The following is a 922,746-nucleotide window of genomic DNA, read 5'->3' as shown; positions in this document are numbered from 1 at the left end:
ACGGTAAGAATGCGCTGGAAACCATTAATGCGCTGAAGGCCAAGCTGCAACAGCTTCAGCACACCCTGCCGCCGGGCGTGGAGATCGTGCCGGTTTATGACCGATCGCAACTGATCGAGCACGCGATCGATACGCTGTCATTCAAGCTGTTGGAAGAGTTCCTGGTGGTCGCGGTGGTGTGCGCCTTGTTCCTGTCCCACTTCCGTTCGGCGCTGGTGGCGATGGTGACTCTGCCGCTGGGGATCCTGGGCGCCTTTGTGGTGATGCACTATCAAGGCGTTAACGCCAACATCATGTCGTTGGGAGGGATCGCCATTGCCATCGGCGCGATGGTGGATGCGGCGATCGTGATGATCGAAAACATGCACAAGGTGCTGGAGCAGTGGCGGCAACGTCATCCCGGCCAGCAGCCCACCTCAAAAGATTACTGGCACATCTCAGAGCAGGCGGCGGTTGAGGTTGGCCCTGCGCTGTTCTGTAGTCTGTTGATCATCACCCTGTCGTTTATCCCGGTGTTTTCGCTACAGGCACAGGAAGGGCGGATGTTTGCGCCGCTGGCGTTCACCAAGACCTATGCGATGGCGGTATCCGCGGGGTTGGGCATCACGCTGGTACCGGTGCTGATGGGCTATTTTATCCGGGGCCGTATTCCGGACGAACATGCCAATCCGATCAATCGTTGGTTGATCCGCATGTATCAGCCGTTGCTGGCGGCGGTGCTGGCACGGCCTAAAACCACCCTGGGGATTTCCGCTCTGCTGTTGCTGCTGACCTTATTCCCACTCAGCCGTCTGGGCAGCGAGTTTATGCCACCGTTGGACGAAGGGGATCTGCTGTATATGCCTTCGACGCTGCCAGGGATCTCTGCCCGTGAAGCGGCACGGCTTCTGCAACTGACCGACCGCTTGATCAAAACCGTACCGGAAGTGGACACGGTCTTTGGCAAGGCCGGGCGGGCGGAGACGGCAACCGATCCGGCCCCGTTGACCATGCTGGAAACCACCATTCGCTTTAAGCCCCGCGACCAGTGGCGGCCCGGCATGACGATGGACAAACTGGTGGCCGAACTGGACAGCGTGGTCAAGGTGCCCGGCATTGCCAACGTCTGGGTGCCGCCGATCCGTAACCGTCTGGATATGCTGGCGACCGGCATCAAAAGCCCGGTAGGCATCAAGGTCAACGGCAGCAATATTGCCGATATCGAGCTGGCGGCCAGCCAGATTGAGCAGGTGGTGAAGCAGGTTCCGGGTGTGACTTCCGCGCTGGCGGAGCGCCTGGCCGGAGGGCGCTATGTGGATATCGATATCGATCGTCAGCGTGCAGCGCGTTACGGTGTTTCGGTGAAAGAGCTGCAATCAGTGGTTGCCACGTTGGTGGGAGGGGAAAACATCGCTGAAACCATTGAAGGGCGCGCGCGTTATCCGATCAACGTCCGTTACCCAAGGGAGATCCGTGATTCGCTGCAAAAGCTGCGTGAATTACCGGTGGTGACGGCGACCGGTGGGCAAGTACCTTTGGCAGAACTGGCGGATATTCGCATCACCGAAGGGCCACCGATGCTGAAAAGCGAGAATGCCCGGCTTTCCGATTGGATCTATGTCGATCTGCGCGGGCGCGATTTGAAATCGGCGGTGGAGGAGATGCAACAGGTGGTGGCGCAGCAGGTGAAGCTGCCTGCCGGGGTTTCCCTCAGTTGGTCCGGGCAGTTTGAGTATCTGGAACGCGCCAGCGCCCAGTTGAAGATTGTGCTGCCGGTGACGCTGGCGATCATCTTTGTGTTGCTGTTTGTCACCTTCAACAGCGTGAGCGATGCGCTGCTGATCATGGCGACGCTGCCGTTTGCGCTGATAGGTGGAGTCTGGCTGTTGTATCTGCTCGATTACAACCTGTCGGTGGCGGGGGCGGTGGGCTTTATTGCCCTTGCCGGGGTAGCGGCAGAGTTTGGCGTGATTATGGTGCTGTACCTTAATCAGGCGCTGGCGAAACATCGTCAACCGGGCCAGCCGTTGAGTCATCAGCAACTGATGGCGGCAATTAGCGAGGGGGCGGTGTTGCGCGTCAGACCCAAGGTGATGACGGTGGCGACCATTATGGCCGGTTTGCTGCCGATTATGTGGGGCGGTGGTGCTGGCTCAGAGGTGATGCAGCGGATTGCCGCACCGATGATTGGCGGTATGGTGAGTGCGCCATTGCTATCGATGCTGGTGATCCCGGCGGTGTATTCGCTGCTGCACCGCAAGGATGAAATATCCGGTGAGAAAGTAGAGTAAATTTACCGATAACGAGCGGTAATCCCCCCTATTGGGGGGATTGCATAGGTTTACTGCACTAAAAACGCCTTAAACTGCGGCGTCATCACCGCGCTGAAGCCGTCATCGGTTTTGCTGATCAGATACACCGCCAGTCCTTTCTCTTCGGCCAGTTTCAGCGCTTTTTCCGTGCCCAGCACCATCAACCCGGTATCCCAACCGTCGGCCTCCAGCGCCGTAGGGGCAATCACCGTAACGGAAACCAGCTTATGGGTGATAGGCCGTCCGGTGACGGGATCGATCACGTGGGAATAGCGCTGGCCGTCCTGTTCGAAATAGTTGCGGTAACTCCCCGCAGTGCTGATGCCGTAACCTTGCAAATCCACCAGCGCCTGCACCGCATTTTCCCGGTCGGTAGGCTTTTGGATCGCCACCCGCCAAGGCTTGTTCTGGCCATTCACGCCGCGTGATGAAACGGCTCCGCCCACCGATACCAGATAGTTGGTGATGCCTTTGCGCGCCATCAACTGGACCAACTGATCCACGCCGTAACCTTCGCCTAGCGTGGAGAGATCGACATACATCTCAGGCAGATCTTTTTGCAGCCATTCACCCCGGCTGTCGCTCAGCAGTTTCAGATGCTGCAAACCAATATGCTGACGGGCTGCATCGATTTGCTGCTGGCTGGGGACTTTGACGGCCCGCTTATCCGGGCCGAAACCCCACAGGTTGACCAACGGGCCGACGGTGATATCCATCGCGCCCCCGGTATCACGGCCAATGCGCTGAGCGGTGAGGATGATATCGGCCATTCCACGGGGGATGGGCTGCGGATCGGCAGAGGTGCTCTGGTTGAAGCGGGATAACACCGAATCGGGGCGGTAAGTGGAAATATCGTCGTTGGCCTGCTCCAGCAGCGCATCGATCTCCTGCTGCAATTGTTGTTTGCTCTCGGTGATAGTGCCGCTGACCTTTACGCTATAGAACGTCCCCATGGTTTTGCCTTCGATGTCGATCTGGGGGCGGGTGTTGGCATCGTTACAGGCGGCTAGCAGCATCAGCGCCGCGCTGAGCAGCAGCCTTTTGGCAATGGAATTGGCCATAGAAAATCCTAAAAGCAGGGAAAGACGACGGGTATAAAACAAAATACGATAAATGGAAAGGGCAACGTGCTTTTTTACTGGCGTAATTCAAGAGCTTCGGCTAACGTCGTTTTCCAGCCTTAGCTTGAAAAATAAGAGTAAATCCATGAGTTCAAATGCGGTGACCAGTTTGTTGAGGCCATTTTTGCATGACCGCTTCCTGCATGCGTTGCTGCTGATGGGGATGTTGTTGTACGCCATTGGGCCACAGTCGCTGAGTGTACTCTCTGGCTTTATCGATTGGCGCACCATCATGACCCTGCTGGGGTTGATGCTGCTGACCAAAGGCGTTGAGGTGAGCGGTTATTTCGATTTTATCGGCCGCCAGATCGTGAACACCCTGCAAAGTGAACGCTCACTGGCTCTGTTTCTGGTGTGTGCCGCTGCGGTGCTGTCGTCGTTCCTCACCAACGATGTGGCGCTGTTTATCGTGATCCCGTTGACCATTACGCTGAAAAAGCTCTCTTCACTGCCGATAAGCCGCCTGATCATCTTCCAGGCACTGGCGGTTAACGCCGGGTCGTTGCTGACGCCGATTGGCAATCCGCAGAACATTTTGCTGTGGAGCAAGTCTTCGCTGACCTTTATGGAGTTTATCGGGCGCATGGCACCGTTCGGCATTATCATGATGCTGAGCCTGCTGGTGGTCACCTGGTTCAGTTTCCCGGCGCGGAAAATTGTCAAAGCCCCGAACACCCAACCTTATCCTTATCAAATGCGCCTGTTGCTGGCCAGTGTCGCGCTGTACGTGGCCTTTCTGATCTGCCTGGATTTGGACGTGCCGTTGTATGGCATGTTACTGGTGTTTGCCGGTTTTCTGCTGTTGGCTCGCCAGGTGCTGTTGCAGATTGACTGGAGCCTGATCTTTGTATTTCTCGCCATGTTTATCAATATTGGTTTGCTGACCCAACTGCCGGCGGTGCAACCGCTGTTTGACCAGATTGCCTCGCTGGCGGATGGCAGCGTGTATGCGTTGGGGATTGCGCTATCCCAAGTGATCAGCAACGTCCCGGCGACCATTTTGTTGCTGAACTATGTGCCGTCCAGCGCCTTGGTGGCCTATGCGGTAAACGCCGGGGGATTTGGCCTGGCGATCGGATCGCTGGCGAACCTGATCGCCCTGCGGATGGCGGGAGAACGCCAGATCTGGCTGCAGTTCCATTACTATTCGATACCGTTCCTGGCCTGGGCTACGTTAGTGGGTTGGCTGCTACTGGGTTAATTTGACTCAAGCACTTTGTCATCACTCTTAATGCATTGGAGTTCTATTATGAGCATCTCTTCATTGGTATTGGCCTATCCCCCGGCTACGGCGGCACAAAGCCTGGATTATCTGGCGGCAAAGCTCGCCTTCTACGCCGACTCGGCGGATGTGGCGGAAGATTTGCGCAATGGCGTCAACGAGATTGTGGTGATCGATACCCGTGCCAGTACGTTGTACGCCGCCGGGCACATTCCTGGCGCGGTGAGCTTTCCCCATCGTTTAATGGATGAAAGCAGCACCTCATCTCTCGATCGCGACAAGGTCTATGTCACCTACTGCGACGGTATCGGCTGTAACGGTTCCACCCAGGGGGCATACAAGTTGGCCAAGCTTGGCTTTCGGGTCAAAGAGCTGATTGGCGGGCTGGATTTCTGGCTACGCGATGGCCATCCGGTGGCCATCGGTGTTGAGTTGGGTACGATGCAGGGGCGGGATAAAGCACCGGAGTGCGGCTGTTAAAACAGCGCCCACAGTACTAATACCAATACGATAACGCCGACAACCAGCGCCAGAGGCTTACTGAATACCGACTGTAAAGGCTGCGGCAGGGCGGCGATTAGTGGGTTAAGCAATGGCTGTTGGACGTCACTGTGTAACGACGGAGCGTGGCCAGCCTTGTCCAGACGGCGGGTAAACAGCTGCTGGATCACGTCGTTTAGCTGTGCGTGGGTCAGCGGCGTATTCAGGTTGCCGTTAAAGCGGCTCTGGCAATAGTCATTGAGCTGTTGCTGCTCTTGCTGGTCTGCTGGCTGTTTCAATACCGCCAGCAGGTTTTGCAGCGTCGGCGCCGTTTGCGGGCTGAGCGCCAATTTCACCTGCATAAACTGACTGAGCAGTTGGAAGTGGCGTGCGGGCAACGGATCGTTGATTTTTACCCCGACCAGATCGAACAGTGCCTGCCAGAGTTTGGCCGTTGTCTCACCGGTGGCCGCGCTAAGCTTGGTGACCTGCAACTGCAAGTGCTGATGTTCCGCAGGCAGCAGCGAACGATCGCTGGTGGCCGTTTGTTGCGGGTGAGGGATTGTCAGTTCGCCGGTTTGCAGCAGGTTCAACACTTGCTGGAGCTGTGGATGGCTCAACTGGCTTAACACCGTATGGCCAAACTGCTGGCGGATAAAGTCGCTGACCGCCTGGCGGTTATTGCCTTGTGGCAACAGTTCGGTGAGCTGTTGCAGCAGTTGGCGGCTGGCATGGCTCTGTTGTGCCACGCCAAGGCGGTTTTGCAGTAGCTGCTCCGCCGGTTGGAAATGGCGCGCCAACAGTTCGCTGTGGTTATCCGCCCCTAATTCATGACGCAGCGTGGCCCAGATCTCGGCGGATTTGGCCGGGCTGAGGGCCATGATCTTGACGATCAGTTTTTCCAACTGGGTGCGTTGGGCTGGGGAGAGCGGTTGATCGTCGGCAGGAGGGATTTTGCCAGCGGTTGGAGGGTGATCGGCTGCGCCAGGAGCGCCAGGTCCACTTAACGGTTGCATATCACCAGTCCTTCGCAGTGTATAAAGTCGACATACCCGGCGAAAAGCACAGGCTTAATCGCTTATGATACCTGTAATTTCGTGCCATCAATACCGCCGCCAGACATTTCTTTACAGGCCAATCGTTGCTTATCCTGTTTGCGCCGCTAAGATAGGCGCAGATACGGCATTGAGGGCGTGATGATAAATCGGCAGCGGATTGCAAAATGGTTTTTAACCCTGGCTTGCCTGGTGGTACTGACGTGCCTCACCCAGCGCATGGCGGGCTTGCATACCTTGCAACTGGCCCTTGGCCTGCCCTCTGTCAGCGTCAGCCAATCCGTGGCCAGCGGTGATGAAGAGGCCACCACCACGACCCCCTGTGAGCTGAGTGCCAAATCGCTGTTGGCTTCTTCCCCGGTAATGTTTGAAAACGTGCTGTTTGGCCTGGGGATGTTACTGGTCCTGTTGACCCCGATCATCGCTCCACGCTTGTCGTTCCCTCCTGTACGCGTTATTTCCCCCACCACCCTCAGGGTGCATCTGCGATTATGCGTGTTCCGTGAATGAGTTAATCCCTCGCCAAACCGAGTGACTAATTTATTTATGGAGAACAACTATGTGGAATATCATCAGGCTGGCATTGGCTTGCCTGTTATTGCTTTGGCTACCTGCGACACAGGCGGCGGATAGCGGCTGGCTGCAAAGCCCGCAGAACGATCATGCAAAAGTCAGGCTGCGTGCCGACACCAGCAACGGGGACGAAACCCGTGTGCTGCTCGCTGTTGAGCTGGAAAAAGGATGGAAAACCTACTGGCGCTCACCAGGGGAAGGAGGTATTGCGCCAGCAATCACCTGGCAGGGCAACCCACCACCGGCAACCTGGTTCTGGCCAACGCCGCAGCGCTTTGACGTGGCGGGGATCTCGACGCAGGGCTATCAGCAGCGGGTTACGCTGCCCATCGTATTGAAGGGCGCTGCGCCGCAGCAACTGGCGGGTACGCTTACCTTATCCACCTGTAGCAACGTCTGCATCTTGACCGATTATCCGTTCAAACTGGATCTCACCACCCCGGCTGATCCAAAGTTCAATCACGACTTTGCTCAGGCGATGGGGCAGGTGCCGATTGCCAGCGGGCTGGTGGACAGCCTGCGTGCCGGTTATCGCAACGGTGAGTTGCAGATTAGCGCGCAGCGTACCGCGGGCTGGCAACAACCTGAGCTGTTCTTTGATACCTTGGCAGGAGCCGATCTGGGCAAGCCAACGGTCAGCAGTGATGGCGAGAGTCTGCAAGCGCGAGTTCCCGTGAGTGATGGTTGGGGAGACGCAGCACCGGATCTGCGTGGTAAACAGCTGCGGCTGGTTATCAGCGATGGAGGGATCGCTCAGGAGGCTACGCTGACCATTGGCGGGCCGCTTGCATTGCCTTCCACCGCGGCTTTCCCCCTGTGGCAAGCGGTATTGATGGCGTTAGCGGGCGGTTTCATTCTTAACCTGATGCCTTGCGTGCTGCCAGTGCTGGGGATGAAGCTAGGTTCCATATTGCAGGTCGAACAGCGCGATCGGCGTAGCGTGCGTTGGCAATTTCTGGCCTCTTCCTTGGGGATCGTGGTGTCCTTCATGGCGCTGGCCTTGCTGATGACGCTGTTGCGCCTGAGCAATCACGCGCTGGGCTGGGGGATCCAATTCCAAAACCCGTGGTTTATCGGCTTTATGGTGCTGGTGACGCTGCTGTTCAGCGCCAATCTGTTCGGCCTGTTCCACCTGCAACTCTCTTCCTCGTTGAATACCAAGTTGGCTACTAATAACGGGCATGGCTTGAGCGGTCATTTCTGGCAGGGAGCGTTTGCCACGCTGCTGGCGACGCCTTGCTCGGCGCCTTTCCTGGGAACGGCGGTGGCGTTTGCGTTGGCGGCTCCGTTGCCGGTGCTTTGGGGCATGTTTGTGGCACTGGGAATTGGCATGAGCCTGCCCTGGTTGCTGATTGCCGCCTGGCCTGCGCTGGCGTTACGCCTGCCGCGCCCTGGTCGCTGGATGAACGGGATGAGGTTGGCGCTGGGCTTGCTAATGCTGGTTTCTTCGCTCTGGCTGCTTAGCCTGATGACCAACCATATCGGCGTGAAGCCGACTCTGATTGTCGGTGCCATCTTGCTGCTCGGTTTATTGCTGGCGGTGTGGCAACAGTTAGGTGCCCGGTCAGCGGGGATCGCGACGGCCAGCGTGCTGATGGTAGGCGGTTTGGCATTGCTGGTGGGATCGTTGACCGCTAACCAGTGGCGACAGCCGTTACACGACAACATCGCCTGGCAACCGCTTTCTGAACAGGCGATCGTACAGGCACTAGCTGAAAATAAACGGGTGTTTGTTGATGTGACCGCCGACTGGTGTGTGACCTGCAAGGCGAATAAATACAACGTATTGCTGCGTGACGAGGTGCAAAAAGCACTCAGCGCTGATGATGTAGTGGCGCTGCGCGGTGATTGGAGCCGCCCGTCTGAAAGCATCTCGGCCTTCCTGCAACAGCGCGGCAGCGTTGCCGTTCCCTTTAACCAAATCTATGGCCCCGGCTTGCCAGACGGCGAAGTGTTGTCACCGCTGCTCACTCGCGAAGCCGTACTGCAAGCTCTGTCTACTGCCAAAGGAAACCAATAATGAACAAGTTACTGATGTTACTGCTGCTGATTGTCACCCCGGTCTGGGCTGCGGCTCCTTTCACCGCCGAGCAGGAAGTGCGGATCAAAGAGCTGATCCGCGAAACGCTGGTCTCTAACCCGGATATTCTGGCGGAAGCGGTTAATGCTTGGCAGCAGCAAACCAACGGCCAGCAACTCGGTCAGGCGATTGAGCAAAATAGCAAAATCCTGTTCGACGATCCTGCCAGCCCAAGGTTGGGGGCCAAGAATGCCAAGCTGACGCTGGTGGCCTTCACCGATTACAACTGCCCGTACTGTAAGCAGTTTGATCCGATGTTGGAGAAGATCGTCAACAAATATCCCGATGTGGCGCTGGTGGTGAAGCTGTTGCCGTTCAAAGGAGAAAGCTCGATCGCCTCATCGCGGGTGGCGTTGACGGCTTGGGAGCAGCATCCAGAACAGTTCTGGCCGCTGCATCAGCGCCTGATGGCGAAAAAAGGCTTTCATGACAACGCCAGCATCGCCGCAGCGCAAGAGAAAACGGGCGTTAAGCCGGTGGCACCTAGCGAGCAGAGCATGACCACGCTGCGTACCAATATGCAGTTGGCGGAACAGTTTGGCGTGCAGGGAACGCCTGCCACCCTGATTGGCGATCAGATGCTGCCGGGCGCGGTGTCTTATGAGGATCTGGAAGCGTTAGTGAAGCAGCAATTGGCGAAGGTGAAAAATGGCTAGGTTACGGCGCTGGACGCGCGAACTGCTGATTCTGCTGTTGCTCGTGCTGGGCGTGACGTTCGCCATGGACTGGTGGCGAGCTCCACAGGCTCCCTTGACCTTTGAGCAGCAAATGCTGGAAACTCTGGACGGAGAGCCGGTGTCGTTGGCGCAGCTCAGCCAGGATAAGCCTTTATTGGTCTATTTCTGGGCCAGTTGGTGCGGAGTTTGCCGCTTTACCACGCCTTACGTGGCCAAACTGGTGGCAAACGGCGGGAACGTAATGACCGTGGCGCTGCGTTCGGGCAATGACCAGCAGGTTGAGCAATGGCTGGCGGCCAAGAAGCTGCAACTGCCGGTAGTTAACGATGAGCAGGGCAAGCTATCGGCGCAGTGGCAGATTGGCGTAACGCCGACCATCGTGGTGATCTCTCAGGGGAAGGTGGTGCAAAGCACCACCGGCTGGACCAGCTATTGGGGCATGAAACTGCGGCTCTGGTGGGCCAGCGTTTAATTCCCCGTCACCTCAACAATCGCCCGGCAAAGCCGGGCGATCCCTTCGGTAATCAGCTCCGGCGTATTGGCGGCAAAATTCAACCGCAAGCCATGTGCGCCGTGCTGTTCCTCAACATAAAAGCATTCGCCACGGGCAAAGGTAACACCCTGTTGCCAGGCTATTGGTATCAAGGTTGTGGTGCTTACGGCAGGTGGCAATTCCAGCCAGATAAACAGCCCTCCCGCAGGGATTTCAAACCGACAGCCCGGTGGCAGATGCTCGCTTAATGCAGCCACCATAGCATCTCGGTGCTGGCGGTATATCCTTCCCGCCCGGCGCAGCTGCTTGTCGTAGCTGCCAACGGTGACAAAGGCGTCCAGCGCGCGCTGGATCAGGTTGGAACTGGTAAAGCTGTCGACGTGTTTGAGCCGTGAGAATTGCAGATACTGTTCGCTGTCTGCCACCAGATAACCGATGCGCATACTGGGCAGCAGCATTTTGGAGAAGGTACTGACATAGATCACCGTGCCAGCGGGAGCCATGGCGCGCAGTGACGGCAGGCTTTTACCGTTGTAACGCAGATCGCCAACAAAATCGTCCTCCAGGATCACTATCCCGGCCTGTTGCGCCAACGCCAGCAAGCGGCTGCGGCGGGCTTCGCTCAGACAGCGCCCGGTGGGGTTATTGAAATTGGGGATGGTGTAGATCATTTTGGGCTGGTGCCGGGCGATCAGCTCCGGCAGTTGCTCAACGCACATACCGTGACGATCGCTGGGCACTGGAACAATGTTGATCTGGTGCAGGCGCAGCAGTCCCAGAGCTTCGGCATAGGTGGGCTCTTCGACAATCACCGTATCCCCTGGGCGTAATAGCGTCTGGAAAATCAGGCTGATGGCATGTTGCGAGCCGTTGGTGATCAGCACCTGTTCGGCTCGGGTGGGGATACCTTGTGCGGTCAGGATCCGGCTTAGCGTGTCGCGCAGCGGGTAGTAACCACAATAATCACCATAGCTGAAGGCCTCTTCCGCATGACGGCTGAGGATCGACAGCAGGATCTTGCGGAACGCCTCCAGCGGGAACACCTTGGGGCTGCCGACGCCAGCGGCAAAGTTGATGATGTGCTCCGGCAAAGGAATATCCGGATAACCGTCCAGCCGCGACGTGGTGGTGGTGAAGCGATCCGCAGGGAATAGCTCGCTGGATGCTGGCCGTTGCTGCATGGGGGCCGGTTGCAGGTGGTGGACATAGGCGCCGCTGCCACGCCGCTGTTGTAACAATCCTTTGGCCGTCAGTTCGGCGTAGGCACTTTCCACCGTCAGGCGGCTGACCGAAAGCTCGGCGGCCAGGCTGCGCGTTGACGGCAATTTATCGCCATCGGCAAAGGTGCCGCCAAGAATGGCGCGGCGCAGCGCTTCTTCGATCTGCAGATACAGCGGAATGTCCTGCTGACGATCCAGTGGAATGTGCATGAAATTGGCCCGGTCAAAAAAAGTCTGTTTTCACTATATCCCAGAGTAACAAGGCTTGGCACCGATAAAAGTGGCCTGCACAACATCGTAGCAAAGTGGCTATGGTGGCAAAATCTGGCCGCGTTAAAATCTCCGCCAGAGAATTAAGCGGTGGAATTTTGAGGGTGTTATGTCGTTACCGTCGGGTGTTGTAGCAGAACCAGTTGTGGTCAGTGGCGGGATCCTGCGGGGAACCAACCAGGGTTACGTGATCGCCATAATCAGTGCCATGCTGTTGGCGTTTACCGCCATCATCATCCGCGCGCTGACCGAGTATTACCATCTACCGACGTTTGTGCTGGCTTTCTGGCGTGCGGCCCTGGTGGCCTTGGTGTTGTTACCGTTATTGCTGCTGTTCAAACCACAATGGGCTTATCTGCGACGTGAACAGGTGCCGTTCTACGCTGGCTACGGTTTGCTGTTGGCATTGTTTAACAGCTTATGGACGCTGTCGGTGGCGCTCAATGGCGCTTCGGTGGCGACTATTTTGACCTACTGCTCGGTCGGTTTTACCGTATTCCTGGGCTGGATGATGTACAACGAACGCCTCAGCCTGCGCGAATTGCTGGTGATCGTGGTCAGCCTGGGTGGCTGCTTCCTGGTCAGTAACGGCGACAGCATGGGCAACAGCCGTTTTGATCTGTTGGGGCTGATGGTCGGCATGCTGTCCGGCATTGGTTACACCCTGTACACCCTCGGCGGGCGTATCGCCAGCGAGCGGCGCTACCCGGTGTGGAATACCATCCTGTACGTATTCGGTTTTTCCGCCGTGTATCAGTGGTTGTTCAACACCTTGCTGACATTTTTCCCCTTGGCGGCATTTCACGGCATGGCGGGGGACCTGTGGTTTCTATCCCAGGGAGTTCAAGGCATTCAGTGGAGTGGCTGGCTGTTGCTGCTCACGCTGGCCGCAGGGCCAACGCTGCTGGGGTTTGGCCTGTACAATATCAGCCTGAAAACCCTGCCGCTGGCGGTGGCCAACCTTATCCTGTCGCTGGAGCTGGTGTTTACCGCGGTCATCGCCTACTTCCTGTTGGGAGAAAATATGAACCAGTTACAGCTATTGGGTAGCGCGCTGGTGATGGGCGGGGTATTGATGCTGAGAAGAGCGAAGTAGGCTTGGCTTTCTGCGCCGGTTTGTTACCATTGGCCGCGAAACAACAGGGTGCAAACAGCAAATGATCATTAATCCAAGGTTAAAACGAGCGCTTATCGCTTGATTGGGCAGTGTTTTTGAACGGAAAACGCTGCCACTGACATTACGTTCCGTGGCTCTTGCAATAAATTAAGAGAAGATGCCATGTCTGATAAACACTGGTCACAAGTAGAATTACTCCACCAGACGGTAACCAACCTCAATATCCTGATCAAGGGAACCCACAGTTATTACAGCCATTGCTGGGATGACGGCTTTGAACGCTCCGTGGTGCGCTATTTACACGGCGATGCGGTCAGCCAACAGTGGGAGCCACTGGGGCAGCTAGACAGGTTGCACATTGGCGATTATGTCTGTATTGGCGCCGAAGCGGTGATCCTGATGGGAGGGAATCATACCCACCGTATTGATTGGCTGAGCCTGTATCCGTTTATGGAAACCATCCAGGCGTCTTATTTACCTAAAGGTGATACCCGCCTTGGCGATGGTTGTTGGATCGGGATGCGGGCCATGCTGATGCCTGGCGTGACGATTGGCGAAGGGGCGATAGTGGCTGCCGGTTGCGTGGTGACTGCGGATGTCGAGCCCTACGCTATCGTTGGCGGCAATCCGGCCCGGATGATTAAACGGCGGTTTTCTGCGGAGACAATCGAGCGTTTACTCGCGTTGCAGATTTACGATTTGTCCGCCGAAGCGTTCGCCAGCATCCAGCCCTTGTTGGCCAGCGATGATATTACGGCCTTGGAACAGGCTGTTGAGGTTATACGCCAATAATAAGTCGGGCGGGTTAGTCCCGCCCGATTTTTAACCGGCTCACAACATTGGGGCGCTGCATGATGCAGCGCCCTTTTTGCATTACTCAACTTCCGTCGCTTCCCCGCTGATACGACGGTGTTTGCGGAGTTTGCGCAGCAGCGGTGGTAACACCAACACGGCGACGGCCAGCACCAACAGGCATTGGGCAATGGTACTGCTCCACAGAATATCAAAGTTCCCATTGCTGATAGACAACGCCCGGCGCAGGTTTTGCTCCAGCATTTCTCCCAACACAAACCCCAGGATCAGCGGCGACATCGGGAAGTGCATTTTGCGCAGGATGTAGCCAAACACGCCTAGCCCCACCATCAGCAGCAAATCGAAGGTCGTGCTGTGTACCGCATAGACCCCAACGGCGGAAACGGCGGCGATCGCCGGTACCAGAAACCACAGCGGCACGGTCAGCATACGGGTGAACAGCCCAATTAACGGGATGTTCATGATCAACAACATCACGTTAGCGATCAGCAGCGCGGCGATCAGCCCCCAAACGATATCCGGCTGTTCGGTGAACATTGCCGGGCCAGGGGTGATGTTATACAGCGTCAATGCTCCCATCATCACCGCCGTAGTGCCTGAACCCGGTACGCCCAGGGTCAGCATCGGGATAAATGAACCGCAGGCGGAAGCGTTATTGGCGGCCTCCGGTGCGGCGACGCCACGAATATCCCCTTTACCGAACGACTCACTGTTGCCGCTGATGCGCTTCTCGGTCATATAGGTGAGCGCACTGGCAATGGTCGCCCCGGCACCGGGCAGAATACCGACGAAGAAACCGACAAAGGAGGATCGCAGGGTAGGGCCAACGCACTCGGCGGCCTCTTTACGGTTAAACAGCATGCGGCCGGTTTTACGGATCAGCTTCTGGCCCGTGCTGGTGCTTTCCAGCATCAGCAAGATCTCGCTGACCGAGAACAACCCGATCACCACCACAATAAACTGAATGCCGTCGGAGAGGTGTACGCTGTCGAAGGTGAAGCGATACACGCCGGTATTGGCGTCCACCCCCACCGTGGCCAGCCCCAGCCCAATCAGGGCCGCCAGCAAGGATTTCAACGGGTTCTGGCTCATCATGCTGCCAAGGCAGGCAATGGCAAAGACCATCAGGGCAAAGTATTCCGCCGGGCCAAACGCCAGCGACCAGCGGGCCAGCATGGGGGCGAACAGAATAATGCCGATAATGGCGACCAGCGAGCCGGTGAAAGAGCTGACAGCGGAGATCGACAGGGCAACCCCTGCACGGCCCTGCTGGGCCATAGGATAGCCATCCAGCGCGGTCATGATTGCGGCGGCATCCCCCGGGACGTTGAGCAGGATCGAAGAGATCCGCCCACCGTATTCACAGCCGATATACACCGTGGCCAGCAGGATCAGGGCCGACTCGGCGGGTAGCTTCAAGGCGAAAGCCAGCGGTAAGAGGATCGCCACGCCGTTGATCGGGCCAAGGCCCGGCAGCAGCCCGACGATAGTGCCAACGAAGCAGCCGATCAGGGCGATCATCAGGTTCTGGGGCAGTAGCGCCACTTCGAACCCTTGTGATAAATACATCCAGGTTTCCATTATCGCTCCCGTTAGCTCAGCCAAACGCCGAGTGGCAGTGTGACATCCAGTAAATAATCAAAGGCGTAGAACAGAGAAACGCCCATTATGACGCCTGAAATCAAGGCGGCTTTGATACTGGCCTGGAACAGCAGGCCAATGCTGAAAGTCAGCAGAGTCGTTGCCAGTGGGAAACCGAGCCACTCGAATCCCCAGGCGTACAGCACCAGCGTGATCACTAGCACCAGCAGGCGTTGCAGCACGTTTTTATGTGGCCACTCGACTAGCTGTGGCCGACGCAACAGCAGCAATGCGGCACACAGGGCCATCAGGCTCAGGATGGCCAAAGGAAAGGGGCGTGGTCCTAAAGGTTCATAGCTGTATTCGCTCTGGATGCCCCAACCGATAAACAGGCCGCCGCCGCAGAGCAGCAGCCACAGAGCAGCAAAAATACGATCGCTCATGTCAATCCCCTAGGTTATTTGGCCAGCCCGAACGCTTTAGCCTGCTCGCGGTACTGGTTAACCTGGTTTTTCACGTAGGTATCCAGCTCCTTCCCGGTCAGGTTGAATTCAAACAGGCCGCGTAGATCGCGCTGTTGTTTGAACTCCTCGGTTGCCGTCATGGTTTTGAAGGTGTCGATCCACCATTGATACTCGGCCTCGCTGACCTTTGGGCCAAGGTAGAAACCGCGGATGATCGGCCACACCAGATTGAACCCCTGCTCCTTGGCGGTAGGGACGTTTGCCAGCTCGCCTGGCAGGCGTTCTTCGGCATATACCGCCAGCACACGCAGCTTATCGCCCTTCAGGTAAGGCACCATCTCGCTCAGATCGCCGGATACTGCCTGAATGTGATTACCCAGCAGCGCGGTCACCGGCTCGCCGCCCCCTTCAAACGCCACATAGCGCATCTTGTGGGGATCTACGCCAACTTCACGGGCCAGCAGGGCAGTTTTCATCCAATCCTGGCTGCCAATGGAGGCTCCAGCACCAAATACCACGCTGTTCGGGTCTTTCTGGAAGGCTGTCATCAAGTCTTTCAGCGTCTTGTAAGGCGAGTCGGCGCGTACGGCGATCATGCCGTAATCGGTGCCCACTGCCGCCAGCCACTTCACATCATCCACGTTGTAGCGGCCAAACTTGCCTTGTGAGAGGTTCAGCAGGGAACCGCCAGAGAACGCCACCACGGTGCCAAATTCGGCTGGCCGCTGGGCAACGATGGCGTTATAGGCCACCGCCCCCACGCCGCCGGGCATATAGGTGACGCGCATCGGCTTATCGATGGCCTTGGTTTCTTGCAAGGAGACCTGGATCAGTTTGCAGGTGAGATCGAAGCCTCCGCCAGGTTTGGCTGGGGCGATACATTCGGTGCGTTTTGGCGCTTCCACGGCGAATGCCTGGTTGGCGGCGAACAGCAGAACAGTGGCGGTAAGCGTACGGGTAATTATTGTTTTCATGACGTTTCCCCATCGGTTTTGTTTCAGTTTGTGAGAATCCCCGCTGACACGGGGTTGCTAAATTGTTAAAACAGAAACCTTTCATTTACCTTTCAGTGACCGGGAAAGTTTACAGGATGTGATATGCGTCTCTTGTTAGTGGAAGACCACCCCGAGCTGGCTCATTGGTTGCAGAAAGCCCTCAGCGGCCTTGGGTTTGCAGTGGATGTGGCGATAGACGGCGTGGCGGCAGACCATTTGTTGCTACACGAAAGCTATGCGCTGGTGGTGCTGGATGTCGCACTGCCCCGGCTCAACGGCCTCGAACTGTTGGCGCGGCTGCGTAAGCGTGGGCAGACACTGCCAGTATTGCTATTGACGGCCCGTACCGAGGTGGCCGATCGGGTTAAAGGGCTGAATCTTGGGGCTGACGATTACCTGACCAAGCCCTTTGAACTGGATGAATTGGAGGCACGCATCCGGGCGTTGCTGCGCCGCAGCGTCGGCGTGACGCAACAGGCATTGCAATACGGTTTGCTGACCTATCACGACGAGGGCTACTTCTTGCTGGCAGAAAAACCCCTGTCGTTAACTCCCCGTGAGCTGGCGGTGTTGACCACCTTGATGCATCGCCGTGGCCGTCCGGTCGCCAAGCAGCAACTGTTTGAGCAGGTGTTTACCCTCTCTGACGAGGCTAACCCCGAAAGCATCGAACTTTACGTCCATCGCGTGCGTAAGAAACTCCAGGGGAGCAATGTGGCGATCGTGACGTTGCGGGGCCTGGGCTACAGCCTGGAGCTGTGCGATGAGGTGGTTTAAAGCACCGCGTTCGTTGTTCTATCAGTTGCTGCTGTTCTTTGGTTTGCCGCTGCTGGTATTGGGTGGGATCTCAATCTACACCCACTATTTCAGCGCGATGAGTGCGGCGACGATGGCCTACGATCGCACCTTATTGGCGTCGGCCCGTACGGTGGCGGAGCGGCTGGTAGTGCGCAATCAGCGCCTGGAGGTGGATGTGCCTTATGTGGTGCTGGACAGCTTCGAGCGCAATATGAACGACCGGCTGTACTATCAGGTTATTTCACCTGAGGGGCAGAGTATTTCGGGCTATAACGATTTGCCCAAGATGCCACCTTATATTCCTCGTTCCAACCTCTATCCGGCCCTGGTGCATTTTTACGATGCGCACTATCGCGGGCAGCCAATCCGCGTGGCGGCGCTGTTCCAGCCGGTGAATGAGGGCGGGGTGATGGGGATGGCGACCATTCTGGTGGCGGAGACGTTAGAGTCGCGGCGCTATCTGGCGCGGCAGATGCTGCTGGCGGCGCTGCTCAGCCAGGGGACAGTGGTGGTATTGACGCTCACTCTGGCTTACATCCTGCTGAAAAAGCTGCTGCAACCGTTGCGCAAGCTGTCCAGCATGATGCTGCGGCGCGATCCGGGGGAGCTGACGCCTTTGCCGATGGTGCTGCCCTGGTCGGAAATGCAGCCGCTGCTGCTGGCATTCAACCGCTATATTGAGCGGCTGCGGTTGATGGTGGCGCGTCAGGAACGTTTTAGTGCCGATGCCTCCCACCAGCTACGTACGCCGCTCACGGTTTTGAAAACCCAGGTGGGGGTGGCATTGGCCAGCGAACGGCCCGAGCAATGGCGTGAGAGTCTGGAAGGGATGAGCGCCACCCTGGACAGTACCGTCGCGTTGACCGATCGCCTGCTATACCTCTCACGGCTGAAGGCGCACGAGCATCAGGCCGAGCGTAAGTTGCAGCCGGTTAATCTGGCGCAGGTGTTACGCGACGCCTGTTTTTCGCGCCTGCCGCAGGCTCGCAGCAAGCGGATCGATCTTGGTTACGAAGGGGTGGGAGTTTGTTGGGTGGCCGGTGAGGCGTTGCTGTTGGCGGAGCTTTGCGCCAACCTGTTGGATAACGCGCTGAAATACACGCCAGCCAAGGGGGTCGTGACCGCCCGTTTATTGATGGTAGAGGGGCAGGGGCTGTTAGAGATAGAAGACAGCGGCCCAGGTATTGCTCAGGATCAGACGGTTGCTGCGCTACAACCGTTTCGACGGTTGGATAATGTGGGTGACCAGCCTGGCGCAGGGTTGGGGCTGGCATTGGTCAAAGATATTACCGCTTATCACGGTACCCGCCCGGAATTGCTGAGTTCTGACGCGCTAGGTGGCCTGTCGGTGCGGATACGCTTTAGGCTGTTGGGGTGATAGAGGGTAAGGGGGCGCATCTCCCCCCGAACCTTATGGTGTAACGGTGGTTTTTCTGCGCCCTAACGGCGTGCGCAGGCGCTGTGACAAGATCACCCCCAGCAGGGCGATACCGCCACCAATCAGATGGTAGCTATGCAACTGTTCATGCAGGAACAGGACCGCAATTATTGCGGTGAACACCGGCGCCAGATTCATAAAGATCGAAGCCTTGTTGGCACCCAGGCGCATCACCCCTTGGATCCACAGGAACGGCGCGGCAATCGAAGCAGGGATACCGGCAAACAGCACCAGCGGGATATTCTGGCTAGTCAGCTGCACGTCATGCGCCATCAGGAAGTTCGGCAATAGCAGTACCACGCCAAACACGATCTGCACATACAACGACTGCCAGTTGGGTAACGGGATCGCCCAACGTTTGGTCAACACGCCGTACAGGGCGTAGGAGGCCGAAGCGGCGAACATCATCAGTTCACCTTTGCCAATGCCGTGTTGCAGCAGCAGCCCGGGTTGCCCCGCGCTAACCAGCCACACCAGCCCACCCAGCGACAGGATACTACCCAGTGCGATACCCACGGTGGGGGCAACGCGCAGGACGAATATACCGATTAATACCGTCAGCAGCGGGATCAGCGAGTTGAGGATGCCCATAAACAGCGCGCTGACGCTATGTGCGGCGTAATAGGCCAGGCTTTGATACAGCACCATCCCCAGCAGGCCGAGGATCATCAGTTTCCACCAGTTGGCGCGAATGGTAGGCCAATTACGGATCGCTCCCGGCAGAACGAAAGGGGTGAGCACGATCAGCGCCAATGCCCAGCGATAGAAGGAGATGGCCGCCGGATCGATGGCGGTTGCCGATACTTTACTGACTACGGCGTTAATCGACCAGATCAGCACCGCCAGCAGGGGAAAGAGCACGTTCATGATAATAATTCTCAACAACGAATAACATGCTGGCTAGTCTACCCGTGTCCGGTTTATTATATATAGTCAAAATCAGACAGCATTTCGCGAAATCAAGACAACTTCACCATGGCCGAAACCCGTAATTATCCCACCGCAGACGTCGCTGCTCCGCGCACGCTGTTTTTCCGCTGCGAAGAAACCCATGCGGATACCGAATATCTGCCGCACAGCCACGACTGGGGGCAGTTGATTTGCGTCAAAACCGGGGTGATTGCGCTGAATATTGCCGGGCAGCGTTTTTTGGCTCCGCCGGAGTTCGCCGTCTGGTTGCCGCCGGGCATGGAGCATTCCAGCCATAACCGCAAACCGGTGCTGTTCCGCACCATCAATATCGCCAAATCCTTATGCGTCGGGTTGCCAGAGGAGGCCTGTTTGATCAACGTCTCGCCGGTGTTCAGCGCCATTGTTGAAGATTGCCTGGGGCGAAAAATGCTGGAGCCCACTAGTGAAGAGGATCTGCGCCTTTGCCGGGTGCTGATCGACCAACTGCGGATTTCCCCGGTGCAACAGACCTATCTGCCGACCTCGCAAGACAAGTTTTTGGGGCCAGTGTTACAGGCGTTGGAACGTTGCCCAGCGGATAACACCTCATTGGCGGTATGGGCCAGCAAGGTGTATACCACTGAGCGGACGCTTTCACGCCGTTGCCAGCAGGAACTGGGCATGTCGTTTAGCGAGTGGCGGCAGCGCCTGCGCTTTTTACATGCGCTTTCGCTGCTCGAACAGGGGAAAACCGTGCAGGATGTCGCACTCGATGTGGGCTACAGCTCGGCTTCCGCGTTTATTGTGATGTTCCAGCAGATCGCCGGCACCACGCCAGAACGTTTCCGCCGGGCATGACAATCCCAACACGACATCAACTGGCCCAGGTTACGTCGAACCGAACGTTCACATCACCACTCCAGGTGCCTGCCGGCAAGGTGCTGAAGTCGGTCACCGGGGTCGTGCCATCAGCCGTCGCACCGATGATAGTGAAATCGAAGTGGTCTTGCGCACTCTGGCGGCCAGGCTGCTTGTCAGCGTTAGCAAGTTTGCTCAGGTTACCGCCTGATATACCGGCCGAAGTATCAATCAGGGTGGTTTGAGCGGTTTTTGTTATCGCAGCGCCGTGGTGTTTAACCCCCACTTCCAGGGTAGAACCGGAGGTGCCTAATTGAGTCAGGGTATTGGAAACCAGTTTGGCGCTCAGTTTAATCGCGGTTCCTTCGCCTTGGAGAGCTACGTCGAACACGCCTTGCTGGCTATTGAAGCGCTTTACGCCTTCAGCATATTGGAAATACAGGTTGCCAATGGGGGTAACGACCAATTGACTGGAGGAGTCTTTCACCGCTATCGCAGGCCAGGTGGCCAATGCTTGTGTAGTCACGTTTTCAGCCTGAGCGGTACCAACGGCTGTGAGTGTTGCAACGATCGCCAGAACAAGTGTCGCTTTTTTCATGGTTAACACCTTTGATTTTCGATTTGTTTCTGCCCGTTAGCCGGTCGCTAACGCGAAGGTTCGCCTCCTTGCCTGGTAATTATCGGAAAAAACTCAATAAAGCTTAGAAGAAAAACATCGTTATTCCACTGTGCATAACAAGCTTGGGTTTCTAAACCATTCAGTGGCACACTATTTTGCAGCTATTGCTTACCTATACCCGTCGGAGAGTGACGTGAAGATACTGGTTGATGAAAATATGCCCTATGCGGTGGATTTGTTTAGCCGCTTGGGGGAAGTAAAGGCCGTGCCTGGTCGCCCGATCCCAACCGATGCGCTGGCCGAAGCCGACGCCTTGATGGTGCGCTCGGTGACCAAAGTGAATCAGGAACTGTTGGCTGGCACCAAGATCGGTTTTGTTGGCACCGCTACGGCGGGGACCGACCATGTGGACGAGGCGTGGTTGCAGCAGGCGGGGATTGGTTTCTCGGCCGCCCCTGGCTGCAATGCCATTGCGGTGGTGGAGTATGTGCTTTCGTCATTAATGCTGTTGGCGGAGCGCGATGGCTTCTCTTTGCGTGATAAAACCGTTGGTATAGTGGGTGTCGGCAATGTTGGCTCCCGGCTGGATGCTCGCCTGAAAGCCATGGGCGTGCGTACGCTGTTGTGCGATCCACCACGCGCCGATCGTGGAGACAGCGGCGAATTCTGGCCGTTGGAAAAGCTGGTGGCAGAGGCCGACGTGCTGACGTTCCATACCCCGTTGAACAAGACTGGCCCGTATAAATCGTTGCATCTGGCCAACGCGGATCTGCTGGATGCTTTGCCCGACGATCGCATTCTGATCAACGCTTGCCGGGGGGCCGTGGTGCATAACGCCGCGTTGCTTAACGTGTTGGAGCGGGGTAAGCGATTGAGTACGGTACTGGACGTGTGGGAGCCGGAGCCGGATCTCAGCGTGCCGTTGCTGGATCGGGTGGATATCGGCACCGCCCATATCGCCGGTTACACGCTGGAAGGCAAGGCGCGCGGCACCACACAGGTGTTTGAAGCCTTTGCCCAGCATCTGGGGCAGCCGCAAGCTATCGAGCTGGCCTCGCTGCTGCCGGTGCCAGAGTTCAGCGAAATCCGCCTCAATGGTCCGCTGGACGAAGGCAAGTTAAAACGATTGATGCACTTGGTGTATGATGTGCGCCGCGATGATGCGCCGCTGCGGCAAGTTGCCGGGCTGCCGGGTGAGTTCGATCGCCTGCGCAAGCATTATCAGGAACGCCGGGAGTGGTCTTCACTGCGGGTGCAGTGCGATGACAGCGCCAGTGCGGAACTGCTGCACAAACTGGGCTTCGGCGTCCAGTAACAGGGCGAGCATAAGGTTGCCTTAAGGCAATTGGCGGTAAAGTTTATCGGGCGGTGACTGCATCGCCCGTTTGCATTTGAATCAAATACTCTGGAGAAACCCAATGTCTGACGGCTGGAATATCGCTGTGCTCGGTGCCACTGGCGCAGTAGGTGAAGCGTTGCTGGAATTGCTACAGGAACGCCAGTTCCCGGTGGGTGAACTCTTTCCTTTAGCCAGCGAGCGCAGTGCTGGCGCTACGGTGCGTTTCAACGGCAAATCCTTGCTGGTGGAAAACGTAGAAGAATTCGACTGGTCGCAGGCGCAACTGGCGTTTTTTGTTGCCGGTAGCGAAGCTGCGGCCCGTTACGCTGATGATGCGGGCAATATGGGCTGCCTGGTGATCGACACCAGCGGCCATTTTGCACTTGAGCCGGACGTGCCGTTAGTGGTGCCAGGTGTTAACCCTCAGGTGCTGGCGGATTACCGCAACCGCAATATCGTCGCGGTGGCCGACAGTATGGTGAGCCAACTGTTGACGGCGATTAAACCGCTGACTGAACAGGCCGGGCTTTCCCGTCTGCACGTCACCACGCTGATGTCGGTTTCGGCTCGCGGCAAGGTCGCGGTGGACGATCTGGCAGGCCAGAGCGCGCGTCTGCTGAACGGCATTCCCGCAGAACCAGGCGTGTTCGCCAAGCAGTTGGCGTTTAACCTGCTGCCATTGATGACCGATGAGCAGGGCAGCGTGCGTGAAGAGCGTCTGATCGTCGATCAGGTGCGTAAGGTGTTGCAGGATGAAGGGCTGCCGATTTCGGTAAGCTGCGTTCAGTCGCCGGTTTTCTATGGCCATGCGCAAGTGGTACATCTGGAAGCGCTGCGTCCAATCGCGGCAGAGGAAGCTCGCCACGAGCTGGAGCAGGCTGAAGATATTCAACTGAGCGAAGAAGACGATTATCCGACTCAGGTTACCGAAGCTTCCGGCAGCGATATGCTGAGCATTGGCTGTCTGCGCAATGATTACGGTATCCCCGAGATGCTGCAGTTCTGGTCGGTGGCCGATAACGTGCGCTTTGGCGGCGCGTTGATGGCGATCGAAACCGCTGAACGGCTGTTGCAGGAGCAGATGTACTGATGTCCGAGGTGGAGTTGCCAACCCAGCCAATGCTGAAAATTGCGCTGGGGATTGAGTATGACGGCAGCCGTTATTACGGCTGGCAGCGTCAGCAAGAAGTTACCAGCGTCCAGGCATGCCTGGAAAAAGCGTTAAGCAAGGTGGCGGATGCGCCGATCGGCGTATTCTGCGCCGGGCGCACCGATGCTGGGGTGCACGCTACCGGGCAGGTGGTGCATTTCGAAACCGCCGCACAGCGTAAAGACGCCGCCTGGACGATGGGGGTGAACAGCCATTTGCCGCCAGATATCGCGGTACGCTGGGTGAAAGAGGTCAGCAGCGATTTTCATGCTCGCTTTAGCGCCACCGCGCGGCGTTATCGCTACATTATTTATAATCACCGCTATCGCCCGGCGGTCTTGCAGCAGGGGGTGACGCACTTTTATCATCCGCTGGACGCCGATCGCATGCATCGTGCCGCGCAGGCCCTGCTGGGGGAAAACGACTTTACCTCATTCCGGGCGGTGCAATGCCAGTCACGTACGCCGTGGCGAAACGTAAAACACGTTAAGGTTTCGCGCTATGGCGAATATATCGTGGTAGATATAAAGGCCAACGCCTTTGTCCATCATATGGTGCGCAACATTGTTGGCAGCCTGATGGAGATTGGCTGTGGCAATCAGGATGAGAACTGGATGGGCGAGCTGTTGGCGCTCAAAGATCGCAGCCTGGCGGCCGCTACCGCACGGGCTGAAGGCCTGTATCTGGTCGCGGTTGATTATCCAGAGTCGTTTGCCTTGCCCCGGCCGCCGATGGGGCCGTTGTTTTTAGCTGACGATTAACTGGCAGGCTGGCAGATTAATGCGTTATTTATTGGTGCCAACGCTGGGTGAGAGAGACACCCGGTCAATTGAGAGAGTTTATGGACATCATCAAGTTTCTGATTGATTTTATTTTGCATATTGATGTGCACCTGGCCGAACTGGTCGCGCAATACGGTATGTGGGTTTACGCCATTCTGTTCCTGATCCTGTTTTGTGAAACCGGGCTGGTGGTTACGCCATTCCTGCCGGGGGATTCTCTGCTGTTTGTCGCCGGTGCGCTGGCCGCGTTGCCTTCCAACGATCTCAACGTGCATACCATGGTGGCGTTGATGGTGATTGCAGCGGTGATTGGCGATGCCGTCAACTACACTATTGGTCGGCTGTTCGGCGAAAAGCTGTTCAGCAACCCGAACTCGAAAATTTTCCGTCGTAGCTATCTGGACAAAACCCACCAGTTCTACGAGAAACACGGCGGAAAAACCATTATTCTGGCGCGATTTGTGCCGATCGTGCGCACCTTTGCGCCGTTCGTGGCCGGTATGGGGCATATGTCCTATCGCCACTTTGCTGCCTATAACGTGATTGGTGCGCTACTTTGGGTGCTGCTGTTCACTTATGCTGGCTACCTGTTTGGCGACTTGCCGATCGTGCAGGAAAACTTGAAGTTGTTGATTGTTGGCATCATCCTGGTTTCAATTCTGCCGGGCATTATTGAAATCTGGCGCCATAAACGCGCGGCTGCCCGCCAACAAAAACAGTAAAAACACCGCTTAACCCGTCGGTTCGACCAGTTTTTTGTCCACACAATCGGGCCGATATGGTTTAATGAGCGACATTTATGGTCTGTTCCCGCGAACGACCCTGAAGCCAATGCCTTGGTAGCGCGCCAGTTGCGCTTAGCTCGGCATTTTTGCATGGGGTGTGTTACGGGAGGATTGTTAAGGCATGAACAGCGGACGGGTGTCTGCCAGGTTCAAACAGAAAGGTCATCGATGAGCTGGATTGAACGAATTCTCAACAAAAGCAATGTTACGCAAACCCGTAAGGTGAGCATTCCTGAAGGGGTCTGGACCAAATGCGATAGCTGTGGTCAGGTCCTTTACCGTGCTGAACTGGAGCGTAACCTTGAGGTCTGCCCCAAGTGTGACCACCACATGCGCATGTCAGCCCGTATGCGTCTGCATACCTTGCTGGATGAAGGCAGTGAAGTGGAACTGGGCAGCGAACTGGAGCCGAAAGACGTTCTGAAGTTCAAGGATTCCAAAAAGTACAAAGACCGTCTGGTTGCCGCACAGAAAGCAACCGGCGAGAAAGACGCGCTGGTGGTGATGAAGGGCACGCTGTATGGCATGCCGATCGTTGCGGCCTCCTTCGAATTCGCCTTTATCGGCGGTTCGATGTCTTCCGTGGTTGGTGCACGCTTTGTGCGTGCGGTTGAACAGGCGTTGGAAGATAACTGCCCGCTGGTGTGCTTCTCTGCCAGTGGCGGTGCGCGTATGCAGGAAGCGCTGATGTCGCTGATGCAGATGGCGAAAACCAGCGCCGCGTTGGCCAAGCTGCAAGAGCGTGGCCTGCCGTATATTTCGGTACTGACCGATCCGACCATGGGTGGCGTATCCGCCAGCCTGGCGATGCTGGGCGATATCAACATTGCCGAGCCAAAAGCGCTGATCGGCTTTGCCGGGCCACGGGTTATCGAACAAACCGTACGTGAAAAACTGCCGCCGGGCTTCCAGCGCAGTGAGTTCCTGATTGAAAAGGGCGCCATCGACATGATCGTGCGCCGTCCGGTGATGCGTCAGACCCTGGCCAGCATTCTGTCCAAGCTGACCAACCAGCCGCAGCCGCATTTCGATGAGGCCGCGCCGGTCATCGCTCAGGAAAATCAGGCCGACGCCTGAGGAGCAGACAAAGACCCGGTATAGGTGCAAGCCTGCGCCGGGTTCTGCCGCCATTTTGTGGCTAAGTTGCGGCGGGAAACGAAGAGCATCGCTTTTGACATCGTCAGGGCGATGCGTCTTACGGATTTATGAACCCAAAGTCAGTGATGGGACTCATGCAAAACCACCAAATTCCCCAAGCCACGTCGCCATTGAGCTCGTGGCTTTACTATCTGGAACGTCTGCATAGCCAGGCGATCGAACTCGGCCTGGAGCGTGTGCAACACGTTGCGGCGCACCTTGACCTTCTCACTCCTGCTCCTACGGTATTTACCGTTGCCGGTACTAACGGCAAAGGCACCACCTGCCGCACGTTAGAGGCCATTTTGCTGGCTGCCGGGCTTCGGGTCGGGGTTTACAGTTCACCGCATCTGGTGCGTTATACCGAACGGGTGCGCATACAGGGTGAAGAGCTGAGTGAAGCTGAACACTGCCGCTCTTTTGCCGCGATTGAGGCTGGCAGGGGGGAAACCTCGCTGACCTATTTCGAATTTGGCACCCTGTCGGCATTACAGCTGTTTAAACAGGCTAAGCTTGACGTGGTGATCCTGGAAGTGGGGCTGGGCGGGCGTCTGGACGCGACCAATATCGTTGAGCCAAGCGTCGCCGTGGTGACCAGCATTGCCTTGGATCACACCGACTGGCTAGGCCACGATCGTGAAAGCATTGGCCGCGAGAAGGCGGGGATATTCCGTGGCGGCAAGCCTGCCGTGGTCGGTGAACCGGATATGCCGCATAGCATCCAGCAGGTAGCGGAAGATCTCAACGCTCAACTGTATCGCCGTGATGATGCCTGGTCGTTCAGCGAACAGGGTGAACGCTGGCAATGGGAAGGGGGCGGCACACGTCTGACCGAGCTCCCTATGCCTAATGTCCCCTTGGCGAATGCGGCAACGGCATTGGCTGCGCTGCACTATTCGGCGCTGGAAATCGACGAAAAAGCGATTTTTGCCGGTCTACAACAGGCCGCTTTGCCAGGGCGTTTTCAGACCGTGCAGCAGAACCCGCAACTGATCCTGGACGTTGCCCACAACCCTCATGCAGCGTCCTATCTGGCTGGGCGGCTGGCGAAACTCCCCCGCAATGGCGGAGTAGTACGCGCGGTGGTGGGGATGCTGTCGGACAAAGACATTGCCGGTACGCTGGCCTGCCTGAGTGAACAGGTGGACGAGTGGTATTGTGCACCGCTGGAAGGCCCGCGCGGAGCCAGCGTTGAGCTGCTGGCACAGTATTTAACGGAACCACGCAAATTTGCCGATGTCGAAACTGCCTGGCGTCAGGCTATGCAGGACGCAGATATTCAGGATATTGTGATCGTCTGTGGGTCTTTCCACACTGTTGCCCACGTGATGGCGGCGTTAGACGAGAGGCGGGGAGTGTGAGTGGCAAGTAAATTTCAGAATCGACTGGTTGGAACCGTGATTTTGGTTGCCCTGGGGGTGATTGTCCTGCCGGGGCTGCTTGACGGCAAAAAGAAGCATTATGAGGATGAGTTTGCGGCGATCCCGTTAGTGCCCAAACCGGGGGATGCTCATGAAATCGACGTGATCCCACCGGCCAATCAGGCGCTACCTTCGGTTCCACCGGAGGGGGCTGGCGCTTTGGTTGAGCAGCAGCAGGCCGCCGCCGAGGCTTCCGCCCAGCAGGCGGCTAATCAAACGACTCAACAGCAGCAGCCTGCGGTTGTTGCTCCGCCGCCCATCGAAACCAAACCGGTTCAGCCAACTAAACCTAAACCGGTAGAGGTGAAGCCGGTGGAAGTGAAACCTAAGCCAGTGCCAACACCGCCAAAGGTAGAGCCAAAGCCGGAAGTGAAACCAGAGCCAAAGCCTGAAACCAAACCTGCGGTTGAAGAAAAGGCACCGGTTGGTCAGGCCTATGTGGTGCAGCTGGGGGCGTTGAAAAATGCTGCCAAGGTCAATGAGATCGTCGCTTCGCTGCGCCTGTCTGGGCACCGGGCTTATACCGTGCCATCCACGCCGGTGCAGGGTGAGATCACCCGCATCTACGTTGGCCCAGATGCCTCGAAGCAGAAGCTGCAGGCTTCGCTGGCGGAGCTGAATGGGATCAGTGGGCTGAGCGGGCAGGTGAAGGCGTATAGCGCACGTTGATCCATTGGGGCTGTCATATGTATGCCCCTCACCCCGACCCTCTCCCACAGGGAGAGGGGGCGTTCCCTCAAGCATTGTGCGTAGAGGGGGAGGGGTTCTAATATTCTTGCTCACTTAATCCAAGGTTCGGGTAAGTTGGAATTGTGTCACAGCAGCTCACAGCGATTTGGACGATCCGCCTCCCTGTTGGAGAAGGTACGGGGAAGTTGGAATTGTGTCACAACCGCTAACCGCGACTCGGACGATCCCCTCTCCCTGTGGGAGAGGGTTAGGGTGAGGGGCCAGTGCTCAAGGAGGAGGATTGCCAAATCACCATAAAAAATGTGCCTTTCAGGGGCCGGATATCCTATGTAGGCGCGGCGATTGGCAATTTTAACATCGCCGTTTTTTATTTGTTACGTGGTGGGAAATCCGCTACGCAAACGTTTTCTTTTTCTGTTAGAATTCGCCGCGATTGGATGCAGGGGCGATTCATCATTGGAATAGTTCATGGTCTGGATTGATTACGTCATTTTAGCGTTGATTGGATTTTCGGCTCTGGTGAGCCTGATCCGAGGTTTTGTTCGCGAAGCATTGTCACTTGTGACATGGGGATGTGCGTTCTTTGTTGCCAGCCATTTCTACCCATACCTTGCAGCCTACTTCACCCGTTTTGAAGATGAGCTGGTACGTAACGGCATTGCGATTGCCATTTTGTTTATCGCAACGCTGATTGTGGGCGCTATCGTTAACTATGTGATTGGGTCACTGGTAGAGAAAACCGGATTATCGGGCACCGATCGGGTGCTGGGCGTGTGTTTCGGCGCACTGCGCGGCGTGTTGATCGTGGCGGCGATACTGTTCTTCCTGGATACCTTTACCACCCTGTCGCAGAGTGCGGACTGGAAACAGTCACAGTTGATCCCCCAGTTCAGTTACATCATCAGATGGTTCTTTGACTATCTGCAAAGCACGTCGAGTTTCTTACCAACCCAATTACCGGGGCGGTAGCGGCTTAGAGGAAAAGACAACATGTGCGGTATTGTCGGTATCGCCGGTTTTATGCCGGTAAACCAGTCGATTTATGATGCATTGATGGTGCTCCAGCATCGTGGACAGGATGCCGCTGGCATCGTCACTATTGATGCCCATAATGGGTTCCGCCTGCGCAAGGCAAATGGTCTGGTGAAAGATGTATTTGAAGCCCGGCATATGCTGCGCCTGCAGGGCAACATGGGCATTGGCCATGTGCGTTACCCAACGGCTGGCAGCTCCAGCGCTTCAGAAGCTCAACCTTTCTATGTCAACTCGCCGTTCGGCATTACGCTGGCACACAACGGCAACCTGACCAACGCCCACGAACTGCGCCAACAGCTGTTTGAACGTGGCCGCCGTCATGTCAACACCACTTCCGATTCCGAGATCCTGCTGAACGTGCTGGCCACCGAGCTTGACCGTTTCCCGCATTATCCATTGGAGTCCGACAACATATTTACCGCCGTTGCCGCGATGCATCAGCAACTGCGTGGCGCTTACGCCTGCGTAGCCATGATTATCGGCCACGGTCTGGTGGCGTTCCGCGATCCCAACGGCATTCGCCCGCTGGTGATCGGCAAACGTGAGCTGGAAGATGGCCGCTGTGAGTACATGGTAGCCTCTGAGAGCGTGGCGCTGGATACCTTGGGCTTCGACTTCCTGCGCGACGTAGCGCCGGGCGAAGCGGTGTATATCACCGAAAAAGGCCAGTTGTTCACTCGCCAGTGCGCGGAGAACCCAAAAACCAATCCATGCCTGTTCGAGTATGTCTACTTTGCCCGTCCTGACTCCTTTATGGACAAGATCTCCGTCTACAGCGCCCGCGTGCGTATGGGGCAGAAATTGGGTGAGAAGATTGCGCGCGAATGGGAAGATCTGGATATTGACGTGGTGATCCCGATCCCGGAAACCTCTTGCGATATCGCGCTGGAGATTGCCCGTATTCTGGATAAGCCGTATCGCCAGGGCTTCGTCAAGAATCGCTATGTTGGCCGCACCTTCATCATGCCGGGCCAGCAGGCTCGCCGTAAGTCGGTACGCCGCAAGCTGAACGCCAATCGTGCCGAATTCCGCGATAAGAACGTGCTGTTGGTTGATGACTCCATCGTCCGTGGTACCACTTCAGAGCAGATCGTGGAGATGGCGCGTGACGCCGGGGCCAAACGGGTTTATCTGGCTTCTGCCGCACCGGAGATCCGCTTCCCTAACGTGTACGGCATCGATATGCCGAGCGCGACGGAGCTGATTGCCCATGGGCGTGAAGTAGACGAAATCCGCCAGATTATTGGTGCCGACGGCCTGATTTTCCAGGATCTGGATGACCTGATCGCCGCAGTGCGCGAAGAGAACCCGGATATCGCCCAGTTTGAATGCTCGGTGTTTAACGGCATCTACGTGACCAAAGACGTTGACCAGAGCTATCTGGAATATCTGGAAACGCTGCGTAATGACGATGCCAAAGCGTTGCGCGGCCAGACGGAAGCCGAAAATCTGGAAATGCATAACGAGGGCTAACGCCCACGTGCCTCACCAAAACGGTGCACCGTAGCGTTGGTTATGGTGCATTGTTTTATTCCCACCTTGAATCTACGAAGGTTTGCTGCCAAACCTGCCCCTATTCGGCTATCCTTACGGCATATTTCCCGACAAAGGCCAGCTTGATGAAAAGACTCATTATCGGTATTTCCGGCGCCAGCGGCGCTATCTACGGCGTGCGCTTACTACAGGTACTACGTGGTGTAGAAGAGGTGGAAACCCACCTGGTAATGAGCAACGCGGCACGCCAGACGCTGGCGTTGGAAACCTCTCTGAGCCTGCGTGACGTTCAGGCTTTGGCCGATGTAGTGCACGATTCGCGTGATATTGCCGCCAGCATTTCCTCCGGCTCGTTCAAAACCATGGGGATGGTGATTTTGCCATGCTCAATCAAAACGCTATCTGGCATCGTCAACAGTTACAGCGATGGGCTGCTGACTCGGGCCGCCGATGTGGTCCTCAAAGAGCGTCGGCCACTGGTGCTCTGCGTGCGCGAAACGCCGTTGCACCTGGGCCATCTGCGGCTGATGACTCAGGCGGCGGAGATGGGGGCGGTGATTATGCCGCCGGTACCGGCCTTCTACCATCGTCCGCAGACCGTTGATGATATTATCGATCAGACCGTTAATCGGGTTATCGACCAGTTTGACATTGAACTGCCGCAAGATCTCTTCACGCGTTGGCAAGGCGTCAATTAACTATTTCACCCTCAAATTTATACATTTGTGCAACATCGCACTGATTTAGTGCGATTGATGCATCATAATGATCCTGCTTCCCCATGCACTCTGTTTCAGTAACTTGTAGGTTTTCCATGGCGAAGCCCGAGTTTGCCGTTCATTTTGTTGTTCGTTGCCTCTGGGAAGAGCTTTGAACAGAGCGTGGCCGTTCCCCGCGCTCGCTAATGACAAAGTGGCATGATTACTGCAGATCCTGTGTGTGATGAAAGTAATGCCCGTAGTGGCATCGGCAAAAATATCCATTTGAGGGTAATTATGAAAAAGCTTGTTAAAGTTCTCCCTTTAGTTTTGGCTTTGAGCGCGGTTAGCAGTGCATTCGCCGCATTACCTTCCACGCTGAAAATCGGCACCGATCCTACCTATGCGCCGTTTGAATCGAAAAATGCGCAGGGGCAACTGGTTGGCTTCGATATCGATCTGGCCACCGAGCTGTGCAAACGCATAAATACCAAGTGTATCTTTGTGGAAAGCGATTTTGATGCGCTGATCCCCTCCCTGAAAGCGAAGAAAATCGACGCGATCATCTCTTCTCTGTCCATTACCGAAAAACGCCAGCAGGAAATTGCTTTCACCGACAAGCTGTTTGCGGCCAACTCACGGCTGATCGCACCAAAAGGCTCCAAGATCCTGCCAACCGTCGATGCGCTGAAGGGCAAAAGCATCGGCGTATTGCAGGGGACCACCCAGGAAGCTTTTGCTAACGCCAACTGGCAGCCAAAAGGCGTGACCGTGGTGCCTTACCAGAACCAGGATCTGGTGTATGCGGATCTGGCTTCCGGGCGTATTGACGCCGCGTTTCAAGATGAAGTCGCCGCGAGCGAAGGCTTCCTGAAGCAGCCTCCAGGCAAGGAGTATGAGTTTGCCGGTGAGTCGGTGAAGGACGATAAATTCTTTGGTGTCGGCACCGGTATGGGCCTGCGCAAGGATGAAACCGAGCTGAAAGCGGCACTGGACAAAGCCTTCGCCGAAATGCGCAAAGACGGCACCTACGATAAGTTCGCGAAAAAATACTTCGACTTTGACGTTTACGGCGGCTAATTCCTGTCGGGTACTCTCTATGACAACAGGCCCGGTTTTCCGGGCCTGTTCTGGCTGGAGTGTCATGACGTGCTCAATGACGACAGGGTGACGTAAATGCTACAAGGTTACTCCCAACTGATATTTGAGGGGGCTCTGGTGACGCTGGAGCTGGCCCTCAGTTCCGTATTGCTGGCGGTGGTGATTGGTTTGATCGGCGCTGGCGGTAAACTTTCGCAAAACCCTGTTATTTCCACGATCTTTGGTGCCTATACCACCTTGATCCGTGGCGTGCCGGACCTGGTGTTGATGCTGTTGATCTTCTACGGTCTGCAAATTGCCCTTAACCATGTGACGGAGTTTATTGGCTTCTCGCAGATTGATATCGATCCCTTGGGGGCGGGCATCATTACCCTGGGCTTTATCTACGGAGCCTATTTTACCGAAACCTTCCGGGGAGCCTACCTGGCGGTGCCTCGTGGTCAGATCGAGGCGGCTACCGCCTTCGGTTTTTCCAACGGGCAGATTTTCCGCCGCATTCTGTTTCCGGCCATGATGCGCTTTGCGTTACCCGGCATCGGCAACAACTGGCAGGTGATCCTCAAGGCGACGGCCTTGGTATCCATTCTTGGACTCAACGATCTGGTAAAGGCCACGCAGCTGGCAGGAAAGGGCACCTATCAGCCTTTCTTCTACGCCATTGTCGCAGGCTTGGTGTATCTGTTGTTCACCACGATTTCCAACGGCGTGTTGCTGTGGCTTGAGCGGCGTTATTCACTGGGCGTCAAAAGGGCCGAACTATGATCGATATCCTGCATCAGTATTGGCAGCAACTGCTGTGGACCGATGGCTATCGTTATACCGGCGTGGCGGTGACCCTGTGGTTGCTGATCTCTTCGGTGGTCATGGGCGGGCTGCTGGCCATCCCGATGGCGGTAGCTCGGGTATCTTCCATCCGCTGGGTACGCTACCCGGTGTGGCTGTATACCTATGTTTTCCGCGGTACGCCGCTGTACGTACAACTGTTGGTGTTTTATTCCGGTATGTACAGCCTGGAAATCGTGCGGGGTACTGAGCTGCTCAATGCGTTTTTCCGCAGCGGGATGAACTGCACCATATTGGCGCTAACGCTGAATACCTGTGCCTATACCACAGAGATTTTCGCCGGAGCCATTCGTTCGGTGCCGCATGGGGAAATTGAAGCGGCCAGGGCCTATGGGTTTTCCAGCTTTAAACTGTATCGCTGCATTATTTTGCCTTCGGCGCTGCGTTCGGCACTACCGGCGTACAGCAATGAAGTGATTCTGATGCTGCACTCGACCGCACTGGCCTTTACCGCCACGGTGCCGGACCTGTTGAAGGTGGCCCGCGATATCAACGCGGCGACCTACCAGCCGTTTTATGCCTTTGGCATTGCGGCCGTGCTGTATCTGATTATCTCCTATACGTTGATCAGCCTGTTCCGCAGGGCAGAAAAACGCTGGATGGCACACGTAACTCATCGATGAATGACGGGGATCCACCATGCCTGAACAAAAATTAGCCGTCACCGAACTGCACAAGCGTTATGGTGACCATGAAGTACTGAAAGGGGTCTCCCTGGCGGCCAATGCGGGCGATGTGATTAGCATTATCGGTTCTTCCGGCTCCGGTAAAAGTACCTTTCTGCGTTGCATCAACTTCCTGGAAAAGCCCAGCGAAGGCTCCATCAGCCTGAATAATGAAAATATTCGCATGGTGCGCGACAAGGATGGTCAGCTCAGAGTCTTTGACAAGAAACAGCTGCAGTTGCTGCGTACCCGCCTGACCATGGTGTTCCAGCATTTCAACCTGTGGAGCCACATGACGGTGTTGGAGAATGTGATGGAAGCTCCAATCCAGGTATTGGGGCTGAGCAAGGCCGAGGCGCGTGAACGGGCGGTGCGCTATCTGGATAAGGTCGGCATTGACGCGCGGGCGCAAATCAAATACCCGGTGCACCTCTCCGGTGGGCAACAGCAACGTGTTTCCATTGCCCGGGCGTTGGCAATGGAACCGGAAGTGCTGTTGTTCGATGAACCGACTTCGGCGCTGGATCCTGAACTGGTGGGCGAAGTGCTGCGCATTATGCAGAAATTGGCGGAAGAGGGGAAAACCATGGTGGTAGTGACGCACGAAATGGAATTTGCGCGCCATGTCTCCAGCCACGTCATTTTCCTGCATCAGGGGGTGATTGAAGAGCAGGGGCCACCTGCGGAGTTGTTTGGTAACCCTAAGAGCCCGCGTTTGCAGCAGTTTCTTTCAGGAGCGCTGAAGTAGATATTTTTCCTCTCACCGTCTCCCGCAGGGAGACGGTGAGAGGGCATCAAGCCTGTTGATTGATCACATCATCCAGCGCTTGTTCCAGTTCAAAGAAACGGAAAACAAATCCCGCCTCTTCCAACCGCCTCGGCACTGCCCGTTGCCCCCCTAATACCAACACCGCCGCTTCCCCCATCAGTAACCGCATGGCAAAGGCTGGCGCACGCAAAAATGCTGGACGATCCAGCACCTTGGCCAGGGTGGCGGTGAACTGTTCATTATGCACCGGATAAGGTGCCACCATATTGAATGGCCCACGCAGCGCAGGATTGTCCAACAGGTAAATGATGGCATTGACCATGTCGTCGATATGGATCCAGGGCAGATACTGGCGGCCATTGCCGATCGGCCCGCCTAACCCCATACGGAATGGCGGTAGCATCTTCGCCAGCGCTCCCCCTTTGGGCGACAAGACAACGCCGGTACGTAGCAGGCAAACGCGCGTGTAGCTACTTTGCGCCCGAAGGGCCAGAGCCTCCCAGCGTTGGCACAGCTGGTGGGTAAATTCATCGTGCGGAGGTTCTTCTTCCGTTACCACCGCCTGGCCCTGATCGCCGTAATAGCCGACCGCCGAGCCGGAAATCAGTACCGAAGGTGGCGTATTGCTGGCGGTGATGAGCGTGGCTAGTCGTTCGGTTAAATCCCAACGGCTGTGGCATAGCAGTTCTTTCTGTGCCTTGCTCCAGCGTTTGTCGGCAATGGGTTCACCCGCCAGGTTGATCACGGCATCAAAGCCGTCCAGACAGCGTTGTTCATCAAGCGAAGCCCAGTAGCTGGGCCGATCGCCGAACTTATCCCGTGCCTTGGCGACGTTGCGCGTCAACAGGGTGATCTCATGCGAAAGGTGCAGCAGTTGCCTGGTCAGGCTACTGCCGATCAACCCAGTCGCGCCGGTAATCAGGATCTTCATGGTCGGCCTCCCTGGTAGGGTGAGTGCTAAGCGGTTTCCCGTCGGTAACTCATGGTCATGGAAACCGAGTCGGCATAACGTAGGGCCAGCAATTTATCTATCTCTACTTCAGCATAGGTTACCCATGGATGTTGTTTCACTATGTCGAGCACATCCTGAGTTAATTTTTCCAGTAGCGCGAAGCGGTTGTCTTCGATATGGCGAATGATCGCCTTGGTGATGGTGCGATAGTTGAGGGCGTCGCTAATGTCTTCGCTGTTACGCGCCTTGTCTGCCGGGTAGTGGATCGCTACGTTGATCAGAACGTCCTGACGGTTGTTGATTTCTTCTTCCTTGATACCGATGAAGGTGCGTAACCGCAGGTTTTTAATACGGATAATGGCATCGGGTTGCTGGCATGGCATCAGAGATTCTCCGGAGGTCTGATTGTTTGTACTCAGAATACACGGAAAGTGAAGAAAAGATAATGTAGCCAGACGCTTAAAGAGAGCAACGCGGGGGAGATCACACCGGTTTCCCCTCTCCGATGTGTACACGATGCAAGAGAGGGGGGAGGGCCGCGTTAGGCTTGATCTGCCAATTTATAGGCGCGTTCCGTGGCCGGGCGGTTGCGGATGCGTTCGAACCAGTTACGCACCGCCGGATAATCCGCCAGATCGATGCGCTGGCGTGGATGCGACACTACCCAGGGATAAGTCGCAATATCGGCAATGCTGTAGTTATCGCCGCCCAGGTAAGGGTGCCGTTGCAACTCGGTTTCCAGTACGCCATACAGGCGTTTGGTTTCCTGCTGGTAGCGTTCTATCGCGTAGGGGACAGGTTGCGGTGCATAGTGATTGAAGTGATGATTTTGCCCAAGCATCGGCCCAAACCCGGCGACCTGCCAAAATAACCACTGTAGCGTTGCTGCCCGCTCGCGAACCCCTTTGCTGAGCAGTTTGCCGGTTTTCTCCGCCAGATAGAGCAGGATCTCGCCTGACTCAAACAGGCTGATGGGTGCCCCACCGTCAACGGGTTGTTGATCAACGATGGCCGGGATTTTGTTGTTGGGAGAAATGGCCAGAAACGCTGGTGTGAATTGATCACCAGCACTGATATTTACGCGATGGATACGATAAGGTAAACCAACCTCCTCCAAAAGCAGGGTAATTTTGTGCCCATTGGGAGTCGGTGCGTAATACAGATCAATCATATGATAATACTCCTTATAAAACATCAAGATAAGATGAGCATAGATCGGTTGGTTCGCTTGAGACTATGCGAACATCCGCATGGGCTTTATCGGCGGCCCTGTTGCGGATGCAGAGGGTACTGTTACAGCTTATATGATAGCGTGATGTTCGATCCAGGCTTTGGTCATGCGGAGTATCGCAGATGGGGGGAGGGCACCTGAAGGGCCAACAATAATGGGCAAAATGTCCTCCCATTTGTGAAAGAAGAAAAGCCCTACTACTCTAACTGATATCCCGTTGGAGTAATCCTCCGTGACATTAAAACCTCTAGTTGTGTGGGTTAATGTTACCTTTCAACTGTTATTGCCGTTGAGCCTTTCCTTTGCCCCAGTAATAGCAAAAATGCTTGCCCCAGCTCCTCTAACCAAGCCTGTTACGCTGTATGAAACCGAGCCATATACCTTGTCAGCAGGTGAAACCGTCTATAGCGTTGCCCAAAAACAGCGTATTACGTTGGATGAGCTAAAAAAGGTTAATCAGTTTCGCTCATTTTCAAAACCGTTCAATCAACTGGGGAGCGGCGATGAAATTGATATCCCGACCGCAGCATCATTACGCTTGAAAAACCAGCAAGCAGAAGCTTCCCCAGCGGTACCCCCTCCTCAACATAATGAGAGGCTGGCACATGGCCTGTTAAAGGGGACCACACTGTTAGCCGATGATAACACTCCGTTGGCAGCGGCTGGCATGGCGCGTTCGATGGTGGTGGGTGAAATCAATGATTCGGCACAACATTGGCTGAGTTCGTATGGCACGGCGCGCGTTCAACTTAATCTTAATGATGACTTCAGCCTGGAAGGGAGCTCGGTAGATCTTCTGGTGCCGCTTTATGATGATAGGAAATCGCTTTTATTCAGCCAGTTAGGGATGAGAAACCAAGACAGCCGCAATACCGTCAATCTCGGGGCAGGCGTTCGGACGGTGCAAGATAATTGGATGTATGGGGTTAATGCCTTTTATGATCGTGACATGACGGGTAAGAACGACCGTGTCGGTTTTGGGGTTGAAGCCTGGACGGATTACCTCAAGCTGTCGGCTAACAGCTATCTGGCTCTCACCGATTGGCATCAATCCCGGGATTTTGCCGATTACAATGAGCGCCCTGCCAACGGCTATGATCTGCGGGCAGAGGCTTATTTGCCCGCTTACCCTCAGTTGGGCGGAAAGTTGATGTTTGAGCAGTACCGGGGGGACGAAGTGGCATTGTTTGGCAAAGATGACCGGCAGAAAAATCCCTATGCGATCACCGCGGGGATCACCTATACGCCGATCCCCCTGATCACTATCGGAGCAGAGCACCGTGCAGGTAAAGGTAGCCGTAACGATAGCAGCATCAGTATGCAACTGAACTACCGTCTGGGGGAATCATGGCAGGCGCAAATTGATCCCTCTGCGGTGGCAGCAAGCCGTACTCTGGCCGGTAGCCGTTATGATCTGGTGGAGCGTAATAACCAGATTGTGCTGGAGTACCAGAAACAGACGTTAATCCAATTGGCATTGCCGGATCAAATGACCGGCAGTGCCTTTGAAACCATCAAAGTGGATGCGCAGGTAACGGCGAAATATGGGCTTGAACGCATCGATTGGGATAGCACATCGTTAGTGGCAGCCGGAGGGAGGGTAATACAAACGTCTTCACAAAGCATTTCGCTAAAGTTACCCCCTTTTATGGCTGGCAATAATAATTACACGTTAGCTGCCGTGGCTTATGATAATCAGGGCAATGCTTCAAACCGCAGTACCACGCAGATCGTTGTTACCCAACAAAATGTCAGCATAGTCAATTCCAGCATTCAGGCTTCCCCGGACGAAATACCTGCTGATGGCGTTGCCAAAAGCGTGATTACCTTGAATTTAAAAGACCTTAACAATTTTCCGGTTCGGGGAATGGGGGACCAACTGACTGCGGATTTGCGTTTTACACCGAATACGGGGGCAACCCAGCCTATCAGTAACCCGCTGTTGAGTACCGTTACCGAGACCGCACCGGGGGTCTACACCTATCAGTTAACGGCAGGGTTCTCTCAGGGAGAAGCTATTATTGCTCCAACCCTTAATGATATCTCTCTGGCTTCAGCTAAAGTTAATTTAATCGCGAGTAGTCAGGAACTGAGCCCGGAAAACTCCCTTTTTAGCGTAGAGCCGGCAGAAATTATTGCTGATGGTTTACAGACCAGTACGTTGGAGTTTACCGCTCAGGATATCAATCACCAGCCGATTAATGGGTTAACGGTGGCCTTTGAGGTTACGGGCATTCCCGAAGTTACTCTGAGCGCGGTAACGGAAAATAACGGCGTGTACAGCGCCAAACTGAGTGGAACAGCCGCAGGCACGGTAACCGTAGTTCCTACAGTAAATGGTGCCGCCGTGGAGATGAAGTCACACGACGTGGTGCTCACCGCCGATCGCAGCGCTGCCACCATTGAGCTGAGGGTGATTAGCGATCATGCATACGCTAATGGCGTTGATGTTAATAAGGTTGAAGCAAGGGTAACCGATAGCCATGGCAATCCTATCGATGCTACCGCAGTGGAGTTTGAGGTAGACAATGGTGCGACGGTGCTGTCCCCTATGGCCAGAACAGATAATGAGGGGCTGGTGACGGTGGAGCTAGCCAATGTTAATGCCGGAGTTGTTACGGTTACCGCCTCTATTGGTGACTACCAGGTGAGTACAGAGCTCTCTTTTGTGCCAGAAACACCCGTCAAATTGTTGATATACAGCAACGGCACCGAGCTGGCTGGGCATCCTGTCGTTGGGGATAACCTCCTGGCCGTTGCAATGTGTTCAATTGCCTTGTGTAACGGAATACCAATGAATTATCAGTGGGAAGTGGAGTCATCTGCGGGTTCGGGGGTCTTTGTCACTATTCCTGGTGCAACCTCAGAAACATTGACGGTGACAGCAAACCTACAGAAACGGGCTATTCGAGTGGTATCGCATTAACACCGGGGTTTTATCATTCTTCCAGGCAGGTCTGGAAGGTGATTCAAACATTGATTTTGAGTACAGCAGAGGAAAGAAAACAATGAACAACAAAATTGGCTCATGCAGAGGGCTGGTTCCTCTGCTATCGGGAATGTTGCTCAGTATACTGATAGTCGGTTCTGCCTGGTCGGCGGTGACCTCCAGCCCGACTTCCACCGTAAGAGGGCGGGCCCCGGTAGTGACGCAGAGCACCATCGTTTCTGACAATGCCAGTGGCAACGGCTTGATCGATATCGGCGATACCTTGAGTATCGGTACCGCAGGGGCGTTCAGCGATGCGGATGGTGATGCGGCGATACCGGAAACCTACCAATGGCAGGCTGATGGTGCAGATATTGCAGGGGCTACCGGCAACACCTACACCATTGTTGCCGGAGACTTGGGCAAAGCCATTACCGTGTTAGTGACTCCGCACACCGACCCGGCCATTACCGATCCTGCGGTGGGTTTAGTGGTTCCTTCCAATACCTTGACCGTTATTGCTGGTGGGACAGTCACCGGTGTGACGGTTACCGGTGAAGTAGGTGGCTATCCACAGGTTGATTCTACTCTGACTGCGACAGCAACCTGTGCGGGGGGGACCTGTACTGGCCTGACCTACCAGTGGCAGCTTGAAACTGGCCAGGGAACAAATACGTACAGCAACATAAGTGGGGCAACCAGCAGCACCTATACTCCAGTGCGGACAGACCAGAGGCTGAGAGTCCAGGTTGTTGTCAGCAACCCTGCGGCTCAGTAATCAAGAGTCAGCCCAGGCATGCTTAAGGTGTGCCTGGGTCAGTTGGTTTAACCAATCAGTATGATGGATACGCTGGATGTTGCATCGCAATAATATCTTTAAGGTTTTTGTATTCAGGATATTACTGGTTCTGATCGTCTTGATGAGCCAGGTGGTGCAGGCTGTCCAGCAATCTACCCAGCCAGTTCACGGGCGAGCACCGACCACCACGCTCTCGGTAGACAACGCCAAGCCGCGGGCCGGGGAGGTCATTACCGTGACATCGTCCTTCAATGATGTGGATGGCGATACGGAACAGGGAACGACCTACCAGTGGATGTTGGACGGTGCTGCCATTAATGGGGCAACCAGCCCGAGTTATACTCTGGAGCTCAGCGACATCCTGGCGGGCAGTGAGTTGAACGTGATCGTAACCCCTCAAACCAACCCCGATATTACCATTCCAAGTGAAGGGCTGCCGGTTCAGCTAGCTAGCCCTATCAATATCAAGTGGCAGCGGATGCTTTCCAGCCTGGTATGGGCCGAGTCTCCCCTGGGGGCGGTTGCCGATGGGCTGGCGGTGAACACCGTACATGCTACCGTTCAGTATCTGGACGGTACACCTGTTGTGGGCGCAACGGTGCTTTTTGATGCCGATAATATGGGCGCGATTTCGGCCAGTGCGCAAACTGGAATTGGGGGCGAGGCAACGGCTTATGTGACGAATGTGATCGCCGGTACCACTCAGGTAACGGCCAGGATTGATGATGATGTTCAGTCGGTCAATACGCTGTTTGTTGCTGGCCCTGTGGAGGTTGTGCATGCGGAAGTCACCCAGGACAATGCGCTGGCCAATGGCATCGACGATAATAATGTGCTGGTCTATGTCGAAGACCGCCATGGCAACAGTATTGAGGGTGAAACGGTAAACTTCACCGCGACCAATGGCGTAACGCTGCTGGCGACCAGTGGTGTGACGGACAGCAACGGTGAGGTAAAAATAGCCCTGACCAGTGACACTGCCGTCAATAGTGATGTCACCGCCACTGCCGCCAATGGTGTTTCAGCTACCGTCAACGTTGCGTTTTTTGCTGATGTGCAGATGACGCATATCTTGGCCAACGGCGCCTCTTTCTCGGCGGATGATGGCTTCCCGAAAACAGGCTTTACCGGTGCGGAATTTCAGTTGGTGGTTGGCGAGGATCCTGCCGGGAACAGTTCCTATAGCTGGAGTAGCGACCAGAGTTGGGCCAGTGTGGATGGCAGCGGTAATGTGAGATTTAATCAAGAACCTACATCGGCTAATAATCGGGTCACCATTACGGCCGAACATACAGGCAATGGCTCAACGTTAACCTATCAATTTACCGTCAACCGCTGGTTCAGAAATAATAACTATTTCCTTATGGATGTCAGTGAGGCTGCAGCGTGGTGCAGTTCCCAAGGGGGCGGCTACGCGGTGCCGAGCTATAGTGAGATGACAGACCGAACCCCGATAGCCCAGACCGGGGCCAACCGGGATGCCAATGCCAGATTATGGAATGAATGGGGCAGCATGAGCCGATACTCTAGCGGTTGGTTTGCGGGTAACTACTGGGGGAGGGAACTTACCTCTGCCGGTAACGAACGGCATTATGTTTACCTGGGGAACGGTAATTTATTCAGTTTCCCGTTAGACGGCGTAACCTATGTGACTTGCTCAACCTCTCTATAGGCGAATGTGGCAAAGGCAGCAGGACCCGATAGGAAGCTTAAAAAGGGTAGGACAGTCATCGATAGCTATGATAGCGTGTACTTTTAAACTAGCTAGAGAGTACGGCAATGCGTTTTTCTTCTATCGAAGACGTGAGAAATGCCATAGATGGTATCGACTCCCAACTGGTTTCACTGATTGCCCAACGTGGCCGGTTGGTGAAAGCAGCCGCTGGATTCAAAAAAGATCAGGATGCTGTTCGCGCTCCTGACAGGGTTCAGAGAGTCATTGACAAGGTCAGGGCAGAAGCCGCGGTGGTTGGGCTCCCCGAAGACATTATTGATAAAGTTTACCGTACGATGATTAACGCGTTTATTGATTATGAGTTGGAACAGCACCGAAGTCTGGTACAAAAGTAGTCTCGGCCAAGGCATTGCGAATAGGCTGGGAGCAACAAGGGCGTGCGGTATATTTCCACACAAACGATTGAATCCCTCATCACAGTTATAGCATTGATGGTTTTGTCTCGCTTGGCTGATCCGGTCGTCCAAACGAAGCGACTTGGAACCTCACTTGGGCAACAAGTCATTTCAAACGGGAAATGCTTCAGGTAGCGGATAAAACGATCGGCCTATTGCAGCAGGGGCTATGGCCTACTAGGGGATAACTACGGGAGCGTAAAGCCCCCCGTCATCCTGAGTGAGAGGGTATCACTATGATAATAGTAGAGAAATCGGATCCATTTTCTTCAGAATCCCATCGTTTAATCGAAATGCTGTCAGCAGAACTTGCCGCTATTACGGGTGATAACGGCAAACCTTGTTCTTCACATGACAAGGGATCTCAGCCAGTATGGTCAACCCTAAATATGGTGGTAGTACACCCTGCTTTCATCGCTATAGTCTATTGCGCCTAAAGAACCACAAACAAGAAACGCTATATGGAAATTATTTTGATGCGTCATGGAAAGCCTGCCTGTACAGGCTCTTCGAAAGTAACATGTCGTGAAATGGCCGGCTGGGTTGCACAATATGATCTCTCTGATACGGGCAGCGATATGCCGCCAGAATTTAGTAAATCAATAGCATCCAGCGCATTGCGGATCGTAAGCAGTCCTCTTCCCAGAGCGCTTTCTTCCCTGAACGCATTAGGGCGTGAACCGGAGCTCATCGATGGGGTCTTCAGGGAAGCTGGCCTACCGATATTCCACATGCCCGGTTTTAGATTATCCCCAGCCCTCTGGGCTGCTTTTTTCCGCGTCATGTGGCTGTGTGGTATATCCCGTGATGCGGAGCGCCTGGGAATAGCAAAACAACGTGCTGTTCAGGCTGCGGACATCCTCGTAAATTTTGCAAAAGTATCAAACGGTCCTGTGTTGCTTATGGGGCATGGGGTGATGAATCGGCTAATTGCAAGGGAACTCTTAGCCTTAGGCTGGAAAGAGCATCGTCGCCAGGGTAATGGTTACTGGAATGCCGGTATCTACAAATTACAGTAAGTAAGGATTTTGAAAATACCTCCAATTTATGATTACGTTTTGAGGTGCTTAGCTCAGCTTCTGGCACGAAGCGGACCAGTTAACTGAGCTACAGGTCGGCTATGAGCGAGGAGCGGAAGTTAGTAATGCATACTTACATCGATATGTCTTGAATCATGTGGAGCAGATCACCTGACGTTCTTGTTTGTCGGTTCGTGTGATTTATTTCTCCAACTATTCAATACGATAACCTTATGCAAATCTATAAATAGCAATTGGTTTAATTAATGTTTGATTCCAGTTTGTAGAATAGCGGCTAACCAAATTCATAAGGATTATTCTTCACATGAAAAAATCAATAATTGCTACCACCATTTTAATTGGTGCTTTTTTAAGCGGCTGCGCTGTGCAAAATGATAAAACACAGTTTCAAGGCCTGGGTTTGACATATCAGTCCGATGTCAAAAAACTGGATAATGGGGACTATCTCACTGAGGTAGAAGCAGCTCCTGCTGCAGGTCGTATACAAGGATCTATTGGCACTGCAACTAAAAAGGCTTCTGATTTTTGTAGGGTACAAAATAAATCCATGAAAGAAGTCAAAACTGATATTGATACACACTTACTTGTTAATGGCGTTGCTCGCCTGACGTTCAAATGCGTTTAAAATACTCCTAAGTTTTATTACTTTTCATAAAACTGAGAGGGCTGTTGTGAAATATGCTCTCTCTGTGCATATTCTTACGGTGACTAGGTGGCAATATAGTTATCCCCTAAAAACGGCCCTTTCCCTGTTAGAGATCTTCCGATATTCACCTATTAAGACCCATTCCTCCATTCTTCATTAAGGGCTAAGGGGGCGGTTTGCTTGAGTTATTTGTAACGTCCGCTCCTGGTACTAAGCAGGCTGCCAGATCTGGTAAGAGCTAGAAGTAACAAGAGTTCCAAAAAATGTGTGGAGGCGAGTGTTACAACTTTGCGATAGCATTTTGTTGGATCCAGAATTTGCTTGTGAGGGCCCCCAACTGGGGGCGTATGAAGGGGGAGGTTCAGGCCACAGCTATCCTGCTGGCGATGATGACGAGGTTAAAGATGTAAATCCTGAGGCCTTTTACTACAGATCTTTTTCATCGCCCGGTTTTTATAACAGTTGATGGTTTTTAGCCTGAGCTTGAGCTTTTTGGCGATTTCATCAGGCTGTGCACCGCTGTAGATTTCATTGATGACGATCAGCTCTCGGCCGGTCAGATACTGCCGGCTCGTGGCTTCCTCTACCTCGGCATCAAACTCATCCTGCACCGTTTGGCGAGGGAAAATCGATAGCAAAATATCCTCCACACAGGCATTTTTATCCAGAGTGATAAAGTGGTTGTACATATCCGGGTTGGTCAGGCACAGGCTGTTTTCGTACATCAAGATGATCCTGGCCTCCAGCGTGCCCTGCTCCAGGGCGGCATAGATCGCAGAACAGGCGCCGTAATAATGAATAAAGCCACAGCTGCAATCCAAAATCAGAAAATCACAGGCGCTATTTTTCAGTTCCGGCAGCGTGTGAGCCTCAAACGTCTCTTTCTCGAAGGGTAATTCATGCAACGCTATTTTATTGTGGGGTAAGGTTTCACCGTGCCTGAGCAGCGCGTGCAAACCAGCGGAGAAATAGCGGTCATTACTCACCGTGTAGATATGAATATCAGGCATAGTTGATCATCCTAATCAGTAATAATCTTAGCTTGTGCGCGGGTTGGCGGATGAGCCGCAATCTTGTCGATGGCGCGCACGGTTTTTTGCCGACTTTCTGAAAATCAGGACGAGTTTCTTACTGCACATCCAGCAACTACCCGCCCCCTCAACGTAGGGGGGAACGTTCCCTGTCAACTCGATGGAAATATCACAATGTGGGCAATAGGCGACATACTCGCAGTAAGCCATGAGATTTACTCATTCCATTGATTTATATTGAAAATTTATATTACATAGGATAGCAGAGTTGTTTTTAATGATCAATAAAATAGATCGATATGATAAAAACAATTGATTTTATCGATAAGTTACCAATTATTTCAATAAAATCAAAAGATAAGAACTGTCCTGTAACTTACCGGTCAATGACTGATAATTACCTATATGCATTCACTGTGTGTATGTGTTTGTGTTTAATTGTTTGGAATATGAATTATTGATGTTTCTCGTCTGTGGCCGGTTTGGCGGCAGGCATATTGATGGTGTGGGCAAGGGGAACAGGGTAATTTTCTGCAAGAGGAGGGGGGAATTACTACAGCTTATTGGGTGCCAAATGCTCCCGGCATGATGGCCGGGAGCACATAAGATTATTTCAGAAAATCTTCACGCTGTGGAGTGAAGGTATCCAGTAAGGTTCCGGCCTCCAGGCAGACGCAGCCATGCACCACGTCGGGCTTTTTGTACAAGGTATCTCCGGCAGCGACTTCTTTGGTGACGCCATCGATGGTGAAGCTGAAGCGGCCGGAAAGCACGTAGGTCAGTTGCTCGTGCGGATGGCTGTGCAACGGGCCGACAGCGCCTTGGCTAAAGTTGACCTCCACCGCCATCATGGTGCCGCCATGGGCGAGAATGCGGCGGGTCACGCCGTTTCCTAAGTCTTCTAGCGCACAATCCTGTTGGTAGATAAACATGGTTGTTCCTCAATAAAATAGTGCCATCAAGCAAAGAGATCTTCCGGCAAGCGGGCTAGATACAGCGCAGGTTCTCCCTCAAAATCTGAGGTGAAGAGCACTTGCCGGTTGTCCGGAGTAAAGGATGGGTGCGGATGCGTTACCTGACGGTCACCATTCAGCACGCGCCATGAACTGTTATGTGCGGCCAGACGTGCCTGACGTTTTTGTTTGGCGTCGAACACGTAAAGCCACGGGTCGTTCTCAATGGTGTAGCCTTGAGAATCCTTGATATCGACCGGCGTAGCCGAACCGTCACCCACTAACAGACTGCCGTCGTAGTTGCTCATCAGGTGCGAACAGGCTGGCATGGTCATCACGATCTCATCCTGCCCGGTCTGTGGATCGTAACGGCAGATGTTGCGCTCTTGCTGGCCTTTCAAATAAGAGACGTACATCAGGGCTGAACCGTCCGGCACCCAGAATTCGTGCGTACAGCTCTCGCCTGGGGCATGAGTTTTTACCTTACGCATATTGCTGCCGTCTTCGTTGATCAGCCACATGCGGGCATCTACCAGATCGTGTGGCCCTTCGTGGCAGAAGGCGACGCAGTCGCTATGGTATGGGCGATAGATTGGGTGGCCCAACCAGAGGCGATCCTCATAAATCACGCGTGATTCACCGCTGGCCAAATCGACACGCAGCAGGCGGCAATGCGGGTTTTTGGTGAAGAAGCTGTGGAAAATTTTCCAGTCGGTCAGAGGCTGCCAATCCTGGCGATCGATTTCGATACCCACCAGGCTGGTGCATTCACTGTTGGCAACCCAGGTGCCGTAGCCAACCCACTCTTCAGGCACGCGATACACGGTTTGTTCAGTGCAGTTGCTCAGTTCTACCCGGCGCAACTCACGTTCATTCTTCACGTAATACAGGAAACGATCGTCCGGGGATAAAAAACCGCCGAAGGTGTTATCGCCTGGACCTTCGGTCAACTGCACCGCTTGCTGCCGTTGCAGATCCAGCAGGTAGTAGTTGCGGTTACCGTCAAATTCGCCAGCAAACAACAGCTTACTGCCGTCGTTGGTGAAACACTTCTGGTAGAAGTAGTTGCGGTGGCACAGCACTTCAGGCGGTGTCAGGCGGGTGAGCTGTGCGCCGGTACCGGCATCGGTTGTGCGATGGAAATTGAATTGGTGGATTGAACCTTTAGCCACGATGGCCTCCCTTAACCTTATCGATAAACCGCCGCTGTTCAGACGATCCTTTAATTAAATAAAACATTGTTTCATAAATTTAGAAAAATGATATCAAAGTGACGGATTAGGCCAACCCGAACGGGTGATTTATGAGAGCTACATCGCATAAATCGTTGCGCTTGGCCCGATTGTTAGCGGATCGTGGTTTTGCTCATAGCCAACCAGCATGACGCCATTGCATGCTCGCCACTATAGAAAAAAAACGGATGGGCAATCCCTGATGCTGGGGCCATGGCCGGATGCTGCCCATGTTTTAAAGTTGGTTAAATCAGATCCCCTTATTTTTTATGTGACTTTCATCACAACATTATAACCCGCCTAAAAGTATAAAACGTTATTCCTGTAAAAATGAAATTGTAGTTCATTATTTTTATTTGCGAGAAGAAACGATGACAACGAATGGTATTAACGCTCTGGGTAAGGGAAGAACGGTCAGGCTAGGACATCAGCTGGCTTATGGCGGGGGTAACCTGCTGGGCAGCGGGGCGCTGGCGATCAGCGGTGCCTGGCTGCTCTATTTTTACACCACGTTCTGTGGGCTGACGCTGCTGGAGGCGTCATTCATCTTCTCGGTTGCGAGCGTCATTGATGCTATCAGTAACCCGGTGATGGGCTATCTGACCGATAACTTTGGCAATACCTGGCTCGGTAAGCGCTTTGGTCGGCGCCGTTTCTTCTTGCTGATTGGTGCGCCACTGATGGTCTTTTACCCGCTGTTGTGGGTTGAGGGCTTTGGTTTTTGGTACTACCTCGCCACCTACGTCATTTTCGAACTGATTTATACCTCGGTGATGGTACCTTACGAGACGCTGGCGACCGAAATGACCGATGATTTCGCCATGCGCTCCAAGCTGACTGGCTATAAAGCGATTTTTGGCAAGATGGCCAACTTCCTGGCGGCGTTTATCCCAGGGCAATTTATTCTGCTCTACGGCAAAGAATCGGCTCAGCCTTTTCTGTATACCGGCATCACCTACGGTGTGATCCTGTTTACTGCCATCACCGTGCTGTATCTGTTCTCCTGGGAGCGCAAGGATGAAGCAATAGCGGAGGTTAAGCATAAGAAATCGCTGCTCAAAACGTTGGCTTCATTGGCGCGGGATATGCAATCGACCTTCTATCTCCGGGTATTTCGCAAGCATCTGGGCATGTATCTGTTCGGCTTCGGCGCGGAATGGCTGTTTGCCTCGGTATTCACCTATTTCGTGATCTTCGTGCTGCAATACGATCCTGCCATTCTGGCCGGATTGAACAGCCTGAATGCCATCTTGCAGTTGATATCGACCGCCATCTTTATTGGGCTGTGCGTGAAAAAAGGCTTCAGTAAACCTTATTCCTGGGCGCTCGGTATCGTGATGTTTGCGGTCTGTTGCTACTCCCTGCTGCACTTCTTTAACCTGCCTGCGCATATTGCCACTGCTGCCATCATCGGCATCACCGTGATCTTCGGCCTTGGCACTGGCGGGGTATATTACATTCCCTGGACGGTGTATACCTTCCTGGCAGACGTGGACGAAGTCTTTACCGGCCGCCGCCGTGAAGGGATCTATGCTGGGGCGATGACCTTCTCCGGCAAGATTATGCGTTCGATAATCGTCTTCACCATGGGGGCGATCCTCAGTTACTACGGCTTCCAGTCCAAGTCTCACACTCAGCCGGAAACTGCCATTACCGCGATCTCCTGGGTGTTCTTTGCTGGCGTGATCTTGTTGGCGCTGATGGCGATTGTCTTCAGCAGCCAGATGACGCTTAACCGCCAGACCCATCAGGTGGTGCTATACGAAGTGGCCCGCATCAAGGCTGGCGGCAAGATCGGCGATATCAAACCTGAAGTTCGTCTGGTGATTGAGAAGCTGGTAGGGCTGCCCTACGAACAATGCTGGGGCAACAGCAAGATCTGCCAGAAGATGAATATCACCCCTGAAGTCTCTCCCCCTGTGTATAAACCGGCCTAACGGGCCTGATCTCCCCAAAACCCAGTGACAGGATCTTCTCGCCAACATGGCGGGGGGATCCCTACCGATTAAAAACAAGGAAAGGGAAATGAAGATCGTACCTCTGTCGTTATTAATTGCTCTGACCAGCGTGTGTCATCACGCTGTCGCCGCACCGCTGCCTGCCGCTAATGAACTGGTTTGGCAAGCCATCGCTTTCGGCCAGTCAACGGATGCCAACTTTGCCACCAACGTGCTGCCGGAAAAAGTGGGCACCAATCAGGTGACGATGGCCAATGGCAAGCCGATGCAGGCCGGGCCGCTGAAAATGCCGTTCCACGTCGAAAGCCGGGGGGGCAAAATCGGCAACAGCCATGATGGCCTGACCTTCTACTACACGCGCGTTCCCGCCAATGCCAATGTGGTTCTGGAGGCGGAGGTGACGGTCGATCAGTTTGGCCCGGAAAATATGGCTCTGCCCGCCGGGCAAGAGGGGGCGGGATTGCTGATCCGCGATATCCTCGGCAAACCACGGTTGGAGAAGGTCCAGCAGGGGTATGAGGAGTTTCCGGCGGCATCCAACATGGTGATGAATGCCATCATGACGCAGGATAAAAAAGATCATCAGCGGGTCAAAATGACGCTGATTTCCCGCAACGGCGTGCTCAATTCCTGGGGTAATGCGGGCGTCGAGATCAAACGTGAGGGTTATCAACCTGAGGTCGATCTGCAGAAAACGCCAACCTTCCGGCTGCGTCTGGCTCGCACGGATCAGGGGTTTACCGCGGCCTATGCTCCGCTGGGCAGCGACAACTGGGTCAGTAAAACGACCAACGATCCGCACCGCGTCACCAAGCTGGATCCTGAAGGTTACTACGTGGGCTTTTTTGCTTCACGTAACGCACGCATTACCGTCAACCAGGCCAGCCTGACGCTCAGCGAAAGCCAGCTTCCGGCGGCACAAGAGTTTGCGGTTAAAGCGATGCCGTTGCAGATCGAGATCGGTTCTGCGCCAATATCCGCCACGGATGATTACGTCTTCCAACTACGCAGCAATGAGAGTGGCACTCTGTCGCTGAGCCAGGACGGCGTGGTCATTGCCGCAGAGCGTAAGGTACAGGCCGGAGAGATGCTGGCGGTGAAGGTTGCGCTGAAGAAGGCGGAAACCGTGCTGGATTACCGTTTCACTACGGTAAAAGGCAACGCTCAAAGTGACAAGCTGATGGTGCGCAAAGCGCACTATGCCGACGCCGCTAATCTGTATGCTGCGCCACAGGGCAAAGCCGAAAATGATGGTAGTCAGCAGCATCCGCTGGATTTTGCCACCGCCGTGCAATCCTTGACGCCGGGTGGCACGCTTTGGCTGGCGGCGGGGGATTACCCCTTGGCTGTCATACCTGCCTTAGCCAGTGGCACCGCCACGCATGCCAAAAAGCTCCGGCCGCTTGGGGATGGCGTGGTGCTGCACGGGATGGAACTGGCAGCCAGCTATTGGGATATTCAGGGCATCACGGTAACGGAAAAAAGCCTGCGCATTACGGGTAGCCATAACCACCTTGACCGGGTGGTGGCACACCATGCGGATGATACCGGAATTGTCATTTCTTCCCCAGCTAACGCCGACCGGCCACTGTGGGCCAGCCACAACCTGATCAGCCATTCCGAATCATACGCCAACAAGGATCCAGGTCTGATCAATGCGGATGGTTTTGCCGTCAAAATGCGTGTGGGCGAGGGAAATCGGCTGGTCGCTTGCTTCTCGCATGACAACGTGGATGACGGCTTTGATCTGTTTAACAAGATCGAGGATGGCCCGAACGGCAAGGTGATCATTGAGAACAGCGTCGCGCTGCGCAATGTCAATAATGGTTTCAAACTGGGGGGAGAAGGGTTGCCAGTGGCCCATCAGGTGACTAACAGCCTCGCCATTGAAAACGGCATGGATGGGTTTACCGACAACTTCAACCCTGGCGCCCTGCAAGTCACCAGCAATACGGCGATTGATAACCAGAGGTTTAACTACATTTTCCGTCCGGGCCCCTATACCACGCAGGACAAGCAGGGCGTATTCAGTGGCAACGTCTCGCTGCGTAGCAAGCCGGGAGAATATGCCGATGCGGTGGTGGGGAACATCGCCGACAACAATGCCTTTTTGTTGCCAGTAGCTCCTTAAGGCGCTGTATGCGATATCGATGTAGATAAACCCAGCGGTTATGCCGTTTTTGCTCCGGTGAAAACGGCACTCATCACATAAACAAAAATTACTTTCATTTAAAATAAAACATTGTTTCAATTTTATTGATCGCGCCAAGGATAAGCGTTAGACTTGCGCCATCATGATGACAGGGGCGGGCAATATCGTTCCCCCTGTATGGCAGCAAGCTGCGGACACTGGCGGGATTGCAACGCTATCCCCACTTTTGACAAGGGCCGCTGATGCCCTGAGTACTAAGGACAAGAGCATGATTCTCGATAATTTTTCATTGCAGGGTAAAGTGGCGATTGTGACCGGTTGTGACACCGGGCTGGGACAGGGGATGGCCATAGGGCTGGCTCAGGCAGGTTGTGATATCGTTGGCGTTAACGTGGTTGAGCCGGACGAAACCATCGCCAAAGTTACTGCGCTGGGGCGTCGTTTCCTGAGCCTGAAAGCCGACCTGAGCAAGCTGGAAGTGCTGCCTGAGCTGCTGGAGCGCGCGGTAGCCGAATTCGGCCATATCGATATTCTGGTCAATAACGCGGGCATCATTCGCCGCCAGGATGCGCTGCAGTTTAGCGAAAAAGATTGGGATGACGTGATGAACCTGAACATCAAGACGGTGTTCTTCATGTCTCAGGCGGTGGCCCGCCAGTTTATTGCTCAAGGCTCCGGCGGCAAAATCATCAATATCGCCTCCATGCTGTCTTACCAAGGGGGCATCCGTGTGCCGTCTTACACCGCGTCCAAGAGCGCCGTCATGGGTGTTACCCGTCTGTTGGCCAACGAATGGGCCAGCCACGGTATCAACGTCAACGCGTTGGCTCCTGGCTATATGGCGACAAACAATACTCGCCAACTGCGCGACGATCAGGCCCGCAGCGAGGAAATCCTCGAGCGTATCCCGGCTGGCCGTTGGGGCCTGCCAGAAGATCTGATGGGGCCGGTGGTATTCCTGGCTTCACCGGCGTCGGATTACATCAATGGCTACACCGTAGCGGTAGATGGCGGCTGGTTGGCTCGCTAACGAGACAAAGAATAACCGATTGATTTTATTTGCGGAGAGCAAAAGATGAATATTGCACTGATGATGGAAAACAGCCAGGCGGGTAAAAATGCGCTGGTTCTCGAACAATTGCAGGCGGTTGCGGCTGGCAATCATGATGCGGTGTTCAACGTGGGTATGAGCGATGAGCAGGATCACCATCTGACCTATATCCATTTAGGGATTATGGCCAGCATTCTGCTGAACGCTGAAGCGGTCGACTTTGTGGTCACCGGCTGCGGTACCGGGCAGGGCGCCTTGATGTCATTGAACATCCATCCTGGCGTAGTGTGCGGTTACTGTATCGATCCTGCGGATGCTTTCCTGTTCGCTCAGATCAACAACGGTAATGCGCTGTCCTTGCCGTTTGCCAAAGGCTTTGGCTGGGGTGCTGAGTTGAACGTGCGCTATATCTTTGAGAAGGCCTTTACCGGGCGTAAAGGTGAAGGTTATCCGGTAGAGCGTAAGGAACCTCAGGTTCGTAACGCCGGTATCCTCAATCAGGTTAAGCAGGCGGTGATCAAAGACAACTACCTGGATACGCTGCGTGCCATCGATCCAGAGCTGGTGAAGACCGCCGTGAGCGGCCCTCGCTTCCAGGAATGCCTGTTCTCCAACGGCAAAAAGCCGGAGATTGTGGCGTTTGTCAAAGAACTGCTGGCCCGCGCCTGATGTTCTTCAGGTGGCCGAATTTCGGCCACCTGTTTTCCCCACCGCTTGTTGTCTAACCCAGCTACGTTAAAATGGTTTCATATTCCGCACCGAAGGAAAGATTATGAAGCTGATGTTCGCCTCGGACCTGCATGGTTCGCTCTCCGCCACCGACAAAATCCTCGAATTGTTTGCTCAAAGCCAGGCCGATTGGTTGATCCTGTTGGGCGATTTGCTCAATCACGGTCCGCGCAACGCCTTGCCAGACAACTATCAGCCAGCGCAGGTAGCCGAACGATTGAATCACGTTAGTGACAAGATCGTTGCCGTTCGCGGTAATTGCGACAGTGAAGTCGATCAGATGCTGCTCTCCTTCCCGATGATGGCCCCTTACCAGCAGGTGCTGTTAGCCAAAAGACGATTGTTTTTAACCCACGGGCACCTTTATCATCCCAACACATTACCGCCTTTAACGGGCGGGGACGTGCTGGTGTATGGCCATACGCATTTGCCCCAGGCACAAAGGCAGGGGGAGATCTACTGCTTTAATCCAGGCTCGGTCAGCATCCCGAAAGGGGGTTTTCCTGCCAGCTATGGCATACTGGCAGACGACGTCTTGAGCGTACTCGAGTTGCACAACGGCAAGGTTGTTGCAGAGGTGGCGTTAACGCACTAATTTTAGAGTCCCGATAGCTTGAAAGTGGCAGCCAGGGTTGTTCCTTGGCAGAGCTGGGACACATACCAAAAATAATTGAAGCATAACCCGTGCGCGGCATGCATCGCGCCCAAAATAGAAGGTTTTACAGGATGGCGGAACAGGATCAGGCTGCAGATACCGAGTGGGTTGATATCGTCAACGAGCAAAACGAAGTGATTGCTCAGTCCAGTCGTCAACAGATGCGTGCCCAACGGCTGCGTCATCGTGCGACCTATATCGTGGTGCATGATGGTATGGGGAAAATTCTGGTGCAGCGGCGCACAGACACCAAAGATTTTTACCCGGGTTGGATGGATGCCACCGCCGGGGGAGTGGTACAAAGCGGGGAAAACGTGTTGGACTCTGCCCGCCGTGAGGCGGAAGAAGAGCTGGGTATCGCCGGGATCCCGTTTGCCGAACATGGTCTGTTCTACTTTGAAGAGGAACAGTGCCGTATTTGGGGGGCGTTATTTAGCTGCGTCGCCAATGGCCCGTTTGCTCTGCAGGAAGAAGAAGTGGCTGAAGTGAGCTGGTTGACGCCAGAGGAGATCACCGCCCGCTGCGACGAATTCACCCCCGATTCACTGAAGGCATTATCGTTGTGGCTGACGCGTAATAACGGCCAGGACTACGGCAAGCCGCTGCCGCGCGAAAGCAGAGCCAGCTCTGGCGAGGAAGACGCCTGATTTAACGCACGGCCTTGCTGCCCATAGAGTAGCAAGGCCGTCTATTCTTCTCTTCATTTAGACCCTCCCCACTTGCCAACCGTCTGAAATCACAAATGTAACCATCAATGATGGCATTTATACTTACCCTCTCGGCCCAAATCTGCTGATTTTATCTACCTACAATTAGTTAACCCATCTCATCAAAATTTCTATCCTTAGTGCTACAAATTCAAAAAGTATAAATATCTCTATTTATCATTTGGTTATACATTGACTTTGTTTTGGTTTTGATAATTTTTGTTTTTTTATAAAAAAATCAAAACAACGTTTCTACTTTGGTCACACTTTTGCCATCCACTGAATGACGTTGGAAAAATTTCAGATATAATAATTTGAAATAGTGTTTCAGTTTGTTGGTTGGTAGATGACAGGATCATCTGGGAGACCGAAAAATGGAATTATCCTACTGTAACAAGCAACCTAACGGCATAGTGACAATGCGAGCATTGGCTGCTGATGACTGGCGGAGATTGGCCAGTGAATGCCTGAAAAAATTTATCGATTTATCACGACGGGGAGGATGCTGAACCTGGGCAGACTGCCGGGCTTGTCATTTCTATTGTTTAATAAGACTTAAATTTCACTTAACTAATTTCATTTCTTTTTCTATTTAAATGGCTATGGGTAACAACCATGAATGAAAACAGAATGCTGGGGTTAGCCTATATATCACCTTATATAATAGGGTTGATCATATTTACGGCGTTCCCCTTTGTGTCATCATTCTTGCTGAGCTTTACGGAATATGACCTGATGAATCCCCCGGTGTTTAACGGGGTGGAAAACTATCGTTATATGCTGATGGAAGACCATCTTTTTTGGAAATCGATGGGCGTCACCTTTGCATATGTGTTTCTGACCATCCCGTTAAAATTGGCATTTGCGTTAGGTATCGCGTTTGTCCTTAATTTTAAACTGCGCGGCATCGGCTTTTTCCGTACGGCGTATTATGTTCCCTCCATTCTGGGCAGCAGCGTGGCTATTGCCGTGCTATGGCGTGCTCTGTTTGCCATCGACGGGCTGCTAAACAGCTTTATCGGTGTCTTTGGTATGGATCCGGTCAACTGGTTGGGCGAGCCTTCTCTGGCATTGATGTCGGTTACGTTGCTGCGCGTATGGCAGTTCGGCTCTGCGATGGTGATCTTCCTGGCGGCGCTGCAAAACGTACCACAGTCACAATATGAAGCGGCCATGATTGATGGTGCTTCCAAGTGGCAGATGTTTATGAAGGTCACGGTACCGCTGATCACACCGGTGATTTTCTTCAACTTTATTATGCAGACCACGCAGGCGTTCCAGGAGTTTACGGCTCCGTATGTGATTACCGGGGGTGGGCCTACCCATTACACCTATCTGTTCTCACTGTATATTTACGATACCGCCTTTAAATATTTTGATATGGGTTACGGTGCCGCATTGGCGTGGATCCTGTTCCTGGTTGTGGCCCTGTTCGCCTCAATCGCCTTTAAATCATCGAAGTATTGGGTCTTCTACTCGGCAGACAAGGGTGGCAAAAATGGCTGACATGCAACAGAACCAATTACCCATGCCCAGTGCGCAGGAAATGGCTGAGCGCGAAGTGCAGCGCACATTGCGCCGGGAAAAAATCAGCGCCGCTATTCGTTACGTCGTGCTGCTGCTGGTGGGATTGTTGATGCTTTATCCGCTGGTTTGGATGTTCTCGGCCTCGTTTAAACCCAACCAGGAGATCTTCACCACCCTGGGCCTGTGGCCAGAAAATGCGACCTCGGACGGTTTCGTCAACGGTTGGAAAACCGGCACGGAATATAACTTTGGTCATTACATGCTTAACACCTTTAAATTTGTGATCCCCAAGGTGTTATTAACCATTATCTCTTCGACCATTGTGGCCTACGGCTTTGCCCGCTTTGAGATCCCGTGGAAGAAATTCTGGTTTGCCACGCTGATCACTACCATGTTGCTGCCGAGTACGGTGTTACTGATCCCGCAATACATTATGTTCCGTGAGATGGGCATGCTGGACAGCTATCTGCCGCTCTATTTGCCGCTGGCATTCGCGACCCAAGGATTCTTCGTCTTTATGTTGATCCAGTTCCTGCGCGGTGTGCCACGGGATATGGAAGAGGCGGCCCAGATTGATGGTTGCAACTCGTTCCAGGTGCTGTGGTATGTGGTGGTGCCGATCCTGAAACCGGCGATTATCTCCGTCGCGCTGTTCCAGTTTATGTGGTCGATGAATGACTTTATTGGCCCGTTGATCTACGTCTATAGCGTCGATAAATACCCGATTGCGCTGGCGTTGAAAATGTCTATCGACGTGACAGAAGGTGCGCCGTGGAACGAAATCCTGGCTATGGCAAGCATCTCTATTCTGCCGTCCATCATCGTGTTCTTCCTGGCCCAACGCTACTTTGTACAGGGCGTTACCAGCAGCGGAATTAAAGGTTAATTGAGGATCTATCATGGCTGAAGTCATTTTTAACAATCTGCAGAAAGTGTACAGCAACGGTTATAAGGCGGTGCATGGCATTAATCTGACCATTGCCGATGGCGAGTTTATGGTGATTGTCGGCCCTTCCGGCTGTGCCAAATCGACCACGCTGCGGATGCTGGCAGGGTTGGAAACCATTAGCGGCGGCGAAGTGCGTATTGGCGATCGCGTGGTGAATAACCTGGCCCCTAAATCCCGTGGTATTGCCATGGTGTTCCAGAACTATGCGCTGTATCCGCATATGACGGTAAAAGATAACCTGGCCTTTGGCTTGAAGCTGAGCAAGATGCCTAAAGAACAAATTGAAGAGCAGGTTAACGAAGCCGCCAAGATCCTGGAGCTGGAAGAGCTGTTGGATCGTTTGCCACGCCAACTCTCGGGTGGTCAGGCGCAGCGTGTGGCCGTAGGCCGCGCAATTGTGAAAAAACCAGACGTGTTCCTGTTCGATGAACCGTTGTCTAACCTGGATGCCAAGCTGCGTGCGTCGATGCGTATCCGTATTTCCGATTTGCACAAGCAGCTGAAAAAGAGCGGCAAACCGGCGACCACCGTCTATGTTACCCACGATCAGACCGAAGCCATGACCATGGGCGACCGTATCTGCGTGATGAAGCTGGGCCATATCATGCAGGTGGATACGCCAGACAACCTGTACCACTTCCCGAAAAACATGTTTGTCGCTGGCTTCATCGGGGCGCCAGAAATGAACATCAAGCCGAGCAAGCTGGTAGAGAAGGACGGTAAAATCGGCCTTACCGTCGGTAACTACACCTTGACCCTCAGCCAGCATCAGCAGGATAAGGTCGCCAGCTTTGTCGGACAGGACGTGTTCTTTGGCGTGCGGCCCGAGTTTGTGTCGATTTCGGAATCGCCGTTTGAGGGTAACCACTCTGAAGGGGAACTGGTCCGAGTCGAGAATATGGGCCATGAGTTCTTTGTTTACCTGAAGGTGAATGATTTCGAACTGACCTGCCGTATTCCTTCCGATGACGTCAAACCGATCCTGAAAAATGGGCTGCATCGTCCGGTTTACTTCAAATTCGATATGGATAAATGCCACATTTTTGATGCGAAAACAGAAAAGAATATTTCTCTTTAACAGGAGTGGTCAATAATGAAAAAAATAGTCTTACGTACCCTGGTAGCCTCGTCCATGGCGATATTTGCCCATCAGGCCTTTGCCGCTGAACAGGTTGACTTGCGTATGTCCTGGTGGGGAGGCAATGGCCGCCATCAGGTTACGTTGAAGGCGATTGAGGAATTCCAGAAGCAGAACCCGAATATCAAGGTGAAATCGGAATATACCGGCTGGGACGGTCACCTTTCACGCCTGACCACCCAGATTGCCGGGGGCACCGAGCCGGACGTGATGCAAACCAACTGGAACTGGCTGCCGATCTTTTCAAAAACCGGCACCGGATTCTATGACCTGAACAAGGTGAGTGAGTATCTGGATCTGACGCAGTTTGATCCCAAAGAGCTACAAACCACCACGATTGACGGCAAGCTGAACGGCATTCCGATTTCAGTGACCGCACGTGTTTTCTATTATAACGATGTCACCTGGAAAGACGCGGGTGCGCAATATCCCAATAATTGGGATGAATTGCTCGCCGCCGGTAAAACCTTTAACGAAAAACTGGGCGATAAATATTATCCGGTGGTGTTGGAGCACCAGGATACCTTCGCACTGTTACGTTCCTACATGATCCAAAAATATAACGTCGATATTATCGATGAAGCGCAGAAGAAGTTTGCCTATAGCGAAGCACAATGGGTCGATTTCTTCCAGATGTATAAAAACATGGTAGACAGCCACGTCATGCCATCATCGAAATACTACGCCTCGTTCGGCAAAAACAACATGTATGAGATGAAGCCATGGATTGCGGGGGAATGGGGTGGGACCTATATGTGGAACTCCACCATCAACAAATACTCCGACAACCTGAAAGCACCGGCCAAGCTGGTATTGGGCCCATACCCGATGCTGCCGGGTGCCAAAGATGCCGGATTGTTCTTCAAGCCGTCGCAAATGTTCTCGATTGGTAAAAGCAGCAAGCATCCAAAAGAAGCGGCAATGTTGATTAACTTCCTGTTAAACAGCAAGGAAGGCGTTGAGGCGCTGAAGCTGGAGCGGGGGGTTCCGTTAAGCAAAGTGGCTGTCAGCCAATTGACCGAAAGTGGCGTGATCCAGGATAGCGATCCGGCGGTTTCCGGGTTGAAACTGGCGCTGTCACTGCCGCATGCCATCAGCGCTTCACCGTATTTTGACGACCCGCAGATTGTAGTGTTGTTCCAGGATGCCATTCAGAATATCGATTATGGCAAGAAAACGGTGCAGGAAGTGGCTGCTGATTTCCAGCGCCAGGGCGACCGTATTCTGAAACGCGCAATGCGCTAACAAGAATTGTCCCCACCTTATCTTGGGTGGGGGCTTATTTATCAGCTAATCATTACATTCATTAACGCTAACAGGGAAGCTGTAAGAAAAATAAATTTGTATTAAATAGCAATGACGCTTTGCCCATTTTCAAATAATAAGTATTTCAAATAACTCTATAACCCCCTTAATTAGAGTGGGGATGTCTTTTCTATAATTAAATGATAAGGGTAGTAATAATGAAATTTAAATTATTGACTCTGGTGTTAGCCTCTGTAGCAAACTTTAGTGCAATGGCCATGTCGCTTGATTTGCGCCATGAATGGCAGGATACAGCCAAAGGCGACCATAAAAATAGAATGCTGGTCTCGCATCGTTTCGATAACGGCCTGGGATTCTCTCTGGAAGCAAAATGGCGTCAGGACTCTTCAGACTCTACGCCTGATAAACCTTTCCACGAGCAGGTCAGTAATGGCACAGAAGCCGTCGTCAGCTATCAGCATAAATTTGATGCAATCACCCTGCAGCCTGGGTTCTCTCTAGAGTCCAACAGTAATAATAACGGCTATCGCCCTTATCTGCGTGCGCAGTATAACTTTACCAAAGACATTTATGTAGCGGGCAGATATCGCTACGAATATAAGCGTACCACCTCAAAAGGTTCAGAGGGGGATGAGAAAACCAACCGTGGTGATTTTTGGTTAGGTTATAACTTCTACAAGGACTGGTCGGCCGAATATAACTACGTGTATAAGAGCAGCAACAAGGTTATTTTTGACGATGGCAAAACCGATTACGAGCATAACGTCAAGCTGGCTTACAAGTGGGATAAAAACTGGAAGCCTTATGTTGAAGTGGGGAACGTGAAGCAGGATAGCCAACACGATAACCGCCAGACGCGCTACCGTGTTGGGGTCTCTTATAGCTGGTAAGCAAGGGTGAAACTACCGGGAATACCGACTTATCGGCGGGTTCCCGGTATCGTCATCGTTAGCAGCTGCTACGACGGCACAGGGTTGAAGGGATCGAACCTTTGGGCTGCCAGGGCTGATCGTTCAAACGCGCCAACAATGCCTTACCTGCCTGAATACCAATCTCCTTATGCGGCACGGTCATGGTCGTCAGCGGTGGCTGGCAGACCTGGCTGACCTCACTGTTGCCAAACCCCACGATCGCCAGCTGTTCCGGTACCTTGATGCGCCGCCGCTGGCATTCATACAGCGCGCCGCAGGCCAGTTCATCAGACGCACAGACCAAGGCATCCAACTCCGGCCAGGCCAGTAAAAACTCCGGCAATTGCTGGGCGCCGAGGCTAAAGCTTGCGGGTTGCGCGGCATTAATCACCCGATGAGGGGACATGTGGTTCTGCAGTAGCGCTTTGTGCCAGCCTTGCAGATGCTGTTGGAAAATCCACTGTTCCTGATTAGCACACAGCAGCCCAACATTCTGATACCCGCTGGCAATCACGGTTTGCGTGAGCTGATACATGGCGGCGACGTAATCGATGCCGATATTGATGTCGATCGGGTCGGTACGGATTGCTCCAATTTCCACTACCGGAATATTGGCTGCGGTTAATGCCTGACGGGTATTTTCAGAATGCTCAATGCTTAACAGCACCGCCGCAGCCAGGTTGTAAGAGAGCAGGGTTTCCAGCAACGTTTCTTCACGCTCGATATGATGTTGGGACTCGGCTAGCATGATCTGGTAACCCGCCGGTTGCAGTACCCGCTGTAACCCTGCAAACATATCCGCACAGCCGGACTCGGAAAAACTCGGCACCACCATGGCGATGGTATAAGAAGACGCCGAGGCTAACGAACTCGCCGCCAGGTTGGGGAGATAACCTAACTCACTGACCGCCGACTCAATTTTTTCTCTCAGCTTATCTGAAACCTGTTCCGGCGTGCGTAGCGCCCGCGAGACGGTCATGGTGCCCACGCCTGCCAATTGGGCTACGTCGGCCAGGGTAACCCGGCCGGTACTGCGTCGTTTTCTACCGATCGACATTGCTGATCCTGACTGAAATGCGCGCATAACGCATAAATGAGCTCATGGGTTGAAACCCATTACTGGGCTTCGTCGTTCCCGCTTCTGTGCCCATTCTACCCCGTTCCTTTGGCGATCGATAAAAAAACTGAACCGCCGGGTTTCATCCCCGATAGTTTTGATAGCGCTATCACAGATCTGGATGAAGGATTTTTGGTAGCGCTATCTTTGTGCGATAAGTCACAGTTTAACCCCTGCACGTTGATTAAAGTTTTACCGTCGCCGGGCTTTTCCATGACGGCTACGTGCCATCAAACGATCCATAGCCAACAGATTTCGTCCCGTTTAGGTTCGGAAACTCTGGCGGTTTAAGGGAAAAAACCCATAAGGAGGAGATGTGCTCAACGACTGGCTGAACGCCGACCACATTCAACTGTGCGATCAGGTTACCGACTGGCAGGAGGCGGTCACGCTGAGTGCTCAGCCGCTACTGCAGCGTGGTGTGATCACCGCCGATTACCTGACGGCCATATTTCAGCAACATCAGGCGCTGGGGCCCTATTACGTGTTGGCACCCGGTATCGCGATGCCCCATGCCAGGCCGGAGGAAGGCGCCAAAGCGCTTGGCCTTTCACTATTAAAGATCAATCAGGGCGTGCATTTTCAGTCCGAAGATAACGACCCGGTGTTCGTCGTGGTGATGCTTTCCGCTCCGGATAGCAGTAGCCATATTGACATGATTTCGCAGCTGGCCGAGTTATTTTCTGATAGCGAAGCCATGGAGAAACTGTTCCTGGCGCAAACCAAACGGCAAATTGAGGATGTTATCGCCAATTATTAATCTCTAACCGGTTATACCCGCAGCTTTTGATAATACTCAGCATCCGATAGATATCGGGTGACGCTATCCTACACATAAAATCTGGCAGGTAAGAATAATGAAAATCATGGCTATTTGTGGCTCAGGATTGGGCAGCAGTTTTATGGTGGAAATGAACATCAAGAAAGTGCTGAAAAAAATGAATATTGAGGCAGAGGTAGAACACTCCGATCTTTCCTCGGCAACGCCGGGCGCGGCAGATATCTTCGTGATGGCGAAAGATATTGCCGCTAGCGCCAGTGTCCCAGCCGACCAGTTAGTGGTGATCAGCAATATCATTGATATTAATGAGCTTGAAGCCAAGCTGCGTGCTTACTTCACAGCCCACTCCATTATTTAATCTAACCCATTGGCGAGGTGGATATGTTTATCCAGGAAACGCTCAGGTTTGTGGTTGATATATTAAAGGTCCCGGCGGTATTGGTCGGGGTGATTGCCTTGATTGGTCTATTGGCACAAAAGAAATCTTTTTCTGACGTGGTCAAAGGGACGGTTAAAACCATTCTGGGCTTTATTGTGTTGGGCGGTGGGGCGACGGTATTAGTCGGCTCACTGAATCCATTGGGTGGCATGTTTGAGCATGCGTTCAATATTCAGGGCATTATTCCCAATAACGAAGCCATTGTCTCTATCTCACTAGAGAAATACGGTGCCTCCACCGCGCTGATTATGGCGTTTGGCATGGTGGCCAACATCATCGTGGCTCGCTTTACCCGCTTGAAATACATCTTCCTGACCGGGCACCACACCTTCTACATGGCCTGTATGATCGGCATCATCCTTACCGTGGCCGGTTTTGAGGGCGTACAGTTGGTGTTCACCGGAGCGCTGACTCTGGGATTGGTGATGGCGTTCTTCCCGGCTATCGCCCAGCGCTATATGCGCCGCATTACCGGTAACGACGACATTGCCTTTGGCCATTTCGGCACCTTGGGCTATGTCCTTTCCGGCTGGCTCGGTTCCAAGGTGGGGAAAAACTCGCGTTCCACCGAGGAGATGAACTTACCTAAAAACCTCAGCTTCCTGCGTGACAGCTCGATTTCCATCTCGATGACCATGATCGTGATCTACCTGATCCTGGCTATCTGCGCGGGCCAGGATTACGTCGAAAGCCAATTGAGTGGCGGGCAGAACTACCTGGTGTACTCGATTATTCAGGCGATCACTTTTGCCGCCGGGGTATTCATCATTCTGCAAGGTGTGCGCCTGATCCTGGCCGAGATCGTCCCGGCCTTTACCGGCTTCTCGGAAAAACTGGTCCCTAATGCCCGCCCGGCGCTGGACTGCCCGGTGGTCTATCCCTACGCCCCCAATGCGGTGTTGATTGGTTTCCTGTTCAGCTTCCTGGGTGGCTTGGTGGGTCTGTTCTTGCTCGGCCAAATGAAGATGGTACTGATCCTGCCGGGCGTGGTGCCGCACTTCTTTACCGGGGCCACTGCCGGGGTGTTCGGCAATGCGACCGGTGGGCGGCGTGGTGCCATGCTGGGGGCATTTGCCAACGGTTTGTTGATTACCTTCCTGCCGGTGCTGTTGTTACCGGTACTGGGCGCGCTGGGTTTTGCCAACACCACTTTCTCCGATACGGACTTCGGCGTGGTGGGGATCGTGTTGGGCAATATGGCACGCTTCCTGACCAAAGAAATGATCATGGTCGCGATCGTCGCCATCTTTGGCCTGCTGGTCGCGCATAACTTCCTGGGAAAACGCAAAGATGTCCCAGCCAGAAATAAGGAGGAAAGTTCATGAGCAACACCGTGACTGATTTGACGCAATTGGCCGGGGCGATCCGTCTGGAAACGCTGAAGGCACTCACTGGGCTGGGATTTGGCCATTACGGCGGCTGTATGTCGGTAGTTGAAACGCTGGCGGTGCTGTACGGCGAAGTGATGCGTATCGATCCAGGTGACCCGGATTGGCCTGAACGCGATTATTTTGTGTTGTCGAAAGGCCATGCAGGCCCGGCACTGTATAGCGTGCTGGCGCTAAAGGGCTATTTCCCGTTGGAACAGTTGCAAACGCTTAACCAGAATGGCACTCGGTTACCAAGCCACCCAGATCGCTTGCTAACCCGTGGGGTGGATGCCACTACCGGATCGCTCGGGCAAGGGGTCTCTATTGCAGCCGGTATGGCGCTTTCTCACCAACTGGCAAAGCGCAGCAACCGGGTATTCTGCATCCTGGGGGATGGTGAACTGAACGAAGGCCAATGCTGGGAAGCGTTCCAATTTATCGCCCACCACAACCTGCATAATTTGACGCTGTTTATTGATTACAACAAACAGCAGTTGGACGGCACGCTGGATGAGGTGATCAAACCCTTCGATCTGGCCGGTAAATTCCGCGCCTTCGGTTTTGAGGTGCAAACCGTTCGTGGGGATGACATTGCCGCGATCCGTGATGCCGTGTTGCCGGAACGCAGTGGCGAGCAGCGGCCGTTGGTGGTGATCCTCGATAGCCTCAAGGGGCAGGGCGTGGCGTATCTGGAGAACCTGAAAAACTCACACCATCTGCGCTTAACGCCAGATGTTCGTAGCGAAATTGAAAAGGCCATTGCCGACCTGGAGGCCGCCTATGTTTAACCTGGAAATGCCGTTTGAAAAAGACGCCGTAGAAATGCGTAAGGTGTACGCCAGCGTGATCCGCCAACAGGCCGAAGCCGATAAGCCGGTGATTGCACTGGAAGCCGATCTGATGAGTTCGATGGCGATGGATGGCGTACATAAGGATCACCCAGAGCGGGTCATCAACTGCGGCATCATGGAGGCTAATGTGATTGGCGTAGCCGCCGGTTTGTCGCTAACCGGGCGGGTCCCTTTCGTCCACACCTTCACCGCTTTTGCCAGCCGCCGCTGTTTCGATCAGCTGTTTATGTCGTTGGATTATCAGCGCAACAACGTCAAGGTGATCGCTTCCGATGCCGGGGTCAGCGCCTGCCATAACGGCGGCACGCATATGTCGTTTGAAGACATGGGGATCGTGCGCGGCCTGGCGCATTCGGTGGTGTTGGAGGTGACCGATGCCACCATGTTCGAGGATATTTTGCAGCAACTGGTGAAGTTGCAAGGCTTCTACTGGGTACGAACCATTCGTAAGCAGGCGACACGCATTTATCCTGCAGGCTATCGTTTCACCATCGGCAAGGCTAATCTGCTGCGTGACGGCAGCGACATTACGCTGATCGCCAACGGCATTATGGTCGCCGAAGCGTTGCAGGCGGCTCAGCAACTGCAACAGCGTGGTATCAGCGCGGCGGTGATTGACATGTTTACACTCAAGCCTATCGATCGTGAAATCATCAAAACCTTTGCGGCGAAAACCGGCAGGATCGTCACCTGCGAGAACCACAGCATCCATAACGGGCTTGGTTCGGCAGTGGCGGAGGTGCTGGTGGAAGAATGTCCGGTGCCGATGCGGCGAGTGGGAGTCAAAGGCCGCTATGGGCAGGTGGGTACGCAGGAGTTCTTGCAGCAGGAGTATGGCCTGACGGCGGCGCATATTGTGGCGGCGGCGGATGAGTTGTTGACCCCCCCTCACCCCAACCCTCTCCCAAAGGGAGAGGGAGCTGATAGGCGGTGCTCTGCTGGAAGTAAATAGGTCATCTCAACAAATTTACCTCAACACTTTCCCTTTACAGACCGGGGACAGGGTAGAACGGTGTTCAAGGACATAGTGAACACTTTTTAATATCCTTCACTCATGACGATCGGCCTATTTCTCAGGCCGATCATCTCCTTATCCAAGGTGTGTCACCGAATTTTCAGATCTACTCGATCGGTCCCCTCTCCCTGTGGGAGAGGGTTAGGGTGAGGGGCATCGGGGGGCATTGCTTGCTCTTTGTTGACGCCAAAAATAAAACGGCCCGGTGATGATCACCAGGCCGTTATGGGTATTAAAAGAGTCTAAAGGTGCCGTAGTGGCACCTTTGTCTCATCAGGCTTTAGCAGCCTGCGCGTCAGCCTGAGCCGACTGGATCGCCGTCAGGGCTACGGTATAGACGATATCGTCAACCAGAGCACCACGTGACAGGTCGTTCACCGGCTTGCGCATGCCTTGCAGCATTGGCCCGATAGATACCAGGTCAGCAGAACGCTGTACCGCTTTATAAGTGGTGTTACCGGTGTTCAGATCCGGGAAGATGAATACGGTCGCCTGACCGGCTACTGGCGAGTTAGGCGCTTTGGATTTGGCCACGTCGGCCATGATCGCTGCGTCATACTGCAGTGGGCCATCGATGATCAGATCCGGGCGTTTTTCCTGGGCCAGACGGGTCGCTTCCCGCACTTTCTCAACGTCGCTACCCGCACCGGAATTACCGGTAGAGTAAGAGATCATCGCTACGCGTGGTTCGATACCGAATGCGGCTGCGGAATCGGCAGACTGAATAGCAATTTCAGACAGCTGTTCAGCAGTTGGATCCGGGTTGATCGCGCAGTCGCCGTAGACCAGAACCTGGTCAGGCAGCAGCATGAAGAACACGGAAGAAACCAGTGAGCTGCCCGGTGCGGTTTTGATCAACTGCAACGGTGGGCGGATGGTATTGGCGGTGGTGTGAACGGCACCGGAAACCAGGCCGTCAACTTCGCCTTTCTCCAGCATCAGGGTGCCGAGAACCACGTTGTCTTCCAACTGCTCACGCGCAACCACTTCGGTCATGCCCTTGCTCTTACGCAGCTCAACCAGACGCGGCACATAGAGTTCACGCACGGCAACCGGATCGACGATCTCGATGCCTTTACCCAGCTCAACGCCCTGCGCGGCGGCAACGCGTTTGATCTCTTCCGGGTTACCCAGCAGCACACATTCCGCGATACCACGTTCGGCACAGATGGCCGCCGCTTTCACGGTGCGTGGCTCGTCGCCTTCCGGCAGCACGATGCGTTTACCCGCTTTGCGCGCCAATTCGGTCAGCTCATAACGGAACGCCGGTGGGGACAGACGACGTGAACGCTCAGACGTGGCGGTCAGGGACTCGATCCATTCGGCGTTGATGTGGCTGGCCACGTAGTTCTGTACTTTCTCAATACGCTGATGGTCGTCTGAAGGCACTTCAAGGTTGAAGCTTTGCAGGCTCAGCGAGGTCTGCCAGGTGTTGGTGTCAACCATGAACACCGGCAGGCCGGTTTCAAAGGCGCGCTCACACAGCTTGTTGATGGAGGCATCGATTTCGTAGCCGCCGGTCAGCAGGATGGCACCAATTTCCACGCCGTTCATCGCGGCCAGGCAGGCTGAAACCAGCACGTCTGGACGGTCGGCAGAGGTAACTAACAGGGAACCCGGGCGGAAGTGTTCAAGCATGTGCGGAATGCTACGCGCACAGAAGGTCACAGATTTCACCCGGCGGGTCATGATGTCGCCTTCGTTGATCACTCGCGCCTTCAGGTGGCGGGCCATATCAATGGCACGGGTAGCGATCAGTTCGAAGCTCCACGGCACGCAACCCAATACCGGCAGCGGGCTGTTGGCGAACAGCTGTGCAGGATCGACGTTGGCTACGCTGGCCTTGGTGGAATCGTCAAAGATTTCGGACAGGTCTGGGCGAGTACGGCCCTGATCGTCCACCGGAGCGTTCAGCTTGTTGATGATCACGCCGGTAATGTTTTTGTTCTTGCTGCCGCCGAAGCTGGAGCGAGCCAGTTCGATGCGCTCGGTTAACTGGGCTGGAGAATCGTTACCCAGTGCCAGCACAAAGACGATCTCTGCATTCAGCGTTTTGGCGATCTCGTAGTTCAGCGCGTTGGCGAACTGATGCTTACGGGTAGGCACCAGGCCCTCAATCAGCACAACTTCTGCGTCTTTGGTGTTTTCGTGGTAACGGGCCACGATCTCTTCCATCAGCACGTCCTGCTTGTTGGAGCTCAGCAGGCTCTCAACGTAGCTCATGCGCAGGGGTTCGGCCGCCGGGATGGTCGAGTTGCTGCGGATGATGGTGGTGGTCTGGTCGAGAGAATCGCCGCCGGTACGCGGTTGGGCAATAGGTTTGAACACGCTCAGGCGAACGCCTTTTTGCTCCATGGAGCGGATGACACCCAGGCTGACGCTGGTCAGACCGACGCTGGTGCCTGTGGGGATCAACATAATTGTACGTGACACAGAATAGTCCTCTTCACGGTTTTCTGCCTGCAACGGGGGCGCAGACAAAGATGACAGGCTCAAAACAACACCGCCAGCCTGGGCTGACGGTGTGGAGAGCATTAAGCGGTCAGACGGGAAGCGTCTTGCGCGATGACCAATTCTTCGTTGGTCGGGATCACCAGTGCCGGACGGCTGCCGTCTTTGGTGATGTTGCCTGATTTGCCGAAGCGGGCAGCCAGGTTGCGTTCGTGGTCGATTTCAAAGCCCAGCAGGCCCAGTTTATCCAGGGTCAGCTCACGTACCATCGCAGCGTTCTCACCGATACCGCCGGTGAAGATCACAGCATCCAGACGGCCTTCCATCAGGGCGCTATAGGCACCGATATACTTGGCCAGACGGTGGCAGAAGACGTCCATGGCGCGCTTGGCATCGGCCTTGGTGTCATAGTTGTCTTCAACGTAACGGCAGTCGCTGGTGACTTCGGTCAGACCCAGCAGGCCAGACTCTTTGGTCAGCATCTTGTTGATCTGGTCAACGCTCATGCCCATGGCGTCGTGCAGGTGGAAGATGATGGCTGGATCGATGTCACCACTGCGGGTACCCATTACCAGGCCTTCCAGCGGGGTCAGACCCATGGAAGTATCAACACACTTACCGTTGCGTACTGCGGTTACGGAACCGCCGTTGCCCAGATGGCAGGTGATGATGTTAACTTCTTCAACCGGCTTGTTCAGCGCCTTCGCGGCTTCTTGAGTCACGTAGAAGTGGCTGGTGCCGTGTGCGCCGTAGCGACGAACGCCATGGTCGCGGTACAGGCTGTACGGCAGGGCATACAGGTAGGACTCTTCCGGCATGGTCTGATGGAACGCGGTGTCAAACACGGCAACGTTTTTATCAGCCAGATTAGGGAAGGATTTCAACGCTTCAGCAATACCGATCAGATGTGCCGGGTTATGCAGTGGTGCAAAAGGTACCGAATCTTTGATACCCTGCAGGACTTCGTCGTTGATGACGGCAGAGGCCGTGAACTTCTCGCCGCCGTGCACGATGCGGTGGCCGATAGCGGTCAACTGGGCGGAAAGCTCTGGTTTTTGTGCCAGAATAGTATTAACAATGAAGTTCAGCGCTTCGCTGTGCGCTGCGCCGGCACCCAGTGCCGCTTCTTGTTTACCGCCATCCATTTTCCATTTGATACGGGCTTCAGGAAGATGGAAGCACTCGGCCAGGCCAGAGAGGTATTCTTCACCGTTGGCTGCATCGATGATAGCGAATTTCAGGGAAGAACTGCCGCAGTTAAGGACCAGTACTAGCTTACTCGACATGGAAGTACCTACTTATAGTTCGTGTTGGTATTAAGGAAGACCCAAAAACACGTGGTGAATAAAACGTCAATCAGACAACAAGCGTAGCGCATAATGCCGTTGACATTTATGATTAACATCATGTCAGTGATACAAAGGACATAATGATGAAAAAACCGATGATTTCTCTGCGGTTTAAGCGATCCTGATTTTTACCGCTTCCTAGCCCCACATGGCCGCCAACGGCAGGATTAGGGAGATAGGGCTAAAAGTTGACAAATCTTCTGTCATCTTCTACCGGCACATGGCCGGCTTAGGATACCGATAGCCCGCCACAAACACAAAATAAATTTAAAGCTTCAACTTTTTTGTTAGTGTGTTTGCAAGAATATTTTATTTTTTATACGTGAAGTTGAGGTGCGCAATGACGAGCAGACCATCCGGTTCCGTAAGCTGGTTTCAGATATTCCAGCGCGGGCAGCATTACATGAAAACCTGGCCAGCAGACAAACGGCTGGCACCGCTTTTCCCTGAGAACCGCGTGTCACGCGCTACCCGCTTTGCCGTTCGCTTTATGCCCCCGTTGGCGATTTTTACCCTGACCTGGCAGATTGCGCTCGGCGGTCAGCTTGGCCCGGCGATTGCCACCGCGCTGTTTGCCTGTAGCTTGCCGATGCAGGGGCTGTGGTGGTTGGGCCGACGTTCCGTGACACCATTGCCGCCAACCTTGCTGCAATGGTTCCATGAGGTCCGTAACAAGCTGGCGGAAGCTGGGCAGGCGATTGCCCCCGTAGAAGGGACGCCAACCTACCAGGCGCTGGCGGACGTGCTGAAACGAGCCTTCAAGCAGTTGGACAAAACCTTCCTCGACGATCTTTAAGTGCCACTGGGCCGGGATTTCGCCGGCCTTGCTTTATGCCGCAAATTCGTGCCCGGATCATGTCTGGCCACTCCCCACATTTGACGAATATCCCGGTTCAAATCAAAGAATGGGTTAGTTGTGATTCCACGCCATACTGAAGTCATGCGATGCTCTGGTTAATTTGCAGAACTGAGGACAATGAAATGGAAATGACTCACGCCCAACGGCTGATTTTGTCGAATCAATACAAGATGATGACCATGCTCGATCCGGACAATGCGGAGCGCTACCGCCGCTTGCAGACGATCATCGAGCGCGGTTTTGGTTTGCAAATGCGCGAGCTGGATCGTGATTTTGGTGAGATGAGCGAAGAAGTGTGCCGCACCATCATCAATATCATGGAAATGCACCATGCGCTCCAGGTTTCCTGGGAGAACCTAAAGGATCGCCAGGGGCTGGACGCGCGTCGCCTGGCATTCCTGGGTTTTGATGCGGCAACCGAAGCACGTTACCTTAGCTATGTGCGTTTCCTGGTGAATACGGAAGGGCGGTATACTCATTTCGATTCTGGTAGCCACGGGTTTAACGCCCAAACCAAAATGTGGGAAAAATACCAGCGCATGCTGAGTATCTGGCTATCCTGCCCACGCCAGTATCATTTGAGCGCCGTCGAGATTGCGCAAATCATCAATGCCTGATTAAACGTAGAGGGGTTTCCCGTGGAGTGTAAGGGTTTTCTGTTCGATCTTGATGGAACGTTAGTAGATTCATTACCGGCGGTAGAGCGAGCCTGGACGCAATGGGCAGAGCGCCATGGCATCAGCCCGCAACAGGTGCTGGACTTTATCCACGGAAAACAGGCGATCACCTCGCTGCGTCACTTTATGCCGAATGCCACCGAGGCTGAGCTACAGCATGAGTTCACATTGCTTGAGCAGGTAGAAGCAGAGGATACCGACGGCGTCCGTGCCCTGCCAGGGGCATTGGTCCTGCTGGAGCGGATCAAGGCGTTGGGGATACCTTGGGCAATCGTCACCTCGGGGTCCGTGCCAGTGGCCAACGCACGCCGCCTTGCCGGTGGGGTGCCGCTTCCTGAGGTGTTTATCACCAGTGAGCGGGTCAAACAGGGTAAACCGCATCCAGATGCCTACCTGTTAGGGGCACAAGGTCTTGGGTTGGCACCACAGGATTGTGTGGTGGTGGAAGATGCTCCTGCCGGGATCCTTTCCGGTTTGGCCGCAGGTTGCCAGGTGATTGCGGTTAATGCACCGGCAGACGCACCGAAGCTGAACCAGGTGGATCTGATCCTTTCCTCTTTGGAACAGCTCAAGATCGCCAAGTCCGAACAGGGCGCTGTCATCGAACTTATTGCTTAATCTGCACATTCTTACCTCAATTTGATTAGACCCCGCATCGTCGGGGTTTTTTTATGCTAATTTCTTATGCCGGGATCACTGCAGAATGAGGCCGTTTTGAACAGCGAATTACTTTGGGTTTTGAGTTTACTGTTAATAGCCATTGTGCTGTTTACCACCAACAAGCTGCGCATGGATGTGGTGGCACTGTTGGTGATCATCGCGTTTGTGCTCAGTGGAACCTTGAGTCTGCAAGAGGCAACGGCTGGCTTCAGCGATCCTAACGTCATTTTGATCGCCGCTCTGTTCGTCATTGGCGAAGGGCTGGTACGCACCGGGGTGGCCTATCAGGTTGGCGACTGGCTGGTGAGAGTGGCGGGCAGCAGTGAAACCAAGATGATGATGCTGCTGATGTTTACCGTCGCCGGGCTGGGGGCCTTTATGAGCTCGACCGGGGTGGTAGCCATCTTTATTCCCGTGGTGCTCAGCGTCGCGGTGCGCATGAAAATCTCGCCAGGGCGGTTGATGATGCCGCTGAGCTTTGCCGGTTTGATCAGCGGCATGATGACGCTGGTCGCCACGCCGCCGAATATGGTGGTCAACAGTGAACTGGTACGTGAAGGCATCGACGGTTTCGGCTTCTTTGGCGTTACGCCAATTGGCCTGGTGGTGTTGCTGTTGGGCGTGGGGTACATGCTGGTTGCAAGACGCTGGCTCGGCGACAGCGGCGGCACCAAGACCAAGTCGGCGTGGGAGCGCCGGACTTTCCGCGATTTAATCCGCGACTATAAGCTCACCGGGCGGGCGCGTCGTTTGGCGGTACGTAGCGGTTCGCCACTGATTGGCCGTTCGCTGGATGAACTGCATTTGCGCGCGCGTTACAGCGCCAACGTTATCGGCATTGAGCGCTGGAAGCGTTTCCGCCGGGTGATGATCAGCGCCTTTGGCAGCACGGAACTGCGCGAAGGGGACGTACTGCTGATCGATATGACGGATTGTGATATCGATCTGCGTCAGTTCTGTAGTGAGCAACAGCTTGAGCCCATGGTGCTACGGGGGGAATATTTCTCCGAACAGTCGCGCAACGTGGGCATGGCCGAAGTTTCGCTAATCCCTGAATCGGCCCTGCTGGGAAAAAGCGTGCGCGATGCCGCTTTCCGTAGCCGTTACGATCTCAACGTGGTCGGTATCCGCCGCAATGGTGAAACCCTCCAAGGCAAGCTGGTGGATGAACCGCTGGGCCTGGGGGACATTCTGTTGGTGATCGGCGACTGGAAAGCAATCCGCCAACTGCAGGCCAAAACCCATGACTTTATCGTCTTGAACCTGCCCGCCGAAGTGGACGAAGTGGCACCGGCGATCACCCAGGCTCCTCATGCGCTGTTCTGTCTGGCGCTGATGGTGGCAATGATGCTGACCGACGAGATCCCGAATCCGATCGCCGCACTGATCGCTTGCCTGTTGATGGGGCGCTTTCGCTGCATCGATATGGAAAGTGCCTATAAGGCGATCCATTGGCCGAGCATCATTTTAATCGTCGGTATGATGCCCTTTGCCCAAGCGTTGCAGAAAACGGGCGGGGTCGATCTGATCGTCCGTGGGTTGATGGATGTTGCCGGTGATGCCGGGCCGCACGTCATGCTGGCCTGTCTGTTTGTCCTGTGCGCCACCATAGGGCTGTTTATCTCCAACACCGCCACGGCGGTATTGATGGCACCGATTGCCATTGCTGCGGCCCGTGAAATGGGCGTTTCGCCTTATCCGTTTGCCATGATTATCGCGATTGCCGCCTCCGCCGCCTTTATGACGCCGGTGTCATCGCCGGTCAATACGCTGGTGTTGGGACCGGGAAACTACAAGTTTGGCGATTTTCTGAAAATTGGGGTGCCGTTCACCGTGCTGGTGATGATTGTCAGCGTGATATTGGTGCCTTGGTTGTATGCGTTTTAAGCACACAGTTTGCGTTTTATGTCAGGAATGAGTAAAGGCACTTTATTGACTCTTGAGAATGCGCTTAAGTAGCTAACGACCGAAACCATAAAGAGTTTTGGCATTTTATCGGCTCATGCTGCAGCTCGTTGAGGCTTTACGGCGACCGGTGTCGCCCAGGCTTAGTTTAGCGATCCTTCTGGAGTTGCCATGAAAATGAAACATGGATTTATAACCCTTACTTTAGCTTCTCTGTTGTTGCTGTCCGGCTGTGCGAGATACATGAGTGGCTCTCTCAATTCGGTGCCCGATCCGGGTTATGCCTTTGATAAGAATGCGCCAGTGTTGGTGCTTGTCGCCTCAGATTCTGATGAACCAATGCTGGCGAAACACTTCTTCGGTAATACGCTGACGTTTTTGCGCGCAAAGGGGTTTCAGCGCGTTTATACCGAGGATAACCTGCCAAATGGCGGTGTGGTGCCCAAGCTGTTTGTGGTGTTGGACGTAGATAAAAACACCCGGGTACATGAATATACCAGCGCGGATTACGGGGATGTGGCCACCGGTGAGACCACCGAATGCACCACTGAAAATACCAAGAAAGGGGAAAAGGCGACCTGCACCACCAAGGCCATTATGACCAGAGAGATCATTGGCTATTCGAAGAAAAGGGACTACTACACCGAGCGCCGTTTCCTGCTGAGTATGTTTAACAGCGATAAAAAACCGGTGCTGGAGGCCCAGGCTTCTTACTTTGGCAACCAATGCCCACAGGATAAAATTTACCGCTTCCTGGTCACACAAACTTTCCAGCGTATCGATTTACGCTCGGTGGTGGAGCAGGAGTTCACGGTAGAAATGCCGGAAGGTACGACCTGCGGCTAAGGTGTCTCAGACTGCCAGGTGCAAAGCACCTGGCTTTAGACTCACAGTGGTGAATCGCTGCTGATTTCATCCAGCGAAAGGCTGAAGCTTGGGATGAACACCGTCATGAAATACTCCATTTCCGGGCTGTGGCGCATTTGCAGCGTTTTCTCCAGACGAGCCTTGGCCTGCTTGAACTCATTATTCCCCGCAGACAACTCCTCCAGACACTTCAGGTAAGCGCATAGCGCATCGGCCTGCTTCACGATCAGCTTTTCATCCTCGCTGTGATGGTGCTCATCCAGGATCGAGCGGAAATCGTTTTGTAACTCTTCCGGCAGCATCTCCAACAGCTTTTGTTGGGCAATCTTCTCGATTTTTTTGTATTCGTGGGCTATCTGCGGGTTGTAATACTTGATGGGAGTGGGCATATCGCCGGTCAGCACTTCGCTGGCATCGTGATACATCGCCAACAACGCCACGCGTTCGGCATTCAGGTTGCCGTTAAACTTGCGGTTTTTGATCGCGGCCAGCGCATGGGCGACAAAGGCGACCTGCAGGCTGTGTTCGGAAACGTTTTCGGTACGCACATTGCGCATCAGCGGCCAGCGGCTAATCAGTTTCAAACGGGACAGGTGGGCAAAGAAGTGGCTCTGGCTCATGGTGCTCTCTCTACAACGGCATGTGAGAGCATTATACGCTATGGAGCTAAGTACATCCCTCGGAATTGTAGGGCGCAGCGAACCGCGCCCGGCAAAATTACTGGTGATAGGTTTCCAGGAAGCGGCCCAGTTTGCCCACCGCCATTTCCAATTCATCCACGCGGGGTAGCGTAACGATACGGACGTGGTCTGGGTAAGGCCAGTTGAACGCGCTGCCCTGTACCAGTAACACCTTCTCTTGCAACAGCAGATCCAGCACCAGCTTCTGGTCGTCGCGGATGTTAAAGCGCTTGGCGTCAATGCGTGGGAACATATAGAGGGCCCCCTGAGGTTTCACGCAGGAAACGCCAGGGATCTCGTTTAGCAGTTCCCAGGTGCGGTCGCGTTGTTCATACAGGCGGCCACCAGGCTGAATAAATTCGCTGATGCTCTGGTAACCCCCCAGTGCCGTCTGGATCGCATGCTGCATTGGCACGTTAGCGCACAGACGCATGGAAGCCAGCATCTCCAACCCTTCAATATAGCCTTTGGCATGTTTCTTCGGCCCGTTGAGCACCATCCAGCCCTGACGGAAACCGGCAACGCGATAGGTTTTGGACAAGCCGTTAAAGGTGACGGTCAGCAGATCTGGGGCCAATGCGGCGATCGAGTGATGCTCTGCCTCGTCGTAGAGGATCTTGTCGTAGATTTCGTCGGCAAAGATGATCAGGTCATGCTGGCGGGCGATCTCGACGATCTGTTCCAGCAGTTCTTTGCTGTAGACCGCACCGGTTGGGTTATTAGGGTTGATGATCACGATGCCACGAGTGCGTGGGGTGATTTTGCTGCGAATATCGTCCAGATCCGGGAACCAGCCAGATTCTTCGTCGCACATATAGTGCACGGCCTTGCCGCTGGAAAGCGACACGGCGGCGGTCCACAACGGGTAGTCTGGCGCAGGTACCAGCATTTCATCACCGATGTTCAGCAGCGCTTGCATGGATTGCACGATCAGCTCAGAAACGCCATTGCCGATGTAGATATCCTCAACGGTCACGTCACGCATGTTACGTGCCTGATAGTGCTGCATGATTGCCTTGCGCGCCGAGTAGAGCCCTTTGGAGTCGCAGTAGCCTTGTGCCGTTGGCAGATTGCGGATCACGTCGACCAGAATTTCATCGGGGGCATCAAAGCCGAACGGGGCAGGGTTGCCAATGTTCAGCTTGAGGACTTTATTGCCTTCTTCTTCAAGACGTTTAGCTTCTTTGAGTACCGGGCCACGAATGTCATAACAGACGTTGTCCAGTTTGCTGGATTTCTCAATGGGGGACATAGAAAGTTGAGCCTTTTGCTAAGATAGGGCCGTTCCTACCGTGGAACACCGCAATCCGTCCAATGTACTCCTGGAGGCCGGGCTTTTGAAGGGTTATGCATTGCTTTGGTGAAAACGATCGGCAAAAATCGTTTTTTAAGACAATAACCGTCTGTATTGATCGTTTTTTCAGTGTTTAAATCTGATGGCGTCACTATTTTAAGGTTTATATGTCGACGGAAGGGCTTGTCACGTAAAGGGTTTTTATCAGTTAACCGCATAAATGTGTATGCCAAGCGCCAGAAAAACGCCAAAGCCGCTTAAAGATAGTAATATGGGATTAATCTGGTTTCTTGTCTGTACTGACAATACCACACTGAGTTGAAGTAGAATTACATTAGGTCCACTTCAGTAATTAACTTAAATTTTATTTAAGTAATAGTCAGGGTCTTTTAATAATCAAAAGACTTACTGCTTGAATTTATTAAATTCCCTAATCGATGCGTCGTTCGATATACGGGGGGGTTGTTAATATTTTGTACAGAAAACAACAATGCTGTCATGGTCTCTGGCGGCCAGAGATCGAGGTAACCGGGAGGAAAGGGGGGATTTTGCCCGCATAGGATTATCAATGCTTATAAGGGTAAGCACTTTTCGTCGTAACTTTCACCACTATCAATAAGCCGTTGCGATAGATCACGGATAAAAAGCGATGCAGATAACGAAATATAAGTAATTTTTTTGCCCTCTTCTAATGAGTGGGGTACTGTCATAAGTGGCGCATGCCCTTTTAAGCTGCGTCTTAGAAATACACCAGGGTAGTTTGTAAATTAGAATTTAAAAAGTGAAGAAAACACTATGACAAGTGCAAATCGTCCGATACTTAATCTCGACCTCGATCTGCTAAGAACTTTTGTTGCTGTTGCTGATTTGAATACGTTTGCGGCTGCTGCCGTTGCCGTGTGTCGTACTCAGTCCGCAGTCAGTCAACAAATGCAGCGGTTAGAGCAATTGGTTGGCAAAGAGTTGTTCGCCCGTCATGGGCGCAATAAATTGTTAACCGAACATGGTATCCAGCTTCTCGGCTACGCCAGGAAAATCCTGCGCTTCAACGACGAAGCTTGTGCCTCCTTGATGTACAACAATATCAACGGCGTTCTGACTATCGGTGCTTCTGATGATACCGCCGATACCATTTTGCCTTTCTTGCTAAACCGCGTGACGTCGGTCTATCCCAAGCTGGCGATTGATGTGCGGGTGAAGCGTAGTCCGTTCATGATCGACATGCTGAAGAATGGTGAAGTGGATCTGGCCATCACCACCGTGGATACCGAAGGGCATCCGCACATCATTCTGCGTACATCTCCAACGTTGTGGTACTGCTCGGCGGATTACCATTACCAGGCGGGGGAACCGATCCCTCTGGTGGTGATGGATGAGCCAAGCCCGTTCCGAGCGATGGCGATCAAGCACCTCGAAGCTGCCGATATTCCTTGGCGTATTGCCTACGTGGCCTCTACGCTTTCTGCGGTGCGCGCGGCGTGCCGGGCAGGTTTGGGGATCACCGTGCGGCCAATCGAAATGATGAGCCCAGATCTGCGAGTTCTGGGCGCGGCGGAAGGTTTACCGCATCTTCCTGATACGCAGTATGCGCTATGCAAAGACATGAAGTGCGAAAATGAACTGGCCATGGCGATCTTCAGTGCCGTGCAAAACGGCAGTGAGATTTACCACTTCGGCGGCGGCGAATCTTCGGTGATCGATGAAGGTTCCAGCGTGGCGGATAGCGAAGAGTAGCGTTTTACCCTAAGCTAGCCATAGTAAAAGTTACAAACCTCTGCCACGGCGGAGGTTTTTTTTAGCTCAAAAAAATGAAATCAAGAATTTTGGCGTGTTGAAGGTAAATGCGATGCCAAATGGGTATTTATTCATGGTTTCTAGCAGGTGAAACCCGCATTTTTTCACATTGCTCGTTTTTTATGCAGTGATAACAATGAGTAAATACCTGGAGTTGATGGGGTTATTTTGCTATTTTACGCTGACGTTTTTTTACCTGAAATTGACAAAAATTGTTAAACCGCCACACTTTTTTTGAGGATTTCTGCCCGAAACGTGTCCTGGATCAAAAAAATACCCCTAGGTAGTGAGTGGAACAACAGGGAATTCCTGAGAGAATGGTATAGTAAAAGTGAAATGTGCCTGTGGGGTTATATCTATCTGTTTCCGTTGAGCAATCAACTGACACGATTTAGCCTAAGCCAAGCGCATCATATGTTAATTAAATGCTTCGTATGTAAATTAGTGTGTAGATACTTTTGTCAAAGTTGACAGAAGGTTATAGAAAGGAGTAAAAAGCCCACAGTAAAACACTGCCTAACTCTCTGTAAAAGCAGCTTGTTTGTGTGGTTATTTATCCTTCCCTTAAATCGATGTGGTGCACTAACTGCCAGTTACAAGAGCAGAACGATCGACGCCACTTTTGATGAGTAAGCATAGAGTATGTCAACAACCATTGAAGTCATCGCTCATCACTGGGCGTTCGCCGTATTTCTTATCATGGCTATCGGGCTCTGCGGCTTCATGCTGCTGGGTGCGTTCTTCTTGGGTGGGAGAGCCCAGGCTCGCGCCAAAAACACCCCTTATGAATCCGGGGTCGACTCGGTCGGTACGGCGCGTTTGCGTCTGTCCGCCAAGTTCTACCTGGTGGCCATGTTCTTCGTCATTTTCGATGTTGAAGCCTTATATCTGTACGCCTGGTCGGTCTCGATTCGTGAGAGCGGTTGGGTAGGCTTTATCGAAGCCGCCATTTTCATTTTGGTGTTATTGGCTGGTTTGGTTTATCTGGTGCGTATCGGCGCATTGGATTGGACTCCAACGCGCTCCAAGCGTTTGAGTAAGCCAACTATCATCAAGAACGCTAGCAACAGTCATCCGCAGTAACAGCGAGGCATTAAGATGGACTATACGCTCACCCGCATAGACCCGAACGGTGAGAACGACCGTTATCCCCTGCAAAAACAGGAGATCGTAGGCGATCCCCTTGAGCAGCAGGTTCACCGTACGGTTTACATGGGTAAACTCGAACATGCTTTGCATGACATGGTGAACTGGGGGCGTAAAAACTCTCTTTGGCCGTATAACTTCGGCCTTTCGTGCTGTTATGTGGAAATGGTGACCTCGTTTACCGCCGTTCACGACGTGGCGCGTTTTGGTGCGGAAGTATTGCGTGCCTCCCCACGCCAGGCCGACTTTATGGTCGTTGCCGGCACCTGCTTTACCAAGATGGCCCCGGTCATTCAGCGTTTGTACGAGCAAATGCTGGAGCCTAAATGGGTGATCTCGATGGGCTCCTGCGCCAACTCAGGCGGCATGTACGATATCTACTCAGTAGTCCAGGGCGTGGATAAATTCCTGCCGGTCGACGTGTATATTCCTGGCTGCCCACCGCGCCCGGAAGCTTACATGCAGGCACTGCTGCTGCTGCAGGAATCCATTGGTAAAGAACGTCGCCCGCTGTCGTGGGTCGTTGGCGATCAGGGCGTGTACCGCGCCAATATGCCATCAGAAAAAGAACGTAAGCACGCCGAGCGTATTGCGGTAACCAACCTTCGGTCGCCTGACGAGATTTAAGACGTTCATTTAACGTCCATCTTAGTGCGCTATTGGTTAACACAGCGAAAAGTTGAACTTGCGGCGAAATAACCCTTTAGTGTGGTGAAAAAAATTATGACAGATTTAACGACGCACGAAGCTCTGCCTGCTTGGCATACCCGCGATCATCTCGATGATCCGGTGATCGGCGAACTGCGCAACCGTTTTGGGCCGGAAGCCTTTACTGTTCAGCCCACCCGTACCGGAATGCCCGTGGTATGGGTCAAAGTTGAGCAGTTGCTGGAAGTTATGACGTTTTTGAGAAAACAACCGAAGCCGTACGTCATGCTGTTCGACCTGCATGGCATGGACGAGCGTCTTCGTACCCACCGTGAAGGCTTGCCTGCCGCGGACTTCTCTGTTTTCTACCATCTGATTTCTGTCGAACGTAACCGTGACATCATGCTGAAAGTGGCACTGTCTGAAAAAGACCTGCACGTGCCCACAGCAACCAAGATTTTCCCGAATGCCAACTGGTATGAGCGCGAAACCTGGGAAATGTTCGGTATTACCTTCGACGGCCACCCGCACCTGACGCGCATCATGATGCCGCAGAGTTGGGAAGGTCATCCACTGCGTAAAGACTACCCGGCGCGCGCCACCGAATTCGATCCTTTTGTGTTGACCAAACAAAAAGAAGATCTGGAGATGGAGTCGCTGAAGTTCAAGCCGGAAGAGTGGGGCATGAAGCGCGGCACCGAGAATGAGGACTTCATGTTCCTTAACCTCGGCCCGAACCACCCTTCTTCACACGGTGCATTCCGTATCATTCTGCAGTTGGACGGTGAAGACATCGTTGACTGTGTGCCGGACGTGGGTTACCACCACCGTGGCGCAGAGAAGATGGGCGAGCGCCAGTCTTGGCACAGTTTTATCCCGTATACCGACCGTATTGAATACCTCGGCGGCTGCGTAAACGAAATGCCTTACGTACTGGCGGTGGAAAAACTGGCCGGGATCGTGGTGCCGGATCGTGTCAACACCATCCGCGTCATGCTGTCTGAGCTGTTCCGCATCAACAGCCACCTGCTGTACATCAGTACCTTTATCCAGGACGTGGGCGCCATGACCCCGGTGTTCTTTGCCTTTACCGACCGTCAGAAAGTTTATGATGTCGTTGAAGCGATTACCGGCTTCCGTATGCACCCGGCCTGGTTCCGCATTGGTGGCGTGGCGCACGACCTACCGCGTGGCTGGGATCGCCTGCTGCGTGACTTCCTGGACTGGATGCCGAAGCGCCTCGATTCCTATGTGAAAGCGGCACTGCACAACTCCGTTCTGAAAGGGCGTTCTGTCGGTGTGGCTTCTTACAACGCCAAAGAAGCGTTGGAATGGGGTGTGACTGGTGCTGGCTTGCGCGCTACCGGCGTTGAGTTTGACGTGCGTAAATGGCGTCCATACTCCGGCTATGAAAACTTCGATTTTGAAGTGCCGGTCGGCGACGGTAACAGCGACTGCTATACCCGCGTGATGCTGAAAGTGGAAGAGCTGCGCCAGAGCCTGCGCATTCTTGAGCAGTGCCTGAACAATATGCCGGAAGGCCCGTTCAAGGCCGATCATCCGCTGACCACGCCGCCGCCGAAAGAGCGCACGTTGCAGCATATTGAAACGCTGATCACCCACTTCCTGCAGGTTTCCTGGGGCCCGGTGATGCCAGCCAACGAATCATTCCAGATGGTTGAAGCCACGAAAGGGATCAACAGCTACTACCTGACCAGCGACGGCAGCACCATGAGCTATCGCACCAGGATCCGTACGCCAAGCTATGCTCACCTGCAGCAAATCCCTGCGGTGATCCGTGGCAGCCTGGTCTCTGACCTGATCGTCTATCTGGGTAGTATCGATTTTGTAATGTCAGATGTGGACCGCTAACTATGCATGATCTTAAAGACACTCACGTGAGTCACGATGCGCTTGAGGCCACCAATGCAGCCGCTCCCCAGAGCGGCGCTGATGCATTTGTGCTGAGCGCGGAAGAACGTGATGCGATCGAGCACGAAAAGCACCATTACGAGGATCCACGCGCCGCCTCCATTGAAGCACTGAAGATCGTGCAGAAGCAGCGTGGCTGGGTTCCGGATGGGGCGATTTATGCCATCGCTGAAGTGCTGGGCATCCCAGCCAGCGACGTAGAAGGCGTGGCCACGTTCTACAGCCAGATTTTCCGCCAGCCAGTAGGACGCCATGTGATCCGTTACTGTGACAGCGTGGTTTGTCACATCAACGGCTACCAGGGCATTCAGGCCGCGCTGGAAAAGAAACTCAACATCAAGCCGGGCCAGACTACCTTCGACGGTCGCTTCACCCTGCTGCCGACCTGCTGTCTGGGCAACTGCGACAAAGGCCCGAACATGATGATCGATGAAGATACTCATGCTCACCTGACGCCAGAAAACGCGGTCGAACTTTTGGAGCGGTATAAATGATGATTGATATCAAACGTACTGCCGAAATGCATCCGCTGACCTGGCGCCTGCGCGATGACCAACAGCCGGTCTGGCTGGATGAATATCGCAGCAAGAACGGTTACCAGGGCGCGGAAAAAGCGCTGAAAGGCATGGCCGCCGACGACATCGTCACCCTGGTGAAAGATGCCGGGCTGAAAGGCCGTGGTGGTGCAGGTTTCTCCACCGGTTTGAAGTGGAGCCTGATGCCGAAAGACGAATCCATGAACATCCGTTACCTGCTGTGTAACGCCGATGAAATGGAGCCGGGCACCTATAAAGACCGTCTGCTGATGGAGCAACTGCCACACCTGTTGGTGGAAGGCATGCTGATTTCGGCATTTGCGCTGAAAGCCTATCGGGGTTACATCTTCCTGCGTGGCGAATACGTCGAGGCTGCAGTGCACCTGCGCCGTGCGATTGCGGAAGCTACCGAAGCAGGCCTGCTGGGCAAAAATATCATGGGCAGCGGCTTTGACTTCGAGCTGTTCGTCCACACCGGCGCTGGCCGCTACATCTGCGGTGAAGAAACGGCGCTGATCAACTCGCTGGAAGGCCGCCGTGCCAACCCGCGCTCCAAGCCGCCATTCCCCGCTTCCGTGGGCGTATGGGGCAAACCGACCTGCGTGAACAACGTAGAGACCTTGTGTAACGTGCCTGCCATCCTCGAGCATGGTGTGGACTGGTACAAAGGGATCTCCGCCGGTAAGAGTAACGACGCCGGTACCAAACTGATGGGCTTCTCTGGCCGGGTGAAAAACCCAGGCGTCTGGGAGCTGCCGTTTGGCACTACCGCGCGTGAAATTCTGGAAGATTACGCCGGTGGCATGCGTGATGGCCTGAAATTTAAAGCCTGGCAGCCGGGCGGGGCGGGTACCGACTTCCTGACCGCCGATCACCTGGATCTGCCAATGGACTTCGAAAGCATCGGTAAAGCGGGCAGCCGTTTAGGTACGGCGCTGGCGATGGCGGTGGATCACGAAATCGGCATGGTTCCCCTGGTGCGTAACCTGGAAGAGTTCTTTGCCCGTGAGTCCTGTGGCTGGTGTACACCGTGCCGTGACGGCTTGCCGTGGAGCGTGAAGATCCTGCGTGCTTTGGAAAGAGGCGAAGGCCAGCCGGGGGATATCGAAACCCTCGAGCAGCTGTGCCGCTCCCTTGGCCCAGGTAAAACCTTCTGCGCCCATGCGCCAGGTGCCGTAGAGCCACTGCAAAGCGCGATTAAATATTTCCGTGAAGAGTTTGAAGCCGGGATTTCCCCACAGTACCTGGGCAATCTCCAGGCGGTTGGCGGCATTCAGCCAAACAACTTGTTGAAGCAACGCTGGTAATCCTGCTTTGCCTGGGTGCGGTGAGCGCGCCCCGAAACACGGCCAGAATTTTTGATTAACGCCTGCCTTATGGGCAGGCCACTTGGAAGCATGCTGACTATGGCTACGATTCATGTAGACGGCAAAGAATACGACGTAGATGGAGCCGACAACCTGTTGCAGGCGTGTCTCTCCCTCGGCCTCGATATTCCTTACTTTTGCTGGCATCCGGCGCTTGGAAGCGTCGGCGCTTGCCGCCAATGTGCGGTAAAGCAATACCAAAACGCGGACGATACGCGTGGCCGTTTGGTGATGTCCTGTATGACACCGGCATCCGATGGAACCTTTATTTCCATCGATGACGCAGAAGCCAAACAGTTCCGTGAAAGCGTGGTCGAGTGGTTGATGACCAACCACCCGCACGACTGTCCGGTATGTGAAGAGGGCGGTAACTGTCACCTGCAAGATATGACAGTAATGACCGGCCACAGCTTCCGTAAATATCGCTTCAGTAAGCGCACCCACAACAATCAGGAACTGGGGCCATTTATCTCGCACGAGATGAACCGCTGCATCGCCTGTTACCGTTGTGTGCGTTACTACAAAGACTACGCGGATGGCACCGATTTTGGTGTCTACGGCGCGCACGACAACGTCTATTTCGGTCGTCCGGAAAGCGGCACGCTGGAAAGCGAGTTCTCTGGTAACCTGGTAGAAGTGTGCCCAACCGGCGTATTCACCGACAAAACCCACTCCGAGCGTTACAACCGTAAGTGGGACATGCAGTTTGCCCCGAGCATCTGCCAGCAGTGCAGCATCGGCTGTAACACCAGCCCAGGTGAGCGCTATGGCGAACTGCGCCGTATCGAAAACCGTTACAACGGCAGCGTGAACCACTATTTCCTGTGTGACCGCGGCCGCTTTGGTTATGGCTATGTGAACCAGAAAGATCGCCCTCGTCAGCCGCAGCAACTGCGTGGCAACGACTGGATCACCCTGAACGCCGAACAGGCGATGCAGGGCGCGGCAGATATTCTGCGTCAGGCCAACAAAACCATCGGTATCGGTTCACCGCGTGCCAGCCTGGAAAGCAACTTTGCGTTGCGTGAACTGGTCGGCGCCGAGAACTTCTATACCGGCATCAATCAGGCTGAACAACAGCGCCTGGACCTGATGCTCAACGTGTTGAAAAACAGCGGCGTTTATACGCCTAACCTGCGTGAAATCGAAAGCTACGACGCGGTGTTGGTACTGGGTGAAGATTTGACCCAGACCGGCGCTCGTATCGCGCTGTCGGTACGTCAGGCGGTGAAAGGGAAAGCCCGCGCGATGGCTGCGGCACATCGCGTCGCCGATTGGCAGATCGCGGCGGTGCAAACGATCGGCCAGCACGCCAAACACCCGCTGTTCGTCACTAACGTTGATAACACCCGTCTGGACGACATCGCCGCCTGGAACTACCGTGCGCCGGTGGATGAGCAAGCCCGTTTAGGCTTCGCCATTGCCCACGCGCTGGATGAGTCCGCGCCGGCGGTGACCGATCTGGCCGAAGATCTGAACAAGAAAATCGATGTGATCGTGCAGGCCCTGGCCGGTGCGCAGAAACCCTTGATCATCACCGGCAGCAATGCGGGTAGCACAGCGATCATTGAAGCTGCGGCCAACATTGCCAAGGCGTTGAAAGGTCGCGGTGCCAATGTCGGCATCACCTTCGTTGCCGCCGCTGCCAACAGCATGGGCTTGGCGATGATTGGTGGTGGCTCGCTGGACGAGGCACTGGTGCAGTTGGAAAGTGGTGCCGCTGATACCGCCATCGTGATGGAAAACGATCTCTATCGTCACGCCCCTGCGGCCAAAGTGGATGCCGCATTGGCCAAGATCAGTAACCTGATCGTTGCCGATCACCAGCGCACCGCCATCATGGACAAAGCCAACCTGATCCTGTCTGCGGCCAGTTTTGCAGAGAGCGATGGGACCTTGGTCAGCCAGGAAGGCCGCGCACAGCGCTTCTTCCAGGTCTACGACCCGGCTTATTACGATGATGCCAAGAAAAATATCTACAGCGTGATGTTGGAAAGCTGGCGTTGGATGCACTCGCTGCATTCCACCTACACCAGCCGCCAGGTTGACTGGACCCAGCTCGATGACGTGATTGCCGCCTGCGTGAGCGCATTGCCGCAGTTGCAAGGTATTGTCGAAGCTGCCCCAGATGCGACCTTCCGCATCCGTGGTCAGAAACTGGCCCGTTCACCGCACCGCTACAGTGGCCGCACCGCGATGCGTGCCGATATCAGCGTGCATGAACCGCGTCAGCCGCAGGATAAAGACACCATGTTCGCCTTCTCGATGGAAGGGAACAACAGCCCGCTGGCTGACCGTCAGCAGATCCCATTTGCCTGGGCACCAGGTTGGAACTCACCGCAGGCATGGAACAAGTTCCAGGCCGAAGTGGGTGGCAAACTGCGCCATGGCGATCCGGGTATCCGCCTGATCGAAGCAGGGGAGGGCAACCTCGGTTACTTCACCGCTATCCCTACGGCGTTCAAAGCCGAAGGCTGGCGTGTTGCGCCGTATTACCACCTGTTTGGCAGTGACGAAATGTCACAGCGCTCCGAAGTGATCCAGCAGCGTATGCCTCAGGCCTACGTGATGATCAACGTTGCCGATGCCGCACAGCTTGGTGTCAATGCCGGTGCCTGGGTCGAGTTCAGCTGTGCAGGTCAAACGCTGCGTTTGCCGGTACGCCTGAGTGAAACCCTGAGCCAAGGCCAGGTTGGTTTGCCGCTCGGCTTGCCAGGGATCCCGCCGGTACTGGTGGGTGCGAAGGTTGAAAATCTGCGGGAGGCGGCACTATGAGCTGGTTGACACCTGAGGTGATCGACATCCTGATCGCCGTGTTGAAAGCGGTGGTGATCCTGTTGGTCGTGGTCACCTGCGGGGCGTTTATGAGCTTCGGCGAACGCCGTCTGCTGGGCCTGTTCCAGAACCGTTACGGGCCAAACCGTGTCGGCTGGGGCGGTTCGCTGCAGCTGGTCGCCGACATGATCAAAATGTTCTTCAAAGAAGACTGGGTTCCGACCTTCGCCGACCGCATGATCTTTACGCTGGCCCCGGTGATTGCCTTTACCTCGCTGCTGTTGGCCTTTGCCATCGTGCCGGTCAGCCCGACCTGGTCGGTGGCCGATCTCAACATCGGTATTCTGTTCTTCCTGATGATGGCTGGCCTGGCGGTGTATGCCGTGCTGTTCGCCGGCTGGTCCAGTAACAACAAATACTCGCTGTTAGGGGCGATGCGTGCTTCGGCACAAACCCTGAGCTACGAAGTGTTCCTCGGCCTGTCCGTGCTGGGCGTGGTGGCGCAAGCCGACTCGTTCAACATGCAGGCGATTGTTGAATCACAGGCACACATCTGGAACGTCATTCCGCAATTCTTTGGTTTCATTACCTTTGCGATTGCCGGTGTGGCGGTATGTCACCGCCACCCATTTGACCAGCCGGAAGCCGAGCAGGAACTGGCCGACGGTTACCACATTGAATATTCCGGTATGAAATTCGGTCTGTTCTTCGTGGGGGAATACATCGGTATCGTGACCGTGTCCGCCCTGATTGTGACGTTGTTCTTCGGCGGTTGGCAGGGTCCATTCCTGCCGCCATTCATCTGGTTCGCACTGAAAACGGCCTTCTTCATGGTGATGTTCATTCTGATCCGTGCTTCGTTGCCGCGTCCGCGTTATGACCAGGTGATGTCTTTCGGCTGGAAAATTTGCCTGCCGTTGACGCTGCTGAACCTGCTGGCAACCGCCGCGGTCATTTTGTACAACGCTCAATAAGGGGTGAATAAACCATGACATTGAAAGAGTTAGTGGTTGGTTTCGGCACCCAGGTGCGCAGCCTTTGGATGATTGGCCTGCACGCCTTCGCCAAACGCGAAACCCAGATGTATCCGGAAGAACCGGTTTACCTGCCGCCGCGCTACCGTGGCCGCATCGTGCTGACGCGCGATCCGGACGGTGAAGAGCGCTGCGTAGCCTGTAACCTGTGTGCGGTTGCCTGCCCGGTTGGCTGTATCTCCCTGCAAAAAGCAGAGCAGAAGGATGGCCGCTGGTATCCGGAATTTTTCCGCATCAACTTCTCACGCTGCATTTTCTGCGGTCTGTGCGAAGAAGCTTGCCCAACTACCGCGATCCAGCTGACGCCGGATTTCGAAATGGGTGAGTTCAAGCGCCAGGATCTGGTGTACGAAAAAGAAGATCTGTTGATCTCGGGGCCGGGTAAATATCCGGAATATAACTTCTACCGGATGGCCGGTATGGCGATTGACGGCAAAGCCAAAGGCGAAGCCGAAAACGAAGCCAAACCGATCGACGTCAAAGGTCTGTTGCCTTAAGGAGCCAGCAAGCATGGAAATTGCCTTTTATCTGGCAGGGTTCATTGCGATTATCGCGACCATTCGCGTCATTTCGCATACCAATCCTGTGCATGCGCTGCTGTATCTGATCGTCTCTTTACTGGCGATCTCGGCAGTCTTTTTCTCACTGGGTGCCTATTTTGCGGGTGCTCTGGAAATCATCGTCTACGCCGGTGCCATTATGGTGCTGTTCGTGTTCGTGGTCATGATGCTCAACCTCGGCAACGCGGTGCAGCAGCAAGAGCGCGACTGGCTGAAGCCTGCCGTCTGGATTGGCCCTGGTCTGCTGTCACTGATCTTGCTGGTGGTGCTGATTGTGGCGATCCGCAGCGTGTCCGATCAGGGCATCACCGGTGAAATGGTGGATGCTAAAGCGGTTGGGATCAGCCTGTTTGGTCCTTACGTGCTGGCGGTTGAGCTGGCTTCAATGCTGCTGTTGGCGGGCCTGGTCGTTGCCTTCCACATTGGTCGTGAGCACAAACCGGGTGAAGTGTTCAGCAATACCCCGGCAAGCAGCGAAATGGCGAAAAGAAAATCGGAGGACCAAGCATGATCCCTCTTCAACATGGGCTGATCCTGGCGGCGATCCTGTTCGTCCTGGGGCTGACTGGCTTGATGTTACGCCGTAACCTGCTGTTTATGCTGATCAGTCTGGAAGTGATGATCAACGCTGCGGCGTTGGCGTTTATCGTGGCGGGTAGCTATTGGGGCCAAACCGACGGGCAGGTGATGTACATCCTGGCCATCAGCCTGGCGGCAGCCGAGGCCAGTATCGGCCTGGCGTTGCTGCTACAGCTCTACCGTCGTCGGCATACCCTGGATATTGACACTGTCAGTGAGATGCGCGGATGAACCTATTATATTTAACTATTCTGCTACCGCTGATCGGGTTCCTGCTGTTGGCATTTTCCCGTGGTCGCTGGTCTGAAAACACCGCGGCGACCGTTGGCGTAGGGTCGATTGGCCTGGCGGCACTGGTCACGGTGTATGTGGCGATTGATTTCCTGGGCCAAAAGGCCGCTGGCGTGCAGCTGTATGAGCAAAGCCTGTGGAACTGGATGAGCGTTGGCGACTTTAACGTCGGCGTTACCCTGGTGCTGGACGGCCTGTCCCTGACCATGCTGTCGGTAGTCACCGGCGTTGGCTTCCTGATCCACATGTATGCTTCCTGGTACATGCGTGGGGAAGAGGGCTACTCCCGCTTCTTCGCTTACACCAACCTGTTTATTGCCAGCATGGTGGTATTGGTACTGGCAGACAACCTGCTGCTGATGTACCTGGGTTGGGAAGGCGTGGGCCTGTGCAGCTATCTGTTGATCGGTTTCTACTACAAAGATCCGGCCAACGGCGCGGCGGCAATGAAAGCCTTCATCGTTACCCGCGTGGGCGACGTGTTCCTGGCCATTGCGCTGTTCATCCTGTACCACGAGCTGGGTACGCTGAACATCCGTGAGCTGATGGTGCTGGCACCGCAGAAACTGGCGGTTGGCGATACGGCATTGACCTGGGCAACCCTGATGTTACTGGGTGGCGCAGTAGGTAAATCGGCTCAGCTGCCGTTGCAAACCTGGCTGGCAGATGCGATGGCGGGGCCAACCCCGGTATCTGCATTGATCCACGCGGCAACCATGGTTACCGCAGGTGTCTACCTGATTGCCCGTATGCATGGCCTGTTCCTGATGACGCCGGAAGTGCTGAATCTGGTCGGTATCATTGGTGGCGTTACGCTGCTGCTGGCGGGCTTTGCCGCGCTGGTGCAGACCGACATCAAACGTGTACTTGCCTATTCCACCATGAGCCAGATTGGCTACATGTTCCTGGCGCTGGGCGTGCAGGCATGGGATGCGGCTATCTTCCACCTGATGACTCACGCGTTCTTCAAGGCGCTGCTGTTCCTGTCCTCCGGTTCAGTCATCCTGGCCTGTCATCATGAGCAGAACATCTTCAAGATGGGTGGCCTGCGCAAGAGCATTCCGCTGGTGTATGTGTGCTTCCTGGTGGGGGGCGCGGCGCTGTCTGCTCTGCCTATCGTCACCGCTGGCTTCTTCAGTAAGGATGAAATCCTGGCGGGCGCCATGGCGAACGGCCACGTCAACCTGATGATTGCCGGTCTGATTGGTGCATTCATGACCTCACTGTATACCTTCCGCATGATCTTCATCGTGTTCCACGGCGAAGAGAAAATCAAAGCGCATGCGGGCAAAGGTATTACTCACCACCTGCCACTGTTGGTTCTGATGGTGCTGTCCACCTTCGTCGGCGCGATGATAGTGCCGCCGTTGCAGGGTGTACTGCCGGAAACCACCGAACTGGCACACGGCAGCGTTCTGACATTGGAGATCGCCTCTGGCGTGGTCGCTATCGTCGGGATCCTGCTGGCAGCTGCGCTGTGGCTGGGCCAACGTCGCCTGGTCAACAGCATCGCGAACAGCGCTCCGGGTCGTTTCTTCTCGACCTGGTGGTTCCATGCCTGGGGCTTCGACTGGCTGTATGACAAAGTGTTCGTCAAGCCATACCTGGGCATCGCCAAGCTGCTGCAAAGCGATCCGCTGAACTCACTGATGAACCTGCCTGCGCTGTTCTCCCGCTGGGGGAACCGTGGCCTGACGGTGAGTGAGAACGGTCAGATCCGCTGGTATATCGCGTCTATGGGTGTGGGTGCAGTGCTGGTACTGGCTCTGTTGATTTTGGTTTAACTGAATAATTTAAACAGACGCATTTTGGGTTCGGCCCTTGTCGAACAAGGGCCCGATACAAGTTTTTTAGATTATTCATATAAGGGACACAAAACGCCATGCTATTACCTTGGCTAATTCTTATCCCCTTTATCGGCGGTCTGCTGTGCTGGCAGTGCGAGCGTTTCGGTACTAAGGCGCCGCGCTGGATAGCGTTGATCGCAATGGGGCTGACGTTGGCGCTTTCTCTGCAACTGTGGTTGCAGGGGGGCTATTCGTTGATAAAACCGCAGGGCATGCCGCAGTGGCAGTCTGAGTTTATGTTGCCGTGGATCCCACGCTTTGGCATCAGCATTCACCTGGCGCTGGACGGCCTGTCACTGCTGATGGTGGTGCTGACCGGTTTCCTGGGCGTGCTGGCGATCCTCTGTTCCTGGCGTGAAATCCAGAAGTATCAGGGCTTCTTCCACCTGAACCTGTTGTGGATCCTGGGCGGCGTGATTGGCGTGTTCCTGGCCATCGACCTGTTCCTGTTCTTCTTCTTCTGGGAAATGATGCTGGTGCCGATGTACTTCCTGATCGCCTTGTGGGGTCATAAAGCATCGGATGGTAAAACCCGTATCACCGCAGCAACCAAGTTCTTCATCTATACCCAGGCCAGCGGTCTGGTGATGCTGATTGCGATCCTGGGCCTGGTATTCGTGCACTACAATGCGACCGGCGTGTGGACCTTCAACTACGAAGATCTGCTGAAAACCCCAATGTCGCACAACGTTGAATACCTGTTGATGCTGGGCTTCTTCATCGCGTTCGCGGTGAAAATGCCGGTGGTGCCATTGCACGGCTGGTTGCCGGATGCGCATAGCCAGGCACCAACGGCGGGTTCTGTCGACCTGGCGGGGATCTTGCTGAAGACGGCGGCCTACGGCCTGCTGCGTTTCAGCCTGCCGCTGTTCCCGAACGCGTCCGCCGAGTTTGCCCCAATCGCCATGTGGCTGGGTGTGATTGGTATCTTCTACGGTGCCTGGATGGCGTTCGCACAGACCGATATCAAACGTCTGATTGCCTACACCTCCGTTTCCCATATGGGCTTCGTACTGATCGCCATCTACACCGGTAGCCAGCTGGCTTACCAGGGTGCGGTTATCCAGATGATCGCCCACGGTTTGTCTGCCGCTGGTATGTTCATCATCTGTGGCCAGCTGTACGAACGTCTGCACACTCGCGATATGCGTCAGATGGGCGGCCTGTGGGGACGTATCAAGTACCTTCCTGCGCTGTCACTGTTCTTCGCGGTGGCAACTCTGGGGATGCCGGGTACCGGTAACTTCGTCGGTGAATTCATGATCCTGTTCGGCAGCTTCCAGGTTGTACCAGTGATCACCGTGATTTCTACCTTCGGTCTGGTGTTTGCTTCGGTTTACTCGTTGATCATGATGCAGCGTGCCTACTACGGCACCCCGAAATCTGATCAACCGTTGCCGGGCATGACCGCACGTGAACTGTTTATCATTCTGCTGTTGGTGGTACTGCTGGTGCTGCTGGGTGTCTATCCTCAGCCAATCCTCGATACCTCAAGTGCGGCGATGAGCAACGTGCAACACTGGTTTGGTCCGTCAGTTTCAGCAATTTCAACAACAAGGCCGTAATTCGCCATGACAATAACTCCTCAACAACTGATCGCACTGTTACCGCTGTTGATCGTCGGATTGACGGTGGTGGTTGTGATGCTGTGCATTGCGTGGCGACGCGACCACTTTATCAACGCCACCCTGACAGTGATCGGTCTTAACCTGGCGCTGCTTTCACTCTACTTTGTTGGCCAGGTAGGCCCAATGGACGTCACCCCGCTGGTGCGGGTTGACGGTTACTCGATGTTCTACACCGGGCTGGTGGTGCTGGCGAGTCTGGCAACCTGCACCTTTGCCTATCCATGGCTGGTGGGTTACCCGGATAACCGCGAAGAGTTCTACCTGCTGGTGCTGATTGCTACCATGGGTGGCATTCTGCTGGCGAGCGCCAACCACCTGGCTTCACTGTTCCTGGGGATTGAGCTGATCTCGCTGCCGCTGTTTGGTCTGATAGGGTATGCCTATCGCCAGAAGCGTTCGCTGGAAGCGGCCATCAAGTACATGGTGCTGTCTGCGGCGGCCTCCAGCTTCCTGCTGTTCGGTATGGCACTGCTGTATGCCGAATCCGGTGACCTGTCACTGGCAGGCCTGGGCAAAAGCATGCAGGAGAACATGATGCATCAGCCGCTGATCCTGGCAGGCATGGGCATGATGATCGTCGGTCTGGGCTTCAAACTCTCCCTGGTACCTTTCCAGCTGTGGACGCCGGATGTGTATCAAGGGGCGCCAGCGCCGGTCTCAACCTTCCTGGCTACCGCCAGCAAGATTGCGATCTTCGCCGTCGTGATGCGTCTGTTCCTGTACGCACCGGCTGCCGACAACGAAGCGCTGCGGATGGTGTTGTCGATCATCGCCGTCTGCTCGATCCTGTTCGGTAACCTGATGGCGATCAGCCAGACCAACATCAAGCGACTGCTGGGTTACTCCTCGATCGCTCACCTGGGTTATCTGCTGGTAGCGCTGGTTGCGGTGCAAACCCACCAGCTGTCGCTGGAAACCGCCGGGGTGTATCTGGCCGGTTACCTGTTCAGCAGCCTGGGTGCCTTCGGTGTGGTTAGCCTGATGTCCAGCCCGTACCGTGGCCCGGACGCGGACTCGCTGTTCTCCTATCGCGGCCTGTTCTGGCACAAGCCAATCCTGTCAGCGGTTATGACAGTGATGATGCTTTCCCTGGCCGGTATCCCGATGACGCTGGGCTTTATCGGTAAGTTCTTCGTGATTGCGATGGGCGTTAGTGCTCACCTGTGGTGGTTGACCGGTGCCGTGGTGCTGGGTAGTGCGATCGGTTTGTACTACTACCTGCGTGTGACCGTCAGCCTGTTCCTCAGCGCGCCGGAAACGCTGGTTCGCGATACGCCAAACAACTGGGCGTTGACCGCCGGTGGTGTGGTGGTGCTGATCTCTGCCGCGTTGGTGCTGTTGCTGGGTATCTACCCGCAGCCGCTGATTACGCTGGTGCAGATGGCACAGCCGATGTTCTGATTGATCTCGAGCTAGACAACAAGGGTCGCCAAATGGCGGCCCTTGTTTTTTTGTGGACTAGAGTACGCCGCCGTTAAACGAGATTTCCAGCTCTTGCACCACCGCGCGTATTCTTGCCGTGTGTTGCAGATCCGGATGTAACACCAGCCAGATATCGACCCAGTCCTGATTCTCTGGGAGGATACGCACCAGATCGGGATCGCTATCGGCCAGGAAGCAAGAAAGCAGGCCGATGCCCAACCCGTTGCGCGTTGCCGAACGCAGTAACAGCTGTGAGTTGCATTGCAGCACTACGTTTGGCTCGTTCAACAGCTCTCCACCGAAGTTGTCCCAGTGGCGTGGTACTAGCTCGCGCGGGAACATCAGCAAATCGTGGCCGCGCAGATGGTCGCCTTTACTCGGCGTTCCGTGTTGATCCAGGTAGCCCTGCGTGGCATATAACCCCATCTCAATAGTTGCCAGACGTTTGATGACCAGCTCATCAGATTCAGGGCGAGCACCACGAATAGCCAGATCGGCCCCGCGATAGGAGATGTCGGAGATATTGAGCGCCGTCAGTAGCGTGATGGTGATATGCGGGTATTTCTCGCGCAGCCGTTTCAGTGCCGGTATCACAAAGGCCTCGGCCAAGGTATCGGTGGTAGCGATGCGTACTTCACCCGTCAGGCTTTGATCGCCGCTGCTGGCTTTACGAGCGATAGCCTGAACCGCATTTTCCATTGCCAGCACTTCTGCCAGCATGGCTTCACCCAGCGGGCTGAGCGAGAAGGATTTTGGCGTGCGGATAAACAGTTTTGAACCCAACGCCTGTTCGAAAGCGCTGATCCGCCGCCCCACGGTAGCTTGATCGACGTGAAGTTCATGGGCAGCCTTGCGTAACGTACCGCAGCGTGCCACCGCCAGAAAGAAGCGTGCATCATCCCAATTCATTGTGCAGTGTCCTTGGTGGCATCCGATCTATTTTGGCCGCCAGCGGCGGCAGAGAGAGTTATTATCTGGTAAGCGATAAGTAAATGCATCTGCGGGACGTTATGGAGCAAGCTTATTTGTAGCAGGCAATCCATTTTGCGCAAGAATGCTGGTATTCTTGGGCGGTGCCGCTAACACATTTCCGACGGTGAAAACCGCCGCGTAAGAGATTATCTGCAGCCCGGCAGGGCTGCATTCTGGGGAAATCATGGTTGCTTTATGGATGGTCGCTGCCAGCGTGTTCTTCGCGCTGATGGGGGCCTGCATCAAACTGGCTTCGGCCAAGGTCGGTTTCTTCGATATTATTTTTTACCGTTCATTGATCAACGTGGCCATCGTGGCGGCGCTGATAAAAATCAAAAATATCGGTTTTCGTACCCGCCATCTTGGCTTGCACATGAAGCGCGCCGCGATTGGCAATGCGGCCATGTATTGCGGCTTCTATGCGCTGATCCATCTGCCTATCGCTACCGCAACCACGCTGGGCTATACCAATCCGATTTTCCAATCGGTGATCACCTTCGTCACGGCAAGAGGCCAACTGACCGGCAGGTTGCTGTTCTCGGTGCTGCTGGGCTTTGTGGGCATCCTGATCTTGTTGCGTCCAGATGTACCGAACGGGGAATATACCGCCACCTTGATTGGCTTGCTGTCAGGATTGCTGACGGCACTGGCCTATTTCAACGTCGGCAAACTGGTGCGTACCGGGGAGCCTGAACTGCGTGTGGTGTTCTACTTCTCTCTGGTTGGTACCTTGTTCGGCGTGGTGATGAGTTCGATTGTCGGATTCGCGGCGTTGGATGCCACCAGCCTGCTGTATGTCTGCGCTATCGGCGTATTCGGCAGCCTGGGGCAGATCACCATGACCCGCGCCTATGGCGGTGGCAATGCGGTCACCGTCGGCATTCTTTCCTACAGCACGATCATTTTCTCCACGCTGCTCGGCTACCTGATTTTTGCCCAGACCCTGTCGTTTATCGCCGCGGCGGGGATGGTGCTGATCATCCTTTCCGGAGCGTTGGCCATTTTGCGCCGTGCACCCGCTAAAAAGATAGCCACGGCTTCGGTGTGATTTTACCGCTCTGGCCACCTGCAACAATGCATCATAGTGCTGCATTGTTGGTGGTTTTGGCGGTCTGCTCTGAACGCTATGATGAGCGCCTGATATTTTGCGGGTGAGGTGATTTGCCTGCGTATTTAGGGAGAAAATCATGTCCGACGGTGTAGCCGTTGATAAAACCGCGCGAGCCAACACGGCCTCCTCGCCTGGAGCCATTGTACTGTTTCTAGCGCTGGCATTGATGTCGGCACTGCTCAACAGCAGTGCACCAACGCCGCTTTATCCCTTGTACCAACAGCAACTGGCACTGACCTCGGTCAGCCTGACCCTGATCTATGGGGCTTATGCCGCTGGCGTACTGATTTCCCTGTTCGCCGTGGGCAACCTGGCTGGCAAGGTAAAAGATTTACGCAGCATGATCGTCCCGGCGCTGCTGGTGGTGTTGTTGGGAGCATTGCTTTTTGCCCTGGCTGATTCATTTTCCCTGATGTTGATGGCTCGCTTGCTGGCCGGTGTAGGCACGGGGGCGTTGACCGGAGCGGCAAATATTGCGTTGGTTCGTTTTGGTCCTGCGGACGGTGGCAAGCAGGCGGCGCTAATTGCTACCTTGTCCTTTACTGCCGGGTTGGCATTGGGGCCGATTTTTAGTGGTATAGCGTTGCAGACCGGTTTTCATACCACCTCGCTGCCGTTTGTGATCATCATGGCGGTGGCAACGATTGCCGCTTTGGGGATTATGCTGAGCTGGCCTGCGCGCGTGGTGGTCAAAGCTGGCGTCCGTTTGGTTGAGGATACTGGGGCAGGGGAAAATACCTTGGCTGCGGGCCTGCGCGCGACCGGGAGCCGGTTTTTCGTGTGTGCCGGCGCGCTGTTTGTCTGTTGGGCGCTGGCTGCCAGCATCCTGGCGATCGGCCCCAACGTGGCGGAAACGCTGCTGGGTATGCAAAACCGCAGCAGTTTCGGCTATGTGATTGCGGTCTACCTGCTGATTGCCGGGGCCAGCCAGATCCTGAGTCGTCAAATCAATGCACGCCATTCGCTGATGTTTGGCTGCCTGGCACAGGCGTTAGCGGTGGTGGTCTTTGCCGAAGCCATTCAGATCCATTCACTGGGGCTGGCCGCTGCGGGGATGGTCATTGCCGGTTATGCTTACGGAGCCATCTTTGTCGGCAGTGCGACGCTGGTTAACCTGATTTCACCCCAAGCCAGCCATGCACGCCTGATCTCGCTGTTCTATGTGATTGCTTATGTTGCCAACTGGGTGCCCATTCTACTTGGCAGTATCATCGACCATGCCAGTCTGCATCTGGCGGTAAACCTATTATTCCTGGTGACTGTCATCGTCTGCGTGGTGTTGGGGTTATGGGTTACGCGAGTGGGCTTCCCGCGCTGAACCTGGCTATTTGGCTGGTGGTCGCTCTTGTGATCACCGCCTTTATTCAATCATGTGGCTAGCGGTTTTTTCGCGTAGGATGATGAAAAAACGCCCTATTTTTGTGATTAATATCTCATTTTAATGATTACAATGCATCAATTTGCACTATTGATGTGATTTTTATCACATCGCATTGACTGATTTCGCGTAAACTGTGTGGATTATTTTTAGCGGATCAGGATTATGAACGTCATTTTTGCCATTGCGGTAACTACCGGTATTCTCTCCGGCGTATGGGGCTGGGTTGCCATCAGCCTTGGGCTAATCAGTTGGGCGGGCTTTCTTGGCTGCACGGCCTATTTTGCCTGCCCGCAAGGTGGCCTCAAGGGCTTGGCGATCAGCACGCTGACCTGCTTGAGCGGCGTGTTCTGGGCGATGGTCATCATTCACGGCAGCGCGTTGGAACCTGCCTGGAGCATTCTGGGCTACCTGCTGACTGGCATCGTCGCCTTCCTGATGTGCATTCAGGCCAAACAACAATGGTTAGGTTTTGTTCCCGGGACTTTTATCGGTGCCTGCGCCACCTTCGCCGGTGATGGCAACTGGCCATTGATCACCGCCTCACTGCTGGTCGGGCTATTGTTTGGCTACGCCATGAAAAACAGTGGCTTGTGGCTGGCCGCACGCCGTAAATCGCCCTCTGTAGCGCTGGCCGAACAAGCCTCCACCGACGCCTGAAAGGGCGTCAATATCTTGCCTCGCCTCTTTTTTAATCAACATTCCGATGGCGTGTATCCAGGTCGTGTCCTACCATGGGACTACGACCAATGATTATTGATGGTTAAGCAACGTTGAATTTGTTAATAACGGAGAGCTTAAAGATGGCGATAAATCGAAACGAGAACCAAACGACGCTGGACGACGATCTGAGAATGCTGAGTGACACACTGCAAGACGTGTTGGATTACTCTGGCGATCGAGCCGATCAGGCTTATACGGATATCAAAGCCCATGCCGAACGGGCGCTAAAAGACATCAAGTCGCGTCTGGCAAATAGCTCCGAATGTTATTACGTGCGGGCGAAAGAGGTGGCATGTCGTGCCGATGACTATGTCCGTGACAAGCCTTGGCATAGCGTTGGCATTGGTGCCACGGTAGGTTTGGTGCTTGGGCTATTGCTGGCCCGCAAGTAACACCAATGAGCGCGATAGCTGCCGAATAGTGTCACAGGAAGGAGTCATGCAGAACGCCGACACGCCGTAAACCCGTCCCTGGGGGCTCGCAATCGCGCATCCATGCGCTCAATGGTCGGCTAACCTGCAATGACTCCCTCCTGTCTCAAGCTTCGGGTGTAGCGCTATTAAACATAGCTATTTAGCTACTGCGTACCTTATTGCTTTCCCAGAATTACCTCCACCAGGTAGGTTTTAGCCTCATCAGCCAAGGTAATCACCGCTTCCTGCTGCAACACACCATCAATCATCACCTGCGTTTCTCCTTCCCCTTGGCGTAGGGTGAAGTGATATTCACTCTCCCCTTCACGGTAGGTTAGGGTGACCGGTGGCCAATCTGCCGGTAAGCGGGTATGGATGGAAAGCGTATTGCCGTGGCGTTTTAGCCCCAGCAGCGACTCGACGATCAACCGATACATCCAGCCCGCCGAGCCGGTATACCAGCTCCATCCTCCGCGCCCAACGTGCGGGGCGACCGCGTAAATATCCGCCGTGGCGACATAAGGTTCGACCTTGTAGCGCTCCGCCGCGGTGCTATCCAGGCTGTGGTTGATGGGGTTGATCAGCGCCATCAGTTCCCAGGCGCGCTCGATATTGCCCATCTCGGCAAACGCCATCACTGCCCATACCGCCCCGTGAGTGTATTGACCGCCATTTTCTCGCACGCCGGGCAGATAACCCCGGATGTAGCCAGGATTCGGGCCGTTGCCGTCAAAAGGTGGGGTCAGCAGTTTGATGATGCCGGCCTGGTCGTCCACCAGGTGCTTATCCAGAGATTGCATTGCTTGTGCGCTGCGATCTTTGTCACCCGCACCGGAAAGGATCGACCAACTCTGGGCGATGGCATCAATGCGACATTCTGCCGCTTGGTGTGAACCCAGCGGTTCTCCACTATCGAAGTAACCACGGCGATACCATTCGCCATCCCAGGCGTTGTTGTGCAGGTTGGCGCGCAGTTTTTCTGCTTCCTCGCGGCACAGTTCTGCCAGCTCCAGATCGCCGCGGTGGGTGGCCAGTTTGCCGTAACGTTGCAGAATATAGAACAGGAAGAAGCCCAGCCAAACGCTCTCACCTCGGCCTTCCAATCCCACCATGTTCATGCCGTCGTTCCAGTCACCGGCACCCATTAGCGGCAAACCATGCTCGCCAAAGGTCAGGCCATGCTTCAGCGCCCTGGCCCCGTGCAGATACAGGCTTTCTTGTTTCGAGCTGACACCAGGCTGTTCATAAGAAGACTCTTCACCCGGTGCCAGTATACGGGCCTCCAGATAACCCACCTGTTCGTCGAGGATCGACGAGTCTTCGGTCGAGTCGAGGTAGTGGCAAATGGCCAGCGGCAACCACAGGTAATCATCGGAGCAGCGGGTGCGCACCCCGTTGCCCTGCGGAGGATGCCACCAGTGCTGAACGTCGCCCTCAACAAACTGGCGCGAAGCACACAGCAGGATCTGCTCACGCATCCGTTCAGGCAAGGCATGCGTCAGGGCCAGGGTATCCTGGAGCTGATCGCGGAAGCCAAATGCGCCGCCGGACTGGTAATAACCGCTGCGTGCGTGAATGCGGCAGGAGAGGGTTTGATACAGCAACCAGCCGTTAGCCAGCAAGTTAACCGCTGGATGAGGCGTACCGATCTGCACCTTGTTGAGGATCTTGTCCCAATGGGCAGCGACCTGCTGCAATTCGTGTTGCAATGCCTCTTCGCTGAGATACTGACGCAGCAGAGATTCGGCTTCGTCGGCATCTTGTCCCAGACCAAGCGCAAACACAAAGCTGCGTTGATCGCCATCGATCATGCTGATGGCCGATTGAACTGCGCCACAAGGATCCAACCCGGCACCGGTCTTGCCGGATAACCGCCGCAGCTTAAGTACGGCAGGAGCGGCCAACGAACCGTTACGGCCAATGAATTCCCGCCGATCGCCAGTGACTGAGCAATGGACGCCGGTAACGCCGAAGAACGCGGTACGTGGCGATCCGCTGCTGGTGTAATGGTTGGTGGCGAGGATGCCACAGCCACCAGGTGGTGTGGCTACGCGGGTGACCACGTGCATCGCCGATTTCTGGCGCAAATCACCGAGGATTAGCTCGGCATAGCCGGTGGTCGAGAGCTTCCGCGTCCGACCAGAAGTGTTGGTGAGCGTCAGCAGGAACAGTTTCACCGGAGCGTCTTTGGCAACCAGCATCGTCAACTGGCTGTCGATACCGCCTTCCCGGTGTTCAAACACGCTGTAACCAAAGCCGTGACGCGTCAGGTAATGACCACGCCCACGGGCGGGCAGCGGCGTTGGTGACCAGACGTGACCACTCTCTTCATCGCGCAGATAGAAAGCCTCGCCGCTGCGATCGCTGACCGGATCGTTATCCCAAGGCGTCAGGCGGTATTCATGCGCATTCTCATACCAGGTGTAGGCTTGGCCACTTTCAGAGATCACCGAACCGAACATCGGGTTGGCGATAACGTTTGACCACGGCGCTGGCGTTACCTTGCTTTCGTTCATGGCGATCACATATTCGCTGCCATCCTCAGAGAACCCGCCAAATCCGTTGTAGAACTGGAGCTTGTCGATGATTGGCAACTGTGGCGAATGCAAATTACGCGGCAGATTGGCCATGGTAGCCAGTTTGGAGGAGGCGGTCGGCGGCCCTAATGGCTGTTGCAGCGTTTGCGGCAATTGCAACCGTTGGTTGAGTTGCTCCGTCAGGCCACCGCGGCGGTCATCCAGATAGATCCGCGCTACGCTCAGCAGCAAGGTGTGATCTTCCGGTGACATATGTTCACTGGAACGGACGAAGATCCCTCCGGGTTTGTCCGTCAGGGAAGACTCCATCCCGGCGGCGATCAGCCCCATGATCCGATTTTGCAGATCTTGCCGGTAACCACCGGAATCCTCATTGAGGATCACCAGGTCGACCAGCAATCCTTTCAACCGCCAGTAGTTGTGCGCCTGAATGAGCTGTTGCACCAGCCCGATATTCTCACTGTCGGTGACGGACAGCAGCACGATCGGCAGATCGCCGGAAATCGAATAGCCCCACAGGCCTGACTGCCCGCGGCGGTTATTGATGATTTCATTGCTGGCGGCACGCATTTCCTGTGCCGGGAACACCACCGCGCTGGCCAGACGATTAAACAGATTGGCGTCTTCTTCGTTAGCGTTCAACTGGCGCAACACCACCTGGCTGTGCGACCAGGCGAGTTCGAAAATACGGTCGGCCATATGGCGGTCGCGATACTTCTCCAACATCGCCAGGCTGGTGGCGCGGTCTTCACACACGCCGTAGAAGATATCCAGAGTCAGCGGCACGTTGGGTTCCAGCCGGATCCGCTGACGGATGGCGATGATCGGATCGATCACCGGCCCGGCGCTATTGGTCAGGGGTTGATTCTGATATAGCGCCTGCGGGTTGGCTGCCGTGCGGCCACGGCCGATAAACTTGGCCCGGTCGGTTTCAAAGGAGGTTTTACTGCTGGCACCCTGGACCGACATCATATGCAGCAACCACGGCGATTTCTCTTTCGGCTCACGCGGACGGCGATGGCACAGAATGGCATCCTGTTCCGGCAACAGTTCGGTTTGGACAAACAGATTGCTGAACGCCGGGTGCGCCAAATCGTTGCTGGCCGGGGCCAGCACCACTTCGGCATAGCTGGTGATCTCAATGGTCCGCGGCTGTTTGCCCCGGTTCACCAAGGTTAAGCGCCGCAGTTCGATGTCGTCCTCAGGGGAGATCACCACCTGGGTTTTCACCGACAGTAGCCCCTGCTTGCGTTGGAATTCCGCCCCGGCATCGTTGAAGACCGCGCGATAGCCGCCTTTCTCGGTTTCGCCGGTAGGGTGCCAGGTATTGCTCCACACCTCGCCGGTTTGCGGATCGCGCAGGTAGCAGAACGCCCCCCAGTTATCGCAGGTGGCATCCTCACGCCAGCGGGTCAGCGCCAGATTCTGCCAGCGGCTGTAGCTACCGCCGGTTTGGGTGATCATCAGGTGGTAGTTGGCATTCGACAGCAACTGAACTTCCGGGATCGGTGTATCCACACGGGTGAATTCACGTGCGGCGAAGCTAGCCGGTTTAATCGCGCCTTCATGGGTTTCGAAGTGGCGGCGGGTGCTGTACAGCTCAACCGCATCAGGCACCCGTTCCTGCAACAGCAAACGGGTTGACTGGAAGGCGGGGTAACTGGCAAAGCGTTTCACCATTGGCGCATCCAGCAACAGGTGTGACAGCGCCAGGAAACTCATACCCTGGTGGTGAGCCATATAGGAGCGAACAATGACATACAACTGCCCCCGGCTGAGGCGTGAAGTGGTGTAGTCCAGCGCTTCATAGAAGCCATAACGGCCCTTGGCACCGTTTTTTTCCAGTTCCACCAGGTTGCTACAGGCACTGTCCGGATCGACAATCAGCGCCATCATGGTGGCGTAAGGGGCGATCACCATGTCGTCACCCAGTCCACGCCGCAGCCCTAACCCCGGCACACCAAAGGCGTGATACTGGTAGTTTTGCAAAGCGTCAAAGCCGAAGTAACCGGACTCGGAAATCCCCCACGGTACACCGCGCTCTTTGCCCCAGGCAATTTGCCGCTCCACTGCAGAGCGGCACATCTGTACCAGCAACGTATCGGGATAGGCAGGCATCACCAGTTGCGGCATCAGGTACTCAAACATCGAGCCGCTCCAGGACATCAGCGCTGGCTCCTTGTCGATCACCGTAAACAGCCTGCCTAAGGCAAACCAGCTCCGTTGTGGAATTTGGTTGGTGGCAATGGCGACATAGTTGGTCAGGCGGATTTCCGAGGCCAGCAGATCGTATTTACCACTGTCGGCACGGTTTTGATCGCAGTTGAAACCGACGGTCAGCAAATGGGTGGCTTCGTCATACAGGAAGCTGAAGTCCATTTGCGCCATTGCTGTCAGGCGTTGGGCCAGCTGAACCAACTGTTCCAGGCGTTCCCTTGCCAATTGCTGTACGGCATCCAACTGCGTTTGCTGTTCTGTCGACAACGTCAGTTGTTTAGGTGGGTTGGCCAGCCAATGCAAACCAGGGATTTGTTCCAGCTCCGGCATGCTGTCGCTCAGCCAGCCAAACCATAATGCCCATTCGGCGCACAGTTCGTTGAGCTGCTGGTGCAGGTTGCCGGCCCAGCGTTTGACTTCGTCACCCTGTTGCAGAGCGGGTTCCTGCAATCCATTACAGTGGTTACGCATTTCATTGAGTTCAGCCTGAAGTGCGGCCGGATGGGCGTTCTGCGCCTGTTCCCAGTGTTTGCGCAGTTTGGTTAATCCTTTCGGTGCGGCGTTACCCCAGTGTTGCTCCAGTATCAGCAACGTATCTTCTAATCCGGCCAGAACACGGGCTGGCTCGATAACTGGCTGCATGGCTAACCCTGGCAGGCCCGCGCTCAGGGTTAGCAGATGGCCCGCGAAATTACCGCTGTCCACGCTGGAAACATACCGTGGATTCAGAGGTTCCAGAGTGCGCGTGTCGTACCAGTTGTACAGGTGACCGCGATAATGCTCCATGCGATCGAGCGTATTCAACGTCAGGGTAATACGCTGCAAGGCCGAACTGAGGGTGATATAGCCGAAGTCATAGGCGGTAAGGTCGGCCAACAGCGCCAGCCCGATATTGGTGGGTGACGTGCGATGTGCCACCACCGGCTCTGGAATTTCCTGGTAGTTATCCGGCGGCAGCCAGTTTTCCTGCTGGTTGACAAAGGTGGCGAAAAACTCCCAGGTTTCGCGGCTGCTCTGGCGCAGGAAACGGCGCTGGCGATCGTCGATGGCGGTTTTGCTGCGCTGTGGCTCTAGGCTAAGCGAATAAAGCAGGTACGGCGACATGATCCACAAGGCGGCCAGCGGGATAGCGGCTAACAGCGCTACCGGGCTGGAAAAAGCGGCCAATAGCAACAGTGCAACACCTGCCAACGGGTTGATCCACAGGTTACGATAAAAATTCGCCAGCGTGACGGTCAGGTGGTGTTTGGATTGGTCGAAGCTGGTCCACTCTTGCAGATTGCGTTTGCTGATCAATAGACGCCACAGGGTGATACCAATGGCCTTCAGGCTGAACCAGGCTTCATGAGGTAGCTCGGCCAGGCGCAGGCCAATCTGAGACAGCCGATGCAGTGAGCCCTTCAGTGCCAACTGCAAGTGCTGAATAACAGGCCGACGCGGGGGCTTACGCACCACATCCTGCAACAGCGCCAGCAGCGTGGGCAGCAGAAGAATAATGGCGAACACCGCCAACCAGTATGGAGTATCGGGTAGCCAGGTTAAGCCAAAGAACAGCAGCAACAGGAAGCAGGGGGCTACCAGGCTGCGGCGTAGGTTATCGAACAGTTTCCAACGCGACAGGGGGCTTAATGGGTTAGCGGCCCGTGAACCGTCTTCGGTGATGACCCGGGGCAACAGCCAGTTGAAAAGCTGCCAATCGCCGCGGATCCAGCGGGTGCGGCGGGCAACATCGACCAGATAGTTGCTTGGATACTGCTCATAGAGCAAGACGTCGCTCAATAAACCGGAACGGGCATAGCAGCCTTCCAGCAGATCGTGGCTTAACACCAGGTTTTCCGGGCAGGTGCCCTTCAGGCTGTGGGAGAAGACGTCAACATCATAAATCCCTTTGCCGATAAACGAGCCTTCGCCAAACAGATCCTGATAGATATCTGAAGCCATCTGGGTATAAGGATCGTTGCCCGGCGTGCTGCTGCACAGGGCGGCATAACGGCTCTGACCATAAGCGGGGATCTCTTCGGCCATGCGGGGTTGCAGGATGGCATAACCCTCCACCACTCGCTGCAGTTTGGCATCATACTGAGGTTGATTCAGGGGATGGGCCATAGCGGCGATCAGCCGGTGTGCGGTTTCACGCGGTAGCACGGTATCGCTGTCCAGGGTGATCACGTATTTGACGTTTTTCAGCACCTCCAGCCCTTGGCCAACCTGAGTGGTAAACGCATTGCCACGGTTACGCAGCCAGTCGTTCAGCGCGTTCAACTTGCCACGTTTACGCTCCAGCCCCATCCAGCTCTGCTGTTTTTCATTCCATTGGCGATCGCGATGGAACAGGAAAAAGTGGCTTGGCCCTTCGCAGGCATACTGCGCATTGAGCTCGTTCATCTTTTGGCTGGCATAGGTCAGCAGTTCGGCATCGTCGGGCTGCTGTTGCCGAGGCGAGTCATTGAAGTCGGTGAGCAGGGCAAAATGCAGGTGTTTAATGGCGTTGCCCAGATAACAAACTTCCAGCGTGTTGATCAACTGGTCAATGCCGGACTTGCTGCTTATCAGCGTGGGAATGGCAACCAGCGTACGGAACTCTGCCGGGATACCACAGGAAAAATCCAGCCTTGGCAACGGCTGCGGAGAACGGCTGCGGGTGGTGACCTCACTGAGCAGGCTGATGACGAACTGAGCGAGCACCATCCCTAATGGGAACAGCAAGATCAACAACCCCCAGGTGAGTCCGGTTTGATGGGCATGGCGTAACAGCAAAGCCCAGCAGGCCGTCGTGAGCAGGCTGATGCTGCCCAGCCAGGAAAGCAGTGGGGATTGGCTGAGCGCCTGACGGATGCGCGTAATACGGCTAAGCCGCACGTCAAGCTGTTGCTCTAACTGCGTGCGGCCATGGTCAATCAGGTAATAGCCGATGTGATGAGTGCGTGGATCGTTGCGGGGGTCTTCGGCGGCGATCCGTGCCATATTCAGAGCGTGTTGTGCGACCTCCACCTCGTTGTGAGAACAGTGGCGAGCCAGCCTCTCGATCACATGGCGATAGTTGTCACGGGTATCGAAATGCATTAAAGGATAAACCCCGGTGGGGTCTTCGCGCAGCGTCTGATCGACCTTGCTCATGGTCTCAACAAATTCTGCCCAATCCATTTCACTCAGTTGCCGCAGGCCAGCGATACTGTTGCTGACGGAAAGTTGGCTGACCGCCAGTTGCTGGTTGAAACGATGGATAAGCTCGTCGGAGGTCAGGCTGACTTCGGCCAGGCGTTGCTCAACCCAGGTCAGCGGTAGCGCCAGCATGGTGCCGTGCCCCTGCAGACGACGCACCAGTTCCGCCACGAAGGCGCTGGTGCGGGGCGGGTTGGAGCGCGCCATATCGGCAATCACAATGATCAGGTTGGCCGGATCGTTTTCCGCCGATTCCAGCATTTTAGTCACCCAACTATCGGCCAGGCTGCGTTCTTCCTGTGCCTGAGCCACTTCTACCGCCACGCGGCGCAGGTTTTCAATGAGTGCCAGCCTCAGCATGCCCGGTAGCGCCCACAGCTCGCCCAGGGTCAGATTGGCCTCTTTTTGGTAGGCGGCAATATAGCGCGTCAGGCTCTCGGCATCCCATCGCCCGTCGCCATGAGCAATGGCTTCGGTGGCGATATCGAAAATTCGTGGGCAATTGTGCGGGGTGGTTAACTGTGGCAGCCCACGGCCGAAGGTTTTCGGCAAATGGTGCCGAACGACGCGGATCTGCTCCTCGATAAGATAAAAGTTATCCAGCAGCCAGTCGCCCGCCGGGGTCATGGTGTTTTTCTTGTCGTTGCTCAACCTGCGGCAACTGTCCGTTAATACCTGCTCGTTGTTATCGAGACGTTTGAGCAAATAGTAGGGCGTTTTATGGGTTGCCAGCTTATGGGAGCGTGCCAGGCGCTGGCCATAGCGTTCCATTTGGTCGACCGAAAACAGCTCTGCCTTGATATTGCTGGCGGGAGGGGTTTCGGCCGTGGCACGGTTATGCCGTAAGGGCAACCGTGCCACTTTGGGGTGTCTGCGCTGCTTCTTTAACCAATTGATAAGTATTTCTTTCACGCAAAAAGCTCCTTACATCTGACCCAAAGGACAGCGGGTTAATACCGTTGGGAGGCTGTGAACATCTTGATTTAACTATCGATTTGATATAACAAGATTTCACTGCGGCAGGAACATGACTTCTAAGTATAGTTCCGTCGCGCGCGTGTGGTTGTTTTTTAATCTTAAACTTCAATTTTAATAAATAATTAGCGACGCAAGGTATGGGTTAATAGACGCTATTTTTCCGCCCGTGAGGGTTGATTTACCGTATAATTCCCCACATAGCGTTTGGTTAATGAGGTGGCAGTGGAACAACTTTCGGGAGTGCTGCGGCGGTTACGTCAGCAGCTTGGGCACGACTTTCCCCGTGAAGCCGGATTTCGGCAGTTAACTCTGGTGGTTCCCGGCCATCTGAGCGATATGTTGTTGGAGTGGCTGGCGGCGCAGGTGCTGTTCCCTCAATTCTACTGGCGTCATCGCGAAGGGCGGCAGGAGGCGGCTGTGTGCGGCGCTTTGCGGCAGTTTTCACACCCTTCAATGGCGCAGGCATTCGTGAATGCCTATCCTGCGGCCCGTTTGTGGGGGCTGACTGCCTTTGACGGTGACGCCCAGCTGTTTTTGCCGCGCCTGGAAATTCTCAACCGCCAAGGCAAGTGTGAACTGACGCTAAACCTGTTTTCTGAACAGGCATTGAGTGATGATGCCCAAGCGGCGCTTGCCTGGCTTGAAAATCTGCTGGTAATCAAACCGATCGAGAATTTACAGGTGAAAGTGCTGTCGGTGCAGCATCAGCCGGAACGTTCCGGGTGGGAAATCATGCTGCGCGATGCGCTGAAGGCGATAAATCGGCAGCAGATGGATAAGGTGGTTTTGGCGCGCAGCTCGGTGTTGACGCTGGAGAGTCCGTTGTTTGCTCCTGCGATGATGGCCGCCAGCCGCAGGGTGAATCACCAATGCTACCACTTTATGCTGCGCTTTGATGCACATTCCGCATTTCTTGGCTCCAGCCCGGAAAGATTGTACCTGCGTGAGGGAAAACATTTGCTGACCGAAGCGTTGGCGGGGACGGTTGCCAACCATCCCGATGAGCGGCAAGCCCAGGCACTGGCCCAGTGGTTGCGGCAAGACGGCAAGAACCAACAGGAAAACCTGCTGGTGGTTGATGATATCTGTCAGCGTTTGCAAGGCGGTGCCAGAGCGGTCGATGTGTTGCCACCAGAGGTGGTGCGGTTGCGCAAGGTACAGCATCTGCGGCGGCGTATTGAAGGGCAACTGAACCAGGGTGATGATGCCGATTGCCTGCAACGGCTGCAACCGACGGCTGCGGTCGCCGGGCTGCCGCGCCAGGCCTCGCTGGAGTTTATCCGCCAGCATGAGCCTTTTTCCCGCGGTTGGTATGCCGGCTCTGCGGGTTATCTCTCTGCGTCACAGGCGGAGTTCTGCGTTGCGCTGCGTTCCTGCCAGATCGAGGATGCTCGGGTTGAGCTGTATGCCGGGGCGGGGATTGTGGCCGGTTCCGATCCGGCGCAGGAGTGGCAAGAGATCGAAAACAAGGCGGCGGGCTTGCGCACGCTGTTGCAGTCAGAACATTCTGAGCAGGCACATTGAGCAGGCCGATCTTCGTGTGTAAACTTGTTGTGTTTTATATGTTTCTTTTTTGTTCTCTTTCGGGGCGCTATTGGGCATTGATGGGTCGAAATTGATTTATTGCAGGCCACCTGCCACAGGGAAATACGGCGTTTTTGCGCCAGCGCAAAAGCCGTAAAGATAATTACTTATATAATTCAGAGTTATGATCCCCGGTTCGCTACCTCGTTTGGGTAGGCTTCGGCGCGTAACCTCTGTTTACTACTGATGAGCGAAATATGTCGACAAGTGTTTTTAATCGCCGGTGGGCGGCGTTGTTGCTGGAAACGCTGGTCCGCCATGGAGTGCGGCATGTCTGTATCGCTCCGGGATCGCGCTCAACGCCTCTGACTCTGGCCGCTGCCGCGAACCGCGCTTTTGTCTGTCATACTCATTTCGATGAGCGGGGTCTGGGCCATTTAGCGCTCGGTCTGGCAAAGGCCACGCGTGAGCCGGTGGCGGTGATCGTCACCTCGGGTACCGCGGCGGCAAATCTTTATCCTGCCCTGATCGAAGCCGGGCTAACCGGGGAGCGGCTGGTGTTTCTCACCGCCGATCGCCCGCCGGAGTTGATTAACTGCGGTGCCAATCAGGCGATCCGCCAAAACGGCCTCTACTCGAGCCACCCTACCTTGAATATCGATTTGCCACGCCCAAGCCCGGATATTCCGGCTCGCTGGCTGGTGTCTACCCTGGACAGCGCGATGGCGCGTCTGCGGCACGGTGCTCTGCATATCAACTGCCCGTTTGCGGAGCCGTTATATGGCGGAGATGAACAGCAGTATGAGCAGTGGTCGGCGGAGCTAGGGGACTGGTGGCAGGATACGCACCCTTGGCTGCGTGAAATGGATCCCCATCGGGTTATTAAGCAGCCGGACTGGTTTTTCTGGCGGCAGAAGCGCGGCGTGATTATTGCTGGCAGGATGGGGGCGGAAGAGGGTGTGCAACTGGCCGAATGGGCGGGCATGCTCGGTTGGCCGCTGATCGGCGATGCCCTCTCGCAAACGGGGCAACCGCTGCCCTGTGCCGACTTATGGTTGGCCAACCCACAGGCCCGCGATCTGTTGGCCAGTGCGCAGGTGGTGGTGCAGTTTGGCAGCAGCCTGACGGGCAAACGCCTGCTACAGTGGCAGGAGCGCTGCCAGCCGGAGGAGTTCTGGCTGATCGACGATCTGCCTGGGCGCCTCGATCCTGCGCATCATCGCGGCCGCCGTATTCGTTCCACCGTTGGCGAGTGGCTCGATCTGCATCCGGCGCAACCTCGCTCACCTTGGGCTGGCGATCTGTCCGCGTTGGCGGATGATGCCCTCGATGCGACTTCGCAATACCTGGTTAACCGGTTTGGTGAGGCGCAACTGGCCCATCGCCTGCCTGAGCTGTTGCCAGAGAACGGCCAGCTGTTTCTCGGCAATAGCCTGATTGTGCGCCTGATCGATGCCCTAACCCAGTTGCCTGCCGGTTATCCGGTGTTCAGCAACCGCGGGGCAAGCGGTATCGACGGCCTAATCTCCACCGCAGCTGGCGTTCAGCGCGCCACAGCCAAGCCGACGTTGGCCGTGGTAGGCGATCTCTCCGCGCTATACGATTTGAATGCCCTGGCTCTGTTGCGCCAATGTTCGGCGCCCACGGTGCTGATCGTGGTGAACAACAATGGCGGGCAGATTTTCTCGCTGTTGCCAACGCCGGAACCTGAGCGCCAGCGATTTTACTGTATGCCGCAGGATGTGGAGTTCAGCCAGGCGGCAGCCATGTTCCAGCTTGATTATGCTTGCCCGGAAAACTGGGGGCAGTTGCAGCAGGCAGTGGAAAAAGCCTGGCGTCACAGCGGAGCCACGCTGATTGAGTTGCAGGTGCCGCCGAGCGATGGCGCAGAAACCTTGCAACATCTGGTACAAAAAATGGGGGCAAACTGATGCTGGCTTCCCGCGTGCTACAACAAGGTGAAAGCCAGCGGCCATGGTTGATCTGGCTGCATGGTCTGCTAGGGAACAACAATGAGTGGCGGGTGATCGCCTCGCGTTGTGAACAGTGGCCCTCGCTGGCGATTGATTTACCCGGCCATGGCGATTCTGCCGATCAATCCTGCCTGGACTTTGCCGACGTCAGCAGGCAAATCACCGCTACGCTGCAGCAGCATAATATTGAGCGTTACTGGCTGGTGGGCTATTCACTCGGTGGGCGCATCGCCATGTACCATGCTTGCTGCGGAGAAGCGCAAGGGCTGCAAGGTATTGTGATCGAGGGTGGTAATCCTGGATTGGAGAACGAGGATTTACGTGCCCAGCGGCGTGCCCATGATGCCGCCTGGGCGAACCGTTTTCGCACCGAACGCATCAAAACGGTATTGGCCGACTGGTATCTCCAACCGGTCTTTGCCAACCTCAGCCCGATACACCGCGAGGCGCTGATCGCCGCCCGTGCAGATAATCATGGTCCGGCCATTGCCGATATGCTGGAGGCGACTTCCCTCGGGCGGCAACCTTGGCTGGTGCCGCAATTACAACAGTTGGCACTGCCAGTGATGGTGATATGCGGTGCCGACGATCACAAGTTTCAGGCGTTGGCGCGTGATGCCGGTTTGCCATTGCAAACCGTGCCAGAGGCGGGTCATAACGCTCATCTGGCCAATCCGGCAGATTTTGCCGCCGCGCTCGATGCATTTCTTGCTAAAAAAGGAACCAAACATGCTGTATCCCAATGAAGAACAACTGTACGCCGCGATCGACTGGCAGGACTGCTCGGGTGATTTCGAAGACATCCTGTATCACAAGTCCAGCGATGGCATTGCCAAAATCACCATCAACCGCCCGCAGGTGCGTAACGCCTTCCGCCCGCACACGGTGAAGGAAATGATCGAGGCGATGTCGAACGCGCGCTATGACGACGGCATCGGCACCATCATTCTTACCGGTGCCGGGGATAAAGCCTTCTGTTCCGGTGGCGATCAGAAAGTGCGCGGTGACTACGGCGGCTATCGTGATGACAGCGGCGTGCACCACCTGAACGTGCTGGACTTCCAACGCCAGATCCGCACCTGCCCTAAACCGGTAGTGGCGATGGTGGCCGGATACTCCATCGGCGGCGGTCACGTGCTGCATATGATGTGCGATCTGACCATTGCGGCCGATAACGCCATCTTTGGCCAGACCGGGCCGAAAGTCGGCTCCTTTGACGGCGGCTGGGGGGCTTCCTACATGGCGCGCATCGTAGGCCAGAAGAAGGCCCGTGAGATCTGGTTCCTGTGCCGCCAATACGACGCTGCTGCGGCGCTGGATATGGGCCTGGTGAATACCGTGGTGCCGTTGGCCGATCTGGAAAAAGAGACCGTGCGCTGGTGCCGTGAAATGTTGCAGAACAGCCCAATGGCCCTACGCTGCCTGAAAGCCGCACTGAACGCCGACTGCGATGGTCAGGCCGGGCTGCAAGAGCTGGCGGGTAACGCCACCATGTTGTTCTATATGACCGATGAAGGTCAGGAAGGGCGCAACGCATTTATCGAAAAACGCCAGCCTGACTTCAGCAAATTCAAGCGTAACCCGTAATGACGGCACTAACCCGTGTTGCTGCGATCTATCGCTATAGCCTGCCGATGGAGGCGGGCGTGGTGCTGCGCAACCAGCGGCTGAAAACCCGAGATGGCTTGCTGATCCACCTGCAACAGGATGGGCTGCAAGGGTGGGGGGAAATAGCCCCCTTACCGGAGTTCAGCCAGGAGACACTCGAGCAGGCGCAGCAGGCTACCTTGGCCTGGGTGAAGGCTTGGGTTGCGGGTGATCTTCCTGCGCAGAGCGAGTGGCCATCGGTGGCCTTCGGCACCAGCTGTGCCTTGGCGGAAATGGCCGAGCAGTTGCCAACGCAGGCAGACTATCGCAAGGCACCGCTGTGCACTGGCGATCCGGACGAGCTGTTCGACCTGTTGGCCGCGCTGCCGGGGGAGAAAGTGGCCAAGGTGAAGGTGGGGATGTATGAGGCAGTGCGGGATGGCATGGTCGTCAATGTCCTGTTGGAAGCCTTACCTGACCTCAAGCTAAGGCTCGATGCCAACCGCAGTTGGAGCCGGGCCAAAGCGGACGGCTTTGCCAAATACGTTAACCCCGCGTGGCGCGATCGCATCGCGTTTCTGGAAGAGCCCTGCAAAACCCGTGACGAATCCCGTGAGTTTGCCCAGGCAACCGGTATTGCCATCGCCTGGGATGAAAGCGTGCGTGAAGCCGATTTTGTCGTGCAGGCCGAGCCGGGCGTGGCAGCGATTGTGATCAAGCCGACCTTGGTGGGGAGCCTGGCCCGCTGCCGTGAACTGGTCATGCAGGCGCATCAGGCCGGATTGGTGGCGGTGATCAGTTCCAGCATTGAGTCCAGTCTGGGGTTGACGCAGCTGGCGCGCATTGCGCATTGGCTGACGCCGCAAACGGTGCCAGGTTTGGATACGTTGAACCTGATGCAGGCCCAGTTGATACGCAACTGGCCAGAGAGCACCTTGCCGTTATTGGGCATTGATACCTTGGAGTGTGTATGGCGCAGTTGAGTGATTGGCCGTGGCGGCATTGGGCCAAACAGCGCCCGCAGGCGACCGCGGTGATCTTTGAACACCAGCCGGTCAGTTGGCTGATGTTGCAACGGCAGGTAGAAGTGCTGGCTGCCGACTTTCAGCGCCAGGGCGTATTACCCGGTAGCGGCGTGCTGCTGTGTGGGAAAAACAGCTATCCGCTGCTGTTGGCCTATCTGGCGCTCTTGCAGTGTGGTGCGCGCCTGCTGCCGCTCAATCCGACGCTGCCGGCGCCGATGCTGGCGGCTTTGCTGCCGGATCTGGATATCGATTTTGCTTTCAGCCCGGACGGATTACCTGAGTTGCCCCCTGGCGCGATCGTCTTGTCGCCGCCGGGCGTTGATGAGTGCCACTTGCAGTTGCTGCCGTGGGATGAACAAAGACTGGCAACGTTGACGCTGACTTCCGGCTCCAGCGGCTTGCCAAAAGCCGCCGCCCATAGCTATGCCGGCCACCTTGCCAGTGCCGATGGCGTGTTGCAACTGCTGGAGTTTCAGCCACAGGATAGCTGGCTGCTCTCGCTGCCGCTGTTTCACGTGTCTGGTCAGGGCATTATCTGGCGCTGGCTGGCGGTGGGGGCACAGCTTGTGGTGCGTGAAATGCAACCTTTGGCCGATGCGCTGGCGGGATGCACCCATGCTTCGCTGGTGCCCACTCAACTTTGGCGCCTGCTGTCTGAACCGATGGCCAAGCATGCGCTAAAAGAGGTGTTGCTCGGCGGGGCGATGATCCCGGTGTCACTCACCCAGCAGGCCGAGGCGGTAGGGATCCACTGCTGGTGCGGTTATGGTTTGACGGAGCTGGCTTCAACGGTTTGCGCCAAGCGTGCCGACGAGCTGCCCGGCGTTGGGGCACCTTTACCAGGCCGTGAAATACGCCTGGTGGATCAGGAAGTCTGGATCCGCTCCACCAGCCTGGCGCTGGGTTATTGGCTGCGGGGCGGGCTAGTGCCCATTACCGACGATCAAGGATGGTTCCATACCCGCGATCGTGGCGCGATGGAGCAGGGTGAACTGCGTATTATTGGCCGGCTGGATAACCTGTTCTTTAGCGGCGGGGAAGGCGTTCAGCCGGAAGATGTGGAACGCGTTTTTGCCGCGCATCCACAGGTGTTGCAGGTGTTTATCGTACCGATTGACGATGCGGAGTTTGGCCAACGGCCGGTAGCGGTGGTCGATCTGGAAGGCGAGTTGACGCTGGAAGGGTTAATGCTTTGGGCGCAGGACCGGCTGGCGAACTTCCAGCGGCCGATTGCCGCATTGGCGTTGCCCGACGAGCTAAAAAACGGCGGCATAAAGATTTCGCGCCGTCGTCTACAACAGTGGGCGAGTAGCCAACTGCAGGCATAACCTGTAGCGTTGCGAAAAAAGGCCGCCTGAGGGCGGCCTTGCTATTGGTGTAAAAAATTATTTCAGGCCCAAGGCCTTGGCTACGCCGTTACCGTAATCGGGATGTACCTTGGTGAACAGCTCAACCTGACGGCGTTGGATCTGTTCTGGCACCTGCGACAGTTCACCGGCGATACGGGTGAACATACGTTGGTGCTCCTCGGCACTCAGCAGATTGAACAGCGCGCGCGGTTGGCTGTAGTAATCGTCGTCTTCACGATGATTCCAGTGATCGGCGGCACCTTCTATGCTCAATGGTGGTTCGCTGAAATCTGGCTGCTCCTGGAACACCCCAAAGCTGTTTGGCTCATAGGTTGCGCCATTGCCGCTGTTACCATCCACACGCATCGCCCCATCGCGATGGTAGTTATGGAACGGGCATTTGGCACCGTTGACCGGGATTTGGTGATGGTTGACGCCCAGGCGGTAGCGGTGTGCGTCGCCATAGGAGAACAGACGGCCCTGCAACATTTTATCTGGTGAGAAGCTCACGCCAGGCACCACGTTGGCCGGGTTCATGGCCACTTGTTCTACTTCGGAGAAGTAGTTATCCGGATTGCGATTAAGCTCGAAGAAGCCGACATCGATCAGCGGGTAGTCGCCATGCGGCCAGACTTTGGTCAGGTCAAACGGGTTATACGGGGTTTGTGACGCTTCATGCTCTGGCATGATCTGGATTTGCAGTTTCCAGCGCGGGAAGTCACCGTTCTTGATGGAGTCGAACAGATCGCGCTGCGAACTTTCACGATCTTTGGCGATGATGGCTTCTGCTTCATCGTCCATCAGGTTTTCGATGCCTTGCTCACAGCGGAAGTGGAATTTGACCCAGAAACGCTCGTTATTGGCATTGATAAAGCTGAAGGTGTGGCTGCCGAAGCCGTGCATATGACGGTAGGATTTAGGCAGGCCACGGTCGCTGAAGTCGATGGTCAACTGGTGCAGTGATTCAGGCAGATGGGAGAAGAAGTCCCATTTATATACCGGATTGCGCAGGTTGGTGTGCGGATCGCGTTTTACCACATGGTTCAGGTCTGGGAATTTCAGTGGATCGCGCAGGTAGAACACCGGGGTATCATTACCGACCAGATCCCAGTTACCTTCTTCGGTATAGAATTTCATGGCAAAGCCGCGGATATCACGTTCGGCGTCGGCAGCCCCGCGCTCACCGGCAACGGTAGAGAAGCGGACGAACATTTCGGTTTGCTTACCAATCTCAGAGAAGATTTTTGCGCGGGTGTACTTGGTTATATCGTGGGTGACGGTAAAGGTGCCGTAAGCTCCGGACCCCTTGGCGTGCATACGACGCTCTGGGATCACTTCGCGGTCAAAGTGGGCTAGTTTTTCCAGGAACCAAACGTCTTGAAGTAGCATCGGGCCGCGTTTACCGGCGGTGATCACGTTATTATTATCAACAACGGGTGCGCCAGCCGCAGTAGTTAATCCTTTCTTGCTCATCAATTGCTCCTTACTGTGTAGCAGTTAAGTTGAAAGCTCAGCTTCGGGTGCTGCAGATCTTCATCATATTGACTAATGAAAAGGCCAGCCCTGCTGACCTCCATCAAAGGCACTACTAGTTGTAGACTTATTCTCAGTCCTCGGCAAATAGGTAGCACTTATCGTTGTAATTTTGGGGTAACTGATTGGTATTTGTTTACAGTTTATTGAAAAATGAACGGGTTATCGCTTTAAATTTTCCGGAAACTGATGACAATTCGGTTACACTTACCCGCGTGTTTTTCCGGTGACAGACATCATCACTCCTTGATGATGAAGAATGAAAAGGATCAATAATGAACAAAACTTTAGTCGCGTGTGCAGCAGGTTTGCTGTTTGTGGCTGGCTCTGCCAATGCGATCAGCGTGAGCGGTGAGGCAGGGGAACATTACACCAACCTGGGCGTCGGCTTGGGAGGCACAACGGCGGGCCTGGGGATCAACGGCAACTGGATCCGTAGCGATCATGATGGTGATATCGGGAGCCTGGGGCTGAGCTTCGGCCTGCCGGTTGGGCCTTTGACGGCCACCGTGGGCGGCAAGGCCATTTATCTTAGCCCGAAAGATGGCAAAGATGGTGGAGCATTGGCATTAGGCGGTGGTCTGCAATGGGATCTCAACCGCTATCTCAGCCTGTATGGCGAAGGCTATTTTGCGCCGGAGTCTTTGACCAGCGGGGCAAAAGCCTACAACGAAGCTAATGGCGGGGTGCGCTTAAACGTGCGTCCGTTCAATGTGGATGTCGGTTATCGTTACATCAACATCGAAGGTAAAGACGGCAACCGCGACAACGCGATAGCCGATGGCCCTTATATCGGTGTGGGCGTGGGCTTCTAATCCTGCCTGCTATTAAACGGGCGCCGCATATGCTGCGCCCATTTTTTTCTGTTAGCCGATGGCCGGTAACAGGCCGCTGGCGATGCTGATCTGAATGGCGATCACCGCCACCCCACAGACAAACACCAACGCCAACGCTGGCGTTCCGCCCCAGACTCGATAGCTGGCCTGATGCCGCCGACGAGTTTTCCAGACCAGCAGTGAAGGCAGCAACAGGGCGAGTACGGACAGCGCAATTGCCGCGAACCCGAGTGCCAGCACAAAACCGCGTGGATAGAACAGTGCGAATGCCAATGGCGGCAGGAAGGTGATGGCGCCGGTCTGCAATCGGCCCCGCACGTTATCCTGGCGTTTGAACAGATCGGCCAGGAAGTCGAACAACCCGAGTGAAACCCCCAGGAACGAGGTTGCCAGCGCCAAATCGGCAAACAGGTGCACTGCCAGCTCGACATGAGGCGACGCAACCACGTCACGCACCGCTTGCAGTAAACCGTTCAGCCCGGCCTGTTGTGCCAGAATGCCGACAAAGGTGGTGGAACTGATGCTGCCCAGCGTTGCCAACTGCCAGAAGATATAAGCCACTAACGGGATGGCACTGCCGATGATAAAGATCCAACGCAGCTTGCGGATGTTACCGCCCATATAGTTGACGATGCTGGGTACGCTGCCGTGGAAACCAAACGAAGTGAAGATCACCGGGATGGCCGAGAGCGCCAGCCCTTGTTCCAGCGGGAGCGTCAGCAGGTTGGTTTGCTGGATGTGCGGCATCATCAGGCCAAGCATGACGATCAGGAAAATCGACTTGGCGGTAAACAGAATACGGTTGAACAGATCCACCGAATGGGTGCCGATGCAGACGATCCCCCCTGCGACCAGGGTGAACAGCAGCACGCCGAGGTAAGTCGGGAAGTCCTGAGACGTCCACTGGCTGATGCTGACAGCCAGCAGTTCGCCAGCGCCGCTGATATAGGCCGCGGTCAGCGCATACATCAAGAACATCATGCTGAAACTGGTAAGCCACTGACCACCGCCGCCCAGATAACGTTTGGCCAGCGTTCCCAGACCGGTGTCCGCCTGCTCATGCTGATAAACTTCGACCAGCAACAGCGCGGTATAGCACATCAATAACCACAGCCCGACCAGCAGTGCCAGCGTTACGCCAAAACCCACGCCAGCCGCCGCCAGGGGCATAGCCAGCATCCCTGCACCAATGGTGGTGCCTGCCACGATAAAAACACTGCCCAGCGTGCGATTCTTCACGTTTTTCTCTGCTATTGGATAATTTAGGGGCGTTTTCGGGACCCTATTTTTAGTGCGGCAGAATAGTTGATTGCCGATTTTGTGTCAAACCGACGTTACGTCTGATGTACATGTAAGTTTACGATTGTGAGTGAGGCCGCGGCGGTATCAGAAGGGGGCTCTCTGTCCAGTCAGTTCATTAGCGAGCCAGCCCGCTGCTTTGTCGCTTCGCTTCTGTGTTCCGCCAGACTGATACCGAAAGACAGCAGTAAGGCGATGGCGGCGATGCCTCCGGCCAGCCAGAGGTTGGCGGTCATGCCAAGTTCATCCACAACTTGGCCACCTGCCCATGCCCCCAATGCAATGCCGATATTGAATACGCCCACATACAGTGCGGTAGCAATCTCTACGGCTCGCGGTGCGACTTTCATTGTCCATGTCATTAGACCGACTGATACACCGCCATAGGCCAGCCCCCAAACTAGCAGTACCACTCCACCGCTGATGTAGGAGTCACCAATGGTCAGGAATAGCACCGGAGTGAGCAGTAGGCCCATCGAGACCGCTATCAAGGTCAGGGACGTGCACCGCGCCGCGATGATACCTGCCAAGAAGTTGCCAACAATGCCTGCAAAGCCGTAGGCGAAAAGCAGTGCGCTAATCCATTGCGAATCGAATCTCGGTACTGACAGCAGTAACGGGCGCACGAAGGTAAAGACCATGAAGTGGCTGGCTACCAGCAGTAACGTCAGAAATAACCCGACTTGCAGCTTCCGATTACCGAGTTGTTTGCCGAACTGGCGTAGGGTAGCCGAACTGGCAACGGGGAGTGCAGGAACGACGGCAAGATGCAAAACCAACACCGACACGCTAAGCAACGCCATACTGCCAAAAGCCCAGCGCCACCCTACAAAGTCACCGACCAGCGCTCCGAGTGGAACCCCAAATACAGAAGCGGCCGCTACACCACCAAAGATAATGGAGGTTGCCAATCCGATGGAGTTATCAGGAACAAGCCGGGAAGCCAAGCCACCTGCGATAGCCCAGACTCCCCCCATACAAAAGCCGACGAGAACACGAGCAGCCAGCATCCAAGCCATGTTCGGTGCCAATGCCGATACAATGTTGGCTATAGCCAGTAGGCCCAGTAATCCGCACAGGATCCTGCGCCGATCCATACCACCAGATGCAATCACCACCAGCGGCGCGAACAAGGCCGCCAGCACTGCTGGCAGAGAGATCATCTGGCCTGCAGTGCCAGTGGATATCTCCAGAGTGTCGGCAATCGGTGTCAGCAGGCCGACCGGTAGCATTTCCGTCGTGACCACCGAAAAGGTGGCAAGACCTATGGCGGTGACGGCCAACCATTGGTGTCGGGTAGACGTTTGAGGCGCAGTACTTGAAGATTTATCCATAGTTAAGCTCCTTGTGAGTAGGGAAAACAGGTAGTGCCCATATCACGCGGCATTGGGTACGGATGAGTCACGCAGGCGCTGACTCCCCCAAAGAGCGACCAACAGCACCAAAGCGCCCGCGCACAGGGCTATAACAAATCCAGCACGCGCACCGCTTTCATTAACAACCTGGCCGGATACGGCTGCTCCCAGCGCAACCCCGACATTTAGAGCGGCCAGCAGCCAGGTCATGCCTTCCGTCAATTGGCGCTTCGGTACCTGGCGTTCGATAAGCGACATTGCCACGATCATCGTTGGCGCGAAAAACAGACCTGCTACGAACACCACAGTGGCTAATGTGGCAATGTTGCCTGCCAGCAGCAGGGGCAGCGTTGTCACAGCTGTCGCCAGCCCACCCAGCAACAGCAGGCGGGATAATGGGATAGGTAACTTGAGTGCGCCAAACAGCAGACCTGACAGGCATGATCCTACGGCATAGGCAGATAGAACCAGACTGGCCGCCGCGGGTTGCCCCAGTTGCTCGGCGAAGGCCACGCTGACGATATCAACAGTGCCGACGATGATACCCATCGCCATCATCAGCAGTGCCAGCAATCGCACGCTCGTCAATTTGATGACAGATCCTGGCAGGCCCGAAGTAGCGTCATGTGTTTTGACCAACGGTTCGGTGCTGCGCTGTGCGATCAGGGCCAGCACTCCTATTGGGAGAAGTATCGCCGCCGCTAATGGGCCAGCTTGTGGAAATAGCGCTACGGACAGGCCAACTGACAGCGGCGGCCCGGTGATGAAGGTGACTTCATCGAGCACTGTCTCAAGTGAATAGGCCGTCTGTAAGCGCGGTTGGCCCTGGTAGATAGCTGTCCAGCGTGCCCGCGCTACCGCCGACATGCTGGGCATAAAACCGGCCAGTAAGGCACCTGCGAACAAAGTCCAGTCGGGTGCCAGCCACCAGGAACTGGCGAGTAGAAGCAGTATCCCGATGACGCTGATGGCCGTCGCAGCTGGCAGTACTCGGCTCTGTCCGTGGCGATCCATCAAGCGAGATATCTGTGGCGATAGCAGAGCGTAGGCCAGCACGAAGGTGGCGGATACGGCTCCGGCCAGAGCGAAGCTGCCACGCAGCTGTGACAACATCGTGATGATGCCGATGCCAGTCATCGACAGCGGGAGCCGTGCCAGCATTCCGGCCAGAGCTAAGCTCTTGGTGCCGGGAGCGGTGAACAGTTCTCTATAAGGGTTAGCCATCTCAGTCTCCAGGGGGCGTCGCTTGCCTTAGTGGCATAGCGCGGTGATAATACATACGGCACGTATGAATAGGAGTGTATATTCATACGGAGTGTATGTAAATAAACATACGTAACGTATCTAAAGGGGAACATCAATGGCTCGCCGCACCCGCGCAGAAATGGAAGAAACCCGTGCCACATTGTTGGTAACTGCCCGTAACGTCTTCAGAGAGCACGGCTACGCCGAGACCTCGATGGATGAACTCACCGCGCAGGCGGGCTTGACCCGTGGTGCGCTTTATCATCACTTTGGTGACAAGAAAGGGTTGCTGACGGCAGTGGTGGAACAAATCGACGCCGAGATGGATGCGCGCCTACAACTCATCTCCGACACCGCCGAAGATGCGTGGGAAGGTTTCCTCAGCCGTTGTCGTGCCTATCTGGATATGGCGCTGGAGCCGGAATTCCAGCGCATCGTGCTTCGCGACGCCAGGGCGGTGCTGGGCGGAGCTTCGCCGGACTCGCAACGCCATTGTGTTGAGTCGATGCGGCGGCTGATAGACAACCTTATCCAACAAGGTATCGTCGCTAAGGTCGATCCCCAGGCGCTAGCATCGCTGATCTACGGTAGCTTGGCTGAGGCTGCGTTCTGGATCGCGGACGGTGATGACGGCAATACGCGGCTGGCGGGAAGTGTTGGCGCGCTGGAGCTATTGCTGCGAGGATTGTTGACCAAATCATAAGTTAACGAAACTCCCTGTTCATACTGCTCCCCCTGCCTGTAGCACTATTAGCCGCAGCTATTTGGTGAAAAGTTGGTTACAGGCTTCTATAGTGGTGGGATCTGAACATAAAGGGAGAGGTCAATGTTAAGGGTGGAGATGCTCAGCACTGGTGATGAGGTGCTGCATGGGCAAATTATTGATACCAACGCTGCCTGGCTGGCAGATTACCTGTTCCAGCAAGGCTTGCCGATGAGCGGACGCGAAACGGTGGGGGATAGCCTTTCTTCGCTGATCGAAATCCTGCAGGAGCGTAGCCATATTGCCGACGTGCTGATCGTCAACGGAGGTCTGGGGCCAACCAGCGACGATCTCAGCGCGTTAGCGGCAGCAAAGGCTTGCGATACCGAGCTGGTCGAACATCCCGAATGGATCGCCCGTATGGAAGCCTACTTTGCGGAACGCGGCCGCCCAATGGCGGCTTCAAACCGTAAACAGGCGCAGATCCCGGCTAATGCGGAAATGCTGGATAACCGCGTTGGTACCGCCTGCGGCTTCGCCTTAACGCTGAATAAGTGCCGGATGTTCTTTACGCCGGGTGTGCCTTCCGAATTTAAAGTGATGGTAGAAGAGCAGATCCTGCCACGCCTGCGCCAGGGTTTTACTCTGCCTGAGCCGCCATTGTGTCTTCGCCTTACCACCTTCGGGACTTCGGAAAGCGACTTGGCTGCTGAACTGGACGGCATGCCTTTGCCGCCGGGTGTCGTACTGGGCTATCGCTCTTCCAGCCCGATTATTGAATTGAAGTTGACCGGTCCACAGGCTCAGCGCGCCGCGATGGAACAAGCCTGGCAGCGAGTGCGACAGGTTGCGGGTGACAATACGATTTTTGAAGGTACGGCTGGGCTACCGGCAGAGCTGACGCAACGCTTACTGCAGCAAAACTTGACGTTGGCGCTGAGCGAGCAATTTACCGCCGGGCTAATCAACCTGCAGTTGCAGAGCGAAGGGGCCCCGCTGGCCGGTGGCGAACTGTTACCGGCACATTGCTCCGAGACATTGGCAACGGTGCTGGCGCGTGCCCAGTCTTTGGCGCAGCTCACCGGTGCGCAGTTGGCGTTGGCGGTTAGCGCCATGGCAGGGGATCGTGTCAGCGTTGCCCTGCATACGCCAAAAGGCGGTATTGGCCAGACGGTGAGCTATCGTGCATCACGTCATGGTCTGCGTTTACGTCAGGAGTCGGTCGCGATGCTGGCGCTGGATATGCTGCGCCGTTGGCTGAATGGCGGCCAGGTTTGCGGCAAAAACGGCTGGCTGGAAATTGTGGAAATTATCGAGTAGAAACATTCCTCAGCAGGTTCAAAACGTAAGGGGCCTCATGCAGTAAAGCGGGCGGTCCCCTACGGTCGAACATGTGCGATCCCTTCCATTTCTGCAAATCTTCACTGGCGCCCCTATCGCCGAGCAACGGCTAGCGGGGAATAGTCGCTATTACCAGAGAGAAACGGGTTGATAGCGCTGATATATCCCCGATGAATTGTTGCTTTTTTGTTTTATTATTGTGCGTGTGTTTTTTGGTAAATACACAGGTATCTTATTGATTATCAATATTAATTAAAAATTATAAGTTAATTATTTACGTTTTGTTATTAACTTTTTATTATTTATAGTTATTGCCTATCAAACGACAGAAATTTACTTGGATTTATGTCTTCCAAAAGCCAGCGTGGGTGATTTACCATTCTGCCCCTCATTTTTATTGCAGCTTTTTATTTCAAATAAATCCAAAAAATTGGAATTAGATTTCTGTTTGTTGGTTTTTCATGGAGGAAGTATCCGAGATAGGGATGGTCAAGGTTGGTTGATCTTAAGAATGGTATTTAAATGAAATTGTTTAAAATGACAACGCTGCCCCTTATTCTGGCTACTTCTGCCGTTTCCCTTCCTGTGATGGCAGCGGAAACGGCCCAAATTATGGTGAAAGGGTCCATCGTTCCTACCGCATGTTCGATCTCTGTTGCTGGCTCGGCAGACTTCGGCAATTTGACCGAAAATGGACTGAAAGAGAAAAGCAAAGTGCTTAATGCTTACCAGCTAGGCTATAAGCCCGTTAATTTTGATATTCAATGCAACTCAGCAGCAAAAGTGGCGTTATCTACACAGGCGGATATTCCACCCTCGGGCTCGAGCACTATGGGTGTTGTGAGCTACGTTAATGAGACTGAAAAAACGTCCCGTACCAAAACCGAACACTTGGGCAATCTGGGCGTGATTGAGGGGCATGACATTGGCTATTTTACCACGGCGCTGGTAAGTGCAAATTTGGATGACAAAAACTCCGAGCTGATTTTTTCCCAAGATAACGGCAATGATTGGCAAGCGGTCTCTGGTGCAGATGAGCATGTGATGTATCAGGATGGCTCTGCATTTTATAGTTGGGGGAAAGACAATACCCCACAGGAAGCAACCAATATCTCTGGTGTTATCAATATCTCTGCTGCCATTGATGCTCGTTTTATCGATGACATGAAAGAAGTCCTTAACTTTAACAGCAGCACAACCCTAAGCCTACAGTACCTGTAAACCCTCGTGGTTTTGTCTGGCAGTTGCCTGCCAGACAATGTTTACCCGCTGTTATTTTATCAATACTGTTTTCTATAAGGTGTGTTTGTCATGCGCTGTCAACTGCTCGCTTATTTTACTTCCGTTAGGCGAATAATCTCCAATAAGTTATTAGTGATTGCCCGGTCTTATTATGGGAGTGAAAATTTAAAATCAGATTGGGTGTTGTGCAGTTTATTACTGGTCGCGTTATCCATTTTCGCTACTCAGTCGCACGCATCTGGCGTATTACCTGAATCTTCGGCGGTCATTATTGACGAGGCACAGAAGGGGGGCAGCATTAATGTTAAAAATACGGAAAAAGTTCCGGTGCTGTTGTATACCAGAATCGTCGAGTTACCTGACGATCCAACTCCTCGCTTGATTGTGACCCAGCCTGTGGCTCGTTTGGAGCCAGGCCAGTCTCAACGCGTACGCTTTGTGTTGAACAGCAATACTCCATTGCAGAGCGAACATATCAAGCGCGTATATTTTGAAGGCGTGACTGAACGGACTACGGATAACAGCCAAGTGTCCGTTAGCGTGCGTCAGGATCTTCCGGTGATTATTGTGCCAAAGGGGCTGAGTGCTAAACGCGATATGTGGAGCGATCTGGACTGGTCCGTTAGCGCAAACCGCCTGAAAGTCACCAACACTGGCCGCCATGTGGTGCGCTTGACCCCGCAGGTCAAACTTCAACCCGCAGGTAATATGCTGTCTCTGAACAAGAGCTATATCCTGCCTGGCGAAACCCTGATGGTCACCGCACCTGCCAGTCCTCGTCTCAGTAGCCAGCAGCAGGTGGAGCTCTCCCCCGTTACTCGTTACGGGTTTGGTGTAGGTGTACAAACTGCCCCTCTGAGCGGCAAATAATTACTCATACCATGAAGACAACCCGCCATTCATTACTGATCTCAGCCATTTTACTGGTTTGCTGGGGGGGACCCGTACCAGCAGAAGGGGCCAAATTGAGCAGCTTTAGTGAAAGTCGGCTGAAGGCGTTGGGTATCGATCCGTCTACTGCTGCCTACTTTGCACAAGGGGCGCGCTTTACGCCTGGTATTACCGAAGTGGAGCTAGAGGTCAATGGCGCCTACCGAGGTATGCAGAGACTGGCATTTGGTCACAGTGGTGAAATGTGTGCGGATGAAGCCTTTTTTGCGTCTGCCGGTATCCGATTGGAGCCGCCACTGCGGCAGGAGAGTGCGGACGCAGATACCTGTCCGCAACTTATCGACGTCTGGCCGACCGCGACGGTCTCCCTACTTCCCGCCACTCAAGAAGTACATATTGTGGTGCCACCGGAAGCGGTAGAGAAGGCAAATGACCTGGCGCATTTCCAGCAAGGTGGCACGGCTGGTTTGCTGAACTATTCCGCTTACCGTTCCTATTTTTCCTCCTACGGTAACCATTCAAGCAACAGCTACCTGAATCTGGAAAGCGGTTTTAACGCGGGTGACTGGATGGTGCGCGGTGCGCATAACCTGCGCCAGAGCAGCGCCGGTGGATTTACCTTCGACAATGCGTATGTATACGCACAGAAAACCCTGGTGGATAGCAAGCAATTATTGCAGGCCGGGCAAATCAACTTTTCCAATAATCTCCTGTCCGGTGCGTCCATCGATGGGATGCAACTGATCCCACAGTCTGCGCTGAGCAGCCAGGGAGAAGGGACACAGGTGCGCGGTATTGCCCGGGCAGACCAATCACGGGTGGAAGTCCGTCAAAGCGGTATCCTGATTTATTCCACGCTGGTGCCCGCGGGTCCCTTTACGCTAACGGAACTCCCTGTGCTGAATTCCACTAGTGACCTGCAACTCACGGTGATAACCCCGAGCGGGCAGGAGGAGGCTTACACCATCACTGCGGCATCGTTTCGCAGTTTGGTACCAAAGGCTCCTGAAACCTGGTCTTTGGCGCTGGGACGCCTGCGTGCGGACGGCGTCGGCCAGAGCTATGAGCGGCCCTGGGTGGCCAGCCTGTCTGATGGGCGGGCGATTTCCCAGCGGGTATTGCTGGAGGGCGGGTCAATTATCGCCTCTGGCTATCTGGGCAGCGGTGTGGGGATCACCGTCAGTCCGCGCCAAGAAGTCTCTGTAGGCCTATCCGCCGCGCTGAGCCAGGATCGCAACCATGACCGACAGGGGGCAAAGAGCACGGCTTCGGTGAACTGGCAAGCTCCACTGAATCTCGGATTTGGTGGTGACATCACCCTATATTCTCCCGGCTATCGGGAACTGACGGACTCGGTTTCCCTCACTGATAGCCCTTATAGCCGCGCCAGTGCAGGTCTGCGGATGAATTGGTACCAAAAGACACTGGGCCATATTTCGCTCTCTGCCAGCCAGACCCGTCAAGGGGATAATGGCGGGGATTCTCGGCGCATGATGGCCACCTGGAACCGCAATTTTGGTTTTGTAAACGCCTCGGTGAACTGGCAGCGCCAGAGCCGGAGTTTACGAAACTGCCACGCATCTTATCGGTGCCGCAATACCGACCGCGATAGCCTGTTTGTTAACCTCAGTTTTCCACTGGGTGGGCAAGTGATCGGTAGCCATTATCGTCATACCCCAGATTCAGCGGCCGTGGGCATGCAAACGAGCGGTGTCCTGACGGAAAACAGCAACTGGTCATTGGCGACAGAGCACAGTATGAAACAGCAACACGATACCAGCCTGTCAGGCAGCCTGAACGGCAACCTGCACTACACCACTGGCGGGTTATATGGTTACGCTGCGACCGATCATACCCGCAACTACTCCGGCACTTTATCTGGCGGCATCGTAGCCCATCAGGAAGGAGTGGTGTTCTCACCGCATAAGATTAACGACACCTTTGGGGTCGTGGCGGTGGAGCCTGCGGTCAGTGGGGTAGAAATCAACACCCCACGGGGAAAAGTATGGACTGACTGGCGGGGTAAGGCGGTGGTTCCTGGGTTGCCAGCTTACGCTGCAGGCCGGATAGAGTTGAACACGGAACAATTGCCGGAAAATACCGATGTCAGCAATGGCTTGCGGCAAGTTGTGGCGGGGCACGGGGCGGTGACCAATACTCATTTTCTTTTGCAGCAGACGCGCAACGGGTTGTTGACGGTGAAGCTGATGGATGGATCGCCGTTGCCAAAAGGCAGCGCCATTATTGCGCAAGACGGTAGTTATGTGACCACTGCGGTAGATGCAGGCACGGTGTTCCTCACCGACCTGAACGATAAACGCCCGCTGATGGCGCGTTGGCAGGAGCAGCAATGCAGTCTGCATTATTCCGTACCGGAAAAGGCGCTAAAGGGGGAGGCCTATGAAAATGTCAGCGCACAATGCAGTTAACCGTAGAACCAGGGTGGGCGTGTGAAACAGAAGGTTATCACATTAATCCGGGGATTGAGCCTCATCACTGTGCTGTGGCTTGTCACTCCAGACGCTATGGCACAGAACTGTCAGGTGGTGGTATCACGCCCCGAGATCCAGCTGGGCAAACAGATCCATGTTGCCAATGCAGGAACGTTGTTTACCCAGCAAGAGATGACTGTCGCCGCTGAGTGTGTGGGGACGGGGCCGATCACGTTGCTGATTGATGGCACGCCGGATGAGGGGGGGCAACACTTTCGCTTTGGCACTGCGGGCAGAATGACACTGTCGCTGCTGGCTGCGCAGTATGACGGTAGTGACACAGGGCTGAGGCTGAGTTCTGCGCTGCAGGGGGAAAGGCAGCTATCGTCGGGTTCATCGGTACTGCTGTCTCCTGGCAGCCAGCTGACCACGCTCGCAGCAGGGGCCGTCGAGAAGGAGACTCATTTGCTGATAGTGCAACTGCGCCTGGATTTTCCCGCCGCAGGGGATGAGGGCCGGATCCGCGATCTGACGGAGATGAGCGGCCAAGTGAGGTTTGAAGCGCGGCAATAGTCGATATCGCCTGAGGCTGCTGACAAACCCCAATGGGTTCACAGCGGAGGGGCACTGCATGCTGTGCCGGTATTGCCTCTGTTTTTGTTATGGAAGAAGTATCCAGTCTAGGGATGGTTAATGTTAGTTAATCTGAAAAATGGTACTTAAATGAATATGTTTAAAATTACAGTTCTGACCCTTGCCATCGCTACTTCTGCGAGTTCTTTGACTGCGATGGCGGCGGAAACGGCTCAAATTACGGTGAAGGGGGCGGTATTTCCTTCTGCGTGTGCCATCTCTGTTGATGGTTCTGTTGACTTCGGTAATTTGAAAAAAAACGAGCTGCAAGAACAAACTAAAAATCAAAATGCCTATCAATTAGGCTACAAGCCTGTTGGTTTTAATATTCAATGTAAATCGGCAGCCAAAGTGGCACTATCTGCACAGGCGGATACCCCTGTTTCTGGCACCCCCACGATGGGCGTTGTTAGCTACCTCAGTGATACCGACAAAGCGCTGCGTGCTGAACCCGGGCAGCTTGCATCCCTAGGGGCGCTTGAGGGTGAAGACATCGGCTATTTTACCGTGATGCTGGCAAGTGCCACCCTGGATAGCAAAGATGCCGAGCTTATCTCCTCCAAAAATGGCGGCAGTAGCTGGAGCGCGGTTTCTGGCACCGCCGAGCATTTGATGTATCAGGATGGATCCGGGTTCCATGGTTGGGGGAAAGACAACGCACCACAGGAAGCCACTAATATCTCTGGTGTTATAACGGTCTCTGCGGCACTTAACGTTAAAGTCGTGGAGGAGCTGAAAGACGTTGTCAACTTTAACACTAACACCACTCTAAGCCTGCACTACCTGTAAACCCTAGGAGTATTGTCTGGCGGTTGTCTGCCAGACAATGAGCCCACCATAGCTTGCGTTTACGTTAAGCATCGGTAGTGTCCTGGTGCTGGATTTGCTGAGTCGTTGGCTGAATGGCGGCCAGGTTTGCGGCAGAAGCGGTGTGCTGGGAATGGTCGACATTACCGTAGAGAAACTTGTTGATGGCGATGATATATCCCTTATGGATCATAATAATATAAGGGGTATTCGCTGTGGGATTGTGTTGTTACACTCTTTGCGGGTGCTTGAGACTTTTCGTCTTGGGCATTGTGTGGCAAGGCGGAAAGTTGAAAGCCCCAAACTGACGTTAACTCAGAATGGGGCAACCAATAACGCCTAGACACCGTTATGGTAGCCCCTTCACAGCAAGGAGGCAAGCCATGTATAAAAAACATGCGCTCTACGCGTTACTAACTGTATGCATTACGGTTTTGGTATTGATACCCGTCGCCTTTCAAGCTGCAGCGTTGTTGGCTGCAGGTGCTCACCCCAGTCACTTACTAAACGTAAGCTCCTGGGGATTCACACCTTTGCCGCCTAGCTGCAACTTGAAATTCTTAGGGTATCCCAGTGTTTGAAGATTATTTTGCGTGGTTAAATTTCTAATTCGATATCCATGGCGGGCATGCAGCAGCAGGGCAGGATCTCGCCGTGATTGATAAATGCCAACGGCTGCTGGTGGTAAGCGACCTCACCCTTCAGTAATTTCACTCGGCAGGCACCGCAATAGCCGGAGCGGCATTGGTATTCCACCTCCACCTCATGCAGTTCCAGCACGTCGAGCAGGCACTTCTCACCTTCGGGGCAGGAGAGCTGCGTACCGGTGGCACGCAGCGTGATGGTTGGTGCCGCCACTTACAGCTCGAAATCACTCAGGTCGTCGGCGTTGACTTCAGAGTCAATCTGGCCGACCAGGTAAGAGCTGACTTCAACTTCCTGCGGAGCCACCTGCACGTTATCCGACACCAGCCAGGCGTTGATCCACGGGATTGGGTTGGAGCGGGTAGGGAACGGTGAACCCAGGCCGACGGCCTGCATGCGGATATTGGTAATGTATTCCACATACTGGCACAGGATGTCTTTGTTCAGGCCAATCATGGAGCCGTCACGGAACAGATATTCGGCCCACTCTTTCTCTTGCTGTGCCGCCAGGACGAACAGGTCATAACACTCTTGCTGGCATTCCACGGCGATTTCGGCCATCTCTGGGTCATCGGCGCCTGAGCGCATCAGGTTCAGGATATGTTGCGTACCGGTCAGGTGCAGGGCTTCGTCGCGGGCGATCAGCTTGATGATTTTGGCGTTGCCTTCCATCAGCTCACGCTCGGCGAAAGCAAACGAACAGGCGAAGCTAACGTAGAAACGAATGGCCTCTAGTGCGTTGACGCTCATCAGGCACAGATACAGCTGCTTTTTGATGGCGCGCAGGTTAACGGTCACCGTTTTACCATTGACCTGATGCGTGCCTTCACCCAGTAGATGATAGTAACTGGTCATTTCGATCAGATCGTCGTAGTAGCCGGAGATATCTTTTGCCCGCTTGAGGATCTCCTCGTTGGTGACGATATCGTCAAACACCACCGACGGATCGTTAACGATGTTACGAATGATATGGGTGTAGGAACGCGAGTGAATGGTCTCTGAGAATGACCAGGTTTCGACCCAGGTTTCCAGCTCCGGAATGGAGATCAGCGGCAGAAATGCCACGTTAGGGCTACGGCCCTGAATGGAGTCCAGCAGCGTCTGATACTTCAGGTTGCTGATGAAGATGTGCTTCTCGTGTTCCGGCAGCGCTTGATAGTCGATACGATCGCGTGCCACGTCAACCTCTTCCGGACGCCAGAAGAAGGAGAGCTGCTTTTCGATCAGCTTTTCGAAGATTTCATGTTTTTGCTGGTCGAAACGCGCCACGTTGACCGACTGGCCGAAGAACATCGGCTCAAGCAACTGGTTGTTTTTGTTTTGAGAAAAAGTAGTGTAAGCCATGAGCTTGGATCCATTAGTGCCGAGCTGAAAATTAAAGGGGCCGGAAGAGTTCCGGCCCGCTGTGTCAAACGTTAGATCTTGCAGGCGCCGCCTTCACAGTCGTCATCGCCGCCCTGAGCAGGCTGCATGTCTTCCTGGATATCATCTGCACCGTCGCGGGTGTTCTGATAATACAGCGTTTTGACACCAAACTTGTAGGTGGTGAGCAGATCTTTCAACAGCTGCTTCATCGGCACCTTGCCACCCGGGAAACGGGTTGGGTCATAGTTGGTGTTCGCCGAGATCGACTGATCGATAAATTTCTGCATCAGGCCAACCAGTTGCAGGTAACCGTCGTTATTCGGTAATTCCCACAGCAGTTCGTAGTCATTTTTCAGACGTTCATACTCAGGAACGACCTGGCGCAGAATACCGTCTTTGGACGCTTTGATACTGATGTGGCCGCGTGGTGGCTCAATGCCGTTGGTGGCATTGGAGATCTGCGACGAGGTTTCCGACGGCATCAAGGCAGACAGCGTTGAGTTGCGCAGGCCGGTCTCTTTGATCTCTTTACGCAGCGTTTCCCAGTCGTAATGCAGCGGTTCGCTACAGATCGCGTCTAAATCTTTCTTGTAAGTATCGATTGGCAGGATGCCTTGCGCATAGGTGGTTTCATTGAACCACGGGCAAGCCCCTTGCTCCTGAGCCAGACGGTTCGAGGCTTTCAGCAGGTAGTACTGGATCGCTTCGAAGGTTCTGTGGGTCAGGTTGTTGGCGCTGCCGTCGGAATAACGTACGCCGTTCTTCGCCAGGTAATAGGCGAAGTTGATCACACCGATACCCAGAGTACGGCGGCCCATCGCGCCACGGTGAGCGGCTTTGATAGGGTAATCCTGATAATCCAGCAGGGCGTCGAGCGCACGCACGGCTAGCGTAGCCAGCTCTTCCAGATCGTCCAGGCTCTCAATCGCACCCAGGTTGAAGGCTGACAGCGTACACAGCGCGATTTCACCGTTTTCGTCGTTAACGTCATCCAGCGGTTTGGTCGGCAAAGCGATTTCCAGACACAGGTTTGACTGGCGTACCGGGGCGATCTGCGGATCGAACGGGCTGTGGGTGTTGCAGTGGTCGACGTTCTGGATGTAGATACGGCCAGTAGAAGCACGTTCCTGCATCATCAGTGAGAACAGCTCTACCGCTCTCACGCGCTGCTGGCGAATGCTACTGTCTTTCTCATACAGGGTGTACAGACGTTCGAACTCGTCCTGATCGGCGAAGAACGCGTCGTACAGCCCTGGGACGTCAGACGGGCTGAACAGGGTGATGTCTTCATTCTTGATCAGGCGCTGATACATCAGGCGGTTGAGCTGTACGCCGTAGTCCATGTGACGGACGCGGTTGCCTTCAACCCCACGGTTGTTTTTCAGCACCAGCAGGCTTTCCACTTCCAGATGCCACATTGGGTAGAACAGCGTTGCTGCACCACCACGCACACCGCCCTGAGAGCAGGATTTTACTGCGGTCTGGAAGTGCTTGTAGAACGGGATACAGCCGGTGTGGAAGGCTTCACCGCCACGAATTGGGCTACCCAAGGCACGGATACGGCCAGCATTGATACCGATACCGGCACGCTGTGAAACGTATTTCACAATGGCGCTGGAGGTGGCGTTAATGGAATCCAGGCTGTCACCACACTCGATCAGCACGCAAGAGCTGAATTGGCGGGTTGGGGTGCGCACGCCAGACATGATCGGCGTAGGCAGTGAAATCTTGAAGGTGGAGATCGCGTCATAGAAACGTTTGACGTAGTCCAGACGGGTGGCGCGCGGATAGTTGGAGAACAGGCACGCGGCAACCAGGATATACAGGAACTGGGCGCTCTCGTAGATCTCGCCGCTAACGCGGTTCTGCACCAGATATTTCCCTTCCAACTGCTTCACGGCAGCGTAGGAGAAGTTCATATCACGCCAGTGATCGATAAAGGAGTCCATCTGCTCGAACTCTTCAGTGGTGTAGTCTTCCAGCAGATGTTTATCGTATTTGCCCATTTCCACCATGCGTGCAACGTGGTCGAGCAGCTTCGGCGGCTCAAACTGACCGTAAGCTTTTTTACGCAGATGGAAGATGGCGAGGCGAGCGGCCAGATACTGATAGTCCGGTGCGTCACGGGAGATCAGATCGGCTGCAGCCTTGATGATGGTTTCATGAATATCGGCGGTTTTGATGCCGTCATAAAACTGAATATGTGAACGTAACTCTACTTGAGAGACCGAGACGTTGTTTAAACCTTCCGCGGCCCAGTCGATGACTCGGTGGATTTTGTCGAGGTTGATGCGCTCTTTACTGCCATCGCGTTTAGTTACAAGTAGGCTTTGGTTCATTTTTACCTGTCCGTGAGATTCCCCTAAGCAGAAAGTGTAGTCGCTCTGCTCAGTATGTAAACACTATATATAGGGGGTGTATGTCGGTGAGGTAACAAGATAGTGATAAAACGGTGGGTTTGCAAGTGAACAAAACCTGCCGATCTTGTGGATAACTTGGGGGTGAAATGTTACCAATTGTTCCTAGTGCGCGCCCTATCTGGGGTGGCAAGGTTGTCAATAAGCACGATGAGATTTTGCTGATTTTGTGAAAACCCCGATTGTTTGCCGCTTTATTAAACGTTAGAAAAAAACCGCATATTGATCTGCTTTTATATTCTTAAAAATGGTTTAGATCGGCTTTTTTGATCGAGAACGGGTAAATAGCTATTTATCTTATACGCTTAGTTGCACCGGCGGCGGAAACATCGCCCCCGGTACGTTTCGGCAGTTTCAACCCTGGTGCTGGGTATGCACCATGTAGTTCACATCAACGTTGCGGCCCAGCTTGAAATGGTCGGTGATCGGGTTGTAATGCAGGCCGATGATATGTTTTTCACGCAGTTCGGTGCCGTCGACCCAACCGATCAGTTCAGAAGGGCGGATGAACTTCTTATGATCATGGGTGCCCTGTGGCACCATCTTGAGCACGTATTCAGCGCCGATGACCGCCATCAGCCAGGCTTTGGTATTGCGGTTGATGGTGGAGAAAAACACATGGCCGCCTGGTTTGACCAAGTGTGCACAGGCGCGCACGACGGAGGCCGGGTCAGGGACGTGCTCGAGCATCTCCATACAGGTGACGATGTCATACTGTTGTGGATGAGCTTGCGCATGGCTTTCTACCGTTTCTTGCACGTAGGTCACCTGCATACCGCTTTCCAGCGCATGCAGTCGCGCCACCTGGAGTGGTTCTGCCCCCATATCCAGCCCGGTCACTAACGCACCTTCACGTGCCATGCTCTCTGCCAGAATGCCGCCGCCGCAGCCAACGTCGAGCACTTGTTTGTCAAAAATGCCTCCTGCGCGCTGCATGATATAATTCAGACGCAGCGGATTGATCCGATGCAGCGGCTTGAACTCACCTTCCAGATCCCACCAGCGCGAGGCGACAGCTTCAAATTTGGCGATTTCCTGGTGATCAACGTTAGGCGCGTGACGGGATGATTCAGCATTCATGGGCGTTATTGGCTCCTGGTTCTCTTATGGTGCAGATTATACATGTTCCGGCACGCTTGGCGCAGCGCTGTTGTTATCGAGGCAAGTGTTATCGAGGTAATTTTCGCCCGCAGGGCAGCACATTTCAGCGAAACAGCGCCGGTAATTTCCCCGTAAAGCGCGCTTTGTGATATAGTTTTACACCTTTGGCACTACGCCAAGGCAGATGAATCATTCAGTATGAGGGATAGCAGCTCCATGAGCGACCTTGCCAGAGAAATCACACCGGTAAATATCGAAGAAGAGCTGAAAAGCTCGTATCTGGATTACGCGATGTCGGTTATTGTCGGCCGTGCGTTGCCAGATGTTCGTGATGGACTGAAGCCGGTGCACCGCCGCGTTCTGTACGCGATGAATGTACTGGGTAACGACTGGAATAAACCCTACAAGAAATCGGCCCGTGTCGTTGGGGACGTGATCGGTAAGTATCACCCGCATGGTGACAGCGCGGTGTATGACACGATCGTCCGTATGGCCCAACCGTTTTCGTTGCGTTACATGTTGGTGGACGGCCAGGGTAACTTCGGTTCTGTGGACGGCGACTCCGCCGCAGCAATGCGTTATACCGAAGTGCGCATGTCGAAAATCGCCCACGAACTGCTGGCGGATCTGGAAAAAGAGACCGTCGACTTCGTGCCAAACTATGACGGTACCGAGCAGATCCCGGCCGTTATGCCAACCAAGATCCCGAACCTGCTGGTCAACGGCTCGTCCGGTATCGCCGTGGGCATGGCGACCAACATTCCGCCGCATAACCTGTCTGAAGTTATTAATGGCTGTCTGGCCTATATCGAGGATGAAAACATCAGCATTGAAGGGCTGATGGAACACATCCCAGGCCCGGACTTCCCGACGGCGGCGATCATCAATGGCCGTCGTGGTATTGAAGAAGCCTACCGTACCGGCCGTGGCAAAGTGTATCTCCGCGCCCGTGCCGAGGTAGAGGCGGACGCTAAAACCGGCCGCGAAACCATCATCGTGCATGAAATTCCTTATCAGGTGAACAAAGCGCGCCTGATCGAGAAAATTGCCGAGCTGGTGAAAGAGAAACGCGTTGAAGGCATCAGCGCGCTGCGTGACGAGTCTGATAAAGACGGCATGCGCATCGTGATTGAAGTCAAACGTGACGCCGTGGGTGAAGTGGTGCTGAATAACCTGTATTCGCTGACTCAGCTACAGGTCACCTTCGGTATCAACATGGTGGCACTGCATCAGGGCCAGCCAAAGTTGCTGAACCTGAAAGATATTCTGCGTGCATTTGTGCGCCACCGCCGTGAAGTGGTGACCCGCCGTACCATTTTCGAACTGCGTAAAGCCCGCGATCGCGCCCATATCCTGGAAGCGTTAGCCATTGCCTTGGCCAACATCGACCCGATTATCGAACTGATCCGCCGCGCGCCGACTCCGGCAGAAGCGAAGATTGCGTTAATCGCGCAGCCTTGGGATCTGGGTAACGTCGGGGCGATGCTGGAACGTGCCGGTGACAACGCTGCACGCCCAGAGTGGCTGGAGCCAGAGTTTGGCATCCGTGACGGCAAATATTACCTGACCGAGCAACAGGCTCAGGCGATCCTGGATCTGCGCTTGCAGAAACTGACCGGCCTGGAGCACGAGAAGCTGCTGGACGAGTATAAAGAGCTGCTGAACCTCATCGCTGAGCTGATCTTTATTCTGGAAAACCCAGACCGCTTGATGGAAGTGATCCGTGAAGAACTGGTGGCCATGCGCGATCAGTTTGGCGACGCACGCCGTACCGAAATTACCGCCAACACGTCTGATATCAACATCGAAGACCTGATCAACCAGGAAGATGTAGTCGTGACATTGTCGCATCAGGGCTACGTGAAGTATCAGCCTCTGACCGACTATGAAGCGCAGCGTCGCGGTGGTAAAGGCAAGTCAGCCGCCCGTATCAAAGAAGAAGACTTTATCGATCGTCTGCTGGTGGCCAACACCCACGACACGATCCTGTGCTTCTCCAGCCGTGGTCGCCTGTACTGGATGAAGGTGTATCAACTGCCTGAAGCCAGCCGTGGTGCTCGTGGCCGGCCGATCGTCAACCTGTTGCCGCTGGAAGCCAATGAACGTATCACCGCCATTCTACCGGTACGTGAATACGAAGAAGGCCGCCATGTATTCATGGCTACCGCTAGCGGTACCGTGAAGAAAACCGCATTAACCGAGTTCAGCCGCCCGCGCAGCGCAGGCATCATCGCCGTTAACCTCAACGAGGGTGACGAGCTGATTGGTGTTGACCTGACCGACGGCAGCAACGAAGTGATGCTGTTCTCCGCCAACGGTAAAGTGGTCCGCTTCCCAGAAGGGCAGGTTCGTTCAATGGGCCGTACCGCTACCGGCGTTCGCGGTATCAACCTCGGTGAAGGCGATCGCGTAGTTTCGCTGATTATTCCTCGTGGTGAAGGCGATATCCTGACCGTGACGCAGAACGGCTACGGCAAGCGTACCGCGGTAACGGAATACCCGACCAAATCGCGCGCGACCCAAGGGGTTATCTCCATTAAGGTCAGCGAGCGTAATGGCCAGGTTGTTGGGGCTGTACAGGTAGAAACTACCGATCAAATCATGATGATCACCGATGCAGGCACGCTGGTGCGTACCCGTGTCGCGGAAGTCAGCGTGGTTGGCCGTAACACCCAGGGTGTCACCCTGATCCGTACTGCGGAAGACGAGAACGTTGTCGGCCTGCAGCGCGTTGCTGAACCGGTTGAAGATGAAGAGCTTGATAGCCTTGAACCGGGCGCAGAAGAAGCGGAAGAAGATACCACACCACTCGATGAGGGTGATGAGGATACCGGCGCCGTAGACGATATGGATGACGAGAACGCCTAAATAGCACGGCCTTGGCCGTCTAATCTGGGTGGTTCAAAAAGGGCTTGGCAGCGATGCTAGGCCCTTTTTCAGTTGTATGGTTTAATTGCTGCAATCACTTGTCGATGCTGCACGGGATCGTTGTTTTGCTATGATTATGCTCGTCCCCCCTTACACTGGCATGGTACCTGCTTGAAATACTTAGCCTCTTTCCGTACCACGTTAAAAATTTCCCGCTATCTGTTTCGGGTACTGGCGTTCATGCTGTGGTCGCTGGGTGCACTGCTGACCACGTTTTATATCCTGGATATCGTGCATGAGAAAGAATCCGATATCAGGCAGGAATATAATCTCAACTTTGACCAGGCTCAGGGCTACATTCGCCACTCGGCGGATATCATCCGCGACATCAAATACATGGCGGAAAACCGCCTCAACGGCACGGTAGGGAGCCTCGAGCTGTTCACCGGCATGATGAATGGCAAAGACAGCCAACCGGAGATGAAGCCGCTGTACCCGGAATCCAACTGCGCGCTGAACTCCAACTACCGTGACTCGATCACCTCGTTAAACAGTCTGATCCAATACTGGAAAGAAAACTTTGTCGCGGCCTATGATCTGAACCGGGTGTTTTTTATCGGCAGTGACAGCCTGTGCATGACCGAATTCGGTAGCAGTAACGGCATCACCGATCGGCAAAACGTGCTCAAGGCGCTGCATGAGCGCATCCTTAAATACCGTAACGCCGCCAACAGCGCGGAGAAAGACAATAACCTTTATTGGATTAGCCCCAGCCAGCAGCGGCCTGATGTAGGTTACCTGTATGTAATGACGCCGGTCTATGTCGGCAACAAACTGGAAGCGCTGCTGGGGATTGAACAGACGATCCGCCTGGAAGACTTTGTCACCACCAGCAACTTGCCGGTGGGGGTTAATCTGTTGGATGAGAACAACGAATCGGTGCTGCGACTGGCCAATGGCGATCGCTATGCCTCTTCGCTCAATGTTTATCCGCAGGAACACACCTATTTTGGCTATGTAGACAGTTACCAGGATCTGATCATGAAGAAGGCGCTGCCGCCTTCGTCGCTCAGCATCGTGTATTCATTGCCGGTGAAGAGCGTGGTGGAGCGTTTCAAGGTACTGATCCTCAATGCGGTGCTGCTTAACCTGCTGTCGGCCGTGGTGTTGTTCAGCCTGGCGTGGTTGTTCGAGCGCAAGATGTTTCTGCCAGCGGAAGAGAATGCCTTCCGGTTGGAGGAGCACGAACAGTTCAACCGCAAAATCGTGGCTTCGGCACCGGTGGGTATCTGCATTCTGCGCATCAGTGATGGTACCAACATCCTGAGTAATGAACTGGCGCATAACTATATCAACCTGTTGACCAACGAGGATCGGGATCGCATTACACGCATTATCTGCGAACAGCAGGTCAACTTTGTAGATGTGATGACCAGTAATAACAACAATCTGCAAATCAGCTTTGTGCACTCCCGTTATCGCAATGAGGACGTGGCTATCTGCGTGCTGGTTGACGTTAGTGCCCGCGTCAAAATGGAAGAGTCGCTGCAGGAAATGGCCGCGGCAGCGGAGCAGGCCAGCCAGTCCAAATCGATGTTCCTGGCCACCGTCAGCCATGAGCTGCGCACGCCGCTGTACGGGATTATCGGCAACCTGGATCTGCTGCAGACCAAGGCGTTGCCGCAAGGGGTCGACCGTCTGGTCAATGCGATGAACAACTCCTCGGGGCTGTTGCTGAAGATCATCAGCGACATCCTGGACTTCTCCAAGATTGAATCCGAGCAGTTGAAGATAGAACCCCGTGAGTTTTCTTGCCTGGAAGTGATTACCCACATTGCGGGCAACTACTTGCCGCTGGTGGTGAAAAAGCGGCTCGGTTTGTACTGTTTTATTGAACAAGGTGTGCCTGAACGTATCAATGGCGATCCCGTGCGTTTGCAACAGGTCTTGTCTAACCTATTGAATAACGCCATCAAGTTTACCGACACCGGCTGTATTATCCTGCAGGTCTGCACCCGTGACAGCTATCTGGAGTTCAGCGTTCGCGATACCGGCGTCGGTATTCCAGAAAAAGAGGTCCTGCGCCTGTTTGATCCCTTCTTCCAGGTTGGCAGCGGGGTACAGCGCCATTTCCAGGGCACTGGGCTTGGGCTGGCGATTTGTGAAAAACTGATCAACCTGATGGACGGTGATATCGCGGTGGAGTCCGAGCCTGGTCTCGGCAGCCTGTTTACCATTCGCATTCCGTTGTTTGGAGCGCAGTTTCCAACGCCGCAGGCCAGCGATACCTGGCAGGGCAAAAACCTGTGGCTGCAAATTCGTAATCAGCGGTTGGAAAGCTATCTGCAGGCGATCCTTGGCGGCTTCGGTGCCACGGTATTACGTTATGAGGGGCAGCAAACCGCAGCAGGGGACGTTCTGCTCAGCGATTATCCTTTGCAGGTGGATACCCCGCTGTTGGCACAGATTGAATTCTCCATTGCGCACATTGGACCGTCATTGGAAACGCACCCGGGTTACTGGCTGCATAGTACCTCTACGCCACGGGATGCCATCCTGCTGTTGAACCGGTTGTTTGGTGTGGTTACCGAAAACGATAAGGCGTTGGTACAACTGCCGTTATCGGTTAAGGCCAATAATGCCGATAACGGGGATATTCGCCTGCTGGTGGTAGACGATCACCCGATCAACCGGCGCTTGCTGTCCGATCAGCTGTCATCGTTGGGCTATCAGGTGATTACCGCCAATGATGGTGTCGATGCGCTCAGCGTACTGGAACGCAATGCGGTGGATATCGTATTGACTGACGTCAATATGCCGAATATGGATGGCTATGAATTGACACGTTGCCTGCGTAAGTCGAATTTCACTGCCCCGGTGATTGGCGTAACGGCTAATGCGCTGGCAGAAGAGAAACAGCGCTGTCTTGAGGCCGGGATGGATAACTGCCTGTCGAAACCGGTCACGCTGGAGACGCTGGAGCAGTCGCTGGGCTATTACAGTCAACGGGTACGGCGGCTTAGGGCTGAATCGGAAACGGCATAAACACTAAAGGGCGCCTAAGAGCGCCCTTTAAATTGATAACCATGCTGGTTCAGGGGCGCCGCATGCTGCACCCGTTGAACTTTAGTCTTTATCCAACTGCGTCATACTGACGGAGGAGAGATAGTTAAGCAGTGCGATATCGTTATCAACACCCAGCTTCATCATGGCTGATTTCTTCTGGCTACTGATCGTCTTGATGCTGCGGTTCAGTTTTTTGGCGATTTCGGTCACCAGGAAACCTTCGGCGAACAGACGCAACACTTCGCTTTCTTTCGGAGAGAGGCGTTTGTCACCGTAACCGCTGGCACTGATTTTCTCCAACAGCTTCGAGACGCTCTCTGGCGTGAATTTCTTGCCTTTCTGCAATGCGGCCAGCGCTTTTGGCAAATCGGTAGGCGCCCCCTGTTTCAGGACGATGCCTTCGATGTCCAGATCCAACACCGCGCTGAGAATGGCCGGATTGTTGTTCATGGTCAGAACGATGATCGACAATTGCGGATAGTGGCGTTTGATATATTTTATCAGCGTAATGCCGTCGCCATATTTGTCACCCGGCATCGAAAGATCGGTGATCAGGACGTTGGCGTCCAGCTTGGACAGATTGTTGATCAGTGCTGTAGAGTCCTCGAACTCCCCAACGACATTCACCCACTCAATTTGCTCAAGTGACTTCCGGATGCCAAACAGTACGATAGGATGGTCATCGGCAATAATTACGTTCAGGTTATTCATGTTGTTGGCTACCTTGCTGCAGCAGTCTACTGACGAAAAAATCAATCTGACTGATGTTATTCTCGATCTTGAGCGCATCACCGTCCGCGATGTGCTGTTCTAACGATTCACACAGAAGCTTTCCGGGAAGCAGATTTAACATGGCAAACACGCCCTTCAGGCGGTGTGCGGTTTGAGACAGCGCTGCAAAATCACCGCTGCCCGCCTCAGTATACAGTTTTTTGATATCGTCGGGTACTGTATCAATAAACAAACCATAGTAATCACTTGATCTCAATTGTTTTTCATACACTTGGGCGCTTTCTGCCAGGGATCCTACAGAGTTTTCTTCCTGCTCTTGTGCCGCCATCTGGTGTTCTATCAAGATCAGAACCGCGTCGATCATGGCATTGTGCAGGTTATAGTTGACGCGGATATAGCCTTTATCAAGCTGTTGCCAGCCTGCTTCATCGCTGGTTAGCAGCAACGTATAGTCGTCGGCCTGCTGCGGGTTATCGGTCAGTAAAACATCATATTCCCGGCTGTTTTGGTGCTCCTCGGCCACGATGCAGTTGGCCCCATATCCCGCCAGTAGCTGAGTCACGATCCGGCGGATCTCGTCGGAGGTGATATCCAGCAGCGCCGTTACCCCATCGAGTAATTTCTCCGTCGCCTGTTCCTCTGTTTTCTCCTGCTCCATAGTGACACGAATGGTATAGCGGGTACCGATATCGATTTTGCTGCGGATATCCAACTGGCCATTGAGTTTTTTGCACAGCTGATTACACAGGAAAAACGTCAGCCCAGAGCCGTGATCGAAGCGATCGACCAGCGTTTGGCTGAGGAACGGGTAGGTCAGATTGCTGATTTCCTCATTGGAAATGCCGGTGCCGGTGTCGTTGATATGAAATACCAGGTGTTCAGGGCGATCGACTTCCTGTTCCACTACCAGGGTGATCTTGCCGTAGGCGGTAGTGATGATGGCGTAGCGCAGCAGCAATGAAAGGATTTTGCGCAGTGCGCCAGCATCGCCAATGTACTGTTGGTTGACGTCCAGATTAACGTGATTGAACAGCGCCAGCCCTTTCTGGTTGATGGCTGGCAGCACGTCCAGCAGCAGTTCATCCAGCAGTACAGTGGGGTTGAAAGGTTGACGAACCGGCTGCCAATCCTGTGTCTCCAGCCTGGTGAGCAGGGTGATATTGTCGATCAGATCCAATACCGATGCCGAAGCCAGGTTGAGTTGTTTAAGCAATGTCTGTTGCTGTTCGGCGTCTGATGGTTGGCACAGGCTTGCGGCCAGTTCGTGCATTTGCCGCACCGGCTGATTCAGCTCGATCCCCAGGTTGTGTAGCATCAACTTACGGGCCTGAACGTTTTTATCGTATTCGCGGCGGGCCTGTTGCAGCCGTTTGTTCACCATCACCTCTTTATCCTGATCGTTGAGCAGGAACAGATAGGTTTCCGCCGTGCGTTGGCTGCGGAAGATGCGGATCTCATAGACTTCGTTGTTGACCGTCGCCTGGATCACGCCATGATGCTGCTCCGCCATATGGGCAATTTTGGACAGGCTGAGGTGTGGCATCAGGTGCTCAGCGATCTTGTTGCTGGTGATCACGCTGTTATCGGCAAAGTCATAGACCAGCAGCCCGCAAGGCAGGCTGGCAACAATTTCCTGGTTGAGCGAGCGTTGGAGATCCAGCTCGGCGGCGATATTTTCGCTGGGGCGGATGTATTGCTGGCGGAGGAAATAAATGCCCACCATCGATAGCGTCAGCAACAGCAGATTGACCGCCAGTAGCCAGATGTTATTGCGCAGCAGGTCAATCGCCAGATTGAAAGCTGAAACGCGGTAAATCAGCTGCAGCGGCGAGTTGGGTAATGAAACACTGAACTCAACCCAACTGCCTTTCAGGGCGGCCTGGGCGTTGATTGCCGTTTCGCTTGGCACCATGCTGTCGTCGATCTCTGCATTATCGGGCAGCAGCAGGAAGTTGGAGCGGGCCATATTAAGCGGAATGATATCGTTAATCGGCAGGTCGAAGGCGATCACCGTGGCCAAATGCCCCGGCTGGTTAAAGGTGGTGCGGATAGAAAACGAGTAGGCGTTCTGGAAGCGCTGTTTACGCAGGCCGGAAAAACTCTCGCGTTCGTCCAGCATATTGGCCTGTTGCAGCATTTCGGTGCGGCGGTCTGACACCGACGTAGTCAGGTAGTTTTCTTTCAATCGCGAAGTCAGGTCTTTCAGCGATTGGGTCGTCACCAGGCTCAGGCTGTTATCTTGCCCGTTGAGAAAATACATCGCATAGTTTTCGGTCTCGGTTCCCCAGCGGTTATCCAGGAAGTCAGAGATATTGGCAACCGTAGCCAGCGTGGCGTTGTCATGGTTGCCAAAAATGACCGCATCGGTTTTGCTGCGTCGCTTCTCAACATAATATACATCCGGACGCAGTCGGGTTTCCTGCAGGTTGGTCTCAACAGCAAGCGACGCGGTATTACCAAATTTGTCGTAGATTTGCTCGGTCAGAGAGCGGTAGCTGTCGATACGTTTTTGCAGCATGTTGGCGATGGTGTTGACGGCATGTTTTTTCTCCGTCAGATAGGCGTTGGTATAATTATAGCTGTACAACCCAATGGCCATGGCCAGCAGCACGACAAACAGCCAGAAGCTGCGGGTGATGTAGCGGGAGTTGATGGTCAGTTGTCTATCTTGCAACATGGCTACGCATTCCTGAAATTAGCGAGTCACCGCTTTGGCGCTGGCAGTGACGATCAGCAGTAATGCCGCGACACAGGCCAGGGCAAACGTCAGGCTGGAGACCTGGGCGATTAGCCCGATCACTGCCGGGCCCGCCAGAATACCGGCATAGCCCACCGTGGTGACCGAAGCGATAGCCAGGTTGGCAGGCATGACGCGTTGGTTCCCCGCTGCGCTAAACAGAATAGGGACCACATTGGATGCCCCGACGCCGACCAGCATAAAACCAATCAAAGAGGCTAAGGCGCTGTCTATGGTAATCGCCAACGCCAGGCCGATGGCCGCACACAAGCTACCCAGCAACAGTACCTGATATCTGCCCATGGCATTCACTACGCGATCGCCATTCAGCCTGCCGATCGTCATGGCAATGGAGAACAAAGCGTAACCCAAGCCAGCCTGGTTATGATCCATCCCGCGCATGGTGGTCAGGTACAGCGCGCTCCAGTCGAGCATTGAGCCTTCCGCCAGGAACATGATGAAGCACAGTAGGCCAATGAACATCACCCAGCCTCGTGGCAGAACGAACATCGGGCCTTCTTTATCTCCGCCGCTTTCACGCAGCAGGTTTTTACTGGCAATCAGCAGCAGAGCCAGAATGGCGACGACGGCGATCAGAGTGGCTTGTAGCGGACCGAGCCCCAACCATAATAGGGCGCTGACTCCACCCGCACCGGCTATCCCGCCAATGCTGAAGAAACCGTGAAAGCCGGACATCATGGCTCGATTGCTGGCGCGTTCGACCACCACGGCCTGAATGTTCATGGCCACGTCAATCATACCAATCGCTGCACCGAACAGCAGTAAGGCTAATGCCATCCCCAAGGTGGAGTCCATCAGCACCAGCAGCGGCAAATCGATGCATAGGGCGATACCCGCCAGCAGGATCACGCGGCGACAGCCAAATTTGCCGGTCAAAAGCCCAGTCAACGGCATTGCCATGATCGAGCCAACTCCGATGCACAGCAGCAGCAGGCCTAATGAGCCGTCATCTATATTGATACGCGTTTTGGCAAAAGGCACCAGCGGTGCCCAGGTGGCCATTGCCAGTCCGGCGATAAAAAAGGCCAGGCGGGTGGCATTCTGCTCGGGCACACCGGGCTTAATTTGTTCGTTGCAAGTGACTGTCATGTCGGTATCGGGATCGGCTCTGGATAGTGGCTTAAATGAACCCCTGTTTTTATCACAATCTGTGATCGGGGTCGAAAGGATTCGCGTTAACCGTGTAACCCATCAGGGGGGCTGGAGCGGTGTAAGATCACTCGCGGATGAGGGAGAAATAGTTTCTCAAGGTAACAAATCTATTATCTAGGGAATTGAAGCAGGATTCATTGCTATTTTGTATGTGATTGTTGTCTATTTAAACGATGAGCGGCGGCAAATTATTCGTTGGTTAATTAATTGGCGGTCTTTTAGGGGGGGGTTAGCTATTAGTGCGGTAATTGATCATGTTTATGATATCTCTCTGTGATTAAATTTGTGCATAAAATGCTTTATTGGCACGATTTTATCGCTGATTTTTGGGTATAAAAAAACCGGCCAGAGGCCGGTTGTAACTACAAAAATTATCATACGGATAATGAAGGTAATAATGAAAATAATGATGATAGCGGGATGATTATAGCGTCAGGAATGGCAACGATTTTTGGCACAACGTGCTTATTGTTGGATACTTTTGTACTGTTATCTTTATTTTTATAAAGTTTTGTATATATAATTGATTTATATGTGTTATTTTATTTTTTATCTTTCAGTGCTTTATTTGTCTTGTCGGTAATGTTTTGTGAAAGTTCGCCAGTATTTACATTTTGAAACCTTTAAATATAGGTATGAAACACCATTGGATACTTGGTATCATTTTCTTTCTGGATTAATATAGCCCTTGTTACCAGAATGGTGATTCACAGTCGCGCTAATAATGCTCAGAAGAGCAGTGGCCGTAGCTCGACATAATTAAGAGGATAATAACGATGAAACTTCGAGTACTCTCCCTGATCGTCCCAGCTCTGTTGATGGCAGGCACAGCAGGTGCAGCAGAAATCTACAACAAAGACGGCAATAAACTGGATTTGTTCGGTAAAATCGATGGTCTTCACTATTTTTCCGACAACGATAAAACCGACGGCGATCAGTCTTACATGCGTTTTGGCCTGCGTGGCGAAACTCAGATCAACGATCAGCTGACCGGTTATGGTGAGTGGGAATATCAGGTTCAGTTGAACAAAACTGAAGACGAAAATGACTCCTTCACCCGTGTGGGCTTCGCTGGTCTGAAATTCGGCGATTACGGCTCATTGGATTACGGCCGTAACTACGGTGTGATGTATGACATCGGCGCATGGACCGACGTGTTGCCTGAGTTTGGTGGCGATACCTATGGCGCGGACAACTTCCTGTTCCAACGCACCAGCGGTGTTGTGACTTATCGTAACAACAACTTCTTCGGTCTGGTTGATGGCCTGAACTTTGCTCTGCAGTATCAGGGTAAAAACGGCAACGGTGAAGAAAGCAACAATGGCCGTGATGTCCTGAACCAGAACGGTGACGGCTACGGTATGTCCGTATCCTACGATCTGGGCTATGGCATCAGTGCTGCCGGTGCGTTCTTCAACTCTGACCGTACCAACGATCAGAACGGTGGCCCTAACGGCACCTCTTCCATTCTGGGTCGTGGTGACAAAGCCGAAGGCTATAGCGGCGGTCTGAAATACGACGCCAACAACGTCTATCTGGCAGCGATGTATACCCAGTCTTACAATGCTACCCGTTTCGGCAACAGCAATAGCTCTCTGTACGGTTACGCGAACAAGGCACAGAACTTTGAAGTGGTTGCACAGTACCAGTTCGACTTCGGCCTGCGTCCTTCCGTGGCGTACCTGCAGTCTAAAGGCAAGGACATTGGCGGCGGTTACGGCGACCAGGATCTGCTGAAATATGTTGATGTGGGCGCGACCTACTACTTCAACAAAAACATGTCCACCTACGTTGACTACAAAATCAACCTGCTGGACGACAACACATTCACCGACAAAGCCGGTATCAATACCGACGACGTGGTTGCTGTAGGCCTGGTTTACCAGTTCTAAGCAATACCGTGAATGTGACTACGCGGCCTTCGGGCCGCGTTTTTTTTGTCCGTTCGCCAGCCGCACAGATTGATCTTCACGCGGCACTGATTGCTATTCTGCTGAGTCCGTACCTGCCTACCCTGTTTATAAATTGATAAATCAGGAGGTTGGTATGGAACTTAAGATTGAGCGTGTGATTGAGACGGTGTTGTATGTTAACGATATCGAACGTGCCGCAGCCTTCTATCAGCAGGTGTTGCAACTGCAAGCGATGGTCGCGAACGAGCGTTTCCGGGCCTATAACATCTCCGATCAAAGCGTGTTGCTGCTGTTTGTTGCCGGAGATTCGCTGAACGGCGCTCAGTATCCGGGAGGCTATATTCCCCCTCATGACGGCAGCGGCCCACAACATCTTGGTTTGGCCGTGAGCAAGGCCCAGTTACCCCTGTGGGAGCAGCATTTGGCCGAACACGGTGTTGAGATAGAAGGGCGTATGCGTTGGGAGCAGGGTGCGGAGAGCATTTATTTCCGCGATCCGGATGGCCACCTGTTGGAACTGGTGACGCCGGGTATCTGGGCCAACTATTAACAGCGGCAACGCATTATTGGCATAAAAGCCTTTTAGCTTCTACACTTACATAACAATAAGCATGCTAAGGAGATAAGCTATGACAATGAAACTGGTTTTGGCCGGATGTACTGCGGCGCTATTTACCGTACTGACTGGGTGTACCACTTACGACAGGGCCGCGAGCTATGTGAACGAGCCTGTGGTAAGCGATGTAAAAGTCGGGATGACTAAACAGCAAGTGCGCGCAATTGCCGGGCCACCATCAACCTCAGCCAGCCTGATCCATGCGCAGGGTACCTGTGATACTTATGCCGTGGCACCACGGGACGGCAAAGCACAGACCTATTTTGTCAGCTTCAACGACACGGGCCACGTGATGAACAAGGGGTATCAGAGTTGTTCAGAGTACGATACCCAACCTAAATAACTGCCTGCTTATTGTCCGAAAAGAGCCTCGCTGATGCGGGGCTCTGGTTTTTTTAAGCGCAATTGGTCTGAAATTTAAGCGAACGAGCGTTTTGACGCATTTTTTTACGTCAAAACGATAGACATTTCATAACGGTACCGTTAATATCTGCGCCCATTGGAAGGATGGCCGAGTGGTTTAAGGCAACGGTCTTGAAAACCGTCGAGTGTAACAGCTCCCAGAGTTCGAATCTCTGTCCTTCCGCCAAATACAGACCCCAAGCTCGTAAGAGCTTGGGGTTTTTCGTTTTCAGATGGCCTTCAGGTCTTTACTTTCCAGGCGCTTGCACCACTTCGCCAGGTGATTTTCCGCGTGTTCACATTGCCATCAGGATCTCGGTAAAATCGTTAGTGATAGACGATGTCATGGGCTCGTCACGTTTAATAATATAAAAGCATGCGCTGATATTGATATCTTCAGCAGATTTTTTCTTGAGGTTCAGCTGTGGGCTGTAATGCTCCACAACACGATCGCTTAATAGCGCGAGATAACCCTGTTGTTTCACTAGACACCAGGTGGCGAGGAAAGAGTCAGTTTCCACGACATTACCCTGCTGCGTGCACGGGAAAGAGGAGTCTTGCATTGCTAAACGGCCTGCAGTACAGGAATGTGGAACTACCCACTTTGTTTCTTCCAGCGGCAGCTCATCAGAGGAGTGATTGTTCCCTTGATAAAGCGAAAACGTCTCACATTTGAAGTCCTGCGTTACCAGATCGACACTGTTAATCCCCTCGCTGAGGTTGCAGACCACCAGATCCAATTCGTTATTTCTCAACTTGGCAATCAACTCTTCGGAGCAATCCTCAATCACGATAATGCGGGTGTGTGGATAACGCTGATTAAAGATCTCAAGTGCCTCGGGGAGATAGCATAGCAGTGGGTAGGTGCTCATGCCTAAGCGCAAGAATTTCTCTCCGGTTTCTTTCAGTCCACGGAATTCATAAATGGTATTTCTTAACTCATTGGTGATAGCGTCAATGCGTTGAAAAAATGCTTCACCTACCGCAGTGAGCCGGACACCGCGGTTGCTGCGTTCCAAAAGACGCGAGCCAATATTTTCTTCAAGTTCTTTAATAATACGGCTGAGTGTCGGTTGTGAAATAGCCAGCTTTTTTGATGTTTCATGTAAGCTACCGCAGTAAATAATTTCTTTAAAAGTAGTCAGATGAGATAATTTCGGCATACTTTTCATAATCAGTCTCTTCATTCATATTTGAATTGGCGGTGTAAAAGGGGGCTGTATGACGTTTTTAACCAGAGCCACAAATTCTGCTGTAATAGGCCTGTTTCATCATGCTATCGCCAAGTAAAGTATTGACGGTTTTATCAAGTACCGTAGTAGTGACAGAGGCGGGCATGAGAGTTGCGGTGATTTCTACGTCATCATCGCCAAAAGGCTCAATATCCAGGTGCGAGATAAAGCAGTTTTCGGCTTGCATCACCTGTTTGAATTTGGCTAACGCTTCGCGTTGCTCGTGTTCAAATGCAATCACGCAGATCTGGTAGGTGGATTCACCGTTAACATCGCTGAAGGGTTGTTTGTTGACCATATTGACGATCGGGCGCAGCAGTGTATTGGCAGCCAGTACGTATAACGTAGCGGCCAGTGCATCTCCATATAATGCACAACCCGCGCAGGTACCGACGGCTGCCGATCCCCACAGCGTAGCCGCTGTGTTCAGACCGCGGATATTCATTCCTTCTTTCATGATTGCCCCGGCTCCGAGAAAACCGACGCCAGAAACCACATAAGAAATCACTCTTACCGCCCCCCCACTGCCATCAATGGTCATGGCCAGATGGACAAAGATAGCTGCGCTGGTGGCAACAAGTGTATTGGTGCGTAACCCGGCAGTGCGTTGCCGGAACTGTCTTTCATAGCCAATAATTGCGCCAAGTAAAGATGCTGTTGATAGCGTTATTAATGTTTGAATAAAATGCATGATAAAAACCAACATGTTATCTGCTTATCATGAAACACCGATAAAAAGGTAGTCCTTGATAAACAGGTAGTTAAAATGGCAGACTTTTCATCTGCCAGTCAGCGATTAAAAATTGATATTCTGCCTGGCAGACGCGGAGCAGTGGCGTTTATACAGGCCGGGCTTTAATAGACCGAAGTAGCAATTTGCTGGCTTAGCTCAGCGCTGATTTCTTCGATCAGGCTTTGCATTGAGCGTTTGTTCCGCTCCTCACGCCGCAGGGTGATTTCATAATTTCCAGTAACGGTACCGGGGTCTGAACCTAGCAAAATAATCCGATCTGACATCATTACGGCTTCTGTTATGCTGTGGGTTACTAAAATCATGGAGCGAGTTTTTATTTGCCGCGTCGACCAGATCTGCATTAGGTCGTTGCGTAGATTTTCTCCGGTATAAATATCCAGGGAAGAGAAAGGTTCATCCAGTAACAGCAACGCAGGTTCGACGACGAGCGCACGGGCAAACCCCACCCGTTGGCGCATACCACCGGAAAGTTCTCGTGGGAAAGCATTGCGGTATTTTTCCAGACCAATCAGGTTCAGCATTTTTATCACCTGTTTGTCGATGGTGTCTTGGGAATAATGCTGTGCCTGCAATCCAAAGGCGATATTTTGATAAACGGTTAACCAAGGGAAAATAGCAAAGTTCTGGAAAACCATGTTGATTTGTGGGTTAGGGCCTGAGACTTTGTCCTCACCGAGCATGACATCCCCAAAATCAGGAGATATCAAACCTGAGATGATCCGCAGTAGGGTGGATTTGCCCGAGCCGGATTTCCCTAATACGCTGATCACTTCATTGTCATAGACGTTGAGGTCGATATCACTAAGGACCAAATGTGATTTTTGGGTCGTAGGTTGGAAGCTCTTACTCACGTTGCTGACAGTAAGTAATATTTTTTTCTTGGCCATCATATTTCCTTGGTTATCTTTTAAAAAATAAATAGGTGAATAGGATATGCCGCTGAGTTTTTCACAGAAACATCCAGACGTGAAAATATACACTAGAGAATGCCAGCGGTCTTATTGGTCTGATTAATAAGTTGAATTCTGGTTATTGAGAGATGCTGTCAGCTTAGGATCGCCTAGTATAAGGCGCTGAAGGAGGTGAGAATAAAGTGCAGCTGTAACGTGATGACGTCACATACGAATACTTTTCAGGACGCAGTAAAATGACTATTGCGCCTAAGCCTCCAGCAGGCTCAACAAACCAATGAATAACGAACCGTCGGTGTCCATAATTTTATCCTGTATCAAATCGGAGTCTCATAGTACCCACAAGGGTCAGGAAGCTCAATAACTGAGTGATGTTTTATAACTGCAAAATGTAATTTAATATTAATGGATATCGCAAGGGATGTTTAAACTAAACACAGCATCAACGAGATTGGAGTTTAAATGAGTGGTTGACTATAAACCCCGGAGCATTGGAAGTGAAACTAAAACGTTAAATGAAGGTAATGCAGTCAACGTGGTGATTGTTATCTTTGGCGTCGCTATGAAAAATACTCTAATTTCAGAGGGAAATGCCTATTGGCAATGTGGAATGGGGAAAGAAACGGCTAATATGATTGTATTCACTGTTTTTAACTTTCATTCATATGTCTTGCTTGCTAGCTTTTACCCATTCAAAAACGCTAAAAAGCCCAATGAGGTCAAACCTCATCAGGCATGGGTTTCAGCGCTTAACTTCTCAGAACTGGTACATAATCCCCGTTTCAACGACATCATCAGAACCTAAACCGGCTGCATTGTGTTTATCCAGCAGGTTCAGTTTGTACTCTACATAGGCTGACATATTGGCATTGAAGCTATAACCCAGCGCCATATCTATATACTTGACCAGATCGGTATCACCGATGCCAGGCAGGTCACGCCCACGTGACTGCAAATAGGCAAGAGAAGGGGTGATGCCAGAATCAAAGTGATACTGCGCCACGGCTTCGACGGCATCTGCCTTTGGTGCAAAGCCGGTGTAGTTGCCACCCTCTACGTAGGTCATGTTCTGAGTGCGGGTATAGTTTGCTGCCAGATAGAGGTTATCCCGATCGTACTTCAGGCCCAGAGTCCAGGCTCTGGCACGATCGCCATTGGCCAGACCAAAACTACGCTGTGCCTGTGTACGATCCGAATTGGCGTAGGCACCGCCAGCGCTCAGTCCCCAACCCATGTCGTAGGTCGTGGAGAAGGAATATCCGTCGCCGTTTTGTGTCTGCAGGTCTTGCGTGTGATGGGCGTCGTCGCCCCGATTCTTTCCCTGATATTGCATGCCAATATTCAGGCCATCAATAATCCCCCCCAAACCCTGATTATGATAGGTCAACATACCGTTGCCCCGACTGGTCATAAAGTTATCGGCAGCTTCATAACTGTCATTACCAAACTCGGGTAATACATCGGTCCAGCTTCCCACGTCATAGAGTAAACCGTAGTTGCGCCCATAGCTGATGCTGCCAAACGGGCCGAATTTCACCCCGGCAAAACCCAACCGCGTGTAGTTACCACTTTGCTCGCCGCTTTCCGCTCCGTTCAGCCCAATCTGATATTCCCATTGGCCGTATCCAATGATGTCATCATTAATTTGTGTTTCGCCTTTAAAGCCAAAGCGAGTGTAGGATTGATCGCCGCTGCTGCCAGCATTATTACTGAAATAATGAACACCATTAATCTGCCCATATAAATCCAATTTATTGCCGTCTTTATTTACGATTTCTGCAGCTAACGTGGTGCTGGCTACTGGCAATAGTAACCCCAATACAGCCAAGTGCATTATTTTTTTCATTTCAATAACCTGATGTTAATAAATACGTTGAAAGCTATGATGCTTTTTGTGATATCGCAATTCTCTTATACAAACGATCGCTGGTTTCATCAATAATGGCTGCCATATTCTGTCTGCCTCGTGATTCTCTTGGCCTGTCGATAACGATCTCATCGGTGATTTGCCGTTTATTGGCATCCATAATGACGACTCGGTCGGACATCATGACCGCTTCCTCTATGTCATGGCTCACCATGATGATGGCGCTGATATTATTTTTTTTGTTCGTCCAGATATTCATTAAATCCATCCGCAGTTTCTGTGCGGTAAAGATATCAAGAGAAGAAAAGGGCTCATCCAACAGCAAAACTTTGGGCTCCACGGCTAATGCTCGGGCAAAACCTACGCGCTGGCGCATACCACCGGAAAGTTGACGGGGCCAGGCTTTCTCATACCCATTCAGGCCAACCAGCGTGAGTAATGCTTTCAGCTTTTTGTCGATCAATTGCGGTGGCAAGTCTTGTGCGATCAGGCCAAAGGCGATGTTGTCATACACCGTGAGCCACGGATAAAGAGCATAAGACTGGAATACCATACTGATATCGGCATTGGGTCCTTCGATAGGTTTTCCTGCCAGCGATACCGTGCCGGTATCAGGGAAAATCAGGCCGGCAAATATGCGCATCAACGTTGATTTGCCAGAACCTGACTGCCCAAGGATCGTAACGAACTCCCCCTTGTGAACATTCAGATCCACGTCGCGCAGTACTTCCTTGGGGAGCTTGTTTTCTCCAATGAAGGCTTTGTTTACCTGCTTGGCGCTGAGTACCACTTCTTGAATAGTCATTTAATTTCCCTGCATTAATCATATTTGAATTTGGTTTCTGCAACGCGATACAGTGGCTGCCAGATAAAGATTACGCATAACGCCACCAGTGAGCACATGGCAGCACAGCCCAGCGCGGATTCCGGATTTTTACCGGCATCGGTCACGACTGAAATAAAAGCGCCCAGCCCGGTAGTACTGATCGTGGTAGTTCCCCATTGAATGACTTCTGCTGCAATGGCGCTATTCCAGGCACCGCCTGCTGCAGAAATAATGCCGGTAACGATGTAGGGGAAAATCGCGGGCAGCATATAGTAACGCCACCATTTGAAACTCCGTAAACCGAAGGTTTCGCTGACTTCGGTGATATGTGATGGGATTGCCGTGACGCCGGCAATGACGTTAAACAACACATACCACTGCGTGCCGAGCATGATCATTGGAATCGCCCACCAGCCAAGATCCTGATGATAAACAGCGATAAAAGCGGCGATCAGAGGATAGAAAATATTGGGTGGGATAGCAGCCAGGATTTGAATGATCGGCTGGAAGAATTTCACCAGGCGTGGATTCATCCCTATCCAGACGCCGAGTGGGGTGAAAATCACGATACTGAGCACCATTGCAGCCACTACACGCGCAGTAGTCAGCAGCATCCATTCAGGCATCATGGCGAAGTATTGCTTTGGGAAATACTCCCACAGTTGATAACCAAACCAGGCACAGGCCATGACCACCGCGAGATACCAAGTGCTACGCCACAGCCAGTTGGCTTTTGCGGTGATGCGAAACAGCTTGTGCAAACCAAGGCCGTACCAGATCTGCGGCAGCTTAAATAGCCATACATCAGCCAGCATGCGTAGGGCCGCTGACAACATTGATCCTAGATGGGAATAGCTCAGGCAGTTATAAAACCATGAGCTGCCTTCAGTTTTATTGGCGCTAACATCTTCGTATTTGAAACGGGAGGTATAGCGCACCAACGGGCGGAAAACCAATTGGTCAAGCACGATAATATTGGCCGCTAATGTGATCACGGCAAACAGAATAGCGTGCAGGTTTTGCTGCGCCAGCGCTTCGGCAATATAGGAACCTACACCAGGCAACGCCACCGATTTATCGTTGACCGGGATCGCCTCCGACGCCACCAGAGCGAACCATGCTGCCGATTGTGACACCATGGCATTCCACAATAATCCGGGTACGGAATAGATAAACTCTAACCGCCAGAAACGTTGCCATGGATTGTAGTTGAAACTGCGTGCGGCTTCATCCAGTTCACTTGGAACGATGCGCAGCGTCTGGTACAACGTTAGCATCATGTTCCATGCCTGGCCGGTAAATACCGCAAAGATAGCGGTACACTCCAGCCCCATCACGCTGTGTGGGTACAGGCCAAGAAAATACACCGTGGTGAAGGTTAAAAAGCCCACCAAGGGTACTGATTCCATGAAGTTGACGAAAGGTAATATCACCCTGCGTAACGGCACGTAGCGTGCCGCCAGGACGGCAAAGACAATGGAGAATAACAATGACCAAATCATGCCGATGGCAAACCGCATTGTCGTTCTTAGTGAGTAATAGAAAAGATTCCAGGTATCCAGACTAATGGCACCCACGTTGTGTTCATCGAACGAGCCGTGCATGTCCCCCCAGGCACGGATAAGAAAGACGATGACCAATGATGCTATTACAAAAACAATAAGGTCATTTAGATAGTACTTTCTAGAAATAGATGTACTTCTGCTTTTTTGCATAATACCAATCCCATAAATTTCTCAAAAAACCGGCGGGAACGTCAACTTGATAAAGCCGAGCGCCTCCGTTTTAAACGAACATATATAGCTTGAGATAAATTAATTTGCTGATTGTTACGCTGATGGTGAACGATGAATACTACAGGAACAGGCATGACAAGCCGGTATTATCAGATGCCAAGGCACATAGGCAGTGCCAGGACGTTGCTGATAAGCCGTTGATTGATTGTCTACATTCTGTTTATTTCAGAATGTAGCATGAACTACATTACTGAAATTTATCCAGTAGTACTAAGCTAAAACTAAAACTTCCATCGTCCATAAGGCCCCCGTGGTGAGAATAAAGCGGTGAGATAGTAATGCTTGAACATAATGAATAGCAAGTAGATGTGATGGTTTTCATTATTGTATGTGTAACAGGATGAAAATAGATTTTTTAAAAGATATATCCATAAATTAAAATGATGAGGGAGATATTGTTAGATAGACAAGGACATCAAAAAATTGAAGCCTATATAGCTAGGATGAATGTTTCTTAACGTGGCAAAATATAACTTTTTTACTTGAGTTACGCGTATTATTGATGATCCCGAGCTTCCAGGAAGTTCGGGGGAGGAGGGAGAACACCAACTCACCTTGTCATCCCCACATACCTTCCAAGATCTCAATGGTTCTTGGTTCCAACGGAACACGGTGCTTGTTGCGCGCAGTGCTCTACTTGTGTGGCGACGAGGTAAAATGCAAAGCACTGAAAATGAATCTGCAAGCGGGATCGCAATAAGGAAAACTTTTCTCTCTAGCCAGTGACAGTGCTGGGGGATTTGTTAAAATAGACCCACTTAATCAAGATAAGATTATTATTATCATGCAGTTAACTAAGATTTTTCGTCTTGTCCCTGTGTTGCTTTTGCTGGTAACGGCGGGTTGTCAGCAACCCCGTTCTTCTCTGCAAAAGGAGCCTGTCGCCCTTAATGAACAGGTAGAACAGCTGGCTTCAGTGATTGCCAGTACCAAGTATTTGAAATATAAGTGTAATCGTAGTGATTTACCCAGCGATGCGGTCATTGACAAGGTTGCCTACAAAGTCGCCAAACAACGAGGCTGGAATAGCGCTGGCTACGGGGCTTTGCCGCAGCGTAGCGAGGAAATTTATCAAAGCCTGATGAGAGACAACACGCCGGAACAAACCAAGTGCAGCAGCTTTAACAGCCTGTTGGCACCTTTTACCGACGAACTGCGTGCAGAAAAAAGCAGTTAGTGACACCAACTTGGTGTCCTGTGCCCAGTGTACGGGCTAGTGGTAAGCTTTATTCTGACTCTTCAGCGGTGCTGTCGCTATCCACCTTGCCGCCCGGCCAATCCTCTAATGCGTCAAGTGTGAATACCTCGCCATTGAAGTTAAAGATGGTCACGTCCTGTTGTATTTGCTCAATCGTAAGGTTGGGGGCAGGGCTGTCTCCTTCCTGATAACGCTGACCGTTCAGCGTGATGCTGCGTTTGTCATCTTCCGATGCGTAAACGTGCGCGCTGTATCTTAAAGGGGCTAATTCATCACTGGCTAAGGAGGGGGGGACTTTATTATCTGATCCCACTTGTTGCGCTGGTTTATTTTCATCATGCGCAGTTTCTCTATCAGCGTTGGTGACCGTATGCCTGGGCAGCTCCATTTTTACCACGGCAGAGGGGGCAACTTGAGTCAACGTGGGGGCGGCGAATGCTTCGTTGTTACGCCAGTGCTGTCCGGAAAACCAGCCTATCGCTATTAACAGCAATGCATACACTGGCAGCAGATAGCGGGGAATAAACAGCCCCTTGGCGGGGTGAACGCTGGCTTCTAGCTCTACTTTCGATTTATTGTCCACATCCTTGAACCTTTAATAAACGCTGATTTCTACAGCCAGAGGTTGTTTATTGGCGTGTCGCCAACGCTTGAGCAAAGCCAAAGTATCAAGGGTATATCCTGCCCGAAAACTCGGGTCAATAGCATTGTACTTTTATTCGGGAGTGATGTGACTCAGTGGGTGTAACCTCTCGTTTCGGGCCACCTGATGGTGACCCGAAACGGACCGTTTTATTTACTGCTTACAGGCAAACCTGCGCCCTGGGCAGAGACTTGTTGTTTGACCAACAAGGCTACCGACCAGGCGGGAACTGTAACGCTGCCCTCTGCGGTAATATTGACACCGGAGGCGAGTGAGCGGTCTCCCAGGTTTTGTTGGATTGCGCTCAGGGTGAGATTTTCACCGGTAAAGTCATTAAGCGTTCTGGCTTCCGGCGCTGCGTTGATGATAACGACTAACGCATCGGCTTGGGGATCAAGATCGTTTCCGGCCTGAACTCCGTCATCAATGGTCATTACCAGTAAGCCCAGTTGCTGTTCTGCGCCCGTGTTACGGAAATCGACACGTTTCATCACTTCGTGGCCGCTACCCAAGGCAATCAGAGGCGAGGATTGGCGCAGTTGCGTGAGTTCCTGATAGAACGAGTTCATCTGCGCGATCTCTGTTTGGCCAGGTGTGGCAACAGCATCTTTTACGCTGGCGATCAGCGAATAGTTGTCACCGTCATCGCTGATGCGTGGCATACCAACGTTGAAGTTGTTGTCTTGATAGCTGTAATCCACACGGTTGAACCAGTCCCCGGCATCATATGAGTCACGGGTAAATGACTTGGAACGCAACAGTTCAGAGCCTTGTTGATCGAATGCCAGCCCTTGGCCCAACAACGTAGTGGCCAGTGACACCGCCTGCATGCGTACGCGAGTGGTGAGATCGGCTTCACGTGCGGCTTTGTAGCTGATCATATCCCATAAGGTTTGGTTGTCGTGTTTGGAAACATAGTTGACCACTTCGGTCGGATCGTTGGCATAACCCCCAATCGCCCCGTTATAGTCAATTTCGCTGCCTTTTTTGACGGAGCCGTCTTTATCGATCAACAGGAATTCAGCCAGGTTGCCGGCCATGCCCAGACGGGTCAGATCGGCCAGATGGCGCACGGTATCCTCGTTTTGCTGGGTTAACTCGTTAGCCAATACTCCGGCACCGTTACCCACCCCCTGGTTTTGACGCAAGGCATCACCAGAGTCAAACGGGCCGCCTCCACGAACAGCATCACGCAGACGATCGGAGAAGGTGCCAATGCCGGTGCCTTTTAACGTGATCTGCGAAGCGATTTCGAAGCGATCGTCCTGACCTGAATTCCAACCTTCACCAAAGAAATAAACGTTGGGGTTCACCGATTTTACTTTCTCCCGGGCCGCCAGGATTTGTGCTTTCGGATGATAGCCCATCAGGTCAAAGCGGAATCCGTCAATCTTGTAGTCTCGGCTCCAGACCACCAGAGAGTCTTCAATCAGTTTGGCAAACATCCGGTGTTCGGGGGCCGAGTCGGAACAGCAGGTGGCCGACTCTACACTGCCCGTAGTTTCATTCAAACGTTGATAATACCAGGGCACGATTTTATCCAGCACCGAGGTGCGATCCGTTGGGCCAGCCGCATTGGTGTGGTTATAAACCACGTCCATGATGATGTTCATACCCAGTTGCTGTTTGATGGTCTGCACCATGGTACGAAACTCTTTGATGCGGGCAGTGCCTTCGGGATTGGTAGAGTAAGACCCTTCAGGCACCGTGTAATGGAACGGATCATAACCCCAGTTATAGGAGTCAGTCTGGGCCACATAGCCATTCAATTCCTGCACCTGCGGATTGTCCTGGCTGTCATTCTGTTTCAGTTCTTCTAGTACATCACCGATGGTGGTTGAACTCCCACAGTAGCCAGCAAAACGGCTTTGCCTAACGGCGCTGTTCAGTTCACAAAGCCGACTGAATGGATGGGTGAGATCCGCCACTTTGTCGCTGAACTCATTGACGGTTGCCAGATCAAACACCGGTAGCAATTCAATGTGGGTTACGCCCGCATGCCCAAGCTGTCTGAGATGCTGCACCATATTGCTGTCACTGGCAGTCAACGCCAGATATTTACCCCGTACCTGTTCAGGAACGGTCTGATCCCAGGCGGAAAGATCGCGGATATGCGACTCATGGATGACCATCTTGGCAATATCAGCCTGGCTGGTCTGTGGGTGTGGCATTGTCAGGCCGTCCCAGCCTTCTGGTTTCAACGCGCTGTCATTGAGATCCACGACCTGGCTGTATTCGGAGTTCGTGGAGAGGCTATGGGAGTAAGGGTCGGTGACCTCATACTGCTCCACTTTGCGCGATTGCGGATGATAAACGGTCAGGGCGTAACGATAAAAAGCGTCTTTAAGGTCATGACTTCCTTGATATGACCAGGCACCGGAATCGTTATCTCTGGTCATCGGATGGCTACCAATGACTTTTTTATCCGCACTGTAGATCACCAGTTCTGCCTGCTGGGCCGTGGGTGCCCAGACACGGAAAGTGACGCCAGAATCAGTCAGCAGAGCACCATATTCCAGGCCTTCCGCTGCGGCTGAGAAGCGATCATCGAGAACGCCAGCGGTCTGTACCTGGGTGGCTGAAATAAGGATGCCGTCCTGATTGGCGGCCAGGGCGACGGTCTCGCCGCTAAGCAGTTCGTCTACTTTTGCATTATCTGGCAACTTGAAGGCGGCATAACCCGCAAGGTGAGGGAAGCGTGAACCCAGTTCCTGGTTGATGCTGCTCGGTGTCAGCGAAAGATAGCGATCGGTAAACTTCCCTTCGCTATTGGCGGCCACTTTGCCATTGTGGTTGTAGTACAGACGTACGATAGGTTTCCCTTCCCCGGCAGGCCACAGCAGGGTGTGTTTATCTACCCAATGGGCTTCAGCCAGAGCCACCCCGAAGGCCGCGCGGAAAGCTTCGGCACGGGTATCATAAAGCGTACTGCTGCCTGCAAGCGCAGAAACGGTCCTGTCCGGAAAATCACTGAACGATAAACGCATATCCGCATCAATCAGCTTATTGGTGCCATCACGCAGAATGAAGTTGATACACCCAGTGGTTTTGCTCAGAGGTAGCACCCAATACGGGCCATAACTGTCGCTGCCTGTCGGTGTTGTACTGGTGTCATTCCAGTCCCCAGAGGGCTTATCCAGGGCGTCACAGGTGTCGTTATTCCACAAAAACAGGTTCTTGGTACTGTAATCAGCGGCGGAGCCGCTGGTGATACCAGCAATATCGACCAGATGAATGACCGCCTGGTTTTCACCTGCCATGACGGCTTCGCCAGGCATGGCTATGTCAGGCAGACGTGCAATCGGCTCTTGGTTGTTGGTATCGGGGCTAACGTCTGAAGAATTATTATTATCACAGCCGCTCAATATGACGAGCGAGCCGAAAAGTAGGGCATTACAGGTATTTTTCAGCATTCTAAATTCCCTATCAGGCTTGCATTATAGAAAGTAAAAAATCGTATCAATGTGTAAAGCAGTGGTATTAGATATTGCATGATAAGGAGGAGCATCCTCCTGCTTTAGGAGGAGGAGGGGCGTAGGTGGAAGGAGGACGCGAAGTTTAGAGTAGGGAGATTAAACGGGTTAAACCGCTTTTATGCTAGCGAGATTAAGAAATAAATAGCTATAAAAACAGAAAGATAAATTATTTCGATAAGCAAAAATAATGATTTATTATTGAGGGGAGTATGTATAAAGTAACCCTTTCTGAGAGGATGTATTCAGAAACGTAAGGGCTGATGGAGGTACTGAGTTGTAAGGTTTCAGTCATAACCTTACATATTCTCCAACGACAATGCCCCCAACGATATGCCCACCGATTGACTGATATCGGTGAACTTCTGGCTGGCGTAAACAGAGAAGCAGGCAAAGGAAGGCAAGATGCGATTTTCTGTATTGTTATCGGTATGCAGAGAGACTACTTTCAGGCTGTTCACGCCGCGATGGGCTTTATGCGTGCTGTCACTGTTGATTTGCAATCAACTCGCCTTGCTCACCTGGCACGGGCTCCTGCCCCCTGAAATATCCCCCGTACGCTTATCCAAAGCAGATTTCGCACCAGTAACAACTGGCGTTGGAGGTGAGTCTGAACGTTACCGCTTCACCCTCTTTGGTACTTCGCTACCCTCATCTTCCGCCGCTGAGCATGCGGTCTCTGACCAAACCCTGCGTAACGCACCGCCTTCTTCTCTCAAGCTAAACCTGACCGGCATTGTCGCCAGCCCCAGTCCAGAGCGTTCCATCGCCATTATCGCCAAAGATAGCAAACAGTTCAGCCTTGGCGTGGGGGAGAAGGTGCCTGGTTATGACGCCCGAATTGCGTCAATTTTTGCCGATCGTATCGTGATCGCCTATCAGGGGAATTATGAATCGTTGTTGCTGTTCAGCGAGCAACCCGAGGCCGCTAAAAGTGACAAAAAAACCTCAGCGTCGCAGCTCAAGGCACAGCTGCAAAAGCAGCCGCAAAGCATTCTCAATTACCTGAATATCTCACCGGTGATGGTGGATGACAAACTCATCGGCTATCGACTCAATCCGGGCAAACAAGGCGAGTTATTCCGCAAGGTCGGGCTGCAGGAAAACGATCTTGCCATAGCGCTCAATGGCCTGGATCTGCGTGATGCGCAGCAGGCGCAACAGGCATTGAAACAGCTTTCAGAACTCAGTGAACTGAATCTTACCGTTGAGCGTGGCGGTCAGTTACAGGATATCTATTTGGCTCTTGGAGATGACTAATTGTTGAATACAAAAATAATCAGGAGCTTACGCATTGTGCTACTGGCGGTGATGCTGCTTGGTACTCGGCAGGGCTGGAGTGCCGAGTTTTCTGCCAGCTTCAAGGGCACGGATATTCAGGAGTTTATTAATACGGTCAGCAAGAACCTGAATAAAACGGTGATTATCGATCCTGCCGTGCGCGGCACTATCACCGTACGCAGTTATGACATGCTCAATGAGGAGCAGTATTACCAGTTCTTCCTCAGCGTGCTGGACGTTTATGGCTTTGCCGTGGTCGATATGCGTAACGGCGTGTTGAAAGTGGTGCGTTCCAAGGATGCGAAAACCGCTGCGGTGCCGGTAGCCAGCGATGCTCAGCCGGGCGAGGGTGATGAAGTGGTGACACGTGTCGTGCCGGTCAATAACGTGGCGGCACGCGATCTTGCCCCGTTACTCCGTCAATTGAACGATAACGCCGGGGCTGGCAGTGTTGTGCATTATGAGCCTTCCAACGTGTTGCTGATGACTGGGCGTGCAGCAGTTATCAAACGTTTGATGGCGATTGTTGAACGGGTTGACAAGGTCGGTGACCGCAGTGTGGTCACGGTACCGCTGGCTTACGCGTCAGCTGCTGAAGTCGTCAAACTGGTCACCGAATTAACCAAGGATGCCAGCAAATCAGCGATGCCAAGCCTGATGGTAGCCAATCTTGTTGCGGATGAACGAACCAACTCGGTCCTGGTGAGCGGAGAACCCAACTCCCGCCAGCGGATCATCGCCATGATCAAGCAGCTGGATCGTGAGCAGGCCGTGCAAGGCAATACCAAAGTGATTTACCTGAAGTATGCCAAAGCCACCGATCTGGTTGAGGTGTTGACTGGCGTCAGTACCAGTATTCAAAGTGAGCAACAGAATGCCAAGCCGGCGGAAGCACTGCGTAAAGACATCACCATCAAAGCCCATGAGCAAACCAATTCACTGATACTGACGGCGGCTCCGGATGTCATGCGAGATCTGGAGAAGGTGATAGCTCAGTTGGATATTCGCCGTGCACAGGTATTGGTAGAGGCGATTATCGCAGAGGTACAAGATGCCGATGGTTTGAACCTGGGGATCCAGTGGGCCAACAAGAATGCTGGAGTGACGCAGTTCACCAATACCGGTTTGCCTATCACTACGGCGATTGCCGGAGCCAATCAATACAATCAGGACGGGACGGTGAATAGTACCCTGGCCAGCGCTCTCAGCAGTTTTAACGGTATTGCTGCCGGTTTTTATCAGGGCAATTGGGCAATGCTGCTGACCGCGCTTTCCAGCAGTAGCAAGAATGACATTCTGGCGACACCGAGCATTGTCACGCTTGACAACATGGAGGCGACATTCAATGTCGGCCAGGAAGTTCCTGTCCTCTCCGGCTCGCAAACGACGTCGGGCGATAATATCTTCAACACGGTAGAGCGTAAAACCGTCGGCATTAAGCTGAAAGTCAAACCGCAGATCAACGAAGGGGACTCCGTGCTGCTGGAGATCGAGCAGGAGGTTTCCAGTGTGGCTGATGCGGCGTCCAGCAGCAGTGCTAATCTGGGGGCGACCTTTAATACCCGCACGGTCAATAACGCGGTGCTGGTAGGCAGCGGCGAAACCGTGGTGGTGGGTGGCTTGCTGGATAAAACCGTCCGCGACAGCAGCGACAAGGTTCCGGTGCTGGGGGATATCCCGGTGCTGGGCTATCTGTTCCGCTCCAACAGCAAACAGGTTTCCAAGCGCAACCTGATGCTGTTCATTCGCCCGTCGATCATCCGGGATCGTGACCAGTATCGCCAGGCCTCCTCAGAAAAGTATCAGGCTTTTAATCAGGAACAAGACCATCAGCGTGGCAAACAAGGGAGCGAAGCCACGCTGAATAACGAAGTATTGAAGTTGCCACCCGATCAAAACGGTGCCACTTTCCGCCAGGTTAATGCCGCGATCAGCGCATTCTATTCAACGGGGGGACGATGAACACCCTCCCCGAGGACCTGAGTGAATTACGCCCGCAGTTGCCATTTGCCTATGCGCGCGAGCAACGCATTTTGCTTTTGCGGGATCATGCTGGGTGCCGAGTGCTCCGTCTGGCGGAAACCACCGCCACAGCATTGCTTGAGGTGCGTAGGGTGGCCGGGTGTGGGCTGACTATCAGCACGGTGTCGGGTGAAGAGTTTGAGAAACAACTGGTGATCAGCTACCAGCGCGATTCGCAAGAGGCGCGACGCATGATGACCGATATCGGCAATGAAATGGATTTTTATACCCTGGCAGAAGAGCTACCCGACAGCGACGACTTGCTGGATGCCGATGATGATGCCCCTATTATCCGCCTGATCAATGCGATGCTGACGGAAGCCATCAAGGATAAAGCCTCGGATATCCATATCGAAACCTATGAACGCCATTTGCAGATCCGTTTCCGGGTCGATGGCGTGTTGCGTGAAATTCTGCGCCCTCAGCGGCGGTTGGCCTCTTTATTGATATCGCGCATCAAGGTCATGGCACGGCTGGATATTGCCGAGAAGCGGATACCGCAGGATGGGCGCATGGCATTGCGAATCGGTGGCCGAGCCATTGATGTGCGGGTTTCGACCTTACCGTCTAATTATGGTGAACGAATTGTTCTGCGTTTACTGGATAAAAACAGCGTCAGTCTGGATCTCGCCGCGCTTGGCATGTCTTCACATCATCGGCGGCAGATCGATGAACTGATCCAGCGGCCACACGGTATTATCCTCGTCACCGGACCTACAGGTTCGGGTAAGAGCACCACCCTCTATGCAGCATTGAGCCGCCTCAATGCCAGCGAACGCAATATCATGACGGTAGAAGACCCGATCGAGTATGAACTCGAGGGTATCGGCCAGACGCAGGTAAACCCCAAGGTAGATATGACATTTGCTCGCGGTCTGCGAGCCATTCTGCGTCAGGATCCTGATGTAGTGCTGGTTGGGGAAATCCGCGACAGCGAAACCGCTCAGATTGCGGTTCAGGCATCACTGACAGGGCACCTGGTACTCTCCACGCTGCACACCAACAGCGCGCTGGGGGCCTTATCACGGCTGCAGGATATGGGCATCGAGCCTTTTTTGCTTTCCACCTCATTACTGGCCGTGCTGGCGCAGCGACTGGTTCGCACACTCTGCCCCGATTGTCGTCAAACTTACGCCGCCGATCCGGCCTTGGCCGATCAAATGGGGATTTTACCCGGAACCCCATTATGGCAGCCGAAAGGATGCTCGCAGTGTAATTTTACCGGTTACCGTGGGCGTACGGGTATCCATGAGCTGCTGCTGATTGATGACCGAGTGCGTACGGCGATCCATCAGGGAGAGAGTGAATTCGCGATTGCTCGTCAATTACGTCATGAGTACAAGACATTGCGCCAGGGGGGATTGGAAAAAGTGTTGGCGGGTGAGACCAGTTGGGAAGAGGTGATCCGCGTGACCGAAAGCCAGTCTCAGGAAGAGGGATGACATGGCCCTATTTCATTATCAGGCGCTAGACGAGCGCGGCAAAAAACGACGGGGAGTGCAGGAAGCGGATTCAGCCCGCCATGCCCGTCAACTTTTACGGGAACAGGGGTTGGTCCCTGTAAGCCTGGACGAAGGGCAGGATGAACGCCAGCAGGCCCAAAACGGGCGGCGTCTTTCATGGGGGCGGGGGATTAGCAGTGCCGATCTGGCGTTGTTGACTCGTCAGCTTGCGACCTTGGTCGCCGCCTCCTTACCCTTGGAGGAGGCGCTGGATGCCGTGGCAAAACAGAGTGAAAAACCCCGTCAGCGCAGCCTGATGGCCGCAGTGCGCACCAAAGTACTGGAGGGACATTCCTTGGCTGAAGCCATGAGCGCTTATCCCACCAGTTTTGAGCGGCTCTACTGCGCGATGGTGGCCGCAGGTGAAGCCTCTGGTCATCTGGATCTGGTTCTGAACCGGTTGGCGGATTACACCGAGCAGCGCCAGCAAATGCGAGCTCGTATCCTGCAGGCGATGATCTACCCCTGCGTGCTGACGGTGGTCGCCATCAGTATGATCGCCATTTTACTTTCCGCCGTCGTGCCCAAGGTGGTGGAACAGTTCATTCACATGAAGCAGGCACTTCCGCTATCAACGCGTGTGCTGATGGGGCTGAGTGACGGAGTTCGAGCCTTTGGCCCTTGGGTGCTGCTGTTGCTGTTATTGGCGCCGATGCTGATGCGTCTGTGGCTGCGCCAAGAAGCGCGGCGCATTGCTTTCCATCGGCAGTTGCTGCGCCTCCCGGTGATCGGACGCATCGCACGAGGGCTCAATACTGCCCGTTACGCCAGAACGCTGAGTATTCTCAATGCCAGCGCGGTGCCATTGCTGCAAGCGATGCGCATCAGCGGAGAGGTATTAACCAATGAATATGCGCGCCGCCAGTTGTCATTGGCGACGGAATCAGTGCGCGAGGGGGTGAGCCTGCATCGGGCTCTGGAAATCACTGCGCTGTTTCCCCCGATGATGCGGCACATGATCGCCAGCGGTGAACGCAGTGGGGAACTGGACAGCATGTTGGAACGCGCGGCAGACAATCAGGATCGGGAGTTTACTGCCCAAATGCAGTTGGCATTGGGGCTTTTTGAGCCCTTGTTGGTGGTGAGTATGGCGGGCGTGGTGCTGTTTATCGTTTTGGCGATCCTGCAACCAATCCTGCAATTAAATACCTTGATGAGTATGTAAATTCAATCTGCAAATAACGGAGAGAAAAATGCGGCAACAGCGTCAGCGAGGTTTTACCCTGCTGGAAATTATGGTGGTGATTGTGATCCTGGGCATCCTGGCGAGTCTGGTAGTGCCTAACCTGATGGGAAATAAAGAGAAGGCGGACCATCAGAAGGTCGTCAGCGATATTGTCGCGCTGGAGAGCGCATTGGATATGTACAAGCTGGATAACAGTCGATATCCCACTACCGAACAAGGGTTGCAGGCACTGGTGACCAAGCCCTCGGCACAACCGGAACCGCGCAATTATCCCCAAGGTGGCTATATTCGCCGTTTGCCACAGGATCCATGGGGGGCAGACTATCAGTTGCTTAGCCCAGGCCAACACGGTCAGTTAGACGTTTTCTCTTATGGCCCCGATGGCATACCGGACACCGAGGATGATATCGGTAACTGGACGATTGGGAAGAAGTAGTGCGCCAACGCGGCTTTACGTTGTTGGAAATGATGCTGGTTGTGCTGCTGATCGGGAGTGCAGCCAGTTTGGTGATCATGTCATTTCCGGCCATGCAACAGAATAACCCGCAGCTACAGCTGAAACGTTTTCAGGCTCAGTTGGCGTTTGCCATGGATGCCGCGGTGCAAAATGACCAGTTGTTGGGGATCCGGGTTCGACCTGACGGCTGGCAATTCCAAATGCTACAGCGTCAGGCCGCTGAAAAACGCGGGGCAGTATCTGGCTCGGATAGTTGGCAAGGTTACGTCTGGCAGAATTGGCAACCCCGTCAGGCGGCGTTAGGGAGCCAAATGCCTGATGATATTCGGCTCAAGCTGCATTTCCCCGATCGGCAGGAGTGGCCGCGTGCTGCGGAATCGGCACCGGAACCCGATATTCTGCTGTTACCTGGCGGGGAGATTACGCCGTTTGAGCTGGTGTTCAGTGAGGCCGGTAGCCAGCCATTGGTATGGCTGCGGGTCGACGAAGTGGGCGCGATCGAATCGTCAGTAAACGGAGCAGCACAGTGAACGCCCAAAGAGGGATGACGTTGCTGGAAGTGCTGGTGGCACTGATCGTTTTCGCCTTGGCGGGGTTAGCCGTGTTGCAAACCACGGCACAGCAGGCTGGCAGTATTGGCCGTATGGAGGAAAAAATACTGGCAAGTTGGTTGGCGGATAATCAACAGGCCAGGTTACATCTTGATAAAACCTGGCCGGAAAAGCGCTGGGTCGGCACCACGGTGACCTATGCTGGCGAGGAATGGTCTGTACGCTGGCAGGGGGTTGATACCGAACTGGGTCAATTACGGGCACTGGATGTTGAGGTACGGCGTCATAAAGAAGACGCTGCGCCAGTGGTTTCTTTACGCAGCTACGTGGTGCGGGAATGAATGGTCGTAGCCAGCGGGGCTTCACGTTGCTTGAGATGCTGTTGGCATTGGCAATTTTTGCTGCGTTGAGCATCAGCGCCTTCCAGGTGTTGCAGGGGGTGATGCGCAATGATGAGATTTCGCAGCGCAAGGCACAGCGGTTGGCGGAGCTTCAACGTGCCTTTATGCAGTTGGAAGGGGATTTCGGTCAGATCATCCCTCGCCATCACAGAGGGAATGAACGCGTATTTTCCGCGGCGCGCTATCAATTACAAAGTGAGGACTGGGGCGTCTCTTTCATGCGCAACGGTTGGCAAAATCCGATGGGAATGTTGCCCCGCGCCGAGTTACAACCGGTGGGATATCGTCTGCGCCATCAGCAGTTAGAGCGGCTGAGCTATGCCCATGCGGATCCGCTCGTTGGGGAAGCGCCGGTGGTCAAGGTCTTGCTCAATGAGGTCAGTGTCTTTCGTCTGCGCTTTTTTTCCGAGGGGACGTGGCGGGAGAGTTGGGACAACGCGTCGGTTTTGCCGCAGGGGATTGAAGTGACATTAGTGGTTGCTGGCGTGGGTGAATTGACCCGTCTGTTTTTGATCACGGCGGTGGGGCAAGAATGAGGGCGCGGCAAAAGGGCGTTGCCCTGCTGGTGGTGTTGCTGATCCTGGCGCTGATGGTGACGATTGCTGCGACCATTGCCGAGCGAAACGGGCGTACCTATCTGCGCACAGCGGCTCATTTGGATCGCCAGCAGGCAAAATGGTATGCCCGCTCGGCAGAAACACTGGCGGTAAAAATTTTGCAACGAGACGCGCTGGACTCACCGAATAAAACGCATTTGGCGCAAAACTGGGCGCAAGAACAGCGCCGTTTCCCCGTTGAAGGCGGGGAGGTGTTTGGGCAGATTGTTGATGGCCAGGCCTGCTTTAATCTCAATGCCATTAACCAAGGGGCAGCCAGTGAGGGGATGCAGCCGACATTGCCTTATCCTAGCCAGGTTTTTAGACAGCTGTTAATCAACCTGGGGGAAGAGCCCCTGCGTGCGACGCAGATAGCCGCGGCACTGCGCGACTGGGTAGACAGTGATAGCGAACCAGTCAGTGATGGGGCTGAAGATGAGGTCTATATGGCCCAGGCGGTGGCTTACTTGCCAGCCAATCAACCCATGCAGGATGTCAGCGAGTTGCGCACCGTCTCAGGGGTTGATGCCAGCCTTTATCGGCGTCTTTTGCCTTACGTTTGCGCGCTGCCAACCCAGACGCTGTTGGTAAACGTTAATACCCTGAGTGAGTCTCAAGGGCCATTACTGGCGGCGCTATTTCTCAAGGAGCTTGATACAGCCATGGCGACTCGATTGTTACAACAGCGTCCACGTGAAGGGTGGAGCAGTACGACGGCATTTTTGGCACAGGTTGCCCTGAAGGACATCGACACCTCAACGGTCAGATCGCTGTTGACGATAAAGAGTGAGCTGTTTTTAGCCAGTTTCACCGTGCTGATGGGGGAGACTCACTATAGCCAGCGCAGCCTGTTGCGCAAAGCCGGTAACAGTTTCCAGGTAGTACAGCGGCAATATGGATTAAGCATGATGGTGGAGCCTTGATGCCTAACAGAAAGCCCCGTGAGCAAGCCAGGTTGATACTGCGCTTACCCAGCGATGAAACGCAGCCAGTGCTGTGGTATTTCGCTTCAGCAGACGGTCATCAGCAAGGTAGTTTGGCTATGGGGGAGAACGATGACCAATTGGTGAGCCTGCTTGCCAGATACCCTGCCTGGGTATTGGTTCCTGCGAGCGAGTTGGTTTTCCATCGTGTGACGCTGCCTCGTCGTGCCAGGCGTCAGAGTCTGCAAGTACTGCCGTTTATGCTGGAGGAGCAACTGGCAACGGAGGTTGAACGGCTGCATTTTGCCATTTTGCAGCAAAGTGGTGATGTATGTGACGTTGCGGTAGTTGATAAAAGCCTGATGCATCAGTGGGTAGCCCGTTGTGAACGTCTGAGGGGGCAGGTGCAGGCAATGTTGCCAGATGTGCTGGCGTTACCCTTGGCCGCCGACGGTTGGAGTGCGGTCAGTCTCAATGATCAATGGTTGTTTCGCCGGGAAAAGCATGCCGGCATGATTATTGAATCCTCCTGGTTATCGGAGTTTTTGGCCGTGTGGGCACCGCCGGTCATTGAAAGCTACTCCGTACCACCGGCATCAACCGCTAGCCCTCCGGAATGGCGTGTTCAACCACCGCGGGATTTACTGCAGCTGGCGGCAGAAGGTGTGCACGAGAGCGGAGCCGATCTGCGCCAGGGCGAATTCACCCGCTCTAGCCCCTGGCGTACACGATTACGCCCCTGGCGAACCGTGATGATGGCATTAACGGTATATTTACTGCTGTTGTGTGTGAGCGCTGGGCTGTCTCATTACCGGCTTTGGCAACAGGCTGACCATTGGCGGCAGGAAAGTGTGCGGGTCTACCAACAGCTGTTCCCGGCTGATAAAAAGGTGGTTAATCCGCGCGTGCAGATGCAGCAGCACTTGCAGCAATTACAGCCTATCGAGCAAGCCGGTGTGGTCGCACAGATGCGCCAATTGCAACAGCTGATGGCGGAGAACTCGGCAATCCGGTTCCAGGCGCTGTCTTATGACGCTGGCCGTAAAGAGCTGAAAGTCGATATACAGGCGGCCTCTTTTCAGGCGTTGGAACAGTTTCAGGTTGCTGCCGGGCAGCGTTATCAGCTGCAACCTGGTGAAATCAAGCAGAATCCAACTGGGGTAGAGGGCCGACTGACTCTGGGGATAAAGGATGAATGAACTCAAGCACCGCTGGCTACAGCTCAGCCTTCGGGAACGAGGATTGGTAGTGGGCTGTGGTGTATTGGTTATCGTCAGCTTGTGCTACTACGCACTGTGGTTGCCCTGGCAACAACAGGCTAGCCAATGGCAGCGTACTATCGCTCGTGAACAAAACACGGTGGAATGGATGTTGCAACAGGCTCCGCGCTTGCGCCAGCAAGGGGCACAACCCATACAGGAGGCTTCTCTAAGCTTGTCGGCCAGGGTAGCACAGAGCGCTACAGCTCAAAACATGAACATTACCCGCATGCAGCCTCAGGGAGAGCGGCTGGCGGTCACGCTGGAACCTGGCGATTTTAATGTCCTGATGCTTTGGCTCACACAGTTGGAAAAACGTTATAGCGTTCGCATTGTGGCGCTTGAGGTGGCGATGCGTCCCGATAAACCTGGATGGGTGACGGTAAACAAACTGATGCTGGAGCGCAGCGATGGGCGCTAAAGCCAAAAAGGCCGTGCTTTTGTTGGCCTGTTATCTCCTATTGTTGGGAGGCCATGCGCCAGCACGGGTATTACAAGCTTTTATACCCGCAGATATGAAGGTCGGTGGCTTTTCGGGTTCCCTGTGGCAGGGCAGTTTGCACCAGTTAAGCTGGCGTAACATTATGCTGGCCAAGCTGAACTGGCAGTTCACTTTTTCCTCTTGGATGCCAGCCTTGGAGATTGAGCTAAAGGATCCGCAAGGCTTGCAGGGTGCCGGGATCCTGCGTGGTTGGCAGGATCTTCAACTGCATGAATGGCAACTCTCTGTTCCTGCGGATGTTGTGCGGCAACAGTTGTCGTTGCCTTTGCCGATCACCGCCCAGGGAGAGCTGCGACTGCGGTTGCAACAAGGAGAGTTCAGTTCCGCGGGTTGCCGGAGTCTTGGCGGTGGTGTTGTCAACTGGCAGCACGCACAGCTTGCGACCCCGTTGGGGGCGTTGGAGCTGGCCAACGTGCAAGGACAATTGAGCTGTGATGGAAAAGGGGCTCTGGTGTTGGTGTTGAAACAAGACTCCTCTCATCTGAGCCTGACGGGGCGTGGCACCGTCGGATTTGACGGGCGCTATCAGTTCAACGGTCAGGTGCGCCGAGGGCCGGTGTTACCGGAGACGATGAGGCCACTGATGAATCAGTTAGGCAGGGCCAACGATCAGGGGCAGATACCCTGGCAGGTTCAGGGGCGGTTGCTTTAAACGGCGCTAGGCTGTCTTAAAAGGGTTGGGTAGGTACTTGGTTGACTGCAGGGAGGTTTTTTGAGTTTATTATTGGATTTTACCGTTGCATTTCCCCTCCTCTGGCTGTGTGTCGCGGGGATATTGGGGGTCATAGTGGGTAGCTTTCTCAACGTGGTGATTTATCGATTACCGGTGATGCTGGAAAAGCAATGGCAGCGTGAGGCGCTCGTGCAACTGGCGCTGCCCTTACCTGAATCCACACCGCGTTTTGATCTGCTATTACCGCATTCCTGTTGCCCGCATTGCCAGCATCCTATTGCAGCCAGGGACAATATCCCCTTGCTGAGTTTTCTGTTGTTAAAGGGTAAGGCTCGTTGCTGTGGTGAGCGGATCCCAAGGCGCTACCCGCTGGTTGAAGTGGCAACGGCTATGATGTTTGTGCTGACGGCGCTTATATTCCCGCTAGGTTTCCCTTTGCTGGGCGCCTGGATATTGCTCTCCTTTTTGCTGACGCTGGCAGTTATTGACCATCACAGACAACTGTTGCCAGATGTGCTGACGTTGCCACTGCTGTGGATCGGACTTTTGTTCAATATTCAGGGGCATTTTGCCTCGCTGGAACAGGCGACGATTGGCGCAGTAGCGGGTTATGTCTGCCTATGGAGCGTGTTCTGGCTATTCAAGCTGGCAACCGGTAAAGAGGCTCTCGGCTATGGTGATTTTAAATTACTTGCGGCGTTAGGGGCCTGGTTAGGTTGGCAAGCGTTGCCACAGGTGATTTTGGTGGCGGCGGCCAGTGGGCTGCTGGTTACGCTGATACAGCGCGGGTTGGCGAAACAAGATCTTAATCAACCGTTAGCCTTTGGCCCCTGGCTCGCCGTGTCGGGCGCGGTCAATATGTTTATACCCTGGAGCTTTTAAGCGCCTATATCTTGATTGGAAGCGCTAGCAAGCGCACCCAGTCTTGTTCCTGAAGTACGACTTTTGTTAGTCGGTTGACCAATGATCAAGAAATCACACGCGTGTTACTTACTGATACTAAAGGGAATGGTTATGCATAAGATTACGATGTTGGCGGTGTTGCTTACGGGAATGCTTAATGCTCAGGCGGCAACGGTTTATACCGGAGATAAAATTGAGGGTAATCCGGTTATCAGCAAGTTGGATGTAGACGATCTGGAGGCAGGAAAGGTTTATCGCTTCATGTTCCAGGGAACCAGCAATGGGATCGGTCAACATTGGTATGTTCCTGTTATGGTGGCCAAAGGTGCGCAGCCTGGTCCTAAGCTGGGTCTGCAAGCGGCGGTCCATGGTGATGAATTAAATGGTACCCGGGTGATACAGCAGGTGTTTGAAAAGCTGGATCCCGCAGAGTTGAAAGGCAGCGTGATCGGTGCCGTGGGCGCGAATCCTTCTGGCATGTTAGCCAATAACCGAAACTGGCAGTTGGCCAATGACGGGGGAGATATGGTCGATTTCAACCGGGTCTGGCCGGGTAAAGAAAAAGGTAACGCTGCCGAACAGCAGGCTTGGCTGCTATGGAATAATTTGTGGGCGGGTAATGCCACGCTGTTCGTTGATATGCACACGCAGAGCCGGGGGACCGAATATCCCTTGTTCATCTATGCGGATTATCGTAACCCGCAGGTGAAGCAAATGGCTGAACTGTTCCCGGCGGACCAGATAAAAGCCGATCCTGGTGAGAAAGGCTCCGTCGAAACCACTTTCGTTGAGAACAAGATCCCTGCCATTACACTCGAAATTGGCAAGCCCAAGCTCTATCAACCTGAACTTATCGCGCGCAGTTTGACAGGGGTGCGTAACCTGATGGTTCAACAAGGCATGACAGCCGGAACATTAGGGACAACGGCTAAAGAGCAAAAAACCTTTATCGGTAATGAAATGAGCTCGATCCGAGCTGAGGTTGGCGGATTTGCCGAGGTTCTGGTTAAGGTCGGCGATACGGTGGTCAAAGGGCAGAAGGTGGCGGTTCAGCGTAATGCATTTGGCGACATCATTCGGGAATATACTGCGACCCATGATGGCCGAGTGTTAGCTATCGGCAATGATCCGTTGCGCGAACCCCGGGCTTTGCTGGTTCGTATTCTGTTCAACAATCCTGAACCCCAGTGTGCTGATGGTTGCTAATTGACGTGAGGCATCTGTAAATGTCGGGATCACGGTTTCTCTGCTGCAACAAGCGGCCTGAAACCTAGCGGATCGATCCCGTTGGTGAGTTGATCATACATGGCATGAGCTTGCTTGCCCAGGCGAGTGCCAATCGGCTGGCAACGCCTGCCGATGGCGGTTTCCCGGTGATTAGAGTTGGTTATGCCCAGCGTTTGATAACAATCGAGGTGTTGATGCCACCAAAGGCAAAGTTATTGGTTTGCAGAAACTCGCAGTCGATATGACGGGCTTCTCCCATGATGTAATCGAGTGCGCCGCATTGTTCATCAGGGGTACGCAGATTTAGCGTTGGTGCGAACCAGCCTTCACGCATCATCTGCAGGCTCAACCAGGCCTCCAGTGCTCCACAAGCCCCCAAGGTATGGCCGAAGTAACTTTTCAACGACGAGATCGGCACGCTATCACCGTAGATCGCGGCGGTTGCCTGGCTTTCGGCAATATCTCCCCGATCGGTGGCGGTACCGTGGGCAGAAATATAGCCGATATCACTCGCTTGCAGACCGGCCATCCTCAACGACTGTTCCATGCAAATCTGCATGGTTTCACGTTGCGGCTGTGTGATGTGTGCCGCATCACAATTGGTGGCAAAGCTGACGATTTCCCCGTAGATGGTTGCGCCGCGTGCTTGCGCATGCTCCAGCTCTTCGAGGATCAGCGTACAAGCACCTTCCCCAATCACCAAACCATCGCGGTTCTGATCAAATGGGGAAGGGGTGGCATGCGGTTCATCATTACGTTGGCTGGTGGCAAATAACGTGTCGAACACGGCGGCCTCGGAAGGACACAGTTCTTCTGCCCCACCAGCAACCATCAGAGTCTGATAACCGTGGCGAATAGCCTCCCAGGCATAGCCAATGGCCTGGCTGCCTGATGTACAGGCGCTGGACGTCGGGATCACACGCCCGCGCAGGCCGAAGAATAACCCGGTATTGACCGCGGTAGTATGAGGCATCATCTGCACATAGGTAGTGCCCGTGATGTTATTGGTGTGCTTCTCGGTCAGCATGGTGGCGAATTCGCTCACCGGACCAGTACTGCCGGTGGATGAGCCATAAGCGATACCGGTCTGGCCGTTGGTTAGCACCGGGTTGCCAATAAGCCCAGCCTGCTCCAGAGCCAATTCCGTTGCGCGGGTCGACATGAGAGACACCCGGCCCATTGAGCGTATGCGCTTACGGGTATAGTGTTCTGGCAGCACGAAGTCATCGATTGGGGCGCCCAGCAGGGTGTGCAGGCCGTCATAGATTTGCCATTCAGGCATGTGGCGTACGGCGTTTTTATAGGCCAGCAATTTGGCGGATACCGCCTGCCAGTTTTCACCGAAGGCGGTAATACCGCCCATACCTGTAATAACTACCCGACGAATCATTGCATCCCTCCGTTGATAGAAATGACCTGACGAGTCACGTAACCGGCTATATCAGACATCAAATAGCTTGCAAGCCCGGCGACTTCCTCCGCCTGGCCCATCCGTTTCATCGGGATCATCGACATGGCCTCCTTTAACGCCACCTCTTCCATTTTGATCATGCCGGTATCGATCAGTCCTGGGGCAATGCAGTTGACGGTGATTTTGCGTTTTGCCAGTTCGATCGCCAACGCTTTGGTTGCGCCAATAATTCCTGCCTTGGCCGCACTGTAGTTCACCTGGCCCCGATTCCCCATAATGCCAGAAACGGAAGACAGTGTAAGGATGCGGCCACCTTGACGTTCGGCAATCATTGGCATGATGCAGGGCTGGATCACGTTGTAGAAACTGTCCAGATTGGTGTGGATAACCTCATCCCAATCATCATCGCTCAATGCAGGGAAGGCGGCGTCGCGAGCGATCCCGGCATTGCTGACGATGCCGTACCATGCCCCATTCTCTGTCAGATCTTGCTCGAGAACCTCCCGGCACTGCTGACGATTGCTAATGTCGAAACAGAGCAGGCGGCCTTGTCCTCCGGCAGCGGTAATTGCGGCCAGCGTTTGTTGTGCGCCAGCTTCATCTTGGTGATAGTGTATCCCAACGATGAAACCGTCAGCGGCTAACTGGCTGGCAATAGCGCGTCCGATACCTTTGCTGGCTCCGGTGATGAGAATTGAACGACTCATGCAGTAGATCCCTGATTAAAAAGCATTGTTGATTCTTCTGGTGTGGGTTGAAAGGTATTGACGCGGCCGGTGGCCAGCGTGTCACCTTGCGCGCCAATAACACAGTCAAAACTCCCGAAACGGTCATCATGTATCAGCAGCTTGATTTGGATGTCTAGCATTGCATCTGCTGGTAAGTAACCCGCAGCACAGACCAATTCCCTGGCTCCAAGCACCATACCGAGGGCGATCCGCTGTTCTCCTCGCTGATGACGATGCCAACCTGACCAAACGCCTATGGTTTGCGCCATCAATTCCAGTGCGTACCAACCAGGCAGTTCGCCTTGCGCATTGAGGAACGGTGCCAGCACGCTGTCGCTCCTGACCTCAACCCGGCAATGTGCACTGTCTTCCGTCACGCTGATAACCTCTGCCAACAGCAGCATTGGGGCGTCGTGTGGCAGATATTCCGCCGGTGATAAGTAATGGCTCATGCCATCCTCCCCAGCAGGATGCTGGCGTTATTACCGCCAAAGGCGAAAGAGTTAGACAGAATGACCGGCCGCATCAGCGGTTCAGCCGCATGCAGTAAACCACAGGGCGGTAATGTCGGATCCGCCGGAGAACGGCTGAAGTCCTGCGCTGGCAGTGGCAAGTCATAGAGCAGAATAAGTGCGCTGAGAGCGGCCTCGGTGATGCCCGCAGCCCCCAGGGTATGCCCGGTTAAATGTTTGGTAGAGCTGCAGGGCACACTTTCACCGAACAGATCGTGAACCACTTTGGATTCGATCTGATCGTTGAGCAAGGTGGCAGTTCCATGCAGATTGATGTAACCGACCTCTGCGGGGTTAAGCTCCGCGTCTTGCAATGCCTGCTCGATGGCTCGCAAGGCACCGGCACCCTGTGGATGTGGTGCCGAAATATGGTATGCATCGCTTGACTCACCCACACCCAGTAGTGCTATGGGGTGCGGCTCGCGGGTAAGTACCATCAGTGCCGCTCCTTCACCAATGGTGATACCACAGCGGTCGCGGCCAAACGGTTGGCAAAGCGTAGTGGAAAGAGACTCCAGGCTATTAAAACCGTTGATAGGCATGCGGCTTAAGGTATCGGCACCGCCAACAATCGCGATATCCGCCAGCCCGGCCTCAATAAGACGGCGCCCGCTGATGATCGCGCGGGCACTGGAAGAACACGCGGTGGAAAGAGTAAACGCAGGGCCATTCAGGCCTAACCAAGCGGCGAGGAAGCGTGACGGATCGCCCAGCTCTTGCTGTGGATATTGCCAGCTCGGGCTCTCTTCATGGTTAGTGATATGGCTAACATGTCGATCGCCTTCATCCAGCCCAGAGGTGCTGGTACCGAGCACTACGGCGATGCGGTCGGCACCAAAGCGAAGCAGTGCGTCATCTACCACGGGCTGAATTTGCGCCAGAGCGGCCAATAATAATTGGTTATTGCGGCTGCGATGTGCGGCAAAACTGTCTGGAATAGTGGGTAATTCTCCGTCGACGCCGCCTAATACCGCGTCCTGTTGGTTCTGTAACCAATGCTCACGCTTGCGCATGCCGGGCGCTGTTCCTTGGGTCAGATTGGCTGCAATCTCTTCTGTCGATTGGCCCAAAGCGTTGATCATGCCGATAGCAGAAATGTAAATCATATCAGTCATCCAGATATTGAATGGTGATGTGGTATTTAAACGCGTGTTGCTCAATGCTGATAGGTTCACGACGATCTTTACGTTGCAGGTACGTGATCTCCGTTATCAGTTTGCCGCGCGCGTTGCGTAATTCTCGTTTGTCGCCCTTATCGATTAGCGTCCAGCCCTGCGGCAACCGATCTTGCCAGGCGGTAATCGGCCAGTGGCCGAGCATCACATCGGCCAAGACCTGACTGGCTGGCGGCAGTTGTGGCACCACGATCGACTGCTCGGTATGAATGCCTTTATCGTCATAGGTAACGAGAAATAAGCGGATACCTAACGAAGACAGCCCGGCCAAGGTGAGTGTATTGCTATCCGCATTTAGAATGACCAACAAAGACTGGGTTTTGCCGTTAAAGCTGCCGGTCAATAATTGCTGGGACTGGATATTTTCAGTGATACCAGGAGCCGGAAGCGTGACGCGTACGCCGGGTTCAAGCCAGGCTTGTGGGCGGGAGCCATCCTCATTATGCGATGAGTGACTACAGCCGGTAATCAATAGCACGGCCAACAGGGGAACCGCGCGCCAGAAGTCGCAATTTGTCATTTTTTTCTCTGCTTACGGTCAGGCATGGCGAGTGGGGAGAGCAAGAAAGCGGTAAAGATCCCACTGACCAGTACAATCCCAAAACTGCTGATAGCTTGAGTGCTGCTAAAGACCAGCATGCCCAGGGTTAACAACGTTGTCATCATTGCCAGCGCGATCGCCAACAACGATGTCAGTGGTGTGCCACGTGGATTGCTGAAGAACAGCGTATAGTTAATGCCGATCCCCAGCACCAGTACCAGCGCCAGTAGCGAAAACAGGTTCACGGCATGTCCGCTAAAGGATAGGGTGGCCAGTCCGATGCTCAGCGACAGCAGCGAAGGCACCAAACTGATTAATCCCTTACGCCACCCGAGACGGAACACCGCACTGCAAGCGATCACCGCCAGTGCTACCAGCAGTAAGCCGGTAAGTATGGTGCGATAGAGGGCGAATAATTCGTTGAATGTATCCTTGCGATCTACCCACACTACACCCGGTTGTTTTTCCGCCAGTGAGCTCAGAGCCGTGCTGTCGTTAACGCCTTCTACAGGTACCAGCACACCGCTTTTGCCATTGGGCAACGTCAACCACATTAAGCGCCAACCTTCGCTGGCTGGACTGTTGAGCCAATCCTCCAACGTTGCGGGTGCGGTTTGCAGATCGGGCGTGACGTCCGTTAACCCTGTATTTTGCAATGCACGGATGACCGTAGGAGCGGCGCCCAGCAACAGGGCGAGATCCTGTTTCTGGCGTGCGAGTGAGTTTAACGGGATTGTGCGGAAAGCGCTGATAATCCCAGTCTGGCGGGCCTGTTCCAGTGCCGGCGTGAAGTCTTCAAGCCGCTCCAGGGTTTGCTGAGGAGTGTTGCCGTAGACCACAAACCATTTTTGATCGACGCTTTGCCCAGTGAGCTGCGTAATGGCTTTTTCCTGCGCCAGGATATCCTGCGGCAGCGCCTGCAACTGGGCAATATCATCATCGACGCGTAATGTCGCTATCCCCGCAAGAGAAACCAACACCAATACGACAGGTAGCCCCAGCGACAGTTTGCGGTTATGCCTCCAGGCCGCAAGCCAGCGCAGCAGGGAGATCGCGGCAGGAATAGGGCGTACCGGTAAGTTGCGACATAGCCACGGATGCCAAAAGATCACCGTAAGGCATGATGCGCTCAGGCCCACAGCGGCAAACACCGCCATTTGTCGTATCCCAGGGAAGGGAGCGAGCATCATGATCAAATAGGCCGCGACGGTAGTCAGCAACGCCAATAACAGGGCATTGCGCACTTTGAGCAGACTCTGCCATGGCGATATCTCGTTACCGTGCACCATGCGTTCGGTGAGGTAGTAAAGCGTATAGTCGGCAGAGATCCCAATGATGCTCATGCTCATCACCAGCGTCATCAGATGGAGCTCACCGAAGAGCAACAACGTAGCTGCTGTTCCTGCTAGTGCACCGATGCCAACGGAAATCAGGCACAGCATCAGCGGGCGCAGCGAGCGGAAAACCACCACGATCAGCAGTATTACGCCCAGTATGGTGGCGACCCCCAGCGTAGATATGTCCTGTTTTGCCTGTTGGCTGGCATAATCACTGTAAAACAGCGTCCCACGTGAGAGGAGCTTGGCCTGGGGATAGCGTGATGTGAGTTGATCCTCCAGCGCGGCGAGGGTAGTGACGACGCGGTGGGTTTGTTGCATATCAAATGACGATCCCGTCAATTCGCCATGCAGAAAATACCAGTAGTTCCCCAGTTCATCTTGAGTAACCAACCAGCCGTCCATCAGCCGTAAACGCTGGCTGTTCTGGGCCAGAGCCAGCTGTGAGCCTCGCATCAACATTAGCGGATCGTTGCGTAGCTCTTTGCCGCTGACGCCAGAGAATGCTGAATAGAGCTGAGAGAGGACCCACTGTGCCTGGGCTTCGCCACCGTTTTGCAGGCGCTCACGCGTTGCGTTGTCGATCAGACCATTACGATGCTGCCAGAAAAAGTCGCCCCAGGCTTGCTGGTCTGCGGCACCCATAGGGCCTTTCACCGTCTCTGCTATCCCGGACTTTTGCAATTGGGTAAGCCAATATTGCGCTACCTGCGGGTCTGCCTGTTTTCCGGGGCTGACCAGCCAGACCAACTGCTTGTCCAGGCGCTGCATAAAACCGTCGTTCAGCGCGGGGGGAATGGCACCCAATGCCTGCTTGGGCAACATCGCCAACACGCTGCTATTGATCCGGGCCTGTGGCAATAGGGCTAGCAGCATGCCAACTAATATCAGGCATGCGATTCCCCAAAGCAGCGCGAGGCGCTTGGCATTAGTAGGCGGCAAAACGTTGTCGCTCTTCATCGGTCAAAGCTGCGGGTTGCAGCCGGTGTTGAGAAAAGGTGATTTCAGTCACATCGCCCTGTTTATCGTTTAAATGGATGGTTTCCAGATAGGTTTGTCCACTCAGCACTATAGTGGCAAAAATTCGGTCCAGAGGGGTAGTCAGTGGGGTTAAGGATAGCGTCCAGCGACCCTCACCTTGCTCCTGGAAATCAATGCGGAAGTTTTTCTCCAGCACCTGACGATCGGCCTGGAATAGCGCGCGCAGCAGATGATTGAACTGAAACATCTGCGGGTTGTTTTGTGCGGTAATAACCTGCGGTTGCTGGTTATTGATGATTTGCACCATCCGTGAGTCGTTGAGCATCAACGTCATGGCAAAGGGGGTTTGCTGTTGCCACAGCAAACCCTGATCGCGGGCGATCACCATGTCGCCTTGAGAACGCAGTGGCTGTGGCAGATCTTTAATGGTTCGAGCCTGGGCAAAATGGGCTCGCACTACCGGTTGTTCGGTAAAACGCTGCTGTAATTCATTCAGCGTGATGGCATTGACCCATGGACTGATCAGCAGGAATAGCAGAGGCCAGGCTTTCATGGCTGCACCCCCAGACGTTCGAACAGTATGTCTGGGCAGACAAAGCACATCTCACGGCTTTTTTCCTCTACCGCTACCTGGATGGTGTAACCGGTTGTGGTGCGTTTGCCGCTGTCGGCGTCAAAAATCTGGTAGGCAATGCGCAGGCGATTTTCGTATTCTTCCAACGTGGCACGAACGCGGATACGTTGTTCAAAGGTCAGCGTATCGCGGTATTTCACACGGGTATCCACCACTGGCCAAACATATCCCGACTCTTTCATCTGCCGATAGCCGTAGTTGAATTGGTTCAGCAGGGCTTCGCGGGCAATTTCAAAGTAACGGAAATAATTGCCGTGCCACACGACTCCCATCATATCAATATCATGAAAGGGAACGGTCAGTTCTATCTCGCTGGTGAAACAGGGATCGTTTAGCACCCTTTGCTCCTGTCTGTGGTGTTGGCCTGTTGGTCAGGCAGTTGCCAAAAATTGAAAAAGTTGAACCAATCGAGCGGTGCCTGCAACGCGTAGTGTTCAAGACGCTCAGCATAATGATCCACCACCTGTTGCAAGGCGGCTTGACGATCGGCCCGCGGTAACAGCAGAGGGTCGGCAAACGGCTCACAGTGCAAATGCAGTTTTCCCTGCTGGCGCAGGGCATAGATCAGCAACACCGGGCAACGCAATATCGAAGCCAGAATAAACGGCCCTTGAGGGAATGGGGCAGGATGGCCCATAAAGCGGCTCCAGATAACCCGGCAGCTATCTCCTCGCTGCGGTTTTACCGCGATGCGATCGCCAACGATCGCCACCCATTCGCCACGATCCAGTTTGTCTTTGAGCAATATGGCGGTATCCGGGCCGATGTCGGTCACAGGCAACAGGTTGAGCCCTGCCTGGGGTGCTATCTCTGCCATAATCTGTTTGAAACGCTGGGCGTTGTCGTTGAACACCAGCGCATTGATGGTTTTACTCACCTGTAATTGTGCCAACGCCCGGCAAGCTTCGATATCTCCCAAATGGGAGGCCAGCAGCAATTTGCCTTGTGGGGAGCCAATATCCAGCGTGGCTTCGGCATTGGGGGCGAAGACAACATCCTGCCCTAGCCGCATTTCCCCACGCCAACTGGCGATTTTATCCAGCATGGCATCTGCAAAACGTAAAAAATGGTGATAGCTGTTGAGATGCGCAGGAATGGGGAGCGAACGTGAAGTCAACTCGTTGCGTACCCGCTTCAGCCAGGCTTGTGAAGCCTGACGGGCCTGATGTGCGCCAAGCCAGTAAACCGCCACCACCGGATAGAGCAGTGGAGCAATGGCCTTTCTACCCAGTAAGCGCCAGATAGCAAGCATGATGCGCATTCCCCACAACCCCTTGATTTCTTTCTGACGTGCCCAGTGTGGGTTGCATCGACGAAAAAGCAGGGTAGGGATGCGCGGCAACATGCCGAAGAAAAGGCGGGTATGCATCAGTGAAATACGCACGTTATCCTTCAAGGCATCAAAGTGTGACAACCCATCCTGGGGGTAGGTGACGTGCGTCGGCACAAAGTAACTGGTGTTCCCCTGCCAGTAGAGGCGAACCATGACTTCCGTATCGAAGTCCATGCGTTTGCCTAGCGCCGTTTTATGCGCCAACTCCAAGGTGGGGGTAATGGGGTAAACCCGGAAGCCGCACATGCTGTCTTTGAGCTGTAGAGAGAGCGTCTCAATCCAGACCCAGACGTGAGTTACCCAGCGGCCATAGCGCCGCGACGCTGGTATGGAGTCGTCGTAAACCGGTTGTCCGGAAATTAAATCCTGGGGATGGATCTGTGCCAGGGTAATCAGCTTGGGAATATCTTCAATGGCATGTTGGCCGTCCGCATCGACTTGTACCGCATGGCTAAATCCTCTGCGTTGAGCCTCTTCCAATCCGCGAATCACCGCCGTGCCTTTTCCTGAATTGTGTGCAAGGCGTACTAAGGTGACATCCGCGTGAATGGTGGCCAGGCGCTCAAGTTCCTGCTGGGTGGCCTGGTCGCTGCCATCGTCCACCACCAGACAGGCTAAGCCAAAGGGTTGCAGGCGCGCGAGCACACTTGCCATCATGGCTCCGTGGTTATAACAGGGGATCACCACACAAGGGTTAAACGTGGCACTATTCAGCGACATAATCGGATCTTCCCGCTGCTGGCTGTGCTACGTGCCTCACCATCATGACGTTGATAGCGGAAAACCATGATTTGCCGTTCTTCCTGCCAGTCAAGCGTCAGCGTGACGATGTTATCCGGCAGTAAGGGCTGTTGGAATTTGACACTTTGAATACTGTGAAAGCGAAAATCGGGTACCAGCAGTGAGGTGGCATAGTGCATCACCCAGTCTAGTTGTGTCACGCCGGGTAGCAGAGGTTGCACTGCGAAGTGGCCTTTAAACCAGAATGAAGCCGCATCCAGCCGTAACACGATCTCGGCCTGCTGCTGCGTCTGATGGCGAGCCATCTCATGGGGTCTCATGAAACAATTCCTGTAATTGCGCATAGACGCGCTTGTTCATGCTGTTGACGGGCATCTCGTCGACGATACGCCAGTAACGAGGGATAGTGACTGGTTCCAGCCACGGGCGCAGCGCACGACGCCATGATATTTCCAGTGCTTTGCCGCCCATTTGTTGCCACTGCTGCCGAGCATGGTCTTCAAGCACCAGCAATGCGCCAATGCCTTGGCGCCCTCCGCGTGTTACCGGTAGCGCTGCGGCTTCGCGTATGCCTTCGAGTTCCAGCAGCCGTTGCTCGATCTCGCAAAGTGAAATGCGTTTCTCTTCAATTTTAACCACCCGGTCGCGGCGACCTGTTATCTGGAAGCGTCCGCTATCGTCAAATTGCAAAATATCGTCGAGGAGCAGGCCGTGCCTATCGCTGATAAGCGGAGAGATAGCGCGGATCTCGTCGGCGTCAACCACGATACGCACGCCAGGGAAGGGCTGCCAGGTTACATCAGGCTGCTGATGGTGACGCCAGGCGAGGATCCCGGTCTCGGTACTACCGTAGATTTCGTCTGGCCAGACCCCTAACCAACTGGCGGTCTGAGCCACGTCTTCCCAAGGCAACACTCCCCCTGCGGAGATGACCATATTCACTGGCGGTGGCGTGAGCTGGTGGTCTAGGCGTTTTAGAAAAGCCGGGCTGCTGATAAAGGCGTATTGGTGGTGATTAGCCAGAGTTGCCAACTGCTCGGTGTAATGAAGCATTGCTGCATGCAGCGGTAATCCTAGCGCCATGGGTAAAAAGATGCGGAAGGTGAGGCCGTAAAGGTGCAACGGAGGTACCGAGGCCACAATATGGCAGCCGGTGAGCCTGTCGGCAAAACGTTCAGCCAGTAAGGAGGCTTCGCGATCGAGGCTGGCAATGGGCTTTATGATGCGGCGTGGTTGCCCTGTCGAGCCGGAGGTAAATAGTTCGATATGGCTGGCCGGATCGAGAGTGGGTAGCGGTGGCTGGTTCTCGCTACTTTGATCGGTTGATTGGACCTGGATCAGCGTACCGCTCCAGGTCAGTGCCTGGTCGGTCAGTATGCCGTTAAACAGCGCCCGTTGTTCTTCCAGCAGTGAAACACGGCTATGTCCGGGAACCACGGGGGTTTTGCCCGCATGCAATATTGCCAATAGTCCGACGATAAACAGATAGCTGTTTTCAAAACACAGCGCCCAGCGGTCGCCTTCATATTGTTGCAGGATGCTCACCAGTGCTGCTACGTCATGGCGCAACTGCCCCAGCGTCCAGATATGCTCATCAAGCCAGGCAATCGGGGTTTCATCGGCACGCGAATGACTTAGCCACTGGGCCAGAGGGAGTATCTGATTCATGCCTTGTCTCGCAATATCCGCCTGCGACGCACCAGCCATTCGCCAGCCATCAGCGCTCCCATCAACAGATAGGCAATCATGCCGTTCCACAGCGTCCATAACCGAATATCACCGAGCAGAACGGTAAAAAGTGCCATCGAACCGTTCAGAATGAAAAAAACACACCATATCTGGGTGACCTTGCGGGTATAACGCACGCCTGACGGGGGGAGCTCCGGATCCTGCAAACGGGCAAGGCGCTCCACCATTGGCATCGAACTCCACAGTGAACTACCAAATACGCCGAGCATGACCAGATTGACTACCACTGGGTAAAATAGCAGCAACTGATGCGTTTTTAGCACATAGCTCATTAGGCATAATGTGAGACCCGCGAGTGCCACGGCTTGCAGTACATAGCGCATAGGGCCGCGCTGACTTTTGACCTGATAGAGGCGAAAGGCTAGCAACAAGGCGATGATCGGCAGCAGCCAGTGAAGGCTGTTGCGTGTCAGGCCAAACCAGACAAGAAATGGCCAAGCCAGTAGCGCCAATAGAGCCACCAGTTGTATCCCTTTCAGGGACCGAGCGCCGGGCATAAACGGTTATGCTTCTTGCAATAGCTGTTCTACCGCATCGACGACATCTTGCACGGTACGAACCTGCTTAAAGGTTTCCGGCTTGATTTTCTTCCCGGTCTTCTTCTGCAGGTGCACGATCATGTCGACGGCATCGATACTGTCTAACTCAAGCTCTTCATACAAGCGGGCCTCAGGTTTGATGTCCTGTGGATCGATATCGAACAGTTTGGTCAGCAGCGCGGACACTTCCTGATATATGGTTTGTTGTTCTGTCATAGCGGGCTCTTCTCAGGCACGTTGAGCTTGGATAAAGGATGCCAGTGTTGCCACTGAGTAGAAATGTTGACGCATCTCTTCATTTTCGGCGGAAAGCGCGACACCATACTGGTTTTTCACCATCAGCCCTAACTCTAAAGCATCGATGGAGTCCAGCCCCAATCCTTCACCAAACAGCGCCGCATTGGTGTCGATATCGTCCGCAGACAGTTCATCCAAATTCAGTGTATTTATTATGAGATTTTTAATTTCAAGGTGGAGCGCTTGCATCATTAATTCCTGACAAAGGTATAAGGCCTGGTGATAACTGATGCAAAAGATGCCGGTTTAGCTGCCTTGCGGCTAATGCTGGCTGTTGCGATTCTGCATCAAAAAAATGTTCTATCTGTACCCGTTCACGCACTTCTACCTGGAACAGGGGTTTCCTGGGCGGAACGTCATACCATCTGCTCTGTTTATCAAGCAGATGTTCGCTACAATGGATCACTGCTATGCGCACGTCACGGCGGCATCGTACGGCAATATTGGCGGCACCGCGCTGCAGTGTCATATTTTCACCAGGGCGTGTGCGTGTTCCCTCTGGAAAAATAAGTAGGGTGTCGCCCTGTGCCAGGCGTTGCTGACAGGCTGGAAGCAGCGTGTCCGCCTGGCTATTGACCAGATAATCCGCAGCCCGGATCACTCCGCTCACAAAGGGGTTATGTAGCAGAGCGCTTTTTACCAGGCAGTCTGTCTCGGGCATCACGGATGCCAAAAGCACGTAATCAATCAGTGTCGGATGGTTAGCGACCACCAAACAACCGCGCTCCTGGCGTAATATATCAATCCCCTTGATGCGATAATCCAACACACCCAACGTTTTTGCTATCGATAAGAACAGCCGGAAACTGGCGGCAATGCTGCGCCGGGCTACCTGGCGGCGCTTGGCAATATTGCGCTGGAGTACCAGCAGCAGATTAAACCAGACAAGCGATAGCAGCAGGCCGCCGACGCCAAACAGCACAAAGCAAAAGCCGGTCATCATCAGACGCCAAGCCCAGTTTAAACGTGCGAATAGGCCGCTCATGTACGGCTCCAATACCACTTCAGTCTTTCACCCGCAATGGCGAACGTTGGTTCTTCGGCCAGGTAGTGTTGTAAAAACTGTAAGCTTTGCGGTAGTAGGGGCTCTTCCCCTGTGCCTTCCGGCTTGCTCTCGCACCGTAAGGTATTACCTCGTTCAAACACCAGCGCCACCGCATAGGCCCAGGTCGGCATCTGCTCTGGCAGGTAGGTGTGGTAAAACTCGGGCAGCAAGCCATCAAAATCGACCATTAATATTCTCTGGTAACCCGCTTGGAGTAAACACACTACCTCACATAACGCTTGCTGAAAGGTGTCTAGGCCAGCAGAAAGTGAAGATGATACCAGAGGATTTTGCGCCGTGATGGTCAAGTGACCCACGGCTGAGTTATGTACCGACATGGTGAAATCAGTTGGGGAAACCGCTTGCTGGGTGGCTATGGCCTGCAAAATGCGGTAATTACGCTCCAACTCACCGTGACGGCTGGTATAGAGTACTGCATCCACCGGTTGACGACGTAGCATGGCCAAACCGCATTCCACGGCCAGCCTACTGCCTGAACTCAGGCGGCGTGCTGTCATCATGGGAAGTTCGGTCAGCTTCGATTGTGGCGCTGAGGGTATGATCCCACGAGGCTCCTGCGACCATTGACGCCACTGCGATGCGTCGCTTAGTCCGGGGGCCATGGCCTGCCAATCAACGATGTTCAATGCAAAATTCATCAACGTGCTTCCGCGGTTACTCGGTTTGGACTGTGTCATCTCCAAGGTAGCATGAGCGCTGCCCTATCATTATTGCTTTCGGCATACTAACAAGGTATGACCAATACCGAGGTTATCGAGACGTTTTTCTACTCGGAAACCTGCCGTTTCGAGGAAACTGTAAAATTTACCGGCGCTGTAAAAGCGACTGTTGCCGTTAGCCATGCAGGTAAAATAGAGTGAGGAGGCGTTGAGGCTGAACGAAGCCGCTTCAAATTTTTGTGCATCCCAGAACAACTCCATAATGCATAGCTGAGCGTCAGGCTTCATCACCCGTTTGATTTTTTTCAGAATAGTAATAATTTGTTCCGGTGAAAAACAGTCAAGAAATTGGCTCATCCACCAGATATCTGCGCCACTGGGCAATGGTGCATCGCTTAGCATATCTACCGCATGGAAATCTATGCGATGAGATAACCCGGCTTTTTCGACATTCTCACGCGCCAGGCTAATTTGCTGCGGCAGATCCAGTAAGGTAATGCTGACGTTATCATCGTACTGGCAACAACGTAGCGCCCATTTTCCAGTATTGCCGCCCACATCATAAAGCGTTGTTGGTTTATTGTTAAATATATGGGGTAGTGCGGCATTAAATGCGGCATCTGAATAGTAGTGATCAAAAGCAAACCAGCTTTCACGTGCAGTCTTGGGCAATTGCGATAAGGCAGGGTAGATGGTCGGCCATTCACCAAACACTTTTAAACCAGCGGGTTTCTCTTCCTTAAGCGCATGTTCTAAAGAATACAGCCCCTGATAACAAACATCTTGAGTGAAATCCATATTCACACGGGTCATGGCATCGTGGAGTAGGAAGTGCCCCACTTTGGCAATGAAGTAATAGCCGTTTTGATGAGTCACAATACGGCCACTTAACCCCATATCCAACAGCACACTAACGGCATATTCATTAACGCTGCTATTGGCAGCGATGTCCTCAAGGAGGGCGCCGTGTTTTCCTTGTTCATCCAGATAGGCTAATACACCCGTATTGCGCAGACAAAGGGCGGTTTGAAACAGCATTGGAGCAAAGGCAATCCGTTGCGCCTCAGTGATAGCATCAAGTGCACTGAGAGTGTCCTGTTGATACATTTGTTGTACAGCCTCTTTAACCGGATACAAAATAGTGACGCCAGCTTGTATCCGGCGCTAATCTAATCAATATTGGAAATTACAGCGCGGCACCAGCCGACAAATTCAACTGGATATCTTTATCTAGGTTGTGTATCCAGCGGTTGTAGCTTTTATGAATTTTCCCACCCGAGGCTAGCAGGTTGAGGCTACTGGCGTAGTCGATGGAATAATTCGTTGCGGAATAGGTGATGCGGATTTCAGCAACATGGTCGCGAGCCTGGAGGCGGCCATTAATGACGCCAGGACCAGCCTGCGTCATAACCCATTCACGTTGCACACCTGCTTTCAGGATTGCAGTTCTGACTTGCGCTTCGGTATGACCAGTGCTGACCGTGCTGTTGATTTGTTGTATTGGGGCAGTACGCACACAACCGGTCAGAGTGGCGATGACGGCAAGAGCAGCACACCATTTAACGATGCTTTTCATAAAACAATTTCCTTTTGTTAGCGGGTTACAACCTGGGGGAAACTGAGCGGTTTAATTTTTTAATTAACGCCCACTGTTTTTAACCGTGAAATTTATCAACGCATAATACTGATATCAATTAAATTGCACAAGATGGATTGCGGGAAATTGCTTAGGAAAGGTCTAACTTTAAGCCTGCTTTTCCTAGAGGATTAAACCAAAATTTTCAGCATTAATGCCTATAGGTAGTGGTTCGTTTGGCGTTTTTTTTTGTTAGGAAAAAACCAGGATAGCATAGGAATATGCTTATTTTATGAGGCGTGTCTCCCCTTATCCGATAATGGTACTCCAGCAGTGCTAGTAGGCGGCTAGACCACTCCTTCATTGCTTGCACTAAATGAAGAGGCCATCATTTGATGGCCTCATAGAGAGTTTAAAGCGGAGCCGAACGCAAATGTTTTCTGCTACCTAACAGTGCCCAGCCGCTCAGCAGTGCCATCATCATCAGATAATAGCTGGGTGCCAGGCTGGTTCCAGTTGCGGTGATTAGCAGGGTGCAGATCAGCGGTGCAAAGCCACCAAATACCGTCACCGCCACGTTGTAACTGATCGCCATACCGCTGGCCCGTGTTGCCATCGGGAACAAGTCGGCCATCACCGAAGGCACCGTCGAGAAGTAAATGGACTTCAGCAAGGCCAGCCAGCCAACCATTAACATCAGCATCATCGGCGAAGTGTGGTTCACCACCAGCAGGAATGCCGGATAAATAGTCAGCAGCAGCAGGATCAGTGAACCCCACATCAACGGCAGGCGGCCGACTTTTTCCGCCCATAATCCCATTATCGGGGTGACTACCGTTAAAATCACACCGGCTAACAGGGTTGCACTAAAGGCGGCGGAACCGGACAGATTCAGGTTTTTGGTGGCATAGGTGGGCACATAATTCAGCATGTAGTTGATGGCGGTGGAAATCACCATCAGCCCGATGGCCAGCAACAGCAGGTTTTTTTGATTACCGACCAGCATCTTTAACGGTGCTTCGGGTTTCTTCTGCTGTACAAAGCTGGCCGGCTCATGCACATGGCGGCGGATATACAGCCCCACCGGGCCGATCAGTAGCCCAAAAGCAAAGGGAATACGCCAGCCCCAGTCCTGGATTTGGCTTTCTGTCAGCCAGTGGGTCATACCTAACCCGAAGGCGGAAGCCATCAGCGTGCTGGCGCCTTGCGTGGCAAACTGCCAACTGGCGATAAACGCCTTGCGCTCCGGGAAGTGTTCGACCAGAAAGGCGGTTGAACTACCAAACTCCCCACCGGCGGAAAAACCCTGAATCAATCGGGCAATCAGGATCATCAGCGGAGCCGCCAGCCCAATGGTGGCGTAAGTAGGCATAAAGGTGATGATCGCACCCCCAAGCAGCATCAGGCTGATGGACATCAAGAGTGCTTTCTTGCGGCCAACCCGATCGGCGTAGGCTCCGAGCACCACAGCACCCAGTGGGCGGATTAAGAATGAGACACCGAAGCTGCCGAAAGTCAGCAACAATGAAACGGCCGGATCCTCCGTAGGGAAAAAGGCATGGGCGATATAGCTGGCGAAAAAGCCATAAACCGCGATATCGAACCATTCCAACGCGTTGCCGATGCAGGTGGCAAACAGCGTTTTATACAAATTGGGCTTGGCCGCTACGCTATCCTGTTGGGCTATCGCGCTCATGAAGACTCTCCTGCCCGGCGTCGTGCCAGGATCGTGCTGCCATTTTCGCCCAACTCCCAGAAAAGGCGAGTCATGATCTGCAATCCTTCACGAGCAATGGATTTCAACATATGCTCATTGACCCCGTGTTGACCACAGGCCGGATAGGAGTGGGGGATCCACAGCGTGGGCAGTCCCAACGTATCGGCAAACACGTCATTAGGCAGCGAACCGCCCAGATTGGGCAGCAATGCGGGTGTTTTGCCGCTGGTTTGTTGCAGGATCTCAAGTGCCCAGGGAACGAGTGGATCTTGTGGATTAAGCCGGGTGGCCGGTGAACCATGCAGCCATTCCACTTCTACATTGCCAAAGCCATGTAACTGCAGATGTTGCTGGACATAGTTGATCAGATTTTGCCAGTCGGTACCGACCACGAAGCGCAGTTGGCATACCGCTGAAGCGCTACCGGGGATGGCGTTCATAGGTCGGGCTGGGTTGCCCGTTTGATAGGCCAGTACTTCAAGCGTGTTCCAACCATATAGGCGTTCGCTTGGAGTCAGGCCAGCTTCACCCCAGTTCTCATCGATCGCCGGATCGCCAGCTTGGCCGCCAACGCTGAGATCGCGCAAAATAGCGCGCAGGTTGTCATCCAGAGGGGCGGGTTTCAGCGCTGCAACCTGTAACTGCCCATGTTGATTAACCAGAGAAGCGATGGCATTAGCCAGTTGGGTTCCAGGATTGCTGAGTAATCCCCCCCAGTTGCCAGAGTGATAGGCGTTATCCCTGGCGTGAATGCTGAGGCGGAAATTGATACAGCCGCGTGAGCCTAGGAACAATGTGGGCTGTGTGGCGTTCAGCCGTGGGCCATCGGAGGCGATAAACAGATCGGCTTGCAGCAATTCGCGTTGCCGCTGGCAAATGGCCGCGAGCCCAGGGGAACTGATCTCTTCGCCCATTTCGAAAATCAGCTTGCAGTTGAACCCTAGTTTGCCCCCGCGTGCGTGGAAAACCTGCTCCAGCGCCGCCAGGTTAATACTGTGCTGGCCTTTGTTATCCGCGCTGCCACGGCCGTACCAACGATCGCCTTCTTCACTCAATTCCCAAGGCGAAAGACCTGTGCGCCAGTTCTCGTCATCGCCGAAAACCACATCGCCGTGGCCATAGCTCAGCAGGGTAGGTAAGGAAGGATCTTCAATGCGTACGGCGATCAGAAACGGGCGGTTGGCTGCTTCCGGGTTATCGAACAGTTGTAACTCGAAACCCAATGCCCGTAACGGCGGCATGATTTCCTGTTCGAGGTAGAGCAAAATGCTGGCATCGTCGTCATGCCGCTGGCTTTCGGTGGCCAGCGCGATGCGCCGCGCCAATATGCGGCGAAATTCGCCACTGTCAAAATACGCTGTCGCCAAAGCGACGGCCTGTTCACCCGTCATGATTATTTTCCCCGTTGTGTTTGCGTTGTGTTGTTTTACTTGTTGTGTTTGTTATCTAAGCTAAAATCGGGGTTTGCCACAATTATCCATTTAACAAACAAGCTTTGCTTTAAAGGCAACGGTCGTTTGCTCGTTGGCAAGCTTTGCACCATGGAGAGGGACGGCATGTTGAGTAGCGAGGTTCGCTTTTTTCTGGTGGTCGCCAACTGTGGTTCGCTCAGTGCGGCCAGTGAACAGCTGTTTGTGGCGGTCTCGGCGATCAGCAGGCAGATCCAGCGCCTGGAAGTGCAGGTTGGCACGCCATTGTTCGAACGCCACGCGCGGGGGATGGTGCTGACCGAGGCCGGGCAGATTTTTGAAAACCATATTCGTAAAAGCCTGTTGAATATTGAACAGGCGGTGGCAGAAATCAAAGGGTTGAAAGCCGAACGGCGCACAGCGCTACGCGTGGCCTGTAGCAACGGAGTGGCCTTTATGCTGATGCCACAACTGATGGCGCGTTTTCGTGCAGAATACCCGGCTGTCAGCTTCGTGCTGACGGTGGCAGACACTAAAACGTTGGCGCGGTTGGTACGCAATGGCGAGTGTGACATGGTGCTGCAGTTTAGTTTGCACCCAGAGCGGGGCGTTGAGATAGCGGCTTCGTGGCCCGCCCCGGTCTTGTTGTTGATGAGAAAGGATCATCCATTAGCCGACAGGCAGGTGGTTCTGGCGGATCTCTGCCAGTATCCGGTGTGTCTGCCAGAGCCGGGCTCCACAATACGTCAGCTGTTTGATATCGCTTGCCAGATGAATGGCACCTTCATTGAACCAGTGCTAACCTGTGATAACTTCTCCACGCTGTACTATTTTTTACAGGGCTCCCCGCTGGCGGTGACCATCTGTAGCCAGTTTACCGCGATGCCGTTGTTGCAACCGCAAGGATTGATCCTGAAACCTTTTGCTGTCGAGCAGCAAAGCCCGCGGACCTTGCAGCTGCAATTACCTCTGGGGCGGCAGCGGAGCACGGCTTTGGAGCTGTTTGTGGACTATATTAATCAGACATTAAGCCGCGAAGAACGGGCCATCGGTGAGAAATTCGGCATATAAGCCGTTTTTTAATCAACAAGATAAATAATCTGTTGATTACGCTTGATTGTTCCAGTCTGGCTGTATTATATTGCGCCCCACGGAAACAGCACGACTTCCGACAGATTTCGCCGGCTTAGCTCAGTAGGTAGAGCAACTGACTTGTAATCAGTAGGTCACCAGTTCGATTCCGGTAGCCGGCACCATATAAGAAACCCCAGCAGAAATGCTGGGGTTTTTTGTTTGGGCATCCATGGTGCGGCGCAGTCAATGACCGCGCCCTTAGGCCCTTTAAATATCGGTGGCCAGCCATTGATCAGACTCTTCAAACATCTCTTCCAGCATACGGTTTAACTTCTCGCGGTCACTTTTGCTGGCGTCTGAGTTAAGGCCGTTGGCCTGCATGGGTTTTACCCTCACTTCTGCATCCGGGAAGATGCGATGTACCCGTTTTGTCAGCTCGGCCTTGATGATTTCATCGGCACCGGGGATCCCTGCGACATTACGCTTATCAAACACCAATTCAACGAACATAGCCCAACCCTAAATTTACTGTTTATGTATACAGTTATTTTGACCGAAGGGACGGGGTGAGTGCAAGAGGGGGAGGGGAAAATTTTATCGTGGCCTATGCTAGGGGATGTGATCTCTATTGTCATTACACACTAATTGTCAAGGTATGAATCGTTGGTTTTTATGATGCATATTGATCTTTGCGCGTCCGTTTGAATGCACCCATCATAATTGAGTGCAAAGATGAGCTGTTGTGCAATACTTCTTGTTATATGTCATATGGTTATTATTTAACCTGTCATATTAAAACTTTTTCAAAACGGAATTAATACCATGAAAAAAACATTACTCTTTTTAGGTGTGCTGTCGGTTGGCACCATCGGTGTGGTGACGTCGGCAGTTGCCCAAGATGCTGATAACAAAAATGCACTAAAGCCAGCGATTAATTTGGCAGAGTTGTTTGCTGAGAAGTCTACTATATGGTCGACTTATCCAGAAAATGATGCCTATGTTTTTGATCGCTCGGAGGAAAGCTATACTGTCGTCGCTAAACGAGCGGATGGTGTTGTTGCACTGGTCAATAAACAGGAGAGCTATACGACCCCTGGGAAAATGGTATTAATGGGGACCTACTTTAACTGCAATAAAATGACTGATGCGACTTTTTATGTTGAAGATGTCAGTGTAGACGACGTAGCCAAGCAGCTTGCTGACCCGGCTATTGATGATCCAGAGAGAGTGCGTGGTTTTGATGCGAGTATGCCCGTTCACGATCTTTATCTGGTCGCTTGCCCGCAGAGCTGAAACTCGTTGGCTTATTAATCGGTGGTGATCTCTGATTAGTGATGTGCTTGTGAACAGTCACGCTATCCATTGAGAGACACAATCTGGCGAACGACCTGAGATGACCCATTGGTATGGCCTGTTAAAGGGGCGGTACCATAGCCAAAATTCAGACATAAAAAAACCAACCGTAAGTGGTTGGTTTCTCTATTGAATATTGGTCGGCATGAGAGGATTCGAACCTCCGACCCCCGACACCCCATGACGGTGCGCTACCAGGCTGCGCTACATGCCGACGCAGAACCCTATACTACCGTTTTCGGATGTAAATTCAAGCAGCTACCTCACCGATTGCTCTAGATTTAAGCAGTTAGTTGGCGATAAAGCGTTTTACATCCGTCAGCACCTGTAACAGCAGGGCTAGCTGGGGTTTCTCGTCTTTGATCTCGTTATCGTCTTGATCGTAGGCACGGTAGTTGCCATTACCATCCAATGTCAGCGTCTGCGTTGGCGTGGTGATCACCAACTGGGTGCCGTCGCCGGTGGCGAGCCAATTGTTTTTACGCTGTGCGGCAAACAGGTCTTCGCCCTGCGAATAGTCGTTAGCCGGTGTTTTCACATGCAGCAGACGTTGCATCAGCGTGCGCATCACATCGTTATGATTGGTCAGCTTATTGATGGTTTGTGCCGGGGTGCCTGGCCAGTGAATGACCAACGGAACCTGCAACTGGCTGCGATTAAAGCTGCTACCTGCTCCCCAGTTGCCTTTACCGGTATCGTTGAATTCTATGCCGTGCTCAGCGGTGATCACCACCACGGTTTTATCCAACAGGCCTTTTTCTTTCAGCGTTGCCAGCACCTGCTCGATCTGCGCATCGACGTCTTTCGCGCCAGTACGATAGAGCTGGGTAAAGGCTTCCGGCGAGAGCTTATTGTCGCCTTCTGGGAACTTTGCACCGCTGAAATTGATATAGGAGAACCAGGGGCTATTTCCGCTCTGTGTGGCCAACCAGCTCTGCCACTGATGCGTGGTGGCAGCATCGCTTTGCACGAACGGTTCCGGCGGGAGCGAGAAATCGGTCAATAGTGCCTGGCGGTAAAGCGTGGCGTTGAAACCGTCTGAAGAGAACAGGCCGAACTGATAGCCTTGATCGCTCAGCGCGCTAATCAACGCGGCCGGTTTGCGCCCGGCCAGAATGCCATCCAGATAGGTAGGCGAAATACCGTAGAACAGGCCAAACAGGCCGGTGTCCGCATGGTTACCGGAGCTGTAATGGTCGCTGAAGCGGATATTTTCCTGGGCAAAGCGGCTCAGGCCTGGCATGTCTTGCGCCATATCCTGGGTACGCACACCGTTCACTACGATCATCAGCAGGTTGTAGCCGCTGCCTTTATCGCTGTAGTTCAGACTATTGAGCGGGTATTCAACGGCAGCCGCTTCTGGATTGCCCTGTTGCATCAGGCGGCGCTCATATTCTTGCTGATCGAGCAGGCCGTGTTTTTCCAGGAACTTACGCGCCGTCATGGGGTAAGAGAGTGGTAAGTTGGCGCGTTGCATGGTGATCGGCCGATAGAAATTGGCATCCGCCCAGATATAAATCAGGTGCGAAGCAAAGAACGAACAGATGAACAGCACCGCCAGCGGTTTGCCGAAGTTGCGCCGGTTCAGGCTGCGCAGTTTCTGCCAGCTCCAGGTGGCAAACAGCATTTCGATCAGGAATATCACCGGCACGCAGATAAACACCAGCTGCCAGTCGCGCGCTAGCTCACTTTGGTCCGGGTTGATGACCAACTCCCACACCACCGGATTAAGGTGCAGGTGGAAGTGGGTAAAGACTTCGCTGTCGACCAGCAGCAACGTCAGCCCAGCGGTGGCCAACGTCGCGGAAATAAATCGCAGCAGGCGCTGCGACATCACCACAAAGGTGAGCGGGAAGATGATCAGCAGGTAGGCGGCAAAGACAATAAAGCTGAACTGCCCAATCAGGCTGACCAACGCATAGACTCGCCCCAGCAGTGAGGACGGCCAGTCGGTAACAAACAGGTAGCGGCTGCCCAACCCGATACTGAGCAGAATATTAAATAAGGCGAACCAGTGCCCCCAGCTAATCATCTGGGAGACTTTTTCACGATAACGCTGACGGTTTGTCACCATAAGTAATTATTAATGCGCTTTATCTTCACGGATAGAAGCCTGCAGGGCTTCAGCAAACGATCTGGCCAGTGTCTTCCGCTGTGCGGGAGCAATACTGGTGTTGATCAAATTGGTTACCATGTTGCCCAGTACCATCAAAGAGAGATCGGTGGGAGTATGGTGTTTTTCCAGAACGTTGACCAGCTCAGAGAGCAGTTGTTCAACGTGTTCGTCACTATAACGAGATGATTGTGGCATAAATATTGTGCTCAAAGCTCGACAAAGTCCCATATCTTACCGTATGGAGCCGTGATTTTCCGCTCTTTTATAGCGTGAAGATCGTTAAGGCATTGCCATGCCCGTTGTCTTTCGGCTTCGTCAGTGCTTGAATACGCGCTCAAAGAACAGGAGGATTGATCATGAGTCTGGATATCGAGCAGATTGCACTGCACCAGTTGGTAAAACGCGATGAGCAGACGCTGGAAGTGGTGTTGCGCGATTCCCTTCTTACCACCAATGCGGCGGTGGAAGAGATGATGGCAGAGCTGCATCGCGTTTACAGCGCCAAGAGTAAGGCTTACGGTCTGTTCAACGAGCAGAGCGAACTGGCGGACGCGTTGCGTAACTGCCGTAAGGGTGATGACGATTTCCTCGCATTTAGCCGTGCTGCTACCGGCCGTCTGCGCGACGAATTGGCCAAATATCCGTTTGCCGACGGTGGCGTGGTGCTGTTCGCCCATTACCGCTATCTGGCGGTGGAATACTTGTTGATTACGGTGCTGAACAGTTGCAACAGTACGCGTGTCAATGAAGAGTTGGATATCCGCACTACCCACTATCTGGATATCAACCACGCGGACATTGTGGCGCGTATCGATCTGACCGAATGGGAAACCAACCCGCAATCGACTCGCTACCTGACATTCCTCAAAGGACGGGTAGGGCGCAAGGTCTCCGATTTCTTTATGGATTTCCTGGCTGCGTCGGAAGGGCTGGATACCAAAGCGCAAAACCGTGGCTTGTTACAGGCGGTGGATGATTACTGTGCCGATGCTCAACTAGGCAAACACGAACGCCAGACGGTACGTCAGCAGGTTTACAGCTACTGTAATGAGCAGTTGCAGGCCGGTGAAGAGATCGAGCTGCAGGAACTGTCGAAAGAGATAGCCCCGGTGGGCGAGAAGGATTTCCTGCAGTTTTCCAGCGAACAGGGCTACGAGCTGGAAGATAGCTTCCCGGCGGATCGCGGCACATTACGCCAATTGACCAAATTTGCCGGCAGCGGCGGCGGTATCAGCCTGAACTTTGATGCGATGCTGCTGGGGGAGCGCATTTTCTGGGATGCGGCCACCGATACCCTGACGATCAGAGGTACGCCACCGAATCTGCGCGATCAGTTACAACGTCGCACGGGCGGCAAGTAAGCATCGCTGAATGACCGCCAATAAAAAACGCCGCAATTGCGGCGTTTTTCACTTCGGCGTCCCGAAAATCGATAACGTGGCGATTAAACGCGAACGAAGTCGATGTGAGCCAGTTTTGGCTTGAACGGGTGACGCTGTACAGCCTGAACCTTAACTTTGGTTTCTTTACCGTCGACAACCAAAACTACGGCTTCGCTGTAGAATTCTGGTTTAACTTCCATGTTCTTGACAGAATCATGGTCTAGTTCGATAGCAATCGCAGCTTCTTCGCCACCATAGATGATAGCTGGGAATTTGTTTGCTGCACGCAGGCGGCGGCTCGCACCCTTACCCTGGTCTTTACGTACTTGTACGTTGATAGTGAACATTGTTTTTTCTCTTAAAAGAAAATTTACCCTGCTACAGGCGACCCAGTAACAGGCTCGATAACCTGCTTTCACACTGGGCGAACCCAGGTAAAGCGGGCGGCATTTTAACGGAAAGCCGCTCGCTGGGCAATGAAAACCTGCCGCTCGGGTCTAATACAGCTCATTGGCACGGCGAAAGCGGCCCTGATAATCAAAAACTTTTTCACGTATTTGCCAGAACTGGCCGCGTTTACGTGCGACGACAAAGTCTGGATGGCGCAACAGCGCCTGCTGAGCCAGAATGTCCGCTGCGTTTTGCCAACTGAAGGGGACGCCTGGTGCCCGTTGGTGCGGGCGCAGGAACAGCATCTCGAAGGCCTTGCGTTGTGCGGGCGTTTGCAGGCGGAACCGTTCGCTGGTGCTGGTGCCATCTTCGTCATAATAGGTGGCTTTCAGCCATTCCCCTTTGTCGTCCTTGCCGCTCTGCAGTTCCATTCCGCCACAGCGCAGGACTAGCGCATCCTTCAGCTTCAATGCGGCCTTCAGCATATCATCCGGATCGACCAGCACTTCCTGGCACTGATGGCAGCGGCGTGCCGCAATATCGTTCTCTGCGCCGCAGTGCGGGCAGCATTTGAAACGGAAGCGATAGTCACACTGCTCGCGATGCCCCTCATCATCTTCCAGCCAGCCCTGACAGCGACGGCCATAGTGCTCGATGATGTCGCCGTTCTCGGTGCATTTGCCCCAAAACAGGTTGGCAAAACCGCAGCCAGGGCAAAAGACCTGCACCGGTTGGCTGTCTGAGTGGGGTTTGCTGACCCCGACTTCCGGCGTGAACAAATCGTGGGGATTGCCTGCGTAGTCCAGGATCAGGCAGTCGGTCTTGCCTGGGGACAGCCGTAAACCGCGCCCGACGATCTGCTGATACAGGCTAACAGACTCGGTGGGCCGCAAAATAGCGATCAGATCGACATGAGGCGCATCGAAACCCGTCGTCAGCACCGCCACGTTGACCAGGTAGCGCAACTGCTGTTGCTTGAAGGCTTCGATCAGCGCGTCACGTTCGCCGGGGGGCGTTTCTGCACTGACCAGCGCCGCCTCCCCGCTTGGCAACAAGCCATGCACTTCACGGGCATGCTCTACCGTGGAGGCAAAAATCATCACGCCTTTGCGGGTTTCTGCGTATTCGACGATCTGGCTGATGATGTGCGGCGTAATGCGGTTCTGCTGTTTCAGCTCGCGGTTAAGATCCACTTCGCTGAACAAACCATTGCTTCTGGCCTCCAGGCGGCTGAAATCGTACTGCACGATCGGCATATCCAGCCGTTCTGGCGGCACCAGGAAGCCGTGTTTAATCATATAGCGCAACGGCAGCTCATAAATGCAGTCGCGAAACAGGCTGTTGCCGTCGCCACGGGTGATGCCGTGGTAGTGATATTGATAGATCCAGCCTTTGCCCAGCCGGTAAGGGGTGGCCGTCAACCCAAGCAGGCGCAACTGTGGGTTGGTTTTTTGCAGGTGTTGAATAATCTGTTGGTATTGGCTGTCGTCATCGTCGCTGATGCGGTGGCATTCGTCGACGATCAGCAGTGAAAACGCGCCGTCGAACAGCGATAAATTACGTGCTACCGATTGCACACTACCAAACACCACCTTGCCGCTGCTCTCTTTTTGCTGAAGCCCGGCTGCGAAGATGTCGGCCTCCAGGCCGTAAGCGCAGTATTTGCTATGGTTTTGCGCCACCAGCTCTTTAACGTGAGCCAGGACTAACACTCGGCCACGGGCGCGTTTTGCCAACTCGGCGATCACCAGGCTTTTGCCTGCGCCGGTTGGCAGTACGATCAGGGCCGGTTCAGGATGTTGGCGGAAATGCTTGATGGTGGCATCGACCGCTTCCAACTGATAGGGGCGTAGGGTAAAAGCCATGCGTTAGTATCGCTCGCTGAAGTGGGCTGTAACATTCCACTGAAATTGTGACATTTTGCTCCTCAGACGGCGGAAAAATTTCTATTATTATGCCCTCTGCGGCTACGCAGTGCGAGAAGCATGGAAATTACCCCTGTTATGGCATCGTTTCCGTCGCTATACTAAGCGGCTACCCTACGCGAACATCCTCTTCGAACCTGTTTTCTGCACCTGGTGCGACAACGGGGCGTCATATTTAGCAACCAGATCAATGCGATCATAACAACGACAGGCAAAGCAGATTCAATGCGACTGGACAAGTTTTTATCTCAGCAGTTGGGTATCAGCCGTGCGCTGGTAGCGCGTGAACTCCGTGCAAAACGTGTCACCGTAGACGGTGAAGTGGTCAAGAGCGGGGCGCTCAAGCTGGCTTCGGAACAGGAAGTGCGGTTTGATGGCAACGTGTTGTCACAGCTGAACGGGCCACGTTACTTCATGCTCAATAAGCCACAGGGGTATGTGTGCTCAACCGACGATCCGGATCATCCAACCGTGCTCTATTTCCTGGATGAACCCGTTGCGTACAAGCTGCATGCGGCAGGGCGGCTGGATATTGATACCACCGGCCTGGTGCTGATGACCGATGACGGCCAGTGGTCGCACCGTATCACCTCACCGCGCCACGAGTGTGAGAAAACCTATCTGGTGACGTTGGAACATCCGTTGGCCGCTGATACCGCTCAGCAGTTCGAGCAAGGCGTGCAGCTGCATAACGAAAAAAATCTGACCAAGCCAGCGAAGTTGGAAAAAATCGAAGATACCCTGGTGCGCCTCACCATCAGCGAAGGGCGTTACCATCAGGTGAAGCGCATGTTTGCAGCCGTGGGTAACCGGGTCATCGAATTACACCGTGAGCGCATTGGCGCCATTGTGTTGGATGACGATTTGGCACCGGGGGAATATCGCCCGCTGACCGAAGAAGAGATTGCCAGTGTAGGCGCACCGCACCTGCTGGATTAATTTTTGCGACCGACCAAGGAGTCGTTGAACGTGCAACAGAACCGGACCTCTCACCTCGGTTTGATCTTTATTCTGGGCCTACTGTCCATGCTGATGCCGTTGGCGATCGACATGTACTTGCCCAGCATGCCGATAATCGCCCAAGAGTTTGGCGTGGAGTCTGGCCGGGTGCAGATGACGCTCAGCGCCTATATGCTGGGCTTTGCCGTTGGCCAACTGTTCTATGGGCCGATGTCCGACAGCATTGGTCGCAAGCCGGTGATCCTGTGGGGCACGCTGATTTTTGCTATCGCCGGTGGGGCCTGTGCGATGGCCCAATCCGTGGAGCAACTGATCAACCTGCGTTTCCTGCACGGCCTGGCCGCAGCGGCGGCAAGCGTAGTGATCAACGCCCTGATGCGTGACATGTTCACCAAAGTGGAGTTTCATGACTTACAAAACGTAAAATTGTAAGGGAAACAATGATATGACCACATACGCTTATAGCTACGTGCGTTTTAGTAGTAAGCAACAAGCGACCGGCGCAAGTCTCAAGCGTCAGATCGAAGCGTCGGAGGCGTTCTGCAAGCAACACAATCTGACGCTTGCGCCTCTCAGCTTTCATGATCTCGGTATCAGCGCCTATAAGTCTAAAGTTCGTGCTTCACTGAATGAACTGTTTCAAGCGATTGAGACAGGGAGGATCACTCCGGGTTCGTATGTGTTGATTGAGGCGATCGACCGTCTGAGTCGTAAAGGCTTTGACGATACGCATAACATGTTACGTCAGATTTTGTTGAAGGGTGTAAACGTCGCATTTGTAGGAACTGACGCGAAAAGCCTTGCTGGTGTAATTCTTAATCGTGACTCACTCAACGATACTATGAGCATTATTCAAGTGGCTATCAGTGCTGATCTTGCTCATAAGGAATCACAGCGAAAATCAAAACTGGTTCGCGATGCAAAGAAACGCGCTAAAGAGGCTGTTACAGAAGGTAAAATTGCAAAACGCAGATTGCCTTTTTGGTTGGAGTTGAACAGTGATGAAACAGGCTATCAGTTCAATGAGCGCGTTTCTGTTGTAAAAATGATAGTAGAAATGCGTCAACGTGGGCTAGGCAAACATAAGATAGCCCAAACGCTGAATGAAAAAGAAATCAAATCTTCATTAGGTAAACAATGGTCGAATCAGACTGTTAAACACTTGCTGACGCATCCAGCTTTATATGGTGCGCATCAACTCACCGAGCAAATCGAAGATGAACAGATTAAAACTGTAATCGTTGAAAACGTTTATCCTGAAGTGATCAGCAAGAAAGAATTTTTTCTTATCCAGTTTGATGAAAAGAGATCATCCAAGGGCGTAACGTCTAGCAATTTTCCGTTTAAAGGTGTCGTTCGTTGCATCTGCGGTTCAACTATCGTTTATGGTCCTAGAAAGTTGAATAACAAGGTCTATCACTATTATTATTGCGCTGCTGCAAAAGACGGATCATGTGATCAAAAGAAACTGATTCCTGATCTGTCTGAAGTGCTTAAAAAGGTAATCGACAAGGTGACGATTTCCAGCGTAGTAAAAGATCAGACAGATGTTATCAAGCAAGAGATACAGGCGAAGAAGGACAAGCTAGGAGGCATTCAGGAAAAGCTATTAGAAATGACTGATCCGCCGTTGTCGATGTTTGAGATACTAAGAAACATGGAAAAAGACATAGAGCGCTTGGAATCCCAGTTGCAAGCTGAAGCGTTGAAAAAAGTTGGAGTGAACAATGCTGATGTTAAGAAATTGGCAAGTGTAAAAGACGCGAATGAATACAACATTCAAGTAAAACGAATTGTTGATGTTATTCAAGTGTGGCGTCCTAATCTTGAACAGAACTGGTACAGAATCAAAATCAAGAAAATCGATGGAAACTTTCAGGGATTTATTATGAAGAATGGAGAAATATCGATGTTCAGTGATTTAGAGGCAATAAAAGCTTTAGCGGAAACTGAGTAAAAGAAAGGGGAGCAAATGCTCCCCTTTTTTATTTGAACTTAGTTAGTAGTAATTTCTAAATCAGTAATGCCCAATTCTTTATGTTTGTTGCTGCTTAACAAAGATACTAGCGCTTTCTTATCTTCGAGATTGAGCAACTTACAAATTTCTGCAACTTCTGCCGATTCACGACCTGAACGATTAAATATGTATTGCTTGCCTTTATACAAAAAATCGAAAGTAGTAGAAGTGCGTTTTCCGCCTTCTTTCTTCAATTTCATCGCGCCAATACCGCCTAAGAACTTGAATAGTTCGTCTACAGTTAATCCCGCTTCTTCAGCACGTTTCTTGATAGCTAGTGCAGCTTCTTTCTTTCCACGTTCTTCCAGTTCGACTACGAAAGTTTCCAAGTCGCTGATGAATCGTTTTGCATCGCTGACAGTCAGTGATTCAAGATGTGTTTTAACGCTTTGTAAGTCCATGCTTATCTCCTTTGATGAAAGCAAAATCATATCAACATAGAGAATGGGTTACAACATATAGGACGTTATAAGGTTTGATTGGTTATGTAAAACTTTAGTCCTATTCTCATAAATACAGCTTTTAACAGGTGAAATCATGTTACTAGCTGCTAAAGATATTCTCTCACACAAACAGAAACTTTTTGATCATCAAAAAGGAATCTGCCCTCTTTGTAATCATCCCCTAGGTGCTGTGAATGAAATGCACCTTGATCATAATCATGAACTGACCGGATTAAATGAAGGTCGTTGCAGACAGCTATTGCATCCTAATTGCAACACGCTTGAAGGAACGTTGCTACACAAGTTTAATCGCTCAGGATTGAAGTCCTCCGTCGAATACCTCGACTATCTAGAAAACTTAATAGCTTATCTCAAGAAAGATTATTCGTTGAATCCTAAGCATCCTAAGTGGGCTCCTGACAAAGTAAAAGCGTTCAGTCGATTAACTTTAGCCGAAATGAAAGCGCTTGTTCCGCATGACTTCAAAACGAAAAAGGAATACATCGCTAAATATAAGAAAATGCTAAAGGAGAATTAAAATGCCTACATATACATATCGCTGTTCATGTAAAGAATCGTTTGATCGCATGAAGCGAATTGCAGATCGACATTCAGCAACTTGTCCGAAATGTGGCAAAGAAGCAAAACAAATTACAACAGCACCGCGAGCTATTAACGGTGGTTATTACGACACAGGACTCCGTTAATGATTTTCAAGGATAAACTTTTTAAAATCCTGCGAAAATCTCAAAGCTTTATCTTACCACCGCCAATACTAAGTCCATCAGAATGGGTTGAGGACAATTTAGTCTTCCCTGATGGTGTTGATGCTGGTCGAAAAATGAAACTGTTTGAATTCCAGAAAGGAATGATTGACAGCATTAATGAAGACAAACGAAAAATCATTTTCATGACTTCGGCACAGATAGGAAAAACCACTATTCTGAACGGTGTTCTGTTCTTCAAAACAGCAACAGATCCAGGCAACGCAGGTGTTTTACAGGCGACTGGTAAAGAAACAAATCAATGGCTATCAGGCAAGATTCGTCCAATGATTGACGCTTCTCCAGAGATGCAAAAATATATCACTGATAAGAATGACCGTAACGCGGTTAATAACACCAATCAGATTCAGCTACGAAATGGTGGTTTCTGGTATTTCATGAGTCTAGGCTCACCGTCTAACTTGCGCGGTAAAACATTACCTCTGATGCTTCTTGATGAAGTTGACGCAGTTGAAACCGACAGTGATGAAGGAAATCCGATTGTTATTGCTGAACAACGCGCAACGACATTCGGAGAAGACGCGAGAATTTTTATCTGTTCAACTCCAACAGGTAAATATGGTGCTATCAATACGCAATACGATTCAAGTGATAAACGAAAATATCATATCCCTTGTCCTGCGTGTAATCACTCGCATGAAATGCTATGGGAATATGTGAGATTTGATAAGAAGATTCAAGAAGGGAAACAAGTTCCTGACGCTGATACAGCTTATTATGAATGTCCAGAGTGTGCTCACAAATTTAAAGAATCTGAGAGACTTCAAGCAGTGAGTAAAGGACATTGGGTTATTACTAATCCAGGTGCTTCAACAATCGGTTTTCATATCAGCAGACTTTATAGTCCAACAGCTTCAATTAAATCGTTAGTTCAAGAATACGCTGATGCATTTTCAAGCTATTCATTGAGCACTTTTTATAACACAGTCTTAGGACTTCCATTTGATGATCTGAATGAAGATATCGAAGTGTGGAAACTTGAACAATTGAAATCTGATATCAGCTTTGAGGATATAGATGATGATGTTCAATTTTTAACTGCCGGTATCGACTTACAGGGCGACCGCATTGAAGTAACTGTTCTAGGTCACACAAAGCATCGTGTTGATATTCTCGGTCATAAGATTATCAGAACAATCAGCACCTCTAATATTCAGGATAAGTCATATAAAGAACTTCTAGCGTTTATCAAAGCACCTTTCAAAACTGTTAGCGGTCGTTCATTGCCTATGGCTTGGGTGAATATGGACTCAGGTGATAACACTAAAACAGTTTATCGATTCTGTACAACATGGACGAACCTTAAAGCAATTAAAGGTTCTTCACAGCTTAACGCACCTATTGTTCCTGTAGCTCCTTCGAACAAAGGCGGCTATGAACTTTATAATCTCGGTGTATCAAAAGGTAAGACTTTCATTCGCGAAATGCTCAATCGTGCTGTTAAACCGGGTGCAGTGAAACCTATTGATGTTCGAATCTCTAAGACTCATGTTCCAGACGATTATTGCGAACAGCTTATGTCCGAAGAATTAAAACGTTCCGGTAATAGTCAACGCTGGATGCTTAAACCCGGTGGTGTAAGAAACGAATGTCTTGATACGTTGAATTACGGTATGGCTGCTAGATTCCAAGTTCTTGATAAATTCAACTGGAATTACTGGTACGCGAAGAAACAAGACCCTGTTGTTATTGAGCATGAAGAAGTTCAAGAAGTCACTGAAGAAAAACCAACTGTTAAACAGTTAAAAGAGCGTCTTACACCGACAGCTCGAAAAAATCCTAATAAACGAAAAAGAGGCTGGATGAGCTAATGAGAGAGTTTTACATAGGAGAGAATATTACCGTATCAACTGAATCTGACTCTCAAGTAACAGTTGGTAGAGATAATAAAATCTTCGCACAAAAGCAAGCTAATGAATCAGGAGAGGCATCTATTGAAATTGATAGCATGTTTGAAGCTGGTCATTATTCAATTGTTATTACTAAAAACGGTAAATTCATTTCAACAGAAGCGATTTGCATAAAATCCCCGTTTATAAATACAAGCAAGAAAGATTCTTTACGAGAGATGATTAAAAACCTTGATGCTGTTATCGAAGCACGTTTAACGAATAACGTTGACGCTGTTCAATCGATGAGTATTAACGGTAAAAGTTACGTCTATGAAACACTTGAAACCCTGATGAATGCGAGAAAGAAATTCACTGATCAACTTGCTGATTTAATTCAGTCTGAGAACCTGAAAAAAGGGAAATCTCCAATCATCAATATCAAAGCGAGGTTTGTTAATCCGAGATGAAATGGTTTCCGGCATTTACCAAAAAAATGCCAGTTAAACGCAGAAAGGCTCCAAAGTTGACCGTTCTGAATGACAAAACTTATGAAAAGGAGTTGGAGAAACGTCTTATAGGCATAAACCCAACACGTTTAACTGGCGACTTCGAACAGAACACTGTTAGAGGTTCAATTAGCAATGCTATTAGGGCTGCTGCTGATTCACAACGAGATTATGCAAGAACACTTGTTATAAATAATCCGCATATTAAGAAAGCTGTTCAATATCACATTGATAACGTTGTAGGAGCTGACGGAATTAACCCTCAACCTCGAATTACTACAGCAGAAGGTGAACTGAATAAAATCATTAACAAGCGAATTCTTGATAACTTTAAATATTGGTCTGAGAGTAGAAAACGCTTCTCAAGAAATAACAAGCATAATTGGCGCAGTTTTGCATTGCTGATTGAATCTGCGAGATTTACTGACGGAGAAGTTTTTGTTCGAATTCATGAAACTGATGAAGATTTTAAAGTTGAAATTATCGGCGCTGATCGTGTCCCTTATGGTGAAACATCAAAAAGTGAATCCTCATATACGCGAAACGGTATTGAATACGATAACGAAACTGATGAACCAATTCGCTATTTCTTTAAAGAAATCGATAAAACAACTGATACTCATTCAGGGAAATTGATTGGTGTTCCTGCTGATGAAGTAATTCATTATTACTTAGAGAAATTCCCCGGTCAGCAACGAGGCATTACTGAATTAACTGCTGTTATGGAAACTGTTATTCATTACGGTGACTTCATTAAATATGCAATCGTCCAAAAACGTCAAGCTGCTAGTTCCGCTGGTTTTATTATTCAAGATAAAGACTCTAAGCAAGATATCGATTTAGGTTTAGACGGTGAACATGATCATGAAGATTATGAAGAACCCGAAATCATTCAAGAAATCGAAGCTGGTATGTTGCAGAAATTGCCTGCTGGTCATGACATAAAACAATTCACCGCAACGCAAGGCGCTGATAACGCTGATAGCTTCTCTGATTTGCTAGATGGTCATTTAGCAATGGGTATGAACTTCTACAAGCAAGGTTATAAAGGTGATACCGCAGGTGTTAACTATTCCTCTGCTCGTTTCGGTGCAATGAACGAAAAAGGAAACTTTAAAAACGTTCAAAGCACGTTGCAAGAAGTTGTATTGCTTCCTCTGTTTGAAAAATGGATCACTTTCATGATTCGAACTGAAATGTTTGAATTCAAAATGACTGCTATCCCTTCAATTGTTTCTTCAACTGCTTGGACATTCCCAAGACGTGAATCAATTGACCCTGTTAAAGATACCGAAAACGACGTGAAGCTGGTTGATAACGGATTTAAATCTGCTGCTCAAATCATTCTTGAACGTGGTGATGATCCTGAACAGGTCTTTGCTGAAGTTGAATCTGAAAAAGAACGTTTCGTTCCTAAACAAGCTGCGAAAGTTGAAGTTGCTGAAGCTCCTGCAATTGCATCTTCTGAAGCTAATTCAAATCAGGAATAAAAACCCCGCATTACTAAATAAAATTGTTAGCGATTCGTAAGAGTCGCTTTTTAAAAGGAGAAACCATGCTGAAGTTGCGTCGTGATTTCTCTGTAGGACAAGTTGAATCAACTGATGGCGTATTTGATATTGCTTTCAGTTCTGAAGCTCCTGTTCAACGAGAAATCCTAGATGAATTCGGTCAGCCAATTCTTGTTAATGAAATTCTGGTTCATGAAGGATCACATAATGCTGATCTAACAAGAATTAATAACGGTGCTGCACTGCTATTCAACCATGACTTCGATAAACATCTTGGAAAAGTTATTCAAGGTTCAGTTCGAATTGATTCTGATCGCATAGGTCGCGCAAAGGTTCAATTCAGTCAACACGGACAACTAGCTCAAGAAGTTTCAGCAAAAGTTGCAGAAGGAACGATTACAAAAATCTCTTTCGGTTACGACTTAGTTGAATACGAAGTTCAAGGGGAAAACCTATTAGTTACGAAATGGGCACCATACGAAATTAGTTTCGTAACTGTTCCTGCTGACGATTCCGTTGGGTTGGGAAGATCACTAAATATCAATGTTACTAACAAAAAAATTAATTCAAAGGAAAACAAAATGGCCAAACGCGCTAAACGTATTGATGAAATGTCTACTGAAGAACTGGAAGACATGACTATTGCTGATATCGAAGAACTGTCTGATGAAGATCGTGCAAAACGTGAAGAAATGCTGGAAGAAATCGTAGAAGCACAGGCTGCTGGTGAAGCTGAAATTGCAGCTACTGCCGACGAAGATCTGGCTAATGCAGGAACTGAATCTCAAGAAGAAACCGAACTGACTGCTGAAGAACGCGAAGAAGAAATCGAAGAAATCGAAGAAATCGCTGAACGTTACAGAATTGGTCGCGGTGAAGTTCGTAAAGCAATCGCTAATAACATGACTGCTCGCCAGTTCAAACGTTCTATTAAACCTTCTCAAACTAAAGCACCGGCGGTAATTCGTACTATGCAAAAAGATACACAAAAAACTTTAGAAAATCGCTTCAATTTGGACACTGCTTTCCGCTCTCTGATGGATGGTAAAAATCTTCGCGGTGCTGAAGCTGAATATCATCAAGAAATGACCCGTAAAGCTATGAAACGTGGTTCTGTTGCTCGCGGTATTCATATTCCTGTTGCTGCTCTGCGTGCTGCACCTGGTGGTAACGTTTCTGCTTCTCTTGATCCAATTAAACAGTCCGTAACTCGTTATGACAGTTTCGTTGAACTGCTGCTGGGACCAAGTGTTGTTGATAAACTGGGCGTTAACGTTCTTTCGGGTCTTGAAAATCCGATTACTGTTCCAGGCATGACTAAATCGGGTACTGATTCATTCGGATTCGTAGCTGAAAATGGTGAATCTCCAGAAGGTAAATCAGAATTCAAAGACATTGCGCTAACTCCACATACTTTCACCGGTGGTAATCCTCTGTCTCGTCAAGCTCTAATGACTATGCCTAATATCTCTGGTTATATCGCTGATCACATCGTGAAATTCAGCCGCGCTAAACTAGAAGGTTTGATGTTCGGTTCTATCGCAGGTGATGCAAACACTCCTGAATCAATCATCGCTCAGTTGACCGCTGTTCAGTCTGGTATGTCTTATAAAGAGTTCCTGAAATTCGCTGCTGGTCTGATTGACGAAGGTGTTGATCCATCTGTATTCAAATACGTTATGAACGGCTCAATGGAAGCTGATCTGATGAGTACACTACGCGATTCTAACGTTCACGATTACATCATCAATGATGATCGTAAACTGGGCGGATATGACGTTGTTTCAACCGGTCGCATCGCTGCTGATAAAGTTCTTGCTGGTGACTTCTCCGGTCTGACTATCGCTGAATGGTCTGGTCTGTCACTGGATATCGACGACACAACCTATCGTAGTCGTGGTGCTATCGTTCCTCGCGTCTGGTGTGATCTTGACTGGAAAGTTACTGATACTCAGAAGCTGAAACTGCTAGAAAAGAAAGGCACTGAAGCTAAAGCTGCTAAGTAATTAGCTGATTAAAAAGGAGAGCAAATGCTCTCCTTTTTTTGGCTCTAAATAAAGTAAAAGGAGAATCTATGATTAATATTCGCTACAAACAGCCTAATAAAAGTCAGTTCAACGACAAGCAACAGGAAGCTTTCTTGGAGCGATTTGGAATTGACGTTCAAAAGGGTGATACACCTGTGAGAGTTATCTTTGAATCGTCAAAGGTTGAAGACTCCAATTTCGTTTCCCAGCAACTTTATATTACTGCAAAAACATCCGACTTCGAAGACGGTGATTTATTCACGCATGAAGGAATTACTTACAAGGTTATGTATGGGATGAACGATTTTTCAGGGTTAACAGATTTCTATATTAGTTTGGAGAGTTCAGATGAACGCAATTCAAAATACAACTAATCTTCCAGCTATCGAATTCAAACGCTTTATTCAAAAATTCCTTAAAGAAATTGGAGTTGAAGTTGTTGAAGAAGGTTTTTCAACGTCATCAAAGAAAAAAGTTCAAGCAATGATTTTAGGATTTGAAGAAGAATACAGTCGTCCTAATTTGAATTCACCACATTTAACAGCAACTCTAAACATTACAGTAAACCTTTCGAGTGAATCCGAAGAATCAAAAGTTTCTCAAGCGATTTTGAAACTAATGTCTATCAACGGAAGAACAAAAGGATTACCGACATACAAACTTTTCAGCATTACTCCATCAAATAGCTCAATTGCTTATGTAACCGAAAGTTCTATTGGTGAAGTTAACGGTTCAATCACACTTCAATTCTCATACTTAATGAGTATAAAGGAATAAAAATGGCAGAAAAAAATAACAATCTGGTTATCGGTTCTTTAGTTGATGTAAGATTCAGCTTTAATACCGATTCAGATACAGCTTCAATCTTTGATCCGGGATTCAGCACAGTTACCGAACTTGCTCAATTTCCAGCATTAACACGAAAATCCAGCATTCAGTCAATTGATAATTATGACAATGATTTTACAAGTAAACTGAACGGTGATATGACTCTTAATAGCAGTCAATTAGTAGTGAATGAAGTCCCCGGTGATGCAACGCAAGAAGCATTAAAACAAGCTGCGCGTGATAGAAAACTTGTCAGATTCCAGAATCTTTATATTATCGATTCAGGTGATAATCCAACAGGTCAGCAAACTGCTTCTTATCAGATCTATGATGCTTACGTTTCAGGATTTAAAAGCACTGGTGATTCAAGCTCTGTTTCACAGATCGCTTTTGACATTGCTCCAGCAAGCGGAATTATCGCTGAAGGTGTATCTCAAACTGGTGAAGTTCTGAGACAAGGCGATTTCGGTGTTGGTGCCGGTACTGAAGATTTCCCAGGTCCAAAAGATACATCATCTTTTATCGGTAACTCATGGCGCACTATGATGGGTTCTAACAGTGATAATCCGATTAAAGCTGATACAACGCTGATTCACTCGCAACCGAACGAAACCAAAGCATGGCAGATTTTAGGCACTGTTGAAGGAACACCAGAACTTCATGTAAGAAATATTCAGAAAAGCGGCACTGGCATTAGTAAATCAAAATGGGCGAAAGTCTATACCGATCTAACTCGTCCTACTCCTGCTGATATTAATGCAGTGGCTAAAGCTGGCGATACAATGACAGGCGATCTAAAGATTGTTACTCCGGGAACTGCGCAAGCTTCATTACAATTGAATGATGGTCTATTCAGAGTTAATGGTGCTGATGGTAATAGAGCTATGGTTATTAGCGCTAACAAGAGTCCAATTTATCTTAGACCGAACGGTGACTTGTCTCAAGATGGTGAATTTAAATTTGAACCTTCTGGTAAATTGATTGCTCCGTCTGTTGTTGCTCAAGCTGTCAAAATCGCTTCTCAAGGAACAGATAATGATGATGCAATGCGCTATGACACATGGAAAAATAAATCGTTTATTCGTCAAGATACAGCAGTTACTAATAACGATTGGAACAATCTGACCCAAGTCGGTATCTATAAGATTCACGGAAACACAGGTGCTAATGCTCCGGGGCTTTATACTCATGGGATTCTAACGGTGTATCAAGCAGGAGCTGATCAGTACAACGAGAACAGACTTGTTCAAGTTTATTATCCTCATCGTACTGGCGCAGATACAAGCAACGGTATTGCATTCAGAATTCGTAACTCAGGCGTTTGGATGGCTTGGGACATCGTTCGTAATGAAAATTACAATGATAACAAATACGTCAAGAAAGCTGGCGATACAATGACAGGTTTGTTAACTATCACAGATGGTGGCATTGAATTAGGAAATGCTAAAGGGATATGGGCTAGAACGTCTCCGGCTGATTCAGGACGCAGATTGATAGCACAGATTGATGCATCAAACAAAGTCACTTTAGGCGATAAGATGATTCCAACACAGATATGGAGTTCAACTAATCCTACTGTCGTAGTTGGTTCATCACAATATACTTTCTATCACACTGGGAATAAACCTACTAAAACAGATGTTGGTTTAGGAAACGTATTAGATACACGTCAATTAAAATACTCTGGCGATTCAACTACTGGTGCATTTACTTTTGGTTCATTGAACTTAACGGCAGGCATTTCAGGCGGTGCTACAGGTAAAGAGGCTATTAATGCCGAATGGGTTAAAGCTTTTGGGTTCAGTGGTATTGGTTCTGTTACAAGCCATGACTGGAATACTTTAGTTACTCAAGGCTCATACACTGTTAATATGGGTGGCAACCGAGGTGCTAATGCCCCAGCAGGTGACAATGGATTCACTGGAATTTATGGATACGGTATCTTGAACGTTACTACTGGTGACCATGCAAATAACGGACGAGTTCTTCAAGAATATATTTCTCATGAAGGTCCAAATACTTCACCGATATGTAGAGTAGCACGTAGAATCATGAATACTTCATCTGGTGTTGTATCATGGACTCCGTGGAGATATTTCCAGAGCACATCAGACATTGACGCTCAATATGTTGGTAAAACTGGCGATACTATGTCAGGAATTTTAAAGTTCTCGAATGCTTCACAATATATTTCAACTGATAAAACTAACGTTAATGGTGATGAGTATACAGTTGGTCATTCTAATGTTGGTGGTTGGGCATTTACTGTTAAGGAAGGGTCTAAGTTTGGTCGTCAACTTTATGGTATTAACCCACAAGGTCGATTTGTCTTTCGTGCTGGCAATGGACCAGTTGATTCTGGTATAGCTCCAACTTCTGACTTAGAGGTGATTCACGTTGGTAATATTAATACGACTTTGAAAAATCGTTATTTATGGCGTGTTGATAATCTTCCTCAGTTAACTAAAGTATCAACAGCAGCTCCAAGTTCAGGTGCTCAAGCAGATTGGTATAAACTTGCAACATTACCTGAAACCACAACAGGCAATACAAACGTTATGTTTCAAATTTATGGTGCTACAGATTATGGAAGAACTCGTCGCCCTGTTGAAACCATTAACTTCAGCACAAGGAATTTAGGAACACAGACTCCAACCAATGCTAATATTGCTACTTGGTTAAGTCATACACGTATTGGGATTCAAGAAATTGGTGATATAACTTCAGGATCAGCTCGTTTTGGTTTGGTTCGTAATGGAAAAACTATTGAGCTGTGGATGAAAACGCCAACGTATTATCAAGCAAATACAACAAACATCACATTGTTGCATAATAATGGTGGTGCTTGGTTAGCTGATAATGCACCACCTGTTACAACTGAACCCGCAGGTATCGTATACGTTTCTCCGGCAGATGTTTATACAACGCTTCAACCACCGAAACCAAGTGAATTAGCTGATGGCGGTTCTTATACTAAATCTGAATCCGATTCTCGTTACTTAACTAGTAATAATCCAGTGCTAGCAGGCAACTTAACAGTTAAAGGCTCGATTACGTCAGTAGGTGTTATCACTTCTCAAAACTCGTTGAAAGCAACAGGCGGTGGTAATCCAGGTTCAGGCGGTGCGCATATTCAGTGGAACGTTTCTAGCTCTGCTGCATTGCCTGCTAACGTATCAGGAGCGATGCACTTAACAAATCATTACGGAACAGGTACAGGCGGTTGGCTATTCGAATCGAAAGGAAACGGAGAATCGAATCAAAAACGTGCTGCATTTTTGAATAGAAATGGTCAGTTAGAACTTGAACAAGGTGTTATTACTCAAGCTCAGTCTAACTTTAACGGTATTGTGCATATCGCTAAGGGTTCGAAAATCACAGCTCAAAGAACTGATAAAGTTATTAACGCTGTTGAAGTCGGAACTGATAACAGATTCTATCTTGGCGATGAAGCATCATCAACCGTTATTCGCGCTCTGAATCTTATTATTAGGGCAGGCGGTAAAGAAGGAGCAGTTTATTCCGAACTGAATAAACCAACTGCTGCTGCTATTAGCGCTGTTGCTATAAACGACACATACGATGAGGGAACTTTCTAAATAGAGAAAAGGGGCGAAAGCCCCATCTCTGGCAACATCAAATAGGATATAAAATGGCGAACATCAAACCTCAAATGCAGTTGTTTAGAACAACTGTTGCAGGTCGTCAACCGACGGCTGCACAAATCAAAGAAGGACAATTAGCAGTAAACTTAACTGATAAAAAGCTATACACCAAAGTCGGAACAACAATTATTTCAGTAGGTCATGGTTCAGGCGCAACTATCGCAGGTGATAACACTTGGACAGGAAAAGTAAAATCAGGATCGCTAGAAACTACAGGAACTTTAGTTGCAAATCGCGTAGAAACTGGAACTCAAGTAATCACCGGTAACGCATCATTTAATACCTTCACTGCTTCTGGTGGTGCTGGAATTAAAGGAAAATTAACCGTTGACGGTGACGTTCAAGTTAACGGAGCAACAGTTAACGCTAAGAGTATTAAAGCAAACGGAACATTTGAATCTGTTGGATCTGCAACTATCAGAGGTGCATTAGAACTTTACGGGGCAACTCCTTATATTGATTTTCATCATAATAACAGCACAGCCGATTACACATCACGAATCATTGCTTCTGGCGCTAAATCTATCGACATTTCATCTGAGAACACGACTGTAACAGGAACTCTTAACGTTAATAACGTTTTGAATGTTAATGCAGGCATTAGCGTTAAACGTCCTATTGTGATTCGTCCTCAAGACGGTGGTAACGCAGAATGGGCGAACATAGGCTTCTACGACGCAGGTAATGCAGGTGCTCAGAGAGGCGCTGTATGGTGCGATCAAAATGGTTCAATCGGTTTAATGTCACGAGGTAACAATTCAATTAACTGGTCGTCGGATAAGTATCTAAGAATTCCATCCGGTGAGTTGGAGGTCGGTACATGGAAAGGTGGAACTGGAGAAAATCAAGAAGCAAGAGACAAATCAAAATTTTATAACAAAGGTTGGATGCAATTAGCAGGTGTTAACGCTTATCAAGATAACAATGATCCTAACGGTCGTTGGAATCGTCAGGTTAACGGACTAAGAATGTTTATCGGTGATACTGATTTAACTTCTGAAGATTACTTTGTTGAACGTGTTGGAGAAAGACACTTCAGAGCAATTCACGTAGGCGGCGCAAATTCCAATGGTTGGTTTGAATTCAGAAACAACGGTGATTACTCTTGCAACGGAGTTTCTTACGCAGCAGCCCACCAAAACGTTTCCGATAAACGTCTAAAAGAAAACTTGAAAGTTATTCCTTCTGCGTTGAATAAAATTAATAAGCTAACTGCATATTCGTATGACCTTCATAATGCATACGATAAAGCGCAAGTTAAGAAATCAGTCGGTTTAATTGCACAGGACGTTCAAAAAGTATTGCCTGAAGCAGTTAGCGAAATTGGTGTTGAAGACTATATTGGTCTTGATTACAGCGCTGTTACTAGTCTTTTGGTGAATGCCGTTAAAGAGCTAAATAAAGAAGTTCAAGAACTTAAATCAGAGATTAAATCTTTAACTAAATAACAATAGAGTCTCCTGCGAGACTCATTTCTAATAATCCAAGAGGACTTAAAATGGCTGCACCATATGATATTTTTGCTGGCTCTTACGTCAGTGCATTTTTTTCTGAAAAAACTGATAACACTTCAATCGACGGAACTGATTTTGTAGAAATTCCTGAAGTTGGTGGATTCCCTGAATCTGGTTTAGAACGTGACGTTATCGTTGCTGCTAACTATTCTCACAAATATAACCGCAAGCTTGTAGGTCGTGCAAACGTTCCTGATATCGACATGCCTGTTAACTTTATTCCGGGTTCTGTTCATGATCAGTTGGTTAAACTTTGTGAAGACGGTAAGCGCTTCCAGTTGAAAATCGTTCGTTGGTTCGATGCTGCTAAAACTGAAGGCGTTGCTCAAGTTTATAACGTGTTCCTAGCTTCTGCTGGTATTACAGGTGGCGAATCAGACGTTATTCAGCGCACTTTCACCTTTGCTGTTGATGGTGGCCCAGTTGCTGAAGGCATTGTTATTCCTAAAGCGTAATCATAATCAAAACCAAGGGAGCCTCGTGCTCCCTTTTTGGCATAAATAACTTTATCAACTAAGAGGATATAAAATGAACAAAGAATCTATGTTTGCTGCTTTAGCTCCTAAGCGCAAAGAAATTAGCATCAAAGAATTTAAATTCTACGCTCGCCCTATGACTGTTTCAGAGTTTCAAGAGCACATGAGCAACCCTAATAAAAAAGAACGCGATGCTATTATGATTAAAAATTGCATTGTAGACGAATCAGGAAATCAGATCTTTGATTCTGTTGATGAAGTGAAAGCGCTTTATACTAACGTTCAAATGGAGCTTGCACAGGCATCGGCTGATATGGCTATCTTCATTGAACCTCGTGAATTGGAAAAACAGCTAAAGTAAATTGGGCTAAACGATTCAGATTTCAGCAAATGATGAGAAAAGGTCTTTCCTCGAAAGAGATTGAGGAAATGTCTGTTATTGAATACTGGGAGCTGTATATCTTTGATACGTTTTTAGAGCCGCAGGGTCCGCTTTATAAAGACGTTGTTCAAGCCCAAAGCCAGTGGACCGCTTATGTAACAAGTCCTAACATGACAGAAAAAACAATGAAGAAAATGAAACTTAAAAACTTCACGATGATTAAACACGGAACAGATGAATTTGTATTTCTATCAAAAGAACAACAGCGAGCTAAAGACATTGACGACGACAAACGCAAAATGGAATCTATTCTTGCAAGCTATCAAGATAAGAAAGTTAAAGAAACTGTTCGCAAAAAGATGGAGGCTCAACTAAGAGAAAAATATGGCGAAATCTAAGTATGAATTAGAGATACTTGGAGATAACTCCAAGTTTAATAGAACAGTTTCCCAATCAATGGAGAGACTTGATGAACTAAGTGCCCACACAGGTGGGTTCTTCGGTGGTGTTTCTGGTGGTGCTCAAAGGGCAACAGGTGCATTAAATGCGTTAACATCCATGACGCCTGGACTAGCCGCTTTAGGCATTGCGGGTGCTGGGGCAGCATTAGCTTTTAAGACATTAAGCGACACTATCGATTACGTCGGTAAACTTAATCAGATTTCAACTGCTACAGGTGTTTCTGTTGAATCGCTTCAAAAACTTCAATCAGAATTTCGTGCAACCGGATTAGAAATTGAGAAGTTCGGCGATATTAACAAAGATGCAATGGATCATATCGGTGACGCTATCAGAAACGGTAAAGGTGGTATTGCCGATGATTTGCAAGAATACGGTTATGATTTAAAAAACCTAACAAAATATGCAGGTGATGCAGAACGTGGTATTAAAACTGTTATTGACGTTTTCTATGAAATGAAAAAGGCAGGACGTTCCCAAGCTGAAATAGTGAACATGATGGAATCAGTAGCCTCGGATTCGAGCGCAATGATCTCGACGCTTGAACAATATAAAAACACAACCGAAGCACTGTCTGCTGTTCAAGGTCAACACGCAAGAGTTACTAACGAAACTGCGCAAGAGTATCAAGAATTCGAAAAGAACATGAAACAGTTAGGTGAAACAGTTGACGGTTTCAAAGTTCAGGTTATTAGCCCGTTGATCGGTGAATTAAATAGTCTTTGGGATATGTTTAACAAAGATTGGACGACAACTGATTTCATGGATACTCTGAAACACTTCTATTACGGTGGTGATACTGGATTTGCTAAAGTTCTGAGACAAATGGATGGACAGTACGAGGATTCGAAAGGTAATAAATTCTCTATTGAAGAACAAAAGCGCATTGATTTTATAAAAGCTAGAGCTAAGGATCTTTACGACTTAAACCAACAACTTAGTAAAGAAGATCAAGAACGCAGTAGAGAACTTGCTAAAATCAACAAAGCACAAGCAGAAGAACAGAAAAAACTCGACGACAAAAAGAACGCCGACGCTCTAAAAGCGGCTGCTGAACAAAAGAGAGTTAATGACAAAATGCTTGCTGACCGAAAAGCTGCTTTTGAAAAGCTTGCTAGCATTAACTCTATGCTTTATTCAGGTGGTGCAGGTCAAGTTGCATCTGGTTCACAGCAAAATCAAGCAGCTTTGAATAGTCTAAAAAATCTTCTCGACGGTCAATATATTACTCAAGAGCAATACACCGAAAAACGCAAACAGTTGATATCAAAAGCTGGTAATGATTTCGCATTGTTGCTATTAGGAGCAGATCCTAAAACACTTTCTGAAATGGTTAACGGTACAAATGCCGTATACGATCAGCAATTAGCAGATTTAAATGCTAAACGTCAGAAAAACATGATTGATCAACAAACCTATAATCAACAGCTTGAAAATATCGAAATTGAACATAAAGCCCGTCTTGATGCTATCAAAGGTATGAACTCAGACTTGATGAACAGTCAAATGGCAACCGACATGGATAGCGACACTGTTGAAGATAGAATGGCTCTTGCACAGGCTCAGTTAGATCAGCAAGCAACGCAATGGCTTGAAGCTCAAAAATCCATGTACGAAGCGGGTGCTATCGATTACGAAACGTTCCTACAAAACAAGCAACGTCTTGATGAAATGTACTCTAGCAAGTCTAGACAGATATCAATGATGGAAGCCAAAGAGCGCTTGCAGACGTATACAAATATGGCTGACGGTATCGGTGCTGTTGCTTCTCTTATGGGTGGCGAACAGTCTAAAGCTGCTAAAGCTGCGTTCGCTGTGAGTAAAGGGTTATCTGTCGCACAAGGCTTGATCAACGCTAACGAAGCCGCGACTAAAGCAATGGCTATGTATCCTGGGCCGATTGGGATCGCTATGGCTGCGACCAGCTACGCTAGTGCTATAGGACAAGTGATGCAGATGAAAAGCGTTCAGGGTCAGTTCCACGACGGGATAGACGATGTTCCCAACACAGGAACGTATCTGCTAGAAGGTGGTGAACGTGTTGTTGACAAGCGTTTGAACCAAGATCTGAAAGATTTCTTAGGAGATTCAAAATCTGGATCAAATCAGCCTGCTCAAAATATTGATGCATCAATCAGCAATATTAAAACAACACTAGACGAACGCCAGTTGATGAATGTTTTGAAGAAACAACAGCAAACTATTACCTCTATCGTGAATGATGGAAATAGGAGAAAAATGTAACCAAGGGGCGAAAGCCCCTTTTCTTGTGTCCTCAACCTCCAATGTTAGAATGCTAAATAAGTTTATAACAAATTGGAGAATCAAAATGAAAAAGTATCTTACTTTAATTGCTGTCGGCCTTCTGGCACTTTCTTTCTCGGTGCATGTGTATTTTAAATCAACAGATTATCAATGTGATGCTATATATGAATCATCACCCGGTTCAATCATCACGACAAAATCGCTGTTAAATGATAATCGTGATTCTTTTAAATTGACAGTAAATGAAATTGCCATCAAAAGTCCAACATTGACCAAGATTGATAGAGAAACAATTAAAAATCATGACTATTCGATTGGAAAGAATAATTTTGTTAGAGCAGTGAGATCATATCGAAACACGGATAACACCCCGCTTGTTATCGTTACCGATATTTCACAAAGCAACTATGAATATTCAATAAGCAACTGCAAGAAAATTTAATCCCCTCAGAACTTCCTTTCAATTCCTATTCTCCTTGTTGAGCTAAATAAAGATAAACTCAACAAGGAGACATTTCGTGTTCTTAGATAACAAAAACGTAAAAGTCAGTAGTGTAACTATTACTGACAACGCTCCTTTCTTCCAAACAAAAGCTTTAAGCGGACGAGTTACTAAAAGAATGGCTGGCCCGCAGTTCTTTACTGTTAAATTCACTGCAACATGGATGAAAGAGCATCTTCCTCAAGTTAAAAAATTCATCGCTCTGCATAAGTTCGGACAACCTTTTGAAATGCCTTTAGGTTATTTCTCTGAATATAAAGGCAACGCTATCAACGTTACTGTTAGCGCAAAATCAAATAAAGGCTCAAGACTCGTTAAGCTTGGTCAATTCAGCGGAACTCTTGAAGCAGGCACTTATATTAGATTTAAGAATCACGCAAAGATCTATCAAGTGACTGAAGACGTTCAAGCAAACGGGACTATGAAGATCTTCCCTTCACTGTATCAAGAAGTGAATGCAGGTGAAGCCGTTAACTTCAATAACATTACAGCAAGTTTTATTCTAACAAACGATTCATACGATATTCCGATCAGTTCTGTTGGGAAACTTGATTTCACAGCTACGGAGAACGTATGAGCATTAAAGACGAACTTAAAAAACTTTGTACTAATCCTGATTTCATTTCTGCATATAACGATTTCAACGGAACAAAAGTTGCTTCTCTGACTGAACAACAATTAATGTCTGCTGGGTTCCTGTTTAACTTGGTTGACATTCAGTTATCAGGTGGTGGTGAAGTTAATTTAACCGATGGCTTTCACGATGTTGATTACGACTCAAAGACCTATCTTGCGTCTGGTGATTTTCTTGATCTGACAAGCGCAGCAGAAGAAAAGGAAATTAACAATAAAGCAATGAACGTTAATATCAGCAACGTTCGTCCTGAATACATCGAAATGATCAGAGCTAAAAAGTTCTCCCGCGCTTCGGTGACAGTCAGAATTGCTTTCATGAATCCGAATACAGGTGAAGTTGCTTTAACTTATCCAGTATTCACAGGCACTGTGGATTCAGTGAATATCAATATCGAATACAAAGACAATGAATCAACTAACGAATCTCAGACAACGATTAATACTCTGTGGGAAGTCTTAGAGAAGAAAGCAAGAAATCACTGTTCTGATGGTATTCACAGAAGCTATCCAGGCAACGCGAACGATACCGTTTTCAGCAGAATCGGAAAATGGAACAGCGAAGCAATATGGAAATCTGCGAAATGATTAAACAAGCAAAAATTTCAAGAATTCTTAATCAGTATCTTTTCACAGAGCACGAATTCGGAGTTAACGACTGCAATATTATTCTTGCTGATTACCTCGATTCATTTCTTGATACTGATTACAAAGAACAGCTCTATCAGAAATACACAGATATTCAATCCGGTCTAAAGCTAGCTAAAGAAATTGGTCTGAAAAGTCCAAAATTCATTTTAGATAAACACGCTATGAAAGTTACTGATATTAAAAACGGTGACATCTTAATAACCAAATCAACCAAACATTATTCTGTTTCAATCGTCTTTAACAATCAAGCGATTGCTGAACACGACGGAGTTTATCTAATGATTCCCCTCGAAAGCTTGAAACCGGATTTAATTTATAGAATAGGAGAATAACATGGCAATGATAGCTGTAGCCGCTATTATCGCGGGTGCTTCTGCTGCGGCAGCTGCTGCGGCAGTAACAACATTAGCAGTAGCAATCGGTATTGGGCTAGCTGTAGCAGCGGTAACAGGCATTATGGGTTATATGGCAATGCAGCAATCTGTACCCAAGATGCAATCGCAGGACACAGGAGCGACAATAGGAACAGTAACAGATCCTAAAACAGTTCTGCCTGTTATCTATGGTCGTGAGCGCGTTGGTACTATTGCTGTTTGGAAAAACATTGCAAAGAACGATGATACGAAACTGGTTACTATTTTCGCTATCGCTGAAGGTGAGATCGAAGGTTTCCATAATATGTATCTCGACAACAAGCGCATTTTAAGAGAAGAAGTAACAACACTTAAAAGCGGAATTGTTGATGCTGCTAACATTGATCCGAAATACAGAGGTTATCTTGAAATTGAATTCAGCACAGGTGGTGCAAACGGTCATCATTTAGAACTTGCTTCGAAGTATTTAGGACAGGATGAAAACGGATGGTCGATTAACAACGTTGGTAAAAACGTTGCTATGGGCTGCGTTGTTATCAGAAAAACAAATGACGGCTTACAAAATGGTGTTGATATCTTTAACCCGAATGCTCAAATCGGTGTTGAACTGACCGGATTAAGAATAAGAGATTTGCTTGATAACACCATTAAAGCTAGCACGAACGGTCCTTCTCAGTTGCTTGATTATATGATGAACAGTCATTATGGATTAGGAATTGAACCTAATTACATTGATGTTGATTCGTTCAAAGTTGGTGCAAAGTTCGCTTCTGATAATAGCTTCTATTCAAACGGTTCAATGGACCCTAATGCTGCATTCAAAAACAATATTACAAGTCTTTGCGGCTCGTTCGGTGGGATGGTTTATGAAAGCTTCGGTAAACTAACATTAGGTGTTGATGCTCCTGACGTTGTTCAATATAGCTTTGATGAAGATAACATTCTTCAAGGGATGATCACTCTGAAAGATGGTGAATCAAACGGTTATTACAACACACTGAACTGTACTATCAGACAACCTGATGCTGATTACTCTGATATCGTTTACAGATATCCTAGTGAAATCAAGAACGATGAGCAGATTAATAAAGACAAACGTATTATCACCAAAGATGTTGATTACAGATTTATCAAAAGCAAAGCGCAACTTGATAAACTCGCTTCTGTTGAACGTAACAAATCAATCTTGCAGCAATCAATCAGTTTTAATACTGCTGATGCATACGGCGTTAAAGTTTGGGATGTTATCAAGGTTACTAACAGTGAATTGAAATTGTCCAATAGCTTATGGCGTGTTGTGCGTGTTCATCGTTCAATGGCCGGTTCTGTAGCAGGACAAATCCAGATCGACGCTATCGAATATAACGATAAAGTTTACTCTCAAGTTGATATCGCTAAAGATCCTAATTTCAACGGATCTGATATCCCTGATGCAACGATTCTTGCTGTTCCTGAAAACTTCAAAGTTCAAGCTACCGGCACAACTGCATACGGACAGAACATCGTTCTAACTTGGACTGCTGCTGACGACTTCAACAGATACGGCTTCAGACTTCAGTACAAGGTATCAGGAGCAAGCGAGTGGGTGAACGCAGGCTTCACTAGTCAAAAATACTTCGAGATCTACGGGCTGAACGTTGCCAAATACGATTTCAGAGTATGCGCAACCGGTATAGCTGCAAGATCTGAGTGGGCTACGTTAGTCAATCAGAACCCAGCAACAAGCTATACGCTCCCAGGCGTCACAGGATTGACCCTAGTGAACGCGATGGAGAACGCAACGACCACTAAAGCAACTGAATTTCGATTCGCCTGGGACGACCTGAGCGCTCAGAAACTGCAAGTGAACGGTACAGAGCAGACCTTCAAAGACCTGTTCAAGTATTACGAAATCAAAGTAACGGGTAAAAAGACAGTCGTTTATAAAACTGCTGATACTAACTTTACTTACACTTGGGAACAGAACGTATCACACGGTCTAAGCAGACAAGTAACTATCGGTATTACGACTATCGGCTACGGTGGGCAGAAATCTCCTGAAGTGAAAATGACTGTTAAGAATAATCAACATCCAGCGTTAACAGGTTTCAATGCTCAAGCAGGTATTAAACTGAACGGTGGCATGGCGTTTACTTCTTGGACTTCAAGCATTGAGCCTGATTTTAATCAAGTTCAAATTCAAGTTGCAAGAGATAGCAATTTTACTAAAGAAGTTAGTTATCACGAAGCAACCGGAAGCATGTTGAATTTTGAATTGGGTGAAGGTGGTTGGTATGTCAGAGCAGGCGCTTATGACGTGTTCGGAACTGATGGAATGATTTTAGGTCAACCGACATATCTTGATATCAAATATGAAATTCCGTTTAGTCCTGAAGATATCAAGAACATCGAAGACTTGATTGATCTGTCTGAACAGCTTAATGAAACACTTGGCAAAGCTAATGAACATGCTGATTCTGTTGCTGATAAAGCAAAGAAAGACGCTGAAAAATATGCTGCTGATTCTATCGTTCTTTCGGAAACGAAAATGAAAGAATTCACTAATGGTCAAGTTTCAGCAAGTGAAAAGCGAACAGACACGAAGGTTGCTAATTCTGAAAAAGCGTTGAATCAAAAAATTACTGAACAAGATGCAAAATTCACTAAGCAAGTCGGTGATTTAAAAGTCTCGACTGAAGCAAGCTTAACCGAGATCAGTAAATCACAAAGTGATTTCGAATCTGCTACTACTCAAAAATTCGCAGAACAAAAAGCTGAATACACAGATGGTATAAATAAATCCAACTCTAGCATTAAAACTTTAGATGAATCTGTAGCAAAGCAAAACACCGCTAACGCATCACGTTTCAGTAAGATTGAAGCTAACGTAGGAAGCAACACAGCTTCTATTTCCCGTCTGGATAAAGTCGTAGTTGATAACAACAAAGCTCAATCTCAAGCATTAACACAGGTTGAAGCGAAGTTAGACGGCAAGATCGCAACAGTAAGCAACGAGGCGAAAGCTAGTGTTGATAAACTGACTGGTCAAGTTAACGCTTCTAACTCTATGACTGTTGACGCTAACGGTGTTTATGCAGGATTCAAACTGCTTGCAAGTGATGGTCCTGTAAAAGAATCTGCTGCTATTTTTGCTGTTAATAAGTTCATGATCGTGCCTGCTGATAAGGATATGACAAAGGTTAAGCCTGTTTTCTATGTCGATGCTCCTACAAAGACTGTCTATATGGATAACGCGATGATCAAAGACGCTTCAATCGGTAACGCGAAGATTGCAAATGCTTCTATTGATAACGCGAAGATTGCAAACGGTTCTATTAATACAGCCAAGATTTCTCAAGAGATTGGTTCTGATAACTGGTACAACTCCGGCGGTACTCAAGGTTGGATGATTAATAAAAACGGCACAGCATACTTCAAGCAAGTTCAAGTAAAAGGACACATCGAAGCTGAATCAGGATATTTCAAAGGTGATGTGTATGCAAATAATGGTGTTTTCAACGGCACTGTTAATGCCAATTCAGGTGTATTCAATAACGGTACGTTCAATAGCTGCGTTATTAATGAAAACTGTGATATCAGAGGGAAACTGAGAGTTAACCAGATTGAAGGTTCTGTCATGGACGGTTCAACATTCGATTGGACAGGAGTCAACACAGGAGCTGTTAACTATGTTCGTTACGCTGGTAATCCTTACTCAGCAATGAGAATTTACGGAACAATCACTGTATATCGTCATAGCAGCAGAAGCGGGAATCACGGATATGGAGGCGTCAGATTTAACACTGGTAGCGGTGGTTATATACCTGCATCTGAAGAAATGATTTCTATGAATCGTGGTGGAACAGGCTTAGGACGAACACAATCAATCGTTCGTATCAATGAAGTTGTTAATGCGGGTCAAGGTTGTTTCTGGCAACTAGCCGCTGGTGAACTTGATCAAAGCGCAGGCCATTCTACGCGCTTTATCATAAATTTAACAGCGGCACCATATCAAACTAACTTTAGTTTGGGCTAAGGATTAATTAACCAAGGATGGTTACAACAAAAGAGGTAAATATGATTCATATCGTTAAAGGTCTTACAGTAACAACTAATAATCCTAAAATCATCGCGTTTCAGGGTGGTGCAGGACATATTAAAATCGACGTCGCGGGCGTTCAATACGTCAACGGCTCAACACAAAACTTTTTCGCTCCTGAAGTTTATATTGATGGGATGAAGTCAGCCGGTGGATATTTCAAAGTGAAAGGACCAACTAACATTGAACTAAGAGTTCCAAACGTTCAATGGAGTCCTATTCCTGAAGGTGAATATACAGTTCCTGATTTCAGTATCAACTATGTTCCAGATGAGAAAGAAATTTTCAAATATTAATAAGGGGCGAAAGCCCCATTAGGAGAACCTATGGAGATCGCTATAGGTATAATCGGAAGCGTGTTCGCGTTGATATACGGGTTATACAAATTTCAATCTTCCATTACTGACAAACAGGTTGCATTAGAAAATAGAATCACGAGGCTTGAATCTGATAAAAACAATCTTGAAAAGCGAATTGACGACTTAGACAAAAAGATGAATTCAATTGACACTAAGTTAGATAAATTCTTTGAAACGTTGAATAATCAATCTAATCAAATCACCCGATTAGTTACGCTAGCCGAAAAGAATCAATCGACTACTCAGCAAGTTAACGTTGGCAATGGAGTAAATAGTAATTGAGGTAATTATGTTTAAATTTCCAGTAATAAAGCTGAAGCCGTTAGAGATAATCAAATATGCAATTGCTTTCGCAGTTGTTTACAACCTTATCATCATACCTTTAGCTGCTGCAATGGGGTTTGTGCTGCCACCTTTGCTGCCTAATGAAGCACTAAAAATAATTCTGCTACTAGGAGGAACAGGTGTCTAATGACCGCAATAAAGCTAAACGTGATCTTGAGAAATGGAAGATTAAAGAATCTGATAGCTTCTCAAAGCGTGTAACGAAAGCGTCTAAATTAGCATCTGTTGAACTTCAAAAACACATTAACAGAAACATTGATAAACCTGTGGCGTTCACTAAGAACGCTGTAGGCTTTCAATTCAAAATCGGCAAATTCGTTACAACAAATCGCATTTATATCAAAGATGTTCAGGCTAATTACGTTAGTCATTTAATCGACGATGAAAGCCCTATCAAAAAGTTTGTCCCTACCTCTGACAAGTTCACTAACGCATACGGAAACATTCCTGGCTTAAAGGCAATGCGCAATCTGAAAGCAGTCAGTCAAAAGCATAAAGGACAGCAACGAACGATCCTGATTAAAACCACAGCGAAAAAGAACAAGCGACTGATAGCAATCTTTAAACGCAATGGCTCAAGAAAGAAAACATTAGGCTCATGGAGTTCTATGTGTGAACGCGTTGAATCACAAGTTAGAAATGCTGTGAGGGCTAGCTATAGATAAATAAAAGAAAAGGAGAAGCAATGACAATTCCAACTATTAACCAATTCGAATATTACCCTATCGCAGATTTGAATAACATCAAGATCAACAATGTTCAACCTGAAGATATGACACGCCCTTATTCTTATGATCTAGTCGGTGATAAGAAGCTAAAGAAGCAACTCAAGAAAACCAATTTAAAGAATGACGTTTTCGTTGTTAGCACACAGTTCAGAAAGCCGAAGTATCAGTTCAAAATCGGTCAGTCTGTATTGATTGATGTTGAGGGCATAGAAGATAAAGCAGTTTGCTTCGGTGTTACTCAGAACGCTATCAGAGGTATCAGAGCTATTAACTATTTCTTTGTGTATGAGGATTTATGACTCTATACGAAATGTTAAAGCATGATGAGGGTATCAAGTTAGACCTTTATAAAGACACTGAAGGCTATTACACAATCGGCGTCGGTCACTTAGTTACTAAAAGCCCTGATAGACAAGAGGCTATTAGAATCTTAGGCTCAGACACGATTACACACGCTAAAGCTGAACAACTGTTCAACGATGATATCAAGTTTACTATGAAGGGCATTCTTAACAATCCACGACTAAGCAAGCTATATAATCAGCTTGAAGTGAATAGACAGTATGCTTTGGTGAATATGTGTTATCAAATGGGCGTTCAAGGTGTATCAACATTCAACAATAGCCTTTCATATCTTGAGCAACGAAACTGGTCAAAAGCTGCTGCTAATCTCAGATTATCAAAATGGCATAAGCAGACGCCGAACAGAGCTAATAGAGTTATCAGCGTGTTCGAGACTAACACTTTAAACGCTTATCTTTGAACCACAGCCTGCTCTTTATAGAACAGGCTAATAATTCTTATCAATGGGTATAATGTAAGCTAACGCGATAACAGCGATTATTGTTCCACTGATGTAAAGCACTCTCTCCATTACCGTGTCAAAATGAAAAAAGAAATACACGCATAGCAGAAAGCCGATGGACCCAAGTATGTTAATCAACGCGTTAGCTATGAAGAAACACACTTTGTCTTTAAATTTTTTGCCCATTTAGCTCTTTCTCCACAAGCGATACTATTTTATTAAACGGTTCTTGACCCTGTTTCTGTCTAACAGAGAGCGCATCAATAAACGGATCAACAAATGGTTGAATCAAGAAATAAAGAAAGTCTAAATCACCTTTGTGTCTAAGTGCATAGTACACAGGGAGATTTTTATCTTTCAATTCTTCTGACTTATAAATGCTTCTTGTCGCCAAACCGCCAGTCAATAAAATAGTGCTAACTGAGCCAATTCTAAGTCCTAATAGTCTAGTGTATACTGCTGTTTTAAGAATTATGTTCGTAAGAATACCGCTAAGAACAGTGCTTGTAATCATCCTTCCTGCTATAGAGCCAACAGTCTTTGCATATATTGAATCTTGTTTTTCTTTAGATACATTACTATTAAAGTCATCAAGCACGGTTTTAATGCTTTCTACTAGGTTTTCATTCTCAAGTATACCGCACTTAATAGCTTTCATCATTCGCATCGTATCACCTTGATTGCGAGATCTATTCTCCGTGTCAATATATCCATAAGCAAGATAACCAAAATCAATAGGTACGCTTGCTACTCCGTGTGCTAGTCCTACGAGCATCTCTGGTGTTAGTATCACCTGCACTATTCGCTTAGCTATTGCTTGATATTCCATATCATCTCCTTTTGAAGCAACCATCATACAATATGACTAATGTGTTATCAATTCATGTTGGTTTATATGAAACTCCCGTTTTATTCATTAAAATGCATAGATATTCACTATATTCGCTTAGGATAAATTTATAGTTACTTTCCGTGCATGGAAAGACGCCGATGTTTCGCGAGCGGACCTTTTCAAAAATATCTGAAACTCCTGGTTCATTTCAGTTCACCCTTGATTCCTGGATTCCTCCAAAAATTTCCCGCCTTTCTGATAAATACTCTTATACAACACCCTTAACTCACTAAAAAGGCTACAGAAAATGAAACTGACTTATATCACTATGACCGAAATGGCTTCAAGATACGGTTATACCCTGAACGGTGTTAAATCTTGGATAAAAGAAGGACTCCCGTATGACGACGAACGTAAAAAGATCCCTGAGAAAAAAGGCACTGAATGGATTTTAGAAAACAAAATCAACCCATTGAAAGAAACCAATGTTCGCGAAGAAATGGACAAAGAAAAACTCCGTGAGCAAAAAGCAAAAGCAGATATAGCCCAGATGGCTGCTGCTAAAGAAGCTGGTGCTTTGATTGAAACTGATTACGTTCAAGCTGCCTTAGATACTTACTTAGGCAATTTTAAAGACGTTGTTAGAAGAATCCCTCGTAACTATCTAATTGAAATTTTATCAGCAGCAGACGACCAGAAGAACCTGAAAAACAAACTGAATGAAATATGCAATGAAGTTTTGATTGAAATTGGTGATCTGTTAGTTGATAAAAGCATGACTGATTTGATTGATGAGCCTGAACTGGAACTCTTAGAGCGTGAAGCAGTTAAAGAATCGGATGATGAAGAATTATTAAATGAGGATGAATGACCTTGTTTGACTCCTTCCTTGGTCCAGTTAGCATTACTGAAAAAGGAGATTCTATGTCAGTTATCAAACTATTACCGAAAGAATGGAGTTACGATTTCAAGATTGAAGGAAACACGTTAACGATGTTTTTGTGGATTCCTGAATTGGAGAAATTGATGCAAGCTAAAATAGTAAAATTTGAAATCAATGCAATGTTCGACGCTATGATGATCAAAGATATTGACACACAAAGGTTAATGATTAAAATATGGGATACTCTTTCAATAAAGAGAGAGTTTAAATATCACTCAATAATGATTAGGAAAAAATTATGATTTATAAAGTTGTTTTCGATGATGGACATGTTGAACAGATGGCGTTATCAATTGATGAAGTTGCGCTAAAGCTGAAAGAAGAAGGTGTTCAAGCAGTAACAGGATTGAACGATGAAAGACAGATCGAAGAAATAGCCCGCAAATTGCTAGACTAACCAATAGGAAAAAGAAATGCTTTTTATAGCTAGCTTTAGAAACGGCGAACGAAAAAATGTTGATTTGAATTTATACGAATTAGCAGACTTCATGATTCGCGATGATGTTGTCGCTTTAGAAAAAGCCTATCCGAATGTAGAAGAAGTAACAATTGACGAAATAGAGGAAATATTTAATAGAAAAGAATACTCCACTGATGCTCTTTTAAATGAAATTTTAGACGACTCAGGAAATATAGCGAAGGTTTTTCTCGAAGAATCCAAGCCTAAACCTCTACATATTGATTTAACAAAAGAAGACGGAAGAACAAAACTTCAAAAGGTTCTTGATTCATATAAAAAATAAAAAAAGGGACTCAATCGAGTCCCTTTTTTATTTGGTAAATACCTCTTTAAGTTTATCCTCGTTAATGCTGACAAACTTCCCATCATACTGCGTGAAAAGCTCAACATAAGGGTCTTTCACTAGCTCTCTGTGATTCGCTTCAGTGTAGAACACTCCTGAAAGGGTGCGTTCGTCCTTCGCGTTCTTCTCAATAGCTTTGACTAGCATAATGATTTCAGCAATGAACAGCATACGGTCGATTGGAAGCTCTTGGATAGCGAGTAAAGCCCCGTCGTTCAAAACAGGGTCAACATCGATTAAATCATATAGATGTTTAAGAATAGGAATATCAGTCATTATGCACCGTTATAAAGTAGAACTGATTACCGATTTCAACGATTTCAAACACAACATGGTTCTGTTTGTACTCGAATTCAGTTTTAGGATCAGGGAGGTTAAAAGTTTGATAGCTGATTACGCGGTTCAATATTCGCATTGCTTCATGCAAAAACTCCGAATCAGGATAAACACCTGCTTGCATACGTTGCTGCAATTCTTCGATCAATAGAGTTTCATTAGCTTTCAGCTCGTTTTCAAAATCAGTGATGGCTTTTTCAATCGTTTCTTTCTGATTCTGTAGGCTTTGTTTTAGTTGCTCGTACATTCAGGCTCCATTTTTTCAATAAGTTCATGACAGATTCCGATAACAGATTGAACACAGTCATTTTTATTATCAGCGATTTCAAAATCGGCTTTCTCTAATACGTCAGTGATCATATAAGTTGCATCATTGATAACGTCTAGAAATTCACTCGTGGTCATTTGGTTTCCTTTGTTAGTCCTAATCGGCACATATCGATATCATGTTTAGCCGTTTCGGGATTATAGTCTTGTAAGTTGCAGATGATTCCGCGCTTCTGAACTGATGCAGTGTTAGGGGTGCTCAAGTAGCAAACACCCACAAAGATAGCCAGAAGAATAAAGATCCAGTGCTTATTCATTTATTCCTCTTAGTTGATTTGATATGTTGTTATTTAGATAACTCGGATTCAAGCTTTCGGCGTTTCTGCTGCGCTGCTTTCATTTTCTCTATAGTCTCAGCAGAGCGGGGACCAATTTTCATTCCTAGACGACCTTTTGAAATTGCTTCACGCGCTTCAATAGAACGTTTTTTACCTAGTTTTGCTTGACGCATTTTTTCAATAGATGCTTCTGAGAATTTTCGACCTGTTTGATTGATTGATATTTTCGCAGAGCGAATTGTTATACCGGATTCTGAAACTCGGTCTAAACGATTTCCTCCGGCACCACCTGAACAGATATTCAAAAGATTTTCATTACATTTACGAGCATTAAGGATAAGTTGTTGTTCAAAGTCTAAAGCGTCTTGTTCATCATCGAAAACAGACAGCACGGTCTTTTCAATCAAATCAGTATCGCCCATTTCATTCAGCTTTTCTTTCAATAAACGACCTGAACCAATATAGCGAGAGTCAGGTGCATCATTGAAAGACTGCTTTCCGTAATACACGAAAGATCCATTCTGATGATGCAAAACAGTTTTATACACACAGTAACTTGATGAAACACGGTTTAACTCTGATCTGGTTTTTACTTCATGCTTTAACATTTTTAATTCCTCTTTTTTATTTTATATACTGATATTTAGATAACTAGGAGGAATTCAGGATGGACTCAGACGAACTGGAAAGAGCAAGGTAAAGACCAATCACAAAGACGATAAGGACTATCAAGATCAGGAGAAAGTCAGGGAGAAAGTAGGAGGTTCGTCATACGACAAGATCTCTATCAAAGATAGGGCTTGCCCGTTTCGACGTAGCGCAGCGTAGGAGAAACTCACTAACTGACTTCATAGAACTATTAAATTTTCGTAGAAAGTTTACTGAATTTCCGATCAAGGATATAATGCATTTGACCTTACTGATTAATGATCAAAAATAATATTATGAGCGAAGCGAATGCGCGAAGCGCTAACTAATGCTATCTGGATCTTTTACTGAATGATCTTGTCGCTTCGCTATGTCAGTTGTTAGGGCTACGCCCGCGCTTCGCGCATCTTGCTCGCTTCGCTATGTTTTATAATCATCTAGTTCCATCTGGACGGTTTAATATATAAGTGGCTGGCGTCAATGGTCCCAACGCTTTCCGTGGAAACCATCTCAAAACCGTCTCGTTTTTTCTTAAAGTGTCTCGCTTCCGAAAAGTGTCTTTGAAGTTTTTCAGCTACTTTGTTTACGACTTTCGGCATGGATGCTAAATTAGTTATGTAAGCACAGCTTTCACTGTCTACTAATTTTATTTTTCTACGGTTGTTTACAACTCTTCCTCGACTGCATAAATATCAGTATAGAGAAAAGTATTTTACTTCATGTTTTGATTCCTTAATGTTTCGAATACTCGCAAGGGTATTCTTTGAAAATACTGTAAAGTGTTTTGAAAGAATCCTCTCAACAAGGTTCATTTGTAAAAAATTCCATTTTAATCAAAATCGCGCTTCCGCAGAGGCGCATTTTTTTATCTAAACAATAGGACGTAATTTTATATGAAAAGCAGAACGAAAAAAGTTTTGAACAGAACAGAAATTGAATCGCAGATTGACAACGGTTCAACAATGGCATTTCTTGCTGAAAAATACGAGATGAATTATCAAACTTTCGTATCACGTTGCAAAGCACAGAACATTAGAACAAAGCGCATTAAACAAGGAGCATGAAATGCAAATCTCAATTTTTAAAAATACTGACAACACTGTTAAAGCAAAACTAGGAACTAACGTTATTGCTTTGAATGACTTCATGAACGATAAAAACGAAATTAAAAACCATGTTAACATTGCTGATAACAAAACCAAGAAGAAAGTTATTGCTCTGATTGAAAACGCTTCAGCATCATTAAACGAATACTCTTTCAATGCTGGTTTCGGTAAAGATTCATCTGGTGATTTAGTTTTCGTTGCTTGTAATGAGAACTTCACCAAAGCAGTAATGGTTTCTCGTCAAGGAACCGGTCGTTATTGGAAAAATCAGAAAGCTAATCTTACTAAAATCTTTGCCAAAACTAAGAATGAAGTTTTTAGTGGTGATTTAGTAGAAAATAAAAAAGTGGAATTCGTAGAAGATAAGAAGTTATCTCAAGTTGCAGAAATTGCCGAAAGAACTGATAGCAAATTATCCGAACTTGAAAAACGAGTTGCTGAACTGGAAAAAGAGTTAAGCGATAAGAAGGACCTTATCGCTGTTCAAGATAAAATTATTGAAGGGGAAGGGTTAGAAGCAAGTGAGGAGTTTATATTGTTCAATGCGAAATACGAGAAGATTTTGAAAATCAGCTATAAAGTTAACGCCACATTAACTGAACAGCAAGAGAATGATTTGAATGAATTACTTTCAATGAGCGAAGTGAACACCTTTTCTAATAGCTCATTAGTATTTAGTTTAACAAAACCTGCTGCAACCATCAACGAACCGCTGATCGTTTGTTCTGATCAATCTGCAAGAACCAATAGAGCAAACTTTTATAACCCAATTGAAATGACCACTAAAACACTAACAGCGCGTGAAATGAGATTAACGCGCATTAAACATGAGAGATTAGCCGCATGAATTCATACTTATCTAAATAACAGTACGAAACGAAAAAACATTCAATCAAATCAAAAAGGAAATTAAAATGACGAACAAAACAAAAATCGAAATCGAAATCGAAAACGAATTCAAAGACTCTAAAGATTTATCTATTAAAATCAATTACGCAACTTACAGAGTGATCGGTGCTATCTCTTATACTATCACAGCAGACGGTGAAACAATCGAACGCGTTTATAATCGTCAAGATGAACTGGTTACAGATCAGGATCGTCTTGCGAGTGCGCGTGCTTTCTGGAATTGAGCGTAGTCGTCCCTTCTGTTATTGTTTGTATGTCATGAACATTCATCAAGGATGAGTTCTCACGCATGATGTCGTTCGTGATCCTGGTGATGACCATTGCGCCATTGCTGGCTCCGATGATCGGTGGTGTGCTGCTGCTATGGTTCAGCTGGCATGCCATCTTCTGGACCATGGGGGCTGCGGCGTTGTTGGGGTCGGTACTGGTGGCGTTCTTTATCAAGGAGACGTTACCCAAGGAGCGGCGGCAAAAATTCCATCTGCGTACCACGCTGAGGAATTTCGGCTCGTTGTTCCGCCACAAGCGCGTGTTGAGCTATATGCTGGCCAGTGCTTTCTCGTTTGCCGGGATGTTTTCTTTCCTCAGCGCCGGGCCGTTTGTCTATATCGAGCTGAATAACGTTTCACCGCAGCATTTTGGCTATTACTTTGCGCTGAACATCGTGTTTCTGTTCCTGACAACCCTGATCAATAGCCGCAACGTGCGACGCCTAGGGGCAGTAAAAATGTTCCGTCTTGGTCTGTTTGTGCAATTGACGATGGGCGTGTGGTTGCTGGCCGTCACCGCCAGCGGGCTGGGTTTCTGGGCTTTGGTGCTTGGGGTGGCGGTTTATCTCGGCTGTATCGCCATGATCTCGTCTAACGCGATGGCGGTGATCCTGGACGATTTCCCCCATATGGCGGGAACCGCTTCTTCACTGGCCGGGACGTTGCGCTTCAGCATTGGCGCGCTGGTTGGGGCAATACTGTCCTTGGCCCCAGGTAAGAGCGCGTGGCCGATGGTTTCATCGATGGCTCTGTGTAGCATCGTTGCGGTGTTGTTCTATTTTTATGCCAGCCGTCCGCGCAATAATCCTGCCTGATTACCCCTCACCCTAACCCTCTCCCACAGGGAGAGGGGACCGATCGAGCTATTTTATCGATACTGAGATCACCTTGGCTCTTCCAATGAATGTGCCACCACTTTACGCCTGAACCCTACCACAACACCTGACTCCCTCGGGACCGGATGTGCCATAGGTTAAATCCTGCACCTGATTACAGCTCCGGACCAGCTCCCTCTCCTTGGGGATGTACAGACCGGGGACATGGTAGACAGGTGTTCAAGGACATGGTGAACACTTTTTAACATCCTTTACCCATGATGATCGACCTATTTCTCAGGTCGATCATCCCCACTTTCGTGCTGTACCACCATATCTCGTAGTAGCCCTCTCTCTCACTTTCCTTCAGCCCGACATATTCACCGATAAAGGCCTTGCCCACTTTCAGACCCATCCCTTTCAGGCTTAGTTTTCCACTGACATCCACTTTCCTGACCAGGACCCCCTCGTCATACTCGGCTGCCGCCGGATTGCCATTGTATTGTCGCGATGAAGGCTGATAACGGGACGCTGGCACCGCCATTGACAGGGCTTCGTGTGGGCGTTCCAGGTTGTAGGTATCTCGCCAGGCGTCGAACACCTCCTGCAACTGCGCGGCATGGGTAAACCACCGTCCCTGCAGGAGCTCTGCCTTCAGGCTGCGGTGGAAGCGCTCCAGCTTACCCTGAGTCTGAGGATGATAAGGCCGAGAGTGACCCACCCGGATACCCTGACGCATCAGCCACAGTTCCAGCGCGGTCCAACTGCCCGTCGTGTCGCCCCAGGGGGCACCATTATCCATGGTCATTCTCTCCGGCAAGCCATAACGTTCGAACACCGCTATCAACTGTGACTGCACGGTGACACGTCGCTCGTCCGGGCAGTGCGCCAGACAGAGCGAGAAGCGCGAATGGTCATCCAGCAAGGTCAGCGGATGACAACGCCCTTCGGCGAAGGGGAAGTGGCCTTTAAAGTCCATCTGCCAGAGTCGGTTCGGGGCGTCATGTTCAAAGCGTCCGACGGTGGGCGCCGGTGACGGACCGCCCGGTAGCAGGTCATGGCGGCGCATGAGGTTATGCACGGTGCTGGCGGCCGGTAACGTATGCCCCTGCATCTCGAGCCACCGCTTGAGCTTGCGTGCGCCCCACATCGGATGGGCCAGGTGTGCAGCGCGGAGATGTTGGACAACGGTGTCAGAGGTTCTGCTGGGGGAATGGTGTGGCGCTCGAGAACGTTCGTTCAGACCGGCGCGCCCATCAGAGTGCCAGCGATGTAACCACTTGTATGCGGTAGCAGGCGCTATGCCGAACTGACGGCATAGCCATAGCGCACGGATATTAGCGCCTTCTTGTGAGGCGAAAAGCACAAACTCGGTACGTAATGACATGGCAGATCTCTCATCCCACGGCATAAGCAACTCCACTCAGAAGTACTCATACCTATGTTGTAAGTGTCTACCATGTCCCCGAACAAGTGTTCATGATGTCCCCGGTCTGTACAGGGGAGAGGGTTGGGGTGAGGGAGATCAAATGCAATTAGCCCCCAATCTGCCTGCTTGCAAGTTTAAGTTTGTTGCTAAATATATGCAGGCTAACTAAACGTCAGCCAAACGAACTGTAGTTTTTTTGTTAAATATGACGGCGTTATTTTCCCTGGTGGCCAGAGGTGCAACCCGTTGGCTGATGGGGCATTTCTTTGGCGACTAATCGGAATAATATTGTTTTAAATCAAAATATTATTGATTTAACCTGCCTTGGGTATTTGAGCGAGATGTTTGCACAATGTAAAATTATACCGATTGTAAAGTAACCGCATTGCAAGAAAAAAATGTTGAGATCGCGGCGGGAAAGGGTTACATATAACGCAAAAATGCGAGCTGAGTCGCAAAACGCCGTGAGAGAACCTTCTACGGTGGAGAAAAACTGAGTGATATCAGCAAGCGCAGGATGTGGTTAATTGTTTGTTGCAAATTTTACTTTAAAATAACATTTGTAGGCGGCAAAGTCGGATGATCCCGGCTATAACTAAGTCATCCTGTGATGTAAAAAGTGTTTCATCTTTTCATACTAGGGATTTCATGTGGACAGTTTCCAGCTTTCGGTAGTGCATCGCTTGCCGCAAAGTTATCGTTGGCTATCAGGTTTTACCGGCAGCAAGGTTGAACCGATTCCGCTTAGCGGCATAGACGAAGATAACGATCTGATCGGCCTCAAGCTGCTCAGCCATGACGGGCGCGAAGCCTGGCGGGTCATGCAGCAGCTCAACCTGTCTCTGCAAGAGATCCAGGTCAACTGCTCCATTGTTGAATGGGAAGGCGAGCCTTGCCTGTTCGTTCATCAATGTGATGAAAGTGCCGCCATGTGCCGCTTGAAAAACGTCGGTGCGGCGATTGCCGAGCAGCTCAGCGCGCAGTACCCCTTCTGAATGATGCCGCTAATCAACCAACTGCAATAACTGCTGTGTATAGGCAGCAGCAGGTGCGTTGAAAATCGTCTGGCAGTTACCCTGCTCCACGACTTCTCCCTGACGCAGTACGATCACCTGATGGCACAACGATCGTACCACCTGCAAATCGTGGCTGATAAACAGATAGGCCAGCCGGTGACGGAGCTGAAGCGACTTCAGCAGCGTCAGGATCTGTGCCTGCACCGATTTATCCAGTGAGGACGTCGGTTCATCCAGGATCAACAGCTGCGGCTGCAGGATCAGCGCACGCGCGATGGCGATACGTTGTCGCTGCCCACCGGAAAACTCCGTGGGATAACGATAGCGCAGGGCCGGATCCAATCCGACTTCCTCCAACGCCTCAATCACCCGCTGTTCGCGTTGCTCTGCGGTCAGTTGCTGGTGGATCTCCAGCCCTTCGGCGATGATTTGCAGCACGTTCAGGCGTGGATTCAGCGCGGAATAGGGGTCCTGGAACACGATCTGCATCCGGCTGCGGTAAGGCAACATCTGCTGGTTATTGAACTGATGCAGCGGTTGGCCATCAAACCAGATCGCACCTTTGGAGCTCAACAGGCGCAGCAGCGCCAGGCCAGTCGTGCTCTTACCTGAACCCGATTCGCCCACCAGGCCCACGCTTTCCCCAGGCTGTATTTCGAAGCTCAGATCTTTCAGCGCGTAGTTCTGATCGACGATACGCCGTAACAGGCCACGTTTGATCGGGAAGCTGACCTGCAGGTGTTCCACTTTGAGCAGTGGCATAGGCTTATCGTTGGCAGGTAGTGGCAGAGGCTTGCCTACGTCTTCCGCAGCCAATAACTGACGGGTATAGGCGTGTTGTGGGGCACTAAACAGCCCATCGCGGCTATTTTGTTCTACGCACAACCCTTGGCGCATTACCGCCACGTTATCCGCCAACCGGCGCACGATGTTCAGGTTGTGGGTGATGAACAGCAATCCCATCCCCAGCTCCTGCTTTAACTCTTTCAGCAGCATCAGGATCTGCGCTTGAATGGTCACGTCTAGCGCGGTGGTCGGCTCATCGGCAATCAACAGCTTGGGCTTGGTCAACACCGCCATGGCGATCATCACGCGTTGACGTTCTCCGCCTGAGAGTTGATGGGGATAGTCCTTCAGGCGCGCTTTGGCGTTACGTATTCCCACTCGATCCAGGCACTGAATGATTTCGGCACGGGCGCTGTCACGGCGCATACCCATGTGGAGCATCAGCACTTCGGCCAGTTGCTTTTCGATGGTGTGCAGCGGGTTGAGCGACACCATCGGCTCCTGGAATATCATTGAGATCTGGTTGCCACGTACTTTGCGCAGTTCGGCTTCCGATGCATGTAACAGTGAGTTGCCGTTAAACAGAATATCCCCACCGGGATACACCACCGGCGGGGAAGGCAGCAGCCGCAGCACGGAGAGGGCGGTGACGCTTTTGCCTGAGCCTGATTCACCCACCAACGCCAGCGTTTCCCCTTGTTCCACCTGTAACGAGACGCCGTTGACCACCTGATTCAAGCTGCCTCCCTGGCGGAAGGCGATACTGAGATCCTGAATAGCGAGCAGAGGAGTGGTCATATTAATGCGCCTTGCTTGGGTCGAAGGCGTCGCGCACCGCTTCGCCGATAAAGATTAACAGTGAGAGCAGCACCGCCAGCACTAGGAAGGCGGTAATGCCCAACCACGGAGCTTGCAGGTTGTTTTTGCCCTGTAAAAGGAGCTCACCCAACGAAGGCGAACCGAGCGGCAAGCCGAAGCCGAGGAAATCGAGAGAGGTAAGGGTGGTGATCGAACCACACAGAATAAACGGCAGGAAGGTCAGCGTGGCCACCATGGCGTTAGGCAGCATATGACGATACATAATCACGCGATCCGGCACGCCCATCGCTCTGGCGGCACGAATGTAGTCGTAATTACGGGTACGCAGGAATTCGGCACGCACTACGCCCACCAGGCTCATCCAGCCAAACAGGATGGTGATGCCTAACAGCCACCAGAAGTTGGGTTGGATGATGCTGGACAGCAGGATGATCAGGAACAGCGTCGGCATCCCCGACCAAACCTCGATCAGCCGTTGCCCCCAAAGATCGAATCGGCCGCCGTAATAGCCCTGCGTCGCTCCCGCACAGATACCAATCACGCTGGAACACAGCGTTAGCGCTAGCCCAAATAGCATTGAGATACGGAAACCGTACAGCACCCGTGCCAGCACATCGCTGCCATTACTGTCGGTGCCGAGCAGGTTTTGGCGTGACGGCGGCGAAGGGAAGGGCACTTCGGTGGCAAAGTTGATGGTGTTGTAGCTAAAGCGGATCGGGGCCCAGATGGCCCAGCCGTGTTGCTCAATCTGCTTGATAACAAAGGGATCCTGAAAATCGGTAGTGGTATTCAGTTCCCCGCCGAAGGTCGTTTCGCTGTAGTTGACCATAAAGGGCACATACAGCCGGCCTTCATAGCGCACCAGCAACGGCCGGTCGTTGGCGATAAGGTTGGCGGCCAGGCTGAGTGCAAAGGCAGATAGAAAAATCCACAGCGACCAGTAACCACGGCGGTTGCTGCGAAAACGTGCCCAGCGGGCCTGATTGATGGGGCTTAAGCGGCTCATTGACGGCCCTCGAAATCAATGCGCGGATCGACCAGGGTATAGGTGATATCGCTGACGATATTCAACAGCAAGCCGATCAGGGTAAATATGTAGAGCGTTCCGAACATCACCGGATAGTCGCGTTGCAGGGTGGCATCGTAGCCCAACAGCCCAAGGCCGTTGAGCGAGAACATCACTTCGATCAACAACGAACCGGTGAAAAACATGCTGATAAAGGTGGCCGGGAAACCGGCGATCACCAGCAGCATGGCGTTACGGAACACGTGGCGGTAAAGGATCTTCTTCTCGTCCAGCCCTTTGGCACGGGCGGTGACCACATACTGTTTGCGGATCTCATCAAGAAACGAGTTTTTAGTCAGCATGGTCAGGGCGGCAAAGCCACCGATCACCGTAGCCAGCACTGGCAGGGTAATGTGCCACAGATAATCGGTGATTTTACCGTACCACGGCAGCGTGTCGAAATTGCTGGAAACCAGCCCGCGCAGTGGGAACCAGTCCAGATAGCTGCCACCGGCGAATAGCACGATCATCAGGATGGCGAAAAGGAATGCCGGAATGGCGTAGCCGATGATAATCAGCGTGCTGCTCCAGGTGTCAAAGGCGCTGCCGTTGTGGATGGCCTTGCGTATCCCCAGCGGGATCGACACCAGATAAATGATCAGCGTACTCCATAGCCCCAGGGTCGCGGAAACTGGCAGACTCTGGCCAATCAGCTGCATTACCGAGGCCCCGCGGAACAGGCTTTCGCCGAAATCGAGGCGCATATAGTTCCACAGCATGGTGAAATAGCGTTCGTGCAGCGGCTTGTCGAAGCCGTAACGCTTGGTGATCTCGGCGATCACTTCGGGATCCAGGCCGCGTGAGCCACGGTATTGGCCTTCGGCCACGTTGCCCGCGCCGGCCTTCATATGCCCTAGGCCTTCACCTGCGCCACCGCCGCCAAAGCCGCTGGTTTGCCCCATCTCAATAGAGGCAATGGCCTGATCGACCGGTCCACCGGGGGCGATTTGCACAATGAAAAAGTTAATGGTGATGATCGCCCACAGCGTGGGGATCACCAGCAGTAATCTGCGTATCAGATAAGCGGCCACCTGAGGCTCCTTATTGCCGTTGCGCCGGCAAGCGTGCCGCCTTGTTGACGTCGAACCACCAGTTGTCGAACCCGATCGAATAGGCTGGGCGTACCGCTGGCGAAGAGAATTTGTCCCAATAGGCGTAACGGTCGTGATTGGAGTACCACATCGGCAGCATATACATGTTCCAGGTCAACACCCGATCCAGCGCACGGCCAAGGGACAGCAACGCTTTTTCATCCCCTTGATGCTTCATGATCTGTTCTATCAGGGCATCGACGGCTGGATCGCTGACGCCAGGGCTGTTGTAGCTGGAGTTCAGATATTCTGTGGCCCAGTAGATCTGCAGGTTGGAGTTGGGGAACGGCATAGCGGGGTAGACCCTCGGCATCATATCAAAATCACGTTCGCGCATGCGGCGGGTGAATTGGCTGATGTCGATCTCACGGATCTGCATATCGATACCCAACCGCTTCAGATTGTGCTGGAAAGGCAGTACATATTGGAAATTGCTGCCACTCGGCAACATCAGTTCAAAGGTAAAGGGCTTACCGGTTTTGCTGTTGACCAACTGCTGGTTTTTCACTTCCCAACCGGCCTGTTTAAGCAATTCGGTGGCTTTCAGCAGGTTCGCCCGGTCATTGCCGCTGCCGTCGGATGTTGGAGGCTGGTAGATTGAGGTAAACACTTCTGCTGGCACTTTACCTTTTAGCGGGGCCAGCCAGGCCAACTCCGCAGCGTCTGGGTAGCCGCTGGCCGCGTATTCAGTATTCTGGAAATAGCTGTTGGCGCGCTGATAGGCATCGTAATACAGCGCCTTGTTCATCCAGTCGAAGTCGAAGGCCAGGGTAATGGCTTCCCGCACCCGGCGATCGGCGAAAATCGGGCGCTGGATATTGAATGCCAGCCAGCGGGCATTCTGCGCCGCCTGATTGGTTTCATCCTGTTTGATGATGAAGTTGCGCGCGAAGTTACCGCCTTGATACTGGGTGGCCCAGCTTTTTGGCGAGCCTTCGACGCGGAAATCGTAAGCCCCGGCCTTAAAGGCTTCAAGCGCCACCTTATCGTCCAGGTAATAGTCGTAACGCAGCGTGTCGAAGTTATAGCGCCCACGATTCACCGGCAGATTGGCGGCCCAATAGTCACGTACGCGCTCATAGGTAATATATTGGCCCAATCGGTAGCTGCTGATTTTATAAGGGCCACTGCTTAGTGGGGGAACAGTCAGTGGTTCATTCAGTTTATGGTCTTTCCAGAAGCTTTCTGGCATCACCGGCAGGCTTAAGAGGCCGAGTAGCTGATCTCTATCCGGTTTGGGGAGTTCTATGCGCACAGTCAGACGGGAGATGGCCTTGACGGTGACGCCTTTATACGACGAACGGAATTGCGGCACCCCTTCGGTCATAAATTTGTTGAAGGTAAAGGCCACGTCGGCGGCGGTGATCGGGCTGCCATCATGGAAGCGCGCGCGTGGGTTGATATCCAGCTCCATCCAACGCATATCTGCCGGATAGCGGGCAGATTCCGCAATCAACGGATAATAGCTGGAAGGCTCATCGTCCGAGCTGGTGAACAGCGTGTCGTAGAGTTCCCCGGTTCTTTCACCAGGTACACCGCGCGAGGCGAAACGGTTGAAGTTATCGTAGGTGCCGATGGCTGCCAGCCTAACGTCGCCGCCCTTGGGGGCCGCAGGGTTCACGTAGTCAAAATGGCTAAAGTCGGTGGAATATTTCGGTTCACCGAGCGTGGCGAAAGCGTAGCTTTCATTAAGGGTTTCGGCCTGCATGCTAAAACTGAGTGCCGAAAGCACCAAGGCAGCAAAAATGCGTACGGACATCTCTACGGTAAGCTCCTGCTAGCTATACCCGTTGCCTTTCAAGCCATGGCTTGAAATACGTCGGATATAAGTCAATTAATCCAGCCGGTAGCATAGCATTTCAGGCTGGTTTTCTGAGTAAAGAAGTTTAAATATCAGGGATTAACTGCGGCCTGATAATCAAAAACGGCCTTATTCTGGCAAAAGGCCACAAACTCCTCAATACCCAGTGGCTTACTGAAATAATAGCCCTGCATGAAATTAACGTCGCGTTCTTGCAGAAAACTCACCTGTTCGGCGGTTTCAACGCCTTCCGCCACGGTCAGCATTTTCAGCTTTTTAGACAGCGAGATCACTGCGTCCAGGACGGGAGCGGTCGCCGTATCCTGGCCAATGGTATTGACAAAACCGCGGTCGATTTTGAGGTAATCCAGGGTAAAGCGTTGTAGATAGATTAAGGCGCTGTGGCCGGTACCAAAGTCATCCACGGCGATTTCAACCCCTTGGCGATGTAGCCAGTCAAACTCTTCCAAGGCATTTTGCTCTTCCACCATGCCGCGCTCGGTGATTTCAAACACCACGGTGAAATAGTCGGTTGGCAACTTAGCCAGTAGCTCGGTGATATCGTCATGGAACGAAGGCGCATTAAGGTGAGAAGGCGCGAGGTTAATGCCCAGTTTGGCGCCCCGTGGCAGAGCTTGTACCAATTGCGGGATATCTGCCACGATCCTACGGAACAGGTGGCGGGTCAGCGCTACGATCAACCCTTCGCTTTCAGCATAGGGGATAAACAGATCGGGTGGAATGCGCCCCTCGGTGGGATGCTGCCAGCGGATCAATGCCTCAAGGCCGGCAATGGTGTTGGTTGCAGAGTGAAACACGGGTTGATATTCAGCAAAGATCTCATTGTGCTTGATGCCTCTCATCAGGGCCCGTTCGGGGCTTTGGCGCAGTATCTGCATATAGTAATACAGCGCGCCCACCATCAGGGAGAGCACCAGACTACCCAGCACGGTCAAACGGATATCATTAGCCGTCAGGGATTGGTGATAGAAGATCATACTCAGTGGATAGCCCGGGACGGCTAGTTGGCTGGCGTGGCTTTTAGGTAATTGCGCCAGCGGCAGCATATTCGAGCTGAAGGTGGTAACCGCATGCCCCCCGATCACTATGGCAAATCCGGGAGTATCTCTATCGGGTGAATTGAGCAGCAGATAGGGGGCCAGGGTGAGATCCAGCGTGGCTAATATGCCGGTATTGCCTGGCCCTGGTTGGCGTAACCACACGGCAATCGCCGGTTTTCCAGGCACCATCGGCGTGCCTTGTTGTAATGCCATATCCAGTGGCTTATGCCAGTCGATATCGGAATAAATATGGCTCATCCGCAGCATCATGTTACCGGTTGCCGAGGAGCAATAGGCAAAACCGTCTTTTACCAGAACAAAGGTGCGTACGCCGGCGGTAAATGCAGCACGGTAGGTCAGATCGGACTGAGCCTGTTCGCAGGGTTTACTGGTAAGCGGCATGATTTGTTGCATCATTTCTTGCAGATGATCGAGGTAATTAACGGCAAATTTCTGCGTACGGGTTTCGATTTTATGCTGATATTGCGAGCGCTGATGATCGATCAGAAATAAGGTGACAGAGGTAAAAACAATGAGGAAAACGACGGCGACAATACAGCTTTTAGTCAGGCTACGTCGTGTGTTGGATGCATGGCGTGCAAATGCTCCCTTCAATCCCATTACTTGCCCCCTGAGCGCAGCATAAAAATATTATTGTTATATTGCTGGTGATTAATATATCCCACCGCTCCTGCCTGCGTCATTATTCGTTTGGCTTGCACCAAGGCTGTCTGTTTAGACACAGCGTAAATAGTGCGTTACGAAATGGCATGTCACTTGACGATAATAGGCTATTTTTTCAACCGTTGCGTGGTTTATGGCACAGTGATAAGCGAAAATAGCGATGCGGGTTTGTTCGGCGCCAGCATGACCGTGAAAAAAAACGCTGCCCTGGGGCAGCGTTCTCGTCTCGTTTGTTTGGCTTTCAGGACCAGATTCAGATACTACGCCGTTAGCTGGAGCTTTTACCCAGTAACCGGCGGCCTTCACGATAACGTTTATCCCAATAGTTATCCGAAAGGCTAGAGATTGTCACACCACTGCTAGTAGAGGCATGAACGAATTTGTCGTTACCCAGATAGATGCCGACGTGGCGGCCAGTAGAACCGGCGCGGAACAGCACTAAATCGCCTGGGCGCAGTTTGGCGCGTTGGATTTGTTTGCCCATATCTTCTTGCTCATAGGTTGAGCGGGGCAGATCCATACCAAACTGTTCGCGGAAGGTACGTTGCACAAACGCCGAGCAATCAATACCGCGCTTGCTTTCACCGCCTAAACGGTAGCGGACGCCTTTCCAATCAGCATACTGGTCCATAATCTTTGACTTGACGTCAACGTTACGCACCATCGCTTCGAATTCATCCTGAGAGGCTTGCAGTAAAAGACCGTTTTTGTCATTAACTGCATGCATCTCAGTTTGTGATCTATCTAACTTCGAAGTGTTTGTTGAGCTACAGGCGGAGAGCACCAAGGCTGCCGCAATTGCAGGTAAAACCCGCAAAAAATATCTCAGAAAAGGTTGAGATTTGACCATTGTAATTGTTTTCCCTTGAAGTCCTTAACGACGCAAGTCGTTATCTGAAAAATACCAAACGGAACGAGACTAGTTGGCACTGGCAGGAAGGACAATCAGTTAGCATCGGAAATGTGCAGGAACGCACAGTTTTCGGATTTTTACTAATGAGCCAAGCTAAACCAGGCACAAACGCATCCGAGAGTACCGGAATGACGTGAGGATTGCGAGCCTTTTTCCGACATTCTTTATATGAAATTGTGATGTAACATAATGTAAATCTTCATATAAAAAACCGCGGTTTGGCGGTTATGTTGGATTGAGGTTAATTAATGGGGTAGGCATGTTAACGGTGTGGTTGTTGAGTAAACAAGATCCGGCAGGTAAATAACCGAGAGGCGCTGGCCTCCCGGCTATCATAACCCAAAGTTATGGCTGCGTTGGGCGATACTTACCAGGTAGTTTGCAGTTCAACCAGTGGATCACAACATCGCTGGCCGGTGTCATCAGCCACGAACTGGTTCCGACCATCACCACCGACAGCGAGCCGACGGCAATATCGGTAAACCAATGTGCGCCGATCATGATGCGTGGCAGGCAGAAGACCAGGGTGATCAGCAGCGCGATGGCAAATGCCGTGCGATTAAAGTAGCGCAGCATAAAGCAGGAGAAAATCATCAGCATCATGCCATGATCGCCAGGGAAGCTGTCGCTGGAGGCGTCTTTGGTTGGGATGCCGGTGAGTTCGCTGACCCGGTTGATATTGTCAAAAGTCAGGGTTGGGCTGGCGTGTTTGACCGGCAGCAGGTGGCCAAACTGGTTGAGCACCACTCCCGTTAACAACATCACGACGCCGGTAACGATCAGACGGCGGCGGCCAAAGGCATCCTGCTTGAGGTAGAAGTAAAGGTACAACAGCCCCATGGCGATGAGTGAAATGACGTCGAATATCCGATTGTTGGTGATCGCCACCATTCTCAGAAACCAGGCATCGCTGGCCAGATGTTGGTTGAAGTAGAAAAAGATTGCTGAGTCAATCTTGAACCAGAACCCGTGATCCGTGGGTAAATACCAGGAAAGAAATAGCACGATGCCCAAGACGTTGAGCATGAGGATGAAGGGTAAATTACGGCGTGTCATGGCTAACCTGTAAAAATCAAAAAAATAATGCCAACGTTAAAAGCATTAACTTAAACGAATGTTAAACAAGGCCGCTTGCAAAGCATTCCAGTTGGCCTCGTCGCTGTGGATCAATTCGATACGGCTGTCGAGCGGAGCGGTGGGGCGCGTCTCGATACTGAGATCCTGCCCTTGGCGGTTGATCAGCAAACTGCCTTCGGCAATGCGTACCACTGCCTTGGCCCGATCAACCGGTGCTAACCTGATCCATTCCATCATACCGACGGTATCGAAGACGGTTTCTCCATCAAATATCCAGCCGCAGCTGATGAATCCTTGGCCTTGATTAAGGGCGCGGCGCCAGCGGGAGTTTTCGGGCAAACGCAACGCTGCCAATCCTTGGGTCTTGGCGTGGCTATGATGATGCTGTGCGTCCGGCAATTCTGTGCAATTGGTGCGTGGCCGATCCAACAGCTTGATATCCATGCGCCCTTGCTCGATGGTAAAGACCGGCCGCTGCTGGCCATGCAGGGTTTGCCAGGTTTCCAGTGCCAGGGCATCTTGCGGCTGCCAAGTATCCATTTTATTGGCGATGATGACGTCGGCTGCGGCCAGCTGATCGCGAAAATTTTCATTTTCGCTATAGCGAGATTCGCCGAGTTGGCGGGGATCGAGCACACAGATCGTTGCCAGCAAATCGATCCACCCACCATAGGTTTCCTGGGTCAACAGCGCCAGGATCTGCTTAGGGTGACCTAATCCAGTGGGTTCAATCAGTAACCGATCGGGTTTGGCCTGTTGCAGCAACATATTCAATCCTACCTGCATAGGTAGCCCGTTAACGCAGCACATGCAGCCTCCGGGGATCTCTTTCAATACCGCACCGCTGTCGGCCAACAGGGCGCCATCGATACCAATCTCGCCAAACTCGTTGACCAGCACGGCCCAACGCTCATTTTCCGGCTTATTGGCCAACAGGTGTCGAATGGTGGTGGTTTTGCCGCTACCGAGAAAGCCGGTGATCAGATTGGTTTTTGTCATTTGGAGATTCCCGTTAGTGATGTTTTCAATGTATGCAGGTTGGCAATTATTTGCTTATTTATCGCTCTTGGCCAATTAGGAGGGGAAGATCACAAATTTAAGCATAAAAATCGCCTGTTTTTTGTGCGCTTGTTTTTCGCTAAAATGATAGGATTTTTCCCATAAAAACGTGGCATTAACAAAGTCAACTGTACCGTACCGTATTGTTTCCACGACCTTAATTCAACGATTAACCGTTAAAAAAACCGCCTATCCTTACGATTATTCCTAAAAAAGTAACCTATCTTTAAAGTGGCTTAACAAAAGTGAGGTTGCCATGAATAGCTTACGGTTAATTTTGATCGCAGGAGCGTTGTTTTCATGGATGGCAGCAAGTCATGCGGGTTCCACAGGTGGCGTTATCCACTTTGTGGGTGCCATTGTCGAAGGCCCTTGTACGGTAGATGTTAGCAACTCAACGGCGAATACCCAATGTTATCGTAACGGGCGAAACTACACAGGCACGCAAAGGCTGGCAAGTTTTGATGCCAGCAGTAAAGAACTTCCGCTGAATATCGGTACCACCGAAATGCGGTGGGTCGATCAGCAGAAAAAACTCGCAATAATGACAGTGATTTATCGTTAAGTCCTCTAGTCATGCCGAGTGGGGCTCGGCATGACTTCCCCAGATCCCGCATTTTGATTCGTTTTCTCCACACCTTTCATTGCCCAACCGACTGACCAGGATTGTGCACGGCAAGCCGTCTGCACAGCAGGCCGTTGTCAGAAAATAAATTAAGACTTTTCCGACTTGAAATCTGTATTTCGCGGCAATAAATTATGCGCCGCCAGAGAGGTGGATAGTTATCTAACTAGATGATAAATAGATAAAACCTCTCTAACTTGCGCTTAATCCAAGAACTTTTTTTCAGGTTTATATTGGCTTAATAACAAGTGAGGTGACCATGAAAAGCTTACGGTTATTTTTGATCGCAGGAATGTTGTTTTCATGGCTGGCAGCTGGTGTGGCTAATGCAGCTACCGGTGGCGTGATCCACTTCTATGGCGCCATTGTCGAAGGCCCTTGCACGGTGGAAGTCGCTGACTCAACGGCGCAAACGCAATGCTATCGCGACGGGCAAAACTACACCAGCAAACATCGGTTAGCGAGCCTACAGAGCGGTAGCAAAGCGCTGCCAATGAATCTCGGCAAGAGCGAAATCAAGTGGTTGGATCAGCAGAAAAAACTCGGAATAATGACGCTGGAATACCATTAATCCACATTCAGTCAAGTGGCCGTCATGCCTGGTAGATTGGCATGGCGGCCGGTAGGGATCAATTCAACTGGGTGGTTACCCAATCTTTTACCGTCTGGCGTGCCCCTCGATCGCGCAATGACAGATAGGCTCGGGTTACCTCCGCCACAAACGTACTATCTGCTGGCAACTGCTCGCCAAACACGCTTTTCAACGCCAGCAATGCGGTCACGCGGGGTTCTCCGTCCTGTGAGCTGCTAACGGCCTGTTGCAACGTAGCCAGCATGGGGTCGCGGATATCAATCGGTTGCCCGGCGTCATCAATCCCGCCGACATAACGCATCCAGCCCGCTACGCCAAGCGCAAGCCCCGCATGGCTGCAGCCATATTGCCGATGCCAACGGATGGACTCCAGCAGGCGCTGAGGCAACTTTTGCGTGCCATCCATAGCGATCTGCCAGGTACGGTGTTGCAGTGCCGGGTTACTGTAACGTTCGATCAACTGCTCCGCGTAGGCGGCCAGATCGATGCCAGTGACCTGCAGCGTCGGAGCCTGCTCGTTCAACATCAAATGGTGTGCGGCGCGGCGATAATTCTCATCCGCCATACAGTCAACTATGTATTGGTAACCCGCCAGATAGCCGAGGTAGGCCAGGAAGGAGTGGCTGCCGTTGAGCATCCGCAGTTTCATCTGCTCGAACGGCAGAACGTCGTCCACCAGTTGCACACCGGCATCCTCCCAGCGTGGACGGCCAGCGACAAAATTATCTTCCACCACCCATTGAATGAAGGGTTCACAGGCAATAGCGCATTCATCACGCACGCCACCCAGAGCGGCGGCGATTTCATCAAGCGTTGCTGGCGTAGCGGCTGGAACGATGCGATCGACCATGGTGCTGGGGAAGGTGACGTGTTGCGCGATCCACTCGGCCAGCTGTGGATCGCGCGCTTTGGCTAGCCCAGTCACCGCATTGCGCACCACATGCCCATTCTCTGGAATGTTGTCGCAGGACAGCACGCTAAAGGCGGGTAGATGACGTTCTCGACGCCGGCGCAGTGCTTCCACCAGGATCCCCGGCACCGTGGTGGGTTGGGCCGGATTAGCCAAATCGGCTTTGATCGCGTCGTGTTGCAGGTCTAATTGGCCGCTACCGGGTTCGATACAGTAGCCTTTCTCCGTAATGGTCATGGAGACGATCGCCACCTGTGGCTCGGCCAGCTTTTCCAGCACGGCGTCGATACCTTCCAATTTGCGATGTACGCTTTCGTGAACGGCCCCCACCACGATGGCCTGATCGCCCGCCGCGCCCTTTTCCAACACGGTGTAAAGATGATCCTGGTCGCGCAGGGTCTGGAATAGCTTATCGCCGCCGAACAGACTGATCTCGCAAATCCCCCAATCGCCGCCGTTACGGTTGAGTACTCTGTCGGTCAGCAATGCCTGGTGAGCGCGGTGAAAAGCCCCAAAGCCCAGGTGGACAATTCGGCTGCGCAGGCTCTGGCGATCGTACTGGGGCAGTTGTGTCTTGGCGGGTAACGGTGAGTTGGCGATAGTTTTCATTAATGGCTCCATGACGAGAGCAAGGGGCGGTTGATCGCTGGTATAAAGCTATCAGACCAGTTAGCCGCAGGTGTATGCCCGGCTCTCGCGTATCTGTTAACAACCGCCAGTGTAGAGCGGTAGAGAGGTGAATAAAATTGGTCGGTCCAAAATATCCCAGGATCGTGAGTTGGATCAATCAATCGACGTTTCTGTTTTGACAGCATGCCGCTAATCAGTAAGGTTAAAGATGAATGATATCTACTGCAATGTGGTATAACAGGATTGATTTGATTTTGCGATCTACCTCACCACCGATATCGCTTTAACGATGACAGAGCGACTTTTACAAGGATAAATCAATGGAACAAACATGGCGTTGGTATGGGCCGAACGATCCGGTTTCGCTGGACGATGTGCGTCAGGCTGGTGCGACTGGCGTAGTGACCGCGTTACACCATATCCCTAATGGCGAAGTGTGGCCGGTTGAACAGATCAAGGCGCGGCAGGCTCTGTTAGCGGAAAAAGGGCTGGTGTGGTCGGTGGTGGAAAGTATCCCGGTGCACGAGGAAATTAAAACCCACAGCGGCAACTATCAACGTTATATCGCCAACTATCAACAATCGCTGCGCAATCTGGCGGAATGTGGCATTGATACCGTGTGCTACAACTTTATGCCGATCCTCGACTGGACGCGTACCGATCTGGAATACCAACTGCCGGACGGTTCCAAGGCTTTACGCTTTGATCAGATCGCCTTTGCGGCCTTCGATTTGCATATCCTGTGCCGCCGTGGGGCAGAAAAAGATTACACTGATGAAGAGCTGGCCCAGGCACAAAGCTATTTCAAGGCGATGAGTGCGGCAGATATTGCCAAGCTGACCGGAAATATCATTGCCGGATTGCCTGGGGCGGAAGAGGGATACACGCTCGATCAGTTCCGTGCTCGGCTGGCGGAGTACGATCATATCAATAAGGCGCAGCTGCGCGAAAATATGGCCGTCTTCCTGCGCGCTATCGTGCCGGTAGCGGAAGAGGTGGGGGTCAGGTTGGCAGTGCATCCCGATGATCCACCGCGCCCCATCCTTGGCTTGCCGCGTATTGTTTCCACCATCGAAGATATGCAGTGGCTGAAAGAGACGGTAGATAGCATCTATAACGGCTTCACCATGTGTACGGGTTCTTACGGCGTGCGTGCGGATAACGATCTGGTGCGGATGATTGAGACCTTTGGCGATCGCATTCACTTTACCCACCTGCGTGCTACTTGCCGCGAGCAAAACCCTAAAACCTTCCACGAAGGGGCGCACTTGCAAGGGGATGTGGATATGGTTGCGGTGGTTGAAGCTATTCTGGCAGAAGAACAGCGCCGTCATAAAGCGGGCGATCTGCGGCCTATCCCAATGCGACCAGACCATGGTCACCAGATGCTGGACGATCTGAAGAAGAAAACCAATCCGGGCTATTCGGCCATCGGTCGGTTGAAAGGTTTGGCGGAGGTTCGTGGGGTTGAGCTGGCGTTAAAGCGGCGGTTTTTCCCAGAGTTACTCTAGCAAAAGCAGGGCGCACTCAGGTTGCGCCCCTACCGTTGACTAGTCTGCGCGGCTCATATAGCGGCGTTCTGCAATATGAATGCGGATTTTATCACCGCTGCTCAGGTACTCGGGTACCAGAATGGTCAAGCCGGTCGCCATGGTGGCCGGCTTGTTACGCGCACTGGCAGAAGCTCCTTTGATGCCCGGAGCGGTTTCAACAATTTCCATATCCACGGTCTGCGGCAGTTCCAACGCCAGCACCTGGCCATCCAGCGTCAGTACCTGCATACCCGGCAAACCCGCTTCAGGGATGAACAGCAGCTCATCTTCGATCTGATCTTTCTTGAAGATATAAGGGGTGTAGTCTTCATCGTCCATGAACACATACTCTTCGCCGTCAATATAGGAGAAGTTTACCTTGCGGCGGGAGAGGCTGATGGTGTCCAGAATATCATCACCTTTAAAACGCTCTTCTACCTTCAGCCCGGTACGGACGTCGGAGAAGCGCATTTTATACAGCGTGCTGGCACCACGGGCGCTTGGGCTCTGGACATCGATGTCCTTTACCAGCAGCAGTTTGCCGTTGTAATTGATCGCCATACCGCGCTTGATTTCGTTCGCTCTTGCCATTGGAATACCCTGTCGAAATGGAATTTAGGAAGTTGCGACAAGTTACTCGCGCCGTGCTTTTCAGGCAAGTGCCGCGCGCAAAAAGAGTGGGGAAAAAGGGCGGCCGTAGCCGCCCTGAGGCTTATTTAAACACTGGCAGCAAATCTAATAGCGTTAGCACGTGGGCCACGGCGTTAATCGCCCCAAACAGGATGATGAACAGGATCATGCCTTGACCGCCGGGAGCACGGTAGCTCGCCTGTGGGAAACGGCGGCGGCTGGCGCGTGCCATCATCGCAGGGACGATCACCGCCCAAATGGTGGCGGCCAGGCCAGCAAAGCCGATGGCGTACAGGAAACCGTTCGGGAACAGTAACGCGGCTAACGTTGGCGGCACGAAGGTCACCAGTGCCGATTTGGTGCGGCCTGCCTGGTTATCCTTGAACTTGAAGAAGTCGGCGAGAAAATCAAACAGCCCCAGCGACACCCCCAGGAATGAACTGGCCAGCGCCATATAAGAGAAGGCATTCAGCAGTTGGCCTACCGCATAGCTACTGGAAACGTTACCCATCTGCTTGAGCAGGCTGCCGATGTTGCCCCCTTCGGCGATCACCTGTTTGAAGGCATCACGAGCGATATTGCCCTGGATCACATACTGCCACAGGATATAGATCGCCAGCGCCAGCAAGGTACCGTATACCAGGCTGCGCACCACGGCACCGCTGTCTTTCTGATAATACTTCACCAGGCCGGGCACGTTGCCGTGGTAGCCGAACGAGGTCAGCAGGTAAGGCAATGCCGCCAGCGCATAGGGCAGGTAGTTGGCGTCGCTACCACCCTGGTTGAACAACACGGCGGGTTGCACGTGGGTGAACATATCACCGACGGACAACACAAAGGTGATCACCATACCGCCAATCAGAATGGTGCTCAGGCGATCCACGGCGCGGGTGGATAACCAGACGATAAAGGCCACAACGATGGCAAACACCAATCCGGACAGGGTTTGGTTGGCGCCAAAAACGCCTTCCAGCGTATGGGCGATGATCGAACCGCCCGCCGAGATATAGGCATAGGTCAGAATATAGAGTACGAAGGTGATCGACAGGCTGTTAAGGGTATTCCAGCCTTTGCCGAGAAGATCTTTGACCACGGTGTGGAAGCTGGCGCCCGCCGGATAATTCATGGTGGCTTCCAGGATCATCAGCCCGGAGATCAGCATACAGAACCAGGTATAAATCAGCAGCGCCACGGAGCCGCTGAACCACACGCCAGAAGTTACGATAGGAATGGAGAACATACCAGCACCTACGGCGGTGCCGGCAATGATCATCGCGCCACCGAGTACGGAAGGGCGGGAAAGCTTCTGGATGGTGTCCGCAGACATTATTGCTCCTGGTTGGCCGTTGGCCTTGAGTTCTTTTGTACTAGCTCAATGGTACGTGCGCGATGTGTGCATGTAAAGCGGATATTTGGAGGGATTGGTGCAATCTTCAGCGGTTAGGAGCGTTATTTTGGTGGTTTTTTTGCTCATACAGCCCTCTCTAACAGGGCGGGGCTGCAATGGCGTTGTGGTCAGGTGCAGAAATCTGTCTGTTCGCACTCACGAAGGGTTAGAACTGTGCTGTAGTCAGGTGCCGAAGTCTATCAGTGTCACGTTAAAATATTCCCTAAGCGAGATGGAGTTATTGCGGTGCCGAGGCCAGTTACTGACGTTAAGTTGTAGCACATTCAGTCCCCTCTCCCTGCGGGAGAGGGTTAGGGTGAGGGGCGTCACTTTACGTATTGTGATGTATTTCTTTGTCTAATTGGCGGGTATTGCGGGAAATGCCACTCATCTACAAAGTGATAAATCTTTCACATAAGTCGTTGGTGACATCCAGGAAATTTTATCGCACGTGAAATAGCCAACATGTATGAGTTTGTAGTTCACATAAAGAGATACAGGAAAACTAAAAATTAATGATGTGAACGCTATCATGATTAAATACTTGCTGATTATTATGTTATATTTAGGTTCTCTGTCAAAAATAAAGAAAAAAACAGAGCAAGAAAAAGTATAGAGTATCAAAGGCGTTGCAAAAAAGCAGATGAATACAGATGCTGAAAATGTTATTTCATCCTCCATCAATATCAATGAAATAGCGTAACTGTAAATCAATAGCGATAGACATATGAATATTGCCAGTAATGCTGATGCCCCTAATATTTTCCAGTATCTGTTTTTCACAAGACTATGCTTATCTTATGGTAGGTTTCACTGGCAAAGTGATAGGTTCGTGACATAAGTTGTAGGTGACTGCCATGATATCCTGTCACATGTTAAATAACCGGTATGCTTTAGTTTATAATCAACATATAAAGCAATGGGTAAGCTGATAACAAATGAGGTAAACATTAGATAAACCAAATATCGAGTAATTCCTTTGTCATATTTTGGGCGCTTATTGAAAATAAAAAAGTATATGCCGCTAAGCATTGCATATAATAGTAGTGGGCAGGTAAGGAAACCGATAACAACAGATGCGGAAAAGGTTATTTCATCCTCCATGAATACTAACGCTAAAACATACTGGCAGACTAATAATGTCACAAGTGAAAACACAATTAAGAGTGTTGTTGACAGTAATATTTTAACGTATTTATTATTCACATCCATTTACTCAATCCATTGTTCGTTCTGCGCTGCCATGCTCCATTAAGGTTAGATTCTAGCACTATTAGTAAGATTTATGAATGAGTATAACTTAGCCTTGGCTTCTGTTATTGTCTCAACCACATAATCAGCCCCCCATAGGATCGCAGATGGACTGCCGTGCCGACTGTGGTGCCTGCTGTATCGCACCTTCGATTTCCAGCCCGATCCCTGGTATGCCCAACGGCAAACCGGCCAATACCCGCTGTATCCATCTGGACCCGCAACTGCGCTGTGGGATATTTCATTCGCCGCTGCGGCCCAAAGTCTGTGGCAGCCTGCAGGCCAGCCGTGAGATGTGCCACGACCGCCGTGATGAGGCGCTGATCTATCTTGCCAAGTTGGAGGCGGATACCGCCCCTTGAACGTCCTTCAGCCGCCACATACACAGTACGGCACCCAGTACCATCGCCAACGCAAAGTAAAATACCGCGTGATAACTCCACATTTCAGCCACGACCCCGGCGATCGAACCGGCAATAATCCATCCTACGCGGGTGGTATTGGTAAACAGCGTGGTGGCCGCTCCGGCCTGGCCGGGCATCAAATCCTGGAAATAGAGCATACCAATTCCCGCCAACACCCCGATAAACAGCGCGTTCAGCAGTTGCAGGGCGATCAGTTGCCAAGTGCCAGTTATTAACAGTAGCCCAGCATAGAACAGCACCCCGGCAATCACCGCACAGCGCATCAGGAAACGCTTGCCAAAGCGTTGGGCCACCATGCCTGCGAGCAACATGGTCGGGATTTCCAGCCCGGCAGCGGTACCCATCAGTATTCCCGTCAGTTTTTCCGGTAACTGTAGCTCCCGCACCATGTACAGCGGCATATTGATCAAATACATGCTGTTGGCCGTCCACATTAAGGTGCAGGCCACAAACAGCAATAACGTATCGCGGCGGTTCTGGCGGGGGGCTTCCAACGTCGCCCCGCTGGTACTCTGCACTTTTGGCATGGAGGGCAACATCTTCCATACCAGCGCTCCGCAGAGAATAAAGGCGGCGGCGGCGGCCAGATACATCACCTTAAAACCAAACCCCAAGGCTAGCGCAAAGGCGATCGGCGGGCCAATCACCCAGGCCAGCGAAACCTGAGCGCGCAGGATAGAACTGAACATCACCGTTCCCCGGCCGGTGTGCTCGGCATGTTCCCGTGCCAGGGCAAACATCTGTGGGTTGGCGGTCGAGCCGAAGCTGCTTAGCAGCACGCCGACGAACAGCAGCAGGTAATAGTTACGGTTCCAGGCGAACAGTGCACAAGCCAAGGCACCTAACATACAGCAGAGAAAGATCAGTGATTTGCGATCGCCCCTCTTGTCTGAGCGGCTGGCCAGAAACTGGCTGACCAAAATGCCGATCACCGCGCTGCCGGTAAAGAACAGCCCGACCATCGTTGGCCGTACGTTCACTTCGGTGGAGAGGAACAGACTCAGCGTGGGCGTCTGTAAGGCACCGGCAATCCCGGTGAGAAAAGCCACGACCAGAAATGCCAACGAAGTTAAATCGGGCAAGCGTCGTGTCGCCGCAGTGGAAGTACGCATAAGCTGAATGACTAGCCAAAGAGAAGGGAGACGCGCGCATAATACGCTCGTTTAAAAAAAACAAAAACCTGTTTCAATCAAGGAATGGGTAAATAGATTGTCTCTGTCGGCAGGAAAAGCGCAGGGCGATGTCACCATCACCCTGCGCTGGTGGCGAGCGGTTATGCGCCAGCAGGAACGTCGTGCGCGGTATTCTTCAGCACTTCGCCCTGATATTTCTCAATTTCCAGCTGTGCCATCTGGCCGCAGTTGCCCTGTGCCAGGTTGGATGAGCCAATATCGAAAGTCAGGCAGTTGACGTTGCCGTTCTTACAGATCGACCCCGGCGTTGACGGATCGGCCGGATCGTACCAAGCACCTTCGCTGATCCGCACCGCACCTGGGCGCACGTCTTCACTGACAATGGCACCAACCAGGATCTGCCCACGGTCGTTAAACGCCCGCACCAAATCGCCGTTAGTGATGTTGCGCGACTTGGCATCTTCTGGATGGATCAAGATCGCTTCACGGTCGGCCACCGCATACTTCTTACGCAGCGGCGTGTTGTCGAGCTGTGAGTGAAGGCGGTTGGTCGGGTGCGCGGTATTCAGTGACAGCGGGTATTTGGCTGCCTCTGGGCCACGGTACCATTCATGCGGCGGCATCCAGGTCGGGATACCTTTGCAATCCAGATACTCCATCTTCGAGATGGCATCGGAATAGATCTCAATCTTGCCGGATGGAGTCCCCAATGGATTAAGCAGCGGGTTTTCACGGTAATCGGCGAAACGTACCCACTGTTTGTTTTCCTGCGGGATCGGGAAACGAATGTAGTTGTTCGACGCCCAGAACATGTCAAACGGCGGCAGGGCAACGCGGGCGGCGCGGGCCTGCAACTTCATGTCGTCGTACATGCCTTTCAGCCACTGGGTTTCGTCTTTGCCTTCGGTAAAGGCATCCAGCACGCCAAGCTTGGCGGCCAGAGCGGCGAAGATATCGAAGTCGTTGCGTGACTCATGCTGCGGCGGCACGCACTGATGCATCGGGAAGACATACAGCTGCGAGTAGTCGCCGCCCATCTCCAGATCGTTACGCTCATAGCTGGTGGTCGCAGGCAGCACGATATCCGCATGCTTGGCGGTGGCTGTCCAGTACGGTTCGTTAACCACGATGGTTTCCGGCCGCTGCCAGGCTTTGACCAGATTGTTGGTGTCCTGATGCTGGTGGAAGGTATTACCACCGGCCACGTACACCATCTTCACGTCTGGGTAGGTGACATCGGTCCCATTGAAGTGAATGGTCTTGCCTGGGTTGGTCAGGCATTCGGCAATACGTGCCACCGGGATCGGCGTTGGTGAGTTTTTCGGTGCATTCCCCGCAGAGATACCGGAGAGGATGCCGCCTTTGGCCGTTGGGCTACCGCCGGAAGAGTAGTGATAGCTAAAGCCAAAGCCGCCGCCCGGCAGGCCGATCTGGCCAAGCATGGCCGCCACGGTCACCAGCAACCAGTGCTGCTGCTCACCGTGATGCTGACGCTGGATCCCCCAGCCGCCCATGATCATGGTGCGCTGTTTTGCCATATCGCGCGCCAACTGGCGCAGCACTTCGGCATCGACGCCGCTGATATCGGCAGCCCACTCGGCAGTTTTTGGCGTACCGTCGGTTTCACCCAGCAGATAGGCCTGGAACTTGTCGAAGCCCACGGTGTAGGTTTTCAGGAAGTCCGGGTTATGCAGCTTTTCGGTCAACAGGGTGTGGGCGATACCGATCAGCATCGCGCTGTCGGTGTACGGACGCGGAGCGATCCACTGTGCGCCGACATATTTGGCACTGTCACTGTGCACCGGATCGATGCTGATGATGCGGGTGCCTTTCTTCTTCAGCGCCTCAAAGCCGGTCTGGCCGACGTGGTCTGGCACGTTCCAGCTGTTTTTCAGCGTAACCATCGGGTTACAGCCCCACAGGATCACCAGTTGGCTGTTGTCGATGACGTTTGGCCAGGCAGTTTGCTGTTCGTAAACCTCCATTGACCCCATCACGTGCGACATGATCACCTGTGCAGCACCGGTAGAATAGTCACCGGCATAGCCAAGGAAGCCGCCGCTCAGGTTCATCAGGCGTTGCAGCAGGGTACGGCTGTTGTGCAGCATGCCCACGCTTTTCCAGCCGTAAGAACCGGCATAAATTGACTGAGGGCCGTGATCTTTTTGCAAACGGATGATTTCGTTACCGACCAGATCGATAGCCTTATCCCAACTGACGCGCACCCATTCATCGTTGCCGCGCAGCTCGGTACGGCTGCCAGGGCCGCCTTCCAACCAGCTTTTACGTACCATTGGATACTTGATACGGTTTTCCGCATGGACCTGGTGGGGGGCCATGGTGATCAGATCGTTCGGGTAAGGGTCGTCTTTGACCGGCAACACGCCGACCATTTTTCCGTCTTGCACGATGGCTTCAAATGCGCCCCAGTGCGCACCGGTCAGGATGCCCTTCTGCGCCTGGCGTAGGGCCACGAACTGTGGCAATGCCTGGCTGATGGCTTCCGCCAATGCTGATTTAGGCCACAGACCCGCAAACAGAGGCACGGCGGCCAGGGCGCTGGCACCGGCCAGGAAACGACGGCGGCTCATGGCCAATGGTTGTTGTTGGTACTTGCTCATTTCGCTTCTCCCTTAACTTTTGGCCGGTGTGGCAGGTTGCATATCGCTGGCATGTTTCTGAACGTACTGCGTCAGAACGCGCAGTTGTTCTTGCGACAGCGAGGTGCGAGGAGCCATACCTTTAATCACGCCGATCCACTGGTTGGCGTTGAAGCGATCAAGGGCGGTCAGGCCGTGGCAGCCGGTACAGTTGGCGGACATCATATCGGCGGTGTAACGCCAGATTTTCTGCTGATCGTCGATCAGTTGCTTACGTGGCAACCAGACCTGCAGAGACACCTGATGCCAGACCAGGCCGGTTTCGGCATCGGTCATGGTGCTGCCGGTTTTCAGCAGTTTACGCGCGTCTTCGCCCAGCAGAACGCTGAGGATACGTTTACCTTGTGCGGCGTAGAAGACTTCACTGACGCCATCCTGTTGCCAGCCGCTAACGTCTACCAGCACCTTGTCACCTTCCTGTTTCACGACGTGAACTTCGGTTGAAGGCATCAGGTTACCGGCATTATGCGTATCGTCGGCTTTCAGGAAGAACGGTTCGGTAGCGATGGTAAACAGCGTGGTTGCTGTTGGTGAGGTTTCCGCCGCGGCTTTTGCCAGTTCGGCAGCGCCGGCCTGTGCGGCACCGCTCATATCCGGCAGGATATGCGCTACGCCCTTATGGCAGTCGATACAGGTTTCACCTTGCTTGATGGCTACCGGGTGCTGAATACGGGCTTCAGGACGCTGGGCGGTGATATCCATGGCATCGAAGCTATGGCAAGAACGACAAGTGGCTGAATCGTTTTCTTTCAACGTTTTCCAGACCGATTGTGCCATGGCCAGCTTATGGGCTTCGTATTTTTCCGGGGTGTCGATTTTGCCGGTCATTTCGCCGTAAATGTCTTTCACCGCACGGATCTTGGTCCACAGGTAATCGAGTGGCTCATGAGGGACGTGGCAATCGGCACATTCAGCGCGGATCCCCTTGGCGTTCTGGAAGTGGACACTGCCTTGATATTCGGCCAGAGGTTGTTGCATGGTGTGGCAGGAGACACAGAAGGCGGTATCACTGGTTTTATGGAAGACCGTTGCGGTCCCTGCCAGCAGTGCGGCACCGAGAACAATCCCGATCACCAAAATCCATAGCCATCCCCACCGGCGTCGCTTTTCAAAGCCAGCTTGTTTTTTGCTCATATTGAACCCACTTATAGTTATGAAATACCAAGGAAAAACTTGCCAAAAAGGTTTCGACACCAGGTCAAAAACACCTGAATTAGTATAGGTATTTTCGCAAAAGAAACCTAATACCTTAGGGGTATTTACAGCGAAAAGTAGAGTGATTGAGCAATAAAGTAGCGTTATGTTCTAATTTATATAATGCTCTGCTTTAGATGAACAGAGGAGAACCAGAGGGAATAACGTCACAGTATAGGCAGATATACCTGCTGGCTCAGCCATAGGTGGATCGCCGTTCTGCTCGCTTCAAAGTGGGGCTCCGGCAGGTCGTGCGGGGAACACCAGCGCCATTCGGCACATTTTTCCGGCTCTTTCAGCTCGGCTTCTCCTCCTGGATGCTGAACCAGCATACAGATCGACACCGTATGTTTTCCCTCTGCCCGCCAGGTTTGCAGATTATTGCTGACGCCAATAAAGGTTGGCGGAGCTATCTGCAACCCGGTCTCTTCGGCAATTTCGCGTTGGGCGCACTGTTCAAAGGTTTCCCCCGCGTCCAGATGCCCCCCAGGGATCGACCAAAAAGGGGCATGGGTGCTGCAGCGTTTCCCCAGCAGGATTTGCCCTTGAGCGTTAACGATTATGACCCCGATACCGGTGGCAACCATGTTGTTATCTTCCTTCAGCACTGTTTCAGCACAGTATGCCATTTTCCCCCGTGGAGGGGGGTTTTAGCCAGAAAAGTGTGCGTAAGGTCAAAAAACTATCACGCGGAGATCGAGAAAACTTGCTTTCGGTGATAGCTGCTCACACACTCATTGAAACGTTTCAGCGTCATCGATGGCCTGGTTAGGCGATGGGTAGCGCTCCTTTTTCTTAACTTGGCTGAAACGATTCAATTCAGCAGGAGAGGAGAACCATGTTCCAGTTGTCACAGCAAGATATTCACCTGGGAGCTGCCGCTAGCGGCAAACAGGAAGCCATCCGGCAGGTAGCGGCAGCGCTTACCTCCGCCGGATGCGTCAGCGCCGCCTATGTTGACGGCATGCTGCAGCGCGAGCTGCAAACCTCTACTTATCTGGGCAACGGCATCGCCATTCCACATGGCACTACAGATACCCGCGATCTGGTGCTGAACACCGGTGTTCAGGTATTCCAGTTTCCACAGGGTATCGAGTGGGGCGAAGGCCAGACGGCCTATGTGGTGATCGGTATTGCCGCGCGTTCCGATGAACACCTGGCGCTACTGCGTCAGCTCACGCACGTGCTCAGTGATGACAGCGTCGCCGAACAGCTGGCAAAAACGACTTCAGCTGAAGAACTGCGCAGTTTGCTGATGGGCGAGAAACTGGCGGCTGAATTCAAGTTTGATGCCTCATTGATTGCTCTTGATGTGGCCGCTGATTCGCTGATGACGCTGCAAGCGTTGAACGCGGGCCGTCTGCAAAAAATCGGTGCGGTTAACTCCCAGTTTGTCAGCGATGTGATCACCCGCAAGCCGCTGAATCTGGGGCAGGGGATCTGGTTGAGCGACAGCACTGAAGGCAACCTGACTAGCGCCGCCACCGTCAGCCGCCCGGCACAGGCGTTTGATGAAGAGGGCGAAAAGGTCGCGCTGTTACTGACCGTCGCCGTCGCCGATCAACAGCCGCTGACGGTGCTGAACTATTTAAGCGATCTGTTAGTGAACCAAAAAGCTGAACGCTTGCTGAACGCCGATGCGGTGGGCGTGCTGGCGTTACTGACCAGCGAAGTTGCTGAAGAGAGCGCGGTGCTGAGTGCGGAATACGTGGTGCGCAACGAGCATGGCCTGCATGCCCGCCCAGGCACTGCGCTGGTCAACGTAATCAAACAGTTCTCCAGTGAAATTACCGTTACCAATCTCGACGGCAGCGGTAAACCGGCTAACGGCCGTAGCCTGATGAAGGTTGTGGCACTGGGCGTGAAAAAAGGTCATCACCTGCGCTTTACCGCCAGTGGTGACGATGCTGAAGCAGCGCTGAAAGCCATCGGCGAAGCCATCAGTGAAGGTCTTGGCGAGGGTGCAGCATGAGCAGAAGAGTAGCCACCATAACCCTGAATCCGGCTTACGATCTGGTGGGCTTTTGCCCGGAGATCGAACGGGGTGAGGTTAACCTGGTAAGAACCGCCGGTCTCCATGCGGCAGGTAAAGGGATCAACGTTGCCAAGGTACTGAAAGACTTGGGTATCGACGTCACCGTTGGCGGTTTCCTTGGTAAAGATAACCAGGATGGTTTCCAACTGCTGTTCAGCGATTTGGGCATTGCCAACCGTTTCCAGGTGGTCCCTGGGCGTACACGTATCAACGTTAAGCTGACGGAAAAAGACGGTGAAGTGACCGATTTCAACTTCTCCGGTTTTGAAGTGACGCCCCAGGATTGGGAACGCTTTGTGGTGGATTCCCTGAGTTGGCTGGGCCAGTTCGACATGGTAGCGGTCAGCGGTAGCTTGCCTGCCGGGGTTGCTCCGGAAGCCTTCACCGAGTGGATGACCCGCCTGCGTGCGCAGTGTCCGTGCATCATTTTTGACAGCAGCCGTGAAGCGCTGGTGGCTGGGCTGAAAGCCTCGCCGTGGTTGGTAAAACCTAACCGTCGTGAACTGGAAATCTGGGCAGGCAAACCCCTGCCGAAGTTGGAAGATGTAGTGGAAGCCGCTCACGCCCTGCGTGAACAGGGCATTGCCCACGTGGTGATCTCACTGGGTGCTGAAGGCGCGCTGTGGGTTAACGCCTCCGGCGCCTGGATCGCCAAACCGCCAGCCTGTGAGGTGGTCAGCACCGTGGGGGCTGGTGATTCCATGGTCGGCGGCCTGATTTACGGCCTGCTGATGCGTGAATCCAGCGAGCATACCTTGCGCTTGGCCACTGCCGTGGCTGCCCTGGCGGTGAGCCAGAGCAACGTTGGCATCACCGATCGCCCGCAGTTGGCCGCGATGATGGCGCGCGTCGATCTGAAACCCTTTAATTAATCGCAGGAGTCAGAATGAAAACGCTGCTGATGATAGACAGTTCGCTCGGGCAGGCTCGTAGCCACCTGGCGAAACGCATGCTTGAGGCCGCTGCGGCCAAAACCGGCCTGACGCTGGTTAATACGGCCAATGAGGCTGAACTGGTGGTGGTAGCGGGTGTTGCTGCACCTGCTGACGCTGAGCTGAACGGCAAACAGGTTTATATCGGTGATGTGGAACACGCGGTGCGTGAACCAGAAGCCTTCCTGGCCACGGCACAGGCGCAAGCCAAACCGTATCAGGCTCCGGCCCAGACGGTAGCACCGGCAAAATCCGCCGGTCCGAAACGCATTGTTGCCGTTACCGCTTGCCCGACCGGCGTTGCGCATACCTTTATGGCGGCCGAAGCCATCGAGAGCGAAGCCAAGAAACGTGGCTGGTGGGTGAAGGTTGAAACCCGCGGTTCCGTCGGTGCCGGGAATGCGATCACCCCAGAAGAAGTGGCGGCGGCCGATCTGGTGATTGTCGCGGCAGATATCGAAGTGGATCTGGACAAGTTTGCCGGAAAGCCGATGTACCGCACCTCGACCGGTTTGGCGTTGAAGAAAACCGCGCAGGAGCTGGATAAGGCACAGGTAGAAGCCGAGATTTTCCAACCGCAAAAAAGTGGCAGCACCGCGAGCTCAGGCAAGAAGAAAGAGAGCGCAGGGCCTTATCGCCACCTGCTGACCGGCGTGTCTTACATGCTGCCGATGGTGGTGGCGGGCGGTCTGTGTATTGCGCTGTCGTTCGTGTTTGGTATCAAGGCGTTTGAAGTCAAAGGGACGCTGGCTGCGGCGCTGATGCAGATCGGTGGTGGTTCGGCCTTTGCGCTGATGGTGCCGGTTCTGGCGGGCTACATCGCGTTCTCCATTGCGGATCGTCCTGGCCTGACGCCGGGCCTGATCGGCGGTATGTTGGCAGTTAGCACCGGTGCGGGTTTCCTTGGCGGTATCATTGCCGGTTTCCTGGCGGGTTACGTGGCCAAGGCCATCAGCGGTAAGTTGCGTTTGCCACCGAGTATGGAAGCGCTCAAGCCGATCCTGATTATTCCGCTGGTTGCCAGCCTGATCACCGGTTTGATCATGATTTACGTAGTGGGCACACCCGTTGCCAAAATCATGGTTGGCCTGACCAACTGGTTGCAATCGCTGGGCACCGCCAACGCGGTACTGCTGGGCGCAATCCTCGGTGCAATGATGTGTACCGATATGGGTGGTCCGGTTAACAAGGCGGCCTATGCCTTTGGTGTAGCGCTGTTGAGTTCTTCGGTCTACGCACCTATGGCAGCGATTATGGCGGCAGGTATGGTGCCACCGCTGGCGATGGGGCTGGCGACCATTCTGGCTCGTCGCAAGTTCGAGAAGTCCGAGCAGGAAGGGGGCAAGGCCGCGTTGGTGTTGGGCCTGTGTTTTATCACTGAAGGGGCAATTCCGTTTGCTGCCCGTGACCCAATGCGCGTTCTGCCGTGCTGTATCGCAGGTGGAGCCCTGACAGGTGCACTGTCGATGGCCTTCGGTGCAAAACTGATGGCACCACACGGTGGGCTGTTCGTGCTGTTGATCCCTGGTGCTATCTCGCCGGTGCTGCTGTATCTGCTGGCGATTGTGGCGGGTACCCTGCTGGCGGGCGTGGCCTATGCGGTCCTTAAACGTTCTGAAGCGCCGGTAGCCACGGTGGCATAACGGCAACCACGCAATAAAAAGCCGGCATCTGAAAAATGCCGGCTTTTTTATGTCTGCAGAAAAATTACTGCTGCGCCTTCAGCCAGGCAATTTCCTCGGCCCAGATATCCGGGTTCACCGTCTCCAGGATCAGCGGGATGTTATCGAAGCGCTCGTCGCGCATGATATAGCTGAACACGGTCTTACCAATATTGCCTTCACCCAGGCTGTGGTGGCGGTCAACGCGGCTGCCAAACTCGCTCTTGGCATCGTTAAGATGCATACCGCGCAGGTAATTAAAGCCCACCACGTCGCCCAGCTCTTTAAACGTCTTCTGGCAATCTTCTTCGGTACGCAGATCGTAACCGGCGGCGAAGGCATGACAGGTATCAATACAGACACCGACGCGGCTCTTGTCTTCTACACCGTCGATGATCGCCGCCAGATGTTCAAATTTGAACCCCAGATTGCTGCCTTGCCCGGCGGTATTCTCGATCACGGCGGTGACGCCCTGGGTTTTATCCAGCACGATGTTGATCGACTCGGCGATCCTTGCCAGGCACTTATCCTCATCTATCTGCATCAGGTGGCTGCCCGGGTGGAAGTTCAGCAGCGTCAGCCCCAGTTGCTCACAGCGTTGCATCTCATCAAGAAAGGCCTCACGGGACTTCTCCAGCGCTTCCGTTACCGGATGGCCAAGGTTAATCAGATAGCTGTCATGCGGCAGGATTTGCCCTGGGCCGTAGCCGTACTGTGCGCAGGCACTTTTAAACTTGTCTATCACGTCGGCAGGCAGCGGGGCAGCCTTCCATTGACGCTGATTTTTAGTGAACAGGGCGAATGCGGTCGCCTCTAATTCGTGTGCGCGGATCACGGCCTGATCTACGCCGCCAGAAGCGCTGACGTGTGCACCGACAAACTTCATTTTCATTCTCCTGTGTTAACGCTGCCATTATGGCATTGATAAGCGAAGGATTGAATGGTGGGGGTAAAACAAGCAGGCCCGAAAGCTCGGGCCTGAAGAGGGGGGATTACAACAGGTGCTGCACCAACAGGTTGATGGCACCGCCGCCAAAGATCAGCCAGACAAACAGCAGCGTTGCCAGCAGAATGGGTTTCACACCCGCCTGACGTACCGCGCTAATGTGGGTGGTCAGCCCTAAAGCGGCCATTGCCATGGCCAGCATCCAGGTGTCGATGGTGATCAGATGCTGTACCAGCGTAGCCGGGATCAGGTTGAACGAGTTCAGCCCGGCAACGGCGATAAACAGCACAGCAAACCACGGAATGGTGATGGCCGATTTTTCACTCTTGCTGCCGTTACCGGCCCGGCGGCTGATATAGCCAGACAGCAACAGCAGGAACGGGGCTAACATCATGACGCGGATCATCTTGGAGATCACCGCCGCGTTTTCCGCATCTGGGCCGATGGCATGGCCAGCAGCAACCACCTGAGCTACCTCATGGATTGTCGAGCCAGCGTAGATGCCGAAGGTTTCCTGTGTCAACGGCAGCCACTGGAAGTGCTCATTCAGTTGATACAGCCACGGATAGGCAAAGATCGCCAGCGTACCAAACACCACTACGGTAGAGACTGCGACGGCAACCTTACTGGAGTCTGCCTTCAGCACCGGCTCGGTGGCCATTACGGCCGCGGCTCCGCAGATGCTGCTACCGGCACCGATCAGCATGGTGGTTTGGCTGTCGAGGCCGAACACTTTTTTACCCAACCAGCAGGCCAGCAAGAAAGTGCTGCTCAGGGTCAGGGCATCGATAATGATCCCGCTGGCCCCCACGTCGGCAATTTGCTGGAAGGTTAAACGAAAGCCATAAAGAATGATCCCCAGGCGTAACAGTCGCTGCTTGGCCAGCTGTACGCCGCTATGGCAGCTAGGCTGCAACCAGGGATAAAGAGTGTTGCCGACCAGGATGCCGCACAGGATCGCCAGCGTCAGGGCGCCTAATCCCAACCCGGCAACCCAGGGAACATCGCCCGCCCAGACCGAAAACGCGGTCAGCGCGCCGGTCAGCAGTAAGCCTGGTATCAACCGTGGTAGTCCAAACAGCGGAAAACGCTGTTCGGGATAGGTATGAGTGCTGTGACTCGCCATGATTATTCTGTCCTCTGCTAAATTCCTGAGTGCAATGATAAAAGCAGGTGACCTAAAAGAGAAATTGATTATATATTTATAACTTATCGGAATAAGTGGTTGATCGGCTGGACGGTCGACTACTCCGCCAAGCCTAATCCTGTAAACGTGATAACCTTATAAGGCAGGGCAGTAAGCATTACCAATGCCGTGTAACTGATTTTTGGTGTTTTCATTTTAATGGTTTTGTCTGACCATTCTCTTTATGTCGAGGCTGTTATGCATATCACTTTGCGCCAACTGGAAGTTTTTACCGAGGTGCTGAAAAGCGGATCCACCACTCAGGCCTCAGTGGTATTGGCTTTATCACAATCGGCAGTCAGCGCGGCGCTGGCCGATCTGGAAGGGCAACTGAAGGTGTTGTTGTTCGATCGCGTGGGTAAACGCCTGGTGATCAACGAACATGGCCGCTTGCTATACCCCAAAGCGCTGGCTCTGTTGGAGCAGGCTGGGGAAATAGAACAACTGTTCCTGCATGACAGCGGCGCGTTACGCATCGCCGCCAGCAGCACCATCGGCAACTATATGCTGCCAGAGATGATCGCCCACTATCGCAAAGATTTTCCTGCTACAGCGTTGGAACTGAACGTGGGCAATAGTCAGGAGGTGATTGTTGCGGTAGCCGATTTTCGTGTCGATTTGGGGCTGATCGAAGGGCCGTGCCACATGCCTGAGTTGGTCACCCAGCCGTGGCTTGAAGATGAACTGGTGGTGTTTGCCGCGCCGGATAACCCATTGTTACAGCAACCGGTGACCCTGGCAACGCTGGCCAGCGCCCCTTGGATCCTGCGGGAGCGGGGGTCTGGCACTCGTGAAGTACTGGACCATCTGCTGTTGGCGCACCTGCCAAACTTCCAGTTGGTGATGGAGTTGGGCAACTCGGAAGCGATCAAACACGCGGTGCGCCACGGCATCGGCATCAGTTGCCTGTCACGTCGCGTAGTGGAAGAACAGTTGGCTAGCGGTGTATTGGTGGAACTGAGCATCCCTCTACCGCCATTGATGCGCACGTTGTATCTGATCCATCATCGGCAAAAACACATTTCCAATGCGCTACAGCGTTTCTTGAGCTATTGCGTTGGGCAAAAACCGGACAAGATCGCATAAAGTCATCATTAGGGCCGCTGCTAATAATTGGCGGCGGATTATGAAGCTATCTTATATCAGGGCAATGTTACTAGTTCGCTGGCGGGTATTTGTTACAATCCGGCCCTCATTTTTGACGAGCAGATAGGGTAAGAATGGCTCAGCAGGATATAAAAACAGCGGGGCAGAAAGCACCCGGATTACGCCGCGAGCTGAAAGCGCGGCATTTAACCATGATTGCCATTGGCGGTTCCATCGGTACCGGCCTGTTTGTTGCCTCTGGCGCAACGGTTTCCCAGGCAGGCCCAGGCGGCGCGTTACTCTCCTATGCATTGATTGGTCTGATGGTGTATTTCCTGATGACCAGCCTGGGTGAGCTGGCGGCGTTTATGCCGGTTTCAGGATCGTTTTCCACCTATGGTGCCAAGTATGTTGAAGAAGGTTTCGGCTTTGCGCTGGGCTGGAACTACTGGTACAACTGGGCGGTGACCATTGCGGTCGACCTGGTAGCGTCACAGTTGGTGATGAACTATTGGTTCCCAGACACGCCAGGCTGGATCTGGAGCGCCCTGTTCCTTGGCCTGATGTTCTTGCTTAACTACATCTCGGTCAAAGGCTTCGGTGAAGCGGAATACTGGTTCTCGCTGATCAAGGTGAGCACGGTAATTATCTTTATCGTCCTTGGCGTACTGATGATCTTCGGTATCTTGAAGGGCGGTGAAAATGCCGGTTGGCATAACTGGACGATCGGCGATGCGCCGTTTGCCGGTGGCTTCTCGGCCATGATTGGCGTGGCGATGATCGTCGGCTTCTCGTTCCAGGGCACCGAGCTGATCGGTATTGCGGCGGGCGAGTCGGAAGATCCGGGCAAGAACATTCCACGCGCGGTGCGTCAGGTGTTCTGGCGTATTCTGTTGTTCTATATCTTCGCGATCCTGATCATCAGCCTGATCATTCCTTATACCGACCCAAGCCTGTTACGCAATGACGTGAAAGACATCAGCGTCAGCCCGTTCACGTTGGTATTCGAACATGCTGGCCTGCTCTCTGCGGCGGCGGTGATGAACGCGGTGATCCTGACGGCGGTACTCTCTGCGGGTAACTCCGGGATGTATGCCTCAACCCGTATGCTGTTCACGCTGGCTTCGGAAGGTAAGGCGCCACGCATTTTCGCCAAGCTGTCAAAAGGTGGAGTGCCGCGTAATGCGCTGTATGCCACCACCGTTGTAGCGGCGCTGTGCTTCCTTAGCTCGATGTTTGGTAATCAGTCCGTTTATCTGTGGCTGCTTAATACCTCGGGCATGACCGGCTTTATCGCCTGGTTGGGGATCGCCATCAGCCACTACCGTTTCCGCCGCGGCTATGTGATGCAAGGGAATAGCCTGAGCGATCTGCCGTATCAATCCGGTTTCTTCCCGTTGGGGCCAATGTTTGCCTTCGTGCTGTGCTTGATCATCACGCTGGGGCAGAACTATCAGGCCTTCCTGGCGGACCGTATCGACTGGTACGGCGTGACGGCAACCTACATCGGTATTCCACTGTTCCTGATTATCTGGTTCGGTTATAAGCTGACGCGCGGCACCAAAGTGGTGAAGTACAGCGAAATGGAATTCCCGAAATGGAACCCTGATAAGTAAGCGATTAGTTCTAGACGCGGCGGGTTACCGCCGCGTTCTCCCCCCCTCAAAAATCCCCCCAGCTAAAAACCAAACAAAAAAAGGGCCGCACGATGGCAGCCCCTTGGTACAAACTCTGTTTGGCAATCAGAAGTTGTAAGTCATGCCCACGGTATAACGACGGCCATCCAGCGTGGTGTTGTAGTGGTCGTAATCCACGGTTTTATCCAGAATGTTGTAAACTCCGCCGCTAAGCTGCAGGTTTTTCAGCGCCTGGTAACTCACCCCGGCATCAACAAAAGTATAGGATGGCGTGCTGACCGCCATTGAGGTGCGGCTCAGGTATTCCGAGGTTTCGCTGCGGAAGTTAACGCGTGACCACAGGCCGAGATCCTCGGTGGCTTGCCAATCCAGCACGCCATTGATCATGTGCTTCGGCATCTGGTTCAGCGCCTTGCCCTGGAACTCACCGCTCTTTTGTTCAGATTCGGTAAAGGTGTAGTTGGTGCTCAGCTTCCAGTCTTCGGTGATCTGCCAACCGGTGGTCACTTCGATACCACGCATATTGGCTTTATCCACGTTGACGCGGTCGCTGACGAAATCATAAGTGGTGTTACCGATGGTACAGGCCGGATCCTCTGAACTGTTACAGCGGCGAACTTCGGTGATCTTGTCTTTGAAATCGGTGTTGTACAGAGTGATGCCTGCGTTCAGCCCCTCCTGGTTATCCCACAGGATACCGACCTCTTCACTGATGCTTTTTTCTGGCTTCAGATTCGGGTTACCCACGATGATGCCGTTGCTCACGCCACCGCCGGTGATCTGGCCCCAGTTGGCAGAGGACTGGCGCAGGTCTGGCGAGCGATAACCCGCAGAAACCCCGCCTTTCACGGTCCACATTTCTGTCAGGTGCCACACGCCATACATGCGCGGTGTCCAGTGGCTGCCGTAGTTCTGATCGCGATCCATACGGATCCCGGTGGTCAGGCTGAAATCGTTGGTCAGCGCCCATTCGTCTTCGGCGAACAGCGCCCAGCTCCAGCGGGTCAGTTGGTCCAGACCGTCAGCCGCTTCCAACTGGTTGCCACCGTCACTCAGTTTCTCATAGCGGTATTGCCCGCCGAGGTTCAGCATGTGGGAACCAAGATCAAATTGGGTCTGGGTGTTGAAGATGGTGTTGTACATCTTCATGTTGCGTCCGGGGTTATTGGTCTCTTCCCGTTGAACGTAGCTGGTGCTGTTACCAAAGTCGTAATAGCCGTTATGGGTGATCGAGTAGTTATTACGGGTATACAGATTGTCGCTGGAGGAGTTCGGCTTACAAACGCCTTTGCGGCAGTTTTCTAATGCGACGGACTTACCCGGTGTGCTGTTGCGATCCTGCAGGGAACGACCGATTTCGAAATCAAAATCGTTTTTCTCATCCGGCGTCAGGCTGAATACCGCCGTGCCGCTGCGCATACGCTGTTCGTTAAAGCCATTGGTAAAGTGGTCTTCCCCACGATGGGAGAACAGACCATTCACCCGCAGGCCAAGCAGCCCATCGATCAGCGGGCCAGAGGCGTAGGCGTTAGTCTGGTAGATATCACCGGAATCCCGGTCTTCCTGAATGGTGGCATCGCCTTGCAGGGAGCCAACCCAGTCTTTAGTGGTGGAGGTTTTGCGCGTGATGATGTTGATCACCCCACCCATGGCATCGGAGCCATAGAGAGAAGACATTGGCCCGCGTACCACTTCAATACGTTCAATAGCCTGCAATGGCGGCAGCCAACCTTGCTCGATACCGGCGTTGTCGCTGTTAGGGCGGGTGCCTCGGGTATCGACACGTTTACCATCGATCAGGATCAGCGTGTATTTAGAGGACATCCCACGAATGCTGATGTCGCTGCTGCTGGCACCGCCGGTTACCACCACGCCCGGCACGTCTTTCAACGCATCGGTGACGTCGCGGTAGGCGCGGGTTTCCAACTGTTGGCGAGGGATCACCGATATGGTGGCCGGCGAGTCTTGAATTCTTTGCTGGAAACCGGAGGCGGTGACCACCATGGTATCTTCTGTTTGTGCCAGAGCGCTGCCGCTGGCGAGTGATGCGAGGATTAACGCGGTTAAAGTGTTATAGCTTGGCTTTTCCATGGGTTAAATATTCCCGTCCGAGGTCAACAGGTTTTCCTGTTAGTTGTTTGATTTAAAAGAATATGTTTTCACGCTGCCGCGAGAATTTTCGTTGCGTGAGGAAAACGTCAGGCCATTGTAAGGAAATCGTCATGAATGTAAATACAAATGATAACAACTATCATTTGTATATTTGTTCGGTAATATATTCAAACCCGGGGAAAAGGGGGGATAGCCCGGCGCAGCGCGGTGGTGCGCCGGGTGGATTAGCGTTTTTGGATGTAGGTGATCGCCAGTGCCAATGCCAGCACCAGCCCTTTAATGATATCCATAGCGTAGTAGGGCACGGAGAGCATCACCAAGCCGTTTTGCAATACGCCCAGGATAATCGCGCCAACCAGGGTACCCAGCGCATTAGGTTTGCCGGAGCCCGCCAGGGAGAAACCGATATAGGCCGCCGCTACCGCATCCATCAGGTAACCGCCTCCGGCGTTAACCTGTGAGGAACCAATACGTGACGCCAGCAAAATGCCGCCAAGGCCCGCCAGCAGCGAAGAAAGCACGTATGCGGTAACCCTGTAACGTACCGTGCGGATACCGGAAAGCCGGGCGGCCTCCGGGTTACCGCCGATGGCATACATCCGGCGGCCATGCTTGGTCAGCGACAGGAAAAGCTGCATGATCACCGTCACCGCCAGCATAATCAGCACGATCACCGGCACCTGCCCCAGAGAGGAAAACACCTCTGGGATCACGCCTTCGGCCATATCCCCGTTCGGCAGCACCATATTCTGGGTGATGGAGCCGCCGTAGCTGTAGGTCATGGCCACGCCCTGGATAACGAACAGGCTGGCGAGCGTGGCGAGCATATCGGGGATCTTTAGCACCACGATCAAAAAGGCATTGAACAGGCCGACCAGCGTACACAGCAGCAGCGTCAGCACGATGGCACCGGTAGTGCCGAAGCCGTACCAGGCAAACAACGAAATCACCAACGCATTAGCCAACGACGCCGTAGAACCGACGGAGAGATCGAAGCCGCCCACCGAGAGTGAGATCGACACGCCAATGGCAATCACCGTCACGATGGCGATCGAACGCAGAATGTTGATGATGTTGTTGGCTTCGAGGAAATTGTCGGAAGCCAGGCCAAACAGCGCGATCAAGGCGACAACGGTGAGCAACATCCCCCATTTATACAAAAACTCAAACAGTTGGTGGCGCCAGGGCAGAACGCTTTTCAGGGACAATGCTTTACTCACGCAGGAGTTCCTCCGGTGGAATACAGTAACAGGGTTTCTTCATCAATATCGGCGGCGTTGAGCTCCGCCACTACGCGGCCATCCCATAACACGCAGATGCGATCGCACAGGCCCACCAGCTCGGAAAACTCGCCGGAAGCATAGATAATGCCTTTGCCGTCACGAGCCAAACCGTCGATCAGCCGGAACAGATCCTGTTTGGCCTTGATATCTACGCCTTTGGTGGGTTCGTCAAAGATCAGCACCTCGGCGTTGCCACGTAACCATTTGCCGATCGCCACTTTTTGCTGATTGCCGCCCGACAGGCGGGCCAGCTTTTGCTGTGGGCCGGAGGCCCGTACGCCAAGCCGTTGCATTATCTCTAAGGCCCAGCGCAGTTCCTGGCGGCGGCTGAACAGGCTCCAGCGGGAGAAGCTATCATCGGCACTGACGCTCAGGTTCATTGGGACGGCTTCGTGGATAAAAATGCCCTCCTTGCGGCGCTCTTCCGGCACCAGCGCCAGGCCTTGTTCTACCGAAAGATGCGGTGAATGCGGTGCCCAAGGTTTGCCGCGCAGCTCTCCCTGCGTCAATTTACTGGGGGTTGCGCCGAACAACGCTTTGCAAAGCTCGGTTTTTCCTGCGCCCGCCAGCCCGGCAATGCCTAGGATCTCCCCTTGATGCAGGGTTAAAGAAACGTCACGCAGTTTATGGCGATCGTGCAATCCCTCTACCCGCAGCAACGGGCGCGAGCCGTGCTGTGGGCGCGGGGCCGGGAAGATATCGTCCAGCGAATGGCCCAGCATTTTTTCGACGATCTGTTCACCGCTCAGGCCCTGCATGCTGCTTTCACCGGCATGGCGACCGTCGCGCAGGACCGTCAAATGATCACAGACGGTTTTCAATTCGTGGATACGATGGGAAATAAACACGATGCCGATGCCTTCGGCGCGCAGGCGGCGCACGATGCGGAACAGGCGTTCGCTCTCATTGCTGTCCAGTGGAGCCGTCGGCTCATCAAGCACCAGAAAACGGCAGCGGTGGGATAGTGCCCGAGCCAGCAGCACCTGCTGTTTCTCCGCCAACGTACAGGCTTCCAGGCGTTGGCGTGGGTTGATATTCAGCCCAAGCTGCTGCAACAGCGCGGCAGCCTGGCGATGCAACTGCCGCCAGTTCAGTAGATGGCCCGGCTGATTGAGCCAGTCCAGCATGATGTTTTCCGCGACGGACAGCGTGGGGATCAGCGCTATATCCACCTCCTGCTGCACCACCTGGATCCCGTGCTGGCGGGCCTGCAGCGGCGAATGAATATCGACCTTTTGGCCGTCGATAAAAATTTCACCCTGGTAATGGTTATGCGCGCCGGAGAGAATGCCCATCAGCGTGGATTTGCCCGCGCCGTTGGCTCCCACCAGCGCATGGGTTGAACCGCCTTGCAGCGTAAAATCGACGTTTTGCAGAGCGTTGAACCCGGCAAAGGCGATGGAGATATTGCGCATCTCCAGGCGTGAAGCGGTATTGGTCGGCATAGTTTGGCTGAAGACGTTGCGCCCCTCGTGTTTCAAATCGCGGCGTGGTGGCGGCAACGTGAAATTCATTTGGATGTATAGACGGCTAAAGAAACTCTTTTGTAACATGAATTGCCATTTTTGCAACATGCAAAATGGCATAACGTAGATAAAAAGCGGGATCAGAACCCTAAGCGATCGCGCAGGGCATAGTAGGCGGCACCTAGGGCGGTAAATGGCACCTGTAAATGGCGGCCACCGAAGAACGGCAAATGGGGGAGTTGAGCGAATGCGTCAAAGCGTTCCGCGTCGCCGCGCAGCACTTCGGCAATCAGTTTGCCTGCCAGATGGGTCAAGGTCACGCCGTGGCCGCTGTCGCCTTGCAGGTAGTAAACGTTATTTTCCAGGCGGCCAAACTGTGGCATGCGCGACAGGGTCAGCAGGAAATTGCCGGTCCAGCGGTAATCGATGCGCACCTTCTTCAACTGCGGGAAGGTTTTGAGCATCAAGGGCCGGATCCTGGCTTCGATATCTGCTGGATCCTGTGCGCCATAGACCACGCCACCGCCGTATAACAAACGGTTGTCTGCCGTCAGGCGAAAGTAATCCAGCAGATAGTTGCAGTCTTCAACGCAGTAATTATCGGGCAGCAGCGATAGAGCCATATCCGCAGATAAAGGCTCGGTGGCGATGATTTGCGAGCCGCAGGGCATACTCAGGCGGCCGAGGCGGGGTTCCAGCTTTTCCCCCAGATAGGCGTTGCCTGCCAGGATCACCAAGCTGGCACTGACGGAGCCAAGAGCAGTGTGTAGTGTGGCGGGCTGACCATAATCGATATGGGTGACCGCCGATTGTTCAAACAGCCGCCCGCCGTGGCGGCGTACCGCTTCGGCTTCACCCAGCGCCAGATTTAACGGATGCAAATGGCCACCTTGGCGATCCAGCAGCCCGCCGACATAGCGTTCGCTGGCCACGGTGCGGCGCATGGTTTCCCCGTCCAGCAGTTCCAGTTGCTGGTGGCCATAACGCTGCCAATGCGCCATTTTTTCCGTTAGCGCGTTAAATTGTTTGGTGGTTAAGGCGGCAGAAACCGCTCCGGGGCGATAGTCACAGGCGATGGCGTAGCGATCGATACGCTGGCGAATGATCTCCGCCCCTTCAAACATCATGCTGCCGAGCATGGCTGCAGTTTGCTGGCCGTAGCGAGCCTCGATCACATCGATATCGCGGCTGTAGGAGTTCACCACCTGCCCACCGTTGCGCCCACTGGCTCCCCAACCGATGCGGGCGGCTTCCAGCACCACCACGTCGTAACCGGCCTCGGTCAGGTGCAGGGCGCTGGAGAGGCCGCTAAAACCGCCACCGACGATGCAGACATCGCAGCGGATAGCCTCGTTCAACTGGGGATAAGGAGCATGGGGGTTGGCGCTGGCGGCATAATAGCTGGCAACATGTTCCATCATCACTCCTCCGGGGGTCTTGTCAGAAGGTGGTTGGGGTATGCGCGCTGACGATCTTGCAAACGCGCGTTGAGGTATTGCTGAAGCTGTGGGGCATGCCGGTGTTGATGGCATAGCTCTGGCCAGCGGTCAGCAGATAGGTCTGGCCATTGACCGTCAGCATGATCTCTCCTTCCAGCAGTGTGCCGATCTCTTCGCCTTGATGTTTGATCTTCTCACCGGTGGTGGTGCCCGGTTGATAGGTCTCCAGCATCATGGCCAGGCTGCGGGTAGGGCTGCCGTTATGCACCAGCTTCATCGAAACGCCCTGGCTGCCGATCTCGATCAGATCGTCCGGCTCGATCACCACTTTGGGTTCATCTGGCCGTTCAGGTTCAGCAAAAAATTCAGACAGCGATAGCCCATAGACCTTCAGCAGTTTCTGTAACGTACTAATGGCAGGGCTGACTTTGTCCTGCTCAATGGTGCTGATGGCGCTGTGGGTTAATCCGGACAGTTCGGCGACCCTGCGCTGTGACAAACCCAAGTGCTGACGGATCTGCGACAGGCGCTTGCCTGGTGCCAAGCTGACTTCGCTCATAGCGGTAGTTCCTTCTGATAGGAGCGACAGGTTGGGATCACACCCGGAGCCGGGTACCTGTCTAAGTGATATCGAAACCACATGATATCGGTTGTTGGGCGGCCGTTGGAAAATATATTGCCCATGTTTCCCCCTGGTCTGGCGGAAGAAATTCTGTACCAACAAAGCGCAAACAACGCCTTTTCGGTCAATATTTTATCAATTTAGCAGTCCCTGGCGAATAATCAAACGCCATTGTAACATTTGCAAACCATTTATGTTAAAGCTATGTTTCATATTATGGGTGTTATTTTGAGCGCCAGTCTGTGGCGCACTCTACAGAGAAATCAGACCATGTGTTAAGTCAATCGGCAAGCGGATGCGAAGGCATTCCCAAGAGCACAACGGCAGGTGATGTATGCAAACCAATAGCGCAGTAGTAGAAGATTTTGCACAGCATAATGAAGAAAGGCGAAGTAGCGCGTTCCAAAGTGAGGTTGCTCACTATTTGGAACGCCACCCTGCCACGCAGTATATCGATATCCTTCTCACCGATCTCAATGGTTCCTTCCGCGGTAAACGCATTCCCGTCTCCGGGCTGAAAAAAGTTGAAAAAGGCTGCTATTTCCCCGCTTCGGTGTTCGCTATGGACATTTTGGGCAACGTGGTGGAAGAGGCCGGGTTGGGACAGGAACTGGGCGAGCCGGATCGGATCTGCATGCCCGTGCCCGGTACGCTGACGCCGTCGGCGGCGGATCCGCAACATATCGGTCAGGTGCTGCTGACCATGCTGGATGAAGATGGTACTCCCTTTGACGTTGAACCCCGCAATGTACTGAACCGAATATGGCAGGCGTTGCGCCAGCGCGGACTGTTCCCGGTGGTAGCGGTAGAGCTGGAGTTTTATCTCATCGATCGACAGCGAGACTCGGAAGGTTATCTGCAGCCTCCGTGCGCACCGGGCACCCAGGAGCGCAACGTACAGAGCCAGGTCTATTCGCTGGATAACCTCAACCATTTTGCTGGGGTGCTCAACGACATCGACACATTGGCACAGATGCAAGGGCTACCGGCGGATGGCGCGGTGGCTGAAGCTTCCCCCGGCCAGTTCGAGGTGAACCTGAATCATACCGACAACGTGCTGCAAGCCTGCGATCATGCGCTGGCGCTGAAGCGGTTGGTGCGCCAAGTGGCCGAACATCACCATATGCATGCCACCTTTATGGCAAAACCTTATGAGGATTACGCGGGAAGTGGCATGCACGTCCATCTCAGCGTGGTAGACAGTGCGGGGAAAAACCTGTTTGCCGAAGCGGATGGCGAAGACTCGGCGCTGCTTAAGCGGACATTAGCCGGGATGATCGCCTTGATGCCCGCATCGATGGCGGTGCTGGCGCCCAACGTGAATGCGTTCCGCCGTTTCCAGCCGGGGATGTATGTGCCGGTCCAGGCGTCCTGGGGGCATAACAACCGTACCGTGGCGTTACGTATTCCCTGTGGCGATGCGCAGAACCACCGCGTGGAGTACCGCGTTGCCGGTGCCGATGCCAACCCTTATCTGGTGGTGGCGACTATCCTGGCGGGGATGCTGTACGGGCTGGACACCGAATTACCGCTGCCTGAGCCAGTGACCGGCAACGGTTTGGAACAGGAGGGGCTACCGTTCCCGATCCGCCAAAGCGATGCCCTGTACGAATTCGAGCATCAGCACGAACTGACGCACTACCTCGGCGAACGCTTTTCACAGGTTTATCACGCCTGCAAAATGGGGGAACTGATGCAGTTTGAACGGTTGGTGACGGAAACCGAGATCGACTGGATGCTGAAAAATGCCTGACATCAGGTACCCTGATGGCAATGAAGGGCGTTTTTCCTGATATTAAGCAAAAGAATTTGTATTAGAAGGTTTCAGGATCTTGTCTTTCTGCGATCTTATGGCAAAATACGCGAAATGCAGATAGCCGACGTTTTAACGCGTCGGTTATTTTTTTTGCATTATGTTCTACCAACGTGCGTTTCATACATCAAGCGAGGCCGGACATCGAGCCGGATAGATAAATAGGTTCGTCGCGATCAACCAAAACTTTATGGTCGTGACTCATGAGGATAAGAAAGATGGGGCAATTTTTCACCTTGGCACCGGTGCACGCCGGTTTCCGTTGCGGTCGCAGCGATTATGGAGCAACACAGGCTATTGTGCCTAGTTATCCAGCTTCCCTCATCCCCCTTTTAGAATTCAGTCGCACGTTGCGAAGTTTCCCCGCAACCTTGAGTCTTGGCGTGTCTATTATCCGCAAGACTGAAGGTAAGGGGGGGCTACGCGATGTCCGATAACATCATCACCGCCGCACCCGCTGCCGGCCAACGCGCCCAACTGCGTAAAACACTGACTTTAGTCCCGGTCGTCATGATGGGTCTGGCCTATTTGCAGCCCATGACCATCTTTGACACCTTCGGCATCGTTTCCGGCCTGACCGACGGTCACGTCGCGACCGCGTACGCCTTTGCTCTGCTGGCGATCCTGTTTACCGCCCTGAGCTACGGCAAACTGGTGAAGAAATTCCCTTCAGCCGGTTCTGCCTATACCTATGCCCAGAAAGCCATTAGCCCGCACGTCGGCTTTATGGTGGGTTGGTCATCACTGTTGGACTACCTGTTCATGCCGATGATCAACATCCTGTTGGCAAAAATTTACCTGGAAGCCATTTTCCCAGGCGTGCCTTCGTGGATCTTCGTTGCGGCCCTGGTTGGGTTGATGACGGCGTTCAACCTGCGTGGCATCAAGCTGGTGGCCAACCTGAACTCCATAATCGTGGTGGTACAGGTGGCAATCATGATCGTGTTCCTGGGCCTGGTGATTAACGGTATCTCCCACGGTGAAGGCGCTGGTACGCTGGTGAGCAGCCGTCCGTTCTGGTCTGACAACGCGCACGTGGTGCCGATGATCACCGGTGCGACCATTCTGTGCTTCTCGTTCCTCGGCTTTGACGGCATCAGCTCGTTATCCGAAGAAACCAAAGACGCAGAAAACGTGATCCCGAAAGCCATCTTCCTGACGGCCTTGATCGGCGGCGTGATCTTTATCGTGGTGTCGTACTTCGTGCAGCTGTACTTCCCGGATATCTCGCGCTTCAAAGATCCTGATGCGTCACAGCCGGAAATCATGCTGTATGTGGCTGGCAAGTTCTTCCAGTCGGTGATCCTGGTGTTCTCATGCGTAACCGTACTGGCTTCCGGTATGGCATCTCACGCGGGTGTTTCCCGCCTGATGTACGTCATGGGCCGTGATGGCGTATTCCCGGAGCGTTTCTTCGGTTATGTGCATCCAAAATGGCGTACTCCGGCGCTGAACGTGCTGCTGGTCGGTGCGATTGCGCTGTCTGCCGTTTCGTTCGATCTGGTCACGGCTACGGCACTGATCAACTTTGGCGCACTGATTGCGTTCACCTTCGTTAACCTGTCGGTGATCTCACAGTTCTACATTCGCGAGAAACGTAACCGTACGCTGAAAGACACCTTCAACTACCTGATCCTGCCGGTGTTGGGGGCGTTAACCGTCGGTGCATTGTGGGTCAACCTGGAAGTCAGTTCCATGACGCTGGGTCTGGTCTGGGCGGCGATTGGTCTGCTGTATCTGACATTTGTCACCCGTAGCTTCAGCCTGCCGGTGCCACAAGCAAGCGAAGACGTGGCTTAATCCATTCTTCTGCTTCGCGATAGCAAAAAGGGTTCCACATGTTGGAACCCTTTTTATTTGCTTGAAGAAATGTAATGCCACTCAGTGAGAAGGTGTGTTGATGCTACCCCACCAACTGTTTACCGTAATCAAACAGCGCTTTTAGCAGCGCCATCTTCTCTTTATCCCCTTCGTGCAGGTTGTACAGCGACTCCAGTTGCAAGATATAACTTTGCACCCGCTCGGCACTGAGCACCTCCTGGCGGTGCTGCAACCAACGGCGCTGCTCTGCGTCGTCCAGCGTATTGGGATAGTTACGGGCGCGGAAGCGGAACAGCAGCTCTTTCATCCGGCCATCGCTGAAGGTCAAATCCAGCGCGGGTAAATTCTGCGGTTTGGTTTGCTGAATGATCCTCATCGCTGCTTTGTCGGCATCGCTGAAGAAACCGTCGTACAGTTTGGCATCCACATCATCGTTCGGGGTGAAAGGAGCAGCTTCGGCAAATAGGGCCACCACTTTTTCACGGATCTCCGGGTGTTGGCGCAGCACCTTCAGATTATCCAGACACGCCTGACGATCGATGCCTAGCCTGTCTGCGTTTTCTGGCAGCAACGTCTTGGCCGGAGCCAGCACCGGGCATTTATTGATATGCACCAGCTTGATCGGCACCGGGGCCTGATCGGCCGCCAATTGATCGCGGCGGGTGTAGAGGCGTTCTCGCAGCTCGTCGGCATTCAGTTCCAGCAGCGGGGTAATATCCTCTGCCAGATCGCACATAATCACCGCATTTTTATTGTCCGGGTGCCAGGCCAGGGGTGAAACCCAACTGGTGTTACCCCGTGCCGCGCCAAACATGCCGGAAACGTGCATTAACGGCGTCATTTCCGCGACGTCGATCAGCGCATTGAGCTTGTGCTTGTTGCGGTGCTGCAACAGGTAGTCAAACAGCCTTGGCTGCGCCTGTTTGACCAGCTTGGCCATGGCGATGGTGGCATGCACATCGGACATCGCATCGTGAGCGTGTTCGTGTTCAACGCCGTTGGCACGCGTCAGATGTTCCAGACGGAAGCTGGGAAAGCCATCTTCGTTTTCTGGCCAGATGATGCCTTCCGGGCGCAGGGCGTAGCAGGCCCGCATCACATCCAGCAGATCCCAGCGGGAATTGCCGTTTTGCCAGCTGTAGGCGTAAGGATCGTAGAAGCTGCGGTAAAAGATGTTGCGGCTGACTTCATCATCAAAGCGGATATTGTTGTAACCCAGAATGCAGGTGCCAGGGACGCTGAACGCTTCATGAATACGGCGGGCAAACTCGGCCTCGTTAACACCTTTGGCCAGCGCCTGCTGAGGCGTGATGCCGGTGATCATCACCGCTTCGGGGTCAGGCAGGTAGTCATCGGCTGGCGCACAGTAAAACACCTGCGGTTCTTCGATAATGTTGAAATCCATATCGGTACGCACCCCGGCAAACTGCGCCGGACGGTCCATTGACGGGCTTTTGCCGAAGGTTTCGTAGTCGTGGATGTAGAATGTGGCCGGTGCCTTGCTGCTCAAAGTCGCATCTCTTGTTGGCGTAGGGAATAGCCCTATTGTAACGGCGCGATCACCGATGCCAAGTATTGGTTAAGGCTTAACGTTAAATTGAGTGGCGCTGCGCAGCACGATAGAAGTTCAACCGTTGCTGAAAGTAGCCGCGTAGATGCGTGGGGACGTGCGTTTCGGCGCTTTCCCACTCGGCGGCGTAGCCGTAGCGTTCGCTATAAATAATTCTGAGTGCCAGCAAATCGGTTTGGATCTTTTCACGTTCTTGCTGGGGTAGGCCATCCAGTGGTCGTGGCATGTCTTTCTCCCTATTCGATAGCGCATAATATTTGGCTAAAGAGAATTTGTCGCTACCTCATTCAGGGCAGAACCTTCATAGCGCCTGTGCCAGAGTGGGGTGGTGCTTTACTGGCTTGATGCTCATCGCTTGTTCTTGCTGGCCATGATCGTGCTGATGATCCAATGATTTAGCATAGGTATACAGACCGCTAATCAGGGCAAGCCAGAATAGCGTGCAAACCGTTAATACAGCCAGCCAGACCTTTTGGTTGTAGCTCATGATAGCTCCTAAAAAGCGTATGGGATTAATCTGGTTAATTAAATCAGAGATAACATAAATGTTAATTAAACAAACGGAATGAAAGAGGCATTGAGCTGTTACTCATTGTCTGTGAGTGTTTCAGGATATTCCTTAAGAGAATATTAATAGGGGTAGTTACGTAATCAGTTAATTTCTATTTACTTCTGGTTTATAAATATAGGCATACACTCCATCTCATTCAATGCAAATGTAGGTATGTAAGATGAAAACGTTACTGTTGACTGGAGCGACTGGCTTTCTCGGTGGTGCGGTGCTTGAAAAGTTACTGAAAGAAAATCAGAAGGTTAACTATCTATTATTGGTGCGTGCGGAAACAGAAGAGCAGGGCTTGAACCGTATTTTCACTAATATGGAAAAGTTCAATATAGATAAAAACATTCTGAATAAGCTCACTGTAGAGAATATTTTACTGGGTGACTTAAGCGAACCTGAATACTTTTTGTCTGACGCCCGAATTAACCAGGTAACCCATGTCGTTAACTGTGCCGCGGTGGCGTCATTTGGTAACAACCCCCTTATTTGGAAGGTTAACGTTGAAGGCACTCTGGCATTTGCGCAGCGAATGGCTCAGGTGGTTGGATTAAAACGTTTTCTGCATGTGGGCACGGCAATGTCTTGCTCACCTCAGGTGGGTTCGTTGGTGGCAGAAAGCGCCGAGTTTGAGGAAACCGCCGAACACTTGGTGGAATATACCCGCTCCAAATCGACTATCGAGCAACTGATGCGGCAAACCTGCCCACAGCTGCCGCTGGTGATCGCCCGGCCCTCGATCGTGGTGGGGCATACGCAGTTGGGTTGCAAACCCTCCAGCAGTATTTTCTGGGTATTCAGTATGGCGTTGATGTTGCGTAAGTTTATGTGTTCGCTGCAAGATAGTATCGATGTGATCCCGGTGGACTATTGCGCCGATGCGTTAGTGATGCTGCTTAACCGCGAGAGCTTGGATAACGATGTTTACCATATTTCGGCGGGGGAGGAGAGCAGCGTCAGTTTTGCAGATATCGATTATGCCATCGCCGCCGCATTAGAGGAGCCACCGGTGGGCGATCGCTATGCACAGGTCAGCTACGAAGCCCTGTTGCAAATGCGCAAACAGTTGAAGGATATCTTCGGGCCGTGCAATGAGCGCCTGATGTTGAAAGCGATGCGTCTGTACGGCTCCTTTGCCATGCTGAACGTGCGCTTTAGCAACGAAAAAATCCTCAAGCTCGGTATGCCTAAACCGCCGCGCTTTACCGATTATATTGGCCGCTGTGTGCAATCGACGCGTGGGTTGTCGATACCGCAGCAAATGGCGGTGGATTTTAAATAGAGGCTGAATGGTTGGTTACGGAGGGGCGCCGCATGCTGCGCCCGCTTCCAGGATCTTACCAGGAGGAGGAAGACCAGAATACCCGGCCCAGCACTACCAGTTGCTCTTTGCGCTGTGGATAGCTGAGCTGCTCATCCTGATACTCTTCCCGATTCAGAGAGCGGATGACCACGCCACCGTCGGGCTGCTCAATCAGGATCTTGACCCGTAACAGATTGCCGTGGCGGATCGCATAGGTTTTCCCTTCGCGGATGCGGGTATCGGCGGTATTGATTCCCACCACATCCCCATCCTGCAATCGGGGTTCCATGCTGGAGCCGGAGATGCGGATAATGCGCGCCGCGTTTACCGGCACCCCCATCTTGTGCAGATAGTAGCGGCGGAAGATCAGCGAAAACTCTTCACTATCGACAATTTCGTAGCAGCCGTCACCGGCGGAGAAATCGATATCCAGCAATGGGATCTCCACAAACTCTTCCTTGTCCTGCTCGGTATCTTCCCATACCACGGGTTTGAGCCGTGCCGGTTGGAAATCAGACTCGGCCGCCACGTTGGCAAACGGCTGTTCCAGATCCTTCTCATGGAACACATCGAACCAGCCTTTGGGCAAGCCGAGTTTGGCCTCAATGCGTCTGGCGAGGTTGTCGCCCAGGTTGCGGGAGGATTTTTCACCGGTGATCTGGCTCAGCGTTGGCGCAGAAGATCCCACCAGTAGAGCAAACTCATTCTGGTTGGTGCCTTGCCGGGCGAAACGTGCCATCAGATCGCGCAGGTTATTGCGCCTGATTTCTTTGGTTTCCATGGGCCGATGATCTCACTCTTTAGCAAAAAGGTAAATCCTTCGCCGCTAAAATCTTTAGCGCCAACCTAAACCTATTCCTAACCAGGAAACATCTTTCAACAGCTTGTGTTGTACGTCAGCCGCATTGTTCCACTAAAATAAGGGTTTTACAGCAGGGTTGGCGGGTACAAGCGTGCGTCTGGATAGAAAAATCTCTTCTTTTGAACATCTGATCTACCGTAATTACCGCATCGTCCACGGGGTACGGATCGGGTTGGCTTTTATCCTGACCTTTCTGCTGATCCGTCTGCTGGCGGTGCCGGAGGGTACCTGGCCGTTGATCACGCTGATCGTGGTGATGGGGCCGATCTCTTTTTGGGGTAACGTGCTGCAACGAGCGCTGGAGCGTATTGCCGGTACGGTGTTTGGTGCGGCCTCTGGTCTGATTGCGCTATATCTGGAGCTGTATTCACTGCCGCTGATGCTGGCCTGGTGCGGGGTGGTGATGTTTGCCTGTGGTTATCTGACGCTAGGCAAACGGCCCTATATGGCGTTGCTGGTGGGCATTACGCTGGCGGTGGTCATCGGTGCCGGGGCTGGCGATATCTCTATCGCACTGTGGCGCAGTGGCGATGTGATTTTTGGTTCGTTGCTGGCGCTGCTGTTTACCAGCATCTACCCGCAGCGGGCTTATGTATTGTGGCGAATGAAAATGGCGGATTGCCTGGAGACGGTAGGGAAGATCTACGGCGCTTACCTTTCACCCAATATGATTGAGCGGCCCCGGCTGGAGCCCCGGCTCAAAAACTTGCTGGGCGATGTGGTAAAACTACGCGCACTGATCGCCCCCGCCAGCAAAGAGACTCATATCGCCAAACCGGTCTTTGAGGCGGTACAAACCCTGAGCCGCAATCTGGTTTGCACGTTGGAGCTGTTAGCCGATGCTTACTGGGCCTCGCGTGAAACCCATTTTATTATGCTTAATGCCAAAACCTTGCGTAGTTCACAGCTGTTGACGCAGCGCGCGATCGAATCGCTGGCGAGTATTATGCGAGATGGTGAACCCCTGCATGCACAGGTTATTGCCGGGGAACTGAACGATATCTCCGCAGAGCTGAAGGCATTAATGCAAGAGGCCAGTGCCGCTCAACTCAGCGAAGCCCCGATCTATGGCTATGTCTGGCTGAGCATGGAACTGGCGCAGCAGTTGGAAGAGTTGGGCGATCTGCTCAAGGTCTGTACGGCCAATACTCAGGAATAGTGGATCAGATCATGAAGCAGGTGCATCAGGATAGGGTCAATGCGCTAAAGTAGGTAAGATAAGGCAATGACAGTTGTGTCTGACGGCCACAACCCTGTATCTTGGTATCATTGTGGCCGTAAGCAAATGAATCTGTGTATTACTAAAGCAAGGGTATAAAGATGGATAATGCAAATAAGCCGAGTTTCCAGGACGTTCTGGAGTTTGTGCGTATGTTCCGCCGTAAAAACAAGCTACAGCGTGAAATTGTCGACAACGAAAAGAAAATTCGTGACAACCAGAAGCGTGTGCTGCTGCTCGACAACCTGAGCGAGTACATCAAGCCGGGCATGAGCATTGAAGACATTCAGGGCATCATCGCCAACATGCGCGGTGACTATGAAGATCGCGTTGATGATTACATCATCAAAAATGCCGATCTGTCGAAAGAACGCCGCGAACTGTCCAAAAAGCTGAAAGCAATGGGCGAAGTGAAGTAATTCGCGTCAAGCAGGGCTGGGGATCTCCCGGCCCTGCGTCTTTTCAGGGGCGCAGCGCCCCGAACGACCATAAAGAATAACGATATGTTACCGTGCTATAGCAAATCTGCTTAAAGCCGCTACGCTAATGTTATAAATAGACTTTGCCCAATCGCTTTCACGATGTTGCTTGAAGGACGACGGGTATAAATTTCTTCGCCAGCAGAGGCTGTCATCGATGGCAGAACCGCAACTCAGCACCTTTCTCAACCTGGACGAGACGCTCCATCCTCCCCGTATCTTGGCATCTGGGGATTGGGTGTTGGCACATTATCGCCTGTTGGAACCCTCCGTTGGGCAACTGCAAGCCCGCTTGCCGGCCGATGTGGTGTTCGATCTCAGCCAACTGGGCAGCCTGGATACCGCAGGTGCCACCTTGCTGGTCAATCTGCTGGGTGACCAACGGATATCCGATCTCAAACAGTTAGCCCCCACGCTTCCTGTGGAACGCCGCGTGCTGTTGGAAACCGTTGGCCGTGCCTTGCAAGGATTTACGCCACCACCGGCAGAAAAGCCGCCCGGTCTGGCGATCGAACTGCTGGCCAACGTCGGCCGGTCGATGGAAAATTTCTGGCACAACCTGGTTGCCCTGCTGGGGTTTATCGGCCTGACGTTGCAAACCCTGTTTGCCAATCTGTTACGCCCTACGCGCTGGCGGATCACCTCACTGGTAGCCAATCTCCAGCAAATCGGCCTGAACGCGGTGCCGATCATTATGCTGCTGACCTTCCTGGTAGGGGCCGTCATCGCTTTCCTGGGGTCAACCGTCCTGTCTACCTTCGGTGCCAGCATCTTTACCGTGCAACTGGTGGTGTTTTCCTTCCTGCGAGAGTTCGCAGTGCTGCTGACGGCTATCTTGATGGCGGGCCGTACCGCCAGCGCCTTTACCGCAGAGCTTGGGCTGATGAAGGCCAATGAGGAAATAGACGCTATTCAGGCGATGGGCCTGAACCCGGTTGAACTGCTGGTGCTGCCGCGCGTGTTGGCGCTGCTCCTGGCGTTGCCGATGCTGACCTTCATCGGCATGATTAGCGGCATCTTTGGCGGCATGGTGGTTTGTGCCCTGACGCTGGATATCTCACCCACCATGTTTTTAACCATCATGCAGAGTAGCGGCGGTTTTCAGAACTTCCTGGTGGGGATGAGCAAGGCGCCGGTATTTGCGTTCCTGATTGCCATTATCGGCTGTTTGGAAGGGTTTAAAGTCAGCGGTAGCGCCGAGTCGGTAGGGGCTCATACCACCGCCAGCGTCGTGCATTCAATCTTTGTGGTGATCCTGCTGGATGCGGTCGCTGCACTGTTCTTCATGGAGATGGGCGTGTGAGCCAGACGACCCCTGAAGCCATTATTCGCATCCGTAAATTGCGAAACTGTTTTGGCCCCCAATGCGTGCATGTGGACCTCGATCTGGACGTGCGCCGAGGAGAAATCCTGGGCGTGGTCGGTGGTTCGGGCACCGGCAAGTCCGTGCTGTTGCGTAGCATCGTTGGTCTGCGCCGCCCAACCGCTGGACAGATCCACGTCTTTGGCGAGGATCTGATGGCGCTCTCTGGTACGCGCCGCTCTGTGCTGGAAAGGCGGTTTGGCGTGCTGTTTCAGCGTGGTGCCTTGTTCAGCTCGCTGACGGTGACGGAAAACGTGGCGCTGCCGCTGATTGAATACGCAGGCTTACCGCGCCGTGATGCCGAGCAGCTGGCCCAGGTGAAGCTGGCGCTGGCCGGGCTGCCTGCCAGTGCCGGCAACAAGTATCCGGCCTCGCTTTCTGGCGGCATGGTCAAGCGTGCCGCGTTGGCCCGATCGCTGGCGTTGGATCCGGAAATCGTATTTCTGGATGAGCCAACGGCCGGGCTGGATCCCATCGGTGCCGCCGCCTTTGACAGCCTGATCCGCACGTTGCGCGATGCCTTGGGGTTAACGGTGTTTCTGGTCACCCACGATCTCGATACGCTTTATACAATCTGTGACCGGGTAGCGGTACTTTCGCAGAAGAAGGTGCTGGTGGTGGATACGCTGGAGGTGGTGGCCGCCACTGACGATGCCTGGATCCAAGAGTATTTCCACGGCCCGCGTGGGCGGGCGGCACAGCAGGCCGTAACGAATATCCCAGAGAGGCAATAACAAATGGAAACCCGTGCGCATCATGTCTTGATTGGTTTATTTACGCTCATTATTTTCACTGCCGTGCTGCTGTTCAGCCTGTGGCTAACCAAGTCCGGCACCGATCGCCAGTTCAAGCAGTACGATATCGTGTTTAATGAAGCCGTCAGTGGCCTGTCACAGGGCAGCACGGTCAATTACAGTGGGATCCGCGTGGGGGAAGTCACTCAGCTGCGATTGGATCCCAATGTGCCGACCAAAGTCTGGGCGCGCATTCGGGTCACGGCCTCTGCACCGATCCGTGAGGACACTCAGGCTCGCCTGGCGATAGCTGGCATTACCGGTACGTCCAATATTCAGCTCAGCGGTGGGAGCGAAACCAGCCCGATGCTGACAGGAGAGGATGGGGCAATCCCGGTGATTGTCGCCACGCCATCACCGTTGACCCAGTTGCTCGCCAATGGCGAAGATGTGATGAGCAATGTCAACCAGGTGCTGGTGCGTTTGAATCAGCTCATGACGCCGGACAATCAGCAGCGTTTGGTGAATACGCTGGATAATCTGGAACAGATCACCTCTACCGTAGCCGGGCAACGTGAAGATATCCGCACCATCTTGCAGCAGCTGGCGCTGGTGACCAAGCAAAGCAACGATACGCTGGCGCAGACCAATCGGTTGGTGCGCAATGCTAACGTGTTGCTGGACGGGCAGGGCAAGCAATTGGTGACCAATGCGGCAAATACCATGGCTTCGCTTGAGAAAACCACTGCACTGCTCAACAAGCTGATTGGTGAAAATCAGCAGTCACTGAATAGCGGCATCCAGGGATTCAACGATCTTGGCCCGGCGGTAGATGAATTACGCAGAACCTTATTGACCTTACGCGGTGCCATGAGCCGCCTGGAAGAGAACCCGTCCGCCTTGCTCAGGGGCCGCGAACGTACCAAGGAGTTTACCCCTAAATGATTAAGCTAAAACTTCGCCAGATGCTTCGGTTGTTGGTGCTGGTGGCCGTGATGCCGCTGGCCGCCTGCACCATTTTGCCGGAAAGCCCGATACAGCAGGTGTATTTGCTGCCAGCCCAGCCAGTGGCCGTGGCAGGGGGCCAGGCGTCTGAACGCTCGGTACGTATCGTGCAGCCCAATACCAGCCAGTTTTTGAACGGTACGCGCATTGCTGTGCAGCCTCAGGGTGCGGAGATCACCTCTTTTAGCGGTTCACGCTGGAGCGATCCGGCCCCGTTGTTGTTGCGTAATCGCCTGATCCAGGAGTTCCGTACTAACGGCCATTTCCGCTCGGTGAGCAGCGACGATGACAATTTACAGGCAGATCTTGAGCTAGGCGGCGATTTGTCCTCCTTCCAAGGGGTCTATAACGGGGATCGGGGCGAAGTGGTGATCCGCTTTGATGCTCGCCTGGTTCGCACCTCCGATCGCCGAGTGATGGCCAGCCGTAGTTTTGCGGTGCGCGAGCCGATCCACGGCACATCGATGGACAACGTCGTGCAGGCCTTTGGCCTGGCCAGCGATAAGCTGGCAGCGCAGACGCTGGCATGGGCGCGCCAGCAGGCGGCTAATTAAGACTCGTCGGCCATGGCCTTTAACCACTGGATAAAGGCGTTGATTTTAGGCCATTGCCGGTCCGAGAGCGTGGAAATGTAGTAGCGCTGGGCGCATTGCATTTCCATGCCGGGGAAGGGCGCGATAAGTTCGTTATTCTCCAGGCGCTTACTCACCAACTTCTTGCGGCCCATGGCAATTCCCACGTGGTTCATGGCCGCGATCACCGCCAGATCCGAACGATCAAATCCCATACCGCGCTGGCCTTCAGCAAACTCCAGGTCAAAGTGTTTAGCCCAGGTATTCCATTCCCCAATGTCCGAGTCGTAACTCCATGCCTGACGATCGTGCAATAACGTGCAGCGGCGCAGGTTGGCGGGATTACCCGCTAGCTCATGGCGCTCGGCGTACTCCGGGCTGCAAACGGGCACAATCGACTCATCCATCAAATGCTGGCAATCGAGTTTCTCCGGCGTTTTATCATCAAAATAGATCGCCAGATCGATCCCCGCACCGTGGAAGTTCACCATCTCGTTACCGGTGAGAATATTCAGGCTGATGGCCGGATATTGGCGATCGAAGTCTGCCAGCTTGGGCACCAGCCAGCATTGGGCAATCGACGGGCGGGAGTAGATAGTCAGGGTGCCAGACAGTTCCTGACTTTTAATCTCCAGTATCTCCTGATTGAGATAGCTGAGTGACGATTTCAACACCCAGAACAACCGCTCGCCTTCAGGGGTGAGTTCGATCCGGCGGTGAAAGCGCTGGAATAGCTTGAAACCCAACTCGGCTTCCAGATTGTTGATCCGATGGCTGACGGCGCTGGGGGTGATCGCCAACTCTTCGGCGGCCAGCACGAATGAGCCTTGCCGCGCGGCAATCTCAAACGTATGCAACTTGGCTAGCTGATAGCCATTCAGGTGCCGGTTGCGGGCGAGCTGGTGCTTGTCGTCGTACATGCTTATCACCGGTGAAATAAACCAGATTATATCGAAGCTGGGGGTTTAAAGATGAAGCAATGTGAGTCAAAGACAGAAATAGTACCAAATGTTGACCGAAATCACCTGATTGATTGAATCTGGCTCATGTGAAGAGGCGTTTTGATCGTTTGTCAGCGCTGGGGCGTTAGTTTCCAATAGGAGTGAAATTTATCCTGGAAGGACGCTGAACATGGACTCGCAGATCTGGGTAGTCGCTACGTTACTAAGCAGCATCATTATCATTATTCTCACTATCGTAAAACTCAAGATCCACCCGTTCCTGGCGCTGTTGCTGGCCAGTTTTTATGTGGGGGCCCTGATGGGCATGAACCCGCTGGAAATGGTCAATGCCATTGAAGGCGGTATCGGCGGGACCTTGGGCTTCCTGGCGGCGGTGATTGGTTTAGGCACCATTCTGGGCAACATGATGGAAGTGTCCGGGGCGGCAGAACGCATTGGCATCACCTTGCAAAAGTGCCGTTGGCTGTCGGCTGACGTGATCATGGTGCTGGTGGGGCTGGTCTGCGGCATTACGCTGTTTGTTGAAGTGGGCGTGGTGTTGCTGATCCCGCTGGCGTTCTCGATTGCCAAAAAAACCAATACCTCCTTGCTGAAGTTGGCGATCCCGCTGTGTACCGCATTGATGGCCGTGCACTGTGTGGTTCCTCCGCATCCGGCGGCGCTGTTTGTCACCAACAAGCTGGGTGCCGATGTGGGCTCGGTGATTGTGTATGGTTTGATTGTCGGGTTGGCCGCCTCGCTGATCGGTGGGCCACTGTTCCTCAAGTTGGTCGGTAAGCGTCTGCCGTTCAAACCCGTACCCGCCGAGTTTTCCTCCGTGGAGGTACGCAACGAGCAGGACTTGCCTTCGTTGGGTGCCACACTGTTTACCGTGCTATTGCCGATCATTCTGATGTTGGTGAAAACCGCAGCGGAACTCTATATGGCCAAAGACAGTGCGCTGTATACCTTCCTGGAGTTTATCGGCAACCCGATCACCGCCATGTTTATCGCCGCCTTCGTGGCCTACTACGTGCTGGGGATTCGGCGCAATATGGGCATGGGCACCTTGCTGACCAAAACCGAAAACGGCTTCTCTTCCATCGCCAACATCTTGCTGATTATCGGGGCCGGCGGTGCATTCAACGGCATATTAAAAGCCAGTGGGCTGGCGGATACGCTGGCCGTGATCCTATCGAATATGGACATGCATCCGATCTTGCTGGCCTGGCTGGTGGCTATCTGCCTGCATGCGGCGGTGGGGTCGGCCACCGTGGCGATGATGGGAGCAACGGCTATTGTTGCCCCCGTATTGCCGCATTACCCTGGCGTCAGCCCGGAGATCATCGCGTTGGCCATTGGCTCGGGTGCCATCGGTTGCACCATCGTCACCGACTCGCTGTTCTGGCTGGTGAAACAATACTGCGGCGCGACGCTCAGCGAGATGTTTAAGTATTATACCTCGGCCACCTTTATTGCTTCGCTGATTGCGCTGGGAACCACATTCCTGCTTTCTTATATCATCTAGACCAAAAGAGACTCTTTATGAATACGTTAGACATTGAAAACCTGGTAGTGAAATTTCCTTTGGTGCAACGGCTGATGGATTTGGAAGCGGTGACCTGGTTCAACCCCAATACGACCACGCTGGAGGAAGGGTTACCCTATGTCGGGTTGACGCAAAATGATGTCGCCGAAGCCGAAGCGCGCTTGCAACGCTTTGCTCCGTATCTGTGCCTGGCCTTCCCCGAAACGCAGCAAACGAACGGCATTATCGAGTCTGAGGTAGTGGCGATCCCGGCGATGCAGGGCGCGTTGGAGCAGCGTTATAAGCAGGCGAGCGCGGGCAAGATGTGGTTGAAAAAGGACAGCCATTTGCCGATTTCTGGCTCCATCAAGGCCCGTGGCGGCATCTATGAAGTGCTGACCCATGCGGAAAAGCTGGCCATCGAGGCGGGCATGCTGTCTGTAGACGACGATTACAGCATCCTGTTTAGCGACAAGTTCCGCCAGTTCTTCAACCAGTACAGCATTGCCGTGGGCTCAACCGGTAACCTGGGGATGTCGATTGGCATCATGAGCGCCAAGCTGGGGTTCAGCGTCAGCGTGCATATGTCTGCCGATGCCCGCGCCTGGAAAAAGCGCAAACTGCGTGAGCACGGCGTTAACGTGGTGGAGTACGAGCAGGATTACGGCGTGGCGGTGGCTCAAGGGCGTAAGCAGGCAGAATCGGATCCGCGCTGTTTCTTTATCGATGATGAGAACTCGCAAACCCTGTTCCTCGGCTATGCGGTGGCCGGTGGTCGCCTGAAAAAGCAGTTTGCGCAGATGAACATCCAGGTTGATCAGGACCATCCGTTATTTGTCTATTTGCCCTGTGGCGTAGGCGGCGGGCCTGGCGGAGTGGCGTTTGGTCTGAAGCTGGCGTTTGGCGACCATGTGCACTGCATCTTTGCCGAGCCGACGCACTCACCTTGCATGCTGCTGGGGATCCACACCGGGTTGCACGATCACATTGCGGTGCAGGACCTGGGGATTGATAACGTTACGGCAGCGGATGGTTTGGCCGTCGGCCGGGCTTCCGGGTTCGTCGGGCGTGCCATGGAACGCTTGCTGGATGGTTTCTACACCCTGAGCGATCAGGAGATGTACGACCTGCTTGGTTTGCTTGCCGCTGAAGAGAGCATTCAGTTGGAGCCCTCTGCGTTGGCTGGCATGGCGGGGCCGGCTCGAGTCTGCGCCGACCCACATTATCTGGGCAGCCATAAGATCGATGCCCAACGTATCGCTAATGCGACGCATTTGGTGTGGGCAACCGGTGGTGGAATGGTGCCTGAGGAAGAGATGGCCAAGTACCTCGCAGCCGCAAAACGCTAGCGCTATATGCGGTTAAATGGGTGTAGCATCATGCTACGCCCGTTTGGTCATGCCTTACCTCCATAGTTTGACCTTAATCAGCCTATGTCCTTGATGCGAAATTAATAATAAGAATTACGCCTATTAAAAGAATTGCTATCATGTCAATGTGTACTATAAGTCGGATCCTGTTTTTCTGTGACGGATAATATTTTCTCAGCTCTGTAGCGCTGGCTGCCACAAACTATCCACAGCGGAGCGATAACTTTCAGTCACACCTGGATAAAACCTGGTAGCTCTACCAGTAACAACGGATTGCTTAAGCCTGCAGCGAAGTAAGGGTAGCCAGCAGCCCATTTCGGCAATAACCAAGCATTAAAACGGTAGAGTAATTAACTGATAAGCGAGTAACACGGAACACTATTAATAGCGCGTTTGCCAGGCTCCGTCCCGGAATTGGTCCAGACTCCTGGTGTGATCTATAAAAATAGCTGCGCCTCCTGCTATGGACACTATGGTGAAAAGAACGCCTCAGACAAAGCCCGCCCGCTGAAAGAGTTAACGTAGCAGGAAATCGCAGAAGGTCTGTGGCACACTATGCTGGTGAAATAGTGGGGCAGGCAATAAGGCCAAAGCGCGTTTAAGTGACAAATCTGCACTCGTATAGATGTTATAAAAATGTAGGAGTTTGTGTGAGTGTTGTGACCTGTATCATGGAAGCCACGAAAAACCTCCTGTAAGTTGACATTACAAAAGAGCTTGCGTCATTTTCTATTTCTCTCAATATATCGTCGAACTTTACTCGTTGCTTATTGCTGTTAATTCTGACGTTAGTCTTGATTCGTGTTTAGGTGATTCATTCTTTAATTTGATGAAATTCATATGTGGTATTGCTACAGTCTAAGGTGTTTCATATTTGAGACTAAAAATTCGATACGTTTAAGACGCATTGTGATTTATTGTATGTTATTGATGTGGCAATAATTTAATTAATGATAATGAGTGCCTCATCTGCGATCCTTAGTCCATGATGACATCATTTAATCGGTGTTGTAGTTAGTGTAGTAGAGTAATTGATAGTCTGAATAAATGTAATTTTTTTAGATAAAATATCTATACATCTGGCACGGGAGGAATCCTAAGGGATGTGATTATAAAATCAAGGAGGAACATATGAATACAGTTTTTAAACCTCAAGATAATCAATCTGCGTTATTATCTCAATATTGCGCTGTGAGTTCGTATACCGAATGGGATCCATTGGAAGAGGTTATTGTCGGTGTTGTAGATGGTGCGTGCTTCCCACCTTGGCATGTTGCTCTTGAGCCCGTATTGCCCGCTGCACAACATTCACTGTTTCAGCGCATGGCCGGTCGCTCATTTCCCGTGAATCTTATCGATAAGGCCCGTGAGGAACTCGAGGAATTTGTCTGTATTCTTACAGGAGAAGGCGTCACAGTTCGTCGTCCAGTTCCCCAAGATCAGACATTGATTTTTGGTGCACCGGGTTGGTCTAGCAGCGGGTTATATTGTGCAATGCCTCGAGACGTATTGTTGGTGATAGGCAACGATATTATCGAATGTCCTCTTGCATGGCGCTCCCGTTACTTCGAGGTTTCCGCATATAAACCATTGCTCAAAGAGTACTTTAATAGCGGCGCTCGATGGAGTGCCGGGCCGAAACCGCAGTTGACGGATGAGCAGTTTGATCCTGATTGGGAAAAAAATGCCTCGTTTGGCACAATACCGCTAGTGGTCACTGAATTCGAGCCTACGTTTGACGCGGCGGATTTTGCTCGCTGTGGCCGAGATATCATAGCCCAAAAGAGCAATGTGACTAATGCATTCGGCATTGAATGGTTAAGACGCCATCTTGGTAGCGAATATCGTGTCCATGTTTTGGAGTTTGATGACAAGCATCCGATGCACATAGATGCAACTCTGGTTCCACTGGCACCAGGCAAGCTGCTGGTAAATCCTGAGCGCGTACGAGAGAAACCCTCCATCTTCAAAAACTGGGATATGTTACTGGCACCAGAACCAATAGTTCCAGACTCGCATCCGCTATATATGACCAGTAAGTGGATAAATATGAATATCCTTATGCTGGATGAGCACCGTGTGATTGTTGAAGCACAGGATGAACCGATGATTAGAAAAATGAAGTCTTGGGGATTTACGCCTATCCCATGTAATTTCAGGTGTTTTAATAGTTTCGGTGGTTCTTTTCATTGCGCAACATTGGATGTTCGCCGGCGTGGCAACCTCCAATCCTATCTATAGTAGGAGGGCCAGCGATGAAACTGTGGAAATATTCTCAATGGGATATTCTGATGTTTATCCTGAGTCTGGCACAATTGGTGCTAACGTTCTGGCTAGCCTCGCGATGGTCTTTTTTTTCTTGGAGTGCTTGGGGTTTTAACGTACTGCTGCTTGTGGTTATGACGACTTATAACATTATAATTATTTCACATTTTTTTACGCATACCCCTTGGTTTGTTTCATCAAAATTAAATGCCGCAGTATCTATGTTTAACTCCATAAATATTGGGCAATCCGTCCAAGCTTACCATTTGACGCATGTACGGAATCATCATCGATACAATAATGATCGTGGTAAAAACGGGCATCCGCCTCAAGATACTTCTTCTACGTTCGTCGATGGCGTAAACGGTGAACACGTGGGCCTAATACATTACGCATTTCGGGGAGCGTTCTACACTTTTTTCAGCAGTTTAGTTGCAATGGTCAAATCAGTTTGCTTTTGGAGGAGTCATGCGGGTGTCGTTGAGATGGACCTCTTCTATTCGCGCTCGCCATCAGCAAGATCGCGTGAGATAGCGCAATTACGCTGGGATCGAGTGGTGCAGTGCTTAGCGCTATTCCTATTGTTATGTGTGGCATGGGATTGGGTGCTCTTGTGCTATTTTCCTGCACTCTATCTGTCTTTCGCGCTGGTTAATATCCAGAACTACTACGAACATTTTGGTGCAAATCCCGATGACCCATTTGCCAACTCGGTAAGTCATTACGGTCGGTTTTACAATTTTATCGCGTTCAACGATGGTTATCATCAGGAGCATCACCTTGTGCCAACAGCGCACTGGCTATATTTACCCTTAACGCGTCAGAAATATGCTAAGCAACTCTCAGAGCATCAGCGTGTCATCAGCCCGGTTCCTGCAATTTTGGGTTTCTTGCATCGACAGCGGACGATGCTGCACAAAAAAGTGAACACGGGTCATCTTCGCCAAGGCGATTAAGGAGGTCATCATGTCTTTGAATAGAGAGACAATTACGGGGGAAAGGCTATTTGATAGCAATTTCATGGTTCAGGGATCTGTTGAGCGTTTGGATCTCACTTGGGCTAATCAGGTGCTATCCGGACAGTTGGCTGCGTATCGAGTACGCCAGTTTCTATCTGTGGAAGAGAGGACGCAAATAGTAAAGAATTTTTGGTGTTCTAAAGCGCGCACGCCACGGTATGGAGAAGGTGAGGGTGGGATTGAGGGATACTTTGTCGGCGCATCACATATTGAAAAGACGACTCAAGAGTATCTGGATCAAGTCGCTTTCTTTAAGAAACCGGTAGATGCGATTTACGAGGGCAGTGTGGATCCGCTTGCTCGAGTGAGGGAAGGATTCCGTAAGGAATCTATGAATGTTCGAGCAGCAATCCACGATGGACGACCTGCGGGGGATGCTAAGGCTGTTTACTGGAACAATACTGGAGATTATTTGCTACTACCGCATGACGATTTGGCCCAATTGAGCGATCCTTCACAACATGGCTTTGAGATTCAGGGGGTTGAGCATGTAATGGCTATGAACTTCTACGCAGATATGCCAAGTGAAGGTGGCCAACTCAAAGTTTGGAATATCGCCCCAGATAATGATTCCCGAATAAAGCTAGGACTTGAATATAGTGGTTTTCCTTATCCAGTAGAGCTTTTGCACGAACATGCTCATCTAACTATTGATTTGGAAGCAGGTGACCTCGTACTGCTAAATGGTAATCTCGTTCATGCTGTACTTGGTGGTAGCGGTATTTCTGCACGGCAACGCCTGTTGATTACTTGTTTTATGGGGCAATTACCTACGGGGGAGGTTGTCTGGTGGACCTGAAAAGACAACAATATAGGCAGATTATATGATGCTAACCAAGAATGCCTGGGCCTCGTACGGCACAACCATGCTTTTTGTTCTGCTTTGGGGCAGCGGAGCAATTTTCTCACGCTGGGGGCTTGACCACAGCTCAGCGTTCGCCATCCTTACCTTGCGCTTTATTCTCGCGCTGTCACTGCTCGTCGTCATCGCCAGCTTTAGCGGAGGATTGCTGCCGAAGTCGGGCACTCGTGGGAAAGTAGCACTGACAGGAGTGTTGCTTATTGGCGGTTATTCGATTTGCTACTTTCTGGCTCTCGAGCATGGGGTCACCCCTGGCGTACTTGCCACTATCCTAGGCGCACAACCCATCCTTACATTGGTGCTTACCGAGCGGAATTTCTCGTTAGCTCGTCTAGGCGGTTTGGTATTGGCTCTGTGTGGCTTGACTCTGGTGGTATTTGAAGGGCTAAGCTTTGCTAGGATGTCGGTCCTGGGATTGGCTTTTGCCCTGTTGGCACTAGTCAGCATGACGACAGGGGCGCTATTACAAAAAACAGTGCAGCAGTCACCCCAGGAAGTGATGCCTCTTCAGTATCTTGTCAGCTTGGTATTCTGCCTTTGCTTTGTGCCATTTAAACCCTTTGAGGTCGACTGGGGAGTGGGGTTCCTATTGCCACTGTTATGGCTGGGTTTGGTTATCTCCGTTGGAGCACAGTTTTTGTTGTATCGACTGATCCGCAGTGGAAATATGGTCAACGTGACCAGCCTTTTCTATTTGGTTCCTGTTGTTACGGCTGTCATGGATTATCTGTTCTTAGGCAACGTATTACCGGCACTCAGTTTGCTAGGTATGGCCGCAATCCTATTGGGTTTGGTGTTGGTATTTAGAGTTGGCCAGAGAAAGACTAATAATAGCGAAAACAAATGATTTTTTTCGCTTCAAGCTGTCGTTTTCGTGGCAATTGTTGGTGAAAAATCAATTGACCGACTTGTTAAGTCGCGGGCGCTCACATACAGTTATTACGTTAATGTCATGATTACATTAATTTTATCGAATAAATTGGCTTCCCTTTGACGTGGCACCTTGTGCTTCAATTTTTAGGACAATAATCACTCATATTGGCCATGGTTGATTTTGGTCAGGGGAAGGTTGATGTCAAATATTTTCAGATGAAGATTTTTGGCCCCCATCGCCTCAGCCCGTTTGACGTGGTGTTCGGCATATTTTTCGGCAAACGCTCGGTTTTCGAAAAAGTATATTCCACCCGCCTCGCCAGTATGCTCATTCTCAGTCCATATCTTGGAGATGAAACCCGGCTCTTGATTGATGCTTTCGGCCAGCGATTGCGCATTTTTGGACAGGGTTGCACCAAGCTGGTCGGCTGGGAAACTAAAATCAATCTGTAAAATGACACTCATGTCGTGATCCTTTTCGTGACGGGTGGTTGTATAAGAAACAGGGTTATTCCGTGGTGTGCTCTGCAACAGGGGGTAACTGTGCGTTGAGACGGTTAAGCAATGTCTCGGTGTCAACGTAACCCGAAGATAGCAGCGATATCTCACCTTGACGTTCCAGCAACAGGGTGGGGAAGGAGCGAACGCCCCATTGGCGACATAACGCAAAGTCCTGGCTAACCGCCTCTCTGGCCTGTTGTGACGTAAAGGTTTGGCTGAATTCTTCAAATGGCAGGCCAACCTGGTCACAGATGTCACGATAAAACGCCACGGTTTTAGGATCCTGCCCATCTACATAGAATTTGTACTGGCTTGCTGCGAGAAACGGTAACGCTGCCGAGGAAGGTAAACCCCGCTCAACCAACAGCAGAGTAGCTGTTGCGACCGCCCGGCAGGCCAGCTCGGTATCGTAATTGAATTGCGCTGCTTCCAGCAGGCTGAAACCAAAGGGTTGGCCGGTTGTTTTCTGGATGTGGCGCCACTCCTCCCTTAAGAAGGCTTTGAATGCCGAGTTCCAAGCATCGCCGCCGCCAGCGCGCAAGCCACCCATGGTCATCACAAAACTCAGGCCATGTTGATTGCAATACTCCGCCAGTTTCTTCACCACGGGTGAAATGCCCCAGCACCAGGAGCACATCGGATCGCCGACGTAGCGAATGACTACATCGCTGGGCGAAGTGGGTTGCCGTTGTGCATCAGAGGGCTCGTCAGGCAGTAGACAACTGCCGGTGGTGGGATCGCATTGCATCATGTGGAAACTCCAAGCTGGGTTGAGAGCGCGATCGTTATGATATTTGACAGCAAAAATTAATAAATAGACTATAAAAGCTAACTCTGTTCAATATTTGTGAACAAATGGACAAACTTGCAGCCATGGCCACTTTTGTCAAAGTGGTCGAAACCGGAAGTTTCACCCGCGCGGCTATCGCCATGGGGCTTCCCAAAGCGCGGATCTCCCAGCGGATTAGCGATCTTGAGCGCGTCCTGAGCGTGCGCCTGTTGCATCGAACGACCCGGGCGTTGAGCCTGACGGAGGATGGTAGCGCCTATTTTGAGCGCTGCCAGCATATTCTCGCGGAAATTGATGAGTTGGAGGGGGGGCTCAGCGGCGGGGTGACAACGCCGAGCGGCAAGATCCGTATAGAGGCTTTGGCCTCGATTGCGCGTTGGATCCTCGCACCTCAGTTGCATGACTTTCAGGCACGTTTTCCAGAGATCGTGGTGCGGCTTGCCAGCAGCGATCGCATCAGTAATTTGTTTGAGGAAGGCATTGATTGCGCGATCCGCGGCGGTAATCTGGAAGATTCGACGCTGGTGGCCAGGCACGTTTGCGATGTGCAGATGGGCCTTTATGCTTCCCCTCATTTTCTCCGCTCAACGCGAGCTATCAGGCAGCCTGAAGATCTTCAGCATCATCGATGGGTTGGGGGTTTTGGCATTCAGCACGGTAAGCAGCTTACCTGGCATCTGCAATCGGCAAGCCAGAGCATCGCGGTAGTAGGCAACAGCAGTTTGCTGATCGAAGATCCCGATGTGGCCATGAGTGCTTGCCTTGCCGGGGCGGGCATCTGCTCCGGAGCACCCTTCGCGGTGGAAAGCTATGTGAAGAGTGGGCTCTTGCAGCCGGTGTTACCCGAGTGGCACTTTGCTCCACGACCCATTCATATTATCTACCCCACCGGCAAGCATTTGTCGGTTCGGGTGAGAAGCTTTGTGGATTGGTCATTTGAGCTGATGAAAACCCATCCGCTGTTGGCTATGACGCCTTTAGCGCTGGCAAACTCACTGAGTTGAGTCGTTTGAAGGCTGGTTAACCGGGGGGTAAAGAGGTGGATGGCGTTGCCGCACATCCACCTGATAATCGACGATCAGTGAAGCTTTTTACCATCAACAATGATGTGGTGCGGGCTACGTGCCTTCGGATGGATGAAGAAATGCCCTTCCTGAGCGCTATCCGTGTTGATTGGCACCAGAGTGATATTTTTCGCTCCGGCAGCTTTATTATGTAGTGCATAAATAATGAAGGGGATGACCAGCACCACCAGGAAGCAAACGACCAGTAAACCGGCATAGACGTCGTTAGCTTCTCCACCCGGTAGCCCCGAAGGAGGGAAGAAGGAGACGACAAAGGCGACCAGAGAGGTCAGCAATCCGATGACCGCCACCGCAATTTTAACCCCATTGCCTCCCGGTATATTAAAGGTGCGTTTGTTATTCGGCTGTTTGCGGATCAGCTGGATATAAGCCAGGAATAACAGGAAATAGCTGCAAAGATAAATCACCACCGTCAGCGCCAGCGCAATCAGGAACGACATGTTATTGCCACCCCCGGTATTGGTCAGCACAATCAGTGCCACTGAGGTGATGAGTAACTGGGAAATGACCAGCACCACCGGCACGCCGTTTTTGTTCATTTTGGCAAAACGGGCAGGCAGGATCCCTTGCTGTGCCGTCACTAACATCCCGCGGGAAGGCCCGACAATCCATGCGGCGATCTCAGCTAGCACGCCCAGGAGCAACAGCGCAGCGATACCGCGGATAGCCCATTCAAAGCCCGTCCCCAAATGATTGATCAGCACCGTGAAGGTTTGCATCACGCCCGCAGAGAGGTTGATTTGCTCATGGGGTATCACGGCTGCAATGGACAACCCGCCGACTGAACTCAGGCAAATTGCCGCAAACATCAACAGCAGCATGGCGAGCGGATAATCGCGGCCCGGGTTTTTCATCTCATTGACGTGGGTAGCGGAGGCTTCCACCCCCATATAGCTTAGGATGAAGGCCACAAACACCACTAGCGTGCTCATGCTGGTGACGTTCGGGAAGAAAGTATCGGCACTCATTTCAATCGCAATGGGAGCACCAGAGCGCAGATAAGTGACGGCCAGGATCACCAGAATGGCGGCTGGTAGCAGGATACCGGCAAAAAAACCAATCTTGGCGATGCGAGCGGTATTCTTGGTGCCACCAAACTGAGTCAAGGCCAGACCCCATAAAATAATCAGTGCGGCGATGGTCTTGACTATCGGATCGTTATTGAGTTCGGGCCAGTTAAGAATATAGGACAGCGCCCCTAGCACGAAGTAGAGCATCGGGATAAAGCCGATTGCGATTTGCAAATAGCCAAACGAAATAGCGGCAAACCCCCATTTCTCACCCAGGGTTTTAGAAACCCAGGTAAATACGCCACCCTCCTGCCAACCTTCTACCGTCGCCATTTCTGCGGCACACAATCCTACCGGGATGAACCACAGCAAGCCGCCAACAATAAGGAAGAAGATCAGTGAAAAACCGGAGGTTGCAAACGTTGGGTATTCGTAAACCGCCATCACCATTGATGCCGTTATGGCAAAAAAGCCCAACAGCGTGAGTTGTTTTGGCGCAGCGATGATTTGAGAGGTAGCCATGGCAATTCTCCTGGGACAAGCGAAGATGCTTGCCAGTTGATTTCTTATGGTTAACAGGAGTGGCGAGGAGCATGCCACTCCATTAACAGGCCAACTGCGGATCAGCCGTGGTTAAAACCGGCCGCTTCATCTTCCGAAAGTGGATTAACGACCGGATGACTTTCGAAATGCTCAAGTGCTCGTTTCAGATCGTCAAGCAACAGGCTACCCAGGTCAAAACTCACTCCGTGGCGTACTAGAATACGCTGGATCACCAGATCTTCCCGATTAGCTGGCATGGAGTACGCAGGTACCTGCCAGCCGCGTGAGCGTAACTTATCGGCGAGGTCATACAGCGTGTAGCCACCGATATTGGCGCCTTCTTTCAGTTTCCAGGCCAGCGCCGGGATGCCTTTACCACTGTCGCCATCAAACAGGATTTCAAACGGACCGAGCTTACCGATCTCGTCGGCAAGATACTGGGCCGTGGCATAGCAGGCGTTATGGACTTTGGCGTAGCCTTCGCGGCCAAGGCGTAAGAAGTTGTAGTACTGAGCGATGATCTGCCCACCAGGGCGTGAGAAGTTGAGCGCAAAGGTAGGCATATTGCCGCCAAGATAGTTGACGTTGAAAATAAGCTCTTCGGGCAGGTCTGCCGCTTCACGCCATACTACCCAGCCCGCTCCCAGAGGGGCCAGCCCAAATTTATGGCCTGAAGTATTGATGGATTTTACGCGTGGCAGGCGGAAATCCCATTCCAGATCGGGGGCACAGAATGGGGCGAGAAAGCCGCCGCTGGCACCGTCGACATGAATAGGAATATCCAGTCCGGTGTCTTTTTGCAGCTTATCGAGTGCGTCGCTGACCGCTTTTACCGGCTCGTACTGGCAGGTAAAGGTCACTCCGAGGGTGGGTACCACACCTATGGTATTTTCATCGACTCGTTTCAGTACCTCTTCCGGGCTCATGATCAGACGATCGCCCTCCAGTGGAATTTCTCGCAATTCCACGTCGAAATAACGCGCGAATTTGTGCCAGCAAATTTGTACCGGCCCGCAGATCATATTGGGCTTATCGGTGGTTAGGCCCTGTGCGACACGCTTTTTGCGCCATTGCCATTTTAACGCCAACCCCCCCAACATAGCGGCCTCTGACGAGCCAATGGTGGAGCAGCCCAGCGTGGTGTCCGGCGACGGTGATTTCCACAGGTCCGCCAACATGCGCACGCAGCGGGCTTCAATTTCGGCCGTTTGTGGATACTCGTCTTTATCAATCATATTTTTGTCGATAGACAGATCCATCAGGTCACGAATTTCTTCGTCAACCCAGGTTTGGCAGAATGTCGCCAGGTTTTGCCGTGAGTTACCGTCCAACATTAATTCATCGCGAATGGCACTGAATACATGGCGAGGATTTCGCTCTGAGTCTGGAAATCCAGATTTTGGTAGCGAAATGGCCAAATCTATCGAGGAGTAAACATCATCATTAACATTGCTGTTATTTTCCTGGTTGTTTGCACTCATAAAAACCCTCTTGATTTTTATATTCCAATATACTCGGCAGGATCACGTAAAACCGCCCCCTGTGCTCTACTAACGCCACTACGTCTTGGCGTTAATTCTAGAACATTTTCTGAAAAAGACAGGAAATCATTTTAAATATAATGTTTTTCTTTTAAAATCAGTGATAAAGAGGATTGTGTTGTTGATCGTTTTCTCAATATCCCCCAAAAAAGTAAGGGGCGATTCATTGGGGTTTTCTCACTCGGATTTTTATGCCAGTAATTTAAATGTTGTTACGTCATGGTTGTGATAACGTTAAATTAATTAATGAGACTTTACTCTCGATTGATAAGGTAATTCTGATTTTATCCACTGCAAAATAATGTTTTATTAATGAAGATATAAAATTATTGAAAAATAAAGCGTTGTGAGGATTACGTTCTACAATTACTCTAAACAAAACCTGCAGTTACCCGCGAAGTCGGTTTAATTTGATAAGGAGTGATGTGTTATGCAGCAAAGCGCCATGGACTTGCCTGCCCACGAACATTCTGAGGCATGCCTATGCCACAGCCCGGCATTTTTACGCATTAATACGGTGCTAACCCGCCAGGCGGCGAAAGCGCCGCCGATAACGACAGCCACGGTCGCAGCAGCAATACCCGCAGGACAATCCACACATTCCAATGCAACCGCCAGCGCTACGCAGCTGAAAGCGTTTATCAACGTACGGATTTTTGACGGGGTTTCTGACCAACTGCGCGAGGGCATGCAGGTTATCGTTGAAGACAACAAAATCAAATCGATTGAACCTGCTGATACGCCTCCGCCAGCGGAAGCAACGATTATAGACGGCAACGGTGGCGTACTGATGCCCGGCCTGATTGATGCGCACTGGCATGCCATCATGGCTCGTCCTTCCATGATGACGGCGATGACGGCCGATTTTAACTATATCCAGGCGCTGGCGATTGCCGAAGCACAGGCAACGCTGCTGCGTGGTTTCACCACGGTACGCGATATGGGCGGGCCGGTGTTTGGTTTGAAACGTGCGATTGATGAGCAGATTACGGTTGGCCCACGCATTTACCCGTCCGGGGCGTTCATTTCCCAGACCGGCGGCCACGGTGATTTTCGCATGCTGAGCGAAGTCCCACGCGCACCCGCGGACTCCTTAAGCTATATCGAGCGGGTGGGGATAACTGCCATTGCCGATGGTGCCGACCAGGTGCTGTTGCGCGCCAGGGAACAGCTGATGAGGGGGGCATCCCAGATCAAATTTATGGCCGGTGGCGGTGTAGCCTCACTCTATGACGGTATTGACGTAACGGAGGGGTCCGTGCCCGAAATCCAGGCGGCGGTGACCGCCGCGGAAAATTGGGGTACCTACGTGACCGTTCACGCCTATACGGCCCGCGCTGTCACCATGGCAATCAAAGGCGGCGTGAAATGCATCGAACACGGCCAGTTGGTGGATGAACAAACCGTGGAGCTCATGGCGCAACAGAATCTGTGGTGGTGTCTGCAACCTTTCCTGGACGATGAAGATGCCGTACCGATGGCGAACCCGGCTTCACGCGCCAAGCAACTGGTGATGTCCGCTGGAACCGATAACGCCTACCAACTGGCGAAAAAGCACCACATCAAGACCGCCTGGGGTACCGATACTCTGTTCGACGCCCGGCTTGCCACACGTCAAGGAGCTCAGCTTGCCAAGCTGATCCGCTGGTATACACCTCTTGAAATTCTTAAAATGGCTACCAGCGTGAATGCCGAACTTTGCGCGCTTTCCGGCCCGCGTAACCCTTATCCCGAGAAGCTCGGGGTGATAGAAGCAGGCGCTCTGGCCGATATGATCATTGTCGACGGCGATCCGCTAACGGATATTCAACTGCTGGCCCAGCCTGAGGAAGCATTTCAGATGATCATGAAAAATGGGCAAATTTATAAAAATACGCTGGTAAACAGCGCGGTTTAATACAGCGCCGCAATGCGGTTTTGGGAGATAAAATGGCAAGCGCACACTCTTTTCGTCAACGCCGGGGGCCTGTGTTTTTTCGTACAGGCCATACGCGTTACGGAGCGTTGGCCTTATTGCTGGTCAGCACCTTTAGCCTTATCGGGTGTCGTGACTTTGGTGCGCCAGCATTTTCCTTGCTCGGCTCTTATTTCCCAGCCTGGCTAGCCTGTGCTGGGATTGGCCTCGTGGTAGCGATAGGAGCGCGCGTTCTGCTGATTTTTGCAGGAATTGACGAAGTTCTGCCGTGGCGACTCTTCGTGTATACCTGCCTGGCGCTCGCCGTAGCCTTTATGTCATCGCTTTTATTCTAAGTGCGCTAAAAATGAACACGTTAAAACAACCGGGCAATAAACGTCGGATAGCGATCGTCATCGGGGTGGTTATCGTTATTGCTGCCGCTATTTCAGGGTGGCTGACGCTGCGTCAAAACACGTTAAATCCCACGTCGCAGGATACGGTCATCGGTGCTAGCGTGGTGAACGTCAGCAGCTCCGTACCTGGGCGTATTCAGTCCATTAATGTGACAGAAAACGGCAGGGTCCAACGAGGTGAGGTGATGTTCACCCTCGATCCCACGATTTATCGTTTGCGGGTCGAGCAGGCACGGGCGGAACTGCAGATGGCGCAAGCTGCCTGGGAAACTCAGCACCGCACGATGATCGCAGAACAATCTAATGCGGCTATTACCGATGAACAGGTAAACCGGGCGCGAGCCAACCTCAAGCTTGCCACCCAGACTCTGGCGCGCATTCAGCCACTGCTGGGCAAGGGGTATGTCACCGCCCAGCAGGTGGACGATGCCCAGACAGCCAAACACGATGCGGAAATCAGCCTGAAACAGGCGCTGAAGCAAACCGTCGCTTCGCAGGCATTAATCAGCAGCGCTGCGGAGTCTGAGGCCCTGCTCAGCGCACGCCGCGCCGCATTGGCCATTGCCGAACAAGAACTGGAAAATACCCAGATACGAGCGCCGCATAATGGTCTGGTAGTGGGGCTGAATGTTTCGGCGGGGGAATTTGTGATGCCGGATCAGGCGGTATTTACGCTGATTAATAGCGACCACTGGCACGCCTCGGCATACTTTCGCGAAACAGAGCTGGCGCACATTAAACCGGGGAATTGCGCCACGGTATATGTTATGGCCGATCGTCAGCGTGCGATTCAGGGCAAAGTGGAGGGGATTGGCTGGGGGATCAGCTCCGAGGAGCAGTTTAACATTCCACGAAATCTGCCCTATGTCCCAAAATCGCTGAACTGGGTGCGGGTCGAACAGCGTTTCCCGGTGCGGATAACCCTTAAAGATCCGCCGGCGGAGTTGATGCGAATTGGTGCCAGCGCGGTAGCAATAGTACGAGACGACCATGGTTGCTGACAGCCCCTTGGGCAGAATGTTGCGCCAGGTGAAACGCGATTTGGCCTATTTCCCTGGCCGATTGGCGATGGCCTGGCGGGTCGGTGCGCTTTGCGCACTGATGACGCTGGTGGCCATGCTGTACGGTATCCCCGAATCAGCGATTAGCTGCTATCTGATTTTGTTCGTGATGAAACCAGACGCCGCCGAAAGTATGGCGATGGCCATTGCGGTGACCCTGCTCGTGTCCATAGTGGTGGGGCTGATCTTGCTGATCCTGCCTTATACCTTGGAATCTGCGCCTTTACGCATGGCGGTGCTGGTGCTTAGCTCGTTTGCCTTTCTCTGGCTAGGCTCGGCGAGCAAGCTCGGGCCGGTAGGCAGCATTATTGCGCTGGTGATCGCTTTCATCATGTCGCTACTTGGCGACGCGCCGAATGGAGAGTTAGCGGTACGCGCGGTGCTGTATGCCTGGCTGATGGCCGCATCCCCGATGCTGCTATTGGTAGCCTTTAATCTTTTCATCGGGCGGCCACCCTGGAAACTGCTACGCGCAAGTCTGGCAGAGCGCTTAGCGGTTGCCGGTGAGGCTTTACGCCACCCGGATGCCCCCAGCCTGTATAAAGTAGAGGAGCTGTTGCGGGAAGGGCAGAGCGAACATCAACAGCGGGCTATGCTCGTGCGCATTTTCCATCTGCGGCCTGCCGCAGAGGCTGCCTGGTTAACCGCCGCTGTCAACAGCAGCTATCGGTTACTGCTGGCCATTTCAGCCCTCAATAAAACCGAACCGGCGTTAACTCGCCCGAATTTGGCGGACTGGTGCAGTTCCGCCGCCGAGGCTATTGCCGCGGGCCGGGGGATTGAACCCCCAGCGTTTAATCAGAGTGGGGAAAATGACGAAGTCACCCACGCGCTGGTGCAACTTGCAACGCCAGATAATGCGGTAGACACCAGTGCGCCCAAAGCCTCATTTTTAGCCGCAGACGCCTTTACCAATCCCGTCCATCAGCAATTTGCCTTAAAGACCACGGCGGCCAGCGTGATCTGTTATCTCGTCTATACCGCACTGGACTGGCAAGATATTCATACCGCCATGATCACCTGTTATGTCGCTGCGTTAGGCACGGCGGGAGAGACAGTACACAAGCTGACGTTACGCATTGTTGGTTGCCTGATAGGCGCATTGATGGGCGTGCTTTCGCTGATTTTTATTGTTCCGTCGCTTAGTGATATCGGCCAGTTAATGGCGTTGGTATTCGGCGCGCTGCTGCTCAGTGCCTGGGTATCGAGCGGCAATGAGCGGATTGCTTATGCGGGCATACAAATCGGACTGGCATTCTTACTGACCGTGTTACATGGCTTTAGTCCGAGTACGGATTTGGGCGTTGCGCTCGATAGGGTACTCGGGATCCTGCTGGGGAATCTGGTGGTGTATTTGATATTCACTTACGTGTGGCCCGTCGCCATTGCTGATTTTGTCCGCACTCGCATCCGTAGCCTGGTCACGGGATTAAGCAATCTTGCCGCGTTATCGCCAACAGAGCGCCCGGCAGCGATAAGACAGGCGGCAGAGGTTGAAGAAGAACTGACTACGGCACGGGAGGCGCTAAGGCTGGTTCCTTTTGAGCCAAGATCGCTACGCCCCTCTCCCGAAGAATACCGGCGTCTGCAAGCGATCCTTGGCGAAATGGAAAACCTCTGTCCGGCGCTGTTTTTGCCCTTTGATAAGTCTTTCTCCGATATGGAACGGCTTAGCCGGCTTTCCTCGAGCGGTGGAGTGATTAATCCCTCAGTACCAACAGGCAGCAACAACGGTTTGCCACCCGCCGTTGAACTTGAGATCCAACAAAGCATCAGGCGACTTGAGGAACTTCTTGGATGAAGCCGCGCACTCAGACTTTCAAAATACGAACTTTCAGCACGGCAGTGGGATTATGTCTGTTAGCAGGCTGTGCCACGGACCAACTGGCGTTGGCTCCGGCTAGCCCTTCCTCTCCCTGGACACCTGACGGCATCAGCAGTCATGAATTTGCTGTTCCGGCCAACCCGGCGGTAGCGGAACTTCCTGCACCGCCTGCGATCAACCAGCAGCAGATCTATCAGTTACCTGAGCTGATAGACATCGCCCAGATGCAAAACCCGGATACCCGCATCGCCTGGCAACAGGCGCGGCAGGCAGCGCTGGGCGTAGGCATGGCTGAAGCGACATTTTTGCCGATGATTTCAGCCAGCGTGATTGGCGGCTACCAAAGAACGCGAACGCCGTTGCCCTATGACATTGGCGACCAACACGATCTGGACACCTCCGGCAGCGCGGTAGTGCCGGCACTGGCGTTGCAGTGGTTAATCTTTGATTTTGGCCAACGTAGCGCTTTGCAACAGGCGGCCAAGCACACCTCCTATGCCGCCAACGTCGCCTTTAACGGCATGCATCAAAAGATTATTTATGAGGTTACGCGCAGCTATTACCAATACGGTGCGGCCCAGTCACGCCGAAAAATAGCGCAGGAGACGCTGCGCAATAGCCAGAAAATCCTCGATGCTGCCTTGGCGCGTAACAAAAATGGCGTTGCGACAACGGTGGAAGTTGCACAGGCACGCCAGCAGGTCGCGCAATCTGAATTGAATCGCGTTGTTGCGCAGGGAACGGAACGTGACGCATGGCAGGCTTTGCTGGCATCCATGGGCATTTCTGCCTCATCACAAATCAAAGTGGGCTATGCCGAGGATAAACCTTTGCCGCAGACGGCCAGTGCGCCAACCCAGCAGATGATTAAGCTGGCGCTCTCTCAGCGGCCAGACGTATTGGCAACTTATGCTGCTGCTCAGGCCGCTACCGCCGGTATCAAGGCGGCAGAGGCGGATTTTCTGCCTAAGGTTTATCTTGCCAGCGCGGTCGCGGGTGGCGATGGGCGTTTTGACATTCAGGGATTGCCGTCCATTGGCCAGCAAACGTCCTCCTCTAGCATTCTGTTGGGCGTTACCGTACCGCTTTACGATGGTGGAATACGAGCTGCCCGCGTGAAAGAGGCCGAATCACGTGCCGCCGTGGCAAACGAGACTTTCCAAAAGACGCAGGAGGCTGCGGTTCGTGAGATTATCGTGGCGGCCGATACGTTACAATCCGCGCTAGAAGCCAACCAGGCAGCATTGAACCTGGTAAAAACCGCGTTTATTACCTACGACGCCGCGCTGGAGTCTTATCGCAACGGCGTGGGGACCATCACCGTAGCCAACGAGGCTGCCAATGGTCTGCTCTATGCCCAACAGATGAGTACCGATGCCCACGCTGCGGCACTGATCTCGGCGGCTAATTTAGCCTTTGTGATGGGCAAAATGACCCACGTGGACCCAGAGTAATTCAGGAGAGGGAAACCGACTGCTATCGAAAATAGGGGGGTATCACAACATCCTGTCTCCAGTGGAAAAGCCAGAGGCCCGCTTGGTTTCCTAAGCGGGCCTCTGGCATCTATCCCTATAGCAGGCTAGAGGTAGGGCGAGTCAGTGATTAAGCCAAATCTGAATCGAACAGTGTAATGTGCCAAGCTTGCTATCCAGTTGTTTAAGCTGCTGTTTGATCCACTCCTCATTCACCGGAGGCTCACAGTATTTCTCCAACTGGCTACAGAACTCATCGATCTCTTCGGCAAAAATGATCTGTGCTCCCCCGGCCATTTTATGCAGGCATCCCGCCAGTGCATGCCAATCTTTCGTTGCGCTGTGTCGCCAGGCTTCTGCCAGGTCAGCCTCATTCTCTTCGCAGGTACGTAACAGTAAACGCGAAAGCATTTCTTCATCCTGATGCAGCAGATCTGTCAGTTCTTGCAAATGGATTAAATCGCGCAAATTGGGGACAACTTCAGTTTTTGCCACATTGCGCAGCGCTGTTTCCAGCTGCGAAAGCCGTAACGGTTTAAAAAGACAATCGTTCATACCCGCAGCGATACCTCTTTCCCTCACGTCCGACTGGGCATTGGCCGTTAGTCCAAAGATGGCAACATGACTTCCCGTTGCGCGGATCTGGCGGGCCAGCATAAAACCATCCATCCCCGGCATCGAGCAGTCCGTGATGATGAGATCGGGCGTTTCATCTCTCCATTTATCGAAACCTTCCTGGCCACTTTTCGCTTCCGTAACCTGATGGCCCAACTGGGTCAACTGGCGATTGAGCACCATACGGTTGGCGGGATGATCGTCGACAATCAGCGCCCTGAGTGGTTGATCGCGTAATTCGCGCAGCATAGGGGCCGACCCCACCGGATTCTGCGTCTGCCGTGCCGTAACGGGCAGCTCAATCAGGATTAGCGTCCCACGTCCTGGCGTACTGCGCATCTGCATGCTGCCGTGCATTTTTTCCAGCAACTGGCTGCTGATCACCAGACCCAGGCCAGTGCCGGTTTGCTTGCGGCCTTCGGCGAGCTGAGAAAACGGCTTAAACAACCGCTTCTGATCGGCAATGCTGATCCCTACCCCGGTATCTTCGATTTCGATGTGCAAGACCAGGCCATCTTGGGCAGTGCGTTGGCTTTGCAACCGCACGCCAATTCTTCCCTGTTCAGTAAATTTCACCGCATTGCTTAGATAATTGGCAATAGTCTGTCGCAGGCGACCGCCATCAACAAATATTTCCAGCTCGGTTTCTGTCCGGCTATCGAAATTCAGTTCCAGGCCTTTTTGCCGGGCGACTTCCTCAAACACCCGGATAACCGGCGTGATGACCGTGTTCAGCCGAACCCATTCCGGTACAAGTTCAAGCTGTCCACTTTCGATTTTTGCCATATCCAACACGTCACCAATCAGCCCCATCAGGGTCTGGGCCGATTCGAAAGCGACTTCAATGGCTTCATTGGCGGGCTGTTTACGGACCTCCAGCTCCAGCAACCCCAGGATGGCGCTGATGGGGGTGCGAATTTCATGACTCATGGTGGCGAGAAATGAGCTTTTCGCCTGGCTAACCTGTTCGGCGTGTTCTTTCTCCACCGACAAGGCCAACAGCAGGCGTTTATATTCGGTGATGTCCTGCCACCCGCAAATCAGCCCGACAACGTCACTTTGCATGTCGACATACTGAGTCGCCCAGTGAGCAATCACCCGCTCTTCGGCACCATTACCGATCGTAAACTCCTGCGTCTCACCGGCGACCGCCGCAGTGTGAGGTTGAATCAACGCCTGGCTCAGAACCTCTCTAAGAGCAGACAAAGGGTGGCGCAAATCAAACAGCGAATAACGCAATGCTCCAGTAGGCAACTGGCTGAAATATTGCTGGAATGCTTCATTGTGGGTGAGGACGGACAGCTCGCGGTTCAGGACATAAATTGGGGTAGGGGACCCATTAAGCAGCGTATCGCGAAACGTCAACTGGGCCTGTAACTCTTCCTGCACCAGTTTGCGACGGCGGGTTTCTTTGTCACGAGCGTATACCCAGATCAGAACGAGCAGGATCAACCCACCGGTGATGGACAACACCCAGTAAAACTGTTTGTCGTACAGTTCCCAGGTATTGATTGGAATATCCGGCGCCCCCTGCCAGCGGTGAATAATCAGTGATATCTCTTGCGGTAAAATATCCGCTAGCGCTTTATTGAGGATGTTTAACAGTTCCGGTTCATCCCGGCGCACGGCAAAGCCAATCAGCGTGGGATTTTCACCTAAGCGGTCAACAATCCTAAGTTTCCCACGAAAATACCGGTCGATCATAAAGTTGGCCCCCAACTGGTTGCTCACTCCTCCATCGACCTTACCTGAGTCCACTAATTGCAGTACCAGGCTTTCGTTATCGGTATAGACCCATTGGATACCCGGCCATTCCTTGGAGAGCTGTTCTGAAATCGCATTGCCTCGCACTGCCGCCAGCTTCAGGTTGTTATTGATTGTCACTGGTGCAGTATCGGTATTTTTTACCACTAACACCGCAGGTGTCTGATGCCAGGGGCGGGTAAACGTGGCCAGCTTTTCCCGCTCTGGGCTAATGCTGGCGGCAGCAATGATATCCCCTTTGTTAGTGTCCAGATCGGAAAACATCTCTTCGACCGAATCCGCAGTGATGATCTGGAAGTCAAGGCCGGTGCGCAGATGAATAAGACGTAAAATATCCGCTCCGACACCGTGCAGTTCACCATTTTTGTCTACCAGGGTAAAAGGGGCAAAAAATGGGTTAACCACGATCCTGATCGTCGGGTTATTTTCGAGCCAGCGTTGTTCTTTTTCTGTCAGCCCAAGGGGGCTCTCAAAGCGCCAGATGTCCTGGCGCTGCACCCACTGGCGGGAAATAACACGATGTTCGGCATCAGGGATCGTTTGTAATACAGCAACAATGGATTGCTGTAGCACTTGATCGTCGTGACGTAAGAGAAACCGGGCTCCTGGAGCTATATCTGGATAAACATCAGTAATGGTGAGTTCGTTACTGTAGTTACGCTCAATCAAAAAGCTCGCTGTCGTCAGGTTACCCAGAAAATAGTCGCATTTGTGCAGCGAGACGCATGTCAATGCACTCTGGCTGGAGGGAAAACGGACGATAATCGCATTGGGGAAACGCTGGATAACCTGCTGGTCGCTAAGGTAGCCTTGAGCTATGGCCAGCGTTATCTGCTTATCCTTGGCGTGGGCATGGGATGATACGCTTTCGCGGGAGACAAGGGCGGGTCGGTTAGCGATGAAACTTTTGCTTTGCGTATAGTTGTCGCCATCAAGCAGCGTACTGCCGCCATCATCCATCACCGTATCAATCTCGTTTTTCATCATTGCCTGCAAGGCATCGGCGCGCGACGCATAGCGTATAACCTGGGGCCTTAACCCCAGGTTGCGGGCAACCATGCGGATATAGTCGGCATAAATACCCTCATAAATGCCGGATTCTGGCTCCATGTCAAAGGGGGGATTCTCCGGAGCCCAGGTTCCTACGCGTAGGTCTCGCTTTAATCCCAGCCATCGCCATTGCTGGTCGGTGAGTGATATATGAAGTTGTGCAGGTTGCTCACGGCTAAAAATTTGCAGTGCTTGTACAGGGGGCTGGCCGGCATAGCTCGTTGCCATCAGGCCACTGCACAACAAGAGAACTAACATACGGATCATTGGGTCATTCCAGATTGTTACGCCGCGCAAAGTCAAACAGATCCAGTTGCGTTTTACAGCCTAGTTTGTCCATTAACCGACTTTTATAGGTGCTGACAGTTTTGCTACTGATCTTCATCTGGGCGGCAATCTTGATATTTTCAAGCCCTTTGGTCATGTGCTGAAATACCTGGAATTCTTGTGGGGATAATGTCCCTAGCCGTTCCTGGTCATCCATTGATTGCTGAGCATGCTGCGATTCAAAACGCTTTAGTGGAAAATAGCTGTACCCATTCTGTGCGGCTTTAATGGCGGTGACTAACTCTGGTAAATTATTTTTTTTGCTGATAAATCCGTCCGCACCGCTCAGGGCGCTGCGGGGAGAGTAAAACTCTGGGTTTTTGCCAGATATAACGATAATGATGCCAGGGAAGCTTTTTTCACGTAATGCCCTGACGACCTCAATCCCGTTCAGCGTAAGGATATCGACATCAACGACCACGATATCGGGATAATGAAGGTCAACCAGGGCAAGCGCTTCGATACCATCCCCGGTTTCGGCGACAACGCAATGCCCTTCTTTCTCAACCAAAAACTGGATGGCCATGCGAACAATAGGGTGATCATCTACAATGATAACTTTGCTCATAGGTATACCTGGTAAATATTACTGTTAGCCTAATCTTAGCTCTTTTTTTGTTGTTGGGCACTAAGATTTTTAATGATTAAAATATTCTGTAGGCGTAATCCTACGAGCGTATGGTATCTATTCTTATTTCAATATTATATTTTTTTTGATATGGCCGGGTGATGCAAACTGTTAAATAATTACGTTAAGATGCTTTATTAATGCTTTGCTGTAAAATGATCGAATAACATGCTGTGTTTTGCATAAAAATGCTAAGCATAGAAATGGATCACCGTTGATGTCGATGCTTAGCATGGATGTGTAGTTCTATACCTACAACTTATTGATGGTTATTTTGCTGGCAGCCTGTACAGCGTATCTTCAAATGTAGGCAAAGACCCACATACGGATGAGAACTTTTCTTATCCATCCAGTAAGGTATCTCATATACTATGCAACTATAGAACGCTGACAATTTTGTGGGGACAGACTTATTATCAGATTATTGCTATTTGCCGCCGCGGCCATCTCGTTTAACTCGGTTGCTTCTTCCGAACACGCCTGGGATGAGGCTGATAAGGCGATGCGTGTCGCTTGCCTAAAAGCCAGTGGGCTAAAGGATGCCCAGGTCGTTGGCGGTATTATTCATTATGACGACAATGTCGGTTACTCTGCGCTTATGATCGCTGGCCGCTACCCGCAGGCGTTTATGAAGAATAAGCCGGGCAAAGAGTTGTGCCTGTATCAGAGAACGAGCAAAAAAGCGGTGGTACAGGAAGGTTTTGTTGAATAAGTCTCCTCCTTGCCTGAACGAAGGTTCGGAGCAGGGGGGATACGCCCCATTCGCCGAACTTTCTGTCCTGTGATAATTTACTGTTCTATCGTAACCTTGGTGATTCCAACTGTGCTCGCTGTTAAAGTAGCATCAACTTCTGCCATAACTGACGGCGACTAAACCTTTATTGCGGTTTGAAGATTATCCAACCTCCGTTGTATAACCTGCTGTTGAACCATTTTCTGGTGTCCCTGTCGCCTTTCGGCTACAGACGTAGTCCCCTGTGGCTTTGGCTGGGTCGTAAGCAGATATTATCTTTAGTGTCATTGGTTTGTCTCGAGAAAAACCACTTTCTGTACCCCCGATCCCTCTGCTGCCTGATGGGAAGAGCTATCGATTTCCCTGCCAACGGTTAGCGAAGACCTACCGACAGTCGATAGAGGTTGTAGGCGATGCCCTACAGGCTGTAGGTAAGTTGTCTTATTCTTTATTCTACGCAAGCCCTTTAATATGCATCCCGTAGACATTGCTCTGCTGTCTATCTGGATTTTCGCTCCGAGGGAATAGTTAATCGCTACTCTAAGAGCGGTTTTGTGAAAAGTGAAACAGCCTTGTCCAATATAAGGTTTACGTGCTTGATTTAATTAAATCGGATACAGAACGGAAATTCTCTGCCTCGTATTGAAAACATACCTGTGCAGGTTTGTATCAAGCTTTTAAATAGACGAAACCTGGTCACTGTCAATCGTACGGTAAATATATTACGACTGATAGCGGTCTAGCTCTAGCTGTTCAAATTATTGTAAACACCACTAAAGGAAATAAGTAGGATGAAATTGAATAAAATCATGTTAGCTGCTGCTCTGACTTTCTGTGCTGTCAACGTGGCTCAGGCTGCTGGCCAAGGCAGTGGTACCGTGACCTTCACGGGTTCTATTATTGATGCTCCATGCTCAATTAATCCAGAATCTGTTGATCAGACTGTTGGGCTAGGTGAAATTTCTAACGTTGCTCTGGCTAAGGGCGGCAATACTGGTGAATCAGAACCACGTGGCTTCAAAATCAAGCTGGAAAACTGTGACACTGCAACTCTGAAATCAGTCACCACGACCTTCAGCGGTGGTGCATCTGAGTATAATTCTGAGTGGCTGGGTCTTAATGGCACCGCAACTGGTGCAGGTATCATCATTGCTTCACAGAATAATGGCGACCTGAAATTAGGTGTACCTTCAGCAGCTCAGACACTGGTTGATGGAAATAATACTCTGCAGTTCTCTGCACGTCTGAAAGGTGGCGGTACAGATGCCACTATTACGCCGGGTACATTCCAGTCCGTAGCTGACTTTACCCTCGCTTATCAGTAATTGATTCGCAACCAGAATAACTGAAGCGCGGAGGGATACCCTCCGCTTTCATTTGCACAAGTAATATTCAAGGTGTTTGAATGCGAATGAATCGTTCTGTCTTTTTTCTAGTGGCTCCTTCCCTGCTGATTGCCAGCCTGGGTAATATCAACTCGGCAAATGCTGCGCAGGAAGGCTCGGGGCGAGTCAATATGGAAGGGGCCATTATTGATGCAGCCTGTGCGATTGATGTGGGTAGTCGGGACCAAAGCATTGATATGGGCGTGCATCCGGTAAGCCAGGTTAGCCGAGATGGACGACTGCCGCCCCAGCCTTTTTCCATCAAACTGGTCGATTGTCGGCTGGAGAGAGGCGAACCCAATAAACCGGCATGGCAAAAATTTCAGGTTACCTTCTCCGGTAATGCCACTGGGGAGCGATTTAATATGCAGGGAGACGCGCGTGGTATCAATATGCGTATTCTCGATAGCCAGGGAAGCGTAATGATGCCAGGCATTGCCTCATTACCTGCAGATATTATTCCCGGCAGTATGACATTGAATTATACCCTGGATATGGTTGGCAATGGTGAGGTTATGCGCTCCGGAGCTTACCGCTCAACGATACGTTTCAAAATGGATTATTATTAATGCGCTCATCCATAGCATCGTCGAATTTAATTTTTTTTCTCGTACCAGGGGCTCGTTTAAGTCGTATTTTCACCGCCATGCTTCTGGCTATGGGATCTTACGCTTCGGCACAAGACGTTCAATTCAATACGGATGTGCTGGATGTTAAAGACCGGGAAAACATCGATCTGAGTCAGTTTTCTCAGCGCGGCTATATTATGCCTGGTACTTATAATATGACTATTTCTCTGAATGAAAGTCAATTGCCAGAGCAGCCGATCGCATTTTATCCACCGGATAATGATCCAAAGAAGAGTGAAGCCTGTTTAACTCCAGAGTTGATCGACCTGCTGGGGATTAAAGACGAAGTGAAAAAAGATTTAACTACCTGGCATCAGGGCCAGTGTATTGATATCCGCACGCTGAAAGGCGTTGAAATGCGTGGGAGTTTAGGCGAATCCACGCTTCAGTTAAATATTCCACAGGCTTATCTGGAATATAGTTCAGAGGATTGGGATCCGCCTTCACGCTGGGATGACGGTATTCCAGGAATACTGTTGGATTACAGTGTCAATGCGCAAAGCAGCCACCAGCAAGAGAGCGGTGTACGTGGCTATGATGTGAGCGGTAACGGTACAGTGGGCGCGAATATCGGGGCATGGCGCCTGCGTGCCGACTGGCAGGGCCGTACCGATCATCAAACCGGAGACAACGACAGCAGCGTCCGTGAGTGGGACTGGAATCGTTTTTATGCCTATCGTGCGATTCCGCAACTGCGCTCCAAGCTGGTGGTAGGGGAAGATTATCTCAACTCAGATATCTTTGACAGTTTCCGCTTTACCGGGGCCAGTCTGAACTCTGATGACAATATGCTGCCTCCGAACTTGCGCGGCTACGCGCCGGAAGTATCAGGGGTGGCGAAAACCAACGCCAGGGTTACCGTCAGTCAACAAGGACGCGTGTTGTACCAAACCCAGGTTGCTGCGGGGCCATTCCGTATTCAGGATCTGAACAATGCGGTCTCCGGCCTACTTGATATCAGGGTTGAAGAACAAGATGGCAGCGTTCAGACCTTCCAGGTTAATACCGCCAGTATCCCTTATCTGACGCGACCGGGCCAGGTGCGCTTTAAGATGGCGGCAGGCCGAGCCTCCAATATCAATCACGATATGGAAGGGGCAGGTTTTGGTAGCGGGGAATTCTCCTGGGGTATCAGTAACGGCTGGTCGTTATATGGTGGTGGCCTGCTGGGGGGTGACTATAACGCCATGTCGCTGGGGATTGGGCGTGATTTACTGGCCCTGGGGGCCATCTCGTTTGACGTGACACAATCGCGGGCGACATTGCCGGATCAGGGTACCCAGAGTGGTAAATCCTACAAGGTAAACTATTCCAAACGCTTTGAAGAGTATGACAGTCAGGTGACGTTTGCGGGTTATCGTTTCTCGGAAAAAACCTTTATGAGCATGGCGGAATACCTTGAGGCTCGTCAGGGTAACGAATTTGAATCCGCAAACAATAAAGAGATGTACACGGTTTCACTGAACAAGCAATTCACCGAAATCGGGTTGTCAGTGTATTTGAACTATTACCATCAGACCTACTGGAACCGTTCTGAAAGCGATAACTATAATCTGATGTTGTCACGCTACTTTGATATTGGTCGTTTCAAAAATATCAATGGGTCAATCACGGCGTTTCGCAGTGAATATAATGGTACCAATGATGATGGTATGTATCTGTCGTTTTCAATCCCGTGGGGCGACACCTCTACCGTCAGTTATAACAGTACTATTAGCGGGAATAATACGTCACATAATGTCTCGTATTATGACCAGATTAACGATCGAAATAGCTACAACCTGACTGCAGGTGCTTCCCGCCATGGGGCCGAGGGGAGTGCCTTCTACACCCATGATGGTGATATTGCACAGATTAACGCTAATGCCAGCTACCAGAATGGGCGTTACTCTGCGGTGGGTCTGGGTATGACAGGAGGGGCCACGTTAACAGCTGAAGGGGGAGCGCTGCACCGCAGTAATTCCCAAGGCGGCACTCGCCTGCTGCTGGATACCGGTGGAGTCGCTGGCATCCCGGTCAGAGGCTATGGTTCAGCCATCAACAGTAATGCCTTTGGCAAGGTTGTTGTCGCAGATATCAGTAGTTATTACCGGAGCAGCGCCAGCATTGACCTCAATCAACTGGCTGATAATGCGGAAGCCAAACGTTCGGTGGTGCAAGCAACGTTGACAGAAGGGGCTATTGGTTATCGTCAATTCGAGGTCATTGCGGGTGAAAAAGCCATGGCGGTGATTCGCATGGCGGACGGTAGTTATCCACCGTTCGGTGCGACCGTCCTTAACGGTAAGAAGCAGGAAACCGGCATTGTTAATGATGAAGGCAGCGTTTATCTCAGTGGTATTAATGCCGCTGAACGTATGACCGTCCGCTGGAACGGTGCTGAGCAGTGTTCGGTGGTGTTACCACCTGCATTGTCGACGGCAGCACAGTCCGCGCTATTACTGCCGTGTATACCACTTTCGGGTTCAGCCCCATCCATTCAGGCTGCCTCGAGCGTTAATGCCGTCAAAATTTCACGAAATTCAATAGAAACAGGTAAATGAACACAATGAAACTGAATTCACGTATTGCCTTCATCCTGGGAGTGGGTTGTAGCCTGATAGCTTCGTCCTCCTGGGCTGCCATCGCCCTTGACCGGACACGGGTGATTGTCAACGAAACTGACAAGGCCGTCAGCTTGAACATCAGCAATCAAAATAAACAGCTGCCCTATCTGGCGCAGAGCTGGATTGAGGATGCGCAGGGCAACAAAATCACCTCTCCGCTGGTGGTATTACCGCCGGTACAGCGGGTTGAAGCGGGTGAGAAAAGTCAGATAAAAGTTCAGGTGCTTCCGGCAGCAAACTTGCTGGCCCGTGATAGAGAGACACTGTACTACTTCAACTTGCGTGAGATCCCGCCGAAGAGCGATAAACCTAACAGTCTGCAGATTGCGCTGCAAACGCGTATCAAGCTGTTTTATCGCCCGGCCGCTATTGTGCCAAGCCGGCAAGATATGGATAACCCGTGGCAGGAAAAGCTAACCCTGACCCGCCAGGGGGACCGCTACCAGGTGAATAACCCGACGCCTTATTACGTTACGCTGGTCGATGCCAGCAAGACGAAAGGGGCGACCGTCAGTGGTTTTGAACCGCTGATGGTTGCTCCGCTGTCCAGCGGCGAACTGAATATCAGCGCTAGCGCATTGGGAGACAGACCGATATTGACCTATGTCAATGACTATGGTGGTCGTCCGGCGCTGAACTTCAAATGCAGTGGAAGCACCTGTCAGGTCGAACCTGATAACAGCAAAAAATAAACATAACGGCGCGCGTTGTTCGTCGAAACGGATGATGTCCGTCAGGAGTCACAGTCACGCGCGGCCAGGAGGCAGAAATGCAACAGAAAATGCGAGTAATTTCCGGGAAATCTAGCCAACATCAACCCGGCAAGGGTTGGGGCATGCGTTTATCCTCATTGCCCCTCCTGATGACCAGCCTGCTGGCGCTGAGTGGCACGGCAATCGCTGATGCCGGGAGTAACAGCGTTGAGCGTAACTTGTCGACCAGTGAGATGTTTGTTGAAGGGAATGAGGGCGTCTTGCATGTGTATGGTGCGCTGACCGAGAGTGCCTGTCGGTTGGATATGACCTCGGCTAATCAGGTCGTGGAAATGGGCGAAACCGGTACCGGTCGTCTGCAGGAGGTGGGGGCTGAAGGTACCCCGGTGGAAGTGAATTTAATTCTGCGAGACTGCCTGCGATCCTCGTCGTACAACCTGGATAAGCGCCAAGGGAACGTGGTGTGGTCAACAGACCAGCCTTCAATGTCGATCACTTTTATCGCCCCCCAGGATATCTATAACAAGGAGATGATTGGGGTCAAAGGAGCACAGGGGCTGGCGCTACGTCTGAGCGATAACGACCAGCATACGATACCACTTGGACAGCGTAATAAGCCGACACTGCTGACCCCGGGTCATAACGTACTGAATTACTGGCTGACCCCGGTTCGTACCGCCGCGCCGTTGCAGGCAGGTTCTTACACCGCTAACGTGGATTTTAGGTTGAGTTATGACTAGGGAGTGCCGTATGCGCATCATAAATTTCCTAAAGCGGCGTAGGGCTGTTGAATATGTGAGTGGAGGGCTTCTGCCTTGGTTGACCGGGGTGCTTCTCTTGCCAACAGTGGCGTTGGCAAACACCACTGTCAATTTCTCAGTTACGGTGATAGACCCTCCGCCCTGCAAAATTAATAACGGTAACGATGTTAGCGTGGATTTTGGTAGTGAAGTGCTGATCACCCGGGTGAATGGTGAGAATTATAAACAGCAGGTTCCCTACAATCTGACCTGCGAACCGCAACCTTCATCGAATGCACTAAAGATGCAGTTTACCGGTCAGGCGGCTGGCTTTGATTCGGCCTTGGCGACCAGCAACAGCAACTTGGGGATTAAGCTGTTGCAGGGGGATGTCGTGCTGCCGATCAACAGCTGGTTGAACTTCACCTGGCCAGCGGCACCAGAGATCAAGGCGGTACTGGTCAAACGACCAGGAGCGACCTTGTCACCGGGAGCATTCACGGGTGTCGCTACGATGACGGTGCTTTATCAGTGAGGATAGGGTAATGAATATTTTTATTGGCAATACCCTGATGTTGTTGATTGGGGTTAGCCTGATTTCGCCGGTACAGGCCGTGGACGTTAATTTCAAAGGTACGTTACAGGCTCCACCACCTTGCACTATTAACAACGGTAATCTGATTGACGTAGATTTTGGCGAGAAAGTAGCGATTAAAAAGGTCGACGGCAGCAATTATATACAGCAAGTCAATTATACCATTAATTGTGAACCAGGCGTGCCCGGTTGGGCGCTGGGATTGACCTTTAAAGGGTCTGCAACGGCTTTTGATAATGCGGCGGTACAAACCAATAAGCCTGCATTGGGTATTCGTATGTTGCGTAATGGCGAGCCCTTTACCATGAATACCCGGGTTGAGATCGAAAGTGCAACTCCGCCGGTTTTGCAGGTCGTACCGGTAAAAGACCCTGCAAGGGAGCTGACTGACGGTGCCTTTGAAGCAACAGCCACGTTGTTTGCAGATTATCAATAGGAGAAACGATAATGTTGAAATGGCCTGTAGGCATCTGGCTGCTTAGCGGTTATCTGCTACTGGGTGGCGGAATGGCGACGTCTTTTTCCGCCGGGGCAGCGGATAATATGCGGTTACACGGTGCGTTGGTGTATGAAGCCTGCGATATTCAACCCGGGGATGAAAATCAGACTCTCGAACTGGGGATGGTAGCCGACCGATACTTATATCTTAATACCAGTACACCGCCCCGAGCAATTCGCTTTAACCTGATTAACTGCGATACTGGAATTGGTAATATGGTCACCTTGAGTTTTAGCGGTAGGGAAAGCAGTCAATTGCCGGGTTATTTAGCGGTAGATGACAGCAGCGTTGCTGCTGGGATCGCCATCGGTATAGAAACCAATGAAGGGCAACTGATCCCGCTGAATGATACGACAGGAAAAACCTACCCATTGGTTGATGGCTCAAACGTCATTACCATCAAGGGATATCTGCGCGGCGAGCCGGAAGCTCTGGCTAACCACACCATCACCCGTGGCCTATTTAGCGCGGTGACGACGTTTAATTTGGATTATAACTGATAAATTTTTAAGTAGTGTAGACGTTCTCAATACATCTAGGGAAGTTGCACTGCATAAAATATCGAGGTTGATGTGAGAAAAGTTCTCATCAGTATGGCGTTGCTGTTCCTTTCTTTCGAAGGATATGCGGCAGCATGTCGCGTAAATAATGGTTCTTGGTTTGGTGTATCGGGAACAACGAGTACAAGAGTAACAATAACACCTTCTTACCCTCTAAATAGGTTGGAATTAAGTGGTTTCGCATTAGATTGTATGTTTAGCAATGCGGGGAATCCGAAGCCTGGTGAGGAAGATTACCACTATGCAACTTCTCCTGGAGTGAGTTTTCTTGGTAAGCTTAGGGGGCAATCTGGGGGGCTTGTTATAAGAGGAACCGCGTATTCAGCACCGATCGCCGGAAATATATTTATCGCGTCGTTGCCAAGTTCAGGTGTGCCTGTGAGATTTAATATATATCCTTATATCAATTTAAGCACTAATCCTGAAGAGCCAATACATATTTCCCCAGGGGATACCCTCGCCGACATGCGTATTTTCCAAAGTAATAATTTTAATAACGAGACTAATAGTTACACCCTAAGACTAATTGCGAACAACAGTTTCATCCTTGATCCATCCAATTGCAAAATTAATGCAGGGCAACTGCTGGATGTTAACTTTGGCACGGTTGCTGGCAGAGAGGTGGATGAATCCATCCCGGGCCAGAAAAACCGCGTGACCAAACGCCTTAGTTATAGCTGCCCAGCATCTGGCTTAACTTTGCCGATCACGGTGAGCTTACGTGGCACTGCTGCCGGGTTTAATTCCCAGGTATTGGCGATGAGCAATGCAAATTTAGGCGTCGTGATGGAAAGGGGCGGGGAAGTCGTGCCATTAGGTTCCTCGTTTACCACTTCTTTGACCAACAGCACTGGCGGGGATGATGTGACCTTCTCTCTGGTCAGAAAACCCGGTTCAGTCCCCGTAACCGGTGCCAGCAGCGGCTCCGGCGTGCTGGTTATAGGGGTGCCTTAAAAGTATCTCCTGGGCTGATGCTGACAATCGCTGAGCATGAACCTGTAACCTTCCTGCCACAGTATTACAGGCGTTGTCAGGTAATCCTGTTCCTTCAGACTCTGGCGTTTAGCGGTGGTGAGTTTTCATCACCGTTGAATGCGAGTTACCAATATCGGTATGTAGTCCATTACCTACAAGTTAGTGATGAATATTCTTATGTTAATAATATTCACTTTCCTTATCATTAACGGGCGGAGATGGAAAAACACTGTACCTAAACGGGTTAAATGTCTTATGCAATCTGTGGGTTGACTGCACTGATCCGAAGACTACTCCATTACCAGAGGGGATTAAGATGATCTACATTTGTTCCGATAATATTTACCTGCAAAAAGGGGTAGAGGAATTACTCTATCCTCTGGGTATTAAACCGATGTCGCTTGATATGTATAATCAGCAGGCGCTGAGTATCGCTAGAACCAGAAACATCCTGTTAATTGATACTACCATCCCCAGCACCGTATTGCTCAACACCGTATATGATAATCTGGACGTGATTTTCTTACATAGCACTCCGCATGATAACGTTTCTTTATATCCTTTTAGTACTTACTTCTACACCTTACATATCGGGACGTCATTAGAGAGGTTTCGCATGGCGATAGTTAACATCCTAAGTGGCAAGCCACGAGAGGTCATGGCTAAAAAGAAGGACAGAAAGCTGACGAGCAGAGAGGAGTACGTGTTCCGTGAATCGCTGAAAGGCATTTCAGCGCAGGAATTATCCGCGGCCTGCGGCATTGAAGCCAAGTCGGTCTATACTCACAGAAAAAATGCCTGCCGAAAATTAGGTGTTAATAAGATCACAGATGTGCTGCCTTTTCAGAAATTTTTAGTCAAGTAAAGACAAAATCATACCTCGAGCCTATCAGTCAGTCTGCCCTTGAAACATCCCTACTCTCTGAGCCATCAAATCTATTGTTGTCTGAGGGGCACTCACATCATGTTGTTGGTATATTCCCACTCTCTGTGACCGCTAGGTCGGTCCTTTGGGGTTGCGGGTATTCGCGGAGTGCGGCCTGTTATCTCTGCGTCTGTAATCCTTGCCCTACAGGCATTGGGTGGGCTGTCTTATGTTATGCTCAAGGTGGCTATATTATTCTATTTTCCATGGAGAGTATCTCCTGATGCTTGTTGTGACTTTACTCTGCGATTCCTTCCTTGGGGCGTTGCAGAGTTTTTTTTGCTATCAATCCTACTTCACTTTTGCTAACGAATTGTCTCGTAGTGTGAGTTTTGCCAGATACTGCACCGGTGCTTAATGGATAGAGTTATTTAATTAGGGTTGTATGGCAATGTGACCTGCCCCTTTGCATCCAAACCGAAATGGAATCATCAAAAAATAGGCCCTTGCCCTGTTGTACAGTGATAGGGGCCATTACGTACAGGACTGCGATGATGGTATTTTTATAGGCGGTTTTTATTTTCTAGCGAATAATGATCTTTTTCGTGATAAGGAAAAATGTTTATAAAAACTATAAATGCTGATTGTAAACAATAGTGCGCTGAAGATGAGGTAAAACAAAATATTAACTCTCCTGGTAAGGAAACTCGGTGTGTTAATTGAGACATTGAATTCTAAATAAGTTTTAATAATTGCCTGTCATGACTTCATTCAAATTTTTCATCCCCATTTTGCGCAATGCAATCATTTTATATCGACTGACCGCAGACGTGGAAATCCCCATGGCAGCAGCTATTCTTTTGGGATGAACCCCGCTCAGTAGCGCACGTAACACCACGTGATCCAATTTTTTCTGCTCAAGATAACGCGTAGGGGAAAAAGAGTTTTCTTGCAAGGCGTATACTGCACTATGAAGGGCGAGCTTTAGTAAATACAACGAGGTAAATTTATCGACTATCGTATTCACACCGGCCAAACGGGCAAGATCTTGCAACTTACGAGACGAGTAACTCGCCAGTAGAATGGTTTTTTGTTGATAGCCATAGGGTAATGAGAACAGGGTGGACATTCCCTTGCCCCTGTTCCCTAGCTCCATGATCAATAAGTCAACGGGATGCTTGAGTAGCACTTCCTTTAGTTCAAGTTGATTAGGTGTTATGTAATTGACCTGCCAATGAGGGTAGTCAGCGCATAGGGCTTTGATTCCAGCAATGGTATAAGCGCAATGCGCGATAACTAAAAGAGTTTTAGGTTCTTTTTTTTGCCTGGACTCTAATGAGGTTGTACCGTCGATCACTGCCCACTCCTTTAACCATTGAATGGTAAATCTCAGTACGCATTATTTAAAATGCTTTACTTTATACCTGAATTTATGCTGCGGCATTCCGTCTGGTTAAATATTATGATAGTTAATGTTGGGTTTATTTAAAATAAGAATAGTCATCAGGAGATTGTAGGCCACGGCTGACATGGCGGTTGTGTCTTTTTAAATTAAATAGGGGGGTTGCCGTGTGAAAATAGTTATATTATAACGGACTCGTTACGGATAATGGCCCAGGTATATCTATGGCTAACGTTATCATCGTTGATAGTCATTCTATTGTGCGGCTGGCAATTCGCTTCATAGTTGAAAAAGAAGAACATGCTGTGATTGCCGAAACTGGGGGGGGATAGAAGCCCTATCCTTGGTTGAACGCTATCAGCCGGATATTCTGATGGTTGATATCGATATTCTCTCACTCGATGGGATAGAGGTCGTTAAATCCTAGCGTGAAAAAAGTTATCCTGGCATCTATTCAGTCCGTTGCCCAAACGAACGGTGCCGCTGAGTATTTACCGTGGTCTGCGTCGGTCAGTTCACCTTTATCATACTGTCTAACAGTATGATAAAGGTGAAGGCGATACGTTGAGCTTGTTCTTTTTAATCAGCGAAAATAGAATATCGTCGATTAATGCCACCAGAGCATCTTCCATTTATTTATGTTGGCGAGTTATTTGGATTTATTACCAAGCACCAGTAATAAGTTGATGGTCATGCAACTGATAAAATATTTATGATGATGTCAAATTTTATAAATAAAGGTATCAGCATAGGAATGCTTGCATACAGCGAAAATAGCCTGAATCAGATTTTTGTTATCTTGCCAAAATGTGTTACACCAGTGTTTCGGTTGTCTGATGCATTGCATGGCGAGAACTGGGAAGCTGCGCCCTTTAGAGCGAGGATCAGTCACCGCTGGTAAAATGACCCATGTGGATCCAGAGTCATTCAGGAGCGGGAAACCTACCGCTATCAGCATAAGGAAGAAAAGCATGACATCTCCATTCTCGGCACTGATCATCGGTGCATCACGCGGAATAGGTTTAGGCATTGTCAGACAGCTATCCATGCAGGGCTGGCAGGTAGTTGCAACCTGTCGCGGCGCGGTCCCTGCCGATAGCCCGGCTGACACGCAATGGCTGAAATTAGATATCAATCATCATGATGAAAGGATTGCCCTGAAAGAACGGCTGCTGTCACAACAATTCGATCTTATCTTTATCAACGCGGGTGTTTACGGGCCAGCCCATCAGGACGTTACCCAGGCGAATGATGATGAGATCGTTGAACTGTTTATGACCAATACCTTTTCCCCGGTTCGCTGTGCGGCAGCGTTAATACCGCTGGTGAAACCGCAAACCGGCGTGATGGCGTTGATGACATCGGAGTTGGGCAGTCTAAATGAGAACGAAGCGGCGACCTATCCGCTGTACGCCGCCAGCAAGGCTGCTCTGAATATGTTAACGCGCGGATTGCGTGATACCGCTGCCCTGCAGGAGGTGACTTTACTGTCGGTGCATCCGGGCTGGGTACAAACGGATATGGGCGGAACCAATGCCACGCTGACTGTCGAACAAAGCTGCTCTGGGATTGTGAGCCAGGTTCTGGCTTGGCGCGGCAAAGGAGGGCACCACTTTATTGACTATGCAGGCAACGTGTTACGTTGGTAAAACGCTTTGTGCTGCAGATTTTGCTTTATGGGAAGCCCGGACCATCCGGGCTTCTATGACTTAATACATCACCATGAGCAATGAAATCAAACTATCCCCCCTTTGGGGAGGGGAAAGTGGTTCTCGTTGGCAACGCTATCCTTACTTACTTCAACTCAGGCCAGTAGTCCTTGTTCGCCTCAATCAAGTCATCAAGTATTGCTTTGGCAACCGATGCGCTCGGCACGGTTTTGGATAGCGTAATGGCTTGCCACAGTTTCTGATAAGAACGCTGTTCCCAGGCATCGACCACCAGTTTTTCTACCGCCACCTGCTGGCTCATCAGCCCTTTCTGGAATTGCGGAATATTGCCAACCACCAGCGGTTGCGGGCCACTTTTGCCAACCAGGCAGGGGATCTCGACCATGGCTTCCGGATCGAAGTTATTAATAGCGCCGTTGTTTGGCACAATCAACAGCATGCGCTCCTGGGTGTTGAAGGCGATGGCGGTTGCCAGATCGACGATGTAGGAGGCATGCTCATCGATTTCCAACTCGCCTGCCGAGGATTTACCCGCCTGGATAATGGCATTGCAGGAGCCGAAAACGTGCTTCTCGCGGTGATCCATGACCTCGTTAGCGCGGGTACGCTCTGGGTTGGAATGCTCTACTACGTAGTCTGGGAACAGATAGTATTTCAGGTAAGTATTGGGGAAGGTTTCTGGATCCAACGCCCAGACATCTTTCGCTTTGGCGAAGGTGTCATTCCAGCTAGCCTCCGTACCATGTTCATCTGATGGCGGAACGTAGCCAAATTTAGCCACGTATTCACGGATTTTAGGCATCAAGTCGTTGCCCTGTAGATCCTCAATAGACGTCCACCAGCCGAAGTGGTTCAGCCCGTAGTAACGCACGCGCATCTCTTTGCGGTCTTTCAGGCCAGCAATTTGCGCCATACGGCTTTCAATGCCGATGGGCATATCGCAGATATTGAGGATTTTCGCCGTAGGGCGCAGACGACGGGTTGCTTCTGCCACAATCGCCGCCGGGTTGGAATAGTTCAGCATCCAGGCGTTTGGCGAGTATTGTTCCATGTAGTCGGCAATTTCCAGCACGCCACCGATGGAGCGCATGCCGTAAGCAATTCCACCTGGACCGCAGGTTTCCTGGCCAAGCACGCCGTGGCGCAGAGGGATTTTTTCGTCTTTTTCACGCATCGGGTATTTGCCCACGCGGATGTGTGCCATCACGAAATCCACATCGGTAAATGCCTCTTTGGGGTCCGTGGTGTAGCTGAATTCAATGTCTGGTGCCTGTTCTTTCAGGATGATTTTGCACGCCTCGGCAATGGTTTCCTGGCGCGCACCATCGTTATCATAGAATTTCAAGGCGCGCAGCGGGAAACGGTGCTGGTTTGCCAGTAACATCAGTACGATACCTGGAGTGAAGGTGCTACCACCGCCAGCTACAACTACAGAGAATTTATTCATGATACTGCCTCCGTCATGGATTTAAGTTCGCTCGAAGAAGCGTCTTTCATCAGGTTTTCGATCTGGTCGCGGACCTGCGGGACGTTCAGCCCCACAATTACCTGTATACCGTTGCCGCGTCGCACCACACCGTGGGCACCCAGCGCTTTAAAAATGTCGTCGCTTTGCGTCAGCGACATATCCACCAGGGCAATACGCAGGCGGGTCGCACAGTTGTTAACGCTCAGGATGTTGCTTGCTCCGCCAAGTGCTTCGAGAAAACCGGCAGCCTGGCCTTGTTTGGTTTCTTTCGCTGCCGCAGCTGTTGTTTGCTGGCGGGATGCTTGATAATCCGCCTTGCTGTAGAGCTTGATTTCGGCCTCTTCCCGGCCCGGTGTTTTCAGGTTGAAGCGCAGGATCAGCAAGCGGAACACCACGAAGTAGAGGCCAGTGAAGACGAGGCCGATGCCAATCTGGATGAACATCATTGACGCATGGTTGTGGAACATCGGGATCCAGTTTTGCGGCAGGAACTGGTCAAGCAGACCGCCGCCCATGTTGCCTACTACCCCGCACATATACATGACCGTCGCCATGGTCGCGGCCAGAAATGCGTGGACGACAAACAGTACCGGCGAGATAAACAGGAAAGTAAATTCCAGTGGCTCGGTAATGCCGACCAGCATCGCCGTTAACGTGGCAGGGATCAGCAGGCCTGCCACCTTCACTCGATTTTCAGGTGCCGTGGTGGCGTAGAGCGCTAACGCAATCCCCAGACAGCCAAACACCTTCGAGTTACCGTGCAGCGCAAAGCCGCCTTCTGGGAACAGCGTTTTCAGCGGCAGCGTACTCTGACTGAACTCCTGCAAATGCTGCGCCCAGTAAACCTGAATGCCTCCTTCCACGACTGCCGGACCATAGACAAATGGGCCGTAGATGAAGTGATGAAGCCCTGTCGGGATCAGGATGCGCTCAAGGAAGGTGTAAACCCACACGCCGAGCGAGCCAGCGCTGCGCAGGAATTCCTGCAGTGATTCAATCCCCATCTGTACTTTTGGCCAGCCGAACAGGGTTAGCCACGCGCAAGGGATCATGACGAAGAAGGCAACAATGACCACGAATGAGCTGCCTTGGAAAATACCGAGGAAAACGGGAAGTTGTTTATCGAAATAGCGGTTATGGATAGCGGTGACCAATCCGGAAATCACAATCGCACCGATAATACTGGTATCGAGCGTTTTGATGCCGGCAATCATCGTGAGCCCGGTTCCCGCCACCGGGTCGACGTTAAAATCAACGCCAAAGTACTGGCCCCAGGTCATTCCCATTGCGTTAATGAAGTAGTTCCAGGTCATGAAACTGACTAGCACAGCCAGGCAGGCGCGGCCCTGAGCCTGTTTTGCCAGGCCAATCGGTAAACCCACGGCGAAAATCAGTGGCATATTACGAAATACCGTCCAGCCGCCTTCTTCAATAATGTGGACGATTTGCGCAAATAAGTTATCGGGTGCAGTGAGCGCTTCGCCGACAAACATCGGGTTACGCAGCATAATGGCGATACCGACCACAATCCCGGCAAACGGGAATAGCAGGACCGGGGTAAACATTGCGCCACCAAAACGTTGTATTTGACTGAGCATGTTAAATCCTCATGTAACAACCTGTAGGGGAAGTGACCTTATTCTTTAACGCGGGTCTGAGAAGCAGAGTAGGGAGTACGTGAGGGGTTATCTTTGTCCGTCGCACCGATTCGTGATCGCATTCATGGTTTTTGTTTGCACCAAGTTGTCTACTTTTCGTCATAAAACTGTACACGACGATTTCGCTTGGAATTTTCACTTGATGAGGTTGTTTGCAACTTCAATAAAAACAGCCTATTAATTTATAGGGTGTGGATTATTTAAGCGCAGCGCGGAACTCCAGAGAGGTCTATCAGTGATCTACAAATCCATAGCCGACAGACTACGCATTCGGCTCAATTCCGCCGATTATCATATTGGCAGCCCATTGCCTGCGGAGGTTCGCTTGGCAGAAGAGTTTGGCGTCTCCCGCATGACCATTCGCAAAGCGATAGATCTGCTGGTGGGGTGGGGATTGGTGGAGCGCCGCCACGGTAGCGGCACGTATGTCGCGAAGAAAGATGTGCATCATGAAACCACCAACCTGACCGGATTTATTGAGGTGATGCGCAATCAGGGTAAGGAGGTGGTAAGCGACGTGCTGGAGTTTACTATTATGCCCGCGCCACCCGCTATCGCCAGCCAGCTGCGCATCAAGATTGATGAACGGATCTACTACTCGCGCCGGGTTCGTTCGGTCGACGGCAAGCCACTGATGGTAGAAGACAGCTATATGCCAGCGAAGCTCTATCGCAATTTGTCCGTTGCCCACCTGGAGGGGTCAAAATTCAGCTATATCGAAGATGAATGCCACATTATCGTGCGCGGCAATTATGAGAGCCTCACGCCTGTGCTGGCCGATAAAAAGATGGCGAAGCTGCTGAATGTCGATGAACAGACACCTATTTTGCGCATCACCTCGCTGTCATACAGCGACAGCGGCGATTTCGTGAATTACTCGGTGATGTTCAGAAATGCCAGCGAGTACCAGGTGGATTACCATTTACGGCGGGAGCATGTGAAAGTATAGGGAATAGGGCGAACTGCTGAGACACCGTTGAAAAGCAAAAAGCCCGCTTAGTTTCCTAAGCGGGCTTCTCTAAATATGGCTCCTCTGACTGGACTCGAACCAGTGACATACGGATTAACAGTCCGCCGTTCTACCGACTGAACTACAGAGGAATCGTGTGAACGAGGCGAATAATAGCGAGGCGTATTGGGTTTGTCAAAGCACTAAAGTGAGGGAAAAGTGCGTTTGCTGCCAGATTGAGCATATTGGCTCGTTTTTCGGCACTTTGCTTTGGTTAACAATGCGTAAAATGCGGAACCATGAGGAAAAGATCAGCGCGTTCAACATGCAGCTTAACGACCATGACAGAATGCTAAGTAGCACCGTCATAAAGCGATCCCACAAAAACACTACTCACCGAATATAAATTAATCAGGAAGGGTCTTGATGCCATCTGAATGGGCCATTAGCGAAAACCCAAAATATCTGCTTATCTTTTACCAAACTGTGATCGAGATTGTTTTTTTATTTTTCATCTGCCAGATGCTTGGTTTTTCCAGAAAAGTTGATTTAAATCAAAATGGTAAGTCGTTCTAATTGGCGATAAGTGATTTTTTTTAAGATTTTTCTATGTTACTCTGGCGGGCATTCTATGCTGATAGCAGTAATGAGGCCCTCGCAGATCTTGTCAATGCTTGCTTTATTACTCTATGCTACGCCAAGCCATTTTTATAGCGGTAAACCACGCCGTTCCTTTGTTTCCCGGAGTTTTTTAGTAATGAAAAAAACAATCGCCATAGCTGCATTGTGTGTGTTGCTGGCAGGGTGTCAGACTGCGAAAAACAAACCTGCAACCGCCGCCGGTGTTCCAGCGCCAGCCCCAGTCACGCCGAGTGCTACCGTTACACAGCCAGCTCAGCCGATGGCTTCTGTGGGTACCGATGACATCATGTATCCCTGCATGAAAGAGCTGAATGCTCTGCAACAGGTTAGCCCGCGGTTGTATCAAACCCGCAGCGTGGAATTGAACGATATCGTGGCGCAGGCCAAGCTTTACATGCGTATCCGTGACAACGTCAGCACCGAAATCCATCAAATCATGGATGCCGCCTATCAGTTTCGCATTGCCAAAACCTGTAACCGTATCAGCACCGACCTGACCAATGCCTTGATCGAGCGTGTGACTGGCGCCTAACGCGCATACCCCGTATTCAGATGTTCCGGGAATACATGGTGTTGTACCAAAAACGCTCTCTTAGGGAGCGTTTTTGTTTTCTGCTCATACGAAATGCACTCCAGTTGCACCAGCAAGGTGCGCCAGCAAATTCTCCGCGTTCTTTTCTATCGCTCGTTGCCCGCTAAAACCAGTGAGCCTCCTCATTTTTACGGCTGAGAGCGCCAGCAAATCGGCTCTATTTTTGTATGCGCCGTCACAATGGCTAGATTTTTGCTTGGATAAACGCGGGTAAATCGGTTGCGCTCTCGCGCAAATTATTTTCCCCGACTACACATAAAGTGACTGCTCCATGTCATTTACCCGTCATCCTGCAACTGCCGCCGTTATTGGCCGCAATCTGCAATCTGCCGGGTCTACGATCTTTCGCTAAAACAGTGCTGAGGAATGCAAAATGTCATTGAGATTGCTAAAAACCCCGCTTGCTGCTCTGCTTATTGGTTGTTTTAGTACGGCTTTTTCTGCACATGCCGATATCGTGATTGGCGTTGCCGGGCCATTCTCCGGCCCAAATGCCACCTATGGGGATCAATACTGGCGTGGGGCCTCGCAGGCTGCCGCAGACATCAATGCGGCCGGGGGAATTAAAGGGGAAAAAATCAAGCTGGTGCAAGGCGATGATGCTTGTGAACCTAAGCAGGCCGTCTCGGTAGCTAACCGCTTGGTCGATCAGGATCACGTCGCTGCGGTGGTGGGGCACTTCTGCTCGTCTTCCACCATGCCCGCTTCGGAGGTCTATGACGAGGCTGGGATCATTGCTATCACACCCGGTTCCACCAACCCGCAAATCACCGAACGTGGCATGAATAACATGTTCCGCATGTGTGGCCGCGACGATCAGCAAGGGGTTATCGCCACCAATTACATGCTGGATACCCTGAAGGCGAAGAAGATTGCCGTCATCCATGATAAGGACACCTATGGCCAGGGGTTGGCAGATGCCGCCAAGGCAGAAATGAACAAACGTGGCGTGAAGGAAGTGATGTATGAAGGGCTGTCGCGCGGTGAGAAAGACTTTAACGCCCTGGTGACCAAAATCGCTTCGGTTAATCCAGACGTAGTGTACTTCGGCGGCTGCCACCCAGAAGCAGGTCCGCTGGTGCGCCAAATGCGTGAGCAAGGGGTAAAAGCCAAATTCTTCTCCGGCGACTGTATTGTTACCGAGGAGCTGGTAACGGCGGCCGGTGGGCCACAGTACACCACTGGCGTGCTGATGACCTTCGGTAACGATCCGCGTCAGATCCCTGAAGGGAAGGCGGTGATTGCCAAGTTCCGCGAGAGTGGGTTTGAGCCAGAAGGTTACACGCTGTACTCCTACGCCTCGATCCAGGCCATCGCTGCAGCGTTCAATGCCACCGGCGGTAAAGACAGTGCCAAAGCCAGCGAGTGGCTGAAATCTCACGATGTGGATACCGTGATGGGGAAAAAAGCCTGGGATAAAAAAGGTGACCTGAAGGTATCAGACTACGTGGTCTACCAATGGGATGACAAAGGCAAATATCACCAGCTCTGATGTAAAGATCAACGGATCCGAGCCTGTGGCGGATCCGTTCCTTAACCTCCTTTGGGCCGCGTGGTGCTGAACTTGCGGCCCGCCCATCAGGTGAGATTGCTTATTATGGACGTATTCTTCCTGCAACAGCTGATTAACGGCCTGACCCTTGGCGCGGTGTATGGCCTGATCGCCATCGGCTACACCATGGTGTACGGCATTATTGGCATGATCAACTTCGCCCACGGCGAGGTGTATATGATTTCTGCCTATCTGTGTGCGATTGGCCTGGCGCTGCTCTCTTTCTTTGGTCTGCACTCTTTCCCGCTGTTGATCCTGGGCACCCTGGTTTTCACCATCGTGGTTACCGGCGTTTATGGCTGGGTGATTGAGCGTATTGCTTATAAACCGCTGCGTAACTCCACGCGTCTGGCTCCGCTGATTTCTGCCATTGGTATGTCGCTGATTTTACAGAACTACGCGCAAATTAGTCAGGGGCCGCGCCAGCAGGGGATCCCCACGCTGCTGGACGGCGTTTTTCGGCTCAATTTTGATGGCGGAGTGATCCAGATTACCTATACCAAGGTATTTATTCTGGTCGCTGCACTATTGGGTATGGCGGTGCTTACCTACGTGATCCAACGCACGCGCCTGGGGCGTATCTGCCGGGCTACCCAACAGGATCGCAAGATGGCATCGATACTCGGCATCAATACCGATCGGGTGATCTCGCTGGTGTTCGTGATTGGCGCGGCGATGGCCGGGCTGGCCGGGGTGCTGGTCACCATGAACTACGGCACCTTCGATTTTTACGTGGGCTTTATTATCGGCGTCAAAGCCTTCACCGCAGCGGTGCTGGGGGGCATTGGCTCATTGCCCGGCGCGATGCTCGGAGGCTTGCTGCTTGGGGTGGCAGAGGCCCAGTTCGCCGGCATGGTGAACTCGGATTACAAGGATGTGTTTTCATTCGGTCTGCTGGTGGTGATCCTGATTTTCCGCCCTCAGGGCCTGCTGGGGCGGCCAATGGTCGCTAAGGTGTGAGGGAAACTATGTCTCAATCCACAGTTCATCAAGGGCTGAGTATTAAACGCAGCCTGTTGGATGCCGTTCTCGCGGGCCTGATCGCGCTGATTGTGTTTGGCCCGATAGTCGGTATTGTGCTGGACGGCTACAGTTTCAACTTTGAGCCACACCGCCTGGTGGTGATTATCGCGGTAGTGATGGTGGGGCGGCTGTTACTCAGCTTGTTTTTGCAAACGCCGTTGGGGCGCAGGGTGTCGGCGCGTTTTGAAGGGGGCAATGACGGCGTCTATGTTCGTCCAGTCGGAGCCAGGACTAGCCTGCGTTGGATCCTGCCGTTACTGGTGGTGTTGGCATTGCTGTTCCCGTTTATGGCGACCAAATACCTGCTGACCGTGGCGATCCTCGGCCTGATTTATGTGTTGTTAGGGCTAGGATTGAACATTGTGGTGGGGCTGGCCGGGTTGCTCGATCTGGGTTACGTGGCGTTTTATGCCATTGGTGCCTACGGCCTAGCACTGGGTTATCAGTATCTTGGTCTGGGCTTTTGGGCGATGTTGCCGCTGGGGGCGTTGATGGCGGCGCTGGCTGGGGCGTTGCTGGGGTTCCCTGTGCTGCGTATGCACGGTGACTATCTGGCGATTGTGACGCTGGGTTTTGGTGAAATCATTCGCCTAGTGCTGAATAACTGGGTGTCGTTGACCGGCGGGCCAAACGGCGTTTCGGTTCCTGCTCCGACCCTGTTCGGCCTGGAATTTGGCCGTCGGGCCAAGGAAGGGGGAGTACCGATCCACGAGTTTCTTGGTATTACCTACAACCCCAACCTGAAGTTTATCTTTATCTACGCCGTATTGTGTCTGGTGGTGTTGCTGGTGTTGTTCGTCAAACATCGGCTGACGAGGATGCCGATAGGGCGGGCGTGGGAAGCGTTACGGGAGGATGAAATTGCTTGCCGTTCGCTCGGGCTTAATCATGTGCTGGTCAAACTCTCGGCGTTTATGATGGGAGCTTCCACCGCGGGTATCGCCGGGGTGTTCTTTGCTACCTATCAAGGGTTCGTCAATCCAACGTCGTTTACCTTCTTTGAATCGGCGCTGATCCTGGCGATCGTGGTGCTGGGGGGAATGGGATCGACTTTCGGCGTCGTGCTGGCTGCCTTTGTGCTGACGGTGGCCCCGGAACTGCTGCGCAGCTTTGCCGAATATCGAGTGTTGCTGTTTGGCGTACTGATGGTGTTGATGATGATCTGGCGGCCACGCGGCCTGGTGCGTATCAGCCGTAGCAGCTTTACGCCACGCAAGGGGGTAGCACCATGAGCGATGCCATTTTGCGCGTTGAACATTTGATGATGCACTTCGGCGGCATCAAAGCGCTGAACGATGTGAACCTGGAAGTAGAGCGTGGGTCGATCACCGCGTTGATCGGCCCGAACGGCGCGGGGAAAACTACAGTATTTAACTGCCTGACGGGTTTTTACCGTGCCAGCGGCGGAGCGATCCTGCTCAATACTCACAAACGGCCCATTGATGTGATCCGTATCCTCGGGCAGAAATTCCGTGCAGGGGATTGGATTAACCCCGCGCAGCTGGGGTCGCGCCTGTACTACAAAATGTTTGGTGGCACACATCTGGTGAACCGTGCCGGATTGGCCCGCACCTTCCAGAATATCCGCCTGTTCCGTGAGATGTCGGTGGTGGAGAACCTGTTGGTGGCGCAACACCGTTTGAGTAACCGTAACCTGATTGCTGGCGTGCTCAATACGCCTGCCTATCGCCGGGCAGAAAATGAAGCACTGGACCGCGCATTTTACTGGCTGGAGGTGGTCGAGTTGGTGGACTGTGCCAACCAGCTGGCGGGGGAGATGTCCTACGGCCAGCAGCGGCGGCTGGAGATCGCCCGCGCGATGTGCACCACCCCGGAAATGATCTGCCTGGACGAACCCGCCGCCGGGTTGAACCCGGTGGAAACCGCCACCCTGAGCCGGATCATCCGCTTTTTGCGCCAGCATCATGATATTACGGTGCTGCTGATCGAACATGATATGGGCATGGTGATGGAGATTTCCGACCGGGTGATCGTACTGGATCACGGCAATGTGATCGCCGAGGGGACGCCGCAGGAGATCCAACACAATGACAGCGTGATCGCCGCCTATCTGGGCGCAGACGAAGAGGAGCTGGCGGGATGAGCGAGGTGATGCTGGAATTTCGCGAGGTAGATGTTCATTACGGCCCGATCCAGGCGCTGCAACAGGTGTCATTGCAGGTCAGGCAAGGGGAAACCGTAGCGTTGATCGGGGCCAACGGGGCGGGGAAATCCACCTTGCTGATGTCAATCTTTGGCCAACCCCGCATCAGCGGTGGGCAGATCCTGTTTCAGGGGACAGATATCAGCCAGCGGTCGACGCATTTTGTGGCCAGTAGCGGCATCGCGCAGGCCCCAGAAGGGCGGCGGATTTTCCCCGACATGAGCGTAGAGGAAAATCTGCTGATGGGCACCATCACCCTTGGTAACCGCTATGCCGCTGAAGATATGCAACGTATGTATGAGCTGTTTCCGCGCCTGAAAGAGCGGCGTAACCAGCGGGCGATGACCATGTCCGGCGGTGAGCAGCAAATGTTGGCGATAGCCCGTGCGCTGATGAGCCGGCCAAAGTTGCTGTTGCTGGATGAGCCTAGCCTGGGGCTGGCACCGATCATCGTCAAACAGATCTTCAGCATTCTGCGCGAACTGGCCAACGGTGGCATGACAATTTTCCTGGTGGAGCAAAACGCCAATCATGCGCTGAAGCTGTCCGATCGGGGCTATGTCATGGTCAATGGGCAAATCCGCCTGAGCGGCAGCGGTGCCGAACTGCTGAGCAATCAGGAGGTGAGGAAGGCTTATCTGGGAGGCGCATAAAGGTAACCGCCCCGATGAGGGGCGCATTGAACATCCTCGATCGTAGGGGCGTCACAAATGGCGCTCCTACTGTTGAAAAAAACAGCGCCACAAAAACGTGATCTAGGTCGCATTCTGGTTACGGGTTAGTTAAAATGGCGCCACTGCCAGCCCCTGTTCCGGAACACCTTACAATGGATGAAATCAGCACTTCCCGCTCGACCGCCTGGATGCGCGTGGTCGTCTTGGCCATTTCGGCATTTATCTTTAATACCACCGAATTTATCCCAGTCGGGTTATTGAGTGATATTGCCCAAAGCTTTGGGATGCAAACCGAGCAGGTGGGGCTGATCATCACGATTTATGCCTGGATCGTTGCCACGATGTCGCTAGTCTGTATGTTGCTGACCAGCAAGATTGAGCGGCGTAAGCTGCTGATCGGGGTATTTATCCTGTTTATTGCCAGCCATGTGCTCACCGCGGTGGCCTGGAACTTTACCACCTTGGTGATCTCGCGTGCCGGTGTGGCGCTGGCGCACTCGGTGTTCTGGTCGATCACCGCGTCATTGGCCATTCGTGTTGCACCCGCAGGCAAAAAGGCACAGGCGTTGAGTATGCTGGCGGGGGGAACCGCGCTGGCGATGGTGTTGGGTTTACCGTTAGGGCGAGTGGTGGGGCAGCTACTCGGTTGGCGTATGACGTTTATTGGCATTGCCGTGTGCGCCACCCTGGCGTTGGTGATGCTGTGGCGCTTGCTGCCGGTGCTGAAAAGCGAGCATTCCGGTTCACTGGCCAGCGTTCCCCTGTTGTTCAAACGCCCGGAGCTGGTCAGCCTGTATATGTTGACCATCATTGTGGTGACGGCGCACTTTACTGCCTACAGCTACATCGAGCCCTTTATCCAGACCGTGGCCGGGTTATCCGCCAACTTTACCACCTTGATGCTGTTACTGTTTGGTGCTGCGGGCATTGTCGGCAGCCTGCTATTCAGCCGCTACAGCGAACGTTTCCCGTCGGGTTTCTTTATGGGTGCAATTGGTCTGCTGGCCCTCAGCCTGTTATTGCTGTTGCCCGCCTCCGGTAATGAAACGACCTTGACGTTACTGTGTGTGGTCTGGGGCATGGCCATCATGGCGATTGGTCTTTCGATGCAGGCGAAGGTGCTCAGTCTGGCACCGGATGCGACCGATGTCTCGATGGCGATCTTCTCCGGCTTGTATAACTTTGGGATCGGCGGCGGGGCGTTGCTGGGCAACCAGGTCAGCCTGCATCTGGGAATGCCAAACATTGGCTTCGTCGGCGCGCCGTTGGCCCTGATCGCCCTCGGCTGGTGTATCTTGAGTTTCTATCGTAACGAACGCTTGCAGCACCATCGGGCTTAATCAACGCTCCCTTGATTGCCGAGCTCGGTAATCAAGGGCCCCCTAAGACCTATCCTCTCTTTACCTCCCATCTTGCCGCTATGTTTTGCTAGCAGATACGCAAAATATCAACGTGCATGCTTCACCTTCATCGAAATACCGGGATCGGCTTCCAGCTTCACCATTGTGGCCAATGCCTCGCGTTCCAAGCTCCGACATAATGCAATTTATAGGTTTACACCTATATAGTTTTTGACCTATATTGCCAAGGAGCACCTGTGTGGAAGATTAAAACAACGGATACGTTTGACGAGTGGTTCAGCCGGTTGGATGACACTGACAGAGCTTCGGTGCTGGCGTCACTCATGGTATTACGTGAAAAGGGTCCTCAGTTGCCCAGACCTTATGCCGACACGGTAAAGGGATCGCGCTACAGCAACATGAAGGAACTGCGCGTGCAAAGCCGAGGCATACCGATACGGGCATTCTTTGCCTTTGATCCACGCCGTCGCGGTATTTTGCTTTGTGCTGGTAACAAGGCTGGTAATGAGAAGCGTTTTTATGAGGTGATGATCCCGATTGCCGATCGGGAATTTACCCAATTTCTGAATACAGCAGAGAACAAGGAGTAGGCCAATGGGCAGAACACTGGAACAAATCCTGGCGGAAGAAAAACCCGAGGTAGTGGCCAGCGCTGAGCGCATTGCGGCGGATACGCTGCTCAATATTCACCTGGCCGAGCTACGTGAGCGGGTGCAGAAAACCCAGGTTGAAATGGCGCAGGCACTTGGCATCAAACAACCCACCGTGGCGGGCATGGAAAAACCAGGCCGCGATCTGAAGCTCTCCTCGCTCAAACGCTATATCGAGGCCGCGGGGGGCAAGCTGCGTCTGGATATAGAGCTGCCAGATGGTTCGCACTATGGGTTTGTTATTTAATCAACTGGCTCGATGATTCAACCCTAAATCAGTTGTGCATCGGTTTGAACGCTGTAGCTTGCCAGGCGACGGGTATATATTGTTTGCCTATCGTCGGTAATAGCAGCGTCTGAACTTTGCGCCATCTTATTAGGAGTTTGATTATGTCCAGCACTCATCTGTCAGGTACCTTTGCGCTCGGCACGCATACCGTCAAGCGGCTCGGCTATGGCGCCATGCAGCTCGCCGGTCCAGGTGTTTTTGGCCCACCGAAGGATCCTGAAACGGCCATCGCAGTTCTGCGTGAAGTGGTTGCCAACGGGGTCAACCATATCGATACCAGCGATTTTTATGGCCCGCATTACACCAATCAAATTATTCGCCAGGCACTGCATCCTTATGCCGACGATCTGGTCATTGTCACCAAGATCGGCGCGCGCCGGGATGAGCAAGGCGCATGGTTGCCTGCATTTTCTCCGGCGGAGTTGACCCAGGCCGTGCATGACAACCTGCGTAATCTGGGGTTGGATGTGCTTGATGTGGTCAATCTGCGCTGCATGTTTGATGCACATGGTCCGGCAGAGGGGTCGCTTGAAGAGCCACTCTCCGTGTTAGCCGAGCTACAGCAGCAGGGGCTGGTCCGCCATATCGGGCTGAGCAATGTCACCTCGGCTCAGGTTGCGCAAGGGCAGAAGATTTGTGAGATTGTCTGCGTACAGAATAATTACAACCTGGTACATCGGGATGACGACGCACTGATCGACGAACTGGCTGGCAAGGGCATTGCCTATGTGCCGTTCTTCCCGCTGGGGGGATTCACGCCGTTGCAGTCTACGACGTTGTCGGAAGTTGCGCAGCAGGTGGGAGCCTCGCCTATGCAAGTGGCAATAGCCTGGTTGCTGCAGCGTTCACCCAACATTCTGCTGATCCCAGGGACATCCTCCTTGGCACATCTGAAAGAGAACCTTGCCGCAGCCCAACTCAAACTGCCGAGCGATGCTGTTGCGAAGTTGAATGCGATCTAAGGCAACGCGGCAACTGTAACCTCTGCGGGAGCCCTGGGTTCCCGCTAAAAATACATCCTCCCAGCATTCTCAGCCCTCTGCATTTCAACGCCAGTCCTGTTTTCTTTAATGTATTAATAAAATCCATTCTCGTCAGGAAAGAGACAAATGTTGTCTTAAATGTGTCTATTTTTTAAGATGATTGTTAATATATTAACGAATAATCACCAAGACTCACGCCCACAACCGCTGAAGCGTTATTGATGATAAAGGAGCCGCTATGCCACCTGCCTTTACTAACCGGCCGCCACGTTGGTTGATCCCGCTACTGGGATCGCTGGTGGCTTTTGGCCCACTGTCGATTGATATGTATTTACCTGCGTTACCTGCGATGGGGCAACAACTGCATGCCACACAGGGGCAGATGCAGCATTCATTGGGGGCATTCTTTGCCGGTTTTTGCATCGGCATGTTGCTGTACGGGCCACTTAGCGATCGGCTAGGCAGGCGAAAGCTGTTGCTGAGCGGCATGCTGCTGTTTGTGATTGCCAGCGTGCTCTGTACGCAGGTCACGCAGGTTGAGCAACTGGTGGTACTGCGGGCGTTACAGGCATTTGGTAGCGGGGCCGCTGTAGTGATGGCGCGCGCCATTGCCAGGGATGTTTATGCCTCGGATGAGCTGCCCCGAGTGTTATCGCTGATGACCCTGGTTACCATGATTGCACCGCTGCTGGCCCCGTTGTTAGGCGGTGCTTTGCTGACTATCTTCGACTGGCAAGCCATCTTCATGCTGTTGGCGGTGGTGGGTTGTATCAGTGGGTTATTGGTATTCTTGATACTGCCGGAGACGTTAAAGACCCCGCCAGGGCAGTCAGGCAGCATCCTGAAAGCGTTTCATAACTATTGCCTGTTGGCTCGGGACAGGGAAGCGATGGGCATTATTGCTACCCTGGCGTTTTCCTTCGCGGGCATGTTTGCCTTTATCAGCGGTTCTCCCTTTGTCTACATCAGCTACTTTCAGGTGCCCGCTGAGTATTACGGGCTGCTGTTTGGCTGCAACGTCATTGGCATGATCGCCGTACTGCTGCTGAACGTGCGGATGCTGAAGGTCTACAGCCTGCCGCGCCTGTTGATGATACAAAGCAGTGCCCAGGTGGTGTTTGGGTTGTTGCTACTGGTGTTCCACCAGCAGAGCCTGTCCATCCTGGTGATTCTGCTGGTGTTGTTTATGTCGCTGGTGAATGCTATCGGCACCAACAGCCTGTCGCTATTGTTGCAACAGCGTGGCCAACAGGCTGGGAGTGCCAGTGCCCTGGCGATCTCGTTGCAGTTTGGTATGGGGGCGTTGGCAAGCCTGGCCGTTTCCTGGTTGCAGGATGACACGCCGTTTGCCATGACGTTGGTGATGGCCGTCTGTGCGGCGCTAGGTTGGGTAGGGCAGAGGGTATCTGTGGCGCGAATAGGTTCACGGCTGCATGAATAGGTAGGATGCGGTGGTGAGGTTTTCATGCGCATTGCCGTTGCTGACAATGCGCATGAGGTTTACCGATTTAAATCACTGACTATTGGCAATAATACCGCGCAACAGCTTCTTCAAAATGCCCACTTCGTCAGCCGAAAAGGCGGACAGGACCTGTTCTTGCTGTTTGGCGGCAATATCTCTCAGCACGCTGGCCTGGCGTTCGCCTGCCTCGGTCAAGTGATGGCCATTCTCGGTGCTGGATACCAAGCCTTTACGGTACAACGCCTCCTGCGCCTCTTCGATCTCTCTGGTTGGCATCGCCATTTCTGCCAGCAGGCAGGCCTTATCAAGGCAGGCGTCGCTGTCCAACACCAGCAGCATTCTGGCCTCGCTGGCCCGCAACCCGGTGGAGAGCTGCTTGGGCTGGTAGCTGCTTTGATAGCTGCGCAGCGCCTGGGTGAGCAAGTAGAAGACGTTGTTATTCAAGCGTTCCTGCCTGGCGCTGCCTACTGCATTCTGTGCAACGCGCTCCGCTACCTGCGGGTAAGGCAGCACCATGGAATAGGATCCCTGGTGATATACCAGCGGTGCGCGGCCCAGGTCGTCAAACGCGACCACTTTGCCAATCAGGATCCAATGATCACCGCCGTCAACCTGCTGATATTTCTCACACTGAAAGCGCGCGGCACAGTCGGTAAGCAAAGGCACGTCACCCGCGCCGACCTCCACCTCAATCCCGGCAAATTTATCCTCGCTGGGGCGGGCGAAACGATTGGAAATATCCATCTGATCGGCGGCCAGCACGTTAATGGTGAAGTGGCTGGCTTGCTCAAAGATCGCGTAGCTGCCGGAGCGTTTATCAATGCTCCACAATACCAACGGCGGATCCAGTGATACCGAGTTAAAGCTGTTGGCTGTGACTCCCACGCGGGTGCCATCTGCGGTTGCTGCTGTCACTACCGTCACGCCGGTGGCGAAATTACCCAGCGCACGGCGAAATGCGCGGGGATCCAGGGCTGGTTCTGTGTGATGTGTCATTAAATAGGAACTCCTGCTCGTTACACCATCGTCGGATCGGGTTCTAACCCCATCAACTCGCGGCCTAATATCTGTGCGCAGACATCGTAATCGGTATAAGCGTGTGCCCCGGTCATGTGCGAGTCGCGGAACAGGCGCTGGATCTCATTGCTTTCCATCCAACTGGTTGCCCCTGCGGCGCTGAACAAGCGATCAACCGATTCGATGCACATTTTGACCGCGTAGGCCTGGTTAGTACGCCAGAACGTCAATGTCTGATGAGAGGGATATTGGTGCTTACGGCCGTGTTCGGCATGTTCTTGCCAGGTTTTTTCCAAAAAGGCGCGGGCGGCAGCAACCTGATGGGTGGACTCTGCCAGACGCATCAGCGCCGGGGTGGCCGTCCCCACGCTGGCTCCGGTATAGGCTCGCACGCGGTTTTGGGTTTTTTCTTTAAAGGCGACCAGCATACGCTCCGCAACGCCAAGGCTGATGGCGGCAAAACCGCAGGCGAAATAGGGGCGATAGGGCGAGTAGAAGATATTACTGTCCGGGTAGAGGCCGAAACCTGCAGAGCGCCCGTGCATCATATCCTGAGCGGCTTCAATGCGGTGGTTCGGCACGAAGGCATTTTTTATCACCAGCGTTTTGGAACCGCTGCCGCGCATGCCAACCGCAAACCAGTCATCACGAATTTCGTAATCGCTACGTGGGATCACGCCAAAGCTGTAGATCAACTCACCGTCGGCGTTTTTGCGGCGAAAGCCGACAATCGCCCATTCGGCATGGTCACAACCGCTGCTCCAGCCCATTTCACCGCTCAGATAGACACCGCCTTCGGCTTCCTCAATGCGGCCAAACGGGGCAATACTGCTGCTGGCGGTGGCGTCTGGATTATCTCCCCAGATCTCTTGTTGCAGTTTGGGGGAAAACATCGCTATCTGATGGCTGTGGGTGCATAGCAGGCTGAAAGCCCAGGCCGTTCCGCCACAGGCTCCGGCCAGCGCGGCGACACAGTCGGTGAATTCTGGCAGGGAGATTTCCAGGCCACCGAATTTTTTCGGTTGGAATACCCGGTGCATACCTATGCTTTTTAACAAACGGATATTCTCATCCGGTACTTTTCGTTCGCTTTCCGCCTGTGCGGCGTTGGCAGCGATAAGTGGCAGAATGGGCAGTAATTTTTCCAGCATCGGGTTGCTAGTTTTCATCAGTTGGTTCCCTCGGTAGGGGTGGGCGTGGGATGAGTATGGGGGAAGGGTATTTTAATGGAATGTAACATTCAGGTAAAAAATTGTACTTTTCATGTTAAATGTTGAGGGTGTGATCTGGAGGCGGGTTTGAGTGGCTGGGTGTGAGGCTTTTGGTTAGCCACCTGATATGCGCTGGTTGAGATTGCATAAATTTTCTGCTCTTTTTTGGGGCGATTAGAATGGTGTTAGTTGAATAATTAAAAAGAGAGGCAGTGCATGCCTTTTTATCTTAACTACCTCCCTAATTTGGCTGTTTTTTAGTCTTGTTTATACATGGCCCCTGTATTTTCTTCATGGCGTACTAAAAGGAGATCGGTTGCTAGTTGTTTACTGTCCCGATTAAAAAGAGATAGAGTACCTATCGCTGTCTTCAGATCTTTAGTCTTGGGAGTTATTCCTTCAGAAGGTAAATTGGATTTATAACTGACAAAAGAAGATAACGTTTCTAATCTCGACCAATAATCTTTGCGCAATTTACGGCCGGCCAAAGGAGAACGAAGTAATACATGCATCGCCTGACCATAAAATGAAAGGGGATGAGAGCATGAGGTCATAAAGTAATCAGGGGATAAGAGGGAGGTGACCACATCCTGGACATGATTACGGCCACATGCATAAGTGGTCAGACGGAGGTCAAGACTCCCATGTAAGCGACAGTTAAGCTCGACTAGTGCTGGGCCATTTTCAGTCAGAATAACCTCAAGATGTGAGGGTCCATTACGGACGCCAAGAGCATTTAAAACAGTTGTTGCATACTCCCGAATTACAGTGTATTTCGGCAAGGTGTGATCAACTGTTTCCATATTATCAAGAAACGGCGATGACCCATTGTCACGTTTGACAAGCCAAATACTGGTTAAGTAGTGTTTTCCATTTAACGATACGCTATCAAGAATATATTCCTTCCCAGCTAAGAAGCTTTGAATTAAAACAGTTGTATTTGGCTCTTCATAGTATGAAGACGAGTTCATTACCTTATTAAAGTACCGGTGTACTTCCTTAATAGAGCTACATTTAAAGACACCTTTTACTCCTGCGCTTTCAACAGGCTTTATAATAACAGGATACTGATTTCTGTTCCCGACCCAATTTAAGATGACTTGTATGTTATCTGATAATATCTGTTCTGGGGCTCGTAATCCTGCTTTTCTGACGGTTTCTATCATTTCAAACTTGTGCCGCCTAGCTAGATTTAACTCCGGCTCATTGACATATGTCAGATTCAACGCGTTGGCGATGGCTCCTGCCACTGCTAACGCTGAGTCCAAACCATGTAATACAGCTGAGATTTGCCATTTGGATAGACGCTCAAGGGTTTGCGTTATGTCGCCCTGATGGGTCAAACATGCTACGTAATCTTGCTGATTGATCATTGTTCCAAAGTGACTGGCTATAACAGGATCGCTAAACAGATGGATGCAAGGAATGCCATAAGCTCGGAATAAAGGAGCATAACTTGCAGAAGTAGAAGCCCCATCGACAATAAGAATATTACTGATATTCATCTTAAACCCTCTTGATTTCAGACTCATAAAACATTGTATAGGTAAGGAGTACTGTTATCAGCATGGTAAAGGCTGCAATAAGAAAGCCGGTGGCAGCTCCGACATTTACTGGGAAATGTACGCCGGAGACAAGAAGCCCAAGCAACGCTACGCCAATAGCACCACCGATTTGACGCATGGAGTTAATCGCTGCTGAGGCGGTTGCCGTCTTATCGGCAGGTGCTGCATGAATGAAAGCCGAAATAAGCGTGGGCAAGGCAATTCCGCCACCTATCGGCATAAGAAATAGGAAACATACAAAAGCAAGATAACTCGCATCGGTATACGTAAGAAAAGCCAGAATAGTGTAGGTCACAGAGGCAGTAACTAGTCCGGTCATGATGGTTAGGCGGGGGCCAAAGCGTTCAGACAAGTAACCGCTGGCAGTATTGGCCACAGCAATAATAGTGAAAGTCAGCAGAGCTAACCCTGTCATAACGGGTGAAAATTCGCGATAAACCTGAAAATAAATGGTTAATATAAAGATAGAACCATAAAATGATAAGTTCATGGTGGCGCCTAGAAGCAATCCCATTGAGAAAATGGGGGTTCGCAGTAAAGTTGGCGGTATAAAAGCATATTCATTATTTCTTAGGTGCCGAATTAACAGTGTCGCTGAAATGAAAAATAATATTATAAATGAAAGGTCAGAAAGGGAATGTACGGGTTTTTTTCCAAAATTGATAAGTAAAAACACTAGTGAAAAACTAGCTATAATAAAAATCACTATCCCTTTTGTATCAACTTTTTGGCGATGATGATATGGGGGTTCCTTGATAATATAAAGAGTAAAAATTATACCAGCAAGACATAACGGGATATTTATCAGAAAAAGTGCGTGCCAAGATGAATATTTTAGTATAAGCCCTCCAATAAAAGGCCCTGCGGCACTAATAATGCCACCAATAGCACTCCACCATCCAATGGCTTTTGTACGGAGTACTGCATCGCCTTCGCTGACTGCAGAGAGCAATGCGAGTGATGAAGGAAGAATAAGGGCTGCACCTACCCCTTGTCCGATACGGCCAACAATCATAATATCAATTGAGGTAGCGGAAGCACAAATTAGCGATGCAAACAGGAAAATGACCATTCCAACGAGGTTGATTCTCCGACTGCCAAATCGATCGCTCAATCCGCCTGCTGCAAGCAGAAGGGCTGCAAAAACGATGACATACGCATCTGGGATCCACTGTAGCCCAGACATGTCAGCTTGGAATATTCTGGCAAAGGTCGGTAGGGCAACGTTGACGATAGTGACATCAAGGTGAACCACGATATAGCCAAGTGAAGTAACAAGAGCAGCTTGAAGAAGTGAAGGTCGATGTGCTTTCATTGCTCACTCCACCACAAGATAAACATAGGCTCGGCGCTCCCTTTCCGGAATGAACTGCGGTGCATATATCACTTTGATTTTAGAGTCCGTCAGTTGACTTGCTACAGGGACTTGCCATGATTCAGGATCACAACCAAGAAAAAACATTACTTGAGCAAATTTTTTTGGCTCACGTCGTCTAAAAATTTCAACGTGCTTCCCACTCAAGCGTTTTAATAGTGCATCCGCGATATCAAACATCCATGCATCTCGAATGATAGCGGTAATAAAGCTTCCGGCAATGCGCGGGTTAATTTCAATGATATATATCTGCTCTTCATTAATAATACAGTCTATATGTATAGGGCCCCACATCAGATTCAGTGAGGCTGTAATTTTCTCTGTCATGAGGATGAGTCTGTCAATCTGAGACTCTGTCAAATCAATATCAGAGCTGTAACCCCGTTCAATAAAGCGTGAGCCTGCACGCTTGTTTTTTTTCATAGTGCCAATAAAAACTCCATCAAATAGTTCAACACAATACTCGTGCCCTGCAACGAAGTGTTCAATCAGTACTGCGCCACCAGGGATAATTTCTGGCTGAGCCCTGTATTTAGCACTGAGGTGTTCAAGGTGGACTAAAGCTTCTTTCGTTGTCCGGCATAGACTGATCCCTTGGCTGGCCGAGCCTTCAACCGGTTTAATGACCACAGGATAACTTAAGGTCGCGATCAGGGATGCAGGTAGCTGTTCTGATAGAGAAACTCGAGTTGGAGAAGCTTGCTGAAAACCTAGGCGGCTAAGTGTCTCGCTCTGGTTAATTTTAGATACACAGTAAGCTACTGCTTTTTTATCAGGGCCGGGAACACCAAACCAATCGGCAACTTGAGCTGCAACTGTTGCATATAAGTCGTGTGCAGTTGTTATCAGTAATGCCGAGGTAAATACTACCAGGTTGTTTTTAATCCAATTTATAACATTCTCAGTGGAAATATTCAATGAGATAACCTGCACGGCGTTTTCAAAAGCGCCATTGAGATTATCATGTTCAGCCGTTAACACGGTGACGCTATAACCATAGCGAATCGCCAGCGACACAAGATATAAGCTGGTGCCAGTATTTCTAGCACCTATAATGACGAGTTGCATTTCAGCCTCTTATTCATCAGTACATTTTTGATCTGCGGTGAGCAATTTAGCGTTGTAAATCCTTTCGCCTTGGCAACTAAAATTGCGGAAAGGCCATAAATTTTTAGTGACGAAAATACGCTGAACCCAGCGATAGGCTCGGCCATTTTCATCATAATTGGCTGTGAATTGATCGCGAGAATGCAGCATGAAATTGTTGTTGATTATCACCATTGTACCAGGAGTAATATGAATGCCTTCAGCCACACTCCGGATAGTGATATGTAATTTCTCTAATGCTTCTTGAGCCCTGCTATTAACGGGTATAACCATATCTGGGTAAAATGCCACGGTTATCCTAGGCGCATTTATCGGTCCAGAAACGACAGGGACTAACTCTGTATTATCTCTGGGAGTAACCGTGGCCGATCTCCAGCGATGAGGGACTTTGATAATGAAAGATCTTTCTCGTAATACAGCAATATCATCTGCAGAAAGCTGCTTAAGCGCTTTGCGAGCATCAGAGATTCGAGTTAATGGTTTTGCTTGTGTATCTTCCCTCACCCCTAGAAGTATGAGTACGAAAGGGGAAGTATCACCTTCCTCCTGATAAACTTGTGCTGCATTTTCAATATGAAAGTCAAGTTCGACTGCGGAGCCTAATCCGGTATAATCAGACGCTTTTTCTTTATGTGGGGTCAGGTTATTGACCAATTCATATCCTTCATGAGCAATGGAGTAGGGTTCTCCTAAAATAGCGCCCATGCCAACTAAAATATTCTCTGTTACAGAACCACTTTTGAATAGTCTACCTGTTTCATTGTTGTGAGGGCTACCTGTAATAACGCTATCAACAGGCAGATTTGTAACTTTAATACCTGCATATTCTGGAAATGGCTTTTTGAGGTCTTCTAGGGCATCAGTTAAGTGTTCAGGCAGAATACTCCACATCAGTTTTCTGATAGCTTTAATATATTCTGAACTTCCTTCTGGCGAATAGGTTAGCCCTGCTATTTTATCGAGAATTACTGATTTTTCTTCGTGACTAAGTTCGATTAACTTCAGTGTTTTTTCCTTATTCATAGCGATCTCCATATGAAAACATTAATTAATCACAGCTAGAATTACATGCGGTTTTTATGCTGTGGAAGTATCAAAAAGGAATAAAAAAGAATAGATTGGTTGTTAAATTGAATAAGAGTGATTTGTGAAATTAAACATCTTTCCAATCATGATTGTAAAATTCAAGTAAAAACATGCGGTTATTTTAATTATATGATTACTTTCTTTTATTAATCATTAACCTCTTGACTTGTGGATTGATTAATCTACAATTCATGGTGGGCTTATATCACGATAAGAAAAAATAGTGGAAAATATGAAAAATATGAAAAAAAATCTTGGTAGACCTCGAGAATTTCACCCGCAGGATTTTCTTGATGCTGCGCTTAGCGTGTTTTGGATGAAAGGTTTTCACGCCACATCAATGGCTGACTTAATGCAGGTATCGGGCTTGGCCAGCGCGAGCATCTACAAGCTATACCCGGATAAAAGGTCCATTTTTCTGGCTGCGTTAACGCAGTATATGGATGATGGTTTGCGGAGAATGGAAAAACGCGCAGGTGAGCAGGATCCTGAAAAAGCACTGAGAGAAACGCTGAATTACTGTGCTTTACTGTCTACCGGCGAAGATGGTACCCGGGGTTGCTTTACCATTGCTACGGCGAGTGAGTTGCTCCCAGATGACAAGGATATCTACGAAAAAGTCAGCTATATGTTCAGCGGAATTAAGAAAAACCTGTTGATCATAATCAAGCAGGGCCAAGAAAAAGGCATATTCAGGCTGGATGTCAAGGCCGAGATTATGGCTGAAAGCCTCTTCATAATGCTTGAAGGAATGCGTGTTTATGGCAAGGTCAAACCTGACTTTTCTGCCCTCAAACAGGCAAACGAATTCATTATGATGAGTGTATTAAAGATGGGACAGACTAATAGCTCTGCTTTAGCAGGGGGCGGTTAATGTTTATGCCTGGGATGCTTGTACGCTTACGTAAACGACCTGCAATCATGGTCGTCAGTGGAACTACGTCTGATAAGGGACTGGTGCATTGCTGTTGGTATTACCGGGGTGAGCGAAAACGGCAGACTTTTAGTGCAGAAGAGTTGACCGTTATTGAAGGCGGCTACAATCATCTGAGTTTTACTTGAATGCAATGACAAATGGTTTTTCTCGGTCGATAAATACGACTGGGGGATAGGGGCCGGGAATAGTAAGCTCGAATTCCATAAACAGAACAAAGCTATTACCCGGTCGGGCCCGTCAGAACGGTTTTATTTTGTGTATTTTCACTGTCTAGACAAGATGATAGCGTATTTTTTAATCACAGTGCGATCTGGGTGACCAGCTCAAGCTGTTCTTCAAGTTCCCTGATCCTTTGTTCAGGAGTTAAAGGGGCAGGCGGTTGGCTCATGGGCAACTCCCGGCTGGAGAGATGGGGAAGATCTGGGGCCCAGTTAAGATGGCCATGCTTGCGCAACCAGGTCAGAACGGTCGAACGTCCCCGAATACCATAGCGCAGTTGAGCCTGTTTGTAGGTCATTTCGCCTTTATCAACCTGCTCAACAACAGCAATTTTAAAAGACAAAGGATAGTCACGTTGTGTACGTTTAAACTCGGCCATTATCACGTTCTCCGGATTTAAGTCGAAAACGTGTCAACGCTATTCAGGACGGGTCACTGAAAAGCAAAATGCCCGCTTAAGTTTCCTTAAGCGGGCTTCTCTAAATATGGCTCCTCTGACTGGACTCGAACCAGTGACATACGGATTAACAGTCCGCCGTTCTACCGACTGAACTACAGAGGAATCGTGTGAACGGGCGGAATCATAACGGGGTGCAGGGGGGAAGTCAAAGGGGATTACGCATTCTGCGTTTGTTTGCTTACAGAATGCGCAACCCGTTGAGCTTTTGGCAGATTTACCCCATAGATGCCCGCGTTAAGTTCAACCGATAGTGATAATGCCCGACGGCGGCGAGAAACAGAGCGAGATCACATCAGTGCCGTAAATGCGGTGATATCGAGACGGGAGTAGGGAATGGACATCGAAAAATCCCCGCCCGGAACCACGAGCGGGGAGTAAATTAAGGCTTACTCGTCGGCGAGGACAAACATGCCGAACGGATGGATTTGCAGGAAATAGCTGTCGCCCGGTTCGGGCTGCAACTGCGTAGCGTTTACCTGCAGCAGCAGCGACTGATCGTGCCAGTTCACCAGCACTTCATACTGCGGCCCCATATAGGCCACCTTGCTGATGGTGCAACGCTGACTTGGTTCCCCATGTTGGCTGAGGGTAATCGCTTCTGGGCGCACGCCCACGGTACATTGCTGCAAACCAGCAGCAAAGCCTTGTGGGCGTGGCACCGCGTAGCCAAAGATCTCTACGCCGCTGCTGGTCACCTTGGCCGGGAAGATGTTGGCATCCCCCATAAATCCGGCCATAAAGCGCGAGGCCGGGTAGCGGTACAGCGTTTGCGGTGCGCCAATCTGCATGATTTCCCCTTTGTTCATCACCAGCACGGTGTCGGAAACCGCAAAGGCTTCGCTCTGATCGTGGGTGACATAGAGTGAGGTGATGTTGAACTGCTGCTGCAATTCGCGGATTTTTTCACGCATGCTGCGGCGCAGGTTGGCATCCAGGTTACTCAGCGGTTCATCGAACAGCAGCACCTTGGGTTTGAGGATCAGCGCACGTGCCAGGGCGACGCGTTGCTGCTGGCCGCCGGAGATCTGATCAACATAGCGCTCTTCAAAACCCTCCAGATCGACCAGCATCAGGGCTTCACGTACCCGATCGCGGATCTCTGCCTTGGGCCTTCCGAGCATTTTCAGGCCATAGCCGATGTTATCCCCCAGCGACATATGAGGGAACAGCGCGTAGGACTGGAACACCATACAGATGTCCCGCTGCTGAATGGAGCGATCGGTCACGTCCTCGCCGTCGATAAAGATCTGCCCGCCACTGGGTTTCTCCAGCCCGGCGACCAGGCGCAGGACCGTAGTTTTACCGCAGCCGGAAGGGCCAAGCAGCGTCACCATATCCCCACGTGGGATCGCCAGGCTCAGGTTTTCAATCACGGTATTGTTGCCAAACCGCTTGGCGACGTTCTTCAGTTCAACAAAGTGTTTCTTATCTTGAATGTCAGACATGTTGTTCATCCTTCTCCGCCGGGTATCAGGCCGCATTCCGGGCTTTGGAACGCGCGACCCGCGCTTCGCCAACCAGGGCATCAAACAGGAAAATAATCGCCAGCATCACTACGATCAGGATCGATCCGTAGGCAATGGCTACGCCATACTCGCCGTCCTCGACCCGGTTAAGGATGTAGGACGTTGCGACGCGCGTATCTGGCGTCACCAGGAAAACAATGGCGCTCACGGTGGTCATGGCTCGGACAAAGCTGTAGACCAACGCCGAAAGGATCGCCGGGCGCAGCAAGGGCAGCAGGATATACACTATGGTGCGTAGCGAACCGGCACGCAGGCTGAGGGAGGCCTCATCCAGCGACTTGTCCAACTGCCCCAAACCGGCGATACCCGCGCGGATCCCCACCGGCACGTTGCGCATCACCATCGAAATGATCACGATGGCTGCCGTTCCGGTCAGGTAAACCGGCGCGCTGTTGAACGCCAGAATGTAGGAAACACCGGCCACGGTGCCTGGCACCGCGAAGCACAGCATGGTGCTGAACTCGATCACTTTTTTACCCTGGAATTGCTGGCGTACCACGATGTAGGCAATCAGCAGGCCGAAGATGGCAGTGATCGGTGCGGCAATCCCGGCATACAGCAAGGTATCGAGCAGGGAAGGCCACGCGCCGTCGCTGAAGCCTTGGCCGAACAGTTTGCTGAAGTTGTCCAGCGTCAGCGTGTAGTCCACGCCCCAGTTAACGGTGAAGCTGCCGTAGAAAATGCTGCCGTACAGCAAGATGTTGAAGGCGATCCAGACATACAGCATCAGCGAGACGCCCCACACCAGCGTCACCGGCAGCGGCTGAACATCGCCGTGGTTGGATTTGCCGGAAATGGTCACGTAGGAACGTTTGCCGATCCACATGTATTGCACGCAGAACACCAGCAGCGAGAACATCAGCAGCACCACGCCTAGCGTACTGGCTGCCTGATAATCAAGCTGCGCACCGGTAATGTAGAAGTAGATCTGCGTGGCCAATACGTCGAAGTTGCCGCCGAGAACCAAGGGGTTACTGAAGTCCGCCAACGATTGAACAATGACGATCAGGAACGAGTTGGCCAATGCCGGTTTCAGCAGCGGCATAAACACCTGGGTAAAGGTCTGGAAGCGGTTGGCGCGCAACGTGTAGGACGCCTCTTCCAGCGACGGATGGATGGTCTTGATAGCCCCATCGAGGATCATGAATGACATGGGCGTAAAGGCCAGCACCTGAGCCAACCAGATCCCGGTAAAGCCGTAGAGCCAGTTGGTGTTGGTCAGGCCGAACCAGGTCACCATCAGCTCGGTGATGTAGCCGGAGCGGCCCATCATCAGGGTGACGCCTAAACCAACCACAAACGGCGGTGTGACGATTGGCAGGATCGAGAAGATACGGCCAATCACCGCCGAACGGCGGGCGATACGCGTGGTATAAATCGCCAGCACCATGCCAAAGAAGGTACAGCCAATCCCGACGGCGACGGAGAGCAGGAAGGAGTTCCAGATCACCTGCAGGATATGCGCCTGCCCGAGCGTTTGCATAAACGCCAACGGGGCGAAGGCACCGGCCTCATCGGTGAACATCGGGATAAAGATGGCGATGCTGGGATAAATGATAAACAGCACGATCAGGGCGATCACTGCCACCAGCGAACCGAGTACAAAGCGATCGCCACCCAGCCATTCCAGCCTTGAGAGAGCAAGAGTGATCACTGCGCCGATTGCCACCAGCAGCGGCAAGGTAGCGAATCCCATCCCGGTACCGGTCGCGGCGGCGCTGATAAATACCAATAGCCCGCAGGCCAGAGCATAGCCAGCATCAAACAGATGGCGGTTGCGTTGCTTGCGGCCAGTGGCAATCTGCGGGCGTACAACCAGCAGCAACGGGGCGGCAAACCACAGCATGGCCAAGCCTGCATGTGACCATCCGTAGGCCGCCAGCAGCTCTTCGCTGGTCGCCTCCAGCAGCCCGTAGTCCAGGCTGTAGGAAGGCAGTAGGGCGAAACCTGCCAGCGCCAGCAGCAACCAGTAGAAAATGGGATCCCGCCCCTGCGTCGTGCGCAAGGTGATGGTTTCAGACATGATATTCCCCGGAATAAACGAAAATGAAGCGGGCATAGTCAGCAGTCACTACGCCCGATAGATGCAGGATGGGATCAGTGGCCCATCTTCACGTCGTTAACCCATTTGGTGATCAGCTTTTTACGCATGTCGGAAGCGCCGTAGGTATCCATGTCGTAATCGATCAGTTTCAGTTGATCCAGCTTCAGCGAGTTAGGGGAGGTCTCTGCCGTGGTGTTGGTCAGGATCTGGTAAGACTGCCCCTTTTTCCAGGAAAGCTCCTGGGCCTCTTTTGACAGCGCCCAGTCCACGAACAGCTTGGCGTTTTCCATATTGCGGGCGTTTTTCAGGATGCTGATACCGCCGATTTCATAGCCCGAACCTTCGCATGGGGAAACCAGCGTCAGAGGTGCGCCTTTTTCTTTTTCCAGCGAATAGTCGTGCAGGAAGCCAATGCCGATCGTGGTTTCACCGCGCGCGGCGTTGCGGGCAGGGGCGATGCCGGACTTGGTGTACTGCGAGATATTGCCGTTCAGCTGTTTCAGGTAATCAAAGGCGGCCTCTTCGCCCCACAACTGCGCAAAGGTGGCCAGCGCGGTGTAGGCCGTACCGGAACTCTGTGGATCGGCGATCTGGATTTCCCCTTTGTAGATCGGGTTGGTCAGGTCCTTCCAGCACTTGGGTTCAGGCAGGTTTTTCTCTTTCAGGCGATCGGTGTTGACGCCGAAACCGAGAATGCCGATATACACCGCAGAGGAGTAATTGCCTTTACGTTTGGCCGGATCGCGGAACTGCGGCATGATTTGCTCCAGGTTCGGCGAGGCGTAAGCCTCCAGTAAATCCATTTCGCCGGCTTGCGATTGAGGATCCAGCGTGCCGCCGTACCAGACGTCGGCCTGCGGGTTTTTCTTCTCCGCGTCTACCTTGGCCAGGGTGCTGCCAGAGCCGTTGCGGATAAAGCTGGTCTTGACGTCGTATTTTTCCCCGAAGGCTTTGGCTTCTTCCTCGCACATGGCGTTGGTGGCGCTGCAATAGATCACCAGACGGCCTTTGGCCTGCACGGTTCCGGCCAGGGCTGTCAGCGCCAGCGTGGTGGCCAGCAGGGTGTTGAGAGGTGTCAATTTCATGGTGTTGTCCTTTTTGTTGTTGTCTTTGTAGGGTAAAGCAAACCATTTTCCCCTCACCCCAACCCTCTCCCACAGGGAGAGGGAGCTGATCCGGTGTTGCTATTGGGTGCGAGGATTAATCCATTAACCGTATAAAAATTACGTCTATTGTTGCCGTATCTGCCCGGCCATCAGCAGCGGCATCAACAGCAGGCCGACGCAGGTGGCTGCCAGCGCCAGCAGGGCAAAAAAGCCATACCAGCCGTAATGCTGCAATACCTGCGCCAGCGGCCAACCGGCCAGCGCGGCACCCAGGTAGGCGAACAGGCCAAGAAACCCGGTCACGGTCCCGGCCGCGTCCTTGTGGCAGTGCTCCGTGGCTGCCAGCCCGATCAGCATCTGCGGCCCAAACACAAAAAAGCCGAGGCCGAAAAAGCAGGCCGAAAGCAGCCCGTAATGGTGCAGCGGGGCCAGCCATAGGGCGGTCGTCGTCACAAAGAGTCCGATGGAGAACAGCAGGATCATCGGTGCTCGCAGGCCGCGAAACAGCAGATCCGATCCCCATCCGGCAAACAGTGCGCCAAACAGCCCACCCAGTTCAAACAGTGACAACGTGGCGTTGGCCTTCATCAGGTTGACGCCGTGGCTCTCCGCTAGCCAGATGTTGCCCCAATCGTTCAGCGCAATGCGTATCAGGTACACCAGGATGTAGGACACGCCGAGCAACCAGATGGTCGGATTGCGCAATATGGTGTCAAACAACATCCGCCGCATCGGCATCGCCGGGCTTTGCTGCTCTTGCCACAGCTCCAGCTGATCGCGCCGCCAGTGGCCTACGCTGGGTAATCCTTGCTGCTGCGGTTTACCGCACAGTTGCCAGCACAGCCACAGCCCAATCAGCATCCCGATGGCTCCCGGCAGCAACAGCGCAGCCTGCCAACCGTAGTGTGAAGCCATAAATCCGGACAGCAACGGTACGGCCGCACCGCCCAGGCTGATCGAAGTATTCCAGGTGCCCCACCAGAAGCCTCGCTCGTTGCGCGAATACCAACTGGTGAGCATCTTGGCGCAGGGCGGCCAGCCCCAGCCCTGAAAGAAACCGTTTAACGTCCAGACCACCAGCAACGCCGTCAGCGAATGGCAAAAGGCGAACACGATGTTCAGCACGCCGGTGATAAATAGCCCGACACCCATAAACCAGCGCGCCTGGCTGCGATCGCTGACAATGCCGGAGACAAACTTCGAGCCGCCGTAGGCCAGGTAAAACAGCGTACCCAGCAGGCCGATATCCCCTTTGTCCAACCCCAGTTCGAGCTGCATCACCGGCATGGCATAGCTGACGCTCTTGCGTGTCAGATAAAAGGCGCCGTAGCCGACGATCATCGAAAACATCAGGCGTGGTCGCCAGTAGCGGTAACGAGCGCTGATTTGTTCCGCGGTTAACGTGGCCGATGTCATGAGTTCCTCCGGACAGTGAGAGCAGTGTAGGGTGTTGAAAACAGGATTGGATGAGACAAGGTTTTAGGCACCTAAGACTTAGTCCTAGTCAGACGGAGTTTTTGTTCAGTTTTGTGGGCAGGTTAACAATTATGCGCGTGCCATTACGCCGATGGAGCCGCCAATCGCCCCCCAATGCGCGCACTCGCTCTTCGATACCGCGCAGGCCAAAGCCGCTGGTGGGTTGCAACGGCATACCCTGGCCGTCATCACGGACTTCCAGAGTGATCGTCTGGTGGGTTTGCGTCAGGCTTAAATGCACATGGCTGGCGCAGGCGTGTTTGCTGATGTTATTGAGCAGCTCCTGTGCCACGCGGTAGAGGGTAAATACCAGGGTTTCATCATCTGGCGTGGCTGGCAGGCGGTAATCCAGCTGGAAGCTGATCCCCTGTTCGGCAAAGGAAAACTCATCGGCCAGGTGATGCAGAGCTTTGTCCAGCTCCATCTCTTCCAACACCGGTGGGCGCAATTGCCGTAGCAGGGTGCGGGTGGTGTGGTGGATGCGTTGCGATAGCGAATCGATCTGCTCCGCGGCCAGGCGGGTGGCCGGGGCGGTGGCGCTGCGGTTCACCAACATTGCCTGGATCTGAATGGCGGTAATATTCTGGCCGATCTCGTCATGCAACTCGCGAGCGATGGCCTTGCGCACCTCTTCTTCGGTACCTATCAGCCGCTCCATCAGGTGTCTTTTGGCCGCTAATTCCTGCTCCAACTGTTGGCGATAGCGCTGTAGCTTTTGCGCCAATTGCTGCTGACGGCTGATGGCAATCCCCAGCCCAATCCCCAACAGCGCCTGGGTAGAAAGGAATAGCTCCAACTCTTGCAGACCCTGAAACGCGCCACCGGCCTGACGGGTGAGGGTGATCATCACGCTACCAAACAGCGCCGCCAGGACGCCCCCTTGCCAGCCAAAGCGATAAGCCATAAACACGTTGGGCAAAAAGATAAAGATCAGCAGCAGCCGCTCCATCTGCGGGGCGATCGCCAGTTGCACGCAAATCCCCATGGTGAGAAACAGTGAACACCACAGCAGAAGAGAGGTGCGTAGCTGTGGTGTCGAGGGGCGCGGAACGGGCATCGACGTCACCAGTTGCTGGCGCAGGTAGGTATAAATCAGATAGACGAAAGGCACCAGCAGTACGCCGCCGGTAAAGCTGGTCAGCAAGGTTTGACTGATACTGGATGGCAGCCAGACCCCCGCCAGTAACCCGCACAGCAGCGCATTGGCCGCGATGGCCGCCAGCAATAGCGATAGCCGTTGCCAATACAGGTGATAGCGATACCACAGCCGCTGAGTGCCCCAGGCCGGTAGCAGGCTTAACAACGGTAGCAGTAGCACCGAGCGATCGCTCAGCAATTGCTGGTCATGCAGCCATAGCAGCGTAGCGGCTTCCGCCAGTAATAGCGTGAGCCAGTAACGCCGGGGTAACAGGATCAGCAGCGCTAGCCGCAGCCCTTGAGGAAACAGCAGCACGGCCTGCTGGCCGTCATGGCTCAGGTGCAGGCTAATGGTCCACAGGGCTAGCCAACTGAGGGCAAAAAACAGCGCCAGAAACAGCGAAAGCGCCAGGCGGCGCACCATTGGCGGCACCGGCTAACTCCCGGCAAGCAGTTGATGTTGCAGCGCGAAATGCACCAGTTCCACGGTGGTGTCGCAATGCAGTTTGCCGAGGATGTTGGCGCGGTGCACCTGCACGGTCTTATGGCTTAAGGTCAACTGTTGGGCGATGGTTTTGACACTCAGGCCGTTGACCAGCAGATCGAAGATCTCTTTCTCGCGCGGGGTGAGTACCTGCAATTCTTTCGGTGGTTGCGGAGTATGGCGCAGCGCTCGCAAGGCATCCGCGCACAGGTAAAGCCCACCGCTGCTGACGGCGCGCACCGCCTGCACCAGTTCATGGGGGCCGCAGCGTTTGGTGAGATAACCACCGGCCCCGGCATCGATAGCGCTTTGCACGAAGGCATTGGTGTCATAGATGCTGAGGATGATGGCGCGAAAGGTGGGGCGCTGTTGGCGTAAACGCTGGAGCAGGCTGAGGCCGCTTTCATCCGGCATGGCGATATCCAGCACCGCTACGTCGATCGGATCGCGCAGCAAGTGCGGCCATGCCTGTGCCGCCGAGTCGAACTGGCCGACGATACGGATATCCTCTTCCAACGACAGTAACTGGGCAAACCCGGAACGAACCACTACGTGGTCGTCTATCAGCGCAACGTTAATCATAAGCCTGTAACAAAGTGTGAGATTTTCCGCATCATGCGCAGGAAAACACTGGCTGGCAACTGTTGCGCTGCAAAATGGAAGGGAGTTAACAGATTGGCATTAAAATGGCCTGCCGCATCGACCCAGAGTATCCCTGTCACCAGCGCTGTTATTGCCTTCCTGACGGTTATTTTTACGCATTTCGCCTCGTTTATCCCCTCAGGAGCATGACCCCCGTCGCAAACCGGGAAGGTTGCAGGTTTGTCCATATAAATAGCATTCAAAGATATGGGGGAAATCGCTATCGAGGCTGTAGAGTCCCTCTACGGGAATGTTGTGCAGATGTAAAATCGGCATCCCGGGAAATCGTCACTAACAATAAAATATAAATAATACCAATGAGTTACCTCGCTATTTGGCGATTATGCCTCAACCTACATTAGATCCGGGAGTGTTAGATGAAAAAATTGAGTGTGAAAACGTTATTGGCGGCTAGCCTGTTCAGCATGCTGGTGGGCTCGGGCGGTGCATTGGCGCAAGAAGTGGAAGTCGTCAATATTTCGAAAATCGCGGGAATGCCCTGGTTCAACCGTATGGGTGAAGGTGTGGAACGTGCCGGTAAAGACCTGGGTATCAAAGCCTATCAAGTCGGCCCATCCAGTACCGATGCTCCACAACAGGTTAAAATTATTGAAGATTTAATCGCCAAGAAAGTCAGTGCCATCAGTATCGTGCCGAACGATGCCGATGTATTGGAGCCCGTCTTCAAGAAAGCGCGTGACGCCGGTATCGTGGTATTAACCAACGAATCACCAGGGCAGCCTAGCGCTAACTGGGATATTGAAATCATTGATAACGCCAAATTTGCCGCCGACAACGTGGAAGAAATGGCAAAAGCGATGGGCGGCAAGGGTGGGTATGTCATTTATGTCGGCAGTCTGACCGTGCCACAGCATAACCTGTGGGCAGATTTGTTTGTTAAGTACCAGAAAGCGCATTATCCGGAAATGTTTGAAGTGACTAGCCGTATGCCCGTCGCCGAGAGCATTGATGACTCACGCCGCACCACACTGGATCTGATGAAAGCGCATAGCGACCTGAAAGGGATTGTGGCCTTCGGTTCACAAGGCCCAATTGGTGCAGGCCGTGCAGTGAAAGAGAAGCGGGCGAAAAACAATGTCCACGTATTCGGCATGATGATCCCCTCTCAGGCAGCCTCGCTGATTAAAAGTGGTGATATCGCCATGGGTGTCACTTATGACCCAGGTTCTGCTGGATATGCACTGACCGCCGTTGCTGACAAAGTGCTTAAAGGTGAGAAGATCGAAACAGGCATGGAGATCCCTGGGGTGGGTAAAGCGGAAGTTGATCAGGATAAACACCTGATTCAGTTCCACAATGTACTGCGAGTTACCAAAGATAACGTGGATTCCCTGTATTAATTCCCCCGCATGACCGCAGAGCCGGATGCCTTGTCCGGCTCTGCAACCATTGCTCGCCTGGCGTAAGAGGATGTATGCAGCCATTTATTACCCTGGAAAATATCAGTAAAACCTTTTATGGCGTCAAGGCGCTGAATAAGGTGGCTATGACCCTGTTACCGGGTGAGGTACATTGCCTCGCTGGGCAGAACGGTTGTGGCAAATCAACACTGATCAAGATTATCTCCGGTGTTTACCAACCCGATAGAGATGCCGCCATTATTATTGATGGCAAAACCTATTCAACCCTGACACCTATTGAGTCTGTCCGCCTGGGGATCCAGGTCATTTATCAGGATTTATCCTTATTCCCGAATCTGACCGTGGCTGAGAATATCGCCATGAACCATTATCACCATCAGCTGTGGGTGAATAAACGTCAGATGCGTGAGACCGCCGAACGCGTCATTAACAGCATTGATGCCCACCTTAATCTGGACGAATTGGTTGAGAATTTATCCATCGCCCAGAAACAATTAGTCGCTATCTGTCGTGCACTGGCACAAGATGCCCGCCTCATTGTGATGGATGAGCCAACCGCGTCGCTGACCCGGCAGGAAGTCAACGGCTTGCTACGGGTGGTGCATGAGCTGAAATCACGCAATATCTGTGTGGTATTTGTGAGTCACCGGTTGAGCGAAGTGCTGGAGATTTCAGACCGTATTACCGTGCTGAAAGATGGCCAGTGGGTTGGAACCTACCCCGCGGCTGAAGTGGACAACCAGCGGCTTGCCTGGCTGATGACGGATATGAAATTTGATTTTCAGGTGCTACCGCCTTACAGCGAAGCACGCCCGGTCGTGATGGCAGTGGAAGCGCTTTCCCGTGGCAATGAATATCAGGATATCTCACTGGCTTTGCATCCTGGCGAAATTGTCGCGCTGGTTGGTTTGCTCGGGTCTGGCCGCACAGAACTGTGCCTCAGTCTCTTTGGTTTAACCAAACCCGAGTCGGGCAGCATTCGTATCAATGATAAGCCAATGCGGTTCGCCAGTAACCGCGATGCCATTGCCGCCGGTGTGGGCTATGTCTCGGAAGACCGGATGAGCACCGGGCTGATTATGGAGCAATCAATCCGCGACAATATCAGTGCCACGGTATTACACCGGCTTAAAAGTGCCTTGCACCTGATGCGGGCCGAGCGAGTCGACACGCTGGTCGAAGACATGGTGAAACACCTGTCGATCAAAATTGGTAACAGCGACTTGCCGGTCAACACGTTATCCGGCGGAAATGCGCAGCGTATTGCCATCGCCAAATGGCTGGCAACCGACCCACAAATACTGATCCTCGACTCGCCGACCGTTGGGGTCGACATCGCCAACAAAGCAGGTATTTATAATATTATCAATGCATTGGCGGCGCGGGGGATAGCGGTATTAATGGTATGTGATGAGATTGATGAAGCTTACTTTAATAGCCACCGTATTATCGTTATGCGGTCCGGCCGGCTTGTGCAGGAGTTCTTGCCGAGTAACTGCAGCGAAGCTGCCATTGCGGAGGTAGTCAATGGCTAATCCCCATGCACTCAATAAGCCTGATGTAGGCAAAACAGGTTTATTTAATAAAAAGCATCTGAAACGCCACGAAGTTATGTTGGCTTTTACCCTATTGATTATTTCGACTTATCTTGCTTTCACCAGCCCAGAATTTCTGACGCTCGCCAATATTTATGACTTGATAAATAACTACGCCATGCTGACCATTTTGGCGTGTGGGTTTTTTATCGTTTTGATTTCTGGCGGTATTGACATTTCATTTCCGGCGATGACCATTATCTCGCAATATGTCATGGTGACATTCATTGCGAAGTTTGGCGGTAATTTCCCGGTGGCTTTCGCGTTGGCAGGAGGCATCGGCTTGTTGCTGGGGTTGATCAACGCGCTCTTGGTTAATCGCCTGCGGGTACCGTCCATCATTATTACCATTTCTACGCTGAATATCTTCTACGGGTTGCTGCTGTATCTCAGCCGGGGTGTCTGGCTGTATACCTATCCGGAATGGTTCGAACATGGGCCAATGCTGTTCTCCTTCACCGCCGCTGACGGCTATGACTATGGCCTTTCGCTGCCCATTTTGACCTTGCTGGCGACGATTATTGTCACTGCTTTGGTGATGACTCGCACCAGCATTGGCCGGCAAATTTATGCGTTGGGCGGTAATCAGGAAGCGGCATCCCGCATGGGGTTCAGCATTGTTAAGCTGCAACTGTTTGTTTATGGCTATATGGGGTTTTTATCCGGCATCGCCGGTGTGGTGCAGTCCTATACCGTTTTGACGGTGGCACCGGACTCGTTGCTCGGTTATGAACTCACCGTGCTGGCGGCGGTGGTGCTGGGCGGTACCAGTATTGTCGGTGGACGGGGGACCCTAACCGGCACTCTGCTCGGGGTGATCTTGCTGGCAATATTGCAAAATGGTCTGAATTTACTGGGTATTTCGTCGTACTGGCATAGCGTGGTGATCGGTCTGGTGATAGTCATCAGTATCAGTGTGACAGCCTGGGGCCAACGTCATAAGGTAGGGATATAACCATGTCGAAAACAACTCAACGTGATCATACCGAGCGCTGGTTGGTGGCACTGCTGGTGCTGGTGGCGGGCGTGTTCAGTGTGCTGATCCCACAGGTATTCTGGTCTGCGGCCAATTTCCAATCCATCGCCTCACAGATCCCCGTCGTGGGGATATTGACGCTGGCAATGGCGATCACCATGCTGACCGGTGGCATCAACTTATCCATTATTGCCACTGCGAACGCCAGTGCGCTGGTGATGGCCTGGGTGTGTACCCATCTTGAGCCAACGTTCAGTTCATTGATAGTGATGCTGTTGGCGGGGGGGGCGGTTGCCTTGGTGGTGGGGATCATCAATGGGGTGCTTATCTCGGTGGTTCGGGTATCCCCAATTCTGGCGACACTGGGCATCATGACCTTGCTCAAAGGGATCAATGTGCTGATCTCCAAAGGCTCGGCGATATCTAACTTTCCGAGCTATGTACTGGCATTGGACCGCAGCTATTTTCTTGGGGTTCCAGTCCCGCTTTACCTGTTTGCCGTGGTGGCGTTGCTGCTTTGGCTTATGTTGGCCAAGACCCCGCTGGGCCGTCAGATATACCTGTCCGGCTCCAACGAGAAAGCCACCTTTTACTCTGGGATTAACACCCGCCGCACGCTGATTTGGGTTTATGTGATTTCCTCGTTACTGTGCGCCGTCGCGGCGTTGCTGATGATGTCGAAACTCAACTCGGCCAAAGCCTCCTACGGTGAGTCACTGTTGCTTATCACTATCCTGGCGACGGTATTGGGTGGGGTAAATCCTGACGGCGGATTTGGTAGGGTCTTCGGCATTGTGTTAGCGCTGTTCCTGCTGCAAATGCTGGAGAGCGGGCTAAATATCATGGGCGTCAGTAGCTATATCACCATGGCACTGTGGGGGTCGCTACTGCTGGCGTTTATCTTTGTCAAAGGTGCGAAGGTCCCGGCATTGCGGTTCTTAGGGCAGAACAAGCCGTTGTAGTGATAGTGCAAGTTCACCAAACAGGTTCGATAGCCTCAGAAGCAGCCCACTACATCACTGTATGTTGGGCGCTCCTGTTTAACCATGGCTTGCTGAACGATAGATCCGCTGGGGTCTGCCCACCTTGCCGTAAATAATCTCCGCCACTAATTGATCGTTGGCGCTAAAAAACTCCAGGTAGCGCCGAGCGGTGGTGCGGCTCAGCCCAATTTGTTGTGCCACGCTTTCTGCCGTATGACGCACCTGCGGATCTTCGAACAAATCGCGGATCTTTATCAGCGTCAGCTCATCAATGCCGGTGGGCAACGCGGCCTGATCGCCACCGCGGGCGTAGGTGTTGAACATTTCATCAATGCGGCGTTGGTTGACCCGCGCCTTGTCTTTCAGCGCTTCGCGCCGTTGGCTAAAGCGTTGCAGGGTTTGCGCCAGGCGGTCATAGGCCAGGGGTTTGATCAGGTAATCGAACACGCCATAGCGCAGCGCTTCGGCCACGGTGTCCATATCGCTGGCGGCGGTGATAAACACAATGCCACCGCCGTAGCCTTGTAGCGTCAGTTCGCGCAGTAGTTCTATGCCTTGGCCGTCTGGCAGGAAATTATCCAGCAGGATCAGATCGGGTTTGAAACGCTCGGTCATCGTGCGTGCCTGTGCCAGGGTACCCGCCAGCCAAATCTGCCGGCATCCGCCATTCTGCTTGATGAATTCCGCATGCATTTCTGCCAACGGCGTTTCATCCTCAACAATCAGAATATTTAGCCACTCCATGTTAATTCCCCGTTGCTTAATTACGTTGCTAATTAAATCTCAGCGAGATGGTTATTTAATTAAACACTATGTCGCTAATAAAAACTATAAAAATAATTAAGTAAATAAAAACCATTAAACAACTTATTTACTGCGGGTAGATTGTGAAATAGGTCAATAATCAGTGCGTTATTTGTGTTTAACATGGCGCCATTAAATACCCCGTTCGTGTTATGGACCATTTCAACTCGATGGTTTTTAAGGTTTTTATTACACCTTAATGTTAACTGTAATGGGATTTTGTATTTCAAATGTTATTGATAAGTTATTTTAGAGAGACTGACATGCTGGGCGATACCGTATTTACTCGGGTGAAAAGATCGGATCACAAAAATATAGCGTCAATTAATGCTTTTTTGCGTAGTAACGATCTGAATATTGATACCACGGTCGAGGTTTTTATCACCGTGACCCAGGGCGAGCAATTGGTTGCCTGCGGAGGTATCGCCGAAAATATTATCAAATGCGTGGCCATCAGCCCGCAAATGCGCGGTGAAGGCCTGGCGTTATCATTGGCGACCGAACTGGTGAATCTGGCCTATGAGCGCCATCACACCCAGCTGTTTATCTACACCAAAGTGCAGAATGAGGCGCTGTTTCGCCAGTGCGGTTTCTACCCGATTGCCAGCGTGCCGGGCATCGTGGTGCTGATGGAAAACAGCCCGTGCCGCCTGAAGCGTTACGCCGCGCAACTGGCCAGCGAGCGCCAGCCGGGCGACACCATTGGCAGCATCGTGATGAATGCCAACCCCTTTACTCGTGGCCATCAATATCTGGTACGGGAAGCCGCCGCCCAATGTGACTGGCTGCATCTGTTCCTGGTGAAGGAAAACACCTCGCGCTTCCCGTATGAAGATCGCCGCGATCTGGTACTGAAGGGCACCGAGGGGATCACCAATTTGACGGTGCATGAGGGGTCGCAATACGTGATCTCCCGTGCCACTTTCCCTTGCTACTTCATTAAAGAGCAGGGGGTTGCCGACGACTGTTACACCGAAATCGATCTGAAAATCTTCCGTCAGTATCTGGCCCCCGCGTTGGGCATCACGCATCGATTTGTCGGCAACGAACCGTTCTGCGCCGTAACGGCGAAATACAACCGCGACATGCGTTATTGGCTGGAAACTCCGGCGCTGCCTAGCCCACCGATCGATCTGGTGGAAATTGAGCGCTTGCAGTACCAGGGCACGGCGATCTCTGCCTCCTGGGTGCGCAAGCTGCTGGCCGCGGGAGACTTCCACGCCGCAGCGCCTTTGGTGCCGAAAGACACGCTGTACTACCTGCAGGATCTGCAGGCACAGCGCCGGGCCAAGCCAGTACCGCAAGAATTTGAGTCCGCACAATCAGGTGAACAATGAAAATAATCCGAGAAGCAATGGCCGGCACGCTGGAATCCAGCGATGTCATGGTCCGTATCGCGCCAGCAGAAGGCCCGGAACACGATCTGCTGATTGCCAGCAGCGTGGAAAAACAGTTCGGCGATGCCATCCGCCACACCCTGTTGCAGGTTTTGCAGCAGTATGACGTGCCGCCGGTGCAGGTGATTGTCGACGATAAAGGCGCACTGGACTGTGTGCTGCGTGCACGGCTGGAAACCGCGCTGATGCGTGCCAGCGAAATCGCCGCACTGCCTTGGGAGGAACGCCGTGAAAACGCTGAATAAACACCGTATGCGCCGCAGCATGCTTTTCGTACCGGGGGCAAATGCCGCCATGGTCAGCAACGCTTTTATCTATCAGGCCGATGCGTTGATGTTCGATCTGGAAGACTCGGTGATCCTGCGTGAGAAAGACGCGGCCCGTCGCCTGGTGTATCACGCGCTGCAACACCCGCTGTATCAGGAAGTTGAAACCATTGTGCGCGTTAACGCCTTGGATTCGGCCTATGGCCTGGCGGATCTGCAAGCGGTGGTGCGCGGCGGGGCGGATATCGTCCGTCTGCCAAAAACCGACACCGCGCAGGACGTGGTGGATATGGAGCGTGAAATCGCCGCCATTGAACGTGCCTGTGGTCGCCCGGTCGGCAGCACTGGCCTGCTGGCGGCGATCGAGTCCGCACAGGGCATCACCAACGCGGTGGCGATTGCGCAGGCTTCCCCAAGGTTGATCGGGATTGCGCTGGGTGCCGAAGACTATGTGCGCAATCTGCGTACCGAGCGCTCCCCTGAAGGCATTGAGCTGCTGTTTGCCCGTTGTTCACTGTTGCAGGCCGCCCGCTCAGCCGGGATCCAGGCGTTCGATACCGTCTATTCCGATGCCAACAATGAAGCGGGTTTCCTACAGGAAGCGGCGCTGATTAAACAGCTGGGTTTTGACGGTAAATCCCTGATTAACCCACGCCAGATCGAACTATTGCACAACCTGTATGCACCAACCGCCAAAGAAGTGGCTCATGCCCAGCGAGTGGTCGATGCGGCAGAAGCGGCAGAAAAAGAGGGGCGCGGCGTGGTTTCGCTGAACGGCAAGATGGTCGATAGCCCGGTGATTGAACGGGCCCGTCTGGTACTGCAACGCGCAGCGCTTTCCGGCGTGCGTGAAGAACCGAACCACAGCGAGGAAGCATGATGAAACGCCAACAACGCCTGATGACTTTGAACAATCACGCCGAGATGCGGCTTTATCAGGAAGCCTCCAAGGCCAACCTGCAGGCGCGGAAACCGCGCGATATCAAACGCTGTGAGTCGCTGGAAGTGGCGATCCGCCGCAGCGGCCTGCAGGACGGCATGACCATCTCTTTCCACCACGCATTCCGTGGCGGCGATCTGGCCCTCAACCAGGTGATGGATGTGCTGGCGAAGATGGGCTTCCGCAACCTGACGCTGGCCTCCAGTTCATTGACCGATTGCCATGCGCCGCTGGTCGGCCATATTCGCAACGGGGTGGTGAGCCGTATTTATACCTCTGGCCTGCGTGGGCCGTTGGCAGATGCCATTTCGCGCGGCTTGCTGAAAGAGCCGGTGCAGGTTCACTCGCACGGTGGCCGGGTCAACCTGGTCGAGTCGGGTGAATTGCAGATCGACGTTGCCTTCCTCGGGGTGCCTACCTGCGATGAGTTCGGCAATGCCAACGGTTACACCGGCGATGCCTGCTGCGGTTCGCTCGGCTATGCCAAGGTGGATGCCGCAGCGGCCCGTAGCGTGGTGCTGCTGACCGAAGCGATCGTGCCATATCCGCATCATCCCGCCAGCCTGGCACAGGATCAGGTCGATCTGATCGTGCAGTTGGAGCGAGTAGGGGATGCGGACAAGATTGGGGCCGATGCCACGCGAATGACCTCCAACCCGCGTGAGCTGTTGATTGCCCGCCGTGCTGCCGAAGTGATCGTCGATTCCGGCTACTTTACCGAAGGCTTTTCCCTCCAGACCGGCACCGGTGGCGCTTCGTTGGCCGTAACCCGCTTCCTGGAAGACAAGATGCGTGCCCGTGGCGTCCGCGCCGGTTTTGCACTGGGCGGCATCACCTCCACCATGGTGGATCTGCATGAGAAAGGCCTGATCGGCAAACTGCTGGACGTGCAGAGCTTTGACCGTGCGGCGGCCATGTCATTGGCTCGCAACCCAAACCATATTGAGATCAGCGCCAATCAGTACGCCAACTTCAGCTCCAAGGGCGCGTCGGTTGATCGCCTGGATGTGGTGGTGCTGAGTGCGCTGGAAATTGACACCGGCTTTAACGTTAACGTGCTGACCGGCTCTGATGGGGTGATCCGTGGCGCTTCCGGTGGCCACTGTGATACCGCAGCGGCGGCGCGGTTGGCGATTATTGTCGCGCCGTTGGTGCGTGGCCGCATTCCTACGCTGGTTGAGCAGGTGACTACCTGCGTTACGCCGGGCTCCAGCATCGACATTCTGGTGACCGACCACGGTATTGCCGTAAACCCGGCTCGCCCAGAACTGGCGCAGAGATTACGTGATGCTGGCCTGCAGGTGGTCACCATCGAATGGCTGCGTGAGCGTGCGCTGGTACTGACCGGCGAACCGAAACCAATCGCCTTTACCGACAACGTGGTGGCCGTGGTGCGCTATCGCGACGGTTCGGTGATTGACGTCGTACATCAGGTCGCGGAGTAACGCCATGGCTTACATCTCCCCCGAATTGGCCGCCAGCCGCGCCGTAAGTTTGCCCGAACTGCTTTCCAGCCGTGAATGCCGGCAGGCACGGCAACAGGCGTGGCTGGCGCGCCATCCTACCGCCACGCTGGTGGTGCTCACACTCGTGGTGCCGGGGGCGGTGAAAGACAGCCCCATGACGCGGCGCGTGTTCAATCTGGGCAGGCAGGCCTTGCAGCAGATGTATCGCCAGCAAGGCTGGCTTTGTTTGCAGCAGAAGACCCTGGCACTGCCCACTGGCTGCGAGGGCTATCTGGCGCTGCAAGCCGATGCCCGCGCGGTGAAAGAGGCCACCATCCAACTGGAAATCCAGCAGCCGATTGGCCGCCTGTGGGATATCGATGTACTGACCCCGCAAGGGAAGATCCTGTCGCGGCGTGAACTTGGTCTGCCTGAACGCAGCTGTCTGCTGTGCAATCAGCCAGCCAAGATTTGCGCCCGCCAGCAGAGCCACAGCACCGAACAACTGCTCACTGCAATGGAAAGGATGCTCAATGATGCACTCCCAGCCTGACTGGCAGCCGACGGTTACAGATCTTTCGCACAGCCAGCGCTTTGCTCGCGACGCCTATCGGGCGCTGTTGGTGGAGGTCAACCTGACGCCGAAACCGGGGTTGGTCGATCGCCACAACAACGGCGCGCATCGCGACATGGATATTGGCCATTTCTACCGTAGCTCAAGGGCGATTGGCCGGTGGCTGCCCTATTTTATCCGCCAGGGTATGGCCGACGCCGCTTTGCCCGCCGAGCAGCAGCTTGCACGCCTGCGCCCATTGGGCATGGCCTGTGAAGAACAGATGTTCCACGCCACCGGCGGCATCAACACCCATAAAGGCAGCGTGTTCTCGCTGGGGCTGTTGTGCTGCGCCTTTGGCCGCTTACAGCAACAACAACGGCAGATTGACGCCCAAAGCCTGTGTGGCGAAGTGGCCGAGATGTGCCGTGGGTTGGTTAGCCGGGAGCTGCAACGTAACAACGCGGGCCAGACGGCAGGGCAACGCTTATTTGCCGAGTTTGGCCTGAGCGGTGCCCGTGGTGAGGCTGAATCCGGCTTTCAGCGGGTGATTGGCGGTGCGTTACCGCTGTATCACCAGAGGATCGCCAGTGGTTGTGGAGAACAGGTCGCGCTGCTGGACAGCCTGCTATGGCTGATGGCGCATAACGATGATACCAACGTCGCCTCGCGGGGCGGCATTAAAGGGCTGCGCTGGTTACAACTCTGTGCCAGCCAGTTATTGGCACAGGGAGGGGCAGGTACGGTGCAAGGAATTGCCCGTTTGCGGCAGTTCGACGTTGCGTGCATCGCCCGCAATCTTAGCCCCGGCGGCAGTGCCGATTTATTGATAGTCACCTGGCTGTTGGCGCAGTTGCCGCAGGCGGGGGCTTAAAAAAATAACGAAGCCTTCAGGAGAAGTGTCCATGTCCGAAACCAAAGAGAAAATCTGGAAAGCGATCGCCCCGTTGGTGGTGCTTGCCGTCCTGTTAATGATACCCACGCCGGAGGGGATGCCACCGCAAGCCTGGCGTTACTTTGCCATCTTTGTGGCGATGATTGTCGGTATGATCCTGGAGCCGATCCCGGCCACGGCGATCAGCTTTATTGCCGTGACCGTCAGCGTGCTCAGTTCCAACTGGGTGCTGTTTGGTGCCGAAGAGCTGGCCAATCCCAGCTTTAAAGCCGGTAAAGAGGCGCTCAAATGGGGGCTGGCCGGATTCTCCAGTACCACCGTCTGGCTGGTGTTTGGGGCCTTTATCTTCGCGCTGGGCTACGAGGCCACCGGGTTAGGGCGCCGCATCGCGCTGTTCCTGGTGAAGTTCATGGGCAAACGCACCCTGACGCTAGGCTACGCGGTGGTGATCATCGATATCATGTTGGCGCCGTTTACCCCGTCCAATACCGCGCGTACCGGTGGCACCGTATTCCCGGTGGTGAAGAACCTGCCGCCACTGTTTGATTCCTTCCCTAACGATCCTTCCTCACGCCGCATTGGTGGTTACCTGATGTGGATGATGGTGGTGGGGACCAGCATCAGTTCCTCCATGTTTGTGACCGGCGCGGCACCTAACGTGTTGGGCATCGAGTTCGTCAACAAGATTGCCGGGATCAATATCACCTGGATGCAATGGTTCCTGGCCTTCCTGCCGGTTGGGCTGTTGCTGCTGATCGTTGCTCCGTTGATTTCCTACTACCTGTATAAGCCAGGTGTAACCCACAGCAACGAAGTGGCTGGCTGGGCCAGTACGGCACTGGGGGAAATGGGTAAACTGACCCGCAAAGAATATACCTTGATCGGTCTGGTGTTACTCAGCCTGTGTCTGTGGGTGTTCGGCGGTAAAATTTTGGATGCGACCACGGTGTGCTTGCTGGCGGTATCGCTGATGCTTGCCCTGCACGTGGTCAGTTGGAAAGACATCACCAAATACTCCAGCGCCTGGAATACCCTGGTTAACCTGGCAACCTTGGTGGTGATGGCCAGCGGCCTGAGCCGTTCCGGCTTTATTGACTGGTTTGCCACCACCATGAGCACCCATCTGGACGGTTTCTCACCGAAAATGACGGTGATTCTGCTGGTGCTGGTGTTCTACTACGCGCACTACCTGTTTGCCAGCCTGTCGGCCCACACCGCGACCATGTTGCCGATGATCCTGGCGGTAGGGAAAGGCTTGCCGGGCGTGCCGATGGAACACCTTTCCATCCTGCTGGTGCTGTCTATCGGTATCATGGGGGTATTGACCCCGTATGCCACTGGCCCAGGGGTAATCATCTACGGCTGTGGCTATGTGAAGTCGAAAGACTACTGGCGTCTTGGCGGTATCCTCGGCGTGGTGTATATCGCGGCGCTGCTGTTGATCGGCTGGCCAATTCTTAGCCTGTGGTATTAAGTTAATCGGCGGCCATCCACGGATGGCCGCTGTTGCAATCCCTTCCCCCGTGACGCCCGTCACACACTTTCATGTCGAACGCCGTCATTATACAAATCCAACGTTAACCTATTCAAAATAATCATATTTAGGGAGCCTCTGCGGATGAGAAAAAAAACGTTATTACTTTGCCTGCCTTTGCTGTTCAGCGGCACCGCCTTTGCCGAGAACGACGGTTATCAACTGGAGCAGGTGCTGGTGATGAGCCGCCATAACCTGCGCGCTCCGCTGGCGAACAACGGTAGCGTGCTGGCCCAGTCCACGCCGAAAGCCTGGCCACAGTGGGATACGCCAGGTGGCTTGCTGACCACCAAGGGCGGCGTGCTGGAAGTGTATATGGGCCACTATTTCAACGCGTGGCTCAAGCAGGCGGGCATTTTGCCGCAGGAAGGTTGCCCAGCCGCTGACAGCGTTTACGTGTATGCCAACAGCCTGCAACGCACGGTAGCCACCGCGCAGTTCTTTACCAACGGCGCATTCCCAGGCTGTGACATCAGCGTGCATCATCAGGAGAAAATGGGGGAGATGGATCCTACCTTCAACCCGATTATCACCAACAGCAGCGAAACCTTTAACCAGCAGGCGTTGAGCGCCATGAATGCCGAGCTGGCATCGCTGAAGCTGGACGCCTCCTACAAACAGCTCGAGCAGATCATCGACTACAAAGACTCCCCCGCCTGCAAGATCGACAAACAGTGCAACCTGGCCACTGAGCCGAACAAAATGAGCGCGGTACCGGGGAAAGAGCCAGGCGTTTCTGGCCCGCTGAAAGTGGGTAACTCGCTGGTGGATGCCTTTATGCTGCAGTATTACGAAGGCTTCCCGATGAAAGAGGTGGCCTGGGGCAAGATTGTGACACCGCACCAGTGGCAGCAGTTGGCCAAGCTGAAAGATGGCTATCAGGATTCGCTGTTCACCTCGTCGGTCGTCGCCCAGAACGTTGCCAAACCGCTGCTGACCTACATCAACTCGGCGCTGATTAGCGAGCGCAAGGCGGATTCACCGAAGCTGACCGTGCTGGTGGGGCATGACTCCAACATCGCTTCCTTGCTGTCTGCGATGAAGTTCAAGCCGTATGCGTTGCCGAAGCAGTATGAGAAAACCCCGATTGGCGGCAAGCTGGTGTTTCAACGCTGGCATGATGGCAAGGGCGATCGCGATCTGTTGAAGATTGAGTATGTCTACCAATCCACCGAACAGTTGCGTAATGCCGAACCGCTGACGCTGAGCACCCCGCCGCAGCGCGTCACCCTGGCGCTGGAAGGCTGCCCGGTAGATAAAGACGGCTTCTGCACCTGGAGCGACTTTGAAAAAACCATGAAGGACGTCTTGCAATAACCGTGCTGTCGGGGCGAACCGTTTCGCCCCGGCCTGCCGCGCGGTATATACTGTCTCAACGGACCCCTTGTCACGGATGAAACGTGCTCTCTTCTTTTATTCTCAATGCTAAATTGTTGCCGGTTGACGGTTTTGCTGGCCTGATCGCGCAGTGTCACTTCTCTGTCGCGGATTATCACGACGATCTATTTGCTGCCGCCGGTATCGATTTCCCTGAACATGTCGCACCCGCAGTCGCCAAACGTAAGGCGGAATATCTTGCCGGGCGCTATCTGGCGCGCTGGGTGCTGGCAGAGTTGGGCCATCAGGATTTCACTTTATTGCGCGGGGAGAAACGTGAACCGCTCTGGCCCGCCGGAATTGCCGGGGCGATCAGCCACAATAATGATACGGCGCTGTGTGCCGCTCAGCATGAGGATGGGGCAGGTGGCGTGGGCATTGATGTGGAAACGCAGATGCCATCTGTACGAGCAGAAGAGTTGTGGAGCGGCATCGTCAATGAGAACGAATGCCAGTGGTTACGCCAACATCCACAGCCTTTTAACCTGCTGTTGACGCTGGTATTTTCCGCCAAGGAAAGCCTGTTCAAGGCGCTTTACCCGCAGGTACGCTGCTACTTTGATTTTATGGATGCGCGGATCGTCGGGTTGGATATGCAGGCGCAGACCTTTGAGCTGGAGTTGCTAACAACGTTGACGCCACGATGCCAAGCAGGCCGCCGGTTTAAAGGACGTTTCTGGCCGCGAGGTGACGCCGTAACAACGTTTATTTGTTTTTAAAATCAGCATTTTAATACCTACGGCGTCGTAGCAGATGGCGCGCACCTTCCAGCACCAGCAACATGACCGCCAGCCAGATCGGGATATAGGTCAGCCATTGGTTGGCGTTAATGGTTTCCCCCAATAGCAGCGCGACGATCACCAGCAACACCGGTTCTACATAGCTCAGCAGGCCAAACAGGCTGAAGGGGAGCAGGCGGCTGGCAAGGATATAGCACACCAGCGCCAGAGCGCTGATAATGCCCAACAGCGGGATCTGCAAATACAGCAGCGGTTTGGCCGTCAGTGCCGCCAGCGGTTCTGAGCCACCAAGGGCAAACAGCGCGGCAACTGGCAGCATCAGCGTCAGTTCACACCACAACCCGCCCAGATGATCGGTGCCCAAGCGGCGACGCAGAATAAAGTAAACCGGATAACCTAGCGCGACGACCAGCGTTGACCAGGAAACCCCGCCCACCAGGATCAGCTCATTACCCACGCCGACCAATGCGCATAGGGCCGCCATTTTTTGCAGCACAGACAGGCGATCGCGGAAAAACACTCGCCCTGCCAACACCATGGTCAGCGGCAGCAGGAAATAGCCGAGTGAGACATCCAGCGCCATCCCGTGCAGCGGTGCCCACAGGAATAGCCACAGTTGCACGCCCAGCAGGGAAGTGGTGAGCAGCAACAACAGCACGCGTTGCGGATGCTGCCGTAGCCAGTGCAGCATCTCTTTCACCCGCGCCCAGTCGCCGGAAAACAGCATAAACAGCGTCAGAAACGGCAGCGTCAGCAGGGTGCACCAGCCATAGATTTCCTCGCCGTCGAGTGGGGTTAGCATTGAGGTGTAGTAATACATCACGCCGAACAGCAGGGAAGCGACGACGGAAAGTATGATGCCTTTGATCACCAGCGTTCCTGATTATTAATGGAATTTCCTGCGGCTACTCTAAGGCTATTTAGCTCTAACAACAATGGATTACGCTGGACTGGACAACAACGGCCAAGCGGTTAGAATTACACCTGTGTATTTATCCAGGTAATGACGATGACAATCGATCTGTTTGAAGATGCGCTGCCGCCGCCCTGGCGTGAGGAAATCGCGCCGGGGGCGGTGGTATTGCACGGCTTTGTTCGCGATCACGGGCCGGAACTGCTGGCGGCGGTCAACGGCGTGGTGGCACAGGTGCCTTGGCGGCATATGACCACGCCGGGCGGCTTCACCATGTCGGTGGCCATGAGCTGGTGCGGCAACGGCTGGAACAGCGATAGCAATGGCTACCGCTATTCGCAACGCGATCCCGGTACTGGCAAAAGTTGGCCAGAAATCCCGGCAATTTTGCTGGCTTTGGCCGATGAAGCGGCCTTGCAGGCCGGGTTCGGTCATTACGTCCCGGACTCCTGCCTGATGAACCGCTACGATCCGGGCAGTAAGCTTTCACTGCATCAAGATAAAGACGAGCATGATTTTACGGCACCGATCGTTTCGGTATCGCTTGGGCTACCGGCCGTTTTTCAGTTTGGTGGCCTGCATCGCAGCGACAGAACGCGGCGCATCCCGCTGGCTCACGGTGATGTGGTAGTCTGGGGTGGCCCGTCGCGATTATGTTTCCACGGCATCATGCCGGTGAAAGAGGGCTATCATTCCCTGGTGGGGTCACACCGTATCAATATCACCCTGCGCAAGGCGCTTTAACGCGGGTTCCTGGCCTAAACTGGCCACCAGATAATCGATAAACACTCGCAGCTTGGGGGGCAGATGCTGAGTTGGGGCATACAGCAGCCACAGATCGCCATGATAGCTGCTGAGGAAATCCCACTCTGGCAACACCTGCACAATCTCACCGCTGGCTAGCGCCTGGTGGGCGGTAAAGTAGGGCAGGCTGCCGATACCGATATGCTGTTTCACCGCATCCAACCGAACCCCGGTGTGGTTGGCGGCATAGCGACCCCGCACATTGACCGAAACCGTCTTGCCATTGCGGCGAAAACGCCAACGTGCGTCGCTGGGCGTCTCCCCCAGATAAATACAGCTATGCTCCGTCAGGTCTCGTGGGTGACGCGGCGTGCCCTGTTGGGCCAGGTAATGCGGAGTGGCGCATAGCAAATGTTCGATGGTCATCAACGGGCGGCCGATCAGGCCCGGTGACGGTCGGTCGGTGATGCGCAGCGCCAGATCGACCCGATCGTCGATCAAATCCATATAACGGTCCTCCAGCCGCAGATGGACATCCACCTGCGGATAGCGCCGTAAGAACTCTGGCATGTGAGGGTGCAGGACAAAGTGCCCGACGGCTTTCGGTACGCTGATGCTGATTGTGCCTTCCGGCTCCGAGCTGTTCTGGTCGCTGATGGTCAACACTGAGTTGGCGGCATCCAGCATGCTGCGGCAGCGCTGAAACACGGCCTCGCCTTGCTCACTCAGGCGCAGTTTGCGGGTGGTGCGGTGCAACAGCCGTACGTTCAGCGCTTGTTCCAACCTGGCAACGCTGCGGCTGGTGGCAGAAGGCGAGCTGCCTAACTGGCGGGCGGCGGCGGAGAAGCTGCCGCTTTCCACCACCTGAACAAAAACGGCCATTTCAACCAGCAGTGCGGTGGAAAGATTTGTGCTCACGGCGCAAAGGTCCATTGTAGTGAAGACGGATTATCAGCCGATTATGGCACGAATATAATAACGGCGTTAACCAGGAGAAAGCCCATGACCGAACGACTTTATTATTATCACGATGATTTGCAGCTCCAGGCACGGGTGTTGTCCTGCACGGCGCAAGAGGATGGCAGCTATGCGGTGCAGTTGGATGCCACGCTGTTTCACCCACAAGGCGGCGGGCAGCCGAGCGATAGCGGCACGATCGGCGGTGTAGCGGTATTACGTGTTGCCGCGCAGGGCGAGCAACTGCTCCATTATCTGGCCGAGCCGTTGCCCTGTGGCCCGGTCACTCTGGAGATCGACGGCGAGCAACGCCACTTGCATACCCGCTGGCATTCTGCCGGGCATCTGATTGGCTGGCTCGGGGAAAACCGGGGCTGGCAGCCGGTGAAAGCGCACCACTGGCCGGGGGAAGGGCGTATTACCTTTGCACCGGGTGCACAGGCAACGGAACTGCAACCAGAATATTTGCAACAACGGCTGACGGACTTGATCGCCGCCGACTTGCCACGCAGGCAGCAGGAACAGCAAGGCGTCCGTCAGGTTGGGTTTGGCGATCTGCCTGCTTATGGCTGCGGTGGCACCCATGTGCGTTCGCTGGCGGAGTTGGGCAAGGTGCAAATTACCGCCGTCAAGATGAAGAAAGGGCAGTTGATTGTGCAGTATCAGGTAGCATAACCAAGGGCACCCTCTTTATTTTCCTGACCCTGCATTGCGTAACTGCGTACAGAAGGCGCACTGGCAGCCCATGACCGGCACGGCTGCACAGGTGCTGGTATTCACGGCCTGCATTGCCATGAAATGAAAACCGTAAAACTGATTTACCAGCTGCTTTTCAATGCTGGGAGCCTTTGCTGGTGGTAATTCGGGTTGGCGAGGTTGGAAGGCGGTAGCCTTGCCAGCCAGCATGCTAAGGAATAACAAAGAGAGCTGTGCCTTCATGCTTTATCTCCTGCAAGACGAAAATGATACATTATAACAAAATCGGTTTATTGCCAAGCCACCTGCCTTGTGCGTTTTCTATCATTAGTTAGCTAAATTAGTTCGTTCAACTCCGTGCCGTTTTGGTTTGTTATTTACCCCATAACAAACCGACATAAAGAAGGCACTGCACCCATGTTTAATTTTCCTTTCAAGACGTTAACCAGCGGACTGGCAGTGGTATTAGGCGCTGCGGCTGCGGCGAGCCCGGCCATCGCGGCGGTGCAGGGCGGCACGCTGATCTATCTGGAGCAGCAGGCCCATACCAATCTGTATCCCCCTTCAGGTGGGTTTTACCCCAACGGCGGTATCCTTAACCAGATCACCGACAAGCTGACCTACCAGAACCCAAAGACACTGGAGATCGAACCCTGGATCGCCGAGTCCTGGTCCAGCAACCCCGATAAAACGGAATATACCTTCAAACTGCGCCCCGGAGTGACCTTCTCCGACGGGACACCGCTGGATGCCAACGCGGTAGCCAAGAACTTTGATACCTACGGCTTGGGCAATAAAGCGCTGCGCTTGCCGGTTTCCGAGGTGATCAATAACTATGACCACAGTGAGGTCATCGATCCGCTGACGGTCAAATTCTATTTCAAGCGCTCGTCCCCAGGCTTCCTGCAAGGTACGGCGACCATCGGTTCCGGGCTGGTGTCGCTCAGCACGCTGAACCGCCAATACGATGAACTGGGTGATGCGCGCCATATTATCGGCTCTGGCCCGTTTGTGGTGAGCGGTGAAACCTTAGGGCGGGAGGTCGATCTCAGCGTACGTCAAGACTATAGTTGGGGGCCCGCCAAGCTGCCTCAGCAAGGGCGGGCCAATCTGGATGCCATCAAGGTGATCGTCACCCCGGAAGACAGCGTGCGAATTGGCGCGTTGCAGGCCGGGCAGGCGGACTTTATTCGCCAGATCCAGGCTTACGATGAGAAGCAAACCCAAGACCAGGGTTTTACGATCTATGCCGCGCCAACCCGTGGCGTAAACGACAGCATTGCCTTCAGGCCAGACAATCCGCTGGTGGCCGATATCCGCGTGCGGCAAGCGCTGCTGCATGCCACCGACAGCAAACAGATCGTCGATACGCTGTTCTCCGCCAACTATCCACAAGCCAAATCGGTGATTGCCTCCTCGGCAGCCGGTTTTGTCGATCTCTCCGATAAATTGACCTTCGATTTGGCGAAGGCCAACCGCCTGCTAGATGACGCTGGTTGGCAAAAGGGCAGCGATGGTCTGCGCCAGAAAGACGGTAAAAAGCTGTTGTTAACGGTGTACGAGTCGCTTCCGCAGCCGCAAAACAAGGCGGCGCTGCAATTGGTCTCGCAGCAATGGGGCAAGGTGGGGGCTCGGCTGAATATCTTGGCAGGCGATGCTGGCAGCCGGGTGGCAGATAACCTCGATCCGCAAAAGACCCCGGCTTCGGTGGTCGAAGTGGGCCGTGCCGATCCCGATGTGATTAAAAGCCAGTTTTATCCCACCAATCGTGATGGCCTGTTGCAGCAGGGGGGCACCAGCCAAAACAGTCAATTTATCGACAATTCGCTGAACCAACTGCTGCTGGGGATTGCCTCTGAGGTGGTTCCGGCCAAGCGCTTACAGATCGCCGGTGAGGCTCAAAAGTATCTGCTGGATCAGGCCTATGTGATCCCGTTCTTTGAAGAGCCGCAGGTCTTTGCCGGTGCTCCCTATCTGAAAGGCGTCAACTTTGAAGCCGTGGGTCGGCCAAGCTTCTATGGCGCGTGGTTAGAGAAACGCTAACGCCATATTCGAGGAGATAAAGATGCTGAAATACCTGAGTGGCCGAACCGGGCAGGCGTTGCTGGTGCTGTGGGCGGCATTTACCCTGTCGTTTATCTTGCTGCAGGTGCTGCCCGGTGACGCGATCCTGATTAAATTCCAGAACCCGGATATGGGGCTTAGCCCGGATCAGATCGCCGACATGCGCGCCGCCTACGGTGCCGATGTGCCCCTGTGGCAGCAATATCTGCATACGTTGGGGAATTTCCTGCGCGGTGATTTGGGCTATTCGATCCAGAACGGCGTGCCGGTCAGTGCTTTGCTGGCTGCCAACCTGCCCGCCACCCTGCAATTAGCGGTGCTGGGCTTCACCCTGGCCTTGCTGTTGGCGCTGGTCATTGCCTTTGTCTCCAATCTGATCGGTTTTGGCTGGCTGAAATCGGCGCTGCAATCGCTGCCTGCGCTGTTTGTATCGGTTCCCACCTTCTGGCTTGGCATCGTGTTGATCCAGATCTTTTCATTCCGGCTGAAACTGGTGCCGATCATCAATCCAGGGGAGTGGATTGGGCTGCTGTTGCCGATCGCCACCCTGGCAATCCCAATCTCTGCCCCGTTGGCGCAGATCCTGATCCGCAGTATCGATAGCGTGCAAACCCAGCCGTTTGTGGCGGTGGCGCGAGCCAAAGGGGCTAGTCGTAGCGGAGTGCTGTGGCGGCATGTGGCGCGTAACGCGATGCTGCCAGTGCTGACCATTGCGGGCATTCTGTTTGGCGAACTGATCGCCGGGGCGTTGATCACAGAAACCGTATTTGGCCGCAGTGGCCTGGGGCAACTGACGCAGCAGGCGGTCGTGAATCAGGACGTGGCGGTGTTACAGGCGGTAGTGATGATCTCTGCAGCCGCCTTTGTCTTCCTCAACCTGCTGGTCGATCTGCTGTTCCCGCTGCTCGATCCCAGATTGAAAACCTATGCAGGAGCGACCCGATGAGCAGTATTCCGTTGGAAAAATCCGTGATGCCGGAACGCGATCTGTCCGGCGGGGAAACCGAAGGTAGTTTACCCACCGCCAGGCGCGCTCAGCGGCGTTATCCGCTCAGCCTGGGGCTGGCCTGGGCCGTGCTGGCGATCGCTGTGCTTTGGGCGATCGCCCCTGAGATCTTTACTGCGTACAGCGGCACGGAAGGAATTGCCGGAGCACAGCGTCTGGCACCGGGTGGTGAACATTGGCTGGGCACAGACCCACTGGGCCGCGATCTCTACGCCCGGATCGTGTATGGCGCATCGCACACTTTATCCGCAGCGTTGGTTGCCGTGGCGTTGGGGCTGGTTGTGGGGACGTTGCTGGGCGTAGTCGCCGGGGCTTTGGGCGGCATCGCCGATGATGTTGTGATGCGCTTGGTTGATGTTTTGCTGTCGATCCCTGGGCTGCTGCTTTCTTTGAGCGTAATTATCCTGCTGGGTTTTGGCACGGTGAATGCGGCGCTGGCGGTGGGGATCTCGTCGGTGGCCAACTTTGCGCGTCTGGCTCGTGCGGAGGTGCTGCGGGTGCGGCACAGCGACTACGTTGAGGCGGCTTACGGTAGCGGCGGACATTTTTGGGCGGTGCTATGGCGCCATATTCTGCCTAATTCACTGACCTCGGTGATTGCATTCTCTGCCCTACAGTTTGGCAATGCCATTCTGGCGATCGCCACCCTGAGCTTCCTGGGGTACGGCACGCCACCGCCCACGCCGGAGTGGGGCTTGCTGATCGCCGAAGGGCGTAACTACATCTCAACGGCCTGGTGGCTGACGACCTTCCCCGGCCTGATGGTGGTTGCCGTGGTGCTGGCGGCCAACCGAATCAGCCATGCATTAGGGAGCGCGCGCCGATGACCCCACAGACAACCGTTTCACCCGCGCCACTGCTGGAACTGGATAACGTTTCTATCGCCTATAGTAACCAGCGGGTGGTGCACAACGTTTCTTTTACCATTCAGCCGGGGGAGGTCGTTGCCCTGGTGGGGGAATCGGGATCGGGTAAAACCACCACGGCCCAGTCGATAATCGGCCTGCTGGCGGAAAATGGCCGCCTGGAGCAGGGGGCGATCCGGCTTAATGGCACCGATATTACGCACTGGACACCGCGCCAGTTGGATGCAGTGCGTGGCGCGCAGATAAGTCTGATCCCGCAAGATCCCGCCAGTTCGCTGAACCCGGTTAAAACCATCGGTGAGCAGGTTGCCGAGATCATCAATATTCACCAGCGTCTGCCACGCAAGCTGGTACAGCTTCGGGTAGTGGAGTTACTCACCCGTGTGGGGCTGACTCATCCTGAATTGCGCGCGCGCCAATATCCGCATGAGCTTTCCGGCGGCATGAAACAGCGGGTGCTGATTGCCATCGCCATTGCGTTACGGCCCGCGTTGATTATTGCCGATGAACCGACCAGCGCGCTGGACGTCACGGTGCAAAAACGCATCCTCGATCTGATCGACGAACTGCGTCAGGAGTTTGGCACGGCGGTGCTGTTTGTCACCCATGATTTGGGCGTGGCGGCGGAACGGGCCGATAGGCTACTGGTGTTTCGTCAGGGCAGAGTGCAAGAGCAGGGGCAAACGGCGGCGGTGTTGCAGGCACCGACGCATGAGTATACCCGCCGCTTGTTTGCCGATGTGCCTTCGCTGGCTTCCGTTGCTCCGCCAATTATCGTCCGTAAGGCGGAACCGGCGATCGTCGTCAACGAGCTGGTGAAGGATTTCCGTTTTGCTGGCAGAGGCGGGCAGGTGTTCCGGGCGTTGGATCGGGTGTCGTTCAGCGTGCAGCGCGGCACTACTCATGCGTTGGTCGGCGAGTCTGGCTCCGGTAAAACCACTTTGGCCCGCTGCCTGCTGGGTTTTCAGCGGCCGGATGCGGGGCAAATCATCATCGACGGCGTCGATTTTATCCGGCTGAAGGGCGAGGCGTTGCGCCAGTTTCGGCGACGTATTCAACTGGTCTATCAAAACCCCTTTGCTTCGCTCGATCCGGCGCAAACCCTGTATCAGGCGATTGAAGAGCCGTTGCTCAACTTTGAGCCTGTCGCCAAAGCAGAGCGTTACCGGCGGGTGCGGGAATTGTTCGAACGAGTCGCTCTGCCTGCTGAACTTCTGACGCGCAAACCGCGTGAGCTTTCAGGGGGCCAACGCCAACGGGTTGCCATCGCTCGTGCTCTGATATTGCAACCTCGGGTGCTGGTATTGGATGAAGCTACCTCGGCGTTGGACGTCACCGTGCAGGCGCAAATCCTGCGCTTATTAGAGCAGCTACAGCAAGAGTTGGGGCTGACCTACCTGTTTATCTCGCACGATCTGGCTACGGTGCGGCAAATCTCGCACAGCGTCTCGGTGCTGTGCCGTGGGCAACAGGTAGATGCAGGCACTACCGCCGAGGTATTTGCCCGGCCCGGCAGTGACTATACCCGCCAATTGATTGCGGCCATTCCTGGCCGTGCGATGTACCAAACTTTGAAGGATGCCTCATGAGCGCTAAACGTCTCGGCTTTTTTACCCGCCTGCTGGATAACGGCAGTGCTCAGGAACGTTACCGGCTGGCCACCGAGCAGATTGTCCATGCCGAACGCGCCGGGTTCGATACCGCCTGGGTAGCGCAGCACCATTTTCATCAGGATGAGGGCGGCTTGCCTTCACCCCTGGTTTTTTTGGCTCAGGCTGCGGCGCATACCCGGCATATTCGTTTGGGGACTGGAGTGATCACCTTGCCGATGGAGTCTGCCGTTCGCGTGGCGGAAGATACGGCGGTGTTGGATCTGCTCTCTGGTGGCCGGCTGGAAGTGGGGCTGGCGGCAGGGGGAACCCCGTCTTCGTTTAGCGCTTTTGGTATTGATGCCGAGCGGCGTAATGCGGCGTTTAACGATAATTTACGCATTCTGCTGGACGCCTGGAGTGGTGAGGCGCTCGGCAACTCCGCCAACCGTCTTTATCCGGCTGCTCCCCAACTGAAAAAACGCGTCTGGCAAGCCACCTTCTCGGTTGACGGTGGGATCCGGGCTGGTAAGGCTGGAGATGGGCTGATGTTGTCACGCACTCAACCCAGGCCGTCAGATGCACCGGATACGCCACTCGATGAGCTGCAAAATCCGATTATTGATGCCTATCTCGCCGCGCTGCCGCCTGGTGTAGAGCCCCGTATCATGGGATCGCGCACCGCTTTTGTGACTGAAGATCAGAACCGTGCGCGGGATTTTGCTGCACAGGGGCTTAGCCGTGGATTGGAGCGCTTACGCGCCAGTGGGCATCAGGTACAGGATGAGTCGCTCGACGGTCTGATCCGCGCTTTTGACGTGCATCTCGGTACGCCAGAGCAGGTGATCGCCTCGTTGCAACGCGATAGCGCGCTGGCCCGTGTCACCGATCTGGCGTTTCAGGTGCACTCTATCGATCCGCCACACGCCTATATTTTGCGCTCCATTGAGCTGATAGCTCGCGACGTTGCACCGGCATTAGGCTGGCAGCGGCGCAATCCTGCCACGTTGGCTTATTCACATCACGCAGAGGAAAACGTATGACCGATACCCAGGATCATCTGACCAGACTGGCTGAAATCGTCCCAGACTCTCCTTTGGCACAGGCCAGAGCAACACGCCAGGCGGCAACCGACGGGATTGAGGCCAGCTATCAGAGGCTGTTCGCGCCACAGGATATGGGCGGTTTTGGGATTGCGGAACGCCTGCTGTTGGCTCAACGTATCAGTGAATGGCACGGCGATCGGCAATTGGCGGGGCATTATGCTCAACTGCAGCAGACTCCGCCCGCAGACGGCCCACGTTTGCAGGCCGCATTGGATCACGCAGAACGCCTGGCCTTCAAACCTGCCGGGGCAGAAGCCAAACACTTACAGGCTCTGCAACAGGCGGGGTGGTCATTGGATGACATCGTCACGCTTTCACAGCTGATCGCCTTTGTCAGCTTCCAGAGCCGTCTGCTGTACGGCTACCGCTTGCTGGCAGGATTGCCGATAGCGACCAGTGGCCGTGCTCCCGTTCGAGCTTCCGCCTGGCGCACCGCGAGTCATACAGCCAGTGGCCGCCATGCACCGCCTGCGTTCACCAGCCAGGAGTTGGGATGGGAGCCCTGGATTGCGGCTAAACCCTTGGAGGCGTTTGACGAACCGGGAAAAGCCTTGTTGACCAAGTTCGGTCACGCGGATTCTGACTATTTCCGTTTGTTGGCGCGCGATCATGCGGTGCTGGAACAGCGAACCATCACCGATAGGGCCATTTTCTACACCGTGGGTGGCCTGGCCCGCCAGGATAGGGAGTTGGCTGCGGCGGTGGCCAGCAAGGTGAATGGCTGTATTTACTGTGCCTCGGTGCATGCGCGTAAAGCGGTGCAGTTATCCAAAAGGGCTGAAGAGGTGCAGCGCCTGCTGGATGTCGCGCCGGGAGGGATCTTGAGCGAGGGGCAGGGTGAGGATTGGCGTACGCAAATAGACTTTGCCGCAGCGCTTTCGGCCACGCCACCGCAGGCCAATGCGGCTCAGCTGGTTGCGTTACGCGAACAAGGGCTAGGCGAACTGGAGTTGTTGGACCTGGTGCAGGCGACGGCCTTCTTTGCTTGGGCCAACCGGTTGATGCTGACACTCGGCGAACCTTATGACGATTGAGTCACCCAGTGGTTAAACAGCAAAAAGCCCGCTCAGTTGCCTAAGCGGGCTTTTCTAAATATGGCTCCTCTGACTGGACTCGAACCAGTGACATACGGATTAACAGTCCGCCGTTCTACCGACTGAACTACAGAGGAATCGTGTGAACGGGGCGAATAATAGCGGTGCCGATGGGGCTTGTAAAGCATGAAAATGCACAAATGTTCCGTTTGTCGAGGTTATGAGCAAATTGGCTTGTTTTCCAGCAGGTTAAACTTTATCACTGACAGACAGGCCGCTATCATTGCAGGGCGGGCACACTTTGTAAGTTAATCCCGAGTTTTTCGGGGTGCTGATATTTTAAAGGCTAAACCCAAGAAAATTCCTAATTATAGAGTGAGGGATTGAGCTTGTTCGCTAAGATATTTCCTGTAATTTTCATGGATTATTCCTAGTGATCGATGGAAAAATAAGTTTAAGGATTATCATCAAGTCCTGTATTTTTAATACAACAATCAGAGTGCCTCGGATAAATCTTTAGATTGCGCTGTCGCTATGGAAAAACATCCGGGCACGTGTGGAGTAAATCGCCAAAAAATGCGTTTTTAATAATATAAATATCTATTTTTAATCGTGGGGGATAGTCATTTTCATTAGGAAAAACGGGGGTTGCGATGATAGCGGCGGAAACTGTCGGGTTTCAATGCATATCATTGTTTTTAATCTATTTTGTTTTATTTTTTGGCGCTTTTTTTACCAAGAGATCAGAATGAATGCTGCTGTATGCGGGAGTGTGTCTTTGTCCTTACTTGGCGACAAGCGCCGTTTTTGCCACGCAACTCGGCGTTCAGGCCCGCTTGCAGAGTTGCTGGATATAAAAAATACCAGTATTATTTTGCACTTCATAAACGTCGTGGGCAGGTTAAATCGCTGGCAAGTTGCAGGCGCCTTATTGCGCTATGCAGGTCACCGATGAAACCCGGTTAAGTATTCGTTAAGTTAATAGACCATGGCGAACGTTGCAAGAGTAGGGGCAATGAGCGGCCATAGTATAGTTCCAGTGAATGTTTGCTACTGAAGAGCCACCCCTATATCATTGCTGAAAAATGCTCGTATTATTTATCCAGGATATAGCCGATCTGGTCTGAGTTGACCTGTCGGTAACGGAATTTTTTGAAAGGAATTTTCGATGATAAGCACCCAAAAGAACCTCTGTTTAGGCGTAATACTGTGCAGTGGTTTGTTGCTGGCAGGATGCCAGAAAACCGCACAGACCCGTTGGCAAGAAACCCCACCAGCGACCACCGTACAAGCTCCCCCTCAACAGATCAGCGTGTCCCCACCGCCAGAACCGGCTGCCGCAGAAACCAAAACCAGCAAAATTGGCCTTTGCCAAAGCGAGTTGGCGTCACTCAAGCAGGTCAATCCGAAGGCTTACGCGGCCAAGCAGGCCAACTTTAACCGTCTGGTGAACAATGCCTCGGTTTATGGCGCGGTACGCGGCGATGTCAATGCGACAACCAAAGATACCCTTGATGCGTTGTACAAATACAAGACCAATCAGCTATGTGCCGAGATCGAACGTGACGTCCTGCAAGGCTTGATCCAGAGAGGGGAAAGCGTGAAATGAAACGCAGGATATATTGCGGTGCCTTGTTGACGTTGGCGTTGCCGCTAGGAGTAGTAAGGGCTGAGGAGGCGGTTACTCCCGATGCCCATGCGTTGAATTCACTGGACGCGATCACACGCCAGGTGGATGAGGCTCCGGCGCTCCTGTTTCTGACGCCTTCACAACTGGATACAGCAGAACCTGCAAGACCCAAAAGTAGTAAGCCTGCCAGCAGCAAACCTAACGCACTGGCAAAGTCGGCGGATGAGAGGGGCAGTGAGCGTATTCGCGAAATGAAGACGCTGCAGGCAACCATCAATCAGCTGAAAGCCAAAGTCACCAGCCAGGAAGCGGCTCTCGAGCAGTTGCGTAAAACGCAATCTCAGTCAGCGGGCTCTTCTGCAGAGTTGGCGCGTCTGCAACAGGCCATTGAGCAAAGCCAGCGGGAAAATGCGCGGCTGCAGCAGCAGCTTGCCGCACAGGCCAAGGAAAGCGAGCGGCAGATGCAGCAAATGAAGCTGCAACAGCAGGAACAACGTAACAGTGCGCAATTGCAGCAACAGTTGGCAGCGCAAACCAAAGATAACGAACAAAAAGCGCAACAGATCAAACAACTGCAGCAAACGTTACAGCAAAACCAGCAGGCCATAGCCCAATTGCAGGATCAGCTGTCAGCGCGTAGCAAAGAGAATGAACAGAAGTCCCAGCAGGCGATGGCGAAGCTGCAGGAGCAACTGGCTGCGCAAACCAAAGACAGCCAGCAGAAAGCCGAGCAGGTGAAACAGCTGCAACAGGCTGGTGCCAAGTTGCAAGAGCAGCTAACGGCGTATGCTAAGACTAACGATGAAAAAGCCCAGCAGGCCAAGCAGCTGCAACAAAATCAGCAGGAGGTGGCGAAACTGCAAGCACAGTTGGCTGCCCAGGCCAAAGACAGTGAACAAAAAGCCTTGCAGGTAACACAGCTGCAAGAACAACTAGCGGCGCGCAGCAAAGAGAATGAGCAGAAGACCCAGCAAGCAATGGCGAAGCTGCAAGATCAACTGGCCGCACAGACCAAAGACAGCGAGCAGAAAGCCGAACAGGTGAAGCAGCTGCAACAGGCGAGCGTCAAGCTGCAAGAGCAGCTAACGGCGTATGCTAAAACTAACGATGAAAAAGCCCAGCAGGCCAAGCAGCTGCAGCAAAACCAGCAGGCGTTGGCGAAGCTCCAAGAGCAGTTAGCCACCCAGACCAAAGACAGTGAATACAAAGCCCAACTGGTCAAACAGCTGCAAGAACAGCTGACGACACGCAGCAAAGAGAATGAGCAGAAGACCCAACAGGCGATGGCGAAGCTGCAAGAACAGTTGGCTGCTCAAACCAAAGACAGTGAGCAGAAAGCCGAACAAATTAAGCAGTTGCAGCAGGCCAGCGCCAAGCTGCAAGAGCAACAGATCGCGGCTCAAACCAAAACTACCGATGAAAAAGCGCAGTTGGCTGCACAACTGCAGCAAAACCAGCAGGCGTTGGTGAAGCTGCAGGAACAGTTGGCTGCCCAGACCAAAGAGCGTGAGCAAAAGGCGCTGCAGGTAACACAACTGCAAGATCAACTGGCGGCGCGCAGCAAAGAGAATGAGCAGAAGACGCAGCAGGCGATGGCAAAGCTGCAAGATCAACTGGCCGCACAGACCAAAGACAGCGAGCAGAAAGCCGAACAGGTGAAGCAGCTGCAACAGGCGAGCGCCAAGCTGCAGGAGCAGTTGACGGCACAAGCCAAAGTCAACGCTGAAAAAGCCCAACTGGCTACACAGCTACAGCAAAACCAGCAGGCGTTGGCGAAGCTGCAGGAACAGTTGGCTGCCCAGACCAAAGAGCGTGAGCAAAAGGCCCTGCAGGTAACACAGTTGCAAGATCAGTTGGCGGCGCTCAGCAAAGAGAATGAGCAGAAGACCCAGCAAGCGATGGCGAAGCTGCAAGATCAACTGGCCGCACAGACCAAAGACAGCGAGCAGAAAGCCGAACAGGTGAAGCAGCTGCAACAGGCTAGTGCCAAGTTGCAGGAGCAACTGACCGCGCAAACCCAAGGCCTTGATGAAAAAAACCAGCAGTTGAAACAACTGCAGCAAAACCAACAGTCGTTGGCAAAACTGCAAGAACAGCTGGCCGCTCAGACCAAAGACAGCGAGCAGAAAGCTGAGCAGGTGAAGCAGTTGCAACAGGCGAGCGCCAAGTTGCAGGAGCAGTTGACCGCGCAAACCAAAGATAATGAGCAGAAAGCGCAGCAAGTGATGCAGCTGCAACAAAATAAGCAAACCGTCGCAGAGTTGCAGGCACAGCTAGCCATCCAGACCAAAGACAGCGAGCAAAAAGCCGAGCAGGTGAAACAGTTGCAACAGACCAGTAGCAAGCTGCAAGAGCAACTAGCTGCACAAACCAAAGCCAATGATGAGAAAGCGCAACAGCTGAAACAGCTGCAGCAAAACCAGCAAGAGCTGGCCAAGCTGCAGGCTCAGTTAGCTACTCAAGCCAAGGACAGCGAGCAGAAAGTGCAGCAGGTCAAACAGCTGCAGGAACAGTTGGCGGCTTCCAGTAAGGATAATGAGCAGAAAGCCCAGCAGGTGAAGCAACTCCAGCAAGGCCAGCAAGAGTTGGCCAAGTTGCAGACTCAACTGGCTGCCCAGGCCAAGGATAGCGAACAAAAAGCGCTACAGGCCAAGCAGTTGCAGGAGCAATTGGCGCTTAATAACAAAGATTTCGTGCAACAAGCTCAGCAAATGAAGAAATTGCAGCAAGAGCTGCTGACGATGGCGAAACTGCAAGATCAACTGACCGTGCAGACCAAAGACAGTGAACAGAAGGCGCAGCAGATAAAGCAGCTGCAAGAACAGTTGACGGTGTATGGCAAAGACAACGATCAGAAGGCTCAGCAGGTTAAACAACTCCAGCAAAGCCAGCAGGAATTGGCGAAGTTGCAGGAGCAGTTAGCCGCTCAGACCAAGGACAGTGAGCAGAAAGCGCAGCAGATTGCCCAGTTGCAGCAGGCCAGTCAGCAGTCGAACACCAAGCTGCAAGAGCAGTTGGCCGCACAAACTAAAGACAGCGAGCAGAAAGCGCAGCAGATCGCTCAGTTGCAGCAGGCGAGTCAGCAGGAGAGCGTTAAGCTGCAGGAGCAGTTAGCGGCTCAGACTAAAGACAGCGAGCAGAAAGCGCAGCAGATCGCCCAGTTGCAGAAGGCGAGTCAGCAGGAGAGTGCGAAGCTGCAGGAACAGTTGGCCGCTCAGACTAAAGACAGCGAGCAGAAAGCGCAGCAGATCGCCCAGTTGCAGAAGGCGAGTCAGCAGGAGAGTGTCAAGCTGCAAGAGCAATTAGCCTCTCAGGCTAAAGACATCGAGCAGAAAGCGCAGCAAATCGCCAAGTTGCAGCAGGCGGGTCAGCAAGAGAGTGCCAAGCTGCAAGAGCAATTAGCGGCTCAGACTAAAGACAGCGAGCAGAAAGCGCAGCAGATCGTCCAGTTGCAGCAGGCGAGTCAGCAGGAGAGCGCCAAGTTGCGGGAGCAGTTAGCGGCTCAGACCAAAGACAGCGAGCAGAAAGCGAAGCAGATCGCCGAGTTGCAGCAGGCGAGTCAGCAGGAGAGTGCCAAGCTGCAAGAGCAGTTGGCGGCACAAACCAAAGACAATGAGCAGAAGGTGCAGGAACTTGCCCAGCTACAGCAAAAGCTGACTGCAGCCGAGAAAAAGCAAACGGCTGGCACGTCCGTGGTCACGGAGCCGAAAACGCAGGTGGAAAAACGCGATTATGCGATCGGTACCGCGTTGGGTAATGACATCCTGGATTTGCTCAACAGCAAAAAGACCCAGGGTGTAGACGTGAACCGCCAACTGGCGCTGGCAGGTGTCACTGATGTCATCAATGGCCAGACCAAACTGGCCAAAGAACAGATTGCCAAAGCCTTGTATGAAAGCGAGTTGGAGCTGAGCAATCAGCATAAAAAGATCAAACAGCAGAACGAAAAACAAGGCAGCAGCTACATCGATAAGTTCAAGAAGCAGCCACGCGTCGTACAGTCTAAGCAAGGCTTCTATTACCGCATCGATTATGTTGGCGATAGCGTGATTGGTGAGGGTGATACCGTTGCCGTGGTGGTTAAAGAGAGCTTGACCGACGGTAAAGTGATCAAGGATATGGATCTGGCTGGCACTTCAATTTCGCAGCCGCTGAGCGCGTATCCACCGCTGTTCCGCGAAGCGCTAGGTAAGTTGAAGAACCACGGTAACATGACGCTGGTGGTGCCACCTGAACTGGCCTATGGCGAGAAAGGCATGGCACCGGATATCCCACCGGGCGCGACCATGGTCTATAACGTACGCATCCTGGATGTGATACCGGCCTCCGAGCAAAAAGCTCCGTAATCCTATAACTAACCCGCCAGACGATTGGCGGGTTTTTTTTAGCTGAACCACGCTGGGGACTGGCAATGCCCCAGTGTGGTGCAGAACACGGCTTTACCTTGTCACCCAATCCCGCCATATCGTTACCTTTCATTATTTTTTAATCACTTAGGCTGATAATGCACTGCTTGTTCTGCCTGGCCCGTTTTTTGCTGTAGTTGCAGTCGTTGATATTGAATGCAGTTAACCGCAGCTAGGAGCCACGATGAATTTCAGACGCCTGAAGTATTTCGTAAAGATCGTCGATATCGGCAGCCTGACTCAGGCGGCAGAGGTGTTGCATATTGCGCAGCCTGCGCTGAGCCAGCAAGTTGCCACTCTGGAAGGGGAACTGAAACAGCAATTGCTGATCCGTACCAAGCGCGGAGTGATGCCCACGGAGGCCGGCAATATTCTTTATGCGCATGCGCAAACCATCCTTCAGCAGTGCGAGCAGGCCCAGCAAGCGGTGATCAGCAGTGGGGAAACGCTGGTTGGGCAGGTGGCGGTCGGCCTGGTGCAAGGCAGTGCGGCCTCGCAGTTGGCGCTGCCGCTGTTGCAAGCGGTACGCGATCGGCATCCTGGGATTTTGCTGAGCCTGAATGAGAATATCGGCAGCGCGTTGAGCCAACAGGTGGCGACGCAGGCTCTGGATATGGCGGTGATGTACGGGCAGAACATGCCACCGAACCTGAACGTTACGGCGTTGGCGAAAGAGGATTTGTATCTGGTCGCGGCAAGAAGTATCCCTCATCCGGGCAACAGCATCGATTTATCGGCGGTGAGCAGGTTTAATCTGTTCTTGCCACGTGAGGGGGATTTGGTGCGTGACCTGGTCGATGAGGCTCTGGCGCTGCGCCAACTCACGCCGAATGTGATTGGTGAGATCGAATCACACAGCATGCTTTGCGCCGCTATCGCTAGCGGAATGGGGGCGACGATCCTGCCAGAATCGATTGCCAGGGCGACGATCGGCCCGGCCAAGGCCTGGATGATCCGCCTCAATGCTCCGGCGCTTTCGGTACCGCTGGCGTTAGTGGTTTGCGGCCAAAAGCCGCTCACTGCGGTGGCGGGAGCGGTGAAGGAGATCCTGCTGGAAATTACCGTCAGCCATCATCAGCCGACGCGAATGCTGGCTTTGGCGCTGTAGGGGCGCCGCGTGCGGCGCCCAGCCTTTGGGTTAGCGGAACGGCGGCTCGTTGAAGGTGCGCAGTTTGCGTGAATGCAGATGTTCACCTTCAGCCCGCAACAGGTCGATGGCACAAATCCCGATCTGCAAGTGCTCCGAAATCGCACCCTCGTAGAAACGGTTGGCTTGGCCCGGCAGTTTAATCTCGCCATGCAGCGGTTTATCAGACACGCACAGCAGAGTGCCATAAGGCACCCGGAAGCGATAACCCTGCGCCGCGATGGTGGCGCTTTCCATATCGACGGCGACGGCGCGGCTGAGGTTAAAGCGCAGTGCGGAAGCCGAATAGCGCAGCTCCCAGTTACGATCGTCGGTGGTGACCACCGTCCCGGTACGTAACCGCTGTTTTACCGCTTCCCCAGGCATACCGCTTACCGTTTTGGTGGCGTCATACAGCGCGCGCTGAACTTCCGCGATGCTTGGAATTGGGATATCCGGTGGCAGCACCGAGTCTAATACATGATCGTCACGCAGGTAGGCGTGGGCTAACACGTAATCGCCAATTGACTGGCTTTCCCGCAGGCCGCCGCAGTGGCCAATCATCAGCCAGGCATGGGGACGCAGCACGGCCAGGTGATCGCAGATGGTTTTGGCATTGGAAGGGCCGACACCAATATTGACCAGCGTGATCCCCTGGCCATCGTTGGCGATCAGGTGATAGGCGGGCATTTGGTGGTTCTTCCAGGCTAGATCGGACACCGTCTGCTCTGGATTTGGCGTTTCTGGCGTAACAAAGTGGCCACCGGCGCAAGAAAGCGCGATATAGGGGCTGGCCGGATCGGCGATCTGGCTACACGCCCAGCGGATAAACTCATCGACATAGCGCGTGTAGTTGGTAAACAACACAAAGTGCTGAAAATGTTCCACCGGCGTGCCGGTGTAGTGCCGCAGACGGGCCAGTGAGAAATCGGTCCGCAGCGCATCAAAATGGGAGAGTGGAAAATGGTTGGCAAAAGGGGACAGGCCGTCTGCATTTTCATCGCCAATCTGCGCCAGCTCGGTAGTGGGGAAATGCTTGGTAAGCCCGGCACTCATGGTTCTGTCCAAGGCCAGATCGGAGCCGTCGATCACATAAGGGAAGGGGATCTCCTGTTGAGAAGGAACCACTTCGATCACGGCGGCATATTCACTGGTCAGCATTGCCAACTGTTCGGCAAGATAAGGGCGGAACAGCTGCGGCCGGGTGATGGTGGTGGTGTAGCTGCCAGGCCGGGTAAACCGGCCATAGGCCCGAGTTCTTGGATGGTCGGGATGTTCACCATCCCAGCGTACTCGCAGCTCCGGGTAGGAAAACAGCCCCGAGGCACGGGCCTGCGATTCTGGCAGGGTGCCATCCGCGATAAATTGTTTGATGGCAGCGCGCAAGGCGTTGACCGATGCGTCATACAGTACTTCGAGTTGGTCGAGGGCTTGCAGGGCAGTCAGCGACTTTTTTTCAGGGGTATTCATTGTTTTTCCTCGGTTCTTGCGATACCTCAGCATAGCGTAAAGCGTTGGCCGAATGAATCTATCTGCTGCTGCACTTGCGTGGAGTAGGGGCGCATCATGTGCGCCCGCTCATATGATGACTCCGAACTAAAAACTAAAGCGTAACCAGGCAAACAGCACGTTGCCGTTGTTGTAGGTACCGGGGATATAGGTGAACTGAACGGTTGCCTGCTTATAGCCAGCGGAAAACAGCGGCAGCACGATCGGCAATGGAATGTAGTTGCCGAAATCTTCACGTGCGGTGATCCCCGCCGTCACACCAAACCCAAGGCGGAAATCTTGATTCTGATCCAGATACCAGCCCTTTTCCCAGCCATAGCCGACAATCGGCTGCCACTCATTGTGGGAGTCTTTAAACATCATCGCGTACAGGGCACTCCAGTCACCTTCTTCGTTATAGCGCGATATCCCAAAGCCGCCGCCCCACGGCATCTCATTGTAATGATCCGTCTCGTCGTACATAAAACGGGCGTGCCAACTGATAAACGGCAGATAAAGATCGTGGTATTGCGGGTCCTCCCAGGTTTGTGCGACACCGCTGGTTAAAGAGTTCCACCAGCCCGAGACCCGCCCGGTGCTGGGTTCCGGTTCTGCTGCATGAGTTGGCGTGGTTAGCAATAACAGCCCTGTCCAGACCACTGCAAGAAACATCCGCATAGCGTGCTCCTTTGATGGGTAATGACCCATATTATTCTGTTTACGACGCAATTTTTCTCTTTATAGGTATCGATCTAGCAGTACTGCACTGACAAGTTAAAGTCTAGCCGATGGCTGGCGCTTTTCTGGTAATCGCGAAAATTCATTGGTTGGTTTGTGGAGGGGATGAAGAGAAGGGAGGGGATGAAGAGAAGGGAGGCGATGAGGGGCGCTGCACAGAGCGCCCGCTTAGCGAAATTACAAACCGCGTTGGTCCATCAAAACAGCCAGATCAACCAGACGATGAGAGAAAGCCCATTCGTTGTCGTACCATGCGAGGATCTTCACCAGATTGCCGCCGATGACCAGCGTAGACAGCCCGTCGATAATTGATGAACGTGGGTCACCCTGATAATCGCTCGATACCAAAGGCTCATCGCTGTAGCCCAAGATATCTTGTAAGGGGCCTGAGGTTGCCGCTTTGCGAAATGCCGCGTTCACTTCTTCTACCGTCACATCACGTTTGAGCGTGACGGTCAGATCGACAATAGACACCACGGGCACAGGTACGCGCAGTGAATAGCCGGTCAGGCGTCCGTCCAACTCCGGGATCACTTTACCGAGCGCTTTAGCCGCACCGCTAGAATAAGGCACGATAGAAAGCGCAGCGGCACGGGCTCCGCGCAGATCTTTTTCCGGTTGATCGTGCAGGGCCTGGCTGTTGGTATAGGCATGGGTAGTGTTCATCAAACCATGTTCAATACCGAAGCTTTGGTGCAGAACCAGCGCTGCTGGTGCTAAACCGTTAGTCGTACAGCTGCCGTTGCTGACCACTTTATGCAAGGCGGGATCGTATTTCTCATGATTGACGCCCATCACGACCGTGATGTCATCGTCTTTACCGGGCGCAGATAAAATCACCCGCTTTGCGCCGCCCTTGGTGATATGTACTTCGGCTTTGGCTTTGTCGGTGAAGAATCCGGTGGCTTCGATAACTAAATCAACCCCCACGCTGCTCCACGCAATTGCGCCCGGATCGCGTTCGGAGAAGACGTGAATGGTTTTACCATCCACCAATAACTGCCCTTCAGAGGCTTCAACACTGGCGGCCAAGGTGCCCTGCAGCGAGTCGTATTTCAGAAGATGAGCCAGGGTTTTGCTGTCGGTCAGGTCATTGATTGCCACCACCTGAAAGTCATTGCGACCCAGCGCGGCGCGCAGTACGTTTCTGCCAATGCGACCAAACCCATTAATGCCTACTTTGACCATGATGTGCTCCTAGGTGAGTTATCTGGTTCCAAAATAGTGCGTGGATCATTTGGCGTAAATGACAAATAACAATCAATTTAAGACATAGTGCGAGCGTGAAAACGCTCTCGATAATCTGAGGGTGTGAGTTGTAAATTTCTTTCAAATACGCGACGCAGGTTGAGGCTGTTGCCAAAACCCGTGGCGGTAGCGATTTGTTCAAGCTTATCCGAGCTTTGTTCCAGGTGTTGCCGTGCTACGTCGAGGCGGACTTCTTCCACATACTTGGCGGGGCTGATCCCGGTTTCACGGGTGAAAACGCGGGTAAAATTCCTTGGGCTCATGGCCACGTGCTCCGCCAACCTTTCAACAGATAAATCGCCGGACAGATTTTGCAGTATCCACGTTTGCAGGTCACGAATTGGGCCAGGCGAGCTGGCTTGGCTGAGCAGAAAACGGCTGAACTGAGACTGTCCTCCGGGGCGGCGCAGGAACATCACCAAGTCTTGGGCGACATCGCGCGCTAACGTGAAGCTGTGATCGTCTTCCACTAAAGCCAGCGTGAGGTCGAAGCCCGAACTGACGCCAGCGGAGGTCCAGATATTGCCGTCTTGAAGATAAATCGGGCCTTTCTCAACGTGGACACTGGGGAATTGAGCTTGCATCGCTTCCAGGAGCCGCCAGTGCGTGGTGGCACGGCGGCCATCAAGCAGACCGGCCTGAGCCAATAGCCACGCACCGCCGCAAATCGATACGATCCGCCGTGCATACGGCGCAGCCTGACGCAGCCAATTGACGACGATATCGCTTTCCTCAACGCTCATACCTTTGCCGGTGATCATAATGGTGTCACGCGGCAGGGTGGGATCAAGGTCAGTCAGACGGTGATCGGCCAGCAGATTTAGCCCCGACCCCCCATGGATCACGCGGTGCGCCTGGGTCGTGGCAATCGACACCTGATAAGGTGGATGCGCGGCATCCGTCGGCCTCAAGCGGTTGGCTTGCATCAGGATATCGGCAATGCCCGTAGGCTCGAATAACATGCCCCCTTCGGGGACGATAATCAAAAAGGTGTGCATGTCCTTAAAATACAAATTAGACAAAATAAGTCAAGTGAGGGGGCTGACTAGATTGATCGGTAGCGGGGGCTCTTGGGGCCAATGAAAAAGCAAAAAGCCCGCTTAGTTGCCTAAGCGGGCTTTTCTAAATATGGCTCCTCTGACTGGACTCGAACCAGTGACATACGGATTAACAGTCCGCCGTTCTACCGACTGAACTACAGAGGAATTGTGTGAACGGGGCGCATCATATCCAGCCGTGCAGATCGTGTCAACGCAAAATTGATTCTGGGGGTGCGACAGCTCATCATCTGAGCAAACTCAGTCCCGTTGTGGCTCGCTGTCCGCATACCAACGCTGCAAACGTGCCAGTGGGTTTTGTTTGTAGAAGCGGCAGAAATGCTCGTACAACTCAGGAAAGCGGTTGGCCAGCAGTTCAGGGGCACTGAAGAAGTACTCGGACAGCACGGCAAAGCACTCTGCCGGATCGCTGGCGGCGTAGGCATCCATGCTGGCTGCTTCTTCACCCACCATATCGATTTCATCCTGCAGGTTTTCCATCGCGGCGTGTAAATCGTATTCCCAGGCGGCGATATCGCGCAGCGGGATTGGGGGCACGCCGGTAGCGGTGCCGCCATTACGCATATCCAGTTTGTGCACCGCTTCATGGATCACCAGGTTGAAGCCGGAAAGGTCGAAGGAGTCTTGCACGTCTAGCCAGTTGAGTACGATAGGCCCCTGTTCCCAGCTTTGGCCCGCTTGTACCACCGGCCCGGAATGCACCAGACCAATATCATCCTGCCATTCATCTTCCACCACGAACGGGGTTGGGTAGAGCAGGACTTCGTTAAAACCGTCCAGGCATTCTGCCCCCAGTTCCATCACCGGCAACGCAAACAGCAGGGCAATACGCGCCTGCATCAGGGATGTCACTTCCAACCCTTGTAAAGGCACGATGCGTTTATTTTGCAAAATCTGGCTGGCAACCGCCACCAAACGCCGCTGCTCTTGCTCATCCAAAGGTGAGAGCAGGGGAATGGACAGGGCTTCCTGCCAGTCGGCAAACGTTTCCGCCTGCGCTTGATTTGCTTTCCACGGCCATTTAATCATTGCGTTGCTCTAAGGGTCACTGGAACATTCGGCTGGGGCTGATAATGTCAACATGCCGCAAAAGGGGGCACTATAGCAAGCGTTTCACGCAGAGCTGCCGGAGTGGCTGAACGCGACGGCCTTGCAAACCGTCTCAAGGCTACCCGCTATGCGGATTAAAACCTTGCTCTGCGCTACTATTCAATCACTTACGCTTAACTTTGTCTGTGACCAACGTCCCGAAGAATGGAATGGAAACGATAAATAAGCAATTTTATACCAATGGGTTTAATGGCGCTCAAGCGGTGATCCCCGCAGTAGCGCGGGGATCGGCATGCGCTACTTGGCCGCGGCTTCCTCTGCCTTTAGTATTTTGTGTAACTCATCCTTGATATGTAGCTTCTCTTTTTTCAAGCGAACCACCTCGTCAGAGTAGCCGTTGCCTGCAGGCCCTTCTAACCTGGAGATTTGGTGGTCGAGTTGGTTGTGCTTATCAAACAATGACTGGAAGCGGGGATGGCTTGATTTCAGGTGCGATATTAACTCACGGTATTCTGGAAACATACTCAAGCTCCTTTGAGTCAAACTGTACACTGGAGGGCTTCTCCACTTTCACTGTAACCCAGCGTGGATTTATTTAAAATGGCGCTAGCTAGCAAAAATAGATCCTGCTGTGCAGATTGATGACAGCGTGGCAATGTCGCTGAATGGGGATAGGGCGAGCATGCGCGACCGTTTAGCTTTCTGCGTGATTTTGCCAAATACCCGTGCGTAACGTTGCCGGAGAGAACTCAACGTTTCTGCCGCGCCAGCCCAGTGCCTGGCGAAAACGCCATGCACTGGTGATATCAAATCGCCAGTAGCGCTCGGCTCCTTCGACGGCTTCGTTTTCCGCCTGCCATAAGATCTGGGTTTCCCCTTGCAAATGTAGAATGTCCCCGCGTGCAAAATCGATAAACAACAGCGCCGCCCTCGGCTGTGCCAGCAGGTTTCCTAGCGTATTCATATAACGGTTACCGCGAAAATCCGGTATCCACAGGGTTTCTCCAGCCAGATGGATGAACCCCGGTTTACCGCCGCGATGCGAGATATCTACGCCACCTTGCGCTGAATCACCGTGGGCATAGCTGGCCACAAAGCAGGTATCCGCCTGTTGGATCAGTTGTCGGGCCTGATCGTCTAACGAACTCAACTGCTCAATGGGGGCGGCAACGTTCGGCTCGGCGAACAGCTCTCGCCGTTGAATGTACTGCGGACAGTTGCCAAAGCTTTGTTGCACCACAATCTCCAAGCGGTTTTTATCCGTGCGGTTAATGATGCCGTTGACCCGGTTGCGCCTGCGGTTACTGAAATCTAACCCTAATGCGCCGACAGGCTGCCCGGGATAGAGCGATGCCTGAGCGGGATCGTCCGCCCGGCGTGGCGAAACGATCCGCAAATGTGTTTCATCTGGCGAGCGCAAAAAGCCGGCAGGCCCACTGAACACCGTAGCAACCGGCCACTGCCGCTCATCCAGTGTGGCAACAAACAGGTAGGGCAGGTGAGCGAAGAACTCGCGATGTTGATCGGGCATGGCGGTATAGATATTCCCGCTCACCGCATCAAAACCGGCCAGATCCTGCGCCAACTGCTCATCGGGATGAAACATGGAGGGAGACATGTTATTGGCCTACAGCCTGGTCAGGCAGGGGTAACGCAGGCATGGGGAAGAACCCGGGTAGCGCGGCAATACGATCTAGCCAACGCTGGATTGCCGGGAAGGACTTGAGGGAAAGTCCACCTTCTGGGGCGGCCGCCACGTAGCTGTAACAGGCCAGATCGGCAATCGTTGGCAAAGACGTTGCCAAAAACTCGCGTTCTGCCAAATGTTGCTCTAACTGGGGTAGAAAGCGTGCGCCGATGGCTTGTGCAGACGGGTAGTTCTCTGGCGCAGAAAATTGCACCACCATCCGACAAGATGCGGGGCCATAGCGCACCTCTCCGGCCGCTTTGGAAAGCCAGGCTTGAACTTGGGCTGCTGCCAACGGATCTTCTGGCAACCAGTGGCTATCCGGCGCATAGCGTTTGACCAGGTACACCATGATGGCGTTGCTGTCGCTCAATACCTGCTCATCGGCCAGCAATACCGGGATTTGTCCAACGGGATTAAGCCTCAGGAACGCCTCGCTGCGGCGCACCGTGGCCGGGGCTTCGCAATACTCATAAGGCAGATCTAGCATCCGCAATAGCAACTCGACGCGGTGGCAATGGCCAGAGGCCGGAGTGCCGTATAGTTTCAACGTTTGCATGGTGAGTCTCCTTTATGGTCTTGCTGACCAGAATACTCTTGCGCCAGATGATGGGTATCCGGGAAGATGGCAATTGATAATTTCACTTGGCGGAATAATCTATGGATCGTTTGGACGAGTTGGCGATTTTTGTGGCGGTGATCCAGCAGGGGAGTTTGGCCGGTGCGGCCCGCAAGCTGCGCCGTTCCGCTCCGGCGGTAACCCGAGCTATCGCTGCTTTGGAGCAGCGGTTGGGGGCGCGGCTGGTGGAACGCACTACCCGGCGTCTGGCACCTACGGAGGCCGGTTTGCGTTTAGCCGAACGCGCGCGTGCTCTGTTGCATGACTATCAAGGTGCGGTAATGGATACCGCAGAGGCTCAACTGAGCGGACTGCTGCGTATTACTTCGCCGGTACAGTTTGGGCGCAAGCATGTGGCACCGATGGTGATGGCTTTTCTCGAACGTTACCCGCAAATCCACATCGACATGCAGTTAAATGACCGCAATCTGGAGCTGATCGATGAAGGGCTGGATGTGGCGGTGCGCATCGGGCATTTGCAGGATTCCTCCAAGGTGGCGCGTAAGCTTGGAGAGGTGACACGCATCACCGTGGCTAGCCCAGCCTATCTGGCGCAACGAGGGGAGCCGCTGGAACCGGCGCAGTTGAGCGATCATGACACTATTGTCGGCACTTTACGTCCGACGTCAGGTGAATGGCGCTTTGGGCCTGACGAAAACGGTGAGCGAGTACGTTTGACGCCGCGCTTGTTGTTGAACGAGGTGGAAACTCAACTGTTGGCGGTGCGGGCAGGCAAGGGGATCGCAAGGCTACTGTCTTATCAGGTGGCGGACGATCTGGCCAATGGTACGCTGGTGCGGCTGCTGGCCGCCTACGAGCCCATGCCAGTGCCGGTGCAACTGGTGGCGAATAATGTGCAATACATGCCGCTGAAGGTGCGTACCTTTTGGGATTACGCTTATCAGCACCTCAGCCAAATTGCGCAAATACAACCGGCTCGCCCGTAGGGGCGAGGCATGCTGCGCCCACTTATCCTTTATCCTCAATTTATTTTCGAGTTTCATGGATGAAACTTTAAAATAACCTCTAAATGTTTAACCAGTGAAACTTATTGCCGGAAAAAATAAATTTATCTCGCCGAACACGCATTGCCGCATGCGCTGTCTTGACAATATTTTAACATGTTGCTAATAGTTAACTCACATCTTAAATAATAAACAAAGTTTAATATATGAAACTTTTAGCGGGCAGTTACGATAACGCAACGACGGTGGCTGATGAAAACGAGATCCTGCTCTCATTTCAATCACGCAGTCAGCGAGTTTACCAACAGCAACGCCATGAGTTGAATATGGCTTATGGGGATGCGCCGCGTGAAGTTTTTGACTGGTTTTATTCAACTGAAGAATATAAAGGCACGATAATATTTATTCACGGCGGCTATTGGCAGTTTTGTGATAAGCAGGATTTTGCTTTTATTGCCAGCATGCCATTGTCATTAGGTTTTGATGTGGTACTGGTGGAATATACCCTGGCGCCAGCGGCTAACTTGGCCGATATTTGTCAGCAAGTTGGGGGCGCGCTGGATGCCATCGAGCGGCGGCTGAAGCCGCGTGGCGATAAACCGGTTTATCTCACAGGTCATTCTGCCGGTGGACATTTGGCAGCATATTGGCAACACCATCCGCGGGTGCAGGCGGTGTTTCCCATCAGCGGCATTTTTGAGTTACAGCCGCTGCTGGCGAGCTACGTAAACCAGCAGCTAAAGCTGACCACCCAGCAGATAGAGGCCTTAAGCCCGGCGCGTAATATACCGCTATCTTTGAAGCCCATGGTGCTGTTTTACGGCGCGGCGGAACTGCCGGAGCTGATTGGGCAATCGCTTTATTATTATTCCGCATTGCGGGCGCAGGGGCTGCCGGTTAGCCGTTATGCGCTCCCCGGTGCTAATCATTACAGCGTGCTGGATGCGGTCTTTGCCGCCGATGGCGCTCTGCACCGTTTCCTGCTTACCGATGGAGAGTATCTTGATGCGCACAGTCATTGAAACCGGCCTGCCGGAGATCGGGCAACCTTTTTCCTGGGCGACCAAAGGCGGCGGGATGTTATTCACCGCCCATGGCCCGGTCCGCCAGGATGGCACTATTGAAACCGGCGATCCGGAAAAACAAATTACGCTGACGTTTGATAATTTAGCCACCACGCTGAAGGCCGCCAATAGCCATAGCGATAATGTATTACAGGTTATTGTTTATCTTACCGATGTTAATGACGTTAAACTGCTCGATAAAATCTATCAACAGTATTTTAATTATCCGTATCCCAACCGCTCAACGGTGATTGTTGATAAATTGGTGGTGCCAGGAATGAAAATAGAAATCACCGTTAGCGCCACAGCGTAATTAAATCTTCATAAAATAATATTCACCTGCTGATTCATTACATAATGAGTTAAGGATAATCTATGTTCGCACATATTACCCCGTCAACGCCCGATCCTATTATGTCACTGATGGAAGCCTATATGCAGGATGCTAATCCGCAAAAGGTTAACTTGGGTATAGGCCTGTATTACGACCATCAGGGTAATATTCCCTTGATGCAGGCCGTACATATTGCCGAACAGCGTTTACTGGAACAACAGCGGCCACATACTTACCCGCCAATCGAAGGTTCTGCACTGTTTGCCCGCCAGATCCAGACGCTGCTGTTTGGTGAACCGGCGGACCGTATTGCTACGGTACAAAGTGTGGGTGGCTCTGGCGCACTGAAACTGGGTGCCGATTTTATTTATCACTATCTGGCGCGCCGCGAAATCTGGGTTTCCGATCCTACCTGGGCCAACCACTGGGCGATCTTCGAAGGGGCTGGCTTGAAGGTGAATACCTACCCGTATTTTGACGATGCGTCTGGCCAACTGCGTTTGGAAGCCATGCTCGACATGCTTTCCACTTTGCCGGAGGGGGCAGTGGTATTGCTGCATCCGTGCTGCCATAACCCCACCGGCACCGATCTCAGCCCGGCGCAATGGCAAAGGGTGATCGATGTGGTGCAACAGCGTCGGCTACTGCCTTTCTTTGACATCGCGTATCAAGGCTTTGGCGATGGGCTGGACGAAGACTGCTTCGCGCTGCGGGCGATGTTGAAAACCGACGTGGATTTTCTGGTCAGCAACTCCTTTTCCAAGAACGTGGCGCTGTATGGCCAGCGTTTAGGGGGGCTATCGGTGCGCTGCGCTACGGCCGAGGCGGCGGCGAACGTAAAAGGTGCATTGAAGACGCTGATCCGCCGTAGTTATTCCTGCCCACCGACTCACGGTAGCCAGATTGTGGAAACCCTGCTGGCAGACCCGCAGCTATACCAACAGTGGGCCAGTGAGTTGACCACCATGCGTCAACGCATCAAACAGATGCGCGTTGGCCTGGCTGCTGGCCTGGAGCAGGGCGGTACCACGCTGGACTACACCCGCATTCGCGATCAAAAGGGCATGTTCAGCTACACCGGGTTGAATGAACGCCAGCTCGGTCAACTGCGGCAGCAATATTCCATTTATCTGGTGGCGCCCGGCAGGATGTGTCTGCCTGGCCTGAACCAGCAAAACCTGGACTATGTGACCGCCGCCATCCTTGACGTTACCCGTACCGCATAGAAAAGGTGAGCAACCATGAAAGATGCGAAACGTTTTGACGCTATCGCCCAGCGGCAGGATGGGCTGAAAAAGCACCTGACCGCCGGGCAGATGTCGATGCTGGCGATCGGTGGGGCCATCGGTACCGGCCTGTTTCTGGGGAGTGCTTACGCGATCCAGATGGCTGGGCCAAGCGTATTGCTGAGCTATTTCATCGGCGGGGTGATTGCGCTGCTGCTGATGGGATGCCTGGCGGAAATGACCTCCGAGCACCCAACCCCAGGATCGTTCGGCGATTATGCAGAGTTCTATCTCAGCCCGCTGTTTGGCTTTCTGGTGCGCTATTCCTATTGGTCTTGCGTGGTGTTGGCGGTGGGCACCGAGGTGACCGCCATCGGCATGTATATGCAGTTCTGGTTCCCAGGTACGCCGATCTGGCCGTGGGTGCTGTTGTTCTCGGCGGCGGTGATCGTCGTCAACGTGGTTGGGGTCAAGTCTTTTGGCCAGGTGGAGTACGCCCTCTCTACCGTCAAGGTGGTGGCCATTTCAGCGTTTATCATGATTGGCATCGGCATCCTGGCGTTTTCCGCCAACCCGACCTTCGGCATCCGTAACTTCACCGACAACGGTGGCTTCTTCCCGTTCGGGGTGAAAGGCATGTGGTTTGCGGTGATTGTATCGATATTCAGCTATCTGAGTATTGAGATGATCGCGGTTGCCGCAGGGGAAGCGAAAAACCCGGTGGTTGCCGTGAAAAGCGCGTTTAAAGGCACCATTCTGCGGCTGTTTATCTTCTATATGATGTCGATAGCGCTGATGCTGGCCATCGTACCGTGGCGGCAGTCTGGCACTGGTGAAAGCCCGTTCCTGGTGGCGATGAACGTGATCCATCTGCCTGCCGCCGCCGGGATCTTTAACTTTGTGGTACTGATTGCTGCACTGTCTGCCATGAACAGCCAGCTGTATATCACCACCCGCATGATGTTTTCACTGTCCCGTGCCGGGCAGGCTCCGGCGGCGCTGGGGCGGCTTAGCAAACGGGGGATTCCGGTCAATGCGTTGGCGCTCTCCTGCGTGGGGATTATTGTCTCTATCGTGCTGAGTATTGCCGCCCCAGAGAAATCGTTCGCGGTGATGATGTCGATCTCGGTGTACGGTGCCTGTTTCACCTGGCTGATGATCTTTGTTACCCACCTGTTCTTCCGCCGCCAGCATACGCAGACGCACCTCAAGTTCCGCATGTGGGGTTATCCTTACTTTACCTTGGCGGGGGCGCTCCTGATGGCTGGCTTGATGATAACCACGTTGTTCACGGACTTCTTTAGAATGACGCTGTGGTTTGGCATTCCCTTCACCGCGCTGCTAGTCGCCATCTATTTTTACAGTCGACGAGGGCAGGCATCGGTTGCAGCTGAAGCACCGGTACAGAGTTTGGAGTAATGTTGACCGGGCTGCGGCCCGGCCAAGCACTAAAGCTGGCTTTTGGGGATGATGTGGTCGCCGAAGTTCAGACGTTGGCGGCCTGGCTCTGGTTCAGAGAGAGGGGCCACTTCTTTCAGGCTGTTTTTGCAGCGTAGGACCAGCTCTTGATACTGGAGCGTGCCAGTACGTTTCCAGGCTAATTCCTGTTCGGTCAGTTCGCGGATCACCCTTGCCGGGCTGCCAATCACCAGTTGGTTGGCGCCAATCTCCGCTGCGGCCTTAACGAAGGAACCCGCGCCGACGATGGAGTTCTCACCAATGACCGCACCGTCCATGATGATGGCATTCATGCCGATCATCGCGTTACGGCGTACGCGGCAGCCGTGGAGTATGGCGCTGTGGCCGATATGCCCATCTTGTTCCACTATCGTGTCCTGCAGCGGGAAGCCGTGCATCACGCAGTTATCCTGCACGTTGGCACCGTCTTCGACCACAATGCGCCCAAAGTCGCCGCGCAGGCTGGCATTGGGGCCGATGTAGACGCCTTTGCCGATAATCACGTCGCCAATCAGGACCGCAGTGGGGTGAACATAGCTGCTGGGATCGACCACCGGCGTCAAGCCGTCAATCTGATACACGGGCATAGCGCAAACTCCTCAAAATGTAGTGGGATCGCGCGGCAGTCCGCCAAAGCGGCGATAGTAACCGGCACTGGGTGCAGGTAAGGTGCCGATGGAGGTTTCTGCCAAAGCGCTGACATATTCCGTCGCGGCGCGATCCACTCGCTGATAGATATTGATGCACAGGTTGCGGGCGATTTGGCCCTCCCATTGAGCGGGTAACAGGGCATCTGGCAGCAGAGGATCTTTCAACACCACGCGGCGGAAAAAGTGGATTAATAATAGCTTAATCTGAAAGCATCGCAGGGGCGTCAGTTCTTGTTCGTCGGCTTCGCGCAGTAAGGCCATCAACGGGCGGAAGGAGACGATAAACTCATGGTAGTAACCGGCCACCTCGCTCAACGACCAGCAGTTGGCGACCATTTGGCGCAGCGTCTGTTCGGAACGGTTATAGGGATAGTCGGCACGGAAGTAGATCACCTGTTCACTGGCGTTGAGCTCGCCGAGCAGGGCGGCGACGTCGGTTTGCGCATGAGTGGGGGCGGCCATCAGGTTATTGGCGATCTGGCCAAAGCCCAGCCAGCCCAGCTCTTTTTTCAGCCGTGCACGCTCGGTTTTTCCCGCACTTTCCAACAGCAGTAGCTCCCACTTGCCGTCCCACTGTGGCTGTTCGCTGAGGTAGATTTTGGATTCGGCATGGCGAAACTGGCGCATACCCTGTTCGGTAACGCGGTAATAGCTGCGCCGCCCGATCTTCTCTACGTCCAGCCAACCCTCTTTTTGCAAACGAAATACCGAGGTACGCACGAAACGATCGCCGAAGCCCAGGGCTTCCAGCAGTGCGCTCAAGCTGCCCAGCCACACCTCACCACCGCGATGGCTCAGCGCATCACCGTAGAGCGAGATGATCAGCGAGGTGCCGCTGATCGGTTGGGCACTTAACGCATGGCGGATAAAGTCGTCCAGTTTATGTTCCATATTTTTCCCTGGGTAAGCCTTTGCTGAGACACGACATTAGCATAAACGACAAAGGCTTGCCCCTCACCCCAACCCTCTCCCACAGGGAGAGGGAGCTGATAGCCCCTGCCCGTTTGGAAGTAAAGCGATAATCTAAGCTAACTCAAACAGTTCAGAGAGGGAGCTGATAGCCCCTGCTCGTTTGGAAGTAAAACGATAATCTCAGCAAACTAGGGCTTCTCTTCATCTCATCCAAGGTGAATCACTCTAATTTCAAACACACTCGATCGGTCCCCTATCTAAGGTGAGTCACTCTAATTTCAAGCGCACTCGATCGGTCCCCTCTCCTTTGGGAGAGGGTTAGGGTGAGGGGAAAAATCACCTTGGTCGCAGATCGATCACCCGCTGGGCCTTGCCTTCCGAGCGAGGAATATCGCCACAGTTGGCAATGCTGACGTCGGTGCTGACCCCGACTATCGATTTGATATGGTGACGCAGTTGGTGGCAGATATCGCAACGCTGCTGGTGGCTGAGCGTAAGCGCCGACTCTTTCAGTTCCACCCGTACCGCCAAGGTATCCAGATGCCCGGCACGGCTCACCTGCAGTTGATAATGCGGCGACAGATGCTCGAACTGCATAATCTGTTCTTCGACCTGTGAAGGGAACACGTTCACGCCGCGAATGATCAGCATATCGTCGGAACGGCCGGTGATTTTGCCCATCCGGCGCATGTTGCGGGCATCCCCTGGCATTAGGTGGGTGAGGTCGCGCGTACGATAGCGGATCACCGGTAGCGCCTCTTTGGTCAGCGTGGTGAAAACCAGTTCGCCATGCTCGCCGTCAGTCTGTATCGCACCCGTCTCCGGGTTGATGATCTCTGGCAGGAAGTGGTCTTCCCAGATGGTCGGGCCGCCGCCGCTTTCGGCACACTCCATCGCCACGCCTGGCCCCATCACTTCGGAAAGGCCGTAGATATCCAGCGCCTTGATCCCCATGCGTGACTCGATCTCATGGCGTAGAGATTCTGTCCAGGGTTCTGCACCAAACACGCCCAAACGCAGGGAGCAGTTGCGTGCATCGCCGCCCATTTTGCGTTCCAACTCGTCGATCAGCGTCAGGCAGTAGGACGGAGTCACCATGATCACGTCGGGTTTGAAATCCAGGATCAGCTGCACCTGCTTCTCCGTCTGGCCGCCGGACATCGGGATCACCGTCGCACCCAGGCGTTCTGCGCCATAGTGCGCACCCAGCCCGCCGGTAAACAGGCCGTAACCGTAGGCAACGTGGATTTTGTCTTTGGCCGTGGCTCCGGCAGAGCGCAGGCAGCGGGCGACAATATCGGCCCAGTTATCGATATCCCGCTGGGTATAACCGACTACCGTCGGGCGGCCTGTGGTACCAGATGAAGCATGAATGCGTACCACCTGTTCCATCGGCACGGCAAAGGTGTCGAAAGGATAGTTGTCACGCAGATCCTGCTTGGTGGTGTAGGGGAACAACGCCAGATCGCTCAGTTGCTTCAGATCGCTCGGGTGAACGCCGGCCTGATTGAACTTGCGCTGATACATAGGTACGTTGTTGTAGGCATGGTGCAGGGTCCATTGCAGGCGTTCCAGTTGTAATGCTTCGATTTCGTCGCGTGAAGCAAATTCAATCGCGTCGATGGGCCGTGGATTTGTAGTCATCTTTTTAGCCTCGCAGGTGTTAGACACGCTCAATAATCATGGCAATGCCCTGACCGACGCCAATGCACATGGTGCACAGTGCGTAGCGGCCAGCGCGACGTTCCAGCTCAAACAGGGCGGCCAGCGCCAGGCGAGCACCGCTCATGCCCAATGGATGGCCAAGCGCGATGGCCCCCCCGTTGGGATTGACCCGTTCGGCATCATCCGGCAGACCAAGCTGGCGCAATACCGCCAACGCCTGTGCGGCGAATGCTTCGTTAAGTTCAATGACGTCCATCTGAGCCAGGCTTAATCCGGCAATTTCCAGGACTTTGCGGGTCGCGGGCAGCGGGCCGATCCCCATCAATCGTGGCTCCACGCCGCAGGTGGCGGTGGCGACAATGCGTGCCCGTGGCGTCAGACCTTGCTGCAAGGCCATGGCTTCGGAAGCGACAATCAGCGCCGCCGCACCGTCGTTGACGCCAGAGGCATTGCCAGCCGTGATACAGCCCGGCTGACGGAACGGCGTTTTCAGTTTCTGTAACTGCTCCAACGTGGTTTCTGCACGCGGATGTTCGTCTTCGCTGAACTGAGTAATGGCCCCTTTTTTGCCGCTGAGGCTCATCGGGATAATTTCCTGTGCCAGGATCCCCCGCTGTTGTGCCAGAGCGGTGCGCTGCTGGCTGCGCAGGGCAAAGGCATCCTGATCGGCACGGCTGATGCCAAACTGTGCCGCGACGTTTTCGGCGGTTTCCGGCATGGAGTCGGTACCGAAAGCTTCATGCATCAGTGGGTTAACAAACCGCCAGCCGATAGTGGTGTCAAACAGCTGTGCCTGGCGGCTGAACGCGCTGTCTGCCTTACCCATTACCAGCGGGGCACGGGTCATGGATTCGGCTCCTCCGGCCAGGACCAGGTTGGCCTCTCCGGCCTTGATGCTGCGGGCCGCCATTGCCAACGCATCCAACCCTGAGCCGCATAGCCGGTTGATGGTGGTACCGGAAACGTTTTGCGGCAGCCCGGCCAGCAGCGCCGCCATACGGGCCAGATTGCGGTTGTCTTCCCCGGCCTGATTGGCGCAGCCGAGGATCACGTCATCCACCCGCGACCAATCCACATTAGGGTGGCGCTCTAGCAGAGCACGCAGCGGTAGGGCAGCTAAATCGTCAGCCCGCACGTTTGCCAGTGCGCCGCCGTAACGGCCAATCGGCGTGCGGACGCCGTCGCAAATAAAGGCCTGGTTCATGGCTGCTCTCCCAAAATGCTGTGGCCCAACCGATGGGCACGGCCACGGAACCAGGCGACGGTTTTCCCCAGTTGGTTAACGATCTCAACGTCGTATAATCCGGTGGTTTTACCCTGATGACGCACTTCCGCGCATGCGGTTAGGCGGTCGCCTGCCAGTGCAGGGCGGATAAAATCGATGGTGCAGCCAGAAGCGACCGCCGCCAGCCCCTGACTGTTGCAGGCATAAGCAAAGGCGGTATCTGCCAGGCTGAACAGTTGGCCACCGTGACAGGTCTGGTGGCCATTGAGCATCTGTGGGCCGACGGTCATGCTGACTTTGGCCATGCCGGCATCCACGGCATCGATGCGCATATCCATTGCCTGTGCGCAGGTATCTTGGCTAAACATCTGTTCGGCGCAACGCTGGGCCAGCGCGCGGGGAGTGTTGGCATTCATCAGCATTTGGCTCCTGAATAATGGGAGGCATAACGGCGCAGCAGCGGCATTGGGCGATAGCGGGGTTCCGCGTAATAACGTTGCAGGTTTTCCAGCGTGGTGAGAATTTGTTGCCAACCGAGCTTGCTGCCCCAAGCCAACGGACCTTGCGGGTAGTTGACGCCAAACCGCATGGCATCGTCGGTATCGGCGGCATTGGCCACGCCTTTATTCACCACGTCCAGGGCTTCATTAGCCAGCATGGCGACGGTGCGCATCACCAGCAGGCCCGGATAATCAGGCAGGTGGATCACCTGTTTACCCAGCGATTGCAGCAGGCGGATGACCTTGGCCGTGTGCGGCACCGCGTTCTGCTCGGCGCTGCTGATGGCGATAACGGGGGCGTGCTGATAGTTGACGGACAGGTCGAACAGAACCACGGGCGATCCGATTTCTTCGGCGACTTGGCTTGCCGTTTTACCATTTGTTAACATAAATGTAACTTCATCGACCCGGGCAAACGGACTGGTCTGGCCAGAATGTTTGATCGCCGCCGCATTTCCCGTCAGCAACTGTGCAAACTCACCGATGGCCGACCAGTCGCCGTGCAACGTGACGGAATGAGGCAAGTCAGCCGTTACCGCCGAAGCAAAAGTTGCTGACGGTACGGCCTGCTCACTGCCATAGCGGTAGAAACCCCGGCCACTCTTGCGGCCCAAATGCCCGGCAGCCACCAGTTCCTGTTGCACCAGCGAAGGAGTAAAACGGCTGTCCTGATAGAAAGCGTGATAGACCGACTCGGTGACGGCATAGTTGACGTCTTGACCGATAAGGTCGGTTAGTTGCAATGGTCCCATGGCGAAACCACCGGCATCACGCAGTACGGCGTCAAGGGTGGCCGGATCGGCAATCTGTTCTTCCAGCGCGCGCAGGGTTTCGCCGTAGAAAGGTCGGGCTACGCGGTTGACGATAAAGCCTGGCGTAGAACGGCACACGACGCTGTGTTTACCCCAATGCTGAGCCAAGACTTGCAGGCAGCTCAGCGTTTCCGGGCTGGTTTCCAGCCCTCCGACGATCTCCACCAGTTTCATTAGCGGAGCCGGGTTGAAGAAGTGCAGGCCCGCCATGCGCTGCGGGTGCTGAAGCGCGCTAGCGATGGCGGTAATAGAGAGTGAAGAGGTATTGCTGGCAAACAGCGTATCGGTGGAGCATATCGCCTCCAGATCGCGAAAAAGGCTCTGTTTGATCGCCAGCTTTTCCGCCACCGCTTCGATCACCAGGCTGCAGTCGGCCAGATCGCTCAACGAGCCAGTCAACTGAATATGTCCCAGCAGGGTTGCGGTGCTGTGGGCATCGGCTTTACCTGCCTCGACCCGTTTGCGTAGGCGTTGCTCGAGCTGTTCCAGCGCGCGGGAGGCAGCGGGCAGGGCGATATCGAACAGCTTGACCTGATGCCCTGCCGCAGCGGCTACCTGGGCAATACCGATCCCCATGGTTCCGGCACCAATCACGGCCACCGTTGCGGAGGTGGCTAGGGTATTTATCGCCATCTTCTCTCTCATGGCTATTTCCCGCTGAAGTTCGGTGAACGTTTGGCGAAGAAGGCGCTGACGCCTTCGCGATAGTCTTCACTACGGCCACCCAGGCGCTGTAAATCGCGCTCTAAATCGAGCTGCTGGTCGAGCGTATTGCTGGCCGAGCTGTACATGGCTTTTTTAATCAGCCCCAGGCCGTAGGTAGGTTGGGTAGCAAGCTGTTTGGCCATGCTCTGGGTGTGGCCGGCCAGCTCGGCGGCAGCCACGACCTGCCAGATCATTCCCCACTCCAGCGCCTGCTGAGCGCTGATTTTGTCCCCCAGCAGCGCCATACCCATGGCTCGCGCATGCCCGGCCAGGCGGGGCAGATACCAACTGCCGCCGGAGTCTGGCACCAGGCCCAGTTTGCAGAAGGATTGGATGAAGCTGGCGTTGTCGGCGGCCACCACGATGTCGCAGGCCATTGCCAGCGCGGCACCCGCTCCGGCAGCAACGCCGTTAACCGCGCAGACGATCGGCTTGGGTAGCGCGCTCAGGCGGCGGATCAGCGGGTTGTAAAAACGTTCTACGGACAGCCCAAGATCCGGAGGAGCCTGATCCACACTGACGTTACGATCGTTCAGATCCTGCCCGGCGCAGAAGCCACGCCCGGCACCGGTGATCAGCACGCAACGCACGCTGTCATCGCGTTCGGCTACGGTCAGCGCCTCGCTGAGCTGGTGGTGCATTTCATCGTTAAAGCTGTTGAGCCGGTCGGGGCGATTCAGGGTAATGGTCAACACCCCGGCTTCGATGTGGCTAAGAATGAATGCGTTTTCCATAAATCAGCGCCCTTGATAGTTCGGTGTACGTTTTTCGAAGAAGGCGGCAATGCCTTCCCGGCGATCTTCGGTGGCGGCCAGGGTGACAAACTGCTGGCGCTCCATCTGCAAGCCTTGGTTGAGGCCGGTTTCCTGCGCCTGTTTTAGCGCCTGTTTGGCCGCGCGCAGCGCCAGCGGTGCCTGTTGGCTGATGCGTTGGGCCAGTTGTTGAGTACGCTCCAGCGTTAATGCGTCGACGCAAACCTCGCTCACCAGCCCGGCTTGCAGTGCGCAGCGGGCGTCTATGGCTTCACCGGTCAGCACCATTTGATAGGCGCGGGACTTGCCCACGCTGCGGATCAGGCGTTGAGTACCACCGGCTCCAGGCATCAGGCCTAAAGTGATTTCCGGCAGGCCGAAGCGGGCGCTTTCGCCGCAAATCGTAATGTCGCAGGCCAGAGCCAGCTCACAGCCAGCACCGAGCGCGTAACCGTTCACCGCCGCCAGCAAGGGTTTGCTGAACTGGGCCAAGCGCTGCCATAGCAAAGGGCGGTGATCGAGCTGGGTGGCGGCGACATCCTGCTGCTGCAATTCGCGCAGATCGGCACCGGCGGCGAAGAACCGGGCGGCACCGGCGATCACCACGGCACCGACGTCGGTATCGCTATCGGCCTGTTCCAGTTGATAAACCAACTGCTCCAGGCAGGCGGTGCTCAAGGCGTTGCGGGCATCGGGGCGGTGCAGCGTCAGTGTGACCACGCGTTGCTGCTGTTCGCGCAGGATCCAAGGGGTTTCCATCGTCGGCTCCTAAACGTCAAAGTCCAGCACCACGCCTTCACCGCGTGGCCAGGACTGGCAGCTCAAGACATAACCTGCCGCCAACTGATCCGGCTCCAGGCTGTAGTTGATCGCCATATCCACCTCACCGGCCTTCAGCTTGCATTTGCAGGTGGCGCAGACGCCGCCTTTACAGGCATAGGGCAAATCGGCTCCTTGGCGCAATGCGGCATCCAGAATGCTGTCATCCTTGCTGCCGACGTCGATTTTGAGGCTGCGGCCGTCGAGCCGGATCTCTACCTGGGTAGCGTTGCGGCTACCTGCATTGGCAGGCCGGGCGACGATGCCGCTGGTGTTGAAACGCTCGCTGTGAATACGCTCGGCAGGCATACCGGCTAGCTCCAGCACGGTGTGCGCGTCGTCCATCATCGCTTCCGGGCCGCAGATAAAGGCGTGGTCGAACTCGTTGAAGTCCACCAGCGTGTTACCCAGCGCGGTCAGGTGGTCACGGTCGATGCGGCCACTGAGCAGTGGGCTGTCGAGATTTTCCTGGCTAAAGAGATACAGCGGCTGGAAGCGCTGCGGATAACGGTTTTTCAGATCCGAGAGGGCTTCTTTAAACATCACCGAGCGGCTGGTACGGTTGCCGTAGATCAGCGTGAACTGGCTGTTGGGTTCCAATTGCAACGTCGCCTTGATGATCGACAGCATCGGTGTGATGCCAGAACCGGCGGCGATCGCCAGATAGTTGCCCTGGGTTTGTGCCTGCGGCTGGTAACCAAAACGGCCCTGCGGCAGCATCACTTCCAACTCGTCTCCCACCTGCAAACTTTGGTTGATAAACGAAGAGAAGCGCCCCTGATGGATCGCCTTGATGCCGATTTGCAATACGCCATCCTGCGGTGCGCTACAGATGGAGTAGCAGCGGCGCAGCTCTTCGCCATTGACCCGCGCTTTGAGCGTGAGGTGCTGGCCGGGGGTATAGCCGTAATGGGATTTCAGTTCGTCAGGGACGCGCAGCGTGATGGCTACGGCGTCCGGGGTTTCGCGCTCGATTGCCGCGACATTCAGGCGATGAAAGACCGTCATGGTTTTCAGTACTCCTAAATACATTTGAAATAGTCGAACGGTTCCCGACATTCACAGCAGCGGTAAAGCGCTTTGCAGGCGGTGGAACCGAACTCGCTGATCTTTTCCGTGTGCTCGCTGCCGCAACGGGGGCACTGCACCGGGCCGTGGGCTAAAGGCTTCTCACAGGTTTGCCCCTGCGGTGGTGCCACGCCGTATTCACGCAGGCGTCGGCGAGCATCCGCATTCATCCAGTCGGTGGTCCATGCCGGGCTGAGGCTGATGGTGATCTTCACCGGGCTGAAACCCGCCTCGTTCAGCGTCTGTTCAATGGCGTTGAGCAGGAACTCGGTCGCCGGGCAGCCGGAATAGGTTGGGGTAAAGGTGATGTGCCAGCCTGCACCATCGCGCTCCACGTCACGTACCATGCCCAGATCGGTAATGGACAGTACCGGCAGTTCGGGATCGCTGATCTGCTGTAAGCAGTGCCAGATCTGCGGGATCTCGGCCGGTTGCAGTCGGGTGATATTCATCATTGCTTCTACCAGCTACAGTTCGGGTAAGCGCGTGGCAGAAACTGCATCTCTGCCAACATTGGGCCGAGGTGTTCAGTGTGCCGCCCTTGCTTGCCGCCGTGGCGAAACGCCTGCTCGGTGGGCAGCGCGAGCGTGGCCTGTTGCAGCGTATCGTTCACCATCGCCTGCCACGGCGCCTGCAATTGGCGTGGATCGACGGCAATACCCCGTTCGGTCAATTGCAGCTCAATCTCGTCGGCGTGGAACAGCTCGGCGGTGAAGCGCCACAGATCGTTTAATGACTGCTGGATCTTCTGGTGGCTGATTTCACTGCCGTCACCCAGGCGGATCATCCAGCCGTGGCTGAAGCGCAGGTGATAATCTGCTTCCTTCAGCGATTTGGCGGCGATGGCGGCCAGTTGGCCGTCTTTGCTGCGGCTCAATTCCCGGTGCAGCAGCACGTGGTAGGTATCGAGCAAGAACTGGCGTACCAGCGTGTCGTTAAAGCCGCCGTTGGGTTGTTCTGCCAACAGCAGGTTGTGGAATTCACGTTCGTCGCGGCCGAAGGCCAGGCTGTCTTCGCTGTGCTGCGGGCCGGAAAGCTCGGCGGCATAGGCCAGAAAATTGCGCGCCTGGCCCAGCAGATCGAGGCCAATATTGGCCAGTGCCAGGTCGATCTCCAGCTCAGGAGCATGACCACACCAAGCGCACAGGCGCTGTGCCAGAATGAGCGGTGTATCGCCCAAGCGCAGGGCATAGCTGATTGTTGCTGCGTTACTCATCGTCATGGCCTGCCTCTACATGTTCTTGATGCCGTCGGGGATGGTGTAGAACGTGGGATGACGGTAGATTTTGTCGTCGGAAGGATCGAAGAATGCCGCCCGATCCTCCGTTTGAGAGGCGATCAGATGGCAGGATTGCACCACCCAGATCGAACAGCCCTCACTGCGTCGGGTGTAGGCATCGCGGGCGTTTTCCAGCGCCATCTGATCGTCTGCAGCATGCAGGCTGCCCACGTGGCGATGGGCCAAACCCTGCTTGCTGCGGATAAACACTTCATACAACGGCCATTCGGCGTGAGTCATTTTTCTCTCCTCGATTAAGCTGCATTTGCCGCGCGTTTGCTGGCATGTGCCGTGGCACCATCCCGTACCCAACTGCCTTCGTCCCAGGCTTTACGCTTGGCTTGCAGGCGTTCGTGGTTGCACTGCCCACGCCCCTGGATCACGTCGTGCAGCTCTGCCCAGTCGATCTCGCCAAAGCGGTAATGTCCGCTGGCTTCATCCCATGCCAAATCGGCATCGGGGGCGGTCATGCCCAGGGCTTCCAGTTGCGGTACGGTGTTGTCGATAAACTTCTGCCGCAGCTCGTCATTGCTGTGGCGTTTGATTTTCCAGGCCATGCTCTGTGCGCTGTGGGGGGAATCGCTATCGTTGGGGCCAAACATCATCAGCGCTGGCCACCAGAAGCGGTTGATGGCGTCCTGTAACATGGCCTTTTGCGCTTCGCTGCCCTGGGCCATCACCATCACGGCTTCATAGCCTTGACGCTGGTGGAAGCTCTCTTCTTTACAGATTTTCACCATCGCCCTGGCATAGGGGCCGTAAGAGGCACGGCACAGAGCTACCTGATTGACGATGGCGGCACCGTCGACCAGCCAGCCGATCACGCCAATGTCAGCCCAGTTCAGCGTTGGATAGTTGAAGATCGAGGAGTACTTCATCTGACCGGCGAGCATCTTTTGGTAGATATCCTGGCGGGTGCAGCCGAGGGTTTCCGCCGCGCTGTACAGATAAAGACCGTGCCCGGCCTCATCCTGGACTTTCGCCAGTAACACCGCTTTGCGCCGCAGGGAAGGGGCGCGGGTCAGCCAATTGGCTTCAGGCAACATGCCGACCACTTCGGAATGCGCATGTTGGCCGATTTGCCGGATCAGGTTGCGGCGATAGGCATCCGGCATCCAGTCTTTGGCTTCGATGGAGATATCGGCGGCGATCTTGTCGTCAAAGTGCTGCTGAAATTGTGCGTCAGTTGTCATACTTGCCTCTTGGTGATTCATGTTTTTCACATTAAAACCAAAAATGTGAATCACTTTAACTAACCGTAAAGTTACAAGTTGATAACAGTAAGATCAAATGCAAATACTGTGATTTTGCGATGGCTATCACAATGTATTTTGTTATTTTGTTGATTTTAATGATTATTTGTTTTTCTGGGTTATCGATCAAGTTGGCGTTAACGCACCGGTTTGATGATTTTGTTTTGCTTTTGTTAAATTTTAACCTGGCGCAGAGTGGAAAATATGTGATACATCATTAATATTGATGGTGTCTATTTATGAATTCCGGAGGAGCAAATGCAGCAGTTAACCAGTTACCTTTCTGGCGCTTGGGTGTACGGCCAGGGGCAATCCCGCCAGATCCAGCATGCCGTGACCGGCGAGCCTTTGTATCAGGTCTGCTCCGACGGGCTGCCGTTGGCCGCCAGCCTGAGCTATGCCCGCAAGCTGGGCGGCACGGCGCTGGCAAAGATGACGTTTCAGCAGCGCGCCCAGATGATGAAAGCGGTGGCTAAACACCTGCTGGCTAATAAAGAAGCGCTGTATCAGATCTCCTATCAAACCGGTGCCACGCGCAATGACAGCTGGGTTGATATCGAAGGTGGTATCGCCACGCTGTTCTCCTATGCGGGATTGGCAGGGCGCGAATTGCCGGACGATACGCTGTGGCCGGAAGATGAACTGATCCCACTTTCCAAGCAATCGCAGTTTGCCGCACGCCATGTGCTGACCTCTCGCCCTGGCGTTGCGCTGCATATCAACGCCTTCAACTTCCCTTGCTGGGGAATGTTGGAGAAGCTGGCACCTACCTGGCTGGCGGGGATGCCGGCCATCATCAAACCCGCCACCGCTTCGGCACAGCTAACACAGGCGATGGTGAAGCTGATTATCGACAGCGGGCTGGTGCCGGAAGGAGCTTTGCAACTGATCTGCGGCGGCGTGGGCGATATGTTCGATCACCTCGATTATCAGGATGCGGTGACCTTTACCGGCTCGGCGCAAACCGGGCAGAAGCTACGTTCCCACCCGCGCCTGCTGGAAAAATCCATCGCCTTTACCATGGAAGCCGACTCGTTAAACTGCTGCGTGTTAGGGGAGGACGTGACGCCAGAGATGCCGGAGTTTGCGCTGTTTATCAAAGAGGTCAGCCGCGAAATGACCAGCAAGGCGGGGCAAAAGTGTACTGCTATCCGGCGCATTATCGTTCCGGCGGCCCGCATTGCCGAGGTACAGCAAGCGCTGTTGCAGCGGCTGGCGGGCGTAAAAATTGGCGACCCAGTGTTGGAGCAAGTGCGGATGGGGGCGTTGGTCAATCAGGAACAGCGCGACGACGTGCAGCAAAAGGTGGAATTCCTGATGCGCAATGGCTGTGAGCCACTCTGTGGCGCTACGCTGGATAAATTGGAGGTGGTGGGCGATGGCGCGCAATCAGGCGCGTTTTATCCGATCACCCTGCTGTACTGCGCCGATCCGTTCCGCCATCAGGCCGTACATGGCACCGAGGCGTTTGGCCCGGTGGCGACGCTGATGCCTTATCAAACTACCGAACAGGCCATTGAGTTGGCGTTGCTGGGGCAAGGTAGCCTGGCCGGATCGTTGGTGACGGCTGATGCGGAGCTGGCGTCACAGTTTATTCGAGCAACCGCCTGCGCACACGGCCGTATGTTGGTGCTGGATCGCCACGCGGCTACTGAATCGACCGGCCACGGCTCACCATTGCCTTTGCTGGTACACGGCGGGCCTGGGCGAGCAGGCGGTGGGGAAGAGCTTGGTGGGCTGCGGGCGGTAAAACACTATATGCAGCGCACGGCAATCCAGGGCAGCCCGTCGATGCTGGCGGCCATCAGCCGTGAATGGGTTCGGGGTGCCGACGTGGTGGAGGAGCAGGTACACCCGTTCCGCAAATACTTTGAGCAGTTGCAGATTGGCGAAAGCTTGCTGACTGCCCGCCGTACCATTACCGAAGCCGATCTTGTCAACTTTGCCTGCCTGAGCGGCGATCATTTCTACGCGCATATGGACAAGATCGGTGCGGCGGAATCACTGTTTGGTGAGCGAGTGGCCCACGGTTACTTTGTGGTGTCTGCCGCCGCCGGGCTGTTTGTCGATCCGGGCGTCGGGCCGGTGATTGCCAACTACGGCATGGAAAACCTGCGTTTTATCGAACCGGTGAAGATTGGCGACACCATTCAGGTGCGGTTGACCTGTAAAAAGAAAATCCGCAAGCCGCAAAAAACCGCCGAGGATCGTCCGCATGGCGTGGTGGTCTGGGATGTACAGGTGCTCAACCAGCATCAGCAGGCCGTCGCGCTGTATAGCATTCTGACGCTGGTGGCGCGCCAGGAAGGGGATTTCAACACGGAACACTAAGGCTGGATCGTCGGGGGCATCATGTTAAGATGCCCCATAATTTGCTGAAATGATCTACACATGACTATTCAACAGCTTACCCTCAATGGTTTTCGTTCCATCCGTAATGTGCAGCTTACTCTTGGCCGTGTAAATGTGATCAGTGGCCCAAACGGATGTGGTAAATCCAACCTGTATAAAGCCGTGCGATTAATCCATGAAGCAGCCAGTGGGCGGCTTTCGCTCGCCTTGGCAGAAGAGGGTGGCATTCAAAATGCGATGTGGGCAGGTGGAGCACGCTTGGGCGATAAACGCGGCGATCCCAAACGGATGATCCTGTCGGCCACCCTGGAGGATTTTGATTATGAAATCCAGCTTGGCTTTCCCCCTCCCGATAATAGTTCTGAGCCAAGCCTGTTTACGCTGGATCCACTGGTCAAGCAGGAGTCGCTGTGGCTGAGTGGGCATCGGCGCCGTAATTCGATGCGTCTGTTGGAACGCGTTAATCAAACCGCATTTCTCACCAATATTCAGGGGGAAAGGGCGGCTTACGCCGGAGTGTTATATGCGGAAGAATCGGTATTTGGTCAGTTGTCCGATCCGCATCTCTACCCCGAGTTATCGCAGGCCAGGGAAATTCTGCGGCAATGGCGTTTTTACCATGAGTTTGCGGTTTGGCCGGGTTCACCGCTGCGTGTCCCACAGGTTGGTATTCGTGCCCCGGTGCTGGCGCACGATGGTAGTAATCTGGCGGCGGCATTCAGAACCATCATCGAGATTGGCAATGGTAATTTATTGTGCGGCATTCTGCGGCGGGCTTTCCCTGATTCTGAGTTTGAGGTGCAGGCACCGCAGGGGCGTTTTGAACTGTTGATGCATCGAGAGGGGATCCTGCGGCCGCTTGAAGCGGCAGAACTCTCCGACGGTACGCTGCGCTTTCTGTGTCTGGCGGTGGCTATGCTCAGCCCAAGACCTCCGGCCTTTATGGCATTGAACGAGCCGGAGAACAGTTTACACCCAGATCTGTTGCCCGCGTTGGCACAACTGATTGCTGAAGCCAGCCGTTACAGTCAGCTGTGGGTGACCAGCCATTCTCCGTTACTGGCGGATTTGATTGCCGAGCATTGTGCCGTAACGCATTACCAGCTCACTCAACAGCAGGGGGAAACCATCGTTGCGCAGCAAGCCTGAGCCTAGAGGCTGCAAACCCGGTTCTTACCGCTTTTCTTCGCCGTATACAGGGCGTTATCCGCCAGGTTGACCAAGCTCAGCGGCGTATCGTTATACGGATGCGGGACTTTAGCACTGGCACCGATGCTGGCGGTGATCATCCCCAGGGGGCTGCCTGTGTGGGCGATCTTTAACTGCCGGATGCCCTCCAGAACCCGTTCGGCAAAGGCGATTGCGCCTTGAAGATCGGTATCCGGCAGAATAATCGCCAGCTCCTCTCCACCGTAACGCGCCATCAGATCGCCAGGGCGGTTGACCATGCTTTTCAGCATGCGCCCCAACTGTTGCAAACACTGATCCCCAGCCACGTGGCCGTAGATATCGTTAAACTGTTTAAAATAATCAATATCCAGCATCAATAGGGCTACGCTGCGATCGTTACGCGCCGCCCGCGTCATTTCGTTTTTTAGCGCGATATCAAACTGGCGGCGGTTGGCAAGGCCAGTCAAGCCATCTAACAAGGCCAGTTCTTCCAGCGTGTGGTTCATCAGCGTCAGTTGATCACGGGTGCGCACCAGCTCGACTTCGGTCTGTACGCTCTGGTTAATCTGACGTATCAGCACCAACCCCAGGGCCAACAGTATGGACAGCAGGACTCCTCCACCGAGTGCAAAAAGTGACGCATCGTTGCGCCAGTCGGCCAGAACGTCTTTTTTCGACAGCCCGGCGGTGATCACCAGTGGATAGCGTTCCACCCGCGAATAACCATATATCCGTTCAACATTGTCGAATTGTGAGAGCATGGTGACGTTGCCAAAGGCCGAATGCGGCAGAACTTCGCGGAAGAAAATGCTGTGGGAGATGTTTTTCCCGATGGCATTCTCATTGTAAGGGCGGCGGTACAAAACGGAGCCGTCAGCCAGTATCAGGCTGAGTGAGGCATCGTTGTTAAGGGCAAAGGTGTTGTAAAACTGGCGGAAATAATCGACATACAGCGTCGAAATGACCACGCCGGCAAAGCTGCCGTCCGCAAGGTTCAGGCGGCGCGATACCGGGATAACCAAATCGCCGGTCGAGCGGCTGCGGATCACCTCGCCGATATAAATCATATTATTGTTGTGGGTGAGGTGGTATTTAAAGTAGGCCCGGTCAGCATTATTGGCATGGCTGAGGGGTTTACCGTTGGACGTCAGGATCCAGTTGCCCTGGGCATCATAGATAAAACTGCCATGCAGTTGCGGAAAGTTACTGGCCTGAGTCTGCATGATTTTTTGCAGGCGTAAACGCTGGGGTTGGCCTAAGCCATCGGTTTCAATGCGTTCGCTGAGATCGATCAGGTTATTGTCTATCTGCGCAAAAGTATCTTCGGCATGTTGCGCCAGCGATCTGGCCAGATTCTGCGAGTCATTTTCGGCAATCTGCAGATTGCGTTGATGAGCGTTCCAGATTTGCCAGGCATTGAACATGATCAGGGTGAGCACGACGATAATCACAAACACGCCAGCCTGATAGAGTAACGGCGAGTTTTTGTTTTTCCCGGATAATGGTTGTTTTTGGGGCGGGAGCTGGGGTGCTAGCATAGCATTCCTGTCATGGAATCAGTTAGGTACGGGGATTGCGAACAATCTTAACCCTTCTATTTCCATCTTGCATGTTCCGTTATATTTCCGGGATATGTTCAGCATAAATTGGTATCGGGGGGGCGCATGGCAGCATTATCTGACGCTATGATGCAGGTTTTACTGATACTGGCGGTATATTACCCGTTTACGCTTCTGGCGCTGGCCGGATTGATGATTATCGCCTACCAGCGGCGCAAAGCACCTTTCTGGCGGTTGGCTCTGGTATTGTTGCTGGTGTTGTTTGTCTTGTTCTCACTGGTGGCTGCTAGCTGGCATCGTTAGCGTTGGGCAGTGCCTATCCTCACAGCCAGGCACTGCACCGTGCGATTACTCGACGTTGACCATCCAGTTGACACCGAACTTATCGGTCAGCATGCCAAAGCCCTTGGCCCAGAAGGTCGGTTGGAAAGGCATGGTGATGGTGCCACCTTGGGCTAGCCGGTTAAATACCTCGCCACCTTGCTCGACGCTCTCACTGCGGATCGACAGTGAATACCCTCTATGTGTCTGCCCGCTTGAGTCGGCCGGGCATCCATCCGATGCCATAATGACGTTATCCCCGATCACCAGCCTGGCATGCATAATCGAGTCAGGGGCGGCATTGGGCGGCCCATTTTGCTGCTCCTCTGCCGGGATATCTTTGTAACGCATCATGATTTCTATATTGCCGTTTAGCTGCTGGGCATAAAAATTCACCGCTTGCTCACAGTCACCGGCAAAAAACAGATAGGGTTGAATCAGCATGGCTCCTCCTGTTTCTTTCACATAAACAACAGCGCAGCGGAACCATCCCACACGGCGGCCAAGGTATAAACCAAAACCAAAAACAGCATGAAAGGGGGGTTGCTCATGGCGCTATCCTCGGTCGAAGTTCGGTTGAGCATTATTCAGTATAGCTGATTATCGCCACACAATATGACAGCCGGATGAAAATCGCACAAATTTCACACAGTGATTTTCAGACTGCAAGAGGTAGGTAACTCGCTGATTTTTGACTATAGTAGTAAGGTACAGAGACGTAAATACTGTCAGCGGGTGGTCGCTGACGGACAACGTCTTGATAATGGCATTGCCAGCAAGTTCAGGCAACGGGTTAATGAGGGAGAGTAAAAATGGGTATCATTTCCTGGATCGTTTTTGGGTTAATCGCCGGTATTTTGGCCAAGTGGATCATGCCGGGTAAAGACGGCGGCGGCTTCATCATGACCGTGATCCTGGGTGTGGTGGGTGCGGTTGTCGGCGGCTATATCAGTACCTTCTTCGGTATGGGCCGGGTTGATGGCTTTAACCTGGGCAGCTTTGTGGTTGCTGTTATCGGTGCCCTGGTGGTGCTTTTTGTCTACAGAAAGATCAGAAGCTAAGCCGGGTTCGATCAACTGGGGTCGCTGCGGCGGCCCTTTTTCTTTTAAATACGATGAACGTACAGCGTTTGAGAAGGGGATAGCGATGGGATTACTGGATGGGTTAGTCGGAGCATTGAGCGGTGGCAAAGGAATGGATTACAGCGCCATTTTGCAGTGGGTTGAACAGCAAGGTGGTCTGCCAGCTATCCTGGAAAAATTCCGCCAGGGAAATTTGGCGGACGTGGTCGCCTCCTGGATCGGCACGGGTGAAAATCAGCCAATCAGCGGTGAACACGTTGAGCAGGCGTTAAGTACCGATGCCATTGCACAACTGGCAGGCAAATTGGGGATCGATCCGGCACAGGCTTCTGCTCTGATTGCCCAGTATTTGCCGATGATCACCGATAAACTATCACCCAATGGCCAGGAGCCACAGGGCGGCGATCTGATGAGCGCCGGGATGGATTTGCTGAAAGGTAAACTGTTCGGCTGATATGGGACTGCGACGGCACCACGGTCAATTGAGGGACACAGCCTAGCCCTCCGGTTTATGGCCGGAGGGTTGCCATTACAGCGTCAGCATAATTTTACCGATATGCGCACTAGACTCCATCAGGGCATGGGCCTGTGCGGCTTGCTCTAACGGGAAAGTCTGGAAAATCTGCGGCTTTAACTCCCCGCGTTCCAGCAACGGCCACACTTTCAGCTCCAGTTCGGCAGCGATCTGGGCTTTATCTTCCACACTGCGCGGCCGCAGCGTTGAGCCGGTATGGGTCAGGCGCTTAAGCAGCAGTGGCATCAGGTTCAGTTCCTTCACTATGCCGTTTTGCGTGCCGATTTGTACGATACGCCCGTCCATTGCGGCGGCACGGTAGTTCTTCTCCACGTAATCCCCCGCGATCAGATCGACGATGACATCGGCTCCTTTGCCGTTGGTGGCGGTTTTGGTCAGCTCGACAAAATCTTCAGTGCGGTAGTTGATGGCGACGTCGGCACCCAATGCCAGGCTGGCCTCACGCTTTTCTTCAGAACCAACGGTAGTGATGACATAGGCGCAGAACGCTTTGGCCAACAGGGTGGCAACCGTGCCAATGCCAGACGTGCCACCGTGGATCAGCACGGTTTCCCCGGCCCGAAGATGACCACGTTGAAATACGTTGACCCAAACGGTGAAGAAGGTTTCCGGCATGGCGGCCGCTTCAATCATGCTGAAGCCTTTCGGGACCGGCAGCGCATTGCTTTCATGCACCTTGCAGTATTCCGCATAGCCTCCACCGGCGATCAGCGCACATACGGCATCACCCGGGGCATAGCGTTGTACCCCAACGCCAACGGCTACCACCGTGCCAGCAATTTCCAACCCTGGAATGTCCGAGGCGCCCGGAGGTGGCGCATATTGCCCACGACGCTGCAGAACATCCGGGCGGTTGACGCCGGCGGCAGCGACTTTCACCAGTATTTCACCCTGGCCCAATACCGGTAACGGGCGCTCCGCACTCACCAGAACCTCTGGTTCGCCCGGCTGGCTGATTTCGATGACCTTCATGTTTTCAGGTAGTTGTGCGTTGGCTGACATGCCGTTCTCCTTGATCAATCTGCGTATTCGGGGTATTCCCGGCTGGATTATCTTATAGGGATAACAGAGTTGGCATGTGTGCGAAAGGGCGGTTTTGTCTAGACAAGCAGAAATACCGCCGCAGAGGGGCAGAGGATCAGTCGTTTGGTGGGATACGAAAACCTTTCAGCGAGACGATAAAGTGCTTTTTGCCTTTGGAAATCTTGGCACCCTGATCGCACCACAGGCTGGCGAGCTGGAAAAAATCGTCGCTGTCAATGTCATAGGCCAGCTCAATCTTTTTCGCCGATCCTGAACGGATCAGCGTCTCTGCCTGCTGATGATTAATGGCTTTTACGGTGTTCATAGGCGAAATCCTTGGTGTTAACCCGGAGCGGATAATCGCTAGCCATCATATGGCTGGATTGTGACATTTTTGTGATGGAAATATGACGCTGGGCCGTTTTGCGGCTTGGCGCCCGTTTTCTCATGATCCTGTCATGGGTTAAATTTGGTGGCAAGGAGGTTCAGATTTAGTATGAGCGCAAACCTTTTGAGCAGACAATGGATTATGACCAACAAAGTGCGAAAGCAGACCCTGCGCCAGCGTAGCTATCAGCTGTTGTTCAGCAACCAAACCCGCACTGGGCGCAGGATGCAGCTATTTTGGGTGAGCACGGCGCTGCTCAGCGTGCTGTTGCTGTTTATCGAACCCGGCGGCAGCTCGCTGTATACTCCTAATGCCCAAGTGCTTTATCAGCTGTTTTTGGCGGAGGTCTTTTTCACCACCCTTTTTACGGCGGAGTATCTGTTGCGGCTGTGGTGCACGCCGAGTAAAGAGCGCTATGCCATCAGCTTTTTCGGTATCGTCGATCTGCTGACGATGTTGCCGATGTATATTATCTGGATATTCCCGCATATGGCGGTGGAGTATATTGCTCTGCTGCGTGTATTGCGGATCCTGCGCGTGTTGCGGGTGTTGAAACTGTTGCGCTACATGAGTGAGATGAGCATTGTCTGGCGCAGTATCAAGCTGGCGCGCCATAAGCTGACCCTGTTCTTTGGTTTTGTCGGCGTGATGCTGTGCGTATTTGGTGGCTTGATGTACGCGGTGGAGGGAGGCAGTGGTGGATTTACCAGCCTTGGCGCATCGATGTATTGGGCGGTAGTCACGTTAACCACCGTGGGCTACGGTGATATTGTGCCCCACACGCCATTAGGGCGGATGCTGGCTTCGGTGCTGATCCTGGTAGGGTATTCGATTATTGCGGTGCCTACGGGGATCCTGACCGCCTACATGTCGCAGGAGATGCAGCGCTATCGGGAACAGCGCCATTGTGCACAATGCGACCGCGGTGGGCATGAAGCCGAGGCGAAGTTTTGTAAATTTTGTGGCGCTGCGTTACCACCATTGTCAGTGAAATCCGCAAGATAACGCCGATAATTTCGCCAGGTGGGAGCAAATTCTGTGCGTTTGGTCTCCCTTTCCAGCCTCACGAGCTAAAAAGAGTTGCTATTATACGCCCGACATGAGTTAATGATTCTCGGCCTGTGGTACAGACCTATTTATGCACGACATTTTGAGTAAAGTAGTTCAAATTTAAAGCGTTATCCTTGATAGCTCTTCACTGACGAATTTCCTTTCTAGTGCCTCCATAAGTAACTGATGACCGGCTATTTCATGCCCATGGTGGCTTAAATTTTTTATTGAAGGAATTCAACATGTCTAACATGATCAAAGGTCAAGTGAAGTGGTTCAACGAGTCTAAAGGTTTTGGTTTCATCACTCCTGCAGACGGCAGCAAAGACGTGTTCGTACACTTCTCTGCAATTCAGGATCAAGGCTTCAAGACCCTGGCTGAAGGCCAGAACGTACAGTTCTCTATCGAGAACGGTGCTAAAGGTCCGTCAGCGGCTAACGTTACCGCTATCTAATCGGCCTCTCGCTGATTAACAAAAACCCGCCAAGGCGGGTTTTTTTGTGTCTGTGATATGAGCACGGTGGGGCGCAGAGACGTTTAACGCGCTATTCCAGAGGTCTGAAAGACCCTGTCTCAGTTCTGCTAAGCTTAATGGGGGGCGTCGCATGATGGCTCAGAGGCGGAGTGCATTACGCAACGGTGGGTTCTTTTCGTCAACTGTAATAGACTGATATCCGGGATAAATAACGAGGTAGAGCATGAAAGTTAACGATCTGGTGACGGTAAAGACCGACGGTGGCCCTCGTCGTGAAGGGGTAGTGCTGGAAGTTGAAGTGTTTAATGAAGGCACGATGTATCTGGTGTCACTGGAAGATTATCCGGCGGGCGTGTGGTTCTTCAATGAGATCGATAGCCGCGATGGCACCTTTGTAGAATTGCGCAACGCTGAACAGGATTAAATCTTTGCCTGCATTTACCTGCTTGCCGCTGGTCTGGCTGGCGGGCTTAAACCTGGCCACACTGTCATGCGGTGTTGAAAGTCTGTCCAAATACCCGTAGCGGCAGCATTGCCGCTGAAAACGGGCGTTTTTCTGTCGAACTCTACACCACTGCGTTCCGCTGTCGCTTTATTTGGTCGTAATGGCTATCAACGGCTGTTGACGAAAATGCCGCTGGTAAGCGTGTCGGTCAGGCGGACAACATGGTAGATGATCTGCTTGTTGTGAGTTTTGATCTTTCTTTTGATGTTTCCCTTATGGGAAGAGACGGTTTTCACCTTGATCTGCATTTGATCGGAGATCTGGATGGTGCCTTGGCCGGACATCCACATGCGCAGCATGTTTGACTCGGTTTGGCTTAGTGTGACAGGCGTCTGATCCAGCGAGCTTTTTTCCGGGCGAACCAGCTTTCTTTCGAGGTAGTGGTTAAGCAACTGACTCATGGTTTGCGGTTTAATCGATTTTGACGAGATGATCACGTTCTTGCGGACGTATAAATAATCGTCGAAATGTACGTTGGTGATGGCCATGAAAATAAAGAATAAAGTATCGGGATTAAGAGATATCACGCGTTTTATTCTTTCTGTCGCATCCGCTTCATGAATGAAGCAGTCTTCATTCAGGAATACCATATTAGGCTTAAGTTTGGCGCACTTCTCATGCAGGCCGTCGATATGATTGACGGCGCTAATCTGACGCTTTTTCATCCCGTGCGACGTCAGGTAGTCGGTTAATCCTAATCTAGTGTAACTGCATGAATCCATAATGATTATTGGCATAGAGCCTCCCACTTAAGTCCGTTTCCACGCGGTTATAAAAAGAAAAGCCTGAAGATAAAAGGCTAAAAGTTATAAAAAAATCACATCTTATGAATGCAACTTTCTATCAATAAAACCGGCATGACTCAACGTCTTTTCGAATTATATTTTTAAATCTACCAAAAGCATCAGTTTAGCTTAAGTCGACTTATTATGCTGTGGCGATTTTGCGGCTGGAAATATCAGTAGGCGCCGGGTAGTCAGCCTTAAATTTGTTGCTAAGGTTAGCTATTTTCATCGTGGTACTATTTTCCGTTAATCAGATGATTCTTAAGGGTCTCTTATAGCTCGCAATGACGCCAGCGTTGGCGGTTTTTTGACTGATAGTATTGCTTCTGTTTCATCACCTGACGCCATTAAGTATTCTTATTCAATTGATTGTATCAATGTATTGGCTTAAATGGTAACGATTCTTAGTTACTTTTATACGCTTGAGGAAGGAGCTTATGATCGGAATCAAGTCAAAATAAGTAGTTCTGCTAACCATGTGCTCGTTAATTAAATAACAATTGTAAATTATTTCATTTGTTAATTATTCATCAGTGAATAACTTATCCGCGACATATCGATTTTCCTGACGTATCTTACTGCGCAGAGGCAACGAAATGCTGCTAGAGGCGATTTCAACTCACAACCAGGAGGACGGGTGGACCACAATCAGTTTGGGCAACCCATAGGTACAGCGCTTGAGGGCTGGCAACCTGCGGGTGAACCGGGAAAACAGAATCTCCAAGGGCGTTTCTGCTGCTTGCAGCCGATGGATATCGCGCGCCGTGCCGATGAGTTGTTTCATGCCTACCAACTGGCGGAAGATGGGCGCGACTGGACCTATCTGTCTAGTGAACGTCCCACGGAGCCATCTGTTTTCCAGCAGTACTTGCAGCAACAGCTGGCAACCCAGGGTAGAAACACTTTGGCGGTGATAGATGCGACTACCGGTAAAGCGGTCGGCACCTGTGCTTTCTTGAACATCGACCAACCCAACGGGGTGGTTGAATTGGGGATGATCAACTGGTCACCCTTGATGAAGCGGCGTGCGATGGGGAGTGAAGCCATCTTTCTGATGCTCAAGCACGCTTTTGACGACTTGGGCTTTCGCCGTTGCGAATGGAAATGCGATCGTCTGAATGCCCCCTCTCGCGAGGCTGCACTGCGTATGGGCTTCACCTTTGAGGGGACTTTTCGTCAGGCGATGACCAGAAAGGGGCGCAACCGCGACACGGACTGGCTATCCATCATTGATGGTGAATGGCCGGTATTGCGCGAGGCGTTTACCGCCTGGCTATCGCCGTTGAATATCACAACCGACGGCCAGCAGAAGCAAAGCCTCGCCACTTTCAGACCTCAGCCCGACAAGCCTGCATTGATGCCAGCGCCAAAGTAATATCCTGCTCTTCAGTCATCCAATTCACCAGAGCTGCCCTAATACCCGGTTGGCCCGCATAGCTGGTGGGCGTGCAGCGCACCACGCCGTGCCGATCCAGGCGATCGATGAATCTGTTGCGTGCGGCAGTGGCATCGCCTGTAACGCCCTTCAGCGCAAAACACACTATATTCAGTTCCACTGGGGCCAGCAGGCGGAAGCCTTCACTGGTCGCCAATCCGTCACCTAAACGTCGCGCCAACGTCACGTTACGCTCGACGATCTCCCGCATACCGCTGCTGCCGTAAGCTTTCAATGCCATCCACAAGGGCAGGGCGCGAAAACGCCGCGAGTTCTCGGGCGTCAGGTGCAAATAGTTGTCTGGGCGCAACGTGGGGGGCTCCAGATAGGACGAGTGATTCTGGAAAACCTGCATCTGCAATGCCAGATGACGGGTAAATTGAATGGCGCTGTCATAAGGGACATTCAGCCATTTATGGGCATCTACGGTGATTGAGTCCGCCTGGTGCCAACCGTTCAGCAGATGGGCCAAGCGGGGAGAACAGGCCGCGATCCCACCAAAGGCGGCATCAACATGCAGCCAGAAGGGATAGCGTGCACGCAGTGCCAGCAGGCGGGGCAGATCGTCGAAAACGCCGGTGTTTACCGTACCTGCGCTGGCGAGCACTATCGTTGGGATATCTGGCGTGGCGGCAAGATGACGCTCCAGCGCGTCGATATCAATAGCTTCGCAATCAGCCTGGCTGGCAATAGACTTTAAAGCATCACGCCCAATACCGAGCATGCTGAGTGCTTTCACGCTGCTGGCATGCGCATTGGCAGAAAGGACCTGAATCGGCCCCAAGGCGGCCAAGCCAAACTGTGCCACATCGATCCCACGCTGCTGCCCTAGCCACTGGCGGCCGATGGCAATCCCGGTGAAGTTGGCCATGGTGGCACCGCTGACAAAGCTACCGCTGAAGTCGGCGGGCAGTTGCAGCAGGGTTTTCAATTGCTCAATCGTTGCCAGCTCGATCGCGGCCGCCACGGTATCATGGCTCAGTTGGCTATTCTGGTCGGTAGTGCTAACCAACCAGTCGGCAGCCAGCGCCGCAGGCGTGCTACCGCCAGTGACAAAGCCAAAGTAACGCGGCCCGGCACTGCCGGAAAGGCCAGCCTCATAGCGCTGCCAAAACTCTTCTAATGCCACTAGCGCCCCGCAACCCTCTTCGGCCAGCCGATCGTCACCGGTTTGCAACTGTTGTTCGGCCAACGGCGGGCATACCGGGCGCTGGTTTAAACTGGCAAGGAAGCCCTGCGCCAATTGGTTGGTATGGTCAAGTATGCGGGGTAAATCGTCGAGATCCTGCTGCAAACGTGGGTGCATGGTCATGCCTTGGGTTCGGGGTGAATATGTTTTCACTATAGGCGATCCTGATTAGTGCTAATATCGATAAAAAATGACCCTTTTGGATAGTAAGGCTAACCAGTAATGATTGAGCGTCTTCCTCTGCATATTTTGCCAACCTTTGTGATCGCTGCCCGGTTGGAGAATTTGCGTGCCACGGCGCAACGCGTCAGCCTGACTCATGGAGCCGTTAGCCAACAAATTCAGCAGCTTGAACAGGCTATTGGCTATCCACTCTTTGACCGCTCCGGGCGTGGGGTACGGCTAAATGCTGCGGGGCGCGAACTGCTGGCAGCAGCTGAGCCTGCCTTACTCGCTTTGCAACAGGGCGTTGACCGGGCCAGGCGGATAGCGGAAAGCCAGATGTTGCGCATCAGCGTACTGCCTTCCTTTGCGCATTACTGGTTGTTGCCCAGATTGGCGGGGTTTCATCGTGATTGCCCTGGGATCCGATTGGATATTGACGCCTCGCTGGCGATTCAGGATCTCGGCCGTAAAGGATTCGATGCCGCGATCCGCATTGGTGATGGCCAATGGCCAGGCGTTCAGGCTCAGCGTATCGCCTCAGGAGTAGTGCTGCCGGTAGCGGCCCCGGAGCTGGCCAGGCAATGGCAGGAGGCATTTGATGCTGGAGATCCACACACCCCCTTGCTTGAGCATGACGTCACACCCTGGCATAGCTGGTTTAGCGCCGTAGGGAGAATTGGCGGTGGACAACAGTTGGCGCTGTTCAACGATGCAGGGTTACTGCTGCGCGCAGCCGAGCAGGGGTTTGGTATTGCGCTGGTGAAGGCCGTGTTGGCGAAGGATGCGATTGCAGCAGGGCGCTTGGTGCCATTGTCGGCTGCGCTGCATTTGAACGATAGCGATGTCTATCTGGTGTGGCCACAAGCCGCTGGTTTAACGCCTGAGGTGGCAGCGTTACTGAACTGGTTACAACAGCGCCTCGTAGCGTAGGGGGCCGCATTGCGGCGCCCGATTAGCGTTCTTATATTATTGTTCCTATAACAGTCATTAAATAAGGGGAATATTCGGTTTAGTCTTCGTTTAATAATATAACCTTTACTTCACAACCTCATGTCACTATACTCCAGCCAAAATTACCGTGGAGAAAACCAATTGGACAGTTGCAGTAGTAGCGAAATAATAAAGGCAAGTTGACCAATCTCCTGTGATTTGTTGCTTGCCGAACACGGCGGGCAGCACCCCTCTCTAGTTATTCCGAGCTGTGCAAACCCGAACATGATTGTTGTCCCCGAGGCGCTTGCGCATTGGGCGTATTGATTCGGATATGATTATGGTATTTAACCATCACCACGGCCTTTTCCCTCCAGGCACTCAAACGCTGACTCGCTGATTAATTATCGGCGCGATTTCGCGTGTGCTTAACAGCACATGATTCAACCTCAATGATTAATTAAGGGGAAGATCATGGCTATGACTCCTTTTATCCTGAATTTATTCCTGGCAATGGGCCTGGGTGCCGTTATTGGTGCCGAGCGTCAATGGCGTCAGCGTATGGCGGGTTTGCGTACCAATTCTTTGGTTGCGACCGGAGCCGCAGTGTTTATCCTGAGCTCTTTTGACACCGAACCTTCCAGCGCGGGGCGTATTGCGGCGCAGATCGTTTCCGGTATCGGTTTTCTCGGTGCCGGTGTAATTATGCGGGAAGGGCTGAATATCCGCGGCCTGAACACGGCGGCCACCTTGTGGTGCTCTGCTGCCATCGGCGTGTTATGTGGCCTGGGGCAGCATTGGGAAGCCGTCTGCGCCACCCTGGTGATCCTGTGTGCCAATATCCTGCTGCGTGAAGCGGCGCAGCGTATTAATCTGCAACCCCAGCAACAGGCGGTGGATCTGGAGCTGCGTTATCGCGTCCAGGTCACCTGTGGGGAGCAGGATGAAATCCTGGTTCGTACCCTGATCCTACAGGCATTGAACGGCGTGGCATTACGTTTGCAATCGCTGCGTAGCGCCGATATTGCCATTCCTGGTCAGTTGGAAGTCTGTGCGGAAATTGTGGCTAATCCGGCCGCGCAAAAAGAGATTGAGGGCATTGTCTGCCGTATTAGTTTAGAACGCAGCGTGAGTGCCGTGCATTGGCGCGTGGCGTCAGAATTACCCGTTTAACGATAAATAACCTTCACCAATAGGGTGATAAGGAGGTGTTATGCAAACTCACCCCAGATACTTTATTACTACTGCGTAGTTAAGGAAATTAGCGTTACTTTAGCAACGCCAACAAAGTAAATTCCACTTTGTGCATGTTCACCCGTTATTACGGGCGGGGTAACCCTGTGTGCAAAGTAAAAAAAGAGAATAGCATCATGACCCATATTAAAGAAAATAGCCGCCGCCGTGATAAACAGCGCGAGCCGTATGCCATTGCTCTCGAGGCAAAGAACAGCCTCGATCAAACGTTGGCTAATTTAAACTGTAACCGCATTGGATTAACTCAGGAAGATGCCCAGGAGCGTTTGCAGTATTTTGGTAGCAATCAGGTTGCCCATGAGAAGGCACCGCATGCGCTGGTGCAGTTAGTCAGCGCGTTTAACAACCCGTTTATCTTTGTGTTGATGGTGTTGGCAGGGATCAGTTTCTTTACCGATTACTGGTTGCCCATGCAAAACGGTGAAGAAACCGATCTTACCGGCGTCATCATTATCCTGATTATGGTTACGTTGAGTGGGTTGCTGCGCTTCTGGCAGGAATACCGCACCAATAAAGCGGCCGAATCACTCAAATCGATGGTGCGTACCACGGCAACGGTGCTGCGCCGCAGTAATTTCAGCACCCAGGCGATAGCGGTGGAAATTCCCATTCGTGAGTTGGTTCCGGGCGATATTATTCAGCTCTCCGCCGGGGACATGGTACCCGCGGACCTCCGCTTACTCAGCTCACGCGATCTGTTTATCAGCCAGGCCATTCTGACCGGCGAAGCTATTCCGATCGAGAAATACGATGCCTTGGCCGGCGTGAGCCAAAAGTCCAGCGAGATCGATGCCTCCAGCGAAAGCGAACTGCTGGAGTTGGCCAATATCTGCCTGATGGGCACCAACGTGGCCAGCGGAACGGCGACGGCGGTGGTGGTCGCGACCGGTGGCCGCACCTACTTTGGCTCCCTGGCTAAGTCGATCGTCGGTACCCGTTCGCAAACTGCCTTTGACCGTGGAGTCAATAGCGTTAGCTGGCTGCTGATCCGCTTTATGTTGGTGATGGTGCCGATCGTCTTGCTGATTAACGGTTTTACCAAAGGAGACTGGACGGAGGCAGCCCTGTTTGCCTTGGCGGTTGCTGTGGGGCTGACGCCGGAAATGCTGCCGATGATCGTCAGCTCGAACCTGGCGAAGGGCGCAATCGCCATGGCGCGCCGCAAGGTGGTGGTCAAACGGCTGAATGCGATCCAGAACTTTGGCGCGATGGACGTGCTCTGTACCGATAAAACCGGCACCCTGACGCAGGATCGCATCATTCTGGAACACCATCTGGATGTGAATGGCAGCAAGGATAACCACGTGCTGCATTTAGCCTGGTTGAACAGCTTCCATCAGAGCGGCATGAAAAACCTGATGGATCAGGCGGTGATCCGCTTTGGCCAGGGCCAGCCAGGCGTTGAGGCGTTGGGGCGCTATAGCAAGGTTGATGAGCTGCCGTTTGATTTTATACGTCGTCGCTTGTCAATCGTGGTGCAGGATGAACAACAGCGCCAACTGCTGATTTGCAAAGGTGCCGTTGAAGAGATGCTGGAGATTGCCACTCACGTCCGTGTCGGGCAGCAGGTGTTGGCGCTTGATGAGGCTCGCCGTGCCGATTTGCAGGCGTTGGCCTGCCAGTATAATGAAGATGGTTTCCGCGTGCTGGTGCTGGCAACGCGAGATTTGGGTCTGGAAGGTTGCACTCTGCCACTGAGCATTGTGGATGAACGTGACTTGGTGATCGAAGGCCTGCTGACCTTCCTCGATCCGCCAAAAGAGAGCGCTCGTGAAGCGATTGCCGCCCTGCAGGAAAATGGCGTGGCGGTGAAAGTGCTGACCGGCGACAACCCTGTAATCACCTGTAAAATCTGCCGTGACGTTGGCCTGGAACCGGGAACCCCGCTCTCCGGCCTGGAGATTGAACAGATGGACGATGCCCATCTGATGCGTGAGGTTGAGCAGCGTACGGTATTCACCAAGCTGACGCCGCTGCAAAAATCACGCGTGCTGAAAATGTTGCAGGCTAATGGCCACACCGTGGGCTTCCTGGGGGATGGTATTAACGACGCCCCGGCGTTACGCGATGCCGACGTGGGCATTTCTGTCGATACCGGTACCGACATCGCCAAGGAATCCGCCGATATCATCCTGTTGGAAAAGAACCTGATGGTGCTGGAAGAGGGGGTGATCAAAGGGCGTGAAACGTTCGGCAATATCATCAAGTATCTGAACATGACCGCCAGCTCCAACTTCGGCAACGTGTTCTCGGTGCTGGTGGCCAGTGCGTTTATTCCGTTCCTGCCGATGCTAGCGATCCACCTGCTGTTACAGAACCTGATGTACGATATCTCCCAGCTTTCCCTGCCGTGGGACAAGATGGACAAAGAGTTCCTGCGTAAACCCCGCAAGTGGGATGCCAAGAACATCGGCCGCTTTATGCTGTGGATTGGACCGACGTCGTCGATTTTCGACATCACCACCTATGCGCTGATGTGGTTCGTGTTTGCCGCCAATAGCGTAGAACATCAGGCGCTGTTCCAGTCCGGCTGGTTTATTGAAGGGTTGCTGTCTCAGACACTGGTAGTGCATATGTTGCGTACCCAGAAGATCCCGTTTATTCAGAGTACGGCGGCGCTGCCGGTGTTGTTGACTACCGGGATTATTATGGCACTCGGTATCTATATTCCGTTCTCGCCGCTCGGGGCATGGGTCGGGTTGCAACCGCTGCCGTGGGAGTATTTCCCTTGGCTGGTGGCCACGCTGGTCAGCTACTGTGTGGTGGCGCAATTGATGAAGCGTTTCTACATCCGCCGCTTTGGCAAGTGGTTCTAATCTACATTTTCGCCGGGCGTAATGCCTGGTGATAAGCCTCAATCGGCCTGTTTCTTAAAGGGGGGCGCATCATGCGTCCCCCTACGCCAATCAGCAATATTGCTACAGGCTGCGGCAATGTCTGCGATATTCAGAGGGGGAGCGATCGGTATGCTTTTTGAATATCCGGCAAAAATAGTTACTGTCGTCGAACCCACAGCTATGCGCGATCTCTTTGATCTTCAGATCATAGCCACGCAATAGATTTTTCGCCCGCTCGAGGCGCACCGCGGTGATGTACTCATTGAAACCGACAGGGCCAGACTTTTGAAACAGGTGGGACAGGTAGTTAGGGGTAATATGAAATCGTTTGGCAACGCCTTCCCGTGTTAGCGGCAGCCCGGCGTGGTCATCGAGGTAGTCCTGTATGGCCAGCAGCAGCTCCTGGCTTTTACTGACGGTTTGCCCCTGGCCTGCGAGCTGTTCCAGGCAGTGGCTGACCAATCCGGTAAAGATCAGCTGCGAGGTCAATGCATCAGGTTGCAGCAACACCTCATTCATCGCCAGTAGCAGGTATGAGCCGACTCTGGGCCCACGCCGCGCAACGTGCTGTTTTTGCGTTTCACACAGCGCTTGCCCGTCCCATCTTTGCAGGCTGAAACCCAGCTTTTGCTTACTGAACAAGATACTCAGCGTGGTAGCTGGTTGGGTCCATTGCGGAAAACTCCATTTGCCCGCGGGGACATAAAGCACCTGATAGCTGGAGAGCGTGTTATTGGCCAAAGGTAGACACTGATCTTCAACTTCCCCATCTAGCACTATCTCAAGCCGCGGAAAAGGCACGCAGAAGGCCAAGGGCGGAGCGGGAAAAGTGGGTTCAGGAAACCTGACCTGGATCGCATTCTGATGGGCAATCAGCTGTTCAAGCAGGGTAACTAGCGTTTCAGACATCGCGATCTCCAGTGCGCTTCGGCGGTTAACGATGCATTTAAGAATGATGGTAAACCCAGGTGGGCAGCGCAATTAAGGTGATATTTCCCGGCATTTAAGGGACTTTTGCACAATGATGACCCAGGTCACATTTTGGGCTGGCGTACATCTGTGTCCAGTATTTCGTAGTAAAAGCCCCCTGTTTTTGGCCCAGGCTTCCAGTAAATTTGCCGTTATGTTATCAAAAAGTAAATGGAGAAATCATGATGCAACGTCAATCCGAGATATACCTGGAGGCTTTAGGAGCCAGCATCGAGTTAACGGCACAGATGAAGCAGGAGCTTGATACGTTAGGGTATACCGTGGTGCACAACGTGGCCGATCCTGACTGGCTGGTGGCGATGCGCAATCTTATTGATGAGCTGGTGGAGAAAGAAGGGGATAACCTGGCCATTGAGCACCATCAGGAAGCGACGGCAACACGCATTGCCAACATGGTGAATAAAGGTGTGGTGTGGGAAAAGGTGTGGTCGCACCCGCTGATCCTGTCTGCCTGCCGCTATATTTTCAACGGTGAGTTCAAGGTCTCTAGCCTCAATGCTCGCGAAGCTTTGCACGGTGGCGGCCATCAGCCTCTACATGCCGACTGGAAAAAGCCGCGCCCCGATTTTCCCAAAGTACACCTGGTCAATGCGATATGGGCGATTGACGACCTAAGCGCGGAAAATGGCGCGCCGCGGATCATCGCCGGAACGCATCTGAGGCCGGAACTGCCGGAAGAAGTGTTGGCCGATCCCGACTTGGCACATCCCGATGAAATTGTCTTTGCAGCCCCTGCCGGTAGCGTGATGATCTACAACGCGCACACCTGGCATGGAGGGACTCAGAACAGGATCGGTACCCGGCGGCGGGTGTTGCACGCACTCTATATTGACCGTGCAGATACCGCCCAGCAGGACCAGCGCCGCTGGCTGAAGGAGGAAACAGCCAGCCGACTGACCCCGGCGCAAAAATGGCTGCTGGATGTGCTTTGAGTATCCGGAGTAGGGGCGCTGCTGCGCCCGTTAAATCCAATGTCAGCACCGGATCTGCGAGGCAGCTCTCGTTAATTGTTACGTTAATGTTGCCGTAATGGACTATTGTCTTCTCTTCACTTGCGAACCAGCAACGCGCGTCACGTTTGCCAAAGGCGTGAGCGACACGGAGAGAGAATATGAATCAGCGGGAACTAGAAAGCGCCATCGTTACCGATTTTTCCAAGCGCATGAGCTATGGTGATTACCTGTGCCTGGATCGACTACTGGATTGCCAGCAGCCACTTTCCAACCCGCAACATCATGATGAGATGCTGTTTGTGGTGCAACATCAAACCTCGGAACTGTGGATGAAACTGATGCTGCACGAACTGCAGGCGGCGAGGACTCTGGTGCAGCAGGATAAGCTCAGCCACTGCTTCAAGATCCTGGCCAGGGTAAAGCAGATCCAGCGTTTGCTGTTTGAGCAATGGGCGGTGCTGGAAACGCTGACTCCATCGGAATATGTGGAGTTCCGTGGCGTGCTGGGCAACTCTTCAGGTTTCCAATCTCATCAATATCGTTCGATCGAGTTTTTGTTGGGTAACAAAAATGCTGCCATGCTGGCCGTCTTCAGCGACGATGCGCCAAAGCATGCCGCGTTGAAAGCGATCCTCGAAGCTCCGAGCCTGTATGACGAATTCCTTCGCTATCTTTCCCGCCACGGTCTTGCGGTACCTCAGGCATGCATTGAACGAGACTGGACCCAGCCTTACCAGCGCAATCCAGAGCTGTTACCGGTGTTTAAACTGATTTACGATAATCCGCAAACCTACTGGGCGGCCTACGAAATGGCCGAGAAGCTGGTGGATATTGAGGAAAGCTTCCATCTATGGCGTTTTCGCCATATGAAAACGGTCGAGCGGATCATTGGTTTTAAATCGGGAACCGGCGGCTCCAGCGGCGTCAGCTTCTTGAAGAAGGCGTTAGAGTTGACCTTTTTCCCGGAACTGTTAGACGTACGCACCGAGATTGGCGCTTGACTGCTTTGTCTAGGTTTGAAGCAGTATCAGGGCGCATAGCGCCCTGAACAGAGGATCACTCCTCGGCGACGCGGATGATCAGTTTGCCGAAGTTTTTCCCTTTTAGCAGACCGAAAAAGGCCTGAGGGGCATTTTCTAACCCGTCGACTACGTCCTCGCGGAATTTGATCTTGCCCTGGCTGACCCATTCCCCCATCTGTTGTAGAAACTCGCCGAAGCTTTCTGCGTAATCATCGAAGATGATAAAACCCTGCATCTTGATGCGCTTGCGCAGGATCAGGCCTTGTAACAACGGCAAGCGATCTGGGCCTGGCGGTAACTCGGTCGCGCTGTAGTGGGCGATAATGCCGCAGACGGGGATACGTGCCTTGGTATTGAGCAAAGGAATAACCGCATCGAATACTGCGCCGCCGACGTTTTCATAGTAGATATCGATGCCCTGGGGGCAGGCTGCTGCCAGTTGGGCCGCAAAGTCGGCCGAGCGGTGATCGATACAGGCATCAAATCCCAGTTCTTCCACCACATAGCGGCATTTCTCTGCGCCACCCGCCACACCCACCACGCGGCATCCTTTCAGCTTGCCAATCTGACCTACCACGGAACCTACGGCTCCGCTGGCTGCTGCGACCACCAAGGTTTCGCCCGCCTGTGGCTGGCCGATATCCAACAGCCCCATATAGGCGGTAAAACCAGGCATACCTAATACGCCAAGCAACCGGGAAGGGTGATCCAGTTTGGCCCCCAGATTACGCAGGCCGCTGCCGTCCGACAGCGCATGGCTTTGCCATCCGTCGTAACCTAGCACCCAATCCCCAACGTTAAAGTCTGGATGTTGTGAAGCCTGCACGCGGGATACGGTGCCGCCGACCATCACTTCGCCTATCTGTACCGGGGGGGCATAAGAGGGCGCATCGCTCATACGGCCACGCATATAGGGATCTAATGAAAGGTAAACCGTGCGCAGCAACAACTGCCCGGCGGCGGGCTGTGGGATGGGGCTGGTTTCCAGGCGGAAATTGTCTGCCTGCGGTTCCCCGTGTGGGCGTGAAGCTAAAACAAAACGGCGGTTATGCGCTTGCTGAGACATCGATGACTCCTTGGCGACGGTGTTGAACGAAAGGCGTTCAGGTAGTGGCTAGTCTAGTGAATCTGTCGCAGTGGAAAATAGCGTTATGTGCGCACTTATGCGATAACGTAAAAAGCGTAGCGGGAACCTTGTTGAAAAATATTGCGTAATAGCTGCGGTGGCGGAATGTTCGTTGACCACTTTCTTATATCGTGATGAAAAATAACAGTCGAAATCTGATTGTCAACCATAGGTAACAGTGATATTTGATATTGGGTATATTGATAGAAGTGCGATAATTCCGATCTCATATATTGATACTGATGATGATATTAAGGGCGATTTGTAGAATAAACGATGCTTCATTGGCGAGCCAGTATTGCTTACGACTTACTTAATTTGTTAGAAGAAAAAAGAGGCCCACCTGAATAGCCAACGGGAGGTGATAACTGTGCGTTATAGCGGAACGATCAGCACGTCAATGCTGCTGGTATTGATAAAGCGCGCGGCGGAGCAGGCCACTTTATTCATCATGCTATCGCTATGGTTGCCACAGATGACCAGATCAAAGGGTTGCTTCTGGTTGGCGTAGGTCAGACAGTCGCCCAACTCGCCGTGGATGATCCGCGTAGCGATATTGGGATAGTTTGCCCGTAGGCACAGTTCTTCCATAAACAGCAGCGTCTCTTCCTCCATCAGCGCACGCAGGTCACCCAGCATGGGGGCGGGGAAAATCTCGGCATTGGCAATGATGCTGACTAGCGTGATTTTCCCATCGCAGGGACGCACGATCGAGACGGCTTTCTCTACCAGCCGGTGGCTGTCCGCTGCGACGGCCACCGTAACCAGAACGTTGTGATATCCCATGTTCTACTCCCGCTGCCTGAATGTGTGCTTAAAGGGTAGAGCAATGCCTGCGCAAGAAATGTGGTATGTATCACGCGCAACGCCAAACCCCAGGGCAAGGAAAAAATTCCGCCATAAAAGATAAAAAGATGCGCGCATCACTGTCTGGGTGATTAAAGCACCTGTGCCCAGAGTGACTTTGGCACTTTGCCCAGGTCGAACAGTTTGCCAGAGACCAGTTCCGCACGGCGATGATCCGCAGCACGGTACATGTTGCTCATTTCATTGTCATCCGTCAGTGAGTAATTCAGCTTGTCGTAGACTTTTTCCAGACTGTCCAGGCTGGAACATTTGCGAAACGTCATCAGGTAATCGATGGTACTTGTCATAGTTAAAACATAGCCTATTAATAGTATTAAAGCGGAAAGAAAAATCTCACATATTCGCAGAAATCGCCACAAGATGAAGAGATGTCGCCAGGCAAAATAAAAGAAAAGTGAGTAAATGGAACACGCTTAGCCAAAATACCCCGGTTAGGGGGGAGAGGCACCATCGAATGATAATATGTGCCGAGCATCTGGGCAATGTATCTTGACAGATAAACTGTCAATTAGGGGGAATCTTACCTTATTGGCTCTGGGGGAGTTTGTCAGCAAAGCGCTGCGTTTCTTTGCCCATGGCAAAGAAAATGATAACGGCAGTGGTTTTGGCTGGTGGATACCCGATGTATTATCATTGGGCGAGTGCAAAAATTTTTGTGAAGAAGCGTAAGGCCAAAACATAATTCAGTTGGTGCTGAAAAGTGGCTGGACAATAAAGCAAGCTTGATTTAATGCTTGTTCAGGTTGACGTTAGGCAGCGTTAGGAATTTTCCATATCATCGTTCGGGGAGAGGCTTGAGTAATAATTAAAATGCTAAGTAAAAATCAATTTGCTACTTTCCTGATCGACCAATGCTAGTTGACATTATCTTTTCTGACTTACCCCTGGTTGCCCCTATCGCGACGAAACACATTGTTACTTCTGCTAACTTGTTCAACCCATAATACTGCCCCTTTAACCGCAGGAGTTGCCCTGTCGAAAATTGAAACAGCGACACAAGTTAAATCTTACTTTTCAGTCGGGGGTGGTTTTAGCGGGTGATGTTATTCGTAAGGAACTGCTTTTAAATGACAATCAGAATTTTAAACTACGCTAGTGGCGGGGTGGCAGATTTTTTCTCTGTGATTTGGCTTTAGTTAAGCTTTTGTTCGAATTGATCTAAAAAAGCGTATTTTTGGGCTATAAAAGCTGGTTTTTAAGACCTTTTCTTACTTTAGCGTGTTTATTGCACAGCTTGGTGGCTAATAATTGGTCGGATTTTGGCCTTTTCAAGCTTGATATTTTTTATTTTTGTGAGCTGTGTCACATTGTTTTTAAAATAGCGTGTCGCTTACGTTGTGTGGGCTAAGTGATCGGGGGTAGAGTTGCGCTGTTATTAAGATTAATCTTATTATTTTTGTAAAAATAGTCTTACGAAAAACACACTTTTGAAGCAGGATGCTGTATATCCATACATGTATTTACATGTATATCCAATACTGAGTAACAACCCGAAATGTGTATAGTCGCGCAGTTATCGCGGCTGGCGTACAGGGATTTGTTTGCCAACTTTGGGAATGAACCCAGGTCATGGGCGATAATTTATCACCCAGCATATGTTTTTAAACATAGTCTGTCGGGATGGGAATATGGGTACGTCTGAACTACTTAAACATATTTATGACATTAATTTGTCATATTTGCTTCTGGCACAGCGTCTGATTAACGATGAAAAAGCGTCAGCAATGTTCCGTCTGGGTATTGATAACTCGATGGCGGATGCGCTGTCGCAACTCACGTTGCCACAAATGGTGAAACTGGCAGAAACTAATCAGTTGGTTTGCCACTTCCGTTTCAACGATCACAATACTATCGAGCGCCTGACGAAAGAATCCCGCGTGGACGATCTGCAACAGATCCACACCGGCATTTTGCTATCGAGCCATTTACTCCAAGAACTATCGGGTAAAGGCGGTTGTGTGACGAAGAAAAGAGCCTGATGATGAGTGAGAAAAGTATTGTTCAGGAAGCCAAGGACATTCAACTCGCCATGGAACTGATCACGCTGGGCGCGCGCTTGCAGATGTTGGAGAGCGAAACGCAGCTTAGCCGTGGGCGATTGATCAAACTGTATAAAGAATTACGCGGCAGTCCGCCGCCCAAAGGGATGCTGCCATTCTCGACCGACTGGTTCATGACCTGGGAGCAAAACATCCACTCGTCGATGTTTTTCAATGCCTATCAGTTCCTGCTCAAATGCGGTCAGTGCCACGGGGTTGAAGCCGTGGTCAAAGCCTATCGACTGTATTTGGAACAGTGTCCGCAGCAGCCAGGCGAACCCCCGTTGCTGGCGCTGACACGAGCCTGGACGCTGGTGCGTTTTGTCGACAGCGGTATGTTGCAGCTATCCGCCTGCAGCTGCTGTGGTGGGGCTTTTATCACCCATGCGCACCAGCCGCTTAACAGTTTTGTCTGCAGTTTATGCCAACCCCCATCCCGCGCAGTAAAAAGACGTAAACTTTCGCCGCAACTGGCCGATATTATTCCACAACTGCTGGAAGAGCAGGTTAAACGCGCAGTCTGAGCCTGCTTGCAGGCTTATACAGCAACACAGACTGGTGAAACTCAAGGGCTCGGTACTCCGGGCTCTCTGGGCGACACGCGCTGTTGCCTAATTTCACCCGCGCTGACTCACCTTCCACCCATATTGTGAATTTAAGGAATACGTGTGCTAGTTATTTTGGGTTATCTCGTGGTTCTGGGAACCGTGTTTGGCGGCTATATGATTGTCGGGGGGCACCTCGGCGCACTCTATCAGCCTGCCGAATTTTTGATCATCGGGGGGGCTGGTGTGGGAGCCTTTATCGTCGGCAACAACGGTAAAGCGATCAAATCCACGCTACGCGCTCTTCCCAAGCTGATGCGCCGCTCAAAATACAACAAAGAACTGTATATGGATCTGATGGCGCTGCTGTATCGGCTGATGGCTAAATCCCGCCAGCAAGGCATGTTGTCGCTTGAGTTTGATATCGATAATCCGCAGGAAAGCGAAATTTTCTCTAATTATCCGCGCATTCTTGCCGATAACCACTTGGTGGAATTTATTACCGACTATTTGCGACTCATGGTGAGCGGCAATATGAACGCCTTTGAGATCGAAGCGTTGATGGATGAAGAGATTGAAACCTTCGAACAGGAAAGCGAGGTACCCGCAGGGAGCCTGGCGATGGTCGGCGATTCGTTGCCGGCTTTCGGCATCGTGGCTGCCGTGATGGGGGTAGTGCACGCACTTGCTTCGGCTGACCGGCCAGCGGCGGAATTGGGGGCACTGATCGCCAATGCGATGGTGGGCACTTTCCTCGGCATTCTGTTGGCCTATGGGTTCATCTCCCCGCTGGCTACTTTACTGCGCCAGAAGAGTGCCGAAACCACCAAGATGATGCAGTGCATCAAGGTCACCTTGCTGTCGAGTTTGAATGGTTATGCCCCACAGATCGCGGTCGAGTTTGGCCGTAAAACGTTGTACACCACGGAGCGCCCTTCCTTCATTGAGTTGGAAGAGCATGTGCGTAAGGTGAAAGCCCCGGCACAGCAGGCGACGGAAGAGCAGGACGCATGAAACAGAATCACCCGGTTATTCTGGTCAGAAAACGCAAAGCCCATCATGCCGGTCATCACGGCGGCTCCTGGAAAATTGCCTATGCCGATTTTATGACGGCGATGATGGCGTTTTTTCTGGTGATGTGGCTGCTGGCGATTGCCAGCCCGCAGGAGTTGACGCAGATAGCCGAATATTTTCGTACCCCACTGAAGGTGGCGCTGACCAGCGGCGACAAGAGCAGCTCGGAAAGTAGCCCAATCCCGGGCGGTGGGGACGATCCAACCCAGCAGCAAGGGTTGGTCAAAAAGCAGATGGATTCACCGGAAAAGCGTGCAGAAGAGCTGCGCCTGAACAAGCTGCGCGAGAAACTCGATGAGCTGATTGAGTCGGACCCGCGCCTGAAAGCGCTGCGACCGCATTTGCTGATCAACATGATGGACGAAGGATTGCGCATTCAAATTATCGATAGCCAGAACCGGCCGATGTTCAAGACCGGCAGCGCACAGGTGGAAAGCTATATGCGCGATATCCTGCGCGGGATAGCGCCGATCCTCAATGGATTATCGAACAAAATCAGCCTGTCGGGCCATACCGACGATCTGCCTTATGCTACCGGTGAGCGCTATTACAGCAACTGGGAGCTGTCCGCCGATCGTGCCAATGCCTCGCGGCGTGAACTGATCGCCGGTGGTTTGGCCGAAGGCAAAGTATTGCGGGTGGTTGGGATGGCCTCGACCATGAACCTGAAACAGCACGGCGGTGATGATGCGGTTAACCGGCGGATCACCATTCTGGTGCTGAACAAAGCAACCCAGCAGGGGATAGAACACGAGAATGCGGAGAGCAGCGCTACGGAAATCGATCAGCCAGAAGGCCTGAAGCAGTTGGCTCCGCAGGCGACGGCACCGGCTATAGCGACACCGGAATTACCGCCGTCGCCGCCTGCTCCAACCGCCAGCAACGCAGGGCACGCCAGAGCAACCTCCGGCAGCGGTGAAAGCCGCAGACACCGGGCCGACAGCGGCTATTCCGGCGGCACCTTCCGCCACTTCACCGACTAACAGCGACTCACAGCAGAGGTGACCCCGTGAGCATGGACATTAGCGCTTTTTATCAGACCTTTTTTGATGAGGCAGACGAGCTGCTGGCCGATATGGAGCAACATCTGTTGGAGCTGGACCCGCTGGCCCCGGATATTGAACCACTGAACGCGATTTTCCGCGCTGCCCATTCGATCAAGGGCGGGGCAGCTACCTTCGGCTTTAGCGTGCTGCAGGAAACTACCCACCTGCTGGAGAATTTGCTGGACGGTGCCCGGCGTCAGGAAATGAGCCTGAGCACCGAAATTATCAACCTGTTTCTGGAAACCAAAGACATTATGCAGGAGCAACTGGACGCCTATAAAACGTCGCAACAGCCTGATAGCGAGAGCTTTGAGTATATTTGTCAGGCGTTGCGGCAGTTGGCTTTGGAAGCGCAACAGCAGGATGCTCCTGCGGCGGCGGTAACGGTAACCTCACCGGTGGTTCATGCCGCTGCTCCGGCTGCAATTGAAGGCGGGATGCGGATCAGCCTGAGCGGTCTGAAGCCGAATGAAATTCCGCTGATGCTGGAAGAGTTGGGCAATCTCGGCGAGGTGGAAAACCCGCAGCAGACCGAGACCAGCCTGGAGGTCACTTTACTGACCTCTGCCAGTGAGGAGGATATCAGCGCGGTGCTGTGCTTTGTGCTGGAGCCGGAGCAGATTGCCTTTTCCACGCCGCCGAAGGCCGTGGAGAAGATCAGCACGCCGGAACCCGTGGCCGTTGTCCCACCTACCGCGCCCGCCACGGTGGCTGAAGCGCCGAAGCCCAAAGCCAAGGCTAGCGAGTCCACCAGTATCCGCGTGGCGGTAGAAAAGGTCGATCAACTGATCAACCTGGTGGGGGAATTGGTGATCACTCAGTCGATGCTGGCCCAGCGTTCCGGCTCCCTGGATCCGGTCAACCACGGCGATCTGCTCAACAGCATGAGCCAGTTGGAGCGTAACGCTCGCGACCTGCAAGAGTCGGTGATGTCGATCCGCATGATGCCGATGGAGTACGTTTTCAGTCGCTTCCCGCGTCTGGTGCGCGATCTGGCCAGCAAGCTGGACAAGCAGGTGGAATTGACGCTACGCGGCAGCTCTACCGAACTGGACAAGAGCCTGATTGAACGCATTATCGATCCGTTGACGCACCTGGTGCGTAACAGCCTGGATCACGGTATTGAAGAACCTGCTGCGCGCCTGGCCGCCGGTAAGGCCGAAGTCGGTAGTCTGATCCTGTCCGCCGAACATCAGGGCGGCAATATCTGCATTGAGGTCACCGATGACGGTGCCGGTCTCAATCGCCAGAAAATTCTCGCCAAGGCTGCTTCGCAGGGGCTAGCGGTGAGTGACAACATGAGCGATGAAGAGGTCGGCATGCTGATCTTTGCCCCGGGTTTCTCCACCGCCGAGCAGGTGACAGACGTCTCCGGGCGCGGAGTGGGCATGGACGTGGTGAAGCGAAATATTCAGGAGATGGGGGGCCATGTCGAAATCCATTTCCAGGCTGGGAAGGGCACCTCAATCCGCATTTTACTGCCGCTGACGCTGGCCATTCTTGACGGCATGTCGGTCAAGGTGAATGAGGAAGTGTTCATTCTGCCATTGAATGCCGTGATGGAGTCATTGCAACCGCAGGCCGAGGATTTGCATCCGCTGGCCGGTGGGGAGCGTGTGCTTCAGGTACGCGGCGAATATCTGCCTCTGGTCGAGCTGTATCGGGTGTTTGAGGTTGACGGTGCCAAAACCGAAGCCACTCAGGGCATCGTGGTGATTTTGCAAAGTGCAGGCCGCCGCTATGCGCTGCTGGTCGATCAGTTGATCGGTCAGCACCAGGTGGTGGTGAAAAATCTGGAAAGCAATTACCGCAAGGTGCCGGGCATTTCGGCTGCCACCATTCTGGGGGATGGCAGCGTGGCGCTGATTGTAGATGTTTCGGCGCTGCAAACGCTGAACCGGGAAAAGCGTCTGACGGACGCTGCCGCATAATTATTAACCGACTGATTTAAAGGTGATCGAAATGGCAGGACTGGCAGCCGTCAGCAAACTGGCGGGCGAAACGGTAGGTCAGGAGTTCCTGATTTTTACCTTGGGTAACGAAGAGTATGGCATTGATATCCTCAAGGTTCAGGAGATCCGCGGTTACGATCAGGTAACGCGCATCGCCAACACCCCGGCGTTTATCAAGGGCGTGACCAATCTGCGTGGGGTGATCGTGCCGATTATCGATCTGCGCGTGAAGTTTGCCCAGCAGGACGTCTCTTATGATGAAAACACCGTGGTGATCGTGCTGAACTTTGGCCAGCGGGTGGTGGGTATCGTGGTAGATGGCGTGTCTGATGTGCTGTCGTTAACGACGGATCAGATCCGCCCGGCCCCTGAGTTCGCGGTTACGTTGGCGACGGAATATCTCACCGGTCTGGGATCGCTCGGTGAACGTATGCTGATCCTGGTGGATATCGAAAAGCTGCTGAGCAGCGAAGAGATGTCGCTGGTGGATAGCGTAGCGAAAAGCGCCTGATTGACTAAGTTGCTGTGTGTGATGGTGTAATTGGTGAGGCGTATTGGCGTCAGGTCCCCTCACCCCAACCCTCTCCCACAGGGAGAGGGAGCTGGCACGGTGATGTGAATAAGTACGCAATTCAATTTGCGGCACTTTAAATCATGGCACAGGTATAAAGTTGTAGCACGTTCTGTTCCCTCTCCCTGTGGGAGAGGGTTAGGGTGAGGGGCCATCCCTTCGCCGAGCTAAAATCTTACCCTCCGCACAATACAAAAAAATAGTTACAGATTTTTCTTAAAGTTCTCTTCTGCCACGCCGATAACCCAGACAGTTAACGTACACAGCACTTGTCTGTGCGGGCTTCCAAGAAGGGTAAAAATGTTTAATCGTATGAAGGTGGTCACCAGCTTATTGCTGGTGCTGGTGTTATTCGGTGCCTTGCAGCTGGTTTCCGGTGGGCTGTTTTTCACTTCGCTGAAAGATAACAAAGAGAATTTTACCGTACTGCAAACTATCCGACAGCAGCAGTCAGAACTGAATGAAAGCTGGGTAAATCTGCTGCAAACCCGCAATACCCTCAATCGTGCCGGGATCCGCTACATGATGGACCTCAATAAAGCGGGCACCGGTGCCACCGTTGATGAACTGCTGGTCTCGGCGAAAAACACCTTGAGCATGGCGGAACAGCACTACACTGCCTATGAAAAAATCCCTCTGGATGCTCGCCAGGATGCCGCAGCGGCAGACGAACTCAAGCAACGCTATACCACTTTGCACACTGCGTTGTCGGAACTGGTCACACTGTTGGGTGACGGCAAGCTGGACGCCTTCTTTGAACAGCCCACTCAACGTTATCAGACTGAATTTGAACAGCTCTATAACCGCTACCTGACTCAGAACGACAAGCTATACCAGATCGCGGTCGAAGATGGCGACAGCTCTTTCGAATTCGCCGTTTGGACGTTGGTCGTGGTGCTGGTACTGGTGGTTGCGGTGATCGCCATGGTTTGGTTCGGCATCCACCATATTCTGGTGCGCCCACTCAACCGTATGATTGAGCACATCAAACTGATCGCCGCAGGCGATTTGACTCACCAAATCGACGTCAACAGCCGCAACGAAATGGGCGTGCTGGCAGCCAGCCTTAGGCACATGCAAGGCGAACTGATTGACACCGTCAGCGGCGTGCGTCAGGGGGCCGATGCCATCTACAGCGGTGCTTCCGAGATTGCCGCAGGTAACAACGATCTCTCTTCCCGTACCGAACAGCAGGCCGCCTCGCTGGAAGAAACCGCCGCCAGCATGGAGCAGTTGACCGCGACGGTGAAACAGAACGCCGAAAACGCCCGTCAGGCCAGCCAACTGGCGTTGAGCGCCTCAGAAACCGCGCAGAAAGGCGGCAAAGTGGTCGCCAACGTGGTGCAAACCATGCACGACATCGCGGGCAGTTCGCAGAAAATTGCCGACATTACCAGCGTGATCGACGGCATCGCCTTCCAGACCAATATCCTGGCGTTGAATGCGGCAGTTGAAGCTGCCCGTGCCGGTGAGCAGGGCCGTGGTTTTGCCGTGGTTGCCGGGGAGGTACGTAACCTGGCAAGCCGCAGCGCGCAGGCAGCCAAAGAGATCAAAGGCCTGATTGAAGACTCGGTTAGCCGCGTCGATATGGGCTCGGTGCTGGTGGAAAGCGCCGGTGAAACCATGGGCGATATCGTCAATGCCGTCACCCGCGTCACCGACATCATGGGTGAAATCGCTTCGGCCTCCGACGAGCAAAGCCGTGGTATCGATCAGGTTGGCCAGGCGGTTGCCGAAATGGATCGCGTCACTCAACAGAACGCCTCTTTGGTCGAAGAATCGGCCTCTGCGGCGGCAGCTCTGGAAGAGCAGGCAAGCCGCTTGACCCAGTCCGTTGCGGTATTCCGACTGAAAGCGGAAGGCCAAAACGAGTTCAAGGCATCCGCCAACAGTAAAGTCGTTACCCCGGTAATCAATCATAAAAAAATGAACGCCAGCGATCCGCAGGAGAACTGGGAAACGTTCTAACCGGCATTGGGCTGCGTTCTCCCTGCGAGATCGTGGCCCTTTTTTCCGTCCTAAGTCGTGTTAACCCGCGGCTACCTGGAGGTTTATCGTGTTTAACCGAGTCCGTATCTCTACCAGTCTGTTTTTATTACTGCTGACCTTTTGTCTGATGCAACTGATTAGCACCGGCTTGTCGTATACCGCTTCCCGCTCCGATAACCACAATCTTAATCTGATTAGTCTGGGTAGCCAGCAGCGTGATGCCCTCAGCCTGAGCTGGGTTTCGCTGCTACAGGCACGTAACACCTTGAACCGGGCCGGCACCCGTGCAGCGCTGAAAGTACCGCAAGAACAGGTCGATGCGCTGATGGGCAACGCCCGCAGTTCGTTGCAGAAAGCCGATCTCTATTTTAATCAGTTCCTGGCCGTCTCGCGTAACAGCGACCAGGAGCAGCAACTGACAGAAACCACCCAAGCCAGCTATGAGCGGCTACGCGGTGCGCTGCGCGAACTGATTGTCTTCCTGGAGGGCGGCAACCTGCAGGGCTTTATGGATCAACCTACACAGAAAATGCAGGACCTTTTCGAAGCCGACTTCGTCCAGTACCTGCAACTGGTCAACGAAAATATCGCCCAGGCCAATGCGGCCAACCAGCGCTCCTTCACGCTGGCCGGTTGGCTGGTGTGCGGCGCAGTGCTGATGCTGATCCTGGTGACCGCCAGCGCCATGTGGTGGTTACGCAATATGTTGGTTCAGCCGCTGAATATTATGCGCAGCCACTTTGACCGTATCGCCGACGGCAACCTGGCCACGCCGATCCAGGTGTATGGCCGCAACGAGATCAGCATGTTGTTTGCCAGCCTGCACCGCATGCAGAACTCGTTGATTGGCACAGTCGGCGCGGTGCGCGAAGGCGCCGAGTCGATCCTGATCGGGCTACAGGAGATTTCGGAAGGCAATAACGATCTCTCTTCCCGCACCGAGCAGCAAGCCGCATCGCTGGAAGAATCTGCCGCCAGCATGGAGCAGTTAACCGCTACGGTGAAACAGAACGCCGACAATGCCCGCCAGGCCTCAAAGCTGGCGCGCGATGCTTCAGCCACCGCTGCCAAGGGCGGGGAAATGGCCGACGAGGTGGTCACCACCATGCACGATATTGCCAGCAGCTCGCAGAAAATTGGTGCCATTACCAGCGTGATCGACGGTATTGCCTTCCAGACCAACATCCTGGCGTTGAACGCGGCGGTTGAAGCTGCGCGGGCGGGGGAACAAGGGCGTGGTTTTGCCGTGGTGGCCGCAGAGGTGCGCAATCTGGCTCAGCGTAGCGCTCAGGCAGCGAAAGAAATCAAAGTGCTGATCGATGAGTCGGTTGGCCGTGTTAAGCAAGGGTCGGTGCTGGTCGAAGACTCCGGTGCCACGATGAAGGATATCGTGCGTTCGGTGACCCGCGTTACCGACATTATGGGCGAGATCTCCTCGGCTTCCGATGAGCAAAGCCGCGGTATCGAGCAGGTCACTCAGGCCGTGACCCAGATGGATCAGGTGACGCAACAGAACGCCGCGCTGGTGGAACAAGCGGCCTCTGCGGCGGCGGCATTGGAAGAGCAGGCGATTACGCTGGCCGATGCGGTAGCGGTATTCCGCCTTGCGGACGACAACATCACCTTATCAGACAGCCTTAACAACGGAGTTTTATCAGTGGCAAAGGAAGCAACTAGTGTCGAATTGTATGGCAAGTAACAACCAATTGGGTGAAGGGCTATGAGTGGTTCCTCTTCACCCACCAATAAAGAGTCTGCGTCTTTGCTGACACAGATGGTGCAACGGCTGCCCCTGTCGGATGTGCATTTCCGACGGATCAGCCAGTTGATCTATCAGCGTGCCGGCATTGTGCTGGCAGAGCACAAACGCGAGATGGTTTACAACCGTCTGGTGCGTCGTCTGCGGCTGCTGGGAATACCCGATTTTGGTAGCTATCTGGTGTTGTTGGAAAGCGATAGCAACAGCGCTGAATGGCAGGCATTCATCAACGCCCTGACCACCAACCTGACGGCGTTTTTCCGTGAGGCGCATCATTTCCCGATCCTGGCGGAACATGCGCGTTCGCGGCCCAACGGCTACAGCGTGTGGAGTACCGCCGCCTCGACCGGTGAGGAGCCTTACTCGATTGCCATTACCTTGAATGAGGCGCTAGGGCAGAGGGCGACGGGAACGCAGGTGTGGGCCAGCGATATCGATACTCAGGTATTGGAAAAGGCCGAAGCGGGGGTGTATCGCCAGGAAGATCTGCGCACCCTGACACCGGCGCAGATGCAGCGTTATTTCCTGCGAGGGACCGGGCCTCACCATGGTCTGGTACGGGTTCGGCCAGAACTGGCGGCACAGGTGCATTTTCAGCCGCTCAATCTGCTGGCCCCTGAATGGGCGTTGCCGGGGCAGTTTGATGCGATATTTTGCCGTAACGTGATGATCTATTTTGACAAGGAAACACAAGAGCGCATTTTGCGGCGCTTTGTGCCGCTGCTTAAACCGGGGGGCCTGATGTTTGCCGGCCATTCCGAAAACTTCAGCCAGATCAGCCGGGATTTCTACTTGCGTGGGCAGACCGTGTATGGCCTGACCAAGGAGAGGTAATGAATAAAATCAGCGTATTAAGCGTAGACGACTCTGCCCTGATGCGGCAGCTGATGACCGAGATTGTCAATAGCCATCCCGATATGGAGATGGTGGCGACCGCCCCCGATCCGCTGGTGGCGCGCGATCTGATCAAGAAATTCAACCCGCAGGTGCTGACGCTGGACGTCGAAATGCCGCGTATGGACGGGCTGGATTTTCTGGAGAAACTGATGCGCCTGCGGCCGATGCCGGTGGTGATGGTGTCGTCGCTGACCGGAAAGGGATCGGAGATCACCCTACGGGCGTTGGAACTGGGCGCGGTGGATTTTGTCACCAAGCCGCAACTCGGGATCCGCGAAGGCATGCTGGCCTATAGCGAGTTGATTGCCGAAAAAATCCGCACGGCGGCCAAGGCGCGTCTGCCACAGCGTTCAACGGCACCGGCTCCGGAGATCCTCAGCCATACGCCGTTGTTGAGCAGTGAGAAGCTGATCGCTATCGGGGCGTCTACCGGAGGGACTGAGGCAATCCGCCACGTCTTGCAGCCGTTACCGGCTACCAGCCCGGCGTTATTGATCACCCAGCATATGCCGCCCGGTTTTACCCGTTCATTTGCCGAGCGGCTCAACAAGCTGTGCCAGATCACGGTGAAAGAAGCCGAAGACGGCGAGCGCGTCTTGCCGGGCCATGCCTATATCGCGCCGGGAGATCGTCATCTGGAGCTGACGCGCAGCGGCGCCAACTATCAGGTTCGGCTGCATGATGGCCCGCCGGTGAACCGGCATCGTCCTTCGGTCGATGTGCTGTTCCGCTCGGTGGCCCAGTTTGCCGGGCGCAATGCGGTGGGGGTGATCCTCACCGGCATGGGGAATGACGGTGCGGCAGGCATGCTGGAAATGCACCGTGCCGGGGCGTACACCCTGGCGCAGAACGAAGCCAGCTGTGTGGTGTTTGGCATGCCACGTGAGGCTATTGCCACCGGCGGAGTCAATGAAGTAGTGGAATTGGAGCGCATGAGCCAACGCATGTTGGCGCAGATCGCGGGTGGTCAGGCGCTGCGTATTTGATGTTATGCCCCGAACCTCGGGGCAAAAACGATTAACCTTAGGAGCAATAATGGCAGACAAAAACCTTAAATTTCTGGTGGTGGATGATTTTTCCACCATGCGCCGCATCGTCAGAAATTTGCTGAAAGAACTGGGTTTTAACAACGTCGAAGAGGCGGAAGACGGGGCGGATGCGTTGAACAAACTGCGCGCCGGCAGCTTCGATTTCGTGGTATCAGACTGGAATATGCCGAACATGGATGGCCTCGAGCTGCTGCAAACCATCCGTGCTGACGGCGCGCTGGCGTCAATGCCGGTATTGATGGTGACGGCGGAAGCCAAAAAAGAGAACATTATTGCTGCTGCTCAGGCGGGTGCCAGCGGTTACGTGGTGAAACCCTTCACGGCGGCGACGCTGGAAGAGAAGCTCAACAAGATCTTTGAAAAACTGGGCATGTAAAAAAGGAGAGGGCGATGAGAGATATTCCAATGCCTGCCAGCGATGCAGCGACAGCGGGTGAGATCATCTCCCGTATCGGTCAACTGACCCGCATGCTGCGTGACAGCATGCGTGAGCTGGGGCTAGATCAGGCTATCGCTCAGGCTGCCGAAGCGATCCCGGACGCACGCGACCGTCTTGATTATGTGGTCACCATGACGGCGCAGGCGGCGGAACGAGCGCTCAACTGCGTGGAAGCGGCACAACCCCGCCAGGCGGAGTTGGAGTCGCAGGCCAATATGCTAAAAGGGCGCTGGGACGAGTGGTTTGCCAATCCCATCGAGCTGGCTGATGCCCGTTCACTGGTGACGGATACCCGTCAGTATCTGGATCGGGTGCCGGAACACACCGCATTCACCAACGCCCAGTTGCTGGAGATCATGATGGCGCAGGATTTCCAGGATCTTACCGGCCAGGTGATCAAGCGCATGATGGACGTGGTGCAGGAGATTGAAAAGCAACTGCTGATGGTACTGATGGAAAACATCCCGGATCAGCCAGCCAAAGAGAAAAGGCCGAACGACAGCCTGCTCAATGGCCCGCAGCTGGATCAGAACGGGGCTGGCGTAATTGCCAATCAGGCCCAGGTGGACGATCTGCTCGACAGCCTGGGTTTTTGATCATTTATTAGGGCGCACACTGCGCCCTAAATCTTTTCGCTAGCCCATCCCCGAAATAACCGGCCTTTTGCGCCGTTGTTCCCGCAATGAAATCCGCATTTTTTTGGCATGCTGGCGGCAATTCTATTCTTCGCACGCAATGGGAACCCTCGCCTTGGCCGAAGACAGTGATATGGAAAAAACTGAGGCCCCCACACCCCACCGGCTGGAAAAGGCGCGTGAAGAGGGCCAGATTGCGCGTTCGCGCGAGCTGACCTCGATCCTGATGCTGATTGCGGGGTTGTCGATCTTGTGGGTCGCGGGTGGCCATATGGCGCAACAGTTGGCGAGGATGTTATCGGAAGGACTGCATTTTGATCACAACATGGTCAGCAATGATAAGCAGATGCTGCGCCAGTTTGCCATGTTGCTGCGTCAAGCGGTGTGGGCGCTGATGCCGATCCTGGCCGGATTGGTGCTGGTGGCGCTGTCGGCCCCGATGCTACTGGGTGGCGTGGGCTTCAGCCTTAAGTTTGATGCCAAGCGCATGAACCCTATTTCCGGATTAAAACGGATGTTCTCGACCCAGGTGCTGGCAGAGTTGCTGAAGGCCATTCTCAAAGCGACGCTAGTGGGTTGGGTGGCAGGGCTTTACCTGTGGCACAACTGGGCGGCGATGCTGCATCTGGTTACGCAGCAGCCGCAGGATGCACTGCGCAATGCGCTACAGATCGTGATTTTCTGCGGTATGTTGATCGTCCTTGGGTTGGTGCCAATGGTGGCCTTCGACGTGTTTTATCAGCTCTGGAGCCACTTCAAGAAATTGAAGATGACCAAGCAGGAAATCCGCGACGAACATAAGCAGCAGGAGGGCGATCCCCATGTCAAAGGGCGTATTCGCCAGCAACAGCGGGCCATCTCTCGCCGCCGCATGATGTCCGACGTGCCGAAGGCCGACGTGATCGTCACCAACCCGACACATTACGCCGTGGCATTGCAATACAACGACAAGAACATGAGTGCGCCAAAAGTCCTTGCCAAAGGGGCAGGGGAGATTGCCTTGCGTATCCGTGAATTGGCGAACGAACACCGTATTCCAACCCTGGAAGCTCCGCCGCTGGCGCGGGCGCTATACCGTCACAGTGAGATTGGGCAACACATTCCCACGACCTTGTATGCCGCGGTGGCCGAGGTCCTGGCCTGGGTCTACCAGCTGCGCCGTTGGCAGCGTGAAGGTGGCCTGATCCCGAAAAAACCTCAACGTTTACCGGTGCCGGAAGCACTGGATTTTGCTGGAGAGAATAACTCAGATGGCTAATTTGGCCTCCCTGCTTCGTTTGCCGGGTAATTTTAAAGATACGCAGTGGCAGGTGCTAGCTGGCCCGATACTGATCCTGATGATCCTGTCGATGATGGTACTGCCATTACCGGCATTTATCCTCGATCTGCTGTTTACCTTCAATATTGCCTTGTCGATCATGGTGCTGTTGGTGGCGATGTTTACCCAGCGGACGCTGGAGTTCGCCGCATTCCCAACCATCCTGCTGTTCTCAACCCTGTTACGCCTATCGCTGAACGTCGCTTCCACGAGGATCATCCTGATGGAGGGGCATACCGGTGCGGCGGCGGCGGGGCGGGTGGTTGAAGCGTTCGGTCACTTCCTGGTGGGGGGCAACTTCGCCATCGGTATCGTGGTGTTTATCATCCTGGTGCTGATCAACTTTATGGTGATCACCAAAGGGGCCGGGCGTATTGCCGAAGTGGGTGCCCGTTTTGTCCTTGATGGGATGCCGGGCAAACAGATGGCGATCGATGCCGATCTGAACGCCGGGCTGATCGGCGAAGACGAGGCTAAAAAGCGCCGTTCCGAAGTGACGCAGGAAGCGGATTTCTACGGTTCGATGGACGGGGCCAGCAAGTTTGTGCGCGGTGACGCGGTAGCAGGCTTGATGATCATGGTGATTAACGTAGTAGGCGGCCTGTTGGTCGGCGTGATCCAGCACGGCATGGAGTTGGGTACCGCGGCTGAAACCTATACCTTGCTGACCATCGGTGATGGCCTGGTCGCCCAGATCCCGGCGTTGGTGATCTCGACGGCGGCCGGTGTGATCGTCACTCGCGTAGCGACCGATGAGGACGTTGGCGAGCAGATGGTCAACCAGTTGTTCAACAATCCGCGCGTGATGGTGTTGAGTGCTGCGGTGTTGGGGCTGTTGGGGATGGTTCCGGGGATGCCAAACCTGGTGTTCCTGCTGTTTACGGCGGCACTGCTGGCGTTGGCCTGGCGGCTGCGCGGGCGTGAACAGCAGGCGCCGAAAGTCAAAGAACCGCCGCTGCCGCAGGAAAATCCGCAGGCGGTGGAGGCCAGTTGGTCTGATGTACAGCTGGAGGATCCGTTGGGCATGGAAGTCGGTTACCGCCTGATCCCTATGGTGGACTTTCAGCAAAACGGCGAGCTGCTGGGGCGTATTCGTGGCATCCGTAAAAAATTCGCTCAGGACACGGGCTATTTGCCACCGGTGGTGCATATTCGCGACAACCTCGAACTGTCTGCGGCCAGTTACCGCATTCTGATGAAAGGGGTGGAGATCGGTAGCGGTGAGGCACATCCGGGGCGCTGGCTGGCGATAAATCCGGGCAATGCGGTGGGTGAGCTGGCCGGTGACAAAACCGTCGATCCGGCCTTCGGGCTGGAGGCGGTGTGGATCGATAGCGCGCTGCGTGAACAGGCGCAGATCCAGGGGTTCACGGTGGTTGAAGCCAGCACCGTTGTTGCCACTCACCTCAACCATTTGCTTGGTCAGTTTGCCAGCGAGCTGTTTGGTCGCCAGGAAACCCAGCAACTGTTGGATCGTGTCTCGCAGGAAATGCCGAAGCTGACGGAAGATTTTGTGCCTGGTGTAGTTTCGCTGACTACGCTGCACAAGGTGCTACAGAATCTGCTGGCTGAGCGGGTGTCGATTCGCGATATGCGTACCATCATAGAAACGCTGGCGGAACATGCGCCAACGCAAAGCGATCCTTTCGAACTGACCTCTGTGGTGCGGGTGGCGCTTGGGCGGGCTATCACTCAGCAGTGGTTCCCGGGTAACGGTGAGATCCAGGTCATTGGTCTGGATACGCCGCTTGAGCGCCTGCTGTTGCAGGCCCTGCAAGGGGGCGGAGGTCTTGAGCCGGGGCTGGCGGACCGCTTGTTGGATCAGGCCAGGCAGGCGCTGCAACGTCAGGAAATGCTCAGTGCACCGCCGGTGCTGCTGGTAAACCACGCGTTACGTGCCCTGCTGGCGCGCTTCCTGCGCCGTACCTTGCCGCAGCTGGTGGTGCTGTCGAACCTGGAAATCAACGATGAGCGTCAGATCCGCATGACCTCAACCATAGGAGCCGCCTGATGAAAGCTTTCCTTCCTTTGTTGGTGTTGTTCGCTCCGCTGGCTGCGCAAGCGGTGTCGGGGTCTTGGGCTGCCGATGCCAGCGGCGTCACGCTGGAAACGGGGAGCGTGCGTGATGTCTCCCCCAGCCTGCGGCCAGCTAATCCACCGGCGGCCGAGGCTCGGGTGACCAGTGTAAGCTGGCGTTATCAGTTGCTGGCAGGCGCGCCTGCCGGATTAGAGGTACAGCTTTGCACCTCGTCACGCTGCCTACCGCTCGGCGCGGGCAGTGGCCGCAGTGAGGCTTTCAACGGTATTCCCGCAGACAGCGAGTTCCGCTTCATTTATTACGTGAAGTCTCGCGGCGCGTTAAACCCTCCGCTGCGGGCGATCTCTAATCAGGTGATTGTGAATTACCAATGAGTTGCGAGTCGGATCCAGCATTAAGGCGGCAGTAATGTGAAGTAATAAAAGCCTGTGGTAGGTTTTTTCATGTTAAGTCCAGGATGACCAACATGAAAAAAACCACCTCTGTATCGCATGACGCGGTATTTAAAAAGTTCCTCACTAACCCAGACACGGCCAGAGACTTTCTGGAGTTACATCTGCCGTCGGTCTTGCTGCAATATTGCGATTTGAGTACGCTAAAACTTGAATCCGGCAGTTTTATCGAAAGCAATCTGCGAGCCAGTTACTCTGACGTGCTCTACTCATTACGTACTGAGAGGGGAGACGCGTATGTATACGTTTTGATCGAACACCAAAGCAGCCCTGATAAGCATATGGCATTTCGTTTAATACGTTATGCGATCGCTGCAATGCAACGCCACCTTGATACGGGTCACGATCAACTTCCCCTAGTGATCCCAACCCTGTTTTATCACGGCCAGGTGACGCCTTATCCCTATTCGATGAGCTGGCTGGAAGAATTCAGTGAACCTGATTTGGCCAGGCAGCTTTATGCTGGACATTTCCCATTGGTTGACGTCACCGTCATACCGGACGATGACATCATGCAGCACCGCCGTATGGCTACCTTGGAACTGCTGCAAAAACACGTGCGCCAGCGTGACCTATTCGAAATAAAGGAACGACTGGTCACATTATTATCGTTTGGGTACACTACCAATGAGCAACTGATCTCGTTGGTGAACTACATGTTGCAGGTGGGGAACACGACCGAACCGGATAAGCTGATCCGTGAGTTGGCCCGTCGTACGCCACGGCACGAGGAGGAATTGATGACCATTGCAGAATATCTCGAGCAAAAAGGCTTCAAGAAAGGCATGGAGCAAGGTATCGAACAAGGTATTGAGAAGGGTATGGAGCAGGCACGGGCAGCCGTCTTGAACATTGCGAGTGCCATGCTGGCCGATGGCTTTGACCGTGCTGTAGTGATGAAATTAACCGGCCTTTCCGCAGACGATTTGGCACAACTTCACCACTAACATCTGTGGGAAATTGCCGGTGTTAGTTTGGTTGATCGTGTTCAAACCCCAATCTTACGGCCCAGCAGGCTCCCCGCACGGGACTGACCATCGGGGCCGTACAGCGATTTATTCTGCTTGTTTAAAATCGCCAGCGCCTGCGTATTGTGCTCAATATGGTGATTGAGCAGCATGCCGTTATGGTGATTCTGTTCGCGCAGTTGCAGGCTTTGCTGTTGCACTTGCTGCCAGCGGGACGCCAACTGCGGTTGGCCCTCATAAGGTGCTTGGCAGTGTTGCAGCCGTTCCATCTCCAGCCGCTGTTGGTCCAGATAATTGACCGTCGCCAGCAGTTGGCTTTTAGCATCTGTCACGCGCTGCAAAGCCACGCCAGCCAAAGTTTTCGAGCACAGTAAAGCGTGCTCTTCCGTCTGCACCGTGCCTAACGCCTGCAAGGTGTCCAGCAGCTTATCCAGCAATTGTGCCAGGTTTTCCATATCAATGACTCACCCTTGGTGTTAACCCCGATCGGCGCCGGACTGCCATTCGCTTTGCACGTCTTGTAACAAGGCATCGGCAATCTTGCCGGTATCCATCTTCAATTCGCCGTTGCGGATCGCCTGCTTGATGCTTTCCACTCGCTCCATATTGATATCTTGGCTGCCCGGCTGCATCAGGCGGGCCTGTGCATCACTCAGCTTAACCTGGGTACCGCTGACCGAGGTTTCCGCCGTGACTTTTTTGCGCGCCTGAACTGCGTTGTCTGACTGTGTTTCTCGCGGCTGTACCGTGGGCACGGGTTGCAACCGTTGGGTACGATCGATACTCATGTTCAATCTCCATCTGTACCACCGTCGCCTAGGCAACGGGGAGTTCAAATCTGTGGCCCTGGTGGCCGGATAAGTGCTGCTATGACTTTGTTATCGACAAGTATTGGCAAAGCTTTATTTTTTTATAAAGTAATACGAATTGTGCCATCAACATTGGCAATGCCGCTAACAATTTGCCCGGAGACCATGCGTACGCGCACGCTGTCTTCGGCGGCGGCGTTGGTCATCGCTTTCCCAGCACCGCTGATATTAAACCCATCACCCTGCGCCAACACCTGTACCGTTTGCCCGGCCTTGACCGCCCAGGCCCGTCTTAGCATGACCGTATTCAACGGCTGCCCAGGGCTGATATTGCGCAGGCTGACGGCACCGATCGCCTTGGCGTTATCGGTCAGGGTACGTGGCGGCAGGGTGTCTAATCGGCCGGTTTTCAGCTTGATATCATCTGCAGTGAGTTTGCTGCCCGCACTGATCCCCCGTGCGGCCACCAGATAATGCCCCATCAGTTGCACCTGTGCCTGAATGAAACGCCGCTCCTGGCCACAACGGGCCGAGATGCTGATGTTACCCCAGCGGCGAGCATTCTGAGGCATCGAAAGCTGCGGCAATTCGCACTGCGGCCAACGGCTTGCTGGCGTGCGCACCAACACTTTGACGTCGGTCACGTTGGCACTGGTGGCAAATTGGGACTTGATAAAGCTCTCCACCTGTCCGTCCAGGCCCTCGGCGTGCGCGTTCAGGCCGATCAGCAAGCCGACCAACAGCAGGATCCTTTTCATATTTTGCCTCACAGACGCAGCGACCACAGGGGAACAAGTGTAACCGTTACGCGCGCAGGCTAAGCAGACAAATAGCGACGCATTTTGCCCTTATTCCCACGATAGGCTGACAGATAGGGCGTTTATGCTGTCGGCTCCAAATTCTAACCTCGCGGAGGGAGCATGCTCGACAAATTAGACGCTGCTCTGCGTTTTGGCCAGGAGGCGCTGAACCTGCGCGCCCAGCGGCAGGAAATCCTGGCGGCCAACATCGCCAACGCAGATACGCCGGGCTATCAGGCTCGTGATATCGATTTCGCCAGCCAACTGAACAAGGTCATGGCGCAGGGGCGCGTCAACGGCAGCGGCGTGGCGCTGAATCTGACCTCGGCACGCCATATCCCGGCGCAGAATATGCAGCCACCGTCGCTGGATCTCCTGTTCCGCGTGCCGGATCAGCCTTCCCTGGACGGCAACACGGTGGATATGGACCGTGAACGCACCAACTTTGCCGATAACAGCCTGAAATATCAAACCGACCTGACGCTGTTGAACGGCCAGATCAAAGGCATGATGTCCGTGCTGCAAGGAGGATAATTCCCATGTCGTTATTGAATATTTTTGATATTTCCGGCTCGGCCCTGTCTGCACAATCCCAACGTCTGAACGTCAGCGCCAGCAATATGGCCAACGCCGACAGCGCCACCGGCCCGGACGGACAGCCTTATCGGGCCAAACAGGTGGTGTTTGAGGTTGCAGCAGCTCCGGGCCAGTCGACCGGTGGCGTGCGTGTCGCTCAGGTGGTTGACGATCCCTCACCGGAGCGTTTGGTGTTTCAGCCGGGCAACCCGCTGGCGGATGCCAAAGGCTATGTGCGGATGCCCAACGTCGATGTTGTCGGGGAAATGGTCAACACCATTTCGGCCTCGCGCAGCTATCAGGCCAACGTCGAAGTGTTGAATACCACCAAATCCATGTTGATGAAAACCCTGACGCTGGGTCAGTAACCGGAGCTTTTATTTATGGCCATTGCCGCCACCACCAATGAATCACTCGACAACAGCATCGCCGGTGCCAACGCCAAGAATGGCGTGAATGGTAACAGCGCCAGCCAGGACTTGAACAAAAACTTCCTGACGCTGTTGGTGGCCCAGTTGAAAAACCAGGACCCCACCAACCCGATGCAAAACAACGAACTGACAACCCAACTGGCTCAAATCAACACGGTTAGTGGGATCGAGAAGCTCAACACCACGCTGGGGTCGATCTCCGGCCAGATTAGCGGCAACCAGTCAATCCAGGCCAGTTCGCTGATTGGCCACGGTGTGATGGTGCCGGGCAAGGAGATCCTGGTGGGTAATGACGCTGGCAAGGTCAGCACCACGCCGTTTGGCATCGAGCTGGAACGCACTGCCGATGCGGTGACGGCGACCATCAGCGATGCCACCGGCAAAGTGGTTCGTACCATCGATCTGGGCGGGCTAACCGCCGGTGTGCACTCCTTCTCCTGGGACGGTTCGCTGGAAGATGGCACCAATGCGCCCGACGGTTCTTACACCGTGGCGATCAACGCCAAAAACGGCGGTGAGCAGTTGGTGGCGCAACCACTGCGTTTCGCCATGGTTAACGGCGTCACGCGCGGAACGGACGGGGCAAAACTGGATCTGGGCGTGGCGGGGACTTCAACGCTGGATGACGTGCGCCTGATCCTGTCCAAACTGGGTTCGTCAAACTAAGCGCAGTGATTTTCCACGTCGGCTATGGATCCCTCGATCCTGAAGACACCTTTTTAAATGACCTATTTCGGAGAACGACATGGCTTTTTCTCAAGCGGTCAGCGGTTTAAACGCGGCTGCAACCAACCTGGATGTGATTGGTAACAACATCGCCAACTCCGCCACCTACGGCTTCAAATCCGGCAGCGTATCCTTTGCCGATATGTTTGCCGGCTCGCAGGTCGGGCTAGGGGTGAAAGTGGCGGGGATCACCCAGAACTTCAACGGTGGTACTACCACCAACACCAACCGGGCAATGGATATCGCCATCAGCCAGAACGGCTTCTTCCGTATGCAAGACGCCGATGGCGGCATCTTCTATACGCGTAATGGGCAGTTCATCATGGATGCCAACCGCAACATCACCAACATGCAAGGGTTGAGCCTGACCGGCTACCCGGCGGCTGGCTCGCCGCCCACCATCCAGCAGGGGGCCGATCCGGTACCGCTGAGCATTCCTGAAGGGATGATGAACGCCAAAGCCAGCACCAGCGGCAATATGGTGGCCAACCTGAAATCGACCCATAAGCCACCGGCGGTGACGCCGTTCGATCCCAACAAGACCGACTCGTTTAACTACGTCAACACCATTACCACCTACGACACCCTAGGCAATGCACACAACATCAACGCCTACTTTGTAAAAACGGCTGATAACAAGTGGGACGTTTACACTCAGGACGGCAGCGTGCCGGGTGCTCCGTCTGCCAAAGCGGGCAGCCTGAACTTTGATAACAGCGGTACGCTGACCGGCACGTTGAAGCCAGATGGCACTCCAAGCGCCACGCCATTCAACCTGGTCGTGCCAATGTCGGCTAAAGACGGCGCGCTGGCGCAAAACTTTAACCTGAGCTTTGCCGGTAGCCTGCAACAGAACGTCGGCAGTGACTCTGTCAGCAAGATTTCCCAGGACGGCTACGCCACCGGGGAATACCAAGGTTTCCAGATCAACAAAGATGGCACCGTGGTCGGGGTATACAACAACCAGCAGACCCAACTGCTGGGGCAGATCGTGTTGACCAACTTCTCCAACCCGGAAGGGCTGGCCGCACAGGGCGATAACGTCTGGAAGGAGACCGGTGCTTCAGGTCAGCCACGCGTGGGCCTGGCGGGCGGTGGCGGTTTCGGTTCACTGACCAGCGGCGCGCTGGAGTCTTCCAACGTCGATCTGAGTCAGGAACTGGTGAACATGATCGTCGCGCAGCGTAACTACCAGTCAAACGCGCAAACCATCAAAACCCAGGATTCGATCCTGCAAACGCTGGTCAGCCTGCGCTAATAGGATTGATTTATGGATCACGCGATTTATACCGCGATGGGGGGGGCCCGGCAGACGCTGGAGCAGCAGTCGGTCACGGCCAACAACCTGGCCAACGCCTCCACTCCTGGGTTCCGCGCACAGCTTTCGGCGCTGCGTGCGGTGCCGGTTGATGGGCCAAGCATGCAGACGCGCACGCTGGTGGCTGCGTCGACGCCTGGGGCAGACATGAGCCAAGGGCCGCTGAACTACACCGGGCGGCCACTGGATGTGGCATTGCAGCAGGACGGGTTTCTGGCGCTAAGGCTGCCGGACGGCACCGAAGCCTACAGCCGTAACGGCAGCATCCAGATCTCCTCCACCGGGCAGTTGATGGTGCAGGGCGTGCCGCTGATGGGCGATGGCGGGCCGATCGAAGCCCCGCCGCAGGCAGAGCTGACGCTGGCGGCGGACGGCACCATCTCGGCGTTAAATCCGGGCGATCCGCCTAACACCATTTCCCAGATTGGCCGCCTGAAGCTGGTGAAGGCCGATGCTCGGGAAGTGGTGCGCGGGGACGACGGCCTGTTCCATCTGACTGCCGAGGCTCAGCAGCAGCGTGGTAACCAACTACCGAACGATCCCGATGTGCGGATCATGCCGGGAGTGTTGGAGGGCAGCAACGTCAAACCGCTGGAGACGATGGTGGATATGATCGCCAACGCCCGCCGGTTCGAAATGCAAATGAAGGTCATCCACAGCGTGGATGAAAACGCACAGCGCGCCAACTCATTGCTGTCAATGAGCTGAGTGCAGAGGAATAAATCATGATCCCATCCTTATGGATTGCCAAAACCGGTCTGGATGCGCAGCAGACCAATATGGACGTGATCGCCAACAACCTGGCGAACGTCAGTACCAACGGGTTTAAACGCCAACGTGCGGTGTTTGAAGATCTGCTATACCAGACCATGCGTCAGCCCGGGGCTCAGTCTTCCGAGCAAACCACGCTGCCTTCCGGTTTGCAGATTGGTACCGGCGTACGTCCGGTGGCGACCGAGCGCATCCACAGCCAGGGCAACCTGTCGCAGACCAACAACAGCAAAGACGTGGCGATCAAGGGGCAGGGCTTCTTCCAGGTGGTATTGCCGGATGGCACCCAGGCCTATACCCGCGATGGTTCATTCCAGATCGATCAGAATGGCCAGTTGGTGACCGCCAGTGGTTTTCAGGTGCAACCGGCGATCACCATTCCGGCCAACGCCCTGAGCATTACCGTGGGCCGTGATGGCATCGTCAGCGTGACCCAGCAGGGCCAGACGGCGGCGCAGCAGGTCGGGCAACTGACGTTGACCACCTTTATCAACGATAGCGGTCTGGAAAGCATGGGGGAAAACCTGTACCAGGAAACCGAAAGCTCCGGTGCGCCTAACGAAAGTACCCCTGGCCTCAACGGGGCAGGCCTGTTGTATCAGGGTTATGTTGAAACCTCTAACGTCAACGTGGCGGAAGAGTTGGTCAACATGATCCAGACCCAGCGCGCCTATGAGATCAACAGCAAAGCGGTATCAACGTCTGACCAGATGCTGCAAAAGCTGACGCAACTGTAATCGACGGGCGCAGCGTGCTGCGCCCGTAATCCTTATCCTGAGCAACAAAGGCGATACCCGTGGTAACCACCTTTTTAGCGGCCAGCGTGCCGCAGCAAGGCAAACGCGTCCTGGCCGGGCTGCTGATGCTGACAGTCGGCGGCTGTGCCTATATTCCGCATACCCCCCTGGTTGACGGAGCTACCACGGCTCAGCCCGCTCCGGCAGGCGCTCCGGTGCCGAACGGTTCGATTTTCCAGACGGTACAGCCGATGAACTACGGCTATCAGCCGCTGTTTGAAGATCGTCGCCCGCGTAATATCGGCGACACCCTGACCATCGTGCTGCAAGAAAACGTCAGTGCCAGCAAGAGTTCATCCGCCAACGCCAGCCGCAATGGGGCCAGCAAATTTGGCGTAGCCACTTCACCACGTTATCTCGACGGGCTGCTCGGTAACGCGCGCGCCGACATGGATATCTCCGGCGACAGCACCTTCGGCGGCAAGGGCGGGGCCAACGCCAACAACACCTTTAACGGCACCATTACCGTCACGGTCAATCAGGTCTTGGCCAACGGCAACCTGCACGTGGTGGGCGAAAAGCAAATTGCCATCAATCAGGGCACCGAGTTCATCCGTTTTTCCGGTGTGGTTAACCCCCGCACCATCAGTGGCAATAACTCGGTCACGTCCACCCAGGTGGCGGATGCGCGTATTGAATACGTCGGTAACGGCTATATCAATGAAGCGCAGACCATGGGGTGGCTACAGCGCTTCTTCTTAAATGTTTCACCGTTCTAAGGATTGACCGATGTTGAAAAAGTTACTTCTCACACTGTCCATGATGCTGGTTTGCCTGCCCGCGACGGCGGAACGCATCCGCGATCTGGTGACGGTACAGGGTGTACGTGACAACGCGTTGATTGGCTACGGCCTGGTCGTGGGGTTGGACGGCTCTGGCGATCAGACCATGCAAACCCCGTTTACCACCCAGAGCCTGAGCAACATGCTATCGCAACTGGGGATCACCGTGCCGCCAGGCACCAACATGCAGTTGAAAAACGTGGCGGCGGTGATGGTAACCGCCAAGCTACCGCCGTTTTCCCGTGCGGGGCAGCACATCGACGTGGTGGTGTCCTCAATGGGTAACGCCAAAAGCCTGCGTGGCGGGACACTGCTGATGACGCCGCTCAAAGGCGTTGATAATCAGGTTTATGCGTTGGCACAGGGTAACGTGTTGGTCGGCGGGGCCGGTGCGTCCTCCGGGGGCAGCAGCGTGCAGGTCAATCAGTTGGCCGGTGGGCGTATCAGCAACGGCGCTTCCATCGAACGTGAATTGCCTACCACCTTCGGCCAGGATGGCGTGATCAACCTGCAACTGAACGACGATGATTTCACCCTGGCACAACAGATCAGTGATGCTATCAACCGCCAGCGCGGGGGCGGCACAGCCTCTCCGCTCGATTCCCGTACCGTGCAGGTGCTGGTGCCACGCGGCAATAGTTCGCAAGTGCGCTTCCTGGCGGATATCCAGAATATCAGCATTAACGTTGGGGCAATGGATGCCAAAGTGATCATCAACTCCCGTACCGGCTCGGTAGTAATGAACCGCGATGTGGTGCTGGATTCCTGCGCAGTAGCACAGGGGAACCTGTCTGTGGTGGTCGATCGGCAAAACACCGTCAGCCAGCCGGATACGCCATTCGGCGGTGGCCAGACCGTGGTGACGCCGAATACCCAGATTTCCGTGCAGCAGCAGGGCGGTTCACTGCAAAAAGTGAACGCTAGCGCCAACCTCAATAACGTAGTTCGCGCGTTGAATGCGCTGGGGGCGACGCCGATCGACCTGATGTCTATCTTGCAGGCAATGCAGAGCGCTGGCTGCCTGCGTGCCAAACTGGAAATTATCTGATGAGCAGCGATCTGATGGCCATGTCGGGTGCGGCCTATGACACCCAGTCGCTGAACGGCTTGAAGCGCGATGTTGCCGCCGATCCGCAGGGCAATATCAAACAGGTTGCCCAGCAGGTGGAAGGAATGTTCGTGCAGATGATGCTGAAAAGCATGCGTGCGGCGTTGCCGCAGGACGGCGTGTTGAGCAGCGATCAGACGCGGCTGTATACCTCGATGTACGATCAGCAGATCGCCCAACAGATGTCGCAGAAAGGTCTGGGGCTGGCGGACATGATGGTCAAGCAGCTCTCCGCCGGAAACAGCCGCCCAAGCGAAACCGCAGGGACGGTGCCGATGGCGCTGGACAACGAAGTGTTGCAGACCTTGCCGCGTCAGGCATTGGAACAGATGGTACGCCGGGCGGTGCCAAAAATACCTTCGGCGCCTCCCTTGCCGCTGAGCAATGGCAACTTTGTCGCGCAGCTGTCTATTCCAGCACGGGTTGCCAGCCAGCAAAGCGGTATTCCGCACCAGCTGATCATGGCGCAGGCCGCGCTGGAGTCTGGCTGGGGGCAACGCGAGATCCCCGCGGCGGATGGTTCACGCAGTTACAACCTGTTTGGTATCAAGGCCGGTAGCAGTTGGGACGGCCCGGTGACGGAAATCACCACTACCGAGTTCGAGGAAGGGGTGGCGAAGAAGGTCAAGGCCCGCTTCCGCGTCTATGGCTCCTATATGGAAGCGATTGGGGATTACGTCAAATTGCTGACCAACAACCCGCGCTACGCCAACGTTGCCAGTGCCAGCAGTCCCGAGCAGGCGGCGCATGCGCTGCAAAAGGCCGGTTATGCTACCGATCCGCTGTATGCCAAAAAGCTGGTCAGCATGATCCAGCAGATGAAAAGCGCTGGGGAACAGGTAACCAAAGCCTATACCCACGATTTGCAGGATCTGTTTTAGTGGCTCCTCACCCCAACCCTCTCCCACAGGGAGAGGGAGTTGATAGCCCCAGCGCTTTTGGAAGTAAATCGGTGATTTCAACAAACTCGAATGCCTCCTTTCCCACAGGGAGAGGGAGCTGATAGCCCCAGTGCTTTTGGAAGTAAATCGATAATCTCAACAAACTCGAGTGCCTGTTTAGCCAAGGTGAGTCACTACTATTTTCCTCAAGTTTTCTCCATCGTGGCCGATAACCCAAGCAGGCTGGATGGCAACGCCCGGCACAATTTTTGACCTCTGTGGGCCGCTGGCACCGCAGCATAAGGAACCTCTATGTCCAACAGCTTAATCAATACCGCGATGAGTGGCCTGAATGCGGCGCAGGTTGCGCTTAGCACCGTCAGTAACAACATTTCCAACTACAACGTGGCGGGCTATAACCGCCAGACCGCGATCCTGGCGCAAAACGGCGGCCTGGGCACCATGAACGGATTTATCGGCAACGGAGCCACCGTGACTACGGTCAATCGCGAGTATAACCAGTTCATCATGACCCAGCTGCGCGGAGCGCAAAGCGAAGCTTCGGCTCAGAGCAGCTACTTCGAAAAAGTCTCCCAGATCGATAACCTGCTGGCGTCTAAAACCAACACCCTGGCATCGGGGATGGAAGATTTCTTCAAAAACCTGCAAAACGTCGTCAGCAATGCCGGGGATGACGCTGCCCGCCAGACCGTGTTAGGCAAGGCCAACGGCCTGGTGAATCAGTTCAACAATGCGGACAAGTATCTGCGCGATATGGATGCGGGCGTCAACCAGCAACTGAGCGACAGCGCCAACCAGATCAATACTTACAGCCAGCAGATCGCCCGCCTGAATAACGAAATCACCCAGGTGCGGGCCAGCAGCGGCGGCAGCGAGCCGAACGCCTTGCTGGATCAGCGCGATCAGTTGGTGACGGAGCTTAACAAGGTGGTCGGCGTTCAGGTCACCCAGCAGGACGGTGATGCCTATACCGTGACCTTCGCCAACGGCCTGACGCTGGTGCAGGGCAACTCCTCCTATCAGGTGACGGCGATGCCTTCCAGCAAAGACCCGTCCCGCCTGACGCTCGGTTACGATCGCGGCAATGGCGCCAGCGAAATTCCGGAAAGCCAGATTGGCAGCGGTAGCGTCAGCGGCGTGCTGAAGTTCCGTAGTGAATCACTGGATGGCGCACGTAACCAGTTGGGGCAACTGGCCCTGGCGCTGGCCGATAGCTTTAACCAGCAGCATCGCGAAGGCTTTGATATCAACGGCGATCCGGGTGAAGATTTCTTCAGCTTCTCAGGTGGGCGTACGGTTAACAATACCAACAACACCGGCAATGCCTCGCTGTCGGTCTCCTTTACCGATACCAGCAAGGTCAAGGCCAGTGACTATCGCATGGAGTTTGACGGTGCCAACTGGCAGGTTACGCGCCTGTCCGACAACGTCAAAGTACCTGCCACCGCAGGCACCGATGCGGATGGCAAACCGACGCTGAGCTTTGATGGCCTGCAGGTCGGCGTGACGGGCAACGCGAAAAAGAACGACAGCTTTACCGTGAAACCGGTTAGCGATGTAGCTGGTACCCTGAAGGTTGCTATCAGCGACTCGGCCAAGTTTGCTGCCGCAGGAACGGAAGATGGCGGTAAGGGCGATAACGACAACGTCAAGAAACTGCTCGATCTGCAAACCGCCAAAGTGGTGGAGGGTAAAGCAACCTTGAGCGGCGCCTATGCCGGATTGGTCAGCAGCGTGGGTAACCAGACCGCTACCGCCAAAGTCAACGCCACCGCACAAACCAATATTGTGACCCAATTGCAAACCCAACAGCAGTCCATTTCCGGGGTTAACCTGGACGAAGAGTATGGCGAACTGCTGCGTTTCCAACAGTATTACATGGCCAATGCGCAGGTGATCCAGACCGCCAGCTCGTTGTTTGACGCCATACTGAATATTCGTTGATTTTACCGTTAACCGCAGCCGGTATGCCGGCTGTGGATGCCCTTAGTGAGGAACCTAACCCATGCGCATGAGCACCAGCATGATCTACCAGCAGAATCTGTCGGGGGTCACCAATAATCAGTCTCTGTGGATGCAGTCCGGGCAGCAGCTTTCCAGCGGCAAGCGCGTGCTTTACCCTTCGGACGATCCGTTAGCGGCGTCACAGGCGGTGATGATCTCGCAGTCGATGTCAGAAAACAGCCAGTACGCGTTGGCGCGCACCTTTGCCCGTCAGAACATCTCGATGGAAGAAACCGTGCTGCGTAGCGCCGCCGATGGCATCAAGGACATGAAAGCGCTGATCGTCAATGCCGGTGACGGCACAATCAGCGACAATGACCGTGATTCTTTGGCCACCCAGTTGCAGGGGCTGAAGGATCAGCTACTCAGCCAGGCCAACAGCACCGACGGTAACGGCCGTTTTATTTTTGCCGGCTTTGCCAATGATAAAGCCCCGTTTGTCGAGCAGGGTGGCAAGGTGGTTTACCAGGGCAGCAGCTCGGCCATTGAGCAGAAAGTGGACGCCAACCGCACCATGACCGTGGGCCACACCGGCAGCTCGATATTTATGTCGCTGACCAGCAATATCAAACCGGAACCGGACGGCAGCCCTTCCGAAGCGAACGTGTTCGAGAGCATCGATATGGCGTTGAAAGCGTTGAAGACCCCTCTGCAGGGGGCCGATGAGGCTACCCGTGAGCAGGTGACGGCGGCGCTCGATAAGGCAACCCGTGGCCTGGATAACAGCTATAACAACGTGCTGAGCACCAGTGCAGTGTTGGGGACTCAGCTGCAGGAGTTGGACGTGTTGGACAGCATCGGCATCGAAAACAATACGGCTAACAAAAATCAGCTGACCGCGTTGGTTGAGGCGGATGTGGTGGAGGCGATCTCGTCTTACTACATGCAACAGGCGGCTTTGCAGGCATCGTATAAGACCTTTAGCGATATGCAGGGTATGTCATTATTCCAAATAAACCGATAAGAAATAGTTATTCACGCTTGTAGGGCACTGCGCCCTATAACGTGGATATAGAGCGCAGCACCGTTTTTACACAGCCTGATTTAACGGCGGGAAACGTCAGGATATTCAGGCTGGATAAGTGATTTTACTATTTTTAACGCTACGCATTAAAAACAGATTATTTTTTCTTTTTGGCTACGGTCCAAATCTTGCCGCAGGCTGACGGCGTAATCTGAACGCGGTTGGTTACCCAATGCGCCATACCCAAGGCTCTGCGTGCTTTCCTGTTGGTTTTCGTCTTCATTCCGTGCTCCTGGCCGTATTGAGATAAGTCAGTTGAGAAAAATAAAATACCGTAGCCCGAAGGCTCCGTTGTTTTATTTTCTTGGTTATCCATTTTTTAATAAATCGCCAACCAAAAATAATGGCTTTGGTCCGTATTTTTATACGGCGTGGGATTTATTTAATGAGGCCATTCTAAGGGGGGTATTTTATTATTCAAGCCCGGCAGAATAATCGCCGCTAAATCTGGTTAATTTCGCTTTTTCAACTTTTTATCTCGGAAAATATCTTTCCCTGCTAGTTTGTCTCGCGGGTAACCTCGGGATTAAGGGGACATACCGCCGATCACCGTCGCCAGCCGATCGAAAAACTCACCGAACAGGTGTTCGCAGAAGGGGGCCAGCATCGGCATCATCATGCCAAGGGTCAACATGCCGATGGTTAACGTAACCGGGAAACCGATCACAAACACCGAAAGCTGCGGGGTAACGCGGTTGAGCAGGCCAAGCGCCAGGTTCAGCGTCAGCAGCAGGCAGATCAGCGGCAGCGCCAGCATCATACCGTTAATGAAGATCAGCGTTCCTGCCTGGGTCAGCGCCAGGAAACCGTTGCCGTTCAGCGGCCGTGCCTGGATCGGCAGGGTATGGAAGCTGTCTGCCAGCAGCGAGATCAGCCACAGGTGACCATCGAAGCTGAGGAATAATAACATCGCCAGCAGGTTCAGCAGGCGCGCCAGCAGTGGCGTATTGGGGCCGCCAGAGGGATCGAAGAAGGTGGCAAAGGACAGCCCCATCTGCATGCCGATCACCTCACCCGCCAGGCGCACAGCTGCAAAGGCGAACTGCATTGTTAAACCGATCGCCACGCCGATCAGGATCTGCTGCACGGCCAGCCACAGGCCGGTGACAGAAAACAGCGGGATATTGCTGGTGGGCAGCGTAGGGGCGATCAGCAATACGATCAGACCGCCCAAGCCAATTTTCACCCGCTTGGAGATCTGCTTTTCGCTGAACAGCGGGGCGGTGCTAATCAGCGCCAGGACGCGCAGCAGAGGCCAGAAGAACTGGCTGAGCCAGACGCTGAGTTGGGCGCTGTCAAAGGTTAGCATGGTTAGCCGATCAGGTTCGGCAGGTTGCTGAACAGCATGCGCATGTAGTCCAATAGCAGATTGAGCATCCACGGCCCGGCAACGATCAGGGTGGCGACCACGGAGAGAATTTTGGGAATGAACGACAGCGTCATTTCGTTAATCTGCGTGGCGGCCTGCAACAGGCTGACGATCAGCCCGCTGAACAGCGCGGCTAGCAGCAGTGGGGCGGCCAGCGCCAGCGCCACTTTCATCGCTTCCGTACCCAGCGCCATTACCGATTCAGGTGTCATCTTTTTGCTCCAATAGAGGGGAGGGGGTCTGCTAGCTGTAAAAACTCTGCGCCAGCGATCCCAACAGCAACTGCCAACCATCCACCAGCACAAACAACATCAGTTTGAACGGTAGCGAGATGGTCGCGGGCGGTACCATCATCATCCCCAGCGCCATCAGCACGCTGGCCACCACCAGGTCGATGATCAGGAACGGAATAAATACGGTAAAACCAATCTGGAAGGCAGTTTTCAGCTCACTGGTGACATAGGCGGGCAACAGAATACGCATCGGGACGGCCTCCGGACCTTCCAACGCGGGCAGGTTAGCTAGCCTGGCGTACAGGGCGAGATCGCTTTCCCGCGTCTGGCGCAGCATAAACTCACGTAGCGGCTGCGAACCTTTGTCGATCGCTACCTCCATGCTGATCTTGTCCTGGCTGAACGGCAGGTAGGCATCCTGATATACCTTGTCGAACACCGGTGACATGATAAAGAAGGTCAAAAACAGTGCCAGCCCCAGCATTACCTGATTGGGCGGTGCCGATGGGGTGCCGAGGGCGTTACGCAGCAGCCCCAGCACGATGATGATGCGGGTAAAGCTGGTCATCATCAGTAGCATCGCGGGCAGGAAGCTGAGTGAGGTGATCAGTACCAGCGTCTGCACCGGCAGCGTCCAGCTTTGGCCGCCGTTGGCCGTAGGTTGGCTAATCAGCCCCGGCAACTGTGCCAAAGCGGCAGGGCTGAGCAGTAGCAGGCCTGCGGCCAGCAGCGGGCCAAAAGCCCGGCGGTGGGAGAATGGATTCATGCCGATTTATCCGGGCGTTTTAAGACGTTTTGCATCAGTTGGCGGAAATCTGCCGGTGACTTGTGATCGGTTGCTTCCTGAGTCGGTGGCGCGGACAGGGTGTGCAACGGGGTGATTTGCTGAGCCGTAACGCCCAGCACCAGCCAGGTGTTATCCACTTCAACCACCACCACCCGTTCGCGTTGGCCAACCTGACAGCTGGCACGCAGGTTGAGCAATTTTTGATTGCCACGGGCCTGCGGGGCAAAGCCCAACCGACGAAACAGCCAGCCAGCGAGCAGGATCAGCAGCAAAATAGCGCCGAGCGCGCTGCTGACCTGCATCAATACCGAGCCGGTGGGCAGCGCCGTACCGGCGGGCTGCTGAGTGCTTTGTGTCTGCACGCTGGCGTTGGGGTTCATTAGCGGCTCAGGCGGCGCATGCGCTCGGAAGGCGTGATGATATCGGTGATGCGTACGCCGAACTTGTCGCCGACCACCACCACTTCGCCCTGGGCGATGAGATAGCCGTTAATCAGGATATCCAAGGGTTCACCGGCCAGACCATCCAACGCCACCACCGAGCCTTGCGACAGGCGCAGCAGCTCTTTGATGGTCATCTTGGTGCGGCCCAGCTCCACGGTCAGCTTGACCGGAATATCCAGGATCAGATCGATATCTTGCAGGCTACCCAACGCATCCTGAGCTTCCAGCGATTTGAATACGCCCTCGGTAGAGGCGGATTTTTCGGTCGCCTGTTGCTCGTTAAACGCATCAGCCCACAGATCGTCTACGGAGTCCTTCTCTTCGCCAGACGGTTGTTTAGGATCACTCATTGGGCCGTTCCTCACTCAGGGCATTCAAAATAGGGTTAATCAAATGTTCAACACGCAGGGCGTACTGCCCGTTCAAGGTGCCGTATTGGCTGGTCAAGACCGGGACGCCGTCAACATGGGCGATCAGGCGCTCCGGTTTATCGATCGGTAACACGTCGCCTGGCTGGAGTTTCAGCACTTTCGACAGGCGCATCGGGATATCGACAAAGTTGGCTATCAGCTCCAGTTCGGAGTGCTGAACCTGTTTCACCAGCGTTTCTCGCCACTGGCTGTCTTCCTGGCGGGAGTTCTCCACCGGTGGGTTAGTCAGCAACTCGCGCAGTGGCTCGATCATGGCGAATGGAATACAGATATTAAATTCACCGCTCAGCGCCCCGATCTCCACCTGGAACGGCGTGGTTACCACGATATCGTTGGGAGAGGTGGTGATATTGGTGAACTTGACCTGCATTTCGGCACGTACGTATTCCACATCGATCTTGTAGATGGCGCTCCAGGCATCGCCATAGGCGTCCAGCGCCAAGCGCAGCATGCGTTTGATCACCCGCTGTTCGGTTGGCGTAAATTCCCGGCCCTCGACCTTGGTAGGAAAACGGCCATCGCCACCGAACAGGTTATCCACGGCGATAAACACCAGGCTGGGGGCAAACACAAACAGCGCCGTGCCGCGCAATGGATTCAGGTGGACCAGGTTCAGGTTGGTCGGCACCGGCAGGTTGCGGGCAAACTCATGGTATGGCTGGATCTTGATCGCCCCGACGGTAATATCCGGGCTACGGCGCAACAGGTTAAACAGCCCCATGCGAAACTGACGGGCAAAACGCTCGTTAATGATCTCCAGCGCTTGCAGGCGCTCACGCACCACGCGCCGTTGGGTGGTGGGATCGTAAGGTTTGACCTCGCTTTCATGACCGATGACGGCGGCGGGTTCATCCCCCGCGCTGTCGCCATTGAGCAGTGCGTCGATCTCGGCCTGTGAAAGAATATTGTCGCCCATGGTTTATTACCGCAGTATGAAGGCAGTGAACAGCACATCGCTGACCACTTGCTTCGGTTGTCCCGTCACCAGCGGTGGGCTGAGCACGTCTTTAATCTGTGCCACCAGTTGCTGTTTCCCTTGCTCGTTGGCCAGTTGGCTTGCTTCCTGTCGTGAAAGCAGCATTAGCAGACGGCTACGCACTTCCGGCAGAAAATCGTTCAACCGGCGGCGTGTTTCTTCATCTGGCAGGCGCAGCGTCAGGCCGATATACAACACGCGGTCCAGGTTGTTATCCGGCGTCACCAGATTGACGGTAAAGGTATCCAATGGCATAAACACCGGGGCCGGAGGCGGCTGCTTTTTTTCCTCGGCGGCGGGTTGACCGTTCTTATGCTGCTGCATCAACCACCAGCTGTAGCCTGCGGCACCACATGCGCCCAAGGCGATCAGTACCAGCAGGATCACCAGTATTGGGCGTTTTTTTGTTGCTGCTGTTGGAAGGGAGTTCTGAGACATTACTAAGCCAAATCCTGTTCTCTGCGTGCTGACAAGCTGCACGCAATACATGTAATTCCATTATCCCGCTTATTCTGGGCTGCAATAGCCAGAATAGGCGGGGAAAAGCGTGCCAGCTTGAGCGTTTGCACGCCGTCAGGCGAAAATATCAACGCCGTCGACCGAGCGGGCCATCGCCTGCAGCGCTGCTGGGGCGCTCAGGGCTTCAACGCCGGTTTCCGCGCTGCCGTGTTGTTCACGGTAAGAAGGCTGCCCGCCTTGGTGAGAGGCCTGCTGCTGTGACTGTTGCGGCTGTGGCAGTGACTCACCGCCAACGCTGCTCTGGCCAAGGTTGATACCACTTTCCGCCAGCGCATGGCGTAGATGGGGCAGCGCGGCTTCCACCGCCGCACGAACCTGGCCGTGTGCCGAGGCGATATGCAACTGGGCCTGGTTATCGTCGAGCTTCAGCGTGATTTGCAAGGCACCCAGTTCCTGCGGATGTAGGCGTAACTCGGCGCTCTGCTGGCCGTTGCGGTGGAACATCAGCACCTGCTGACTCAGTGCCTGTTGCCATTCCTGGCTGCCGAGTTGAGCGTTCAACTGTGGCGTTGCCGGTGCGCTCACCGTCGCGCTGACGGGTTGGCTGGCGATCACCGGGCTGGAAACTGGCGCAGGGGCTGCGTGCTGTGGCGTTGCAGAAGATTGCGCCGATTCAGCCGCCAGTTTCAGTGGAGTGGTGCCGCTATCCTGATTGTTATCGGTCTGAGAAGACAGTACTGACGACGCGTCAGTTTTGGCGGCCAAGGCGGATTTATCGTCTGCGTTCGGCTGCGATTTTGACGCTGGCAGGCCAGCAGTGGATAACGCTGGTTTTTCGCTCAGGGTGGCTAACAGTGATGCGGTTCCCGTCAGCGGCGCTTCGTCCCCGCTTGGCTCAGCGGCGGTTGCGACCCCATTTCCTGATAACGGTTGCACTACGGCGGCAGGCAGCATGGCAAACAGAGCCTGCAAGCTGGCCGCATCCAAAGTATCTACAGGGTGCAGCGGCTGTTCGTCATCGCGCTGGGTTAACCGGGTTTGGCTATCGTCTGCCGTATCCAGTTCCTGCGGAGCGGCCAGCAAACGGCCACGATCGCTGAGCGAGGTCAGCAATTGGTTAAGCTGTTGGCGGCTGAGGGTTGAGATTTGTGGATCTTCGGCCAGTAGCTGGGCCACGTTCGGCTTGCCTTTCAGTTGACCTTCAGGCATGAAGCGCTCGCCGAGCAGTTGAGCAAAGCTGGCAGACAGTCCGGCATCATCCAACGACAGCGCGGTAAGGCCAGTCTCCGTGCCATCAGCTGTCGCGGGCAAACCAGAGAGAACGTTGAGGTTCATGGGTTTAGATTCCTTTGTGAACTGCGTTGAGCGAACTCATCCATCAGTTTTTGGTCACGCTTGTTTTCCAGCATCAGTTCGGCGCTGAGGGCACGGGTGTTGAGCGTTTCAAAAGCGTTCAGCCGCTGCTGTTTGTCCTGCCACTGTTTGACCGCCCGTTCTACCTTCTCGCTCCACTGGAGCAACTGCTGGCGATGCTGGCTGATGGCCTGCTCGAGCGTGCCGATAAACTGCTGGTAGTTTTGCCAACTGGCGGAACCCATGCCGCTAGACAGGGTGTTGTTCAGCTTTTGCCGATACTCATCCTGGTAGTTGAGCAGCATGGCAAGCTGTTGCTCCGCCGCCTGTTGCGCCTGACGTGCCTGGCCGAGGTGCTGTGCGGCCTGTTCTACGGCATCCTGCGCCAGATCGCGCAGGATAATCAGCGGTGACTGTGGTTTCATGGTGCTCAGGCTCCGTGGTTAAACAATCAGTTGCTGCAACTGTTGGCAGGCATCGTCGTAGCCGCTGCGTTCGAAAATGCCCTGTTGCAGATAGGCTTCCATCTGCGGATACAGCGTCATGGCCTTGTCCAGCAGCGGATCGCTGCCTGCGGCGTAGGCTCCTACACTGATCAGATCGCGGTTACGTTGGTAACTGGCCAACATCTGTTTGAAGTTACGTACCCGCCGGTAATGCTCCTCATCGATCAGCGAGGTCATGGCACGGCTGATCGACGCTTCAATATCGATGGCAGGGTAGTGGCCCGCTTCCGCCAGGCGCCGGGAGAGCACCACATGGCCATCAAGGATGGCGCGTGCCGAATCGGCAATCGGGTCTTGCTGGTCATCACCTTCGGTCAACACGGTATAAAACGCGGTGATGGAACCGCCGCCGCTGATGCCGTTACCGGCACGCTCTACCAGCGCGGGTAGTTTGGCGAATACCGAAGGCGGATAGCCTTTGGTAGCCGGGGGTTCGCCGATTGCCAGGGCGATTTCACGTTGCGCCATGGCGTAACGGGTCAGGGAATCCATAATCAGCAGTACGTGTTGGCCCCGATCGCGGAAATCCTCGGCGATACGGGTGGCATAGGCGGCGCCTTGCATGCGTAGCAGCGGCGAAACGTCTGCCGGTGCAGCGATTACCACCGAACGGGCGCGCCCCTCGGTGCCGAGGATGTTTTCGATAAAGTCTTTCACTTCGCGGCCACGTTCGCCGATCAGCCCAACGACGATCACGTCGGCTTGGGTATACCGCGCCATCATCCCGAGCAGCACGCTTTTACCCACGCCAGAACCAGCGAACAGGCCCATGCGCTGGCCGCGGCCCACGGTGAGCAGTCCGTTAATGGTACGCACGCCCACGTCGAGTACCTGTTCGATCGGGGTGCGCTGCAACGGGTTGAACGGGGCGGTGATCAGCGGTGCACGGTAGCCGGTATCTGGTGCTGGCAGACCATCGAGCGGTTTGGCACCGCCGTCGAGCACCCGGCCAAGCAATGCCGGGCCAAGGGGTAACTGTTTGCTGGCGCTTTGTCCTTCGGGGGAGACGCGAGCATAGACCCGAGCGCCGGGCACGATGCCGTCGACCTCTTCCAGCGGCATCAGAAACAGCCGTTGGCCGTTAAAACCGACCACCTCGCTTTCTACCTCCTGCACCACACCGCTGTCATGGCGTTCGATCAGGCAGGTGGCCCCCAGCGGTAACTGCAAACCGGTGGCTTCCAGTACCAGCCCGGTAGCTCGCGTCAGACGGCCATAGCGGCGCACCGCGGGCGCACGGGCAATGCGTTTTTCCAGACTGTCCAGCGAGTTCAGCCAACGGCCGAGACGAACGGTCATCACAGCTCTCCCGGTGCGGCCAGACGGCACAGTTCATGCCAGCGGGTGGCCAGGCTGGCATCCAGATCGCCTTCTTCTGCGCTGACCTTGCAGCCGCCTGGATGTAACTGTCCGTCGGCCAGCAGCCGCCAGCCGTGCAGGCTGAGTGTCATGCCAAGCTGCTGCTCTACCCGTTCGTAATCATCCGGGTGTACGCGCAACTGAGGTTTGCCGCTGAACATCGGTTCTTGCTGGATCAACTGTTGGATCTGGCCGAGCAGGGCGGTGCCATCGCACACTGGCGCTTGGCCGATGACCTGTTTGGCCGCCGTCAGGGCCAACTGCATCAGGCGCGAGGCAATCACGCTGTCGAGCGCGTCCAGCGTGTGCTGGAACTCGGTGACCAACTGCTGCCAATGTTCGGTGATCGGTTGCTGCTGCTGTTGGCCCGCCAGAATGCCTTGCTGACGGCCTTCCTCCAGCCCGGCCTGGAAACCGGCGTCATAGCCTTTCTGCTGGCCCTCGGCAAAGCCTTGTTGCTGACCTTGCTGTTGGGCCTGCAAACGCAGCATCTCCAGCCGTTGCTGTTCGTTGATGCTGTCATCCTGCGGGATGACGATCACTTCAGGCGGGCTTTCCGGTTCCAGCACCGGTTTGGGATCTGCCAGATCGTTAAGCGCCCAGGGCTGCCAGGGCAGGGTGTTGAGGCGATCAGACATAGGTGTCCTCGCCACCGCCGATGATCATTTCGCCGGTTTCTGCCAGGCGGCGTACCACCAACAGGATAGCCTTCTGTTCGTTCTCCACCTGCGACATCCGCACCGGGCCACGGTTGGCCAGATCGTCGCGCAGGATATCGGCGGCACGTTGCGACATGTTCTTGAGGAACTTCTCGCGCAGCGGCTGTTCGGCCCCTTTCAAGGCGATCAACAGGGATTCGCTTTCCACGTCCTGCAACAGGCGCTGGATGCTGCGATCGTCCACTTCGACCAGGTTTTCGAACAGGAACATTTCGTCGATGATCTTCTGCGCCAGCTCGCCGTCGTAGTCACGCATGGCACCAATAACCGCCTCTTCCTGCTGGGTTTTCATCAGGTTGATAATCTCGGCGGCGGTACGGACACCCCCCATTTTGCTGCGCTTGAGGTTCTGGCCGTCCAGCAGATTGTTCAGCACTTCGGTCAGCTCTGCCAGGGCGTCTGGCTGTACACCGCCGAAGGTGGCGATACGCAGCATCACGTCGTTGCGCAGGCGCTCCTCGAACTGTGCCAGGATATCCGCCGCCTGGCCGCGCTTGAGGTGAACCAGGATGGTGGCAATGATCTGCGGGTGTTCGTCGCGGATCAGATCGGCCGCGCTCTGCGGCTCCATAAAGTTGAGCGTTTCCATGCCGGAGGTGTCTTCGCGTGATTCGAGAATATCCTCCAGCAGGCTGCTGGCACGTTCTTCACCCAAGGCTTTTACCAGCACCGAGCGTAGGTAGTCGCTGGCATTGACGCTCAGCGCGGCATACTGTTCGGCATCGTCTTCAAACTCTCTGAGGACCTCCCCCAACTGTTTGTGGGACACCTGGCGCATACTGGCCATGGTGCCACTCAACTGCTGCACTTCCCGTGACGAGAGGTGCTTGAAGACTTCGGCGGCGCGATCTTCACCCAGCGTCATCAGCAGGATGGCGCTCTTTTCGGTACCTGTCAGACTCATAGTTCGTTACTCATCCATTGACGGATCACCAGGGCCACCACGCGTGGATCTTTATCTGCCAGTTCGCGGATCCGCTGGCCCTGGACTTCAGCATTGACGCGCTGCTGTGATTTCTTGTGCAGCGCCTGCTCTTCATGACTTGGCTTGTTCACCTCAGCCGGGCGAGTGGCTGGCGTATTGGCAGCGGCCACTGCAGCTTGTTGCGCCACCTGACGGCTTTGCAGCTGCGGACGAACCAGCTTGCGCCACAAAATCCAGGCCACCAGCAGCACCAGCAAATAGCGGCCTGCGTTGAACAACCGATCGATAAACGACTGTGACTGCCAGAAAGGCAACTCGCCGCCGGTCTGCTCTACATCGTTGAACTGGGTGTTGACCACGTTAAGCGTATCGCCACGGCTGCTGGAGTAACCCATCGCTTCACGGACCAGCGACTCCACCTGAGCCAGCTGTTCTTTGCTCATCGGCTGTGGTTTACCGTCTTTATCGGTACCCAGGGTGTTGAGCACCACGGCGACCGACAGGCGTTCCACCGAACCAGCCTTGTGCTGGGTATGACGAATGGTGCGATCCACCTCGTAGTTGGTGGTTTCATCACGGCGACTGTTTTGCGCTACGTTACCGCTAGCCCCGGTACGCGTGCTGTTATTGGCATTGCTTGCCGTGGCAGGGGTATTTGTATTGCCCGCCGCCGTAGTTTTTGGTGTTTCTATCGGTGCAGTCGGCGCTGCACTTGGCTGGTTGGAAAGGGCACCCGGTACGCCGCCGATCTGTTGCCCGCCGTTCTGTTCACTCTGGCTGAGCTGTCTGGAGCGTATTGCTGATTTATCCGGCTGTTGGTTGGGCTGGTACTGTTCGTCGGTTTGCTCGCGGGTGGAGAAATCGATTTGTGCCGTTACCTGTGCACGCACGTTCGCGCTGCCGACAATCGGTGCCAGAATAGCTTCAATACGGCGCTGATAGCGGTTCTCAACCTCATTGGCGTACTTCAACTGTGCGGCATTGAGATCGCGTCCGGTGCCGTCAGATTGGGTCAGCAGGCGGCCAGCCTGATCGACCACCGTGACGTTGCCCGGCGGCAAACCGGCCACGCTGCTGGATACCATATACACCACGGCATTGATCTGGCCGTCGTCTAACGTGCGGCCAGGTTGCAGCGTGAGCGTCACGGAAGCTGAGGGGTTCTTTTGTTCGCGTACAAACAGCGAAGGCTTAGGCAGTGCCAGATGCACACGGGCATTCTGTACCGGCCCCAGGGATTCGATAGTGCGTGACAGTTCGCCTTCCAGCGCGCGCTGGTAGTTGATCTGTTCGCTGAACTGGCTGATGCCGAATTTTTCCTGATCCAGCAGTTCAAAGCCGACGGCACCTCCCTTGGGCAGCCCCTGCTGCGCCAGACGCAGGCGGGTTTCATGCACCTTCTCCGCCGGGATCATCAACGCCGAGCCGTTCTCGGTAAAGCGATAGGGGATGTTCATCTGCGTGAGTTGCGTGACGATAGCGCCGCCGTCACGATCGTTGAGATTGCTGTACAGCACGCGGTAATCCGGGCTTTTGGCCCATAGCATCAGCGCAACCACGATGGCGATCGCCGCTGAGGCCGCGATCAGCAGTGGAATTTTAGGGTTGGCACGCAAGCGATTCCATAGGGCCAGCAGGCCGTTATCACGGCTTTCACCATTCATGCTGGTACCCACTCTGGCGGGTTCGAGGTATGGCTAGCGTTGTTGTGTGATGACAAAACAGACTCCCTGAATACACAGTTCTTTACGGCCTAACAAAAGCGCCCCCATTTTTGGGCATGCCATTATTTGCTCTAGGGGCAAGTTTTGATGGCCCGATAAACCGGTGTTTTTGCAGTTAATTAGCCGCTTTAACCGGAAAGCACTGTGGTAGGGTGTGCAGCATCGGGATCATGCAGGCGAATGAAGGCGCGGTTTTCCCGCCGTTTTTCAGGCCAGCGCTTGAAATCCATAGGGTATGAATGAAGTAACGAGGTCATGATGGCAATTCAGGGTATTGAAGGAGTGGTGCAGCAGTTGCAAGCCACGGCGGTTCAGGCCGGAGCGCTGCGACAAAACGATCCGGTGCAGGGAGCCAGTTTTGCCAATGAGTTAAAGGCGGCTCTCGGTAAGATCAGCGAGACTCAGCAAACTGCGCGTCAGCAAGCACAGGATTTTGAATTGGGTGTGCCGGGTATCAGTTTGAACGACGTGATGGTCGATCTGCAGAAGTCTTCGGTGTCTTTGCAACTGGGTGTGCAGGTACGTAATAAACTGGTTGCGGCTTATCAAGACGTCATGAATATGGCGGTGTAGCGGTAAATAAAGGGTGGCTATAGCGCAAACAGATAATCTATTCTGTATTGGCGTAAGCCTCCCTAATGTGATTTTCAGTGGTTTTCGACCCGTTTGCCTAATCAATAAATCATGGCAAGCCGGTGTCTTGAGCGTCGTCGGTGTTTTTTATGGGCAACACCAATCTTTTTACTATCAATGACTTTGGCGTGTTTCTTAAAGGAAAAAAGGCATAAAACAGTCAGCGATGCTACCAAATACTCCATTATCTTATCCTCCTTGAAATTGGTTAATTAAGCTAATATTTGTAGTTATTGTCCTAAATGTCAATTAGCGAGGGTGTAATGTAGATATATCCTCATCGAGCCCAGGAACTGTCTTATATCTTTGAGTGGATTCGTACGGTGTCGCTCGTAAACCACGCAAAAAATAATCGCTTACGCTGAAGAGATTGAGTCTCATTCAAGCAATGCCAGAGAACCGTGAGCGGTGTAACTTAAAGAAATATCTCTGTTTTATTGAAAGACCTAATTCCTGTTGTGCGGTGGCTATTATTTTTTTGACCGTGCTTTGGAGTAGGCTGATGCTTTGTGAATAAGATGAAAGATCCACAGCTTTACAAGGATGTTATTTTTTCTATGGAAATAATCGCGCTAATAGTATTTATTCGGGAAAAGTGATGAGCACTAAAAGTGAAGTAAGATGGCGTTTTTTCAGCATTGTCATGTTAATTGTGTTGGCCGTATTGACCTATGTGTTAGTTAAACTCAACTGATGTACGGGCCACTCAGGGTGGCCTTAGTCACATCCTCAGCCTGCCGTTGTTAAACCCAGCATCTATTCCTCTACCGTATTTAGCCATGGATATGCCGGAGGCTGCGCGGCGGTGGGCTGCATAATTCGCTGGTGCCCACGGATGGCGGTAGGTGCGAAGCCGAATCGTTTACGAAAGCGTTCGGCAAAACGAGAAGAACTTTCATAGCTCACATATTGTGCAATGGCGGAGATCGGCCAGTCTGTGGCTTGCAATAACAGCAGCGCGCGGCTCATACGTACATCGATCATCAGGTTGCGCAAGGCGCTATTCTCCGCCGACAGTTTGCGCCGCAGCACCACCTCGCTCATCATCAGATTTTCAGCCACTTCGGCGGCGGTCCAAATCCGTTGCGGATCGCTTGCCAGCAAGCGGCGCACCTGCTGGGTCAGATTATTGGCTTCCTGGTGAGTAAAGCGGATCCCCAGGTGTGCCAGCCACAGTAGGATTTCGCACATTTTATGGCGGATAATCATCTGGGGAAAACGATCGTGCAGCGTCAGTGCCAGCGCCGCGGTTTCAAAACTGTGCAAGAACGGGCAGGGCAGCTTCGTCAGCGTAGTGACGCCAGTGAAAGGGGTAGGCGGCGCGATAGGCGCATTGGCTACCGTATCAAACAGCAAGGGATCGCAAATCAGCAGTTGGCAGCTGTATACTCCGCTGTCTGAAAGACTATTAATCACATCGGCGGTTAGCCCACCTTCTACGATCAACAGCTCTCCGGCGCGAGCTACCACCTCCCGTTGCTTCCACCGTATACGTGTTTGCCCTTGCTGGATCAAAAACAGATGCGTCTGCTCAAAATAGAGCGACGGAAGTCGCAGTTCAGTATGCTGAATGATGTGTGCTGAGGCACCGATCCCGGGACAAAAATTAATTAAGCGTTCCATCAATATTCATTTCATCGTTATTATCTACGAATATCTTTACGCTTTGCTGGAGGATGGAGCAACATTTTTTCGCCTGTTGCCGATCACAACTCGATAATTTACTTGTCAAGAATCAGTTTCCTGTTGAACAGAAAACGTCCGTGTCGGGATAAGTGTTATCCATTAAATCGGCAATAGTGCCAGCGGTTTGCATTTTCATGCATTACCTGCCATACGAATTATTCAAATCTCATGCGTTTATATTATGGTGCAACGGGATAATAATAGTGTTTTATCCTATTAATTACTTAGGATAGGCGGTTAAACATAAGATTTATCTTGATTGCGGCTCACCAAGCAGCAAAGCGCGGTCATGGAATTGACCGTAGGTGCTGTTGACCGCGCTCTGGCGGGTAGACTGCCCGATCAAAACCGTTAATTCGTCCATGCGTCGCTGCATCAGTCGCTTCACTTCGGTTTCGTTTTTGAGGATTTGCTGCAATTTACCGCGTAAAATATCCTGCAAGCTCGAAGATGGCTCAGGGATACCCGCCAGTTGGGCGGTTTTTTCTACCGCCTGAACGTAGGTGATCTCCATTTCAATCAGCGCATCCCACTGGCCAGCCTGCGCCAGTGTGATCATTTGCTCGCTCAGGCTATGGATCTTTTGATAGGCCAATAGCAGTTGTTGGTGGTGTTCCATTATACGCCGTCCTGAACGGGTTGATAATTGGGGCCAATTTGACGCCAGGCGTCGGCAATGTTCTCCAGCAGCCCGCTGACTTCGTCAAGGGCTGCGACATCATTGTGCAGGTTGGCCTGCATCAGACGGCGTTTCATATAGTCATATAAGGCGGCGAGATTATCGGCGATCTCCCCTCCCTGTTCATGATTGAGGCCATTTTTTAGCCCGTTATCAATGATATTAATGGCTTTTGAGATCGCCAGCCCCTTGCCGGCGATATTCCCCTGATCCATCAGGATGCGTGCACGAAGCAGGGCGCTGAGCGCCCCGTCGAATAGCATCACGATGAGCTGGTGCGGGCTGGCACCCATCACGCCACTTTCTACACTAACCTGGGCGTAAGCCTGGGTTCCGCTGCGGTTGTACATGCTATTTTACCTGGTTAACGCGCCTATTTAGACGTGAACTGTTGGGTTAAATAATTACTGGTACCATTCAGTTTCGACATCATGGTATCCAACTGAACAAATTGCTGTTTGTAACGATCGATGGAGCTTTGAATACTTTCGGTCACGCGGGTGATTTGGGTATTCAAACGGTCGAGGTTGGTATTGATACTCTTGGTCGAGTTCTCAATCACGCCACCGGCCTTGATATAGTTTTGGATCTCATTGTGGATTTCCGTCGCCATACCGCTCTCTTTACCATCACCAGCGAAGAAATTGGCCACCTGATCGGGTTTTTCATCGATCGCTTTTTTTAACTTTTCGCTGTCCAATTCCAGTTTGCCGGTTTTGGTATTGGTAGTAATACCCAGGTTGCCCAAGCCCTTCAGCTCCGGGTTGTCCTGTGCGGCGCTTAGCGCGCTCTTAATGGAGGATTGGATGCCGCGCAGCGTGTTGTCACCCAACAGCGCCCCATTTTTGTTGTTCTGTGCTTCACCACTCTTTACTGGGGTGTATTTCGTCAGGGAATTAAAGGTATCCAACAGCGAGTTATAGCTATCAACCCAAGCCTTGACCTTGTCCGAGGTGCCGCTTTTATCGGCGGTGACCACCAGGTTCTGCGGTTCGCCCGGTTTGGTGATGGTTTTCAGATCCAGCGTCACCCCTTGCAGGGCGTCGGCGATCGAGTTGGTGCTGCGCTTGATGGTGGTACCGTTAATGGTCAACTCGGCATCCTGGCCTTTGACCGTTTCCTTCATCGCGTTGCTGGTGCTGGTAGGATCATAATTTAAGATCGCTCCCAGTTTATCGTCATTATTAACCTGCACCTTAACCGTATTTTTTTCGCCGGTGGTGGAGGAACTGATGGCCAACTGATAGTCGTTGTCGCCCACGCGCATGATGGTGGCGTTCACCCCGGCTTTGGCGCCGTTAATCGCATCGCGCATTTCCAGCAGTGAGGTTTGATCGTCACCTAGCGGGATTTTGACCTCTTTAGGGGGGTTGCCAGCGGTGATCGAAATCGAACGATCGCTGGCGCCGCTAGTGCCCAGTTTCTCCGCTTGATCGTTAATATCGGCCTTTGTCGTCAAGGTTTGCGGCTGTGCCAGATGCAGCACCTCGACGCTGTAATTACCCGGGACCGATTTGGCGGTGGTAGTCACGTTAAACTGATCGTGAGTGGTGGCGGTAGTATTGTTAAAGAATTCTGGCTTGGCCAAATCCTTGCTCAGGTTATCGAATTTTTCCAGCGAGCTTTTCAACGTGCCGTAGGCAGTCAGCTTGGCGTTATAGCTGGTTTGCTGGGTTGTATAAGGTGTCAGACGCTGTTGTTCCGCCTTGGTCAGCTTGTCCAGCAAGCCGTTGAGGTCCAGCCCTGAGCCGATGCCTAATGAACTAATCGATGCCATTCGTGATTCTCCTATGGTCAATGACTTTTACGCTCTATGCGTTATCGGCTCAGTATGTAAAAAGTTTACGGATAAATAGAAAAAACGATGGCGCAGTAGAAGAGGGAAAAACAGCGTTATTCGCGCCATTGGCGAAAAGTGAAAAAAACGGAAAAAAAATCTAAAGGTTGTGGGGGGAGCGCCGATACCTGAGGAGACGGTGGTTGACGCCGTGGACCAACAAGGTCCGAACCCTTTAATTGTGAATGCGAACGTCGCAACTGATTCGTAAGGAAAGCAAATTATGGCACAAGTAATTAATACCAACAGCCTGTCGCTGATGGCGCAGAACAACCTGAACAAATCTCAGTCTTCTCTGGGGACCGCTATCGAGCGTCTGTCTTCCGGTCTGCGTATCAACAGCGCGAAGGATGACGCTGCGGGTCAGGCGATCTCTAACCGTTTCACAGCTAACATCAAGGGCCTGACTCAGGCTTCCCGTAACGCTAACGACGGTATCTCTCTGGCGCAGACCACTGAAGGCGCACTGAACGAAGTCAACGACAACCTGCAGAACATCCGTCGTCTGACCGTGCAGTCTCAGAACGGTTCTAACTCATCCAGCGACCTGCAGTCAATCCAGGATGAAATCTCTCAGCGTCTGAACGAAATCAACCGTATTTCAGAGCAAACCGACTTCAACGGCGTGAAAGTGTTGAGCAGCGATCAGAAGTTGACTATTCAGGTTGGCGCTAATGATGGTGAAACCATTGATATCGATCTGAAAGATATTAATGCTAAAACTCTGGGCTTGGATAAATTCAGCGTTGCAAACCCAATCGATACTGCCAAAGTGGGCGGCGCAGCATTGACCACCGTTGATAAAATGGGGCCACCGGCTATTCAGGCTGATGGTAACGCAGCGACAAAAACCAGCGATGGCAAACTTTACACTGCGAATGGCACTGATTTCTTTGTAAAAGCTACCGATGGTGCTATTTACGATGCCACCGTTGCCGCTGACGGTAAAGTGACCTGGGATTCTACCACTGCGACCACTAACCCAACCGCTGGTATCAAGGAACAGTCTCAAGTTAAAGTGGGTACCACCGCCGTTACTGGTTTAACTGGTAGTGATGAACTGCGTACCTATACAGATCCAGCCGGTAAATCAGGTTATATGGTTAAAGGTAAGGATGACAACGGTAACGACGCTTACTATGCAGCTACTGTAGATGCATCTGGCAAAGTAACCAAAGGCGCGCAACAGTCTACCGATCCAAAAACTGCTGACCCACTGGCAACCCTGGACAAAGCTCTGTCACAGGTTGACGGCCTGCGTTCTTCCCTGGGTGCGGTACAGAACCGTTTCGACTCTGTTATCAACAACCTGAACAGCACCGTGAACAACCTGTCTGCTTCCCAGTCTCGTATTCAAGATGCCGACTACGCGACCGAAGTGTCTAACATGAGCCGTGCCAACATCCTGCAACAGGCTGGCACCTCTGTTCTGGCCCAGGCTAACCAGTCTACCCAGAACGTACTGACCCTGCTGCGTTAATCACTCTCTCCGATTAGCCTGTCATCCAAACCCTGCTTCGGCAGGGTTTTTTGTCTTTTGCTGCCATCAGGGTTTTTACATGGCACAAATAAAGCCCGTTTTGTACGGCTGTTCAGACGATTGGTATTGCGCCTGCTACGGATAATAGCCATGACTCCGTTATCCGCAGGTTAGACATAGTGAGCGATCTGTATACCGCCGAAGGCGTCATGGACAAAAATTCTCTCTGGCTGCGCTACGTTCCGCTAGTGCGCCACGAGGCGTTACGCCTGCAGGTTCGGCTGCCCGCCAGCGTGGAACTGGACGATCTGCTGCAAGCAGGGGGAATCGGGCTGTTGAACGCCGTTGAGCGTTACGATGCCCTGCAAGGAACGGCCTTCACGACCTATGCCGTGCAGCGTATTCGCGGTGCGATGCTCGACGAGTTGCGTAGCCGTGACTGGGTGCCGCGCAGCGTGCGCCGCAACGCTCGGGAAGTGGCGCGCATGATGCAGCAGTTGGAACAGCGGCTCGGCCGCCCGGCCAGCGAAATGGAGGTGGCACAGGGGTTGGATGTCTCGCTGGACGAGTATCGCCAGATCCTGTTGGACACCAATAATAGCCAGCTATTTTCCTACGACGAATGGCAGGAAGAGCATGGCGACAGCGCCGAACCGGTGCTGGAAGGTCATGAAGCTGCCAATCCGTTGCATCAACTGTTGGAAGGCAATCTGCGCCAGCGGGTGATCGATGCCATCGAGGCGCTGCCGGAACGCGAAAAACTGGTGCTGACGCTGTATTACCAGGAGGAGTTGAATCTGAAGGAAATTGGCGCAGTGCTCGATGTGGGTGAGTCGCGAGTCAGCCAGTTGCATAGCCAGGCAATCAAACGCCTGCGGGCACGTCTGGCTCAGGACAACTGAACCCCCAAGCCTGCCTCCCTAACCAACCTGATTACTGCCGCAATAAATGGACTGCAAAAGATGCCAGGAAAACAGTTGAAGAAACGGCCACTCAGCCGCTACCTGAAAGATTATAAACACAGCCAAACCCATTGTTCCCAGTGCGAGAAGGTGCTAGACCGCATGGCACTGGTGTTCCGTGGCAAGATCATCAATAAGGAAGCCATCGCCCGGATGGATCAGCCGATTGACGATCAGGTCTGGCAAAACGTGCAAAGCGAGTTGACCGCGCTATGCCGGTTTTGTAGTGAAATCTCCTGTAATAGTCACCCCAGTTACTTCGACATCATGGCGTTTAAACAGTATCTGTTTGAACAGACCGAGATGAACCACAGCACCATCCGTGAATATGTCGTGCGCCTGCGGCGCCTGGATGAAATGCTGGTGGCACACAACTATCCTGCCGATCAGTTTGCCAGCGCCTTCAACCATCAGCGTATTATTGACGATCTGCCACCGGCGGCGAGCGATAACTACCGCATTGCGCTGCGCAAATACGACCAATACCTGGCCTGGCAAAAAAGTTATTGATTGACCTGACCCGGTCGGTTGGCCGGGTTACCCTGCAGCCATCCCCACGAATAAAGAGTGATTATTCAGAGCACATCTGATAAATCTATCACTCAAACACCGTTATTTTATTCCCTGGGGGAAGTTGTGGATCTGCAACAGCAACTGGCGCAATTCCCGCGCCTGGATTTGGTTGGCTCTGCCACGCCGCTCGAAAAGTTATCCCGCCTTTCAGACTACCTTGGCCGCGAAATTTACATCAAACGTGACGATGTCACTCCGATGGCAATGGGTGGCAACAAGCTGAGAAAGCTGGAGTTTTTAGCCGCCGACGCGGTACGCCAAGGGGCCGATACCCTGGTTACCGCCGGTGCCATTCAATCCAACCACGTTCGCCAGACCGCCGCCGTGGCGGCCAAGCTCGGCCTGCAATGCGTAGCGCTGTTGGAAAACCCCATCGACACCAAAGCGGAAAACTACCTCAGTAACGGTAATCGCCTGCTGCTCGATCTGTTCAATGTTGAAGTGGTGATGTGCGATGCCTTGCACGATCCGCAGATGCAACTGGCCGATCTGGCCACACGTTTGGAAGCCCAGGGTTTCCGTCCTTATGTCATCCCCGTAGGCGGTTCCAACGCGCTCGGCTCATTGGGCTATGTGCAGTGTGCGCTGGAAATTGCAGCACAAAGCCATGGCATCAACTTCAGTTCGATCGTAGTGGCATCCGGCAGTGCCGGGACTCACGCCGGTCTGGCGGTGGGGCTACAGCAACTGCTGCCGGAGAGCGAACTGATTGGCGTGACCGTTTCCCGCAAGGTGATCGATCAGTTACCGAAGGTTGAACAGTTGCAAAAAGCGGTCGCCTGTTCGCTGAATATTGACGAGCTGGCCCCCATAACCTTGTGGGATGACTATTTTGCCCCGCAGTACGGTATGCCGAATGACGAAGGTACGGCGGCGGTGAAACTGTTGGCGCAGCAGGAAGGTGTGCTGCTGGACCCGGTCTATACTGGTAAGGCGATGGCGGGGTTGATTGATGGCATCAGCCAGAAACGTTTTCGCGATGAAGGTCCGATCCTGTTTGTGCACACCGGTGGGGCACCGGCGCTGTTTGCTTATCACCCGCAGGTCTGATGCCGAGCAAAGTTGTTATTCCATTTAGAACTATAGTTATTAGGTTATATTCCTTTATGAAGTATTTATGACTGTTAAAGTCATGAAATCAAAAAGATAAACAACAGATGGGGTGTCTATGGTCTTTTCAAAATTTCGTCGTCAACTGCTGCTGGGTGTGATGGCCGTGGCACTGACCACCGGCTTGAACGTGAAAACCTACGCGGCCGATAACCTGCTCGATCAGGTCAAGCAGCGCGGTACGCTGATCGTTGGGCTGGAAGGCACCTATCCGCCGTTCAGCTTCCAGGGGGAGGACGGCAAACTGACCGGCTTTGAGGTGGATTTCGCTAATGCACTGGCGGAACATCTGGGGGTGAAGGCCAAGCTCAATCCAACCAAATGGGATGGCATGCTGGCCTCGTTGGAGTCCAAGCGTATCGATGTAGTGATCAACCAGGTCACCATCTCCGATGAGCGTAAGAAAAAGTACGATTTCTCTACCCCATACACCGTTTCCGGTATCCAGGCGCTGGTGAAGAAAGGCAACGAAGGCATTATTACCAAGGCCGACGATCTGAAGGGCAAGAAGGTCGGCGTGGGTCTGGGCACCAACTACGAACAGTGGCTGCGTGACAACGTGCAGGGTGTTGATGTACGTACCTACGACGATGACCCAACCAAGTATCAGGATCTGCGCGTAGGCCGCATCGATGCCATTTTGGTCGACCGTCTGGCGGCGTTGGATCTGGTGAAGAAAACCGGTGATACGCTGGCCGTCGCTGGCCCGGCATTCTCTCGCCAGGAAGCTGGCGTAGCGGTGCGTAAAAACAATCCGGAACTGCTGGCCGCTATCGATCAGGCGATTGCCGAAATGCAGAAAGACGGGACGTTGGCGAAGATCTCTGAAAAATGGTTTGGCGCGGACGTAACTAAATAATGCAAGAGAGTATTCAACTGGCGCTGGATTCAGCGCCATTTTTATTACGGGGTGCGCTGTTGACCCTCCAGCTCAGTCTGGGTGGCATGGCGCTCGGTTTGATCCTCGGGTTTTTGTTGGCGCTGATGCGCCTTTCGCCGTTATGGCCGATCTCCTGGCTGTCACGCATCTACGTTTCCCTGTTTCGCGGTACGCCGCTGATCGCCCAGCTGTTTATGATCTATTACGGCTTACCGCAGTTTGGCATCGAGTTGGATCCATTCCCGGCGGCATTAATCGGCCTTTCGTTAAACACCGCAGCCTATACCTCGGAAACGCTGCGTGCGGCGATCTCCTCGATCGATAAAGGGCAGTGGGAAGCGGCGGCCAGTATCGGCATGACGCCCTGGCAGACCCTGCGCCGGGTGATCCTGCCGCAGGCGGCTCGCACCGCGCTGCCTCCGCTGGGCAACAGCTTTATCGGTTTGGTCAAAGATACCTCGCTGGCGGCGACCATTCAGGTGCCGGAGCTGTTCCGTCAGGCGCAGCTGATCACTTCACGTACGCTGGAAGTGTTCGCCATGTATCTGGCGGCATCGCTGATCTACTGGGTGATGGCCACCTTGCTTTCCGCGTTGCAGAACCGTCTGGAAGCGCACGTTAACCGTCAGGATCAGGAGTAACCGATGAGCGCCATCGAAGTCAGACAGTTGGTTAAAAAGTTCAAAGGGCAGACCGTATTACACGGCATCGATCTTGAGGTGAACGCGGGTGAAGTGGTGGCGATTATCGGGCCGAGTGGTTCCGGTAAGACGACCTTGCTACGCAGCATCAACCTGCTGGAGGTGCCGGATTCTGGCACTATCCGTGTCGGTGACATCTTGATCGACAGCGCTCGCCCGCTGAGCAAACAAAAAAATCAGGTACGGGCCCTGCGCCAGCAGGTGGGCTTTGTGTTTCAGAGCTTCAACCTGTTTCCCCACCGTTCGGTGCTGGAAAACATCATCGAAGGTCCGGTGATCGTTAAAGGAGAGGCCAAGGCCAGCGCTGAAAAACTGGCGCGTGTCCTGTTGGCAAAAGTGGGGCTGAGCGGTAAAGAGCAGGCCTATCCTAAACGTTTGTCCGGCGGTCAGCAGCAGCGCGTAGCCATTGCCAGGGCGTTAGCGATGCAGCCCGAGGTCATTTTGTTTGATGAACCGACCTCTGCGCTGGATCCTGAACTGGTTGGCGAAGTGCTCAATACCATTCGCGCCTTGGCAGAAGAGAAACGCACCATGGTGATCGTCACCCACGAAATGAGCTTTGCCCGTGACGTGGCCGATCGCGCCATTTTTATGGATCATGGCCGCATTGTCGAGCAGGGGCCCGCGAAGGCGTTGTTCGCCAACCCGCAGCATCAGCGCACCAAGCAGTTTCTGGATAAGTTTCTCAACCAGTGATCTTGTCAGGGGGCGATGCCCCCTTAACCTCGTTATCCTGCCTTTAACAACTCATTACGCGCTGCGGCGGCGAGAAATGCGCTGCGGCTGCCATAGCCCGGATGCTGCTGCACCAGCGCATCAATACGGTTGAGCAGCCTATGGGGCAACGTGATATTGATGCGTTCTGCCCGGCCATCGAACTTGTCCATATTGATATCCACCAGCAACCACTGGCCGCCGTTGAGGGCATCGTTGCCCTGAGACAGATGGAAGGACACTGTCTGTGGGCGTGGAATGACCTGATTGTTTTCACTCAATAATTCAAAGTGGGCATCTAGAGCGCTTTTGGCGTCCTGGAAGGTTTGATCGAGACTGACTTCGGCAAAGTAGCAGCCTGGCACATCGGGAAAATCGGCTGATTTTTATGCAGGCAATAAAAAACCCCGCGTCAATGCGGGGTTGGTGGTGTTACTCGAAATGTGGCGATTAACAGATCGTCATCAAGCTGGCGTTCCCCCCGGCGGCGGCGGTGTTGACGCTTAATGAACGTTCGATCAACAGGCGTTCCAACAGGATATTGGTTTCACCGCGGGCAAAGCCCTGCACCGAGACAATAGCACCGCTACGTTGAGCAATCTGCTCACACAGCGTGCGCAGCTGATCGGCGTCGCCGTGATAGATGGCCGCATCAAACTCGACATTATCCTGCGCCCAATCCTTGGTGAAACCGATCCGTGCCTGTACGGCGGCTGGCAAGCTGCGATACAGCGTACGCTGCAATTCCGCCTCCGGCCACAGCGCCTGGCTGCCAACCGCCAGCACGGCGGCCAACTGGTTCAGCGCATCGGCGTTGTTGTCCGCCAGGCACAGCACGCGTTCACGTGGCAGCAGGGCGTAAGTGTTGCGTTCCCCGGTTGGGCCTGGCAGCGGACGTACGGTGCCACCCTGGCCCAGTTCGGCGTATTGTTGCGCCAGGACGGCCAACTCGCGATGGTTCTCCGCCACGGCCCATTGTTCCAAGGCCTGATGCGGCACAAGCAGCGTAGGGCGTACGGTGGCTTCCAGAGGACGCTCGTTATCCTGGCGATTCAGCGTGCGCTGCACGGCATCCTGTGGACGACTGGCCAGCAGGCGGTACAGATAGAGCGGGCCACCGGCTTTCGGCCCGGTGCCAGACAGGCCTTCGCCGCCAAACGGCTGCACGCCTACCACTGCACCCACCATATTGCGGTTAACATACAGGTTACCGACCTTGGCATGATCGGTGACTCTGGCGATGGTTTCATCGATACGCGTATGGATACCCAGCGTCAGACCATAGCCTGAAGCATTGATCTGATCGACCAACGCGCCCAGATTGGCACGCTGGAAGCGAACGACGTGCAGCACCGGGCCAAAGATCTCTTTTTGCAGCTCGTCAAAGCTTTCCAGTTCGATCAGCGTTGGCTTCACAAAGGTGCCGCGAGCCCACTCTTTCTCATCATCTCCCAGGCTTTTTGCCGCCTGATAAACCTTGCGGCCTTTGGCCCGCATGGCCTGGATATGGCGTTCAATGCCGGTTTTGGCTTCGGCGTCGATCACCGGGCCAATGTCAGTAGACAGGCGTTCTGGATTACCCATCCGGCATTCTGCCATCGCCCCGCGCAGCATTTTCAGGGTGTGTTCTGCCACGTCTTCCTGCACACACAGGATGCGCAGGGCAGAGCAACGCTGTCCGGCACTGTCGAAGGCAGAGGCCACAACGTCGGTCACCACCTGTTCGGTCAGGGCAGAAGAGTCGACGATCATCGCGTTCAAACCACCGGTTTCGGCAATCAACGGGGTTGGGCGGCCTTGAGGGTCCAGACGGCCTGCGATATTGCGTTGCAGAATGCCCGCAACGTCGGTAGAGCCGGTGAACATCACGCCGCGTACGCGGGCATCATTGACCAATAGGGAACCTACGGTTTCACCCTGGCCAGGCAACAGTTGCAGAACGCCCTGAGGAATGCCAGCCTCAAGCAGGATACGCACCGCCTGAGCGGCGACCAACGGCGTCTGTTCCGCCGGTTTTGCCAGCACGCTGTTACCGGCAGCAAGGGCGGCGGCAACCTGGCCGGTGAAGATGGCCAGCGGGAAGTTCCACGGGCTGATGCAGACTACCGGGCCTAACGGACGATGGCTGTCATTGGCGAAGTCGTCACGCACTTGGCCAGCATAGTAATGCAGAAAATCTACCGCCTCACGGACTTCTGAGATGGCGTTATTGAAGGTTTTACCCGCTTCGCGCACCAGGATCCCCAGCAGGCTTTGCAGTTGGCTTTCCATCAGCTCTGCCGCGCGTTCTAAAATGGCGGCACGTTCGGAAGGTGGGGTGGCAAACCAGATCGGCCCGGCTGCGACGGCAGAGTCTAATGCACGGCTGACTTCACCTTCGGTGGCCTCACGCACATAGCCGACAATATCACCCGGTTCGGCTGGGTTGATCACCGGTTGTTCAACGCCTTGATCCAACGGAGCATCGATCATCGGCTCAGCACGCCATTGCTGGCTTGCGCTGGTGAGCAGGGCGCTGGACAGCGAAGCCAGCCGCTGTTCGTTGGCGAGATCCAGACCGCTGGAGTTAACGCGTTTTTCACCATATAGCTCACGCGGCAACGGAATACGCGGATGTGGCAAACCTATGCGGCCTTCGCTAGCCGCCATGGCCTCGACCGCGCTGACCGGATCGGCCACCAGTTCATCGAGCGGCAGGGTGGCATCGGCGATACGGTTAACGAATGAGGTATTGGCCCCGTTTTCCAACAGACGGCGTACCAGATAGGCCAGCAGCGTTTCGTGCGTGCCGACTGGCGCATAAATACGGCAAGGGCGGTTCAGCTTGCCGTCGGCCACTTTGCCTACCACCTGTTCGTACAGCGGTTCGCCCATGCCGTGCAGACACTGGAATTCGTACTGGCCCGGATAGTAGTTATTGCCTGCCAGATGATAGATGGCGCTCAGCGTGTGGGCGTTGTGGGTAGCAAACTGCGGATAAATCAGGTTCGGCACCGCCAGCAGCTTGCGGGCGCAGGCCAGATAGGAAACGTCGGTATACACTTTGCGGGTATACACCGGGTAGCCTTCCAGGCCATCCATCTGGGCGCGCTTGATTTCGCTGTCCCAGTAAGCGCCTTTAACCAGGCGGATCATCAGGCGACGGCGGCTGCGGCTGGCCATGTCGATCACCGCATCAATGGCAAACGGGCAGCGCTTCTGGTAAGCCTGAATAACAAAGCCGATGCCGTTCCAACCGGCCAACTGCGGCTCAAAGCACAGTTTTTCCAGCAGATCGAGGGAGATTTCCAGGCGATCGGCCTCTTCGGCGTCGATATTGATGCCGATATCGTATTGACGTGCCTGCAACGTCAGCGACAGCAAGCGTGGATACAGCTCTTCCATCACGCGATCGTACTGAGCGCGGCTGTAACGTGGGTGCAGCGCTGAAAGTTTGATCGAGATGCCTGGGCCTTCATAGATGCCACGGCCATTGGAGGCTTTGCCGATAGCGTGGATGGCTTGCTGATAGGAAACCAGGTAAGCCTGGGCATCGGCTTCGGTCAGTGCGGCTTCACCCAGCATGTCGTAAGAGTAACGGAAACCTTTGTCTTCCAGCTTGCGCGCGTTGGCCAGCGCTTCGGCGATGGTTTCACCAGTCACAAACTGCTCGCCCATCAGGCGCATCGCCATGTCGACCCCTTTGCGGATCAACGGCTCGCCGCGCTTACCGATGATGCGGTTCAGGGCGCTGGAGAGATTGGCTTCATTATGGGTAGAGACCAGCTTGCCGGTAAACAGCAGGCCCCAGGTTGCGGCGTTGACGAACAGCGAAGGGCTGCGGCCAAGGTGGGAGTGCCAGTTGCCGTTGCTGATTTTGTCGCGGATTAACGCATCACGCGTTGGCTTGTCTGGAATACGCAGCAGCGCTTCGGCCAGGCACATCAGAGCCACCCCTTCCTGAGAAGAGAGTGAGAACTCCTGCAGCAACCCTTGCACCATACCGGCACGGCCGTTGGCACTCTTCTGGTTACGCAGTTTTTCGGCAATGCCATAGGCCAGTTTATGGGTGGCCTGTGCCAGATCGGCGGGTAAACGCGCCTGTTCCAGCAGCATCGGCACAGCTTCAGTTTCCGGGCGGCGGTAGGCAGCGGTAATAGCTGCGCGAGTGACGGATTGCGGCAGGATCTGTTCGGCAAACTCAAGGAAGGGTTGATGAGACTCTTCAGGCACCTGCGGCGTGACGTCATCCGCTTCTGCCTGGCCGGCAGCGGCCAGCGTAGGAATTTCTGGCAGATCGGAACCACTCTCCAGACGTTCAAGATAATTGAAAATAGCCTGCTTGATTAACCAGTGTGGCGTGCGGTCAATCCGTTGCGCCGCGCTCTTGATGCGATCGCGGGTTGCTTCATCGAGCTTCACGCCCATTGTGGTAGTGCCCATGCCAATACAACTCCTGTGTTTGGACCCCCTCCCAATCTGCCAGATTAGGGGGCGAACCATCGTGTAATGAGGTTATTGATGCCGACAATATCCTGCATGTTGCAACTTTGTGCAACCTTGTTAAATATGCGCCGTGGCGAAGTGTGACTTCCATCGATTTTTAACATCTTGAGCGCTACGGATTATGGGCAGATAAGTCAGGGGCGTGGTGTGAGACTAGCTTATTTCCCTGTGTCAATCAGGGTTAAGTAAGAGGTGCAACTCGTTTCGGCTGTGACGAGTGCAACCTTGACAGCGAATAAATGTGACCTGGCGTGAGTTTCGTGTGACTTTTTTGTTAAATCTCTTGTTGGTTGTTGACTGCCTCAACTAGGATAGCCAGCGTTCAGACCATGATGGGTATAAACGCTGTTTATCCGCCACCATCGCAATGCGCCCCGTTCCGGCGCGTGGCGGGTGAAATTACTGACATAAAAATACCCGATAACTTTCAAGAGGCTGCTAACATACGGCGGCTTGAAAGGGAGAAGGGAATAAAAAGTGGAGAGTTTGAAATAATGAACACACCTATGCTGGTGACCTTCGTGGTCTACATCCTTGGGATGGTGGTGATCGGCCTGCTGGCCTATCGGGCCACCAACAACTTTGACGACTACATTCTGGGTGGCCGCAGCCTGGGCAGCGTGGTGACCGCGCTCTCCGCTGGGGCATCCGATATGAGTGGCTGGCTCCTAATGGGCCTGCCGGGCGCGATTTTCCTCTCCGGGATTTCTGAGAGCTGGATCGCCATCGGGCTGACCATCGGTGCCTACCTGAACTGGAAGCTGGTGGCAGGACGGTTACGCGTCCATACCGAAGCCAACAACAACGCCTTGACGCTGCCGGATTATTTCACCAGCCGTTTTGAAGATAACAGCAAACTGCTGCGGGTGATTTCCGCCATCGTGATCCTGGTGTTCTTCACCATCTATTGTGCTTCCGGCATTGTGGCCGGTGCGCGCCTGTTTGAAAGCACCTTCGGTATGACCTACGCCACCGCGCTGTGGGCCGGGGCGGCCGCCACTATCCTGTATACCTTTATTGGCGGGTTTCTGGCGGTCAGTTGGACCGATACCGTGCAGGCCAGCCTGATGATTTTTGCGCTGATCCTCACTCCGGTGATTGTGATCTTCGCCGTGGGCGGCATCGACAGTTCGATGTTGGTGATCGCGGCTAAAAACCCGGCCAATCTGGATATGATGAAAGGGCTGAATCTGGTAGCGATCCTGTCGTTGCTGGGCTGGGGTCTGGGCTACTTTGGGCAGCCGCATATTCTGGCGCGCTTTATGGCGGCGGACTCCCACCGCACCATCCGTAGCGCTCGCCGCATCAGTATGACCTGGATGATCCTCTGCCTGGCGGGGACCATTGCGGTTGGCTTCTTCGGCATTGCTTACTTTGCCAATAACCCGGATCAAGCGGGCAATGTGACGCAAAACGGCGAGCGGGTGTTTATCGAACTGGCCATGTTGCTGTTTAACCCATGGATTGCCGGGATCCTGCTGTCGGCCATTCTGGCGGCGGTAATGAGCACCTTGAGCTGTCAGCTGCTGGTTTGTTCGAGTGCGATCACCGAAGACCTGTACAAAGCCTTCTTGCGCAAAGGGGCCAGCCAGCGTGAGCTGGTGTGGGTAGGGCGTGCGATGGTGCTGGTGGTAGCGCTGGTGGCGATTGCCCTGGCGGCTAACCCGGAGAACCGCGTGCTGGGTCTGGTAAGCTATGCCTGGGCCGGTTTTGGTGCCGCATTTGGCCCGGTGGTGCTGATCTCGGTACTGTGGTCGCGTATGACCCGTAACGGCGCACTGGCCGGTATGCTGGTTGGGGCGATCACCGTGATCGTCTGGAAGCAGTACGCCTGGCTGGATCTGTATGAAATCATTCCAGGCTTTGTGTTTGGCTGTATCGCCATCGTGGTGGTTAGCCTGATGGGCCGCCAGCCTTCGGCAACTATCACCAAACGTTTTGATCTGGCAGAAGCCGAGTTCAAAACGGTCTAAATCCGCCTTAATCTCTCCCCGGCAATCGGGGAGAGATCTGCTTCCCTCCTCACGACTCTCATCAAGCTGTAACAACTAGCGACATTTGATTAATAAAAATCACACTTCCGCCTCTTGTTTTTCTTTTCAGTAGAATGATAATCACTATCGTTCTGGTTTACTTTTCTTTACATTGCCGCAGCCTGGTTACTCAGCGCCAGCGGCTGACTACAAACGCCTTTTCAGGGGTTAATATTCTATGTTTGTTCCTTTCCTTATCATGTTCCGTGAGGGGCTGGAGGCTGCGCTGATCGTCAGTTTGATCGCCAGCTATCTGAAGCGGACTCAACGCGGTCAATGGCTTGGTGTGGTATGGATTGGGGTAATCGTCGCCGTTGCTCTGTGCCTGGCGCTAGGTATCTTCATCAATGAAACCACCAGCGAGTTTCCGCAAAAACAGCAAGAGCTGTTCGAAGGGCTGGTAGCGGTGGTGGCGGTGTGCATCCTGACCTATATGGTGTTCTGGATGCGCAAGGTTTCCCGCTCGGTGAAGGTGCATCTTGAAGGGGCGATCGATAACGCCCTCAACTCGAGTAAAAGGCAAGGGTGGGCGTTGGTGGCGATGGTGTTTTTTGCCGTTGCCCGTGAGGGGCTGGAGTCGGTGTTCTTTCTGTTGGCTTCGTTTCAGCAGGATGTGGGCATTGCCGCGCCCATCGGTGCGATGCTCGGGCTGGCGTGCGCCATCGTGGTGGGCATGCTGATCTATTGGGGCGGTATCAAACTGCACCTGGCCAAGTTCTTCAAATGGACCAGCCTGTTTATTCTGTTCGTGGCTGCGGGCCTGGCCGCCGGGGCGATCCGTGCCTTCCACGAGGCTGGACTGTGGAACCACTTCCAGGACATCGCGTTCGACCTCAGCAACCAGCTATCCACGCATTCACTGCTGGGCACCCTGTTAGAGGGAGTGTTCGGCTATCAGGAAGCGCCATCGGTCAGCGAAGTGGCGGTCTATTTCCTGTATCTGATCCCTGCTCTGATTTTCTTTTTCCTGCCGCAGCGTACGGAATCCTCTGCGATCCCGGCGCAACGCAAGACACATCACTAATTTACTAGGGAATCCCGTATGTCTACTCCGTTATTTCGCCGCAAGGCATTGTATGCCGCATTACTGGCCGTTCCTGCTTTCGCGCTGAGCCTCAACGCGCTGGCGGCGGATATCCCTCGAGTTTTGGTGACCGTAAACGACAAACAGTGTGAGCCGATGCAGTTGACCCTGCCCGCCGGTAAAACCCAGTTTGTGGTGCATAACACCAGCCAGAAGAACCTGGAGTGGGAAATCCTCAAAGGCGTGATGGTGGTGGAAGAGCGTGAAAATATCGCGCCAGGTTTCACCCAGAAAATGACGGCAAACCTCGAGCCGGGTGAATACGACATGACCTGTGGGCTGCTGAGCAACCCGAAAGGCAAGCTTGTCGTCACGGCTGCGGGTGCGGTAGCTGATGGCAAACCGAATGTGATGGATCTGGTTGGCCCGATTGCCGAATATAAAGTCTATGTCACCAAGGAAGTTGAAGGGCTGGTCAAGCAGACCAAGCTGTTCACCGATGCGATCAAAGCCGGTGATGTGGCCCAGGCCCGCAAGCTTTATGCGCCAACCCGTCAGCACTACGAGCGTATCGAACCGATTGCCGAGCTGTTCTCCGATCTGGACGGCAGCATCGACGCCCGTGAAGACGACTATGAGAAAAAAGCCGAAGATCCGAAATTCACCGGCTTCCACCGTCTGGAGAAAGCGCTGTTTGCCGATAACACCACCAAGGGCATGAATGAGTATGCCGATGATCTGTATAAAGACACGCTGGAATTGCAAAAACGCATCGGTGAACTGACCTTCCCGCCAAGCAAAGTGGTGGGCGGTGCTGCCGGCCTGATTGAAGAAGTGGCGGCCAGCAAGATCAGCGGTGAAGAGGATCGCTACAGCCGTACCGACCTGTGGGATTTCCAGGCCAACGTTGATGGCGCCCAGAAGATTGTCAACCTGTTGCGTCCGCTATTAGAAAAGGCCAACCAGCCACTGCTGGCCAAGATCGACGCCAACTTTAAAACCGTCGATACCATCCTGGCTAAATACGAGACCGCAGAGGGTTATGAGTCTTACGAGAAGCTGACCACCGCGGATCGTAATGCGATGAAAGGGCCGATCACTACGCTGGCAGAAGACCTGTCACAGCTGCGTGGCGTGCTGGGTCTGGATTAAGGCTGAGCATGATGAACAACAAGACCGGCCCGCATAACGGGCCGTTTCCTCAAGATGAGCAGGCCGCTTCGCCTTCGCGTAGGCGGTTGTTGCAGGGTTTGGGCATGATGGGCGGTGCTCTGGCGTTGGCGGGGCCATCCCTGGCGCGGGCAGCAGAAGAGCCACTGGCTACCTCGCAGGACGAACGCTGGCAAAAACAACCGTTCTACGGCCAGCACCAAGCCGGTATTTTGACGCCGCAGCAAGCGGCCATGATGCTGGTGGCTTTCGACGTGTTGGCGACCAACAGGCAGGATCTTGAACGGCTATTTCGCCTGTTGACCAGCCGTATCGCGTTCCTCACCAGCGGCGGTAAGGCACCGGAGGTCGATCCCAAGCTGCCACCGTTGGATTCGGGCATTATGGGGCCGGAGATCTACCCCGATAACCTGACCATCACCGTTTCCGTTGGCACCTCGCTGTTTGATGAGCGCTTTGGCTTACAGGCGCAGAAACCGCTGCACCTGCAAACCATGACGCGTTTTCCCAACGACTCACTTGATGCTGCCCTGTGTCATGGTGACCTGCTGCTGCAAATCTGTGCCAATACCAATGAAACGGTGATCCACGCGCTGCGCGATATCATCAAGCATTCGCCAGACTTGCTCAGCGTGCGCTGGAAGCGGGAAGGTTTTATCTCGGCTCACTCGGCCCGAAGCCGGGGCAAAGAGACGCCGATTAACCTGCTGGGCTTCAAAGATGGTACCGCCAACCCAAAAACCAGCGATAAGCCGTTGATGGATCAGGTGGTGTGGGTCGGTAATAAGGCGGGGGAACCTGCCTGGGCCGTTGGCGGTAGCTATCAGGCTGCGCGTATTATTCGTTTCCACGTCGAATTTTGGGATCGGACGCCGTTGCAGGAGCAGCAAACCATCTTTGGCCGCGAAAAACACAGTGGTGCGCCGTTGGGGATGAAGCACGAACATGATGAACCGGACTATGCCAAAGACCCGGAAGGTAAGCTGATCCGCATGGATGCCCATATTCGGCTGGCCAACCCGCGCACACCACAAACCCAGAGCAGCCTGATGCTGCGCCGTGGCTACAGTTATTCGTTGGGCGTTTCCAATTCGGGACAACTGGAGATGGGCCTGCTGTTTGTCTGTTACCAGGCAGACTTGGAACAGGGTTTCCTGACGGTGCAGAAACGATTGGACGGTGAAGCGCTGGAGGAATACGTCAAGCCTATCGGTGGTGGTTACTTCTTTGTGTTACCGGGCGTCAAGACGAGTGGCGATTATTTGGCCAGCGGCTTGCTGCAGGCTTGAACAGCTAAGTTTTTCATCATAACAGAGAAGCGCAGCGCAAAGGTTGCGCTTTTTTATATGCTCAATTTTTAATCCGGAAACCTAAATGTCATTCGCCGGGATTAATGGCAATACATTGATATTTAACAATAAAATAATTTGATGCCAAGTCGTTTTCGCTTTGATATAGTGGTGTTGCAGCGGGTTAAAACAAAAAATATTAAATTTTTTTACATTTTAGCAACGCGGCGCGGTTGAATGTCATTATACTGTAATCATCTGGCGGTAGTTTTCACACGGTGCACAGCTTAGTGCTGTAAATATCACTGCGGGGATCGCTAATGGTAAAGTCCTTGGTTGGGCTACAAACAACAAATAACATACCTTCCCTGATTTCTCGTTGTAACGAGGGCTCTCTCTACGACTCTCAATTTCTGACCGACGCTTGGCTTTCCTTTCGTATTAATCCGGCTGACACACACTCCTGTTTTGTACCAACCTCGTTGTTCTGTGAAAAAGAGCCGCGCCTTTTGGCGGCTAGGTGTTCACGTCATTCTATGGCTTTAAAGGGGGCCACAACCTAATACGTGTGTAACATAATCGCTCGGTGTTTGCTGCCCTGCGGTAGGTGAAACAAACTGTAAGGTGCCACTATGGGAAGACAGAAAGCAGTGATCAAAGCACGTCGTGAAGCCAAACGCGTCATTCGTCGTGACGCACGTAGTCATCGCCAGCGTGAAGAAGAAAGCGTGACCTCGCTGGTACAAATGGGTGGTGTGGAATCTATCGGCATGGCTCGTGACAGCCGGGATACTTCTACCATCGAGGCTAGAACCGAAGCTCAAGGTCATTACTTATCAGCCATAGAAAACAAGCTGTTGATATTTGCCACTGGTGAGGCTGGTTGCGGTAAAACCTTCATCAGTGCAGCCAAGGCAGCTGAAGCCCTGATACATAAAGAGGTGGATCGGATTATCGTCACTCGTCCGGTTCTGCAGGCGGATGAAGATCTCGGCTTTTTGCCGGGGGATATCTCTGAGAAGTTCGCCCCTTATTTCCGGCCGGTGTATGACATTCTGCTACGCCGTTTAGGATCGTCGTTCTTGCAATACTGCCTGCGCCCGGAAATTGGCAAGGTAGAGATCGCGCCTTTCGCCTATATGCGCGGGCGTACCTTCGAAAATGCGGTAGTCATCCTGGACGAGGCCCAGAACGTGACGGCCAGCCAGATGAAGATGTTTTTGACCCGCCTGGGTGAGAACGTCACGGTGATCGTGAACGGCGATATTACCCAGTGCGATTTGCCACGCGGTGTGAAATCCGGCCTTAGCGACGCGCTGGAGCGCTTCGAAGAGGACGAGATGGTCGGCATCATTCGTTTCGACAAACAGGACTGTGTGCGCTCTGCCTTGTGCCAACGCACGCTTAATGCTTACGATTAATTTGTCTGATAGTTTTCCAAAGGCCACTTCGGTGGCCTTCAGATTGCTAACTAACCCCACTGTTTAGGTGGGGTTCTTCTTTTCTTGTGTCAGATGACACTCCGCCGCAGTGAAGTAACCCGCATCCACGCCCACTATCACCGGTTCCAGACCGAAGCGCTCTACTTGCCGCTCTTGTTGTGCGCCTTGACGGGCGCTGTTCGTTGACGGTGATGGTCAAAGGCTGGTTGAAGCAACAAGGGCAAGTGTCAAAGCGGTGTTATTGCAAAGGAACTACGTACCGCAGGCCATACGTAAGGTCGAAATCCCCAACCCGGATGGTGGGGTACGACTACTGGGTACATACACCAGCAACAACGTTTGCTGTACCTGTTTTATGACATTTCCCCTTGTTGCCAATTGATCATAATTTGATCAATATCACAAATGTGGTTAAATTATAGGCACTAATTGTTAATTTTATGTGAGTTATTGCTTTACAGTAAACCTTGTTGGTAAGAGGTTTAAAAATAAGGTTGAAACGAGCTGATAAGGAATGGCGATGAAACTAAATACGGAGCAAAAAAGAACACAAATATCGAGTTCACATCGACTGATTGGATTAACTAAGTCGATAAGACATAAGTTAGATACAGATAGCGGCTATGGGAAAAACTTTGAATTAATTGAGCCAGATTATTTTCTGAATGGAATATTACCAAAATTACTGAGTAAATTAAACACGACTATTTCTAAGAGGCAAACTGCATTACTGAGGAGGATACGTAATAAAGCTTCGGTATATGGAGTGACCAGATTAACCGCGAATGAATATGCCACAGAAACTTTATTTGATAGTTATTTCTTTAAAAATAATGAAAAGTATGTTAATAGGATTGATACAGCTAATTTAATTCGTTCATCTATTAAAAATTACAATAAAATAATGCTGGTCATACCATTACTATCAAGAAAACCTATTTCACCTATAAAAAACAAAGGGTTTTATCCTGATCTTGGTGAAATAAATACGTTGTTAAGGTGTGCAAAGCTGGTAAAAACGCTCATAAATGTATCTGGATATAACTGCGAACTCATCATTCTTGCAGATGGTAATAAATACAATAGAGCCTGCCAAACACCGCTAGATATCACTACAGCGTATCAATCAGCATTACAATATTGGATTGATGCGTTGGGTATTGGGGATTGTGTAAAATTAGTGGATTATGAAAGTTGGGTTTGTGAGGGTAATGATTCAAACTGGATAGAACGTCGGGAGAGTATATATGCAGATATGTATAAAACCATTTCTATAACCTATGACAGCATGTTCTTCCATAATGACTTGTCAGGTTCAATGAACGCAATGAAAGGTCATGAAATGGGTGACCAACTTGCTTACACATTTTGGTCTATAATCACTTCGGTTAATTATCGCTCATTATTTTCATGCTTAGATTATAAAGATATTTTTTCTAACCGTGAAGTTCAGAACTTCTATATTTCATTTATCGCCTCTCTAGAGTATTCAATTGGCAAAGTAAAAAAATCACATTTATTTTCTCGGCAATTAGTTGGTGATCAGGCATTCCGTTCTGCTGAAATAGTTAAACAAATGAGCGTTGAAGCATGGGAAGCAGCAAAAAAATATGTAGCTATTTCTTTAACAGACAGAAAATTAAACACAATATACCAAAAAACACCGACAGCTATAAAATTAACTATTCATGGGAAGAAATGTGAGTTTAATTTCATCACAACCACCGCAAAAGATTTTTCAAAAACAGCGCAACATACTGTTGGTGGGCTTGGTGATGTTAACGGTAATATGGTAATTGATTACAAATATAGGATAGAGCGTGAGTCTGATAATGAAGTTAAAACATATATAGCCAGAACTGTGGAGAATGGCAATGAGTTTAACCCGTTACGTGAAATGAGCCTTATAAATCAACCTATTTATTACACATCAAAATAAATCAGAGGCTAAAAATGATCGATTATATTAATAGTAGAACATTCGTTAGTGAAACGGACTTACCCTATCAAATAACCAAAAATTGGAATCCAGAGATAGTTAATGTAGAGCTAAACGATGAGGTTCTTAGCAGAGATGAATTCAACGTTTTAATGAGTGATTTTAGTGAGAATATAGATAAGGAGTCAAAACGAATTGTGAAAAAACTAAAAGGAAATATTGAAGGGTTGGAACATGATATAATGTATGCCAAGTTGGACGATAAACAATGGTTGCAAGCAGCACTAATTACCGAATTATTTCGCGAACATAATATATCAAAAAATGCAGGGAATATTGATACTTATATTCTGCAAGAAAAAACATATGCATCTTTAAATAAAGATGAGCTCAATTTTTTAATTGGTTGGGGACAAGCTAAGCGCTCTTGTGGTGGGTTAAAAACCGATGGGTATTTTTCTGATTTTTCAGAGTGTTATGCTATCATGACGTTACAAGTTATCATGAATTGTATTTATCTTATAAGTCAGAAACCAGTCACGCTAACCGTTTTAACTGGTGGTGGTCGATTTTATCCGGCTCTTTTTACCAGTCAGGAAAAGGTAGAGCAGTATGATAATCAGAGGCAGATAATTGCTGATTTTTTTGCTAATGACCAGGCAAGGATATACTTTTCCCCATACAGAAGTTCTAATCATATAGATAAAAAAGAATTAGATGAAGCTTGTGCTGCGGTAGGGCAGGAGCAAGTGGATAAGTTTTTTAAGACAGTACTATTAAATGTTGACTGGTTCGCAATACTCTCTGCTAATGATTTTTCTCCTCACGGTATTCCTTTGCCAGCAACAACTACTAAATATGTAAGAAATAGCGGAAATTTAGATAAGCTAATTATGATGGCGATTGTGTGCATTCTTAATCGAGATTCACATAATTATTGGCTAAAAGAAATTGTTGATATGGAACTTTTTGACGATACAATTGATTTTTTCTATGAAGTTACCTATCAATCAGCGAGGAAATATATTGCAATTCATTTAATGGATGCTGATATTGATAATACTTCTAAAAGTGAGACGCATAGCGATGCCATAAGGCTTACTGTTCATGATAAAAAAGATAGGCGAGATATTCCAGCAATTTATACTCACGGGAGAGTAGCAGGAAATAAATTATCACAACATGTTTGTGCAGTTATTTCAGATGGCACGATTTCATTCAGGACAAAGTTTGAGATTTTGCAATTAGCTGGTGTGAAAAAAGTTTACCTATCACAAGAAAGTGCCTTTGATTGGCTAAGGTTTAGAGGGCAACCTTTTTTTTACAGTAATGATACTAAAGAGGTTTACTTGTCTGTGTTAAGGTCAAAGTTATTTTATGAGTAATCTAACGGGAGGAGGTTGTTATGAATAAGGAATATATCACATTGACCGCGCTTTTTTTGGGACAGGGGCTTACTGGTTCTATAATTTCGCTGCTGACGCTAACCTCTACATTGGCTGGTAATATGCTGTCGCCCGTAAGCTATTTAACAACGCTACCGGTGACTGCTACTGTTCTGGGGGCTGCGCTAATGGTCTACTATGCGTCATTCTTAATGAGCAGGTATGGGAGAAGAACCGCATTTGCTATTGGTAGTTTAATTGGGTTGGCTGGGAGTATATTAGCTATAGCGGCTATTTTTTATCACTCCTTCGCGTTGTTTGTATTTTCTACATTCATTATTGGCGGAGCGACAGTATTTAATCAATATTACCGGTTTGCGGCTGCTGAAGTATTTGACAGTGAAAGTATGAAAAAACGATGCACTTCGTTTATCATTGGTGGCGGCATACTTGGGGGCGTGTTAGGGCCATTTCTTGCAACTCAAGGTGCATACCAGTTTAGTAATCATGTTTTTCTTGGAACGTTTTTAATATCAGCTTCCGTATTTGTATTAACGCTGCTGACGCAAATGTTTATAATTTTGCCAAAATCAGAGATGGTTGTTAAAGGAAAGAGCTCAAGCGACTCTGATACAGGGAGTAATCTCTATCGTCATACGATTAGATCTAATGATTTTATCATTGGGACGCTAAGTTGTGCGTTAGGTTTCGCTGTAATGACATTATTAATGAACTCTGCACCGTTAGCCATGCATCACGCTCATTTTGATATAAATCAAAGTGCTGTTGTTTTACAGTGGCATTTTTTTGCCATGTATGCACCGGCATTACTATTGCCGTTTATTTTGAGTAAGTTAAGCACGTTTAATTTAATTGCGTTAGGGGCTTTGTTATTTCTGGTGGGTGTTTTGGTTGCACTCTGTCTTGATGCGTCAATGGGTTACTTGATTTCGCTGATTGCCGTTGGTATTGGCTGGAGTTTTATGTTCAGCGGTGGCACATTTTTAATTAATAGATGCTCGCTACCGGAAGTAAAGCATAAGGTACAGGGACTAAATTCATCAATGACGTATTTATGTAATCTCGTTGCTTCTTTCTCTGTTGGTATGTTTATGATTAATGAACGTGGGTGGTGGGTTGTTAATGCCATGTCTGGCCTGATTATGATTATCTTCCTTATTTACCTGATGAAGGGGAGGATGATTAAAAAACAATGAAAACGGGATGAGGCGAGGTCTTATTGATGGTTTATCTGGTAGCTTGAGTTTGAGAAAACGGCGCTAACAATAGATAAACCGAAATTTAAGGGGAAGAATCGCCAGCTTCTCGTCTCAATTTTTCTGGGGATCCCTCGACCCTGTGAGTGGGGGCGGTCTCGATGACCAGAGCAAGACGTCGATCTCCATTTTTCCCTAGCGTAAATCCCATTCTCGTTTAAGCTTTGTGTAAATTTTTGCGGTTTTTTGTATAGAATTTTGGTTTCAATAGCGTTAATTATTGGTGTCTTGCGGCCGTTAAACCGATCTTAACGGAGCTATGGGAATCGTTGGGTTGTGTGCTGTGCTTGCATGCTGATGGTCGTATTTTGGGGCTCTGAAGTTATCATGAAATATATCATTCTTATCTTATTGATTTTGTGCGTTATTTACATTCATTATCGTGGCCGTGTTCGCTATCCCTTTTGGCGTCAGCTTTCCGACCATTCCACCTTTACCGCACCGCTGAACGTGTTTATGTACCTGTTCTCACGGGTGCCGACCACGCCTTACCTGCAACCGGAGCAGTTTCCCGATCTCATTATCCTGCGTGACAACTGGCAGACCATTCGGGAAGAAGGGCAGCAACTGATGGAGATCCAGCAAATCAAGGCGTCGGATAAATTTAACGACGCCGGATTCAACTCCTTCTTCAAAACCGGCTGGAAGCGCTTTTACCTGAAGTGGTATGAGGATAACCATCCTTCGGCAATGGCGTTATGCCCGCAAACCACTGCGCTGTTGCGTAGCCTGCCTTCGGTGAAGGCCGCGATGTTTGCCGAATTACCCCATGGCAGCCGCTTGCCACGCCACCGCGACCCTTATGCCGGTTCGTTGCGTTATCACCTGGGGTTGATCACCCCGAATGACGACCGCTGCTTTATCGAAGTGGATGGCGAACGCTACAGTTGGCGCGATGGTGAAGGGGTGATGTTCGATGAAACCTATCTGCACTATGCCGAAAACCAGAGCGGGGAAAACCGCCTGATCCTATTTTGCGACATCGAGCGGCCGATGCGTTACCGTTGGGCGCAGGCGGTGAATCACTGGTTGGGGCGTAATTTGATGAGTGCTGCGACGGCACCGAATGAAGAGGGCGATCGTACCGGCGGCGTCAATCGGCTATTCAAATATATCTATGCCGTGCGTAAGGTTGGCAAGCGATTAAAAGCCTGGAACAAGACGGGCTATTACATTATCAAATGGCTGCTGTTTGGCGGGATTGCAGCACTGATTTTCTTTGCACTATAAATAGAACGGGGCGCAAATAATGCGCCCCGTTGATGTTTTGTAACCACCCGCTATCAGGCAAATATCGTCATCATATAAGCGGCAAACAGCGCCAGGTGCGCGGTGCCGTTTAACACGTTGGTTCTGCCGGTAGAGAACGAGATATGGCACAAGATCAACACCGTCAGCATCACTACCATATGCGGTGCTTGCAGGCCGAAGATTAGCGTCTGGCCAGTCAGGGTGGCAATAATCGTTACCGCTGGCACCGTCAGTGAAATGGTCGCCAGCACCGAGCCGAAGAACAGGTTCATGGCGCGCTGCACCTGATTGTTCAAAACCGCGCGCAGAGCACCCAACCCTTCCGGGGACAGGATCAGCAACGCAACCAGGAAACCGGTGAACTGGGTTGGTGCGTTCAGCTTGGTAAGCAAGCCTTCAAGCGGGTTGGCGTTGAATTTGGTTACGGCAATGACCGCGACCAGGTGCACGATCAACCAGGCGGCATGCCACAGGCTGCTGTGCGACGAGGGTTTACCGTGGTGCGGGTCGCCATCGTCATCTTCGTGTTCATAAACAAACAGGCTCTGGTGGGTTTTGGTCTGGATCAGCAGGAACACGCCGTACATTGCCGCCGAGATGGCCGCAACCAGCAGTGACTGGCCCACGCTGAAGTTGCCCCCAGGCAAGGCGCTTGGCAACACCAGCACGATCACCGCCAGTGGGAGGATCGCCATCAGGTATTGTTTGATACCGCCAAGGTTAACGTACTGGGTAGCAAACTTGCGCCCGCCGAGCAGCAGGGCAACCCCAACCAATCCGGCTGTCACAATCATGATGATTGAATACAGTGTGTCGCGCATCAGGGCCGGGGCCGCGTCGCCGGTTGCCATCAGTGCCGAAATCAGGCTCACTTCCAGGATCACTACCGACAGGCTGAGGATCAGCGAGCCGTAGGGTTCACCCAAGCGGTGGGCCAGGACGTCTGCATGGCGTACCACGCTGAAAGCACTGCTGAGGATACCGACCAGGGCAATAATGTTGATGGCCACAATCAGTGGGAAACTGCTGGTACCGCTCCACAGGTTGAGCACAACCAACGCGGCGATAGGGAAAATCAGGGAATACTCTGTGTGGCGAGATTTGGATCGGCCAGGATCGTTGTGCGACTTCATTACGGTACATCTCCTTCTCAAACTGCGTGGCCCGTCATCGCTGTTCACCTGCAGATAGGGTCAGCGTATCCAGAAAGTTGTTAATAATAATAGGATACACTCTGCGCATGACGCCGAGTAATAATGTGATGTTGTGTTTGGTTTTTAGAAAGCAAAACTTTGCTTTATGTGATAAGAGTAACAAAAAAACCGCATACGATGCGGTTTTTTTTACTTACTTTTACGTAAAAATCCAGGTGTTCTATGTTAAACGCCTATAAAAGGGTTTTAACTGGCATTTTTCACGGTAAATAAGGCAGATAATGGCGTTCAGGAGTCAATGTTATCCATGATATCGTGCCTTTTCTGGTGGTAACCCTCTTCATTTAGCCCTTCACGCCAGTAAGGTACGGCATAAAGCTGATTACGCTCACATTGGCGCTCCCGGCGCAGGTAACGACGCAGTTCGACCACCAGGCGGTCCTCACCTGCCAGCCAGTACTGGGTGCCGCTTTGCGACAGTGGCAAGGCGCAGAATTGCGTGATGAGATCGGCCGTTTTCTCCGTGCCGCCAATGATCCAGCTTAGTTCTACACCGGCAGGTTTTTGCAGATCGATAACGTCCGCAGGGGTATCGACGCGGATAAACGCGTGGCCTTCGCTATGTGCTGGCAAGTTTTCCAGCAGTGCGGCGATGGCCGGTAATGAAGAAGGATCGCCAGCCAGGCAGTAGAAGTCGGCCGCTGGCAACATTGGTTTGGGGCCGCCAGGGTTGCTGATACCAATTTTATCCCCCGGCTTGGCCTGGCGTGCAAAGTTCACCGCTGGCCCGCTATGGTCGTGCAGGGCAAACTCAATATCAATTTCACCCTGTTGCGGGCGGACGGCTCGAATAGAGTAGGTGCGAATTAGCGGGCGCACGGCATCGGCGGCCCACACCGGGCCCTTCTCGGTGAGCGTGGGCAGGTCTGGCTGGGTTTGGCCTACGAGCGGTAAGAACACCTTGATATGTGCGGCGGCGGCTTCAGCAGGGTAAAAACGCAGGTCTGGCGCGCTGAAGGTGATACGGCGCAGGTGCGGCGTGATGTCGCGTAAACGGGCAACTTCGATCAAATAGGGTGCGCGGCTGCGAGGGGTTTCGGTTGTCACGGGGTTCTCCTTTATCATTCTGCAGGCAGTATATCATGCCATTTGATAATGAGAATTGTTTGCTGATTGGCGTGGCACATCAGGCCAAGCGGCGTGATCCGCCCGGATTGTATTTTTTTACGGTTAAAACGCTGAGCTCTGTTAACAAAACGCAGGGGAAGAGTAAAGTTTTACGTCTATAATTATTATTGCTTCTGGGTACAAATACTTTTTCACATTAAATATGCCTGGAAACTTGATTGAAGGGTCAGAAAAGAATATGGTCATTAATGCATCGGGGCGGTGGAAATAAATACGCCCCGAATCCCAAAAAAGAAATTGCATACACAGTGGCGAAGGGTTTAGGGCAATCCTATTCCCAGGAGGTTGTATTAGGTGTTAACTCGAGATTTTCTGCAAAAAGCAGACTGCAAAACGGCATTCGGCACGATCGAAGAGTCGCTGTTGCTGACGCCGGAACAGCGCTCGGCCTCACTGACATGTACACTCTCCAGGCGGCCGGATAATAGCCCAGTATGGGTTTTCGGCTATGGTTCACTGATGTGGAACCCAGTATTTGAATCCGAAGAGGTGCGCCCGGCGACGCTGCAAGGCTGGCATCGGGCATTTTGCCTGCGTTTGACCGCCGGACGGGGCACGCTGCATCAGCCAGGGCGCATGCTTGCTCTACAGGAAGGGGGGCAAACCACCGGTCTGGCCTTCCGCCTGCCGGAAGATAAGCTACGTGAAGAGCTGGAGCTCCTGTGGAAGCGTGAGATGATCACCGGTTGCTATCTGCCAACCTGGTGTGACCTGACGCTGGAAGACGGCAGCATCGTCACCGCCTTGGTGTTTGTGATGAACCCGCAGCATCCGCTATTTGAAGCGGATACCAGCCATCAGGTGATCGCTCCGCTGATCGCCAGCGCCAGCGGCCCGTTGGGCACCAATGCGCAGTATCTGTTTGCCTTGGACAACGAGCTGAAAAATCACGGCATGAAGGATGACTGCATCGGCGATCTGGTCGGCTATGTCCGCCAGTGGCTGCAACAGAACACCTCGGGGCCAATAGGTGGCGAAGCCACGGCCTAACCTTCAGTTACCGTCGGGGCGTGGTATTGCGCCCCCCCAAATGCTTCAACAACCTTCGCGTTGATATATCTTATCCCTCTAGGTAATAACTTTTTGCTGCATAAATCATTTAGCCACAATATCAAGGTGGTTATTTATCTCATTAATTTTAAAGCCATTTAAAATCTAAAGAAAAGCGGTGGTGAATTTTTAATGATAAAAAATGCACTTAGCATTAAAAGCTATAAGTAAAGACTATTCCTTATTTGTTCTGTTTGCCCAGACTCCGTATCAATATTGTTAACGGTTTTGGGGAGAGAAGAGGACGGAATGAATTTTCAGCAATTAAAAATTATCCGTGAGTCAGCGCGTTGCAACTACAACCTGACTGACGTCGCGAATGCGTTATTTACCTCACAGTCTGGGGTTAGCCGTCATATTCGCGAGCTGGAAGAGGAACTGGGGATTGAGATATTTATCCGCCGTGGCAAACGGTTATTAGGCATGACCGAACCGGGCAAAGAGCTGTTGGTGGTCGCGGAACGCATCCTCAATGATGCCAATAATATCCGCCGTCTGGCCGATGTGTTCAGCAGTAAAGACGCGGGCCAACTCCATATTGCCACCACCCATACCCAGGCCCGCTACAGCCTACCGGGGGTGATTAAGGAGTTTCGGGCGCTGTATCCGCAGGTGCGCGTGGTGCTTAATCAGGGGAGCCCGGAGGAGATTGCCGCCATGCTGGCCTGCGGCGAAGCGGATATCGGCATCGCCAGTGAACGCCTGATGAGCGAAGAGTCATTGGCTGCTTTTCCCTATTACCGCTGGAACCATGCAATCCTGGTTCCGGAAGGCCACGAATTGACACGCCAACCGCTGGTTACGTTGGAAATGCTCAGTGCGTTGCCGTTGATTACCTATCGCCAGGGGATCACCGGGCGCTCACGGCTGGATGCGGCATTCAAAGCCGCAGGGCTGACGCCGGATATCGCGCTAAGCGCCCAGGATTCTGACGTCATCAAAACCTATGTTGAGTTGGGGCTGGGTGTAGGCATTCTGGCGGATATGTCGTTTGAAAAAGAGCGCGATCGTGGGTTGGTGAGCCTCAATGCCGAACATTTGTTTGAGCCTAATACCGTCTGGTTGGGGCTGAAGCGCGGTCAGTTACAACGTAACTATACCTGGCAGTTTATCCAGCTATGTAATCCCACCTTGTCGCTCACGGACATTAAAGAGAAAGTGTTCTCCGATCAGTTGGAACAGGTTATCGACTATCAGATCTGAAGTTGTAATGCGCTGGAATGGTGCAAAGCGCGCCATATCACTGTGCAATAGTGAGGGGTGGATTACAGATTGCACGGCAATAACACTCTAAAATCTGTAGCTTGGCAAAGTGGCATACAAGCTGCTTTACCTTTAACGCGGAAACGTTGACTATCCGCGACGAATTTCAACAGGCGTCCGTGCAGCACGTTTGCCCCAATGGTGGAATGTGCTGTTCGGACGTCTTTTTTATCGCTGGTAATACCCTTGGTTGAGATCCCCGATTACAGGTTTTTCCGATGGCTTCTTTTTGCCGATCGCTTACCCTATGGCTTCAGGTTGCATTATGCTGTGCGGCAGGTTTTTTCTTCCTGCCGGAACGGTAGTGTCAACGAGGTAAGTTTGCCATGCGGCAAGGAAGACGAAGGGCAAACGTGGTTATGACCAAGGTTATTCAGCAAAAGATGTCACAGTTGTTATCCAGCACGCGCTTACTCGGGTTATTAGCTCTACCGGTGATAATGTTTAACGCCCAGGCGGAAGCTCCCCCGGCAGTGGCTGGCGTGGCTGATGCCCAGGCTGAGGCACCCGCTGCAGTAAAAAGTGAAGCTGAGGTTACGGTGGAAGTACCCTCGGCTGGGACGAGCGTGATTGACGATCTGGCTAAAGCGCCACCGACAGCAACAGTAGAAACCCAGACGGTAGTACCACCGGCGCCTGCAGCAGAAACCCAGACGGTACCGCCACCGGCTGCGGTAGCAGAAGCACAGACAGTAGCACCCCCTGCAGAGGCCCAGGTTATTGCCCCACCGGCGGTGGCAAATGCGGCTGATATCGCGGCTAAAGTGCCTGCGGCCGTGACCCCGGTAGAAAAGCCTGCGGCTGTGGTCAGTGAGGTCAAGGCGCAAGCATCCCCGGCGCAAGAACTGCCGGATCTGGGCAGCGCTGGCGTCAACGATGCCGAAAAAGAAAAAGAGTGGGCTACGCGGGCGAAAAAGCTGGCAGAGCAGAATCTTAACCAGATATCCAGCGAGCGGGCGCGCGCCGATACCAAAGATTACCTGACCAACCAGGCCAGTTCGGTCTTACAGCAGGAGACCGAGGAACTGCTTTCGCCACTTGGCACCGCTAAACTGTCGCTTGCGGTCACCCCTGAAGGGGATTTTACCGGCAGCAGCGGTCAGTTGTTCAGCCCGCTCTATGACGTGGATGGCTTGTTGACCTACAGCCAGGTGGGTTATCTGCAAAAGGCTAACGGATCACAGGGTAATTTTGGTCTGGGGCAGCGCTGGGTGGTGGGGGATTGGCTGCTGGGCTACAACTCCGTACTCGACAGTGATTTCCAGAATCAGCGCAACCGCGGCAGCATCGGTGCAGAAGCCTGGGGTGACTATCTACGCTTATCGGCCAACTATTACCATCCGCTATCATCATTTTCACCACAGGCAAATAATGCCGTCTTTCTCGGCCGTCCGGCGCGTGGCTACGACATTACCACTCAAGGTTATCTGCCGTTTTACCACCAGCTTGGGGCCTCGCTCAGCTTTGAACAGTATCGCGGCGCCAGTGTCGATCTGCTAGGCAATGGCAACAAACAAACCGATCCTAGCGCTATGCAGGTGGGGCTCAACTATACGCCGGTCCCGTTGGTCACGGTCAAAGCCTTGCACAAACTGGATAATGTGGGCGAAACCCAGGACAAGGTCGAGCTGGCCATGACCTACCGCCTTGGGGTGCCGCTGCTCAAACAGATTTCTCCGTACTACGTAGAACAGGCCAAATCATTGCGCGGTAGCCGCTATGACAGCATTGAACGTAATAATGTGCCGGTGCTGGAGTTCCGTGAAAGCAAAACGTTGCAGGTGTTTCTGGCGACGCCGTCATGGAGCCTGAATCCAGGGGAAACGCTGCCGCTGGTGCTGGAAATCAAGGCGGCCAATAAGATCGCTGCGGTCAACTGGCAAGGGGACACTCAAGCAGTCAGCCTGACGCCACCGGCGAATATCAACGATCCGCAGGGGTGGACCTTGACGGTGCCCGCGTGGGATGAGACGCCAGGGGCCAGCAATCACTACCAACTGTCCGTCACCCTTGAGGATGAAAAGCAGCAGAAAGCTACCTCGAACTGGATCACGCTACAGGTTACTGCTCCTCTGAGCTTGTCTATTGAAGGGGAGCCTGGGTTACCGCCGCCGCAAACGCTGCAGCCACCGGCAATCCCGGCGGTTACCGGGCCGTTGCACCCAGAGGGTAACTAATCCTTCTTATTACCCAACACCCAAACGGCGGCTTCTACGCGGGACTTCAGTTTCATCTTCTTCAGCAGGTGTTTCACGTGCACCTTGACGGTACTCTCGGTGATCATCAGTTTACGGGCGATCAGCTTGTTTGGCAGCCCCTGCGCGATCAGCTTGAGGATGTCGCGCTCGCGCGGGGTTAACTGCTGGATGTCGCGTTCTACCGCCGGGCGGTTTTCCCTCAGGCTGGCCGCCAGCACTGGAGTCAATGCTTCGCTCAGTACCATTTGCCCTGCCGCCGCCTGATGCAGCGCCTTGAGCAGTTCCTCTGGTTCCATATCTTTCAATAGATAGCCATCTGCACCGCGTTTCAGCGCGCTCACTACATCGTCTTCATGGTTGGAGACGCTAAACACCACCACGCGGCCGGAAAGGGCGGTTTGGCGTAGGCGATCCAGGGTTGCCAGGCCGTTCAGTCCGGGCATATTCAGATCCAACAGGATCAGGTCGGGATCGTGCGTCTCCGCCAGTTCCACCCCTTGTTCGCCATTGCTGGCTTCGGCGATGACTTGCAGCCGCGGATCCATGCTAATCAACTGCTTGACGCCGTTACGCAGCATGGGGTGATCGTCAATCAGCAGTATGGTGGCAGCTTCTTCGGTCGTCATAGTATTTCCTTATTCGATAGCGGAGTTATCCGGGCGGAACGTCACCCGTACTTCGGTGCCGCCGCCGCTGCACGGCAAGATTTTGCACTGGCCATGCAGGCTTTTGGCGCGATCGCGCATGATGATTAGGCCGTAATGATCGGGCCGTTCACTGATATCTGGCAGACCACGGCCATTGTCGCTGACGCTCAGGGTGACTTCGCCCTGCAGGTTGGTCACCCGAATCGCGACCTGGCTGGCCTGCGCGTGTTGGTGAATGTTACTCAATGCCTCACGCGCGATCTGCAGCAGGTGGATCGCCTGATAGGCCGGTATGCTTCGTGGTCCTAACTGATAATCCAGTTCGATGGTGATCCCCAGCCGCTGGTTGAATTCTTGTACCGTAGACTGTAGTGCCGCCAGCAGGCCAGGCTCGGTCAAGCGCAGGCGGAAGGTGGTTAACAGCTCGCGTAACTGGCGATAGGCGGTACTGATCTCTTCACGCATCTGTTGCACCAGCGCCAGGCTGGCTGGAGGGAGTTCGCCCCCCTGCATTTGCAGGCAACTGGTCTGCATTTTCAAGCAGGTGAGGGACTGAGCGATGGAGTCGTGTAACTCGCGGGCAATCGCGGCACGCTCTTCCATCAACATCAACTGCTGCTGGTGGTCAACCTGGCGTTCTATCGCCAATACGCTGGTCAACTGCTCTATCAGGGTATTCATCAACTGACATTGCTCATCGCTTAGCCGTTGTTCTGGTGCATGTTGAGCGACGACGATGCCATAATTGCCCAGTTGGTCACTCAGGCTCCAGCTAAGAGAAGGATGGCCCTGACTATGCGGCTGATGTTCGCTCAAGCAGGCGCTGCAGACCGGATTATGGCAATACTCCGGCCTCAATGGCTGGTTACCGCTTAATTGTAGAAACTGTTCCTGACTGTTGTTTTCATACAGCCGTACCTGGATGCTGTGTAGCGGCGTCAAGGTTTGCAACTGGTTGAGGATCGGCGTCAGGCGGCTACAGATCGGCTCGCTGGTGTGCAACTGGCGGCTGGTGCGATACAGAAAACCCAGCACCTGATTTTTCTGTTGCAGGTCGGCGGTTTTTTCTGCGACACGTTGCTCCAGCCTGGCATAGATGGTGGCAAGCTCGTCGGACATGGTGTTGAGCGCGGCGCCTAGGGAAGACATCTCGTCCTGATGTCCACGTTGGGCAAAGCGGTGGCTGAAATCACCGCGGCCAACCGCCAGCGCCAGTGCCACCAATTGACGCCAAGGGTGCAGCAAACGGCGGCGTAGATAACAGATGGTGCCGACCAGCAGCAACAGCGTCAGGGCGATAAATCCCCCCTGAACCAGCGTCACCATCAACAAGCGCCGTTCGGTTTGATGATCGATATCGGAAACCAGCTTGTCCAGCAGGCTGACAAAATGGGCCACTTGGGGAGCCGCATCGGCGGGGCGTTGTGCTTGGCGCAGCCGCGGTTGCAGCTGGTTTAGCCAATAGTCACGCAGCGTCAGCAACTGTGGGGTTAGCCCTTCGCGCTCCAACGCCAGCTGCAAATCGCGGCTGGTTTCATCCTGATCCAATCCCTGCATCAGGAGGTCACTGCGGGCATCCAGAGGGACCTGAGACAGCAGACGGTAGCTCTGCATCCGTAGGGAGCCCGCCTTGTTGATGGCATGAGCATTGCCCTGAATGCTTTGCGACATCCAGGCGGAAATACTCATTCCGGCGATACCCAGCACCCCCAGCAGTAGCATTAGCAGGGCAACCTGGTTAACGATGGAAAGCGGAGCCAGCAAGCGTTTCATCGAATACGCGTCCCCTAGAGAGCAGCAGAAACCAGAGAGTAGATACCCGAAAATCCGGCCGCCAAATTACGTCAATAGCAGCCATTTTTCCTCATCCCCCGGCGTAACCCCATACCCCTAACGAAGTACCCCTTTGTTTCCGGTGGTCTGACCCATAGCCAAACCATTAGCACTACTGTGGTATAACCTGCTGAATACCAATAGATTAGCTGGACTGGATTGGCTACTCACTAAGGGATGTATGAGGTTTTTCCGCCATGAGTTACCTGCTTGCTCATTGATTTGCGTCAACTTTACCGCTTGAGGGGATCAACTAGGGTGTGCGCAGTTATCACCGTGTTTCTGAGGTTATTATGTCGCAATCTGCAACGCCTTTAGCAAAAAAAACGGGTGCGGTTATTCAGGACTGGCAACCTGAGAACAGCGAATTCTGGCAGCAGAGCGGGCACCGCATTGCCCGCCGCAACCTGTGGATCTCCATACCCTGCCTGTTGCTCGCCTTCTGCGTCTGGATGCTGTTCAGCGCCGTGGCGGTTAATCTGAACAAAGTGGGTTTTAACTTCACCACCGATCAGCTGTTTCTGTTGACCGCATTGCCTTCGGTTTCCGGCGCGATCCTGCGCGTGCCGTATTCCTTCGTGATCCCGATGTTTGGTGGCCGCCGTTGGACGGCCATCAGCACCTGTTTCCTGCTGGTACCTTGCCTGTGGTTGGGCTATGCGGTGCAGGATCCGACCACCTCATTCAACGTATTTATCATTATCGCGCTGTTGTGTGGTTTTGCTGGGGCCAACTTTGCTTCCAGCATGGCGAACATCAGCTTCTTCTTCCCGAAGGCGAAGCAGGGGGGCGCGTTGGGGCTGAACGGCGGTCTGGGAAATCTGGGGGTCAGCGTAATGCAACTGGTGGCTCCGTTAGCCATTTCGCTCGCCATGTTCGGCTTCCTGGGCGGCACTGGGCAGACACAGCCAGACGGCAGCCAGCTGTGGTTGGAAAACGCCGCCTGGATTTGGGTGCCTTTCCTGCTGATGGCAACGCTGGCGGCCTGGTTCGGTATGAACGATTTGGCCGCCTCAAAGGCTTCTTTGCGCCAACAGCTGCCGGTACTGAAACGGGGTCACCTGTGGGTTTTGAGCCTGCTGTATCTGGCGACCTTTGGTTCCTTTATTGGTTTCTCTGCCGGTTTTGCCATGCTGGCGAAAACCCAGTTTCCTGACGTGGTGATCCTGCATTATGCCTTCTTCGGGCCGTTCCTTGGGGCGCTGGCTCGTCCCGTGGGCGGGGCGCTTTCCGATCGCTTTGGCGGTATTCGTGTGACGCTGCTGAACTTTATCGTCATGGCTATTTTCGCCGCCTTGCTGTTCCTGACCTTGCCGGGTAGCGATCATCAGGGCTCGTTTATGGCCTTCTATGGCGTGTTTATGGTGCTGTTCCTCACCGCCGGGTTGGGCAGCGGCTCGACCTTCCAGATGATCGCCGTGATATTTCGTAAAATCACCGTGGACAGAGTGAAAGCCGAAGGAGGAAGCGATGAGTTGGCACAGCGCGAGGCGGTAACCGATTCGGCTGCGGCGTTGGGCTTTATCTCGGCGATTGGTGCGGCAGGGGGGTTCTTTATTCCCAAGGCGTTTGGGACTTCGCTGGCGTTGACTGGCTCACCGGCTGGGGCGATGAAGATTTTCCTGGTGTTTTATATTCTGTGTGTCGTGGTGACCTGGGGGGTTTACGGCCGTAAAAAGGTTTCACGCTAGTTGAGTCAAGCGAAGGCAATATGCGGCGACCCTACTGTCGAACATGTGCGACGCCTACCCATTGTGCACCATTGCCTGTCAGTAATCAGACACTCCTCGCTTGCCGGGGAGTGTCTACCCTCTCAATTCCCACCCGTTGTTTCAGTGATTGCCAATCGGTGAAGTCACCGCTATTTTGCCGAAACTCCGCTGTGTAATATTACCGGCTTTTGGCGGTTTTATTGGTCTATATTAACATCGCTTTTTTGTTGAGTGAGGATAAGAGTAACCCATGTTTATCTATTGATAAAATCTTAATGCCCACTGTTTCATCAGAAAATAAAGCCCATAATCCTTGGTGCGGAGTGGTTTATGTCTGAATTGGCCATGGACCAGGAGGGGATGGTTTTTTCTCAGTGAGCTGCATGATTTCACTAAGTTATGAAAAACAGGTGAAATATAAAGTCAGTCTGTTTCACCGAGTTTATATTTAAATTGTTGAACATTTTTTCATATGTCTATACAAATGGGGACGCTGTGAACTCATAAGGAAAATGAAAAGTGGCTGCTGAACAGGAAATAAAAATCATAAATTTTGATGTTTTGCTCCCCTCCAGGCAGCGTTCACGCCTACGTTGGAAAGAGCTGCAGATCCTTTCCCTGCTGGTTAACCGGTCGCCTGAGTTGGTGAGCCGCTCAGAAATCATTGAGACTATCTGGAAAGGCACCTATTGCTCAGACTCGACAATCAATCAGACGATTAAGTCCATTCGCCAGAAAATTGGCGACACGGAGCATGCTCTCATCCGGACCATTCCTCGTCTTGGTTATAAGGTGGACGATAAAGCAATTTTTAACTTTATATCATCAGGAGAATCTGCCGTCGCCACGGAGATTATTCCTGGCAATAATAATGCTGAAACTATTAATAGTGATTTATCTGCGGGCAAATTAAATCATATGGTCGATGAAATTATTGAAAATGCAACGGTGCCGGAAGATTATTCCTGCATGCATCCGATATTAAGCGAAATGGCTTTGGATGATCCCAGGCAAAACACGCTAATACCAGGGGGCCGGGTATTGACGTATCTGGCGGCGTTTATTGCGCTGTTGACAGTTTCACTTTTATCCTATGCATTGGGCAGTCGGACCAGGCCTGCAATACAGCATGAGCAGCTAAACAGCCCTCGAATGTTTCTCTCTTTTTCATTAGACACCTCTGCTGGTGTTAATCCCCAGGCGCTGAACTGCGTGTATCTGGCGGGGAATGAAAAGGAAATGCGGGTTGAATGTCGGACTCGCTAGCAGGGAGTCCCTGGAAGCCGTTTCAGACAAGATTATCCGGTCATTCTGTCATTAATCTTGCTCACATTTCCGTTTTTACCGCCTCTACCCCCAAATTTCCGCTTCAGGGGGTTCGCCAGGCGCGTCTCTTTGCTGGTCTATAATTCTTGTTTTATTACAATGTGATAGCGTTAATTCTAACGATCATCCTTTAGTGGTATTTCCAACGTCCCCCACGTTTTTCCTCACTGATTCCCTTGATCGCAATCAAGTTACGCCCGGCAGAGCATCAGTAGCCTTGGCCGCAGATTGAGCAATGTCACTTGGCAACTTCTTACAACAATATGCCCGTCGTCTTTCAAGCTGCGGCTTGAAACTCGTAGGGTGATGAGCCTTCAGGAGAACTCCGGATGAGCAAATTTCTAGACCGGTTCCGCTACTTCAAGCAGCTGGCCGAACCTTTCTCTGGCGGTCATGGCCAAACGCTGAACACCAACCGCGATTGGGAAGACGGTTACCGCAGCCGTTGGCAGCACGACAAAGTGGTGCGATCCACCCATGGTGTTAACTGCACCGGCTCCTGTAGCTGGAAAATCTATGTGAAAAACGGCCTGGTTACCTGGGAAACCCAGCAGACCGATTATCCACGCACCCGTCCTGATTTGCCCAACCATGAGCCCCGTGGCTGCCCACGTGGTGCCAGCTATTCCTGGTATCTCTACAGCGCCAACCGCCTGAAATATCCGCTGATGCGCAAACGCCTAATCAAGCTATGGCGCGAGGCTAAAGCCTTGTACAGCGATCCGGTTGATGCCTGGGGTTCGATCGTTTCCGACCCGGAAAAAGCCAAAAGCTACAAAGTGGCCCGTGGCCGCGGTGGTTTTGTCCGTTCCAGTTGGCAGGAGGTCAATGAACTGATCGCCGCCTCCAACGTCTATACCGCCAAGACCTTTGGCCCGGACCGCATTATCGGCTTCTCGCCGATCCCGGCGATGTCGATGGTGTCTTACGCAGCCGGTGCCCGTTATCTATCGCTGATTGGCGGCACCTGCTTGAGCTTCTACGATTGGTACTGCGATTTGCCACCGGCCTCGCCGATGACCTGGGGCGAACAGACCGACGTGCCTGAATCCGCCGACTGGTACAACTCCTCGTATATCATTGCCTGGGGCTCCAACGTGCCGCAAACGCGCACCCCGGATGCCCACTTCTTCACCGAGGTTCGCTACAAGGGCACCAAAACCGTCGCGGTGACGCCAGACTACGCGGAAGTAGCCAAGCTGTGCGACCAGTGGCTGAACCCGAAACAGGGTACTGATAGCGCCATGGCGCTGGCGATGGGCCACGTGATGCTTAAAGAGTTCCATCTGGATCGTGAAGTTGGCTATTTCCGCGACTATGTACGCCGCTACACCGATATGCCGATGCTGGTGCTGTTGGAACCGCGCACCGAGGGCTATTACGCCGCTGGCCGCCTTCTGCGCGCCGCCGATCTGGTGGATGGCCTTGGCCAGGAAAACAACCCCGAGTGGAAAACCGTCGCGCTGGATCAGACCAGCGGTGAACTGGTGGCGCCGCAGGGGTCCATAGGCTTCCGTTGGGGCGAGAAGGGCAAATGGAACCTGGAACAGCGTGAAGGTAAAGCCCAGCAGGACGTGGTGCTGCAACTCAGCCTGCTAGGCAGCCATGATGAGGTAGTTGACGTTGGCTTCCCATACTTCGGCGGTGCCGAGAGTGAGCATTTCAACAGCGTGGCGCTGGACGACATCCTGCTACACAAGCTGCCGGTAAAACGCCTGCAACTGGCGGACGGCAGCCAGGCGCTGGTGACCAGCGTCTACGACCTGACGCTGGCTAACTACGGCCTGGATCGTGGTCTGAATGATGCCAACTGCGCCAACGGTTATGACGAAGTCAAAGCCTATACGCCAGCCTGGGCAGAACAAATCACCGGCGTATCACGCCACAACATCATCCGCATTGCGCGCGAGTTTGCCGAGAACGCCGAGAAAACCCACGGCCGTTCGATGATTATCGTTGGGGCCGGTGTCAACCACTGGTATCACATGGACATGACCTATCGCGGGTTGATCAACATGCTGATCTTCTGCGGTTGCGTTGGCCAAAGCGGCGGCGGCTGGGCGCACTATGTCGGCCAGGAAAAGCTGCGCCCACAAACCGGTTGGACGCCGCTGGCCTTTGGTCTGGATTGGCAACGGCCTGCGCGCCATATGAACAGCACCTCGTTCTTCTACAACCACTCCAGCCAATGGCGCTATGAGACGGTTGGCACCGAAGAGCTGTTGTCACCGATGGCGGACAAGAGCCAGTTTGCTGGCAGCCTGATCGACCTGAACGTGCGTGCCGAGCGCATGGGATGGTTGCCATCGGCACCGCAACTGGACACTAACCCGCTGTATCTGGCCGCTCAGGCCAAAGCTGCCGGTCAGACGCCGCTTGACTTCACCGTGGAGAGCCTGAAACAGGGCAACGTCCGCTTTGCCGCCGAACAGCCGGACAACCCGCAGAACTTCCCGCGTAATCTGTTCGTCTGGCGCTCCAACCTGCTGGGCTCCTCCGGCAAGGGACATGAATACATGCTCAAATACCTGCTGGGGACCGAGAATGGCATCCAGGGCCAGGATCTGGGCCAACAGGGCGGCGTAAAACCGCAGGAAGTCGAGTGGTTGGATAACGGCGGCGAAGGCAAGTTGGATCTGGTCGTGACGCTTGATTTCCGCATGTCCAGCACCTGCCTGTATTCCGACATCGTGTTGCCCACCGCTACCTGGTACGAGAAAGACGATATGAATACCTCGGATATGCATCCGTTTATTCATCCGCTGTCTGCGGCTGTCGATCCTGCCTGGGATTCCAAGAGCGACTGGGAGATCTACAAGGGTATCGCCAAAGCCTTCTCCGAGGTGTGCGTTGGCCACCTGGGCCAGGAGACCGACATCGTCACGCTGCCGATCCAGCATGACTCCGCCGCCGAACTGGCACAGCCCTACGGCGTGAAAGACTGGAAGAAAGGCGAGTGCGAGCTGATCCCGGGTAAAACCGCGCCACACATCATGGTGGTCGAACGCGATTATCCCGCGACCTACGAGCGCTTTACCTCACTTGGTCCGCTGCTGGACAAGCTTGGCAATGGCGGTAAGGGCATCAGTTGGAACACCCAGACCGAAGTCGACTTCCTGAAAAAGCTCAACTACGTGAAGACCGAAGGCCCGGCAGTTGGGCGGCCTAAGATCGAAAGCGCTATCGATGCGGCGGAGGTGATCCTCTCGTTGGCACCGGAAACCAATGGGCAGGTGGCGGTGAAAGCCTGGCAGGCACTGAGCAGCATTACCGGGCGCGATCACACCCATCTGGCGCTGAACAAGGAAGACGAAAAAATCCGCTTCCGCGATATTCAGGCCCAGCCGCGCAAGATCATCTCCAGCCCAACCTGGTCTGGCCTGGAAGACGAACACGTTTCTTACAACGCCTGCTACACCAACGTGCATGAGCTGATCCCATGGCGCACCCTGAGTGGCCGCCAACAGCTGTATCAGGATCACGAGTGGATGCGTGCCTTCGGGGAAAGCCTGCTGGTTTATCGTCCGCCGATCGACACTCGTGCCGCGCAGCCGTTGCTGAATAAAAAGCCGAACGGCAACAAAGAGAAGGCGCTGAACTTCCTGACGCCGCACCAGAAGTGGGGCATTCACTCCACCTACAGTGACAACCTGTTGATGCTGACCCTGTCACGCGGCGGGCCAATCGTCTGGCTGAGTGAGGACGATGCCAAAGATTTGGGCATTGAAGATAACGACTGGATCGAGGCCTTCAACGCCAACGGCGCGCTCACCGCTCGTGCAGTGGTCAGCCAGCGTATTCCGTCGGGGATGACCATGATGTATCACGCGCAGGAACGTATCGTGAACATTCCAGGCTCGGAAATTACCAGTCAGCGCGGCGGGATCCACAACTCGGTGACCCGCGTGTGCCCGAAACCGACCCATATGATCGGCGGCTATGCGCAGTTGGCCTACGGTTTTAACTACTACGGCACCGTTGGCTCGAATCGCGATGAGTTTGTGGTGGTGCGCAAAATGGACCATATCGACTGGTTAGACGGCGAAGGTAACGACTACGCGCAGGGCAGCCAGCAGGAGAAAGCCAAATGAAAATTCGTTCGCAAGTTGGCATGGTGCTCAACCTGGACAAGTGCATCGGTTGCCATACCTGTTCGGTAACCTGTAAGAACGTCTGGACCAGCCGCGAAGGCATGGAATATGCCTGGTTCAACAACGTGGAAAGCAAGCCGGGCATCGGCTATCCCAACGCCTGGGAAGATCAGGATAAGTGGAAGGGCGGCTGGATACGCAAAATCAACGGCAAGCTGGAGCCGCGCATGGGTAACCGCGTTGGCCTGCTGTCGAAGATCTTTGCCAACCCGGATGTTCCCGCGCTGGACGATTATTACGAGCCGTTCGATTACGACTACCAGAATCTGCACACTGCCCCGCAGGGCAAGCATCAGCCGATCGCCCGTCCGCGCTCGCTGATCACTGGTCAACGGATGAACAAGATCGAAAGTGGCCCAAACTGGGAAGAGATCCTCGGCGGAGAGTTCGACAAGCGTGCCAAGGACAAAAACTTCGACAACATGCAGAAGGCGATGTACGGCCAGTTCGAAAACACCTTCATGATGTATCTGCCACGGCTGTGCGAGCACTGCCTGAACCCGGCCTGTGTGGCGACTTGTCCGAGCGGTGCGATCTATAAACGCGGCGAAGATGGCATTGTGCTGATCGATCAGGATAAATGCCGCGGCTGGCGGATGTGCCTGACCGGCTGTCCGTACAAGAAAATCTACTTCAACTGGAAAAGCGGCAAATCCGAGAAGTGCATCTTCTGCTACCCAAGGATTGAGGCTGGCCAGCCGACCGTTTGTTCGGAAACCTGCGTGGGGCGTATCCGCTATCTCGGCGTGCTGCTGTACGATGCCGACCGCATTGAACAAGCGGCCGCTACAGAGAACGATAAAGACCTGTATCAGAGCCAAATGGATATCTTCCTCGATCCGCACGACCCGGCGGTGATTGAGCAAGCGCTGAAAGACGGTATCCCGCAAGGGGTGATTGAGGCTGCGCAGCAGTCGCCGGTTTACAAGATGGCGATGGACTGGAAGCTGGCGTTGCCGCTGCACCCGGAATATCGCACCTTGCCGATGGTGTGGTACGTGCCGCCGTTGTCTCCGATCCAGTCGGCTGCCGATGCCGGTGAGTTGGCCCATAGCGGCGTGTTGCCTGATGTCGAAAGCCTGCGCATCCCGGTGCAATACCTGGCGAATCTGTTGACCGCCGGGGATACCGCTCCGGTGCTGTTGGCGCTGAAACGGATGTTGGCGATGCGCCACTACAAGCGGGCAGAAACCGTGGACGGCGTGGTGGATACCAGCGCGCTGGAGCAGGTGGGGCTGACAGAGGCGCAGGCGCAAGAGATGTATCGCTATCTGGCGATCGCTAACTATGAAGACCGTTTCGTCGTGCCTTCCAGCCATCGTGAACTGGCGCGCGAAGCCTTCCCGGAAAGCAAAGGCTGTGGCTTCAGCTTTGGCGACGGTTGCCACGGCAGCGACAGCAAGTTCAACCTGTTTAACAGCCGCCGCATCGATGCCATCGACGTGACGCAGAAAACCCCGCGCAAGGAGGATGCTTCATGATCGCTCTGCGAATTATTGCCCGCCTGCTGGATTATCCTGAGCAGGAACTGTTTGAACATCAGCAAGAGCTGGTGGAAGCCCTGGAACCGGCCTGTGAACTGGACTTGCATCACAGCGCCCAGTTGATTCTGTTTATCCGCCGCTTCTGTGCCCGTCCGTTGCTGGACGTGCAGGCGGAGTATTGCGAGCTGTTCGATCGTGGCCGTGCGACTTCACTGTTGTTGTTTGAGCATGTTCACGGTGAATCCCGCGACCGCGGGCAGGCGATGGTCGATCTGATGGGGCAATACCGCGAAGCCGGGCTGGAGATCGATAGCCGCGAACTGCCGGACTTCCTGCCGCTGTATCTGGAGTATCTGGCTAGCCGCAACAAAGAGGAAGCTCAGGACGGATTGCAGGATATCGCCCCCATTCTGGCCCTGCTGGGTGCTCGCTTGCAGCAGCGTCAAAGCCCGTATGCGGTGCTGTTCGATCTGCTGCTGGTGTTGTCTGCTAGTGGCGTTGCAGCCAAAAGTTTGCAGCCGCAAGTTGCCGGTGAAACACGTGACGACACGCCACAGGCACTGGATGCCGTCTGGGAAGAAGAACAGATCAAGTTTTTGGGTGAGCAGGGTTGTGCTTCGGCGCAGCAAGCCACTCACCAGCGGCGCTTTGCTGGGGCGGTGGCGCCACAGTATCTGGATGTGGGCTCGATGACCACGGCAACCAAAGGACGCTAATCATGCACTTTATGACGCTTTTCTTCTTCGATATCTATCCGTATATCGCCGGTGCGATCTTCCTGATCGGCAGTTGGCTGCGTTACGACTACGGGCAATACACCTGGCGTGCTGGCTCCAGCCAGATGCTGGATAAAAAGGGCATGCGGTTGGCCTCCAATCTGTTCCATATTGGCATTCTGGGCATTTTTGCCGGGCATTTCCTCGGTATGCTGACGCCGCACTGGATGTATGAATCTTTCCTGCCGATCGCCGTGAAGCAGAAAATGGCGATGTTTGCCGGTGGGGCCTGTGGCGTGATGATGTTGGTGGGCGGTGTGCTGTTATTAAAGCGCCGTCTGACCAACCCACGTATCCGCGCTACCAGTAGCGTAGGGGATATCCTGATCCTGACGTTGCTGGTCGTGCAGGTGTGCCTGGGGCTGTTGACCATTCCGTTCTCTGCTCAACACATGGACGGCAGCGAGATGCTGAAGTTGGTCGCCTGGGCGCAAGCGGTGGTGACCTTCCATGGCGGTGCAGCTCAACACCTGGAAGGGGTTGCACTGATATTCAAGATCCATATCGTGCTCGGCATGACCCTGTTCCTGATATTTCCGTTCTGCCGCTTGGTGCATATCTGGAGCGTGCCGGTGGAATATCTGACTCGCCGCTACCAGTTGGTGCGTAACCGCCGTTAATTCCCCGCGTTACCCAGCGGCAAGGTCTTTGGACGTTGCCGCTGTTCGGTTTTCCCCGCATCAATACCCTTTTACCGTTGTTTCAGTCATTGATTTTGGCCTGCCTTAGCCGCCCAGGACTTGGCCAAACAGCTTATTCTTATAGATCTCTTTTCGGCGTTGATCTAGGCTGTGCCATTAGGTTAACGGCATGGTTTACCAGGTTAGTTAAGCGAACGGAATCAATCAGTAAAAATTCTTGTTAGGATTTTCCTTATGCTGATGTTAAATAAGGGCTAGATCAAAAGAGCGTAAAAAGTTTGATTAATTACGCTGGATGCTAAGCCAAACGAGTTAGGGATAAGCAGACTGAACACCTATGACCATTGATAACCTGTCCCACCCCGTGCTGCCGCTGAAAATCATTGCGACAGGAGCGGCTTTGCCTCCCGGCTGCGTCGAATCTTCGGCGTTGGATCGGCAGTTGAACAAACCCGACGGCTATGTAGAAAAACGCTCGGGGATTATTCATCGCTTTCATGCCAGCAATCAGGCCAGCCAGGCTGAACTGGCCGCCGCCGCACTGGATGACGCGCTGGCTCGCCATACTATTGCGCGTGACTCCATCGATCTGTTGATCTCGGCCTCGGCCATTGCCGTACAGGCATTGCCCTTTAGTGCCGCGCATATTCTTAAAATCGCCGGCTTACCCTCAGGTACCGCAGGTTTTGATATCAATACCAGCTGCGTCAGCTTTATTAGCGCATTGCAGGTGGCGGCTGGGCTACTCAACGCAGGCGTTTACCGGCGTATTGCCATCGTCTCTGCTGATATCGCCTCGCGCGGTATCGACTGGGAAGATGAAGAGTCCTCACTGATTTTTGGCGATGGTGCCGCCTGTGCCATTGTGGAACGCGGCGATGGGCGCAGCGGGATTTTGTCCTACCTGATGGAAACCTACCCGGAAGGCAGCGATCTGTGTGAAATCCGCGCCGGTGGCACACGTCGTAACCCGCGTGCCGGGATGAACGACAGCGATTTTCTGTTCCATATGAAGGGTAAGCAGCTGTTCCGCCAGGCTTCGGCGCTGATTGAAGGCTACCTTGAGCGCTTGCTGAACGCCGCGGGGCTCACCTTGCCACAAATCGCCACCGTGGTGCCGCATCAGGCCAGCCATCTCTCGCTGGAACATATGCGCAAAAGGCTGCATGTAGCGCCAGAGGCGTTGGTGGATATCTATCGTTACCGGGGCAACCAGGTGGCGGCGTCAATTCCTTCCGCGTTGCACGAGGCGGCGATCACTGACAGGCTGAATGCCAATCAGCCGGTAATGTTGATCGGTACCGCTGCTGGGCTGACCCTGGGCGGCATGGTTCTGCTGCCATGAAAGTCTTGGTAACCGGAGCGACCAGTGGGTTAGGGCGCAATGCGGCCGAGTGGCTGCTGGCTACCGGACATCAGGTGCATGCCACCGGGCGTGATGAAGCCGTTGGCCGTGAGTTGGCGGCACTGGGGGCAAAGTTTACCCCGTTGGACCTGACCCGTGCTGGGGCGGAACAGTGCGAACAGCTGATGAAAGGGTATGACATTGTCTGGCATTGTGCCGCCAAATCTGCCCCGTGGGGCGATCGCAGGGCGTTTTTCCAGGCCAACACCTACGTCACGGAAAAGCTCGCCAAAGCTGCCGGGCGCTGTGGCGTGAAGCGCTTTATTCATATCTCGACCCCGGCGATCTATTTTGACTTTAAACATCATCACAACATTGCCGAGGGTGAATCTGCCCGCCGGTTTGCCAATCATTACGCCGCCAGTAAGTATGCTGCCGAACAGAGCATTGGTGCGCTGTTGCATCGCTATCCGCAAACCACGTACCTGATCCTGCGACCTCGTGGCCTGTTTGGGCCACATGACCGAGTGATAGTACCCAGGATCCTGGCCCAGATGCAGCGTGACAAAGGTGCTCTGCGCCTGCCCGGTGGCGGTAAAGCCTATCTGGATCTGACCTTTGTGCTCAACGTAGTGCATGCAATGGATCTGGCCAGCAACCGGCCGAATTTGCCTTCTGGCGGCATTTATAACATCACCAACCAACAGCCGCAGCGGCTGGAGGATATGCTGCACCAACTGCTGGCCCAGCAGCTAGGCTGGCAATATCGGGTGCAGGCATTGCCTTACCGGCTGTTGTGGGCGGTGGCAGGGGGCATGGAATTGATAGCCCATTTTACCGGCAAAGAGCCGATGCTGACGCGCTACAGCGCGGCGGCCGCCTATTTTGATATGACGCTGGATAACAGCCGCGCGATTGAAGAGCTGGGTTACCGGCCACGTTATAGCCTGGAGCAGGGGATAGAGCTGACAGGGCAATGGATGAAACAGCAGGGGATGGCGGCGCATGGCTAACATTACCCCCTTTGAAATCGGCTATTGTACCCACCTTGGCTGCATGGCGCTGCGTGGCTCGCCAATGCGTAGCTGCAAATTCCCCTCTCGTGCCTACCTGTTGGAGGTGGGAGAGCGTCGCTGGTTATGGGATACCGGTTATGCCAGCTATTTCCAACAGTACACCGCCAGCGGTATTTTCCGATTGTATAGCCAGATCACCCCGGTTTATTTCAGCCCACAGCAGGCGCTGCTTGAGCAGTTGCGGAGCCGGGGTGTCAGTGTGAGTGATATTGAGGCGGTGATTATTTCCCATTTTCATGCTGACCATATCGCTGGCCTGCGTGATTTCAGCAGCCTCAACATGATTTGTTCCGGTGAGGGCTGGCAGCAAACTCGAGAGCTGCGTGGCTTTGCCGCCCTGAAGCGGGCGTTTATACCGGGGTTGATCCCCGAGGAGTTTGAATCCGCATTGCAGTTTGTGGAGTCATTCCCGCTACAGAGTCTGCCAGCCGAACTGGCACCGTTCCAGCAGGGATATGCGCTGCCGGGCAGCGATGGGCAAATCTTCATTGTTCCTCTGCCAGGGCATGCTGCGGGCCACCTTGGCGCCTTTGTCCAAACCGACGCGGGCTGGACGCTGCTGGCAAGCGATGCCGCCTGGTCGCCGCTGAACTACCAGCAACTGCGTGGCCCTTCGCGGCTGGCGAACCTGATCATGGACAACCCGCGTAGCTACTACCAAACCCTTGAAGCGCTCAACCAGCTGCATCACGGCGGCGCGGCGGAGATCCTGTTGTGCCATGAGGGGGATTTATGATCCCGCTGATGACGCTGTGGCACTATCTGCGAGCGCGCAGGCTGCATTTCACCGAACGGGCAGAACTGGAGGCTTACCAGGCGCGTCAGTTAAAACGCTTTGCCCGCCGGGTATTGGCGTATAGCCCCTATTTCCGGCCATACTGTCTGTTACCTGTGAGCGAATGGCCAGAAATGGACAAAGCGATCATGATGACGCATTTTGATCGGATGAATACCGCCGGGCTGCAACTTGAGGCGCTGTTGGCCTGTGCCCGGCGCAGCGAAACCGATCGCGACTTCACTCCAAAAGTGGGCAAATACAGTGTAGGTCTATCGACCGGCACCTCCGGGAGGCGCGGCGTATTTGTGGTCAGCCCGCAGGAGCAGCAGATCTGGGCTGGCGGTATGCTGGCCAAAATGCTGCCGCAAGGGGTATTTGCCGGTGAGCGTGTCGCGCTGTTTCTGCGTGCGGACAACAATCTGTATCACAGCGTCAACAACCGCTGGTTGAGCCTGACGTTTTACGATCTGTTTGCGCCCTTTGCCGAGCACTTACCGCAGATTGAACGGGAGCAACCCACTATCGTGGTCGCACCTGCACAGGTATTGTGCGCGTTGGCTAATGCAGTCGAGCGGGGCGAGTTACGGCTACAGGTGAAAAAGGTGATCTCGGTGGCTGAGGTGCTGGAGCCGCAGGATCGCCAACTGCTAAAGCGGGTATTTGCCGACGTGGGCGAAGTCTATCAGGCCACCGAAGGTTTTCTGGCTGCCACCTGTAGCCACGGCACCTTGCATCTGAACGAAGAGTTTATTCACGTGGAACCACAGTGGATCGATGAGCAACGCTTTACCCCGCTGATCACCGATTTTACCCGCCGTACGCAGCCGATCGTACGTTATCGACTGGATGATATTTTGGTTCGGCGTAAAGAGCCTTGCCCGTGTGGCCAGGCCAGCATGGCGTTGGAGCGGATTGAGGGACGCTGTGACGATCAACTGATGCTGCCAGGATTGCAGGGGGAGGCGCAGCGAGTCTTTGCCGATTTGTGCCGCCGGGTGATTGCCAACGCGTTGCCCGCCGTGGCGGATTATCGCCTGACCCAGTTGTCTGGCCAGCGGCTGCACCTGATGGCCGACTGCAGTCCGGAAGAACTGGTACATTGCCAGCAGCAACTGATTGCGCTGTTTACCCAGCAGGGTATCGCGGTGCAGCAACTGGAATGGCAACTGACCGCGCAACGCATCATGCCGCAGTTCGATGCTAAACGCCGACGTATCGTACGGTTGCCGGAGGTGCCATGAAAGAGGTGATCTATCGCCTATGGCAAATGCTGCTGGGTTGGGGCTTTGTCGGCCTGATTTATAACAGCACTGACCGATGGCAAGGCGCTGGTTATCAGCTGACGCCGAGTTGGCTGGATCGTGCCATTCCCTTCAGCCCGCATGCTATCTGGCTATACCTGTCTTTTTTCCTGATCGTTCCGCTGTGCTATCTGCTGTGTCCGCTGAGCCGGATCAAATGGCTTAGAAGCTCAATGCAGCTTGCCGCTCTTGTTGCGGGGGCCATCTATCTGCTGTGGCCGACGACGATGGACTACCCGGTCGATCAGGGCAGTTCACTCAGCTCAACCATGCTGGCGGCATTGATCGGGATTGATTCCAAACAAAACTGTTTACCTTCTTTGCATATAGCCTTGACGGCCCTGGCCGTGTGGGCCGTGGCGGACAGCCGGAAAAAATGGCGCAGCGTACTGTTGTCGGTTTGGGGAGTGGCGATTGCCTTCTCTATTCTGCAACTGCGCCGTCACCTGTTGGTGGATTTGCTCAGTGGAGCGGTGTTGGCCATGGCAGTAGGCTATGCCTGCCAGCATGTTCGATGGATTGTCAGTGATTATCGTCAGGGAGAACGACCATGACCGATCTGGTAATACCGATAATATTTATGCTGTGCGTGGTGCTGGGCGAAGCCCTGTGGCTGCAAAAGCGCAACCGGGGCAGCGTTGATTGGCACGATGTGATCTTCAACCTCAACTCCGGGCATATCATGCTGTGGCTGTTCCGGGGGCTGGAGATCTTCAGCTATGGCTATGTGGCAAGTCATTACAGCCTGGGCCTGGTAGATAGCTGGCCGGTCGCGCTGGTGTGGCTGTTTGCCCTGCTGGCGTGGGACTTTGGTTTTTACTGGTTACACCGTCTGCATCACCGTTTCCGCCTGTTGTGGGCGGTGCATGTGGTGCATCACCAGGGCGAACACTTCAATCTGTCGTTGGGCGTACGTAACTCGTGGTATTCGTCATTAACGTCGATCCCGTTCTTTATGCTGCTGGCGTTGGCCGGTGTGCCGCTTTCGGTGTTTATCACCGTTTCGATCCTGCATTACGGCATTCAGCTGTTTAACCATAATGCGCTGACCCCAAAACTGGGCTGGCTGGAAAAAATCTTCGTTACCCCGGCGCACCATCGGGTGCATCACGTCAACGATCTGGCCTATTCCAACCGTAATTTTGGCGGCAGCTTTATCTTCTGGGACAAGCTGTTTGGCACCTTTGGACCGTCGCTGCCGACCGAACCTTTCGCCTATGGCGTACGCGGGGAGAAATCGTCGGCTAACCCGTTCTGGGCCAGCAATCAGCCGTTTTTACGTTACTTCAAACTGCCTTTCAAACCCTCGGCCAATAGCGCCCGTTTCCGCAGTTCAGCCTGGTGTATGGTGAGTGGTGCGTTGCTGCTGTTCGCCCTGGTGCTGGGCTACGTGTATCGTTTCGGGTACGGCTACAACGGCCTGACCGGCGAGCAGGCTGCACTTTTTATGCTGTTGGCGGTAGGTGCGGTGGCGCTGGGTGGGATTGCCGAAGGCCGTAGCTGGGGCGTAAAGGTCTGGTTACTGGTGGCGTTGGCCGCTCCACTGCTGTTGCTGCTGGCGCTGGGTTGGCACCAACCTTACTGGTGGATGATGACCTGCGGCATTGCCGTGCATGGCTGCGCCGTTGCTGCTGGCTGGGGACGCCAGAAGGAGGCAGTGCATGGCTGATTCGTTGCCGCCACTCTCTTTCCCTGCCGATGGGGAACAGGCCTTTCATCGTGAACTGAAACGCCGGGCCCATGATTATCTGAGCGGTCGTAACGATCACCGCTTTGCCGATGTGACCCGCTGGGCCAAAGCTATCGTTCTACTGTTGTTGTGTGTGGGGTTCTACCTGCTTAGCCTGATGCAGCAGCAGGGGCTGGCGTTTATGCTGTGCTACTTTGCCTTTGTCATGATGGGCATGTTGCTGAACGTCAACGTCAATCATGACGCTTCGCATAACGCGTTCGCCCGCACTCCTTGGGTGAATCGCCTGGCGGGGCGTTTGGTGACGATCCCGCTGGGGGTCGATCCGGACTATTGGCGGACAAGGCACGTCAGCTATCACCATGTTTATGCCAACGTCGAACATTACGATCTGGACACCGAAGAGAACGGCTTTTTCCGCCAGACGCCGTTCCAGCAATGGCGAGCGCACATGCGCTATCAGCACCTTTACTGGCCGCTGATTGCCGCCTTGTCGCTGCCCTATATCGCGCTGGTGTTTGATTGGTCAGACCGGTTGGGCAAAACCCCGTTGGCCGCCGAGGGTGTGCTGGCCGGACGCAAGGGCTGGGCGGTGTTTATTGCCAGCAAACTGTGTCACATAGTGGTGGTGCTGGTGATCCCGTTGGTGGTTTGCCAGCAACACGGCATTGGCTGGCAAACGGTGCTGATCGCCTATCTGTTGAGCCAGATGTTAGCCTCGCTGCTGGTGGTGTTCTTACTGCTGGGTACCCACTGGGCGCAGGCTGAGTTTTACGCGGTGCCAGAAGGAGGCCAAATGCCGCAGGGCTGGTATCGGCACAACTTTGCCACTGCCTGCGACTGGGAAACCTCGCCGAAGTGGTTGCATCATCTGACCGGCGGGCTGAATTATCATCTCACCCATCATCTGTTCCCCGGCTGGAATCACCGCCATTATCCAGCGCTAGCCGCCATTCTGGCTGAACTCGCGCCACGCTATGCCATGGATTATCGCTGCATCAGCTATCGTGAGCTGTTGCAACAGCAGCAACGCTTCCTACGTACGATGGGGCAACAGCCTCTATGAAGATGCCAGACACCACGCCGCTGCGGCCCTTGGCGTTCCAAAGGGAGAACCGTGACATTCATCTGGCGCTGATGCGTGGCAGCCAGGCTTATCTGGCGGAGCGGGGCGACCATCGCTTTGCCGACCGAGGGATGTTCGCCAAGGTGTTGCTGCTGATCCTGGTGTGCGCGGGCTTTTATGCACTCAGTTTGCAGCAGCAAAACGCCTGGGCCTATTTCGGCTGCTACGTCGGCTTTATTTTCTCCGCCATGATGTTGACGGTGAACGTGGTGCACGACGCCTCACACAATGCCTTTTTCAAACGGGCACGGCTGAACCACTGGCTTAACTTTATTGTGAGCATCCCGTTGGGGTTGGATGCGGACTGTTGGCGGGTGCGTCACGTTATCTTCCACCATGCCTACAACAATATCGAAGGTTACGATCCGGATATTGAGCCTAACGGCGTACTGCGGCAAACGCCGTTCCAGCAGCGCAAAACCTTTATGCGTTTGCAGCAATACTACTGGCCGATGGTGGCGGCACTGACTTTCCCGTATTACATCTGGCTGTTTGACTGGTTGGATCGGGCTGGCAAAACGCGCATGACGCCCAAGATGATGTTGCAGGGGAGCAAAGGCTGGGGCGTTTTCTTGCTGAGCAAGCTGGCACACTTCACGTTGGCGTTGGCAATCCCGCTATGGCTGATGCCGCCTGAGGTCAGCGCCACCGCGATCTGGCTAACTTACCTGCTGAGCCAGATGCTGTCGTCGTTGGTGTTTGTGATGCTGATTGTGGGTACCCATTGGGCCAAAGCCAATTTTTATCAGGCTCCCGAGCAGGGCAAGATGGTGCATGGCTGGTATCAACATCTGTTTGCCACCACCTTCGACTGGCAGGCCACGCCACGCTGGGTTGGTTACTGGCTGGGCGGTGCCAACCTGCACCTGACCCATCATCTGTTCCCACATTGGAGCCATCGGCATTACCCTGCCTTGGCGAAGATCATTGCCGAGGTTGCGGCCCAACACGGGCTGGATTATCAGTGCCTGGATCTGAAAACGCTGTTGCGGATGCAACAGCGTTTTTTGGGGGCGATGGGGAAGCAGTAGGAACTATTCCGGCTTCATCCCGGCGGCGGTCATCAGCAGGCGAAATAGCGAAGCGACCAAAAACAGCCCCAGGACGCTGGCACTCCAGATAACCACCAGCCAGCCGACGCGTTTCCACCAGGGAATGGTAGCGGTGTTCTCATTCATCGTCTTATTCATCATCAGTGATACCCATCCTCATGGCTCACCTTGCCGCGGAACACGTAGTAGCTCCAGAAGGTGTAGACCAAAATAATCGGAATAATAAACAGCGCGCCCACCAGCATAAAGCCCAGGCTTTGTAGCGGCGCTGCGGCTTGCCACAGGGTGATGGTCGGTGGGATCAGCAGCGGCCAGATGCTGATACCCAGACCGCTTAGTCCCAGAAACACCAGCAGCAGCGTCAGCAGGAACGGTGAATAGTGGGCATCGTGACGTACGCCGTGCCAGATCCCCCAGGCGCTGAGCAGCACCAGCAGCGGCACCGGCAGCAGCCAGAACAGGTTCGGCAGGCTGAACCAGCGGGTCGCAATTTCAGGGTGAGCGATCGGCGTCCAGACGCTGACGGCCAGCAGGATTAGCAGCAGGCTAACCAGCAGGGGAGTGGTCAGACGATGCATCCGGGTCTGCAAGCTTCCGGCAGTCTTCATCACCAACCAGGTGCAGCCGAGTAACGCATAGGTCACTACCAGGCCCAAACCGCAGAACAGGGCGAACGGAGTGAACCAGTCGAAGGGGCCACCGACATAGGCGCGGCCTTCCACCGGGAAGCCGTCGATAATCGCCCCGACGACCACGCCCTGGCAGAAGGTGGCCAGGATTGAACCGCCGATAAACGCCTTATCCCAGATATGGCGCTTTTCCGGTTTGGCTTTGAAGCGGAACTCAAAGGCCACGCCGCGGAAGATCAGGCCAAACAGCATCAGCGTGAGGGGAATGGCCAACGCATCCAGGATCACCGCATACGCCAGTGGGAAAGCGCCAAACAGGGCAGCCCCGCCAAGCACCAGCCAGGTTTCGTTGCCGTCCCATACCGGTGCTACGGTGTTCATCATCACATCGCGATCGTGGCTATCTTTCACCCATGGGAACAGAATGCCGATGCCCAGATCAAAGCCGTCCATGACCACGTACATCATGGTGCTAAACACGATGATCACAAACCAAATCAACGGAAGATCGATACCCATGTTCAGCTCCTGTCGTCCAAAGTTTCGTGTACCGCTGAGAGCGGACGTGCCGGAGTGCCGTGGCCGCTTGGCTCGTCACCTTCATGGGCCTGCGGGCCTTTGCGGATCAGGCGCATCATGTAGGAATAACCGACGCCAAACACCGAGCAGTAGACGGCGATAAAGGCCAGCAGGCTCACGCTCATATGGATGTCGCCATGGGCAGAGACGGCATCGGCGGTGCGTTGCAGCCCGTAGACGACCCATGGCTGGCGGCCAATCTCGGTGGTGAACCACCCCGCCAGCAAGGCGATCAGCCCCGAAGGCCCCATCCACAGAATGAAGTACAGGAAGGGTTTGGACTGATACAGTCCGCCGCGCCAGCGTAGCCACAGACTCCACACGCCAGCCAGGATCATCAGCATGCCCAGCGCCACCATGATCCGGAACGACCAGAACACTACGGTGGAGTTAGGGCGATCTTCTGGTGCGAAGGATTTCAACGCCGGAACCTGCTCGGTAAGGCTGTGGGTGAGGATCAGGCTGCCCAGGTAAGGGATTTCCACCTTAAAGCGGGTTTCTTCACGCTCCATATCCGGCCATCCGAACAGGATCAGCGGAGTGGCCTCTCCCGGCGGGTTTTCCCAGTGGCCTTCGATGGCGGCGATTTTGGCCGGTTGATATTTCAGCGTATTGAGGCCGTGTGCGTCGCCGATCACCGCCTGGATAGGGGCGACGATCAGCGCCATCCACATAGCCATTGACAGCATCTTGCGCATGGCTGGCGTATCACGGCCACGCAACAGGTGCCAGGCCGCCGAGGCACCGATAAAGAAGGCCGACGACAGGAATGCCGCGGTGGTCATATGCAGCAGGCGGTAAGGGAAGGACGGGTTGAAGATCACTTTGAACCAGTCAACCGGCACGACCACGCCGTTGATGATCTCGTGCCCCTGCGGGGTCTGCATCCAGCTGTTGGAAGCCAGGATCCAGAAGGTGGAGATCAGCGTGCCGAGTGCTACCATACAGGTGGCAAAGAAGTGCAGGCCGGGGCCAACACGGTTCCAGCCAAACAGCATCACGCCCAGGAATCCGGCTTCGAGGAAGAAGGCAGTCAGCACTTCATAGGTCAGCAGTGGGCCAGTGATACTGCCGGCAAATTCGGAGAAAAAGCTCCAGTTGGTGCCGAACTGATAGGCCATCACCAGGCCGGAAACCACGCCCATGCCGAAGTTGACGGCGAAGATTTTGGACCAGAAATGGTACAAATCCCGGTAAGCCTGATTGCCGGTTTTCAGCCATAGGCCTTCGAGCACCGCCAGATAGCTGGCCATGCCGATGGTGATCGCCGGAAAGATAATGTGGAAGGAAACGGTGAAGGCGAACTGGATCCGTGCCAGCTCCAATGCATCAAGTCCGAACATGGAGCCTCCTTGATTTGTTCATAATCGGCCTCTTAGGAAAGCGAAAGCTTGCTTATTAAAACTTGCGCTAAGTAGAGCATGGAGTAGAGTAACGATAACAGTGACAGTTATTTTACTTTTTCCTATAACAGTTGGAATTGTATGACCAGATATGAACAGCTTGCCCAGCAGATCCGCGAACAGATCCAGAACCGGGTATGGCGTGCCGGGGACAAACTGCCCTCGCTGCGGGAAAGTGGCAAACGTGCCGGGCTGAGCCTGATGACGGTGGTGCAGTCATACCAGCTACTGGAAAGCCAGGGCTGGATCGTAGCGCGGCCGCAGTCTGGTTACTATGTGGCGGCCCGTTCACAGGCGTTACCACAGCCCATTCGGGGTGAGAAACTGCTGGTGAGCGAACAGGTGGATATCAACGCCTTTATCTTTGACGTGCTGCAAGCCTGTAAGGATCCAGAGATTGTGCCCTTCGGTTCGGCTTTCCCGGATGCCACCCTGTTTATGCAACCCAAGTTGGCCAGGGCGCTGAGCAGCGTAGCCCGAAAATTCACACCTCACAGTTCACTTGCCAATCTGCCGCCCGGCAACGAGGCATTGCGTCGCCATATTGCCCAACGCTATGCGCTGAATGGGATGCAGGTCTCCCCTGATGAGATTGTGATCACCGCCGGAGCGATGGAGTCGTTAAGCCTAAGCCTGCAAGCGGTGACGCAGCCGGGGGACACGGTGGCGATTGAATCCCCGGCATTTTACGGCGCGTTGCAGGCGCTGGAACGCCTGAAACTGAAAGCGGTGGCGATCGCTACCCACCCGCAGCACGGAATCGATCTGGATTCGTTACAGCAGGCGATTGAGCAGTATCCGATCAAGGCCTGCTGGCTGATGACCCATTTCCAGAATCCGCAAGGGTCGAGCATGTCGGACGAGAATAAACAACGGCTGGTGACGATGCTGCGCGAGCATCAGATCTCGTTGTTGGAAGACGATGTGTACGGCGAGCTCTATTTCAGCGCTGAGCGCCCCTTGCCAGCCAAGGCGTTGGATCAGGGCGGGCAGATTTTGCACTGCTCGTCGTTCTCAAAATGTCTGGCTCCGGGATTTCGCGTGGGTTGGGTAGCCGCAGGGCGATATGCACCGCAAATTCAGCGCTTGCAGTTGATGAGCACTGTTTCAACCAGCGTGCCGACCCAGATGGCGATTGCCGATTATCTGCTGCATGGTGGTTATGATACCCATCTGCGTCGCCTGCGGCGTTTATTGGCCCAGCGCCAAAGTGCCATGCATCAGGCGATCGCCCAACACTTCCCGCCGACGGTGAAGGTCAGCCAGCCGGACGGAGGCTATTTCCTGTGGCTGGAGCTGGAGGCGACACAGTCATCCATGGAGCTCTACCAGCGTGCGCTGGCGGAGGGCATCAGTATTGCGCCGGGGCGAATGTTCACCACCGGCGATCGTTTCAACCACTGTTTCCGCCTGAACGCCTCCTTTGAGTGGAGCGACAGGCTTGAAACCGCCATCAAGACCTTGGCCAGGCTGATCCGTAGCCTGGGCTAGGCCAGGTAATGCTTCAATGCACGTCCTGCCTGATGAATAGCCGAATGCACCGCCGGAACCTGTGCGAGGGGGTTTAACAGGCCGTAATCGTGGATCAGCCCATTGTAGCGGGTGGCGGTCACCTCGACGCCAGCCGCGTTCAGCAGGCGGGCGTAGGCCTCCCCCTCATCCCGCAGTACGTCCAGCTCGGCGGTCTGGATCAGCGCGGGTGGCAGCCCTTGCAGCTGTTCCAGGCTCGCATTGAGCGGTGAGGCGTAGATCTCCTTACGCTGGGCCTTGTCGGTGGTGTAGTTGTCCCAAAACCACTTCATCATATTGCGCGTCAGGAAATGGCCTTCAGCAAACTGATGATAGGAATCGCGATCAAAACTGGCGTGGGTGACCGGCCACAGCAGGATTTGGCAGCGCAGTGCCGGCGTGCCTCGCTCTTTAGCCATCAGGCTGACCACCGTCGCCATATTACCGCCAACGCTATTACCTACTACCGCCAGCCGGGTACCGTCGACGTTGATCTTTTCTCCGTATTCCGCCACCCATTCCGTGGCCGCGTAAGCTTGCTCGATGGCGGTGGGATACTGGGCTTCTGGTGACGGTGTGTAATTGACAAACACCGCTACCGCTCCGGAACTGTAAACCAGGTCGCGCACCAATCGTTCGTGAGTTGGGAAGTCACCCAATACCCAACCACCGCCGTGGAAAAACATGAATACCGGCAATTTCCCTTTCACTCGTGGCGGGCGCACGATGTGCAGCAGGATGTCCTGACCGGCCACGTGAATGGTTTTCTCTTCGATCTCGACCTCACGCTGTACCACCTCGACGCTGCGTTGCGCGCCTTCCAACACCTTACGTGCCTCCTTCGGCTTCATCTGTTCCATCGGTTTGCCGCCGCTGGCGTTCAACTCCGCCAGAAAGGCGGCTACGTCTTTAATCGCTGCGGGCTGGGTGGCATCAAAGGTTTTCTTGCTCATGTTGGGATCCTTAAGGTTGAGGAGGAACATTGAGTACGGGGTAACTTAACAGTGTAGTCAAAGACTGGGGGTGTGCCCTCACCCCAACCCTCTCCCATAGGGAGAGGGAGCTGATAGCTCCTGCTCATTTGGAAGTAAAGTGGTCCTCTCAGCAAACGCATCTCTCAGGCAAAGGTGAATCACCACAGTTTCAAATCCACTCGATCGCCCCCCAACAAAAGGACGAACACCCAGATAAATTGTGGCACGGACTGTCCCCGGTCTGTACACCCATAGGGAGAGGGAGCTGATAGCTCCTGCTCATTTGGAAGTAAAGTGGTCCTCTCAGCAAACTCATCTCTCAGGCAAAGGTGAATCACCACAGTTTCAAATCCACTCGATCGGCCCCCCAACAAAAGGACGAACACCCAGATAAATTGTGGCACGGACTGTCCCCGGTCTGTACACCCATAGGGAGAGGGAGCTGATAGCTCCTGCTCATTTGGAAGTAAAGTGGTCCTCTCAGCAAACGCATCTCCTCATGCAAAGGTGAATCACCACAGTTTCAAATCCACTCGATCGGCCCCCAACAAAAGGACGAACACCCAGATAAATTGTGGCACGGACTGTCCCCGGTCTGTACACCCATAGGGAGAGGGAGCTGATAGCTCCTGCTCATTTGGAAGTAAAGTGGTCCTCTCAGCAAACTCATCTCTCAGGCAAAGGTGAATCACCACAGTTTCAAATCCACTCGATCGGTCCCCCAACAAAAGGACGAACACCCAGATAAATTGTGGCACGGACTGTCCCCTCTCCCTGTGGGAGAGGGTTAGGGTGAGGGGCATTTTGCTGCGCTAAATGAGGGCGCATTGCACAATTGCGGTGCAAAAGGGCGCCGAACCCGCCATCTCACGCAATTATTTTTGCGAGCAGGATCAGAAAAGCGGAAGAATTTTGCGATTGAATAGGATTTCTCCGTCGCTGATGATTTTAGGCCCTATTTTTGCCATTAATCATTACAAATGCATAATTATTGAATATTTATGCAATATAACTCCTTGTTTTAACGAAAAAAAATAGTAAATCCGTCAAAAACCCCGTTCTGGCACGATAGCTGCTCTACACTATTTATCAAATGGGCTGTATTTTAACTACTCATTAACATTTATTCCCCGCTCCGGGGCGCTAAATGCGGCATTAATAGTGAATAACCGATTTTATGTAACAGGTTTGTATCTGAATAGGCGGCGCTGAGCAGCATTATCGTCGGCCAGAAAAGACACCGGATAATAGGGTTAATTTGCTTTTTCGCCGGCCTTGCGCCACCAGAGCGGTCCTTACCGCCAAAATTCAGCCTTTGCTGACGTTATGAGGTCATTATGGAACAGCCAATCGCAGTTACCCGCCAGTCTTTCGACGACTGGATGATCCCGGTTTATGCCCCTGCGGACTTTATTTTGGTGCGGGGAGAAGGCTCACAGGTTTGGGATCAGCAGGGGAAATCCTATATTGATTTCGCCGGAGGCATTGCCGTCAACGCCCTGGGCCACGCCCATCCGCAGGTGTTGGCCGCGCTGGTCGAACAGGCCGGCAAGCTTTGGCATCTGGGCAACGGTTATACCAACGAGCCGGTGTTGCGCCTGGCCAAACAGCTGATTGATGCCACCTTTGCCGACAAGGTATTTTTCTGCAACTCCGGTGCGGAAGCCAACGAGGCCGCGCTGAAGCTAGCGCGAAAATATGCACTGGATAGTGGTAACAGAGAAAAGAACCAGATCGTCGCGTTCAATAACGCGTTTCATGGTCGCACCCTGTTTACCGTTTCTGCCGGGGGCCAACCAAAATACTCACAGGATTTTGCGCCACTGCCTGGCGGTATTACCCACACGCCGTTTAACGATCTGGCCGCCGCTGCTCAGGTGATTAACGACCGTACCTGCGCGGTGATCGTTGAGCCGATTCAGGGCGAGGGCGGTGTGGTACCGGCGCAACCGCAATTCCTGCAAGGGTTGCGTGAACTGTGCGATCGCCACGGCGCACTGCTGATCTTTGATGAGGTGCAAACCGGCGTGGGCCGAACTGGCTCGCTGTATGCCTATATGAATTACGGGGTGGTACCGGACGTGTTGACCACCGCCAAGGCGTTGGGCGGCGGTTTCCCGATCGGTGCGATGATCACCACCGACAAACTGGCAAAAACGCTGGGCGTCGGCACTCATGGTACCACCTACGGCGGCAATCCGCTGGCAGCGGCAGTGGCTGGGGTGGTGTTCTCGCTGATTAACACACCGGAGGTGCTCGATGGGGTGAAGCAGCGTCTCGAATGGTTTATCGCCGGGCTGACGGAAATCAACCTACAGTATCCGATCTTTAGCGAAATCCGCGGGGCGGGTCTGTTAATTGGTTGCGCTCTGAACCCGGAATATGCCGGTAGAGCCAAGCAGATCACCCAACTGGCTAACGAGGAAGGGGTGATAGCCCTGATCGCGGGTCCGGACGTGGTGCGCTTTACGCCTTCGCTGATCATCCCGGAACAGGATGTGAAAGAGGGGCTGGCGCGATTCGCGCGTGCTGTGGCGCGGATTTGCAGCTAATCAAGGCGGCTGCGCCCGGTGCGCAGCCGATGACTTCCGAGGTTCGCATTATGATGATTATCCGCCCCATAGAGCGTCGTGACCTGGCTGACCTGCTGACGCTCGCCGGTAAATCCGGTATTGGCCTCACCTCTTTGCCGCAGAATGAAGAGACGCTGTCGGCACGTATTGAGCGGGCGTTAAAAACCTGGCAAGGCGAACTTCCCCAAAGCGATCGCTGCTATCTGTTTGTGATGGAGGATACCGAACGGCAACAGGTCGTTGGCGTCAGTGCGATCGAAGTCGCGGTTGGGCTGACCGAACCCTGGTACAGCTTCCGCGTCGGTACCCAGGTGCATGCCTCAAAGCAGCTTAATGTCTATAAATCGGTGCCAACGCTGTTTTTAAGCAACGATCATACCGGTCATTCGGAACTCTGTACGCTGTTTCTCGATCCGGACTATCGGCATGGTGAGAATGGCAAGCTGCTGTCAAAGGTTCGCTTCCTGTTTATGGCCGCATTTCGCAATCAATTCTCCCGCAAAGTGATAGCGGAGATGCGCGGTTATTCCGATGAAAATGGCCGTTCCCCCTTCTGGGAAAGCGTTGGCCGCCACTTCTTTTCTATCGAGTTCGCCAAGGCGGACTACCTCAGCGGCACCGGGCAAAAGGCGTTTATCGCCGAACTGATGCCAAAACACCCGCTGTATGTCGACTTTCTGGCCGAAGATGCGCAGAAGGTGATCGGCGAGGTTCACCCGCAAACCGCACCAGCGCGCAAGCTGCTGGAAGCCGAAGGGCTGCGCTATCAGGGCTACGTCGATATCTTTGACGGGGGCCCGACGCTGGAAGCCGAGATCGACGAGATCCGCGCGGTCAAGCGCAGCAAACTGGTGAAGGTGGTGCTGGATGAGGCACAGGTATTCAACGAAGCCTCAGCCTACCTGGTGGCCAACGACAACTATCAGAATTATCGCGCCCTGTTGGTGCATGCCCAACTGCATGATGATCGCCTGCGTATCAACGCCGAAACGGCAGCGGCGCTGGGCGTCGAGCAGGGGAGCCCGGTACGGGTCATCAAGCTTATCGCTCAGGAGAAAGTGTAATGTCGCATCCTGCATTGTTAATTAATGGCGTCTGGCTGGCTGGCCGAGGCGCTGAGTTCAGCAAAACCGATCCGTTGGATAACCTACCGCTATGGCAAGCCAATGCGGCCAATATTGACGACGTGGCTGCGGCCTGCGCAGCTGCACGCGAGGCTTTTCCTGCCTGGGCTCGCACGCCATTTGCGCAGCGCGAACAGTTGGTAAAACGCTTCGCGGCGTTACTGGAAGAGCATAAACAGCATCTGGCCGAGACCATCAGCCGTGAAACCAGCAAACCCCGCTGGGAAACCTTGACCGAAGTCCAGGCGATGATTGGCAAGGTGGGCATTTCATTACAGGCCTATCAGGCACGAACTGGGGTGACGGAAACCGCGATGGCCGACGGAGCCTCGGTGTTACGCCATCGGCCGCACGGCGTATTGGCGGTGTTTGGCCCGTATAACTTCCCTGGTCACTTACCGAATGGGCATATCGTTCCGGCGCTGTTGGCGGGCAACTGCGTGGTGTTCAAACCTAGCGAATTGACGCCGTTAACGGCGGAGGTGACGTTACAGCTATGGCTGCAGGCGGGGCTTCCGGACGGGGTGATCAATCTGGTACAGGGTGGGCGTGAAACCGGTGAGGCCTTGGCAAGCTGTGCTCATATTGATGGGCTGCTGTTTACCGGCAGCGCAGGCACCGGTTATCACCTGCATCGCCAGTTGGCCGGTCAGCCAGAAAAGATCCTGGCGTTGGAGATGGGTGGCAACAACGCGCTAATCGTCGAACAGGTTGAAGATTGTGACGCGGCGGTGAATCTGGCCATTCAATCGGCGTTTATTTCTGCCGGGCAGCGCTGTACCTGTGCTCGCCGCATCTTGGTGAAAAATGGGCCGCAGGGTGATGCCTTTATTACACGCCTGGTTCAGGTGGCATCTACACTGCGCATTGGCCGTTGGGATGCTGAACCTCAGCCGTTTATGGGCGGGGTGATTTCCTCCTCTGCGGCAGAGAACATGCTGGCAGCTCAGCACCATCTGTTGGCATTGGGTGGCAAAGCCTTGTTGACCATGAAATCGCTGGAGAGCGGTAGTGCGTTATTAAGCCCTGGGATTATCGATGTGACCGGCGTGGCGGACGTGCCAGACGAAGAATATTTTGGCCCGCTGACTACGATCATTCGTTACGACCATTTCGACCAGGCGTTGCGCATGGCTAATAACACGCGCTATGGCCTGTCTGTCGGGCTGGTGTCCCCGCAGCGGGAGCAGTTCGAACGGCTGCTGCTGGAGGCGCGAGCCGGTATTGTCAACTGGAACAAGCCGCTGACAGGGGCTTCTAGCGCAGCACCTTTCGGTGGTGTGGGGGCTTCCGGCAACCATCGGCCAAGTGCGTTCTATGCGGCAGATTACTGCGCCTGGCCGATGGCGTCGCTGGAAAGTGCCAGCCTGACGCTACCCACCAGCCTGTCACCGGGCCTGATATTTAACTGATCGTTCGGCAGTTTACAGGAGAGCAAAATGTCCGGATATGAAGTCAATTTCGATGGGTTGGTTGGCTTGACACACCACTATGCCGGGCTGTCGTTTGGCAATGAGGCATCGACGCAGCACCGCAACAGCGTGTCTAACCCCAAGCTGGCGGCAAAGCAGGGGCTGCTGAAAATGAAAGCGCTGGCGGATATGGGCTTCCAGCAGGGCGTGTTGCCACCGCAGGAACGGCCTCATCTCCCCACGCTGCGCAAATTGGGCTTCAGCGGTAGTGACGAGAGCGTGCTGGCCCAGGCGATGCGAACCTCACCGCGCCTGCTCTCGGCGCTTAGTTCGGCCTCATCCATGTGGACGGCCAATGCCGCGACGGTTTCGCCTTCGCCAGACAGTCAGGATGGGAAAGTGCATTTCACCGCCGCCAACCTGAATAACAAATTCCATCGTGCGATTGAGGCCGAAACCACCTCCAGCGTGCTGCGTGCCATCTTCAATGATGAGCAATACTTTGCTCACCACGATGCCTTACCGCAGGTGGCACTGTTTGGAGATGAGGGCGCTGCCAACCATAACCGCCTTGGGGGCGACTATGCCAAACGCGGGGTGCAGGTCTTTGTGTATGGCAAGCAGGAGTTTGGCGGGGAAAGTGCCCCCACGCATTACCCGGCTCGCCAGACGCGCGAGGCCAGCGAGGCGATCGCCCGCCTGCATCAGTTGCACGAGCAACAAACGGTATTTCTGCAACAGAATCCGGCGGTGATCGACCAGGGCGTTTTTCATAACGACGTGATCGCCGTCAGCAATCAGCAGGTGCTGTTCCATCATCAGCAGGCGTTCCTGAATCAGCAGCAGGGGCTGGATCAAATCCGCCGTAAGATGGCTTTGCTGGAGACGGAACTGGTGGCGATAGAAGTACCAACCTCCCGTGTCAGCGTGGGGGATGCGGTGGTGACCTACCTGTTTAACAGCCAGATCCTGACCAAAGCCGATGGCAAGATGATGATCGTAGTGCCGGAAGAGTCCCGCCAGCATCCGGACGTTTGGCATTATCTGTCGGAGATGGTGGCCAGCGGTGGGCCAATCGACGAGATCAAAGTGTTCGACCTGCGCGAAAGTATGCGCAACGGCGGCGGCCCGGCTTGCCTGCGTTTACGCGTGGCGCTGAACGATGCCGAGTTGGGTGCGGTGAACCCACGGGTGATGATGAACGATACGCTTTTCGCCACCCTGAACGACTGGGTAGACCGCTATTACCGCGATCGCTTGGTACAGGAGGATCTGGCAGACCCGCAACTGCTGCATGAAGGGCGTGCGGCACTGGATGCTCTGACTTCTATCCTTGGGCTGGGTAATGTTTACCCGTTCCAACAGTAACCAGAGGCAATAGTGAACAATTTATTGGCTCTGACGTTGGCCGGAACGCCACCGGCTACCACCCAGGGTGAAAACACTGCACTGCGATGGAAGTGGCTGGGGGAAGGGCTATTGGAGCTCACTCCACTGCAAGGCTATCGGCAAGCCGTGGTGCTTTCAGCCGGTATTCACGGCAATGAAACGGCCCCGATCGAACTGCTCGACCGGTTAGTGAACGAAATCTTCTCAGGTGTGCGGCCATTGGCGGTGCGCTTGCTGGTGGTGTTGGGCAATCCACCAGCGATGCGAACCAATCAACGTTATCTGGCAAGCGATATGAATCGCATGTTTGGTGGGCGCTATCAGCAGTTTGAGCCCTCTGGCGAAACGGCGCGGGCGCAGCAGTTAGAGCAAGTGGTCACCAGCTTCTTTGCCGGAGAGCAGGCTACTCGTTTTCATTACGATCTGCATACGGCGATCCGCGGATCGCTGTTGCCACGTTTTGGTATCCTGCCCTATCAACTACAGAGTTACAGCCCCGAGATGTTGGCGTTACTAGACGCCGCCGAGTTGGATGCACTGGTGATACACCAGGCGCCTGGTGGCACGTTCAGCCACTTTTCCAGCGAGCATGCGCAGGCGGCCAGCTGTACCCTCGAATTGGGCAAGGCGCGTCCCTTTGGCAGCAACGATCTGCAGCAGTTTTCCGCTATCAATGAAGCACTGCAGGCGTTGGTTTGCGGGCAATCTCTCCCTTTGCGGGGGGGGGCTCCGATTAGGGTGTTCCGTGTCGATCGGTCGCTGATTAAACGCAGTGAATCTTTCAAACTTCATTTGAGCGATGAGACTGCCAATTTTACCGCTCTGCCGCAGGGCACTTTATTGTATGAGCAACCGGGGGATAGTTATCGGGTGCAGCATGAAAAGGAGTGGGTCCTGTTTCCCAATCCCAAGGTGGCATTGGGGTTACGTGCAGGCATGATGTTGATAGAAGTACCGCGCAGCACCCTGTTTTAATCTCACCCGTTCATTACGTCACAGGTCGGTGACCTGTGGCGCCGTTTTTCCTTTCAAACATTAATAGCGTAATTTATTTAATCAGTTGATAAGGTATTTTGCCTGTTACGTGCCCTTACTTTCGATGATTTACCCCAATAAGTAAAAAACAGAGTAAAGATACAATTATTTGCACCATTCCTGGTAATCAGATTGATATAAGTAAAAAGTGTGAAATAAGTAACGCTATTGATTAGCATGCTAATTTTGTGGTTATTCAAAATCGTAGGTAAATCACACAAAATGAAACGTGGTTGCACTGTTTTGGTGCTTTTAAACGTGATCGTTATGGCTTATGCATTAAATATCTATTTAAATCATTATATTAGAATAGTGTTTTGATGTAATATTTAGTTACAAATAAACATGCTTTATGCGCGCTATTTCATGAACTTTTTTATTTTAAGTTTTTATTCATGATGCTAATGTCACATGGCGCTTTATTAAGGGGCGTAGATAAAAAACAAAATGATAAAAATCACAGCCCAAAGCATAAATTGGGCGTGACGGGCAGCTTTTAATAAAATCTAGGAAAATAAATGATGAAACGCAGTGTAGTAGCCCTGGCGGTTGTTCTTGCCACCGCCGCCTCAATGGCCAATGCGGCCGAAATCTACAACAAAGATGGCAATAAACTCGACCTGTACGGCCGTGTTAACGCCAAGCACTTGTTCAGCGATAACAAATCTGCCGATGGCGACGCGACCTATGTGCGTTTTGGTTTTAAAGGCGAAACGCAGATTAACAGCGATTTGACCGGTTATGGCCAATGGGAATACAACGTCCAGGCTAACCACGCCGAGTCAGCGGGTACCGAAGGCACCAAAACTCGTCTGGGCTTCGCTGGTCTGAAATTCGCCGAGTACGGTTCCTTTGACTATGGCCGTAACTACGGTGTGGTTTACGATGTCGAATCCTATACCGATATGCTGCCGGAGTTTGGCGGCGATACCTATACCTTCACCGATAACTTCATGAATGGCCGTTCTACCGGTCTGGCTACCTACCGTAACCGCAGCTTCTTCGGTCTGGTCGATGGTCTGAATATCGCCTTGCAGTACCAAGGTAAGAACGAGAATGACCGCAGCAACATCCACAAGCAGAACGGTGACGGCTATGGTATGTCTGTGGACTATCAGGACATCGGCGGTAGCGGCATTGGCGCTGCGGTAGCTTTCTCTGATTCTAACCGTACGAAAGATCAGAAGGCCGTTCAATACGGTAAAGGCGACAGCGCGACGGCCTGGACCACCGCGCTGAAGTATGACGCCAACCAGGTGTATCTGGCGGCCATGTATGCTGAAACCCGCAACATGACCCCGATCACGGTTAACAGCGTTGCTGGCTTTGCCAACAAGACGCAAAACTTTGAAGTGGTCGCGCAATACCAGTTCGAAAATGGCCTGCGTCCATCACTGGCTTACCTGCAATCCAAGGGTAAAGACATTGAGAACATCGGCGATGTCGATCTGGTGAAATATATCGATATCGGCGCGACTTACTACTTCAACAAAAACATGTACACCTACGTTGATTACAAAATCAACCAGTTGAATGACGATAACAAGCTGAAACTGAACACTGACAACATCGTGGCAGCCAGCTTGACCTACCGTTTCTAAGTCGTATTCAAACCTCATTCCTGTGTCGGAACGTGGTTCAAAAGGCAGGGCGCAAGCTCTGCCTTTTTCAGTTTGGCGTGTGGGATCAGAAAGGAGCGTACTCGCTGGCAGGCAGCCAGAAGCCGTCGATAAAGTCCTCGATCGGAAAACACCCAGCATGACGTAACCGTTGTTCTTTCATCGCTACCAGGCATTGATGCTCATCACGCAGCACGTCGACAACGATGTCGGCACAGCCACCATCCAGATAGCAAACGAACATCACCAATGCGTACATAACCTATTGCGTCCCCCCATTAAGGTTCCAATCCCTATTGTAGGTAAAATTTGGCTGAATTTAGCTAATTAATACAAAAAAATAATAATTGACCAGACAAAAACGGTATTTTCAGAATTATGGCAGCGTTTAATCATCCCTTAGAGGATTGAAGTTCCGCTCGGTACTGCTAAGCTTAACAAGTTTTAAAATTTCTTAACTATCCAATCATTAACGGGAGCGAATATGGGATTGTTTAACTTCGTCAAAGAAGCTGGCGCAAAACTGTGGGATACGGTGAGTGGTAACGCTGAGGATCAAAGCGCCAAGCTGAAAGCGCACCTTGATAACAGCGGCCTGCCAGATACGGACAAGGTGGATGTTCAGGTCGTTGATGGCAAGGCTGTGGTCACCGGGGACGGTATCAGCCAGGAACTGAAAGAAAAAATTCTGGTAGCCGTGGGTAACGTGGCAGGTATCAGCGGCGTGGAAGATAATGTGGCAGTGGCGCAACCAGAAGCGGAAAGCCGCTTTTACACCGTCAAGAAGGGCGATACCCTGAGTGCCGTTGCCAAAGAGATGTATGGCAATGCCAACCTGTACAACAAGATCTTTGAAGCCAACAAACCAATGCTAAGCCATCCAGATAAAATCTATCCGGGCCAGGTATTGCGCATCCCGCAATGATGCTGAAAGCCAGGGTAATTGACGCTCGAGCTTAGAACGGCGTAATCCGGCGCCCCATCTGGGGTGCTGTGCAGCAATCCCTCACCAATGCGTATGTTCATACATATGTTAACCCCTATAAGTTCCCCACCCGCAATTCGATAAACCCAAAGCATGTTTCCAGTCCACAAGCTGGTGACTAACCTTCAGAATCTTGACCCTGTTGCAGAAAATTGGTAGCGTCTGCATGCAAGAAAAATCTTAGCTATCTCTGGCGTAAATTGGGTTGTTGCTTGAGCCTAGGGTTATCCCTTTTTTGCATCAAGGCGTTATGCTAGGTGATAAGAGAGTAGAGGGTGTGAACGCCCCATTAGACAAAAAAACACCAGGAAAACCATGGACAATGCGCAACGGGTCAGCACAACGTTGACGGCGGTTGCTGCATATTGATCATTCTTACGTTGACGATCACACAGTGGGTGGGAGTTACTTACTGTTTTTAGGAGATAAAATGGAACATAATCCGCATGATGAAACCAAGCTTATTGCGGTCATTGCCTTATTGATCTCAGTGTTGCTTGTCGTGTCGATCTTGTTTGGCATCACGTATTTATCCGATCTGCGGCATAACGATCAAGAGGTCGATGCCAAAAGTTGTTACATCAAAGGCGGCTGAAGTCGGAGCTGCGTTTATCGCAATCCTTGATTCGACGATGAAATATTTTTGCCATATGCCTTGGTTTATTTGGGACTTAACGTACTAGCTGCTATTAAACCACTAATAAAGGTTATGGCGAATCATTCGTCGGTTGTGGGCCATTAAATAGACAACGGATAGTTGGATGGCATTTTTTCTGCCACGGCAAAGCCGCTACAGCTCAGGTGTAGCAGGGAGACGACACACTTTTTGATGGCCTTTCCTTATGAGAGTCAGGCAGCATGGTCTGCGAACTTTATTGGTTAACTTATCTAAATAAATTCACTTTAATTATATTTAAGTCGCAATAAATTATTAAAGTGAATGTATTTCTTAAATGTGTTTGTGATGTTAATCAAATATTGTTATTTACCCCGGATGAGCACGCTGTCGTAACTAGTCAGGCCCTGCTAAGCTAAGACTAATCTGTACGGAAATCTCTGTCAGTTCTATTGCCGATGTAAGCGAGGTGTTTATGAGTCAATTACTCTCCCGTGCAAGATTATCCCATGTTGTGATCGCCACGGCGGTGTTTTGGGTTTGCATTGCTGTACTCGTGGCGGTAGCACTAAAGTAACGCTGGATGACTAATCAACAATCCTGACATAGCTGACATACTCAGCCAACGGCTCCTTTCTGGGGCCGTTTCTTTTGTAATAACTTAAGCAACCCGCTGCCGTCTCACGCCATCTTCTGGTGAATAATATGCAGCGGAGGCTCGATGTGCAGATCGACACTCAAATCCTGGCGGAAGTCATAGGGCGTAATATTGAAACGCTTTCTGAACATGTAGGTGAAGTGTGATTGGGAGCCGAAACCAAAATCCAAGGCGATATCAAAAATGGAAGCCTCGCTGCTACGCAACTGGTACACCGCTCCGGCAAGGCGGCGCTCGCGGATGTATTTGCCCAGCGAGATCCCCGTCGCTTCTTTGAACAGCTTCTGCATATGCCACAATGAATAGCCGGAATACTCGGCCAACTCTTCAAGGTGGATCACTCGTCCCAGGTGGGTTTCGACCCATTTACTGAGTGCGCAGACTAGTGCGAGATGATGTTCTTGTATCAATAACTTTACCCAATTGATTTTGTCGTTTAACCGCAGCGCAGAGCTTACGGCAGGCTCACTTAGCGTACCTTACAGGCTCCGGGTTGTCACCTTCGTGCCGGTTAAAGCGGGATCGTTTTGACCTTTGCCATCAGGCGGTCAGCCAGACGAACAATCTCTTCCGGGTCGTCTGGAATAAACCCCATGGTGATCGCCATCCCCAACAGGACGTTATCCTGGCTGAAAATCGGGCAGGCAATCGCGCGTGCCCCTGGGATGCCTTCGGTAACATTGTAACGTACCGCATAGCCCTGCAGACGGATCTTTTCGAGCTCTTTAGCCTCAAGCAGGGGGGTAATAGAGCCATCAAACGCCTGATAGGCATAACCCGCCGCACTGGCATTCATAGGGATGAGGGTGTTTTCGAGGTAGTCGATATCGATATTTTTATGGCTGCGATTATAGCGCGTCAGCAAGATGCTACTTCCTTGTCGCACCGCCCAGCCGGTGGAGTAGTTCAACTCATCACGCAGCTCACACAGCGCATTATTGATGATTGTCGCCAACGTCTGCTGTTTGCCTGCCGCCGCCGCGAGCGCCAACAGCTTGCTGCCAAGCGAGTAGCGGCTGGTCTCCTGCTCTTGATACAGCATCTGGCTACGGCACAGTGAAACCAGATATTTATGCAGCCGGCTTTTCGAAAGCCCGCTGTGTTTGGCGATATCCGAAGCGCGGGCGTTTCCCCCCAGTGCGGTGACACTCTCTAATACCGACACGGCAATATCGACCGAATTTACGCCTTGAACTTCCGACATTCTGCTTACCTTGACTTGCTAATACTTCGATCCGCTCACTTTACCAGTTTAAGGCGGTGAATGCCCCAGTTAACCCGATCCTGGCTTCCGCAGCAGCAGCATTTTCAGCGCGCAAGGACTAACTATTTTGAGGTGGATTGATCTGCTTCAATATACTATGGGTTAACTCGGTTTATTTATAGTGAACACCAGGGCGTGTGATTACCGAGATAAAAACTATGAACGAACTTTCTTCACTCCGGCTCAAACGGCGTACTTTGCTAAAAGGACTTGGCGTTATTGGCCTGGCGTCAATCTCGCCTTGCGCTTTCTCCTTAACATCCGAACAAAAAGAACCCCTACGGCACATCCACCTTAAACTGACGGACTATCAAACTTTCCGCTCAACCTGTGCGATGGAGTGCCTGCACTGCAACCTGACCGCTTACGTCTATCAGAAAAAACTGATGAAGATTGAAGCGACGGAAGGTTTTAATGTGAAATGTTGCCTGCGGGGCATCAGCCGAACCAAATGGGTTTATCATCAGCAGCGAGTCACGACGCCTCTGCTGCGGGTAGGCAAAAAAGGTGAGGGTAAATTCGAGCCTATTACCTGGCAACAGGCACTGGATTTAATCGAAAAAAACATCCGTACCACCATCAAGGAACAGGGCAACGAAGGGCTGCTGTTGTCCACTCATGCTGGCAACATGGACTCGATAAAGAACGATATGGGCAAGGCGTTCTTCGACTATCTGGGCGGTTCGGTGAAACAGGCGGGTTCGCTCTGCTGCTCGGCAGTGACGGCGGCGATGATGCCAATGGTGGGGCTACGTTATGCCGATACCCGCGACACCATTGCCGACAGCCGTTTGATTATCTGCTGGGGTAACAACCCGGCGGTGACCATGCAGGCGTATTTTAAAAATTATCTACGTGCGCAAGAACAGGGCGCTCGCATCGTGGTTATCGACCCACGTTTTAACGAGACCGCCGCCAAAGCGGACGAATGGATCCCGATTGTTCCAGGTACGGATACGGCTTTAGCGCTCGGGATGATGAAGATCATTATCGAAGAGCAGCATATTGACGCAGATTTCCTGCGTCAGCATACCGGCGCGGTGTATCTGGTGGATGCCAAAGATCAATTGGTGCGTGCCGATGCCAACGACACTGAAAGCTATCTGGTTTATGACTGCACCAGCCAGAGCCTGGTAAGGCATGACAAGGCGGGGATAACTCCTGCGTTGTTCCAGCACCAACTGCCAGCTGACAGCGGCTATCGCACCGTATTCGAAACCGTTTATCAGCAGGCTGCACCATGGACGCTTGACCGGGTTGCGGCTGAAACCGACATTCCCGCCCACACCATTTTGCGTTTGGCCCGCGACTATGCCACCACCGCTCCGGCGATGATTGTGCAAAATATGTCAGGCGCTCAGCGCACCGAATTTGGTACCTACGTGGCCGCCAGCCAATTCTACCTGGCCCTGCTAACTGGCAATATCGGCAAGCGAGGGGCGGGGGTCTGTGACGCAGGCGGAGCACGCCAAATGGCAAAATTCAGCCCGATCATTCCACCAGCGCCTGCGATGAAGAAAATCACCCCGATACCGGTTGCCAAGGTGGGTGAGTGGGTGGTCAATGACCGGCCTTACCCGATTAAATTCTGGTGGATTATGACCATGGGGGTCATGACCCAACTACCCAACACCAACATGGTCAGGAAGGCGTTGGAAAAGGTTCCCTTCGTGGTGGTGGCCGATAACCTGATGAGTTCTACCGCGCTGTATGCTGATCTGGTGCTGCCGGTGACGACCATTTTTGAAGATGTCAGCCTGATGGCAGGTGTGCGTAGCCACTATGTGCAACTGATGGAGCAAGCGGTCGAGCCACCGGGTGAAGCCAAGCCGGATTATTGGATCTTTGCGCGTCTGGCTGAACGGTTTGGCTTTGGCGACGTGTTTAACCAGCCGATTGAGCATTACATCAATGCCTGCCTGCAAGGTTCCGGTATCACCCTGGAACAGTTGAAAAAAGGACCGGTGCTGCCGGTGAGCGGCGACTGGATCCCGTTTGAACATGGGGTGTTCCGCACGCCGACCCGTAAAGCCCACTTCTTTATTGAAGAGTGGCAGAAGAAAGAATTTTCGCCGGTCGTTACTTATCTGCGGGTGAATGAATCGCCACAAGGCTCGCCGGAATTGGCCGCTAAATACCCGTTGATGGCGGTACAACGCAAGCTGGCCCGCAGCATTCACTCAAGCCACGGCATGAACGAATGGATCCTTGAGGTGCAGCGCAATAAGCCTAACGTGATGATCCATCCGCAGGATGCACAGCAGCGCCGGATCAAACATGGCGATTGGACCACCGTATTTAATGAGCGAGGGGAGCATCGGGCTATAGCCGTGGTGACGACACATATCAAGCGAGGAGTGGTTTCCCTGGATAACGGCTGGTGGGAACAACAGGGAGGCAGTAGCAGCCATGTCACCAATGACGCCGTAGAGGCGTTGGGTACAGGGCATTGCTGTAACAGTACGCTGGTTGATGTACGGGCGGAGGGATAACCCATGACCAAACAATATGGCTTTCTGATTGATATTAAACGTTGTTACGGCTGTAAAACCTGTTCCATGGCCTGTAAGTCAGAGAATCAGACGCCACCGGGCGTGCTTTGGCGGCGGGTGCGGGAGTATGAAACCGATGGCCCGAATTCTGAAGGGTTTATTTCGATGTCCTGCAATCATTGTGACGATCCGCAATGCATGAAGGTATGCCCGGCGGATACTTACCATAAGCGCCCGGACGGTATTGTGGTGCAGGATCATGAGAAATGCATCGGCTGCCGCATGTGCATTATGGCTTGTCCGTACAACGCCCCAGTCTTCGATCCGCAGGAAGGTAAAACCAGCAAATGCAATATGTGTGCCGAGCGTTTGGACGAAGGGTTACCGCCGCGTTGCGTGGCGTCTTGCCCCGCAGGCGTCTTGAAGTTTGGTGATATCGAGGAGTTAAGGAAAATCCACTCAACGGATTGGGCGGTACTGGAGGCTAGATATCACATGCCCGATCACCGAATCAGCGGCCCGAACGTGGTCATTATTCCAGCGGATAAATAATAGGGTGCTACCATGAACGAATATGAACTGCCGTTGGTGTTTTTTACCGTGCTCTGCCAATGGGGCATTGGCGGTATTATCGCCTTGACGCTCTATCGGTTGCGACCAACCTCCCAGATGTCCGTTGGGCAACTGAAATATCTGGTTCTGGGATTGTGGCTGGTGGAAGTCGTTGGCTCCAGCTTGTCACTGCTGCACCTGGGGAGCCCGTTTGGGGCTTACCGCGCGGTGCTGGGCCTGCCGCACTCCTGGCTAAGCCGTGAGGTGATCGCCTTTATCCTGGTGAATATCAGCCTGTTCCTGATGTTGGCAGTTTGCTGGCTGCGGCCGCAGAAGTCGGCCTTGATCACCACATTGGGAATGGTGACCTCGGTATTGGGGATTGCCGCCATTCTGGTCTCGGCACAAATCTACTACCAGATGGTCAGCCATCCGCTGTGGCATACGCCACTGACCCAATTGGCGTTTCTGAGTACCGCGTTACTGCTGGGGTTCGCTACCTTGGGGATCTATTTGAATGGCTGCGGCCTGGCCGTTCCGCGTACGGTTCGCTACGGTTTGCTGGTGGGCTGCCTGATGCTGCTGGCCACGCTGGTGGGGCGTTACCAAATTGCCGGGGCCAGCGCTCAAGGGATCATGCTTTGGTGGCAACTGGTTGGCAGCATGTTGGTGGGTGGTGTGCTGTTCGCGGTGCTTGGCCTGCGCACACGTTTGGCCCCGTCAATGGCCGTGATAGCCGGAGTGGTATTAGTGTCGGGGGAGATTGTCGGGCGTATGCTGTTTTATCATAACGTCATGGGCCAATTCCCCTGGTTCTGAGGCAATAAACTGAGGTCGGTCCAGCCGTGCAACCGCCGAGCGATGGGCCGACCCAACATCCTGCAGAAAAAAGCCTCAATACAGGGCTTGCCAGCATTCGGAAAAACCAGCTAATCTGAGATTGCCCGCTACCGCAAATGCCAAGTAGTCCAGGCCAGCAATGTAATTAACCAAAACAGAGAGTCAGCCGTAACAACGCCACGTTGATGGGGTGATCGCATGTTAATGACAGTGATTATTACTCTTTTTGTGATCGTGGGCGTCGCCGCTTTTCTGGCAATGCCAGTTATGATGGTCAATAACACGCAAGGCGTGGGAGGTGAAGAACCGTGAAACTGGCTAGCAACCGGAACCTGCAATGTTAACTCGAAATTCACTCACTACCTGTTGACCGGCTCAGATATGGGCCGAGTCATCAACACTTTGTCAGCACCGCAATTCCCGCACGTTCCGCAATAAATCAGCTCGAAACGCTAAATCACCGCGTGAAGTGATGCGCATACTGCACTAACTGCTTGATGGCGCTACAATGAGTCTTATCTCCTCAACTTGCTCACGTATCAACGCGCTATCCACTTTTCCGGCCACAGTAAAGAGACCATAGCATTATGGAAATCAAGGATTACTACGCCATTCTAGAGGTTAAACCCTCAGATGATATCAAGGCTATCAAAACCGCCTACCGCCGCCTGGCACGCAAATATCACCCCGATGTCAGTACCGAGCCCGATGCCGAAACGCGCTTTAAAGAAGTCGCAGAAGCCTATGAAGTGCTGAAAGACAGCGAACGCCGGGCCGAATATGACCAAATGCGGCTGCATCGTAACGAGCCCAATTTCGGCCGCCAGACCCGACGTGAAGAGTATGGTGGTGCCGAGGATTTCTCCGACATCTTCTCCTCGGTGTTTGGCCAGCGTGCGCGTGGCCGCCAGCAGGGCCAACCGCGTGCGGCCCGTGGGCAGGATGTTGAGATCGGCGTGGCGCTGTTCCTGGAGGAAACCCTCACTGAGCAAACCCGCACCCTGAGCTATAAGGTGCCGGTGTACAACGCATTTGGTCAGACAGAGAAAGAGATCGCTAAAACGCTGAACGTGAAAATCCCGGCGGGCGTGGCAGACGGGGAGCGTATCCGCGTGAAAGGCCAAGGCGTGCCTGGTATGGCTGGCGGAGCCAATGGCGATTTGTACCTGATCATTCAGCTGGCACCTCATCCGTTGTTTGAGGTGATCGGGCACGATCTGGAAATCGTTCTGCCCTTGGCACCTTGGGAGGCTGCGTTAGGAACCAAGGTTTCTGTCCCTACACTGGCGGACAATATCCTGTTGACCATCCCCGCGGGGAGCCAGACCGGGCAGCGGTTACGCGTCAAAGGGAAGGGGCTGGTCAGCAAAAAAGAGACCGGCAATTTGTATGCGGTGATCAAGATTGTCATGCCGGCCAAACCCGATGCAGACAGCGCCGCACTCTGGCAACGACTGGCCGAGGCGAATCAGGCCTTCGATCCTCGTACGCAATGGAGTAAAGCATAATGGCCAAGCTACAGATAACCCTCACCATTACCGAGTTTTGCCTGCATACTGGCGTAACGGAAAGTGAATTGGCCGAGGTGGTGGGGTTGGGAGTGATCCAGCCCCGCGATCTGACGGTGGATGATTGGCTGTTTGATGATGGGGCGGTGGCGGCGTTTAATCGCGCTCAGCGTCTGCAACGTGAACTGGCTCTGGATTGGCCCGGCATTGCGGTGGCGCTGACGCTGCTTGATGAGATTGAACAGTTGCGCAGGGAGAACGCTCAGCTACGCCATCGTCTTGAGCGCTTTATCGCAGAGTGATGCCCCTCACCCTAGCCCTCTCCCACAGGGAGAGGGGACCGATCGAGTGGGGTGAAAGTGCAGTGATTCATCATGAGCATCGGCTGACTCACCCTGGACTAAAGGGTGATCGAGTTTGCTGATATGACCTCTTTAGTTCCAAATGGGCAGGGGCAAACAACTCCCTCTCCCTGTGGGTGAGGGTTGTTTTTGTTTTAACTGGCTGATAATAAATGATTATAAATTTAAAAATAAAATTAAAGCCCCCTTTATAGCCCCCAAATGTTTTTCGCTGTATTGGGGGGCGGTTTGCCATGAGGGAAACGCATCCATACCCCAATGCTATTTACCTCGTTCGCGCTAATTCATGGGGCCTTCTGCATATTGTCGGACTTGGCAGATAACGTTTAACTCAGCCAATAGCGACTATCTGTGAGAACTGAAACCCGGTAGCAGATACGACACTGCGCAGCGTTTTCAGCGTTGGATTACCTTTCGGTGAAAGCGTTCGGTAAAGGGTTTCACGAGAAACACCAGCCCTATCAGCTATCTGTGCCATTCCTCCTCGAGCCTCAACAACATGACGTAGTGCTGTTAGAAACGCTTCCTGTCCGCCGTCCTCATCGATATCAATAAACGCCTGGTGCAGGTAGTGTTGTACAAATCCAGGGTCTTCGCGCAAAAACTGTACCATCGCATCATCATGTAAACGGGATTTAGCCATCACATTACCTCTTCAAATAATCTTTCAGGCAGTCAATAGCCTAGTCTATATCATCGCTCTGGGCTTTCTTATCGCCCCCCAATAGAAGCAGTACAATTTCATTCCTGAGCAAGCTGTAGTAAACCCGATAACCTGGCCCCTGATCGATACGCAGTTCCCAGACACCATCGCGGCAGGGTTTGTGATCGCCAAAATTTCCGGCTCCCATTCGGTTCACCCTGGAAGCGATTTTTGACCTGGCTATCGGGTCACGTATCCCTTTTAAAAACTCCATATACAAATCACGCCCATCCGTCGTGAGGTAGTGCTTGATCACAACCATAGTAATATTGTAGCTTATAAGATACAATATGGCATTGTAGCTTTTAGGCTTTTCGCGTCAATGCCAAATTGTTTATTTTAACATGATACACCCGTAGTCTATGCAGTGACGATATTTTGACTAGACCCTGACAGGTAATACGCCAGGGTAATGTTTGGCGATGATATCGTTCATCTTGTCCATCAACTCAGGCTTTCTGAACGTCAGGTGCGCTGACCCCTTCATGAAATATTTGATTGAAAAGTACTCATCTTCATAAACCTCAGCTTTTTGCGGTGTAGCACGGATATGTTCATACAGCCGAGCGGTGACATCCTGCCGATTATCCGGTATTGCTTTCCCTTCCAACAGGAATAGCATCCGTTCAAGATCTGCCAACTGATCCCGACGATAACTGTGGTTCAGCGTAAATCCCCATTGGTTGTGACTCACCAAACTGTTGACGATCACTTTCTTGCCAAATTTACACGGGTGATTCGACTTGTAATCCCAGGAGAGCGATTTGAACACGTTGATCACGCCCCGCTCAAATACCTCGCCCTTGTCCCGATGCAACTGCTCGAACGTGCTGTAAATGCTCTCCCCGCTGATCGCCGGAATAGTATCGCCCTCCAGGTTTCTGTACCACTGGTCACGCGCCTGGGCATCCATGATGGAGAGCATTCCGGAGCGTTTCATCAGATCTCGCCATATACGGCGGTCGAGATTACGGCTGATCACGGGCATGGCTGTTTCGGCTTTCTCCATCAACCAGCAACCGCAGCGGAAGTCTTGTTTCATTGACCAGTCCCTTGCTACTCCACCGCCAATGCTGCTGGTGATGGCTGAGATATCCTCAAGCTGGTGAATAAGGGCTTCAATTTGTGCAAGCGCGGTGTTACGCCCTGTGACGATACGCTCAATACTGGTGGAGCAGATCACGTCGGTGTGATCGGTCAGAACATCGGGTTCGATAACGGTGCTGACTGCATAATTCATTGTCATTTCTCCATAAAAGTAAAATGCCCGCATCATGGCAGGCAAGGTGTCGTGTTCTGATATACGGTGAATGGCTTACTCGCCGCTCGTGTGCTGTGCTGTCTGATAAACAGCGATATAGACATGCCCAAAACTGCCCAACGTATCAGCCTGGCAGGTAAAACCGGCGTGCTGGACCGTGACGCAGTGCTGGCGGCGCTGGTCGAGTTCACCCGAGCGCAGACAGGTTTCCAACTGTTCAATCAGCACGGGGAAGGCGCTATTCAGCCCCTTGAGGTCGTTGGGTGAAAAGGTGCCAACCAGACCGGCGCGGTCAACCAGAAAATGCAGACGATTGCCCTGTTGCACCAGTCTGGCACCTAATCTTGGCGTGATAGCACAGTGCAGGCCCCAGATGGGGGACGGTGTGCTGTCTTCGTGGTTATCGGTATCGCTATCTTTCATTGTCGGCGTTCCTTAAAAGGCACAACGCCAGCGGGCGAGGCTGGCGTGTTGTTGGATCACAGAGGTTAATGGATGCTATCAGGCAAGGCGGCGAATGGCTGGGCTTCGCAAACCTAGCGCACTGCGGGCCCGTAGGAGATCGCCCCCGCTTAGGGTTGGGTCTTGTGCCATCAGGCTGAAACCGGGGCGATCAATGCGTACCAGATCAAATTTCTCCACCAGTTCGTTGACGGTCTCCCTTACGGTAATGCCATGTTCAATCTGTTGAGCAATCGCCTGGTCGTCGTGATAGGGCGTATCGTTAAGTTCCAGGCCATAGCAATGGCCCAGCAACCAGGCCAACAGTTGCTGGTATTCGATAAAGGTGGGATTGGCATGGGTCGGGGTGTGGGGGAGTTTGTTGATGGTCTTCATAAAGGGGGTTCCTTAACAGAGCGGAGAAACCGGTAACTTGCAGTGATAGCTCAGCCAGTAGGCGACTTTGCGCCATTGTTTCAGCGGAACGTCAGATTCAATCGTCCAGGTGTTGGGGCACTGCGTATTCGCCAGGAGCAGTGCGGCCATGACTAACCCGTGGTAGGGATAGCCTCGTGTATCGCAGCGGATCAAGGCATACGGTGTTTTACGCGGGTAAAGGATGAAAGGGTCACCGGCCAGGTGGCTGGCCCTTTCCCCGTTAAAACCGATCATCCCTGGCCCAATCAGGTTGTCGTCGAATTGATACAGGCGGTTGCCGGTGTGTTCACAGATGATGGGGGCTGTGGCTAAACCCAACGTGTCGGGGCGTTGGCACAGTTGCTGATAAGCGGCGGTGATGGCCTGGTATAGCCTTTGCCAGTCGTCTGATGAGACAGTGTTATGCTGCAGAAAATGGAATACGCCCGGCACGGGCTGTGTGCTCGTGTTCATGAGAAAGAGTCCTTTAAGAATAATGGGATAACGCGAGGGGGCGCGTTAGGAGTGGGCAGTATTACCAGTCGAAGGTGGCAAAGCCGGGCAACACGTCACCCAGGGCATCGATATGCAGGTAGCTCAATTGATGGCGTTTCATCAACGTGGTAACCAGACGGCGGCAGGCTCTGGAGAGCCCCAGCCGTTTAAGCCGCAACACCGGGGGCGTCCACGCCTCCAGCCTGAGCAGATAGCCCGTGCCGGTGTAGCACAGCCACTCGACGTCGCTGAAGTCGTCCTGGCAGTGGGAAAGCTGATAGAGCCGTTGATTGTCGTCTTCGGTGATGTGGGCCGTACTGCATTGCAGGCCGAAGCGTAACACAGGTATTGTCGTGATCATCGACACCCTTCCTTTATTACACCCCGTTGCGGGTAACGGCGTTGATGATGTGCCAATACCTTTTCACGCCATTCAGGGCTGATGACCGGAGCCATCGCCAGATAGCGTTTGGGGCAGGAATAATAGTAAGGGTGCACCGATTCATCCATCGCCTTATAGCCCCAGCTTCCGGCTGACCCCTGCATCAGGGTGCAATGAATGACGGTGTGAGAGGTTTTGGTGGGGTTTTTGGGGGTACTTTGAACAACAGACCACAGAACATTGCCCCGTAATGCATGCGCCAGCGTCACATGTTGATAGTGTTCGGTGTCGTCGGTTCGGATCAGTGCCGCGATCAGCTCACGGCGAGAGCGGTGCGAAAATAACCAGCCCATAGAGAATGTCCCTTATATAGAATGGTAGAAAGTGGCTATCAGCAAGGCAACCAGCCACGCTCTGCCAGCGAGAGCGGTTCAGAATCCCCGACGATCAGGTGATCCAGAACACGGATATCGACCCATCCCAGTGCACTCACCAGGCGATCCGTCAGTGTGCGATCGGCATTGCTGGGTTCGGTGTCACCGGACGGATGATTGTGGCTGACGATCACCGCAGCGGCCTGGTGGTGTAATGCCCGGATCACCACTTCACGAGGATAGACGACGGTGGCATTGAAGGTACCGACCGAGAGCGTTTCACTGGCGATCAACCGGTGGCGATTGTCTAAAAACAGCACCATAAAGCATTCACGGCGTTGAGGTTGCAGATGGAGCTTGAGCCAGGTTTTCACCGCCTCCGGGGCGTTGAACGTATAAGGGCGGTGTTTAAGCTGGGTTTCGAGTATGGCCAGTGCCTGGCTGACAATCTGTTGCTGGTTGGTGGTGAAGGGCGGTGGTGGTGTAAGCAGTTGGGGGTGTTGCATGGGGAGACCTCGTTTCAGTCAATCAGGGCGAAAATGGCACGGCTGTCGGGATGTTGCAGTGCGTATTCCCGCAGGCGGTAGAAATGTTCGGTCATTGCCTCGCTCTCGGTACGGCAGGCGTGGTGACTGTAGGCCATCAGGCAGGCGGTGATCCCGGCTGCGTGTGCGCCCATCTCAGCCCCGTTGCCGTTGAGGAGGTTGAACAGTCACCAGGGCTTATCGTCTTCGGTTTGTGGAGCGATGAATACCCCACCGTGACTGAGCGTGTAAAAATCCCACATCCCACCGTGGTAATCGGCACACAGGCGATCCAACCAGTTGAAGACGTGGGTCTCTAGCAGGAACCATCGCGGTACGCTGCCAAAATGCTGTTGCCAGAAACGGGAGCGTTGGTGGTCTGGCACCAGCGTAGCGATCAGTTCGCTGGTCTGAGGGATTGCTGTAGAAGGTGCAGAATGTGTATTCATGGGAAATAGCCTTTTGAATGAGATACATAACAAAACAGGCCCCACCGGAAAACAGGGGAACCAGTCTGGACGGGGTGTGGTAACGGTCAGTGAGTGCTTACGGGGGACTGTGGTCGGGTTATTGCGGCAGAGTGAAAATCAACCGCAGTTCGGCGCAGGATTGGGCATAGCCATCCACGTCAACGCAGGCTGGCCAGTGACCTTCTTCCTCAGCCAACCGGCACAGGCTGCGCTCACCGGGGCGGTAGCAAAGATGGTTGCACCAGGCGCACAGATCGTCATCTGATATCGAACGGCTACCGGGGTGATTGTCCAGCGGCAACGGGTGCCACTCTGCCTGCCGCGCGTCAGCGGGAACGTGTTGCATCAGGCCACTGCCTGCTTGAGCTGCTCCGCCATAACCCACAATGCGCGGTTTAGCTTGATGTCGCCATCAATCCCGTTGACCGCGCGGGTCTGTGCCCGTTTGCCGGTGGCGCTGCGACCGGATAATCCGCCTTTGCTGAGATTTTCTTGCAGCCTTTGGAATGTTGTCCACAAATCATCTTTCTTATCCTCCCAACGCCGGGGCATCAGGATTTGGTTTTCGGTAACGGGGTGATGTTCTTCGCCGTAACGGTAGGTCAATACGGCGTGCGCCAGGGCGTGCTGATGCTCGGGGGTCAACGTTAACGCCAGCATCCCTTCGCGGCTCTCTTCTATCCGGTCAAATATTCCCAGTACCTCGTATGCTCCTTCAATCACTTTATCTACAATCTCGGTCCCTTTGTGCGGCACACGAATCTCACCAAAACTCTGACCACAGACCAGCCCGTTCGAACAGATCTGTCTGTACCAGCCTGGCAGCATCTGGTAGCTGCTGGAGCCATCGTGACTGTTGAGCAACACGATTTCCTGCACCTCTTTTTGAGTGATTTGACCCGAACGACGCAGGCGCATAAGATGCTTGGTGTGTTCACGTTTGCCCGGATCGCGAACACGGGTCTGGCAGGCAAAGAACGGCTCAAATCCTTCTTCACGCAACCGTTCCAGCAAGGTGATGGTCGGGATGTAGCTATACTTTTCGCTGCGTGAAGCGTGTTTGTCGTCACCCAATACGCTGGGGGCGTAATGGGCCAATTCATCAACGGTTAACGGGCGGTCGCGGCGAACGGAATTCACCCGACCAAAACGGGAGGCTAAACGGGTCATGGTTAATTTTTCCTTATTCGGAGACTAAAAACAAAAAGGCCCCACCGGCAAAAACCGGGGAGCCTGTCTGGACGGTGTGGGGAAAATTTCCCGGGTGTTAACGCAAAGTGGATCAATGGTGCAGTGGTGTCACGTGGAGCGATGACACCGGCCTCGGCCTAACGCCGGGACTTATTCTGACGTGCATTCGACGGCAGTCTGGAGCAGATAGTCAGCAAAGTCCGGTCTCTGGATGACGCGCACGTCACGCCCCCATCCCTCACCGTATCTGGCGGTGATTTTGTTGTAGGCGCAGTCGCACATCGCCGTATTGCCCTGCGTCTTGTACTCTCGCATGAATTCGCGTTTTTCAGGGGCATCGCAGCCCGCTAGGGTGCAGAGCACGAGCAGAAGAGGCCATGTCGTTTTCATGGCTATCGTCTCCCGTAATACGCCAACAGCAGCCCGGCAATGACGCAGAACCAGATAATCCCGCCCAGAATATCACCCAGGGCAGGAAACCAGGCCACGGGCCAAATGAGCCCCTGGCCGATGGCGTAGCCCAGACCACGTGATGCCTGTTCCCCCCAGAATGCTTTATAGACGGTGGTGACAAAACCCAGGAAAAAATAGAGTCCCCAAAAACCTTTCATTAAATTCTCCTTTAAAGCGTAATCAAACCCGGCGCAGGCCTGGCAGGTGGCACCGAACCGACTTATTCGTTCGGTGGTGAATGAAACGGCAGTAATACCTCACGGATAAAACGGTAGTGAGGCAGCGCGGCAACAAAATGGGTGTGGGTGATCAGGCTATCGACTGCCTGACAGGGGACGTAACTCTCTTTGGACACAATCACTGCATCAATGTCATCGACAACAATCACCGCGATGCGCCCCTGCCATTCGCCCACCAGATACCAGTGTCCGTCGTGAAACATCAGGCGGTAAGGTGCGAGCCGCTCATAACGGCACGTTGGCGTCAACAGCAGTACCCGGTGTCGGGTGGCGATGGTGTCAACCAACGTGGCAAAATGCGCTGAGACCTGGCTGGCGTGATGTAGCTGAAAAATGGTTGGCCAGGAAATGCAGGGAGAGGCACCATCAGCTGACAGCAACGCCTTGATCATCTGACTGTCGAGACCCGGCAGCAGGTCAATGATGCCGATACGTCTCGCAAACGCCAGCACGTCTTTCTCGGTATGGCGCTGACTGACGCCTGAGGCGAGACGGCAGAGACCCTGCTGGTATTCCAAATCCAGATAGACCAGCCGCTCGCGAAAATCACGACGCAAGGTCCGCAGGGAAACCCCAAACTCGCTGGCCAGGTTGCGGACATTCAGGGTATCACCGGCCAGTAAGCGGCTGATGATCAATGAGAGCCTGACCGCCAGACGATCATGCCGGGGCGCTATTTGGGGCATTGAGAGGCTCCATCAACGATCTGAAAAATGAGAACCACTGTAAAGAAGGGGGCGGTCAGGGTATGGACACACCGGAAAATATTTTTACAGCAGGGTGATCACCGGAGTGGTGCGACGAACGAGGGATTTCATGCATGTCGGCATCGAATTGTCGTGGACAGGGAGTGGCCACAAGGCCGTTTCCTGCCACTAATCGAACCATCATCAATACTCCTGTAAAAATGCGTGAGACTGCCGGATAGGCGTGAGCCGACAGCAGAAAAAGAAAATGGCCCGGCCTGAGAGGCCGGACCGCAGAGGGATGCACGGGGTCAGTCAGCGTTTACCGGGGGATGCAGCGCGTTACCCGAAAAACCAGCCCCAGACGGATTTAGCCACCTGCCGGACGGTATTGTTGACCGACTTGACCAGCGCTTTGACGGGGGTGGGCAGCGGCACGGTGTCGATAACCCAGTCGATGAGTTCGCTGACGGTGTCGCCAAAATCGTCGCGGGCTTTGTCGAGTACGGTGTCGGTGCGGTAGGTTTCGCGCAGTTGAACGGTCACCGCACTGCTGGCCTCCTTTGGGAGCGCGGTTACCAGGGCCTCCACCAGGTCGGGCAACTGATACCCCGTGGCAGCACTGACGACCTGAATGTGTGCTGGCGGGACCTGAAAGTGTTGGGCAATCGCCTGGACCTTGCGTTCAAGCGTGTCCCACTGGCAGGCAGAGGGTTGCTGCTTCACCCGGTCCCACTGGGCCACCGGCTCGACCTTGTCGGCCTGATTGACCACAAACAGCACCGGCACCCTGGGGTTTGTGGCGTTCAGGAGTTGGTGGTAGACGTGCTCATCCACCGACAGGGCACGGTCATCGGCCTTGATGACCCAGAGTATCAGGTCAAGTTCGGGCAATAACTGCTGGTACAGCGCCTGGTATTCGGTGTCACGCGCCCGGCTTTCACCGACCCCGGGCAAATCAATCAGCGTCAGTGCATGGGCCCCAAAGGTGAGTTGCAGCCGGGTGGCGGCACGGGTACAGGCATCGACATCACTGACCGCGCAGGGGTCACCCCGAAACAGGGCATTGCACAGGCTACTTTTCCCGGCACCGGTTTTGCCCATCACGCCAATCACCGGCTGATACTGCACCACCTGCTGCAGGCGTTGCATCAGTCGTTCACGCACGGCAGCGGGCAGGAGCGAAAGATGTTCATGGAGTACGGTGACCCCGGAACGTTGTGTTGTCATGGCGGGAACCTTGAATAAGAGACAGACCTACGGCGAGAGAAAGGGGGCCACCGATGGCCCCCTGAGCAGAGGACGCTACGCGGGCTTAAGGCCGCCAGACGCCCCATTCCTTATTGGTTTTAGGGTCAAGCAGGTCTGTCAACCCGGCTGGCACCGGACAACGGCCTTCACCGGCATAGCAAATCTCGGTGCCTTCATCTTTCATGTTGGTCCAGTTCTCGTCACTGCCCAGATTGCCATTGGCGGCACTGTTGATGGCCCCTACATCGCCTTCGGCAAAGCAGCCCACCGCCGTGTTGGGCTGGTACTTTTTCGGCACCTGCAGACAAAAGGCATTTTTGCCGTCGTACTGGAAAATGACGATGCGGGGCTGGCCGTCGACCACCTGGTTTTGGGCCAGCGTGGTGGTGGTCTTTGCCTGAGCAAGGGGGGAGAGAATGGCGAAAGCCAGCAGGGTCAGCGGGATAATCGGTTTCATGATGAGGTGTCCTTGTGTGTTATCGAGAGGGCTTCTCGATACTCATGTTGGTAATATAGATGTGAGAAATCATTGAGTTATAAAGATTCCCTTTGGGTTCCACGTCCCCACATCGTCCCCAGCATAAAACGGCACGGGAAGCGACCACGGCAAAGAGAGCGGCTCATATTATTGATCGTTAATATCGATCAATTCATTAATATTGATCTGTGTAGGCTATCAATGGTAAATTGCATCGCCGACAGGTAAAGGCTGTTCGACATCCGTGAACAAGACGATTTCTGCAGGGTTCCAGGACAATGACCTATGACAATAACGCCTCCCCATTCCACCGTATCGACTGGGCCCGACCAGCCCCGGTTGCCTGACCAACGGCTCCCCAACCGGTTGCTGCACCGTGAGCAGGTCCAGCGCATCCTGGTTATCAAACTGCGTCATTTGGGGGATGTCCTGCTGACCACGCCGTTGCTGGGTACGCTGCGGGTCAATTACCCCAATGCCCTGATTGACGTGCTGGTGTATGACGGTACACAGGCGATGCTGGCGGGGAATCACGACATTTACCTGACCTATACGGTTGACCGGCGTCTCAAACACCAGGGCGTCAAGGCGCAGTATCGGGGGGAGCACGCCTTATGGAACAGCCTGCGCAGCGCGCGCTACGACCTGGTCATCAATCTGTCGGACCAGTGGCGGGCGGCACTGTATTGCCGTTTTCTGCAACCGGCCTTCAGCCTGGGTTTTCGTTATCCCACGCGTAACAACCGGTTGTGGCAAGCTTGTCATTCCCTGCTGGTGACAGTTGATGGCCATAAACAACAGCACACCGTGTTGAATCATCTCGACATTCTGACGCCATTGGCCTTACCCACCCAGGTTACTCGCGTGAAACAGGCCTACCGGCAATCCGATATGGATGAGGTCGACCGGCTCAGCCAGCGCCATCACCTGACGGATTTTGTGCTGCTCCACCCTGCGGCCCGCTGGGCATTCAAGACCTGGTCAGTGAAGGGGTACACGCAGGTTATCAATCACCTCACCGCCAGAGGAGCAACCGTGGTGTTGACCGGGGGGCGTTCCGTTGAAGACGTCACCCTGGTCACCGCCATTCTGGCAGGCTGTACCCAACCGCAGCAGGTGGTCAATCTGGCGGGTCGCCTGGACCTGCCTGAGCTGGCGGTGTTGATGGACCGGGCAATGCTGCTCATTGGCGTGGACTCGGTACCGATGCACATGGCCGCGGCCCTGCAAACACCTTCCGTTGTGCTGTTCGGTCCCAGTAATCTGGCGCAATGGTCGCCCTGGCAGGCGCCGCATACCCTGTTGTGGGCGGGCGATTATCGCCCGTTGCCCGACCCTGACGACGTCGATACCGATACCCCGGAACGTTATCTGGAGGCCATTCCGGTTGAGGCGGTCATCCGTGCGGTGGACCATCGACTCGCCATTCTGGCGACGTCGGCTACCGCCCCTGCGGCGCAGTGACTGACACCACCTTTAATTCACCTTGATAGAAGCCCATCACCATGTCATCGACAAACTTGTCCGCAGTCTCTTCCTTTACCCCAAGCCGCATTCAGTGGTTTGGCCTGACGGCATTTTTACTCGGGGTGTCCCTGCCGACGTCCAACGCACTGATGAATATCGCGTTGGGCATGGTTGTAGTCTGCCTGCTGTGGCAACGGGATTATCGTTACGTGCTCCCCCTGCTCAAACAGCCCCTGGTCTGGTTGCCCGCCTTGATGTTTGCCCTGCTGGCGCTGTCGTTGCTAACCCAGTACCACGACTATGGTCCGAAGATGGTGGGCAAGTATCAAAAGCTGCTGTACGTGCTGCCGCTGGCGCTGTTCTTCCTGACTGACCGCCAGTTACTGACCCGGTTTATCAACGGCTTTTTGCTGTCCAATGCGGTGATATTGGTCATCAGTCTGGTGTCCGGTATCGGGCATGTCACGCTGGGCGGTCTCGACCCGCAGAACCCTACGGTCTTCAAGTTGCAGATAACCCAGAACGTGTTTATGGCGTTCGCGGTTCTGGTGTGGTTGTCCCGAGCCTTCGCACAATCCGGCCTCACGCGCGCGGGCTATGGCGTACTGGCCGCGCTGGCAACGGCCAATGTGTTGCTTATGGTTCAGGGACGTACCGGCTATGTGGCGTTGTTGGTCGGGGTGGGCGTCTGGTTGTTGTTGACGTTACCCGGTCGGCAGCGTCTCGGGGTGTTGGTCTGCGGTCTGCTGGTGACGCTGGCGCTGGTGTTGATTCCCAATCGTGCCACGGAGCGCCTGGCATTGGGTCTGCAGGAGGTTCGCCACTGTGTGCTGGCTCCGGCTGAACGGGCCTATCAGGCCTGTGACAACTCGATGGGGCAGCGAACGGCCTTTGCCCGTGAGGCGTTCCGGCTGATAAGACAGGCTCCCCTGTTGGGAAACGGGGCCGGGAGTTTCTGGTACGGCAATGCCCAGACCGGCTACAGTGTACATAACCCGCACAATGAATATCTGCTGGAGACGGTCCAGAACGGCCTGCTGGGGCTGGCGCTGTTTCTGGGCTGGATGTGGTGCTGCCTGCGGGCGGCCTGGCGTCAACCGGTCGCCTGCCGTAACCTGTGGGTGGCCATTCTGGGCAGCTATATGGCCTGCCACCTGTTCAATTCGTTCCTGCTGGACTCAGCCGAAGGGCATCTGTTTATGGTCATCGCGGCAAACCTGGCGAGCTTGACGGTAGTCAGGCGAGAGGCCACGGTTCCATGAAGCGTATTCTGATAATCCGGATGGATTTTCTGGGGGATATGGACCGTACCACGGTATTTATACCGGCGATGAAGTAACGTTGTCCCGCTGCAGACATCCCTGTTCTGGCGAACAGGGACAATCAGGATGCGTTGCTCAATAACCCGGCAGTGACGCAATACCATACCTATGTCTACAGTAAATACCGTGAGCGCAACCCTCGGCCTGGCAGGCTGGCTGCACTCGTTGACCGGCTAGCCCTGATTGGGCGTTTACGGCGATGGGGTTTTGATTTGCGGGTCATTCCCAACGGCGGGATACATAAGAACAGCATTCAGTTTGCCCGGCAACGCAATGTCAGGGATTGTCGCTGGCATAACGCCGTGACCGCGTTTGATGGCCGCAATCCGCAGCACGTCGCCAACCGGGCACTTCGCCACGAGGCCCTCTCGGGGTATGCACGGGTGCCAGAGCTGGGTCAGATGCAGAGTAGCGCACTGCGGTTGCAGGTTTATCCGGCACCTGAGTTACAGGCGAAGTGGCATCGGTTATACGGGACACGCACCCGCACCCGGTGCCGTATCGGGCTGTTTATCGCCAATAAATCGCCCCAGCGTCGCTGGCGTCGTGAGAAATGGTGTCAACTGGCGGCCACCTTGAGTCCTGCCATGGATCTGTTTGTTTTATCTCCCCGACAGAACCGCCGATCGCCCATATTGACGCACGTTATCTCAGTACGCCGTCAGTCAGGGAACGGGTGGCGGCAATGAGCTTACTGGATCTGGTGATATCGGCGGACTGTGCCCCGATACACCTCGGTTTATCCCATAACCACACGCAATGCAGTGCTTTTCACCCTGGTAATGACTCTGGTACAACGCGCAGTACCCTGTGCGTAATACGATAGGTGCTGCAAGTTTTGCGCAACGCCGCGTGCTTCGCCTCGGTTTTCACCCGTGGATCCAGATTTGCACAGTTCATCAGCGTTGATTGCGGGACCGTCCGCTGGTCATGCTCGAACCACGGGCCACGCCGGGTATACCCCACTTGCAATATCAGCTGATAACCGCAGGATATGCAGGTGAGCACGCCACTGCCTCTGTTGATGGCCTCTTTAATCGTCACAAAGTGTCCGACGTTGTCATTGGCCAGGTAACATTTCAACATGCGCATACGGTGACCTCCGACGGGGGGGACGGCTGTGTTGATCGGTATGGCTAATCCGTGCGTCAGGGGCGGTCTGGGCTGTTCTAGCCCCGGTCAAGCGGCCATGGCCGTCCAGCGTGATAAAGGATTTCATATTATTGGTTCTCTGCACACCCTTACGCGCAGGGGGTGCCCGTCCCTGTGTTCGGGCACGAAGGGGAAATGAAAGTCAGCTCAACAAGCGAGGTCAAGCAGCAGGTGGCTTGCGGGATAGCGACTATCGTCACCGACGCGCGTTGGATTGAACGAACATTGATGGCCAGGCGGTGCGGTTGAGCTTAGGCATGGCCTGCCTTACGAGGACGCCCCACCGCCGAACGCTCGGGAACGTCATTGCAACCGAAGGGGAAGAGCATCCCCTCTTTCTGCTCAACTTTGGCAAGGTAGCTTAACACCCGCTTGATATTGGTAATGCTTGCTGGCGCGTTGTAACACACCGGGATAGTGATATCCGCCTGATACCTCTCTTTAAAGTCACAGCGATGAAAGCCACCGTCCTGTTGTGTTATCGCTTTCCAGAATGCCATGGCTTTCTCAGCAAAGGGAAAGGTGCGTTGCGTCGCATGGCCATCCAGCCAAAATACGACGTGTGCATGAAATTTGTGATCAACGGTCCACTCGATGACCCAAAAATACCCCACAACGGCGCTCAGACGCTCCATTTCAGTCATCAATAGCCTGACGTCACTTTCAAGCTGACGGTGCCGCTGCTGGCCGTACCGGACGGTATTTTTTTGATAAGACAGATCGACGCGCAAGGCTAACAGACGGGAGTAACGGTTTACCAACTCATCGATGTGTAAATTCAATCTGTGGCTCAAGAACCAATCAAGGCTCCAGGTTCGATTGAATGGGCTTGTGTTACGCATGGGATCAACTCCTGGGTTCAAAATCGTCAGCGTGGGGGGGAGGACTGGGCCTGATGAGGTCGTGTGGGGGGAAAAGGGGGCATCACCGTTGATTGCAGAAAGGATGGTACGCGCGCACTCAACGGCGAGAAGGTGGCTGTCAGCGCCAATACGGCACCTGGGACGCTTACAGCGACACGCCCGGTTCTTTATTGCACCCCGTGAGGCTTACCCGGTTCAACAGAAGGTGCATATCATCCTCGTCGGAGCAGGCGACCGCAGGGCTGAACGGGTAAAGGGGCGACTGCTGCCGCCCTTCAAATTAACTGGCGACCCCAAGTCCGATGTGCAACGCCAAGCCGCCTTGGCTCTGCCAACGGCTGCCCCCAAGCCTGTCCCTCCCCAAGGTACTGCTCAGTGCTCCCTGAAAGCGCTGTAAAGCCCTCTTCGGGACAAACTGGCGTAACCCATACGAGGCATAGGGCACGGCTTTCCAACGCCCTGGCGATGGCTTGACGCTGGCTACACTCCCCCCGTTATCGAACGGGACGATATGGCAGACACGTCGGACCGGGCAGCGCCCTTATCCGCATTGTTGACCACACGGGGGGCTTTAGGCGTCAGAACGTAACGCAACCATCACCTCTACGGTAACGCCCCCTGACTTCGCTGAGGCGTGTATAGCTCACGGCGCAGACATACAGGTAGGCTGACAGGAGCTGCTCTGGACTCCACTCCCCGCCCAGAACAAACCCACCTCGGGCATACACACCTTTTTGCCGAGGCTTGCCGTCTGACTTCACGGGGGTTAACGCCAAACCCCTGCCAGTCTCGCAGCAGCGCAATCAGGTATCCGTGTGAGCTACGGGTGAAATTAACAAGGGTAGCGATCGGGGTTATGCCTACACCCTGGATCAGCGGACTAAGTCTCAATATGCGAGAGGAGAGTAAGCACACACAGTGACTTCAAGGCTAGGTAAGTAAGCTGGGTAACTGGAGTACCAGACTCGAGTGATCAGGCTACTAGAAACTAGAGTGAGCAGAACTCTAAAAATGGAGTAAGTAAAATACTAAAACTGGAGTGCTTGTTAATTAAATTAAAAAACCCAAATTAATTTCACTTCAACAATTGACATCTGAGTGATTTGGCTAAACTCAGGTAAAATAGCCGATGGAGGTCTCACTTCCTTGAGACTCTGATTCGCTCCTGCACCCATTGCTCCACCTCACTCTTCAGCCAGCGTGAGCTTCTGCCCAATTTGATAGGCCTGGGGAACGCCCCCTCGCTGATAAGTTTGTAGAACCACTTATCGGTCAGCCCGGTAAAGTCGGTGATGAAGATCATACTCACCAACTGGTCGTTGGTCAGGTCTACGGTGTTGTGCATGTTGATGCCCTCTGAAATCGATTGGATTAGAGAGAACACGGTGAGGATCCCTGTTTGATTTTCTATCGAGGTCACCGGACACCCTGTTCGTCATGGCATTCCTGACCGGCGTAAAAAATCTTAGAATCAGCTCATCACTTTTGCACTTTCACTCACTGCGGTTACCAACGCATTTTTTTCACCTGGTTGCTGATCGGAGCACTAACGTGGGTACCAGGCCATGGCTAAATGCCCCCCACCGTCGGTTATTACCCTTGACCCAATGTTAGCGATATACGCAATTTTCACGTCATCCGGCACAAATAGAAACATAAGCGTTGACGAACAATCCAGGACGGAACGGTGCGAGTCTATGGTTAGATGTTCTACGAAAAACGTCGGTTCGTCACGCTGCAACATCATGACCGTGGCACAGGTATGCGATCTCGATTTCCGGAATTTTTTTACGTACTTTCACGTAATAGGTAACGTAACCTCCCCCCCTGTTGTTGAGCCCCGCAGGTGGCTCCTATGATCTAAAAGTGATCGAGGCAAGGAGGGAGTCAAGACAACACCGTAGGCAGCCGTCAGAGTTCCCTAACCATCAAAGTGCTTGACAAAAACCAAACTACAAGTTATAATGTTACATTATAACCAATAACGCCGAATAATCATTAGCCAATATGCAACAATATTCTGGCAACACAGTGAACATGAGAAAGAAATCATCCCAGACGGAGTCGGTAAACGGAAAACTCGCTGGGCACTATCATCGGGTATTTATGCGTAACCCCGACATCAAAAATTTTCACTTCGGATTTTATCTGACTCCTGTACTGCCAGAAGGGTCACACCTGAAACGAGCCCGGTTTCTGAACGATAAAAGTGGTCAGGTCACCCACGCCAAACGGCTTAAGTCTGTATTGGGAAAATTCAATAACAGTTACAGAAACTGCAGAATTGGTACTGTCATCACCGGTTATTCATGGGTGTTGCTCGCTGAACGGTTTGGTGAACCGTATGTCGATATCATGTTTTTTGTCTCAAAAGCAGATCGCACGGTGGAGAACGGGGGGAGGTTGGCAGACTTATGGATGTCACTGGCAAATCCCAACAGGCAGCAACGTAACCGGAAAACTGAACCGGAGGGTAAAAAGTTACTTGAGAGCGGTGCAGTAAATTTTGCAGCCGTATTGAGCTACAACCTTGCGTTACCCTTTTTGGCATTAAGTCGTGGTGATCATCCTTATCTTCAGGAATTCATCGATGCAGACAGTGACCAAGACAGTGACCCAGGCAGTGGCAGTGACCGAATGCCGCTTTATGCTACACCGATGCGAAGAATACGAACCGGTGGTAATGACCCTCATCGCCATTCTTTGCTGGTACTTCCCGGGATGCGAAGCGTAGGGGGATCTGAACATAAACGTGCCAGGAGAAAGAAGGTCATTGTTTAGAGCGAGCCGCTGTTACCGAGGGTAAAAGCACCTACTATAACTGCAACCAAAAAAAAGAGACGTATGCAAAACTCGGTATTGGGAGGATCCATTACCGTGACACCGACAAACGTAAGGTGTTGGTCGAAGTCGCTTCCTATCTCACCAAACCCCATAGTGACTCCAGTCCCCATCTCCCTGCTTGCACACGGTCCTTTGGCCGGGGCAAAAGGCCCCGGGGTAGTGAGCCGCGTGGGCGCAAGCGGCAATCGGTAGAAGCCACCGGCAAGGTGAGTCACCAGCGCGGCCGATTCTCGTCCCTGTAGCCACTGTACAATACGGCCTCATGGATTGGACTCCGGTACTTTACCGCCGTTAATGCCTGAACCCCGCGTTGGCGATGCATATCGGCTTTGCCTCTGAGCTCTGCTCGGTGTACCGTTTCAGACAGGGTTGTGCTCCCCTAAGTCGGTGGATCCGTTGCTACCCTGCACCTATGGCTTAAAGAGCACACTTCTCACTGGGAAAAGAGCTTGACGGTTTACCGTTCAACGACTCGATATCCTTAAACGCGATCACAGCATCACTCTTTCTACGGTCACTTATTCACTCGATCAATCGATCACGGTATCTCTCTCTACGGTCACGTTGCTCTCTGTGACTGATCGGGAACTCTGGCGGTTCCCTACGATGTTGTCTTCCAACCCCGATCTTATTAGATCATAGGAGCCACCTGCGGGGCTCAACAACAGGGGTTGAGGTTTCGTTACATATTAATTGAATGTACGTAAAAAATTACCGGTAAGGAGACCTCTGACCGTTAGCCACACTGCCGTCAGTCGGTACCGGCAACTACGCCAACACCGGCAGGGGCGCGTTGATAGGGCCAGGATCACAGTGGCATGGGCGTCAGCCCACTGTAGCTTCTTTCCCGTAACGCTTTAGTCACTGGTCGACACATTCGCCCTGAGCGGAAGGCACCGGCCTCCACCCGCTATTCTGCCCGCTCACGTCCCCTGCGTTTTTTTATGTACACCTGGAACCCTGTGTAGCCTCCCATACCGAGGGGGCATAACAGGAGTACGACGAATGCCACTATCCCCGTTGGAACAACCAAGCCCGCCAACCGTTACCGATACACCGCTGACCAGACTGCAGGCAATACTGCTGCACCGCTTGACCCGATTGGGGGAAAGCCGCGCCAGAGGGCGATTTATCGTCACGGGCAATCGGGAGACGGGCCATATCCGTATCAAGTCGACCGACGAAGCGAGTGATCGCTTGTTATGGTCAATCAGAATGTGTGTTGATGCCCGCCATGCACACCCGACACTGGCCCTGTTTAATCGCTATCGTGCGCTATTTCCCCTGACGCTCACCCCAGACTACAGCGAAGACGCCTATTGGCGTGCAGCACAGCTCAATAACTTCTTGCGGGGCTTTCGGGAGGACTACCGGTCCCCAGCGCACCAGCAGGCGCTGGAACGTTACGACTGTAATTGCAGTGAACACACCGCCTGGAGGTGAATGCAGCCATCCAGGCAGATTTTTTACGTACATCACCCTCCCTGTGTAACCATCCATACCGAGGTGGCCTAACCGGAGTAGAACACCATGCCTTCATCCTTATCATCATCAACCACGCGGTCCCCGCAGGCCGTTGCATCGACCGACCCGCAGTTTGACCCGGATCGTACTTTCAAGGCACAGCAGGCATTACTGCTGCGCCGCCTAACCGAAATGGGGGAACGCCAGATCGTGGGGGGCGGTTTTTACGTGCAGGAGGACGACATCACCGGCAGCAGGCGTGCGCTTCCCAGGGGCGAGGTGGCCAATCGCTTGTACTGGTCGTTGCTGATGGTCGCCCGTACCCCGGCATTGTGCGTTAGCGAGCACCCGACACTGCGGCTGTTTGTGCACTGTCGGACGTTGTTCCCGTTCAAGCTGAATGAGGAGGAGGAAGACGCGCGCGTGCGGGCCGCACAACTCAATAACGTTATACTGGGCTTCAGGGAAGCCTTTAGAGCTCCCGAGCATCGGCAGGCGTTGGTCCGCTACGACCGGGATCAGGCCTGGCAGCGGGTCATGGATGAGGCCTGGAACGAGGAGCCTTTCGATGCAGTTTAAAAGGCTGCGTGAAGCGTGCGATAGCCACGGGCAACGGGTTCGGGCTGAAACTCTACCGCCGGGTGGCACCATGCCCTGCTACTGTGATGATTGCCACAGTCGATTGGTGCTGCGCGTGACGCATACCGAAGGGCGATACTTTGAACACGACCTGGCGCGTGCAGACCCCACATTGGCCAAGGATTGCCGCCATCGCCTGACGCAGAGCTCCCCACGCGCGTCCTCTGCCGTTAAACAGGCGTTTGCCCCCGTCCTGGCGAAACTCGCGCCCACAGATTACTTCTGTGTGCGCTGCGACAAGGCCTATGTCGGGTTGAAAACCTGCCCCTACTGTAAAGCGCATCACTACACGACCGAGGTCGCGTTACGGGGGCCGGAATAAACGGGTGGGGTAAAACGCGGTTGATGCCTGATTGGCAGACTCTCAGCACGGGGCCTGGTGGCGGTTCAACCCTGTTCGCCGACTCCAGGTCCGGCGTCGTGGGTAACAAAAGCGGTGGACGGCTGTGCTGTCTGGATGGCGGCACAGCAAGCCCCCCCAGCAAGACTGAAGTTTTGTACCTAATGCGCTGTTGCAACCCCCCTGAATTGTCCACCCACATCCGATGCATCGCTTCCATACCAGAAGCCGCCATTGACGATTATCCGAGACTGACCGCATTACGTGTCACACGGTGCTTAGCCATCCCAGTATGCTGCGCCATGCAACGACGTGATGCAGTTAAGGTTGTCAGAGGGCGTGGCTTACCGGGGGATTGTTCTCAGGCCTGTTCGTCAATCAGCACAACGGGGCCTGGCTGGATGCGTTCGGCAATGCTGTACACCAGGGCGCAGAGTTGTTGCTTGTTTTTTGTGCCGGTGTGATAGTGGTAGGTGATATAACCGTCGTCGTCGACAAGCCGTAGGGCAGGCAAAAACCGCTTCTGCTCCATTGCATCGTCAAGTTGGCTAAGCATGATGGTCGACGGCTCGCGTAACCCTATTCTCACAGTGTATGTCTGCATCGGTTAGCGGTTGCCTGTGGCTGAAAAAAAAACCAGCCCCTTAATAGGGCTGGTAAACTGTGACACACATGAGCAATACGTAGGCTATTGGGATTGTGGGGCACCAGACCTGAAAGATCACGAACAGCCGTTGCGCAGTTTACCGTTTTCTGGTGCATTAACCATTCCCCCACGACAATCTTTATTCAACGCATCATATCCCGCTGGGTAGCGAGGCTTTCAGGTTGAAAAAAACAAAGGTTGGAGAGCCTGGCATGGAACTGCTCTGGGCACGCGCAGCTTGGGGCCTTTGCAGCATCGGAGTACACCGCTGGAGTCTGACGATAGGAATGTGCCGTTTAGGGGGGCACTGTTCCCTGTAAATTGGCTTCCGGTTATTGTTGGTCATTGCTAAAGTGAACGAGGGGCGCTGACGGGAAACCTGCATGATTGAACGTATTGAGTATCAGGTTGAAAAATACAGCTTCGCGGAAATCGACGAGACGCCACGCATCAGGCAGCAGTGGGCTGAAGTCATTCAAGAATGCCGCGAGGTTCATGCGGGGAGTACGGAACGTTTGCGTATCGCGTTGCTGAATGTGGATTATGTCACGAGCTTTGAACTGCCCTTTCGATTATTGCTCATCCGCACCCCCCAGCTAATCGACCGATTGCGTGATGACTTACAACTTGGCCAGAAAACCGCCGTGATGAACGGCAAAAGCCGGGGGCAGGTTTACAGTCTGGGGGCTGATTTGAGTGATGTGCCCGATGCATTCCGCTATCGTCTTTCAAGCCGTATTCGCCGAGTGCAGGTCAAGGGGGCTACAGCCGTTCCCTACCAGCAGATAGCCAGGCAAACCAAAGCGCCCCGCGAACGTCTCCGGTTAGCGTTGGAGGCCGGTTTACAAGTCAATGCGCTGGATGGTCTTTTCTGGCTGGGGCTCCAGCGTATCGCCGCCGATGTTTTAAAACTGAGACAATCCGGCATGGCGATTGCCACGTCAGAGGTTGAGGTTGTTGACACACTGACCGGAACACAGAGAACCGTTGCTGCGTATCAACGCGAGTCGTACCTGTCAGCGATTCAACCAGAGCCTATAATTGATTGACGGGACAGGTCTGTAAATAATTAGCCGCTTCAGGTTGTCGCACCGTAGAAACAGCTTCTCCGGCCTTGGGGCGGTTATGCTGAGTGACCAGGGTACATTGTTCAGTGGTCTGAGGGAGGCGTGATGCTGTATGTTGAAGTGAGGCTCGATAAAAAGAAAAAGTGGCCAGACGGTGCAGCATCTACCCTGGCCGTTGAACTGAATACGCGTCTACGCCGCCAATTTTCAGCCGTCGAGGCCACCGTGCGTTTAGCCAGGATGAATGGGTTATCGGTACGTGGGGGAACTCCGGCAGACCGAGAATGTGTTGAAGCGATCTTGCAAGAAACGTGGGAAACAGCGGATGAGTGGTTCCAGCCAGATTAGCTCATTGACCACGGACAGCAGGGATTGTGGGCAGCAGCACTGTGAGCGCCCCACAGCGTTCACCTTTCCAAACGGTGCAACTGGTCTGCCTCCTGGTCAATATTCGACGCGGTTTGACAGCCAACAGCCTAAAAAAACAGGCTATCCCCTACGGCTGACAATGCGGTGTGATATGGTTCACTAACGGCCAGTATTAAATCGATGCCAGTGCCGACGGTACACGGTTTTTAACTCTACCAATTGCAGGCAGCATTCACGATGGGCAACGATCTTTGAACTAGAGACATCATCAGCACAAAGAACCAGCACCAGCAATCCCTGGCGAGCGGCATGGTACGGGTAACAGCGTCACGACCGCCAGCCCGTTGACGTCAGGATCGCGTTGATAGGGCAGGTGACATTGTTCCAATAGCTCAGGTACCGCACTGATATCGCCAGCAAAGCGCAGCGCCATCGGCGTCAGCAATTCTCCGGCATCACTGTAGCTGCTTTCCAGTAACGCTTTGACCGCATAGACTGTGCGGTTTGTCTCCGGCGTTAATTCAAGCTCTGCCCATTCTTTGGGTAAAACCAACTCGTTACGCCAGCCGATCGCTTTGAGGGTTTCGATGCAGTAGGTCAGCCGGAATAAATCATTTTGCTGTGCCAGCACGCCGCTGGTCGAGCGGTACAGGTAGTCCAGCTTGTGGGGGAGCTTGGCCGCAAAACCGTATTTCTTGCCCAGAGCCAGCAGCCAGCTTACATCCGAAGCCACGGACTTGGGGAAACGCTTCTGCTTCTGGGCTGCGGTCGGCCACTGCATCAGGAAAAGATGCTGTTGCAGTTCAGACTGTGCCCGCCCCTCTTGCTGTGCCAGACGTAACGCCACCAACGCGCACCAGGCGAGACGCGCTGTTTCATGGGAAGAAATCTCTGTACTCAACGGCCACTCCGCAAATGAAAAAAGTGCCCTGACTCCCTGCATTGAGGTGGGCGGTACGATTTTTTACACACTGGCACCATAAATTGCAAGTAAGCCTCCAACAAAGGCCGTATTGACTGGGTCGGGTAAGTTATTCTGTTGGCAGTGTTATACGCCACGGCAGTAGCTCACTGACCCGGTTTATCGGCCAGTCGGCGATCACATTCAGCACATGACGGAGATAATGCTCCGGATCGACGCCATTCAGGCGACATGTCCCCAGCAAGCTGTACAGCAACGCCCCTCGCTCACCTTCGTGATCCGAGCCGAAGAACAGGAAGTTCTTGCGCCCCAGACTCACCATCCGCAAAGCATTCTCTGCGATGTTACCTGAATTAATAATGTCCAATAAAACACATTAATAAAAATTGATTATGTAAAAACCTGTTTGTTATATTAAAAAATCACATGCGTATCTGAAATTTCTGCATTTTTCGGCTTTACACTGACTTCCGGTGCCACGTTTTTCTAGTGGGCCATGTTTTGCATTTTTCGCCCGTTGTTCTAGGGTGTTTGTGCCACATCTGACTGATGTAGTTGTAGTTGTAGTTGTAGTTGTAGTTGTAGTTGTAGCGTATCTGATATATCCCGTCGTTCTGTATTGACCTCAGATTGCCTGTGCATATTTCAGATTTACTTTTTCTGAACGCCTGGAGAACAGATGAATAATTCCTACCAAAATGAAGTACCGAAAGCACGCGTTAATATTAAATTGGACCTGCATGTCGGGGGCGCACAGAAGAAAATTGAATTACCGTTGAAATTATTGGCGGTGGGTGATTACAGTAATGGGCAGGAACACCGGCCATTATCAGAACGAAGCAAGATAGATGTCAATAAAAATAATTTCGATAGTATTTTGAAAGAGTTACAACCTACATTAGCCCTCTCGGTGCCTGACACCCTCGCCAATGATGGCAACGACACCGCCGTCAACCTCAGTTTCAGCAGCATGAAAGATTTTGAGCCTGAACAGGTAGCTCGTCAAATCCCGCAACTGCGTGCCATGTTGGCGATGCGCAACCTGCTGCGTGACCTTAAATCCAACCTGCTGGACAACCGCACCTTCAAACAGGCGCTCGAAGCCATCCTGCGCGATGAGGCGCTGAGTGATGAACTGCGTGCTGAACTGGCGGCGTTAGCCCCACAAGACCGTTAATGGCCCTGGAATGATAAAGGAGATGCTGATGTCTGTACAAGAAAATACCTCTGCGGGCGCTCACGCCACGGCGTTAGAAACCATGCCGGAAAAAGAAGCCCCTGCCGCGCAGGGCGTGTATGCCACCCTGTTTGAAAAAATCAACCTCAGCCCGGTTACTCACCTGAGTGACCTCAACATCTGGCAGGATAACCAGGCGATGTCCGATGCCAGCGCCGATGAGCGAGTCACCGCCGCGATGCAGGTGTTCCTGGAACGCCTGAAACAATCTGGCACCCAAGTCGACAAGTTGGACAAAACCCTGCTTGACCACCATATCGCTACCCTGGACGAACAAATCAGCCGTCAACTGGATGCGGTGATGCACCACACTGATTTTCAGCGGGTAGAGTCGTTGTGGAGAGGCGTGAAGTCACTGGTCGATAAAACCGATTTCCGTCAGAACGTCAAAATCGAATTACTGGATATTTCCAAAGAAGACTTGCGTCAGGATTTTGAAGATGCCCCGGAGATTAGCCAGAGCGGTCTTTATCTTCAGACATATGTTTCAGAGTATGATTCGCCGGGCGGTGAGCCGATTGGTGCGGTGATTTCTGCTTACGAGTTTGATGCGTCTGCTCAGGACGTGGCGCTGATGCGCAGTATATCAAAAGTGTCTGCGGCTGCCCACATGCCATTCATCGGCTCTGCGGGGCCACGATTTTTCCTCAAGGAGTCGATGGAAGACGTTGCCGCGATCAAAGACATTGGCAACTACTTTGACCGCGCCGAATACATCAAGTGGAAGAGCTTCCGCGAAACGGACGACAGCCGCTATATCGGCCTGGTGATGCCGCGCGTGCTGGGTCGTTTGCCGTATGGCCCGGACACCGTGCCAGTGCGCAGCTTCAACTACATCGAAGAGGTGAAAGGCCCGGACCACGAGAAATACCTGTGGACCAACGCCTCGTTCGCCTTTGCGGCCAACATGGTTAAGAGCTTCATCCAGAACGGCTGGTGTGTGCAAATCCGTGGCCCACAGGCGGGTGGTGCGGTGCAGGACCTGCCTATCCACCTGTACGATCTGGGTACCGGCAACCAGGTGAAGATCCCGTCTGAAGTGATGATCCCGGAAACCCGCGAGTTCGAGTTTGCCAACCTGGGCTTCATTCCGCTGTCGTACTACAAAAACCGCGACTACGCCTGCTTCTTCTCCGCCAACTCGGCACAAAAACCGGCACTGTATGACACGCCGGAGGCGACGGCCAACAGCCGCATCAATGCGCGCCTGCCGTACCTGTTCCTGCTGTCCCGCATAGCCCACTACCTCAAGGTCATTCAGCGCGAGAACATCGGCACCACCAAAGATCGCCGTGTGCTGGAGCTGGAGCTGAACACCTGGGTACGCGGGCTGGTGACCGAGATGACCGATCCGGGCGATGACCTGCAGGCTTCTCACCCACTGCGTGACGCCAAGGTGACGGTGGAAGACATCGAAGACAACCCGGGCTTCTTCCGCGTCAAGCTGTATGCCGTACCGCACTTCCAGGTGGAAGGCATGGACGTGGACTTGTCGCTGGTATCACAAATGCCGAAGGCTAAGGCATAAGTGGATACGCGATGAAAATCTATCGTCCGTTATGGACTCGCGGGGTCCTGGTATCCCCGCAACAGTTCCAGCAACAGGCCTCGCTGGAGGCCTGGACCAACGAATGTGTGGCGCAGATGGGCATCCTCCATCCGTGGGGCGTGCTTCACGCCACGTTTGAACCGGAGGCGCTGGCTCAGGGACGTCTGAAAGCGGAACGTCTGCATGTCCGTTTTCAGGACGGGGTATTGATCGACACGGAGTGTGCCGATTTACTGCCACCGACGTTGACACTGGCTGCCTGCCTTCCTGCTGCCGCGACTGAAACTCTTGTCATGCTTGCCATGCCCCAGTGCTATGCCAACGGCGGTAACTGTCTGCAGCCCGATGAGCGTGCCGAACGCCCGGTACGCTATCGTCAGGCCTGGCGTGACGTGCAAAACCAGTATGGTGACGATAAGAAACAGATCGCCGTCATGACGCATGAGCTGACGCTGCGTCTGGATACCCAGGAAAATGGCGATTATCAGGTCTGTCCGGTCGCCCGATTACTGCAGGATGCGCAGGGTCGCTGGGCGCTGGATGCCAACTTCATTCCTCCGTTGCTGAGCCTGCAGGCCAGTCGCTGGTGCGGTGAACGCCTGGACATTCTGATGGTGCAGTTGCGGGCGCGCTTACAGCGTTTGATGGGGATGCGCCGTGAAAGCAATGCGCGTATGGCCGACTTTGCCGTGGCCGATGTCTCGCTGTTCTGGTTACTCAATGCCCTGAACGGCGCCGAGCCGGTGCTGGGAAACTTTCAGCGCTATCCACAGGTACACCCTGAGCGGCTGTATCAGGAACTGGCCAGATTAGCAGGAAGCCTGCTGACCTTTTCTCTGGAACATGACATCACCGCCATTCCAGCCTATCAGCATGATCGCCTGACGGCTGTATTCCCGCCCCTGTTTAGTTTGCTGAATCTGCTGCTGGAAGTGAGCCTGCCTTCACGGGTGCTGGCGATTGAGCTGCTGCATGAGCCGCGTATCAACCAGTGGCGTGCTTCACTGCATGATCCGCGCTTGCGTGAAGAGGTGGACCTCTACCTCTCCGTGCGTTCTTCGCTCCCTGCGGCACAGTTGCAAAGCCAGTTCCCGCAATTGTGTAAGGTCGGAGCATCAGATGATGTCGGCAAGGTGGTGAACGTGTCGTTGAGCGGTATACCACTGTGCCCATTGAGCCATGTTCCGGCGGCGATGCCATTGCGGCTGGAGAATCAGTATTTTTCCCTCGATCTCAACCACCCCGCCGCGAAGCAGATGATGGCCTCTGGCACCTGCGTGTTCTACGTGCCGGGTACACTGGGTGACATTCAGCTTGAACTGTTTGCGGTGTTGCGCGCATGAGCCAATCGATAAAGAGACCCACCCCGTGCGTGGATATTGATGCCCTATTAGAGGATACCTGGTTACAGGTGATCAGCCTGCGTCAGGGCATAGCCTGCGAGGAAGGCGACGGGGAGAGGTTCTGGCAGCGCTGCGTTGACCGTATCGAACACGTTCATCAGACGTTAACCGACGCCGGTGTTAGCGCGCAAAACTGCCAGCACATCATGTATGCCCAATGTGCGGTGCTGGATGAAACCGTCAAAGGGCGTGACGTGCAGGATGATGCCTACTTCAGGTGGTGCGACTTCCCGCTACAGGCCCATTTTTTCAGCACCTTGAACGCGGGCGATCAGCTCTATGAGCGGATGCGTACCGTGTTGCGTGAAGCGGCACCGGACAGTGCGGTACTGACCTGTTTTCACCGTGTGTTGATGCTGGGTTTTTTGGGCGGCTATCGCTCATTGGCGGTGACGGAACGTGAACAACTGGTCGAACAGCTCTCCGCCCGGGTCCCGGAGTTCGGCTTTGCGTCGTCACGCCCGGTGCTGGCGAACGCGACGTCCCGCAACCACCTTGACGCGTGGCTGCGTCACTGGCCGGTGCGCGTGGGGCTGGCCGGGCTGGCCGTGGTATTATTGTGGTGGGGGCTAGACCATTGGCTGTCTGGCCTGCTGTCGACCTTATTGCCTGGGTCAGCATCATGAGTCCACGGTGGCGATGGGGTCTATGGCTATGGGCTGGCTTATTGGCCAGCATCCTCTGCCTGTTTTTCCTGCCTCTCTCCCCCCCCTGGCGCTGGATAGCCTTCTTGCTCGTGATGTTGACCGGTGCTGTCGGCATCTGGCGAACGGGCCGCCAGCCGAGTGCGGCATTGAACGACACCCGGCTCGACGGACTACCGCCCGAGAGTTACCGCTTGCCCGTGGTGCTGGTCTGTGGTGACGGCCTGGCCTCGCTGTTTGGCAGCGGCAACCTGCACCAGGGCGCTCAGGGATGCTGGTTACGGGTGGATGACATCAGCCAACTGAGCCCGTTTACGCGGCAACTGCTGTGGCGACGCCCCGCGTGGGCAGCACAGTTGGCCGTGATGGTTTCGGTCAACCCACAGCAACAGACGGACGAACGCACACTCACCACGGTGTTACATGAATTACGCTGGCAACGGATGCAACTGCGCCGAGAGACCTCTTGCACGTTACCGGTCCTGTTGTGCAGTACGGTGGCGACCTGCCTCGCTAATGCCCCTCAGTGGCTCTCCCAACAGCAGGCGAAGCCCGTTACCGTATGGCCGACTCTCACCCTGCCGGAACCCCTGGCCTACTGGCAACGCCAAGGCAGCAATAGCCAACAGGCGGAGCGGGTGCAACAGACCGTGCTGTTCCGCCACCACCATGAGTGGCTACAGGCACAGGTGCTACCGGTATTGCAAGCCCGTCATGACGACGTTGCCTGCATCGTCCCACAACAGGTGCTCCTGCATCACGTCGCCGGGTTACCGGGCCTCAAACCTGCCTCTCTCTGGCAGCAGTGGCTGGTGACCCATACCGCCCTGACGCAAGTGGCGGGCTGGCATCCGGCGCAAGCCGCAGAAGACACTGTGCGACTACCTGATTTTATCTTTGCCGATCTTCCGGTCGGCGGCGGTGTATCGTCACGCCAGCGCACATTGCGCCATGCAGTGACCTTGCTGACGGGGGCTGTCGTGCTGGCCTTATGCAGCAGCGCGTGGCACAACCAGCAATTACTGCACCGTATCGTCTTCGATATTCGCTATTACGACAGTGTGGATGCGAAAGATCCCCTCGCAAAAGCCAAGGCGGTTGAGATATTGCGGCAACATGCGGCACAGCTCAATGACGGGTTCCGCAACGGTGAACCCCTGCGCCTGAGTCTGGGACTGTACCAAGGTGAACGCCTGCGTCAGCCGCTACTGGCGGCGATCAAACGCTATGTTCCGCCGTTGACCTCCCCGACAGCCCCCATTGCCGAGTCTGTTCTACACACCGTGCGCCTCGACAGCCTCTCGCTGTTTGACACCGGCAAAGCGGTGCTCAAACCCGGCTCAACCAAGGTCCTGGTCAGTGCGCTGCTCAACATCAAAGCCAAACCGGGCTGGTTGATTGTAGCAACGGGGCACACCGACAGCACCGGCGATGCACAGACCAACCAGCAGCTCTCACTCAAACGGGCCGAAGCGGTGCGTGACTGGATGTTACACACCAGCGACGTGTCGCCCACCTGTTTTGCCGTTCAGGGGTATGGCGCAAGCCGCCCGGTGGTAAACAATGACACGGAGGCAGGCCGTGCGGCCAACCGCCGTGTTGAAATCAGTCTGGTACCGCAGGCAGATGCCTGCCAGGTAGCAGACTCTCCCCCCGCGTTATCGGCTAAGGACGACGCACTCACTCAAAAAATGGAGAAGTAACCCATGGCAATTCCTGTTTATCTGTGGCTGAAGGACGACGGCGGTGCCGACATCAAAGGCTCCGTCGATGTGAAAGACCGTGAAGGCAGCATCGAAGTGGTGGCTCAGGAGCACAACCTGTATATCCCGACCGACAACAACACCGGCAAACTGACGGGCACCCGTATCCACACCCCGTTCCTGTTCACCAAGGAAATCGATGCGTCCAGCCCGTACCTGTACAAGGCGGTGACCACCGGCCAGACCCTGAAATCCGCCGAGTTCAAATGGTATCGCATCAACGACGCGGGCCAGGAAGTGGAGTATTTCAACACCAAACTGGAAAACGTCAAACTGGTGAAAGTTGCGCCAAAAATGCACGACGTCAAAGACCCGGCCAAAGAGAAGCATAACCACCTCGAAGCCATCGAACTGCGTTACGAAAAAATCACCTGGACCTACAAAGACGGCAACATCATTCATTCCGATTCCTGGAACGAGCGTACTACCGCGTAATACAGACTGCAGACGGCGCTGTCGTCTGCTTTTTTCACAGTGCCTGCGTGCGGGTGCTATGAAAAAATCCGAACCCTGCCTCTACGACCTTATGCGCTTTGGTTGACAGCGAAGGGCGGTAGCGTGCCCGAACCTGAACACCCTCAAGAGAGAATCGATATGGAAAGTCAATCTGCTGTTTTGTTGCGCCGTTTGAACCCTTATTGCGCCCGTGCGCTGGAAGGCGCGGCCTCGCTGTGTCAGACCCGTGCCCATGCCCAGATCACCCCGGAACACTGGCTGCTGAAACTGCTGGAGCAGGGCGAAGGCGACCTCACCGTGCTGGCCCGCCGTTATGAGTGGAATATGGATGCCGTCTGGCAGGCGTTACTCGGCTGGCTGGACGACCACCCCCGCTCGGTGCGCAGCCGCCCGGCACTCTCGGCCTCACTGGAAACGTTGCTGAAACAGGCCTGGCTGACCGCCAGCCTGGCCGGTGATGACCAGATCCGCAGTCAACATCTATTAACCGCCCTGCTGGAAACCCCCACACTGGTGCAATGTGACGGCATCTGGCCGCTCCTCACCCTCACCGCCAGCCAGCTTGAGCGCCTGCGCCCGCTGCTCGACAACCAATCGGAAGAACGCCCCGAACGGCAACAACAGGCCAGCCTCAATCTACCCAGTTCCTCGCTCACTGAACCCACTGCCGACAGCGACAGCATTAACCTCGCGGGTCACACCTTGAGCGAAGCCCTGCAGGCCGCGCTGGATAAATACACCCTCGACGTCACCGCCAAAGCCAGAGCCGGGCAGATCGACCCGGTGTTCGGGCGCGACACCGAGATCCGCCAGATGGTGGATATCCTCTCCCGTCGCCGCAAAAACAACCCGATACTGGTCGGTGAACCGGGCGTGGGGAAAACCGCCCTGGTGGAAGGGCTGGCGCTGCGCATTGCTGAGGGCAACGTGCCGGACAGCCTGAAAACCGTCAGCCTCCGCACGCTCGATCTCGGCCTGCTGCAAGCCGGGGCGGGCGTCAAAGGCGAGTTTGAACAGCGGCTGAAAAACGTCATCGAGGCAGTGCAACACTCGCCGACCCCGGTGCTGCTGTTTATCGACGAAGCCCACACGCTCATCGGTGCCGGTAATCAGGCCGGTGGCGCGGATGCGGCCAACCTGCTCAAACCGGCGCTGGCACGCGGCGAACTGCGCACCCTTGCGGCTACCACCTGGAGCGAATACAAACAGTACTTTGAACGTGACGTCGCCCTCGAGCGCCGCTTCCAAATGGTGAAAGTGGACGAGCCGGACGACGACACCGCCTGTCTGATGCTGCGCGGGCTGAAATCGCGCTATGCCGAGCATCATGGTGTCCATATTACCGATGACGCGGTAAAGGCGGCGGTCACGCTGTCGCGCCGTTACCTGACCGGTCGCCAACTGCCCGACAAGGCGATAGACCTGCTCGATACCGCCAGCGCGCGGGTGCGCATGGGACTGGATACGGAACCGGAGGTGTTGATGCAGGTCAGGGCCGAGCGGGCGGCGTTGCAACTGGAACAGCAGGCGATAGAAACCGATAACCAACTGTGTGCCGACACCGAACCGACGCGACTGGCGGACATCAGTGACCGTATTGAGGTCTTGTTGTGCGAGCAACACGCCCTGGAACACCGTTACGAACAGGAACGCACCCTGGCGCAACAGCTTCTGGTAGTACGGCAGGATCCGAACCGGTCGGCGGAGGTGGTGGCACTGCGGCAGCAGTTGATTACCCTGCAGGGCTCAATGCCGTTGCTGTCACTGGATGTCGACCCTCGGACGGTGGCCACGGTGATTGCCGACTGGACCGGGGTGCCACTCTCGTCGTTGATGAAGGACGAACAGAGCGACCTGCTGACGCTTGAACACCCGCTGGCCACCCGCGTGGTTGGCCAGGCTAAGGCGCTGAATGCCATCGCCCAACGGCTGCGTGCCGCCAAAACCGGCCTGACACCGGAGAACGGCCCGCAAGGGGTGTTCCTGCTGGTTGGCCCCAGCGGTGTCGGCAAAACTGAAACCGCGCTGGCGCTGGCAGACGTGCTGTACGGCGGGGAGAAATCGCTGATCACCATCAACCTCTCCGAATACCAGGAACCCCACACCGTCAGCCAACTCAAAGGCTCACCGCCGGGCTACGTCGGTTACGGCCAGGGCGGCATCCTCACCGAGGCGGTGCGCAAACGCCCCTACAGCGTGGTGCTGCTGGACGAAGTGGAAAAAGCCCACCGGGATGTGATGAACCTGTTCTATCAGGTGTTTGACCGCGGCTTTATGCGCGACGGTGAAGGGCGTGAGATTGATTTTCGCAACACGGTGATCCTGATGACCTCGAACCTGGGCAGTGACTCGCTGATGCAGTTGCTGAATGAACAGCCCGAGGCCACCGAAGGCGACCTGCACGACCTGCTGCGCCCGGTACTGCGGGACCACTTCCAGCCTGCGTTGCTGGCCCGCTTCCAGACCGTGATATACCGCCCACTGGCGCAGGAAGCGATGCGCACCATCGTACAGATGAAATTGCATCAGGTCAGTCAACGCCTGCAACGCCACTACGGGCTCACGGCCCACATAGGCGACAGTCTGTATGACGCACTGACTGCCGCCTGTCTGCTGCCGGATACCGGTGCGCGTAATGTCGACAGCCTGCTCAACCAGCAGATATTGCCGGTGCTGAGCCAGCAGTTACTGACTTATATGGCGGCGAAGCAGACGCCCAAGACCCTGACACTGGGCTGGGATGAAGAAGACGGCATTGTGCTGGAATTTAACGGAGAAGAGCAATGAGTGACAAAATCCCTGCTATCGCCTTCGACCACAGCCACCATAAACTGACGGTTCGCGGCAACAAGGCCCCGCTGGATGTGGTCGGTTTTGGCGCGGAAGAAGCCCTGAGCGCCCCCTTCTGCTATGCCATCGAATTCAGCAGCAGCGAGCAGCATATCGGCCCGGCGACGATGTTGATGCAGGATGCCTCGCTCACCCTGCAAGCCACGGTGGTGAAGGCGTTTGGCGTGGCTATCCAACAGCCGCAGCGCGTCATTCAAGGCATCATCACGGGTTTTAAGCACCTTTCTACCTCGAAAGATGAAAGCCGTTATGAAGTTTGCCTGCAACCGCGTTTGGCTCTGCTGTCGCGCAGCCACCAGAACTGTATCTATCAGGACATCTCGGTGCCGGGCATTGTGGAGAAAATCCTGCGCGAGCGCCACGACATGCGCGGTCAGGATTTTGTCTTTACGCTGGTTAACGAATACCCTCGCCGTGAACAGGTGATGCAGTATGGCGAAGACGACCTGACCTTTATCACCCGCTTGCTGGCGGAGGTAGGTATCTGGTTCCGTTTTACCGCCGACCCCAAGCTTAACATTGACGTGGTGGAGTTTTACGATGACCAGCAGCATTACTCGCAGGGACTTACCCTGCAGGCAGTGCCCCCGTCCGGCATGCATGACAGCGGTGTTGAATCGGTGTGGGATTTATCCAGCAGCCACCAGGTGGTGGAGAAATCGGTCAGCACCCACGATTACAACTACCGCACCGCCATTGCAGACCTGAGCAGCCAGGTGGATGTGACCCGCGGTGACGCCACCACCTACGGTGAAGCGTATCACTACGCGGACAACTACCTGACGGCAGGCAGTGAAGGGCGTGACCCGGAGCCGGAAAGCGGGGCTTTTTATGCTCGTCTGCGTCATGAGCGCTACCTGAACAACCAGACAGGCTTCTCCGGTGTTGCCAATACCGCCAGCCTGGTACCAGGGTTAGAGCTGAAAGTCACTGGTCCACATGCCCCCCCGGCCTTTACCCAAGGCGTGATTATCGTGCGTACCCGCAGTTCCGCCCGCCGTGACCGCAGCTTTGAGGTAGCGTTTGACGCGATACCCTATTCGGAGGATTACTGTTTTCGCCCGGCGCTCATCAGCAAGCCCACCATGGCGGGCACCTTGCCTGCACGGGTGACCAGCACCACCGCCAACGACCCTTACAGCCATATCGACAAAGAGGGACGTTACCGGGTCAACATGCTGTTTGACCGCGACACCTGGGAGCAGGGGTATGAAAGCCTGTGGGTTCGGCAAGCTCGCCCCTACGCGGGAGACGCCTACGGCCTGCACCTGCCGCTGTTGGCTGGAACCGAAGTGGCGATAGCGTTTGAAGGTGGCAATCCGGATAGGCCTTACATTGCGCACGCCTTGCATGACTCGGCGCACAGCGACCCTGTGACTATCCGCAACTACAAGCGCAACGTCCTGAGGACCCCACGGAATAACAAGATCCGGCTGAGCGATGAGAAAGGCCGCGAGCATATCAAGGTCAGCACGGAATTCGGCGGTAAGAGCCAGCTTAACCTGGGGCATCTGGTCGACAGCGAAAAGCAGCAGCGGGGGGAAGGCTTTGAGCTGCGCACCGACCTGTTTGGGGCGATACGCGCGGAGAAAGGGATATTTATCAGCGCCGATGGGCAGGCCAAGGCACAGGGCAAGGTGCTGGAGATGCAACCGGCCATCAACCTCTTGAACCGCACCCAAGACCAGATGCGGGGTATTTCAACAGATGCGCAAAGTGCCAGCGCCAACCCGGCAGACGTGCAGGCACAAATTCATTTGTTGCAGCAAAACCTGAATGAATTAAAAGCCGCGGTTTTACTGTTGAGCGCCCCCAAAGGGATTGCCCTGACCAGTGGTGAACATCTGCAACTGTCAGCTAATCAGAACCTGATCGCCACGGCGGGTAAAAATGCGGATGTCAGCGTAGCCAAAAACTTCTTTATCGGTGTGGGGAATACCCTGAGCGTTTTTGTGCGCAAGCTGGGGATGAAGTTGATTGCCAATCAGGGGCCGATCACCGTACAGGCGCAGAACGACCTGTTCGAGTTACTGGCCCGCAAGGCCATTACTATCACCAGTACCGAAGATGAAATCCAGATCACCGCAAAAAAGAAGATCACGCTGAACGCGGGGGGCAGTTATATCACACTGGATGCGAACAAGATTGAGTCGGGAACGGCGGGCGATTATCTGGTAAAGAGTGCGCACTTTGGTTACAGCGGTGCGGCCACACAAAGCGTAGAGCCCCCGACCCTGTCAGACAGGGTTACAGACCCTGCAGTACGTTCATTATTTTCTTGATTAAGGTACAGAACAATGATTATCAGTCCTCCGAGATTACGTGACCAAAACAGTTCAGAAAGCGATGCCGATTGGGTAGAACGGATGATCCCGATTGATGTCCAGCGCAATTATCCGCTTAACAGCCGTCATGCCTGGCACGGTGGTGTGCATTTGGTGCACAGCGATATTGGCAGCAACGTGGAATATATACGTGCGATTGCGGATGGTATGGTGATCTCGTTGCGTCAACCCAGTCAGGAAAAACGGGATAAACCGCCGTTGAACTACAACGGGGGGACTGATTTTGGCTACGTCTTGCTCAAGCATGAGACTGAAATAGGCAGCGGTGAGGCTGGTAAAGTCGAGTATTACTCCCTGTATATGCACATGGGGAGTATCAAAAGTGAGGTAAAACAGGGAGCCAGGGTTTATCGCAAAGACCCACTGGGCCAGGTGGGAAAGATTGATGGTCGAAATGGTATTCACTTCCAGATATTTTGCGATGATGCCAATCTGCCAAAACTGGTGGGGCGCACGACGCCGGAGCTGGATCTGAGCAAGGATGGGCGCACGGATGCGGTCTACGGTGATATGCACTTTTATCTGCCTACCGGTACGCCATTTTACCCAGCGAGGCCGGCGAATAACGGGTTAACGCCGAGAGAAAACGCACTGTATAGAAGTAGCGAACCGCTGTTTGTGACCATGCGTTTTGATAAAGGCAGTTGCAGCATGACTACCCGGCAGAAAGCCCCCGCGCCGAAAAGCGGCTATACGGAAGTGGGGGACGTGTTGGTTAACGCGGATGGGGCGGATTATGAATATAATCTTTATAAAACCACGCTTGATTTATATCCGGACAGCCCGAGTGCCGGTTATGAGTTATTGCGTTTTGGGCGGGTGATTAATACCGAACATGAAACTCTGGTGCCAGCCAACGCGCCGTTGTGGCGTACCGTCAACTATCCGGGAGGTAAAGGCTGGGTCAATCTGGCGGCCAGTGAAATCAAAAAGTTCGGCGACGGAGATTTTCCGCACTGGATGGGGTGGCTGCTTGTCGACGACGATACCGATACTAACAGCCAATGCAATTCGCTGAGTGTGATGTGCCGAACGCGCGATGAACTGAGTCGAACGATTTGTCATTTTCCGCTGGAATGGAATGAAGTAACGGCGGAGGCGCGTTATGGTTGGTTGAAATCGGCGCTGACAGACGTGAGTGTTGATATTGAAAAAGCGAATGAAGTCTTGTGTACCAAGCCTGATACGGTGGCGGGTTTTTCACCCCCTGTCTCTGCTGAGTTTGAACTGGCTGCTGCGCAGGTCAGTCTGGCGGAAAAAGACTGGAATGCGTTGATAGCGCATATCAAAGCCTTATGCTTTAACACCGATGCGTTGGGTTTACCCTCTGGGCTGGTCTGGCACTTTGAGCCACGGCAGTTTATTACGCATTTTAGGAAGTGTAATTGGAACTCAAAAAATGAGTTGGCATTAATATATCCAGATAATATATACCCTGTAACTATTTTGAAAAAAATAAGTAAAACACCGGACTCTGTACGAGAAAATTACCGTAGTATAATTAATAAAGCTTTGGAAAAATATCTAATTGTCACTCCCACAAGGAAGTCTCATTTTTTTGGACAGGGAGCGGTTGAGTCATATATGCTTGTTCTGATGATTGAAGGTGCAGCTAGCTTTAGTAAGAATCCATCTCACCCCAGCTTTGGTAGTGAAATTGATGGATATTATAATCCACCTACAGGAGGATATCTTGATTATCTAAATGGTCGTCTAGGTAATATTGAGTCAGGTGATGGTCCTAAGTTTAGAGGGCGAGGTATGAAGCAGTTAACGGGTAGGGAAAATTATAGTAAATATTGGGGGTACAGAGGATGGATTGATATAATGAAATACAAGATGACATATAAAGGGTTTGTTGAGCAGTGGTGGAATCCAACAAGAGTCAGTAAAGCACCTGTAATTTCAGAACCTCAGGCATTATCTTTAAATAATTACAACTGCATTGATGCTGGTGGTTGGTATTGGACTGCGGGAGCTAGGCCTAATAAATTTTTATCAATTAATAAAGCTATTATTGAAGGTGGTGTTAGTTTTGAACATTCAAGATCTGTGACATACTCTATTAATGGTGGGCATAATGCTGATGTGGAACGATGGAATCATACTGTTAGGATATCTAAAGTATTAATGGATGGGATTAATTGATATGAGGAAAAACATTATAATTTCATGTTTAGCGTTAATGTCAATATGTTATTTTTTAGGTTATAGTTTCGCCTTTGCACTTACTGTTGATAAGTCGGGAAATAGCGATGTTAAAATTAAAAATCTAGGGAGGTATCTTTACCTTAAAACAGATGTAAATTTGACAGGTTATAATATTAATTGCTCTGGGGATAGATTGATTTTATGGGGACACCCTATAAAAATTAATGAGAGTAACCCGCAGGATAGTACTGTGATTTTATTTGATTTATCAAAACAAAAAATTTTGAAGAAGATTGGTTTTAGTAAGGGAGTTTTTGATGTTGACTTTTTAACGAAATCTGATGAGGCATATATTGGTAGTGACCCTGGTTTCATTATCAATACTAATACGGGGGGGGTGGCTACAGTGCCGCAAGATTTTGTTCCTGATGCTCATGGCCTTTTCGAACAATGCGTAAAAGATAAAGGCTGGAAATATGATAAATATGAAAATTAAGGGTAGGGAAATAAAACGATGAAAGGAGTTATTCGTATCGGTGATAAAACCACCCACGGCGGTACGGTCACAGCGGGGTCGTCCACTATGAAATTCGGTGGTATTGGTGTTGCCCGTCTCGGGGATCCAGTCTCTTGTCCCCAACACCGAGATACTGTAATCAGCGAGGGGCACGCTACGTTCTGTGATAACGGGATCCCGGTGGCCTTCCACGGCCATCGGTGTGCCTGTGGGTGTACCCTGCTATCTTCCCTGTCTCAAGCCACAGCGAGTTAATCCTTATGCCTGTCAGATTGGATCGTCTACCCGGATTGGCACCGCGTCCGGTGCCAATCCGCTGGTGGCGTTGGCTGGGCGTTTTTCCCTGTTTCCTGCTGACTGGGGTGCTGGCGACGGCATTACGGGGGGGAGAGTCCGTGGGGCGTCAGCCGTTACTGTTCTGGCTACTGGCCCTGGGGATCCCCTCACTGTTCTGGGGCCTGTTGGTTACGGTACGTTGGTTGGTCTACGTCGGTCAGCATCTGGTGGCCGATGGTTGGGATGAACGCCATTGGCAGGTGTTGTTACAGCAAACCCGACAAGGCCGCCGTTCACTTCAGGTGTTGGCAGCGGTATTACACACAGCACATACCGATGAGGAAAATCCTGATGCTCAGCTTTCTGCTCTGGTGCAAAACGAAAATGCCCTGTTATCACAACCCTCCTGGCAAGGTCAGGCCGCAGTGCGGCATAGCCGGTTGCCGCAGTTTGAGGGCGAGTCATCGGAAGTGATGACGCAACGCCTGCTATTTTCGGTGTTCACGACGCTGGCTGAAACCTTAGCCCCCTTGGCGGATGACATTCCCCTAAAGCTGATATTGGGATCTGATACGGCATTATCTGACGAGGCATTACAACAGGTGTGGCAGGCCGCCTGGAATGATGCGGATATTGTCCACTCAATGAGCCGTGTTGACTGTGTGGGATTGTCGGGGGTGGATGACTGGCTGGATAACCATATTCATGAGGAGGCACTCCTGGTTGTGGTGGCGTTGCAGATACATTCTCAGCAACCAGAGATGACCGCCGAATCGGTCGTAGGGCTGATTTTCGGCAACCGGTTGACCCAAAAAACGTTGCCTCCGTTGGCGTATCTGCACCGTCCGGAATTCGCCACTGAAGCTCGACTGGAATACGGTGTCCGTCAGGCCCTGGACTGGGTACCGATTTCCCCTGAGTCACTTAACCATGTGTGGTTTTCCGGCCTGGACGAGGAGAATATAGCCTCGCTCAGCACGGTAATGGAAACGGTGGCATTTCCGGTGACACGTGAGCAGGGCATTTACGACGTGGGCACCTCGCTGGGTCACCCCGGATGCGTTACCCCCTGGCTGGCGATTGCTGCTGCCACACAGGCCGCTCAGTTGACACAGTCCCCCCAGTTTATCTTTAGTGGGGCGTCAGCGCCTGGCGCTGGCGTCTGGAATACCGTGGTTTCTCCCTATAATCCTTCGCAGGAGATGACGCAGTGATGCGCACCTGGACTCGTTCTTACTTCTGGCCATTAGCTATCCTCGTACTGCTAACCGCTGCTATCATGAGCTGGCTGGTCTGGCGTCAACCGCATGTGCTGGGGATCCCCCCCAACAGTAACGCACACCGTTTCTGGCAATGGGGCATTGTAGGCGGTACCGGTTTTTTCTTGCTGTCGATAGCACTCTATTATGCTGCAATCCGTCGTGCAGGTCGTCAAGCCTATGAGGCACAGCGGCAAGCACTGAAAGGGGATGATGTCTTGCGGGCAGAAAAAGAGGTACAACGCGTCCCGCCATTACAAAACGAAACTGCATTGCTTAAAACCCACCTGCGCCGCCGCTATGGCCTGTTCTGGCGTTATAAAGTGCGGTTGCTGATGGTGGTGGGTGAGCCTGAACAGATTGCCGCTTTGGCCCCCACACTGGCTGATCAAGGTTGGCTGGAAGGGCAGCGCACCGTCTTGCTGCACGGCGGCAGCCTACGTGAACTGATCGACCCGGCACGCCTGACTGCATGGCGCACACTGTGCCGCAGTCGCCCGTTGGATGGCGTGGTCTGGGCCGTCACTCAGGCACAGAGCGAGGGTGCCGCGTGGCTGGATAATGGCCTGCGCACGCTGGAAAAAGCCGGTGAGGCGCTGCGCTATCAGCCCCCCGTTTATCTGTGGCAGGTGTGTGAGAGCGGTTGGGCGCAGGATGAGCGGGTCACGCAACCGGTCGGTGTACTGTTCCCGGCGAAGGCCACCCCAACGACCCTTGAACAGCAGTTGATCTCGCTGTTACCGCCGTTACGCGGACAGGGCATGCAGCAGGTCTTGGCGCAGCCGTCGCATGATTTCCTGTTGCGCTTGGGGCAATCACTAAAAAATAAACAGGCCGCCCGCTGGCGACAGGTGTTGACACCATGGTTCGCCGATTACGCTACCCGCATTCCGTTGCGTGGGTTGATGTTCAGCCTGCCAGAGGTGTCCACGAACGCTTCTGCGAACGTGCATGAAAAAGCCTGGAGCGCTCCGGCCAGTTGGCAAGGGCTGCTGGCGGATTGCCGTTCGGCTCCGGGCCGCCGCGTCGGTCTTCCCTGGGAGCAGACGCTGTATACCGGCCTGCTGACATTGATGGTGTTGTGGGGCGCAGGCAGCGTGGCGTCGTTTACCGTCAATCGCCAGCAGATGCTCTCGGTCGCTGAGGGGGCACAGCGCCTTGCAAAGCCGCAGCCCGTGTCGGATGAACAGGTGATCGCCCTGCATGCGCTGCGTAATGATATTGGCCGTTTACAGTCGCGCGTGGCGAATGGTGCGCCGTGGTATCAGCGTTTTGGTCTGGACCATAATGCCCAACTGCTTGCGACCCTCATGCCGTGGTATGGCAACGTCAGCAACCGTCTGATCCGCGATGCCGCTGTAGAAAGCCTGCAACAACAACTCGGCGTCGTGGCCAACCTGCCCGCCAATAGCCCGAAACGCGCTGCACTGGCAAAATCCGGTTATGACCAACTGAAAGCGTACCTGATGATGGTGCGCCCGGAAAAAGCCGACGGTGCCTTTTACGCTCAGGTGATGAAAACCACCGAGCCACTTCGCCCGGGTGTCTCTCCCGGTCTCTGGCAGAGTCTGGCACCCGACCTGTGGCAGTTTTATGCCCACAACCTGCCCGGCCAGCCGAGCTGGAAAATCGTACCGGACAAGGCCCTGGTGTCACAGACCCGGCAGGTGTTGCTGGGTGAAATCGGCCAGCGTAATGCCGAAAGCACGCTGTATGAAAACATGCTGCTGTCTGTGCGCCGCAACTCTGCGGACATGACGCTTGTTGACATGACGGGGGAAACCGATGCGCAACGGCTGTTCACGAGCGCTGAAACCGTACCGGGCATGTTCACCCGCAAAGCGTGGGATGAACAGATCCTGCAGGCGATAGACAACGCGGTCACTTCGCGGCGTGAAGAGATTGACTGGGTGCTCAGCGATAACCGCCGTGCCATCTCCGATGACATCTCACCGGAAGCACTGAAAAAACGCCTGACCGAACGTTACTTCACCGACTTTGCCGGTGCCTGGCTGAGTTTTCTCAACAGCCTGCACTGGAATGAGGCGAAAAACCTGTCTGATGTGATTGACCAACTCACCTTGATGAGTGATGTTCGCCAGTCGCCGTTGATTGCGCTGATGAACACCGTAGCCTGGCAGGGACAAACCGGGCAGCAGACCGACGCGCTGTCAGACTCGCTGGTGAAATCGGCCAAGGCCCTGATGAATAAAGACGCCGAACCGGCGATAGACCAGCAGGCCAGCGGCCCGGTCGGCCCGTTGGATGAGACCTTCGGGCCGTTGTTGACGTTGATGGGCAAAGGCAACGCGCAGACGATGATGTCGTCCGATAGCTCACTTAGCCTGCAAACATTGCTGACCCGCGTTACCCGTGTGCGACTGAAACTCCAGCAGGTTGCGAATGCTTCAGACCCGCAGGCAATGACGCAGGTCCTGGCTCAGACCGTTTTCCAGGGCAAAAACGTCGATCTGACTGATACGCAGGAATACGGCAGCCTGATCGCCGCCAGTCTGGGTGAAGAATGGAGTGGCTTCGGCCAGACGATGTTTGTTCAGCCGCTGACACAGGCCTGGGAAACGGTGTTGCAGCCTTCGTCAGCCAGCCTGAATGACCGCTGGAAAAACGCCATTGTGGCGAACTGGAAGTCGGCCTTTGACGGGCGCTACCCGTTTGCCGTCAGTAAAAGCGATGCCTCCCTGCCGATGCTGGCCGACTTCATCCGCAAAGACAGCGGGCGCATCGACAGTTTCCTGACCCGTGAACTGAGTGGGGTACTGCATAAAGAAGGCACCCGCTGGGTACCGGACAGGGTCAACAATCAGGGGCTGACCTTTAATCCCGACTTCCTGGCGGCCATTAATCAGCTGAGCCAGATTTCTGACATCCTGTTCACCGACGGCAGCCAAGGGCTGCGGTTTGAGTTGTTGGCTCGTCCGGTGCCGGATGTGGTGGAAACCCATCTGTCGATTGACGGACAAAAACTGCATTACTTCAATCAGATGGAAAGCTGGCAGAGCTTCCGCTGGCCAGGCGATACCTATAAACCCGGGACCCTGCTGACATGGACCACGACATCCGCCGGTGCCCGTTTGTACGGTGACTATCAGGGCACTTGGGGGCTTATTCGCTGGCTTGAACACACAAAACAGAAAAAGCTGGACGAAGGCCGCTATCAGTTGACGTTCACGACACCGGACAAGCAGCCGCTTCAATGGATATTGCGCACCGAGCTGGGCAAAGGTCCGCTGGGTCTGTTGCCGCTGCGTAACTTCACGCTGCCCAATCAGATCTTCCTGATACAAACACCGGTGCAAAGCGAACCCCCTTTTGATCCCGATGCGATCGCCGAGGAACAATAATGGCCACATTGACCACACTACAAAACGCCTGTGGTGCAGAACGTGAATCGCTTTTAAAACAGGCGCATCTTCAGGCTGAACGTTGGGATAATTGGCTGAAACCGATCTCGTCAGATCACCCTGCCGGAACCGACCCCGGCTACGACGATGATTTTCAGCAGATGCGCGAAGAGGTCAATAAGCTCTCTGGCGCAGACACCACGCTGACCTGCGCGCTGGCGGAAAAACTGCTGACGGGTCAGTGCAAGGACGTTCGTGTTGCGACGTATTACCTCTGGGCTCGGCTGCATCGTGACGGCGAGGCGGGTCTGGCCGAGGGCCTTTCCCTGCTGGCCGGGCTGATAAACCGCTTTGGTGAATCGTTACATCCGCAGCGGGCCGCAAGCCGAAAAGCGGCGCTGGAATGGATCTCCGGCCCCCGCGTACGGGATAGCCTGTCGCTGTATCCGGAAGTCGACAACGTTGATTTTGCGCGTATTGTGGGCGCACTGACGGTCATAGAACACGGCGTGAGCAGCTGGGATGACGCCTCTCGTCCGCAACTCGGCGCATTGTTTTCCTCACTCGAAAATCGGCTCGTTCAATCCGGTGGGATGAACGCCGTCGTTCCGCAAAACAGCAGTGCGTCTTCCTCTGCGCAGGAGAGCAACAGTGCATCGCCTTCATTGCGGCCTGTGCAATCCGGGCGTGATCTGCTCGATCAGGCCAAATCGCTGGCGAAGTACCTGCGCGATCAACCGTTGGGTTGGCTCGCCGGGCATCATCTTATTAAAAGCGTGCGCTGGGACACGGTACACGAACTGCCCTCGCTGGATGCCCGCGGGCGAACCCGCCTGATGCCACCACGCCCCGAATACCGCGCACAGCTCAAACGCCTATACCTGCAACAAAGCTGGATCGACCTGCTGGATCAGGCAGAGTCGATGTTTGCCGAAGGCGCGAACCACTTCTGGCTGGACGTGCAGTGGTATTTACACCAGGCACTCACGAAATCTGGCGCACCCTATGAAGGCTGGGCAACGTGCATTACGCAGGATCTCAATCTGCTTCTGACCCGTCTGCCGGGGATGGAAAGTTTATGCTGGAGCGACGGCACGCCGTTTGCTGATGAAGTGACACAAAGCTGGATCACTCAGCAGGTGCTGGAGTCTGCCAGCGGATGGGATAGTGAAACCGCCGTTGCGGTGACGTCGGGCGAAGACGATATTCTTCAGTTCGAATCTGAAGCGCTGGCGCAAGCCGACAGCGACGGTGTTGAAACGGCGCTGCAGTGGTTGCAGTCACGCCCGGGGATCAGTACGCCGCGTCACCAGTGGCTGATACGTCTGGTGATGGCACGCGTTGCGGAGCAGTTCGGTAAAAGTGATATGGCCTTGCATTTGCTGGACAATCTCGATAACGGGGGGACGGTGCTCACTTTGCAACAGTGGGCACCAGAATTAATTTTTGAGGTCAAAGCCCGGCGGCTGAAGCTTCTGCGCATGAAAGCACAACGTAGCGGCGGTGACAAAAACAGCCTGTTGACGGAAATGGACAACCTGCTCAGCGGGTTGATAGCACTCGATCCTGCCCGCGCTGCCGTGCTGTGTGGCTAACCAATAACTCTGCCAGATTAACTGTGGATCTCTATGGACGATTTAACCCTGCGTTATTTTGAAGCCGAAATGCGTTACCTGCGCGAGGCGGGCGACGAATTTGCGCGTGCGCATCCCGACCGGGCGTCTGCACTCAACCTTGACAAAACCGGGGCCCGTGACCCGTATGTGGAACGCCTGTTTGAAGGTTTTGCCTTTCTGATGGGGCGTCTGCGTGAAAAGCTCGACGATGACCTGCCCGAACTGACCGAAGGGCTGGTCAGCCTGTTGTGGCCACACTATCTGCGCACCATTCCCTCCCTGTCTATTGTGGAGTTCACTCCGGAATGGCAGAGCATGAAAGAGCCCATGGCGGTGAGTAAAGGCTTTGAAATACTTTCGCGCCCTATCGGTGAACGTCGCACACGCTGCCGGTACACCACCACGAAGGATATTGAGCTGCTGCCTCTCACCCTGAACCGCGCGGTGCTGGATACCGAGCCAGATGGCCGCTCGGTGATCCGCTTGCGCTTTACCTGCAGTGAACTGGTGGACTGGAGCGTCATCACTCTGCGCCATCTGCCGTTCTATTTTGACGCCGATACACCGCTGGCCTGCGCCTTGCATGAGGCGCTAACGCTTAACACCGCCAAACTCTGGATACGCCTGCCGGGCCAGGCTGACCGTCAACCGCTGGACGCATTCTTTGCGCCACAGGGCTTTAGTGATAAGGACACACTGTGGCCAAAAGGGGACAGTGCGTTCAGCGGTTATCAACTGCTGCTGGAGTATTTCACCTTCCGTGAAAAATTCATGTTTGTCGCGCTCAGGGGACTGGACGCGGTGACGTTACCGGCAGATCTGGCCTGGTTTGAAATCGATGTGGTGCTGGAGAAGCGCTGGGAGCACGACTTCTCGTTCTCGGAAAAACACCTGCGGCTGCACTGCGTGCCGGTCATTAATCTCTTTCCGCTGGAATCGGATCCACTTTCACTTTCCTCGTTACAGACGGAATATCTGCTGCACCCGATGCGCGTGCAGGATGGCCATACCGAAATTTACTCGGTGGATGCGGTGATCTCCTCCAAACACTCTGGCCACCAGGTGTATGTGCCGTTCACCAGTTTCCGTCACAAAGGTGGGATGCTGCGACACGACGCGCCGGAATATTACTACCATACACGCGTCAAGCGAGGCCCTTCCGGCCTGCACGATACGTGGCTGGTATTGGGCGGCGAGGCGTTTGATAACCACACCGTACCGGACAATGAAAACCTCTCCCTCAGTCTCACTGGCACCAACGGCCAGTTGTCGCGCAAATCCCTGCAAAGCACGGTGCTGGATACGGCGGTGAAATCTACCGGGGTCAACGTGCGGGTGCGTAATGTATCCGTACCTACCATGCCGTGTTATCCGCCGAACCGTGACCGTTTTCACTGGCGTGTATTGAGCCATCTGGGCAGCAGTTTCTTGTGGATGATGGACAGCGCGGATGTGCTGCGTGGTACTCTGGCGTTATATGACTGGACGGAAAACGAGATGAACCGCCGCCGTCTGGAGGCCATCGTCGAGGTGAAACACAGCGAGATCGAACGCTTTGAACGCGGCTATCTGCTGCGCGGGGTCCATATCGAGATCACACTCGACAGCAACGGCTTTGCAGGTACCGGTGATATCAGTCTGTTCGGTGAAATGCTCAGCCGCTTTTTTGCGCTGTATACCGACATTCATCTGTTCAACCGTCTGACCCTGATACTGCAACCGACAGGAGAACGTCTGGAATGGGAAGAGAACCACAAAACCCGTCTTCCCTGCTAATCGCCAGGCTTGAACGGGATATTGGCAAGATTAATTTCTTCCGCCTCTGTCAGTTACTCGAGCAGCAACCCGGAACGCTGCCGCTGGGCAGTACCGCGGATCCTGCCGATGACTGTGTGCGTTTTCGTCCGCACCCCGGAATGGGATTTCCGGTCAGTGAGTTGAAGGCGTTGGAAATGGACGCAAAACATCAGGATGCGCCGCCGACCATTCGCACCACGTTTATGGGGCTGTACGGGGTGGATTCGCCGTTGCCGACGTCCTATATCGATGACATCACCCAACAGCGCGAAGGGCATGAGGCACTGGAAGGGTTCCTCGATATTTTTAACCACCGGTTCATGACGCAGTTTTACCGGATTTGGCGAAAGTACTCCTATCCTGCCACGTTCGAATCGGGGGGGAAAGACAATACCTCGCAAAGCGTGCTGGGGCTTATTGGCATGGGGATCCCCGGCACTCAGTCGCATTTTGCGACGCCGACCTCACGCTTTCTGGCGTTACTGGGCGTGATGCGCTTGCCAGGAAGAACGGCGGAAGGCGTGCAGGCGCTGGTGCGTCTGTTAGCCCCTTTTACGCAGGCCGATGTCACGCCGCATTGCTTGCGCACGGTGCGGATCGCTGCACCGATGCGGTTTGCCGATGACGGCACTCACTGGCTGGATGGCGGTACGGTGATGGGGGAGGAGGTCATTGATGCCAACAGTCAGTTGCTGATTTCCTTGCACACATCAGACCGTGAGGAGGCAAGAGACTGGTTGCCAGATGGTGTACTGTATACCGATTTTTTAGTGTTACTCAGGGTGTATCTGGGCTGGCGCTACACCGCCTGCATTCAGTTGACGGTACCGACACGGCTGCTCCCGGCCCCTGTTCTGGGGGAACCCGCGATAAGGCTGGGTTTGACTGGCGTACTGGGGCTGGGTGATGACGCGTCGTCAGACGATCTCCCCGCATACTTTACCGTGGCGCTGGGTCGCTACAGCGGAATGGCACCTGACAGACATAAAGAAGGAAATGGTCGTGTTATTAAATACCACGTTGAAAAGTAAACTTTGGCTGCCTGCGCTGGCTTTATTACTGAGCGGCTGCGGGCTGACCCAGACGGTGACCGATGGCACTGTCTCAGCAACAAAATCTCTGTTTTATAAGCACATAAAAGTGCTGCATCTGGATTTTACCGGACGTGAAGCATTGAATACCGATGCACACGAGGAAAGTTCGTCCTCGCAGCCAGTGTTGGTTCGCGTCTATCAGCTACGTGATGATAAAACCTTCCAGAAAACGGTGTATCAGCAGTTGGTTGATGGGGGCGATGACGCACTGAAAGCGGATCTGCTGGCCAGCCGCGATGTGGTTGTCAAACCGGGAAATGCCGTATCGCTGGATATGCCGATGGAGAAAGACGCTCAATTTGTTGCGATCGTCGGCCTGTTCCGTGATCCGGATATGTCGAAAGACCAGTGGCGTCGGGTGTTGACCCGCGACGATCTGGATCCGGATAAGCCGCGCACTGTCGAGGTGGGAAATAACACGTTGACCCTGCTTGCGGAGAAAAAATGATGTCCGGCGCTCTCTCACTCTACGAAATACTGCTGGGTAACTTTGCCGGTGGTCTTGAGCTGCATCAGGTCAACGAAGCCGATCAGGTGATCCTCTCGGTACTCGACAACATGCAGCGCATTCTCAACTGCCGGGCAGGCACGCTCAGCCATTTGCCGGACTACGGTTTACCGGACATGAGCAAAATCCTGCAAGGCATGCCCGGCTCGGCGCATGAGCTGATGGTCACGCTCTCCGCTGTCCTGCTGAAATACGAGCCACGCCTGAAGAAGGTTGACGTGGTGATGCAGGAACAAACGCAGCCGGGCGAACTGCGATATGCCATTGATGCACAACTGAAAGACCACGGATTGGTGCGCTATGGCACCGAATTTATGCCGGAGGGCAAGATAGTGATTCGGCACCTACAACAACAGCAGTGGCTGTCTTAATCAGGGTAACCACACACCATGACCTTTCTGTCTCAACGCTACCTGAAAACCGGTGGCGACCCGCGTGCGTTGGCTGATTATGCCGCACTTCGCGATGAACTGAGTAAACTCACCCACCCGGCGCGCCCGGATGTGGGCTGGCATTATGCCGAAAAACTGTGCCTGTCGCTGTTTGAACACAACGGCGTGGAGCTGCAGACGGCGGCCTGGTATACCCTGACCCGCACCCAGTTGGCCGGGGTTGCCGGGTTGAATGAAGGGCTGTCGATTATTGAGGCGCTGGTTAGCCACCAGTGGGGCGCATTGTGGCCACAACCGGTCCATGCCCGTGTAGAAATCCTCTCAGCACTCACTCAGCGTTTACATGGGGTATTGCGTACCCTGAACTGGCAATACAGTGACCTGTCTGCGTTGTATCAGTCGGAACAACGACTAAAACACTTTAGCGAGGTTTTACAGCGCCTCGAACTGCGCCACATGAGCCAACTGGATACCCTGGTGCAACTGTTGCACATCGCCGCAGTAAGGCTGGAGAATGCTCAAGGCAATGAGCAGCAATTCGCGCCAAACATCACCGGCGGGATGTTGCCGCCCCCGCAGTCGACACCAGCACCTCAGCCTTCATCAAACGTGCAACAGCCCTGGGTGTATATCGCCCAACCGGAAATGTCGCCTAAAGTTAGGGTAGTGACTACAGCGCAGAAAAAACGGCGGGAGTGGAAAGGCTTTTTTGCTGGCGTCGGCGTCAGCATGTTGTGTGCGGTATGCGTTGGCTGGATGGTTTACAGCCATTACGTCACTGATGTGCAAGCACAGGTGAAAAGCTCGCTCGCGTCGTTACCGCAAGCGTTGCCTGAGGCGGTGCAGTCTCAACTGCGCTGGGGCGAGTCAGACGCATTGAATGCTGCCGCCCCGGCATTGCTGGCGTTGACAGACAAACAGCTCTCACAGTTGGCGATGTTATCCCCCCACTGGGTGCAAGACTACGGGATGGCATTGATAAAACAGACCCACACTCTGTGGCCGGAGAGCCCGACAGCCGCCGCGCTGCAGCAGCGTTGGCAGCAGACCCTCAACGCCAATGCCTTGCCGGTTGAACAGCTGGAGGACAGCTATCAGGCACTGGCCCGGTTGCAGGCGCTGGTGACCCAACTCAACGGTCTCGATGAAAAACGGGGAAAGTACCTGACCGTCTCTGAACTGAAATCTGCACTTTATGCCATACAGCAGCCTTTACTGCGCACACCGCCGTTGGAGAGCTTGTTACGAGAACTGGCTCAGAAACCCCAGCGGAACGTTTCGGCTTCCTTGAAAACGCAAATCGACAGCCGATTGACGCAGTTGCTTAATCGTTATGCGCTGATAAACCCAGCGCAAACGGTGTCATCTTCACCAGCCCAATGACATTAACGGTAGGCAGAGAATGATGTTTGATAAAACGAGTCAACTCCGTTCAGGCCAATACTGGTCACCGGATGATATTACATTTATTAAGCGACACTATGCTAAAAAAACCATGGTGGATATCGCAGTTAAATTGGGGCGGACACAAGGTGCGGTGAGAGCCCAGGCGAGGAGGCTAGGCCTTAAGCCGCCAATCTCCGCGAAGGTCTTGCGGGAACCCCCCTCCGATATCAAGCCAGGCAACCACCGTTCACGTTGGACCATAACAGAGCTGAACTATGTGGAAACCCACTACGGTAAAACACCCACACGCGAAATTGCGGCTAAACTCGGGCGTGGGTATTCTGCGGTCCATATGGCGGCTCAGAGTTTAGGGCTTTGCAAAAAACAGGCTCAAGAATGGAGTGAAGAAGATATAGCGGTATTACACACCCATTATGCCGAGGGGGCCGGTATCACTTACGTACAAACACTACTCCCTGGGAGGTCAAAACAGTCTATTTCCGTCAAGGCTCGAGAGTTAGGTATAAGGAGTGGCTATCATTGGGAACCGAGTGAAGAGCGCATTTTACGCGACTTTTACGCACAAATGGGGGCAAAAGTGGCAAGCAAACTGCCGCGCAGAAGTGCTGATGCAATCAAGTACAAAGCCAGACTGCTGGGATTGCGCTATAACAAGCTAAAAGATATACAGGTCTCTTTTAAGCCGTGGAGTGAGGCGGAGTGGCGCTTACTGGAGAGTACCCTTGACTTGTCTTGCAGCGAACTGATGCCCCTTTTCCCACTGCGTTCACAACGATCGCTGGAAAAAGCCAGGGAAAGACTCAGGAAACGGCTGAAGGCTAAAAAGTGAGCGGAGACCTGGGGACTGCCGCACGCAATAGCATGGCTGTTTTCCTTATCGGCTTCGGAGTTGCAGGGTGCAAATGGTCTGAAACTGGTATCCACCACCATTTATCCAATGGCTATTCACGTAACTGGTGTCAGTTTGGCAATGACGAATGGCTGTTTGGGTTCCGTAATTGGTAAAAGATCAGGAGCATGGTCGATCGCCCATGCAGGTATAACCCAAGTATTCTTTCATTGATTAGTAATATCATTATTCATCATTTCCATAGCAATACTCATTCTCTATTGTCTAAAGGCTCATCAAATGCTTGGAACATTATGCTTATAAGAGTACCGTGCAGTTGGAGCGGGTTTTTTCGCTGAATGGTGAGTAGCTGATAAAAATGGATACTCCTTTGTGAGCTCTGAAATTCAATGATGTTCAGCAGTAATTCTGGTATTATAAAAAACGAATACACCTAAGTGGTTATTGACTGCCCGTAGATTGAAAAGGATGTTATATTGATGGTGATTCTATTTTTTATTCAATTGACGGATGCGTTAGGATATGTAGTGTTCGGTAAGGTGACTTAGCTATCCCGGTAGTATGTCGTTAATGCAAAGTTGGCTTTCATTCTTATCAAGTCAATGTTTCCGGTAATGCCACTAGTTAGAGTAATCAAGGGTTATATTTAATGGTAATCATTAGTAATAAAATGCCTTATTCTAAAAAATACACGCCATTGTTATATCTGGTGATGGTGCTAGCATTTTTTTTGCACATTGATAACTTTTTTTTAAAAACCAAGGGTTCTTTGGGTTTTATTGGTTTATATTTTTTATTCTTATCATTATGCCCTTATTTAATAATTATTTTTTACTTTAAAGTGTCCAAGGATTTTTACCCTTCAATTATAGGTTGTACTATTGCACTTATACTGGATAGTGTGACGCATTATTATGTTTTTATATCACCACAAAACTCAACGGCAGCCACGGGCCTTTTGTTTACGCCAGTAATGAACATTTTCCTTGTTGTTGCAATAATTGTCTTCGCTTCTTTATTTAAAAAGACAATCAAATTATTAAGTGGATTGCTTAGGAGGTAAAATAACAGAAGGAAGTTACCTAAATAGGCGCAACCAATGTCGCTATATGTCTAAAATGACGCTCTTTTTCAGTAATTTCCACATTGGGGCTCTACGCCGGAGTGCGACATGAAATTGCGTATTTACTTGTCTCATCTGTTGAGGTTGGCAGAAAGGAGGCCTGTTTTACCGTCAATAGCAGCCTGCGTGATCGCTCAGACCCGAATACGCATGGCCGCTACAGCGGATTGACGGTGGTACATCAGTAGGGGAGAGGAAATTCTTCCGCGTTAAGAATATTATTTAACTGATGGTGCCAAGTGATTATTTTATTTTGCGTAACGTAAAATTCGACGGTTCCTGCGCGGAATCGCCCTCTTGATAGTTATTACTTTGCTCCATATATCCGAATAGAGGCTTTCCCTCTTAAATATATAAAGAATTACTGTTAAGGGTCTTAAGCCTGGTCCGAAACTAATTATTGAATAAATAGGGAGACCAGAATGATGTCGACGTGATAATAAAAATACTCCGGGAAGTCACCCGGCGTTAAAATCGAGTAAATACACAGGGGAAGGGAAATAAAAAGTCAGGGGGGGTAGATAATTTTTCAAGACTAGCTTCATTGAACATAATTCTCATCCAGGCACACACCGAATTACCTGAATAAGACAAGTATGTGAGGAGAAACATGCTTAATAAAATCCACACGCTCAGTCGCACTGTGCACTGGACACCGGATGAAATTAACTTTCTTAAACAATATCAGAGTACTATGCATTTTGCAGAATTGGCTGTCTTACTGGGACGCACTCCAGGCGCGGTAAGGAGCAAGTTACATAGGTTGGGTCTGAAACAGCATAAACTTACAACGAGAGCGGAGAAGAAAATGGCACAACCCTCCTTGCCTAAAAATCATCGCTCACTCTGGACACTAAAAGAACTGAATTTCGTAGAGGAACATTATGGAAAGACATCGACACGGGAGATAGCGGGCACGCTTGGCAGGAGGCTCAGTGCTGTATACATGGTTGCGCATGCATTAGGGATTTGCAAAGCACCATCAGAACGGTGGACTGAGCAGGAAGTGGAGGTGCTGCGTAAGCATTACGCTGATGAAAGAGGTATGAGTTACGTGCAAACGTTACTTCCTAGTAGAGCCCAAAACTCCATCATAGCAAAGGCAAAACATATAGGAATAACCAGAGGGCGCAGCTGGCTCCCTGATGAAGAGCACATTTTGCGTGAATTTTACCCGGCAATAGGTACTGAAGTCGCAGAGAAACTTCAGCACAGAAGTCATGATGCAATCAAACTCAAGGCAAGTAAATTGGGATTGATATACCACAAAAAAAAGGCCACTTCAGGTACCCTATAAACGCTGGACTGATGCAGAGTGGCGTTTATTGGAAATGAACCTGGCTTTGCCCAATCACGACCCGATACGATTGTTCCCTTACCGTAAAAAGGCGGTGCTTGACAAAGCTAAGAGAGACTAAACGTAGGAGAAATTTGAAGATGTCATGATCGCTAGGCTCCGTCCTATCTGGCGATGAATGAGCTTGGAATCATATTTAAGCCTAAGTATTTAAATAAGTTTTTGCATAGAGATTGGAAGAGTTGGCATAGATATCTTCCTGGAGCGACTCCGCGAAAGTCAGACAGTAGAAGTCTCCTAATTTAAGGGATAGGCTTCGATATATGTCTAACACTAACGCTGATTTTGATATGGCCGGAATACTGTTGGGGCAATAAGCCTGTCGGCATAAAACACCTCAGGAAAAGATCGCTATTATTAAGCAGTCGATGGAACCGGGAGTGTTAGTATCCCATGTGCCCCGCTTGCATGCCATTCAGCCCAGTCTGCTGTTCAAGTGGAAACCGGCACTTACTGCAAAGGACTGACTTGGGTTTTCATCAAAAAAGGGCTCGATGTTATTAAAATCAATCGGACTGACTGTAGCTTATCTGGGATGAATTAAGGTGCTATCAGGCTATATACCGTTTTTATTATGCTGTTTGGCGCCGAAATGCCTTTAAATGAAGGCATTATCCCATTGACATAAAAAAGTATTGTTTTCTCTCCATCTAGCTTACACCCAGAGCTTGCTAAATCTCGAAGAGATGATGGCGTAATACAGTATTGCTGTTAGGTACCCAAAAATTTAGCGTGGAGTATCGGCATACAGATATTATGGCATAGAAAATGCCAAGGTGTCTGTATGGAATAGGGTAGTTGAAATGTCAACTGCTAAATATGGGGGTTAGTAAACGGATTATTTACTATAACAAAGAAATCGTTGACAGATATTGGGTTACTACATGAGGTATTTAAAGAGTAACTTGAATATACCATCTAAGAGAGATTGACACTTTGTTAATTATTTTCTCTGTTGGTTGCAAAAATGGCCGGGTAACTTTTGTTAACTCGCCAAGGTAATATAAATATTGTAATGCTCATTAGGTTTGATTTGTGTTTTACTAAAAAATTTCATCATATCAATAGCTTGAAGGGGTTGTATGAAATACAATGAAAATGAGTTGGCTAGTATTCAAGGAGGTTTTATACCACTTCTTGTTTCATGTGATAAGCATATATGTCAGGAGTGGCATAATGGTGTGAATTATTTAAACCTACTATCAATTCCGCTTAGTATACCTCAAATAGAGGGTTTAATTTATGAATTCGGAGGCAAGATTAAACTTACCCCTCCTGTAAATATAATGAAATGGTTTGCGATACTCTCTAACGGTTTTTTTCCAGTATATACAAATATTAGACCTTTAAACCAAATGGCTCAGTCTGATAAGGTGGATATGCTCCATGATATTTATGGGCACGTTCCATACTTAATTAATCCAAAATTTAACACGGTTTGCAAGTTTTTCGGGGACTCATGGGTTTCATGTGATAAAAAACACCACGAATCACTGATTAAATTGTGGTTTTATATTATCGAATTTAGCGTTATATATCAGAAGGAAAACCTCCTTGCATTTGGTGGAGGACTTATTACATCCAATTATTTTTTAAATAAATTTATAAATGGAGATATTGAAGTTCAGGAAAGTGATATATGTGAAATTCTTAATTCCAATATATCGATAACCGGCTCACCAGAGAGACTGTTTTCATTCGGATCAGTAGATGATATTTTTACTTTACTAACTTCAGGGGTTGAGCATGTTATCAAAAGCTAATGCGGAAATTTTATTTGACTTTCAATGTAAACTAAGGGGGATGTACAAAGATCTGCCTTCTTTTGAGCAGGGGTGGAAAGAAGATACAAGTAAAATCATGGAGGAGCTTTTGCTAAAGTTAGTAAATAATGATCCATTTTACCATCCTCACTATCTTGGTCATATGTCAGGCTATATCTGTGATATATCCGTTATGAGCTATTTTTTAACAATGCAAATAAATCCGAACAACCATAGCTATGATGGAGGAAGAGCAACAACAGAAATGGAAGTAGAGTGCATGAATTCAATGGCCAATATGATAGGATGGGAATCGTATCACGGCCATTTAACTTCCGGAGGTACATCAGGTAATTTAGAGGCTCTATGGTTCCATAAGGAAAATGGTGCAAAAACTATTATTTTTAGCAGTAATGCTCATTATACTCATAAAAGAATGGCAAGGCTGTTGGGGATGGATTATATCGAACTGGCATCTGATCATTGCGGTCGGATGGACATAAGGCACCTAACTAAAGTATTAACAACATTACCAACTCCATCACCTGTAATAGTCTGTACACTAGGTACAACATTAATGGGGGCGTTAGACCCTTTACATGATATTCTTGAGTTAAGAAAGAACCATTCATTTATTATACATGTTGATGCTGCATATGGTGGGTATTTTTACTTGATTAGAAATAGTTTGTCCTATGTAAATAAAATCATATATGATTCATTACCTAAAGCTGACTCTGTTGTCATAGATCCTCATAAGCATGGACTTCAAGGTTTTGGATGCGGGGCTGTACTATTTAATAAGGGCAGGCAAAGTGAAATTGAAAATGCTTACCGTCATGACTCACCATATACTTATTTTGATAGGAGAGGGAAAAATATAGGGGAAACCTCACTTGAGTGCTCTAGGCCTGGCGCAGCCGCAGCAGCTTTGTGGGCAACAATGAATTATTTACCTTTAATTGAAAATGGAGAATTTGCAGATGCTCTGATGAGTTGTCATATAACAGCAAAAAAAATCGCAAAGAGATTGGATGAGTCTGGCTTATTTAAATTACTCACTCCAGATCCTGACTTGGATATTGTTGTTTTTTATATAGACTGTATTAATATTACAGCTTCAACTGAGAAATTATATGACAGGCTGCGCCTTATAGGCTTTTATGTCGCATTAGCTCAATGTGATATAGTTTCTCATGCAGGTACGTTAAGTAGTGAGAAATGTATTAGAATGACATTAATGAAAAAGGAACATAGTGATGTATGTGATTTATTAATTGAAAATATAATCTCAATTGGTGAGGAGATCATTAGGGGAATTTAAGGGAGGTAATTAATGCTGTTATGGGAAGTTACTACATACCTTATATTTTAATTGGGAATTCACTCAATCTAGAAGGTTCACACGATGGGTTATTCTCAATTAAATCAATATAGATAAAACTCGGTTGTACATTGTGGTGGATTTTAAACTTAATTCTTTAGGATGCTGAATTAATCACTGGTAAACAATACGCCGTTTTTGCCGATAATGTAATTAAAATATCACACAAGTCTGTCTGTATAATATATCACTTACTCTGATTATATAATTAAGGATGTTGCGATTATTGAAAGTATGTGAGTTGGTTTTAATGACTCAATTAAGATGATAGCAACAAACTATAGCGTTATGGTCAAATCAACGGCGACTCTTAACATTGGTGGGTGAATAATGGTTTATATATTCGGTGGCGGTATCTCTGGCTTGTGCTTGAGTATTCTTCTTTCGAGGAATGGTGTGGATAATCATATTTATGACTCCAATGATACATATAATTCCAGGGGGTTGGGGTATACGATTTTACCAAATGGAATCTCTGCATTTGAGAGATTAGGGCTTTCTGAAAAAATAATTTCACAATCAATTAAGTTAAATAATGCATTGATAAAATCATCCAGTGAGATTAGTTTGTCATACAAACTTCCTGATTACTGCTATGGAATAACAAGGGAGTGTTTAATGAATATTCTATATGAGGAGGTGTCACCGGGTTCAGTTTCATTTTCAAAAGAGTTTGTTGGTTTTGAAAAATTCGAAAATGGATGTTATGTTAATCTTTTTGACGGAAAATATAAAAGCATCAGCAAAATGAGAGTGGATTTATTGCGTGATGTGTGTGTAGGTGCTGATGGGATAAACTCAAAAGTAAGAGGTTGTATTTTTCCTGATGTAAGTTTAAATGATAGTACAGTGAGAGAAATGTCACTAATCGCTCATCATGAAAACTTAAATGCTCTTGTAGGTAGTGACTTTATCGAAATGCATCACCCTTTAGGCGGGTTGACTTTTGGTATCGCCCCCTTGAGCAAAAACATTGCAGTTATGTATATAATTTATAGCAAAAAAAATCGAAAAAAAATAGAATGTATGAAAGGTAAATCATATTTAAAAAGCATAATAAGAGAAATAACTAATGATAAGCTATTTTGCCATGTTTTAGATTTGTGTGATTTAAATAACTCCTATCGCTGGCTATATCGAGATGCTGAGTTATTGCCTGATTTTCATAAAGGAAGAGTTGTCTTAATTGGTGATGCCGCGCACCCGATGTTACCATTTTCAACACAGGGGGTTAGTTCAGCAGTAGAAGACGCGGTGACTTTATCTGACTGTATTGTCACACATGGGAACTTAGAGGGTAATATAGATGAAATATTGAACTCATATAATAAAGCAAGGAATGCCAGTATGCAAAGTAAAATAGATGGTTCAAGGTGGTTAATGAAGCAGTTTATGATGGAAAAAAATGATTTCTCGCTGGTGAGACCATCCATTATTTTATAGGGGCATAAAAATCTTCTCTTTAGCGCATCGCTTAACATTTTATTTTTATGATTTCATCTAATGCTTTTGTTGATTAAGCATATACATTATCCCAATAATATTACTGCATAATATGTTCGCAGGTCTCTGGCTTAGGTCTTGAGCCTGCTAAATATCGAAGAGTGAGGGTGAACGCATCCCAACGATTTGAGAGCGGCCAAGGATTCTATCGGTGAGGTGTGGATAACTGTGCAGGACGTGATGCTCGGAGCGGTGGAAAGCGCTTCGGTGAAACGCCCCCGGACAAGTCGGAGCAGTGGCTGACGGACAACGGTTCGGCGTATACAGCGCATGATACGCGCAAGTTCGCCAGAGAGCTGAATCTGGAAGCCTGCACAACGGCAGTGAGCAGCCCACAGAGTAACGGAATGGCAGAGCGGTTCGTAAAAACGATGAAGGAAGACTACATCGCGTTCATGCCAAAACCCAATGTGAGAACGGCACTGCAGAATCTTGCTGCGGCGTTCAACCATTACAATGAAAACCATCCGCATAGCGCGCTGGGATACCACTCCCGGAAGGAATACCGGCGCCTGCGGGCATCGTTAACTTAAGATACAAAAGCTGTCTGAAGATGGCGGGTCAAGATCAGGTTGGCTAAGGTGGAATGGTAATATGCAAAGTTATTTAGGCTAAATTGGAGTGATATCGATAATTTTTCGTGATTTTTATGGGTGAAATTTGATGAAGTTCAATATTAAAAATTCTTATGTTTTTGACCTAAATAAGTTCAGCAGCAAGGCTGTTTTGACTTTATATCCTTATACCTATGCTGAGAAAAAGGATACACCTTTGCTTAATAATCCAAATCAAGGAATGTGTGCAGGTCTTTCGTTGTGCCTGATTAGAGTACTTTGCGAAGAAATGTCTTCTGCTAAGGGGTTAATTACGCCTGGTGATGCCCATCGTATAGCAAGTTGCTTTATTGAGGTTATTAAAAAGGCGGAAGGATACTGCAGAGATAATAAAAGTAAAAATCACGTTGAGCCTTTAAAAAAAGCCTTGTCTAGTAGAGGTATTGCCAGTGGCTTCTATGAGGGGTTTTCTTCTACAATAAAAGAAGACTCTTTTGTTAAAAAAATGACGAGTAAATTTAACGTTCCTAACAGTGATGAACACATCAAAAAAAATGCAATCTTAGTCGTTGAAAAAAAAAGAGAAAATTTCTGAGTTAGAGCATTCTTTAAGCGTTGTATTAAATGAGATTAAATTACATCAAATGGAACAAGACTCATATTTTGATGGTCTTTCTTCCGTAAATGAGTTTATTGATCCTGATGGGAGTGATAGTATTGACTTTGGATTGGGGTTGTTATCGATATACTGCAGCGAGACTCATGGTGTGAGTTATGGCTCTGTCGCTAAAGAACACAAAAATGAATTTTTAAGTGTTGAAAAGAAATATAATGCTGATCATATGGGGTTGGCAATGTGGAATGCTAATTCGGCATTTGTATTTGATCCGGCCCGAGGGTTGATTTTGGTTGAGTTTGAGCGTCTGAAAAGTAATTCAGAATTGTATGTGCTGATTGATACTGTTCTTGATGAGTGGAATGGCATCATTAAGCTATCTTTTCAACAAGTATTATGTAAGATTGCTGGTGTGAAGAAAAACATAAATTTTGATTATTTTGAAAAAAAATTAAATAATTTGAGCATGGTGAAGAAAGAGAGTAGATCTCTGTATCTGAGACCTTTATTTGAGATTTCTTCATATCCATCTTCTATCTCGTCATTGAGGAAGTAGCTGAGTAACAGCTGAATTATCTTCTCATATGAGCTAGATGTGGTAAGGCTTCCAGAGGGGGCCTATTTTTGAGGTTCTGTCGAAAATACGAAAGAGATATTATACTGCAGCCCATCAGTCCCCGCCGAGGTTGAAACAGCATAATAAAATGAGTTTTGCCAACAGAACTGAGTACCCAAAAACCTTGGAAAAACTTAAAGGACTTATCGAGCAGGGGGAGCTTAAAGTCGACTCGATCATTGCAGGGCATGATACTCCGATACATGACGTAGGCCTGATCGATCACTACCTTACACTGCTTGAGAAGGCGCCTAAGTAAACGAAGAGGTTCACGCATAGGAAATGGTTCTGTTGCATTAAGGTGTTCTCAGGTAATATGCTGTTTTGATGAGCGCGGTATTGTCGTTGACCATTCAACGCTGCATCGTTGGGTTATCCGTCTGGTTCCCGCTGGATAAGGCTTTTCACCGACACAAGCGCACAGTCGGTCGACGGTGGCGAATGGATGGAACCTACATCAAGGTCAAAGGTCAGTCGAAATATCTGTACCGCGCGGTGGATACTTCAGGCCAAACCATCGACTTCCTGCTGACCGCCAAACGGGTTGCTGCAGCGGTATTACGCTTCTGTCGCAAGGCCATTCGACACCACGGCGAACCTGAAATAGTGGTCATTGATAAAATTGGTGCCAACACGGCAGCGCTGACTACACTCAACGCCGACAAACCAGAAGAAGAAATCATGACTGTCAGACAGAACAAGTATCTGAATAATATGGTTGAACAAGATCACCGCAACATCAAAAGCCGCATACGCCCGATGCTGGGATTCAAATCGTTTCGGCGAGCGCAGACGATCCTGTCCGGAATCGAGCTGCTCCACATGATACGTAAAGGACAATATCAACATCCGCAAAGTGAAGGGTTGTCACCTGCGGAACAATTTTATTTATTGGTTGCCTGAAAATTAGGCAACGCAACTGTTGCTAACTTGCCTACGCTAGTGCGACACAACCAGTCTGAGACAATGGCAGTCGGCCCTGATAGTTGCCAGGGCCATCAAATTCAACATAAACAATAAACTATCTCCTTAGCGTGGTTTTTTACATCATTGGCCCTCCCCCCTATTACTGCATGGAGTCAAACCAGCTTTTCCAAAGTGGGACGGCAGTGGCGAAGGTACCTCTATGTGTCGTTTCTCCTGTAGATATGGCTTCAACCAGCGTATTACCTGTCCCCATTGACTGCGCATAAGTCATTGCCATTTTACCTACCCCAATGGTAATCGCTTCATCGCTCTCTCCGTAGTAGTTATGTACTGGGGATGCGATGACCCATCGGTAAGCCTGGGCAGAACTAATAAGCCGGCCATAGGCTGAGTTCGCAAAAAATTGCGGGTTAAAATATTCAGGACGAATAAGCTTGTGGAGATCTGAGGTGATGTCTTCAGGATTGAAAGGTTGACGATCATACGCTTTCTTAGCCACGTCATAATATTCATCCGTGAGCACAGAATGTGCCAGACCAGGGATCCCGTAGTAGTTCTCATAGGCAAAGGCTGAAAGTATCATGATACTGTTCAACCAGTTGGCATCAAATTTACGCGGAAATGAAAGGAATCCATTCATCAGGGCAAAAACGTCAAGTGGTGCGCTTGCGGTTGCCGTTGCCTGAACCTTCATCCCGATGCCTTCGAGCTTTTCAAGCAACGCCATCGTGACAAAACCGCCTTGTGACCAACCTGCTAAGTAAAGGCGAGTATTTGACAGTCCCATTTGAGCAAGAACCTGCTGTGATGCATTAATCATGTCATGGGGTGCTTGCTGATGACTGCCTTTTACCATGTAGCCTTCAGGTTCGGTTGAAACGCCAAGGCCAAAATAGTCTGCACCAACCATGACGTAACCCTGTGCGGCGAACTGCGCGATCATTAATTGTGTTTCGGGTGATTCATCAGGAAAAGAGGGCACCTGCTGCTTACCATAGACGGTACCATGTTGGTAAGAAATCATGGGGAAAGCATGCTCTGCGGTGTCAGGAATGGCGAGCAAGCCCGATGCCATCGTGGGTTTGTTGGCGTGTTCAGGGATCACGGAAGGGTAAGTGACACGATAAAGGTTAACGGCATTTTTAGCCTGCGTGTATTTTACATCAACGCCCGAAAATTTGGGTGTATCAACATTAAGTATGTTATTCAAATGCGCCACATCCCAGTGACCAATGAACTCATAGGTTACCCTGCCTGAAACCTGAATCGGTGTGTGAGGTGTTTCTTGCGCAAATGTTGATGCAGTACCAAATGAGAACAGAACAAATAAACAAAAACCAATCTTTCTTAACATTTCCATCTCCTCATATTTATATAAAAACACTATATATTTAATTAAAAACAAGTGAAGCGATATAGCACTCTGATACCGAATGGACTTGCCAAAGAAGCGCAATGCAGCGTTGGTGCATGGATGGCTAAACCAATACACTGGGGTCATTCCCAAACATCACCCCAGTAATGATGCCACATAAATACAACGACAAGAAACGTCACCACATCTTCAAAGCAAAATACACGGTTCTGTCGAATTAAGGCGTTGTCAGGTAACATGCTGTTTTTTGTTATGTTGCCTATTTATGTCTCTGATCTGAAACGCCTTCTGTCGCTTGCATTACCCTACCGATGTTATCGTTCAGTGCGTTCGCTGGTATCTGGCTTATGCCCTCAGCCTGCGCAATCTCGAAGAAATGATGGCTGAACGCGTATTGCTGTTGACCATTCCACGCTTCATCGGTAAGCGTACAGCGAAGGCCGTATTGACTGAGGTCGCGTAAGTTATTCTGTTGGCAATCTTATACGCCACGGCAGCAGCTCACAGACCCGGTTTAGCGGTCAGTCGGCGATCACATTCAGCACATGACGGAGATAATGCTCGGGATCGACGCCATTCAGGCGACATGTCCCCAGCAAGCTGTACAGCAACGCCCCTCGCTCACCTCCGTGATCCGAGCCGAAGAACAGGAAGTTCTTGCGCACCAGACTCACCATCCGCAAGGCATTCTCTGCGATGTTGTTATCCACCTCGGCCCAACCGTCCTCGGCATAATACGTCAGCGCTGCCCATTGGTTCAGCGCATAGGCGAACGCCTTCGCCAGTTCTGAGTGCCTTGAGAGCGTTTTCACCCTTTCCCGCAACCAGCTTTCCAACCCGTTTAGCAACGGGGTTGCCCTTCGTTGTCGTTCCAACAGACGCAGCTCTGCTGACCACCCGCGCACCTTTGCCTCGAGGGCGTACAGTTCGTCGGCATGCAGCTTGCCGTTTGTCAGCACATACTGCCGCAGAGCCTCCTCCAGCGGGGACAGCAGCCGGCAAAACGCATCTACCCACCCGACCACACCGAACGACTCAGTTCCACACCCTGTCGGGTAACCGTCGATTGTTGAACCAGTCCACCCATGCCCGTGTCGCAAGTTCCACTTCTGCGTGTGTTTTCCAGCCCTTACGGTGTATTACCTCCGCTTTGTAAAGACCATTGATACTCTCGGCCAGGGCATTATTGTAAGAGTCGCCTGTGCTGCCTGTCGACGCTAGCACCTCCGCCTTCTGCAACCGTTCGGTATACGCCAGAGACACGTATTGGGAGCCTTTGTCCGAGTGATGGATTGTACCTGAGGGGCGAGGTGCCCACAGAGCCTGTTCCAGTGCATCTAGTACGAACCTTGCTTCCATCGACGATGAGACCCGCCAGCCAACGATCGCGCCTACGAACACATCGATAATGCGACACAACCTAAAATCATCAATCACGGTCAGGAACGGGTTATCAGGAAATGCGACAGAACCGAAATGGTTTTAACTTCCTATACGTCAAGGCTATTAATGCTTCTCAATACAATAATCAATCTAGAGTGATTAATAACTTGCTTTTTAGTATTTCCGATGCTAATGTAATTTAATATCTAACGAAGTAAAAAACTTAAGGTTAGATGAAAGATGAAGCTATTATTACGGAATTTATATATGTTAGAATTTGAATTTTAATTGCCACATATAATAAACACACTTTTCCCACTAAAAAACCATGGAGCTCTTAATGAAAAAAGCTATTATAAGCGCATTTTTCTTTTTGATCATATCAAGCAGCAGTGCATATGCTAAAAAACCTGGAGGATGGACCTCTGGTAATGCAGGACATCAACTCGGTTGTCTAATAATTAGTATTCTAGGTATGTCTGGGTGTGAGAAACCGAGAATAGCTCTGCCAGATGCTAAATAGGGGCTGTCAAAAATATTCGACAAAGCATAGAGTGGCCTAACTCGGGACGTAAAAATTTTGTTACCTGACGACTCATTAATGCGACATAAACCGTAATTTTTAGCTCAGATAAATATGGAGATTTTAATAATGACAACCACATTTACAAGATTTACTGGTGACAATGCTGCGATGCTGTTGATTGATCATCAGATTGGGACTATGGGATGGGTAAAATCTATCCATTTTAATGTGATGAAGCAAAATGCACTGCTGCTTGCAAATGCAGCTAGCATACTAAAAATGCCTACTGTACTAACATCTAGTATGGAAGATAATGTACAAGGGCCTTTATTATCTGAACTTGCTAATATTCTTCCTGACAGCTTTAAAGCTCGAATTAAACGCCTTGGCGTTGTCAATGCGATGGATGATGTTAATTTTGCAACCGCTGTCGAAACCACTGGTCGAAAAAGACTGATTATTGCGGGTGTAACTAACGATGTCTGTACGGTTTACCCTGCCTTGAGTCTAGTTAATGCAGGATTTGAAGTTCAAGTCGTCGCAGATGCAGGTGGTTCACCAAGCGCTATTGCAGATGATATAGCACTTCGTCGCATGGAACGTGCAGGGGTTACACTCACCACCACAAACCAGTTATTAGCTGAATTGGCAGGAGATTGGTCCACCCCAGAAGGTACCCAATTGGTTGAATTGCTGGTAGGCACATTACAATCCCCTGCTAAGTGATATAAAGGATAGTTATATGCAACTTTATTACACATCAGGTGCTTGTTCTCTTGCTCCACATATCATGTTTGAATGGCTAAAAACGCCATATACACTTATACTCGCAGACAAAAATGACCTGAAATTTAAAAAGTCCAGTCCTATGTTGGCAGTTCCAGCACTGGTTGTTAAGGATATGGGTACGCTTACACAATGTGGGGCTATTTTACGTTATCAAACGACCCTTCCTGGGGGCGATACTTTTGGGGCAAACCCCCAAGATCTCCGTGAGTGCTACGAGTTTGATCACTGGGAATGTTTTTTGACCGGTGATGTGCATCCAGCTTTCTTTCCATTTTTCAGTCCGCAGCGTTATACCACTGATGATCGAGAACAGGTTATAGCTTCTGTTCGAGCAGCAGCTATTCCACTGGTAGAAAAAGTTTTCAATGTGCTGGATCGGCATCTTTCGGATCATGATTATATAGTCGCTAATCGAATAAGTATTATAGATGCCTATGCCACTCCAATGTTTCGGTGGGCAAAAATAAGCTTACCCGATACATTTTCAAAATACCCACATGTGGCACGACATTATAATATGATGTGTAAAAACAAAGGGGTTCAATCGGCTATGATGCAACAAAATATCTTACAATAATATTTAAAATCATAGTTTTTATTAAAATTAACCGCCCCATTTTGGGGCGGTTTTTAATTGGGCAATGTGAGGGCTACAATATGGGGTTATCGGGTGGCGCAGGGGAACCTCCCCCCTACGTTCCCACAGAACTGTAGGTGACACGGCTCTGTCCCCTTAATGCGACAGAGCCGGATTATCTCCTTGTTACTGGTTTTTCATCTGGTTGCGAAGTTTATAATATATTGAAATGCTAAGGCTTACGTGGTCGCAGGCGATCCTGAGTCTGGCACCTCTGGTCCTGAGCGCGCCAATTTCCTGAATTAGAGAAGTATACCTATAGACACACGTCAGCGCCGACGACCCAACCAGATCACTTCAGGTTCCAGTGCTGGCGCCGCCAGGTCGAGTTTGCTCAATTGCCTGTCGATTTTATTGCGATTGAACCGAACAGCATCCAGGTCGTCAACAAAGGCCCGGATATCACCGACCGTTGCTGTATCATCCGCATTAACGATGGCCTCCAGAAACGCCAGCGTCTTATCAGTTGCATTCTCGGGGGGTGCTCAGGGCATGCCATGACCGCTGATACAAAATGGTGTTTTCAGCGTTGAGTCTTCATGAATGGCCTCAACACGAACGTCATGAAGCCAGTGATCAAAGAATTAGGAATGGCTGATTAAAGACCGTTGAAGTTTATAAGGTTCATAGGCGCGAAACTCATCGTGGCGCGGGCATAAAGCCCATTCAGACGCCGGATAGATTCATGCAAGCTAACAAAATCTTCAGTATTGGTATTACAAAAACGGGAGTGACCATAGATTCCTAACTATCAAGTCTTCCATTTCACGAGACAAGACAAAAAATAAGCGGCTACAAGGATCAGCAGCGCCAGCATCACGGCCAGCACTGTTGACCTTCTTCAGAAAAACCACGCTCACTAAGCAAGGCGTCCAAACTCCCCATGCCCCACACTCTCATCATGCTCCAAGCTATCGATGTAATCAGCGTACCATTGCATCATTTCCCGTCTGCTATCAAGATATTGGGCGTGATTGTAAGTACCCCGGATGCTGTTCTTGTCCACATGCGCTAACTGGAGCTCAATCCAGGCAGTGTTAAAGTCGTGGTCGTGGGCAACAGTACTGAACACATGCCGAAACCCGTGTGCTGTCGTGTAGTCGTGCCAGCCCCGTTGTTGCAAGAAGTCATTGATGCACTTGCGATCGCGTGGGCGGTCAGGCCGACTTACGGAAGGGAACAGGTAGGATGAACCGCGAGCGGCGGTAAGCGTTTTGATTTGCGTCAGTATCGCCAGTGCCTGTCGGGAGAGAGGAACAACATGGGGTCTTCGCATCTTCATTCTCTCTTTGGGGATCTCCCATACGGCTCGGTCGAGGTCAATTTCATGCCACTCCCCCAAGCGTAGCTCACTGGAGCGTAGGGCAGTGAGTATCAGCAAGCGCGTTGCCAAGGCCATCAGGCTTTCTGCCTGGGACAAGTCATGCATGAAGGCGGCAAGCTGAGTGTCCGTCAGTGCGCGGTTATTCTGGCGTTCGGGCGGCAGTAACACCGTGTTAAGGGTGGTCACTGGATTGCCGATAGCGCGCCCGGTCGCAATGGCATAATCAAATATCTGGGCACAGACCTGACGTGTTTTACGCAGAGCTTCAAGCTTGCCCTGCGCTTCGATGGTTCGCAGACAATCAAGTACTTCAAGTGGTCTAATGTCTGCAACAGGACGGTTGCCGATAGCAGGGTAAAGGTTATTCTCAATACGGGCCACCTGATCAGCGAGATAGCGTGGCGTCCACAGACGCGCCTTGTGGGTGAACCATTCCTGCGCAATCACTTTAAAGGTACAGGTTGTTGTGTCATGGTGCGCGCGTTTGCTGGCCTGTTTTTCGTGAGAGGGGTCTTTACCTGCGGCCAGTGTCCGACGAGCATCTTCACGACAGGAACGAGCCTGTGCTAATGTGACATCAGGGTAGACACCGATGGAAAGCTTTTTCTCCTTGCCAGCAAAACGGTATTTTAAACACCAGTACCTGGCACCGGATTTTTTGACCAAAAGGTAGAGTCCCTGAGCGTCAGTGAGCTTGTAATCTTTGTCGGCGGGTTTGGCGGTTTCGATTTGTCGTGCGGTTAATGGCATGGGTAGGGTCTCCTGATTTTAGCCCCCAAAATGGCCCCCAAAAGTTTATTGATTCCCGTTGACCTCCAGTCATGATAGTCGACTAAAAACAGGGAGACAAGCCAGTAAGTATAGGGTTTGATAGGGAGTAGAAAGAAGTCTGTTGAATCTGATTGACATCAACAGACCGGTTTCGGACCTCCCTGTGGGAGAGGGTTGGGGTGAGGGGGCCTCAGACGTTTTTACGCTCGATGGTTTCTTCACCCCAGTAAAGTTGGTCGGCTTCGGTTTTACTGAACGCCAGCGGTAACACTTCATCGCTGCCTTCCTCCCAAATTTTTTGCGCCAAAACCTCGTCATTACCGGCCAACTCAAAGATCGCTTCGGCAATTTCTACCGAGGTTTCACGCACTGTCGCCCAAGATTTCACATTATGATTTGCCATGACTGCTCTCCTGTTGAGTGTGAGGCACAGCCTAGTATAGGCCACAATTCTGCCGCTGGTTTTTGCAAGGCATGCGTATTATTGCCGAAAATTCAGGGCGGAACGCCTGCGGCAAAATGCAAAACGGCGTGGTATTCTTTGCCGCGTATAAATCAACAGAGGAAAAATTATGTCTAGCGCACTGAGCAACGATCAAGAACTGGTTTCCGATCTGGTTGCCTGCCAACTGGTTATCAAGCAGATCCTGGATGTGATCGACGTGATCGCGCCGACCGAAGTACGGGACAAAATGGCCAGCCAGCTCAAGAGTATCGATTTTAGCAGCCACCCGGCCGGCGCCGATCCGATCACCAAGCGGGCGATTGAAAAAGCGATTGCGCTGATTGAGATGAAATTTAACCGCGAGTAACCGGGTTATTTTTTGTTCCAGATGGCTGAGAAATCTAAACGGCCGGTTAAACTTCGTTTAAGTTGCCTATGCTAGCATCGATGATTAGGTTAACAACATAATCATAAGGCTGCTAAGGTTTGGGGCGTAAAAAACTGCTGGTGATAGCGGCAACGCTGTTTGCCTGCTTGCTTTTCTATCTGCTGGCTCTGGATAGCTATTGCGATCAAGGTGAGAAGTTTGCACTGGGCATTTGCTCAATCACGCGTATCGTTCCCTGGTAACATGGCGAAATAACAATTTTTCGCAAACTTGCCCCTGGCCTTGGTGAGAATGTTACTATGTCGGCTTGGTTGAGGCAGTAGAGTAGATAGGGTTGTTCATGTTTGATTTAGCTTCTGGCCCGTCCGGCCTGATTTCCATCGCCGTTGTGGTGTTGGCTGCATCGTTTGGCTTGTGGGTCTGGTTCATCGTGAATCGCGCCAGCGTACGCGCCAACGAACAGATCCAGCTGTTGCAGGAAATCGCCGAGCAGCAGCGCCAGCAAACGGCACTGTTAAAAACGTTGGGGCAAACCGCCCGCGGGGACAAGGCATCGGTTGACGATTATGATGATGACCTTAGCCCGGCACTGAGTTATAAAGGGTTTATCCCAGAGCGTTAATCGCGTCCCTCATTTGGTGAGAAGGTTAAGGACACGTCGGTTATCTCAGTTTCAGTTTTAACCGGATCGCCTTCTCACCATTCCGTTTCAGTAAAACACCATCCCCTGATAGGGTTTCTCCCGGCAGGCTGCCAACCGGCTTGCCAGATCGCCACAGTGAATTTCCAGCGCGTGCCGATCGGGATCGAGAAAATAGCAAGATTCGCCCTCACTGTGATTACTCTTCCACTCCTGTACGCCTGCTTTGCGCAAACGCTCCACAATGATGGTAAAGTTCTCCGGTGCCACGCTAAACGCGTAATGTGTATAGTCGCCCAACATCTGATTTTTTCGGGCATCATCCAATGACAGGCATAACCACAGTTCACCCAATACAAGATAGGCACCTTGATGCCAGCGGGCTTTAGGGATAAACCCCAGCACCTCAACATAAAAGCGAAAACTGCGTTCTACCTCACTTACCGCGAGCGTCAGGTGGTTAAGACCCAGCAACATAATCAATTTATCCGTTAGTAAAAATAATGTTTACGGCACGCGAGCTGTCATAAATCTGTCGTATTGGCATCGTAATGTAGCGCCAACTCTACGAAAGATGGATATCAGCAATGATTAGATGGTACGAAGAAAGCGACGCCGAAGTAAACCGCAGCATTGCGTTAATCACCGGGGAAAATCCGGACAAATGGTACCCTTACGGCGGCGTGAAAGGGAAAGATTACTGCAAGAACCCCTCCGATGCCTGGCCGATTATCTGCGCCAACAAAATAAGCCTTAATGCCCCCGAACAAAGTGACCAGCCACAGTGGCAAGCCAGTATGATCACCCAGCAAGGGGAGTGGCAAGCTGGCAGTCACAGCCCGTTGCGTGCCGCAATGATCTGTTTTTTATTGAGTCAGCAAGCGCAATAAATCAAATGTTAGTCGATAATGTAGATGACCCGTAATGATGAGACACCGCCTTATTCTGACAATGGACCTGTCGCTGACGGAGACTGTTTTATGAAGCGCATTATCAAAGGTGATACCACTCTCTCTCATTTAGTGATTGCCCATGCGGCGATCGATTGTCATGCCAAAAGCTATGGGCTGCACCGACAGGGCTGGCCCTCAACCTACCTGATAAAGTATCAAAACGATCGCGTGGCGGTGGAGGTCATCACCCGCCGTCAATCCTATGTGGCGACGCTGATGATCGGCGCACGTAACCTCAGCAAACTGTGCGGTATGCCAAGCTAGCTGGCGTAGCAAACCTCCTGCAACCCTCTGGCCCGGTTAACGATCGCCGGGCGCTAATCCTTGATGCCTGAAAGGTTAAGTGTTAAAACGCCCGCAGGTTTATTTATTGGTTGGCGATATCTTGCGCAATGCTGCCTGGATACTCAGCCGGACGAGGATAAGATGGGCGGTCAGCTTCAGGATACCCCGCTAAAACGCGGTTTAAAAAACAGACACATACAACTTATTGCCCTGGGCGGTGCCATCGGTACCGGCCTGTTCCTGGGTATTGCACAAACCATTCAGATGGCCGGGCCTTCCGTGCTGCTAGGCTATGCCATAGGTGGTTTTATTGCTTTTTTGATTATGCGCCAGCTGGGGGAAATGGTAGTGGAAGAGCCGGTGGCCGGTTCCTTTAGCCATTTTGCCTATAAATATTGGGGGGACTTTGCCGGTTTCTTATCCGGTTGGAACTACTGGGCGATGTTTATCCTGGTCGGTATGGCGGAACTGACCGCCGTAGGGATTTATATTCAATACTGGTGGCCGGAAATCCCAACCTGGGCATCGGCGGCCGTTTTCTTCGTCGTGATTAACCTGGTCAATCTGGTGAACGTACGCCTGTATGGGGAAACCGAGTTCTGGTTTGCTATCATCAAGGTGGCGGCGATCCTGGGGATGATCGTATTTGGTGCCTACCTGTTGGCCAGCGGTAACGGTGGCCCGGAAGCCAGCATTAGCAACCTGTGGGATCAGGGCGGTTTTATGCCACACGGCATTAGCGGCCTGGTGATGGCGATGGCGGTGATCATGTTCTCGTTTGGTGGACTGGAAATGGTGGGTATTACCGCAGCAGAAGCCGCCGATCCACGCCGTAGCATTCCTAAAGCCACCAATCAGGTGGTGTATCGTATCCTGATTTTCTATATCGGCTCGTTGACGGTGTTATTGTCACTTTATCCGTGGGGCAAGGTTGTGGAAGGGGGCAGTCCGTTTGTGATGATCTTCCATGCGCTCAACAGCAACCTGGTGGCGACCATGCTCAACGTAGTGGTACTCACGGCAGCGCTGTCGGTCTACAACAGCGGCGTGTATTGCAATAGCCGGATGCTGTTTGGCCTGGCGACACAAGGCAATGCGCCAAAGGCGCTGACCAAGGTTAACAAACGTGGCGTACCGGTGCTGTCTATCGCGTTATCGGCGTTGGCCACCTCGGTAGGCGTATTGATTAACTACGTCATGCCCGGCGAGGCGTTTGGCTTACTGATGGCGCTGGTAGTCTCGACGTTGGTGATTAACTGGGTGATGATTTGCCTGGCGCACCTGAAATTCCGCGCAGCCAAAGATCGCCAAGGGGTGATCACCAGCTTTAGGTCGCTATGGTATCCGTTTGGCAACTATCTGTGCCTGGTGTTCCTGTCGTTGATCCTGGTGATCATGTACTTCAGCCCAGGGATCCGCATCTCCGTACTGTTGATGCCGGTTTGGGTACTGTTGTTGTGGGTTGGATTTTTGCTGACCCGGCGTAAAAAGGCAGGTGGTAACAAGAGGTAGTATTCACGTTGGAGGCGCCTCAGCGCCTCCGAACGGTTAACGGGCGACGGCATTGCCCTGAGGGTGGCGCCCCAGCCGCAGCAGCTTTCTGCACAGCAGGAACAGGGTGCTGATAATATCAATCACCACCACGCTAAGCATCAGCAGGCCCAGCATAAAAAAGCCTGCCAGGGTGCTTGCCAGTAACAGCAGCGGTGACGGTACGCGTAGCCGGCGCAGCTTCATTGCCAGATACATTTTCCAGTATTGCCCTTGCGTCGCCAGCGCTCGGCGATAGCGGCCCATACGAACGCGTGACTTGCCTGATGCAGTCCGGCTCATAACTCCTCCTTTTTCAGAATGTCCTAGTAAGTAAATCACAAGGTTCTTAAGAAAGGCTTAACAGGTTCTTGGCGACCTTGGCCTTCTTACTCTGGCTATGACAACAACATCCACAAAAAGGTCAGTTGTTTGTCATTGCGATACTATAAGCTATTGGGTAGGCAATCTTGTAACGATTGCGGCACCACTATGGTACTACAGGGAGAGAATCGGTTGAAAATAACCAACAAATATTACGACGCCAGCAAAGCGCATCATACGCCACAGGGATTCTGCAACCCGGAGCCGTCGTTACACCAGCCCGGGGATCTGAAGCGCTGGCAAGACGAACGCAAGAAGCTCGGGCTGCCCAAACCTCCTCAGGCAGGCTACGAGCAGTTTATCGCCAACTGGTGGCAAGCCGCCGATCTGAGCGGCGATCAGGACCGTGTATGGTGGTTGGGCCATGCTTCTCTGCTATTGCGCCTGGGGGGCCGCCACGTGCTGATCGATCCCGTACTGTCGCCAAGGGCATCACCTGTGAGCTTCTACGGCCCACATCGCAAGACGCCGCCCCCGCTAACGGTAAAACAGCTGCCAGCGGTAGATGTGGTGCTGATTTCCCACAATCACTACGACCATCTGGATCGTCAAACCATCAGGGAACTGACCAAACGCTTTCGCAATGCCACCTTTGTCGTCCCGCTGGGCCTCAAACGCTGGTTCAGCCATTACCCGGCCAAACGGGTGGTCGAACTGGATTGGTGGGAGAGCCTGACGCTGGATGAGATGACGTTCTACGCCACGCCAGCACGCCACTGGAGCATGCGTACACCGTGGGATCGCAATCGTTCTCTATGGTGTGGCTGGGTGATCCATCACCCGGCGCTGCGTTTTTATTTCTCTGGTGACAGCGGTTACAGCGAACGGTTGGTTGATATCGGCACCCGCCTTGGGCCGTTCGATATCGCGGCGTTGCCCATTGGTGCTTACGCCCCAAGATGGTTCATGCAAGAGCAGCATATGGACCCACAGCAGTCGGTGAGGCTGTATCAGCAATTGAATGAACCCAGAGTGATCCCTATCCATTGGGGCGTGTTTGAATTGGCCGACGAGTCGTTGGATGAACCACCTGTGCAACTCAGCCTGGCACTACGCGAAGCCGGGGTCGAGCAGCACAGTTTTTATCCGCTGAAGATTGGTGAACATCTGGAGGTTAGCCCTAACTCCTAATGAGTATCATGGGGTTGCGGCGTACCCCGCATCGGGTGGCGCTGGGCGTGGTGCGGCTTTGCGGGGTTTACGGCGGGTAATGGATAAAACCGTCACGCCAAGAGTAGTGAAAAAAATGCCTTGGCGATTTCGTTAATCTTCGGCGGAAATAGCTGCTGAGTGGCTAGGTGGTATTTTTAATATTTTTTTTATCCTTACTAACTTAGCTACGGATATAAACCCGCAGGGTGGGGTGGCTATTTCGTCCAGTTGCACATTCTTGGTGCAAAATTTGGCTCGCTGCATGATTATGCACTGGCCTGTGTGAGCGTTTTGGCCCGAGTGAACGGTTCTGTTGCGGTGGCCAAAGCATAACTATCCTGCTATGACAGGCTTTGCTCCCCAAAGGTCGGATCAGTGGGCCGTTTGGTCCCCGGCCTTCGATATTCAATAGTTGCATATAAAATTCCATAAAGATTCAAATTTTTTTACGTTCTTTGGCCTGTCTGCGGCTTATATGTGGTCTAAATCGCTCGCTGTCGAGTTGAAAGAATTGTTAAAACTGAGGCGCCACGCGGAGTACAGCGCGGCGTCTTTACAAAGCAGAAAATAGCCAAGGCTTCAACCTCTTTTGCCCTATTTAAGCTATTCTTGCGGCTGACCGTTTCAAATATGTGCGACACGTCCATGAGTGATTAAAAATGGCTTGCCATCGATTCCAGAGTATGTGATAACGCACTTGGGTAAAACGAGGTACAGTTCTGTATATGTGTGGCATTTTCAGTAAAGAAGTTCTGAGTAAAGACGTTAGCGTTGAATACCGCTTCTCTGCCGATCCTTATCTTAGTGCCTCAAGCAGTAACGACTCTAGTTTGTCTATGTAACGCCTACGGGCGGTTTAAACAATCCAAAGGAAATACTCAAGATGGCAAAGATCAAAGGTCAAGTTAAGTGGTTCAACGAGTCTAAAGGTTTCGGTTTCATCACCCCAGCTGACGGCAGCAAAGACGTGTTCGTACACTTCTCTGCAATCCAGGGTAACGGTTTCAAAACCCTGGCTGAAGGCCAGAACGTTGAGTTCGAAATCCAAGATGGCCAGAAAGGCCCATCTGCAGTAAACGTTACTGCAATCTAATCAGCTTCAGCTGAACAAAAAACCCGCCTTAGTGCGGGTTTTTTCGTATCTGGCGTCGATGAATATCACCTGGTGATGATGATGCCGGAATACTGGTTGCGGCCTTTAATCCCCGGATGGTTGGGATCTTGTGCGCGGCGATGGCTGTTGCGGCGATAGCTGGTGTATTTAAAGCGCTGGGGCTGCCGTGGGTCGCTGTTGAGCGTGCAGATGGTGCAAGAGCCTGCGTGATCGACTGCGGCGAAGCCCAAGGCTTTGAGCTTGTTTACGGCGATGGCGGCCAGATCCAGATGGCGTTGGGTCGGGCTGATCAGCTCTGCTGGCAAGGGCAGCGCCTGCTGAAACTGTTCGACCAACTCCTGGTTAACCTGATAGCAGCAAGCGCCCGCAGCGGGGCCGATGGAGGCCAACCAGTTGGCGGTATCGTCATCCTGGCCGATACGTTTGGCCATCTGCTCCAGAATGCCATCCAGCAGGCCGCGCCAGCCCGCATGTACCGCAGCAATGGCGCTACCGTCTTTACGGCTGAAAATCACCGGCAGGCAGTCTGCGGTTAATACGCTGATCAGGATCCCTGGCTCACGGGTAAAGAAGCCATCGGCCTCACCGCATTGCTGGCCCGCCTGATGGATATCGACTATGCGAGTACCGTGTACCTGTTTTTTCTCAGGCAGCGTATTGCGAAAGGGCTGTAACGGCGTTGGCAGCAGGGCACCTTTATTGCCAAAGCCATGAGCGATGCCAGGAACGCCGCTGAGCAGCGGGGAATAGTCGGTCATAGAACGTTTTTGCCTGTGGCTGAGAGGAGATATCCAGTGTAGCCAGCTTTTGGATTACTTGGCTAGTGGCAGATGGGCATCCGCCTTGCATCGTACACCAGCCTTCTTTAGACTACCCGCGCCATCTCTCTCTGGGATCTCATCCATGTCTTATCAGTGCCCCCTGTGCTTCCAACCGCTTGATTTCGCAAATCAACAGTGGCGTTGCGAAAATAACCATCAATTCGACCGTGCCAAAGAAGGGTACGTCAACTTAATGCCGGTGCAACACAAGCGTTCTAAACAGCCGGGTGACAGTGCCGAGATGATGCAGGCCCGCCGCGCATTTCTTGACGGCGGCTACTACCAGCCGTTGCAACAGCGGGTGGCTGAACTGTTAGCCAGCACTTTGCCTATTGAGCCACAGGCACTGCTGGATATTGGTTGTGGTGAAGGCTATTACACGGCCGCCGTGGCGGCACGCTTGTCTCAGGAGCGGACCGTAGCGGTGTATGGCCTGGATGTTGCCAAGGTGGCTATCCGCTCGGCAGCCAAACGCTACCCGGCGGTCTCTTTCTGCGTGGCTTCCAGCCATCGCCTGCCGTTTGCTGACGCGTCGCTCGATGCTGTGTTACGTATCTATGCCCCCTGTAAAGCCGAGGAGTTGGCGCGGGTCGTCAAGCCGGGTGGGGTGGTGGTGACAGTGTCACCGGGGCCGCGTCACCTTTATCAGCTAAAACAGCAGGTTTATCAGGAGGTTCAATTGCATGCGGAGCATGATGAGCAGCTTGAGGGCTTCAGCTGTGAATTGGCCGAGTCACTGGCTTATCCGATGGCGCTGCCGGGTGAGCAGGCTGCCAATCTGTTGCAGATGACGCCGTTTGCCTGGCGCGCTTCGCCGGAGGTGCAGCAAGGTTTGCTAGACATGGCCACGTTTACCTGCGAGACGGATTTCGCCATCCGCTTGTACCGTCGGATTACCCCTCACCCCAACCCTTATGTCTTGATCTTCTCCGCCTTAGCGGAGAAGATCCCCGACTGATCATCGGGAGATAGCCGGTGAGCTCCCCCTAACCCTAGTGCCTATGAGCCCGTGGGAGAGATTGTGCCCCGGCTGTCTATTTCCCTGTCGCCTTGTAGACCGAACGGTATCCTGTGCCTATGAGCACCTACATATAAGGATGGTCCGGCGATAAATTTCAGACATGGTTATGGAGTGCCATAATGCGTAGAACCCCTGTCGGCGTTGATATCGCTAAACACAAATTTGATGTCGCCGTACTGCTGGACAATCAGAAGTATAAAACCAAAAAGTTTGCCAATACCCCTTCTGGATGCCGCGAGTTCGCAGCCTGGTTGAGCCGCTTTGGCGACTGTCATGTCTGTATGGAAGCCACCGGGAGCTACAGCACGGAACTGGCCACTTATCTGGCAGACAACAACTACCACGTCAGTCTGATGAACCCGGCGTGTATCCATTCCTTCGGCAATACAGAACTGGCCCGGAACAAAACGGACAAAAGCGATGCAGCGATGATAGCCCGCTACTGCGCACTGCATCAGCCTGCCCCGTGGTTCCCAGCCCCGTTGAGCGAGCGCCAGTTGACCGCGTTGGTCAGGCATCTTAAGAACCTGGAAGAGATGCGTCAGATGGAAGAAAATCGCCTGGAGGTGGCCGAAGCAGTCATCGTCCCTTCACTCAATGAGCACATCGCCACGTTGGATGAACTGATACGAGAAACGAAAAAGAAAATCAGTCAGCACATCGATGATAACCCTGACCTGAAACGGGACAGCGAGTTGCTAAAAAGTATCCCTGGAGTGGGAGAGATGCTGAGCTCCAGCCTGCTGGCCTTCGCAGGAAACCTGCGTCGGTTCACCAGCAGCAAGGCCCTGGTAGCGTACGCAGGACTGAATCCGCAGCGATGTGAGTCGGGGATGTTTAAAGGGAAAAGCCGGTTATCGAAAGTGGGGCACGGTGAGCTGCGAAGTGCGTTATACATGCCCGCGGTAGTGGCAGGCCAATACAATGTTGTGGTTAAAGACTTAACAGAAAGGCTGAAGTTGCGTGGGAAGTCGGGCAAAGAAAGAGTGTGTGCGGCGATGCGAAAGTTGCTGCAACTGGCCTATGGTGTGGTGAAATCAGGAAAGACATTTAATGCGGAAATACCGCTTGCCGGATAGCCGACAAGACGGTATCTCTCCCACAGGGAGAGGGAGCTGACCAGAGTAGGTAATTGGCCCGTGTAGTTTCGGAAACTAGGGTGTAAAAGCAAGAAAGTTGGGATATTACGCAGAAAGATCAACGAACTCGGTCGGTTCCCTCTCCTTGGGGAGAGGGTTAGGGTGAGGGAGTCTTCTTCTCTGCCAAGGATTAAGCCAGGTAGCCCAAGTGCTCCAGCAGGATATTAAAGCCAATCCCGATCAACACCACGCCGCCAAGAATTTCTGCGCGCTTGCCCAGCAGCGGGCCGATAAACCGGCCAACCATCATCCCCAGCGTCGCCATGATCATGGTCGCCATACCTATCGCCATCGCGGTATGCAGGATATTAACCTGTAGGAATGCCAGACCCACACCGATTGCCATCGCATCCAGACTGGTGGCGATGGCCGTAGCAACCAGCACCCAGAAACCATGACGATTGACTTTCTCTTCTTCCGGCTTGTTTTTCACCCCTTCAACGATCATGCGTGCGCCAAGGATAAACAGCAGGCTAAAGGCGACCCAGTGGTCCCATTCCATGATGTATTGGCTGGCAAACAGCCCGATACCCCAGCCGATAAGCGGGGTAATGGCTTCAATGATGCCAAAGATCAGACCGGTACGGATAGCTTCGCGAAAACGCGGTTGATGCAGAGTGGCACCTTTGCCGATCGACGCGGCAAACGCGTCCATAGACATGCCAAAAGCCAGGATAAGAGTTGCGGAAAGGTTCATTGAAATAGTCTCGGCCGGGTGGCTCCATATACACGTAACCCACCCCCAACCATACGACGGAGTTACGTGCCTATGGTCTCGCCAACCTACCTGGCTGCCCGCACCACGTTTCGCTGACGAAACGAGTATGTTGATACGGGCGTTTCTGGTTAAAACTCCCCCAGAAACCGGCTACTCCCCAATGACGGCGCAACCATACCATAATATTTTTGCTGCGGACAACGTTTAATTTCACCGGGGTATTGGGTGAAATTGAGACTTATTTTCATTAGCGGGCTTGGTGAGAGTAATAATGGCGATAGTTGCATCAATGGTGTGGAAAAAATAAGCAGGAAAAATACCAGCCATGCTGATTAATTATCCACAAAAACACTGTTAATTAATCAGGATGGGGTGAGGTGGATTTAACTCATTTATTTTCAAGGAAAAAATGATAGATTTTTTCCAGGTCATCCAGATGCGTAACCTGGATTAATAACCGGCGCTGTTCTAAGTCGATAACCAGAATGCCGTCTTCGGATAAATTCATGGCTTTGATGCGTCGATAGTCAATAAACGCATTTGCATAGAAGAAGCCCGTAGTTTTAAACAACATTTTGGGCTTGCGGATATAGGAGATATATACCGCCATCAACGCCAGGGAAATTAGCAGGTAGGTAGTTATCGGCGCTCCCTGCTCGACCAGGTTGCGGTAGATCAGGATGGCGATCAGACCGACGAAGATCAGGCAGTCCAGGCGGTTACCCCGCTTGAGCTGCACCTTTAACAGCGTTTTTCCTTTCAGAAGGTTCATGCCGAACTCGTCATACAGCGCATACGCCAGCATCAGCAGAATAAAAATCAGTATTACGCTATCGGTCAGCGACATCTCACCACTCCATAAATAAAAAAACCGGGGGTTGCCCCCCGGCTATCAATTGCTATTACAGACCTAACAGACCAATCCAGTAACCGAAGATACCGATGGCGAAGAAGCCGATAATGATCCACAGCGCGTTGACCTTCTTGCGCAGTAGCCACATACAGCCGAAGGTCAGCAGTAGCGGTACCAAGCCAGGCATCAACTGATCAAGGATGGTTTGTACCGTGGTGACGTGGGTTTGCCCGGTCTGGTCGGTAATTTTTGACACCACCAGCGGGATATTCACGTGCGTCCACTTGTTAACCAGAGCCCCCATGACAAACAGGCCGAGGATGGACGCCCCTTCCGTCAGTTTTTGCAGGAAACCACCGCCCATATCGCTAACGATATCGACCCCTTTTTGATAACCGTAGGCGACACCGTAGTAACGAACCAACAGGCGTACCAGGTTAAACAGTACGAAGAACAACAGCGGGCCGAGCAGGCTGCCACTCATGGCAATACCGGCACCCAATGCGGCAAATACCGGGCGAACGGTACCCCAGAATATCGGGTCACCGACGCCGGCCAGTGGCCCCATCAGACCTACTTTGATGCCGTTGATGGCCGCATCGTCGATCGGTGCGCCGTTGGCACGCTGTTCTTCCATCGCCATGGTAACGCCAAGTATTGGCGCTGCGACGAACGGTTGCGTATTGAAGAACTCAAGATGGCGTTTGATTGCCTGCTTGCGTTCGTCGTTGTTGTCCGGATACAGGCGACGGATCACCGGCACCATGGAGAAACAAAAACCTAGCGCCTGCATACGTTCGAAGTTCCATGAACCCTGGAACAGGTTGGAGCGTACGAATACGCCTCGAATATCGGCAGGTGTCAGTTTCTTTTGAGTCGTTGTATCAACCATTTCTTTCACCTATTCCTAGTCCAATTCGTTATCGAGGTCGTTGGCACCGGCAGGGTTGGCCTGAACCACCTGAGACTTGTTGTATTTAGGGCTGAGCTGGATGTAGAGCACCGCCATCACCACACCGATCACACCGAGTGCGACCAGGTTAAAGTTGGTGAAGGCTGCGGTAACAAAGCCCAGGTAGAAGAATGGCATCAGATAGCCGGCACGCATCATGTTGATGACCATCGCGTAACCAACTACCACGATCATGCCACCGGCGATATTCAGACCGCCTGTGACCACTTCCGGAATTGAGTTAAGCAGGGCGTGGACGCCAGCTGTACCGACAGAGACCGCCACGATCACCGCAGGAATAGCGACACGCATTGCCTGTACCAACAGGGCCGCGATGTGGATCACGGTAATACCGTTCAGGTTACCCCGTTCTGCCGCTTTGTCCGCCGCATGCTGGAAGGCCACGGTGATGGTACGCACGATAATGGTCAGTACCTGGCCTGCTGCTGCCAGTGGGATCGCCAGGGCGATACCGGCACCGATGTTTTGCCCACCGGCGATAACCAGAATGGTGGAAATAATCGATGCTAACGCCGCATCGGGTGCAACCGCAGCCCCGATGTTCATCCAACCCAGTGCGATCATCTCCAGCGTACCGCCGATGATGATACCGGTTTTGATGTCACCGAGAACGAAGCCAATCAGCGTACAGGCCACTAACGGGCGGTGGAATTGAAACTCATCCAGGACGGAACCCATCCCGGCGATACAGGCAACGATAAATATCAGTACAATCTGAAGAGTGGTGATCTCCATTGCACTTCTCCTATATGACCAAACAGCTCTGAGTAAAAAAATTAACGACGTTGCCGTTAATTGAGTTTGTTAATCAGGTCCATCATTTTTAGCTGACTGTCGGAAGAGACCTTACGGACTTCAAGTTCAATCCCGCGTTCGTTTAACTTCTTAAACGCCTCGATGTCTTTCTCATCGACGGACACCGCGTTATTCACCTGGGTTTTGCCCTGGCGGAACGCCATACCACCGATATTCACCGATTTGATATCCACCCCTTCCTCTACCAGACGCCAAACGTCGGTTGGATTGGTGAACAGCAGCATTACGCGCTCACCCGCATATTTCGGGTTGTTCCAGACGCGGATCGCCTTTGCCACGTCAACAACGTGAGCGGTAACGCCTGGAGGAGCAACCTGAGTCAGCAAGGTTTTACGGACGTGGTCGGCGGCTACTTCATCACTGACTACGATGATGCGGCTGACGTTGGTCTCTTTGGTCCAGCGGGTAGCAACCTGGCCGTGGATCAGACGATCGTCGATACGTGCCAGACAGATTTTCATATGGTCATTGGGGCCGAGAGGCGCTTGGGGCGCAGCGGCTTTTGGAGCAGGGGCACTTTGTGGCGCGACGGGCTTAACACTCTCTTCCACCGGTTTCTTCAGCGCTTTCACGCCTTCACGGCCGGTTTCCAACGCCAGCGCGACCAGTTCGTCAAAGCTTGGGTTGTCATCACGGGCCATGAATGTTTCCACCAGCATGGGAATGTTAACCCCGGTGATAACCTCATAGTGTGGTTTGTCTACTGCGATGCGGCTGGCCGCGTTAAACGGGCTGCCGCCCCAGGTATCAACCAGAAACAGGACGCCATCGCTGGTATCGAGTTCACTGATTTTCCCATTATATTTCTCAATTAACGTTTCAGCATTTTCACCGGGAACGAAATCTATGTAGGCGACGTTGGCTTGCTCACCCAATAGCATTTCTGCTGTTTTCAGCAGTTGTTCCGCTGCAGTCCCGTGTGTGCCGATGATAATAGCTATTGCCACTCGCTACCTCCTCGTTGAACTTAAGGCACGGATCGTGTCTTGACTCATCACCATCCTGGCAGTCACTTCCGCGGTTCAGATACGTTGGTTCAAATACATTATGGTAGAAAAAAAGAAACTCACACTTAACATTTATCACGCAGTTTCAAAAACCTGTGGCCGTTAATTCCTGTTAACGACATTTATTTTAGTGCGTGAAAAAATAAATTTTGTGACATTGCTCTGCTATTAGTGGATCGATTAAGCCGAATAGTTGGTTTGCGGAATTAAACAGCAAAGCTGTTACAAAATGAGACGTAAACTGAACAAAGCCACTTTTCTGGCGAAAAGTTTCCTGTTAGAGTGCATTCTTCTTTCATAACCAAGGAGTGAAGGGCCTCAGCCCTCCCTATGGACTGTCACCGAAGTTACTGTTTTACAAGGTTTCACCCGCCACCTGTTGGCGCCACAACGTTCGCTCGGCCTTATGGCTGCTTCCTGTTAGTGCCATCCTGTTTTCTCTCTGTCATCGCCAACGCCACGTCTGCGTTTGCTTCCCTACGTCTGAGCACAGCTCTGCCAACCTGTCTTTCTTCTGGAGTCTGATATGGAAATATTAATGGACCCCTCGATTTGGGCCGGGTTATTGACCCTGGTGGTCTTGGAAATCGTGCTGGGTATCGACAACCTGGTATTCATCGCCATTCTGGCCGACAAACTACCGCCCAAGCAGCGTGATAAAGCGCGCATTATCGGTCTTTCATTAGCCTTGGTGATGCGTCTTGGGTTGCTGTCGGTGATTTCATGGATGGTGACGCTGACCAAACCGCTGTTCAGCGTGGGGGAGTTCGCTTTCTCTGGCCGCGACCTGATCCTGCTGTTTGGTGGGGTATTCCTGTTGTTCAAAGCCACGATGGAGCTGCATGAACGGCTGGAGGGCAGCACCCATCAGGAAGGTGCCAACCGTGGCTACGCCAAATTCTGGGCGGTGGTGGTGCAGATTGTCATCCTTGATGCGGTGTTCTCGCTCGACGCGGTGATCACGGCGGTGGGGATGGTCAACGATCTGCCGGTCATGATGGCAGCAGTAGTGATTGCGATGGCGGTGATGTTGCTGGCCTCGAAACCTTTGACCAACTTCGTGAACGCCCATCCGACCATCGTGGTGCTCTGTTTGAGCTTCCTGCTGATGATCGGCCTGAGCCTGATTGCCGAAGGCCTTGGCGTACACATTCCGAAAGGCTATCTGTATGCGGCGATTGGTTTCTCGATCCTGATCGAGATGTTTAACCAGATTGCACGGCGCAACTTCATCAAGCACGAGTCACGTCGCCCGATGCGCGAACGCACGGCTGAAGCGATTATGCGCCTGATGGGGCAACAGCGTACCCAGCAGCAGGTGGATGAAGACAGCCTGCATAAGGTGAAAGAAACCTTTGCGCAGGAGGAACGCTATATGATCAGCGGCGTGCTGACGTTGGCTTCCCGTACCTTGCGCAGCGTCATGACGCCGCGCACCGAGATTTCGTGGGTAGATTGCGAACGCTCCCGCGACGAGGTGCGCGAACAGTTGCTGGATACCCCGCATAGCCTGTTCCCGGTTTGCCGCTATGAGCTGGACGAGTTTATCGGCGTAGTGCGAGCCAAGGATCTGCTGGTCGCGTTGGATCAGGGGGTGGATATCGCCGAGTTTGCCGCACGTACTCCACCGATTGTGGTGCCGGAAACCATGGACGTGATCAAGCTGCTGGCGGTATTGCGCCGGGCCAAGGGCCGTCTGGTGATGGTGACCAATGAGTTTGGCGTGGTGCAGGGGCTGGTCACGCCGTTAGACGTGCTGGAAGCGATTGCCGGTGAGTTCCCGGATGAAGATGAAACGCCGGATATTATCGAGGATGGCGACCGTTGGCTGGTGAAAGGCGGAGCGGATCTCCACTCGTTGGAGCAGGCGTTGGACTGTGACGATCTGGTTAGCCCCACCGAGGATTACGCCTCGCTGGCGGGCTTCCTGCTCTCATATTCTGGCCAGATGCCAACGGTGGGCGACGTGGTCGAACTTCACGACCTGCGCTTTGAAATCCTTGAGATCTCGGATTATCGCATCGAGCTGGTCAGTATCACCAAGGTGAAACCGCTGCACGAACAAGACGAGTAAGTGTTCAGGCCGGGGGTATCTCCCGGCCACAGTTTGCCGCGTTGCTGGTCCATTGGCTAACGTACATAGCGAGCCGGTTGAATTGTATCAGCCGTCTCGCTTTTCTTTTGTTTGCGGCTTTTTATGCAGCGCGCGTTGGCGGGTTTCATACTGCTGCAGCCACAGCGGGAACACGTTGATCGGCATCGGCTTGGCAAAATAATATCCCTGTAAGGCATTTACTCCCTGTGAACGTAGATACTCAGCCTGTTCCTCTGTCTCAACCCCTTCGGCCACCAGTTTTAATTTCAGGCGCTGTGCCAACGTTATGATGGTATCGGTCACGGTGGCATTGACTGCGTCAGTACCAATGGCGGCGGTAAAGCCACGATCGATCTTCAACACGTCCGGGCTGAGCTTTTTCAGGTAACTGAGCGAGCTGTGGCCGGTACCGAAGTCGTCTATCGCCAGCATGATGCCCATCTCTTTGAGCGTTTTAATCTGCTCATACTGAATTTCTGACAGGGCGGTTCGCTCTGTCAGTTCCAGCATCAATGAAGGCATCGGATGGGCGGGCAGCCAAATCCGGCGGATGTCATCGATAATGCTGACGGTATTGAAATGCTCAGCGGCGACGTTGATGCTGATATAGAAAGAGGGGCGGGGGGGGAACAGGTTGAGATTTTCTACCACCGTGGTCATCAGATAACGCGTGAGGGGAATGATCAGGGCGTGCTGTTCGGCCAGCGGAATAAACACGTCTGGCGAAATCCAGCCTTGTCGTTTGTTTTTCCAGCGCATCAAGGTTTCAACACCGACGCAGCGCCCATTATCGCTGTTGATAATCGGCTGGCAATAAACGCGAAATTCGCGATGCGAAATGGCGTGGCCAATGTGGTAAGACAGGCTCATGCGGTTGGCGGTGATCAGATAGACCACGTAGGCCGCCAGCAGGCTCAGCATCAGCGCCAGAGGAAAATGGCGGGGTAGTGCGGCCAGCGCCAGAGTTCGGGCATCAGGTCCAAACAGGGAGATGGAAAAAGGATATTTGGCGGATTTTGCAGTGTATTGCAGGCCGTCTGCATTGGCATCGCTCAGGGTAATTTCCTGTTGACCATATTCCAGCCTGTAGGCACCCACGTTCAGGGCTACGCGGTGAGCGTAAGGCTCTTGTGGTTCCAGCAGGAAATTGGACAATAGATCGATATTGAAAACGTTCAACACTCCGCTGGTACTTTGGTTGGGCAACGGAGTCCATAGCACCAGCGTTGGCGTTCCTTTTGCCACCATGAGGGAGGGGCGCAGTGCCAGCTGCATGCCGCCTTGGGTCATGGTCGGGAAAATGGAGGTAAACACATAGTGGCGCTGACCAAACAGGCTGGAGCAATAAATCGTACCATCCTTGACTAGCAGCAACGAGCGCAGCGCCTGATTCTGTGCGGCACGAAAGCGTAACGTTGGCATCACCGAATCGCAGGGTTGCCCGATTAGCGACATGGTGCTGAGAGCCTGTTGCTCTGCGGGCAGCAGCAACGCATTGAGTTTGGTGATCACTCGGCTGGCCAGGACGCGCTGGTTCTGCTCGGTATTACGGATTTCCTGATAGTAGCGGGTATAAAGCGAAATCAACAAAATAGCCAACCCAACCGCGCCGGCGAGAAGCCAACGGTAATAGCGGTATTTCGATGCGGCAAGTTGGGTCATCAACATCCGGTAAGTCCTTGTTCAGTCTAGCTGCCTGACGCCACTTCCAGGCGCAATTCAGTAATACTATGCTTGGCTAATTCTAGCCTGTTCGCATGGAAAATTGATGGTAACTCAACAAATTATTTCGGTTCGTGCAATCAAAGGGGAAATTTTGGGGTTAACCGGCGGATGGGCGAGGTGGTCAGGTTAGCAGTATTGCTGAATTTGTACGGGGCAACGAGGTTTTTCCCCAGCTAATCTATTGATTCTCTGAGTGTGCGCAGCACGCGGTTGCGTAGCCAGTTCAGGCTTTTTCAGCCGTTCCCCCTCGCCGGTGATGACGAGGGGGGACAGACTTAATCAGTCACACTGAACCTTGATCGCCAGACCGCCACGGGAGGTCTCACGATACTTGGCGTTCATGTCTTTACCGGTTTCGTACATGGTTTCGATCACCTTATCCAGCGACACACGCGGCTCGCTGGTGCGGCGCAATGCCATACGCGCCGAGTTGATCGCCTTCACCGAGGCAATGGCATTGCGCTCGATGCAAGGGACCTGTACCTGACCGGCAACGGGATCGCAGGTCAAGCCCAGGTTATGCTCCATGCCGATTTCGGCGGCGATGCAAACCTGCTCAGGGCTGCCGCCAAGCAACTCGGCCAGGCCCGCAGCGGCCATTGAACAGGCTACACCAACTTCGCCCTGGCAGCCCACTTCGGCACCGGAAATTGAGGCGTTCATTTTATACAGCGTGCCAATCGCACCGGATGCCATAAAGTAACGGACATAGGTTTCCGGGCTGACGGACTCGATGAAATGATCGTAGTAAGCCAGCACCGCAGGGACGATCCCGCAGGCTCCGTTGGTTGGGGCGGTCACCACGCGGCCACCGGCGGCGTTCTCTTCGTTCACCGCCAGCGCAAACATGTTGACCCAGTCGATCACGTTCATTGGGTCGCTGGACAGTTTGTCTGAGGAAACCAACAAGCGGCGCAGGGCGGAGGCGCGGCGTGGAACCCGCAGAGGACCAGGCAGTACGCCTTCGGTGTTCAGACCACGATCGATACAGGCGCGCATGGTTTGCCAAACGTTACCGAAATAGGCTTCGATCTCCTGCTTGTTATGCAGTGCCAGTTCGTTTTGCATGACCATCCCGGAGAGGGACAGACCGGTGGCGTTGCAGTGGGCCAACATTTCACTTGCCGAGTGGAACGGATAGGGAACCGAGATTTCATTACTTTCGGCTTTGCCGAAATGTTCTTCGTCAACGATAAACCCGCCACCGATGGAGTAATAAGTTTTGCTGTAAATCTGCTTGTCGCCAGCAAAGGCATGGATCTGCATGGCGTTTTCGTGCAGCGGCATATTGTCGCTACGGAATACCATGCCGCCGTCGCGGGGGAAATCGACTTCGTGCAGGCCGTTGGCCAGCATCAGGCGTTGACGTTGCTCAATATCGCGAATAAAGCCTGGAATGCCATCGATATCGACGGTATCAGGCATATTGCCCGCCAGGCCGAGAATGATGGCGATATCGGTATGGTGACCTTTACCGGTCAATGAGAGTGAGCCGTAAACATCGACGGCAACACGCGTGACGGAAGGCATCAAGCCTTCGTTTACCAGATCGTCGACAAACTGTTTGCCGGCTTTCATCGGTCCAACCGTATGAGAGCTGGACGGGCCGATGCCGATCTTAAACATGTCGAAAACGCTAATCACGCTAAAACTCCTTAAAGAGGCATATTGTTATGGCTGCTGCGGTTAAAAACCGCGCAGGGAACGGCGATAGTGTAAAAGGGCCGTACGGGTTTTGCGGCCCTTTTCGCATGAAATAAAGTAATCCTTGGTATTGCTGTTAACGCCTTAAAACGCTGCCGGGGTAATCCTTATAATATTAGTGGTTTATTCCGGTCGTGGCTATTTTACAGGTATTTCGTAAGGTTGAAGAGAGAGTTTACAGTTTTTTTAAAACATCGATAGCGGTAACGGTAGTTGATAAAACAGACTGCTGGAGTGATAGCGATCGCTTTATACTCAAAACGACAGGTAATCCCGGCTTTAACGTGACGTATGTCTCAAAAAATGCCAGATTCAAATGCTGACTTGCTGTGCCAGGCGGCGAATAATTGCGGCCGTCAGACCCCAGACGAATTGGCTCTGATACCAGGAAAGATAGACTCGATGTGCGTGGCCGCCACGATGAATGTCCAGTGGATAATAGCGTGAGAGCCGCAGCGCTTCTTGCAGCGGGATTTCGAACACCTCGGCGACCTCATCTTCGTTGGCATGAAACGCCACATCTGCCGGGATCAGGCCCACCACTGGTGTCACCTGAAAACCGGTGCTGCTGTCGAGCGGGGCCAACTGGCCGAGGATGTGCACCCGCTGCGGCGGGATCGCCACTTCTTCCTGCGCTTCACGCAGTGCGGTAACGATGGGAGAACCGTCTTCAGCATCGGTTTTACCGCCGGGGAAGGCCACTTGACCCGCGTGTTTACGCAGTGAATCGGCGCGGCGGGTGAGCAACAGGGTCGGTTCTGGCCGACAAACGATCGGGATCAGCACGGCGGCTGGGCGCGAGTTGTGGGAGATCTGCATCGCCTGCGGCTGTTGCAGCTGAAAGCGGCTGATAAAATCGGCCAATGAGGCCGGATAGTCCTGATGGCTCACGAAACGGTAAACTCCCCCAGCTGTGGCAAGATACGGCCTACCTTATCAAAGGTTTCCTGATACTCCGCCTGTTCCTGACTATCTGCAACGATGCCACCACCTGCAGAACAGCTGATGCGCCCGTTTTCGGCAATCAGGGTGCGGATGGTGATATTGGTGTCCATGGTACCGCAAACGCTGAGATAGCCAATGCTGCCACAATAGGCATTACGACGCTGCGGCTCCAACTCTTCGATGATTTCCATTGCTCGCACTTTGGGCGCGCCGGTAATCGATCCGCCGGGAAAACAGGCGCGCAACAGCTCGCTAGCCGAGCGGTTAGCGGGCAGGGTGGCCGTAATGGTACTGACCAGATGATGTACCGCCGGGAACGGCTCAACCACGAACAGTTCCGGCACCTTGACGCTGCCAGGATTTGCCACACGGCCAATGTCATTACGCAGCAGATCGACAATCATCAGATTTTCGGCCCGGTCCTTGGGGGAATTGGCCAACTTTTGTGCCTGTTCTGCATCCAGCGCGGCATCGGCAAGGCGGGGTAGTGTGCCTTTGATGGGCCTGGTCTGGATCTGCCGATCGGCCAACCACAGGAAACGTTCTGGTGAAACGCTCAACACCGCGTTGGCGGGCAGGCGCAGGAACGCGGAGAACGGTGCACGGTTGCTGGCGCTTAGCTGCTGGAATGCCTGCCATTCGTCCCCTTGGTACGGGGCGGAAAAACGCTGAGCCAAATTGATCTGATAGCAATCGCCACTGCGCAGATAGCTCTGGATCCGCCGGAATTTTTCGCCATATTGTTGGCGCGTCATATTGGCCTGCCAGTTGCCGGTCAGTGCGAAGGGGGGCTGTGGCACAACCCGCTGCTGGTTAAGCCATTGCCAGCGCTGTTCTACATCCCCATAGCTGAGCAGGGTCAGTTTTTGCTGATGATGATCGGCGATCAGGGCCCAGTCATAAATACCCACCGCCATATCCGGCAGCTTGATATCGGCCTGTGCCAACTGCGGCAATGCTTCGATACGTCGCCCCAAATCATAGCCAAATAGCCCCAGCGCTCCCCCTTGAAAGGGCAGTTCGCCGTTCAGTGGCGGATGCAGGTTGAGAGCATCTAGCTGTTGCTGCAACAGCACAAAGGGATCTTCCGGTGAGTGACTGCGAGTCTCTCCCTGCTGGATCTCGGTGCTGGCACCGCAAGTCGTCAGCGTGGTGCGCGGTTCTGCCACCAGAATGTCAAACCGGTTATGCGGGTGCTCGGCAAAGCCTGAATGCAGCAGCATAGCCCAAGGCCGTTGTGCCAATGGAGCGAACAGCGTTAATACGGCTTCGCGCGTATAGGGTAACGATTTAAGGTTTGGGGCGGTGACATTCATAGGATCAATCAACCTGACTCACGTAAACAGCGGTGTTGGCAGCCATTCTGCCACATTACGCCATAGGGTGCTGCTTACAGATTAGCCGCATGAAAAGTAAACCATGCGTAAATGGAGCATTTTTGCCACGTCTGCCATATTATAACATGTAAAAATCCCGCCTATATTCACCGGAATAAATTTCCGCGATGGATGTTCTAATAAGTAAAAATAAATTCAAAATTATCTTTTTCACCCGAAAATCATTCTGCAGGTGAGGCAGCAATGTCATTAAAATTAAGCGTTATTGTTCCTTTGCATAATGTAGGGGAGCTATTTATTCCTTTCTTGAATTCATTGCTGGCGCAAGATGAGCAGCAGTTGGAGGTGATCATCGTTAACGATGGTTCCACCGACGGCTCAGGAGACGTCGCGCACCGCTACGCTGCGCAGTATCAGCATATCAAGGTCATCGACCAGCCCAATTCTGGGGTTTCCAATGCCCGCAATGCTGGGCTGGCCGTGGCCCGTGGCAAATATGTTGCCTTCCCCGATGCCGATGACTTATTGGATCCAAAAATATATTCAACGCTGCTTACAGTAGCCGAAGAACATCAATTAGACGTGATGCAATGTAACGGCGAACGCTATTTTGCAAGCAATGGTGATTTGCAACTCATTATTCCTGTTTCGCGCTTGAAAGATACGGCGGTTATTTCTGGCGCGCAGTGGTTGGAAATGGCGTTGAAATCAAGACGCTTTATTCATGTGGTGTGGTTAGCCGTGTATCGCCTGGATTTTATCAAGCAGCACCAACTTTATTTCGAACCTGGTTTACACCACCAGGATATCCCGTGGACCACCGAGGTAATGTTCAATGCTCAACGAGTGAAATACCTGAGCAAACCGCTATATCGCCAACGGGTACACGACCGCTCGATCAGCAACCGTCGGCGTACCGGGCAGGCGAACGTCGAGTACCAGCGCCACTATATGAAAATCGTCGAGATGCTGGTGGCGCTGAATCAGCGTTACAGCAGCAAGGTCCCGATTTGTGCGGCCTTCCACTGGCAAATCGCGCGTGAAGCGCTGGGGATTTGCCATAGTATTCGCCGTGAGCCCGAATTGCAGGCACAACAACAGATTGCTGAAGATTTCTACCGGCGTGGCATTCAGCGGATGATGATCGACAATATGCGAGGTATCAAGCAGACCTGGCATGTGTTGCTGTGGCTGCATCGCTTAAAACAGTGGCGCATTGATAACGCGACCCCCTTGCGGGCCAGCGAATAACAGGTGTAGGGATCTGCGTCGTTAGCGCGTATAATTCACGCCTATTTTACCGGGGAGAAATACATGCTTGCAGGTATGCCGTCACTGAGTCACCAAGAACAGCAGGAAGCTGCTGAACGTATCCATCTGCTGATGGGGCAGGGCATGAGCAGCGGAGAGGCCATCGCGACTGTGGCGCAAGAAATCCGCGAAAAACATCAGGGCGATCAGGTTAGCGTGATGTTCGACGATGAAGAAGAAGAACAGCAGCAGGAAGAACCGACCGAGTATCTGGACGAAGATAGCGAAGACGACGAAAACTACTGACGTTAGCGGGGTCGGCGTCCCGAACCCCCAACCGGTTTACCCTTGCACCGTCACCGCAGCAGCAGCCTGTTTGGCCAGCTCTACTGCTTGCTCTACTTCTGGCGCAACGGCCAGTGCAACGCCCATCCGGCGTTTGCCATCGATGTTCGGTTTACCGAATAACCGCACCTGATTATAACCATTCAGTGCCGTCTCCAACCCGCTGAAGCGCACGTTGTCGCTGCTTAGCTCCGGCAGGATCACCGCAGAGGCGGCGGGCCCGAACTGGCGTATCGCGTTAATCGGCAGCCCAAGGAAAGCGCGCACGTGCAGCGCAAACTCGGACAGATCCTGCGAAATCAGCGTAACCATGCCGGTGTCGTGCGGGCGTGGAGAGACCTCACTGAAAATCACCTCATCACCGCAGACGAACAGCTCTACGCCGAACAGGCCAAATCCACCCAGTGCGTTAACCACCTTGGCGGCGATCCCCTGAGCACGGCTTAATGCCAGCTCAGACATCCGCTGCGGCTGCCAGGACTCGCGGTAGTCCCCATCTTCCTGACGGTGGCCGATCGGCTCACAGAAATGTACGCCATCGACGGCGTTGATGGTCAGCAGAGTGATCTCGAAATCAAATTTGACCAGCCCTTCAACAATGACCCTGCCTCCGCCAGCGCGCCCACCGAGCTGTGCGTAATCCCAGGCGGCGCCCAGTTGCTGCTCTTCACGGATCAGGCTTTGCCCTTTGCCGGATGAGCTCATCACTGGCTTGACGATGCACGGGTAACCGATTTCGGCCACCGCTTGGCGGAAGCTTTGCTCGTTATCGGCAAAGCGGTAGCTGGAGGTTGGCAGCTCCAGCGTTTCAGCGGCCAGACGGCGAATACCTTCACGGTTCATGGTCAGACGAGTGGCTTCTGCGCAGGGGACGACATTATGGCCCTGTTGCTCCAACTCAACCAGCATGCTGGTAGCGATAGCCTCTATTTCCGGCACGATAAAATCGGGGCGTTCCTGTTCGATCAACGCTTTTAGCGCCGCGCCATCCAGCATGTTGATGACGTGGCTGCGGTGTGCCACATGCATGGCTGGGGCATCGGCATAACGGTCAACGGCAATCACTTCCAAGCCTAAACGCTGGCATTCGATGGCCACTTCTTTGCCCAGCTCGCCTGAGCCGAGTAGCATAACGCGGGTGGCGGCAGGACGCAGGGCGGTTCCAATAGTTAACATAGTCTGATACCTGGATCTGAATGAATTCACGGGTCTGACACGGAGCGCGCAGTATATACGAAAACGATTGCGTACGACCAGCGGTGCATAATAACCGCTTTTTTTAACGCCGAAATCCGGAAACCCCACCAACTCTGTTATCATCTGCGCCTGATCCGGTGCCAGCCAAGCGCAGCGCCGCCTTTCCACTTGCTATATAAGAGTTATTGCCGTGAGCACAGTTTCTTTTTCTTCCCTGCCGCTGCCAGCTGAACAGTTGGCCAACCTCAACGAACTGGGGTATGCCGAAATGACGCCGGTACAGGCCGCAGCATTGCCTGCCATCCTGAACGGGCAGGACGTACGTGCCAAAGCGAAAACCGGTAGCGGTAAGACGGCGGCATTTGGCATCGGCCTGCTGGATAAAATCAACGTTGCCAAAGTGGCAACCCAAGCGCTTATTCTGTGCCCGACGCGTGAGCTGGCCGACCAGGTGAGCAAAGAGCTGCGTCGCTTGGCCCGCTTTACCCAGAACATCAAGATACTGACCCTGTGTGGTGGCCAGCCGGTGGGGCCACAGCTCGACTCCCTGGTGCATGCGCCGCACATTGTGGTGGGTACGCCGGGCCGTGTGCAGGAGCATCTGCGCAAGAAAACCCTGGTGCTGGACGAGATGACCGTGCTGGTGCTGGATGAGGCCGACCGCATGTTGGACATGGGCTTTGCCGATGATATCGATGATGTGATCAGCTACACGCCGCCACAGCGCCAGACCCTGCTGTTTTCTGCCACCTATCCGGCGGGCATTGAACGTATTAGCGCCCGTGTGCAACGCCAGCCACTGAATGTGGAGGTTGAAGATGGCGATGAGCAAGCCTCTATCGAACAACGTTTCTATGAAACCACTCGCGATCAACGTCCTGCGGTGCTGGTGAGCGCCATCCGCCATTATCAGCCTGCGTCCTGCGTGGTGTTCTGTAACACCAAGCGTGATTGCCAGAGTGTGTATGAAGCGCTGGAAGCCCGTGGTATCAGTTGTATGGCGCTGCATGGCGATCTTGAACAACGCGATCGTGACCAGGTGCTGGTTCGCTTTGCCAACCGTAGTTGCCGTGTATTGGTGGCGACCGACGTGGCCGCGCGTGGCTTGGATATCAAAGAATTGGAGCTGGTGGTCAACTACGAGTTGTCGTTTGACCCTGAGGTTCACGTCCACCGCATTGGCCGTACTGGCCGTGCCGGTCTGAGCGGGCTGGCAATCAGCCTGTGTACGCCGCAGGAAATGGTGCGTGTTCATGCTCTCGAAGAGTATCTGTCCATGCGCGCAAAATGGTCGCCAGTGTCTGAGCTGAGCGGGGCGTCTAACGCGCCGCTGGAAGCGGAAATGGTCACCCTTTGCATAGACGGTGGCCGCAAGGCAAAAATCCGCCCTGGCGATATTCTTGGGGCGTTGACCGGTGACGCCGGGCTAACGGCGGCAGAAGTCGGCAAGATCGACATGTTCCCGGTGCATGCCTATGTGGCTATCCGTAAGGCCAGCGCCCGTAAGGCACTGCAACAGCTTCAGCAAGGTAAGATCAAAGGCAAGAGCTGCAAAGTGCGGCTGTTGAAATAATAAACGGCAGGGCGCTTGCAGCCCTGCCCGAAATCACTCTATACTGTATAAAAATACAGTATCATAACCTTTGAGGAAGATGCTCATGGCTGTTGAAGTGAAATATGTAGTAGTGAGAAACGGTGAGGAAAAAATGACTTTCGCAAACAAGAAAGAAGCCGATGCCTACGACAAAATGTTGGATCTGGCCGATAGCCTCGGTGAATGGTTGCAGCAAGCGCCAGTCTCGCTGGAAGAAGAACAGCGTGAAGGGTTGAGCTTCTTCCTGGCGGAACACAAAGATGTGCTGGCGCAGATCCTGCGTGGTGGTGCCCCGCAAGAAGCCGCCAAAAAACCAGCCAAAACCAAAGGTGAGAAACCTGCCGCCGCTCCGGAAGAAGGCGCTGCGTCAGAAGAGCAGCAGGCCGCCTAAGCAGTGGTACAGCAACATGATGATAACCAAGGATCCAGCATGTCCCGTGAGATAACCTTCTTCAGCCGTTTTGAGCAAGATATTCTGGCCGGGCGCAAAACCATCACCATTCGGGATGCCAGCGAAGCTGACTTCCAGCCGAACGAGGTGCTGCGCGTCAGCCGTAACGAAGACGGCGTATTTTTCTGTTATATCGAGGTAAAGTCGGTAACGCCGGTGCGCCTGGATGAGCTAACGCGTGAACATGCGCAGCAGGAGAATATGACGCTCAGCGAACTCAAGCAGGTGATCCAGGATATCTACCCAGGGCTGGATGAGCTGTTTGTCATCGCGTTTACCAAGCGCTGATGCGGTACGCCATCTCACATTGCGATGAGATGCTGACAAACCTAACCGGTTCACTGCGTAGGGGCGCTGCATGCTGCGCCCATTTACTTACGTGGCTTGTTAACCTTGTGAAATTCGTGTCATTCTTGCCTTAATCAAAGTAAGCGGATGATTTAGCAATGATGACACCTCCCAAGGCAGAAAAACGTCCTTATCCCATCACTATCCATGGCGACACGCGTGTGGATGACTACTACTGGCTGCGCGATGACGAACGTACCGATCCTCAGGTATTGGAGTATTTGCGGGCCGAAAATGCCTACACCGACGCTCAGCTAAAGCCGCAACAGGCGCTGCGTGAAACTCTGTATCAGGAGATGGTCGCGCGCATCCCACAGCAGGAACATTCCGTACCTTACGTCAGGCGTGGTTTCCGCTATCAGACCCGCTATGAGCAGGGTAATGAATATGCACTGTATGTGCGCCAGCCTGCAGCGGCTACCGAGCTTTGGGACACCTTGCTCGATGGCAACCAGCGTGCGGAAGGGCACGAATTCTATACGCTGGGCGGGTTGGATGTCAGCCCGGACAACCAGCGCCTGGCCGTGGCGGAGGACTTCCTGTCACGCCGCCAATACGATATCCGTTTCAAGGACCTACGCGACGATAGCTGGGCCGATGAGGTGCTGGAAAACACCTCTGGCAACTTCGAGTGGGCGAATGACTCCGCCACCGTCTACTACGTGCGTAAACACGCCAAGACATTGCTGCCGTATCAGGTCTATCGCCACGTGGTGGGTAGCGATCCGCAGCAGGACGTGCTGATCTATGAGGAACAGGATGACACTTTCTACGTCAGCCTGGAAAAAACCACCTCCGAGCGCTTTATTCTGATCCACCTCAGCAGCACCACCACCTCGGAGATCCTGCTGCTGGATGCGAACAGTGCAGACAGCAAGCCGCAGATGTTCGCGCCGCGCCGCAAAGATCACGAATATGCCATCGATCACTACCGTGAGCATTTCTACATTCGTTCTAACAGAAACGGCAAGAACTTTGGCCTGTATCAGAGCGAGCAGGCTGAGGAAAGCCAATGGCAGGAACTGATTGCCCCGCGCACCGATGTCATGCTCGAAGGGTTCAGCCTGTTCCGTGACTGGCTGGTGGTGGAGGAGCGCATCGCCGGGCTGACCCAGCTGCGCCAAATCCACTGGCAGAGCGGTGAAGACAAGCGCATCGCTTTTGACGATCCGACCTATGTCACATGGCTGGCCTACAATCCAGACCCGGAAACCGAGCTGCTGCGTTACGGCTATTCCTCCATGACCACGCCAACTACGCTGTATGAGCTGAATCTGGACAGCGGCGAGCGGGAGTTGCTCAAGCAGCAGGAAGTGAAAAACTTCACGGCGGAAGATTACCGTAGCGAGCGCGTGTGGGTGAAAGCCCGTGACGGCGTTGAGGTACCGGTATCTTTGGTTTACCGTGCTGACCGCTTCGCACATGGGACGAACCCGCTGATGGTCTATGCCTACGGCTCCTATGGCAGCAGCATGGATCCTGCATTCAGTGCCAGCCGCCTCAGCCTGCTGGATCGCGGTTTTGTCTTCGCGCTGGCGCATATTCGCGGCGGTGCCGAGCTGGGGCAGCTCTGGTATGAAGACGGCAAGCTGTTCAACAAGCAAAATACCTTTAACGACTTTATCGACGTCACCAAGGCGCTGGTAGAGCAGGGCTATGGCGATGCTGACCGGGTGTTCGCGATGGGGGGCAGTGCCGGTGGCTTGCTGATGGGCGCGGTAGTCAACCAGGCTCCTGAGCTGTTCAATGGCGTAGTGGCTCAGGTGCCGTTTGTGGACGTCGTCACCACCATGTTGGATGAGTCCATCCCGCTCACCACCGGTGAATATGACGAGTGGGGCAACCCAAACGACAAGGCGTATTACGATTACATCTTGCAGTACAGCCCTTACGACCAGGTGAAAGCGCAGGATTATCCGCATATGCTGGTCACCACCGGGCTGCATGATTCACAGGTGCAATATTGGGAGCCTGCCAAGTGGGTAGCGAAACTGCGTGAGTTGAAAACCGACGATCGCCAACTGCTGCTGTATACCGATATGGATGCCGGCCACGGCGGCAAGTCTGGGCGCTTTAAGGCTTACGAAGATATTGCGCTGGAATATGCGTTTATTCTGGCGCTGGCGGAATAAATCATCGCGGGCAGGAGACTGCCCGCCTGATTAACCCAACAGATAGTATTTCAACGTGTGTTTCATATCCGGGCTGAGATCGTCGATGGATTTCAGCATCCAACGCAGATAGCCAGGATCGTCCAGCGCAACCTGCTCAATAGATTGCCCACGATATTTGCCGAACTTGAATTTTTTCAACAATACCGGCTGCTCGGTGATTTCCAGCATCTGTTCTGGCGTCCAACCGGAGTCTTGCACAATGCGTTGCAGCAGTGCGGCGGTGACGTAGCAGTCGTACAGTGCGCGGTGTGGATAAAGCGCGGTATCCTGCGGCAGTTGTACATCCAGATTCAGCGCATAGCGCAGGTATTGATTACCATATTTAATGTCTGGGTACAGCGTACGTGCCAGCTTGAGGGTACAAATCCAGGCACCGTTCATTTCCGGCAGCATGGCACGATCAAAGGCGGCGTTGTGCGCAACATAATATTGGCTGCCCTGATAACGCCCAATGGCGACGGCGATACGCGGCTTGCCCTCAACCATCTGCTCGGTGATGTGGTGAATGGCCATGGCGTCCAGGCCGATAGGCCGGTCTGGGCTGATCAGGTCGCTCATCGGATTAGTGATTTGCCCGTCGATCACGTCAACGGAAGCGACTTCCACTACGCCGCCGTCTAGCCCACAGGTTTCAGTATCGATTACACGTAACATCATGATGTTCCCAGCTAAAGTCTACTGCCTAGCTTAACGATATGGGGTTGCGATGCCAACCTGTCTTTTCGCAGGCAACAAAAAACCCGCCTCGGCGGGTTTAACTACGGTCAGAAACTGATTTACTCACCAGATGTAGACGCCTGTCCTTTTTTGGAACGTTTCTCCGCTTTTTTCTCGGCTGGGGTTTTCAACGGCTTCTTCTTCGCATTTTTCTTGCTGTCCATTCCCTTACTCATGATGGCCTCTTGGTTAACCTATGGTTGGGTGGCTTGCCGGACCATTAACCCCCTAGCGACCATCATATGCAAGCAGCAAAGGGTATGGAAACGTCAACGCCTTGTTTATCCAATGATTATTTATTATTAACCTTTATGTGTTAAAAATGTTATAATGTAACAAACTTATGTACACGGAGTGTGCCATGACAGTCATGACATTATTAAGCGAGCAACAACTGCTGGCGATGCCAGAATCTGATTACATGAATACGGAGCAGCGGGCGTTTTTCCGCCAACGCCTATTGGACGAGCAACAAAAACTCTGGCAGCACATCGACGTGCTGAAACGTGATATCGACAGCGGCGATATCAGTGGTGACGAAGCGGATAAAGCCGCGCGCGAAGAAGATCTGCGCCTGCTGTTCCGCCAATTGGATCGGGAAACCCGCCTGTTACCCAAGATGGCCGCCGCCCTGCAGCGCCTGGAAACCGGTGATTTCGGTTATTGCCTTGAAACGGGTGAGCCTATCGGCCTGCCACGCCTGTTATTGCGCCCCACGGCAGAGCTGAGTATTGAAGCCAAAACCGCACAAGAAATGCGCGAACCCCATATGCGTAAAAGCAAGTCGACTTCATTTTAAGCAAACGCGCACTAACATGTTGGTATAGGTGGAGGTTTTCGCGTTTTACCGTTGACCTGATGAGCGGCTTCGGCTTTGATGAAGGTATCACTCACAGAGAGACGTACGCGCCATGGAACAATTACGAGGTTTGTACCCGCCATTATCCGCCTATGACAGCGGTTGGCTGGATACTGGAGATGGGCACCGGATCTACTGGGAGCTGAGCGGCAATCCAAACGGTAAGCCTGCGGTCTTTATCCACGGTGGGCCTGGCGGTGGTAGCGCACCTTATCATCGCCAGCTGTTCGACCCGCAACGCTATAAGGTTTTGTTGTTCGATCAGCGCGGCTGTGGCCGTTCCAAACCGCATGCCAGCCTGGACAATAACACCACCTGGCATCTGGTCGACGATCTCGAAAGACTGCGTGTCATGGCCGGAGTGGACCAGTGGCTGGTCTTTGGTGGCTCCTGGGGTTCCACGCTGGCGTTGGCCTATGCACAGACGCATCCGCAACGCGTCAGTGAGATGGTGCTGCGGGGGATCTTCACGCTGCGTAAGCAGGAACTGAGTTGGTATTATCAAGACGGCGCTTCCCGCTTCTTTCCGGATAAATGGGAGCGGGTGCTGTCTATCCTTTCGGAGGAAGAGCGCAAGGACGTGATTGCTGCCTACCGTCAACGCCTGACGTCACCGGATCTGCAAGTGCAGCTTGAGGCTGCCAAACTGTGGAGCGTGTGGGAAGGGGAAACGGTAACGCTATTGCCAAGCGGTGCTTCCGCCTCCTTTGGCGAAGATGATTTCGCGCTGGCCTTTGCTCGTATTGAGAACCACTACTTTAGCCATCAGGGCTTTCTCGACAGCGATGACCAACTGCTGAGCAACGTCCCGCTGATCCGTCATATTCCTGCAGTGATCGTCCATGGCCGTTACGATATGGCCTGCCAGGTGCAAAACGCCTGGGATCTGGCCAAGGCTTGGCCTGAGGCTGAACTGCATATTGTCGAAGGGGCAGGGCACTCCACGGATGAACCGGGTATTTTGCACCAGCTGATGCTGGCTACCGACCGTTTTGCTGGCCCCTCACCCCAACCCTCTCCCATAGGGAGAGGGAGCTGTTAGTCCCTGCTCATTTGGAGGTAAATCGGTAACTTTAGCAAATCGGTCGCCTCCTCTGCTGGCTACCGACCGTTTTGCACAACCCTTTCCCACTGGGAGAGGGAGACGTTATTGGAGGTAAATCGGTAACTTTAGCAAAATCGATCGCCTCCTGACCCAAGGTGAGTCGCGAGAAATTGTAAACACACTCGATCGGTCCCCCATTTGGAGGTAAATCGGTAACTTTAGCAAAATCGATCGCCCCCTGATCCAAGGTGAGTCGCGAGAAATTTTAAACACACTCGATCGGTTCCCTCTCCCTGTGGGAGAGGGTTAGGGTGAGGGGTCATTACTTCATTTTAGGCTCGTAAGGCAGGCGAGAGAATTTGTGTGATTCGACGCGATAGTGCATCACACGCTCGCGGAAGTAGTCCTGCAGATGCTTTGGCTGCTCACGTTCCACCATCTCAGGGATCACCGGCATATTGTAGCGTTCCTTGTATGCCACTCCAGACGCGGCCAGATCAACGTTCACCTTGTCCATTTCGTCTTTGGAAAGTTCTGCCAGATTGTAACCCATGGGATCCTCCTTCTTGTGTGTAACGGCAACTCAGCGCAGAAGGTAATCTACCGTGCCGCGCTTGGCAAGTTTCTCAAGCCTACATATCCCTGTATCTTCAGACTCTGAGTATAGAGTCATTACAAAAAGCAGGGTGATATAATGTTTAAGCCTAATGACGTTGGTTTATTTTGTTAAATAAGAATGATTCGTCTTCCTGCAAATATAAAGATGAAAATGATTATCATAATAATTTAATGTTAAATTGAGTTTTTTATAATGCATTGAATTTATGGGTAAATTCACTTTTAAATAAATGAATGTAAATCAAGTGTTTTTATTTTGTGTTAATCAAGGCATAATGCGATCAATTAAGTTTATGACCTGCAAAAATAATAGGGATCCTCATGCTAACGCAAGCAATGACCACGAAACTGAATGAGCAACTGAATCTGGAATTCTATTCCGCCAATTTGTATTTGCAAATGAGCGCCTGGTGCAGTGATAAAGGCTTCGAAGGGGCTGCCGCATTCCTCAAAGAACATTCACGCGAAGAGATGCAGCATATGCAGCGTCTGTTCGATTACCTCAGTGATACCGGGGCATTGCCACTGATTGGCAGCATTTCTGCACCCCCGGTAGAGTTTGAATCACTGGCGGACGTTTTCCAGCAGACTTACGAGCATGAGCAACTGATCACTCGTCAAATCAATGAGCTGGCGCACGTGGCTATGACTACACAAGACTACTCAACCTTCAACTTCCTGCAATGGTACGTTGCCGAACAGCACGAGGAAGAGAAGCTGTTCAAATCCGTTCTGGACAAGTTGGCGCTGGTAGGCAACAGCGGCAAGGCACTGTTCTTCATTGATAAAGATCTGAAGAGAATGGGTGCTGAGGCAGTAAGCGGTAACGGTCAGGCCTGATAACCCGCTTTTGTCATCAATCTGAAAACCGCGTACTTTTCACCGTACGCGGTTTTTTTTTGCCCTGCGTTTATCGAACTGCTATAGCGATACGTGCTGCCAGATCGCAAAATATCAGTGATGTGCTCGACTTGCCGATTCACCGTCGTTATGATTTAACGCGATACGCTACCGGGAGGTAGAGAGTTATAACAGTGAGTTACCCACTCCTTCTGCTGTTTACCCGTGGCGCAATCACAGTGGTGGGTTGAGGCTGCGGAAACATCGCTCCGCGTAACCGGTCTTGGCCCTTATCACCTACATAATTGATAAAGGACTCCTCCGTGATCGCTAAAATTCGTTCATCCTATCGCCTGCTTTCCACCATTTTTGTACTGTTTGTCGGCTTGTCTTCTCAGCAGGCGTTGGCGCATGCCCACCTGAAAGTACAGACTCCGGCGGCAGACGCCACCGTCAGCTCTGCGCCAAAAGTGTTGACGCTGAATTTCTCCGAAGGCATTGAGCCTAACTTCAGCGGTGTGAAAGTGACCGGCCCAGATAACGCCGTGGTTAAAACCGGCAAGCTGGATCTGGAGCCAAGCAACAACACCCAGATTAACGTACCGATTGAAAGTGAACTGGCTGCGGGGAAATACCAGGTCAGCTGGCACGTGGTTTCCGTTGACGGTCATAAAACCAAAGGTCAGTACAGCTTTACCGTTAACTAAGCTATGACTCTGGCGACCCTGTTTGTGCTGTGTCGCTTTGTGCACTTTACGGCGGTGATGCTGATGTTTGGCGTCAGCCTGTTCACCGCCGTCCTGTCGCCACAGCGCCTCTCCCCGATAATCACCCGCGATTTGCGCCCGCTGCTGCTCGCCTCGACCTGGATCTCCGCATTAACCGCCTTGCTGATGCTGGCCATTCAGGCCGGATTGATGGGCGATGGCTGGGCGGATACCTGGCAATTGAGCATATGGTGGGCGGTGTTGGGCACCACCTTTGGTGAGGCCTGGCGCTGGCATCTGGGGTTTTCCCTGCTGGCCTTGTTAGCCTTGCTGTTGCCTGCGGCAAAGCGGGGGCAAGCGCTGGCGCTGTGCTCGGCACTGCTACTGATCAACATGGCGTTTATCGGCCATGCGGCGATGCATGCGGGCATATTGGGGATTGCACACCGAGTTAACCACGCCTTGCACCTGTTAGCGGCAGGCTACTGGTTCGGCAGCCTATTACCGTTGTTGTTTTGCCTGCGCTACTTGCCACAACCGCAGTGGCGTAGTGATGCTATCGCCACCCTGATCCGTTTCTCCCGCTGGGGCCATGTTGCCGTGGTGCTGGTGATCGTCACGGGTATAATCAACAGCCTGATCATCCTTGGCCGCTGGCCAGTCGATCTCGATTCCGCCTATCAACGCTTGTTGTTAGTTAAAGCCGGGCTGGTGGCATTGATGGTGATGGTGGCATTGGCAAACCGTTACGTTATCGTCCCCGCAATGCGCACCTCCCCCAATCTGGCACAGCGCGGGTTGGTGGTCGCCTGTTGGCTTGAGGTGGCGTTGGGCGCAGCGGTGCTGCTGTTGGTGAGTTTATTTGCAACCTATGCACCGGTATGACAATGCGGCTTGCCGGATGCCCGCAAACTGCGGGAAAATCGATTTAAATCGCAACTTAAGGCCAAAAACATGAAATCTGTAATTCTTGGTATTGCGCTGCTGGCAACGGCGTCGAGCGCGCTGGCGGCAGATAAGCTGGTTAACGTCACTAAGCTGGAGTACGGCAAACAGTGGGCGTTCACCAAAGAGGAAGTCACGCTGCAATGTCGCAAAGGGGCTGCCTTGTTCGTGCTCAACAACAGCACCCTGATGCAGTATCCGCTCAATGAAGCAGCAGAAGCACAGGTGAAAGCGGGGCAACAGCGTGCTCAATCGCTGGATGTGATCCTGCTGGATGACGCAAACCACCCCGGCCAGAAAATGAGCGTGCAACCTTTCCGCGAAAGAGCAGAAAAATTGTGTGCTGACTAATCAGCTAACCACCCGATACTTATGCAAAAGTTTACGGGTGGTGACGAGATGTACGTAATTAATTTCTGTTTGTAACTATCACTTGTGTGCGCTGGGCTGGCAAAACTGGCACCTTGGACTATTCTTAGAATGCACGGTTGAACAAACCTTGCATAAATGCCAACTTTTAGCGCACGGCTCTCTCCCAAGAGCCCTTTCCCTAGACCGAGTATAGGAATCGTACTCGGTCTTTTTTTATTTTCTTTTTAAATCAGTGCGTTATGTTGTTCATTCCGAAATTCTCCGAAATTTCTCCGAATTTCCGTACTCGGTCTTTTTTGTGTCATAGGAAAGTGAACACTTTTTCACGTGTGTCCAAGTACTTTTCCGTCATTTTTTCTGATTTATGGGCGAGTAATTTTTGTGCAAATTCTTTCCCTTTTTCCTTCTCATACAGCCGTCCGGCCAAGCTTCGGATCTCATGAAATGTAGGAGGATTTTCGCTCAACGCTAGCCCAGAATTTTTACGTGCTTTCACGAATCCTTTCGTTAGGCTATCAGGGTGGACCGAACCATCTGGACTATTTTTGCGGATGCCTGCACTCACAAGGTAGTCACTGCGACTGACCAAACGGCATCTATCGATCACGGTGCCAAGTTTAAGTTCTGCGCTGTTAAGAGTTAGTGAGAGCGGTATCGCGATCATTGCGCCGGTTTTTATCTGGGTTATATGTAACCGGTCATCATAAATATCACTGAATTTCATGCTGGCGATGTCCTCACGTCGTTGCCCAGTTACTAGCGCCAGGTCCATAGCCAGGCCAAACCAGGCTGGTTGCCTATCAGCGGCCAAGCGAAAAACGGTATACTGTTCAAACGATGATATGCGCTCGCGAGACACCTCCATTTTTGGCGCTCTGGTTGGCCCTACAGGATTAACTGAAACGTGACCTTCCACGATAGCCTCTCTGAACATGTCTGAAAGCACTGAGCGTAATGTTCCCGCCATAGTTTTTTTCCCCTCAACAATCCACGGCTCCAAAAACTCCGCAATATGCCTTGTCGTAATTTGAGACAGCACCATTTTTCCCAACTTATCACCAATGGTTTTTATATGCCCAGTTCTAGCCTTATATGTATTTGCCGCTAGATTTCGCCGTTGCAGTATGGTTTCGTAGCGTTCCAGAAAATCAGCAAAAGTAAACTCATGTTTACCCATTAATTTTTCCATCAAAGCCACTGGCGTATATTTTTGTTCAATATAATTATTGGCTTCGATAGCCTGAGCAATGGCATCCCTGCGAGAAATTTGCCCAAGTGGGATTTCCACTTTTGTGGCGGGGTTTCGCCATGCGAATGATTTGCTGTTTCTGCGATAAGTCAGATTTTTGGGTAAATTAGCATCGTATCTTTTTCTCTGACTCATTGATCAATCTCTCCAACAACGGACTTTTTTTACCAATGCGGCCGTTTGGTTGGTGCTGCTCCAACTTCATTCCGCATTTTTTCGGTTTAATATAAAATGCATCGGGGTGTACTTTGTACGAACGTCCTTCCAGATCGGGAGCTGGGTAAATGTTGCCGTTCCTTGCCCAGCGCCGCAGTGTCCCTATGCTTGGCGGCTCGTCGTAGTATTTTTTTGCCCATTTAGTCAGGGAAAGTTTTTGCATACTTACCTCATGACCGGCCTGTACTGTACGATTTTGGCCGGAGTAAAACTGAATCTTGAAATTCACTTGCGGTCGGCTTTCAGCATGACAACAGAAACGCTCGTACCGTCAAACTCGTTACTGATTAACCCGGACCAGCTACACGTCCAACCGGGCAGAAATGATTTTTTGCGCATACTTGCTGGCAGAATTGCCACAACACGGCCACCAGGCTTAACCAGATTCGCTGCGGCTACCAAATGCGCCTTTGCACGTCCTTCGCTGAATGGTGGATTCATTACCACCTTGTCGAAGCGCATATTGGTTGTTTCGGCCCACTTGATGAAGTCGGTCTGCTCAACGGTCAAGCCTTTAGCCTCCAGCACGTGGCAATGCAGAGCAGATATTTCTACGCAATAGGTTTGATCTGCCGGCATCAACACGGCAAGGTTTCCGGTGCCAGCGCTCGGCTCCAGGCATTTATCACCCGGTTGTATTTCAGCCTCGGATACCGCCCAATCTGCCAGGGATTCAGGAGTAGGGTAGAACTGGTGTGACTGTTGATCGGGAATGCACCCGGACGCGATAATCTCTCCCAGCACTCGGGAAGGGTCGTAGTCGAACTCCCAGATATTGATGTTTTTGTTAGGCCCTGCTTTGATCAGCACACCACCGATTGTTTCCAGTATTTTTCCTGCCTGGCCACGGATGGCTTTGTCTTCATCCCGCCAGTCAAAACGCCGGTTGTACGGGTTGGTGGTGAGGGGCGGTGTCCAATCCTCCCACTGGTTACGTCGAAGCGGGGTGTGGCGTTCAGCCTTCATTCCTGAAAGTACCTCCAGAACGGCGAACGGCAACGGCTTGTCCATTAAAGTGAAATCCTTGAGTTTCTTCTTTGGTTTCTGGCGGAATTGTGGCGGTATCGCCATCGGGTACAGGTGCGCCAGAATGCAGTTGAGTCGCCAGGCCATATCCGGATGAACTTCAAGGTGCGCTGTTCCTTTAAGATAGGCCCGTACACGCAATGCGCCACCATCAAGCATCAACCACTCACCGTGTCGACAACGGGCTTCCTGTAGAGCATCGTCGGTTACACGCCTGCGGGGTTCATCGCGGCCCATAAATTTCGCAATGACTTGCCGAAGATCTTGGATGAAACCGCCCATATCGTGATTATTCCATCCATACTCGTTGAAAACTCGGGCGAGGATCATACGCTTGCCGAAGCCCTCCGGCCTGTTGGTAACGTGGTCGCCGGAAAGAGCACGGAAAATGCCGTCTACGCGCTCAGAGAAAAATTTCTGCCGCGAGTTCAGTAGCTCCATAATGGTAGGGCGTACTGTTTCCTCTTCAAAATCTGGGGTTTTCATTTCCCGGATCTGTTCGTTCCATTCTGTACGGCGGTTATTTGGCATATACTCGTACACGTCGGTCATATTTAATGCTTTTTGCCAAAAGGTGGCGTTCAAGCTGGCGATTGCTCCTTCGATTTTAAATAGCTCGCTGACACCCCTGATGTAATGACGTCGGTCCTTATCCTGATTACCTTCCAGGAAGTGATGGACAGATGCATGGTGCGAATTAATCAATTCTGCCATCATTTCCACATCTGAACGTAATTGCTTGTACTGGCCGATCAGAGAATCAACCAGGTCGGAAGATGCAGGGGCGAAAAACGCCCCATCTAATACCTCACCGTGAAGGGTTTCGATTACATCACTCATTCTCAGGCTTTCCCCCCAGTTTTCGGTATTCGTGGAGAATTGTATTAATTTCTTCTTGTGTGCCTTGTCTGAGCCGGAGAACGTCACCATCTGCTTGTGATATTAGCTCGGCATCATAGAGCAACTCACAAAGTCGACGTGCTCGAGTAGCACTGAACTGAGGGATTGCTGTTGATTTGGTTGCTTTTGCTTTGCCTTTTTCCTTCGCCTTTCCTGCATCCCCTTTTAAAATATCACCAGCTTTGTCACCATGTTCTTTTACACGTTGTACTGCAAGAGGAATATCAACCTCTCCACTTTCAACTAATTGATGAACATCATAATTGGCATTGATTAACACACGGGCATTGTCAACCTTATAGCGTGGAATATGCAAAACCTCAGCTATTTTATCTGCTGATAAATTGAGGTTCTGTAAGTCCTTTACTAATAAAGCCTCCTCGTAATCAGTGAGCGGTAATTGTTCATTGCTGGTTCTAATACGCGCAATGCGGTCAACATCGTTGCCTTCGAATGGTTCTATCTTTATCCATTCAACAGGTTTACCTGCTTCATCACGTAAGCGACGATTGGCTAAGGTTCTGCGGTGGCCCTCGATAACCCACACGCCGCCCTCGTCACGAGGAATAACTTCAAGGTTGGGTACTTTTCCTCCTTTAAGCATGTATTGATAGAGGCGCTCATTAGCCTCACGATAGCGCTCATTGTCTACGCGCCGATTAAAATCTTCTTTGATGTGAATGTCATCAAGGCGAATTAGCAATGATGTTTTTCCGCGCTTAATTACTTTGCCGTCGATCATTTTATTGAAGGAGTTAGCCATTATTTAACATCCTTTTCAATCGCAGATTTCAATACATCGGCGTACCAAACCTTGCCGCGGTACTGGAAAATATCGCTCTCCCTCTTGCACCACAACATCGGGTTCATCGAGAATGAAATGGCATCAGTAAGCACTGATACTCGGGTGGATAACTGGTTTAGTCGCTTTGCGGCCAGGTCTGCATTATCGCGATTATCACAATCGAAAATTGCTTGGCTGGTGCCCTCAATTTGCAGTTCGTAAACAGTCCAGAACTTCGCTTCTGCGTCACTGACTCGCTCGCACTCCTGGCCGTTATCAATGACGCCACACACAAAGAATTTCTTATTCATGAGATGAGTCCAGATCGTCAGCGTTAAATTGAATAGGGAAGTCAGGTCTGATGATTTCAAGCCAAGCCAACATGCGGAAGCGGCCACCGAAAGCACCTTCAGGAACGTAACCATTTTCTCCGGGTTTGATAATGTAATATCGACCATCATCGTCATGGCTAATCCAACCGGTGTAGTTCGAGTGTTCACCATCCTCATTCTGCCAATCATCTAAATCAGAAGGGGACTCGTCAGGAATACAGCCATTTTCTTCCCAATAATCTAACTCCGCGTCGGTTAGCTCCGCGTTTAAATAGCTCAACTTGATAACGCATTCAGTAGCCTGCTGGTAATGCTCAGGGCCTTTTGTGTAATCGCGGCGTTCCATGAGAACGGCAACCCAAAAATCAGCTTCTTTACCCCGTTTTATCCCCGGTAGTTCACTAATTTCTTTCCAGTTTTGATTAATCATTTTGTACTTACCTTTAATTTGATAGCTGTTGAATTTTCCGCTACTGGTGGCAACTCAATAATTCCGAAGTGTCGCCGGTACCCATTTCGCATTTGCCAGATAATTTCTTTTGTATGGTCTTTAAAATCATCAGGCTTTGTTCTTCGGGGGAACAAAAGGCTGTCGCTGTCGTCATTCATATTTACCGTCTCAGTAAGCGGCCATTGCTGGCCGCATCTGGCTTAACTCACCAGCAAAGTGACAGGGCCGGTTTCGAGGTGAGCACCAGGAATAGCGTTGAGCAATTCCGGGGCAGGTACTTCGCCAGCAGCCCTAATCGCTTCTACTCTCGTAGCCAAATCCTGTAATGCTTTTTTGAGCACATCATTTTTTGTGGTTGTTATTACTTCGGTATGTGACTCGACAAACTCATCAGGTAATAAATCCACGTTGTCGATCTTCAGGCTTACGCTGCCTTTACGAGCCGTAAATGTGTTAAACGTAGTTTTAAAGGTTTTACGTTCGCTTACTTGCAAGCATTCCAGCAGGTATTTTTTGAGTGCGAAGGATTGGCGATCCCAATGTTTTTTACGTTCAGCTAGACGGGCAGCTTCCTTCTTGCAAGCCTCGGCCTTTGCATCGAAATCACGTATAACCTTCATCGTGGCATCAAACTTATCCTCCATCATCCCTTCAATGCCTTCGAGGGTATCAGCGACCATTTCCGGGGTGAGATCCCCACCATCTGCTGCAAGGGATTCCAGCTTACTAATCTCTAGGGCCAGGTCGATTGTGCGGTTGCTCATGAGGCGTTCTCCTGTAATTTAGTTAGGCATTCGGCTTTAACCTCTTCGAGACGATGTAAGCGGCCCTCAAGGTATTTGGTATATTCAGCGTCACCTTTTTCGCGAGCAGCTTTGAGATGAATCGCCATGACACGAGTGAGCGATGAGGCTATGCCGGAGATTTCATTCGTTGTTACTGCTGACCGCATGCTGTTGGTATTGGCTTTGAATTTCTCGTCCAGCTCTTTACGAGTCTGTGCGACGTCCTCGGCTTTATCGCTGGCGTTAATGAGGTCAAATCTTGCTGCGTTTTCTTCTTTATATTCGACATCATCGAACAGCCCGGTATAAACGTCAGCACTAAACCCGAGTTTTGATAATGCCTTAGTGGTTGCATCAGTCAGGCTTTTCTTGGCGAATTCATCATCACAAGTCGCGCCTGATTTGGTTTGATAGATATATTTCGTGTGGCCATATGCTGGAATATTACCCTGGTTACCATTATGGATATACCAGAGGTTAATTCTAATAGTATGGTTCACGCTTGATATAATACTACCATCAGCATTCCGAATTGGTGATTTACCCAGGAATTTCCCACTGGCATCATATACCGGTTCCATAAACGGGATGCCTGGATCGAATCGCTCTTCTTCAATATTCACACCCCAGCCAATACCGAATGGACCAAATAATTCAGTTGCCCTCTGTTCTTGGTATGTAGGGTTTATGCTGGTAGTAACCCGCAATATCTCTAAATCACCGTTGCTATCTCTTTTACTACCATATGTGATTTTAGTTTTAGTCCTGGCAGGATCAGTTTTATGAACCCGTTTCCATATGCTCAAATTTGTTGCCGCATCGCCAGTTTTTTCGTTAAGCTCTTTTGTTAATGCTTCCGAGCGTGAGGTTAATTCAACCTGTTTAGCTTTGCTTTCATCGATTTCGGTCTTTGGCGCAGGTACTTCTGTTTGCTGCTCCTCACCTGTTAGCTCTTCGAGTGAATAGACACCTCCACCATGTTCGCTTGTGTCTTGTTGCTGCACCGGTGGAATTATTTTTAGAGATTGGTATTCATCTTTTGTGATTTCTTCGCAGCCCTGAGCGATCACGGCTTCCAGCTTTGCCAGCTTATTGGCGCGGCCAACTTGCCCATCGGCTGTGCGGTAATAAAACGGGCCGGAGCGTTCTATCGATGCTCCATCTTCCAGATTTTCCGCCGCAACATTCTCACCTGGTTGTTGTGTTCCCACTGTGTCGCTTTCTGCCGGGTTATCTGCCAGTGCGTCAGCATGGCTCGTCGAGTCCTGTTTGGTTTCATCATCAATACCTTCACTGGTGAGGCCGCAAGCAACAGCAATCATGCGCGGGTCTGGGTTGACGTGATCTGTTTCGGTCAGCGTTTTATTAAGGTACTCGGTTAATTTCCCAGGAGTGGCCTCGATGTTGTCTGGCGCGGTTTTAACCGAGTAGATAATGATGGCGCGTGAATAGTTCAGAACGCCCGGCATATTACGGTATGCGCTGTACAGAGCAGGGAATGGGCGCTCTTTCAGCTTGATGATTTCACGCGCGCGGTTAATGAATGAGCTACGCAGATTGTAAATATCGAAGTCCATCGCGCGGGCAACCATACCAAGAGCAACGTCTAGCGCTAGGGAGTCGAAATCGTGTTCAAACCCTTCACCTCGATCTGTTAGATTGCCGCCGCCAGCTGTTGCACCAGATGGCACACGCAGCTTTTCCTCTGCTACGTTCTGTCGTGCTGAATCGACAAGTGATAGCGATGTGGACGCTTCTTTTCGCTCTTTATTGTGCTGACTTAACCAGGTTGCGAGAACCGCTTTGATCTCAGGCCATTTCTTGGTTGGTGGGCATTTTTCACGGATATGATCTATAGCCTCAAGAATGCGCTCCGGATACATTTCAAGAACCGCTGCCGTTTTTGTTATTGCGTCGTATATGTGGCTGTCAAAAGAGCCCGAATCATCTTGCTGTAACTCAATAGCTCCAGGAATCTGGTCATTGGTGATATCAGTGGTGCGGTATTTAACCAGCACTGCAATGCGAAGTAGCTTGGCGAGTTTATTGAACTCAACCAGTTTGGCCTGTGTTTTAGGTTCTGGATAACCAAGTTCGTCATTCCAGTCATGTTCGTAAAGAAATTCATCGTCCCAGATTTCAAAATCGGGGCTGGGAATACCGTCAGCATAAGCGTAAATGTTTAAGGTGAATTCGGTATCATCCGCTTCGGGGAACTGCTCCATAAAATACAACGTGGCTTTTGCACGAGCCTGCTTATCGTGTGCAGCTAAAAAAGAATAAGCAACTTTTCTAGCGCCATTTTCTTCAATTGCCTTGTCGCTGGGGTACCAGCAAGCTATATAGGTTTGATTGTCAGACATGGTTATCTCCATTTTTAACGGATTCATATGATTTTGTTAATTTATTCATTACTGATTCAGGTAAAACATGTTCAAGGCTCTGCTGGTCGCAGTTTTTTAATTGGGCAATGATGTAATCTGCCAGTTCTTCAGGTGTGAGATACCCAGCATCGATTAATCTCAAAATCATTTTTTGCATTGTGCTATGAGCAATGCTTAATGTGATTTCATCACCACTTGTAAGCGATAGCTTTTTAAATGCGAGTGTAATATCCAATTTTCTATCCTCATTTATCAGGTTAAGCACTGAGTAAATGCTTATGCTGATAAAGCCCCACGTTAATGGGGCAAATATCGCTTAGTGGAATACAGTGCCAACCATATTTTTCTTGTATTCGGCGTAGGTTCCACTTTCTTTCTCTGCTTCGTGAAGCCGGATATGAATGTGGGTTAACTCATCAATTGCAGCATAAGGACAATCGAATTTACCAAGAACGTAATCACCATTTAAAACTACGGTTGTGCTACCAATTGACGTTGTATGCATTACTCCTGTGATTGAACTTTCACAATTGAACAATGTCAGGTCGCTGTTGATTGGCGTTAAACGAAGATTGATGATTCCGATAGTTTTCATATTTTTTCCTAAAAAGGTTATGGATATGCCTGCCGTATTAATGGCATTTTAAAAAGTGCTACTAGCATCTATAAGTCGCGACTAGAATCAGAACCGCATACATCAATCTGAATCATGAAAGGAATTACTATTCCTATAGCGACTGTTAAAACAATAACGAAAGCAAAAAAAGATATTAGCAATAGGGTTTCTATGTCCATACTTATCCACACAATCAGTGAATTAATGGTTGTCCTCTTGAGTCGAGGCATATTTCAACTAGATAATCAGAAATCCGCTTAGATTCTGTCAGGTTGAATAAATATAACTTCCCGCGAGTATTTGCCGATGCCCGCCATGTTTGTCCTTGATGTTTAACTAACATGCCCGGCATGACACATTGGCGGATAACTTCTTGCGTTCCGTACATTAGTTTTCTCCGCCAATTGATCGATAAATACGCTCAGCTTCAGCTTCTCCATCTTCTGAGCGCTCTTCATTGAACGCGATAAAGTCAAACCAGCTTTGGCCGATGAAATCGCGAATTGCTGCTAAATCAAACTCATCAACTTCAACCATAGTTATCTCCTTTGTTTGTGCATCACGACGGGGAGAACACTGGAACCGCTGCAACGCTTTATCGTTGCCTTTTCCCTGGTATTGGACGGCCTGTTCGCGTTTCCGCTTGCGGCTCCAATGCTCTTTCCGTTGTGCGCCCAGTAGGGCGCGGTGGGTGTTATGCAGCTATTGCCTTCTCTACCATGTCAATCAGCTTTCTTTTCCGACCGTAAAGAACCTTTCGCCATTCTAATTTGCTATTTTTTCTAACTTCATAATGATATTCGAGGCCCCTTAGAACTACGCGGCTGTTGCCAAGCTGCCAAACAAATTCTTTACCGCCGTTCATGCTGTAAATTGATGCGCTCATCGTGTAATTCTCTGCTGTAGCTCCAAGTCATATGGAGGTGGTTAAAGTCAAAGCACAGTGATGTGATTCAGGTGCAAAAAAGTATGCTTTTTGCCGGTGGTGTCGTAGATGGCGATGAGGTTAAGACCTTGCTCGGTACTGGCAACGGTAAACTCACCAATTGTCGGATGGCTTACTTTCGTACCTGCTTCAAGTTTCATGTTGCTGAGGTTCTTCCACTGTACGGTGCTCATCGTCTTATCTCCTGTTTTCCCTTATCGCCGGGTCGCGGAACTTGTTAACTGAGAAATCACTGTGTGGTTTTGATGGGGTAAAGTTAAGTTAACTTGAAATTAAAATCAACAATAAAATCAATTAAACTTGTCACGAAGGGCGTGTAAATGCATATGCTATTGATAAATAGGGATTAAAAAACCCGCAAAAGCGGGTCGAGGGGACGGGGTAGCATATGGAGGCGGCGGATTTTTAAGATACTTGGAGGTTATTCTTCTATTTTTTTGTTTCCAACTGCCTTATCACTTAGTTTTTTATTGTTCTTTTGCCTCTTTCTGGCTTCCAACAGCTCATCAAAAAGGCGGTTAAAGTTTTCAACACGCGCACGTAGCTCACTTAATTGAGCATCTTGCTCTGATTCAGGCAAAGCCCTGAACAGATATATGAGTTCTTTCTCGGCTTCGTCAAGGCTAAGGGCCAAGGGGCGTTTTTCAGGAGGCTGTGGGTTTTTATCTTCATCCCCGAACAATATCCATGTCGGAGAGCATTGCAGTGCATCGGCTAGGGAATGAAGGTTCTTCCCCGTGGGGGCGGTTTTATCACCTTCCCACAAAGATATTGTTGCATACGAAACCCCGGAAGCTTTACCCAGCTCCCGCTGATTGTATCCCAGCACCTTACGCCGCTGGAGAATTCGACTGCCGATCGTGTCCATGTTCATAACAGCCAATATTAAGTTATCTTGACTTAATGTTTCTTGATGTTTATTGTTGACAATATTACTTAACAAAGAGGGATTAGTAGTGTTCAAAGATGATGCAATCCATTTTTTTGATAATAACCAAGCCGCTCTGGCACGGATAGCTGGTGTAAGTCCCCAGGCAGTATCCCAGTGGGGCGAATTAGTCCCAGAAGGTAGAGCCTCGCGGTTAGCCGCTGCTTCCGGCGGTGTACTGGTTTACGACTCAGCTGTTTATGACGCATATCGTAAAGCAAAGCGGTTAGGGGAACTGAACCATGAAAATCAGTCCTCCGATTGAGGCTTTAGCTGCCGAACTGGAGTCCTGGGCGCTTGAGGATGGTTGGAAAACAGTTGGGCTGGCTATCGCTCATCAATACCACGCATCCGGTGGTGGTGATGATCTGCCAACGGTGAATACCGGAAAGGGGTTGGCCAATGCCACTCAGCGCGTGAAGCGAATATTTCGCGGTTACGACGGGCCCAGGTATGCGCCTCAGGCTGCAAGATTAAAAGCGGCTGCGCTGGCTGCTTTGCCTACTGAACGACGCGTCCGTATTGAATCACCAAGCGATCCTGTGTTGTTGGCAGCAGTGGCGGCGAGAGAAGGGATAGAGGCGATCAACGCCGTAAATCTGGGGGCAGCACCAGCTACAGCGTTGAAAGAAATCAACGAAGCGATATCCGCGTTCACTGCGATCAAATCAGCTATTGAGCTGATTGGTTACGCCGAATCGCGGGAAGTATATCGGGGAAGTTATGCGTGACTACGCAACAGTATCACCTCAATTCTGGCTTGGTAAAACAGGTCGTGAATTGAGGAAGGCCGGAGCGGAGGCGCAGGTTGTTGCCTTCTACCTGATGAGTTCACCTCACGCCAATATGCTTGGGCTTTATTACTTACCTGTTTTGTACATGGCTCATGAGACCGGTCTGGGCTTGGAAGGGGCTTTGAAGGGGCTTAAAAGCGCCATTAAAGCGGGGTTTTGTAGCTATGACGAGGCTACAGAGATGGTATGGGTGCATGAAATGGCAGCCTATCAGGTCGGTAAAGAGCTTAAGCCTGGCGACAACAAATGCGCAGGGGTGCGTAACGGGTATGCGTCACTTCCAGAAAATCCTTTTTTATCATTGTTTTATGAAAGATATAAGAAAGATTTTCACCTCAATTTAAAGCGTGAAATGGATAGGGGGTTTGAAGGGGCTTCGGAGGGGCTTGCAAGTCAGGATCAGGATCAGGATCAGGAACAAGATCAAAATACATCGTCTCATGGCGAAAAAAACGCCAAGAGACCACACGATAATTTTCCACCCTCGGAACAGGGATCGGCAAAAGTCGAAGGGAAGAAAACTCGACATGAATATACGCCTGAGTTTGAGGCGGCGTGGATGGATTATCCCCGACGACCTGGAAGCCCTGACAAACACAGTGCATTCAAATCTTGGAATGCTCGGTTACGAGATGGAGTAACACCTGAAGCTATGCAGGAAGGCGTTAGGCGCTATGCCGCGTTCGTTGAGGCAACGGGTAAATCCGGCACGGAATTTATTAAGCAGGCAAAAACATTTTTTGGTCCGTCCAAGCACTTCGAGGACGAATGGGCAATAACATCAGGAGAGAATCATGCGGAATTCCGACCTAATCAGAATGACCAACGCTCGTACTACGAGCAGTTCACCGAATGGGAACAGCGGCAGCCAGGAGCCGCCAGTCTGGGCGCTATGGGGGCTGATGTTCAAGGTGTTCGGCCAACGCTGGAATGCGAAGAATGGCAGTCGACCCTCGGAGCTTTGGGAGGCTCAGATCAATTCGATGACGAGTGAGCAAATCACCCGCGTATGTTCTGCCCTTGCAGACAAATGGCGGGCTGGCAGCCACTGGCCTCCAGACCTAGCCGAGTTTGTAGCGATAGCTGCCGAATGCAGCGGTGGCCGGTTTGGTCTGACGGTTGAGGATGTCATGGCGGAGAACAAGCGCTGGCGTAACGAGTTTTACCGCTACACCTGCGCAGAGACTTTCGACTGGCGTCACCCTGTGCTGTACCACATCTGCATCGCGCTAAAGCGGATCGGCATTGAGAGAAAACTCACTGAGGGAGAATTGCGTGTTCAGGCTGCAAAGCAGTTAGCTCACTGGGAAAAGCGTGTTGAAAGCGGTTTACCCATTCCGCCTATCCGTCGGCAATTGGCAGCACCGAAAGCACCACCCGGACCAACACCGGCAGAACTGGCTTACGAGCAGTACAAGCGGAAGAAAAACCTGGGGTAATGCCATGACCAACCATGCAAAAATCGGAGACAACCGAATGACCAATAAAACAAGTCAAAAAACCAGAATTACAACCCGACAATTCGTCGATCTGATCCAGTGCAAGAAACTGAGCACCAGCGAAATATACAAGCTGGCGCACCAGGCTTATCCCGGTAATGACTTAACTCGCGCCTCAATCGTAACCAGACTGAGAAATATGGTCAGATCCCCGAATGCTGAGATCGAAGTTGTTGGCCAGGGCAATCAGGCGCGATACACGCTGATCTATGCCAGTGAAAGGTTTTTGGTGCGGGCTGAGATCAATGATCTATCCAGTTCTCAGTATACCCCCTCCGATAAAAGGCTGTGGCACTTCACCCCAGTAGAGTTGCAGTTTTGTCGCGTGCACAAGATGTTCGATCAGGCTCTGGCATCGGTTCAGGGGAGGGCGTCAGCATGAAGCGATGGAATGAAACGGAAGAGAAGGCCTTGAAACAAAACGCCAGCACCATGACAGCCAAACAAATCGGCTATCTACTCGGCAGAACAGAAAAATCAGTTAGCGTACGGGCGGCCATCATTGGAGTTTGCATGAGGAAAAGCGGTGATGCGCACCACAGCCGAAAGTATTCAGAAGCCGATATTGATATCGCCCGCCAACTGCACGACGCAGGAATGGGATTGAGGCTTATAGCTGAAAAGTTAGAAATCCCAGCAGCCTCACTTAAAAATTATTTTTACTAACGAGGGGCTATTCCAATTATGAAAACCTCGCTCAAGAACTGGATGCTGTGCCACGCATGGGGGTGCGTTTTTCTCGTCAGTGGCACTTTCTGGCTATTTGCGGCCTTAGTGTTACTGGAAGCCGTGAGGGTGTCAGCATGAAGAGTAACAAGCAGGCGCGACAGGTATTAGAAATTCCGCATCGTAGTAGTCAAACAAGGACGACTATTCATCGTGCATTTTTCTCACCATCACAAAAATTAATAGTGGGCTGGATACCAAAGAAAATAAAGCCATCCCGCCGACAACGCAGGGCAGAGCAGCGCCATTTAAAATCGCTTCATGAAAATGCTGATTATTCGTGTGATTACGCACAAGAGGAGGGAAAGTAATGGCTAAGCGTGGACAACTTACAGAAGCGATAAAGCAAAAATCCATGGAATTGCTAGGCGTAACAATTACGCAGCGTGAAATGCGTCTGATGCCTTATGTGCAGTATTGCGCGGTTAATGATGGTTTTATCGATCACATCAAAACCAACGCAGAGGAACGACAAATTTTAGCTCGTTGGGAATTTTTGAGATTCGGCACATTCACTGGCCCTCGTCTTGATATCGAAAAAAAGTTTTGGGATGCAATGGGCGAAATTATTTGGCTGTCGTATGTCGTTTATGACTCCCAGGAGGAAGCAAAGCAATGATCAAGCATCAGCAACAACCAACTTTTAACACATGCATGTCCGCTTGCATTGCAATGGTCGCGTCACGTCCGGTGGATGAAGTTGTCGAGATGTGGCATGAAAAATTCCAGTCAAAAGCAGAGTGGCTTGACGATGCGTTAGACCACTACGGTATTCCATACTTTTACGGACATCCGAAACAAGGAACTTTGCGCAATGGATTTATTTATTTTCTATCTGTTGCATCCTTGAATATTGTCGGTGGTTTACATCAGGTTATTGCTGTTTTGGTTGAAGGTGAAGAGCCTGTTTTCCTCGACCCAGTTATGGGCCGCCCAGGAAGCAAATACTACGTTTTTGGTGAGCCCAAGAGTACCAACGAGGCGGCAATCATTTCTTGGACCATCGATCTTGCAGTGCCATTAGCCAGGGAGCAAAAAGCATGATCAACAACGAAGCACTTAGCCAGCCTATCGCATACACAGACCGCGAAGAACTGGAGTCTATGCAAGGCCCTGATGGTGATACATATGCCGCTCTGTGGTCCATTCCCCACGGCTGCGGGCAAGACATTGCACTCTACTCACAAGGGTACGTAAACGCACTCATTCAACGCGCAGAGGCAGCAGAGCAGCGACTACAGCAGCCTATCAAGTTGCCGCTCGCGGAAGGGGAAGCTAAAGAAGAGTACCTCGATAAAGTGATTGAGGTTCTCAATGGTGCAGGAGTTCAAATTCGATACAACTGCCCGCGTTGCAATAGTCTGCTGGATTTAACGTGTCGACCAGATGGCGATCACTATTGCCATCATCAGGCCAGGCTCGGGGAGTGATATGGCTAAATACAAAGTTGTGATTGAGGATTGCCATGCAAAAGCTATTTGACGAATACGATATCGAGATTAACCCAGAACACACCGTCACTGCTATCACCATGTACGGCGTCACTGAGGATGCCTGGGGCTACATCGAACAGGATGACAATGACCCAGCATTTTTTAGCGTATACCGGATAGAGAACGGCTTACAGGTCTGTGTGGGGGATTTCTCAGAGCGGGAAGATGCACAGACATTTGCTCAGAGACTTTGTGATAAATATGGCGTTGGTATGCAGTATGGTGCAGGTGTGAGGGAAGTAAAATGCTAATCGGTTTTGTCCTTTTGGTTGCCTCCTGTGCATCCGACGCTTGCGATTATTCGCCTGTATCTGAGCGTATTTATCAGACCGAACAAGAGTGCAGGGTAATACTGGACAAACTTAAGGAGCGAAGGCCGCAGGCGGTGTTAAGCTGCGATCCGGTGTGGAGAAAGAATTGATTGTGCTATAGTGCTGCCGGGTGCTTGAGACTTTCTGTCTTAGGCATACACGAGGCAGAAAGAGAAAAGCCCCAAGTGACTTTAACATCAACTTGAGGCCCTCTATGCGTCAACAACATAAAGGTAGCCTCTTACATGCCGAAAGGCAAGGAGAAGAAGGCTATGGAGCCACGAAAACTAGCGCTTATGGCGCTGATCGTTGTCAGCATTACCCTGCTAGGGGTATTACTGCTCAACAAAAACAATCTCTGCGAGGTTAGCTTCCGAAGCGGCGGAACGGAGATTGTGGCTCACATGGCTTACGAAACCAAGTAAGAGCTACGGCGGGGAGCGATCCCCGCCACTCTTTGTTGTTGGGCAAAGGCTCTCAAGCACCCATTCATCTCTCTAATTTAGCATTACCCTTCGCAAGAATTACCTCATCTGTTGCAATTCACCCAAAGCACAAAAATTAACCAATTGCTTGAGATTTAGTATATTGATTAAAAATCATAATCAATACTGGAGAGCTTTACTGTGTTTATGTACAGTATTTGTGTGTTCCTTAACGCAAATTAGCTCTCTGCTGTTTGAGATTACCAAGAGTATCAGTTTTACTAACGGGACGCGCGAAGGAAAGAAATGGATCCCCTCGAACATGCTGGAGAAAGTGATGATCATACCGGACCACTTAATTCGTGGCCTAAGTAACAGCACAAGGCCAATTGTGCTTTACAGGAATGAATACGGCGATTTTGTTTATGGATTTGTCTTGCGTCCTGATGAGTTTGTAACCAGTTTGGCGCAAATGACTGAAGCGCGAAAAATGGCAGGATTACCGACTGTTGATGATGTTGATAATCCGCTATAATCTATAGACAGGCCTGAACAGCCTACTGAGAAGTTACTGTGCCACCGGAGTATTCAGATGGCACAGATCCAGCTACAAAAAATTGGCCCTGCAATCCTGACCCCGGCAACGCCCGAGGCCAGCGAATTCTTACAGCGTATTAGGCTCGGCGAGTGGATACACGCCGATTTTAAGCGTGTCCGCAATTACAAGTTCCATAAACGTTTTTTCAAGCTTCTACAGCTCGGCTTCGAGTACTGGAACCCGACCGGTGGCGCAATCCTTCTCGAAGAACGCAAGCTGGTAAACGGATTCGTCGACTATCTGTGCCGGCAGGTCGGGCAGCAGCATAGCGTTGCGCTTGCGGATGCCGCTGAACAGTATCTGGCCGACGCTGCACATGTTCGCACTGGCGATTTAGCCCTCCTGAAATCGTTCGATGCATACCGCGAGTGGGTTACCATCCAGGCGGGCTATTACACTGAGCACCTCTATCCTGACGGCAGTCGCAATCGCCGCGCAAAATCGATCTCGTTTGCCAATATGGACGACATCGAATTCCACCAACTCTATAAGTCCGCGATGAATGTGCTCTGGAATTTCATTCTATTCAGGTCGTTCAAATCTCAGGAAGAAGTCGAAAATGTTGCGGCTCAGCTTTTGGAGTATGCAGCGTGAACCAAAACCCTTATTGCCAGGCATTGGCCGAACTGCGAAGCCGTCGTTCTCACAAATTGAAAGAGGTTGGCGACCAATGGTGTACCCCGGACGCACTCTGGTGGGGTATTAACGCAAAATTCGGGCCGTTTACTCTGGATCTCTTTGCCGACGACCATAACGCGAAATGTGAAAATTACTATATCGCTGAAGATAACGCACTGGCGCAGGATTGGTCTGCACGCCTTGCAACTTTAGGCGGCGCTGCTTTCGCGAACCCCCCATACAGCCGCGCCCGGGAATTCGACGGTCACTATATAACTGGAATGGTCCCCATTATGCAGCACACCGCAGCGATGCGAGAACTGGGTGGGCGTTACGTGTTTTTCATCAAGTCTGCAACGAGTGAAAGCTGGTGGCCGGAGAACGCCGATCATATTGCCTTCGTCCGTGGTCGCATCAGTTTTGACCTGCCGGATTGGTATACCCCTGCTGAAGGCGAGCCATCTGAGTCTTCTGCCGGTTTTGGTATGGCGATCGCGGTATTCGACAAATCGTGGACAGGCCCTGCGATCAGCTACATCAGCCGTGAAGAGTTGGAAGCGGTGGGGCAAATGCTCCTTACGCAGATCCGGCGAGCAGCAATAAAATTGGTAGGGGTAGCGCCATGAAAAAAGAAGTCTGCATGTTCTGTGGTGCACCGACAACCCTGCTATGCGATGGTCACCTTGGCTATCCCCCTAAAGTTGAAAATGGACTGGAGTTTATCGATCCCTTGCATCCGTATACGTGTGATGCGCCGATATGCAGCGGTTGTGCCGCACCGCATGGAAAAATGCATATCTGCCGTCGCAGGCATGGATGCATAACGGAAACGATAGATTATTGCCCTATCTGCATCACAGTTTTACCCCCATATCCGCAGCATAACCGCCGTCTTATTTTTTCACCAGCGCAAGCGAAAACCGTACGTAGTGCCCATTGGACGAGTTTTTCAAACGAGTATCAAAAACGCTTGCGAGTAGAGCACGGAGGGGGACAACAATGTCTCGATCTGTGAATCTTAAAAAGGAGGCCAAAGGACGCGACTGCCAGATCCGCATTCCTGGCGTCTGTAATTTCAATCCTTATACCACCGTGCTTGCGCATTACCGCATGGCCGGAACCTGCGGCACTGGCATAAAACCCGATGATGCGCAGGGCGCCTGGGCTTGTAGCAACTGTCACGATGCGATCGACGGTAGAACAAAAACAGAATACACACACGACGAACTACGATTAATGCATGCCGAAGGTGTATTCCGCACGCAAGCAATTTTAAGGGGTGAAGGAAAAAAACTATGAGGCTTAAATACGCACTGACGATCGGTGATCCCAAATCAGCCCAGATTGTGGCATACCAAGCACGTTCTACCGGCAGTAGCCATTTAACAAAAATTGACGTGGTGACGGCATTGGGTATGACTCAGGCTCGGCACCGTTGCGGCCTATGCCTCCTGTATGCGAAATACACGAAAGATATCGACGCAGGCAGAACAGCATTAAACGAACTGACGAAGTATGCACGGACGCAGGCACGGAAATACGTTGGCAAGATACCGGGCCGGAAGGGGGCGTTGGCCATCCACACTTTGGCAGTGAAGGTGCTTGAGGAATATTGTAGAACAGCAGACACCCCTGGAGCTAAATGCCGGTGCGGCGGCAGCGGTGAAGTTTGTGACCGCAAGGCAACGGACCGAAGGGGCGAACTGGTCATTGTGCCGTGTAAAAAATGCCACGGCACCGGACTGCGGCCGCTGACCCAAACGCACGTCCATCATGCGATTGTTGCGCTGGTTCCCGGCGTTTCGCGGGCCACGTGGTACCGAGTATGGTCACGCTATTACGATGCGCTGTTGATTTGGTGCTACTCGCAAGAGACTGTGGCTGAATCTGAATATCAGCGAATAACAGGAATGTCTCACGCAAACACAGAAGCGGTTGCAATTTGAGAAAATATGCCCTAAATTGACACCCATAGTGGGAGTTTAATACTCTCAATACTACTAAATACTAAAAAAACCCGCTTCCGAGCGGGTTTTTGCGTATCTGGAGTCTGAGAAAATGAAACAGTAAACGGCAAATCAGGCAGGCCTCCGCCAACTGTAAGTGAGGATAGGAACTGGTCTTACATATTCCAGCGAACCAGGACCGAGATAAGCAGGATCACAATCTGAGTAATACCCAGCCAATTTATTGGCCGAACGGCTGCGCTAATGCGTGGCCTTTTTTATTTCTGACGCCCAGCGGGGTAAGGACATATGCAAATGCCTGAAAAAAGCCCTGATTTCTGGGCACCAATTTTCGCATGGCTGATTTCAGTCAAAGAACAGGGGGTTGCCGCATTGCTGGCTGGCGTGATGGCATGGCTACGTGGCAAGTACGAAGGGGATGGCGGTTGGAAGTCATTCTTCGACGCCCTGATGTGCTCAGTATTCGGCTGGTTCGTCAAAGACGGCCTAGCGATCGTGGGTGTTGGCGATGAGTGGGCATATTTTGCCAGCGTAATCATCGGCTATCTCGGCACTCGGTATTTTGGTGATCGGCTGAAAGATTTAGCGGATAGGAAAACGGGGGCTTCAAAGTGACGAATAAATTTATTTTCAGCAAACGCAGCGAGGGAAACCTTGCAGGTGTAAATCCTGCCCTGGTTAAAGTTGTGCGCCGTGCAATTGAGATAACCACGGTTGATTTCATGGTTATCGAAGGGCTTCGCAGCGCCGCCAGGCAGGCACAACTTAAGGCAGCAGGGCAAAGCCAAACGCTCAACAGCCGCCACTTGACCGGGCACGCTGTGGACTGCGCCCCGCTGGTAAATGGGGTGATCCCTTGGAACGACAAGCCCAAGTTTAAAGCCGTATCAGATGCAATGTTTACCGCAGCCAAAGAGCTGGGCGTGAAAATTCGCTGGGGCGGTGACTGGAACGAAAACGGCCGCAGTGACGATGAGAAGTTCTACGACGGGCCGCACTTTGAATTACGCCGCCAGGATTATCCCGCATGACAGCTTTAAACAAATACGGGCTTATCGGCGCGTTGTTGGTGGCTATCTGTCTGGGCGGGATTAGCACTGTACTGAACCACAGGCTAAATAATGCCAATGAGGCAAACCAGACGCTAAGTGACGCTAATACCGAGTTGTCGAAGGGTATAGAAAGCCGCGATGAAACGATCACCGCGCTGAAAGGGTCAATCGACGCTGACCGGCGAGCTACCGAGGAACAACTGAAAATCGAACAGCAGAAGAGGGCCAAGGCCGATGCTGAAAACAGAACGTTACGCGAGGCGCTGGAGAATAGCGACGCTGGTAATCAGCCTTTGCCTGATGATGTTAAGCGTATCTTGCGCAGAGAGACCAGCACCCCCGCCAGCCCCTAAGCTGATCTATGTGTACCCACCAGCAGTATTGCTTCAACAGTGCGAACAAACCCCGTTTACTGGCTCGACGTTTGGCGATGCTGTCATAGCGCTGCAGGTGAGCCAGGGCGAACTGGATATATGCGCCTCTCGTATTGAGGGGCTGATTAAGTGGCAACGTGAAAACACAGGAAAAACACAATGACCGTTACATTTAGTGCTGAAGAACGCTCCGACAAAACCGTATATATCCATGAAGCCATGGCTCAAGGCTATACGCGGATGTTAAAGATGCCCCTTCACCTGTTGAGCGATGAGCAACTACGTGATGAGCATGGCAGGGCGTGGCAATTCTTCGATATGGCCGGGAAGGCTGCAAAGGCAAAAGCAGAAGCAGAAAAAGCAAAGCATGATCAGCACCGGAATGGTTTTGAAGAGGCCGCAAAGCCGTTGATCAAGTGGCTGGCTGAGAACGTTCACCCGCACCATACCGTGATTGTTACCAGCACCAACGCCGAGCTACTGGAAGGAATATGTCATTCCCCACTGAAGAATTCCTGAAGGACTGACGGCATTACAGGAGCCATTCGCCGAGTGGCTTCGATAATGCGCAAGCAAAGCTATCCGTAACACCTACCGGCCCACCCTGGGCACTGGTTGCCAGTGGCTTTTTATTTTCTTCTGCATCTTTGAGTTGGCCATGTGGGAATTCAGCACAAACGATCTGTTTTCGATAGTGGTGGTTAAAAAATTCTCGGGGCTGGTATCGAAGAGGCTAGCAGAAAATTCTATTTGGAAGGTGGGCGACCGCCAGTAGTTGTAGCTACTGACGATCATTCATACCCACACGGAGGTCATGAGTACGAACCAAGGCCCACTTGCTTGTACAAGCAGGGCCATAGTATTGGATCCTCGCAAATGACCACAGTAAAAAAACAGGAAAAACTTGCAATCGTTTATAAATCACTCAATTCGATGATGGTTTATGCGAAAAACGCGAGAACCCACTCGACGGAGCAGGTAGAAAAAATAATCGGGAGCATAAAAAAGTACGGATGGACCAATCCGATCCTGCTCGATGAATCTGGGCAGGTGATCGCCGGCCACGGTAGATTACTGGCTGCGGAAAAAATCGGTTTTGATCCGGTACCCACGATCACGTTGCTTGGTCTGACGGATGCAGAAAAAAAAGCTTACCGCCTGGCGGATAACAAATTACCTCTGGATGCCGGTTGGGATAATGACCTGCTGACAATGGAATTGGGTGATCTGCTGGCGGAAGGATTCGATCTTACCCTGACCGGATTCAGCGCAGAAGAGATCGACAACATGCTGAACGTCGATTTTTCACCGGGTGATGAAGGCGCCCAAGGAAAGCTCGACCAACTGGAAAAAAAGCTGTGTCCACACTGCGGGGGTGTCTTATGACTGCACTCACCGTGGATTGGGCAACCCACAAAGCAGCTGCCCATGCTTGCCTGAACTGGCACTACGCAAAAGCGGTACCGGTCGGAAAGTTGGTAAAGGTCGGCGCATGGGAAGATGGCCAGTTTATTGGTGTGGTGATCTTTAGTCGCGGCGCCAACAATCACATCGGCCAGCCCTACAGCCTGAAGCAAGACCAAGTATGCGAATTAACCCGCGTAGCCCTGAGGGAACACCAATCGCCAGTCAGCCAGATATTGGCAAAGGCGATTAAATTCCTGGCTGCGGTTTGTCCGGGCCTGCGGCTGATCGTCTCCTACGCGGACAAAGACCAAAATCACCACGGTGGTATCTACCAGGCGACGAACTGGATTTATGAAGGTCTGGTCGGTGCAGGAACGTTGGGCGCATTCATCGTCAAAGGTAAAAAAGTCCATCCGCGCAGCGTGGCGGCAAAGGGGGTGAAACAAAGCATTGATGCCGTTCGTCAGCACCTGGATCCCAACGCGCAAGAATTTAAGACGTCAGGGAAACACAAATACCTGATGCCCCTCGACAAGAAAATGAAAAAAATCCTCATCGCTCGCCATAAGCCATATCCCAAGAGGGTTTAGCTATGGATAAGCCGACGCTCGACAAAATCGAGGCATTGGCCGGGCGTGGATTGTCGGAGCAGCAAATAGCCGACGCATTGGATATCGACATTGAAAAGACGCGGGCAGACATGAAAGCGATCGCCACTTACCGGCAGGCAATACGCAGGGGAAAAGCCAAGGGGATTGCAGACTTGTCGAACGCACTTTACATCAAGGCCAAGAAAGGCGACACGCGAGCCATGATTTTCTTGTTGGAGCATTTAAAACCGAAGTGAGTAAGCCGCATGAGCAAATTGGATGGGGGCGAACTGAAACGTGATTATTGTGCTGGTCTGCTCTCAATCCAAGATGTGGCAAAAAAGCACGGTATAGCGAAAACCACGTTAATCGACATGGCGAAGAAGTACGGATGGGAACGTAAAAAAAAACCGTCCAAAACTCCGACCAAAAAAACCGACCAAAACAAAAATGGTCGGACGGTCGAACCAAAGGCTTCACGGTCGGAAAAACGGACGAGGTCGGATCAAGAAAATAGCGACACGGATTTATCGATCGACCCTGATGATTATGGGATAACGCTGCAACAGGCATGGTTTGCCCACTGGTTCGTTATTACCAAGAGCAGAGTCGAAGCATACAGACGTGCCGGGTTCGAAGGCGAGGGCAATACGGCGTATGTAGGGGCCAGTCGGCTATACAGAAATGATAAGGTCAGCCGTGCCATTCGTGACCTCGAAAAGAAAGCTTCGAAGCGCTATCAGGCTGACCTGGACGACCTCATTGATCAGCTTGTTGCCATCATCAACGCTGACCCGAACCAACTTTCTCAATTCCGCCGTGTGAACTGTCGTCGTTGTTGGGGGGAGAATTACTTTTACCAGTGGCGAGATATTGAGGAGTTCGATAAAGCTGACGCAAAGGCGACGGCTGATAACAAGCCAAAGCCTGAATATGGCGGGTTGGGATTTGTCGATAACGCAGACCCCAACCCGGATTGCCCTCGCTGTCATGGCGAAGGAGTGGGGGAAACATTCTTTGCTGATACGCGTGATCTGCAAGGACCCGCCCTTCAGTACTTTGCGGGCGTGAAAGAGAGCAAATTCGGTATTGAGATCCTGACAGAAGATAAAAAAGCGGCACGGGCACAACTGCTGCAACTTCTGACATTCCGACGTGCAGAAAAATTGCAGCAACTGCAGATAGAAAACCAACGGCTGGTTAACGCCAAGCTTGCTGCTGAAATTGGTGACGATGGCGACGAACCGCAGCCGGTGGCAATAAACATCAATGTAGTGGATGCGCGAGGCGATACTGATGAATCCGACGCTTAATATTCCTCAGGCTCGCTTTTTGACTATGCCGCATAAATTCAAGGCTTACGTGGCCGGTTTTGGCAGCGGCAAGACGTGGGCCGGTTGTGCTGCGATATGCAAACACTTCTGGGAGCACCCCAAAATTAACCAGGGGTATTTCGCCCCTACATATCCTCAGATCCGGGATATTTTTTACCCGACGATTGAGGAGGTGGCTTTTGACTGGGGTTTGAAATTACGCCTCAACGAGAGCAACAAAGAGGTGCATTTTTATTCGGGGCGCCAATATCGAGGCACCACCATATGCCGCTCTATGGAAAAGCCCTCAACGATTGTCGGTTTCAAGATCGGTAATGGGCTGGTGGATGAAATGGACGTCATGAAGGCTGAAAAGGCTCAAATAGCATGGCGGAAAATCATTGCACGTATGCGCTACAACGTGGACGGATTACTCAACGGGATTTCGGTAACCACCACGCCAGAAGGTTTTAAGTTTGTTTGGCAGCAATTCGTTAAAGAGGTGCGGGATAAGCCGGAACTGGCGACGCTCTATGGCCTGATCCACGCCAGCACCTACGACAATGAAAAAAACCTGCCTGCTGACTATATCCCGTCGCTGCTTGCCTCATACCCTGGGCCATTAATCACGGCATACCTTCGTGGCCGGTTTACAAACCTGGTGAGTGGAACGATTTATCATCAGTTCGACCGCAGGAAAAATAACTGTGAAGAGTTGGAGCAGCCAGGGGAGCCGCTCTATATCGGGATGGATTTCAACGTTGGAAAGATGGCCGGTATCGTCCACGTTCTGCGTGATGGCCAGCCACGCGCCGTAACGGAAATCATCAACGCCTATGACACGCCCGACATAATTCGCATCATCAAAGAGCGTTTTTGGTTCTATGACGGCAACGACTACCGCAAGGTGCGGGAAATTTATATTTACCCGGATGCTTCCGGTGATTCTCGCAAATCCAGCAACGCCAGCACGACCGATATTGCCCAGCTCAGGCAGGCTGGATTTAACGTGGTGGTCAACGATGCCAACCCACCCGTCAAAGACCGGATCAACTCGGTGAATGCGATGTTCTGCAATGCCAAGGGCGAACGCCGCTATCTGGTTAATGTGAAACGCTGCCCGGTTTATACCGAATGCCTGGAACAACAGGTGTGGGATGAAAAAACCGGCGAGCCAGATAAAAAGTCTGGTAAAGACCACGCCAATGACGGGGGTGGATACTACATCGTTAAGCAGTTCCCCATCATCAAGCCGCAAGGCAAAGTCACCAAACTACGGATGTAAACCATGGCCGATATTTCAACCCCGCTCAAAGCCGTTACTGCGATGGAAGCTGATTGGGATTTGGTAGATGCCTTGATGGGCGGAACCAAAGCCATGAGGAACGCTGGCGAAACGTATATGCCTCGCTGGCCCAATGAAGAGGCAGAAGATCATAAATGCCGCCTGGCGGTGGCAACATTGTTACCCGTGCTCAAGGAAACCATCATCAACCATGTAGGCCGGGTGTTCAGCGAACCCTCAGTGCTCAGTGATGAAACACCTGAGCCAATCAAAGCCTATGCTCACGATTTTGATATGGCCGGTAACCAGCTTGACGTTTGGGCTCAACAGTTTTTCGCTTTGGGGGAACGTTACGGATTGATCCACGCGCTGGTGGATTACCCTAAGACCCAAGGGGCAAAAACTGTGGCAGAGGAAAAAGCCAGTGGTGCGCGTCCATACGCTGTAATCATTAGCCCGCGCCAGGTGATCGGTTGGAAGTCCGAGAAAAAAGGCGGTGCAGAGGTTCTCACAGAGCTGCGTATTAAAGAGGTCATCACTGAAGAGGATGGCGAGTGGGGAGAAAAGGAAGTCACTCAGATCCGATTATTACGCCCCGGGTATTGTGGTATATACCGAAAAAAGGCAGATGAAAAAGGGGATAACGTTTGGGTTGTGCATGAAGAATGGGAGACAACAGCAAAACGGATCCCGTTGATAACTTTTTACACCAACCGAACCGGCTTTATGACGGCTGAACCGCCAATGCTTGATTTGGCACACCTCAACGTCAAGCACTGGCAGAGCCAAAGCGATCAGGACACTATCTTGCACGTTGCCCGAGTGCCGATCTTGTCAGTGTACGGGCTTGCAGAAGGTGAAGAGCTAACTGTGGGGGCTTCTTCTGCTATGAGGTTTGAAGATCGCACTAAGCATGGTGTCGAATACACCGAGCATACTGGGGCGAGTATAAAAACAGGCCAGGATTCACTCGATGATCTTGTTGAACAGATGCGCATGGCCGGGGCAAAACTCCTGCGCAAAGAAAACACATCAACAAAATCGGTTGATCAGACCCAGCATGAAACCATGCAGGAAGATAGCCCACTGTTCACTATGTCCTCTTCGTTAGAGGATGCCCTAGATAACATCCTGCAATACATGGCTGAATGGCTGGGCCTTCCTGATGGCGGCAATATCGATGTGCGTACTGAGTTGGAAACCGCAGGGAATACATTTAGCCCACAATCAGCCTTGGCAATTCAAGCACTGCGCCAGGGTGGGGATATTCGCCGGATTGACGCTGTCAGGGCTTATCAGCAGATTGGAATTATTGACCCTGATGTTAAGGCCGAAGTGGTCATTGATGAGTTGATCAACGCACCTGACCTCATGGAGTAACCATGGAGACGATCAATCAGAGATTGTTCGATGAAACGGTAGCTCACACGCTTTTTGTTTCTCGATACGCAACTGGCGTTTCTGCTCGGATGGTGAAATTACTTAACCAGGCCGACGCTGAATTGTCTTCTCGGCTAATCATGGCCCTTGATGACCTTCCGCCAGATAGCTTCACCATTCGCCGCCTGGAGGCGTTATTGGGTGGTGTGAAGGACATCAACCAGCAGATTTATCGAACCCTCTACGCTTCGCTTGCTGATGAACTCAACGACTTCAGCAGCCACGAGGCTGGTTTTCAACTGAGTTTGTTCGATTCATTGTTGCCTGATGTGGTAAAGCAGCGCTGGCCACTGATGGGGATAACGCCTCAACAGGTATACGCGGCCACCATGGCGCGCCCGTTCCAGGGGCGTTTATTAAGTGAGTGGGGGAGCAAGCTCGAATCTGACCGCATGCAGAAGATAACCAATGCAGTGAGCATGGGTTACCTGCAGGGGGAAACAGTCGACCAGATTTATCGGCGTGTTCGCGGTACCCGCTCCCGGAACCATCAGGATGGCGTTTTGCAGTTTGGGCGGGCCAATGCAACCAGTGTGATAAAAACGGCGGTGAATCATCTGGCCGCCGTGGCCCGTACTGAGTTCGCCACGGCCAATTCAGATGTCATTGACTGCAAGCAATGGTGCAGCACCCTCGATAATCACACGACACCCACATGCATCATTCGGGATCGCCTGCGCTATACGCTCGACAACAAGCCAATGGGACATAAGGTGCCGTACGGTGCAGGGCCAGGGCGGATCCATTTCTGCTGCCGTTCTACTGAAACCCTGGTGGTGAAATCGTGGCAGGATTTAGGTATTGATGCTGATGACATGCCGGAGGGAACGCGCGCCAGCATGGATGGTCAGGTGCCGGCAAGTACCGATTATCGTGATTGGATATTGCGGCAACCCTTCAAGCGGCAAGTTGAGGTATTTGGAGAGACTCGTGCCAGGTTGTTGCGAGATGGCGGCATGCACCCCGCAGATTTTTTCAACGATAAGGGGGAAAGGCTCACCTTACAGCAGTTGCGAGAAATTGATGAACAGGCGTTCTTAGACGCCGGTTTATAACCAACCACCTCCGGGTGGTTTTTTTATACCTGCCGTTTAGCGGATGCGATATGGCGAACGGGCGGAAGCCTAACTGATGGCCGGAAGGCTGGAGAACCAAAATGAAATTGAAAACCGTTGAAGTTAATGGCGCGACGTATGCAGTGATTGAAAACGGCCACCCGGTTTATACCCATCCAGATGGCAAAGAAATTCCTTTTGATGCTGCGCAAGCCACAGGGAAAATTGCTTCTCTCAACGCTGAGGCTAAAACGCATCGTGAAGCGAAAGAGACTGTTGAAACCCAGTTGAAAAAATTTGCGGGTATTGACGATCCAGCTAAAGCGCTGGAAGCGATGCAAACCGTTTTGAAAATTGACCAGAAAAAACTCATTGATGCAGGTGAAGTAGACCAGGTGAAAGCGGCGATCACCAAGGAATTCCAGACAAAGCTCGATGAGTCAAAGCAGGAAAACGAAAAACTGTCGAATATGCTCAACACCGAGATGATCGGCGGGCGCTTCAATGGCTCCAAATTTATCGCTGATAAATTGGCGATCCCGGCTGATTTCGTTCAAGCCCGTTTTGGCCAGTCCTTCAAAATTGAGGATGGGAAAGTTGTGGCTTATGACGCGGCAGGCAACAAAGTATTTTCCCGCGCTAAGCCTGGTGAACTGGCTGAATTTGATGAGGCGCTAGAGCACCTTGTCGAACAATACCCGCAGAAAGATCACATTCTCAAGGGTACTGGTCACAATGGAAATGGCACGCCGCCATCACAATTCCAGCAGGGCCAGAAGACCATGAAACGTACGGCGTTCGATGCACTTTCCCCTGCGGATCGTGTAGCCGCTGCAAAAGACAAGATCACCATCGTTGATTAACCCATTTTTGCCGAGACCTGGATAGGGATCGGTGCCATGGCTGGATAGCCAAAATCTCAAACCATCCCTAACCAATTTTTATAGGAAATATTAAATGGCTAACACTCTTACGGGCCTAATCCCTGATTTTTACGAGGCACTGGACGTTGTTTCTCGTGAGATGACGGGTTTCATTCCAGCAGTATCCCGCGACTCCAGCATTGAACGTGCTGCATTGCATCAACCGGTACTTGTGCCGGTCACCAATCCAGCAAAATCAGCTGACAACATCCCTGGAGTAACGGCACCGGACTCTGGCGATGATGTTGTTGATCACGTTGAAGTCACCATTTCCAAGTCTAAGCACGTTCCTGTTCGTTGGAATGGTGAGGAAACGCGTGGGTTACAAAATGCCGGTACTTTCTCCACCATTCAGGCAGACCGCTTTTACCAGGCGATGAGAACGCTGGTTAACGAAATGGAATCGGATCTTTGGGTGGAAGCCTATACGAATGCTTCGCGAGCCTATGGGACTGCTGGCACGACTCCATTTGCGAATGCGGCCGATATGACCGATTTTGCTGGCGTTTTGCGCGTACTGGAGGAAAACGGCGCACCAAAAACCGATCTGCAATTAGTGCTAGGGCATGGTGCAATCGGCAACCTGCGCGGCAAGCAATCTGGCCTGTTTAAAGTCAATGAGGCCGGTTCTTCCGACATGCTGCGTAATGGTATGACAGACCGCGTTATGGGGATGGCATTGCGTCATTCTGACCCTATTGGCTTCGTGAACAAAGGTACTGGCGCGGGTTACCTGACCAACGGTGCATTTGATCCGCTCAGCACCAATATTGCATTGGATACCGGTACGGGAACCATTCTTCCTGGCGGGATCCTGAATTTTGCCGGTGATGCTAACAAGTATGTTGTCAACAAGGGGCTGGCGGGTGGCACAGTATCTATCGGGCGGCCGGGGATGCGTTTGCCGCTGGCTGATAATGTCGCGGTTACGCTGGGCGCTGGATATACGCCAAACGTGGCATTTGCACGTTCCGCGATCGTGCTTGCTACTCGTGCGCCAGCACTTCCAAAAGGTGGCGACTCAGCTGACGATCGGATGATTGTTACTGACCCTAAAACCGGGTTGTCATTCGAAATCGCTGTTTATCGCCAATTCCTGCAAACGGTATATCACGTGCGACTGGCATGGGGTTACCGCGCGATCAAGTCAGAGCATATCGCTGTTCTGATGGGCTAATGAAAATAAGGGGCTTCGGCTCCTTTTTTATTGAGAGGTCGTTATGGCGGGATTAACTAAAGCGCAGCGGGCTGAGCGGAAATTGCTTGCTGCTAATGCCAATGGCAGTTCGGCTGCACCTGAGCAGCCACCTGAGCAGCCACCTGAGCAGCCACCTGAGCAGCCAGAACTGCTCGCAATGGTTCGAGATGAACCAGCGTTTCCCGGTGGCCCTGTAGCTGCTGACGTGCACGCTGATGAAATCGAAGATTGGATTTCTCACGGCTGGCAATTGGCCGAGGAATAGCGGAGTAGGCCATGCTGGATACTGAAATTTACTCCGACGGATTCAACAGTTACGCCTCGCTGGATGAATGCCGAGATTACGCTACCGGGCGTGGGCTTAAGTTGCCTGAAGAGGATGAAGAGTTATCAACGTTGATGCTTCAGGCGATGGATTATCTGGAGGGGAAAGGCTGGAAAGGTGTACCGGCTGTTTTCGGCCAGAATCTGGCATGGCCCCGCGCTGGTGTGGTTCGTGATTACCACATGCTGCCCAGCAATAGCATTCCGATTCAGGTAAAGCACGCGCAGTGCCGGTTGGCTTTCGAGGCGCAAGAAATAGATTTACAGCCATCTACGGAAAGCGGTTCCGAGGTTCTTTCCGAAGCAGTAAACGGGGCAGTCAGCGTCAGTTATGCGGAGGGAACCCGTAAGGCTCAACCGTCGTTCGCCGCGGTCAATGCGTTACTACGTGGATTATGCATCGGCTCTGGTCAAATAGCTGTAGTCAGGGGGTGATATGTCAGATTTGAAGATTGTCCCATTCAAAAAAAGAGAACCTGATCAACATGATAACCAGGAGGTGATACGCCTCCTTGAAGAAGCATTGGAGAATGCCAAAAAGGGAGATTACCACTCGATGGCGATAGTTATGATCAACTCAGAGCATGAGGTGTTGGATTGTTGGCATAACGGGCTTTTCCCATATCAAATGGTCGGTGCCCTGGAATCATTGAAAAGTGATTATATCCAGGCCTGCATCGAAAGGCGGTAAGTATGTCTATCGATTATCGCCGTATGCGGGCCACAGCGACCCGCCTGTTGACCGAGAACGGTGCAGAACACCCATTTACTCGCGGAGCTACTGTAAGCCGTGAGGCAGGTAAGGAGGTTCGGCAGGCAGAGCAAAACGGTACTGTGATCGGTGTAATAACCGAATACAAACCGAGCGAGATCGATGGCTCGTTAATCCTGGGTGGTGATGTGTTACTCGTGGCCACATACGAAACCGAAATCCGTGTCGATGACCGGATCGAGGTGGACGGCAAAAAATACCGAGTAGTGCATCCGCATCCGGTAATGCCTGGCCCCATCCTGATTTGCTACCGGGCACAACTGAGGGCGTGATATGTCCGAAAATGACGCTTTTTTGCAGGCCATAACGGCATTTGTCGATAAGGCCAAAGCCAATCAAGCGCAGGTGGTACGGGCGACCAGTATCCGGATACTGGCGCAACTCGTGCAGATGTCGCCTGTTGGCAATCCTGAACTTTGGGACGTGAATAGCACGGCGGTAGCCTATAACCAGGCGGTTTTTGATCACAACGAGGCCCAGCGACAAGACTCGGCCAACCTCACCCCCACAGGGAAATTAAAAAAGCGCGCTCGGGTTTCTGACAGTATGGGGATCCGGGCGCCACCAGGTTATAGCGGGGGCCGGTTTCGCGGCAATTGGCAGGTGTCTTTTGATTCGCCGGCTGATGGTGAAATAGGTCGGATCGATAAATCAGGCGGTGCGACGCTGGCTGCGGGAAACCTGGTGATAGAGCAATTCCGCATTGGCATGCAGGCCATTTATTTCGTGAATAACGTCCCTTATGCCTATCCACTGGAATTTGGACATTCCACCCAAGCGCCAGGCGGCATGGTCCGTATCACTGCCGCAGACTTCCAGCGGCATTTCAGCGCCGCCGTATCGGAGATTGAACCGTGAGCCACACCCGCATAGCTGCGTTGCTTGAGGCCTGTCTGGGCCAATGGGCTGACGCGCATGATATTCCTGTTGCCTGGGAAAACACCCCAATGGATCCGCCCGATGGCCTGTATCTGCAAGCCTACGCCATGCCCGCAACCACAACAGCAATAGACCTTGCGGAAAAGCTGCATGTTTTGCCGGGTGTTTGGCAAATCAACGTTGTTGCGCCTGCTGGTGATGGCATCGGCCCTGCAAGGGACTTGGCCGACCAGATCTCCGCATTGTTCCCTTTGGGGATGATGCTGACCGAAGGTGGCTTAACCTGCTACATCAGCACGCCGCCCACGGTTTACCGCGGCATAACAACGGATACGCGCTACACAATCCCCGTCAGCATGAATTACCGAGCTGACATCATCACTCACTGACCGCTTCGGCGGTTTTTTTATGTCCTGAATTGGAGAATCCTATGGGATTTGCATTGCCTAACGGCGCCACGGTATTTGTGGGGTCCAAAATGGCCGCCGCGTTGCCTGCAACAGCAGTCAGCAACGCAAAGGGGGCTGTGTTTACTGTTACTGGCAGCACACTGGCTGTTGACGACATTGTTTTAATCAAATCCGGCTGGGGATTGGTTGATAATCTGGTTGCTAAGGTGACCATTGCGACCGCAACGGCAATTACGATTGGTTCCCTCGACACGTCAGATACAAACTTTTTCCCTGCCGGTGCGGGCGTAGGGTCATTAATGAAAATCACTGATTGGATGCAGATCCCGCAAATTACCGAAGTGGGTGCCTCCGGTGGTGATCAGCAATATGTTCAGGTGCAATTTCTGGAGGATGATCGCCAGCGTAACCTTGCCACGTTCCGTGCCGCAAAAAACCAGACATTTACCTTTGCGCATGATTCATCGCTGGCGATTTATAACGTTCTACTTGCTGGTGATCGCTCCGGCGATACGTTGCCATTTTACATGTATGTGCCTAAAGCCAAAGAGAAACGTTATTGGTCTGGTGTGGCATCGTTCGATCCGCAACCGGCCACAGCGGTAAACCAGGTAGAAACCGTCCAGGTATCTATCGCTGTGCAATCCCGCACCATGACGTTCTACAAAGACAAATAATTCACTGGGGCGGCAGCTGCGCCCCACTAATCACAGGTATCGACATGAAATTTACTCTTATCCCTAATCCAACTTTTAAAATCGATGTGACCATTCCCCGCGCTGGTGCTGAAGATGGTGTTCTGACGTTTACGTTCAAGCATAAGACTCGTGCCGATCTGGAAGTGCTGGAAAAAAACTTGCGGGAAGAGACCGAGAAGCTTGGCGAAACGGGCAAGCACACCAATGCACCGATGGTAGATTTTGTCTGCGAAATTGCCATTGGCTGGGCGTTGCCGGAAAAATTCACGAAAGAAAACGTTATGGTGCTGTTGGAAAACTACCCGCGGGCGTTTGACTCGATCGCGTTGGCATATACCCGCGAACTGATGGCGTTGCGTGAAAAAAACTAACAGCGGTTGCCTCGGCATTCTATACGCCTGAACCCTCACCGGAAGAACTGGCCGCCTTTGGGCTAACACCGGAAGACGTTGAATCAGACCCGGTAGAGATCCTGCCCGATGTGTGGCAGTCGTTTGAAGTATTCCGCGCCATGGCCACACAGTGGCGTACTGGCATGAGCGGCGTCACCGGACTGGATTACAACTGCTTGCCCTGGGTAATGAAGCTGCACGGCGTAGAGGATGAGGCAACCGCCTTAACTGATATCAGGGTGATGGAAGCGGCAGCGCTTTCCATTATTCACAAAAAATGAGGCAGAGAGGCGGGATGAACCATGAAGAAATATAACTGCAATATGGCTATTGGTGTAAATCATGCGGATGATTCACGAATTAAAACGCTTGAGAGTGAGGTTTCTGATTTAAAAGATATGGTTAGAAATCTTGTTGTGCCTGCCTTCGTCATTAAGAGTGGTCAGGTTTTTATTGATAATGCAAAAATTAGTGATGGTTCAATAAATGCGGCCACTTTAAGGGGCGCGAAATTTACAGTTACTATTCATGCAGAAAAATTTTGTGTATTCAGCTAGACACGGAATTGTTCTAGTTGGTCAGCCAAGTCGTTCAGCGATTTATTATCAATTTGCCTTAGCTCTTTTAGGAGAGAATCTCTCAGTGGATCTTGTAACTTTTCTATGATTGCATGTGGTTTTTCCATTTTTAAATCCTTTCCCAGAGTTAATCAGCCATCCCTATGATGTAAACGCCCATGCTCCTACATGGGCGAGCTGAACACTCAAGATAGCCTTAAGTTTAAGTAAACAACACCCTGATATTTGATCATGCTGGCCTTGTGCTGGCTTTTTTGCATGGAGTTACAGCATGACTGACATTGCATCGCTTTCCCTGCGCGTCGATACCGGAGATTTGCAGCGGGGTAACAATGAACTGGATAAATTCCAGCAGAAAGCCACCGGTGCGGCCGGTGCCGCTGATGGTTTTAATGCATCAGGGAAGAACACGGCCAAGGTATCGAAGGAAATCGCGCAAGAGATTGAAGATACCCATCGTCGTGTTGCTGAATATGCTGCTGCGTTGAATAAGTCGCAGACAGAAGCGAAAAACCATTCGCAGGCGACAGCGCAGCAACGACAAGAATTGCGCGATTTACTGACGCAGATTAACCCGGTTACAGCGGCGTTCGAACGACTCGATAACATGGAAAGCCAGTTATCGAAATTCAACGCAAAAGGGATTATTGATCCAGAATCCTTTGCCGAGGCCTCCCGTACTATCCAGCAGACCCGCATTCAACTGGAGCGGGCTGCTACAGCCAGAACGGAGGAAGGAAAAGCCGCTGCCGCAGCTGCGCAACAGGAACGAGCCGCCACCGCAGCCAAAGAGGCATTTTTATCAAAACTCCAAGCACAGAGCGCACTTTATAAGGCATCAGCCTCAGATGCCGCTGCATACAGAGCAGCACAGTTAGGTATAAGCCAGGAGGCAGCACCGCTGATTGCTGCAATGCGCCAGCAGGAGGAGGCGGTAAGGCGTGAAGCCGATCAGAAACGGGCCGCAGCGATCGCTTCCAGGGGCTTGAAGGAAGCCCTGAAAGAGCAGGAGGCCGCAGAGCGATCAGCCGTAGCGGAAACCAAGCGAGCAGAGTCCACACGTAAATCATTCATCGATTCGCTGCAGGACCAGGTAAACGCTATTGGTAAAACGCGTACCCAGTTGCTGGAGCTGAAAGCGGCAAAGCTGGGAGTGACGGCGGAGTCCGCGCCACTCATTGCCAAACTGCGTGAGCAAGATAATCAGTGGAAGGTTGGCACAATCTCCGCCAGGCAGTACCGGCAAGCACTCCGGATGTTGCCTGCCCAATTCACCGATATTTTCACATCTATTGCGGGTGGAATGCCGCTGTGGCTTACGCTTTTCCAGCAGGGTGGGCAGATTACTGATTCATTCGGCGGTCTGGGTGGTATTTTCCACTTTATTAAGGAGGAATTGCTGGGCATAAAAGATGCCTCGGATGAATCTAGCGATTCTCTTTCTGAGAGTGCGAACTCTCTCGCGGAAAATGCAGAAAATGCAGCAAAATTTACTGGTCTACTAACACCGGCAAGGTTCGCGCTTGGTGGTATTGCTGCTGCAGTTGGGGTTCTTGCTTATGCATACTATAAGGGATCGAGAGAGCAAGATGCTTTTAATGAGTCTCTAATTCTTACCGGTAATATAGTTGGCAAGACGTCTGGACAATTAGCTGAAATGTCCAGAATGGTTGCGAATAGTGCAGGTTCAACAATTGCAATGTCGTCTGACGTGCTGAATCAGCTTGTCGCTGGAGGAAAAGTTGCAGCCTTATCGTTAGCATCCGCATCAGAGGCAATCATAAAGCTTAACGATGCTACAGGCATATCAACAAACCAGTTGGTATCAGACTTTGAAGCGATCGCTGGAAACCCGGTAGATGCCATCGGTAAGCTTAATGACAAATACCACTTCCTAACATTGGCGACTTATAACCAAATTAGGGCGCTGCAGGAAGAGGGAAATCAACAGGAAGCAGCTAAGGTCGCATCTGATGCCTACAGCGTAGCAATCAGTCAAAAAGCTGATGACATAAAAGGGTCGCTAGGCACGCTGCAAACCGCATGGAATGACTTAGGTGATGCGGCAAAGTGGGCTTGGGATAAAATGTTGGACATTGGTCGAGAGTCGTCACTTGAGCAGCGGCTAGGCACTCTCGAAGAGACATTAGCTGATGCAAAGGCAAAGCAAAAAGAAGGTGGGATCTGGAATAGATTCTCAGCAAATGCCAGTGGCTACAACATCCCTGAGATGGAGAAGCAGGTTGCCGCGTTAAAGAGCCAGATTACAGCACAAAATGTACTCAATGACTCTATAAGCAGCTTTAACCAGCGACAGCAGACAGCCATTAAAGCTCAGCAATATGTTGATTCTCTTATTGAAAGAACGCGATCTAACGCTCAGAAGCGAGCTATGGAGCATGCTGCACTCACAAGGAAAATTAGTGAAGGGGCAATATTAAGTGCCGAAGAAGAAGCGCGGCTTCGAAAAGATATTGATAACAAATATAAAGACCCTGTGGTTCCCAAAGGTCCAAAGTACCAACCACCTGCTGGTGATAAGGCTGAGGATTCTGCGCAAGCCGATCTCTTGGCGCTTCAAGCCCAGTTGGAGGTATTGCGTCAGCATACCGGCGTAAACGATAAAATCAGTCAGCAGCGCAGAGATCTGCAAAAAGCCCAAGCACAGTTCACGGTTCTTGAAAAGGCAGCAGGTACACGCCAGTTATCAGCACAAGAAAAATCGCTGTTATCCAGCAAGGATGCTGTTCTTGCGAGTAAAGAACGGCTGGCCGTTATCGGTGATCAGGTTGTCCAGCAGGAACGATTGAACAAGTTGCTGGATAGTGCACAGAAATTTGATCGGCAGCAGCAGGCAAAACGTGCTGAGATCGCTTTTCTTTCCAAAGGTGGTACTGCCAGGGATTCTCAGAGGCAATCGGAAAGAGACCGACTCACTACTGAATATGCTGATAATCCAGTTGCACAAAAGCAGGCACTGTCATCCCTTGAAAAGACTTATGCGGAGCGAGATAGGTTAGAACAGGACTGGAAAGCTGGTGCGCTCAATGGTCTGAATGAGTATCTGGAGAAAGCCACTGATGTTTATAGCTCGGTGTCAAACGTGGCTATGAGTGCGTTGAGTGGCATCTCCAACATGATGACTGATTTGGTAACTACCGGCAAAGCATCATTCCGCGACTTCACGACGTCAATCCTCAAGATGATTATTGATATCATCAACAAGCTATTGGTTGCTTACGCGGTCAAGAGCATGTTTGGAGAAGGTGAGGGTGGTGGTTCGATTACTTCCGCTCTGGGTAAAATTTTCAGCTTTGATACTGGGGGTTATACGGGCGATGGGGGGAAATACGAGCCAGCCGGTGTTGTGCATCGTGGTGAGTTTGTAATGACTAAAGAAGCCACGGATCGCATTGGTGTTGATAATTTGTATGCCATGATGCGCGGTTATGCCAACGGCGGGTTGGTCGGAAATACGGTTTCTGGTTCTGCGCCGATGCATGGGCTACGCAGTTCCGAAGGTTCTCAGCTAACGATCAATGCTCCTGTAACCATCAATCAGCAAGGGCAGCAGCAAAGCCAATCAGGGAATGGTGATGCCGTGGCTAAGGCCTATCAACAGGTGATCGACATATCCGTTAGGGAGGGGATCGCGAGGGAATTGAGGCCTGGCGGTCAGATATGGTATGCACAGAATCCAAGGTAACCATCAGAAAATGTGATGTCTTGATATGCCTGATGACTGTAAGTGGTGATAGGATGTTGCCACTTGTGATTATTGGAGGCATTGACGTGAGAAAAACAATCTTTTTATCTCTGTTATCGCTGGCATTTACCGGGTGTGGTTCTAATTATCCGTCCGGTCAATATGAACAGCGGACAGAACAAGAATTAGCCGAAAAGACGACCTATAAAATAATTGAGATACCTTCAGAAGGTGATTTCTCAGGGGTGCCAATAAACGGGGTCAAACTTAGAAACGAGCTTGCTAAGCGTAACAAACGTGGTGAATCGTCAGAATATATCGTTCACTCTGTCACATATGCCCCTTATAACAATACATGGAGTAAAAAAGGATGGCTTGCAGGAACTGACGCCTTTAAAAAAGGAACTTACAACGTTAGAGAGTATTTGGAAGTTAACGCAGGTGAGGCTGGTGCAATAAGGAATGCTGTAGGCTGGTATGGATTCCCCGTTGATAAACACGTTACCACTAACCATGATACATATGAAGGGGCCAATGCATTTGGGGTTACTGCGCAGGTAGAGCGCTTGCGTTATAAGGGGGCGATCTTAGTTTTCGGAAACAACGGAATCAATCCTGATAGCCGCATTCCTGTTGATGCTGATATTGAGGTGATTGGTGATCTACCCATAAACTTGAGCCATAGAGATTGCAAAATAGAATACTTAGCGAGAGTAAAAGCATTGGGGCATGGTGTCGTTTCTGGGATGGGAGACAAGTCCCCCACACTGGACAGTCCAGACGATATCAGAGGGGATGTTGTAGTATTCAATGCTGATTTAATCGCAGCCAGACTTGTAAATACTAAAACAGGTGAAGTTTACCCCGCCAAGTTGAGGTGGGTGTTTAGAGAAATATAATATTTTTGAAATATGTCTAAGGTTGTGGGTAGGGATTTTTCAAGTGGCATCTTATGTAATGACTTTCAGGTGCTTGGTGCACTGTTAGTATCATGTTTTAAGATCATTACCATACACAACCAGATAGCAAGCATGTCAGACTCATTCGACTAAGAAAATAGGCACTAATTCGTTAAGTTTTACACCCAGCCCAGGCTGGGTTTTTTTATGCACGGAGAAAACATGGCAATCGACACTTTTACCTGGCGCATTCAGGGACAACCAGAGGGCAGCTATGCCCAGCGGGTGAGAACGGCACAGTTCGGTGATGGCTATAAGCAGGTAGCCGGTAATGGTCTAAACATTGAAACCCAGACCTGGCCGTTGTCATTCACCGGCCAAAAAGCCCAGATGCTTCCGCTGTTAGAGTTCGCCCGTTCCCACACCACCAAATCATTCTTTTGGACACCACCCTACGGGGTAAAGGGGCTATATCGCGTAGTTGCTGACTCCATCAAGGCGACTCCGGTTGGCGGCTCGGTTATGACGGTATCTGCGACATTTGAACAAGCGTTCGCGCCATAAGGAGACCAGGTGGCAATCACAAATGACGTACAAAAACTGGAACCCGGTAACCGGGTCAGGTTAATCGAAGTCGACGGTACAAAATTTGGTGCCGATGTTCTGCGCTTTCACAATGAAACTATCCCCCATACCCCAACGGAGATCGCAGCGTCTGGTGGCGATGAAGCCAAGTTAAAGCCAAAAAGCATTTGGTGGCAGGGGAAGGAATACGGCGCATTTCCGTATGAGTTAAAGGGGCTAGAGTCATCCAGCAACGGGGCCAGTGCAACACCGAAATTGGCGGTATCAAATATCGACAGCCTGATCACCGCGCTGTGTTTGCGGTTTGACGATATGCTCCAGGCCAAGGTAACCATCCACGATACTTTCGCTCATTACCTCGATGCCAAAAACTTTGCCGGTGGAAACGCCAAAGCAGATCCCGCCCAGGAATTTAAGCAGGTTTTCTACATCGACAGTAAAAGCCAAGAAAACAACGAGGTCGTCGAATTTACGCTTTCTGATCCAATGTCGTTGCAAGGGCTACGGATCCCCACGCGGCAAATTACGGCACTTTGCACCTGGTGTATGCGGGGGCTGTATAAAACCGGGGATGGTTGCGCGTACGCGGGACAGAACGGCTGGTTTGACAAGAAAGGGAATCCAACCTCGGATCCTTCGCAAGATGCCTGTGGGGGGCTGCTGACAGATTGCAAAAAGCGCTACGGGGAAAATAACGAGCTGGATTTCGGCGGGTTCCCAGGCTCAAGTTTGATTAGGCGGTGATATGAGACAGAAAACTATCGATGCAATCTTGGCTCATGCCGAGAGTTGCCACCCGGCTGAATGCTGCGGTGTCATTGCCCAGAAAGGGCGCGTGGAGCGTTATTTTCCTTGTGCCAATCTTTCTCCCAAGCCTACAGAACATTTCGAGTTGTCCCCGTTGGACTATGCGGAAGCCGAAGAGTGGGGAACCATAGCAGCTATCGTACATAGCCATACTGGCGATGGGGCCACAACGCAGCCCAGCGAACTGGACATGTTGCAGTGTGACGTTACGGAATTGCCGTGGGTGATCGCTTCGTGGCCTGAGGGTGATATCAGGACGATTAACCCACGCGGTGAGCGCCCGTTGGAAGGTCGCCAGTTCGTGCTTGGGCATGCCGATTGCTGGTCGTTGATTATGGATTATTACCGACAACAACACGGCATTACTCTGCCTAATTACAGCGTGGAGCGCCACTGGTGGGGTGAAGGTGAAAACCTGTATATGGACAACTGGTATGAATGCGGCTTTCGGGAGTTCTACGGGTCACCACAACCGGGCGATATGGTCATTATGCAGATCTCGGCTTCGGTACCCAATCACGCGGGGATCCTGTTGGAAGGCAACATGCTACTGCACCATCCTTATGGGCAACTGAGCCAGCGGATCCCATACGGCGGTTATTTTCAGGAAAGAATGATAAAAATCCTGCGCTATAAGGACTTTTTCAAATGAGCGAAACACCGATCAGAACAATAAAGCTTGGCGGTATTCTGGGTAAGAAATTTGTCAAAGAATTTAAGTACCGTGCTCGGGATATACCTCATGCGATCAGGGCATTGAAAGGGCTATTCCCTGGCTTTGAGCGCTTCATGAATGAGGCGCAAATGAGGGGACTGACCTTTGCCGTTTTCGTTGGAAGCAAAAACGTCAGCGAAGAAGAAATCGACATGACCAAGGGTAATGACGATATACGTATCATTCCTCTCATTATCGGCAGCAAGCGGGGTGGCATTTTCCAAACCATTCTTGGTGCTGCCCTGATCGCGGCGTCGTTTATCCCTTATTTAGCGCCGATACAACCCTATCTTCGTATGGCTGGTGCATCGATGTTGTTAGGTGGCGTGGTGCAAATGTTGTCACCCCAGCCAGGCGGCTTGTCGGTAGGCCAGAATGCCGAGAATAAACCCTCCTACGCCTTCGGCGGACCGGTTAACTCGACGACACAGGGCAATCCAGTTGGTGTCCTATACGGCAGTAGAGAAATCGGCGGTGCTGTGATATCAGCGGGGATCTACGCGGAAGATCAGCAGTAAAAAATATCAGTGTTCAATCAGGCTCGCTTAGACGAGCTTTTTTTATGGGCGAAACCATGACAGACGTGATCCAAGGTCGCAAAGGTGGCGGTGGCAGTAGCCATACCCCGACAGAGTCCCCTGACAGCATACAGTCAATAGCGAGGGCGAAGATTTTGCTGGCGCTGGGTGAGGGGGAATTTGCTGGCGGGTTGGATGGGCAAAATATTTTCCTCGATGGCACACCGGTTTATTCGCCAGATGGAACCCTGAACTATCCCGGCTTTGAGTGGGATTTCCGTCCGGGCACCCAGATGCAGAATTATATTCAGGGAATGCCCGGCGCTGAATACGAAGCTAGTGTTGGTGTCGATCTGAAAGCCACGCAGCCTTGGGTGAGGGCGATAAATAATACTCAGCTATCGGCTGTCAGAGTTCGCATTGGCTGGCAGACGCTGGTAAGGCAAGAGGATAACGGGGATCGCGTGGGTACTCGGGTTGATTATACGATTGATCTCTCTACGGATGGCGGTGCATATCAGACCGTATTAAACGGGGTTATAAACGATAAAACTACGTCACTTTTTGAGCGCAGTCACCGTGTGAATCTGCCGCCAGCAACAACAGGCTGGCAAATCCGCTTGCGCAGGATTACCCCTGATTCAACATCCAGCAATGTCGTGGATCTTACGCGGGTGATGGCGATTACTGAAGTGATCGATGCCAAGCTTCGTTATCCCAACACGGCGCTGTTATTTGTTTCGTTCGATGCGAAACAGTTCCCAAACATTCCGCAGATCAGTTGTAAGCCGAAAGGGCGGGTTATTCGCGTTCCGACAACATATGACCCGGAAAGCCGGACATACAACGGCACATGGGACGGCAGTTTTAAATGGGCCTACACCAACAATCCAGCATGGGTATTCTACGATATTTTGCTGAATAACCGGTTTGGCCTCGGTGATCGCCTGGATGCAACCCAAGTTGATGAGGTAGAACTGTATCGTATCGCACAATACTGTGATCAACGTGTACCCGATGGGCGTGGCGGCTCCGGTACAGAGCCACGATTTGTGTGTGACGTTTATATTCAGGCTCAGAATGAAGCCTTTACCGTTCTGCGCGATCTGGCTTCGATTTTTCGTGGCATGACGTATTGGGCCAATAACCAGGTTTGCGTGTTGGCTGATATGCCGAGAGATATGGATTTTACATACACACGTGCAAACGTCATTGATGGAAAATTTCACTACCAAGGCGGCAGTTATCGAAACCGCTATTCGAGTGCGATGGTGAGTTGGTCAAACCCTGACAATCATTATCAAGATGAAGTTGAAGCGGTTATGGAAAATGCACTGGTTGAGCGTTACGGTGTCAATCAGACGGAAATCTCCGCCATAGGTTGCACGCGGCAAACGGAGGCAAACCGGCGCGGGCGCTGGGCGCTGCTCACGAATAGCAACGACCGCACAATATCGTTCTCAACGGGGCTGGATGGTTACATTCCATTGCCCGGGCGCATCATTGGCGTTGCAGATCAGATGTTGGCTGGGCGTGTGTTAGGTGGCCGCATATCGGCGGTTAATGGCCGGGTGATTAAATTGGATCGGGTTGCCGATGTATCGCCGGGTGATCGGCTGATTATCAATTTACCGAACGGCAGTTCCCAGGCACGCACTGTTTCCGTCGTCAGTGGGACCAGCGTCACGGTCAGCACTGCCTATAACCCAAACCCAGAACCGGAGGCCGTATGGTCTGTCGATGCAGGCGATCTGGCAGTCCAACAGTATCGGGTTTCAAACGTTACCGATAATGATGACGGCACGTTTACCATTTCTGCTGTTTGGCATAGTCCGGGCAAATACGATGCGATCGATACTGGCGCCCGGCTGGATGAGCGGCCGATATCAGTTATCCCGCCAGGCGTGCAGGCGCCTCCACGCAATATTCAGATCAGTAGCTTTACACAGGTGAACCAAGGGCTCGCAATCACTACGATGCGCGCCAACTGGGATGCTGTAGAGAATGCTGTGGCGTATGAAGCCGAATGGCGGCGCGACGATAGTAACTGGATTACTGCGGCGCGCACATCGGCCCTGGGATTCGAAGTGCAGAATATTTTTGCCGGGCGATATCTGGTGCGGGTCCGGGCCATAAATGCCAGTGATGTTTCCTCTATCTGGGGAACATCAAAGGAAACTCGGCTAAATGGCAAGGAAGGAAAACCACCCAAGCCTGTGGGATTCGCTACAACCCCCTTATTGTGGGGAATAGGCCTTTCCTGGGGCTTTCCTGCCGGGGCCGGGGATACCCTGAAAACCGAAATTCAGTACGCAAATAATGCCGCGGGCAATAACGCCATGTTGCTTTCAGACGTACCCTATCCGCAGCGCAGTTATGAACAATCAGGGCTGAAAGCGGGCCAGGAATTCTGGTATCGCGCGCGATTGGTTGATCGCACAGGAAACCAGGGCGACTGGATTGACTGGGTGCGTGGAGAATCCAGTGGTGAAGCTGATGACTACCTTCACTTAATCGGCGATAACCTGATGTCGGCAACTGATGGTGAGCTGCTTACCAGCCAGATTGACACAAATATCGATGCCATCTTGCAGAACGCGCTGGCCAATAACGCAACCGTGGATCATCAGTGGGCGCAATACGGCGAAGTGCGTGCCGATATTCTGGTTGTAAAAACCACAATAGCAGAGGTTGATAAAGCGTTTGCTGAAATGTCGACGCAGGTGCAGGCGCAGATCGGGGACGTTACCGCGGCTCTGGAAGATAAACTGACGGCTACGGTTGATGTTGCTGGCGCAACGGCGGTGCATACGCTGAAAGCCGGTGTAAAGATAAATGACGTGTATTACAGCGCCGGGATGTCTATTGCGGTATTGGCGCAAGCTGGCCAGCCAGTAGTAACTCGCATCGGATTTAACGCCAATCAGTTCGTACTGATGAGCGGTAGCGGTGAAAACCAATATTCGCCTTTTGCTGTGGTTAATGGGCAGGTATTTATCAGTGATGCCTTTATTCAGAATGGTTCTATTACCTCAGCAAAAATAAAAAACGCCTCAATCGGTGGCGCTCAAATTACGGATTATCTCCAGTCAGATAATTACTCTCCGGGGAGCGTTGGTATGAAACTGGGGTTCAGGGATGGATATGTTGAAATCAATGGTTCAGTGCCGGGTCTTGGAAGGACTGTTGTCAATAACGATGGTGTGGCAGTTTACGACGGTGCAGGACAAATAAGAACAAAGCTCGGGAGGATATATTGAGCCGATACGGACTTGTAGTTTATCCCAAAGACGGTGGTGCGGGTGTTGATATCAGCAACGGTTCTAAAGCCTGCGCCTATCGTGGATTTTTTAACCCTGAATTTGACCAAAACGGAGAAACATGGTCGTATCCTGAGCTTTCTCCTGGGGCCTCATTATTTATTGTCCCAAGAAGAACGGTTGCGATTATTCAAACAGGCGCGGTTCCCAGAGTAATATCATGCAGTGGTGTGCAAATATCGGGGAATACGGTGCATGCCTGGTTTGATGGATTTAACTCTAGCCAGGATAAAGGCAGGCGGCCCATCGAGTTTGATGCCTTTCAGGTATCAGGCGCTGGAGGTGTACCTCGTTATGGACTCCAGCTTATCGATGCAACAGATTACAGCGAAATTAACGATCTGGGCGTTGCGGGGAAATGCGTCTGGCGTGGTGTTGTTACCGTGCGCGGTGCCTGGGCAATCCCCGACATTCCTGATCGTGCCAACGCGATTGTTTTTGCTTACTGGGATCGTGGTGATCGCGCTGTGGATTTTGACCGTGAAAGCATGACTGTGAATGTCTATAGAGAAGCAGGTAGAGATGTCATCAGCGACGGCAGTGCAGATTGCCAGATGTGGATATGCATCTTTTCAAACGGCTCTTATCCGGTTCCTCCACGCTATGGATTGGCAATCTGGAATGCTGCTGGCCAGTGTACCTTCTCGTCGGATAATGCACCGATGCTTTATCGTGGTAATTCATTAAACACACAGCGTATACCGGGTAACTATGCATACCCCGTAGCGGCCACAGCAAAGCCACTGGTGCCGATTTGCCGCCTTGGTATTCATGATGGAATGAATTTATCGAATAACTATCTTGATTATCGCCATGCTGGAATGCGAATGGCTGGCGGCGGTGTTACGGCTTGGCGCACGAAATACATCAACAGTTACGACCATAGCAAAATCAATATTCAGTATCGGCTGACAACAATCAATCTGCCCGTACTGGACGCCGCAGATTATTTTAGTCTTTAAATAAGGGGCAGCTTATGCCAGCAGGAACTATCACGCTCACAACCAACTCGGCGATCGTTAAAGGCGCGGGTACCGCGTTCATAACAGAACTGAAGCCCGGCGATTTTGTTGTAGCGGTTGTCGGTGGTGTTACGTATACGCTGCCGGTGAAAACCGTCGATAACGCGACACAGGTCACGCTAATCCGCGTCTACGATGGCCCTACGCAAGCCGGAGCAGCATGGTCAGCCGTGCCGCGTGAAACACAGAACTCAATCACCGCACAGCTCGTCGCTGAAGCATCAAGAGCGATACGCGGGCTAAACTATGACAAGGACAATTGGCAGCAGGTATTCAGCGGCACGGGTAATGTCACGGTCAAGTTGCCCGATGGCAGCACGTTCACCGGGCCAGCATGGCGAGGTTACGCAGGACAATTATCTATTCTAAGAAATGATATTAATACAGTAGCGGAGACAACCGCAGGTAAGTTAGCAAAAGATAAAAATCTATCTGACTTAAGCGATAAAGCAGCAGCTCGTACTAGCCTTGGCCTGGGAACCGCAGCAACGGCTAACGTAGGTGCCAATAGTAATCAAATCATGTTAAATGGCGCATGGGGGCTGGGGGGGAGTTATAAAGGATTTAAAACCATTAATAGCAATAATGTTAATTACCTACTTAATGAACTTGGCGAGCGTGGCCTTACAGCCTTTAGAAACAATGCGCCAATAAATGACAACGGTGACGGATGGTATACTCCTGCTTGGGGACCGTCGATATGGTGCCGAACAGAAGACGTTTATGCTGCGTTTAACATGGCATCAACTGCAAACCATCTATCAGTATCATGTGGCAACCTTCGCGAAGGCTGGGTAATGCACAAAGTCATTTGGCATAGTTTTAATACAGTTGTTGATGGTAATGGATTCATTAAGAAAGCCTCGCCAATAACGAGTATTTATCGGGATGGCACCTGCAAAAACAATATGGAGTCGGAGGGAGTTACCTGCAAGCGGCTTGATGTAGGCATTTATCACGTTGATGGGTGTTTGGGTTTTTATAACGATAATGGTTGGAAATTCGAAGTACCCAAGGACGAAAACGGCAGTGCATTATTGTGGGTGGACTATGAAGTGAAAAAGGACGGCTCAATTATATTCAAGACGTACCACAGGACAAATGATTGTCCCATTTCTGCGTTGCAGAATAACATTGACGGTTACGCCAATGGTGACAGCATCGACATCCCAGAAGGTAAGTTTTTAATGGTTCGCCTAAACGTTCCAAACAGTCAATTCGCCGAATATGTTCCGGATGATTCAATCCCCATACCAGAGTCGGCATTAGCTGACTAAAAACTCAGGCTAGTCAATGGATATCCCAGGTGGCCGCTGGATTGATCTGCGTGTCGAGATGCCCGCAGGTGACGAGCCAGAACCGGAGGATGAAGTTATCCTGGAACCAGAGCTGCCGGAAATAGATGGGTCGGCAGGTGGTGAAGATCCTGCACCAGGTGAAACGCCTGCTCCTATCAAGAACCAAAGGAGTAGTAACGGAGCCGGGAGAAATCCCGGCTCTCGTGATAGCGAACAGCCGCAATGATGACGGCGGATGAGGTAGGCAGCGGCTGCCCGCAAGCCAGTTGCCAATCCCCGTCACGGTAAGCGTATAGCCAATACCAATCACCTGCAGGCCGAATAGTGATGCTAGCTCCGGATCCGGTGCTGGCATTGGCTCTGCTACCGTAGGGTAGTAAATCCGTACCCCTTCAATGATGGTGCTGCTGATAGGATTCATTCTGACTGGAACCAATCTTCAGCACTTTCCCATGTCTCCTGCAATATTTCCTCGATCGCTTCACGGTCAGCCGGTGTTGCCCTGCCCACTGATAGCCCATCCATGCCACCCAGCCGAACGGTTGCCACTACGTCAGGAAACTTACGCTGTAGGCGCTTGTTCATGGTTAGGAATCTCAATCGACCCTGTTTTAGATTCCTAACCATGAATCAGGAAGAGAAAGAGCCCTCGGGGGCAAGGCTTTCTGTGAGATAGGTCGTGAAAATCTCTTATTTGCTGTACTTTTAAGCTAAAACCCATTTTTCAGGCACATTTATCCCGCAGATGCTGTGCGAAGCCATCGGTTTTTGGCCATATTCTGCAGCCTGTCAGAAAGCATTTTTGTCGCATGTTCGCCCGCTACGGCGCCGGCAAACAGCAGAGGACTTTTACACAGGATGCATTGATACGGGTCGGTGCCCAGGAACGCTTTCATCAGCACCGCGTACCCCGGCTTCTGCGGTTTCTCGCGCGGCGTCATCTCCAACGCGTCGTAGACCTTCGGCAGCAGCGTGCCGCGTTTGCGGTTGGCCAGGAAACCGTAGTAACGCACCATTTTAAAGTGTCGGGACGGGATGTGGCTGACGTAACGCCATAGCATCTCCTCCTGGCTCAGTTTCTGGCGTTTATGCTGTTGCGTGTTGTGGTCGTAGTACTGGTGCACCACCGAGCCGCCGCGGTAATGACGGAGCTGCGAAGCAGCCACCGGCGGACGTTTCAGATAGCGGCCCAAGTATTTGACGCTGCGCCAGGCACCGCGGGTTTTTTTGGCGAAGTGGACCTTCCAGTGGCGCTGATATTGCGCCTGCAGGTAGCGTTTCCACTGCTTCACATCGCGGATATGGCCGAGATTGGGCAACTTGCCGGGATTGACGCGGTCGTAGCTGGCGCGCAGCAGGCGGATGACGGCGCCGCGCCAGATTTCTTCGACCTGCTGTTTTTTGAAAAACAGGTCGCGCCAGACACCGTGCTTGGTATCGAGACCCCCGCGGGTAATGGAGACGTGGATGCTGATTGAGCTGGCGGCCGTAGGTGTGCAGCGCGCAGAAGATGCCGACCTCGATGCCCAGCTTGCGCGCGTGCCTGAGCATCGCGCGGGTGGCGCAGCGAAACAGGTCGTTGAGTAGTGGCCAGTTGTTGTTGAAGAATGGCCACAGCAGGTGGGGCATGGTGAAGGTGATATGTTGCCAGTCGCAGTCGGGCAGGATGTGCTGCTGCTCGGCAATCCACTGCTCGGTGCCCTTGAGGCCGCAGCTGCTGCAAGCTTTGGTCTTGCAGGTTTGGCAAATAAGACGTGAATGCGAGCAGTGATCGGCGCTGCAGCAATATTTTTTGACGCCCATGGCGCAAGTGCCGCAGGCGAGCATGCGCTCGACGGAAAGCTTGGTCCAGTCGGAGAGCTGATGGCCATTCTTCTCGAGGAAGCGGTCCCAGCCGTCATCGTGCTGGAACAGGAGCTTTGTCGGTCGCGGTATGTACATGAAAGGGAGTATAAAATACGTCTAAGAGGGTGGAAAGTACTTCGTCTGCGCAGCAGACGAGCTCACGCTGCAGGCGTGCTATCGTTCAGTTCAATAGCCAGGGCAGACGCAGCACCTGCCGGCAACTTCTTTTTCTTATCGATAGTCACTTCAATATGCAGCATGGTTTAGACCTCCACGATTTAACTGTTTATTTGTACAGATAAATTATCCTTTGTTCAATATGGATTTTTGCAAAGCGGAAAACTTTTTGGCGGAAAACTTTTCGAGTAGGAAGGTTTTAAAGAATAGGCGCTAGGTGAAACGCCTGTAACTATCGAAGAAAGCAAGGAGTGATTTACAACGCCGGGAAAAATTCCGGCAAACTATCCAGCCAGATACCACCATGCTAATCTGGGTGAAAAATAACCGGAGGTATCTATGGAACTGGATGAGGAAAGATGCGGGATGATAGCCGCAGAAATTGGAGCGGTGGTTGTTGAACTTGTGCATGCTGGTCAACTTGTCGACAGAATGTCTATCGTGAATGCGTTGGAGTCGAAACGTAGGGCTGTAGGGAACACACTTCATAAAGGGGTATGTCGAGATGCTGCAGCTTTGGTTCGAGGGAGAGAATAACGATACTCGTACGGTGATTGTCGAACGATTTTTATGATAGGGCTGTTTTTTTTAAAAACCATCCGAAATTTTTCCGAGCCATCCCGAAAAAAATGATATGTGTTTGATTATTTTGACGTGTTTTGGCATGTTTTATGGAGCGAGTAATAGCCCGTTTGTTCTTTAACCTAATGATATTTAAGTTGTTTTTTAATTAGTGGCGGGAACAGGAATCGTACTCGGTCTTTTTTTATTTTACTTTAATTTCAATGCTTTGCACGACGCTGTGCGAAAATGTCCGAAAATTGTCCGAAAACTGATACTCGGTCTTTTATAGCATCACGTATTCTTTACCCCTCGTATCCAGGTATTTATTGGTCATTTTTTCCGATTTATGCCCCAGTAACTTCATGGCAAACTCCTTCCCTTTCTCCCTCTCATATAACCTTCCTGCCAGGCTCCGGATTTCGTGGAATGTGGGCGGGCTATCCTCCAAAGTAATCCCCGCATCTTTCCTTGCCGTAACAAATTTTTTGGTTAAGCTGTCAGGATTAAGCGATCCGTCTGGACTGTTTTTCCTGATACCAGCGCTGATCATGAAATCTGTGGTGCTTGCCTGCCGGCAGCGATCAATTACCGCCCCCAACTTTAGCTTTACTGCTCGTAATTCCAGATCCAAGGGTAACGAAATCATAGCCCCAGTTTTCCCCTGATTTATCTGTAAACGTCCGTCTACGACATGATCGAAACGCATTAACGCTACATCCTCGCGCCGTTGACCTGTCACCAGCGCTAAGCATTGTTCCCCTTGGGGATGATGCTGACCGAAGGACCGTTAACCTGTTACATACACACCCCGCCGACCATTTACCGGGGTATATCATCAGAAACCCGGTATTCGCTCCCAATTAGCATGAACTACCGAGGGCAGTTAATAAATAATTGACTTTTTAGCCAATCGATAAATCAAACTGGGTAAAACAAAGCCTTTTTTTCCATCAATTAAAACAGGAGAGGTTATGCTTTTTAATTCATAAGTAATGACATTCTTCGCTTCTACCTCATCAACAGGAAAGAAAGCTCCGCCCGGTTCACAATGCATGAAAAAATCCCCCATCTTTGCATTACATTTTTCACAGTGATTCATGAAGTACTTGGAATTTGTCTGTTTTGAATAATCCAATGTGAACCGTGGAGCATTTGGGCCAAGAACGTAAAGTAAATCTTCACCGATTCGTTCTACATAAGAGAAACAATTCAACTTGGAATCAGCGAGGCAATAGACACGACTGAAATGCCTGCAGCGCCAGCAAGGTTCGAAAGATTGAACCAAATAAATTGGTGGATAGAGTTTTCTGCCAGATGTGTTCTCAACTTTGGTTTCAAGCCAACTTGAGAATGGTAGTTGATTATGGGTATTAGTAATAAACCACTTTTTTTCGTTTGGATCCCAGCGTGCTCCTTTGCTTTTTGCTTCATCCTTTTCACTGTAAGGAACATTTAAGTAGATTTTATTATCCATAAAAAACCCTTTTAAATAAGTAACATATAGCATTATTTAAAACGAACATACAAATTTACCGACCGTTGCGGCGGTTTAATCTTATCTAAAAATTGGAGAATCCACTATGGGATTTGCATTACCAAATGGGGCCGTTGTATTTGCTGGCTCCAAAATGGCCGCCGCGTTGCCGACATCGGCTGTCAGCAACGCAAAAGGGGCTGTATTCACGGTCGCTGGCAGCACGTTGGCCGCTGGTGACATTGTATTAATCAAATCAGGGTGGGGGCTTATCGATAATCTGGTTGCCAAGGTCACTACGGCTACAACAACCGCCGTCACTATCGGATCACTTGATACCTCTGACGTTAGCTTTTTTCCAGCGGGTGCTGGCGCTGGCTCATTGACGAAAGTTACTGAATGGACGCAGATCCCGCAAATTACTGAGGTAGCCGCATCAGGTGGTGATCAGCAGTATGTGCAGATTCAATTCCTGGAGGATGACCGCCAGCGCAATCTGGCCACATTCCGAGCGGCGAAAACACAGACGTTCACCTTTGCGCATGATTCCACTCTGCCTATCTACAGCGTGCTGCTTGCTGGCGATCGTTCGGGCGATACGTTGCCGTTTTACATGTATGTGCCAAAGGCGAAAGAAACCCGTTATTGGTCCGCTATTTCTTCATTCGATCCGCAGCCGGCTACCGCAGTGAACGCGGTTGAAACGGTGCAGGTTTCACTCGCCGTGCAGTCCCGCACCATGACGTTCTACAAAGACAAATAATTCACTGGGGCGGGAACTGCGCCCCACTAATCACAGGTGTCGACATGAAATTTACTCTTATCCCTAACCCAACTTTTAAAATTGATGTGACCATTCCCCGTGCCGGGGCCGAGGATGGCGTTCTGACATTCACGTTCAAGCATAAAACTCGTGCCGATCTGGAAGTGTTGGAAAAAAACTTGCGTGAAGAGTCTGAAAAACTGGGTGAAGCAGGCAAGCACAGCAATGCGCCGATGGTGTCATTTATCTGTGAAATTGCTGAAGGCTGGGCGATGCCGGAAAAATTCACGAAAGAAAACGTCTTGGTGTTATTGGAGAACTACCCACGCGCCTTTGACTCGATCGCGTTGGCATATACCCGTGAGCTGATGGCGTTGCGTGAAAAAAACTAACAGCGGTTGCCTCGGCATTCTATACGCCTGAACCCTCACCGGAAGAACTGGCCGCGTTCGGGTTGACTCTGGACGATATAGATTCTGACCCAGTGGAAATCCTGCCCGATGTGTGGCCGTCTTTTGAAGTGTTCCGCGCTATGGCCACACAGTGGCGCACGGGCATGAGTGGCGTCACTGGTTTGGATTACAACTGCTTGCCCTGGGTCATGAAGCTGCACGGCGTAGAGGATGAGGCAACTGCTCTTACAGATATCCGGGTGATGGAAGCGATGGCGCTTTCGGTTATTCATAAAAAATGAAGGGGGGATGAGTATTATAGGAAAGCTAATATTTACAATGATATAGCATTATTTTCACCTCATCTGTCGTCTACTTGTCGGTTTTGTTAGCAACGAGATCCTGTTACTCTTTAGCCCAAAATATTAAAGGGATAGGGACATGAAAAGGCTACTTCTGACGTTTGGGGTGATCATTCTCACGGGGTGCGTCAACCCCTACACTTATAGAGAAGATCAAGAGATTGTTGCGACTTTTACGACAAATAAAGGGGTTCAGGATACTCAGGAGTGTATCTTGGTTGCCTGGCAACGCACCTTGGTTGGGTACGATGTTTCATCACAGAAAACAGGAAAGTACTACAGCGTTCTTTCAGGGGTAGATAATGCAGATGTTTACAGTGATGGCGACGTAACCAAGATTGATTTCTACTCGCTGAGAGGTTCAATGGATCCATGGCGAGGAGTAAAGATACGAACAGAAGGGATAAAATCCTGCCTATAACCACCTTCGGGTGGTTTTTTTACGCCTGGAGAAAAGCATGGGTGACATTGCATCACTTTCCCTGCGCGTCGATACCGGCGATTTGCAGCGGGGTAACAATGAGCTGGATAAGTTCCAGCAAAAAGCTACCGTGGCGGCTGGTGTTGCGGATGGTTTCAACGCGTCCGGCAAAAATACGGCGAAGGTATCAAAGGAAATCGCGCAAGAAATTGAAGATACCCATCGCCGTGTTGCTGAATACGCTGCTAGCCTAAATAAAGCCCAATCAGAAGCGAAGGGCAATGCTCAGGCGACAGCGCAGCAACGGCAAGAATTGCGAGATTTACTGACGCAGATTAACCCGGTTACAGCGGCATTCGAACGGCTTGATAACATGGAAAGCCAGTTATCGAAATTCAACGCAAAAGGGATTATTGATCCAGAATCCTTTGCCGAGGCTTCGCGCACTATCCAGCAGACCCGCGTTCAACTGGAGCGGGCAGCCACAGCCAGAACGGAGGAAGGGAAAGCCGCCGCCGCCGCCGCGCAGCAGGAGCGAGCGTCTACTGCCGCCAAGGACGCATTATTATCAAAACTCCGCGAGCAGACCACGCTTTATAAGGCGTCTGCATCAGAAGTTGCTGCATATCGAGCTGCGCAGCTTGGGATCGCTCAGGAGGCCGCGCCACTAATTGCCGCGATGCGCCAGCAGGAGGAAGCCACCCGGCGTGAAGCCGAACAGAAACGAGCTGCGGCGATCGCCTCAAGGGGGTTGAAAGAAGCCCTCAAAGAGCAGGAAGCCGCAGAGCGATCTCAGGCTTTAGAAACCCGGCGCGCTGAATCAACGCGTAAATCCTTTATTGATTCGTTCCAAGATCAAGTAAGCGCCATCGGTAAAACGCGTACCCAGTTACTGGAGCTAAAAGCGGCAAAGCTGGGGGTAACGGCAGAGTCAGCTCCGCTTATTGCCAAACTGCGTGAGCAAGATAATCAATGGAAGGTAGGCACGATCTCCGCTAGGCAATACCGGCAGGCGCTAAGGATGCTACCTGCGCAATTCACTGATATCTTCACCTCTATAGCTGGTGGGATGCCACTGTGGCTGGTTTTGTTTCAACAGGGCGGACAGATTAGTGACTCATTCGGTGGATTAGGCGGGATCTTCCGATACATCAAGGAAGAATTGCTTGGCATGAAAGGGGCCACGGATGAATCTAACGATTCCCTTTCTGAAAGTGCAAACTCCCTCGCTGATAACGCCCAAAATGCTCGCGGTCTTGCCAGCATTCTGACCCCTGCAAGGCTGGGAATGATAGGACTTGCGGGGGCAGGTGCATTGGTTGCGTATCATTTTTACAAGGCTGCAGATCGAGCAGAGCAGCTACGTAAATCGCTGGCAATGACAAACAGCTATTCAGGGCTAACTGCCAGTTCTTTGTCGAAGACTATTGCGGCTGCCCATGACTCCGGTCTTACTTACGCGGAAGCATCTGAGGCTCTCAAAAGCTTGATTGATGCCGGTATGTCTGCGGGGGCCAACTTCGACAAGTTGACCGTAACGATTTCCAACTTTGCGGATAAATCCGGTGTCGCGCTTGATGAGTTAGCAAAGGATTTTGTTTCCATTGCGAACGACCCAAGCAAAGGGATCCTCGCCCTTAATGAGAAATATCACTTTCTGACGGCTGTTCAATATCAGCACATTGCTGCTTTGCAGGAGGAAGGGAAGTATACGGAAGCCTTGGCCGCCGCCAATCAGGCAGCCGTTGATGGAATGGATCGGGCTGCGGACAGGATGAAAGAGTCTCTCGGCACGGTATCCAGCATCATGGAAGGCCTTAAGGACATGGCCAAAGGCATGTGGGATGCCATTGAGGGGATTGGCAGGGAGCCAACGCAGGGGGAAGCGCTTAAATCTCTCATCTCTCGTCGTGACAGTATTCAGGCGCAAGTCGATAACTCAGAACGGACCGGCTATAACCAGAAGAATGGAAAGCTGGATAAGTGGCGGGCTGAACTGAGTGTTCTCAATGCGCAGGTTAGCGCCCAGACACTTTTGTCTGATATGCAGGTCATAGCAGATAAAACCGCAAGCGAAGCGCAGGCGCAGCACAACCAAAACCTTAAAGATGCCATCGACCTGCAGCAAGGGTTAAATCAGGGACTGAAAAACTCTGAGAAGCGTGAGAGGGCGATCAATGAGCTGAATCGGCAGCGTATTCGCATGAACCAAGCTGCTGCAGCTGATCCCAAAAATAATTTGGGTATGTCTGATGCTGATTACCAGAAGCGCCTGGCCAATATAAACAACCAGTTCAAAGATCCGAAAACTCCAAAAGGGCCAAAATTTGTTCCTTCGTCCGGGGATAGTGCCGAGGATTCAGCCCAAGCCGACCTTTTAGCGCTCAAGTCTCAGTTAGTGGTGTTGCGCCAACATGTCGATTTGAACGACAAAATTAGCCAGCAACGCAAGGATTTATGGAAAGCCCAGGCGAACTTCATTGTTCTGGAAAAGGCCGCTGAAGAGCGCCAGTTATCCGCGAAAGAAAAATCGCTACTGGCAAGCAAAGATGCGATTTTGGCCAGCAAGGACAAACTGGCGATTGTAGGCGATGAGGTTGCCCAGCAAGAGCGCCTGAACAAGCTGCAAGACGCATCTACCAAGTATGTCATCCAGATGAGTGAAAAGCGGCAGGCACTGAGGGACAGTGCGGGCTTAAGTAGCCGAATGGGGCAAAGGGAGAACTCCTACGCTCAGTTGCGCCAAGGATGGCGTGCGCAAGGAGGCGATCTGAAAGATCAGGGATATCAAGACCAGGTCAAAGCGTTAAAGGACTACTACGCGGAAGAGGATGCTTTGCGGAGTAATTGGAAGGCGGGTGCGCAGAAAGGGTGGAACGATTACCTGGATTCGGCGACAAACGTCTATGCGTCAATTTCGAGTGTTGCCGGTGCGGCGCTTTCTGGCGTCTCGGATATGCTGACCAGCTTGGTAACTACCGGCAAGGCATCATTCAAGGATTTCACGACATCAATCCTGAAAATGATCATCGATATCATCAATAAGTTATTGGTGGCCTATGCGGTGCAGGCAATGATGGGTTGGATTGGTCAAACTGGTGGCACTGTTGCTAACGGGCAAACAGTCGCAATGCCGCCAAAAAACATATCAACCGGAAAATATGATACAGGTGGCTATACCGGCGATGGCGGTAAGTACGAACCTGCTGGTGTTGTGCATCGTGGCGAGTTCGTGATGACCAAAGAGGCCACGCAGCGTATTGGCGTTGATAATCTGTATGCAATGATGCGAGGTTATGCCACCGGGGGATTCGTCGGAAACACCCTTGCTGATTCCGCGCCGATGCACGGATTATGTGGTTCGGAAGGAGCTCAGTTAACGATCAACGCCCCGATAACTGTGAATCAGCAAGGGCAGCAACAGGACCGATCAGGAAACGGTGACGCTGTAGCCAAGGCTTATCAGCAGGTGATCGACACATCAGTTAGGGAGGGGATTGCGAGAGAGCTTCGGCCTGGCGGCCAGATTTGGTATGCGCAGAATCATAGGTAAGTATTAGTAATGGACTGCCTGCACATCCTCTGCAAGTGGTGATAGGATGTTGCAACTTGCTTCAAAAAGGAATTTCCCCAATGAAAACTCTAGGTTATGTTGCTTTAGTGGTTGGTGTTATTTGGTTATTGGTGGCGTTTAATTTGGACACCAGTGTATCCACCGGCTACGGCACCACTCGCGTGAATAATATTGGCCTAATGGCTTCAAAGCAAAATCATATTGTATTCGGTGCGTTTATCACCCTTTGCGGGTTGCTGATGGCGATTTTTGGTAAGCGTTCGACTGCGACGGTCAAGTGTCCGTTTTGCGCCGAATCGATTAACCCCGAGGCGATTAAGTGTAAGCATTGCGGGAGTGATGTTGGTTCCTTAAAAGCTGGAGGTGCTGCCGAGGGAGTGAAAACTCTTGCTGCTAGCGACTTTGTTACAAAAGACCAGGATGGTGACGTTGCTCTTAATTATGATAGCATTAAAGCCTTTGCTAATCAGCTACATAATGAAATGCCGAAGAACTCGGCCCTTTCCATAATGGTGACGCATGGGCCTGTGATTCGTAAGCTCAAGACTGGTCTCCCGGCAAGCCTCAGGGAAACCTTTGGGGCGGAACTTGAAGGAATGCTTAAAATCATAAAGAAGTAACCAGTGATGCCGCCAACTTCTGGCGGCATTATACGTAAAGCGCATCCTTACGCATTACCTTCAAGTGGTTCCATTGGTTACAGTCAAAGCGCTTTGGAAGGGGGGCTCCAAGGCGCATAATGCCTTTAGAGCATTTCTAATACACAAAACAAATCTCGATGCAATATATTTGTTGATATTTTTTCCAGAGGTGTTATAATCTCCTCAGCTTTAGGTTAGCGTTGGTGGGCGTCGGTTCAACTCCGACCTTGCTGGTTTTACCTCTGATTCTGGTTGTAATTTTTGTGTTTGGGTATATCAAAAATACTCTTCCAACTATCATCTCAGAAAATAAAGGGGCTCAAATGAATAAAAATTCGTATCTAGCAGTTGCAACAATGTTTGAAATGTTTTTCGTGTTTTTGTTAGGATTAGTTGTAAATTCAGTAAGTACAGGCAGCCCGCTAACCTAAGGCACCACTTTTACAACCCACTCTTATATGTGGGTTTTTTTATGCAAAAAATCCATCAAGTACCCGCTCTGGTTTTTTATGTCTAGATACAATATGGCAATAAAAACATTCGGTTGACGCGAGAAGGCTCAGCAAAAGAGCTGCATTAAACCAGCGCTATAGTTAGGGGGTAATTACATTCAGGCGCCAGTTACACACCCATGAAGTGTTGGGTTTTTGCTATCTGGCTAGTGTATCTACCCCATAGTCAAGCGGCGCGTCTAACGAGAAACAACATTAACCAACCCACTTCGGTGGGTTTTTTTATGCCTGGAGAAAACATGGCAATAGATGCTTTTACTTGGCGCACACAGGGCCAGCCAGAGGGTAGCTATAACCAGCGGGTGCGTACCGCGCAATTTGGCGATAGCTACAAACAGGTTGCCGGTGACGGCCTTCACCCTGAAGCCCAGACGTGGCCCTTATCATTCACCGGCCAAAAGGCCGAGATGAGTCCGCTGCTCGACTTTGTCCGCTCGCACACCACGAAGTCATTCGCCTGGGTGCCACCGCTCGGCGTCAAGGGGCTATATCGAGTGGTGGCTGACTCTATACGATCAATCCCTGTAGGCGGCACGGTGATTACCGTGGTTGTGACATTTGAGCAGACATTCGCACCGTAGGAGGTCGAGTGGCAATTACTAACGACGTTCAAAAGCTGGAGCCCGGAAACCGCATTAGGTTGATCGAGGTGGATGGGACAAAATTTGGTGCTGACGTTCTTCGCTTCCATAGTGAAACCATCCCTCACACCCCGACGGAGATCGATGCCGCTGGCGGCAATGAAGCAAAGCTTAAACCCAAGAGTATCTGGTGGCAGGGAAAGGAATACGGCGCTTACGCTTATGAGATTAATGGCCTGTCCTCGTCCAGTGATGGAGCCAGCGCGACGCCAAAATTAACCGTTGGGAACCTGGACGGCCTGATTACGGCTCTCTGCCTGCGGTTTGATGACATGCTACAGGCAAAAGTAACGATCCATGACACCTTTGTGCATTACCTCGATGCACGTAATTTCGCTGGCGGAAATGCCAAAGCTGATCCCTCTCAAGTGTTCAACCAGGTTTATTACATCGACAGCAAAAGCGCTGAAGACAACGAGACAATTGAGTTTACGTTGTCCGATCCGATGTCATTGCAAGGGCGGCGAATCCCAACGCGGCAGATAACTGCACTTTGCACATGGTGCATGCGCGGCCAGTATAAAACCGGCGACGGTTGCGCCTACGCGGGACAAGGTGGTTGGTTCGACAAGAAAGGCAACCGAGTTGAGGATCCCAGTAAAGATGAATGCTCTGGGTTGCTGACGGATTGCAAAAAACGGTTTGGCGAAAATAACGAACTTGATTTTGGCGGGTTCCCGGGTTCAGCGCTGGTGCGGAGGTAGCATGCGACAGAAAACTATCCAAGCGATCATGGCGCACGCCGAGGGAGTGTATCCGGCGGAATGCTGCGGGCTTATCGCCCAGAAAGGACGGGTGGAGCGCTATTTCCCGTGCAATAACCTCTCGCAAAAACCAGTCGAGCATTTTGAACTGGATCCGGTTGACTACAGCAGCGCGGAAGACTGGGGCAATATTGTTGCTATCGTGCATAGCCATACCGGTGACGGGGCCACAACACAGCCGAGCGAACTGGACATGCTGCAATGCGACATTACGGAATTGCCGTGGGTGATCGCCTCATGGCCAGAAGGCGACATCAGAACCATTCACCCACGCGGCGACCGGCCGCTTGAAGGCCGCCAGTTTGTTCTTGGTCACGCTGATTGCTGGTCGCTAATCATGGATTATTACCGGCAGCAGCACGGCATATCCCTTCCGAATTACAGTATTGACCGCCACTGGTGGGAGGAAGGCGAAAGCCGGTATATGGAAAACTGGTATGAATGCGGTTTTCGTGAGTTCTACGGCCCGACACAACCAGGCGACATGGTCATCATGCAGGTATCGGCTGCGGTGCCGAATCATGCGGGGATCCTGTTGGAAGGGAACATGCTACTTCACCACATGTATGGACAGTTAAGCCAGCGGGTGCCGTATGGCGGATATCTTCAAGAAAGAACTATAAAGATAGTTAGACACAAAGACTTCTTCATAGCGAACTGTAAAGCATAGTAATTTTTCCTCCCTTTTCTCTTTTTAAATGATAAAACACGTTAAGGTATTCATTTTCTGGAGTTACTATGGGGTTCAAAGGTAGGGTCGTCGGCTGGGTTTTAAGTGCACTTCTGGGTGTGCCATTTACTATTTACGGTATGGAGTTTATGTTTCTAAAAGTCGTGAAGCAACAAATAAATTGTATAGAGGACGTTTCTCTGTCAGTCACCACTTTAGAACCAAAGATCGGTGTCAGTATGGCAAATGATTTCAAAGAAATTCAGGACTCGTTTGATAATTGCCGAAAGAATGTTGATATGCGTAAGAGTAATATTGAGTTTATAAAGGAGGAGCACAGAAGGGCTAGTCTTCCTCTTTAGATAGGCTGATCTTTACCTGTTTAGGACACTCATCCATTTTATAAATGCAAACATCCAAATTGTTATGAAATGGATTGATGGTAAAGACTGTCACTCTTTTTTTAGGAACAGGGCGTGTATCGACTGATAAACTTGACAGTTGTCTTTGGATGGAAGTATGAATGAAAATCATGAGCCAATCAGAAAAATAAAGCTTGGCGGCATTCTTGGTAAAAAATTCGTCAAAGAATTTCACTACCGCGCCCGCGATATTCCTCACGCAATTAGAGCACTCAAAGGACAATTTCCCGGTTTTGAGCGCTTCATGAACGAGGCGCAGCTACGGGGGCTAACTTTTGCTGTTTTCGTTGGGAGTAAGAACGTCAGCGAGGAAGAGGTCGACATGACGAAAGGCGTAGATGATATAAGGATCATTCCTGTCATCATAGGTAGCAAGCGCGGGGGGATGTTCCAGACCATCCTCGGTGCAGCCCTTATAGCCGCGTCATTTATACCATTTTTGGCCCCAATATCCCCATACCTGATGATGGTCGGCGCATCAATGCTGATGGGGGGCGTGGTACAAATGCTATCCCCGCAACCCGGCGGTCTTTCGGTCGGCCAGGAGGCCGATAACAAACCCTCTTACGCCTTTGGTGGGCCGGTCAACTCGACAGTCCAGGGCAATCCTGTAGGTGTGCTTTACGGGGAAAGAGAGATCGGAGGTGCGATTATATCAGCAGGGATCTACGCCGAAGAACAGCAGTAACTTTTCTGGGTTAAAACTGGCTCGCCTTGGCGGGCCTTTTTCATGGAAAAAAACATGACCGAAGTTATCCAAGGCCGAAAAGGCCCCAGTCAACCGCACGTGCCGGTAGAGTCACCCGATAGCGTCCAATCCACGGCAAAAGCCAAGTTGCTCTTGGCGCTGGGAGAGGGCGAGTTTGCGGGGGGACTGGATGCGCAAAACATATTTCTCGATGGCACGCCGGTAATGTCGCCAGATGGAACCCTAAACTATCCCGGTTTTGAATGGGATTTTCGCCCTGGTACACAGATGCAAAGCTATATCCAGGGTGTGCCAGGGGCAGAAAATGAGATTTCTGTAGGTGTCGTTCTAAAGGCAGCGCAACCATGGGTGAGAGCGATCAGCAACACCCAATTATCAGCGGCAAGGGTTCGCGTTGAGTGGCAAAGCCTGGTTAAGCAGGAGGATAACGGTGATCGTGTAGGTACGCGGGTTGATTATGCTATCGATCTATCTACTGACGGCGGTGCATATCAAACCGTTCTGAATGGTGTGATAAACGATAAAACCACTTCGTTATATGAACGTAGCCATCGTGTGAATCTGCCTGCGGCCACTACCGGTTGGCAAATTCGACTGCGCAGGATCACTCCTGACTCGACCACTGACAAAGTGGCGGATCAGATGAAGGTCATGGCCATCACGGAAGTGATCGACGCCAAACTACGCTATCCCAATACTGCCTTGCTATTTGTATCGCTCGATGCGAAGCAATTCCCGAGCATCCCCCGTATCAGCTGCAAGCCTAAAGGGCGCATTATCCGCGTGCCAACGACTTATAACCCGGAGACGAGGACATACAACGGCACATGGGATGGCAGTTTCAAGTGGGCCTACTCAAACAATCCAGCCTGGGTGTTTTACGACATTTTGTTGAGTAAGCGGTTCGGACTTGGCGATCGGTTGGACGCAACTCAGGTTGATGAGGTGGAGTTATATCGCATTGCGCAGCATTGTGATCAGCGGGTGCCTGACGGGCGCGGCGGCAGCGGAACCGAGCCGCGATTTGTTTGTGACATCTATATTCAGTCGCAAAATGAGGCATTCACGGTACTGCGGGATCTGGCTTCTATTTTCCGTGGCATGACGTACTGGGCTAATAATCAGGTTTGCGTGTTGGCTGATATGCCGCGGGATCTTGATTACACATACACCCGGGCCAACGTGGTTGATGGCAAGTTTTACTATCAAGGCGGCAGCCAGAAAAATCGTTACTCAACCGCCATGGTGAGCTGGTCGAATCCCGACAATCATTATCAGGACGAAGTTGAATCGGTCATGGAAAATGAGCTGGTTCAGCGCTACGGGGTCAACCAAACCGAAATTTCAGCGATCGGGTGCACGCGGCAAACGGAGGCAAACCGGCGCGGGCGCTGGGCGTTGCTCACGAATAGCAACGATCGCACAGTATCGTTCTCGACTGGGCTGGATGGTTATATCCCTCTGCCTGGGCGGATCATCGGCGTAGCTGATCAGATGATGGCCGGACGGGTGCTCGGTGGTCGCATATCTGCAGTTAACGGTAGGACGATAAAGCTGGATCGCGTGGCTGACGTTTCTCAAGGTGACCGGCTGATCGTCAATTTGCCGAATGGCAAGTCCCAAGCGCGTACTGTTGCCGTCGTCAATGGGGCCAACGTTACAGTCAGCACGGCTTATAGCCAAGCCCGGAGCCGGAGGCAGTATGGTCGGTTGATGCTGGCGATCTGGCTGTTCAGCAGTATCGGGTTTCAAACGTTACCGATAATGATGACGGCACATTTACCATTTCTGCTGTTTGGCATAGCCCGGACAAATACGATGCGATCGATACTGGTGCCCGGCTGGATGAGCGACCGATATCAGTGATTCCGCCAGGCGTGCAAGCGCCTCCAACCAATATTCAGGTCAGCAGCTTTACGCAGATTAACCAAGGGATCGCAATCACTACGATGCGCGCCAACTGGGATGCTGTAGATAATGCTGTGGCGTATGAAGTCGAATGGCGGCGTGACGATAGCAACTGGGTTTCAGCGGCACGCACATCGGCCCTGGGGTTCGAAGTGCAGAATATTTTTGCTGGACGATATCTAGTGCGCGTTCGAGCTATAAATGCCAGTGATGTTTCCTTTATCTGGGGAACATCAAAGGAAACCAGGCTAAACGGCAAAGAGGGAACAATACGTGGGGATTTGGCTTGAGAATTATCAGGGCAAGTTCTCAACCTGCGCAGTCTGTAGATATTATCCTCAGTAATAATGGGAGAATGGGATATCGATATCACAGCAATGATAAAGACTATAAATTCATCACAACGGGCAATACAACGTTTGATGCTAATGGTTTTGTCAAAAAAGCAAGCCCGATCGTCAAGTTGTTCGGTAACGGCGAATGTGAACTCAATGACGAGAGCCAGGGGGTGATAACTGAGCGTATTGGTACGGGCGCTTACCGTATAACAGGTGTTCTCGGTTTCAATGGTGACGGAGCCTGGGGCGGTCACGGGAACGGCATAGAGATCCCTGTGGATGACAACAAGCGGCCCCTAATTTGGATTGAGTCCAAGGTGCTTCCCGACGGCGACATTGAAATCCGCACATATCACCGTACATACGGCACAGGTCCATACTCAGCTCGGAACATCGAAGCCATGGATAGCGGTGAAGTGGACAAGAAGAAGAGGCCTATCGTTGTCGAAATGCCGGACGGTACGCCGATCGATATCCCTGCAGGCCGATTTATTGATATTCGCGTTGAGATGTCAGCAGTAGAAAATCCAGTGCAAGAGTTAGATCCGGAGCTAGAGTTGCTAATGAACGAGGCGGTCTACCTAGAGGACAGCGAAGAAATTAAACATTGTGAAGAAGTAGGCAACACAGAAGAATAAATAGAAGCCAAGGAGTAATTTCGGAGCCGGGGGAAATCCCGGTTAAACGGATAGTGCTAGCAACAGATTATTATTGAAGTTGATATCCAATAACTAACTTGACCATTATACAAAAAATCGGACTTTAATCTTACATCTTGTTATAGTAATAGACGATTATCTCACAATCACAGAGTGGAAAGGTTGATTTTTATTCAATAGTAATCTAGAAGGTATATAAGGATGCGTGATAATATACAGATTAGAGCAACGGCAATTGATATTCTTGATCATTTTCGTAATGCCGTTGACGGAGATGAAGAACTCATTCTGCATGAGTTTACGAAAAGACTTGAACTGGCATTGCTTTTAAGTCCACCTCAAAAAAATGATTTTTATTCTGAAGCTCATTATAAGCTATTACGCCTTTCTGAAATATGGTATTGTTATGAACTACTAAAACCTGTTATAACAGGGTATGGGTTTGATAAAGGAAAAGAAGAGTCTATAGAGTCAAAAAATAAAAAATGGCTAAACTCACAAAGAGTGTCAGTTTATGGTCGTATTGCAGCGGAAAAAATAAGAACTGATAATTTATTTTTAAATGTTGACTTTTCTTATAATCCTAGTGGATATGCTTCTATTTTTAATGAAGAGTATATCCATGACAAATGGCTTGGTTTCTATCTTGATGAGGTAATTGGACAGTTTTTTTTAACTGGATTTACTAATATAGCCATTAACACTGATGAGCAAGTAGATAATCTCATAAAGTATCTTGATGTTCTAACGGAACGTGCGTCCGGAGAGCAAAGAAAATTTCTCGCAAGAGGATTTAATAAACTTCTTGGGAATAGTTCTGCCAGCCTTGAGTCAAAAGATATACTTTCTTTAGTATATGCGATGCGCTGTAATTATGTTCATGCAGGCGAACTACCTGATAGTTACGGAGTCGATATTGAATATAAAATAAGCATGATAGATATGTGTACTGAATTTTTTATTTCTTACTGTTGTCTTGTGGCTAGTTCCATTATATTTGAGCTTTATGATTCGTAGTGTGAATTTGTTATTGTTTTACACAACGTATGTGTAATTAATTTTATGGCCAGTAATATACTGGCCTAATACTTAAAGTCAATAGGTTGTAAGCTTTGTATATGCCTTTTGTACAACCTCATTATGTTCAGTAAGTTGGGCGGATAGTAATATTATGCTTTTTCTAACATACTCTAAATCTTTTTCACCCCAACGCCATAACAATAAATCAAAAAACCTACCGGCTAATGTGGTCATTTTGGCTGCATCTATTTTTACTAAATCAAAGTATTCTTTTATATCCTCGTCTAAATAACCTTTAGATAATATTCTCATAGCCTCTTTTTCGAGAATTATCCTATCCCATGCTGAATTAAGGTCACTGAATTGTTTTTCTGCCATTTTTATGACATTATCACTAAGTAAATTAATTTCTATGTGGTTTACATTTTCTTCAAGAGTTGTAATTATGGTCACCGTCCTGGATGACAGGAAAGTGAACTTTAATATATCAGATATTATTCGTTGCCTTTTATTGAATCGCTCCTCTTTTTCTCTTTCTTTTAACCATTCCCTTGCACTTTTAACACCATAACAAGCAGCTAGAGCCATGATTGTATTTGCCAGTGCAATAATAAAGTCAGCATAAGTCCCAAAGCCTGAAATATGATATTTAAATATGGCGAAGGTGATACCTGATATGCATACAATAACAACGGAAATCAGTATGGTATTAAAAATAGGTAAGCAATCAATATTTTTTTTCATCATTCTCCCTTAAAATTAATGAATGTATACGCTGCGCTTCTCCTAACTTAAGCTAAAGAAAGCTATTGTGGCAGAAGATTGCTCCCCTTGCGAAACTTTCTTTCCTTATCGATCATACCTATACCATTCACGAAAGAAATCCATCTTTCACCTGCCATTCACTACATTTATACTGTATAAAAAACCAGTATAGAGTCATGACTATGAAAATCCTGTTTCCAACAGCAACACTAGAAAAAATGTACCTGCCTCTGTTTGCCGATCGTGTGCCAGCTGGCTTCCCAAGCCCAGCGCAGGACTACGTCCATACCAGGATCGATCTTAACGAGTATTGCGTCAGCCACCCGAACGCGACTTACTTTCTCTACGCATCTGGGGAGAGCATGCTGGAGGCTGGCATTACGGATGGCTCGATGCTTGTTGTCGATCGCAGCATTGGAGCTGAACATGGTGACATCGTGATCGCCAGTGTGGGCGGAGAGTTCACCGTAAAGCGGCTATGCCTGCGGCCAGTCGCTCAGCTCGAACCGATGAACCCCAAATATCAGCCCATTCAGCTACACGATGGCGCTGACGATTTAGATATCGTCGGGGTGGTGGTGTCAACTATCACAAGGTTGAAATAATGTACGCCCTTGCTGACGTGAACAGTTTCTATACCAGTTGCGAAACCCTCTGGAGGCCAGATCTGCGTGGCAGGCCTACGGTAGTCCTATCAAACAACGACGGCTGCGTGGTTGCCCGCAGCAAAGAAGCAAAAGCCATGGGTCTCAAAATGGGGGAGCCATATTTTAAGATCAAAGAGAACTTTGAACGGGCCGGTGGCGTGGCATTTAGCTCTAATTATGAATTGTACGCTGACATGTCCCAACGAGTGATGTTTGTGCTCGAAGAGATGGCGCCCAGGGTTGAGGTTTACTCGATCGATGAGAGTTTCATGGATCTAACCGGCGTTCGAAACTGTATCGAACTTGAGGCATTTGGGCGACAGGTGCGCACTCGGGTGCTACGTGAAACAGGCCTAACCGGGGGAGTCGGCATTGGCCAAACAAAAACCTTGGCGAAGCTTGCCAATTTTGCGGCAAAAAAGTGGAGCAAAACAGGTGGAGTGGTCGATCTCTCTAACCAAGTGAGGCAGCGCAAATTGATGGAATTGGTGCCGGTGGCTGAAGTCTGGGGCATTGGCCGGCGGATCTCAAAAAAACTCAACGTCATGGGTATCGAGAACGCACTACAGTTGGCCGATGCAAGCACCACGATGATCCGCAAGCATTTCAGCGTTGTTATCGAAAGGACTGTAAGAGAATTGCGCGGTGAACCCTGCCTGGCACTTGAAGAGTTCGCTCCAACAAAGCAGCAGATAATTTGCTCACGCTCTTTTGGCGATCGCATTACTGATTACGATCAAATGCACCAGGCGATTTGCATGTACGCCACTAGGGCGGCAGAAAAACTCAGGGAGGAACGACAGTATTGCCGACACGTTACCGCCTGGATAAAAACCAGTCCGTTCGCACTGAATGAGGTGTATTACGGCAACACGGCTAGCATAAAGCTGAGCACACCAACACAGGACACCCGCGATATTATTACCGCTTCCATGCGTTGCTTGGATGTGATCTGGCAATCGGGCCGCAGGTACCAGAAAGGCGGAGTGATGTTGCAGGATTTTTTTAGCCAGGGTGTGGCACAACTTGGGTTATTCGATGAGTATCAGCCACGGCATAACAGTGAACCCCTGATGAAGGTTATCGATCAGATCAACAAATCAGGCAGAGCAAAGCTTTGGTTTGCCGGGCAGGGCGCCCAGCAGGCGTGGTCTATGAAACGCGAATTGCTCTCGCCGGCCTACACAACCAGAATTCGCGATCTGCCACATGCTCGGGTGTACTGAGTATAAACTTAGGTAGCAGGATAGGTTTACTCAAAACTGCACCACCAGGGCGGTAATTGTTAGCGGATATACAGTTATCTCCTGCCACTAAGAAACCTTGCTAGATATCATATCTTGCGAATTGCATTTTGTTGAAAAATGTAGCAAAATATTAATCTAGTTATTTTATTTTAATGTTTAATAATAGTAATTAGCCCATAAGATCTTTTTAAACCATGCTTAATGGACTTTTTACAAAAATAATAAGGATGCCATTATGCTCGAAGCAGGTGCATTATTCGCTGGTAAAGTTGTATTGCAAACTATAATTGCAGAATCAATGAAACGTATAATTGAAAAACAATGGAGGCTTCAAACGGATGAGGGGAAAAAAATATTAGAGCATTTTAAAATTGATGATGTGAGAGATAAATACGCATCAAAAATCAGAAGTAACGTTTTAACGTTTAGGAGTTTATCTCAAGGAGGGAGTAATGTAAGCCTCGAAGATGTCTACTACCCACTAACAGTAACTGTTAAAGACTCAAAAGATACCATTTTAGTAACTGACGAAACAATAATCAAACATAAAGGTATAGTGGTTATAAGCGGTAGTGCTGGGCAGGGGAAAACGACAGTTTTACGAAAGTTATTTCTTGAGGAGATTAAAGGCGGTTATAGATTTCCATTCTTCATCACATTGAGAAATATTTCTTTTAAGAATGGGATTACGTTAATAGAGATATTCATGGATCATCTTCTTGAGTTTGGAATAAAAGCAAGAGAAGAAGATGCTAGCTTATTATTACAGTCAAATAATATTGTTTTGTTCTTTGATGGCTTCGATGAGATAGCAAATAAAGAAAGAGCGCATGCGTTAGATGTTTTGAAAAGTGCGTGGTTTAGATATACATGTCCGGTAATTGTTACGACAAGGCCAAACACAGAGTTGTATAGAGAAGGTGGATTTAAGAACCTTATCGTGAATCCTCTTGCGTCCGATGATATTACTGGTATTATCCATAATTCAGTTAGAGATGAAGAAACAAGAAAGGCATTAATTAATCTGCTTAAAAAGAAAAAATTCATCTTAGAAGCTCTGATATATCCTATCCTTGTTGATATTTTCATTGTGAGTTTCTATTCAATGAAAGATACCCCAGCTACAATTGGAGACTTCTATAACGGGTTGTTCCGATCATTACTATTTAGTCACGACCAGCAAAAAAACTTTAGCCGCGAAAGAAAGTCAGGATTGGATGTAAAAGAGTTACAAGATTGTTTTAATTTATTCAGTTTAATCTCATTTTTAGAAGGTAAACAAGATTTTAACGAAAATGAGCTGGAAAAGCTTTTCATAGAAACATGCGAAACACTTGATAGAAAAGAAGGGTATAAAAATATCAAAGAGGATATAGTTGATGGTACAAATTTAATCTCATTGAATGGGTATAGATTTTATTCTTATATACATCGTTCAATTCAAGAGTATCACGCTGCATTATACATTTCCGGGCTAGATGACGTTGAAATTAATTACAAGAAACTTTCTTGCCTATCCGATTATAGTCAAATGACATTTCTAAACTTCCTAGAGTCAATTGATGATAAGAAGTTTTATTTAAATTATGTACGACCATATTTAAAATCTATTGGACTATCCGATATCATAAATCAATCAATCTATGATTTAAGTCATATTTTGAAAGAATCGCTTATTGGCTCAAGCATAACTATCTCTATATCTGAGGATACATTAAATATTTTATCGTATAGTGTCTCCCTCGGTCGAGGAATTAAGTTTTTAAGGCGACTTAATAGGGTTTCTTTTTTGAATAGCTTATTGAACGGCTCGCTTAATAATGATTCCCTTGATGCCATTGATTTAATTGATTTAAATGGCTTTGATGATTTGTTTAAAAAAGATGATTTCAAGTTGCTAGCATCACATAAGGAAACGAATGAAGTAAAGTTAAGTGATAAAATCGACGCAGAGCCAATGCACACGATCACTTATGATTTTAATATGTTAGATGTTTTTAATTATAAAGCTGATCTATTCAGATTGGAGTTTTATTATGAGGAGTTTGTAAGCATTCATTCCTCATTGATCTTATTCTATAAAAATAAAATCTTACCGAAAATTAACGCTAAAAACCCTAATGAGAAGATTAGGTCTTTGATAAAAAGGAATAATAGTGGTGAGTGAGATTATGTAATTCAAAGTTAGCCCGACATGGTGTTTTAACTTTGTTGGCATAACTGTGGTTCATTCTGGATTAGATGGCGTTATTAATACAGAGATGATTTTAAGGATGTGATCTTCTTATTTTATTAGTCGATAACATCAACAAACTACAGCGAGAAAAAACCAACACTCAAGTTCACTTAAACCTACGGATTAGGTAGGGGCCTAATCAGGTCGGCTTTGTCGTTACTGATGTTACCGACTGATTTATCCACCGGATGCCATGCGAAATCATCTGGTGGCATGTCCGCCTTAGTGGCCAGATCGTGAGTACGCTCTGTGGTTGTTTCCGGGTCCATCCATTCGCGTGCGGCGGCCGGTGGCAGAACAGAAGGGCGGCGATCGTGGAGGTCTAGTAACCCAGAATCGCTGGCTGCGGTCACGATAACAAAGCCGTCATCATCCGGGGGAATTACCTCATCGAGGTGATACCGACCAATCGCAGCAATATACCGACCGATTGGAACGTTATCTTGAGCGCTGGCTACTTCCAACTCGGAGGCCAGTACATCCAAGTAATCAGCTCTAGTTTGTACCGGGGCAAATCGACCGCACATTTGTGATATTCCCACGCCAAATTTTTAGTATAGAGGCCTGTGGGAATTGGTGCCTGCAACTGCTACAGCAAACACGGCCTAGTGGATGCTGTTTTTTTGCTGCGGTGTGAATATGTTGGTGGGGTCTGGCTCGTCATCATCCAAGAATCTATAGTTCACAACATCGCCGTCTTTGAACTGGAAAACTACGCGAGCAAAATTGATGCTCTTTAAGTCGATGCCTAGCCGCTCAAAGTAAGCAGTGATTTTTTCATTGGCTTCTTCTTCTAACATGACCGGGATCCTTTTATTGGGTTCCACAAAACCTTATCTTGGCTTTTTGGTGATTTCAACAGCAATGATGTGGTGTTCGGCAATACGCAAGATTTAAGGATAAATCTTGATAGTAGGGTAGATTTATCAATGAGATATTGCTGGCTGGCTGTGTTCATAAAATTGCATGCTATTTGGCTGAGGTCGGGCGCTGCTGCACTCGTAAAATAATGGTGACTGGTCACTAAAAAGGCCTACATTTTTGCGATCTTGCAGCCGAAATTTTCCCGAATAGATCCGAAAATATACATAGGTGTATGATTTTAAAGGCAGCCGAACGAAGGTATTGGAAGGTGTTTTTTGAGGATTTCGTGATTATCTATCTGAATTTTAATGATTTTATTTTTTTGATTTATAATGAAAAGTCCTGGATGACTCGAATTTCTATACTCGGCCTTTTACAACATTACGTATTCTTTCCCCCTGGTATCAAGGTATTTGTCCGTCATTTTTACCGACTTATGCCCAAGCAATTTCATAGCAAACTCCTTTCTCCTTCTCATAAAGTCGCCCGGCCAAGCTTCGGGTCTTATGGAACGTTGGCGGCGAATCCTCAAGAACTATTCCTGCCAGATTCCTGGCCGCTACAAATTTTTTGGTCAAGCTATCAGGATTCTGTGAGCCATCCAGGCTGTTTTTCCTGATACCAGAACTGACCATAAAGCCTGTGGCACAGGCTTGCCTGCATCGTTCAATATCCAGACTGCCCGATCTGCAATGACGATGATGGCATGCTGATCTGTGGTGTTCTCGATGTTCTTTATGAGATAGACCGGCGCGCATTTGGCATGCTTCTGCTGCGCTATGTGTAGGGTTCTTCGGATCGGGCTATTGCTCGGCATTATCACGCTACAGCAAAACCACGGCTTATGGTGCGTAGAAATGGGAAGGAAAGCTACCGGGCACTATCGCATATAGCATGCCGAAGGGAGGTAGCAGAAATCCTTTGCGCAGCGAAATACCAAATCTAGCAACCGTTACAAGATGCGTTTATAAAACGTGAAAAAGAAAGGAAATGCAGGAAAATGGTGCAAACGTGTTGACTTTGATGAATCAATGAGTCAGCGTTTCGGTATACGTTGCCGTAATATGTAAGCGCATTTAGACTAAAACCCGCCAATAGTGCGGTTTTTGCGTTTCTGGAGATCAGGAAACTGAGCAGTTGTATCGTGCATGGTACAACAGTCACGAATATCACTAATCCTTTCTTCTTGAGATACTGTTCATCCAAACAGCAGTTAGAGTTAAATAACCAAAGAGGAAAGAACCATGCAAGTAGCTGAAACTCATTATCTGGATAACACTTTCACCTTCAATATCCCTCCTGTTCCATATCGTCGCCGTATTGCAGTTCCACTAATCATGGCGTTAGCTTCAGGAAAGGATGCCAAAGCATCTCATAGGCTTCTTTTTAATGGAGTTTCCGTGGCTTATGTAGAAGCTAACGCTGGGCGTATCAATGCGGTGACAGGAGTGTCGTCTTTCCCCAATGGCAGTGTGATGCCATCATACGGGAACTTTTTCCTACCTGAGTCAGATTGCGATAGCTGGTTTGGCGTTATTGAAGCTAATCAGGCGGCTTCAATTAAGGCTGAAGCCAGTACCAGTAATGGTGGTAAAACACCTAAACACATTACCGTTCATTTGGGTGTGTGATGATGTAATTTTTGCCCCGGCATAGTTCGGTGCTTTTTCATATCTAGCGCCCGGCGTTTGCTGAGCGATACAGCAAACCAGCAAACAAAGGAGCAATTATGAGTGAGCCGACCTCTGGTAATGGGGCGGCGGTTTTCGTCCTGTATTCGAATGACTTGTCCAACTTTAAAAAAGTATGGATGTTCGCCTCCTCGTTCTTGGCCGGGATGTTCTTTGCAGAGTTCTTTGCTGACGTGATCGAGGCTTTCCTTTCCGTGTTGCCGGGAAAACATATTGAAGTAGGGGACACAATCGGGGCGTTAGTGGGTGACGCTGTTGCAGTTTGCTTTCTGATGTACCTCATCGCCAAATCTTCTGATCCGACTGCACTGGACGAAATAACCAGGTGAGGGGGAGATCGTGAATGAATACCTGCTGACGATAAACGCAATTGCTTACGGTGCAACAGCCTTCCGCCTGATGGCTTGTCGCCGAAACGGGGCAACGTATCGCCCTATGGTTACGGTCTTCGCTTGGTTGCTGATAGTGGTCAGCGCATCAGTAACGATCCGCACGCTGACTGGTGACTATCACGTAGCGAACTGGTCGGAAACCCTCATCAACGTTGCTTCATGCATCGCGGTGGTATGGGGGCCGTACGGATACCCCTTACTCAAACGTTTGACTGCCGTCACTCAGGAACGGGCACTGCAAGAACGCCGGGAACATCTGAGCCGACCAATGGTGCGCTATTAACTTAACGCCGCCTCGGCGGCTCCCTAAGCCGTAGTCCCTTACGGCTTTATTATTAAGCGGTTGTAGGTAATGATTTTAAATTAAACATTCTCTTATTAATAAGCAATGATGGTTTTTCTATTGTCTTGAAGCTTAAATACGCTATTGCGCTGGAAATGAGCATTGATATTAATATGTTCATATAAGGTGAGCTAGAATATATGGATGCGACAATTTGTTGAGTAGGAAATGCCCATAGGTATATCCCGTAAGATATGTCATGCTTAATTTTTAATTTTTGTAGCAAACTAATTGATGCAAAGTAAAGTAGTGATACTGTGAAAAACAAATAAAATAAAGCTGTTTTAAGCTTCTCATCATTACATGTAAAGAACAAAAGTAATGATAAACCAGAAATGATAAGTAGTGAGTTTGTTGTAGCTTTGTCTTTTAAAATTGCAATAAGGCACCCTATCGAGAAGAACGGGTAAAGTAGATATATGCTAGGGTCATTTGATTTTGAAATCAGAATGCCTTTGAATGGTGTAAATGGCTCAACGAGTATAGCCAGTGAAACAAGGCCAATGAATATCTTTTTATATGGACCAAAAACCAAACTGAAAAGATAAATCAGTAACAAATAAAAATATGCTTTTATTTCCATAGGTATGGTCCACAGCGAACCATTTACAGCATTTATATTATTGTTTTCAAAAACACCTGGGAGCGTGTATTGCACATCCAATTTTAATGTTCTCAAAACGTATAGCCAAACATCTCTTGATGAAAAATAATCAACAAAGCTAAGGTTGCTTAACCATGGACCAATTAGCAGTGCTGTTATGATAATTGTAACGGCATATGCTGGGTACACTCTGAAAAAACGAGATCCAATATAATTAAGTATTTTGCCATTGGATAAAATGCTATTGGTAACAAGTAGTCCACTAATTAAAAAGAATGTCTTTACAGCAACTCCGCCAAATGAAACATAACTCAATAAAGTTAACTTGTATAGAATGTCATTTTCGCCAATAGCAGGAGAAATGACAAATGCATGAGAGTAGATTACGAAATACGCGCATAATACTCTAATTAAGTCGAGGTTGTTATTACCCCTATTTAAAAACTGGCCAATAGTGTTTGAGGTCATTAAAAGTATACTCATAGCATTTTTATACAAGTAATATTATCACCTGAAAAGCCTAAAAGAAACAGCCGCTGCGATGAGCTGTGATTTACCTCTTCTTTGGTGGCTCCCCGAAATCGTAGTCTTTTATGGCTTCGAATACTTCTTCAAAGCTGCTCAGTGGTTCAAGGATCGCCCGGCGCCACTCTCTCTGATAATGTACATCCAGCCAATACTGACCTTCTTCATCTAGCCACACGGCAAACGATTGACTTGAGTCACGATCGGGAGCCGGGTAAGCCTCGTTTTCGTTCATGAAGAAAATGGTTTGCCCCATAATGGTTACTCTACGCATGTGCATTTTCCGACCGATTTTGCATTAGCAAATGGTAGACCACAAGCAGTTGTGCCATGGTAATGGTGACCGGTCATGATATAGGTGTTGAATTTTGCGGTTTTTGGTGCCGAATTTTTTCCGAATTGAAACGAGAAATCTGGTAGGTATCTGAAATTAAAGGATGGAAAACGAAGGTACTGATAGGTTTATTTTGGGGGATTTTGGAGTTATCACATTGAATTTAAATGATTTATTGATAAACTGACACATAAAGGAATCGTGCTCGGTCTTTTTTTATTTTTCTGATTTATAACGGTTTTTAACTGCATCGCGAAAACCGCCAACCCTCTCCCCGAACACATCTTAGGTAACATTAACGTTCCCACAGGGAGAGGGAGCTAGTCCGCAGTTGCGGGCTGGAACTGTATTAACATGTAGCACGTACTGTCCCTGATCTGTAAAGGGAGAGGGCTAGGGTGAGGGGGACGATCATTGATGCTGTATTGACCACAATCCCCTTCAAACCCCCACCCAACACCGCTATACTGTATAAAAAATCAGTATGGAGAGTACGATTGACCAGACGTTCTGCCGCACCAAGGCTTGAGTTTGAAGCAGAAGCTATCTACCAATACCCGGAACACCTACGCCAATGGCTGGAAGACTTGCCCCCTTTACCTGGGGTGTACCTGTTCCACGGTGAAAGCAAGACCATGCCGCTCTACATCGGTAAGAGCGTGAACCTTCGCAGCCGGGTGCTTTCACATTTGCGCACCCCGGACGAAGCGGCCATGCTGCGCCAGGCCAGGCGTATCACCTTTATCAGGACGGCGGGTGAAGTTGGGGCCTTGTTATTGGAAGCGCAACTGATTAAACAGCAGCAACCGCTGTTCAATAAACGCCTGCGCCGCAACAAGCAGCTGTGTGCACTGCAACTCAGTGATGATAAACCCACGGTGGTTTATGCCAAAGAGGTTGATTTTGCCCGGCACGCCGGATTGTTTGGGCTGTTCGCCAACCGGCGAGCAGCATTACAGGCGTTGCAGTCTATCGCCGACCAACATCAGCTGTGCTATGGGCTGTTAGGACTTGAACCGTTGAGCCGGGGTCGCCCATGTTTTCGCTCGGCACTGAAGCGGTGCGCCGGTGCTTGTTGTGGCAAAGAAAGTTTGGCCGATCATCAGCAGCGTCTGATTTCAGCACTAGAGCAAAGTCGAGTGGTGTGCTGGCCGTGGCGTGGCCCGATCGCCTTGCGAGAGCAGGGGGCTGATATGGCGCAGTACCATATTATTCACCACTGGCTGTGGTTGGGTGCAGTAGATAGCCTGGATGAAGCGAGGGAGTTAATGATTGCTGCGCCGGGCTTTGATAGCGATGGCTATAAAATTTTATGCAAACCCGTGATCGGCGGAGAGTACGAGATTATCGATCTCTACGAAAAAACCTGAGTTAACGTCTTCGCACCAGCCAGAAGGACTGCGCGAGTGCCTGCATCAAAGGCGGACGCCAGAACCGATACCAATAGTGGCCGTTGAACGCCCCGAACTACCGCCAGAGCCAGAAACACTGACTGAAGTGCATCCTGCCAGCAGGATGACTAAAAGGGTACCTGCAATAATTTTCATAAAGCCCGCCTGGTTAGCCCTGCAACACATGAATCAACTTAGCATAAAACCAACTCTAAGATGAATCCATATTGCTCGGTAGTCAGGGGAGGGCTAGATTGATCGGGTATCCCCCTCATTGAGGTTAGTTAAAATGCTCAAGCATCGCTGTTCTGCCCTCGCACTTGCGTTGGTCGTGTTCACTTCCTCAGCCTCCGTTATGGCCAATCCAGGGAATGGTAATGGTAATGGTAATGGAGGTGGGCATGGTAATTCCGCTAACCATGGAGACAATCACGGGAAGGGTAATTCAGGCAAAGACCATTCAGACAAAGGCAAAAAAGCCAAGGGTGGTAATGACGATCTGGTTACCGTGAATATCAATTATGACCGTGTCCGGCCCCTGGCGGTAAACTATGGATTAACCGGGTATCAATCTTTACCTCCCGGCATTGCCAAGAACCTGGCACGGGGCAAGCCATTGCCGCCAGGGATCGCCAAGAAAATGGTGCCTGCTTCAATGCTGGGACAACTGCCATCTTATCCTGGCTATGAATGGCGTATCGCCGGGAATGATTTAGTCCTGGTGGCCTTAAGCACGGCTATTGTTGCCTCTGTCATCAATGGGGTATTTGACTAGCTACTGGCCAGCTCTGGGTAATTATTTCAACGATAGTTACCCAATAAATCAATGGTTACATGTCGGCGGCCCCTATCTTAGCCGATGATGAGTATTGGCAGAGAGGCCAACTTTCTTTCCTTACCGATCATAGCCATATCATTCATGGTGAAAATCTCTCTTCCTCCCACCATTCGGCATATCTATACTGTATAAAAACACAGTATAGAGACATGTCCGATGAAACACTTTGTTCCAACACCAACCCCAGAGAAATTGTACCTGCCACTGTTTTCCGATCGGGTGCCTGCTGGTTTCCCAAGCCCGGCGCAGGACTACGTCCATGCCAGGATCGATCTCAACGAATATTGCATCAGCCACCCGAATGCCACTTATTTTCTCTACGCCTCCGGTGAAAGCATGTTGGAGGCGGGCATTACTGATGGCTCGATGCTGGTGGTCGATTGCAGCATTGGGGCCGAACATGGCGATATCGTGATCGCCAGCATTGGCGGGGAGTTCACGGTAAAGCGGTTATGTCTGCGGCCAATCGTGCAGCTCGAACCGATGAACCCCAACTACCAGCCAATCCCGCTACATGATGGCGCTGAAGATTTAGATATCGTCGGCGTCGTGGTGTCGACTATTACGAGGCTGAAGTAATGTACGCGCTGGCCGATGTGAACAACTTTTATGCCAGCTGTGAAATGCTGTGGCGGCCCGATCTGCGTGGCCGCCCGGTGGTGGTGTTATCAAACAATGATGGCTGCGTGGTGGCCCGTAACCAAGAGGCCAAAAAATTAGGGATGGCGATGACCGGGCCGTATTTCAAGGTCAAGCAGCAGTTGGAACGGGCGGGAGGCGTCGCTTTTAGCAGTAACTACGAGCTGTATGCCGATATGTCAGCTCGGGTGATGACGGCATTGGAAGCGTTGGTCCCCCGCGTTGAGATCTATTCTATCGATGAAAGCTTTCTCGATCTCTCCTCGGTGCCTAATTGCGGCAATCTGGAGCTGTTTGGGCGGCAGATCCGGGACAAAGTGCGGAGCGAGACGAGGCTAAAGATCGGGGTCGGGATTGCGCAAACCAAAACGCTGGCCAAGCTGGCAAATTTTGCCGCCAAAAGATGGGTGAAACAAACCAACGGCGTGGTCGACCTTTCCAGCCTGGAGCGGCAGCGTAAGCTGATGAATAAGGTGCCGGTAGAGGAAGTCTGGGGCATTGGGCGGCGGATAGCAAAAAAGCTGAACGCGATGGGCATAGAAAGTGCGCTGCAACTGGCTGATGCCAGTACCACCATGATACGTAAACGCTTCAGTGTGGTGGTCGAACGTACGGTACGGGAACTGTGTGGTGAGCCTTGCCTTGAGCTGGAAGAGTTTGCGCCAACCAAGCAGCAGATTATCAGCAGCCGCAGCTTTGGTGAGCGCATCACCGAGTATGAACATATGCATCAGGCGATTTGTTTATATGCCACACGAGCGGCAGAAAAGCTGAGGGCAGAACGGCAGTATTGTCGGCACGTCAGCGCCTGGATCAAAACCAGCCCGTTCGCCACTCACGAGGCCTATTACGGCAATTCGGCCAGCGTAAAATTGAATACGCCAACGCAAGACACCCGCGATATTATTGCCGCCGCGATGCGCTGTCTGGATGCCATTTGGCAACCCGGTCATCGCTTCGATAAGGGTGGCGTGATGCTGCAGGATTTTTTCAGCCAGGGTGTGGCACAGCTCGACATGTTCGATGAATATCAGCCTCGGCATGGCAGTGAAGAGTTAATGAAGGTGATGGACTCCATCAATAACTCGGGCCGGGCCAAGCTGTGGTTTGCTGGTCAGGGAACGCAGCAGGTGTGGTCGATGAAGCGTGAACTGCTGTCACCGGCTTATACCACCAGGCTGAGTGATTTGCCCCGTGCTCGGGTATACTGAGCGGCGCTTTTCCCTGACCACTACGTCATAATGTGGTGGCTAATGTATTCACAGGTTTGATCCTTTCCCGGACGAAGGGCGGGTCTTGCCTTTTATCTCGGGAGCCGCCATTTTCTACAACTATATCGATCCGGTGCTGCATAACTCGACTCAGGATGGCTTTCAGCTCGTGTTCAACGTTGTGGGGCACCAGTTTGAAGGATAGTTGCTGCGTTCGGCCCCTCACACGGTTAAAGATCATATCTACCAAAAATCCCAGCGATTTATCCGTCGGCATCAGCGTCCTGCCATTGACAGCACAACGGTAACAGAAGGAATCCTTATCATTAAGTGGGTAATCTTTAATTAAGCAGAACAAACACTGCGAATTAAATCAGGTGGGACATCATAACCACTCTGCTCTCTTATTAGAATAAGGATATTTACCATGAATAATACCGTCAATGGAACCATCAACTTTGCTGGACAAATCGTTGCCCAAACCATGGGGATTGAAGAGGGTGGCATTATTGTACAGCGGCCACGCAATGCAGGCCTCACCGTCAGCGTTAACGGCAGCGAAACGCAAAATGGTTACGTGCAGCTTGGTGCAGTAAGCGAAGTGCAGCTGGCAAATCCTGGCGACAGGGCCATGCCACACCAATTTAACATCCGCGTTGCAGGTATCCCGGAGCAATATACTCACGCCTTGGTGTTTTTTGAGGGGGGTGCCACGGTTGATGCTGCCACCGGCGGCCTGATTAATATGGCGGAAGCGGGTAACGTGCAGATCCAACTGCGTAACCAGCAAGGCGATATTGTCCAGGCAGGGAGTCACTCTCAACTGGTCAGTTCGGCGTTTGTCCCGGTGATGGATGGTGAGGTTTATGCCTCCTTTGCCGCAAACTTCTGCAGTACCGGCCGCGCAACGCCGGGTAATGTGGCGAGCAAGGTTGACTACACGCTCTATTTATTTGAGCTGGCTGCCTGATTGATCAATAGCGATCTCTAACCCACCGCTCGGTGGGTTTTAGTCTGCTGAAAACATGCTGCGCCCGTCTGGAAAATCAGCGGATAAGGCAATATCGGATCTGCATTTATTGCCCAGCCAAACCATCAGCTTTCACCCAGCCCGTGGTTTTATCGCCGGTTTTGGGGTGAAGATAACTCACAAACAAAAATCCCTTATAAGCCTGCCCGTGCATGGCGGTCACGCTATCGCCATTGACGACAAATTTCCCACCCTCATCCTGGCAGAGCTTATCCGGCGAGTCGTAAAAATAGAGTTTCTTGTTCTTCACCAGAAACCTCGCCGTAGGCGAGGCCGTTTTGCTTATTGCGGATTCGGCGCTGGCCTGCGCATCGTGGCAAACCTCGTCGAGCGGGGCCAGACGGTCAACGTTGATCCAGCCGGAGGCATTGCCATAACCGACTAACAGATAGCCATTGTTCTCGCCTTCGACGGGTTCAAGCGCGGCATAACCCACCACTTGCACTTTGTCATCCGGGATCACAAATTGAGACTCATTGACGCACTGCTCGGTGGGGGCAACGTGAAAATAAGCCCGTCCTTTACCACGCACCACATATTTAGGGGAATCGGCAATGATTGGGCCTAATTTCATCTGGTCCAAAATGGCCGCGCAGCGCTGCTCCTTCTGTAGGCATTGCTGATATTGTTTGCCGTACTGTGGATTAAAGGTGAGTTGCAGCGGATGCTGTTCGTCGGCGCTGTTATCCAGTAGCTGGCCGGTTTGCGGATCGTACATGACCCAACCAAGATGTCCGGCCCCTGGCGAATCGGGTGAGGTTGACTTGCGGCGGTCGAACAGTTGAATGGCCTGTATGCCGTTGGCCCGTGGTTCAATATTGATTTCCAGCTTGTTCGCTGGCACTTTCTCCGCCCGGATCAGCGCCTGATTGCTGCTGGCTAACAGCTTGATCAACGGAGCCTGACAGTCAAACAGCGAAGCAGGCCGGTCAGGGGTAAAACCTGGGCCCACTGGCGTCACGGCCTGTAGCGCTGTCCAGGGCGCAAGCAGCACTATTCCAACTACGGCTAATGTGGCGAGCTTCTCCATTTCTATCCTATCTACGGTGAGGCAGCATACCTGCCGGCCGCTATCATACCCGGCCAGCAGTGAGTTATGCCACACCGGCTACCCGCAACAGTGCCGTCACTGCCGCCGCAGCCAGCAACACCACGATTAACGGCGTTTTCCGCCAGGCTAATAATGCTCCCACGGCCACACCGCCTAAACGGGCATAACCAGCAAAGTGTTGCCCTTCGAACAGAGTCGCGATCACCGCTACGGCGAGCAGCAACGTGGTGGCAGAGTCGGCGAGCAAGGCCTGAACCCGATCAGAAAAGCTCAGGCTGCGGCCCAGCAGGAAACCGGCAAAGCGAAACGCAAAGGTGCCGCTGGCCAGAAGCAGAATGCCGATGATGAGTGTTTGGTTATCCATTATTTTTCTCGCTTTCTGATCAGTAAACCCAACAGTGAAAACAGCACTGGCATGCCAATCGGTACCAAGGGCACGCTAGCCAGGGCAATCAGGGTGCCGGAGCAGGCGGAAATACAGGTGCGCAGTTTTTTCAGCGAACCGACAATCAAGGCCAGCAAAATGGTGGGGAACACGGCGTCCAGCCCGATGGCATTGATATCGGGAATAAAGCTGCCGATGGTACCGCCAATCAACACGCCCAACGGCCAGCAGGCGGCAATCCCCAGCCCACAGAGCCAGTAGGCCGCCCGTTTTTTGGCCAACGTCGGTTGGGAAATGCCGAACACCACGCTTTCATCATTCATGATATGGCAACCCAATAACTTAAAGCGGCTGCGCTCGATCACCTCTTTCACTGCCATACCGAACGGCAGGTGGCGTGCATTTACCAGCAGCCCGGCTGCCGCCGCAGCGAAGGGGCTACCACCGCTGGCGACGATGCCGATAAACAGAAATTCAGAGGCACCCGCCAACACCAGCAACGACAGCATCAGCGGGACCCAGAGCTCGAAACCCAGGCCGGTCGCCAGCGAACCATAGGAGATCCCCACGATGCCGTCCGCCAGGCAGACCAGCGCGATCCCTTTGATCACGCCCTTATCGAGCGAAGGGAAAAAGTTTTTTGCCATACTATTTTTCTCACTGTCTTTCTCAAAACGAACGGTTGTTCTATTATAATGAACACTTCAATCTCGATTTACAAGTCGAACGATCGTTCGTTATAAAGTGAGTTACGCGGCCTATGAAACAACCCATCAATATCATTGCGGAAGCTCTGGTGCGCGAACGCCAGCGTACAGGCCTCTCGTTGGCAGAAATTGCCCGCCGGGCAGGAATTGCCAAATCAACGCTGTCTCAACTGGAAGCGGGGAATGGTAATCCGAGCCTCGAAACGCTGTGGGCACTCTGCGTTGCGCTGGATATCCCCTTTGCGCGTTTGATGGAGCCGCAGCAGAGTAAAACGCAGGTGATCCGGCGTGGGGAAGGGGCGGCTGTGGTGTCGGAAGTGGCTAACTATACGGCGGTGCTGTTGGCAACCTGTCCGCCTGGCGCACGGCGAGATATCTATCTGCTGACGACCCAGCCGGGAGCCGACCGTCTTTCTCATCCGCACCCGTTAGGCTCGGTGGAACACATCGTCATTACCCAGGGGCGCGCCTTGGTCGGGCTGGTGGAAGAGCCTGCCGAGCTGAATGCCGGGGATTATATTTGCTACCCAGCCGATCGGCCGCACATCTTCCGCGCCCTGGAGCCGGATACGCTGGCCGTGCTGGTCTCAGAACAAAACTAACATCCCCATCACTCTAACTCTCTCCCAGAAGGGAGAGGAAACCGAATGTTGACTACGGCGTTCTGCCTTATACCTCCAGACTGACTTCCGTTCTTACCTACAACACCGTACCCGCTCCCTCTCCCTTAAACAGCTGTTTATGGGATCCCCCGATTTTACAATGGGAGAGGGCTGGGGTGAGGGGGACCAGCGGTCACTTTACGTCCATTTGTTAGATCCCTGTCATGTTTTTGTTATTTGCTCATTCCAAAACACACGTTTCGCTTGTTTGGGTTAAAAAATTTCACTAGTCTAATTTTTGAAATAAACGTTTGATATCTGTGTGGGATGTTTAACAGTCACATCAGGAGTCCATTTCAATGCATTGTTTTAATGATTATTTTTAATTATCCCCAAGCATCTCATAACCAGTATTAACTGATGAGATACCGCGCGGAACAGGGTTTTAAGACGATAATAACGAGCGGGTTGTTGTTTGAATGTAAAAAATATTTTTCATTAGTCGTCAAATCAACAGGCCTCTTCATTCTAACAATTAAAGGGTACAGAACATGAAGCTGAAGAAATTGATCGTCACCTCGCTACTGATGTGCATGCTGCCAGCCTCGGTGTTAGCCAAAGATATCAAGATCGGCGTGTCGATGGCCTACTTTGATGACAACTTCCTGACCATCCTGCGCCAATCCATGCAAAACAAAATGAAGCAGGAAGGTAACGTCAGCGGCCAGTTTGAAGATGCCAAAGGCGATATCGCGCAGCAGATCCAGCAGATAGAGAACTTTGTCAGCCAAGGGGTCGACGCCATCATCCTTAACCCGGTGGATACCCAGGGCGTCAAGCCAATGATCAAGCTGGCGGAGAACGCCCATATTCCACTGGTGTTCGTCAACCGTCGGCCAGAAGCTACGTTGCCAGCCGGTATGGCCTACGTAGGTTCAGATTCCAAACTGGCTGGCAAGCTGCAGATGGAAGAGCTGGCCAAGCTGATGAACGGCAAGGGCAATGTGATGATCCTGCTCGGCGAGCTTTCCAGTGAAGCCACCCGTGATCGGACTCGCGGCGTTGAGGAAGTGGTGGCCCAATATCCGAATATTCATATCATCGATAAGCAAACCGCCAAGTTTTTCCGCAAAGAGGCGGTTGATGTGACGACCGACTGGATCCTCTCCGGCCAGCAGATTGATGCCATCGCTTCCAACAACGATGAAATGGCGATCGGTGCCATTCTGGCGCTGAAGCAGGCGAAGAAAACCGGTGTGCTGGTAGCGGGAGTGGACGGTACGCCAGATGCCCTGGAGTTTATCAAGAAGGGAGATTTGAGCCTCAGCATCTTCCAGGATGCTAAAGGTCAGGGGGAGGGCGCCGTGCAAACCGCCATTCAACTGGTTAAGGGTGAGAAGGTTGAAAGCAGCGTCATGATCCCTTACCAACTGATCACCAAAGCCAATTACCAGGACTTTGCCGACAAGAATAAAAAGTAATGACCAACCGGCCCCTTGCCCAACGGTACGGGGCATCGTTCACAGCGATCGGCAGGATAACGGCGGAGGTTATCAGTATGTATCCTTATGTGCTGGAGGCGGAAGGCATCAGCAAGCAGTTCCCGGGCGTTAAGGCGTTGGATAACGTGTCGCTCAAGATCAAACCGGGCAGCGTGCATGCGTTAATGGGGGAAAACGGTGCCGGTAAATCCACGTTGATGAAGTGCTTAATCGGTATTTATCGGCCCGATGCCGGCACCATCAAGGTCAAAGGGCAGCCGGTGACGTTTAACGATACGCAGGCGGCCTTACATTCGGGCATCTCCATGATCCACCAGGAACTGAACCTGGTGCCGCATATGACGGTGGCAGAAAATATCTGGCTGGGGCGTGAGCCCGCCAAGCTGGGTTTTGTAAACCACGAGGAATTAAACCGTAAAACCCGCGAACTGTTGGCGCATCTCAAGATTAAATTAGACCCGGAAACCCAACTGGGCACGCTGAGCATCGCCAACCAACAGATGGTCGAGATTGCCAAGGCGGTGTCTTATAACGCCGACGTATTGATCATGGATGAGCCGACCTCGGCATTAACGGAAGGGGAAGTGGTGCATCTGTTTGCGATCATTCGTGAACTGAAGCAGCAGGGCAAAGGCATTATCTATATCAGCCACAAAATGGATGAGATCTTTGCCATCACCGACGAAGTCAGCATTTTCCGTGATGGCACCTCGATCGCCAGTGATAAAACCGAAAACCTGACCAAACAGTCGCTGATCACCATGATGGTGGGCCGCGAGCTGACCCAGATGTTCCCCAAGTTCAATAACAATATCGGTGAAGAGGTGTTGCGTGTGGCCGGGTTGCGGCGCAGCGGTTGGTTCCACGATATCTCCTTTGCGGTTAAGCGTGGGGAAATTCTCGGGGTTGCTGGGCTGGTGGGAGCTGGGCGCAGCGAAGTGATGGAGAGCCTGTTTGGCATGCATCCGGCTGAGGGGGGCGAGATTTATATTGAAGGCTTGCCGGTAAAAATAGGTTCCCCCTCCAAAGCCATCGAGCAAGGGCTGGCATTCCTGACCGAAGACCGTAAAAAGTCTGGTCTGTTTCTGGTGCTGTCGGTGGTGGAGAACATGAGTATCGTCAACCTTTCCGCCTATACCAGCAAAAACGGGTTTGTCAGCCAGACGCAAATGGCCAAAGACTGCATGGAGCAAATCAGCAAACTCAATATTAAAACCCCGACGATGGACCAGATTATCAATAACCTCAGCGGCGGCAATCAGCAGAAGGTCTTGATTGCCCGCTGGCTATTGGCGCAGCCGAAGGTCCTGATCCTGGATGAACCCACGCGCGGTATCGACGTGGGGGCCAAGGCAGAAATTTATCGCCTGATCAGCGAATTGGCGCACCGCGGCGTCGCCATTATTTTGGTTTCGTCTGAACTGCCGGAAATACTCGGCATGAGCGATCGCGTCATGGTGATGCACGCCGGACGCATTACGGGGATCCTGGATAAAGATGAAGCAGACCAGGAAAAAATCATGGCGTTGGCCTCGGAATAACGCAAAGGTAAAACACAATGAATAACGTCAAAGTGGAAACTCAGCCAGTCAAAGTCTCGCCGTTTGCCGATTTCAGCGGCAAGCTGCCGAAAGATACCGGCATCTTTATCGTCATGATCGGTATCGCGCTGATTTTTGAAATGCTGGGCTGGTACGTGCGCGATCAGTCATTCCTGCTTAACCCGAACCGCCTGCTGTTGATCGTTTTGCAGGTGGCGATTATCGGCATCATTGCTGTTGGTGTAACTCAGGTCATTATTACCACCGGTATCGATCTCTCATCTGGCTCGTTGATTGCCCTGACGGCGGTGGTGGCGGCCAGCCTGGCGCAAACCTCCGAAAGCATTTCGCCAATGTATCCGGGCCTGCTGGACCTGCCCGCCGCGATCCCCATCGGGGCCGGGATTGGAGTAGGTATTATTTGCGGGTTTATCAACGGGTTCTTGATCACCCGCACTGGCATTCCACCGTTTATCGCCACCTTGGGGATGATGGTTTCTGCCCGTGGTTTGGCACAGTATTATACCAAAGGTAACCCGGTCAGTTTCCTGTCGGACGGTTTTACCTCGATTGGCCAGGGTGCCATGCCGGTGATTATCTTCCTGGTGGTGGCGGTGATTTTCCATATCGCCCTGAAGCACACCCGTTATGGCAAATACGTGTATGCCATCGGCGGCAATATGACCTCGGCCAGGGTCTCTGGGATCAACGTCAATAAATACCTGGTGACGGTCTACACCATTGCGGGTGGGTTGGCAGGATTAGCGGGCGTGGTGCTGGCGGCACGAGTCAGTAGCGGGCAGTCGAGTATGGGGGTGTCTTATGAGTTGGACGCCATTGCCGCCGCGGTCATCGGTGGCAGTAGCCTGATGGGCGGAGTGGGGCGCATTACCGGCACGCTGATCGGCGCGGTGATCCTCGGCCTGATCAAAAGTGGCTTTACCTTTATCGGTGTGGATTCCTACATTCAGGACATTATCAAAGGCATGATCATCGTGGCCGCTGTGGCTATCGATATGCGCCGTAACCGCAAGAAGCTGTGATCCTCGCCTTGGCCGCCGGTGTGGTGACCGGCGGTTTGGCCAGGTGGGCAGGTTTATGCATCGCTGCCATTGATACGCCGGGCCAGTTCGTAACGCGCGCTCCAGTATTGGTTATCCAGGCTGGAAACGGTGACGCCCATACTGGTAGAGGCGTGAACAAACTCACCCTCCCCGATATAAACGCCGACGTGGCGCTGACGGGATGAGGTTTTAAAAAACACCAGATCGCCTGTGTTTAACTCGCTTTTGGCTACGCGCGAGCCCAGTTTCATTTGTTCACCGGTGCTGCGTGGCAAGCTGACGGCAAATTCATCTTGAAATACGCGCTGCATATAGGCTGAACAGTCGATGCCTTTGCGCGAGTTACCCCCGAATTTGTAACGTACTCCTTCCCATCGGTCATAATGCGACAGGATTTTTTTTAGCTCCTGAGTATTATTGTGGCCGGAACTGGCTGAAGCGGAAAAGCTCATGCAAAACGCTGAGCAAGTGAGAAATACAGCAAAAAATTTAAGCATAAAAGATTTCTGAAAGAGCAACTGAACGTCTATCCCTGTAATGGAGTGGCCGGATCGCCTGACTCATTCCTTCTGAGTGGTGGTAATATACACAGCCATTGCTCATAAATAAACCAAAAACAGGCTAATTATTGACCATTTCTATGTGGGTTATCGGCTTGTTACTTTGATAGCGCACCTCTGGTTGGCTGTGGAAACCCGGGAATGACGGGCAATCAAGGAATTAGCAACCGGTGGCAGATTTTGCCAACCAAAATTGCAACATGTCGCTGCTATCGGTTTATCGGATGGGTACAGAGGTGGGATCTCAAATTGAGACGAATCATATTGGTAATTTTATCAATTGCGCCATTTTCGCCGAGGGGGAATGTTATTTTTTATCTAATATAATGTTAATTAAATCGAAATAAATTAAGCCTCATCTGTGATGGTTTTCGCATTTAAAACACTCCCCTGCACAATACCACCTGAGAACAGCCCACTCTGCACACAAAATGCATGCCCCAAACTCGTGCCGTACATCCATTATCAGGGGGGTTATCAGGCTGTGCCCTCGAATCGTAGCCATCAGGAATGACAACCTGATCAAGGCCGTACAGGAGTGAGGTTCCATGACCAACTTGAATACTATTTTGCCCGGCGAAAAGGCGCAGACGACTGAAAAACCGATTGATAAAGTTGAAGAGATATTACCCATTGCCCATCTTTTTACCCTGGGGCTTCAGCATGTCCTGGTGATGTATGCGGGGGCGGTTGCCGTCCCATTGATGATCGGCGGCAGCCTGGGGTTGGATAAGCTGCAGATTGCTTATCTGATCAGCTCCGATCTGTTTTGCTGTGGCGTGGTGACGCTATTGCAATGCATCGGGATGGGGCGCTTTGCGGGTATTCGGTTGCCCGTCATCATGTCCGTCACCTTCGCAGCCGTCACGCCGATGTTGGCCATCGGTGCCAACCCCGAAATCGGCCTGACCGGTATCTTTGGTGCCACCATTGCGGCTGGAATTATCACCACGTTGCTGGTGCCGTTGGTTGGCCGTTTGATGCCGCTGTTCCCAACCCTGGTGACGGGGATTGTGATCACCTCTATCGGCCTGAGCATCGTGCGGGTCGGGATAGATTGGGCCGCCGGGGGCAAGGGCAATGCCAACTACGGTAACCCGGCCTATATTGGCGTCTCGTTGCTGGTGCTGATTTTTATTTTGCTAATCACCCGGTTTAGCAAAGGCTTTATCTCAAATATTTCCGTGCTGTTGGGGATTGGCTTCGGTTTTGTGGTGGCGCTGCTGATGGGAGAAGTCAGCTTTGCTGGCCTGGATGATGCCGCCTGGTTTGCCATCGTGCGCCCCTTTGCCTTCGGTTGGCCCACCTTTGATCCGGCTTCGATTATCACCCTGACGATCGTCATGCTGATCGTATTTATTGAATCGATGGGCATGTTTATGGCGCTGGGGGAAATTGTCGGCCGCCCAACCACCAAGCAGGATGTGGTACGCGGGTTGCGTGTTGACGGCCTGGGAACCGTTATCGGCGGTATTTTCAATACGTTCCCGCATACTTCATTCTCCCAGAATATTGGCTTGGTCAGCGTTACTCAGGTGTCCAGCCGCTGGGTATGCGTGATGGCAGGTTTGATTCTGGTACTGTTTGGCCTGATCCCCAAAATGTCTATTCTGGTGGCCTCGATCCCGCAGTTTGTCTTGGGGGGCGCAGGTATCGTGATGTTTGGTATGGTGCTGTCTACCGGCATCAAGATCCTGACCAGGGTCAACTTCAATACCAATCGTTATAATGCCTATATTGTCGCCATCAGCCTGGGGCTTGGCATGATCCCGATCGTAGCGGCTGATTTCTTTACCCAGATGCCAGCGAGCCTGCAACCTTTGCTGCACAGCGGCATTTTGCTTTCTTCGGTGGCGGCGGTGCTGCTGAATCTCTACTTCAATGGCTATCATCCGGAGGAATAACGCTGCCGTTTATTGATTGTCTCCGTTAACAGTGACTTGCCAGCCAGTGGTTATAACAGGTAAAAACATTGTTCGACTTAAAAGGAGTAATCAATGCGGATAACCTTGGCCCAATTTACCTGCCGTGAAGGGGACATTGCCCATAACCTGGCCGCCGTGCTGGCGCAGATTGAACGTTGCAGCGGCCAAACCGACCTGTTGGTGTTGCCAGAAACGCAGCTTACCGGCTTTACCCATCCTGATGGCAATACGGACTACGCGCTGCAACTGCAAGGCCCGGAACTCGCGCAAGTGGTGGCGGCAAGCCAGCGTACGGGGATTGCCGTCGCCGTGGGTTTTCTTGAGCAGGATGGCACGCAACTGTTCAACAGCTCGGTGCTGATCACACCGGAGCAGGGCATCTATCTGCATTATCGCAAAAGCCATTTATGGACCAATGAACGCGCCGAAGCGCAAGCGGGCGATCGCCTGGTCTGCGGGCTGTGGCGGGGGCGGCGTATTGGTTTACTGATCTGCTACGACATCGAATTCCCAGAGGCATCACGAGCGTTGGCTCTGATGGGGTGCGATCTGTTGCTGGTTACCGATGGCAATATGGATCCCTATGGTCACGTGCATCGTAACGCTTTGCTGGCTCGCGCTCAGGATAATCAGATGTTTGTGGCGATGGCCAACCGCGCCGGGCATGGATGTGGGATGCAGTTTGCTGGCGAAAGCCTGGTTGTTGATCCCTTGGGGCGTGAGGTGGCCAGACTGGGGCGCGAGCCGGGAATAGTGCAGGCAGAGCTGGATTTCAGCCTGCTGGAAGCGGCTCGCCGCGAATATCGTTATCTGCAAGACCGGCGTTTGGCACTCAGCGGGGAGACGCAGTGGCAGCAGCGGGATGATGAACAACGTTGGTGGCCGCTAATTCCACGTTAACACCGCTTGCTGAAAGGCCAATGGCTTAGGTAAAGTCATAGACAGATTGGTCACTGTAATTGATAGACTTGCAGCACTCTAAGGAGCCGTACCATGCGATACCTTGCCCTGAGTAAAAGAATCTTGCCATTGGCTGCGCTGCTGGTGCTGTCGTTGCCCACAGCCTGGGCAGCACAAAACGCCCCAGCCCCGATCCCATCGGCGTTAATCGGCAACTGGAGCGTGACCAAGATCATTCCCACCCAAACCGTGGGCTGCTGGGATGAAAAGCAGGCACAGCAGTTGGTCGGTAATAGTATCAACTATAAAGCAGACGGCTTTACCTGGCATGAACAGCAACTGATCAATCAGGGGGCGATCACCACCACGGTAGAGGCGCAAGAGTTTGTGGAAGATAACTCGGGCGATAATTGGTACGTCGATTTCCCAATTTTGGGTATCAGTACGCCTTCGGTGCAGCGTGTCATCATTCAGCATCAGGATGTCACCGTACCGGGGATCACCGATCAGGGGACTGAAGGCGTTCCCGGTGATAACGTGTTGGTGAAAGATCGTAATACGTTGCTCTTCTCCCAATGCGGCGTGTGGTTTGAGGCGCAACGGCAGAAAAAATAGCGAGATGTTAGACGGCGGGGGCGCCGCTGCGCCCCTATGTCGTGAAGCTGCTGGGTATCAGTTCGTCGGTTGGCAATCGGGTATTTCAAGTTTGCGTAACAGTGCGGGGATATCGACGGTGTCTATTTTATCGGCTTGCAAATAGCTCTGCGCGTAGTCATACCAAATACCAGACTCCAGGAACAGGATCATCAATTCGCGGTCCAGATGATTTTCATTCGCCATGCTGACCAAGATATTGAGTGCCTCAGATAACAGCTTGCCCGGTTTATAAGGCCGATCGGCAGCCGTCAGAGCTTCAAACACGTCGGCGATCGCCATCATACGCACCGGAATGCTCATCTGTTGGTGGGTTAACTGGTAAGGATAGCCTTTGCCATCCATGCGTTCATGATGGCCACCGGCAATTACCGCCACGTTGGCCATGGTGCGTGGGAACGGCAGTTTTTCCAACATGATGATAGTCTGCATTATGTGCTCGTTGATTTTATAGCGCTCCTCCTCACTCAGGGTGCCTCTGCGGATACCCAGATTGTAAATCTCCCCGTGGTTATAGAGTAAGGTCGGCTCCTTGAGTTTGAAGTGATAGCTTTCGGGCAGATGGCTTTTCTCGTCGCGGTAGATGATATGTTCTTCTTTATCCGCCAGTAGTGGTTCCTGAGTAGGTAAGGGGACGGCAGGGCGGCGGTTTTTGCGCGCCAATTCTTCCCGTGCCACGCCTGCGGTATCATCCAGAGTGCGGGTCCATTGATATTGTGCGATTTGTTGAATGCGTGCGAGCGCGCTGTCAGACAGGAATTCGCCACCGATATTACACTGTGCAATAAAATAGAAATCTTCATCCAACTGCTGCAGCTCATCGCGTAGCCATTGTTCTTCCTGCTCGGTAGCGGCGATCGTAGCGTGTTTGCGCAGGAAGCTAACCTCTTTATCCCGCTTCAGCACCTCAAAGCGCATCCGCACCTCGTGAATACGGTCGTAAATCATCTCCAGCTTGGTGGCCTTATCCACTATGGCCTCCGGCGTAGTGATTTTCCCGCAGTCGTGCAGCCAGCAGGCGGTATGCAGTTCCTCCCACTCATTGGCAGAAAGGGTAAAATCGGCGAACGGCCCTTGTTTAGCCTCAACCGCTGCCTTGGCCAGCATCTTGGTAATGACCGGTACGCGCTGGCAATGGCCGCCGGTATAGGCGCTCTTGGCGTCGATCGCTCCGGCGATTAACTGAATAAAGGCTCCCATCAGATGCTTTTGCTCTTGCAGCAGATATTGCGTCTCTATTGCTACCGATAAGCTGCCCACCAGAGCATTAATCAGCTGGACTTTGGCTTGCCCATGTTCCGGACCAGCTTCGGCAGGATTAAGCAGCAGTAAGAACCCCATCAGTTCCCGATCATGCGTTTGCATCGGGACAGCCACATAGTGCAGCGGCAAATGGGAACCAAAGATGGTGTGCAGTTGGCTGGGGATATTCTCGCTGGTAAAAACTCCGGCAACGGTTTTACCCTCCAGAATCTGCCAAAACGCGCTGGATTGCTGTGGATCAAACTGCAACGATGCCACCTCCGAACAGGCCACCTCTTTTCCAGCCCAGTTGCAGGCTATGGGTGAAAAGCAGCCGGGCGTTTTGTCTGACAGGAAAATAATGCCGCCGCTCATGTTCGCGATTTTGCTGGTTTCATTGAGCAAGCCCTGCATCTGCTGCGGGAAATTATCCTTGGTGGATAACAGGCTGCCCATCGAGATAAACTGCTTGAGCGTCAGCTTCATTTTGGACATGGCTTTGTGCAGGTCGTCCACTTCTTCAATCACCGAGCGTTCCTCCGCCCGCTCATCAAAATGCAGATTGCTGATGGCGTCGGCATCCTGGCGCAGGCGGATCAGCGGCCGTGAAATACGTAGGGAGAAATACCAGACCAGCGGCAGGCCGAGCAGCAGCAACGCAAAGGCGATCAGGGTCGAGCGGTTGCGGATGGCGTTGGCATCAGCGGTCAGATAGGCCGAGGGCGTGGCAATCACCAACTGGTAGCCTTGGCTTTGCCCCTTAAGCTCCACAACGGCTCCAAACCAGCTCTGCCCTTGTGCCGTAAATAGGCCGCTTGCGCCGTGATGGAGATCTAGCAACGCTTGCAGTACTGGGATGTGCGCAATGCTGTTCAGTCCATCCTGGCTTTTGGTGTTTTGTGCAGGCAGGCTGGCGATAGCTTCATTGGCAGAGTTAATGATCGCCGCCTGGCTATCCGGCGGTAGGCTTTGTTGAAGAAACAGCGAAAGTGAAGCCAGTGAAACGTCCAAACCGATCACGGCATGGCCATCTGGAGCCTGGATGCTGTAGGTGAAGCCGGTCTCACCGGTGCCTTTGAAGGTATAGAGCGGGGAGGTAATCAGTTGCTGAGTTTTTACTGCCAACTGATACCAGGTACGCTCCCGGGGATCATAATTATTATACGGCACGGTTTTTACCGCCATAACCTGCTGTTTACCGTCCAAAAAGATATTCTGAGCCTGGGGCGAGGTCTCTAAAAAGCGGTAGCTTTGCGCCAGCCATTCGGCATCTTCCGGCGCATTAAATAAAGCTCGGTTGGCTGGGGTGAGGCGGCGTAGTATAAAGAAATCGCCGTTGGGGTAAGCGCTGTATACCGCATTGGCATAATCATTTTGCTTGAGTATCTCGATCAGCGGGCCGATAAATGCCATGCGTTGCTCGAGGGTGGTGGCTTCTGTTATTGGCATACGTGCCAACATCTTCGCCGACATTTTCATGCTGCGGGTCACGGAGTCCAGCTCCGCAGCAATGGCTTCGCCGGTTTTTTGATACTGCCGGTTGGTGCTGGCCTCGGTCAGTTTGCTGAGTTGGCTGTGGCTAAAAAGCACGATTACGCTGCCGATGGAGACAATCAGCAAGGTAAACAGCGCGGCAATCTGGATATGTAGCGGATAGCGGCTTCTTAAACCTGTGATCTTTCCTGCCATAGTGTCCACCTTGGATGCCAATTTTTAGCTTTTTTAAATTATAGACGAAGCAGGGGGGATCTGATTGGTGGCGTAGTAAGGCTATTGAGTTGAATTTAAGGTGAAATTTTTTGTTTCGTAGCTAAATAAACCAATACGTTATTAAAAAATAAAGCTTTATGAATCAACGGCGACAAAGATAACACTTTTGTCGCGCGGGCGTTGTTCCTGAAACCCTTGAGGCTGTTACTTAACACCAAGCTTCTCCCTCAACAGTGGCATGTAGCTATCGATGTTATAAGTTTTATCCCCGGTGATGCTGGCGCAGGCGTTATGAGCATAAATAAAATAGCTTACGCCAACGCTTAGGCCTAAATCATTAAGATCGGGCTTTTGGGGGTCTAAAAGACTGTAGCTTTCTGGGATTAAGTGAGTGAAAACATCTTCTGATCCGATATTTAAGACTTCTCTAACAATAATAGACTTGCCCATGGCGAGGTCTAAAGGTGCTCTAGATTTAACAGTGTCATATTGCTCACTCATGCATAAGCGGTATTTATCGCATCCAGATAATCTGTTACTCTCACAATAAGCCGTTGATATTTCGGTTAGATTGTCAATATATAAATAAGAGATGTAGTTACTTTTGCACCCAGAGGTGAAAAGTAATAAAAAAAGCATGTGGTTATATTTTTTCAACTTTATTTGACTCCAGCTTAAACATTTCTTCGGCGTTAGCATGTCCTGTATAGGACATGCGAGGTAACACATTTAGTGCCTGATTATAATCAGCACCTGGACAGCTCTCCCAAGGGCCACCCGTGCGAGCGATTAGATTCGCGGAGCTCCCATCCGCAATCGAATAATCAATGTAGATATTATCCCAGCGTTTGACATTGGCGGGTTTGGGGCTTTTTCCCTTCCTGGATACCGGATCAAGCGTTACCAATAGTTCAATCGGAATATCGGGGTTTTCCTGCGCCAATAAAACCGCCCGGTCTCCACCCCAGCTATGACCTACCAGCACGATTTTCTGCCCGGCAGCATGCCATTCTTTCATTAGCGGCGCGACTTTCCCACCGCCATGTTCGGAGTAGGCCACATCCTGTTTGCGCAGGGTGATAACCTTACCACCGTTATCCGTGGTATCTCTGCCATTTTTTTTCTCATAAGGAGCAAAAACAAACTTTAACAAGGGTTGAAAACTTGCGTCCATCGCGCCACCAATAAACACCACTAGTGTCTTTAAACAATTGGCGGTAATCTTACCTTGCTGCTCTTTTACGCTGGGCAAGATAATATAGTCGCCCGGGTTGTTATTTTTGTGCTTATATTCAAAACCCGGAAAAATAATTCCATCTGATGCGCACATTATCTTGCCTCCAAATGCTTACGTAACATCAATAGTTCCTTTCTGATGCGTCGCTGAGTGTAGGCCACCAACTCAGCGAGCCGTAGATCTTCCTGATTAATGGGGTTATCAGCAAAATGCACCTTAACCCAAGGGTAGAGCGGGTCATCAAAGACTTTATGGCCGAGGAAGAACTGTAATGCCAGGATAACCGCCTGCCCGTGGAACGTGGTGACCCCATGCTCCTGAAACCAATGTTGATCTTGAGCTAATAGGCCAAACATCTGATGTATGGGAACGTATTGCGCACGCTCAGGGTAAAGTGATCGCACATAATCCACCACGTGCTGTTCTTCATACATATAGGGTAACTGGTTAAGTTGCAGGATTTTTAGCCTTTCCAGCGCTGCCAGGTAGAGCTCTAACCGCTCGCCCATGCTTCGTACAAAAACCAGCCCCAACTGCTGATTTAACACGGCCAACTGCCCAGGTTCCTCTGCTGCGGTTGTCAAATAGGGCGCGACGATGTGCTCAAGCTGGAGATCGGTATCAAAATGGCTGCCTAAACTGCAGGCTAAATCAAGAAATTGGCAACGATCGTTAAAACGCTCCAGCCGGTGAGTTTTGCATTTTTCCGCGATAAGCGTAATGAACCGCTGGACCTGTTCATCGCCCAACAGGCGGGTGCGCTTCGGATATTTATCGGTAAAGTAGCGCTGTAGCTGGCTAACCTGCTCGCTCTGGTTTTGCTGCTTTAACTTGGCGAGTTGCGCTTCTTCCAGCGTCACTTTCCCTGTCAGAATTGGGGCTGCCTGGGCGGGTAATTCAATCATCTGTTGCCGGACCCAAAGCGAGCTGAATACCCCCATCAGCTGATTTTGCTGGGACTCGGTGGAGGCCGCCAGGATTAACGGTAGAAACTGGGCGTCCCAATAGCGGAAAAATACCGTCTTCCCATCTGGCAAATTAATCTGCGTCAGGTCCCGTAAATGGTCGAGAATGCGCTGACGCGGCTGTTCACTGACTGCCAGCCATCCCCAGTCCGTTGAGGATGCTTCACTCACCCACGCTAAAAACGGGCTATTAACCGACAGCTCCACCAAATAGGGCATCACTTGGTGCCAATCTTTGTAGGCCGTATAGTGATAAATCCCTTCTGCAACGCGGGAGCCATCCAGTTGATAGTAGTGTTTCAATGGCTGCGCATCGCTAACGGTGGACAACACCACATACAGCCGTTGTCCTGATGCACAATTGGCCAGCCATTGCTGTAGTTGACTCTCCATATCTTCGTTTCCTCCGGCAAGCTGTCCCGATTAAATCGCGCAACCCTGTTGTTTACATCGTTCACACTCTTCGCAAAATGCTCGCGGTTGTTTAAACGCACTGACCTGTGCAGGATTTAGCGCAAAGGCAGGGACGCTGGCTGGGATGGGGATAACATCGGGCATTCTGCCGCCCCATCCTCGGCCTGAGCCTGGGCTGCCGGTGCCCACATTGAGCGTGGGGCCGATCGTAACGCCGCTGGGATCGATTTTTATAAAGCTGGAACCGGCCTTTAAGGTGATTTCCGTGCCGGTTTCAATCACTATTTTAGTGCCGGACTTCAGGTGAATTTCCTGCCCAACCTCCGTCAATAAGGCGTTGCTGGCGTTAATGTGGAAATTGCTATTCACGGTCAGGGAATAATCGCTTTCTATCCGGTCACGCTTTTCGCCATTAACCTGCAGAAAATCATTGTGGACAACCTGTTGTCTGCGATCGTTGCCTATCCGCTGGTTCTCATCGTGATCGATACGTGCGCAACTGTCATGCAGCACTTCGGTTGTCATGTTCTTTTGCGCATGCAGATAGAGCTCTTCCTGGCCTTTTTCATCTTCAAAACGCAGTTCGTTAAACCCTTCGCCTTTATGGGTTTGCGAACGGATCGACATCTGGGTTTTGGTGCCCGGCAGCTTGCCTGGGGGCAGGTTGCTGGCGTGATAGGTGCGGCCGATAATGACGGGCTGATCGGGATCGCCATTCAGAAACTCGACGATCACCTCATGGCCAACGCGTGGCACGGCCGACATGCCCCAACGTGGCCCCGCCCAGGGTTGTGATACCCGGATCCAGCAGGAACTGCTGTCGTCGGTTCTGCCCGAGCGATCCCAGAGAAAACGGACTTTCACTCGACCGAACTCATCACAAAAGATTTCTTCAGTGGCTGGCCCCGTGACAATGGCGATTTGTGCACCATCAATCCGTGGCTTGGGGTGTAAAGCGGGGCGCCAGGTCTGATCGTAGGGAATAAACGCAAACTGGCTGGTTACGATAGTTCCCGTCCCGCCTGTGTTACTTTCAAGCGCTTGGGGTTGCTGCCCTGAATGGTTAGCCTGGGTGATTTGCCAACGCGTATTGAGCGCCTCCAGAGGATGGTTTTCCAAGGTAAAGCGCACGCCGGGTTGCAGCGCCGGGCAGTTGCTTGCCCCTTCGCCCTGATGAGCATCGTTACGCAGCGCCTGGATGCGCCAGCGGGCAAAAGATTTACCCACCTCGGTGCTTTTGAAACGCCCTGGGAAATCGTAATGAAAGTACTTGCCGGGCTGATGCTCAGTATCGCGGGCGTCATCGCCAAACTCTGCCAACCATAAGGGATCTTTAAAGGTGTAATCTTTCAACAGCACTTCGGCGAGGCGTAAACTTTCCCGGCGCTTAAAGGTGGTGACGCAGGGTTCATCCAACGAGGTAGATGACTGGTCGGGATGATAGGGGAGCGTTGGCCCGTCATGCAGTGCGGCGCAATCATCGGAAAACACCAACGTATGTTTGCCATTTTGGTGCTCAAAGAAATAGTAAATCCCTTCTTCTGCGGCCAGGCGGTTAATAAAATCGAGATCGCTTTCATTATATTGGACGCAAAACTCACGTACGGCATGGGGATAGCGCAACGCGTGGGCATAGTCGCCGATCTTGTTTTCTTTTAACAGAGTTTCCAGGATTTCCAGAAAGTTTTGTTGCTGGAAAATACGTGAACGGTGTCCCAACCCGGCGCGCCAGAGCGAGGGGCGAATGCTAAATCGATAACGCGTTTGATGAAGTCCGGCATCCCCTTGTTCGAGGGAGGTGACAATGCCATTAACGACTCGCTGTACCTCGGTTTCACGCCAAATCGTCAGCGTGGCGGTATTATCCATGATTGAACGGAACTCCACGCTGGGCTTGGCGCTAGCCACCTCAAGCTCTAGCGCAAACGGGCTGGAGAATTGTTCATGCAGAGTAAATTCCACCACCACAAAAGCGTCTGCTGGCAGGTTGCCAACGCTTAACGTAAACCTCAGCCCGCTGGCTTGTTTGCTCATCCCTGGCATGCGTTTCCCCCATTTATTACATGAATATATTCCGCTCAATTACAACAAAAAATCCATAGATATATAAATAACATTAATGTATTGGTGGCGAAATAACAACCAGTGGCGTTTTATAAATGTGATCCAATACGACAATGTGTGATTACGCTAATTGTTGTCCTGCCTGGTTTAGAGCGGATTGGCGTATTACGCCATTTTCATGCGAAATGTCATGGAAACCGATCAAATATAACCACTATATTTACATGGTTATAACCTTGCTGACACCTGCCTACGCCAGCCAAGATAAGGAGATAACGTCAACGAAAGCGTGTTTTTTCAGTCAGCCTGTTCGGAAAGGATACCTATGAATCAATTTATCGTTGCGGAATCAGAAGCCTGCATTGGCTGCCGGAGTTGTGAGGTTGCCTGCGTGACCGCACACCATCACGGGGCATACCCAAGCAAGCGCGAATATTTCACCCCAAGAGTCAAGGTTATTCAGGGCACCCATGGCAATACGGCCGTGTTCTGCCACCATTGCGAAGATGCGCCCTGTGCCAATGTTTGTCCTACCGGGGCCATTGAACAAAGTGATACCAGCATCCAGGTCAGCCAGGAGAAATGCATCGGCTGCAAAGCCTGTGCGGTCGCTTGTCCGTTTGGCATGATGACGGTGGTGACCGAAACGGTGCAGCCCGCCAATCATCGCCTGGCAGACAGCTATCAGAAGGTTGAGGCACAGAAATGCGACCTGTGTAGCGAGCTGAACCATGAGCCTGCTTGTGTACGTGCCTGCCCAACCCATGCACTCAGCCTGGTGAACAACCAAACGTTGCTGGACCAGCAGCGAGAAAAGCGGCTACGTGCTGCGGCGCGCGATCACCATAGCCAACTGTTTGGCAGTGCGGCTAATCAGAGCCCGGAAGCGAAAGCCCAGAAAAAATCAACTCCGATCCTTAATCTGCTGCAACAGCCTCGGGCACCTCGCCTGGAAGCCAGCAAAATCCCGCTCGAGTTGCGCAAAACCAGCTTTGCCGAAATCTACCAACCCTTTAATGAGCAACAGATCCAGCAACAGGCCGAACGCTGCCTGAGCTGCGGCAAGCAGAGTATCTGCTCCTGGACCTGTCCGCTGCATAACCAGATCCCGCAGTGGATCAAGCTGGCCAGCCAGGGGCGCATCTGGGAGGCGGCGGAGCTATCGCATCAAACCAGCAGTCTGCCGGAAGTGTGCGGCCGGGTATGCCCACAGGACCGACTGTGCGAGCAATCCTGTACGCTCAATGAGCACGGGGGAGCCGTCACCATCGGCAACATTGAGCGCTACATCACCGAAACGGCCTTTGAGATGGGCTGGCGGCCTGATATGTCGGCGGTGAAAGACAGCGGCAAGCGCGTTGCCATTATCGGCGCGGGTCCGGCGGGGCTGGGCTGTGCCGATATCCTGGTGCGCAATGGCATCAAACCGGTGGTGTTCGATCGCTACCCGGAAATTGGCGGGCTGCTGACCTTCGGCATTCCGGCGTTCAAGCTGAATAAGGACGTGATGGCCAGAAGGCGTGAGATCTTCAGCGATATGGGCGTGGAGTTCCGTTTGAATACCGAGATTGGCAAAGACGTCTCGATGGAAACCCTGCTCAATGATTACGACGCGCTGTTCCTTGGCGTGGGGACCTATAAATCGATGCGTTCCGGCCTGGAAAATGAAGGTGCGCCGGGAGTGTATGACGCCTTGCCATTCTTGATCGCCAATACCCAACAACTGATGGGCTATGCCGAAAACCCGCAAAGCCCTTACGTCAATATGGCGGGCAAGCGGGTGATCGTACTGGGGGGCGGTGATACCGCTATGGACTGCGTCCGTACCTCATTACGTCACGGTGCTGAGCAGGTGATTTGTGCCTATCGGCGTGATGAAAAGAGCATGCCGGGTTCGAAAAAGGAAGTGAAAAATGCGCGGGAAGAGGGCGCAGAATTCATGTTCAACCTGCAACCGCTAAGCATCGTGATCGATGAAGAAGGTAAGGTCAGCGGCATTCAGATGCGGCGAACTGAAATGGGGGCTCCGGACAGCCAGGGTAGGCGGCAGGCGGTCCCTGTTGAGGGTTCGGAACATATCGTACCGGCGGATGCGGTGATCATGGCCTTTGGCTTTAGCCCGCATCGTATGGGCTGGTTGGCAGAACATAACGTCATGCTGGATAGGCAAGGGCGCGTGGTGGCGCCAACGGTGGCGGGTTATCCGTACCAAACCAGTAACCGCAAGATTTTCGCCGGTGGTGACATCGTGCGCGGTGCCGATCTGATCGTGACCGCCATTGCCGAAGGGCGCAAGGCGGCGGAAAGCATCGGTTATTACCTCAATGTGCTCTAACGCGGCTCAAGGAGAGACGGTATGAATCAGTTTGTCATTGCCGATATGAAACAGTGCATTGGCTGCCGCACCTGCGAGATAGCGTGCGTGATGGCGCATCTGGGGGATAATCCGTTGCCGATGACGGCGGAAAACTTCAATCCTCGCTTACGGGTGATGAAAACCCTTAGCGTCAGCGTACCGATGCTGTGCCGCCAGTGTGAGAATGCCCCTTGCTTGAACGCCTGCCCGAACGAGGCCATCTATAACCAGGATGGCAGCGTACAGGTGCTCCAGTCGCGTTGTATTGGCTGCAAGAGCTGCATGGTAGCTTGCCCTTATGGCGCGATGGAGGTGGTGGTCAATCAGGGTTATGGCAGCAATGGTGTCGCGCATCAACGGGCTCAGGCGAATAAATGCGATCTGTGTCAGGGGCGCGAAGCGGGGCCAGCCTGTGTCGAGGTGTGCCCAACGGCGGCGTTAACCCTGATCCGGCCAGCAGACCTGCAAGCCATGCAGTTGGAAAAGCAACGGCGCGCGGCGCGTGGCTCTTCGCCGAACCTGCGGTAAATTATTCCTTACCTCACTACAACCCATTCTGCGTGATAACCGCGTGGAATGGGTTTTCTTTCATGATCCGCGCGACGTGGCTAAATGAAACGAATATCGCTGCTTTACCTTTGAACGCGATGATCTTTCAGAAATCTTACCAACAGGCTGCATGCTATAATTCGTCGATATTCTGCACGGAACCTCTTTGTTAAGGATAAATGACGATGACCCTCTTCCCAGGATTTAAAACCACGCTGTTGGCGGCCTCGGTGCTGTTGGCCTATACCGGCCTGGCTCAGGCGCAAAACGTCACGCTCAACGACGTGACGGTCTTTATTCGCGGTGCCGAGTTATTCAACAGCAGCAAAGTGACGCTACCGGCGGGGGAAAGCGAAGTCGTCTTTACCAATATTGCCAGCGGGCTGAACGAACAGAGCCTGATGCTTGATGCTGATAACGGCGTGGTCGTGCAATCTTTCAGCATAAAACGCGATTTTCTCACCGAACATGTGTCGCCTGAAGTGGAGCAATTAACCAAGCAGATTGATGATGAGGTGCGTGAGCAAAGCAAACTGAACGTACAGCGGGAAGTGATCCAGGCACAGCTGGCGGTGCTGGAAAGTAACCGGGCGCTGGGTTCGGAGAAAGAGGGCGCTTCCGTTGAGCAGGTTAATCAGATGCTTGAACTGGTGAGTCGCCGCATGAGTGAAGTGCTGCTGGCGGATATCGAGCTTAAAGAGAAGATCGCCGCGATTGACAAAAGCATCGAAAAGCTGAAGAGCCAGTTGGACGAGGCCCAGCAGAAGACTGGCCAAACGGTGAATCAGGTGGTGGTGAAGTTTTACACTGCGAAAGCCGTGACCAGCAACGTTAAGCTGTCTTATGTGATCCCAGATGCAGGTTGGGTGCCGACTTACGATGTGCGGGTCAACAGCATTACCCAGCCGGTCAAGCTGAGCTACAAGGCCAATGTGTTTCAGAACAGCGGCATCAACTGGGATAAGGTCAACCTGACGCTTTCCAGCGGCAACCCAAGCGAAGGGGCGCAGGCGCCGAAGTTGCAACCTTGGTATCTCGATTTTTATCAGGACTACTCAAGTTCCAAGATGGCAATGTCGATACCCAGACCGGCACCGGCTCCCGTTGCTGAGATGGCCGCTGGCGCGGATGCTCAAGAGCTTGATGGCGCAATGGCCAGCAGAGCTAAACGTTCTCTCTCAGACTATGTGGTCACCGATGCTGGCGGAGTGAATACCCGCTTTAGCATTTCCTTGCCTTATAACATTGCCTCCGATGGCAAAGGGCATTCGGTCACCATCAAGGATGTGGACGTTCAGGGCGACTATCGCTACGTGGTGGTGCCGAAAATCGAACCGGATGCCTTCTTGCAGGTACAGTTAAAAGACTGGGAGCCGCTTAATTTGTTGCCGGGCAAGTCCAGTATTTTCTTCGAGGGTTCATTTGTCGGCCAGGGATATATCAATATCGCCGAGGCTAAAGAGACGCTGGATCTGTCATTAGGCCGGGACAAAAAGATTATCGTTAACCGCGAAAATGGCAAGCAGCTGACTTCGAAGGCGGAGTTTTTTGGCAATTCGGTAAGCCAACAGTACTCCTTTGTCACCAGCGTGAAAAATACCCGTAAAGAGCCGATTAAGCTGGTGGTGATGGAACAGATGCCGCTAAGTCGTGACTCGGCGATTACTATCGACGGACTGAAGTACGACGGTGCCAGCTACGATAAAGACACCGGCAACGTACAGTGGGCACTGGATTTACCAGCGAATCAGTCCGAGAAATTCACCCTGTCTTATACGGTGAAGTATCCAAAGGATAAGCGCGTTAGCAATTTATAACTTTACCCCTCACCCTAGCCCTCTCCCACAGGGAGAGGGGACCGAACGTGCCACAAATTGGTTACTACATTCGTCCTCAAACCAGCTTGGTTAAAGACTAACTTTGCACCTGAAAATGGCTCCCCTTGGCTACTACATTCGTCCTTATCACCAATCTGCCTAAAGACTGACTTCTGTACCTGAAAATGGCGCTGTACCAGCTCCCTATCCCTGTGGGAGAGGGTTGGGGTGAGGGGCCAGTTCAGCTTCCTCGGTATATTGTTATACCGGAGCTGCCAGGGATTGGCTTTGAAGGTAAATCGGAGCTGATCAAGGTGATACGTGCTTTGGCGGAGTGATTGCGGCGCTGATAGGGCAGCACCGCGTGGGGATTAAGCAGGTTTAAGACCGGGTTCAACCAGGCTATAGACCTGTTGATTGAGTGCGGGGGCACTTGCCAGTTGCTGGACATGTGCAGCAACGTCTGCACGCATCACAAAGCCATGAACTTCCTGCCCCTGAAAACGTTGCGCCTTGCTGGTGGCATTGCCGTTTAGCAGCCCGCCGGGGCGCAAGATGGCGTGATCTAGCGTGCTGGTCTGTAACCAGCTTTCCGCCAGCGATTTTTCACGTACCGCCTGGCCAAACCCCGCTTTGGCGCGTGGTGACAGAAACGGCCAACCGTCGCCACAGCCCAACGAGGTGACGAGGATCATGCGCGATATTCCACACTTTTCTGCCGTATCTATCACTGTCCTGTGGGCCAGATAATCCTGTGCTCCTCCCATTGACGAGATGATTGTTGCGTTGGCACCAGCAGCTTCGCAAGCGCGGGTGATCGCAATGGCATCACAAGCGTCACCGAGATAAACCTGTACGCCTTTCTCCCGCAGGCGAGCGGCGGCATCAGGATTACGCACCACCGCAACCACCGGACGCTGTTCCGCCAGCGCAAGTTCCAGAGTCAGCGCGCCGACCCCTTTACCGCCAGCGCCAAAAATCAGCCATGGTTTCATTGTTCACTCCTGTTAGAGGGTGGCTACCGCAATACGCGGCAGATCCAGTTGTTGGAGCAGCTCATCAAGAGACTGCAGAATATTGCTTGCCCAGAAGCGCCCTTCGTTGGTCAGGCGCAGGCAGGTTGAGGCGTCGCGGGTTAACCCCGCCTGATGCCACTGTGCGAGTAGCGGCTTCAACTGCTCTGCATGAGGCGTCAGTTCATCCAGCGGGATGCGCGCGTTTTCCACGCCAGCCTGTAGCGGCTGACGCCACTGGCTTCGGTTACCGGAGGTACGCATCATCATCATCAGCGGTTTGCGACCCGCGGCGATAGCGTCGTGCCAGTGAGTGAGGTTGCGCTCAATCATCCAGGAATAACCGTTGACCGAGCCTCCCGCGCCGGAGCCAAAGGCCAAGCAGTCTGCGCCTTGCTTAATCAGCAGGTTGTACAAATTGCGCTCTCGCGTGGTGCGCGCCCAGTGGCTATTGCTGATACAGCGCCAGCCCGCCTGGTCCATGAAGTCGCAGCCCTGCAAATAGAGATCTCGCCGCTCGGCAGGTGAGGGAACCGAGGTGCGGCCAGTTTCCACTGCCTTACCCAGGGGCGTATTGGGCAGCAGATTGAGGGCGTAGAGATCGACACCGTCCAGCCCGATATCGCGGGCAATCGCCAGATCTTCGCCCCAAACTTTCGCATCCTGACCAGGTAAGCCGAATAGCAAATCGCAGACCACGGCAGCGCGGTCGCGACGAACGAGTCCTTCCATAAACGCAATGGCGCTTGCGCCGTCGGAGGTACGAGCCATTTTTTTACGGATTTTGCTATTAAACGACTGAATACCAATCGAAAAGCGATTGGCTCCGGCATCCAGACAGGCGTCTATCCGCTGATCGTCAAAGTTTAGCACCCGGCCCTCGATGGTGATTTCACAGTCTGGGGCCAACGGCAGGCGTTCGCGTAGTGTGGTGATAATACGTGCCAGATCCCGTGCGGCAAGCGCCGAAGGTGTTCCACCGCCAAAATAGACGGCATGGATTGGCGCAGACTGATGCAGAGGGCTGTCTGCCTCCATTTCGATCTCGCGTAGCAGCGCATTGGTGTAGCGGGTGCAGCTGTCCTCCTCGAAACGGTTTTGGTAAAAGCCGCAGAAGGTGCAGTGGGTGGCACAAAACGGAATGTGTAGATACACCAGACGCTTGCGGCAGGGCGCGGTCTGGCCGATGACGTTTTGCCAGGTTGGTGCCAGCAGCGGTTTTTCTACGGGGATCGCGCCGCGCAGCGGCATCATGGCTCGACGATCTTTAAACGGCTGATTGCCTGCCAGTGCAAAATGCGGGGTTAAATCCAGCTCAGTGTCATGTTTCAACAGCAAGTTCCTTCAATGGGGCAGAACTGATGGAGGTAGGGATGCTTAGCAACGTAACTATCCAGACCTGTCATAGTTTAACTGAAAATGATTACCATTTGCATTTATATACTGACAATCGTCAGCAGAGTCTATCCAGCCAGCGGCCAATTAAATGCAACGTTGACTTGGGTCAAACTTTTCGGCACCCCGAATTAAATTTTGGTGGCCGACGCGAACAACCATTGCTAACGCTGGAGTTTATATGTACTATCGCCGCGTTTTCCCAATCATTCACTTTGCAAAGGAGGTACATCATGAATTATCAAGCACTGTTTACCCTTTGCGGGTCGTATCCTCAGGCATAATTTCCTGTTCTCCAGGTATTGCTAGGGCTACCGCCCGCCAAATCCAAAAAATGAGATAAATTAGTAATCAGGATTGGTTATGAGCAATACTATTGCCTCCGTTACGCCGCGAGTTTCATTGATCGCGTCGGAACACACCTGGATTGAAGGAAATGCAATCCAACAATTAGAAATAACCGCCAAGCTGCCGGATATGGTGCGCGTGGTCGGGATGCCAGATTTGCATCCTGGCCGTGGCTACCCGGTCGGTGCCGCTTTCTTTTCACAATATCGCTTCTACCCGGCGTTAATCGGTAATGATATCGGTTGCGGTATGTCGCTATGGCAAACAGATTTGTTGGTGATGAAACAGTCGCTGGATAAATTGGAAAAAAAGCTGGGCAATATTGACGGCCCGTTAGAGCAAGAAGAGTTGGGGGATATTCCTCCCGCGCTTGGCGATTATTCTCGGGCATTGGGCACCATTGGCGGCGGTAATCATTTTGCTGAACTGTTACGCATCGACGAAATATATCAGCCGCAGGCCGGTCTTGATAAAAAACGGCTGATGTTGTTGGTGCACAGCGGTTCGCGTGGTTTGGGCCAGCTAATACTGGAACAGCATGTGCGCACCTATGGGCATCATGGCCTGCTGGAAAATACCGATGCGGCCAACGATTATCTGCAACAGCATCAACAGGCATTGGATTTTGCAGGCTTAAACCGGCAGCTGATTGCCCAGCGGATATTGCAGCGGTTACGCGCTGATGGCGATTGCCTGCTGGATATCCATCATAACCTGCTGGCGGCGGCCACTATCGAGGGCGTGCCTGGTTGGCTGCATCGTAAAGGGGCTACGCCGTCGGATGAAGGTCTGGTGGTGATCCCCGGCTCGCGCGGCGATTACAGCTATATCGTCCAACCGCTACCTGCCGCCAGCAGTTTGTATTCACTGGCGCACGGCGCGGGGCGCAAATGGATGCGTTCCGAGTGTAAAGATCGCTTATCAGCGCGTTTCAGCACCGAGCAGTTGGCCAGAACCCGCTTCGGCAGCCGGGTGATTTGCCGCGACCGCCAGCTGATTTATCAGGAAGCGCCAGAAGCCTACAAGCCGATTGATAGCGTAGTGGGAGCCTTGCAGCAGGCTGGATTGGTCACGTTGGTGGCGCGTATGCAGCCGGTGTTGACCTACAAAACCAGCGGGGGGCAGTGATGATCTTATTACAGATATCTGCCGCCCAGGGGCCGGATGAATGTTGCTTGGCGGTGAGCCTGGCACTGCGCCAGTTTCACAAAGAGGCTCAGGCCATGCATGTGGAACTGCATGAGGTTGAGCGGGAAGAGGGCCGCCTGCCGGGCACGTTGCGTTCGGTGTTATTGACGCTTAATGGCGAAGCGGCGGAGCCATTGGCCGCCAAGTGGTGCGGGACATTGCAGTGGATTTGCGAAAGCCCCTGGCGCACTGGGCGCTCCAGAAAGAACTGGTTTATTGGTGCAGCGCGGTTCTCTACGGCTGCAGTGCCAAAAGAGAGCGAGATCCGCTTTGAGACGTTGAAGTCCTCCGGGCCGGGTGGGCAGCACGTGAATAAAACGGAATCGGCTATTCGCGCCACCCATATCGCTAGCGGCATTAGCGTCAAAGTGCAGACCGAGCGCAGCCAACATGCCAATAAACGTTTGGCGTATTTGCTGATCGCTCACCGTTTGGAACAGCTTGAGCAACAGCAACTGGACGAACAGCGTGCTGAGCGACGGATGTTTCACCATCAAATAGTGCGTGGTTCACCGGTTCGGGTGTTTAAAGGCGAAAGCTTTACGCCGCTCGCTTAATCAATATCGGCCTGATGGGGCAGGCCGGTAACGCTATAAGAAGAAAAGAAATGGAAACACATAAATATGGTCGGACGTACCATTATCCGTTCTCACCGGGAACCACCAGTGACGATCGGATCAATAAGCATTATTGGCAAGACATACGGCTAATCCCCTCGCTGATCCATACGGAAAAGCTCGATGGTGAGAATAACTGCCTGAATCGGTATGGCGTATTTGCACGCTCCCATGCGGCACCGACGGTTTCTGCCTGGACGCGCCAGATCCGCCAGCGTTGGCAATTGATTAAAAATGACCTGGGCGATATCGAACTGTTTGGCGAGAACCTGTATGCCACGCATTCGATCGAATATCGTGGCCTGCGACAGGACTTCTATCTATTCGCCGTACGTTGTAAAGACATGTGGCTGAGTTGGCAAGAAGTGCAGTTTTACGCGGCATTATTTGATTTTGCCTGTGTGCCAGAAGTGGTGCAGGACGTGCCGCGCCAGACGGAACAAGAATACCGCTCGGCAATACTGGCGCTGGTGGGGGGAGTAGGGAGTTTTGCGCCGCATGACGTGCATACCGGCTTGCCATGCACCATGGAAGGGATTGTCACCCGCAATGCGGCTGAATTCCCAGTGGCTCAGTTTTCCCATAACGTGTTTAAGTACGTGCGTAAAAACCATGTGAAAACCGATCGTCACTGGAGAGTGAATTGGCAACGAGCGCGTATGGCGTATGAGTATCAGCAGGAGGATAAACCATGTGGTGCTTAAGTGAAGACAAGCAGTGGGGCAGGCTGGCGGATAAATTTCGCTGGGTGGCCGACATGCATCAGGTGCCACAAGATCCTCGCCATCATGCGGAAGGCGATGTGGCAATCCATACCCAGCTCGTGCTGGCGGCACTGACCGAGTCTGCGCAGTTTTTGGCATTGCCAGAGCAACAGCAGGAGCTGGTTTGGGCTGCCGCATTGCTGCACGATGTAGAAAAGCGCAGCACCACGCGGGTTGCAGACGATGGTTCGGTGACCTCACCCAACCACGCTAAACGCGGTGAGCTGACCACGCGCTCGATCCTCTATCGGGATATCGTTACGCCGTTTGAGCTGCGTGAACAGGTTGCGGCCTTGGTGCGTTTTCATGGTTTGCCGTTGTGGATCATGGGGCGACCATCGCCGGAGCGGGCGCTGTTATTAGCGGCCCTACGGTTAGATACACGGTTGCTGGCGATGTTGGCACGGGCAGATGTGTTGGGCCGCGAGTGTGAAGACCAAAACGGCCTGCTGGATAATATCGAGCTGTTCGAACTGTTCTGTCAGGAACAGCAATGCTGGGGGCAAGCGCGTCCTTTTACGAGCGATAACCAGCGTTACCATTATTTGACGCATCCGCAGGCTAGCGTGGATTTTGTTCCCTACGAGCAATTTCAGAGCGAAGTAACGTTACTTTGTGCGTTGCCGGGAATGGGTAAAGATCGCTATATCGCGCAGCATGCCGCTGGGCTTGAGGTTATCAGTCTGGACAATATTCGCCGCCAGCATCGGCTTTCGCCAACCGACAAAAACGCGACCGGCTGGGTCGTGCAGCAGGCCAAGTTGCAGGCTAAAACGCTGTTACGGCGGGGCGAACCTTTTGTCTGGAATGCCACCAATATTACCCGGCAGTTGCGTAGCCAACTGGTTGAGTTGTTTATCGCCTATGGTGCAAGGGTGAAGATTGTTTACCTGGAAGTGCCTTACGCCCAATGGCAGCGGCAGAATGCCGAGCGGGAATACAGCGTACCTGCTGAGGCGATGGCGCGGATGCTGAGCAAATTGGAGATCCCGCAGGCGGACGAGGCGCATGAGGTGGAGTTGCGGGTGCAGGACGCAAGCTAGCCCGGGGCTGTTGTCAGATGCCGAGCTACTATGTAGCACATACAGTCCCCTATCCATGTGGATGGGGGACGTCACCGTAGATTAATTCGCGATCACCGTGACCAGCAGCGGTGATTCAAACATCGCCTTCGGCGAAATAACCGACCCCTCCCACGGGATTTGCTTTCCGTAGCGCTCTTTGAGTTTCTGCTGCACGGCAGGAGCACCAAAGTTAAATTCACGTACTTTTTGCAGCTTGCCGATTTGTATCCCTAGTGCGCGATCGTAAATCTTCCACACCAATTCCGAACAATATAGCTTCTCATCCGACCAGGAAAACTGCATGTCGTAGGGCTTCCCGGCAAAGCTTTTAACCTGCTGGCGTATTTTTAACTGTGCGGACGGCGTCATCATTTGCTTGGCGTTCTTCAGGCGTTTAACGACAAAATGCTTTTTCTCTCCCCGTTCGATCCAGGCGGCCAGCGGGGTATATTTCACCGTCGATACCGCTTCGAATACGTAAGGCTTGCCATCACGCAGCACAATAATGCCCATATGGCTGTAACGAGAGCCAGTGGCCTGCTGTATCGCCAGGCTTTGTGCCGAGCGGGAAGTGTGAAAAATGATGTCACCATCCTGCACCGCAGGTAGCTCGCGAGCTTGGCTGACCAGCACGGTCATCAGGCCGATGGTGAGAAACAGAATAGCCAACAGACGTTTGGTAAAAATCACGTTCAATCCCTCGAAGTTAGAATCTGGCCATTTTATCGGGGCTGTGTGAAGTGAGGATGAAGTGGTAGAGCAAAGGAGGGAGGTTGCATTGGCAGTCCTCATACTTTAATAAAAATAATTATATTTATCAATGGAATAATAACAATTCTATCATTGTGGTTAAAGGGTGATTAAAGCAGGCCGATAGCTGTTCTATTGATGTTGTCAGCTAAATAGGACGAAACCGGATGTTAGGGATCTACCGTATATCGATGAGAATGAAGCTTTTCATTGCTCTGTTTCCACTGCTACTGGCTTTATGCTGGTTTGCCGGGTCGGGTATGAAAACCCGTATCAATACCGAACGTCAGATGGATGTCATCGTTCAGCTAACGGCAATTGCGCGTGGTGCAGGGGATGTCGTGCATGAGCTGCAAAAAGAGCGTGGTATGAGCGCAGGTTACCTGGGCTCTGGCGGTGGGCAGTTTCGCGCTGAACTAGCGGATCAACGTAAACTGACCGATGCGGCTATGGCGAAATTTAGCCAACTGTTATCTAAAACCGATCGCAGCGAATTGGAAGGGATTGATACATCCGCGATTCAGTTATTTAACGACCAAACCCAGTTACTTGGCGAGGTGCGTAATAATGTCAGCAATTTACACACCGCGGCGCCACAAGCCATTGGTTTCTATACTAAGACCATCGCCCAAGTGCTGGATTTTGTCGGCGGTATTGGGCATTTGACGACATCGGGCAAAATCGGCCAAGAATTGTCAGCGTATTACAGCCTGCTTAACCTGAAAGAACAGTCGGGAATAGAGCGGGCATTACTCTCCAGCGTTTTCTCTAGCGATCGTTTTGGTGATGGGCAATTCCGCCAGTTGAGCGATGTGGTGGGAAAACAAGAGGCCTGGCTTTCTGCGACTCGTCGTTTCAGCACCGCGGAGCAGGCGGCGGCGCTTGATGGCGCATTACGTTCTACATCGGCAACTGATGCCCTAAAGTTTCGTGAGATTGCGCTCGATAAAGTCGCAACCGGTGGATTCAAGGTTATTCCTACCGATTGGTTCAAGGCTCAGACTTTGCGCATTGAAGTGCTGCGTCAACTAGAGAATCAAACCGCTGACGCGTTACAAAAGTATGCTGCAGAGTTGTCACGCACGGCACGTAGCGAATGGATGACTTTCCTGTGCATCAGCCTTCTTTCCCTGGCAGTTGCCTTGGCGATAGCCATCGTCGTTGCGCGGAGTATCCATCTGCAACTGCAAGGAACGTTGAAAACGATTGGTGAAATGGAGGGGGATTTGACCCAACGCCTTAGCGTGCCGGGTAGTGATGAGTTGTCAGCACTGAATCATGCCTATAATCAATCCATTGAAAATATTCAGCATATTGTTAAAGAGATTAAATCCGGCTCGGAGATCCTTCACCATGCTAGCAGTGATATTGCTGCTGGCAATCAGGATTTGGCGCAACGTACTGATGAACAGGCGGCATCTATCGTTGAAACTGCGGCCAGCATGGAACAAATGTCCACGGCGATCTCCCAGACTGCAGATAACGCCCGCGAAGCTGAACAACTCACGCTGGCGATGGAGCGCGATGTCATGCAGGCGAATCGCGTGGCGAATGAAGCCAGCCAGAGCATGTCGGAGATCCGTAATTCTAGCGAGCAGATTTCACGTATCGTGGCTTCTATTGACGACATTTCTTTTCAGACCAATTTATTGGCGCTCAATGCTGCGGTAGAAGCCGCTCGAGCTGGCGAGTCCGGAAGGGGATTTGCGGTGGTAGCGAGTGAGGTGCGTAACCTCTCTCAACGTTGTGCTAAAGAGGCGAGCCAGATCCGGGAGCTGATTAATCAAAATATGGAAAAAATTGCGGAAGGCGTCGCTCGGGTTTCGGCTTCCGGGATCGCGCTAAAAGCGGCAGCAGATAACTCTGGGCTGATGAAGCAATATGTTAGCGATATCGCTCAGGCCGCCAACGAACAATCATTGGGGGTAGGGCAGGTTCATCTGGCTTTGAATCAGCTTGAACAAGTCACCCAGCAAAATGCGGCTTTGGTTTCCCAAGCGGCCAGTGCCAGTCAGGTACTGGACAACCAAGCGGCAGCGATGACCCAATTAGTGAATCGGTTTATCGTATAATGTTGTTGTAAGGACGGTGGGAGTAATCCCGCCTCCTACTTGATCGTTTGCTCCGTAGCATATTTTATTTTTCTTGAGACGTCTCCACTTTCCCGCATGCCGTTTACCGTATATTCCCAGATGTCTTTTTGCGTAAGCGGTATGTCGTTTTGTGCTGCCTGGGTGCATACTATTGCCCTCCCAAAGGCGGTGGGCAAGGCTTTGGCGCTATCTGATAATAAAAAAAGGAACGGTGATGGAAAGGCGTAAATTTCTCAAGGGTGCGGCGGCATTATCTTCTTTTGGGCTGATAAGCCCGGTCTGGTCTGAGTCGCGAAAAACGGATATCCCTGCGTTAACCTGCGTGGATAATAGAAGACGTTTTGTGATGACACAAACGTATCAATTGAAAGCGCCAACAGGCTCAGAAGGTAAGGCCAATCTGTGGATCCCTGTCCCCCTGGACACCGCCTTCCAGCAACTGAAGCACATTTCTTTTTCTGGCAACTATCAGCAGGCCTACCTCACGGCAAATAATACCTACGCAGCCAAAACGTTGTTTGCTTCCTGGCCGGATTCCAAAGGCCCGATGGAACTAAAAGTGGAAATGCTGATTGAAACCTTGGACTGGGAACCGCTGAAGAGCAACCAACTGGCCGAATGGCACCTCCCGCAAACCGATCTGGTGTTCCCTGCAGAGATACAACCCTATCTTAACGCAACCCCACATATTCCGGTGGATGGGCTAGTGAAAGAAACGGCGTTGAAGATTATAGGCAGTGAGAAATCTCCTTTACAGCAGGCGAGGCTAATTCATGAATGGGTAAGAACCCATATGCATCGCGACGATGCGGTGATTGGCTGCGGGACCGGTGATGTGGGGCAAATCCTTAAGGCTGGCAAGCTGGGCGGGAAATGTACCGATATCAACTCCGTGTTCGTCGCGTTGTGCCGTGCCAGCGGGATCCCGGCGCGTGAGATGTTTGGTATTCGCTTGGGCGCATCCCGCAAGTTGGGGAGCTATTCTAAGAAGGCATTTGGCAGCGCTGATGAGCAAGGCGTGGCAAAAGTCAGCGGCGGGCAGCATTGCCGGGCGATGTTCTGGCTGGCAGGTTTCGGCTGGTTGCCGGCCGATCCGGCCGACGTTACTAAAATGCGTCTGGCAGAGAAAAAAGAAAACGGCGATGCCGCCGTTGAAGCCGTCAACGATTACCTGTTCGGCAACTGGGAAATGAACTGGGTTGGTTTTAACTACGCCCGTGATTTCGCGCTTTCGCCAGAGGCAGAGCAGGGGGATCTCAATAACTTTGGTTACCCCTATGCTGAAGTAGATGGCGACCCGTTAAACTTCTACGATCCGGCCGAATTTAGCTATGACTATGTCTCTGTCGAACAGCGTTAAGGACAGCATAGTGACGCTGCTGGCGGCTCTGCTTGCCGCCGCAGCATCGACACTCTGTTGCCTCGGGCCGTTGTTGTATCTGGTGTTTGGTATCTCGGCTGCCGGGCTCACGGGGATCCCGGCGCTATCCTGGTTGCAGTGGCCCATGATTATTGTGGCTATCGGATTGATGCTGCGAGGATTTTGGCGGCTTTATCTGTCGCCACGCCCGGTTTGCGTGAACGTCGTCAGCCGTCGGGTACTGATTTGGCTTTACTGGCTATCAGTACCGTTGATGTTGGCGTTGATGACCTACCCCTACGTATTACCTTGGATTTGGGAAATGATGGAATGAAAAAGCGCATTTTTCTGCTGTTGGCCCTGGTGCTCATTGCGCCGCGGCTATGGGCGGAGAATCAGAAAGTCACTATTGATATCAAAGCCATGACCTGCTCACTGTGCGTCATCTCTATCAATAAAGCGTTGCGCTCTACTGATGGGGTGATTAAGGCCAAAGCCTCACTGAAAACGCACCAGGCGGAGGTGATTGTGCCCGAAGGTTTTGATAATCAGCTATTGCTGACGGCAATTTCCCGCACCGGCTATAGCGGCGAAATCCAGAGCGTGGCGCCAGCCCCGTAGTTTTTACTCAGCATTTAGCCATTGTGATGTGCAACTAGAAAATGAAAACCCACGCAATTGCGTGGGTTTCAACGTTTTCAGCGCCGGTATTATATTCCACGACGCCATGATCCTTTCAGGTGTTAACGTCAGTCTCTTCAAGCAAAGCAGATATAAAGAACCTTAGGGCGCAACTCGGGTAACTTTCATATCCGGGTAATCAATGCATAGGCGCTTGAATTATTTAAATTTGATACTTAGCGATTTTATCCCAAGCGGCCATAAAACCGTCTACACTTTGCAGAGCAATGTTGAACGCTATCCACTTTCTCATCGTCGAGTTAACCAATTGGGTTGAAGGCTTTAATAGGGATTAACATGAAGACTAAGCAAAAACGTGTTGAAATACCTGGAGTTGAAGAGATAAAGCACAGTTTGATTAGTAAGTTGAGATACGATTTATGTTTGGAGCTTAAAGATGCCACCGCAACAGACATCTTTAATGCCCTGGCTCTGGCTCTGAGAGATTACCAGTTGGATAGCTTCTTCAATACCAAACGTTGTCAGGAGGAAGCAAGGCCTAAGCGACTCTACTATTTGTCGATGGAGTTTTTACTCGGCCAGTCGCTGCGTAATAATTTGATGAACCTGGGGTTGCTAACCAGTGCTAAACAGGCTGTGAGTGAGCTAGACTTTGATTTTGAAGAGATTATCAATCAAGAGCCGGATGCCGCTCTGGGTAATGGGGGATTAGGTCGACTGGCCGCCTGTTTTATCGATTCAATGGCCACGTTGGATATTGCCGCTTCAGGCCATGGTATCAAATATGAGTATGGTCTGTTTAAACAATCCATACAGAATGGCAAGCAGGTTGAACAACCGGATGACTGGCACAGCACCCATTCTCCCTGGCTGATTGATCACCCTTCACAGCTGATGCTGATCCCTATCGGTGGTCATATCGAAGAGAGTGAAGATATTGATGGCAACTACAATCCTATGTGGATGGACTGGAAGGTCATCGTGGGTGTACCGCATGATTACTTCGTTACCGGCTATGGGGGTAATACGGTAAATAAACTGCGGTTATACAGTGCCAGCGCCTCTGATTCATTCGACGTTCATATATTTAACCGCGGTGACTATCTGCGGGCGGTAAGCCAGAAAATAGCGTCAGAAAATATTTCGAAAATACTTTACCCAGCCGATGAGATCCCGTCAGGTAAGGAATTGCGTCTGACGCAAGAGTATTTCCTGGTTGCCTGCACCTTACGCGATATTCTGCAAGAATATGCTCAGCGCTCGGAGGACATCAGAGCATTGCCCGATGCGGTTGCCATCCAGTTAAATGATACCCATCCGGCTCTGACCATCGTCGAGATGATGCGTACGCTGGTGGATGAATACCGGCTGGATTGGGAAATGGCCTGGAGCATCACGCAAAAAACTTGCGCGTTTACCAACCACACGTTGATGCCGGAAGCGTTAGAAACCTGGCCTGTTGCTCTGTTTGAGAAGTTGCTGCCACGCCACCTGCAGATTATCTACGAAATCAACCATCGGTTCCTTGCCGATATAGCTCAGAAATGGCCAGACAAACCGGAGTTGCTGGCCTCACTTTCGTTGTTTGAAGAAGGGCCCGAGAAAAAAATCCGTATGGCTAATCTGGCCATCGTTGGCAGTCATAAAGTGAATGGGGTGGCTAAATTGCACTCCGAGCTGATTAAACAGCAGTTGGTTCCGCACTTTTATTTTATCACCCCGGAAAAATTCACCAACCAAACTAACGGCGTAACGCCAAGGCGCTGGATCCAGCAAGCCAACCCGAACCTGGCCGAATTTTTGTCCCGCCAGTTAGGCGCCAGTTGGGTTACCGAGCTTGATGAATTGCAACGATTGAAAAAGCTGGCCAGGGACAGTGCAGCCCTGGAGGAAATCCAGAGCATTAAACTGCATAATAAACAGGCGCTTTGCCGGCTCATCGCCACTCATCAGGGGATAAAGCTCGATCCGGCAGCCATGTTTGACAGCCAGGTAAAGCGTATCCATGAGTACAAAAGGCAATTGCTGAATATTCTGCACGTCATACACCTGTATTTGGGGATTGTTGAGTCTGGTCATGTTCTGATTCAGCCGAAGGTCCACCTGTTTTCTGGCAAGGCCGCGCCAGGCTATGCCATGGCCAAGCTGATTATTCAGTTGATTAATGAAGTGGCAAGGACGGTTAATCACGATCCGCGAACCAAAGGGCAGCTCAACGTGGTGTTCCTGGAGGATTATAAGGTCTCGTTGGCCGAACATATTATTCCTGCCACCGATCTTTCAGAACAGATCTCAACGGCTGGCACCGAAGCGTCAGGCACCAGTAACATGAAGTTTGCCATGAACGGGGCGTTGACCATCGGTACCATGGACGGCGCCAATATTGAGATCCGTGACGCGGTGGGGGCCGATAATTTTTATCTGTTTGGTGCCGATGCGGCTGAAATCAACACCCATCGGCAGGCGGGGTCCCATAATCAGGTCTACCAGGATGATCCGGCAATCAGAGAGGCCGTCGATGCCTTGGTATCAGGCCGCTTCAATCTGGACAAGTCGCTGTTTGAGCCGATTTACCGCATGCTGACAGAGGGCGATCACTACTGCCATTTGCTGGATTTTGACAGCTATCGTCAGGCCCAGCATCAGGCACTGCATGATTTTTCCCAACCCCAGTTGTGGCACCAGCGGACGCTGTTGAACATTGCTGGCATGGGGGGCTTTTCAAGCGATCGCACTATCAAGGGGTATGCCAACGAAATCTGGGGGATCCCTTGTTAAGGGGATCGCAATAGATCTGGCCTCGGTCAGGGTGACTTCAACCTGAGTTGAACATGGGATCATGACGTATGGAACCGCTTACCCTCGGTCAGCCTTCGGAGACACAGCCAGTGAGCGTGCTGATTGTAGACGATTCAAAAAGCTATCGGCATCTGATGGCGGCAGCCTTGACGAAATGGGGATTTAACGTCTGTGAGGCTGAAGATGGTCGGCAGGCATTGCAAAAGTTGAACCAACGGTCAATCCATATCGTCATCAGCGACTGGGAAATGCCCGTGATGGACGGAGTCGCCCTGTGCCAGGCTATCCGCAGTGGCGATTTCGGCCATTACGTTTATGTCATTCTAGTCACGGCCCGCCAGTCTTTGGACGATCTGGTGACGGGAATGGAATCGGGTGCCGATGACTTTTTATCGAAACCGGTGAATCAAAGCCAACTTCGTGCCAGGCTACACGCGGCAGAACGCGTGTTGACGCTCGAAAGCACGCTGGCAGCGCGTAATGAAAAGCTCACTTATGCTTATCAACAAATAGAGTCGGACCTGCAGGTGGCAGCCAAGCTGCAGCATAGTTTCCTGCCTGCCCATAACCTGTTATTGGCTGGGTTCGAGTTTGACTGGATGTTTTTACCTTCGGCATATGTGTCGGGGGATCTATTAAACTATTTCCCGCTGGGGGAGTACCACATCGCTTTCTTTAGCGTAGACGTTGCCGGGCATGGCGTGAGCGCCGCCATGTTGTCACTGGCGGTTCTACGTGAGTTTATGGCGGGCCGAATCAGTAGTCATTTGTTATTGGAACTCTCGGCAGAGGGGGAAAGGACTCCTGTGGCACCGCACCGCGTAGTAGGGGAGTTGAATCAGCGTTTTTGCCTGGATAATGAGCAGGTCACCAGTTATTACACGCTGATTTATGGTGTCATTGATACCCGTAACGGCAAGGGGACTCTCTGCCAGGCTGGGCATCCGACGCCGTTTATCATCCGCGCAGACGGAGATAGGGTTTGCGTTGGGGACGGAGGTATGCCCGTGGGGCTGTTTGAGGAAGCCGAATATCAGGACAGTGATTTTAACCTCGACATCGGGGATCGGCTCTATCTTTACAGCGATGGCATCATTGAATGTGAGAGTCACAGTCAGGAACTCTACGGCGACCAACGCTTACAGACATTACTAAGCGAAAACCGGCATTTGGCTAAGAACCAACTGTTTGCCAGGGTGGAAAATGCCTTGAACGCCTGGCGCTGCCATGAACCTTTGCAAAAACCGCACGCAAGGCTGATGCAGTCCTTTGCTGATGATATCTCGCTGATGGCTGTGGAACGTATCGGTGTAGCAACGTTTACCAGGCCAGAACAACTATGACATTGTGAAAAAGGAATCGTTATGAACTTTGAGATCCAGTCTGAGAGTGGCGTAGAAATCATTGCTCCTCTGGTCCGTCGCCTTGATGCGTCAGTGGCCGCGGTGTTCAAGCAGGAAGTATTGTCTTTTATTCAGCAGGGTAAAAACAGCATCCTGCTGGACTTCAGCCATGTCGAGTTTATCGACAGTAGCTGCCTCGGCGCACTGGTTTCTATTCTCAAGACATTAAGTGGCCGCGGCGATCTGGCGCTCTGCGCCTTGAACAGCAACATTCAGAATATGTTCAAGCTCACGCGGATGGATCGGATTTTCATCATCGGCAGCGATCGCGCTGCGGCATTGAAGCTTATGCTGGGTTGAATCTGGCCTTGCGCTGAGGGAATGTCATATGACAAGTGCCAACACTACGTTGTGTTTACCGGCATCATTGGACAGCCTCGCGAAGCTGAGCAACGAGCTGCATGACTTTGTTGCACCGTTTTCGCTGGATCCCGCGCTGGTTTATCAGCTTGATTTGGCCTCAAGTGAAGCCTTTAGCAATATTGTCAGACATGCGGTGAATTATGATGATACGCAGAGCATCGTTATTACCTTGGTCAATGATGGTCATCGCCTGACGCTCACTCTCTCGGATGCTGGTTTGCCGATACCAGAGAACATTTTACAGCAATGGCGACAGCCTTCAGACCTGGCTCCAGACCCTCTCAATCAAACCAGTTGGCCGGAAGGCGGGATGGGCTTGATATTGATTCAAGCCATAATGGATCAGGTGCAGTATGAAACGGCTAATGGCCGCAATAGGTTGACGTTGACTAAGAACCTGTCGTAGGACGGAGGTATCAGGCTTCCTTTGCCGCTGCGAGGGAGGTCCGCAACCGCTGGCATAATTCATCCACGCCGCGATATTGAGCCGTGATTTCAGGCCAATCGGCTATTGCCGCAGCCTGCTCAATATTGCCTAACCTGCTTTCCAGGGGCTGGCAAACAAAGTGCAGGCACTCTCCTTTTAGCCGATGGGCGCTGCGCCTGATGGCTTCATAATCTTGTCTCTTTATGGCGTCATGTAGCGCACCAGTCAAGGAGGGGAATTCCTCCAGGAAGATCGCCACCAACTCGTTAAATAAGGCTTGATCGTCGCCTAACTGCGTCAGTGATTGTGCATAATCGAAGATCTCGTCTTCTGGGCGTGGTTGAGCCGCATTCAGGGTCCGCTCGAGCTCACTGGCAAGATTATCCAACAGAATGGGTTTGCTGACATAGCCGTCGAATCCTTGGGCCAGGCATCTTTCACGATCGCCTTTCATCGCATGTGCGGTCATGGCAATGATTGGTATGTGTTGGCCTGGTTGCTGTTGTTCGCCAGCTCGAAGGTGTTGTACCGCTTCGAGCCCATCCATTTCGGGCATTTGCAGGTCCATCAAAACCAGGTCGTATTGATCCTGCTGTAACTTCTGCAACGCCAATTTACCGTTGCCCACTACGTCGCAGGTATGACCCAATTTACGGATAAAGTTGATCGCCAATTGTTGATTAATAAGATTATCCTCCGCCAACAGAATGTGTATCCCAACCCCTGTAACCCTTACTGGTGCTTCCAGCACGGGCTCAGGATTGGCCATTTCTTGCGGAATAAAGCTGGCTATGATGGCCTCTAGTAACTCGTTGGCATCGATAGGTTTGGTTAAAAAGCTTGAAACGCCCACTTTACGCAATACGCCTGTGTCTATCCGATTCCCCATTGAACTGAGCATGATCAATTTACTTTGGCGAAGCTCCGGCGTTGACCTGATCTCCAGGGCTAGTGCCATGCCATCCATCTCCGGCATTTGCGAATCCAGCAGGATCAGCGGAAAGCGCTGGCCAGTGGCCATTAGCTCCAGTGCGGCCTGGCCAGAGTTGACCGTTTGTGGCTTGAGACCAACGTTGCGCAGCATGTCAAACAGCAACCTTTGGTTGGTTTCGTTATCATCCACCACTAATACGCTCATCCCATTCAACCGGGCCGGCAACGTTATTGTCGTACGGGCTGACGAGGGAGTAACAGGCAAGGAAAAATAGAAGTGGCTGCCGTTGCCAGGCTGGCTGGAAACCTGCAGTTTGCCGCCCATCATGGCAACCAGACGGGCTGAAATGGTTAATCCTAACCCTGTGCCGCCGTATTTGCGGGTGGTTGAACTGTCTGCCTGACTGAAAGATTCGAAAATAACCGCCTGTTTATCTTCGGCAATACCGATCCCGGTGTCGATAATACTGAATGTCAGCATCTTCGGGGTGGAGAGTGAAGGGGCGATCTGTAAAACCACTTCACCGGTATGGGTAAACTTGAGGGCATTACCAATCAGATTGGTCACGATCTGTCGTAAACGCAGGGCGTCACTATGCAGAATGGTCGGTACCTCAGGATGAATGTCTACCAGTAGCTCAATTCCCTTTTCGGAAAATTTGGGCATCAAAGGGCGGGTAATTTCATGGATTAGCTGGCGCAGGGAAAAGTCCTCAAACTCCAGGCTGACTTTCCCCGCCTCTATTTTCGAAAAGTCGAGAATATCATCGATGATTTTCAACAGGGCGCGAGCCGAGGAGTACACCATATTGATGTAATCACGTTGTTCTTTATTCAGATTGGTTTCGAGACACAATTGAGACATGCCCAGGATCCCATTCATTGGCGTGCGGATTTCATGGCTCATATTGGCCAGGAATTCACTCTTGGCCTGGTTCGCGGCGTGGGCTAATGCAACGGCCTGCTGGGACGAGGCCTCTGCTTCCTTGCGCTCGGTGATATCCTGTAAAGTCCCAATGACTCGCTGCACTTCCCCTTTGATACTGACGCTGATGATTTGCCCCTGGATCAGTACCCAGTGTTCGTCACCATTACTGTGTTTGACACGCACTTCACAGTCAAAAACGGGTAATACCGCCTTGTTGGCTTGATGAAGGCAACGTAGGACTAGCGGTAAGTCATCAGGATGAATGACCTGTTGCCAAAGCGATGAGGAAAACTCCCTATTCTCACGATTAACCCCTAGCAGTAATTTCAAGGCATCGTTAACCTGCCACAGATCCTGGGTACATTCCCAATCCCAGATGCCGATACGTGAGTTTTCTGCCGCCAGAATAAAGTTACTATTTGGGACAGAGCTGCTATCGGCGTGCATTTTTATTGCCTTGCACTGCATCATGGTGCAACTCTGCCTGCCGCCGCATAAACTCCAACCCTGGGGCCATAAAAATTGCCCATGCGGTCAGGACTTCTTCATCGCATAACGGATCGAGATCGCGTACCGTTTGCAAAACGGCTCGCCGCCAATAGGCAAAAACAGACGCGGGCAGATTCAAACCCTGGGAACTCTGTTCCCGCGCCACGTGCTCCAGATAGTCGGCCACGATATGGCTAGTGGCAACAGAAAGCATATAAAAAAAGGATTTGTAGATAATTTTTTGTTGCGCTTGCTGATGCTCGGGTGTGGGCTGAATTTTCAGCCCCTGCGTGCTTTCAACGAATAATTGGTAGAAATGAGAGAAAAACAGGTCGCCCTGATCTTTGGCGGTGATCCGATCGTAACTGCTATTGAACAACGCTTCATAGTTGGTACTCACGGCATGCTCTCTTTTCGCTAGTTACCCGATAGTTGGTATGGCACCGTTATCCTATAAGGGAGGGCCAGGGAAGGTGATGACTTCTCGTGTAGAGAGCAAGTCGTTTTCATTAAATCAGTCTAGTTAACGCTTGGGGAAGCGCAAGGATAGGTGGTTATGGCGCATGGCTTTTTGGCTATGAGCGGGGGGCGTTCTGCGTGGATATGCCTGCTCTCAACATGGTAGATAGAGTGAAAATCACAAAAAAATCCACGCGAGGCGTGGATTTTAAGTGTTTTACTTAGTCTTCATGGATCATACTGAGATGAGTGACATCATTTAGACGTTAAACAAGAAGTTCATCACATCGCCATCTTTAACGACGTAGTCTTTCCCTTCTGAACGCATCTTGCCGGCCTCTTTGGCACCTTGCTCACCCTTGTAGGTGATAAAGTCTTCAAAGGCGATGGTCTGCGCACGGATAAAGCCCTTTTCAAAGTCGGTATGGATTTTACCGGCCGCTTGCGGGGCAGTAGCGCCAACTGGGATGGTCCAGGCACGCACTTCCTTCACGCCAGCGGTGAAGTAGGTTTGCAGATTGAGCAATTCATAACCTGCGCGGATCACGCGGTTCAGACCTGGTTCTTCCAGACCCAACTCAGCCATAAATTCAGCGCGGTCTTCATCTTCCAGCTCTGCGATGTCGGATTCGACAGCGGCGCAAACCGCTACCACCACGGAACCTTCTTCGGCAGCAATCTTGCGTACAACATCCAGATACGGGTTGTTCTCAAAACCGTCTTCGTTAACGTTGGCAATGTACATGGTTGGCTTCAGGGTCAGGAAGCTCAGGTAGCGGATCGCGGCTTTATCTTCAGCAGTCAGATCCAGCGCACGCAGCATACCGGCGTTTTCCAACTGCGGCAGGCATTTTTCCAGTGCGGCCAATTCGGCTTTTGCGTCTTTATCGCCGCCTTTGGCTTTCTTTTGCACACGGTGGATGGCGCGTTCGCAGGTATCAAGGTCGGACAGCGCCAACTCGGTGTTGATGACGTCGATATCGTCTGCCGGATCCACTTTGTTATTCACGTGAATGATGTTGTCATTTTCAAAGCAACGCACCACGTGGCCGATGGCTTCCGTTTCACGGATGTTGGTCAGGAACTGGTTACCCAGGCCTTCGCCTTTGGAAGCCCCTTTTACCAGCCCTGCGATATCAACGAATTCCATGGTGGTGGGCAGAATGCGTTGTGGTTTGACGATCTCAGCCAGTTGATCCAGACGTGCATCGGGCATCGGTACCACGCCGGTATTAGGTTCAATGGTACAGAACGGGAAGTTGGCCGCTTCGATACCCGCTTTGGTCAACGCATTGAACAGGGTGGATTTGCCAACGTTAGGCAGACCGACGATACCGCATTTGAATCCCATGTTTATATCACCTTAAATATCTTGACTATCAACAGGTTAACATTAGCCTGCTGCATAAAGGACGAAATTATCCCGCCATTATACACGTAATGGGCAGTTATCTCGATCTGCCCGTTGCTGGCGCTATCAGCTGAGGTGTTCCTTACGGCTGCTAACGCCCGGGTCGGCTCAATTCAACGTCGGTAGAGGTGTTCTGTAGGCAAGGTACAGATCCAGGTTGAATACATCTGGCAAAAGGACATAGAACGCTAATAGCGGAGATTATTCTGGCTATTTGTTATCAGATATTTAGTAATATAAGTGAGTTAATGTTTTATTTTAAATGCATGTTTAGCCGCAAAGGCACTTTTTGTATAGGGTTATTCTGAGGCTTGCTGTTCCTCATCTAATGTATGACCTGGCAACATATCATAATAAAAGCTGGCGGATTACAGCGGGTAAAGAGTTACAGAACGTTAAACCTCAAGTTGTAACTTGTCTTATGGTGGGCTATCTATATAGGCTGGGAAATCCATTAATTTTAAGCTGAATCTCGTAATAAATATGATTATTATTTGTTCGCGCTAACGATTTACAACCGTTTTTTACAATAAGTAATTATCCTATTGCCATGTTTTTATTGTTGTTTTTTATTTTTTGAATATTTCTTTGTATTAAGCCTAAATAGTTAATATATTTAATATATAACTGATGCTGATTTTGAATCTATAAGATTTATCTGCTTCAATTCAAAGAATTATCCTATACAGTAAGTAAGATATTGCCTCTAATACCTAAGTAATATCTTAATTATATTGAGGTATGCCGAGAGGGTTAACGATAAATTTAACTATAAGTATTGTTGGGCGTATTTTTTTAAGATATTATCCGCGTATTATTTGCTGTGCTATTTGAATTCAAGGAGGAATTTATTCCATGAATGGGATTGATGTGCTTTCCGCACCGATTTTATTATTACTTTCAGTTATTTCTTTTATTATTCATTTCAGGAACGAGCGGAGGAAGAGCCTGATTGAGCGGCCTTTTTTTGGTGGAAATGCGGATTTGAAAAAGAAAACTACGCCGGATGTGGTTGATGTTGTTGTGCAAAACAGCGTGCAACCATGCTGTACCCGCAAACTGTGCCGCTATTGCCCGATAAGTAGTAGGCCAAGCAAGTGATAGTCACATTACTTGGCCTAACCGCTTAGCTAGTCGCTTTAAATGCATGCAAACGATTCATGGCTTTAGTCATACCTTCCTTCAGCAAGATCTCCGTGCAACGTAGCGACTCATCGATGGCATCATCAATCAGCATTTGCTCTGATGCTGGCGGCTTACCCAGCACAAAGCCTACCACCTTGTTTTTATCACCTGGGTGGCCGATGCCAATACGCAAGCGATAAAAGTTCGGGTTATTGCCCAGCTTGCTCTGGATATCCTTCAGGCCATTGTGACCACCGTTGCTGCCACCTAATTTGAGTTTCGCCACCCCTGGTGGCAGATCCAATTCATCGTGGGCTACCAGGATCTCTTCCGGCAGAATGCGGTAGAAGGTAGCCAAAGCACCAACGGCTTTGCCACTCAGGTTCATAAAGGTGGTAGGAACCAGCAGCCGAACGTCGTTACCGGCCAAATTCAGGCGTGCGGTGTAACCGAAGAACTTACTCTCTTCCTTCAACGGCTGGTTGTGGCGTTGCGCCAGTAGGTCAACATACCATGCACCGGCATTGTGCCGTGTCTGGGCATACTCAGCGCCCGGGTTGGCCAGGCCAACAATCAGTTTGATACTGCTCACAAGAGATTCACTATGCTAGAAAAATGGAAAGGGCGTGCCCGTTGCCTTCCAGGTTGCAATCGCCTGAGGTTTCACAGCGGCACAGCTCGAAATTTATAGGCCGTTAGTGTACCTGCCTGCGTGCAGAATGACAAAAATCTGGCGTCGCCCCCGTGAATAGCTGAAAAGTGAATAATACATTAGTAAAATAATTCAGTTATCTCGCTAACTTTTAACATAAAGTAAAGAATTGTCAGCCTTTAGTTGCCATTTGTGATCGGTCACGCAATACCCATGCTGAAATAATGACTATACTTAACTAATCAAAGTGGGATAACGAGTTAGGATTTTCCCGCTATTGGCACATGGCACTCTGGAGGTGGCATATGAAACGTAAAAACGCTGAGGTCATTGGCAACGTTTTAATGGGAATGGGTATGGTGGTAATGGTTGGCGGGGTGGGATACTCCATCCTGGCTGAAGTATCACAGTTCAATTTGCCGCAGCTCTTTGCCCACGGCGCCATCATGAGTATCTTTATCGGCGCCTTGTTATGGCTGGCCGGTGCACGTATTGGTGGGCGCGAGCGGGTAGCAGATCGTTATTGGTGGGTAAAACACTTTGACAAACGCTGCCAAGACAACCCGCGCCGCCCCTCGCATTGATTAACCACAACCAGGGATCTGGCGTACAAAGGCAAGGGAGCTTGGCCGTATAAGGTTTAAGGTTATGTCCCACATCCCGTAAAAAACCCGTTGTTGCTCACGCTTCAACGGGTTTTTCGTTTTCTGAGATGTTCACCCGAACAACCTGGCGCAGTGGAGGTGAACCGCGCCAGAGAAGGGATTAATGTTCGAACATCGCGGAAATTGACTCTTCATTGCTGATACGGCGGATAGCTTCAGCCAACATACCGGACAAGGTCAGAGTACGGACGTTTTTCAACGCCTTGATTTCTGCTGACAGCGGAATAGTGTCACAGACGATCACTTCATCAATCACCGAGTTCCTGATGTTATCCACGGCGTTACCGGAGAAGATCGGGTGCGTGGCGTAGGCAAATACGCGCTTGGCACCGCGTTCTTTCAACGCTTCTGCTGCTTTACACAAGGTACCACCGGTATCGATCATGTCATCGACCAGTACGCAGTCACGGCCTGCCACGTCCCCGATAATATGCATCACCTGAGAAACGTTTGCGCGAGGGCGACGTTTATCAATGATGGCCATGTCGGTATCGTTAAGCAGTTTGGCGATCGCGCGGGCGCGCACGACACCACCGATATCTGGGGAAACCACGATCGGGTTTTCCAGGTTCTGTTGCAACATGTCTTCCAGCAGGATCGGGCTTCCGAATACGTTATCTACCGGGACATCGAAGAAACCTTGGATCTGCTCGGCATGCAGATCGACTGTCAATACGCGGTCAACCCCTACGCTGGAGAGGAAGTCGGCAACAACTTTGGCAGTGATTGGCACACGCGCAGAACGCACGCGGCGATCCTGGCGGGCATAGCCGAAGTAAGGAATTACAGCAGTAATACGACCTGCGGAGGCGCGACGCAGGGCATCAACCATAACAACCAGTTCCATCAGGTTGTCGTTGGTGGGGGCACAGGTGGACTGGATGATGAAAATATCACCGCCGCGTACATTTTCGTTGATTTGCACGCTCACTTCGCCGTCGCTAAAACGACCTACAGCGGCGTCACCAAGGCTGGTGTACAAACGGTTGGCAATACGTTGTGCTAGTTCCGGGGTGGCGTTACCAGCAAAAAGCTTCATATCAGGCACGAGAAGAACCTCAGCATGCGTCCAGAGAAGATATTGTCATACGGTCTTCGCCAAGGGGCAGTTGGCGACGCCGACGCAATATACATACGGGTGTGTAAAACTAACTTGAACTGCAGAGCAGCGCAGAGATGACAGGGCCAGGTAGACGACCCTGCGCAACGACACGTTGAGCTACGGCTCAAACTGCCCGGAACGGATGCGATGTAGTGGTGAGACGTTAACGCCACGCGCTACAAATCCACGCAACCAGGCCGGGGCTTGATTTAACACCTGAAGAGCGGCGGGCTCGGAGTCGAATTCTGCAAACACACAAGCACCTGTGCCAGTCAGGCGTGACGGCGCGTATTGTAACAGCCATGAAAGAAGCTGTTCAACCTCGCGAAAACGTTTTCTTGCGATCGGTTCGCAATCATTTGCGTAAGGTGCCTGTAATAGGGCGTTCAGCGGGCGAACCGGGGTGTCTCTTTTTAATTCGGCATCGGCAAAAATCACCGGTGTGGGGATGCTGACACCGGGATGAGCGACCAAATACCACTTTTCTACCGGATTTGCTGGCTGTAACTGCTCACCAATCCCTTCGGCAAATGCCGCATGGCCGCGCACAAAAACCGGGACATCGGCACCTAGGGTTAGCCCCATATCGGCCAACTGGTCGTCGCTCAGGCCACATTGCCAAAGTTCATTCAGCGCGACCAGTACCGTCGCCGCGTTGGAAGAGCCGCCGCCAAGGCCGCCACCCATCGGCAAGCGCTTGTCGATGCCGATGTCTGCCCCACGGGGAAGGGTGGCAATGGAATGGGTAGTGCAATGGTGCTGTAACAGACGAGCGGCGCGGACAATCAGGTTCTGCTCATCTGGCACCCCTTCTACGGGCGTTAGCAGCTGGATCTGGTCATCCTGGCGGGGAACGATGGTGAGCGTATCGCCGTAATCCAGGAACTGGAACAGCGTTTGCAACTGATGGTAGCCGTCTGCTCGACGGCCGGTGATATAGAGAAACAGGTTCAGCTTTGCCGGGGAGGGCCATTGGTGGATCATCACTTGAGCGTCCAGTTATCCATTTTCAGCTTGATGCGTTGATCGCCCTGTTGCAGCTCAAGGCGGCTCGGTAACGGGATTTTCAGATCGGTGTTGTAGTCCTGATAGGTGACAACCCAGGTCAGATCGCCCTGTTTGTAGGTCAGCTTGTTCAGGCGGTACTGGGAGTCCAGGCTGAAGTCGGTGGCTTGTCCTGGCAGGCCAAGCATCCACTGGCGCAGGTTATCCAGCGGGATCTGCATGCCGGTCAGCTTGCGGATCATCTCTTCCGGGTTGTCGCTGACATAGCGTTTACCCTGGTTATCCGTTAGCTGCACTACGCTTTTTTGCACGTTAAGTTCAAGCTCGGTGCTGCCAAGCGGATTGGTCAGCAGCAGGCGGTAGCGGTCGGGCGTGTATTGTTGCCAGAAGAAGCGAGCATAGACTTTCTTCTGATCGGTAAGGTAAGCGAAAGCGCCCCGGGTCTGATATTGCTCAAGCTGTTGCACCGCTTGCTCATGAGCGAGCCACTGCGGAGACGTCGGGCTGGTGGCCGGGCCAGGCTTGGTGAGGGTACAGGCCGTCAGCACCAGGCTGGCTAATGGGATCAGGCGAAGCAAACTAACTTTGCGGATAGGCATAACGTTTTGTTGTCCTTTTGTCCTTGCGGGGCAGTGCGGGTTAGCATTTCTGCCACCACGCTAACGGGCGAGTGGCGTAACGTCAATAATACAATAGCGCAAAAGCCTTGCGGCAAGGGTGGTGTCTGGCGTGGGGAGGATTGTAAACGATGGCGGAACTTTTTGGGTTGGAAATCTGTGGGCGTAGCATGCTACGCCCCTTCAGAGCGAGTCTATCCTCTAAGCGCGCCGTATAATGGCGCGCTTTGGTGGGTCAGAAATCGTAACGTAAACGAACAACCGTCATATCGCCCAGATTATCGGTGCTGGACGTCAGCACGTGTTCGACGTCGGCGCGGAAACCGTAGTCAAACTGGAAGGAGATCCCCAAGCCATTATCAATACGCTGGTAATCGCGGCCAGTGGTGTACTGCAGGCGGTCGCCCATAAAGTAAGGCATGATGGATTTCACCGCGTATTCGCCAACCGGGAAGCTATAACCGGCGAAGTATTCAATCCCCCAGGCATCCCCTGCGAAGTAGTTGTTAACATCCTTCTTCTTGGTAGTCAGGTAGTTGTCATACCAGCCGCCGCCGAAGCTGAGCGTCCAGTTATCCGGCTTCCAGCTCAATGCGGTACCGATGATGTTCTGATTATAGTCTTTGTTGTCGTTATTATTGGGGTTGCGCATCTCGGCGCTGGTGTAGTTCCAGGCGGTGCCCCAGGTGAGGTCTTTGGTCAAGTGATAATCCACACCCAGCGAACCGCCGCCCTTGCGCTTGTAGCGCAGGCCGTTACCTGGCAAGTATTCATCGTCGTTGAACAGGTAAGCGGCATAAAGGTCAGCGTCGCCAAAGGTATTTTTATATTTCAGCATGCTGCGTGAACGATAGGAACCGTCATAATCGCCGTTAATGCCGTTGCCCGGCGCTTGGGCAAGCATGTCGTAATCCCAGATGTCGGTTTTGGCCCCGACCACGTCGTAATAAACGCTGTTTTGCTTACCGTAGGTCAATTGGCCCCAGGTTTTGCTTTTTAAACCGGTATACAGCATGCGCCGCGAGGTGTTGTTGGCACCCTCGGCGTAGTGATTGTCCCAACTGAACAGAGCCGGGATGTTGACGCCTAACTCGTAATAGTTGATCCAACTGATGTCGTCGAACAGATAGTAATCGGTGGCGAAGCGAAAACGTGTGCCGCCGTCAAAACCGTTGCGTTTATAAGAGCCGTTATCGCCATCGCCAGTCATCATATTGAACTGAGGACGAATACTGCCGCCAACGGTAAAGGTGAGGCGGCTAAGGGGATCGCCCGCTTGCGGGTCCTGCTTTATTAGGGTGATTTCAGCATGTGCTGCGAATGCGCTACAACCCGCTATGAGCCCTGCGGTAACCGCCTGGCTTAATCTACGTAATTTCATTGAACGTCCCTTCTTACGTGCTGCTCAAGATACGAAAACCCATCCATCGGCCAACACAGCCTGGGGCTTTCTGGTTTGCTCACTTTCCGGAAACAAAAAGTGAAATTCCGAAACGGTTTCTATGTAAATAGTTTGTCAGCTAATCATTTTTCGGGATTATGGGAACATGCCGAAAAAATTGCAATTAAAACAATGGAAACCGTAACTTATTGCGATTATCAGTAATGTGTAATGTTAAGCAGTGGGAATACTAAGGATGTCGCCAGGCAGGCTGAAAGGGGCGTTTGCAAGGGGTAGCGCTGCATTTCAGCGTTTTTCCCTTGAGGTTTCTGATGAGTTTGAAACATACCGAGTTTTGTCGTGCTGACTGATTTGTCCCGCCAATACCAGCGATTGGCCGGAAGATGCGGTTGTCACTTTAATTGATGTCGCGCATCAAGTAGAATGCCGGACAACGAGAACCCGTACCAAGAGAAGTATTACTCGAAGCAATGACCCTTCTGGCGTTAGGTATTAATCACAAAACCGCTCCGGTTTCTCTGCGAGAACGGGTGACCTTCTCCCCAGAGTCGATCGACAAGGCGCTGAATAGCTTGCTGCAACAGCCATTGGTGCAGGGCGGCGTTGTGCTGTCTACCTGTAACCGCACCGAGCTGTACCTCAGCGTGGAGCAGCAGGATCATCTGCATGAACAACTGGTAGCCTGGTTATGTGATTATCACCATCTGCGTGCGGAAGACGTGCGCAAAAGCCTGTATTGGCATCACGGCGACGAGGCCGTCAGCCACCTGATGCGCGTTGCCAGCGGGTTAGACTCTTTGGTACTGGGTGAACCCCAGATCCTCGGGCAGGTAAAGAAAGCTTTTGCCGAATCCCAGCGTGGTCAGTCACTTTCCGGTGAGCTGGAGCGCCTGTTTCAGAAATCCTTCTCCGTTGCCAAGCGTGTACGCACTGAAACCGAAATCGGTGCCAGCGCGGTATCCGTTGCCTTTGCCGCCTGTGCGTTGGCGCGTCAAATCTTCGAATCTCTTGCCGAACTGAATGTGCTGTTGGTCGGCGCGGGGGAAACGATCGAGCTGGTTGCCCGCCATCTGCGTGAGCATAAAGTGCAGCATATGATCATCGCTAACCGCACCCGTGAACGCGCCCAGGTCTTGGCGCAAGAGGTGGGGGCAGAGGTGATCTCATTGCCGGAGATTGACGCACGCCTGGCAGATGCCGATATCATTATCAGCTCCACCGCCAGCCCGTTGCCCATCATCGGCAAGGGCATGGTCGAGCGGGCCCTGAAGGCACGCCGCAACCAGCCAATGTTGCTGGTGGATATTGCCGTTCCGCGCGATATAGAGCCGGAAGTGGGTAAACTGGCGAACGCCTATCTCTACACCGTGGATGACCTGCAGGCCATTATTCAGAGCAATATGGCACAACGGCAGGCGGCGGCCGTACAGGCCGAGACCATTGTGCAGCAGGAAAGCAGCAATTTCATGACCTGGCTGCGCTCACAGGGCGCGACAGATACCATCAGAGACTACCGTTCGCAGGCCGATCAAATCCGTGCGGAAATGGAGTCAAAAGCGCTGGCAGCGATTGCTCAAGGCGCTAACGTGGAGCAGGTGATCCATGAGCTGGCCCACAGATTAACCAATCGTCTTATTCATGCCCCTACCAAATCCCTCCAGCAGGCCGCCGGTGACGGCGACATGGAGCGGTTGCACATTTTACGCGACAGCCTCGGGCTGGATCAGCATTAGTTCTCTTTTATTAACAGGGTTTAAAACCACGCATGAAGCCTTCTATTGTTGCCAAACTGGAAGCGTTACAAGAGCGCCATGAAGAAGTTCAGGCGCTGCTCGGCGATGCCAGTGTCATTGCCGATCAGGATCGGTTCCGTGGCCTGTCGCGCGAATATGCGCAGTTGACCGACGTCAGCCGTTGTTTTCTGGAATGGCGTCAGGTGCAGGACGATCTCGCCACGGCAGAAATGATGCTGGACGATCCGGAAATGCGTGAAATGGCGCAGGAAGAGCTGAAACAGGCCAAAGCGGCGACGGAAGAACTGGAACAACAGCTGCAGGTGTTACTGCTGCCCAAGGATCCGGACGATGAGCGCGACTGCTTCCTCGAAGTGCGCGCCGGAACCGGTGGCGACGAAGCGGCCATCTTTGCTGGCGATCTGTTCCGTATGTATAGCCGTTACGCTGAAACTCGCCGCTGGCGAGTTGAGATCATGAGCGAAAACGTGGGCGAGCACGGCGGTTACAAAGAGGTGATTGCCAAAGTGTCTGGCGACGGCGTTTACGGTCAACTGAAGTTTGAATCTGGCGGTCACCGCGTTCAACGCGTGCCGGAAACCGAATCCCAGGGCCGTATTCATACCTCTGCCTGCACGGTGGCGGTGATGCCAGCGGTGCCAGAGGCGGAGCTGCCAGAAATCAACGCGGGCGATCTGAAAATCGATACCTTCCGTTCTTCCGGGGCCGGTGGTCAGCACGTTAACACCACCGATTCGGCGATCCGTATTACCCACTTGCCAACCGGCATTGTGGTTGAATGCCAGGACGAACGTTCACAGCACAAGAACAAAGCCAAGGCGATGTCGGTGCTTGGGGCACGTATCCGCGCGGCAGAGATGGCGAAACGCCAGTTGGCAGAGGCTTCCACCCGCCGCAACCTGCTGGGCACCGGCGACCGTTCTGATCGTAACCGTACCTATAACTTCCCGCAGGGGCGTGTGACCGACCACCGCATCAACCTGACGCTGTATCGTCTGGATGAGGTGATGGAAGGCAAGCTGGATATGCTAATCCAGCCGATCGTGCAGGAATACCAGGCCGATCAGTTGGCTGCACTCTCTGCCGAGCCTGAGTAATGGATTATCAAACCTGGCTGAAAACCGCGACCTTACGCCTGACGCACAGTGATAGCGCCAAACGTGATGCGGAGATCCTGTTGGGTTTCGTAACCGGTCGGGCCAGAACCTACCTGTTGGCATTTGGCGAAACTCCGCTGACGGCAGAGCAGGCTGAGAAGCTAACGGTGCTGCTGGCTCGCCGTGAACGAGGGGAACCGGTGGCGTATCTGGTTGGCGAGCGTGAGTTCTGGTCGCTTCCGCTGTCGGTTTCGCCCGCTACGCTAATCCCGCGCCCGGATACCGAATGTTTGGTGGAGTTGGCTCTGGAGCGTCTGCCAGCAAAGCCGTGTGCCATTCTGGATCTTGGCACTGGCACTGGCGCGATTGCTCTCGCGTTAGCCAGCGAACGGCCAGACTGCCAGCTTACCGGCATCGATCTGCAACCGGAAGCCGTGGCGCTGGCGCAGCATAACGCGCAAAAACTGGCGGTTAACAATGCGCGCTTTTTGCTAGGGAGCTGGTTTACGCCGGTGGCCGGGCAACAGTTTGCGCTGATCGCCAGTAACCCCCCCTATATTGATGAAGCCGATCCTCACCTTGCGCAGGGCGATGTCCGCTTTGAACCTGGCAGTGCGCTAGTGGCCGCCGAGCAGGGTCTGGCCGATCTGGCGGCGATCGTGCAGCAGGCCGCAGATTATTTAGAGCCGCAGGGTTGGCTGTTGCTTGAGCACGGTTGGCAACAGGGTGAAAATGTACGTACGCTGTTGAATGCTGCGGGATTTATCGCGGTGGCAACGCATCGCGACTATGGCGGCAACGATCGCGTGACTCTGGGCCAAAAACCACTATAAGAAACCGAGGAAACCACTATGGCCGCTTACATGGCGCTAAAACATCTGCATTTATTAACGGTAGCCATCAGCATTACGTTGTTTGTACTGCGTTTCTTCTGGAAGTGGCGTGCATCGCCGATGAGCAACAAGCGCTGGGTAAAGATCACGCCGCATATCAATGATACGGTGCTGTTTGCCACCGGTATTGCCCTGGTGGTGATGTTCAAACTTTACCCACTGCTTGGCATGGACTCGTGGCTGACCGAGAAGTTGTTTGGCGTTATTATCTATATCCTGTTGGGCTATGTCGCCTTGGGCAAGAAGACGCAAAGCTGGAATATCCGCACCTTGGCATTCGTTCTGGCACTGGGCTGTCTGTATCTGATCGTTAAACTTGCCACGACCAAAATACCGTTCTTGATGGGATACCTATGAGCAGCATTGCCGATTTTGAATTTAACACTTCCTCACTGAGTGAGGGGGTGATCCTGGTATCAAAGATCATTCGGCGGGACTTTCCGGTGGCGGAAGTTGAGCGCAAGTTACAACAGTTGAGTGAAGAAGCGCGCGCAATCATCCCGGACGATCTCAACCAGGATCAGCAGTTGGAAGCGCTTATCGAGTTATTCTTTAAAACCTGGGGATTCGGCGGTGCCAGCGGTGTTTATCGGCTCTCTGACGCTATCTGGCTGGATAAGGTGTTGGAAGCCCGCCAAGGTACGCCAGTCTCTCTGGGAACCATTTTCCTGCATATTGCCCACCAGTTGGATCTGCCGCTGATGCCGGTGATTTTCCCCACTCAGTTGATCATGCGTGCTGACTGGCTGGATGAGGAGATGTGGCTGGTCAACCCGCTGAACGGGGAAACGCTTAACGAACATCAGTTGCAGGTTTGGCTCAAGGGTAATCTGGGGCTGGGGGCTGAACTGGAAGATGACGATCTGGACGAATCGGAAAACATTCTGGTGGTGCGTAAGATGCTCGATACGCTGAAAGCCGCGCTGATGGATGAAAAGCAGATGGAAATTGCATTGCGAGCCAGCGAGGCGGTGCTGAGTTTTGACCCGGACGACCCTTACGAGATCCGCGACCGTGGTTTGATTTATGCCCAGCTGGAATGCAACCATATCGCCATTTCCGATCTCAACTATTTTGTCGAGCAGTGTCCTGAAGACCCGGTGAGTGAAGTGATAAAAATTCAAATCCACTCCATCGAGCTCAAGCAGGTCACGCTGCATTAATTCACTGATTCCGATTTATTAATCAATAAGGTGCAAGCATGGAACAGAAAGTAGTCAGCATTGGCGACATCAAGGTAGCGAACGATCTGCCGTTTGTACTGTTCGGCGGTATGAACGTACTGGAATCACGCGATTTGGCGATGCGCATCTGCGAACACTACGTCACCGTGACGCAAAAACTGGGCATCCCTTACGTTTTCAAAGCCTCTTTTGATAAAGCCAACCGTTCATCTATCCATTCTTACCGTGGCCCAGGCCTGGAAGAAGGGATGAAGATTTTCCAGGAAATCAAAAGCACCTTCGGCGTGAAAATTATCACCGATGTGCACGAAGCCGCACAGGCGCAGCCAGTTTCTGAAGTAGTTGATGTGATCCAGCTGCCCGCCTTCCTGGCACGCCAGACCGACCTGGTTGAAGCCATGGCGAAAACCGGCGCGGTGATCAACGTCAAGAAACCGCAGTTCGTCAGCCCGGGCCAGATGGGCAATATCGTCGATAAATTCAAAGAAGGCGGCAACGATCAGGTTATCCTGTGCGATCGCGGCAGCAACTTTGGCTATGACAACCTGGTGGTCGACATGTTGGGTATCAACGTGATGAAGAACGTGACCGGTGGCCATCCGGTGATCTTCGACGTGACCCACGCCCTGCAAACCCGCGATCCGTTTGGTGCGGCCTCAGGCGGCCGCCGTGCGCAGGTTGCCGAGCTGGCTCGTGCCGGTATGGCGGTAGGTTTGGCTGGCCTGTTTATCGAGGCGCACCCAGATCCAAGCAATGCCAAATGCGATGGTCCTTCGGCGCTGCCGTTGGATAAGCTGGAACCGTTCCTGGTACAGATGAAAGCCATCGACGATCTGGTGAAAAGCTTTGCTGAGCTGGATACCAGCAACTAACGACTGCTGACAAATCGCTCAGTGGGGGCGCGCATGCTGCGCCCGCCAATCTGAAGGCCCGACATTAAGCTGTCGGGCCTTTTGCTTTAGTGGGCGTTCAGCGCGGTGAGCGCTTCTGGCAGGGTGGGGTAGAAATGCAGCTTGCCATCGATTGGCTTCATGCGAGCACGAGCCAGGGTTTTTAGCGGCTGGAATGGAATATCGGTGATCACCAGCTGTTTTTCGGCGGGCAGGGCGTCGATATAACGTTGCAACGCGTTGAGCCCCCCGGCATCCAGCACCGGCACGGCATCCCATTGCAGTACGATGGTGTGATAGTTTTCACCGCGTACCAGCAGATCGTTGAACACGCGTTCGGCAGCGGCGAAGAACAGCGGACCGTTGACGCGCAGCACCAGCCGGCCATCTTCGGCGCTCAACTCGCTTAGGCGGGTCATGCGTGCGATTCGGCGCATAAACAGCAGTGAGGCCAGTACGATGCCAACGGTAATGGCAATCACCATATCAAACAGTACCGTTAGCGACATACACAGCAGCATCACCAAAATGTCGTCTTTCGGCGCCCGGCGCAGCAGATAAACCACTTTATGCGCCTCGCTCATGTTCCAGGCAACCAATAGCAACAGCGAAGCCATCGCCGCCAGCGGTAAGTAGGACAGCCACGGTGCCAGCATCAGCAAGGACAGCAGCACCATTAACGAGTGGATGATTGCCGAAACCGGTGAGGTTGCCCCTGCACGCACGTTGGCTGCCGAGCGGGCAATGGCGGCGGTTGCGGTGATCCCCCCGAAGAACGGGGCGATGATGTTACCCGCGCCCTGGCCAATCAGTTCGGCGTTGGAGTGGTGCTTTTTGCCCGTCATGCCATCCAACACTACCGCGCAAAGCAGCGATTCGATCGCCCCAAGCATCGCCATGGAAAAGGCTGCCGGTAATAGAGCGGAAAGCAGCTGCCAGCTTAGTTCCGTCGGTTTACCATCGCCAGCAGGCAGATGCCAGGGCAATAACCACTGCGGCAGGATCGGCGGGATACCTTGGCCTTGGCTGCCGTCGGCCAGTTCGAAACTGAAACGAGAGCCAATGGTCGCAACCTGATGATCGAACTGAGCCAGGATAGCCATCACTGCGGTGCCAGCCAACAAGGCGGGCAGGTGGCCGGGAATACGCAGCCCCAGCTTTGGCCAGAGCAGCAGGACTACCAGAGTGACCACGCCAATCAACGTATCGCCATAGTCCAAGGTGGGTAAAGCATGCAACAGCGCATTCACCTTACCGATGTAGTTTTCCGGTACTTCCGCCAGCTGTAAGCCAAAGAAATCCTTCACCTGCATGGTGGCGATGGTAATGGCAATCCCGGAGGTAAACCCAAGCGTGACCGAAAGTGGAATGTACTCGATCAGGCGGCCAAGCCGCGCTAACCCCATAATCAGCAGGAATACGCCGGACAGCATGGTGGCAATCAATAAGCCAGAGAGCCCAAACTGCTGTGAAACGGGGAACAGGATCACCACAAACGCCGCGGTGGGGCCGGAAACGCTGTAGCGCGAACCGCCGCTGACGGCGATCACGATGCCAGCAATGGCGGCGGTATACAGCCCATACTGTGGGGGAACGCCGCTGGCAATGGCTAGCGCCATCGCCAGCGGTATGGCAATGATGCCGACGGTAACCCCGGCAATGGCATCTTTCAGTAGACGTTGAAGGGAATAGGGCTCGCGCCAGCAGGCATCTATCAGGGCGCTGAAAGGGCGGATACCGTTGATTTCGTGCGTTTTCATCAAAGTTGCAAACCAAGTCTATAAAAGAGAACGGAATGGCGGGCCATGGAGGTCCGTCTCGGAATAGCTGGTAGATACCATACCCCTTTCTGCCCGCCGATACCTAGATTTGTATCAAAGCATCTGGATTGTGATTAATTTATATTTTTTCAGCGGACTATGTGCGCCAAGCGCCAGCCTGTGCAGATCGTTCGCTGCGGATGGGGGGAAAAGCGCAGCTTTTATCGCTTAGTGTACTGCGGGTAAGGATAAGCCGAGAAACAGAGCAAGAGTGCTGACCAACAGATGATGGTCTTCGAGCTGCGGAGAGCCAGAAAGCGAGATGGAACCGACGCAACCCACATTGAGCAGGTTGATAGGGAATGCGCCGCCGTGGGCGGCATAGTCACGTACGCTAAGGCCATATCTTTCCTCCAGCGTAACCTGCCGCTGTTGCAGGCGTAAGCCCACGGCATAAGAGCTTTTATGAAAATGGTTGACCACGTTGCGCTTGCGCCGCACCCAGTCGGCAATGTCTGGCGTTGCCCCTGGCATGGCGTAATAAAACAGCGTTTGTCCGTTCAGCTGAATTTCGATAGCGATGGGTAATTGGCGATGTTCTGCGGCATTTTTTAGCGCTACACCCAGCTCCCACGCGGTGGCATGGTCGAAATGGTGGAAGGTAAGGTCCGTTTCTTGGGTCACCAGCGCTTGCAATTCATCATCGATATTCATCAGATTTTCCCCGTGGTGTGATGGATAACAGACTATCCTGAATTGAGGATAGGACATAGATTGCCTGGCAATAACATATACCCGCCTAGTCATTGTGATTTTTAGTATGATGAGCGCTGTCGGAAGCGGTATTACAGGGGGCCGTTGTCAAAAATAACCCGAAAAACTTCATTGCCGCATCCTGGAGTATGCCGAATAGTTATGACATATATTGCGTCGATCTCGTCTTTTTACAGTGACGCGTGCATCACCTATGCCACGCTGTCGGTCGCCTACTTTGCGCTTAGCAAAAATGCCCCTTTTTCCTTCCAGTCCGCCGTGTGGAAACGGGTGTTATTTGGTGTGCTGGCAGGGCTGGCGGTGTTGTATCTGAATCAGTCTCGGCTGTTGCTCACCGGTAATATTTATTACAGCTTTGCCATGATCCCGATGATTTTGGTGCTGTTTTTCGGAGGTGCAGTCAGTGGGATAGTGTGCTATCTGGTAAACTTTGGCTTTAACGGCGGCTTCACGCTGGATAATCTGTTTATCGGTTCGATCATCTTGCCGCTGTTGCTATCGGGGGTCTGGCGGAAAAAATCGAACCGGGTGTTTTACCTTACCATCGGTATCATTGCGCTTTACCGTATTGCCGTGGTCGGCTTGTTCGTCAACTTCCGTGAACTGTGGCTGGATATTCTGTTGTATCAGGCTGCATCGGCGCTTTGCCTGGCGATTTGCTACCACGCCCTGAGCTTTAAAGAGCGCCATATCAACGCCTTTTTCTCCATGCGCAACAAGGCGACGACCGACAGTCTGACCCACATCAACAACCGTGCCAGTGTGGACTACAAAATGATGCTGCAGCATGCTCAACGAGAGTCTTGTGGCCTGATGTTGCTGGATTTGGATAATTTCAAACAGGTCAATGACACCTATGGCCATTTGGCCGGTGACGGTGTGTTAGCCAGCGTAGGGGCCATTTTGCAAGAGTGCGTTCGCGATGAAGACTTTGTCGGGCGCTACGGTGGCGAGGAGTTTATGGTCATCACTTCCAGCTATGAACCGCAGCAGATTGCTGCCGTGGCGGAACGTATTCGCAGCAGGGTGGAAGGATTTGATTTTATTACCGATAACGGGTATCCGATCCGCATGACCATCTCCATCGGGACCTCGCTCTATCTGGCCGGTATGTCGGTGGAGAAAGCGATAGAAATGACGGATGAAGCGCTGTATGACGCTAAACGCGAGGGTAAAAACCGCGTGGTCAGCAGCCGGTTGATGTTGTTATCCCAGTTGGGGAGGAAGTTTAGCCCTATGGCGGCTAAGAAGTCTTAGCCTGGCCCAGGAGTTAACCGTGCTTTTTTTTACGTCTTTACTTTTTTCCTTCCAGCGTTGTTGCGTCGGTTTTAGCTTCGACAGCAACATTGTTTTCGGCATAATCTAACTCTTTAGATAAAAAGTAATTAAGGAATGTACGTATCACGGCAATGATGACCAGTTTAATCAACTCCTCCATGCTAGGGTTGATTGTCGTTGCCAAGATATCAGCCGCTAATTGAAACTCTAACGCCAAAGCAAGCCAGGTTCCAAAGCGCGCCCTGATTAAATAGAGTATAGACTGACTTTTAACTTTGGTTATTGTGGTATAAAGTGCCTTTACCAACCCGACAAAAACGCAAATAACGGATAGAAACTCTAAAAAAACCTGTAGCATTAGAGAGAAATAGATAATTATTTCTTTGATACTTTCCAATTAGATAGCTCCATTTTCCATGTTTATCAGCCTCTCACCAACAAACCGTGTTTAGTGAATGGCTTGGAATAGGGCGTTTTAGCTCAGGCCCGTAAAGGATTTTACTTTTCGCTATGCTTGTTGTTTAAGTGGAGTGAAAAACACCTGTTGAAATAAGCCTTGAGGTGTTCTTCCATCGCGTGAACTTTTTCGTCAATGCGCTGGCAAAGGAATTCGTCGCTATTCATTGCCTCGACTCGTTGTAACGCTATTAAGTCAATTTCTTGTTTTTGTTCTTCAGTCAATTCGCCGCCAGTGTGCTGATTAGTCATGATGATACCTGTATCCTGAGTAAAGTAACTAAATTATAACGCTATGGGTATTGTAGCAAATACTTTCTAACTTTTGTTTAAACGGAGTGTGGCGATAAATTGTCCGTTTTTATCGTTGTGACGTTTACCACTACCTTGAAGCCGCGCCACTCAGACTGGCCTTTTACCAAAAGAAAGGGGACATGCAAAAAAGTCTGAGCGTGAATTCAGACTTTTTCTTTAGAATATGGCGGTGAGATCGGACTTGATTCGCAAGCTCACCCTGCGGGCGGCCTGTCGGCCGTCCAAAATGTCTCTGCGCTGCGAGCCATTTTGTCGAACCCTGTCGAGGTTTCTCACCCCTCTCTGATTGGGGTACATGCAATAAAAAAGCCTGAACGTTAGTCCAGGCTTTCTCATTTAATATGGCGGTGAGAGAGGGCTTGATTCGCAAGCTCACCCTGCGGGCGGCCTGTCGGCCGTCCAAAATGTCTCTGCGCTGCGAGCCATTTTGTCGAACCCTGTCGAGGCTTCTCACCCCTCTCTGACTGGGGTACATGCAAAAAAAAGTCTGAACGTGAGTTCAGACTTTCTCTTGGAATATGGCGGTGAGAGAGGGGTTCGAACCCTCGATACACTTTCGCGTATACACACTTTCCAGGCGTGCTCCTTCAGCCACTCAGACACCTCACCGTACGTTGCGCTTGCTCAGTGCAACGGGGCGCTACTATAGGGAGAGTCGGCTAACCGGTCAAGAATATTTTTACGGTTTTAGCTCAGGTGGTTAAGCCGTGGTCGCTTTGCCGTAAATCAAGGCCGGAAAACCGGTTTTACTAGCCCATCGACATCCACACCCATCGCAGCCGCCGGTTTTGCGTTCGGGATCCTCAAGTCGGTGTGCAAACGGTATATCGATGCCAAGTATCTGCAGGTTGCCGAAAAAGCACTGCAAGGAAACAAATCAACACCGATGGCGAACTGATGCAGGCCTCGTTCGGAACCGCGATGGGCAAAAACCTTGACTATTATCGCCAGGTCCCACTGACTTCGATACCTGGTGGTCAGGCAACGGGCTGCTGCCGCGGCCCGTAAGAGAGAGGTTGCTGAGATAACCTCTCTTCCCCCAACAGCGCAGGGGCTATCATCTCCCTTTCCCTGTGGGTGAGGGCATCAAACCAATAAAGACCGTCTTTTTGCGTGGGCCGGTCATCAAAGACTCCAGCTCTTTGACACAGGCCAGGTAGTGCGGGGTCGTTTTATGGAAAGCCACGGCCTGCTCATCGGCGTAAGCCTCGTAAATATAAAAGCGCGTAGGGATGTCAGGGTCCTGTAACACATCGAAGCGTAGGTTGCCCTTTTCCTGGATCGCGCCCAGATGGTTTTGCCGAAACACCTCGATAAACCGTTCAACCTTGTCGTCATGAACGTTAATTTCGACCAGGGTAACGTGCATAATCAGCCTCCTTGAATGGGCGGGCCTGGAAACCGGCCCGCATTTCAGCCGTATCAGCCTTTTTCGCTGAGGAAGAGTTCGTAGGCGTGTTCTACCGTTTCGTTCTGATGAACGATGGCGTGCACCGCCTTGATCATGGCAACCGGGCTTGCTGACTGGAAAATATTCCGCCCCATATCGACCCCGGACGCCCCTTGATCGATGGCCTGGAAGCACATCTCCAGCGCCTCGCGCTCTGGCAGTTTTTTCCCACCGGCGATGACGATAGGGACTGGACAGCCAGCCACAATGCGTTCGAACCCTTTATCCACGTAGTAAGTCTTGATGATTTGCGCCCCCATCTCGGCGGCAATACGCGTGGCCAGTGAGAAATAGCGCTGATCGCGCGCCATATCTTTCCCTACGCCGGTCACCGCCATGGTGGGCATGCCGACTTTAAGACCTGCATCGACCAGCTGGATGATGTTTTTAATCGACTGGTGTTCATGTTCCGTACCGATGTAAACCTGCGCGGCGACGGCACAGCTATTAAGACGGACCGCGTCGTCCATGGCGACAGCCACCGCCTCATTGCTCAATTCAGTCAGAATGGAGTTTGCTCCTGAAGCGCGCAGGACGATGGGTTTGTTAGTGGCAGGCGGGATCACGCTACGCAGAATACCCCGGGTACACATCAACACGTCTGCATGCTGAAACAGCGGCGCAATATTGATATCAATCCGCTCCAGCCCGGTCGTCGGGCCTTGGAAATAGCCGTGGTCAAAGGCCAGCATCACGGTTCGGTTAGTGCGGGGGTTGAAAATGCGTGCCAGGCGGGACTGCATACCCCAATCCAGCGCACCACACCCTTTTAAACTAAACAGGGCATTTTGCTGCGGCCGGTCAATATGGAAGTCTTTACCGTCTTTGATGTCATCTAAATCAGCCATTGTCTTACTCCCTCCAAATAATCGGGGCGATAGGTTAGAAGTTGTATTTGTCGATATTGTCTTTATTGAACACCACGCGCTCAGGTAGCAGCACGATGCCATTGCCTTTTGCCTGGTAGTCATAGCCTTGAACGCTGTTTGGCGAAACCTCTACCTGGCCCACACCAGGGATGTCGAGCTTGTCGCCAACCTTCAATTCACCGTTTTTCAGCAGGGCGTTGGCCACGTAAACCGAAATTTTCCCTTGTTCGACCACATCCCACAGGCCGAACTCTTTAACCGTGCCGCGCTGAATATAAGGGCGCATGACGTTTGGGGTGCTGAACCCCACAATCGCCACGTTGTCACGCTTGAGGTTTTCTGCCGCCTGGGCCGCTGCGGGCAGGGCATTGGCATCCGGGGCGATGATGGCGTCCAGATCGCCGTAGGCTTTCAGGATCCCTTCGGCGGTTTGCAGTGACTTGGTGGCATCGTTGTAACCAAACTGCGTGGTGACCACTTCCCAGCCCGGATGGTCTTTCTCGATTTTACGTTTGGCTTCATTCACCCACTGGTTTTGGTCGGTGACCGTCGGGCTGGAATAGAAGAAGGCGACTTTGGCCTTTTCTTTCTTCACCTGATTGGCTGCCATATCGACCAACATGCCTCCGAGTTGGGCTGGCGTACCCTGATTGATGTAATAAGAGCGGCATTCGGGCTTGGTGTCTGAGTCCCAGGTCAATACCTTCACGCCACGCTGCATGGCTCGTTTTAATGCCGGGCATAGTCCTTCCGGGGAGACGGCAGAGACGATAATGGCGTTATAGCCCTGGTTAACGAAGTTATTGATCAACTGAACCTGGCCGGAAACACTGGGCTCGGTTGGGCCATCGTAGGTTACGTCAACGCCCAGCTCTTTCCCCGCCTCTAATGCTCCATTACCGCCGCTGGTGAAAAAGCCGACGCCCACCAGCTTGGGGATAAAGGCAATGCGCTCTGCTGCCTGTACGCCAATGCTTAGCGAAGCCATGCCGAGTACGCTTAAAAGCGCGATTTTTTTGATACGTTGTAGGCTCATGTTGTTCTCCGTATATCGCGTTGTCAGAAGATGTATGTCATCGTTCAAACCTGATGGATGCTGCTGCGCCGTTGGATCCACTCTCTGATTTGATGCCGATGCAGGCTGATGGAGCGGCCAACGACGACAATAATCAGCAGCGCTCCGGAAAGTGCGCTGGAGATCTGATTGGGCACGCCAGCCATTTGTAATCCTTGTTGCAGATAACCGACCAGCAAGACGGCTACGGCGGTACCGAGAATGGAACCTGAGCCGCCGTAAATATTTGCCCCGCCAAGTACTACCGCCGTGATGGCTGGCATCAGGAAAGAGGCGCCGAGGTCGGAACGAGCCGAACCAAAGTAGGAAACCAGCAGCACCGCAGCGATGGCTGAAGCAAAGCCGGTCATTGCATAGAGTGCGTACAGCGTTCGGTTAACCGGGATCGCACTGTATTGCGCCACGCGCTGGCTTTGGCCAATCAGGAAGATGTTGCGCCCTGCATGTGTCCGGTGCATCAGCAGCCAGCACAGCAGCACACAGACCATAAAGAAGGTCAGCGGTACTGGTAGGCCGAACACGGTCAGGTTGGCGAAATCGGTAAAGACCATCGGGAATCCGCCGATGCCTTCATAGCCGGTGGCACCAGAGATGCCCGAAAGCAGCAGGGCGCTACCGCCAAACAGGTACATGGTGCCGAGGGTGATCACTAGAGGATTGATACCGGTGTAGATGATCAAGCCGGCGTTGATCAAACCGCACAGGGCGCCCAGGGCCAGCGTTATCGCTATTGCCAACGGCAAGGGCAGGCCCGCCTGGAACATCACTCCTAGCGCAATGGCGCACAGGCCAATGGTGGAACCAAATGAAATATCAATGCCGCCACTGACGATCACCATGGTTAACGGCAGTGCCACAATGCCAATACAGATAAAATCGCTGGTGCTGAACAGCAGGACATTAATGTCCTGCATGCGTGGATTTACGACCCCGAACGCCAGGATCTCAATCAGCAGCAGGGCGGCCAGCGCCAGTTCCCAGCCGAAACGTCGCCATTGTGCCATCATGCGATCTCCCGTTTTTTTCCCTGGGCAGGGAGTTGGGTGGTGTGAGGGGATGTGGGGGCCGAGGGTGGAGGATCGATAAACCTGGCATACTTCTGGCGGCGGATATTCTTTTGCAGGGCACAGCGCAGGCGGCCATCAAACACCAGAACCCCCAACAAAACCAGGCCAGCGATAAAGTCGTTCCACCAGGCGGGAATGCGCAACAGTACCAGCACGCTGTCGATCTGCGTCAGGAAATAGGCTCCCAAAATGGCCCCCACCACCGTGCCAGAGCCACCAAGCAGGCTGATGCCTCCCAGCACGCAGGCGGCAATAGCCTTCATTTCCAGGCCGGTGCCGGTTTGATTTGGAATAAAGCCAATCTGTGCGGCAAACACGATCCCGGCGAGCGCTGCCATTAGCCCATTCAGTGAGAAAGCGATGATGCGGATGGCCTCGGTGCGGATACCGAGTTGACGAGCCCCCTGCAGGTTGTCACCGGTGGCATAGAAGCTGCGGCCGAATGAGGTTTTCAACAGTAGCCAGGCCATTAACGCCACCAGCAGTAAGGTTAGCCAGCCAATCGGTGAGATGCCCAGCAGCACCGGTGAAGAAAGCTGCTTGAGCGAGCTTGGCAACCCTTCGATCCATTTACCGCCGGTCCATAGCAGCATGATGCCACGATAAAGACCAAGGGTGCCCAGAGTGGCGACTATGGCAGGAATTTTAAACCAGGCGACCAGCACGCCATTAAAAAAGCCCGCCAGCAAACCGAGTAGCAGCGTGACGCCAAAGGCGACGGGCAAGCTGTACCCGGCATTGAGCGTTATCCCAAGCAGCACCGCACACATCCCGGTGATGGAACCGACGGAGACATCAATGTTACGGGTCAGCATGACCAGCGCCGCGCCGATGGCCAGCAACATCAGGATTTGCGAACTGCTGAAGATCATGGTCAGCGTCTGAAAACTGAAATAGCTGCTATCAATGCTCCCCAGTAGCGCAAACAGAGCGATGATGGCCAGCAGCGCCGTCAGCTCTCGGTTGTTTTGTATTATCTTTAGCATGAGGTCTCCCCGTTGGTATGAGGTTGATAGGAGGAGGGAGATACGACGTGTTGTTCGCCAAAGGCCATATGCATGATGGTATCCACAGTAATCTCGTTGCCACACAGAGCGCTGCTTGCCACCTCGCCCTGGTGCATGATGCAGACGCGATCGGACATCATGGCTATCTCTTCGAGATCGGATGAAATAAACAGGATAGCGACATGCTGTTGGGCAATGCTCCGAATGAGCTGATAGATATCGTTGCGTGCACCGACGTCGACGCCACGGGTCGGTTCATCAACGATCAGCAACTGTGGCGATGCTTCCAGGCATTTGGCGATCAGTATTTTTTGTTGATTACCGCCAGACAGGGTGCGGGCCGGTTGTTCTGGGTGGTTGAATTTGATATTCAGTGCCCGGCGATAACGTTCAAGCGTTGCGTTATCACGCTGTGGATGGGCCCAGAACCCGCCGTTATTATGGGTCAGGGCACAGACGTTCCAGGATAACGATGAATCCAGATACAGCCCGGAAGACTGCCGGTCTTCCGGTAAATAGATCAGCCCGCGCTGCAACCGCTGGCGGGTGCTCAGTTGCGCGATCTCTTCACCATTGAGCAGGATGCTGCCCGCACTGGCTGGGCGTAATCCATACAGCGTTTCAGCCAACTCGGTGCGCCCGGAACCGACCAGGCCAGCCAGACCCAGGATTTCCCCGGCGTGGACGTTGAGTGTCACCTGCCGGAAGCCTTCTCCAGTGAGTTCCCTCAACTGCAATACGGCTTTGCCCTGAGGGTTGGCTGGCCGATTGCCAGGCAGTTCGAGCCACAGTTTCTGGCTAGCGGAGAGATCCACATTACGGGCGGCTGGGGTGATTGCCTGAATAATCTCATCCGTGGTCAGCGAGGCGGTTTTCCCCGTCAGGGCGATTTTGCCGTCACGCATTACGCTAACGCGGTCGGCAATCTGGCGGATTTCCGGCAGCTTATGGGAAATAAAGACGATACCGACACCTTTGCCAAGCAGTTCATGCAGGCGGGCAAATAGTCTGTCCGTTTCGGCAGGCGTCAGCGACGCCGTGGGTTCATCCAGGATCAGGATCTGGGAATCACGCATTAATCCCCGCATGATCTCTACAATCTGGCGGTCAGCCACATCCAGCGACCCTGCCATACTGTTGGGCTCAAGCTTGCATCCCAACAGTTCGAGTAATTGCTGCATTTTTTCAACAGCAGCCCGCTTGGCAGGCAGACCAAACAGAATATTCTCTTTAACCGACAGGCTGGGGAACAACAACGGTTCCTGCGGCACCAGATAGATCCCCAGTTGATGCGCTTTTACCGGGGTCAGGCTGGCACAACGCTGGCCATTGATCTCGATAGCGCCGCCGTCCGGTGGTACTACGCCAGCAATGATCTTCATCAGCGTGGACTTCCCTGCGCCATTGCCACCGAGCAGGGCATGTACCTCCCCGGCGTGCAAGGTAAAGTCGATACCTTTCAGCACCGCAACACCGGAATAGTGCTTATTGATATTTTGTACACAGAGCAGAGGTGGGTCTGGGTATTCACCGGTTTGCATCTTGCCTCCGTTCACTCAAAGATGAGCGACTGAGTTGAACAAATATTTTTTAGAAAACTAATTGTTCATAACCTTAGTCATGGTTTGGCGATAAAACCATCACTGCGATCACGTTTTTTGAATAATTGTGTTCTGTGGAAACCGATGTTCAAATTTGGTGTATATTTGTGGCATGACTCACAGCTATTGTTGAGCGATGGCGGAACAATTGTGTTCAAGATTTAAAAATGTTCAAAGAGAAGCGGATTTATGACGATAAATGACAGTGCATTGATTACCGAACATGGCATGTGCGAGGAGGAGCAGGTTGCCCGCATCGCCTGGTTCTATTATCACGATGGGCTGACGCAAAGTGAGATCAGTACCCGGCTTGGGCTAACGCGGCTTAAAGTTTCGCGTTTGCTGGAGAAAGGGCATCAGTCTGGGATCATTCGGGTGCAGATTAACTCCCGCTTTGAAGGTTGCCTACAGTATGAAGATGCGTTGAAAAAACATTTTGACCTGAAAAACATTCGCGTATTGCCCTCCTTGGCCGATGCTGATGACAGCGCGAGGTTGGGGATCGGTGCGGCACACATGTTGATGGAATCGCTGCAGCCGCAACAGATGTTGGCGGCGGGATTTGGTGAGGCCGCCATGAGCACCTTGAAAAGGCTCAGCGGCTTCATTTCTTCGCAGCAAATTCGCCTGGTTACGCTTTCCGGTGGTGTAGGGCCTTATATGACCGGGATTGGTCAGTTGGATGCGGCCTGCAGCGTCAGCATGATCCCAGCGCCATTGCGCGCTTCCTCTGCCGATATTGCCCGTACCCTGCGGGATGAAAATAGCGTCAGGGACGTGCTGCTGGCGGCCCAGGCTGCCGATGTCGCCGTCGTTGGGATCGGTGCGGTGAGTCAAAAAGATGCCGCTACCATTTTACGCGCTGGCTATATCACCGAAGGCGAGCAACTGATGATTGGCCGCAAAGGCGCTGTTGGCGATATTCTTGGCTACTTTTTCGATGCCAGCGGCGACATTATTCCCGACATGCAAATTCATCAAGAATTGATAGGGCTGAGCTTGAGCGCGCTTGCCACCATACCTACCGTTGTCGGGGTTGCGGGGGGAGTAGCAAAAGCCGAAGCGATAGTGGCGGCATTGAAGGGCGGCTATATAAACGCGTTGGTCACCGATCAGGACACGGCGGCAGAAATGCTCAAACTTATTGGAAAGTAAAGGTTAATAGCAATGTAACAGACTGTCTCAAACACCAGCCGAGGACAAACTCATGGCTCGACTCTGTACTCCTGCCACATCAGGTCAATACCTGATGGCTCTGGATGCCGGTACCGGCAGCATCAGAGCGGTAATTTTTGATTTGGAAGGCAATCAAGTCTCAGTAGGGCAAGCCGAATGGCAACATTTGGCGGTCCCTGATGTACCGGGCTCCATGGAATTCGATCTTGCCAAAAACTGGCACCTCACCTGCCAATGCATCCATCAGGCGTTAAAGATGGCGGCCATTGCACCGGAGGCAATTGCGTCCGTAGCTGCGTGTTCAATGCGTGAAGGGATTGTGATCTATGATGCAGAAGGTCAGCCGATTTGGGCATGTGCCAACGTAGATGCACGGGCAACGCGTGAGGTCAGCGAGTTAAAAGAGATCCACAACCATACTTTTGAAGATGAGGTTTACCGTTGTTCAGGGCAGACACTGGCGCTCAGCGCCATGCCCCGGCTGCTGTGGTTGGCGCATTACCGCCCTGATATCTATCGCCAGGCAGCTGCGGTTACCATGATCAGTGACTGGCTGGCTTATATGCTCAGCGGTGAACTTGCGGTCGACCCATCAAATGCCGGGACGACCGGGTTGCTTGATCTGGTCACCCGAGACTGGAGAAAAGGCCTGTTGGAAATGGCGGGCCTGCGTTCTGACATCCTTTCACCGGTAAAAGAGACGGGAACGCCGTTGGGGGCGGTGACGGCCAATGCCGCGTCATTGTCAGGCCTGAGGGCGGGCACACCGGTGATTGTCGGGGGAGGTGATGTCCAACTGGGATGCGTGGGTCTTGGCATTGTCAGACCAGCACAGACCGCCGTATTGGGCGGAACGTTCTGGCAGCAGGTGGTGAACCTTCCTGCGCCGGTTACCGATCCCAATATGAATGTGCGCATTAACCCGCATGTGATCCCGGGAATGGCTCAGGCTGAATCCATCAGCTTTTTTACCGGCCTGACCATGCGTTGGTTCCGCGATGCCTTCTGCGCCGAGGAGAAGCTGATTGGTGAACGTCTGGGCGTGGATACCTATGCCTTGCTGGAAGATATGGCCAGGCGGGTACCATCAGGTGCTCATGGCGTGATGCCCATCTTCTCCGATGTCATGCGCTTTAAGAACTGGTATCACGCCGCCCCCTCATTTATCAACCTGTCGATCGATCCGGAAAAGTGCAACAAAGCTACGTTGTTCCGCGCCCTTGAAGAGAACGCGGCCATCGTGTCGGCCTGTAATCTACAACAAATCGCCGAGTTTTCAGGTGTCAAAGCCGATTCGCTGGTGTTTGCGGGCGGTGGTTCAAAAGGCACGCTCTGGAGCCAGATCCTGGCCGATGTCACCGGGCTGACCGTACGAGTCCCGGTGGTTAAGGAAGCTACCGCGCTGGGATGTGCTATTGCGGCTGGTGTGGGGGTAGGGGTCTATTCGTCGTTGGCAGATGCGGGGGAGAGCCTGGTGCGTTGGGATAGGGAACATATCCCGAACCCAGATAACAGTGAGGTTTATCAACAGGCACGTCAAAAATGGCTGGAGGTGTATCTGGATCAACTTGGTTTGGTTGATCACGGGTTGACGACCTCAATGTGGAAGGCTCCCGGCCTTTAAAGGAGGGTATCATGATCAAGACCAATGAAATGGATCACGACTATCGCTTCGGCGACAATGGCCCCAAATACCTGATCCGTGGGCCGATGTGCGATATGGGCGTCGTGGTGTTACAGCCAGGGCAGTCATTTAGAAATCACCGTCACAAGGAGGTTTGCGAAGTCTTTTATACTATCAGTGGGGAAGTGTGCCTGTATCTGGAGGGGGAGATGCACATGCTGCGTGAAGGGGATGTGTTGCAGTGTGATCCTGGCGAGGCGCATTTCCTGGTCAATACTGGCTCGATACCGTGGAAAGGGGTATTTGTGAAATCGCCGCATATTTTAGGGGATAGTCATCCCGCAGAGCCTGAGAGTTATTAAGGCGAAAGCCTGAGTTCCCGCCTTGAAGCCAGGTGATTTAAGTTGTCCTGTTCTGTTTGGCATGTTAAATAAAACATAATACTAAAACAGGTACTTAAAAATCCTATCCTCTCAAGGACAAGCGAGTAACAATGCAGATAATGAATGTCAAACAGGCCAGGATAATCAGTTTCATCTTTGTGATGGGGGGGATCCTGCTGCTGTTGCCGTTGCATCTTCTTACCTGCTTTATGGCGGGTTTTCTGGTTTACGAGATCGTGAATATCCTTACGCCACATTTTCAGAAGGTGATTGGCGGCCATCGGGCCAGATGGCTGGTGGTGGCAGTGATCAGCACTTTGGTGGTCAGCCTGTTGATCGCCATTGTGGGGAGTATCGTCGGCTATCTGATGCAGGATATGAAGAATATCTCTGGCATCAACACCCGTATTGCGTTCATCCTGCAGGATGTCCAGCAAGAGGTGGCAAAATATATGCCGGGCTATCTGCCGTTGAGTGTGGCAGAACTGAAGAACGAGATCCTGAGCCGTCTACAACAGCACATAGCGCTGCTGCAGACTATGGGTAAAAGCGTACTGCATGGCCTGGTGACCATGCTGATCGGGATGGTGCTCGGTGCCATCGTCTCACTGTATAACATTGATAGCAGCGAGGAGCGGCCATTACTGAAAAGTGAGCTGATGAAAAGGATTTCCCTGCTATCACAGGCGTTCCGCAATATTGTGTTTGCTCAGGTTAAAATATCGGCAATCAATACCTTCTTCTCGGCTATCTTTATCCTTGGTGTGCTACCGCTGTGTGGGATCCATATCCCGTTGGCGAAAACGCTGGTGGTATTTACCTTTATCTTTGGCCTGCTGCCGGTGATCGGCAATCTGATCTCCAATACCATTGTTTTCATCTCTGGCCTGTCGGTTTCACTCGGAGTGGCACTGATTGCGCTGCTCTACCTGATCGTGATCCACAAGTTTGAGTATTTCCTCAATGCCCGCATTGTCGGCACTAAGATCAGGGCTAACTCCTGGGAGATCTTGCTGGCGATGTTGGTGTTTGAGGCGGCATTCGGCCTGGCTGGCGTGGTTGCCGCTCCTATTTATTACGCCTATCTGAAAAGTGAACTCAGGGAAGCCAAGCTGATTTGAAGGGGGGGAACCCTGTCGAGGCTTCTCACCCCTCCCAGAGTGTGGTACATGCAATAAAAAAGCCTGAATGTGAATTCAGGCTTTCTCATTTAAAATGGCGGTGAGGTCGGGCTTGATTCGCAAGCTCACCCTACGGGCGGCCGGTCGGCCGTCCAAAATGTCCCTGCGGTGCGGGCCATTTTGTCGAACCCTGTCGAGGCTTCTCACCCCTCCCAGACTGGGGAATATGCAAAAAAAAGAGTCTGAACGTAAGTTCAGACTCTTTCTTATAAGATGGCGGTGAGGGAGGGGTTCGAACCCTCGATACACTTACGCGTATACACACTTTCCAGGCGTGCTCCTTCAGCCACTCAGACACCTCACCGTTTTGTCATCGGCAACGTTTACGCTGTCGACGGGCGCTAATGTAGGAGAATCTGATCCCAGCGTCAATAGTCTTGTGACATTACCGCGCGCGTTTAGCCAAACTTCCAGCAATCTGCTGATTTGTCGCACGATAATTCCTCCCTCCCAGTGTCAGTTTATTCTTGCATCGTGCGGCAAAGCGCGAAAGGATAACTAAAATCCACCCAACAAGGGAACCGGCAGTGAATATCATTTTCTATCACCCGTTTTTTGATGCGCAAGAGTGGCTGGCAGGCATGGCGAAGCGCTTACCACAGGCGAATATCCGGGCATGGCAACCGGGCGACGATCGTCCGGCGGACTACGCGCTGGTATGGCGGCCACCTTATGAGATGCTGGCCAACCGCCGCGATCTGAAAGGGATCTTTGCCCTGGGGGCTGGCGTCGACGCCATCCTTGAACAGGAGCGCCAGCATCCCGGCAGCCTACCGGCGGGAGTGCCGGTGATCCGGCTGGAGGATACCGGCATGGCACAGCAGATGGATGAATACGCGTTGGCCAGCGTGTTGCGTTATTTTCGCCGTTTTGATGAGTATCAGTTGCAGCAACAGCAGCAGAACTGGTTGCCGCTTGAGCCTCATCAGCAGAGCGATTTCACTATCGGCATTCTGGGCGCTGGGGTGTTGGGGAAAAGCGTGGCGCAAAAGCTGGTGGCGTTCGGTTTTAACGTCCGCTGCTGGAGCCGCAGCCCCAAGCAGATTGAGCACGTACAGAGTTTTGCCGGGCAACCTCAGCTAGCAGCGTTTCTTGATGGCACGCGCTTGCTGATCAACCTGTTGCCTAATACGCCTGAAACGGCGGGTATCCTCAACCGCCAGTTGTTTAGCCGTTTGGTGCCGGGCGCTTACCTGATCAACATTGCGCGCGGTGCCCATCTGGTGGAAGACGATCTGCTGGCGATGTTGGCACAAGGACAACTGACGGCCGCCATGCTTGACGTCTTCGTCAACGAACCGTTACCGTCCGCTCATGCCTTCTGGCGTCATCCTCGTGTCACGATTACGCCGCATATTGCTGCTGTTACCCTACCGGAACAGGCGATGGATCAGGTTAGCGCCAACCTTCTGCGGCTTGAGGCGGGTGAACAGCCTTCAGGCCTGGTTGATATTCAGCGTGGCTATTGATGCTTTCACAACCCGCTAACATGTCGATAGCTGCGTTAACTGCTATCATGAACAAGGATCGGCCCGACATCCGCTGACCCTGGCGAGGGCCTAAGAAGGAGAAAGAATGTACCCCGTTGATTTACATATGCATACCGTAGCCAGTACCCATGCCTATAGCACCCTGCACGACTATATCGCCGAAGCGAAACAAAAAGGCATCAAACTGTTCGCCATCACTGACCACGGGCCGGATATGGCCGATGCACCACACTACTGGCACTTTATGAACATGCGTGTGTGGCCACGCCTGGTGGATGGCATTGGCATTCTGCGCGGCATTGAAGCCAATATCAAAAACCTGGCCGGTGATATCGACTGCACCGGACCCATGCTCAACGAAATCGATCTGATTATTGCCGGGTTCCATGAGCCGGTATTTGCACCGCAGGATCGGGCCGCCAACACTGAGGCGATGATTGCCGCCATGGCGCAGGGCGATGTCCATATCATCAGCCATCCGGGCAACCCCAAATATCCGGTCGATATCCCGGCGATAGCCGCAGCGGCAGCCAAATATCAGGTAGCGCTGGAACTGAATAACTCTTCGTTTATTCATTCACGCAAGGGCAGTGAATCAAACTGCCGTGCGATAGCGGCCGCCGTGCGTGACGCGGGCGGCTGGCTGGCATTAGGCTCAGACTCGCACGTGGCTTTTGCTCTCGGTGGTTTTGAACACTGCGAACGTATCATTGAAGAAGTGAATTTCCCGCAGGAGCGCATTTTAAATGTGTCACCGCGCCGGATCCTGAGCTTTCTTGAGCAGCGTGGCAGACCGGCAATTGCGGAATTAGCCGATCTGTGACATCGTCACGGCAAATTTTGGTTTTATAGGGTGTTATCATGAATGAGTTTTCCGTTGTCTGCCGGGTGTTGGGCACGCTGTTTTACCGCCAGCCGCAGGATCCGTTGTTGGAGCCGCTGTTTACCTTGATCAAAGAGGGCAAACTGCAACAGCACTGGCCGCTCGAGCAGGACGAACTGCTGACTCGTTTGCAACAGCATTGTACCGATCCGCAGTTGGCCGCCGATTTTAACGCTCTGTTTGTCGGCAGCGAATGTAGTGTGTCACCACTGCGTTCGTCCTACGTTGAAGGTGCCAGCGAAGCGGACGTGCGGGTATTTCTCCAGCAGCGTGGGATGCCATTAGGCGAAGCGCCAGCCGATCATTTCGGTTTGCTGCTGCTGGCCGCCTCCTGGCTGGAAGATCAGTCGCAGGAAGATGAGGTCCAGGCGCAAATCACGCTGTTTAACGAGTTCTTGCTGCCTTGGTGTGGCCGCTTCCTGGGTAAGGTTGAAGCACATGCCACCAGCGGTTTTTACCGTACTTTGTCAGAGATCGCTCGCCACGCCATCGCAGCTATGTGTGATGAGCTAGCAGAATATGAGCAGGATGAAGAAGGGAAGGACGAACAAGAGTAAATGAACGAGGGCGCAGCAAGCACTGCGCCCCTAACAACGATTAGTCGGTAAACGGGATCACCAACTGACCGGGCTTCACTTCCAACCCTTTAGCCAGTTTGAGTGCCATGGCTTCCGTTTTGCTCTTATCCGCATTGAGAACATATACCGGTTTCTGATCGAAATACGATTTCAACGACTGGTTCAGGTAAGGCGATAAAGCCTTCATCACCGTATCCATCTTCTCCGGCTGTACCTGGTAATCGACCAACTCCATGTCTTTGAGGAAGATCGCTCCCTTTTCGCGGTCGTAGACCGGTTGCGCCTTCAACGTTAGCTGCAAATCGGCGGCCTGTGGCCCGAGGATCGAAGTGATATTGACCTTGGCATTACCAGAAAGTGTCACCTTGTTAGGTTCAGTGCGGCCAATCTGGCTCTGCAACTGGGTTAACACGATATTGGCATCAACCAACCCTGGCACGCCGATCTGCTTTTGGTAGTCGTTGTGTTTTTGCAGGTAATTATTCACTTCCTGCTCGCTGACGCTGTATTGGGTAAGCTGGTTACAGCCGACAAGCGTACCGGCAACGACCAGGGCGGCCATGCCCATCAGGATCTTCTTCATTCAAACCTCGTAAAACGAAAATGCGGCAGACTTTGACTGTTGCAAACCAAAGGTGACTGCCAGCAAAGAAAAATTTCAGCTTGCAGGATAACAGATGACGCGGCGCAAAGGGTTTTTTACCTGGTCGGATAAGGCTGAAATTACCTATCGCCGCAGCCGCCATACCAACAGCACCACGCCTCCCAGACAGGTTAACCCGCCAAGCGCCGGGAACAGAGGAATTCCCCACAGCTGGCTGGTGGAACGCATTAGATAGGGAGCCAGCCCCAGTGCGAATGCCGCCGTGACGATCGCAATGGCCAGCGTGACAGCCGCACGTTCCAGAGCCTTGCTGAGCTGGCTGAGGTTCTTGACGTTGATTTCGGCGTCTATCTTGCCCTGCTTTAAACGACGCATCAGCAAACGAATGGCCTGTGGCAGTTCCTCTCCGGCGTCCAGCGCCTCACCACCCAGCAATAGAGCACGACGGCGCAGCGCTTCAGGCGTATAGCGCTGGAGCATCACCTGGCGCAGCATCGGTTTCAGAGTGGCAACGATATCAAAGGCGGGATCCAAGCGGTGCAAAACGCCATCTGCGGTGATCAGTGCCTTGAATAACAGCACCAGATCGGGGGGCAACGGTAGTTGGTGCTCGCGGGCCATCACCAACAGGTCGGTGAGTGCCTTGCCTAGCGTCAGGGTGCTCGAAGCCTGCTTATCGAGAAAGTTTTGCGCAGCTTGTTCCAGATCGATCAGATCCAGCTCCTGGCTGTCAGACCAGGCGATCAGCGTATTGACGATGCCGTCGCTCTGGCGCTCCGCAATGGCCTGCAGCAACAGCAGCAGCTGATTGCGCCGCCGTTCCGACAGTTGGCCAACCATGCCAAAATCGATAAACCCTACGTGGTTGTCACCCAGGGCCATTACGTTACCGGGATGAGGATCGGCGTGATAAAGCCGATGTTCCAGCACCATGGCCATAAAAGCCTGCGCGCCACGCTGTGCCAGCAACGGGCCATCGAACCCGGCGGCGGCTAATTGTTGCGGATTTTCGGGCGCGATGCCGGGTAGATATTGTTGTACCAGCAGGCGTTTTGACGAGTGCTGCCAATAAATTTTCGGGATCACCACGTCGGGCTGTTTGGCAAAGTGTTCCGCAACCCGATCGCAATTATTTCCTTCATGCGTCAGGTCCAGCTCGTGATTAAGCGCGGTAGCCAGCGTTTGCACCATCTGGTGCGGGCGATAACGCGCCAGCGCCGGGCTTTGTTGCTCCACGGTTTCTGCCAGATAGGCCAACAGGCGCAGATCGGCATGAATGGTTTTGGCTAATCCGGGGCGCAACACTTTTACCACCACCGACTCGCCACTGTGCAGGCGGGCGCGGTATATTTGCGCCATGGAGGCGGCGGCTAGCGGGATCGGATCAAATTGGGCAAAGACCTGCTGAGGGTCGCTGCCCAGGTCTGCGGTGATCTGCGCAGCCAGCTTTTCCCAAGGTAGGGTTGTCGCCTGGCTATGCAGGCGCTCCAGCTCGTCGGTCCAGCGCTGTTCCAGCAGGTCGGTACGGGTGGCCAGGATCTGGCCGAATTTAACGAAGGTTGGCCCCAGAGCTTCCAGGGCCGCGCGCAGACGTTCTGGCAATGTCTGATTATCAACCTCCACGCCGCCGCTGCTCAGGCCGCCAAGCATCTTGCCTAACCCGAGCAGCCTGATCACGTCCTGCAAACCGTAACGGATCAGTACGGATGAGATTTCTTGCAGCCTGGCGCGGTCACGAGCGGTGACAAAAAACATTTTTAGCATCTGCGCGTGGCTCCCTTATCGCCGTTGCGGATCATTGCTCCATATCGAACAGCAACGGAATATCAACGCGCTGCGCCATGCGGTTGCGGTAAGCCTCCACGTTGTCCGGCAGGGCGACACCGGCCACGATCGACAGTGAGCGTAACAGCGGGAACAGATGGATATCATCTTCACTGAGAGTGCCGTTGACCGCTTCCGAAGACTGGATCAGCGGAGAGAGCGTGGCCAGATCCTCTTCCAGCTGGGCGATCAGGTCGGCACTGTCGGCCAGTAACACGGCAAAATCACCGCTGGCAGCCTGTTTTTTGTCGCTGAAATAGCGGCGTGCGTTGTCAGTGGCGAACTCTTCGAAATCGGCATTGGCAAAGCGCGGTAACAGCAGTTTGTTGACGTAGGTGGCAGTGTGTTGCAACCACGCGGCGATGGCCGGATTGGTTTTCCCCGTCAGTAGCGGTTTTCCGTCCAGGTTATCGACGTAATGCACGATATCCATGCTTTCGGGCAGATAGCTACCGTCGTCTTTTTGCAGGATAGGCGCCATTTTCTTGCCGATCATGCTGGTGGGGGTGATTTCGTCATCGCTTAGCAGGGTCACCAAACGCACCGGCAAATCCTTGAGGCCGAATATCATGCGGGCCTTTACGCAGAACGGGCAGTGATCGTAAATAAACAGTTTCATGCTTGCTCCTGTTGTCGGGTTTAGCAGCCAGTCTGGGCCGCTGCGCAGGTTGCTGTGGGATGATGCTCCATCATAAGCCTTTCTGCGCCGTTTTTTGTACTATCAGGATAGCAACTTTGGCAGATTAGGTCGCCAGAGACTGGGCGCAAGGGATGCGCCCGGGCAAAAATCAGCCACCACGGAGGATTGCGGGGGCCGCAGTACGCGGATTAAATTGCCAGTACAAGGCAAACAGCGTGATAAAGCCCACCAGCCCCAGCAGGAACCAGGGCAACTCCGGCATGCCCATCGCATTGCCAGTGTCATACATCCAGCCACCGCCGGTATAACCCAATGCGCCGCCGAGTGCCAACCCCAGGCGGCTAAAGCCCATGTAGCTGCCGCGTGCCCGTGAGTCGGCCAGCGAGGCGCTCAAGGTCTCACGCGCCGGTTCGGCGATGATCGATCCCAGATAGAAGCAGCAGATCAGAGTAAACACCGCTTGCAGGCTGGTGGCAAAGCCGACAGGCAATAGGCTGAGGGTCATCAGCAGCAAGCCGGCCATCAGGCGTTGTTCCAACCGGAAGTGTTTTTCGCTCCAACGTGCCAGCGGGTATAGCAATGAAAGCGATAGCGCAGCTTCTATGGCGTACATCCATTTGACCGCCGCCGGCGAACCGGCGATTTCGTTGACCACGATTGGCAGCATCAACATTACCTGTACCGATAACATGTAATAGCCGGTCAACGTCAACACATAGGTCAGGAAGCGGCGATCGCGCAGCACGCGCATCATGCCATCTTTCATTGGTGCGCGTATGGTAGAGATCCGGTAGTTGGGTAACAGCCAGGCATTCCAACCGGCGGCCAGTACGAAAATACCCGCGCCCACCCAGCAGACGAAATGAAAATCGTACTGCAGCAGCCAACTGCCGATTAACGCACCGATCACGGCACCGGCGCTGTCTTGCATCATCAGCAGCGAATAGAAACGGCTGCGCTCATGTGGGCGGGTCAGCTTGATCACCAGCGCGGTACGGGGCGGATCGAACAGGGTGCCGCCAATAGCGGACAGCGCGCAGGAAAACCACAGTATCCAGGGTTGATCGGCCATCGCCATGGTGGCAAAGCCCGCAGCGCGCAGCAGCATACCGGTGACGATCATCGGTTTGGCGCCAAAACGGTCGGCAATTGCCCCGCCAAAGATCCCCAATCCCTGCTGAATGAGCTGGCGTAATCCCAGAGCCAGCCCCACGACCACGGCCGCCCAGCCAAGTTGATCGACAAAGCGAATAGAAATAAGTGGGAAGACGACGAAAAAGCCTAAAACCACCAACAGGTTATCGAACAATAAAAAATACTTACCCAAGCTCCGAGCTTGCGATACCAGAGACATGCTTCACCACGAGCAGTTAAAAGGAGAGAAAGACTACCCGGTTATTCTCTACCCAATACATGATGGCTGATAGGGGGGAGATAGATAATATTTTTTAATCGTCAATACGTTACCTGAGTGGCAAAACTACACTTAAAACTGGGCAAAACGGCTAACTGGCGATTTACTGAGCGCTCAGGGGCTTACCTGCCGGGCGGGCTACGGTTATATTACCGGGGGAATACGCGGTTTTACGCCGATAGTCTGCCATGAGTCATGCGAGATAACGCCTGGGCCCGTAGACGTTGACCCAATCAATACTTCTTATCGAACCGTTCAGACCGCGGGGGAAATGATGTTTGGCTATCGCTCTGCATCACCGAAAATACGCCTTACCACCGACCGGCTGGTTGTCCGTTTAGTTCACGAACGTGATGCCTATCGTCTGGCCGAATACTATGCCGAAAACCGGGCGTTCCTGAAGCCCTGGGAGCCGGTGCGCGATGATAGCCACTGTTACCCTTCCGGCTGGCAAGCTCGCCTGGGTATGATCACGGAAATGCAAAAGCAGGGCAGTGCCTACTATTTTATCCTGCTCGATCCGGAAGAACTCCATGTGTGCGGCGTCGCCAACTTCAGCAATGTGCTGCGTGGATCGTTCCATGCCTGCTTCCTGGGGTATTCCCTGGGTGAGAAGTGGCAGGGGCAGGGGCTGATGTACGAAGCGTTGCAAACGGCCATCCGTTATATGCAGCGCCAACAGCGGATGCATCGCATTATGGCCAACTATATGCCGCATAACCAACGCAGCGGAGCGTTGCTGACCCGGCTCGGTTTTGAACGCGAAGGCTATGCCAAGGATTACCTGCTGATCGACGGACAGTGGCAGGATCATGTACTCACCGCATTGACCAATAAAGAGTGGCAACCACCACGCTGAGGCCGTACCAATGAAATATGAATTAAATGCCAAAGAAGCCCGAGTGATTGGCTGCATGATGGAAAAGCAGGTGACCACCCCTGACCAATATCCGCTTTCCCTCAATGCCATAACGCTGGCCTGCAATCAAAAAACCAACCGCGAGCCGGTGATGGACCTGTCGGAAAGCGAAGTTCAGCAGCAGCTTGATTTACTGTTAAGAAGGCACTTCCTGCGTACCTTAAGTGGTTTTGGTAATCGGGTAGTGAAGTATGAGCAGCGTTTTTGCAACTCCGAGTTCGGCCAACTGAAACTGTCACCGGCCGAAGTGGCGGTGATTGCGACCCTGTTATTACGCGGCGCGCAGACGCCGGGTGAACTGCGCACCCGCACCAACCGGATGCATGAATTCAACGACGTCAGCGAAGTGGAAGAAGTGTTGCAACAGTTGACGACGCGTGAGGATGGGCCGTTCGTGGTACGTTTGCCGCGTGAGCCAGGCAAGCGAGAGAGCCGGTTTATGCACCTGTTCAGCGGCCAGATCGATGCGGCTCCGGCTGAAGTTGAGGAGGCTAATGCTGGTGAATTGACTGAACGGGTGGTGCGTTTGGAGGCAGAAGTTGCCGAATTGAAACAGCAGGTGCAGCAGCTACTGGCGCGGGGTTCACATGAGTAAACTACGTATCGGAGTAGTGGGTTTAGGCGGTATCGCGCAAAAGGCTTACTTGCCCATTCTTTCTCAAGCGGTGGACTGGCAGCTTGTTGGCGGCTTTTCACCGAATCAGCAAAAAGCCCAGCCGGTATGCGACAGCTATCGTATGCCCTATTTCTCTCGCCTTGATAGCCTGGCGCAACAGTGTGATGCGGTGTTCGTACACAGCAGCACTGCCAGCCATTTTCAGGTAGTGGGTGAACTGTTAGCGCAGGGCGTACACGTCTATGTGGATAAACCACTGGCGGAAACGTTGGAGCAGGGCGAACAGCTGATCGAACTGGCCGCAAAGCAGGGCGTAGCATTGATGGTGGGTTTCAACCGCCGTTTTGCGCCGCTGTATCGCCAGTTGAAACAGCAAATGCAGCTACCGGCCTCGATCCGCATGGACAAACACCGCGCCGATAGCGTCGGGCCAAATGACCTGCGATTCACCCTGCTGGATGATTATCTGCACGTGGTGGATACCGCGCTGTGGTTAGGCGGCGGTAGCGCCAGCTTGCAGAGTGGCCAGTTGCGCGCAAACGAAGCGGGCGAGATGCTTTACGCGGAACACCACTTTGCCTGCGGTGACACCATCGTTACGACCAGTATGCACCGGCGTGCTGGCAGCCAACGGGAGAGCGTGCAGGCAGTCACCAACGGTGCGGTCTATCAACTGAACGATATGCGACAATGGCTGCGGGAAGACCCGCAAGGCGTGCTCGAGAAACCAGCCCCAGGCTGGCAAACCACGCTGGAACAACGAGGTTTTGCCGGTGCAGTTCACCATTTTATTCAGTCCATCAGCAACCAGACCGCTCCGGAAACTGCCGGAGAACAGGCCATTTACGCCCAGCGATTGATCGAGAAAATGCTGCGTGATGCCAGTTAACCCCATGTAACATATGGCGGTAGCTATTAATGGCGTGGAGCCGTAGACTAACGCCACTCAACTGACGCCTGCCGACGCAGGCGTTGATATTTACCCGTCGTACTCATCAGAAAAACCACATGAATCTACTTAAATCACTGGCAGCCGTTAGCTCGATGACCATGTTTTCACGGGTGCTGGGCTTTGCGCGTGATGCCATCGTGGCACGCGTTTTTGGGGCAGGGATGGCTACGGATGCTTTCTTTGTGGCGTTCAAGCTGCCAAACCTTTTACGCCGCATCTTTGCGGAAGGGGCTTTCTCCCAGGCGTTTGTGCCGATCCTGGCGGAATACAAAAGCCAGCAGGGTGAAGAGGCAACGCGCACCTTTGTTGCCTACGTTTCCGGCCTGTTGACGCTGGTGCTGGCGGTAGTGACCGTGCTTGGCATGCTGGCCGCGCCCTGGGTGATCTTTATTACGGCTCCGGGGTTTACCGATACGCCGGATAAGTTTGCCCTGACCTCGTCGCTGTTGCGTATCACCTTCCCTTATATCCTGTTGATTTCGCTGGCCTCGCTGGTGGGGGCGATCCTCAATACCTGGAACCGTTTCTCCATTCCGGCCTTTGCGCCAACGTTGTTGAACGTCAGTATGATCGGCTTTGCGTTGTTTGCCGCGCCGTACTTCAATCCACCGGTGCTGGCTTTGGCCTGGGCGGTGGTAGTGGGGGGCGTGCTGCAACTGGGGTATCAATTACCGCACCTCAAGAAAATTGGCATGCTGGTATTGCCACGCCTGAAGCTAAATGACGCGGGCGTATGGCGCGTGATGCGTCAGATGGGGCCCGCAATCCTGGGGGTTTCGGTCAGCCAGATTTCGCTGATCATCAACACTATCTTTGCCTCTTTCCTGGTCTCCGGCTCGGTGTCGTGGATGTATTATGCCGACCGCCTGATGGAGTTCCCGTCCGGGGTGCTGGGCGTAGCATTGGGCACCATCCTGCTGCCGTCCTTGGCGAAGAGTTTTTCCAGCGGTAATCATGAACAATATAACCGCCTGATGGACTGGGGCCTGCGTCTGTGCTTTGTGCTGGCTTTACCGAGTGCCATCGCGTTGGGCATCCTGGCCAAGCCGCTTACCGTCTCGTTGTTCCAGTACGGCAAGTTCTCCGCCTTTGATGCGGCGATGACCCAGCGTGCGCTGGTGGCCTACTCGGTTGGCTTGATGGGCCTGATCGTGGTGAAAGTGCTGGCACCGGGTTTCTACTCGCGCCAGGACATCAAAACCCCGGTGAAGATTGCCATCATTACGCTGATCCTGACCCAGGTGATGAACCTGATATTTATTGGCCCACTGAAGCATGCTGGGCTTTCGCTGTCGATTGGTCTGGGGGCCTGTCTGAATGCTTCGCTGCTGTATTGGCAACTGCGCAAGCAGGATATTTTCCAACCGCAGCCCGGCTGGGCGATGTTCCTGTTCAAGCTGGTGGTCGCCGTGCTGGTGATGGCTGCGGTACTGCTTGGCGTGATGTGGCTGATGCCGGAATGGGATCAGGGCAATATGCTGGCTCGCTTACTGCGTCTGTCGGTCGTGGTGGCTGCGGGGATTGTTGCCTACTTCGCGGTGTTGGGGATCCTCGGGTTCCGTCCTCGAGACTTCGCTCGGCGGGTAGACTGATACCCCACCGCTAATCATCAGATAAAAAAGGTCGCTAACGCGACCTTTTTTACGGCTATCGAATGGATTACATACGTTCGACGGTTTCGATCCCGAGCGTATCCAAGCCGGTTTTCAACGTCTTGGCGGTCAGCAGGGCCAGCTTCAGGCGGCTCTGACGTGCCTCTTCGCTTTCGGCGTTGAGGATCTGGCAATGCTCGTAGAAGCCAGAGAACAGCCCCGCCAGATCGTACAGATAGGTACACATCACGTGCGGTGTACCTTCACGGGCGACCACGGTAAGGGTTTCTTCGAACTGTAGCAGGCGAGTTGCCAGCGCGACTTCACGCTCTTCGGTCATCACCAACGGTAGCGTCAGGTTGCTTTCATCCACGCCAGCACGCTTGAACACCGAGGCAACGCGGGTATAGGCATACTGCATATACGGCGCAGTGTTGCCCTCGAAGGTCAGCATGTTATCCCAATCGAAGATGTAGTCCGTGGTGCGGCTTTTCGACAGATCGGCATATTTCACCGCACCGATGCCGACCGCATTAGCCACGTTCTGCATTTCATCGGCAGGCATGTCCGGGTTCTTCTCGGCAATCAGTTTGCTGGCGCGTTCAACGGCTTCATCCAGCAAATCGGAAAGTTTGATGGTGCCGCCTGAACGGGTTTTGAACGGTTTGCCGTCTTTACCCAGCATCATGCCGAACATGTGGTGTTCCAGCGAGACGGAGTCTGGCACGTAACCTGCTTTGCGCACGATAGTCCAGGCTTGCATCAGATGCTGATGCTGGCGCGAGTCGATGTAATAGAGAACACGATCGGCACCCAGGGTCTCGAAACGGTATTTGGCGCAGGCGATATCGGTAGTGGTATACAGGTAACCGCCATCTTTCTTCTGGATGATGACACCCATCGGATCGCCGTCTTTATTTTTATACTCGTCCAGGAACACCACGGTAGCGCCTTCGCTTTCTACCGCCAACCCCTTCGCCTTGAGATCGGCAACGATGCCCGGCAGCATGGCGTTGTACAGGCTTTCGCCCATCACGTCATCTTCGGTCAGGGTGACATTCAGACGGTTATAGGTCAGTTGGTTCTGCGCCATGGTGATATCCACCAGCTTGCGCCACATCTTCAGACAGTATTGGTCGCCGCCTTGCAGTTTGACCACGTAACCACGGGCGCGCAGAGCGAAATCTTCGTCTTCGTCGTAGTTTTTCTTGGCTTCGCGGTAAAATTGCTCCAGATCCGACAGCCCCATATCGCTGGCATGCTCGTTTTGCATCTTTTCCAGGTAGGCGATCAGCATGCCGAACTGGGTACCCCAGTCGCCCACATGGTTGGCGCGTATCACTTTATGGCCCAGGAATTCCTGAGTACGGGCAGCGGCATCGCCAATAATGGTGGAGCGCAGGTGACCCACATGCATTTCTTTCGCCACGTTGGGCGCAGAATAGTCGATCACGATGGTTTGCGGCTTAACGGGGGCAATGCCCAGCTTCTCTGCGCCCAGGGTGGCATCGGCCTGGCGGGCAACCCATTCGCTGTTCAGGAAGATATTGATAAAGCCTGGGCCGGCGATTTCCACTTTGCTGCTGATGTCACCCAGGTCAAGCAGTTGGACTACTTTCTCTGCCAGTTGTCGTGGCGGCATACCAAGAGTTTTGGCAACGGACATCACGCCGTTGGCTTGGTAGTCACCAAACTGTGCTTTCGCGGACTGACGAACCTGAGCTTCGCAATCGGCAGGCGCACCTGCGGCAATCAGCGCCTGGCTGACTTTATCTGATAGAAGAGCCTGAATATTCACCGGGTTACCTTAAATGACAAACGAGGGCCGTGCAGTACGCCCTCCGGATCAAAAGGTGGTTTTACTCTATTGGTTTGCAAAACGCCTTGACGCACAACTTGCAATCCAGCAGGGACGACGCCACGTATCGCAGGCGACGCTCAACCACAAAACAGCCTGCAATTGTACCCGATTGACGGCACCGCGTCAGTAGTTGACGCGGGCTGGCATGGTGAAAGATAGGGAAAAGTGAAGACCAAAAAGGTAAGTAGGTGAATCAAATCGTCCGCTGTCATTGGTTTCATGGGAGCGGATTAATGGACGCTTTAACGCTTTTTATTGCCTCGGCCAGAACGTAACACACTATTCTGGCGAGTTTTGAAATGGCGATAAATCGCGTAGCCAGCAATGGCTATTAAAACAAGGGATATACCTAACAGGGTCATGTTTATTTATCCAAAATCAAATGCTCTCCTAACCTAACTTATTAACGCCACCTAATCAATTGTAATGCCTCTGTTTAGGATTTCTCGCATCATTATTATTTTTTTTTGAATAAAAACATAGTGTTAAATTTTACTCTGGCTGAGGTGTCAGTTTCATTGTCAGCGATTGGCCTTGTGGAAACTAAAACGATTAAACATTAGTCATTCTTAATGGTTTTGATGCGAATTAATGGAGTGCGATATAAGAAGATTCTTGATTGTTTCTTTCCTCATGAAGGATAGTTCGGTCTTAAATAGGTCGTTGCGCACCAAATGCAACATTATCTTTATCCTCTAGGTTTTTATTCTCTGATCCATAGCCTCTAGGCGATTCGACGTGTAGATTATTGGCCTGCCAAAGATCCTGGAGAACCTGAGAAACTTATGACTACCTTGTCATCGATCGCCGAACTTAACGACCTGACGCTGGATTTACCTCGCTTTGAACTGGCTCTGGAGCAGTTTGCACAACGGCTCCATCTTGAGCTGGCAACATTCAGCGCAGACCATATCTCGCTGCGTTGCCATCAGAACAGCACCGCCGATCGTTGGCGGCAAGGGTTACTGCAATGCGGATCGCTACTTTCGGAAACGATGATCAACGGCAGGCCGATTTGCCTGTTTGATCTCCATGAGCCGTTGAAGGTTGGCCCTTGGCAGATTGACTGTATCGAGCTGCCATACCCCGGTGAGAAGCGCTATCCGCATGAAGGATGGGAACATGTAGAGCTGGTGCTAAGCGGCGATCCCGCTACCCTGTATGCCCGCGCCCTGGAACATCTGGCGGACGAAGCCTTGCTGCTACCTGGCATCAAACTCAAGCAGAGCTCACCTAAAGGTGAGGGCGAACGCCTGGCCAATCCGACCTTGGCGATCAGCGATGGCAATGTCACCATCAAATTCCATCCGCATCATATTCGTGACATCGTGGCCAGTGAACGGGTGAAACCGTAGCGTGTCGTTTGTTGCCGATTTCGAATGGGGTGTCAGGGAGAAAAATGATGCGTTCGCGTTATTTATCCGACTTAACGCCGCCACTGTGACTGCGATCGATCCATTAATCAAAATTGAGTGCCATAGTTAGCACCTTGTGCCATTAAGACTTTTATCAGATTGTCATCCTGTGGCCTGTAGGGCGGCGGGTAAACGTTTGCTGTAGCATTTTTGACCGTTATCTGGGGGTAACAATAATGAAGCTGGAAGTTTGTTGCTATAGCGTCGACTGTGCCATGACAGCAGAGCATGCGGGTGCTGACCGCATAGAATTGTGTGCCAGTCAGAGTGAGGGCGGGTTGACGCCGAGCTTTGGATCGTTGCGGCTGGCTCGGGAGCGGGTAACGATACCCGTTCATCCAATAGTGCGGCCGCGCGGGGGCGATTTCTGCTACAGCGCCGTCGATTTCGAGATTATGAAGAACGACGTGGCGCAAATCCGCGAGATGGGTTTTGCCGGTGTGGTCATCGGCATGTTGGACGATGAAGGGCATATCGATCTTGCGCGGATGCGCGAGGTGATGAAATTAAGCGGTAATATGGCGGTGACCTTCCATCGCGCGTTCGATATGTGTCAAAACCCGATGGTGGCGCTGGAACAACTGACGCAGCTCGGCGTGGCGCGCATTCTGACCTCTGGGCAGCAGCAGAATGCCGAGTTGGGCTTACCGCTGTTACGCGACTTGGTGCATGCCAGCAACGGTCCGGTGATCATGGCCGGTGCCGGTGTCCGTTTGAGCAATATGCATAAGTTTGTGGATATCGGTATTCAGGAGTTGCATAGCTCGGCTGGGCATACGGTGCCTTCCACCATGCGTTACCGCAAGGCGGGTGTCACGATGTGTGCCGACAATGAGTTTGACGAATTCAGCCACTACTGCGTGGACGGGGAAACGGTAGAGGCGATGAAGAACGCGCTGGCCATGCTAACTCCTGTCGAATGAGATCGTAGGGAGCCGTATGCTGAGAGCGTTTAGCAATGGCCCAACGTTGTGAGCCTGGTTTGAAGCCCCGAATATTCGGGGCTTTTTGCATTTGTGCGCAAAAAAAGCCCTGAACAGGGTAGAGGTGCTCAGGGCAAACAGGTTCATACTTCTCTGGTGTTGGCGCGATACCAACACTTTAACTTTAGTTAACGATGAGCCACTGCCTTAAGTTTAAATGTTGATAAAATGTAACCGGCTGTTGTCGCTTATCGCAGACTCTCCACCCAGTGACAAATGGCCGAGAGTATTTGCACGGTGCCGCCGATATTGAATATGGCGGCAATCCCTATGCCGGTCATTATGGTCAGCAATGCCATCAACAGTCTGTCAACACCTCGCATTAATCACCCTTATGAATTTGTTGAGTTTTTCCAGTCTACTAAAAGCGTTCAGTCTTCAACGCTGAGCCTCGATAGGATTTCCCCACGATTGTATTGCCAGCGCTGACACACATGACAGGAGGCGACACGTTGATGTGTAGACGATACCGTTTGATGGTGCTGTTACTAAACAAGTTCAACCGCTTTTGGTCAGGAGGATACATGAGAGTTTATGTTGTGTGGTTAATGCTGGTTTGTTGTTCATTATCGGGCTGTGTTGCGGCCTATTATCGTTAACGGAGGAGGGGGAGATGCGTTATTTACTGATTGTCGGCCTTGTTATGTCGTTAACGGCCTGCGCAACGCTGTATTACAGGTGAGTGATGAGACATTTTATTATTTTGCTGGCATTGGCATTGAGTGGTTGCGTCTCGGTGTATGGGCCAACTAAAACCGGTAACCAGCCCGGCAGTGCGGCTGAAACTGCCGCTGGTGAGTCGACTGCTGGTGCGAAGCCCACCTTGATAGGCAACCGTAATCCGGATGAGCTGTTAACCCGTACTGAGGAAATTTTTGCGCAGAAAGGACTAGAGGCCAAGGTTGTCGACCCGCATCTGGGGATCGTTGGCACGACGGGCAATGACGCTGAACTGGCCAGCCTGTATCTGACTTGTTCAGACCAGCCAGGGCCATCTAATCTGAATGTTACCTACCGGATCCTGGTGCAGATTTTTAGCGCCGGAGAAGGGACTAACGTGATGGTGCAAGTCAATGGCGTTGCGGGGCTGGTGGCGGGCGATGGCAACGATAAGGTCAAGCCCTTCGAATGTTCATCCAGCGGGGTGTTTGAAAAGGATCTGCTAGAGGCTTTGAGAAAATAACAAGGTAACTAAAAGGGCGTAGAATTGCTACGCCCTTACATAATGAGTCGGTTAAGGCTTACGGTTTTTTGGCGATCAGCACGGCGCGGATCGGTGCCGGGTAACCTTCAATCGTTTTGGTTGGATCTTGGGGATCGAGGAACTCGGCCAGTGACTCGCTGGTCATCCAGTCGGTGCGGCGCTGTTCTTCGGTGCTGGTTGGGCAGATATCGGCAATGCTGACCTCGACAAATCCGCATTTTTCCAGCCAGCACTTCAGCGCTTCGGCAGACGGAATAAAGTAGACGTTACGCATCTGCGCGTAGCGGTCGCCCGGCACCAATACCTGATGGCGATCGCCTGGCACGACCAGCGTTTCCAACACTAGCTCGCCCTCGGAAACCAGCTGGTTCTTCAACTGATACAGGTGATCCAGCGGGGAACGGCGGTGATAGAGCACGCCCATCGAGAAAACGGTGTCGAAAGCGGCCAGCTCGGGCAGTTGTTCGATACCCAGCGGCAACACATGGGCGCGTTGATCGCCACCCAGCAGTTTTCGCACCGCTTCGAACTGGCACAGGAACAGTTGCATTGGATCGATACCGACCGCCAGATGTGCTCCAGCACCGACCATGCGCCACAGATGGTAACCGCTGCCGCAACCCACATCCAGGATGGTACGGCCAGCCAGCGGGGAAATATGCGGTAGCACGCGATCCCACTTCCAGTCGGAATGCCATTCGGTATCGATATCAATGCCGTAAAGCGAGAACGGCCCTTTACGCCACGGCATCAGCGTACGCAGCATTTTCTCAATGCCTTCGAGCTGGCCAGGTGACAGCGGTTGTTCCATCTCGGCACGTACGCCATGCAATAAATCCAACTGGGTCGGCGTCAGGGAAGGCAGGTGCTCTACCGAATTGAACCACTGCTTGAACTTGCCATGCAGCGATTCGCGCTGCCAAGCGGTGATTTGGGCCGGCAGCGTATCCAGCCAGTGGCTCAGCGGGCTTTTGGCGATGCGCTGGTAGAAGTCTCCAAACTCGATCATGCGGTTTCTCCTGATTTCAGGGCGATCAATGAGCCGAAGTTGAAGCATTGGAACCAGACTTCTGCATGTTCAAAACCGGCTTGCCGAAGGCGCGCTTTATGCGCTTCGACCGAATCGGTCAGCATCACGTTTTCCAGCATGCTACGCTTTTGGCTGATTTCCAATTCGCTGTAGCCGTTGGCGCGTTTGAAATCATGGTGCATGTTGAACAACAGTTCACCGACGTCCGCATCCTCAAAGCTGAATTTCTCTGACAGCACCAAGGCACCGCCCGGACGTAGCCCACGATAAACCTGTTCGAGCAGGCGCAGCCGGTCAGCCGGTTCAAGAAACTGTAGGGTGAAGTTCAACACCACCATCGAGGCATTTTCGATGGTAATGTCTAAAATGTCCGCCTCAATGACGTCGACGGGCGTATCGGCGCGAAAAGCATCAAGATGGCGGCGGCAGCGCTCTACCATCGCGGGGGAATTATCGACCGCAATAATCTGACAACCTTCGACGCTGATGTTCCTGCGCATCGATAGCGTGGCCGCGCCGAGCGAGCACCCCAGGTCATACACCCGGCTGTGCGGCTGGACAAAACGTTCGGCCAGCATGCCAATCATCGAAATGATATTGGAGTAGCCCGGAACGGAACGCTGGATCATGTCTGGGAAGACTTCAGCAACGCGCTCGTCGAAGGTCCAGTCGCCCAGTTTGGCGATCGGGGCGGAAAAAAGAGTATCGCGGTTTGGCATAGCGGCAAATCAGGTCAGAATTCGAAGGGGCGTATACTAACAGAAAAGCGGCGCAGGCAGAAGCAGGCGGCGTGGCCGCCTGAACAGAGGGGATATCAGTGTAAACTAAAGATAATGTCCCACGGCAGATAAACGATATTGGCTATCACCATCAGTATCAATGAAAGATAGGTAGCCGCCATACCCGAACGGCGCCAGCGGACTTCACGGTTACGTAAACCGTAGTAGTGAACCAGCCGGCCTGCCATCAGCAGCAAACCACACAGATGCACCATCCAGACTTCAGCACCGTTCATCTCCATGATCACCAACAGGATGGCGGCGATCGGGATGTACTCCACGGCGTTACCGTGTACGCGGATCGCGGTTTGCAGCTCGTAGAACCCACCGTCACCGTAGGCAACCCGGTACTGCATTCTCAACCTGACCACGTCAAAAGAGAGTTTGATCAACAACAATGCGCCAAGCACCACATAGAGCGCGCTTACCATTCTTAACTCCATTCGTAACCAAATCTGGCAATGAGCATCATAACTGCCATCCTCGCGACTGTCGCGAGGAAATATCCGATAGGACCCATCAGATTAATAGGTTAAAACAAGGCTTCTTGCTCTGGCCAGTCCGGAGGCATCGCTAAATTCGGAATTATGCCGTGTAGCCCTTGCCAGATTTTCTGTGCCTGCTGAGGAGAATCGCTGTTATCTGGCGTGTGAATAAACAGATAAGGCTGATGTTGTTGCGCCCAGTCAGGCAGCCTCTGTTGCCATGAATCAAACCAGCGCTGATTGTCCGCCAGCACGTCACCGCCGATAAAGCGGATCAACGGGTTGTCAGCCGTTATCACTGCATGTACCGGCAGCTTGGGCTTTTTCTGCTGCGCATCGCGGATCGCTGGGCTGTGCGGTTTGGCATGGTGCAGCGGGCGGCTATCGAGGATGGTCCGGTTAATGCCGCGTTGGTGCAAACCCTGATTCAGTTGGCGCTCTGCGTCACCCTTGGCGAAAAATTCCAGATGACGGACCTCGACTCCGTAGGTGAACTCCGGCGGTAAGGCATCAAGAAATGCCCACAGAACACCCAGATGCTCGGGTGCAAAGGCGGCGGGCAACTGCAGCCACAGTTGTCCGATACGCCCTTCAAGGGGGCGCAGGCAGTCATAAAATGCCTTGATATCGGCCTCACAGCCGCGCAGTGCTGCTTTATGGCTGATCGCTGACGAGAATTTAAAGCAAAAACGGAAATCATCGCCGGTCATATCGCGCCAGCGATGCACAATTTCCGCCTTTGGCAGAGCATAGAAGGTGGTGTTACCTTCCACGCAGTTGAAGTAGCGGCTGTAGTCTGCCAGATCGCGCAGGCCGATACGGTTCCATGCTGGATGTTGCCATTGCGGTAGTCCGATATACATCAAACGCTCATCTTCCCTGTTTTACATTTTGGCAACAACGGTAGCGTCATCCTGCCTTGCTTTCAAGTGCCTAAAACTGCGTTCACCACCGCAACACCTGAGCTTGAGGCGGGTGGAGGTCAATGCAGGTTAGCCGACCGTTGAGCGCAGGGATGCGCGATACGAGCCTCCATGGACGGATTTACGGCGTGTCGGCGTCCTGCATGACTTCCACCTGTTACTCTTTATCAACAGCTAGATGAGCTTTTACAGCGCAGCAAGGATCTCACTGGTGCTACGCACACGGGCAATACGCGGGAAGATATTATCGAAGGCGAATTGGTGCATCTCGGCGCTGTAGGTGCTGCACATGTCTTCGGCGATCACCAACTCGTAGCCATGTTCCCAGGCCGCGCGCGCGGTAGACTCCACGCCAATATTGGTGGCGATACCGCCCAATACCACCGATTTGATACCCCGTCGGCGCAGTTGCAGGTCCAGGTCGGTGCCATAGAATGCTCCCCATTGACGTTTGGTGATCAGCACATCGCTGTCTTGTACCGCCAGCGCTTCGGGGAATTCCCACCAGGAGGCTGGCAGCCCGCCGACCGGAGACGGTGAAGGCTTATCTACCGGTTGCTTGAGCGCTTCGGCAAAGGAATCAGACCAGCCGACGCGCACCAGAAACACGGGGGCATTCAGCGCGCGGAAACGCCCTGCCAGATGGGCCGCATGGGTGACGACTTGGCTGGCACTGTGCGGACCAGCGGCGTAAGGTAGAATGCCGTTTTGCAGATCGATCAGGACCAGGGCGGTGGTTTGGGCATCAAGTTTCAACATTGGGAGCGTCTCTGGGTTAAAGTGGATTTAAGGTTGTGCTACTGGCATTTGAAAGACGACGGAGACATAGGCTACGTGATAAAACTGCTGCCAGTTAATGGGAAATTTGTTAACCGATGTGTTGTTTGCTACCGCTAGGTGCGATTTAGCATTGCAACAATGCCGTGTTCGCTCTTATCTGGCGCATGAATTTCCTTTATAATGACCGCCTTTTTTCACCAATCTTTAATCCAGCGATCTATGCCGATTTATGAATATGCATGTGGCTCATGCCAACATCGATTAGAGAAACTACAAAAATTTTCCGACGCGCCGTTGACTCAATGTCCGGCGTGTGGGCAGCCCGCACTGACCAAGTTGATCTCTGCCAGCGGTTTCCAGTTAAAGGGCACCGGCTGGTATGCAACAGACTTCAAACCGGGTGATAAATAACAATTCGTCAGATAATAGCCGTGCGGAAACAGCAACTGCTGCCAACCTCCGGCCGAATCGGCTTAAGTCAAAAGGATAGCGTATGCGTACTGAATATTGCGGGCAGTTGAATCTGGCCCACGTCGGCCAGGAAGTCACTTTGTGTGGTTGGGTCAACCGCCGCCGCGATCTGGGTGGCCTGATCTTTATTGATATGCGTGACCGCGAAGGCATCGTGCAGGTGTTCTTCGATCCGGATCAGAAAGTGGCCTTCGACAAAGCCTTCGAACTGCGTAACGAGTTCTGCATCCAGATCGTCGGTACCGTGCGTGCGCGCCCGGAAAGCCAGGTCAACAAGGATATGGCGACTGGCGAAGTTGAGGTGTTCGCTCATCAGCTTGAGATCATCAACCGCTCTGAACCGCTGCCGTTAGACTCGAATCAGACCAACAGCGAAGAAGCGCGTCTGAAATATCGCTACCTGGATCTGCGTCGCCCGGAAATGGCCGACCGCCTGAAAACCCGTGCCAAGATCACCAGCTTTGTGCGCCGCTTTATGGACAGCCACGGTTTCCTGGATATCGAAACCCCAATGCTGACCAAAGCCACGCCGGAAGGTGCCCGTGACTATCTGGTACCAAGCCGCGTACATAAAGGTAAATTCTACGCGTTGCCACAGTCTCCACAGTTGTTCAAACAGCTGCTGATGATGTCTGGCTTCGACCGTTACTACCAGATCGTCAAGTGTTTCCGTGACGAAGACCTGCGCGCCGATCGCCAGCCGGAATTCACCCAGATCGACGTGGAAACCTCTTTCATGAGCGCCGAGCAGGTGCGTGAAGTGATGGAGCAACTGGTGCATGAACTGTGGCTGGACGTGAAGGGCGTCGATCTGGGTAAATTCCCAATCATGACCTTTGCCGAAGCGATGCGCCGTTTCGGTTCCGATAAGCCAGACCTGCGTAACCCGCTGGAGCTGGTGGACGTTGCCGACCTGGTTAAAGACGTTGAGTTTAAAGTGTTTTCTGGCCCGGCGAACGATGCCAAAGGCCGCGTAGCCGCGATTTGTGTTCCGGGTGGCGCGCAGCTGACCCGTAAGCAGATCGACGAATACGGCGCTTTCGTGAATATCTACGGTGCCAAAGGTTTGGCATGGCTGAAGGTTAACGATCGTGCTGCGGGTATGGAAGGCGTGCAAAGCCCGATTGCCAAATTCCTCAGTGCCGAAGTGCTGGAAGCGATCCTGGCGCGCACCAATGCGCAAACCGGCGACATTCTGTTCTTCGGTGCCGACAGCTTTAAAATCGTTACCGACGCCATGGGCGCGCTGCGCTTGAAAATCGGCCGCGATCTGGGCCTGACCAAGCTCGACAGCTGGGCACCGCTGTGGGTGGTCGATTTCCCAATGTTTGAAGAGGACGGCGAAGGTGGCCTGGCGGCGATGCACCATCCGTTTACCGCCCCGCGCGATATGAGCCCGGAAGAGCTGCAAAAAGATCCTACCTCAGCTATCGCCAATGCCTACGATATGGTGCTGAACGGCTATGAAGTGGGTGGTGGTTCCGTGCGTATTCACCGCAGTGAAATGCAGCAAACCGTCTTCGGTATTCTTGGCATCAACGAACAAGAACAACGTGAGAAGTTTGGCTTCCTGCTGGATGCGCTGAAGTACGGTACTCCTCCGCACGCCGGTTTGGCCTTCGGTCTGGATCGTCTGGTGATGTTGGTAACCGGTACCGAGAACATCCGTGATGTTATCGCTTTCCCGAAAACCACCGCGGCAGCCTGTCTGATGACCGATGCACCAAGCTTCGCCAACCCGGCTTCGTTGCAGGAACTGGCGATCAGCGTAGTGAAGAAAGCCTCAGCTGAACAAGAGAGCGAGTGATGAATTACAAGCGGCCCGAGTCTATTCTGGTGGTGATTTATGCAAAATCCAGTGGCCGGGTGCTGATGTTACAGCGGCGTGACGATACGGAGTTCTGGCAGTCGGTCACCGGCAGCCTTGAAGACGCCGAATCGCCGCCGCATGCCGCACAGCGCGAAGTCATGGAAGAGATTGGCATCGATATCGCAGCAGAGGGTCTGCCGTTGTTCGATTGCCAGCGCTGTGTGGAATTTGAACTCTTTGTCCATTTGCGACACCGCTATGCGCCGGGAACCACGCGTAATAAAGAGCACTGGTTCTGTCTGGCGTTACCTGATGAGCGCGATCCGGTCTTGACCGAACATCATGCTTACCAATGGCTTGAGGCGTCCGAGGCGGTCAAACTGACCAAGTCCTGGAGTAATCAGCAGGCGATTGAAGAGTTTGTGATCCATTCTGTCCAGTAGTTCTTTTTGGAGATATTTTTTATGGCAGGTCATAGTAAATGGGCCAACACCAAACACCGCAAAGCTGCACAAGATTCCAAACGCGGTAAGATTTTCACTAAAATTATCCGTGAGCTGGTGACTGCCGCCAAATTGGGCGGCGGCGATCCGGGTTCGAACCCGCGTCTGCGTGCGGCTATTGATAAAGCGCTGTCCAACAACATGACGCGCGATACCCTGAACCGTGCTATCGCCCGTGGCGTAGGCGGCGATGATGATACCAATATGGAAACCATCATCTATGAAGGTTACGGCCCTGGCGGCACTGCGGTAATGATCGAATGCCTGAGTGACAACCGTAACCGTACCGTGGCAGAAGTGCGCCATGCCTTCACCAAGTGTGGTGGCAACCTGGGTACCGACGGTTCCGTGGCCTATCTGTTCACCAAAAAAGGCGTGATCACCTATGCACCGGGTCTGGATGAAGACACGGTGATGGAAGCCGCATTGGAAGCGGGTGCTGAAGATATCCAGACCTATGACGACGGTGCCATTGACGTCTTCACCGCCTGGGAAAATCTGGGTGAAGTGAAAGACGCGTTGACCGCGGCAGGCTTTGAGGCAGACTCGGCGGAGGTTTCCATGATCCCGTCCACCAAAGCGGACATGGATGCTGAAACGGCGCCTAAGTTACTGCGCTTGATCGACATGCTGGAAGACTGTGACGACGTGCAGGAGGTTTACCATAACGGTGAGATCTCCGACGAGATCGCTGCAACGCTGTAATGCAGGTGAATGATGGCGTTGCCAACCGGCAACGCCAGGCAACAATCAATGCAGGGTGGTGGTAGCAATGGCGATCATACTGGGTATCGATCCCGGCTCGCGCGTCACCGGCTATGGCCTGATCCGCCAGCAGGGCCGCCAACTGACCTATGTTGCCAGCGGTTGTATTCGTACCGTGGTGGATGATATGCCAACGCGCCTGAAGCTGATTTATGCTGGCGTGAGCGAAATCATCACCCAGTTTCAACCGGACTTCTTCGCCATCGAACAGGTTTTTATGGCCAAGAACCCGGACTCGGCGCTGAAGTTGGGGCAAGCGAGGGGCGTGGCGATCGTTGCCGCCGTCAATCAAAACCTGGAAGTGTTTGAGTATGCGGCGCGCCAGGTGAAACAGACGGTGGTCGGTACCGGTGCGGCGGAAAAGTCTCAGGTGCAGCATATGGTTCGCTCACTGCTGAAGCTGTCTGCCAATCCTCAGGCGGATGCCGCGGATGCGTTGGCTATCGCCATTACCCACTGCCATCTCAGCCAGAACGTGCTGCGTATGAGTGAAGGGCGGTTGAATCTGGCGCGTGGGCGTTTACGTTAGGGGTCTGTAACGTAGAGGCTGCATGCTGGCCCGCCGAGGCATGGCCATTTTGTTATCGTTCGGAGGCTGGATATTCATCCAGCCTTTTTTATGGTATAAGCTGTATTAATACTGCGTGGCAGTGCGCCACGTACAGGGATACATTCAGGAGGGGTAATGATAGGTCGTCTCAGAGGAATTATTCTGGAAAAGCAGCCACCGCTGGTGTTACTTGAAACCAATGGCGTCGGGTATGAAGTGCATATGCCGATGACCTGCTTTTACGAGCTGCCGGAACTGGGGCAAGAGGCTATCGTGTTTACCCAATTCGTGGTGCGTGAAGATGCACAGCTGCTGTATGGGTTCAATGATAAACAAGAGCGTGCGCTGTTCCGTGAGCTGATTAAAGTGAACGGCGTGGGGCCAAAACTGGCACTAGCGATCCTTTCAGGCATGTCTGCCCAGCAGTTTGTCAGCGCGGTGGAACGTGAAGAGATCACTACGTTGATCAAATTGCCAGGCGTGGGTAAGAAAACCGCCGAGCGTCTGGTCGTCGAAATGAAAGACCGCTTCAAAGGCCTGAACGGCGATCTGTTCAACAACAGCAGTGAAATCCCTCTACCGGCCAGTGCGGCCAAAGCGGCGGAGATGGATATTGAAGCCGAAGCGGCCTCTGCACTGGTGGCCTTGGGCTATAAGCCGCAGGAAGCCAGCCGCATGGTCAGCAAGGTTGCCAAGCCGGGTGCGAATTGCGAGGCATTAATCCGCGAAGCATTACGTGCCGCACTGTAGGCCGGAAAGGGGTAGACCATGATTGAAGCCGACCGCCTGATCTCTGCCGAGCCGTTCAATGAAGAAGAGGTGCTGGATCGTGCGATCCGCCCTAAGCTGCTGACGGAGTACGTTGGCCAGCCGCACGTGCGTGAGCAGATGGAAATCTTTATTCAGGCTGCCAAACAGCGCGGCGATGCACTGGACCACCTGTTGATCTTCGGGCCGCCTGGGTTGGGTAAAACCACCTTGGCCAACATCGTGGCTAATGAGATGGGCGTTAACCTGCGTACCACTTCTGGTCCGGTGCTGGAAAAGGCGGGGGATCTGGCGGCTATGCTCACCAACCTGGAACCCCATGACGTGCTGTTTATCGACGAAATCCACCGTCTTTCGCCGGTAGTGGAAGAGATCCTGTATCCAGCGATGGAAGACTATCAGTTGGATATCATGATCGGTGAAGGTCCGGCGGCGCGCTCAATCAAGCTCGACCTGCCACCGTTCACCCTGGTTGGAGCCACCACGCGGGCCGGTTCCTTGACCTCTCCATTACGCGATCGCTTCGGCATCGTGCAGCGTCTGGAGTTTTATCAGGTGGCCGATCTGGAGCATATCGTTTCCCGCAGTGCCAACTGCCTGGGGCTGGATCTGTCTCCCGATGGGGCGCATGAAGTGGCACGTCGCGCCCGCGGTACGCCGCGTATTGCCAACCGTCTGCTGCGCCGCGTGCGCGACTTTGCCGAAGTCCGTGCCAACGGAGTGATCAATGGTGAAGTGGCCATGCAGGCATTGGATATGCTGAACGTCGATGCGGAAGGTTTCGACTATATGGACCGCAAGCTGTTGCTGGCGATCATCGACAAGTTTACCGGTGGCCCGGTGGGGTTGGATAACCTGGCGGCGGCAATCGGTGAAGAGCGTGAAACGATAGAAGACGTGATCGAACCCTTCCTGATCCAACAAGGGTTTATTCAGCGTACTCCGCGTGGCCGAATGGCGACCAATCATGCCTATAAGCACTTTGGTATCGAGCGAGAAGAGAAGTAGCAATCCAGGAGTTACGCCAGGGGAGACCCTGGCGTAATGAGATCAAGCCTGCTGCTTTTTCGACAGGCTCAGTACAAACAGCACCGCAGCGCTTAACACTACCGAGGGCCCAGCTGGCGTATCGTAGAATGCCGAGAAGGTTAGCCCGCCGGTGACCGCAATTATCCCTATCAATACCGCATAACCGGCCATTTGTTCAGGAGTGCGGGCAAAACGCCGTGCGGTTGCGGCTGGGATAATCAGTAGCGACGTAATAATCAGCGCACCGACAAATTTCATGGCCAGCCCGATGGTCAAGGCGGTGACCAGCATTAAAATGGTGCGTGCGCGTGGCAGGTTAACGCCGTCGACATGAGCCATCTCCGGGCTGATGGTCATCGACAGCAGATCGCGCCATTGCCACCAGAGCACCAACAGCACAATCACCACGCCAGTACCGATCATCCAGATATCGCCGATCGTCACCGACAGCAAATCCCCAAACAGATAAGCCATCAGATCTACGCGCACGTTGGACATCAGTGCGACCACCACTAAACCCAGCGATAGCGCACTATGCGCCATAATGCCGAGCAGCGTATCTATCGACAACTGCGGGCGGCGCTCCAGCCAAACCAGCACCAGGGCTAACAGTAGCGTGACGGCAATCACGGCGTAAAACGGGTTGACGTCCAGCAATAAGCCGAAGGCAACGCCAAGCAGCGATGCATGTGCCAGCGTATCGCCAAAGTATGACATTCGGCGCCAGACCACAAAGGAACCCAACGGGCCCGCCGCCGCAGCCAGCAGCACACCGGCCAGCCAGCCGGGCAATAACAGTTCAATCATGCCTCACGGCCCCCGGTTTTTTTCAGCACAATTCTGCCTTGCAGGTCGTGACGGTGATTATGGTGATGGCGGTAGATCGCCAGCTGCTCTGCACCCCGATTACCGAACATGGCGATAAACTCCGGGTGCATTGACACCACTTCCGGTGTGCCAGAGCAGCAGATATGTTGGTTCAGGCACAGGACGTCGTCGGTTTTGGCCATCACCAAGTGCAGGTCATGGGAAACCATTAGCACCGCGCAGCCCAGCTCTTTGCGCAATTGGTCGATCAGGTCGTATAACGCCAACTGGCCGTTAACGTCCACCCCTTGCGTGGGCTCATCCAGCACCAGCAACTGCGGTTGATTCAACAGCGCTCGTGCCAGCAACACCCGCTGGTTTTCGCCGCCGGACAGCTTTTGCATGGGCTGATCCAACAGGTGCGCGGCATGCACGCGTTTCAGCGCGGGCAAGATATCGGCCTTTTTCACCCCAGGTTTGAGCCGCATGAAGCGGTTGACGGTCAAGGGCAGGGTGGCATCGAGATGCAGCTTTTGCGGCACATAGCCAATGCGCAGCCCAGGCATACGTTCCAGCGTGCCTTCCGTTGGGGCAATTAAGCCCAGCACTACGCGAACCAGCGTTGACTTGCCGGCTCCGTTAGGCCCGAGGAGCGTCAGAATACGACCCGGTTGCAGGTTAAAAGAGATATTTGTCAGTACCCGCCGGGTACCAAAAGAAACAGAGATATTTTTTAGCGTTGCCAGTGTAGACATATCGTGATTACATTTTGCAGAACTAACCGAATGTTATAATATCACGCTTCTTTACTGAAAACGACGGGATTACTGATGATGGTACAGAAAAATAAATGGCTGCAACGCACTCTGCTGGCAACGGCTTTGGTAATGGCTGGCAATGCGACGGCCGCCGTAGTGACCTCTATCCGCCCGCTGGGCTTTATCGCATCCGCTATCGCAGATGGGGTCACGCCTACCGAGATTTTATTACCGGACGGTGCCTCGCCTCATGACTTCGCCTTGCGCCCGTCGGACATTCAGCGGCTGCGTAGCGCCGACCTGGTGCTGTGGGTAGGACCAGATATGGAGGCTTTTCTGACCAAATCTTTGACGCAGTTGCCCGCCAATAAGCAATTGGCCATCGGTGAACTGCCTGCGGTACAGCCGTTGCTGATGAAAGGCGATGACGATCATGACCATGATCATGCAGCCGAAGCGCATAGTCATGCGGATGGCGACGCGGGGCACGACCATCATCACGGTGACTATAATATGCACGTTTGGCTGTCACCAGAGGTGGCAAAAGTGACCGCGATCGCGATTCACGACAGATTATTGGAACTTATGCCGCAAAAGAAGGACAAATTAGACGCAAACCTGCGCCAGTTCGAGGATCAGCTAGCGCAAACTGATAAAAATCTTGTTAAGATGCTAACGCCTGTGCAAGGTAAGGGATATTTTGTTTTTCATGACGCTTATGGCTACTTTGAAAAACACTTCGGCTTGAGCCCACTGGGCCATTTTACCGTTAACCCCGAAATTCAACCTGGCGCACAGCGTTTACACCAAATTCGAACACAGTTGGTTGAGCAGAAAGCAGTCTGCGTTTTTGCTGAGCCACAATTCAGACCGGCCGTAATTAATGCCGTTGCCAAGGGGACCAATGTGCGTTCTGGAACGCTGGACCCGCTGGGCACAGGCATCGCACTGGGGAAAGACAGCTACGGGAACTTCCTGACAGCGCTGTCCAACCAGTACGTGAGCTGCCTGAAGTAAAGATTATGAGGATATTATTGAGTGCAGAAGATAGTCCGAACTATCACTCTGGCGTATAACAACCTGCCTCGGCCCCATCGCGTAATGCTAGGGTCGTTGACAGTCGTTACGTTGGCCGTCGCTGTTTGGCGGCCTTCCGTTTATCACCCAGAACATAACCCTATCGTTAAAAGCGTCGAGTTGGAAGCCAACCAGTTAAGGGCATTGCAGCCCGAAGCCAGTGAACCTATTGATGCCGACCAACCCACCCCCGATGATGACATCCCTGAGGATGAGCTGGACCAGAAGGTCGCCGGAGAGGAAGGTGTGCATGAATATGTGGTTTCTACCGGTGATACGCTCGGTAGTATTCTGACCCAGTACGGCATCGAAATGTCGGATGTTTCGCTGCTGGCTTCGCAGAACCGCGATTTGCGTAACCTGAAAATCGGCCAGCAACTCTCCTGGACGCTTACCGAAGATGGCGATCTCAAGCGCCTGACCTGGGAAGTTTCACGCCGTGAAACCCGCACCTATGATCGTGTGGGCAATTCCTTTAAAGAAACCAAGGAAACCCAAAAGGGTGAATGGCGCAACAGCGTGCTGACCGGCAAGCTGAACGGCAGCTTTGTCAGCAGCGCCTCGGCGGCTGGCCTGAGCCGTGCCGAGATCAATGCGGTAATCAAAGCCCTGCAGTGGCAGCTTGATTTTCGCAAGCTGCGCAAAGGCGATCAGTTCGCGGTGTTGATGTCGCGCGAAGAGTTTGACGGCAAGAGCGAGCAAAGCCAACTGTTGGGCGTGCGTATGCGCAGCAGCGGCAAAGACTACTTCGCCATCCGCGCCGATGACGGCAAGTTCTACGATCGTCAGGGTTCCGGGTTGGCGCGTGGCTTTATGCGTTTCCCGACCATGAAGCAGTTCCGTATTTCTTCCAACTTTAACCCACGCCGCGTAAATCCCGTGACCGGGCGCATTGCACCGCATAAAGGCGTCGACTTCGCCATGCCGGTCGGCACGCCAGTGTTGGCGGTGGGTGACGGTGAAGTGGTGATCGCCAAGCGCAGTGGCGCGGCAGGTAACTATGTGGCGATCCGTCATGGCCGCCAATATACCACGCGCTATATGCACTTGAAAAAGCTGTTGGTCAAGCCAGGACAGAAGGTGAAACGTGGCGATCGCATTGCGCTTTCCGGTAACACCGGTCGCTCTACCGGCCCACATTTGCATTATGAAATGTGGACTAACCAGCAAGCGGTTAACCCATTGACGGCTAAGTTGCCTCGCTCGGAAGGGCTGATGGGGAAAGATCGCAGCGATTACCTGGCACAGGTGAAGGAAGTGGTGCCACAGTTGCAGCTGGATTAACCATCGCTATCCCTTATGATTTCCCATCGGCCTGATTTCGGGCCGATGTTTTTTTATTAATGCCTGCTCGAGATAACGATAGCTGCATTTTGTCAGTGAACGGTGCTGGTTTTAACCTGACTCACCCGCCTGACTGCAACTAGGTATATAGTTTATATCTTCCGAGCAGGTGCGTTGAATAAAGAGCAGGTCATGCAAAACGAGAAGAAATCGAACGTAGAGTTCATCCCACAATTTGATAAAGCCTTCTATCATCCGCGCTACTGGGGCGTTTGGTTGGGAACCGGGCTGATGGCCGGTATTTCTCTGGTCCCTGCTCGAATGCGAGACCCATTACTGGGTGCGATTGGTAAACTGGCTGGCAAGGTTGCTAAAGGGGCTCGACGCCGCGCCCGTATCAATCTGCTTTATTGCATGCCGGAACTGCCAGAACAGCAACGCGAGCATATTATCGATGAGATGTTTGCTACCGCGCCGCAATCGATGATCCTGATGGCGGAACTGGCCTGTACCAAACCGGAGAAAGTACTCAAGCGCGTGCGTTGGCACGGTGAAGAAGTGCTGGATAAAATCCGTGAGGAAGGCCGCAACGTGATTTTCCTGGTGCCGCACGGCTGGGCCGTTGATGTGCCAGCGATGCTGATGGCTGCGCGCGGGCAACCCATGGCAGCGATGTTCCATAACCAGAGCAACCCATTGGTCGACTATCTGTGGAATAGCGTGCGCCGCAAGTTTGGTGGCCGTATGCATGCCCGCAACGATGGCATCAAGCCTTTTATCAGTTCGGTGCGCCATGGTTATTGGGGCTATTATCTGCCTGACCAGGATCACGGTGCCGAGCACAGTGAATTCGTGGATTTCTTTGCGACCTATAAAGCCACATTGCCTGCAGTCGGCCGCTTGATGAAAGTCTGCAAAGCGGCGATCGTGCCGCTATTCCCGGTTTATGACGGTAAAACCAGCATGCTGGACATTTATATCCGTGAGCCGATGGATGATCTGGCCGAAGCCGACGATGTTCGCATTGCGCGCCGCATGAACGAAGAAGTGGAAAACCTGGTGGGCCCTAATCCAGAGCAATATACCTGGATTTTGAAGCTGCTGAAAACGCGCAAGGAAGGTGAGATTGAACCTTACTCGCGGGACGATTTATATCGTTAATGTCGCTTATCAACTCTCTACCGGGCGTTACACTCTGCTAAATAAGCGCAGTATGCGGCGCCCCTACGCTCTAACCTGTTCGTTTCCTACAATTTCAGCAGCTTTTGGCAAACTGTAACGACGGGCTATAACCTGTCCTTTTGGTTTGTAGGAGAAGGGTGCTCCTAGATCTACACGCCAACAACCAACGGGCGGGAGCAGGCCCCCGCCGTTGGGTTGCCTTACCGTTCGGATTCGTAGGCCAAAATGGCCGCAACCTCCGTGTTGCCCGATCGAATACGCAACTCACAAAGTTTGCTGCGCGTTAGCCATACCAGCAAAATAACGGTGGTACAGATAACGACCAGTTTAACGATGTTTCCTTTATTCAACATTGTGTTTCCTTCTCCTTGCCTCTCGGCAGGTAAGAAGCTAACCTAACGTTGTCTGGCGTTAGAGTTGGCCTCGGGTAGATGTTATCGACTCGGGGCTTTTCTCTTTGTATCCATCACCTTGGCTTTTGGCTCCAGATACAAAGATCCAGAGCACCCACGCGTAGTATATTCATCACACCCGTCTGGCTCGTGTCTGTTTTATTCCCAAATACCAACTCTGCGCAGCGTTACGCAATGCTCTGCAACGGCCTGAAAAACCCACTGTTCACCGTTGCAGATTTTAGTCAGGCAATTAGCAATGAACCATACAGCCCTGCTGGATTAGCGGTTCAAGCACCGCTGGATAATGGTCGAAGTCATTCCAACGCAGGTCCAGTCGCCGTAGGTTTTTCATTTGCGCCATGCTGGTCGGTAATTGACTTAATCGGTTGGCACGCAAGTCTAATGAAACCAGTGAACTCAATGCACCCAAGTCTTCAGGCAACTGGGATAATTGGTTGAAACGCAGATTGAGCGTAGCTAACTTGGGCAATTGGCAGAATTGATCGGGTAAGTACGCAATGGCGTTGTTTTCCAAATCCATCACCTGTAACTCTGACAGTTGAGCGATCTCGCTGGGCAGGGTAGTGAGACGGTTTTTCATCAGGTGTAATTCACGCAACTGGCCCAATAAACCGATCTCCGAGGGTAATGCGGTGATGGCATTATTGTAGAGACGCAGCTCTTGTAGCGCCGTCAGGCCGCACAGTGCCGTAGGGAATTCCACTAGCTGATTATCCGTCAGATTCAGATAACACAACGCTTGCAGCTGGCGCAGCGAATCGGGTAGCTGGCTGAAACCGTTATCACTCAAATACAGATACTTTAATTCACGCAATTCCCCGATTTCGGCGGGAATTGATGTTGCCTGGTTGTGACCAAAATCGAACATTTGCAACTGGCGGAGCAAACCGATTTCCGTCGGCAGTTCGGCAATCTGGTTGCAGGAAATGTTGAGCACTTTCAGGTCACGATGGTGAAAAATCTGCTCGGGGAAGCGGGTCAGGCAATTATTGTACAGGCTGATTTTTTGCAGGGAGGTGCCGCTGAGATCTTCACTCTCCAGATTGGCCAATTGCCGCCCATCAAGATCCAGCGAGCCACGAGTATATTGCTGATGATGTTGATGTAGCATGAAGAGGTTCCCCAAATAGCAATAAAAAAGCCAGTCAGCGTAAACCGACCGGCCTTAACATTAAATGCGCGGTAATCAGTCTACGCGCAGGATACGGCTGGTATTGGTGGTGCCCACGGTGCTCATGACGTCACCTTGGGTAACCAGCACCAGATCGCCAGACACCAGGTAACCTTTATCACGCAGACGGGCGATAGCGTCATTAGCGGCGGCAACGCCATCGCTGTGGCTGCCAAAGTAGACCGGGGTGACACCGCGATACAGCGCCGTCAGGTTCAGCGTGTGCTCATGGCGAGACATGGCGAAGATCGGCAAGCCGGAGCTGATACGTGACATCATCAGCGCGGTGCGGCCAGATTCGGTCATGGCGATGATGGCGGTAACCCCTTTAAGGTGGTTAGCGGCATACATGGTCGACATGGCGATGGCTTCTTCGATATTGTCGAACTGCACGTCCAGACGGTGCTTGGACACGTTGATGCTTGGGATTTTTTCTGCACCCAGGCAAACACGCGCCATGGCGGCTACCGTTTCGGCTGGATACTGGCCCGCAGCGGTTTCGGCAGACAGCATGACCGCATCGGTACCATCCAGCACGGCGTTCGCCACGTCCATCACTTCGGCGCGGGTCGGCATCGGATTGGTGATCATCGATTCCATCATCTGCGTGGCGGTGATCACCGCACGGTTCAGCGTACGGGCGCGACGGATCAGTTTCTTCTGGATGCCCACCAGCTCCGGATCGCCGATTTCGACGCCCAGATCGCCACGGGCAACCATGACCACGTCGGAGGCCAGGATGATGTCATCCATCGCTTCGTCGCTGCATACGGCTTCGGCACGTTCAACTTTCGACACGATTTTGGCGTTGCAGCCAGCGTCACGTGCCAAGCGGCGAGCATAGTTCAGGTCTTCGCCGGTGCGCGGGAAGGAGACAGCCAGGTAGTCGACGCCAATTTTGGCGGCGATCAGGATATCGGCTTTGTCTTTCTCGGTCAGGGCTTCGGCAGAGAGACCACCGCCCAGTTTGTTGATGCCTTTATTGTTCGACAGCGGGCCACCTACGGTGACTTCGGTGAACACTTTCATGCCCTGAACTTCCAGCACTTTCAGCTGTACGCGGCCATCGTCCAGCAGCAGCACATCGCCAGGCACCACGTCCGCAGGCAGGCCTTTATAGTCGATACCGACTTTTTCTTTATCGCCTTCACCCTTGGTCAGGTTGGCATCCAGCAGGAATTTGTCGCCGATGTTAAGAAAAATCTTGCCTTCCTTAAAGGTGGAAACGCGGATTTTTGGCCCCTGAAGATCGCCCAGGATAGCGACATGACGCCCCAGCTTGGCCGCAATCTCACGCACTTTATCTGCCCGTGCCTGATGGTCTTCTGCATTGCCGTGGGAAAAGTTAAGCCGAACTACGTTCGCACCAGCAGCAATAATCTTTTCCAGATTATTGTCGCGGTCGGTAGCCGGACCCAGTGTGGTAACGATTTTGGTTCTTCTGAGCCGTCTGGTCATGTATTACTCCGTTGACTTGTGACGCAAGTATTGGTGTTGCTGAACGTCAGATAACGAAACCGGATGAGGGGGCAGACGCTTTTCGCCTACCTAATTTTCATCTGGGTTATCTGTATGAACGAGCTATCAGGGTACAACTATAATCCCGCGGGTCAACTTGTGATCTGACCGGCGGTTTTTAAAACCGTTTTCAGTCGAAACTGTTGGGGACGATCCCTTTATCAAAGCGCGATTCTTTCAACGCTTCCTTGACCCGCTTCAAGTTATCTCTGAATTTAGCCCCTCGACGCAAGGTAAATCCGGTAGCCAGCACGTCAATCAGGGTTAACTGTGCAATTCGGGACACCATTGGCATATAAACATCGGTGTCTTCCGGCACGTCCAGCAGTAGGGGGAGGGTCGCAGCTTGGGCCAGTGGAGTATCTTTCGAGGTGATGGCGATGACCGTGGCGTCATTCTCTCGTGCCAGATGCGCCATCTCGACCAGATTCTTGGTGCGCCCGGTATGGGAGATCAGTACCACGACATCCCCCTCGACGGAGTTCATGCAGCTCATGCGCTGCATGACGATATCGTCAAAATAGACCACCGGAATATTGAAGCGGAAAAATTTGTTCATGGCATCGTGCGCCACGGCGGCAGAGGCCCCGAGCCCGAAGAACGAGATTTTTTTTGCCTGGGTAAGCAGATCAACCGAACGATTGATTGCGGTAATGTCGAGATTTGCCTTTACTGTATCCAGGCTGGCCATCACCGACTCAAAGATCTTACTGGTGTAAGCGGCAACGGTGTCGTTTTCTTCGACATTGCGGTTTACATAGGGCGTACCGTTAGCCAGGCTTTGTGCCAGATGCAGTTTGAAGTCGGGGAACCCTTTGGTTTCCAGGCGGCGGCAAAAGCGATTAACGGTCGGCTCACTGACATCGGCCAGTTTGGCCAGCCGGGCGATGCTGGAGTGAATAGCGGTTTGTGGGGAGGCCAGGATCACCTCGGCGACTTTCCTTTCCGATTTGCTCAGGAGCTCCAGATGGCTCTGGATTTTTTCCAGCGTATTCATATAACGGGAGTCACTCATGGTTTATACCTGCCGGACACCGGCTTTCACGGGTGATCCATCGGGTATGTCGATTTCAATCAAAGGAGAAATCAATCCGGTTTAATGAAAATATACTACGTGCTGGTAAGCGTTGGCAGTGTCGACAAGGGATAAGCTGGCTTTTTTCACCAGAACATGACCTGTGTCTAACTTTCATAATGGTAAAAGAGTGTCAAAAAAGACAGAAAATTACAGTTTTCCCTGTTGCCAACAGCGTTCGCGCTGCACCAGGGATAACGCCGTAGTTTCTGGGGCTTTTTTTCTGCTTTTGATCCGGGTTTACTGGCCGTAGCGAAAGAGAGTACATTAGTAATGTAAGAAAATTACAAATATCCTGCATCGAGGAGATGAACATGGCGGTAACCTCTACAGCCCAGGCCTGTGACCTGGTTATTTTCGGCGCGAAAGGCGATCTGGCGCGTCGTAAACTGCTGCCTTCCCTGTACCAGTTAGAGAAAGCCGGTCACATCCACCCGGATACCCGTATCATCGGGGTAGGCCGTGCCGAGTGGGATAAAGAAGCTTATACCAAGGTGGTCAAGGAAGCCCTGGGCACCTTTATGAAAGAAAAGCTGGACGATGAGCTTTGGGCCACGCTGAGCGCACGCCTGGACTTCTGTAATCTGGACGTCAACGACAGCAAGCACTTCGCTGAATTGGGCAAGATGCTGGACCAGAAACATCGTACCACCATCAACTATTTCGCCATGCCGCCAAGCACCTTTGGCGCCATCTGCAAGGGCCTGGGCGAGGCCAAGCTGAATAAAGAGCCGGCGCGCGTGGTGATGGAAAAGCCACTTGGTACTGACCTGGCATCCTCACGGGTGATCAACGATCAGGTTGCTGAGTACTTTAACGAATCCCAGGTTTACCGTATCGACCACTATCTGGGCAAAGAGACTGTACTGAACCTGCTGGCGTTGCGCTTTGCCAACTCCCTGTTTGCTTCCAACTGGGATAACCGCACTATCGATCACGTGCAGATCACCGTGGCGGAAGAGGTGGGTATTGAAGGGCGCTGGGGTTACTTCGATCAGGCCGGGCAGATGCGCGACATGATCCAGAATCACCTGTTGCAGATCCTGACCATGATCGCCATGTCGCCACCGGCGGACCTGACCACTGACCGTATCCGTGATGAGAAAGTGAAAGTGCTGCGCTCGCTACGCCGTATCGATCAGACCAATGTCCGGGAAACCACCGTGCGCGGCCAGTACACCGCAGGCTTTGTGCAGGGTAAAAAAGTGCCGGGCTACCTGGAAGAGGAAGGGGCAAACAAGAGCAGCAACACCGAGACTTTTGTGTCCATCCGCGTCGATATCGACAACTGGCAATGGGCCGGGGTGCCGTTCTATCTGCGTACCGGTAAGCGTTTGCCGACCAAATGTTCAGAAGTGGTGGTGTACTTTAAAAACCCACCGCTGAACCTGTTCCGTGACTCCTATCAACAACTGCCACAGAACAAGCTGACCATTCGCCTGCAGCCGGACGAAGGGATCGAAATCCAGGTACTGAACAAGGTGCCGGGGCTGGATCACAAACATCGTTTGCAAACCACCAAGTTGGATCTGAGCTTCTCGGAAACCTTTAACCAGGAACACGTGGCCGATGCCTATGAGCGTCTGCTGCTGGAAACCATGCGTGGTATCCAGGCGCTGTTTGTGCGCCGTGACGAAGTGGAAGAGGCCTGGAAGTGGGTTGACTCAATCATGGATGCCTGGAAAGCGGACAACGAAGCGCCTAAGCCCTACCAGTCTGGGACTTGGGGGCCGGTGGCTTCCGTCGCGATGATCACGCGTGATGGCCGTTCGTGGAACGAATTCGAATAAGCAGCAATTAACCTGTTCCCTCTCCCTCACCCTAACCCTAACCCTCTCCCAAAAGGAGAGGGAACCGATCGAGCTCGCCGCTGCCTAGGTATTCTTTCTGAGGCCAGAGGTAGATTGAGACCGATTTATTATTGGAGCGGTAGGGGGCTTATTGAGAGCACCGTTCAGCTCCCTCTCCTTGGGGAGAGGGCTGGGGTGAGGGGCTGGTAACACGTCAACAGAATTAGCCTAGGTGACCGGCGTCAGCCTGTCTGCTGGCTTTTAGCGGTGCGATCGGAATCTGCAGCGATGCGGAGCCCTGTGGCAGGGGCGTGCCATACACCAACCGAAAGTAATGGAGAGAATGACGATGAAAAACTGGAAAACCAGTGCAGAACAGATCCTGACGGCAGGCCCCGTAGTTCCGGTGATTGTGATTAACAAACTGGAACACGCTGTGCCGTTGGCTAAAGCACTGGTTGCAGGTGGCGTGCGCGTGCTGGAAGTGACGCTGCGTACCGCCTGTGCGATGGACGCGATTCGTGCGATCGCCAAAGAAGTTCCTGATGCCATCATTGGTGCGGGCACGGTGATCAATCCGCAACAGCTGCAAGAAGTGACCGAGGCTGGCGCTCAGTTTGCCATCAGCCCTGGCCTGACCGCCGATCTGCTGAAAGCTGCTACCGCAGGCAGCATTCCGTTGATCCCGGGTATCAGCACCGTTTCCGAGCTGATGTTGGGGATGGATTATGGCCTGCGCGAGTTTAAATTCTTCCCAGCGGAAGCCAATGGCGGCGTCAAGGCGCTGCAAGCCATTGCCGGGCCGTTCTCACAGGTGCGCTTCTGTCCAACGGGTGGCATCACGCCGAACAACTATCGTGACTATCTGGCACTGAAAAGCGTGCTGTGCATCGGTGGTTCCTGGTTAGTGCCTGCGGATGCGCTGGAAAGCGGCGACTATGCACGTATCACCGAATTGGCGCGTGAAGCCGTCAAGGGTGCTACCGCCTAAACCCGCGTTCGCTCCTGCTGATGCCAATCCTCTGTGATTGGCATTTTTTTTGCCTGTAAATACCACAACTTCACATATTGCGGTGGTTGTTTTCCCTAACCCTGTATTAGGATGACTTTTGGTTAGATTGGCTACCCGCTTGCCAATTACCGTCTATTTCTTCTTTATAACTAATAATAACAACAGGTTAAAATGAAACGTAAAGATGCAGTTCGCCAGGAGCTGGAACGTCTTACCCTTACGCTTAACCGGGAAACGCTTGAACAAAGCGCTGGCGGTTTCGCCGCGGAAACCATCGCTTTCAACCTGGGATTGGCACGTAACTCTGTCAGTAAAGAACTTAACGAGCTACACGCTGAGCGATTGGTCATCAAGATTAAATCCCGTCCGGTGCTGTTTTTGCACCGGGCAGTCTGTGAGCAGTTGATTGAGCAATCTTTGCCAGATGACAGGCTGGAAGCCAAAGATTTACTGGCGCTATTACCCGCCAAAGCCTTGCCGCAGCCAGCCAGTGATGATCCTTTTCATACGGTGATTGGCTATGACCGCAGCCTGCGGTTGTCGGTAGAGAAGGGTAAGGCGGCGGTGCTTTATCCCGGTGGATTGCATGTGTTGCTTACTGGGCCTTCCGGGGTGGGGAAAACCTTCTTTGCCGAGGTGATGCACCAATTCGCCATGGTGCAACAGCCCCAGCGCCAAATCCCGTTGGTGTATTTCAACTGTGCCGAGTACGCCCATAACCCGGAGCTGCTTTCATCCCATCTGTTTGGTCACAAACAGGGCGCGTTTACCGGCGCGATTGAAAGCAAACGTGGCCTGATCGAACAGGCGGACGGTGGCTTTCTGTTACTCGATGAAGTCCACCGCTTGCCCTACGAAGGGCAGGAGAAACTGTTTTCGATCCTGGATAAAGGTGAATATCGGCCACTGGGTTCAAGCGAGAAAGCCCGACCCATCAGCGTACGGCTGATCTGCGCTACCACCGAAAGCCCAGACTCAACGCTGCTACGCACTTTCCTGCGGCGTATTCAGGTATCGATTGCCATACCGGCGTTGCGGGAGCGCTCATTGGAGGAACAGGTAGAAATCATTACCGGTTTCTTACAGCTCGAGAGCCGCAAGATTGGCCGCATTATCCGTTTGGATAAGGGGTTGCTGCTCTATCTGCTGGAGAAGCCGCTGAGCGGCAATATCGGCCAACTTAAAAGCGATATCCAGTTTCTCTGTGCCCAGGCCTGGGCCAGCGGTATGGGGCACAGTAGCCCAAGGCTGTTGCTGGATAAGCGGCTGATGGATGTCCCGCACTCTGCCAGCGCCAGCAGCCGCCTGTTGGTGGACGCGATATTTGGTCAGCAGGAGTATCTGGATATCAGTTCACAGCCTCTTGAGCAGCTTAAGCAGCATCTGAGCGCCTTGAGCAGCGAGCAGGACAGCGATCTGTTTTACACCTATCTGACGCGCGAATACGTCAACCTGCGCAATAGCAACGTGCCGCCGCAGGAAACCCTGTCGATCCTGAAGAACAAGCTACGCACCATTTTTGAATATGGGCTGTACAGCCGCAACGGTGGGGAAAGTGAGGAGCGCTATTATGGCGGTCAGGTCGAGCAACGCATTACGTTGTTGATTGGCTGCATTGAACAGGTGTTGGGTTTCCCACTGCCACAGAATATGGCCGGTCATCTGCGTAAACACCTGCTGGCGCTGCTTTCCTATGTGCAAAAAGGCCTGATCCCCAACCTGTACTCCTCTAGCCTGATCCTGGATTACTGCAAGGATGAGTACGATAACGCCAACCAGCTATGCCGCAAAATCAATGAAATCTTCCATATCCAATGCCCATCGACGGAAATCGTCTACCTGTGTCTGTTTTTGAAGGAGTGCCGCAGTTTCCGCCAGCGCAAGGAGGTTAGCCCTGACTGCGGTGCCATGTTGATCGGCCACGGCACCACCACGGCCAGCAGCATGGCGCACTATGTCAATCGGGTGCTGGAATGTGAGCTGTTTACCGCCATCGATATGCCGTTCGAGCAGTCGGTGCATGACACATTGGAATTACTGATCGCCACACTACGGGAAAAGCGCTATCAGCGCCTGATCCTGATTGTGGATATCGGCTCGTTGGTGCACTTTGCCAGCACCGTCAGCAAACTGTTCCACATCGATGTGCTGCTGATCCAGAACATCACCATGGGGGCGTTGCTGGAGATTGGGCTGGATCTGACCTATGAAACCAGTGATTTCACCCCCTTGATGGAACTGATGGCCAGCAAAGGGATTGCCCATCAGCTTTACGACCAGCGTGAAGATGAGATCGGCAAGGTGTTGGCAATCTCCTGTATTACCGGGATGGGCACGGCGGTGAAGATCAAGAAAGTGCTGGAGGAAAGCTTCGGTGAGCTGATGGCGGAAGACACCCGCATGGTATTGGTGGATTACAACGAAGTGCGCAGCCTGGAGCGATTGCGTCAGGCGATAGGCGGTAACGAACGTCTGGTGGGTATCGTGGGGACCTTCCAGCCCGGCTTGCCGGATATCCCGTTTATCGCGTTGGAAGAGCTGTTCTCCGAACAGGGGCCGGAACTGGTGCTCAGCCTGTTGAACCCGGACCTTGGCAGCGCCGAACGCCAGTTGCAGGTCGAGCGCTGTTCAATGCGTTTTATCAGCGCGCTGACGCTGGAGAGCATCATCAACCATATTTCCGTGCTCAATCCTCAACGTATCCTGCAAGAGATCGAAGCGGTGTTGCATCAGATTTGTCGCACGCTGGATTTACAGCCCTCAAGGCAAGTGACACTTCGCTTCCTGATCCACTGCTGTTGCATGGTGGAGCGTATCGTTTTAAGCCACAAACCGTTACAGATTGCCCTGGATGCCCAGCAGGATATCGACCAACAGGCGTTTTCTGTCATCAAAGACGCGTTTTCGCCGATTGAACGTGCCTATTCTATCCGCCTGTCCGATGCGGAATATTTTTATATCTACGAGCTTCTCTACCGCTAGACCCTGCCATAGCGGGCCTTCACGACCCGCTCACCACTGACCTCCCTCCGGTGTGCCACAAAATTGGCACAGGCATTGCTATATCTCTAGGGAACGGAAATTTTCAATGACTTTCAATAGATTGCCAGGAGGCCATTTTGGCTGCATTACCACAGATTTTACTACTGACCCACGGCGGCTGGGGCCAACAACTGCGTGAAAGCGTCCGCATGGTGATTGGCGAAACCAGTGGGATATTCGATATCGCGCTGATGCCGGTCGACACGCTGGCGGAGTTCCATGAACGCGTTGAACAGCAGGTGAAAACCATGCCGGAGGGTTCATTGATCCTCACCGACTTTATCGGCGGCACCACCTCTAACGTGGCGGCTCGCTTGAGCCGTGACTACGCCATCGGTGTGATTTCCGGCCTGAATGCCACCTTGCTGCTGGCTGCCATCGATTTACGTGAGCAGGGCAATTTTCTCAACCATCTCGACGAGTTGGTTGAACTGGGGCGCAACAGCTGCCTCGACGTAGTTAAACAAATTAAATCAATAACATCAGGGGAATAATCATTATGGCTAACATCGTTTTATGCCGCATTGACAGCCGTTTGATCCACGGTCAGGTCGTTACCAAGTGGGTTGGGCAGTCGCAGGCCAACCGTATCGCAGTAGTGAGTGATGAGCTGGAAGCCGATCCGTTTATGAAAAGCATCTATCTGATGGCCGCTCCGCCGAATGTGAAAGTGGATTGCTATGGCAACCAGAGTTTTGCGGCGGCTTGGCGGGAGAATCAACTGGGGGAGGGCAACGTATTGGTCTTGTTCCCGAACCTGGTTACGGTGCAACAGGCGGTGGTCGACGGGTTTGACGTCAAAAATATCCAGGTGGGTGGCCTGGGTGGTGGGCCGAACCGTAAAGCGGTATTCCAGAACATTACGCTAGATGAGGCAGATGTGGCGATCCTGCGTGACTTACAGCAACGCGGTGTGACGGTGTTCTTCCAGACCATCCCGGAAGACAAGCCGCAGGCACTGGCAGATATTTTGAAGAAGTTCTGATATTCGGCATCTGATCGATTAGGAGCAATACCATGGATAACTTGACCGTTGCCATTTGTATGGGGCTGTATTACTGGTTTGCCCGCCTGCGCTTGGGCTACACCCTCTCGGGGATGTTGGTGCAACCCATCGCCATCGCGGTATTCGTCGGCTTCCTGCTGGGGGATATGAAAACGGCGATGATTATCGGCGCCGGGATGCAGTTGGTGTATCTGGGCGTCACCTCTACGCCGGGTGGGAACGTCCCTTCAGATCCGGCACTGGCGGCCTGTATCGCGCTGCCGATCGCCGTGAAAGCGGGGATGGATCCTAACCTGGCGATCGCGTTGGCAATCCCGTTTGGGGTGATTGGCGTGTTCGTTGACCAGTTACGCCGTACCGTGAACGCCGTTTGGGTACATATGGCCGATAAGCACGCGGAAGAGGCCAATATCAGCGGGATCATGCGCTGTGCCTTCCTGTATCCGGCACTGCTTGGCCTGGTGATCCGCTTCCCGGTGGTGTTTGCCGCCAACTATTTCGGCCAGGGCGTGGTCGAGAAGTTCCTGGCGCTGATGCCACATTGGCTGACCCACTCGTTCGAAATCATGGGCGGCATCCTGCCTGCGCTGGGCTTTGCGATCACCATCATGGTTATCGGCAAGAAAAGCCTGCTGCCTTACTTCATTGCCGGGTTCTTCGCGGTGTTGTATCTCAAGGTCGACATCATGGCGATGGCCATCTTCGGTACCTGCGCGGCATTCCTGGTTAAAAACATGGCCAAAGGTGAGGGAGCCTGATCATGAGCAGCGACATCATGCAACACGAGCTGGTGGAAAGAGCACGCCAAACCAACGTGCTGACCAAGCGGGACATCACCAAAGCCTGGTTTATTTACTGGCTGGGAGCCGAAGTCTCCAACTCTTATGAACGTTTACAGAGCCTGATTTTCTGCGCCTCAATGACGCCGATTATTAAAAAGCTCTATCCGCAGAAAGAAGAGCAGGTTGAGGCGCTGAAACGCCACCTGAACTTCTTCAACAGCGAACAGACCTTTGGTGCGGTGATCCAGGGCGTTGCCATCGCCATGGAAGAACAGAAGACCCGTGGAGAGCCGATTTCCGATTCGTCCATCACCGGGATTAAAACCGGCCTGATGGGGCCGCTGGCCGGAATTGGTGACTCGGTGGTCTGGGCGGCGATCATGCCGCTGTTGATCGCCATCTTCATACCCTTCGCGGCCAACGGCAGCGCCATGGGCGGCATCATGCCGGTGGTGTTGTATACCGTGATCACCATGGCGATCAGCTACGGCTTGGCCCACAAAGGCTACACGCTAGGGCGGGAATCGATCATCGGGCTGCTGCAAGGGGGCAAGATAAAAGAGCTGATCTACGGGGCCAACGTGCTCGGGCTGATCATGATGGGAGCGCTGTCTGCCAGCTACGTCAAGATCACCTCGCCGCTGAAAATCAGCGCGTTGGAAGGTTCCGAGGTGGTAGTGCAACAGATCCTGGACTCCATCGCCCCCGGCCTGTTGCCGCTGGCTGCGGTGTTCTCGATCTACTTCTATCTGGTCAAAAAAGGGCCGCGCTATACCACCATTCTGCTTTCGGTAGTGGTACTGAGCGTGGTGTGTTCCCTGTTAGGCATTTTGTAATGGAGCAGCGATGAATATTTATCAACGGCTCGGGCTGAAACGGGTGATCAACGCCAGCGGCAAGATGACCATCCTTGGTGTTTCTTCGGTGCCGAAAGAAGTGATGGCGGCCACGGCCGAGGCGGCGTCGGCCTTTGTGGAAATTGATGCGCTGGTGGATCGCGTTGGCGAACTCATCTCTCAGCATACCGGTGCGCAAGACAGCTATGTGACCTCCTGCGCCTCCGCCGGGGTGGCTATTGCGGTCGCGGCAGCCATTACCCGGGGGGAGCCGGAGCGGGTGGCACTGATGCCATGTAGTGAAGGTTTGGCGAATGAAATCGTCATGCTACGTGGCCACAATATTGACTACGGTGCGCCGATCACCACCGCTATCCGGCTGGGCGGCGGTAAGGTGGTTGAGGTGGGGCAAAGCAATCTGGCGGCCCGCTGGCAACTGGCAAAGGCCATCACGGCGCAGACGGCGGCGCTGTTTTACGTCAAGTCGCATCACTGTGTGCAAAAGGGCATGGTTGCGCTGAGCGATTTTGTCGCCGTGGCCCGTAACGCCGGGTTGCCGCTGATTGTGGATGCGGCTGCAGAAGAGGATTTGCGGGCCTATGTGGCGGCCGGGGCCAACATGGTGGTGTATAGCGGGGCCAAAGCGCTGGACGCACCGACCTCCGGTTTTGTCACCGGCGACCAGCATTGGATCGCCTGTTGCAAGGCCCAGCATAACGGCATTGCGCGTGCGATGAAGATCGGCAAGGAGAACATGGTGGGGCTGGTGATGGCGCTGGATCATTATCAGCAACATCAACCGGACTGGAGCCGCCAATTACCGGCATTGCGCGAATTGGCACAGCAGATTTCCGCGCTGCCGGGCCTACAGGCGGAGATCGAACAGGATGAAGCCGGGCGAGCGATTTATCGAGTGCGGGTAAGCGTGGACGCCTCCAGGCTAGGATTAACCGCCTATCAGGTGGAAGAGCAACTGCGCACTGGCGAGGTGGCGATTTACACCCGCCATTACTGGCTGAATCAGGGCGTCTTCAGCTTCGATCCACGGGCGCTGCGCGACGACGACTTTGCGTTGATTGTGGAGAGGTTGACGAAAATTGTGCAACAGGCCAGGGGGCAACATGCAACAGCTTGATTTTTACCAGGGGCGAGTGGCTATCAACGTGCTGGCCAAAGATATCCCTAACGCATTACAGGTACACCATGCCGCTGAAGGACATGCCGCTATTGGCGTGATCTCGGCGCAGTTCACCAACGTCGAACAGGGTGTGGCCGAGGTGAAGCGCTGGATGGAGCACATCCCGGCTATTTCCGTTGGCTTGGGGGCAGGGTCGGCGGCACAGTTTTATAAGGCGGCAATGATTGCGGCGGCCACCGCGCCTGCACACGTCAACCAAACCTTCACAGGCTGTGGTTTTGCCGCGGGTGCATTGGCGGCCCGTGGCATCAGCAATACCTGCATCAATGCCTTGATCTCGCCAACCGGCACGCCAGGGAAGGTGATCATTTCCACCGGAGTTCACAGCAGCCAGGGCGAGCCTGCCGTGGTGAGCTGTGACAGCGCGGTACGTATGATCCTCGATCTGGGTGGTCATGCGGCCAAATTCTTCCCGATGGGGGGGTTATCGTCGCTGGCAGAACTGCGCGCATTGGCGGAAAGTTGCGTGCGCAATGGCATGACCATGATCGAACCCACCGGCGGGATCGATACGCGAAACTTCCTGCCAATACTGGAAACCTGCCTTGACGCAGGAGTCGCAAAGGTGATGCCACACGTTTACAGTTCCATCATCGATCCACTCAGTGGAGAGACCCGTGCCGAAGAGGTCGAGTTGCTGCTGGAAGGCATCAAACAGATCCTGCGCTAAGGCGCGTAGCGCCTGAATTTGCCGCACTTACCGGCTAGCGAAATTCTCACAAGGCTCAGGTGTCAATCTGAGCCTTTTTTTAATTTTTAAAAACATTAAGGCTCTTATTTATAACTCATTTTTTTTCGCTAAATGTGAAAACGGCGGTTTGCTTTCTGATTTTCGCTATGGTAAAACTAATGCAGTTGAAAATTTTACATTCATGAGGATATTGGGCAAATCGCACGGTGTGCGGCTGAAGATAGAGAATAATTATGATGAAACTTAATGGAACGCCTCTCAGAACATCTTGTTGCCAACTTTTCCTTTCTGCCATTCTTGCCAGTGAGCATCACTGGTGCAGCGAGCTATAGCGTCTTTCTCCCTTTACCGGTGCTGATGACTGGGTTCACTTCCCGTCTTTTGGCGTTGCCGGGCAAACTTCTTTAATACGTTTGGGTAGGTTTATCCCCAGAGATTTCTATATCTCAAGCGCCGCCGTGCGCCTGTTTGATGAGATAGATTGGGATAAATACGCCTTAGCGTGCGTGATTCGCCGTTTGGGAGAAAAATTATGATTTATTGGATCTTTTTAGGCTTTGCCATTACCGCCGAAATAATCGGCACTCTGTCCATGAAATACGCTAGCGTCAGCGGCGGTATGACCGGACATATCGTCATGTATGTGATGATCACCCTGTCTTACATCATGCTGTCATTAGCGGTAAAACGCGTGGCCTTGGGCGTTGCTTACGCCTTATGGGAAGGGATCGGCATCCTGTTTATTACCCTGTTTAGCGTGATGCTGTTTGATGAGCCAATCTCGGCGCTGAAAGTGCTGGGTCTGGTGGCGTTGATTGCCGGGATCCTGCTGGTGAAATCCGGCACCCGCAAGCCACGAAAACAGGTCAGCCCGCGAGGTAACAACCATGCAACAGCTTGAGTTGTACCACATTGGGTTTCTGGCCTTGGCCATCGTACTGGAGATCGTGGCCAACATCTTTCTGAAGATGTCTAATGGTTTTAGCAGGGTTTGGCTGGGGCTGCTGTCCCTGGTATCGGTATTAGGGGCGTTCAGCGCGCTGGCGCAGGCGGTGAAGGGGATCGATCTTTCGGTCGCTTATGCGCTGTGGGGCGGTTTCGGTATTGCCGCCACCATCGCTGCCGGTTGGATCCTGTTCGGTCAACGGCTCAATGCCAAAGGCTGGATGGGGCTGGCCCTGTTATTGACGGGTATGGTCATCATCAAACTGGCTTAACGGCCAAATAAAAACCGCAGGTAGCTACTCTTGGATTAAGGGAATGACCTGCGGTTTTTTGTTTTACAGCGCCGCGATGATCTTGATTTCAACTTTGTATTTAGGATTCATCAGACGCGCTTCTACGGTACAACGTACCGGCGCGCTGCCTGCAACTACCCAGGCATCCCAGGCGGCATTCATGGCGGCAAAATCATCGCCGTTGGCCAGGAAAATGGTGGCGTCTAAAATCCGGCTCTTGTCCGAACCCACTCGCTCCAACAGCACATCGATAGCGGCCAAGGCGTTGGCGGTTTGCGCCGTAGCGTCATCGTCCAGATTTTCCGGGACGCTGGTGTAATAAACGGTGTCATTGTGGATCACCGCTTCTGACCAGCGCTGTGCCGGATCAATTCGTTCGATATTCATGCAATTATCTCCTTATCATCAACGTCATAAGCCTATCACAGCCAGCAATGGATGTGTGTGTGGATAAAGTCGGTGGTAGCGGCGTGGCAGGCTTGGCATAATCACCGCTGAATGATACCGGCAGAGAGATAGCGTGGCAGACGATTTCGCACCAGAAGGCGCATTGGCGCAGGCAATTAAAGGGTTCAAACCCCGTGAACCGCAAAGATTGATGGCAGAGGCGGTAACGGAAGCCATCAATTTCAAACAGGAACTGGTCGTCGAGGCAGGAACCGGCACCGGTAAAACCTACGCCTATCTGGCACCGGCGCTGCGTTCAAAGCGCAAGGTGATTATTTCCACCGGCTCCAAAGCCTTGCAGGATCAGCTTTACGCCCGAGATCTGCCCACCGTGGCCAAGGCATTAAAATACAAAGGCAAGCTGGCGCTGCTCAAGGGGCGTTCCAACTATCTGTGCCTGGAACGTCTGGAGCAGCAATCCATGGCTGGTGGCGATCTGGCTGGCCAGACGCTGATCGATTTGGTGCGGCTGCGCAGCTGGTCAACCCTGACGGAAGAAGGGGATATCAGCTCCTGTAGCGATGTGGCGGAAGACAGCTTTGTCTGGCCGCTGGTGACCAGCACCAACGATAACTGTCTGGGCAGTGATTGCCCGCTGTATAAAGAGTGCTTCGTCGTCAAGGCTCGACGCCGGGCAATGGATGCCGACGTGGTGGTGGTTAACCATCATCTGTTTCTGGCGGATATGGTGGTCAAGGAGGGCGGTTTTGCCGAACTGATCCCGGAAGCGGACGTGATGATCTTCGACGAAGCGCATCAGATCCCGGATATCGCCAGCCAATACTTCGGCAAGCAGCTCACCAGCCGTCAACTGATGGATCTGGCTAAAGACATCACCATTGCTTACCGTACCGAGGTGCGCGATAGCGCACAGTTGCAAAAGAGCGCCGATCGCCTCAGCCAGAGCACGCAGGATTTCCGTTTAGCGCTGGGAGAACCGGGTTTTCGCGGTAACCTTCGGGAGGTGCTCACTCAACCTAACGTCCAGCGCGCCTTGCTGCTGCTCGATGATGCGTTGGAGCTGTGTTACGACGTGGTCAAGCTTTCCCTTGGCCGTTCGGCGTTGCTGGATGCCGCCTTCGAGCGTGCGACGCAGTTCCGCGCCCGCCTTAAGCGGCTCAAAGAGGTCAACGAACCCGGCTTCAGCTACTGGTATGAATGTAACTCGCGCAGTTTTGTGTTGGCGCTCACGCCATTGACGGTATCAGACCGCTTCCGCGAGATGCTGGACGAAAAGCCGGGCAGCTGGATTTTCACCTCGGCAACGCTGTCGGTGAATGAGCAAATGGGCCATTTTACCGATCGTTTGGGGCTGAATAAGGCCAAAACCCTGCTGCTACCCAGCCCGTTTGACTATGCCAATCAGGCGTTGCTCTGTGTGCCACGTTTCTTGCCCTCGCCGAATCAACCCGGTGGCGCACGTCAGTTGGCCCGAATGCTGCGGCCAATGATTGAGGCTAACCAGGGCCGCTGTTTCTTCCTGTGCACTTCGCATCAGATGATGCGTGAGCTGGCCGAAGAGTTCCGCGCCACCTTGACGCTGCCGGTGCTGTTGCAAGGGGAAACCAGCAAGGGTCAACTGTTGGCGCAGTTTGTCGAAGCGGGCAATGCGTTACTGGTGGCAACCAGCAGCTTCTGGGAAGGGGTCGACGTGCGCGGTGATGCGCTCTCGTGCGTGATTATCGATAAGCTGCCGTTTACCTCGCCGGACGATCCGTTGCTGAAGGCGCGCATTGAAGATTGCCGTTTACGCGGAGGTGACCCGTTCAATGATGTGCAACTGCCCGATGCTGTGATTACGCTCAAGCAGGGAGTTGGCCGTCTGATCCGCGATACCGACGATCGGGGCGTGCTGGTGATTTGTGATAACCGCCTGGTGATGCGTCCTTATGGTGAAGTGTTTCTCAACAGCCTGCCACCAACGCCACGTACCCGCGATCTGGCACAGGCTATTGCCTTCCTCAAGGGTGAATAGGCGCGACTTCTGGGGTGTGCTACAATGCGCGCCCTGTATGAAACCACTGATATTTCCCGCCTGAGGTTTGGCATGTCCACGCGAATTTTAGCGATCGATACGGCGACGGAAGCATGTTCTGTCGCTATCTGGAATCAAGGCGAAGTTCACGCCCTGTTTGAACTGTGCCCACGCGAGCATACCCAGCGCATTTTGCCGCTGGTGCAGCAGGTGCTGGCCGACACCGGATTATCCCTTTCACAACTCGATGCCTTGGCCTTTGGTCGTGGCCCTGGGAGCTTTACCGGCGTGCGTATCGGCATTGGTATTGCCCAAGGGTTGGCGCTCGGCGCCGAACTGCCGATGCTCGGGATTTCCACGTTGCAAACCATGGCGCAAGGTGCCTGGCGCATGACTGGCGCGCAACGAGTGTTGGCGGCGATCGATGCCCGCATGGGCGAAGTCTATTGGGGCCAGTTTGAACGCCAGCCTGATGGCCAGTGGCTGGAAAGCGCGGGGGAAGCGGTGCTGTCTCCACAGCAGGCTCTGGAGCGAGCGCAACATTTGCAAGGCGATTGGGCCCATGTGGGGACCGGTTGGCAAACCTACCCAGATTTGGTTGCAGGTTCCTCGCTGCACGTTACCGACGGGCAAATGCTGTTGCCGCAGGCCGAAGATATGCTGCCTCTGGCGCTACAGGCTTGGCAACAAGGCCTGGCGGTTAGCGTGGAGAATGCCGAACCGACCTATTTGCGTAACGAAGTCACCTGGAAGAAGCTACCGGGACGCGAATAGTTTCCTATAGTTAATCTAAAGTTGCCGCCGATAGAAAACAGCTCCGCTTGCAACTTGCACTGATGAACGTTGTCGAAGTTACAGCTAATTCAGGAGATTGCGATGATCTTAACCCGTACTGTGAGTAAAAAGCTGTTAACGCTGGCAATCGCAAGCAGCGTGTTGGCGCTCTCTGGCTGTGTGACCATTCCGGATGCCATCCAAGGCACCAGCCCTACGCCGGTCGATCGACTGTCAGTGGTGCAAAACGCACCGAAACAGTTTACCGGCGCGGAGGCACGCTTCGGCGGTACCGTGGTTGCGGTGGCTAATGAACGTGGGCGTACCATCCTGGAGATTGCGGCGGTGCCGCTGGATTCTGGCGCTCGCCCGATATTGGGGGAACCTTCGCAAGGCCGTTTGCTGGCTTCGGTTAACGGCTTCCTCGACCCGGTCGACTTCAGAGGGCAACTGGTCACCGTGGTTGGGCCGATCACCGGCCTACGGGACGGTAAGATTGGCATGACGCCTTACCGCTTTGTCACCATGGATGCGACCGGTTTCAAGCGTTGGCGCATCGCTCAGCAGATTGTGATGCCGCCACAGCCAATGGGGCCGTGGGGCTGGCATAATGGCCCATGGGGCCCAGGTTGGGGCGGGGGTTATGGCTGGTATAATCCAGGTCCGGCGCAGGTGCAAACTTTCGTTACGGAGTAAGGACGCAGATCTGAGGCTTCGGCAAGTAGGATAGTTTTTATACTTTAGGGCGGCTTAATGGCCGCCTTAACTTTTTTTGTTGTGCGGTTGCGTCGGCAATTAGTGACGCACATCGCAACCTGAATATTGTTTAAAACCCAAACTGGTACGCTGAGTTAAAATATTGTTAAAGTTTGGCTGCAATTTTGGGGGCTACGATGATAATTAGTAATGATTTCAGGAGTAATAGCTTGGAAAAGGTCTGGTTAAAACGTTACCCGGCGGATGTTCCGGCAGAAATCGATGCCGATCAATACTCATCCCTGATCGAAATGTTTGAGAATGCGGTTGCCCGTTACGCGGATCAACCCGCCTTTATCAACATGGGTGAGGTGATGACCTTCCGCAAGCTGGAAGAGCGCAGCCGAGCATTTGCCGCCTACCTGCAAAACGAGTTGGGGCTGAAGAAGGGCGACCGTGTGGCGCTGATGATGCCCAACCTGTTGCAATACCCGATCGCTCTGTTCGGTATTTTGCGGGCGGGGATGGTGGTGGTTAACGTCAACCCGCTGTATACCCCTCGTGAGTTGGAACATCAACTGAACGACAGCGGTGCCAGCGCGATTGTCATCGTTTCCAATTTCGCCCACACCTTGGAAAAGGTGGTGTTCAAAACCCAGGTTAAACACGTCATTCTGACCCGCATGGGCGACCAGCTTTCTGCAGCCAAAGGCACGTTGGTCAACTTTGTGGTGAAGTACATCAAGCGGCTGGTGCCCAAATACGACCTGCCGGATGCCATCTCGTTTCGCAGCGCGTTGCAGCGTGGCCGCCGCCTGCAATACGTGAAGCCAGATATTATCAATACCGATCTGGCCTTCCTGCAGTATACCGGCGGCACTACCGGCGTGGCGAAAGGGGCTATGCTGACCCACCGCAACATGCAGGCCAATCTGGTACAGGCCAAAGCGGCTTATGTGCCGTTACTGCGTGAAGGGCAGGAGTTGGTGGTTACCGCCTTGCCGCTGTATCACATCTTTGCGTTGACGGTGAACTGCCTACTGTTTATCGAGTTGGGCGGCCGTAGCCTGCTGATCACCAACCCACGTGATATTCCGGGGCTGGTGAAGGAGCTGGCAAAATACCCGTTTAGCGCCATGACCGGGGTAAATACCCTGTTTAATGCGTTATTGAACAATGAAGATTTCCAGAAGCTGGACTTCTCCACGCTGCGGCTTTCCGTTGGCGGAGGGATGTCGGTGCAGAAATCGGTGGCGGAAAAGTGGGAAAAGCTGACCGGCCATCATTTGCTGGAAGGCTATGGGCTGACGGAGTGCTCTCCGCTAGTCTCTGGCAACCCGCATGATTTGAAACACTACAGCGGCAGCATCGGCCTGCCGGTGCCATCTACCGATATCCGTTTGGTGGATGATGAAGGCAAAGATGTGCCGGTCGGTCAACCCGGTGAACTTTGGGTTAAAGGGCCGCAAGTTATGTTAGGCTATTGGCAACGCCCTGACGCGACGGACGAAGTGTTGCGCGATGGCTGGCTGGCGACTGGGGATGTGGTTACCGTGGATGATGAGGGCTTTATCCGCATCGTTGACCGTAAGAAAGATATGATCCTGGTTTCTGGTTTTAACGTCTACCCGAACGAGATCGAAGAGATCGTTAGCCAGCACCCTAAAGTGCTGGAATGTGCGGCCATTGGGGTACCCAGCGATGCTTCGGGTGAAGCGGTGAAGATTTGTGTGGTGAAGAAAGATCAGACACTCACCAAAGAAGAGTTGCTAACCCATTGCCGTCGGCACCTGACAGGGTATAAAGTGCCAAAAATTGTTGAGTTCCGTGACGAGTTGCCGAAGTCGAACGTCGGCAAAATCTTACGACGGGAACTGCGTGACGAACAGAAAAAGCCCAAGGCTGACGATGCCGCCTAGGCCAATCGTTGCTCCCCTTTTCAACAGCGCCGGTGAATAAGCCGGCGTTGTTGTGTTTGAATCCTAAAAATGACCAAGAGAATGATGTTTTGAATTATCAGTTGATCACTACCGACGCCGGATTGCAGCAGGTCTGCGAGCAGGCAAGAAACTACGCCCAGGTGGCGCTGGATACCGAGTTCGTCCGCACGCGTACCTATTATCCGCAGTTAGGCCTGATCCAGTTATATGATGGTGAACAACTTTCCCTGATCGATCCTCTCCCCATCAAGCAGTGGCAACCCTTTATCGACCTGCTGGCCGATACCGCCGTCGTGAAATTCCTGCACGCTGGTAGTGAAGATCTTGAGGTGTTTCTGAACGCCTTCAAGACGCTGCCGACACCGATGGTCGATACCCAAATCCTGGCGGCCTTCAGCGGCCATACGCTGTCCTGTGGCTTTGCCAAGCTGGTGACGGAGTACATGAAGGTCGATCTCGATAAGAGTGAATCGCGTACCGACTGGTTGGCGCGGCCATTGACCGAGCGCCAATGCGTTTATGCCGCAGCTGATGTGTTCTACCTGTTGCCGATGGCCAAGCAACTGGTGCAGGAGACCGAGGAGGCGGGTTGGACCGCTGCAGCCGATAACGAGTGCCGTTTGCTCTGCCAACGGCGCAGTGAAGCGCTGGCGCCGGAATTGGCCTATCGCGAAATCACCAATGCCTGGCAGTTACGTCCGCGTCAGTTGGCTTGCCTGCAAAAACTGGCCGAGTGGCGTTTACGTCAGGCGCGTGAACGCGATCTGGCGGTGAACTTTGTCGTGCGTGAAGAGAACCTATGGGCCGTGGCGCGCTATATGCCGGGTTCGCTGGGTGAACTGGAGGCGCTGGGGCTGAGTGGTCCGGAGATCCGCTATCATGGTAAAACCCTGGTGGCGCTGGTGGCGGAGGCTAACGCTCTCGAAGAATCAGCCTTGCCAGCACCGTTGAGTAACCTGGTCGATCATCCTGGCTATAAGAAAGTGTTCAAGGAGATTAAGGCTGCCATTACGTTGGTAAGTGAGCAGAGTGGCCTTAGCGTCGAACTGCTAGCTTCGCGGCGGCAGATTAACCAGTTGCTGAATTGGCACTGGAAATTGAAAGAGAGCGAGTCACAGCCTGAGTTAATCAGTGGTTGGCGTGGTGAGCTATTGGCCGCGCCGTTGCAGGCGATCCTACAGGATTATTAATCGTTAAAGATCGGGCGGGGCAGTTTAAATCAAACTGTTCCGTTTTATCTCGCTAAAAATAAGGCGAAGAAAATATTAATCGCCAGCCTTCACCATAAAGAAAGTGGTGTCAAAAAGAACTGAGAGTCGTCTCAATAGTGCGGAGTTTTTATTTTTGCACGCGCGTTTATAACTGGACGAATATACAGTTACCCCCTGTATAAAAATATACAGGGGGCACTCATTGCATCGCAATCATTTAGGTGTTTCTTCCGATTCCGGTAGCGTCACGTTAAGTTCAAGTACCGAAATATCGTCCCCTTTCTGCTCGAATTGCACGTGCAGCATTTCGGGGTCGATCTGAATGTATTTACAAATTACCGCTAGAATATCGCGCTTTAAATCAGGCAGATAGTGGGGTTCGCTGTCCCCACGACGACGTTCTGCGACGATAATCTGTAGCCGTTCCTTGGCTACACTGGCTGTCGATTTTTTGCGGGACAGAAAGAAGTCTAACAGAGCCATGGTTTATCCCCCAAAAAGGCGTTTCAGGAAGCCCTTTTTCTCTTCTTCGATGAAGCGGAACGGGCGTTCTTCCCCTAACAGGCGGTGAACGGTATCGTCATAGGCCTTACCGGCATCGGACTCACTATCAAGAATAACAGGTTCACCCTGGTTAGAGGCACGTAATACCGACTGATCTTCCGGGATCACGCCAAGCAGCGGGATACGCAGGATTTCCAGCACGTCTTCCATGCTCAACATGTCGCCACGGCTGACGCGGCCCGGGTTGTAACGGGTTAGCAGCAGATGTTCCTTGATCGGGGATTCCCCTCTCTCGGCACGGCGCGATTTGGAAGCCAGAATGCCCAGGATACGGTCGGAGTCACGTACTGAAGACACTTCCGGGTTGGTGGTGATGATGGCTTCATCGGCAAAGTACAGCGCCATCAAGGCACCGGATTCGATCCCTGCAGGTGAGTCGCAAACCACAAATTCGAAGGCCATCTCGTCGAGATCGCTGAGTATTTTTTCCACGCCTTCACGGGTCAGGGCGTCTTTGTCACGGGTTTGCGAAGCGGGCAGAATGTAGAGGTTGTCGGTGCGCTTGTCTTTGATTAACGCCTGGTTCAGCGTGGCGTCACCTTGGATAACGTTCACGAAATCGTAAACGACCCGGCGTTCACACCCCATGATGAGGTCAAGATTACGCAGACCGATATCAAAGTCGATCACCACGGTTTTCTTGCCTTTCTGGGCCAAGCCGGTCGCAATGGCCGCACTTGATGTGGTCTTGCCAACGCCCCCTTTACCCGATGTAACAACAATAATGCGTGCCATGAAATGGATTCCTTGTCAAAAGGGCTTAATTTAAAGGTTGTATGGTTAAAGCATTATCCAACAGGCTGAGCCTTGCTGCCTGCCCGAGGTACTCGGACGGGATCTGATCGCTCAACCAGTACTGCCCTGCGATAGAGACTAGCTCAGCACCCAGGTGCGTGCAAAAAATCTGACACTGGGTATCGCCAGAGGCGCCAGCCAGTGCGCGGCCACGCATGCTACCGTAAATATGAATATTGCCGTCGGCAATCAGTTCTGCACCGGCGCTGACGCTGCTGGTGACGATCAAATCGCTGTTACGGGCGTAAATCTGTTGGCCTGAACGGACTGGAGTACTGATGATGCGCGTTTTGGCTGGGGCATTATCAGGGACCGGCGCAATCACCGGAGCCTGCGGGGCCGCCTTCTGGCCTTTGCCTTCATTGAGCAGTGGCAAACCGGCGCGGGCGATGGACCGCTTCTGCCGCTCATCTTTGCAACCGCTGATGCCGACCACGCGCAGCCCAGCCGCAGTGACCGCCCGTTGAATTTCTTTCCAGTCTGCGTCGCCGTTAAGCGTAGCAACATTAATAACAACAGGGGCATTTTTGAGAAAAGCGGGCGCTTGTTCCACCTTTTCTTGCAGTGCCTGGCGTATTACCTCGGGTTCGCAATTATGTAAATGAACCACCGATAGGGTAAAACTGCTGCCTTTTAGCTCAATTGGCGATTGTGACATCTATCCTGACTCAGTCTCAGCAACTTAAATCCCCGGAATACCACTCGGGGTGCGATATTCCGAAGTACTATAAGCATGTTATAGTCAGAGTTATATCCAGGCAAGACGCTGCCTCAATTAAATAGAGTTTTAAAAATGTTTTGTGTCATCTATAGAAGCGCCAAGCGCGATCAGACTTATCTTTATGTCGAAAAAAAAGACGATTTCTCTCGGGTGCCGGAAGATCTGATGAAAAGTTTTGGCACGCCGCAGTATGCCATGATGCTGTCGCTTGACGGGCGTAAGAAATTGGCTTCAGCGGATATCGAGAAGGTGAAAGAAGCCCTAAAGCAGGAAGGGTTTTATCTGCAGTTCCCACCGCCGGTGGAAAACCTATTAAACCTTCATTTGTCTGACGCCAACAAATAACCGGGCGTCGATTTTCAACCCTGTGTTAACGCCAGCTTTTAAGCACCATCTGCATCTGGCGGCAGGTCGTCACGGGTAGGGAAAATCATGAAGAAGATGTCGATGATGCTAACGCTGCTCCTTTTGGCTGGCTGCGTTAAACAGGTGGGGGCGGCTCCTGCGTCTGCACCTGTTGCACCGCCTGCCGGGAGTACGCTGGCCGAAACCGGGCGTGATCCCGCGGAGTTCCCGGCCTATGTGGAACAACTGAAGCGGCGGGCCATCAAGCAGGGTATCCCTGCGGCTACCGTTGAGGCTGCCTTTGCCAACGCGCATTTTGTCGATAGGGTGATTAATGCCGATCGCAATCAGTTGGAAAAGAAAATCACGCTGGATGATTACCTCAGCCGGGTGCTGCCTGCTTGGAAAATCCAGCGGGGCCGCGAGATGCGCCAGCAATATCAGCCACGGTTGGCGCGAGTGACTGCGCGCTATGGCGTCCCGGAGCAATATATTGTCGCGCTATGGGGTATGGAAAGCGCCTTTGGCAAGATACAGGGTAAGGAAGACGTTGTTTCTGCCCTGGCGACGCTGGCGTTTGAAGGCCGGCGCGAAGCGTTCTTTACCAAACAGCTGATGGCGGCCTTAAAGATTATTGACCAGGGCCACGTTGATGCGGGCAACCTGAAGGGATCCTGGGCGGGAGCGATGGGGCAGAGCCAGTTTATGCCAACCTCGTTTTTGACCTATGCCGCAGATGGGGATGACGACGGTAAAATCGATATCTGGAATAATCTCGACGATGTGTTTGCCTCTACCGCCAACTACCTGGCAACCGAAGGCTGGCAACCTGGGGTTGGTTGGGGTCGTGAAGTCAAACTGCCCGCGCAATTCAACGCTGAACAACTAGGGTTGAAAGACTCCCAGGGGCATAGCGAAGAGAAGTGGGCGGCCAAAGGGGTGGTGTTAGCAGAGGGTTCACCCTTGCCAGTCTCTGGCCTGCGTAGTTGGGTGATCGCTCCAGATGATATGCAAGGACGCGCATTCTTGGTTTATGATAACTTCCGTACTCTCATGCATTGGAATCGTTCGTATTATTTCGCGATCAGCGTGGGAATGATGGCCGACGGTATCGGTCAATAGGTCGGTAACTACCCGGTGCCTGGAATGGCACCCCGTATGTATCATGGGCTGAGGTTATCTGGCCCCTACACTGTGGTTGGAGAGGCGGTATGTATCAACATAGAGACTGGCAAGGAGCGTTGCTTGATTTCCCGGTAAGCAAAGTGGTTTGCGTAGGCAGCAACTACAGCGATCACATCAAGGAGATGGGGAGTGCAACCCCGTCTGAGCCGGTGTTGTTTATCAAACCTGAAACGGCATTGTGTGATATTCGTCAACCGGTAGCGATCCCCAAGGGGCTGGGGTCGATCCATCATGAAGTCGAGTTGGCGGTGCTGATTGGCACCCCGTTAAAGCAGGCCAATGAAGATCGCGTGGCCCGTGCCATTGCGGGGTATGGCGTGGCGCTGGACTTGACCTTGCGCGATCTGCAGGCCGGGTTCAAGAAGGCGGGTCAACCTTGGGAAAAAGCCAAGGCATTTGATGGCTCCTGCCCGATCTCCGGTTTTATTCCGGTGGCTGAATTTGGCGATCCGCAAAATGCCGAGCTGTCTTTGTCGATCAATGACGAACTGCGTCAGCAGGGCAATACCCGTGATATGATCAATCCCATTTTGCCGCTGATCGCCTATATGAGCCGTTTCTTCACGCTGCGTGCGGGCGACATCATTCTGACCGGGACTCCTCAAGGAGTCGGGCCAATGGTTTCTGGCGATATGCTGAAAATCTCGCTTAACGGTAAGACCCTCAGCACCCGAGTGATTTAATCCCGCTTTATTTTTCTGCCTGCCGGGCCTTCCGGGTGTTGCAGGCAGAAACCTCTTTGGTCACTTACACTGTTATTATCCACGTTGGATGTCGTTGCGGCAGGCAGGGGCAGCCGGGGAAACGTTTCCTTTTGCGCTGAGTGTCTATATAGTGTGCCCCCTTGAACCTGCTTGCAGGTGGTTTGTTCATTTACCTATTTTCGGAAGTCGATATGTCACAACTCCCTTTTTGGCAACAGAAGACGCTGGACGAAATGTCTGAGGCAGAGTGGGAATCGCTGTGCGACGGATGTGGGCAATGCTGTTTGAACAAGCTGATCGATGAAGATACCGATGAGATTTACTTCACCAACGTGGCCTGCGATCAGCTCAATATCAAATCCTGCCAGTGCCGCAACTACGAGCGCCGCTTTGAGCTGGAAGAAGACTGCATCAAGCTGACGCGCGAAAACCTCACCACGTTCGACTGGCTACCGCCAACCTGCGCCTATCGCCTGATCGGCGAGGGCAAACCCTTGTTCGACTGGCACCCGTTGGTCAGCGGATCAAAAGCGGCAATGCACGGTGAGCGTATTACCGTACGTCATATCGCGGTGCGTGAAAGCGAAGTCGTGGATTGGCAGGACCATATCCTCAACAAACCTAGCTGGGCCAGGTAAGTGGCTGCTATAACCAGAAACTGTGGCCAAATAATTACGCTTGTCACCGCAACACCGTAAGCTAAGTCAGGAGGGAGGCATGCAGGTTAGCCGACCGTTGAGCGCATGGACGCGCGATACGAGCCTCCAGGGATGGATTCACGGCGTGTCGGCGTTCTGCATGGCTCCCTCCTGTAGCACTATTACGTACAGCTACGTATTACTAGCGCTTTTTAGAACGTAGTCTGCGGCCTTATCGCACCACCAGGACCGAGGTTTTGGCATATCTGACGACCGATGACGCCGTTGTGCCAAGCAAGAAGGTAGTGATACTAGGCCTTCGCGAACCGACAACGATCAAATCGGCGTTGATCTCATCGGCAAAATTCAAAATCCGATCCCGTGGCGCGCCGATCTCTACCGAACAGTGCACTCGGCCTTCCGGAATATCAAAAGCAGTAACGGCTTTCTTTAACTCCGCCAGTGCAATCTGTATCCGCTCATCATCGCTGGGCAGCAACCGCTCGGGGTGCGATAGCCCATATTCATAATAAGAGAGCATAGGGGAGAGGACGGCGAAAAAATGGATATGCGGGTAGTCGATGTTTGCCAGTGAATTAATCGTGGGAATGACTTTCTGTGTTAACTCGATTTCAGCCAAATCAATGGGCGCTAAGATAGTCTTGTACATACAACCTCCATAATGAGTAGGTGATGTGCATACTACTGCGCGATTAATATACCAAATTTGCTGCCCAAATGGGGTGACACAGATCGAAGTTATGGCCGATCCAGCGAAAAACCCGCGGATCGGCTGAAAAGTCAGGCTTTCTATATCAATGGCTTGTGTAACAACGCTTGCAAGACGTTCAGCGGCGCATGCTGCGGGGTTTTCATGGCGCTCACCGGTAAAATAAAGGTCTGTTCCAGCATATACTGCCCGGCCATGGCGGCATGGGGAGTTTGATCGGAAAAACAGATCCAGCTGCTTCCTGGGGGGAATTCAACCGCCTGCTGGGGGCCGCTTTCCTGATAGTCTTTATCTGCCTTCATCGCATCGTGCATTTGCAGCATCAGATGATCGTAGTGACTACGGCGCGTTTTGGTAATACCCACTTTATCCTGCAACCAACTGGCAAAGGGCGAATAACGCTTCAGGCGTGGCAGAAAACGTTGCGCCAGCTCAGGGAACGGCTCCCCGACGCGCCACTGGCGGCTTTCACCATGAGGGTTGATATTGGTGAAGATGCGTAAAATACGGTTGCCATAATTGGGGCGAGAAGGGAACGCATCGACATGCAGGCGGCGGTCGTCCTTGCGCCATGAAGTCGAGGCTGTCCATGCAGAGATCGGGTGCAGACGCAGGCTATTGGTGGGCATTTGCACTGCGTGCCGATATTCGGGCAGGACGGAATTGATCAAATGCTGGCAGGCTTGATAGTGCCGAGCCATTAATTTATGTACCGCTTCGCGTTTGGCCTCAAGGGCAACCCCTGTCAGCTTTTGCTGTTCAGGCTGATAGCTAATATTCTTGCGTTTGGGATCGACCAACTCTGGAGTGAGTAAGGTTTTTTCCGCGTCGGTCAGATTAAAGGCCAGATGAGGGAAATAGAGTACCTTGCCGCTTTCCAACTCGGCTACGGCATCCAAAGTAGCAGAATAGGTGGCATTCCAGTCTAAATAGGGCAGCGTCGTGATGGCCGATTGCAGATTGATTTTATTTTCTAACATAGTGATCCCTTGATCAAAATACTCTGTCTATTTTTTTGGCTGCGACTGTTCAGTGTTTGAGCGCCTGCTGCCCTGATAGACGTAGGCGTTTTATCATGCAGAGCATAGCCGAAATCGTGTGCTAACCGGGCGGTCAGGTTAAACAAAAGTTAAACGAGGGAGGAAATAAATCAGGGTGGATGAGGGGAGTGGCTTATATATGTCATCATTTTATTAGTACCCGCCCTAAAGTATTAATACGGTGAATGAAAAACGGCCAATCAGTGATTAAGTGTAGCCAATATATCTGTGCTTGAAAGGGATGAATTACCAAAGATTGAACGCTATATCGGCGGGGAATCGCAACAAAACTTAATGTTATGTAAATTACGACGTAATCGCCTGGTGTACGCTTCTTTTTAAACAAAATCTTAGGTAGCTTGTCGGCACCTCCGCCTATGATGAGAATGTGATGATGAAGATGGTACGCCTGTTTGCCGTGGCCGGAGTACTGATCGTGCTCGTGTATTACTTTACCCATACTTGATGTTGCTTACCCACCACACACGATGCCATTGATTATCCAAACGGCCGCAGCATGCAGCGGCCCTACTCGGTAAGCCTGGTGATAGGGTGTCAGTAGCAACAAAAAACGGCGCCCTTAGGCGCCGTTTTTGCGATGTTCTAGCGTTAGCGGCCAAACAGATCGCGTTTACGTTGGCGGACAAATTGGCTGAGCAGAACCACAATCCCGATCAGCAAATAGGCAGCAAAAATCCCCACCAACCATTGTGGCATTTCCAACGACAGGAACTGCCACTGACGCACCGAGCAGTCACCGGACGCGTGGAACACCGCTGGCGCCCATTTGTCTAGTGGCAGCCAGGAAGGGAAGCTGACAAAGAAATCACAGGTATTAAACGGCGATGGATGCAGCTGGATCATAGTGTGTTTCCAGGCTAACTGCAGGCCTTCCCAGGCGCTGTATATCCACAACAGGATCGCCACATAGCGTAGCGGCGACTTCGGTGCCAATGCACCAAGCAGCGACGCTCCCAAAATCCCGAATAGCGCGACGCGTTCGTAGATACACATTACGCAAGGCTGTAACAGCATCACGTGCTGAAAATAGAGGGCGGCCAACTCCAGTACCAATGCAGTCAGAGCCAACAACAGCCAAGCACCGCGCCCCTGCGAGCAGCGGTTAAAGAATTGCAACATATCTATATTCTTCCATGCAGTAAGCAATTGAACCGGCAGTGTAAACCAATTCATCCCCGCTGCCAGCTATCTAACGACGATTCAGTGAAAAATATCGTCGTTTGCGGGGACGGTTATGGTGGCTAATGTGCAGCGATTGGGGCCGTTGCGTCAAGCGGTAGCGGCATTAGCCACTGCCATTGGGTAAACAGGTCCGTTACCGGTGCCAGAGTATGCTGCACACACAGCAGGCCAACCAGGGTCAGCACCACCGTGTAAGGCAATGCCATCCAGACCATGCGGCCATAAGACAGACGTACCAACGGTGCCAGAGCAGAGGTCAGCAGGAACAGGAAAGCAGCCTGCCCGTTGGGTGTAGCCACCGAAGGCAGATTGGTGCCGGTGTTAATCGCTACCGCCAACAGTTCGAACTGTTGCAGAGAAATTGCTCCTTCCGCCAATGCTGCCCGAGCTTCGTTAATGTAAACCGTACCGACAAAAACGTTATCAGAAACGGAAGAGAGCAGACCGTTGAACAGATAAAACAGGGAAAGCTGTGAGCTCGGCGGTGCCTGTAGCACATAGTGGATCACCGGAGTAAACAGCTGCTGTTCAATGATCACTGCCACAACGGTGAAGAACACCGTCAGCAGCGCGGTAAAGGGCAGGGCTTCCTGGAAAGCCTTGCCGATCGCATGCTCATCGGTTACGCCGCACAGTGAGGTCGCCAAAATGATCACCGAGAGGCCAATCAGCCCCACTTCCGCCAGGTGGAAGGCCAAGGCAATCACCAACCAGAGGCCGATTAACGCCTGTACCACCAACTTCATTTTTTCCTGGCGGCTACGCTTGGCCGTTGCCTGGCGATCGAACTCTTTCAGTACGCTACGCACCTGATCCGGCAGTTTGGTGCCGTAGCCAAAAACTGCAAAACGTTCAACCAGCAGGCAAACCAACAGACCGCAAATAAACACCGGCAGCGTGACGGGGGTCATACGCAGGAAAAATTCGCCAAAGCCCCACCCGGCGCTTTTGGCGATGATCAGGTTCTGCGGCTCGCCCACCATGGTCATCACGCCCCCGAGAGCGGTGCCCACGCCGGCATGCATCAGCAGGCTGCGCAGAAAGCCACGGAACTGTTCCAGCGTCTGTTTATGGTCGGCATCTTCCAGGCGGCTATCGTCACTAATATCGGTCTTCTGATTGGAGGCGACGTTATGGTAGATAGAATAAAAACCTGTGCCGACGCTAATCACCACCGCTACCACGGTCAGGGCATCCAGGAAGGCAGAAAGCAGTGCCGCGGCAACGCAGAAGGACAGCGATAGCAGCATCTTTGAGCGGATGTTCAGCAGCAGTTTGGTAAATACAAACAGCAGCAACTGCTTCATAAAGTAGATGCCTGCCACCATAAACACCAGCAGCAATAACACCTCAAGATTACTGGCAATTTCCGCGCTGACGTGTGCGGGGCTGGTCATGCCGATCAACACTGCCTCAATGGCCAGTAGTCCACCGGGCTGTAACGGGTAGCATTTTAGCGCCATAGCCAGCGTAAAGATGAACTCGATAACCAGTAACCAGCCCGCCACGAAAGGGCTGACCAGGAAAAACACCAAGGGATTGATCACCAGAAAACTGATGATAGCCAGTTTGTACCAATCGGGGGACGCCCCGAGAAAGTTCTTTACCAATGCCGAGCGTATTGTCATATCCATGCTTGTTTTTGCGAAACCTCAAAGTGAGTTGGCTCGTCATACCCTAACAACGGCAGTGGGCCTGATGCAAATAAGGAAGTCCTAATAGACTGAAATTTCGGCGAAGTGGTTTTTTTCATCTTTTTGCCAGCTTATGCACACTTTCGTTTAATGTTTTTGGCTCGCGCTATGTGATGCCCCGGCGATCTGGTATGATCTGCCGATTACAATTACTGATTATCGTCGTTACGGAACATCAAACACATGGTTATAAAGGCGCAGAGTCCTGCCGGTTTCGCGGAAGAGTATATTATTGAAAGTATTTGGAATAACCGCTTCCCTCCCGGCTCTATTTTGCCCGCGGAACGTGAGCTTTCAGAACTGATTGGCGTCACGCGCACCACATTACGTGAGGTTCTGCAGCGACTGGCCCGTGATGGCTGGCTGACTATTCAGCACGGCAAACCGACCAAAGTGAACAATTTTTGGGAAACTTCCGGCCTTAATATTCTGGAAACCCTGGCCCGGCTCGATCACAACAGCGTACCGCAGCTGATCGATAATCTGCTGTCGGTGCGGACCAATATTGCCTCGATCTTTATCCGTGCGGCGGTGCGTAACCACCCGGAGCAGGCGCAGGAAGTGTTGGCGAAAGCGGCGCTGGTTGACGATCAGGCGGATGCTTTCAACCAGCTCGACTATGAAATTTTCCGTGGCTTGGCCTTTGCCTCGGGCAACCCGATTTACGGCCTGATCCTCAATGGGTTGAAAGGGCTGTATACCCGCGTTGGCCGTTATTACTTCTCCAACCCGGAAGCGCGCAAACTCGCACTGACCTTCTACAACAAACTGTCTAGCCTGTGTCATGAGAAGATGTACGATCAGGTGATGGATTGCGTGCGTAACTACGGTAAAGAGAGCGGGGCTATTTGGCAGAGTATGCAGGGCACTATGCCAAGCGATCTGACAGAAGCGCGTCGTTAATTCGCGTCATTCCCGTAATCAGTTAGTTGAAGGGGCGCTGTATGCGCCCCTTTGTCATATTGCAGCCTTATAACGCGTTGGGCCTTGGTGGGCAGCGGTCCAGCAACTCAACGCTGCCATCTTCGTTTTGCTGCTCCAGAATAATGTCGAACCCCCACAGACGATGCAGATGCTTCATCACCTCACGGCGGCTTTTATCCAATGGCGCCCGGTCCTGCGGAATATAGCGCAGCGTTAATGAACGGTCGCCACGCAGATCCACATTCCAGACCTGAATATTGGGCTCGTGGTTACTCAGGTTGTACTGAGCCGACAGCTCCTGGCGTATCGCGCGGTAGCCCGCTTCGTTATGGATCGCTGAAATCTCCAGGTAATTATTGCGATCGTCATCCAGCACGGTAAACAAGCGGAAATCACGCATCACCTTCGGTGACAGGAACTGGCTGATAAAGCTCTCATCCTTGAAGTCACGCATGGCGAAGTGCAGGGTATCCAACCAGTCTTTGCCGGCGAAATCCGGGAACCAGTAGCGATCTTCCTCGGTCGGCGACTGGCAGATCCGTTTGATGTCCTGGAACATGGCAAAGCCAAGCGCGTACGGGTTGATGCCGCTGTAGTATTGGCTGTTGTAAGATGGCTGGTAGACCACATTGGTATGGCTGTGCAAGAACTCGAGCATAAAGCGATCCGTCACGCGCCCTTCGTCGTACAGGTGGTTAAGGATGCTGTAGTGCCAGAAGGTGGCCCAGCCCTCGTTCATCACCTGCGTCTGTTTTTGCGGGTAGAAATACTGGCTTACCTTACGCACGATGCGCAGCACTTCACGCTGCCAGGATTCCAGCAACGGGGCGTTTTTCTCCATAAAGTAGAGAATGTTTTCCTGCGGCTCCCGCGGAAAACGCACGGCCTGTTCCGGCAGGGCTTCGCGATCGACTCGCGGCAAGGTTTTCCACAGCGAGTTGACCTGGCTTTGCAGATACTCCTCACGACTCTTTTGGCGGGCTTTTTCTTCCACCAGCGAGATTTTTTGTGGCCGTTTGTAGCGATCGACCCCGTAATTCATCAGCGCATGGCAGGAGTCCAACAGCTTTTCTACCTCTTCCACGCCATAGCGTTCCTCACACTCGCTGATGTAATGGCGGGCAAACAGCAGATAATCGACAATCGAACTGGCGTCGGTCCAACTGCGGAATAGATAGTTATTTTTGAAAAACGAGTTGTGCCCATAGCAGGCATGAGCCATAACCAGTGCCTGCATGGTGATGGTGTTTTCTTCCATCAGATAGGCAATACACGGGTTGGAGTTGATCACGATCTCATAGGCCAACCCCTGCTGGCCATGCTTATAGCGCTGCTCGGTTTCGATGAACTTTTTACCGAATGACCAGTGGGTATAGTTGATCGGCATCCCGACGCTGGAATAGGCATCCATCATCTGCTCGGAGGTAATGACCTCGATCTGATGCGGATAGGTGTCGAGCCGGTAATGTTTGGCAACCCGGTCGATCTGTTCCAGATACACCTGCAACAGGTCGAATGTCCAGTCCGGTCCATCGCTCAGACGTTTATCTTCCTTAACCTTTTTCTGTGTCGAAGTAGTCATCAGCGCACCCTCGTTATGAACGGCGTCGGCTCTTTTGGCAGACCCTTTAACAATGATAGTCCAAGTCGTAATAAATCGTTTGAAATCATCCGTGCTGAGTACTGATAACCACTTGCGGTTGCTACGCGTAAACCAGCTTTGCGGCCTGTGGTGGCACTCAACCAGGCATTCGAACCGCGAGGCAGAGGAAACTGATGCCCAATGGGGATGGTTGGAATTATTAACCTGCAATATTTAATTAAACAGATTTATGTTCCAAATTGGGTGGGTTGTCAATCCCGGTGCCACTGGCGATTTTCGCTGATGTGTTTGGGGGCCGAATAGCCTGTTTTATCGGCAAAATGCGCTTTAACAGTATCTTATCGTTATTTTATGTCCGCTATTGCCAAAGCCGGGCGCATCAACGATAAAATAATTGTGAATATTGTCACGATTAATAAACGATTTGTTGAGTAGTTTTTTCCACTGAGTTAATTTCCTGTTATTGGTAGATTGTGCTTTATCGATCCTTGGGCTGGAGTCAGCGATGAGAGTGGTTATTTTAGGTAGCGGAGTGGTAGGGGTTGCCAGTGCCTGGTACTTGGCAAAAGCGGGTCATGAGGTGACGGTGATCGATCGTCAACCCGGGCCAGCCTTGGAAACCAGTGCGGCCAATGCCGGGCAAATATCTCCGGGTTACGCCGCACCTTGGGCAGCACCTGGGGTACCGTTGAAGGCGATTAAATGGATGTTCCAGCGTCACGCGCCGTTAGCAGTCCGCCTCGACGGCAGCAGTTTCCAACTGCGCTGGATGTGGCAGATGCTGAAAAACTGCGATACTGCCCACTATATGACTAACAAAGGCCGTATGGTACGTCTGGCGGAATATAGCCGCGACTGCATTAAAGCCCTGCGCCAGGAAACCGGCATCCAGTATGAAGGCCGTCAAGGCGGCACGCTGCAACTGTTCCGCACCCAGCAGCAGTTTGACAGCGCGGCCAAGGACATTGCCGTGCTGGAGGATGCCGGGGTGCCTTACAAACTGCTGGAGGCCAGCCAGTTGGCGACGGTCGAACCGGCGTTGTCGCAGGTTGCCCATAAGCTTACCGGCGGTTTACAACTGCCGAATGATGAAACCGGGGACTGCCAACTGTTCACCCAGCAGTTGGCCAAGCTGGCGCAGCAGGCCGGAGTCAACTTCCTGTTTAACCGCAACGTTGAACGTTTGCTGGTGGAAGGAGATAAAATTACCGGCGTGCAGTGTGATGGTGAAACCATGACTGCCGATAGCTATGTTGTGGCGTTCGGTGCCTATTCTACCGCACTACTGCGCGATCTGGTGTCCATTCCGGTTTATCCGTTGAAAGGTTACTCATTAACCATCCCGATAACCGATGAAGCGGCAGCGCCGTTCTCTACCGTGCTGGACGAAACCTATAAAATTGCCATTACTCGCTTCGATAAGCGCATCCGCGTGGGCGGTATGGCGGAGATTGTTGGCTTCAATACCCAGTTGGAGCAGAAGCGGCGTGAAACGCTGGAAATGGTGGTACGCGATCTATACCCGAACGGTGGGCGAGTTGAAGAGGCCACATTCTGGACGGGGCTGCGCCCGATGACGCCAGATGGCACGCCGATTGTGGGGCGCACCCCGCTGAAAAATCTCTATTTGAATACCGGCCATGGCACCTTGGGTTGGACGATGGCCTGCGGCTCCGGCCAGTTGCTTGCCGACTTGATCTCTGGGGTTACCCCGGCCATTGCTTCAGACGATCTGGCGGTGGCGCGTTACCGCGCAGACTTTCGGCAGGGGCCTGTTGTTCCATTGAATGACGTGCACCCGGCACGCTGAAACCCAATCTGATAGGAGAGCCCATGCCTCGCCCGATTACCGCTACGCTGCATTTGGCCGCGTTGACCAATAACCTGCAGGTAGTTCGTCGTTTTGCACCTTCGGCTAAAATCTGGGCCGTTGTCAAGGCCAACGCTTATGGCCATGGTTTGCAGCACGTCTGGCGCAGCCTGGCCGAGAATAGCGATGGTTTTGCCTTGCTCGATCTGAACGAGGCAGTGTTACTACGCGAATCTGGCTGGCAGGGGCCGATTCTGTTGCTGGAGGGCTTTTTCCAGCCCGCAGACCTTATGCTGATCGATCGTTACCGGTTAACCACGGCGGTGAACAGCGACTGGCAACTACAGGCGATTGCCGAAGCGCGTTTACAGGCCCCTTTGGATGTTTATCTCAAGTTGAACAGTGGGATGAACCGCCTAGGGTTTGCCCCGGAGCGGTTGCACAGTGCTTGGTTAACTGCAAAGGAGTTGCACAATATTGGTTCGATAACGCTAATGAGCCACTTTGCCACCGCCGACGGTCCTGAAGGCGTAACGGAACAGATGGCCGTAATTGACCGCGCCACTGCTGCGATTGATCTGCCGCGTTGTCTGGCCAACTCGGCGGCCACCTTGTGGCACCCGCAGACGCAGGCGGAATGGGTGAGGCCGGGGGTTATACTTTATGGCGCATCACCCAGCGGCAACTGGCAGGACATCGCCGACACTGGTTTGCAACCGGCGATGACGCTGAGCAGCAAAATCATTGGCATCCAACAGTTGCAAGCGGGAGATCGGGTGGGGTATGGCTGGCGTTATGCCTCTGGTGGGGCGCAGCGTATCGGCGTCGTGGCCTGTGGTTATGCGGACGGCTACCCTCGCCATGCGCCCACCGGCACTCCGGTCTGGGTGGACGGTGTTCTGACGCATACGGTAGGTTCGGTTTCCATGGATATGATGACGGTGGATCTGACACCGTGCCCGCAGGCAACTATTGGTACTGACGTCGAACTGTGGGGGAGGCATCTGCACGTCGATGATGTGGCTGCCGCAGCCGGAACCTTGGGTTACGAGCTGCTGACAGCCTTGGCGGCACGGGTGCCTATTGTTATTGAGAAATAAGCTCAGCCGATTTTTTTCAACTGCCCTTTGATTTGCTTGCTGCGCTGCCGTGCGTGTAGCGCCAGCAGGCAACCTACCAACATCACCAACGCCAGCGACAGTTTCGGCTGCAGCGGCAACGCCATCGCGATCAGGCCCAGCGCGGCCCCTCCGGCCATCTGAATAAAACCTACCAGTGCTGAAGCCACGCCCGCTTCGTTAGAGTAAGGCTCCAACGCATAGCTAGTTGACGGCCCCATGACAAAAGCCAATCCGGCACAGGCGCAGGCCACGGGCAGGATATAAGCCAACCAATGGCTTTGTGCAGCTTCACCCAGTAGTGCCACCCCCAACACTAAAGCGAGACAGCCTAACCCCATCAGTATGCCGCCGGTCGCCAGGCAGAAAGGGCGGCCAATCTTGTGAATGATGCGGTTGGCGACAAAGCTGACCAGCATGATCCAGAAACCGTTGGCACCAAATACCAAAGAGAACTGCAGCGGTGATAGCCCGGCGGTGCCCATCAGCACGTTAGGTGCCAATGAAACATAAGTTAGCGCCATCCCCATCGCCCCGGCGTTGACCACTGCAAAGGAGATAAACCGGCGATCGCCAAGAATGCGCAGATACTGGCGTACCGGCAGCCCTTTGACGGCAACGGTAGTAGCGGGGCGGGTTTCCGGCAGGAAGAAGATGACCAGCAATAATACCACCGCGGCATAACCGACCAGGAACCAGAATGGGGCGCGCCAGCCGAAGGCTTCTGCCAACAAACCACCGAGCAGCGGGGCCAGTGCAGGAATGATATTCAGCGTGCCGTTGAGAAAACCGAAAGCGCGTGCGGCGTCATCGCCATTCATCCGATCGCGCACGCCACTGAATGCTACAACGGCGGTACAGCAAACGGCCACGCCTTGCATCAGGCGTGAAGCGACAAAGATTTCTGCCGTTGTCGCCAGCGCAGCCATGGCTGCGCCCACCATATAAATCAGGATCCCGGCGATAGCCACAGGCTTACGACCGTAATTATCCACCAGTGGACCGGCGATCACCTGGCCAAGACCCAACACCAGAATAAACAGCGAAATGGTGGATTGGATCAAGGCTTCGCTGCTGTTAAGGCCCAGGGCAATGGCAGGAATGGTGGGCAGATAGAGATCGATTCCCAGAGGGCCGAGCAACACCAGGCTAAGCAGGAGAAAGAGAAATTTTTGCATAACAAAAATGGCACATCCGAATGACAAAGAGAACTAGAGTAGAGATCCCAACCGCAAATGGGAAGCGATAACGTATTGATGACAGACAGGAAACCGTTTGCGCTTGATTTGACCTGGCGCGATCATTTTGCCGCGGGCTGGCGGTAATAAAGCGCTGAAATGGTATCTGCAACGTAGCGCGCCTGGTGTTTGGCATCATCCAGCGCCCGGTGTGGTGTGCCTTCAAACGGACGCTGTTTCTTGGGGTTGAAACCATGCAACTCTGCCAGCGTAATGATAGTGCGGGCGTCTTGGGTATCCCAGAACTTCCAGGGGCAGGGCATTGCCAACTGGTGGTAGGCATGTTCCAGGATCGAGCAGTCAAACTCTTTGCCATTGCCCCAGACTTTCACCGTATCGGTGCTGTGCATATGAATAAAACGGCTCAGGTTGGTCAAGACCCGCTTGAGACTTTCGCTGCCCCCGAAGGCCAGTTTACGAGCTTCGTCTGACTGTTTTGCCCACCAGGCCACGGTATCCAGGCTGATTGTCCGACCCGGTTGTTCCTGCTGGCTGTTCACTGCCGCTTCAAATTCTGCTCCTAACTCACCGGTCTTGGGGTTAAAAAACACCCCGGCAACCACCAGGATCACCGCGCTCGGGGTAATATCCAGCGTTTCAATATCTAGCATCAAATGGTTCATGGGGTCTCCAGGCTGAACAAGTTCGTGATGGTACTGCATACAGTCTGGCAGAATATCCAGTGACTTTGAAATAGGCGAAAACGGTCTGATCACGGTATGATGACTTTAGTCATGTTGCAGAGTTGGTAGCTAGCGTTGAGAACACTTATTTTTATTCTATGTATGATCGGCTATCTGCTGGTATTAGGCTATTTTGGCGTTTACGTTACCGATAAAATCTGCGAAAACGCGCAAAACTTAAGTAAACTTTGCCGTATGGTGGATATCTCTGAACCTCACATCCCACCGTCATCCGTCACCCCAGATAGTCGCGGGTGACTAATAGCGTCAATATCGCCGTTATCCCGATTAACACGGCCCATTGGCGCCATCCAAAGCGCGCCAACCATTCCTGTTGCACCTGGTTAGCGTTGAATTGCCTAACGGTTAGGGTACCAGCCAGTAACATTGTCATGACGACCCAAACCAGGCTCAGGCTGGCGGCGGAGAACTCAGTGTGCAAGATATTGGCGTAATACAGGCGCATGGACATAAAGTAGATCAGCAATACCCAACTGAACCCTCTTCGTTTCTTCAGGATCTGGCTGAGCAGAAAAGCGATAAACAGGCTATGAGCCATGGAGATTAACGGTGATTCAAAGGGGTGGCGAACGCAAGTGTTGTATACCGCCAGATAGAGATTAAAGACCAGTAACGCATACACCGTATAAACATACCAGCCATAGACCACTTTCAGTCTTCTGGAGGGGGCTGAGATGGGATTTGCTGTTTGAGTCATGCACTCTCCTTGAGTTATCCAGATTTATAGCATTTAAAAGCTAAATGAAAACTAAACGGCTCAGGAGCATAACCTGCTGAGAAAAAGGTTTTTTTCAAGATGACGTACCAATCATAAGCCAATAAACCCGCCTGAAACGCCCAGCACCAGAGTGTATTTTGCTACTTGAATTCATTGATGGTAAAGATAATAATTATCATTGTTATTAGTATTTGTTATCTAACAACATCTGAGCACCGTGACTTCTGTTCGCCAAACTGGCCAGCGTTGCCAGCGCGGTGCGTTTTCGGTGCAATTTCAATGGATCCCATGGGGAATACAGGTATGCCTGCGTTTTTTCCTGCCAGTCGTTCTTATCTTTACTGCTCGTTAGCGATTTTCCTGCCACTGACCTCATTTGCTGAAGATACCCTCGTGGTAACGGCAAAACCCGCCGATACGGCGGAAACGGCAACGCATGGCTATGAGGCCAGCACCAGCCAGGGGGCCACTAAAACGGATCGGCCCCTGATACTCACTGCGCAATCCGTCTCCGTAGTAACACGCCAACAGATGAGCGACCAAGGGGCTTTGACGGTTAACGATGCGCTGAAATATACCCCAGGCGTATTCACTAACTTCTCTGGTGGCGCGACGCGTTACGATACTATCGCTCTGCGCGGTTTCCACGGTGGCGACGTCAATAACACCTTCCTGAACGGCCTACGACTGCTTAGCGACGGCGGCAGTTATAACGCTTTGCAGGTCGACCCTTGGTTCCTGGAACGCATTGACGTGATTAAGGGCCCGTCCTCCGTGATGTATGGGCAAAGCATCCCTGGTGGGTTGGTGGCGATGACCAGCAAACGGCCGCAGTTTGCCAGTGAAAACCACGTCAATGTGATGGCGGGTAACAACAATACCAAAGGCGGTGCATTTGATTCGACGGGGGCACTGAGCGATCGGTGGGCATACCGTTTGACCGGCATTACCCGCACCAGTGACACCATGTATGACCATCAGCGTGAAGAGCGCTATGCGATTTCGCCTTCGTTGCTGTGGCAACCGGATGAAAATACCTCATTATTGTTGCAGGCCAATCTGCAAAAAGATCCTTCCGGTGGCTACCACAGCGCGGTGCCGTCAGACGGCAGCATATATACCACCAGTGGGGACAAGCTGGGCCGGGGATTTTTTGACGGGGAAAGCAGCCGCAATGTGTTCAAACGTTGGCAGCAAATCTACAGTTATGACTTCTCGCATAGTTTTAACGACGTCTGGTCATTCCGTCAAAACGCCAGCTACACCCACTCCAACGTTGAGCAGGAGCAGGTTTACCAGATTGGCTGGAACGCCGACCGCAGCGAGTTGAACCGTTGGTACAGCGGCTCCAATACGTCGTTGGATGCTTATGCCGTGGATAACCAACTGGCGGCGGAGTTCGCGACGGGTGCGTTGGAACACAAGGTGATGCTGGGGCTGGATTATCAACGTTTTACCAATAATCTGTGGGAAGAGTCTGGCTCGGCCACGCCGTTGAACCCGTTCACCGGCGTTTCCGGCGGGCCAGATATCGCTATTCTCAGCCATACCGATTCTAAACGGCGTTATGAGCAGACCGGCGTCTATCTGCAGGACGAAGTCAGCCTCTATAACTTGTATCTCAATCTTTCCGGGCGCGTTGACCGTTTGGAAACCAAGAATACCGTGCTGAATACCGATTCTACCGATGCCCGTACTGACGACCACTTTACGGGCCGAGCCTCTTTGCTGTACCACTTTGACAGCGGTTTCTCGCCGTATATGAGTTACAGCTCCGCGGTGACACCAGCGGTCCTGGCCGATAAAGAGGGGCATCTGCTCAAACCGACCACCAGCGAGCAATATGAGGCCGGGCTGAAGTATCAGCCTCCTGGTAGCAGCTCGATCTACAGCATTGCCCTCTACGATCTGACGCAGAATGACGTAGCCAACCGCGTGGTGAAGGACAGCTACTATGTGCCTGCCGGTAAGGTACATTCACAAGGGATTGAACTGGAGGCCCGTAGCCAAGTGAGCGAGCGCCTGAATGTCATTGCCGGTTACAGCTACAACAAAGTGAAATTCAAAGACGCCGTTGACGGTAACGATGGCAATACGCCATACCTGGCGCCTAATCAGATGGCTTCTTTATGGGGGCAGTACAAGGCTGGGCTGGGTATCAATCTGGGGGCTGGCGTGCGTTATATTGGCAAACAGTGGGCGGATAATGAGAATACTCTGCGTATTCCTTCGGTCACGCTGCTGGATGCTTCGGTGCGCATGGATCTGGACAGCGTAAAACCGTCGTTGATAGGGGCTTACGTGCAGCTGAACGCCAATAACCTGACGGACAGGGAATATGTTGCTGGTTGCTATGGTACTGGCTACTGCTATTGGGGAGCGGGGCGTTCAGTTATCGCTACCGTGGGGTATGACTTTTAACGGTTAAACCGTACTCATCCCGCTGAACGTTAGCGGGATGGGGTGCTAAAACAGCGAAAACAACAGCACCACGGGCAGGCTGAGTGGCCAGGTCAGGCCGATAATCAGCGCACTGAGCAGGCGGATGGGGAGGGTATCGCGGCTGACCAGAAAAGTGACAATCATCGAAACCAACAGGCCAATAAAATAAACGTATTGCGTGACTTCCCACAGCGATAACATGAAAATCATCCCGGTAATTTTTTCCGCTCATTTTAGGCGGCTCCCTGCAAGTAATCAATGTGTTAATGCGGTGTAAAAGGGTGGAAGGAGTGTCTTGTCGCACGGCTGAAAGAGCGCCTTATCGAAATTAATTATAAATAGCCCTTGCTAATAACTCTGGGTTATGAGTAAATAGCGTCATCGGTTTGAAGTACAGACCTTATGAAAGCAGTTTTAGTAAAGTAGTTCTCAGTATTAGCGATATCCGACAGATACCTCTTCTTCCGCGAATTTCCTTCTAGTGCCCCCATAAGTTTCCACTGAATTGCAGACCTCATTCGCCATTATGGCGGCCTAAAAAATAATGAAGGAAGTATCTATGTCTAATAAAATGACTGGTTTAGTAAAATGGTTTGACGCTGGTAAAGGTTTTGGTTTCATTTCTCCTGCTGATGGCAGCAAAGACGTGTTCGTACACTTCTCTGCAATCCAGGGTAATGATTACAAGACGCTTGATGAAGGCCAGCAGGTCGAATTCAGCATCGAAAATGGCGCCAAAGGCCCATCAGCGGTTAACGTTACAGCAATGTAATGTGACTCGGTAGTGTGGTTGAAACTTGCAATAGCGATGATGGTGTAGACCGGAGCAGACAAGCGATATCGACACTACCACATCAATCCCGGCCCGGTGCCGGGGTTGAATATATCCTCCTTGCCATGAGGGTAGACAGAAAAGCCCATTTCACCAAAGTTTGCTTTTCTGTTGTGAAAAGGCCGTGCTTAGGCTGTGCAATGCTGGAGTGTTCGATGGACGCTTGCGCCGCATCATGACAGCCGGGAAAGCGACCGGCACTACTTTTAACCCTGGCGTTTACGCCGGGGTTTTTTACATCCAGTTTCCCCGCTCGAAAAATATTTTTCAGATTACTGCATCCAATATTCTCGTTCACTACGTATATGGCTATGTGAGGACATCTTCCCACATCACCCTTCGAGGATATAACCATGAAAAAGCTTCTCTGTACTGCCCTGTGTTCATCACTGTTGTTCAGTAGCGTCTCAATGGCTGCCATGATGTCCGATACGGTAATGGTGGGCGGTGCCGCCATGTACCCCAGCAAAAATATTGTCGAGAATGCCCTCAATTCCAAAGATCACACCACGCTGGTTGCTGCGGTGAAGGCGGCTGGCCTGGTTGACACTCTGCAAGGCGCAGGTCCGTTTACGGTGTTTGCTCCGACTAATGAAGCCTTTGCCAAACTGCCTGCCGGGACGGTCGATACCTTGCTCAAACCTGAGAATAAGGCGGCGCTGACCGGCGTGTTGACCTACCATGTGGTTGCCGGCCGCTATGATATGAAACAGCTGGAGAAGAAAATCAAGGAAGGGCACGGCACGGCCGAGCTGAAAACGGTCAATGGCCAACCTCTGTGGATTATGAATAATGGCCCCCACAATATTCAGCTCAAAGATGGCCAAGGTCATATTGCCAACATCAGCACCTATGATGTCTATCAGAAAAATGGCGTGATCAACGTTATCGATAGCGTTCTGTTGCCAAAATAAATCCCGTCTATACTAGGTGCAGGCTGCCAAAAGGCTGCCCGCACCTTGATAGGACAGGACATGACCAAAGCACTTCCCGAACAGCATGTCGAATTGATGCAGGCCGTTGCGCTTGGCGACCGCAACGCATTTGAACAACTTTATCGGCAGACCTCGCCGCGCTTGTTTGCCGTTGCTCTGCGTTTACTGCGCCGTCAATCCTGGGCCGAAGAGGTGCTGCACGAAAGCTTTATCAGCGTGTGGAATCGCGCTGCCAGCTATGACCCCAATCTCAGTTCCCCTTTGACCTGGCTGACGCACATTGTGCGCAACAAGGCTATTGATTGGTTGCGCAGTGCTGGAGGCCGGGCGGGGCAAACGGAAGAGGAGTGGCTGGATGACCTGGGGGCGAGCACGGAAGAACCAGCTAGTCAGTTGCTGCTGGGTGAGGAGGCTGGAAAGCTGGCCGAGTGCCTGAATCATCTGAACGTTGAACAACGTCAGAGCATTGTGTTGGCTTACTACCAAGGCATGTCTCATGGCGAGGTTTCGGCACATCTGCAACAACCGCTTGGCACGATCAAAAGCTGGATCCGCCGGGCACTGGATCATTTGAAAAACTGTGTGGGCCTATGAAAAGCAAAGGTGAGTATGACTCGGCGTTAGCCGCAGAATATGCCTTGGGCACGTTGCGCGGGCCTGCGCGGTTGAACTTTGAACAGCGTATCCAGCGGGAGCCGACGCTGGCCGCCTTGGTGGCACGTTGGCAAACGCTGCTGGCTCCGTTGGATCTGGCATTGACCCCGGTATTGCCACCGGAACGCGTGTGGAAAAAGATCCAACTCAGTTTGCCCATTAAGGCAGTGCCACGGCGTAAACGCTGGGACTACCTTGGCTGGGCGCTAGCTGCCGGTTTGGCCGCGTTGTTGCTGGTGCCACGCTTTATCACTCAGCCGCAGGATTTTGCTCCGGCAGTGGTGCTCAATGCAGGTCAGCAGGGCAGTGGGCAATGGATTGTCAGCATGGACAGTGGCAAACGCCATCTGAGACTGACCCCGCTTAACCCGCAAACGTTAGCCGTAGCCAATAGCCTGCAACTGTGGGCGATCCCGCCGGGTGAAAAGCCGCGTTCCTTAGGGTTGGTTGCTGCAGAGAAGCCGACCGAGCTGGCAGTGAACTCGATGACGCTGGCGCAGGGCATGACCATTGCCATCAGCCTCGAGCCAGCGGGTGGCTCACCTACAGGGCTTCCTACCGGTCCGGTGCTGTACAGCGGCCAGTTAACTTCGCTCTGATCTGATTGATATTCCTGCCGATGATTTTTCGCTGAAGGCGACGATAATCCCATTTACGACCATACTAAAGTTATCAACCATCGTTACCGGTGACTTTATGATATGGATCGAGCAAGGGTTGTACTTGAGAGTGGTGCAGATGGAAAATGCACCCAAGCCTTATCCGTTGGATAGCGGATTCAGCCCGTATACGGCCTATCGTGCATTGGGGATGTATAATCCTTCGGAAACCGCCGATGCTTATTTCATCCTCTCGAACGATCGCGATGAGATCTGGTTTATCTGCAACCGCCATCTTAGGACGGTGGGCCTGTTCCCTGATATCCACGATTTTAGGTATTTGTTGTGATATCGAAACATCTTCGCCTTATGGCTGCCTGAACCATTTTGTGAATCAAAAATCTCGCCTCGGTGAGATTTTTGCCATTTGAGTCCTAACGATTAGTTGTGGCATGGCTAGTACAACCCTCGCGAATACTCCTCATCCTTCTGCTTTGAGATACTGCTTATCTAAGCCGTGTTTTGGCTTAAACGAAGGAATTCAAATGCAGACAAATAGACAAGGTATTACCGATCGTGAGGTGTTGCTGTCATGAACCTGGCAGGGTTGATCCAGTTTTTCAGAGGCCATTGGCCGCTACTGATGATCTTAGGTTTCGCAGCCCTATTGTTTGGCATGAGTCAGCGTATTGATGCGTTGAATGCCGACATAGGGCAGTACCAGAAAGATAACCAGGAGTTGAGCAGTGCATTGAATGGCAGGGATGAAACCATTCAGGCGCTGAAAGGTGCGGCGGATGCCGATCGTCGTGCTACCGAACAACAGCTCAAGATTGAACAGCAAAAGAGAGTAAAGGCCGATGCTGAAAATAGAACGTTACGCAAAGCGTTGGAGGATAACGACTGCGGTCATCAGCGGTTGCCTGCTGATGCTCTCGATATCCTGCGCGGAGCGACCAAAACCGGTGCCACCGGCTCCGCAACTGATCTACGTATACCCGCCAGCGGCATTGCTACAGCAGTGTGAGAAGACACCGTTTACCGGGGAGACTTTCGGGGATGCCGTCATGGCCTTACAAGTGAGCCAGAGTGAGCTTGATATCTGCGCCTCACGGATCGAAGCGTTGATCAAATGGCGGTGTTGTTGAGTTTATAGCGGTTGCGGCTGGTTGGCGAGGATGCAGCATTCCTATGAGTTAAAACGGCCAGCTAACTTTCGTTGCTGGCCGTTTTCTATTAGATCACGCCGTTTGCTTATGAAACAGTTCCCTGAATACCGGATAGATATCATCCGGCTCGCGGATATGCTGCATGGCAAAGTTTTCAAACGTCGCCTGCAGATGTTCATATTCACGCCACAGCGTCTGGTGAGCACGGCGGGTAATTTCGATATAGCTGTAGTAACGCACCATCGGCAGAATGTTTTTTGCCAACAGTTCATGGCACAGTGGCGAATCATCAGCCCAGTTATCCCCGTCCGAAGCCTGAGCGGCATAGATATTCCACTGTGCAGGATCGTAACGCTCCTCGACCACTTCGTTCATCAGCTTGAGGGCGCTGGAAACGATGGTGCCGCCGGTTTCCTGTGAGTAGAAGAACTCCTGCTCATCGACTTCTTTAGCCTGGGTATGGTGACGAATATAAACCACCTCAACGTTCTTATAGGTTCGGCTGAGGAACAGATACAGCAGAATATAAAAGCGTTTGGCCATGTCTTTAGTTGCCTGATCCATCGAGCCAGAGACGTCCATCAGGCAGAACATGACCGCCTGGCTGGAGGGTTCAGGCCGACGTTCGTAGTTCTTGTAGCGCAGGTCGAAGGTGTCGATAAACGGCACGCTGTCGATTTTCTTGCGCAACTCGGCAATCTCCTTACGCATGCGCTCTTCTTCCAGCAGTTGCACCGGTTCGGTGTTCTCCAACTGGGCAAGGCTGTCTTCAAGCTCATGCAGAGCACGTCGCTTACCGGCGGTCATGGCGGTTCGACGCGCCAGCGAGTTTTGCAGCGAACGCACCACGCTGATATTGGCCGGTACGCCGTTGGCGGTGTAGCCTGCACGGTGGGTTTTGTATTCGGTCAGCTGTTTGTACTGATTTTTCTTCAGGTTGGGCAGCGCCAGATCCTCGAACAACAGGTCGAGATACTCATCTTTGGAGATCTGGAAGACAAATTCATCCTGGCCATCCCCATCCTGGCTGGCATTGCCCTGGCCGCCACCACCACCGCCGCCGCCTTGTGGGCGTTCAACGCGGTCATTTTGTACGAAGTGATCGTTACCGGGATGAACGCGATGGCGTTTACCGCCGCGCCCTTGATGGAACATTGGCTCGTTGATATCGCCACCGGGGATCGATACCGATTCCCCGCTGTCCACGTCGGTAACCGAACGCTTGTTGATGGCTTCGGCAATCGACTGTTTGATTTGCGACTTATAGCGACGCAAGAAGCGCTGGCGGTTCACCATGCTCTTGTTTTTGCCATTCAGCCGTCGGTCAATGAAATACGCCATACATCCCCCAAACAACGTTGCCAACTTTCTCTACCTTGGGTGTTTCAGGCTGTAGCCGTTAGGCTACAACCCGAAATCCTCAGGTATAGGCTATCTATGACGTCAGCGGTCGTCGGTTTATGAAGATTTTCTCACCCGCAGATACCATTCGCACAGTAGACGAACCTGCTTGCGGGTGTAGCCTTTCTCCATCATCCGGTCGACGAAGTCATCGTGTTTTTTCTGCTCATCCGTTGAGGTTTTAGCATTAAAGGAAATGACTGGCAGCAGCTCTTCGGTGTTCGAGAACATTTTCTTCTCGATAACCGTACGCAGCTTCTCGTAACTGGTCCAGTTCGGGTTCCGGCCGCTGTTATTGGCACGGGCACGCAGGACAAAGTTGACGATTTCGTTGCGGAAATCTTTCGGGTTGCTGATACCCGCTGGCTTCTCGATTTTCTCCAGTTCAGCGTTCAAGGACTCACGGTCAAACAGCTGGCCGGTATCCGGATCACGGTACTCCTGATCCTGGATCCAGAAGTCTGCATAGGTCACGTAGCGGTCAAAAATGTTCTGACCGTATTCGGAGTACGATTCCAGATAGGCGGTCTGGATCTCTTTGCCGATAAACTCGGCGTATTTCGGAATCAGGTAGCCTTTCAGGTGCTCCAGGTACTTCTCCGCCAGATCCTGCGGGAACTGCTCACGCTCGATCTGCTGTTCCAGGATATAGAACAGGTGTACCGGGTTAGCCGCGACTTCGGCATGGTCAAAGTTGAACACCCGAGACAGAATTTTGAAGGCGAAACGGGTCGAGAGGCCGTTCATACCTTCATCCACCCCGGCATAGTCACGATACTCCTGATACGACTTGGCCTTCGGATCGGTGTCTTTCAGGCTTTCACCATCGTAGACACGCATCTTCGAATAGATGCTGGAGTTGTCTGGCTCTTTCATACGCGACAGTACGGTAAAGCGAGCCAGCGTTTCCAACGTGCCAGGGGCGCAAGGCGCGTGGGTCAGTTCGCTGTTATCGAGCAGTTTGTCGTAGATTTTAATCTCTTCCGACACCCGCAAGCAGTAAGGCACCTTGACGATGTAAACACGGTCGAGGAAGGCCTCGTTATTTTTGTTGTTGCGGAAGGTCACCCATTCCGATTCGTTAGAGTGCGCCAGGATAATCCCGCTGAACGGCAGGGCAGAGATCCCCTCGGTACCGTTGTAGTTACCTTCCTGGGTGGCGGTCAACAGAGGATGTAGCACCTTGATCGGCGCTTTGAACATCTCCACAAACTCCATGATCCCTTGGTTGGCGCGGCACAGTGCGCCGGAGTAGCCATAGGCATCCGGATCGTTCTGCGCGTGATTTTCCAACTTACGGATATCCACTTTACCGACCAACGCAGAAATATCCTGGTTGTTCTCATCGCCCGGTTCGGTTTTGGCGATGGCAATTTGTTCAAGTATTGAAGGACGAACCTTCACCACTTTGAATTTGGTGATGTCCCCGCCGAACTCATGCAGGCGTTTAGCGGCCCACGGCGACATAATGGTGCCAAGATAGCGCGTCGGGATGTTGTATTCTTTTTCCAGAATAGTGGCATCCTCCTGCGGGTTGAACAGGCACAGCGGATGGTCATTGACCGGGCTGCGCTCGCCGTTGGCGCTCAGGGTGTAAATCGGTACACGCTGCATCAAGGCTTTCAGCCGTTCTGCCAGTGAGGATTTACCGCCACCCACCGGGCCCAACAGATAAAGGATTTGTTTCTTCTCTTCGAGGCCCTGGGCAGCGTGTTTCAGGTAAGAAACTATCTGTTCGATAGCTTCTTCCATGCCGTAGAACTCCTCGAATGCCGGATAGCGTGCGATCACGCGGTTGGAGAACAGGCGAGACATACGCGACTCAAGCGCGGTATCGACCATCACTGGTTCACCGATAGCCATGAGTAGACGTTCTGCCGCATTGGCATAGGCACTGCGATCTTGCCGGCAGATGGAAAGAAATTCCTGCAGTGTGAACTCTTCGTCCTTGGCAGCTTCGTAGCGCTGGCGATAGTGGTCAAATATGTTCATGGCGATGCCCGTCCTTTCGTTATTAGCACAGGTTAAAAAAGGAGCTGGTGTTGGTATTCTGGCTCCCGAAAGCGTGAAGCTATGACTGAGTACAGCAACCCGTATGCCAACTTGGTGCGCTTATTCTCGCGAGTTGCGCTGTATTGCCACTGGGCTCAGCCTAAATTCACCTTCTGATTTTAAGCTTAGTTGCATACTGGAAAATTTCCTGCAAGAGAAAGGGTCTTTTTTAAGTCATTTCAATGACTCAGTTAGGGCGGGGGGCGGCAAATGCCTTGTCTGGCGCGGGTTGCGGCAAAAAACGTCATCTTTTTGCCATCAATAATTCATCTTTGGGTTCTAAGTTATTCGATCTTGGTTGTTTTCTATTGTAAAGATCCGGCAGGCTGGTCGGTTTTCACATAAACTATAGTCGTTAATTACATCTTGTTATCTATGGAAAAAGCCAGTGAAGATATCTAAACTCAAAACGCTAGCAATTATCGCTTCCGCAATGGTTTGTGCGCACAGTGCTCAGGCAGGAAGCTGGTCACTCGGTGCTTCAGCGCTGGTTAGCCCAGATCCTTATCGTGGTTATCAGGATCGTGTCTATCCCGTTCCTATTATCAATTACGATGGCGATGATTTTTACTTCCATACGCTGTTGGCCGGTTACAACCTGTGGAAAGATCAGCAAAATCAGCTGAGCCTGATCGCCTATTACTCACCGTTGCACTATAAGCCAGGCGACAGTGACGACGACCGCATGAAGCAGTTGGACAAGCGCCGTAGCACCATGATGGCCGGTGTGGCCTTTACACACAGGGCCGAGTGGGGGTCGATCCGTACGGCTTTCTCTGGCGATATGCTGGACAACAGTAACGGCCTGGTGGGCGATATTGCCTATCTCTATAAGTTCCAGGTGGACTCCTGGAGCTTTGCTCCTGGCATCGGGGTAAACTGGAACAGCTCAAACCAGAACCAATATTACTATGGCATCAATGGTGATGAGTCCCGCCGTAGTACCTTCAACACCTATAAGCCGAGCGATAGCTGGTCGCCATACGTCGAATTGAGCACCAACTATAATATCAACGCCAACTGGAATGCCTTCTTCACGGGGCGTTATACGCGCCTGGACAGCGAAGTTAAAGACAGCCCAATGGTTGATAAATCTTATACCGGCATGTTGTGGACGGGTGTGACTTACACCTTCTAATGGCTGATTGCACTACCATGGTGCACTAGGTGCATCGAAAAGGGGCGGAAACGCTCCTTTTGCACATCTGTAGAGCGGTGGATGAAGAGAAGAGGGGCGAAATGATTCGCCCCAGTTTGATCAGCTATTTTTAATGCTGCGGATTTTCATCGCCAAGCGGGCAGGTTGCTCCCCAGAGGCGATCAGCGGCTTGCTTACGCGCCCGGTTTCCACACACACCATGGTTTTGTAACCGTCGTTTGGCATGTCGGCCATGCTGCAGGAAAGCTCGACGCCTGGGTTCCAGGCGATCACATCACTCATATAGTGATGATTGACCTCGATGGTGCGTTGCAATACCGGGTCTTTGATCAGACTGCAAGGCGTGGCCTGCGTGTAAATGCGATCGGTTTGCCCGGTAAACTCCAGCTCGCCAACCTGACGTTCCTCGATCCCCTTCGCCACCTTATCGATATAATGCTCGCCCAAACCGGCAACTTTCACCTTGTCGATGTCGCCGATCTGGAAATAGCTGTGCAGAGCGGCGGTAGCCTGGTAGTCACCGTGTGATTCCAGCTCCATCTCGCACTCTTCACCCAGCTTGAAGCGGGCGATCAGGGTGAAAGCATGTGGCCACAATTTGCGGGTTTGTTCGTTATCTTGCAGCGTGAAGGTCAGGATCACGCCGTTTTCATCTTCATCGTGCGCGGTAAGCTGCCACGGCTGATTACGGGCAAAGCCGTGGGATGGGCTACCTGCCGGGCCAAACCAAGGCCAGCAGATCGGTACGCCGCCGCGGATCGCCACGCCGTTTTTGAATGGCGTATTGTTGCTCAGCCAAAGCACCGGTTTATCACCGCTTGGCTGCCAGGCCAGCAGATGAGCCCCTTGCAGAGTAATGGCCGCACGGACTTTCGGGTGAGAAACCACCACCACGGGCAGTTCGTCCAGTTGGCGTTGGCTGATAAAAGGGGTGATTTGTTCGCTAACGGGTAGGGTGAAGATTTTTTCGTTCATGTTGTTGCCTTCTTTTCGCCGCAAAAAACAAATAAAAAGGGCGACACTAGTGTCGCCCTTGATAATCAACTGCGCATCAAGCCATTACTTGGAGATGTGAGCGATCAGGTCCAGTACTTTATTTGAGTAGCCAGTTTCGTTATCGTACCAAGAAACCAGTTTCACAAAGGTGTCGCTCAGCGCGATACCGGCTTTAGCATCGAATACAGAAGTCAGTTTCTCGCCGTTGAAATCGGTAGAAACCACTTCGTCTTCGGTATAGCCCAGCACGCCTTTCAGCTCGCCTTCTGAAGCGGCTTTGATAGCAGCACAGATTTCTTTGTAAGAAGCTGGTTTTGCCAGACGGGCAGTCAGGTCAACCACAGACACGTTCGGAGTAGGAACGCGGAACGCCATACCGGTCAGTTTGCCGTTCAGTTCTGGGATGACTTTACCTACAGCTTTAGCAGCACCGGTAGAAGAAGGGATGATGTTCTGGGATGCGCCGCGGCCGCCGCGCCAGTCTTTGTGAGACGGGCCATCAACGGTTTTCTGAGTTGCGGTAGTCGCATGCACGGTGGTCATCAGAGCTTCAACGATGCCGAACTTGTCGTTGATTACTTTAGCCAGTGGTGCCAGGCAGTTGGTGGTACAAGAAGCGTTGGAAACGATTTCTTGGCCAGCGTAAGACTTGTGGTTCACGCCCATAACGAACATAGGGGTGTCATCTTTAGATGGGCCAGTCAGAACAACTTTCTTAGCACCTGCAGCGATGTGTTTACGTGCAGTTTCGTCAGTCAGGAACAGGCCAGTTGCTTCAGCAACGACGTCAACGTTGACTTCGTTCCACTTCAGGTTAGCCGGATCTCTTTCTGAGGTACAACGGATGGTTTTGCCGTTAACAACCAGGTGGCCGTCTTTAACTTCTACAGTACCGTCGAAACGGCCGTGAGTAGAGTCATACTTCAGCATGTAAGCCATGTACTCTGCGTCTAACAGGTCGTTGATTGCAACGATTTCGATGTCAGAACGTTCCTGAGCAGCACGGAAAACAATGCGACCGATACGGCCAAAACCGTTGATACCTACTTTGATAGTCATATATTCCACCAGCTATTTGTTAGTGAATAAAAGGTTGGTTGTAAAATTACAAAAACCTTACCGAGCGTCAAGCGGAATCGTGTCAATTCTTGCTGCAAGTCAAACCAGAGGCCCGGTTTTGCACATAAATCGCACATTCCATTTACGTTTGTCCTCCCATCGATATGGGGGCAAACCGCCAAGTATAAAGTCAGCACGTGCAAGATATGTGATCGAAGTCACATATGGTGGCAGCGTAACCTTTATGCCGTACAGTTTAGGCTAAAAAGGCCTGCAGCGTTGTTAATTTTTTGTTATTATTACTCATTGTTTTCGTTGACATTATCCACATTGCGGGAATAGCACAAATGGCTAAAGAGACAACCCCTAAGACACCGCTCACGGAACTGAATGAAATCCAACGTTATGTGACGCAAGAGCGTGGCACCGAAGCCCCCTATAGCGGTAAATTACTGCATAACCAGCGTGAGGGCGTGTACCACTGCCTGTGCTGTAACGCGCCGCTGTTCTTCTCCGCCAGCAAGTTTGATTCTGGCTGCGGCTGGCCCAGCTTCTATCAGCCCGTTTCGGACGATGCTATTCGTTATCTTGATGATAATTCACATAATATGCATCGAGTCGAGATCCGCTGTGGTAACTGCGACGCGCATTTGGGGCACGTATTCCCCGATGGTCCGCAGCCGACTGGCGAACGCTACTGTGTCAACTCCGCGTCACTGAATTTCACCGACGACGAGAATGGCGAGCAGACGGCAGGTTAAGCTGTAACTAAATCAACAAAATCGATTCAGCTAATTATTCATTCCCGGGTGAGGACATGCTCTGATGGAAGTAAAAGATCTGATTGCGGCCATGACGCCGGAAATCTACCAGCGGCTGGTGCTGGCTGTGGAACTGGGCAAATGGCCTGATGGTGTGGCACTGACGCCAGAGCAGAAAGAACACAGCTTGCAGGCGGTGATGCTGTGGCAGTCGATGAACAATGCAGACCCGCAACACATGAGCATTGGCACCGACGGGCAAATCGTGATGAAAAGCAAACAGGAGCTGAAGCAGCAGTTTATGGCCGAGCCGTTGGCCAAGCTGAAGCCGCAGTAATCTGTTGCTGGCAGGGCGATGTTGCCATCGCCCTGAAGGTTTTACTGCTTCTGCTGGCCCAAGCCTAAGCTTTCGGCTAACTGGTGGGCCAGGCGGTTGTTATCGTCCGCGCCATACTCCCAGAACATCGCCCCTCCCAATCCTTTGCTCTTGATGTACTCGGCCTTGATGGCTACCGAGCGCGGGTTTTCATAGCTTATCGCGAATAGCGGTTTGCCTGCGGATGACTTCATCATCAGATAGGGCACCTTAGCCTCGCTATCCCAATGCGCGGTGAAGCGCCGTTGTGGGTCTTTCAGCATCTTGTTCACGATATCGTTGTACTTGATGTAACTGTCTTTATCCAAATCCACGCCCAGCGACTTGAAGACGTCTTTTTCACGTGTGGTGAAATAGGGCTGGGTGACGGGATGCTTGGCCGCATCTGCCACATCCCAATCAATACCCGGCTCGGTGGCGCGTTTAGGTACCCGGCCATAGAAACCGATCCCCAGATTGAGCTGAGCTGGCTTCAGCCCGGCGGCCAAATAGTTGTTGACCACAAAGTCGGCGCTGTACTTGTCGGCGGCGGCCACGGTTGGCCATTGTTTGGAGTCATAGAGATTGGAGTTGAAATACTGGGTACCGTACGCCATGTCGTAGGTCATCAGATTGATGTAGTTCAGATAGGGCGCGATAGCCTTAACGTCTACCCATTCCTGCGGACTTTTGACGTTAGCCCCGACGGCGATGGTCAGCAGTTTTTCTTTACCCAACGCCTGATGCAGTTCGCTCAGTAGGGCGGTGAAATTGGCTCTGTCAGTGGGCTGGCTTTCCACCAATCCCCAGGCACCGTTAACCGGGTATTCCCAATCCAGATCGATACCATCTAGCTGATACTTGGCAATCACCTCCTGCACCGAACGAATAAACACCGCCCGGCTTTCCGGTGTGGCTGCCGCGCCGGAGAACCCACGAGCTCCCCATCCGCCAACGGACAGCAAAACCTTCAGCGCCGGATTTTGCTGGCGCAATACGGGTAATAGCTTTAAGTCTGCTTCGACTTTAGGGGAGAGATAGATTTGGTGTAGGCGGGAGGGATCTTTCAGTGCCGGGTTGGTTTCCTCTTTTTCAGCGTTATAAATCAGGCCAAAAGAGTAGTTGAGGTGGGTGATCTGGCTGACGTCAAGCTGGTTGATATCACCGCCCGGCCCGGCGGTTACGTCGCCACCGCCGTTGAAGTAGCCGACAGAGAGATAAGGTGCCGCGTGAGCCATGCCCACGCCAGCCACACCGAGTTGCACCGCTACCAGCAAGGGTAGCAGTTTACGGGTTAAAGCCATGTTGTCTCCTTTGGTCAGCAGGGCCGACCTGAACCGCCTGGGGCGGTATCAATAAAGCCGGGCTCGGTAGGCCCCGGATGCGTATAACTTATTGATGCCTATGCATCAGAAGCCATAACAGCAAAAGAGACGGGAGGGGACAAGGTGAGCGTGCAGAAGAATGGTGAGAATGTGAGCAGCGTCGAAAATAAAGCGGTTGGCAGAGAATATGGGGCGCTGAGGTCAAGCAGCCCCAAAAACCGTTAGCGTTGAGTGAACTGTGACAGTGTAACTAACTGTGCGCCAGCCGACTGCATTTCTGCCAACGCCTGCTCGCTGTCATCGGGGCTTAAATTGACACCGCGGCAGCCATCGATGATGACCTGGGTCTGATAACCTAAACGCAAGGCATCTAACACGCTGAACTTGACGCAATAATCGGTGGCCAGCCCCATCACGGCGAGATGAGTGATGCCTCGTTCCTTCAGCCAGCCATCGAGCGCCGTTTGTGCCCGGTGGCCATTATCAAAGAAAGCACTATAGCTATCGATATCCGGGTTCTCGCCCTTACGGAATATCGCTGCGATGGGTTGCTTATCAAGCTGAGGATGAAGTTCTGCGCCAGGGGTACCCTGAACGCAGTGCTCCGGCCACCAAACCTGAGGCAGGCCTTCCAGTTCTCCAAGCGTACCAATCTGCGCGTTGGAGTTAATCGCAAAACTGCGATGATCCGCCGGGTGCCAGTCCTGGCTGGCAATCACCGTTTCGTTACGGGCCAGGCTGGCTGCGATAGCCTGATTGGCGACCTCAATGGTGGCATCACCTTCTGCCACGCCTAAGGCGCCGCCGGGGCAAAAGTCGTTTTGTAAATCAATCAGCAACAGAGCAGTTTTCATCAGAGTTCCCACTTCGGATTAGCCCGCAGCGCTTAATTCGCCACGCAGGTCTTGTTGCATCAGGCTGCGGATCTCTTCTGGGGTTAACGGCTGGCTCAACAGGTAATGCAGCTTGGTCAGCGCGGCTTCCACCGTCATATCAAAACCGCTGATGACGCCGGCATGAGCCAGGGCATTACCGGTCGCATAGCCCTCCATATTGACCCGGCCAGAGATGCATTGTGTCAGGTTCACCACTACGATGCCACGCTCGGAGGCATCACGCAATTCATCCACCAGTTCGGCCTTTTGCGGCGCGTTACCGACGCCGTAAGAGCGCAGGATCAAGGCTTTGACCGGTTGCAGCAGGAAGTTACGCACCACGGCACCGGAAATTCCCGGATAAATCGTCACCACGCCGATGGGCTGTGGCGTGATGTTATGCACGATCAATTCCCCGTTGCACACCGGAGAGGCGATGCCGGTCTGGCGACGTATGTGGATACCTGCTTCCAGCAAGGGGGGCAGATTGGGGGAGGCAAAAGCATCAAAGCCGTCGGCATGTGCCTTGGTGGTGCGGTTGCCACGAAACAGCTTGTTGTTGAAAAACAGGCTGACCTCGTTCACCGGGTGATTGGCGGCCAGATAGAGGGCATTCAACAGATTGGTTTGGCCGTCGGAGCGCAATTCTGCCAGCGGGATTTGCGACCCGGTGACGATCACCGGCTTATCCAGGTTCTCCAGCATGAAAGACAGGGCTGAAGCGGTAAACGCCATGGTGTCGGTGCCGTGCAGAATAACAAAGCCGTCATAGCGAGAGTAATTCTGTTTGATGTCGTCGGCGATATGCTGCCAGTCTTCGGGGGTCATATCCGAAGAGTCGATCAACGGGGCATATTCATGAATGGTGAAATCCGGCATCTCTGGGCGATGGAACTCGGGCATCAGTGCCAACTGGCGCTGTAGGTGGCCGGAAACCGGGATGTATCCCTGTTCGGAACGCTGCATACCGATAGTGCCGCCGGTATAGGCGACGTAAATGGATTTCTTTTGCATGGCTTCGATCTTGTGGCTGTCAGATAGGCTGAATTATAGGGAGATAGCAGGAGAAAAAAAGCCCGGCGGGTGCCGGGCTAGAGATTTATTTGTTAACGGACCTCTCCGCAAGTCAGGCATATGGCATAACGATGCTGCGGATCGTTCAGGTTATTAAACAGGCCAGGCTGTTCTTTCACCGCCAGCGCCACCGATGCCAACGGGGCTGGCAGCATTGACTGGATCGCCTCAGGCAGCATGGCGTGGATAGAAACGCCAAACTGGCTGAGCAGCATATCCGTCATACTAGGGGCATCGATAAACCAGTTGAGTTGCCACTGTGGCAGCTTGGCCAGCTCTGCCGCCTTCTTCACGGCGTCGTCAAAGTCGCCCAGTTGGTCGATCAGGCCATTTTTCTTGGCGTCGCTACCGATCCAGACGTGACCTTGAGCAATTTGATCGACCTGCTCTGGCGTCATCTTCCGGGCGGTTGCCACCAGGTCGATGAAGTTTTTATAACCGTTCTCGATGTTCAACTGCATCATCTGTGAGAATTCTGGCGGCAGTGCTTTGGTCACGGCCAGGTCGGCCAGTGGTGACGTCGCGACGCCGTCGGTATGTACCCCAACGCTGTCCAAGGTGTTCTCATAGGTGTTGATCACACCGAAGATACCGATGGAGCCGGTGAGGGTGCTCGGGCTGGCAATGATGTAATCTGCCGGGGTCGACACCCAGTAACCGCCAGACGCGGCCATTCCACCCATGGAAACCACTACGGGTTTACCTGCGGCGCGAACCGCTGCCAACTCGGAACGGATCACTTCTGAAGCGCTGACGCTACCGCCAGGGCTATTGACGCGTAGGATAACGGCTTTGATTTTCGGATCCAGACGCGCCTGACGCAGTTGTGAGGCCGTGGTGTCGCCACCGACCGATCCTGGCGTCTGCGGGCCATCCATGATCGCGCCATTGACAAAGATGACGGCGATCTCACCGCCCTGATCCGGTGACGGCTGCGGCTGGTAATCGTAGATGCTGACCGCATTGAAATCATTGCTCTGCTTGTCCCAACCGAAGGTTTTCACCAACTGTGTTTCTATCGCAGTGCGAGAGGCCAGCTCATCGACCAGTTTGCTGTTCAGGGCGAACTGCGCGGTGTCGCCACCCGCCGCCTTTAAACCACTGAGAATATCTGCTGCGCCTGGGAACAACTGATCTGGCGTAAGTTGACGGTTAGCCGCCACCGTATCCAGATAGTTTTGCCACAGCCCGCCAACCCAACGGCTATCGGCTTCCCGCGCAGCCGGTGACATATCATCACGGATCAGCGGTTCTACGGCCGATTTATAGGTGCCCACGCGGAAAATATTGGTGGTGACCTTCAGCTTCTCCAACAGGGATTTGTAATAAAGGTTGTTGGTGGCGAAACCATGCAGATCGACGGCACCCTGAGGTGACAGGTAGATCTTGTTGGCGTAGCTGGCCAGATAGTATTGCGTTTGGTTATAACTGTCGCCGATGGCAAAGATCGGTTTACCACTGTCGCGGAACTCACGCAGTGCCTTGCCGATGTATTGCAGGGAAGGCTGATCCGCCCCGGCAAAATCATTCAGCTGCAACACCATACCGGTGATGTTTTTATCCTCTTTGGCCTTGCGAATGGTATCCACCACGTCAAACAGTGAGTTTTCCTGCAGACGGTTGCTGGAGGCGCCCAACAGTTCGCGTCCCCACTGACGAACACGGTTGTTCACCGAAGGTTGATCGACCACCACGCCGCTGAGATCGACCAGCAGTGCGCCATGCGGTGTTACTGCCGAAGAATTGCCTTGGAGTGAAAGATAAATACCGACCCCGACCAGGATCAAGAAAATCAGGAACAAGTTCAGGATAAGTTCCCTGACGAAATTCAGCAGACGCCATGTCCATCTGAAAATACCAGCAATAATTCGCCCCAATGTGCGCATGTGCTCTCCAACAAGAGTCTAGAATGTTCCGCTATCCTAATGAGCGGCCGAAGAAATGTCAGCTTTAAATCATCTGCCATTTATCCCCCTGCAGCCTGAGTGGCAACGGGTATAGACAGTATTACAGAGGCTGTAACTCTATGTAGAGCTATGTTAACGTGATTTAAACGAAAATTGTTATCAGGAGTTAATGATGGATGCTCTGGATCTTTTACTCAATCGCCGTTCTGCGTCACGCCTGACCGCACCGGCACCCGCAGGTGAAGTGCGTCAGAATATCATCAACGCCGGGCTGCGCGCGCCGGATCACGGTACGTTACAGCCGTGGCGTTTTATCCTGATCGAGGATCAGGGTCTGCAACGTTTCAGTGAATTGCTGCAAGCCGCCGCCAGACAAGATGAACTGGATGAGAGTGCGGTAGAAAAGGCCAAACAGGCACCTTTTCGTGCGCCATTGATTATCACGGTGGTTGCTCATTGCAGTGAAAATCCGAAAGTGCCGCGCTGGGAGCAGGTTGTTTCTGCCGGTTGCGCGGTGCAGGCGATGCAAATGGCGGCTTTGGCGCAGGGCTTTAATGGCATCTGGCGCAGCGGTGCCTGGACAGAGCATCCGTTGGTGCGCGAAGCCTTCGCCTGCCGCGAGCAGGACGAGATCGTCGGTTTCCTCTATCTAGGCACGCCGCAGTTAAAAGGTGCCACTAAAGTGGTCGCTCCGGACAGTACGCCTTTCGTCCGCTACTTCTGATCCGCCATGCGGGAGCTCGCCGAGAATGCGCGATAACCCGCAGTTTTGTACTGTTTCTGAGCAGGTCGCACGCATAATGCCAACCTGCTCTTATCAATCCCCTCGGCAAGCGCTACCCTATATCCCATTGTGATATCCTTACGTTCGTTTGTTACCCAGAGGGAGTGGACTATGACATCGCCGGCCATTCGTTTGACCCAGTACAGCCACGGCGCTGGCTGCGGCTGTAAAATCTCACCCAAAGTGCTTGAAACGATACTGCACAGCGAGCAGGAAAAGTTTATCGATCCCCATCTGCTGGTGGGTAATGAAACGCGTGATGATGCCGCAGTGTATGACATCGGTAACGGCGTGGGCATTATCAGCACCACTGATTTCTTTATGCCGATCGTCGACGATCCGTTTGATTTTGGCCGTATTGCGGCAGCCAACGCCATCAGCGACGTGTATGCGATGGGCGGTAAACCGATCATGGCCATCGCTATTCTTGGCTGGCCGATTGCCAAGCTGCCCGCAGAGGTTGCCCAACAGGTGATCGACGGTGGCCGCTATGCTTGCCAGCAGGCGGGGATTGCATTGGCGGGTGGCCATTCTATTGATGCCCCAGAGCCGATTTTTGGCTTGGCGGTAACCGGCATCGTCAAAACCGAGCTGGTGAAGAAAAACAGTGCGGCGCAGGCAGGCACCAAGCTATTCCTGACCAAACCGCTGGGCATTGGCGTACTGACCACCGCAGAAAAGAAAAGCAAACTGCTGGCCGAACACCAAGGCTTGGCTACTGAGGTCATGTGCCAGTTGAACAAGCCTGGGGCAGACTTTGCCGAAGTGGCAGGCGTAACGGCGATGACCGATGTTACCGGCTTTGGCCTGCTTGGCCACCTTAGCGAGATGTGCCAGGGTTCCGATCTGCAGGCAACCGTATGGTTCGAATGCGTGCCGAAACTACCGGATGTCGAACGTTATATCAGCGAAGGCTGCGTACCGGGCGGTACCGGACGTAACTTTGAAAGCTATGGTCACCTGGTTGGCGCCATGAGCGATCTGCAACGTCAATTGCTGTGCGATCCGCAAACCTCCGGCGGTTTACTGCTGGCGGTATTGCCGGAAGCCGAAGCCGAAGTGCAGGCGATAGCGGCCCGTCATGGCATCACGCTGAACGCGATTGGTGAATTGCAGGCCGCACAGGCGGGTAAATCACTGATCGAGGTTGTCTAGTGTCAACGGTGCAGACTCGACAGGATACGCAAGACTACCAGCGCCTTTTTCTACAGGATGTGCCGCTGATTGACGTGCGCGCGCCGATAGAGTTTACGCAGGGGGCATTCCCCTGTTCAGTTAATCTGCCGTTGATGAGCGACAGTGAACGTCAGGCGGTGGGCACCTGCTACAAGCAGCATGGTCAACAAGCTGCGATCGCTCTTGGGCACAGCCTGGTCAATGGTAAACTGCGTGAGCAGCGCACGCAGGCCTGGATCGAACAGTGTGCCCGGCAGCCAGAAGGTTATATCTACTGTTTCCGCGGTGGTCTACGTTCGCAATTGGTGCAACAGTGGCTGAGAGAGGCTGGTGTTGACTATCCACGCGTGGTAGGCGGTTACAAGGCGCTGCGCAATTTTTTGCTCGGTGCGCTTGAGGCCGCCGCTGCGTTGCCTATGCTGATCGTTGGCGGTAACACCGGTTGTGGCAAGACGCTGCTGATTAATGAATTGGCGGCCGGTATCGATCTGGAAGGGATCGCTCATCATCGCGGTTCGTCTTTTGGCCGTACTCTGGTGAAACAGCCCACCCAAATCAATTTTGAGAATCAGCTGGCTACGTGCATGTTGAAGAAACAGCACGGTGGCTGCCGCCATTGGGTGCTGGAGGATGAAAGCCGGATCATCGGTTCGAATAATCTCCCATTAGGGCTGTTCAATGGTATGCAACAGGCTGCCCTGGTGGTGATTGACGATCCGTTTGATGTGAGAGTGGCACGCCTGCAAGATGAGTATATCGACCGGATGCGCATTGCCTTTGAGCAAGCCTATGGCGAGCAAGACGGCTGGCGGCAATATGATGAATATTTGCACCATGGCCTGTTTGCCATCCGCCGCCGCCTGGGGCTGGAACTGTTCCAGCAGTTGACGCTGCGTCTCGAATCGGCGCTGCAGGTACAACGGCTCACTGGCCAAAGCGAAGCGCATCAACAATGGCTGGTGCCGCTGCTGCAACACTATTACGATCCGATGTATCGCTACCAATTAGAGAAGAAAACCCAACGTGTGATCTTTCGCGGTAATTACGCGCAAGTCAGAGAGTTCCTGATGACGTATAGCCAGAATAACGGTGAATAATGCGACTGTTTATAGCCGAAAAACCGAGTTTGGCCCGCGCCATTGCTGATGTCTTACCCAAGCCCCATCGTCGGGGTGACGGCTTTATTGCCTGTGGCAGCAACGATGTGGTGACCTGGTGCGTTGGGCACCTGTTAGAACAGGCCCAGCCGGATGCTTACGACAGCCGTTACGCGCGCTGGTCGTTGGCCGACTTACCGATAATCCCGCAGAAGTGGTTGTTGCAGCCGCGCCCTTCGGTCAGCAAGCAGCTGAACGCGATCAAAAAGCTGCTGGCAGAAGCCGACGAAGTGATCCACGCGGGTGACCCGGATCGGGAAGGGCAGTTGCTGGTGGATGAGGTGCTGGATTATCTGGCATTGACTCAGGAGAAGCGCCAGAACGTGCGGCGTTGCCTGATCAACGATCTCAACCCACAGGCGGTGGAGCGTGCAGTACAGCGTCTGCGTGATAACCGTGACTTTATCCCGCTGTGCGTTTCCGCGTTGGCGCGTGCGCGTGCCGACTGGCTTTACGGCATCAACATGACCCGGGCTTATACGCTGCTAGGGCGTAACGCGGGCTACGACGGCGTGCTGTCGGTTGGGCGGGTACAGACGCCGGTACTGGGGCTGGTGGTGCGTCGCGATGAAGAGATCGAAAACTTCGTTTCGAAAGACTTCTTTGAGGTGAAAGCGCATATCGTCACGCCGAAGGAAGAACGCTTTGTCGCCCTGTGGCAGCCGAGTGAATCTTGTGAGCCTTACCAGGATGAGGAGGGGCGTTTACTGCACCGGCCGTTGGCCGAACACGTGGTTAAACGCATCGAAGGCGCACCGGCGCTGGTCACCTCGTATAATGATAAACGGGAATCAGATACCGCTCCGCTGCCGTTTTCCCTTTCAACGCTGCAGATTGAAGCGTCGAAACGCTTTAACCTCAGCGCCCAGCAGGTGTTGGACGTTTGCCAACGGCTGTATGAAACCCACAAGCTGATCACTTACCCGCGTTCTGACTGCCGTTATCTGCCAGAGGAACACTTTGCAGGGCGTCATGCCGTGTTGAACGCCATCAGCGTACATCAGCCGGATCTCTATCCACAGGAAATAATCGATAGTGAACGCCGTAACCGCTGTTGGGACGATAAAAAGGTTGATGCGCACCACGCGATTATTCCCACGGCGCGTGCCAGCAAGGCCAGCCTGAGCCAGGATGAACAAAACGTTTACAGTTTGGTGGCCCGGCAGTATCTGATGCAGTTTTGCCCGGATGCGATGTTCCGCAAGTGCGTCATCGAGCTGGATATCGCTGGCGGCAAGTTTATCGCCAAGGCACGTTTCCTGGCCGAAGCGGGCTGGCGCACTCTGCTGGGTAGTAAAGAGCGTGATGAGGAAAACGAAGGTGCACCGCTGCCTGTTGTCGCCAAAGACGATGAATTACTGTGCGAGCGTGGCGAAGTGGTAGAACGCCAGACTCAACCGCCACGGCCTTTTACGGATGCCAGCCTGTTGTCGGCCATGACCGGGATTGCGCGTTTTGTGCAGGATAAAGCGCTAAAGAAAATCCTGCGAGCGACCGATGGTTTAGGGACAGAGGCAACGCGCGCAGGCATTATCGAGCTGCTCTTCAAGCGGGCGTTCCTCTACAAGAAAGGGCGCTATATTCACTCCAGCGAAACCGGGCGGGCACTGATCCATTCATTGCCAGACCTGGCGGCACGCCCTGATATGACGGCGCAGTGGGAGTCTACGTTGACGCAAATCAGCGAAAAATCCTGCCGTTATCAGGACTTTATGCAACCGCTGGAAGGCACGCTGCAACAGCTGATCTATCAGGCTAAGCAGAGCCGGGCCAGTATAGCGTTTCGTGGCTTGTCGCCTGCACCGTCAGCCGGGGCGAAAAAGCGTAAAAAAAGTGCCGGAAAGGCACGGGAGAAAAGTGAATGAGCCGCATATCCTTGTTGATCGGTTGTTTGGCATTGTTTTCCACCGGCGTATTGGCCAATCGCGGTAACGTCGATGTCGTCGTACCGGTGTCTCCAGAAATATGGGGTACCGCACGTACCACGACAACGCCGCCGCCCTGCAACCGTTGCTGCATTTATCAGAATCAAAACTATTCTGAAGGTGCGCTGCTGAAAGTGGGCGACGAGATGATGCAGTGCGCACGCGACCCTAACGTCACGGGCACCAATCCGTTAATCTGGATCCGCCTCAAGAGGTGATTGCAGAGTGTGTAGGGGCACTGGCTGCCCCTAGTCGGATAGTAAGCGGATATAGCTTTCCAACAAGGGAATATCGGCGGGGGCTAGCGGGTAGTTTCTGGCCTGTTCGGGAGTAACCCAAGCAAATGCGCTATGGCAATGTAGCTGTAATTCCCCGCTAAAGGAGACAACCTGCCAAGCATGTAGCCGAATAATCCTCTCCTTTTGCGGCCACTGATTGCTGGCCACAAAACTCCCCACTTTGGCGATAATGCCCAGTTCTTCCCTCAGTTCACGGGCGAGCGCCTGGGGCTGGCTCTCAGCCATTTCGACCTTACCGCCGGGAAACTCCCATAGGCCAGCCTGATCGCTGCTGCTATCGCGTTGAGCGAGCAGGATCTTGCCGTCTTGTTCGATAATGGCGGCAACGACATCAATGATTTTCATAGCTTGGATTCTATATCGCCCCGACGTGCATCGGGGCAGGGGGATTACAGTGCAAACTCGGCCCAGACAGGAGCATGGTCTGAGGGTTTTTCCATACCACGGATCTGATAATCAATGCCGGTAGCGGTACAGCGCGCAGCCAATGAGGTGTTAGCCAACAGTAGATCGATACGCAGACCACGGTTTTCATCGAAACCTCGCGAACGATAGTCAAACCACGAGAACTCATCGTTACGCTCAGGGTTGGCATGCCGGTAGGTATCTACCAGACCCCAGTCCAGCAGGCGGCCCATCCACTCACGCTCTTCCGGCAGGAAGGAGCATTTGCCGGTGCGCAGCCAACGTTTGCGGCTCTCTTCACCAATACCGATGTCCAGATCGGTTGGACTGATGTTCATATCGCCCATGATCAATACCTGCGACTCTGCCGGCAGTTGTTGCAGATAATTTTGCAGGTCTTGATAAAAGCGGGTTTTGGCTGGGAATTTGATCGGGTGGTCGCGGCTTTCTCCCTGCGGGAAGTAACCATTAATCACCGTCAATATGCCTTGTGGCGTTGCCAGGTCGGCCATGATGATACGACGCTGCGCATCTTCTTCATCAGTAGGAAAACCACGGCGTACGGCAAGAGGTTCATCTTTAGTCAGCAACGCCACGCCGTAATGGCCTTTCTGCCCATGATAGAACACGTGATAGCCGTGTTGGCTGACTTCTTCCAGCGGGAACATATCGTCGTGGACTTTGGTTTCCTGCAGGCCGATCACATCCGGCTGATGCTGCTCGATAATTGCTGCCAACTGATGCGGACGTGCACGCAGTCCATTGATATTAAAAGAAACAAACTTCATGAGCGCTGCCGTTTTTATCCGAAAAAATGTGTTCAGATAGTAGCAGAGTTTGGCCGAAAATGTAACGCGGACCAGCGGCGGTATGCCGCTGGTAGCCAGGGATTATTTCGCCCAGCGGTCGTAATTCTGCGGTTGATAGTCATCAAACTGCTGGATTAAGGCTGCCGGAGAATCGCTGATATGCAGGGTCTTGAGATAATCATGTCGCATAAAGCCTTGATCGGCGACGTGCTGTAAAAACTGGCTTAGCGGGTGGTAAAAACCGTTAACATCCAGCAGCCCGACCGGCTTGCTGTGGTAACCGATTTGCCCCCAGGTCCAGATTTCGAACAGCTCTTCCAGCGTACCGATACCGCCAGGCAGGGCAATAAAGCCGTCAGCCAGTTCAGCCATCCGCGCTTTACGGGTGTGCATGTCAGGGACGATTTCCAATTCGGTCAGGCCACGGTGTGCCGTTTCGGCCTCGACCAATCGCTGGGGAATGATGCCTATTGCTTCGCCACCGGCCTCTAGCACCGCGTCCGCTACCACACCCATTAACCCTTTTTTACCACCGCCATACACCAGACGCCGCCCTTGGGTGGCAAGCAGATGACCTAATTGGCGGGCATGTTCGACATAGGCTGGATTATTACCCTCGCTGGCACCACAAAAGATACAAATGTTGTTACGCATGACTTTCCCTTGCTGCTTTTAACGAAGCCAGTGGTATAGCGAATTGTAGGGTTTAGTTCAAGGGGAATTGGTATTGCGATGGTGGTGGGAAGGATGACTTCGTAGGGATGAAACCAGGTAGTGTTTTATACCGCTACACCCAAGCTTGAGACAGGTGGGAGTCATTGCAGGTTAGCCGACCGTTGAGCGCATGGATGCGCGATTGCGAGCCCCCAGGGACGGGTTTACGGCGTGTCGGCGTTCTGCATGACTTCCACCTGTAGCACAATAAGGAGCAGCTATTTGGTTCGGTGGTACATGATGATTTGACGGAAATATTTAGTCTGTGAGGGGTATACAAGGATGGTGGTGGGGAGGATGACCGCGCAAGCGCGTTGTCCACTGCGTGGACTCGAACCTTGGTCGAAGCTTCTCATCCTCCCCTGCTCAGTGCTGTATGGGAATGAGATGATGATTTAAAACTGGGGAGGTATATAAGAGATGGTGGTGGGGAGGATGACCGCGCAAGCGCGTTGTCCACTGCGTGGACTCGAACCTTGGTCGAAGCTTCTCATCCTTCCCTGCTCAGGGCTGTATGGTAATGAGATGATGATTTAAAACTGGGGAGGTATATAAAGAGATGGTGGTGGGGGAAGGATTCGAACCTTCGAAGTCTGTGACGGCAGATTTACAGTCTGCTCCCTTTGGCCGCTCGGGAACCCCACCATGGTATTCATGGTTGCTAATTTTGAACAGAAAGTTGGCAAATTCTCTCTGGTACTACTGAAACAACTTTACTTTGAGTGATTCATGAGGCTTCAGATTTCTCTGTTTGCTCATTGCCATAAAATAATGGTGGTGGGGGAAGGATTCGAACCTTCGAAGTCTGTGACGGCAGATTTACAGTCTGCTCCCTTTGGCCGCTCGGGAACCCCACCATGATATTCATGGTTGCTAATTTTTAACAGAAAGTTGGCAAACCCTTTCTGGTAGAACTGAAACTCTTTCCTTTGCTTGCGAAACGTCTGTCTCGGTAAGCGGGGCGCATCATATCAAATGAAGCGCTTGTGTAAAGCATTGAAATGCAGAAAATGAATTGTTTGTCGCTTTTTTATTCTCAGCGGTGCTTCCGTGAACGAAAGACACCGCTTTGTTAACCAATTACAGGATCACCGTGCGGTTACCGTAGACGAACACGCGTTGAGCCAGTACACGATACAGTGCGCGGCTAAGCACGTTTTTCTCCACGTCACGCCCGGCACGCATCATATCTTCTGCCGAATAGGTGTGATCGACATGAATAACGTCCTGCATAATGATTGGGCCTTCATCCAGGCTGTCGTTCACGTAGTGCGCCGTTGCCCCGATGATCTTCACGCCACGCTCATAAGCCTGGTGATAAGGGCGTGCACCGATAAAGGCTGGCAGGAACGAATGGTGAATATTGATCACCTGGTTCGGGTAATGCTGAACGAAAGCCGGGGTCAGCACGCGCATATACTTGGCCAAGACTACGTAATCAGGCTGATATTGGTCGATCTGCGCGATCATCTGTTGATCATGTTGCTCACGCGTCAGCCCTTCGTGGCTGACCAGATGGAACGGAATGTCAAAGCGTTCAACCAGCGTCTGCAACGTGGTGTGGTTGCCAATGACGGCGGCAATCTCAACGTCCAGGCCACCATAGGCGCTTTTCATCAGCAGATCGCCCAGGCAGTGGGCTTCTTTGGTGACCAGCACCACAATACGGCGACGGCCTGCGCTGTGCAGTTCGCGCTCCGAACCCTCTGGTAACGCGCCGTCCAGATCGGCCAACAGCGTCGTATCATTGAAGATCCCTTCCAGCTCGGTACGCATAAAGAAACGACCGGTGAGGTGATCGACAAACTCATTGTTCTGCACAATGTTCAATTCGTGCTTGTAACAAATGTTGGTGATCTTGGCAATCAGCCCTTTGGCATCGGGGCAGATGGTGCGTAAAATTTTTCTTTGTACGT

At 52.6% G+C, this 922,746-nt stretch carries 872 protein-coding genes, 11 tRNA genes, 20 pseudogenes and 1 riboswitch (2 of these 904 cut by a window edge); of the genes and pseudogenes, 559 read left to right on the top strand and 344 right to left on the bottom strand.

The genetic code is table 11. From position 1 onward, the window contains the following. A protein-coding gene (locus KGP17_RS18685; RefSeq protein ID WP_223498138.1) for an efflux RND transporter permease subunit crosses the window boundary here: on the top strand, positions 1–2,270 show its 3' portion. The gene continues 874 nt to the left of window position 1, outside the view; only the last 2,270 of its 3,144 coding nucleotides appear in the window; its start codon lies beyond the left edge, outside the window; it ends in the stop codon at positions 2,268–2,270. Positions 2,271–2,320: 50 nt separating this feature from the next. Here KGP17_RS18685 and apbE read toward each other — a convergent pair whose 3' ends face one another. Continuing rightward, a complete protein-coding gene (gene apbE, locus KGP17_RS18680) occupies positions 2,321–3,352 on the bottom strand; it encodes an FAD:protein FMN transferase ApbE (protein ID WP_209555093.1) in 1,032 nt (343 codons plus the stop codon). Between the two features lie 145 nt (positions 3,353–3,497). On the opposite strand from apbE, the gene KGP17_RS18675 reads away from it, so the two are divergent. Next, entirely contained in the window at positions 3,498–4,613 is a 1,116-nt protein-coding gene (locus KGP17_RS18675; RefSeq protein ID WP_021806044.1) for an SLC13 family permease, read from the top strand. A gap of 48 nt (positions 4,614–4,661) precedes the next feature. After that, positions 4,662–5,114 carry a rhodanese-like domain-containing protein gene (locus KGP17_RS18670; protein ID WP_115158231.1) on the top strand — a complete coding sequence of 151 codons (453 nt, stop codon included), beginning with the start codon at positions 4,662–4,664 and terminating at the stop codon, positions 5,112–5,114. On the opposite strand, the gene flk is transcribed toward KGP17_RS18670, so the two are convergent. Next, the gene (gene flk, locus KGP17_RS18665) at positions 5,111–6,130 is read right to left on the bottom strand and encodes a flagella biosynthesis regulator Flk (protein ID WP_223498137.1); all 1,020 of its coding nucleotides are present in this window, start codon (positions 6,128–6,130) and stop codon (positions 5,111–5,113) included. The genes KGP17_RS18670 and flk overlap by 4 nt on opposite strands. A 180-nt stretch (positions 6,131–6,310) precedes the next feature. On the opposite strand from flk, the gene KGP17_RS18660 reads away from it, so the two are divergent. Genes KGP17_RS18660 through KGP17_RS18645 form a run of 4 tightly spaced genes read left to right on the top strand, consistent with a single transcriptional unit; the run spans position 6,311 to position 9,971 of the window. Beyond that, on the top strand, positions 6,311–6,679 hold the full coding sequence (locus tag KGP17_RS18660; RefSeq protein WP_021806041.1) for a hypothetical protein: 369 nt from the start codon (positions 6,311–6,313) through the stop codon (positions 6,677–6,679). Between the two features lie 49 nt (positions 6,680–6,728). Further along, positions 6,729–8,762 carry a protein-disulfide reductase DsbD gene (locus KGP17_RS18655; protein WP_223498136.1) on the top strand — a complete coding sequence of 678 codons (2,034 nt, stop codon included), beginning with the start codon at positions 6,729–6,731 and terminating at the stop codon, positions 8,760–8,762. Continuing rightward, entirely contained in the window at positions 8,762–9,478 is a 717-nt protein-coding gene (locus tag KGP17_RS18650) for a DsbA family protein (RefSeq protein ID WP_021806039.1), read from the top strand. Before KGP17_RS18655 ends, KGP17_RS18650 begins: the two co-directional genes overlap by 1 nt. Further along, positions 9,471–9,971: a protein disulfide oxidoreductase gene (locus KGP17_RS18645; RefSeq protein ID WP_021178592.1), complete on the top strand. Its 501-nt coding sequence runs from the start codon at positions 9,471–9,473 to the stop codon at positions 9,969–9,971. The genes KGP17_RS18650 and KGP17_RS18645 overlap by 8 nt, the downstream gene beginning before the upstream one ends. Here the strand turns inward: KGP17_RS18645 and KGP17_RS18640 are convergent. Next, a complete protein-coding gene (locus KGP17_RS18640) occupies positions 9,968–11,422 on the bottom strand; it encodes a PLP-dependent aminotransferase family protein (protein ID WP_223498135.1) in 1,455 nt (484 codons plus the stop codon). The two genes, KGP17_RS18645 and KGP17_RS18640, sit on opposite strands and share 4 nt — an antisense overlap. A 169-nt stretch (positions 11,423–11,591) precedes the next feature. Between KGP17_RS18640 and KGP17_RS18635 the strand changes: the two genes are divergently transcribed. Then, positions 11,592–12,578 (top strand): DMT family transporter, encoded by a 987-nt coding sequence (locus KGP17_RS18635; RefSeq protein ID WP_094982003.1) that lies wholly within the window; start codon positions 11,592–11,594, stop codon positions 12,576–12,578. A gap of 183 nt (positions 12,579–12,761) precedes the next feature. After that, on the top strand, positions 12,762–13,391 hold the full coding sequence (locus tag KGP17_RS18630; RefSeq protein ID WP_223498134.1) for a CatB-related O-acetyltransferase: 630 nt from the start codon (positions 12,762–12,764) through the stop codon (positions 13,389–13,391). Positions 13,392–13,472: 81 nt separating this feature from the next. Here the strand turns inward: KGP17_RS18630 and KGP17_RS18625 are convergent, their stop codons facing one another. Genes KGP17_RS18625 through KGP17_RS18615 form a run of 3 tightly spaced genes read right to left on the bottom strand, consistent with a single transcriptional unit; the run spans position 13,473 to position 16,431 of the window. Further along, entirely contained in the window at positions 13,473–14,993 is a 1,521-nt protein-coding gene (locus KGP17_RS18625) for a tripartite tricarboxylate transporter permease (protein ID WP_021178588.1), read from the bottom strand. Between the two features lie 11 nt (positions 14,994–15,004). Beyond that, the gene (locus KGP17_RS18620; RefSeq protein WP_021806035.1) at positions 15,005–15,436 is read right to left on the bottom strand and encodes a tripartite tricarboxylate transporter TctB family protein; all 432 of its coding nucleotides are present in this window, start codon (positions 15,434–15,436) and stop codon (positions 15,005–15,007) included. A 14-nt stretch (positions 15,437–15,450) separates the two neighbouring features. Continuing rightward, complete coding sequence (locus tag KGP17_RS18615; protein ID WP_021806034.1) at positions 15,451–16,431, bottom strand: tripartite tricarboxylate transporter substrate binding protein; 981 nt, start codon at positions 16,429–16,431, stop codon at positions 15,451–15,453. Positions 16,432–16,554: 123 nt separating this feature from the next. Here KGP17_RS18615 and tctD point away from each other — a divergent pair, with 123 nt between their 5' ends. Next, on the top strand, positions 16,555–17,229 hold the full coding sequence (gene tctD, locus KGP17_RS18610; RefSeq protein WP_021806033.1) for a transcriptional regulator TctD: 675 nt from the start codon (positions 16,555–16,557) through the stop codon (positions 17,227–17,229). Then, positions 17,216–18,628 (top strand): sensor histidine kinase, encoded by a 1,413-nt coding sequence (locus KGP17_RS18605; protein ID WP_094982000.1) that lies wholly within the window; start codon positions 17,216–17,218, stop codon positions 18,626–18,628. The genes tctD and KGP17_RS18605 overlap by 14 nt, the downstream gene beginning before the upstream one ends. A gap of 33 nt (positions 18,629–18,661) precedes the next feature. Here KGP17_RS18605 and KGP17_RS18600 read toward each other — a convergent pair whose 3' ends face one another. Then, positions 18,662–19,555, bottom strand: coding sequence for a DMT family transporter (locus KGP17_RS18600; RefSeq protein WP_021806031.1), 894 nt, complete (start codon positions 19,553–19,555; stop codon positions 18,662–18,664). Between the two features lie 108 nt (positions 19,556–19,663). Between KGP17_RS18600 and KGP17_RS18595 the strand changes: the two genes are divergently transcribed. Then, complete coding sequence (locus KGP17_RS18595) at positions 19,664–20,437, top strand: helix-turn-helix domain-containing protein (RefSeq protein WP_115158221.1); 774 nt, start codon at positions 19,664–19,666, stop codon at positions 20,435–20,437. A 16-nt stretch (positions 20,438–20,453) separates the two neighbouring features. Here the strand turns inward: KGP17_RS18595 and KGP17_RS18590 are convergent, their stop codons facing one another. Further along, complete coding sequence (locus KGP17_RS18590; protein ID WP_223498133.1) at positions 20,454–21,035, bottom strand: common pilus major fimbrillin subunit EcpA; 582 nt, start codon at positions 21,033–21,035, stop codon at positions 20,454–20,456. A gap of 214 nt (positions 21,036–21,249) precedes the next feature. On the opposite strand from KGP17_RS18590, the gene pdxB reads away from it, so the two are divergent. From pdxB to hisP, 14 genes are all read left to right on the top strand, one after another. Further along, complete coding sequence (gene pdxB / locus KGP17_RS18585; protein WP_223498132.1) at positions 21,250–22,371, top strand: 4-phosphoerythronate dehydrogenase PdxB; 1,122 nt, start codon at positions 21,250–21,252, stop codon at positions 22,369–22,371. Positions 22,372–22,474: 103 nt separating this feature from the next. Further along, on the top strand, positions 22,475–23,485 hold the full coding sequence (locus KGP17_RS18580; RefSeq protein ID WP_024485602.1) for an aspartate-semialdehyde dehydrogenase: 1,011 nt from the start codon (positions 22,475–22,477) through the stop codon (positions 23,483–23,485). Next, positions 23,485–24,306 (top strand): tRNA pseudouridine(38-40) synthase TruA, encoded by an 822-nt coding sequence (gene truA, locus KGP17_RS18575; protein WP_021178578.1) that lies wholly within the window; start codon positions 23,485–23,487, stop codon positions 24,304–24,306. Before KGP17_RS18580 ends, truA begins: the two co-directional genes overlap by 1 nt. 80 nt (positions 24,307–24,386) lie before the next feature. Continuing rightward, positions 24,387–25,049: a DedA family protein gene (locus tag KGP17_RS18570; RefSeq protein WP_021178577.1), complete on the top strand. Its 663-nt coding sequence runs from the start codon at positions 24,387–24,389 to the stop codon at positions 25,047–25,049. 231 nt (positions 25,050–25,280) lie between these two features. After that, a complete protein-coding gene (gene accD, locus KGP17_RS18565) occupies positions 25,281–26,189 on the top strand; it encodes an acetyl-CoA carboxylase, carboxyltransferase subunit beta (RefSeq protein WP_021178576.1) in 909 nt (302 codons plus the stop codon). A gap of 155 nt (positions 26,190–26,344) precedes the next feature. Next, a complete protein-coding gene (folC, locus tag KGP17_RS18560; RefSeq protein WP_059201333.1) occupies positions 26,345–27,610 on the top strand; it encodes a bifunctional tetrahydrofolate synthase/dihydrofolate synthase in 1,266 nt (421 codons plus the stop codon). Continuing rightward, the gene (gene dedD, locus KGP17_RS18555; RefSeq protein WP_223498131.1) at positions 27,611–28,339 is read left to right on the top strand and encodes a cell division protein DedD; all 729 of its coding nucleotides are present in this window, start codon (positions 27,611–27,613) and stop codon (positions 28,337–28,339) included. A gap of 489 nt (positions 28,340–28,828) precedes the next feature. Then, positions 28,829–29,329, top strand: a complete 501-nt coding sequence (cvpA, locus tag KGP17_RS18550) for a colicin V production protein (RefSeq protein ID WP_021178573.1) — start codon at positions 28,829–28,831, stop codon at positions 29,327–29,329. 21 nt (positions 29,330–29,350) lie between these two features. Further along, positions 29,351–30,868, top strand: coding sequence for an amidophosphoribosyltransferase (gene purF, locus KGP17_RS18545; RefSeq protein ID WP_021178572.1), 1,518 nt, complete (start codon positions 29,351–29,353; stop codon positions 30,866–30,868). A 146-nt stretch (positions 30,869–31,014) separates the two neighbouring features. Then, on the top strand, positions 31,015–31,587 hold the full coding sequence (locus tag KGP17_RS18540) for a UbiX family flavin prenyltransferase (protein ID WP_021178571.1): 573 nt from the start codon (positions 31,015–31,017) through the stop codon (positions 31,585–31,587). Between the two features lie 297 nt (positions 31,588–31,884). Beyond that, positions 31,885–32,667, top strand: a complete 783-nt coding sequence (gene hisJ, locus KGP17_RS18535; RefSeq protein ID WP_024485210.1) for a histidine ABC transporter substrate-binding protein HisJ — start codon at positions 31,885–31,887, stop codon at positions 32,665–32,667. A gap of 96 nt (positions 32,668–32,763) precedes the next feature. Then, on the top strand, positions 32,764–33,450 hold the full coding sequence (locus KGP17_RS18530; RefSeq protein ID WP_021178569.1) for a histidine ABC transporter permease HisQ: 687 nt from the start codon (positions 32,764–32,766) through the stop codon (positions 33,448–33,450). Beyond that, positions 33,447–34,154: an ABC transporter permease gene (locus tag KGP17_RS18525; RefSeq protein WP_021806023.1), complete on the top strand. Its 708-nt coding sequence runs from the start codon at positions 33,447–33,449 to the stop codon at positions 34,152–34,154. The genes KGP17_RS18530 and KGP17_RS18525 overlap by 4 nt, the downstream gene beginning before the upstream one ends. A gap of 16 nt (positions 34,155–34,170) precedes the next feature. After that, positions 34,171–34,944, top strand: a complete 774-nt coding sequence (hisP, locus tag KGP17_RS18520) for a histidine ABC transporter ATP-binding protein HisP (protein WP_021178567.1) — start codon at positions 34,171–34,173, stop codon at positions 34,942–34,944. A 46-nt stretch (positions 34,945–34,990) separates the two neighbouring features. Here the strand turns inward: hisP and KGP17_RS18515 are convergent, their stop codons facing one another. From KGP17_RS18515 to yfcG, 3 genes are all read right to left on the bottom strand, one after another. Continuing rightward, entirely contained in the window at positions 34,991–35,896 is a 906-nt protein-coding gene (locus tag KGP17_RS18515; protein ID WP_223498130.1) for a TIGR01777 family oxidoreductase, read from the bottom strand. Between the two features lie 26 nt (positions 35,897–35,922). Then, the gene (folX, locus tag KGP17_RS18510; protein ID WP_021178565.1) at positions 35,923–36,300 is read right to left on the bottom strand and encodes a dihydroneopterin triphosphate 2'-epimerase; all 378 of its coding nucleotides are present in this window, start codon (positions 36,298–36,300) and stop codon (positions 35,923–35,925) included. A gap of 158 nt (positions 36,301–36,458) precedes the next feature. Then, entirely contained in the window at positions 36,459–37,088 is a 630-nt protein-coding gene (gene yfcG, locus KGP17_RS18505) for a GSH-dependent disulfide bond oxidoreductase (protein WP_021806021.1), read from the bottom strand. 292 nt (positions 37,089–37,380) lie between these two features. Between yfcG and KGP17_RS18500 the strand changes: the two genes are divergently transcribed. The 7 genes and pseudogenes from KGP17_RS18500 to KGP17_RS18470 all read left to right on the top strand — a co-directional run bounded on the left by KGP17_RS18500 (position 37,381) and on the right by KGP17_RS18470 (position 44,671). Next, positions 37,381–40,074 carry a ZirU family protein gene (locus KGP17_RS18500; RefSeq protein WP_223498129.1) on the top strand — a complete coding sequence of 898 codons (2,694 nt, stop codon included), beginning with the start codon at positions 37,381–37,383 and terminating at the stop codon, positions 40,072–40,074. Between the two features lie 82 nt (positions 40,075–40,156). Beyond that, positions 40,157–40,855: a ZirU family protein gene (locus tag KGP17_RS18495; RefSeq protein WP_223498128.1), complete on the top strand. Its 699-nt coding sequence runs from the start codon at positions 40,157–40,159 to the stop codon at positions 40,853–40,855. A 76-nt stretch (positions 40,856–40,931) separates the two neighbouring features. Next, a complete protein-coding gene (locus KGP17_RS18490) occupies positions 40,932–42,548 on the top strand; it encodes an Ig-like domain-containing protein (protein WP_223498127.1) in 1,617 nt (538 codons plus the stop codon). A gap of 107 nt (positions 42,549–42,655) precedes the next feature. After that, complete coding sequence (locus tag KGP17_RS18485; RefSeq protein WP_021806017.1) at positions 42,656–42,946, top strand: chorismate mutase; 291 nt, start codon at positions 42,656–42,658, stop codon at positions 42,944–42,946. A gap of 296 nt (positions 42,947–43,242) precedes the next feature. Next, positions 43,243–43,344: pseudogene (locus KGP17_RS18480) on the top strand (GNAT family N-acetyltransferase); the annotation flags it as partial. 123 nt (positions 43,345–43,467) lie between these two features. Then, positions 43,468–44,025: a histidine phosphatase family protein gene (locus tag KGP17_RS18475; protein ID WP_223498126.1), complete on the top strand. Its 558-nt coding sequence runs from the start codon at positions 43,468–43,470 to the stop codon at positions 44,023–44,025. Between the two features lie 325 nt (positions 44,026–44,350). Then, on the top strand, positions 44,351–44,671 hold the full coding sequence (locus tag KGP17_RS18470) for a hypothetical protein (protein WP_223498125.1): 321 nt from the start codon (positions 44,351–44,353) through the stop codon (positions 44,669–44,671). A gap of 419 nt (positions 44,672–45,090) precedes the next feature. Here the strand turns inward: KGP17_RS18470 and KGP17_RS18465 are convergent, their stop codons facing one another. The 3 genes from KGP17_RS18465 to KGP17_RS18455 all read right to left on the bottom strand — a co-directional run bounded on the left by KGP17_RS18465 (position 45,091) and on the right by KGP17_RS18455 (position 47,848). Beyond that, positions 45,091–45,702 (bottom strand): LuxR C-terminal-related transcriptional regulator, encoded by a 612-nt coding sequence (locus tag KGP17_RS18465; RefSeq protein ID WP_223498124.1) that lies wholly within the window; start codon positions 45,700–45,702, stop codon positions 45,091–45,093. Between the two features lie 629 nt (positions 45,703–46,331). Beyond that, entirely contained in the window at positions 46,332–46,655 is a 324-nt protein-coding gene (locus tag KGP17_RS18460; RefSeq protein ID WP_021178555.1) for a cupin domain-containing protein, read from the bottom strand. 26 nt (positions 46,656–46,681) lie between these two features. Further along, entirely contained in the window at positions 46,682–47,848 is a 1,167-nt protein-coding gene (locus KGP17_RS18455; RefSeq protein ID WP_021806014.1) for an oligogalacturonate lyase family protein, read from the bottom strand. Between the two features lie 431 nt (positions 47,849–48,279). Between KGP17_RS18455 and KGP17_RS18450 the strand changes: the two genes are divergently transcribed. The 11 genes from KGP17_RS18450 to KGP17_RS18400 all read left to right on the top strand — a co-directional run bounded on the left by KGP17_RS18450 (position 48,280) and on the right by KGP17_RS18400 (position 60,930). Continuing rightward, the gene (locus KGP17_RS18450; protein ID WP_223498123.1) at positions 48,280–49,845 is read left to right on the top strand and encodes an MFS transporter; all 1,566 of its coding nucleotides are present in this window, start codon (positions 48,280–48,282) and stop codon (positions 49,843–49,845) included. An 88-nt stretch (positions 49,846–49,933) separates the two neighbouring features. After that, on the top strand, positions 49,934–51,997 hold the full coding sequence (locus tag KGP17_RS18445; RefSeq protein ID WP_223498122.1) for a right-handed parallel beta-helix repeat-containing protein: 2,064 nt from the start codon (positions 49,934–49,936) through the stop codon (positions 51,995–51,997). A gap of 289 nt (positions 51,998–52,286) precedes the next feature. After that, positions 52,287–53,048, top strand: a complete 762-nt coding sequence (gene kduD, locus KGP17_RS18440; RefSeq protein WP_021806011.1) for a 2-dehydro-3-deoxy-D-gluconate 5-dehydrogenase KduD — start codon at positions 52,287–52,289, stop codon at positions 53,046–53,048. 45 nt (positions 53,049–53,093) lie between these two features. Further along, positions 53,094–53,738 carry an RpiB/LacA/LacB family sugar-phosphate isomerase gene (locus KGP17_RS18435; protein ID WP_021178550.1) on the top strand — a complete coding sequence of 215 codons (645 nt, stop codon included), beginning with the start codon at positions 53,094–53,096 and terminating at the stop codon, positions 53,736–53,738. A gap of 103 nt (positions 53,739–53,841) precedes the next feature. Further along, positions 53,842–54,393 (top strand): phosphodiesterase, encoded by a 552-nt coding sequence (yfcE, locus tag KGP17_RS18430; protein ID WP_021806010.1) that lies wholly within the window; start codon positions 53,842–53,844, stop codon positions 54,391–54,393. 131 nt (positions 54,394–54,524) lie between these two features. Next, entirely contained in the window at positions 54,525–55,100 is a 576-nt protein-coding gene (gene yfcD / locus KGP17_RS18425) for an NUDIX hydrolase YfcD (RefSeq protein ID WP_021178548.1), read from the top strand. A gap of 675 nt (positions 55,101–55,775) precedes the next feature. Next, complete coding sequence (locus KGP17_RS18420; protein WP_024530676.1) at positions 55,776–56,666, top strand: carbohydrate ABC transporter permease; 891 nt, start codon at positions 55,776–55,778, stop codon at positions 56,664–56,666. Beyond that, positions 56,659–57,573: a carbohydrate ABC transporter permease gene (locus KGP17_RS18415; RefSeq protein WP_223498121.1), complete on the top strand. Its 915-nt coding sequence runs from the start codon at positions 56,659–56,661 to the stop codon at positions 57,571–57,573. Before KGP17_RS18420 ends, KGP17_RS18415 begins: the two co-directional genes overlap by 8 nt. Before the next feature lie 13 nt (positions 57,574–57,586). Further along, positions 57,587–58,714, top strand: coding sequence for an ABC transporter ATP-binding protein (locus tag KGP17_RS18410; RefSeq protein ID WP_094981989.1), 1,128 nt, complete (start codon positions 57,587–57,589; stop codon positions 58,712–58,714). 15 nt (positions 58,715–58,729) lie between these two features. Next, on the top strand, positions 58,730–60,019 hold the full coding sequence (locus KGP17_RS18405; RefSeq protein WP_094981988.1) for an ABC transporter substrate-binding protein: 1,290 nt from the start codon (positions 58,730–58,732) through the stop codon (positions 60,017–60,019). A gap of 218 nt (positions 60,020–60,237) precedes the next feature. Further along, the gene (locus tag KGP17_RS18400; RefSeq protein ID WP_021806007.1) at positions 60,238–60,930 is read left to right on the top strand and encodes an oligogalacturonate-specific porin KdgM family protein; all 693 of its coding nucleotides are present in this window, start codon (positions 60,238–60,240) and stop codon (positions 60,928–60,930) included. A 58-nt stretch (positions 60,931–60,988) separates the two neighbouring features. Here the strand turns inward: KGP17_RS18400 and KGP17_RS18395 are convergent, their stop codons facing one another. Then, a complete protein-coding gene (locus KGP17_RS18395) occupies positions 60,989–62,008 on the bottom strand; it encodes a LacI family DNA-binding transcriptional regulator (RefSeq protein WP_021806006.1) in 1,020 nt (339 codons plus the stop codon). 376 nt (positions 62,009–62,384) lie between these two features. On the opposite strand from KGP17_RS18395, the gene KGP17_RS18390 reads away from it, so the two are divergent. The 5 genes and pseudogenes from KGP17_RS18390 to KGP17_RS18370 form a co-directional block, all read left to right on the top strand. Continuing rightward, on the top strand, positions 62,385–62,828 hold the full coding sequence (locus KGP17_RS18390; RefSeq protein WP_059201294.1) for a PTS sugar transporter subunit IIA: 444 nt from the start codon (positions 62,385–62,387) through the stop codon (positions 62,826–62,828). A gap of 97 nt (positions 62,829–62,925) precedes the next feature. Continuing rightward, positions 62,926–63,207 (top strand): PTS sugar transporter subunit IIB, encoded by a 282-nt coding sequence (locus KGP17_RS18385; protein ID WP_021178540.1) that lies wholly within the window; start codon positions 62,926–62,928, stop codon positions 63,205–63,207. A 23-nt stretch (positions 63,208–63,230) separates the two neighbouring features. Continuing rightward, positions 63,231–64,613, top strand: a complete 1,383-nt coding sequence (locus KGP17_RS18380; protein WP_059201293.1) for a PTS ascorbate transporter subunit IIC — start codon at positions 63,231–63,233, stop codon at positions 64,611–64,613. Next, positions 64,610–65,446: a transketolase gene (locus KGP17_RS18375; protein ID WP_209522600.1), complete on the top strand. Its 837-nt coding sequence runs from the start codon at positions 64,610–64,612 to the stop codon at positions 65,444–65,446. The genes KGP17_RS18380 and KGP17_RS18375 overlap by 4 nt, the downstream gene beginning before the upstream one ends. Beyond that, positions 65,439–66,389: pseudogene (locus KGP17_RS18370) on the top strand (transketolase family protein); the annotation flags it as partial. The gene KGP17_RS18375 and the pseudogene KGP17_RS18370, both read left to right, overlap by 8 nt. 408 nt (positions 66,390–66,797) lie before the next feature. On the opposite strand, the gene pta reads toward KGP17_RS18370, so the two are convergent. Together pta and ackA are read right to left on the bottom strand one after the other, a co-directional pair. Beyond that, complete coding sequence (gene pta / locus KGP17_RS18365; RefSeq protein WP_223498120.1) at positions 66,798–68,957, bottom strand: phosphate acetyltransferase; 2,160 nt, start codon at positions 68,955–68,957, stop codon at positions 66,798–66,800. Positions 68,958–69,058: 101 nt separating this feature from the next. After that, positions 69,059–70,261 (bottom strand): acetate kinase, encoded by a 1,203-nt coding sequence (gene ackA, locus KGP17_RS18360; protein WP_021806000.1) that lies wholly within the window; start codon positions 70,259–70,261, stop codon positions 69,059–69,061. Between the two features lie 403 nt (positions 70,262–70,664). On the opposite strand from ackA, the gene yfbV reads away from it, so the two are divergent. From yfbV to KGP17_RS18335, 5 genes are all read left to right on the top strand, one after another. Further along, entirely contained in the window at positions 70,665–71,120 is a 456-nt protein-coding gene (yfbV, locus tag KGP17_RS18355; RefSeq protein ID WP_025122796.1) for a terminus macrodomain insulation protein YfbV, read from the top strand. A 185-nt stretch (positions 71,121–71,305) separates the two neighbouring features. Then, a complete protein-coding gene (locus tag KGP17_RS18350; RefSeq protein WP_021178532.1) occupies positions 71,306–71,800 on the top strand; it encodes a YfbU family protein in 495 nt (164 codons plus the stop codon). A gap of 21 nt (positions 71,801–71,821) precedes the next feature. Further along, positions 71,822–72,478 (top strand): sugar phosphatase, encoded by a 657-nt coding sequence (locus KGP17_RS18345; RefSeq protein ID WP_021805998.1) that lies wholly within the window; start codon positions 71,822–71,824, stop codon positions 72,476–72,478. A 96-nt stretch (positions 72,479–72,574) separates the two neighbouring features. Then, the gene (locus KGP17_RS18340; protein WP_021178530.1) at positions 72,575–74,407 is read left to right on the top strand and encodes an SLC13 family permease; all 1,833 of its coding nucleotides are present in this window, start codon (positions 72,575–72,577) and stop codon (positions 74,405–74,407) included. Between the two features lie 189 nt (positions 74,408–74,596). Beyond that, entirely contained in the window at positions 74,597–75,271 is a 675-nt protein-coding gene (locus KGP17_RS18335) for a hypothetical protein (RefSeq protein WP_037375528.1), read from the top strand. Positions 75,272–75,312: 41 nt separating this feature from the next. Here the strand turns inward: KGP17_RS18335 and yfbR are convergent, their stop codons facing one another. Together yfbR and KGP17_RS18325 are read right to left on the bottom strand one after the other, a co-directional pair. Beyond that, positions 75,313–75,912: a 5'-deoxynucleotidase gene (yfbR, locus tag KGP17_RS18330; protein WP_021805996.1), complete on the bottom strand. Its 600-nt coding sequence runs from the start codon at positions 75,910–75,912 to the stop codon at positions 75,313–75,315. Positions 75,913–76,009: 97 nt separating this feature from the next. Further along, a complete protein-coding gene (locus KGP17_RS18325) occupies positions 76,010–77,224 on the bottom strand; it encodes a pyridoxal phosphate-dependent aminotransferase (RefSeq protein ID WP_021805995.1) in 1,215 nt (404 codons plus the stop codon). An 837-nt stretch (positions 77,225–78,061) separates the two neighbouring features. Between KGP17_RS18325 and lrhA the strand changes: the two genes are divergently transcribed. The 14 genes from lrhA (at position 78,062) to nuoN (ending at position 94,804) form a co-directional block, all read left to right on the top strand. Further along, complete coding sequence (lrhA, locus tag KGP17_RS18320) at positions 78,062–79,000, top strand: transcriptional regulator LrhA (protein WP_037375525.1); 939 nt, start codon at positions 78,062–78,064, stop codon at positions 78,998–79,000. A gap of 702 nt (positions 79,001–79,702) precedes the next feature. Then, positions 79,703–80,143, top strand: coding sequence for an NADH-quinone oxidoreductase subunit A (locus tag KGP17_RS18315; protein WP_021178526.1), 441 nt, complete (start codon positions 79,703–79,705; stop codon positions 80,141–80,143). A gap of 15 nt (positions 80,144–80,158) precedes the next feature. Next, entirely contained in the window at positions 80,159–80,833 is a 675-nt protein-coding gene (locus KGP17_RS18310) for an NADH-quinone oxidoreductase subunit B family protein (RefSeq protein WP_021178525.1), read from the top strand. 96 nt (positions 80,834–80,929) lie between these two features. Further along, entirely contained in the window at positions 80,930–82,726 is a 1,797-nt protein-coding gene (nuoC, locus tag KGP17_RS18305; RefSeq protein WP_037375523.1) for an NADH-quinone oxidoreductase subunit C/D, read from the top strand. Positions 82,727–82,728: 2 nt separating this feature from the next. Then, positions 82,729–83,280, top strand: coding sequence for an NADH-quinone oxidoreductase subunit NuoE (gene nuoE / locus KGP17_RS18300; protein WP_021178523.1), 552 nt, complete (start codon positions 82,729–82,731; stop codon positions 83,278–83,280). After that, positions 83,277–84,629 (top strand): NADH-quinone oxidoreductase subunit NuoF, encoded by a 1,353-nt coding sequence (nuoF, locus tag KGP17_RS18295; protein ID WP_021805992.1) that lies wholly within the window; start codon positions 83,277–83,279, stop codon positions 84,627–84,629. The genes nuoE and nuoF overlap by 4 nt, the downstream gene beginning before the upstream one ends. 99 nt (positions 84,630–84,728) lie before the next feature. Next, positions 84,729–87,464, top strand: coding sequence for an NADH-quinone oxidoreductase subunit NuoG (gene nuoG / locus KGP17_RS18290; RefSeq protein ID WP_094981983.1), 2,736 nt, complete (start codon positions 84,729–84,731; stop codon positions 87,462–87,464). Continuing rightward, entirely contained in the window at positions 87,461–88,438 is a 978-nt protein-coding gene (nuoH, locus tag KGP17_RS18285; RefSeq protein ID WP_021805990.1) for an NADH-quinone oxidoreductase subunit NuoH, read from the top strand. Before nuoG ends, nuoH begins: the two co-directional genes overlap by 4 nt. A gap of 14 nt (positions 88,439–88,452) precedes the next feature. Beyond that, positions 88,453–88,995 (top strand): NADH-quinone oxidoreductase subunit NuoI, encoded by a 543-nt coding sequence (gene nuoI / locus KGP17_RS18280; protein ID WP_021178518.1) that lies wholly within the window; start codon positions 88,453–88,455, stop codon positions 88,993–88,995. Between the two features lie 13 nt (positions 88,996–89,008). After that, positions 89,009–89,569, top strand: a complete 561-nt coding sequence (nuoJ, locus tag KGP17_RS18275; RefSeq protein ID WP_021805989.1) for an NADH-quinone oxidoreductase subunit J — start codon at positions 89,009–89,011, stop codon at positions 89,567–89,569. Next, positions 89,566–89,868: an NADH-quinone oxidoreductase subunit NuoK gene (gene nuoK, locus KGP17_RS18270; RefSeq protein WP_021178516.1), complete on the top strand. Its 303-nt coding sequence runs from the start codon at positions 89,566–89,568 to the stop codon at positions 89,866–89,868. Before nuoJ ends, nuoK begins: the two co-directional genes overlap by 4 nt. Further along, complete coding sequence (gene nuoL, locus KGP17_RS18265) at positions 89,865–91,712, top strand: NADH-quinone oxidoreductase subunit L (RefSeq protein ID WP_021805988.1); 1,848 nt, start codon at positions 89,865–89,867, stop codon at positions 91,710–91,712. The genes nuoK and nuoL overlap by 4 nt, the downstream gene beginning before the upstream one ends. A 98-nt stretch (positions 91,713–91,810) precedes the next feature. After that, entirely contained in the window at positions 91,811–93,340 is a 1,530-nt protein-coding gene (gene nuoM, locus KGP17_RS18260; protein ID WP_021805987.1) for an NADH-quinone oxidoreductase subunit M, read from the top strand. Between the two features lie 6 nt (positions 93,341–93,346). Continuing rightward, positions 93,347–94,804, top strand: coding sequence for an NADH-quinone oxidoreductase subunit NuoN (gene nuoN, locus KGP17_RS18255; RefSeq protein ID WP_021805986.1), 1,458 nt, complete (start codon positions 93,347–93,349; stop codon positions 94,802–94,804). 57 nt (positions 94,805–94,861) lie between these two features. Here the strand turns inward: nuoN and KGP17_RS18250 are convergent, their stop codons facing one another. After that, positions 94,862–95,734, bottom strand: coding sequence for a LysR family transcriptional regulator (locus KGP17_RS18250; RefSeq protein ID WP_209522594.1), 873 nt, complete (start codon positions 95,732–95,734; stop codon positions 94,862–94,864). Positions 95,735–95,981: 247 nt separating this feature from the next. Between KGP17_RS18250 and KGP17_RS18245 the strand changes: the two genes are divergently transcribed. The 4 genes from KGP17_RS18245 to elaB all read left to right on the top strand — a co-directional run bounded on the left by KGP17_RS18245 (position 95,982) and on the right by elaB (position 99,401). Beyond that, entirely contained in the window at positions 95,982–96,845 is an 864-nt protein-coding gene (locus tag KGP17_RS18245) for a DMT family transporter (RefSeq protein WP_209522592.1), read from the top strand. A 139-nt stretch (positions 96,846–96,984) separates the two neighbouring features. Further along, positions 96,985–98,226, top strand: a complete 1,242-nt coding sequence (locus KGP17_RS18240; protein ID WP_223498119.1) for an MFS transporter — start codon at positions 96,985–96,987, stop codon at positions 98,224–98,226. A gap of 225 nt (positions 98,227–98,451) precedes the next feature. Continuing rightward, positions 98,452–98,946 carry a DUF1097 domain-containing protein gene (locus KGP17_RS18235; RefSeq protein WP_021805982.1) on the top strand — a complete coding sequence of 165 codons (495 nt, stop codon included), beginning with the start codon at positions 98,452–98,454 and terminating at the stop codon, positions 98,944–98,946. Positions 98,947–99,089: 143 nt separating this feature from the next. Next, on the top strand, positions 99,090–99,401 hold the full coding sequence (gene elaB, locus KGP17_RS18230; RefSeq protein ID WP_166732998.1) for a stress response protein ElaB: 312 nt from the start codon (positions 99,090–99,092) through the stop codon (positions 99,399–99,401). A gap of 197 nt (positions 99,402–99,598) precedes the next feature. Here elaB and KGP17_RS18225 read toward each other — a convergent pair whose 3' ends face one another. Next, a complete protein-coding gene (locus KGP17_RS18225; RefSeq protein ID WP_223498118.1) occupies positions 99,599–108,250 on the bottom strand; it encodes a glycoside hydrolase family 94 protein in 8,652 nt (2,883 codons plus the stop codon). 288 nt (positions 108,251–108,538) lie between these two features. Between KGP17_RS18225 and menF the strand changes: the two genes are divergently transcribed. The 6 genes from menF (at position 108,539) to menE (ending at position 115,753) form a co-directional block, all read left to right on the top strand. Beyond that, the gene (menF, locus tag KGP17_RS18220; RefSeq protein WP_223498117.1) at positions 108,539–109,840 is read left to right on the top strand and encodes an isochorismate synthase MenF; all 1,302 of its coding nucleotides are present in this window, start codon (positions 108,539–108,541) and stop codon (positions 109,838–109,840) included. Positions 109,841–110,097: 257 nt separating this feature from the next. Further along, entirely contained in the window at positions 110,098–111,771 is a 1,674-nt protein-coding gene (menD, locus tag KGP17_RS18215) for a 2-succinyl-5-enolpyruvyl-6-hydroxy-3-cyclohexene-1-carboxylic-acid synthase (protein ID WP_021805978.1), read from the top strand. Beyond that, a complete protein-coding gene (gene menH, locus KGP17_RS18210; RefSeq protein ID WP_179251778.1) occupies positions 111,771–112,559 on the top strand; it encodes a 2-succinyl-6-hydroxy-2,4-cyclohexadiene-1-carboxylate synthase in 789 nt (262 codons plus the stop codon). The genes menD and menH overlap by 1 nt, the downstream gene beginning before the upstream one ends. Then, positions 112,543–113,400: a 1,4-dihydroxy-2-naphthoyl-CoA synthase gene (gene menB / locus KGP17_RS18205; protein ID WP_021805976.1), complete on the top strand. Its 858-nt coding sequence runs from the start codon at positions 112,543–112,545 to the stop codon at positions 113,398–113,400. The genes menH and menB overlap by 17 nt, the downstream gene beginning before the upstream one ends. Further along, positions 113,400–114,383: an o-succinylbenzoate synthase gene (gene menC, locus KGP17_RS18200; RefSeq protein WP_223498116.1), complete on the top strand. Its 984-nt coding sequence runs from the start codon at positions 113,400–113,402 to the stop codon at positions 114,381–114,383. The genes menB and menC overlap by 1 nt, the downstream gene beginning before the upstream one ends. Further along, positions 114,371–115,753 carry an o-succinylbenzoate--CoA ligase gene (menE, locus tag KGP17_RS18195; protein ID WP_059201277.1) on the top strand — a complete coding sequence of 461 codons (1,383 nt, stop codon included), beginning with the start codon at positions 114,371–114,373 and terminating at the stop codon, positions 115,751–115,753. The genes menC and menE overlap by 13 nt, the downstream gene beginning before the upstream one ends. A 57-nt stretch (positions 115,754–115,810) precedes the next feature. On the opposite strand, the gene katA is transcribed toward menE, so the two are convergent. Then, on the bottom strand, positions 115,811–117,247 hold the full coding sequence (gene katA / locus KGP17_RS18190) for a catalase KatA (RefSeq protein WP_021805973.1): 1,437 nt from the start codon (positions 117,245–117,247) through the stop codon (positions 115,811–115,813). A gap of 335 nt (positions 117,248–117,582) precedes the next feature. On the opposite strand from katA, the gene KGP17_RS18185 reads away from it, so the two are divergent. Beyond that, positions 117,583–118,122: a YfaZ family outer membrane protein gene (locus KGP17_RS18185; RefSeq protein WP_021178499.1), complete on the top strand. Its 540-nt coding sequence runs from the start codon at positions 117,583–117,585 to the stop codon at positions 118,120–118,122. 51 nt (positions 118,123–118,173) lie between these two features. Here KGP17_RS18185 and tyrP read toward each other — a convergent pair whose 3' ends face one another. The 3 genes from tyrP to KGP17_RS18170 form a co-directional block, all read right to left on the bottom strand. Further along, the gene (gene tyrP / locus KGP17_RS18180; RefSeq protein ID WP_021805972.1) at positions 118,174–119,382 is read right to left on the bottom strand and encodes a tyrosine transporter TyrP; all 1,209 of its coding nucleotides are present in this window, start codon (positions 119,380–119,382) and stop codon (positions 118,174–118,176) included. A 170-nt stretch (positions 119,383–119,552) separates the two neighbouring features. Continuing rightward, entirely contained in the window at positions 119,553–120,776 is a 1,224-nt protein-coding gene (locus KGP17_RS18175; protein ID WP_223498115.1) for an MFS transporter, read from the bottom strand. Positions 120,777–120,818: 42 nt separating this feature from the next. Continuing rightward, positions 120,819–122,021: an MFS transporter gene (locus KGP17_RS18170; RefSeq protein WP_223498114.1), complete on the bottom strand. Its 1,203-nt coding sequence runs from the start codon at positions 122,019–122,021 to the stop codon at positions 120,819–120,821. Between the two features lie 136 nt (positions 122,022–122,157). Between KGP17_RS18170 and KGP17_RS18165 the strand changes: the two genes are divergently transcribed. From KGP17_RS18165 to KGP17_RS18135, 7 genes are all read left to right on the top strand, one after another. Next, entirely contained in the window at positions 122,158–122,745 is a 588-nt protein-coding gene (locus tag KGP17_RS18165; protein WP_115158188.1) for a TetR/AcrR family transcriptional regulator, read from the top strand. 123 nt (positions 122,746–122,868) lie between these two features. Beyond that, entirely contained in the window at positions 122,869–124,065 is a 1,197-nt protein-coding gene (locus KGP17_RS18160; RefSeq protein ID WP_021805969.1) for a nicotinamide mononucleotide deamidase-related protein YfaY, read from the top strand. 543 nt (positions 124,066–124,608) lie between these two features. Beyond that, on the top strand, positions 124,609–125,307 hold the full coding sequence (locus tag KGP17_RS18155; protein ID WP_223498113.1) for a DUF1120 domain-containing protein: 699 nt from the start codon (positions 124,609–124,611) through the stop codon (positions 125,305–125,307). Between the two features lie 201 nt (positions 125,308–125,508). Next, positions 125,509–126,198, top strand: coding sequence for a fimbria/pilus chaperone family protein (locus tag KGP17_RS18150; RefSeq protein ID WP_223498112.1), 690 nt, complete (start codon positions 125,509–125,511; stop codon positions 126,196–126,198). Between the two features lie 95 nt (positions 126,199–126,293). Continuing rightward, the gene (locus KGP17_RS18145) at positions 126,294–128,648 is read left to right on the top strand and encodes a fimbrial biogenesis usher protein (RefSeq protein WP_245398316.1); all 2,355 of its coding nucleotides are present in this window, start codon (positions 126,294–126,296) and stop codon (positions 128,646–128,648) included. Positions 128,649–128,669: 21 nt separating this feature from the next. Beyond that, on the top strand, positions 128,670–129,224 hold the full coding sequence (locus KGP17_RS18140; RefSeq protein WP_223498110.1) for a hypothetical protein: 555 nt from the start codon (positions 128,670–128,672) through the stop codon (positions 129,222–129,224). A gap of 150 nt (positions 129,225–129,374) precedes the next feature. Further along, positions 129,375–130,073 (top strand): DUF1120 domain-containing protein, encoded by a 699-nt coding sequence (locus KGP17_RS18135; protein WP_179247770.1) that lies wholly within the window; start codon positions 129,375–129,377, stop codon positions 130,071–130,073. 64 nt (positions 130,074–130,137) lie between these two features. Here KGP17_RS18135 and KGP17_RS18130 read toward each other — a convergent pair whose 3' ends face one another. From KGP17_RS18130 to ubiG, 5 genes are all read right to left on the bottom strand, one after another. After that, positions 130,138–130,284: a hypothetical protein gene (locus KGP17_RS18130; RefSeq protein WP_223498109.1), complete on the bottom strand. Its 147-nt coding sequence runs from the start codon at positions 130,282–130,284 to the stop codon at positions 130,138–130,140. Between the two features lie 404 nt (positions 130,285–130,688). Beyond that, positions 130,689–130,949 (bottom strand): class I ribonucleotide reductase maintenance protein YfaE, encoded by a 261-nt coding sequence (gene yfaE / locus KGP17_RS18125; RefSeq protein ID WP_021805960.1) that lies wholly within the window; start codon positions 130,947–130,949, stop codon positions 130,689–130,691. After that, positions 130,950–132,080 carry a class Ia ribonucleoside-diphosphate reductase subunit beta gene (gene nrdB, locus KGP17_RS18120; protein WP_021805959.1) on the bottom strand — a complete coding sequence of 377 codons (1,131 nt, stop codon included), beginning with the start codon at positions 132,078–132,080 and terminating at the stop codon, positions 130,950–130,952. 71 nt (positions 132,081–132,151) lie between these two features. Then, positions 132,152–134,440, bottom strand: a complete 2,289-nt coding sequence (gene nrdA / locus KGP17_RS18115) for a class 1a ribonucleoside-diphosphate reductase subunit alpha (protein ID WP_021178494.1) — start codon at positions 134,438–134,440, stop codon at positions 132,152–132,154. 432 nt (positions 134,441–134,872) lie between these two features. Continuing rightward, positions 134,873–135,598: a bifunctional 2-polyprenyl-6-hydroxyphenol methylase/3-demethylubiquinol 3-O-methyltransferase UbiG gene (gene ubiG / locus KGP17_RS18110; protein WP_021178493.1), complete on the bottom strand. Its 726-nt coding sequence runs from the start codon at positions 135,596–135,598 to the stop codon at positions 134,873–134,875. Between the two features lie 237 nt (positions 135,599–135,835). On the opposite strand from ubiG, the gene gyrA reads away from it, so the two are divergent. Both gyrA and rcsC read left to right on the top strand, forming a co-directional pair. Continuing rightward, complete coding sequence (gene gyrA, locus KGP17_RS18105) at positions 135,836–138,487, top strand: DNA topoisomerase (ATP-hydrolyzing) subunit A (RefSeq protein ID WP_115158186.1); 2,652 nt, start codon at positions 135,836–135,838, stop codon at positions 138,485–138,487. 171 nt (positions 138,488–138,658) lie between these two features. Beyond that, positions 138,659–141,532, top strand: coding sequence for a two-component system sensor histidine kinase RcsC (gene rcsC / locus KGP17_RS18100; RefSeq protein WP_021805957.1), 2,874 nt, complete (start codon positions 138,659–138,661; stop codon positions 141,530–141,532). Between the two features lie 81 nt (positions 141,533–141,613). Here rcsC and rcsB read toward each other — a convergent pair whose 3' ends face one another. From rcsB to KGP17_RS18085, 3 genes are read right to left on the bottom strand one after another with little or no spacing between them, the layout of a single operon-like run. Then, positions 141,614–142,264, bottom strand: a complete 651-nt coding sequence (rcsB, locus tag KGP17_RS18095; RefSeq protein ID WP_021178490.1) for a response regulator transcription factor RcsB — start codon at positions 142,262–142,264, stop codon at positions 141,614–141,616. Further along, positions 142,257–144,959 (bottom strand): phosphotransferase RcsD, encoded by a 2,703-nt coding sequence (gene rcsD, locus KGP17_RS18090; RefSeq protein WP_223499683.1) that lies wholly within the window; start codon positions 144,957–144,959, stop codon positions 142,257–142,259. Before rcsD ends, rcsB begins: the two co-directional genes overlap by 8 nt. Positions 144,960–144,980: 21 nt before the next feature. Beyond that, positions 144,981–146,132, bottom strand: coding sequence for an MFS transporter (locus KGP17_RS18085; protein ID WP_094981968.1), 1,152 nt, complete (start codon positions 146,130–146,132; stop codon positions 144,981–144,983). 839 nt (positions 146,133–146,971) lie between these two features. On the opposite strand from KGP17_RS18085, the gene ompC (KGP17_RS18080) reads away from it, so the two are divergent. The 4 genes from ompC (KGP17_RS18080) (at position 146,972) to KGP17_RS18065 (ending at position 149,313) form a co-directional block, all read left to right on the top strand. Next, positions 146,972–148,087, top strand: coding sequence for a porin OmpC (ompC, locus tag KGP17_RS18080; RefSeq protein ID WP_065683120.1), 1,116 nt, complete (start codon positions 146,972–146,974; stop codon positions 148,085–148,087). Between the two features lie 154 nt (positions 148,088–148,241). Next, complete coding sequence (locus KGP17_RS18075; protein WP_209529451.1) at positions 148,242–148,658, top strand: VOC family protein; 417 nt, start codon at positions 148,242–148,244, stop codon at positions 148,656–148,658. A gap of 79 nt (positions 148,659–148,737) precedes the next feature. Further along, positions 148,738–149,067, top strand: coding sequence for an osmotically-inducible lipoprotein OsmE (osmE, locus tag KGP17_RS18070; RefSeq protein ID WP_021805952.1), 330 nt, complete (start codon positions 148,738–148,740; stop codon positions 149,065–149,067). Positions 149,068–149,225: 158 nt separating this feature from the next. Next, positions 149,226–149,313, top strand: a tRNA-Ser gene (locus KGP17_RS18065). A 109-nt stretch (positions 149,314–149,422) separates the two neighbouring features. Here the strand turns inward: KGP17_RS18065 and KGP17_RS18060 are convergent. The 3 genes from KGP17_RS18060 to KGP17_RS18050 all read right to left on the bottom strand — a co-directional run bounded on the left by KGP17_RS18060 (position 149,423) and on the right by KGP17_RS18050 (position 152,002). Continuing rightward, positions 149,423–150,298: a LysR family transcriptional regulator gene (locus KGP17_RS18060; protein ID WP_172413937.1), complete on the bottom strand. Its 876-nt coding sequence runs from the start codon at positions 150,296–150,298 to the stop codon at positions 149,423–149,425. 58 nt (positions 150,299–150,356) lie between these two features. Then, a complete protein-coding gene (locus KGP17_RS18055; protein ID WP_021805950.1) occupies positions 150,357–151,064 on the bottom strand; it encodes an MgtC/SapB family protein in 708 nt (235 codons plus the stop codon). Positions 151,065–151,213: 149 nt separating this feature from the next. Next, entirely contained in the window at positions 151,214–152,002 is a 789-nt protein-coding gene (locus KGP17_RS18050) for an ABC transporter ATP-binding protein (RefSeq protein WP_223498108.1), read from the bottom strand. 487 nt (positions 152,003–152,489) lie between these two features. On the opposite strand from KGP17_RS18050, the gene KGP17_RS18045 reads away from it, so the two are divergent. After that, complete coding sequence (locus tag KGP17_RS18045; RefSeq protein WP_147280991.1) at positions 152,490–152,828, top strand: hypothetical protein; 339 nt, start codon at positions 152,490–152,492, stop codon at positions 152,826–152,828. Here the strand turns inward: KGP17_RS18045 and KGP17_RS18040 are convergent. From KGP17_RS18040 to KGP17_RS18030, 3 genes are read right to left on the bottom strand one after another with little or no spacing between them, the layout of a single operon-like run. Next, entirely contained in the window at positions 152,781–153,869 is a 1,089-nt protein-coding gene (locus KGP17_RS18040) for a porin (RefSeq protein ID WP_305801113.1), read from the bottom strand. The two genes, KGP17_RS18045 and KGP17_RS18040, sit on opposite strands and share 48 nt — an antisense overlap. A gap of 34 nt (positions 153,870–153,903) precedes the next feature. Beyond that, positions 153,904–154,695 (bottom strand): ABC transporter ATP-binding protein, encoded by a 792-nt coding sequence (locus KGP17_RS18035; protein ID WP_059201261.1) that lies wholly within the window; start codon positions 154,693–154,695, stop codon positions 153,904–153,906. A gap of 14 nt (positions 154,696–154,709) precedes the next feature. Further along, entirely contained in the window at positions 154,710–156,320 is a 1,611-nt protein-coding gene (locus KGP17_RS18030) for an ABC transporter permease subunit (protein ID WP_223498107.1), read from the bottom strand. A 976-nt stretch (positions 156,321–157,296) separates the two neighbouring features. Between KGP17_RS18030 and gspS the strand changes: the two genes are divergently transcribed. Beyond that, positions 157,297–157,689, top strand: coding sequence for a type II secretion system pilot lipoprotein GspS (gspS, locus tag KGP17_RS18025; protein ID WP_172413936.1), 393 nt, complete (start codon positions 157,297–157,299; stop codon positions 157,687–157,689). 49 nt (positions 157,690–157,738) lie between these two features. Here the strand turns inward: gspS and gspB are convergent, their stop codons facing one another. The 3 genes from gspB to KGP17_RS18010 form a co-directional block, all read right to left on the bottom strand. After that, positions 157,739–158,293, bottom strand: a complete 555-nt coding sequence (gspB, locus tag KGP17_RS18020; protein WP_218519133.1) for a type II secretion system assembly factor GspB — start codon at positions 158,291–158,293, stop codon at positions 157,739–157,741. Between the two features lie 209 nt (positions 158,294–158,502). Beyond that, the gene (gene pulA, locus KGP17_RS18015; protein WP_223498106.1) at positions 158,503–161,766 is read right to left on the bottom strand and encodes a pullulanase-type alpha-1,6-glucosidase; all 3,264 of its coding nucleotides are present in this window, start codon (positions 161,764–161,766) and stop codon (positions 158,503–158,505) included. A 359-nt stretch (positions 161,767–162,125) separates the two neighbouring features. Beyond that, a complete protein-coding gene (locus KGP17_RS18010) occupies positions 162,126–162,329 on the bottom strand; it encodes a hypothetical protein (RefSeq protein WP_223499739.1) in 204 nt (67 codons plus the stop codon). Here KGP17_RS18010 and gspC point away from each other — a divergent pair. From gspC to KGP17_RS17940, 14 genes are all read left to right on the top strand, one after another. Further along, on the top strand, positions 162,307–163,086 hold the full coding sequence (gene gspC / locus KGP17_RS18005) for a type II secretion system protein GspC (RefSeq protein ID WP_245398315.1): 780 nt from the start codon (positions 162,307–162,309) through the stop codon (positions 163,084–163,086). The two genes, KGP17_RS18010 and gspC, sit on opposite strands and share 23 nt — an antisense overlap. Before the next feature lie 18 nt (positions 163,087–163,104). Then, positions 163,105–165,069 (top strand): type II secretion system secretin GspD, encoded by a 1,965-nt coding sequence (gene gspD / locus KGP17_RS18000; protein ID WP_037375612.1) that lies wholly within the window; start codon positions 163,105–163,107, stop codon positions 165,067–165,069. Next, positions 165,066–166,571 carry a type II secretion system ATPase GspE gene (gene gspE, locus KGP17_RS17995; protein WP_223498104.1) on the top strand — a complete coding sequence of 502 codons (1,506 nt, stop codon included), beginning with the start codon at positions 165,066–165,068 and terminating at the stop codon, positions 166,569–166,571. Before gspD ends, gspE begins: the two co-directional genes overlap by 4 nt. 1 nt (position 166,572) lies before the next feature. Beyond that, complete coding sequence (gene gspF / locus KGP17_RS17990; RefSeq protein WP_223498103.1) at positions 166,573–167,796, top strand: type II secretion system inner membrane protein GspF; 1,224 nt, start codon at positions 166,573–166,575, stop codon at positions 167,794–167,796. A gap of 28 nt (positions 167,797–167,824) precedes the next feature. Then, positions 167,825–168,253, top strand: a complete 429-nt coding sequence (gene gspG, locus KGP17_RS17985; protein WP_021805938.1) for a type II secretion system major pseudopilin GspG — start codon at positions 167,825–167,827, stop codon at positions 168,251–168,253. Beyond that, positions 168,253–168,804, top strand: a complete 552-nt coding sequence (gene gspH, locus KGP17_RS17980; RefSeq protein WP_209522562.1) for a type II secretion system minor pseudopilin GspH — start codon at positions 168,253–168,255, stop codon at positions 168,802–168,804. The genes gspG and gspH overlap by 1 nt, the downstream gene beginning before the upstream one ends. Next, positions 168,801–169,166, top strand: a complete 366-nt coding sequence (gspI, locus tag KGP17_RS17975) for a type II secretion system minor pseudopilin GspI (RefSeq protein WP_115158175.1) — start codon at positions 168,801–168,803, stop codon at positions 169,164–169,166. Before gspH ends, gspI begins: the two co-directional genes overlap by 4 nt. After that, positions 169,163–169,762, top strand: coding sequence for a type II secretion system minor pseudopilin GspJ (gene gspJ, locus KGP17_RS17970; RefSeq protein ID WP_209522560.1), 600 nt, complete (start codon positions 169,163–169,165; stop codon positions 169,760–169,762). The genes gspI and gspJ overlap by 4 nt, the downstream gene beginning before the upstream one ends. Further along, complete coding sequence (gspK, locus tag KGP17_RS17965; protein ID WP_179247784.1) at positions 169,759–170,745, top strand: type II secretion system minor pseudopilin GspK; 987 nt, start codon at positions 169,759–169,761, stop codon at positions 170,743–170,745. The genes gspJ and gspK overlap by 4 nt, the downstream gene beginning before the upstream one ends. Beyond that, positions 170,745–171,944, top strand: a complete 1,200-nt coding sequence (gene gspL, locus KGP17_RS17960) for a type II secretion system protein GspL (RefSeq protein ID WP_209522554.1) — start codon at positions 170,745–170,747, stop codon at positions 171,942–171,944. Before gspK ends, gspL begins: the two co-directional genes overlap by 1 nt. Beyond that, complete coding sequence (gene gspM / locus KGP17_RS17955) at positions 171,937–172,425, top strand: type II secretion system protein GspM (protein WP_223498102.1); 489 nt, start codon at positions 171,937–171,939, stop codon at positions 172,423–172,425. The genes gspL and gspM overlap by 8 nt, the downstream gene beginning before the upstream one ends. Beyond that, on the top strand, positions 172,415–173,158 hold the full coding sequence (locus KGP17_RS17950; protein WP_218519138.1) for a type II secretion system protein N: 744 nt from the start codon (positions 172,415–172,417) through the stop codon (positions 173,156–173,158). Before gspM ends, KGP17_RS17950 begins: the two co-directional genes overlap by 11 nt. 60 nt (positions 173,159–173,218) lie before the next feature. Beyond that, complete coding sequence (locus KGP17_RS17945; protein ID WP_223498101.1) at positions 173,219–174,061, top strand: A24 family peptidase; 843 nt, start codon at positions 173,219–173,221, stop codon at positions 174,059–174,061. Between the two features lie 132 nt (positions 174,062–174,193). After that, positions 174,194–175,288 (top strand): succinylglutamate desuccinylase/aspartoacylase family protein, encoded by a 1,095-nt coding sequence (locus KGP17_RS17940; RefSeq protein ID WP_051363707.1) that lies wholly within the window; start codon positions 174,194–174,196, stop codon positions 175,286–175,288. A 181-nt stretch (positions 175,289–175,469) separates the two neighbouring features. Here KGP17_RS17940 and KGP17_RS17935 read toward each other — a convergent pair whose 3' ends face one another. The 20 genes from KGP17_RS17935 to KGP17_RS17840 form a co-directional block, all read right to left on the bottom strand. Beyond that, positions 175,470–176,699, bottom strand: coding sequence for a beta-ketoacyl-ACP synthase (locus KGP17_RS17935; RefSeq protein WP_059201250.1), 1,230 nt, complete (start codon positions 176,697–176,699; stop codon positions 175,470–175,472). Then, positions 176,696–177,427 carry a 3-ketoacyl-ACP reductase FabG2 gene (locus tag KGP17_RS17930; protein ID WP_059201249.1) on the bottom strand — a complete coding sequence of 244 codons (732 nt, stop codon included), beginning with the start codon at positions 177,425–177,427 and terminating at the stop codon, positions 176,696–176,698. The genes KGP17_RS17935 and KGP17_RS17930 overlap by 4 nt, the downstream gene beginning before the upstream one ends. Continuing rightward, positions 177,424–177,900: a hypothetical protein gene (locus KGP17_RS17925; protein ID WP_059201248.1), complete on the bottom strand. Its 477-nt coding sequence runs from the start codon at positions 177,898–177,900 to the stop codon at positions 177,424–177,426. The genes KGP17_RS17930 and KGP17_RS17925 overlap by 4 nt, the downstream gene beginning before the upstream one ends. Then, positions 177,897–179,066: a beta-ketoacyl-[acyl-carrier-protein] synthase family protein gene (locus KGP17_RS17920; RefSeq protein ID WP_223498100.1), complete on the bottom strand. Its 1,170-nt coding sequence runs from the start codon at positions 179,064–179,066 to the stop codon at positions 177,897–177,899. The genes KGP17_RS17925 and KGP17_RS17920 overlap by 4 nt, the downstream gene beginning before the upstream one ends. Before the next feature lies 1 nt (position 179,067). Then, on the bottom strand, positions 179,068–179,655 hold the full coding sequence (locus KGP17_RS17915; protein ID WP_059201246.1) for a DUF3261 domain-containing protein: 588 nt from the start codon (positions 179,653–179,655) through the stop codon (positions 179,068–179,070). Further along, positions 179,652–181,973 carry an MMPL family transporter gene (locus KGP17_RS17910; RefSeq protein ID WP_179251798.1) on the bottom strand — a complete coding sequence of 774 codons (2,322 nt, stop codon included), beginning with the start codon at positions 181,971–181,973 and terminating at the stop codon, positions 179,652–179,654. Before KGP17_RS17910 ends, KGP17_RS17915 begins: the two co-directional genes overlap by 4 nt. Beyond that, positions 181,942–182,547, bottom strand: coding sequence for an outer membrane lipoprotein carrier protein LolA (locus tag KGP17_RS17905; RefSeq protein WP_059201244.1), 606 nt, complete (start codon positions 182,545–182,547; stop codon positions 181,942–181,944). Before KGP17_RS17905 ends, KGP17_RS17910 begins: the two co-directional genes overlap by 32 nt. Further along, the gene (locus tag KGP17_RS17900; protein WP_059201243.1) at positions 182,544–182,966 is read right to left on the bottom strand and encodes a thioesterase family protein; all 423 of its coding nucleotides are present in this window, start codon (positions 182,964–182,966) and stop codon (positions 182,544–182,546) included. Before KGP17_RS17900 ends, KGP17_RS17905 begins: the two co-directional genes overlap by 4 nt. Beyond that, positions 182,960–184,681, bottom strand: a complete 1,722-nt coding sequence (locus KGP17_RS17895) for a glycosyltransferase (protein WP_059201242.1) — start codon at positions 184,679–184,681, stop codon at positions 182,960–182,962. Before KGP17_RS17895 ends, KGP17_RS17900 begins: the two co-directional genes overlap by 7 nt. Continuing rightward, complete coding sequence (locus tag KGP17_RS17890) at positions 184,672–185,022, bottom strand: hydroxymyristoyl-ACP dehydratase (protein ID WP_059201241.1); 351 nt, start codon at positions 185,020–185,022, stop codon at positions 184,672–184,674. The genes KGP17_RS17895 and KGP17_RS17890 overlap by 10 nt, the downstream gene beginning before the upstream one ends. Then, on the bottom strand, positions 185,009–186,370 hold the full coding sequence (locus KGP17_RS17885) for an AMP-binding protein (protein ID WP_094981949.1): 1,362 nt from the start codon (positions 186,368–186,370) through the stop codon (positions 185,009–185,011). The genes KGP17_RS17890 and KGP17_RS17885 overlap by 14 nt, the downstream gene beginning before the upstream one ends. Further along, positions 186,367–186,948: a hypothetical protein gene (locus KGP17_RS17880; RefSeq protein ID WP_059201239.1), complete on the bottom strand. Its 582-nt coding sequence runs from the start codon at positions 186,946–186,948 to the stop codon at positions 186,367–186,369. Before KGP17_RS17880 ends, KGP17_RS17885 begins: the two co-directional genes overlap by 4 nt. A 6-nt stretch (positions 186,949–186,954) precedes the next feature. Continuing rightward, complete coding sequence (locus KGP17_RS17875) at positions 186,955–187,206, bottom strand: acyl carrier protein (RefSeq protein ID WP_059201238.1); 252 nt, start codon at positions 187,204–187,206, stop codon at positions 186,955–186,957. A gap of 12 nt (positions 187,207–187,218) precedes the next feature. Next, entirely contained in the window at positions 187,219–187,476 is a 258-nt protein-coding gene (locus KGP17_RS17870) for a phosphopantetheine-binding protein (RefSeq protein WP_059201237.1), read from the bottom strand. Next, positions 187,457–188,272, bottom strand: coding sequence for a 1-acyl-sn-glycerol-3-phosphate acyltransferase (locus KGP17_RS17865; RefSeq protein ID WP_094981948.1), 816 nt, complete (start codon positions 188,270–188,272; stop codon positions 187,457–187,459). Before KGP17_RS17865 ends, KGP17_RS17870 begins: the two co-directional genes overlap by 20 nt. Beyond that, positions 188,269–188,991 (bottom strand): beta-ketoacyl synthase chain length factor, encoded by a 723-nt coding sequence (locus tag KGP17_RS17860; protein ID WP_059201236.1) that lies wholly within the window; start codon positions 188,989–188,991, stop codon positions 188,269–188,271. The genes KGP17_RS17865 and KGP17_RS17860 overlap by 4 nt, the downstream gene beginning before the upstream one ends. 69 nt (positions 188,992–189,060) lie before the next feature. Continuing rightward, complete coding sequence (locus tag KGP17_RS17855) at positions 189,061–190,119, bottom strand: methyltransferase (protein WP_223498099.1); 1,059 nt, start codon at positions 190,117–190,119, stop codon at positions 189,061–189,063. Positions 190,120–190,198: 79 nt separating this feature from the next. Next, positions 190,199–190,588 carry a hypothetical protein gene (locus tag KGP17_RS17850; RefSeq protein WP_059201234.1) on the bottom strand — a complete coding sequence of 130 codons (390 nt, stop codon included), beginning with the start codon at positions 190,586–190,588 and terminating at the stop codon, positions 190,199–190,201. Positions 190,589–191,000: 412 nt separating this feature from the next. Continuing rightward, on the bottom strand, positions 191,001–192,284 hold the full coding sequence (locus tag KGP17_RS17845; RefSeq protein ID WP_223498098.1) for an MFS transporter: 1,284 nt from the start codon (positions 192,282–192,284) through the stop codon (positions 191,001–191,003). Continuing rightward, positions 192,281–193,696 (bottom strand): M20 family metallopeptidase, encoded by a 1,416-nt coding sequence (locus tag KGP17_RS17840; protein ID WP_223498097.1) that lies wholly within the window; start codon positions 193,694–193,696, stop codon positions 192,281–192,283. Before KGP17_RS17840 ends, KGP17_RS17845 begins: the two co-directional genes overlap by 4 nt. Before the next feature lie 165 nt (positions 193,697–193,861). Here KGP17_RS17840 and KGP17_RS17835 point away from each other — a divergent pair, with 165 nt between their 5' ends. Both KGP17_RS17835 and KGP17_RS17830 read left to right on the top strand, forming a co-directional pair. Continuing rightward, the gene (locus KGP17_RS17835; protein WP_059201232.1) at positions 193,862–194,785 is read left to right on the top strand and encodes a LysR family transcriptional regulator; all 924 of its coding nucleotides are present in this window, start codon (positions 193,862–193,864) and stop codon (positions 194,783–194,785) included. 109 nt (positions 194,786–194,894) lie between these two features. Next, positions 194,895–194,970 (top strand) — tRNA-Thr (locus KGP17_RS17830). Positions 194,971–195,055: 85 nt separating this feature from the next. Here KGP17_RS17830 and KGP17_RS17825 read toward each other — a convergent pair. Next, entirely contained in the window at positions 195,056–195,298 is a 243-nt protein-coding gene (locus KGP17_RS17825; RefSeq protein ID WP_223498096.1) for a DinI family protein, read from the bottom strand. Between the two features lie 312 nt (positions 195,299–195,610). Here KGP17_RS17825 and KGP17_RS17820 point away from each other — a divergent pair, with 312 nt between their 5' ends. Beyond that, on the top strand, positions 195,611–196,081 hold the full coding sequence (locus KGP17_RS17820; RefSeq protein WP_094981945.1) for a hypothetical protein: 471 nt from the start codon (positions 195,611–195,613) through the stop codon (positions 196,079–196,081). Positions 196,082–196,278: 197 nt separating this feature from the next. On the opposite strand, the gene KGP17_RS17815 is transcribed toward KGP17_RS17820, so the two are convergent. The 3 genes from KGP17_RS17815 to KGP17_RS17805 all read right to left on the bottom strand — a co-directional run bounded on the left by KGP17_RS17815 (position 196,279) and on the right by KGP17_RS17805 (position 198,452). After that, positions 196,279–196,355, bottom strand: a tRNA-Pro gene (locus KGP17_RS17815). 75 nt (positions 196,356–196,430) lie between these two features. After that, positions 196,431–198,215 (bottom strand): LPS biosynthesis-modulating metalloenzyme YejM, encoded by a 1,785-nt coding sequence (gene yejM / locus KGP17_RS17810; protein ID WP_115158166.1) that lies wholly within the window; start codon positions 198,213–198,215, stop codon positions 196,431–196,433. A 9-nt stretch (positions 198,216–198,224) separates the two neighbouring features. Continuing rightward, positions 198,225–198,452: a YejL family protein gene (locus tag KGP17_RS17805; RefSeq protein WP_021805879.1), complete on the bottom strand. Its 228-nt coding sequence runs from the start codon at positions 198,450–198,452 to the stop codon at positions 198,225–198,227. A 161-nt stretch (positions 198,453–198,613) separates the two neighbouring features. Between KGP17_RS17805 and yejK the strand changes: the two genes are divergently transcribed. Beyond that, positions 198,614–199,618 (top strand): nucleoid-associated protein YejK, encoded by a 1,005-nt coding sequence (gene yejK, locus KGP17_RS17800; protein WP_024486230.1) that lies wholly within the window; start codon positions 198,614–198,616, stop codon positions 199,616–199,618. A gap of 83 nt (positions 199,619–199,701) precedes the next feature. On the opposite strand, the gene rplY is transcribed toward yejK, so the two are convergent. Together rplY and KGP17_RS17790 are read right to left on the bottom strand one after the other, a co-directional pair. Next, positions 199,702–199,986 carry a 50S ribosomal protein L25 gene (gene rplY, locus KGP17_RS17795; protein WP_024486231.1) on the bottom strand — a complete coding sequence of 95 codons (285 nt, stop codon included), beginning with the start codon at positions 199,984–199,986 and terminating at the stop codon, positions 199,702–199,704. Positions 199,987–200,136: 150 nt separating this feature from the next. Then, positions 200,137–201,894, bottom strand: coding sequence for a DEAD/DEAH box helicase (locus KGP17_RS17790; protein ID WP_223498095.1), 1,758 nt, complete (start codon positions 201,892–201,894; stop codon positions 200,137–200,139). Between the two features lie 285 nt (positions 201,895–202,179). Here KGP17_RS17790 and rsuA point away from each other — a divergent pair, with 285 nt between their 5' ends. The 3 genes and pseudogenes from rsuA (at position 202,180) to KGP17_RS17775 (ending at position 204,871) form a co-directional block, all read left to right on the top strand. After that, positions 202,180–202,893, top strand: a complete 714-nt coding sequence (gene rsuA, locus KGP17_RS17785; protein WP_223498094.1) for a 16S rRNA pseudouridine(516) synthase RsuA — start codon at positions 202,180–202,182, stop codon at positions 202,891–202,893. 30 nt (positions 202,894–202,923) lie between these two features. Continuing rightward, positions 202,924–203,319, top strand: a pseudogene (locus KGP17_RS17780) (MFS transporter); the annotation flags it as partial. 40 nt (positions 203,320–203,359) lie between these two features. Then, positions 203,360–204,871 carry a recombinase family protein gene (locus KGP17_RS17775; protein ID WP_223498093.1) on the top strand — a complete coding sequence of 504 codons (1,512 nt, stop codon included), beginning with the start codon at positions 203,360–203,362 and terminating at the stop codon, positions 204,869–204,871. 38 nt (positions 204,872–204,909) lie between these two features. On the opposite strand, the gene KGP17_RS17770 is transcribed toward KGP17_RS17775, so the two are convergent. Next, the gene (locus tag KGP17_RS17770; RefSeq protein ID WP_223498092.1) at positions 204,910–205,332 is read right to left on the bottom strand and encodes an H-NS histone family protein; all 423 of its coding nucleotides are present in this window, start codon (positions 205,330–205,332) and stop codon (positions 204,910–204,912) included. A 136-nt stretch (positions 205,333–205,468) separates the two neighbouring features. Here KGP17_RS17770 and KGP17_RS17765 point away from each other — a divergent pair, with 136 nt between their 5' ends. The 25 genes from KGP17_RS17765 to KGP17_RS17645 all read left to right on the top strand — a co-directional run bounded on the left by KGP17_RS17765 (position 205,469) and on the right by KGP17_RS17645 (position 230,057). Next, the gene (locus KGP17_RS17765; RefSeq protein ID WP_223498091.1) at positions 205,469–205,912 is read left to right on the top strand and encodes an endonuclease domain-containing protein; all 444 of its coding nucleotides are present in this window, start codon (positions 205,469–205,471) and stop codon (positions 205,910–205,912) included. Between the two features lies 1 nt (position 205,913). After that, positions 205,914–206,081 (top strand): FmdB family zinc ribbon protein, encoded by a 168-nt coding sequence (locus KGP17_RS28005; RefSeq protein WP_223498090.1) that lies wholly within the window; start codon positions 205,914–205,916, stop codon positions 206,079–206,081. Beyond that, a complete protein-coding gene (locus KGP17_RS17755; protein ID WP_223498089.1) occupies positions 206,081–207,970 on the top strand; it encodes a terminase gpA endonuclease subunit in 1,890 nt (629 codons plus the stop codon). Before KGP17_RS28005 ends, KGP17_RS17755 begins: the two co-directional genes overlap by 1 nt. Beyond that, on the top strand, positions 207,970–208,458 hold the full coding sequence (locus KGP17_RS17750; RefSeq protein WP_223498088.1) for a C25 family peptidase C-terminal domain-containing protein: 489 nt from the start codon (positions 207,970–207,972) through the stop codon (positions 208,456–208,458). Before KGP17_RS17755 ends, KGP17_RS17750 begins: the two co-directional genes overlap by 1 nt. Next, a complete protein-coding gene (locus KGP17_RS17745) occupies positions 208,455–209,987 on the top strand; it encodes a phage portal protein (RefSeq protein WP_223498087.1) in 1,533 nt (510 codons plus the stop codon). Before KGP17_RS17750 ends, KGP17_RS17745 begins: the two co-directional genes overlap by 4 nt. A 65-nt stretch (positions 209,988–210,052) precedes the next feature. Beyond that, complete coding sequence (locus KGP17_RS17740) at positions 210,053–212,014, top strand: phage major capsid protein (protein ID WP_223498086.1); 1,962 nt, start codon at positions 210,053–210,055, stop codon at positions 212,012–212,014. A 68-nt stretch (positions 212,015–212,082) separates the two neighbouring features. After that, positions 212,083–212,409 carry a hypothetical protein gene (locus tag KGP17_RS17735; protein WP_223498085.1) on the top strand — a complete coding sequence of 109 codons (327 nt, stop codon included), beginning with the start codon at positions 212,083–212,085 and terminating at the stop codon, positions 212,407–212,409. After that, the gene (locus KGP17_RS17730; RefSeq protein WP_223498084.1) at positions 212,384–212,812 is read left to right on the top strand and encodes a hypothetical protein; all 429 of its coding nucleotides are present in this window, start codon (positions 212,384–212,386) and stop codon (positions 212,810–212,812) included. The genes KGP17_RS17735 and KGP17_RS17730 overlap by 26 nt, the downstream gene beginning before the upstream one ends. Before the next feature lie 2 nt (positions 212,813–212,814). After that, entirely contained in the window at positions 212,815–216,462 is a 3,648-nt protein-coding gene (locus tag KGP17_RS17725; RefSeq protein WP_223498083.1) for a pyocin knob domain-containing protein, read from the top strand. Positions 216,463–216,515: 53 nt separating this feature from the next. Next, positions 216,516–217,976 (top strand): tail fiber domain-containing protein, encoded by a 1,461-nt coding sequence (locus tag KGP17_RS17720; protein WP_223498082.1) that lies wholly within the window; start codon positions 216,516–216,518, stop codon positions 217,974–217,976. Positions 217,977–218,026: 50 nt separating this feature from the next. Next, positions 218,027–218,497 carry a hypothetical protein gene (locus tag KGP17_RS17715; RefSeq protein WP_223498081.1) on the top strand — a complete coding sequence of 157 codons (471 nt, stop codon included), beginning with the start codon at positions 218,027–218,029 and terminating at the stop codon, positions 218,495–218,497. A gap of 73 nt (positions 218,498–218,570) precedes the next feature. Further along, complete coding sequence (locus tag KGP17_RS17710) at positions 218,571–218,879, top strand: phage tail assembly chaperone family protein, TAC (RefSeq protein WP_223498080.1); 309 nt, start codon at positions 218,571–218,573, stop codon at positions 218,877–218,879. Between the two features lie 68 nt (positions 218,880–218,947). Further along, positions 218,948–219,298, top strand: a complete 351-nt coding sequence (locus tag KGP17_RS17705) for a hypothetical protein (RefSeq protein ID WP_223498079.1) — start codon at positions 218,948–218,950, stop codon at positions 219,296–219,298. Continuing rightward, positions 219,285–221,603, top strand: a complete 2,319-nt coding sequence (locus tag KGP17_RS17700) for an SHOCT domain-containing protein (protein WP_223498078.1) — start codon at positions 219,285–219,287, stop codon at positions 221,601–221,603. The genes KGP17_RS17705 and KGP17_RS17700 overlap by 14 nt, the downstream gene beginning before the upstream one ends. Positions 221,604–221,688: 85 nt before the next feature. Then, positions 221,689–222,066, top strand: coding sequence for a hypothetical protein (locus KGP17_RS17695; protein ID WP_223498077.1), 378 nt, complete (start codon positions 221,689–221,691; stop codon positions 222,064–222,066). Positions 222,067–222,142: 76 nt separating this feature from the next. After that, on the top strand, positions 222,143–222,703 hold the full coding sequence (locus tag KGP17_RS17690) for a hypothetical protein (RefSeq protein ID WP_223498076.1): 561 nt from the start codon (positions 222,143–222,145) through the stop codon (positions 222,701–222,703). After that, entirely contained in the window at positions 222,700–223,347 is a 648-nt protein-coding gene (locus KGP17_RS17685; protein ID WP_223498075.1) for a hypothetical protein, read from the top strand. Before KGP17_RS17690 ends, KGP17_RS17685 begins: the two co-directional genes overlap by 4 nt. Further along, positions 223,344–223,742, top strand: coding sequence for a hypothetical protein (locus tag KGP17_RS17680; protein ID WP_223498074.1), 399 nt, complete (start codon positions 223,344–223,346; stop codon positions 223,740–223,742). The genes KGP17_RS17685 and KGP17_RS17680 overlap by 4 nt, the downstream gene beginning before the upstream one ends. 1 nt (position 223,743) lies before the next feature. After that, on the top strand, positions 223,744–227,799 hold the full coding sequence (locus tag KGP17_RS17675) for a hypothetical protein (RefSeq protein WP_223498073.1): 4,056 nt from the start codon (positions 223,744–223,746) through the stop codon (positions 227,797–227,799). Between the two features lie 41 nt (positions 227,800–227,840). Continuing rightward, positions 227,841–228,158, top strand: coding sequence for a hypothetical protein (locus KGP17_RS17670; RefSeq protein ID WP_223498072.1), 318 nt, complete (start codon positions 227,841–227,843; stop codon positions 228,156–228,158). A 30-nt stretch (positions 228,159–228,188) separates the two neighbouring features. Beyond that, positions 228,189–228,503, top strand: coding sequence for a hypothetical protein (locus KGP17_RS17665; RefSeq protein WP_223498071.1), 315 nt, complete (start codon positions 228,189–228,191; stop codon positions 228,501–228,503). A 7-nt stretch (positions 228,504–228,510) separates the two neighbouring features. Beyond that, on the top strand, positions 228,511–228,693 hold the full coding sequence (locus KGP17_RS17660) for a hypothetical protein (protein WP_223498070.1): 183 nt from the start codon (positions 228,511–228,513) through the stop codon (positions 228,691–228,693). Further along, positions 228,686–229,231 (top strand): hypothetical protein, encoded by a 546-nt coding sequence (locus tag KGP17_RS17655; RefSeq protein WP_223498069.1) that lies wholly within the window; start codon positions 228,686–228,688, stop codon positions 229,229–229,231. Before KGP17_RS17660 ends, KGP17_RS17655 begins: the two co-directional genes overlap by 8 nt. A 20-nt stretch (positions 229,232–229,251) precedes the next feature. Next, positions 229,252–229,593, top strand: a complete 342-nt coding sequence (locus KGP17_RS17650; RefSeq protein WP_223498068.1) for a hypothetical protein — start codon at positions 229,252–229,254, stop codon at positions 229,591–229,593. Then, complete coding sequence (locus KGP17_RS17645) at positions 229,590–230,057, top strand: glycoside hydrolase family protein (protein ID WP_223498067.1); 468 nt, start codon at positions 229,590–229,592, stop codon at positions 230,055–230,057. Before KGP17_RS17650 ends, KGP17_RS17645 begins: the two co-directional genes overlap by 4 nt. A gap of 211 nt (positions 230,058–230,268) precedes the next feature. On the opposite strand, the gene KGP17_RS17640 is transcribed toward KGP17_RS17645, so the two are convergent. Further along, positions 230,269–230,928 carry a hypothetical protein gene (locus KGP17_RS17640; RefSeq protein WP_223498066.1) on the bottom strand — a complete coding sequence of 220 codons (660 nt, stop codon included), beginning with the start codon at positions 230,926–230,928 and terminating at the stop codon, positions 230,269–230,271. A 310-nt stretch (positions 230,929–231,238) separates the two neighbouring features. Here KGP17_RS17640 and KGP17_RS17635 point away from each other — a divergent pair, with 310 nt between their 5' ends. From KGP17_RS17635 to KGP17_RS17620, 4 genes are read left to right on the top strand one after another with little or no spacing between them, the layout of a single operon-like run. Beyond that, positions 231,239–231,802, top strand: a complete 564-nt coding sequence (locus KGP17_RS17635; RefSeq protein WP_223498065.1) for a hypothetical protein — start codon at positions 231,239–231,241, stop codon at positions 231,800–231,802. Further along, positions 231,799–232,116: a hypothetical protein gene (locus tag KGP17_RS17630; protein ID WP_223498064.1), complete on the top strand. Its 318-nt coding sequence runs from the start codon at positions 231,799–231,801 to the stop codon at positions 232,114–232,116. Before KGP17_RS17635 ends, KGP17_RS17630 begins: the two co-directional genes overlap by 4 nt. Then, positions 232,113–232,271 carry a hypothetical protein gene (locus KGP17_RS17625; protein ID WP_223498063.1) on the top strand — a complete coding sequence of 53 codons (159 nt, stop codon included), beginning with the start codon at positions 232,113–232,115 and terminating at the stop codon, positions 232,269–232,271. The genes KGP17_RS17630 and KGP17_RS17625 overlap by 4 nt, the downstream gene beginning before the upstream one ends. Positions 232,272–232,287: 16 nt before the next feature. Then, entirely contained in the window at positions 232,288–232,617 is a 330-nt protein-coding gene (locus tag KGP17_RS17620; protein WP_223498062.1) for a hypothetical protein, read from the top strand. Between the two features lie 27 nt (positions 232,618–232,644). Here KGP17_RS17620 and KGP17_RS17615 read toward each other — a convergent pair whose 3' ends face one another. The 4 genes from KGP17_RS17615 to KGP17_RS17600 all read right to left on the bottom strand — a co-directional run bounded on the left by KGP17_RS17615 (position 232,645) and on the right by KGP17_RS17600 (position 234,226). Next, on the bottom strand, positions 232,645–232,953 hold the full coding sequence (locus KGP17_RS17615) for a hypothetical protein (protein ID WP_223498061.1): 309 nt from the start codon (positions 232,951–232,953) through the stop codon (positions 232,645–232,647). After that, positions 232,946–233,260, bottom strand: a complete 315-nt coding sequence (locus KGP17_RS17610; RefSeq protein ID WP_223498060.1) for a hypothetical protein — start codon at positions 233,258–233,260, stop codon at positions 232,946–232,948. Before KGP17_RS17610 ends, KGP17_RS17615 begins: the two co-directional genes overlap by 8 nt. Further along, positions 233,245–233,418, bottom strand: coding sequence for a hypothetical protein (locus KGP17_RS17605; RefSeq protein ID WP_223498059.1), 174 nt, complete (start codon positions 233,416–233,418; stop codon positions 233,245–233,247). Before KGP17_RS17605 ends, KGP17_RS17610 begins: the two co-directional genes overlap by 16 nt. Positions 233,419–233,626: 208 nt before the next feature. Further along, positions 233,627–234,226 carry a hypothetical protein gene (locus KGP17_RS17600; protein ID WP_223498058.1) on the bottom strand — a complete coding sequence of 200 codons (600 nt, stop codon included), beginning with the start codon at positions 234,224–234,226 and terminating at the stop codon, positions 233,627–233,629. A 1,105-nt stretch (positions 234,227–235,331) separates the two neighbouring features. Here KGP17_RS17600 and KGP17_RS17595 point away from each other — a divergent pair. The 3 genes and pseudogenes from KGP17_RS17595 to KGP17_RS17585 form a co-directional block, all read left to right on the top strand. Beyond that, the gene (locus KGP17_RS17595) at positions 235,332–236,219 is read left to right on the top strand and encodes a hypothetical protein (protein WP_223498057.1); all 888 of its coding nucleotides are present in this window, start codon (positions 235,332–235,334) and stop codon (positions 236,217–236,219) included. 67 nt (positions 236,220–236,286) lie between these two features. Further along, entirely contained in the window at positions 236,287–236,505 is a 219-nt protein-coding gene (locus tag KGP17_RS17590; RefSeq protein WP_223498056.1) for a hypothetical protein, read from the top strand. Between the two features lie 41 nt (positions 236,506–236,546). Beyond that, positions 236,547–237,365 (top strand): annotated as a pseudogene (locus tag KGP17_RS17585) (Bcr/CflA family multidrug efflux MFS transporter); the annotation flags it as partial. 262 nt (positions 237,366–237,627) lie between these two features. Here the strand turns inward: KGP17_RS17585 and KGP17_RS17580 are convergent. Next, on the bottom strand, positions 237,628–238,788 hold the full coding sequence (locus KGP17_RS17580) for an IS481 family transposase (RefSeq protein ID WP_371822041.1): 1,161 nt from the start codon (positions 238,786–238,788) through the stop codon (positions 237,628–237,630). Between the two features lie 656 nt (positions 238,789–239,444). On the opposite strand from KGP17_RS17580, the gene KGP17_RS17575 reads away from it, so the two are divergent. Further along, positions 239,445–239,789, top strand: coding sequence for a YejG family protein (locus tag KGP17_RS17575; RefSeq protein ID WP_021805874.1), 345 nt, complete (start codon positions 239,445–239,447; stop codon positions 239,787–239,789). A 9-nt stretch (positions 239,790–239,798) separates the two neighbouring features. Here KGP17_RS17575 and yejF read toward each other — a convergent pair whose 3' ends face one another. The 8 genes from yejF to KGP17_RS17535 all read right to left on the bottom strand — a co-directional run bounded on the left by yejF (position 239,799) and on the right by KGP17_RS17535 (position 250,107). Then, a complete protein-coding gene (gene yejF, locus KGP17_RS17570; RefSeq protein WP_223498055.1) occupies positions 239,799–241,394 on the bottom strand; it encodes a microcin C ABC transporter ATP-binding protein YejF in 1,596 nt (531 codons plus the stop codon). A gap of 1 nt (position 241,395) precedes the next feature. Next, positions 241,396–242,421, bottom strand: coding sequence for an ABC transporter permease (locus KGP17_RS17565; protein WP_094983246.1), 1,026 nt, complete (start codon positions 242,419–242,421; stop codon positions 241,396–241,398). Beyond that, positions 242,418–243,512: a microcin C ABC transporter permease YejB gene (locus KGP17_RS17560; RefSeq protein WP_021805871.1), complete on the bottom strand. Its 1,095-nt coding sequence runs from the start codon at positions 243,510–243,512 to the stop codon at positions 242,418–242,420. The genes KGP17_RS17565 and KGP17_RS17560 overlap by 4 nt, the downstream gene beginning before the upstream one ends. A 10-nt stretch (positions 243,513–243,522) precedes the next feature. After that, the gene (locus KGP17_RS17555) at positions 243,523–245,331 is read right to left on the bottom strand and encodes an extracellular solute-binding protein (protein ID WP_021805870.1); all 1,809 of its coding nucleotides are present in this window, start codon (positions 245,329–245,331) and stop codon (positions 243,523–243,525) included. Positions 245,332–245,465: 134 nt separating this feature from the next. Continuing rightward, positions 245,466–247,055, bottom strand: a complete 1,590-nt coding sequence (locus KGP17_RS17550) for a cyclic di-GMP phosphodiesterase (RefSeq protein ID WP_223498054.1) — start codon at positions 247,053–247,055, stop codon at positions 245,466–245,468. A gap of 331 nt (positions 247,056–247,386) precedes the next feature. Next, positions 247,387–247,968 carry a bifunctional murein DD-endopeptidase/murein LD-carboxypeptidase gene (gene mepS / locus KGP17_RS17545; protein WP_024528047.1) on the bottom strand — a complete coding sequence of 194 codons (582 nt, stop codon included), beginning with the start codon at positions 247,966–247,968 and terminating at the stop codon, positions 247,387–247,389. Positions 247,969–248,376: 408 nt separating this feature from the next. Then, entirely contained in the window at positions 248,377–249,087 is a 711-nt protein-coding gene (locus tag KGP17_RS17540) for a phosphatase PAP2 family protein (RefSeq protein ID WP_223498053.1), read from the bottom strand. A gap of 45 nt (positions 249,088–249,132) precedes the next feature. Next, positions 249,133–250,107 (bottom strand): GTP-binding protein, encoded by a 975-nt coding sequence (locus KGP17_RS17535; protein WP_021805866.1) that lies wholly within the window; start codon positions 250,105–250,107, stop codon positions 249,133–249,135. Between the two features lie 316 nt (positions 250,108–250,423). On the opposite strand from KGP17_RS17535, the gene KGP17_RS17530 reads away from it, so the two are divergent. Both KGP17_RS17530 and KGP17_RS17525 read left to right on the top strand, forming a co-directional pair. After that, on the top strand, positions 250,424–250,732 hold the full coding sequence (locus tag KGP17_RS17530) for a fimbrial protein (RefSeq protein WP_037375456.1): 309 nt from the start codon (positions 250,424–250,426) through the stop codon (positions 250,730–250,732). 319 nt (positions 250,733–251,051) lie between these two features. Continuing rightward, positions 251,052–251,363 carry a type 1 fimbrial protein gene (locus KGP17_RS17525; RefSeq protein ID WP_094983245.1) on the top strand — a complete coding sequence of 104 codons (312 nt, stop codon included), beginning with the start codon at positions 251,052–251,054 and terminating at the stop codon, positions 251,361–251,363. A gap of 58 nt (positions 251,364–251,421) precedes the next feature. Here the strand turns inward: KGP17_RS17525 and KGP17_RS17520 are convergent, their stop codons facing one another. Beyond that, the gene (locus KGP17_RS17520; RefSeq protein ID WP_223498052.1) at positions 251,422–252,903 is read right to left on the bottom strand and encodes a mannitol dehydrogenase family protein; all 1,482 of its coding nucleotides are present in this window, start codon (positions 252,901–252,903) and stop codon (positions 251,422–251,424) included. 341 nt (positions 252,904–253,244) lie between these two features. Between KGP17_RS17520 and uxuA the strand changes: the two genes are divergently transcribed. Continuing rightward, on the top strand, positions 253,245–254,435 hold the full coding sequence (gene uxuA, locus KGP17_RS17515) for a mannonate dehydratase (RefSeq protein ID WP_218519143.1): 1,191 nt from the start codon (positions 253,245–253,247) through the stop codon (positions 254,433–254,435). 39 nt (positions 254,436–254,474) lie between these two features. Here the strand turns inward: uxuA and yeiP are convergent, their stop codons facing one another. The 4 genes from yeiP to KGP17_RS17495 form a co-directional block, all read right to left on the bottom strand. Continuing rightward, on the bottom strand, positions 254,475–255,047 hold the full coding sequence (gene yeiP / locus KGP17_RS17510; protein WP_021805861.1) for an elongation factor P-like protein YeiP: 573 nt from the start codon (positions 255,045–255,047) through the stop codon (positions 254,475–254,477). Positions 255,048–255,168: 121 nt separating this feature from the next. Then, the gene (gene mtr / locus KGP17_RS17505) at positions 255,169–256,413 is read right to left on the bottom strand and encodes a tryptophan permease (RefSeq protein ID WP_021805860.1); all 1,245 of its coding nucleotides are present in this window, start codon (positions 256,411–256,413) and stop codon (positions 255,169–255,171) included. A 447-nt stretch (positions 256,414–256,860) separates the two neighbouring features. After that, positions 256,861–257,154 (bottom strand): DUF1240 domain-containing protein, encoded by a 294-nt coding sequence (locus KGP17_RS17500; protein ID WP_371822209.1) that lies wholly within the window; start codon positions 257,152–257,154, stop codon positions 256,861–256,863. Between the two features lie 129 nt (positions 257,155–257,283). Next, on the bottom strand, positions 257,284–257,577 hold the full coding sequence (locus tag KGP17_RS17495) for a DUF1240 domain-containing protein (protein ID WP_223499681.1): 294 nt from the start codon (positions 257,575–257,577) through the stop codon (positions 257,284–257,286). Between the two features lie 254 nt (positions 257,578–257,831). Between KGP17_RS17495 and KGP17_RS17490 the strand changes: the two genes are divergently transcribed. Beyond that, positions 257,832–258,086 carry a YkgJ family cysteine cluster protein gene (locus KGP17_RS17490; RefSeq protein ID WP_021805859.1) on the top strand — a complete coding sequence of 85 codons (255 nt, stop codon included), beginning with the start codon at positions 257,832–257,834 and terminating at the stop codon, positions 258,084–258,086. Here the strand turns inward: KGP17_RS17490 and KGP17_RS17485 are convergent. The 4 genes from KGP17_RS17485 to KGP17_RS17470 form a co-directional block, all read right to left on the bottom strand. Continuing rightward, positions 258,050–259,261: a sugar efflux transporter gene (locus KGP17_RS17485; RefSeq protein ID WP_218519144.1), complete on the bottom strand. Its 1,212-nt coding sequence runs from the start codon at positions 259,259–259,261 to the stop codon at positions 258,050–258,052. The genes KGP17_RS17490 and KGP17_RS17485 overlap by 37 nt on opposite strands. A 161-nt stretch (positions 259,262–259,422) precedes the next feature. Further along, positions 259,423–261,903, bottom strand: a complete 2,481-nt coding sequence (gene torA / locus KGP17_RS17480) for a trimethylamine-N-oxide reductase TorA (RefSeq protein ID WP_179253675.1) — start codon at positions 261,901–261,903, stop codon at positions 259,423–259,425. A gap of 12 nt (positions 261,904–261,915) precedes the next feature. Then, complete coding sequence (locus tag KGP17_RS17475; protein WP_021805856.1) at positions 261,916–263,076, bottom strand: NapC/NirT family cytochrome c; 1,161 nt, start codon at positions 263,074–263,076, stop codon at positions 261,916–261,918. Positions 263,077–263,303: 227 nt separating this feature from the next. Further along, positions 263,304–263,765: an NUDIX domain-containing protein gene (locus tag KGP17_RS17470; protein ID WP_024528058.1), complete on the bottom strand. Its 462-nt coding sequence runs from the start codon at positions 263,763–263,765 to the stop codon at positions 263,304–263,306. 209 nt (positions 263,766–263,974) lie between these two features. Here KGP17_RS17470 and fruB point away from each other — a divergent pair, with 209 nt between their 5' ends. From fruB to fruA, 3 genes are read left to right on the top strand one after another with little or no spacing between them, the layout of a single operon-like run. Continuing rightward, the gene (fruB, locus tag KGP17_RS17465) at positions 263,975–265,108 is read left to right on the top strand and encodes a fused PTS fructose transporter subunit IIA/HPr protein (protein WP_223498050.1); all 1,134 of its coding nucleotides are present in this window, start codon (positions 263,975–263,977) and stop codon (positions 265,106–265,108) included. Further along, positions 265,105–266,043 (top strand): 1-phosphofructokinase, encoded by a 939-nt coding sequence (gene fruK / locus KGP17_RS17460; protein ID WP_021805853.1) that lies wholly within the window; start codon positions 265,105–265,107, stop codon positions 266,041–266,043. Before fruB ends, fruK begins: the two co-directional genes overlap by 4 nt. Before the next feature lie 14 nt (positions 266,044–266,057). Further along, positions 266,058–267,746 carry a PTS fructose transporter subunit IIBC gene (fruA, locus tag KGP17_RS17455; protein ID WP_021805852.1) on the top strand — a complete coding sequence of 563 codons (1,689 nt, stop codon included), beginning with the start codon at positions 266,058–266,060 and terminating at the stop codon, positions 267,744–267,746. 64 nt (positions 267,747–267,810) lie between these two features. Here the strand turns inward: fruA and nfo are convergent, their stop codons facing one another. Both nfo and KGP17_RS17445 read right to left on the bottom strand, forming a co-directional pair. After that, positions 267,811–268,650 (bottom strand): deoxyribonuclease IV, encoded by an 840-nt coding sequence (gene nfo / locus KGP17_RS17450; protein WP_059201217.1) that lies wholly within the window; start codon positions 268,648–268,650, stop codon positions 267,811–267,813. Positions 268,651–268,756: 106 nt separating this feature from the next. After that, on the bottom strand, positions 268,757–269,836 hold the full coding sequence (locus tag KGP17_RS17445) for a YeiH family protein (RefSeq protein WP_059201216.1): 1,080 nt from the start codon (positions 269,834–269,836) through the stop codon (positions 268,757–268,759). Positions 269,837–270,094: 258 nt separating this feature from the next. Between KGP17_RS17445 and yieE the strand changes: the two genes are divergently transcribed. After that, positions 270,095–270,982: a DNA-binding transcriptional regulator YeiE gene (yieE, locus tag KGP17_RS17440; RefSeq protein WP_021805849.1), complete on the top strand. Its 888-nt coding sequence runs from the start codon at positions 270,095–270,097 to the stop codon at positions 270,980–270,982. Positions 270,983–271,116: 134 nt separating this feature from the next. Next, complete coding sequence (locus tag KGP17_RS17435) at positions 271,117–272,598, top strand: amino acid permease (protein WP_021805848.1); 1,482 nt, start codon at positions 271,117–271,119, stop codon at positions 272,596–272,598. Positions 272,599–272,724: 126 nt separating this feature from the next. Here KGP17_RS17435 and KGP17_RS17430 read toward each other — a convergent pair whose 3' ends face one another. From KGP17_RS17430 to puuR, 5 genes are all read right to left on the bottom strand, one after another. Continuing rightward, positions 272,725–274,710 (bottom strand): ligand-gated channel protein, encoded by a 1,986-nt coding sequence (locus tag KGP17_RS17430; protein ID WP_223498049.1) that lies wholly within the window; start codon positions 274,708–274,710, stop codon positions 272,725–272,727. Positions 274,711–274,955: 245 nt separating this feature from the next. After that, positions 274,956–275,951, bottom strand: a complete 996-nt coding sequence (locus KGP17_RS17425) for an ABC transporter permease (protein ID WP_037375450.1) — start codon at positions 275,949–275,951, stop codon at positions 274,956–274,958. Then, positions 275,948–277,459: a sugar ABC transporter ATP-binding protein gene (locus KGP17_RS17420; RefSeq protein ID WP_223499679.1), complete on the bottom strand. Its 1,512-nt coding sequence runs from the start codon at positions 277,457–277,459 to the stop codon at positions 275,948–275,950. The genes KGP17_RS17425 and KGP17_RS17420 overlap by 4 nt, the downstream gene beginning before the upstream one ends. Positions 277,460–277,620: 161 nt before the next feature. After that, a complete protein-coding gene (locus tag KGP17_RS17415) occupies positions 277,621–278,901 on the bottom strand; it encodes an FAD-binding oxidoreductase (protein ID WP_037375448.1) in 1,281 nt (426 codons plus the stop codon). A gap of 19 nt (positions 278,902–278,920) precedes the next feature. Continuing rightward, the gene (gene puuR, locus KGP17_RS17410) at positions 278,921–279,478 is read right to left on the bottom strand and encodes an HTH-type transcriptional regulator PuuR (RefSeq protein WP_021805845.1); all 558 of its coding nucleotides are present in this window, start codon (positions 279,476–279,478) and stop codon (positions 278,921–278,923) included. Between the two features lie 397 nt (positions 279,479–279,875). Here puuR and KGP17_RS17405 point away from each other — a divergent pair, with 397 nt between their 5' ends. Further along, positions 279,876–281,294: a glutamine synthetase family protein gene (locus tag KGP17_RS17405; protein ID WP_094981620.1), complete on the top strand. Its 1,419-nt coding sequence runs from the start codon at positions 279,876–279,878 to the stop codon at positions 281,292–281,294. A 486-nt stretch (positions 281,295–281,780) separates the two neighbouring features. Further along, positions 281,781–283,154, top strand: coding sequence for an APC family permease (locus tag KGP17_RS17400; RefSeq protein WP_021805843.1), 1,374 nt, complete (start codon positions 281,781–281,783; stop codon positions 283,152–283,154). Positions 283,155–283,257: 103 nt separating this feature from the next. Here the strand turns inward: KGP17_RS17400 and sbcB are convergent, their stop codons facing one another. The 3 genes from sbcB to KGP17_RS17385 all read right to left on the bottom strand — a co-directional run bounded on the left by sbcB (position 283,258) and on the right by KGP17_RS17385 (position 285,232). Beyond that, entirely contained in the window at positions 283,258–284,685 is a 1,428-nt protein-coding gene (gene sbcB, locus KGP17_RS17395; protein WP_223498048.1) for an exodeoxyribonuclease I, read from the bottom strand. An 82-nt stretch (positions 284,686–284,767) separates the two neighbouring features. Then, on the bottom strand, positions 284,768–284,971 hold the full coding sequence (locus tag KGP17_RS17390) for a DNA polymerase III subunit theta (RefSeq protein ID WP_223498047.1): 204 nt from the start codon (positions 284,969–284,971) through the stop codon (positions 284,768–284,770). A 75-nt stretch (positions 284,972–285,046) separates the two neighbouring features. Beyond that, on the bottom strand, positions 285,047–285,232 hold the full coding sequence (locus KGP17_RS17385) for a hypothetical protein (RefSeq protein ID WP_021805840.1): 186 nt from the start codon (positions 285,230–285,232) through the stop codon (positions 285,047–285,049). Positions 285,233–285,476: 244 nt separating this feature from the next. On the opposite strand from KGP17_RS17385, the gene KGP17_RS17380 reads away from it, so the two are divergent. Further along, complete coding sequence (locus KGP17_RS17380) at positions 285,477–286,586, top strand: SDR family oxidoreductase (RefSeq protein ID WP_021805839.1); 1,110 nt, start codon at positions 285,477–285,479, stop codon at positions 286,584–286,586. A gap of 55 nt (positions 286,587–286,641) precedes the next feature. Here the strand turns inward: KGP17_RS17380 and KGP17_RS17375 are convergent, their stop codons facing one another. Continuing rightward, positions 286,642–287,388: a S24 family peptidase gene (locus KGP17_RS17375; RefSeq protein ID WP_223498046.1), complete on the bottom strand. Its 747-nt coding sequence runs from the start codon at positions 287,386–287,388 to the stop codon at positions 286,642–286,644. A 172-nt stretch (positions 287,389–287,560) separates the two neighbouring features. On the opposite strand from KGP17_RS17375, the gene KGP17_RS17370 reads away from it, so the two are divergent. The 6 genes from KGP17_RS17370 (at position 287,561) to KGP17_RS17345 (ending at position 292,823) form a co-directional block, all read left to right on the top strand. Beyond that, on the top strand, positions 287,561–288,628 hold the full coding sequence (locus tag KGP17_RS17370; protein ID WP_021805837.1) for an FUSC family protein: 1,068 nt from the start codon (positions 287,561–287,563) through the stop codon (positions 288,626–288,628). 161 nt (positions 288,629–288,789) lie between these two features. Then, complete coding sequence (gene tmaR / locus KGP17_RS17365; RefSeq protein WP_021805836.1) at positions 288,790–289,107, top strand: PTS system regulator TmaR; 318 nt, start codon at positions 288,790–288,792, stop codon at positions 289,105–289,107. 217 nt (positions 289,108–289,324) lie between these two features. Then, on the top strand, positions 289,325–290,470 hold the full coding sequence (locus KGP17_RS17360; RefSeq protein WP_223498045.1) for an ABC transporter permease: 1,146 nt from the start codon (positions 289,325–289,327) through the stop codon (positions 290,468–290,470). Continuing rightward, a complete protein-coding gene (locus KGP17_RS17355; protein ID WP_021805834.1) occupies positions 290,467–291,264 on the top strand; it encodes an ABC transporter ATP-binding protein in 798 nt (265 codons plus the stop codon). Before KGP17_RS17360 ends, KGP17_RS17355 begins: the two co-directional genes overlap by 4 nt. A 3-nt stretch (positions 291,265–291,267) precedes the next feature. Further along, positions 291,268–292,209, top strand: coding sequence for an MlaD family protein (locus KGP17_RS17350; protein ID WP_059201208.1), 942 nt, complete (start codon positions 291,268–291,270; stop codon positions 292,207–292,209). Continuing rightward, complete coding sequence (locus KGP17_RS17345; RefSeq protein WP_021805832.1) at positions 292,206–292,823, top strand: ABC-type transport auxiliary lipoprotein family protein; 618 nt, start codon at positions 292,206–292,208, stop codon at positions 292,821–292,823. Before KGP17_RS17350 ends, KGP17_RS17345 begins: the two co-directional genes overlap by 4 nt. On the opposite strand, the gene dsdC is transcribed toward KGP17_RS17345, so the two are convergent. Beyond that, entirely contained in the window at positions 292,820–293,761 is a 942-nt protein-coding gene (dsdC, locus tag KGP17_RS17340) for a DNA-binding transcriptional regulator DsdC (RefSeq protein ID WP_021805831.1), read from the bottom strand. The genes KGP17_RS17345 and dsdC overlap by 4 nt on opposite strands. 211 nt (positions 293,762–293,972) lie before the next feature. Here dsdC and dsdX point away from each other — a divergent pair, with 211 nt between their 5' ends. From dsdX to KGP17_RS17310, 6 genes are all read left to right on the top strand, one after another. Then, the gene (gene dsdX, locus KGP17_RS17335) at positions 293,973–295,310 is read left to right on the top strand and encodes a D-serine transporter DsdX (RefSeq protein WP_223498044.1); all 1,338 of its coding nucleotides are present in this window, start codon (positions 293,973–293,975) and stop codon (positions 295,308–295,310) included. 17 nt (positions 295,311–295,327) lie between these two features. Then, positions 295,328–296,659: a D-serine ammonia-lyase gene (locus tag KGP17_RS17330; protein ID WP_223498043.1), complete on the top strand. Its 1,332-nt coding sequence runs from the start codon at positions 295,328–295,330 to the stop codon at positions 296,657–296,659. Between the two features lie 1,152 nt (positions 296,660–297,811). Then, positions 297,812–298,921 carry an amidinotransferase gene (locus KGP17_RS17325; RefSeq protein ID WP_223498042.1) on the top strand — a complete coding sequence of 370 codons (1,110 nt, stop codon included), beginning with the start codon at positions 297,812–297,814 and terminating at the stop codon, positions 298,919–298,921. A gap of 14 nt (positions 298,922–298,935) precedes the next feature. Next, complete coding sequence (locus KGP17_RS17320; RefSeq protein WP_059201205.1) at positions 298,936–299,901, top strand: fatty acid desaturase; 966 nt, start codon at positions 298,936–298,938, stop codon at positions 299,899–299,901. 10 nt (positions 299,902–299,911) lie between these two features. Beyond that, the gene (locus KGP17_RS17315; protein ID WP_179250034.1) at positions 299,912–300,763 is read left to right on the top strand and encodes a hypothetical protein; all 852 of its coding nucleotides are present in this window, start codon (positions 299,912–299,914) and stop codon (positions 300,761–300,763) included. Positions 300,764–300,791: 28 nt separating this feature from the next. After that, on the top strand, positions 300,792–301,673 hold the full coding sequence (locus KGP17_RS17310; protein ID WP_059202062.1) for a DMT family transporter: 882 nt from the start codon (positions 300,792–300,794) through the stop codon (positions 301,671–301,673). A 182-nt stretch (positions 301,674–301,855) separates the two neighbouring features. On the opposite strand, the gene KGP17_RS17305 is transcribed toward KGP17_RS17310, so the two are convergent. Both KGP17_RS17305 and KGP17_RS17300 read right to left on the bottom strand, forming a co-directional pair. Continuing rightward, a complete protein-coding gene (locus KGP17_RS17305) occupies positions 301,856–302,164 on the bottom strand; it encodes a monooxygenase (protein WP_094981616.1) in 309 nt (102 codons plus the stop codon). A gap of 43 nt (positions 302,165–302,207) precedes the next feature. Next, entirely contained in the window at positions 302,208–302,951 is a 744-nt protein-coding gene (locus KGP17_RS17300; RefSeq protein ID WP_223498041.1) for a DsbA family protein, read from the bottom strand. Between the two features lie 104 nt (positions 302,952–303,055). Between KGP17_RS17300 and KGP17_RS17295 the strand changes: the two genes are divergently transcribed. Further along, on the top strand, positions 303,056–303,994 hold the full coding sequence (locus tag KGP17_RS17295; protein ID WP_223498040.1) for a LysR family transcriptional regulator: 939 nt from the start codon (positions 303,056–303,058) through the stop codon (positions 303,992–303,994). 74 nt (positions 303,995–304,068) lie between these two features. On the opposite strand, the gene gadC is transcribed toward KGP17_RS17295, so the two are convergent. Both gadC and KGP17_RS17285 read right to left on the bottom strand, forming a co-directional pair. After that, positions 304,069–305,607 carry a glutamate:gamma-aminobutyrate antiporter gene (gene gadC, locus KGP17_RS17290; RefSeq protein WP_223498039.1) on the bottom strand — a complete coding sequence of 513 codons (1,539 nt, stop codon included), beginning with the start codon at positions 305,605–305,607 and terminating at the stop codon, positions 304,069–304,071. Positions 305,608–305,708: 101 nt separating this feature from the next. Continuing rightward, complete coding sequence (locus KGP17_RS17285) at positions 305,709–307,109, bottom strand: glutamate decarboxylase (protein WP_223498038.1); 1,401 nt, start codon at positions 307,107–307,109, stop codon at positions 305,709–305,711. Positions 307,110–307,599: 490 nt separating this feature from the next. Here KGP17_RS17285 and KGP17_RS17280 point away from each other — a divergent pair, with 490 nt between their 5' ends. The 5 genes from KGP17_RS17280 (at position 307,600) to KGP17_RS17260 (ending at position 313,819) form a co-directional block, all read left to right on the top strand. Next, a complete protein-coding gene (locus tag KGP17_RS17280; protein WP_223498037.1) occupies positions 307,600–309,066 on the top strand; it encodes an amidohydrolase family protein in 1,467 nt (488 codons plus the stop codon). Between the two features lie 107 nt (positions 309,067–309,173). Next, on the top strand, positions 309,174–309,419 hold the full coding sequence (locus tag KGP17_RS17275) for a YtcA family lipoprotein (RefSeq protein ID WP_037375583.1): 246 nt from the start codon (positions 309,174–309,176) through the stop codon (positions 309,417–309,419). An 11-nt stretch (positions 309,420–309,430) separates the two neighbouring features. Then, positions 309,431–310,480 carry a multidrug transporter subunit MdtN gene (gene mdtN / locus KGP17_RS17270; RefSeq protein WP_223498035.1) on the top strand — a complete coding sequence of 350 codons (1,050 nt, stop codon included), beginning with the start codon at positions 309,431–309,433 and terminating at the stop codon, positions 310,478–310,480. Beyond that, positions 310,470–312,341 (top strand): FUSC family protein, encoded by a 1,872-nt coding sequence (locus KGP17_RS17265; RefSeq protein WP_223498034.1) that lies wholly within the window; start codon positions 310,470–310,472, stop codon positions 312,339–312,341. Before mdtN ends, KGP17_RS17265 begins: the two co-directional genes overlap by 11 nt. Next, positions 312,338–313,819: a TolC family protein gene (locus tag KGP17_RS17260; protein WP_179253278.1), complete on the top strand. Its 1,482-nt coding sequence runs from the start codon at positions 312,338–312,340 to the stop codon at positions 313,817–313,819. The genes KGP17_RS17265 and KGP17_RS17260 overlap by 4 nt, the downstream gene beginning before the upstream one ends. A gap of 141 nt (positions 313,820–313,960) precedes the next feature. Here KGP17_RS17260 and KGP17_RS17255 read toward each other — a convergent pair whose 3' ends face one another. Both KGP17_RS17255 and KGP17_RS17250 read right to left on the bottom strand, forming a co-directional pair. Further along, the gene (locus KGP17_RS17255) at positions 313,961–317,533 is read right to left on the bottom strand and encodes a transporter substrate-binding domain-containing protein (protein WP_223498033.1); all 3,573 of its coding nucleotides are present in this window, start codon (positions 317,531–317,533) and stop codon (positions 313,961–313,963) included. A gap of 4 nt (positions 317,534–317,537) precedes the next feature. Then, positions 317,538–318,161 (bottom strand): response regulator, encoded by a 624-nt coding sequence (locus tag KGP17_RS17250; protein ID WP_223498032.1) that lies wholly within the window; start codon positions 318,159–318,161, stop codon positions 317,538–317,540. 475 nt (positions 318,162–318,636) lie between these two features. Between KGP17_RS17250 and KGP17_RS17245 the strand changes: the two genes are divergently transcribed. From KGP17_RS17245 to KGP17_RS17195, 11 genes are all read left to right on the top strand, one after another. Continuing rightward, entirely contained in the window at positions 318,637–318,933 is a 297-nt protein-coding gene (locus tag KGP17_RS17245) for a hypothetical protein (RefSeq protein ID WP_371822208.1), read from the top strand. An 812-nt stretch (positions 318,934–319,745) separates the two neighbouring features. After that, entirely contained in the window at positions 319,746–320,279 is a 534-nt protein-coding gene (locus KGP17_RS17240) for a fimbrial protein (protein ID WP_059201193.1), read from the top strand. 86 nt (positions 320,280–320,365) lie between these two features. Continuing rightward, positions 320,366–320,908 carry a fimbrial protein gene (locus KGP17_RS17235; RefSeq protein ID WP_059201192.1) on the top strand — a complete coding sequence of 181 codons (543 nt, stop codon included), beginning with the start codon at positions 320,366–320,368 and terminating at the stop codon, positions 320,906–320,908. Continuing rightward, entirely contained in the window at positions 320,908–323,511 is a 2,604-nt protein-coding gene (locus KGP17_RS17230) for an outer membrane usher protein (RefSeq protein WP_371822040.1), read from the top strand. Before KGP17_RS17235 ends, KGP17_RS17230 begins: the two co-directional genes overlap by 1 nt. A gap of 5 nt (positions 323,512–323,516) precedes the next feature. Then, a complete protein-coding gene (locus KGP17_RS17225; protein WP_059201190.1) occupies positions 323,517–324,266 on the top strand; it encodes a fimbria/pilus periplasmic chaperone in 750 nt (249 codons plus the stop codon). Positions 324,267–324,343: 77 nt separating this feature from the next. Continuing rightward, positions 324,344–325,027, top strand: coding sequence for a fimbrial protein (locus KGP17_RS17220; RefSeq protein ID WP_059201189.1), 684 nt, complete (start codon positions 324,344–324,346; stop codon positions 325,025–325,027). Further along, positions 325,020–325,562: a fimbrial protein gene (locus KGP17_RS17215; protein ID WP_371822039.1), complete on the top strand. Its 543-nt coding sequence runs from the start codon at positions 325,020–325,022 to the stop codon at positions 325,560–325,562. The genes KGP17_RS17220 and KGP17_RS17215 overlap by 8 nt, the downstream gene beginning before the upstream one ends. 10 nt (positions 325,563–325,572) lie before the next feature. Beyond that, complete coding sequence (locus KGP17_RS17210; protein WP_223498029.1) at positions 325,573–326,058, top strand: fimbrial protein; 486 nt, start codon at positions 325,573–325,575, stop codon at positions 326,056–326,058. An 11-nt stretch (positions 326,059–326,069) separates the two neighbouring features. Beyond that, complete coding sequence (locus KGP17_RS17205) at positions 326,070–326,621, top strand: fimbrial protein (RefSeq protein WP_223498028.1); 552 nt, start codon at positions 326,070–326,072, stop codon at positions 326,619–326,621. Positions 326,622–326,693: 72 nt separating this feature from the next. After that, positions 326,694–327,635: a fimbrial protein gene (locus KGP17_RS17200; protein ID WP_071926149.1), complete on the top strand. Its 942-nt coding sequence runs from the start codon at positions 326,694–326,696 to the stop codon at positions 327,633–327,635. Between the two features lie 337 nt (positions 327,636–327,972). After that, positions 327,973–328,521 (top strand): LuxR C-terminal-related transcriptional regulator, encoded by a 549-nt coding sequence (locus KGP17_RS17195; RefSeq protein WP_059201185.1) that lies wholly within the window; start codon positions 327,973–327,975, stop codon positions 328,519–328,521. Between the two features lie 745 nt (positions 328,522–329,266). Here the strand turns inward: KGP17_RS17195 and KGP17_RS17190 are convergent. After that, complete coding sequence (locus tag KGP17_RS17190; protein ID WP_223498027.1) at positions 329,267–329,878, bottom strand: LuxR C-terminal-related transcriptional regulator; 612 nt, start codon at positions 329,876–329,878, stop codon at positions 329,267–329,269. Between the two features lie 1,016 nt (positions 329,879–330,894). Between KGP17_RS17190 and KGP17_RS17185 the strand changes: the two genes are divergently transcribed. Further along, the gene (locus KGP17_RS17185; RefSeq protein WP_115158137.1) at positions 330,895–331,572 is read left to right on the top strand and encodes an SDR family oxidoreductase; all 678 of its coding nucleotides are present in this window, start codon (positions 330,895–330,897) and stop codon (positions 331,570–331,572) included. 145 nt (positions 331,573–331,717) lie between these two features. Here KGP17_RS17185 and KGP17_RS17180 read toward each other — a convergent pair whose 3' ends face one another. Both KGP17_RS17180 and KGP17_RS17175 read right to left on the bottom strand, forming a co-directional pair. After that, a complete protein-coding gene (locus KGP17_RS17180) occupies positions 331,718–333,040 on the bottom strand; it encodes a 6-phospho-alpha-glucosidase (protein WP_021805818.1) in 1,323 nt (440 codons plus the stop codon). Continuing rightward, positions 333,037–334,659 (bottom strand): alpha-glucoside-specific PTS transporter subunit IIBC, encoded by a 1,623-nt coding sequence (locus tag KGP17_RS17175; RefSeq protein WP_223498026.1) that lies wholly within the window; start codon positions 334,657–334,659, stop codon positions 333,037–333,039. Before KGP17_RS17175 ends, KGP17_RS17180 begins: the two co-directional genes overlap by 4 nt. 295 nt (positions 334,660–334,954) lie before the next feature. On the opposite strand from KGP17_RS17175, the gene KGP17_RS17170 reads away from it, so the two are divergent. Next, positions 334,955–335,668 (top strand): GntR family transcriptional regulator, encoded by a 714-nt coding sequence (locus KGP17_RS17170; RefSeq protein ID WP_021805816.1) that lies wholly within the window; start codon positions 334,955–334,957, stop codon positions 335,666–335,668. 76 nt (positions 335,669–335,744) lie between these two features. Here KGP17_RS17170 and KGP17_RS17165 read toward each other — a convergent pair. Next, a tRNA-Asn gene (locus KGP17_RS17165) sits at positions 335,745–335,820 on the bottom strand. Between the two features lie 605 nt (positions 335,821–336,425). Here KGP17_RS17165 and KGP17_RS17160 point away from each other — a divergent pair. The 11 genes from KGP17_RS17160 to KGP17_RS17110 all read left to right on the top strand — a co-directional run bounded on the left by KGP17_RS17160 (position 336,426) and on the right by KGP17_RS17110 (position 347,039). Continuing rightward, on the top strand, positions 336,426–336,842 hold the full coding sequence (locus tag KGP17_RS17160; protein ID WP_021180266.1) for a hypothetical protein: 417 nt from the start codon (positions 336,426–336,428) through the stop codon (positions 336,840–336,842). A gap of 433 nt (positions 336,843–337,275) precedes the next feature. Continuing rightward, positions 337,276–338,394: a branched-chain amino acid ABC transporter substrate-binding protein gene (locus KGP17_RS17155; RefSeq protein WP_024485159.1), complete on the top strand. Its 1,119-nt coding sequence runs from the start codon at positions 337,276–337,278 to the stop codon at positions 338,392–338,394. A gap of 105 nt (positions 338,395–338,499) precedes the next feature. Beyond that, positions 338,500–339,414: a branched-chain amino acid ABC transporter permease gene (locus KGP17_RS17150; protein ID WP_021180268.1), complete on the top strand. Its 915-nt coding sequence runs from the start codon at positions 338,500–338,502 to the stop codon at positions 339,412–339,414. 8 nt (positions 339,415–339,422) lie between these two features. Next, positions 339,423–340,709 (top strand): high-affinity branched-chain amino acid ABC transporter permease LivM, encoded by a 1,287-nt coding sequence (gene livM, locus KGP17_RS17145; RefSeq protein ID WP_218519156.1) that lies wholly within the window; start codon positions 339,423–339,425, stop codon positions 340,707–340,709. Beyond that, complete coding sequence (locus tag KGP17_RS17140) at positions 340,706–341,581, top strand: ABC transporter ATP-binding protein (RefSeq protein ID WP_223498025.1); 876 nt, start codon at positions 340,706–340,708, stop codon at positions 341,579–341,581. The genes livM and KGP17_RS17140 overlap by 4 nt, the downstream gene beginning before the upstream one ends. Then, positions 341,578–342,294, top strand: a complete 717-nt coding sequence (locus KGP17_RS17135; protein WP_021805811.1) for an ABC transporter ATP-binding protein — start codon at positions 341,578–341,580, stop codon at positions 342,292–342,294. The genes KGP17_RS17140 and KGP17_RS17135 overlap by 4 nt, the downstream gene beginning before the upstream one ends. A gap of 173 nt (positions 342,295–342,467) precedes the next feature. Continuing rightward, positions 342,468–343,655 carry a sugar transporter gene (locus KGP17_RS17130; RefSeq protein ID WP_021805810.1) on the top strand — a complete coding sequence of 396 codons (1,188 nt, stop codon included), beginning with the start codon at positions 342,468–342,470 and terminating at the stop codon, positions 343,653–343,655. 257 nt (positions 343,656–343,912) lie between these two features. Next, positions 343,913–344,266: a type II toxin-antitoxin system RelE/ParE family toxin gene (locus tag KGP17_RS17125; protein ID WP_021805809.1), complete on the top strand. Its 354-nt coding sequence runs from the start codon at positions 343,913–343,915 to the stop codon at positions 344,264–344,266. Between the two features lie 4 nt (positions 344,267–344,270). After that, complete coding sequence (locus tag KGP17_RS17120; RefSeq protein WP_021180280.1) at positions 344,271–344,573, top strand: helix-turn-helix domain-containing protein; 303 nt, start codon at positions 344,271–344,273, stop codon at positions 344,571–344,573. Between the two features lie 143 nt (positions 344,574–344,716). Then, complete coding sequence (locus KGP17_RS17115; protein ID WP_223498024.1) at positions 344,717–345,577, top strand: aldo/keto reductase family oxidoreductase; 861 nt, start codon at positions 344,717–344,719, stop codon at positions 345,575–345,577. A gap of 259 nt (positions 345,578–345,836) precedes the next feature. Further along, complete coding sequence (locus KGP17_RS17110) at positions 345,837–347,039, top strand: Bcr/CflA family multidrug efflux MFS transporter (RefSeq protein WP_094982866.1); 1,203 nt, start codon at positions 345,837–345,839, stop codon at positions 347,037–347,039. Between the two features lie 72 nt (positions 347,040–347,111). Here the strand turns inward: KGP17_RS17110 and KGP17_RS17105 are convergent, their stop codons facing one another. The 6 genes from KGP17_RS17105 to KGP17_RS17080 form a co-directional block, all read right to left on the bottom strand. Further along, positions 347,112–348,056 (bottom strand): p-hydroxyphenylacetate 3-hydroxylase reductase component, encoded by a 945-nt coding sequence (locus KGP17_RS17105; RefSeq protein WP_223498023.1) that lies wholly within the window; start codon positions 348,054–348,056, stop codon positions 347,112–347,114. Positions 348,057–348,076: 20 nt separating this feature from the next. Next, positions 348,077–349,246, bottom strand: a complete 1,170-nt coding sequence (locus tag KGP17_RS17100; RefSeq protein WP_223498022.1) for a p-hydroxyphenylacetate 3-hydroxylase oxygenase component — start codon at positions 349,244–349,246, stop codon at positions 348,077–348,079. A 299-nt stretch (positions 349,247–349,545) separates the two neighbouring features. Further along, complete coding sequence (locus KGP17_RS17095) at positions 349,546–350,793, bottom strand: ATP-grasp domain-containing protein (protein WP_223498021.1); 1,248 nt, start codon at positions 350,791–350,793, stop codon at positions 349,546–349,548. Position 350,794: 1 nt separating this feature from the next. Further along, positions 350,795–352,168: an MFS transporter gene (locus KGP17_RS17090; protein WP_223498020.1), complete on the bottom strand. Its 1,374-nt coding sequence runs from the start codon at positions 352,166–352,168 to the stop codon at positions 350,795–350,797. A 3-nt stretch (positions 352,169–352,171) separates the two neighbouring features. Beyond that, complete coding sequence (locus tag KGP17_RS17085) at positions 352,172–353,296, bottom strand: acetyl-CoA carboxylase biotin carboxylase subunit family protein (protein WP_223498019.1); 1,125 nt, start codon at positions 353,294–353,296, stop codon at positions 352,172–352,174. Positions 353,297–353,305: 9 nt separating this feature from the next. Then, complete coding sequence (locus KGP17_RS17080) at positions 353,306–354,358, bottom strand: oxygenase (RefSeq protein WP_071680973.1); 1,053 nt, start codon at positions 354,356–354,358, stop codon at positions 353,306–353,308. Between the two features lie 295 nt (positions 354,359–354,653). Between KGP17_RS17080 and KGP17_RS17075 the strand changes: the two genes are divergently transcribed. Then, a complete protein-coding gene (locus tag KGP17_RS17075; RefSeq protein WP_371822207.1) occupies positions 354,654–355,295 on the top strand; it encodes a TetR/AcrR family transcriptional regulator in 642 nt (213 codons plus the stop codon). 385 nt (positions 355,296–355,680) lie between these two features. Here KGP17_RS17075 and KGP17_RS17070 read toward each other — a convergent pair. The 9 genes and pseudogenes from KGP17_RS17070 to KGP17_RS17030 all read right to left on the bottom strand — a co-directional run. Continuing rightward, positions 355,681–355,956 (bottom strand): annotated as a pseudogene (locus tag KGP17_RS17070) (IS3 family transposase); the annotation flags it as partial. Between the two features lie 107 nt (positions 355,957–356,063). Further along, positions 356,064–356,139, bottom strand: a tRNA-Asn gene (locus KGP17_RS17065). Positions 356,140–356,423: 284 nt separating this feature from the next. After that, positions 356,424–357,482 carry a ferric ABC transporter ATP-binding protein gene (fbpC, locus tag KGP17_RS17060; RefSeq protein WP_039995816.1) on the bottom strand — a complete coding sequence of 353 codons (1,059 nt, stop codon included), beginning with the start codon at positions 357,480–357,482 and terminating at the stop codon, positions 356,424–356,426. A gap of 25 nt (positions 357,483–357,507) precedes the next feature. Beyond that, positions 357,508–359,586: an iron ABC transporter permease gene (locus KGP17_RS17055; RefSeq protein ID WP_223498018.1), complete on the bottom strand. Its 2,079-nt coding sequence runs from the start codon at positions 359,584–359,586 to the stop codon at positions 357,508–357,510. Positions 359,587–359,660: 74 nt separating this feature from the next. Continuing rightward, complete coding sequence (locus KGP17_RS17050; RefSeq protein ID WP_021180290.1) at positions 359,661–360,692, bottom strand: ABC transporter substrate-binding protein; 1,032 nt, start codon at positions 360,690–360,692, stop codon at positions 359,661–359,663. A 144-nt stretch (positions 360,693–360,836) separates the two neighbouring features. Continuing rightward, entirely contained in the window at positions 360,837–362,129 is a 1,293-nt protein-coding gene (gene uhpC / locus KGP17_RS17045; RefSeq protein WP_115158125.1) for an MFS transporter family glucose-6-phosphate receptor UhpC, read from the bottom strand. 88 nt (positions 362,130–362,217) lie between these two features. Next, positions 362,218–363,750, bottom strand: a complete 1,533-nt coding sequence (locus KGP17_RS17040) for an MASE1 domain-containing protein (protein ID WP_223499677.1) — start codon at positions 363,748–363,750, stop codon at positions 362,218–362,220. A gap of 12 nt (positions 363,751–363,762) precedes the next feature. Beyond that, positions 363,763–364,392 carry a response regulator transcription factor gene (locus tag KGP17_RS17035; protein ID WP_021805795.1) on the bottom strand — a complete coding sequence of 210 codons (630 nt, stop codon included), beginning with the start codon at positions 364,390–364,392 and terminating at the stop codon, positions 363,763–363,765. Then, complete coding sequence (locus tag KGP17_RS17030) at positions 364,389–364,640, bottom strand: hypothetical protein (RefSeq protein ID WP_209528948.1); 252 nt, start codon at positions 364,638–364,640, stop codon at positions 364,389–364,391. Before KGP17_RS17030 ends, KGP17_RS17035 begins: the two co-directional genes overlap by 4 nt. A gap of 237 nt (positions 364,641–364,877) precedes the next feature. Between KGP17_RS17030 and KGP17_RS17025 the strand changes: the two genes are divergently transcribed. The 4 genes from KGP17_RS17025 (at position 364,878) to KGP17_RS17010 (ending at position 369,367) form a co-directional block, all read left to right on the top strand. Next, a complete protein-coding gene (locus tag KGP17_RS17025) occupies positions 364,878–365,813 on the top strand; it encodes an autoinducer 2 ABC transporter substrate-binding protein (protein WP_223499675.1) in 936 nt (311 codons plus the stop codon). 74 nt (positions 365,814–365,887) lie between these two features. Then, positions 365,888–367,369 carry a sugar ABC transporter ATP-binding protein gene (locus KGP17_RS17020; protein ID WP_223498017.1) on the top strand — a complete coding sequence of 494 codons (1,482 nt, stop codon included), beginning with the start codon at positions 365,888–365,890 and terminating at the stop codon, positions 367,367–367,369. Between the two features lie 76 nt (positions 367,370–367,445). Beyond that, the gene (locus tag KGP17_RS17015; protein ID WP_037375581.1) at positions 367,446–368,384 is read left to right on the top strand and encodes an ABC transporter permease; all 939 of its coding nucleotides are present in this window, start codon (positions 367,446–367,448) and stop codon (positions 368,382–368,384) included. A 2-nt stretch (positions 368,385–368,386) separates the two neighbouring features. Beyond that, complete coding sequence (locus tag KGP17_RS17010) at positions 368,387–369,367, top strand: ABC transporter permease (RefSeq protein WP_166732923.1); 981 nt, start codon at positions 368,387–368,389, stop codon at positions 369,365–369,367. A 78-nt stretch (positions 369,368–369,445) separates the two neighbouring features. Here KGP17_RS17010 and dpiA read toward each other — a convergent pair whose 3' ends face one another. Further along, positions 369,446–370,132, bottom strand: coding sequence for a two-component response regulator DpiA (gene dpiA / locus KGP17_RS17005; protein ID WP_059201159.1), 687 nt, complete (start codon positions 370,130–370,132; stop codon positions 369,446–369,448). 323 nt (positions 370,133–370,455) lie between these two features. Between dpiA and citC the strand changes: the two genes are divergently transcribed. The 9 genes from citC to KGP17_RS16960 all read left to right on the top strand — a co-directional run bounded on the left by citC (position 370,456) and on the right by KGP17_RS16960 (position 379,318). After that, positions 370,456–371,529 (top strand): [citrate (pro-3S)-lyase] ligase, encoded by a 1,074-nt coding sequence (citC, locus tag KGP17_RS17000; protein ID WP_223498016.1) that lies wholly within the window; start codon positions 370,456–370,458, stop codon positions 371,527–371,529. Further along, the gene (gene citD / locus KGP17_RS16995; protein ID WP_223498015.1) at positions 371,526–371,834 is read left to right on the top strand and encodes a citrate lyase acyl carrier protein; all 309 of its coding nucleotides are present in this window, start codon (positions 371,526–371,528) and stop codon (positions 371,832–371,834) included. The genes citC and citD overlap by 4 nt, the downstream gene beginning before the upstream one ends. 7 nt (positions 371,835–371,841) lie before the next feature. Beyond that, positions 371,842–372,735, top strand: a complete 894-nt coding sequence (citE, locus tag KGP17_RS16990) for a citrate (pro-3S)-lyase subunit beta (RefSeq protein ID WP_059202058.1) — start codon at positions 371,842–371,844, stop codon at positions 372,733–372,735. Then, entirely contained in the window at positions 372,735–374,240 is a 1,506-nt protein-coding gene (gene citF, locus KGP17_RS16985) for a citrate lyase subunit alpha (RefSeq protein ID WP_021180303.1), read from the top strand. The genes citE and citF overlap by 1 nt, the downstream gene beginning before the upstream one ends. A 4-nt stretch (positions 374,241–374,244) precedes the next feature. After that, on the top strand, positions 374,245–374,793 hold the full coding sequence (gene citX / locus KGP17_RS16980) for a citrate lyase holo-[acyl-carrier protein] synthase (RefSeq protein WP_094982591.1): 549 nt from the start codon (positions 374,245–374,247) through the stop codon (positions 374,791–374,793). Further along, positions 374,774–375,667 carry a triphosphoribosyl-dephospho-CoA synthase CitG gene (gene citG, locus KGP17_RS16975; RefSeq protein ID WP_371822038.1) on the top strand — a complete coding sequence of 298 codons (894 nt, stop codon included), beginning with the start codon at positions 374,774–374,776 and terminating at the stop codon, positions 375,665–375,667. Before citX ends, citG begins: the two co-directional genes overlap by 20 nt. Before the next feature lie 31 nt (positions 375,668–375,698). Next, entirely contained in the window at positions 375,699–377,162 is a 1,464-nt protein-coding gene (locus tag KGP17_RS16970) for an anion permease (RefSeq protein WP_021180306.1), read from the top strand. Positions 377,163–377,306: 144 nt separating this feature from the next. After that, on the top strand, positions 377,307–378,539 hold the full coding sequence (gene agp / locus KGP17_RS16965) for a bifunctional glucose-1-phosphatase/inositol phosphatase (protein WP_021805783.1): 1,233 nt from the start codon (positions 377,307–377,309) through the stop codon (positions 378,537–378,539). Between the two features lie 83 nt (positions 378,540–378,622). Then, positions 378,623–379,318 carry a 4'-phosphopantetheinyl transferase gene (locus KGP17_RS16960; RefSeq protein WP_223498014.1) on the top strand — a complete coding sequence of 232 codons (696 nt, stop codon included), beginning with the start codon at positions 378,623–378,625 and terminating at the stop codon, positions 379,316–379,318. Positions 379,319–379,328: 10 nt separating this feature from the next. Here the strand turns inward: KGP17_RS16960 and rarD are convergent, their stop codons facing one another. Next, positions 379,329–380,210 carry an EamA family transporter RarD gene (rarD, locus tag KGP17_RS16955; RefSeq protein WP_223498013.1) on the bottom strand — a complete coding sequence of 294 codons (882 nt, stop codon included), beginning with the start codon at positions 380,208–380,210 and terminating at the stop codon, positions 379,329–379,331. A 138-nt stretch (positions 380,211–380,348) separates the two neighbouring features. On the opposite strand from rarD, the gene alkB reads away from it, so the two are divergent. Further along, entirely contained in the window at positions 380,349–380,996 is a 648-nt protein-coding gene (gene alkB, locus KGP17_RS16950; protein WP_021805780.1) for a DNA oxidative demethylase AlkB, read from the top strand. Here the strand turns inward: alkB and KGP17_RS16945 are convergent. After that, positions 380,958–381,914 (bottom strand): LysR family transcriptional regulator, encoded by a 957-nt coding sequence (locus KGP17_RS16945; RefSeq protein ID WP_223498012.1) that lies wholly within the window; start codon positions 381,912–381,914, stop codon positions 380,958–380,960. The genes alkB and KGP17_RS16945 overlap by 39 nt on opposite strands. 84 nt (positions 381,915–381,998) lie before the next feature. Here KGP17_RS16945 and KGP17_RS16940 point away from each other — a divergent pair, with 84 nt between their 5' ends. Beyond that, entirely contained in the window at positions 381,999–382,628 is a 630-nt protein-coding gene (locus KGP17_RS16940) for a metal-dependent hydrolase (RefSeq protein ID WP_021805778.1), read from the top strand. Between the two features lie 15 nt (positions 382,629–382,643). On the opposite strand, the gene KGP17_RS16935 is transcribed toward KGP17_RS16940, so the two are convergent. Further along, positions 382,644–382,892 (bottom strand): hypothetical protein, encoded by a 249-nt coding sequence (locus KGP17_RS16935; protein ID WP_021805777.1) that lies wholly within the window; start codon positions 382,890–382,892, stop codon positions 382,644–382,646. 174 nt (positions 382,893–383,066) lie between these two features. Here KGP17_RS16935 and KGP17_RS16930 point away from each other — a divergent pair, with 174 nt between their 5' ends. Genes KGP17_RS16930 through KGP17_RS16905 form a run of 6 tightly spaced genes read left to right on the top strand, consistent with a single transcriptional unit; the run spans position 383,067 to position 390,314 of the window. After that, a complete protein-coding gene (locus tag KGP17_RS16930) occupies positions 383,067–384,692 on the top strand; it encodes a TIGR04028 family ABC transporter substrate-binding protein (protein WP_223498011.1) in 1,626 nt (541 codons plus the stop codon). A gap of 22 nt (positions 384,693–384,714) precedes the next feature. Next, entirely contained in the window at positions 384,715–385,659 is a 945-nt protein-coding gene (locus KGP17_RS16925) for an ABC transporter permease (protein WP_202810926.1), read from the top strand. Further along, entirely contained in the window at positions 385,656–386,546 is an 891-nt protein-coding gene (locus KGP17_RS16920; protein WP_021805774.1) for an ABC transporter permease, read from the top strand. Before KGP17_RS16925 ends, KGP17_RS16920 begins: the two co-directional genes overlap by 4 nt. After that, on the top strand, positions 386,543–388,174 hold the full coding sequence (locus KGP17_RS16915) for an ABC transporter ATP-binding protein (RefSeq protein WP_223498010.1): 1,632 nt from the start codon (positions 386,543–386,545) through the stop codon (positions 388,172–388,174). The genes KGP17_RS16920 and KGP17_RS16915 overlap by 4 nt, the downstream gene beginning before the upstream one ends. Then, the gene (locus tag KGP17_RS16910) at positions 388,171–389,217 is read left to right on the top strand and encodes a putative FMN-dependent luciferase-like monooxygenase (protein ID WP_059201148.1); all 1,047 of its coding nucleotides are present in this window, start codon (positions 388,171–388,173) and stop codon (positions 389,215–389,217) included. The genes KGP17_RS16915 and KGP17_RS16910 overlap by 4 nt, the downstream gene beginning before the upstream one ends. Beyond that, positions 389,214–390,314 (top strand): alkylhydroperoxidase domain protein, encoded by a 1,101-nt coding sequence (locus KGP17_RS16905; RefSeq protein WP_223498009.1) that lies wholly within the window; start codon positions 389,214–389,216, stop codon positions 390,312–390,314. Before KGP17_RS16910 ends, KGP17_RS16905 begins: the two co-directional genes overlap by 4 nt. A gap of 61 nt (positions 390,315–390,375) precedes the next feature. Here KGP17_RS16905 and KGP17_RS16900 read toward each other — a convergent pair. After that, a tRNA-Asn gene (locus KGP17_RS16900) sits at positions 390,376–390,451 on the bottom strand. A 1,031-nt stretch (positions 390,452–391,482) separates the two neighbouring features. On the opposite strand from KGP17_RS16900, the gene KGP17_RS16895 reads away from it, so the two are divergent. The 3 genes from KGP17_RS16895 to nac all read left to right on the top strand — a co-directional run bounded on the left by KGP17_RS16895 (position 391,483) and on the right by nac (position 397,458). Beyond that, entirely contained in the window at positions 391,483–391,923 is a 441-nt protein-coding gene (locus tag KGP17_RS16895; protein ID WP_021805770.1) for a hypothetical protein, read from the top strand. Continuing rightward, positions 391,920–396,290, top strand: coding sequence for an FKBP-type peptidyl-prolyl cis-trans isomerase N-terminal domain-containing protein (locus KGP17_RS16890; RefSeq protein ID WP_081050657.1), 4,371 nt, complete (start codon positions 391,920–391,922; stop codon positions 396,288–396,290). Before KGP17_RS16895 ends, KGP17_RS16890 begins: the two co-directional genes overlap by 4 nt. A 244-nt stretch (positions 396,291–396,534) precedes the next feature. Beyond that, positions 396,535–397,458, top strand: coding sequence for a nitrogen assimilation transcriptional regulator NAC (gene nac / locus KGP17_RS16885; RefSeq protein WP_223498008.1), 924 nt, complete (start codon positions 396,535–396,537; stop codon positions 397,456–397,458). 30 nt (positions 397,459–397,488) lie between these two features. Here nac and KGP17_RS16880 read toward each other — a convergent pair whose 3' ends face one another. The 9 genes from KGP17_RS16880 to KGP17_RS16840 form a co-directional block, all read right to left on the bottom strand. Then, positions 397,489–398,946, bottom strand: a complete 1,458-nt coding sequence (locus KGP17_RS16880; protein ID WP_021805767.1) for an AMP nucleosidase — start codon at positions 398,944–398,946, stop codon at positions 397,489–397,491. Between the two features lie 126 nt (positions 398,947–399,072). Continuing rightward, positions 399,073–399,642 carry a lipid IV(A) palmitoyltransferase PagP gene (pagP, locus tag KGP17_RS16875; protein ID WP_021805766.1) on the bottom strand — a complete coding sequence of 190 codons (570 nt, stop codon included), beginning with the start codon at positions 399,640–399,642 and terminating at the stop codon, positions 399,073–399,075. Positions 399,643–399,879: 237 nt separating this feature from the next. Beyond that, positions 399,880–400,890, bottom strand: a complete 1,011-nt coding sequence (gap, locus tag KGP17_RS16870) for a type I glyceraldehyde-3-phosphate dehydrogenase (RefSeq protein WP_021805765.1) — start codon at positions 400,888–400,890, stop codon at positions 399,880–399,882. 77 nt (positions 400,891–400,967) lie between these two features. After that, the gene (locus tag KGP17_RS16865; protein WP_021805764.1) at positions 400,968–401,948 is read right to left on the bottom strand and encodes a GlxA family transcriptional regulator; all 981 of its coding nucleotides are present in this window, start codon (positions 401,946–401,948) and stop codon (positions 400,968–400,970) included. A 131-nt stretch (positions 401,949–402,079) separates the two neighbouring features. Continuing rightward, positions 402,080–402,155: transfer RNA gene (locus tag KGP17_RS16860), tRNA-Asn, on the bottom strand. A gap of 93 nt (positions 402,156–402,248) precedes the next feature. Continuing rightward, on the bottom strand, positions 402,249–403,037 hold the full coding sequence (gene mtfA / locus KGP17_RS16855) for a DgsA anti-repressor MtfA (protein WP_021805763.1): 789 nt from the start codon (positions 403,035–403,037) through the stop codon (positions 402,249–402,251). A gap of 318 nt (positions 403,038–403,355) precedes the next feature. Beyond that, on the bottom strand, positions 403,356–403,580 hold the full coding sequence (locus KGP17_RS16850) for a YdcH family protein (RefSeq protein ID WP_021180872.1): 225 nt from the start codon (positions 403,578–403,580) through the stop codon (positions 403,356–403,358). Between the two features lie 172 nt (positions 403,581–403,752). Further along, positions 403,753–404,676 carry a pyridoxamine 5'-phosphate oxidase family protein gene (locus tag KGP17_RS16845; protein ID WP_059201143.1) on the bottom strand — a complete coding sequence of 308 codons (924 nt, stop codon included), beginning with the start codon at positions 404,674–404,676 and terminating at the stop codon, positions 403,753–403,755. Between the two features lies 1 nt (position 404,677). Beyond that, the gene (locus tag KGP17_RS16840; RefSeq protein WP_059201142.1) at positions 404,678–405,304 is read right to left on the bottom strand and encodes a glutathione S-transferase family protein; all 627 of its coding nucleotides are present in this window, start codon (positions 405,302–405,304) and stop codon (positions 404,678–404,680) included. 101 nt (positions 405,305–405,405) lie between these two features. On the opposite strand from KGP17_RS16840, the gene KGP17_RS16835 reads away from it, so the two are divergent. From KGP17_RS16835 to KGP17_RS16815, 5 genes are all read left to right on the top strand, one after another. Further along, positions 405,406–406,311: a LysR family transcriptional regulator gene (locus tag KGP17_RS16835; protein ID WP_021805762.1), complete on the top strand. Its 906-nt coding sequence runs from the start codon at positions 405,406–405,408 to the stop codon at positions 406,309–406,311. 224 nt (positions 406,312–406,535) lie between these two features. Continuing rightward, the gene (locus KGP17_RS16830; RefSeq protein WP_179249050.1) at positions 406,536–407,351 is read left to right on the top strand and encodes an alpha/beta hydrolase; all 816 of its coding nucleotides are present in this window, start codon (positions 406,536–406,538) and stop codon (positions 407,349–407,351) included. Then, the gene (locus tag KGP17_RS16825; protein WP_021805760.1) at positions 407,335–407,706 is read left to right on the top strand and encodes a RidA family protein; all 372 of its coding nucleotides are present in this window, start codon (positions 407,335–407,337) and stop codon (positions 407,704–407,706) included. The genes KGP17_RS16830 and KGP17_RS16825 overlap by 17 nt, the downstream gene beginning before the upstream one ends. A 62-nt stretch (positions 407,707–407,768) precedes the next feature. Beyond that, positions 407,769–408,953 (top strand): amino acid aminotransferase, encoded by a 1,185-nt coding sequence (locus tag KGP17_RS16820; RefSeq protein ID WP_021805759.1) that lies wholly within the window; start codon positions 407,769–407,771, stop codon positions 408,951–408,953. Between the two features lie 15 nt (positions 408,954–408,968). Further along, entirely contained in the window at positions 408,969–410,372 is a 1,404-nt protein-coding gene (locus tag KGP17_RS16815; protein WP_059201139.1) for an amino acid permease, read from the top strand. A gap of 29 nt (positions 410,373–410,401) precedes the next feature. Here KGP17_RS16815 and paaY read toward each other — a convergent pair whose 3' ends face one another. From paaY to paaA, 13 genes are all read right to left on the bottom strand, one after another. Further along, positions 410,402–410,998 carry a phenylacetic acid degradation protein PaaY gene (gene paaY, locus KGP17_RS16810; RefSeq protein ID WP_223498007.1) on the bottom strand — a complete coding sequence of 199 codons (597 nt, stop codon included), beginning with the start codon at positions 410,996–410,998 and terminating at the stop codon, positions 410,402–410,404. Positions 410,999–411,010: 12 nt separating this feature from the next. Continuing rightward, entirely contained in the window at positions 411,011–411,952 is a 942-nt protein-coding gene (gene paaX / locus KGP17_RS16805) for a phenylacetic acid degradation operon negative regulatory protein PaaX (protein WP_223498006.1), read from the bottom strand. Positions 411,953–412,309: 357 nt separating this feature from the next. Next, positions 412,310–413,617 carry a phenylacetate--CoA ligase PaaK gene (gene paaK / locus KGP17_RS16800; protein ID WP_021180882.1) on the bottom strand — a complete coding sequence of 436 codons (1,308 nt, stop codon included), beginning with the start codon at positions 413,615–413,617 and terminating at the stop codon, positions 412,310–412,312. Between the two features lie 19 nt (positions 413,618–413,636). After that, on the bottom strand, positions 413,637–414,842 hold the full coding sequence (gene pcaF / locus KGP17_RS16795) for a 3-oxoadipyl-CoA thiolase (RefSeq protein WP_223498005.1): 1,206 nt from the start codon (positions 414,840–414,842) through the stop codon (positions 413,637–413,639). Further along, positions 414,839–415,279, bottom strand: a complete 441-nt coding sequence (paaI, locus tag KGP17_RS16790) for a hydroxyphenylacetyl-CoA thioesterase PaaI (RefSeq protein WP_024485592.1) — start codon at positions 415,277–415,279, stop codon at positions 414,839–414,841. The genes pcaF and paaI overlap by 4 nt, the downstream gene beginning before the upstream one ends. After that, the gene (locus KGP17_RS16785) at positions 415,279–416,820 is read right to left on the bottom strand and encodes a 3-hydroxyacyl-CoA dehydrogenase (protein WP_223498004.1); all 1,542 of its coding nucleotides are present in this window, start codon (positions 416,818–416,820) and stop codon (positions 415,279–415,281) included. The genes paaI and KGP17_RS16785 overlap by 1 nt, the downstream gene beginning before the upstream one ends. 2 nt (positions 416,821–416,822) lie before the next feature. Next, positions 416,823–417,614, bottom strand: coding sequence for a 2-(1,2-epoxy-1,2-dihydrophenyl)acetyl-CoA isomerase PaaG (gene paaG / locus KGP17_RS16780; protein WP_223498003.1), 792 nt, complete (start codon positions 417,612–417,614; stop codon positions 416,823–416,825). A 3-nt stretch (positions 417,615–417,617) separates the two neighbouring features. Beyond that, positions 417,618–418,391, bottom strand: coding sequence for a 2,3-dehydroadipyl-CoA hydratase PaaF (gene paaF / locus KGP17_RS16775; RefSeq protein ID WP_223498002.1), 774 nt, complete (start codon positions 418,389–418,391; stop codon positions 417,618–417,620). Positions 418,392–418,400: 9 nt separating this feature from the next. Then, positions 418,401–419,459 carry a 1,2-phenylacetyl-CoA epoxidase subunit PaaE gene (gene paaE, locus KGP17_RS16770; RefSeq protein WP_223498001.1) on the bottom strand — a complete coding sequence of 353 codons (1,059 nt, stop codon included), beginning with the start codon at positions 419,457–419,459 and terminating at the stop codon, positions 418,401–418,403. 14 nt (positions 419,460–419,473) lie between these two features. Continuing rightward, positions 419,474–419,971 carry a 1,2-phenylacetyl-CoA epoxidase subunit PaaD gene (gene paaD / locus KGP17_RS16765; RefSeq protein WP_223499671.1) on the bottom strand — a complete coding sequence of 166 codons (498 nt, stop codon included), beginning with the start codon at positions 419,969–419,971 and terminating at the stop codon, positions 419,474–419,476. An 8-nt stretch (positions 419,972–419,979) separates the two neighbouring features. Further along, complete coding sequence (gene paaC / locus KGP17_RS16760) at positions 419,980–420,741, bottom strand: 1,2-phenylacetyl-CoA epoxidase subunit PaaC (protein ID WP_223498000.1); 762 nt, start codon at positions 420,739–420,741, stop codon at positions 419,980–419,982. A 9-nt stretch (positions 420,742–420,750) separates the two neighbouring features. After that, positions 420,751–421,038 (bottom strand): 1,2-phenylacetyl-CoA epoxidase subunit PaaB, encoded by a 288-nt coding sequence (gene paaB / locus KGP17_RS16755; RefSeq protein WP_223497999.1) that lies wholly within the window; start codon positions 421,036–421,038, stop codon positions 420,751–420,753. A 14-nt stretch (positions 421,039–421,052) separates the two neighbouring features. Then, positions 421,053–421,991: a 1,2-phenylacetyl-CoA epoxidase subunit PaaA gene (paaA, locus tag KGP17_RS16750; protein ID WP_245398314.1), complete on the bottom strand. Its 939-nt coding sequence runs from the start codon at positions 421,989–421,991 to the stop codon at positions 421,053–421,055. Positions 421,992–422,309: 318 nt separating this feature from the next. On the opposite strand from paaA, the gene paaZ reads away from it, so the two are divergent. Both paaZ and KGP17_RS16740 read left to right on the top strand, forming a co-directional pair. Continuing rightward, a complete protein-coding gene (gene paaZ / locus KGP17_RS16745; RefSeq protein ID WP_059201130.1) occupies positions 422,310–424,382 on the top strand; it encodes a phenylacetic acid degradation bifunctional protein PaaZ in 2,073 nt (690 codons plus the stop codon). A gap of 60 nt (positions 424,383–424,442) precedes the next feature. Further along, positions 424,443–425,552: an AAA family ATPase gene (locus KGP17_RS16740; protein ID WP_179252787.1), complete on the top strand. Its 1,110-nt coding sequence runs from the start codon at positions 424,443–424,445 to the stop codon at positions 425,550–425,552. A gap of 2 nt (positions 425,553–425,554) precedes the next feature. Here KGP17_RS16740 and KGP17_RS16735 read toward each other — a convergent pair whose 3' ends face one another. After that, positions 425,555–427,111, bottom strand: a complete 1,557-nt coding sequence (locus KGP17_RS16735) for a GGDEF domain-containing protein (RefSeq protein ID WP_223497997.1) — start codon at positions 427,109–427,111, stop codon at positions 425,555–425,557. Between the two features lie 126 nt (positions 427,112–427,237). Between KGP17_RS16735 and KGP17_RS16730 the strand changes: the two genes are divergently transcribed. Continuing rightward, positions 427,238–427,435, top strand: a complete 198-nt coding sequence (locus tag KGP17_RS16730; RefSeq protein WP_021805744.1) for a hypothetical protein — start codon at positions 427,238–427,240, stop codon at positions 427,433–427,435. 45 nt (positions 427,436–427,480) lie between these two features. Here the strand turns inward: KGP17_RS16730 and KGP17_RS16725 are convergent, their stop codons facing one another. Continuing rightward, positions 427,481–427,897 (bottom strand): VOC family protein, encoded by a 417-nt coding sequence (locus KGP17_RS16725; RefSeq protein ID WP_059201127.1) that lies wholly within the window; start codon positions 427,895–427,897, stop codon positions 427,481–427,483. A 368-nt stretch (positions 427,898–428,265) separates the two neighbouring features. Between KGP17_RS16725 and KGP17_RS16720 the strand changes: the two genes are divergently transcribed. Together KGP17_RS16720 and KGP17_RS16715 are read left to right on the top strand one after the other, a co-directional pair. Continuing rightward, the gene (locus KGP17_RS16720; protein ID WP_021805741.1) at positions 428,266–428,514 is read left to right on the top strand and encodes a GlsB/YeaQ/YmgE family stress response membrane protein; all 249 of its coding nucleotides are present in this window, start codon (positions 428,266–428,268) and stop codon (positions 428,512–428,514) included. A gap of 85 nt (positions 428,515–428,599) precedes the next feature. Further along, positions 428,600–428,989, top strand: a complete 390-nt coding sequence (locus KGP17_RS16715; protein ID WP_223497996.1) for a YidB family protein — start codon at positions 428,600–428,602, stop codon at positions 428,987–428,989. 75 nt (positions 428,990–429,064) lie between these two features. Here the strand turns inward: KGP17_RS16715 and KGP17_RS16710 are convergent, their stop codons facing one another. Both KGP17_RS16710 and KGP17_RS16705 read right to left on the bottom strand, forming a co-directional pair. Beyond that, positions 429,065–430,072: an NAD(P)H-quinone oxidoreductase gene (locus KGP17_RS16710; protein WP_223497995.1), complete on the bottom strand. Its 1,008-nt coding sequence runs from the start codon at positions 430,070–430,072 to the stop codon at positions 429,065–429,067. 136 nt (positions 430,073–430,208) lie between these two features. Then, entirely contained in the window at positions 430,209–430,418 is a 210-nt protein-coding gene (locus KGP17_RS16705) for a hypothetical protein (RefSeq protein WP_021805739.1), read from the bottom strand. Positions 430,419–430,622: 204 nt separating this feature from the next. On the opposite strand from KGP17_RS16705, the gene KGP17_RS16700 reads away from it, so the two are divergent. From KGP17_RS16700 to dsrB, 3 genes are all read left to right on the top strand, one after another. Further along, positions 430,623–431,486, top strand: coding sequence for an ion transporter (locus KGP17_RS16700; RefSeq protein WP_059202054.1), 864 nt, complete (start codon positions 430,623–430,625; stop codon positions 431,484–431,486). Positions 431,487–431,773: 287 nt separating this feature from the next. Continuing rightward, positions 431,774–431,986, top strand: coding sequence for a transcription antiterminator/RNA stability regulator CspE (cspE, locus tag KGP17_RS16695; RefSeq protein WP_004946278.1), 213 nt, complete (start codon positions 431,774–431,776; stop codon positions 431,984–431,986). Positions 431,987–432,230: 244 nt separating this feature from the next. Further along, positions 432,231–432,431, top strand: a complete 201-nt coding sequence (dsrB, locus tag KGP17_RS16690) for a protein DsrB (RefSeq protein WP_094983074.1) — start codon at positions 432,231–432,233, stop codon at positions 432,429–432,431. 188 nt (positions 432,432–432,619) lie between these two features. Here dsrB and rcsA read toward each other — a convergent pair whose 3' ends face one another. Continuing rightward, complete coding sequence (rcsA, locus tag KGP17_RS16685) at positions 432,620–433,249, bottom strand: transcriptional regulator RcsA (RefSeq protein WP_059201125.1); 630 nt, start codon at positions 433,247–433,249, stop codon at positions 432,620–432,622. Between the two features lie 685 nt (positions 433,250–433,934). On the opposite strand from rcsA, the gene KGP17_RS16680 reads away from it, so the two are divergent. Further along, positions 433,935–434,672, top strand: coding sequence for a GNAT family N-acetyltransferase (locus KGP17_RS16680; protein WP_059201124.1), 738 nt, complete (start codon positions 433,935–433,937; stop codon positions 434,670–434,672). On the opposite strand, the gene KGP17_RS16675 is transcribed toward KGP17_RS16680, so the two are convergent. Next, positions 434,626–436,038, bottom strand: a complete 1,413-nt coding sequence (locus KGP17_RS16675; RefSeq protein ID WP_223499669.1) for a pyridoxal-dependent decarboxylase — start codon at positions 436,036–436,038, stop codon at positions 434,626–434,628. The genes KGP17_RS16680 and KGP17_RS16675 overlap by 47 nt on opposite strands. A gap of 105 nt (positions 436,039–436,143) precedes the next feature. Here KGP17_RS16675 and KGP17_RS16670 point away from each other — a divergent pair, with 105 nt between their 5' ends. The 3 genes from KGP17_RS16670 (at position 436,144) to mgtA (ending at position 441,086) form a co-directional block, all read left to right on the top strand. Continuing rightward, on the top strand, positions 436,144–437,016 hold the full coding sequence (locus tag KGP17_RS16670; RefSeq protein WP_094983072.1) for a LysR substrate-binding domain-containing protein: 873 nt from the start codon (positions 436,144–436,146) through the stop codon (positions 437,014–437,016). Between the two features lie 474 nt (positions 437,017–437,490). Further along, a complete protein-coding gene (locus KGP17_RS16665) occupies positions 437,491–438,189 on the top strand; it encodes an MgtC family protein (RefSeq protein ID WP_021180910.1) in 699 nt (232 codons plus the stop codon). A 197-nt stretch (positions 438,190–438,386) separates the two neighbouring features. Beyond that, positions 438,387–441,086 (top strand): magnesium-translocating P-type ATPase, encoded by a 2,700-nt coding sequence (gene mgtA, locus KGP17_RS16660; RefSeq protein ID WP_059201122.1) that lies wholly within the window; start codon positions 438,387–438,389, stop codon positions 441,084–441,086. Between the two features lie 102 nt (positions 441,087–441,188). Here mgtA and KGP17_RS16655 read toward each other — a convergent pair whose 3' ends face one another. Continuing rightward, positions 441,189–442,016, bottom strand: coding sequence for a helix-turn-helix domain-containing protein (locus KGP17_RS16655; protein ID WP_059201121.1), 828 nt, complete (start codon positions 442,014–442,016; stop codon positions 441,189–441,191). A gap of 245 nt (positions 442,017–442,261) precedes the next feature. On the opposite strand from KGP17_RS16655, the gene KGP17_RS16650 reads away from it, so the two are divergent. Next, positions 442,262–443,029, top strand: a complete 768-nt coding sequence (locus KGP17_RS16650; RefSeq protein WP_059202053.1) for a phytanoyl-CoA dioxygenase family protein — start codon at positions 442,262–442,264, stop codon at positions 443,027–443,029. A gap of 179 nt (positions 443,030–443,208) precedes the next feature. After that, on the top strand, positions 443,209–444,051 hold the full coding sequence (kynA, locus tag KGP17_RS16645; protein WP_065683353.1) for a tryptophan 2,3-dioxygenase: 843 nt from the start codon (positions 443,209–443,211) through the stop codon (positions 444,049–444,051). Positions 444,052–444,106: 55 nt separating this feature from the next. Here the strand turns inward: kynA and KGP17_RS16640 are convergent, their stop codons facing one another. From KGP17_RS16640 to ydgT, 3 genes are all read right to left on the bottom strand, one after another. Further along, a complete protein-coding gene (locus tag KGP17_RS16640) occupies positions 444,107–445,138 on the bottom strand; it encodes an NADP-dependent oxidoreductase (protein WP_021805727.1) in 1,032 nt (343 codons plus the stop codon). A 435-nt stretch (positions 445,139–445,573) separates the two neighbouring features. Next, complete coding sequence (gene uspC, locus KGP17_RS16635) at positions 445,574–445,984, bottom strand: universal stress protein UspC (RefSeq protein ID WP_021805726.1); 411 nt, start codon at positions 445,982–445,984, stop codon at positions 445,574–445,576. Between the two features lie 152 nt (positions 445,985–446,136). Next, positions 446,137–446,352 (bottom strand): transcription modulator YdgT, encoded by a 216-nt coding sequence (ydgT, locus tag KGP17_RS16630; protein ID WP_021180917.1) that lies wholly within the window; start codon positions 446,350–446,352, stop codon positions 446,137–446,139. A 202-nt stretch (positions 446,353–446,554) separates the two neighbouring features. On the opposite strand from ydgT, the gene KGP17_RS16625 reads away from it, so the two are divergent. The 17 genes from KGP17_RS16625 (at position 446,555) to KGP17_RS16545 (ending at position 464,815) form a co-directional block, all read left to right on the top strand. Next, entirely contained in the window at positions 446,555–446,734 is a 180-nt protein-coding gene (locus KGP17_RS16625) for a hypothetical protein (protein WP_141234382.1), read from the top strand. Between the two features lie 959 nt (positions 446,735–447,693). After that, positions 447,694–448,044 carry a flagellar transcriptional regulator FlhD gene (flhD, locus tag KGP17_RS16620; protein ID WP_021805724.1) on the top strand — a complete coding sequence of 117 codons (351 nt, stop codon included), beginning with the start codon at positions 447,694–447,696 and terminating at the stop codon, positions 448,042–448,044. Continuing rightward, positions 448,044–448,628, top strand: a complete 585-nt coding sequence (gene flhC / locus KGP17_RS16615) for a flagellar transcriptional regulator FlhC (protein WP_021180920.1) — start codon at positions 448,044–448,046, stop codon at positions 448,626–448,628. Before flhD ends, flhC begins: the two co-directional genes overlap by 1 nt. 144 nt (positions 448,629–448,772) lie before the next feature. Further along, the gene (gene motA, locus KGP17_RS16610; RefSeq protein WP_021180921.1) at positions 448,773–449,663 is read left to right on the top strand and encodes a flagellar motor stator protein MotA; all 891 of its coding nucleotides are present in this window, start codon (positions 448,773–448,775) and stop codon (positions 449,661–449,663) included. After that, the gene (gene motB, locus KGP17_RS16605) at positions 449,660–450,706 is read left to right on the top strand and encodes a flagellar motor protein MotB (protein ID WP_223497994.1); all 1,047 of its coding nucleotides are present in this window, start codon (positions 449,660–449,662) and stop codon (positions 450,704–450,706) included. Before motA ends, motB begins: the two co-directional genes overlap by 4 nt. A gap of 26 nt (positions 450,707–450,732) precedes the next feature. Next, positions 450,733–452,700: a chemotaxis protein CheA gene (cheA, locus tag KGP17_RS16600; protein ID WP_179248868.1), complete on the top strand. Its 1,968-nt coding sequence runs from the start codon at positions 450,733–450,735 to the stop codon at positions 452,698–452,700. 31 nt (positions 452,701–452,731) lie between these two features. Then, positions 452,732–453,232, top strand: a complete 501-nt coding sequence (gene cheW, locus KGP17_RS16595; RefSeq protein WP_059201117.1) for a chemotaxis protein CheW — start codon at positions 452,732–452,734, stop codon at positions 453,230–453,232. A 360-nt stretch (positions 453,233–453,592) separates the two neighbouring features. Next, complete coding sequence (locus tag KGP17_RS16590) at positions 453,593–455,260, top strand: methyl-accepting chemotaxis protein (protein WP_223497993.1); 1,668 nt, start codon at positions 453,593–453,595, stop codon at positions 455,258–455,260. 88 nt (positions 455,261–455,348) lie between these two features. Beyond that, entirely contained in the window at positions 455,349–456,980 is a 1,632-nt protein-coding gene (locus KGP17_RS16585; RefSeq protein ID WP_021180926.1) for a methyl-accepting chemotaxis protein, read from the top strand. A gap of 21 nt (positions 456,981–457,001) precedes the next feature. After that, positions 457,002–457,874: a protein-glutamate O-methyltransferase CheR gene (cheR, locus tag KGP17_RS16580; protein ID WP_021180927.1), complete on the top strand. Its 873-nt coding sequence runs from the start codon at positions 457,002–457,004 to the stop codon at positions 457,872–457,874. After that, positions 457,874–458,923, top strand: a complete 1,050-nt coding sequence (locus KGP17_RS16575) for a chemotaxis response regulator protein-glutamate methylesterase (protein ID WP_021180928.1) — start codon at positions 457,874–457,876, stop codon at positions 458,921–458,923. Before cheR ends, KGP17_RS16575 begins: the two co-directional genes overlap by 1 nt. Before the next feature lie 49 nt (positions 458,924–458,972). Then, positions 458,973–459,362, top strand: a complete 390-nt coding sequence (gene cheY / locus KGP17_RS16570; protein ID WP_021180929.1) for a chemotaxis response regulator CheY — start codon at positions 458,973–458,975, stop codon at positions 459,360–459,362. 14 nt (positions 459,363–459,376) lie between these two features. Further along, complete coding sequence (gene cheZ, locus KGP17_RS16565) at positions 459,377–460,021, top strand: protein phosphatase CheZ (RefSeq protein ID WP_021180930.1); 645 nt, start codon at positions 459,377–459,379, stop codon at positions 460,019–460,021. A 154-nt stretch (positions 460,022–460,175) separates the two neighbouring features. After that, positions 460,176–461,318 carry a flagellar biosynthesis protein FlhB gene (gene flhB / locus KGP17_RS16560; protein WP_024485790.1) on the top strand — a complete coding sequence of 381 codons (1,143 nt, stop codon included), beginning with the start codon at positions 460,176–460,178 and terminating at the stop codon, positions 461,316–461,318. Next, positions 461,311–463,389 carry a flagellar biosynthesis protein FlhA gene (flhA, locus tag KGP17_RS16555; protein WP_021180932.1) on the top strand — a complete coding sequence of 693 codons (2,079 nt, stop codon included), beginning with the start codon at positions 461,311–461,313 and terminating at the stop codon, positions 463,387–463,389. Before flhB ends, flhA begins: the two co-directional genes overlap by 8 nt. Further along, positions 463,389–463,790 carry a flagellar protein FlhE gene (locus KGP17_RS16550; RefSeq protein ID WP_021180933.1) on the top strand — a complete coding sequence of 134 codons (402 nt, stop codon included), beginning with the start codon at positions 463,389–463,391 and terminating at the stop codon, positions 463,788–463,790. The genes flhA and KGP17_RS16550 overlap by 1 nt, the downstream gene beginning before the upstream one ends. An 83-nt stretch (positions 463,791–463,873) precedes the next feature. After that, the gene (locus KGP17_RS16545; protein ID WP_371822037.1) at positions 463,874–464,815 is read left to right on the top strand and encodes an Rpn family recombination-promoting nuclease/putative transposase; all 942 of its coding nucleotides are present in this window, start codon (positions 463,874–463,876) and stop codon (positions 464,813–464,815) included. A 41-nt stretch (positions 464,816–464,856) separates the two neighbouring features. On the opposite strand, the gene KGP17_RS16540 is transcribed toward KGP17_RS16545, so the two are convergent. From KGP17_RS16540 to flgA, 3 genes are all read right to left on the bottom strand, one after another. After that, positions 464,857–465,291, bottom strand: a complete 435-nt coding sequence (locus KGP17_RS16540; RefSeq protein ID WP_021805718.1) for a flagella synthesis protein FlgN — start codon at positions 465,289–465,291, stop codon at positions 464,857–464,859. 21 nt (positions 465,292–465,312) lie between these two features. After that, positions 465,313–465,624: a flagellar biosynthesis anti-sigma factor FlgM gene (flgM, locus tag KGP17_RS16535; protein WP_021805717.1), complete on the bottom strand. Its 312-nt coding sequence runs from the start codon at positions 465,622–465,624 to the stop codon at positions 465,313–465,315. A 122-nt stretch (positions 465,625–465,746) separates the two neighbouring features. Next, positions 465,747–466,403 carry a flagellar basal body P-ring formation chaperone FlgA gene (flgA, locus tag KGP17_RS16530; RefSeq protein WP_021805716.1) on the bottom strand — a complete coding sequence of 219 codons (657 nt, stop codon included), beginning with the start codon at positions 466,401–466,403 and terminating at the stop codon, positions 465,747–465,749. Positions 466,404–466,565: 162 nt separating this feature from the next. On the opposite strand from flgA, the gene flgB reads away from it, so the two are divergent. The 11 genes from flgB to flgL all read left to right on the top strand — a co-directional run bounded on the left by flgB (position 466,566) and on the right by flgL (position 476,824). Next, complete coding sequence (gene flgB / locus KGP17_RS16525) at positions 466,566–466,979, top strand: flagellar basal body rod protein FlgB (protein ID WP_021180938.1); 414 nt, start codon at positions 466,566–466,568, stop codon at positions 466,977–466,979. Positions 466,980–466,984: 5 nt separating this feature from the next. Beyond that, complete coding sequence (gene flgC, locus KGP17_RS16520; RefSeq protein ID WP_021180939.1) at positions 466,985–467,389, top strand: flagellar basal body rod protein FlgC; 405 nt, start codon at positions 466,985–466,987, stop codon at positions 467,387–467,389. Positions 467,390–467,404: 15 nt separating this feature from the next. Further along, positions 467,405–468,118 carry a flagellar hook assembly protein FlgD gene (flgD, locus tag KGP17_RS16515; RefSeq protein ID WP_021805715.1) on the top strand — a complete coding sequence of 238 codons (714 nt, stop codon included), beginning with the start codon at positions 467,405–467,407 and terminating at the stop codon, positions 468,116–468,118. Positions 468,119–468,197: 79 nt separating this feature from the next. Beyond that, on the top strand, positions 468,198–469,436 hold the full coding sequence (flgE, locus tag KGP17_RS16510) for a flagellar hook protein FlgE (protein WP_021805714.1): 1,239 nt from the start codon (positions 468,198–468,200) through the stop codon (positions 469,434–469,436). Between the two features lie 12 nt (positions 469,437–469,448). After that, positions 469,449–470,204 carry a flagellar basal body rod protein FlgF gene (locus KGP17_RS16505; protein ID WP_021180942.1) on the top strand — a complete coding sequence of 252 codons (756 nt, stop codon included), beginning with the start codon at positions 469,449–469,451 and terminating at the stop codon, positions 470,202–470,204. A 17-nt stretch (positions 470,205–470,221) separates the two neighbouring features. Then, positions 470,222–471,004: a flagellar basal-body rod protein FlgG gene (gene flgG, locus KGP17_RS16500; protein WP_021180943.1), complete on the top strand. Its 783-nt coding sequence runs from the start codon at positions 470,222–470,224 to the stop codon at positions 471,002–471,004. 125 nt (positions 471,005–471,129) lie between these two features. Beyond that, positions 471,130–471,783, top strand: coding sequence for a flagellar basal body L-ring protein FlgH (locus tag KGP17_RS16495; protein ID WP_051363709.1), 654 nt, complete (start codon positions 471,130–471,132; stop codon positions 471,781–471,783). 10 nt (positions 471,784–471,793) lie between these two features. Continuing rightward, on the top strand, positions 471,794–472,894 hold the full coding sequence (locus KGP17_RS16490) for a flagellar basal body P-ring protein FlgI (RefSeq protein WP_223497992.1): 1,101 nt from the start codon (positions 471,794–471,796) through the stop codon (positions 472,892–472,894). Then, a complete protein-coding gene (flgJ, locus tag KGP17_RS16485) occupies positions 472,894–473,835 on the top strand; it encodes a flagellar assembly peptidoglycan hydrolase FlgJ (RefSeq protein ID WP_021805712.1) in 942 nt (313 codons plus the stop codon). The genes KGP17_RS16490 and flgJ overlap by 1 nt, the downstream gene beginning before the upstream one ends. 312 nt (positions 473,836–474,147) lie before the next feature. Continuing rightward, on the top strand, positions 474,148–475,800 hold the full coding sequence (gene flgK, locus KGP17_RS16480; RefSeq protein WP_223497991.1) for a flagellar hook-associated protein FlgK: 1,653 nt from the start codon (positions 474,148–474,150) through the stop codon (positions 475,798–475,800). 61 nt (positions 475,801–475,861) lie between these two features. Beyond that, positions 475,862–476,824, top strand: a complete 963-nt coding sequence (flgL, locus tag KGP17_RS16475; protein ID WP_223497990.1) for a flagellar hook-associated protein FlgL — start codon at positions 475,862–475,864, stop codon at positions 476,822–476,824. Between the two features lie 157 nt (positions 476,825–476,981). Here flgL and sra read toward each other — a convergent pair whose 3' ends face one another. The 14 genes from sra to fliF form a co-directional block, all read right to left on the bottom strand. Continuing rightward, positions 476,982–477,200, bottom strand: a complete 219-nt coding sequence (gene sra, locus KGP17_RS16470) for a stationary-phase-induced ribosome-associated protein (protein ID WP_141234381.1) — start codon at positions 477,198–477,200, stop codon at positions 476,982–476,984. Between the two features lie 210 nt (positions 477,201–477,410). After that, positions 477,411–478,193 (bottom strand): flagellar biosynthetic protein FliR, encoded by a 783-nt coding sequence (gene fliR / locus KGP17_RS16465; protein WP_021805709.1) that lies wholly within the window; start codon positions 478,191–478,193, stop codon positions 477,411–477,413. A gap of 2 nt (positions 478,194–478,195) precedes the next feature. After that, complete coding sequence (fliQ, locus tag KGP17_RS16460) at positions 478,196–478,465, bottom strand: flagellar biosynthesis protein FliQ (RefSeq protein ID WP_021180950.1); 270 nt, start codon at positions 478,463–478,465, stop codon at positions 478,196–478,198. Between the two features lie 31 nt (positions 478,466–478,496). Beyond that, positions 478,497–479,252, bottom strand: a complete 756-nt coding sequence (gene fliP / locus KGP17_RS16455) for a flagellar type III secretion system pore protein FliP (RefSeq protein ID WP_021180951.1) — start codon at positions 479,250–479,252, stop codon at positions 478,497–478,499. Beyond that, complete coding sequence (gene fliO, locus KGP17_RS16450) at positions 479,249–479,653, bottom strand: flagellar biosynthetic protein FliO (RefSeq protein WP_059201112.1); 405 nt, start codon at positions 479,651–479,653, stop codon at positions 479,249–479,251. Before fliO ends, fliP begins: the two co-directional genes overlap by 4 nt. Continuing rightward, the gene (gene fliN / locus KGP17_RS16445; RefSeq protein WP_021180953.1) at positions 479,653–480,066 is read right to left on the bottom strand and encodes a flagellar motor switch protein FliN; all 414 of its coding nucleotides are present in this window, start codon (positions 480,064–480,066) and stop codon (positions 479,653–479,655) included. Before fliN ends, fliO begins: the two co-directional genes overlap by 1 nt. Further along, entirely contained in the window at positions 480,059–481,063 is a 1,005-nt protein-coding gene (gene fliM / locus KGP17_RS16440; protein WP_021180954.1) for a flagellar motor switch protein FliM, read from the bottom strand. Before fliM ends, fliN begins: the two co-directional genes overlap by 8 nt. Before the next feature lie 6 nt (positions 481,064–481,069). Then, positions 481,070–481,561, bottom strand: a complete 492-nt coding sequence (gene fliL, locus KGP17_RS16435; protein WP_021180955.1) for a flagellar basal body-associated protein FliL — start codon at positions 481,559–481,561, stop codon at positions 481,070–481,072. Positions 481,562–481,696: 135 nt separating this feature from the next. Continuing rightward, on the bottom strand, positions 481,697–482,917 hold the full coding sequence (locus KGP17_RS16430; RefSeq protein WP_223497989.1) for a flagellar hook-length control protein FliK: 1,221 nt from the start codon (positions 482,915–482,917) through the stop codon (positions 481,697–481,699). Continuing rightward, complete coding sequence (gene fliJ, locus KGP17_RS16425; RefSeq protein ID WP_021180957.1) at positions 482,914–483,360, bottom strand: flagellar export protein FliJ; 447 nt, start codon at positions 483,358–483,360, stop codon at positions 482,914–482,916. Before fliJ ends, KGP17_RS16430 begins: the two co-directional genes overlap by 4 nt. An 18-nt stretch (positions 483,361–483,378) precedes the next feature. Further along, positions 483,379–484,740: a flagellar protein export ATPase FliI gene (fliI, locus tag KGP17_RS16420; protein WP_021805706.1), complete on the bottom strand. Its 1,362-nt coding sequence runs from the start codon at positions 484,738–484,740 to the stop codon at positions 483,379–483,381. Then, positions 484,740–485,438: a flagellar assembly protein FliH gene (gene fliH, locus KGP17_RS16415; RefSeq protein ID WP_223497988.1), complete on the bottom strand. Its 699-nt coding sequence runs from the start codon at positions 485,436–485,438 to the stop codon at positions 484,740–484,742. Before fliH ends, fliI begins: the two co-directional genes overlap by 1 nt. Then, positions 485,431–486,423 (bottom strand): flagellar motor switch protein FliG, encoded by a 993-nt coding sequence (fliG, locus tag KGP17_RS16410; RefSeq protein WP_021180960.1) that lies wholly within the window; start codon positions 486,421–486,423, stop codon positions 485,431–485,433. Before fliG ends, fliH begins: the two co-directional genes overlap by 8 nt. Continuing rightward, entirely contained in the window at positions 486,420–488,108 is a 1,689-nt protein-coding gene (gene fliF, locus KGP17_RS16405; protein ID WP_181817483.1) for a flagellar basal-body MS-ring/collar protein FliF, read from the bottom strand. Before fliF ends, fliG begins: the two co-directional genes overlap by 4 nt. Before the next feature lie 318 nt (positions 488,109–488,426). On the opposite strand from fliF, the gene fliE reads away from it, so the two are divergent. After that, the gene (gene fliE, locus KGP17_RS16400) at positions 488,427–488,741 is read left to right on the top strand and encodes a flagellar hook-basal body complex protein FliE (protein WP_024528887.1); all 315 of its coding nucleotides are present in this window, start codon (positions 488,427–488,429) and stop codon (positions 488,739–488,741) included. An 816-nt stretch (positions 488,742–489,557) separates the two neighbouring features. On the opposite strand, the gene KGP17_RS16395 is transcribed toward fliE, so the two are convergent. The 4 genes from KGP17_RS16395 to fliD form a co-directional block, all read right to left on the bottom strand. Beyond that, positions 489,558–490,424 carry a helix-turn-helix transcriptional regulator gene (locus tag KGP17_RS16395; protein WP_021805703.1) on the bottom strand — a complete coding sequence of 289 codons (867 nt, stop codon included), beginning with the start codon at positions 490,422–490,424 and terminating at the stop codon, positions 489,558–489,560. A 313-nt stretch (positions 490,425–490,737) separates the two neighbouring features. Next, positions 490,738–491,106 (bottom strand): flagella biosynthesis regulatory protein FliT, encoded by a 369-nt coding sequence (gene fliT / locus KGP17_RS16390; RefSeq protein WP_021805702.1) that lies wholly within the window; start codon positions 491,104–491,106, stop codon positions 490,738–490,740. Then, positions 491,106–491,516 (bottom strand): flagellar export chaperone FliS, encoded by a 411-nt coding sequence (gene fliS / locus KGP17_RS16385; RefSeq protein ID WP_021180965.1) that lies wholly within the window; start codon positions 491,514–491,516, stop codon positions 491,106–491,108. Before fliS ends, fliT begins: the two co-directional genes overlap by 1 nt. Positions 491,517–491,539: 23 nt before the next feature. Further along, a complete protein-coding gene (gene fliD / locus KGP17_RS16380; protein ID WP_094983056.1) occupies positions 491,540–492,943 on the bottom strand; it encodes a flagellar filament capping protein FliD in 1,404 nt (467 codons plus the stop codon). Positions 492,944–493,226: 283 nt separating this feature from the next. Between fliD and KGP17_RS16375 the strand changes: the two genes are divergently transcribed. The 7 genes from KGP17_RS16375 (at position 493,227) to tcyN (ending at position 499,405) form a co-directional block, all read left to right on the top strand. Continuing rightward, positions 493,227–494,483, top strand: a complete 1,257-nt coding sequence (locus KGP17_RS16375) for a FliC/FljB family flagellin (protein ID WP_209523992.1) — start codon at positions 493,227–493,229, stop codon at positions 494,481–494,483. A gap of 179 nt (positions 494,484–494,662) precedes the next feature. After that, positions 494,663–495,385, top strand: a complete 723-nt coding sequence (locus tag KGP17_RS16370) for an RNA polymerase sigma factor FliA (protein ID WP_021180968.1) — start codon at positions 494,663–494,665, stop codon at positions 495,383–495,385. 60 nt (positions 495,386–495,445) lie between these two features. Next, positions 495,446–495,955 (top strand): flagella biosynthesis regulatory protein FliZ, encoded by a 510-nt coding sequence (gene fliZ, locus KGP17_RS16365; RefSeq protein ID WP_021805698.1) that lies wholly within the window; start codon positions 495,446–495,448, stop codon positions 495,953–495,955. Positions 495,956–496,081: 126 nt separating this feature from the next. After that, positions 496,082–497,068, top strand: a complete 987-nt coding sequence (locus KGP17_RS16360) for a D-cysteine desulfhydrase (RefSeq protein WP_021805697.1) — start codon at positions 496,082–496,084, stop codon at positions 497,066–497,068. A gap of 118 nt (positions 497,069–497,186) precedes the next feature. After that, positions 497,187–497,987: a cystine ABC transporter substrate-binding protein gene (gene tcyJ / locus KGP17_RS16355; RefSeq protein WP_021180971.1), complete on the top strand. Its 801-nt coding sequence runs from the start codon at positions 497,187–497,189 to the stop codon at positions 497,985–497,987. Then, the gene (gene tcyL, locus KGP17_RS16350) at positions 497,987–498,649 is read left to right on the top strand and encodes a cystine ABC transporter permease (RefSeq protein ID WP_021180972.1); all 663 of its coding nucleotides are present in this window, start codon (positions 497,987–497,989) and stop codon (positions 498,647–498,649) included. The genes tcyJ and tcyL overlap by 1 nt, the downstream gene beginning before the upstream one ends. A gap of 3 nt (positions 498,650–498,652) precedes the next feature. After that, positions 498,653–499,405 (top strand): L-cystine ABC transporter ATP-binding protein TcyN, encoded by a 753-nt coding sequence (gene tcyN / locus KGP17_RS16345; protein WP_021805696.1) that lies wholly within the window; start codon positions 498,653–498,655, stop codon positions 499,403–499,405. Between the two features lie 32 nt (positions 499,406–499,437). Here the strand turns inward: tcyN and KGP17_RS16340 are convergent, their stop codons facing one another. Together KGP17_RS16340 and putA are read right to left on the bottom strand one after the other, a co-directional pair. Continuing rightward, on the bottom strand, positions 499,438–499,788 hold the full coding sequence (locus KGP17_RS16340) for a type II toxin-antitoxin system HicB family antitoxin (RefSeq protein WP_209528910.1): 351 nt from the start codon (positions 499,786–499,788) through the stop codon (positions 499,438–499,440). 85 nt (positions 499,789–499,873) lie between these two features. Further along, positions 499,874–503,845, bottom strand: a complete 3,972-nt coding sequence (gene putA, locus KGP17_RS16335) for a trifunctional transcriptional regulator/proline dehydrogenase/L-glutamate gamma-semialdehyde dehydrogenase (RefSeq protein WP_223497987.1) — start codon at positions 503,843–503,845, stop codon at positions 499,874–499,876. A gap of 557 nt (positions 503,846–504,402) precedes the next feature. On the opposite strand from putA, the gene putP reads away from it, so the two are divergent. From putP to lpxO, 9 genes are all read left to right on the top strand, one after another. Beyond that, positions 504,403–505,881, top strand: a complete 1,479-nt coding sequence (putP, locus tag KGP17_RS16330; RefSeq protein ID WP_094983052.1) for a sodium/proline symporter PutP — start codon at positions 504,403–504,405, stop codon at positions 505,879–505,881. A 238-nt stretch (positions 505,882–506,119) separates the two neighbouring features. Then, on the top strand, positions 506,120–506,965 hold the full coding sequence (efeU, locus tag KGP17_RS16325) for an iron uptake transporter permease EfeU (RefSeq protein WP_223497986.1): 846 nt from the start codon (positions 506,120–506,122) through the stop codon (positions 506,963–506,965). Positions 506,966–506,983: 18 nt separating this feature from the next. Beyond that, on the top strand, positions 506,984–508,117 hold the full coding sequence (gene efeO / locus KGP17_RS16320) for an iron uptake system protein EfeO (RefSeq protein WP_223497985.1): 1,134 nt from the start codon (positions 506,984–506,986) through the stop codon (positions 508,115–508,117). Between the two features lie 11 nt (positions 508,118–508,128). Beyond that, on the top strand, positions 508,129–509,424 hold the full coding sequence (efeB, locus tag KGP17_RS16315) for an iron uptake transporter deferrochelatase/peroxidase subunit (RefSeq protein WP_223499666.1): 1,296 nt from the start codon (positions 508,129–508,131) through the stop codon (positions 509,422–509,424). Positions 509,425–510,056: 632 nt separating this feature from the next. Next, positions 510,057–510,845, top strand: coding sequence for a phosphate starvation-inducible protein PhoH (gene phoH, locus KGP17_RS16310; RefSeq protein WP_021180979.1), 789 nt, complete (start codon positions 510,057–510,059; stop codon positions 510,843–510,845). Between the two features lie 541 nt (positions 510,846–511,386). Next, positions 511,387–512,805, top strand: coding sequence for an L-tyrosine/L-tryptophan isonitrile synthase family protein (locus KGP17_RS16305; RefSeq protein ID WP_223497984.1), 1,419 nt, complete (start codon positions 511,387–511,389; stop codon positions 512,803–512,805). A 14-nt stretch (positions 512,806–512,819) separates the two neighbouring features. Then, positions 512,820–514,190: a hypothetical protein gene (locus KGP17_RS16300; protein WP_223497983.1), complete on the top strand. Its 1,371-nt coding sequence runs from the start codon at positions 512,820–512,822 to the stop codon at positions 514,188–514,190. A 20-nt stretch (positions 514,191–514,210) separates the two neighbouring features. After that, positions 514,211–515,407 carry an MFS transporter gene (locus KGP17_RS16295; protein ID WP_094983050.1) on the top strand — a complete coding sequence of 399 codons (1,197 nt, stop codon included), beginning with the start codon at positions 514,211–514,213 and terminating at the stop codon, positions 515,405–515,407. A 387-nt stretch (positions 515,408–515,794) separates the two neighbouring features. Next, on the top strand, positions 515,795–516,697 hold the full coding sequence (gene lpxO, locus KGP17_RS16290; RefSeq protein WP_021180981.1) for a lipid A hydroxylase LpxO: 903 nt from the start codon (positions 515,795–515,797) through the stop codon (positions 516,695–516,697). 53 nt (positions 516,698–516,750) lie between these two features. Here lpxO and chaA read toward each other — a convergent pair whose 3' ends face one another. Together chaA and KGP17_RS16280 are read right to left on the bottom strand one after the other, a co-directional pair. Beyond that, positions 516,751–517,851, bottom strand: a complete 1,101-nt coding sequence (gene chaA / locus KGP17_RS16285; protein WP_021180982.1) for a sodium-potassium/proton antiporter ChaA — start codon at positions 517,849–517,851, stop codon at positions 516,751–516,753. 309 nt (positions 517,852–518,160) lie between these two features. After that, on the bottom strand, positions 518,161–518,979 hold the full coding sequence (locus tag KGP17_RS16280) for a siderophore-interacting protein (RefSeq protein ID WP_021805684.1): 819 nt from the start codon (positions 518,977–518,979) through the stop codon (positions 518,161–518,163). 375 nt (positions 518,980–519,354) lie between these two features. Between KGP17_RS16280 and KGP17_RS16275 the strand changes: the two genes are divergently transcribed. The 3 genes from KGP17_RS16275 to KGP17_RS16265 all read left to right on the top strand — a co-directional run bounded on the left by KGP17_RS16275 (position 519,355) and on the right by KGP17_RS16265 (position 523,550). Beyond that, a complete protein-coding gene (locus KGP17_RS16275; protein ID WP_021805682.1) occupies positions 519,355–520,050 on the top strand; it encodes a gamma-glutamylcyclotransferase in 696 nt (231 codons plus the stop codon). Between the two features lie 309 nt (positions 520,051–520,359). Next, complete coding sequence (gene cbl, locus KGP17_RS16270; RefSeq protein WP_021805681.1) at positions 520,360–521,313, top strand: HTH-type transcriptional regulator Cbl; 954 nt, start codon at positions 520,360–520,362, stop codon at positions 521,311–521,313. Between the two features lie 419 nt (positions 521,314–521,732). After that, positions 521,733–523,550, top strand: coding sequence for a YchO/YchP family invasin (locus KGP17_RS16265; protein WP_021805680.1), 1,818 nt, complete (start codon positions 521,733–521,735; stop codon positions 523,548–523,550). On the opposite strand, the gene narL is transcribed toward KGP17_RS16265, so the two are convergent. After that, a complete protein-coding gene (gene narL / locus KGP17_RS16260; RefSeq protein ID WP_021805679.1) occupies positions 523,547–524,197 on the bottom strand; it encodes a two-component system response regulator NarL in 651 nt (216 codons plus the stop codon). The genes KGP17_RS16265 and narL overlap by 4 nt on opposite strands. 9 nt (positions 524,198–524,206) lie before the next feature. After that, positions 524,207–525,991 (bottom strand): nitrate/nitrite two-component system sensor histidine kinase NarX, encoded by a 1,785-nt coding sequence (gene narX / locus KGP17_RS16255; RefSeq protein ID WP_021805678.1) that lies wholly within the window; start codon positions 525,989–525,991, stop codon positions 524,207–524,209. 353 nt (positions 525,992–526,344) lie between these two features. Between narX and KGP17_RS16250 the strand changes: the two genes are divergently transcribed. The 14 genes from KGP17_RS16250 to KGP17_RS16185 all read left to right on the top strand — a co-directional run bounded on the left by KGP17_RS16250 (position 526,345) and on the right by KGP17_RS16185 (position 544,488). Further along, positions 526,345–527,742, top strand: coding sequence for a NarK family nitrate/nitrite MFS transporter (locus tag KGP17_RS16250; protein WP_059201094.1), 1,398 nt, complete (start codon positions 526,345–526,347; stop codon positions 527,740–527,742). Positions 527,743–528,282: 540 nt separating this feature from the next. Then, positions 528,283–529,029 carry a winged helix-turn-helix domain-containing protein gene (locus tag KGP17_RS16245; RefSeq protein WP_059201093.1) on the top strand — a complete coding sequence of 249 codons (747 nt, stop codon included), beginning with the start codon at positions 528,283–528,285 and terminating at the stop codon, positions 529,027–529,029. A gap of 389 nt (positions 529,030–529,418) precedes the next feature. After that, positions 529,419–533,180, top strand: a complete 3,762-nt coding sequence (locus KGP17_RS16240) for a nitrate reductase subunit alpha (RefSeq protein WP_223497982.1) — start codon at positions 529,419–529,421, stop codon at positions 533,178–533,180. Further along, a complete protein-coding gene (gene narH, locus KGP17_RS16235) occupies positions 533,177–534,721 on the top strand; it encodes a nitrate reductase subunit beta (RefSeq protein WP_021805674.1) in 1,545 nt (514 codons plus the stop codon). The genes KGP17_RS16240 and narH overlap by 4 nt, the downstream gene beginning before the upstream one ends. After that, positions 534,718–535,440 (top strand): nitrate reductase molybdenum cofactor assembly chaperone, encoded by a 723-nt coding sequence (narJ, locus tag KGP17_RS16230; RefSeq protein ID WP_021805673.1) that lies wholly within the window; start codon positions 534,718–534,720, stop codon positions 535,438–535,440. Before narH ends, narJ begins: the two co-directional genes overlap by 4 nt. A 2-nt stretch (positions 535,441–535,442) precedes the next feature. After that, positions 535,443–536,120: a respiratory nitrate reductase subunit gamma gene (gene narI, locus KGP17_RS16225; protein ID WP_021805672.1), complete on the top strand. Its 678-nt coding sequence runs from the start codon at positions 535,443–535,445 to the stop codon at positions 536,118–536,120. A gap of 358 nt (positions 536,121–536,478) precedes the next feature. Further along, positions 536,479–537,486, top strand: coding sequence for a 3-oxoacyl-[acyl-carrier-protein] synthase III C-terminal domain-containing protein (locus KGP17_RS16220; protein WP_218519207.1), 1,008 nt, complete (start codon positions 536,479–536,481; stop codon positions 537,484–537,486). Next, a complete protein-coding gene (locus tag KGP17_RS16215; RefSeq protein WP_021805670.1) occupies positions 537,483–538,499 on the top strand; it encodes an NAD(P)-dependent oxidoreductase in 1,017 nt (338 codons plus the stop codon). Before KGP17_RS16220 ends, KGP17_RS16215 begins: the two co-directional genes overlap by 4 nt. Further along, positions 538,492–539,298 (top strand): MBL fold metallo-hydrolase, encoded by an 807-nt coding sequence (locus KGP17_RS16210; protein WP_021805669.1) that lies wholly within the window; start codon positions 538,492–538,494, stop codon positions 539,296–539,298. Before KGP17_RS16215 ends, KGP17_RS16210 begins: the two co-directional genes overlap by 8 nt. Then, entirely contained in the window at positions 539,295–540,581 is a 1,287-nt protein-coding gene (locus KGP17_RS16205) for a F390 synthetase-related protein (RefSeq protein ID WP_223497981.1), read from the top strand. The genes KGP17_RS16210 and KGP17_RS16205 overlap by 4 nt, the downstream gene beginning before the upstream one ends. Beyond that, positions 540,578–541,195 (top strand): phosphatase PAP2 family protein, encoded by a 618-nt coding sequence (locus KGP17_RS16200; RefSeq protein WP_021805667.1) that lies wholly within the window; start codon positions 540,578–540,580, stop codon positions 541,193–541,195. Before KGP17_RS16205 ends, KGP17_RS16200 begins: the two co-directional genes overlap by 4 nt. After that, positions 541,192–542,310, top strand: coding sequence for a sterol desaturase family protein (locus KGP17_RS16195; RefSeq protein WP_223497980.1), 1,119 nt, complete (start codon positions 541,192–541,194; stop codon positions 542,308–542,310). The genes KGP17_RS16200 and KGP17_RS16195 overlap by 4 nt, the downstream gene beginning before the upstream one ends. After that, positions 542,303–543,397: an acyl-CoA desaturase gene (locus tag KGP17_RS16190; protein ID WP_223497979.1), complete on the top strand. Its 1,095-nt coding sequence runs from the start codon at positions 542,303–542,305 to the stop codon at positions 543,395–543,397. The genes KGP17_RS16195 and KGP17_RS16190 overlap by 8 nt, the downstream gene beginning before the upstream one ends. A 2-nt stretch (positions 543,398–543,399) precedes the next feature. Next, positions 543,400–544,488, top strand: a complete 1,089-nt coding sequence (locus KGP17_RS16185) for an acyl-CoA desaturase (RefSeq protein ID WP_218520379.1) — start codon at positions 543,400–543,402, stop codon at positions 544,486–544,488. Positions 544,489–544,491: 3 nt separating this feature from the next. Here the strand turns inward: KGP17_RS16185 and KGP17_RS16180 are convergent, their stop codons facing one another. From KGP17_RS16180 to KGP17_RS16170, 3 genes are read right to left on the bottom strand one after another with little or no spacing between them, the layout of a single operon-like run. Then, entirely contained in the window at positions 544,492–544,635 is a 144-nt protein-coding gene (locus KGP17_RS16180) for a DUF2474 domain-containing protein (RefSeq protein ID WP_094983222.1), read from the bottom strand. A 14-nt stretch (positions 544,636–544,649) separates the two neighbouring features. Further along, entirely contained in the window at positions 544,650–545,657 is a 1,008-nt protein-coding gene (cydB, locus tag KGP17_RS16175; protein WP_059201083.1) for a cytochrome d ubiquinol oxidase subunit II, read from the bottom strand. A 2-nt stretch (positions 545,658–545,659) separates the two neighbouring features. Then, positions 545,660–547,060 carry a cytochrome ubiquinol oxidase subunit I gene (locus tag KGP17_RS16170; protein ID WP_059201082.1) on the bottom strand — a complete coding sequence of 467 codons (1,401 nt, stop codon included), beginning with the start codon at positions 547,058–547,060 and terminating at the stop codon, positions 545,660–545,662. A 141-nt stretch (positions 547,061–547,201) separates the two neighbouring features. On the opposite strand from KGP17_RS16170, the gene KGP17_RS16165 reads away from it, so the two are divergent. Beyond that, on the top strand, positions 547,202–548,611 hold the full coding sequence (locus KGP17_RS16165) for a PLP-dependent aminotransferase family protein (protein ID WP_094983220.1): 1,410 nt from the start codon (positions 547,202–547,204) through the stop codon (positions 548,609–548,611). Here KGP17_RS16165 and KGP17_RS16160 read toward each other — a convergent pair. Further along, positions 548,608–549,582, bottom strand: coding sequence for an alpha/beta hydrolase (locus tag KGP17_RS16160; protein WP_166732784.1), 975 nt, complete (start codon positions 549,580–549,582; stop codon positions 548,608–548,610). The two genes, KGP17_RS16165 and KGP17_RS16160, sit on opposite strands and share 4 nt — an antisense overlap. Before the next feature lie 1,358 nt (positions 549,583–550,940). Between KGP17_RS16160 and KGP17_RS16155 the strand changes: the two genes are divergently transcribed. The 6 genes from KGP17_RS16155 to ompC (KGP17_RS16130) all read left to right on the top strand — a co-directional run bounded on the left by KGP17_RS16155 (position 550,941) and on the right by ompC (KGP17_RS16130) (position 558,737). Beyond that, complete coding sequence (locus KGP17_RS16155; RefSeq protein ID WP_021805658.1) at positions 550,941–552,155, top strand: aspartate aminotransferase family protein; 1,215 nt, start codon at positions 550,941–550,943, stop codon at positions 552,153–552,155. 50 nt (positions 552,156–552,205) lie between these two features. Beyond that, the gene (astA, locus tag KGP17_RS16150) at positions 552,206–553,240 is read left to right on the top strand and encodes an arginine N-succinyltransferase (protein WP_209554861.1); all 1,035 of its coding nucleotides are present in this window, start codon (positions 552,206–552,208) and stop codon (positions 553,238–553,240) included. Then, positions 553,240–554,712 carry a succinylglutamate-semialdehyde dehydrogenase gene (gene astD, locus KGP17_RS16145; RefSeq protein WP_223497977.1) on the top strand — a complete coding sequence of 491 codons (1,473 nt, stop codon included), beginning with the start codon at positions 553,240–553,242 and terminating at the stop codon, positions 554,710–554,712. The genes astA and astD overlap by 1 nt, the downstream gene beginning before the upstream one ends. 27 nt (positions 554,713–554,739) lie before the next feature. Beyond that, positions 554,740–556,080, top strand: a complete 1,341-nt coding sequence (astB, locus tag KGP17_RS16140) for an N-succinylarginine dihydrolase (protein WP_223497976.1) — start codon at positions 554,740–554,742, stop codon at positions 556,078–556,080. A 12-nt stretch (positions 556,081–556,092) separates the two neighbouring features. Next, entirely contained in the window at positions 556,093–557,076 is a 984-nt protein-coding gene (astE, locus tag KGP17_RS16135; RefSeq protein ID WP_218519217.1) for a succinylglutamate desuccinylase, read from the top strand. A 578-nt stretch (positions 557,077–557,654) separates the two neighbouring features. Continuing rightward, positions 557,655–558,737, top strand: coding sequence for a porin OmpC (ompC, locus tag KGP17_RS16130; RefSeq protein WP_021805655.1), 1,083 nt, complete (start codon positions 557,655–557,657; stop codon positions 558,735–558,737). A gap of 85 nt (positions 558,738–558,822) precedes the next feature. Here ompC (KGP17_RS16130) and KGP17_RS16125 read toward each other — a convergent pair whose 3' ends face one another. Further along, positions 558,823–559,014, bottom strand: a complete 192-nt coding sequence (locus KGP17_RS16125) for a YebW family protein (RefSeq protein ID WP_021181014.1) — start codon at positions 559,012–559,014, stop codon at positions 558,823–558,825. Between the two features lie 225 nt (positions 559,015–559,239). Between KGP17_RS16125 and lysM the strand changes: the two genes are divergently transcribed. After that, positions 559,240–559,680 carry a peptidoglycan-binding protein LysM gene (gene lysM / locus KGP17_RS16120; protein WP_024486819.1) on the top strand — a complete coding sequence of 147 codons (441 nt, stop codon included), beginning with the start codon at positions 559,240–559,242 and terminating at the stop codon, positions 559,678–559,680. Positions 559,681–560,170: 490 nt separating this feature from the next. Continuing rightward, a complete protein-coding gene (locus tag KGP17_RS16115) occupies positions 560,171–560,335 on the top strand; it encodes a hypothetical protein (RefSeq protein ID WP_021805654.1) in 165 nt (54 codons plus the stop codon). Positions 560,336–561,037: 702 nt separating this feature from the next. Here KGP17_RS16115 and KGP17_RS16110 read toward each other — a convergent pair. Together KGP17_RS16110 and KGP17_RS16105 are read right to left on the bottom strand one after the other, a co-directional pair. Further along, the gene (locus KGP17_RS16110; RefSeq protein WP_024486415.1) at positions 561,038–561,424 is read right to left on the bottom strand and encodes a helix-turn-helix domain-containing protein; all 387 of its coding nucleotides are present in this window, start codon (positions 561,422–561,424) and stop codon (positions 561,038–561,040) included. Between the two features lie 101 nt (positions 561,425–561,525). Further along, positions 561,526–562,218: an IclR family transcriptional regulator gene (locus KGP17_RS16105; RefSeq protein WP_021805653.1), complete on the bottom strand. Its 693-nt coding sequence runs from the start codon at positions 562,216–562,218 to the stop codon at positions 561,526–561,528. Between the two features lie 218 nt (positions 562,219–562,436). Between KGP17_RS16105 and KGP17_RS16100 the strand changes: the two genes are divergently transcribed. The 5 genes from KGP17_RS16100 to cbpM all read left to right on the top strand — a co-directional run bounded on the left by KGP17_RS16100 (position 562,437) and on the right by cbpM (position 567,972). After that, positions 562,437–564,770 (top strand): molybdopterin-dependent oxidoreductase, encoded by a 2,334-nt coding sequence (locus KGP17_RS16100; RefSeq protein WP_223497975.1) that lies wholly within the window; start codon positions 562,437–562,439, stop codon positions 564,768–564,770. Positions 564,771–564,773: 3 nt separating this feature from the next. After that, positions 564,774–565,322: a 4Fe-4S dicluster domain-containing protein gene (locus KGP17_RS16095; protein WP_024486412.1), complete on the top strand. Its 549-nt coding sequence runs from the start codon at positions 564,774–564,776 to the stop codon at positions 565,320–565,322. 12 nt (positions 565,323–565,334) lie between these two features. Beyond that, complete coding sequence (locus tag KGP17_RS16090; RefSeq protein WP_223497974.1) at positions 565,335–566,141, top strand: DmsC/YnfH family molybdoenzyme membrane anchor subunit; 807 nt, start codon at positions 565,335–565,337, stop codon at positions 566,139–566,141. A gap of 608 nt (positions 566,142–566,749) precedes the next feature. Then, on the top strand, positions 566,750–567,670 hold the full coding sequence (gene cbpA / locus KGP17_RS16085) for a curved DNA-binding protein (RefSeq protein WP_059201073.1): 921 nt from the start codon (positions 566,750–566,752) through the stop codon (positions 567,668–567,670). Beyond that, entirely contained in the window at positions 567,670–567,972 is a 303-nt protein-coding gene (cbpM, locus tag KGP17_RS16080; protein ID WP_021181020.1) for a chaperone modulator CbpM, read from the top strand. Before cbpA ends, cbpM begins: the two co-directional genes overlap by 1 nt. Positions 567,973–568,363: 391 nt before the next feature. On the opposite strand, the gene KGP17_RS16075 is transcribed toward cbpM, so the two are convergent. The 17 genes and pseudogenes from KGP17_RS16075 to KGP17_RS15995 all read right to left on the bottom strand — a co-directional run bounded on the left by KGP17_RS16075 (position 568,364) and on the right by KGP17_RS15995 (position 577,376). Next, entirely contained in the window at positions 568,364–568,675 is a 312-nt protein-coding gene (locus KGP17_RS16075; protein ID WP_223497973.1) for an addiction module antidote protein, read from the bottom strand. A 40-nt stretch (positions 568,676–568,715) separates the two neighbouring features. Then, positions 568,716–568,997, bottom strand: a complete 282-nt coding sequence (locus KGP17_RS16070) for a type II toxin-antitoxin system RelE/ParE family toxin (protein WP_223497972.1) — start codon at positions 568,995–568,997, stop codon at positions 568,716–568,718. Positions 568,998–569,117: 120 nt separating this feature from the next. Beyond that, positions 569,118–569,975, bottom strand: a complete 858-nt coding sequence (locus tag KGP17_RS16065; protein ID WP_223497971.1) for a DUF4942 domain-containing protein — start codon at positions 569,973–569,975, stop codon at positions 569,118–569,120. Positions 569,976–570,050: 75 nt separating this feature from the next. Beyond that, on the bottom strand, positions 570,051–570,419 hold the full coding sequence (locus tag KGP17_RS16060) for a type IV toxin-antitoxin system YeeU family antitoxin (RefSeq protein WP_223497970.1): 369 nt from the start codon (positions 570,417–570,419) through the stop codon (positions 570,051–570,053). A gap of 78 nt (positions 570,420–570,497) precedes the next feature. After that, positions 570,498–570,833, bottom strand: a complete 336-nt coding sequence (locus KGP17_RS16055) for a TA system toxin CbtA family protein (protein WP_223497969.1) — start codon at positions 570,831–570,833, stop codon at positions 570,498–570,500. 12 nt (positions 570,834–570,845) lie between these two features. Then, positions 570,846–571,328 (bottom strand): hypothetical protein, encoded by a 483-nt coding sequence (locus KGP17_RS16050; RefSeq protein ID WP_223497968.1) that lies wholly within the window; start codon positions 571,326–571,328, stop codon positions 570,846–570,848. A gap of 61 nt (positions 571,329–571,389) precedes the next feature. Next, the gene (locus KGP17_RS16045) at positions 571,390–571,710 is read right to left on the bottom strand and encodes a DUF5983 family protein (RefSeq protein ID WP_223497967.1); all 321 of its coding nucleotides are present in this window, start codon (positions 571,708–571,710) and stop codon (positions 571,390–571,392) included. Continuing rightward, complete coding sequence (locus KGP17_RS16040) at positions 571,707–572,084, bottom strand: hypothetical protein (RefSeq protein ID WP_223497966.1); 378 nt, start codon at positions 572,082–572,084, stop codon at positions 571,707–571,709. The genes KGP17_RS16045 and KGP17_RS16040 overlap by 4 nt, the downstream gene beginning before the upstream one ends. Positions 572,085–572,122: 38 nt before the next feature. After that, the gene (gene radC / locus KGP17_RS16035) at positions 572,123–572,611 is read right to left on the bottom strand and encodes a DNA repair protein RadC (protein WP_223497965.1); all 489 of its coding nucleotides are present in this window, start codon (positions 572,609–572,611) and stop codon (positions 572,123–572,125) included. Positions 572,612–572,625: 14 nt separating this feature from the next. Beyond that, positions 572,626–573,078, bottom strand: a pseudogene (locus KGP17_RS16030) (antirestriction protein). A 118-nt stretch (positions 573,079–573,196) separates the two neighbouring features. Then, positions 573,197–573,445, bottom strand: a complete 249-nt coding sequence (locus KGP17_RS16025; protein WP_223497964.1) for a hypothetical protein — start codon at positions 573,443–573,445, stop codon at positions 573,197–573,199. After that, positions 573,445–574,269 carry a DUF932 domain-containing protein gene (locus KGP17_RS16020; RefSeq protein ID WP_223497963.1) on the bottom strand — a complete coding sequence of 275 codons (825 nt, stop codon included), beginning with the start codon at positions 574,267–574,269 and terminating at the stop codon, positions 573,445–573,447. The genes KGP17_RS16025 and KGP17_RS16020 overlap by 1 nt, the downstream gene beginning before the upstream one ends. A gap of 171 nt (positions 574,270–574,440) precedes the next feature. After that, complete coding sequence (locus KGP17_RS16015; RefSeq protein WP_223497962.1) at positions 574,441–574,680, bottom strand: hypothetical protein; 240 nt, start codon at positions 574,678–574,680, stop codon at positions 574,441–574,443. A 2-nt stretch (positions 574,681–574,682) separates the two neighbouring features. Then, positions 574,683–574,901, bottom strand: a complete 219-nt coding sequence (locus KGP17_RS16010) for a hypothetical protein (RefSeq protein ID WP_223497961.1) — start codon at positions 574,899–574,901, stop codon at positions 574,683–574,685. A 62-nt stretch (positions 574,902–574,963) separates the two neighbouring features. Continuing rightward, positions 574,964–575,668: a WYL domain-containing protein gene (locus tag KGP17_RS16005; protein ID WP_223497960.1), complete on the bottom strand. Its 705-nt coding sequence runs from the start codon at positions 575,666–575,668 to the stop codon at positions 574,964–574,966. A 342-nt stretch (positions 575,669–576,010) separates the two neighbouring features. Further along, positions 576,011–576,898, bottom strand: coding sequence for a GTPase family protein (locus KGP17_RS16000; protein WP_223497959.1), 888 nt, complete (start codon positions 576,896–576,898; stop codon positions 576,011–576,013). Between the two features lie 85 nt (positions 576,899–576,983). Then, on the bottom strand, positions 576,984–577,376 hold the full coding sequence (locus KGP17_RS15995) for a hypothetical protein (protein ID WP_223497958.1): 393 nt from the start codon (positions 577,374–577,376) through the stop codon (positions 576,984–576,986). 306 nt (positions 577,377–577,682) lie between these two features. Between KGP17_RS15995 and rfaQ the strand changes: the two genes are divergently transcribed. The 3 genes and pseudogenes from rfaQ to KGP17_RS15980 form a co-directional block, all read left to right on the top strand. Beyond that, a complete protein-coding gene (rfaQ, locus tag KGP17_RS15990) occupies positions 577,683–578,861 on the top strand; it encodes a putative lipopolysaccharide heptosyltransferase III (RefSeq protein WP_223497957.1) in 1,179 nt (392 codons plus the stop codon). 41 nt (positions 578,862–578,902) lie between these two features. Further along, the gene (locus KGP17_RS15985; protein WP_223497956.1) at positions 578,903–580,126 is read left to right on the top strand and encodes an O-antigen ligase; all 1,224 of its coding nucleotides are present in this window, start codon (positions 578,903–578,905) and stop codon (positions 580,124–580,126) included. Further along, positions 580,123–580,925, top strand: a pseudogene (locus tag KGP17_RS15980) (glycosyltransferase family 9 protein); the annotation flags it as partial. The gene KGP17_RS15985 and the pseudogene KGP17_RS15980, both read left to right, overlap by 4 nt. 32 nt (positions 580,926–580,957) lie before the next feature. On the opposite strand, the gene KGP17_RS15975 reads toward KGP17_RS15980, so the two are convergent. The 3 genes from KGP17_RS15975 to KGP17_RS15965 form a co-directional block, all read right to left on the bottom strand. Next, entirely contained in the window at positions 580,958–581,278 is a 321-nt protein-coding gene (locus KGP17_RS15975) for a zinc-ribbon domain-containing protein (protein WP_223497954.1), read from the bottom strand. 311 nt (positions 581,279–581,589) lie between these two features. Then, the gene (locus tag KGP17_RS15970) at positions 581,590–582,180 is read right to left on the bottom strand and encodes an inovirus-type Gp2 protein (RefSeq protein WP_223497953.1); all 591 of its coding nucleotides are present in this window, start codon (positions 582,178–582,180) and stop codon (positions 581,590–581,592) included. Positions 582,181–583,339: 1,159 nt separating this feature from the next. Next, positions 583,340–583,546, bottom strand: a complete 207-nt coding sequence (locus KGP17_RS15965; protein ID WP_223497952.1) for an AlpA family transcriptional regulator — start codon at positions 583,544–583,546, stop codon at positions 583,340–583,342. 662 nt (positions 583,547–584,208) lie between these two features. On the opposite strand from KGP17_RS15965, the gene KGP17_RS15960 reads away from it, so the two are divergent. From KGP17_RS15960 to KGP17_RS15945, 4 genes are all read left to right on the top strand, one after another. Next, positions 584,209–584,982, top strand: coding sequence for a hypothetical protein (locus tag KGP17_RS15960; protein ID WP_223497951.1), 774 nt, complete (start codon positions 584,209–584,211; stop codon positions 584,980–584,982). 1,068 nt (positions 584,983–586,050) lie between these two features. Continuing rightward, entirely contained in the window at positions 586,051–586,488 is a 438-nt protein-coding gene (locus KGP17_RS15955; RefSeq protein WP_223497950.1) for a hypothetical protein, read from the top strand. A gap of 87 nt (positions 586,489–586,575) precedes the next feature. After that, entirely contained in the window at positions 586,576–587,088 is a 513-nt protein-coding gene (locus tag KGP17_RS15950; RefSeq protein ID WP_223497949.1) for a hypothetical protein, read from the top strand. Further along, on the top strand, positions 587,078–587,470 hold the full coding sequence (locus tag KGP17_RS15945; RefSeq protein WP_223497948.1) for a zinc-ribbon domain-containing protein: 393 nt from the start codon (positions 587,078–587,080) through the stop codon (positions 587,468–587,470). The genes KGP17_RS15950 and KGP17_RS15945 overlap by 11 nt, the downstream gene beginning before the upstream one ends. A 379-nt stretch (positions 587,471–587,849) precedes the next feature. On the opposite strand, the gene KGP17_RS15940 is transcribed toward KGP17_RS15945, so the two are convergent. Further along, the gene (locus KGP17_RS15940) at positions 587,850–588,092 is read right to left on the bottom strand and encodes a hypothetical protein (RefSeq protein WP_223497947.1); all 243 of its coding nucleotides are present in this window, start codon (positions 588,090–588,092) and stop codon (positions 587,850–587,852) included. Positions 588,093–588,517: 425 nt separating this feature from the next. Between KGP17_RS15940 and KGP17_RS15935 the strand changes: the two genes are divergently transcribed. Then, complete coding sequence (locus tag KGP17_RS15935) at positions 588,518–589,183, top strand: DNA-binding protein (protein ID WP_223497946.1); 666 nt, start codon at positions 588,518–588,520, stop codon at positions 589,181–589,183. A 123-nt stretch (positions 589,184–589,306) separates the two neighbouring features. After that, positions 589,307–589,549 (top strand): DinI-like family protein, encoded by a 243-nt coding sequence (locus KGP17_RS15930; protein ID WP_223497945.1) that lies wholly within the window; start codon positions 589,307–589,309, stop codon positions 589,547–589,549. A 289-nt stretch (positions 589,550–589,838) separates the two neighbouring features. On the opposite strand, the gene KGP17_RS15925 is transcribed toward KGP17_RS15930, so the two are convergent. Then, complete coding sequence (locus tag KGP17_RS15925; protein ID WP_223497944.1) at positions 589,839–590,471, bottom strand: DUF2913 family protein; 633 nt, start codon at positions 590,469–590,471, stop codon at positions 589,839–589,841. A gap of 130 nt (positions 590,472–590,601) precedes the next feature. Beyond that, positions 590,602–590,838 (bottom strand): annotated as a pseudogene (locus tag KGP17_RS15920) (transposase domain-containing protein); the annotation flags it as partial. A gap of 333 nt (positions 590,839–591,171) precedes the next feature. On the opposite strand from KGP17_RS15920, the gene tssB reads away from it, so the two are divergent. The 29 genes and pseudogenes from tssB to KGP17_RS15775 all read left to right on the top strand — a co-directional run. Next, on the top strand, positions 591,172–591,669 hold the full coding sequence (gene tssB, locus KGP17_RS15915; protein WP_223497943.1) for a type VI secretion system contractile sheath small subunit: 498 nt from the start codon (positions 591,172–591,174) through the stop codon (positions 591,667–591,669). 22 nt (positions 591,670–591,691) lie between these two features. Next, a complete protein-coding gene (gene tssC, locus KGP17_RS15910; protein ID WP_223497942.1) occupies positions 591,692–593,257 on the top strand; it encodes a type VI secretion system contractile sheath large subunit in 1,566 nt (521 codons plus the stop codon). A gap of 11 nt (positions 593,258–593,268) precedes the next feature. Beyond that, complete coding sequence (gene tssK / locus KGP17_RS15905; RefSeq protein ID WP_223497941.1) at positions 593,269–594,621, top strand: type VI secretion system baseplate subunit TssK; 1,353 nt, start codon at positions 593,269–593,271, stop codon at positions 594,619–594,621. Continuing rightward, the gene (gene tssL / locus KGP17_RS15900) at positions 594,618–595,307 is read left to right on the top strand and encodes a type VI secretion system protein TssL, short form (protein ID WP_223497940.1); all 690 of its coding nucleotides are present in this window, start codon (positions 594,618–594,620) and stop codon (positions 595,305–595,307) included. The genes tssK and tssL overlap by 4 nt, the downstream gene beginning before the upstream one ends. Continuing rightward, a complete protein-coding gene (locus tag KGP17_RS15895) occupies positions 595,304–597,028 on the top strand; it encodes an OmpA family protein (protein ID WP_223497939.1) in 1,725 nt (574 codons plus the stop codon). The genes tssL and KGP17_RS15895 overlap by 4 nt, the downstream gene beginning before the upstream one ends. Positions 597,029–597,031: 3 nt before the next feature. Then, complete coding sequence (locus tag KGP17_RS15890) at positions 597,032–597,523, top strand: Hcp family type VI secretion system effector (protein ID WP_223497938.1); 492 nt, start codon at positions 597,032–597,034, stop codon at positions 597,521–597,523. 159 nt (positions 597,524–597,682) lie between these two features. Beyond that, positions 597,683–600,331: a type VI secretion system ATPase TssH gene (tssH, locus tag KGP17_RS15885; RefSeq protein WP_223497937.1), complete on the top strand. Its 2,649-nt coding sequence runs from the start codon at positions 597,683–597,685 to the stop codon at positions 600,329–600,331. Further along, complete coding sequence (gene vgrG / locus KGP17_RS15880) at positions 600,328–602,676, top strand: type VI secretion system Vgr family protein (RefSeq protein WP_223497936.1); 2,349 nt, start codon at positions 600,328–600,330, stop codon at positions 602,674–602,676. The genes tssH and vgrG overlap by 4 nt, the downstream gene beginning before the upstream one ends. A 15-nt stretch (positions 602,677–602,691) precedes the next feature. After that, positions 602,692–604,887, top strand: a complete 2,196-nt coding sequence (locus KGP17_RS15875) for a M23 family metallopeptidase (RefSeq protein ID WP_223497935.1) — start codon at positions 602,692–602,694, stop codon at positions 604,885–604,887. After that, positions 604,874–605,386, top strand: coding sequence for a hypothetical protein (locus KGP17_RS15870; RefSeq protein ID WP_223497934.1), 513 nt, complete (start codon positions 604,874–604,876; stop codon positions 605,384–605,386). The genes KGP17_RS15875 and KGP17_RS15870 overlap by 14 nt, the downstream gene beginning before the upstream one ends. Positions 605,387–605,404: 18 nt before the next feature. Next, positions 605,405–605,662 (top strand): PAAR domain-containing protein, encoded by a 258-nt coding sequence (locus KGP17_RS15865; protein ID WP_223497933.1) that lies wholly within the window; start codon positions 605,405–605,407, stop codon positions 605,660–605,662. 5 nt (positions 605,663–605,667) lie between these two features. Further along, entirely contained in the window at positions 605,668–606,897 is a 1,230-nt protein-coding gene (locus tag KGP17_RS15860; RefSeq protein ID WP_223497932.1) for a hypothetical protein, read from the top strand. Then, positions 606,897–610,304 (top strand): ImcF-related family protein, encoded by a 3,408-nt coding sequence (locus KGP17_RS15855; RefSeq protein WP_223497931.1) that lies wholly within the window; start codon positions 606,897–606,899, stop codon positions 610,302–610,304. Before KGP17_RS15860 ends, KGP17_RS15855 begins: the two co-directional genes overlap by 1 nt. Next, positions 610,304–611,899, top strand: coding sequence for a type VI secretion system protein TssA (gene tssA / locus KGP17_RS15850; RefSeq protein ID WP_223497930.1), 1,596 nt, complete (start codon positions 610,304–610,306; stop codon positions 611,897–611,899). Before KGP17_RS15855 ends, tssA begins: the two co-directional genes overlap by 1 nt. A gap of 33 nt (positions 611,900–611,932) precedes the next feature. Further along, on the top strand, positions 611,933–613,696 hold the full coding sequence (tssF, locus tag KGP17_RS15845; protein ID WP_223497929.1) for a type VI secretion system baseplate subunit TssF: 1,764 nt from the start codon (positions 611,933–611,935) through the stop codon (positions 613,694–613,696). Then, positions 613,660–614,748 carry a type VI secretion system baseplate subunit TssG gene (gene tssG / locus KGP17_RS15840; protein ID WP_223497928.1) on the top strand — a complete coding sequence of 363 codons (1,089 nt, stop codon included), beginning with the start codon at positions 613,660–613,662 and terminating at the stop codon, positions 614,746–614,748. The genes tssF and tssG overlap by 37 nt, the downstream gene beginning before the upstream one ends. Further along, positions 614,720–615,259 carry a type VI secretion system lipoprotein TssJ gene (gene tssJ, locus KGP17_RS15835; RefSeq protein WP_371822033.1) on the top strand — a complete coding sequence of 180 codons (540 nt, stop codon included), beginning with the start codon at positions 614,720–614,722 and terminating at the stop codon, positions 615,257–615,259. Before tssG ends, tssJ begins: the two co-directional genes overlap by 29 nt. After that, the gene (gene tssE / locus KGP17_RS15830; RefSeq protein ID WP_223497926.1) at positions 615,256–615,690 is read left to right on the top strand and encodes a type VI secretion system baseplate subunit TssE; all 435 of its coding nucleotides are present in this window, start codon (positions 615,256–615,258) and stop codon (positions 615,688–615,690) included. The genes tssJ and tssE overlap by 4 nt, the downstream gene beginning before the upstream one ends. Positions 615,691–615,708: 18 nt before the next feature. Then, the gene (locus KGP17_RS15825; RefSeq protein ID WP_223497925.1) at positions 615,709–617,094 is read left to right on the top strand and encodes a VasL domain-containing protein; all 1,386 of its coding nucleotides are present in this window, start codon (positions 615,709–615,711) and stop codon (positions 617,092–617,094) included. 19 nt (positions 617,095–617,113) lie between these two features. Then, complete coding sequence (locus tag KGP17_RS15820) at positions 617,114–617,947, top strand: SANT/Myb domain-containing protein (protein ID WP_223497924.1); 834 nt, start codon at positions 617,114–617,116, stop codon at positions 617,945–617,947. A gap of 1,754 nt (positions 617,948–619,701) precedes the next feature. Further along, positions 619,702–620,388 carry a hypothetical protein gene (locus tag KGP17_RS15815; RefSeq protein WP_223497923.1) on the top strand — a complete coding sequence of 229 codons (687 nt, stop codon included), beginning with the start codon at positions 619,702–619,704 and terminating at the stop codon, positions 620,386–620,388. A 350-nt stretch (positions 620,389–620,738) separates the two neighbouring features. Next, a pseudogene (locus tag KGP17_RS15810) lies at positions 620,739–620,891 on the top strand (transposase); the annotation flags it as partial. Between the two features lie 639 nt (positions 620,892–621,530). Beyond that, complete coding sequence (locus KGP17_RS15805; RefSeq protein ID WP_223497922.1) at positions 621,531–622,211, top strand: hypothetical protein; 681 nt, start codon at positions 621,531–621,533, stop codon at positions 622,209–622,211. Beyond that, on the top strand, positions 622,195–623,535 hold the full coding sequence (locus tag KGP17_RS15800) for an aminotransferase class V-fold PLP-dependent enzyme (RefSeq protein WP_223497921.1): 1,341 nt from the start codon (positions 622,195–622,197) through the stop codon (positions 623,533–623,535). Before KGP17_RS15805 ends, KGP17_RS15800 begins: the two co-directional genes overlap by 17 nt. Positions 623,536–623,925: 390 nt before the next feature. Further along, positions 623,926–625,038, top strand: a complete 1,113-nt coding sequence (locus KGP17_RS15795; RefSeq protein ID WP_223497920.1) for an NAD(P)/FAD-dependent oxidoreductase — start codon at positions 623,926–623,928, stop codon at positions 625,036–625,038. 225 nt (positions 625,039–625,263) lie between these two features. Beyond that, positions 625,264–625,631, top strand: a pseudogene (locus KGP17_RS15790) (integrase core domain-containing protein); the annotation flags it as partial. Between the two features lie 130 nt (positions 625,632–625,761). Then, entirely contained in the window at positions 625,762–626,247 is a 486-nt protein-coding gene (locus KGP17_RS15785; RefSeq protein ID WP_223497919.1) for a hypothetical protein, read from the top strand. Further along, positions 626,222–626,824, top strand: a complete 603-nt coding sequence (locus tag KGP17_RS15780) for a hypothetical protein (protein WP_223497918.1) — start codon at positions 626,222–626,224, stop codon at positions 626,822–626,824. Before KGP17_RS15785 ends, KGP17_RS15780 begins: the two co-directional genes overlap by 26 nt. Positions 626,825–627,213: 389 nt before the next feature. After that, a pseudogene (locus KGP17_RS15775) lies at positions 627,214–627,787 on the top strand (IS6 family transposase); the annotation flags it as partial. Positions 627,788–627,950: 163 nt separating this feature from the next. Here KGP17_RS15775 and KGP17_RS15770 read toward each other — a convergent pair. Next, complete coding sequence (locus KGP17_RS15770) at positions 627,951–629,165, bottom strand: S9 family peptidase (protein WP_223497917.1); 1,215 nt, start codon at positions 629,163–629,165, stop codon at positions 627,951–627,953. A 316-nt stretch (positions 629,166–629,481) separates the two neighbouring features. On the opposite strand from KGP17_RS15770, the pseudogene KGP17_RS15765 reads away from it, so the two are divergent. Continuing rightward, a pseudogene (locus KGP17_RS15765) lies at positions 629,482–629,609 on the top strand (IS6 family transposase); the annotation flags it as partial. A 98-nt stretch (positions 629,610–629,707) separates the two neighbouring features. On the opposite strand, the pseudogene KGP17_RS15760 reads toward KGP17_RS15765, so the two are convergent. Further along, positions 629,708–630,258, bottom strand: a pseudogene (locus KGP17_RS15760) (transposase); the annotation flags it as partial. Continuing rightward, a pseudogene (locus KGP17_RS15755) lies at positions 630,222–630,596 on the bottom strand (DDE-type integrase/transposase/recombinase); the annotation flags it as partial. The pseudogenes KGP17_RS15755 and KGP17_RS15760, both read right to left, overlap by 37 nt. Positions 630,597–630,909: 313 nt before the next feature. Here KGP17_RS15755 and KGP17_RS15750 point away from each other — a divergent pair. The 3 genes from KGP17_RS15750 (at position 630,910) to KGP17_RS15740 (ending at position 632,461) form a co-directional block, all read left to right on the top strand. After that, positions 630,910–631,092: a hypothetical protein gene (locus KGP17_RS15750; RefSeq protein ID WP_223497916.1), complete on the top strand. Its 183-nt coding sequence runs from the start codon at positions 630,910–630,912 to the stop codon at positions 631,090–631,092. Positions 631,093–631,221: 129 nt separating this feature from the next. Next, entirely contained in the window at positions 631,222–631,821 is a 600-nt protein-coding gene (locus KGP17_RS15745) for an isochorismatase family protein (protein WP_223497915.1), read from the top strand. A gap of 16 nt (positions 631,822–631,837) precedes the next feature. Continuing rightward, positions 631,838–632,461 (top strand): glutathione S-transferase family protein, encoded by a 624-nt coding sequence (locus KGP17_RS15740; RefSeq protein WP_223497914.1) that lies wholly within the window; start codon positions 631,838–631,840, stop codon positions 632,459–632,461. 919 nt (positions 632,462–633,380) lie between these two features. Here the strand turns inward: KGP17_RS15740 and KGP17_RS15735 are convergent. After that, a complete protein-coding gene (locus tag KGP17_RS15735; protein ID WP_223497913.1) occupies positions 633,381–634,595 on the bottom strand; it encodes an integrase arm-type DNA-binding domain-containing protein in 1,215 nt (404 codons plus the stop codon). Positions 634,596–634,806: 211 nt separating this feature from the next. Further along, a complete protein-coding gene (locus tag KGP17_RS15730) occupies positions 634,807–635,019 on the bottom strand; it encodes a YccJ family protein (RefSeq protein WP_021181021.1) in 213 nt (70 codons plus the stop codon). 169 nt (positions 635,020–635,188) lie between these two features. On the opposite strand from KGP17_RS15730, the gene KGP17_RS15725 reads away from it, so the two are divergent. From KGP17_RS15725 to KGP17_RS15715, 3 genes are all read left to right on the top strand, one after another. Then, a complete protein-coding gene (locus KGP17_RS15725; RefSeq protein ID WP_021181023.1) occupies positions 635,189–635,428 on the top strand; it encodes a DUF2766 family protein in 240 nt (79 codons plus the stop codon). A gap of 119 nt (positions 635,429–635,547) precedes the next feature. Then, positions 635,548–635,691, top strand: a complete 144-nt coding sequence (locus KGP17_RS15720; RefSeq protein ID WP_021181024.1) for a PhoP/PhoQ regulator MgrB — start codon at positions 635,548–635,550, stop codon at positions 635,689–635,691. 98 nt (positions 635,692–635,789) lie between these two features. Then, positions 635,790–636,071, top strand: coding sequence for a YebO family protein (locus KGP17_RS15715; protein WP_223497912.1), 282 nt, complete (start codon positions 635,790–635,792; stop codon positions 636,069–636,071). An 87-nt stretch (positions 636,072–636,158) separates the two neighbouring features. Here the strand turns inward: KGP17_RS15715 and fos are convergent, their stop codons facing one another. Then, positions 636,159–636,566 (bottom strand): fosfomycin resistance glutathione transferase, encoded by a 408-nt coding sequence (gene fos, locus KGP17_RS15710; RefSeq protein ID WP_209554856.1) that lies wholly within the window; start codon positions 636,564–636,566, stop codon positions 636,159–636,161. Positions 636,567–636,676: 110 nt separating this feature from the next. On the opposite strand from fos, the gene KGP17_RS15705 reads away from it, so the two are divergent. From KGP17_RS15705 to KGP17_RS15695, 3 genes are all read left to right on the top strand, one after another. Then, complete coding sequence (locus KGP17_RS15705) at positions 636,677–636,979, top strand: phage protein NinX family protein (RefSeq protein WP_024486479.1); 303 nt, start codon at positions 636,677–636,679, stop codon at positions 636,977–636,979. 90 nt (positions 636,980–637,069) lie between these two features. Further along, the gene (locus tag KGP17_RS15700) at positions 637,070–637,306 is read left to right on the top strand and encodes a DUF4060 family protein (RefSeq protein WP_021181027.1); all 237 of its coding nucleotides are present in this window, start codon (positions 637,070–637,072) and stop codon (positions 637,304–637,306) included. Positions 637,307–637,468: 162 nt separating this feature from the next. Continuing rightward, on the top strand, positions 637,469–638,839 hold the full coding sequence (locus tag KGP17_RS15695) for an amino acid permease (RefSeq protein ID WP_024486480.1): 1,371 nt from the start codon (positions 637,469–637,471) through the stop codon (positions 638,837–638,839). Positions 638,840–638,875: 36 nt separating this feature from the next. Here KGP17_RS15695 and KGP17_RS15690 read toward each other — a convergent pair whose 3' ends face one another. Next, positions 638,876–639,160, bottom strand: a complete 285-nt coding sequence (locus KGP17_RS15690; protein ID WP_179249034.1) for a hypothetical protein — start codon at positions 639,158–639,160, stop codon at positions 638,876–638,878. 213 nt (positions 639,161–639,373) lie between these two features. On the opposite strand from KGP17_RS15690, the gene KGP17_RS15685 reads away from it, so the two are divergent. The 3 genes from KGP17_RS15685 (at position 639,374) to cspE (KGP17_RS15675) (ending at position 641,486) form a co-directional block, all read left to right on the top strand. Further along, positions 639,374–640,372, top strand: a complete 999-nt coding sequence (locus KGP17_RS15685; RefSeq protein ID WP_021806779.1) for an MBL fold metallo-hydrolase — start codon at positions 639,374–639,376, stop codon at positions 640,370–640,372. A gap of 746 nt (positions 640,373–641,118) precedes the next feature. Further along, on the top strand, positions 641,119–641,235 hold the full coding sequence (locus KGP17_RS15680; protein ID WP_002211058.1) for a DUF2627 domain-containing protein: 117 nt from the start codon (positions 641,119–641,121) through the stop codon (positions 641,233–641,235). A 41-nt stretch (positions 641,236–641,276) separates the two neighbouring features. After that, positions 641,277–641,486, top strand: a complete 210-nt coding sequence (gene cspE / locus KGP17_RS15675) for a transcription antiterminator/RNA stability regulator CspE (protein ID WP_002221949.1) — start codon at positions 641,277–641,279, stop codon at positions 641,484–641,486. A gap of 65 nt (positions 641,487–641,551) precedes the next feature. Here the strand turns inward: cspE (KGP17_RS15675) and pgeF are convergent, their stop codons facing one another. Continuing rightward, positions 641,552–642,265, bottom strand: coding sequence for a peptidoglycan editing factor PgeF (gene pgeF / locus KGP17_RS15670; RefSeq protein ID WP_179249033.1), 714 nt, complete (start codon positions 642,263–642,265; stop codon positions 641,552–641,554). Positions 642,266–642,410: 145 nt separating this feature from the next. Between pgeF and rlmA the strand changes: the two genes are divergently transcribed. Together rlmA and KGP17_RS15660 are read left to right on the top strand one after the other, a co-directional pair. After that, complete coding sequence (rlmA, locus tag KGP17_RS15665) at positions 642,411–643,286, top strand: 23S rRNA (guanine(745)-N(1))-methyltransferase (protein WP_223497911.1); 876 nt, start codon at positions 642,411–642,413, stop codon at positions 643,284–643,286. 182 nt (positions 643,287–643,468) lie between these two features. Continuing rightward, entirely contained in the window at positions 643,469–644,428 is a 960-nt protein-coding gene (locus tag KGP17_RS15660; RefSeq protein WP_059199085.1) for an IS110 family transposase, read from the top strand. Between the two features lie 190 nt (positions 644,429–644,618). Here the strand turns inward: KGP17_RS15660 and mntP are convergent, their stop codons facing one another. From mntP to manX, 5 genes are all read right to left on the bottom strand, one after another. After that, entirely contained in the window at positions 644,619–645,185 is a 567-nt protein-coding gene (mntP, locus tag KGP17_RS15655; RefSeq protein ID WP_024487163.1) for a manganese efflux pump MntP, read from the bottom strand. A gap of 12 nt (positions 645,186–645,197) precedes the next feature. After that, positions 645,198–645,377, bottom strand: a riboswitch (yybP-ykoY riboswitch). A gap of 217 nt (positions 645,378–645,594) precedes the next feature. Beyond that, positions 645,595–646,053: a DUF986 family protein gene (locus KGP17_RS15650; protein WP_021806775.1), complete on the bottom strand. Its 459-nt coding sequence runs from the start codon at positions 646,051–646,053 to the stop codon at positions 645,595–645,597. Between the two features lie 55 nt (positions 646,054–646,108). Then, complete coding sequence (locus KGP17_RS15645) at positions 646,109–646,951, bottom strand: PTS mannose transporter subunit IID (RefSeq protein ID WP_037376029.1); 843 nt, start codon at positions 646,949–646,951, stop codon at positions 646,109–646,111. A 15-nt stretch (positions 646,952–646,966) separates the two neighbouring features. Beyond that, positions 646,967–647,767, bottom strand: a complete 801-nt coding sequence (locus KGP17_RS15640) for a PTS mannose/fructose/sorbose transporter subunit IIC (protein ID WP_021181036.1) — start codon at positions 647,765–647,767, stop codon at positions 646,967–646,969. A 56-nt stretch (positions 647,768–647,823) separates the two neighbouring features. Further along, entirely contained in the window at positions 647,824–648,795 is a 972-nt protein-coding gene (gene manX / locus KGP17_RS15635) for a PTS mannose transporter subunit IIAB (protein ID WP_021806774.1), read from the bottom strand. A 586-nt stretch (positions 648,796–649,381) separates the two neighbouring features. Between manX and KGP17_RS15630 the strand changes: the two genes are divergently transcribed. Then, entirely contained in the window at positions 649,382–650,929 is a 1,548-nt protein-coding gene (locus KGP17_RS15630) for a transporter associated domain-containing protein (protein WP_021806773.1), read from the top strand. A gap of 87 nt (positions 650,930–651,016) precedes the next feature. Here KGP17_RS15630 and KGP17_RS15625 read toward each other — a convergent pair whose 3' ends face one another. The 4 genes from KGP17_RS15625 to pabB all read right to left on the bottom strand — a co-directional run bounded on the left by KGP17_RS15625 (position 651,017) and on the right by pabB (position 656,640). After that, a complete protein-coding gene (locus KGP17_RS15625) occupies positions 651,017–652,618 on the bottom strand; it encodes an EAL domain-containing protein (protein ID WP_223497910.1) in 1,602 nt (533 codons plus the stop codon). A gap of 336 nt (positions 652,619–652,954) precedes the next feature. Further along, a complete protein-coding gene (gene sdaA, locus KGP17_RS15620) occupies positions 652,955–654,319 on the bottom strand; it encodes an L-serine ammonia-lyase (protein ID WP_223497909.1) in 1,365 nt (454 codons plus the stop codon). Positions 654,320–654,691: 372 nt separating this feature from the next. Further along, positions 654,692–655,270 (bottom strand): CoA pyrophosphatase, encoded by a 579-nt coding sequence (locus tag KGP17_RS15615; RefSeq protein ID WP_021181041.1) that lies wholly within the window; start codon positions 655,268–655,270, stop codon positions 654,692–654,694. Then, on the bottom strand, positions 655,267–656,640 hold the full coding sequence (gene pabB / locus KGP17_RS15610) for an aminodeoxychorismate synthase component 1 (protein ID WP_223497908.1): 1,374 nt from the start codon (positions 656,638–656,640) through the stop codon (positions 655,267–655,269). Before pabB ends, KGP17_RS15615 begins: the two co-directional genes overlap by 4 nt. A 264-nt stretch (positions 656,641–656,904) precedes the next feature. Between pabB and KGP17_RS15605 the strand changes: the two genes are divergently transcribed. Together KGP17_RS15605 and KGP17_RS15600 are read left to right on the top strand one after the other, a co-directional pair. Next, complete coding sequence (locus KGP17_RS15605; protein ID WP_218519227.1) at positions 656,905–657,912, top strand: glycosyltransferase; 1,008 nt, start codon at positions 656,905–656,907, stop codon at positions 657,910–657,912. A 63-nt stretch (positions 657,913–657,975) separates the two neighbouring features. Then, positions 657,976–658,218 (top strand): YoaH family protein, encoded by a 243-nt coding sequence (locus tag KGP17_RS15600; protein WP_021806766.1) that lies wholly within the window; start codon positions 657,976–657,978, stop codon positions 658,216–658,218. A 36-nt stretch (positions 658,219–658,254) separates the two neighbouring features. On the opposite strand, the gene purT is transcribed toward KGP17_RS15600, so the two are convergent. Next, positions 658,255–659,433: a formate-dependent phosphoribosylglycinamide formyltransferase gene (gene purT, locus KGP17_RS15595; protein ID WP_115158058.1), complete on the bottom strand. Its 1,179-nt coding sequence runs from the start codon at positions 659,431–659,433 to the stop codon at positions 658,255–658,257. A 211-nt stretch (positions 659,434–659,644) separates the two neighbouring features. Here purT and dbpA point away from each other — a divergent pair, with 211 nt between their 5' ends. The 4 genes from dbpA to KGP17_RS15575 all read left to right on the top strand — a co-directional run bounded on the left by dbpA (position 659,645) and on the right by KGP17_RS15575 (position 663,979). After that, positions 659,645–661,027: an ATP-dependent RNA helicase DbpA gene (dbpA, locus tag KGP17_RS15590; protein ID WP_021181046.1), complete on the top strand. Its 1,383-nt coding sequence runs from the start codon at positions 659,645–659,647 to the stop codon at positions 661,025–661,027. Positions 661,028–661,112: 85 nt separating this feature from the next. Next, positions 661,113–661,439: a YebG family protein gene (locus KGP17_RS15585; protein WP_021181047.1), complete on the top strand. Its 327-nt coding sequence runs from the start codon at positions 661,113–661,115 to the stop codon at positions 661,437–661,439. 39 nt (positions 661,440–661,478) lie between these two features. Further along, positions 661,479–661,787, top strand: a complete 309-nt coding sequence (gene yqfB, locus KGP17_RS15580) for a N(4)-acetylcytidine aminohydrolase (protein ID WP_021806763.1) — start codon at positions 661,479–661,481, stop codon at positions 661,785–661,787. A 158-nt stretch (positions 661,788–661,945) separates the two neighbouring features. Beyond that, a complete protein-coding gene (locus KGP17_RS15575) occupies positions 661,946–663,979 on the top strand; it encodes a S9 family peptidase (protein ID WP_223497907.1) in 2,034 nt (677 codons plus the stop codon). A gap of 30 nt (positions 663,980–664,009) precedes the next feature. Here the strand turns inward: KGP17_RS15575 and exoX are convergent, their stop codons facing one another. Continuing rightward, complete coding sequence (exoX, locus tag KGP17_RS15570; RefSeq protein WP_021806761.1) at positions 664,010–664,678, bottom strand: exodeoxyribonuclease X; 669 nt, start codon at positions 664,676–664,678, stop codon at positions 664,010–664,012. A gap of 421 nt (positions 664,679–665,099) precedes the next feature. Between exoX and KGP17_RS15565 the strand changes: the two genes are divergently transcribed. Together KGP17_RS15565 and pip are read left to right on the top strand one after the other, a co-directional pair. Continuing rightward, positions 665,100–665,537: a TraR/DksA C4-type zinc finger protein gene (locus tag KGP17_RS15565; RefSeq protein WP_021806760.1), complete on the top strand. Its 438-nt coding sequence runs from the start codon at positions 665,100–665,102 to the stop codon at positions 665,535–665,537. A gap of 112 nt (positions 665,538–665,649) precedes the next feature. Beyond that, positions 665,650–666,639 carry a prolyl aminopeptidase gene (pip, locus tag KGP17_RS15560; RefSeq protein ID WP_121607109.1) on the top strand — a complete coding sequence of 330 codons (990 nt, stop codon included), beginning with the start codon at positions 665,650–665,652 and terminating at the stop codon, positions 666,637–666,639. Between the two features lie 325 nt (positions 666,640–666,964). Here the strand turns inward: pip and KGP17_RS15555 are convergent, their stop codons facing one another. Beyond that, on the bottom strand, positions 666,965–667,195 hold the full coding sequence (locus KGP17_RS15555; protein ID WP_209526777.1) for a DNA polymerase III subunit theta: 231 nt from the start codon (positions 667,193–667,195) through the stop codon (positions 666,965–666,967). Between the two features lie 386 nt (positions 667,196–667,581). On the opposite strand from KGP17_RS15555, the gene ftnA reads away from it, so the two are divergent. The 4 genes from ftnA (at position 667,582) to KGP17_RS15535 (ending at position 670,103) form a co-directional block, all read left to right on the top strand. Then, positions 667,582–668,100 carry a non-heme ferritin gene (gene ftnA / locus KGP17_RS15550; protein WP_021806759.1) on the top strand — a complete coding sequence of 173 codons (519 nt, stop codon included), beginning with the start codon at positions 667,582–667,584 and terminating at the stop codon, positions 668,098–668,100. A 323-nt stretch (positions 668,101–668,423) separates the two neighbouring features. Continuing rightward, positions 668,424–668,807, top strand: coding sequence for a CopC domain-containing protein YobA (yobA, locus tag KGP17_RS15545; protein ID WP_223497906.1), 384 nt, complete (start codon positions 668,424–668,426; stop codon positions 668,805–668,807). A 3-nt stretch (positions 668,808–668,810) separates the two neighbouring features. After that, on the top strand, positions 668,811–669,692 hold the full coding sequence (gene copD, locus KGP17_RS15540; protein WP_223497905.1) for a copper homeostasis membrane protein CopD: 882 nt from the start codon (positions 668,811–668,813) through the stop codon (positions 669,690–669,692). A 69-nt stretch (positions 669,693–669,761) separates the two neighbouring features. Then, on the top strand, positions 669,762–670,103 hold the full coding sequence (locus tag KGP17_RS15535; RefSeq protein ID WP_021806756.1) for a YebY family protein: 342 nt from the start codon (positions 669,762–669,764) through the stop codon (positions 670,101–670,103). A gap of 322 nt (positions 670,104–670,425) precedes the next feature. Here KGP17_RS15535 and KGP17_RS15530 read toward each other — a convergent pair whose 3' ends face one another. From KGP17_RS15530 to KGP17_RS15465, 14 genes are all read right to left on the bottom strand, one after another. Then, positions 670,426–671,508, bottom strand: coding sequence for a tyrosine-type recombinase/integrase (locus KGP17_RS15530; protein WP_223497904.1), 1,083 nt, complete (start codon positions 671,506–671,508; stop codon positions 670,426–670,428). Next, positions 671,480–671,752: an excisionase gene (locus KGP17_RS15525; RefSeq protein ID WP_223497903.1), complete on the bottom strand. Its 273-nt coding sequence runs from the start codon at positions 671,750–671,752 to the stop codon at positions 671,480–671,482. Before KGP17_RS15525 ends, KGP17_RS15530 begins: the two co-directional genes overlap by 29 nt. Positions 671,753–671,814: 62 nt before the next feature. Continuing rightward, positions 671,815–673,455, bottom strand: a complete 1,641-nt coding sequence (locus tag KGP17_RS15520; RefSeq protein WP_223497902.1) for a class I SAM-dependent methyltransferase — start codon at positions 673,453–673,455, stop codon at positions 671,815–671,817. Next, entirely contained in the window at positions 673,448–674,278 is an 831-nt protein-coding gene (locus tag KGP17_RS15515) for a chromosome partitioning protein ParB (protein WP_223497901.1), read from the bottom strand. The genes KGP17_RS15520 and KGP17_RS15515 overlap by 8 nt, the downstream gene beginning before the upstream one ends. Further along, positions 674,278–674,610, bottom strand: a complete 333-nt coding sequence (locus tag KGP17_RS15510; protein ID WP_223497900.1) for a hypothetical protein — start codon at positions 674,608–674,610, stop codon at positions 674,278–674,280. Before KGP17_RS15510 ends, KGP17_RS15515 begins: the two co-directional genes overlap by 1 nt. Further along, positions 674,603–675,061 (bottom strand): hypothetical protein, encoded by a 459-nt coding sequence (locus tag KGP17_RS15505; RefSeq protein ID WP_223497899.1) that lies wholly within the window; start codon positions 675,059–675,061, stop codon positions 674,603–674,605. The genes KGP17_RS15510 and KGP17_RS15505 overlap by 8 nt, the downstream gene beginning before the upstream one ends. 221 nt (positions 675,062–675,282) lie before the next feature. Then, complete coding sequence (locus KGP17_RS15500) at positions 675,283–675,846, bottom strand: siphovirus Gp157 family protein (RefSeq protein ID WP_223497898.1); 564 nt, start codon at positions 675,844–675,846, stop codon at positions 675,283–675,285. Then, positions 675,843–678,230 (bottom strand): exodeoxyribonuclease VIII, encoded by a 2,388-nt coding sequence (locus KGP17_RS15495; RefSeq protein WP_223497897.1) that lies wholly within the window; start codon positions 678,228–678,230, stop codon positions 675,843–675,845. The genes KGP17_RS15500 and KGP17_RS15495 overlap by 4 nt, the downstream gene beginning before the upstream one ends. Further along, positions 678,223–678,486, bottom strand: coding sequence for a hypothetical protein (locus KGP17_RS15490; protein ID WP_223497896.1), 264 nt, complete (start codon positions 678,484–678,486; stop codon positions 678,223–678,225). Before KGP17_RS15490 ends, KGP17_RS15495 begins: the two co-directional genes overlap by 8 nt. Before the next feature lie 81 nt (positions 678,487–678,567). Beyond that, a complete protein-coding gene (locus KGP17_RS15485; protein ID WP_223497895.1) occupies positions 678,568–678,846 on the bottom strand; it encodes a DNA breaking-rejoining protein in 279 nt (92 codons plus the stop codon). Positions 678,847–679,254: 408 nt separating this feature from the next. Next, positions 679,255–679,404, bottom strand: coding sequence for a hypothetical protein (locus KGP17_RS15480; protein WP_223497894.1), 150 nt, complete (start codon positions 679,402–679,404; stop codon positions 679,255–679,257). Positions 679,405–679,561: 157 nt separating this feature from the next. Further along, on the bottom strand, positions 679,562–679,753 hold the full coding sequence (locus tag KGP17_RS15475) for a hypothetical protein (protein ID WP_223497893.1): 192 nt from the start codon (positions 679,751–679,753) through the stop codon (positions 679,562–679,564). Positions 679,754–679,800: 47 nt separating this feature from the next. Beyond that, the gene (locus tag KGP17_RS15470) at positions 679,801–679,986 is read right to left on the bottom strand and encodes a hypothetical protein (protein WP_223497892.1); all 186 of its coding nucleotides are present in this window, start codon (positions 679,984–679,986) and stop codon (positions 679,801–679,803) included. A gap of 248 nt (positions 679,987–680,234) precedes the next feature. After that, complete coding sequence (locus KGP17_RS15465; RefSeq protein WP_305801187.1) at positions 680,235–680,687, bottom strand: helix-turn-helix domain-containing protein; 453 nt, start codon at positions 680,685–680,687, stop codon at positions 680,235–680,237. 82 nt (positions 680,688–680,769) lie between these two features. Between KGP17_RS15465 and KGP17_RS15460 the strand changes: the two genes are divergently transcribed. From KGP17_RS15460 to KGP17_RS15255, 42 genes are all read left to right on the top strand, one after another. Then, positions 680,770–681,006: a Cro/CI family transcriptional regulator gene (locus KGP17_RS15460; RefSeq protein ID WP_223497891.1), complete on the top strand. Its 237-nt coding sequence runs from the start codon at positions 680,770–680,772 to the stop codon at positions 681,004–681,006. Next, positions 680,984–681,472, top strand: coding sequence for a toxin YdaT family protein (locus KGP17_RS15455; RefSeq protein WP_223497890.1), 489 nt, complete (start codon positions 680,984–680,986; stop codon positions 681,470–681,472). The genes KGP17_RS15460 and KGP17_RS15455 overlap by 23 nt, the downstream gene beginning before the upstream one ends. Further along, positions 681,465–682,529: a DNA-binding protein gene (locus tag KGP17_RS15450; RefSeq protein ID WP_223497889.1), complete on the top strand. Its 1,065-nt coding sequence runs from the start codon at positions 681,465–681,467 to the stop codon at positions 682,527–682,529. The genes KGP17_RS15455 and KGP17_RS15450 overlap by 8 nt, the downstream gene beginning before the upstream one ends. Next, the gene (locus tag KGP17_RS15445) at positions 682,519–682,974 is read left to right on the top strand and encodes a replication protein P (RefSeq protein WP_223497888.1); all 456 of its coding nucleotides are present in this window, start codon (positions 682,519–682,521) and stop codon (positions 682,972–682,974) included. Before KGP17_RS15450 ends, KGP17_RS15445 begins: the two co-directional genes overlap by 11 nt. 4 nt (positions 682,975–682,978) lie before the next feature. Continuing rightward, positions 682,979–683,416, top strand: coding sequence for a hypothetical protein (locus KGP17_RS15440; protein WP_223497887.1), 438 nt, complete (start codon positions 682,979–682,981; stop codon positions 683,414–683,416). Next, positions 683,413–683,700: a DNA-binding protein gene (locus KGP17_RS15435; protein ID WP_223497886.1), complete on the top strand. Its 288-nt coding sequence runs from the start codon at positions 683,413–683,415 to the stop codon at positions 683,698–683,700. The genes KGP17_RS15440 and KGP17_RS15435 overlap by 4 nt, the downstream gene beginning before the upstream one ends. 137 nt (positions 683,701–683,837) lie before the next feature. Further along, positions 683,838–684,071, top strand: a complete 234-nt coding sequence (locus KGP17_RS15430) for a hypothetical protein (RefSeq protein ID WP_223497885.1) — start codon at positions 683,838–683,840, stop codon at positions 684,069–684,071. Beyond that, positions 684,071–684,379, top strand: a complete 309-nt coding sequence (locus KGP17_RS15425) for a hypothetical protein (protein ID WP_223497884.1) — start codon at positions 684,071–684,073, stop codon at positions 684,377–684,379. The genes KGP17_RS15430 and KGP17_RS15425 overlap by 1 nt, the downstream gene beginning before the upstream one ends. Beyond that, positions 684,376–684,804, top strand: coding sequence for a hypothetical protein (locus KGP17_RS15420; RefSeq protein ID WP_223497883.1), 429 nt, complete (start codon positions 684,376–684,378; stop codon positions 684,802–684,804). Before KGP17_RS15425 ends, KGP17_RS15420 begins: the two co-directional genes overlap by 4 nt. Next, on the top strand, positions 684,801–685,190 hold the full coding sequence (locus KGP17_RS15415; RefSeq protein ID WP_223497882.1) for a hypothetical protein: 390 nt from the start codon (positions 684,801–684,803) through the stop codon (positions 685,188–685,190). The genes KGP17_RS15420 and KGP17_RS15415 overlap by 4 nt, the downstream gene beginning before the upstream one ends. 35 nt (positions 685,191–685,225) lie before the next feature. Beyond that, on the top strand, positions 685,226–685,504 hold the full coding sequence (locus KGP17_RS15410; protein ID WP_223497881.1) for a hypothetical protein: 279 nt from the start codon (positions 685,226–685,228) through the stop codon (positions 685,502–685,504). Between the two features lie 305 nt (positions 685,505–685,809). Continuing rightward, a complete protein-coding gene (locus tag KGP17_RS15405) occupies positions 685,810–685,989 on the top strand; it encodes a Hok/Gef family protein (RefSeq protein ID WP_223497880.1) in 180 nt (59 codons plus the stop codon). Between the two features lie 322 nt (positions 685,990–686,311). Further along, a complete protein-coding gene (locus KGP17_RS15400) occupies positions 686,312–686,524 on the top strand; it encodes a hypothetical protein (protein WP_371822032.1) in 213 nt (70 codons plus the stop codon). A 57-nt stretch (positions 686,525–686,581) separates the two neighbouring features. Then, positions 686,582–687,181 (top strand): DUF1367 family protein, encoded by a 600-nt coding sequence (locus tag KGP17_RS15395; protein WP_223497879.1) that lies wholly within the window; start codon positions 686,582–686,584, stop codon positions 687,179–687,181. Further along, a complete protein-coding gene (locus tag KGP17_RS15390) occupies positions 687,178–687,831 on the top strand; it encodes a phage N-6-adenine-methyltransferase (RefSeq protein ID WP_223497878.1) in 654 nt (217 codons plus the stop codon). The genes KGP17_RS15395 and KGP17_RS15390 overlap by 4 nt, the downstream gene beginning before the upstream one ends. Beyond that, on the top strand, positions 687,828–688,220 hold the full coding sequence (locus KGP17_RS15385; RefSeq protein ID WP_223497877.1) for a hypothetical protein: 393 nt from the start codon (positions 687,828–687,830) through the stop codon (positions 688,218–688,220). The genes KGP17_RS15390 and KGP17_RS15385 overlap by 4 nt, the downstream gene beginning before the upstream one ends. Further along, positions 688,205–688,504, top strand: coding sequence for a DUF1364 domain-containing protein (locus tag KGP17_RS15380; protein WP_223497876.1), 300 nt, complete (start codon positions 688,205–688,207; stop codon positions 688,502–688,504). Before KGP17_RS15385 ends, KGP17_RS15380 begins: the two co-directional genes overlap by 16 nt. Then, complete coding sequence (locus KGP17_RS15375; protein WP_223497875.1) at positions 688,501–689,151, top strand: antitermination protein; 651 nt, start codon at positions 688,501–688,503, stop codon at positions 689,149–689,151. The genes KGP17_RS15380 and KGP17_RS15375 overlap by 4 nt, the downstream gene beginning before the upstream one ends. Before the next feature lie 315 nt (positions 689,152–689,466). Beyond that, the gene (locus KGP17_RS15370) at positions 689,467–689,787 is read left to right on the top strand and encodes a phage holin, lambda family (RefSeq protein WP_223497874.1); all 321 of its coding nucleotides are present in this window, start codon (positions 689,467–689,469) and stop codon (positions 689,785–689,787) included. A gap of 71 nt (positions 689,788–689,858) precedes the next feature. Then, entirely contained in the window at positions 689,859–690,203 is a 345-nt protein-coding gene (locus KGP17_RS15365) for a M15 family metallopeptidase (RefSeq protein WP_223497873.1), read from the top strand. After that, positions 690,200–690,577 carry a DUF2570 domain-containing protein gene (locus KGP17_RS15360; RefSeq protein WP_223499738.1) on the top strand — a complete coding sequence of 126 codons (378 nt, stop codon included), beginning with the start codon at positions 690,200–690,202 and terminating at the stop codon, positions 690,575–690,577. Before KGP17_RS15365 ends, KGP17_RS15360 begins: the two co-directional genes overlap by 4 nt. Next, positions 690,459–690,761, top strand: coding sequence for an Rz1-like lysis system protein LysC (lysC, locus tag KGP17_RS28000; RefSeq protein ID WP_223497872.1), 303 nt, complete (start codon positions 690,459–690,461; stop codon positions 690,759–690,761). The genes KGP17_RS15360 and lysC overlap by 119 nt, the downstream gene beginning before the upstream one ends. Further along, positions 690,758–691,117 (top strand): hypothetical protein, encoded by a 360-nt coding sequence (locus KGP17_RS15350; protein WP_223497871.1) that lies wholly within the window; start codon positions 690,758–690,760, stop codon positions 691,115–691,117. The genes lysC and KGP17_RS15350 overlap by 4 nt, the downstream gene beginning before the upstream one ends. Positions 691,118–691,474: 357 nt before the next feature. Further along, the gene (locus KGP17_RS15345) at positions 691,475–691,984 is read left to right on the top strand and encodes a ParB/Srx family N-terminal domain-containing protein (protein ID WP_223497870.1); all 510 of its coding nucleotides are present in this window, start codon (positions 691,475–691,477) and stop codon (positions 691,982–691,984) included. Further along, positions 691,981–692,595, top strand: a complete 615-nt coding sequence (locus tag KGP17_RS15340) for a hypothetical protein (protein ID WP_025118807.1) — start codon at positions 691,981–691,983, stop codon at positions 692,593–692,595. The genes KGP17_RS15345 and KGP17_RS15340 overlap by 4 nt, the downstream gene beginning before the upstream one ends. 2 nt (positions 692,596–692,597) lie before the next feature. After that, complete coding sequence (locus tag KGP17_RS15335) at positions 692,598–692,852, top strand: hypothetical protein (RefSeq protein ID WP_223497869.1); 255 nt, start codon at positions 692,598–692,600, stop codon at positions 692,850–692,852. A 9-nt stretch (positions 692,853–692,861) separates the two neighbouring features. Continuing rightward, positions 692,862–693,908, top strand: coding sequence for a terminase small subunit (locus KGP17_RS15330; RefSeq protein ID WP_223497868.1), 1,047 nt, complete (start codon positions 692,862–692,864; stop codon positions 693,906–693,908). Continuing rightward, positions 693,886–695,193, top strand: a complete 1,308-nt coding sequence (locus KGP17_RS15325) for a terminase large subunit domain-containing protein (RefSeq protein ID WP_223499659.1) — start codon at positions 693,886–693,888, stop codon at positions 695,191–695,193. The genes KGP17_RS15330 and KGP17_RS15325 overlap by 23 nt, the downstream gene beginning before the upstream one ends. Before the next feature lie 3 nt (positions 695,194–695,196). After that, positions 695,197–696,573 carry a DUF4055 domain-containing protein gene (locus KGP17_RS15320; protein WP_223497867.1) on the top strand — a complete coding sequence of 459 codons (1,377 nt, stop codon included), beginning with the start codon at positions 695,197–695,199 and terminating at the stop codon, positions 696,571–696,573. A 2-nt stretch (positions 696,574–696,575) separates the two neighbouring features. Beyond that, on the top strand, positions 696,576–697,688 hold the full coding sequence (locus KGP17_RS15315; protein WP_223497866.1) for a phage head morphogenesis protein: 1,113 nt from the start codon (positions 696,576–696,578) through the stop codon (positions 697,686–697,688). A gap of 101 nt (positions 697,689–697,789) precedes the next feature. Next, positions 697,790–698,551 carry a DUF6651 domain-containing protein gene (locus KGP17_RS15310; RefSeq protein WP_223497865.1) on the top strand — a complete coding sequence of 254 codons (762 nt, stop codon included), beginning with the start codon at positions 697,790–697,792 and terminating at the stop codon, positions 698,549–698,551. A gap of 94 nt (positions 698,552–698,645) precedes the next feature. After that, positions 698,646–699,788, top strand: coding sequence for a P22 phage major capsid protein family protein (locus KGP17_RS15305; protein WP_223497864.1), 1,143 nt, complete (start codon positions 698,646–698,648; stop codon positions 699,786–699,788). A 95-nt stretch (positions 699,789–699,883) separates the two neighbouring features. After that, positions 699,884–700,006 (top strand): hypothetical protein, encoded by a 123-nt coding sequence (locus KGP17_RS27995; RefSeq protein ID WP_371822031.1) that lies wholly within the window; start codon positions 699,884–699,886, stop codon positions 700,004–700,006. Positions 700,007–700,085: 79 nt separating this feature from the next. After that, positions 700,086–700,568 carry a DnaT-like ssDNA-binding protein gene (locus tag KGP17_RS15295; RefSeq protein WP_223497863.1) on the top strand — a complete coding sequence of 161 codons (483 nt, stop codon included), beginning with the start codon at positions 700,086–700,088 and terminating at the stop codon, positions 700,566–700,568. A 1-nt stretch (position 700,569) separates the two neighbouring features. After that, entirely contained in the window at positions 700,570–700,824 is a 255-nt protein-coding gene (locus tag KGP17_RS15290) for a hypothetical protein (protein WP_223497862.1), read from the top strand. A gap of 2 nt (positions 700,825–700,826) precedes the next feature. After that, positions 700,827–701,177 (top strand): hypothetical protein, encoded by a 351-nt coding sequence (locus KGP17_RS15285; protein WP_223497861.1) that lies wholly within the window; start codon positions 700,827–700,829, stop codon positions 701,175–701,177. A gap of 1 nt (position 701,178) precedes the next feature. Then, positions 701,179–701,763, top strand: coding sequence for a hypothetical protein (locus KGP17_RS15280; RefSeq protein WP_223497860.1), 585 nt, complete (start codon positions 701,179–701,181; stop codon positions 701,761–701,763). After that, positions 701,760–702,173, top strand: coding sequence for a DUF4128 domain-containing protein (locus KGP17_RS15275; protein ID WP_223497859.1), 414 nt, complete (start codon positions 701,760–701,762; stop codon positions 702,171–702,173). The genes KGP17_RS15280 and KGP17_RS15275 overlap by 4 nt, the downstream gene beginning before the upstream one ends. A gap of 41 nt (positions 702,174–702,214) precedes the next feature. Next, positions 702,215–702,871, top strand: coding sequence for a phage tail protein (locus KGP17_RS15270; RefSeq protein WP_223497858.1), 657 nt, complete (start codon positions 702,215–702,217; stop codon positions 702,869–702,871). Between the two features lie 38 nt (positions 702,872–702,909). Then, positions 702,910–703,263, top strand: coding sequence for a phage tail assembly chaperone (locus KGP17_RS15265; RefSeq protein WP_223499656.1), 354 nt, complete (start codon positions 702,910–702,912; stop codon positions 703,261–703,263). Positions 703,264–703,373: 110 nt separating this feature from the next. After that, the gene (locus KGP17_RS15260) at positions 703,374–703,565 is read left to right on the top strand and encodes a DUF1799 domain-containing protein (protein WP_371822030.1); all 192 of its coding nucleotides are present in this window, start codon (positions 703,374–703,376) and stop codon (positions 703,563–703,565) included. Positions 703,566–703,586: 21 nt separating this feature from the next. After that, on the top strand, positions 703,587–703,841 hold the full coding sequence (locus KGP17_RS15255) for a hypothetical protein (protein WP_223497857.1): 255 nt from the start codon (positions 703,587–703,589) through the stop codon (positions 703,839–703,841). On the opposite strand, the gene KGP17_RS27920 is transcribed toward KGP17_RS15255, so the two are convergent. Beyond that, the gene (locus KGP17_RS27920; protein WP_256444853.1) at positions 703,838–703,969 is read right to left on the bottom strand and encodes a hypothetical protein; all 132 of its coding nucleotides are present in this window, start codon (positions 703,967–703,969) and stop codon (positions 703,838–703,840) included. The genes KGP17_RS15255 and KGP17_RS27920 overlap by 4 nt on opposite strands. Positions 703,970–704,133: 164 nt before the next feature. Here KGP17_RS27920 and KGP17_RS15250 point away from each other — a divergent pair, with 164 nt between their 5' ends. From KGP17_RS15250 to KGP17_RS15210, 9 genes are all read left to right on the top strand, one after another. Beyond that, positions 704,134–707,568: a phage tail tape measure protein gene (locus tag KGP17_RS15250; protein WP_223497856.1), complete on the top strand. Its 3,435-nt coding sequence runs from the start codon at positions 704,134–704,136 to the stop codon at positions 707,566–707,568. 53 nt (positions 707,569–707,621) lie between these two features. Continuing rightward, a complete protein-coding gene (locus KGP17_RS15245; protein WP_223497855.1) occupies positions 707,622–708,467 on the top strand; it encodes a hypothetical protein in 846 nt (281 codons plus the stop codon). 222 nt (positions 708,468–708,689) lie between these two features. Continuing rightward, a complete protein-coding gene (locus tag KGP17_RS15240; protein WP_223497854.1) occupies positions 708,690–709,031 on the top strand; it encodes a phage tail protein in 342 nt (113 codons plus the stop codon). A 9-nt stretch (positions 709,032–709,040) separates the two neighbouring features. Further along, positions 709,041–709,796, top strand: coding sequence for a phage minor tail protein L (locus KGP17_RS15235; RefSeq protein WP_223497853.1), 756 nt, complete (start codon positions 709,041–709,043; stop codon positions 709,794–709,796). Between the two features lies 1 nt (position 709,797). Further along, on the top strand, positions 709,798–710,511 hold the full coding sequence (locus KGP17_RS15230; protein ID WP_223497852.1) for a C40 family peptidase: 714 nt from the start codon (positions 709,798–709,800) through the stop codon (positions 710,509–710,511). Beyond that, the gene (locus KGP17_RS15225; protein ID WP_223497851.1) at positions 710,508–711,092 is read left to right on the top strand and encodes a tail assembly protein; all 585 of its coding nucleotides are present in this window, start codon (positions 710,508–710,510) and stop codon (positions 711,090–711,092) included. The genes KGP17_RS15230 and KGP17_RS15225 overlap by 4 nt, the downstream gene beginning before the upstream one ends. Before the next feature lie 44 nt (positions 711,093–711,136). Beyond that, the gene (locus KGP17_RS15220) at positions 711,137–714,352 is read left to right on the top strand and encodes a host specificity protein J (protein WP_371822029.1); all 3,216 of its coding nucleotides are present in this window, start codon (positions 711,137–711,139) and stop codon (positions 714,350–714,352) included. Further along, positions 714,349–715,374: a DUF6453 family protein gene (locus KGP17_RS15215; RefSeq protein WP_223497850.1), complete on the top strand. Its 1,026-nt coding sequence runs from the start codon at positions 714,349–714,351 to the stop codon at positions 715,372–715,374. The genes KGP17_RS15220 and KGP17_RS15215 overlap by 4 nt, the downstream gene beginning before the upstream one ends. 14 nt (positions 715,375–715,388) lie before the next feature. After that, complete coding sequence (locus KGP17_RS15210; protein ID WP_223497849.1) at positions 715,389–716,711, top strand: phage tail protein; 1,323 nt, start codon at positions 715,389–715,391, stop codon at positions 716,709–716,711. Positions 716,712–716,724: 13 nt separating this feature from the next. Here the strand turns inward: KGP17_RS15210 and KGP17_RS15205 are convergent, their stop codons facing one another. From KGP17_RS15205 to KGP17_RS15180, 4 genes and pseudogenes are all read right to left on the bottom strand, one after another. Further along, the gene (locus KGP17_RS15205) at positions 716,725–717,153 is read right to left on the bottom strand and encodes a hypothetical protein (RefSeq protein WP_223497848.1); all 429 of its coding nucleotides are present in this window, start codon (positions 717,151–717,153) and stop codon (positions 716,725–716,727) included. Further along, positions 717,150–717,317, bottom strand: a complete 168-nt coding sequence (locus tag KGP17_RS15200) for a DinI-like family protein (protein WP_223497847.1) — start codon at positions 717,315–717,317, stop codon at positions 717,150–717,152. The genes KGP17_RS15205 and KGP17_RS15200 overlap by 4 nt, the downstream gene beginning before the upstream one ends. Before the next feature lie 149 nt (positions 717,318–717,466). Then, positions 717,467–718,673 (bottom strand): annotated as a pseudogene (locus KGP17_RS27990) (IS91 family transposase). Positions 718,674–719,601: 928 nt separating this feature from the next. After that, positions 719,602–720,066, bottom strand: a pseudogene (locus tag KGP17_RS15180) (tyrosine-type recombinase/integrase); the annotation flags it as partial. Between the two features lie 18 nt (positions 720,067–720,084). Here KGP17_RS15180 and KGP17_RS27985 point away from each other — a divergent pair. After that, complete coding sequence (locus tag KGP17_RS27985) at positions 720,085–720,216, top strand: hypothetical protein (protein WP_371822028.1); 132 nt, start codon at positions 720,085–720,087, stop codon at positions 720,214–720,216. Here KGP17_RS27985 and KGP17_RS15175 read toward each other — a convergent pair. Beyond that, entirely contained in the window at positions 720,202–720,792 is a 591-nt protein-coding gene (locus tag KGP17_RS15175) for a DUF5710 domain-containing protein (RefSeq protein WP_223497845.1), read from the bottom strand. The genes KGP17_RS27985 and KGP17_RS15175 overlap by 15 nt on opposite strands. Positions 720,793–720,898: 106 nt before the next feature. Between KGP17_RS15175 and KGP17_RS15170 the strand changes: the two genes are divergently transcribed. The 14 genes and pseudogenes from KGP17_RS15170 (at position 720,899) to KGP17_RS15105 (ending at position 734,585) form a co-directional block, all read left to right on the top strand. Next, entirely contained in the window at positions 720,899–721,555 is a 657-nt protein-coding gene (locus tag KGP17_RS15170) for a phage tail protein (protein ID WP_223497844.1), read from the top strand. A 44-nt stretch (positions 721,556–721,599) separates the two neighbouring features. After that, the gene (locus KGP17_RS15165; protein WP_223497843.1) at positions 721,600–721,947 is read left to right on the top strand and encodes a phage tail assembly chaperone; all 348 of its coding nucleotides are present in this window, start codon (positions 721,600–721,602) and stop codon (positions 721,945–721,947) included. A gap of 92 nt (positions 721,948–722,039) precedes the next feature. Beyond that, on the top strand, positions 722,040–722,249 hold the full coding sequence (locus tag KGP17_RS15160) for a DUF1799 domain-containing protein (protein WP_371822027.1): 210 nt from the start codon (positions 722,040–722,042) through the stop codon (positions 722,247–722,249). 139 nt (positions 722,250–722,388) lie between these two features. After that, positions 722,389–722,730 (top strand): hypothetical protein, encoded by a 342-nt coding sequence (locus KGP17_RS15155; protein ID WP_223497842.1) that lies wholly within the window; start codon positions 722,389–722,391, stop codon positions 722,728–722,730. 37 nt (positions 722,731–722,767) lie between these two features. Further along, a complete protein-coding gene (locus KGP17_RS15150) occupies positions 722,768–726,283 on the top strand; it encodes a phage tail tape measure protein (RefSeq protein ID WP_223497841.1) in 3,516 nt (1,171 codons plus the stop codon). 260 nt (positions 726,284–726,543) lie between these two features. After that, positions 726,544–726,924 carry a hypothetical protein gene (locus tag KGP17_RS15145; RefSeq protein ID WP_371822204.1) on the top strand — a complete coding sequence of 127 codons (381 nt, stop codon included), beginning with the start codon at positions 726,544–726,546 and terminating at the stop codon, positions 726,922–726,924. Positions 726,925–727,696: 772 nt separating this feature from the next. Next, complete coding sequence (locus tag KGP17_RS15140; RefSeq protein WP_223497839.1) at positions 727,697–728,038, top strand: phage tail protein; 342 nt, start codon at positions 727,697–727,699, stop codon at positions 728,036–728,038. 8 nt (positions 728,039–728,046) lie between these two features. Further along, positions 728,047–728,802, top strand: coding sequence for a phage minor tail protein L (locus KGP17_RS15135; protein WP_223497838.1), 756 nt, complete (start codon positions 728,047–728,049; stop codon positions 728,800–728,802). A 1-nt stretch (position 728,803) separates the two neighbouring features. Then, on the top strand, positions 728,804–729,532 hold the full coding sequence (locus tag KGP17_RS15130; RefSeq protein WP_223497837.1) for a C40 family peptidase: 729 nt from the start codon (positions 728,804–728,806) through the stop codon (positions 729,530–729,532). Between the two features lie 68 nt (positions 729,533–729,600). Further along, complete coding sequence (locus KGP17_RS15125; protein ID WP_223497836.1) at positions 729,601–729,894, top strand: hypothetical protein; 294 nt, start codon at positions 729,601–729,603, stop codon at positions 729,892–729,894. A 157-nt stretch (positions 729,895–730,051) separates the two neighbouring features. Further along, complete coding sequence (locus KGP17_RS15120; protein WP_223497835.1) at positions 730,052–730,642, top strand: tail assembly protein; 591 nt, start codon at positions 730,052–730,054, stop codon at positions 730,640–730,642. Between the two features lie 42 nt (positions 730,643–730,684). Further along, positions 730,685–732,837, top strand: a pseudogene (locus tag KGP17_RS15115) (host specificity protein J); the annotation flags it as partial. A gap of 20 nt (positions 732,838–732,857) precedes the next feature. Continuing rightward, positions 732,858–733,547 carry a hypothetical protein gene (locus KGP17_RS15110; RefSeq protein ID WP_223497834.1) on the top strand — a complete coding sequence of 230 codons (690 nt, stop codon included), beginning with the start codon at positions 732,858–732,860 and terminating at the stop codon, positions 733,545–733,547. 222 nt (positions 733,548–733,769) lie between these two features. Further along, complete coding sequence (locus KGP17_RS15105) at positions 733,770–734,585, top strand: hypothetical protein (RefSeq protein ID WP_223497833.1); 816 nt, start codon at positions 733,770–733,772, stop codon at positions 734,583–734,585. 78 nt (positions 734,586–734,663) lie between these two features. On the opposite strand, the gene KGP17_RS15100 is transcribed toward KGP17_RS15105, so the two are convergent. Then, on the bottom strand, positions 734,664–735,335 hold the full coding sequence (locus tag KGP17_RS15100; RefSeq protein ID WP_223497832.1) for a hypothetical protein: 672 nt from the start codon (positions 735,333–735,335) through the stop codon (positions 734,664–734,666). Positions 735,336–735,535: 200 nt separating this feature from the next. On the opposite strand from KGP17_RS15100, the gene umuD (KGP17_RS15095) reads away from it, so the two are divergent. The 3 genes from umuD (KGP17_RS15095) to KGP17_RS15085 all read left to right on the top strand — a co-directional run bounded on the left by umuD (KGP17_RS15095) (position 735,536) and on the right by KGP17_RS15085 (position 739,414). Next, positions 735,536–735,958: a translesion error-prone DNA polymerase V autoproteolytic subunit gene (umuD, locus tag KGP17_RS15095; protein WP_223497831.1), complete on the top strand. Its 423-nt coding sequence runs from the start codon at positions 735,536–735,538 to the stop codon at positions 735,956–735,958. Then, positions 735,958–737,226, top strand: coding sequence for a translesion error-prone DNA polymerase V subunit UmuC (umuC, locus tag KGP17_RS15090; RefSeq protein ID WP_223497830.1), 1,269 nt, complete (start codon positions 735,958–735,960; stop codon positions 737,224–737,226). Before umuD (KGP17_RS15095) ends, umuC (KGP17_RS15090) begins: the two co-directional genes overlap by 1 nt. Positions 737,227–737,482: 256 nt before the next feature. Beyond that, on the top strand, positions 737,483–739,414 hold the full coding sequence (locus KGP17_RS15085) for an NACHT domain-containing NTPase (RefSeq protein WP_223497829.1): 1,932 nt from the start codon (positions 737,483–737,485) through the stop codon (positions 739,412–739,414). Positions 739,415–739,599: 185 nt separating this feature from the next. Here the strand turns inward: KGP17_RS15085 and KGP17_RS15080 are convergent, their stop codons facing one another. From KGP17_RS15080 to KGP17_RS15070, 3 genes and pseudogenes are all read right to left on the bottom strand, one after another. Next, positions 739,600–739,968 (bottom strand): SOS response-associated peptidase family protein, encoded by a 369-nt coding sequence (locus tag KGP17_RS15080; RefSeq protein ID WP_371822026.1) that lies wholly within the window; start codon positions 739,966–739,968, stop codon positions 739,600–739,602. 120 nt (positions 739,969–740,088) lie between these two features. Then, positions 740,089–740,283 carry a hypothetical protein gene (locus tag KGP17_RS15075; RefSeq protein ID WP_223497827.1) on the bottom strand — a complete coding sequence of 65 codons (195 nt, stop codon included), beginning with the start codon at positions 740,281–740,283 and terminating at the stop codon, positions 740,089–740,091. A 437-nt stretch (positions 740,284–740,720) separates the two neighbouring features. Further along, positions 740,721–741,018, bottom strand: a pseudogene (locus KGP17_RS15070) (tyrosine-type recombinase/integrase); the annotation flags it as partial. Positions 741,019–741,591: 573 nt separating this feature from the next. Here KGP17_RS15070 and KGP17_RS15065 point away from each other — a divergent pair. The 3 genes from KGP17_RS15065 to KGP17_RS15055 all read left to right on the top strand — a co-directional run bounded on the left by KGP17_RS15065 (position 741,592) and on the right by KGP17_RS15055 (position 742,713). Further along, positions 741,592–741,978 carry a hypothetical protein gene (locus KGP17_RS15065; RefSeq protein WP_037376026.1) on the top strand — a complete coding sequence of 129 codons (387 nt, stop codon included), beginning with the start codon at positions 741,592–741,594 and terminating at the stop codon, positions 741,976–741,978. Between the two features lie 98 nt (positions 741,979–742,076). Continuing rightward, positions 742,077–742,367, top strand: coding sequence for a putative holin (locus KGP17_RS15060; RefSeq protein ID WP_021806754.1), 291 nt, complete (start codon positions 742,077–742,079; stop codon positions 742,365–742,367). 10 nt (positions 742,368–742,377) lie between these two features. Further along, positions 742,378–742,713 (top strand): phage holin family protein, encoded by a 336-nt coding sequence (locus KGP17_RS15055; protein ID WP_071784871.1) that lies wholly within the window; start codon positions 742,378–742,380, stop codon positions 742,711–742,713. A gap of 52 nt (positions 742,714–742,765) precedes the next feature. Here KGP17_RS15055 and KGP17_RS15050 read toward each other — a convergent pair whose 3' ends face one another. Next, a complete protein-coding gene (locus tag KGP17_RS15050; protein ID WP_160170763.1) occupies positions 742,766–743,875 on the bottom strand; it encodes an acyltransferase in 1,110 nt (369 codons plus the stop codon). 55 nt (positions 743,876–743,930) lie between these two features. Next, a complete protein-coding gene (locus KGP17_RS15045) occupies positions 743,931–744,176 on the bottom strand; it encodes a hypothetical protein (RefSeq protein WP_223497826.1) in 246 nt (81 codons plus the stop codon). A gap of 557 nt (positions 744,177–744,733) precedes the next feature. On the opposite strand from KGP17_RS15045, the gene cho reads away from it, so the two are divergent. The 5 genes from cho (at position 744,734) to KGP17_RS15020 (ending at position 749,285) form a co-directional block, all read left to right on the top strand. After that, positions 744,734–745,606, top strand: coding sequence for an excinuclease Cho (cho, locus tag KGP17_RS15040; protein ID WP_223497825.1), 873 nt, complete (start codon positions 744,734–744,736; stop codon positions 745,604–745,606). A 310-nt stretch (positions 745,607–745,916) separates the two neighbouring features. Next, positions 745,917–746,402, top strand: coding sequence for an anti-virulence regulator CigR family protein (locus KGP17_RS15035; RefSeq protein WP_209523827.1), 486 nt, complete (start codon positions 745,917–745,919; stop codon positions 746,400–746,402). A 219-nt stretch (positions 746,403–746,621) separates the two neighbouring features. After that, the gene (umuD, locus tag KGP17_RS15030; RefSeq protein WP_021806749.1) at positions 746,622–747,044 is read left to right on the top strand and encodes a translesion error-prone DNA polymerase V autoproteolytic subunit; all 423 of its coding nucleotides are present in this window, start codon (positions 746,622–746,624) and stop codon (positions 747,042–747,044) included. Next, on the top strand, positions 747,044–748,315 hold the full coding sequence (gene umuC / locus KGP17_RS15025; protein ID WP_021806748.1) for a translesion error-prone DNA polymerase V subunit UmuC: 1,272 nt from the start codon (positions 747,044–747,046) through the stop codon (positions 748,313–748,315). Before umuD (KGP17_RS15030) ends, umuC (KGP17_RS15025) begins: the two co-directional genes overlap by 1 nt. A gap of 427 nt (positions 748,316–748,742) precedes the next feature. Continuing rightward, positions 748,743–749,285: a fimbrial protein gene (locus KGP17_RS15020; protein WP_059201044.1), complete on the top strand. Its 543-nt coding sequence runs from the start codon at positions 748,743–748,745 to the stop codon at positions 749,283–749,285. A 106-nt stretch (positions 749,286–749,391) separates the two neighbouring features. Here the strand turns inward: KGP17_RS15020 and KGP17_RS15015 are convergent, their stop codons facing one another. From KGP17_RS15015 to KGP17_RS15005, 3 genes are all read right to left on the bottom strand, one after another. Then, positions 749,392–750,375, bottom strand: a complete 984-nt coding sequence (locus KGP17_RS15015; protein ID WP_223497824.1) for a hypothetical protein — start codon at positions 750,373–750,375, stop codon at positions 749,392–749,394. A 64-nt stretch (positions 750,376–750,439) separates the two neighbouring features. After that, on the bottom strand, positions 750,440–750,760 hold the full coding sequence (locus KGP17_RS15010; protein ID WP_021806744.1) for an AzlD domain-containing protein: 321 nt from the start codon (positions 750,758–750,760) through the stop codon (positions 750,440–750,442). After that, on the bottom strand, positions 750,760–751,428 hold the full coding sequence (locus KGP17_RS15005; RefSeq protein ID WP_021806743.1) for an AzlC family ABC transporter permease: 669 nt from the start codon (positions 751,426–751,428) through the stop codon (positions 750,760–750,762). The genes KGP17_RS15010 and KGP17_RS15005 overlap by 1 nt, the downstream gene beginning before the upstream one ends. A gap of 113 nt (positions 751,429–751,541) precedes the next feature. Between KGP17_RS15005 and KGP17_RS15000 the strand changes: the two genes are divergently transcribed. From KGP17_RS15000 to KGP17_RS14985, 4 genes are all read left to right on the top strand, one after another. Further along, a complete protein-coding gene (locus tag KGP17_RS15000) occupies positions 751,542–752,090 on the top strand; it encodes a helix-turn-helix domain-containing protein (RefSeq protein ID WP_021181074.1) in 549 nt (182 codons plus the stop codon). Between the two features lie 551 nt (positions 752,091–752,641). Next, on the top strand, positions 752,642–753,571 hold the full coding sequence (locus KGP17_RS14995) for a sugar ABC transporter substrate-binding protein (RefSeq protein WP_021181075.1): 930 nt from the start codon (positions 752,642–752,644) through the stop codon (positions 753,569–753,571). Positions 753,572–753,648: 77 nt separating this feature from the next. Further along, positions 753,649–755,133, top strand: a complete 1,485-nt coding sequence (locus KGP17_RS14990) for a sugar ABC transporter ATP-binding protein (RefSeq protein ID WP_021806742.1) — start codon at positions 753,649–753,651, stop codon at positions 755,131–755,133. A 17-nt stretch (positions 755,134–755,150) separates the two neighbouring features. Further along, the gene (locus KGP17_RS14985) at positions 755,151–756,176 is read left to right on the top strand and encodes an ABC transporter permease (protein WP_071683305.1); all 1,026 of its coding nucleotides are present in this window, start codon (positions 755,151–755,153) and stop codon (positions 756,174–756,176) included. A 53-nt stretch (positions 756,177–756,229) separates the two neighbouring features. Here the strand turns inward: KGP17_RS14985 and KGP17_RS14980 are convergent, their stop codons facing one another. Continuing rightward, positions 756,230–756,649, bottom strand: a complete 420-nt coding sequence (locus tag KGP17_RS14980) for an NlpC/P60 family protein (RefSeq protein WP_021806740.1) — start codon at positions 756,647–756,649, stop codon at positions 756,230–756,232. Positions 756,650–757,305: 656 nt separating this feature from the next. On the opposite strand from KGP17_RS14980, the pseudogene KGP17_RS14975 reads away from it, so the two are divergent. The 3 genes and pseudogenes from KGP17_RS14975 to KGP17_RS14965 all read left to right on the top strand — a co-directional run. Next, positions 757,306–758,646: pseudogene (locus KGP17_RS14975) on the top strand (nucleobase:cation symporter-2 family protein); the annotation flags it as partial. A gap of 108 nt (positions 758,647–758,754) precedes the next feature. Beyond that, positions 758,755–759,582, top strand: coding sequence for a carbon-nitrogen hydrolase family protein (locus KGP17_RS14970; RefSeq protein WP_021806738.1), 828 nt, complete (start codon positions 758,755–758,757; stop codon positions 759,580–759,582). A 93-nt stretch (positions 759,583–759,675) separates the two neighbouring features. Beyond that, positions 759,676–760,197 (top strand): hypothetical protein, encoded by a 522-nt coding sequence (locus KGP17_RS14965; protein ID WP_021806737.1) that lies wholly within the window; start codon positions 759,676–759,678, stop codon positions 760,195–760,197. Positions 760,198–760,254: 57 nt separating this feature from the next. Here the strand turns inward: KGP17_RS14965 and KGP17_RS14960 are convergent, their stop codons facing one another. From KGP17_RS14960 to KGP17_RS14940, 5 genes are all read right to left on the bottom strand, one after another. Next, positions 760,255–763,167 carry an HD domain-containing phosphohydrolase gene (locus tag KGP17_RS14960; protein WP_223497823.1) on the bottom strand — a complete coding sequence of 971 codons (2,913 nt, stop codon included), beginning with the start codon at positions 763,165–763,167 and terminating at the stop codon, positions 760,255–760,257. 225 nt (positions 763,168–763,392) lie between these two features. Continuing rightward, complete coding sequence (locus KGP17_RS14955) at positions 763,393–763,845, bottom strand: hypothetical protein (RefSeq protein WP_223497822.1); 453 nt, start codon at positions 763,843–763,845, stop codon at positions 763,393–763,395. Further along, a complete protein-coding gene (locus KGP17_RS14950; RefSeq protein WP_223497821.1) occupies positions 763,832–764,518 on the bottom strand; it encodes an alpha/beta hydrolase in 687 nt (228 codons plus the stop codon). Before KGP17_RS14950 ends, KGP17_RS14955 begins: the two co-directional genes overlap by 14 nt. Then, positions 764,518–765,783 carry a DUF4123 domain-containing protein gene (locus KGP17_RS14945; RefSeq protein ID WP_223497820.1) on the bottom strand — a complete coding sequence of 422 codons (1,266 nt, stop codon included), beginning with the start codon at positions 765,781–765,783 and terminating at the stop codon, positions 764,518–764,520. Before KGP17_RS14945 ends, KGP17_RS14950 begins: the two co-directional genes overlap by 1 nt. 30 nt (positions 765,784–765,813) lie before the next feature. Continuing rightward, positions 765,814–767,838, bottom strand: a complete 2,025-nt coding sequence (locus KGP17_RS14940; protein WP_223497819.1) for a type VI secretion system Vgr family protein — start codon at positions 767,836–767,838, stop codon at positions 765,814–765,816. A 355-nt stretch (positions 767,839–768,193) separates the two neighbouring features. Between KGP17_RS14940 and aegA the strand changes: the two genes are divergently transcribed. The 3 genes from aegA to KGP17_RS14925 all read left to right on the top strand — a co-directional run bounded on the left by aegA (position 768,194) and on the right by KGP17_RS14925 (position 772,590). Next, positions 768,194–770,203: a formate-dependent uric acid utilization protein AegA gene (gene aegA / locus KGP17_RS14935; protein WP_223497818.1), complete on the top strand. Its 2,010-nt coding sequence runs from the start codon at positions 768,194–768,196 to the stop codon at positions 770,201–770,203. A 21-nt stretch (positions 770,204–770,224) separates the two neighbouring features. Beyond that, complete coding sequence (locus KGP17_RS14930) at positions 770,225–770,752, top strand: 4Fe-4S dicluster domain-containing protein (protein ID WP_223497817.1); 528 nt, start codon at positions 770,225–770,227, stop codon at positions 770,750–770,752. A gap of 200 nt (positions 770,753–770,952) precedes the next feature. Beyond that, a complete protein-coding gene (locus KGP17_RS14925) occupies positions 770,953–772,590 on the top strand; it encodes a DUF4139 domain-containing protein (protein ID WP_094983268.1) in 1,638 nt (545 codons plus the stop codon). Positions 772,591–772,961: 371 nt separating this feature from the next. Here the strand turns inward: KGP17_RS14925 and chuY are convergent, their stop codons facing one another. Continuing rightward, positions 772,962–773,585, bottom strand: a complete 624-nt coding sequence (gene chuY / locus KGP17_RS14920; protein ID WP_223497816.1) for an anaerobilin reductase — start codon at positions 773,583–773,585, stop codon at positions 772,962–772,964. A gap of 12 nt (positions 773,586–773,597) precedes the next feature. Beyond that, complete coding sequence (gene hutW, locus KGP17_RS14915) at positions 773,598–774,935, bottom strand: heme anaerobic degradation radical SAM methyltransferase ChuW/HutW (protein WP_223497815.1); 1,338 nt, start codon at positions 774,933–774,935, stop codon at positions 773,598–773,600. Between the two features lie 426 nt (positions 774,936–775,361). Between hutW and KGP17_RS14910 the strand changes: the two genes are divergently transcribed. The 4 genes from KGP17_RS14910 to KGP17_RS14895 are packed head-to-tail and all read left to right on the top strand — an operon-like array spanning position 775,362 to position 778,958. After that, positions 775,362–776,474 (top strand): RNA ligase RtcB family protein, encoded by a 1,113-nt coding sequence (locus KGP17_RS14910; protein ID WP_223497814.1) that lies wholly within the window; start codon positions 775,362–775,364, stop codon positions 776,472–776,474. After that, entirely contained in the window at positions 776,474–777,091 is a 618-nt protein-coding gene (gene prfH, locus KGP17_RS14905) for a peptide chain release factor H (RefSeq protein WP_223497813.1), read from the top strand. Before KGP17_RS14910 ends, prfH begins: the two co-directional genes overlap by 1 nt. A gap of 50 nt (positions 777,092–777,141) precedes the next feature. Continuing rightward, complete coding sequence (locus KGP17_RS14900; RefSeq protein ID WP_223497812.1) at positions 777,142–777,855, top strand: RNA ligase family protein; 714 nt, start codon at positions 777,142–777,144, stop codon at positions 777,853–777,855. After that, entirely contained in the window at positions 777,843–778,958 is a 1,116-nt protein-coding gene (locus tag KGP17_RS14895) for an AAA family ATPase (RefSeq protein WP_223497811.1), read from the top strand. Before KGP17_RS14900 ends, KGP17_RS14895 begins: the two co-directional genes overlap by 13 nt. A gap of 81 nt (positions 778,959–779,039) precedes the next feature. Here the strand turns inward: KGP17_RS14895 and KGP17_RS14890 are convergent, their stop codons facing one another. Beyond that, entirely contained in the window at positions 779,040–779,618 is a 579-nt protein-coding gene (locus KGP17_RS14890; RefSeq protein ID WP_371822202.1) for a YiiX family permuted papain-like enzyme, read from the bottom strand. Positions 779,619–779,896: 278 nt separating this feature from the next. On the opposite strand from KGP17_RS14890, the gene KGP17_RS14885 reads away from it, so the two are divergent. The 8 genes from KGP17_RS14885 (at position 779,897) to KGP17_RS14850 (ending at position 788,795) form a co-directional block, all read left to right on the top strand. Continuing rightward, positions 779,897–781,801 carry a methyl-accepting chemotaxis protein gene (locus tag KGP17_RS14885; protein WP_223497809.1) on the top strand — a complete coding sequence of 635 codons (1,905 nt, stop codon included), beginning with the start codon at positions 779,897–779,899 and terminating at the stop codon, positions 781,799–781,801. Between the two features lie 235 nt (positions 781,802–782,036). Next, positions 782,037–783,182, top strand: a complete 1,146-nt coding sequence (locus KGP17_RS14880; protein ID WP_371822024.1) for a transglutaminase-like domain-containing protein — start codon at positions 782,037–782,039, stop codon at positions 783,180–783,182. Further along, a complete protein-coding gene (locus KGP17_RS14875; protein WP_223497808.1) occupies positions 783,154–783,516 on the top strand; it encodes a mercuric transporter MerT family protein in 363 nt (120 codons plus the stop codon). The genes KGP17_RS14880 and KGP17_RS14875 overlap by 29 nt, the downstream gene beginning before the upstream one ends. Further along, the gene (locus KGP17_RS14870; RefSeq protein ID WP_021181095.1) at positions 783,513–783,803 is read left to right on the top strand and encodes a heavy-metal-associated domain-containing protein; all 291 of its coding nucleotides are present in this window, start codon (positions 783,513–783,515) and stop codon (positions 783,801–783,803) included. The genes KGP17_RS14875 and KGP17_RS14870 overlap by 4 nt, the downstream gene beginning before the upstream one ends. Positions 783,804–784,160: 357 nt before the next feature. Further along, complete coding sequence (locus KGP17_RS14865) at positions 784,161–786,602, top strand: glycogen/starch/alpha-glucan phosphorylase (RefSeq protein ID WP_223497807.1); 2,442 nt, start codon at positions 784,161–784,163, stop codon at positions 786,600–786,602. Positions 786,603–786,670: 68 nt separating this feature from the next. Beyond that, the gene (locus KGP17_RS14860; protein ID WP_059201023.1) at positions 786,671–787,966 is read left to right on the top strand and encodes a PP2C family protein-serine/threonine phosphatase; all 1,296 of its coding nucleotides are present in this window, start codon (positions 786,671–786,673) and stop codon (positions 787,964–787,966) included. 21 nt (positions 787,967–787,987) lie between these two features. Next, a complete protein-coding gene (locus KGP17_RS14855) occupies positions 787,988–788,326 on the top strand; it encodes an STAS domain-containing protein (RefSeq protein ID WP_021806707.1) in 339 nt (112 codons plus the stop codon). Between the two features lie 28 nt (positions 788,327–788,354). Beyond that, positions 788,355–788,795 (top strand): ATP-binding protein, encoded by a 441-nt coding sequence (locus KGP17_RS14850; RefSeq protein WP_059201022.1) that lies wholly within the window; start codon positions 788,355–788,357, stop codon positions 788,793–788,795. A 10-nt stretch (positions 788,796–788,805) separates the two neighbouring features. Here the strand turns inward: KGP17_RS14850 and KGP17_RS14845 are convergent, their stop codons facing one another. From KGP17_RS14845 to ychF, 3 genes are all read right to left on the bottom strand, one after another. Continuing rightward, positions 788,806–791,124, bottom strand: coding sequence for a PAS domain-containing hybrid sensor histidine kinase/response regulator (locus tag KGP17_RS14845; RefSeq protein ID WP_223497806.1), 2,319 nt, complete (start codon positions 791,122–791,124; stop codon positions 788,806–788,808). Further along, positions 791,111–791,566, bottom strand: a complete 456-nt coding sequence (locus KGP17_RS14840; protein WP_209526919.1) for a Globin — start codon at positions 791,564–791,566, stop codon at positions 791,111–791,113. Before KGP17_RS14840 ends, KGP17_RS14845 begins: the two co-directional genes overlap by 14 nt. Positions 791,567–791,884: 318 nt before the next feature. Further along, positions 791,885–792,976 (bottom strand): redox-regulated ATPase YchF, encoded by a 1,092-nt coding sequence (gene ychF / locus KGP17_RS14835; RefSeq protein ID WP_021181096.1) that lies wholly within the window; start codon positions 792,974–792,976, stop codon positions 791,885–791,887. 915 nt (positions 792,977–793,891) lie between these two features. Between ychF and KGP17_RS14830 the strand changes: the two genes are divergently transcribed. After that, the gene (locus KGP17_RS14830; protein ID WP_021806703.1) at positions 793,892–794,137 is read left to right on the top strand and encodes a hypothetical protein; all 246 of its coding nucleotides are present in this window, start codon (positions 793,892–793,894) and stop codon (positions 794,135–794,137) included. 25 nt (positions 794,138–794,162) lie between these two features. Here the strand turns inward: KGP17_RS14830 and pth are convergent, their stop codons facing one another. After that, the gene (pth, locus tag KGP17_RS14825; protein ID WP_223497805.1) at positions 794,163–794,753 is read right to left on the bottom strand and encodes an aminoacyl-tRNA hydrolase; all 591 of its coding nucleotides are present in this window, start codon (positions 794,751–794,753) and stop codon (positions 794,163–794,165) included. A 365-nt stretch (positions 794,754–795,118) separates the two neighbouring features. On the opposite strand from pth, the gene ychH reads away from it, so the two are divergent. Further along, positions 795,119–795,397, top strand: a complete 279-nt coding sequence (ychH, locus tag KGP17_RS14820) for a stress-induced protein YchH (RefSeq protein ID WP_021806701.1) — start codon at positions 795,119–795,121, stop codon at positions 795,395–795,397. A 181-nt stretch (positions 795,398–795,578) separates the two neighbouring features. Here ychH and prs read toward each other — a convergent pair whose 3' ends face one another. From prs to KGP17_RS14800, 4 genes are all read right to left on the bottom strand, one after another. Beyond that, entirely contained in the window at positions 795,579–796,526 is a 948-nt protein-coding gene (prs, locus tag KGP17_RS14815; protein ID WP_002211240.1) for a ribose-phosphate diphosphokinase, read from the bottom strand. Between the two features lie 171 nt (positions 796,527–796,697). Beyond that, complete coding sequence (gene ispE, locus KGP17_RS14810; RefSeq protein ID WP_223497804.1) at positions 796,698–797,564, bottom strand: 4-(cytidine 5'-diphospho)-2-C-methyl-D-erythritol kinase; 867 nt, start codon at positions 797,562–797,564, stop codon at positions 796,698–796,700. Next, positions 797,564–798,184: a lipoprotein insertase outer membrane protein LolB gene (gene lolB / locus KGP17_RS14805; RefSeq protein WP_021181100.1), complete on the bottom strand. Its 621-nt coding sequence runs from the start codon at positions 798,182–798,184 to the stop codon at positions 797,564–797,566. Before lolB ends, ispE begins: the two co-directional genes overlap by 1 nt. Positions 798,185–798,437: 253 nt before the next feature. Continuing rightward, positions 798,438–799,583: a porin gene (locus KGP17_RS14800; RefSeq protein WP_223497803.1), complete on the bottom strand. Its 1,146-nt coding sequence runs from the start codon at positions 799,581–799,583 to the stop codon at positions 798,438–798,440. Between the two features lie 491 nt (positions 799,584–800,074). On the opposite strand from KGP17_RS14800, the gene hemA reads away from it, so the two are divergent. Genes hemA through kdsA form a run of 6 tightly spaced genes read left to right on the top strand, consistent with a single transcriptional unit; the run spans position 800,075 to position 805,404 of the window. Continuing rightward, a complete protein-coding gene (gene hemA / locus KGP17_RS14795) occupies positions 800,075–801,337 on the top strand; it encodes a glutamyl-tRNA reductase (RefSeq protein WP_021806698.1) in 1,263 nt (420 codons plus the stop codon). A 32-nt stretch (positions 801,338–801,369) separates the two neighbouring features. Then, on the top strand, positions 801,370–802,455 hold the full coding sequence (gene prfA / locus KGP17_RS14790) for a peptide chain release factor 1 (protein WP_021181103.1): 1,086 nt from the start codon (positions 801,370–801,372) through the stop codon (positions 802,453–802,455). Further along, complete coding sequence (gene prmC / locus KGP17_RS14785; protein WP_223497802.1) at positions 802,455–803,288, top strand: peptide chain release factor N(5)-glutamine methyltransferase; 834 nt, start codon at positions 802,455–802,457, stop codon at positions 803,286–803,288. The genes prfA and prmC overlap by 1 nt, the downstream gene beginning before the upstream one ends. An 18-nt stretch (positions 803,289–803,306) precedes the next feature. Beyond that, positions 803,307–803,705 carry a SirB2 family protein gene (locus tag KGP17_RS14780; RefSeq protein ID WP_021181105.1) on the top strand — a complete coding sequence of 133 codons (399 nt, stop codon included), beginning with the start codon at positions 803,307–803,309 and terminating at the stop codon, positions 803,703–803,705. Then, positions 803,702–804,511 (top strand): invasion regulator SirB1, encoded by an 810-nt coding sequence (gene sirB1 / locus KGP17_RS14775; protein ID WP_021806696.1) that lies wholly within the window; start codon positions 803,702–803,704, stop codon positions 804,509–804,511. The genes KGP17_RS14780 and sirB1 overlap by 4 nt, the downstream gene beginning before the upstream one ends. A 38-nt stretch (positions 804,512–804,549) precedes the next feature. Next, positions 804,550–805,404, top strand: coding sequence for a 3-deoxy-8-phosphooctulonate synthase (kdsA, locus tag KGP17_RS14770; protein WP_021181107.1), 855 nt, complete (start codon positions 804,550–804,552; stop codon positions 805,402–805,404). Between the two features lie 86 nt (positions 805,405–805,490). Here kdsA and dauA read toward each other — a convergent pair whose 3' ends face one another. Then, a complete protein-coding gene (dauA, locus tag KGP17_RS14765; RefSeq protein WP_021806695.1) occupies positions 805,491–807,182 on the bottom strand; it encodes a C4-dicarboxylic acid transporter DauA in 1,692 nt (563 codons plus the stop codon). 228 nt (positions 807,183–807,410) lie between these two features. Further along, on the bottom strand, positions 807,411–807,896 hold the full coding sequence (locus tag KGP17_RS14760) for a heme-degrading domain-containing protein (protein ID WP_179247600.1): 486 nt from the start codon (positions 807,894–807,896) through the stop codon (positions 807,411–807,413). Between the two features lie 201 nt (positions 807,897–808,097). Between KGP17_RS14760 and KGP17_RS14755 the strand changes: the two genes are divergently transcribed. After that, a complete protein-coding gene (locus KGP17_RS14755; protein ID WP_021806693.1) occupies positions 808,098–809,213 on the top strand; it encodes a GGDEF domain-containing protein in 1,116 nt (371 codons plus the stop codon). A 37-nt stretch (positions 809,214–809,250) separates the two neighbouring features. On the opposite strand, the gene KGP17_RS14750 is transcribed toward KGP17_RS14755, so the two are convergent. The 3 genes from KGP17_RS14750 to KGP17_RS14740 form a co-directional block, all read right to left on the bottom strand. Continuing rightward, positions 809,251–809,631 (bottom strand): DUF1622 domain-containing protein, encoded by a 381-nt coding sequence (locus tag KGP17_RS14750; protein WP_037376011.1) that lies wholly within the window; start codon positions 809,629–809,631, stop codon positions 809,251–809,253. Between the two features lie 101 nt (positions 809,632–809,732). Beyond that, on the bottom strand, positions 809,733–809,942 hold the full coding sequence (locus tag KGP17_RS14745) for a hypothetical protein (protein ID WP_021806691.1): 210 nt from the start codon (positions 809,940–809,942) through the stop codon (positions 809,733–809,735). Between the two features lie 582 nt (positions 809,943–810,524). Then, positions 810,525–810,614, bottom strand: a tRNA-Ser gene (locus KGP17_RS14740). A 166-nt stretch (positions 810,615–810,780) separates the two neighbouring features. On the opposite strand from KGP17_RS14740, the pseudogene KGP17_RS14735 reads away from it, so the two are divergent. Further along, positions 810,781–811,013: pseudogene (locus KGP17_RS14735) on the top strand (glycoside hydrolase family 88 protein); the annotation flags it as partial. 49 nt (positions 811,014–811,062) lie between these two features. Here the strand turns inward: KGP17_RS14735 and lsrG are convergent. The 6 genes from lsrG to lsrA are packed head-to-tail and all read right to left on the bottom strand — an operon-like array spanning position 811,063 to position 817,014. Continuing rightward, positions 811,063–811,374 carry a (4S)-4-hydroxy-5-phosphonooxypentane-2,3-dione isomerase gene (gene lsrG / locus KGP17_RS14730; protein WP_021806690.1) on the bottom strand — a complete coding sequence of 104 codons (312 nt, stop codon included), beginning with the start codon at positions 811,372–811,374 and terminating at the stop codon, positions 811,063–811,065. Between the two features lie 53 nt (positions 811,375–811,427). Next, positions 811,428–812,303 carry a 3-hydroxy-5-phosphonooxypentane-2,4-dione thiolase gene (gene lsrF, locus KGP17_RS14725; RefSeq protein ID WP_059201010.1) on the bottom strand — a complete coding sequence of 292 codons (876 nt, stop codon included), beginning with the start codon at positions 812,301–812,303 and terminating at the stop codon, positions 811,428–811,430. 34 nt (positions 812,304–812,337) lie between these two features. Beyond that, positions 812,338–813,360 carry an autoinducer 2 ABC transporter substrate-binding protein LsrB gene (lsrB, locus tag KGP17_RS14720; RefSeq protein ID WP_021806688.1) on the bottom strand — a complete coding sequence of 341 codons (1,023 nt, stop codon included), beginning with the start codon at positions 813,358–813,360 and terminating at the stop codon, positions 812,338–812,340. A gap of 44 nt (positions 813,361–813,404) precedes the next feature. Further along, positions 813,405–814,406 carry an autoinducer 2 ABC transporter permease LsrD gene (gene lsrD, locus KGP17_RS14715; RefSeq protein WP_223497801.1) on the bottom strand — a complete coding sequence of 334 codons (1,002 nt, stop codon included), beginning with the start codon at positions 814,404–814,406 and terminating at the stop codon, positions 813,405–813,407. After that, positions 814,403–815,452 carry an autoinducer 2 ABC transporter permease LsrC gene (gene lsrC / locus KGP17_RS14710; RefSeq protein ID WP_021806686.1) on the bottom strand — a complete coding sequence of 350 codons (1,050 nt, stop codon included), beginning with the start codon at positions 815,450–815,452 and terminating at the stop codon, positions 814,403–814,405. Before lsrC ends, lsrD begins: the two co-directional genes overlap by 4 nt. After that, the gene (gene lsrA / locus KGP17_RS14705) at positions 815,446–817,014 is read right to left on the bottom strand and encodes an autoinducer 2 ABC transporter ATP-binding protein LsrA (RefSeq protein ID WP_021806685.1); all 1,569 of its coding nucleotides are present in this window, start codon (positions 817,012–817,014) and stop codon (positions 815,446–815,448) included. Before lsrA ends, lsrC begins: the two co-directional genes overlap by 7 nt. A 249-nt stretch (positions 817,015–817,263) precedes the next feature. Between lsrA and lsrR the strand changes: the two genes are divergently transcribed. The 4 genes from lsrR (at position 817,264) to KGP17_RS14685 (ending at position 821,378) form a co-directional block, all read left to right on the top strand. Continuing rightward, positions 817,264–818,229, top strand: a complete 966-nt coding sequence (gene lsrR, locus KGP17_RS14700; RefSeq protein ID WP_059201007.1) for a transcriptional regulator LsrR — start codon at positions 817,264–817,266, stop codon at positions 818,227–818,229. 52 nt (positions 818,230–818,281) lie between these two features. Further along, positions 818,282–819,874: an autoinducer-2 kinase gene (gene lsrK, locus KGP17_RS14695; RefSeq protein ID WP_223497800.1), complete on the top strand. Its 1,593-nt coding sequence runs from the start codon at positions 818,282–818,284 to the stop codon at positions 819,872–819,874. Between the two features lie 11 nt (positions 819,875–819,885). Next, the gene (locus KGP17_RS14690) at positions 819,886–820,236 is read left to right on the top strand and encodes a cupin domain-containing protein (protein WP_115158819.1); all 351 of its coding nucleotides are present in this window, start codon (positions 819,886–819,888) and stop codon (positions 820,234–820,236) included. Positions 820,237–820,367: 131 nt separating this feature from the next. Continuing rightward, positions 820,368–821,378, top strand: a complete 1,011-nt coding sequence (locus tag KGP17_RS14685) for an AI-2E family transporter (protein WP_021181122.1) — start codon at positions 820,368–820,370, stop codon at positions 821,376–821,378. A gap of 274 nt (positions 821,379–821,652) precedes the next feature. On the opposite strand, the gene KGP17_RS14680 is transcribed toward KGP17_RS14685, so the two are convergent. Beyond that, positions 821,653–821,742: transfer RNA gene (locus KGP17_RS14680), tRNA-Ser, on the bottom strand. A 223-nt stretch (positions 821,743–821,965) separates the two neighbouring features. Here KGP17_RS14680 and ghrA point away from each other — a divergent pair. From ghrA to KGP17_RS14665, 3 genes are all read left to right on the top strand, one after another. After that, positions 821,966–822,907 carry a glyoxylate/hydroxypyruvate reductase GhrA gene (gene ghrA / locus KGP17_RS14675; protein ID WP_223497799.1) on the top strand — a complete coding sequence of 314 codons (942 nt, stop codon included), beginning with the start codon at positions 821,966–821,968 and terminating at the stop codon, positions 822,905–822,907. Between the two features lie 106 nt (positions 822,908–823,013). After that, positions 823,014–823,751: a phosphatase gene (locus tag KGP17_RS14670; RefSeq protein WP_021806677.1), complete on the top strand. Its 738-nt coding sequence runs from the start codon at positions 823,014–823,016 to the stop codon at positions 823,749–823,751. A gap of 38 nt (positions 823,752–823,789) precedes the next feature. Then, complete coding sequence (locus tag KGP17_RS14665; protein ID WP_021806676.1) at positions 823,790–824,368, top strand: molecular chaperone; 579 nt, start codon at positions 823,790–823,792, stop codon at positions 824,366–824,368. 40 nt (positions 824,369–824,408) lie between these two features. On the opposite strand, the gene KGP17_RS14660 is transcribed toward KGP17_RS14665, so the two are convergent. The 4 genes from KGP17_RS14660 to mdtH all read right to left on the bottom strand — a co-directional run bounded on the left by KGP17_RS14660 (position 824,409) and on the right by mdtH (position 828,811). After that, positions 824,409–824,972, bottom strand: a complete 564-nt coding sequence (locus KGP17_RS14660; protein WP_024486936.1) for a lipoprotein — start codon at positions 824,970–824,972, stop codon at positions 824,409–824,411. 144 nt (positions 824,973–825,116) lie between these two features. Then, a complete protein-coding gene (locus KGP17_RS14655; RefSeq protein ID WP_223497798.1) occupies positions 825,117–826,757 on the bottom strand; it encodes an AarF/ABC1/UbiB kinase family protein in 1,641 nt (546 codons plus the stop codon). A gap of 31 nt (positions 826,758–826,788) precedes the next feature. Then, positions 826,789–827,436, bottom strand: a complete 648-nt coding sequence (grxB, locus tag KGP17_RS14650; protein ID WP_021806674.1) for a glutaredoxin 2 — start codon at positions 827,434–827,436, stop codon at positions 826,789–826,791. Between the two features lie 169 nt (positions 827,437–827,605). Next, positions 827,606–828,811, bottom strand: coding sequence for a multidrug efflux MFS transporter MdtH (gene mdtH / locus KGP17_RS14645; RefSeq protein WP_021806673.1), 1,206 nt, complete (start codon positions 828,809–828,811; stop codon positions 827,606–827,608). A 334-nt stretch (positions 828,812–829,145) separates the two neighbouring features. Between mdtH and rimJ the strand changes: the two genes are divergently transcribed. From rimJ to murJ, 4 genes are all read left to right on the top strand, one after another. Next, a complete protein-coding gene (gene rimJ / locus KGP17_RS14640) occupies positions 829,146–829,730 on the top strand; it encodes a ribosomal protein S5-alanine N-acetyltransferase (protein WP_021181129.1) in 585 nt (194 codons plus the stop codon). A 10-nt stretch (positions 829,731–829,740) separates the two neighbouring features. Then, positions 829,741–830,385, top strand: a complete 645-nt coding sequence (locus tag KGP17_RS14635) for a YceH family protein (protein ID WP_059201003.1) — start codon at positions 829,741–829,743, stop codon at positions 830,383–830,385. Beyond that, positions 830,378–831,295 (top strand): Gfo/Idh/MocA family protein, encoded by a 918-nt coding sequence (locus tag KGP17_RS14630; RefSeq protein WP_059201002.1) that lies wholly within the window; start codon positions 830,378–830,380, stop codon positions 831,293–831,295. The genes KGP17_RS14635 and KGP17_RS14630 overlap by 8 nt, the downstream gene beginning before the upstream one ends. Positions 831,296–831,414: 119 nt before the next feature. Then, on the top strand, positions 831,415–832,950 hold the full coding sequence (gene murJ / locus KGP17_RS14625) for a murein biosynthesis integral membrane protein MurJ (RefSeq protein WP_037376007.1): 1,536 nt from the start codon (positions 831,415–831,417) through the stop codon (positions 832,948–832,950). Between the two features lie 67 nt (positions 832,951–833,017). Here murJ and argS read toward each other — a convergent pair whose 3' ends face one another. After that, a complete protein-coding gene (gene argS / locus KGP17_RS14620; protein WP_059200999.1) occupies positions 833,018–834,748 on the bottom strand; it encodes an arginine--tRNA ligase in 1,731 nt (576 codons plus the stop codon). An 848-nt stretch (positions 834,749–835,596) separates the two neighbouring features. On the opposite strand from argS, the gene KGP17_RS14615 reads away from it, so the two are divergent. From KGP17_RS14615 to KGP17_RS14605, 3 genes are all read left to right on the top strand, one after another. Beyond that, positions 835,597–836,166: a VOC family protein gene (locus KGP17_RS14615; protein ID WP_223497797.1), complete on the top strand. Its 570-nt coding sequence runs from the start codon at positions 835,597–835,599 to the stop codon at positions 836,164–836,166. Positions 836,167–836,399: 233 nt separating this feature from the next. Beyond that, on the top strand, positions 836,400–837,149 hold the full coding sequence (gene cutC, locus KGP17_RS14610; protein ID WP_037376006.1) for a copper homeostasis protein CutC: 750 nt from the start codon (positions 836,400–836,402) through the stop codon (positions 837,147–837,149). A 745-nt stretch (positions 837,150–837,894) separates the two neighbouring features. Continuing rightward, positions 837,895–838,392, top strand: coding sequence for a hypothetical protein (locus tag KGP17_RS14605; protein ID WP_179253855.1), 498 nt, complete (start codon positions 837,895–837,897; stop codon positions 838,390–838,392). Positions 838,393–838,450: 58 nt separating this feature from the next. Here KGP17_RS14605 and cmoB read toward each other — a convergent pair whose 3' ends face one another. The 5 genes from cmoB to KGP17_RS14580 form a co-directional block, all read right to left on the bottom strand. Next, positions 838,451–839,422 carry a tRNA 5-methoxyuridine(34)/uridine 5-oxyacetic acid(34) synthase CmoB gene (gene cmoB, locus KGP17_RS14600; RefSeq protein WP_209523614.1) on the bottom strand — a complete coding sequence of 324 codons (972 nt, stop codon included), beginning with the start codon at positions 839,420–839,422 and terminating at the stop codon, positions 838,451–838,453. Beyond that, entirely contained in the window at positions 839,419–840,162 is a 744-nt protein-coding gene (gene cmoA, locus KGP17_RS14595; protein WP_021806664.1) for a carboxy-S-adenosyl-L-methionine synthase CmoA, read from the bottom strand. Before cmoA ends, cmoB begins: the two co-directional genes overlap by 4 nt. A 95-nt stretch (positions 840,163–840,257) precedes the next feature. Further along, positions 840,258–840,653 (bottom strand): MAPEG family protein, encoded by a 396-nt coding sequence (locus KGP17_RS14590; protein WP_021806663.1) that lies wholly within the window; start codon positions 840,651–840,653, stop codon positions 840,258–840,260. A 101-nt stretch (positions 840,654–840,754) separates the two neighbouring features. Further along, positions 840,755–841,570, bottom strand: a complete 816-nt coding sequence (locus KGP17_RS14585; RefSeq protein ID WP_223497796.1) for a DUF72 domain-containing protein — start codon at positions 841,568–841,570, stop codon at positions 840,755–840,757. Between the two features lie 246 nt (positions 841,571–841,816). Further along, positions 841,817–842,389 carry a hydrolase gene (locus tag KGP17_RS14580; RefSeq protein WP_094981361.1) on the bottom strand — a complete coding sequence of 191 codons (573 nt, stop codon included), beginning with the start codon at positions 842,387–842,389 and terminating at the stop codon, positions 841,817–841,819. A gap of 201 nt (positions 842,390–842,590) precedes the next feature. Between KGP17_RS14580 and KGP17_RS14575 the strand changes: the two genes are divergently transcribed. The 7 genes from KGP17_RS14575 to ruvB all read left to right on the top strand — a co-directional run bounded on the left by KGP17_RS14575 (position 842,591) and on the right by ruvB (position 848,285). Then, complete coding sequence (locus KGP17_RS14575) at positions 842,591–842,821, top strand: FmdB family zinc ribbon protein (RefSeq protein WP_021181142.1); 231 nt, start codon at positions 842,591–842,593, stop codon at positions 842,819–842,821. An 82-nt stretch (positions 842,822–842,903) separates the two neighbouring features. Continuing rightward, complete coding sequence (gene aspS / locus KGP17_RS14570) at positions 842,904–844,688, top strand: aspartate--tRNA ligase (protein WP_021806659.1); 1,785 nt, start codon at positions 842,904–842,906, stop codon at positions 844,686–844,688. Further along, a complete protein-coding gene (gene nudB, locus KGP17_RS14565; RefSeq protein ID WP_021181144.1) occupies positions 844,688–845,134 on the top strand; it encodes a dihydroneopterin triphosphate diphosphatase in 447 nt (148 codons plus the stop codon). The genes aspS and nudB overlap by 1 nt, the downstream gene beginning before the upstream one ends. A gap of 21 nt (positions 845,135–845,155) precedes the next feature. Further along, entirely contained in the window at positions 845,156–845,899 is a 744-nt protein-coding gene (locus KGP17_RS14560; protein WP_021181145.1) for a YebC/PmpR family DNA-binding transcriptional regulator, read from the top strand. A gap of 67 nt (positions 845,900–845,966) precedes the next feature. Continuing rightward, the gene (gene ruvC, locus KGP17_RS14555) at positions 845,967–846,488 is read left to right on the top strand and encodes a crossover junction endodeoxyribonuclease RuvC (protein WP_021181146.1); all 522 of its coding nucleotides are present in this window, start codon (positions 845,967–845,969) and stop codon (positions 846,486–846,488) included. 156 nt (positions 846,489–846,644) lie between these two features. Then, the gene (ruvA, locus tag KGP17_RS14550) at positions 846,645–847,259 is read left to right on the top strand and encodes a Holliday junction branch migration protein RuvA (RefSeq protein ID WP_223497795.1); all 615 of its coding nucleotides are present in this window, start codon (positions 846,645–846,647) and stop codon (positions 847,257–847,259) included. 18 nt (positions 847,260–847,277) lie between these two features. Further along, positions 847,278–848,285: a Holliday junction branch migration DNA helicase RuvB gene (gene ruvB, locus KGP17_RS14545; RefSeq protein ID WP_021806657.1), complete on the top strand. Its 1,008-nt coding sequence runs from the start codon at positions 847,278–847,280 to the stop codon at positions 848,283–848,285. A 42-nt stretch (positions 848,286–848,327) separates the two neighbouring features. On the opposite strand, the gene znuB is transcribed toward ruvB, so the two are convergent. Together znuB and znuC are read right to left on the bottom strand one after the other, a co-directional pair. Further along, on the bottom strand, positions 848,328–849,113 hold the full coding sequence (gene znuB, locus KGP17_RS14540) for a zinc ABC transporter permease subunit ZnuB (RefSeq protein WP_021181150.1): 786 nt from the start codon (positions 849,111–849,113) through the stop codon (positions 848,328–848,330). Further along, positions 849,110–849,868, bottom strand: coding sequence for a zinc ABC transporter ATP-binding protein ZnuC (gene znuC / locus KGP17_RS14535; RefSeq protein WP_223497794.1), 759 nt, complete (start codon positions 849,866–849,868; stop codon positions 849,110–849,112). Before znuC ends, znuB begins: the two co-directional genes overlap by 4 nt. Before the next feature lie 78 nt (positions 849,869–849,946). On the opposite strand from znuC, the gene znuA reads away from it, so the two are divergent. From znuA to lpxM, 3 genes are all read left to right on the top strand, one after another. Continuing rightward, positions 849,947–850,888, top strand: a complete 942-nt coding sequence (znuA, locus tag KGP17_RS14530; protein WP_166735050.1) for a zinc ABC transporter substrate-binding protein ZnuA — start codon at positions 849,947–849,949, stop codon at positions 850,886–850,888. 21 nt (positions 850,889–850,909) lie between these two features. Further along, positions 850,910–852,232 (top strand): murein DD-endopeptidase MepM, encoded by a 1,323-nt coding sequence (gene mepM / locus KGP17_RS14525; RefSeq protein WP_037376005.1) that lies wholly within the window; start codon positions 850,910–850,912, stop codon positions 852,230–852,232. A 192-nt stretch (positions 852,233–852,424) separates the two neighbouring features. Further along, complete coding sequence (gene lpxM, locus KGP17_RS14520) at positions 852,425–853,393, top strand: lauroyl-Kdo(2)-lipid IV(A) myristoyltransferase (protein ID WP_037376004.1); 969 nt, start codon at positions 852,425–852,427, stop codon at positions 853,391–853,393. 221 nt (positions 853,394–853,614) lie between these two features. On the opposite strand, the gene KGP17_RS14515 is transcribed toward lpxM, so the two are convergent. From KGP17_RS14515 to KGP17_RS14500, 4 genes are all read right to left on the bottom strand, one after another. Next, on the bottom strand, positions 853,615–853,767 hold the full coding sequence (locus KGP17_RS14515) for a Hok/Gef family protein (protein ID WP_021181155.1): 153 nt from the start codon (positions 853,765–853,767) through the stop codon (positions 853,615–853,617). A gap of 292 nt (positions 853,768–854,059) precedes the next feature. Beyond that, positions 854,060–854,941, bottom strand: coding sequence for a leucine-rich repeat domain-containing protein (locus tag KGP17_RS14510; protein WP_094981358.1), 882 nt, complete (start codon positions 854,939–854,941; stop codon positions 854,060–854,062). Between the two features lie 75 nt (positions 854,942–855,016). Beyond that, complete coding sequence (gene pyk / locus KGP17_RS14505) at positions 855,017–856,459, bottom strand: pyruvate kinase (protein WP_021181157.1); 1,443 nt, start codon at positions 856,457–856,459, stop codon at positions 855,017–855,019. Between the two features lie 190 nt (positions 856,460–856,649). After that, positions 856,650–857,516: a MurR/RpiR family transcriptional regulator gene (locus KGP17_RS14500; protein ID WP_223499649.1), complete on the bottom strand. Its 867-nt coding sequence runs from the start codon at positions 857,514–857,516 to the stop codon at positions 856,650–856,652. Between the two features lie 392 nt (positions 857,517–857,908). Here KGP17_RS14500 and zwf point away from each other — a divergent pair, with 392 nt between their 5' ends. The 11 genes from zwf to mdtI all read left to right on the top strand — a co-directional run bounded on the left by zwf (position 857,909) and on the right by mdtI (position 869,168). Then, complete coding sequence (zwf, locus tag KGP17_RS14495; RefSeq protein WP_021181158.1) at positions 857,909–859,384, top strand: glucose-6-phosphate dehydrogenase; 1,476 nt, start codon at positions 857,909–857,911, stop codon at positions 859,382–859,384. 349 nt (positions 859,385–859,733) lie between these two features. Next, entirely contained in the window at positions 859,734–860,375 is a 642-nt protein-coding gene (locus KGP17_RS14490; RefSeq protein ID WP_021181159.1) for a bifunctional 4-hydroxy-2-oxoglutarate aldolase/2-dehydro-3-deoxy-phosphogluconate aldolase, read from the top strand. Positions 860,376–860,567: 192 nt separating this feature from the next. Then, a complete protein-coding gene (locus tag KGP17_RS14485; RefSeq protein ID WP_223497793.1) occupies positions 860,568–863,378 on the top strand; it encodes a sigma 54-interacting transcriptional regulator in 2,811 nt (936 codons plus the stop codon). A gap of 137 nt (positions 863,379–863,515) precedes the next feature. Further along, positions 863,516–863,932, top strand: a complete 417-nt coding sequence (locus KGP17_RS14480; RefSeq protein ID WP_021806651.1) for a PTS sugar transporter subunit IIA — start codon at positions 863,516–863,518, stop codon at positions 863,930–863,932. A 5-nt stretch (positions 863,933–863,937) separates the two neighbouring features. Next, positions 863,938–864,423, top strand: coding sequence for a PTS sugar transporter subunit IIB (locus KGP17_RS14475; RefSeq protein WP_021806650.1), 486 nt, complete (start codon positions 863,938–863,940; stop codon positions 864,421–864,423). Positions 864,424–864,455: 32 nt separating this feature from the next. Continuing rightward, on the top strand, positions 864,456–865,202 hold the full coding sequence (locus tag KGP17_RS14470) for a PTS sugar transporter subunit IIC (RefSeq protein ID WP_021806649.1): 747 nt from the start codon (positions 864,456–864,458) through the stop codon (positions 865,200–865,202). Beyond that, positions 865,202–866,062: a PTS system mannose/fructose/sorbose family transporter subunit IID gene (locus KGP17_RS14465; RefSeq protein WP_161629439.1), complete on the top strand. Its 861-nt coding sequence runs from the start codon at positions 865,202–865,204 to the stop codon at positions 866,060–866,062. The genes KGP17_RS14470 and KGP17_RS14465 overlap by 1 nt, the downstream gene beginning before the upstream one ends. 10 nt (positions 866,063–866,072) lie before the next feature. After that, positions 866,073–867,197: a DgaE family pyridoxal phosphate-dependent ammonia lyase gene (locus KGP17_RS14460; protein WP_223497792.1), complete on the top strand. Its 1,125-nt coding sequence runs from the start codon at positions 866,073–866,075 to the stop codon at positions 867,195–867,197. Continuing rightward, on the top strand, positions 867,184–867,930 hold the full coding sequence (locus KGP17_RS14455; RefSeq protein WP_223497791.1) for a KDGP aldolase: 747 nt from the start codon (positions 867,184–867,186) through the stop codon (positions 867,928–867,930). The genes KGP17_RS14460 and KGP17_RS14455 overlap by 14 nt, the downstream gene beginning before the upstream one ends. A gap of 553 nt (positions 867,931–868,483) precedes the next feature. Then, the gene (mdtJ, locus tag KGP17_RS14450) at positions 868,484–868,852 is read left to right on the top strand and encodes a multidrug/spermidine efflux SMR transporter subunit MdtJ (protein WP_021181165.1); all 369 of its coding nucleotides are present in this window, start codon (positions 868,484–868,486) and stop codon (positions 868,850–868,852) included. Next, entirely contained in the window at positions 868,839–869,168 is a 330-nt protein-coding gene (gene mdtI, locus KGP17_RS14445) for a multidrug/spermidine efflux SMR transporter subunit MdtI (protein ID WP_021181166.1), read from the top strand. Before mdtJ ends, mdtI begins: the two co-directional genes overlap by 14 nt. A 63-nt stretch (positions 869,169–869,231) precedes the next feature. Here mdtI and KGP17_RS14440 read toward each other — a convergent pair whose 3' ends face one another. Further along, positions 869,232–869,576: a RidA family protein gene (locus KGP17_RS14440; RefSeq protein WP_021806645.1), complete on the bottom strand. Its 345-nt coding sequence runs from the start codon at positions 869,574–869,576 to the stop codon at positions 869,232–869,234. 133 nt (positions 869,577–869,709) lie between these two features. On the opposite strand from KGP17_RS14440, the gene KGP17_RS14435 reads away from it, so the two are divergent. The 5 genes from KGP17_RS14435 (at position 869,710) to rnd (ending at position 876,211) form a co-directional block, all read left to right on the top strand. Next, positions 869,710–871,611, top strand: a complete 1,902-nt coding sequence (locus KGP17_RS14435) for an ATP-dependent DNA helicase (protein WP_021181168.1) — start codon at positions 869,710–869,712, stop codon at positions 871,609–871,611. A 72-nt stretch (positions 871,612–871,683) separates the two neighbouring features. Then, positions 871,684–872,385, top strand: coding sequence for a tRNA (adenosine(37)-N6)-threonylcarbamoyltransferase complex dimerization subunit type 1 TsaB (gene tsaB / locus KGP17_RS14430; RefSeq protein ID WP_059202039.1), 702 nt, complete (start codon positions 871,684–871,686; stop codon positions 872,383–872,385). 105 nt (positions 872,386–872,490) lie between these two features. Then, positions 872,491–873,081, top strand: a complete 591-nt coding sequence (locus tag KGP17_RS14425) for a Slp family lipoprotein (protein ID WP_046808505.1) — start codon at positions 872,491–872,493, stop codon at positions 873,079–873,081. A gap of 230 nt (positions 873,082–873,311) precedes the next feature. Further along, on the top strand, positions 873,312–875,000 hold the full coding sequence (gene fadD, locus KGP17_RS14420; protein WP_021806642.1) for a long-chain-fatty-acid--CoA ligase FadD: 1,689 nt from the start codon (positions 873,312–873,314) through the stop codon (positions 874,998–875,000). Positions 875,001–875,089: 89 nt separating this feature from the next. Then, positions 875,090–876,211 (top strand): ribonuclease D, encoded by a 1,122-nt coding sequence (gene rnd, locus KGP17_RS14415; protein ID WP_039996064.1) that lies wholly within the window; start codon positions 875,090–875,092, stop codon positions 876,209–876,211. Between the two features lie 234 nt (positions 876,212–876,445). Here the strand turns inward: rnd and minE are convergent, their stop codons facing one another. The 3 genes from minE to minC are packed head-to-tail and all read right to left on the bottom strand — an operon-like array spanning position 876,446 to position 878,249. Continuing rightward, positions 876,446–876,715: a cell division topological specificity factor MinE gene (minE, locus tag KGP17_RS14410; protein ID WP_021181173.1), complete on the bottom strand. Its 270-nt coding sequence runs from the start codon at positions 876,713–876,715 to the stop codon at positions 876,446–876,448. Positions 876,716–876,718: 3 nt separating this feature from the next. Beyond that, a complete protein-coding gene (gene minD, locus KGP17_RS14405; protein ID WP_021806640.1) occupies positions 876,719–877,531 on the bottom strand; it encodes a septum site-determining protein MinD in 813 nt (270 codons plus the stop codon). A 25-nt stretch (positions 877,532–877,556) separates the two neighbouring features. Next, positions 877,557–878,249, bottom strand: coding sequence for a septum site-determining protein MinC (minC, locus tag KGP17_RS14400; protein WP_021806639.1), 693 nt, complete (start codon positions 878,247–878,249; stop codon positions 877,557–877,559). Between the two features lie 135 nt (positions 878,250–878,384). Here minC and KGP17_RS14395 point away from each other — a divergent pair, with 135 nt between their 5' ends. From KGP17_RS14395 to KGP17_RS14380, 4 genes are all read left to right on the top strand, one after another. Beyond that, complete coding sequence (locus KGP17_RS14395) at positions 878,385–878,657, top strand: YcgL domain-containing protein (protein WP_021806638.1); 273 nt, start codon at positions 878,385–878,387, stop codon at positions 878,655–878,657. 87 nt (positions 878,658–878,744) lie between these two features. Beyond that, positions 878,745–879,779 carry a lytic transglycosylase domain-containing protein gene (locus KGP17_RS14390; RefSeq protein WP_371822023.1) on the top strand — a complete coding sequence of 345 codons (1,035 nt, stop codon included), beginning with the start codon at positions 878,745–878,747 and terminating at the stop codon, positions 879,777–879,779. A gap of 89 nt (positions 879,780–879,868) precedes the next feature. Further along, on the top strand, positions 879,869–880,525 hold the full coding sequence (locus tag KGP17_RS14385) for a fumarylacetoacetate hydrolase family protein (protein ID WP_223497790.1): 657 nt from the start codon (positions 879,869–879,871) through the stop codon (positions 880,523–880,525). 212 nt (positions 880,526–880,737) lie between these two features. Then, positions 880,738–881,184: a YcgN family cysteine cluster protein gene (locus KGP17_RS14380; protein ID WP_021181179.1), complete on the top strand. Its 447-nt coding sequence runs from the start codon at positions 880,738–880,740 to the stop codon at positions 881,182–881,184. Positions 881,185–881,416: 232 nt separating this feature from the next. Here KGP17_RS14380 and KGP17_RS14375 read toward each other — a convergent pair whose 3' ends face one another. From KGP17_RS14375 to nhaB, 4 genes are all read right to left on the bottom strand, one after another. Continuing rightward, the gene (locus tag KGP17_RS14375; RefSeq protein WP_094981347.1) at positions 881,417–881,854 is read right to left on the bottom strand and encodes a universal stress protein; all 438 of its coding nucleotides are present in this window, start codon (positions 881,852–881,854) and stop codon (positions 881,417–881,419) included. A 140-nt stretch (positions 881,855–881,994) separates the two neighbouring features. Further along, positions 881,995–882,894 (bottom strand): Kdo hydroxylase family protein, encoded by a 900-nt coding sequence (locus KGP17_RS14370; protein WP_059200987.1) that lies wholly within the window; start codon positions 882,892–882,894, stop codon positions 881,995–881,997. 669 nt (positions 882,895–883,563) lie between these two features. Then, a complete protein-coding gene (gene dsbB / locus KGP17_RS14365) occupies positions 883,564–884,094 on the bottom strand; it encodes a disulfide bond formation protein DsbB (RefSeq protein ID WP_021181182.1) in 531 nt (176 codons plus the stop codon). A 122-nt stretch (positions 884,095–884,216) separates the two neighbouring features. Beyond that, entirely contained in the window at positions 884,217–885,791 is a 1,575-nt protein-coding gene (nhaB, locus tag KGP17_RS14360) for a sodium/proton antiporter NhaB (protein WP_021806634.1), read from the bottom strand. Between the two features lie 243 nt (positions 885,792–886,034). On the opposite strand from nhaB, the gene fadR reads away from it, so the two are divergent. Further along, positions 886,035–886,754, top strand: a complete 720-nt coding sequence (gene fadR / locus KGP17_RS14355) for a fatty acid metabolism transcriptional regulator FadR (protein WP_021181184.1) — start codon at positions 886,035–886,037, stop codon at positions 886,752–886,754. Between the two features lie 67 nt (positions 886,755–886,821). Here the strand turns inward: fadR and KGP17_RS14350 are convergent, their stop codons facing one another. Then, positions 886,822–888,357, bottom strand: a complete 1,536-nt coding sequence (locus tag KGP17_RS14350; RefSeq protein ID WP_223497789.1) for a SpoVR family protein — start codon at positions 888,355–888,357, stop codon at positions 886,822–886,824. A 526-nt stretch (positions 888,358–888,883) separates the two neighbouring features. On the opposite strand from KGP17_RS14350, the gene KGP17_RS14345 reads away from it, so the two are divergent. Next, positions 888,884–890,188, top strand: coding sequence for a D-amino acid dehydrogenase (locus tag KGP17_RS14345; RefSeq protein ID WP_179253518.1), 1,305 nt, complete (start codon positions 888,884–888,886; stop codon positions 890,186–890,188). A gap of 23 nt (positions 890,189–890,211) precedes the next feature. Next, positions 890,212–891,288 carry a catabolic alanine racemase DadX gene (dadX, locus tag KGP17_RS14340; RefSeq protein ID WP_223497788.1) on the top strand — a complete coding sequence of 359 codons (1,077 nt, stop codon included), beginning with the start codon at positions 890,212–890,214 and terminating at the stop codon, positions 891,286–891,288. Positions 891,289–891,290: 2 nt separating this feature from the next. Here the strand turns inward: dadX and KGP17_RS14335 are convergent, their stop codons facing one another. The 3 genes from KGP17_RS14335 to KGP17_RS14325 form a co-directional block, all read right to left on the bottom strand. Beyond that, on the bottom strand, positions 891,291–892,484 hold the full coding sequence (locus KGP17_RS14335; RefSeq protein ID WP_059200981.1) for a multidrug effflux MFS transporter: 1,194 nt from the start codon (positions 892,482–892,484) through the stop codon (positions 891,291–891,293). 122 nt (positions 892,485–892,606) lie between these two features. Beyond that, positions 892,607–893,167: a 3'-5' exonuclease gene (locus KGP17_RS14330; RefSeq protein ID WP_021181189.1), complete on the bottom strand. Its 561-nt coding sequence runs from the start codon at positions 893,165–893,167 to the stop codon at positions 892,607–892,609. 295 nt (positions 893,168–893,462) lie between these two features. Then, positions 893,463–893,945, bottom strand: a complete 483-nt coding sequence (locus tag KGP17_RS14325; RefSeq protein WP_037375999.1) for a hypothetical protein — start codon at positions 893,943–893,945, stop codon at positions 893,463–893,465. 324 nt (positions 893,946–894,269) lie between these two features. Between KGP17_RS14325 and KGP17_RS14320 the strand changes: the two genes are divergently transcribed. After that, entirely contained in the window at positions 894,270–896,387 is a 2,118-nt protein-coding gene (locus KGP17_RS14320) for a TonB-dependent siderophore receptor (protein ID WP_223497787.1), read from the top strand. A gap of 45 nt (positions 896,388–896,432) precedes the next feature. On the opposite strand, the gene KGP17_RS14315 is transcribed toward KGP17_RS14320, so the two are convergent. Beyond that, positions 896,433–896,609: a GhoT/OrtT family toxin gene (locus KGP17_RS14315; protein ID WP_021181193.1), complete on the bottom strand. Its 177-nt coding sequence runs from the start codon at positions 896,607–896,609 to the stop codon at positions 896,433–896,435. A gap of 358 nt (positions 896,610–896,967) precedes the next feature. Here KGP17_RS14315 and cspA point away from each other — a divergent pair, with 358 nt between their 5' ends. From cspA to KGP17_RS14285, 6 genes are all read left to right on the top strand, one after another. Further along, positions 896,968–897,180 (top strand): RNA chaperone/antiterminator CspA, encoded by a 213-nt coding sequence (gene cspA, locus KGP17_RS14310; protein WP_024485401.1) that lies wholly within the window; start codon positions 896,968–896,970, stop codon positions 897,178–897,180. A gap of 413 nt (positions 897,181–897,593) precedes the next feature. Next, the gene (locus KGP17_RS14305; RefSeq protein WP_021181194.1) at positions 897,594–898,154 is read left to right on the top strand and encodes a fasciclin domain-containing protein; all 561 of its coding nucleotides are present in this window, start codon (positions 897,594–897,596) and stop codon (positions 898,152–898,154) included. Between the two features lie 60 nt (positions 898,155–898,214). Continuing rightward, on the top strand, positions 898,215–898,769 hold the full coding sequence (locus KGP17_RS14300) for a sigma-70 family RNA polymerase sigma factor (RefSeq protein ID WP_021181195.1): 555 nt from the start codon (positions 898,215–898,217) through the stop codon (positions 898,767–898,769). Beyond that, positions 898,766–899,428, top strand: a complete 663-nt coding sequence (locus KGP17_RS14295; RefSeq protein ID WP_223497786.1) for an anti-sigma factor domain-containing protein — start codon at positions 898,766–898,768, stop codon at positions 899,426–899,428. The genes KGP17_RS14300 and KGP17_RS14295 overlap by 4 nt, the downstream gene beginning before the upstream one ends. 97 nt (positions 899,429–899,525) lie before the next feature. Further along, entirely contained in the window at positions 899,526–899,777 is a 252-nt protein-coding gene (locus tag KGP17_RS14290; RefSeq protein ID WP_059200979.1) for a hypothetical protein, read from the top strand. Between the two features lie 243 nt (positions 899,778–900,020). Beyond that, positions 900,021–900,455 (top strand): DUF2570 family protein, encoded by a 435-nt coding sequence (locus tag KGP17_RS14285; RefSeq protein ID WP_209523631.1) that lies wholly within the window; start codon positions 900,021–900,023, stop codon positions 900,453–900,455. A gap of 214 nt (positions 900,456–900,669) precedes the next feature. Here the strand turns inward: KGP17_RS14285 and KGP17_RS14280 are convergent, their stop codons facing one another. After that, positions 900,670–901,938, bottom strand: coding sequence for a YeaH/YhbH family protein (locus KGP17_RS14280; RefSeq protein ID WP_037375997.1), 1,269 nt, complete (start codon positions 901,936–901,938; stop codon positions 900,670–900,672). A gap of 117 nt (positions 901,939–902,055) precedes the next feature. Further along, positions 902,056–903,990, bottom strand: coding sequence for a protein kinase YeaG (yeaG, locus tag KGP17_RS14275; RefSeq protein WP_021806619.1), 1,935 nt, complete (start codon positions 903,988–903,990; stop codon positions 902,056–902,058). Between the two features lie 493 nt (positions 903,991–904,483). On the opposite strand from yeaG, the gene KGP17_RS14270 reads away from it, so the two are divergent. Further along, the gene (locus KGP17_RS14270) at positions 904,484–905,188 is read left to right on the top strand and encodes a MipA/OmpV family protein (protein WP_037376116.1); all 705 of its coding nucleotides are present in this window, start codon (positions 904,484–904,486) and stop codon (positions 905,186–905,188) included. 120 nt (positions 905,189–905,308) lie between these two features. Here KGP17_RS14270 and KGP17_RS14265 read toward each other — a convergent pair whose 3' ends face one another. Together KGP17_RS14265 and gapA are read right to left on the bottom strand one after the other, a co-directional pair. Beyond that, positions 905,309–906,184 carry a D-hexose-6-phosphate mutarotase gene (locus KGP17_RS14265; RefSeq protein WP_209554823.1) on the bottom strand — a complete coding sequence of 292 codons (876 nt, stop codon included), beginning with the start codon at positions 906,182–906,184 and terminating at the stop codon, positions 905,309–905,311. A gap of 84 nt (positions 906,185–906,268) precedes the next feature. Then, the gene (gene gapA / locus KGP17_RS14260; protein WP_021181204.1) at positions 906,269–907,264 is read right to left on the bottom strand and encodes a glyceraldehyde-3-phosphate dehydrogenase; all 996 of its coding nucleotides are present in this window, start codon (positions 907,262–907,264) and stop codon (positions 906,269–906,271) included. Positions 907,265–907,611: 347 nt separating this feature from the next. Here gapA and msrB point away from each other — a divergent pair, with 347 nt between their 5' ends. Together msrB and KGP17_RS14250 are read left to right on the top strand one after the other, a co-directional pair. After that, complete coding sequence (gene msrB / locus KGP17_RS14255) at positions 907,612–908,025, top strand: peptide-methionine (R)-S-oxide reductase MsrB (protein WP_021181205.1); 414 nt, start codon at positions 907,612–907,614, stop codon at positions 908,023–908,025. Between the two features lie 64 nt (positions 908,026–908,089). Further along, positions 908,090–908,362: a YeaC family protein gene (locus KGP17_RS14250; protein WP_021181206.1), complete on the top strand. Its 273-nt coding sequence runs from the start codon at positions 908,090–908,092 to the stop codon at positions 908,360–908,362. A 41-nt stretch (positions 908,363–908,403) separates the two neighbouring features. Here the strand turns inward: KGP17_RS14250 and KGP17_RS14245 are convergent, their stop codons facing one another. The 4 genes from KGP17_RS14245 to sppA form a co-directional block, all read right to left on the bottom strand. After that, positions 908,404–909,684 carry a glycoside hydrolase family 18 protein gene (locus KGP17_RS14245; protein ID WP_223497785.1) on the bottom strand — a complete coding sequence of 427 codons (1,281 nt, stop codon included), beginning with the start codon at positions 909,682–909,684 and terminating at the stop codon, positions 908,404–908,406. 242 nt (positions 909,685–909,926) lie between these two features. Then, on the bottom strand, positions 909,927–910,559 hold the full coding sequence (pncA, locus tag KGP17_RS14240) for a bifunctional nicotinamidase/pyrazinamidase (protein WP_179247566.1): 633 nt from the start codon (positions 910,557–910,559) through the stop codon (positions 909,927–909,929). An 18-nt stretch (positions 910,560–910,577) separates the two neighbouring features. Then, the gene (gene ansA / locus KGP17_RS14235) at positions 910,578–911,594 is read right to left on the bottom strand and encodes an asparaginase (protein ID WP_021806614.1); all 1,017 of its coding nucleotides are present in this window, start codon (positions 911,592–911,594) and stop codon (positions 910,578–910,580) included. Positions 911,595–911,686: 92 nt separating this feature from the next. Next, positions 911,687–913,540, bottom strand: a complete 1,854-nt coding sequence (sppA, locus tag KGP17_RS14230) for a signal peptide peptidase SppA (protein ID WP_021806613.1) — start codon at positions 913,538–913,540, stop codon at positions 911,687–911,689. Positions 913,541–913,733: 193 nt separating this feature from the next. Between sppA and KGP17_RS14225 the strand changes: the two genes are divergently transcribed. The 5 genes from KGP17_RS14225 to KGP17_RS14205 all read left to right on the top strand — a co-directional run bounded on the left by KGP17_RS14225 (position 913,734) and on the right by KGP17_RS14205 (position 918,821). After that, positions 913,734–914,285, top strand: a complete 552-nt coding sequence (locus KGP17_RS14225; RefSeq protein ID WP_094981335.1) for an NAD(P)H nitroreductase — start codon at positions 913,734–913,736, stop codon at positions 914,283–914,285. Between the two features lie 171 nt (positions 914,286–914,456). Then, entirely contained in the window at positions 914,457–915,500 is a 1,044-nt protein-coding gene (gene selD / locus KGP17_RS14220) for a selenide, water dikinase SelD (protein WP_179253495.1), read from the top strand. Then, complete coding sequence (gene mnmH, locus KGP17_RS14215; protein WP_115158853.1) at positions 915,500–916,618, top strand: tRNA 2-selenouridine(34) synthase MnmH; 1,119 nt, start codon at positions 915,500–915,502, stop codon at positions 916,616–916,618. The genes selD and mnmH overlap by 1 nt, the downstream gene beginning before the upstream one ends. Further along, positions 916,618–918,543, top strand: coding sequence for a DNA topoisomerase III (locus tag KGP17_RS14210; RefSeq protein ID WP_021806609.1), 1,926 nt, complete (start codon positions 916,618–916,620; stop codon positions 918,541–918,543). Before mnmH ends, KGP17_RS14210 begins: the two co-directional genes overlap by 1 nt. Next, positions 918,540–918,821 (top strand): DUF1496 domain-containing protein, encoded by a 282-nt coding sequence (locus KGP17_RS14205; protein ID WP_021181215.1) that lies wholly within the window; start codon positions 918,540–918,542, stop codon positions 918,819–918,821. The genes KGP17_RS14210 and KGP17_RS14205 overlap by 4 nt, the downstream gene beginning before the upstream one ends. A 30-nt stretch (positions 918,822–918,851) precedes the next feature. Here KGP17_RS14205 and KGP17_RS14200 read toward each other — a convergent pair whose 3' ends face one another. The 6 genes from KGP17_RS14200 to purU all read right to left on the bottom strand — a co-directional run. Next, on the bottom strand, positions 918,852–919,247 hold the full coding sequence (locus tag KGP17_RS14200) for a pyrimidine (deoxy)nucleoside triphosphate diphosphatase (protein WP_094981332.1): 396 nt from the start codon (positions 919,245–919,247) through the stop codon (positions 918,852–918,854). 44 nt (positions 919,248–919,291) lie between these two features. Then, entirely contained in the window at positions 919,292–920,095 is an 804-nt protein-coding gene (xthA, locus tag KGP17_RS14195) for an exodeoxyribonuclease III (RefSeq protein WP_223497784.1), read from the bottom strand. Between the two features lie 102 nt (positions 920,096–920,197). Beyond that, complete coding sequence (locus tag KGP17_RS14190; protein ID WP_179247562.1) at positions 920,198–920,770, bottom strand: TIGR00730 family Rossman fold protein; 573 nt, start codon at positions 920,768–920,770, stop codon at positions 920,198–920,200. 620 nt (positions 920,771–921,390) lie between these two features. Beyond that, positions 921,391–921,475 (bottom strand) — tRNA-Tyr (locus KGP17_RS14185). A gap of 127 nt (positions 921,476–921,602) precedes the next feature. Beyond that, a tRNA-Tyr gene (locus KGP17_RS14180) sits at positions 921,603–921,687 on the bottom strand. A gap of 223 nt (positions 921,688–921,910) precedes the next feature. Next, a protein-coding gene (purU, locus tag KGP17_RS14175) for a formyltetrahydrofolate deformylase (protein ID WP_021181219.1) crosses the window boundary here: on the bottom strand, positions 921,911–922,746 show its 3' portion. Its footprint extends 13 nt past the window's final position; the window shows 836 of its 849 coding nt (coding positions 14–849); its start codon lies off the right edge, out of view; it ends in the stop codon at positions 921,911–921,913.

This window comes from Serratia sp. JSRIV001 (assembly GCF_019968745.1).
Taxonomy (GTDB): Bacteria; Pseudomonadota; Gammaproteobacteria; order Enterobacterales; family Enterobacteriaceae; genus Chania; species Chania fonticola_B.
Note: the sequence above shows the minus strand (reverse complement) of the source record. Positions and strands in the feature narration are given on the sequence as shown.

Coding starts and splice junctions, on each gene's coding strand:
- apbE (WP_209555093.1), bottom strand. CDS start 3,352: ATGGCCAATTCCATTGCCAAAAGGCTGCTGCTCAGCGCGGCGCTGATG.
- KGP17_RS18675 (WP_021806044.1), top strand. CDS start 3,498: ATGAGTTCAAATGCGGTGACCAGTTTGTTGAGGCCATTTTTGCATGAC.
- KGP17_RS18670 (WP_115158231.1), top strand. CDS start 4,662: ATGAGCATCTCTTCATTGGTATTGGCCTATCCCCCGGCTACGGCGGCA.
- flk (WP_223498137.1), bottom strand. CDS start 6,130: ATGCAACCGTTAAGTGGACCTGGCGCTCCTGGCGCAGCCGATCACCCT.
- KGP17_RS18660 (WP_021806041.1), top strand. CDS start 6,311: ATGATAAATCGGCAGCGGATTGCAAAATGGTTTTTAACCCTGGCTTGC.
- KGP17_RS18655 (WP_223498136.1), top strand. CDS start 6,729: ATGTGGAATATCATCAGGCTGGCATTGGCTTGCCTGTTATTGCTTTGG.
- KGP17_RS18650 (WP_021806039.1), top strand. CDS start 8,762: ATGAACAAGTTACTGATGTTACTGCTGCTGATTGTCACCCCGGTCTGG.
- KGP17_RS18645 (WP_021178592.1), top strand. CDS start 9,471: ATGGCTAGGTTACGGCGCTGGACGCGCGAACTGCTGATTCTGCTGTTG.
- KGP17_RS18640 (WP_223498135.1), bottom strand. CDS start 11,422: ATGCACATTCCACTGGATCGTCAGCAGGACATTCCGCTGTATCTGCAG.
- KGP17_RS18635 (WP_094982003.1), top strand. CDS start 11,592: ATGTCGTTACCGTCGGGTGTTGTAGCAGAACCAGTTGTGGTCAGTGGC.
- KGP17_RS18630 (WP_223498134.1), top strand. CDS start 12,762: ATGTCTGATAAACACTGGTCACAAGTAGAATTACTCCACCAGACGGTA.
- KGP17_RS18625 (WP_021178588.1), bottom strand. CDS start 14,993: ATGGAAACCTGGATGTATTTATCACAAGGGTTCGAAGTGGCGCTACTG.
- KGP17_RS18620 (WP_021806035.1), bottom strand. CDS start 15,436: ATGAGCGATCGTATTTTTGCTGCTCTGTGGCTGCTGCTCTGCGGCGGC.
- KGP17_RS18615 (WP_021806034.1), bottom strand. CDS start 16,431: ATGAAAACAATAATTACCCGTACGCTTACCGCCACTGTTCTGCTGTTC.
- tctD (WP_021806033.1), top strand. CDS start 16,555: ATGCGTCTCTTGTTAGTGGAAGACCACCCCGAGCTGGCTCATTGGTTG.
- KGP17_RS18605 (WP_094982000.1), top strand. CDS start 17,216: ATGAGGTGGTTTAAAGCACCGCGTTCGTTGTTCTATCAGTTGCTGCTG.
- KGP17_RS18600 (WP_021806031.1), bottom strand. CDS start 19,555: ATGAACGTGCTCTTTCCCCTGCTGGCGGTGCTGATCTGGTCGATTAAC.
- KGP17_RS18595 (WP_115158221.1), top strand. CDS start 19,664: ATGGCCGAAACCCGTAATTATCCCACCGCAGACGTCGCTGCTCCGCGC.
- KGP17_RS18590 (WP_223498133.1), bottom strand. CDS start 21,035: ATGAAAAAAGCGACACTTGTTCTGGCGATCGTTGCAACACTCACAGCC.
- KGP17_RS18580 (WP_024485602.1), top strand. CDS start 22,475: ATGTCTGACGGCTGGAATATCGCTGTGCTCGGTGCCACTGGCGCAGTA.
- truA (WP_021178578.1), top strand. CDS start 23,485: ATGTCCGAGGTGGAGTTGCCAACCCAGCCAATGCTGAAAATTGCGCTG.
- KGP17_RS18570 (WP_021178577.1), top strand. CDS start 24,387: ATGGACATCATCAAGTTTCTGATTGATTTTATTTTGCATATTGATGTG.
- accD (WP_021178576.1), top strand. CDS start 25,281: ATGAGCTGGATTGAACGAATTCTCAACAAAAGCAATGTTACGCAAACC.
- folC (WP_059201333.1), top strand. CDS start 26,345: ATGCAAAACCACCAAATTCCCCAAGCCACGTCGCCATTGAGCTCGTGG.
- cvpA (WP_021178573.1), top strand. CDS start 28,829: ATGGTCTGGATTGATTACGTCATTTTAGCGTTGATTGGATTTTCGGCT.
- purF (WP_021178572.1), top strand. CDS start 29,351: ATGTGCGGTATTGTCGGTATCGCCGGTTTTATGCCGGTAAACCAGTCG.
- KGP17_RS18540 (WP_021178571.1), top strand. CDS start 31,015: ATGAAAAGACTCATTATCGGTATTTCCGGCGCCAGCGGCGCTATCTAC.
- hisJ (WP_024485210.1), top strand. CDS start 31,885: ATGAAAAAGCTTGTTAAAGTTCTCCCTTTAGTTTTGGCTTTGAGCGCG.
- KGP17_RS18530 (WP_021178569.1), top strand. CDS start 32,764: ATGCTACAAGGTTACTCCCAACTGATATTTGAGGGGGCTCTGGTGACG.
- KGP17_RS18525 (WP_021806023.1), top strand. CDS start 33,447: ATGATCGATATCCTGCATCAGTATTGGCAGCAACTGCTGTGGACCGAT.
- hisP (WP_021178567.1), top strand. CDS start 34,171: ATGCCTGAACAAAAATTAGCCGTCACCGAACTGCACAAGCGTTATGGT.
- KGP17_RS18515 (WP_223498130.1), bottom strand. CDS start 35,896: ATGAAGATCCTGATTACCGGCGCGACTGGGTTGATCGGCAGTAGCCTG.
- folX (WP_021178565.1), bottom strand. CDS start 36,300: ATGCCATGCCAGCAACCCGATGCCATTATCCGTATTAAAAACCTGCGG.
- yfcG (WP_021806021.1), bottom strand. CDS start 37,088: ATGATTGATCTGTATTACGCACCGACTCCCAATGGGCACAAAATTACC.
- KGP17_RS18495 (WP_223498128.1), top strand. CDS start 40,157: ATGAACAACAAAATTGGCTCATGCAGAGGGCTGGTTCCTCTGCTATCG.
- KGP17_RS18490 (WP_223498127.1), top strand. CDS start 40,932: ATGTTGCATCGCAATAATATCTTTAAGGTTTTTGTATTCAGGATATTA.
- KGP17_RS18485 (WP_021806017.1), top strand. CDS start 42,656: ATGCGTTTTTCTTCTATCGAAGACGTGAGAAATGCCATAGATGGTATC.
- KGP17_RS18475 (WP_223498126.1), top strand. CDS start 43,468: ATGGAAATTATTTTGATGCGTCATGGAAAGCCTGCCTGTACAGGCTCT.
- KGP17_RS18470 (WP_223498125.1), top strand. CDS start 44,351: ATGAAAAAATCAATAATTGCTACCACCATTTTAATTGGTGCTTTTTTA.
- KGP17_RS18465 (WP_223498124.1), bottom strand. CDS start 45,702: ATGCCTGATATTCATATCTACACGGTGAGTAATGACCGCTATTTCTCC.
- KGP17_RS18460 (WP_021178555.1), bottom strand. CDS start 46,655: ATGTTTATCTACCAACAGGATTGTGCGCTAGAAGACTTAGGAAACGGC.
- KGP17_RS18450 (WP_223498123.1), top strand. CDS start 48,280: ATGACAACGAATGGTATTAACGCTCTGGGTAAGGGAAGAACGGTCAGG.
- KGP17_RS18445 (WP_223498122.1), top strand. CDS start 49,934: ATGAAGATCGTACCTCTGTCGTTATTAATTGCTCTGACCAGCGTGTGT.
- kduD (WP_021806011.1), top strand. CDS start 52,287: ATGATTCTCGATAATTTTTCATTGCAGGGTAAAGTGGCGATTGTGACC.
- KGP17_RS18435 (WP_021178550.1), top strand. CDS start 53,094: ATGAATATTGCACTGATGATGGAAAACAGCCAGGCGGGTAAAAATGCG.
- yfcE (WP_021806010.1), top strand. CDS start 53,842: ATGAAGCTGATGTTCGCCTCGGACCTGCATGGTTCGCTCTCCGCCACC.
- yfcD (WP_021178548.1), top strand. CDS start 54,525: ATGGCGGAACAGGATCAGGCTGCAGATACCGAGTGGGTTGATATCGTC.
- KGP17_RS18420 (WP_024530676.1), top strand. CDS start 55,776: ATGAATGAAAACAGAATGCTGGGGTTAGCCTATATATCACCTTATATA.
- KGP17_RS18415 (WP_223498121.1), top strand. CDS start 56,659: ATGGCTGACATGCAACAGAACCAATTACCCATGCCCAGTGCGCAGGAA.
- KGP17_RS18410 (WP_094981989.1), top strand. CDS start 57,587: ATGGCTGAAGTCATTTTTAACAATCTGCAGAAAGTGTACAGCAACGGT.
- KGP17_RS18405 (WP_094981988.1), top strand. CDS start 58,730: ATGAAAAAAATAGTCTTACGTACCCTGGTAGCCTCGTCCATGGCGATA.
- KGP17_RS18400 (WP_021806007.1), top strand. CDS start 60,238: ATGAAATTTAAATTATTGACTCTGGTGTTAGCCTCTGTAGCAAACTTT.
- KGP17_RS18395 (WP_021806006.1), bottom strand. CDS start 62,008: ATGTCGATCGGTAGAAAACGACGCAGTACCGGCCGGGTTACCCTGGCC.
- KGP17_RS18385 (WP_021178540.1), top strand. CDS start 62,926: ATGAAAATCATGGCTATTTGTGGCTCAGGATTGGGCAGCAGTTTTATG.
- KGP17_RS18380 (WP_059201293.1), top strand. CDS start 63,231: ATGTTTATCCAGGAAACGCTCAGGTTTGTGGTTGATATATTAAAGGTC.
- KGP17_RS18375 (WP_209522600.1), top strand. CDS start 64,610: ATGAGCAACACCGTGACTGATTTGACGCAATTGGCCGGGGCGATCCGT.
- ackA (WP_021806000.1), bottom strand. CDS start 70,261: ATGTCGAGTAAGCTAGTACTGGTCCTTAACTGCGGCAGTTCTTCCCTG.
- yfbV (WP_025122796.1), top strand. CDS start 70,665: ATGACGAGCAGACCATCCGGTTCCGTAAGCTGGTTTCAGATATTCCAG.
- KGP17_RS18350 (WP_021178532.1), top strand. CDS start 71,306: ATGGAAATGACTCACGCCCAACGGCTGATTTTGTCGAATCAATACAAG.
- KGP17_RS18335 (WP_037375528.1), top strand. CDS start 74,597: ATGAAAATGAAACATGGATTTATAACCCTTACTTTAGCTTCTCTGTTG.
- yfbR (WP_021805996.1), bottom strand. CDS start 75,912: ATGAGCCAGAGCCACTTCTTTGCCCACCTGTCCCGTTTGAAACTGATT.
- KGP17_RS18325 (WP_021805995.1), bottom strand. CDS start 77,224: ATGTCCCCCATTGAGAAATCCAGCAAACTGGACAACGTCTGTTATGAC.
- lrhA (WP_037375525.1), top strand. CDS start 78,062: ATGACAAGTGCAAATCGTCCGATACTTAATCTCGACCTCGATCTGCTA.
- KGP17_RS18315 (WP_021178526.1), top strand. CDS start 79,703: ATGTCAACAACCATTGAAGTCATCGCTCATCACTGGGCGTTCGCCGTA.
- KGP17_RS18310 (WP_021178525.1), top strand. CDS start 80,159: ATGGACTATACGCTCACCCGCATAGACCCGAACGGTGAGAACGACCGT.
- nuoC (WP_037375523.1), top strand. CDS start 80,930: ATGACAGATTTAACGACGCACGAAGCTCTGCCTGCTTGGCATACCCGC.
- nuoE (WP_021178523.1), top strand. CDS start 82,729: ATGCATGATCTTAAAGACACTCACGTGAGTCACGATGCGCTTGAGGCC.
- nuoF (WP_021805992.1), top strand. CDS start 83,277: ATGATGATTGATATCAAACGTACTGCCGAAATGCATCCGCTGACCTGG.
- nuoG (WP_094981983.1), top strand. CDS start 84,729: ATGGCTACGATTCATGTAGACGGCAAAGAATACGACGTAGATGGAGCC.
- nuoH (WP_021805990.1), top strand. CDS start 87,461: ATGAGCTGGTTGACACCTGAGGTGATCGACATCCTGATCGCCGTGTTG.
- nuoI (WP_021178518.1), top strand. CDS start 88,453: ATGACATTGAAAGAGTTAGTGGTTGGTTTCGGCACCCAGGTGCGCAGC.
- nuoJ (WP_021805989.1), top strand. CDS start 89,009: ATGGAAATTGCCTTTTATCTGGCAGGGTTCATTGCGATTATCGCGACC.
- nuoK (WP_021178516.1), top strand. CDS start 89,566: ATGATCCCTCTTCAACATGGGCTGATCCTGGCGGCGATCCTGTTCGTC.
- nuoL (WP_021805988.1), top strand. CDS start 89,865: ATGAACCTATTATATTTAACTATTCTGCTACCGCTGATCGGGTTCCTG.
- nuoM (WP_021805987.1), top strand. CDS start 91,811: ATGCTATTACCTTGGCTAATTCTTATCCCCTTTATCGGCGGTCTGCTG.
- nuoN (WP_021805986.1), top strand. CDS start 93,347: ATGACAATAACTCCTCAACAACTGATCGCACTGTTACCGCTGTTGATC.
- KGP17_RS18250 (WP_209522594.1), bottom strand. CDS start 95,734: ATGAATTGGGATGATGCACGCTTCTTTCTGGCGGTGGCACGCTGCGGT.
- KGP17_RS18245 (WP_209522592.1), top strand. CDS start 95,982: ATGGTTGCTTTATGGATGGTCGCTGCCAGCGTGTTCTTCGCGCTGATG.
- KGP17_RS18240 (WP_223498119.1), top strand. CDS start 96,985: ATGTCCGACGGTGTAGCCGTTGATAAAACCGCGCGAGCCAACACGGCC.
- KGP17_RS18235 (WP_021805982.1), top strand. CDS start 98,452: ATGAACGTCATTTTTGCCATTGCGGTAACTACCGGTATTCTCTCCGGC.
- elaB (WP_166732998.1), top strand. CDS start 99,090: ATGGCGATAAATCGAAACGAGAACCAAACGACGCTGGACGACGATCTG.
- menD (WP_021805978.1), top strand. CDS start 110,098: ATGTCGACAAGTGTTTTTAATCGCCGGTGGGCGGCGTTGTTGCTGGAA.
- menH (WP_179251778.1), top strand. CDS start 111,771: ATGCTGGCTTCCCGCGTGCTACAACAAGGTGAAAGCCAGCGGCCATGG.
- menB (WP_021805976.1), top strand. CDS start 112,543: ATGCTGTATCCCAATGAAGAACAACTGTACGCCGCGATCGACTGGCAG.
- menC (WP_223498116.1), top strand. CDS start 113,400: ATGACGGCACTAACCCGTGTTGCTGCGATCTATCGCTATAGCCTGCCG.
- menE (WP_059201277.1), top strand. CDS start 114,371: ATGGCGCAGTTGAGTGATTGGCCGTGGCGGCATTGGGCCAAACAGCGC.
- katA (WP_021805973.1), bottom strand. CDS start 117,247: ATGAGCAAGAAAGGATTAACTACTGCGGCTGGCGCACCCGTTGTTGAT.
- KGP17_RS18185 (WP_021178499.1), top strand. CDS start 117,583: ATGAACAAAACTTTAGTCGCGTGTGCAGCAGGTTTGCTGTTTGTGGCT.
- KGP17_RS18175 (WP_223498115.1), bottom strand. CDS start 120,776: ATGGATAAATCTTCAAGTACTGCGCCTCAAACGTCTACCCGACACCAA.
- KGP17_RS18170 (WP_223498114.1), bottom strand. CDS start 122,021: ATGGCTAACCCTTATAGAGAACTGTTCACCGCTCCCGGCACCAAGAGC.
- KGP17_RS18165 (WP_115158188.1), top strand. CDS start 122,158: ATGGCTCGCCGCACCCGCGCAGAAATGGAAGAAACCCGTGCCACATTG.
- KGP17_RS18160 (WP_021805969.1), top strand. CDS start 122,869: ATGTTAAGGGTGGAGATGCTCAGCACTGGTGATGAGGTGCTGCATGGG.
- KGP17_RS18155 (WP_223498113.1), top strand. CDS start 124,609: ATGAAATTGTTTAAAATGACAACGCTGCCCCTTATTCTGGCTACTTCT.
- KGP17_RS18135 (WP_179247770.1), top strand. CDS start 129,375: ATGAATATGTTTAAAATTACAGTTCTGACCCTTGCCATCGCTACTTCT.
- KGP17_RS18130 (WP_223498109.1), bottom strand. CDS start 130,284: ATGATCCATAAGGGATATATCATCGCCATCAACAAGTTTCTCTACGGT.
- nrdB (WP_021805959.1), bottom strand. CDS start 132,080: ATGGCTTACACTACTTTTTCTCAAAACAAAAACAACCAGTTGCTTGAG.
- nrdA (WP_021178494.1), bottom strand. CDS start 134,440: ATGAACCAAAGCCTACTTGTAACTAAACGCGATGGCAGTAAAGAGCGC.
- ubiG (WP_021178493.1), bottom strand. CDS start 135,598: ATGAATGCTGAATCATCCCGTCACGCGCCTAACGTTGATCACCAGGAA.
- gyrA (WP_115158186.1), top strand. CDS start 135,836: ATGAGCGACCTTGCCAGAGAAATCACACCGGTAAATATCGAAGAAGAG.
- rcsB (WP_021178490.1), bottom strand. CDS start 142,264: ATGAATAACCTGAACGTAATTATTGCCGATGACCATCCTATCGTACTG.
- KGP17_RS18085 (WP_094981968.1), bottom strand. CDS start 146,132: ATGACAGTCACTTGCAACGAACAAATTAAGCCCGGTGTGCCCGAGCAG.
- ompC (WP_065683120.1), top strand. CDS start 146,972: ATGAAACTTCGAGTACTCTCCCTGATCGTCCCAGCTCTGTTGATGGCA.
- KGP17_RS18075 (WP_209529451.1), top strand. CDS start 148,242: ATGGAACTTAAGATTGAGCGTGTGATTGAGACGGTGTTGTATGTTAAC.
- osmE (WP_021805952.1), top strand. CDS start 148,738: ATGACAATGAAACTGGTTTTGGCCGGATGTACTGCGGCGCTATTTACC.
- KGP17_RS18060 (WP_172413937.1), bottom strand. CDS start 150,298: ATGAAAAGTATGCCGAAATTATCTCATCTGACTACTTTTAAAGAAATT.
- KGP17_RS18055 (WP_021805950.1), bottom strand. CDS start 151,064: ATGTTGGTTTTTATCATGCATTTTATTCAAACATTAATAACGCTATCA.
- KGP17_RS18050 (WP_223498108.1), bottom strand. CDS start 152,002: ATGATGGCCAAGAAAAAAATATTACTTACTGTCAGCAACGTGAGTAAG.
- KGP17_RS18040 (WP_305801113.1), bottom strand. CDS start 153,869: ATGAAAAAAATAATGCACTTGGCTGTATTGGGGTTACTATTGCCAGTA.
- KGP17_RS18035 (WP_059201261.1), bottom strand. CDS start 154,695: ATGACTATTCAAGAAGTGGTACTCAGCGCCAAGCAGGTAAACAAAGCC.
- KGP17_RS18030 (WP_223498107.1), bottom strand. CDS start 156,320: ATGCACGGCTCGTTCGATGAACACAACGTGGGTGCCATTAGTCTGGAT.
- gspS (WP_172413936.1), top strand. CDS start 157,297: ATGCAGTTAACTAAGATTTTTCGTCTTGTCCCTGTGTTGCTTTTGCTG.
- pulA (WP_223498106.1), bottom strand. CDS start 161,766: ATGCTGAAAAATACCTGTAATGCCCTACTTTTCGGCTCGCTCGTCATA.
- gspE (WP_223498104.1), top strand. CDS start 165,066: ATGAACACCCTCCCCGAGGACCTGAGTGAATTACGCCCGCAGTTGCCA.
- gspF (WP_223498103.1), top strand. CDS start 166,573: ATGGCCCTATTTCATTATCAGGCGCTAGACGAGCGCGGCAAAAAACGA.
- gspG (WP_021805938.1), top strand. CDS start 167,825: ATGCGGCAACAGCGTCAGCGAGGTTTTACCCTGCTGGAAATTATGGTG.
- gspJ (WP_209522560.1), top strand. CDS start 169,163: ATGAATGGTCGTAGCCAGCGGGGCTTCACGTTGCTTGAGATGCTGTTG.
- gspK (WP_179247784.1), top strand. CDS start 169,759: ATGAGGGCGCGGCAAAAGGGCGTTGCCCTGCTGGTGGTGTTGCTGATC.
- gspL (WP_209522554.1), top strand. CDS start 170,745: ATGCCTAACAGAAAGCCCCGTGAGCAAGCCAGGTTGATACTGCGCTTA.
- gspM (WP_223498102.1), top strand. CDS start 171,937: ATGAATGAACTCAAGCACCGCTGGCTACAGCTCAGCCTTCGGGAACGA.
- KGP17_RS17950 (WP_218519138.1), top strand. CDS start 172,415: ATGGGCGCTAAAGCCAAAAAGGCCGTGCTTTTGTTGGCCTGTTATCTC.
- KGP17_RS17940 (WP_051363707.1), top strand. CDS start 174,194: ATGCATAAGATTACGATGTTGGCGGTGTTGCTTACGGGAATGCTTAAT.
- KGP17_RS17935 (WP_059201250.1), bottom strand. CDS start 176,699: ATGATTCGTCGGGTAGTTATTACAGGTATGGGCGGTATTACCGCCTTC.
- KGP17_RS17930 (WP_059201249.1), bottom strand. CDS start 177,427: ATGAGTCGTTCAATTCTCATCACCGGAGCCAGCAAAGGTATCGGACGC.
- KGP17_RS17925 (WP_059201248.1), bottom strand. CDS start 177,900: ATGAGCCATTACTTATCACCGGCGGAATATCTGCCACACGACGCCCCA.
- KGP17_RS17920 (WP_223498100.1), bottom strand. CDS start 179,066: ATGATTTACATTTCTGCTATCGGCATGATCAACGCTTTGGGCCAATCG.
- KGP17_RS17915 (WP_059201246.1), bottom strand. CDS start 179,655: ATGACAAATTGCGACTTCTGGCGCGCGGTTCCCCTGTTGGCCGTGCTA.
- KGP17_RS17910 (WP_179251798.1), bottom strand. CDS start 181,973: ATGAAGAGCGACAACGTTTTGCCGCCTACTAATGCCAAGCGCCTCGCG.
- KGP17_RS17905 (WP_059201244.1), bottom strand. CDS start 182,547: ATGAAAGCCTGGCCTCTGCTATTCCTGCTGATCAGTCCATGGGTCAAT.
- KGP17_RS17895 (WP_059201242.1), bottom strand. CDS start 184,681: ATGTCGCTGAATAGTGCCACGTTTAACCCTTGTGTGGTGATCCCCTGT.
- KGP17_RS17890 (WP_059201241.1), bottom strand. CDS start 185,022: ATGAGACCCCATGAGATGGCTCGCCATCAGACGCAGCAGCAGGCCGAG.
- KGP17_RS17885 (WP_094981949.1), bottom strand. CDS start 186,370: ATGAATCAGATACTCCCTCTGGCCCAGTGGCTAAGTCATTCGCGTGCC.
- KGP17_RS17880 (WP_059201239.1), bottom strand. CDS start 186,948: ATGCCCGGCGCTCGGTCCCTGAAAGGGATACAACTGGTGGCTCTATTG.
- KGP17_RS17875 (WP_059201238.1), bottom strand. CDS start 187,206: ATGACAGAACAACAAACCATATATCAGGAAGTGTCCGCGCTGCTGACC.
- KGP17_RS17870 (WP_059201237.1), bottom strand. CDS start 187,476: ATGCAAGCGCTCCACCTTGAAATTAAAAATCTCATAATAAATACACTG.
- KGP17_RS17865 (WP_094981948.1), bottom strand. CDS start 188,272: ATGAGCGGCCTATTCGCACGTTTAAACTGGGCTTGGCGTCTGATGATG.
- KGP17_RS17860 (WP_059201236.1), bottom strand. CDS start 188,991: ATGAATTTTGCATTGAACATCGTTGATTGGCAGGCCATGGCCCCCGGA.
- KGP17_RS17855 (WP_223498099.1), bottom strand. CDS start 190,119: ATGTATCAACAGGACACTCTCAGTGCACTTGATGCTATCACTGAGGCG.
- KGP17_RS17850 (WP_059201234.1), bottom strand. CDS start 190,588: ATGAAAAGCATCGTTAAATGGTGTGCTGCTCTTGCCGTCATCGCCACT.
- KGP17_RS17845 (WP_223498098.1), bottom strand. CDS start 192,284: ATGAGCGCGATAGCCCAACAGGATAGCGTAGCGGCCAAGCCCAATTTG.
- KGP17_RS17840 (WP_223498097.1), bottom strand. CDS start 193,696: ATGACGGGTGAACAGGCCGTCGCTTTGGCGACAGCGTATTTTGACAGT.
- KGP17_RS17835 (WP_059201232.1), top strand. CDS start 193,862: ATGTTGAGTAGCGAGGTTCGCTTTTTTCTGGTGGTCGCCAACTGTGGT.
- KGP17_RS17825 (WP_223498096.1), bottom strand. CDS start 195,298: ATGTTCGTTGAATTGGTGTTTGATAAGCGTAATGTCGCAGGGATCCCC.
- KGP17_RS17820 (WP_094981945.1), top strand. CDS start 195,611: ATGAAAAAAACATTACTCTTTTTAGGTGTGCTGTCGGTTGGCACCATC.
- yejM (WP_115158166.1), bottom strand. CDS start 198,215: ATGGTGACAAACCGTCAGCGTTATCGTGAAAAAGTCTCCCAGATGATT.
- KGP17_RS17805 (WP_021805879.1), bottom strand. CDS start 198,452: ATGCCACAATCATCTCGTTATAGTGACGAACACGTTGAACAACTGCTC.
- yejK (WP_024486230.1), top strand. CDS start 198,614: ATGAGTCTGGATATCGAGCAGATTGCACTGCACCAGTTGGTAAAACGC.
- rplY (WP_024486231.1), bottom strand. CDS start 199,986: ATGTTCACTATCAACGTACAAGTACGTAAAGACCAGGGTAAGGGTGCG.
- KGP17_RS17790 (WP_223498095.1), bottom strand. CDS start 201,894: ATGGCTTTTACCCTACGCCCCTATCAGTTGGAAGCGGTCGATGCCACC.
- rsuA (WP_223498094.1), top strand. CDS start 202,180: ATGCGACTGGACAAGTTTTTATCTCAGCAGTTGGGTATCAGCCGTGCG.
- KGP17_RS17775 (WP_223498093.1), top strand. CDS start 203,360: ATGACCACATACGCTTATAGCTACGTGCGTTTTAGTAGTAAGCAACAA.
- KGP17_RS17770 (WP_223498092.1), bottom strand. CDS start 205,332: ATGGACTTACAAAGCGTTAAAACACATCTTGAATCACTGACTGTCAGC.
- KGP17_RS17765 (WP_223498091.1), top strand. CDS start 205,469: ATGTTACTAGCTGCTAAAGATATTCTCTCACACAAACAGAAACTTTTT.
- KGP17_RS28005 (WP_223498090.1), top strand. CDS start 205,914: ATGCCTACATATACATATCGCTGTTCATGTAAAGAATCGTTTGATCGC.
- KGP17_RS17755 (WP_223498089.1), top strand. CDS start 206,081: ATGATTTTCAAGGATAAACTTTTTAAAATCCTGCGAAAATCTCAAAGC.
- KGP17_RS17750 (WP_223498088.1), top strand. CDS start 207,970: ATGAGAGAGTTTTACATAGGAGAGAATATTACCGTATCAACTGAATCT.
- KGP17_RS17745 (WP_223498087.1), top strand. CDS start 208,455: ATGAAATGGTTTCCGGCATTTACCAAAAAAATGCCAGTTAAACGCAGA.
- KGP17_RS17740 (WP_223498086.1), top strand. CDS start 210,053: ATGCTGAAGTTGCGTCGTGATTTCTCTGTAGGACAAGTTGAATCAACT.
- KGP17_RS17735 (WP_223498085.1), top strand. CDS start 212,083: ATGATTAATATTCGCTACAAACAGCCTAATAAAAGTCAGTTCAACGAC.
- KGP17_RS17730 (WP_223498084.1), top strand. CDS start 212,384: ATGAACGCAATTCAAAATACAACTAATCTTCCAGCTATCGAATTCAAA.
- KGP17_RS17725 (WP_223498083.1), top strand. CDS start 212,815: ATGGCAGAAAAAAATAACAATCTGGTTATCGGTTCTTTAGTTGATGTA.
- KGP17_RS17720 (WP_223498082.1), top strand. CDS start 216,516: ATGGCGAACATCAAACCTCAAATGCAGTTGTTTAGAACAACTGTTGCA.
- KGP17_RS17715 (WP_223498081.1), top strand. CDS start 218,027: ATGGCTGCACCATATGATATTTTTGCTGGCTCTTACGTCAGTGCATTT.
- KGP17_RS17710 (WP_223498080.1), top strand. CDS start 218,571: ATGAACAAAGAATCTATGTTTGCTGCTTTAGCTCCTAAGCGCAAAGAA.
- KGP17_RS17705 (WP_223498079.1), top strand. CDS start 218,948: ATGTCTGTTATTGAATACTGGGAGCTGTATATCTTTGATACGTTTTTA.
- KGP17_RS17700 (WP_223498078.1), top strand. CDS start 219,285: ATGGCGAAATCTAAGTATGAATTAGAGATACTTGGAGATAACTCCAAG.
- KGP17_RS17695 (WP_223498077.1), top strand. CDS start 221,689: ATGAAAAAGTATCTTACTTTAATTGCTGTCGGCCTTCTGGCACTTTCT.
- KGP17_RS17685 (WP_223498075.1), top strand. CDS start 222,700: ATGAGCATTAAAGACGAACTTAAAAAACTTTGTACTAATCCTGATTTC.
- KGP17_RS17680 (WP_223498074.1), top strand. CDS start 223,344: ATGATTAAACAAGCAAAAATTTCAAGAATTCTTAATCAGTATCTTTTC.
- KGP17_RS17675 (WP_223498073.1), top strand. CDS start 223,744: ATGGCAATGATAGCTGTAGCCGCTATTATCGCGGGTGCTTCTGCTGCG.
- KGP17_RS17670 (WP_223498072.1), top strand. CDS start 227,841: ATGATTCATATCGTTAAAGGTCTTACAGTAACAACTAATAATCCTAAA.
- KGP17_RS17665 (WP_223498071.1), top strand. CDS start 228,189: ATGGAGATCGCTATAGGTATAATCGGAAGCGTGTTCGCGTTGATATAC.
- KGP17_RS17660 (WP_223498070.1), top strand. CDS start 228,511: ATGTTTAAATTTCCAGTAATAAAGCTGAAGCCGTTAGAGATAATCAAA.
- KGP17_RS17650 (WP_223498068.1), top strand. CDS start 229,252: ATGACAATTCCAACTATTAACCAATTCGAATATTACCCTATCGCAGAT.
- KGP17_RS17645 (WP_223498067.1), top strand. CDS start 229,590: ATGACTCTATACGAAATGTTAAAGCATGATGAGGGTATCAAGTTAGAC.
- KGP17_RS17640 (WP_223498066.1), bottom strand. CDS start 230,928: ATGGAATATCAAGCAATAGCTAAGCGAATAGTGCAGGTGATACTAACA.
- KGP17_RS17635 (WP_223498065.1), top strand. CDS start 231,239: ATGAAACTGACTTATATCACTATGACCGAAATGGCTTCAAGATACGGT.
- KGP17_RS17630 (WP_223498064.1), top strand. CDS start 231,799: ATGACCTTGTTTGACTCCTTCCTTGGTCCAGTTAGCATTACTGAAAAA.
- KGP17_RS17625 (WP_223498063.1), top strand. CDS start 232,113: ATGATTTATAAAGTTGTTTTCGATGATGGACATGTTGAACAGATGGCG.
- KGP17_RS17620 (WP_223498062.1), top strand. CDS start 232,288: ATGCTTTTTATAGCTAGCTTTAGAAACGGCGAACGAAAAAATGTTGAT.
- KGP17_RS17615 (WP_223498061.1), bottom strand. CDS start 232,953: ATGACTGATATTCCTATTCTTAAACATCTATATGATTTAATCGATGTT.
- KGP17_RS17610 (WP_223498060.1), bottom strand. CDS start 233,260: ATGTACGAGCAACTAAAACAAAGCCTACAGAATCAGAAAGAAACGATT.
- KGP17_RS17605 (WP_223498059.1), bottom strand. CDS start 233,418: ATGACCACGAGTGAATTTCTAGACGTTATCAATGATGCAACTTATATG.
- KGP17_RS17600 (WP_223498058.1), bottom strand. CDS start 234,226: ATGTTAAAGCATGAAGTAAAAACCAGATCAGAGTTAAACCGTGTTTCA.
- KGP17_RS17595 (WP_223498057.1), top strand. CDS start 235,332: ATGCAAATCTCAATTTTTAAAAATACTGACAACACTGTTAAAGCAAAA.
- KGP17_RS17590 (WP_223498056.1), top strand. CDS start 236,287: ATGACGAACAAAACAAAAATCGAAATCGAAATCGAAAACGAATTCAAA.
- yejF (WP_223498055.1), bottom strand. CDS start 241,394: ATGACCACTCCTCTGCTCGCTATTCAGGATCTCAGTATCGCCTTCCGC.
- KGP17_RS17565 (WP_094983246.1), bottom strand. CDS start 242,421: ATGAGCCGCTTAAGCCCCATCAATCAGGCCCGCTGGGCACGTTTTCGC.
- KGP17_RS17555 (WP_021805870.1), bottom strand. CDS start 245,331: ATGTCCGTACGCATTTTTGCTGCCTTGGTGCTTTCGGCACTCAGTTTT.
- KGP17_RS17550 (WP_223498054.1), bottom strand. CDS start 247,055: ATGGGATTGAAGGGAGCATTTGCACGCCATGCATCCAACACACGACGT.
- mepS (WP_024528047.1), bottom strand. CDS start 247,968: ATGGTCAAATCTCAACCTTTTCTGAGATATTTTTTGCGGGTTTTACCT.
- KGP17_RS17540 (WP_223498053.1), bottom strand. CDS start 249,087: ATGACACGCCGTAATTTACCCTTCATCCTCATGCTCAACGTCTTGGGC.
- KGP17_RS17535 (WP_021805866.1), bottom strand. CDS start 250,107: ATGACAAAAACCAATCTGATCACCGGCTTTCTCGGTAGCGGCAAAACC.
- KGP17_RS17530 (WP_037375456.1), top strand. CDS start 250,424: ATGAATAGCTTACGGTTAATTTTGATCGCAGGAGCGTTGTTTTCATGG.
- KGP17_RS17525 (WP_094983245.1), top strand. CDS start 251,052: ATGAAAAGCTTACGGTTATTTTTGATCGCAGGAATGTTGTTTTCATGG.
- KGP17_RS17520 (WP_223498052.1), bottom strand. CDS start 252,903: ATGAAAACTATCGCCAACTCACCGTTACCCGCCAAGACACAACTGCCC.
- uxuA (WP_218519143.1), top strand. CDS start 253,245: ATGGAACAAACATGGCGTTGGTATGGGCCGAACGATCCGGTTTCGCTG.
- yeiP (WP_021805861.1), bottom strand. CDS start 255,047: ATGGCAAGAGCGAACGAAATCAAGCGCGGTATGGCGATCAATTACAAC.
- mtr (WP_021805860.1), bottom strand. CDS start 256,413: ATGTCTGCGGACACCATCCAGAAGCTTTCCCGCCCTTCCGTACTCGGT.
- KGP17_RS17500 (WP_371822209.1), bottom strand. CDS start 257,154: ATGGAGGATGAAATAACATTTTCAGCATCTGTATTCATCTGCTTTTTT.
- KGP17_RS17495 (WP_223499681.1), bottom strand. CDS start 257,577: ATGGAGGATGAAATAACCTTTTCCGCATCTGTTGTTATCGGTTTCCTT.
- KGP17_RS17490 (WP_021805859.1), top strand. CDS start 257,832: ATGGACTGCCGTGCCGACTGTGGTGCCTGCTGTATCGCACCTTCGATT.
- KGP17_RS17485 (WP_218519144.1), bottom strand. CDS start 259,261: ATGCGTACTTCCACTGCGGCGACACGACGCTTGCCCGATTTAACTTCG.
- torA (WP_179253675.1), bottom strand. CDS start 261,903: ATGAGCAAGTACCAACAACAACCATTGGCCATGAGCCGCCGTCGTTTC.
- KGP17_RS17475 (WP_021805856.1), bottom strand. CDS start 263,076: ATGAGCAAAAAACAAGCTGGCTTTGAAAAGCGACGCCGGTGGGGATGG.
- KGP17_RS17470 (WP_024528058.1), bottom strand. CDS start 263,765: ATGGCATACTGTGCTGAAACAGTGCTGAAGGAAGATAACAACATGGTT.
- fruB (WP_223498050.1), top strand. CDS start 263,975: ATGTTCCAGTTGTCACAGCAAGATATTCACCTGGGAGCTGCCGCTAGC.
- fruK (WP_021805853.1), top strand. CDS start 265,105: ATGAGCAGAAGAGTAGCCACCATAACCCTGAATCCGGCTTACGATCTG.
- fruA (WP_021805852.1), top strand. CDS start 266,058: ATGAAAACGCTGCTGATGATAGACAGTTCGCTCGGGCAGGCTCGTAGC.
- nfo (WP_059201217.1), bottom strand. CDS start 268,650: ATGAAGTTTGTCGGTGCACACGTCAGCGCTTCTGGCGGCGTAGATCAG.
- KGP17_RS17445 (WP_059201216.1), bottom strand. CDS start 269,836: ATGGCGAGTCACAGCACTCATACCTATCCCGAACAGCGTTTTCCGCTG.
- yieE (WP_021805849.1), top strand. CDS start 270,095: ATGCATATCACTTTGCGCCAACTGGAAGTTTTTACCGAGGTGCTGAAA.
- KGP17_RS17435 (WP_021805848.1), top strand. CDS start 271,117: ATGGCTCAGCAGGATATAAAAACAGCGGGGCAGAAAGCACCCGGATTA.
- KGP17_RS17430 (WP_223498049.1), bottom strand. CDS start 274,710: ATGGAAAAGCCAAGCTATAACACTTTAACCGCGTTAATCCTCGCATCA.
- KGP17_RS17420 (WP_223499679.1), bottom strand. CDS start 277,459: ATGCCGACCAATACCGCTTCACGCCTGGAGATGCGCAATATCTCCATC.
- KGP17_RS17415 (WP_037375448.1), bottom strand. CDS start 278,901: ATGATGGAACATGTTGCCAGCTATTATGCCGCCAGCGCCAACCCCCAT.
- puuR (WP_021805845.1), bottom strand. CDS start 279,478: ATGAGCGAAGTCAGCTTGGCACCAGGCAAGCGCCTGTCGCAGATCCGT.
- KGP17_RS17405 (WP_094981620.1), top strand. CDS start 279,876: ATGCAAACCAATAGCGCAGTAGTAGAAGATTTTGCACAGCATAATGAA.
- KGP17_RS17400 (WP_021805843.1), top strand. CDS start 281,781: ATGTCCGATAACATCATCACCGCCGCACCCGCTGCCGGCCAACGCGCC.
- KGP17_RS17390 (WP_223498047.1), bottom strand. CDS start 284,971: ATGCCACGACCACTGGATGGCCTACCCCAGCAAGAACGTGAAAAGATC.
- KGP17_RS17385 (WP_021805840.1), bottom strand. CDS start 285,232: ATGAGCTACAACCAAAAGGTCTGGCTGGCTGTATTAACGGTTTGCACG.
- KGP17_RS17380 (WP_021805839.1), top strand. CDS start 285,477: ATGAAAACGTTACTGTTGACTGGAGCGACTGGCTTTCTCGGTGGTGCG.
- KGP17_RS17375 (WP_223498046.1), bottom strand. CDS start 287,388: ATGGAAACCAAAGAAATCAGGCGCAATAACCTGCGCGATCTGATGGCA.
- tmaR (WP_021805836.1), top strand. CDS start 288,790: ATGGATAATGCAAATAAGCCGAGTTTCCAGGACGTTCTGGAGTTTGTG.
- KGP17_RS17360 (WP_223498045.1), top strand. CDS start 289,325: ATGGCAGAACCGCAACTCAGCACCTTTCTCAACCTGGACGAGACGCTC.
- KGP17_RS17350 (WP_059201208.1), top strand. CDS start 291,268: ATGGAAACCCGTGCGCATCATGTCTTGATTGGTTTATTTACGCTCATT.
- KGP17_RS17345 (WP_021805832.1), top strand. CDS start 292,206: ATGATTAAGCTAAAACTTCGCCAGATGCTTCGGTTGTTGGTGCTGGTG.
- dsdC (WP_021805831.1), bottom strand. CDS start 293,761: ATGTACGACGACAAGCACCAGCTCGCCCGCAACCGGCACCTGAATGGC.
- dsdX (WP_223498044.1), top strand. CDS start 293,973: ATGGACTCGCAGATCTGGGTAGTCGCTACGTTACTAAGCAGCATCATT.
- KGP17_RS17330 (WP_223498043.1), top strand. CDS start 295,328: ATGAATACGTTAGACATTGAAAACCTGGTAGTGAAATTTCCTTTGGTG.
- KGP17_RS17325 (WP_223498042.1), top strand. CDS start 297,812: ATGAATACAGTTTTTAAACCTCAAGATAATCAATCTGCGTTATTATCT.
- KGP17_RS17320 (WP_059201205.1), top strand. CDS start 298,936: ATGAAACTGTGGAAATATTCTCAATGGGATATTCTGATGTTTATCCTG.
- KGP17_RS17315 (WP_179250034.1), top strand. CDS start 299,912: ATGTCTTTGAATAGAGAGACAATTACGGGGGAAAGGCTATTTGATAGC.
- KGP17_RS17310 (WP_059202062.1), top strand. CDS start 300,792: ATGCTAACCAAGAATGCCTGGGCCTCGTACGGCACAACCATGCTTTTT.
- KGP17_RS17305 (WP_094981616.1), bottom strand. CDS start 302,164: ATGAGTGTCATTTTACAGATTGATTTTAGTTTCCCAGCCGACCAGCTT.
- KGP17_RS17300 (WP_223498041.1), bottom strand. CDS start 302,951: ATGATGCAATGCGATCCCACCACCGGCAGTTGTCTACTGCCTGACGAG.
- KGP17_RS17295 (WP_223498040.1), top strand. CDS start 303,056: ATGGACAAACTTGCAGCCATGGCCACTTTTGTCAAAGTGGTCGAAACC.
- gadC (WP_223498039.1), bottom strand. CDS start 305,607: ATGGCTACCTCTCAAATCATCGCTGCGCCAAAACAACTCACGCTGTTG.
- KGP17_RS17285 (WP_223498038.1), bottom strand. CDS start 307,109: ATGAGTGCAAACAACCAGGAAAATAACAGCAATGTTAATGATGATGTT.
- KGP17_RS17280 (WP_223498037.1), top strand. CDS start 307,600: ATGCAGCAAAGCGCCATGGACTTGCCTGCCCACGAACATTCTGAGGCA.
- mdtN (WP_223498035.1), top strand. CDS start 309,431: ATGAACACGTTAAAACAACCGGGCAATAAACGTCGGATAGCGATCGTC.
- KGP17_RS17265 (WP_223498034.1), top strand. CDS start 310,470: ATGGTTGCTGACAGCCCCTTGGGCAGAATGTTGCGCCAGGTGAAACGC.
- KGP17_RS17260 (WP_179253278.1), top strand. CDS start 312,338: ATGAAGCCGCGCACTCAGACTTTCAAAATACGAACTTTCAGCACGGCA.
- KGP17_RS17255 (WP_223498033.1), bottom strand. CDS start 317,533: ATGATCCGTATGTTAGTTCTCTTGTTGTGCAGTGGCCTGATGGCAACG.
- KGP17_RS17250 (WP_223498032.1), bottom strand. CDS start 318,161: ATGAGCAAAGTTATCATTGTAGATGATCACCCTATTGTTCGCATGGCC.
- KGP17_RS17240 (WP_059201193.1), top strand. CDS start 319,746: ATGAAATTGAATAAAATCATGTTAGCTGCTGCTCTGACTTTCTGTGCT.
- KGP17_RS17235 (WP_059201192.1), top strand. CDS start 320,366: ATGAATCGTTCTGTCTTTTTTCTAGTGGCTCCTTCCCTGCTGATTGCC.
- KGP17_RS17230 (WP_371822040.1), top strand. CDS start 320,908: ATGCGCTCATCCATAGCATCGTCGAATTTAATTTTTTTTCTCGTACCA.
- KGP17_RS17225 (WP_059201190.1), top strand. CDS start 323,517: ATGAAACTGAATTCACGTATTGCCTTCATCCTGGGAGTGGGTTGTAGC.
- KGP17_RS17220 (WP_059201189.1), top strand. CDS start 324,344: ATGCAACAGAAAATGCGAGTAATTTCCGGGAAATCTAGCCAACATCAA.
- KGP17_RS17215 (WP_371822039.1), top strand. CDS start 325,020: ATGACTAGGGAGTGCCGTATGCGCATCATAAATTTCCTAAAGCGGCGT.
- KGP17_RS17210 (WP_223498029.1), top strand. CDS start 325,573: ATGAATATTTTTATTGGCAATACCCTGATGTTGTTGATTGGGGTTAGC.
- KGP17_RS17205 (WP_223498028.1), top strand. CDS start 326,070: ATGTTGAAATGGCCTGTAGGCATCTGGCTGCTTAGCGGTTATCTGCTA.
- KGP17_RS17195 (WP_059201185.1), top strand. CDS start 327,973: ATGATCTACATTTGTTCCGATAATATTTACCTGCAAAAAGGGGTAGAG.
- KGP17_RS17185 (WP_115158137.1), top strand. CDS start 330,895: ATGACATCTCCATTCTCGGCACTGATCATCGGTGCATCACGCGGAATA.
- KGP17_RS17180 (WP_021805818.1), bottom strand. CDS start 333,040: ATGAATAAATTCTCTGTAGTTGTAGCTGGCGGTGGTAGCACCTTCACT.
- KGP17_RS17175 (WP_223498026.1), bottom strand. CDS start 334,659: ATGCTCAGTCAAATACAACGTTTTGGTGGCGCAATGTTTACCCCGGTC.
- KGP17_RS17160 (WP_021180266.1), top strand. CDS start 336,426: ATGAAAAAAACAATCGCCATAGCTGCATTGTGTGTGTTGCTGGCAGGG.
- KGP17_RS17155 (WP_024485159.1), top strand. CDS start 337,276: ATGTCATTGAGATTGCTAAAAACCCCGCTTGCTGCTCTGCTTATTGGT.
- KGP17_RS17150 (WP_021180268.1), top strand. CDS start 338,500: ATGGACGTATTCTTCCTGCAACAGCTGATTAACGGCCTGACCCTTGGC.
- livM (WP_218519156.1), top strand. CDS start 339,423: ATGTCTCAATCCACAGTTCATCAAGGGCTGAGTATTAAACGCAGCCTG.
- KGP17_RS17140 (WP_223498025.1), top strand. CDS start 340,706: ATGAGCGATGCCATTTTGCGCGTTGAACATTTGATGATGCACTTCGGC.
- KGP17_RS17135 (WP_021805811.1), top strand. CDS start 341,578: ATGAGCGAGGTGATGCTGGAATTTCGCGAGGTAGATGTTCATTACGGC.
- KGP17_RS17130 (WP_021805810.1), top strand. CDS start 342,468: ATGGATGAAATCAGCACTTCCCGCTCGACCGCCTGGATGCGCGTGGTC.
- KGP17_RS17120 (WP_021180280.1), top strand. CDS start 344,271: ATGGGCAGAACACTGGAACAAATCCTGGCGGAAGAAAAACCCGAGGTA.
- KGP17_RS17115 (WP_223498024.1), top strand. CDS start 344,717: ATGTCCAGCACTCATCTGTCAGGTACCTTTGCGCTCGGCACGCATACC.
- KGP17_RS17110 (WP_094982866.1), top strand. CDS start 345,837: ATGCCACCTGCCTTTACTAACCGGCCGCCACGTTGGTTGATCCCGCTA.
- KGP17_RS17105 (WP_223498023.1), bottom strand. CDS start 348,056: ATGACACATCACACAGAACCAGCCCTGGATCCCCGCGCATTTCGCCGT.
- KGP17_RS17100 (WP_223498022.1), bottom strand. CDS start 349,246: ATGAAAACTAGCAACCCGATGCTGGAAAAATTACTGCCCATTCTGCCA.
- KGP17_RS17095 (WP_223498021.1), bottom strand. CDS start 350,793: ATGAATATCAGTAATATTCTTATTGTCGATGGGGCTTCTACTTCTGCA.
- KGP17_RS17090 (WP_223498020.1), bottom strand. CDS start 352,168: ATGAAAGCACATCGACCTTCACTTCTTCAAGCTGCTCTTGTTACTTCA.
- KGP17_RS17085 (WP_223498019.1), bottom strand. CDS start 353,296: ATGCAACTCGTCATTATAGGTGCTAGAAATACTGGCACCAGCTTATAT.
- KGP17_RS17080 (WP_071680973.1), bottom strand. CDS start 354,358: ATGAATAAGGAAAAAACACTGAAGTTAATCGAACTTAGTCACGAAGAA.
- KGP17_RS17075 (WP_371822207.1), top strand. CDS start 354,654: ATGAAAAATATGAAAAAAAATCTTGGTAGACCTCGAGAATTTCACCCG.
- fbpC (WP_039995816.1), bottom strand. CDS start 357,482: ATGTCTGACATTCAAGATAAGAAACACTTTGTTGAACTGAAGAACGTC.
- KGP17_RS17055 (WP_223498018.1), bottom strand. CDS start 359,586: ATGTCTGAAACCATCACCTTGCGCACGACGCAGGGGCGGGATCCCATT.
- KGP17_RS17050 (WP_021180290.1), bottom strand. CDS start 360,692: ATGAAATTGACACCTCTCAACACCCTGCTGGCCACCACGCTGGCGCTG.
- uhpC (WP_115158125.1), bottom strand. CDS start 362,129: ATGACATCGGCCACGTTAACCGCGGAACAAATCAGCGCTCGTTACCGC.
- KGP17_RS17040 (WP_223499677.1), bottom strand. CDS start 363,750: ATGGTGCGCCGCCTGGCGCTTTCGCTGTTTCTGGCGCTGTTTTTTGCC.
- KGP17_RS17035 (WP_021805795.1), bottom strand. CDS start 364,392: ATGATTAACGTTGCGCTGATAGACGACCACGTAGTGGTTCGTTCCGGG.
- KGP17_RS17030 (WP_209528948.1), bottom strand. CDS start 364,640: ATGGACAAACCTGCAACCTTCCCGGTTTGCGACGGGGGTCATGCTCCT.
- KGP17_RS17025 (WP_223499675.1), top strand. CDS start 364,878: ATGCTGGTGGGCTCGGGCGGTGCATTGGCGCAAGAAGTGGAAGTCGTC.
- KGP17_RS17020 (WP_223498017.1), top strand. CDS start 365,888: ATGCAGCCATTTATTACCCTGGAAAATATCAGTAAAACCTTTTATGGC.
- KGP17_RS17015 (WP_037375581.1), top strand. CDS start 367,446: ATGTTGGCTTTTACCCTATTGATTATTTCGACTTATCTTGCTTTCACC.
- KGP17_RS17010 (WP_166732923.1), top strand. CDS start 368,387: ATGTCGAAAACAACTCAACGTGATCATACCGAGCGCTGGTTGGTGGCA.
- dpiA (WP_059201159.1), bottom strand. CDS start 370,132: ATGGAGTGGCTAAATATTCTGATTGTTGAGGATGAAACGCCGTTGGCA.
- citC (WP_223498016.1), top strand. CDS start 370,456: ATGCTGGGCGATACCGTATTTACTCGGGTGAAAAGATCGGATCACAAA.
- citD (WP_223498015.1), top strand. CDS start 371,526: ATGAAAATAATCCGAGAAGCAATGGCCGGCACGCTGGAATCCAGCGAT.
- citE (WP_059202058.1), top strand. CDS start 371,842: ATGCGCCGCAGCATGCTTTTCGTACCGGGGGCAAATGCCGCCATGGTC.
- citF (WP_021180303.1), top strand. CDS start 372,735: ATGAAACGCCAACAACGCCTGATGACTTTGAACAATCACGCCGAGATG.
- citX (WP_094982591.1), top strand. CDS start 374,245: ATGGCTTACATCTCCCCCGAATTGGCCGCCAGCCGCGCCGTAAGTTTG.
- citG (WP_371822038.1), top strand. CDS start 374,774: ATGATGCACTCCCAGCCTGACTGGCAGCCGACGGTTACAGATCTTTCG.
- KGP17_RS16970 (WP_021180306.1), top strand. CDS start 375,699: ATGTCCGAAACCAAAGAGAAAATCTGGAAAGCGATCGCCCCGTTGGTG.
- agp (WP_021805783.1), top strand. CDS start 377,307: ATGAGAAAAAAAACGTTATTACTTTGCCTGCCTTTGCTGTTCAGCGGC.
- alkB (WP_021805780.1), top strand. CDS start 380,349: ATGACAATCGATCTGTTTGAAGATGCGCTGCCGCCGCCCTGGCGTGAG.
- KGP17_RS16940 (WP_021805778.1), top strand. CDS start 381,999: ATGACCGAACGACTTTATTATTATCACGATGATTTGCAGCTCCAGGCA.
- KGP17_RS16935 (WP_021805777.1), bottom strand. CDS start 382,892: ATGAAGGCACAGCTCTCTTTGTTATTCCTTAGCATGCTGGCTGGCAAG.
- KGP17_RS16930 (WP_223498011.1), top strand. CDS start 383,067: ATGTTTAATTTTCCTTTCAAGACGTTAACCAGCGGACTGGCAGTGGTA.
- KGP17_RS16925 (WP_202810926.1), top strand. CDS start 384,715: ATGCTGAAATACCTGAGTGGCCGAACCGGGCAGGCGTTGCTGGTGCTG.
- KGP17_RS16920 (WP_021805774.1), top strand. CDS start 385,656: ATGAGCAGTATTCCGTTGGAAAAATCCGTGATGCCGGAACGCGATCTG.
- KGP17_RS16915 (WP_223498010.1), top strand. CDS start 386,543: ATGACCCCACAGACAACCGTTTCACCCGCGCCACTGCTGGAACTGGAT.
- KGP17_RS16910 (WP_059201148.1), top strand. CDS start 388,171: ATGAGCGCTAAACGTCTCGGCTTTTTTACCCGCCTGCTGGATAACGGC.
- KGP17_RS16905 (WP_223498009.1), top strand. CDS start 389,214: ATGACCGATACCCAGGATCATCTGACCAGACTGGCTGAAATCGTCCCA.
- KGP17_RS16895 (WP_021805770.1), top strand. CDS start 391,483: ATGATAAGCACCCAAAAGAACCTCTGTTTAGGCGTAATACTGTGCAGT.
- KGP17_RS16890 (WP_081050657.1), top strand. CDS start 391,920: ATGAAACGCAGGATATATTGCGGTGCCTTGTTGACGTTGGCGTTGCCG.
- nac (WP_223498008.1), top strand. CDS start 396,535: ATGAATTTCAGACGCCTGAAGTATTTCGTAAAGATCGTCGATATCGGC.
- KGP17_RS16880 (WP_021805767.1), bottom strand. CDS start 398,946: ATGAATACCCCTGAAAAAAAGTCGCTGACTGCCCTGCAAGCCCTCGAC.
- pagP (WP_021805766.1), bottom strand. CDS start 399,642: ATGCGGATGTTTCTTGCAGTGGTCTGGACAGGGCTGTTATTGCTAACC.
- gap (WP_021805765.1), bottom strand. CDS start 400,890: ATGGTCAAAGTAGGCATTAATGGGTTTGGTCGCATTGGCAGAAACGTA.
- KGP17_RS16865 (WP_021805764.1), bottom strand. CDS start 401,948: ATGCACACCTTTTTGATTATCGTCCCCGAAGGGGGCATGTTATTCGAG.
- mtfA (WP_021805763.1), bottom strand. CDS start 403,037: ATGATTAAATGGCCGTGGAAAGCAAATCAAGCGCAGGCGGAAACGTTT.
- KGP17_RS16850 (WP_021180872.1), bottom strand. CDS start 403,580: ATGTTTCCAGAATACCGTGAGTTAATATCGCACCTGAAATCAAGCCAT.
- KGP17_RS16845 (WP_059201143.1), bottom strand. CDS start 404,676: ATGTCTCCCTCCATGTTTCATCCCGATGAGCAGTTGGCGCAGGATCTG.
- KGP17_RS16840 (WP_059201142.1), bottom strand. CDS start 405,304: ATGCAAACGTTGAAACTATACGGCACTCCGGCCTCTGGCCATTGCCAC.
- KGP17_RS16835 (WP_021805762.1), top strand. CDS start 405,406: ATGGATCGTTTGGACGAGTTGGCGATTTTTGTGGCGGTGATCCAGCAG.
- KGP17_RS16830 (WP_179249050.1), top strand. CDS start 406,536: ATGAAACTTTTAGCGGGCAGTTACGATAACGCAACGACGGTGGCTGAT.
- KGP17_RS16825 (WP_021805760.1), top strand. CDS start 407,335: ATGCGCACAGTCATTGAAACCGGCCTGCCGGAGATCGGGCAACCTTTT.
- KGP17_RS16820 (WP_021805759.1), top strand. CDS start 407,769: ATGTTCGCACATATTACCCCGTCAACGCCCGATCCTATTATGTCACTG.
- KGP17_RS16815 (WP_059201139.1), top strand. CDS start 408,969: ATGAAAGATGCGAAACGTTTTGACGCTATCGCCCAGCGGCAGGATGGG.
- paaY (WP_223498007.1), bottom strand. CDS start 410,998: ATGCCCGTGTATCAGATTGACGGCTTGACGCCGGTGGTCGATCCCAGC.
- paaX (WP_223498006.1), bottom strand. CDS start 411,952: ATGGAACATAAACTGGACGACTTTATCCGCCATGCGTTAAGTGCCCAA.
- paaK (WP_021180882.1), bottom strand. CDS start 413,617: ATGACTACAAATCCACGGCCCATCGACGCGATTGAATTTGCTTCACGC.
- pcaF (WP_223498005.1), bottom strand. CDS start 414,842: ATGAACCAGGCCTTTATTTGCGACGGCGTCCGCACGCCGATTGGCCGT.
- paaI (WP_024485592.1), bottom strand. CDS start 415,279: ATGAATGCCAACACTCCCCGCGCGCTGGCCCAGCGTTGCGCCGAACAG.
- KGP17_RS16785 (WP_223498004.1), bottom strand. CDS start 416,820: ATGAGAGAGAAGATGGCGATAAATACCCTAGCCACCTCCGCAACGGTG.
- paaG (WP_223498003.1), bottom strand. CDS start 417,614: ATGGAAAACGCATTCATTCTTAGCCACATCGAAGCCGGGGTGTTGACC.
- paaF (WP_223498002.1), bottom strand. CDS start 418,391: ATGGAAACCCCTTGGATCCTGCGCGAACAGCAGCAACGCGTGGTCACA.
- paaE (WP_223498001.1), bottom strand. CDS start 419,459: ATGACGGTCTTTCATCGCCTGAATGTCGCGGCAATCGAGCGCGAAACC.
- paaD (WP_223499671.1), bottom strand. CDS start 419,971: ATGAATATCACCCGACTGCAACCGGCCGAGATCCCGCAGATCTGGCAC.
- paaC (WP_223498000.1), bottom strand. CDS start 420,741: ATGACGATGAGTAACGCAGCAACAATCAGCTATGCCCTGCGCTTGGGC.
- paaB (WP_223497999.1), bottom strand. CDS start 421,038: ATGACTCACGCCGAATGGCCGTTGTATGAAGTGTTTATCCGCAGCAAG.
- paaA (WP_245398314.1), bottom strand. CDS start 421,991: ATGACAACTGACGCACAATTTCAGCAGCACTTTGACGACAAGATCGCC.
- paaZ (WP_059201130.1), top strand. CDS start 422,310: ATGCAGCAGTTAACCAGTTACCTTTCTGGCGCTTGGGTGTACGGCCAG.
- KGP17_RS16740 (WP_179252787.1), top strand. CDS start 424,443: ATGACTATTCAACAGCTTACCCTCAATGGTTTTCGTTCCATCCGTAAT.
- KGP17_RS16735 (WP_223497997.1), bottom strand. CDS start 427,111: ATGCTAGCACCCCAGCTCCCGCCCCAAAAACAACCATTATCCGGGAAA.
- KGP17_RS16730 (WP_021805744.1), top strand. CDS start 427,238: ATGGCAGCATTATCTGACGCTATGATGCAGGTTTTACTGATACTGGCG.
- KGP17_RS16725 (WP_059201127.1), bottom strand. CDS start 427,897: ATGCTGATTCAACCCTATCTGTTTTTTGCCGGTGACTGTGAGCAAGCG.
- KGP17_RS16720 (WP_021805741.1), top strand. CDS start 428,266: ATGGGTATCATTTCCTGGATCGTTTTTGGGTTAATCGCCGGTATTTTG.
- KGP17_RS16715 (WP_223497996.1), top strand. CDS start 428,600: ATGGGATTACTGGATGGGTTAGTCGGAGCATTGAGCGGTGGCAAAGGA.
- KGP17_RS16710 (WP_223497995.1), bottom strand. CDS start 430,072: ATGTCAGCCAACGCACAACTACCTGAAAACATGAAGGTCATCGAAATC.
- KGP17_RS16705 (WP_021805739.1), bottom strand. CDS start 430,418: ATGAACACCGTAAAAGCCATTAATCATCAGCAGGCAGAGACGCTGATC.
- KGP17_RS16700 (WP_059202054.1), top strand. CDS start 430,623: ATGACCAACAAAGTGCGAAAGCAGACCCTGCGCCAGCGTAGCTATCAG.
- cspE (WP_004946278.1), top strand. CDS start 431,774: ATGTCTAACATGATCAAAGGTCAAGTGAAGTGGTTCAACGAGTCTAAA.
- dsrB (WP_094983074.1), top strand. CDS start 432,231: ATGAAAGTTAACGATCTGGTGACGGTAAAGACCGACGGTGGCCCTCGT.
- rcsA (WP_059201125.1), bottom strand. CDS start 433,249: ATGCCAATAATCATTATGGATTCATGCAGTTACACTAGATTAGGATTA.
- KGP17_RS16675 (WP_223499669.1), bottom strand. CDS start 436,038: ATGCACCCACGTTTGCAGCAGGATCTCGACGATTTACCCCGCATACTT.
- KGP17_RS16670 (WP_094983072.1), top strand. CDS start 436,144: ATGATTGAGCGTCTTCCTCTGCATATTTTGCCAACCTTTGTGATCGCT.
- KGP17_RS16665 (WP_021180910.1), top strand. CDS start 437,491: ATGGCTATGACTCCTTTTATCCTGAATTTATTCCTGGCAATGGGCCTG.
- mgtA (WP_059201122.1), top strand. CDS start 438,387: ATGACCCATATTAAAGAAAATAGCCGCCGCCGTGATAAACAGCGCGAG.
- KGP17_RS16655 (WP_059201121.1), bottom strand. CDS start 442,016: ATGTCTGAAACGCTAGTTACCCTGCTTGAACAGCTGATTGCCCATCAG.
- KGP17_RS16650 (WP_059202053.1), top strand. CDS start 442,262: ATGCAACGTCAATCCGAGATATACCTGGAGGCTTTAGGAGCCAGCATC.
- kynA (WP_065683353.1), top strand. CDS start 443,209: ATGAATCAGCGGGAACTAGAAAGCGCCATCGTTACCGATTTTTCCAAG.
- KGP17_RS16640 (WP_021805727.1), bottom strand. CDS start 445,138: ATGTCTCAGCAAGCGCATAACCGCCGTTTTGTTTTAGCTTCACGCCCA.
- uspC (WP_021805726.1), bottom strand. CDS start 445,984: ATGGGATATCACAACGTTCTGGTTACGGTGGCCGTCGCAGCGGACAGC.
- ydgT (WP_021180917.1), bottom strand. CDS start 446,352: ATGACAAGTACCATCGATTACCTGATGACGTTTCGCAAATGTTCCAGC.
- flhD (WP_021805724.1), top strand. CDS start 447,694: ATGGGTACGTCTGAACTACTTAAACATATTTATGACATTAATTTGTCA.
- flhC (WP_021180920.1), top strand. CDS start 448,044: ATGATGAGTGAGAAAAGTATTGTTCAGGAAGCCAAGGACATTCAACTC.
- motB (WP_223497994.1), top strand. CDS start 449,660: ATGAAACAGAATCACCCGGTTATTCTGGTCAGAAAACGCAAAGCCCAT.
- cheW (WP_059201117.1), top strand. CDS start 452,732: ATGGCAGGACTGGCAGCCGTCAGCAAACTGGCGGGCGAAACGGTAGGT.
- KGP17_RS16590 (WP_223497993.1), top strand. CDS start 453,593: ATGTTTAATCGTATGAAGGTGGTCACCAGCTTATTGCTGGTGCTGGTG.
- cheR (WP_021180927.1), top strand. CDS start 457,002: ATGAGTGGTTCCTCTTCACCCACCAATAAAGAGTCTGCGTCTTTGCTG.
- KGP17_RS16575 (WP_021180928.1), top strand. CDS start 457,874: ATGAATAAAATCAGCGTATTAAGCGTAGACGACTCTGCCCTGATGCGG.
- cheY (WP_021180929.1), top strand. CDS start 458,973: ATGGCAGACAAAAACCTTAAATTTCTGGTGGTGGATGATTTTTCCACC.
- cheZ (WP_021180930.1), top strand. CDS start 459,377: ATGAGAGATATTCCAATGCCTGCCAGCGATGCAGCGACAGCGGGTGAG.
- flhA (WP_021180932.1), top strand. CDS start 461,311: ATGGCTAATTTGGCCTCCCTGCTTCGTTTGCCGGGTAATTTTAAAGAT.
- KGP17_RS16550 (WP_021180933.1), top strand. CDS start 463,389: ATGAAAGCTTTCCTTCCTTTGTTGGTGTTGTTCGCTCCGCTGGCTGCG.
- KGP17_RS16545 (WP_371822037.1), top strand. CDS start 463,874: ATGACCAACATGAAAAAAACCACCTCTGTATCGCATGACGCGGTATTT.
- KGP17_RS16540 (WP_021805718.1), bottom strand. CDS start 465,291: ATGGAAAACCTGGCACAATTGCTGGATAAGCTGCTGGACACCTTGCAG.
- flgM (WP_021805717.1), bottom strand. CDS start 465,624: ATGAGTATCGATCGTACCCAACGGTTGCAACCCGTGCCCACGGTACAG.
- flgA (WP_021805716.1), bottom strand. CDS start 466,403: ATGAAAAGGATCCTGCTGTTGGTCGGCTTGCTGATCGGCCTGAACGCG.
- flgB (WP_021180938.1), top strand. CDS start 466,566: ATGCTCGACAAATTAGACGCTGCTCTGCGTTTTGGCCAGGAGGCGCTG.
- flgC (WP_021180939.1), top strand. CDS start 466,985: ATGTCGTTATTGAATATTTTTGATATTTCCGGCTCGGCCCTGTCTGCA.
- flgD (WP_021805715.1), top strand. CDS start 467,405: ATGGCCATTGCCGCCACCACCAATGAATCACTCGACAACAGCATCGCC.
- flgE (WP_021805714.1), top strand. CDS start 468,198: ATGGCTTTTTCTCAAGCGGTCAGCGGTTTAAACGCGGCTGCAACCAAC.
- KGP17_RS16505 (WP_021180942.1), top strand. CDS start 469,449: ATGGATCACGCGATTTATACCGCGATGGGGGGGGCCCGGCAGACGCTG.
- flgG (WP_021180943.1), top strand. CDS start 470,222: ATGATCCCATCCTTATGGATTGCCAAAACCGGTCTGGATGCGCAGCAG.
- KGP17_RS16495 (WP_051363709.1), top strand. CDS start 471,130: ATGCTGACAGTCGGCGGCTGTGCCTATATTCCGCATACCCCCCTGGTT.
- KGP17_RS16490 (WP_223497992.1), top strand. CDS start 471,794: ATGTTGAAAAAGTTACTTCTCACACTGTCCATGATGCTGGTTTGCCTG.
- flgJ (WP_021805712.1), top strand. CDS start 472,894: ATGAGCAGCGATCTGATGGCCATGTCGGGTGCGGCCTATGACACCCAG.
- flgK (WP_223497991.1), top strand. CDS start 474,148: ATGTCCAACAGCTTAATCAATACCGCGATGAGTGGCCTGAATGCGGCG.
- flgL (WP_223497990.1), top strand. CDS start 475,862: ATGCGCATGAGCACCAGCATGATCTACCAGCAGAATCTGTCGGGGGTC.
- sra (WP_141234381.1), bottom strand. CDS start 477,200: ATGGATAACCAAGAAAATAAAACAACGGAGCCTTCGGGCTACGGTATT.
- fliR (WP_021805709.1), bottom strand. CDS start 478,193: ATGCTAACCTTTGACAGCGCCCAACTCAGCGTCTGGCTCAGCCAGTTC.
- fliQ (WP_021180950.1), bottom strand. CDS start 478,465: ATGACACCTGAATCGGTAATGGCGCTGGGTACGGAAGCGATGAAAGTG.
- fliP (WP_021180951.1), bottom strand. CDS start 479,252: ATGAATCCATTCTCCCACCGCCGGGCTTTTGGCCCGCTGCTGGCCGCA.
- fliO (WP_059201112.1), bottom strand. CDS start 479,653: ATGAACCCCAACGCCAGCGTGCAGACACAAAGCACTCAGCAGCCCGCC.
- fliN (WP_021180953.1), bottom strand. CDS start 480,066: ATGAGTGATCCTAAACAACCGTCTGGCGAAGAGAAGGACTCCGTAGAC.
- fliM (WP_021180954.1), bottom strand. CDS start 481,063: ATGGGCGACAATATTCTTTCACAGGCCGAGATCGACGCACTGCTCAAT.
- fliL (WP_021180955.1), bottom strand. CDS start 481,561: ATGTCTCAGAACTCCCTTCCAACAGCAGCAACAAAAAAACGCCCAATA.
- KGP17_RS16430 (WP_223497989.1), bottom strand. CDS start 482,917: ATGAACCTCAACGTTCTCTCTGGTTTGCCCGCGACAGCTGATGGCACG.
- fliJ (WP_021180957.1), bottom strand. CDS start 483,360: ATGAAACCACAGTCACCGCTGATTATCCTGCGCGATCTGGCGCAGGAT.
- fliI (WP_021805706.1), bottom strand. CDS start 484,740: ATGACCGTTCGTCTCGGCCGTTGGCTGAACTCGCTGGACAGTCTGGAA.
- fliH (WP_223497988.1), bottom strand. CDS start 485,438: ATGTCTGATCGCCTCAACACCCTGCCCTGGCAGCCCTGGGCGCTTAAC.
- fliG (WP_021180960.1), bottom strand. CDS start 486,423: ATGAGTCTGACAGGTACCGAAAAGAGCGCCATCCTGCTGATGACGCTG.
- fliF (WP_181817483.1), bottom strand. CDS start 488,108: ATGAATGGTGAAAGCCGTGATAACGGCCTGCTGGCCCTATGGAATCGC.
- fliE (WP_024528887.1), top strand. CDS start 488,427: ATGGCAATTCAGGGTATTGAAGGAGTGGTGCAGCAGTTGCAAGCCACG.
- KGP17_RS16395 (WP_021805703.1), bottom strand. CDS start 490,424: ATGGAACGCTTAATTAATTTTTGTCCCGGGATCGGTGCCTCAGCACAC.
- fliT (WP_021805702.1), bottom strand. CDS start 491,106: ATGGAACACCACCAACAACTGCTATTGGCCTATCAAAAGATCCATAGC.
- fliS (WP_021180965.1), bottom strand. CDS start 491,516: ATGTACAACCGCAGCGGAACCCAGGCTTACGCCCAGGTTAGTGTAGAA.
- fliD (WP_094983056.1), bottom strand. CDS start 492,943: ATGGCATCGATTAGTTCATTAGGCATCGGCTCAGGGCTGGACCTCAAC.
- KGP17_RS16375 (WP_209523992.1), top strand. CDS start 493,227: ATGGCACAAGTAATTAATACCAACAGCCTGTCGCTGATGGCGCAGAAC.
- fliZ (WP_021805698.1), top strand. CDS start 495,446: ATGCCAGGAAAACAGTTGAAGAAACGGCCACTCAGCCGCTACCTGAAA.
- tcyJ (WP_021180971.1), top strand. CDS start 497,187: ATGGTCTTTTCAAAATTTCGTCGTCAACTGCTGCTGGGTGTGATGGCC.
- tcyL (WP_021180972.1), top strand. CDS start 497,987: ATGCAAGAGAGTATTCAACTGGCGCTGGATTCAGCGCCATTTTTATTA.
- tcyN (WP_021805696.1), top strand. CDS start 498,653: ATGAGCGCCATCGAAGTCAGACAGTTGGTTAAAAAGTTCAAAGGGCAG.
- putA (WP_223497987.1), bottom strand. CDS start 503,845: ATGGGCACTACCACAATGGGCGTGAAGCTCGATGAAGCAACCCGCGAT.
- putP (WP_094983052.1), top strand. CDS start 504,403: ATGAACACACCTATGCTGGTGACCTTCGTGGTCTACATCCTTGGGATG.
- efeU (WP_223497986.1), top strand. CDS start 506,120: ATGTTTGTTCCTTTCCTTATCATGTTCCGTGAGGGGCTGGAGGCTGCG.
- efeO (WP_223497985.1), top strand. CDS start 506,984: ATGTCTACTCCGTTATTTCGCCGCAAGGCATTGTATGCCGCATTACTG.
- efeB (WP_223499666.1), top strand. CDS start 508,129: ATGAACAACAAGACCGGCCCGCATAACGGGCCGTTTCCTCAAGATGAG.
- phoH (WP_021180979.1), top strand. CDS start 510,057: ATGGGAAGACAGAAAGCAGTGATCAAAGCACGTCGTGAAGCCAAACGC.
- KGP17_RS16305 (WP_223497984.1), top strand. CDS start 511,387: ATGAAACTAAATACGGAGCAAAAAAGAACACAAATATCGAGTTCACAT.
- KGP17_RS16300 (WP_223497983.1), top strand. CDS start 512,820: ATGATCGATTATATTAATAGTAGAACATTCGTTAGTGAAACGGACTTA.
- KGP17_RS16295 (WP_094983050.1), top strand. CDS start 514,211: ATGAATAAGGAATATATCACATTGACCGCGCTTTTTTTGGGACAGGGG.
- lpxO (WP_021180981.1), top strand. CDS start 515,795: ATGAAATATATCATTCTTATCTTATTGATTTTGTGCGTTATTTACATT.
- chaA (WP_021180982.1), bottom strand. CDS start 517,851: ATGAAGTCGCACAACGATCCTGGCCGATCCAAATCTCGCCACACAGAG.
- cbl (WP_021805681.1), top strand. CDS start 520,360: ATGAATTTTCAGCAATTAAAAATTATCCGTGAGTCAGCGCGTTGCAAC.
- KGP17_RS16265 (WP_021805680.1), top strand. CDS start 521,733: ATGACCAAGGTTATTCAGCAAAAGATGTCACAGTTGTTATCCAGCACG.
- narL (WP_021805679.1), bottom strand. CDS start 524,197: ATGACGACCGAAGAAGCTGCCACCATACTGCTGATTGACGATCACCCC.
- narX (WP_021805678.1), bottom strand. CDS start 525,991: ATGAAACGCTTGCTGGCTCCGCTTTCCATCGTTAACCAGGTTGCCCTG.
- KGP17_RS16250 (WP_059201094.1), top strand. CDS start 526,345: ATGTCGCAATCTGCAACGCCTTTAGCAAAAAAAACGGGTGCGGTTATT.
- KGP17_RS16240 (WP_223497982.1), top strand. CDS start 529,419: ATGAGCAAATTTCTAGACCGGTTCCGCTACTTCAAGCAGCTGGCCGAA.
- narH (WP_021805674.1), top strand. CDS start 533,177: ATGAAAATTCGTTCGCAAGTTGGCATGGTGCTCAACCTGGACAAGTGC.
- narJ (WP_021805673.1), top strand. CDS start 534,718: ATGATCGCTCTGCGAATTATTGCCCGCCTGCTGGATTATCCTGAGCAG.
- narI (WP_021805672.1), top strand. CDS start 535,443: ATGCACTTTATGACGCTTTTCTTCTTCGATATCTATCCGTATATCGCC.
- KGP17_RS16220 (WP_218519207.1), top strand. CDS start 536,479: ATGACCATTGATAACCTGTCCCACCCCGTGCTGCCGCTGAAAATCATT.
- KGP17_RS16215 (WP_021805670.1), top strand. CDS start 537,483: ATGAAAGTCTTGGTAACCGGAGCGACCAGTGGGTTAGGGCGCAATGCG.
- KGP17_RS16210 (WP_021805669.1), top strand. CDS start 538,492: ATGGCTAACATTACCCCCTTTGAAATCGGCTATTGTACCCACCTTGGC.
- KGP17_RS16205 (WP_223497981.1), top strand. CDS start 539,295: ATGATCCCGCTGATGACGCTGTGGCACTATCTGCGAGCGCGCAGGCTG.
- KGP17_RS16200 (WP_021805667.1), top strand. CDS start 540,578: ATGAAAGAGGTGATCTATCGCCTATGGCAAATGCTGCTGGGTTGGGGC.
- KGP17_RS16195 (WP_223497980.1), top strand. CDS start 541,192: ATGACCGATCTGGTAATACCGATAATATTTATGCTGTGCGTGGTGCTG.
- KGP17_RS16190 (WP_223497979.1), top strand. CDS start 542,303: ATGGCTGATTCGTTGCCGCCACTCTCTTTCCCTGCCGATGGGGAACAG.
- KGP17_RS16185 (WP_218520379.1), top strand. CDS start 543,400: ATGCCAGACACCACGCCGCTGCGGCCCTTGGCGTTCCAAAGGGAGAAC.
- KGP17_RS16180 (WP_094983222.1), bottom strand. CDS start 544,635: ATGAATGAGAACACCGCTACCATTCCCTGGTGGAAACGCGTCGGCTGG.
- cydB (WP_059201083.1), bottom strand. CDS start 545,657: ATGGGTATCGATCTTCCGTTGATTTGGTTTGTGATCATCGTGTTTAGC.
- KGP17_RS16170 (WP_059201082.1), bottom strand. CDS start 547,060: ATGTTCGGACTTGATGCATTGGAGCTGGCACGGATCCAGTTCGCCTTC.
- KGP17_RS16165 (WP_094983220.1), top strand. CDS start 547,202: ATGACCAGATATGAACAGCTTGCCCAGCAGATCCGCGAACAGATCCAG.
- KGP17_RS16160 (WP_166732784.1), bottom strand. CDS start 549,582: ATGAGCAAGAAAACCTTTGATGCCACCCAGCCCGCAGCGATTAAAGAC.
- KGP17_RS16155 (WP_021805658.1), top strand. CDS start 550,941: ATGGAACAGCCAATCGCAGTTACCCGCCAGTCTTTCGACGACTGGATG.
- astA (WP_209554861.1), top strand. CDS start 552,206: ATGATGATTATCCGCCCCATAGAGCGTCGTGACCTGGCTGACCTGCTG.
- astD (WP_223497977.1), top strand. CDS start 553,240: ATGTCGCATCCTGCATTGTTAATTAATGGCGTCTGGCTGGCTGGCCGA.
- astB (WP_223497976.1), top strand. CDS start 554,740: ATGTCCGGATATGAAGTCAATTTCGATGGGTTGGTTGGCTTGACACAC.
- ompC (WP_021805655.1), top strand. CDS start 557,655: ATGATGAAACGCAGTGTAGTAGCCCTGGCGGTTGTTCTTGCCACCGCC.
- KGP17_RS16125 (WP_021181014.1), bottom strand. CDS start 559,014: ATGTACGCATTGGTGATGTTCGTTTGCTATCTGGATGGTGGCTGTGCC.
- lysM (WP_024486819.1), top strand. CDS start 559,240: ATGGGATTGTTTAACTTCGTCAAAGAAGCTGGCGCAAAACTGTGGGAT.
- KGP17_RS16115 (WP_021805654.1), top strand. CDS start 560,171: ATGGAACATAATCCGCATGATGAAACCAAGCTTATTGCGGTCATTGCC.
- KGP17_RS16105 (WP_021805653.1), bottom strand. CDS start 562,218: ATGTCGGAAGTTCAAGGCGTAAATTCGGTCGATATTGCCGTGTCGGTA.
- KGP17_RS16100 (WP_223497975.1), top strand. CDS start 562,437: ATGAACGAACTTTCTTCACTCCGGCTCAAACGGCGTACTTTGCTAAAA.
- KGP17_RS16095 (WP_024486412.1), top strand. CDS start 564,774: ATGACCAAACAATATGGCTTTCTGATTGATATTAAACGTTGTTACGGC.
- KGP17_RS16090 (WP_223497974.1), top strand. CDS start 565,335: ATGAACGAATATGAACTGCCGTTGGTGTTTTTTACCGTGCTCTGCCAA.
- cbpA (WP_059201073.1), top strand. CDS start 566,750: ATGGAAATCAAGGATTACTACGCCATTCTAGAGGTTAAACCCTCAGAT.
- cbpM (WP_021181020.1), top strand. CDS start 567,670: ATGGCCAAGCTACAGATAACCCTCACCATTACCGAGTTTTGCCTGCAT.
- KGP17_RS16075 (WP_223497973.1), bottom strand. CDS start 568,675: ATGGCTAAATCCCGTTTACATGATGATGCGATGGTACAGTTTTTGCGC.
- KGP17_RS16070 (WP_223497972.1), bottom strand. CDS start 568,997: ATGGTTGTGATCAAGCACTACCTCACGACGGATGGGCGTGATTTGTAT.
- KGP17_RS16065 (WP_223497971.1), bottom strand. CDS start 569,975: ATGAATTATGCAGTCAGCACCGTTATCGAACCCGATGTTCTGACCGAT.
- KGP17_RS16060 (WP_223497970.1), bottom strand. CDS start 570,419: ATGAAAGATAGCGATACCGATAACCACGAAGACAGCACACCGTCCCCC.
- KGP17_RS16055 (WP_223497969.1), bottom strand. CDS start 570,833: ATGAAGACCATCAACAAACTCCCCCACACCCCGACCCATGCCAATCCC.
- KGP17_RS16050 (WP_223497968.1), bottom strand. CDS start 571,328: ATGAACACGAGCACACAGCCCGTGCCGGGCGTATTCCATTTTCTGCAG.
- KGP17_RS16045 (WP_223497967.1), bottom strand. CDS start 571,710: ATGATCACGACAATACCTGTGTTACGCTTCGGCCTGCAATGCAGTACG.
- KGP17_RS16040 (WP_223497966.1), bottom strand. CDS start 572,084: ATGGGCTGGTTATTTTCGCACCGCTCTCGCCGTGAGCTGATCGCGGCA.
- radC (WP_223497965.1), bottom strand. CDS start 572,611: ATGCAACACCCCCAACTGCTTACACCACCACCGCCCTTCACCACCAAC.
- KGP17_RS16025 (WP_223497964.1), bottom strand. CDS start 573,445: ATGCAACACGTTCCCGCTGACGCGCGGCAGGCAGAGTGGCACCCGTTG.
- KGP17_RS16020 (WP_223497963.1), bottom strand. CDS start 574,269: ATGACCCGTTTAGCCTCCCGTTTTGGTCGGGTGAATTCCGTTCGCCGC.
- KGP17_RS16015 (WP_223497962.1), bottom strand. CDS start 574,680: ATGAAAACGACATGGCCTCTTCTGCTCGTGCTCTGCACCCTAGCGGGC.
- KGP17_RS16010 (WP_223497961.1), bottom strand. CDS start 574,901: ATGAAAGGTTTTTGGGGACTCTATTTTTTCCTGGGTTTTGTCACCACC.
- KGP17_RS16005 (WP_223497960.1), bottom strand. CDS start 575,668: ATGCCCCAAATAGCGCCCCGGCATGATCGTCTGGCGGTCAGGCTCTCA.
- KGP17_RS16000 (WP_223497959.1), bottom strand. CDS start 576,898: ATGACAACACAACGTTCCGGGGTCACCGTACTCCATGAACATCTTTCG.
- KGP17_RS15995 (WP_223497958.1), bottom strand. CDS start 577,376: ATGAAACCGATTATCCCGCTGACCCTGCTGGCTTTCGCCATTCTCTCC.
- rfaQ (WP_223497957.1), top strand. CDS start 577,683: ATGACAATAACGCCTCCCCATTCCACCGTATCGACTGGGCCCGACCAG.
- KGP17_RS15985 (WP_223497956.1), top strand. CDS start 578,903: ATGTCATCGACAAACTTGTCCGCAGTCTCTTCCTTTACCCCAAGCCGC.
- KGP17_RS15975 (WP_223497954.1), bottom strand. CDS start 581,278: ATGCGCATGTTGAAATGTTACCTGGCCAATGACAACGTCGGACACTTT.
- KGP17_RS15970 (WP_223497953.1), bottom strand. CDS start 582,180: ATGCGTAACACAAGCCCATTCAATCGAACCTGGAGCCTTGATTGGTTC.
- KGP17_RS15965 (WP_223497952.1), bottom strand. CDS start 583,546: ATGCACAACACCGTAGACCTGACCAACGACCAGTTGGTGAGTATGATC.
- KGP17_RS15960 (WP_223497951.1), top strand. CDS start 584,209: ATGCAACAATATTCTGGCAACACAGTGAACATGAGAAAGAAATCATCC.
- KGP17_RS15955 (WP_223497950.1), top strand. CDS start 586,051: ATGCCACTATCCCCGTTGGAACAACCAAGCCCGCCAACCGTTACCGAT.
- KGP17_RS15950 (WP_223497949.1), top strand. CDS start 586,576: ATGCCTTCATCCTTATCATCATCAACCACGCGGTCCCCGCAGGCCGTT.
- KGP17_RS15945 (WP_223497948.1), top strand. CDS start 587,078: ATGCAGTTTAAAAGGCTGCGTGAAGCGTGCGATAGCCACGGGCAACGG.
- KGP17_RS15940 (WP_223497947.1), bottom strand. CDS start 588,092: ATGCAGACATACACTGTGAGAATAGGGTTACGCGAGCCGTCGACCATC.
- KGP17_RS15935 (WP_223497946.1), top strand. CDS start 588,518: ATGATTGAACGTATTGAGTATCAGGTTGAAAAATACAGCTTCGCGGAA.
- KGP17_RS15930 (WP_223497945.1), top strand. CDS start 589,307: ATGCTGTATGTTGAAGTGAGGCTCGATAAAAAGAAAAAGTGGCCAGAC.
- tssB (WP_223497943.1), top strand. CDS start 591,172: ATGAATAATTCCTACCAAAATGAAGTACCGAAAGCACGCGTTAATATT.
- tssC (WP_223497942.1), top strand. CDS start 591,692: ATGCTGATGTCTGTACAAGAAAATACCTCTGCGGGCGCTCACGCCACG.
- tssK (WP_223497941.1), top strand. CDS start 593,269: ATGAAAATCTATCGTCCGTTATGGACTCGCGGGGTCCTGGTATCCCCG.
- tssL (WP_223497940.1), top strand. CDS start 594,618: ATGAGCCAATCGATAAAGAGACCCACCCCGTGCGTGGATATTGATGCC.
- KGP17_RS15895 (WP_223497939.1), top strand. CDS start 595,304: ATGAGTCCACGGTGGCGATGGGGTCTATGGCTATGGGCTGGCTTATTG.
- KGP17_RS15890 (WP_223497938.1), top strand. CDS start 597,032: ATGGCAATTCCTGTTTATCTGTGGCTGAAGGACGACGGCGGTGCCGAC.
- tssH (WP_223497937.1), top strand. CDS start 597,683: ATGGAAAGTCAATCTGCTGTTTTGTTGCGCCGTTTGAACCCTTATTGC.
- vgrG (WP_223497936.1), top strand. CDS start 600,328: ATGAGTGACAAAATCCCTGCTATCGCCTTCGACCACAGCCACCATAAA.
- KGP17_RS15875 (WP_223497935.1), top strand. CDS start 602,692: ATGATTATCAGTCCTCCGAGATTACGTGACCAAAACAGTTCAGAAAGC.
- KGP17_RS15870 (WP_223497934.1), top strand. CDS start 604,874: ATGGGATTAATTGATATGAGGAAAAACATTATAATTTCATGTTTAGCG.
- KGP17_RS15865 (WP_223497933.1), top strand. CDS start 605,405: ATGAAAGGAGTTATTCGTATCGGTGATAAAACCACCCACGGCGGTACG.
- KGP17_RS15860 (WP_223497932.1), top strand. CDS start 605,668: ATGCCTGTCAGATTGGATCGTCTACCCGGATTGGCACCGCGTCCGGTG.
- KGP17_RS15855 (WP_223497931.1), top strand. CDS start 606,897: ATGCGCACCTGGACTCGTTCTTACTTCTGGCCATTAGCTATCCTCGTA.
- tssA (WP_223497930.1), top strand. CDS start 610,304: ATGGCCACATTGACCACACTACAAAACGCCTGTGGTGCAGAACGTGAA.
- tssF (WP_223497929.1), top strand. CDS start 611,933: ATGGACGATTTAACCCTGCGTTATTTTGAAGCCGAAATGCGTTACCTG.
- tssG (WP_223497928.1), top strand. CDS start 613,660: ATGGGAAGAGAACCACAAAACCCGTCTTCCCTGCTAATCGCCAGGCTT.
- tssE (WP_223497926.1), top strand. CDS start 615,256: ATGATGTCCGGCGCTCTCTCACTCTACGAAATACTGCTGGGTAACTTT.
- KGP17_RS15825 (WP_223497925.1), top strand. CDS start 615,709: ATGACCTTTCTGTCTCAACGCTACCTGAAAACCGGTGGCGACCCGCGT.
- KGP17_RS15820 (WP_223497924.1), top strand. CDS start 617,114: ATGATGTTTGATAAAACGAGTCAACTCCGTTCAGGCCAATACTGGTCA.
- KGP17_RS15815 (WP_223497923.1), top strand. CDS start 619,702: ATGCTTAATAAAATCCACACGCTCAGTCGCACTGTGCACTGGACACCG.
- KGP17_RS15805 (WP_223497922.1), top strand. CDS start 621,531: ATGAAATACAATGAAAATGAGTTGGCTAGTATTCAAGGAGGTTTTATA.
- KGP17_RS15800 (WP_223497921.1), top strand. CDS start 622,195: ATGTTATCAAAAGCTAATGCGGAAATTTTATTTGACTTTCAATGTAAA.
- KGP17_RS15795 (WP_223497920.1), top strand. CDS start 623,926: ATGGTTTATATATTCGGTGGCGGTATCTCTGGCTTGTGCTTGAGTATT.
- KGP17_RS15785 (WP_223497919.1), top strand. CDS start 625,762: ATGAAGTTCAATATTAAAAATTCTTATGTTTTTGACCTAAATAAGTTC.
- KGP17_RS15770 (WP_223497917.1), bottom strand. CDS start 629,165: ATGTTAAGAAAGATTGGTTTTTGTTTATTTGTTCTGTTCTCATTTGGT.
- KGP17_RS15750 (WP_223497916.1), top strand. CDS start 630,910: ATGAAAAAAGCTATTATAAGCGCATTTTTCTTTTTGATCATATCAAGC.
- KGP17_RS15745 (WP_223497915.1), top strand. CDS start 631,222: ATGACAACCACATTTACAAGATTTACTGGTGACAATGCTGCGATGCTG.
- KGP17_RS15740 (WP_223497914.1), top strand. CDS start 631,838: ATGCAACTTTATTACACATCAGGTGCTTGTTCTCTTGCTCCACATATC.
- KGP17_RS15735 (WP_223497913.1), bottom strand. CDS start 634,595: ATGCCATTAACCGCACGACAAATCGAAACCGCCAAACCCGCCGACAAA.
- KGP17_RS15730 (WP_021181021.1), bottom strand. CDS start 635,019: ATGGCAAATCATAATGTGAAATCTTGGGCGACAGTGCGTGAAACCTCG.
- KGP17_RS15725 (WP_021181023.1), top strand. CDS start 635,189: ATGTCTAGCGCACTGAGCAACGATCAAGAACTGGTTTCCGATCTGGTT.
- KGP17_RS15715 (WP_223497912.1), top strand. CDS start 635,790: ATGTTTGATTTAGCTTCTGGCCCGTCCGGCCTGATTTCCATCGCCGTT.
- fos (WP_209554856.1), bottom strand. CDS start 636,566: ATGTTGCTGGGTCTTAACCACCTGACGCTCGCGGTAAGTGAGGTAGAA.
- KGP17_RS15705 (WP_024486479.1), top strand. CDS start 636,677: ATGATTAGATGGTACGAAGAAAGCGACGCCGAAGTAAACCGCAGCATT.
- KGP17_RS15700 (WP_021181027.1), top strand. CDS start 637,070: ATGAAGCGCATTATCAAAGGTGATACCACTCTCTCTCATTTAGTGATT.
- KGP17_RS15695 (WP_024486480.1), top strand. CDS start 637,469: ATGGGCGGTCAGCTTCAGGATACCCCGCTAAAACGCGGTTTAAAAAAC.
- KGP17_RS15690 (WP_179249034.1), bottom strand. CDS start 639,160: ATGAGCCGGACTGCATCAGGCAAGTCACGCGTTCGTATGGGCCGCTAT.
- KGP17_RS15680 (WP_002211058.1), top strand. CDS start 641,119: ATGTGTGGCATTTTCAGTAAAGAAGTTCTGAGTAAAGACGTTAGCGTT.
- cspE (WP_002221949.1), top strand. CDS start 641,277: ATGGCAAAGATCAAAGGTCAAGTTAAGTGGTTCAACGAGTCTAAAGGT.
- pgeF (WP_179249033.1), bottom strand. CDS start 642,265: ATGACCGACTATTCCCCGCTGCTCAGCGGCGTTCCTGGCATCGCTCAT.
- rlmA (WP_223497911.1), top strand. CDS start 642,411: ATGTCTTATCAGTGCCCCCTGTGCTTCCAACCGCTTGATTTCGCAAAT.
- KGP17_RS15660 (WP_059199085.1), top strand. CDS start 643,469: ATGCGTAGAACCCCTGTCGGCGTTGATATCGCTAAACACAAATTTGAT.
- mntP (WP_024487163.1), bottom strand. CDS start 645,185: ATGAACCTTTCCGCAACTCTTATCCTGGCTTTTGGCATGTCTATGGAC.
- KGP17_RS15650 (WP_021806775.1), bottom strand. CDS start 646,053: ATGTCGCTGACCGATAGCGTAATACTGATTTTTATTCTGCTGATGCTG.
- KGP17_RS15645 (WP_037376029.1), bottom strand. CDS start 646,951: ATGGTTGATACAACGACTCAAAAGAAACTGACACCTGCCGATATTCGA.
- KGP17_RS15640 (WP_021181036.1), bottom strand. CDS start 647,767: ATGGAGATCACCACTCTTCAGATTGTACTGATATTTATCGTTGCCTGT.
- KGP17_RS15630 (WP_021806773.1), top strand. CDS start 649,382: ATGGAAATATTAATGGACCCCTCGATTTGGGCCGGGTTATTGACCCTG.
- KGP17_RS15625 (WP_223497910.1), bottom strand. CDS start 652,618: ATGTTGATGACCCAACTTGCCGCATCGAAATACCGCTATTACCGTTGG.
- pabB (WP_223497908.1), bottom strand. CDS start 656,640: ATGAATGTCACCGCCCCAAACCTTAAATCGTTACCCTATACGCGCGAA.
- KGP17_RS15605 (WP_218519227.1), top strand. CDS start 656,905: ATGTCATTAAAATTAAGCGTTATTGTTCCTTTGCATAATGTAGGGGAG.
- KGP17_RS15600 (WP_021806766.1), top strand. CDS start 657,976: ATGCTTGCAGGTATGCCGTCACTGAGTCACCAAGAACAGCAGGAAGCT.
- purT (WP_115158058.1), bottom strand. CDS start 659,433: ATGTTAACTATTGGAACCGCCCTGCGTCCTGCCGCCACCCGCGTTATG.
- KGP17_RS15585 (WP_021181047.1), top strand. CDS start 661,113: ATGGCTGTTGAAGTGAAATATGTAGTAGTGAGAAACGGTGAGGAAAAA.
- yqfB (WP_021806763.1), top strand. CDS start 661,479: ATGTCCCGTGAGATAACCTTCTTCAGCCGTTTTGAGCAAGATATTCTG.
- KGP17_RS15575 (WP_223497907.1), top strand. CDS start 661,946: ATGATGACACCTCCCAAGGCAGAAAAACGTCCTTATCCCATCACTATC.
- exoX (WP_021806761.1), bottom strand. CDS start 664,678: ATGATGTTACGTGTAATCGATACTGAAACCTGTGGGCTAGACGGCGGC.
- KGP17_RS15565 (WP_021806760.1), top strand. CDS start 665,100: ATGACAGTCATGACATTATTAAGCGAGCAACAACTGCTGGCGATGCCA.
- pip (WP_121607109.1), top strand. CDS start 665,650: ATGGAACAATTACGAGGTTTGTACCCGCCATTATCCGCCTATGACAGC.
- KGP17_RS15555 (WP_209526777.1), bottom strand. CDS start 667,195: ATGGGTTACAATCTGGCAGAACTTTCCAAAGACGAAATGGACAAGGTG.
- ftnA (WP_021806759.1), top strand. CDS start 667,582: ATGCTAACGCAAGCAATGACCACGAAACTGAATGAGCAACTGAATCTG.
- copD (WP_223497905.1), top strand. CDS start 668,811: ATGACTCTGGCGACCCTGTTTGTGCTGTGTCGCTTTGTGCACTTTACG.
- KGP17_RS15535 (WP_021806756.1), top strand. CDS start 669,762: ATGAAATCTGTAATTCTTGGTATTGCGCTGCTGGCAACGGCGTCGAGC.
- KGP17_RS15530 (WP_223497904.1), bottom strand. CDS start 671,508: ATGAGTCAGAGAAAAAGATACGATGCTAATTTACCCAAAAATCTGACT.
- KGP17_RS15525 (WP_223497903.1), bottom strand. CDS start 671,752: ATGCAAAAACTTTCCCTGACTAAATGGGCAAAAAAATACTACGACGAG.
- KGP17_RS15520 (WP_223497902.1), bottom strand. CDS start 673,455: ATGAGTGATGTAATCGAAACCCTTCACGGTGAGGTATTAGATGGGGCG.
- KGP17_RS15515 (WP_223497901.1), bottom strand. CDS start 674,278: ATGGCTAACTCCTTCAATAAAATGATCGACGGCAAAGTAATTAAGCGC.
- KGP17_RS15510 (WP_223497900.1), bottom strand. CDS start 674,610: ATGAATAAGAAATTCTTTGTGTGTGGCGTCATTGATAACGGCCAGGAG.
- KGP17_RS15505 (WP_223497899.1), bottom strand. CDS start 675,061: ATGATTAATCAAAACTGGAAAGAAATTAGTGAACTACCGGGGATAAAA.
- KGP17_RS15500 (WP_223497898.1), bottom strand. CDS start 675,846: ATGAGCAACCGCACAATCGACCTGGCCCTAGAGATTAGTAAGCTGGAA.
- KGP17_RS15495 (WP_223497897.1), bottom strand. CDS start 678,230: ATGTCTGACAATCAAACCTATATAGCTTGCTGGTACCCCAGCGACAAG.
- KGP17_RS15485 (WP_223497895.1), bottom strand. CDS start 678,846: ATGAAAACTATCGGAATCATCAATCTTCGTTTAACGCCAATCAACAGC.
- KGP17_RS15480 (WP_223497894.1), bottom strand. CDS start 679,404: ATGGTTGAAGTTGATGAGTTTGATTTAGCAGCAATTCGCGATTTCATC.
- KGP17_RS15475 (WP_223497893.1), bottom strand. CDS start 679,753: ATGAGCGCATCAATTTACAGCATGAACGGCGGTAAAGAATTTGTTTGG.
- KGP17_RS15470 (WP_223497892.1), bottom strand. CDS start 679,986: ATGAGCACCGTACAGTGGAAGAACCTCAGCAACATGAAACTTGAAGCA.
- KGP17_RS15465 (WP_305801187.1), bottom strand. CDS start 680,687: ATGAACATGGACACGATCGGCAGTCGAATTCTCCAGCGGCGTAAGGTG.
- KGP17_RS15455 (WP_223497890.1), top strand. CDS start 680,984: ATGAAAATCAGTCCTCCGATTGAGGCTTTAGCTGCCGAACTGGAGTCC.
- KGP17_RS15450 (WP_223497889.1), top strand. CDS start 681,465: ATGCGTGACTACGCAACAGTATCACCTCAATTCTGGCTTGGTAAAACA.
- KGP17_RS15445 (WP_223497888.1), top strand. CDS start 682,519: ATGACGAGTGAGCAAATCACCCGCGTATGTTCTGCCCTTGCAGACAAA.
- KGP17_RS15440 (WP_223497887.1), top strand. CDS start 682,979: ATGACCAACCATGCAAAAATCGGAGACAACCGAATGACCAATAAAACA.
- KGP17_RS15435 (WP_223497886.1), top strand. CDS start 683,413: ATGAAGCGATGGAATGAAACGGAAGAGAAGGCCTTGAAACAAAACGCC.
- KGP17_RS15430 (WP_223497885.1), top strand. CDS start 683,838: ATGAAGAGTAACAAGCAGGCGCGACAGGTATTAGAAATTCCGCATCGT.
- KGP17_RS15425 (WP_223497884.1), top strand. CDS start 684,071: ATGGCTAAGCGTGGACAACTTACAGAAGCGATAAAGCAAAAATCCATG.
- KGP17_RS15420 (WP_223497883.1), top strand. CDS start 684,376: ATGATCAAGCATCAGCAACAACCAACTTTTAACACATGCATGTCCGCT.
- KGP17_RS15415 (WP_223497882.1), top strand. CDS start 684,801: ATGATCAACAACGAAGCACTTAGCCAGCCTATCGCATACACAGACCGC.
- KGP17_RS15410 (WP_223497881.1), top strand. CDS start 685,226: ATGCAAAAGCTATTTGACGAATACGATATCGAGATTAACCCAGAACAC.
- KGP17_RS15405 (WP_223497880.1), top strand. CDS start 685,810: ATGCCGAAAGGCAAGGAGAAGAAGGCTATGGAGCCACGAAAACTAGCG.
- KGP17_RS15400 (WP_371822032.1), top strand. CDS start 686,312: ATGCTGGAGAAAGTGATGATCATACCGGACCACTTAATTCGTGGCCTA.
- KGP17_RS15395 (WP_223497879.1), top strand. CDS start 686,582: ATGGCACAGATCCAGCTACAAAAAATTGGCCCTGCAATCCTGACCCCG.
- KGP17_RS15385 (WP_223497877.1), top strand. CDS start 687,828: ATGAAAAAAGAAGTCTGCATGTTCTGTGGTGCACCGACAACCCTGCTA.
- KGP17_RS15380 (WP_223497876.1), top strand. CDS start 688,205: ATGTCTCGATCTGTGAATCTTAAAAAGGAGGCCAAAGGACGCGACTGC.
- KGP17_RS15375 (WP_223497875.1), top strand. CDS start 688,501: ATGAGGCTTAAATACGCACTGACGATCGGTGATCCCAAATCAGCCCAG.
- KGP17_RS15370 (WP_223497874.1), top strand. CDS start 689,467: ATGCCTGAAAAAAGCCCTGATTTCTGGGCACCAATTTTCGCATGGCTG.
- KGP17_RS15360 (WP_223499738.1), top strand. CDS start 690,200: ATGACAGCTTTAAACAAATACGGGCTTATCGGCGCGTTGTTGGTGGCT.
- lysC (WP_223497872.1), top strand. CDS start 690,459: ATGCTGAAAACAGAACGTTACGCGAGGCGCTGGAGAATAGCGACGCTG.
- KGP17_RS15350 (WP_223497871.1), top strand. CDS start 690,758: ATGACCGTTACATTTAGTGCTGAAGAACGCTCCGACAAAACCGTATAT.
- KGP17_RS15345 (WP_223497870.1), top strand. CDS start 691,475: ATGACCACAGTAAAAAAACAGGAAAAACTTGCAATCGTTTATAAATCA.
- KGP17_RS15340 (WP_025118807.1), top strand. CDS start 691,981: ATGACTGCACTCACCGTGGATTGGGCAACCCACAAAGCAGCTGCCCAT.
- KGP17_RS15335 (WP_223497869.1), top strand. CDS start 692,598: ATGGATAAGCCGACGCTCGACAAAATCGAGGCATTGGCCGGGCGTGGA.
- KGP17_RS15330 (WP_223497868.1), top strand. CDS start 692,862: ATGAGCAAATTGGATGGGGGCGAACTGAAACGTGATTATTGTGCTGGT.
- KGP17_RS15320 (WP_223497867.1), top strand. CDS start 695,197: ATGGCCGATATTTCAACCCCGCTCAAAGCCGTTACTGCGATGGAAGCT.
- KGP17_RS15315 (WP_223497866.1), top strand. CDS start 696,576: ATGGAGACGATCAATCAGAGATTGTTCGATGAAACGGTAGCTCACACG.
- KGP17_RS15310 (WP_223497865.1), top strand. CDS start 697,790: ATGAAATTGAAAACCGTTGAAGTTAATGGCGCGACGTATGCAGTGATT.
- KGP17_RS15305 (WP_223497864.1), top strand. CDS start 698,646: ATGGCTAACACTCTTACGGGCCTAATCCCTGATTTTTACGAGGCACTG.
- KGP17_RS27995 (WP_371822031.1), top strand. CDS start 699,884: ATGCCAATGGCAGTTCGGCTGCACCTGAGCAGCCACCTGAGCAGCCAC.
- KGP17_RS15295 (WP_223497863.1), top strand. CDS start 700,086: ATGCTGGATACTGAAATTTACTCCGACGGATTCAACAGTTACGCCTCG.
- KGP17_RS15290 (WP_223497862.1), top strand. CDS start 700,570: ATGTCAGATTTGAAGATTGTCCCATTCAAAAAAAGAGAACCTGATCAA.
- KGP17_RS15285 (WP_223497861.1), top strand. CDS start 700,827: ATGTCTATCGATTATCGCCGTATGCGGGCCACAGCGACCCGCCTGTTG.
- KGP17_RS15280 (WP_223497860.1), top strand. CDS start 701,179: ATGTCCGAAAATGACGCTTTTTTGCAGGCCATAACGGCATTTGTCGAT.
- KGP17_RS15270 (WP_223497858.1), top strand. CDS start 702,215: ATGGGATTTGCATTGCCTAACGGCGCCACGGTATTTGTGGGGTCCAAA.
- KGP17_RS15255 (WP_223497857.1), top strand. CDS start 703,587: ATGAAGAAATATAACTGCAATATGGCTATTGGTGTAAATCATGCGGAT.
- KGP17_RS27920 (WP_256444853.1), bottom strand. CDS start 703,969: ATGGAAAAACCACATGCAATCATAGAAAAGTTACAAGATCCACTGAGA.
- KGP17_RS15250 (WP_223497856.1), top strand. CDS start 704,134: ATGACTGACATTGCATCGCTTTCCCTGCGCGTCGATACCGGAGATTTG.
- KGP17_RS15245 (WP_223497855.1), top strand. CDS start 707,622: ATGTTGCCACTTGTGATTATTGGAGGCATTGACGTGAGAAAAACAATC.
- KGP17_RS15240 (WP_223497854.1), top strand. CDS start 708,690: ATGGCAATCGACACTTTTACCTGGCGCATTCAGGGACAACCAGAGGGC.
- KGP17_RS15230 (WP_223497852.1), top strand. CDS start 709,798: ATGAGACAGAAAACTATCGATGCAATCTTGGCTCATGCCGAGAGTTGC.
- KGP17_RS15225 (WP_223497851.1), top strand. CDS start 710,508: ATGAGCGAAACACCGATCAGAACAATAAAGCTTGGCGGTATTCTGGGT.
- KGP17_RS15220 (WP_371822029.1), top strand. CDS start 711,137: ATGGGCGAAACCATGACAGACGTGATCCAAGGTCGCAAAGGTGGCGGT.
- KGP17_RS15210 (WP_223497849.1), top strand. CDS start 715,389: ATGCCAGCAGGAACTATCACGCTCACAACCAACTCGGCGATCGTTAAA.
- KGP17_RS15205 (WP_223497848.1), bottom strand. CDS start 717,153: ATGAATCCTATCAGCAGCACCATCATTGAAGGGGTACGGATTTACTAC.
- KGP17_RS15200 (WP_223497847.1), bottom strand. CDS start 717,317: ATGAACAAGCGCCTACAGCGTAAGTTTCCTGACGTAGTGGCAACCGTT.
- KGP17_RS27985 (WP_371822028.1), top strand. CDS start 720,085: ATGATGCTGACCGAAGGACCGTTAACCTGTTACATACACACCCCGCCG.
- KGP17_RS15175 (WP_223497845.1), bottom strand. CDS start 720,792: ATGGATAATAAAATCTACTTAAATGTTCCTTACAGTGAAAAGGATGAA.
- KGP17_RS15170 (WP_223497844.1), top strand. CDS start 720,899: ATGGGATTTGCATTACCAAATGGGGCCGTTGTATTTGCTGGCTCCAAA.
- KGP17_RS15165 (WP_223497843.1), top strand. CDS start 721,600: ATGAAATTTACTCTTATCCCTAACCCAACTTTTAAAATTGATGTGACC.
- KGP17_RS15155 (WP_223497842.1), top strand. CDS start 722,389: ATGAAAAGGCTACTTCTGACGTTTGGGGTGATCATTCTCACGGGGTGC.
- KGP17_RS15150 (WP_223497841.1), top strand. CDS start 722,768: ATGGGTGACATTGCATCACTTTCCCTGCGCGTCGATACCGGCGATTTG.
- KGP17_RS15145 (WP_371822204.1), top strand. CDS start 726,544: ATGGCGATTTTTGGTAAGCGTTCGACTGCGACGGTCAAGTGTCCGTTT.
- KGP17_RS15140 (WP_223497839.1), top strand. CDS start 727,697: ATGGCAATAGATGCTTTTACTTGGCGCACACAGGGCCAGCCAGAGGGT.
- KGP17_RS15130 (WP_223497837.1), top strand. CDS start 728,804: ATGCGACAGAAAACTATCCAAGCGATCATGGCGCACGCCGAGGGAGTG.
- KGP17_RS15125 (WP_223497836.1), top strand. CDS start 729,601: ATGGGGTTCAAAGGTAGGGTCGTCGGCTGGGTTTTAAGTGCACTTCTG.
- KGP17_RS15120 (WP_223497835.1), top strand. CDS start 730,052: ATGAATGAAAATCATGAGCCAATCAGAAAAATAAAGCTTGGCGGCATT.
- KGP17_RS15105 (WP_223497833.1), top strand. CDS start 733,770: ATGCGTGATAATATACAGATTAGAGCAACGGCAATTGATATTCTTGAT.
- KGP17_RS15100 (WP_223497832.1), bottom strand. CDS start 735,335: ATGATGAAAAAAAATATTGATTGCTTACCTATTTTTAATACCATACTG.
- umuD (WP_223497831.1), top strand. CDS start 735,536: ATGAAAATCCTGTTTCCAACAGCAACACTAGAAAAAATGTACCTGCCT.
- umuC (WP_223497830.1), top strand. CDS start 735,958: ATGTACGCCCTTGCTGACGTGAACAGTTTCTATACCAGTTGCGAAACC.
- KGP17_RS15085 (WP_223497829.1), top strand. CDS start 737,483: ATGCTCGAAGCAGGTGCATTATTCGCTGGTAAAGTTGTATTGCAAACT.
- KGP17_RS15075 (WP_223497827.1), bottom strand. CDS start 740,283: ATGTTAGAAGAAGAAGCCAATGAAAAAATCACTGCTTACTTTGAGCGG.
- KGP17_RS15065 (WP_037376026.1), top strand. CDS start 741,592: ATGCAAGTAGCTGAAACTCATTATCTGGATAACACTTTCACCTTCAAT.
- KGP17_RS15060 (WP_021806754.1), top strand. CDS start 742,077: ATGAGTGAGCCGACCTCTGGTAATGGGGCGGCGGTTTTCGTCCTGTAT.
- KGP17_RS15045 (WP_223497826.1), bottom strand. CDS start 744,176: ATGCGTAGAGTAACCATTATGGGGCAAACCATTTTCTTCATGAACGAA.
- KGP17_RS15035 (WP_209523827.1), top strand. CDS start 745,917: ATGCTCAAGCATCGCTGTTCTGCCCTCGCACTTGCGTTGGTCGTGTTC.
- umuD (WP_021806749.1), top strand. CDS start 746,622: ATGAAACACTTTGTTCCAACACCAACCCCAGAGAAATTGTACCTGCCA.
- umuC (WP_021806748.1), top strand. CDS start 747,044: ATGTACGCGCTGGCCGATGTGAACAACTTTTATGCCAGCTGTGAAATG.
- KGP17_RS15020 (WP_059201044.1), top strand. CDS start 748,743: ATGAATAATACCGTCAATGGAACCATCAACTTTGCTGGACAAATCGTT.
- KGP17_RS15015 (WP_223497824.1), bottom strand. CDS start 750,375: ATGGAGAAGCTCGCCACATTAGCCGTAGTTGGAATAGTGCTGCTTGCG.
- KGP17_RS15010 (WP_021806744.1), bottom strand. CDS start 750,760: ATGGATAACCAAACACTCATCATCGGCATTCTGCTTCTGGCCAGCGGC.
- KGP17_RS15005 (WP_021806743.1), bottom strand. CDS start 751,428: ATGGCAAAAAACTTTTTCCCTTCGCTCGATAAGGGCGTGATCAAAGGG.
- KGP17_RS15000 (WP_021181074.1), top strand. CDS start 751,542: ATGAAACAACCCATCAATATCATTGCGGAAGCTCTGGTGCGCGAACGC.
- KGP17_RS14995 (WP_021181075.1), top strand. CDS start 752,642: ATGAAGCTGAAGAAATTGATCGTCACCTCGCTACTGATGTGCATGCTG.
- KGP17_RS14990 (WP_021806742.1), top strand. CDS start 753,649: ATGTATCCTTATGTGCTGGAGGCGGAAGGCATCAGCAAGCAGTTCCCG.
- KGP17_RS14985 (WP_071683305.1), top strand. CDS start 755,151: ATGAATAACGTCAAAGTGGAAACTCAGCCAGTCAAAGTCTCGCCGTTT.
- KGP17_RS14980 (WP_021806740.1), bottom strand. CDS start 756,649: ATGAGCTTTTCCGCTTCAGCCAGTTCCGGCCACAATAATACTCAGGAG.
- KGP17_RS14970 (WP_021806738.1), top strand. CDS start 758,755: ATGCGGATAACCTTGGCCCAATTTACCTGCCGTGAAGGGGACATTGCC.
- KGP17_RS14965 (WP_021806737.1), top strand. CDS start 759,676: ATGCGATACCTTGCCCTGAGTAAAAGAATCTTGCCATTGGCTGCGCTG.
- KGP17_RS14960 (WP_223497823.1), bottom strand. CDS start 763,167: ATGGCAGGAAAGATCACAGGTTTAAGAAGCCGCTATCCGCTACATATC.
- KGP17_RS14950 (WP_223497821.1), bottom strand. CDS start 764,518: ATGTGCGCATCAGATGGAATTATTTTTCCGGGTTTTGAATATAAGCAC.
- KGP17_RS14945 (WP_223497820.1), bottom strand. CDS start 765,783: ATGGAGAGTCAACTACAGCAATGGCTGGCCAATTGTGCATCAGGACAA.
- KGP17_RS14940 (WP_223497819.1), bottom strand. CDS start 767,838: ATGAGCAAACAAGCCAGCGGGCTGAGGTTTACGTTAAGCGTTGGCAAC.
- aegA (WP_223497818.1), top strand. CDS start 768,194: ATGAATCAATTTATCGTTGCGGAATCAGAAGCCTGCATTGGCTGCCGG.
- KGP17_RS14930 (WP_223497817.1), top strand. CDS start 770,225: ATGAATCAGTTTGTCATTGCCGATATGAAACAGTGCATTGGCTGCCGC.
- KGP17_RS14925 (WP_094983268.1), top strand. CDS start 770,953: ATGACGATGACCCTCTTCCCAGGATTTAAAACCACGCTGTTGGCGGCC.
- chuY (WP_223497816.1), bottom strand. CDS start 773,585: ATGAAACCATGGCTGATTTTTGGCGCTGGCGGTAAAGGGGTCGGCGCG.
- KGP17_RS14910 (WP_223497814.1), top strand. CDS start 775,362: ATGAGCAATACTATTGCCTCCGTTACGCCGCGAGTTTCATTGATCGCG.
- prfH (WP_223497813.1), top strand. CDS start 776,474: ATGATCTTATTACAGATATCTGCCGCCCAGGGGCCGGATGAATGTTGC.
- KGP17_RS14900 (WP_223497812.1), top strand. CDS start 777,142: ATGGAAACACATAAATATGGTCGGACGTACCATTATCCGTTCTCACCG.
- KGP17_RS14895 (WP_223497811.1), top strand. CDS start 777,843: ATGTGGTGCTTAAGTGAAGACAAGCAGTGGGGCAGGCTGGCGGATAAA.
- KGP17_RS14890 (WP_371822202.1), bottom strand. CDS start 779,618: ATGACCGTGCTGGTCAGCCAAGCTCGCGAGCTACCTGCGGTGCAGGAT.
- KGP17_RS14885 (WP_223497809.1), top strand. CDS start 779,897: ATGTTAGGGATCTACCGTATATCGATGAGAATGAAGCTTTTCATTGCT.
- KGP17_RS14880 (WP_371822024.1), top strand. CDS start 782,037: ATGGAAAGGCGTAAATTTCTCAAGGGTGCGGCGGCATTATCTTCTTTT.
- KGP17_RS14875 (WP_223497808.1), top strand. CDS start 783,154: ATGACTATGTCTCTGTCGAACAGCGTTAAGGACAGCATAGTGACGCTG.
- KGP17_RS14870 (WP_021181095.1), top strand. CDS start 783,513: ATGAAAAAGCGCATTTTTCTGCTGTTGGCCCTGGTGCTCATTGCGCCG.
- KGP17_RS14865 (WP_223497807.1), top strand. CDS start 784,161: ATGAAGACTAAGCAAAAACGTGTTGAAATACCTGGAGTTGAAGAGATA.
- KGP17_RS14860 (WP_059201023.1), top strand. CDS start 786,671: ATGGAACCGCTTACCCTCGGTCAGCCTTCGGAGACACAGCCAGTGAGC.
- KGP17_RS14855 (WP_021806707.1), top strand. CDS start 787,988: ATGAACTTTGAGATCCAGTCTGAGAGTGGCGTAGAAATCATTGCTCCT.
- KGP17_RS14850 (WP_059201022.1), top strand. CDS start 788,355: ATGACAAGTGCCAACACTACGTTGTGTTTACCGGCATCATTGGACAGC.
- KGP17_RS14845 (WP_223497806.1), bottom strand. CDS start 791,124: ATGCACGCCGATAGCAGCTCTGTCCCAAATAGTAACTTTATTCTGGCG.
- ychF (WP_021181096.1), bottom strand. CDS start 792,976: ATGGGATTCAAATGCGGTATCGTCGGTCTGCCTAACGTTGGCAAATCC.
- KGP17_RS14830 (WP_021806703.1), top strand. CDS start 793,892: ATGAATGGGATTGATGTGCTTTCCGCACCGATTTTATTATTACTTTCA.
- ychH (WP_021806701.1), top strand. CDS start 795,119: ATGAAACGTAAAAACGCTGAGGTCATTGGCAACGTTTTAATGGGAATG.
- ispE (WP_223497804.1), bottom strand. CDS start 797,564: ATGATCCACCAATGGCCCTCCCCGGCAAAGCTGAACCTGTTTCTCTAT.
- lolB (WP_021181100.1), bottom strand. CDS start 798,184: ATGCCTATCCGCAAAGTTAGTTTGCTTCGCCTGATCCCATTAGCCAGC.
- KGP17_RS14800 (WP_223497803.1), bottom strand. CDS start 799,583: ATGAAATTACGTAGATTAAGCCAGGCGGTTACCGCAGGGCTCATAGCG.
- hemA (WP_021806698.1), top strand. CDS start 800,075: ATGACCCTTCTGGCGTTAGGTATTAATCACAAAACCGCTCCGGTTTCT.
- prfA (WP_021181103.1), top strand. CDS start 801,370: ATGAAGCCTTCTATTGTTGCCAAACTGGAAGCGTTACAAGAGCGCCAT.
- prmC (WP_223497802.1), top strand. CDS start 802,455: ATGGATTATCAAACCTGGCTGAAAACCGCGACCTTACGCCTGACGCAC.
- KGP17_RS14780 (WP_021181105.1), top strand. CDS start 803,307: ATGGCCGCTTACATGGCGCTAAAACATCTGCATTTATTAACGGTAGCC.
- sirB1 (WP_021806696.1), top strand. CDS start 803,702: ATGAGCAGCATTGCCGATTTTGAATTTAACACTTCCTCACTGAGTGAG.
- kdsA (WP_021181107.1), top strand. CDS start 804,550: ATGGAACAGAAAGTAGTCAGCATTGGCGACATCAAGGTAGCGAACGAT.
- dauA (WP_021806695.1), bottom strand. CDS start 807,182: ATGAAAACGCACGAAATCAACGGTATCCGCCCTTTCAGCGCCCTGATA.
- KGP17_RS14760 (WP_179247600.1), bottom strand. CDS start 807,896: ATGAATATCGATGATGAATTGCAAGCGCTGGTGACCCAAGAAACGGAC.
- KGP17_RS14755 (WP_021806693.1), top strand. CDS start 808,098: ATGACATATATTGCGTCGATCTCGTCTTTTTACAGTGACGCGTGCATC.
- KGP17_RS14745 (WP_021806691.1), bottom strand. CDS start 809,942: ATGACTAATCAGCACACTGGCGGCGAATTGACTGAAGAACAAAAACAA.
- lsrG (WP_021806690.1), bottom strand. CDS start 811,374: ATGCACGTTACCCTGGTCGAAATTAACGTTCATGACGACAAGGTTGAA.
- lsrF (WP_059201010.1), bottom strand. CDS start 812,303: ATGGCTGATTTAGATGACATCAAAGACGGTAAAGACTTCCATATTGAC.
- lsrB (WP_021806688.1), bottom strand. CDS start 813,360: ATGAGCCTACAACGTATCAAAAAAATCGCGCTTTTAAGCGTACTCGGC.
- lsrD (WP_223497801.1), bottom strand. CDS start 814,406: ATGATGGCACAATGGCGACGTTTCGGCTGGGAACTGGCGCTGGCCGCC.
- lsrC (WP_021806686.1), bottom strand. CDS start 815,452: ATGCTAAAGATAATACAAAACAACCGAGAGCTGACGGCGCTGCTGGCC.
- lsrA (WP_021806685.1), bottom strand. CDS start 817,014: ATGCAAACCGGTGAATACCCAGACCCACCTCTGCTCTGTGTACAAAAT.
- lsrR (WP_059201007.1), top strand. CDS start 817,264: ATGACGATAAATGACAGTGCATTGATTACCGAACATGGCATGTGCGAG.
- lsrK (WP_223497800.1), top strand. CDS start 818,282: ATGGCTCGACTCTGTACTCCTGCCACATCAGGTCAATACCTGATGGCT.
- KGP17_RS14690 (WP_115158819.1), top strand. CDS start 819,886: ATGATCAAGACCAATGAAATGGATCACGACTATCGCTTCGGCGACAAT.
- KGP17_RS14685 (WP_021181122.1), top strand. CDS start 820,368: ATGCAGATAATGAATGTCAAACAGGCCAGGATAATCAGTTTCATCTTT.
- KGP17_RS14670 (WP_021806677.1), top strand. CDS start 823,014: ATGTACCCCGTTGATTTACATATGCATACCGTAGCCAGTACCCATGCC.
- KGP17_RS14665 (WP_021806676.1), top strand. CDS start 823,790: ATGAATGAGTTTTCCGTTGTCTGCCGGGTGTTGGGCACGCTGTTTTAC.
- KGP17_RS14660 (WP_024486936.1), bottom strand. CDS start 824,972: ATGAAGAAGATCCTGATGGGCATGGCCGCCCTGGTCGTTGCCGGTACG.
- KGP17_RS14655 (WP_223497798.1), bottom strand. CDS start 826,757: ATGCTAAAAATGTTTTTTGTCACCGCTCGTGACCGCGCCAGGCTGCAA.
- grxB (WP_021806674.1), bottom strand. CDS start 827,436: ATGAAACTGTTTATTTACGATCACTGCCCGTTCTGCGTAAAGGCCCGC.
- mdtH (WP_021806673.1), bottom strand. CDS start 828,811: ATGTCTCTGGTATCGCAAGCTCGGAGCTTGGGTAAGTATTTTTTATTG.
- rimJ (WP_021181129.1), top strand. CDS start 829,146: ATGTTTGGCTATCGCTCTGCATCACCGAAAATACGCCTTACCACCGAC.
- KGP17_RS14635 (WP_059201003.1), top strand. CDS start 829,741: ATGAAATATGAATTAAATGCCAAAGAAGCCCGAGTGATTGGCTGCATG.
- KGP17_RS14630 (WP_059201002.1), top strand. CDS start 830,378: ATGAGTAAACTACGTATCGGAGTAGTGGGTTTAGGCGGTATCGCGCAA.
- murJ (WP_037376007.1), top strand. CDS start 831,415: ATGAATCTACTTAAATCACTGGCAGCCGTTAGCTCGATGACCATGTTT.
- KGP17_RS14615 (WP_223497797.1), top strand. CDS start 835,597: ATGACTACCTTGTCATCGATCGCCGAACTTAACGACCTGACGCTGGAT.
- KGP17_RS14605 (WP_179253855.1), top strand. CDS start 837,895: ATGAGACATTTTATTATTTTGCTGGCATTGGCATTGAGTGGTTGCGTC.
- cmoB (WP_209523614.1), bottom strand. CDS start 839,422: ATGATCGAGTTTGGAGACTTCTACCAGCGCATCGCCAAAAGCCCGCTG.
- cmoA (WP_021806664.1), bottom strand. CDS start 840,162: ATGCCAAACCGCGATACTCTTTTTTCCGCCCCGATCGCCAAACTGGGC.
- KGP17_RS14590 (WP_021806663.1), bottom strand. CDS start 840,653: ATGGTAAGCGCGCTCTATGTGGTGCTTGGCGCATTGTTGTTGATCAAA.
- KGP17_RS14585 (WP_223497796.1), bottom strand. CDS start 841,570: ATGTATATCGGACTACCGCAATGGCAACATCCAGCATGGAACCGTATC.
- KGP17_RS14580 (WP_094981361.1), bottom strand. CDS start 842,389: ATGTTGAAACTTGATGCCCAAACCACCGCCCTGGTCCTGATCGATCTG.
- KGP17_RS14575 (WP_021181142.1), top strand. CDS start 842,591: ATGACCGCCTTTTTTCACCAATCTTTAATCCAGCGATCTATGCCGATT.
- aspS (WP_021806659.1), top strand. CDS start 842,904: ATGCGTACTGAATATTGCGGGCAGTTGAATCTGGCCCACGTCGGCCAG.
- nudB (WP_021181144.1), top strand. CDS start 844,688: ATGAATTACAAGCGGCCCGAGTCTATTCTGGTGGTGATTTATGCAAAA.
- KGP17_RS14560 (WP_021181145.1), top strand. CDS start 845,156: ATGGCAGGTCATAGTAAATGGGCCAACACCAAACACCGCAAAGCTGCA.
- ruvC (WP_021181146.1), top strand. CDS start 845,967: ATGGCGATCATACTGGGTATCGATCCCGGCTCGCGCGTCACCGGCTAT.
- ruvA (WP_223497795.1), top strand. CDS start 846,645: ATGATAGGTCGTCTCAGAGGAATTATTCTGGAAAAGCAGCCACCGCTG.
- ruvB (WP_021806657.1), top strand. CDS start 847,278: ATGATTGAAGCCGACCGCCTGATCTCTGCCGAGCCGTTCAATGAAGAA.
- znuB (WP_021181150.1), bottom strand. CDS start 849,113: ATGATTGAACTGTTATTGCCCGGCTGGCTGGCCGGTGTGCTGCTGGCT.
- znuC (WP_223497794.1), bottom strand. CDS start 849,868: ATGTCTACACTGGCAACGCTAAAAAATATCTCTGTTTCTTTTGGTACC.
- znuA (WP_166735050.1), top strand. CDS start 849,947: ATGGTACAGAAAAATAAATGGCTGCAACGCACTCTGCTGGCAACGGCT.
- lpxM (WP_037376004.1), top strand. CDS start 852,425: ATGCAAAACGAGAAGAAATCGAACGTAGAGTTCATCCCACAATTTGAT.
- KGP17_RS14515 (WP_021181155.1), bottom strand. CDS start 853,767: ATGTTGAATAAAGGAAACATCGTTAAACTGGTCGTTATCTGTACCACC.
- KGP17_RS14510 (WP_094981358.1), bottom strand. CDS start 854,941: ATGCTACATCAACATCATCAGCAATATACTCGTGGCTCGCTGGATCTT.
- pyk (WP_021181157.1), bottom strand. CDS start 856,459: ATGACCAGACGGCTCAGAAGAACCAAAATCGTTACCACACTGGGTCCG.
- KGP17_RS14500 (WP_223499649.1), bottom strand. CDS start 857,516: ATGAATACGCTGGAAAAAATCCAGAGCCATCTGGAGCTCCTGAGCAAA.
- zwf (WP_021181158.1), top strand. CDS start 857,909: ATGGCGGTAACCTCTACAGCCCAGGCCTGTGACCTGGTTATTTTCGGC.
- KGP17_RS14490 (WP_021181159.1), top strand. CDS start 859,734: ATGAAAAACTGGAAAACCAGTGCAGAACAGATCCTGACGGCAGGCCCC.
- KGP17_RS14485 (WP_223497793.1), top strand. CDS start 860,568: ATGAAACGTAAAGATGCAGTTCGCCAGGAGCTGGAACGTCTTACCCTT.
- KGP17_RS14475 (WP_021806650.1), top strand. CDS start 863,938: ATGGCTAACATCGTTTTATGCCGCATTGACAGCCGTTTGATCCACGGT.
- KGP17_RS14470 (WP_021806649.1), top strand. CDS start 864,456: ATGGATAACTTGACCGTTGCCATTTGTATGGGGCTGTATTACTGGTTT.
- KGP17_RS14460 (WP_223497792.1), top strand. CDS start 866,073: ATGAATATTTATCAACGGCTCGGGCTGAAACGGGTGATCAACGCCAGC.
- KGP17_RS14455 (WP_223497791.1), top strand. CDS start 867,184: ATGCAACAGCTTGATTTTTACCAGGGGCGAGTGGCTATCAACGTGCTG.
- mdtJ (WP_021181165.1), top strand. CDS start 868,484: ATGATTTATTGGATCTTTTTAGGCTTTGCCATTACCGCCGAAATAATC.
- mdtI (WP_021181166.1), top strand. CDS start 868,839: ATGCAACAGCTTGAGTTGTACCACATTGGGTTTCTGGCCTTGGCCATC.
- KGP17_RS14440 (WP_021806645.1), bottom strand. CDS start 869,576: ATGAATATCGAACGAATTGATCCGGCACAGCGCTGGTCAGAAGCGGTG.
- tsaB (WP_059202039.1), top strand. CDS start 871,684: ATGTCCACGCGAATTTTAGCGATCGATACGGCGACGGAAGCATGTTCT.
- minE (WP_021181173.1), bottom strand. CDS start 876,715: ATGGCTCTGTTAGACTTCTTTCTGTCCCGCAAAAAATCGACAGCCAGT.
- minD (WP_021806640.1), bottom strand. CDS start 877,531: ATGGCACGCATTATTGTTGTTACATCGGGTAAAGGGGGCGTTGGCAAG.
- minC (WP_021806639.1), bottom strand. CDS start 878,249: ATGTCACAATCGCCAATTGAGCTAAAAGGCAGCAGTTTTACCCTATCG.
- KGP17_RS14395 (WP_021806638.1), top strand. CDS start 878,385: ATGTTTTGTGTCATCTATAGAAGCGCCAAGCGCGATCAGACTTATCTT.
- KGP17_RS14390 (WP_371822023.1), top strand. CDS start 878,745: ATGAAGAAGATGTCGATGATGCTAACGCTGCTCCTTTTGGCTGGCTGC.
- KGP17_RS14385 (WP_223497790.1), top strand. CDS start 879,869: ATGTATCAACATAGAGACTGGCAAGGAGCGTTGCTTGATTTCCCGGTA.
- KGP17_RS14380 (WP_021181179.1), top strand. CDS start 880,738: ATGTCACAACTCCCTTTTTGGCAACAGAAGACGCTGGACGAAATGTCT.
- KGP17_RS14375 (WP_094981347.1), bottom strand. CDS start 881,854: ATGTACAAGACTATCTTAGCGCCCATTGATTTGGCTGAAATCGAGTTA.
- KGP17_RS14370 (WP_059200987.1), bottom strand. CDS start 882,894: ATGTTAGAAAATAAAATCAATCTGCAATCGGCCATCACGACGCTGCCC.
- dsbB (WP_021181182.1), bottom strand. CDS start 884,094: ATGTTGCAATTCTTTAACCGCTGCTCGCAGGGGCGCGGTGCTTGGCTG.
- nhaB (WP_021806634.1), bottom strand. CDS start 885,791: ATGGATATGACAATACGCTCGGCATTGGTAAAGAACTTTCTCGGGGCG.
- fadR (WP_021181184.1), top strand. CDS start 886,035: ATGGTTATAAAGGCGCAGAGTCCTGCCGGTTTCGCGGAAGAGTATATT.
- KGP17_RS14350 (WP_223497789.1), bottom strand. CDS start 888,357: ATGACTACTTCGACACAGAAAAAGGTTAAGGAAGATAAACGTCTGAGC.
- KGP17_RS14345 (WP_179253518.1), top strand. CDS start 888,884: ATGAGAGTGGTTATTTTAGGTAGCGGAGTGGTAGGGGTTGCCAGTGCC.
- dadX (WP_223497788.1), top strand. CDS start 890,212: ATGCCTCGCCCGATTACCGCTACGCTGCATTTGGCCGCGTTGACCAAT.
- KGP17_RS14335 (WP_059200981.1), bottom strand. CDS start 892,484: ATGCAAAAATTTCTCTTTCTCCTGCTTAGCCTGGTGTTGCTCGGCCCT.
- KGP17_RS14330 (WP_021181189.1), bottom strand. CDS start 893,167: ATGAACCATTTGATGCTAGATATTGAAACGCTGGATATTACCCCGAGC.
- KGP17_RS14325 (WP_037375999.1), bottom strand. CDS start 893,945: ATGACTCAAACAGCAAATCCCATCTCAGCCCCCTCCAGAAGACTGAAA.
- KGP17_RS14320 (WP_223497787.1), top strand. CDS start 894,270: ATGCCTGCGTTTTTTCCTGCCAGTCGTTCTTATCTTTACTGCTCGTTA.
- KGP17_RS14315 (WP_021181193.1), bottom strand. CDS start 896,609: ATGTTATCGCTGTGGGAAGTCACGCAATACGTTTATTTTATTGGCCTG.
- cspA (WP_024485401.1), top strand. CDS start 896,968: ATGTCTAATAAAATGACTGGTTTAGTAAAATGGTTTGACGCTGGTAAA.
- KGP17_RS14305 (WP_021181194.1), top strand. CDS start 897,594: ATGAAAAAGCTTCTCTGTACTGCCCTGTGTTCATCACTGTTGTTCAGT.
- KGP17_RS14300 (WP_021181195.1), top strand. CDS start 898,215: ATGACCAAAGCACTTCCCGAACAGCATGTCGAATTGATGCAGGCCGTT.
- KGP17_RS14295 (WP_223497786.1), top strand. CDS start 898,766: ATGAAAAGCAAAGGTGAGTATGACTCGGCGTTAGCCGCAGAATATGCC.
- KGP17_RS14290 (WP_059200979.1), top strand. CDS start 899,526: ATGATATGGATCGAGCAAGGGTTGTACTTGAGAGTGGTGCAGATGGAA.
- KGP17_RS14285 (WP_209523631.1), top strand. CDS start 900,021: ATGAACCTGGCAGGGTTGATCCAGTTTTTCAGAGGCCATTGGCCGCTA.
- KGP17_RS14280 (WP_037375997.1), bottom strand. CDS start 901,938: ATGGCGTATTTCATTGACCGACGGCTGAATGGCAAAAACAAGAGCATG.
- yeaG (WP_021806619.1), bottom strand. CDS start 903,990: ATGAACATATTTGACCACTATCGCCAGCGCTACGAAGCTGCCAAGGAC.
- KGP17_RS14270 (WP_037376116.1), top strand. CDS start 904,484: ATGGTTTGTGCGCACAGTGCTCAGGCAGGAAGCTGGTCACTCGGTGCT.
- KGP17_RS14265 (WP_209554823.1), bottom strand. CDS start 906,184: ATGAACGAAAAAATCTTCACCCTACCCGTTAGCGAACAAATCACCCCT.
- gapA (WP_021181204.1), bottom strand. CDS start 907,264: ATGACTATCAAAGTAGGTATCAACGGTTTTGGCCGTATCGGTCGCATT.
- msrB (WP_021181205.1), top strand. CDS start 907,612: ATGGCTAAAGAGACAACCCCTAAGACACCGCTCACGGAACTGAATGAA.
- KGP17_RS14250 (WP_021181206.1), top strand. CDS start 908,090: ATGGAAGTAAAAGATCTGATTGCGGCCATGACGCCGGAAATCTACCAG.
- KGP17_RS14245 (WP_223497785.1), bottom strand. CDS start 909,684: ATGGCTTTAACCCGTAAACTGCTACCCTTGCTGGTAGCGGTGCAACTC.
- pncA (WP_179247566.1), bottom strand. CDS start 910,559: ATGAAAACTGCTCTGTTGCTGATTGATTTACAAAACGACTTTTGCCCC.
- ansA (WP_021806614.1), bottom strand. CDS start 911,594: ATGCAAAAGAAATCCATTTACGTCGCCTATACCGGCGGCACTATCGGT.
- sppA (WP_021806613.1), bottom strand. CDS start 913,540: ATGCGCACATTGGGGCGAATTATTGCTGGTATTTTCAGATGGACATGG.
- KGP17_RS14225 (WP_094981335.1), top strand. CDS start 913,734: ATGGATGCTCTGGATCTTTTACTCAATCGCCGTTCTGCGTCACGCCTG.
- selD (WP_179253495.1), top strand. CDS start 914,457: ATGACATCGCCGGCCATTCGTTTGACCCAGTACAGCCACGGCGCTGGC.
- KGP17_RS14210 (WP_021806609.1), top strand. CDS start 916,618: ATGCGACTGTTTATAGCCGAAAAACCGAGTTTGGCCCGCGCCATTGCT.
- KGP17_RS14205 (WP_021181215.1), top strand. CDS start 918,540: ATGAGCCGCATATCCTTGTTGATCGGTTGTTTGGCATTGTTTTCCACC.
- KGP17_RS14200 (WP_094981332.1), bottom strand. CDS start 919,247: ATGAAAATCATTGATGTCGTTGCCGCCATTATCGAACAAGACGGCAAG.
- xthA (WP_223497784.1), bottom strand. CDS start 920,095: ATGAAGTTTGTTTCTTTTAATATCAATGGACTGCGTGCACGTCCGCAT.
- KGP17_RS14190 (WP_179247562.1), bottom strand. CDS start 920,770: ATGCGTAACAACATTTGTATCTTTTGTGGTGCCAGCGAGGGTAATAAT.